This is a genomic window from Prolixibacter sp. NT017 (assembly GCF_009617875.1).
In the GTDB taxonomy this organism is placed as follows: Bacteria; Bacteroidota; Bacteroidia; order Bacteroidales; family Prolixibacteraceae; genus Prolixibacter.
This window is the reverse complement of record NZ_BLAV01000001.1, coordinates 2,422,206-3,344,951: the sequence shown is the minus strand read 5'-3', so window position 1 is coordinate 3,344,951 and position 922,746 is coordinate 2,422,206. Positions and strand designations below refer to the sequence as shown.

The 922,746-nt window shown below is 45.1% G+C and carries 767 protein-coding genes, 16 tRNA genes, 3 rRNA genes, 2 other RNA genes, 2 pseudogenes and 3 riboswitches (2 of these 793 running past the window's edge); of the genes and pseudogenes, 482 read left to right on the top strand and 308 right to left on the bottom strand.

From position 1 onward, the window contains the following. A protein-coding gene (locus tag GJU87_RS13885) for a ThuA domain-containing protein (RefSeq protein WP_153640064.1) crosses the window boundary here: on the top strand, positions 1–439 show its 3' portion. It extends 392 nt beyond the left edge of the window; the window shows 439 of its 831 coding nt (coding positions 393–831); the start codon falls outside the window, past its left edge; it ends in the stop codon at positions 437–439. Positions 440–506: 67 nt separating this feature from the next. On the opposite strand, the gene GJU87_RS13880 is transcribed toward GJU87_RS13885, so the two are convergent. Both GJU87_RS13880 and GJU87_RS13875 read right to left on the bottom strand, forming a co-directional pair. Next, entirely contained in the window at positions 507–638 is a 132-nt protein-coding gene (locus GJU87_RS13880; protein WP_153640063.1) for a hypothetical protein, read from the bottom strand. Positions 639–726: 88 nt separating this feature from the next. Next, a complete protein-coding gene (locus GJU87_RS13875) occupies positions 727–2,199 on the bottom strand; it encodes an arabinan endo-1,5-alpha-L-arabinosidase (RefSeq protein WP_153640062.1) in 1,473 nt (490 codons plus the stop codon). 909 nt (positions 2,200–3,108) lie between these two features. Here GJU87_RS13875 and GJU87_RS13870 point away from each other — a divergent pair. Genes GJU87_RS13870 through GJU87_RS13860 form a run of 3 tightly spaced genes read left to right on the top strand, consistent with a single transcriptional unit; the run spans position 3,109 to position 6,762 of the window. Next, the gene (locus GJU87_RS13870; protein ID WP_228491997.1) at positions 3,109–3,960 is read left to right on the top strand and encodes an electron transfer flavoprotein subunit beta/FixA family protein; all 852 of its coding nucleotides are present in this window, start codon (positions 3,109–3,111) and stop codon (positions 3,958–3,960) included. Between the two features lie 32 nt (positions 3,961–3,992). Next, positions 3,993–5,012 (top strand): electron transfer flavoprotein subunit alpha/FixB family protein, encoded by a 1,020-nt coding sequence (locus tag GJU87_RS13865; RefSeq protein ID WP_153640060.1) that lies wholly within the window; start codon positions 3,993–3,995, stop codon positions 5,010–5,012. 40 nt (positions 5,013–5,052) lie between these two features. Then, positions 5,053–6,762, top strand: coding sequence for an acyl-CoA dehydrogenase family protein (locus tag GJU87_RS13860; RefSeq protein ID WP_153640059.1), 1,710 nt, complete (start codon positions 5,053–5,055; stop codon positions 6,760–6,762). A 38-nt stretch (positions 6,763–6,800) separates the two neighbouring features. On the opposite strand, the gene GJU87_RS13855 is transcribed toward GJU87_RS13860, so the two are convergent. Next, positions 6,801–7,322, bottom strand: coding sequence for a GNAT family N-acetyltransferase (locus GJU87_RS13855; protein ID WP_153640058.1), 522 nt, complete (start codon positions 7,320–7,322; stop codon positions 6,801–6,803). Between the two features lie 284 nt (positions 7,323–7,606). Between GJU87_RS13855 and modA the strand changes: the two genes are divergently transcribed. The 12 genes from modA (at position 7,607) to GJU87_RS13795 (ending at position 20,860) form a co-directional block, all read left to right on the top strand. After that, a complete protein-coding gene (gene modA, locus GJU87_RS13850; protein ID WP_194831538.1) occupies positions 7,607–8,422 on the top strand; it encodes a molybdate ABC transporter substrate-binding protein in 816 nt (271 codons plus the stop codon). Beyond that, positions 8,419–9,120, top strand: a complete 702-nt coding sequence (gene modB / locus GJU87_RS13845; protein ID WP_153640056.1) for a molybdate ABC transporter permease subunit — start codon at positions 8,419–8,421, stop codon at positions 9,118–9,120. Before modA ends, modB begins: the two co-directional genes overlap by 4 nt. 24 nt (positions 9,121–9,144) lie before the next feature. Next, positions 9,145–10,248, top strand: coding sequence for a molybdenum ABC transporter ATP-binding protein (gene modC, locus GJU87_RS13840; RefSeq protein ID WP_153640055.1), 1,104 nt, complete (start codon positions 9,145–9,147; stop codon positions 10,246–10,248). A 668-nt stretch (positions 10,249–10,916) separates the two neighbouring features. Next, positions 10,917–12,436: ribosomal RNA gene (locus tag GJU87_RS13835) — 16S ribosomal RNA — on the top strand. Between the two features lie 229 nt (positions 12,437–12,665). Continuing rightward, positions 12,666–12,739: transfer RNA gene (locus GJU87_RS13830), tRNA-Ile, on the top strand. A 77-nt stretch (positions 12,740–12,816) separates the two neighbouring features. After that, positions 12,817–12,890: transfer RNA gene (locus GJU87_RS13825), tRNA-Ala, on the top strand. A gap of 209 nt (positions 12,891–13,099) precedes the next feature. Beyond that, positions 13,100–15,986 (top strand): 23S ribosomal RNA (locus GJU87_RS13820). 155 nt (positions 15,987–16,141) lie between these two features. Further along, positions 16,142–16,252 (top strand): 5S ribosomal RNA (gene rrf, locus GJU87_RS13815). The 16S, 23S and 5S rRNA genes sit together here with 2 tRNA genes alongside, the layout of an rRNA operon. A gap of 520 nt (positions 16,253–16,772) precedes the next feature. Then, positions 16,773–17,540, top strand: coding sequence for a Rossmann-like and DUF2520 domain-containing protein (locus GJU87_RS13810; protein WP_153640054.1), 768 nt, complete (start codon positions 16,773–16,775; stop codon positions 17,538–17,540). A 3-nt stretch (positions 17,541–17,543) separates the two neighbouring features. After that, positions 17,544–18,074, top strand: coding sequence for an HAD family hydrolase (locus tag GJU87_RS13805; RefSeq protein ID WP_153640053.1), 531 nt, complete (start codon positions 17,544–17,546; stop codon positions 18,072–18,074). A gap of 5 nt (positions 18,075–18,079) precedes the next feature. After that, positions 18,080–18,661, top strand: a complete 582-nt coding sequence (locus tag GJU87_RS13800) for a Maf-like protein (protein WP_153640052.1) — start codon at positions 18,080–18,082, stop codon at positions 18,659–18,661. 54 nt (positions 18,662–18,715) lie between these two features. Continuing rightward, positions 18,716–20,860 (top strand): S46 family peptidase, encoded by a 2,145-nt coding sequence (locus GJU87_RS13795; RefSeq protein ID WP_153640051.1) that lies wholly within the window; start codon positions 18,716–18,718, stop codon positions 20,858–20,860. Between the two features lie 120 nt (positions 20,861–20,980). Here the strand turns inward: GJU87_RS13795 and GJU87_RS13790 are convergent, their stop codons facing one another. The 4 genes from GJU87_RS13790 to GJU87_RS13775 form a co-directional block, all read right to left on the bottom strand. Then, the gene (locus GJU87_RS13790; protein ID WP_194831537.1) at positions 20,981–21,760 is read right to left on the bottom strand and encodes a WG repeat-containing protein; all 780 of its coding nucleotides are present in this window, start codon (positions 21,758–21,760) and stop codon (positions 20,981–20,983) included. Between the two features lie 152 nt (positions 21,761–21,912). After that, positions 21,913–22,200 (bottom strand): co-chaperone GroES, encoded by a 288-nt coding sequence (locus GJU87_RS13785; protein WP_106543929.1) that lies wholly within the window; start codon positions 22,198–22,200, stop codon positions 21,913–21,915. A 178-nt stretch (positions 22,201–22,378) separates the two neighbouring features. Further along, the gene (locus GJU87_RS13780; protein WP_153640049.1) at positions 22,379–22,963 is read right to left on the bottom strand and encodes a glutaredoxin domain-containing protein; all 585 of its coding nucleotides are present in this window, start codon (positions 22,961–22,963) and stop codon (positions 22,379–22,381) included. Beyond that, positions 22,960–23,535, bottom strand: a complete 576-nt coding sequence (locus tag GJU87_RS13775) for a 4Fe-4S binding protein (protein WP_153640048.1) — start codon at positions 23,533–23,535, stop codon at positions 22,960–22,962. The genes GJU87_RS13780 and GJU87_RS13775 overlap by 4 nt, the downstream gene beginning before the upstream one ends. 420 nt (positions 23,536–23,955) lie before the next feature. Between GJU87_RS13775 and GJU87_RS13770 the strand changes: the two genes are divergently transcribed. Continuing rightward, a complete protein-coding gene (locus GJU87_RS13770; protein ID WP_153640047.1) occupies positions 23,956–24,327 on the top strand; it encodes a group III truncated hemoglobin in 372 nt (123 codons plus the stop codon). 14 nt (positions 24,328–24,341) lie between these two features. Here the strand turns inward: GJU87_RS13770 and GJU87_RS13765 are convergent, their stop codons facing one another. Then, positions 24,342–25,148, bottom strand: a complete 807-nt coding sequence (locus GJU87_RS13765; RefSeq protein ID WP_153640046.1) for a hypothetical protein — start codon at positions 25,146–25,148, stop codon at positions 24,342–24,344. Between the two features lie 172 nt (positions 25,149–25,320). Here GJU87_RS13765 and GJU87_RS13760 point away from each other — a divergent pair, with 172 nt between their 5' ends. From GJU87_RS13760 to GJU87_RS13700, 12 genes are all read left to right on the top strand, one after another. After that, positions 25,321–27,381 carry an acetate--CoA ligase family protein gene (locus tag GJU87_RS13760; protein WP_153640045.1) on the top strand — a complete coding sequence of 687 codons (2,061 nt, stop codon included), beginning with the start codon at positions 25,321–25,323 and terminating at the stop codon, positions 27,379–27,381. A 173-nt stretch (positions 27,382–27,554) separates the two neighbouring features. Beyond that, positions 27,555–27,725 (top strand): hypothetical protein, encoded by a 171-nt coding sequence (locus tag GJU87_RS13750; RefSeq protein ID WP_153640043.1) that lies wholly within the window; start codon positions 27,555–27,557, stop codon positions 27,723–27,725. Between the two features lie 595 nt (positions 27,726–28,320). After that, entirely contained in the window at positions 28,321–29,619 is a 1,299-nt protein-coding gene (locus GJU87_RS13745; protein WP_153640042.1) for a phenylacetate--CoA ligase family protein, read from the top strand. Positions 29,620–29,689: 70 nt separating this feature from the next. Next, positions 29,690–30,115: an ACT domain-containing protein gene (locus tag GJU87_RS13740; RefSeq protein WP_153640041.1), complete on the top strand. Its 426-nt coding sequence runs from the start codon at positions 29,690–29,692 to the stop codon at positions 30,113–30,115. A 4-nt stretch (positions 30,116–30,119) separates the two neighbouring features. Then, the gene (locus tag GJU87_RS13735; protein ID WP_153640040.1) at positions 30,120–30,275 is read left to right on the top strand and encodes a hypothetical protein; all 156 of its coding nucleotides are present in this window, start codon (positions 30,120–30,122) and stop codon (positions 30,273–30,275) included. Positions 30,276–30,427: 152 nt separating this feature from the next. Next, the gene (locus GJU87_RS13730) at positions 30,428–31,264 is read left to right on the top strand and encodes a prephenate dehydratase (protein ID WP_228491996.1); all 837 of its coding nucleotides are present in this window, start codon (positions 30,428–30,430) and stop codon (positions 31,262–31,264) included. Positions 31,265–31,274: 10 nt separating this feature from the next. Then, on the top strand, positions 31,275–31,793 hold the full coding sequence (locus GJU87_RS13725; protein ID WP_153640038.1) for a flavodoxin: 519 nt from the start codon (positions 31,275–31,277) through the stop codon (positions 31,791–31,793). Positions 31,794–32,125: 332 nt separating this feature from the next. Then, positions 32,126–33,472 carry a pyridoxal phosphate-dependent aminotransferase gene (locus GJU87_RS13720; RefSeq protein ID WP_153640037.1) on the top strand — a complete coding sequence of 449 codons (1,347 nt, stop codon included), beginning with the start codon at positions 32,126–32,128 and terminating at the stop codon, positions 33,470–33,472. A gap of 40 nt (positions 33,473–33,512) precedes the next feature. After that, complete coding sequence (locus GJU87_RS13715) at positions 33,513–33,740, top strand: ferredoxin family protein (protein WP_106543939.1); 228 nt, start codon at positions 33,513–33,515, stop codon at positions 33,738–33,740. Between the two features lie 25 nt (positions 33,741–33,765). Beyond that, a complete protein-coding gene (locus GJU87_RS13710) occupies positions 33,766–34,851 on the top strand; it encodes a 3-methyl-2-oxobutanoate dehydrogenase subunit VorB (protein ID WP_194831536.1) in 1,086 nt (361 codons plus the stop codon). Between the two features lie 3 nt (positions 34,852–34,854). After that, positions 34,855–35,667 carry a thiamine pyrophosphate-dependent enzyme gene (locus GJU87_RS13705; protein ID WP_153640035.1) on the top strand — a complete coding sequence of 271 codons (813 nt, stop codon included), beginning with the start codon at positions 34,855–34,857 and terminating at the stop codon, positions 35,665–35,667. 27 nt (positions 35,668–35,694) lie between these two features. Further along, complete coding sequence (locus tag GJU87_RS13700) at positions 35,695–36,246, top strand: 2-oxoacid:acceptor oxidoreductase family protein (protein ID WP_153640034.1); 552 nt, start codon at positions 35,695–35,697, stop codon at positions 36,244–36,246. 60 nt (positions 36,247–36,306) lie between these two features. On the opposite strand, the gene GJU87_RS13695 is transcribed toward GJU87_RS13700, so the two are convergent. Then, positions 36,307–36,732: an FKBP-type peptidyl-prolyl cis-trans isomerase gene (locus GJU87_RS13695; protein WP_153640033.1), complete on the bottom strand. Its 426-nt coding sequence runs from the start codon at positions 36,730–36,732 to the stop codon at positions 36,307–36,309. A 374-nt stretch (positions 36,733–37,106) separates the two neighbouring features. Here GJU87_RS13695 and GJU87_RS13690 point away from each other — a divergent pair, with 374 nt between their 5' ends. After that, positions 37,107–37,952 (top strand): outer membrane beta-barrel protein, encoded by an 846-nt coding sequence (locus tag GJU87_RS13690; RefSeq protein ID WP_153640032.1) that lies wholly within the window; start codon positions 37,107–37,109, stop codon positions 37,950–37,952. 98 nt (positions 37,953–38,050) lie between these two features. Here GJU87_RS13690 and nadD read toward each other — a convergent pair whose 3' ends face one another. Genes nadD through GJU87_RS13675 form a run of 3 tightly spaced genes read right to left on the bottom strand, consistent with a single transcriptional unit; the run spans position 38,051 to position 40,100 of the window. Beyond that, entirely contained in the window at positions 38,051–38,620 is a 570-nt protein-coding gene (nadD, locus tag GJU87_RS13685) for a nicotinate (nicotinamide) nucleotide adenylyltransferase (protein ID WP_153640031.1), read from the bottom strand. A 9-nt stretch (positions 38,621–38,629) separates the two neighbouring features. Beyond that, positions 38,630–39,199, bottom strand: coding sequence for a guanylate kinase (gmk, locus tag GJU87_RS13680; protein ID WP_153640030.1), 570 nt, complete (start codon positions 39,197–39,199; stop codon positions 38,630–38,632). A gap of 25 nt (positions 39,200–39,224) precedes the next feature. After that, a complete protein-coding gene (locus GJU87_RS13675) occupies positions 39,225–40,100 on the bottom strand; it encodes a YicC/YloC family endoribonuclease (protein ID WP_194831535.1) in 876 nt (291 codons plus the stop codon). Positions 40,101–40,362: 262 nt separating this feature from the next. Here GJU87_RS13675 and GJU87_RS13670 point away from each other — a divergent pair, with 262 nt between their 5' ends. Then, on the top strand, positions 40,363–46,206 hold the full coding sequence (locus GJU87_RS13670; protein WP_153640029.1) for an alpha-2-macroglobulin: 5,844 nt from the start codon (positions 40,363–40,365) through the stop codon (positions 46,204–46,206). Positions 46,207–46,606: 400 nt separating this feature from the next. On the opposite strand, the gene GJU87_RS13665 is transcribed toward GJU87_RS13670, so the two are convergent. Next, positions 46,607–46,969, bottom strand: coding sequence for a hypothetical protein (locus GJU87_RS13665; RefSeq protein ID WP_153640028.1), 363 nt, complete (start codon positions 46,967–46,969; stop codon positions 46,607–46,609). Between the two features lie 208 nt (positions 46,970–47,177). On the opposite strand from GJU87_RS13665, the gene GJU87_RS13660 reads away from it, so the two are divergent. The 16 genes from GJU87_RS13660 (at position 47,178) to GJU87_RS13585 (ending at position 62,710) form a co-directional block, all read left to right on the top strand. Beyond that, positions 47,178–47,759, top strand: a complete 582-nt coding sequence (locus GJU87_RS13660) for an RNA polymerase sigma factor (protein WP_153640027.1) — start codon at positions 47,178–47,180, stop codon at positions 47,757–47,759. Between the two features lie 22 nt (positions 47,760–47,781). After that, complete coding sequence (locus GJU87_RS13655; RefSeq protein ID WP_153640026.1) at positions 47,782–48,132, top strand: hypothetical protein; 351 nt, start codon at positions 47,782–47,784, stop codon at positions 48,130–48,132. Between the two features lie 95 nt (positions 48,133–48,227). Further along, a complete protein-coding gene (gene ettA, locus GJU87_RS13650; protein WP_153640025.1) occupies positions 48,228–49,913 on the top strand; it encodes an energy-dependent translational throttle protein EttA in 1,686 nt (561 codons plus the stop codon). 393 nt (positions 49,914–50,306) lie between these two features. After that, entirely contained in the window at positions 50,307–50,891 is a 585-nt protein-coding gene (locus GJU87_RS13645; RefSeq protein WP_153640024.1) for a YceI family protein, read from the top strand. Positions 50,892–50,991: 100 nt separating this feature from the next. Next, positions 50,992–52,221 (top strand): hypothetical protein, encoded by a 1,230-nt coding sequence (locus GJU87_RS13640; protein ID WP_153640023.1) that lies wholly within the window; start codon positions 50,992–50,994, stop codon positions 52,219–52,221. A 166-nt stretch (positions 52,222–52,387) separates the two neighbouring features. After that, complete coding sequence (locus tag GJU87_RS13635; protein WP_153640022.1) at positions 52,388–53,011, top strand: YceI family protein; 624 nt, start codon at positions 52,388–52,390, stop codon at positions 53,009–53,011. Further along, complete coding sequence (locus GJU87_RS13630; protein WP_153640021.1) at positions 53,008–53,436, top strand: Rrf2 family transcriptional regulator; 429 nt, start codon at positions 53,008–53,010, stop codon at positions 53,434–53,436. The genes GJU87_RS13635 and GJU87_RS13630 overlap by 4 nt, the downstream gene beginning before the upstream one ends. Before the next feature lie 369 nt (positions 53,437–53,805). Beyond that, positions 53,806–54,795: a hypothetical protein gene (locus GJU87_RS13625; RefSeq protein WP_153640020.1), complete on the top strand. Its 990-nt coding sequence runs from the start codon at positions 53,806–53,808 to the stop codon at positions 54,793–54,795. Positions 54,796–54,854: 59 nt separating this feature from the next. Further along, the gene (gene pstS / locus GJU87_RS13620) at positions 54,855–55,928 is read left to right on the top strand and encodes a phosphate ABC transporter substrate-binding protein PstS (protein WP_153640019.1); all 1,074 of its coding nucleotides are present in this window, start codon (positions 54,855–54,857) and stop codon (positions 55,926–55,928) included. 20 nt (positions 55,929–55,948) lie between these two features. Beyond that, positions 55,949–56,803, top strand: coding sequence for a phosphate ABC transporter permease subunit PstC (pstC, locus tag GJU87_RS13615; RefSeq protein ID WP_153640018.1), 855 nt, complete (start codon positions 55,949–55,951; stop codon positions 56,801–56,803). 31 nt (positions 56,804–56,834) lie between these two features. After that, entirely contained in the window at positions 56,835–57,719 is an 885-nt protein-coding gene (pstA, locus tag GJU87_RS13610; protein WP_153640017.1) for a phosphate ABC transporter permease PstA, read from the top strand. Between the two features lie 92 nt (positions 57,720–57,811). Further along, complete coding sequence (gene pstB, locus GJU87_RS13605) at positions 57,812–58,597, top strand: phosphate ABC transporter ATP-binding protein PstB (RefSeq protein ID WP_174821595.1); 786 nt, start codon at positions 57,812–57,814, stop codon at positions 58,595–58,597. A gap of 92 nt (positions 58,598–58,689) precedes the next feature. Then, complete coding sequence (phoU, locus tag GJU87_RS13600; protein ID WP_153640016.1) at positions 58,690–59,391, top strand: phosphate signaling complex protein PhoU; 702 nt, start codon at positions 58,690–58,692, stop codon at positions 59,389–59,391. A 56-nt stretch (positions 59,392–59,447) separates the two neighbouring features. Beyond that, positions 59,448–60,134: a response regulator transcription factor gene (locus GJU87_RS13595; RefSeq protein ID WP_153640015.1), complete on the top strand. Its 687-nt coding sequence runs from the start codon at positions 59,448–59,450 to the stop codon at positions 60,132–60,134. Between the two features lie 24 nt (positions 60,135–60,158). After that, positions 60,159–61,940 (top strand): ATP-binding protein, encoded by a 1,782-nt coding sequence (locus GJU87_RS13590; RefSeq protein ID WP_153640014.1) that lies wholly within the window; start codon positions 60,159–60,161, stop codon positions 61,938–61,940. A gap of 317 nt (positions 61,941–62,257) precedes the next feature. After that, positions 62,258–62,710 (top strand): Hsp20/alpha crystallin family protein, encoded by a 453-nt coding sequence (locus tag GJU87_RS13585; RefSeq protein WP_153640013.1) that lies wholly within the window; start codon positions 62,258–62,260, stop codon positions 62,708–62,710. Positions 62,711–62,777: 67 nt separating this feature from the next. On the opposite strand, the gene GJU87_RS13580 is transcribed toward GJU87_RS13585, so the two are convergent. Beyond that, positions 62,778–64,115 carry an alpha-L-fucosidase gene (locus GJU87_RS13580; RefSeq protein WP_153640012.1) on the bottom strand — a complete coding sequence of 446 codons (1,338 nt, stop codon included), beginning with the start codon at positions 64,113–64,115 and terminating at the stop codon, positions 62,778–62,780. A 275-nt stretch (positions 64,116–64,390) separates the two neighbouring features. Here GJU87_RS13580 and GJU87_RS13575 point away from each other — a divergent pair, with 275 nt between their 5' ends. After that, positions 64,391–64,777 (top strand): hypothetical protein, encoded by a 387-nt coding sequence (locus GJU87_RS13575; protein ID WP_153640011.1) that lies wholly within the window; start codon positions 64,391–64,393, stop codon positions 64,775–64,777. Positions 64,778–64,802: 25 nt separating this feature from the next. Here GJU87_RS13575 and GJU87_RS13570 read toward each other — a convergent pair whose 3' ends face one another. Further along, entirely contained in the window at positions 64,803–65,393 is a 591-nt protein-coding gene (locus GJU87_RS13570; protein ID WP_228491995.1) for a DUF4268 domain-containing protein, read from the bottom strand. 22 nt (positions 65,394–65,415) lie between these two features. Here GJU87_RS13570 and GJU87_RS13565 point away from each other — a divergent pair, with 22 nt between their 5' ends. Continuing rightward, positions 65,416–66,774, top strand: coding sequence for an NAD-dependent succinate-semialdehyde dehydrogenase (locus tag GJU87_RS13565; protein WP_153640010.1), 1,359 nt, complete (start codon positions 65,416–65,418; stop codon positions 66,772–66,774). Between the two features lie 63 nt (positions 66,775–66,837). Here the strand turns inward: GJU87_RS13565 and GJU87_RS13560 are convergent, their stop codons facing one another. The 4 genes from GJU87_RS13560 to crcB all read right to left on the bottom strand — a co-directional run bounded on the left by GJU87_RS13560 (position 66,838) and on the right by crcB (position 70,016). Then, entirely contained in the window at positions 66,838–67,539 is a 702-nt protein-coding gene (locus GJU87_RS13560) for an OmpA family protein (protein ID WP_106541821.1), read from the bottom strand. Between the two features lie 135 nt (positions 67,540–67,674). Beyond that, complete coding sequence (gene eno, locus GJU87_RS13555) at positions 67,675–68,976, bottom strand: phosphopyruvate hydratase (RefSeq protein ID WP_153640009.1); 1,302 nt, start codon at positions 68,974–68,976, stop codon at positions 67,675–67,677. A 256-nt stretch (positions 68,977–69,232) separates the two neighbouring features. Further along, on the bottom strand, positions 69,233–69,598 hold the full coding sequence (locus GJU87_RS13550; protein ID WP_153640008.1) for a DUF190 domain-containing protein: 366 nt from the start codon (positions 69,596–69,598) through the stop codon (positions 69,233–69,235). Positions 69,599–69,635: 37 nt separating this feature from the next. Next, positions 69,636–70,016, bottom strand: coding sequence for a fluoride efflux transporter CrcB (gene crcB / locus GJU87_RS13545; protein WP_106541818.1), 381 nt, complete (start codon positions 70,014–70,016; stop codon positions 69,636–69,638). Positions 70,017–70,242: 226 nt separating this feature from the next. Between crcB and GJU87_RS13540 the strand changes: the two genes are divergently transcribed. From GJU87_RS13540 to GJU87_RS13485, 12 genes are all read left to right on the top strand, one after another. Continuing rightward, a complete protein-coding gene (locus GJU87_RS13540; protein WP_153640007.1) occupies positions 70,243–72,435 on the top strand; it encodes a patatin-like phospholipase family protein in 2,193 nt (730 codons plus the stop codon). Positions 72,436–72,521: 86 nt separating this feature from the next. Further along, positions 72,522–73,946, top strand: a complete 1,425-nt coding sequence (dacB, locus tag GJU87_RS13535) for a D-alanyl-D-alanine carboxypeptidase/D-alanyl-D-alanine-endopeptidase (protein WP_153640006.1) — start codon at positions 72,522–72,524, stop codon at positions 73,944–73,946. 487 nt (positions 73,947–74,433) lie between these two features. Then, on the top strand, positions 74,434–76,266 hold the full coding sequence (gene ilvD, locus GJU87_RS13530; protein WP_153640005.1) for a dihydroxy-acid dehydratase: 1,833 nt from the start codon (positions 74,434–74,436) through the stop codon (positions 76,264–76,266). Between the two features lie 18 nt (positions 76,267–76,284). After that, positions 76,285–78,024 carry a biosynthetic-type acetolactate synthase large subunit gene (gene ilvB / locus GJU87_RS13525; RefSeq protein ID WP_153640004.1) on the top strand — a complete coding sequence of 580 codons (1,740 nt, stop codon included), beginning with the start codon at positions 76,285–76,287 and terminating at the stop codon, positions 78,022–78,024. A 69-nt stretch (positions 78,025–78,093) separates the two neighbouring features. Further along, entirely contained in the window at positions 78,094–78,648 is a 555-nt protein-coding gene (gene ilvN, locus GJU87_RS13520; RefSeq protein WP_153640003.1) for an acetolactate synthase small subunit, read from the top strand. A 43-nt stretch (positions 78,649–78,691) separates the two neighbouring features. Further along, positions 78,692–79,741: a ketol-acid reductoisomerase gene (gene ilvC / locus GJU87_RS13515; RefSeq protein ID WP_153640002.1), complete on the top strand. Its 1,050-nt coding sequence runs from the start codon at positions 78,692–78,694 to the stop codon at positions 79,739–79,741. A gap of 109 nt (positions 79,742–79,850) precedes the next feature. Beyond that, positions 79,851–81,368 (top strand): 2-isopropylmalate synthase, encoded by a 1,518-nt coding sequence (locus GJU87_RS13510; RefSeq protein WP_153640001.1) that lies wholly within the window; start codon positions 79,851–79,853, stop codon positions 81,366–81,368. A 38-nt stretch (positions 81,369–81,406) separates the two neighbouring features. Further along, positions 81,407–82,813, top strand: coding sequence for a 3-isopropylmalate dehydratase large subunit (gene leuC / locus GJU87_RS13505; protein ID WP_153640000.1), 1,407 nt, complete (start codon positions 81,407–81,409; stop codon positions 82,811–82,813). A 23-nt stretch (positions 82,814–82,836) separates the two neighbouring features. Then, positions 82,837–83,430 (top strand): 3-isopropylmalate dehydratase small subunit, encoded by a 594-nt coding sequence (gene leuD, locus GJU87_RS13500; protein WP_106541811.1) that lies wholly within the window; start codon positions 82,837–82,839, stop codon positions 83,428–83,430. A gap of 47 nt (positions 83,431–83,477) precedes the next feature. Further along, on the top strand, positions 83,478–84,986 hold the full coding sequence (locus GJU87_RS13495) for an alpha-isopropylmalate synthase regulatory domain-containing protein (protein WP_255454216.1): 1,509 nt from the start codon (positions 83,478–83,480) through the stop codon (positions 84,984–84,986). 32 nt (positions 84,987–85,018) lie between these two features. Next, complete coding sequence (leuB, locus tag GJU87_RS13490; RefSeq protein WP_106541809.1) at positions 85,019–86,092, top strand: 3-isopropylmalate dehydrogenase; 1,074 nt, start codon at positions 85,019–85,021, stop codon at positions 86,090–86,092. Between the two features lie 171 nt (positions 86,093–86,263). Next, positions 86,264–87,454 (top strand): hypothetical protein, encoded by a 1,191-nt coding sequence (locus GJU87_RS13485; protein WP_153639999.1) that lies wholly within the window; start codon positions 86,264–86,266, stop codon positions 87,452–87,454. Between the two features lie 73 nt (positions 87,455–87,527). Here the strand turns inward: GJU87_RS13485 and GJU87_RS13480 are convergent, their stop codons facing one another. Next, positions 87,528–88,637, bottom strand: coding sequence for a TlpA disulfide reductase family protein (locus GJU87_RS13480; protein WP_153639998.1), 1,110 nt, complete (start codon positions 88,635–88,637; stop codon positions 87,528–87,530). A gap of 241 nt (positions 88,638–88,878) precedes the next feature. On the opposite strand from GJU87_RS13480, the gene GJU87_RS13475 reads away from it, so the two are divergent. Beyond that, positions 88,879–89,892 (top strand): aldo/keto reductase, encoded by a 1,014-nt coding sequence (locus GJU87_RS13475; protein ID WP_153639997.1) that lies wholly within the window; start codon positions 88,879–88,881, stop codon positions 89,890–89,892. A gap of 80 nt (positions 89,893–89,972) precedes the next feature. On the opposite strand, the gene GJU87_RS13470 is transcribed toward GJU87_RS13475, so the two are convergent. The 3 genes from GJU87_RS13470 to GJU87_RS13460 all read right to left on the bottom strand — a co-directional run bounded on the left by GJU87_RS13470 (position 89,973) and on the right by GJU87_RS13460 (position 92,074). Next, the gene (locus tag GJU87_RS13470; protein ID WP_106541805.1) at positions 89,973–90,269 is read right to left on the bottom strand and encodes an RNA-binding protein; all 297 of its coding nucleotides are present in this window, start codon (positions 90,267–90,269) and stop codon (positions 89,973–89,975) included. 244 nt (positions 90,270–90,513) lie between these two features. Then, on the bottom strand, positions 90,514–91,464 hold the full coding sequence (locus GJU87_RS13465; protein WP_228491994.1) for a 3-oxoacyl-ACP synthase III family protein: 951 nt from the start codon (positions 91,462–91,464) through the stop codon (positions 90,514–90,516). A 28-nt stretch (positions 91,465–91,492) separates the two neighbouring features. Beyond that, positions 91,493–92,074 carry a TetR/AcrR family transcriptional regulator gene (locus tag GJU87_RS13460; protein ID WP_153639996.1) on the bottom strand — a complete coding sequence of 194 codons (582 nt, stop codon included), beginning with the start codon at positions 92,072–92,074 and terminating at the stop codon, positions 91,493–91,495. 418 nt (positions 92,075–92,492) lie between these two features. Between GJU87_RS13460 and GJU87_RS13455 the strand changes: the two genes are divergently transcribed. Then, complete coding sequence (locus GJU87_RS13455; RefSeq protein WP_153639995.1) at positions 92,493–94,925, top strand: TonB-dependent receptor domain-containing protein; 2,433 nt, start codon at positions 92,493–92,495, stop codon at positions 94,923–94,925. Positions 94,926–94,937: 12 nt separating this feature from the next. Here GJU87_RS13455 and GJU87_RS13450 read toward each other — a convergent pair whose 3' ends face one another. From GJU87_RS13450 to GJU87_RS13420, 7 genes are all read right to left on the bottom strand, one after another. Beyond that, the gene (locus GJU87_RS13450; RefSeq protein WP_153639994.1) at positions 94,938–99,143 is read right to left on the bottom strand and encodes a hypothetical protein; all 4,206 of its coding nucleotides are present in this window, start codon (positions 99,141–99,143) and stop codon (positions 94,938–94,940) included. A gap of 19 nt (positions 99,144–99,162) precedes the next feature. Then, complete coding sequence (locus GJU87_RS13445; protein WP_153639993.1) at positions 99,163–103,851, bottom strand: hypothetical protein; 4,689 nt, start codon at positions 103,849–103,851, stop codon at positions 99,163–99,165. 197 nt (positions 103,852–104,048) lie between these two features. Further along, entirely contained in the window at positions 104,049–104,936 is an 888-nt protein-coding gene (locus tag GJU87_RS13440; protein ID WP_153639992.1) for an NADPH-dependent 7-cyano-7-deazaguanine reductase QueF, read from the bottom strand. Positions 104,937–104,965: 29 nt separating this feature from the next. Next, positions 104,966–105,835, bottom strand: coding sequence for a 7-carboxy-7-deazaguanine synthase QueE (locus GJU87_RS13435; RefSeq protein WP_153639991.1), 870 nt, complete (start codon positions 105,833–105,835; stop codon positions 104,966–104,968). Positions 105,836–105,841: 6 nt separating this feature from the next. Next, complete coding sequence (locus tag GJU87_RS13430) at positions 105,842–106,414, bottom strand: 6-pyruvoyl tetrahydropterin synthase family protein (protein ID WP_153639990.1); 573 nt, start codon at positions 106,412–106,414, stop codon at positions 105,842–105,844. 14 nt (positions 106,415–106,428) lie between these two features. Next, positions 106,429–107,100, bottom strand: a complete 672-nt coding sequence (gene queC, locus GJU87_RS13425; RefSeq protein WP_153639989.1) for a 7-cyano-7-deazaguanine synthase QueC — start codon at positions 107,098–107,100, stop codon at positions 106,429–106,431. A 311-nt stretch (positions 107,101–107,411) separates the two neighbouring features. Next, on the bottom strand, positions 107,412–107,930 hold the full coding sequence (locus GJU87_RS13420) for a DUF4251 domain-containing protein (RefSeq protein WP_153639988.1): 519 nt from the start codon (positions 107,928–107,930) through the stop codon (positions 107,412–107,414). Between the two features lie 301 nt (positions 107,931–108,231). On the opposite strand from GJU87_RS13420, the gene GJU87_RS13415 reads away from it, so the two are divergent. After that, on the top strand, positions 108,232–109,359 hold the full coding sequence (locus GJU87_RS13415; protein ID WP_228491993.1) for a carbohydrate-binding family 9-like protein: 1,128 nt from the start codon (positions 108,232–108,234) through the stop codon (positions 109,357–109,359). Between the two features lie 17 nt (positions 109,360–109,376). Next, entirely contained in the window at positions 109,377–110,471 is a 1,095-nt protein-coding gene (locus GJU87_RS13410) for a hypothetical protein (protein WP_194831533.1), read from the top strand. Positions 110,472–110,538: 67 nt separating this feature from the next. On the opposite strand, the gene GJU87_RS13405 is transcribed toward GJU87_RS13410, so the two are convergent. Next, a complete protein-coding gene (locus GJU87_RS13405; RefSeq protein ID WP_153639986.1) occupies positions 110,539–111,525 on the bottom strand; it encodes an isoaspartyl peptidase/L-asparaginase family protein in 987 nt (328 codons plus the stop codon). Positions 111,526–111,705: 180 nt separating this feature from the next. Here GJU87_RS13405 and GJU87_RS13400 point away from each other — a divergent pair, with 180 nt between their 5' ends. Together GJU87_RS13400 and GJU87_RS13395 are read left to right on the top strand one after the other, a co-directional pair. Then, positions 111,706–112,284: an HdeD family acid-resistance protein gene (locus tag GJU87_RS13400; protein WP_153639985.1), complete on the top strand. Its 579-nt coding sequence runs from the start codon at positions 111,706–111,708 to the stop codon at positions 112,282–112,284. A gap of 179 nt (positions 112,285–112,463) precedes the next feature. Continuing rightward, the gene (locus GJU87_RS13395) at positions 112,464–114,779 is read left to right on the top strand and encodes a GH92 family glycosyl hydrolase (RefSeq protein ID WP_228491992.1); all 2,316 of its coding nucleotides are present in this window, start codon (positions 112,464–112,466) and stop codon (positions 114,777–114,779) included. A gap of 38 nt (positions 114,780–114,817) precedes the next feature. On the opposite strand, the gene GJU87_RS13390 is transcribed toward GJU87_RS13395, so the two are convergent. The 4 genes from GJU87_RS13390 to GJU87_RS13375 are packed head-to-tail and all read right to left on the bottom strand — an operon-like array spanning position 114,818 to position 118,531. Then, positions 114,818–115,315, bottom strand: a complete 498-nt coding sequence (locus GJU87_RS13390; RefSeq protein WP_153639984.1) for a GNAT family N-acetyltransferase — start codon at positions 115,313–115,315, stop codon at positions 114,818–114,820. Next, entirely contained in the window at positions 115,296–116,255 is a 960-nt protein-coding gene (locus tag GJU87_RS13385) for an ATP-grasp domain-containing protein (RefSeq protein WP_153639983.1), read from the bottom strand. Before GJU87_RS13385 ends, GJU87_RS13390 begins: the two co-directional genes overlap by 20 nt. Beyond that, positions 116,215–117,246, bottom strand: a complete 1,032-nt coding sequence (locus tag GJU87_RS13380) for a hypothetical protein (protein ID WP_228491991.1) — start codon at positions 117,244–117,246, stop codon at positions 116,215–116,217. The genes GJU87_RS13385 and GJU87_RS13380 overlap by 41 nt, the downstream gene beginning before the upstream one ends. A gap of 19 nt (positions 117,247–117,265) precedes the next feature. Next, the gene (locus tag GJU87_RS13375; RefSeq protein ID WP_228491990.1) at positions 117,266–118,531 is read right to left on the bottom strand and encodes a KamA family radical SAM protein; all 1,266 of its coding nucleotides are present in this window, start codon (positions 118,529–118,531) and stop codon (positions 117,266–117,268) included. A gap of 429 nt (positions 118,532–118,960) precedes the next feature. Between GJU87_RS13375 and GJU87_RS13370 the strand changes: the two genes are divergently transcribed. After that, entirely contained in the window at positions 118,961–121,141 is a 2,181-nt protein-coding gene (locus GJU87_RS13370) for a hypothetical protein (protein WP_153639982.1), read from the top strand. Between the two features lie 82 nt (positions 121,142–121,223). On the opposite strand, the gene GJU87_RS13365 is transcribed toward GJU87_RS13370, so the two are convergent. Together GJU87_RS13365 and GJU87_RS13360 are read right to left on the bottom strand one after the other, a co-directional pair. Beyond that, positions 121,224–121,706 carry an aminoacyl-tRNA deacylase gene (locus tag GJU87_RS13365; protein ID WP_153639981.1) on the bottom strand — a complete coding sequence of 161 codons (483 nt, stop codon included), beginning with the start codon at positions 121,704–121,706 and terminating at the stop codon, positions 121,224–121,226. 492 nt (positions 121,707–122,198) lie between these two features. After that, positions 122,199–122,453 (bottom strand): hypothetical protein, encoded by a 255-nt coding sequence (locus tag GJU87_RS13360; protein ID WP_153639980.1) that lies wholly within the window; start codon positions 122,451–122,453, stop codon positions 122,199–122,201. Between the two features lie 400 nt (positions 122,454–122,853). Between GJU87_RS13360 and GJU87_RS13355 the strand changes: the two genes are divergently transcribed. The 4 genes from GJU87_RS13355 (at position 122,854) to cfa (ending at position 126,448) form a co-directional block, all read left to right on the top strand. After that, positions 122,854–123,591 (top strand): DUF6261 family protein, encoded by a 738-nt coding sequence (locus GJU87_RS13355; protein WP_153639979.1) that lies wholly within the window; start codon positions 122,854–122,856, stop codon positions 123,589–123,591. Positions 123,592–124,108: 517 nt separating this feature from the next. After that, entirely contained in the window at positions 124,109–124,777 is a 669-nt protein-coding gene (locus GJU87_RS13350; protein ID WP_194831532.1) for a PP2C family serine/threonine-protein phosphatase, read from the top strand. 88 nt (positions 124,778–124,865) lie between these two features. Then, complete coding sequence (locus tag GJU87_RS13345) at positions 124,866–125,228, top strand: Mth938-like domain-containing protein (protein WP_153639977.1); 363 nt, start codon at positions 124,866–124,868, stop codon at positions 125,226–125,228. A gap of 59 nt (positions 125,229–125,287) precedes the next feature. Beyond that, positions 125,288–126,448: a cyclopropane fatty acyl phospholipid synthase gene (cfa, locus tag GJU87_RS13340; protein ID WP_153639976.1), complete on the top strand. Its 1,161-nt coding sequence runs from the start codon at positions 125,288–125,290 to the stop codon at positions 126,446–126,448. Positions 126,449–126,502: 54 nt separating this feature from the next. Here the strand turns inward: cfa and ssrA are convergent. The 3 genes from ssrA to GJU87_RS13325 all read right to left on the bottom strand — a co-directional run bounded on the left by ssrA (position 126,503) and on the right by GJU87_RS13325 (position 128,659). Further along, positions 126,503–126,899, bottom strand: a transfer-messenger RNA (tmRNA) gene (gene ssrA, locus GJU87_RS13335). Between the two features lie 77 nt (positions 126,900–126,976). After that, complete coding sequence (gene rpe, locus GJU87_RS13330; protein WP_153639975.1) at positions 126,977–127,627, bottom strand: ribulose-phosphate 3-epimerase; 651 nt, start codon at positions 127,625–127,627, stop codon at positions 126,977–126,979. Between the two features lie 162 nt (positions 127,628–127,789). Beyond that, positions 127,790–128,659: an RNA polymerase sigma factor RpoD/SigA gene (locus GJU87_RS13325; protein WP_106541784.1), complete on the bottom strand. Its 870-nt coding sequence runs from the start codon at positions 128,657–128,659 to the stop codon at positions 127,790–127,792. A 455-nt stretch (positions 128,660–129,114) separates the two neighbouring features. On the opposite strand from GJU87_RS13325, the gene rho reads away from it, so the two are divergent. After that, on the top strand, positions 129,115–130,878 hold the full coding sequence (gene rho / locus GJU87_RS13320) for a transcription termination factor Rho (RefSeq protein ID WP_153639974.1): 1,764 nt from the start codon (positions 129,115–129,117) through the stop codon (positions 130,876–130,878). An 80-nt stretch (positions 130,879–130,958) separates the two neighbouring features. On the opposite strand, the gene GJU87_RS13315 is transcribed toward rho, so the two are convergent. Continuing rightward, complete coding sequence (locus tag GJU87_RS13315; protein WP_228491989.1) at positions 130,959–131,696, bottom strand: response regulator transcription factor; 738 nt, start codon at positions 131,694–131,696, stop codon at positions 130,959–130,961. 444 nt (positions 131,697–132,140) lie between these two features. Between GJU87_RS13315 and GJU87_RS13310 the strand changes: the two genes are divergently transcribed. Continuing rightward, complete coding sequence (locus tag GJU87_RS13310; protein WP_228491988.1) at positions 132,141–133,352, top strand: AAA family ATPase; 1,212 nt, start codon at positions 132,141–132,143, stop codon at positions 133,350–133,352. A 65-nt stretch (positions 133,353–133,417) separates the two neighbouring features. Further along, the gene (gene nifJ, locus GJU87_RS13305; RefSeq protein ID WP_153639973.1) at positions 133,418–136,966 is read left to right on the top strand and encodes a pyruvate:ferredoxin (flavodoxin) oxidoreductase; all 3,549 of its coding nucleotides are present in this window, start codon (positions 133,418–133,420) and stop codon (positions 136,964–136,966) included. 55 nt (positions 136,967–137,021) lie between these two features. Here the strand turns inward: nifJ and GJU87_RS13300 are convergent, their stop codons facing one another. Continuing rightward, complete coding sequence (locus GJU87_RS13300; protein WP_228491987.1) at positions 137,022–138,131, bottom strand: acyltransferase family protein; 1,110 nt, start codon at positions 138,129–138,131, stop codon at positions 137,022–137,024. A gap of 172 nt (positions 138,132–138,303) precedes the next feature. Between GJU87_RS13300 and GJU87_RS13295 the strand changes: the two genes are divergently transcribed. After that, positions 138,304–139,086: an NIPSNAP family protein gene (locus tag GJU87_RS13295; protein WP_153639972.1), complete on the top strand. Its 783-nt coding sequence runs from the start codon at positions 138,304–138,306 to the stop codon at positions 139,084–139,086. A 284-nt stretch (positions 139,087–139,370) separates the two neighbouring features. Beyond that, the gene (locus GJU87_RS13290) at positions 139,371–140,027 is read left to right on the top strand and encodes a hypothetical protein (protein ID WP_153639971.1); all 657 of its coding nucleotides are present in this window, start codon (positions 139,371–139,373) and stop codon (positions 140,025–140,027) included. Positions 140,028–140,094: 67 nt separating this feature from the next. Here the strand turns inward: GJU87_RS13290 and GJU87_RS13285 are convergent, their stop codons facing one another. Beyond that, on the bottom strand, positions 140,095–140,889 hold the full coding sequence (locus GJU87_RS13285; RefSeq protein WP_153639970.1) for an aminotransferase class IV: 795 nt from the start codon (positions 140,887–140,889) through the stop codon (positions 140,095–140,097). A 19-nt stretch (positions 140,890–140,908) separates the two neighbouring features. Between GJU87_RS13285 and GJU87_RS13280 the strand changes: the two genes are divergently transcribed. Next, positions 140,909–141,487 (top strand): hypothetical protein, encoded by a 579-nt coding sequence (locus tag GJU87_RS13280; protein ID WP_153639969.1) that lies wholly within the window; start codon positions 140,909–140,911, stop codon positions 141,485–141,487. A gap of 37 nt (positions 141,488–141,524) precedes the next feature. Here GJU87_RS13280 and GJU87_RS13275 read toward each other — a convergent pair. From GJU87_RS13275 to ffs, 7 genes are all read right to left on the bottom strand, one after another. Continuing rightward, positions 141,525–141,596 (bottom strand) — tRNA-Thr (locus GJU87_RS13275). A 5-nt stretch (positions 141,597–141,601) separates the two neighbouring features. After that, positions 141,602–141,674: transfer RNA gene (locus GJU87_RS13270), tRNA-Gly, on the bottom strand. A gap of 51 nt (positions 141,675–141,725) precedes the next feature. After that, positions 141,726–141,798, bottom strand: a tRNA-Gly gene (locus tag GJU87_RS13265). A gap of 86 nt (positions 141,799–141,884) precedes the next feature. Then, positions 141,885–141,970: transfer RNA gene (locus tag GJU87_RS13260), tRNA-Tyr, on the bottom strand. Positions 141,971–142,166: 196 nt separating this feature from the next. Beyond that, positions 142,167–142,249, bottom strand: a tRNA-Tyr gene (locus tag GJU87_RS13255). 30 nt (positions 142,250–142,279) lie between these two features. After that, positions 142,280–142,353, bottom strand: a tRNA-Thr gene (locus GJU87_RS13250). Positions 142,354–142,355: 2 nt separating this feature from the next. Beyond that, positions 142,356–142,454: signal recognition particle sRNA small type (gene ffs, locus GJU87_RS13245), an RNA gene on the bottom strand. A gap of 199 nt (positions 142,455–142,653) precedes the next feature. Between ffs and GJU87_RS13240 the strand changes: the two genes are divergently transcribed. Genes GJU87_RS13240 through GJU87_RS13230 form a run of 3 tightly spaced genes read left to right on the top strand, consistent with a single transcriptional unit; the run spans position 142,654 to position 144,495 of the window. Further along, positions 142,654–143,205, top strand: coding sequence for a DUF4199 domain-containing protein (locus tag GJU87_RS13240; protein WP_194831531.1), 552 nt, complete (start codon positions 142,654–142,656; stop codon positions 143,203–143,205). Positions 143,206–143,226: 21 nt separating this feature from the next. Further along, positions 143,227–144,195: a glycosyltransferase family 2 protein gene (locus GJU87_RS13235; RefSeq protein ID WP_153639967.1), complete on the top strand. Its 969-nt coding sequence runs from the start codon at positions 143,227–143,229 to the stop codon at positions 144,193–144,195. A gap of 3 nt (positions 144,196–144,198) precedes the next feature. Continuing rightward, positions 144,199–144,495 (top strand): hypothetical protein, encoded by a 297-nt coding sequence (locus GJU87_RS13230; RefSeq protein ID WP_153639966.1) that lies wholly within the window; start codon positions 144,199–144,201, stop codon positions 144,493–144,495. A 374-nt stretch (positions 144,496–144,869) separates the two neighbouring features. Here GJU87_RS13230 and GJU87_RS13225 read toward each other — a convergent pair whose 3' ends face one another. From GJU87_RS13225 to GJU87_RS13215, 3 genes are read right to left on the bottom strand one after another with little or no spacing between them, the layout of a single operon-like run. Further along, complete coding sequence (locus GJU87_RS13225; protein ID WP_153639965.1) at positions 144,870–146,153, bottom strand: pitrilysin family protein; 1,284 nt, start codon at positions 146,151–146,153, stop codon at positions 144,870–144,872. Continuing rightward, positions 146,150–147,397 carry a pitrilysin family protein gene (locus tag GJU87_RS13220; RefSeq protein ID WP_153639964.1) on the bottom strand — a complete coding sequence of 416 codons (1,248 nt, stop codon included), beginning with the start codon at positions 147,395–147,397 and terminating at the stop codon, positions 146,150–146,152. The genes GJU87_RS13225 and GJU87_RS13220 overlap by 4 nt, the downstream gene beginning before the upstream one ends. A 9-nt stretch (positions 147,398–147,406) precedes the next feature. Continuing rightward, on the bottom strand, positions 147,407–148,360 hold the full coding sequence (locus GJU87_RS13215) for a nitronate monooxygenase family protein (RefSeq protein ID WP_153639963.1): 954 nt from the start codon (positions 148,358–148,360) through the stop codon (positions 147,407–147,409). 416 nt (positions 148,361–148,776) lie between these two features. On the opposite strand from GJU87_RS13215, the gene GJU87_RS13210 reads away from it, so the two are divergent. The 4 genes from GJU87_RS13210 (at position 148,777) to GJU87_RS13195 (ending at position 154,565) form a co-directional block, all read left to right on the top strand. Further along, on the top strand, positions 148,777–150,477 hold the full coding sequence (locus tag GJU87_RS13210; RefSeq protein WP_228491986.1) for a chloride channel protein: 1,701 nt from the start codon (positions 148,777–148,779) through the stop codon (positions 150,475–150,477). A gap of 75 nt (positions 150,478–150,552) precedes the next feature. Then, positions 150,553–152,325 (top strand): chloride channel protein, encoded by a 1,773-nt coding sequence (locus GJU87_RS13205; RefSeq protein WP_153639962.1) that lies wholly within the window; start codon positions 150,553–150,555, stop codon positions 152,323–152,325. Between the two features lie 153 nt (positions 152,326–152,478). Next, the gene (gene glyA / locus GJU87_RS13200; protein ID WP_153639961.1) at positions 152,479–153,759 is read left to right on the top strand and encodes a serine hydroxymethyltransferase; all 1,281 of its coding nucleotides are present in this window, start codon (positions 152,479–152,481) and stop codon (positions 153,757–153,759) included. Between the two features lie 56 nt (positions 153,760–153,815). Then, positions 153,816–154,565 carry a sulfite exporter TauE/SafE family protein gene (locus GJU87_RS13195; RefSeq protein ID WP_153639960.1) on the top strand — a complete coding sequence of 250 codons (750 nt, stop codon included), beginning with the start codon at positions 153,816–153,818 and terminating at the stop codon, positions 154,563–154,565. A gap of 76 nt (positions 154,566–154,641) precedes the next feature. Here GJU87_RS13195 and tsaD read toward each other — a convergent pair whose 3' ends face one another. Then, the gene (gene tsaD, locus GJU87_RS13190; protein WP_153639959.1) at positions 154,642–155,682 is read right to left on the bottom strand and encodes a tRNA (adenosine(37)-N6)-threonylcarbamoyltransferase complex transferase subunit TsaD; all 1,041 of its coding nucleotides are present in this window, start codon (positions 155,680–155,682) and stop codon (positions 154,642–154,644) included. Between the two features lie 162 nt (positions 155,683–155,844). On the opposite strand from tsaD, the gene GJU87_RS13185 reads away from it, so the two are divergent. The 6 genes from GJU87_RS13185 (at position 155,845) to malQ (ending at position 165,183) form a co-directional block, all read left to right on the top strand. Next, on the top strand, positions 155,845–160,335 hold the full coding sequence (locus GJU87_RS13185) for a translocation/assembly module TamB (protein ID WP_153639958.1): 4,491 nt from the start codon (positions 155,845–155,847) through the stop codon (positions 160,333–160,335). An 81-nt stretch (positions 160,336–160,416) separates the two neighbouring features. Further along, complete coding sequence (locus GJU87_RS13180; RefSeq protein WP_106541765.1) at positions 160,417–161,121, top strand: MotA/TolQ/ExbB proton channel family protein; 705 nt, start codon at positions 160,417–160,419, stop codon at positions 161,119–161,121. Between the two features lie 12 nt (positions 161,122–161,133). After that, entirely contained in the window at positions 161,134–161,547 is a 414-nt protein-coding gene (locus tag GJU87_RS13175) for a biopolymer transporter ExbD (protein ID WP_153639957.1), read from the top strand. A gap of 8 nt (positions 161,548–161,555) precedes the next feature. Continuing rightward, positions 161,556–162,524 (top strand): hypothetical protein, encoded by a 969-nt coding sequence (locus tag GJU87_RS13170; RefSeq protein ID WP_153639956.1) that lies wholly within the window; start codon positions 161,556–161,558, stop codon positions 162,522–162,524. Positions 162,525–162,838: 314 nt separating this feature from the next. Beyond that, positions 162,839–163,507 carry a hypothetical protein gene (locus tag GJU87_RS13165; protein ID WP_153639955.1) on the top strand — a complete coding sequence of 223 codons (669 nt, stop codon included), beginning with the start codon at positions 162,839–162,841 and terminating at the stop codon, positions 163,505–163,507. Between the two features lie 197 nt (positions 163,508–163,704). Beyond that, positions 163,705–165,183: a 4-alpha-glucanotransferase gene (gene malQ, locus GJU87_RS13160; protein ID WP_153639954.1), complete on the top strand. Its 1,479-nt coding sequence runs from the start codon at positions 163,705–163,707 to the stop codon at positions 165,181–165,183. On the opposite strand, the gene GJU87_RS13155 is transcribed toward malQ, so the two are convergent. Together GJU87_RS13155 and GJU87_RS13150 are read right to left on the bottom strand one after the other, a co-directional pair. Further along, positions 165,160–165,978: an alpha/beta fold hydrolase gene (locus GJU87_RS13155; protein WP_153639953.1), complete on the bottom strand. Its 819-nt coding sequence runs from the start codon at positions 165,976–165,978 to the stop codon at positions 165,160–165,162. The two genes, malQ and GJU87_RS13155, sit on opposite strands and share 24 nt — an antisense overlap. An 11-nt stretch (positions 165,979–165,989) precedes the next feature. Next, positions 165,990–166,703, bottom strand: coding sequence for a pyridoxine 5'-phosphate synthase (locus GJU87_RS13150; protein WP_153639952.1), 714 nt, complete (start codon positions 166,701–166,703; stop codon positions 165,990–165,992). Positions 166,704–166,774: 71 nt separating this feature from the next. Here GJU87_RS13150 and GJU87_RS13145 point away from each other — a divergent pair, with 71 nt between their 5' ends. The 8 genes from GJU87_RS13145 (at position 166,775) to murI (ending at position 174,829) form a co-directional block, all read left to right on the top strand. Further along, a complete protein-coding gene (locus tag GJU87_RS13145) occupies positions 166,775–167,443 on the top strand; it encodes a CBS domain-containing protein (RefSeq protein ID WP_194831530.1) in 669 nt (222 codons plus the stop codon). Between the two features lie 15 nt (positions 167,444–167,458). Further along, positions 167,459–168,337, top strand: a complete 879-nt coding sequence (locus GJU87_RS13140) for an NAD kinase (protein ID WP_153639950.1) — start codon at positions 167,459–167,461, stop codon at positions 168,335–168,337. Positions 168,338–168,514: 177 nt separating this feature from the next. Further along, positions 168,515–169,408 (top strand): DUF6089 family protein, encoded by an 894-nt coding sequence (locus tag GJU87_RS13135; RefSeq protein ID WP_153639949.1) that lies wholly within the window; start codon positions 168,515–168,517, stop codon positions 169,406–169,408. 11 nt (positions 169,409–169,419) lie between these two features. Continuing rightward, on the top strand, positions 169,420–170,160 hold the full coding sequence (locus GJU87_RS13130) for an isoprenyl transferase (protein WP_153639948.1): 741 nt from the start codon (positions 169,420–169,422) through the stop codon (positions 170,158–170,160). A gap of 1 nt (position 170,161) precedes the next feature. Next, positions 170,162–172,738, top strand: a complete 2,577-nt coding sequence (gene bamA / locus GJU87_RS13125; protein WP_153639947.1) for an outer membrane protein assembly factor BamA — start codon at positions 170,162–170,164, stop codon at positions 172,736–172,738. Between the two features lie 60 nt (positions 172,739–172,798). Continuing rightward, positions 172,799–173,314 carry an OmpH family outer membrane protein gene (locus GJU87_RS13120; protein WP_153639946.1) on the top strand — a complete coding sequence of 172 codons (516 nt, stop codon included), beginning with the start codon at positions 172,799–172,801 and terminating at the stop codon, positions 173,312–173,314. 41 nt (positions 173,315–173,355) lie between these two features. Continuing rightward, positions 173,356–173,868 (top strand): OmpH family outer membrane protein, encoded by a 513-nt coding sequence (locus GJU87_RS13115; protein WP_153639945.1) that lies wholly within the window; start codon positions 173,356–173,358, stop codon positions 173,866–173,868. A 127-nt stretch (positions 173,869–173,995) separates the two neighbouring features. Then, positions 173,996–174,829: a glutamate racemase gene (gene murI / locus GJU87_RS13110; protein ID WP_153639944.1), complete on the top strand. Its 834-nt coding sequence runs from the start codon at positions 173,996–173,998 to the stop codon at positions 174,827–174,829. Between the two features lie 75 nt (positions 174,830–174,904). On the opposite strand, the gene GJU87_RS13105 is transcribed toward murI, so the two are convergent. Both GJU87_RS13105 and GJU87_RS13100 read right to left on the bottom strand, forming a co-directional pair. After that, positions 174,905–176,002, bottom strand: a complete 1,098-nt coding sequence (locus GJU87_RS13105) for a phosphotransferase enzyme family protein (RefSeq protein ID WP_153639943.1) — start codon at positions 176,000–176,002, stop codon at positions 174,905–174,907. Between the two features lie 15 nt (positions 176,003–176,017). Further along, positions 176,018–176,920: a sugar phosphate nucleotidyltransferase gene (locus tag GJU87_RS13100; protein WP_228491985.1), complete on the bottom strand. Its 903-nt coding sequence runs from the start codon at positions 176,918–176,920 to the stop codon at positions 176,018–176,020. Between the two features lie 297 nt (positions 176,921–177,217). On the opposite strand from GJU87_RS13100, the gene gluP reads away from it, so the two are divergent. Continuing rightward, the gene (gluP, locus tag GJU87_RS13095; RefSeq protein ID WP_153639942.1) at positions 177,218–178,435 is read left to right on the top strand and encodes a glucose/galactose MFS transporter; all 1,218 of its coding nucleotides are present in this window, start codon (positions 177,218–177,220) and stop codon (positions 178,433–178,435) included. A gap of 161 nt (positions 178,436–178,596) precedes the next feature. On the opposite strand, the gene GJU87_RS13090 is transcribed toward gluP, so the two are convergent. Continuing rightward, positions 178,597–179,121, bottom strand: coding sequence for a gamma carbonic anhydrase family protein (locus GJU87_RS13090; RefSeq protein WP_106541749.1), 525 nt, complete (start codon positions 179,119–179,121; stop codon positions 178,597–178,599). 215 nt (positions 179,122–179,336) lie between these two features. Here GJU87_RS13090 and GJU87_RS13085 point away from each other — a divergent pair, with 215 nt between their 5' ends. The 4 genes from GJU87_RS13085 to GJU87_RS13070 all read left to right on the top strand — a co-directional run bounded on the left by GJU87_RS13085 (position 179,337) and on the right by GJU87_RS13070 (position 186,801). After that, positions 179,337–181,178, top strand: coding sequence for a 2-oxoacid:acceptor oxidoreductase subunit alpha (locus tag GJU87_RS13085; protein ID WP_153639941.1), 1,842 nt, complete (start codon positions 179,337–179,339; stop codon positions 181,176–181,178). Between the two features lie 2 nt (positions 181,179–181,180). Beyond that, positions 181,181–182,197 carry a 2-oxoacid:ferredoxin oxidoreductase subunit beta gene (locus tag GJU87_RS13080; protein ID WP_153639940.1) on the top strand — a complete coding sequence of 339 codons (1,017 nt, stop codon included), beginning with the start codon at positions 181,181–181,183 and terminating at the stop codon, positions 182,195–182,197. Between the two features lie 191 nt (positions 182,198–182,388). Continuing rightward, positions 182,389–185,373, top strand: a complete 2,985-nt coding sequence (locus GJU87_RS13075) for a PEP/pyruvate-binding domain-containing protein (RefSeq protein WP_153639939.1) — start codon at positions 182,389–182,391, stop codon at positions 185,371–185,373. A gap of 417 nt (positions 185,374–185,790) precedes the next feature. Next, positions 185,791–186,801, top strand: coding sequence for a carboxylesterase (locus tag GJU87_RS13070; RefSeq protein ID WP_153639938.1), 1,011 nt, complete (start codon positions 185,791–185,793; stop codon positions 186,799–186,801). A gap of 7 nt (positions 186,802–186,808) precedes the next feature. Here GJU87_RS13070 and GJU87_RS13065 read toward each other — a convergent pair whose 3' ends face one another. Next, positions 186,809–187,153 (bottom strand): Hpt domain-containing protein, encoded by a 345-nt coding sequence (locus tag GJU87_RS13065; RefSeq protein ID WP_153639937.1) that lies wholly within the window; start codon positions 187,151–187,153, stop codon positions 186,809–186,811. 233 nt (positions 187,154–187,386) lie between these two features. Between GJU87_RS13065 and gcvT the strand changes: the two genes are divergently transcribed. From gcvT to GJU87_RS13045, 4 genes are all read left to right on the top strand, one after another. Continuing rightward, a complete protein-coding gene (gcvT, locus tag GJU87_RS13060) occupies positions 187,387–188,469 on the top strand; it encodes a glycine cleavage system aminomethyltransferase GcvT (RefSeq protein ID WP_153639936.1) in 1,083 nt (360 codons plus the stop codon). A gap of 233 nt (positions 188,470–188,702) precedes the next feature. Next, positions 188,703–189,773 carry a 3-phosphoserine/phosphohydroxythreonine transaminase gene (serC, locus tag GJU87_RS13055; RefSeq protein ID WP_153639935.1) on the top strand — a complete coding sequence of 357 codons (1,071 nt, stop codon included), beginning with the start codon at positions 188,703–188,705 and terminating at the stop codon, positions 189,771–189,773. A 125-nt stretch (positions 189,774–189,898) separates the two neighbouring features. Further along, positions 189,899–190,819 carry an NAD(P)-dependent oxidoreductase gene (locus tag GJU87_RS13050; protein ID WP_153639934.1) on the top strand — a complete coding sequence of 307 codons (921 nt, stop codon included), beginning with the start codon at positions 189,899–189,901 and terminating at the stop codon, positions 190,817–190,819. 55 nt (positions 190,820–190,874) lie between these two features. Further along, positions 190,875–192,122: a DUF1015 domain-containing protein gene (locus GJU87_RS13045; protein WP_153639933.1), complete on the top strand. Its 1,248-nt coding sequence runs from the start codon at positions 190,875–190,877 to the stop codon at positions 192,120–192,122. A 69-nt stretch (positions 192,123–192,191) separates the two neighbouring features. Here GJU87_RS13045 and GJU87_RS13040 read toward each other — a convergent pair whose 3' ends face one another. Beyond that, positions 192,192–192,863, bottom strand: a complete 672-nt coding sequence (locus GJU87_RS13040) for a porin family protein (RefSeq protein ID WP_153639932.1) — start codon at positions 192,861–192,863, stop codon at positions 192,192–192,194. 169 nt (positions 192,864–193,032) lie between these two features. Here GJU87_RS13040 and GJU87_RS13035 point away from each other — a divergent pair, with 169 nt between their 5' ends. After that, the gene (locus GJU87_RS13035; protein WP_153639931.1) at positions 193,033–193,710 is read left to right on the top strand and encodes a YggS family pyridoxal phosphate-dependent enzyme; all 678 of its coding nucleotides are present in this window, start codon (positions 193,033–193,035) and stop codon (positions 193,708–193,710) included. A 38-nt stretch (positions 193,711–193,748) separates the two neighbouring features. Next, positions 193,749–194,744, top strand: a complete 996-nt coding sequence (locus GJU87_RS13030) for a dihydroorotate dehydrogenase-like protein (protein ID WP_153639930.1) — start codon at positions 193,749–193,751, stop codon at positions 194,742–194,744. Positions 194,745–194,816: 72 nt separating this feature from the next. Here GJU87_RS13030 and GJU87_RS13025 read toward each other — a convergent pair whose 3' ends face one another. Beyond that, on the bottom strand, positions 194,817–195,434 hold the full coding sequence (locus GJU87_RS13025; RefSeq protein ID WP_153639929.1) for a HEAT repeat domain-containing protein: 618 nt from the start codon (positions 195,432–195,434) through the stop codon (positions 194,817–194,819). A gap of 89 nt (positions 195,435–195,523) precedes the next feature. On the opposite strand from GJU87_RS13025, the gene GJU87_RS13020 reads away from it, so the two are divergent. Then, entirely contained in the window at positions 195,524–196,921 is a 1,398-nt protein-coding gene (locus GJU87_RS13020; RefSeq protein WP_153639928.1) for an MATE family efflux transporter, read from the top strand. Positions 196,922–196,937: 16 nt separating this feature from the next. Here the strand turns inward: GJU87_RS13020 and uvrA are convergent, their stop codons facing one another. Continuing rightward, positions 196,938–199,742 carry an excinuclease ABC subunit UvrA gene (gene uvrA, locus GJU87_RS13015; protein WP_153639927.1) on the bottom strand — a complete coding sequence of 935 codons (2,805 nt, stop codon included), beginning with the start codon at positions 199,740–199,742 and terminating at the stop codon, positions 196,938–196,940. 161 nt (positions 199,743–199,903) lie between these two features. On the opposite strand from uvrA, the gene GJU87_RS13010 reads away from it, so the two are divergent. From GJU87_RS13010 to GJU87_RS12975, 8 genes are all read left to right on the top strand, one after another. Then, a complete protein-coding gene (locus tag GJU87_RS13010; protein WP_153639926.1) occupies positions 199,904–200,497 on the top strand; it encodes an RNA polymerase sigma factor in 594 nt (197 codons plus the stop codon). Positions 200,498–200,603: 106 nt separating this feature from the next. Next, entirely contained in the window at positions 200,604–200,840 is a 237-nt protein-coding gene (locus tag GJU87_RS13005; protein ID WP_153639925.1) for a hypothetical protein, read from the top strand. A 115-nt stretch (positions 200,841–200,955) separates the two neighbouring features. Next, entirely contained in the window at positions 200,956–201,801 is an 846-nt protein-coding gene (locus GJU87_RS13000; protein ID WP_153639924.1) for an SPFH domain-containing protein, read from the top strand. A 9-nt stretch (positions 201,802–201,810) separates the two neighbouring features. After that, entirely contained in the window at positions 201,811–202,014 is a 204-nt protein-coding gene (locus tag GJU87_RS12995; protein WP_106541730.1) for a hypothetical protein, read from the top strand. Beyond that, on the top strand, positions 202,001–202,210 hold the full coding sequence (locus GJU87_RS12990) for a zinc ribbon domain-containing protein (RefSeq protein ID WP_153639923.1): 210 nt from the start codon (positions 202,001–202,003) through the stop codon (positions 202,208–202,210). The genes GJU87_RS12995 and GJU87_RS12990 overlap by 14 nt, the downstream gene beginning before the upstream one ends. 187 nt (positions 202,211–202,397) lie before the next feature. Next, a complete protein-coding gene (locus tag GJU87_RS12985; protein WP_153639922.1) occupies positions 202,398–204,056 on the top strand; it encodes a diphosphate--fructose-6-phosphate 1-phosphotransferase in 1,659 nt (552 codons plus the stop codon). A 337-nt stretch (positions 204,057–204,393) separates the two neighbouring features. Next, entirely contained in the window at positions 204,394–204,849 is a 456-nt protein-coding gene (locus GJU87_RS12980) for a hypothetical protein (RefSeq protein WP_153639921.1), read from the top strand. 207 nt (positions 204,850–205,056) lie between these two features. Further along, entirely contained in the window at positions 205,057–205,659 is a 603-nt protein-coding gene (locus tag GJU87_RS12975) for an NAD(P)H-dependent oxidoreductase (RefSeq protein WP_153639920.1), read from the top strand. A 35-nt stretch (positions 205,660–205,694) separates the two neighbouring features. Here GJU87_RS12975 and GJU87_RS12970 read toward each other — a convergent pair whose 3' ends face one another. The 3 genes from GJU87_RS12970 to GJU87_RS12960 are packed head-to-tail and all read right to left on the bottom strand — an operon-like array spanning position 205,695 to position 207,614. Further along, entirely contained in the window at positions 205,695–206,375 is a 681-nt protein-coding gene (locus GJU87_RS12970) for a DUF4159 domain-containing protein (protein WP_228491984.1), read from the bottom strand. A 2-nt stretch (positions 206,376–206,377) separates the two neighbouring features. Next, on the bottom strand, positions 206,378–207,085 hold the full coding sequence (locus tag GJU87_RS12965; RefSeq protein WP_153639919.1) for a 16S rRNA (uracil(1498)-N(3))-methyltransferase: 708 nt from the start codon (positions 207,083–207,085) through the stop codon (positions 206,378–206,380). Between the two features lie 31 nt (positions 207,086–207,116). Next, the gene (locus tag GJU87_RS12960) at positions 207,117–207,614 is read right to left on the bottom strand and encodes a histidine phosphatase family protein (protein ID WP_106541724.1); all 498 of its coding nucleotides are present in this window, start codon (positions 207,612–207,614) and stop codon (positions 207,117–207,119) included. 731 nt (positions 207,615–208,345) lie between these two features. Between GJU87_RS12960 and GJU87_RS12955 the strand changes: the two genes are divergently transcribed. Continuing rightward, complete coding sequence (locus GJU87_RS12955; protein ID WP_153639918.1) at positions 208,346–208,762, top strand: hypothetical protein; 417 nt, start codon at positions 208,346–208,348, stop codon at positions 208,760–208,762. A gap of 33 nt (positions 208,763–208,795) precedes the next feature. Further along, entirely contained in the window at positions 208,796–209,305 is a 510-nt protein-coding gene (locus tag GJU87_RS12950; RefSeq protein ID WP_153639917.1) for a metallophosphoesterase, read from the top strand. On the opposite strand, the gene prmA is transcribed toward GJU87_RS12950, so the two are convergent. From prmA to GJU87_RS12925, 5 genes are all read right to left on the bottom strand, one after another. Further along, complete coding sequence (gene prmA, locus GJU87_RS12945) at positions 209,295–210,131, bottom strand: 50S ribosomal protein L11 methyltransferase (RefSeq protein WP_153639916.1); 837 nt, start codon at positions 210,129–210,131, stop codon at positions 209,295–209,297. The genes GJU87_RS12950 and prmA overlap by 11 nt on opposite strands. A 50-nt stretch (positions 210,132–210,181) precedes the next feature. Further along, positions 210,182–212,899 (bottom strand): DUF5686 and carboxypeptidase regulatory-like domain-containing protein, encoded by a 2,718-nt coding sequence (locus tag GJU87_RS12940; protein ID WP_153639915.1) that lies wholly within the window; start codon positions 212,897–212,899, stop codon positions 210,182–210,184. A 166-nt stretch (positions 212,900–213,065) separates the two neighbouring features. Further along, positions 213,066–213,824, bottom strand: coding sequence for a triose-phosphate isomerase (gene tpiA / locus GJU87_RS12935; protein ID WP_153639914.1), 759 nt, complete (start codon positions 213,822–213,824; stop codon positions 213,066–213,068). 99 nt (positions 213,825–213,923) lie between these two features. After that, a complete protein-coding gene (locus tag GJU87_RS12930; protein ID WP_153639913.1) occupies positions 213,924–215,084 on the bottom strand; it encodes a BT_3928 family protein in 1,161 nt (386 codons plus the stop codon). Further along, a complete protein-coding gene (locus GJU87_RS12925; RefSeq protein WP_153639912.1) occupies positions 215,081–215,623 on the bottom strand; it encodes a DUF1599 domain-containing protein in 543 nt (180 codons plus the stop codon). Before GJU87_RS12925 ends, GJU87_RS12930 begins: the two co-directional genes overlap by 4 nt. A 144-nt stretch (positions 215,624–215,767) precedes the next feature. Between GJU87_RS12925 and folP the strand changes: the two genes are divergently transcribed. From folP to GJU87_RS12905, 4 genes are all read left to right on the top strand, one after another. Then, a complete protein-coding gene (gene folP, locus GJU87_RS12920; RefSeq protein ID WP_153639911.1) occupies positions 215,768–216,646 on the top strand; it encodes a dihydropteroate synthase in 879 nt (292 codons plus the stop codon). Further along, complete coding sequence (gene cdaA, locus GJU87_RS12915) at positions 216,643–217,425, top strand: diadenylate cyclase CdaA (RefSeq protein ID WP_153639910.1); 783 nt, start codon at positions 216,643–216,645, stop codon at positions 217,423–217,425. Before folP ends, cdaA begins: the two co-directional genes overlap by 4 nt. Beyond that, a complete protein-coding gene (locus tag GJU87_RS12910; protein ID WP_153639909.1) occupies positions 217,415–218,539 on the top strand; it encodes a mechanosensitive ion channel family protein in 1,125 nt (374 codons plus the stop codon). The genes cdaA and GJU87_RS12910 overlap by 11 nt, the downstream gene beginning before the upstream one ends. A 98-nt stretch (positions 218,540–218,637) precedes the next feature. Beyond that, entirely contained in the window at positions 218,638–220,071 is a 1,434-nt protein-coding gene (locus tag GJU87_RS12905; RefSeq protein ID WP_153639908.1) for a glycoside hydrolase family 125 protein, read from the top strand. Between the two features lie 229 nt (positions 220,072–220,300). Here the strand turns inward: GJU87_RS12905 and GJU87_RS12900 are convergent, their stop codons facing one another. Continuing rightward, complete coding sequence (locus GJU87_RS12900) at positions 220,301–222,742, bottom strand: penicillin-binding protein 1A (protein ID WP_153639907.1); 2,442 nt, start codon at positions 222,740–222,742, stop codon at positions 220,301–220,303. 234 nt (positions 222,743–222,976) lie between these two features. Between GJU87_RS12900 and GJU87_RS12895 the strand changes: the two genes are divergently transcribed. Beyond that, positions 222,977–223,843, top strand: a complete 867-nt coding sequence (locus GJU87_RS12895) for a TIGR01777 family oxidoreductase (protein WP_153639906.1) — start codon at positions 222,977–222,979, stop codon at positions 223,841–223,843. Positions 223,844–223,894: 51 nt separating this feature from the next. Here GJU87_RS12895 and pckA read toward each other — a convergent pair whose 3' ends face one another. Next, a complete protein-coding gene (gene pckA, locus GJU87_RS12890) occupies positions 223,895–225,514 on the bottom strand; it encodes a phosphoenolpyruvate carboxykinase (ATP) (protein WP_153639905.1) in 1,620 nt (539 codons plus the stop codon). 274 nt (positions 225,515–225,788) lie between these two features. Continuing rightward, a complete protein-coding gene (gene xerD, locus GJU87_RS12885; protein WP_153639904.1) occupies positions 225,789–226,688 on the bottom strand; it encodes a site-specific tyrosine recombinase XerD in 900 nt (299 codons plus the stop codon). Between the two features lie 164 nt (positions 226,689–226,852). Between xerD and aroQ the strand changes: the two genes are divergently transcribed. Beyond that, positions 226,853–227,269, top strand: coding sequence for a type II 3-dehydroquinate dehydratase (gene aroQ / locus GJU87_RS12880; RefSeq protein WP_153639903.1), 417 nt, complete (start codon positions 226,853–226,855; stop codon positions 227,267–227,269). 205 nt (positions 227,270–227,474) lie between these two features. Further along, positions 227,475–228,920 carry a pyruvate kinase gene (pyk, locus tag GJU87_RS12875; RefSeq protein ID WP_153639902.1) on the top strand — a complete coding sequence of 482 codons (1,446 nt, stop codon included), beginning with the start codon at positions 227,475–227,477 and terminating at the stop codon, positions 228,918–228,920. A gap of 74 nt (positions 228,921–228,994) precedes the next feature. Here pyk and GJU87_RS12870 read toward each other — a convergent pair whose 3' ends face one another. Together GJU87_RS12870 and GJU87_RS12865 are read right to left on the bottom strand one after the other, a co-directional pair. Beyond that, positions 228,995–229,645: an outer membrane lipoprotein carrier protein LolA gene (locus GJU87_RS12870; RefSeq protein ID WP_194831529.1), complete on the bottom strand. Its 651-nt coding sequence runs from the start codon at positions 229,643–229,645 to the stop codon at positions 228,995–228,997. Between the two features lie 43 nt (positions 229,646–229,688). Continuing rightward, positions 229,689–232,133 (bottom strand): DNA translocase FtsK, encoded by a 2,445-nt coding sequence (locus GJU87_RS12865; RefSeq protein WP_153639900.1) that lies wholly within the window; start codon positions 232,131–232,133, stop codon positions 229,689–229,691. Between the two features lie 312 nt (positions 232,134–232,445). Here GJU87_RS12865 and GJU87_RS12860 point away from each other — a divergent pair, with 312 nt between their 5' ends. Both GJU87_RS12860 and GJU87_RS12855 read left to right on the top strand, forming a co-directional pair. Further along, positions 232,446–233,402, top strand: coding sequence for a carbamate kinase (locus tag GJU87_RS12860; RefSeq protein WP_153639899.1), 957 nt, complete (start codon positions 232,446–232,448; stop codon positions 233,400–233,402). 97 nt (positions 233,403–233,499) lie between these two features. Then, positions 233,500–234,501: an ornithine carbamoyltransferase gene (locus GJU87_RS12855; RefSeq protein WP_153639898.1), complete on the top strand. Its 1,002-nt coding sequence runs from the start codon at positions 233,500–233,502 to the stop codon at positions 234,499–234,501. Between the two features lie 50 nt (positions 234,502–234,551). On the opposite strand, the gene GJU87_RS12850 is transcribed toward GJU87_RS12855, so the two are convergent. After that, positions 234,552–235,286, bottom strand: a complete 735-nt coding sequence (locus GJU87_RS12850) for a head GIN domain-containing protein (protein WP_194831528.1) — start codon at positions 235,284–235,286, stop codon at positions 234,552–234,554. 76 nt (positions 235,287–235,362) lie between these two features. Further along, a complete protein-coding gene (locus GJU87_RS12845) occupies positions 235,363–235,974 on the bottom strand; it encodes a hypothetical protein (protein WP_153639896.1) in 612 nt (203 codons plus the stop codon). 220 nt (positions 235,975–236,194) lie between these two features. Here GJU87_RS12845 and GJU87_RS12840 point away from each other — a divergent pair, with 220 nt between their 5' ends. Beyond that, positions 236,195–237,358 (top strand): iron-containing alcohol dehydrogenase, encoded by a 1,164-nt coding sequence (locus GJU87_RS12840; RefSeq protein ID WP_153639895.1) that lies wholly within the window; start codon positions 236,195–236,197, stop codon positions 237,356–237,358. 55 nt (positions 237,359–237,413) lie between these two features. Here GJU87_RS12840 and GJU87_RS12835 read toward each other — a convergent pair whose 3' ends face one another. Continuing rightward, the gene (locus GJU87_RS12835; RefSeq protein ID WP_153639894.1) at positions 237,414–237,617 is read right to left on the bottom strand and encodes a hypothetical protein; all 204 of its coding nucleotides are present in this window, start codon (positions 237,615–237,617) and stop codon (positions 237,414–237,416) included. Between the two features lie 9 nt (positions 237,618–237,626). After that, positions 237,627–240,131, bottom strand: coding sequence for a ferrous iron transport protein B (feoB, locus tag GJU87_RS12830; RefSeq protein WP_153639893.1), 2,505 nt, complete (start codon positions 240,129–240,131; stop codon positions 237,627–237,629). An 87-nt stretch (positions 240,132–240,218) separates the two neighbouring features. On the opposite strand from feoB, the gene GJU87_RS12825 reads away from it, so the two are divergent. From GJU87_RS12825 to GJU87_RS12810, 4 genes are all read left to right on the top strand, one after another. Beyond that, positions 240,219–241,040, top strand: coding sequence for a hypothetical protein (locus tag GJU87_RS12825; RefSeq protein WP_153639892.1), 822 nt, complete (start codon positions 240,219–240,221; stop codon positions 241,038–241,040). Beyond that, positions 241,021–241,323 (top strand): MTH1187 family thiamine-binding protein, encoded by a 303-nt coding sequence (locus tag GJU87_RS12820; protein WP_228491983.1) that lies wholly within the window; start codon positions 241,021–241,023, stop codon positions 241,321–241,323. Before GJU87_RS12825 ends, GJU87_RS12820 begins: the two co-directional genes overlap by 20 nt. A 115-nt stretch (positions 241,324–241,438) precedes the next feature. Continuing rightward, positions 241,439–241,512 (top strand) — tRNA-Arg (locus GJU87_RS12815). A 63-nt stretch (positions 241,513–241,575) separates the two neighbouring features. Beyond that, positions 241,576–241,649: transfer RNA gene (locus tag GJU87_RS12810), tRNA-Arg, on the top strand. Positions 241,650–242,166: 517 nt separating this feature from the next. Here GJU87_RS12810 and GJU87_RS12805 read toward each other — a convergent pair. From GJU87_RS12805 to GJU87_RS12795, 3 genes are read right to left on the bottom strand one after another with little or no spacing between them, the layout of a single operon-like run. Continuing rightward, on the bottom strand, positions 242,167–245,106 hold the full coding sequence (locus GJU87_RS12805) for a DEAD/DEAH box helicase (protein ID WP_153639891.1): 2,940 nt from the start codon (positions 245,104–245,106) through the stop codon (positions 242,167–242,169). A 58-nt stretch (positions 245,107–245,164) separates the two neighbouring features. Continuing rightward, complete coding sequence (locus GJU87_RS12800) at positions 245,165–245,515, bottom strand: translation initiation factor (RefSeq protein ID WP_153639890.1); 351 nt, start codon at positions 245,513–245,515, stop codon at positions 245,165–245,167. A gap of 14 nt (positions 245,516–245,529) precedes the next feature. Next, complete coding sequence (locus tag GJU87_RS12795; protein ID WP_228491982.1) at positions 245,530–245,865, bottom strand: TraR/DksA C4-type zinc finger protein; 336 nt, start codon at positions 245,863–245,865, stop codon at positions 245,530–245,532. 283 nt (positions 245,866–246,148) lie between these two features. Here GJU87_RS12795 and GJU87_RS12790 point away from each other — a divergent pair, with 283 nt between their 5' ends. The 4 genes from GJU87_RS12790 to GJU87_RS12775 all read left to right on the top strand — a co-directional run bounded on the left by GJU87_RS12790 (position 246,149) and on the right by GJU87_RS12775 (position 252,145). Further along, positions 246,149–246,988 (top strand): sulfide/dihydroorotate dehydrogenase-like FAD/NAD-binding protein, encoded by an 840-nt coding sequence (locus GJU87_RS12790; RefSeq protein ID WP_153639889.1) that lies wholly within the window; start codon positions 246,149–246,151, stop codon positions 246,986–246,988. After that, positions 246,988–248,478: an NADPH-dependent glutamate synthase gene (gene gltA / locus GJU87_RS12785; RefSeq protein WP_153639888.1), complete on the top strand. Its 1,491-nt coding sequence runs from the start codon at positions 246,988–246,990 to the stop codon at positions 248,476–248,478. Before GJU87_RS12790 ends, gltA begins: the two co-directional genes overlap by 1 nt. Before the next feature lie 21 nt (positions 248,479–248,499). Next, positions 248,500–249,486, top strand: a complete 987-nt coding sequence (locus tag GJU87_RS12780) for a dihydroorotate dehydrogenase-like protein (RefSeq protein ID WP_153639887.1) — start codon at positions 248,500–248,502, stop codon at positions 249,484–249,486. 157 nt (positions 249,487–249,643) lie between these two features. Then, positions 249,644–252,145: a LysM peptidoglycan-binding domain-containing protein gene (locus GJU87_RS12775; RefSeq protein WP_153639886.1), complete on the top strand. Its 2,502-nt coding sequence runs from the start codon at positions 249,644–249,646 to the stop codon at positions 252,143–252,145. 78 nt (positions 252,146–252,223) lie between these two features. Here the strand turns inward: GJU87_RS12775 and rocD are convergent, their stop codons facing one another. From rocD to GJU87_RS12760, 3 genes are all read right to left on the bottom strand, one after another. Continuing rightward, positions 252,224–253,441: an ornithine--oxo-acid transaminase gene (rocD, locus tag GJU87_RS12770; protein ID WP_305071373.1), complete on the bottom strand. Its 1,218-nt coding sequence runs from the start codon at positions 253,439–253,441 to the stop codon at positions 252,224–252,226. Positions 253,442–253,588: 147 nt separating this feature from the next. After that, on the bottom strand, positions 253,589–255,637 hold the full coding sequence (locus tag GJU87_RS12765; RefSeq protein ID WP_153639885.1) for a BatA and WFA domain-containing protein: 2,049 nt from the start codon (positions 255,635–255,637) through the stop codon (positions 253,589–253,591). A gap of 77 nt (positions 255,638–255,714) precedes the next feature. Then, positions 255,715–258,174 carry a TonB-dependent receptor gene (locus GJU87_RS12760; RefSeq protein WP_228491981.1) on the bottom strand — a complete coding sequence of 820 codons (2,460 nt, stop codon included), beginning with the start codon at positions 258,172–258,174 and terminating at the stop codon, positions 255,715–255,717. A gap of 170 nt (positions 258,175–258,344) precedes the next feature. Between GJU87_RS12760 and GJU87_RS12755 the strand changes: the two genes are divergently transcribed. The 6 genes from GJU87_RS12755 (at position 258,345) to GJU87_RS12730 (ending at position 263,569) form a co-directional block, all read left to right on the top strand. Continuing rightward, complete coding sequence (locus GJU87_RS12755; protein ID WP_153639884.1) at positions 258,345–259,547, top strand: anaerobic sulfatase maturase; 1,203 nt, start codon at positions 258,345–258,347, stop codon at positions 259,545–259,547. Between the two features lie 5 nt (positions 259,548–259,552). Continuing rightward, the gene (locus GJU87_RS12750; protein ID WP_153639883.1) at positions 259,553–259,978 is read left to right on the top strand and encodes an arsenate reductase ArsC; all 426 of its coding nucleotides are present in this window, start codon (positions 259,553–259,555) and stop codon (positions 259,976–259,978) included. 10 nt (positions 259,979–259,988) lie between these two features. Further along, positions 259,989–260,729 carry a CAP domain-containing protein gene (locus GJU87_RS12745; RefSeq protein ID WP_194831527.1) on the top strand — a complete coding sequence of 247 codons (741 nt, stop codon included), beginning with the start codon at positions 259,989–259,991 and terminating at the stop codon, positions 260,727–260,729. A gap of 30 nt (positions 260,730–260,759) precedes the next feature. Further along, positions 260,760–261,173 carry a secondary thiamine-phosphate synthase enzyme YjbQ gene (locus tag GJU87_RS12740; protein ID WP_153639881.1) on the top strand — a complete coding sequence of 138 codons (414 nt, stop codon included), beginning with the start codon at positions 260,760–260,762 and terminating at the stop codon, positions 261,171–261,173. 178 nt (positions 261,174–261,351) lie between these two features. After that, positions 261,352–262,965 (top strand): thiamine pyrophosphate-dependent enzyme, encoded by a 1,614-nt coding sequence (locus tag GJU87_RS12735; RefSeq protein WP_153639880.1) that lies wholly within the window; start codon positions 261,352–261,354, stop codon positions 262,963–262,965. Between the two features lie 22 nt (positions 262,966–262,987). Further along, positions 262,988–263,569 carry an indolepyruvate oxidoreductase subunit beta gene (locus tag GJU87_RS12730; protein WP_153639879.1) on the top strand — a complete coding sequence of 194 codons (582 nt, stop codon included), beginning with the start codon at positions 262,988–262,990 and terminating at the stop codon, positions 263,567–263,569. Between the two features lie 417 nt (positions 263,570–263,986). On the opposite strand, the gene GJU87_RS12725 is transcribed toward GJU87_RS12730, so the two are convergent. Continuing rightward, a complete protein-coding gene (locus tag GJU87_RS12725) occupies positions 263,987–265,801 on the bottom strand; it encodes a lysophospholipid acyltransferase family protein (RefSeq protein ID WP_153639878.1) in 1,815 nt (604 codons plus the stop codon). Positions 265,802–265,973: 172 nt separating this feature from the next. Here GJU87_RS12725 and GJU87_RS12720 point away from each other — a divergent pair, with 172 nt between their 5' ends. After that, the gene (locus tag GJU87_RS12720) at positions 265,974–267,875 is read left to right on the top strand and encodes a YgiQ family radical SAM protein (RefSeq protein ID WP_153639877.1); all 1,902 of its coding nucleotides are present in this window, start codon (positions 265,974–265,976) and stop codon (positions 267,873–267,875) included. Here the strand turns inward: GJU87_RS12720 and GJU87_RS12715 are convergent. After that, complete coding sequence (locus GJU87_RS12715) at positions 267,872–268,837, bottom strand: TIGR01212 family radical SAM protein (protein ID WP_153639876.1); 966 nt, start codon at positions 268,835–268,837, stop codon at positions 267,872–267,874. The two genes, GJU87_RS12720 and GJU87_RS12715, sit on opposite strands and share 4 nt — an antisense overlap. A 156-nt stretch (positions 268,838–268,993) precedes the next feature. Between GJU87_RS12715 and GJU87_RS12710 the strand changes: the two genes are divergently transcribed. From GJU87_RS12710 to GJU87_RS12695, 4 genes are all read left to right on the top strand, one after another. Continuing rightward, positions 268,994–270,538 carry a DUF4301 family protein gene (locus GJU87_RS12710; RefSeq protein ID WP_153639875.1) on the top strand — a complete coding sequence of 515 codons (1,545 nt, stop codon included), beginning with the start codon at positions 268,994–268,996 and terminating at the stop codon, positions 270,536–270,538. Positions 270,539–270,594: 56 nt separating this feature from the next. Further along, positions 270,595–272,019: a tetratricopeptide repeat protein gene (locus GJU87_RS12705; RefSeq protein ID WP_153639874.1), complete on the top strand. Its 1,425-nt coding sequence runs from the start codon at positions 270,595–270,597 to the stop codon at positions 272,017–272,019. 105 nt (positions 272,020–272,124) lie between these two features. Further along, positions 272,125–273,057 (top strand): DUF368 domain-containing protein, encoded by a 933-nt coding sequence (locus GJU87_RS12700; RefSeq protein ID WP_153639873.1) that lies wholly within the window; start codon positions 272,125–272,127, stop codon positions 273,055–273,057. Beyond that, positions 273,054–273,803: a shikimate dehydrogenase gene (locus tag GJU87_RS12695; protein ID WP_153639872.1), complete on the top strand. Its 750-nt coding sequence runs from the start codon at positions 273,054–273,056 to the stop codon at positions 273,801–273,803. Before GJU87_RS12700 ends, GJU87_RS12695 begins: the two co-directional genes overlap by 4 nt. On the opposite strand, the gene truA is transcribed toward GJU87_RS12695, so the two are convergent. Then, a complete protein-coding gene (gene truA / locus GJU87_RS12690) occupies positions 273,800–274,570 on the bottom strand; it encodes a tRNA pseudouridine(38-40) synthase TruA (RefSeq protein ID WP_153639871.1) in 771 nt (256 codons plus the stop codon). The two genes, GJU87_RS12695 and truA, sit on opposite strands and share 4 nt — an antisense overlap. After that, a complete protein-coding gene (locus GJU87_RS12685; RefSeq protein ID WP_153639870.1) occupies positions 274,570–274,866 on the bottom strand; it encodes a type II toxin-antitoxin system RelE/ParE family toxin in 297 nt (98 codons plus the stop codon). The genes truA and GJU87_RS12685 overlap by 1 nt, the downstream gene beginning before the upstream one ends. 307 nt (positions 274,867–275,173) lie before the next feature. Between GJU87_RS12685 and GJU87_RS12680 the strand changes: the two genes are divergently transcribed. The 9 genes from GJU87_RS12680 to GJU87_RS12640 all read left to right on the top strand — a co-directional run bounded on the left by GJU87_RS12680 (position 275,174) and on the right by GJU87_RS12640 (position 286,417). Beyond that, a complete protein-coding gene (locus GJU87_RS12680; RefSeq protein ID WP_373921489.1) occupies positions 275,174–276,130 on the top strand; it encodes an AAA family ATPase in 957 nt (318 codons plus the stop codon). 72 nt (positions 276,131–276,202) lie between these two features. Continuing rightward, positions 276,203–277,078: a DUF58 domain-containing protein gene (locus tag GJU87_RS12675; protein WP_153639868.1), complete on the top strand. Its 876-nt coding sequence runs from the start codon at positions 276,203–276,205 to the stop codon at positions 277,076–277,078. A 21-nt stretch (positions 277,079–277,099) separates the two neighbouring features. Continuing rightward, entirely contained in the window at positions 277,100–278,122 is a 1,023-nt protein-coding gene (locus GJU87_RS12670; RefSeq protein ID WP_106541669.1) for a hypothetical protein, read from the top strand. Then, entirely contained in the window at positions 278,119–279,111 is a 993-nt protein-coding gene (locus tag GJU87_RS12665) for a VWA domain-containing protein (protein WP_211297779.1), read from the top strand. The genes GJU87_RS12670 and GJU87_RS12665 overlap by 4 nt, the downstream gene beginning before the upstream one ends. 73 nt (positions 279,112–279,184) lie before the next feature. Further along, entirely contained in the window at positions 279,185–280,219 is a 1,035-nt protein-coding gene (locus tag GJU87_RS12660; RefSeq protein WP_153639867.1) for a VWA domain-containing protein, read from the top strand. A 59-nt stretch (positions 280,220–280,278) separates the two neighbouring features. Beyond that, on the top strand, positions 280,279–281,091 hold the full coding sequence (locus GJU87_RS12655) for a tetratricopeptide repeat protein (RefSeq protein ID WP_153639866.1): 813 nt from the start codon (positions 280,279–280,281) through the stop codon (positions 281,089–281,091). 114 nt (positions 281,092–281,205) lie between these two features. Beyond that, positions 281,206–283,017, top strand: coding sequence for a BatD family protein (locus GJU87_RS12650; RefSeq protein WP_194831526.1), 1,812 nt, complete (start codon positions 281,206–281,208; stop codon positions 283,015–283,017). 32 nt (positions 283,018–283,049) lie between these two features. Beyond that, a complete protein-coding gene (locus GJU87_RS12645; protein WP_194831525.1) occupies positions 283,050–283,820 on the top strand; it encodes a tetratricopeptide repeat protein in 771 nt (256 codons plus the stop codon). A 104-nt stretch (positions 283,821–283,924) separates the two neighbouring features. Next, positions 283,925–286,417, top strand: a complete 2,493-nt coding sequence (locus GJU87_RS12640; RefSeq protein ID WP_153639863.1) for an endonuclease MutS2 — start codon at positions 283,925–283,927, stop codon at positions 286,415–286,417. 6 nt (positions 286,418–286,423) lie between these two features. Here GJU87_RS12640 and GJU87_RS12635 read toward each other — a convergent pair whose 3' ends face one another. The 7 genes from GJU87_RS12635 to GJU87_RS12605 form a co-directional block, all read right to left on the bottom strand. Beyond that, the gene (locus GJU87_RS12635) at positions 286,424–287,254 is read right to left on the bottom strand and encodes an alpha/beta hydrolase (RefSeq protein WP_153639862.1); all 831 of its coding nucleotides are present in this window, start codon (positions 287,252–287,254) and stop codon (positions 286,424–286,426) included. 330 nt (positions 287,255–287,584) lie between these two features. Then, the gene (locus GJU87_RS12630) at positions 287,585–288,169 is read right to left on the bottom strand and encodes a hypothetical protein (protein WP_153639861.1); all 585 of its coding nucleotides are present in this window, start codon (positions 288,167–288,169) and stop codon (positions 287,585–287,587) included. 77 nt (positions 288,170–288,246) lie between these two features. Then, positions 288,247–288,480, bottom strand: a complete 234-nt coding sequence (locus GJU87_RS12625; protein ID WP_153639860.1) for a hypothetical protein — start codon at positions 288,478–288,480, stop codon at positions 288,247–288,249. 41 nt (positions 288,481–288,521) lie between these two features. Continuing rightward, complete coding sequence (locus GJU87_RS12620; RefSeq protein WP_153639859.1) at positions 288,522–288,848, bottom strand: NINE protein; 327 nt, start codon at positions 288,846–288,848, stop codon at positions 288,522–288,524. Between the two features lie 5 nt (positions 288,849–288,853). Then, on the bottom strand, positions 288,854–289,621 hold the full coding sequence (locus tag GJU87_RS12615; protein WP_153639858.1) for a phospholipase D-like domain-containing protein: 768 nt from the start codon (positions 289,619–289,621) through the stop codon (positions 288,854–288,856). A gap of 144 nt (positions 289,622–289,765) precedes the next feature. Beyond that, positions 289,766–290,191, bottom strand: a complete 426-nt coding sequence (locus tag GJU87_RS12610; RefSeq protein ID WP_153639857.1) for a hypothetical protein — start codon at positions 290,189–290,191, stop codon at positions 289,766–289,768. Between the two features lie 246 nt (positions 290,192–290,437). Then, on the bottom strand, positions 290,438–291,427 hold the full coding sequence (locus GJU87_RS12605; protein ID WP_153639856.1) for a hypothetical protein: 990 nt from the start codon (positions 291,425–291,427) through the stop codon (positions 290,438–290,440). Positions 291,428–292,413: 986 nt separating this feature from the next. On the opposite strand from GJU87_RS12605, the gene GJU87_RS12600 reads away from it, so the two are divergent. Both GJU87_RS12600 and GJU87_RS12595 read left to right on the top strand, forming a co-directional pair. Next, positions 292,414–293,133: a DUF6261 family protein gene (locus GJU87_RS12600; RefSeq protein WP_153639855.1), complete on the top strand. Its 720-nt coding sequence runs from the start codon at positions 292,414–292,416 to the stop codon at positions 293,131–293,133. Positions 293,134–293,911: 778 nt separating this feature from the next. Beyond that, a complete protein-coding gene (locus GJU87_RS12595) occupies positions 293,912–295,240 on the top strand; it encodes a Gfo/Idh/MocA family protein (protein WP_153639854.1) in 1,329 nt (442 codons plus the stop codon). A 344-nt stretch (positions 295,241–295,584) separates the two neighbouring features. Here GJU87_RS12595 and GJU87_RS12590 read toward each other — a convergent pair whose 3' ends face one another. From GJU87_RS12590 to GJU87_RS21850, 5 genes are all read right to left on the bottom strand, one after another. Then, complete coding sequence (locus GJU87_RS12590) at positions 295,585–296,961, bottom strand: sodium:solute symporter (protein WP_153639853.1); 1,377 nt, start codon at positions 296,959–296,961, stop codon at positions 295,585–295,587. Positions 296,962–297,038: 77 nt separating this feature from the next. Then, complete coding sequence (locus GJU87_RS12585) at positions 297,039–297,935, bottom strand: lysylphosphatidylglycerol synthase transmembrane domain-containing protein (RefSeq protein WP_153639852.1); 897 nt, start codon at positions 297,933–297,935, stop codon at positions 297,039–297,041. After that, complete coding sequence (locus tag GJU87_RS12580) at positions 297,916–298,860, bottom strand: glycosyltransferase family 2 protein (RefSeq protein ID WP_153639851.1); 945 nt, start codon at positions 298,858–298,860, stop codon at positions 297,916–297,918. The genes GJU87_RS12585 and GJU87_RS12580 overlap by 20 nt, the downstream gene beginning before the upstream one ends. A gap of 518 nt (positions 298,861–299,378) precedes the next feature. After that, positions 299,379–299,957, bottom strand: a complete 579-nt coding sequence (gene rbr / locus GJU87_RS12575) for a rubrerythrin (RefSeq protein ID WP_153639850.1) — start codon at positions 299,955–299,957, stop codon at positions 299,379–299,381. Positions 299,958–299,990: 33 nt separating this feature from the next. Then, positions 299,991–300,710, bottom strand: a complete 720-nt coding sequence (locus tag GJU87_RS21850; protein WP_153639849.1) for a flavin reductase — start codon at positions 300,708–300,710, stop codon at positions 299,991–299,993. Between the two features lie 271 nt (positions 300,711–300,981). Between GJU87_RS21850 and GJU87_RS12565 the strand changes: the two genes are divergently transcribed. The 4 genes from GJU87_RS12565 (at position 300,982) to GJU87_RS12550 (ending at position 304,957) form a co-directional block, all read left to right on the top strand. Then, positions 300,982–302,322, top strand: a complete 1,341-nt coding sequence (locus GJU87_RS12565) for a Gfo/Idh/MocA family protein (RefSeq protein ID WP_153639848.1) — start codon at positions 300,982–300,984, stop codon at positions 302,320–302,322. Positions 302,323–302,385: 63 nt separating this feature from the next. Continuing rightward, positions 302,386–303,354, top strand: a complete 969-nt coding sequence (locus GJU87_RS12560; protein WP_153639847.1) for an FAD:protein FMN transferase — start codon at positions 302,386–302,388, stop codon at positions 303,352–303,354. A gap of 15 nt (positions 303,355–303,369) precedes the next feature. Continuing rightward, positions 303,370–304,617: a Gfo/Idh/MocA family protein gene (locus GJU87_RS12555; protein ID WP_153639846.1), complete on the top strand. Its 1,248-nt coding sequence runs from the start codon at positions 303,370–303,372 to the stop codon at positions 304,615–304,617. Positions 304,618–304,699: 82 nt separating this feature from the next. Beyond that, positions 304,700–304,957: a hypothetical protein gene (locus GJU87_RS12550; protein ID WP_153639845.1), complete on the top strand. Its 258-nt coding sequence runs from the start codon at positions 304,700–304,702 to the stop codon at positions 304,955–304,957. 122 nt (positions 304,958–305,079) lie between these two features. On the opposite strand, the gene GJU87_RS12545 is transcribed toward GJU87_RS12550, so the two are convergent. Next, positions 305,080–306,135: a Gfo/Idh/MocA family oxidoreductase gene (locus GJU87_RS12545; RefSeq protein ID WP_153639844.1), complete on the bottom strand. Its 1,056-nt coding sequence runs from the start codon at positions 306,133–306,135 to the stop codon at positions 305,080–305,082. Positions 306,136–306,350: 215 nt separating this feature from the next. On the opposite strand from GJU87_RS12545, the gene GJU87_RS12540 reads away from it, so the two are divergent. The 6 genes from GJU87_RS12540 to araD all read left to right on the top strand — a co-directional run bounded on the left by GJU87_RS12540 (position 306,351) and on the right by araD (position 314,387). Further along, the gene (locus tag GJU87_RS12540; protein ID WP_153639843.1) at positions 306,351–307,058 is read left to right on the top strand and encodes an AAA family ATPase; all 708 of its coding nucleotides are present in this window, start codon (positions 306,351–306,353) and stop codon (positions 307,056–307,058) included. 143 nt (positions 307,059–307,201) lie between these two features. Further along, complete coding sequence (locus GJU87_RS12535; protein ID WP_153639842.1) at positions 307,202–308,662, top strand: DUF1080 domain-containing protein; 1,461 nt, start codon at positions 307,202–307,204, stop codon at positions 308,660–308,662. 163 nt (positions 308,663–308,825) lie between these two features. Beyond that, positions 308,826–309,602 (top strand): uracil-DNA glycosylase, encoded by a 777-nt coding sequence (locus tag GJU87_RS12530; protein ID WP_153639841.1) that lies wholly within the window; start codon positions 308,826–308,828, stop codon positions 309,600–309,602. Between the two features lie 198 nt (positions 309,603–309,800). Beyond that, a complete protein-coding gene (locus tag GJU87_RS12525; protein ID WP_153639840.1) occupies positions 309,801–311,189 on the top strand; it encodes an aminopeptidase P family protein in 1,389 nt (462 codons plus the stop codon). A gap of 259 nt (positions 311,190–311,448) precedes the next feature. Then, positions 311,449–313,494: a M13 family metallopeptidase gene (locus tag GJU87_RS12520; RefSeq protein WP_153639839.1), complete on the top strand. Its 2,046-nt coding sequence runs from the start codon at positions 311,449–311,451 to the stop codon at positions 313,492–313,494. Positions 313,495–313,727: 233 nt separating this feature from the next. Further along, positions 313,728–314,387, top strand: coding sequence for an L-ribulose-5-phosphate 4-epimerase AraD (araD, locus tag GJU87_RS12515; protein ID WP_153639838.1), 660 nt, complete (start codon positions 313,728–313,730; stop codon positions 314,385–314,387). A 79-nt stretch (positions 314,388–314,466) separates the two neighbouring features. On the opposite strand, the gene fabD is transcribed toward araD, so the two are convergent. Together fabD and folE are read right to left on the bottom strand one after the other, a co-directional pair. After that, positions 314,467–315,357, bottom strand: coding sequence for an ACP S-malonyltransferase (fabD, locus tag GJU87_RS12510; protein WP_153639837.1), 891 nt, complete (start codon positions 315,355–315,357; stop codon positions 314,467–314,469). A 267-nt stretch (positions 315,358–315,624) separates the two neighbouring features. Continuing rightward, positions 315,625–316,251, bottom strand: coding sequence for a GTP cyclohydrolase I FolE (gene folE / locus GJU87_RS12505; RefSeq protein ID WP_153639836.1), 627 nt, complete (start codon positions 316,249–316,251; stop codon positions 315,625–315,627). A 342-nt stretch (positions 316,252–316,593) separates the two neighbouring features. Between folE and mqnB the strand changes: the two genes are divergently transcribed. Together mqnB and GJU87_RS12495 are read left to right on the top strand one after the other, a co-directional pair. Further along, positions 316,594–317,286: a futalosine hydrolase gene (gene mqnB, locus GJU87_RS12500; RefSeq protein ID WP_153639835.1), complete on the top strand. Its 693-nt coding sequence runs from the start codon at positions 316,594–316,596 to the stop codon at positions 317,284–317,286. Positions 317,287–317,289: 3 nt separating this feature from the next. Next, the gene (locus tag GJU87_RS12495) at positions 317,290–318,120 is read left to right on the top strand and encodes a 1,4-dihydroxy-6-naphthoate synthase (RefSeq protein WP_153639834.1); all 831 of its coding nucleotides are present in this window, start codon (positions 317,290–317,292) and stop codon (positions 318,118–318,120) included. A 384-nt stretch (positions 318,121–318,504) separates the two neighbouring features. Here the strand turns inward: GJU87_RS12495 and yaaA are convergent, their stop codons facing one another. From yaaA to GJU87_RS12475, 4 genes are all read right to left on the bottom strand, one after another. Continuing rightward, positions 318,505–319,275, bottom strand: a complete 771-nt coding sequence (gene yaaA / locus GJU87_RS12490) for a peroxide stress protein YaaA (protein WP_153639833.1) — start codon at positions 319,273–319,275, stop codon at positions 318,505–318,507. Positions 319,276–319,325: 50 nt separating this feature from the next. Next, positions 319,326–321,680, bottom strand: coding sequence for a type IA DNA topoisomerase (locus GJU87_RS12485; RefSeq protein WP_153639832.1), 2,355 nt, complete (start codon positions 321,678–321,680; stop codon positions 319,326–319,328). A gap of 96 nt (positions 321,681–321,776) precedes the next feature. Further along, a complete protein-coding gene (locus GJU87_RS12480) occupies positions 321,777–322,433 on the bottom strand; it encodes a hypothetical protein (RefSeq protein WP_153639831.1) in 657 nt (218 codons plus the stop codon). A gap of 329 nt (positions 322,434–322,762) precedes the next feature. Then, positions 322,763–325,546, bottom strand: a complete 2,784-nt coding sequence (locus GJU87_RS12475) for a glycoside hydrolase family 2 TIM barrel-domain containing protein (RefSeq protein ID WP_153639830.1) — start codon at positions 325,544–325,546, stop codon at positions 322,763–322,765. 158 nt (positions 325,547–325,704) lie between these two features. Here GJU87_RS12475 and GJU87_RS12470 point away from each other — a divergent pair, with 158 nt between their 5' ends. The 4 genes from GJU87_RS12470 (at position 325,705) to GJU87_RS12455 (ending at position 331,024) form a co-directional block, all read left to right on the top strand. Then, positions 325,705–328,350 (top strand): glycoside hydrolase family 3 C-terminal domain-containing protein, encoded by a 2,646-nt coding sequence (locus GJU87_RS12470; RefSeq protein ID WP_153639829.1) that lies wholly within the window; start codon positions 325,705–325,707, stop codon positions 328,348–328,350. A 67-nt stretch (positions 328,351–328,417) separates the two neighbouring features. Beyond that, entirely contained in the window at positions 328,418–329,830 is a 1,413-nt protein-coding gene (gene amrB, locus GJU87_RS12465; RefSeq protein ID WP_153639828.1) for an AmmeMemoRadiSam system protein B, read from the top strand. 136 nt (positions 329,831–329,966) lie between these two features. Then, positions 329,967–330,137: a hypothetical protein gene (locus GJU87_RS12460; RefSeq protein ID WP_153639827.1), complete on the top strand. Its 171-nt coding sequence runs from the start codon at positions 329,967–329,969 to the stop codon at positions 330,135–330,137. Between the two features lie 155 nt (positions 330,138–330,292). Next, positions 330,293–331,024, top strand: coding sequence for a hypothetical protein (locus GJU87_RS12455; RefSeq protein ID WP_153639826.1), 732 nt, complete (start codon positions 330,293–330,295; stop codon positions 331,022–331,024). A gap of 20 nt (positions 331,025–331,044) precedes the next feature. Here GJU87_RS12455 and GJU87_RS12450 read toward each other — a convergent pair whose 3' ends face one another. From GJU87_RS12450 to GJU87_RS12430, 5 genes are all read right to left on the bottom strand, one after another. Beyond that, positions 331,045–332,037 (bottom strand): dihydroorotate dehydrogenase-like protein, encoded by a 993-nt coding sequence (locus GJU87_RS12450; RefSeq protein ID WP_153639825.1) that lies wholly within the window; start codon positions 332,035–332,037, stop codon positions 331,045–331,047. A 78-nt stretch (positions 332,038–332,115) separates the two neighbouring features. Then, positions 332,116–332,904, bottom strand: a complete 789-nt coding sequence (locus tag GJU87_RS12445; RefSeq protein WP_153639824.1) for an alpha/beta fold hydrolase — start codon at positions 332,902–332,904, stop codon at positions 332,116–332,118. A gap of 104 nt (positions 332,905–333,008) precedes the next feature. After that, complete coding sequence (locus GJU87_RS12440; RefSeq protein WP_153639823.1) at positions 333,009–333,890, bottom strand: DUF3078 domain-containing protein; 882 nt, start codon at positions 333,888–333,890, stop codon at positions 333,009–333,011. Between the two features lie 26 nt (positions 333,891–333,916). Then, the gene (locus GJU87_RS12435) at positions 333,917–334,735 is read right to left on the bottom strand and encodes a mechanosensitive ion channel family protein (protein WP_153639822.1); all 819 of its coding nucleotides are present in this window, start codon (positions 334,733–334,735) and stop codon (positions 333,917–333,919) included. 484 nt (positions 334,736–335,219) lie between these two features. Continuing rightward, positions 335,220–335,942, bottom strand: coding sequence for an energy transducer TonB (locus tag GJU87_RS12430; RefSeq protein ID WP_153639821.1), 723 nt, complete (start codon positions 335,940–335,942; stop codon positions 335,220–335,222). A gap of 559 nt (positions 335,943–336,501) precedes the next feature. Between GJU87_RS12430 and clpB the strand changes: the two genes are divergently transcribed. Continuing rightward, positions 336,502–339,090: an ATP-dependent chaperone ClpB gene (gene clpB / locus GJU87_RS12425; protein WP_153639820.1), complete on the top strand. Its 2,589-nt coding sequence runs from the start codon at positions 336,502–336,504 to the stop codon at positions 339,088–339,090. 48 nt (positions 339,091–339,138) lie between these two features. Here clpB and GJU87_RS12420 read toward each other — a convergent pair whose 3' ends face one another. From GJU87_RS12420 to GJU87_RS12410, 3 genes are all read right to left on the bottom strand, one after another. Then, positions 339,139–342,504, bottom strand: a complete 3,366-nt coding sequence (locus tag GJU87_RS12420; protein WP_153639819.1) for a hypothetical protein — start codon at positions 342,502–342,504, stop codon at positions 339,139–339,141. Between the two features lie 274 nt (positions 342,505–342,778). Next, positions 342,779–342,869, bottom strand: a tRNA-Ser gene (locus GJU87_RS12415). Positions 342,870–342,977: 108 nt separating this feature from the next. After that, a complete protein-coding gene (locus GJU87_RS12410; protein ID WP_153639818.1) occupies positions 342,978–343,457 on the bottom strand; it encodes a hypothetical protein in 480 nt (159 codons plus the stop codon). Positions 343,458–343,621: 164 nt separating this feature from the next. Here GJU87_RS12410 and GJU87_RS12405 point away from each other — a divergent pair, with 164 nt between their 5' ends. The 5 genes from GJU87_RS12405 (at position 343,622) to GJU87_RS12385 (ending at position 353,098) form a co-directional block, all read left to right on the top strand. Then, complete coding sequence (locus GJU87_RS12405) at positions 343,622–345,265, top strand: Zn-dependent hydrolase (protein WP_153639817.1); 1,644 nt, start codon at positions 343,622–343,624, stop codon at positions 345,263–345,265. A 752-nt stretch (positions 345,266–346,017) separates the two neighbouring features. Next, positions 346,018–346,497, top strand: coding sequence for a hypothetical protein (locus tag GJU87_RS12400; RefSeq protein WP_153639816.1), 480 nt, complete (start codon positions 346,018–346,020; stop codon positions 346,495–346,497). Positions 346,498–347,053: 556 nt separating this feature from the next. Further along, entirely contained in the window at positions 347,054–349,990 is a 2,937-nt protein-coding gene (locus GJU87_RS12395; RefSeq protein ID WP_228491980.1) for a pitrilysin family protein, read from the top strand. 296 nt (positions 349,991–350,286) lie between these two features. After that, positions 350,287–350,982: an HAD family phosphatase gene (locus GJU87_RS12390; protein WP_153639815.1), complete on the top strand. Its 696-nt coding sequence runs from the start codon at positions 350,287–350,289 to the stop codon at positions 350,980–350,982. Between the two features lie 166 nt (positions 350,983–351,148). Next, on the top strand, positions 351,149–353,098 hold the full coding sequence (locus tag GJU87_RS12385; RefSeq protein ID WP_228491979.1) for a GNAT family N-acetyltransferase: 1,950 nt from the start codon (positions 351,149–351,151) through the stop codon (positions 353,096–353,098). Positions 353,099–353,630: 532 nt separating this feature from the next. Here the strand turns inward: GJU87_RS12385 and GJU87_RS12380 are convergent. Beyond that, positions 353,631–353,894: a hypothetical protein gene (locus GJU87_RS12380; RefSeq protein ID WP_153639813.1), complete on the bottom strand. Its 264-nt coding sequence runs from the start codon at positions 353,892–353,894 to the stop codon at positions 353,631–353,633. A gap of 165 nt (positions 353,895–354,059) precedes the next feature. Then, the gene (locus GJU87_RS12375; protein ID WP_153639812.1) at positions 354,060–354,428 is read right to left on the bottom strand and encodes a helix-turn-helix domain-containing protein; all 369 of its coding nucleotides are present in this window, start codon (positions 354,426–354,428) and stop codon (positions 354,060–354,062) included. A 119-nt stretch (positions 354,429–354,547) separates the two neighbouring features. Between GJU87_RS12375 and GJU87_RS12370 the strand changes: the two genes are divergently transcribed. Further along, positions 354,548–355,159, top strand: a complete 612-nt coding sequence (locus tag GJU87_RS12370; protein ID WP_153639811.1) for an FMN-dependent NADH-azoreductase — start codon at positions 354,548–354,550, stop codon at positions 355,157–355,159. A 376-nt stretch (positions 355,160–355,535) separates the two neighbouring features. Here GJU87_RS12370 and GJU87_RS12365 read toward each other — a convergent pair whose 3' ends face one another. From GJU87_RS12365 to GJU87_RS12350, 4 genes are all read right to left on the bottom strand, one after another. Continuing rightward, positions 355,536–356,036 carry a hypothetical protein gene (locus GJU87_RS12365; RefSeq protein ID WP_153639810.1) on the bottom strand — a complete coding sequence of 167 codons (501 nt, stop codon included), beginning with the start codon at positions 356,034–356,036 and terminating at the stop codon, positions 355,536–355,538. Between the two features lie 137 nt (positions 356,037–356,173). After that, positions 356,174–357,019, bottom strand: coding sequence for an SDR family oxidoreductase (locus GJU87_RS12360; RefSeq protein WP_153639809.1), 846 nt, complete (start codon positions 357,017–357,019; stop codon positions 356,174–356,176). A 40-nt stretch (positions 357,020–357,059) separates the two neighbouring features. Then, positions 357,060–357,884 (bottom strand): 4,5-DOPA dioxygenase extradiol, encoded by an 825-nt coding sequence (gene ygiD / locus GJU87_RS12355; RefSeq protein WP_153639808.1) that lies wholly within the window; start codon positions 357,882–357,884, stop codon positions 357,060–357,062. A 232-nt stretch (positions 357,885–358,116) separates the two neighbouring features. Further along, positions 358,117–358,698: a Crp/Fnr family transcriptional regulator gene (locus GJU87_RS12350; RefSeq protein ID WP_194831524.1), complete on the bottom strand. Its 582-nt coding sequence runs from the start codon at positions 358,696–358,698 to the stop codon at positions 358,117–358,119. Positions 358,699–359,087: 389 nt separating this feature from the next. Here GJU87_RS12350 and GJU87_RS12345 point away from each other — a divergent pair, with 389 nt between their 5' ends. Both GJU87_RS12345 and GJU87_RS12340 read left to right on the top strand, forming a co-directional pair. Further along, complete coding sequence (locus GJU87_RS12345; protein WP_153639806.1) at positions 359,088–359,789, top strand: aspartate/glutamate racemase family protein; 702 nt, start codon at positions 359,088–359,090, stop codon at positions 359,787–359,789. 3 nt (positions 359,790–359,792) lie between these two features. Beyond that, on the top strand, positions 359,793–360,146 hold the full coding sequence (locus GJU87_RS12340) for a DUF488 domain-containing protein (RefSeq protein ID WP_153639805.1): 354 nt from the start codon (positions 359,793–359,795) through the stop codon (positions 360,144–360,146). A gap of 52 nt (positions 360,147–360,198) precedes the next feature. Here the strand turns inward: GJU87_RS12340 and GJU87_RS12335 are convergent, their stop codons facing one another. The 8 genes from GJU87_RS12335 to GJU87_RS12300 all read right to left on the bottom strand — a co-directional run bounded on the left by GJU87_RS12335 (position 360,199) and on the right by GJU87_RS12300 (position 364,901). Continuing rightward, positions 360,199–361,065, bottom strand: a complete 867-nt coding sequence (locus GJU87_RS12335; RefSeq protein WP_153639804.1) for a class I SAM-dependent methyltransferase — start codon at positions 361,063–361,065, stop codon at positions 360,199–360,201. Between the two features lies 1 nt (position 361,066). Then, positions 361,067–361,648 carry a YdeI family protein gene (locus GJU87_RS12330; protein WP_153639803.1) on the bottom strand — a complete coding sequence of 194 codons (582 nt, stop codon included), beginning with the start codon at positions 361,646–361,648 and terminating at the stop codon, positions 361,067–361,069. Between the two features lie 50 nt (positions 361,649–361,698). Further along, positions 361,699–362,064: a DoxX family protein gene (locus GJU87_RS12325; protein WP_153639802.1), complete on the bottom strand. Its 366-nt coding sequence runs from the start codon at positions 362,062–362,064 to the stop codon at positions 361,699–361,701. 92 nt (positions 362,065–362,156) lie between these two features. After that, the gene (locus GJU87_RS12320) at positions 362,157–362,645 is read right to left on the bottom strand and encodes an SRPBCC domain-containing protein (RefSeq protein WP_228491978.1); all 489 of its coding nucleotides are present in this window, start codon (positions 362,643–362,645) and stop codon (positions 362,157–362,159) included. Positions 362,646–362,648: 3 nt separating this feature from the next. Next, positions 362,649–362,972 carry a helix-turn-helix transcriptional regulator gene (locus tag GJU87_RS12315; protein ID WP_106541600.1) on the bottom strand — a complete coding sequence of 108 codons (324 nt, stop codon included), beginning with the start codon at positions 362,970–362,972 and terminating at the stop codon, positions 362,649–362,651. A gap of 244 nt (positions 362,973–363,216) precedes the next feature. Further along, positions 363,217–363,687 (bottom strand): hypothetical protein, encoded by a 471-nt coding sequence (locus GJU87_RS12310; RefSeq protein WP_153639801.1) that lies wholly within the window; start codon positions 363,685–363,687, stop codon positions 363,217–363,219. A gap of 133 nt (positions 363,688–363,820) precedes the next feature. After that, entirely contained in the window at positions 363,821–364,312 is a 492-nt protein-coding gene (locus GJU87_RS12305; protein ID WP_153639800.1) for a GNAT family N-acetyltransferase, read from the bottom strand. A gap of 253 nt (positions 364,313–364,565) precedes the next feature. Then, positions 364,566–364,901: a hypothetical protein gene (locus GJU87_RS12300; RefSeq protein WP_153639799.1), complete on the bottom strand. Its 336-nt coding sequence runs from the start codon at positions 364,899–364,901 to the stop codon at positions 364,566–364,568. A 549-nt stretch (positions 364,902–365,450) separates the two neighbouring features. On the opposite strand from GJU87_RS12300, the gene GJU87_RS12295 reads away from it, so the two are divergent. From GJU87_RS12295 to GJU87_RS12235, 13 genes are all read left to right on the top strand, one after another. Next, positions 365,451–365,945 carry a GNAT family N-acetyltransferase gene (locus GJU87_RS12295; protein WP_153639798.1) on the top strand — a complete coding sequence of 165 codons (495 nt, stop codon included), beginning with the start codon at positions 365,451–365,453 and terminating at the stop codon, positions 365,943–365,945. 1 nt (position 365,946) lies between these two features. Continuing rightward, a complete protein-coding gene (locus GJU87_RS12290) occupies positions 365,947–367,245 on the top strand; it encodes an MFS transporter (protein ID WP_153639797.1) in 1,299 nt (432 codons plus the stop codon). Positions 367,246–369,969: 2,724 nt separating this feature from the next. After that, complete coding sequence (locus tag GJU87_RS12285; protein ID WP_153639796.1) at positions 369,970–370,611, top strand: hypothetical protein; 642 nt, start codon at positions 369,970–369,972, stop codon at positions 370,609–370,611. A 131-nt stretch (positions 370,612–370,742) separates the two neighbouring features. Continuing rightward, on the top strand, positions 370,743–371,027 hold the full coding sequence (locus tag GJU87_RS12280; RefSeq protein ID WP_153639795.1) for a hypothetical protein: 285 nt from the start codon (positions 370,743–370,745) through the stop codon (positions 371,025–371,027). 228 nt (positions 371,028–371,255) lie between these two features. After that, on the top strand, positions 371,256–372,092 hold the full coding sequence (locus tag GJU87_RS12275) for a hypothetical protein (RefSeq protein WP_153639794.1): 837 nt from the start codon (positions 371,256–371,258) through the stop codon (positions 372,090–372,092). Between the two features lie 6 nt (positions 372,093–372,098). Beyond that, positions 372,099–373,232, top strand: coding sequence for a nucleotidyltransferase (locus GJU87_RS12270; protein ID WP_153639793.1), 1,134 nt, complete (start codon positions 372,099–372,101; stop codon positions 373,230–373,232). After that, positions 373,229–373,654 (top strand): hypothetical protein, encoded by a 426-nt coding sequence (locus tag GJU87_RS12265; protein ID WP_153639792.1) that lies wholly within the window; start codon positions 373,229–373,231, stop codon positions 373,652–373,654. The genes GJU87_RS12270 and GJU87_RS12265 overlap by 4 nt, the downstream gene beginning before the upstream one ends. Before the next feature lie 181 nt (positions 373,655–373,835). Next, positions 373,836–374,366 carry an ORF6N domain-containing protein gene (locus tag GJU87_RS12260; protein ID WP_228491977.1) on the top strand — a complete coding sequence of 177 codons (531 nt, stop codon included), beginning with the start codon at positions 373,836–373,838 and terminating at the stop codon, positions 374,364–374,366. A 122-nt stretch (positions 374,367–374,488) separates the two neighbouring features. Beyond that, the gene (locus tag GJU87_RS12255) at positions 374,489–375,412 is read left to right on the top strand and encodes a DUF6263 family protein (protein ID WP_153639791.1); all 924 of its coding nucleotides are present in this window, start codon (positions 374,489–374,491) and stop codon (positions 375,410–375,412) included. Between the two features lie 220 nt (positions 375,413–375,632). After that, positions 375,633–376,109, top strand: a complete 477-nt coding sequence (locus GJU87_RS12250) for a hypothetical protein (protein WP_153639790.1) — start codon at positions 375,633–375,635, stop codon at positions 376,107–376,109. Positions 376,110–376,111: 2 nt separating this feature from the next. Next, positions 376,112–376,447: a hypothetical protein gene (locus tag GJU87_RS12245; RefSeq protein WP_153639789.1), complete on the top strand. Its 336-nt coding sequence runs from the start codon at positions 376,112–376,114 to the stop codon at positions 376,445–376,447. A gap of 135 nt (positions 376,448–376,582) precedes the next feature. Next, positions 376,583–377,179, top strand: a complete 597-nt coding sequence (locus tag GJU87_RS12240; protein WP_153639788.1) for a DUF3267 domain-containing protein — start codon at positions 376,583–376,585, stop codon at positions 377,177–377,179. A gap of 75 nt (positions 377,180–377,254) precedes the next feature. Next, positions 377,255–378,163: a CPBP family intramembrane glutamic endopeptidase gene (locus GJU87_RS12235; protein WP_153639787.1), complete on the top strand. Its 909-nt coding sequence runs from the start codon at positions 377,255–377,257 to the stop codon at positions 378,161–378,163. Between the two features lie 693 nt (positions 378,164–378,856). Here GJU87_RS12235 and GJU87_RS12230 read toward each other — a convergent pair. Further along, positions 378,857–379,093: a hypothetical protein gene (locus GJU87_RS12230; RefSeq protein ID WP_106541565.1), complete on the bottom strand. Its 237-nt coding sequence runs from the start codon at positions 379,091–379,093 to the stop codon at positions 378,857–378,859. 154 nt (positions 379,094–379,247) lie between these two features. Between GJU87_RS12230 and GJU87_RS12225 the strand changes: the two genes are divergently transcribed. The 4 genes from GJU87_RS12225 (at position 379,248) to GJU87_RS12210 (ending at position 384,413) form a co-directional block, all read left to right on the top strand. Next, a complete protein-coding gene (locus tag GJU87_RS12225; RefSeq protein ID WP_153639786.1) occupies positions 379,248–379,886 on the top strand; it encodes a DUF4937 domain-containing protein in 639 nt (212 codons plus the stop codon). Positions 379,887–379,922: 36 nt separating this feature from the next. After that, positions 379,923–380,396 (top strand): GyrI-like domain-containing protein, encoded by a 474-nt coding sequence (locus GJU87_RS12220; RefSeq protein ID WP_228491976.1) that lies wholly within the window; start codon positions 379,923–379,925, stop codon positions 380,394–380,396. A gap of 214 nt (positions 380,397–380,610) precedes the next feature. After that, positions 380,611–382,122 carry an acyl-CoA dehydrogenase family protein gene (locus tag GJU87_RS12215; protein ID WP_153639785.1) on the top strand — a complete coding sequence of 504 codons (1,512 nt, stop codon included), beginning with the start codon at positions 380,611–380,613 and terminating at the stop codon, positions 382,120–382,122. A gap of 491 nt (positions 382,123–382,613) precedes the next feature. Further along, positions 382,614–384,413, top strand: a complete 1,800-nt coding sequence (locus GJU87_RS12210; protein ID WP_153639784.1) for a hypothetical protein — start codon at positions 382,614–382,616, stop codon at positions 384,411–384,413. Between the two features lie 98 nt (positions 384,414–384,511). On the opposite strand, the gene GJU87_RS12205 is transcribed toward GJU87_RS12210, so the two are convergent. The 7 genes from GJU87_RS12205 to GJU87_RS12175 form a co-directional block, all read right to left on the bottom strand. Further along, positions 384,512–386,131, bottom strand: a complete 1,620-nt coding sequence (locus tag GJU87_RS12205) for a sulfatase (protein WP_153639783.1) — start codon at positions 386,129–386,131, stop codon at positions 384,512–384,514. An 18-nt stretch (positions 386,132–386,149) separates the two neighbouring features. After that, on the bottom strand, positions 386,150–388,495 hold the full coding sequence (gene bglX, locus GJU87_RS12200) for a beta-glucosidase BglX (RefSeq protein ID WP_228491975.1): 2,346 nt from the start codon (positions 388,493–388,495) through the stop codon (positions 386,150–386,152). Positions 388,496–388,548: 53 nt separating this feature from the next. Further along, positions 388,549–390,957, bottom strand: coding sequence for a glucoamylase family protein (locus tag GJU87_RS12195; protein ID WP_153639782.1), 2,409 nt, complete (start codon positions 390,955–390,957; stop codon positions 388,549–388,551). Positions 390,958–390,982: 25 nt separating this feature from the next. Beyond that, entirely contained in the window at positions 390,983–392,347 is a 1,365-nt protein-coding gene (locus tag GJU87_RS12190; protein ID WP_228491974.1) for a glucoamylase family protein, read from the bottom strand. A gap of 271 nt (positions 392,348–392,618) precedes the next feature. After that, complete coding sequence (locus GJU87_RS12185; protein ID WP_153639780.1) at positions 392,619–394,382, bottom strand: LamG domain-containing protein; 1,764 nt, start codon at positions 394,380–394,382, stop codon at positions 392,619–392,621. A gap of 31 nt (positions 394,383–394,413) precedes the next feature. Next, positions 394,414–395,946 (bottom strand): RagB/SusD family nutrient uptake outer membrane protein, encoded by a 1,533-nt coding sequence (locus tag GJU87_RS12180; protein ID WP_153639779.1) that lies wholly within the window; start codon positions 395,944–395,946, stop codon positions 394,414–394,416. A gap of 20 nt (positions 395,947–395,966) precedes the next feature. Continuing rightward, positions 395,967–399,026, bottom strand: coding sequence for a TonB-dependent receptor (locus GJU87_RS12175; protein WP_153639778.1), 3,060 nt, complete (start codon positions 399,024–399,026; stop codon positions 395,967–395,969). Positions 399,027–399,370: 344 nt separating this feature from the next. On the opposite strand from GJU87_RS12175, the gene GJU87_RS12170 reads away from it, so the two are divergent. The 6 genes from GJU87_RS12170 (at position 399,371) to GJU87_RS12145 (ending at position 407,673) form a co-directional block, all read left to right on the top strand. Further along, positions 399,371–402,226 (top strand): triple tyrosine motif-containing protein, encoded by a 2,856-nt coding sequence (locus tag GJU87_RS12170; protein ID WP_153639777.1) that lies wholly within the window; start codon positions 399,371–399,373, stop codon positions 402,224–402,226. A gap of 180 nt (positions 402,227–402,406) precedes the next feature. Continuing rightward, positions 402,407–403,396 (top strand): HAD family hydrolase, encoded by a 990-nt coding sequence (locus GJU87_RS12165; protein ID WP_153639776.1) that lies wholly within the window; start codon positions 402,407–402,409, stop codon positions 403,394–403,396. A 19-nt stretch (positions 403,397–403,415) separates the two neighbouring features. Further along, positions 403,416–404,339: a ketopantoate reductase family protein gene (locus GJU87_RS12160; RefSeq protein WP_153639775.1), complete on the top strand. Its 924-nt coding sequence runs from the start codon at positions 403,416–403,418 to the stop codon at positions 404,337–404,339. Between the two features lie 282 nt (positions 404,340–404,621). Continuing rightward, positions 404,622–405,620 (top strand): type I glyceraldehyde-3-phosphate dehydrogenase, encoded by a 999-nt coding sequence (gene gap, locus GJU87_RS12155; RefSeq protein WP_153639774.1) that lies wholly within the window; start codon positions 404,622–404,624, stop codon positions 405,618–405,620. Between the two features lie 154 nt (positions 405,621–405,774). Beyond that, on the top strand, positions 405,775–406,368 hold the full coding sequence (locus GJU87_RS12150; protein ID WP_153639773.1) for a cysteine hydrolase family protein: 594 nt from the start codon (positions 405,775–405,777) through the stop codon (positions 406,366–406,368). An 84-nt stretch (positions 406,369–406,452) separates the two neighbouring features. After that, positions 406,453–407,673 carry an MFS transporter gene (locus tag GJU87_RS12145; protein ID WP_153639772.1) on the top strand — a complete coding sequence of 407 codons (1,221 nt, stop codon included), beginning with the start codon at positions 406,453–406,455 and terminating at the stop codon, positions 407,671–407,673. A 2-nt stretch (positions 407,674–407,675) separates the two neighbouring features. Here the strand turns inward: GJU87_RS12145 and GJU87_RS12140 are convergent, their stop codons facing one another. From GJU87_RS12140 to GJU87_RS12130, 3 genes are all read right to left on the bottom strand, one after another. Further along, positions 407,676–408,734 (bottom strand): GlxA family transcriptional regulator, encoded by a 1,059-nt coding sequence (locus GJU87_RS12140; protein WP_153639771.1) that lies wholly within the window; start codon positions 408,732–408,734, stop codon positions 407,676–407,678. A 143-nt stretch (positions 408,735–408,877) separates the two neighbouring features. Continuing rightward, positions 408,878–409,738 (bottom strand): GyrI-like domain-containing protein, encoded by an 861-nt coding sequence (locus GJU87_RS12135; RefSeq protein ID WP_153639770.1) that lies wholly within the window; start codon positions 409,736–409,738, stop codon positions 408,878–408,880. 163 nt (positions 409,739–409,901) lie between these two features. Further along, positions 409,902–410,627: a DUF6261 family protein gene (locus GJU87_RS12130; RefSeq protein ID WP_153639769.1), complete on the bottom strand. Its 726-nt coding sequence runs from the start codon at positions 410,625–410,627 to the stop codon at positions 409,902–409,904. 1,119 nt (positions 410,628–411,746) lie between these two features. Here GJU87_RS12130 and tnpA point away from each other — a divergent pair. From tnpA to GJU87_RS12095, 7 genes are all read left to right on the top strand, one after another. Further along, entirely contained in the window at positions 411,747–412,202 is a 456-nt protein-coding gene (gene tnpA, locus GJU87_RS12125) for an IS200/IS605 family transposase (RefSeq protein ID WP_153639768.1), read from the top strand. A 545-nt stretch (positions 412,203–412,747) separates the two neighbouring features. Then, entirely contained in the window at positions 412,748–413,629 is an 882-nt protein-coding gene (locus GJU87_RS12120) for a VIT1/CCC1 transporter family protein (RefSeq protein ID WP_153639767.1), read from the top strand. Positions 413,630–413,836: 207 nt separating this feature from the next. Next, positions 413,837–415,402, top strand: a complete 1,566-nt coding sequence (locus GJU87_RS12115; protein ID WP_153639766.1) for a S10 family peptidase — start codon at positions 413,837–413,839, stop codon at positions 415,400–415,402. Positions 415,403–415,533: 131 nt separating this feature from the next. Next, entirely contained in the window at positions 415,534–416,307 is a 774-nt protein-coding gene (locus GJU87_RS12110) for a trypsin-like serine protease (RefSeq protein ID WP_153639765.1), read from the top strand. Between the two features lie 82 nt (positions 416,308–416,389). Next, positions 416,390–416,932 carry a GNAT family N-acetyltransferase gene (locus tag GJU87_RS12105; protein WP_153639764.1) on the top strand — a complete coding sequence of 181 codons (543 nt, stop codon included), beginning with the start codon at positions 416,390–416,392 and terminating at the stop codon, positions 416,930–416,932. Between the two features lie 29 nt (positions 416,933–416,961). Further along, the gene (locus tag GJU87_RS12100) at positions 416,962–417,615 is read left to right on the top strand and encodes a penicillin-binding transpeptidase domain-containing protein (protein ID WP_153639763.1); all 654 of its coding nucleotides are present in this window, start codon (positions 416,962–416,964) and stop codon (positions 417,613–417,615) included. Between the two features lie 137 nt (positions 417,616–417,752). Then, on the top strand, positions 417,753–418,778 hold the full coding sequence (locus tag GJU87_RS12095) for a hypothetical protein (RefSeq protein ID WP_153639762.1): 1,026 nt from the start codon (positions 417,753–417,755) through the stop codon (positions 418,776–418,778). 114 nt (positions 418,779–418,892) lie between these two features. Here GJU87_RS12095 and GJU87_RS12090 read toward each other — a convergent pair whose 3' ends face one another. The 3 genes from GJU87_RS12090 to GJU87_RS12080 form a co-directional block, all read right to left on the bottom strand. Next, the gene (locus GJU87_RS12090) at positions 418,893–420,017 is read right to left on the bottom strand and encodes a hypothetical protein (RefSeq protein WP_153639761.1); all 1,125 of its coding nucleotides are present in this window, start codon (positions 420,015–420,017) and stop codon (positions 418,893–418,895) included. 198 nt (positions 420,018–420,215) lie between these two features. Further along, positions 420,216–421,013, bottom strand: a complete 798-nt coding sequence (locus GJU87_RS12085; protein ID WP_228491973.1) for a type 1 glutamine amidotransferase domain-containing protein — start codon at positions 421,011–421,013, stop codon at positions 420,216–420,218. 73 nt (positions 421,014–421,086) lie between these two features. Continuing rightward, on the bottom strand, positions 421,087–422,034 hold the full coding sequence (locus GJU87_RS12080) for an aldo/keto reductase (RefSeq protein ID WP_153639760.1): 948 nt from the start codon (positions 422,032–422,034) through the stop codon (positions 421,087–421,089). Positions 422,035–422,239: 205 nt separating this feature from the next. On the opposite strand from GJU87_RS12080, the gene GJU87_RS12075 reads away from it, so the two are divergent. From GJU87_RS12075 to GJU87_RS11970, 22 genes are all read left to right on the top strand, one after another. After that, complete coding sequence (locus tag GJU87_RS12075; RefSeq protein WP_153639759.1) at positions 422,240–423,721, top strand: M20/M25/M40 family metallo-hydrolase; 1,482 nt, start codon at positions 422,240–422,242, stop codon at positions 423,719–423,721. A gap of 113 nt (positions 423,722–423,834) precedes the next feature. Further along, positions 423,835–424,005 carry a hypothetical protein gene (locus tag GJU87_RS12070; RefSeq protein WP_153639758.1) on the top strand — a complete coding sequence of 57 codons (171 nt, stop codon included), beginning with the start codon at positions 423,835–423,837 and terminating at the stop codon, positions 424,003–424,005. Between the two features lie 50 nt (positions 424,006–424,055). Next, the gene (locus GJU87_RS12065; protein ID WP_153639757.1) at positions 424,056–424,802 is read left to right on the top strand and encodes a hypothetical protein; all 747 of its coding nucleotides are present in this window, start codon (positions 424,056–424,058) and stop codon (positions 424,800–424,802) included. Between the two features lie 72 nt (positions 424,803–424,874). Next, positions 424,875–425,567 carry a 2'-5' RNA ligase family protein gene (locus tag GJU87_RS12060; protein ID WP_153639756.1) on the top strand — a complete coding sequence of 231 codons (693 nt, stop codon included), beginning with the start codon at positions 424,875–424,877 and terminating at the stop codon, positions 425,565–425,567. Between the two features lie 204 nt (positions 425,568–425,771). Further along, a complete protein-coding gene (locus GJU87_RS12055) occupies positions 425,772–426,125 on the top strand; it encodes a DUF3795 domain-containing protein (RefSeq protein WP_153639755.1) in 354 nt (117 codons plus the stop codon). A gap of 34 nt (positions 426,126–426,159) precedes the next feature. Then, positions 426,160–426,903 carry a subclass B1 metallo-beta-lactamase gene (bla, locus tag GJU87_RS12050; RefSeq protein ID WP_194831523.1) on the top strand — a complete coding sequence of 248 codons (744 nt, stop codon included), beginning with the start codon at positions 426,160–426,162 and terminating at the stop codon, positions 426,901–426,903. Between the two features lie 51 nt (positions 426,904–426,954). Continuing rightward, a complete protein-coding gene (locus GJU87_RS12045) occupies positions 426,955–427,539 on the top strand; it encodes a Crp/Fnr family transcriptional regulator (RefSeq protein WP_153639753.1) in 585 nt (194 codons plus the stop codon). A gap of 62 nt (positions 427,540–427,601) precedes the next feature. Then, positions 427,602–428,054 (top strand): carboxymuconolactone decarboxylase family protein, encoded by a 453-nt coding sequence (locus tag GJU87_RS12040; protein ID WP_153639752.1) that lies wholly within the window; start codon positions 427,602–427,604, stop codon positions 428,052–428,054. A 125-nt stretch (positions 428,055–428,179) separates the two neighbouring features. After that, positions 428,180–428,764, top strand: coding sequence for a YdeI family protein (locus GJU87_RS12035; protein WP_153639751.1), 585 nt, complete (start codon positions 428,180–428,182; stop codon positions 428,762–428,764). Between the two features lie 67 nt (positions 428,765–428,831). Continuing rightward, positions 428,832–429,371 carry an NADPH-dependent FMN reductase gene (locus GJU87_RS12030; RefSeq protein WP_153639750.1) on the top strand — a complete coding sequence of 180 codons (540 nt, stop codon included), beginning with the start codon at positions 428,832–428,834 and terminating at the stop codon, positions 429,369–429,371. A 90-nt stretch (positions 429,372–429,461) separates the two neighbouring features. Next, the gene (locus GJU87_RS12025; RefSeq protein ID WP_153639749.1) at positions 429,462–429,896 is read left to right on the top strand and encodes a VOC family protein; all 435 of its coding nucleotides are present in this window, start codon (positions 429,462–429,464) and stop codon (positions 429,894–429,896) included. Between the two features lie 145 nt (positions 429,897–430,041). Then, the gene (locus tag GJU87_RS12020) at positions 430,042–430,491 is read left to right on the top strand and encodes a GIN domain-containing protein (protein WP_153639748.1); all 450 of its coding nucleotides are present in this window, start codon (positions 430,042–430,044) and stop codon (positions 430,489–430,491) included. Between the two features lie 560 nt (positions 430,492–431,051). After that, positions 431,052–431,891 (top strand): DUF4339 domain-containing protein, encoded by an 840-nt coding sequence (locus GJU87_RS12015; RefSeq protein WP_153639747.1) that lies wholly within the window; start codon positions 431,052–431,054, stop codon positions 431,889–431,891. Positions 431,892–432,359: 468 nt separating this feature from the next. Further along, a complete protein-coding gene (locus GJU87_RS12010; RefSeq protein ID WP_153639746.1) occupies positions 432,360–432,998 on the top strand; it encodes a hypothetical protein in 639 nt (212 codons plus the stop codon). A 5-nt stretch (positions 432,999–433,003) separates the two neighbouring features. After that, on the top strand, positions 433,004–433,741 hold the full coding sequence (locus GJU87_RS12005) for an ion transporter (RefSeq protein ID WP_194831522.1): 738 nt from the start codon (positions 433,004–433,006) through the stop codon (positions 433,739–433,741). Positions 433,742–433,897: 156 nt separating this feature from the next. Continuing rightward, entirely contained in the window at positions 433,898–434,326 is a 429-nt protein-coding gene (locus GJU87_RS12000; protein WP_153639745.1) for a DUF2231 domain-containing protein, read from the top strand. 24 nt (positions 434,327–434,350) lie between these two features. Next, on the top strand, positions 434,351–434,974 hold the full coding sequence (locus GJU87_RS11995) for a rubrerythrin family protein (protein WP_153639744.1): 624 nt from the start codon (positions 434,351–434,353) through the stop codon (positions 434,972–434,974). 285 nt (positions 434,975–435,259) lie between these two features. Then, complete coding sequence (locus tag GJU87_RS11990) at positions 435,260–435,988, top strand: class I SAM-dependent methyltransferase (RefSeq protein WP_153639743.1); 729 nt, start codon at positions 435,260–435,262, stop codon at positions 435,986–435,988. Positions 435,989–436,225: 237 nt separating this feature from the next. After that, positions 436,226–436,597: a VOC family protein gene (locus GJU87_RS11985; protein ID WP_153639742.1), complete on the top strand. Its 372-nt coding sequence runs from the start codon at positions 436,226–436,228 to the stop codon at positions 436,595–436,597. A gap of 174 nt (positions 436,598–436,771) precedes the next feature. Next, positions 436,772–437,158 (top strand): hypothetical protein, encoded by a 387-nt coding sequence (locus tag GJU87_RS11980; RefSeq protein ID WP_153639741.1) that lies wholly within the window; start codon positions 436,772–436,774, stop codon positions 437,156–437,158. A gap of 409 nt (positions 437,159–437,567) precedes the next feature. Beyond that, on the top strand, positions 437,568–437,780 hold the full coding sequence (locus tag GJU87_RS11975; protein WP_153639740.1) for a hypothetical protein: 213 nt from the start codon (positions 437,568–437,570) through the stop codon (positions 437,778–437,780). Positions 437,781–437,997: 217 nt separating this feature from the next. After that, positions 437,998–438,882: a pentapeptide repeat-containing protein gene (locus tag GJU87_RS11970; protein WP_153639739.1), complete on the top strand. Its 885-nt coding sequence runs from the start codon at positions 437,998–438,000 to the stop codon at positions 438,880–438,882. Between the two features lie 591 nt (positions 438,883–439,473). On the opposite strand, the gene GJU87_RS11965 is transcribed toward GJU87_RS11970, so the two are convergent. Then, positions 439,474–439,854 (bottom strand): HU family DNA-binding protein, encoded by a 381-nt coding sequence (locus tag GJU87_RS11965; RefSeq protein ID WP_153639738.1) that lies wholly within the window; start codon positions 439,852–439,854, stop codon positions 439,474–439,476. Between the two features lie 34 nt (positions 439,855–439,888). Here GJU87_RS11965 and GJU87_RS11960 point away from each other — a divergent pair, with 34 nt between their 5' ends. Together GJU87_RS11960 and GJU87_RS11955 are read left to right on the top strand one after the other, a co-directional pair. Then, positions 439,889–440,035 carry a hypothetical protein gene (locus GJU87_RS11960; protein WP_153639737.1) on the top strand — a complete coding sequence of 49 codons (147 nt, stop codon included), beginning with the start codon at positions 439,889–439,891 and terminating at the stop codon, positions 440,033–440,035. A gap of 418 nt (positions 440,036–440,453) precedes the next feature. Beyond that, complete coding sequence (locus GJU87_RS11955; RefSeq protein WP_194831521.1) at positions 440,454–441,338, top strand: leucine-rich repeat domain-containing protein; 885 nt, start codon at positions 440,454–440,456, stop codon at positions 441,336–441,338. 19 nt (positions 441,339–441,357) lie between these two features. On the opposite strand, the gene GJU87_RS11950 is transcribed toward GJU87_RS11955, so the two are convergent. Continuing rightward, the gene (locus GJU87_RS11950; protein ID WP_153639735.1) at positions 441,358–443,409 is read right to left on the bottom strand and encodes a helix-turn-helix domain-containing protein; all 2,052 of its coding nucleotides are present in this window, start codon (positions 443,407–443,409) and stop codon (positions 441,358–441,360) included. A gap of 232 nt (positions 443,410–443,641) precedes the next feature. On the opposite strand from GJU87_RS11950, the gene GJU87_RS11945 reads away from it, so the two are divergent. Then, positions 443,642–444,223 (top strand): ankyrin repeat domain-containing protein, encoded by a 582-nt coding sequence (locus GJU87_RS11945; RefSeq protein WP_153639734.1) that lies wholly within the window; start codon positions 443,642–443,644, stop codon positions 444,221–444,223. A 162-nt stretch (positions 444,224–444,385) separates the two neighbouring features. After that, positions 444,386–445,366: a serine hydrolase gene (locus GJU87_RS11940; protein ID WP_153639733.1), complete on the top strand. Its 981-nt coding sequence runs from the start codon at positions 444,386–444,388 to the stop codon at positions 445,364–445,366. Positions 445,367–445,619: 253 nt separating this feature from the next. Here GJU87_RS11940 and GJU87_RS11935 read toward each other — a convergent pair whose 3' ends face one another. Further along, positions 445,620–445,997: a helix-turn-helix domain-containing protein gene (locus tag GJU87_RS11935; protein ID WP_153639732.1), complete on the bottom strand. Its 378-nt coding sequence runs from the start codon at positions 445,995–445,997 to the stop codon at positions 445,620–445,622. A 94-nt stretch (positions 445,998–446,091) separates the two neighbouring features. On the opposite strand from GJU87_RS11935, the gene GJU87_RS11930 reads away from it, so the two are divergent. The 12 genes from GJU87_RS11930 (at position 446,092) to GJU87_RS11880 (ending at position 456,847) form a co-directional block, all read left to right on the top strand. Continuing rightward, positions 446,092–446,637, top strand: coding sequence for an NAD(P)H-dependent oxidoreductase (locus GJU87_RS11930; protein WP_153639731.1), 546 nt, complete (start codon positions 446,092–446,094; stop codon positions 446,635–446,637). Positions 446,638–447,059: 422 nt separating this feature from the next. Then, a complete protein-coding gene (locus GJU87_RS21480) occupies positions 447,060–447,278 on the top strand; it encodes a hypothetical protein (RefSeq protein WP_228491972.1) in 219 nt (72 codons plus the stop codon). A 15-nt stretch (positions 447,279–447,293) separates the two neighbouring features. Then, positions 447,294–447,776 (top strand): dihydrofolate reductase family protein, encoded by a 483-nt coding sequence (locus tag GJU87_RS11925; protein WP_228491971.1) that lies wholly within the window; start codon positions 447,294–447,296, stop codon positions 447,774–447,776. A 291-nt stretch (positions 447,777–448,067) separates the two neighbouring features. Beyond that, positions 448,068–448,220 (top strand): alpha-ketoglutarate-dependent dioxygenase AlkB, encoded by a 153-nt coding sequence (locus tag GJU87_RS11920; RefSeq protein WP_228492097.1) that lies wholly within the window; start codon positions 448,068–448,070, stop codon positions 448,218–448,220. 73 nt (positions 448,221–448,293) lie between these two features. Beyond that, positions 448,294–449,025: an SDR family oxidoreductase gene (locus tag GJU87_RS11915; RefSeq protein WP_153639730.1), complete on the top strand. Its 732-nt coding sequence runs from the start codon at positions 448,294–448,296 to the stop codon at positions 449,023–449,025. 236 nt (positions 449,026–449,261) lie between these two features. Continuing rightward, on the top strand, positions 449,262–449,840 hold the full coding sequence (locus GJU87_RS11910; protein ID WP_153639729.1) for a hypothetical protein: 579 nt from the start codon (positions 449,262–449,264) through the stop codon (positions 449,838–449,840). 179 nt (positions 449,841–450,019) lie between these two features. After that, positions 450,020–450,751, top strand: a complete 732-nt coding sequence (locus GJU87_RS11905) for an NAD(P)-dependent oxidoreductase (protein WP_153639728.1) — start codon at positions 450,020–450,022, stop codon at positions 450,749–450,751. A 275-nt stretch (positions 450,752–451,026) separates the two neighbouring features. Further along, positions 451,027–453,465, top strand: coding sequence for an outer membrane beta-barrel protein (locus GJU87_RS11900; protein WP_153639727.1), 2,439 nt, complete (start codon positions 451,027–451,029; stop codon positions 453,463–453,465). A gap of 18 nt (positions 453,466–453,483) precedes the next feature. Then, positions 453,484–454,512 carry a sensor histidine kinase gene (locus GJU87_RS11895; protein WP_153639726.1) on the top strand — a complete coding sequence of 343 codons (1,029 nt, stop codon included), beginning with the start codon at positions 453,484–453,486 and terminating at the stop codon, positions 454,510–454,512. Continuing rightward, positions 454,506–455,201 carry a LytTR family DNA-binding domain-containing protein gene (locus GJU87_RS11890; protein ID WP_153639725.1) on the top strand — a complete coding sequence of 232 codons (696 nt, stop codon included), beginning with the start codon at positions 454,506–454,508 and terminating at the stop codon, positions 455,199–455,201. The genes GJU87_RS11895 and GJU87_RS11890 overlap by 7 nt, the downstream gene beginning before the upstream one ends. A 50-nt stretch (positions 455,202–455,251) precedes the next feature. Continuing rightward, complete coding sequence (locus tag GJU87_RS11885) at positions 455,252–455,746, top strand: isoprenylcysteine carboxylmethyltransferase family protein (RefSeq protein WP_153639724.1); 495 nt, start codon at positions 455,252–455,254, stop codon at positions 455,744–455,746. A gap of 381 nt (positions 455,747–456,127) precedes the next feature. After that, positions 456,128–456,847 (top strand): isoprenylcysteine carboxylmethyltransferase family protein, encoded by a 720-nt coding sequence (locus tag GJU87_RS11880; RefSeq protein WP_153639723.1) that lies wholly within the window; start codon positions 456,128–456,130, stop codon positions 456,845–456,847. A gap of 367 nt (positions 456,848–457,214) precedes the next feature. Here GJU87_RS11880 and GJU87_RS11875 read toward each other — a convergent pair whose 3' ends face one another. Continuing rightward, on the bottom strand, positions 457,215–457,382 hold the full coding sequence (locus GJU87_RS11875; RefSeq protein WP_153639722.1) for a hypothetical protein: 168 nt from the start codon (positions 457,380–457,382) through the stop codon (positions 457,215–457,217). 376 nt (positions 457,383–457,758) lie between these two features. Between GJU87_RS11875 and GJU87_RS11870 the strand changes: the two genes are divergently transcribed. The 5 genes from GJU87_RS11870 to GJU87_RS11850 all read left to right on the top strand — a co-directional run bounded on the left by GJU87_RS11870 (position 457,759) and on the right by GJU87_RS11850 (position 464,834). Beyond that, positions 457,759–458,208, top strand: coding sequence for a hypothetical protein (locus GJU87_RS11870; RefSeq protein WP_153639721.1), 450 nt, complete (start codon positions 457,759–457,761; stop codon positions 458,206–458,208). Positions 458,209–458,306: 98 nt separating this feature from the next. Beyond that, on the top strand, positions 458,307–458,930 hold the full coding sequence (locus tag GJU87_RS11865; protein WP_153639720.1) for a hypothetical protein: 624 nt from the start codon (positions 458,307–458,309) through the stop codon (positions 458,928–458,930). 190 nt (positions 458,931–459,120) lie between these two features. Continuing rightward, positions 459,121–459,861 (top strand): NAD(P)-binding oxidoreductase, encoded by a 741-nt coding sequence (locus tag GJU87_RS11860; RefSeq protein WP_153639719.1) that lies wholly within the window; start codon positions 459,121–459,123, stop codon positions 459,859–459,861. Positions 459,862–460,147: 286 nt separating this feature from the next. Beyond that, positions 460,148–461,287, top strand: coding sequence for a hypothetical protein (locus GJU87_RS11855; RefSeq protein ID WP_153639718.1), 1,140 nt, complete (start codon positions 460,148–460,150; stop codon positions 461,285–461,287). Between the two features lie 121 nt (positions 461,288–461,408). Beyond that, a complete protein-coding gene (locus GJU87_RS11850; RefSeq protein WP_153639717.1) occupies positions 461,409–464,834 on the top strand; it encodes an ATP-binding protein in 3,426 nt (1,141 codons plus the stop codon). Between the two features lie 132 nt (positions 464,835–464,966). On the opposite strand, the gene nudC is transcribed toward GJU87_RS11850, so the two are convergent. Continuing rightward, entirely contained in the window at positions 464,967–465,833 is an 867-nt protein-coding gene (nudC, locus tag GJU87_RS11845; RefSeq protein WP_153639716.1) for an NAD(+) diphosphatase, read from the bottom strand. 350 nt (positions 465,834–466,183) lie between these two features. Between nudC and GJU87_RS11840 the strand changes: the two genes are divergently transcribed. The 7 genes from GJU87_RS11840 (at position 466,184) to eno (GJU87_RS11810) (ending at position 472,443) form a co-directional block, all read left to right on the top strand. After that, positions 466,184–466,882, top strand: a complete 699-nt coding sequence (locus tag GJU87_RS11840; RefSeq protein ID WP_153639715.1) for a hypothetical protein — start codon at positions 466,184–466,186, stop codon at positions 466,880–466,882. An 853-nt stretch (positions 466,883–467,735) separates the two neighbouring features. Then, positions 467,736–468,521 (top strand): class I SAM-dependent methyltransferase, encoded by a 786-nt coding sequence (locus tag GJU87_RS11835; protein ID WP_153639714.1) that lies wholly within the window; start codon positions 467,736–467,738, stop codon positions 468,519–468,521. A 6-nt stretch (positions 468,522–468,527) separates the two neighbouring features. Further along, positions 468,528–469,136 carry a cysteine hydrolase family protein gene (locus tag GJU87_RS11830; RefSeq protein WP_153639713.1) on the top strand — a complete coding sequence of 203 codons (609 nt, stop codon included), beginning with the start codon at positions 468,528–468,530 and terminating at the stop codon, positions 469,134–469,136. Between the two features lie 56 nt (positions 469,137–469,192). Then, entirely contained in the window at positions 469,193–469,735 is a 543-nt protein-coding gene (locus GJU87_RS11825) for a carbonic anhydrase (protein WP_153639712.1), read from the top strand. 579 nt (positions 469,736–470,314) lie between these two features. After that, a riboswitch (Fluoride riboswitch) is annotated at positions 470,315–470,378 on the top strand. Between the two features lie 151 nt (positions 470,379–470,529). Beyond that, the gene (locus tag GJU87_RS11820) at positions 470,530–470,784 is read left to right on the top strand and encodes a CrcB family protein (RefSeq protein ID WP_308788954.1); all 255 of its coding nucleotides are present in this window, start codon (positions 470,530–470,532) and stop codon (positions 470,782–470,784) included. Position 470,785: 1 nt separating this feature from the next. Beyond that, the gene (locus GJU87_RS11815) at positions 470,786–471,151 is read left to right on the top strand and encodes a DUF190 domain-containing protein (RefSeq protein ID WP_153639711.1); all 366 of its coding nucleotides are present in this window, start codon (positions 470,786–470,788) and stop codon (positions 471,149–471,151) included. Between the two features lie 11 nt (positions 471,152–471,162). Next, positions 471,163–472,443 carry a phosphopyruvate hydratase gene (gene eno, locus GJU87_RS11810; RefSeq protein WP_153639710.1) on the top strand — a complete coding sequence of 427 codons (1,281 nt, stop codon included), beginning with the start codon at positions 471,163–471,165 and terminating at the stop codon, positions 472,441–472,443. A 135-nt stretch (positions 472,444–472,578) separates the two neighbouring features. On the opposite strand, the gene GJU87_RS11805 is transcribed toward eno (GJU87_RS11810), so the two are convergent. Together GJU87_RS11805 and GJU87_RS11800 are read right to left on the bottom strand one after the other, a co-directional pair. Then, positions 472,579–473,217 carry a MarC family protein gene (locus tag GJU87_RS11805; protein ID WP_153639709.1) on the bottom strand — a complete coding sequence of 213 codons (639 nt, stop codon included), beginning with the start codon at positions 473,215–473,217 and terminating at the stop codon, positions 472,579–472,581. Between the two features lie 214 nt (positions 473,218–473,431). Further along, positions 473,432–474,634 carry a formylglycine-generating enzyme family protein gene (locus GJU87_RS11800; protein ID WP_153639708.1) on the bottom strand — a complete coding sequence of 401 codons (1,203 nt, stop codon included), beginning with the start codon at positions 474,632–474,634 and terminating at the stop codon, positions 473,432–473,434. Positions 474,635–474,911: 277 nt separating this feature from the next. Here GJU87_RS11800 and GJU87_RS11795 point away from each other — a divergent pair, with 277 nt between their 5' ends. Then, positions 474,912–475,625: a trans-aconitate 2-methyltransferase gene (locus GJU87_RS11795; protein WP_228491970.1), complete on the top strand. Its 714-nt coding sequence runs from the start codon at positions 474,912–474,914 to the stop codon at positions 475,623–475,625. Positions 475,626–475,645: 20 nt separating this feature from the next. On the opposite strand, the gene GJU87_RS11790 is transcribed toward GJU87_RS11795, so the two are convergent. From GJU87_RS11790 to GJU87_RS11780, 3 genes are all read right to left on the bottom strand, one after another. Further along, positions 475,646–476,368 carry an MBL fold metallo-hydrolase gene (locus tag GJU87_RS11790; RefSeq protein WP_153639707.1) on the bottom strand — a complete coding sequence of 241 codons (723 nt, stop codon included), beginning with the start codon at positions 476,366–476,368 and terminating at the stop codon, positions 475,646–475,648. A gap of 93 nt (positions 476,369–476,461) precedes the next feature. Further along, positions 476,462–477,040, bottom strand: coding sequence for a pentapeptide repeat-containing protein (locus tag GJU87_RS11785; protein ID WP_153639706.1), 579 nt, complete (start codon positions 477,038–477,040; stop codon positions 476,462–476,464). A gap of 202 nt (positions 477,041–477,242) precedes the next feature. Further along, the gene (locus tag GJU87_RS11780; protein ID WP_228491969.1) at positions 477,243–478,118 is read right to left on the bottom strand and encodes a sugar phosphate isomerase/epimerase; all 876 of its coding nucleotides are present in this window, start codon (positions 478,116–478,118) and stop codon (positions 477,243–477,245) included. A 254-nt stretch (positions 478,119–478,372) separates the two neighbouring features. On the opposite strand from GJU87_RS11780, the gene GJU87_RS11775 reads away from it, so the two are divergent. The 14 genes from GJU87_RS11775 (at position 478,373) to GJU87_RS11710 (ending at position 501,505) form a co-directional block, all read left to right on the top strand. After that, entirely contained in the window at positions 478,373–479,005 is a 633-nt protein-coding gene (locus GJU87_RS11775; RefSeq protein ID WP_153639705.1) for a TetR/AcrR family transcriptional regulator, read from the top strand. Between the two features lie 33 nt (positions 479,006–479,038). After that, a complete protein-coding gene (locus GJU87_RS11770; protein WP_153639704.1) occupies positions 479,039–480,340 on the top strand; it encodes a TolC family protein in 1,302 nt (433 codons plus the stop codon). 22 nt (positions 480,341–480,362) lie between these two features. Then, a complete protein-coding gene (locus GJU87_RS11765) occupies positions 480,363–481,418 on the top strand; it encodes an efflux RND transporter periplasmic adaptor subunit (RefSeq protein ID WP_194831519.1) in 1,056 nt (351 codons plus the stop codon). A gap of 42 nt (positions 481,419–481,460) precedes the next feature. Beyond that, complete coding sequence (locus GJU87_RS11760) at positions 481,461–484,580, top strand: efflux RND transporter permease subunit (protein ID WP_153639702.1); 3,120 nt, start codon at positions 481,461–481,463, stop codon at positions 484,578–484,580. A gap of 148 nt (positions 484,581–484,728) precedes the next feature. After that, positions 484,729–485,022 carry a PG0541 family transporter-associated protein gene (locus tag GJU87_RS11755; RefSeq protein ID WP_153639701.1) on the top strand — a complete coding sequence of 98 codons (294 nt, stop codon included), beginning with the start codon at positions 484,729–484,731 and terminating at the stop codon, positions 485,020–485,022. Positions 485,023–485,299: 277 nt separating this feature from the next. Beyond that, positions 485,300–485,704, top strand: coding sequence for a thioredoxin (gene trxA, locus GJU87_RS21605; protein WP_308788943.1), 405 nt, complete (start codon positions 485,300–485,302; stop codon positions 485,702–485,704). A gap of 163 nt (positions 485,705–485,867) precedes the next feature. After that, positions 485,868–487,862 (top strand): monovalent cation:proton antiporter family protein, encoded by a 1,995-nt coding sequence (locus GJU87_RS11745; RefSeq protein ID WP_153639700.1) that lies wholly within the window; start codon positions 485,868–485,870, stop codon positions 487,860–487,862. A 223-nt stretch (positions 487,863–488,085) separates the two neighbouring features. Beyond that, complete coding sequence (locus tag GJU87_RS11740; protein ID WP_153639699.1) at positions 488,086–488,649, top strand: RNA polymerase sigma-70 factor; 564 nt, start codon at positions 488,086–488,088, stop codon at positions 488,647–488,649. A 151-nt stretch (positions 488,650–488,800) separates the two neighbouring features. Continuing rightward, the gene (locus GJU87_RS11735) at positions 488,801–489,802 is read left to right on the top strand and encodes a FecR family protein (RefSeq protein ID WP_153639698.1); all 1,002 of its coding nucleotides are present in this window, start codon (positions 488,801–488,803) and stop codon (positions 489,800–489,802) included. Between the two features lie 129 nt (positions 489,803–489,931). Continuing rightward, entirely contained in the window at positions 489,932–493,432 is a 3,501-nt protein-coding gene (locus GJU87_RS11730; RefSeq protein WP_228491968.1) for a TonB-dependent receptor, read from the top strand. 43 nt (positions 493,433–493,475) lie between these two features. Next, the gene (locus GJU87_RS11725; RefSeq protein ID WP_153639697.1) at positions 493,476–495,287 is read left to right on the top strand and encodes a RagB/SusD family nutrient uptake outer membrane protein; all 1,812 of its coding nucleotides are present in this window, start codon (positions 493,476–493,478) and stop codon (positions 495,285–495,287) included. Between the two features lie 357 nt (positions 495,288–495,644). Then, positions 495,645–498,818 carry a glycoside hydrolase family 2 TIM barrel-domain containing protein gene (locus tag GJU87_RS11720; RefSeq protein WP_153639696.1) on the top strand — a complete coding sequence of 1,058 codons (3,174 nt, stop codon included), beginning with the start codon at positions 495,645–495,647 and terminating at the stop codon, positions 498,816–498,818. Positions 498,819–499,042: 224 nt separating this feature from the next. After that, positions 499,043–499,912, top strand: coding sequence for a glycerophosphodiester phosphodiesterase family protein (locus GJU87_RS11715; protein WP_153639695.1), 870 nt, complete (start codon positions 499,043–499,045; stop codon positions 499,910–499,912). Between the two features lie 150 nt (positions 499,913–500,062). After that, positions 500,063–501,505: a sulfatase gene (locus tag GJU87_RS11710; RefSeq protein WP_153639694.1), complete on the top strand. Its 1,443-nt coding sequence runs from the start codon at positions 500,063–500,065 to the stop codon at positions 501,503–501,505. A gap of 82 nt (positions 501,506–501,587) precedes the next feature. Here the strand turns inward: GJU87_RS11710 and GJU87_RS11705 are convergent, their stop codons facing one another. Next, complete coding sequence (locus GJU87_RS11705; protein ID WP_153639693.1) at positions 501,588–502,736, bottom strand: acyltransferase; 1,149 nt, start codon at positions 502,734–502,736, stop codon at positions 501,588–501,590. Between the two features lie 2,619 nt (positions 502,737–505,355). Between GJU87_RS11705 and GJU87_RS11700 the strand changes: the two genes are divergently transcribed. The 24 genes from GJU87_RS11700 to GJU87_RS11590 all read left to right on the top strand — a co-directional run bounded on the left by GJU87_RS11700 (position 505,356) and on the right by GJU87_RS11590 (position 531,302). Further along, positions 505,356–506,066 (top strand): phospholipase D family protein, encoded by a 711-nt coding sequence (locus tag GJU87_RS11700; protein ID WP_153639692.1) that lies wholly within the window; start codon positions 505,356–505,358, stop codon positions 506,064–506,066. Positions 506,067–506,212: 146 nt separating this feature from the next. After that, positions 506,213–506,911, top strand: a complete 699-nt coding sequence (locus GJU87_RS11695) for a Bax inhibitor-1/YccA family protein (protein WP_153639691.1) — start codon at positions 506,213–506,215, stop codon at positions 506,909–506,911. 84 nt (positions 506,912–506,995) lie between these two features. Next, positions 506,996–507,862 (top strand): AraC family transcriptional regulator, encoded by an 867-nt coding sequence (locus GJU87_RS11690; RefSeq protein WP_153639690.1) that lies wholly within the window; start codon positions 506,996–506,998, stop codon positions 507,860–507,862. Between the two features lie 75 nt (positions 507,863–507,937). Further along, the gene (locus GJU87_RS11685) at positions 507,938–508,390 is read left to right on the top strand and encodes a DUF4440 domain-containing protein (protein WP_228491967.1); all 453 of its coding nucleotides are present in this window, start codon (positions 507,938–507,940) and stop codon (positions 508,388–508,390) included. Positions 508,391–508,580: 190 nt separating this feature from the next. Further along, a complete protein-coding gene (locus GJU87_RS11680) occupies positions 508,581–509,051 on the top strand; it encodes a DUF4348 domain-containing protein (protein ID WP_153639689.1) in 471 nt (156 codons plus the stop codon). Positions 509,052–510,122: 1,071 nt separating this feature from the next. After that, positions 510,123–511,103, top strand: coding sequence for an NAD(P)-dependent alcohol dehydrogenase (locus tag GJU87_RS11675; protein ID WP_153639688.1), 981 nt, complete (start codon positions 510,123–510,125; stop codon positions 511,101–511,103). 59 nt (positions 511,104–511,162) lie between these two features. Further along, positions 511,163–511,546: a nuclear transport factor 2 family protein gene (locus tag GJU87_RS11670; protein WP_153639687.1), complete on the top strand. Its 384-nt coding sequence runs from the start codon at positions 511,163–511,165 to the stop codon at positions 511,544–511,546. Between the two features lie 1,000 nt (positions 511,547–512,546). Further along, complete coding sequence (locus GJU87_RS11665) at positions 512,547–515,159, top strand: glycoside hydrolase family 2 TIM barrel-domain containing protein (protein WP_153639686.1); 2,613 nt, start codon at positions 512,547–512,549, stop codon at positions 515,157–515,159. 40 nt (positions 515,160–515,199) lie between these two features. Continuing rightward, on the top strand, positions 515,200–516,456 hold the full coding sequence (locus GJU87_RS11660; protein ID WP_153639685.1) for an MFS transporter: 1,257 nt from the start codon (positions 515,200–515,202) through the stop codon (positions 516,454–516,456). Positions 516,457–516,603: 147 nt separating this feature from the next. Further along, a complete protein-coding gene (locus GJU87_RS11655) occupies positions 516,604–519,405 on the top strand; it encodes a sugar-binding domain-containing protein (protein ID WP_153639684.1) in 2,802 nt (933 codons plus the stop codon). Positions 519,406–519,513: 108 nt separating this feature from the next. Continuing rightward, positions 519,514–520,863, top strand: a complete 1,350-nt coding sequence (locus GJU87_RS11650) for a sensor histidine kinase KdpD (RefSeq protein ID WP_153639683.1) — start codon at positions 519,514–519,516, stop codon at positions 520,861–520,863. A gap of 598 nt (positions 520,864–521,461) precedes the next feature. Further along, complete coding sequence (locus GJU87_RS11645) at positions 521,462–522,388, top strand: DUF898 family protein (protein ID WP_153639682.1); 927 nt, start codon at positions 521,462–521,464, stop codon at positions 522,386–522,388. A 56-nt stretch (positions 522,389–522,444) separates the two neighbouring features. Then, positions 522,445–523,293, top strand: coding sequence for a CPBP family intramembrane glutamic endopeptidase (locus tag GJU87_RS11640; protein WP_153639681.1), 849 nt, complete (start codon positions 522,445–522,447; stop codon positions 523,291–523,293). Between the two features lie 87 nt (positions 523,294–523,380). Further along, a complete protein-coding gene (locus GJU87_RS11635; protein WP_153639680.1) occupies positions 523,381–524,583 on the top strand; it encodes a TlpA disulfide reductase family protein in 1,203 nt (400 codons plus the stop codon). Positions 524,584–524,687: 104 nt separating this feature from the next. Next, a complete protein-coding gene (locus tag GJU87_RS11630; protein ID WP_153639679.1) occupies positions 524,688–525,260 on the top strand; it encodes a DUF3267 domain-containing protein in 573 nt (190 codons plus the stop codon). A 167-nt stretch (positions 525,261–525,427) separates the two neighbouring features. Next, positions 525,428–525,991 carry an RNA polymerase sigma factor gene (locus GJU87_RS11625; protein ID WP_228491966.1) on the top strand — a complete coding sequence of 188 codons (564 nt, stop codon included), beginning with the start codon at positions 525,428–525,430 and terminating at the stop codon, positions 525,989–525,991. Next, the gene (locus GJU87_RS11620; RefSeq protein WP_153639678.1) at positions 525,972–526,244 is read left to right on the top strand and encodes a hypothetical protein; all 273 of its coding nucleotides are present in this window, start codon (positions 525,972–525,974) and stop codon (positions 526,242–526,244) included. Before GJU87_RS11625 ends, GJU87_RS11620 begins: the two co-directional genes overlap by 20 nt. Position 526,245: 1 nt before the next feature. Next, entirely contained in the window at positions 526,246–526,896 is a 651-nt protein-coding gene (locus GJU87_RS11615) for a ClpP family protease (RefSeq protein ID WP_153639677.1), read from the top strand. Positions 526,897–527,055: 159 nt separating this feature from the next. Next, positions 527,056–527,520 carry a pyridoxamine 5'-phosphate oxidase family protein gene (locus GJU87_RS11610; protein WP_153639676.1) on the top strand — a complete coding sequence of 155 codons (465 nt, stop codon included), beginning with the start codon at positions 527,056–527,058 and terminating at the stop codon, positions 527,518–527,520. A gap of 660 nt (positions 527,521–528,180) precedes the next feature. Further along, positions 528,181–529,188 carry a tetratricopeptide repeat protein gene (locus GJU87_RS11605; RefSeq protein WP_194831518.1) on the top strand — a complete coding sequence of 336 codons (1,008 nt, stop codon included), beginning with the start codon at positions 528,181–528,183 and terminating at the stop codon, positions 529,186–529,188. Positions 529,189–529,230: 42 nt separating this feature from the next. Beyond that, entirely contained in the window at positions 529,231–529,524 is a 294-nt protein-coding gene (locus tag GJU87_RS21845; RefSeq protein WP_194831517.1) for a hypothetical protein, read from the top strand. Positions 529,525–529,527: 3 nt separating this feature from the next. Then, positions 529,528–529,920 (top strand): hypothetical protein, encoded by a 393-nt coding sequence (locus GJU87_RS11600; protein ID WP_153639674.1) that lies wholly within the window; start codon positions 529,528–529,530, stop codon positions 529,918–529,920. 150 nt (positions 529,921–530,070) lie between these two features. Then, positions 530,071–530,637: a hypothetical protein gene (locus GJU87_RS11595; protein WP_153639673.1), complete on the top strand. Its 567-nt coding sequence runs from the start codon at positions 530,071–530,073 to the stop codon at positions 530,635–530,637. A gap of 122 nt (positions 530,638–530,759) precedes the next feature. Then, positions 530,760–531,302, top strand: coding sequence for a GNAT family N-acetyltransferase (locus GJU87_RS11590; RefSeq protein ID WP_153639672.1), 543 nt, complete (start codon positions 530,760–530,762; stop codon positions 531,300–531,302). Positions 531,303–531,343: 41 nt separating this feature from the next. On the opposite strand, the gene GJU87_RS11585 is transcribed toward GJU87_RS11590, so the two are convergent. The 3 genes from GJU87_RS11585 to GJU87_RS11575 form a co-directional block, all read right to left on the bottom strand. Continuing rightward, positions 531,344–532,258: a helix-turn-helix domain-containing protein gene (locus tag GJU87_RS11585; RefSeq protein ID WP_153639671.1), complete on the bottom strand. Its 915-nt coding sequence runs from the start codon at positions 532,256–532,258 to the stop codon at positions 531,344–531,346. Between the two features lie 33 nt (positions 532,259–532,291). Continuing rightward, positions 532,292–533,398 carry an ion channel gene (locus tag GJU87_RS11580; RefSeq protein WP_153639670.1) on the bottom strand — a complete coding sequence of 369 codons (1,107 nt, stop codon included), beginning with the start codon at positions 533,396–533,398 and terminating at the stop codon, positions 532,292–532,294. Positions 533,399–533,479: 81 nt separating this feature from the next. After that, positions 533,480–533,698 carry a hypothetical protein gene (locus GJU87_RS11575; RefSeq protein WP_153639669.1) on the bottom strand — a complete coding sequence of 73 codons (219 nt, stop codon included), beginning with the start codon at positions 533,696–533,698 and terminating at the stop codon, positions 533,480–533,482. Between the two features lie 323 nt (positions 533,699–534,021). Here GJU87_RS11575 and GJU87_RS11570 point away from each other — a divergent pair, with 323 nt between their 5' ends. From GJU87_RS11570 to GJU87_RS11565, 3 genes are all read left to right on the top strand, one after another. After that, the gene (locus tag GJU87_RS11570; protein ID WP_153639668.1) at positions 534,022–534,603 is read left to right on the top strand and encodes a cytochrome b/b6 domain-containing protein; all 582 of its coding nucleotides are present in this window, start codon (positions 534,022–534,024) and stop codon (positions 534,601–534,603) included. 1,027 nt (positions 534,604–535,630) lie between these two features. Continuing rightward, a complete protein-coding gene (locus tag GJU87_RS21600) occupies positions 535,631–535,753 on the top strand; it encodes a hypothetical protein (protein WP_255454209.1) in 123 nt (40 codons plus the stop codon). A 134-nt stretch (positions 535,754–535,887) separates the two neighbouring features. Then, entirely contained in the window at positions 535,888–536,343 is a 456-nt protein-coding gene (locus GJU87_RS11565) for a hypothetical protein (RefSeq protein ID WP_153639667.1), read from the top strand. A 154-nt stretch (positions 536,344–536,497) separates the two neighbouring features. On the opposite strand, the gene GJU87_RS11560 is transcribed toward GJU87_RS11565, so the two are convergent. From GJU87_RS11560 to GJU87_RS11525, 8 genes are all read right to left on the bottom strand, one after another. Further along, a complete protein-coding gene (locus GJU87_RS11560) occupies positions 536,498–537,238 on the bottom strand; it encodes an acyl-[acyl-carrier-protein] thioesterase (protein WP_194831516.1) in 741 nt (246 codons plus the stop codon). 707 nt (positions 537,239–537,945) lie between these two features. Next, a complete protein-coding gene (locus GJU87_RS11555; RefSeq protein WP_153639665.1) occupies positions 537,946–539,955 on the bottom strand; it encodes a beta-galactosidase trimerization domain-containing protein in 2,010 nt (669 codons plus the stop codon). Between the two features lie 538 nt (positions 539,956–540,493). Next, on the bottom strand, positions 540,494–543,529 hold the full coding sequence (locus tag GJU87_RS11550) for an efflux RND transporter permease subunit (RefSeq protein ID WP_153639664.1): 3,036 nt from the start codon (positions 543,527–543,529) through the stop codon (positions 540,494–540,496). 20 nt (positions 543,530–543,549) lie between these two features. Continuing rightward, the gene (locus GJU87_RS11545; protein ID WP_153639663.1) at positions 543,550–544,515 is read right to left on the bottom strand and encodes an efflux RND transporter periplasmic adaptor subunit; all 966 of its coding nucleotides are present in this window, start codon (positions 544,513–544,515) and stop codon (positions 543,550–543,552) included. Positions 544,516–544,554: 39 nt separating this feature from the next. Then, positions 544,555–545,799 (bottom strand): TolC family protein, encoded by a 1,245-nt coding sequence (locus GJU87_RS11540; protein ID WP_194831515.1) that lies wholly within the window; start codon positions 545,797–545,799, stop codon positions 544,555–544,557. A 35-nt stretch (positions 545,800–545,834) separates the two neighbouring features. Beyond that, entirely contained in the window at positions 545,835–546,296 is a 462-nt protein-coding gene (locus GJU87_RS11535) for a PepSY-like domain-containing protein (RefSeq protein ID WP_153639661.1), read from the bottom strand. Positions 546,297–546,362: 66 nt separating this feature from the next. Continuing rightward, positions 546,363–547,610 (bottom strand): HAMP domain-containing sensor histidine kinase, encoded by a 1,248-nt coding sequence (locus GJU87_RS11530; RefSeq protein ID WP_194831514.1) that lies wholly within the window; start codon positions 547,608–547,610, stop codon positions 546,363–546,365. Positions 547,611–547,629: 19 nt separating this feature from the next. Then, entirely contained in the window at positions 547,630–548,307 is a 678-nt protein-coding gene (locus tag GJU87_RS11525) for a response regulator transcription factor (protein ID WP_153639659.1), read from the bottom strand. A 309-nt stretch (positions 548,308–548,616) separates the two neighbouring features. Between GJU87_RS11525 and GJU87_RS11520 the strand changes: the two genes are divergently transcribed. The 13 genes from GJU87_RS11520 (at position 548,617) to GJU87_RS11460 (ending at position 559,216) form a co-directional block, all read left to right on the top strand. Further along, entirely contained in the window at positions 548,617–548,997 is a 381-nt protein-coding gene (locus GJU87_RS11520) for a hypothetical protein (RefSeq protein ID WP_153639658.1), read from the top strand. Between the two features lie 142 nt (positions 548,998–549,139). Beyond that, positions 549,140–549,490 carry an NADH-quinone oxidoreductase subunit A gene (locus tag GJU87_RS11515; protein WP_106543890.1) on the top strand — a complete coding sequence of 117 codons (351 nt, stop codon included), beginning with the start codon at positions 549,140–549,142 and terminating at the stop codon, positions 549,488–549,490. Further along, complete coding sequence (locus GJU87_RS11510; RefSeq protein ID WP_153639657.1) at positions 549,481–550,032, top strand: NADH-quinone oxidoreductase subunit B; 552 nt, start codon at positions 549,481–549,483, stop codon at positions 550,030–550,032. Before GJU87_RS11515 ends, GJU87_RS11510 begins: the two co-directional genes overlap by 10 nt. Further along, positions 550,025–550,480, top strand: a complete 456-nt coding sequence (locus tag GJU87_RS11505) for an NADH-quinone oxidoreductase subunit C (protein WP_153639656.1) — start codon at positions 550,025–550,027, stop codon at positions 550,478–550,480. Before GJU87_RS11510 ends, GJU87_RS11505 begins: the two co-directional genes overlap by 8 nt. A 9-nt stretch (positions 550,481–550,489) precedes the next feature. After that, positions 550,490–551,599, top strand: a complete 1,110-nt coding sequence (locus GJU87_RS11500; protein ID WP_153639655.1) for an NADH-quinone oxidoreductase subunit D — start codon at positions 550,490–550,492, stop codon at positions 551,597–551,599. Positions 551,600–551,614: 15 nt separating this feature from the next. Further along, complete coding sequence (gene nuoH / locus GJU87_RS11495; protein WP_153639654.1) at positions 551,615–552,700, top strand: NADH-quinone oxidoreductase subunit NuoH; 1,086 nt, start codon at positions 551,615–551,617, stop codon at positions 552,698–552,700. 15 nt (positions 552,701–552,715) lie between these two features. Next, complete coding sequence (locus tag GJU87_RS11490; protein WP_153639653.1) at positions 552,716–553,195, top strand: 4Fe-4S binding protein; 480 nt, start codon at positions 552,716–552,718, stop codon at positions 553,193–553,195. Then, positions 553,192–553,704 (top strand): NADH-quinone oxidoreductase subunit J, encoded by a 513-nt coding sequence (locus GJU87_RS11485; RefSeq protein ID WP_153639652.1) that lies wholly within the window; start codon positions 553,192–553,194, stop codon positions 553,702–553,704. Before GJU87_RS11490 ends, GJU87_RS11485 begins: the two co-directional genes overlap by 4 nt. Positions 553,705–553,708: 4 nt before the next feature. Continuing rightward, complete coding sequence (nuoK, locus tag GJU87_RS11480; protein ID WP_106543883.1) at positions 553,709–554,023, top strand: NADH-quinone oxidoreductase subunit NuoK; 315 nt, start codon at positions 553,709–553,711, stop codon at positions 554,021–554,023. A 3-nt stretch (positions 554,024–554,026) separates the two neighbouring features. Further along, on the top strand, positions 554,027–555,961 hold the full coding sequence (gene nuoL / locus GJU87_RS11475; protein ID WP_153639651.1) for an NADH-quinone oxidoreductase subunit L: 1,935 nt from the start codon (positions 554,027–554,029) through the stop codon (positions 555,959–555,961). A 2-nt stretch (positions 555,962–555,963) separates the two neighbouring features. Beyond that, positions 555,964–557,460 (top strand): NuoM family protein, encoded by a 1,497-nt coding sequence (locus GJU87_RS11470; RefSeq protein ID WP_153639650.1) that lies wholly within the window; start codon positions 555,964–555,966, stop codon positions 557,458–557,460. A 60-nt stretch (positions 557,461–557,520) separates the two neighbouring features. After that, positions 557,521–558,933 (top strand): NADH-quinone oxidoreductase subunit N, encoded by a 1,413-nt coding sequence (locus GJU87_RS11465; protein ID WP_153639649.1) that lies wholly within the window; start codon positions 557,521–557,523, stop codon positions 558,931–558,933. 10 nt (positions 558,934–558,943) lie between these two features. Further along, a complete protein-coding gene (locus tag GJU87_RS11460) occupies positions 558,944–559,216 on the top strand; it encodes a hypothetical protein (protein ID WP_153639648.1) in 273 nt (90 codons plus the stop codon). Between the two features lie 496 nt (positions 559,217–559,712). Here GJU87_RS11460 and GJU87_RS11455 read toward each other — a convergent pair whose 3' ends face one another. Continuing rightward, on the bottom strand, positions 559,713–561,143 hold the full coding sequence (locus GJU87_RS11455) for a radical SAM/SPASM domain-containing protein (protein ID WP_153639647.1): 1,431 nt from the start codon (positions 561,141–561,143) through the stop codon (positions 559,713–559,715). A gap of 262 nt (positions 561,144–561,405) precedes the next feature. On the opposite strand from GJU87_RS11455, the gene GJU87_RS11450 reads away from it, so the two are divergent. Together GJU87_RS11450 and GJU87_RS11445 are read left to right on the top strand one after the other, a co-directional pair. After that, positions 561,406–563,157, top strand: a complete 1,752-nt coding sequence (locus tag GJU87_RS11450) for a family 43 glycosylhydrolase (protein ID WP_153639646.1) — start codon at positions 561,406–561,408, stop codon at positions 563,155–563,157. Positions 563,158–563,430: 273 nt separating this feature from the next. Further along, positions 563,431–565,026: a murein L,D-transpeptidase gene (locus GJU87_RS11445; RefSeq protein WP_153639645.1), complete on the top strand. Its 1,596-nt coding sequence runs from the start codon at positions 563,431–563,433 to the stop codon at positions 565,024–565,026. On the opposite strand, the gene GJU87_RS11440 is transcribed toward GJU87_RS11445, so the two are convergent. The 3 genes from GJU87_RS11440 to GJU87_RS11430 form a co-directional block, all read right to left on the bottom strand. Further along, a complete protein-coding gene (locus GJU87_RS11440; protein WP_153639644.1) occupies positions 564,987–565,739 on the bottom strand; it encodes a murein L,D-transpeptidase catalytic domain family protein in 753 nt (250 codons plus the stop codon). The two genes, GJU87_RS11445 and GJU87_RS11440, sit on opposite strands and share 40 nt — an antisense overlap. A 227-nt stretch (positions 565,740–565,966) precedes the next feature. Beyond that, entirely contained in the window at positions 565,967–566,710 is a 744-nt protein-coding gene (locus GJU87_RS11435) for a GNAT family N-acetyltransferase (RefSeq protein ID WP_153639643.1), read from the bottom strand. Positions 566,711–566,770: 60 nt separating this feature from the next. After that, positions 566,771–567,115: a YrdB family protein gene (locus tag GJU87_RS11430; protein ID WP_153639642.1), complete on the bottom strand. Its 345-nt coding sequence runs from the start codon at positions 567,113–567,115 to the stop codon at positions 566,771–566,773. A 235-nt stretch (positions 567,116–567,350) separates the two neighbouring features. On the opposite strand from GJU87_RS11430, the gene GJU87_RS11425 reads away from it, so the two are divergent. The 16 genes from GJU87_RS11425 to GJU87_RS11355 all read left to right on the top strand — a co-directional run bounded on the left by GJU87_RS11425 (position 567,351) and on the right by GJU87_RS11355 (position 580,676). Continuing rightward, on the top strand, positions 567,351–569,141 hold the full coding sequence (locus GJU87_RS11425; protein WP_153639641.1) for a TIM-barrel domain-containing protein: 1,791 nt from the start codon (positions 567,351–567,353) through the stop codon (positions 569,139–569,141). A gap of 9 nt (positions 569,142–569,150) precedes the next feature. Then, entirely contained in the window at positions 569,151–570,149 is a 999-nt protein-coding gene (locus GJU87_RS11420) for a S9 family peptidase (RefSeq protein WP_153639640.1), read from the top strand. 30 nt (positions 570,150–570,179) lie between these two features. Next, positions 570,180–570,896 carry a GDSL-type esterase/lipase family protein gene (locus tag GJU87_RS11415; protein ID WP_153639639.1) on the top strand — a complete coding sequence of 239 codons (717 nt, stop codon included), beginning with the start codon at positions 570,180–570,182 and terminating at the stop codon, positions 570,894–570,896. Positions 570,897–571,173: 277 nt separating this feature from the next. Beyond that, a complete protein-coding gene (locus GJU87_RS11410) occupies positions 571,174–572,061 on the top strand; it encodes a DNA/RNA non-specific endonuclease (protein WP_228491965.1) in 888 nt (295 codons plus the stop codon). A 208-nt stretch (positions 572,062–572,269) separates the two neighbouring features. Further along, on the top strand, positions 572,270–573,706 hold the full coding sequence (locus GJU87_RS11405; protein WP_194831513.1) for a cell wall metabolism sensor histidine kinase WalK: 1,437 nt from the start codon (positions 572,270–572,272) through the stop codon (positions 573,704–573,706). Then, complete coding sequence (locus GJU87_RS11400; protein WP_153639636.1) at positions 573,699–574,379, top strand: response regulator transcription factor; 681 nt, start codon at positions 573,699–573,701, stop codon at positions 574,377–574,379. The genes GJU87_RS11405 and GJU87_RS11400 overlap by 8 nt, the downstream gene beginning before the upstream one ends. Before the next feature lie 207 nt (positions 574,380–574,586). After that, positions 574,587–574,961, top strand: a complete 375-nt coding sequence (locus GJU87_RS11395) for a hypothetical protein (RefSeq protein ID WP_153639635.1) — start codon at positions 574,587–574,589, stop codon at positions 574,959–574,961. 69 nt (positions 574,962–575,030) lie between these two features. Beyond that, a complete protein-coding gene (locus GJU87_RS11390) occupies positions 575,031–576,101 on the top strand; it encodes a beta galactosidase jelly roll domain-containing protein (RefSeq protein WP_153639634.1) in 1,071 nt (356 codons plus the stop codon). A 1-nt stretch (position 576,102) separates the two neighbouring features. After that, positions 576,103–577,089 (top strand): beta galactosidase jelly roll domain-containing protein, encoded by a 987-nt coding sequence (locus tag GJU87_RS11385; protein WP_194831512.1) that lies wholly within the window; start codon positions 576,103–576,105, stop codon positions 577,087–577,089. Between the two features lie 195 nt (positions 577,090–577,284). After that, positions 577,285–577,686, top strand: a complete 402-nt coding sequence (locus GJU87_RS11380) for a DUF134 domain-containing protein (RefSeq protein WP_153639632.1) — start codon at positions 577,285–577,287, stop codon at positions 577,684–577,686. Between the two features lie 3 nt (positions 577,687–577,689). Continuing rightward, entirely contained in the window at positions 577,690–577,890 is a 201-nt protein-coding gene (locus GJU87_RS11375) for a ferredoxin (protein WP_153639631.1), read from the top strand. Between the two features lie 295 nt (positions 577,891–578,185). Further along, positions 578,186–579,040, top strand: a complete 855-nt coding sequence (locus GJU87_RS11370; RefSeq protein WP_153639630.1) for an ARMT1-like domain-containing protein — start codon at positions 578,186–578,188, stop codon at positions 579,038–579,040. Positions 579,041–579,119: 79 nt separating this feature from the next. Then, positions 579,120–579,317 (top strand): DUF5320 domain-containing protein, encoded by a 198-nt coding sequence (locus tag GJU87_RS11365; protein WP_153639629.1) that lies wholly within the window; start codon positions 579,120–579,122, stop codon positions 579,315–579,317. Between the two features lie 3 nt (positions 579,318–579,320). Continuing rightward, positions 579,321–579,434 (top strand): DUF5320 domain-containing protein, encoded by a 114-nt coding sequence (locus tag GJU87_RS21345; protein WP_194831511.1) that lies wholly within the window; start codon positions 579,321–579,323, stop codon positions 579,432–579,434. Next, positions 579,412–579,723 carry a P-loop NTPase gene (locus GJU87_RS11360; protein ID WP_153639628.1) on the top strand — a complete coding sequence of 104 codons (312 nt, stop codon included), beginning with the start codon at positions 579,412–579,414 and terminating at the stop codon, positions 579,721–579,723. Before GJU87_RS21345 ends, GJU87_RS11360 begins: the two co-directional genes overlap by 23 nt. A gap of 353 nt (positions 579,724–580,076) precedes the next feature. Next, the gene (locus GJU87_RS11355) at positions 580,077–580,676 is read left to right on the top strand and encodes a hypothetical protein (protein ID WP_153639627.1); all 600 of its coding nucleotides are present in this window, start codon (positions 580,077–580,079) and stop codon (positions 580,674–580,676) included. A 180-nt stretch (positions 580,677–580,856) separates the two neighbouring features. On the opposite strand, the gene GJU87_RS11350 is transcribed toward GJU87_RS11355, so the two are convergent. The 5 genes from GJU87_RS11350 to GJU87_RS11330 form a co-directional block, all read right to left on the bottom strand. Beyond that, entirely contained in the window at positions 580,857–581,090 is a 234-nt protein-coding gene (locus tag GJU87_RS11350; protein WP_153639626.1) for a hypothetical protein, read from the bottom strand. Between the two features lie 66 nt (positions 581,091–581,156). Beyond that, positions 581,157–581,849: a hypothetical protein gene (locus GJU87_RS11345; RefSeq protein WP_153639625.1), complete on the bottom strand. Its 693-nt coding sequence runs from the start codon at positions 581,847–581,849 to the stop codon at positions 581,157–581,159. A 225-nt stretch (positions 581,850–582,074) separates the two neighbouring features. Next, positions 582,075–582,935 (bottom strand): hypothetical protein, encoded by an 861-nt coding sequence (locus GJU87_RS11340; RefSeq protein WP_153639624.1) that lies wholly within the window; start codon positions 582,933–582,935, stop codon positions 582,075–582,077. A gap of 298 nt (positions 582,936–583,233) precedes the next feature. After that, on the bottom strand, positions 583,234–583,584 hold the full coding sequence (locus GJU87_RS11335; RefSeq protein ID WP_153639623.1) for a hypothetical protein: 351 nt from the start codon (positions 583,582–583,584) through the stop codon (positions 583,234–583,236). A 165-nt stretch (positions 583,585–583,749) separates the two neighbouring features. Beyond that, positions 583,750–583,920 carry a hypothetical protein gene (locus GJU87_RS11330; RefSeq protein ID WP_153639622.1) on the bottom strand — a complete coding sequence of 57 codons (171 nt, stop codon included), beginning with the start codon at positions 583,918–583,920 and terminating at the stop codon, positions 583,750–583,752. 479 nt (positions 583,921–584,399) lie between these two features. On the opposite strand from GJU87_RS11330, the gene GJU87_RS11325 reads away from it, so the two are divergent. Further along, positions 584,400–585,056 carry a hypothetical protein gene (locus GJU87_RS11325; RefSeq protein ID WP_106543826.1) on the top strand — a complete coding sequence of 219 codons (657 nt, stop codon included), beginning with the start codon at positions 584,400–584,402 and terminating at the stop codon, positions 585,054–585,056. A 53-nt stretch (positions 585,057–585,109) separates the two neighbouring features. On the opposite strand, the gene GJU87_RS21595 is transcribed toward GJU87_RS11325, so the two are convergent. The 9 genes from GJU87_RS21595 to GJU87_RS11285 all read right to left on the bottom strand — a co-directional run bounded on the left by GJU87_RS21595 (position 585,110) and on the right by GJU87_RS11285 (position 596,513). Continuing rightward, positions 585,110–585,244, bottom strand: coding sequence for a hypothetical protein (locus tag GJU87_RS21595; RefSeq protein ID WP_255454208.1), 135 nt, complete (start codon positions 585,242–585,244; stop codon positions 585,110–585,112). An 82-nt stretch (positions 585,245–585,326) separates the two neighbouring features. Continuing rightward, complete coding sequence (locus GJU87_RS11320; RefSeq protein ID WP_153639621.1) at positions 585,327–586,316, bottom strand: aldo/keto reductase; 990 nt, start codon at positions 586,314–586,316, stop codon at positions 585,327–585,329. Positions 586,317–586,466: 150 nt separating this feature from the next. Then, positions 586,467–588,875, bottom strand: a complete 2,409-nt coding sequence (locus GJU87_RS11315; protein ID WP_194831510.1) for a glycoside hydrolase family 127 protein — start codon at positions 588,873–588,875, stop codon at positions 586,467–586,469. Positions 588,876–588,979: 104 nt separating this feature from the next. Further along, positions 588,980–591,046 carry an alpha-glucuronidase gene (locus GJU87_RS11310; protein WP_153639620.1) on the bottom strand — a complete coding sequence of 689 codons (2,067 nt, stop codon included), beginning with the start codon at positions 591,044–591,046 and terminating at the stop codon, positions 588,980–588,982. 37 nt (positions 591,047–591,083) lie between these two features. Beyond that, complete coding sequence (locus GJU87_RS11305; RefSeq protein ID WP_153639619.1) at positions 591,084–592,400, bottom strand: glycosyl hydrolase family 8; 1,317 nt, start codon at positions 592,398–592,400, stop codon at positions 591,084–591,086. 75 nt (positions 592,401–592,475) lie between these two features. Beyond that, positions 592,476–593,690, bottom strand: a complete 1,215-nt coding sequence (locus GJU87_RS11300; protein WP_228491964.1) for an SGNH/GDSL hydrolase family protein — start codon at positions 593,688–593,690, stop codon at positions 592,476–592,478. Positions 593,691–593,781: 91 nt separating this feature from the next. Further along, the gene (gene uxuA / locus GJU87_RS11295) at positions 593,782–594,996 is read right to left on the bottom strand and encodes a mannonate dehydratase (protein WP_228491963.1); all 1,215 of its coding nucleotides are present in this window, start codon (positions 594,994–594,996) and stop codon (positions 593,782–593,784) included. Between the two features lie 24 nt (positions 594,997–595,020). Next, positions 595,021–595,827: an SDR family oxidoreductase gene (locus tag GJU87_RS11290; protein ID WP_153639617.1), complete on the bottom strand. Its 807-nt coding sequence runs from the start codon at positions 595,825–595,827 to the stop codon at positions 595,021–595,023. A 50-nt stretch (positions 595,828–595,877) separates the two neighbouring features. After that, complete coding sequence (locus tag GJU87_RS11285) at positions 595,878–596,513, bottom strand: NUDIX domain-containing protein (protein ID WP_153639616.1); 636 nt, start codon at positions 596,511–596,513, stop codon at positions 595,878–595,880. Between the two features lie 172 nt (positions 596,514–596,685). On the opposite strand from GJU87_RS11285, the gene GJU87_RS11280 reads away from it, so the two are divergent. From GJU87_RS11280 to GJU87_RS11250, 7 genes are all read left to right on the top strand, one after another. After that, positions 596,686–597,240, top strand: coding sequence for an RNA polymerase sigma-70 factor (locus GJU87_RS11280; protein ID WP_153639615.1), 555 nt, complete (start codon positions 596,686–596,688; stop codon positions 597,238–597,240). A 54-nt stretch (positions 597,241–597,294) separates the two neighbouring features. After that, entirely contained in the window at positions 597,295–598,461 is a 1,167-nt protein-coding gene (locus GJU87_RS11275; protein ID WP_153639614.1) for a FecR family protein, read from the top strand. An 84-nt stretch (positions 598,462–598,545) separates the two neighbouring features. After that, positions 598,546–601,935 (top strand): TonB-dependent receptor, encoded by a 3,390-nt coding sequence (locus GJU87_RS11270; RefSeq protein WP_194831509.1) that lies wholly within the window; start codon positions 598,546–598,548, stop codon positions 601,933–601,935. 12 nt (positions 601,936–601,947) lie between these two features. Continuing rightward, entirely contained in the window at positions 601,948–603,897 is a 1,950-nt protein-coding gene (locus tag GJU87_RS11265) for a RagB/SusD family nutrient uptake outer membrane protein (protein ID WP_153639613.1), read from the top strand. A gap of 146 nt (positions 603,898–604,043) precedes the next feature. Then, positions 604,044–606,002, top strand: coding sequence for a sialate O-acetylesterase (locus tag GJU87_RS11260; RefSeq protein WP_153639612.1), 1,959 nt, complete (start codon positions 604,044–604,046; stop codon positions 606,000–606,002). A gap of 87 nt (positions 606,003–606,089) precedes the next feature. Next, positions 606,090–609,014: a glycosyl hydrolase 115 family protein gene (locus GJU87_RS11255; RefSeq protein ID WP_153639611.1), complete on the top strand. Its 2,925-nt coding sequence runs from the start codon at positions 606,090–606,092 to the stop codon at positions 609,012–609,014. A 59-nt stretch (positions 609,015–609,073) separates the two neighbouring features. Then, positions 609,074–610,162 (top strand): glycoside hydrolase family 43 protein, encoded by a 1,089-nt coding sequence (locus tag GJU87_RS11250; RefSeq protein WP_228491962.1) that lies wholly within the window; start codon positions 609,074–609,076, stop codon positions 610,160–610,162. An 84-nt stretch (positions 610,163–610,246) separates the two neighbouring features. On the opposite strand, the gene GJU87_RS11245 is transcribed toward GJU87_RS11250, so the two are convergent. The 10 genes from GJU87_RS11245 to GJU87_RS11200 form a co-directional block, all read right to left on the bottom strand. Further along, positions 610,247–611,836 carry a glycoside hydrolase gene (locus tag GJU87_RS11245; RefSeq protein WP_153639610.1) on the bottom strand — a complete coding sequence of 530 codons (1,590 nt, stop codon included), beginning with the start codon at positions 611,834–611,836 and terminating at the stop codon, positions 610,247–610,249. Between the two features lie 62 nt (positions 611,837–611,898). Beyond that, complete coding sequence (locus GJU87_RS11240; protein ID WP_153639609.1) at positions 611,899–613,650, bottom strand: cellulase family glycosylhydrolase; 1,752 nt, start codon at positions 613,648–613,650, stop codon at positions 611,899–611,901. Positions 613,651–613,815: 165 nt separating this feature from the next. After that, positions 613,816–614,970 (bottom strand): helix-turn-helix transcriptional regulator, encoded by a 1,155-nt coding sequence (locus GJU87_RS11235; RefSeq protein ID WP_153639608.1) that lies wholly within the window; start codon positions 614,968–614,970, stop codon positions 613,816–613,818. 290 nt (positions 614,971–615,260) lie between these two features. Beyond that, positions 615,261–616,277 (bottom strand): pirin family protein, encoded by a 1,017-nt coding sequence (locus GJU87_RS11230; protein ID WP_153639607.1) that lies wholly within the window; start codon positions 616,275–616,277, stop codon positions 615,261–615,263. Positions 616,278–616,714: 437 nt separating this feature from the next. Then, on the bottom strand, positions 616,715–617,737 hold the full coding sequence (locus GJU87_RS11225) for a PD40 domain-containing protein (protein WP_153639606.1): 1,023 nt from the start codon (positions 617,735–617,737) through the stop codon (positions 616,715–616,717). Between the two features lie 153 nt (positions 617,738–617,890). Next, positions 617,891–619,924 (bottom strand): T9SS type A sorting domain-containing protein, encoded by a 2,034-nt coding sequence (locus GJU87_RS11220; RefSeq protein WP_153639605.1) that lies wholly within the window; start codon positions 619,922–619,924, stop codon positions 617,891–617,893. A gap of 169 nt (positions 619,925–620,093) precedes the next feature. Then, positions 620,094–620,834: a hypothetical protein gene (locus GJU87_RS11215; protein ID WP_153639604.1), complete on the bottom strand. Its 741-nt coding sequence runs from the start codon at positions 620,832–620,834 to the stop codon at positions 620,094–620,096. A 168-nt stretch (positions 620,835–621,002) separates the two neighbouring features. Next, complete coding sequence (locus tag GJU87_RS11210; RefSeq protein ID WP_153639603.1) at positions 621,003–621,614, bottom strand: hypothetical protein; 612 nt, start codon at positions 621,612–621,614, stop codon at positions 621,003–621,005. 154 nt (positions 621,615–621,768) lie between these two features. Further along, a complete protein-coding gene (locus GJU87_RS11205) occupies positions 621,769–622,104 on the bottom strand; it encodes a hypothetical protein (protein WP_153639602.1) in 336 nt (111 codons plus the stop codon). A 251-nt stretch (positions 622,105–622,355) separates the two neighbouring features. Beyond that, the gene (locus tag GJU87_RS11200; RefSeq protein WP_153639601.1) at positions 622,356–622,763 is read right to left on the bottom strand and encodes a hypothetical protein; all 408 of its coding nucleotides are present in this window, start codon (positions 622,761–622,763) and stop codon (positions 622,356–622,358) included. A 546-nt stretch (positions 622,764–623,309) separates the two neighbouring features. On the opposite strand from GJU87_RS11200, the gene GJU87_RS11195 reads away from it, so the two are divergent. Together GJU87_RS11195 and GJU87_RS11190 are read left to right on the top strand one after the other, a co-directional pair. After that, the gene (locus tag GJU87_RS11195) at positions 623,310–623,537 is read left to right on the top strand and encodes a hypothetical protein (protein WP_153639600.1); all 228 of its coding nucleotides are present in this window, start codon (positions 623,310–623,312) and stop codon (positions 623,535–623,537) included. 675 nt (positions 623,538–624,212) lie between these two features. Then, positions 624,213–624,950: a hypothetical protein gene (locus GJU87_RS11190; RefSeq protein WP_153639599.1), complete on the top strand. Its 738-nt coding sequence runs from the start codon at positions 624,213–624,215 to the stop codon at positions 624,948–624,950. Between the two features lie 1,606 nt (positions 624,951–626,556). Here the strand turns inward: GJU87_RS11190 and GJU87_RS11185 are convergent. The 3 genes from GJU87_RS11185 to GJU87_RS11175 form a co-directional block, all read right to left on the bottom strand. Continuing rightward, positions 626,557–627,258: a DUF4396 domain-containing protein gene (locus GJU87_RS11185; RefSeq protein ID WP_153639598.1), complete on the bottom strand. Its 702-nt coding sequence runs from the start codon at positions 627,256–627,258 to the stop codon at positions 626,557–626,559. A gap of 80 nt (positions 627,259–627,338) precedes the next feature. Beyond that, on the bottom strand, positions 627,339–627,902 hold the full coding sequence (locus tag GJU87_RS11180; protein ID WP_153639597.1) for a hypothetical protein: 564 nt from the start codon (positions 627,900–627,902) through the stop codon (positions 627,339–627,341). A 167-nt stretch (positions 627,903–628,069) separates the two neighbouring features. After that, positions 628,070–629,662, bottom strand: coding sequence for a multicopper oxidase family protein (locus GJU87_RS11175; RefSeq protein WP_153639596.1), 1,593 nt, complete (start codon positions 629,660–629,662; stop codon positions 628,070–628,072). A 327-nt stretch (positions 629,663–629,989) separates the two neighbouring features. On the opposite strand from GJU87_RS11175, the gene GJU87_RS11170 reads away from it, so the two are divergent. The 5 genes from GJU87_RS11170 to GJU87_RS11150 all read left to right on the top strand — a co-directional run bounded on the left by GJU87_RS11170 (position 629,990) and on the right by GJU87_RS11150 (position 638,364). Next, positions 629,990–630,670 carry a response regulator transcription factor gene (locus GJU87_RS11170; protein ID WP_153639595.1) on the top strand — a complete coding sequence of 227 codons (681 nt, stop codon included), beginning with the start codon at positions 629,990–629,992 and terminating at the stop codon, positions 630,668–630,670. A 7-nt stretch (positions 630,671–630,677) separates the two neighbouring features. Next, complete coding sequence (locus GJU87_RS11165) at positions 630,678–632,048, top strand: ATP-binding protein (protein WP_153639594.1); 1,371 nt, start codon at positions 630,678–630,680, stop codon at positions 632,046–632,048. A gap of 117 nt (positions 632,049–632,165) precedes the next feature. After that, entirely contained in the window at positions 632,166–632,852 is a 687-nt protein-coding gene (locus GJU87_RS11160) for a response regulator transcription factor (RefSeq protein WP_194831508.1), read from the top strand. A 725-nt stretch (positions 632,853–633,577) separates the two neighbouring features. After that, on the top strand, positions 633,578–636,859 hold the full coding sequence (locus GJU87_RS11155; protein WP_153639592.1) for a SusC/RagA family TonB-linked outer membrane protein: 3,282 nt from the start codon (positions 633,578–633,580) through the stop codon (positions 636,857–636,859). Between the two features lie 23 nt (positions 636,860–636,882). Then, positions 636,883–638,364, top strand: a complete 1,482-nt coding sequence (locus tag GJU87_RS11150) for a SusD/RagB family nutrient-binding outer membrane lipoprotein (protein WP_153639591.1) — start codon at positions 636,883–636,885, stop codon at positions 638,362–638,364. Positions 638,365–638,429: 65 nt separating this feature from the next. Here the strand turns inward: GJU87_RS11150 and GJU87_RS11145 are convergent, their stop codons facing one another. Beyond that, positions 638,430–639,074: a DUF998 domain-containing protein gene (locus GJU87_RS11145; protein ID WP_153639590.1), complete on the bottom strand. Its 645-nt coding sequence runs from the start codon at positions 639,072–639,074 to the stop codon at positions 638,430–638,432. 381 nt (positions 639,075–639,455) lie between these two features. Here GJU87_RS11145 and GJU87_RS11140 point away from each other — a divergent pair, with 381 nt between their 5' ends. The 9 genes from GJU87_RS11140 (at position 639,456) to GJU87_RS11100 (ending at position 646,679) form a co-directional block, all read left to right on the top strand. Beyond that, positions 639,456–640,724: a site-specific integrase gene (locus GJU87_RS11140; protein ID WP_153639589.1), complete on the top strand. Its 1,269-nt coding sequence runs from the start codon at positions 639,456–639,458 to the stop codon at positions 640,722–640,724. Positions 640,725–640,735: 11 nt separating this feature from the next. Further along, positions 640,736–641,791, top strand: coding sequence for a hypothetical protein (locus GJU87_RS11135; protein WP_153639588.1), 1,056 nt, complete (start codon positions 640,736–640,738; stop codon positions 641,789–641,791). A gap of 109 nt (positions 641,792–641,900) precedes the next feature. Next, positions 641,901–642,239, top strand: coding sequence for a helix-turn-helix domain-containing protein (locus GJU87_RS11130; RefSeq protein WP_194831507.1), 339 nt, complete (start codon positions 641,901–641,903; stop codon positions 642,237–642,239). Between the two features lie 241 nt (positions 642,240–642,480). Continuing rightward, positions 642,481–643,668 (top strand): VapE domain-containing protein, encoded by a 1,188-nt coding sequence (locus GJU87_RS11125; RefSeq protein WP_153639586.1) that lies wholly within the window; start codon positions 642,481–642,483, stop codon positions 643,666–643,668. 222 nt (positions 643,669–643,890) lie between these two features. After that, positions 643,891–644,778 (top strand): toprim domain-containing protein, encoded by an 888-nt coding sequence (locus GJU87_RS11120; RefSeq protein WP_153639585.1) that lies wholly within the window; start codon positions 643,891–643,893, stop codon positions 644,776–644,778. 105 nt (positions 644,779–644,883) lie between these two features. Beyond that, positions 644,884–645,177, top strand: coding sequence for a mobilization protein MbpA (gene mbpA / locus GJU87_RS11115; RefSeq protein WP_153639584.1), 294 nt, complete (start codon positions 644,884–644,886; stop codon positions 645,175–645,177). After that, positions 645,174–645,947 (top strand): relaxase/mobilization nuclease domain-containing protein, encoded by a 774-nt coding sequence (locus GJU87_RS11110; protein ID WP_153639583.1) that lies wholly within the window; start codon positions 645,174–645,176, stop codon positions 645,945–645,947. Before mbpA ends, GJU87_RS11110 begins: the two co-directional genes overlap by 4 nt. Next, complete coding sequence (locus GJU87_RS11105) at positions 645,944–646,309, top strand: hypothetical protein (protein ID WP_153639582.1); 366 nt, start codon at positions 645,944–645,946, stop codon at positions 646,307–646,309. Before GJU87_RS11110 ends, GJU87_RS11105 begins: the two co-directional genes overlap by 4 nt. A gap of 166 nt (positions 646,310–646,475) precedes the next feature. After that, positions 646,476–646,679 carry a hypothetical protein gene (locus GJU87_RS11100; RefSeq protein WP_153639581.1) on the top strand — a complete coding sequence of 68 codons (204 nt, stop codon included), beginning with the start codon at positions 646,476–646,478 and terminating at the stop codon, positions 646,677–646,679. 264 nt (positions 646,680–646,943) lie between these two features. Here the strand turns inward: GJU87_RS11100 and GJU87_RS11095 are convergent, their stop codons facing one another. Together GJU87_RS11095 and GJU87_RS11090 are read right to left on the bottom strand one after the other, a co-directional pair. Then, the gene (locus GJU87_RS11095; protein WP_153639580.1) at positions 646,944–648,044 is read right to left on the bottom strand and encodes an ADP-ribosylglycohydrolase family protein; all 1,101 of its coding nucleotides are present in this window, start codon (positions 648,042–648,044) and stop codon (positions 646,944–646,946) included. A gap of 176 nt (positions 648,045–648,220) precedes the next feature. Then, positions 648,221–649,561 carry a hypothetical protein gene (locus GJU87_RS11090; protein ID WP_153639579.1) on the bottom strand — a complete coding sequence of 447 codons (1,341 nt, stop codon included), beginning with the start codon at positions 649,559–649,561 and terminating at the stop codon, positions 648,221–648,223. A 399-nt stretch (positions 649,562–649,960) separates the two neighbouring features. Between GJU87_RS11090 and GJU87_RS11085 the strand changes: the two genes are divergently transcribed. Then, positions 649,961–650,683 carry a hypothetical protein gene (locus GJU87_RS11085; protein WP_153639578.1) on the top strand — a complete coding sequence of 241 codons (723 nt, stop codon included), beginning with the start codon at positions 649,961–649,963 and terminating at the stop codon, positions 650,681–650,683. A gap of 154 nt (positions 650,684–650,837) precedes the next feature. Here the strand turns inward: GJU87_RS11085 and GJU87_RS11080 are convergent, their stop codons facing one another. From GJU87_RS11080 to GJU87_RS11065, 4 genes are all read right to left on the bottom strand, one after another. Next, positions 650,838–652,157 (bottom strand): type II toxin-antitoxin system HipA family toxin, encoded by a 1,320-nt coding sequence (locus GJU87_RS11080; RefSeq protein ID WP_153639577.1) that lies wholly within the window; start codon positions 652,155–652,157, stop codon positions 650,838–650,840. Further along, positions 652,154–652,477: a helix-turn-helix domain-containing protein gene (locus tag GJU87_RS21840; protein ID WP_153639576.1), complete on the bottom strand. Its 324-nt coding sequence runs from the start codon at positions 652,475–652,477 to the stop codon at positions 652,154–652,156. The genes GJU87_RS11080 and GJU87_RS21840 overlap by 4 nt, the downstream gene beginning before the upstream one ends. A gap of 413 nt (positions 652,478–652,890) precedes the next feature. Next, positions 652,891–653,697: a Fic family protein gene (locus tag GJU87_RS11070; RefSeq protein ID WP_153639575.1), complete on the bottom strand. Its 807-nt coding sequence runs from the start codon at positions 653,695–653,697 to the stop codon at positions 652,891–652,893. 301 nt (positions 653,698–653,998) lie between these two features. Then, entirely contained in the window at positions 653,999–654,352 is a 354-nt protein-coding gene (locus tag GJU87_RS11065; RefSeq protein ID WP_153639574.1) for a type II toxin-antitoxin system HigA family antitoxin, read from the bottom strand. A 1,398-nt stretch (positions 654,353–655,750) separates the two neighbouring features. Here GJU87_RS11065 and GJU87_RS11060 point away from each other — a divergent pair. The 5 genes from GJU87_RS11060 (at position 655,751) to GJU87_RS11040 (ending at position 662,952) form a co-directional block, all read left to right on the top strand. Continuing rightward, positions 655,751–656,143 carry a hypothetical protein gene (locus tag GJU87_RS11060; RefSeq protein ID WP_153639573.1) on the top strand — a complete coding sequence of 131 codons (393 nt, stop codon included), beginning with the start codon at positions 655,751–655,753 and terminating at the stop codon, positions 656,141–656,143. 383 nt (positions 656,144–656,526) lie between these two features. After that, positions 656,527–657,795 carry a TolC family protein gene (locus GJU87_RS11055; RefSeq protein WP_153639572.1) on the top strand — a complete coding sequence of 423 codons (1,269 nt, stop codon included), beginning with the start codon at positions 656,527–656,529 and terminating at the stop codon, positions 657,793–657,795. Positions 657,796–657,816: 21 nt separating this feature from the next. Further along, positions 657,817–659,364 carry an efflux RND transporter periplasmic adaptor subunit gene (locus GJU87_RS11050; protein WP_153639571.1) on the top strand — a complete coding sequence of 516 codons (1,548 nt, stop codon included), beginning with the start codon at positions 657,817–657,819 and terminating at the stop codon, positions 659,362–659,364. Positions 659,365–659,432: 68 nt separating this feature from the next. Further along, on the top strand, positions 659,433–662,615 hold the full coding sequence (locus tag GJU87_RS11045; RefSeq protein WP_305071372.1) for an efflux RND transporter permease subunit: 3,183 nt from the start codon (positions 659,433–659,435) through the stop codon (positions 662,613–662,615). 1 nt (position 662,616) lies between these two features. Then, positions 662,617–662,952, top strand: a complete 336-nt coding sequence (locus GJU87_RS11040; RefSeq protein ID WP_153639570.1) for a P-II family nitrogen regulator — start codon at positions 662,617–662,619, stop codon at positions 662,950–662,952. Positions 662,953–663,108: 156 nt separating this feature from the next. Here the strand turns inward: GJU87_RS11040 and GJU87_RS11035 are convergent, their stop codons facing one another. The 6 genes from GJU87_RS11035 to GJU87_RS11010 form a co-directional block, all read right to left on the bottom strand. Next, on the bottom strand, positions 663,109–663,810 hold the full coding sequence (locus tag GJU87_RS11035; RefSeq protein WP_153639569.1) for a DUF4396 domain-containing protein: 702 nt from the start codon (positions 663,808–663,810) through the stop codon (positions 663,109–663,111). A gap of 82 nt (positions 663,811–663,892) precedes the next feature. Then, positions 663,893–664,456: a hypothetical protein gene (locus GJU87_RS11030; protein WP_153639568.1), complete on the bottom strand. Its 564-nt coding sequence runs from the start codon at positions 664,454–664,456 to the stop codon at positions 663,893–663,895. Positions 664,457–664,590: 134 nt separating this feature from the next. Beyond that, positions 664,591–665,202 carry a class I SAM-dependent methyltransferase gene (locus GJU87_RS11025; RefSeq protein ID WP_153639567.1) on the bottom strand — a complete coding sequence of 204 codons (612 nt, stop codon included), beginning with the start codon at positions 665,200–665,202 and terminating at the stop codon, positions 664,591–664,593. A gap of 14 nt (positions 665,203–665,216) precedes the next feature. After that, positions 665,217–666,809, bottom strand: a complete 1,593-nt coding sequence (locus GJU87_RS11020) for a multicopper oxidase family protein (protein ID WP_153639566.1) — start codon at positions 666,807–666,809, stop codon at positions 665,217–665,219. A gap of 321 nt (positions 666,810–667,130) precedes the next feature. Continuing rightward, entirely contained in the window at positions 667,131–668,051 is a 921-nt protein-coding gene (gene cysK / locus GJU87_RS11015) for a cysteine synthase A (RefSeq protein ID WP_153639565.1), read from the bottom strand. 14 nt (positions 668,052–668,065) lie between these two features. Continuing rightward, on the bottom strand, positions 668,066–668,518 hold the full coding sequence (locus GJU87_RS11010) for an OsmC family protein (RefSeq protein ID WP_153639564.1): 453 nt from the start codon (positions 668,516–668,518) through the stop codon (positions 668,066–668,068). Between the two features lie 551 nt (positions 668,519–669,069). On the opposite strand from GJU87_RS11010, the gene GJU87_RS11005 reads away from it, so the two are divergent. The 18 genes from GJU87_RS11005 (at position 669,070) to GJU87_RS10925 (ending at position 681,940) form a co-directional block, all read left to right on the top strand. Further along, complete coding sequence (locus GJU87_RS11005; protein ID WP_153639563.1) at positions 669,070–669,462, top strand: hypothetical protein; 393 nt, start codon at positions 669,070–669,072, stop codon at positions 669,460–669,462. A 211-nt stretch (positions 669,463–669,673) separates the two neighbouring features. After that, complete coding sequence (locus tag GJU87_RS11000) at positions 669,674–669,988, top strand: LDCC motif putative metal-binding protein (RefSeq protein WP_153639562.1); 315 nt, start codon at positions 669,674–669,676, stop codon at positions 669,986–669,988. A gap of 12 nt (positions 669,989–670,000) precedes the next feature. Next, on the top strand, positions 670,001–670,540 hold the full coding sequence (locus tag GJU87_RS10995; protein ID WP_153639561.1) for a hypothetical protein: 540 nt from the start codon (positions 670,001–670,003) through the stop codon (positions 670,538–670,540). Between the two features lie 10 nt (positions 670,541–670,550). Continuing rightward, complete coding sequence (locus GJU87_RS10990; RefSeq protein WP_153639560.1) at positions 670,551–670,778, top strand: hypothetical protein; 228 nt, start codon at positions 670,551–670,553, stop codon at positions 670,776–670,778. A gap of 11 nt (positions 670,779–670,789) precedes the next feature. Further along, a complete protein-coding gene (locus GJU87_RS10985; protein ID WP_153639559.1) occupies positions 670,790–671,131 on the top strand; it encodes a P-II family nitrogen regulator in 342 nt (113 codons plus the stop codon). A 112-nt stretch (positions 671,132–671,243) separates the two neighbouring features. After that, positions 671,244–671,387 (top strand): hypothetical protein, encoded by a 144-nt coding sequence (locus tag GJU87_RS10980; protein WP_153639558.1) that lies wholly within the window; start codon positions 671,244–671,246, stop codon positions 671,385–671,387. A 17-nt stretch (positions 671,388–671,404) separates the two neighbouring features. Further along, positions 671,405–671,524 carry a heavy metal-binding domain-containing protein gene (locus tag GJU87_RS21835; protein WP_373921473.1) on the top strand — a complete coding sequence of 40 codons (120 nt, stop codon included), beginning with the start codon at positions 671,405–671,407 and terminating at the stop codon, positions 671,522–671,524. A 110-nt stretch (positions 671,525–671,634) separates the two neighbouring features. Beyond that, entirely contained in the window at positions 671,635–671,826 is a 192-nt protein-coding gene (locus GJU87_RS10975) for an SHOCT domain-containing protein (RefSeq protein WP_153639557.1), read from the top strand. 46 nt (positions 671,827–671,872) lie between these two features. After that, positions 671,873–674,461, top strand: coding sequence for a copper-translocating P-type ATPase (locus tag GJU87_RS10970; RefSeq protein WP_153639556.1), 2,589 nt, complete (start codon positions 671,873–671,875; stop codon positions 674,459–674,461). 70 nt (positions 674,462–674,531) lie between these two features. After that, entirely contained in the window at positions 674,532–676,751 is a 2,220-nt protein-coding gene (locus tag GJU87_RS10965; protein ID WP_153639555.1) for a multicopper oxidase domain-containing protein, read from the top strand. A 44-nt stretch (positions 676,752–676,795) separates the two neighbouring features. Next, positions 676,796–677,182, top strand: coding sequence for a DUF302 domain-containing protein (locus GJU87_RS10960; protein WP_153639554.1), 387 nt, complete (start codon positions 676,796–676,798; stop codon positions 677,180–677,182). 100 nt (positions 677,183–677,282) lie between these two features. Further along, the gene (locus GJU87_RS10955; protein ID WP_194831506.1) at positions 677,283–677,804 is read left to right on the top strand and encodes a hypothetical protein; all 522 of its coding nucleotides are present in this window, start codon (positions 677,283–677,285) and stop codon (positions 677,802–677,804) included. Between the two features lie 42 nt (positions 677,805–677,846). Then, positions 677,847–678,302: a hypothetical protein gene (locus tag GJU87_RS10950; protein WP_153639552.1), complete on the top strand. Its 456-nt coding sequence runs from the start codon at positions 677,847–677,849 to the stop codon at positions 678,300–678,302. A gap of 69 nt (positions 678,303–678,371) precedes the next feature. Next, positions 678,372–678,935: a heavy metal-binding domain-containing protein gene (locus GJU87_RS10945; protein WP_153639551.1), complete on the top strand. Its 564-nt coding sequence runs from the start codon at positions 678,372–678,374 to the stop codon at positions 678,933–678,935. Between the two features lie 365 nt (positions 678,936–679,300). Next, on the top strand, positions 679,301–680,017 hold the full coding sequence (locus tag GJU87_RS10940; RefSeq protein ID WP_153639550.1) for a hypothetical protein: 717 nt from the start codon (positions 679,301–679,303) through the stop codon (positions 680,015–680,017). 115 nt (positions 680,018–680,132) lie between these two features. Further along, positions 680,133–680,522, top strand: a complete 390-nt coding sequence (locus GJU87_RS10935) for a hypothetical protein (protein WP_153639549.1) — start codon at positions 680,133–680,135, stop codon at positions 680,520–680,522. A gap of 186 nt (positions 680,523–680,708) precedes the next feature. Continuing rightward, positions 680,709–681,176 (top strand): DUF2231 domain-containing protein, encoded by a 468-nt coding sequence (locus GJU87_RS10930; RefSeq protein WP_153639548.1) that lies wholly within the window; start codon positions 680,709–680,711, stop codon positions 681,174–681,176. Positions 681,177–681,202: 26 nt separating this feature from the next. Then, positions 681,203–681,940 carry a hypothetical protein gene (locus GJU87_RS10925; protein ID WP_153639547.1) on the top strand — a complete coding sequence of 246 codons (738 nt, stop codon included), beginning with the start codon at positions 681,203–681,205 and terminating at the stop codon, positions 681,938–681,940. Positions 681,941–682,220: 280 nt separating this feature from the next. Here the strand turns inward: GJU87_RS10925 and GJU87_RS10920 are convergent. After that, positions 682,221–682,295 (bottom strand) — tRNA-Pro (locus GJU87_RS10920). Positions 682,296–682,561: 266 nt separating this feature from the next. On the opposite strand from GJU87_RS10920, the gene trxB reads away from it, so the two are divergent. Further along, entirely contained in the window at positions 682,562–683,560 is a 999-nt protein-coding gene (trxB, locus tag GJU87_RS10915; protein ID WP_228491961.1) for a thioredoxin-disulfide reductase, read from the top strand. A 79-nt stretch (positions 683,561–683,639) separates the two neighbouring features. On the opposite strand, the gene GJU87_RS10910 is transcribed toward trxB, so the two are convergent. Continuing rightward, a complete protein-coding gene (locus tag GJU87_RS10910) occupies positions 683,640–684,884 on the bottom strand; it encodes a pyridoxal phosphate-dependent aminotransferase family protein (protein ID WP_153639546.1) in 1,245 nt (414 codons plus the stop codon). A 299-nt stretch (positions 684,885–685,183) separates the two neighbouring features. On the opposite strand from GJU87_RS10910, the gene GJU87_RS10905 reads away from it, so the two are divergent. The 7 genes from GJU87_RS10905 (at position 685,184) to GJU87_RS10880 (ending at position 691,226) form a co-directional block, all read left to right on the top strand. Beyond that, the gene (locus GJU87_RS10905) at positions 685,184–686,011 is read left to right on the top strand and encodes an outer membrane protein assembly factor BamD (RefSeq protein ID WP_228491960.1); all 828 of its coding nucleotides are present in this window, start codon (positions 685,184–685,186) and stop codon (positions 686,009–686,011) included. Between the two features lies 1 nt (position 686,012). Then, positions 686,013–686,339 carry a DNA-directed RNA polymerase subunit omega gene (locus GJU87_RS10900; RefSeq protein WP_106542507.1) on the top strand — a complete coding sequence of 109 codons (327 nt, stop codon included), beginning with the start codon at positions 686,013–686,015 and terminating at the stop codon, positions 686,337–686,339. A gap of 52 nt (positions 686,340–686,391) precedes the next feature. Then, complete coding sequence (locus tag GJU87_RS21470) at positions 686,392–686,952, top strand: flavoprotein (protein WP_228491959.1); 561 nt, start codon at positions 686,392–686,394, stop codon at positions 686,950–686,952. Continuing rightward, on the top strand, positions 686,946–687,599 hold the full coding sequence (locus GJU87_RS21465) for a phosphopantothenoylcysteine decarboxylase (protein WP_308788953.1): 654 nt from the start codon (positions 686,946–686,948) through the stop codon (positions 687,597–687,599). The genes GJU87_RS21470 and GJU87_RS21465 overlap by 7 nt, the downstream gene beginning before the upstream one ends. A 48-nt stretch (positions 687,600–687,647) precedes the next feature. Next, a complete protein-coding gene (locus tag GJU87_RS10890; RefSeq protein ID WP_153639545.1) occupies positions 687,648–688,553 on the top strand; it encodes a DUF4835 family protein in 906 nt (301 codons plus the stop codon). 21 nt (positions 688,554–688,574) lie between these two features. After that, a complete protein-coding gene (gene recN / locus GJU87_RS10885) occupies positions 688,575–690,227 on the top strand; it encodes a DNA repair protein RecN (RefSeq protein ID WP_153639544.1) in 1,653 nt (550 codons plus the stop codon). 147 nt (positions 690,228–690,374) lie between these two features. Then, a complete protein-coding gene (locus GJU87_RS10880) occupies positions 690,375–691,226 on the top strand; it encodes an enoyl-ACP reductase (protein ID WP_106542510.1) in 852 nt (283 codons plus the stop codon). Positions 691,227–691,336: 110 nt separating this feature from the next. Here GJU87_RS10880 and GJU87_RS10875 read toward each other — a convergent pair whose 3' ends face one another. Beyond that, positions 691,337–692,038, bottom strand: a complete 702-nt coding sequence (locus GJU87_RS10875; RefSeq protein WP_153639543.1) for a phosphoadenylyl-sulfate reductase — start codon at positions 692,036–692,038, stop codon at positions 691,337–691,339. 201 nt (positions 692,039–692,239) lie between these two features. On the opposite strand from GJU87_RS10875, the gene cysD reads away from it, so the two are divergent. Together cysD and GJU87_RS10865 are read left to right on the top strand one after the other, a co-directional pair. Beyond that, positions 692,240–693,166, top strand: a complete 927-nt coding sequence (cysD, locus tag GJU87_RS10870) for a sulfate adenylyltransferase subunit CysD (RefSeq protein WP_228492094.1) — start codon at positions 692,240–692,242, stop codon at positions 693,164–693,166. A 75-nt stretch (positions 693,167–693,241) separates the two neighbouring features. After that, on the top strand, positions 693,242–694,513 hold the full coding sequence (locus tag GJU87_RS10865; RefSeq protein WP_153639541.1) for a sulfate adenylyltransferase subunit 1: 1,272 nt from the start codon (positions 693,242–693,244) through the stop codon (positions 694,511–694,513). A 193-nt stretch (positions 694,514–694,706) separates the two neighbouring features. On the opposite strand, the gene GJU87_RS10860 is transcribed toward GJU87_RS10865, so the two are convergent. The 3 genes from GJU87_RS10860 to GJU87_RS10850 all read right to left on the bottom strand — a co-directional run bounded on the left by GJU87_RS10860 (position 694,707) and on the right by GJU87_RS10850 (position 698,310). Continuing rightward, positions 694,707–695,018, bottom strand: coding sequence for a hypothetical protein (locus GJU87_RS10860; RefSeq protein WP_153639540.1), 312 nt, complete (start codon positions 695,016–695,018; stop codon positions 694,707–694,709). 154 nt (positions 695,019–695,172) lie between these two features. Further along, positions 695,173–696,702, bottom strand: coding sequence for an OmpP1/FadL family transporter (locus GJU87_RS10855; RefSeq protein WP_153639539.1), 1,530 nt, complete (start codon positions 696,700–696,702; stop codon positions 695,173–695,175). Positions 696,703–696,756: 54 nt separating this feature from the next. Further along, complete coding sequence (locus GJU87_RS10850) at positions 696,757–698,310, bottom strand: hypothetical protein (RefSeq protein WP_153639538.1); 1,554 nt, start codon at positions 698,308–698,310, stop codon at positions 696,757–696,759. A gap of 105 nt (positions 698,311–698,415) precedes the next feature. Here GJU87_RS10850 and proS point away from each other — a divergent pair, with 105 nt between their 5' ends. The 4 genes from proS to tilS all read left to right on the top strand — a co-directional run bounded on the left by proS (position 698,416) and on the right by tilS (position 703,830). Next, on the top strand, positions 698,416–699,891 hold the full coding sequence (gene proS, locus GJU87_RS10845; RefSeq protein ID WP_153639537.1) for a proline--tRNA ligase: 1,476 nt from the start codon (positions 698,416–698,418) through the stop codon (positions 699,889–699,891). A 181-nt stretch (positions 699,892–700,072) separates the two neighbouring features. Further along, the gene (gene pepT / locus GJU87_RS10840; RefSeq protein WP_228491958.1) at positions 700,073–701,317 is read left to right on the top strand and encodes a peptidase T; all 1,245 of its coding nucleotides are present in this window, start codon (positions 700,073–700,075) and stop codon (positions 701,315–701,317) included. Between the two features lie 95 nt (positions 701,318–701,412). After that, positions 701,413–702,408, top strand: coding sequence for a YhdH/YhfP family quinone oxidoreductase (locus tag GJU87_RS10835; RefSeq protein WP_153639536.1), 996 nt, complete (start codon positions 701,413–701,415; stop codon positions 702,406–702,408). A 99-nt stretch (positions 702,409–702,507) separates the two neighbouring features. After that, positions 702,508–703,830, top strand: coding sequence for a tRNA lysidine(34) synthetase TilS (gene tilS, locus GJU87_RS10830; RefSeq protein ID WP_153639535.1), 1,323 nt, complete (start codon positions 702,508–702,510; stop codon positions 703,828–703,830). Positions 703,831–703,888: 58 nt separating this feature from the next. Here the strand turns inward: tilS and GJU87_RS21830 are convergent, their stop codons facing one another. The 3 genes from GJU87_RS21830 to GJU87_RS21460 form a co-directional block, all read right to left on the bottom strand. Continuing rightward, a complete protein-coding gene (locus tag GJU87_RS21830) occupies positions 703,889–704,083 on the bottom strand; it encodes a 4Fe-4S dicluster domain-containing protein (RefSeq protein ID WP_153639534.1) in 195 nt (64 codons plus the stop codon). A 172-nt stretch (positions 704,084–704,255) separates the two neighbouring features. Continuing rightward, a complete protein-coding gene (gene trxA, locus GJU87_RS10820) occupies positions 704,256–704,699 on the bottom strand; it encodes a thioredoxin (RefSeq protein WP_228491957.1) in 444 nt (147 codons plus the stop codon). Next, positions 704,677–704,898 carry a DUF6132 family protein gene (locus GJU87_RS21460; RefSeq protein ID WP_106542520.1) on the bottom strand — a complete coding sequence of 74 codons (222 nt, stop codon included), beginning with the start codon at positions 704,896–704,898 and terminating at the stop codon, positions 704,677–704,679. Before GJU87_RS21460 ends, trxA (GJU87_RS10820) begins: the two co-directional genes overlap by 23 nt. Before the next feature lie 266 nt (positions 704,899–705,164). Between GJU87_RS21460 and GJU87_RS10815 the strand changes: the two genes are divergently transcribed. Continuing rightward, on the top strand, positions 705,165–706,316 hold the full coding sequence (locus tag GJU87_RS10815; RefSeq protein ID WP_153639533.1) for an MFS transporter: 1,152 nt from the start codon (positions 705,165–705,167) through the stop codon (positions 706,314–706,316). Between the two features lie 65 nt (positions 706,317–706,381). Here the strand turns inward: GJU87_RS10815 and GJU87_RS10810 are convergent, their stop codons facing one another. From GJU87_RS10810 to GJU87_RS10790, 5 genes are all read right to left on the bottom strand, one after another. Then, positions 706,382–708,364, bottom strand: coding sequence for a M1 family metallopeptidase (locus tag GJU87_RS10810; protein WP_228491956.1), 1,983 nt, complete (start codon positions 708,362–708,364; stop codon positions 706,382–706,384). Between the two features lie 853 nt (positions 708,365–709,217). After that, positions 709,218–709,667: a transposase gene (locus GJU87_RS10805; protein WP_153639532.1), complete on the bottom strand. Its 450-nt coding sequence runs from the start codon at positions 709,665–709,667 to the stop codon at positions 709,218–709,220. Positions 709,668–709,743: 76 nt separating this feature from the next. Beyond that, positions 709,744–710,202 (bottom strand): Rrf2 family transcriptional regulator, encoded by a 459-nt coding sequence (locus GJU87_RS10800; protein WP_153639531.1) that lies wholly within the window; start codon positions 710,200–710,202, stop codon positions 709,744–709,746. A gap of 856 nt (positions 710,203–711,058) precedes the next feature. Beyond that, entirely contained in the window at positions 711,059–711,265 is a 207-nt protein-coding gene (locus tag GJU87_RS10795) for a hypothetical protein (protein WP_153639530.1), read from the bottom strand. 684 nt (positions 711,266–711,949) lie between these two features. Continuing rightward, entirely contained in the window at positions 711,950–712,657 is a 708-nt protein-coding gene (locus GJU87_RS10790) for a hypothetical protein (protein ID WP_153639529.1), read from the bottom strand. A 538-nt stretch (positions 712,658–713,195) separates the two neighbouring features. Between GJU87_RS10790 and GJU87_RS10785 the strand changes: the two genes are divergently transcribed. Beyond that, positions 713,196–713,939: a hypothetical protein gene (locus GJU87_RS10785; protein ID WP_153639528.1), complete on the top strand. Its 744-nt coding sequence runs from the start codon at positions 713,196–713,198 to the stop codon at positions 713,937–713,939. 171 nt (positions 713,940–714,110) lie between these two features. Next, positions 714,111–715,217 (top strand): SGNH/GDSL hydrolase family protein, encoded by a 1,107-nt coding sequence (locus GJU87_RS10780; protein ID WP_153639527.1) that lies wholly within the window; start codon positions 714,111–714,113, stop codon positions 715,215–715,217. 414 nt (positions 715,218–715,631) lie between these two features. Here the strand turns inward: GJU87_RS10780 and GJU87_RS10775 are convergent, their stop codons facing one another. After that, on the bottom strand, positions 715,632–717,611 hold the full coding sequence (locus GJU87_RS10775) for a fructose-1,6-bisphosphatase (protein WP_153639526.1): 1,980 nt from the start codon (positions 717,609–717,611) through the stop codon (positions 715,632–715,634). 722 nt (positions 717,612–718,333) lie between these two features. On the opposite strand from GJU87_RS10775, the gene GJU87_RS10770 reads away from it, so the two are divergent. Beyond that, the gene (locus GJU87_RS10770) at positions 718,334–719,107 is read left to right on the top strand and encodes a hypothetical protein (RefSeq protein WP_153639525.1); all 774 of its coding nucleotides are present in this window, start codon (positions 718,334–718,336) and stop codon (positions 719,105–719,107) included. A 67-nt stretch (positions 719,108–719,174) separates the two neighbouring features. Here GJU87_RS10770 and GJU87_RS10765 read toward each other — a convergent pair whose 3' ends face one another. From GJU87_RS10765 to GJU87_RS10735, 8 genes are all read right to left on the bottom strand, one after another. Next, on the bottom strand, positions 719,175–719,678 hold the full coding sequence (locus tag GJU87_RS10765) for a DUF4199 domain-containing protein (protein ID WP_153639524.1): 504 nt from the start codon (positions 719,676–719,678) through the stop codon (positions 719,175–719,177). Between the two features lie 123 nt (positions 719,679–719,801). Continuing rightward, the gene (locus GJU87_RS10760) at positions 719,802–720,278 is read right to left on the bottom strand and encodes a flavodoxin domain-containing protein (RefSeq protein ID WP_153639523.1); all 477 of its coding nucleotides are present in this window, start codon (positions 720,276–720,278) and stop codon (positions 719,802–719,804) included. A gap of 197 nt (positions 720,279–720,475) precedes the next feature. Next, positions 720,476–722,791 carry an NADP-dependent malic enzyme gene (locus GJU87_RS10755; protein ID WP_153639522.1) on the bottom strand — a complete coding sequence of 772 codons (2,316 nt, stop codon included), beginning with the start codon at positions 722,789–722,791 and terminating at the stop codon, positions 720,476–720,478. A gap of 445 nt (positions 722,792–723,236) precedes the next feature. Next, positions 723,237–725,669, bottom strand: a complete 2,433-nt coding sequence (locus tag GJU87_RS10750) for a TonB-dependent receptor (RefSeq protein ID WP_153639521.1) — start codon at positions 725,667–725,669, stop codon at positions 723,237–723,239. Between the two features lie 199 nt (positions 725,670–725,868). Then, the gene (locus GJU87_RS10745) at positions 725,869–726,204 is read right to left on the bottom strand and encodes a hypothetical protein (RefSeq protein WP_153639520.1); all 336 of its coding nucleotides are present in this window, start codon (positions 726,202–726,204) and stop codon (positions 725,869–725,871) included. A 98-nt stretch (positions 726,205–726,302) separates the two neighbouring features. Continuing rightward, positions 726,303–726,653, bottom strand: coding sequence for a hypothetical protein (locus tag GJU87_RS10740; RefSeq protein ID WP_153639519.1), 351 nt, complete (start codon positions 726,651–726,653; stop codon positions 726,303–726,305). A 27-nt stretch (positions 726,654–726,680) separates the two neighbouring features. After that, positions 726,681–726,806: a hypothetical protein gene (locus tag GJU87_RS21590; protein WP_255454205.1), complete on the bottom strand. Its 126-nt coding sequence runs from the start codon at positions 726,804–726,806 to the stop codon at positions 726,681–726,683. Positions 726,807–726,869: 63 nt separating this feature from the next. After that, positions 726,870–727,724: a DUF89 domain-containing protein gene (locus GJU87_RS10735; RefSeq protein WP_153639518.1), complete on the bottom strand. Its 855-nt coding sequence runs from the start codon at positions 727,722–727,724 to the stop codon at positions 726,870–726,872. Positions 727,725–727,909: 185 nt separating this feature from the next. On the opposite strand from GJU87_RS10735, the gene GJU87_RS10730 reads away from it, so the two are divergent. Next, a complete protein-coding gene (locus tag GJU87_RS10730) occupies positions 727,910–731,368 on the top strand; it encodes a two-component regulator propeller domain-containing protein (RefSeq protein ID WP_153639517.1) in 3,459 nt (1,152 codons plus the stop codon). Between the two features lie 659 nt (positions 731,369–732,027). Here GJU87_RS10730 and GJU87_RS10725 read toward each other — a convergent pair. Continuing rightward, positions 732,028–732,888, bottom strand: coding sequence for a DUF1080 domain-containing protein (locus GJU87_RS10725; RefSeq protein WP_153639516.1), 861 nt, complete (start codon positions 732,886–732,888; stop codon positions 732,028–732,030). Between the two features lie 464 nt (positions 732,889–733,352). Between GJU87_RS10725 and GJU87_RS10720 the strand changes: the two genes are divergently transcribed. Together GJU87_RS10720 and GJU87_RS10715 are read left to right on the top strand one after the other, a co-directional pair. Beyond that, on the top strand, positions 733,353–734,120 hold the full coding sequence (locus GJU87_RS10720) for a threonine/serine exporter ThrE family protein (protein ID WP_106542540.1): 768 nt from the start codon (positions 733,353–733,355) through the stop codon (positions 734,118–734,120). Positions 734,121–734,123: 3 nt separating this feature from the next. Further along, positions 734,124–734,612 carry a threonine/serine exporter family protein gene (locus GJU87_RS10715; protein WP_153639515.1) on the top strand — a complete coding sequence of 163 codons (489 nt, stop codon included), beginning with the start codon at positions 734,124–734,126 and terminating at the stop codon, positions 734,610–734,612. A gap of 27 nt (positions 734,613–734,639) precedes the next feature. On the opposite strand, the gene pip is transcribed toward GJU87_RS10715, so the two are convergent. From pip to GJU87_RS10695, 4 genes are all read right to left on the bottom strand, one after another. Next, positions 734,640–735,575: a prolyl aminopeptidase gene (gene pip / locus GJU87_RS10710; protein ID WP_153639514.1), complete on the bottom strand. Its 936-nt coding sequence runs from the start codon at positions 735,573–735,575 to the stop codon at positions 734,640–734,642. Positions 735,576–735,703: 128 nt separating this feature from the next. Continuing rightward, positions 735,704–735,961 carry a hypothetical protein gene (locus tag GJU87_RS10705; protein ID WP_153639513.1) on the bottom strand — a complete coding sequence of 86 codons (258 nt, stop codon included), beginning with the start codon at positions 735,959–735,961 and terminating at the stop codon, positions 735,704–735,706. A 138-nt stretch (positions 735,962–736,099) separates the two neighbouring features. After that, positions 736,100–736,630 (bottom strand): hypothetical protein, encoded by a 531-nt coding sequence (locus GJU87_RS10700; protein ID WP_153639512.1) that lies wholly within the window; start codon positions 736,628–736,630, stop codon positions 736,100–736,102. Positions 736,631–737,713: 1,083 nt separating this feature from the next. Continuing rightward, complete coding sequence (locus tag GJU87_RS10695; protein WP_106542546.1) at positions 737,714–738,949, bottom strand: ammonium transporter; 1,236 nt, start codon at positions 738,947–738,949, stop codon at positions 737,714–737,716. A 483-nt stretch (positions 738,950–739,432) separates the two neighbouring features. Here GJU87_RS10695 and GJU87_RS10690 point away from each other — a divergent pair, with 483 nt between their 5' ends. Then, positions 739,433–740,758 carry an ammonium transporter gene (locus GJU87_RS10690; protein WP_153639511.1) on the top strand — a complete coding sequence of 442 codons (1,326 nt, stop codon included), beginning with the start codon at positions 739,433–739,435 and terminating at the stop codon, positions 740,756–740,758. A gap of 55 nt (positions 740,759–740,813) precedes the next feature. Here GJU87_RS10690 and GJU87_RS10685 read toward each other — a convergent pair whose 3' ends face one another. From GJU87_RS10685 to GJU87_RS10645, 9 genes are all read right to left on the bottom strand, one after another. Further along, the gene (locus tag GJU87_RS10685) at positions 740,814–741,296 is read right to left on the bottom strand and encodes an SRPBCC family protein (RefSeq protein WP_153639510.1); all 483 of its coding nucleotides are present in this window, start codon (positions 741,294–741,296) and stop codon (positions 740,814–740,816) included. A 108-nt stretch (positions 741,297–741,404) separates the two neighbouring features. Next, on the bottom strand, positions 741,405–742,217 hold the full coding sequence (locus tag GJU87_RS10680; RefSeq protein ID WP_153639509.1) for an MBL fold metallo-hydrolase: 813 nt from the start codon (positions 742,215–742,217) through the stop codon (positions 741,405–741,407). A gap of 147 nt (positions 742,218–742,364) precedes the next feature. Next, the gene (locus GJU87_RS10675) at positions 742,365–743,012 is read right to left on the bottom strand and encodes a Crp/Fnr family transcriptional regulator (RefSeq protein ID WP_228491955.1); all 648 of its coding nucleotides are present in this window, start codon (positions 743,010–743,012) and stop codon (positions 742,365–742,367) included. A gap of 25 nt (positions 743,013–743,037) precedes the next feature. Continuing rightward, a complete protein-coding gene (locus GJU87_RS10670) occupies positions 743,038–744,285 on the bottom strand; it encodes an MFS transporter (protein WP_153639508.1) in 1,248 nt (415 codons plus the stop codon). A 173-nt stretch (positions 744,286–744,458) separates the two neighbouring features. After that, positions 744,459–745,529, bottom strand: coding sequence for an alanine racemase (locus tag GJU87_RS10665; RefSeq protein ID WP_153639507.1), 1,071 nt, complete (start codon positions 745,527–745,529; stop codon positions 744,459–744,461). Positions 745,530–745,531: 2 nt separating this feature from the next. Next, positions 745,532–745,981, bottom strand: a complete 450-nt coding sequence (locus GJU87_RS10660) for an N-acetyltransferase (protein ID WP_153639506.1) — start codon at positions 745,979–745,981, stop codon at positions 745,532–745,534. Between the two features lie 488 nt (positions 745,982–746,469). Next, the gene (locus GJU87_RS10655) at positions 746,470–748,287 is read right to left on the bottom strand and encodes a TrkH family potassium uptake protein (RefSeq protein ID WP_153639505.1); all 1,818 of its coding nucleotides are present in this window, start codon (positions 748,285–748,287) and stop codon (positions 746,470–746,472) included. 41 nt (positions 748,288–748,328) lie between these two features. Next, positions 748,329–749,027: a TrkA family potassium uptake protein gene (locus GJU87_RS10650; RefSeq protein ID WP_153639504.1), complete on the bottom strand. Its 699-nt coding sequence runs from the start codon at positions 749,025–749,027 to the stop codon at positions 748,329–748,331. 87 nt (positions 749,028–749,114) lie between these two features. After that, positions 749,115–749,951, bottom strand: coding sequence for a S1 RNA-binding domain-containing protein (locus tag GJU87_RS10645; protein WP_153639503.1), 837 nt, complete (start codon positions 749,949–749,951; stop codon positions 749,115–749,117). Between the two features lie 372 nt (positions 749,952–750,323). On the opposite strand from GJU87_RS10645, the gene GJU87_RS10640 reads away from it, so the two are divergent. Next, positions 750,324–750,962: a hypothetical protein gene (locus tag GJU87_RS10640; RefSeq protein WP_153639502.1), complete on the top strand. Its 639-nt coding sequence runs from the start codon at positions 750,324–750,326 to the stop codon at positions 750,960–750,962. Positions 750,963–751,070: 108 nt separating this feature from the next. Here GJU87_RS10640 and GJU87_RS10635 read toward each other — a convergent pair whose 3' ends face one another. From GJU87_RS10635 to GJU87_RS10615, 5 genes are all read right to left on the bottom strand, one after another. Next, positions 751,071–751,538 (bottom strand): heme-binding domain-containing protein, encoded by a 468-nt coding sequence (locus tag GJU87_RS10635; protein ID WP_153639501.1) that lies wholly within the window; start codon positions 751,536–751,538, stop codon positions 751,071–751,073. A 92-nt stretch (positions 751,539–751,630) separates the two neighbouring features. Continuing rightward, positions 751,631–752,929, bottom strand: coding sequence for an SLC13 family permease (locus tag GJU87_RS10630; protein WP_153639500.1), 1,299 nt, complete (start codon positions 752,927–752,929; stop codon positions 751,631–751,633). Between the two features lie 11 nt (positions 752,930–752,940). After that, a complete protein-coding gene (locus GJU87_RS10625) occupies positions 752,941–753,393 on the bottom strand; it encodes an HPP family protein (protein ID WP_153639499.1) in 453 nt (150 codons plus the stop codon). After that, entirely contained in the window at positions 753,390–754,337 is a 948-nt protein-coding gene (locus GJU87_RS10620) for a 1-phosphofructokinase family hexose kinase (protein WP_153639498.1), read from the bottom strand. The genes GJU87_RS10625 and GJU87_RS10620 overlap by 4 nt, the downstream gene beginning before the upstream one ends. Before the next feature lie 139 nt (positions 754,338–754,476). Continuing rightward, complete coding sequence (locus tag GJU87_RS10615; protein WP_153639497.1) at positions 754,477–756,219, bottom strand: GNAT family N-acetyltransferase; 1,743 nt, start codon at positions 756,217–756,219, stop codon at positions 754,477–754,479. A 298-nt stretch (positions 756,220–756,517) separates the two neighbouring features. On the opposite strand from GJU87_RS10615, the gene GJU87_RS10610 reads away from it, so the two are divergent. The 4 genes from GJU87_RS10610 to GJU87_RS10595 all read left to right on the top strand — a co-directional run bounded on the left by GJU87_RS10610 (position 756,518) and on the right by GJU87_RS10595 (position 759,832). Then, positions 756,518–756,967, top strand: coding sequence for a DUF2231 domain-containing protein (locus GJU87_RS10610; RefSeq protein WP_153639496.1), 450 nt, complete (start codon positions 756,518–756,520; stop codon positions 756,965–756,967). Positions 756,968–756,997: 30 nt separating this feature from the next. Further along, positions 756,998–757,672 (top strand): response regulator transcription factor, encoded by a 675-nt coding sequence (locus GJU87_RS10605; RefSeq protein WP_106542562.1) that lies wholly within the window; start codon positions 756,998–757,000, stop codon positions 757,670–757,672. Between the two features lie 24 nt (positions 757,673–757,696). Further along, positions 757,697–759,103 carry a cell wall metabolism sensor histidine kinase WalK gene (locus GJU87_RS10600; protein WP_153639495.1) on the top strand — a complete coding sequence of 469 codons (1,407 nt, stop codon included), beginning with the start codon at positions 757,697–757,699 and terminating at the stop codon, positions 759,101–759,103. Between the two features lie 102 nt (positions 759,104–759,205). Next, complete coding sequence (locus tag GJU87_RS10595; protein WP_228491954.1) at positions 759,206–759,832, top strand: rubrerythrin family protein; 627 nt, start codon at positions 759,206–759,208, stop codon at positions 759,830–759,832. Positions 759,833–759,919: 87 nt separating this feature from the next. Here GJU87_RS10595 and GJU87_RS10590 read toward each other — a convergent pair whose 3' ends face one another. The 8 genes and pseudogenes from GJU87_RS10590 to trxA (GJU87_RS10555) form a co-directional block, all read right to left on the bottom strand. Next, the gene (locus GJU87_RS10590) at positions 759,920–760,930 is read right to left on the bottom strand and encodes a CAP domain-containing protein (RefSeq protein ID WP_153639494.1); all 1,011 of its coding nucleotides are present in this window, start codon (positions 760,928–760,930) and stop codon (positions 759,920–759,922) included. 418 nt (positions 760,931–761,348) lie between these two features. Next, positions 761,349–761,534 (bottom strand): hypothetical protein, encoded by a 186-nt coding sequence (locus GJU87_RS10585; RefSeq protein WP_106542565.1) that lies wholly within the window; start codon positions 761,532–761,534, stop codon positions 761,349–761,351. A 79-nt stretch (positions 761,535–761,613) separates the two neighbouring features. Then, positions 761,614–762,486, bottom strand: a pseudogene (locus GJU87_RS21825) (NAD(P)-dependent oxidoreductase); the annotation flags it as partial. A 202-nt stretch (positions 762,487–762,688) separates the two neighbouring features. Next, positions 762,689–764,359 (bottom strand): formate--tetrahydrofolate ligase, encoded by a 1,671-nt coding sequence (locus GJU87_RS10575; protein ID WP_153639492.1) that lies wholly within the window; start codon positions 764,357–764,359, stop codon positions 762,689–762,691. Between the two features lie 221 nt (positions 764,360–764,580). Continuing rightward, the gene (locus GJU87_RS10570; protein WP_153639491.1) at positions 764,581–765,942 is read right to left on the bottom strand and encodes a TrpB-like pyridoxal phosphate-dependent enzyme; all 1,362 of its coding nucleotides are present in this window, start codon (positions 765,940–765,942) and stop codon (positions 764,581–764,583) included. Between the two features lie 262 nt (positions 765,943–766,204). After that, a complete protein-coding gene (locus tag GJU87_RS10565; RefSeq protein WP_153639490.1) occupies positions 766,205–767,389 on the bottom strand; it encodes a MalY/PatB family protein in 1,185 nt (394 codons plus the stop codon). Positions 767,390–767,451: 62 nt separating this feature from the next. Next, positions 767,452–767,877 (bottom strand): OsmC family protein, encoded by a 426-nt coding sequence (locus GJU87_RS10560; protein ID WP_153639489.1) that lies wholly within the window; start codon positions 767,875–767,877, stop codon positions 767,452–767,454. A 17-nt stretch (positions 767,878–767,894) separates the two neighbouring features. Continuing rightward, positions 767,895–768,263, bottom strand: a complete 369-nt coding sequence (gene trxA, locus GJU87_RS10555; RefSeq protein ID WP_106542571.1) for a thioredoxin — start codon at positions 768,261–768,263, stop codon at positions 767,895–767,897. A gap of 199 nt (positions 768,264–768,462) precedes the next feature. Here trxA (GJU87_RS10555) and GJU87_RS10550 point away from each other — a divergent pair, with 199 nt between their 5' ends. Beyond that, on the top strand, positions 768,463–768,882 hold the full coding sequence (locus tag GJU87_RS10550) for a MarR family winged helix-turn-helix transcriptional regulator (RefSeq protein WP_153639488.1): 420 nt from the start codon (positions 768,463–768,465) through the stop codon (positions 768,880–768,882). Positions 768,883–768,978: 96 nt separating this feature from the next. On the opposite strand, the gene GJU87_RS10545 is transcribed toward GJU87_RS10550, so the two are convergent. From GJU87_RS10545 to GJU87_RS10525, 5 genes are all read right to left on the bottom strand, one after another. Then, complete coding sequence (locus tag GJU87_RS10545) at positions 768,979–770,184, bottom strand: TolC family protein (protein ID WP_153639487.1); 1,206 nt, start codon at positions 770,182–770,184, stop codon at positions 768,979–768,981. Next, complete coding sequence (locus tag GJU87_RS10540) at positions 770,181–773,282, bottom strand: efflux RND transporter permease subunit (RefSeq protein WP_153639486.1); 3,102 nt, start codon at positions 773,280–773,282, stop codon at positions 770,181–770,183. The genes GJU87_RS10545 and GJU87_RS10540 overlap by 4 nt, the downstream gene beginning before the upstream one ends. An 18-nt stretch (positions 773,283–773,300) precedes the next feature. Next, entirely contained in the window at positions 773,301–774,812 is a 1,512-nt protein-coding gene (locus GJU87_RS10535) for an efflux RND transporter periplasmic adaptor subunit (RefSeq protein ID WP_153639485.1), read from the bottom strand. A 117-nt stretch (positions 774,813–774,929) separates the two neighbouring features. Beyond that, on the bottom strand, positions 774,930–775,331 hold the full coding sequence (locus GJU87_RS10530; RefSeq protein ID WP_153639484.1) for a hypothetical protein: 402 nt from the start codon (positions 775,329–775,331) through the stop codon (positions 774,930–774,932). A 70-nt stretch (positions 775,332–775,401) separates the two neighbouring features. Beyond that, positions 775,402–776,076 carry a YkgJ family cysteine cluster protein gene (locus GJU87_RS10525; protein WP_153639483.1) on the bottom strand — a complete coding sequence of 225 codons (675 nt, stop codon included), beginning with the start codon at positions 776,074–776,076 and terminating at the stop codon, positions 775,402–775,404. A gap of 493 nt (positions 776,077–776,569) precedes the next feature. On the opposite strand from GJU87_RS10525, the gene GJU87_RS10520 reads away from it, so the two are divergent. Both GJU87_RS10520 and GJU87_RS10515 read left to right on the top strand, forming a co-directional pair. Further along, on the top strand, positions 776,570–777,514 hold the full coding sequence (locus GJU87_RS10520) for a hypothetical protein (RefSeq protein ID WP_153639482.1): 945 nt from the start codon (positions 776,570–776,572) through the stop codon (positions 777,512–777,514). A gap of 319 nt (positions 777,515–777,833) precedes the next feature. Next, positions 777,834–778,649, top strand: coding sequence for a DUF4382 domain-containing protein (locus GJU87_RS10515; protein ID WP_153639481.1), 816 nt, complete (start codon positions 777,834–777,836; stop codon positions 778,647–778,649). Positions 778,650–778,716: 67 nt separating this feature from the next. Here the strand turns inward: GJU87_RS10515 and GJU87_RS10510 are convergent, their stop codons facing one another. Continuing rightward, on the bottom strand, positions 778,717–780,246 hold the full coding sequence (locus tag GJU87_RS10510) for a carbon-nitrogen hydrolase family protein (protein WP_153639480.1): 1,530 nt from the start codon (positions 780,244–780,246) through the stop codon (positions 778,717–778,719). 186 nt (positions 780,247–780,432) lie between these two features. Continuing rightward, positions 780,433–780,864: a hypothetical protein gene (locus tag GJU87_RS10505; RefSeq protein WP_153639479.1), complete on the bottom strand. Its 432-nt coding sequence runs from the start codon at positions 780,862–780,864 to the stop codon at positions 780,433–780,435. Positions 780,865–781,148: 284 nt separating this feature from the next. On the opposite strand from GJU87_RS10505, the gene GJU87_RS10500 reads away from it, so the two are divergent. From GJU87_RS10500 to GJU87_RS10460, 9 genes are all read left to right on the top strand, one after another. After that, a complete protein-coding gene (locus GJU87_RS10500; protein WP_153639478.1) occupies positions 781,149–781,538 on the top strand; it encodes a hypothetical protein in 390 nt (129 codons plus the stop codon). Positions 781,539–781,660: 122 nt separating this feature from the next. Beyond that, positions 781,661–785,494, top strand: a complete 3,834-nt coding sequence (locus GJU87_RS10495; RefSeq protein WP_153639477.1) for an efflux RND transporter permease subunit — start codon at positions 781,661–781,663, stop codon at positions 785,492–785,494. Continuing rightward, positions 785,491–786,735, top strand: coding sequence for a TolC family protein (locus tag GJU87_RS10490; RefSeq protein WP_153639476.1), 1,245 nt, complete (start codon positions 785,491–785,493; stop codon positions 786,733–786,735). Before GJU87_RS10495 ends, GJU87_RS10490 begins: the two co-directional genes overlap by 4 nt. A 7-nt stretch (positions 786,736–786,742) precedes the next feature. Then, positions 786,743–788,581: an efflux RND transporter periplasmic adaptor subunit gene (locus GJU87_RS10485; RefSeq protein WP_228491953.1), complete on the top strand. Its 1,839-nt coding sequence runs from the start codon at positions 786,743–786,745 to the stop codon at positions 788,579–788,581. A gap of 38 nt (positions 788,582–788,619) precedes the next feature. Beyond that, positions 788,620–788,961: a P-II family nitrogen regulator gene (locus tag GJU87_RS10480; RefSeq protein ID WP_153639475.1), complete on the top strand. Its 342-nt coding sequence runs from the start codon at positions 788,620–788,622 to the stop codon at positions 788,959–788,961. A 146-nt stretch (positions 788,962–789,107) separates the two neighbouring features. Then, positions 789,108–789,494, top strand: a complete 387-nt coding sequence (locus tag GJU87_RS10475; protein ID WP_153639474.1) for a DUF302 domain-containing protein — start codon at positions 789,108–789,110, stop codon at positions 789,492–789,494. 64 nt (positions 789,495–789,558) lie between these two features. Then, positions 789,559–789,819, top strand: a complete 261-nt coding sequence (locus GJU87_RS10470) for an SHOCT domain-containing protein (RefSeq protein WP_153639473.1) — start codon at positions 789,559–789,561, stop codon at positions 789,817–789,819. A 30-nt stretch (positions 789,820–789,849) separates the two neighbouring features. Further along, positions 789,850–790,212, top strand: a complete 363-nt coding sequence (locus tag GJU87_RS10465; protein WP_153639472.1) for a heavy-metal-associated domain-containing protein — start codon at positions 789,850–789,852, stop codon at positions 790,210–790,212. A 1,190-nt stretch (positions 790,213–791,402) separates the two neighbouring features. Beyond that, entirely contained in the window at positions 791,403–791,642 is a 240-nt protein-coding gene (locus GJU87_RS10460; RefSeq protein ID WP_153639471.1) for an SHOCT domain-containing protein, read from the top strand. Between the two features lie 49 nt (positions 791,643–791,691). On the opposite strand, the gene GJU87_RS10455 is transcribed toward GJU87_RS10460, so the two are convergent. After that, on the bottom strand, positions 791,692–793,563 hold the full coding sequence (locus GJU87_RS10455) for an ABC-F family ATP-binding cassette domain-containing protein (protein ID WP_153639470.1): 1,872 nt from the start codon (positions 793,561–793,563) through the stop codon (positions 791,692–791,694). A 175-nt stretch (positions 793,564–793,738) separates the two neighbouring features. Between GJU87_RS10455 and nth the strand changes: the two genes are divergently transcribed. Continuing rightward, positions 793,739–794,392: an endonuclease III gene (gene nth / locus GJU87_RS10450; RefSeq protein WP_153639469.1), complete on the top strand. Its 654-nt coding sequence runs from the start codon at positions 793,739–793,741 to the stop codon at positions 794,390–794,392. A gap of 7 nt (positions 794,393–794,399) precedes the next feature. On the opposite strand, the gene zupT is transcribed toward nth, so the two are convergent. Then, entirely contained in the window at positions 794,400–795,227 is an 828-nt protein-coding gene (zupT, locus tag GJU87_RS10445; RefSeq protein WP_228491952.1) for a zinc transporter ZupT, read from the bottom strand. 215 nt (positions 795,228–795,442) lie between these two features. On the opposite strand from zupT, the gene GJU87_RS10440 reads away from it, so the two are divergent. Then, on the top strand, positions 795,443–795,613 hold the full coding sequence (locus GJU87_RS10440) for a DUF362 domain-containing protein (protein WP_153639468.1): 171 nt from the start codon (positions 795,443–795,445) through the stop codon (positions 795,611–795,613). 68 nt (positions 795,614–795,681) lie between these two features. Here the strand turns inward: GJU87_RS10440 and GJU87_RS10435 are convergent, their stop codons facing one another. Further along, positions 795,682–797,277 carry a YfcC family protein gene (locus tag GJU87_RS10435; protein WP_153639467.1) on the bottom strand — a complete coding sequence of 532 codons (1,596 nt, stop codon included), beginning with the start codon at positions 797,275–797,277 and terminating at the stop codon, positions 795,682–795,684. A 498-nt stretch (positions 797,278–797,775) separates the two neighbouring features. Here GJU87_RS10435 and hutI point away from each other — a divergent pair, with 498 nt between their 5' ends. From hutI to GJU87_RS10395, 9 genes are all read left to right on the top strand, one after another. Next, entirely contained in the window at positions 797,776–799,026 is a 1,251-nt protein-coding gene (hutI, locus tag GJU87_RS10430; RefSeq protein ID WP_153639466.1) for an imidazolonepropionase, read from the top strand. Between the two features lie 80 nt (positions 799,027–799,106). Then, on the top strand, positions 799,107–800,795 hold the full coding sequence (gene ftcD, locus GJU87_RS10425) for a glutamate formimidoyltransferase (protein ID WP_153639465.1): 1,689 nt from the start codon (positions 799,107–799,109) through the stop codon (positions 800,793–800,795). 490 nt (positions 800,796–801,285) lie between these two features. Beyond that, positions 801,286–802,602 carry a TonB-dependent receptor plug domain-containing protein gene (locus GJU87_RS21455; RefSeq protein WP_228491951.1) on the top strand — a complete coding sequence of 439 codons (1,317 nt, stop codon included), beginning with the start codon at positions 801,286–801,288 and terminating at the stop codon, positions 802,600–802,602. 9 nt (positions 802,603–802,611) lie between these two features. After that, the gene (locus GJU87_RS21450; RefSeq protein ID WP_228491950.1) at positions 802,612–804,456 is read left to right on the top strand and encodes a TonB-dependent receptor domain-containing protein; all 1,845 of its coding nucleotides are present in this window, start codon (positions 802,612–802,614) and stop codon (positions 804,454–804,456) included. 47 nt (positions 804,457–804,503) lie between these two features. Next, positions 804,504–805,922, top strand: coding sequence for a SusD/RagB family nutrient-binding outer membrane lipoprotein (locus tag GJU87_RS10415; RefSeq protein ID WP_228491949.1), 1,419 nt, complete (start codon positions 804,504–804,506; stop codon positions 805,920–805,922). Positions 805,923–805,959: 37 nt separating this feature from the next. After that, entirely contained in the window at positions 805,960–806,760 is an 801-nt protein-coding gene (locus GJU87_RS10410; protein WP_153631361.1) for a hypothetical protein, read from the top strand. 1,341 nt (positions 806,761–808,101) lie between these two features. Next, positions 808,102–811,311, top strand: coding sequence for a SusC/RagA family TonB-linked outer membrane protein (locus tag GJU87_RS10405; protein ID WP_153639464.1), 3,210 nt, complete (start codon positions 808,102–808,104; stop codon positions 811,309–811,311). Between the two features lie 24 nt (positions 811,312–811,335). Continuing rightward, entirely contained in the window at positions 811,336–812,844 is a 1,509-nt protein-coding gene (locus tag GJU87_RS10400; RefSeq protein ID WP_153639463.1) for a RagB/SusD family nutrient uptake outer membrane protein, read from the top strand. Between the two features lie 154 nt (positions 812,845–812,998). Continuing rightward, positions 812,999–813,721, top strand: coding sequence for a hypothetical protein (locus GJU87_RS10395; RefSeq protein ID WP_153639462.1), 723 nt, complete (start codon positions 812,999–813,001; stop codon positions 813,719–813,721). 125 nt (positions 813,722–813,846) lie between these two features. On the opposite strand, the gene GJU87_RS10390 is transcribed toward GJU87_RS10395, so the two are convergent. Both GJU87_RS10390 and GJU87_RS10385 read right to left on the bottom strand, forming a co-directional pair. Beyond that, the gene (locus GJU87_RS10390; protein ID WP_153639461.1) at positions 813,847–815,166 is read right to left on the bottom strand and encodes a S41 family peptidase; all 1,320 of its coding nucleotides are present in this window, start codon (positions 815,164–815,166) and stop codon (positions 813,847–813,849) included. A gap of 22 nt (positions 815,167–815,188) precedes the next feature. Beyond that, positions 815,189–817,333 (bottom strand): HD family phosphohydrolase, encoded by a 2,145-nt coding sequence (locus tag GJU87_RS10385; RefSeq protein ID WP_153639460.1) that lies wholly within the window; start codon positions 817,331–817,333, stop codon positions 815,189–815,191. 88 nt (positions 817,334–817,421) lie between these two features. Between GJU87_RS10385 and GJU87_RS10380 the strand changes: the two genes are divergently transcribed. Both GJU87_RS10380 and GJU87_RS10375 read left to right on the top strand, forming a co-directional pair. Then, the gene (locus GJU87_RS10380) at positions 817,422–818,213 is read left to right on the top strand and encodes a C40 family peptidase (RefSeq protein WP_153639459.1); all 792 of its coding nucleotides are present in this window, start codon (positions 817,422–817,424) and stop codon (positions 818,211–818,213) included. A 227-nt stretch (positions 818,214–818,440) separates the two neighbouring features. After that, positions 818,441–818,869: an NUDIX hydrolase gene (locus GJU87_RS10375; RefSeq protein ID WP_153639458.1), complete on the top strand. Its 429-nt coding sequence runs from the start codon at positions 818,441–818,443 to the stop codon at positions 818,867–818,869. Positions 818,870–818,883: 14 nt separating this feature from the next. Here the strand turns inward: GJU87_RS10375 and GJU87_RS10370 are convergent, their stop codons facing one another. The 10 genes from GJU87_RS10370 to thrS all read right to left on the bottom strand — a co-directional run bounded on the left by GJU87_RS10370 (position 818,884) and on the right by thrS (position 827,729). After that, positions 818,884–819,534, bottom strand: a complete 651-nt coding sequence (locus tag GJU87_RS10370) for a WbqC family protein (protein ID WP_153639457.1) — start codon at positions 819,532–819,534, stop codon at positions 818,884–818,886. 13 nt (positions 819,535–819,547) lie between these two features. After that, positions 819,548–819,907, bottom strand: a complete 360-nt coding sequence (locus GJU87_RS10365; RefSeq protein WP_153639456.1) for a lipopolysaccharide assembly LapA domain-containing protein — start codon at positions 819,905–819,907, stop codon at positions 819,548–819,550. A gap of 74 nt (positions 819,908–819,981) precedes the next feature. Continuing rightward, positions 819,982–820,479, bottom strand: a complete 498-nt coding sequence (locus tag GJU87_RS10360) for a hypothetical protein (protein WP_153639455.1) — start codon at positions 820,477–820,479, stop codon at positions 819,982–819,984. Positions 820,480–820,556: 77 nt separating this feature from the next. Further along, complete coding sequence (gene lepB / locus GJU87_RS10355; RefSeq protein ID WP_153639454.1) at positions 820,557–821,900, bottom strand: signal peptidase I; 1,344 nt, start codon at positions 821,898–821,900, stop codon at positions 820,557–820,559. Positions 821,901–822,176: 276 nt separating this feature from the next. Beyond that, positions 822,177–823,517, bottom strand: a complete 1,341-nt coding sequence (gene lepB / locus GJU87_RS10350; protein WP_153639453.1) for a signal peptidase I — start codon at positions 823,515–823,517, stop codon at positions 822,177–822,179. 47 nt (positions 823,518–823,564) lie between these two features. Beyond that, positions 823,565–824,287 carry a 4-hydroxy-tetrahydrodipicolinate reductase gene (gene dapB / locus GJU87_RS10345; RefSeq protein WP_153639452.1) on the bottom strand — a complete coding sequence of 241 codons (723 nt, stop codon included), beginning with the start codon at positions 824,285–824,287 and terminating at the stop codon, positions 823,565–823,567. A 222-nt stretch (positions 824,288–824,509) separates the two neighbouring features. Further along, complete coding sequence (gene rplT / locus GJU87_RS10340) at positions 824,510–824,854, bottom strand: 50S ribosomal protein L20 (RefSeq protein ID WP_153639451.1); 345 nt, start codon at positions 824,852–824,854, stop codon at positions 824,510–824,512. Positions 824,855–824,965: 111 nt separating this feature from the next. Continuing rightward, entirely contained in the window at positions 824,966–825,163 is a 198-nt protein-coding gene (rpmI, locus tag GJU87_RS10335) for a 50S ribosomal protein L35 (protein ID WP_106542613.1), read from the bottom strand. A gap of 24 nt (positions 825,164–825,187) precedes the next feature. Next, positions 825,188–825,697: a translation initiation factor IF-3 gene (infC, locus tag GJU87_RS10330; protein ID WP_153639450.1), complete on the bottom strand. Its 510-nt coding sequence runs from the start codon at positions 825,695–825,697 to the stop codon at positions 825,188–825,190. Between the two features lie 82 nt (positions 825,698–825,779). Then, positions 825,780–827,729, bottom strand: a complete 1,950-nt coding sequence (gene thrS / locus GJU87_RS10325) for a threonine--tRNA ligase (protein WP_153639449.1) — start codon at positions 827,727–827,729, stop codon at positions 825,780–825,782. A gap of 237 nt (positions 827,730–827,966) precedes the next feature. Between thrS and GJU87_RS10320 the strand changes: the two genes are divergently transcribed. Further along, the gene (locus GJU87_RS10320; RefSeq protein ID WP_153639448.1) at positions 827,967–830,171 is read left to right on the top strand and encodes a S9 family peptidase; all 2,205 of its coding nucleotides are present in this window, start codon (positions 827,967–827,969) and stop codon (positions 830,169–830,171) included. Between the two features lie 38 nt (positions 830,172–830,209). On the opposite strand, the gene GJU87_RS10315 is transcribed toward GJU87_RS10320, so the two are convergent. Further along, positions 830,210–830,644: a NifB/NifX family molybdenum-iron cluster-binding protein gene (locus GJU87_RS10315; protein WP_153639447.1), complete on the bottom strand. Its 435-nt coding sequence runs from the start codon at positions 830,642–830,644 to the stop codon at positions 830,210–830,212. Between the two features lie 304 nt (positions 830,645–830,948). Between GJU87_RS10315 and GJU87_RS10310 the strand changes: the two genes are divergently transcribed. The 26 genes and pseudogenes from GJU87_RS10310 to GJU87_RS10185 all read left to right on the top strand — a co-directional run bounded on the left by GJU87_RS10310 (position 830,949) and on the right by GJU87_RS10185 (position 865,787). Beyond that, positions 830,949–831,032: transfer RNA gene (locus GJU87_RS10310), tRNA-Leu, on the top strand. A gap of 26 nt (positions 831,033–831,058) precedes the next feature. Continuing rightward, positions 831,059–831,142, top strand: a tRNA-Leu gene (locus GJU87_RS10305). Between the two features lie 107 nt (positions 831,143–831,249). Then, complete coding sequence (locus GJU87_RS10300) at positions 831,250–831,585, top strand: hypothetical protein (protein ID WP_153639446.1); 336 nt, start codon at positions 831,250–831,252, stop codon at positions 831,583–831,585. Between the two features lie 84 nt (positions 831,586–831,669). Then, positions 831,670–831,754, top strand: a tRNA-Leu gene (locus tag GJU87_RS10295). Between the two features lie 70 nt (positions 831,755–831,824). After that, a tRNA-Leu gene (locus tag GJU87_RS10290) sits at positions 831,825–831,909 on the top strand. A 511-nt stretch (positions 831,910–832,420) separates the two neighbouring features. Continuing rightward, positions 832,421–832,834, top strand: coding sequence for an OsmC family protein (locus GJU87_RS10285; protein ID WP_153639445.1), 414 nt, complete (start codon positions 832,421–832,423; stop codon positions 832,832–832,834). Positions 832,835–833,169: 335 nt separating this feature from the next. After that, positions 833,170–836,034, top strand: a complete 2,865-nt coding sequence (locus tag GJU87_RS10280) for a TIM-barrel domain-containing protein (protein WP_153639444.1) — start codon at positions 833,170–833,172, stop codon at positions 836,032–836,034. Positions 836,035–836,315: 281 nt separating this feature from the next. Further along, positions 836,316–836,480 (top strand): annotated as a pseudogene (locus GJU87_RS10275) (fibronectin type III-like domain-contianing protein); the annotation flags it as partial. A 144-nt stretch (positions 836,481–836,624) separates the two neighbouring features. Further along, a complete protein-coding gene (locus tag GJU87_RS10270) occupies positions 836,625–840,653 on the top strand; it encodes a two-component regulator propeller domain-containing protein (RefSeq protein ID WP_153639442.1) in 4,029 nt (1,342 codons plus the stop codon). Between the two features lie 7 nt (positions 840,654–840,660). After that, positions 840,661–840,801 carry a hypothetical protein gene (locus tag GJU87_RS10265; RefSeq protein WP_153639441.1) on the top strand — a complete coding sequence of 47 codons (141 nt, stop codon included), beginning with the start codon at positions 840,661–840,663 and terminating at the stop codon, positions 840,799–840,801. A gap of 10 nt (positions 840,802–840,811) precedes the next feature. Further along, complete coding sequence (locus GJU87_RS10260) at positions 840,812–841,060, top strand: hypothetical protein (protein ID WP_153639440.1); 249 nt, start codon at positions 840,812–840,814, stop codon at positions 841,058–841,060. A gap of 201 nt (positions 841,061–841,261) precedes the next feature. Then, positions 841,262–844,471: a TonB-dependent receptor gene (locus GJU87_RS10255; protein WP_153639439.1), complete on the top strand. Its 3,210-nt coding sequence runs from the start codon at positions 841,262–841,264 to the stop codon at positions 844,469–844,471. A 13-nt stretch (positions 844,472–844,484) separates the two neighbouring features. Further along, the gene (locus GJU87_RS10250) at positions 844,485–846,080 is read left to right on the top strand and encodes a RagB/SusD family nutrient uptake outer membrane protein (RefSeq protein WP_153639438.1); all 1,596 of its coding nucleotides are present in this window, start codon (positions 844,485–844,487) and stop codon (positions 846,078–846,080) included. A 23-nt stretch (positions 846,081–846,103) separates the two neighbouring features. Then, entirely contained in the window at positions 846,104–847,663 is a 1,560-nt protein-coding gene (locus GJU87_RS10245) for a glycan-binding surface protein (RefSeq protein ID WP_153639437.1), read from the top strand. 202 nt (positions 847,664–847,865) lie between these two features. Then, positions 847,866–849,239 carry a cellulase family glycosylhydrolase gene (locus GJU87_RS10240; RefSeq protein ID WP_228491948.1) on the top strand — a complete coding sequence of 458 codons (1,374 nt, stop codon included), beginning with the start codon at positions 847,866–847,868 and terminating at the stop codon, positions 849,237–849,239. Between the two features lie 255 nt (positions 849,240–849,494). Then, positions 849,495–851,495: a glycoside hydrolase family 97 protein gene (locus GJU87_RS10235; RefSeq protein ID WP_153639436.1), complete on the top strand. Its 2,001-nt coding sequence runs from the start codon at positions 849,495–849,497 to the stop codon at positions 851,493–851,495. A gap of 317 nt (positions 851,496–851,812) precedes the next feature. Next, a complete protein-coding gene (locus tag GJU87_RS10230) occupies positions 851,813–853,156 on the top strand; it encodes an alpha-L-fucosidase (protein WP_153639435.1) in 1,344 nt (447 codons plus the stop codon). A gap of 85 nt (positions 853,157–853,241) precedes the next feature. After that, positions 853,242–855,662, top strand: coding sequence for a TIM-barrel domain-containing protein (locus GJU87_RS10225; RefSeq protein WP_153639434.1), 2,421 nt, complete (start codon positions 853,242–853,244; stop codon positions 855,660–855,662). A gap of 32 nt (positions 855,663–855,694) precedes the next feature. Further along, positions 855,695–855,841, top strand: a complete 147-nt coding sequence (locus GJU87_RS10220; RefSeq protein ID WP_153639433.1) for a hypothetical protein — start codon at positions 855,695–855,697, stop codon at positions 855,839–855,841. Positions 855,842–855,855: 14 nt separating this feature from the next. Then, positions 855,856–856,131, top strand: coding sequence for an MBL fold metallo-hydrolase (locus GJU87_RS10215; protein ID WP_194831504.1), 276 nt, complete (start codon positions 855,856–855,858; stop codon positions 856,129–856,131). A gap of 233 nt (positions 856,132–856,364) precedes the next feature. Continuing rightward, entirely contained in the window at positions 856,365–858,812 is a 2,448-nt protein-coding gene (locus GJU87_RS10210; protein ID WP_228491947.1) for a sugar-binding domain-containing protein, read from the top strand. 54 nt (positions 858,813–858,866) lie between these two features. After that, a complete protein-coding gene (locus tag GJU87_RS10205) occupies positions 858,867–860,414 on the top strand; it encodes an alpha-L-fucosidase (protein ID WP_153639431.1) in 1,548 nt (515 codons plus the stop codon). Between the two features lie 57 nt (positions 860,415–860,471). Further along, positions 860,472–862,268 carry a glycoside hydrolase family 2 protein gene (locus GJU87_RS10200; RefSeq protein WP_228491946.1) on the top strand — a complete coding sequence of 599 codons (1,797 nt, stop codon included), beginning with the start codon at positions 860,472–860,474 and terminating at the stop codon, positions 862,266–862,268. Positions 862,269–862,270: 2 nt separating this feature from the next. Continuing rightward, positions 862,271–863,209 (top strand): alpha/beta hydrolase, encoded by a 939-nt coding sequence (locus GJU87_RS10195; RefSeq protein WP_194831503.1) that lies wholly within the window; start codon positions 862,271–862,273, stop codon positions 863,207–863,209. A 618-nt stretch (positions 863,210–863,827) separates the two neighbouring features. Beyond that, positions 863,828–864,688 carry an SDR family NAD(P)-dependent oxidoreductase gene (locus tag GJU87_RS10190; protein WP_153639429.1) on the top strand — a complete coding sequence of 287 codons (861 nt, stop codon included), beginning with the start codon at positions 863,828–863,830 and terminating at the stop codon, positions 864,686–864,688. Between the two features lie 163 nt (positions 864,689–864,851). Beyond that, positions 864,852–865,787 carry an AraC family transcriptional regulator gene (locus GJU87_RS10185; protein WP_153639428.1) on the top strand — a complete coding sequence of 312 codons (936 nt, stop codon included), beginning with the start codon at positions 864,852–864,854 and terminating at the stop codon, positions 865,785–865,787. A 258-nt stretch (positions 865,788–866,045) separates the two neighbouring features. On the opposite strand, the gene GJU87_RS10180 is transcribed toward GJU87_RS10185, so the two are convergent. From GJU87_RS10180 to GJU87_RS10170, 3 genes are all read right to left on the bottom strand, one after another. Continuing rightward, positions 866,046–866,303: a hypothetical protein gene (locus tag GJU87_RS10180; RefSeq protein ID WP_153639427.1), complete on the bottom strand. Its 258-nt coding sequence runs from the start codon at positions 866,301–866,303 to the stop codon at positions 866,046–866,048. Between the two features lie 454 nt (positions 866,304–866,757). Continuing rightward, positions 866,758–867,603 (bottom strand): sialate O-acetylesterase, encoded by an 846-nt coding sequence (locus GJU87_RS10175; protein WP_153639426.1) that lies wholly within the window; start codon positions 867,601–867,603, stop codon positions 866,758–866,760. An 85-nt stretch (positions 867,604–867,688) separates the two neighbouring features. After that, positions 867,689–868,255 carry a Crp/Fnr family transcriptional regulator gene (locus GJU87_RS10170; RefSeq protein ID WP_153639425.1) on the bottom strand — a complete coding sequence of 189 codons (567 nt, stop codon included), beginning with the start codon at positions 868,253–868,255 and terminating at the stop codon, positions 867,689–867,691. 1,148 nt (positions 868,256–869,403) lie between these two features. On the opposite strand from GJU87_RS10170, the gene GJU87_RS10165 reads away from it, so the two are divergent. From GJU87_RS10165 to GJU87_RS10140, 6 genes are all read left to right on the top strand, one after another. Next, positions 869,404–870,360: a sensor histidine kinase gene (locus GJU87_RS10165; RefSeq protein ID WP_194831502.1), complete on the top strand. Its 957-nt coding sequence runs from the start codon at positions 869,404–869,406 to the stop codon at positions 870,358–870,360. Then, complete coding sequence (locus GJU87_RS10160; RefSeq protein ID WP_153639423.1) at positions 870,341–871,105, top strand: LytTR family DNA-binding domain-containing protein; 765 nt, start codon at positions 870,341–870,343, stop codon at positions 871,103–871,105. Before GJU87_RS10165 ends, GJU87_RS10160 begins: the two co-directional genes overlap by 20 nt. A 110-nt stretch (positions 871,106–871,215) precedes the next feature. Then, positions 871,216–872,295, top strand: a complete 1,080-nt coding sequence (locus GJU87_RS10155; RefSeq protein WP_153639422.1) for an HlyD family secretion protein — start codon at positions 871,216–871,218, stop codon at positions 872,293–872,295. A 6-nt stretch (positions 872,296–872,301) separates the two neighbouring features. Beyond that, complete coding sequence (locus GJU87_RS10150; protein ID WP_153639421.1) at positions 872,302–873,849, top strand: DHA2 family efflux MFS transporter permease subunit; 1,548 nt, start codon at positions 872,302–872,304, stop codon at positions 873,847–873,849. Continuing rightward, positions 873,846–875,162, top strand: coding sequence for a TolC family protein (locus GJU87_RS10145; protein WP_153639420.1), 1,317 nt, complete (start codon positions 873,846–873,848; stop codon positions 875,160–875,162). Before GJU87_RS10150 ends, GJU87_RS10145 begins: the two co-directional genes overlap by 4 nt. A gap of 754 nt (positions 875,163–875,916) precedes the next feature. After that, positions 875,917–876,681, top strand: coding sequence for a carboxypeptidase-like regulatory domain-containing protein (locus GJU87_RS10140; RefSeq protein WP_153639419.1), 765 nt, complete (start codon positions 875,917–875,919; stop codon positions 876,679–876,681). Positions 876,682–877,261: 580 nt separating this feature from the next. On the opposite strand, the gene GJU87_RS10135 is transcribed toward GJU87_RS10140, so the two are convergent. The 3 genes from GJU87_RS10135 to GJU87_RS10125 are packed head-to-tail and all read right to left on the bottom strand — an operon-like array spanning position 877,262 to position 878,954. Beyond that, positions 877,262–877,927, bottom strand: a complete 666-nt coding sequence (locus tag GJU87_RS10135; RefSeq protein WP_153639418.1) for a hypothetical protein — start codon at positions 877,925–877,927, stop codon at positions 877,262–877,264. After that, on the bottom strand, positions 877,924–878,400 hold the full coding sequence (locus tag GJU87_RS10130; RefSeq protein WP_153639417.1) for a DUF488 family protein: 477 nt from the start codon (positions 878,398–878,400) through the stop codon (positions 877,924–877,926). The genes GJU87_RS10135 and GJU87_RS10130 overlap by 4 nt, the downstream gene beginning before the upstream one ends. Continuing rightward, positions 878,400–878,954, bottom strand: coding sequence for a DUF488 family protein (locus GJU87_RS10125; protein ID WP_153639416.1), 555 nt, complete (start codon positions 878,952–878,954; stop codon positions 878,400–878,402). Before GJU87_RS10125 ends, GJU87_RS10130 begins: the two co-directional genes overlap by 1 nt. Before the next feature lie 599 nt (positions 878,955–879,553). On the opposite strand from GJU87_RS10125, the gene GJU87_RS10120 reads away from it, so the two are divergent. After that, positions 879,554–882,832 carry a helicase-related protein gene (locus GJU87_RS10120; RefSeq protein ID WP_153639415.1) on the top strand — a complete coding sequence of 1,093 codons (3,279 nt, stop codon included), beginning with the start codon at positions 879,554–879,556 and terminating at the stop codon, positions 882,830–882,832. A gap of 12 nt (positions 882,833–882,844) precedes the next feature. Continuing rightward, positions 882,845–885,598 carry an Eco57I restriction-modification methylase domain-containing protein gene (locus GJU87_RS10115; protein WP_153639414.1) on the top strand — a complete coding sequence of 918 codons (2,754 nt, stop codon included), beginning with the start codon at positions 882,845–882,847 and terminating at the stop codon, positions 885,596–885,598. 762 nt (positions 885,599–886,360) lie between these two features. On the opposite strand, the gene GJU87_RS21820 is transcribed toward GJU87_RS10115, so the two are convergent. Beyond that, positions 886,361–886,858 carry a TaqI-like C-terminal specificity domain-containing protein gene (locus GJU87_RS21820; RefSeq protein ID WP_153641419.1) on the bottom strand — a complete coding sequence of 166 codons (498 nt, stop codon included), beginning with the start codon at positions 886,856–886,858 and terminating at the stop codon, positions 886,361–886,363. 40 nt (positions 886,859–886,898) lie between these two features. Here GJU87_RS21820 and GJU87_RS10105 point away from each other — a divergent pair, with 40 nt between their 5' ends. After that, positions 886,899–887,504 carry a master DNA invertase Mpi family serine-type recombinase gene (locus tag GJU87_RS10105; protein ID WP_153639413.1) on the top strand — a complete coding sequence of 202 codons (606 nt, stop codon included), beginning with the start codon at positions 886,899–886,901 and terminating at the stop codon, positions 887,502–887,504. Positions 887,505–887,914: 410 nt separating this feature from the next. Here GJU87_RS10105 and GJU87_RS10100 read toward each other — a convergent pair whose 3' ends face one another. The 3 genes from GJU87_RS10100 to GJU87_RS10090 all read right to left on the bottom strand — a co-directional run bounded on the left by GJU87_RS10100 (position 887,915) and on the right by GJU87_RS10090 (position 890,293). After that, on the bottom strand, positions 887,915–888,679 hold the full coding sequence (locus tag GJU87_RS10100) for an MAE_28990/MAE_18760 family HEPN-like nuclease (RefSeq protein WP_153639412.1): 765 nt from the start codon (positions 888,677–888,679) through the stop codon (positions 887,915–887,917). After that, complete coding sequence (locus GJU87_RS10095) at positions 888,676–889,800, bottom strand: DUF262 domain-containing protein (RefSeq protein WP_153639411.1); 1,125 nt, start codon at positions 889,798–889,800, stop codon at positions 888,676–888,678. The genes GJU87_RS10100 and GJU87_RS10095 overlap by 4 nt, the downstream gene beginning before the upstream one ends. Before the next feature lie 94 nt (positions 889,801–889,894). After that, positions 889,895–890,293, bottom strand: a complete 399-nt coding sequence (locus GJU87_RS10090) for a helix-turn-helix transcriptional regulator (RefSeq protein WP_153639410.1) — start codon at positions 890,291–890,293, stop codon at positions 889,895–889,897. Between the two features lie 970 nt (positions 890,294–891,263). Here GJU87_RS10090 and GJU87_RS10085 point away from each other — a divergent pair. Beyond that, positions 891,264–894,434, top strand: a complete 3,171-nt coding sequence (locus GJU87_RS10085; RefSeq protein WP_153639409.1) for a TonB-dependent receptor — start codon at positions 891,264–891,266, stop codon at positions 894,432–894,434. A gap of 24 nt (positions 894,435–894,458) precedes the next feature. Next, the gene (locus tag GJU87_RS10080; RefSeq protein WP_153639408.1) at positions 894,459–896,282 is read left to right on the top strand and encodes a RagB/SusD family nutrient uptake outer membrane protein; all 1,824 of its coding nucleotides are present in this window, start codon (positions 894,459–894,461) and stop codon (positions 896,280–896,282) included. Between the two features lie 1,795 nt (positions 896,283–898,077). On the opposite strand, the gene cbiB is transcribed toward GJU87_RS10080, so the two are convergent. The 13 genes from cbiB to GJU87_RS10015 all read right to left on the bottom strand — a co-directional run bounded on the left by cbiB (position 898,078) and on the right by GJU87_RS10015 (position 910,731). Beyond that, positions 898,078–899,010 (bottom strand): adenosylcobinamide-phosphate synthase CbiB, encoded by a 933-nt coding sequence (cbiB, locus tag GJU87_RS10075; protein ID WP_153639407.1) that lies wholly within the window; start codon positions 899,008–899,010, stop codon positions 898,078–898,080. Then, positions 898,998–900,017, bottom strand: a complete 1,020-nt coding sequence (locus tag GJU87_RS10070; protein WP_153639406.1) for a histidinol-phosphate transaminase — start codon at positions 900,015–900,017, stop codon at positions 898,998–899,000. The genes cbiB and GJU87_RS10070 overlap by 13 nt, the downstream gene beginning before the upstream one ends. Next, a complete protein-coding gene (locus tag GJU87_RS10065) occupies positions 900,014–901,504 on the bottom strand; it encodes a cobyric acid synthase (protein WP_153639405.1) in 1,491 nt (496 codons plus the stop codon). The genes GJU87_RS10070 and GJU87_RS10065 overlap by 4 nt, the downstream gene beginning before the upstream one ends. 6 nt (positions 901,505–901,510) lie before the next feature. Beyond that, a complete protein-coding gene (locus GJU87_RS10060; protein WP_153639404.1) occupies positions 901,511–902,053 on the bottom strand; it encodes a histidine phosphatase family protein in 543 nt (180 codons plus the stop codon). Between the two features lie 3 nt (positions 902,054–902,056). Beyond that, complete coding sequence (locus tag GJU87_RS10055) at positions 902,057–902,815, bottom strand: adenosylcobinamide-GDP ribazoletransferase (protein WP_153639403.1); 759 nt, start codon at positions 902,813–902,815, stop codon at positions 902,057–902,059. Between the two features lie 3 nt (positions 902,816–902,818). Further along, positions 902,819–903,829, bottom strand: a complete 1,011-nt coding sequence (gene cobT / locus GJU87_RS10050; RefSeq protein WP_153639402.1) for a nicotinate-nucleotide--dimethylbenzimidazole phosphoribosyltransferase — start codon at positions 903,827–903,829, stop codon at positions 902,819–902,821. A gap of 20 nt (positions 903,830–903,849) precedes the next feature. Continuing rightward, the gene (gene cobU / locus GJU87_RS10045) at positions 903,850–904,359 is read right to left on the bottom strand and encodes a bifunctional adenosylcobinamide kinase/adenosylcobinamide-phosphate guanylyltransferase (protein WP_153639401.1); all 510 of its coding nucleotides are present in this window, start codon (positions 904,357–904,359) and stop codon (positions 903,850–903,852) included. 22 nt (positions 904,360–904,381) lie between these two features. Beyond that, complete coding sequence (locus GJU87_RS10040) at positions 904,382–906,505, bottom strand: TonB-dependent siderophore receptor (protein ID WP_153639400.1); 2,124 nt, start codon at positions 906,503–906,505, stop codon at positions 904,382–904,384. Positions 906,506–906,609: 104 nt separating this feature from the next. Then, positions 906,610–906,803: riboswitch (cobalamin riboswitch) on the bottom strand. 8 nt (positions 906,804–906,811) lie between these two features. Then, positions 906,812–907,696 carry an ABC transporter ATP-binding protein gene (locus GJU87_RS10035; RefSeq protein ID WP_153639399.1) on the bottom strand — a complete coding sequence of 295 codons (885 nt, stop codon included), beginning with the start codon at positions 907,694–907,696 and terminating at the stop codon, positions 906,812–906,814. Then, positions 907,684–908,742: an iron ABC transporter permease gene (locus tag GJU87_RS10030; RefSeq protein WP_228491945.1), complete on the bottom strand. Its 1,059-nt coding sequence runs from the start codon at positions 908,740–908,742 to the stop codon at positions 907,684–907,686. Before GJU87_RS10030 ends, GJU87_RS10035 begins: the two co-directional genes overlap by 13 nt. Next, complete coding sequence (locus tag GJU87_RS10025; protein WP_153639398.1) at positions 908,705–909,235, bottom strand: cob(I)yrinic acid a,c-diamide adenosyltransferase; 531 nt, start codon at positions 909,233–909,235, stop codon at positions 908,705–908,707. The genes GJU87_RS10030 and GJU87_RS10025 overlap by 38 nt, the downstream gene beginning before the upstream one ends. Beyond that, positions 909,228–910,070, bottom strand: a complete 843-nt coding sequence (locus GJU87_RS10020; RefSeq protein ID WP_153639397.1) for an ABC transporter substrate-binding protein — start codon at positions 910,068–910,070, stop codon at positions 909,228–909,230. Before GJU87_RS10020 ends, GJU87_RS10025 begins: the two co-directional genes overlap by 8 nt. A 13-nt stretch (positions 910,071–910,083) precedes the next feature. Further along, positions 910,084–910,731, bottom strand: coding sequence for a diphthine--ammonia ligase (locus GJU87_RS10015; RefSeq protein ID WP_194831501.1), 648 nt, complete (start codon positions 910,729–910,731; stop codon positions 910,084–910,086). Between the two features lie 110 nt (positions 910,732–910,841). Then, a riboswitch (cobalamin riboswitch) is annotated at positions 910,842–911,045 on the bottom strand. Positions 911,046–911,765: 720 nt separating this feature from the next. Between GJU87_RS10015 and GJU87_RS10010 the strand changes: the two genes are divergently transcribed. The 4 genes from GJU87_RS10010 (at position 911,766) to GJU87_RS09995 (ending at position 918,703) form a co-directional block, all read left to right on the top strand. After that, positions 911,766–912,293, top strand: coding sequence for an RNA polymerase sigma factor (locus tag GJU87_RS10010; protein WP_153639395.1), 528 nt, complete (start codon positions 911,766–911,768; stop codon positions 912,291–912,293). Positions 912,294–912,439: 146 nt separating this feature from the next. Then, entirely contained in the window at positions 912,440–913,384 is a 945-nt protein-coding gene (locus tag GJU87_RS10005) for a FecR family protein (RefSeq protein ID WP_153639394.1), read from the top strand. A gap of 128 nt (positions 913,385–913,512) precedes the next feature. Next, positions 913,513–916,791, top strand: a complete 3,279-nt coding sequence (locus GJU87_RS10000; RefSeq protein ID WP_153639393.1) for a TonB-dependent receptor — start codon at positions 913,513–913,515, stop codon at positions 916,789–916,791. 115 nt (positions 916,792–916,906) lie between these two features. Next, complete coding sequence (locus tag GJU87_RS09995) at positions 916,907–918,703, top strand: RagB/SusD family nutrient uptake outer membrane protein (RefSeq protein WP_153639392.1); 1,797 nt, start codon at positions 916,907–916,909, stop codon at positions 918,701–918,703. 95 nt (positions 918,704–918,798) lie between these two features. Here the strand turns inward: GJU87_RS09995 and GJU87_RS09990 are convergent, their stop codons facing one another. Continuing rightward, complete coding sequence (locus GJU87_RS09990) at positions 918,799–919,611, bottom strand: phosphatidylinositol-specific phospholipase C/glycerophosphodiester phosphodiesterase family protein (RefSeq protein WP_153639391.1); 813 nt, start codon at positions 919,609–919,611, stop codon at positions 918,799–918,801. An 875-nt stretch (positions 919,612–920,486) separates the two neighbouring features. On the opposite strand from GJU87_RS09990, the gene GJU87_RS09985 reads away from it, so the two are divergent. After that, positions 920,487–922,746, top strand: partial view of a TonB-dependent receptor gene (locus GJU87_RS09985; protein ID WP_153639390.1) — the 5' portion only. Its footprint extends 806 nt past the window's final position; 2,260 of the gene's 3,066 nt are visible here — the first part of the coding sequence; it begins with the start codon at positions 920,487–920,489; the stop codon falls past the right edge of the window.

The following is a 922,746-nucleotide window of genomic DNA, read 5'->3' as shown; positions in this document are numbered from 1 at the left end:
AAACTGGTATTGGTATCACAATCAGTTTTTAGGTTCGGGAGAATACGATGGGAATACCTGGCGGCCTACTTCGGCTGTTTTGAAGGTTGAAGATCGAAATCATCCGGCAACACGAAATCTGCCTGAGAAATTCAATTCATCGCCTAACGAGTGGTACAAATGGGAAAACGATTTAAGAAAGAATCCTGATATCCGGGTATTGCTCTCCATCGATTCGACCAGCTTCCCGTTAGGAACCGGTCCCAAACCAAATGAAATATGGCACAGTGGAGATTACCCGGTAGTCTGGACAAATACCAACTACCGGATGATTTACATCAATATGGGGCATAATGACATCGATTATGAGCACCATACGAATAAAGAGTTGTCTTTCACTTTTGATAATCCAATTCAAAACCAACTCATCATCGATGCGCTGTTATGGTTGGGGAGATAAAGCCATTGCTTCAAATGAAAAAGGTGTCGCCAAATTGGGACACCTTCTCATCGAATAAACTTGTAGTCTATTTTAATTGAACCAGCACTACGGATTTCGAAGGAAGCTCGACCGAAAGTTTACCGTTTTTCGGTTTCTTCACATCGAAAGCTTTTAGCGCTACCTTTTCATCTTGTCCAAAATTGTTATAGTCATTCATGTTGGGAGAGGTGATTACCTGTCCGCTTGCTGAAGCGACTTCCTGTATCTGAAAGTATCTTTCCCCGAGAGGGGAATTTCACTCTGGTTTATTTTTTGCCCCATATGGCTGTTCCCTGGTTGTTCAATCCGGTGAAAACCAAACATTTTTTGTGATTTTCCCAGTCGTAGCCACGGCTAACAACCACTTTGTCGGTCGTTCCGTCGCTCCAGTTCAGCGTCAGTTGGTTATCAGAGAATGTCCACGAATTAGCTGAGTCGTCATCTAATGAGCCATCAGCTCCTACTTTCATGTAAACAGATTCTTGCAAGTCAGGGGACGTTTGTTGATCTCCATAGCCGGGAACCACCTGGTAACCTAAAACAATCCGTTCCCATTGGCCGGTCAGCTCATCTTTTGTGATAGTCGATTGTTCGATGTTGGCATATCGTTCGGGCGAAACCACCGGCCAGCCATCGTCGGTCCAGAAGATGCGGCGAACCATCATGTCCATGAAATATTTGTTCACTACTGGTCTGCCTTGATTTGCCATGTAGTATACCCCATTGTTTTTGAACACGGAGCAGTGGGCTGTTCCCTGCCATCCGGCGTGTCCCATAAACTTGTAGGGCGCTTCAATCATCGGAATGTTGTCAGATTGTTCATTCATGTCTACCCCGTTGAAATCGACAAAGGGGCCAGTCGGAGAGTCGGAGCGTCCTACCCGCACATTGTACTTCGTTTCGAGCCAGTCATACGAGATGAACAGGTAATATTTTTGCTGTTCCTGGTTATAAATAATTTCCGGTCCCTCGATGTTCCCATTGACGGTATTTCCGGTCCAGCCACGGGCTGCGATACGAACACCTTTATCGTTCGCTTTCCTGGGCAAACCGGTTGCCGGGTCAAGCTGCAGGATGTAAATGCCATCCCAGGCTGAGCCGTAGTACATATATTGGTCCCCACTGGGGGTAACCAGAACCGTCGGGTCGATGGCATTGGTCATCTGAATCGACTCTTTTGAGGTAACCACGAGACCACTTTCGGTCCAGGGGCCATCAGGAGAAGTGCTGGTGAGCAGTCCAATAGCACTCAACTTCGGTGTGGGAGACGACAAGGAATAGTAGAGACGATATTGGTTGCCTACTTTCATGATGTATGGAGCCCAAACTCCATCGAACGGGGTACCTCCGCTGTCCTTAATGTACTGAACCGCCTGAGAAGGAAGACCGTTCACTGCCCAACCCTGGTATTCCCAGTCGACTAAATCTTTGGAACGACGAACCATGATACTGCTACGCTGAATATCCTGTCCGTAGGCCACATCGGTTGAATAGCAATAATAATAGTCTCCGGTATACATAATCGATGGATCATGCAAATTGTAGGGGCCCCAATCGCGCCAATGACTATAATCAGCCAAATCGGCATAGGTATCTTTTATATTAAGAATATTAAAAGTATCAGTTGAGGCTGTAGCCGTCGTGTCAACTTGAATTCCACCGCCACCCGGAGTCGAGTTTTTCTCGCAAGCCATCACCATGCTACCAAGTGCAGCTATCAATAGTAATTTCTTCTTCATTGGTATGGATTCTTCCTTGGATTAAAGTTAGCAAGATATTACGCTCGATGGAAAGTGATGTGGACAAATGTCTTTTTCAGGAGGACAGAATGGTAATGGTGACGTTTGATAGAAGAATACCAGGAGTCATTTGCCGATAGGTAAGTCATCCCTAAGGAACCGAAATTTCACCCCTATGTAGTAAAATTTTGATCGGAATGAAATTTTTTTTCCATCCCGATGGAGCGCGATGCTCATCTCATAGCATAAAATTCTTCATCTCACCGAAGCGAGAACCTTATCTCGTTTTCGGTTAATACGGTTGGGATATTTCGAAACGGGAATTGTATTAACATAAAACTCTTTCTTGTTCGCATGGAAGACCAGAACTGCACCAATAAATTAGTTTTCCGGAGATGAGTCGGTATTGTTCAACAGCGACCGTCCGACAGCCATTTCACTTGTTCAGGAACATGGTTACGAGAAGTTTGCCAATTACATGGCGGGGAATAAGCTGATAACGATAAAGCGAAAAGGTGAGAAACCGGTTTTAAACTAACATTCCGAAAAACGATAGCTAGTTAGCCCGAAAATATAGTGTGAGTAATTTCCGCTGCGCGACAGCTATTCGCGCTGTATCGGCCTGTTTAGAGTCTTTCCAAAAATAAAATTATTCTAAATTGAGAAGGACCTTCCCTGTATTATAAACTTTCGACCAGAAGATTAATTTGTTTTAATCTCTTGACCCATGGGATGTGGAGCCTACTGAACCCGATGTGCTTTTATCCTTTTTTTCAAAACGAAATCCTAATTCGGATATAAGTGTCTTAAATCCATCTTGATAACATATGGTTGAAATTCTATATTTGCTCACTTCCGTGAATATAAAACTCATACAAAATCACTATGAAGGGTTTAAAAATTATAGTTTTGGCAAAACAGGTTCCCGATACCCGAAATGTTGGGAAAGATGCCATGAAAGCCGACGGGACAGTGAACAGGGCAGCCTTGCCCGCCATCTTCAACCCCGAGGATTTGAACGCGCTGGAGCAGGCTTTGCAATTAAAAGACCGTTATCCGGGAACAACCGTTTCGTTATTAACCATGGGCCCTGGCCGTGCTGCTGAGATTATCCGCGAAGGATTGTATCGTGGGGCTGATGGCGGTGTTTTGTTGACAGACAGGGCTTTTGCCGGTTCGGATACGTTAGCTACCTCATATGCATTAGCTCAGGCTATCAGAGAGATGGGTGAAGTCGATCTGATTATCGCCGGCCGTCAGGCTATCGATGGCGATACAGCGCAGGTTGGTCCGCAGGTAGCCGAGAAATTGGGATTTCCGCAAGTAACATACGTCGAGAAAATAATGGACGCAGATGGTAAATATGTAACCGCTCTTCGTCGTCTCGAGAACGGTGTGGAAACCGTGAAGGCTCCGCTTCCATTGGTGCTGACTGTGAACAGTAGTGCTGCACCATGCCGTACCCGGAATGCTACCTTATTGATGAAATACAAACACGCGCGCACGGTAACCGAGCGTCAGGAAGCCAGCGAGGATTATCTCTACCTGTATGATTCGCGTCCTTACCTCAATATTCGTGAAATGACAGTGAACGATATCAAGGCCGAGCAAGAACAGCTTGGATTAAGCGGTTCACCTACCAAGGTAAAGAAAATTGAGAATGTGGTATTGCAAGCAAAAGATGCCAAGATTCTCGAGCCGATCGACAATGATATCGATTTGTTAATGAAAGAATTGATTTTGAGCCACACCATCGGTTAATGCTCAAACTGATGATTTAAAAACGGAAAATCATGAATAACGTATTTGTATATTGCGAAGTTGAGGAAGGTGTTGTGGCCGAAGTGAGTCAGGAATTACTGACTAAAGGACGCAGCCTGGCTAATCAACTCAAATGCAAACTGGAAGCGGTCGTCATCGGTAAAGGACTGGATGGCGTCGAAAATCAGATATTCCCATATGGTGCCGATGTGGTGCACATTGCCGACGATGCTCGTTTGGAACCTTTTACCACGTTGCCTCATTCAACCATTCTGATTAAGCTTTTTGATAAAGAAAAACCGCAGATTGCCCTCATGGGAGCAACCCCTATTGGTCGCGACCTGGGACCGCGTGTTTCATCTGCCCTTCATAGTGGATTAACGGCCGATTGTACCAGTCTGGAAATTGGTCCGCACGAGGACAAGAAAGCCGGTAAAACTTACGAAGAACTGTTGTACCAGATTCGTCCCGCCTTCGGAGGAAACATCATTGCTACCATCATCAATCCGGAGTGTCGCCCACAGATGGCAACCGTCCGCGAAGGCGTGATGAAAAAAGAGGTATTCAATCCGGAATACAAAGGCAAGGTAAAGAAGTTGGACGTGACGCAGTACGTATCCGATGAAGACTTTGTGGTATCGGTTATCGAGCGCCACATGGAGAAAAAGAAGGTGAACATCAAAGGCGCACCTATCATCGTGGCCGGTGGTTATGGCGTTGGTTCGAAAGAAAACTTCAAAATGTTATACGAGCTGGCCGAAGTGCTGGGTGGCGAAGTCGGTGCTTCACGCGCTGCCGTTGATTCTGGTTACGCAGAGCATGAGCGCCAGATTGGACAAACCGGTGTAACTGTTCGTCCGAAATTGTACATCGCTTGTGGTATTTCGGGACAGGTTCAGCACCGCGCGGGAATGGAAGAATCGGCTCAGATTATCTCCATCAATACCGACCCGGATGCACCAATCAACAGCATTGCCGATTATGTAATTCACGGTGATGTTGGTGAAGTGATTCCCAAAATGATCAGGTTTTATAAATCAAACACCAAGTAATTGAGGGTTGAACCGGGTCTGTCCCGAAAAAACAAGAGAAATGGCAAATTATTATAGCGATAATAAAGATTTGAAATTCCATCTTTCGCATCCGCTGATGCAAAAGATTGTGGCTCTTAAAGAGCGGAATTTCACCGATAAGGAAAAATTTGATTACGCACCAATAGACTTCGAGGACGCGATGGACAGCTACGATCGTGTATTGGAAGTGGTGGGTGAAATCTGTGGCGACATCATTGCTCCGAACGCTGAGGGCGTTGACCAGGAAGGTCCCGAGGTCGTTGACGGCCACGTGAATTACGCCAGCGGCACCGCCGAGAACATCAAAGCATTGGTTGATGCCGGTTTGATGGGAATCACGCTTCCGCGGAAATACAATGGTCTCAACTTCCCAATCGTTCCTTACATCATGGCAGCCGACATTGTTTCGCGCGCCGATGCTGGTTTTGTGAACATCTGGGGACTTCAGGATTGTGCTGAAACTCTGAATGAGTTTGCTTCTCCGGAGCAGAAAGAACATTACCTGCCGCGGGTTTGCAAAGGCGAAACCATGGCAATGGATTTGACCGAGCCGGATGCCGGTTCCGATCTGCAGTCTGTTCAGTTAAAAGCAACTTATGACGAGAAAAAAGACGTTTGGTTGTTGAACGGCGTGAAGCGTTTCATCACCAACGGCGATGGCGATATTTCGCTGGTACTGGCCCGTTCGGAAGAAGGCACCAAGGATGGCCGCGGTCTTTCTATGTTTGTATACGACAAGCAGCAGGGAGGCGTAACCGTTCGTCGTATTGAGCACAAAATGGGTATCATCGGTTCTCCAACCTGTGAATTGGTATTCAAAAATGCTCCGGCTGAATTGGTTGGTACCCGCCGCATGGGACTGATTAAATACGTAATGGCGTTGATGAATGGTGCTCGTCTGGGAATTGCCGCACAATCAGTTGGTGTATCTGAAGCAGCCTACCGGGAAGCACTGGATTATGCCCGTGAACGTCAGCAATTTGGCAAGGCGATTATTGAATTCCCGGCCGTATACGAAATGCTTTCGGTAATGAAGGCTAAGCTCGATGCTTCGCGTACTTTATTGTATGAAACTGCCCGTTTTGTAGATGTCTACAAGACATATCAGCATATTGCAGAAGAGCGCAAACTGGAGAAAGAAGAGCGCGACGAAATGAAAGAATATCAGCGTTGGGCAGATTTCTTCACACCACTTGCCAAAGGAATCAGTTCGGAATATTGTAACCAGAATGCTTACGATGCCGTTCAAATTCACGGTGGTTCCGGCTTTATGAAGGATTATCCTGTGGAGCGTATCTATCGCGATGCCCGTATTACTTCCATTTATGAAGGAACTACCCAGCTGCAGGTAGTTGCTGCTATTCGTGGTGTGACAACCGGTGGTTATCTGAAGAAAATACGTGAATATGAGAAAGCGGATCTGAAGCCGGAATTGGAGAAATTTCGTCGTACACTCATTTCGCTTACCGAAGATTACGAGGAAGCAGTAAAAAAAGTGCATGATGCAGAGGATAATGAATTCCTTGATTTCCATGCACGTCGTCTGGTGGAAATGGCGGGTTACATCATCATGAGTTACCTGCTGGTTCTTGATACCAACCGCGACAATTCGTTCCTGCGTTCGGCAGCCGTTTTCAATAAAATTGCCAAGGCTGAAGTACGTTCAAGGGCCGAATTTATTCGGGCGTCATCACTCGAAGATATCGGACATTACAAATACGAAGCATAAAAGGAAAGAGGCCTCAGTTTGGGGCCTCTTTTTTTATTTTAATCGTTGGATAAGTCTTCTTCTGTAGCAGCCGACTTAACCCGTTCGTCCGATTCATCGAGTATTCGTTCCCAGAAAACCATCCTCGGATTGGTCGGTCCGAAATCAAAATCCCGGTAAACCTCCATCGCCTGGTGATTATCTTCCCGCACTTCCAGATTGACCCGGCAGCAATTCTCATTTCGCGCCAGATCGAGAACATACCCCACCAGTTTATGCCCTAGTCCCTTGTTTCGGTAATTCTTTTTTACGATTACGTCGTGAATATTTATGAGCGGTCGTACCTGGAAAGTAGAGATGTTTTTGAATGTGGTAATCATTCCGGCAACTTCTCCTTCATACAAAACAAAAAACGCACGGAAATTGGGTTGATTATTCAATTGCTCGTATAGTTCTTCAGCTTTCGAGCGACTTAGAGTCTCGCCGCCACCCATATCATCCGATATGTAGTGGTTAAGTAAATCAATAAAAGCTAATTGATGCGAATGTGTAGTTAAATTGCATTGAATAATCTGGCTCATCTGGAAAAAAGTTTAATTGGGTTCTGTGTCAAGAAGAAATTCCGGTACTCAGTATTTGCTCAATAGCTCATTTTTCGAGTTTTAAATTGCAATAAAATAGTGTCAAAAACAGCGAAAAGATTATCCGTGTATCAGTAAAAATAATAAAAATTAATCATAAATAATGACTGAAGAGTAATCTGATTTTGCTTCGACATGTAAAATTTACAGTCATTTTGCCGTAAATGTTTACGAGCAGAAACCGTTCCCGGTTACCTTTCTATATTTGTAAAAATTGTAATTGTATGCGCTTAACTACCGGACTAATTAGCTTAATCCTGATATTCTTATTTGCGTGTCAATCGAAAACGGGCAAAGAAAATTCATTAGAAAAATCGAAGCAGAGAATCAGCGTTTTTGCGGCAGCGAGCCTGGCTGATGTAATGACAACACTGGCTAAAGAATTTCAGGCAAAATCGGGAATGAAGGTTACATTGAATTTTGCTTCATCCGGAACGTTAGCGAGACAAATGCAGGAAGGAGCTACGCCAGGCATCTATTTGTCGGCCAGTCCGCGATGGATGAAGTTTGCCACTGGAAATAGCTCCGCTGATTCAACCACCTGTTCTCCGGTGGTCCGGAATAGGTTGGTTGCTGTTGTTCCGAAAAACAGCCAAATTGATACATTGAACTTTTCCTCATCACCGGATTTTCCCAAAGCATTTGCCGGACGATTAGCTATTGGCGATCCGGCCCATGTTCCGGCGGGGCAATATGCAGCCGAAGCATTGAAATCATTAGGATGGTATGAGACACTGAAGCCTCGTTTTCTGAAGGCGAAAGATGTGCGTTCAGCTTTGATGGTGGTCGAGTTGGGCGAATGTGAAATGGGAATTGTGTATGCTACCGACGCTATGAAATCGAAAAAAGTCAGAACGGTCGGCGTTTTTCCGGAAGACTCTCATCAGCCGATTGAATATTGGGCAGCAAAAGGAAAATATGGTGGCTCGGCTGCCGATTCGTTGCTGAATTATTTACATTCCGCTGAAGCTGATTATATTTGGAAAAAGTTCGGCTTTAAAACCATAGCTGAACAAGGAAAATCCAATACTAACAAATGACCGACCTGTTTAACTTCACTGCCTCCGATTTTTCGGCCATATCGCTTTCTCTGAAAGTGGCTATCTGGTCTTCGGTTATTGCATTGCCGTTCGCCATTGCCATCGGTTGGTTTCTGGCGCGCAATCACTTTCGTGGAAAAGCGTTGCTGGAAGGAGTGATACATCTTCCGTTGGTATTGCCGCCGGTTGTAACGGGGTATTTGTTACTTATTATTCTGGGCACGAATGGGCTCATAGGGAAATGGCTTTATGAATTGACGGGAATTCGCATCGCATTCAGTTTCTACGCAGCGTTGTTGGCCAGTGTGGTTGTTTCTTTTCCGTTAATCACCCGTTCCATCAGGTTGGCTATCGAATTGGTCGATGTGAAGTACGAAGAGGCCGCCCGCACATTAGGTGCCTCGCGATTAAAGACGTTTCTTTCGGTGACACTACCGATGGCTTCGCCGGGCATTATCAGCGGGTTTGTTCTGGGATTTGCCCGAAGCCTGGGTGAATTTGGAGCTACCATCACCTTTGCCGGAAACATTGAGGGGGAGACGCAAACGCTGCCATTAGCAGTTTTTTCCTACATGCAGGTTCCTGGTCAGGATACAGCGACTTTCCGTTTGGTAATGGTCTCGGTTCTGTTATCGTTGTTGGCCATGATTGTGGCTGAATTTCTAAACCGAAGAGCAATCAAACGCTCAAAAAGATAGTCAATTAAAAGAAGAACCATTCCGATGAAGAATGTTATTGAATTCCAGGCAACTTTATCACGTGGACAGTTTCAGTTCGATATGAAATGTGTCTTCGGAGAAGGTATTACCGGAATTTATGGTCCGTCGGGGCATGGAAAAACAACGTTACTTCAGTTAATCAGTGGTTTGCTGAGTCCGGATAACGGTTTTATCCGCATCGGCGACGAGGTTGTTCTTGATAAAGAAAAGAAAATAGACATTCCTTCCCGTAACCGGAAGTTGGGGGTTGTTTTCCAGGAGGGGCGGCTTTTTCCACACCTTTCGGTAGAAGAGAATCTCCGGTATGGTGAAAAGCTTTTGTCCAAGTCGCAACGACACATTCAATTCGATGATGTGGTTTCTACTTTGGAAATTGGACATCTTCTGAAGAAGAAGCCAGAGCAATGTTCGGGTGGTGAGCAGCAGCGGATTGCAATGGGAAGGGCTTTGCTACGTTCACCACAGTTACTGCTGATGGACGAACCATTCTCTGCAGTCGATGTCGCCTTACGGGAACAAATCCTGATTTACCTGGTTCGTATCCACCGGAAATACAGAATCCCTATGTTGGTCGTGAGTCACGATTTGCCCGATATTCTTCGCCTGACCGATGAAATTCTCATGGTGCATGATGGTCGCGTTGAAGCATTCGGCAAATATCTCGATCTGGTTTTATCACGAAAGATGTTGCCCCGAAGTTCTGGAGAAGGATTACTGAATGTGATTTCTCTTTATGTCGATGAAGTCGACGAAGAGCGGGGAATAACAACACTTATCGGTGAGAAAGGGGAGAAAAAGGTAAAGGTGCATTGCGAAGCTTGCAATGAAGGAGTTGCCTTGGGGAGAGAAGTAAAAGTTTCGGTTCCGCCAGGCGATATTGCCATCTCGTTGCATCCTGTTCCGGAAATTTCTATTCAAAATCAGCTGGAGGGAAACATTAAGCGTTTGCTCCACGAGAATGGGCAGGTTGTTTGTCTGGTGGATGTAGGATTTCCGTTATTGGTCGAGTTGACCCGGAGTTCAACGGAAAGGTTGAGGCTTGAAGTTGGAATGAAGGTATTTTGTCTTTTCAAGTCGATGTCTGTTCGGGTTTTCGAACTCGATTAGCTCTGCTGTGAGGCGTTGTTTTGTAAAATTTCCTTCTCAGAGGTGAATTTTTTTCTGAAATCTGTAAACCTTTTGCCCTTCGATCTCGTTTAACAATTCGCCCTCTAACGAAAAAGGCATGTAATCCATTGACGTATTAGAAAATTTTTACTCTTGTAAATGAGCGACTTTTGATTCTTTTGTTAAAAAAGTAGCGTTCCAGTTTGGAGTAATACGAAAAAATACGCTTTCTTTGCATCCGCTTTCCGGGAGGGGAGCAGCGTTCAGTGGGAGGTTGAAAAGGGAAACAGAGAAGTCGGATTCGTTCGGTTTTTACCCGAAGAAATCACCCCGCAAATTTTTTTGAAGAAGTATTTGGAAAGTCGGGATAAAAGGTTTTATCTTTGCCGCCACGTTTTAAAAAACGGGCGTTGATTTCCGGGTGCTGAAGCCAAATAAAAAAGGCAAAAAAAGATTTGGAATTAACGCGAAAAGATTTCTATCTTTGCAACGCTTTTTTCGGCCCGTCCGACGGCAACTGAGGGTTGGGCAGAAGGGGCAGGAGTCAAGAAGAAGAATAAGTTCATTGAAAATATTGAAAAGGAAAGAAGATAAGCACCAGAAGTTCAATTTTCTTTTAGAGGAAAAACTGATCGTGCCAGGCAAATAGACATTTAAACTTTTTGATTACAACGAAGAGTTTGATCCTGGCTCAGGATGAACGCTAGCGGGAGGCTTAACACATGCAAGTCGAACGGTAAGGCCCCTTCGGGGGTACACGAGTGGCGCACGGGTGAGTAACGCGTATGCAACCTGCCCTGTACAGGGGGATAGCCCGGAGAAATCCGGATTAATACCCCATAGTTTCCGTGAATCGCATGGTTTACGGATTAAAGTTTCGGCGGTACAGGATGGGCATGCGTGGCATTAGCTGGTTGGTGAGGTAACGGCTCACCAAGGCGACGATGCCTAGGGGTTCTGAGAGGATGATCCCCCACACTGGGACTGAGACACGGCCCAGACTCCTACGGGAGGCAGCAGTGAGGAATATTGGTCAATGGGCGAGAGCCTGAACCAGCCATCCCGCGTGCAGGATGACGGCCCTACGGGTTGTAAACTGCTTTTCTGCAAGAAGAATGGTCATTACGAGTAGTGATTTGACGGTATTGCAGGAATAAGCATCGGCTAACTCCGTGCCAGCAGCCGCGGTAATACGGAGGATGCAAGCGTTATCCGGATTCATTGGGTTTAAAGGGTGCGTAGGCGGCTATATAAGTCAGTGGTGAAATGCTGCAGCTCAACTGTAGAACTGCCATTGAAACTGTATAGCTTGAGTGCGCCTGAGGTAGGCGGAATGAGTAGTGTAGCGGTGAAATGCTTAGATATTACTCAGAACACCGATTGCGAAGGCAGCTTACTAAAGCGTAACTGACGCTGATGCACGAAAGCGTGGGGAGCGAACAGGATTAGATACCCTGGTAGTCCACGCCGTAAACGATGATAACTCGCTGTTGGCGATACACAGTCAGCGGCTAAGCGAAAGCATTAAGTTATCCACCTGGGGAGTACGATCGCAAGGTTGAAACTCAAAGGAATTGACGGGGGCCCGCACAAGCGGAGGAACATGTGGTTTAATTCGATGATACGCGAGGAACCTTACCTGGGCTTAAATGTAGAATGACCGTTGCCGAAAGGTGACTTCCCTTCGGGGCGTTTTACAAGGTGCTGCATGGTTGTCGTCAGCTCGTGCCGTGAGGTGTCGGGTTAAGTCCCATAACGAGCGCAACCCTTATCGTCAGTTGCTAGCAGGTAATGCTGAGGACTCTGGCGAGACTGCCACCGTAAGGTGAGAGGAAGGTGGGGATGACGTCAAATCAGCACGGCCCTTATGTCCAGGGCTACACACGTGTTACAATGGTCGGTACAAAGGGCAGCTACCTGGCAACAGGATGCTAATCCCAAAAGCCGGTCTCAGTTCGGATTGGAGTCTGCAACCCGACTCCATGAAGCTGGATTCGCTAGTAATCGCGCATCAGCCATGGCGCGGTGAATACGTTCCCGGGCCTTGTACACACCGCCCGTCAAACCATGGAAGTTGGGGGTACCTGAAGTCTGCAACCGCAAGGAGCGGCCTAGGGTAAAACCAATGACTGGGGTTAAGTCGTAACAAGGTAGCCGTACCGGAAGGTGTGGCTGGAACACCTCCTTTCTGGAGCCGACACGATAGGTTTCTGAGAGGAAATTAGAGCAGAGGATGCTTACTTCTTCCTTTTTAAAAGATACTGTAAAACACAAGAGCAATTGAAAATTGAGAATTGAAGTTGAGAATTCAATGCAAAGCGGTTCTCACTATTCAATGCACGGGTCTGAGAGAAGCAGATGCAGAGCAGGAAACGGACATTATCAATTATCCATTTTCAATTCTCAATTCTGCAGACAGTCCCGTAGCTCAGCTGGTTAGAGCGCTACACTGATAATGTAGAGGTCCCCAGTTCAAGTCTGGGCGGGACTACACAGGCAATGAAAAATGAGCAGTGAACAATTAAAAATATTGTTCATTACACATTGTTCATTACTAATTGCACAGACGGGGGATTAGCTCAGTTGGCTAGAGCGCTTGATTTGCATTCAAGAGGTCATCGGTTCGACTCCGATATTCTCCACAAAGGGTGTAAACACCAGGAAAAGTTCATAAAGAAACGTATTGGAACACAAAGAACAAAAAGCCGGACGGCGGCGAAAGGAAGACAAGGGTTCGATTCCCTGATTGTTCACAGACCCTTAAGTTAGGGTGAAGTTCATTGACATGCTGGAAGAAAAACAACAGAGTTACAAGAGAAACGCCGAAGGATAAAACCTTCGAACAAGGCGAGAGAAAGTACGAAAGGGCGTACGGGGGATGCCTTGGCTCTCAGAGGCGACGAAGGACGTGATAAGCTGCGAAAAGTCGCGGGGAGGTGCAAATAACCGTTAATCCGCGAATATCCGAATGGGGCAACCCACCATGTATAAGCATGGTATCCTGTTATGCAGGAAGCTAACCCGGAGAACTGAAACATCTAAGTACCCGGAGGAAAAGAAAACAAAAGTGATTCCCCCAGTAGTGGCGATCGAACGGGGAATAGCCCAAACCGGAAGTGTTTCGGCACTTTCGGGGTTGTAGGACTGCGCTATACGAAGTAAGACGAAACGGAAGTGTTCTGGAAAGTCACACCAAAGGAGGTGAAAGTCCTGTACGTGTAAGGCTTGCGGAGTTAGCAGTATCCTGAGTAGGGCGGGACACGCGAAATCCTGTCTGAATCTGCCAGGACCATCTGGTAAGGCTAAATACTACTGAGAGACCGATAGTGAACCAGTACCGTGAGGGAAAGGTGAAAAGCACCCCGAACAGGGGAGTGAAAAAGTACCTGAAACCGTACGCCTACAAGCGGTCGGAGCCCTTTAGGGGGTGACGGCGTGCCTTTTGCATAATGAGCCTACGAGTTACTCCTCACTGGCAAGGTTAAGTGGTTCAGCCACGGAGCCGAAGCGAAAGCGAGTCTGAACAGGGCGACATAGTCAGTGGGGGTAGACGCGAAACCATGTGATCTACCCATGACCAGGTTGAAGTCCCGGTAACACGGGATGGAGGACCGAACCAGGGGACGTTGAAAAGTCCTTGGATGAGTTGTGGGTAGGGGTGAAAGGCCAATCAAACTTGGAAATAGCTCGTACTCCCCGAAATGCATTTAGGTGCAGCCTTGGTTATGAGTCTTGCAGAGGTAGAGCTACTGATTGGATGCGAGGGCTTCACCGCCTATCAACTCCAGACAAACTCCGAATGCTGCAAGATGCTCACCAGGAGTGAGGGCGCGGGTGCTAAGGTCCGTGTCCGAGAGGGAAAGAACCCGGACCATCAGCTAAGGTCCCCAAGTGTATGTTAAGTTGAACAAACGAGGTCTGATTGCTTAGACAGCTAGGATGTTGGCTTGGAAGCAGCCATTCATTTAAAGAGTGCGTAACAGCTCACTAGTCGAGCGGTCGGGCGTGGATAATAATCGGGCATTAAACATACCACCGAAGCTATGGATTGTAAATTTATTTACAGTGGTAGGGGAGCATTCCGGTCGGCGCTGAAGGTGTACTGCGAGGTATGCTGGAGCGTCCGGAAAAGCAAATGTAGGCATAAGTAACGATAAGGCAGGTGAGAAACCTGCCCGCCGATAGACTAAGGATTCCTGATCAACGCTAATCGGATCAGGGTTAGTCGGGACCTAAGGCGAAGCCGAACGGCGAAGTCGATGGCGAATCGGTTAATATTCCGATACTTCTCTAGACTGCGATGGGGTGACGAAGTGATGAAAGACCCGCGTACTGACGGAATAGTACGTTGAAGGGCGTAGCCGTTGAACTGCGTAGGCAAATCCGCGCGGTGAGGTGAACCCCGACAGTACCGAGAGCCTTCGGGCAATCGGATAGTGGTCCTAAGGGCTTCCGAGAAAAACCTCTAAGCTACAGGTGTAGAGAACCCGTACCGTAAACCGACACAGGTAGTCAAGGAGAGAATCCTGAGGCGCTCGAGTGATTCGTGGCTAAGGAACTAGGCAAAATGGCCCCGTAACTTCGGGAGAAGGGGCGCTGGCGCGAGCCAGCCGCAGTGAAAAGACCCAGGCGACTGTTTATCAAAAACACAGGGCTATGCTAAATCGCAAGATGATGTATATGGCCTGACACCTGCCCGGTGCCGGAAGGTTAAGAGGGGATGTTATACTTTCGGGTAGAAGCATTGAATCGAAGCCCCGGTAAACGGCGGCCGTAACTATAACGGTCCTAAGGTAGCGAAATTCCTTGTCGGGTAAGTTCCGACCTGCACGAATGGTGCAACGATCTGGGTACTGTCTCGGCCACGAGCTCGGTGAAATTGTAGTAGCGGTGAAGATGCCGCTTACCCGCAACGGGACGGAAAGACCCCGTGAACCTTTACTGCAACTTCACATTGGTTCTGGGTAAGTGATGTGTAGGATAGGACGGAGACATTGAAGCGGGTTCGCCAGGATTCGTGGAGTCATCCTTGAAATACGTCCCTTTGCTTGCCTGGGGCCTAATCCCAGAAATGGGAGACAGTGTGTGGTGGGTAGTTTGACTGGGGTGGTCGCCTCCAAAAGAGTAACGGAGGCTTCTAAAGGTGCGCTCATGGCGATTGGTAACCGCCAGCAGAGCATAATGGTATAAGCGCGCTTGACTGTGAGACCTACAAGTCGATCAGGTAGGAAACTAGAGCATAGTGATCCGGTGGTTCCGTATGGAAGGGCCATCGCTCAAAGGATAAAAGGTACTCCGGGGATAACAGGCTGATCGCTCCCAAGAGCTCATATCGACGGAGCGGTTTGGCACCTCGATGTCGGCTCGTCACATCCTGGGGCTGGAGAAGGTCCCAAGGGTTGGGCTGTTCGCCCATTAAAGTGGCACGCGAGCTGGGTTCAGAACGTCGTGAGACAGTTCGGTCCCTATCTGTTGTGGGCGTAGGAGACTTGAGAGAGCCTGACGTTAGTACGAGAGGACCGCGTTGGACATACCTCTGGTTTACCAGTTGTTCCGCCAGGAGCACCGCTGGGTAGCCATGTGTGGAAGAGATAAGCGCTGAAAGCATCTAAGCGCGAAGCTCGCCTCAAGATGAGGTCTCCTTAGAGGGTCGTTGGAGACTACGACGTAGATAGGTCGCAGGTGTAAAGACGGTGACGTCAAAGCCGAGCGATACTAATTGCCCGAAACTTTCCTTGCCGGTTTTATAAATTGGTGTTTTTGTTGTAATGAAATTGTTTTCTTCCAGGGTTCATGTCAGTCAAAAGAAGCAAGATGTCAGAAAAGAGACATCAGACAGAGACTTCTGTATGACTATAAGATATTGTATAGCTGAAAAGCAAAGCTGAAAACTTTAGGTGGCTACAGCGACGGGGTTCCACCTCTTCCCATTCCGAACAGAGAAGTTAAGCCCGTCAGCGCCGATGGTACTGCAGAGATGTGGGAGAGTAGGTCGCCGCTTATTTTACTTAAAGCCCGGTTCCTTTATTGGAGTCGGGCTTTTTTGTCCGGCAAAGACAGCAGGTATCAGACAACAGAGGAGAGAGAAGAGACATCAGACTGTGTATTTTCTATGTATAAGATATTGTACTCTGAAGGGATTGATTAGTGAGTTCCGGTCCGACCGGGAATAGGTTGGAGCGATTGTGTGTGTGAAGGTAGCCGGATGGCTGCCTTTTTTTGTGAAACGACAGCAGGCATCGAAGAAAAACTTCCAGTCATTTATCCTATATCCATCCTATATCGGTCCTGTATCGGTTGTATATCCCTTGTAGTGACGAGCGCGGGCGGTATTTTCTTTCGCGAAAGCGAAAAGGGAAAAACAACAGGTTTTGGGAGATTTATCCTATACTCATCTTATACTGTTCCTGTACTCAACTTAGGAAAGCCTTCTACCATGCCATACTTTTATTTTTTACAATAGGATCATTTGTTTCAACTGGTGGTTGTGTTGATTTTCCGTAGTTTTGGAAAAAATTTGAACGATGGATATTGTTCTGATTGGAGCTGGTAACCTGGCAACTCGTTTGGGATTGCGCCTACAAGAGTGCGAGCACCGGATTGTACAGGTTTATTCACGGACAGAAAAATCGGCAAGGGAGTTGGCGGAAAAGCTGAGTACAGACTGGACCACTCACTCAGCAGACATTTCCCCGGAAGGACAATTATATTTGGTTTCCGTTAGTGACAAGGCTGTTGAACCATTGTTATCGGGAATTCAGTTTGGTGGTGGTTTGGTAGCACACACAGCCGGTAGTTTGTCCATGGATGTGCTGAAACCGTTCGCAACTAACCATGGTGTCTTTTATCCGCTTCAAACATTTTCGAAATCAAGAGAGGTTGATTTCACCCAAATTCCCATTTGCGTGGAAGCCAGCAATTCCAAGAGTCTTGATATTCTGCGTAAGCTTGGAAATTCTATATCTGACGATGTGAGAGAGGTTGATTCCACCCAACGCCGGCAGCTACATCTTTCAGCGGTGTTTGTATGCAACTTTGTGAATCACTTGTATGCCATCGGAGAGGAGTTACTAAACGAGGCGGAAATCGGTTTTGATATTCTGAAGCCCTTGATTGCAGAGACCGCTGCCAAGGCATTGGAGTTTTCTCCGAAGGAAGTACAAACCGGTCCGGCTATTCGTTTCGACCGGAATGTGATTGACCGACATATGGAAATGTTGAAGGAGCATCCGCAATGGAACAATATCTACAAACTACTTAGCGAAAGTATTCATCAATTACATACCAAATAAATTATGGCATTTTTCAAGGAAGAACTGATGAACGTCAAAGGCTTTGCGTTCGATGTCGACGGCGTTTTGTCCCGCATTATACAACCTCTGACTGGAGAAGGGGATCCTGTCAGAACCGCCAATATTCGTGATGGATTTGCGATGGTTCATGCTATACGCACCGGTTACCCGTTGGCCATTATTACCGGCGGAAATACGACCGAAGTGCGGAAACGTTACCAAAAACTGGGCGTCACACATCTGTACATGGGATCGTTGGATAAGATCACCTTTTTCGAAGATTTCCTGAAAAAGACAGGGTTGAAAGAATCGGAAGTAATGTACATGGGCGATGACCTGCCTGATTACCTGGTGATGAAACGCGTTGGTGTTCCGGTTTGCCCGAATGATGCTGTAACGGAAATCAAATCGGTTTCGAAATACATTTCCGACCGGAATGGTGGTGAAGGTTGTGTACGCGATGTGATTGAACAAGTATTGCGTGCCCAGGGAAAATGGATTGATCCCGAAAAATTGCACTGGAGCAGCTTTTAAGGAGTATGGTACTGGAAAATCTGAAAGATTATCGCATTATACTGGCGTCGAAATCTCCACGGCGACGACAGCTGCTGGCTGATTTGGATATTGATTTTGTGACGGAAATTCATGAAGTAGACGAAGTTTTTCCGGAAGGTTTGCCAATGGAAGAAATTCCGCAGTATCTGGCCCGGTTGAAAGCTGAGCCGTTCGTCGAAACACTGAAGGAGAACGAACTGGTTATAACTTCTGATACCATTGTTTACGTGGAAGGCGAAGTGTTGGGAAAACCGGCTGACTATGATGAAGCGGTGGAGATGATGAACAAACTTTCCGGGCGCCGACACGAAGTCGTTACCGGAGTTTGCCTGACTTCCAAAGACAAACAAGTCAGTTTTGCTTCCGTCACAGACGTTTTCTTCAAATCGCTTTCGCGGGATGAGATTGATTACTATATCACGCACTACAAGCCTTACGACAAAGCCGGTGCATACGGTATTCAGGAGTGGATTGGATACATTGGTATTGAACGAATCGAAGGTTCCTATTTCAACGTGATGGGACTGCCGGTGCAGCATTTGTACGAGGAATTGCGCAAATGGTAATTCAGTCTTCTTTTCCTATTTTTGGCCTCCAGAACAAACAAACCTACTTATAAAATGAATTTTAAGAACTTACTGCTTTCCCTTTTGCTGGTGTGGGGACTTATTTTCTCCGCTTCCGCGAAAGAGGGAATGTGGATTCCAACGCTGTTGCAGAAATACAACATCGAAGAGATGCAGCAGATGGGATTCAAACTATCTGCCGACGATATTTACAGTGTGAACCATGCCAGCATGAAAGATGCCGTGGTGATTTTTGGTGGAGGTTGTACCGGCGAAGTGATTTCGCCTGATGGCTTGCTGATAACTAACCATCATTGCGGATACAGCTCCATCCAGAAGCATTCTTCGGTTGAGCATGACTACCTGACCGATGGTTTTTGGGCGATGAACCGTGATGAAGAACTTCCCAATCCCGGTCTGACCGTGAAATTCCTGGTAAGAATGGATGATGTGACGGCTCAGGCACTGGAAGGAGTTACCGATTCGCTGACGGAAAGTGAGAAGCAAACGCGTATTAATGAAAATACGGCGAAGATTGAAAAGGAAGCCACTGAAGGAACCGACTATACAGCTGTGGTGAAGCCGCTTTTTTATGGCAATCAATACTTTGTGTATGTCTACGAAGTGTACAAGGATATTCGTTTGGTAGGATCACCACCTTCAGCCATTGGAAAATTTGGTGGTGATACCGATAACTGGATGTGGCCACGGCATACCGGCGACTTTTCTGTTTTCCGCATTTATGCAGGGAGAGACAACAAGCCGGCCGAATATTCACCGGACAACGTTCCGTACAAACCGAAGAAGTTTTTCCCCATTAACATGAAGGGAGTAAAAAAAGGTGACTTCACGATGGTTTTCGGTTACCCGGGAACTACAAAGGAATATCTGCCTTCGCAGGCGGTGAAGCTGATTATGGCACAAAGCGATCCGGAAAAGGTTGCTATTAGAACAAAGAAACTGAATATTTTGGCTGCCGACATGGAAGCAGATCGGGCGGTTCGCATTCAGTACGCTTCCAAATATGCCCGCACATCGAACTCGTGGAAGCGTTGGCAAGGCGAAGTGAAAGGATTGAAGCGGCTGAACGCTGTGGCGAAAAAACAGGAGGGAGAAAAAGCCTTTACCGAATGGTTGAATGCGTCTTCCTCCCGAGAGGGAAAATACGGCGAAGTTTTGCCTCGGTTTGAAGAATTGTATGCGAAGTTTGCTCCTTATCAAAGTGCCGATGACTATTACTCGGAGGTAGTAAAAAGGGGAACCGATATCTTTAGTTTGGCGCAGAAGTTCGATCGTATTCGCCGTTTGGCGGAATACAATGCGGAGAGTCGGCTGGAAGGAGCCATCCCGGAACTGAAAGATGACGTGGTAAGCTATTTCAAAGATTACCATCAGGCGACGGATGAGAAAGTGTTTACTGCCTTGTTGACCATGTACGCCCACGACCTACCGGGAAAATGGCTGCCTGAAGAGCTGACCAAACTCACTCCGGAAAAATTGGCAAAACTCTACCGGAAGTCTGTGTTGACAAATGAAACAGCACTTAACCAGATGTTAGATAATTTTGACAAACAGGCGGTGAAAAAGCTGGAGAAAGACCCTGTAATGCAATTGTACAGAGCGCTTCGGAATACCTATGAAGTAAAAGTGGAATCGCGTTACCGCGAATTGAACGATTCGATAAAAGCCAATCAGAAGTTGTACATGGCCGGTTTGCTTGAGATGAACAAGGGCAAACGGATGATGGCTGATGCGAATTTCACATTGCGAGTGGCCTACGGAAAAGTGGAAGGCTACGATCCGCGCGACGGTGTGCATTACAAGTACTACACCACTTTGAAAGGCATTATGGAGAAAGATAATCCGGAGATTTACGATTATGATGTCCCGGATCGGTTGAAGGAATTGTACCAGAAAAGAGATTTTGGCCAATACAAGAATGGTAAGGGGCAGGTTCCGGTGGCTTTTTGTGCCTCAAATCATACGACGGGAGGAAATTCAGGAAGTCCGGTAGTGGATGCCGAAGGAAATCTGATTGGTGTGAATTTCGACCGTACCTGGGAAGGCACGATGAGCGACATCATGTTCGATCCGGACCAATGCCGCAACATCATGCTGGACATTCGCTATGCACTGTTCGTTATCGATAAATTTGCCGGAGCCGGCTATTTGTTAGATGAAATGGAATTGGTGAATTAGTTCTTGTGGTGAATTAGTTCTTGGTCCAAGATAAAATCAAGCCCCGCTGGAATGTACCGGCGGGGCTTTTTATTTCTTTTCCGATATTTCGGAAAGAAAAATTACTGGAAATTTTACTAACTAATTTTTTTGCGAAACCGGAGGATTGACTTTCGGAGTAATCATGTCCGAATCGCTTTCGTTGTTGTGATAGTTGCAACGTATTCTTCCGTTGACCGACGAAACATTCCAGGGAGAAAGGTATTTCATTGTTCCATCAGAATGATGGCGTGTTCTTTCCGGAAGAACCGAATAACGGCCGAGGTTTTGGTCCCGAAGAATCAAAGCGAACATGTCGTTATTGTTATCGTTCAGGGTAGAAGGAGATTGAATCCTAAGCCGGGTAATTTCCTTTATGGCCCGGTCGATATATGAGGAGTTGTCTCCTTTGTTAATATTTTGCTGAAATGAGATTCTATGTCCTTCGGAAAGTTTACCGGTGGTAGCAATTGAAAAATCTTCATTCCCTTCCTGATCAATAAATCCCAAACGGCCGTCTTTCCGGACCAGTGCCCATGGTGGACCATACGTTCCAAAATGGTCAATCATTTCGTACTGTGGTTTTACCACTTCCTTTCCCGATTTGTCGATGAATCCCAACTTGCCGTTCTTTTCGACCAATGCCCACGAAACGCCGTGTGCGCCATATTTTTCGATGGAATCGTATTGAGGAGCGACGACTATGTTTCCTTTCTGATCGATGAATCCAAATTTGCCGTCTTTTTTGATTAAAGCCCACGGAACGCCGTAGTCACCATATTTGCTTATCACCTGGTAGCTGGCTGTTGTTTCGGTGGCTTGTGCTATGGAAAAGGATATGCAGAAAAAGACTGCTGCGAGAGTAAAAAAGATGTGTTTCATGACGCCCCCCATACTTGGTACCTTTAATACTAACGTAGCGGCGGGGTGATTTATTGGGTGATAGACAGAAAAATAAGTCATGGTTTTGTAAAAAAAAAAGAAATCCCGTACCAGCATGCCTGGTTACGGGATTTTCTGATGGTAAAAGAGAATCAGATTTCGTCGGTTTCCACTACTTTCGACAAGATGTCGGCGTAGGGAAGCAACAGATATTTTTTCCCTTCAAATTCAACTTCATTTCCGCTGAATTCTTTGTACAGCACCATGTCACCCACGGCAATCTCCGGGTTTTCAACGTTGCTGATGGCAGCTACTTTGCCAATGTTCTTTTTCGCTTTCGCCGAATCAGGAATAATAATTCCGCCAGCCGTTTTTTCTTCGTGGCTATCTTCGGTTAACTCAATCAGTACATTCTGATTTACTGGTTGAAGCTCTTTCATGGTACCTAACTAATTATGGTTTAACAAAATTTAAAATCACAGTCGATAATCAGTGTCAATGAAAAACTATGGCTATTAAAAATACAACCAAAATCAGGAACCCAAAAGGTACATCGGCAAAAGAATCGTCTTCAGCAACATTACTCCGGAAATTCCGGCTCGTGGTGCGACAGGAAAATTACCTGATTCCCAACAGTGCGTTGATGCGGGGTCTATCGAACCCAACAACGACCTGTCCGTTAATGAGCGTCTGCGGGACGCCCTGCTGTCCGCTGCGTTTGACCATTTCCTCAGCGGCCTTCTGGTCGCGCGAAACGTCAATGTCGCGGAAGCGAATATTGTTTTCCTTGAAATAGGATTTAATTGCATTACAGTAAGTACAGGTGGGCGTTGAATAAACCACGACATTCTTCTGTGGTTTTTCGTTATCGCCAGTTGCTGACGAGTGAAAAGCTTCGCCTTCGAAAAGGTTTTGATAGAAGCGTTCTTCGCTGCAACCCTTCAACACTTTTTTCAGTTCTCCGTTCTCGAATTCCAGCAAGCTGGGCACGGAGGCAATCCCGTATTGCTGGTGAATATCCCGAACAGTGGCAACGTCGGCTGTTAGTACGTTGACTTTTACTACATTGGCCGCCGCCGATTCTACCGCCTTAAGCGCGCAGTTATTTTGTTCCGAGCCACTCGATTTGTATAGCAGCAGGAACGATTTTCCTTCGGTTCCGACCGCTTTCTTTAGTTCTTCGAATGAATGAATTTGTTTCATACGATTAATCTGTCTCTAACTGTTTTTACTTCTTTTTCATGCTCACCTGTTTTTCCGTTTTCAACGGAGAAAAGGCAAATCTGTATGTTAAACTTCCGTTGGGGCACTCCGAAACGCATTGCAAACATTTCGAGCAGCTGAAGCTGGCTCCGGGACGCTCTTTCCCATTTTGGTAAATGCTGTATTTCGCCGATTTCAGCGTTGAAATATAGCATTGCGCAGATGCCGCATGATTTACAGGTGTCCTTGTTTAGCGAAATCCGGTAAAACGAGAACCGGTTCAGCCAGCCGGAAATCCATGCAATCGGACATCCCAACTTGTGGTATTGGTACGTTTGCCGGAACGATTCCCCGGGAGTCATGCTCATCAGAAATTCCATCATAACACCCATTGGGCACATCCAGCGGCAGAATACCTTACCCAGGATAACACCGGTTATGGCCCCGAAAAGGAGCACATACCACAGCGAAATATGATAATAACCAATCATGATGTAGAGCGCTACGCCAATGATTACCTGAATCACTTTGCGTTGTTTGATGGCCCACCGTAACAGTTTCTGCTTCTTCATCGCTTTGTTGCTTTTGTGAATCACTGATTCATCAATTCACATTTTCAGTGCATTACCTGTTGGGCAGAACATCAGACTGTATTTTCACAATCAACCTTTTTCTGCCAACAAGTGTGCCAAGTTGCGAAAAAATGACATACTGACATATCCAGATGAATGAATATATAATTTGTCTGAATAAGCTTTGTCTGGGATATTATTTACACGCGTCGTTCTTTTGGGAATCATGAGTAGCGTAGTGAGTGTAATTGACTGTTTGTATGCATTATAGCTCTTGGTGTTCGATGGTGGGAAGTTCCAGAAATGGACTGACAAAATGCGCATAATAATTCCTTGTGATGAGCATTGTTATTGTACGGGTCGGAAGAAAACGCAAAATTTGAAGAAACAGAATCAGCAATAAACCTAAATACAACCGCAATGAAGGACATTGGATCTATCGATGACGTCAAATTCCTGGTGGATAATTTCTACGCCAAAGTAAGGGAGGACGATTTGCTTGGCCCGATTTTCAACAGTCGGTTGGAAGGTCGTTGGGAGAAGCACCACAAACGTCTGTACCGTTTTTGGAACACGGTGTTGTTGCGCAAGCCCGATTATTATGGTAAGCCTGTGGAAATGCATTTTAACATGAATATTGGTGGTGAACATTTTTCCCGTTGGTTAGAGATATGGAACGAAACGGTGAAAAGTAACTTTGAAGGAATGATTGCGGAGCGTGCTCTACTTCGTGGAGAGACAATGGCACACGCTTTCCTGGAGAAGATTGAAAAGCACCGGAAAAACAATTGAGAGGCCAAAGAAATTTAGCCACACAGCGTGTATAAATCAAGATAGGAATTGATGCACATCACCGGGATATTTCCCGATTTCCGAAGTAATTTCGGTAGGGTCAGTCCCAGCCAGCTGTCGATAAAAGTAGTTTTGTCGTTTCCTGAAACAATTAGCAAGGCTTCCGAAATCGTGAGGGCGTGTTCCAAAGCAGATTTAGAGAGCTTCCAGGTTTGTGAACTGCTTTCGATGACCTGGTAAGGAAAGGCAAATTTGTCGAACAATATCTCGATAGCTGACAGATTCTTCTTAACGCGTTTCTGGTCATCCTTCCCCGGTTCACGGGCCGCCATCAGGTCAATGAGCGCCTGGTTATTCCGTCCGATGTAACTGGCCCAAAGTGCCAGATCTTTGCTTCGCCGCATGTAACCAACCGGGATGATCAGTCTTTTGTATAAATTCTCAACCTCTTCTTCTCCTTCGACAAACAGAAAAGGAAACCCCGATAGCTTTAGTTTTGGTAGCAATTGTTTGGTGGAGCTCTTTGCCGCCGTCATCAGAATGACATCGTAAACTTCCGAAAGGTCCAGTAACATTTCTTGCGAAAGTTCGTGTTCGCGAACTAAATATCGCACTCTGACTGACGGAATTATATCAGAGGTTTTTCCGGCCACACCGCGCATTTTGGCTTCGGCCATCAGTTTATCTTCCTGATGACTTTTTTCGATCAAGTGTAGCAGCAGCAACTCCTTTTTCAGGATACTTGCCAAATAAATGCCGTGAATCAAAGCGGCATTCATTCCTGCCGAGAAGTCGCACCAAACCACAATTTTTTGTTCCATATCAGCCATTGCTGAAAGATAGCAAATATTCGTTTTTTATTACCATAATGAAAAAAGCCATGATGGTTGAATATGTGCTGAACGTCATGTTTCCGCCTGTCATCGATCAGCTTTTCCATCTGCATATTTTAATACATTTGGCTCGGGTTGATTTAAATTAATATGCTGTTATATGCTAAACAAACAACTATTATCGCCAAAAAGTATTGCCGTTATCGGCGCTTCGAATGATGTCTCGAAACCGGGAGGTAAAATTCTGCTTAACCTTCAGGAACATAAATATAAGGGGAAACTCTATGCTGTGAATCCCCGTGACCCGGAAATTCAGGGAATCAAAACCTTTGCCAAGGTAGATGAACTGCCGATGATTGATTTGGCCATTCTGGCCATTCCCGCCAAGCTCTGTCCGCAGACGGTTGAAATTCTGGCTCATACAAAAAAAACGAAAGCATTTATCGTTATTTCCGCCGGATTTAGTGAGGAGAGCGAGCAGGGTGCAGAATGGGAAAGACAAATGGTGGAGACCGTTAAATCGGTTGGAGGTGTGTTAATCGGCCCCAACTGTATTGGTGCTTTAACGCCTGAGTACGCCGGCGTGTTTACGTCACCCATTCCCAAATTCGATCCGAAAGGATGTGATTTTGTCAGCGGTTCGGGTGCTACTGCCGTATTCATTATGGAATCGGGTATTCCGAAAGGATTGCATTTTGCCAATGTTTTCTCGGTAGGCAACTCGGCCCAGATTGGTGTGGAAGAGGTGTTGGAATACTGGGACAAAACCTATGATCCGGAAACGTCGGCACCCGTCAAGATGCTTTATGTGGAGTCGATTCATAATCCCGACAAATTTCTGTGGCATGCTTCTTCCCTTATCAGGAAAGGATGCAAGATTGCCGGTATCAAAGCCGGAAGTTCGGAAGCCGGAAGCCGTGCCGCTTCCTCGCACACCGGTGCGATGACCAGTTCCGATTCGGCTGTAGAAGCGTTGTTCCGTAAAGCCGGAATTGTTCGTTGTTACGGAAGGGAAGAGTTGACGACGGTTGCCAGCATTTTCATGTTCGAAGAGTTGAAGGGGAAGAACATGGCCATTATTACTCATGCGGGCGGCCCGGCTGTGATGCTTACCGATGCATTGGAGGACGGCGGTCTGCGAATTCCCCGTTTACCGGATACAAAAGTAAAAGCAGCATTGAAGGATAAACTGTTCCCCGGCTCATCGGTCGAAAATCCCATCGATTTTCTGGCAACCGGAAACGCCGAACAGTTGGGCGCGATTATCGATGCCTGCGAAAATGATTTCGATGACATCGACGGGATGGCTGTTATTTTCGGTAGCCCCGGATTACAGCCGGTTACCGATGTGTACAAGGTGCTGAGCGATAAGATGAAGACTTGCAAGAAGCCAATTTACCCGATTTTGCCGTCGGTTATTAATGTGCAGAAAGATGTCGCTTATTTTATTTCCAGCGGAAATGTGAACTTTCCTGATGAAGTGTTGCTGGGGCGCGCGTTGACGAAAGTTTACCGCACTCCAAAACCATCAGACGAGAATATTTACCTTGAAGGGGTAGACGTTGCCGAAATCAGGCGCGTTGTCGAGAGTTGTGAGAATGGTTACATGCCGCCGGAAAAAATTCATGCGTTGCTGAAAGCCGCTTCCATTCCGTTTGCACAGGAGCGTGTGGTACAAAGTGTCGACGAGGCTGCCAAAGCTGTCAAAGAACTTGGCTTCCCGCTCGTGATGAAAGTGGTTGGGCCGGTACACAAAACCGAAGTTGGTGGCGTATCTTTAAATATTCGTGACGAAGAGATGGTCCGGAAAGAGTTTGCCCGGTTGATGAAAATCAAAGGCACGACTGCTGTTTTAATAGCCGAACAAGCCGAAGGTATTGAGCTGTTTATTGGCGCTTCTTACCAGGAAAAATTTGGTCACGTAATGCTGTGCGGAATGGGCGGCATTTTTGTGGAAGTATTTAAAGATGTAACTTCAGGTTTGGCACCGCTCACATTCCCCGAAGCGCATTCGATGATTCGAAACCTGAAAGCGTACAAAATCATCAACGGCTACCGCGGAATGGAAGGTGTTGACAAAGATAAATTTGCGGAAATCATCGTTCGTCTTTCATCCATGTTGCGTTTCGCTGTGGAAATCAAAGAGATGGATTTGAACCCATTATTGGGAAAAGGCGATCGCATTCTGGCGGTGGATGCACGCATCCGTATTGAGAAATAAGCTAACTAATAACCTGTGCTTCCGATGAGGAAAGCCCTAACCATATCACGGAGGAATTTTATCCGTTCCACCTTTGTGGCAGCAGCCGGTTTAACGGTTGGTGCCACAGAGAAGGGTTTCTCCCAATCATCGGACGATTCAAAACACCCCAGGAAGCCACACATCATTTTATCATGACCGGCCAGCAGCGTTTTGATGCGTTGGGTTGCATGGGAAATCCGGCGGTAATTTCTCCGAATATTGACCGGCTGGCGAAAAATGGTGTCGTTTTCCGGGATGGCGTGAATGCATTGATTTGGAACATGCCACGACCTATCGCCCCGAAAATTATTAGAGTGCTTTAACCGATGGAAAGGTCAAGTACATTTGGTTTTTCCGTACCGGCGAGGAACAACTTTTCGATTTGGTCAATGACCCGGGAGAGAAGCACGAACTACATGCCGATCCTTCCTGGCAGAGCGAATTAAAAAAGTGGCGTAGCCGCATGGTTCAACATTTCACTGAAAGGGGTGATGGTTTTGTGAAAAACGGACAACTGGTCAAACGAACGGAAAACCTTCTGTATAGTCCCAATTATCCCAAGTCTTAAATTAAGTCCTTTACTTTTCTTTCCTGATTCAAAATTTCAGCTTCAGAATTATCTTTCCAAAAATATTCTTTCGAATTTCTGTTAATTTATAATTAGAACAAATATAAAAAATAGGAATTGAAAGTTTTATATCTCTCCGCGCTGTAATATTGTTAATTTTGTTTGCAAAGTGCTTGTTTACAATCTATCCACCACACGATCAATGTTTTTCAGGGACGTTAATATGAGCTTTAGGCAATATCGCGGACATATGATTTGATTTAGACCATCTGCTTAACCTCAATAAAGCTATATAACCAGGGCACATTAGTTTTTTTTGGTGCCCGGAAATAAAACCGAAGAGAATTGAAATGATCTGGAATGAAAAGATGGAATGTGCCACTCGTGATGAGATGAAGGCCATTCAAAGCGAACGATTGGTTGAAACTGTCAAACGGATTTATCACAACGTTGCCTACTATCGTGATAAGATGCAACAGGCGGGCTTAACGCCGTTTGATATAGAGGGAGTGGAGGATCTGCATAAGCTTCCGTTTACCACGAAATCTGACTTGCGTGATAACTACCCGTTTGGCTTGTTCACGGTTCCCATGAGTGAGATTGTCCGGTTGCATGCTTCTTCCGGTACAACCGGAAAACCGACTGTGGTGGGCTACACCCGGAAAGACATCAATATGTGGTCCGAAGTCGTTACCCGCTCATTGTGTATGGCGGGCGTTCACAAGAATGATATTGTTCAGATCGCATACGGCTACGGGCTGTTTACAGGAGGTTTGGGAATTCATTACGGAACAGAGAATCTGGGGGCATCGGTCATTCCCATTTCGGGAGGAAATACGCAAAAGCAGATTCAACTGATGCAGGATTTTAACTCGTCGGTTTTGTGCTGTACTCCTTCCTATGCGCTTTACATTTCTGATGTTTTGAATGAGGCGGGTATCGACCCGGAAACACTGAACCTGCGTGTGGGCATCTTCGGTGCAGAGCCTTGGTCGGAAGCCATGAGAAAAGAGATTGAGCGGAAACTGAAACTTCGGGCTATCGATATCTATGGTTTGAGTGAAATTGTTGGTCCGGGCGTTTCCTGCGAATGTGAATACCAGCAAGGCATGCATGTGCACGAAGATCATTTTATTCCGGAAATTATTGATCCTGTTACGCTCGAACCTGTTGCAGACGGAGAGGTGGGAGAGTTGGTATTTTCCACGATTACCAAAGAAGGAATTCCGTTGTTGCGTTACAGAACAAGAGACTTAACCCGGTTGATTTATGATAAATGCTCTTGTGGACGCACGCTTGTCCGAATGGAGAAGTGCAAAGGCCGCAGCGATGATATGCTCATTATTCGTGGAGTAAATGTTTTCCCATCGCAGATTGAAACAGTTCTACTGGAGATGAGCGAAACCGAGCCGCATTACCTGCTCATTGTGGATCGGGAAAATACACTTGATACATTGAGCTTAATGGTGGAAGTGCAGGAGCAATTTTTCTCTGACGAAGTGAGGAAGCTGCAGGATTTAAGAAAGCAAATCACCCACAAACTGGAAAGTACGCTGGGATTGACAGTAGATGTAAAACTGGTTGAACCCAAAACAATTGAGCGAACAGCAGGCAAAGCCAAAAGAGTGATTGACAAGCGGAATATTTAATCCGATTTCCCGGAAGAAATCACCATTATTTTGGTTAAATTAAGGGCAATAACCATAACACGTAAGCAAGATGCTGATTAAACAAATTTCTGTTTTTCTGGAAAATAAATCGGGGCGTCTGAATGAGGTCTCCCAGATTTTGGGAGACGCTGGAATTAACATAAGTGCATTTTCTGTCGCAGATACTTCCGAATTTGGAATTCTGCGATTAATTGTATCCGATCCAGATAAGGCCTCCAATGTGCTGCATGAAAGTGGATTCACCGTTAGAGAATCGAATGTCGTTGGTTTAAACTGTCCCAATCAGGCTGGTGCATTAGCCCGTGCCCTGAAAATTCTCAGTAGAAATGAGATTTCGATTGAATATCTTTATGCGTTTTCAATGGGCAATTCGGCTAGTGTGATTATCAAACCTAATGATACCGAACGCTGCATTGAAGTATTACAGAAGAACAAACTGGAATTGATAAAGGCCAGTGATTTGTACAAGATTTAAGGATATGAAGAAGTTTCGGGATTTGAATTTGCACGAAAAACTGCTGTTAATTGCCCTGGTTGTCATTCTGGTCTTGATTGCTTTTAACTGGAGTTCGTTTTCGGCAGGATTGAAGCACAGTTTTAGTGTATATACCGAGCAGTCGGCAACAAAGAATTAACATTAACGGAAGAACTGGAATGTGAGTAAATTCCGTTATGTAAAACCTTATGAATTGGAACACTGCTGTATGGAAACAGCCGAAGGCCGCAGGAAACGGGATTTTTTTAGTTAACTTGCTCTGGATTAATAAACGGATTTAAATTTGATTTAGTGAAAAAGATATCCATACAGGGAATAAAAGGCTCGTTTCATGAGGATGCCGCCCGGAAATATTTTGGTGAGGATGTAGAAATAGTGGAGTGCCGGACGTTTCGCAAGGTTTGCGAGTTGCTCGATCGCGATGAGGTTGATGGAGCCGTGATGGCTATCGAAAATTCCATTGCCGGTAGCTTGCTGGCAAATTATGCTCTGCTGCATGATTTTCATTTGCATATTGTCGGTGAGATTTACCTGCATATTCAGATGAATCTGATGGTGTATCCGGGAACAAAATTCGATGATATTCAGGAAATTCATTCGCACCCGATTGCACTCAGACAATGTTCCGAATATATCGACCAACACTTTGGTGAGATAAAGCTGCAGGAGAAATCGGATACCGCCGGAGCAGCACAGGAGCTGGCCCGCGAAAAGTATAACAACGTAGCGGCCATTGGAAATCAGCGTTCGGCTGATATTTATGGCCTTGAAATACTGGATAAGGGGATTGAAACGAATAAGAAGAATTACACACGCTTTTTCATCTTATCGAAACACAACAACCCGATAGCGGGAACCAATAAGGCGTCCATCTCTTTTCAATGTGGACATTATTATGGTGCCCTCGCGAAAGTGTTGACCATTTTTGGTGACAACCAGATAAATTTGACGAAAATTCAGTCCATTCCCATTCTTGGGAAACCCAATGAATATTCATTCCATGTTGACCTGGAATACGATTCAGAAGATAATTACGAGCGTGCCATTCATTTGGTGCTGAGAAATGTTTCGAGCCTTGCCATTATGGGTGAATACAGAAAGGGGGATATTGAGTTAAACAAACCATAAACCTCAAGCAATGAGTAAAATCGCATTATTCTTCGGACCATTAAACGGTTCGGTGCATCACGCGGCTAAAAAAGTAGCGCAGGAGTTCGGTGAAGAGAACATCGATTTGATACCGGTTAGTGAGGCATCCATTAATGATTTGAACAAGTATGAGAAAATCATTTTTGGAATTTCGACGGTAGGAAAAGATACCTGGGACCAGGAATTCACCAATACCGACTGGGCGGAATTCTTCCCGGTAGTTCGTGATTTCGATTTCAGCGGCAAAAAGGTTGCTCTGTTCGGCCTGGGCGATCATATTACTTACGCTTATCACTATGTCGATGCAATGGGGCTACTGGCCAAAATTATTCTGAAAAATAAAGGTACCCTTATCGGGAAGACATCTCCGGAAGGATACACTTTCCAGGATTCGGAAGCATTGAAAGACGGAATGTTTCTGGGCTTGCCTCTCGATGAAGACTATGAATCCGATCTGACGGCCGAAAGGGTAAAAGCCTGGGTTGCTCAGCTGAATAGTGAATTTTGATATAAAAAAGCCGTTGTATAGCAACTGTTGATACAGCGGCTTTTTTAAATCTTTTCAACGAAAGAACAGGTTCAGGTGGATGCAAAAGTTGATTTAAATCGAGATCTGAACAACACATTTGGAAGCTATTTCCAAAAATGGTCAAAAAAAGGCCCAAAAATCCTGAGGCGGAGATTGTAAAATTGAAGGCGAAAAAGGATAGTTTTTTATCAAACTGAAAGCGCCGGATCATTAGTTTCATCCGGATCGTAAAAACATGTTGCCTAGCATTCTGCAAGGCTTTGCGAAACCTGCTATTCTTCGTTTATTTCCTAACAAATTAGAAAATCAAGATGACCGATACACCAATTAACAGAGAAGTTGTTGAACAAAATATTCAGGCATTGGACGTCCCTGATTTGGGAAAAGCTTCCATCCGCGAAATCGTTCAACTGGTAAGTAATATCGAAGCAAAAACAGGCGATCGGTATGTTCGTATGGAAATGGGTATTCCGGGGTTGCCTCCGGCCCATATTGGTGTTGAAGCGGAAATCGAAGCGCTAAAAAACAACGTAGCTTCTATTTATCCCCGAATCGATGGAATTCAGCCACTAAAAGACGAGGTTTCGCGTTTTGTGAAACTCTTTATGGATATTGATGTGGACCCGTTGGGATGCATTCCGACCGTTGGTTCGATGCAGGGAGGATATGCAGCTTTTCTCGTAGCCGGGAATTGCCGGAAAGAGCGCGATACCGCATTGTTTATTGACCCGGGATTTCCGGTTCAGAAACAGCAGTTCCTGGTGATGGGACAGAAGTTCGAATCGTTCGATGTTTACGATTACCGCGGTGAGAAACTGCGCGAAAAACTGGAGTCATTCCTTTCGAAAGGAAATATCCACTCCATTATATACTCTAACCCGAATAACCCGTCATGGATTTGCCTCACGGAAGCTGAATTGCAAATCATCGGCGAGTTGGCCAATAAATATGATGTGACAGTGATGGAAGACCTGGCCTATTTTGCCATGGATTTCCGGACTGATTTGTCGAAACCGGGTGTACCACCTTATCAACCCACGGTAGCACATTATACTGATAACTACGTGTTATTGATTTCGAGCTCGAAGGTATTCTCATATGCCGGTCAGCGCATTGGTGTCATGGTTATTTCCGATGCACTTTATCATAGAAAGTATCCGAACCTGGAAGCACGATTGAATGTGCACACTTTTGGTGGAGCGATTGTTCACAGGGCGCTTTACTCGTTGTCGTCGGGTACGTCGCACTCAGCACAGTATGCTTTGGCTGCGATGTTGAAAGCGGCTAACGATGGCAAGTTCGATTTTGTGAAGGACGTGAAGGAATACGGTGAGCGGGCACACATCATGAAGGAGATGTTCCTTAAAAACGGATTCCGGATTGTATATGATAAAGATATGGACGAGGAGATAGGCGACGGTTTCTATTTTACGATAGATTATCCCGGCATGACCGGAGGAGAGTTGCTTCACAATCTCTTGTTCTATGGTGTTAGCGCCATTACATTAGGAAACACCGGAAGTACAAAAGAAGGTTTGCGCGCCTGTGTTTCGCATGTTGGACGTGACCAGTTTGCAGACCTGGAAAAAAGACTCGAACAATTTTATCACGATTTCCCGGTAGGGGAGAAACGGGAGAAGAGTCGTGAGATGATATAGAAAATCAAAGAATCAACGATAACCAAAAAAACAATTTAGAATGGCTAAAGTTAAAGGAGCGGTAGTAGTTGACGTGGACACGTGCAAAGGATGTAATTTGTGCGTAGTGGCATGTCCTACTCAGACACTGGCTTTGCACCGCAACGTCAACGGAAAGGGATATCATTATTCGTACATGGAGAATCCGGAGGCTTGCACTGGTTGCTCAAACTGCGCTATGGTTTGTCCGGACAGTTGTATTACGGTGTATAGAGCCAAAATTGCTTAACTAACATTCAAGAAACGTTAACATAATGGGAGAACTAAGATTAATGAAAGGTAATGAGGTGATTGCCGAAGCTGCCATCCGTTGTGGATGTGACGGTTATTTCGGATATCCTATTACCCCGCAATCCGAAGTTATGGAAACCCTGATGAACCGTCGTCCCTGGGATGAAACTGGTATGGTGGTCCTTCAGGCCGAAAGTGAGGTGGCTTCGATTAACATGGTTTATGGGGCTGCCGGCTCAGGAAAGAAAGTAATGACTTCCTCGTCAAGTCCCGGTATCAGCCTGATGGCAGAAGGAATTTCCTATCTCGCCGGTGCTGAATTACCTTGTTTAATTGTGAATGTGCAGCGCGGTGGTCCCGGTTTGGGAACCATTCAGCCTTCGCAAGCCGATTATTTCCAGGCAACCAAAGGTGGTGGCCATGGAGACTACCGGTTGATTGTGTTGGCGCCTGCATCAGTTCAGGAGATGAACGATTTTGTTGACCTGAGTTTCGAACTGGCGTTTAAATACCGTAATCCGGTGATGATTCTGTCAGATGGAGCGATTGGTCAGATGATGGAAAAAGTAGAACTGGCAGATTACAAGCCTCGTTGGACAGACGAAGAAGTAAAAGAGATTTCGGGAAGTTGGGCGGCTATTGGAAAAAGCCCCGATCGCGAGCAGAATATCATTACTTCGCTTGAGCTGGAATCAGATAAGATGGAACGGAACAACATTCGTTTTCAGGCAAAATATCAGAAGATTCAGGAGAACGAGGTACGCTTCGAAGCCATCGATTGCGACGATGCTGACTACGTGATTGTTGCCTTTGGTTCGGCTGCACGTGTTTGTCAAAAGACTGTGCAACTGGCCCGCGCAAAAGGTCACAAAGTCGGTTTGCTTCGTCCGATTACCCTATTCCCGTTCCCAACGGAAGAAATCAAAAAAATGGCCGGACGCGTGAACGGATTCCTCTCGGTTGAGATGAATGCCGGACAGATGGTGGAAGATGTTCGCCTGGCTGTAAATGGTAAGGTTCCGGTTGAGTATTACGGACGAATGGGAGGCATCATTCCTTCACCTGACGAAGTAGAAAAGGCTCTTGAACAAAAATTGATAGGAGGATAAACCATGGCAGAAGTAGCAGAAAATATACAGAATATCATCAAGCCGGAGAATTTGGTTTACCAGAAATCTCCTGTATTGACGGATAAAGTGATGCACTATTGTCCGGGCTGCAGCCATGGTGTAGTGCACAAAATTATTGCCGAAGTGATTGATGAGATGGGCATTCAGGAAGACACCATCGGTGTTTCACCGGTAGGTTGCTCAGTTTTTGCCTACAATTACATCGATATCGACTGGCACGAAGCAGCTCACGGTCGTGCACCGGCAGTGGCTACTGGTGTGAAGCGGGTCTTCCCGAATAAGTTCGTCTTCAGTTATCAGGGCGACGGCGACCTGGCAGCGATTGGTACTGCTGAAACCATGCACGCGGTTAACCGTGGTGAGAATATCGTGATGGTGTTTATTAATAACGCTATTTACGGAATGACCGGTGGTCAGATGGCTCCTACAACGATGGTTGGTCAGGTTACGGCCACAACGCCTCATGGTCGTAATGTCGATCTGAACGGATACCCGCTGAAAATTACCGAGTTGATTGCCCAGTTGCCTGGTGCAGCGTATGTGACCCGTCAGAGTGTTCAGACGCCGGCAGCCGTTCGGAAAACCCAAAAAGCCATCCGGAAAGCATTTGAAGTGCAGGCCAACAAAAAGGGAACTGCTTTCGTGGAAGTAGTTGCCACCTGTAATTCAGGATGGAAAATTTCTCCGGTTGAGTCCAACGAATGGATGGAAGAACACATGTTTCCGTTCTATCCGCTGGGAGATTTGAAAGACGGAGAAAAAGAAGATCCGGAAGCGTTGAAAATGAATGTTTAATTGATTACCGAACCAAAAAATCAAAAAATGACTGAAGAAATCATTATAGCCGGATTCGGTGGACAAGGCGTTCTTTCCATGGGGAAAATCCTGGCGTATTCCGGTGTTATGCAGGACCAGGAAGTAACCTGGTTTCCTTCATATGGACCTGAAATGCGGGGTGGAACAGCCAACGTGTCTGTTATCATCAGTGACGAACGCATCAGTTCTCCCATTCTGCACGAATTCGATACCGCCATTATTCTGAACCAGCAATCGCTGGATAAATTTGAAAAGCAGGTAAAGCCAGGCGGCGTATTGTTGTACGATCCGAACGGAATCGTTCATCCACCCACACGTAAGGATATCAATGTTTACAAGGTGGAAGGAGCGCGTTTGGCAGCTGAAATGGGTAATCCCAAAACATTCAATATGATTGTGATGGGCGCTTACTTAAAAGTGAAGCCTATCTTTCCGATGGAGAAGGTTGAAAAGGGATTGGAGAAATCACTTCCCGAAAGGCACCACAAACTGATTCCACTCAACCTCGAAGCCATTGGGGTGGGGCAGAAGAATATGGAAACAGTGCACACCGTTTAAACTTGATACAATAGAATCAGCCCGGGCATTTTGTTCGGGTTTTTTCTTTTTATAAAACCCCTACCAACACTCAAGAAGCGATACATCAAAAATCACGACGGCATTTGGGCCAATTCTTCCGCCTGAGCCCCGCTTTCCCCAGGCCAGTTCCGGAGGGATATACAACTTGTACCGACTTCCGGTTCTCATCATCATCAATCCTTCCTGGTAACCGTCGATGGTATCCTTTAGCCTGAACTCCATCGGCTCGTTGTTCTTGTAAGTATCGTCAAGTATCTTGCCGCCAACCAGTATAGCCCGTTGATGGACTTTCACATAGCCATCGGGATCGGGTACTGTTCCCTCGCCCTCCTTAATAATTTCATATTGTAGTCCGGATTCTGTCACGTTAATTTCCGGTTTCTTCACATTCTTTTCGAGAAAATCTTCGCTGGTTTTCCGGTTCTGACCGGATGAACCTCCCTGCTTTTTGTTCTTCTTTTTCATCTTTTACAAAGAAAGGGAATCATGAGTAAATAGCGTTAAAAATACACTTGATGCGTTTCTTATGTTTTATAATAGCAATTTTTTTCACATCTAAATATTGTAATGTTTCGATTTGTATGGAATCTTAAGTAATTGTGCTCCAAACAAAAAACAGATGCTGGTTTTTAACTTAATTTTAGAATTTTTAAACCTAATATTCTAAAAATCTGAATGGCAGTGAGTTATGTTTTGCTAATTAATATTTTGTTTCTACTTTCACGCCACTTTTAACATTACTTAATCGTTTAAATAGTTCGCATTATCAGATAGTTGCATGGATTCATTCTGAATAGGCGAAAAGTTTAACAGACCATTTACGTTCAAAAAATAAGCAAATGAAATTACTGAAAACTATCGCAATTGCTTTGATGGTGATGGGCATCGGCCAGTCACTTTCAGCACAGAATTTTTACCTCAAAGCTCGAGGCGGATACGGATGGGGAGTATCCAAAGATGGTTATTATGTCGATTTAGGCCAGGGAAAAGTTACAGCTGATGGCTACCAGGAGCAGATCTACACTTCGATTGGTGCCGGTATTCCTGTCGGAATTTCTGCTGGTTATTACCTGAATGATAACATTGGTGCAGAAGTTGATTTCACTTATCTTATTGGTAAGACAGTAACTGTTGCCGATTACAATGTACCCAACGTGATTATGCAGAATATTGATGTATACACTCGTCAATATCGTGTTGCACCGACCATTATTATGAGTACGGGGCACTCGAAAAAATTCTCGGTTTATACCAAAGTAGGCTTTGTATTGCCTGTGGGTGGATACTCAATGGTGAATGCTGATGTGACTCAGTACATGCCGAATCCTGCCGATCAGACTCAAATGATTCCGGTTGAAGTAAATGCAGAGCAAAAGATGTACGGAAAATTCTCTTTGGGTTTCAAAGGTGTTTTGGGTGTGGAATATAAGCTGAACGACAAGCTTTCGGTATTTACCGAAATTGAAGGTGTTTACCTGAACATCAAGCGGAAGAAGTCTGAAATGACCAAGTATGTCGTTAATGGAAACGATGCATTGAGTTCTTATGAACCGAAAGTGGTTAATTACAAAGACAAAATTCAGGTAGACCAGAGCGGTAATCCGGTAAATGCCAACGAAGCATTGTCGACTACTTCACCTTACAGCAAGCAGGGTATCAACCTTGGTTTCACTTACTATTTCTAAGAAGAAGTAAAATGATTTGAGTCGAATGCAGTCTTTCGATTAACAAGTTCATTCAGATACAAAAGGAAGCCACGCCAATTATGGTGTGGCTTTTTTCTTTAGCTGAAATTGCCGGAAAGGATGTAGTCCGCAACACTTTTAGGAACCAGCGGAACCAGTGATAGTCCCTGGCTTAAGCGCTCCCTGATTTCGGTAGAAGAAATATCCAGGAGTGGAGCATTGAGTAGTGTTACGTTCGGGTGATTTGCCAGTTCTTCGTTTTCGTAACCCGGTCGGGGATAAACGATCAGCCCAAATTCATCGAGGATTTTCCGGTGGTCACGCCAATGGTCAAATGCTTCGAGGTTGTCTCCGCCAATCAGTACGTTGAACGAGTGTTGAGGAAAATCTTGTTTCAACCGCAAAAGAGTTTGATAAGTGTACGATGGACGGGGCAGGTGAAACTCATAGTCCGATGCTTTAATTCCATCTTTTCCTTCAATGGCCAGTTGAACCATGGCCAACCGATCCGCTTCCGGCCAGAGCGCCTCCTCTTCTTTCAACGGATTCTGAGGAGAAACAACCAGCCAAAGTTCATCGGACATTTTTTCATCGAGCACCTTCTGGGCAACCGCAAGATGTCCTTTGTGAATGGGGTTGAAGGAACCAAAGTAGAGTGTAATTTTCATCGGTCCGGATTATTTTTCCAGAAAAGCCCTCACCGTCTCTTCTGCTTCTTTGAATGCAGTTTGCAGCTCGTCGTTCACCAGAATGTAATCGAAGTATTTGGCGTAAGTCAATTCATGCTTGGCTTTGGCCACCCGCTCGGCAATCACTTCCGGACTATCGGTTGAGCGGGCGACGAGTCGTTTCTCCAACTCCTCAACACTGGGTGGTTTGACAAACACGGCCAGTGCTTCGTCGCCATAAAATTTCTTAATGTTTGTTCCGCCAACTACATCTACGTCAAACAGAACGTGGTGTCCTTTTTCGCGGATGCGTTCCACTTCGCTTTTCAGGGTACCGTAATAACTGCCGGCATAAACTTCCTCCCATTCGAGAAATTCATCAGCTTCCAGTTTCGACTTGAATTCATCAACCGAAAGGAAATAATAATCCTTTCCGTCGGTCTCTCCGTTTCTGGGTTGACGGGTGGTTGCTGAAATCGAAAAATCAAAATCGAACGGACAGGTGAGCAGGTGTTTTACAATAGTCGTTTTGCCCGAACCGGACGGTGCTGAGAATATAATCAGTTTGCCTTTCTTCATTTTCCAATAATCGCTCTTCCGGAATTTATAATACGTTCAGCGTCTGTTCTTTCACCCGTTCCAGCGAGTCTTTCATCTGAATAACAATCTTCTGTATTTCAGCATGATTTGCCTTGGAGCCCATGGTGTTGATCTCGCGACCAATTTCCTGCGCGATGAATCCCAGCTTTTTTCCAACCGGTTCATTCAGTTTCATGGTTTCCAGGAAATAAATACAATGGTTGGCCAGCCGGACTTTCTCTTCGTTAATATCCAGCTTTTCCAGGTAGTAAATCATTTCCTGTTCCAACCGGTTGTTATCCACTGAATCCGAAGCTTCCAGCTCTTTCAGATTATCCAGAATGCGCTCTTTCACTTTGTTGAGGCGCTCTTTCTCAAAAGGCTCAACATCAGGAAGCAGATTCTGAATATTCTGAATGTTTGCCTCGATGTCTTTGTATAGCGCATCACCTTCCTGTATTCTGAATTCATCGAGGTTAAGAAGCGCTTTTTTCACTTTAGCGATAATCTGTTTCCATTCCTCTTCATCCAGTTCTTCGCGTTCCACTTTTACCGTATCCGGAAGACGCATCACAATGTCGAGCAACGATTGACTTTCATCGATCCCGAGCTCTTTCCTGACGGAATTAAGTTGCTGGTAGTAGTCGCGTACTACAGCGCCATTAATGGTCGCATTGCTCTCTTCGCCAAGCGATTCAAGATACATGCTGAATTCCACTTTCCCGCGGCCGAGTATATCGGATATTAATTTCCGGATGGAAATATCTTTCTCTTTGTATAGTCCTGGTATCCGGGTGTTGATATCAAGTTGCTTGCTGTTCAGCGATTTTACCTCAATGGTAATCTTCTTGTTAGGTAGTTCGCATTCGGCTTTTCCGTAGCCGGTCATCGATTTCATCATGGACGAAAAATTTTGTTCACAAAATTAGGCTTTTCAAACGGCATTCTAAAAAAGTGAGTGTCGATTGCGTATGTTTAATTGAAATTACTGGTAAATTACGTTTTATATTGCTGCCAATAACAGATGCTTCGTCTTATTTATCATCAAAAATCAGTTTTAACGCCTTTTCATTCCGGCAAATTCAAATATTATTGAGCTTTCTGGTACCAAATTTGTTTGGTGTAGCAAAAAGGAATCCATTCAACCAAAATAAATGTAACCAATGAAAATGACCTGCCGATTACTCCTTGCTTTATTACTCATCTCACTATTTTCAACAACTCAGGCTGCCACAAAACAGTTTTCCTACCGGGAAAAATGGGCGGAAGCTGATTCGCTGGCGAATATCCGAAAGCCAGAATCCATAAAAAAAATAATAGAGGAGATTGCCACTCAGGCAGTCAAAGAGAACAATGTTCAGGAACGGGTGAAGGCTTTTGCGGCGCTTCAATTTTTTACGATGAAGGATTCTCTGCCGGAAAATCCGTTGCCAATCTGGCAAAAAGAATATGAGAAATTAAGTGTGCCCGGAAGAGCTGTACTGAAGGCATTTGAAGGTAGGTATCTACATAAGGTATATCGGGATAATCGCTGGAAAATTCTTGACAGGGTCAGTGGGGGAGTAGATTCTACCGATATCAACACGTGGGATGCTCGTTTTTTTGCGGATCAAATCCATCAGTGTTTTAATGAGGCATTGCAGTATCCCGACAGTCTGGCGAAAATTCCTGCCAGGGACTGGCAATCACTTATTTTCGGAGAAAAAGTGGCCTGGGATCGAACGCCTACATTGCTGGATTTGGTGGTCCGGAAAGCATTGAACTTTTATCAGGACGGTAGTATGTATACTCAACCCGTCCCCCGGCCATTACCGCTTTATCAGAAGTCCACTTTGTGGTTAAGAAAACCGGGGGAAGTGATTATTGACCGAAAATCGCCATTGAGCTATTACGATCACTCGATCATCCTGTACCGGCTACTCGAAAGATACCACCAACAAGACGGAGATTCAGTGGCGTTGTTCTATGCCCGGCTCGACCGGATTAAATTCACCTACCAGGAATCTTCGCTTGAGAATACTGATCGTTTGTTTTTGAATGAGATACATGGACTGGAAAAAACCGTTGTTCACTCCGACCTGTTGGCAGATGTTTGGGGAGCGGAAGCAGATTTTTACCAGATGCGGGGAGGAAAGTTTCGGGAAAATGTTCCGCAAACAGTTGAGCATCGAATGGATTGGCTGAAAGCGGCCAGGTTGTATGAAAAAACCTGGAAAAAATTCCCTGAAACAGAAGCGGGCAAGAGAAGCTTCAATAGTCTTCAGCAACTCCGACGGCCGCAGCTATCCACACAATCCGAACCAGTCGTGAGGCCCGGTTTCCCATTTGCCATAAAATTGGATTACCAGAATTTGAAAAGTGTGAAGGTTTCCATCCACAAAATCAATCAGAAACTTTTCCAAACCTATTTTCTACAATACGGGCAGTTGAAAAGCCGTAAAGATTCCTCGAAGCTACTTGGTAGTCCGGTTATTCAGCAAGAAAAATATACGCTCGTACCTGATAGTGATTTGCGTTCGCATAGCACCGAGTTGCTCCTGAAACCATTAGAGGCTGGAGTTTATGTGCTGCAGATTGATGGCGACGGCTGTGAAAGCCTTTCCCCGCTAACGGTTTCCCGGATGTATGTGGAACAGCAGCTAGTCGATGCCGGAACCGTTTTCTCGGTCCGCCGGCAATCGAACGGAGAAGCTGTTGCCGGAGCCGAATTGAGTATACGAAATTTAAACGGAGAACAACTCAATAAATCTTCAATCAAAACGGACAATAAGGGCAGAGCGCTTTGGACGGGTGAAGGCAATTTGGTACAGGTTCGTTCGTTAGCTGATACGTTGAGTCTGCGTTGGCGTAAGCCATATTACCATAAACAAACCGAGACAACAAAAGAGAAGACCTGGTTTTTCACCGATCGGTCTATCTATCGTCCGGGACAGACAGTTTTATTCAAAGCCATTACTTTCCGGACGCATGGCGATACGGCCCGCGCGGTTGCCGGAAAACCAATGGTGGTATTTCTGCGTGATGCACATAACCAGGTGATCGATTCACTGAAAATCCTGACAGATCGGTTCGGTAGTGCGACCGGTCAGTTTCGTTTACCGACCAGTAGTTTAGCGGGCAATTTTACGCTGAGAACATCCGATGGATATCAGTCGTTTCGGGTAGAGACTTACCGGCGTCCTGGATTCCACATTGCGTTCGAAAAATTTGATGGTCAGTACGAGGCGGGTCATCCGGTAGAAGTAAGCGGAACAGTCAAGTCATTCAACGGTATTCCGTTGGCAGGCGTATCCGGAACCTACACAATCACCCGGCAAACGCTGTGGTTTGAGCGGTCGGAAAACAATTCCGGCAACGTACTTTCCGGCCAGTTTAAAACGGATGCTAACGGTCTCTTCCATTTCCAATTCATGCCGAAATCCACAGAAAATGACTTGGGCTTAAACTATGATATTGAAGTCGATGTGACCGACATCAGCGGAGAGACACAGTCGGCGAACCAATCATTGCACATCGCGAAAAAGGCACTGTTCGCCCAACTGAGTGTTCCGCATCAGGTTGATGCTTCCGATAAAAGTATCCGCAAGGGGAAAGGAATTAAGGTGGGATTGAATTTTACCAATTCGGCCAATCATTCCGTTTCGGTGAAAGGAACGGTCACCTTTGCCCGGCTTCAATCTCCTAACCAGTCGTTAAGGGAGCGGGAGTGGGAAGCACCCGACCATCCAATTTACACGAAGGAAGAGTGGGAAAAACGATATCCCGGAAATGTCTACAGCGATCAAATTAAACCGGAGGATTTTCCGGTTGAAAAAGTGCTGACTACTTTAAAATTCAACACGAAAGAACGCTCGTGGTGTTTCCTTCCGGGAAAAAAACTGAAGCCCGGTTATTATAAAGTCACAGCCAAAACAGAAGATGCATTTGGTAGGGAAGTGATTGGAGAGCGGGTCATCCGGGTATTTCGTTCCCAATGCCGGAAATATCCGTTTGTCGATCCATTTTATGTCAACATGGAAAAAACGTCTGCGAAAGTTGGCGACGATTTGAAACTGGATTTGGGGACGACCGGTGAAAGTTTTTGGCAGATTTCGCTGGAAGAACCGGATACGTTGATTCAACTTCCGGTAGTGAAAACGAAAAAGAGCCATCGAGAAGTGAATATCCCGGTGACTGCCGATATGGCAAACGGAGTCGCGGTGCGTGTATCAACGGTTCAATACGGGCGTGCTTTCCGGAAGTTTTTCCGAATCAATGTGATGCAGCCCAATAAAAATTTGCGGGTTACTACGGTTGATTTTCCGGAAAAGGCAGAACCCGGCAAGGAGATCAGCTGGAAAATCAGGGTGACCGATGAAAGTGGTAAAACCGTGCAGGCCGAAGTGGGGGGCGTGGTGTACGATGCTTCCCTCGACGACATTTTAGCGCATAACTGGAGTTTAAATCTTATTCAACACTGGTTTTATGTCCGGCAAATGCCGCTCATGATTCGTCCGGTACAAAATGATTACGCCAGGAGCCCGGATTTAACCTTGCAAAAAGTGCAAACGGAAGTGGTTCCGGAACTGGGACTTCCGCAATGGATAGACTTTAGGACCGATCAAGCCGTCTTTTTTGTGGTGGAAGATAGGGCTAAAATGAATTCGTTAAGTAAAGATGAAGAGGTGAACGAGAGTATTAGAATCCGTGGAGCTAGTTCTTCACCGAAGGTAGAACAGCCGAAAATTCGCAGTGACTTCCGCGAAACAGCCTGGTTTGGTCCGCAGTTGAAGACGGATGCCAATGGAATGGCTACCATTCATTTCCGCATGCCTGATGCGTTGACGAAGTGGAAGTTCATGGCGCTGGCACACACCATTGATGGGAAAACCGGCACAATTGATACGTCGTTTGTCAGCCAAAAGTCCTTCATGGTAGAACCCTATCCGGCGCGTTTTCTGGTGGCCGGCGACGAGGTTGAATTGCCGGTGAAAGTAACCAACCTTTCGGGGAAAGAACTGGAAGCAGATATCCATTTGAAGCTGGTTAGCGCCGATGGCAGTAATTTCTCACTACCCGGATTTGAACCACGCCACATCGCGTTGGAGGATGGTGAATCAGGAGTTGTAAAGTGGTTGGTCAACGCACCTGAGAAACCGGGTTTGTACCGGATTCAGGTAGCCGGTTCGGCTGGTTCCCTGAGTGATGGCTACGAAAAAACCATTAATGTACTTCCTACAGAACAATGGATGGTACAGTCGGAAACATTTCGGTTAAAACCGGGGGCATCGAAAATCTGGAATCCGTTATTCCTGAAAGGAAAACAACAAGATAATGACCGCTGGACACTGGAATGGATGGGAAATCCGGTTTGGCAGGCTATCGAAGCATTGCCATCGGTGATGAGCAGCCGGCCACGCAGTGCTACCGGACTGGCCAACCGGCTATATGCTTCAGCAACCGTTCAAAGCTTGCTGAAGGAACATCCGGAGATTCAAACAGAATTGGCAAAACAAAGGGCCCGGCTGCTAAGCCAACCCGATTCGTTGAAAACGCAAATGGAGCGTAACGATGATTTGGCTGCCATCCGGTTGAACGAGACGCCATGGATGGATGATGCCATTCGGGAGAAGAAACAATTACAGCTGTTCAATACAGACACGATTGCCATGAATATTAGCGATGACTTATCGCGCCTAAAAGCCATGCAGCAGGAAGACGGTGGCTTTTCCTGGTATCCCGAAATGAAGACGAGTTCATGGATTACTGCACAGGTGGTGAATAATCTGTCGTCACTTATTCACAAGAATGCCTTGTCGGGAAAAGAACAAGCGATGGCGGATACGATACTGTCAAAAGCGATTCATTACCTCGAAAAGGAAATGGTGGCAAGCTACAAACGGCTGAGCGGGAAAGAACAGAAACAGTATGTTCCGTCATCCAACATCATCGATTATTTGTACGCTGCCACAACTCTTGAACAGCAACCGGTCGGGAATGAAGGAAAAGCTGCAGAACAATTCTTCTTACGGAAACTTTCTCAAACCTGGATGAAGTTGAGCTTGTATCAGCAGGCGCAAAGTGCCTCGGTTTTATGGTCGACTGACTACCGGAAAACCGCTCAAACGATTGTTGAGTCGTTAAAGGAACGCGCGGTGAAGAGTAAAGAGTTGGGCATGTATTGGAGAACGGAAAATTCGCCCTGGTTCTACCGCGAATCGTCACTTTCGCTGCAGGCTATTATAATGCAGTTGTTTGAGAAAACCGGTGCTCCGGAAGCCGATTTGGCTGCCATGAAGTTGTGGCTGTTGCAGCAGAAAAGAACACACGCATGGGCTAATTCAGACGAAACAGTGAAAGCAGTTGAGGCGTTGCTATCAACGGGAGTTGACACGCCCCTGGAAACATCAGCGCCTACCGTTCTTATAAATGGTCAACCGGTGTCGACAACCCATTCCGGTTCACCGAAAGGATATTTCAAATACACGCTGCCTTCCGAATTGCCCGAAAACGCAAAGTTGGAGCTTCGGAATAACGGAAAGACGACCGGTTTTGGGGCCTTATATCACCAGTTCTTTGCTCCGGTCGATAGCTCATTGTCAACCGGGAACGGAATGACGGTGACCAAGTCGTTGTATCGTGTTGTCCGCCGAAATGGTGGAGAGTCACTTACGTCCGATTTGAAAGGGATCGAGCCAGGCGACTTAATGATGGTCCGGCTACGGATTCATGCGAATCGTGATTTGGGATTTGTCTCCATCTCCGACGATCGTCCCGCCGGCACCGAACCGGTAAAGCAGCTTTCCGGCTATGAATCGAGCGGTCGCGTGTGGTATTACCGTGTCAACACCGACGAACAAACCCGCTTCTTTATTCAGGAATTGAAACAAGGCGATTATCTGTTGGAATATCCCTTAAGGGTAAGCCACAATGGCGATTTTAGCTCTGGTCGGGTAACCATTCAGTGCCAGTTTGCACCGGCATTCAATGCATCCGATACGGCAGGAGAAGTTATCATTGCACAATAGGTGGAGAACTACCGCGGGCTGTGATGCGGGAGACTCGGTAAACGGGCAAAAAAGGTCCGGACCGGGAAAGTAATACGCGATTGTGGGACGAAAGTGGTGCAGAGATGGGTAGAAAAGGGCCGGACCTGGATAGAAAGGGTTGGGAGCTGCACAGAAAGGGGCTGTTTCAGCAAAGAGAGGGTCTGGACCTGAGGAAATGAGGTCGGTACCGCGACAGAAATGCTCGGGAGCAGGGTAGAAAGAGTCGGGAGCCTCACAGAACAGGTCCGGACTGGGGAAAAAAGGGTACAGACTTGGGTAAATGAGGTCGGGAGCAAGATGGAAAAGCTACTTGGGTAGGAAAAGAAAAACGGAACGTGATGCAGCTAACAATAGTAGCTCGTCACGTTCCGTAATTGTTTTATACTTTCCGTTTGTTGGCAATGGTGAAGTAAATAATGAAGCCAAGCGAAACAAAAACCAATACAATTCCAAAAGGAATCAGTGCATTATAAGAATGCGCCCATGGGATTCCCGGTAGGTTCTGAATCACGTCGGCTACGATGAGACCGACACCACCCATGAAGGTGACCAAAGCCCATTTCAGGGTTTTGTACCGGCTGGGTTCCGGATCTTCAGCTGTGCGCGGAACAACTTCCAAAATGCCTGCTTTCTCAAAATGTCCTTCTTTAATAATACGGCGTTTCAGGAGATAGTCGGTCAAAGTCCTGAGAAGGTAATATATACCGTAAAAAACGACTGCGGTTACAAATACGTCTTGCATGATTTTCAGTTTTAAATGTTGTTTGCCCTATATGTCGACACGCTGGTAAGAAAGGTTGCAGTGAATCTCAATTTTTTCTTTTAGCTTTATTTGAAATCCTCTTGAGTGATTGAAAAACAGGGAGGAATAATGATTGAATTGTTTGTCGCAAAAATTTATTGAGCGGGAGTGCAACATTTCTTCAGGTAGTGAAGACATATACATACGTATGAACGATCACGATATCGTAAAACAGGTAGTTAACGGGAATGAAAATGCTTTCCGGTTTTTGGTGCAAAAGCATCAGAGGTTGGTGTGGCATGTGGTTTGGCGTATGGTCGGAAAGCCGGATGATATTGAAGATATTTGCCAGGATGTGTTTATGAAAGTGTATAAAAGTATTCCCCGTTTCCGGAACCAATCGAAGCTGTCGACCTGGATTGCTTCCATTGCCTGGAACACGTGTTCTGACTACCTGAAAAAACACCAGCGTGATCGGTTGGAGTTATTGGAAACCATTCCGGCGAAAGCTGAATTGAGCATGACGGAAGATGCCACCTGGCGGGTGGTTCACGAAACCGACATGAAGGCAGTAGTGCGAAAAGGAATCGAACAGCTGCCCTTGCCGTATCAGACCGTTTTGACGCTCTACCACCTGGAAGAGTTTTCGTACCACGAAATTGAAGAGATTACCGGTATGCCGGAAGGAACAGTAAAAAGTTACCTGAACAGGGCGCGAAAGCAGTTGCGGGAAATCTTGGAACATGCCCTTCCGGGAGAAGCTGCGGCTTTTCATCGAATGGAAGCATGATTTTTGATTAAATTACGACGTTATGAAGGAAGAAGCATACAACGAAATGGACCAACTGATTCATGAAGTTTTGAAAGAGGAGCCCAGATTTTCACTTTCAACCGACTTTGCCGATCGCGTTAGCCGGAAAGTGGGGGACCGTATGTTGAGGAGGCGTTTGATAACGGAGTATGCGCTCAAGATTGGCGTGACTATCGTTCCGCTTCTCGTCCTGGCCGGGATATGGTTTTTTGTTTCTCCGGAAACCATTCAAAGCTGGCTTAGGAATCCGGTAGGCGAATATCTTCCTTACATATTATTAATAATATTGATTGCTTTTGTTGTTTTCGCCGACCAGGTCGTCCTTCGTTTTTTCTTATTGCGAAGAAAATGACCCATTTCCGAAGCCACTCATCTTAAACTCCCTGATGCCGTTGTCTTTTCGCCGGAAATATGCGAATTTTGTTCTCGGAATTAAAACTTTACTTCATGAGCGAAGACAGACAGATTATTTTTTCGATGTACAAGGTGAGTAAAGCCTTCACCCCGCAAAAACAGGTTATCAAAGATATTTCTCTTTCGTTTTTTCTTGGAGCGAAAATCGGGATCATCGGTTTAAACGGTTCCGGAAAATCGACGTTGCTGAAGATTATTGCCGGTTTGGAGCAGGACTATCAGGGCGAAGTTGTTTTCTCTCCCGGATATACGGTCGGTTATCTGCCGCAGGAACCGCAGCTCGACGAATCGAAAACGGTAAAGGAGATTGTACAGGAAGGCACCCAGGAAGTAGTCGACATCCTGAATGAATATGAAGAGATCAATCAGAAGTTCGGTTTGCCGGAATATTACGAAGATGCCGACAAGATGCAGAAGCTGATGGATCGGCAGGCGGCATTGCAGGAACAGATTGACGCTACCGATGCATGGAACCTCGACAACAAACTGGAACGTGCCATGGATGCTCTGCGCTGCCCGGACGGTGAAACGCCGGTGAATATATTGTCGGGTGGCGAGCGCCGTCGGGTAGCGTTGTGTCGTCTTCTTCTGCAGGAACCCGACGTTTTACTGCTCGACGAGCCGACGAACCACCTGGATGCCGAATCGGTGCAGTGGCTCGAAATGCACTTGCAGCAATATAAAGGTACGGTCATCTCCATCACGCACGATAGGTACTTCCTCGATAATGTAGCGGGCTGGATTCTGGAACTCGACCGTGGCGAAGGCATTCCCTGGAAAGGAAACTACACCGGTTGGCTGGAGCAGAAACAGAAGCGGATGGCTCAGGAAGCAAAAGGAAATGTGAAGCGCCGGAAAACATTGGAGCACGAGCTGGAGTGGGTGAAAATGACGCCTAAAGCCCGTCATGCCAAATCAAAGGCCCGTCTGGGAGCTTACGAGAAGCTGTTGAACGAAGATGTGAAGCAGAAAGAGGAGAAGCTCGAGATATTTATCCCGAACGGTCCGCGTTTGGGAGACAAAGTGATTGAAGCGCACGGCGTATCCAAAGGTTTTGACGATCGGTTGCTGTTCGAAAATCTCGATTTTACCCTTCCACCTAACGGAATTGTGGGAGTGATTGGCCCGAACGGTGCCGGAAAAACAACGCTGTTCAAGATGATGATGGACATGGAACAACCCGATGCGGGGACATTTTCGGTTGGTGAGACTGTAAAGTTGGGGTACGCCGACCAGACACACGCTGACATTGATCCGGAGAAAACGGTCTACCAGGTCATTTCCGGCGGCAACGACGAAGTGCAGGTGGGCGGACGCTCCATCAACGCCAGAGCTTATGCAGCCCGGTTCAACTTCAGTGGTGCCGACCAGGAGAAGAAGTGTGGTATCCTTTCGGGAGGTGAGCGCAATAGGTTGCATTTGGCGCTTACGCTGAAATCAGGGGCCAACGTGCTGTTACTCGATGAGCCGACGAACGATATTGATGTCAATACGCTGCGGGCACTGGAAGAAGGTCTCGACAATTTTGCCGGTTGTGCTGTGGTAATTTCTCACGATCGGTGGTTTTTAGACCGGATTGCGACCCATATTTTGGCCTTCGAGGGCAATTCTTACGTTCACTTTTTTGAAGGAAGTTACTCCGAATACGAAGAAAATAAGAAGAAACGGCTTGGAGATGCCGGTCCACACCGGATAAAATACAAGAAATTGGTCAAATGAAGATAATTACATATGTTTATTCTAAGGCCGGATTTTTCCGGCTTTTTTGTTGGTATTGAAAGATGTAATTTCCAGATATTCAGAATTAAATACTGTTTATTTTAACTTCTTTTTTTCTTTTATACAGATCTTAAGAGTCGAAGGGTAATACATAGAATGGTTCTAATTTTTTGTTAGTATTATTTAAAACTGGTTTAAATTAAATTAGCTTTATGGTTGCAATGTACACATATACAGTTTTATAGGTGTTGATTTTTGCCTGTTTTTATATGTTGTTAAGTCGATTTTGATAAAAAGATAAGATGCAACCTATCTTTTGGCATTTGGTCGGTTTAAAAATTTACTTACGTTTATCCCACCAAAACGATAGGAAAAGTAGGAAATTAAAAACGAATGAAAATGAGAGTAATATCGTTGATTGCCGCTGTTCTTTTTATGTGGAACTGGCAGGTGAAGGCGCAGGAATCATTCCATTTAGTAGCTGATAAAAGCTCAGTCGAGGTTGATGGAACTTCAACGCTACACGATTGGAATATGAAGACGGCCGATTTAAAATGTACTGCCGTGATGGGAATTGATGGGACGGCTGTGAACAGCATTGAAAGTGTGACGTTCTCTTGTCCGGCAGAGAGCCTGAAAAGCCATGAAAGTTCTATTATGGATAAAAAAGCTTACAAGGCTATAAAAACCGATAAATACCCGGAAATTCGTTTTACTTCGGATAGCGTAGAAAATCTGAAGAGTACCGGAAACGAATTTAGCGGCGACCTGGTTGGAAAGTTTCAGCTGGTTGGAGTAACGAAAACCATTAAAATTCCTTTTAATGGGAAAGTTTCGGACGCCGGACATGCGGTAGTGAGCGGAAGTTTTAAAATCAAGATGTCGGAGTACGGAATCGAGCAGGTAACCGCCATGTTCGGAGCTATCAAAACCGGCGACGGCCTTACCGTGAAATATAATTTTGAATTCGCCAAGTAATTAAAAAAAACGCAATGTTCGACCGTGAGTTGGATTAGTGTGAATTGCGGAGACATTGCACCAATAAATAAATAGTAACCACAGATTTTAACCAATTGTTATGAAAAGAGTATTCTTTCTTTTTGCAGGGTTATTGATTGCATCATTCACTTTTGGACAGCAATTCGAACAACCCAAGCTCGATGGAAGCAATTTTACAAAAGTGAAAGCACATATTGGCGCTGATTTTGCGTTACAATATCAGGCCCTGGATCAATCTGCCGACGGTACCAACTTGATTCCGTTGGGATCGGGATTGAACCTGCCGACAGCTAACATGAAAATTTACGCTGATTTGGCTCCCGGGGTACAGGTTCACCTGACTACTTATTTGTCTTCTCGTCACCACGAGGATACCTGGGTAAAAGGAGGGTATTTACTGATGGATCAGCTTCCCTTCCTGAACTCTGAGGCTGTTGACAAACTGATGCAGAAACTGACCATCAAAGTAGGTATGATGGAACTCAACTACGGTGATGAGCACTTCCGTCGTTCAGATAATGGTCACGTAATCAATAATGCATTTGTTGGTAACTACATCATGGATGCTTTCACCACTGCTGGTGCTGCTGAAGTAATGTACCGCAACAATGGCTGGTTGGCAATGGGTGCAGTTTCCAATGGTACCTTGAAACCGGCTATCGCTGCATACAATGCGAGAAATGATTCTTATACAACTTACAATACTGCAGACGAACTGGCTTTCTATGGTAAAGTAGGTTTCGACAAGCAGTTGGACGAGAATTTCCGTCTGCGTGCAACCCTTTCAGGTTATTCATGTGCAAAAAACCACTTCGGTTCGCTTTATAATGGTGACCGTACCGGTTCTCGTTACTACTTGGTAATGAAGGAGCAAACCGGAAGCGCTGACGACGTGGATATTTCTTCTGGTCATACTACTGGTCGTTGGGGCCCGGGTTTCACCAACAAAGACAACTCTATGATGGCCAACCTTTTCGCTAAGTACTACGGATTCGAATTGTTCGGAACTTACGAAAAAGCAAAAGGTACTGGTGCATTCGGTGGTGATTTTGACTTCAACCAATTTGCAATCGAAGGTATTTATCACTTTGGTGGACAAGAGCAGTTCTATCTGGGTACCCGTTACAACAAAGTGAAGAACAGCACTGACATGTCAGTTGACCGTGTACAGATTGCAGGTGGATGGCACATGACCAAGAACATCGTTGCTAAGCTGGAGTATGTAGATCAGAACTACAAAAACTTCGCTAACTACGGAACCAATGCCGGATTCAACGGTATTATGTTCGAAGCTGGAATTTCTTTCTAAGTTCATCCAGGTTACATCCATAATATATTGTTTAGTAAAGACCTTCCCCCCTCGTGGGGGAAGGTTCTGTTTTTTCATTTGGACGTGTAATCTTGTACTGAAGTAGCAAAAGATTGGAACAAAAGCTTTTTTATTCGGGTATACTTTAATGTAACCGAAAAGAAATATGAAAAGAAGGGTTGACATAGGGAAGATATTTGTTCGGGTTATTCTTTTTGTATTCCCGCTGCTTTTCGGCGGATGGGTGAAAAGTGCTGATTTCAAAGGCATTTGTCAATTGGCCAAAGTACGTATTGATGGTTCGACGAATGTCAATCAGTTCCATTTTTATTATGATCAGCCTCAGGAAGAGGATTTTGCATTGTCCTCAGCGTCGACTGGTTCTGAAGCTGATGCTTCTTCTCTTGTTTTTTATGTGCCAGTCGATCAAATTGACGCGAGCAACCCCGCCATGCTCAGTGACTTCAAAGATCTACTGAAAGCGTCAAAATATCCCAAAATCAAAATTACTCTTCGCAAGGACGAGTTGGCCAGTTTATTTGCAGCACAGCGTGTGGCCAATATTCCGCTAGCCATAACCATTGCAGGGATTACCAACGATTATGATACGCCGATTGAAGTCGTTAACAATGAGGAAAATCGGGTGGTTGTAAAGGGTAGGACCCGTATCCGTCTGACTGACTACAACATTTCCCCGCCGCGTCGTTTCCTGGGAATGATCCGGGTGAAAGACGAAGTATTTATTAATTTTGAGATCAAACTAATCACCCAAAAAGCCAATTCGCCGTGAAGTTTAATACGAAAACCAGATATGGGATCCGTGTAATGATTGAGGTAGCATTAAACAGCGGTCCCGACGGTATTTATCAAAAGGATATCGCCGAAAATCAGGATTTATCAGTAAAATACCTCGACCAGATTATTGCTTCACTAAAAGCAGCAGGTTTAATAGCCAACGTGCGCGGGCGAAAGAGTGGCTACATTCTTGGACGCGCGCCCTCCCAAATTACCATCTACGATATACACCGGGCCTTCGAACCTGGAATTTGCATTGTCGATTGCCTTTCGAAAAACTACGATTGTGAGAAGGCTGACCATTGCACAGCCCGCGATTTTTGGGATGTTTTAAACCAAAAAGTCGTTGAACATTTTAAAAGTATGACGGTCGAGGCGTTGGTGGCCGATGTGCGAAAACGCAACGAAGAAAAAGTGTAAGCACCGCATGCCTGTTTGTTACAATCTCTCAAGCTCATCTATTCTTCTCTTTGTACTGCCGGAACGAGTTTTCAGAGACCAATTTTTTACGTGATATGGCTGGCGACAATCGTTGTGTTACAAAATTGTTTTTGCCCAGGCTTCATCCTGTTTCATCTACCGTCAGGTAAATTGCCGTTCAATACGGATTGATTGTTTCTCAAAAATGTTACTTCAATGTTACCTGCATGTTTGCAGGTAGTTAAAACCCCTATTCTTGCTGAGTAGAGCGCCATTCATCTTGTAACATTATTGTAATTTTTCCTTAACTGCGGTGTAACAACCTCGTAGCACATTTGCTTCCGGAAAGTTACTTTAAGTTATCTAACAATGAGAAAGATTCAATTCAGCCTGCTGTTGCTGATCATGATCAGTGGCAGCCTGTTTGCACAGTCAGCAAAAACGGAAACGAGTAATGCTGATTTCAAACCACACGGAAAAGCTTTTGTTAAGGTTTTCAGTGATTTCAAGTATGAACAAAGTCAGCCGGCATTCGAAGTGACCCGGGCTTATTTCGGTTACGAATATGCCTTTAGTCAGCAGTTTTCCGGTAAGATTAATTTCGATATTGGGAATCCTGGTGTTGGAGGTCTGCAGATGACAGCCTACTTGAAAAATGCTTATTTACAGTACGCCAACGACAACCTGAAATTGAATTTCGGTTTGATTGGGACCAAAGCATTTAATCTTCAGGAAAGCATGTGGGGACATCGTTACCTGTACAAATCGTTCATGGATCAGCATGGTTACGATCCGAGTGCCGATTTGGGTGCTTCGGCAGTGTTGAAACTGGCCTCGGCGGCAAGTTTGGATGTTTCTGTCCTGAACGGTGAAGGGTACAAGCATCTTCAAAAAGACAGTGTTTTGATGTACACAGCTGGTATAACCTTGAAACCTGTTAAAAACCTTTATGCCCGCCTGTATGTTGATTACATGAAAAAAACTGTTGCTCAGAGTACATATACCGCATTTTTGGGATACAAGGGCGATAAGTTTACAGCTGGTGCTGAATACAACTATCAGCAGGGGCATGGCAATGTAACCGACCACGATTTATCTGGTATATCATTGTATACGACTGTGAATGTGGCAAAGAAATCGGATGTTTTTGTTCGTTACGACAACCTGACATCAAAGAAAATTAACGGAGCAGCAGATGGATGGAATATAGCCAAAGACGGTAGTCTGTTCTTAGCTGGTCTGGAACTCAGTCCTGTTAAAGGAGTAAAAGTAGCACCTAACCTCCGTGTTTGGAGTCCGGCTCAGAGCGGAGGCAGTGCTGAAACAGGTTTCTATCTCAATCTGGAAATGAAATTTTAACTCTTCTTCCATAATCTTGAAACAGCTCTTTAATAGTTGAATTATAAAACCTTTTTAAAATGAAAAAGATCCTAATTTTATTGGCTGTCGTAACAGCGTTTACGTCATGCAAAAGCGGCAGTAAGAAAAAAGGTACTGATGAGAAGTCGGCCAAGACTGAAATTTCATTGAGTGCCGCGGGTTCCACCTTCGCAGGACCTTTCTACAAAACTGCTTTCAAAAAGTATTTCGATTTAACCGGTGTTCAAACATCGTATGGTCTGACCGGATCGGGTGCTGGTATCCGCAGCCTGAAGGATCGTGTAGTTGACTTCTGTGGAAGCGATGCTTTCTTAAGCGATGCTGAAGCAGCCAATATGCCCGCGCCGGTTGTTCACGTGGCTACCTGTAGCGGTGCTGTTGACATTGCTTTCAACGTACCCGGAATCGATTCAATCAAACTGGATCAAGAAGTATTGGCTGATATTTTCCTTGGAAAAATCACTAACTGGAATGATGCCAAACTGAAAGCAATCAACCCTGGTGTTAAATTCCCGGACCTGGCTATCTCTGTAGTTCACCGTTCAGACGGTAGTGGTACTACCTTCATCTTCAGTGACTATATGTCAAAGATCAGCAAGGAATGGAAAGATCAAATTGGCGTTGGAAAATCACTGAACTGGCCTACCGGTATGGGTGCCAAAGGAAATCCTGGAGTTGCCGGAACCATCAGCTCTACCGTTGGTTCAATCGGATACATAGGTTCTGACTATGCATTTGCACAGAAAATCTCTTTCGCTCTGGTGAAAAATGCTGCCGGAAACTATATTGCTCCGACCATTGCTGCTGTTAGTGCTGCCGGTAAAGGCGATATGCCTGCTGATACCCGTATCATGGAAACCAACTCAACGGCTCCTGATGCTTATCCGATCAGTGGATTTACCTGGATCATTCTTTACAAAGAACAAGCATATAACGGCCGCTCACTGGATCAGGCTCAGGCTACCGTGAAACTGATCGACTGGATGCTGGATCCTGCTGCACAGGGAATCGCTAAAGAGTTGAAATATGCACCACTGCCGGATAAAGTAGTGCAAATAGACAAAGCTATTTTACGGACGGTGACTTACAACGGAAAACCGATACTCAAATAGAATGCTTCTAATTCACTTCAATGAATAATAGCGATAAGATTACAAAATACTTTTTATTTGCAGGATCATTTTTGATTCTGATTGTTGCAGGCGGTATGGTCTTCTCCCTTGTTGGGGGGGCCATACCGGCTTTTCATAAATTTGGTTGGCATTTTATCACTTCAACGAACTGGAATCCCACTGAAGGACGGGAAAGTTACGGAGCAATGCCTTTTATTGCCGGTACGATGATTACTTCTGTGCTGGCTTTGCTGATTTCGATACCAATGGCATTTTCGACCTCGTTGTTTGTGTCGGAGTATTTTCGTAAAACCCCGGTTGCATCTGTTTTAAGTACACTGGTGGATTTGCTTGCGGGGATTCCTTCCATTGTATATGGCCTTTGGGGCTTTTACACCTTACGTCCGTTTATTATGCATCTCGGACTCAGCCCGCAGGGCTTTGGAGTTTTTACTTCGGGAATCATTCTGGCTATCATGATTATACCTTATGCGACCTCCCTTAGTAACGAGATCATCGTAATGGTGCCGAATGAGCTGAAAGAAGCAGCGTATTCGCTGGGAGCCACCCGGATGGAGGTCATTTTCAATGTGATTGTGCCCAATGCCCGTTCCGGAATTGTGGCCAGTTATATTTTGGCTTTTGGACGTGCTTTAGGTGAAACCATGGCAGTTACGATGTTGATTGGTAATGCGAATAAGGTACCTCATAGTTTATTCGACACCGGTAATACGATGGCCAGCGTCATTGCCAATCAATTTGGTGAAGCAGATGGTCTGAAATTAAGTTCGCTGATCGCCATTGGCCTTTTACTTTTTATTATTACCGCACTGGTGAATACCGCCGGCAAATTTATCATCAAAAAATTGTCCTGACGGAGATTAACTATTTTCAAACCGCAACGAAATGAAAGTGATTGCTATCCGTGATAATTCAAACAGTCGCAATACAAAGAACAAGATTTTTCTGGGGATTGTCATCTTTTTCTCTTTGTTAACCATTTTGCCCATTATTCTGATTGTAGGAGAATTAGTTGTTAAGGGAATTGGACAGATTAATCTCTCGTTTTTTACCGAAGTTGCTCCTGACACGTTACAGGCTATGGTTGCCAAAGCCAACGGAGAAACCATTCCCGGCGGTATTGCCAACGGTATTACAGGTTCCATACTGATTGTGGTTTTGGCCGCGGTGATGGCCATCCCGTTTGGGATTATTACAGGAATTTATCTTTACGAGACCCCTGGCAAACGTTATTCCAACATCATTCGTGATATCGCTGATGTACTCCAGGGCGTTCCGTCTATTGTGCTGGGCCTCATTGTTTATCTGTGGGTTGTGAAGCATATTACTCATAGCTATTCGGCTCTGGCCGGAAGTGTGTCGTTGGCCATTATGATGTTGCCCTTAATCATTCGCTCAACGGAAGAAACGCTCAAAATGATTCCCGGAACGCTCAAAGAAGCTGCAGTTGCTCTTGGTGTACCTTATCATAAGATTATACTTCGCGTTCTAATCCCTTCAAGTTTCAGCGGATTGCTCACCGGTATTTTGATTTCTATTTCGCGAATACTTGGTGAAACTGCACCGCTTATGTTGACAACGCTTGGAAACCCCCGGATTAACTGGGATATTACACATCCAACCAGTGCTGTGCCGCTGTTGATCTGGCAATTCTACAACGACCCGAATATGGTGGAATTGATTTGGAGTTCCTCACTCTTCCTGATGGGATTTGTACTCACGTTGAACATCATCTCGAAGCGAATTTCGGCAAAGCACAGTATTCATTAACTTAGCAGAAAAGATTCTGTCGGTTGGCAGACGTGACGAAAAAACGAAATTTTGAACAGTAAAGCATTTCCGGCTTAAATCGAACAATATCGATGAACGAAAATATTATTGAAGTTAAAAACCCCGTATTGTCTATTCAGAACTTGTCGATTGCATACGACAAGGGAGGTAAGTATGCCGTAAAAGATGTTTCGGTTGACGTAAAACGTGATTCTATTACAGCAATAATGGGACCCTCGGGGTGTGGTAAAAGTACCTTGCTGAGAGCCATTAACAGGATGCACGAGTTGTACCCGAACATTGTTACCGAAGGGAAAATCCTGCTGAACGATGAAGATGTGTACGGAATGTCGACCATTAAACTCAGGCGGAAGATTGGAATGGTTTTTCAACGACCCAATCCGTTCCCGACCATGAGTATTTTCGATAATGTGATTGCCGGATACAAACTCAACGGAATTCGATTGAAAAAAAGCGAGAGGGAAGAAATTGTTGAAACCTCGCTCCGGGATGTGGCTTTGTGGGATGAGGTAAGAGAGTCGCTCTTTAAAAAAGGAACGTTTCTTTCCGGGGGACAACAGCAACGGTTGTGCATTGCCCGTGCGTTGGCGTTCAAACCAGATGTAATTCTTCTGGACGAGCCTACATCCGCACTCGATCCGGTAGCAACAGCACGAGTTGAGGATCTGTTGGTTGAATTGAAGAAAAATTACACCATCGTCCTGGTGACACATAACATGTCTCAGGCGGCTCGTATTTCAGATAACGCCATGTTTATGTATCTTGGAGAATTGGTGGAATACGATAAAACGAAAACGATGTTTACGAACCCGAAAGATTCGCGTACCGAAGGTTATCTTACCGGAGAATTTGGGTAAGTCGTATGCAATCGGATCACGGAATAGTAAATAATTGCAAGCAACCAACTTAACCAAACGAAAGTTTTACTTTCCTTAAATCGAACGAACAAATGAGCATAAACAAGGAAAACGCGATACAGGATATTCTCTCACGCTTCGAGGATATGGCCAACACCATTCTTCGTCAACTCGACCTGATTGAGGAAGTAATGAGCCAGGGAGAAACAGAAGTTCCGGCAAACATTGCAAAGGAAATTGCCAGCAACGAGAAAAAAATTAACAAACTGGATGTGAAAATTGGCGAAAAGATTGTCAACACCATCGTACTGCAGAAGCCGGTAGCTTCCGATTTGCGTCAGATGATGGCGATTTACCAGATGGTTGGCGATTTGGAACGCATTGGGGATTTAGTGACCAATATTGCCGGTTCGATTCCCAAGATTAAGGATGAGGCGGTATTCGAGCGCTTGTCGGATGTAATCTCCAATATGTTGATCTCGAGTGTAAATATGGTTCGGAAATCAATTCTTTCGTTTATCAATAACGATAAGGAGTATGCAATTTGGACCATCAAAAATGACGCGGTAATTGACGAACTGAATCATAAACTCATAAAGAAAACCGTTAAAAAGAGTAAACTACCTAAGGAAACTCAGGATATGTTGCTCAGTTTTATCAATATCAACAGTATTATTTCGAATATTGAACGCATTGCTGACCATGCAACTAACGTAGCAGAAGCATCGATTTATTCGCTCGAGGGGACAGATATCCGCCATAAGCAGATTGATCTGGATGGTGACGATTTATAGCACAATGTCAGCTTAATGGTGGTGAAGGAGCTTGGTCGACGAAAAACTTATGAAAAATGGCAAAAGATAAACCTCGCATTTTAATTGTTGACGACGAAGAGGACATTTGCGAAATTCTTCAGTTTAACCTCGAAAGTGAAGGTTTTGAAACAGATGTTGCGCTTTCGGCTGAAGATGCAATGACCAAAAAGCTTAAGAAGTACAACCTGATTTTGCTGGATGTGATGATGGGCAAAATGTCTGGTTTTCGTTTGGCCGAAAAGATTCGGAAAGACATGGGCCTGACCGTTCCAATCATTTTTCTTACAGCAAAAGATACTGAGAACGATGTGGTGACCGGCTTTAATATTGGAGCCGACGATTATATTCCGAAGCCATTTTCGATAAAAGAAGTGGTCGTTCGGGTAAAGGCAGTAATGCGTCGCAGCAGTGGTGAAATACAACACGTAGAGCCTGTAATTACTTCCGGTAAATTTAAACTCGACACCGAAATAAAACGCTTACTGATTGGTGAAAAGAAAATTGAGCTGACACGTAAGGAGTTTGAAGTGATGCGGTTATTGATGGAAAACGAAGGAAGAATTTTTCCGCGAGAAGACATTTTGAGCCGCGTTTGGAGTGATGACGTGGTGGTGACCGACCGAACCGTTGATGTAAACATTACGCGGTTACGCAAGAAATTGGGAGAGTACGGAAAGTGCATCCGGAACAAGTCGGGTTTTGGCTATTATTTTGAGGTTTAATACTGACAAAATTTAAATACAACAATGTTTACAAAAGACAGCTTTCAGCGAAAATTATTCTTCTATTATTTTTCTCTTTTCGCGGTATTTACTGCGTCGGTTCTGATTTATCAGTATCAACGTGAAAAAGAATACAGAATAGGGCAGCTCGATGCTTCGCTTGAGAGCTACGCTAATTTGACCGATCAATACATCCGGCACGAAAAAATCTATTCCACCGGCAATTTTTCCAAGCTCGATTCTCTGAAATCACTGATTCCGAGCGACGAAGTGCGTATAACGGTCATTAATCACGATGGCAAGGTTCTGTATGATAGTTCGGTGAAAGATTACGCGCACATGGAGAATCATTTGCAGCGCCCCGAAATACAGAAATCGATTTATTCCGACTTTGGTGCGAACCTGCGGAAATCACATACAACCGGAAAGGATTACTACTATTTTGCCCGTTTCTACCAGGATTATTTTGTTCGGGCGGCAGCCGTTTACAATATGCAGATTCAGCATTTTCTGCAAGCCGAAAAGACATTCATCATATTCATTCTTTTCCTGTTTTTCGTCATCTGGCTCGTTCTGCGCATCGTATCGCGCCGCATGGGCGACAGTATCAATAAGCTGAAGGATTTTGCGGTAACCATTCGTCGAGGAGGTACATACGATCGCAACATCCAGTTCCCCGATGATGAGCTCGGAGTTATTAGTCACGAAATCATCAAGCTTTATAAGCAGTTGCGCAGAACCAAGGATGAGCTGACCCAGGAGAAGGAGAAGTTATTCAGTCACCTTTTTGTGCTAAACGAAGGAGTGGCGTTCTTTTCATCCGAAAAGAAAACCATGCTTTCGAATAACCACTTTATTCAGTTCATTAATATCATCTCCGAGGAATCGACCATTTCCGCCGAGCAGGTGTTTCAAGTAAAAGCGCTTGACGCTATCAACCTTTTTCTGGACGAAATACTGCAATCGGAAACGGAGTTTTTCCTGCATGACTTGCCGAGAACAGAAATGAATGTTCAGGTTGGTGGACGATATTTCCATGTGCAGTGCATTGTTTTCCAGGATAAAACTTTCGAGATTATCATTACGGACAATACCAAGCTGGTAAAGCAGCGTTTGATGAAACAGCAAATGACTTCAAACATTGCGCACGAGCTAAAAACGCCCATTGCTTCGGCAAGAGGTTACCTCGAAACGATACTCGAATCGCCCGGTCTCGATCCCGAAAAGCAACGTCATTTTATCGAAAAGGCAAACAGTCAGGTAAACCGGTTAACCAAATTGGTTGGCGACATTGCCTTGTTGAATAAGATAGAAGAGGCAGGAGAGTATTACGCCATCGAGAAAGTGACGGTTGGGAAACTGATTTCAGAAGTTGTCGATAGTTTCCAGACCATGATTAACCGCAAGAGTGTGGTGGTTGAGGTCGACGCTGATTATGATTTGGCGGTGAAAGGAAATTATTCCCTGGTATTCTCCATCTTCCAGAACTTAATGGAAAATGCGTTAAACTATGCGGGTGAGAATATTACCATTACCATTAAGCATTACCTCGAAGACGACAAGTTCCATTATTTTGCTTTCTCCGACAATGGAGTCGGCATAGCAGAAGAGCACCTGTCACGCATTTTTGAACGTTTTTACCGGATTGATTCAGGACGTTCACGCAAATTGGGTGGAACAGGTCTGGGGCTGGCCATTGTGAAACATGCTGTGGTATACCAGAAAGGCGAGATTACCGTAAGAAACCGGAAAGAAGGAGGACTCGAATTCCTGTTCTCTTTACCCCGGTTTATCGAAAAGAAATAATACATATCATCATTCAGGTGAAGGCTGTCCCGGTAACGGGATGGCCTTTCTTTTCAACGACAAAATTACAGTTTGATAGTGACATAATGACTTAGTTTGAAGTTGGTTATGCGTATTTGTGTCAGTTGGTTTTTCTTTCTGAAAAAGTGATGAAAAAAGAATTTATTGTAAATCAATCGACTTGCTAAATATGGCCGCAAGTGAAGGGGAAATTGATTGGGCATGGCACATAACTTGTTTTTTAACTTAGTGAATTTGCTAATTGAAATCAGATGTAAGAACTTGAATGTTGAACTTAAAAGTTAGGAGGGTTTATTATGGCAATTGTAAAAGCTAACAACCGAATGTTCCCGTCTGTCCCTTCTTTCTTCGATAACTTTTTCTCAAGGGATTGGATGGATTGGACAAATTCCAATTTCGCAGACATAGACAGTACGTTGCCTGCTGTAAATGTTAAGGAATCGGATGATGACTATGTAATTGAAGTCGCTGCTCCGGGATTGTCCAAAGATGATTTTAAAATCGATTTGGATAATAACCGTTTGACTATTTCTTCCGAAAAGCAGGAAGAAAACAAGACAGACGAAGAGGGCAAATATACGCAGCGCGAATTCAGGTATCAGGCTTTCCAGCGTACGTTCCATCTGCCTGGAAATGTAGTAGACAGTGATAAGATCGCGGCTAAGTACAAAGATGGAATTTTGTGCGTTACGCTTCCCAAACGGGAAGAAATAAAGCCGAAACCTGCCAAGCAAATCAAGATTTCATAAAACATGCAAAAGGCCGTCAGTCATCGACGGCCTTTTTTCATACGGGTAATGCATGTTTGGTTTACAACTAATTACTTTCGATTACCTGTCCTTTCTCCCGGTACAAATCAATCTTCCCGTCAAGCAGAACAGCAATCACCGTAACCTGCGGGTCAAGCACTCTTTCAGGAACATCGATATAAACGATGCCCGGCACGCTACTCCAGTATTGTTTCCCAATTACTTTCCAGTTGAGTTTGGTACCGTTGCCAACGACCCAGATTCGGTTTATTTTGTTTTTCAATCCTTTTATCATTAATGGTCCTACCGGTTTATAAGGCAGGTACAGGTAAAGGATGTCTCCCTTTTGGTTGAGCGCTGTTGGGCCGTAAAAATGTTCGGGTGGAATGCCTGCCCGGGTTCCGTAAATCGCTTCCTTATGTTTCGATGTCCAGCGCCCCAGTTCTTTTAAAATATCAACTTGTTGTTGCGGAATGGTCCCGTCTGCTTTCGGACCAATGTCCAGTAGCAAATTGCCACCCATGCTGATGCATTCCACCAGCATCCGGATGATTTGATTTGCCGATTTGTAGTTGGTGTCGTTGGGCTGGTATCCCCACGAATTATTCATGGTCATGCACAGTTCCCAGTATTTACTGTCGGGTTTCTTAACCGGAAGACCTTGCTCGGGGGTTTCGTAATCGCCATACCCTTGAATGCGGGAATTCAGGATGACGTTCTTGTTGTATTTTCTTAAGGCAGCGGCCAGTTCCTTAGCATGCCACTTTTCAGCGGATTGTTCCCAGTCACCATCAAACCAAAACAGAGCGGGATGAAATTTTTTAGAAAGTTCTTCCAGTTGGCAAAAATTGAATTTAACAAAGCGGTTCCAGCGGACTGAATCGTTGGTGTATCGTTTCTTTTCACGGGTCCAATTCGGATAATTCGGGTTGCTCCAGTCGAGCAGGGAGTAATAAAGGCCAACTTTCAATCCTTCTTTTCGGGCAGCTTTAACAAATGGAGCGACCAAATCGCGACCGGCTGGTGTTTTCTTTACCACGTTCAAATCGCTACACTCTGTATCCCACAAGGCAACACCATCGTGATGCTTCGTGGTTAACACCGTATATTTCGCTCCACTCTCTTTGATCAATTTAGCCCATTCTTCGGGATGGTAATTGGCGGCCGTAAAGCCTTTGAGCTGCTTCATGTAATCGGGATAGGAAATATATCCGTTGTAAAATGACCAGCTTTCGTCTATTCCGTTTACCGCATAAATGCCCCAGTGGATGAAGATGCCCAGCTTCGCATCTTTGAACCAGGCCATTCGTTTTGCTTTTTCCTGCGAAGTCTCAGTGTTTTGAGCTTTTACCTTGAAACCAACGAGTAGAAACAGAAGTAAAAATACCGGAAGAATGCGATTCATTGCACAAATGGTTTAGTCGTCCAATTATTGAAAGCAATTTACGGTATTGGCAAATCTTTTTAAAAACTTTTACAAAGTTTGTTGAGAATATGAATTTTATTCCTGATGGCAGGGCATGAAGAATCCTGAGATTTTTGCTAACTTTAAAGTTGATATTCAGCTTTCTGAGGAGATCTGAAGTTGGATGCTAACAAATATATACTTCTTACTTCTCGGGGACTTCCCCTCTCGTGTGTGATGTTTTCCAATTGATATTTGTTTTAAAATATCGAGTCATGTACAGGCTAAAATTCATTTTCCTTGCTTTGTGGTTGATCTGGCTGGGAACTTCCTGCCGGACGGAGAGACGCATGTCGGGCATCGTAGGAACACCAATCCCGGGCGAAATTGAGAATTTCCCGGACTGGGCACATAAACTGATGGCCGATACGTTGAAAGTGGATATGCCCGCTCATTCATCCGTTTCGCGCAATCCGATGATTTGGGAACCTGGCGACATCAGGGCCCCGATGCCGATTTTGGTTCCTGAAGAAATGAAGGAATTTTACCACCTAAAGATTTATCAGCCTAAAAACAACGACGGCTGGTATTCGCCTGACTACCGCGGTGATTTTTACCGGCAGCACGAGGAGCCGAGGGACACGGTTCGGCAGGTATTGTAGTTGGATATTTTGAGTATTCGAATTGTTATTGTTCTCTACGGTTTAACGCCAGAATTTCCTCCTTCAGGACATCTCTGAAATCGAGGAAATTGTTTTGCAGCCGCAACATGTTCTCAGCGAAGAAGGCGAATATTTCGTTCCATTGTTTTTGCCGGTGCATATCAACTCCCGTTTTTCGCTCGTAAATGCGGCAAACTTCCTGTCCGTTGTCGCGCTCAAAAGCAAAATCCCAAATTAATCCTTCCGGGAAACCGTCTTCCAGCAGCAACCGGTATTTCTCAAGCAGTTCGTAAACTTCCAGTCTGCGGGCTTCATTCTTATGGCTGATTTCCAGAATGACATCGGCAAATTCCCGTCCGACTTCGAATTTCAAGACTACATTGCTGATTTTAGTCCGGTGAAGCACCCATTTCTTCTTCATTGCGGCCAGTTCCGGAAGCTGGCTGCAGTAGCCATCAAATTCGGTCCAAAAACGTTTAACTAACTCTTTCTTCTCCTCTTTCGTATACATGTGGGTGTGGAAAGTTTCCGCAAAGATAATGTTCCGCAAGTATTTGACGAAACCGGCCGGATTAGGCGGCTTCTTCTTATGCGTTGCACTGATGATTTTGTACATTTAATGGAAAAAATAGTGAGTTATGAAATCTATAAATCCGGCAACAGGAGAGTTGATAAAGGAATATTCCGAAATGAGTGAAGGACAGGTGAAGGAAGTTGTTGACCTGAACTTTGAAGCATGGAAGGGCTATCGCGAAACAAGTTTTGCCCAGCGTTCGCAATGGATGCAGAAGGCTGCAGAATTGTTGCGAAGCCGAAGGGAGGAATATGCGCGGTTGATTACCGCGGAGATGGGGAAGCGCATTGCAGAGTCGCATTCGGAAGTAGAGAAGTGTGCCTGGGTTTGTGAATATTATGCCGAAAACGCTGGGCAAATGCTGGCGGATGAGCTGATGGAATCGGATGCATCGAAAAGCATGGCCGTTTTCAATCCGTTGGGACCGGTTCTGGCGGTTATGCCATGGAACTTCCCGTTCTGGCAGGTTTTCCGCTTTGCGGCGCCGGCGCTTATGGCGGGCAATGCCGGCCTGTTGAAACATGCCTCGAATGTTCAGGGCTGTGCATTGGCTATAGAAGAGGTGTTCAGAGATGCCGGTTTCCCGGAAAATATCTTCCGGACGTTGGTAATTTCCTCTTCAAAAGTGGAGGCGGTCATTGCTCATCCGGCTGTGAAAGCTGTTACCCTTACGGGAAGTGAATATGCCGGCAGTCAGGTGGCTTCGCTGGCAGGCAAATACCTGAAAAAATCAGTACTCGAGCTGGGCGGTTCCGATCCGTTTATCGTTTTGGCGGATGCCGATTTGGAGGAAGCTGCAAAAGTAGCGGTTGGCTCCCGTATGATAACCTCGGGGCAGACCTGTATCGCAGCAAAGCGGTTCATCGTGGAGCAGCATGTTGCCGCACCGTTTCTGGAAAAAGTGAAAGCCTTGATGGAAGCATATGAACCCGGCGATCCGGGGAAAGAGGAAACGTCGCTGGCTCCGTTGGCCCGCCCCGATTTGGTCGACGATATCGACAACCAGGTGAAGAAATCGGTAGAGCAGGGAGCCCAGATTATTTCGGGCGGAAGCCGGGTGGAAGGAATTGGCAACTATTATACTCCCACCATTTTAACGAATGTAAGCAAAGGAATGCCTGTTTATATGGAAGAAACCTTCGGACCGGTGGCAGTTGTACTTCCGGTAGAAGATGAAAAAGAGGCAATTGAAGTGGCGAACGATAGTTTGTATGGACTGGGGGCTTCGCTCTGGACATCGGATTTGAAGAAAGGAGAGGAGTTAGCCCGAAAAATCGAAGCTGGTGCTGTTTTCATTAATGGCCTGGTGAAATCGGATCCGCGGCTGCCTTTTGGCGGAATCAAAAATTCCGGTTACGGAAGAGAGCTTTCCGGTTACGGAATAAAAGAGTTTGTGAATATCAAAACAGTTTGGATTAAATAGCTGAAAGCGTACTGAAAAGAAAAGCGGTCTGGAGAAGACCGCTTTTCTTATGTCATTCGATTGTTAGTTGTTAATCGGAATGGTTCCTTTCTCGGCTGCCCTCTTCAGTTTTTTGTTAGCGAAAATAGCAATTTCCACCCGGCGGTTGAGTGCCCGATGTGCCGGCGTATCGTTAGCCACAATGGGTTGCTCCTCGCCGTATCCCTTGGTCGTGATACGGGAATAAGCCACATTATGTCCTTCGAGGTAGGTTGCTACACTTTCAGCCCGCCGTTCCGACAATTTCAGGTTATACTCCGCAGTTCCGGTGTTGTCGGTGTGACCTTCTACCAGAATATTGGTATCACCATACTTATTCAGAATCTGAGAGAGTTTGGCAAGCTGATCTTTGGACTGCTGATTCAGCGCGCTGGAGTTGAGGGCGAAGAGGATACCGGAATCGAACGTAATTTTGATTCCTTCACCAACGCGTTCCACTTTGGCGCCTTCCAAATCTTTCTGCATCTCGGCAGCCTGCTTGTCCATGTAATTACCGATAACAGCGCCGGTTGCTCCACCAACTCCTGCACCAATAATGGCTCCGATAGCTGTGTTCCCGGCCAGCTTTCCAATTCCGGCGCCTACGGCAGCACCTGTTCCGGTTCCAATCATGGCACCTTTTTCGGCATTATTCAGCGTTTTACATCCGGTAAAAAGAAAGGTGAGGAGAAGAATGAAGATCGCATACTTCTTACCTTTCGGGATAAATAATTTTTGATTGTTCATGGTCTTGTTCTTTTAATATGGGTGAATCATATTTCTAGAATCTATAACAGTAAAGTGAGAAGAATTCCTATTCCAGAACATAAAAAAACCCCGCCTGACAAGGCGAGGTTTGCGTATGATAAAATCCTGTTGCAATTAGGCTTTTTTCACTTTTTTGTAACCATAAATGGCATTTTTTCCCAGTTCTTCTTCGATGCGAAGCAGTTGGTTGTATTTAGCCATACGGTCAGAACGGCTCAGAGAACCGGTTTTAATCTGGCCACTGTTGGTTGCTACCGCGATGTCAGCGATGGTTGAATCTTCGGTTTCACCTGAACGGTGAGAAGTTACGCTGGTATAACCTGCACGGTGCGCCATTTCGATAGCATCGAGTGTTTCGGTAAGCGTACCAATCTGGTTCACTTTAATCAGGATAGAGTTGGCAGCATCCAGTTCGATACCTTTCTGCAGGTATTCAACGTTGGTTACGAAGAGGTCGTCACCAACCAGCTGGCACTTGTCACCCAGTTTTTTGTTGAGCATTACCCAACCATCCCAGTCACCTTCGTCACAACCGTCCTCGATAGAATCAATCGGGAATTTTTCAACCAGCTCAGCCAGGTAGTTCACCTGCTCTTCGCGGCTGCGTTTTGCACCGTTAGCACCTTCGAATTTTGAGTAGTCGTAAACACCGTCGCTGTAGAATTCAGAGGAAGCACAGTCGAGAGCGATAGAAACATCGCCACCTTCTTCGAGACGACCAGGTTTGTAACCTGCGTTTTTAATAGCTTCGATAATGCTGTTCAAAGCATCTTCGGTACCATCGAGTGCCGGAGCGAAACCACCTTCGTCACCAACAGCGGTACTGAGGTTACGTTTGCTAAGCACTTTCTTCAGGTGATGGAACACTTCAGCACCCATGCGCAGTCCTTCGCGGAAAGAAGGAGCACCAACGGGACGAATCATGAATTCCTGAAAAGCAATCGGAGCATCGGAGTGAGAACCACCGTTGATGATGTTCATCATCGGAACGGGCAGCGTTTTTGCATTGGTTCCACCGATGTAGCGATACAGCGGCATATCGAGGTAAGTAGCAGCAGCTCTGGCTACAGCCAGCGAAACACCCAACATGGCGTTAGCACCCAGTTTAGATTTGGTTTTGGTTCCGTCGATTTCGAGCAATTTCTTGTCGAGGGCAACCTGATCGAGAGCGCTCATGCCGATAACTTCTTCGGCAATCACGTTATTTACGTTTTCAACAGCTTTCAGTACGCCTTTACCGAGGTAACGGCCTTTGTCACCATCACGAAGTTCGAGTGCTTCGTTTTCGCCGGTCGATGCACCTGACGGTACAGCAGCGCGACCTACAACACCGCTTTCGAGGGTAACTTCTACTTCAACGGTTGGGTTCCCGCGGGAATCCAAAATTTCTCTTCCGACTACTTTGTAAATCAACATTGTTTTTTGCTGTTTTTATGTTCAACATTTTTAGCTGTCAGGACGACAGCCAAGCAATAATTTTTATGCGTAATAAATCCTGACAAAGATAAACATTCCCTGTGAATTACGTCTACCTTTTATCGGGGAGAAATAAAATTTGTAGTTAAGTTAATAAAGAACCGAATGGCTCGATTTTACTGGCGTTCTCCGAAAGTCAATTTTCCGAATCGGGGTATTTCAATATATAGAAAAATAGATATCACGGGCTAGAAAATCACGATTCATTCCGGTGCTTTTTCCCCGGAAGGTAACGATGGACTTCCACCTCGTGTGTGGTAATCATTCCTCCCTTGCCCGATTGCTCCATCATCTCTTCTACGATAGGGATAAATTTCTTTACTCGTTCTTCGTTATCGGTAATATCAATTAATATAGGAAGATCGCCTCCCAACGCGAATATTTTTATTGTGTGGATGGAGTGGCTGGCACCGAACGACATAACACCGCGAAAGGCCGTAGCGCCTGCCATGCCTTCTTTGCGGGCGGCATATATAATGGCTTCGTACAATGGCTGACTTTCGTATTTATCGGTTTCTCCGCATTGAATACGGAGATTGAGAGCTTTTCCGTACAGTTCCATATGATTGAATTTTTCGGTTTAACTACAGACTTGTCGATCAGAAAATTACTCTGACCAGGACAATTCCCAAATAAACGGCCAATATTCCTGTAAAGAGGCTTCCACCGACGTTCAGGAACAGGTATTGCCAAAGCTTTTCGTTGATCAGTGTCAGGTTGTTATAGGCAAATGATGAGAAAGTGGTAAAGCCACCACAAAATCCTACAGCAAGGAAAAGACGGGCTTCGGGGCTTAACAAGTTGCCTCTGCTGGCCATTTCGTAAACGATACCAATGATAAGACTACCAACAATGTTGACTACGAATGTTCCCATAGGAAAGGAACTATCCATGAATCGTTCAACTCCTTTTTGCGAAAGAAAACGGGAAATACTTCCCAAACCTCCTCCCAAACCTACAATTAATGCTTCTTTCCACATAACTTATTCAATCGGTCACCAGATAAAATGATTGTAATCAGCCGACTCTGTCAAATTGAATTATTCGGCCTTTACTATTTCACATTTACATAACAATAATCATTGGTAAAAGTAATAAAACAAGTCATGAAAAGAATTATCTTGAACCATTCAAAAGCTTCTGTGAGCCTTATTTAAAAATTATTTTATTCCGGAGTTGATAATTCTCCGACAGACTAAACCGAGCATGAGAATAAGAGAAATATTACTACTTATCTTTTTGATTTTTACAGGGTATTCACTTCATGCCCAGGAAACAAAGCATCGCCCTAAAATCGGATTGGTTTTAAGTGGTGGCGGGGCTAAAGGTTTTGCTCATGTTGGGGTATTGAAAGTGCTGGAAGAGGCCGGAATACCGATTGACTATATTGCTGGTACCAGTATTGGAAGCATCGTCGGAGGATTTTATGCGATGGGCTATGATGCCAATACGCTGGAAAAAATAGTGAAGAGCCAGGATTGGGCTACGCTGCTGAGTGATCAGGTAGATAGGCGTTATATCCCGGTTTTTGACAAGCATGAGCTGGATCGCTACAACCTGAGTTTTCCTATACGTTCTAAACGTGTTAGTTTACCGTCGGGAGCTTTGAGCGGTCAGAACGTTCAGGATCTATTCTCTTATTTGGCACTCGACTACCAAAATGTAACCGACTTTTCAAAGCTTCCGCGTTCTTTCCTTTGTGTGGCGGCCGATATCGAAACGGGGAAAGAAGTGGTTCTGAAGCACGGGTATCTCCCGCTGGCGATTCGGGCCAGCATGTCAGTTCCTACGGCATTCTCTCCTGTCGATGTGGATGGGCGCCTGCTGGTGGATGGCGGCATTATTAATAACTTCCCGGTGAACCGTTGTAAAGAGGTGGGCGCTGATATTATTATCGGTGTAGATATCCAATATGGGCTGCGGGATAAGAAAGAACTGCAATCCATACCGGATGTGGTGAACCAGTTGGTTAACCTGATGTCCTACCGGAAGTCGGAAGAAAATAAGAAGCTGGTTGACTATTACATTAAGCCCGACATCAAAGGATACTCGGCTTCGAGTTTTGATGCAGCATCGGCCGATGAGTTGATAAAAAGGGGAGAGGAAGCTGCCCGGAAGATTCTCCCACAACTGATTCATCTGCGCGACTCACTGCATCTGAAACCGAATCCCATTAAGCCCGAGAAGATTCCAAGTCTGGACCGCAATTTGACTATCGAACGGGTGACAGTTGACGGTGCCAAAAATCAGGGATTGAATTATTTCCTCGGGTTATTAGACCTTGATCCGCCGCAAGTGATGACGGTTCGTCAACTGCGTGAAGGCATTAAGCGGATTTATGGCTCCGGAAACTTCGATTACGTTCGCTATCGTTTACTGGGGGATCAAAACAAAACGCTGCATCTGACAGTGAAAGAACGGGTTCACGATCGCCTGAACCTGGGAATTCACTATGACACTGACAGGAAAGCAGCTTTGTTAATCAATACGACTTTTAAAAACAGCCGGAAGACCGGAGCTAAGTTGTCAATGGATGCAATTCTGGCAACCAATCCGGCATTTGCTGTGCGCTATACAGTTGATAATGGTTGGAAACCGGGGCTTTTTGCCGGGGCCAGCATTCACGACGAAACCATTTCGCAGTATGTAAACGGAGACAAATCGTCGCTGGTCAACCTCCAGTTATACAAGGCACAGTTGGCTACCCACTCGGTTTATTTCGATGCATTTAGGGTTTCGTTAGGCGCGGAACTGGAGCATTTCAATGTGGAATCGGTGATTGGTGCCATCCCAGCTGATGTTAATCTTAGTAATCAAACGCTCTTAAATTATTATGCGCAGATTGACCTGGATCAAATGAACCGGGCTTACTTCCCAACGGTCGGATGGAAATTATTAGGCGAAGCCAAAATAGTGACTGATAACGGTTGGTTATTGAATGAAGGCAATCCATTTATGCCGGTAAAACTGAACATCCAGTTTGCTAAATCCTTTGGTTCCCGTTTTACAATACTGCCGTCAGCGAAAGGAAGAATCATTATTGGTTCCGGAGAACCGGTATATTATAAATCCTTTGTGGGAGGAGTTGAGCAAACCGACTATTTGAATGCACAGGTTCCGTTTATCGGCCTCCGGCGGATGGAGTTGATGACCCGCAATGTGGCTGTCGGTGAAATGGACTTCCGCTTTCGATTTTGGGAAAGTATTTATTTGACATTGAATACAAACCTTGGGTTTTACGGTAATGATAATGACTTTCTTACCAAAGGTGATGTTCTGGCTGGCGGAGGGGTAACGTTGTCGTATGATAGTATGGTCGGACCTGTCGAGTTAATGGTAAGCAGTTCGAATATATCGAACGAGCCTTCGGTCTTTTTGTCTCTTGGATATTGGTTCTAGGTGACTTGTTTTCGTCAATCAATCTTTGTTTCATTTATATATGGTTGCCTTAAAAGTTCGGGTAATCAGTAAAATTATGTTTTCTCATGAACAGATTAATTATTGCATTATTTCTACTTTTCGTTTCTACACAAGTTAAATCACAACCTGATACACTTTCTGCGTTACCAAATTTGCCGGAATTGCAGAGAGCCGAATACAGTTTTTATGTGTATGATGCTACAACGGGACAAGTTGTAGCCCAGTCGCCGCAAAAGAGCCTGACGCCGGCTTCGGTATTAAAAGTGGTGACAACGGCAACTGCGATGCGTTTGCTCGGGCCGGACTTTCGGTTTAAGACCCGGTTTGGCTATATCGGAAAAATCGATCACAGGACCGGTACATTGAAAGGCGATTTAATTATTAAAGGAGGAGCTGATCCGGCTTTCTATTCCGAATACTTTAAAACCCATTATTTAGGAGTTTTTGAACAGTGGGCATACCAATTAAAGCAACTCGGAATAAAACAAGTGGATGGCGACGTTATTGGCGATGCCTCGGCATTGGACGATACAGCCATTCCCGGCGGATGGATTTGGGAAGACATGGGAAACTATTACGGCGCGGGAGTGTATGGGCTCACATTTGCTGACAACATGTACCGGATACATTTTCAATCGCCGGCTGAGGCGGGCCAACCAACCACAGTGAAGTATGTACAACCGGAAACTCCGGGTTTCTCACTAGATAACCGGGTGGTTTCTTCCAATAAAAACAGCGATCAATCGTATGTGTACGGTGCTCCGTATGCGCAACATCAGATGATTACGGGCGAAATACCAAAAGGAAGAAATGATTTTGTGGTGAAAGGCGCCATGCCGAATCCTCCGCTTGAAGCTGCCGATTCGTTACGAAAAGTGATAAATAAGTTAGGAATTGAAATCACCGGTCAGGCAAAAGCCGTTTTTACAGGCGAAGATGGTGAGTTCCGTCAGATGGCCGTAGAAAAATCGCCCAAACTGAAAGATATCATTGACACGACCAATCACGAAAGTGTCAATCTGTTCGCAGAGCACCTTCTTCGGGAAATTGGACGGAAGGTATCTGGCAAGCCGACTTTGGACGAAGGATTGAAAGATTTGAAAGCGTACTGGCAGGACCGGGGCGTTTATTTGCAGGGTTTTTATCAGACCGACGGCAGCGGTCTGTCCCGGTCGAATGCTATCTGTACGAGAACGTTAGTTGAGGTGATGTTGAATATGTACAGAACGCCTGGTGATGACCAGATATTCCTTAATTCTCTTCCGTTGGCTGGTAAAGGAGGCACTTTGAAGTACTTTTTTCAGGGAACTCCGCTTGAAGGAACGTTGCGGGCAAAAACCGGATCGATGGAAAGGGTGAGAAGTTTTGCCGGAGAATTTACAAATCGTAACGGGCACCAACTGTTTTTTGCAGTGATTGTAAATAATTTTTCGGGTTCTTCTTATGAAATGGGGAAGCAATTAGAGCCCTGGTTGCTTACTTTTTATTAGACTAATTCTAAGTAGTCTGTTTGTAAGTTTGAGATTCATAGGAGTTTATAGGAGATGGATTTTTCGAACAAAAATGTAGTTTGTTAGAATTATATTCTTCTGTTTTATACTACAAAGTCAATTCTACTTTTAATTATATATTAAATCAGTGTAAATACTTACATTTTCGTTTTGTCTTTTTGTATTTATTTCTACATTTGCCTTTGTAGTTCATAAGCGATAATTGATTAAGGAAATTTTATTGCGGACATTGAGCGGTATTTTTGTAATCAACCCCACGATAACCATTCTCTCGGAGAATGGTTTTCTTTCAGATTATAAAAGAAAAAATTAGATATGATGCGTACAATAGTCGATAACCTTCTTCTCGTGGACATTATTATTCTCGTCGGTACCAGTTGAGAAAGGTTGACTATTGCATAAATCGAAACGAACAAGCCTTTCTCAAGAAAACGAGAAAGGCTTTTTTTTAAACGTAAATCCAGGCATGGAAAAAAAACTGAGAAGCGAAACAACAACTCGCGGGCGTCGTATGGCAGGTGCCCGAAGCCTGTGGAGGGCGAATGGGATGAAAGAGGAACATTTTGGCAAGCCGCTGATTGCTGTTGTCAACTCGTTCACCCAGTTCGTGCCCGGTCATGCGCATTTGCATGACGTTGGGCAGATGGTGAAAAAGGAGATTGAAAAACTGGGCTGCTTCGCTGCAGAATTTAACACCATTGCAGTTGACGATGGTATTGCCATGGGACATGACGGAATGTTGTATTCATTGCCGTCTCGGGAGATTATAGCCGATAGTGTTGAGTACATGGTTAATGCGCATAAAGCGGACGCTATGATTTGCATCTCCAATTGTGATAAGATTACACCGGGGATGTTAATGGCCGCAATGCGTTTGAACATTCCGGCTATTTTTGTATCCGGTGGTCCCATGGAGGCCGGCGAGGCACAAGGACGTCAGTTCGACCTGGTTGATGCCATGGTAATGGCTGCCGACGATTCGGTAAGCGACAGTGTGCTGCTGGATGTCGAACAAAACGCGTGTCCTACCTGTGGCTCCTGTTCAGGAATGTTTACGGCCAATTCGATGAACTGTCTGACCGAGGCGCTGGGACTTTCCCTTCCGGGAAACGGAACCGTAGTGGCAACACATGCTCGCCGGAAAGAATTGTTCGTGAAAGGAGCAAAGGCCATCGTCGATCTGACCTACGATTATTATAAGAATGGCAATGAAAAAGTATTGCCCCGCAGTATCGGCTCTCGTGAAGCATTTATGAATGCCATGACCCTGGACATTGCGATGGGCGGTTCGACTAATACAGTATTGCACTTGCTGGCCATTGCTCGTGAAGCTGGTGTCGATTTTACCATGAAGGACATGGACAAGCTTTCGAGGAGAGTTCCCTGTATTTGTAAAGTAGCTCCCAATTCGCATTATCACATTCAGGATGTGAACCGGGCAGGAGGTATTCTCGGAATTCTAGGCGAGTTGGATCGGGGCGGATTGCTCAATCGATCAGTTAGCCGGGTTTCGGATAATACGCTGGGTGAAGCCATCGATAACTGGGATGTGCTGCGGGATTCGGCTGGTACGGAAGCTCGGGAACTTTATTCAGCTGCTCCCGGAAACATCGGTCGCAACCTGGTGATGGGTTCGCAGCAGATGCATTACGGAAAACTCGATTTGGATCGGGAAGAGGGCTGTATTCGCGATATTGACCACGCTTATACCAAGGAAGGTGGATTGGCTGTACTGTTCGGAAATATTGCACGAAAAGGATGTATCATAAAAACAGCAGGAGTTGATTCTTCTGTTTTTCAATTCAAGGGAACGGCCCGGGTCTTTGAATCGCAGGATGACGCTATTCGCGGAATCCTTGGCGATGCGGTCCAGGCCGGCGATGTGGTCATCATCCGTTACGAAGGTCCCAAAGGTGGACCGGGAATGCAGGAAATGCTTTACCCAACTTCTTACCTGAAGTCAGTTCGACTCGATAAACAATGTGCATTGGTGACCGATGGTCGCTTTTCAGGAGGAACATCGGGGCTGTCAATCGGACACGTTTCACCCGAAGCTGCTGCCGGAGGTGAAATAGCGCTGGTCAGGGATGGGGATCCCATTGAAATCGACATCCCGGCCCGCCGGATTGAATTAATGGTATCAGAGGAAGAGCTTGAAAAGCGCCGTGTTGATGAAGAAACGCGAGGAGCACAAGCCTACACTCCGCAAAGCCGTGACCGGCAGGTAAGCCGGGCGCTGAAAGCATATGCAAGTCTTGTTTCGTCAGCCGACGAAGGAGCAGTAAGATTAATTGATTAACACTAAATCCAGATAGCCATGACGGCACCATCAAAAGAGTTTATGGAAATGAAACAGAAGGCCATGCAGATTACGGGAGCTGAAGCAGTTATCCGTTCGTTGCTGGAAGAAGGAGTTGAAACCATATTTGGCTACCCTGGCGGGGCGATTATGCCGGTTTACGATGCTTTATACGATTTCGATAAGCAAGTAAGGCATATTTTGACAAGACATGAGCAGGGAGCTGTTCATGCGGCACAGGGATATGCCCGCGTGACCGGAGATGTCGGTGTTTGTTTCGCCACGTCCGGACCGGGTGCCACCAACCTAATTACCGGTATTGCCGATGCGATGATCGATTCTACACCACTGGTGTGCATTACCGGTCAGGTAGCATCGCCCCTTTTGGGAACCGATGCGTTTCAGGAATCCGATGTCGTGGGTATTTCCATGCCGGTAACTAAGTGGAACTACCAGATCACGACGCCGGAGGAAATTCCAACCGCAATTGCACAGGCGTTCTACATTGCTCGTAGCGGCCGTCCGGGACCAGTAGTGCTTGATTTGACCAAAGACGCTCAGTTTGGAAAAGTAGATTTTACATACAAGCGTTGTGAGAAAATCAGGAGTTACGTTCCTGAGTATCCGCTTGATAAAGAGAGCTTGAAAAGCGCATCGGACCTGATTAACAGTGCGAAGAAACCTTTCCTGCTTTTCGGACAGGGGGTGGTACTTTCCGGTGCAGAGCGGGAACTGCAGGAGTTTATCGAAAAAGCTGGTATTCCGGCAGCCGGAACTTTGCTTGGTTTATCCGCTTTGGATTCCGAGCATGAATTAAATACTGGAATGCTGGGAATGCATGGAAACTACGGTCCCAACATCAAAACCAATGAGTGTGATGTATTGATTGCCGTAGGAATGCGTTTTGATGACAGGGTAACTGGCGATGTAAAACGTTATGCCCGTCAGGCCAAAGTAATTCACCTGGAAATTGATCCTTCAGAAATCAATAAAATCATTAAAGCGGACATCGCCGTCCTCGGTGATGCCAAGAAATCACTTCGAATGCTGACTCGTCTCGTGAAAAGGCAGGAGCATACCGATTGGGTGAATGAATTTCACCAAGCTGCCGACATTGAAGATGAAAAGGTGATTCAGAAAGACCTTTTCCCGGTTAAACCGGGATTAACGATGGGCGAAGTAGTTCGGATGTCATCCGAGCTGACCAATAACCAGTCTGTCGTGGTAGCCGATGTAGGCCAAAACCAGATGGCAGCTGCCCGTTACTCCAAGTTTTCGAAAACGCGCAGTCACATTAGTTCCGGAGGACTGGGAACCATGGGATTTGGTCTTCCGGCTGCGATCGGTGCCAAAATAGGTGCCCCCGACCGCGAAGTGGTTGCGTTTGTCGGTGACGGCGGACTGCAGATGACCATTCAGGAATTGGGAACTATTGCTCAGGAAAATCTTCCCGTTAAGTTGGTTGTTCTGAATAATCATTTCCTTGGAATGGTACGCCAGTGGCAGCAACTTTTCTTCGAGCGCCGTTACTCGTTCACCGAAATGGTGAACCCTGATTTCGTGAAGATTGCCGAGGGTTTTGGAATTCCTGGTAAGCAGGTAACCACCCGTGAAGAATTGAAAGTGGCGATGAAAGAGATGATTGACAATCCCGGACCGTTCCTGTTGGATGTTTTGGTGGAAAAAGAAGACAACATTTTCCCGATGGTACCAACCGGCGCATCCGTTTCAGATATTTTGTTGTCGGCTGAAGAATAATCACTATTGATCTTTACCGGTTTCGCGAAAGCGGAAAAGAAAGAAACAATGGAATAAAACTCGAATGAGATGAAAGAAGAATTTATCATATCGGCATACAGCGAAAACCACATCGGTTTGCTGAACCGCATCACCATTATATTCACGCGCCGGAAAGTCAACATCGAAAGTCTGACCGTTTCGGAATCGGCGCTGCGCGGAATTTCCAAATTCACCATCGTGGTTCGTGAAGAGCGTTCGCGTGTGGAGAATATTGTGAAACAAATTGAAAAGCAGGTGGACGTGCTGAAGGCATATTTTCACACCAATGAGGAGATGATCTTCCAGGAGATTGCTTTGTACAAAGTCCCTACCCAGGCCCTGATGGAATCGGACCAGATTGAACGGATGGTGCGGAAACACAATGCCCGTATCCTTGAGATTACCAAGGATTACACGGTCATCGAAAAGACGGGGCACAAGGAAGAGACGCAGGAGCTCTTTGAAGGACTCAATAAGTTTGGAGTTCTGCAATTTATTCGTTCCGGTCGTGTGGCCATTACCCGCTCTGCAAACGAGCGTCTTTCGGAATTCCTTGCCGAGCGGGATGCACTCCTGGCAAGCATTGAAATGAAATCGAATTAAATAAAAAGTCTTATAACAACACCTTTTAAAAAATCAGATCAAAATGGCTAAAATGAATTTTGGCGGCGTCGAAGAAAATGTGGTGACCCGCGAAGAATTTCCTCTTGCGAAAGCGCAGGAAACACTCAAAGATGAAACTATCGCCGTACTCGGTTACGGTGTACAGGGACCCGGTCAGTCGCTAAATCTTCGTGATAACGGATTTAATGTCATCGTCGGTCAGCGGAAAAATTCCAAATCATGGGATAAGGCTGTTGCCGACGGTTGGGTACCCGGCGAAACTCTTTTCGAACTGGAAGAAGCTTGCGAAAAAGCAACAATTATTCAATATCTGCTATCCGATGCCGGCCAGATTTCTCTATGGCCTACCGTGAAAAAGCATTTAACTCCCGGAAAAGCCCTTTACTTTTCTCATGGATTTGCGGTAACGTATAAAGAACGTACCGGTATTATTCCTCCGGAAGACGTAGATGTAATTCTGGTGGCCCCGAAAGGTTCGGGTACCAGTTTGCGTCGTATGTTCCTCGAAGGTCGTGGACTGAACTCCAGCTTCGCTATCTTCCAGGATGCTACCGGAAAAGCCAAAGACCGTGTTGTTGCACTGGGAATTGGCGTTGGTTCAGGTTACCTGTTCGAAACCACTTTCAAACGTGAAGTATACTCCGATTTGACAGGTGAGCGCGGTACCCTGATGGGTGCCATCCAGGGAATTTTTGCAGCTCAGTACGAAGTGCTGCGTAAAAACGGACATACACCTTCCGAGGCTTTCAACGAAACTGTTGAGGAGTTGACCCAGAGTTTGATGCCTTTGGTGGCTGAAAACGGAATGGACTGGATGTATGCCAATTGTTCGACTACCGCTCAGCGCGGTGCGTTGGATTGGTGGAAGAAATTTCGCGATGCAACCCAGCCGGTCTTTGAAGAACTGTACAGCGAAGTGGCTGCCGGAAATGAAGCGCAACGTTCGATCGATTCCAACAGCAAGTCTGACTATCGAGTCAAGTTGGAGGCGGAATTGAAGGAATTGCACGATTCTGAAATGTGGAAAGCAGGTGCCACCGTGCGCCAATTGCGTCCCGAAAATAACGGCTAATGCCGAATGATATGTGAATGGAGAGAACCTGGTTCTTTCCATTCTTCATAATAGCACAAAGCCGGGAATAGTTTGAAAAAGTAAATTAAGAAATTCAATACAGAAAATCATGGATGATAACAGGGTATATGTATTTGATACCACACTGCGAGATGGAGAGCAGGTACCGGGTTGCCAGCTGAATACGATTGAGAAAATCGAAGTAGCCAAGGCCCTGGAACTGCTAGGGGTCGACGTGATTGAAGCCGGCTTTCCTATTTCCAGCCCGGGCGATTTTAATTCGGTGGTCGAACTGTCGAAAGCGGTTACCTGGCCAACCATTTGTGCCCTGACCCGTGCGGTGGAGAAAGATATCGATGTAGCTGCCGATGCACTGAAATATGCCAAGCGTGGACGAATCCATACTGGTATTGGTACATCACCATATCACATTAAATATAAACTGAATTCCAACCAGGACGAAATTCTTGAACGTGCTGTGGCTGCTGTAAAATATGCCAAGAAGTATGTTGAAGACGTCGAGTTTTATGCTGAAGATGCTGGTCGTACGGACAATGTTTATCTGGCCAGAGTAATTGAGGCTGTGATTAAAGCGGGTGCGACAGTTGTAAACATTCCGGATACAACGGGGTACTGTCTTCCGAATGAGTTCGGCGAGAAAATCCGTTTCCTGAAAGAGAATGTAAAAGGAATCGATAAAGCCATTATCTCGACTCACTGTCATAACGATTTGGGTATGGCTACCGCGAATACCGTATCCGGAATTATGAATGGTGCCCGCCAGGTAGAGGTAACTATCAATGGTATCGGTGAGCGTGCCGGAAACACTTCATTGGAAGAAGTGGTGATGACGCTTCGTTCTCACAAGGAGTTGGATTTGCATACCAATATCAACTCAAAAAATATTTACAAAACCAGCCGCCTGGTTTCCAGTTTGATGAACATGCCGGTGCAACCGAACAAAGCGATTGTTGGTCGGAATGCATTCGCTCACTCGAGTGGTATTCACCAGGACGGTGTACTGAAAAACCGAGAAAACTACGAGATCATCGATCCGGCGGAGGTGGGAATCAACGAATCTTCTATCCTGCTGACAGCCCGTAGTGGTCGTGCCGCATTGAAGCACCGTCTCGAAGTTCTGGGATACAAACTGGACAAAGAAAAGGTGGACGAAATTTACGAAGACTTCCTGAAACTGGCCGATAAGAAGAAGCAGATCAAGGACGACGATCTGTTGGTACTGCTCGGCGAATTGGGTAAAGGAGAACGTCGGATTAAGCTTGACTTCCTGCAGGTGGTGACCGGAAAAAATATGGTTCCAATGGCTACCGTGAAGCTGGATATTGCCGGCGAGAAATTCACAGCCACCGAATCAGGTAATGGTCCTGTCGATGCGGCGATTTCAGCTGTTAAAGATATCATTCACCGCAAGGTGGTTCTGGAAGAGTTTCTTATTCAGGCGATTACTCGTGGAAGTGATGATATTGGTAAAGTGCACATGCAGGTGGAAGCCGACGGCGTTATTTACAACGGCTTTGGCGCCCACACCGATATTGTGACTGCTTCGGTTGAGGCCTTCATCGATGCGATTAACAAAATAGGAAACGGTTCAGGTAATAAAATCTGATTCTGTTTTTAGCAGTATTAATTTTGAATGATATTCAAATGAGTTCAGCACCAAAAACACTTTTTGACAAAATATGGGATGCTCATGTGGTTGAGCATGTGGACGGTGGCCCCGATGTTTTTTACATCGACCGCCACTTTATCCACGAAGTAACCAGCCCGGTTGCATTTGGTGGTTTGGAACGTCGCGGTTTGAAAGTTTTCCGTCCGGAAAAAACCGTGGCAACCCCCGACCATAACGTTCCGACGGAAGGACAGGAACTTCCTATTCAGGAATTGCTCTCTCGTAAGCAGGTCGATACGCTGACTGCGAATTGCGAAAAGCACAACATTGGCCTTTACGGCCTGAACCACCCTTTCCATGGCATTGTCCATGTGATTGGTCCCGAGTTGGGAATCACCAAACCTGGGATGACCATCGTTTGTGGTGACAGTCATACCTCGACTCACGGCGCATTCGGTAGCATAGCTTTCGGAATTGGAACCAGCGAGGTGGAGATGGTATTGGCCAGTCAATGCATTCTTCAGCCCAAACCGAAGAAAATGCGAATTAATGTAGAAGGAGAATTGCATCCAGGCGTTACCGCGAAAGATATTGCCCTTTACATTATTTCGAAGATTTCTACTTCGGGTGGTACCGGACACTTCATCGAATATGCTGGCTCGGCCATTCAAAGCTTGTCGATGGAAGGCCGCATGACACTTTGCAACATGAGTATCGAAAGTGGTGCGCGTGGCGGAATGATTGCTCCAGACGAGGTGACTTTCGAATACATCAAAGGACGAGAATTTGCGCCGAAAGGTGAAGAATGGGAAAAGCAGCTTGCCTACTGGAAGACGCTGAAATCAGATGACGATGCGGTTTTCGATTTGGAATATACGTACGATGCTGCTGATATCTCACCGATGATCACTTACGGAACCAATCCCGGAATGGGCATTGGCGTTGACGGTGCCATTCCTACCGGCGAAGATATGGGAAAAAGCGACCGCTTTACTTTCAACAAATCGTTGGAGTATATGGGATTCCATCCTGGCGACAAGATGCTGGGCAAGCAGGTCGACTATGTTTTTATCGGAAGTTGTACCAACGGCCGTATTGAGGATTTCCGGACATTCACAGAGTTTGTGAAGGGAAAGAAGAAAGCCGATAATATCACAGCGTGGCTGGTACCCGGCTCTCATCAGGTCGAAGCGCAGATTCGGGAGGAAGGCCTCGTAGAAATTCTGGAAGAAGCCGGTTTCGAATTACGTCAACCCGGTTGTTCAGCCTGTTTGGCCATGAACGAAGACAAGATTCCGGCGGGAAAATACGCCGTCTCTACTTCGAACCGAAACTTCGAAGGACGTCAGGGGCCCGGAGCCCGTACCATGCTGGCCAGCCCGATAATGGCTGCAGCAGCTGCAGTAACCGGTCGTGTAACCGATCCGCGTGATTTTTTATAATGTGAACTTTGAATTGATTGATTATGCCTATCGATAAATTTGTAAAATTCCGGAGTCCGGCAGTACCACTGCCCATCGAAAACGTGGATACCGACCAGATTATTCCGGCCCGCTTCCTGAAAGCGGTAGAGCGAAAGGGTTTTGGTGACAATCTTTTCCGCGACTGGCGCTACAAAAGTGGCGATACGCCCAACCCTGATTTCGTTCTGAACGAATCCCGCTACAGTGGAAAAATCCTGGTGGCAGGGAAGAATTTTGGAAGCGGCTCGAGCCGCGAACACGCTGCCTGGGCGATTTACGATTACGGATTTCGCGTAGTTGTGTCGAGTTTTTTCGCCGATATTTTTAAGAACAATGCCTTGAATAACGGGTTATTACCGGTACAGGTTTCGCCTGAATACCTCGAGAAATTGTTCGAAACCATTGAAGCGAATCCGAATGCCGAGTTCGAAGTGGATCTGGAATCACAGACTTTCACCAATCTCGAAACCGGCGAAACAACGGATTACGAAATCAATGCCTACAAGAAAAAGTGCCTGTTGAATGGCTACGACGATATCGATTTTCTGGTTACGCTAAAAGACAAAGTAGCCAGGTTCGAAGAATCGCTACGATAAAACAAGTGTGACTGATGAGCAGAGCTATGGCAAAAAAAGTTTATATCATGGATACAACCCTGAGGGATGGCGAGCAGACCTCGGGGGTTTCTTTCTCGGAAACTGAGAAGCTGAGCATCGCAAAAATTTTACTCGAAGAGGTCAAAATTGACTATCTCGAAATTGCGTCGGCTCGTGTTTCTGAGGGGGAGTTCCGGGCTGCTCAAAAAGTTATCGAATGGGCTTCAAAAGCCGGTTATCGTGATAGAATCGAAATTCTTGGCTTTGTCGATGGAGGGACATCGCTCAACTGGATTAAGGACGCCGGGGGCGAAGTGATGAATCTTTTGACCAAAGGTTCGCACCGCCATTTAACTCAGCAATTGAAAAAATCGACGGAGCAGCACATTCAGGATATTCGGGAAACCGTTAGTCGTGCTGGTGAGATGGGGATTCGGGTAAACATATACCTGGAAGACTGGTCGAACGGAATGCGCCATTCCCCCGATTACGTGGAGAAGTTGCTCGACGGACTGAAAGATGAACCAATTCAGCGCATCATGCTACCTGATACGCTTGGAATTTTGTCGCCGCTGGAGACGTTCGAGTTTTGCCGTATGATGATTGAGAAATTCCCGAAAATGAATTTCGATTTTCATGCCCACAACGATTACGATCTTTCGGTAGCCAATGTCGAGGCTGCGATACGCGCAGGCATTAACTGCGTTCACACTACCGTGAATGGTTTGGGTGAGCGGGCCGGAAATGCCCCGTTAGCCAGTGTGATTGCATTGCTTAATGACCATCTGAAGCGCCCGAACTCGGTTAACGAGCGGAAGCTGGCGATGGTCAGCCGTTTGGTGGAGAGTTTCTCCGGGGTTCGGATTCCAACAAACAAACCGGTTATTGGTGAGAACGTTTTTACGCAAACCAGCGGTATTCATGCCGATGGCGATAAAAAAGACCAGCTGTATTTCAATGAGTTACTTCCCGAACGGTTTGGCCGTACCCGGAAGTACGCTTTAGGGAAAACATCCGGCAAAGCCAACATCGCGAAAAATCTGGAAGAGATGGGGGTTCATCTCGATCCGGATGATTTGAAGAAAGTAACTGAAAAGATCATCGAACTGGGTGACAGGAAAGAGAGCGTTACTGCAGAAGATTTGCCGTATATTCTTTCGGATGTCTTGAAGAGTGAATCCATTATTCAGCATATCGAGCTGAAGAATTACGCCATTTCTCATGCATTGGGTCTTCGCCCGATGGCAACAGTACGCATCTCCATTGATGGAAATGAATACGAAGAAGCTACTTCGGGTGATGGACAGTACGACGCATTTATGAATGCATTGCGCCAGATTTACCATAAACTGAACAAGCCTTTCCCGGCATTGTCCGATTATACGGTCACGATTCCTCCCGGTGGAAATACCGATGCACTGGTCGAAACGTTGATTACGTGGCGCATGGGAAGAGAGTTCAAAACACGTGGTTTGGATCCTGACCAAACGGCTGCCGCCATCAAGGCAACAATGAAAATGTTAAACATCGTGGAAAACGACAATCAGGTTTTCTGATTCGGATCCCGAAAAATTTGAATTGATATAATATGAAATTGAACGTTGCAGTGTTACCCGGCGATGGAATTGGCCCGGAAATAGTTGAGCAGGCGCTCAAAGTAACCAATGCCATTTGCGCTCGTTTCGGACACGAACTAATCACCAAAACAGGTTTGGTGGGAGCGGTTGCTATCGATGAAACCGGTAATCCGTATCCGGAAGAAACACACCAGCTTTGCATGGATTCGGACGCTGTGTTGTTTGGCGCAATCGGCCATCCGCGTTTTGACAACGATCCGTCGGCAAAAGTGCGCCCCGAACAAGGACTTCTCGCTATGCGGAAGAAATTGGGACTGTACGCCAACATTCGCCCGACCATCACGTTCCCGTCGCTGCTGGATATGTCTCCGCTGCGTCGCGACCGTATCGAAGGTGCCGATTTTGTTGCTATTCGTGAATTGACCGGAGGTATCTATTTCGGGCAACCACAGGGACGTTCCGAAGACGGAAATACAGCCTATGACACCAGCATTTACACTCGTGAAGAAATTGAGCGGATTTTGAAGCTGGCTTTTGAATTTGCTATGCAGCGCCGCAAAAAACTTACGATTGTCGACAAGGCAAACGTATTGGCTACTTCACGTTTGTGGCGGACCATCTCACAAGAGATGGCTCCGAAGTACCCTGAAGTGGAAGTCGAGTACATGTTCGTTGACAATGCCGCCATGCAGATTATTCAGTGGCCGAAGCGTTTCGATGTGATGGTAACGGAAAACATGTTCGGTGATATCCTGACCGATGAGGCCAGTGTAATATCCGGTTCACTTGGATTGTTGCCATCGGCTTCCATGGGAGTTCACACATCGGTGTTCGAGCCTATTCACGGTTCTTATCCACAGGCAGCAGGCAAAAATATTGCTAATCCGTGTGCCACTATTCTTTCGGCGGCTATGATGTTCGAATATGCGTTCAAACTGCAGGACGAGGCTGCTCTTATAACGGAGGCAGTAAACGCTTCGATTGAAGCGAAAGCCGTTTCTGAAGATTTAGCTGGAGAAGGCGGGAAAGCATTAGGTACAGACGAAGTCGGAGATTGGATTGTCGAGTATATCCGAAAGAAATAACATTTCCGTTTAACGATAATAATAGCGGGGTAATCATAACTATTGATTATCCCGCTTTTTTCGTATATTAGTTAACAGTAATCAAAAGTATTAAAGTTTTACAGACTTTTGGTGATAATACTTATCAGGAAAATGTGCAATCGGCATATAAATCATCCAAAATCATAAAACATGTACAAATCTCTGACCTTCTCCGTTCTCTCCCTGGTATTTGTGCTGCTTTTCTCAATCGGCGCGGTGGCACAGGAAGCTTCAACTGTTATAGACACGACAGGGGCAAAGAAAAAGTATAAGGCCTGGATTGGCGCAAGCTACGAAGCTGGAACCGTATTTAGGCTGAATAACTCATATCCTGCCGGAAATGGATTTTTTAATTATAATGCAGCAGATATTCGGCTGGGATGGCAGACCAATGGTTCTAAAGTATGGCATGGATTGTCTAACTATCCGTACTATGGAGTTGGCTTGACTTCTGCTGCGTTGTTTGACGATGTATACCAGGTGGGAAAACCTGCGGCCCTTTACTTTTTCTATGGAGGGAATATCAAAAGATGGAAACGCAGCGGAGTTAATTATGAGTGGAGAATGGGATTGTCATCCAACTTCGATTCCAATACGGCCAGTACGTGGGAACAGATTATTGGAGCCCGGAAGAATATATACATGCATTTGGGTTTTGAATATGCTTACCAACTGAGCCAGCGGTTTGATGTGGCAGCAGGCATTGGTTATACCCATTACACCAACGCTACGTTGGCGGTCGATTCGCGCGGACTGAACATGTTTGCTCCCAAAGTTGAGTTCCGTTACCATTTGTCCGATTCACGGCCGGTAATGGTTCCTGTGCAGAAGAAGAAATTTAAAGGTGAAGACGAACTGGTTTTGGCATTTTCGGCCGGAGCCAAAGAGATGGAGTATGATCGTGCGGTGGCTCCTGAATACTGGGGGAAGAACTTCTTTGTCGGAACTTTCTCAGCTGCTTGGTTGAGTGGCATGAGTCATTCGTTGAAAGCAGGACTTGGATTTGATATGGGCTATGATGCTTCAATAAAAGCAGAAATGATGGTAGACAACGACGTGGAAAAACCGGTAACCGTTGAAGGTTCCGATTATTTCATGTTGGGAACATTTGGAACCATCGAGTATTCAATGGATCGTCTCAGCCTGGTAGGCGATTTAGGCGTTTTTCTGTTGAATAAGGACGTCCCCAAAGCTGAGCCGAGGTTATACCAGCGGATAGGAGTGAGGTATCATCTGAATAACGATATGTTTGCCGGAGTCCGGTTACGGGCATCGGAGTTTTCGCAGGCTGAATTTGTCGAGTGGTCTGTTGGTTACCGCTTCCGATGGACTCATAATTAGTCCGTTGAAATAGGAAATAAAAAAGGGTGACTACATTTTTCAGTCACCCTTTTTTATGCAATAGCGTATTGATTTACTTTTTATTATTCAGCAAGGCAGAGATTTCATTCTGCAAATCGTCTCCGCGCAGGTTGTGTGCAATGATTTTTCCCGTCTGGTCCAATAGGATATTGGACGGAATGGAATTGACACCATACAAGTCGGCTGCTGAGTTTTTCCAGCCTTCCAAATCCGATACCTGGGTCCAGGTCAGGTTGTCGTCTTTTACTGCCTTCATCCATGCATCTTTTTTAGCATCGAGTGATACACCCATGACGCCAAATCCGTCGTTGTGATATTTTTGCCAAACGGCAACCACATTTGGATTTTCCTGCCGACAGGGAGCACACCATGACGCCCAGAAATCAACCAGCAAGTATTTGTGCTGCTTGTACACGTCTGATAGCTTAACCGGCTTCCCATCGGCATCATTCATTGTAAAATCGGGTGCCTGTTGTCCAACGGCTACCTTCTCCAGTTTTTTGATTCTCATGCTCAGCGTTTGAGCACTGGGTGTTTTCATTACGTCTTCCGAGAAATTCTGTACGTAACTGTTCAGCTCGCTGGCATCCATGCCATATTGGATTTGTAGCAAGATATAAGGAGCGACAAACGAGTTGGGATTGTCCAGGACAAAAGCTTTCTGAATATCGTTCTCTATTTTGTACAGGTCATTCAGTTCCTTCTCGATGTGGGCTGATGTTGTTGTATCGTTTTCCGAGCGGGCTTTCGCGTATTTTTCGTAATACGAACTCATTTGGTTGTTGATACTGTCAACGCGATCGTAGAAATTTCTGAATTCATCTTGTGCCGCAGAGCCATGTACTTCCACGTCTTTTGGGTCATCACTATTACCTGTAATTTCAATATTGCTGTTTTCCAGGAAGAAAGGAATTGCATCTTTCCGGCCGGAAGGAGGAATAACGTAGTACATTCCGGGTACATCAACCGTGCCCGAGAAACTGAATTTTCCCTTTTTCATTTGGGTTGAATCAACGGTGATCCAGCTTCCGTCAATTTTTTTCTTTAAAGTTACCGGGCCATCTTTCCATCCTTTTATATTTCCATCAACCATAAAGGCCGGATTTGTAGAACAGGATGCGACGATTGCCGCCAGGGCGAATAAATAAATTAGCTTCTTCATAACGAAACGATTTAATTTCTTGAAAAACCCGGCACAGCCACTGTGTTGTTCGGGTAATTTTATATTAAAAATTTGTCTAAACTTAACTATAAACTATCATGTAAACAACTGCGAATTTTGATGGTTTGATCGATTGTGTGTTGATTATCATTGTTTAACAATCTTTAGTAAACGGAAGGATTGTGAACTATTTATAAAAACGAGTGTTTCGATTGTGAATACTGACGAACCAGAATAGACTATGAAAAAAAGAAGAGAATTTATCCAAACCATGCTGGGGTTAACTGCCGGCATGATGCTTCCCTATCCGAGCCTGGGGAACAATTTTTCGGCGAACGATAAGTGGGGCGAAATCTTACCGACAAGGAAACTCGGTACTACCGGGGAAAATGTTACGATGTTGGGCGTTGGTGGTTATCACGTGGGATGGACAACCGAGCGGGATGCCCAGGAAGTTATTGAAGCCGCCATCGAAGGGGGCGTTCGGTTTTTCGACACGGCAGAATCTTATGCTGGTGGCGAAAGCGAACGCCGATATGGAAAATATCTGGTTCCCAAATACCGTGATGATATTTTCCTGATGACGAAAACCTTTACGCAGGATGCTAAAACAGCGCGTGAGCACCTCGAAGGTTCATTGCGGAGGTTGAATACTGACCATCTCGACTTGTGGCAAATTCACTCGTTGCAATCACCTGAAGATGTCGATACGCGCATTGCCAACGGTTTGCTGGATGTTGTCCGGGAAGCTAAAGAATCGGGGAAAGCAAGGCATATCGGATTTACCGGGCATCAGAATCCGTACGCACATCTTCGTATGTTGGAGAAAACTGGGGGAATGGAATTGTTCAGCACCAGTCAGTTCCCGGTTAACCTGGTCGATTTTGCATCGGAACATTCCTTTGTCAGGAAAGTAATACCCAAGGCCATCGATAATAAGCTGGCAGTGTTAGCCATGAAGACTTTGGCAGACGGGCGTTTCTTCGGCAAGAAAGTGATGAATGGAAATGAGGTTTGGCAATCAGATGATCCGGTTGTCCCGGGAAGAATATCGATGCGTGATGCCCTTTTCTTCTCCTGGTCGATGCCCATTAGTGTTTTGATTACGGGAGCTGAGAATGTTGGTTTTATTAAAGAAAAAATTGCGTTAGCTAAAGCCTTCCAGGAAATGGATGAAACAACCAGAAAGAATTTAGCCGACAAAGTAGCTGATTTGGCTGAAGAAGGTAAAGTGGAATACTATAAAAAGGTTTGAATCTGAAATTCGCGGGTAACAAAAATGCCAGTCGGAATACCTTGATTACCGATTGGCATTTCTGTTTTCAATTGTATTTTCTATTGGTAAGAATGGCGTGATGGTGCTTTCATTCTTTTTTCAGAACGGGTTCCACTGGCCTGGTGTCCAAACCGAACCACCATTTTCCGGTCGGCGATGATTAAACCATTTGCATTGTCGACAGCCCTGTTGGCTTCATAATCGTGCTCCATCTCCACAAAACCAAATCCTTTACTTCGGTGCGAGCCTCTGTCGCGTACAATTCTAACAGAAGTAACATGTCCGTATTCTGAAAAAAGCTCGTACAAGTCTTCTTCAGATATTCGGTAATCAAGATTTCCTACATAAAGCATCATAACAAGGTATTTAAGATTGGTATAGGCTATGTTATAAGATTAATCTAAACTGTCGGGAGCTACTTGTTTAAATAGAGCGCGTAACTTTAAAATTAATGAATTTTGTTCTGATTTAAAATGTTTTACAGTTACTTTCTGAAGGGAATATTTATATGACAACCCGACCTCATACAGGTGTGATACCGCTGAGATAAAAAAATAAACGCCGGATTATCCGGCGTTTTCTACTATTCTAAATAAATCGTTAAAATCGAAGAATGGCTGCGCCGGCGGAATATCCACCACCAAAAACGGTGATTCCTAAAAGGGCATCCTTTTGAATGGTGTCCATATTTTGTGAAAGACAGATACCGGTACTGGCTGAACCAGTATTACCGAGTTCACGGATATTGGTAAATATTTTGTCTTCATTCACCGAAAGCTGACCTGCCAGATTTTTGATAATGCGGTGATTGGCCTGATGGGGAACAATCCAGTCGAGATTGTCGAACGACAAGCCGCATTGTTCCGAAGCTTCTTCCAGTGCAATGCGCATGTACTGGCACGCCTGGATGAAAACATCCCTGCCATCGGGCATTTGCAGTCCGTCCCGTCCCGGTGTCAGGTAAACAGCTTCAGGACCTTTACTGATGTGTCCTAACCCACGGCTATAGATGCTGAGGAATTCGGCAGGTTTATCGCCCAACGGCTCATCGCTAATAAAAAGGGCAGTAGCCCCATCGCCCCATAAATGGCCACTTTTTTCACATGTTTCATCGCTGAAAGCCGTGTTGTGTTCTGAAGCGATAACCAAAGCCTGTTTTGATTTTCCCATGGCGAAGTACCCTTCAACAACTTCCAGGGCATTGACTAAAGAAGAACAAGCCGATGAAATATATACCACCTGTGCATCTTTGATATGAAATTCCCGTTGAACAACGTGTCCCATGGTGGCCACCGTGTCGTAGGGTGAATACGAGGCGCCGACAATCAGATCAACATCGCGGATATCGAAAGGGAGAGACGGTAGTGCATTTTTTACGGCCTCAACCGCCATGGTATTGGTATTTTCATTTTTCGCGGCTTTTGAACGGGTTTTGATTCCGGTCCGTTCAAAAATCCAGGAATCAGATAAACCATTTACCTCTTTGAAGTATCCATTGGGAACCCTTTCCTTGGGTAAATAGTGCGATACAGTGTTTAGAAACATTTTCATTTTTATGATGATGGTATATAATAAATATCTATCTGGTCTGTGGTTTGATTCCCTGAAACAGAATTTTAGTGCAAAGGTTTAGTGTGGTTTGATATTTTGAACCGAAATCATCTTCGATAAATTTTGGTTCAAAACCTTTGATGGTAGTATGTGCAATATCTGCTGTGAGGTCGGGATTTTCGATACTGAAAGAGCCCGAGTTGTTTCCTTCCCGAATAATTTCAGTCAGGTAAGCTTTTTCCCGGACATCCAGCTCTTTTCTGATTTCCTCAATTCGGGGTTGGTTATTCAGAAAATCGGAACGAAGTGAGCGGTTTCTTTTGACCAGGTCCTCCAACGCTTGCATACGTACAGCTACAAAATGTAGAAACTTTTTTTCGGGCGATAAGTTGGATTTGACGACTTTCTGTAATCGGTTGAGAATTGCTTCAATTTCACTTTTAACAACGGCCCGGTACAGATCGTCACGGGTTTTGTAGTACATGTAGAGCGTTCTTCTCCCCAATCCGGAAGCACGAGCCACATCTAACATCGTGGTTTTGCCGATGCCTTTGTTGGCAAAAAGTTTCCTGGCTACATTCAATATATTGTACCGTGTTTTTTCTTTCATAATAAAAAATGCACATATTGGTCTCTTGTGTGCAAAAGTAGTGATTTCTCGTTTGATTATCGACTCTGGATTCTCAAATGACAGTTGATAATCAAGGGATAAATATTGTCTATTTCATTTTGCTGGGGTAATTAGTTGTTTGTGAAGATTGTATGATGTCTTATCTCTGCCTTCATATTTGTGAGTGTAATGAATTGATTTTATCCTTAAAATTTTAGAATAAAAGTTATAAATGCTATTTTATATAAGGAAACGTCTTTGCAATGTTTTCAAAGAGTGGAAGTGTCGAAATGACTGTATTTATTGATGTTTGTGAGAATTAGGTTATAAGACACATAAATAAATAATAATTTATTATTGATAAATCGTTACATAATGTTAAATTCGCATACGTTTAAAAACAAAGACCAAAATATTTATGGGGCGTTTAAGCAAGAAACAAGTGTTTTTGTTAACACTTTTTGTCTTCGCACTAACCCCGTTTCAGTACTTATTCGGACAGAGTGATAAAGATAGTGAGCCGGGAGAACTTCGGGGAAGAATCCTCGATATGAAATCAAAACAACCGATTGAGTATGCTAATATCGCCTTATTCCGTTCAGTTGATTCAGTGTTAATTAACGGAACAGCGTCAGCAAGAAACGGCTCGTTTGTGCTAAAGAATATTCCTTACGGGAAATATTTCATGAAAATTCGTTTTATGGGGTATTCGCCACGGGTGATGACGAATGTAGAACTAGCTCAAAAACGAAATCCGTTTATCCTCGGAGATTTGTTTCTGGAACCTGATGTGAAGCAACTTGGTGAGGTCGACGTTGTTGAACGTACCGGGGGGGTGAGTACCAAGCTGGATAAAACCGTGGTGAACGTCGGCAACCGGATGGAAGGAGCAGGAGGAACCGTGGTTGACCTGCTGCAGCGTGTTCCATCGGTCAATGTAACGCCCAGCGGTAACCTGACACTGAAAGGAAGTGAAAATTTCCTCGTATTAATTGACGGAAAACCTTCTCCACTGAAAAGTAATGAAGCTCTAAAAAGCATTCCCAGCGACAACGTGCAAAAGGTTGAGGTAATTACCAATCCATCCGCCAAATATGACTCGGATGGAACTGCCGGCATCTTGAATATTATCACGAAGAAAGGCCGGGGCGAAGGATGGGATGGTAACATCACGCTTGCTCATGACCAGATAGGCGGTTATGCTTCCGATTTCATCATTAATCATAAAGCCGGAAAACTCAGCTTTTTTGTGGGAGCCGACCATAATAAACGTAATATGGAAGGGGACGCGACGTCAGTTGTAAAGAATTACCAAAATGGATATTTGCTTCAGAGTAACCAGGACGGCAGACGTTATTCTTACCGAAAAAATACCGGCGTTAGAGGAGGTATTGAGTTTGCTCCATCGAAAAAAGATGACCTGTTACTGTCGGCAACTGCAGGAACTTATTATGTATTGAATCATGCCGATTTCGATATGACCTATTCTTCCAACGGTCCGGATTCCTATGATATAAAACGTATGAGTGTTGGCGAAAACCGGAGACCCGGAGATTACCGGGGAGCCTCGTTATCCTATTCCCATGCGTTTAACAATAAAGGGCATAAACTGGAAATCACCGGGCAGTGGAACAATACTTCGTTTGACAACCGGATGCATAATGAGCTGAAAGACGAAACCGGAAATCTGACCAACTGGATGAAGACGAAGGATTCGCGCAACGATGATGATAGTCGGATTAATCTGGATTATTCTTTGCCGTTGGGCGACAAAAGTAAGTTCGAAGCCGGGTATCAGTTCCGCAAAGAGAAAGAATCTTCCAACTACACGGCAGATTTATCTCGGGCAGGTACAGAGCTGTCTGCTTTTTCGGTTGGGGACTCCAAAAGCAGCTTGAGTCGTGAGATTCATGCGTTTTACAGCCAGTACCGGAAGAATTGGGAGAAAATGGAACTGCAGTTGGGACTGCGAGCTGAACATACATCGAGATTGCTGAACAGTGTTACCGATAACTGGCAGAAAAAAGTCGACAAGTGGGATTTATTTCCATCATTCTTTCTGAATTATCATTTGCCTCATAAGCAAACGATGAATCTTGCTTTTTCGCGAAGAATTGATCGGTTGACGACTATTCAAATGGAGGCCAATCCCAGGTGGTTTGATTTTGACTACGTTCAATCAGGAAATCCATTCCTCGATAACGAATACAACAACTCGTTGTCGTTAACCTATTCCAATTCCTTCAAAAGTAATAGCATCACGTTGAAAGGGTATTACGATTATTATAAGAACCATATTTTCAAAGTGCAAAGCATTTACGCAGGAACAGTCGTCAATTACAAATTCGAAAATGTGGGAGATGAAGATGCGCTGGGATTGGACGCCACGTTCAATTTTAAGATGAATAGCTTTTGGACAATGATGCCCATCTTCAATTTTTATAAGTTCAGGGTGAAGACGGTGGGCGAACTCGCTCCAATTTATGGCACTCGTGGTGATGCAGGAGTGAATATCCGATGGTCGAATTCATTCAGAATCAGTGATAATACCTTTTTTCAAATCATGCCAACCTACGGAACCGGCGTGAAAAGGCCACAGGGTAGCAATGAGCATATCTTTTACACCTATATATCTTTTCGCCAGCAGTTCCTGAAAAAAAGACTGTCGTTGACCTTGATGGCTTACGATATTTTCCGCACTACGGATATTGTGACGAAAGTTGACGAGCCGGATTTTTACCAAACCACGTCGATGAAACCCAATTATCCCATCCGCTTAACGCTGTCATATCGCATCAACAATTACAAGCGTGATAAGCGGAAACAGGCGACCACAGTGAATATGGATTAATACCAAAACGGTCTATTTTTTTACATTGATTTTGAATACGTCGGCATAAACAAGACGCGGTTCGTTGTTGGGCGGGAGTCCATCGCCTCGTTGCCGAAGAGTTGTTTTTAACTGCTCGCCGGAACGCTCATACTCCCGGATGATAATCTCGAAGGGAGTGGAGCGGTATTTTCCGGGCAAGTTAAAGTCTTTTACCAACCGAAAATATCCGTTGTTTACGTTTTTTTCTGAAACCGCTATCGTGTAGTTGTATCGCGAAAGTGTTTTGTCCGTGCGGTCATCATCTAAAATTGCATCAATGGGTTGCGCCAGTTCCGGGTCGATAAAAGTAATTTCGAAATAACTGCCCGGATGGTTGGGATAAACATGGGAAACCAAACCGGAAATGGTTATTCTAAACCGAGAGTTATTAGTGTCGTTGTTGAACTCAATATGGGTGCGCCTGTCGGGAAGAAGCTGCATGAAATCAGCGGTAACAGGTTCGCTAAGGCAAACGTCATGATTTCCTTCTCTTAGTGAGTTTTCCTGATAACGAGCCAGGATCAACCGGATAAACGGGAAATACATCCGCTGCGTGCTAATGCTGATATCGGCGTACCATTTTTTCCGCTGCTTGTCAAACCGAACCGGATAAATAGCCGCATCTGTACGGATATTTTTAACTCCGGGGTGCTCCAGATTTCGAACGGTTTCTGCATTGAAACCAAAATCATCCGGTAATGGCCCGGTTTTATCGGGTTGTGTCGATGGATGAATCGGGTCGATTCCCCACATGGTGAAGTTGGGATTGTAACGCTGAGTCGCCCGCATCATGGCGGTTTTATCTTTGTTGCCTTGCGGCATTAAAAGGATGGCCAGTTTTTCTCCTTCACCGGATGAGAACCACGGACGGTCCATGTAAACACGCAATCCACCACCATTTCGTTTGTGAATCATCACTTTGTTACCGTCCGATTTTTCCCAATGCATCAGAGGCAGAACATATTCTACTTTCGGAATGGCCGGGCGGGCTGTGGAAAGAATATTCACCTTCTCAAACCAGGGGCCTTCGCGTTTTACCGGTTTAGGTGTTTCGTCGCTTTCGCAGACAAACATTTCCGCATAGCGCGAAGTTCCTACCGGGCGATAATCGACCCAACGGTGTTTGGTATCGTTGAACCGGTGCACCAACGGGGGAATTGCCAAAACAAACCCACGATAGGTAATGGTTTTGAACGTAACATCAGGTTTCATATGGAACAACTGGACAGGCTTCTGATCGGGCTCTATTTTTTTGATCATGGGGCCAGCCATTCTCAGTTTCATCTGTGGCTTTTCTTTGGCGGTACTGATATACCCAAACTGTTTCTCGGATTCGTGATAACCAACTACAAACTGGTCGAGTTGTGAATTGGCATCTACCTCTTTGGGTTCCGTCAATAAGGGATTGTCGTCCATGTCTTTCCAGTGTGCCTCGACATACATCTCTTCCGTACTGCGGGCATGAATTTTCAGCTTCGTATTCAAATCGGCATCCGTCGAGCCAAAATCTCTGGCTGGTTGTATTACATCGATTTTCGGCTCTTCTACCGGTTGTTGAACGGCATGAACCAGTTCTAGTTCACGGCCGGGACTGAGCATCCAGTGCCTGCCGGTGAAAGCTAGTTGTTTCAGTTTTTGGTCTCCAGGTGATTCTTCTTTCAACATCTTCCAAACGCCCGACAGCGACTGTAAATCGGTGGAGCGCCAGAATGAAGTGAATTTCAGTTTCAGTCGATAGCCTTTCGGCAAACGAACAGTCAACATCCGGTCGCCGGAGCTCCAGGTTGCCCCGAAGTCACCTTCAGCCAGTTGAATGCGCAGCGAGCGATATTTCAGCCAATCGCCTTCGCCTTCCGCGTTGTTTGTTGGATTGAGTTCACTGGAAGAGAAAAAACTGAAATAGCGTGGGTCGAATGTTTTTTCGTGCGTTTTTTCATAACCATCAGCCAGGAAAACGGCTACACCGGCTGCAGCCGGATCGGGAATATATTGGATCGAAGCTTCCGATTCGGAGTAGATTTTGTCTTTCCCGTCAGCCATCACTTCCGGCGATTTCTCCCGGCCCACGATGAGCTGATACATCTCACGTGCGGCGTCTGGATTACCGTCAAATGCTTTGTCGAAGCGTCCATGAGTTTCGGCCATCAGCTGGCTGTTTTCCGGGGGAAGCAAATGACGGGCAGTTGTCCCGTTTCCAGTACCCTCGGCTTGTTCGTATGCCTCGGCGGTTTGGTCGTAATTACTCCGGATTACCAGCGATTCAGGTGTTTCCCCCTGCCGCAAAGCGTTGGCCAGCAGAAGCAGCGGATTAGAAACCGGTTCGTAACGCTGGTAAACAAATCCGGAAATGATACATTTATTTGGACTATCAGTCTCGCTTTTCAGCGCTACGCTATTCCCTGTAAGGTCAACTGTGCGGACACGAATGTTGTATGATTTTCCAAAACGCAGTCGCGGAAGCGTACCCGGAATGATTTCCGACTGAACATTCAATTTGAAATTCAATGTTGGGTCGAACGCAAACTTTTTTTGTTCGTCAGCCATGGTCCGGTGAACGTAATCATGGCTTTTGTCGGGCGACGAGTCGTCTGCTTCGTTAATGGCCAACCCGGGACGTGGAACAGAAAGACTCCAGCCTTCCCAGCGAAAGAGGGTTTCACTGACAAAAAAGTCATCCGGGTTTTCCGGATCCTGACTGGCTGCCATCTGCAGAAAACCTTCGTCAGGCTCTATATCACTTATCTCGGTGGGATTGTTGTTTTCGTCGTAATAGTTTACCCTGTCCTGTTTCCGGTGAAGCGAATACCATTTATCCGGTTGCTCGCTGTAAGCGATGTCCATCCGGTATCCCAGCGTTACGTCTTCAGCGTAAAGTATCTCTTCCGGCGCAATAATATTGTGCTCTCTTTTTCGGTAATGCGTAGCCGAAAAATCGGCCTGGAGCTTTTGTGTGATTTGAAACCGGTGGTCGACAAACACATCGATGTCGTTTTTGATGATACCAATTCCGGCACTGCGCATGGGCGGCATCCCTTCTTCATCTTCTTCCTCGTCTTTTTCGTGTGCCAGATTCAGTGCCAAATTGGTGATGGTCATGCGCTCGATTTGCTGATTTTGTTCCGTTACCTGAATCTGCCTGATGGAATTCTTCTCAATTTGGTTGTCGACCATTTCAGAGAGCTGGACAGCTGTTCCGTCGGTGTCGATCTGGTTAGCTGAGAATTCCGGAGTGTTGATTTTGACAAAGCCGTTGTGCAGGAACGTATCGTTTTTTTCGCGGGCGTAGAATCCGTCACTGGTTAGCCGATAAGCCGTTCGGGGAGTCGAAATTTCGGTTTCTACTTCCCAGTCGGTCACCGACGGATAAATCTTGAGTGTACTTTCCGGGGCAACATTTTCAGGAACCGGGACGAGAAAATCGAGTACCAGACCAAATTTCCGTTGCAATTGCGGATAGCTTCCCAAAGCGGCCAAGATATCGTGAAACTCAAATTCTGGCTTTTCAATCTTTAGCAAGGGCGCTTGCAGCATTTTCATTTTGTACTTGTGAAAATCACGCAACTGAACAAAATTGTATGCCGGTACCTTCGCCTGTAATTTCAATTCTTTATAATTCCTGGCGGAAAGGAGTTTACTGTGGTCTTCTTCCAGCGTGTTATTTTTGACCAGTTCGCGGGTAACCATTGGTCGGATGTTGGTGATGGGTTGTCGCTGGAACTGCCTGATTTGGGTTTCCTGCAAAGGCCTGAAACGTCCAATGTTCTTCACCTCGGTATTCTCGAGTAGAACTTTTCCGCGAACAACTTTCTCCGGCGATTTTGTTCCGAATTGCGTGTACGTTTTCAGCAGAAAGGTTTTCATCGACGCCACCTGGTAGCTGTGTATCCGCGAAAGCGTGTAGTCTTCTTTTTTATAGCTTTCCACCTTGATATCTCCGTGGAAAAGATCGCCCCAAAGAGATGGATCGAGTTTATCCTGAACCGGTTGAATAACACTTTCCTTACCGTCCATATTCAATGTAAACTGCATTGCATTCAGCTCGTCGTGCCATTTCAGTACATCAGGAAAATCCTTGAGTTTTAATTTGCCCGAACCCGCCAGTTGAATGGCAATAGCCAAAGACAAGCGCAGGTAATCCTGACCATTTTGGCTGGTGCGTCCGTTAGGAAGTGCTGTGAAAAGAATGGATTGTTTCATGATTTGCTCGGATTAGGGGTTAGGCAAATGCTTTGCAGTAGTCGAGCCATGCCGGCTCAGGAATCGTATCAGAGAATAATGGGTCGGCATCGGCGGCCCTAAGTTCGCGTCTTACTTTTACGGTAACGCTTTTGCTGAAGAAGAGTACCTCTATTTTTACCTTGACGCTGGCCTCACCGATCATCTTTTCGACTTTCTTCACCGTCTCGCCATTAATCATTTTGTTGACGATAATCGCATTCAGCGACAGGTAAAATTCCATGCTCAGTGTGATAATGCCGAGTATCGACAAGTTACCGTTGATGCGCAGGTAACCGGAGAGTTTCGAGATTGACTGGTCGTTTTCGTACTCGATGCTGTAATAGAAGCCGCCGGCCACCTGTACGCCGCCACTGGCGACACCCACATTGAGCGATAAGCCAGCGGAAAACTCGAAGGCCGCTTCCAGTTTGGTCAATCCGGCAATCGAGGTCTGCAAAGCGAAGAAGCCTCCGCCGCCAAAGAGACTCACTCTTAACAGGAAGGGATTTTGCCGGGAGCAGAAATTAAATCCAAGTGTCAACGGATCGCCTGTAAAGGGAAGATAAAGCGAAGCTCCGAGCGACACGTTGGCCAATGAGAAAATTCCGACTTCGATGGGCGGAATCTTCAAATCGTATCCCGCACGAATGCCAGCACCTTCCAGTTTGATGGTGACACCCTCGCCAAAGCCTCCAGCCGGAATAATCTGCTGCAAGCCGTTAACAAACGAAAGTGATCCGAGGAAACGCAACGGAACTGTACCCAACTGAACTTTGACATCTTTCTTGGTTTGTGTTCCTGCTTTGAATGTCAGTTTCCGGAAATCAACGGCTATCATACCACCAATCGAGACATTGAAATTTTGCATGCTGGCCATAACTTCGACTTGTGGTGGTGTTTGTGCATCGATCGACTTAACCATCCGGTTGTTGATGGTTAACGTATTATTCGGATCATCAGCATTGAGCGCGATAAAACCGTCGAAAACCTTGGTCGTTTTATTAAATTCGGGCTGCCACCGGTATTCGGCCACAAATGAATTCCCTACCCGGTAGGTTTTTAAATTTGGAATACGTGGCGTCTGACCGTTCATGAAGTCTCGTACCTGGTTGGCCAGACTCTGTAAATTAGTGGTTTTTGTGGCTATTTCATTTTTAAGCTTTGCAATATCCTCGGTTTTATTTTCGGCAATGGCTTTCTCCAGTTCGGCCTGTTTCAGTAGGATTTGTTTTCTGACTTCATCAATCTGTTCCCGGTAGAGGGAAAGTTTATTTTTTAGCTGATTAAACGCGCTTGCTCCCAGGTTGACCTGATTGAGGAGTTTTCCCAGTGGCAGAGCCCCAAAGATTTTCGGAAGGTTGAATCCGGGAATATCCGGTGTATCCGGAAAAAATTTATCTGGCTCAAAGCTCAGTCCGGCGATGTAATTGACGTCTCCGGAAACAGGACCGAAAATCTTGGATAATCCACTCACCGAAATATTGGGGGAGAGGAAACCTCCGGTTTTATCGGCACCACCGTTGAAATCGATAGGAAGTTTTTGGTCTTTCCACATTTTCGACCAGACGGTTCCTTCGTTGCGGTCGTCATACAACTCGATTTTGACCGGTTGTTTTTGGCCGGTAAACTCTTCGGCGGCTTTAACCAAAACTTCCGCATAATCGATTTCCGGATAGAAATTCAGGTGCGTGCCCGGATAGGAGTAAGGTTTGGCTTTAAATCGCAGAGTAACGGTCTCAAGGCTTGTATCATCCGGTAAAATACTGTCAGCATAAGCAATTTGCTGCCCGTTTAAGTCAGCTGTTCTTGCGTTGTTGTATTTATTTTGCTGATTGTAAATGTTTATGACATCGTTGATATGTTGCCCCAGAAAGTCAGCATAATCCTCAATGAACACCATCGGGCAGCGGAAATGAATGGTGGTGCCTTCTTTATCAACGGCTTCCATTTTAAACCGGAAAGGATTGCTGCCTACATTGATCAGGAAGTTCTGTGCCGGTGAACTGACCATAGATGTGGGCAAATCGATGGCAGGTGTAACCAAACTTACCAGACGAATGGACTGGAATGGAAAGGCGTTGAATTGATTGTTCGCAGTGTACGGGTCATAGAAGAACTCCGGTTCTCTCACCACGACGAACATCCGCTGAATATCGGCCGCCGAACGGGTGGGGTCATCGAATTCACGCTGCGTAATCTTAATGAGTGCTGCTTCATGCCCGAACGGGAAAAGATAACCGCGTCGAACGATCCTGACAAACTGGTCGCGACCCAATGTGGCCAAGTGTTTCCAGTCGATGAGGGAGAAGCCGGCATCTTGAATATCCTTGTAATCAAAATTACCGTGAGCATCGAGCCAGCCTCCCAAAGCAGAAAGCATCAGTCGGTTTACAGCTACCGCTCTTGGCGTGAAATCTGCTCCATAGTGCGAAGTTTGATGCACCAAATCATTTCGGTCTTTGGCATTGAGTGAGGCTCTGAATGGAATTTCTACATTGTTCCCGGGATATTGAAGATTTTTGCCGTTATAAACATCTCTGGACCAGATCGCCCGTATCGTGCTCAGGTTTTTGAAAACTTCTTCGGAGACTTCACCGCTTTTCAGTTGAACTCCCATTCGGGTATGCCACAACTCGAAAATCTGATTCTGGTAAGGAACTTCCTGTGTCGCTTCAGTGTTAGCCGATGAACCGATTCGCCGCATGGCCATCATCGGTTTTAATTCTATCGAAGTCTTTGGTCGGTAGCTGTCGTCATACGAGTTGATTATTTGGAGAATATGACGGAAGCCTGCCAGTTGATTAGGTGAAATGAACAACCTTCCGGGGATTTCGAGCGATGTTTCCATGCCGGTAGGGGGAGTGAAGAAGTTGACAGGTCGCATGTTGGCAAAGTTCATTTGCCTGAGCTGTGTCAAAGTGGGAACCGGTGCCGGAAGAAACTTGCCGGCATTCTGCTCCTCATAGCGTTGCTCAGAGACCTCTTGCTTTCGCGAATGCGCCGCAATGCGAATTTCCGATTCCGTGGCTTTCTCTGTATTTCTAATAATGGAAATATTGAGAGGCTTCATATTTTTAGGAATGGAAATCTGCGCTGGTTGCCTGAAACGACGGATATTGGCCGGAATGATCATCCGGGTAGTATTCAGTCCGGTAAAAAGCCAGGCCCTGGGATTGATGCGTAGCTTAAAGCGTTCCCAACTGAGCAGTTGGTTGACTATTAGCGGCATGCCTTCGAATTCTTTGGAAAGCTCAAAAACAAGCCGGCTTTTCCCTGCTGTTTCAAACTTAGCCGGAAGAGCTACCGGTTGATTACTGCCTGTTGCGTTGGCACCCGGTTCGTTGGTCTTTAATTCGCTGGTGCGGAAAAAGGCTTCCTCGAGAATGTGTTGCGGCGGAAAATAAACCACCATGTATCCGGGCTTATTTGCATCACGCAATTCGATAAATGATTGTTGTTGCTTGTTGGTATACCGGCAGTTATAAAACTCAAATGAAAGTTCGACCAAATCTTCAGCCCGCAACATCGAGAGACGAATGGGGACATCAAGTTGGAGTCGTGTGTATCTGACCTGCGGATTGATTTGAATATTCGGACTCGAATTCGCCTCGCCGGAAAGAATAATTTGCTGCGGAAGCGATTGTACCGGCAGGCTCACGGCGCCCTCAATGCCGATGCGGGTTCCTGCCAAAGGAACGGCACAGGCAATCAATTCATTTCCATTATCGCCGATTGTCAGCTGGAAATTATCGTCGACTTCCGGTTCGTCGTGCAGGCACAAGGCTGCACCCGGAATGTTAATCCAAGAAGGTGAATGGCCTACCTTTCCCTGAAGTTCGATCGATTTTCTCTCTCCGTAGTGCACCGAGAGAATGGATTCATTCAACGGGAGGGAGGCTTCATCTCCGAAAGGGTGGTAGTAATAAGCCGGGCTATTTTCTTCACCACAGTAGGCCAGCAACGTATTTTGATAATACGATTTTTCCCTGTCAAACAGGAGCGCGTTTATTTGCTGACTTGTTTTTTCTGAAGAATTCGATATCCTGTCAGAATTCATAGGAACAGGTTTGTGGATTCCTTTTCCCGGAAGGGTGAAATTCAAAAATGAAACCGGGCTTTTTAGTTTCGTATACTGAAGATTGGGGGAGAGTTCAAATCCCGAAAACCGGAGTGATTCTCCGGAGAAAGTTAGTTTCATTTTGGAACGCAGGCGAACATGAAGTTGCCAGTCGTAGCTGATTTCGACATTTGCCAGCGAGCGAATGGAAATCGAGTCGGAGTGATCCAGTTTGATAACTTCATCTATAGGAATGCTACCGCGAACGGTTTTCCCATTCAACCACTCGTCGAGCGAAAGTTGTTGGTCAATTCCCAGCTTATCGAATCGGATATGAAGCTGCCAGCCCCAGGTGCCAGGTTTAAGGGTAGCAGTAAAATCGGGCGATAGTTGGAGTCCCGGGAAGCGGCTTCCCTTTAAACGAATCCTGATTTCCTTTTCGTTCTGTTGAACACGATAACGCGGACGGCCCCCCAACAACGATTTGTCAATGGTCCAGTTGTGATGGTTGTAAGCGATGGTGAGCTTGTGGAGAGAATGATGGAGGACCGGTCTCTGGTGGAGAGTGTCGTTAATCAGGTCGACGGCCGGGTTCCAGGAAACCAGCGTAATGCCTAATTTTTTCAGCATGTTGCGCCGGCTGTTGCTTCGTAGCCTGCTTTCTTTCGAGGTTAGAATCAGGGACCGAAGCGCGGAAAAAGCAATCTTGTCTGTCCCCATATCTGAAATTATTTCAATTAAAGATATGAGATTATGTACAAGATGTCAATACATTGATTTAGAATAGATAGTCTTCCATTACGCTGAAATAGCCCAAAATATTGAGATTATTGCCTTAGTAATTTAGACGAAAGTTTCTCAGGGGAAGTCAAATTTGCAGGTAAAAGTTCCGGATGACTGGCTCTCGACGGGCAGATATCGATTCCTCCGCGACGAGTGTAGATACAGGTAACCATCAGTTTTTCAGGCTGAAATTTATCCCACAACCGTTTGTACAGCATCTCACAAATCTCTTCATGAAAATGGTTTTCGTTCCGGAAGGAGACTATGTATTCTAGTAATCCAGTTGGTTCCGGAAGTGTTTCTCCTTCGATGTGAACAAAGGCGCTTCCCCAGTCGGGCTGATGGGTTACTTTGCAATTGCTGCGCAAAAGATGAGTCGCCAGTTTTAGTTCCTTTTCATCCGATTTTGATGGTTTTAGTAATTCCGGGTTTTCCGAGAAATCGTTAAACTGAATTCTTTCCAAATCTAACGTCTCTTCCATTATCATGAAATCCTGAAAATCATGAGCTGCAACTTCCGGCTCATTGTCGAAAAATGCCAGCTTGACTTTGCATTTCAGCAATGCCTCCAGGTCATTTTTAATAATTCCGATCACCTGTTCAATGCCTGATTTTCGATCGTTTCCGTAAGATGACATGTTGAACGAATTCAGGTACAATTTCAGCGACTTGCTTTCCACCAGAAACGGACTATCAAACGGATAAACCAACTTGAGAAGACCGGTAACAGGCAAGCCGTTTTCCGTCAGAAATCCCACCTCATACGCATGCCAGGTATCCAAACCGATAAACTCCGTCGGTGGTTCACTAATGCCGTATTGTTCGCGGTTAACCTTGCGGGGAACCGCAACCAGTACTTCGGGCGCATACTGTTTCGGGTAATCGACTTTTTTGCCCAGTAGTTTATCTTCGGTTGAGATGGTATTTTTCATGGTAATAGTTTGGTCATGAAATTTTGGAATTAAACACCCGGTTTGTCGCCAAACAAATCGATGTGAATGCGCGGACAATAACGCCATCCGTGCTGAATAGCTGTTTCAAGTACCCGGAAACTGGTTTTTCCAAGTGTCAGATGATTACCGCCCAGCGGCATAGCCAGAATATCGGAAGATTTCCAGCCGGAGATATGATTCAGGACTTCTTCATGAATCGATTCGGTGTTTTCGGATCCGCTCATCACAAACTTCAGTTGGAAATCCTTTTCTCCATTGGAATTCAGGCACACATCGATGTACTGCTGAATGACGTCCGGGCATGGTGTTTTCTGAGAAGGAGCTGCAGCTACTTTTTCAGTCAGTTGTTGAGGTAGCTGCTTCAGCTTCTCTTCGGTCACCAGCGAATCGCTGAGCTTTGGCGAAATACTGAACAGGTCGATATGACGGGCCAGCTCTTCATCGAACAGGGTGCCGTTGGTTTCGATGGTAATGTGAACGTCAAATTCTTCTTTCAGTCGACGGCAAAGTTCTTTGAGCGAACGATGCTGAATGGTCGGTTCTCCACCGGTAATCACGACATGGCGCATATTGCCAAGGTTGTGCCTTACCGTTTCGATGATTTCGTCGACTTTCCACAACTGGTTTTTACTCACGTCAAACGATGAATCGGGCGTATCACAAGCGCTCACGCCACCTCCCGGAATATTCCACATGCAGCGGAGGTTACATCCTGATAACCGGATAAAAAGTGAGGCTGTACCCACCAATTTCCCTTCTCCCTGTATGGTCCCCGGATATTGCAGACCAGTAGCCGGCACATCTGCCAGCAACTTGCCTTCGGCATCCCGGGTAATGGGGAAAATGCCATTATTGACCAAAAGAAGTGACGCAGCCATGCGAAATTAATTTTCGAGATGAGTGTTTTTGAAAATTTTCTGCTGTTTCAATTCCTCCCACCAATCCATGTCGTCCCATTCGGTTCGGATTCCTTCGCTCAGCTTGATGTCGTCCAGTGTAAAATCAACCAACGCGAAATCTTCGGTGAATGCTTCGGCATAGCCGGTTTGTGTTTCGTGAACACGTACCGATTGAAGCTGAATGTCACCTTCGCCGTTTTTCTTTTCGGTGTTCCGGATGATTTTGTCAATCACGTACAGGAACATCAGGGCGTAGCCTTCCGCCGAAGGCGAAACAGGAATCTCAGCAACTCTCTGGTTGATTTGATACACGGCATCCTTGATTTCCGGCTTTTCTCCCTGCCAGAGTGAATAGGCGTGGTCGAAGCTGTTGATGAATTCGCCCACCTTGCTCAGAAGGATGAAATCGAGCACCATGAATCCTTTGTCCAGCTTGTTTGATTTAATGAACACTTCCACTTCATACGAATGGCCGTGAATGTTTTCGCGGCACAGCTTCGATGAACAATTACGCACAATATGGGCTCCTTCGAACCGGAATTTTTTTCTGATAATCATCTCTCTCTGCTTTTTTATTTTTCCAACAACGGATCAGTATACCCGGCTTCTTCAAACGCTTTCGCGCGAAGCAAACAACTGTCACACGTTCCACACGGTTTTTCGCCACCCCGGTAGCACGACCAGGTGAGGCCAAAATCAACGCCCAATTCCATTCCTAGTCGGATTTCGTCAGCTTTTGTTTTATCGATAAACGGGGCATGAACATGAATGGGATCATCCATCTCAGCACCGCAAACCGTTCCCTTATTGATGGCTGCTTCCATGGCATCGATAAATTCCTGGCGGCAGTCGACGTAACCGGAATAATCCACCTGGCTAACCCCGATAAAAATGTCGCGGGCACCAATGGCTTCGGCGTACGATGCCGCAACCGATAGGAAAACCATATTTCGGGCCGGGACATAAGTAACCGGAATGTCGGTGCGGGTAACGTCGCCGTTTTCAACTTCGATAGATTGATCGGTCAGCGCAGAGCCTCCCCACAAATCTAGTCGCATATTGACAATGTGATGTTCTTTTACTCCGGCACTTTTGGCCGTTTTGCGGGCACTTTGCAATTCACGTTCGTGGCGCTGGCCATAGTCGAACGAAAGCGCATAAACATCAAATCCCTTTGATTTGGCCAAATGCAAAGCTACAGATGAGTCGAGGCCGCCGGATAAAAGGACAATTGCTTTTTTCATATTCTGATACCAATAAGTTTTTTCCAAAATCATCAGAAGTGGGAAACCGTATTCCTGAAAAAGCAATAAACATACGAGGTAACATCCGAACATAAAGTTCGAAGAGGAAGGGGAAAATCTTCTCTCTCGATGGGCCCTAGTTTTGTTTATAGACAGGATGGTTTCGAACTGTCTGCTGATGTAATCAACGTTGCAAAGTTAGGAAAGATTTGGCTTACGACAAGCCCCTTTTTTCAAACTAGCAGCATGGAAAATGGGCCGTAAAGAAGCGGTATTTCTTCGCGGCCCATTGGGTTACCTGTTTCAAGGGGCTACTCGCTCTCCTTATTTTCCAGCGCACTGACATGTCCGTAATAACTGATTGAATTGCGGTTATTGGAGTTGATGGTAAGCGTTCCGTAACCACTGTTGCTTACCGAAAGTGTCATCGAATAGCTGTCGTTTGTATCGTTAACGATTGCCTCTACCAGGTAGCCTTTGTCCTTTTTCTGTGGTGTGATGGTAAATTTTTTGGGTTTGCCGTCAAATTTTATTCCACCCGAACCACCGTAAGGCACGTTGTAAGCCCGGCCAAAGAAGGGCATATCAGCCTGAATACTGTCTGTATAAAACCTGACAAAATTTGGATTGGTCGTCAGGTCTATGGTTTTGCCGCCAAGGGGCATGGCTTGCCGCGCTGTGAACTGAAACTGTTTTGAGTTCATCAGCTTTTCCGTTTGCTGTTTCTGTTTTTGCTTTTTATCCTGTTTCGAAGGATTCTCTGCTGCATAAACGGATGCTCCAAGCAACGCTAAAGTCATCAATAATGCTACGATTCTTCCTTTCATCATTATATAAGTTTTTAATTCATCAAGTTCTCTTGTTTATATGCCAAATAATATGCCATGCTTTTGATTTATAACACTAATTATAAATTAATTGAAAGAATTAAGGAACGCAACCTATAAGTTACGAAAAACGTCTTTTTTATCCTTCATCTCACAGGTGGAAATAAACAATACTTCTTATTAAAATTAAAAAAGTAAATATTCTTGTGATTAAACTTTTTAAAAGTTTCCATTTCAATAAAATCCTGATGTAAATTTGAGTGAATGTGAACCATTTTGCTGAGAACAGGTGAGAATATTTGGTATGAACAGTAACATCAAGGTGATTCGATATGTGGTTGGAGTGGGCATCATTTTGCTCATCGTCAGTAATGTTTTGGCGGGAAACAAACCCAGTCAAGAGCGAAAAAGCAGGATCATGAGTCCGGTTCGTTCGTTTCATCCTAAAGAATATGTTTGCTATCGTGCATCAGAGCCAATTGTAGTCGATGGAAAACTGAATGAGGAAGCCTGGCAGCATGCCGAGTGGACAGACGATTTTCAGGATATCGAAGGTGGTTCACGGCCGGTTCCACGGTTTCGTACCCGTGCCAAAATGCTTTGGGATGACAAGTTCTTTTACGTGGCAGCCGAGATAGAAGAACCCGATGTTTGGGCCAATATAACGCAGCGTGATGCCGTGATTTTTCATGATAACGATTTCGAGGTATTCATCGACCCGGATGGCGACACGCACAACTACACCGAGTATGAAATGAATGCGCTGAATACTTTATGGGATTTGCTGTTGGAACAGCCGTACCGGGATCGGAATTTTGTGCTAAACAACTACGATCTGAAAGGACTCGTATCGGCCGTTTCAGTTGATGGAACCATAAATGATACATCTGATAAGGATAAAAAATGGACGGTAGAAATTGCTTTCCCGTTAAGTGCTTACGCTGAATTGAAAAGCAAGCCGGCTGACGGTGTACAATGGCGGGTCAATTTCTCGCGCGTGGAATGGCAGATTGAAAAGGTTGATGGAAAATATCAAAAGAAAATAAATCCGGCAACAGGTTTTTCGTACCCGGAAGATAACTGGGTGTGGTCGCCACAGGGAGTTGTTAATATGCACCTGCCGGAGATGTGGGGCTTTGTTCAATTTTCAGATATTCCTTCAGGAGAAGGGAAAACGTCATTCAAATGGAACCGTGACGAAGAGGTAAAATGGGCATTACGACAGCTTTATTATGCACAACGAAGATATGCTTCTGCCAATCATTGTTATGCATCAAATGTCAATCAGCTTGCAGATCTTCGGGAGGTGCCCGATTCCCTTAATGTAAAATTATACACGACTCCCGAAATGTATGAAGCAATTATTCAATCACCCTTTTCGGGAAAGAATTGGCACATTAACCAGGAAGGACGAACGTGGAGCGATAATTAACCAACCAAATGATAACTATGGACAAACGAACTTTTCTGAAAACCATCGGGGCGGTAGCAGCTGGCGTCACCTTTTCGGGCAACCAATTGCTGGCGGGGAATGCTGAATCTAAGCGTCGGAAAACAGAAGGAAATCAGCTTTGGCTTTGGATTGGAGGCAAGAGTGACTGGACTGACGAGCAGATAAAGGACGCTTTCGCCAAAATTAAAGAATATGGATTCGATGGCGTCTGTTCCAATGGTGATTTGGAGTATTTCAAACGACTGGCTCCTATTACAAAATCGCTGGGACTTGAGCTTCATGCCTGGTATGTAACGATGAATCATCCCGGAGATAAGGAAGCGCAGAAACATCCCGAATGGTATCAGGTAAGCCGCGAAGGATATTCATGCCTCGAGAAGCGGCCGTATGTTGATTACTACCAATGGCTGTGTCCTTCACAGGAAGCGGTTTATCAGTATATCGAAAGTCAGGTGATGGCGCGTGCAGCAATTGATGGCGTCGATGCAGTTCATCTCGATTATATCCGTTACCCGGATGTAATTCTGCCGATCGGTTTGCAGCCCAAATACAATTTGGTTCAAGATCACGAATTCCCGGAGTATGATTTCTGCTATTGCGATACCTGTAAGCAAAAGTTCAAGGAAGAGTACAATCAGGATTTGGACGAAATGGAAGATCCAACCAAGAGCAAAGATTGGCGACAATTCCGTTACTATAGAATAACCCGTCTGGTGAACCGGTTGACAGAAAAAGTACACGAGCAGGGGAAAAAGATTTCGGCAGCCGTTTTTCCGTACCCGGATTTGGCTCGTACCATTTGTCGGCAGTCGTGGGACGATTGGAACCTGGATATATTCTTCCCGATGATTTATAATAACTTTTACAATGAAGATGCACGTTGGGTGGGGAAAGCCACGCGAAAAGGTGTACGGGATTTGAAAGGTAAAGCAGAGTTGGTTTCCGGTCTTTTTCTACCGGCTTTTAAAACAGATGCGGAAATGGAAAGTGCCATCCATTTTGCGAAAAAAAATGGAGCTGCCGGCATCGCCATATTCGATTACAATGGAATGAAAGACAATCACTGGAATTTACTAAAGACCCTGAGTTAACCCGTTTATATACGTTTATTACAGTAATAACAGCGGCACTGGATGAGCATACAGTGCCGCTGTTTTTTTATTTCTTAAAAAGACTCTTTGCATCGGTCAAGGTATTTTGACCATCTTTCCACAGCGCATAGTTAAAGCCGGGATGAATGCAGTAAGCACCGGTTTCACCTGCTTTGTTAATAGCGATGTACCCGATTTGGAACTTCTGGTATCCCGGAATCTTTTTCGCGATTCTGTGGACGGCTTCTTCGCAGGCCTGTTGCGGACTCATGCCGTTTCGCATTAGCTCTACCACCAGGAAGCTGCCGACGGTTTTCATCACCAGTTCACCCATACCGGTCGAGGCAGCTCCACCCACTTCGTTGTCACAGAACAGACCGGCTCCGATGATGGGGGAATCGCCTACGCGGCCATGCATCTTGAATGCGGCTCCGCTGGTAGTGCAGGCTCCGGAAAGATCGCCGTTGGCATCGATGGCCAGCATAGAAATGGTGTCGTGGTTTTCGATGTTGATGACCGGCTCGTACTTCGATTTCTTTTTCCACTCTTCCCAGGCTTCCCTGGCTTTGTCAGTAAGAAGGTTCTGTTTCTTAAATCCTTTCTCCAGAGCAAACTGAAGAGCGCCTTCACCCGAAAGCATCACGTGAGGTGTATCTTCCATCACTTTCCGGGCCACCGAAACGGGATGTACAATGTCTTGCAGAAACGTAACGGAACCGGCATTGCCTTTTTCGTCCATGATGCAGGCATCCAGCGTAACGTAGCCATCACGGTCGGGATAACCACCTAAACCAACCGTCATGATGTTTGGATCTGCTTCGGGAACGCGTGCACCTGCTTCTACTGCATCCAGTGAACGACCACCTTTTACCAGGATTTTAGCTGCCACCTCATTGGCCGGCAATCCGTGTCTCCATGTTGAAATGATGATGGGTTTTCCTTTCAACGGTGTTGTGGGAGCCACTTTTTCCGCTGCAGCGGAAACCTTCTGGTTGAGAAGTAATCCGGACGTTGCTACTACCGAACCCGCTAAAAATTTCCTTCGTGATATCATAAGTTGCCCTTCAATTTTAGATTCGAATGGCAACTTATATAGAATTTTTCTATAGTAGATGAATTTTAAAAAGGAATTACATGTGCTTTTTCCTCAATTTCGTATTCTTTAGTGGTCTTCCGGAAAGAAATTACTATTTTTTAGAAGCAGAATATGGTATGTAATCAAATCAATTGAACTATGCAGAATCGTATGTTTAGCAGTTACCGGGGCGCGCTTATTCGCGGAATCATTGCGTTGATTGCCGGTGGATTGGCGGTATTTGTCCCCAATATCACATTGCGAAGTATTGTTATTTATATCGGGTTGCTTATTCTTTTAGGGGGCTTGGTGTCATTGTTGTTTGCTCTGAGAAGTAAAAACCCTTCCGGACGGAATATGCTGATGACACAGGCCGTTTTCAATCTCATTATCGGAATTCTGTTTGTAGCGCTTCCGGCAACCATGGTGAAAATATTTGTCATTGTACTCGGTATTGGATTTCTGTTTATCGGTATTTTCCAGTTGATGGGAGCCCTGAACGCCCGTCATGAGTACGGCTGGTCGTGGATATACTTTATCATCTCGGTTTTGATGATTATTGCGGGCGGTGTGATGCTGGCAAATCCATTCGACAGTGCCAAAAACATTCTGACTTTTATTGGTGTACTCATGATGATTTATGGTGGAGCTGAGTTATACATGGCGTGGAAATTAAGTAGTAAGCCGAAAACATATCAAGGCCGGGAGGTCGAGGATGCACATTTTAAGGAGCTGTAACTTTCAGAAAACCAATCGAATTTTATTTTTCAAATTGCCACCCGGGAAAGCTTAAGGAAATCTTAAGAGAGAAGAGGGTCGGAAACCATCAGGAAATTAAGCTGTTTCAGGCGAAATTCGCTATATTCAAACGCTGAAAGTGCTTAACATCGATTCTCTAATCCTATTTCTGAAACGCCATGATTCTTGCCCGTGTACTGGTATATTTACCAATGTTTCTGCTTACTGCTTGCCATTCACCTTCGTATGATGCTGTTGAGGAGGAACATGGCAACCTGACAGCCTTTGTCAACCCGTTAATAGGAACAGGTGAAGCCACAACACCCTCGTCAAAAAAATTTGGTGGCGGCAGTTCAAGTCATGCACAAGTGATTCCCGGTGTTGGATTCCCTTTCGGGATGACGCAATGGACTCCACAGACGCGTGTTTCAGAGGCGCATTGTCTGGCTCCGTATTATTATGCTGATGCCAAGATACAGGGATTTCGGGGTACTCACTGGATGAGTGGCTCCTGTACGCAGGATTATGGCAGCATGACCATTATGCCCCTGTCGGGAAAGGTGATTCCGGACGTGAAAGAAAGAGCTTCTTCTTTTTCGCACGAACGTGAAACAGCCAAAGCCAATTACTACCAGGTATTTCTGGACGATTATAAAGTGAATGCAGAAGTGACGGCAGAGAATCACTCGTCTGTCTTGCGTTTTACCTGGATGACCGACTCTGCCAAGTACATTCTGTTTAATCCCAACTCCGACGAAGGTCAGGGCTTTGTTCAGGTGGATACAGTCAAAAATGAAATCAGGTGCTACAACCCGGTTCATCGCATTTACCAGGGGCTGGGAGAACCTGCCGGTTTTAATGGCTGGTTTGTGGTGAAGATTCCTGAAAAGATTACTGATTTTGGCGTTTGGAAAGGAGACTCGGTTCTTTCGGGGGTTACTACCGTGAAAGATGAAAAGAACATCGGTGTGTGGATTAAATTGTCGCAACCGGCCGGTGAGCCAGTCAGTCTGAAAGTAGGAGCGTCTTTTACTTCTTTCGCTGCCGCTGAAGATAACCTGGAGATGGAAATTGGTGAGCACGGTTTTGATTATGTCCGGAAAGAAGGGCGACAAATCTGGAATCATGTGCTGCAGCGAGTTGATGTGACCGGTGGCACGGACGGAGATAAAGAGAAGTTCTATACTGCCCTGTATCATGCCATGTTGTTGCCGCGACAGTTTTCTGATGACGGTGGTACATTCCCGAAGTTCGACAAGCAATATCAGACAGAGACCGATAAAACTTTTGTTTACTACGGAGACTTTTCGATGTGGGACACGTTCCGTGCGGAGCATCCGTTGCTCGATTTACTGCAGCCTGGTCGAAGTTACGATATGATGAAATCGTTGCTGGAAAAAGGTTACAGCGGTGGTTGGTTGCCGATTTTTCCGGCCTGGAACAATTATACTTCCGAGATGATTGGCGACCATGCAGTGGCAACTTTGGCCGATGCAGCCATGAAAGGCATTATCGATTTAAAGGATGATGATTATGAACTTCTTCGCAAGAACGCGATGGAAACGCCAGCTGATTCGGCCGACTACATCAACGGGAAAGGTCGCCGGGCGCTGACCAGCTATTTGAAATATGGCTACATTCCGCTGGAGGACGAGGTGAAAGATGCGTACCATCACCGCGAGCAGGTTTCACGAACATTGGAATATGCTTACGACGATTTTGCACTGAGCCAGGTTGCGGGGTTGTTGGGAGAAGAGAAAGACCAGGTGCTTTTCCGGAAACGGTCGATGAACTATAAAAATGTATTTGATTCGACTGTGAAAAGTGTTCGTGGCCGACATGCCGATGGTTCATGGAGCAAGGATTTTGACCGCGAAAAAAGCGCTTCGTTTATCTCGGAAGGAACGCCTTGGCAATATACTTGGTTTGTTCCGCAGGATATTGGCGGTTTGATCAAACTGATGGGGGGCGAAAAGGAATTCAATCAGCAACTGGATGAATTTTTTGCCAAAGGGCAATACTGGCATGGGAACGAGCCGGGACACCAGATTCCGTTCCTGTACAATTATTCCGGGCAACCGTGGAAAACACAGGAGCATGTGGCAGAAATCCGGCACGACGAATACAGCAGCGGACCGGGCGGGTTAAGCGGCAATGACGATGCCGGTCAGATATCGGCCTGGTATGTTTTCAGTTGCATGGGGTTGTACCAGATTTGTCCGTCGGTTCCGGAGTATGTGATTTTTACCCCGGCTTTTGATAAAATCACATTAAATCTCGAAAACGGGAATAAGTTTACCATTAAGGCACCGGGTGCTTCTTCCGGTAAGCTATATATTCAGTCGGTGAAGCTAAACGGGAAAAAATATCAGAAGAACTACATTCTTCACTCCGATATTGTGAAAGGTGGCGTGCTGGAAATGAAGCTGGGAGATAAGCCTAACAAGAAATGGGGAACGGCCCCGGAGGACCGTCCCTTTTCGTTGGAAAGATAATAAGCGATATCTAAATTGGAAGTTCTCGGCATCATGCTTTATAATGGTTTGTTGAAAATCAGTTTGCTGTCATTTCGATCATAATAATCTTTGAGTTCAGCTACCAATTCATAACCCATGCGGAGATAAAATTCTACCGTGGGCTGGTACAGTGCACGTCCCGATGTTTCGATGTAGACAAAACGCCCTTTGGATGTCCGGATGGCGTCTTCTGTTTTATGAAGCAATTGTCTGCCCAGTCCGCTTCGGCGATGGCGCGAATCGATGGCAATCCAGTATAAATCATAGTTTTTTATGGTACATGGGATTTCGCCGTAGCAAGTATACCCCACGGTTTCGTCATCCACATCCACGAAGAAAAAATGATAACCACTTTCGTCACCACGAGTAAGATATTCCTGAACGAGTTCCAGTGCTATTTCTACCTCGTCGGGACGGAAAAAGCCCGTTGACGCAAGGATGCGTTTCACTGCATCGTAATCCGAAGGGCGAACCTCCTGCCGGAAGGTAATGGTCTTATTTTCGGTCAATATCATCTATAATTCGTTTAATCACTTCAGTATTTCCAAGTCCGGCCTGCTCACAGGCAGCGATAAAACCACTGTCTGGCGAGATACATGGGTTGGCATTGATTTCGATGACATAAGGAATTCCTTCATTCGAAATCCGAAAATCAACCCGCGCATAACCTTTTAGTCCGAAAGCGGACCAGCAATGCGCACTGATGCGTTTCAGTTCGGCGAGCAACGAAGTATCTTTCGCCTCGAATGCGAAAGAGCGGACCGTGTTTTTATATTCGAACGAATCGGTATCCCATTTGGCTTTGTAGCCTAAAATCCGTGGCCGTTCCTCGGTATAATTCCTGAAGCGCATTTCAGCCGGCGGAAGAACTTCAGGACCTCTTGCTCCGGCTAGAACTGACACATTAAACTCTCTTCCCTGGATAAATTCTTCAGCAAACCAATCCTCGGGGATGTGCTCAATCCGGTTTCCCATGTAAATGAGCTCATCGGTAATACCGACGGAACCATCTTCCGAAATCGGTTTCAGAATATATTCCTTTTCCGGTTGGATGGCTTCGCTGGTTGTTGCCCAATCGGGAGTGGCGATATGCTCTGAACGTAAAATCTTCTTGGCCGTCACTTTATCTGTGGTCAGAAACATGGCCGTTGAACCGGAACCGGAGAACCGAATATTTCTGGATTCCAGAATTGCGGGTGCCATGAAGCTCAACTTTCCCCTTCCGTCAACCGTCTCCACAAGATTGAAGATGAACTCCGGGTCGATTTCGCGAACGCCGTTGATAAACCATGGGATATTCAAATTAAACTCCATCCGTTGTGAATGGTACCCGAGTTCTTTCAGCGCTTCTTTTACCAAATGAGCCTGGTCCAACACGTCCCGCTCATCTTCGGTAGGATTGGGCGAAAGCGGATTATGCAGAATAATGACTTGTCTGGTATCCTGATTCATCATTTGCTTCCTCCTTTATGCCAGCTCGTTCAAGAGCCGATTGCATGATTTCTCCAATTAATTCCCGGTAAGGATAATTGCTTAGCCGGGCCAGAATTGGTAAATCCGAATAGGTCGGATTGAGTCCGGCCAACGGGTTTACTTCCACAAAGTTCGGGACGCCATTCCGGTCGGTTCGAAAATCAACCCGTCCGGCATCTTTGCCGTCAATTTCGTTCCAGGCGGCAAGGGCCAGTTTCGCACATTGTTTTGCCAGTTTGTCGTTGGCAAGCCGGTATGTCACATACTTTTCGTATTCTTTTTTTACCGAATAGGAATAGATTTTATCCGGGCAGGCATCATTGAAAACAATCTCCATTACACCTAATGCGCGTGCTTTCTTACCCGAACCAACAATACCTACCGTGAATTCTCTTCCCGGTAGGAAAGTTTCCAGCAACACCGGCTGATGGAAAGCATTTAGCAAAAACGCGCAGCTCGAATGTAATTTTTCCCGCGTGTCAATTAGCGAGTAACCATCGATGCCTTTACTGGTGCCTTCAGCCACCGGTTTGACAAACAACGGGAAAGGCAGATTCACATCGTTGAGCTCCTTTATATGGCGAATCACGGTGAAAGGAGCCGTTGGGATGCCAGCCTCCCGAATCACCATTTTGGTCAAAGCTTTATCAAGTGTCAGGTTCATCGCCGAGGCACTGCTGAACACATGTGGAATCTGGTAGGCATCCAGAAGCGCTGGTATCTGGGCTTCGCGGGCGATGCCGTGCATTCCTTCGGCAATATTGAACACAATGTCACATCGTTTGTCTGAGGCCAGAAAATGCACCGCCGAGAAGAGGTTACCGATGCGAACCGTATGATAACCCAGCGCACGCAGATTTTCGTCGATTGCTTCGATCGTTTCAATTGTGTCGAATTCGGCGATGGCTTCTTCCGAATATCCCAGGCGCCGGTAATCATCCTTCAAATCGAAGGTTAAACCAACAGTAATCATTTTTGATTATTAGCGGATGTTAAACAATGTCCGGATAGGTGTATGTATTCCCTTCGTAGTTTTTCAGTACGACTTCTCCGTTTTCGATAGCCTGCACATAATTGGGAAGCAACGGAATTTTACCGCCTCCCCCGGGTGCATCGATTACAAAGTGAGGTACTGCATAACCTGACGTATATCCACGCAGTCCCTGAATGATTTCCAGTCCTTTGCTCACCGGGGTGCGAAAATGCAGAGAACCGGGAATCGGGTCACACTGATAAATATAGTAGGGGCGAACACGGACTTTCAATAATCCCTGGTTCAGCTTTTTGAAGGTTTCCACTTCATCGTTAATCCCTTTCAGCAAGACCGTCTGGCTACCCAGCGGAATGCCGGCATCTGCCAAACGATTGCATGCTTCCTGTGTTTCCACTGAAAGCTCGTCAGGATGTGCAAAGTGAACGCTCATCATCAGCGGATGGTATTTTTTCAGCATTCGCGTAAGCGAGTTGGTGATACGCATGGGAAGCACCACCGGAACTTTGGTTCCGATTCGGATAATTTCCACATGCGGAATAGCCCGAAGTTTTGACAGCAGATATTCCAGGCGGAAGTCCGGTAAGGTGAGGGGGTCACCTCCCGAAATCAGCACGTCACGTATTTGCTTATTCTGAGCGATGTATTCAATGCCCAGATCCCACTCACGGGTTGAGGCATGGCCTTTATGTCGTTTGGCAACCATGTGACTACGGGTGCAATAACGACAATATGCCGAGCAAAACCCTGTAACCAGGAATAATACCCGGTCGGGATAGCGGTGAACGATCAGTCGGGTAGCTGAATCTCCTGTCTCGTTGAGTGGGTCGGTAATTTCACCCGGACTTACAATTAACTCTTCCTTCGTGGGAATGACGGTCCGGTAAAGCGGGTGCCGGCCAGGCAATCTGCTTAGCAAACTGGCGAAATAAGGTGTAATCTGAAAAGGCAGATGATTTTCGGGGAGGGAGGAGATGAGTTCTCCTTCTGTTTTTCCCAAAATATCCGTTAACTGTTTCGAGGTGCGGATGCTGTTTTTCAGTTGCCAGCTCCAATTGTTCCAGTCACGGATGGTGGCTGTGGGATAAAATTGGTTGATAAATTGAGTTACAGATTTGTCGTAGGGAAAGTCCGGGACAATGCTCATTCTTTCCAGGTGGTCGGGGTGTTGTCCTGCTACGACGAGCGGGACAGGTGCGTCCGGTGAGTCGACCTGAGCATTCTCACCAGAAGCAGTACTCCTTGCAGTGGTCATTTCTGATTTCATGGATAAAAATAATTTTCTTTAGCGTTGATTTTTGTATTTCTCCTTTAATCATAACTCACAATTTCAATTTGTTACTGACCCAATAGTGGCCATATTTATCAAAACAAAGCTATGGTAAAATTCAATTGGATGTACAATTTAGCGGTAATATTTTGAGGTGAAACATCACTTTTTTATGATGTATTATTAGTTTGGCTATTAGTGTCTTGTGAGGTGGGCCGCTGGTTGTGGGTAATAAGTTATCTTTTTTATAGAATCCAACGTCTGTTGGTTGGAATTTTTAAGAAGATGAGCCTCTGGAAATGCTTCTCTCGTAACGGAAAATATGACTTGTTATTGTTTAAAATCAGTATAAGTTATCGGAAAGTCGTATCTTCGTATAAGTGAATTTGCTTTTTCCTTTTTGGATACGGCTAAAAAACCTGATTTATGACACCCCGTTTACTAATCTTGTTGGCCGTCCTATGCCTGTTTGGTCCCCCTAAAGCCACAGCGCAGAAAAAGAACTTGTTTGTTCTGGATGGACGAGCCTCCACGGATCAGAATGTTTCGGAAGGTATCCGTATTACTATTTTTAATGAAACGGATAATAAAGCCCTGCCCGGAACTGACCTTGATGACCGTGGTTATTTTCACATCCCCCTTTCTTATCAGAAGAAGTACTTAGTTGGCTTTCAGTATGAAGGCTATTTCACCAAAATTTTTGAAGTCTCGACCATTGTGCCTGAAGAGGTTTGGTCTGTTGACCCCTACTTCAAACCGTTCCGTTTTCAGGTGACTCTCCATCCGGCCGTCGAAGGATTACATCCGGAATTCAGTCGGAAGCCTATTGCTAAAATTCATTACTCGAAAGATGAGGATGGATTTATAGCGGAAGCAATTTACAGCGATAAAAAGATCAATAAGCAGATTGAAACAGCAGTTGCCGAAAATGTGGAGCGCAAAGTCAATGAGCAGCTATCGCGGGCAGAGGAATATCAGAACCAGGGACAATGGGCACTGGCGATGGCGGCTATCGATCGTGCTAAAAATCTCGATCCGCGGGATTCCGATTTGAAAAAGAAGATTCGTGAGGCTGAAAAAGAGGTGAAATCAAACGAGAAGAAACCGGACGTAGCCAGGCTGCAGTATGCTGGATTTATCAGCGAAGGCGATACCCGCTTCAACGAAAAATCGTATGATGACGCGAAAAACGCTTATCAAAATGCATTGAAACTGGTTCCCGGTGATTCCCTGGCAGAAGCTAAAATTAAACTGGTAGATGAACGTTTGCAGGCGATGGCTGATGAAAAAGCCCGTTTGTTTGCCCAAGCGGCTGCAAAAGACAAAGAGTTCGGTCAGGCGATGAGCAAAGCCGATAGTCTTTTCAGTCTGAAGAAATATCCCGATGCTAAACTGGCTTACCAGCAGGCGCTGACAATATTACCGAACAGTGAAAAACCGCAGCAGCAGATTGCAGAAATCAATCGTTTAATAGCCCGGAGTGCCTCGCTGGCTGCAGCTTTTACGGATGCGGTTAGTCGCGGGAGTCAGCAGCTGGAGGCGAAGAACTATCGCTCGGCAGTCGGTATTTTTAACGAAGCATTGAGCATGAAGCCCGATGATGCAACCGTGACCGCGCTTCGCGATTCGGCTTCGGTGCTGTTGAAAAATCAGCAGGAGCAGCAGCGGGCATTGGCCGAGGCAAGAGCAAAAGAAGAGCATTTTCGTAGTTTGATGGAGCAGGGCGACCAGGCTTTTGCAGCAGCCAGCTACGAACAGGCTGTTAATTTCTTTGGTCAGGCCTATAGCCTGAAAAAAGATTCGGTTGCCCGGGAAAAAGGTTTGAAAGCACAGCACATGCTGAATCAGCAACAACTGGCTGCAACCTCCCAGGCTTCTGCAAAGTCGGTCGTTCACACTGTCGCCTCAAAGCCAACGCACGTTTCTGCCGATTATCAGAAACAGATTGCTCAGGCAGACCAGGCCTTTAAACGTGGTGAGTGGTCGGGAGCCCGTTTTTATTATTTCGAAGCGCTGAAGGAAAAGCCCGGCGACACGTATGCCGGAGAGCGCGTGAACGAATGCGATAAATTAATAGCTGCTCACATTACGGCCGATATGCAACAGAAATACCTGGCTTTTATTTCCAATGGCGACGAAAGTTTTCAGCAGGAAAATTATGCCAACGCAAGGTTGAATTACAGAAAGGCGTTGGATATTAAATCATGGGAGAAATACCCGCGTCGAAAGCTCGAAGCAATTGACCGGGCCATGCAGGACTGGCAATCGGATGAACAGCGCCGGCAGTTTACCGCCGCCATTGAAAAAGCTGATGATGCCTTCGATAAGGGCGAATATGCAGTGGCGCGTTTCTATTACCGGCGGGCGGCTGGCATTAAAGCCGATACGGTGGCTGACGAGCGTTTAAAGGAAATTGCCTCCATTATTGCCGGAGCGCGTCAGAGCAGCATCGACAATCTATACAACGAAGAAATTCGCAAGGCGGATACGGCCTTTCATCAACAAAATCCTACCGTAGCAAGGTTTTATTATCAGAAAGCCTTGCAACTGAAACCGAATGAAACCTATCCGCAGAAGCAACTGAAGAAACTTCAGGCAAGCGATTAGTTCGCTGTCTGTTGGTGGTTAATTTAGTAACGAAAGCCCTGTCGGAAACGGCAGGGCTTTTTCGGGTGTTTGGAAAGCGAAGTCAGGCATGATGGGTCATCGGGCGTTTCGAGAATTTCAAAACGGTGGGATGTACCAGCCGGTCGAAATCGCGGTAAGCCATCCGAATCAGTTCGATGTGCGTTCCGGCATTGAACGCAATCATTTTATCTTCCGAAAGGCTGTGTGCTACATAAACGCGCATGTCGTAAAGATTGCCGAACGGAGGCATAGCGCCCGGTTCGCAGTCGGGAAAACGGCTTTTGAATTCCATTTCCGAAGCCAGTTCAACCAGGTGGGCTCCTGTGGCAATTTTCAGCTGGTCGAGGTCGATCTTAAACGATGCGGGCAGCACGGCCATTGACATTTCGCCATCGATTTTTACCACTACGGTTTTGGCCATCTCCTTTCCGGGAATGTGGGTGGTTGCGGCCACCCGCTGGGCGTTGAATGCCATGGAATGGCTGATGGTCTCGTAATGGATGTTGTGGCTGTCGAGGTACTCTTTTAACTTTTTTGCAGGCATGATGAATCCTCCTTTATTGATTGGTAATTTTGATGTCTTTCTTGTCGGGTTCGGCTCCTTTTCAGGCGAACCTGCCTGCTACATCCGGCTGCGAACGAAAAAGGAAAGTACATGTTGCGCGCGCCGGGATTGAAGGATGGTTTTGAGTATTTGGGCTGGTTAGTTGGTTTGCGTTGAGTGCTAGGTTAAGTTACGAAAAAAACTGGTTTCGAGGCAACTGGGAATCCATCGAAAGGACGGTTGGGAATTGGGGGGATTTTGAGAATTTTGTTCCGAATCCTCGGGATTGAGGGGAGTTCTGGGAATATCGCATATCGAATGGCTTGCTTCTATATTGCTGTGTACAGACTGAAAGGCTGGCTTAATTTAACCTATGGCCACTTTTTTTATGACAAATGAGAACGGGCTGAAAGTCCGGCTTATTTCAGCCCGGTGGCAACGCCCCGGGTTGAAAGGATAACGGCGACACCTCCGGCGCCCTGGAAGGGCAGCTTAAAAGAAGCCCCTGCAAGGTGCATTTAGGTTCTTCCGTCGCCCAAGATGTTTCCGCCATTTTGCAGTAACCGCCGGGTGACAGGGAAGGAGCCCCGGCAAAGTTGCTTCGCCTTCTCCGGCATCCGGAAATTTCTCCTGCAGTTTGTATTTGCCTTCTTCTGCCTCCGCAGGAAGCTCCCGCAAAGTGTTTTTGCCTTCTTCAGTCTCCGCAGGAAGCTCTGGCAAGGTGGGTTCGCCTTCTTTTTCTTCCAAAGAGGTGGTTGCAGTTTGGCAGGCACCCCTTATCGTCTCTGGCGGGCCTCCTGCAGTTTGTGTGTTTAATCTTCTGCCGCCAGGCAAAACCACTCAACTCTGCAGGCGTATCCTTCGGCGCTCAAAGTGTCCGTTGCGAAACCGAATAGCCAACCTCAGATGAAAAAGGATAGCGATAAAATTCGTTGGATGGAACAAGAGGAAGCCCGGTTATCAAATTAATAAGTAGGGTGCGAATTATATATACTGTTTTCCCGCTTTTATCCTGTTTCAGGATTATATCGTTGTAAATCAATATCTATTGTTTATAAAACATGGCAAATAAGTTTGTGTTTTTTAATAAATGATCATAATTTATATAACCAATCACCCTTTAGGAAACCACAAAAATTATTGACTTATGATTTCATTTTCATTATTGCTGACCACCGACGTTTACGATGTAAGCCATCGGATGATTGGTATATTAGAACCCCTGGAGGCTGAAAATCCCGAAATTGCCTCCGCCTTGTCCCGCATTCAACCCGTATTTCAACGTTTTGACAAAGCGTTGTTCAAAGAACGCAAAAGCGCGTACACTAAACTGCTGGAGAATGCTGATCGCAAGCGCGATGATAGTTTTCTGGCATTGCGGCACTACCTGGTATCGTGTAGCCACCGGACCGATGTGCCGGAATACCGCGAACCAGCTGCCCGTTTACTCGAATTGATTCGCCGTCACGACTGGTCGGCACACCGGTCGGGCTACACAAAGGAGAGCACCATTTTAGGCAGTATGCTAACCGAACTGGCTGAAGAGAACAATGTTCAGGCGCAAACTGCTATCGGCGCTGCCGTTATGGTGGATGCCCTGAAGACTGCCCAGCGGGAATTTGCACAAGTGATGAGTGAAAAGACCGAAACAGAAGCGCAGGACGATACCGGCGCTGCCTATTTGATCCGTAAGGAGATGGAGGCTGTGCTGGATAAGACATTTGCGTTTATCGATTCGCTGGCTGATTTCACGGGCGAAAGCAAGTGGATAACCCTGAAAACAACCTTAGACGAAATGGCTGCCCAGGTAATGGCCGTAGCCCGTGCCCGTTCTTCCCGCGAGGATTCAGACGGTTCGGACACGCCGGAGCCGCCGGAAGAATAACTAGGCAGTAGGCCGAGAGGCTGACTGCGACCTAAAAAATCAATTAAATAACAGGTTGACTTTAGAGTGATTGTTCTATGTACACCGCCCCGGCATCGAAAAGGACCCGGGGCGGTTTTTTGTTGGTTCAACCGGTGGAGAACCGGCTGATAAAAGCGGTTAAAAATCCTTCTTCTCGCGTTTGGCCTTTTTCGCCCTGCGTTTTTCCTTTAGGTTCATTTCCGGTTCTTTCCTGGAAAGGCGGTTTTTGTCCGGAGCTTTTTCTTTTACCATGGTTATCCAAAATTAAAATGCTTGAATAATAGTTGATGGTATCATCTGCCGGTGTTCCGTGATAATCTGTCTGGCCGGCTTCATCAAATTTAGGTGGAAAAATTGAATCGTGTATCGGTACTAATTAAATTTTTTATGCTGTTAAATGACATTAAATCATTGAAGTTTCAGGCTGGCAGAGTTGCGTCGTATCCCCAAGCCTCCGTAACTTGTACTAATGGGAAAGTCAGTAAAACATAAAAGTTTGGACAGAGAAAGAAAGCTTTTATACATCTCCGGCTCGGTAAAGGGGAAACAGCGCGAACGGAATCAGGATCGTGTATATGTGCTGGACGAACCGGGATACCAAATGTTTGTGATTTTCGATGGTGTTAGTTCCTACCCGGAGAGTTATCGCTATATCGAAACATTTATGGAGTTTCTGGACGGGCACCACCATGAATGGCTCGATAATGAAAAGGAAGGCTTGGGACAGTTACTTTACCTGGCTTACCTGCATTGTCGCAAAACATTTATTGCCGGCAGCACGACGATCTCGGTTCTTTTTATTCCCAATGGAACGCATCTGCCCGGGATGGTTAGCATCGGAGATTCGCGCGTTTATGCTTTCCGCAAGAAAAATATGGTAAGCCTGACTGAAGACGATAATGTCCCGGAAATGCCCAATATACTTACCCGCTGGGTAGGGCATGATTATTTGTCGGCAGAAGACTTCAGACCTGAAGAGGTTGCATATGACAAACAGTTCCTGCTCTGTTCCGATGGCTTTTACGGAGTGATGGAGCAAAACCGTGAAGCTTTTTACCATGCACTGAAGTTACCGGAGTTGGAAAAAACAAAGGAAGAATTGCATCGCTTAGTGGAAGGAAAGAACAGCGATGACGCCTCATATATTCTAATAAGAATAGGATAGAAGCTGAAGCCGGAATCAAAAAAAAACGGCATGCCCCTGATGCAACAGACCGCATTGACAGTGATTCAAACGAAAATTACAACCTGAAATGAAGCCTGTTATTGACTACACCGAATTTGGCTGCATCGCTATTAACGGACAACGTTACGAACATGATGTGGTCATCCGCCTCGACGGAACTATCGAGAAGCGGAAAAAGAAGCTATCGAAAGAGAAATACGGAACTTCGCACCGGATATCGCTCGAAGAAGCCCGCGAAATTTATGAGGAAGGAGCCGAACGGATGGTGGTCGGTTCAGGGCAATACGATCAGGTGACCTTTTCGGAGGATGCCATTCGTTTTCTGAGTGATAAAGGTTGTTTGCTTATCGTGTTACCTACACCGGAAGCCATAAAGTATTGGAATAAATACGACAAACCGGCCTGTGGTATGTTTCATACCACCTGTTAAACCATTTCTTTTTTTTTTGATAGACTGAAACAGTTTTGAACGAAAGATGGAGAACGCCTATGGCAAGGAGAGGATTTCAGGAAAAGTTAAATGAATTATTGCAAACGGCTGATGTGAAGTTAAACGGCAGTCGCAGGTGGGATATGCAGGTACATGATGAGCGTTTGTACCGCCGGATTTTGGCTGGTGGTTCGCTCGCAGCCGGTGAGGCTTATATGGACGGTTGGTGGGACTGTGAAGCATTGGGCGAACTGTTTGAACGGTTGTTACGTGCCCGCCTCGATGAGAAAATCAAAGCACGGGACTGGTGGTGGGATGCCCTGGTGGCACGGATATTCAATTTGCAAAAGCCTTCGCGGGCCTTTCAGATTGGCAAGCGTCACTACGATACGGGGAACGATCTGTTCCGAATCATGTTGGATGAGCGCATGATATACAGTTGTGGCTATTGGGCCGATGCTTCGTCGGTGGATGAGGCCCAGGAAGCCAAACTCGATTTGGTTTGCCGGAAGCTGCAATTGAAACCGGGCATGAAGGTGCTGGACATCGGTTGCGGTTGGGGAGGTGCCGCCCGTTTTGCTGCCGAACGGTATAGTGTTGAGGTGGTCGGAATCACGGTTTCAGAACAGCAGGCCAATTTTGCCCGGGAATATTGTCGCGGCTTGCCGGTGGACATCCGGCTACAGGATTACCGCGATATGAATGAAAAATTCGATCGGATTTTTTCTATCGGGATGTTCGAACATGTGGGCTACAAGAATTACCGGACTTACATGAAAAAGGTGCGGGAACTGCTCAAGCCGGAGGGATTGTTCCTGTTGCACACCATTGGCGGAAACAGCTCGGTAACCCGGAACGATCCCTGGATTGCCAAATATATTTTCCCGAATTCCATGTTGCCATCACCCAGGCAAATAACTGCGTCAGCAGAAGATCTGTTTGTGATGGAGGACTGGCACAATTTCGGAGTCGATTACGATAAAACCTTGCTGGCGTGGTATCACAATTTTGAAAAAGGCTGGCCGCTGTTAAAAGAACATTACGATGAACGTTTTTACCGGATGTGGCGCTACTACCTGTTAATGTGTGCCGGAGCTTTTCGGGCTCGCAGTAACCAGCTGTGGCAGGTAGTCCTTTCGCCGGAAGGCATCAAAGGCGGATATGTGGCTCCCCGTTACCGGGGAAAATCGGAAATGGAGCTGGAACAGAAAATAAGATAATCGAAAAACAGGGCAAAAAAAGAGGTACCCCAATCGGGATACCCGGTTAATTGTTCGTGGAGCTGCGGGGAATCGAACCCCGGTCCAAACGAGGAAGCAATACGCTTTCTACATGCTTAGCTTTGACTTGATTTTCGAGTGTCGGCAGGATCAAAGCCACCAACCGGCACCTTAGCTCCTTTAATTTCGCAGGTAGCGCGGAGCGAGCCACCCACTATTCCCGATTTTTCTGCACCTCCGGTTCGGGCCGCCTCAGGACTTTAGCACCCGGGAGATGTCTCGTTCCGGCATCTTATGCCGGAAAATGCCTATCTACTATGCTTCGATTAGGCTGCGAGAGCGTAATTGTTTTCGCCAATTAAGAGTGTGGAAATTGATATTTACGAGCCAACCTCCAATGCTCGGCATGCTTACGCACCTCTTCATCCCGCTGTCAAAACCAGTCAGCCCCGAGATGCGGGACACAAAATTACAAAATATTACACAGATGTCAACCTTGTTCGCGTGAAAAGAAAAAGGAAATCCGGCCTATAATTTTTTCAGGTTGTGAATGGTTTCCGCCGGATTGTCGGAACCAAAAACAAAGCTTCCGGCCACCAATACGTTGGCACCTGCTTCGAATAGCTTCTTACCGGTTTCGTAGTTCACTCCACCGTCTACTTCAATCAACGTATCGGCGTTCCTTTTTTCGATCAGTTGCCGCAGTTCCGCCACTTTATGGTAGGTGTGTTCAATGAATTTTTGTCCACCGAACCCCGGATTTACCGACATCAACAGAACCATGTCGAGTTCGTGGACAATGTCTTCCAACAAATGAACCGGCGTGTGCGGATTCAGGCAAACACTGGCCCGCATTCCTTCGTTCTTAATGGCCTGAACGGTCCGGTGCAGGTGTGTGCACGCTTCGTAATGAACCGTAAGGATATCGGCGCCTGCTTTTTTAAATGCGCTGATGTACCGGTCAGGGTCGACAATCATCAAGTGAACATCCAGAGGCTTTTGGGCAATTTGGTTAACCTGCCCGATAACGGGAATTCCGAAAGAGATATTGGGCACAAAAACACCATCCATTACATCGCAATGAATGTAGTCGGCGTCGCTTTGGTTCAACATTTCAATTTCTTTTCCCAGACGGGTGAAATCGGAAGCCAAAATGGAAGGTGCTATCAGTTTTTCCATGTAGTTTTCAATGATAATTTCTATGGTAGCTAACGGTTTTTTTGCACGATTGTTCGCTGACGTTGAAGAGCCAACGAGCAATTCGGAAGCATCACAAATATAGTTGAAATCTGCAGGGAAATAAAAAAGCCGGTAAGTACCGGCTTTCAACATATTTTCGGGTTACCCCAGATAGGATTTCAGTAACCGGTTTCGGTACTGATTCTTCAATTTCTTAATGGCTTTTTCCTTGATTTGCCTTACCCGCTCACGTGTTAAATCGAACTCCTGTCCAATCTCTTCCAGCGTGTGCGGACGGTATCCGTTCAAGCCAAAATAGTAACGGAGCACCTCTGCTTCGCGTTCACCCAATGTCGCCAGCGAACGCTCAATCTCTTCGCGCAGCGATTCGCTGACAAGCTTGTTGTCCGGACTTGGTGAGTCCTGGCTGAACATGATGTCGTAAAGATTATTGCCGGTATCTTCATCCTCTTTCAGCGGAGCGTCCATCGATACATGATGGCTGCTGGCATTCATGGAATCTTCCACAACTTTGGGATGTAAATCGAGAATTTTAGCTACTTCTTCGGGCGATGGTTCACGTTGAAACTCTTGCTCGAGCTGAGCAAATGTTTTGTTAATCTTGTTAATCGAACCGATCTTGTTCAGCGGCAGGCGCACAATTCGCGACTGTTCGGCTAATGCCTGAAGGATAGATTGGCGTATCCACCAAACGGCATAGGAGATGAATTTAAATCCCCTGGTTTCATCAAAACGTTGTGCAGCTTTGATGAGTCCGAGGTTTCCTTCGTTAATTAAATCGGGGAGGCTTAGTCCCTGATTTTGGTATTGTTTAGATACTGAAACGACGAATCGGAGGTTGGCATTCACGAGTCTTTCCAGTGCTTTTCGGTCACCTTTTTTGATACGTTTAGCCAGGGTTACTTCTTCTTCGGCTGTTAGTAATTCTACCTTGCCTATCTCGTGGAGGTACTTATCGAGCGATAACGCTTCGCGGTTGGTTACTTGTTTTGTTATTTTTAGCTGCCTCATAGGTGAATGTAAGACTTTGACGAAACAATTTCAGTTTTGGTTTTTTTAGAATATACGGCAATTAAGCCTAAGGGTTATAATGGTTGATGTTTAAAGTTATTGAACGTGAATTTATACAAAAAAATGATTTTCATCAAAGATTGTCATTCATATTGTAATTTATTTCTTAACTTATAACGTAATCGTTGGCTTCCTGTTTTGCTGTTTAAGAGCATGTGCGAAGAAGTAAACTTTTTTAAATGGATGAATAATAGCGCATAATTGAAAAAAACTGCGTGAACCTTTGTGAATTTAAAGCATTTACTTATAATTGCAGAAAATTCGATATTCGTTTTACTAAACAAGTCCCTTTTTCTTCTTCCAATAAATCAATAAGGAAATTTTAATGTGCCACTTTCCCAAAATCTATACTCAGTGGGAAATCAGGGCTTTATGTTAAGTTAAATCATAATAACATGTACGACATTCTTGAGCTTAGCAAGAAACTGGTTCCCGAGTTGCGGGATATTGCTAAGGAGTTGAAAATTAAAAGAGTTGAGTCATTTAAGAAGCAAGACCTTATCTACAAAATACTGGATACACAGGCCATCATTGCTTCAGAAGGCAAGAAGGCTGAAAAGAAACCCGCCCCAAAAAAGAGTCCCAAGACAGATAAGGTCGAAGCAGAGAAAAAAGTTACACCTGTAGAAAAACCGGTTGAAACTACTCCTCCGGTTAAGAAAGCTGCGCCTGCGGCTACAGAAGGATCACGTTCAAAATCAAATGACGATAAAAATGACCGTCGTCGTTCGCGTCGCCCAAGGGTAAGCAAAGATCAGGAAAATGGAGCTCCGACGGATAAAAGACAGACTGAAAGTCCGAGACCGCAGGACAATCGTTTTTCGGGACCATCAGATTCTCCCAGAGGACGCAGAGATGACTCTCGCAGAGACGATTCACGAAGAGATGATTCCCGCAGGGATCGTGGTGACCGTGATCAAGGCAGACAGCCAAAATATCAGCATCAGGGACAGCAACAACAACACCAGGCGCCTGCACAACATCGTAACAACCAAAACCAGCAAGGACGCCAGCGTGACAACGAGAAAACATTTGAGTTCGACGGAATTATTCAAGCTTCAGGCGTACTCGAAATTATGCAGGATGGATACGGCTTCCTTCGTTCTTCAGACTATAACTACCTGAATTCACCAGACGATATTTACGTTTCCCAGTCGCAGATCAAACTATTCGGTTTGAAAACCGGAGACAATGTGACGGGAGCGATTCGTCCTCCGAAAGAGGGAGAAAAATATTTTCCGCTGATTAAAGTGGTTGAGATCAATGGCCGTAGCCCCGAGTATATTCGTGACCGGGTTCCGTTTGATCACCTGACGCCGCTTTTCCCGGATGAAAAATTCAACATTACCGGAAAAGGTTATTCAAGTCTGTCGAGCCGGGTAGTAGATATGTTCTCACCCATTGGTAAGGGACAGCGCGGTTTGATTGTAGCTCAGCCGAAAACCGGTAAAACCGTATTACTGAAAGAGATTGCCAACGCGATTGCCGGTAATCACCCGGAAGTTTACATGATTGTTTTGCTGATTGATGAGCGTCCGGAAGAGGTAACCGATATGGCCCGTAGTGTAAATGCCGAGGTGATTTCATCGACATTCGATGAGCCGGCTGAACGCCATGTGCGTGTAGCCAATATGGTACTCGAAAAAGCAAAGAGAATGGTGGAATGTGGCCACGACGTGGTGATTCTGCTTGACTCGATAACCCGTCTGGCGCGTGCTTACAACACGGTAGCACCGGCATCCGGTAAAGTATTGTCGGGTGGTGTTGATGCCAATGCACTGCACAAGCCGAAGCGTTTCTTTGGTGCAGCCCGTAATATTGAAGAAGGTGGTTCGCTGACGATTCTGGCAACTGCGCTTACCGAAACGGGATCGAAGATGGACGATGTGATTTTCGAGGAGTTCAAGGGAACTGGTAACATGGAGCTTCAGCTCGACCGGAAACTATCGAACCGTCGCATTTTCCCTGCAGTGGATATTACTGCGTCCAGCACACGTCGCGAAGATTTGCTGCTTGACAAATATGCACTGGATAAAATTTGGATTCTGCGGAATTACCTTACCGATATGAACTCCGTTGAGGCAATGCAATTCCTCAAAGATCGTCTTCAGAAGACATCGACTAATGAAGAATTCCTGGTGTCGATGAACGATAACTAATCGAAGATTTTTCAGATATAAAAAAGGCGGATTCAGATGTTGAATTCGCCTTTTTCTTTTCGCTGTATGTGCTTCCGTTTTTAACGGTCAGGTTCAAAACAATAACCGTATCCCTGACGGGTTACAATCTTTTTGCTATCGCTTCCAATTTTTTTCCGCAGGCGGGTAATATTAACATCGACAGTTCGATCCAGTATATAAGATTCCTGCTCCCAAATTTGGGTTAGTATTTCTTCCCGGGTGAAAACTTTTCCGGGATGTTTGCAAAGCAGCAGTAAAATTTCAAACTCTTTTTTGGTCAGGTTGATGGTGTGGCCATTGATGACCAATTTTTTTTCTTCCGGAAATATGTTCAGATTACTGATGCTGATAACGGAAGTTTTTTTTTCACGTTGGTCCTTTACATGCCTGAGTGCTACTTTTACACGTGCGATGACTTCCTTTACAGAAAACGGTTTGGAAATGTAATCTTCAGCTCCAAGATTAAATCCGGTCAGAGTATCGTTTTCAGTGGTTTTGGCAGTAACAAAAATAACGGGAATATACTTTAGTCTTTCATCCTTTCTCAGTATGTTGGCCAGCTTAAAACCTGAAATTTCGCCCATCATCACGTCCAGTAAAATCAGGTCATATTTTTCGATTGGGAGTTCCAGTGCCTCTTCTGCTGAGAAAGCCGTATCCACGTTAAAACCTTCGCTTTCCAGGTTGAACTGGAGAATTTCACACAGATCGGGTTCATCATCGACGACTAATATGTGGCTGGCTCTTATCAGGTCAGGTCTCATTGATATGGGGTGCTCAATTGTTGTTGTTTTCATACATCGAATGTCATTGGTACCCGAAACCGGGCTGTTCGAAACTGGGATTGTTTTAGCTATACCGCATTGACCTGTAAAATCACACGACACTCAATAAGTTAAAGAGCGTCTTTTCGGAAGGTTTGTTTCCCTGAGGCAATTTCCGTTTTAGAATCTTCCACCGGTGCGGTTAGTTTCCGTTAGCAAGAATAGTATGATGTTGTTTCATTGAGGATAAAAAGATGTATCATTTGTATTACAAATCAGAGTGGTAGGTGTAACGTGTTCGATTTTAGACAATAGCGAATGTGTGGAGAGAATAGTGAGATAGATGAAATACAAAATTATACCTTGTTGAATATCAAAATTTTCAGATATGAAGAAATGTTGTATTTATTTTTACCAGATATAAATTGCATCTGAAAGGTTAAATTGTAATCTGCAGATAGCAAAATGGCGATGTGAATGTTTATTTTTGTTGAAAATACTTTACTCAAGGTGGAATACTTTCTTAACACACATCGCTATTTAGTCCGTGAGTCAAATGATTTGATTCACCGGGAGCTGGTCAAGGATATTGATTGGGAACATCGCCTGATTGGTATTAAAGGATTCAGAGGAGTGGGGAAGACCACCTTTCTGCTGCAGTATGTAAGAGATTATTTTGGCGAAGACAAGAGTTGTCTGTATGTCAACATGAATCATTTCTATTTCACCCGTCGCCGTATCTTTTCATTTGCCGACGAATTTTACAAGCGGGGTGGGAAAGTGTTGATTCTCGATCAGGTGCATAAGTACCCGGAATGGGCAACAGAGTTGAGGCAGTGTTACGATGAATTGCCCGGGTTGAAAGTCATTTTCAGCGGTTCACCGGTTCTTAGGGTAATAGAAGGTAACGAAGCTTTAAAAGATATTGCCCATGTTTATCACCTCGAAGGCCTTTCGTTTCGTGAGTATTTGAATTACCGTACAGGGAAAAATTTCACGAAAGTTACCCTGGATGATATTATCAACCGCCACGAGGAAATTGCCCGCAATATCATCAGTTCAGTGAGGCCTTTAGCTTATTTTCCGGATTACCTGAAGTTCGGTTATTATCCGTACTTTATCAATAACCAGGTTTTTTATACGGAAAATCTGTTGAAACACGTGAACCTGGCTCTGGAGATCGACGTTACATATCTCAACCAAATCGAGCTGAAATATCTGCCAAAGCTGCGAAAGCTGTTGCAGATCATCAGTGCTCAGATGCCTTTGGCGCCAAATGTGAGTAAATTGAGCTCCGAAGTGGAAACATCACGGGCAACCGTTCTGAATTACCTCCGTTACCTGAAAAATGCACGGCTTATCAACCTGCTTTTTCCCAATGGTAACAACGGTCAGCTGAAGAAACCCGATTTGGTATACCTACACAATACCAACCTGCTGCATGCCATTGCTCCCGAGAACATCAACAATCGTAACCTTAGGCAGACATTTTTCTACAATCAGGTTGGATACCAGCATAAACTAACCTCGACCGCTGAAGCCGATTTCCGTGTCAACGGAAAGTACGATTTCTGGGTTGGAGGAAAATATACGCAGCCGGAAAAACATGGGCAATACGGTGCCGCCGACATGATTGAAATAGGAGACGGCAATATTATTCCACTATGGTTATTCGGTTTTTTATATTGAAAAAGGATTTACGATTCAACTAATTATACGACAAACGATTATTATACTATTAAAGTCAAAATCAAATGGCAAACAAAAAGAAGTTCATAACCTGTGATGGTAACTACGCTGCTTCACACGTCAGCTATATGTTTAGCGAAGTGGCTTGTATTTATCCCATTACGCCGTCATCTCCCATGGCGGAAAGTGTAGATGAATGGGCGGCTAAAGGCCGTGAAAACATTTTCGGACAACCGGTACGTCTGGCAGAGATGCAGAGTGAAGGTGGAGCTGCCGGTGCTGTTCACGGATCATTGCAGTCGGGTGCATTAACGTCAACTTATACTGCATCGCAGGGTCTGTTGCTGATGATCCCCAATATGTACAAAATTGCGGGTGAGCTTTTACCCACCGTGTTTCACGTAAGTGCCCGTGCTTTGGCAACTCACGCTTTGTCAATCTTTGGCGATCACAGTGACGTATATGCAGCCCGTCAAACTGGTTTCGCTATGCTGGCTTCGGGGTCTGTTCAGGAATCGATGGATTTGGCTGGTATCGCACACCTTTCGACCATTAAAAGCCGCGTACCTTTCATTCACTTCTTTGATGGTTTCCGTACTTCTCACGAGATACAGAAAATAGAAGTACTGGCAAATGAAGATATGGCACCGCTGGTTGACATGGAAGCATTGCAGGAATTTCGCGATCGCGCTTTGAATCCGGAACATCCTGTAACCCGTGGTACTGCACAGAATCCTGATATCTTCTTCCAGGCTAAAGAAGCTTCTAACGTTTTCTACGATGACGTTCCGGATATCGTTGAGAACTACATGAAAGAGATCAGCAAAATTACCGGTCGTGAATATCATCCATTCACTTACTACGGTGCAGCTGATGCTGAAAATATTATCATCGCCATGGGTTCGGTTACCGAAACCATTCGCGAAACTATCGATTATTTAGCTGCTCAAGGCAAGAAAGTAGGTTTGGTGACCGTACACCTGTATCGTCCGTTCTCAGCTAAATATCTGCTCAATGTAATGCCGAAGTCAGTTAAGCGTATTGCTGTACTCGACCGTACCAAAGAACCGGGAGCCAACGGTGAACCATTGTATCTCGACGTTCGTGAAATTTTCTACGGACAGAAGGATGCTCCGATGGTTGTTGGTGGTCGTTACGGTTTGGGTTCAAAAGATACTACTCCTGCACAGGTTATTTCGGTTTACAACAACCTGGAATTGCCAGAACCAAAAAATCAATTTACCGTAGGTATCGAAGACGACGTGACTTTCAAGTCGTTGCCGTTACTGCCTGAAGTAAAAGTATCACCCGAAGGATTGTACGAAGCTAAATTCTATGGTCTGGGATCGGATGGTACGGTTGGTGCCAACAAAAACTCCATCAAGATTATTGGTGGTGCAACCGACAAATATTGTCAGGCATATTTTGCTTACGATTCGAAAAAATCAGGTGGTTTTACTGCATCACACCTTCGTTTCGGTGACGAACCGATTCGCTCGACTTACCTGATTACAACTCCTGACTTCGTAGCTTGTCACGTACCGGCTTACCTTACTCAGTACGATGTACTGAAAGGTTTGAAAAAAGGCGGTTCCTTCCTGCTGAACACCATCTGGGATGAAGAAGAGACTAAAAAGCGTTTGCCGGATAATATGAAGCGTTACCTGGCCGAAAACGATATCAACTTCTACATCATCAATGGTACCAAGCTGGCTACTGAGATTGGTCTGGGTAACCGCACCAACACCATCATGCAGTCGGCGTTCTTCAAAATCACCGAAGTCATTCCTTACGAAATGGCTGTTGATGAGATGAAGAAAGCGATTGTAAAATCGTATGGTATGAAAGGTGAAACCATTGTCAACATGAACTTTGCAGCCGTTGATGCCGGTGGTAAAAACGTGCAGAAAATCGAAGTTCCTGCTGATTGGGCCAAACTGGGTACAAACGGTGAAGCTACCAACGGTAACCGTCCCGACTTCATCAAAAATGTGGTGGACGTTATCAACGCACAGAAAGGTGACGACTTGCCGGTTTCTACCTTCAAAGGCATCGAAGATGGTACGTTCCCGGCCGGAACAACCGCTTTCGAGAAACGTGGAATCGCTGTTGACGTACCGGAATGGCAAGCTGAAAACTGTATTCAGTGTAACCAGTGTGCCTATGTTTGTCCTCACGCTGCCATTCGTCCATTCCTGGTAAATGAGGAAGAAATGGTTGGCGTACCGGAAGGAACGGAAACCATCAAAGCCAACGGTAAGCAATTTGCCGGTCTGCAGTTCCGCATCCAGGTTGCACCGCTCGATTGTACCGGTTGTGGTAACTGTGCCGATGTTTGTCCTTCCAAGGAGAAAGCACTGGTGATGAAACCGCTGGGAACTCAGGAGCCGGAAGTAGAGCGTTGGGATTACTTTGCCGGCAACGTATCGTACAAGGACAAGCTGGTTGATAAAAACAAAACCGTTAAGAATTCACAGTTCGCTCAACCGCTCTTCGAATTCTCTGGTGCTTGTGCCGGTTGTGGTGAAACTCCTTACGTAAAACTCACCACTCAGCTCTTTGGCGAGCGCATGATGATTGCCAATGCTACCGGATGTTCTTCTATCTACGGTGGTTCAGCTCCGGCAACTCCTTACTGCTCCAACAACGAGAGTGGACACGGACCTGCATGGGCAAACTCACTGTTCGAAGACAATGCCGAGTATGGTTTCGGTATGGCTGAAGGTGTAAACGCACAGCGTGAGCGTCTGGCCAATGTCATGAGCAAAGCACTTAATAATGGTATTGACGATGCTGAACGTGAAGCCTTCACCGAATGGTTGGAAGGTATGGCTAACGCTGAGAAATCAGAAGCAGCTACCGCGAAAGTATTGGATGCCATCAAAGGAAAAGATGCCGCTTACGCGAAAGAAATCGAATCGCTGAAGCAGTATCTCGTTAAGAAATCGATGTGGATCTTCGGTGGCGACGGATGGGCATATGATATCGGTTACGGAGGTTTGGACCATGTATTGGCTTCCGGCGAAGATGTAAACGTATTGGTACTCGATACCGAGGTTTACTCGAACACCGGTGGACAGGCTTCCAAATCGACTCCGGTTGGCGCTGTAGCTAAATTTGCCGCTTCCGGTAAGAAAATCCGGAAAAAAGACCTCGGAGCAATGGCCATGAGTTACGGTTATGTTTACGTTGCTCAGGTTGCTATGGGAGCCAGCCAGTCGCAATACCTGAAAGCGCTGCGTGAAGCAGAAGCTTATCCGGGCCCGTCACTGATTATTGCTTACGCGCCTTGTATTGCACACGGACTCCGCAATTCAATGGGACAGTCGCAGAATGAAGAAAAACGTGCCGTTGAAAGCGGATACTGGTCGCTATACCGTTTCAACCCGCTGTTGGAAGAAGAAGGCAAAAATCCGTTCCAGCTCGATTCGAAAGAACCGGATTGGAGTCAGTTCCAGGAATTCCTGAATGGTGAGGTTCGTTATACTGCCTTGAAGAAATCGTTCCCGGCTGAAGCTGATGAGCTCTTCAAAGCTGCAGAGGAGAATGCCAAATGGCGCTACCGTTCATATCAGCGCATGGCTGCTATGGATTGGGCTCTGGAAGAAAAATAATCAGAAGCTCTGAATAAATTGAAAAGCCACCTTCGGGTGGCTTTTTTTTATGCTTTTAAATTCGAATGAAAATCTTCTTGCTGTATAAGAAATAGCAGATATACCAAAGCAGGAACCAAACGATGGAAGCAGTGATGATTTCTGTTGGGATTTTTCCTGTCCAGCTAAAAATCCCGGAGCTGAAAGGTTTGACAATTCCCCAGAGCCATTGGGAACCGCCGGTATTAGTCAGCAAATAGATAAACAGTGGGTTCATTCCCACAATGGCAAAGAAGGCTGGCACTTTTTTATAACCGAGTACATCGATCATCCAGAAAGAAAGTGCCAACGCGATGAAACTCCAACCTCCGCTCACGAGCACAAAGGAACTGGTACAAATTCGCTTAATAATGGGCGTGACCGGGTTAAGTGCGTAGCCAATGACAGCTCCAAGCAGACCGGCCATCAGTAGTATTTCGATCTTGCTACGGTTACTTCGGTCACTTTTCAGAACCAGACCGGCCAAAACTCCCCACATCGTGTGTGCAGTGGTCGGAACAGCATTGAACGCCACCCAATGACCGCCAGAAAGTTTCCCCATCAGCTGTAAATCCACCCATGAACCGAAATTATGGTCAGGTGTAAAAGGTTGATTGAATCCGGGTATCCAAAACAATCGGTACAGCAATTCCGATCCGATTAAAAGGAGAAACGTGACGATGATTTGCGTTGGAATCGATTTTCGCATCAACAGGAATGCTACGAGATAAGTGAACGATAGCTGTGCCAACACATTCCAGAGCTCAAAAGTCAGTTTCCCGGGCCCAATGCAGTACAAGGCCCAACCGAAAAAGAGCAGAAGGAATGAACGTTTCAGTGCGTGCCGGAAAGTGAGGTTCCAGCTGTCGCCGCTTTGCCATCGTTTTCCGAAAGAGAATGGCATGGAAACACCGACGATAAACATGAAGAAGGGCTGAATTAAATCCCAAAAACGTAAACCATTCCACGGATGATGGTGCAATTGTGTACCAATAGCCGAAATAATCGTTCCGTCCAGGGATGGGGCAATCAGATAATGATACAGATGAGTGGATTCGCCGATAAGCAGGAACATGGTGATTCCGCGAAAAAAGTCGATAGCAAAAATGCGATCGGTCTTCAGCGTAGTAGCTGTTTGTCGATTCATGGCAATATGGTTAGTTAGTCAGTTTTCGGTTTTCCGGTAGGCAAAGCCTTCCTGAAGATAGATAAAACTCTCATTTTCAAAAAGTGAAAAGTCTGAAAAAAGAGGCAAAGTTGCGAACCTTCGACAAACTGCGTAAATTGATCTTATTAATAACCAACCTAACGAAACCAACATGAAGCGTCGTAACTTTTTTCGATCTGCCTTGTTGGGAGCCGCAGGCACAGCTCTTTCGACAAGCGTTTTTGCGGGAGAAAGGACTTCTCCGTCGCATAGACAGTTTTACGAATTACGGGAGTACGAACTGGTTCGTCTCAATAGGCAGGAGTTTCTCGATCAATATTTCAGGTATGCACTGATTCCAGCGCTAAACCGGGCCGGTTCCAAGCCGGTAGGTGTTTTCAGGGAGATGAAAGCGAGGTATCCCGGGCGGATGCTGTTGCTAATTCCTTACGAATCCGGAAGAGACTTTTTCAAGGTAAAAGAAGAGTTGGCTGAAAATAAGATCTACCGGAATGCATCGAAGAAGTACAATGCTCTTTCTGTCGATGATTCTGTTTACACCCGTTATACAACCTACTTACTGGAAGCTATTTCCGGTTTTCCGGAAATGAAAATTCCTTCCGGAGAACCGAAAGTTTTTGAATTGCGCAATTATCAAAGTTACAGCGAAGATGCCTCGAAAAGGAAGATAGAGATGTTTAACCGTGAAGAACTGGCATTGTTCGATGAGGTGGGACTTTCGCCGTTGTTTTTCGGGAAAGTGCTGGCCGGCGACACCATGCCGTCGTTAACCTATATGCTCAGTTTTAACGATATGAATGAGCGCGACAGGTTGTGGAAAGAGTTTGATGAAAGTGAAAAATGGAAAGCAATGAAAGACAAACCTGAATATGCCAACAGTGTTTCGTACGTTGCTAATCGATATTATGAAAGGCTGAATTATTCCCAGATATAGAAATACGGTTTTTTCAAATGTTAAAATACAGAGAGGAAGTACAAAAACTTCCTCTTTTTTGTATCCTTTTTTTTCGGTTTCAGTAACAATAAAGACCAACAAAAATTGAGTTAAGATTCGGCTGAAAAGGGTATGCTGACAAACCGGGTGGTAGTAATGCCCATCGGATGTAAAAAAATTGAAACAATTGTTAAGTGCTTAACAGAATGATGTATTACGTATGATATATTGCGTAACTTGAAAGCAACAGAAGTTTAAATATCCACCCCATAAAACTTCCCATTATGATTACAAACCGAGACAAAAGAATGGCTACAACACTGGCCAGAATTGAGAATTCTATTTACCGTATTCTGAGTGAACCTGAAATTATGGCCCGTTTAGCAAATTACGGTTATGATTTTGGTGCGATGCATTCAGCACGTAATCTTCTGGAAGAGGTTATTCGGTTAAATCGAGTGCCGGATAATTATGACGGGAAAGAACGATTGTTACTTGAATCATTTAAAACAGTTAAAAGCGATTTTGAGAATTTTTACAACCGGCATCGTCGGTTAGTGCAGGAAATGGATAATGCAGCAGCAAAGGCAATTTGGCGGCGCACGTATCCGGAACATCCTGATTACCAGAAATGGCTTTCGCAGGCTGATATTTTCTACGTTGCCTTACTCGAGAATGACTCAATCAAGGAGGCTTTGCTGAAAGAAAATGTGCCCGAAAGTGAATTGAATCAGGCGCGCAACTTGATTGACATCATGCGCGAAGTATTTAAGGAGTACCGAAAGCAAAAGGGATCCGAGCTAAAAGAGGTGATTGATTTGGAGCAGAAAATCAGTGAGTTGGAGGACTGGTACAACCGGTTCGTCGAAATCAACCGGATTGCTTTCGAAGGAGAGCCGCAAACTCTCGAAATACTGGGTATTCCTGTTGCAATGAATTAACACTTGAATTTTTAACCATCATAAGGTTCGTTCCAATCGGGGGCGGACCTTTTTTTATGCAGTAAAATCAGGGCATAATTTTGTTCCGGATATAAGAGGTAATTTGCTCGTCATACAGGCGGGCAATTCTTCTCACGAGCATATTCACATGGTCAAACTGGTGATCATCAATGCGGGAAACGGGCAAAACTTTAACAGATGTTCCGGAAATAAAAACAGCGTCGAATGTATCCAGTTCCGAGATTTTAACTGGTTCCTCACTTATCAGGATGTCATTTTCGATACATAACCGAAGAATGACTTTCCGGGTAATACCGGGCAATACTTGTTGCATAGGAGGTGTGTACAATCGGTTTCCTTTAACGAAAAATACATTGGAACGACTTCCTTCGGTGATGTAACCTTCATGATTTACCAACAGCACCTCATAATATTTTCCTTCGGCAATAATCTCATCGGTTCGCTGACGCAAAACCGGCCGGTAGATTTTCGCATTGGGCAATTCTCGCTGAGCCATCAAGGTTCTCAGCCAGACTCCTTCCTCATATTCTTTTTCTTTCGGATAACGGTGTGGAATAAAGGTTAATGTAGGCTCCGGCGAATCCTCTTCCGATTGAACAGTCAACGACAGGCGGATGTTCCCTTCCGTTACTTTGCTGTTTCGCAAAAACGACACAACTTTTTCCTCCAGCGCCACCGGACCGGGCAGGTGATGTACATCCGCCAGCCGGGCCGATTGGTAAAGCCGGTTCAAATGCTCTTCCAGGAAAAGCGGGACTTTTCGGATAACCCGGATTACTTCATAAAGCTCCACGGGATAGTTGACTGGCGTGGGATGCTCCTCCGAGCGCATTTCCGTCATATTGCTTACATTTATTGAAATGGGAATTTTAAAAATACATAATTATTTTGATGTTGCACCTCCGTTTGTTTTCAATCCCCTGAAGCATCACCTCGGCTACATACGCCGTTTCATCACAGAGGCAATTAGCCTTAAACCGGATGATGGCGAGTTGCAGGAAATTCTTTCGGGAATAGGCGCTCCCATGACCGACATCTATTTTGGCGAATTATCAGTCTATGAGATATTGGATACCACTTCAACCATGCTGAAAGAGCAGGAGGTAATTTCCTTGTCCTCCTACCGGGAATGGTTGAACAATGAAAAGCTGTACCGATTTTTAGAACTTCCCGATGCATCGAAATGGATATTCCTGGAAGGAAGAAATGAGGAAAGGTATATTCACTTTCATCCGGCAAAATACAGTGAGTTTACGTTCCGTGTACGTGGCTCTACGCTACGCACCGTAATTGCGGTAAAAATAAAAGGTGCTGATCAACCGGAAAACTGGTTCAATGTCTCATTCGTAAATGAGATTCGTTCGTCCCTGCTTAGTTTATCACCGGTGAAGCGCGTGGTCAAAGATCGGGGAATCGGGCGGTTAATGCAGACGATATAAACGAAGAAAGCCCGGTCGGATAGACCAGGCTTCGATGAGCCGATGACGAGAATTGAACTCGTGACCTCTTCCTTACCAAGGAAGCGCTCTACCCCTGAGCTACATCGGCAATTGAGCGGGAGACGGGATTCAAACCCGCGACCCTCAGCTTGGAAGGCTGATGCTCTATCAGCTGAGCTACTCCCGCAAAAGTTGTTTTCCGGATGATTTACCCTTTCTGCTCTGTTGGCAGATTTTGAGCGGGAGACGGGATTCAAACCCGCGACCCTCAGCTTGGAAGGCTGATGCTCTATCAGCTGAGCTACTCCCGCAGATACATATTTTACCAGGCTCGGAGCCTGTGACGGGTGTAAATCAGTCGAGAAAAATTCCTTTTATCAACTTCCGGAAAAACAACTGGTGGGGAGAGCAGGATTCGAACCTACGAAGGCATAAGCCAGCAGATTTACAGTCTGCCCCAGTTGGCCACTTTGGTATCTCCCCGTTGCTGTTTTAGTTATTCGCTTCTCCGCAATTTTAGCGGAATGCAAAGCAAATAAATAAAATATTACTGACAAAAAATTTAAGAACATAATGCCGCAAATCGGGCGTAAAAAAAAGCCTTACTTTCACTTCGAAAATAGGCTTACACTATGCACATGCATGATGCAACGTCGTCGACTTCGAAACATCACCTGTGTGGGGAGAGCAGGATTCGAACCTACGAAGGCATAAGCCAGCAGATTTACAGTCTGCCCCAGTTGGCCACTTTGGTATCTCCCCAACAAACGTTTAAAGAACTTTTTCTTTCTGAGCCGGATGTCAGATTCGAACTGACGACCCCGAGATTACAAATCACGTGCTCTGGCCAACTGAGCTAATCCGGCAGGTGGGTAAGCGATCTACGTCGCACCGCTACAACCGCCTACCCTTGCTGCCTTCCGACCCTGGGGGAATTCAGCAGGAGCTGGTCGCGTAGGACTTACCCGGCGGCAAAAGTAGAAAAAAAAGTATTCGCACCAAACAAAAACGCGGAGTTGGGAAGCTTTTTTTTTCGGTTGAGAGAATAAGAAATTTATTTTCAGCCGGGTATCTGTCATAAAATTTTAATGCATCTTTTTTCTGAATGCTGTCCTGTTCGTTGAAAAAGGGTATCTTTGTTTTATGTTTATTGAAAAATCATGATCATGGAAAATCAACGTAAATCGGTATTCGGTCCCGCCATGTCCTACGGATTGTACCTGGGGCTTGCGCTTATCCTGACACAAGTGATATTTTACGTCAGTGGAAATCCTTTTTCCAAAGTGTCTTCCTATATCTCTTATGCTTTGCTTTTAGGTGGCATTTCATGGGGAATGTACCTGTTCCGCGAGAAAGCCGGAGCCGAAGGAATGCCTTACGGAAGGGCGCTTGGACTGGGAACCGCGCAGACATTTTTTGCCTCCATCCTGTTGGGTTTTTTCATCTTCATCCTGTATAAATTTATCGATACGGGGTTGATTGATAAGCTGTATATCTATACTGAGCAAACCTATTTGGAGCATGGAATGTCCGAGGATCAGGTTGAAACCATCATGCAGATGTCGAAGAAGATGATGACACCAGCCGTTTTAGGTGTTTCACAAGTCTTTTCTTTGACCTTAATCGGATTTATCTTTTCTTTGATTCTTGCAATTTTCTTTAAGCGAAATCCCGAAGAACCTTTCGGTGAAGTAGTGGAAGAGGAAGAACAGAATTAGAAAGAAAGAGCGTTTTACCAGATGGATATATCGGTTGTAGTACCCTTATTTAATGAGGAAGAGTCGCTGCCGGAACTGCACGCGTGGATCACGAGAGTGATGAATGAGCATGGGTTCTCGTTTGAAGTAGTGTACGTGGACGATGGCAGCAACGATGGTTCGTGGAAATGGATTGAGCAACAAGCCCGGGACGACGAGCATGCCCGTGGCGTTCGTTTTCGTCGCAACTATGGAAAGTCGGCTGCATTGCATACAGCCTTCGAAGAGGCGAGAGGTGACGTGGTGATTACGATGGATGCCGATTTGCAGGACAGTCCCGACGAAATTCCCGAACTGTACCGGATGATTGTTGAGGATGGCTATGATTTAGTTTCGGGGTGGAAGAAGAAGCGCTACGATCCGATTTCCAAAACACTACCGAGCAAGTTATATAATTTTACCGCCAGCAAAGTTACCGGCATAAAACTGCACGACTTCAACTGTGGTTTGAAAGCTTACCGTAACCAGGTGATAAAAAGTATTGAGGTATACGGCGAAATGCACCGGTACATTCCCTACATCGCGAAGCAAGCCGGTTTTACACAGATAGGAGAGAAGGTCGTTCAGCATCGGGCCCGGAAATACGGTAAGACTAAATTCGGTTTGAGCCGGTTTATTTACGGCTACCTCGATTTGATGTCGATCTACTTTATTTCCCGCTTTGGAAAACGGCCGATGCACCTGTTTGGAACGCTCGGAACGTTCATGTTTGTCATTGGTTTTCTCACCTCGTTGTGGTTGGGAGCCTACAAGTTGTATTGCGTGGCCAATGGCATTCATGCGGAAAAAGTGACGGACAGTCCCTATTTCTACCTGGCACTTTCCTTCATGCTAATGGGAACACAACTCTTTTTGGCGGGCTTTTTAGGTGAATTAATTTCCCGAAGTGCTGCTGAAAGAAATGTGTATCTGATCGAAGCAAAAACGGATAAGGGAGAAAAAGAAATATAATCTTTGAATCATATTATCCTTCCGGGAACAGGATTTTCAGTTGCGGTTATTCCGGCTGAAAATCCTGTTTCTCTTTTTGGTGTCCTTGCTGTCGCAGGGCATGTCCTGTCAGGCAAATGGATCTTCCTGTCTCCGGATAGGTTGTCCCCGTCCGACCAGAGCGGATATTTCACCTGCCGGGAAGGTAAAAGAAGCCCAATGGACAGCCAAATGACCAGCAGGAGTACCAAAAAGGCAGCAGGATGGCCCATATACCCCAATGGATTGACAAATAGTATGGCAGGACTGCAAAAGTACTAACAGGAGCCGGAATTTCTTAGCAGGACGAACAAAATGCACAAAAGGAAGTATTTTTCATATCAAAGTGATATGTTTTCCCGAAAAGGGCACCCAAAATCTCTGGAAAGACTGTCTCAATCTCTGGAATGGTACTCATTTTCGCTGGAAGAATAGGTTCCGGAGCTGGAAAGACTCCTTCTAACCTTGGAAGAAGAGCCCATTTGGCTGGAAAGACACCAGGTTGTCCTGGAAAGACTTACAAAATGTCAGGAAAGAGGCTGTTTGACGGACAAATGAATGGCTTGGGGTATTTTGTAACAAAGGGTAAGAATCGATTCATTCGTTCTTACCCTTTGTATTCTTATTATTTACCAGGTGAAATCCCGGAAGATGTACTATACGTTTCCGGCAATTACCTGCGTCATGTCTTTGGGCGACAGGTATTGCTGTGCCAGGTGTTGAATTTCAGCCGGGGTGATATTCCGGATGGTCTCGATAAGGCGTTCGTAATAGCCATAGGTTAACCCGAATTCAAAGATGGTTTCGAAGCTTTGCGCCATGGCAAACGGGCCGTCGAATTCGCGAAGCACGCGTCCCATCATGTAGCTGCGTACCATTTCCAGCTCATCTTCCGGAACCAGCTCATTTTGCAACCGCTCCATTTCATGATAAATCTGCCTAACAGCATCCTCGGAAACTTCGGTTCCCACCTCGGAGAAAGTCAGGAATATGCCCTGTTGGAGGAATGGAATGGCTGACGAATGCACCGAATAGGTATATCCTTTGTCTTCCCGAAGATTTTTCATCAAACGTGAACCATAAAAACCGCCCAGCAGCGTGACCAACACTTTTAGCGCCGGATAATCCGGATGATTCAGTGTGGGCATCAACCGGCCAATGGCAATGGCGTTTTGCGAAGCACCCTTTTTATGAATTTCTATCTTTTCGGGATCGGGAAGCTGCAATTTGCTTGAGTCGGGTGCGTAATCTGTTTTTCCACCCCAGGGCGTTCCAAACGATAGTTCCAGCAGTTCCATCGTTTTGTTATCGACATGTCCTGACGCGATAATGCTCATGCGTTCGGAAGTGTAGTGATTCCGGTAAAACTCATGCGCATGTTCGCGGGTAACCGTGTCGTAATAGTCGTACGATTTGATAGGCGCATACGGATGGTTCGTGCCCATCACCTGGCGTAAAAAGTTACGTTGCGCCGAAATGCCGACGGTCTTGGAATCGACCAGCGCCTTTTGCTTTCGCTTTTGCCGCAGAATTTCAAATTCGTTTTCCGGAAATACCGAATCCCTAAGAATATCGGCCACCACCGGAAGTAACGTTGGCAGATGCTTTTTTAGGCTGAGGAACGAAACGTAGCTGTTGTCATAATACGGACTGGCATTGAATTGTGCGCCGTAAAAATCGAATGTCTCGGCCAGTTGCGATGCCGTTCGCGAAGAAGTTCCTTCGTGCAGCATCGAGGCGGCCATAACGCTGTCGAGCTTGCGCTTGTCGTACCAACTGCCAGCGCGAAACAAAAAGTCGAACTTCACAATCTCCTGCCCGCCGCCATGCATCAAGTAAACCGGAGAACCATTGCTCAGCCGGTGCTCTTCGGGTTGAAGAAAATTTATTTTGTCTACCGGAAAGATGTCCGGTTGCTGATTTCTATCGGGCTTTATCATTTTCCTTCTTTCTTCGATAAGTAATTCAGGGTATTCATATTTCCTTCCCGGAAGATTCTTTCGGCAACCCGCTGAATATCGTCCGGCGTGACTTTGCGGTAATGTTCCACCTGCTCGTTGATTTGATCCGCATCGCCCAACAATTCGTAGTTGGCCAGTTGCATGGCGTTGTCGAGATACCCAATTTCGTGGTAAAGCATATGAGCCTCCACTTTGTTTTTTACTTTCTCCAGCTCATAATCGAGCGGTTTTTCCTGTACGGTTTTCTGAATTTCTTCCAACACCGCTTTTTTCGCGTCGTCAAAACCGATTCCCGGATTCACTCTTCCCACTATCGTGAAAAGACCGGGGTCGTTTTCTCCCGAAAGGAAAGCGTCCAGTTCGTTGAAGAGCTTTTTCTCTTTCACCAGCTTCTGCTGAAAACGTGACGATTTTCCGTTGGAGAGAATATCTGAAAGCAAATCGGCCGCAAAGAAGTCTTCCGCCTGGCGCGAGCCCATGTGGTAACCAATGTAGAATGCATCCATCGGCACGTCCCGCTCCACGGTCAGCTCCCTGTTTTCGGTTTGTGCCGGCTCTTCTTCCCGCGGAGGATTTTTTAATTCCCGCGAAGGAATTTCGCTGAACCACTTTTCGGCCAACCCGAAAGCGTTGTCGGGTTCAATGTTGCCGGACAATACCAACACCGCATTATTGGGCGCATAGTGGTTGAAGAAGAACTGCTTCACTTCCTCCAGTGTAGCCTGGGCCACATGGTCGGGTGTGCTGCCAATGGTGGGCCAACGGTAAGGATGGACCTTGTAAGCCAGGTCGCGCATCAAATGCCACACATCGCCGTAAGGCTGGTTGAGATAACGCTGGTTGAACTCTTCAATCACTACCTTCTTCTCCCGGTTTAAAATGGTCTCGTTGAAAGCCGGGCCCAACATCCGGTCAGCCTCAATCCACATCGCTGTTTCGATGTTTTGTGCCGGGAGAGTAATGTAATAATTCGTGAGGTCGACGGTGGTAAAAGCGTTGTTCGAGCCTCCGGCCTGCTGAACCGGCGTGTCGAAATCGGGGACGTGCCGGCTTCCGCCGAAAGTGAGGTGTTCGAACAGGTGCGCAAAACCGGTGCGGTTGGGATATTCGTGTTTCGAGCCCACATTGTAGGCCACGTTCACAGCAACAAACGGCGTCACCTTATCCTGGTGAACAATGACCTTCAGGCCGTTGGAGAGAGTATGTTTTTCGAATGAAATCATATTCGGATTTTAAAATGGTGAATGTTGCTGAAGCATGGAAAGTGTTTCCCGGTAATCCGTTATCAGTTCTTCCATGATGGCCGAAACCGGCTCAATCTTGTCGATGATGGAAGACACCTGGCCAATTTCCAACTCGCCCTCTTCCATATCACCTTCGAAAATTCCCTTCTTGGAACGTCCTTTTCCCAGAAGCGCCCGTAACGCGTCTGCATCGTCGCAGCGTTCTTCGGCCTCGGAAACCAACTCGAAGAAGTGATTTTTCATCATCCGAACCGGTGCCAGCTTTTTCAGCATCAGCTTTGTGTCTCCTTCAACAGCATCGACCACGCGTTGTTTAAACATTTGATGGGCCGAAGATTCTTCCGCTACAGCGAAACGAGAACCGATTTGAACGCCCTCGGCACCCAGCGCCATAGCAGCCACCATGGCGGGGCCGGTCCCAATTCCACCGGCCGCAATCAACGGAAGTTGAGTTGCCCGCCGCACGGCCGGAATGAGCGTCAGCGTGGTGGTCTCATCGCGACCGTTGTGACCGCCGGCTTCGAAACCTTCGGCAACTACTGCATCCACCCCGGCTTCTTCCGCTTTGCGCGCAAATTTGGACGACGACACGACATGAACGACCGTCATGCCATGTTCTTTCAGGAAGGGAGTCCATTTTTTGGGGTTTCCCGCCGAGGTAAATACAATTTTCACGTTTTCACGAACGAGAATGTCCATGACTTTATCCATTTCCGGATAAAGCAGAGGAACATTCACGGCGAAAGGTTTTGTCGTCGCTTTTTGGGCTTTCCGGATATGTTCTTCCAATGTCTCGGGATGCATGGAGCCGGCTCCGATAATGCCGAGGCCGCCATGATTGCTGACGGCTGTGGCCAATCGCCAGCCGGAACACCAGACCATTCCGGCCTGTATGATGGGATAATCAATTTGAAAGAGTTCTGATATTCTGTTTTTTGCCATAATTCAGTTGCCTTTAAATGGCAAAGATAGTCTAATCCTGCCACCTTTAAATGTTATGCTCCACACGTTTTAAAAAGAATGTGAGCGGTAAATCCATACGAACGTTTTTTGGGTATGAAAGTTTTTGTTTTCGTAACTTGATCTGTCCAAATTGGATCTGAATAAGGCTGTTTGAAAACGGAAAAAGGAAGTCGAAAGGTTCAGGTTTCCAGATAGTTTTCATCCGCCGGTGTGATTGTCAGTCGGTTGTGTGGATTCTATTGAAATGTTGAACGTATACGTTTTTTCTTAATTTTATGGCGCTTTCAGAAAAGGAAAATATAGAGGAAGATAAAAGCATGTCGTACTTGAATACCCCATTGGCCCGATTTCATAAATGGAGGCTAACTCATATAAAACCGGGAACCTTTATTATCATGCTCAGTATTGTTGTGGGCATTGGTGGTGGTTTTTCAGCAGTAATCATTAAAAATTCGGTTTGGTTCATCGACGGGCTGCTCGATACGTATATTCCTGAAAAGATACATTCCTATTTCAATTTCATATTTCCCATTTTCGGTCTGTCGCTGACGGTTTTTGTTATCAAATATATAGTGAAGCGGCCGGTCCGACACGGAATTCCCAATGTACTTTATTCTCTCTCGCAACGTAACGGGAAAATCAGGCGGCACAACATGTTTTCGTCGATTATCACCAGTTCGCTGACGGTAGGATTTGGTGGTTCAGTCGGATTGGAGGGACCAACCGTAGCGACCGGTGCAGCCATCGGTTCCAATCTGGCCATTCTTTTTCACCTCGAGTACAAGCAGATTATGTTGATGTTGGGATGTGCTTCGGCAGCTGCCATGGCGGCTATCTTTAAGGCACCTATCACGGCCATTGTTTTTGCGGTTGAGGTGATCATGATTGATTTGACCTCTTTTTCGCTGATTCCGTTGCTGGTTTCATCCATCACAGCGGTGGTCACTTCCTATTTCTTCATGGGACAGGATGTACTGTATCCTTTTCAGTTTCATGCGACCTTTACGCATGGAGATCTTCCCTGGTATATTGTATTGGGGGTTGTAACCGGCTTGGTTTCCGCTTATTTTTCCAAAGTGTACCGGTTCATCAGCGAATGGTTCGAAGGAATGTCGAACGAATGGAGACGGGTGCTGATTGGTGGTGTGCTACTGGGGCTGATTGTTTTCTTATTCCCCCCGCTTTTCGGTGAAGGATATAATCCCATCAACAGTTGTTTGCAGGGACATTTGGGCTATTTATATGACAATTCACCGTTTGATTTTGTGCGGGGTAACATCTACTCGGTCTTTATTTTCATCCTGTTCCTGATATTGATTAAGATTTTTGCGACCAGTATTACCTTCGGAGCCGGCGGCGTGGGAGGTATCTTTGCACCGACCTTGTTCATGGGAGTTCACACCGGGATGCTGTTTGCGCTCTTCCTCAATACCACGGGAATCCATGTGGTGAATGAGAATACCTTTGCGCTTATTGCGATGGCGGGATTGATTGCCGGGGTGTTGCATGCTCCTTTAACAGGGATATTTCTGATTGCAGAGATAACTGGTGGATACAAGATGTTTGTTCCACTGATGATTGTCGCCTCGGTGTCGTATCTGACGGTTCGCCTTTTCGTGAAAAACTCGGTTTATACCTATCAGCTCGCTCAACGGAAAGAGCTGTTTACGCACGATAAGAACAAAGCGGTTCTGTCGATGATGCGGGTGAACAAGCTCATCGAAACAGATTTCAAGCCGGTGCACGCTGACGCCAGCCTGGGCGATTTGGTGAAGATCATTGAAGTTTCGCACCGAAATATATTTCCTATTGTGGATGACGAGAACAACATGCGCGGTATGTTGAAAATGGATGACGTGCGACACCTGATTTTCCGACCCGATAAATATGACAAGATCAAGGTGAAGGATTTGATGTACATGCCTGAGTTTTACGTGTCGAGCAACGATTCGATGCAGGAGGTGGCCGACAAGTTCCATTCCTGCGGGCGTTACAACCTGGCAGTGATTGACGAAGGTAAGTATGTTGGCTTTATTTCCCGCGCTCGGGTTTTCTCAGCTTACCAGAAAATGTTGCGTCATTTTTCACACGACTAAGTCCCTTTTTTATTAATACAAATATTACCGTAAATTCATGTTGCGTAACATGAATTAAACCTACTTTTGCGCATCATGAAAAGATTAGCTGATATACCGGTTAGTATTCGGGAATGGCGGCTAAAACACTTAAACGAGCAACAATTAACCATTCTGCTTAGTCTGACCGTTGGTTTATTGAGCGGCCTGGCAGCCATTCTTTTAAAAAATGCTATTCATCTCGCCAATCATTATTTGACGAACGATTTTTCTTCTTACGGACAGAGTTACCAATATCTGGCCTATCCGTTTATTGGTATCCTGTTTACCATGCTGTTTGTAAAATACGTGGTGAAGGATGATATCGGGCATGGTGTATCCAAGATTCTGTTTGCTATCTCCAACAAAAAAAGCATTATCCGGGTCCATAACACGTTCACGTCGATGATCGCCAGTATTATCACGATTGGCTTTGGGGGTTCGGTGGGAGCTGAGGCGCCGGTTGTCCTGACCGGTTCTTCCATCGGTTCGAACATCGCCAGGATGTTCCGTCTCAACTACCGGATGATGACGTTGATGGTTGGTTGTGGAGCTGCCGGTGCTATTGCCGGGATTTTCAAGGCGCCGCTGGCCGGCTTGCTATTCGCTATCGAAGTGCTGATGCTCGACCTGACAATGTCGTCATTGATTCCGTTATTGATATCAGCCGTTACTTCAGCAACCCTGACTTTTTTCTTCATGGGCCAGGGATATCACTTCACCTTTAAGCTGGTCGAATCATTCGACATTGCAAACGTACCGTGGTATATTTTGCTGGGCGTTTTTACCGGTTTCATTTCGTTGCTCTTTACCCGGGGAACGATGTTTATCGAGGGGAAATTCCACAAGATTCAAAATCCGCTGATGAAAGTGTTGATTGGCGGCGGTATCCTGGGAATTCTGGTTTTCCTGTTTCCTTCCCTTTGGGGGGAAGGTTATTTTTCCATCGATGCCATTCTGAATGAGCATAGTGCTGAGCTTCTGAAAAACTCCATTTTTGTTGGATTGCAGAATGATCACGTTTTATTTCTGGTGATCATTGCTGTGATATTGGTGATGAAAGTCGTTGCTTCGGCTGCTACAACAGGAGCCGGCGGAATTGGCGGAATTTTCGCACCGACGTTGTTTATGGGAGGAATGGCTGGTTTTCTGTTGGCGCAGTTGTTACTCTTCGGAAATATCTCAGTTCCGGCGCGTAATTTTGCGTTGGTTGGTATGGCCGGTGCCATGGCGGGAGTCATGCACGCTCCAATGACGGCTATTTTTCTTATTGCTGAAATTACCGGGGGCTTCAGTTTGTTCGTCCCGCTAATGATTACGAGCGCTGTCTCGTATTTGACTATTATGCCATTCGAGCAGCACTCCATTTATCATATCCGTCTGGCACAGCGAGGGGAACTGATTACACACGACAAGGACAAAGCGATTTTGACATTGCTGAAACTTCGAAACGTTATCGAAACAGATTTGCAAACCGTATCGGTAGATGCCAACTTAGGTGAGCTGGTGAAGGTCATTTCCAAATCGAATCGTAATATTTTCCCGGTAGTAGATAAAAATAACCGGTTCGAAGGTATTGTCCTGCTGGATGACATACGGGAGATCATGTTCAATAACGAAATGTATGATAAGACATTTGTGACGGATGTGATGACGACACCACCGGCAACCGTTTCGAAAGATGAGAAGATGGAAAGCGTAATGAAAAAGTTCCATGAAACAGGTGCATGGAACCTGCCGGTTTTGGAAGATGGAAAATACGTTGGTTTTATTTCGAAAGCGACCATTTTTAATGCGTACCGTAATGTGCTTGTTCACTTTTCGGAATAATCAAAAGCAAAAGATATTATAGAACATAAGGTTGCCCGAGAAATCATGAGATTATCCATAGTTTAAATTTGCATTTCGTGACATCTTGGCGCGACTGAATAAGGGACGAAAAATTGTACCTTTGGGCAACACAAAACAGATTAAATTTTTACCATGAAAAAAGATACCCAGGTTTTTGAAATCATCGAAAAAGAGAACCAGCGACAGCGGAACGGAATTGAATTGATTGCTTCGGAGAACTTTGTTTCGGAGGAGGTAATGGAAGCTATGGGCTCGTGCCTGACCAACAAATATGCGGAGGGTTACCCCGGACACCGTTATTACGGCGGTTGCCAGCATGTTGACGAAGTGGAGCAATTGGCCATCGACCGGATTAAGGAGCTGTTTGATGCTGAATATGCCAATGTTCAACCGCATTCAGGCGCTCAGGCCAACATGGCGGTTTTGATGACGGTTCTGAAACCTGGCGATACATTCATGGGACTTGACCTGGCACACGGCGGTCACCTTTCTCACGGATCGCCCGTGAACTCTTCCGGTCTGCTTTACAATCCGATTGCCTACAAAGTGAAAGAAGACACCGGTATGGTGGATTACGACCAGATGGAAGAACTGGCGTTGAAAGAAAAACCGAAATTGATCATCGGTGGTGCTTCGGCTTACTCACGTGAGTGGGATTACAAACGGATGCGCGAGATTGCCGACAAGATTGGCGCGATTTACATGGTGGACATGGCACACCCGGCTGGTTTGATTGCTGCCGGACTGCTGGATAATCCGGTAAAATATGCACACATTGTTACTTCAACGACGCATAAAACCCTGCGTGGTCCGCGTGGTGGTATCATCCTGATGGGAAAAGATTTTGAAAATCCATGGGGTATTACCACGAAGAAAGGTGAAGTGCGAATGATGTCAGCATTGCTGAACTCAGCTGTATTTCCGGGTATTCAGGGAGGACCGCTGGAGCACGTGATTGCAGCAAAAGCCGTTTCGTTTGGCGAAGCACTGAAACCGGAATACAAGGAATACCAGGGGCAGGTGCAGAAAAACGCTAAAGTGATGGCTCAGGCATTCATCGACAAAGGCTACAAAGTGATTTCCGGTGGAACCGATAACCACTCCATGTTGATTGACCTGCGGACCAAATTCCCGGAGATTACCGGTAAGAAAGTTGAAAATACATTGGTACTTGCCGACATTACCATCAATAAAAACATGGTGCCGTTCGACAGCCGTTCTCCTTTCCAGACTTCCGGTTTGCGTGTGGGGACTCCGGCTGTTACTACCCGTGGTTTGAAAGAGGAACACATGCCGTTAATCGTTGACCTGATTGATGAAGTGATTAGCAACATCGACGACGAAGCAACCATTACACGCGTTCGCGGGAAAGTGAATGAGATGATGAAAGACTTCCCGATTTTTGCCTGGTAAACGGGACTTAAAATATTTTTTCGAAATTAGGGGCTGATTTAAACAGCCCCTTTTTTATGGAATGGTATCTAATCGCAGGTTTAATTGGTGTTGGTTTTCTGGCCGGATTCGTGAATACGCTGGCGGGCGGCGGCTCCATGTTGACTCTTCCGATGCTGATGTTCCTGGGACTTCCGGCCGGTGTGGCTAACGGAACCAATCGTGTGGCTATTTTGCTGCAGAATATTGCCGGTGTAAAAACCTTTCGCGATAACCAGGCCTTTAAGATGAAGGTCGATTCGAGACTGGCCATTCCGGCGGTCATGGGGGCCATTCCCGGTGCTTTTATAGCAGCTGACTTAAACGAAGAGATCATGCGGCGAGTGATTGCCGTCGTGTTGGGGCTCATGTTTTTCCTGGTACTGCTCAAGCCGAAAACATGGGAAAGAAGCATGACCGCAGACCCGGAACGGCCCGTTTGGTGGCAATACCTGATTTTCTTTTTGATCGGAATGTACGGCGGTTTTATCCAGGTCGGAACTGGATTTTTATTGCTCGCCGGTTTGGTGATGGGAAGCGGTTACGATTTGGTTCGTGGTAATGCCGTGAAAAAGTGGATTATCCTGTTGTATACTCCTTTTGCACTGGCCGTTTTCTTTTTCAATCACCAGGTCGATCTGAAAGCCGGTTTGATTCTGGCCATCGGGAATATGCTGGGAGCGGTAGTCGGCGCTAAGTTTGCGGTGAGCTGGGGCCCCAAAGTGGTCAAGTATTTCCTTTTGTTGGCCCTTGTCGTAGTGACTTTGAAGCTATTCAATGTCTTCTGATTTTTCTTCCCGGAAGGGAAAAAGAAAACCCGGTCGAAAATACCGGGCTTACTAAGTGTATATTTTTCAGCTTTGCTTAATCGTTATTGATGACCATCCGGGCGAAGGGTGCGACGTCCTGACCTACAAACTCTCCTTTCTGATATTTGTAATAACCGGTAATGGCAATCATGGCCGCATTGTCGGTCGTGTAGTCAAACTTCGGAATATGCAGTTTCCAATCGCGTTTCTCCGCTTCCTTTTGCAAGGCTTCGCGTAAGCCGCTATTGGCTGAAACTCCTCCGGCAACGGCAATCTCTTTGATGCCGGTTTCTTTGGCTGCTCTCTTCAGTTTCGCCATCAACACTTTGATGATGGTATGCTGAATGGAAGCGCAAATGTCCGATTTGTTTTCCTCGATGAAATCCGGATTGTCTTGAATATTATCGCGAATGAAATAGAGGAACGAGGTTTTCAGTCCACTGAAACTGTAGTCCAGTCCGGGAATTTTCGGTTCGGAAAATTTGAACGCTTCCGGATTCCCCTCCCTGGCAAGCTTGTCAATCAATGGTCCTCCCGGGTATGGAAGACCTATTACTTTGGCACACTTGTCGAAAGCTTCGCCGGCTGCGTCGTCGATTGTTTGCCCGATGACTTCCATGTCGAGGTAATCGCGCACAATGATGATTTGTGAGTTCCCGCCGGAAACCAGCAGGCACAGAAATGGGAACTGGGGTTGAGACTCATCATTTTCATTTTCTTTGATGAAATGTGCCAGCACGTGCCCCTGCAAGTGATTAATTTCGATGAGCGGGATACCAGAAGCCAGGGCAAAGCCTTTGGCAAACGATGTTCCTACCAGCAGAGAACCCAACAATCCGGGGCCACGTGTAAATGCAATGGCAGAAATTTCATCGCGACTGATTTTCGCCTTCTTAATAGCTTGGTCTACAACGGGAATAATGTTCTGCTGATGAGCACGTGAAGCCAGTTCGGGGACAACTCCGCCGTACGCTTTGTGAACAGCTTGCCCGGCTACTTCGTTACTCTTAATGGCACCGTTCTGAATGACGGCGGCAGAAGTATCATCGCAGGAGGATTCTATACCTAAAATGACAATATTTTCCTGATTATTCATCGTGCTTATTTTCCTTGAAAAATTTGGTGCAGACAGCTATTGAATACTTGGATTGTCTGTTGAAAAAAAACTATTTTTATGTGCCCCAATATTAACATGATTTCCGGAGAGAATGTTTCTTCGTAAAAGCGCAAAAGTATTAAAAAAAGCCATAAAATATTATTGATTGCCTTGCTGGTAGTTGTGTCGTTGCCGGTGCTGGCGTATCTCACTTTTCGCTCAAACAAGGTGCAGTTGAGAGTTGTGAAGTGGGTGACGCAGCAGCTCTCGGCCACGCTGAATACGCAAGTGAGTGTGCAGGGCGTTGATATTGCTTTCTTTCACCAGATTGTTCTCGAAGGAGTATTGATTAAAGATCAGGAGAATGATACCCTGATTTATGCAAAAAACGTTAAGGCCGACATCGACAGCATTCGTCCGCGAAAGCGGATTGTTCATTTCAGCAATCTCTACCTGTGGGATGCACAGGTTAATCTGCGGAAGGACTCGTCAAAGCTGAATCTTCAGTTTTTAATCGATTCGCTTAACGCGATGCCGGCTGACACGGTTCATCCGTGGAAAGTCAGTTTTGACAATATTCATTTACGGAATTCGCAATTCAGATTCCGGCAGCTTAGTGGTGTCAATCCGCATGAGCATGGCCTGAATTTTCATAACATCGACGTTAATCATCTGAACTTGTCTCTTCTCGATTACCAGGATGCTGATTCGGCCATGTCCTTTCGTGTCGACCATCTTTCCTTTAACGAGAAATCGGGATTTGCGGTGAAGAACATCGCCTTTAATGCCCGGATTGATTCGTCAACATTGAGTGCTACCAATTTCTTCCTGGAAACAGATAGTACAAGGCTGGACGCGGCAGAGCTGCAGTTTAGCCCCCGGAGCATTCCGGTCGATTCTACCGAATTGACTCAGAATGATGGACTGTATCCTTTCTTATCGAAGCTGAATAAATACCAGATTAATTCACAGTTTAACGATTCGCGGATTTCGTTGCACGACCTGGCTTATTTTGTGCCCTCTTTGTGGGGAATGGACGCTCCGTTTCACTTTTCGGGACTAGTACGAGGAACCGTCGATAATTTCAAAATCAGGGATTTTAAATTCAGAATCGGAAAGTATACCCGGTTTCAGGCTGACCTCGATATGCAGGGATTGCCCGACTGGCAGAAGACTTACATCTTCTTTAAGTTTTATGACAACACCTTCGATTTCCGTGATTTAGCGGCACTGAAACTGCCGGAAGGAATGAAGCCGATTCAGATTCCGAAGCAACTGCTCGACAGTGTTCAGCTAACCTACCGCGGTAACTTTACAGGATTCCCTTCGGACTTTGTGGCTTATGGTACGCTCAACGGCGACCTGGGACAGATTTCCAGCGACGTTGCATTTAAGCCAACCGAGAACGGGAAGGTCGATTTCGAAGGACGGGTGATTACCAAATCCTTTGACTTGGGAAAGGTTCTGAACAATCAATCATTGGGAGCGATATCGATGCGGACGAAATTGAACGGAACCCGCTTTGGAAACGGAAAATTCAATGCGCGTATCCAGGGAATGATTGATAGTTTATACTACAATAACTACCGTATCCGGTCGATTTACCTGAACGGAAATGCGCGGGAAAGAGGTTTCGACGGGGAGATTTATGCTGACGACCCAAACCTGCAGTTCTTCTTTTCCGGTAAGGCCGATCTGGAACCGAAAATTCCGGTGTTCAACTTTACCACTACAGTCGATAAAGCCAATTTATATGTGCTCGGCCTGGATAAAAAGGTGAAAAACGCGAGTGTTTCATTCGGGCTCGAAGCCAATTTCCGCGGAAGCAATATCGACAACATGAACGGAGAGATTAACTTCGACCAGATAAGCTATACCCGTGATATTGGAACGCTCGATTTATCGGGTGTAAACCTGAAAACGGAAAACTCACCTGAGCACAACTCCATTTCCCTTCGTTCCGATTTTGTTGATTTGGATATGGACGGGAAATACCGTTTCAACGATATTCTTCTTTCGTTCCGCGACTATGTGCAGCATTATTTGCCTTCGGCGAAGTTGCCATTTGCCGGAAAACAGGCAGTTGGGGAGAACAAGTTCCATTTCAATTTGCAGCTCAAAGAATCTGATCAGTTGAGCAAATTCTTCCTTCCCGAATTGGAAGCCAAGCCTCCGGTTCGTATTTCCGGCGATTTCGATTCGGAAAAGCATCTTTTCAATCTGGATGGCTTTGCGCCGGATATTGCATACAAGAACAATGATGTAGAAGGATTATCTGTGCGGGCACGCTCAGATGCTGACAGAACCAGTATCCGTGCGGGCATCAACAAAGTGACGTTGAAAGGGAAGCACGAAATTTACAACCTGACACTGAACAACACTGCATTCAATGATAGTTTGGCTACGTGGCTGACCTGGAACAATACGGATACAGTGACCTACAGTGGCGAGATCAATACGCTGACAACGTTTAGTCGTGATTCGGTAACCGGAAGAAATCACACCGAAGTAGACATTCATCCGACAAAAATATGGGTCGCAGATAGTTTATGGCAGATAGAACCTTCGCGTTTGACCGTTGATTCAACGCGCTGGATGGTCGATAATTTTCATGTGCACCACGGGCAGGAAATGTTTAAGGTCGATGGAGTGGTTTCCAAAAATCCGAAGGATAAAATCAATCTTTCTTTTGGTAACCTGAAACTGGGCGATTTCTCAACACTACTCGATACCAGTTTGATAATGAGCGGAACGCTCGACGGAAAAGCTAGTTTCAGCAACCTGTATAGAAAGCTGGTTGTTTCGGGAGATTTGGGCATTATGAACCTGATATTTCAGGATACTCCGCTGGGCGACGTTTCCATAAAGAGCAACTGGGACCCGGTGAAACAGAAGGTTGTTTCGTCATTGAATCTCACATCGAATGGAAAGGATCGGCTTGATATTTCCGGAGCGTATACGCCTGACAGTAACCGGGTGGATTACCTGGCCAAAATAAAAGGTGTTCCACTCCAGATGTTGTATCCGTTTATGGCTAGTTTTGCCGATCAGTTCAGCGGAGAAGGATACGGAAAACTGAGAATGTCGGGAAATCTGGATAAACCCCGTTTCGATGGTGATGTTTTTGTGCAGAGTGGTAAAATCGGGATCGATTACCTGAAAACAAATTACACCTATTCGGATACGGTATTTTTTAAGAATGATTCGATCATCTTTAACCGGATTTTGCTGAAGGACGAGGATAATCATATTGCCCGGTTGGATGGAACGATACGTCACAATCTTTTCAGCGACATGAAATATGACATGTCGGTTACGACAGCGAATGTTGAAGTATTGAATACGACTGCGCGCGATAACAACCTGTTTTACGGAAAAGCGCATGCATCAGGCGGCGTTAAGATTACCGGTGAAAGACAGCACGTGCGGCTCGATATTTCGTTACGAACCGAACCGGGCACGCAAATATTTATTCCGATGGAGCGACCGGAATCGGCGAGCGAATATGATTTTATCTCGTTCGTGAATTCGGCGAAAACTGATACCGCTCAGCATCTGACCATCAAAAAGCCGGCGAGCGATTCAGATTTTGAGATGTACATGGATGTCGAAGCGACACCCAGTGCCAAAGTGCAAATCATATTTGACTCGACGATTGGCGATGTTATAAAAGGGCAGGGGAACGGAAACCTGCGTCTTGTATACGACCGCGAAGGCAATTTCAGGGTGTATGGCGATTACGTAGTCGAAAAAGGAGATTACCTTTTCACGCTGCAAAATGTTATCAACAAAAAATTCCGTATTGAGCAGGGAGGAACGATTTCCTGGAACGGCGATCCGTACGATGCTGTGGTCAACCTCGATGCGGTGTATAAATTGCGTGCGTCGCTATACGATTTGTTGCTGAATACAAGTAATGAGGGCGATTATTCACGTCGGATTCCGGTAGAGGTAAAAATAAATCTTTCAAAAAAACTTTTTAATCCGGCAGTTAAATTCGATATTGAGTTCCCCACCGCTGATAAACGAACCCGTGATGAAGTTCAGCAGTACATCAGTACGCAGGACGAAATCAACCGACAAATTCTCTCTTTGCTGGTCATGGGGCAGTTTTATACGCCTGAATACCTTCGTGGTAACCAAAGTTTCGAAACAACCGGTGCCAGCATGGTCAATGCCACTACTTCGGAAGTATTGTCTAATCAGTTATCCAATTGGCTTTCGCAGATTAGCAACGATTTCGATATTGGATTCAATTATCGTCCAGGCGATCAGGTGAGTAACCGGGAAATTGAGGTAGCGCTAAGCACCCAGATTCTCGATGACCGGGTGACCATCAATGGTAACATTGGTAACAACGGTAGTTTGCAGTCGAGCAATACCAACCAGATTGTTGGTGAAGTGGAGGTATATGTAAATCTCGATAAATCAGGTAAACTGCAATTGAAAGCGTACAACCGCTCCAATGATGATTTGCTGTACGACACCAGCCCGTATACGCAGGGGATTGGTATTTCCTTCCGGGAAGAATTTGATTCTTTCAACGATCTTTTCCGGCGTTATTTCAAGAAAAGTAAGGAGAAAAAGCGCGAACAGGAATTGAAAAAGAAGAAGAGTGAGGCAGCCAAATCGTCAACTGACCAGAAAGATTAATAAAGATTCATTATTTTTGCTTTCATCATATTTTCGCGATATTCAAGACATCAAAATCACAACGAAATTACGGTAACACATATGATTAATCTCTTATTCCTCCAAAGTACGGACGCTGCCGCAGATACCGCCAATATGGCCGCTCAGGCAGCACAGGGAGCCATCGAGCTGAAATTTTGGGATCTCGTTCTCAAAGGTGGTTGGATCATGATTCCTATTTTTCTTCTTTCGATTATTGCTGTTTACATATTTGTAGAGCGTTATTACGCCATTAAAAGAGCCGCAAAAATCGATGACCGTTTTATCGACCAGATAAAAGACAACATTCACAATAGTCGTTTCGACGCAGCGCTGGCACTCTGTCGCACCAATGAAACACCGGTTGCCCGGATGATTGAAAAAGGAGTGTCGCGCATTGGACGCCCGTTGAACGACGTGAACACGGCTATTGAGAATGTCGGTAACCTCGAAATTTCCAAACTGGAAAAAGGACTTCCAACGCTGGCCAGTGTCTCCGGAGGTGCTCCCATGTTGGGATTCCTGGGAACCGTTATGGGAATGATTCGGGCATTTTACGATATGTCGAATGCCGGAAGTAATGTGGATGTTTCGTTGCTTTCCAGTGGTATCTACCAGGCCATGGTGACGACCGTTGCCGGATTGATTGTGGGAATTATCGCCTATTTCGCATACAATATCCTGGTGGCACGTGTCGAGAAAGTGGTTTTCAAAATGGAGGCAACCACTTCTGAATTTATGGATTTACTGCACGAACCAGCAAAATAAACAAGCATTTTTATGGCATTACGTCGAAGAAATAAAGTGAACGCAGGTTTCAGCATGTCCTCAATGACGGACATCGTATTCCTGCTGCTCATTTTTTTCATGGTCACATCGACCCTGATAAGCCCCAATGCGTTGAAAATGTTGCTTCCGAAAAGCAATAATCAAACCAATGCCAAGCCGCTTACAAGTATTTCGATTACAAAAGACCTGAAATATTACGTGAATAATAACGGCCGCCTGGTGAAGGTGAATTTCAGTGAAATTGAGCCCTATTTGCAGGAAACATTGCATGGAAAGAAAGATATCTACATCTCGCTGCATGCTGAAAAATCGGTTCCGATTGAGCAGGTAGTGAGAGTGATGAATATTGCCAAACGAAATCATTATAAGATGATTCTGGCGACAAGCCCTGACGAGAACCGATAAATAGTTTTATGTCCAAAATCGGTAAACATAGAAGAGGAATAGTAGGAACCATCCTGTTTCATGGGGTGATTCTGCTGCTGTTGTTATTCTTCGGCTTTATAACCCCGCTCCCGTTACCGGAAGAGAAGGGGATTTTGGTCGATTTTGGAAATTCGTCTACAGGGTCAGGCGCTCGTGAACCTGCCAGAAGAGCGGCGCAGGCTCCGGTCAAAAAAGAGGAAAAGAAGAACGAACCGGCAACTCCTCCGGTTAGTAAGCCGAAAACGCAACCCAAGCCGAAAGCACAGCCCAAATCAACGCCTGATCAGGGAAAAGAAAAGGTGATGACGCAGGATTTTGAAGAATCAGCTGCAGTGAACTCCGGTACGAAGAAGAGCAAAGTTGACGAGGAGAAAAAGAGACAGGAAGAAATAGCGCGTCAAAAGAAAATAGCCGAAGAGAAAGCCCGTCAGGAGGAAATAGAAAGGCAACGACAGGCTGAGTTGGAACGCAAACGCAAAGCAGAGGCTGAACGCAAGAAGAGGGAAGAAGAGCAGCAAAAAATAGCAGAGATCAATTCCCGGGCGCAATCCGCATTTGGTGGCGGCAAAACCGATAATGGGTCTGACAGCAAAAGTCAGGGAGTAACATATGGCGGAGGCAACCAGGGAAGCCCCGATGGTACGCCCGGTGTCAACCGCTATGGAAACGGGGGCGGAAGTGGCAATACGTTCAATCTTTCCGGCCGGAGTTTAGTAGGTGGACTACCCAAACCCGACTTTCCGGGAAACGAGGAAGGAACAGTTGTCGTTGAAATTACCGTTGATAAATATGGTAAAGTAACCCAGGCAAATCCTGGCGTAAAAGGCTCCAATACCATTAATCCGTCACTGTTGGCTGCCGCCAAAAAAGCTGCATTATCGGCCCGTTTCAATACCGATAACAACGCGCCTGCTTTCCAAAAAGGAACCATTACCTACCACTTTGTACTCGATTAACTTTCTCTTTTTTAACTTTCTTTATTTTTTATAAGCATTGATTTTGAGGCTTTTTTTCTGTAATTTGTGGTTAGTCTTTATTAGGTAAAGAACCGACGAAAGAGGTTAAAGGAGAATAGGGGAAATTCAAAAGACAGATTCTTATCTCACACACTTAACCTTCCTAATCCCGCCTTTATGGCAAGTCCTGGCATTTTTGCCACTGTGTTTTCATACGTGAAACGACCCGTAGTTGAGTTTACTCATTTACCAGGTCGGCGTCACTTTCGCCGGGAGCGAAAGAGCGATTTTTTTACACAAAAAACTTTTTGATTATGGATGTAGGAAGAAATTACCAGTTCAGTGATGCGCAGCTGATTCGGATTGGATCAGAGATCAAAAATCTTCTGCCGTTGTATATGCGGCAGTTGTCGGACCACACACCGGCTATCAACGAAGATTTTTTACTTCATTTTCAACGTACCCTAAAGGAGGCCAAATCAGTGCCGGCAACCGACTCCCTGGACGAAGAAATTAGCCTGATGGAGGAAGAGATTGCAGCGAAGATGGAACATGCATGTATTGTTTTTCGTTCTCTGAGACTATACATTCAGGCTGCTTTTCCGCATGACAGAAGGGTATGGGAACAACTGGGCTTTTGCGATTATCAGCGGGCCAGCACCAACCGCAATCAGATGCTGATGAAGTTGCAGGAATTGCAACACTTGGTTGAGAAACATCGTGCAGCCCTTCAGGTTGTTCATTGCCCACCTGATTATTATTGGCAGATCAGGGTTCTGAGAGGAGAACTTCAGTCGATGGGACAAAAACTCAATCAACAACAGGTTGAGCAAAAGCGGTTGCAATCACTCCGGTTGGCCCGGATGAACGCATTGTATTCGAAGGTGCTGCTCATCTCTGATGTGGCAAAGAAAGTTTTTACCGATCAGCCACAAGTGATTGATATGTTCAAGTTGCCGAAACAGTTGGCAGCAGCAGTATGAAGAAGAAAAAGGGAAATGGAAGAAGAAAAGAGCAGTAAAATGTGCTGCCGATTCTGAGAAATGGTTGTCTTTATTCAGGCAGCCATTTTTTTGTGCCCTTTACATTCAAATCGGAGTGCTGCTCTCTCAATCCTGTAAGGCATCTTTCTTATCTTTGTGGCATTCTGAATGCAATGAGCGGAACATAAATCGTCCCGATGAAACGAGAAAGTGGAATATTACTTCACCCTACCTCCCTGCCGGGAAAATATGGAATGGGTTCCCTGGGAAATTCTTCCCGTTGGTTTGTCGATTGGCTGTCGGAACACGGACAAAGAGTGTGGCAAATCTTGCCGTTGAATCCAACCGGCTTCAATCATTCGCCCTACCAATGTTATTCGGCTTTCGCCGGAAATCCGAATCTCATCGATTTGAATGAACTGGTATCGACTGGTTACCTCGAAAGTGACGATGTAATAACGGCCCCTCATTTTTCCACTCATCGTGTCGATTTTACCGAAGCAATTGGGTTTCGCGAACCACTTCTGCGGAAAGCATTCATCCGTTTCCGGGAAACCGGAGGATTCGGACTTCCGGAGTACATGCAGTTTTGGGATGAGCATGCCTGGTGGCTCGATTCTTACTCTCTTTTTTATGCGTGTCATAAAAATCTGAAAGGGAAAAACTGGGGTTATTGGGAAGATGCTTTGGCAGACCGAAAAGAAGGAGCGCTTCATTTTTATTACCGCCGTTTCCGGGAAGATGTCGAGTATCAGCGATTCCTGCAATTTGTCTTTTTTCAGCAGTGGTTTGCACTAAAACACTATGCCAACAAAAAAGGAATCGAGATTCTGGGCGATATTCCGCTGTATGTTTCGTATGACAGCGCAGACGTTTGGGCCAATCAGGACCTGTTTATGCTCGACGAAAAGCGAAAACCGGTAAAGGTTGGTGGCGTTCCACCTGACTATTTCAGCGAAACGGGCCAGCGATGGGGAAATCCGCTTTTCAAATGGGACCGATTAAAGGAGCGCGGTTTTGACTGGTGGTTGGCGCGTATCCATTTCAACCTGAAAATGTTCGACCGGGTACGCATCGATCATTTCAGAGGATTGGAATCGTTTTGGGCGATTCCTTACGGCGAAAAGACTGCTGTGAAAGGCGAATGGCTACCAGCTATGGGCGATGAGTTGTTTCGTATTTTGCGCGATCAGCTGGGAAATCTCCCCATTGTTGCCGAAGACTTGGGAACGATTACGGAAGAGGTTCACGCTTTGCGAAAAAAATATGGTTTCCCCGGAATGAAGGTCCTTCAGTTCGCTTTCGATAATGGCAGCGATAATGAATATATGCCACACAATTACGAAACCGATTTCGTGGTATATACCGGCACACACGATAACAATACTACCCGTGGCTGGTGGAAATCATTAACTGCAGACGAAAGACGAAAAGTCATCCCTTATATGCCAAATCCGAAAGAAGAGAAGCATTGGCAACTCATTCGGTTGGCCTTGTCGTCAGTAGCGGAAACCGCCATTATTCCTTTCCAGGATGTATTGGGCCTGAGTGAACAGGCACGCATGAATACACCGGGAACGGTTGACGGAAACTGGAACTGGCGTTTTTCAAGGCGCGAATTACATCGCAGTCACGGTGAAAAGCTGCTGAAATTAACCCGCCTTTACGCACGATAGAACAGCCTCCAAAAACAGTTTTGGCTGTTCTGCATGCAGCCAGTGGCCCGCATCGGGAATGTCGATAATCCGAGCTTCCGGGTAAATATTCTGAATGCCGGGAATATCTTCGTCGTTGATGTACTTCGATTTCAAGCCGCGGATAAACGTTACCGGGTAGCGAAGAATCGGTTTCCGGTCTTCAAACCATTCCGCATTGACTTCACTGATGATTCTTGGCAGATACTCTTTCAGTACCGGAACATTCAACCTCCATTTGAACTGCCCATCTTTTGTGCGTTTGATGTTCTTCAGTAAAAACTGTCGTAATCCAACCGCATCCAATTTGGTTGCCAGATATTTGTCAATCTCTTTGCGGCTTTCCACCTGGCTCAAATCCAATTCGTCGAGTAATTCGAGAATGGTTTGATGCATATGGAAATTCGATTTGGTCCGGTCGAGTTCTGTATAATCTTTCGGCGCAATATCAGCAATAATCAAACAGCTCACTTTTTCGGGATAGTCAGCCGCGAAATGCATAGCGACTTTACCTCCCATGCTATGGCCCAAAACGGTGGCTTTATCTAGGTTTTGTTCTTCAAAAAAGCCAGCCACATCTTCACTCATGCTTTCGAATGTGTGCACATCTGCATTGGGCGAATCACCATGATTGCGCAGATTCAGCAGATAAACCGTATAGGACTCTGAGAGATGTTTTCCAATGGTAAGCCAGTTATCAGACGAGCCGTAAAGCCCATGTAGAATAACCATATTCGGGCCGGAGCCCATTTTTTTATACTTCAGTGAAACACGCATAAATTAATAAATTACCTCAGGCACTCTTTGTATTTTAAAATTGTTAGTTCCAAACCAAGATAAATGGCTTCAGAAATCAGGGCGTGGCCGATGGAGACTTCGAGCAGGCCGGGAATGTTTTGATAGAAGAAACGGAGATTCTCCAGACTTAAATCGTGACCGGCGTTAAGTCCCAGTTCTGATTCGATTGCCACTTCAGCCGCATGAATGAAAGGCGCGATGGCTTTTTCGGGAGCAACCGGAAAATCGGTAGCATAAGGTTCGGTATATAACTCAACCCGATCGGCGCCAACCTTTGCGGCACCTTCAATGAAGCGGGCTTCGGTTCCGACAAACAGCGAAGTCCGAATGCCGGCCTTTTTAAATTCACTGACCACTTCCGTTAAAAATTCCTTGTTGTCGAGAGTATTCCATCCGGCATTTGAAGTTACCGCATCCGGCGCGTCGGGCACCAGTGTTACCTGGTGAGGTTTTACTTCCAACACCAAATCCATGAATTTTTTGGAAGGATATCCTTCGATGTTGAATTCGGTGGTAATCAGCGGACGAAGCTCCCTCACATCGCTGTAGCGGATATGACGTTCATCCGGCCGAGGATGGACGGTAATTCCTTCGGCGCCAAATTTTTCACAGTTCATGGCAGCCTCCAAAACGTTAGGAATATTGCCTCCCCGCGAATTTCGTAGTGTTGCTATTTTATTTATATTTACACTTAAGCGTGTCATCTTTTACAAATATTGATTGAATGCGCAATTTACAATTTAGATTGCAAATGAATAAATAAATATATCATATTGTGACGGCCAGCGAACTCATATCCGATAGCATTCCAACGGTAAGTCTTGAAGAAACAGGACTTAAAGCTCTGAATTTAATGGAGGTGTTTCATGTGAACCATCTTCCGGTAGTGAATGGTGTGGAATATTTTGGTATTATTTCCGATCAGGACATTTATAATGCCGACAATTTTGAGGAGCAGATTGAGCAATATGGTATCAATTTTCCACAGCCGCATGTGCACCGCAATCAGCATGTTTTCGAGGTGGTGGGTATTGCGTCGCAATGTGGCGTAACCGTTGTTCCGGTCCTGGACATGGATCACTCCTACATGGGAGCGATTTCGCAAAGAGAAGCTAACCGGAAGCTGGCGGATCTGGTAGCTGTCAACGAGCCCGGCGGAATCATAGTGTTGGAGTTGTGCAAAACCGATTATTCACTTTCGCAAATCGCTCAGATTGTGGAAAGCAATGATGCCAAGATACTTAGTTTCTATATAAGCCGTCCGTCCGAATCGAGCAAGGAGTTGGATGTGACCATCAAATTGAACAAAATGGATTTGTCGGGTGTCATACAGACATTCACTCGGTACGATTACAACATCAAGGCCACATACATGGACGATTCACGCATAAATAATTTGTATGATGATCGGTTCGATCAGTTTATGCGATATCTGAATACTTGAAAATGCCTGCAATTCATGAGAATAGCCATATTCGGTAGAACAATTAATCCGGTTTTTTACGATAGTCTGAAACGTTTGTTCGACATTCTGCATCTACATCATGTAGATGTGGTGATGTATCAGCCCTTCGCTGCCTATCTCTGTAAAGAGGTGAAATGCGATCCGGCTGTTGCGGGAAGTTTCTCAACGCCGGAAGAGCTGAAAGATGTGGATTTCTTTTTCAGCATTGGCGGAGACGGAACTTTTCTGGAGGGTGTTTCGTTTGTTCGTGACTCGGGAATTCCGATGGTCGGGATCAACAGTGGAAGGCTGGGATTTTTAGCCGACATTGCCCAGGAGGAACTGGAGTATGCCCTCGAGGATCTGTTCGCAGGACGCTATCGTCTGCAAACGCGTTCATTGATACAGCTGGAAGACGATAATGGCACATTAGCCGATTTTCCGTATGCACTGAATGAATTTACGGTGCATAAGAGGGATACTTCGCAAATGATAACTGTTCATACCCAAGTGGGGGATGAGTTCCTGAATTCGTATTGGGCTGACGGATTGATTGTATCAACGCCAACCGGTTCCACGGCTTACTCACTAAGTGTGGGAGGTCCGGTGATACCCCCGGTTGCGTCGAATTTTATTATCAGTCCCATTGCGCCACATAACCTGAATATACGGCCGGTGGTTATTCCCGATTATCAGCAAATTATTTTGACAGTTGAGGGAAGAGGTGGTCGCTTTATGACGACGCTCGATTCCCGTTCAGCAGTTTGTGAATCGGGAACAGAAATCCGTTTACGCAAAGCGGATTTTGGCATCAAAGTCCTCAAACTTTTCAACCACAGTTTTTACGGAACGTTGCGCACCAAATTGATGTGGGGTGTCGATCGACGTAACTGAATTCTTTATCCGGTTAAATACGCAATTTTTCACGCTTTTATCGGTTTATTATGGTAAGAGCGGAAGGAAAATTCTGCGAATCTATTACATTTGTAAACCTTGAGTCGGACAGATGAATTTTGGACTGATATATTCTATCAAACGGTTTCAAAATTTTGGCTCAATAATTTGAACTGGATGAAGAAACTGCTAATCATTATGGCAATTTTCCTGGCCGGTATGAAGGTTCAGGCTCAGAAAACTGCGGATCTTGGTTTGACGACCGGGTTAGCTTTTTACTGGGGAGATGTTCAGCAGGTTGATTACATGAAGTCGCTTTCACCGGCTTTTGGCGTGTTTGCGCGCTGGAATATGAACAAGCGAATGGCGGTAAAGGCACAGTTGATGATTGCCTCGTTGAATGTGAAAGGCATATACAACGATGTGTATCTTTCGCAACCTGGAATGGGATTCACGTTTCCCAATTCATTGGTATATCATTACCCGCGCGATTTGTCGCAGTATTATTCATTTCATCGCTCCATCCAGATGCTCGAAGGGATTTTTGAGTTCAATTTTAAGGATTATGAGTTGGGCAATAAAAATGCTTCCTTTACGCCGTATATTTCTGCAGGAATTGGCGCAATGTACACGCGCGCAAATGGTAGCGGGACTTTAATCCTGAATCAGCAGCCAAGAATTCCTCAGAATGGCAATTTATATTACAATGCATATGTCGACGAAAATGGTCACACTACCAATGGGTTAGATGCTTTTTCTCCGGTTATTCCGGTTGGGATGGGTATAAAGTGGAATATTTCCGATATTTTTGCCATCAATGTAGAAGCGATGGTTCGGAAAACCTTTACGGACAATATCGATAATCTGGATGATCCGATTCGGTTCCATTACTTCGACACATCACAGGTACCGGATCCGACAGATCCTACGGGAAACCGGCAGATGTACGCCGGTTACGCCGACAAGTTTTCGTCCAGTACCGTGCATAATAACGACTGGTTGTCAACGTTTACCGTGTCCTTCATCATCTTGTTGTGGGACGGTAAAAAGAATTGTCCGGTATACGACTAGTGAATAAGAAAATGGGAATTAATAAATTGAACAAGGAGCACATGCCAAATCACGTTGCCATAATTATGGATGGTAACGGAAGATGGGCGCGACAACACGGGAACGAGCGGATCTTTGGGCATGAGCAAGGAGTTGAAGCAGTACGTTCGACGGTTGAAGGTGCCGGAGAGGCCGGGTTGAAGTACCTGACACTTTACGCATTTTCTACCGAAAACTGGAGTCGTCCGAAAGAGGAGGTAGAGGCTTTGATGTCGCTCCTGGTTCATGCAATTACCAGTGAAGCGGAGAATCTAAACAAGAATAATGTAAAACTGATGACAATTGGAGATACGGATAGCCTGCCTGAAAACGCCCGTATCAAGTTGCAGGAAGCAATGGTTCTGACATCAGAGAACACCGGATTGAAGCTCGTATTGGCCCTCAGTTATTCAGGCCGATGGGAAATTTTGAATGCCGTGCGTTGTTTGGTAGAAGATTCCTGCAGCGGAAAAATAAAAACCTCTCAGATTGATGAAAACCTTTTCGATAATTATCTCTCGACAAAGGGGATACCAGATCCGGAATTGTTGATTCGAACCAGCGGAGAATACCGGGTAAGTAATTTCCTGCTTTGGCAGATAGCTTACACGGAATTTTATTTCACCACAAAATTATGGCCCGATTTTAGAAAAGATGACTTATTTGAAGCCATTGCCGATTTCCAGCAGCGAGAGAGAAGGTTTGGTAAAACAAGTGAACAAATCAGAATCTGACATGTACAAAAAACTGATACTCTTTTTTCTTTTAATTTTTAGCAGCAGTGCAGGTGTTTTTGCCCAGGTGGTAGCCGACAGTACCAATTTTTCCATTTATTACGATAGCCAGAAAATGTACACCATTGGTGGGATCGAAATTAGTGGAATTCGGTTCCTGGATAAAGAAGTACTTAAGAAACTTTCGGGACTGCAGGTTGGAGACGAAGTTTCCATCCCCGGTGATCAAATTACTGCAGCCATCAAAAAATACTGGCGTCAGGGATTATTCTCCGACGTGAAAATTACCGCGACCAAGATCGTCGGTAATAAAATCTGGCTCGACATTTATCTTCAGGAACGACCCCGGCTCTCCAAAGTAAATTACAACGGAGTCTCCAAGGGCGAGAAAGACGAGATTGAGAAGAAGGTATTGTTAATTATTGGCGGTCAGGTAACCGATAATCTGATTAACAACGCACAGCGACAGATTCTGAATTATTATCACGGCAAAGGTTTTTTCAATACCGATGTGAACGTTGTTCAGCGGGATGATCCTTCCAAGGAAAATCATGTCATTCTGGACGTTAATGTTGACAAGAAGGAAAAAGTGAAGATTCAGAAAATTTCCTTTTACGGAAACAAGGCATTATCTGAAGGACAGTTGGAGCATGCGATGAAAAAGACCAAGGACAAAGGCCTGAAACACTTTTTCCGTTCCAAAAAATTCCTGGAAGACAAGTATGAAGAGGATAAGCAGAATATCATTAAGAAATATAACGAAGAGGGATATCGTGATGCGATGATCACGGCCGATTCGGTATATAATAATGGTGACAATACCGTTAGCATCAAAATCTGGATTTCAGAAGGTGACCGGTATTACTTCCGTAATATAAAATGGGTAGGTAATACAGTTTACACATCGGAGTATCTGAGTCACGTTCTTGGAATCAAGAAAGGCGATGTGTTCGACCAGAAGTTACTTGACAAGCGTCTGCGTGAAGATGACGATGCTGTTAGTAACGTGTACCTAAACCACGGTTACCTGTTCTTCAATATTAATCCGGTGGAAACTAAAGTAGAAAATGATTCTATTGATTATGAGATGCGTATTTACGAAGGACAGCAGGCGACGATCAACCGGATCATTATTTCCGGAAACACCAAAACACACGAACATGTTGCCCGTCGTGAGTTGCGTACGCGTCCGGGACAGCTGTTCAGCAAAGAAAATATTATTCGTTCGGTAAGGGAATTGGCTCAGTTGGGGCACTTCAACCCGGAAACAATTAATCCGCAGGTGATTCCGCATCCGGAAGATGGAACAGTAGATATTAACTATCATCTGGAAGAACGCGCCAACGACCAGATTGAACTTTCCGGTGGTTGGGGAGCCGGCATGTTTGTGGGAACGGTTGGTTTGAAATTTACCAACTTCTCCGTTCGGAATATTTTCAACGGAAAAGCATGGCGTCCGCTGCCTACCGGTGACGGTCAGACATTGAGTCTTCGTGCACAGACCAACGGTTCCTATTATCAATCATACAGTTTCTCATTTGTTGAACCTTGGTTGGGAGGAAAGAAACCGAACTCATTTACGTTGTCAGTATACTACTCGAAGCAAACCAGCGGTAACTCAGATTACTACTACGGAGGTTACAATCCATATAGTTACGGAAGCTACGGATCCAGTTACTATGGTGGAGGTTACGGAAGCTATGGTGGATACTCAAACATGTATGATTACCAGATTACTGAACAGATGTCGGTATTCGGAGCATCGGTTGGTTTGGGACGTCGCCTGAGTTGGCCCGACGATTACTTCACTCTTTACAACGAAGTCTCGTACCAGTTGTACGATCTACAAAACTGGAGTTACTATCTGTTCCGCAACGGAGTCTCGCATAACCTTAGTTTCAAGACAGTTCTGGGACGTAACTCGACTGATAACCCGCTGTATACACGACACGGATCCAACTTCTCGCTGTCACTTCAGTTAACTCCGCCATATTCGGCTTTTGACGGGGTGAATTACGCTGACCCGAATTTACCCGATTCTCAGCGATACAAATGGATCGAATATCACAAGTGGAAATTCAAAGGAGATGTGTATACTCCGGTGTCCCGTGATGAGAAGCTGATCTTACGAACGAAGTTCGAAGCCGGTTTCCTCGGGTACTATGACAAGAATCGACGATCGCCGTTTGAGCAATTCCGGGTTGGTGGTGATGGAATGTCCGGATACAGTATGTACGGTAGTGACATTGTCGGGCTGAGAGGTTATGAAAATAACTCGTTGACACCGAGCAACGGAGGTAACCTGTACGAGAAATTTACTGTGGAACTTCACTACCCGATCACGTTAAGTCAGTCGGCAACAATATATGGTTTAGCTTTCGCCGAAGGTGGTAACGCCTGGCATGATTTCTCAGACTATAACCCATTTGATATTCGCCGTTCGGCTGGTCTTGGAGTCCGTATCTTCCTGCCTATGTTTGGTTTGATGGGATTTGACTGGGGGTATGGGTTTGATCAGGCATACAAGGCGAACGCGAACGGAAGTCAGTTCCACTTTATTATTGGCCAGCAATTCTAAGCTGTGAAAGTTGGTCTGGTTTTTGCTTTTGATTGAGAAACTTCATTCAAAACACGAATTATGAAAAAGATTGTTCTCCTTTTTACGCTGATACTAAGCATGGTGGGCTATTCGTATGCTCAAAAATATGCTTATGTCGATACTGAATATATTCTTGATAATATTCCGGCTTATCATGCAGCTCAGGATCAGCTGGATAAAATTTCGAAGCAATATCAGAAAGAGCTGGAAACACTTCACGCTGAGTTGGATCAGATGTACAAGGATTTCCAGGCTGAGTCGGTGTTGTTGTCCGACGATATGAGGCGCCGGCGCGAGGATGTTATTGTTTCGAAAGAGAAAGAATATAAAAAACTGCAACGGCAGTATTTTGGTCCTCAGGGAGATTTGTATAAAAAACGCGAATCGCTGATTAAACCTATTCAAGACGACATTTACAATGCAATTCAGGAGATTGCGGAACAAGACAGTTACGCTGTGATCTTCGATCGCTCGGCGGGTATGAGTATGCTCTATACCAACCCCAAATACGATTTAAGTGATCAGGTGCTGCAGAAACTTGGATATAAGAATTAATATCTATATCTATGCGAAATAATTTGTTAAATCAGTCAAGTATGAGAAACATTTTAAAGGTAACGTTACTTTTTGTTGCCCTTTTTGCCGGAAGCATTTCAGCACAAGCACAGACATACAAGTTCGGGCACATCGATTTTCAGCAGTTGCTGCAGGTGATGCCGGAGCGTGATGCCGCTCAGAAAGCGATGCAGAAGCATGCTAATGAATTGGAAAGTCAGCTGACGAATATGCAGAAGGAGTACCAGACAAAAGTACAGGCCTACATTGCTCAGCGCGACAGTCTATCAGAAGCTGTTCGTAGTGCAAAAGAAAACGATTTGCAAGATCTGCAGCAGCGCATCCAGAACTTTCAGGCTGTAGCTCAGCAGGATCTTCAGAAAAAGCGTGAAGAACAACTTCAGCCGATCATCAAAAAAGCTCGTGCAGCCGTTGATGCAGTGGCTAAGGAAGAAGGGTTGATTTATGTATTTGATGTCAACAGCATTCTTTACCATTCCGCTCAATCAGAGGATATTCTTCCTTTGGTGAAGAAAAAACTGGGAATTCAGTAAATAAAAATATTCGAACTTGAAGAAAGGACGCTGTTAGACAGTGTCCTTTTTTTGTTTTTAGGAACGATGGATTGCGTTCGGTTGTGCAGAATTTTGTAGTTTCAGGTAGGAAATAAAACATGAAATAATGGCTGAAGATTACAGGCCGATTGGTGTATTCGATTCCGGTTATGGAGGATTAACCGTTCTCCGCTCGGTAATCGATGAGCTGCCGGAATACGATTACCTTTATTTGGGCGATAATGCCCGGACGCCGTACGGAACACGCTCGTTTGAAGTTGTCTACGAATATACGCTTCAGGCTGTAAAAAAACTGTTCGATATGGGGTGTCATCTGGTGATTCTGGCTTGTAATACAGCTTCTGCGAAAGCATTACGTTCCATACAACAGCGCGATTTACCGAACATCGATCCTTCCCGGCGCGTGTTGGGAGTAATTCGTCCGAGTGTGGAACGCATTCCGGAAGTAACGCGCACAGGACGGGTAGGGGTTTTAGGAACAACCGGTACTGTTAAATCGGAATCCTATCCGTTGGAGATAAGAAAAATTTCAGCTGACAAACCCGTGATTACTTACCAGGAAGCTTGCCCGATGTGGGTTCCGATTGTGGAAAACAATGAAATAGGAACGCCCGGAGCCGACTATTTCGTTGAGAAGAATGTTAAACAATTGCTGGAAAAGGATGCCGGGATTGACACGGTGATTCTGGGGTGCACACACTACCCGTTGTTGTCGGAAACTATCCGAAAATTCCTTCCGAAACATATTCAGCTATTGGAACAAGGTCCGATTGTAGCCGAACGTCTGGCCGACTATTTAATGCGGCATCCCGAGATGGAGCAGAAGTGTTCCAAGGGAGGTTCGCAGCGATTTCTGACAACTGAATCAACGGAGAATTTCGAGACGCGTGCCGGTATGTTTTTCGGAGCATCGTTGGAAGCGGAACATCTGCATTTATAGTTTTTTCTACTAAAACAAAACGGGCGGAAAATCATCGTTCTCCGTCCGTCTGTTTATTGTTTGAGTCGCGAAGTATTACCCGACTTTCCTGATGAACTTCTCCATCGCTTCACGATTCTCTTCCAGTATTTCGAGGTACCTGAACTGGGCTTTCGTCCGCACTAAATTGTGTTCCGGGTACGCAATCTTGTAATAGGTATCGCCGTTCAGGTAATCGGTCATGAAGCGGATGGCCTGTTCCCATGCCATGTAAAGGCATGAGAAAGGTAGATTTTCTCTCTCTTTTTGCGTTAAAAACTTTCCGGCTTCAGCCAGGTATCCTTCAGCGAAAGCTTTAAAAATATCGCTTGAAAAACCGATTTTTGACAAATCCGGCTCGTCTTCCGGTGCCGTATTCCCGATGGTGCGGATAGCATCTCCAAAATCGTACAACGCACTTCCCGGCATCACCGTATCGAGGTCGATAATACACAGCGGCTGGTCGTTCTTCTCGAAGAGTATATTGTTGATTTTGGTGTCGTTGTGCGTGATGCGGAGCGGAAGTTCACCCGAATCGAGCCATTTCTGCAAAAGCGTCATCTCATCTGCCCGGTTCAAGAGCTGTTCCAGTAATTCACGGTTTTCGCCCACTCGTGCGGCCTGGTCCAGTTCAATGGCTTTCCGGAAATCGTTGAGCCGGGAGATGCCGTTGTGAAAATTCGGAATGGTTTCCACTAGTTTACCTCCGGGCAAATCGGACAACTGCAGCTGAAAATGTCCGAAAGCCCTGGCGGCCATCATTGCCTGTTCCGGATTTTCGATATTTTCGACACTATGACTACCAGGAATGTAAAGAAAGAGGGTCCAGTAATTACCTTGCTTATCATTCACATACCACTTGCCGTCCTTAGCAGGAAAATACTTCATCACCTTCCGGTCGATATCTGCTTCGTTCTTTTCTTCGAGTCCTTTACGAATGTGTTCCGTCACGGCTGTAATGTTGTCCATCATGCCGGGTACGTTCGTAAAAATTTTGTGGTTTTTGCGTTGAAGAATAAAGTCGGAAGCCTCATTTTTCTGGTTCTTGCCCAGGAAAGTGTCGTTAATATGCCCGTTGCCAAAAGGTTCCCAGTGTTTTACATGTCCTTCAGTGCCGAAAGATTCAAAAATCAGGTTTAGTTGATGGTTAGTCATATGGTTAGTTTTCTTTTATTTCCATAGATTTTCGGGATAAACCTTGTCTTCAATCAACTTCTTCAGTTTATCCTGTACATACGGTTTATCTTCCTTGTAGGTAACACCAAACCATGGCGAATCGCAGGTCAGTACCTTTACGCTAACGGTTCCGTCAACAATTTTGTCATTGATAAGAAACGGCACGAAGAACTCTGATTTCAGTTTGTTGCCTTTTTCCTGCAGGAACTCACGGAATCCTTCGTTCAGGTATTGGAAGACGGAAGTTTTTACTCCCCAGAAATTCATCGATACGGGCTCTTTTCCGGTTAACGGGAAACGCTTTTCATCTTCGTAATAAACGATCTCGTCATCTTCCTTTTGAATTTTAGTCCGCTCGTTGATTTCAGTCAAACGGCCGGAACTATCGGTTTGGCAAACCCCGCGTGATACCGAGCCAAATTCCGACAATGTGTTATCCAGCTGGTATCCTACCATTCCGTATTCGTTTTCATCAATCGACGAAGTAAGGAACGAAGCAATTTCCTGGTAAGCCTGCGGTCCGTAAAAATCGTCGGCGTTAATGACTGCCATGGGAGCATCTACTTCCGGTTCTGCCATCAGCAGAGCATGTCCGGTTCCCCACGGCTTTACCCTTTCGGGATGAATGTTGTATCCGGAGGGAATTTTGTCCAGCGCTTGGTAAACGTAAGCCACTTCGATTTTCCCCTCGAGCTGGGGACCAAAGCGCGCTTTGAATTCATCGGCAAAATCCTCACGGATGACAAATCCCACTTTCCCAAATCCGGCCCTAATGGCGTCGTAAAGCGAATAGTCAATAATGGCTTCTCCGTTTGGGCCCACTTCGTCGAGTTGTTTGAGGCCTCCGTACCGGCTTCCCATGCCGGCAGCCAGAATAACTAAAGTCGGTTTCATCATTTTGTTGTTTGTTTCGTCTTTTGAAACTACAAAAAGTTGGAATCATTCTGTCTCAATAAGAAGATGCCCGCTTATGAAGTAGTTTCTTATTAAAAAAACTAGTCTTCTATGTAATGGGTTGAAAATAAATTCGATTTCAAAGATGTACTTATTAAAAGTTTATCACCCTTGTTTTTCCCCTTCAAAAGTAGGCATAACCCGCACGCAGACAAAGAGAAAATCCCAATTAATCTATTAAAATAAAGTATTATATTCGTGAACAACGTATTGTTCTAAATAAACTAAACTAGTTCGAAAATGGCAGCAGAAACAGCTACTTACTCAAGACGGAATAATTATGTGATTCCAATTATCATCATTGGAGTCATGTTTTTTGTGATAGGATTTGCTCTTGGAATTAACGGTTACCTGATTCCCTTCCTGAAAAAGGCACTTGATTTATCTTCAGCCGAGTCGTACCTCGTGTTGGCAGCCACCTTTTCAGCCTTTGTTGTTTTTGGATATCCTTCAGGGGTAATCATCAGCAAGATTGGTTACCGGCGCGGAATGATGGTTTCGTTTTTCTTTTTCGCGGTAGGGCTTGCACTGTTTGTTCCATCGGCGCGTTACGAGAGTCTGGGACTGTTTCTGTTGGCATCGTTCATCAGCGGTATGGGAAATACCTTGCTACAGGCATCGGTAAATCCGTATATCACCATTTTGGGACCGCAGGAGAGTGCAGCGATGCGGATCAGTATTATGGGAATTATCAACAAGGCGGCCTGGGCCGTAGCACCGATATTCCTGAGTTTGTTCCTGAATCTGGATGCACCTTCGCTGCAAAAGATGTATTTCCCGTTTTTCCTGATTGTGGGCATATTCGTTTTGCTGGGCATTGCTGTTTATTTCGCCCCGCTGCCGGAAGTGAAAGCCGAAGGTGAGGACGAAAGCGAAGAAGAGACTCCGGTTTCGTCGTATGCACGGACAAAGACCAGCATTCTTCAGTTCCCGCACCTCATTCTGGGTGTTATTGCTCTCTTCTTTTACGTAGGTGTTGAAACGATAGCACTGGCAACCATTGTCGATTATGCTGACAGTCTGGGGCTGGGCAATCCGGCAACTTATACAACGTACACGGTTATTTTCATGGTAATTGGTTACCTGTTCGGGGTGTTCTTCATTCCGAAGGTAATTACGCAAAATACGGCGTTAAAAATCAATTCGTGGTTGGGAGTAGCGGCTTCGTTGGCGATTGTTCTGGTATCCGGAAATTACTCCATTTGGTTTGTGGCTTTGCTGGGACTTGCGAACTCACTGATGTGGCCAGCCATTTGGCCCCTTGCCATTGCCGACCTGGGACGCTTTACCAAAACAGGAGCATCGTTACTGGTGATGGGGATTGTTGGTGGTGCCATTTTGCCGCTCGCTTTTGGCGGAGTAAAAGATATTGTTGGTATTCAGGCCGCTTACTGGGTTTGTTTCCCTGCCTATCTTTTCATTCTTTTCTATGCACTAAAAGGACATAAAATAAGATAACAACTTATTTATAATGAAAACAGATAAGGGTTACCAATTGGTAACCCTTTCTTTTTGTATTTCAGTAACATTTTAGCTCTGTAATCCTCCAAATTTGATTGTTTCGAAACTATCACTCGGGATGGATATTCTAAAACATATTATGCGATGCTGATTATCAATTAATCTTCACCTTCTTTGTACCAGCCAGCGTACATGTGGTAGTTGTTGGCAATCCGGTGAATTTCGCCTTCCAGAAGCTCAGGACTGATTTCCTTGATTTTCTTGGCGGGAGAACCAGCATAAACCGAACCGGAACGCACAACAGTACCCTTGGTAACAATGGCTCCGGCCGCGATGATGGAGTTACTTTCAATAACAGCATCGTCAAGTACCACCGCGTTCATCCCGATAAGGACATTATCATGAATGGTACATCCGTGCACGATGGCACCATGTGCAATGCTGACGTTATTACCGATGTTGGTAGGAGATTTCTGGTAGGTAGCATGAATAACTGCATTATCCTGGACATTAACATTATCACCCAGTTTGATGTAATGCACGTCGCCGCGTAAAACGGCGCCGAACCAAAAACTACAGTTATCACCTGTTTCCACATCGCCAATAATGGCAGCATTTTCTGCAATAAAACAGTTACTGCCGAAGGTTGGCGTTTTGTCGCGAAGAGATTGTATAATGGCCATTATCTGTATTGATTTTAATTTACTAACAAAGTTAATATTATGGGCGAAATAAGTCGAATGTCATAGTCGCTGATAGCCTTTAATCATTAAATTTGTCGCATATGTTTATAATCCTTTCTCTTGCGGGTAATTTTTTTGAGGAATTGATATAAAATATGCCTTAAAAATTGTTTTTCGTAAGTGGATAAACCTGTCGAACATAAGTTTTCGTAATTATGTCTAAGGAAACAAAAGTTATTGAACTTGAAGAGGTAGCCATCCGGTTTTCAGGAGACTCAGGAGATGGGATGCAGTTAACCGGAACGTTGTTTTCGGACGCCTCTGCTCTGATTGGGAATGATATTTCGACATTCCCCGATTATCCTTCAGAAATACGCGCTCCGCAGGGAACCGTTGGCGGCGTGTCGGGCTTCCAGGTACAATTTGGAACCCGCCGGGTGACCACACCGGGTGACTACGCCCACGTGCTGGTAGCCATGAACCCTGCAGCCGTAAAAGCAAATGCGCCGTTTATGCGCCCCGGAGGGACGATTATTTACGACCAGGACAGTTTTACGGAGAAGAATTTTCAGAAGGCAAAATTTAGCACGGACAATCCGTTTGAGGAGTTGCAACTGGATGATTATTTCAAAATTCCGGTTCCTATAACTACCCTTACGAGGGAAGCGTTGAAAGATTTCGGTCTTGACAACAAAAGTATTCTGCGAAGCAAGAACATGTTTGCACTGGGCTTGGTAAGCTGGATGTTTGACCGTCCTATGGACTACATGGAGAGCTTCATTCAGAATAAATTCAAGAAGAAGCCTGCGGTGGTGGAAGCTAACCTTAAAGTGTTGAGGAGTGGTTGGAACTACGGTATGAACATGCAACACATGACGCCGAGGTACATCGTACATCCGGCGGCCATTGAACATGGTACTTACCGGAATATCAACGGTAACCTTGCTACTGCCTGGGGACTGCTCGCTGCAGCCGAGAAGGCCAATCTGGAACTTTTCCTCGGTTCGTATCCTATTACTCCCGCTACTGAGGTGCTGCAGGCGCTTTCGGCCCGTAAGGATTTAGGTGTGAAAACGTTTCAGGCAGAAGACGAAATTGCCGGAATCTCCACGACTATTGGAGCTGCATTTGCCGGCGATTTAGCGGTAACTTCTACTTCCGGTCCCGGTTTAGCGTTGAAATCGGAAGCTTTGGGTTTGAGCGTAATGGCCGAGTTGCCCTTGGTGCTGGTGAACGTTCAACGTGGAGGTCCTTCAACCGGTTTGCCGACCAAAACGGAACAATCTGACTTGTTGCAGGCACTTTATGGCCGTAACGGTGAAAGCCCGGTAGTTGTATTGGCCGCTTCCACACCATCCGATTGTTTCCACTATGCTTTCCATGCAGCTAAAATTGCTTTGGAAAGAATGGTGCCGGTTATTCTGATGACCGATGGATTCCTCGGAAACGGTTCGGAACCGTGGAGAATTCCGAAGATGGCTGATTTGCCAGCGATTACGCCTCGCATCGCTAAAAATGCGGAAACATACAAGCCATATTCTCGCGACGAGAAAACATTGTCTCGCGAGTGGGCTTATCCAGGAATGGATGGCTTCCAGCACCGCATTGGTGGTTTGGAGAAAGACCTGATGGGTAACGTCAGTCACGATCCGGAAAATCACCAGAAGATGGTGGAAATTCGTGCAGAGAAGGTTAAGCGTGTTGTCGATATGGTTCCTGAACTGGAAGTATGTGGAGAACAGGAAGGCGATCTGCTGGTTGTAAGCTGGGGAGGTACCTTTGGACACATGGAAAGTGCGGTTCGTGAAATGCGCTCATTGGATCATAAAATTGGTCTGGCACACTTCAATTACATCAATCCGCTGCCGGCCAACGTTCATGAGGTATTTAGCCGGTTTAAGAAGATTGTAGTCTGCGAGTTGAACATGGGACAGTTTGCAGCATATCTCCGTGATAAAGAACCCGATTTCAAATACGAACAATTCAATAAGGTCAAAGGACTTCCGTTTACGGTTCATGAATTGTGCGAGAAGTTTGAACAATTATTGGAGGAATAACAATGGCCGAAGAATTAGCATTAACAATAAAAGACTTCAAAAGCGATAATGAAGTTCGCTGGTGTCCGGGATGTGGCGATCATGCCATCTTGAATGCCATTCAAAAAGCAATGGCTTCACTAAACATTGCGCATAAAGACTATGCAGTCATTTCGGGAATCGGATGTTCTTCCAGGTTTCCGTACTATATGAGTACCTATGGTTTTCATACCATCCACGGACGTGCTGCTGCAGTGGCATCCGGTGTAAAATGTGCCAATCCGGATCTTTGTGTTTGGGAAATTACCGGCGACGGTGATGCGTTGGCCATCGGTGGAAACCATTTCATTCACCTGATTCGCCGTAACATCGACATCAATGTCATCTTGTTTAACAACAAGATTTACGGTTTGACGAAAGGACAGTATTCACCAACTTCCGACAGAGGTTTTGTAACCAAAACTTCGCCTTACGGAACAGTGGAAGACCCGTTTGTTCCGGGACAGTTGGTGTTGGGTGCCCGTGGAACTTTCTTTGCCCGCTCGGTGGATAATAACATCAAACTGAGCCAGGAAATTTTTGAAGAAGCGGCCAAACACAAAGGTGCATCGGTCGTAGAAGTTCTCCAGAACTGTATGATTTACAACAATGGAATTCATGCAGCCATCACCGATCCGAAGATGAAAAAGGAACACCAGTTGATGCTGAAGCATGGTGAGCCGATGATTTTCGGTGAGAACGAAGACAAAGGTCTGGTCCTGGAGTGTGGTCGTCTGAAAGTGGTAAAAATCGGTGAAGACGGTGTTACCCGCGACGATATTCTGGTTCACGATGTAACAGAACCCAACGGATTCGTTCATCAACTGCTGATTAACATGGCACTTCCCGATTTCCCGGTAGCTATGGGAGTCATCCGTGCCGTGCCAGGTCCTTCTTATGATGAGGCCATGGTAGCCCAGATTGAAGAGGTGAAGTCGACAGCAAAGATTAAATGCGTTGACGACCTATTGACCAGTGGAAACACATGGGTGGTTGAATAAAGTATCAACAACATACCATTGAAAAGGAGGCTTCGGCCTCCTTTTTTGTTTTATAAGGGTAAAAATTTCGCTATTTTCAACCAAATCAATTCCGGAACCATGAAGCGAAGCAACACTTTCGTGGAAGGGACGGAGTTGTTCATTGTTGAATCGAGTTACCAATAATTGTTGGTAAATCTAACCTATGGCGAATGAGTAAGTTCGATAATATTTCACTCTCTTCCATTTACAAAAGAAGGAAAACCGACCGGGACATTTTTCAGGAATTAATGCCAACCAAAGTGAAGGAGATTCTTCTGGTGGCTACGCATTACGATGCATATTCGATTGTTCGTGAAGGACAATTTTCTGATAAAATCTTTGGTGAATACCTTCAGTTGAATTTGTACGCAGCACCCCGTTTTACTAGTGTTAGCAATTCAGAGGAGGCATTGAAGGTGCTGAACACGCGCCACTTCGATATGGTGATTATCATGGCGGGAGTAGACAAGGAAGCTCCGTTGCGCACAGCCGAGGATATCCACTTCGTGAAGGCCCGCATTCCGATTCTTCTTTTGGTTAACAACAACAGCGATTTGGCCTATTTCTATTCGGCTGCTGAGGGTGTCCCCGCTATCGACCGGGTTTTCGTGTGGAACGGGAACACCAACGTCTTTATGGCCATGATTAAATATATCGAGGACAAGAAGAATGTGGCGCGCGACACGCAACTGGGTAATGTCCGTATCATCTTGCTGGTGGAAGATTCGGTGAAGTATTATTCGCGGTACCTGCCATTGCTCTATACCAGTGTGATGACGCAAACGCAAAGCCTGGTATCGGATGAATCGACAGATGAATTGCACATGATTCTGAAAATGCGTGCTCGCCCGAAGTTATTGCTGGTGAGCACCTACGAAGATGCTTTGGAAATCATTAATAACTACCGTGAATACCTGCTTTGCGTTATTTCGGATGTGAAATTTGCGAAGAATGGGGTAGATGATGAAGATGCGGGAGTGGAGCTGTTGAAGTATGTGAAACGGACGCTCCGGTTCCCCATTCCCATTTTGTTACAGTCGCACGATATAACCAATGCAGAACGGGCGAAAGATATCGGAGCCGACTTCATCAATAAAAACTCTGACAGTCTGGCATTGGATATCAGTGAATTCATCAACTATAAATTGGGATTCGGTGATTTTGTCTTCCGTAACGGGAAAGGTGAAAAAATTGCTGTCGCACGAAATCTTCACGAATTTGAAGAGCTGATTATCAAGGTTCCGGTTGAGTCGTTGGTTTATCATGCAAAGCAGAATGCATTTTCAACCTGGCTGATGGCACGCGGTGAGATTAATATGGCTGAAGAGTTGTTGCCCTATCGCGTGGAAGATTTTGATGATCCGAGCCGCATTCGCGATTTGTGCCTGAATGTATTTGCTAAAGTCAGGGAAAAGAAAAACAGGGGACGAATTGTCAATTTCGATCCGCAACTGGTAAAAGGCAACCGTTATATCGTTCGGCTCGGAAGAGGTTCTCTTGGAGGCAAGGGACGTGGTTTGGCTTTCATCAGCAACCTGATCGAAAACCTCGATTTGAAAAAGCTGATTCCGGGAATCAATATCCGTCTTCCCGCTACCGCGATAATTGGCGCAATCGAGTTTGACAAGTTTCTGGAATTGAACAATCTATATCATGTAGCGTACCATCATCACGATTACAATGTCATTCGGGAAAAGTTCCTGGAAGCCGAATTGAGCATGACATTGAAAGAGCGGCTGTTCCAGTACATCAAACGAATGGACCGGCCGTTAGCCATCCGTTCCAGCGGCTTATTCGAGGACTCATTGTTGCGGCCGTTTTCGGGAGTTTATTCCACTTACCTGATTCCGAATAATCATCCGGATGTGGATGTTCGTTTTGAGCAACTGATGACAGCTGTGAAGCTGGTCTATTCATCCATCTTCACACCCGATGCGATTTCATACTTCGAAGCCATCAATTACAAAATCGAAGAGGAGAAAATGGCGGTTATCATCCAGGAAGTGGTGGGGCACGAGCGCAATGAAAAGTTTTACCCGACCATCAGTGGAGTGGCTCAATCGTTTAATTACTATCCTTACTCTTACATGGAGCCGGAGGATGGTTTCGCGGTAGCTGGTATTGGTTTGGGAATGCTGGTCGTCGGAGGGGAGAAAGCCTTCCGGTTTTGTCCAAAATATCCAAACCTGAATAACAGTTCGGTTCATGACATGGTCCGGGATTCGCAGCGCGAGTTCTACGCCATCGATATGACCCGCGACTCATTTGATCTGACCCGGGACGGCGAAGACGCGGCGATTACGCAGTATAGAATGGTGGAAGCTGAAAAAGATGGCGTTTTGACGCACTGTGCTTCGACGTATGACATGGAAAATGATTACCTGATTCCGGGGATTGATCAAAAAGGACCGCGGGTGATCGATTTCGCCAATATTTTGAAGTACGATCACCTCCCGCTTTCCGATACACTTCAGCTGCTGCTTAATCTTTTTAAACAGGCCATGGGGTCACCGGTCGAGCTGGAATATTCCATGGAACTGGAGAATGGTGAATATGGTCTGCCAACTTTCTATTTGCTGCAAATAAAACCGCTCATTCGTCAGGAGGAAGAAATCACGATCGATTTGGGAGCCATGGATGAAGAGAATACGTTGATGGTTTCCCACAGGGGGATGGGACACGGCCGGATTGAAGAGATACATGACGTGGTTTACGTCGATACCGATACTTTCGACCGGACGGAAACGAGAGCGATAGCCAAAGAAATTCAGGAAGTGAATAACCGTTTGGGAAAAGAAGGGAAGAAGTTTGTCCTGATTGGTCCAGGCCGCTGGGGAACACGCGACCCTTACACGGGTATTCCGGTCATTTGGGCCAACATCAACAATGCGCGGGTAATAATCGAAATGGGATTGCCCGATTTCCCGCTGGATGCTTCATTGGGCTCGCATTTTTTCCACAATGTTACCTCAATGAATGTGGGCTATTTCTCGGTTCCCCATAAAACAAAGGAGAACTTTTTGAATCTTGATATTCTGAAAAAGCAGGAAGTGATTTGGGAAAGTAATTTCGTCAAACACGTTCGTTTTAAAAATGAGTTGGAAATCCTGATGAACGGCCGGGAACGAACGGCCATCATCCGGTTCAAGGAATAGAACTCCGGTGGAGTAAACGTCAGTCCGGAATAGTAACGTGACTGGTTATACTTTCGTTTTACACGTGGTATCGGGATTGTTTATAGGGCCGGTACAGTAAATTACTCCTTTGGCGGGATTTATAACCACGTCGGTGGGGATAAATACTCCGGAGAAGCAGTGACCGGACCTCGTTGGCGCGGTAAATTACCTCGTAGGCGGGGTATCATAACCCCATTCACGAAGTAAAAGACCCCGTCAACGAAGTAGAACGACCCTTTTGTCGGGGTAATTCATCGCGTGCACGCAGTAATTCACTCCGTCGACGGGGTTGTCCTACGGGGTAAATGGGGTTATGTAACCCCTATTTTTACGTTCATTAGGCAATGTAACAGGTATTTGATTATTATTGCTGTTGAATTAAGAATCACGCAAAGGATGAAGAAAAGATACATTCCGTTTTTGGTTATCGCCGCTCTGGTGATTGTGTATTTGTTGGGGCCGGTGATGCCGAAACCGGTATTGGATAATACCTTGCCGAAGATTCCGGTTTCGCTGGATTCTGTCGCATGGTATGTGAATAAAAAGGAATCGTCGGTAAAGACGAAGCCCGACAACGAAGCCCGCATCATTTGGGCCAGCGATTCGGTACATCAAAAAACGGACTATGTACTGCTTTATCTTCCGGGATTTTCGGCCAGTTATTACGAAGGTTATCCGGTGAACGCCGATTTCGCGAAGCGATATGGTTGCAATGCCTATTTTGCCCGATTGGCGGGACATGGGCTGGTAACAAAAGAGCCGCTTCTGGATATGACGCCAGACAACCTGTACGAAACAGCGAAAGAAGCTTTGGTTATTGCCAGTCGGCTGGGAAAGAAGGTTATTATCATGAGCACATCTACCGGCGGAACCTTGAGTTTAATGCTGGATGCTAACTTTCCCAAAATGATCGATGCGCTGATTCTCTATTCGCCGAATATTAAAATACGCCAGAAATCAGCCGGCCTCATCTTATCGAAACCATGGGGACTGCAGATTGCACGTCTGGTTTATGGTGGAAAATACCGCGTTACCGGAGATGATCCGCATAGTAAAATTGGTCAATACTGGTACACGAGTTACCGGGCAGAGGCAACCGTTTATCTTCAGCAGCTGCTCGATGCCGGGATGAAAAAATCGACATTTGCTAAGGTAAAATGTCCGGTTTTTCTGGGCTATTATTACAAAGATGAGGAACACCAGGACCCAACGGTTGATGTAGGAGCTGAGCTGAAAATGTTTTCCGAAATCGGAACATCATCCGGTGAGAAAGTGAAGAAAGCATTTCCGGAAGCCGGCGTGCACACCATTGCATGCAAACTCACCTCGGGAGCTGTTCCGCAGGTTGAGCAAGCAACATGGCATTTTGCCGACGATGTATTACACATGACGCCGGTTCATCCGTAGCTTTTGGTTATAGTTTTTCCAGTTCCAGTTTTAATTCCTCGACGGCAGCGTTGCATTGCTTGTCGAACTCTTTAACGTAGTCAGCATAGGTTTCTTCGCCTTTGCCGTCAAGTGTCAGAAGCTGAAGTGTCTTCAGGTCTTTTCCGAGCTGCTCCATTCCGACCACCAGAACGGAAGACTTGGCTTTGTGAGCTTCTTTCCCCAATTCAAGATATTTTTTCTCAGCCAGATAGTTATTCAGGTTTTCGGAAAACTCCGGAATCTGGCTGATAAATAATTCTATCATTTCTCGGATAATTTCGGGTTCTCCACCCGTCACATTACGCAGGTAATTCAGGTCTGTATATGCCATGTTTTCTCTTTTACGGGAATATTCTACCATGTGTAAATTAGTTAATCAAATATACAATGAAAAGAACCTTATGTCAAGTTGACAATTTTCAGCTTTCCCGGCAGGAAAAATGCTTAGCTTTGTCTACATCACAGCAAGACGATATTGTAAAAACAAAAATAGAAGTGCGATGCAAGGTTCACATAATAAGTTCTTTCCATCGTTTCTTCGGGCAAATGTAAAATAGCAGCGAAATGAAAAGAACCGCTTTTTTCGACATTCATAACAGCAACGGGGCTAAAATAGTTGAGTTTGCTGGTTTCGAAATGCCAATTGAATATTCCGGAATTAAGGACGAACACATGACCGTGCGCAATGGCGTGGGCGTTTTCGACGTGTCGCACATGGGCGAATTTTGGGTAACCGGTCCACAGGCGTTGGCTTTTATCCAGAAGGTAACCTCCAACGATGCATCGAAATTAGCACCCGGACAGGCACAGTATTCTTGTTTACCTAACGGGAAAGGCGGCATTGTGGACGATTTACTGGTTTATTGTTTCGAGCCGGAGAAATACCTGCTGGTAGTTAACGCAGCCAACATCGACAAGGACTGGCAGTGGTTGGTTAGCCAAAACACAGAAGAGGCAGAGATGCTGAATGCGTCCGACGAAATTAGTCAGTTGGCTATCCAGGGACCGAAAGCAACCGGTATTCTCCAGAAACTGACAAACGTTGATTTATCATCCATCAAATTTTACACCTTCACGGTAGGCGAATTTGCCGGAGTTCCTGATGTGATTATTTCCGCAACCGGTTATACCGGGGCCGGAGGTTTCGAGCTTTATTTCAATAACAAGGATGCTGAAGCTATCTGGAACGCTATTTTCGAGGCCGGTAAAGAAGAAGGTATCAAACCCATCGGTCTGGGCGCACGCGATACGCTTCGTCTGGAAATGGGATACTGCTTATACGGAAACGACATCGACGATACCACATCGCCTATCGAAGCAGGATTAGGCTGGATTACGAAATTCACCGACGAGAAGAATTTCATCGATAAAGATGTGTTGATCCGCCAGAAAGAAGAAGGTGTGACCCGTCGTTTGCGCGGATTTGAAATGATCGATCGCGGTATTCCCCGGCATGGTTACGAAATCGTGAATGAAGACGACGAAGTAATTGGTGAAGTCACTTCCGGAAGTATGTCGCCGGTTCGTGGCATCGGTATCGGTATGGGATACGTAAAAACCGGTTATACCAAATTCGGAACGGAGATTTTTATCCGGGTGCGGAATAAGAAATTGAAAGCAAAAGTGGTCAAATTGCCATTTATTTAAATTGATTGATTTAAAATACTGTAAATTTTAAGATCATTTATCCTGATAATTGTCAGGAAATTCATATTTGTTATAATTTTACAGTCTTTAAGTAAAGCGACCTGGAATGTGTTCTTTACTATTTTATAATTGCTTGAATATTTGATTTTTAATGAAATGGAGAACGGGTCGCATCGCCTTGAATGACAATACTCAATTTTTAGTTTCAAAATACAATTCAATATTCCTCTACTATGAAAACGCATAATTTTTACGCAGGACCTTCCATCCTGCCCGAATTCACAAAAGAACGGACAGCCGAAGCCGTAATGAATTTTGCCGGAACCGGATTATCGGTAATGGAAGTCTCGCACCGTAGCAAAGAGTTCGTTGCGGTAATGGATGAAGCAAGGGACCTCGTGAAAGAACTTCTGGAGGTGCCGGCAGATTACGAAGTTTTGTTCCTTCAGGGAGGAGCCAGCACGCAGTTTTACATGGTTCCGTTTAACCTGATGAAAACCAAAGCTGCTTATCTGAATACCGGAACCTGGGCTTCCAAAGCCATCAAAGAGGCGAAACTTTACGGAGAGGTTATTGAAGTAGCATCGTCAAAAGACAAGAATTTCAACTACATCCCTCGCGGTTACGAAGTGCCTTCGGATGTTGATTATCTCCATATTACCACCAATAACACCATTTTCGGTACCGAAATTTTGGAAGACCTCGATGTTCCGGCTCGTATTGTTGCCGACATGTCTTCAGATATTTTCAGCCGTCCGATTGACATCAAGAAATACGATGTGATTTACGCCGGTGCGCAGAAAAACCTGGCTCCGTCCGGAGTTACCCTGGTGATTATCAAGAAAGATATTCTGGGTAAAGTTGATCGTCCGATTCCTACGATGATCGATTATCGTACGCACATCGACAAGGAATCGATGTTCAATACGCCTCCGACAGTTCCGGTATTTGCAGCATTGATGACGCTTCGCTGGCTGAAAGAAAATGGTGGCATTAAGGAAATGGAGAAGAAAAACATCGCGAAAGCCAAGTTGCTGTACGATGAATTGGATCGCAACAAGATGTTTGTTCCGAATATTCCAAATCCGGAAGACCGTTCTCGTATGAACGTGACCTTCGTGATGGCACCCGGATATGAGGAATTTGAGAAGGAATTTCTTGAAATTGCAGCAGCTCACAATATTGTTGGTATCAAAGGCCACCGTAGTGTTGGTGGATTCAGAGCTTCGATATACAATGCCATGCCGATTGAAAGCGTGGGAGTATTGGTTGAGGCGATGAAAGAATTTGAAGCCAAACACTGATAAAAAACTGAAAAAGGCGTGAATCTTTCACGCCTTTTTCGTGATCTGAATCATTGATTTCGATCATTGATTCCCTCCGCCGGTAGCCGTACCTTTTCGTGTGATTATAAAAAACTGACTCAAACATGAAAAAAGTATTGGTAGCAACTGTTAAACCCTTTGCCAGTGAGGCGATTGATCAGATGAAGGCGATTGTTGAAGCAGCAGGGTTTGAATGGCAGTTGCTGGAAAAATATTCGGATAAAGCAGAACTTTTAGCGGCAGTGGCTGATGCGAACGCTTTAATCGTCAGGAGTGACAAGTGCGACGCAGAGGTGCTGAATGCTGCTTCCGGGTTGGAGATTGTGGTTCGTGCCGGAGCCGGTTATGATAACATCGATATTGAAGCGGCAAGCCAAAAGGGAGTTGTTGTGATGAATACTCCCGGACAGAATTCAAATGCAGTAGCCGAGCTTACATTTGGTCTGTTGCTGAATCTGGTCAGGAACGGTTTTAACGGAACAGCCGGCACCGAGCTTTTTGGAAAGACATTTGGTATCATGGGATACGGTAATATAGGGCTGCATTTGCACCGCATCGCCAAAGGTTTTGGTATGGATGTGACAGGCTGCAGCCCGACCTTGAGCCCGGAACAAGCTAAAGAACAAGGCATCCATTACGCTGATGGGCCGATAGATTTGTTTTCTTCGTCCCAAATCATTTCGCTGAATATTCCCAGCAATCACGAAACACGTGGAATTATTAATCATCATTTGATGATGATGATGCCTAAAGGAGCTCTTCTGGTCAACACGGCGCGGAAAGAGATCATCAAAGAAGATGATTTGGAGAAAGTTTTGGAAGAGCGCGAAGACTTCTGTTATGCTGCCGATGTAGCCCCGGATAATCGGAACATATTGGAACAACGTTTCCCCGGAAGGGTGTTGTTCACAGCCAAAAAAATGGGTGCGCAAACGGCCGAAGCTAACATCAATGCCGGGACAGCTGCTGCATCGCAGATTGTAGGCTTTTTTCAAAAAGGAGATACAACTTTCAAGGTGAACTGACAGTTGTGTCGAAAGATATGAAGTGGAATAATTATTAGTTCGAATTATAAACGATATGGCTGTTTTAAAACCTTTTAAAGGACTGCGTCCGCCCCGGGAACTGGCTCAAAAAGTAGCTTCCCGTCCGTACGATGTGTTGAATTCGGAAGAAGCCCGAAAAGAAGCCGAGGGAAATCCTCAGTCGCTGTTGCACATCATTAAACCTGAGATTGATTTTCCGGCAGGAACCGATGAACATACGGAGCCGGTTTACGATAAAGCTGTCGAAAACTTCCATCTTTTTAAAGAAAAAGGATGGCTGGTACAAGACGAAAAAGATAAGCTGTACATCTATGCGCAGACCATGAATGGCCGTACGCAATACGGAATTGTTGGTGCGGCGTCGGTTGATGATTACATGAATGGTGTTATCAAGAAACACGAGCTTACGCGGAAAGACAAAGAAGAAGACCGGATGAAGCACGTTCGCAACACTAACGCCAACGTGGAACCGGTATTCTTTACCTTCACGGCCGTTCAGGAACTGGATGATATCGTAGCCAAAATTGTTAAGGAAAACGAGCCTGAGTACGATTTCGTGGCAGAAGACGGATTCGGACACCATTTCTGGGTGATTGATGATGAAGCAACCATCAACCGGATTGTAGAGCTATTTGCTGAAATTCCGGCAACTTATGTAGCCGACGGTCACCACCGGACGGCAGCTGCAGCGCTGGTAGGAAACGAAAAACGGCAGAATAATCCGAACCATACCGGTAATGAAGAGTATAACTTTTTCCTGGCCGTTCATTTCCCCGACAATCAACTTCAGATTATCGACTACAACCGTGTCGTGAAAGATCTGAATGGCTTGACGGAAGCGGAATTGCTGGCGAAACTGAAAGAAGATTTCGAGGTGGCAGAAATGGGAACTGATATTTTCAAACCGGAAGAACTGCATACTTTCAGTATGTATTTGGATGGAAAATGGTATAAACTGGTAGCTCGTTCCGGACGCTATGACGACAATGATCCGATTGGTGTGCTGGACGTTACCATTTTGTCGGATTTGGTTCTCGACAAGATTTTGGGAATTAAAGATCTGCGTACCGATAAGCGCATCGATTTTGTCGGCGGAATTCGTGGATTAGGTGAGCTGAAACGTCGCGTTGATTCGGGCGAAATGAAAGCGGCTTTTGCCCTGTATCCGGTTTCCATGCAGCAGTTGATTGATATTGCTGATACCGGAAATATCATGCCTCCGAAGACAACCTGGTTCGAACCGAAGCTGCGTTCAGGCCTGGTAATTCACGAGCTGGATTAAAAATCTCAAACGAGCATATAAAAAGAAAGGTGACCATTTAGGCCACCTTTTTTTGTGCTATTTAATTTCTTATTCCTTCTTTTTCTTGTGCTTGTTTAACCGGAAAAGGTAAGCCATGGTTACTTCAATGGTCTGCAATTGCGATGCATCGTAAGCCGATTTTTTCGGATCGAACAAACTCGGTAAACTGTAATACAAACGGCTGTCCAGCATCAGGCCGTTGCCGTTTTTAAACCGCCATTCGAATCCAAGTCCACCGACAAACTGAAAGTCGAAGCCGGTATCGACGGGCTTTCCGTAGTAATCGTTCGGAGTGTAAGTGGCATCAGCAGGCGGATTGAATGTCTCTTTGTCAGTGTACAAATAGGAAACCGATGGACCGAGGTTGATAAAAAAACGGAAGCCTTTGTTGCCAATATTCACGTGAGTCATCATGGGCAACACAAAATAATCAAGCTGTCGCTCGTAATCGACACCGGCATCGGTATGTTCTTTCCAACCACGCTGCGAATAGTTCAGCTCCACCTGAAGCCCGACATGAGGCTCCGAAATATCACGAAAAACAATACCACCGGAATAACCTTCCAGCATCACCTGTTTCACGGTAGGGTAAAACCGTACGCGCGAAAAGGTAGTACCACCTTTCACACCGAGGTAAACTTCATTCGGGTAATTATTGGGTTGAGCCTGAAGTTGAATCACAAAAAACGCACTCAAAATCAGGAGAATCAGCTTTTTCATAAATTGCCTGCGGCTTTTAATTATGCCCGATTTGGGTGTGGTAAAGTTAAAAAAAATTGCACACGTCAATTATCGTTAAGCCGGATGGGCAAAGTAGCCGGCTGTTTTAGAAAAGATATCCCCGAAGGGACGATTATTTTTTCTTACTTTGAAGGAAAAATTTGTTTGCATGAGTATTGCTGAGCAGCTGACTGAAATTCGAAAATCGTTGCCGGAAAATGTCAAACTGGTGGCTGTTTCCAAAACCAAACCGAACGAAGACATAATGGAGGCCTACCAGACGGGACAACGGATGTTTGGAGAGAATAAAGTACAGGAACTTGTAGCGAAATACGAATCACTTCCCAAAGATATTGAATGGCACATGATAGGGCATCTGCAGCGCAACAAAGTAAAATACATTGCGCCTTTCGTGTCGCTCATCCATGGTGTCGACAGCTTTCGGTTATTGAAAGCTATCGATAAGGAAGGCCGGAAAGCGGATCGAGTGCTTCGTGTCCTTCTTCAGTTTCACATTGCCGAAGAAGAAACCAAGTTCGGTTTAGACCTGAAAGAAACCGAAGAGATGTTGAACTCACAGGAGTTTAAAAATCTACAATTTGTGAGGATAGACGGTGTGATGGGAATGGCTACTTTTACCGAGGATATAGATCAGGTTCGCCGCGAATTTAAGAGCCTTTCGACTATCTTTGGACATCTGAAAAAAACGTATTTCAATGATGCGCCAAATTTCAGTGAAATTTCGATGGGAATGTCGGGCGATTACAAGTTAGCCGTTGAGGAGGGCAGTACCATGGTGCGTATTGGAAGCAATATTTTCGGCGAACGAAATTATCAGAATAACTGAATCTTAAACCAAAAAATCGATTTATAAAAATTTTCCGAATGGCAAATCTTACAACAACCTATTTAGGGCTAAACCTGAAGAATCCTCTGGTAGCCGGAAGTTCGGGACTCACCAACTCCGTTGAGAAAATTGTGGAAATGGAGAAAAATGGTGTGGGAGCTGTGGTCCTGAAATCTTTGTTCGAAGAGCAAATCAACAATGAAGTAAATGTCTTGCTGAGCAAGGATTTACAGAATACGGCCTATCCCGAGGCGGAGGATTACATCCGTACTTATCTGCACGACAATACACTGCATCACTATATCGAGCTGGTGAAAGCCGCGAAAGAGGCAACTTCCGTTCCGATTATCGCCAGTATCAACTGCGTATCGGGGAATGAGTGGATGGGATTTGCCCGCGAGATTGAAAAGGCCGGTGCCGATGCATTGGAAGTGAATGCGTTTATCGTTCCGACCGACCGCAAGGTGAAATCGGAGGAGATTGAAGAGCGCTATCTCGAAATCCTGACCGAAGTGAAAAAAGTGGTTGACATTCCGGTAGCGATGAAAATAGGTCCGCAATTCTCCAACCTGGTGAGCATGGTCGATCGGTTGTACGCGCACGGTGCAGCCGGTGTGGTGATGTTTAACCGTTTTTACGAACCGGACATTAACCTCGACAAACTCGCCATTTCTGCAGCGGAGGTATTCAGTTCTCCTGCTGATATTCGACAGTCGCTCCGTTGGGTTGGAATTATTTCCGGTACCCTGAAACGAATCGACATTGCTGCATCTACGGGTATTCACGACGGCGAAGGCTTGGTAAAACAATTGCTGGCTGGTGCTACCGTTGGACAAGTTTGCTCGGCAATGTATGTAAATGGTATTCCGGTAGTGAAAGAGATGGTGGATTACCTCGAGAAATTTATGAAAAAGTGGAATTTCAAGAATCTGGACGAATTCCGTGGCCGGTTGAGTTATTCCAATTTGCCGAATCCGGTACTTTACGAACGGGCTCAGTTCATGAAGTATTTCTCCAATAATGTGAATGAATAATTGTCATCCGACATAAAACAAAAGAAGCTGTCCAATCCGGGCAGCTTCTTTTTATTTGGGGATATTGCTTTCTTAGAATTGTTGTTCGGTCTGTTCTCGTATCTCCGGAATAATTTTTTCCAAATCCTCCAGTAACGACATTTTCTCGGCGGACGCTGTTTCCATCGCTGCTCGTATTTTCTCCACCTGTTCGGCTTTGTAGGCGTCATCAATTTTACCGCTCATGTTCTCAATAACGGTAAACGCTTCGAATGCCACCATAAATTCCGACTCGATGACTAAGTCAACGAACAGCGAGAGATACTGGCTAAAATCAAGGCCGTTCTCCCAGCACACCGATACCAGTTCTTTAAGTTCGGATGCATACTTTTTGTCCTGGATGGCGTCAACAATGCGTGGAATGGCATCGCTGTATTTCAGTTCGCCCAGTAACCGGATGATTTTTTGCCTGATTTCCGGATTATCGGTTGAATGAAGCAACTCAATCAGCACCGGAATGTAACTGCTGTTTCCGGTTTCCCTCAGCTCCTTAATGGTTTTAATAACGAGCAGCGAGTCTTCTGATTGAAGATTGTTCAGTACCTTCTTTTGTTGCGGATCTTTTCCCATGGTTAACATCTCTTCTTCGTCGACAAAGATATAACTTTTACAAAAGTGGAAACAGGTGTTCGGGTGAAAGAGAATTTTCATTAACCGAATTTACAGGATATAATCCCTAAATTTGCGCTTTCAAAATAGAAGCATATTAAGGTAATCAAACTAAACCGGTACAAGACCCAATGCCCGAAAAAGCAACAAGAGACCTTGAGCAACAAAAGATTGGCCGTTTGATGTGGCAATATTTCGTGCCGGCTTTCATCGGGGTAATGATGAACGCCTTGTACAATATTGTCGATCGGGTTTTTATCGGTCGGGGAGTAGGAGCTCTGGCACTATCGGGGCTTTCCGTTATTTTCCCGATTATGATTTTGATAGCAGCATTTGGTATGCTGATTGGCGTAGGCGCAGGCGTCCGAATTTCCATTAATCTTGGTAAAAAAGATTATCGACAAGCGGAAAAAGTGCTGGGCAATGGCCTTTCGCTGATGGTAATTGTCTCGGTGCTGGTTTCAGTTCTTGGTTTTATCGTAAAGAATCCGTTGTTGCATCTGTTCGGGGCAACCGGTGAAACCATCGGCTACGCAAACGATTACCTGAATATTATCCTGTTAGGAACCATCTTCCAGGTCGTAGGCTTTTCGCTGAATAATATTATCCGCTCTGAAGGCAACGCGAAAATAGCCATGTATTCCATGCTTTTGAGTGCCGGCACGAATCTGGTATTGGATCCCATTTTTATTTTTGGTTTGAAAATGGGAGTTCAGGGTGCTGCGATTGCCACGGTGATTTCGCAGATTCTGTTGACAATATGGGTCCTTCGACATTTCACAGGTTCGAAATCAATTGTCAAATTCCACCTTCCGAATCTCAAACTGGAACCGGTTATTATTTTCCGGATTTTGTCCATCGGGATGGCGCCATTTGCCATGCAGTTGGCAGCCAGTCTGGTGCAGGCAACTTTCAATACACAGTTGATTCGTTTCGGTTCGGATGTTGCTGTCGGGGCGATGGGAATCATCAACTCCGTGGTTATCATGATTATCATGTCGATGATTGCCATCAATATGGCTTTGCAACCCATTGTTGGATTTAACTACGGAGCCAAACAGTTCCACCGCGTGAAAGAAGCCTGGTTTCTGGCGATGAAATCGGCCACTTGGGTAGCGGTGATATCCTTTGTTTTTGTTCAGGTTTTCCCGGGCGAAATCATTCGTTTATTTAACAATGAGAACAAGGAGCTCTTCCAAATCGGGGTAAAAGGACTTCGTATCTTTACTCTGATGCTTCCAGTAGTCGGTTACCAGGTGATTGTGTCCAGTTATTTCCAGAGCATCGGGAAAGCCGGAATAGCGATGTTTCTGACCCTGTTGAGGCAGGTCATTGTGCTTACGCCGTTGCTTTTCATCTTGCCAAAGTTTTTCGATTTGACTGGCGTTTGGATGGCTGGTCCGGTATCCGATTTTGTGTCGGCTTGTATTGTGCTTGTCGTAACCTTACGGGAAGTAAAGCTATTGAACAAACATCAGAAAGAGGAAGCGGAGGAAAAGAAAAAACCGGTCAGTGAATTTGCTCAATGACCGGTTGGATTTATCGTTACTTCAAATGAAGTTTCGGTTTCAGGTACTCGCCGGTGTACGATTCTTTGCAGTCGACCAGTTTTTCCGGAGTTCCCTCGAAAACGATGTTTCCACCTTTGTCGCCGCCTTCGGGTCCCAAATCGATGATCCAGTCAGCCGACTTGATGACATCCAAATTGTGTTCGATAACAATAATACTGTGTCCTCTTGATATCAGTGCATTAAATGCGTCAAGTAACTTGCGGATATCATGAAAATGAAGTCCGGTTGTCGGCTCATCGAATACAAAAAGGGTGGGTGTGTCTTTTTCTTTTGCCAGGAAAGAGGCCAACTTGATACGCTGACTTTCACCTCCCGACAGCGTGCTGGACGATTGTCCCAGTTTCAGGTAGCCGAGTCCAACATCCTGAAGCGGGCGCAGCTTTTTCACGATACGTTTCTCTGCCGTTTTTGCTTTTTCACTGAAAAAGTCGATCGCCTGATTAACGGTCATTTCCAGAATATCGTAAATACTCTTGTCACGGTAGTGAACTTCCAGAATATCCTGTTTAAAACGTTTTCCACCACAACTTTCGCAGGTCAGTGAGATGTCGGCCATGAACTGCATTTCCACCTTGATGACACCTTCACCCTGGCATTCCTCGCAGCGTCCGCCATCGATGTTAAAAGAGAAGTGCGATGCTTTGAATCCGTTGATTTTTGACGCCTGTTGGTCGGCGAAAAGTTTCCGGATTTCATCGTAGGCTTTCAAATACGTAACCGGATTTGAACGTGACGACTTCCCGATAGGATTTTGGTCGACAAACTCAATTCCCGTTAGCAAGTGCATGTCGCCGTCAACCTTTTGGTGTGCCCCGGTTCGTTCGCCGTAACCTCCGTAATATTTTACGAGGGCCGGGAAAAGAATATTTTTCACGAGTGAAGATTTTCCTGACCCACTAACGCCGGTTACCACTGTCATGGTATTCAATGGAAATTTCACATCAATACCTTTCAGGTTATTTTCGCGGGCACCGGTTATTTCGATGAAATTATTCCAGGAGCGTCGTTTGGCCGGAATCGTAATTTCTTCTTCCCCTGTGAGATATTTTGCTGTGAGGCTGGTTCCTTCTTGGGCCAGTTTTTTGTGGTTTCCCTGGAAAACAATTTCACCTCCGTGCATTCCGGCCAACGGACCGATATCGACGATCTCGTCGGCGGCACGAATGATTTCTTCATCGTGTTCGACCACAATCACCGTATTTCCCAGTTCCTCCAATTTTTTGAGGACATTGATAAGACGTGTCGTGTCACGCGAGTGCAGACCGATAGACGGCTCATCCAAAATGTACATAGAGCCAACCAGGCTGCTACCCAATGATGTCGCGAGGTTAATCCGTTGCGATTCTCCACCCGAAAGGGTAGAGGATAAGCGGTTTAACGTAAGGTAGCCCAAGCCAACATCGCAAAGAAATGCCAGGCGGTTATTAATCTCGGTAAGCAACCGGCCCGCGATATTTTGTTCGTGTTTTTTCAGCTTGATGCCGGAAAAATATTTTTGCAGTTCAGTAGCCGGCATAACCACTAATTCCTGGATGGATTTTCCGGCGACTTTTACGTAAGACGCTTCCTTTTTCAAGCGGGTCCCGCGGCAATCGGGGCAGATTGTTTTTCCGCGGTAGCGCGACAACATGACCCGGTACTGTATTTTGTATGATTTTTCTTCGAGGTATTTAAAGAACTGGTTTAAGCCATGAAAATGGCGATTGCCGGTCCAGAGCAGATGTCGCTGTTCTTCGGTTAATTCGTAGTAAGGTTTGTGAACGGGGAAATCAAATTTCTCAGCATTGAAGAGCAGCTGTTCTTTCCATTCACTCATTTTCTCGCCTTTCCAGCAGGCAATGGCATCGTTGTAGATGGACAGCGACTTGTTCGGAATCACCAAATCCTCATCGATACCAATAATTTTGCCGTATCCCTCGCAGGTCGGGCATGCACCGATGGGATTGTTGAAGCTGAACATGTGCATCGACGGCTCTTCAAATTCAATCTCATCAGCCTCGAACCGGTTCGAGAAGCGTTCGGTAGCGGTTTCTGCATCGGCCATAACTTTGATTACACATTCTCCTTTCCCTTCGTAAAAAGCTGTTTGGACCGAGTCGGCGGCTCGACTTTGTGTGTCTTCGCCTCGCGAAACGGCAATCCTGTCAATCACAATATGAATATCGCTTTTTGTTTTTAGCTTTTTCGGATCATTCAGGAGGTCATCAATCCGGATAATTTCGCCGTCAATTTCCAGGCGGGTGAATCCTTGTTGCCGAAGTAGGTCTGCCTCAGTCTCCAGTGATCTATCCTTTTTAACGTGAAGCGGCGACAATATCAGTACGCGGGTTTTTTCTGGGTACGATAAAATAAAATCGACTACATCGGTGACCTGATGCCTCGAAACTTCTTTTCCGGAAACGGGTGAAATGGTTTTTCCTACACGGGCAAAGAGTAGTTTCAGGTAATCGTATATCTCGGTAGAGGTACCGACTGTGGAACGTGGATTTCGCGTATTAACTTTCTGCTCGATGGCAATGGCCGGTGGTATTCCTTTGATGTAATCAACCTCAGGTTTATCGATACGTCCCAGGAATTGCCGTGCGTAACTGGAGAGGCTCTCAACATACCTTCGCTGTCCTTCTGCGTACAGCGTGTCGAATGCCAGCGACGATTTCCCGGAACCGGAAAGTCCGGTGATGACAATGAACCGACCGCGAGGAATTTTTAAATCTATGTTCTTTAAATTATGGACGCGAGCGCCTTTTATTTCGATGTATTCAGTAGGTTCTGAGATCATTGGAATGAAAAAAAGTGAAATTTTTTTGCCTAATGTTAATATTTGTAAAAAAATAATTTATATTTGACGTCTGCAAAGTTAATAATTAGTCATTAACCAATTTAAAAAAGGAGACACGCCTATAGAAATATTTCTACCCTGAGAACCAACCCTATATTGTTATGGTAGAAATAAAGCAATTGGACGACCATGCGCTCGTTCAAAAATTTGTAGAAGGCGAACACGAATGTCTCGAAATCCTGATTACACGTCACAAGAACCGGATTTACACGTACATTTTTATGATCGTGAAGAATCATGCGGTTGCTGAAGACATCTTCCAGGACACTTTCATCAAAGTTATTCAATCGCTAAAAAAAGGACGGTATACCGAAAACGGTAAATTCGTATCCTGGGCTATCCGTATTGCTCACAATTTGATTATCGATTACTTCAGGAAAGAGAAGCACCTGAGTACTGTATCGAATGACGAGTCAGAAGTGGATATCTTTAATAGTCCGAAATTCTCCGACATGAACATTGAGGATGACCTGGTAAGCGAACAAATTTTTCGCGAAGTTCGTCACTTGATCGATGAATTGCCTGACGATCAGCGGCAGGTTGTCATCATGCGTCACTATCTTGGATTCAGTTTCCGGGAAATTGCGGAGCACAGTGGAGTGTCAATAAATACGGCACTTGGAAGAATGCGCTACGCTTTGATTAACCTGAGAAAACTGATTGAAGAACGGCAGTTGAATTTGACGCTTTCGTAATGATTAAAAAAAGAAGAAAAAAATTCAAAAGGGATGACAATAAAATGTCATCCCTTTTCGTTTTAAAGACAAAGCAATCATAATATTAAACACTTTTAACTTGCCTATGAACGAAATTTTTACTCTTTATTTTGATTTCCTTTTTGAAACAGATTTAAGTGAATCAAAGGAAAAAACGGAGGTTGAAGGGCATAAGGAAATGAAACAAGAAAATCTAAAAAGCGAAGAAGAATCTTGTAAGTACAGCCCTTCCCAGGAAACCGTCGACAATATTTTAAGCTTTGCTAAGCAATACACAGTTTTGAGTTCAGGTGATAAGCAGGTAGAACTCAACCTTAATTAAATCTCGCTTTAAACGATTTAAGAGTCCGCTTCGGCGGACTTTTTTTTGCCCTTTCCATATTTAAAATGAAATAAAAGTGATATTTTTATGATATCATAAATCAAATCTTAAAATCATGGAAAAATCATTTAAGCCCATGTCGGGGTACCTTTATCTCTTACTCGCCCTGGTTATACTAGCGTTGTCGGTTTTCTCTTTTACGAGACTGATGCTGGTTCCCGGAATTATTGGTATTGTGTTGTTTATTCTGATAATGCCCGGCTTCCTGATTGTTGCTCCCAACGAGAGCGCTGTTCTTGTACTTTTTGGTGCTTATAAAGGAACGGTCAAAGCGAATGGCTTTTGGTGGACAAATCCGTTTTTTACGAAAGAGAAGATTTCGCTGAGGGCGAGAAATATTGATTCGGATCCGATAAAAGTGAATGATAAAATTGGGAATCCGGTGATGATTGGTGTGGTCGTGGTTTGGAAGGTTGAAAATACCTACAAAGCTGCTTTTGAAGTCGATAATTATGAGCAGTTTGTCGACATTCAGAGTGAGGCCGCCATACGAAAACTGGCCGGATATTATCCGTACGACAACTTCGAAGATGAGGATGCTGAAATCACCCTGAGAGGAGGAGGCGAAGAAGTGAATGATTTGTTGGAGCAAGAATTGATGGAACGTCTTTCCATTGCCGGAATTAAAATCCATGAAGCACGGATTAATTACCTGGCTTATGCTTCCGAAATTGCTGGTGCCATGTTGCGTCGCCAACAGGCAACAGCAATTGTCGCTGCACGGACCAAGGTAGTTGAGGGCGCCGTAGGGATGGTGAAGCTGGCATTGGATGAGCTAAAGGAAAAGGACATTATTGAATTGGATGACGAACGAAAGGCGAGTATGGTGAGTAACCTGATGGTTGTGCTCTGTTCAGATGAGGCAGCGCAGCCGGTACTGAATGCTGGCTCGTTGTATTAAAAAATTTGTATGGCTAAGAAAAAATCATTCGTGCTCAGGATTGATCCGGAGACTTACGATGCGTTGGAAAAATGGGCATCGGATGAATTTCGTAGCACCAACGCACAGATCGAATACCTCTTACATCACGAGTTGAGAAAGGCGGGCAGAAGCCCAGCCAAAAAGAATAATCAAACATTAACCGATAATCAAAAAAATAATGAGCAGGAATAAATATGTATGCCCAAAATGTGGAAACCGTTACTACGATGTTGGCGAAATTCGTGTGGCTGGCGGTTTCTGGTCAAAAATATTTGATGTACAAGGCCGGAAGTTTACTTCGGTTACCTGTACCAAATGTTCTTACACCGAATTTTATGGTGTTTCCAGCAGTAAATTAGGGAACGTTTTCGATTTCTTTACCAACTAATTTTTCAGATAAAAAATAGTGATTCTAAACAAGAGGTCTGGTGCAGGCCTCTTGCTTTGTTTGGTATGAAAACTAAACTTTAAATTTCCTACAATTCAGGCTTAGACTTTGGTGTACTAGCGATAATCCGTTAATTTTACGCTGCTTTTTTGGATAGTTTTAACCTGTTACTAAATAATCAAGTAGGATGGCTATAAGTGCTTTACAATTTGAGCGATCAAAATACGCTCCCAAGTTACCCAAAGCTTTACAAGGACCTGTAAAAGTGGTCGAAGGAAAGAAAACCGAATCGGTTGCCGATCAGGAAGAAATTCAGAAGCTCTTCCCGAATACATACGGTATGCCGCTTATTACCTTCGAAGAAGGTGGTGACGCCGGTTCTCTTCCGGTGATGAACGTCGGAGTGATTCTTTCCGGTGGTCAGGCTCCAGGTGGACATAATGTAATCTCTGGTCTTTATGACGGTTTGAAGAAACTGAATCCTGAAAACAAATTATATGGTTTTCTGGGTGGTCCAGGCGGATTGGTCGACCACAAATACATGGAACTGACCGACGAAATTATCGACGAGTATCGTAACACCGGAGGTTTCGACATCATTGGCTCAGGTCGTACCAAGCTTGAAGAAGAGTCTCAGTTCGATAAAGGTGTTGAGGTTTGCAAGCAATTGAACATTAACGCGCTGGTTGTAATTGGTGGCGATGACTCCAACACCAACGCATGTGTATTGGCTGAATATTACTTGCAGAAAGAAACCGGAATCCAGGTGATTGGTTGTCCGAAAACCATTGATGGTGACCTGAAAAACGAGATGATTGAGACCTCGTTTGGTTTCGATACGGCCGTTAAAGTGTATTCCGAGCTCATCGGTAACATCATGCGCGATGCCAATTCGGCAAAAAAATACTGGCACTTTATTAAATTGATGGGACGTTCTGCTTCACACATCGCATTAGAGTGTGCTCTGCAGACACAGCCTAATATTGCACTGGTTTCGGAAGAGGTGGCAGAAAAAGAGCAGACCCTGGCCGAAATCGTTGATTACATTGCCAAAGTGATTGCCCGTCGGGCTGAAGACGATCACAATTTCGGTGTTGTACTGGTTCCGGAAGGATTGATTGAATTCATTCCGGAAATGAAAACCCTGATTACCGAACTGAATGATTTGCTCGCCGAAGGACAGCAGTCGGCCAACGATTTCAAAGCGCTGGCTATCGACGCAGAAAAACGCGAGTACGTTATTGGTAAACTGAGTGAAGTTTCATCGAAAGTGTTTGCCTCACTTCCGGAAGGAATTGCCAAGCAGCTGACACTCGATCGTGACCCGCACGGAAACGTACAGGTTTCGAAAATTGAGACGGAAAAGCTGTTGATTGAGATGGTAGATGTTCGTCTGGCGGAAATGAAGAAAGAAGGTTCCTATAGAGGCAGTTTCTCTGCTCAAAACCACTTCTTCGGTTACGAAGGCCGTTGCGCAGCACCGTCAAATTTCGACGCTGATTATTGCTACTCACTCGGTTCAACCGCATCCGTTCTGATTGGAAACGGTAAGACCGGTTACATGTCTTCCGTACGGAATACAACCAAGCCGGCCGATGAGTGGATTGCTGGCGGAGTCCCGATTACCATGATGATGAACATGGAGCGTCGTCACGGACACATGAAGCCGGTAATTCAGAAAGCGCTGGTTGAACTGGATGCTGCCCCGTTCCTGAAACTGGCGGAAAACCGCGAAAAATGGGCTGTTGAAACCAGCTACGTTTATCCGGGTCCTATCCAGTATTTCGGTCCGACTGAAGTTTGCGATTCTACCACCAAAACGCTGGAGCTCGAGCAAAGTAAATAATCGAAAACAGAATATTCTGCAGAGGCTGTCCCAAATCCGGACAGCCTCTTTTTTTGCTTGAATAAAATTAAGAGTCTGATAAACTTGGAATTATAACATGTTTTTGGGGGGCGTTATTTCAGAAGTTTTGTCTTCTAAGGTTATTTCCTTTAATAGTGTACGAAATCGAACACGCCTTGTTCTTTACCGTTCAATTTTTTAACCCTCCGTTATTCCAATACTTGATGATTTTGTATTGTAAGTATCTTGTTTTTAGATTTATGTAGTTTTTGGCATGTTTCCTGTTTAAAGCTGGTCAAACGGACAAAAAAAAGATTAAAAAATAGGAGATAGCGTCATGAAAACACAAGTTACAAACACAGCAAAAAAGGTTATCGTAACCTTCATGATAGTTCTGACAGTAAGTGTAATGAACATTGCCAATGCTCAGGGAATTTCTGGTTTCACCGCCATGCTTTCGCCAGTCAATGCCATGACAGGTGCAGGTGTTGAAAAAATGACTGCCCTGGTCAACAATGAGATGAACGATAGCGAACTGAAAGTAGAAGACTGGATGAGCAGCAATAACTACTGGAGAGTAAATGAACAGGACGAACAGCTGCCAGTAGAAGATTGGATGAGCAGTGAAAATTATTGGGGAGTTAAGGAACAAGCCGATTTTTCGGACAGCCCGCTGACAGTAGAGAAGTGGATGTCATCCGATATCTTCTGGATCGGTGGGCACCGAGAAAAAGACGATACCCTGTCGGTTGAAAGCTGGATGGCATCGAACGAATACTGGGGAGTTAAATAACGAGAATTTCCAACGCAAATAGTTCATAATTAGGTTTAGTTGCATTATGCATAGTTTTTCCGAGTGAAGGCTGCACCGTGAGGTTGCAGCCTTTCTTGTTTGTTAACTCAAATTTACCTTTCGCGGTCCAGCTTGGATGCGTGCAGGGCATTCGTTACTTTTGACAGTTAATTAGAATAAATAAAAATAGAATCGATAGTTCACGTAATGAATCATTTAATTATATATGCCCACCCCAATCCAAATTCGCTGAGCCATGCTTACCTGGAAGTAATGAAGGAACAGACCAGGGCGAACCACCACGATGTCATTGTCAGAGATTTATACCAAATGCACTTCAAACCGGTTGATTATGCTGCCGATTTTGAAAAATCGCGCAAAGGTGAGTACCCGGAAGAGATTTTAACCGAGCAGGAATACTTGCGAAAAGCTGACTTGATTAGCTTGATTTATCCGGTTTGGTGGGGGAGCATGCCGGCCATTATGAAGGGGTATTTCGATCGCGTATTTACCCGTGGTTTTGCATTCGATTATCATCCTGAAAAAGGGTTGTTAAAATTGCTGGAAGGCAAAAAAGCGCTGGTTATAAATAATATGGGAGACTCGCGTAAACATGCCGATGCCAGTGGCATGACCGACTCCATTATGAATTTCATTCGTTCCGGCGTGTTTGGATTTTGCGGGATTGAAACAGTGGAGCATTTGCTTTTTGGAAATGCGACAACCCGTGACAAGACGGTGCGAATAGGTTACATCGAAGAAGTCCGGAAAACCATATCGAAGCATCTGCCGGTCGAGGCAACGTTTTAAAAATCATCGCCAGGCTCCCCGTCTGGCTTTTTTATTTACGGATGGTCGAATACGTAGGAAATGATATTGGCGCCCATTTGCAACGCTTTTTCACGAAGCGACCAAGGATCGTGATGAACAGCCGGATTTTCCCAACCATCTCCTAAATCACATTCGTACGTATAGAAGAAAACAAGCCTTCCTTTGTAGAAAATACCAAATCCCTGCGGCGGTTTTCCGTCGTGCTCATGAATTTTTGGTAATCCATTTGGGAAATCGTATTTCTGATGGTAAATAGGATGTGAAAACGGCAGCTCGACCAGTTCGCTTTCCGGAAGAACTTTCTTTATTTCTCTGCGGATATATTTATCCATTCCGTAATTGTCGTCTGCATGAAGGAAACCTCCTGCCTCCAAATATTTTCTCAGGTTTTTGACTTCGGCATCTGTAAAAAAAACGTTCCCGTGTCCCGTCATATCCAAAAACGGGTAATTGAAAATCTCCGGACTTCCCACGTCAACAGTTGCAGGCTCCGGATCGATATTAGTGCCAATGTTTTTATTGCAATATTGAATGAGATCCCCCAGCGAGGTTGGATTGGCATACCAGTCGCCGCCACCGCCATACTTCAGCAAGGCAATCTTCACCGATGTTTTCGATTGCGCATTGGCAGAAACGACCAACGTGATAAACACCATGAGCCCCCCAATGCTTCTGTATATTCTTTGCCACTTCATGGTTATTTCAACTCGTTGATGAGGTTAACGGTATGGCAGGCCACTACTCCTGCCGTTTCGGTCCGCAATCTCGATTCTCCCAGCGAAACAGGCTGAAAACCGTTATCCAGCGCTAGCTTTATTTCTTCTGGAGAAAAATCACCTTCCGGACCAATCAGGATCAATGCATCTTTCCCTTTCGGGAGAATATGGCTGAACAGTTTTCGTTCGGTCGGCTCACAGTGGGCAATGTACTTCTCTCCATCAAATTTCTGTGAAATAAAATCCTTGAAGCTGGTCATTTCATTCAAAACCGGACGGTAAGCTTTCAGCGATTGCTTCATGGCCGAAGTGATAATGTTCTCCAGTCTCGCCGGCTTAATGCTTTTCCGTTCGGAATAGCGGCACAAAAGCGGTGTGATTTCATCAATTCCAATCTCTGTCGATTTTTCCAGGAACCACTCAAAACGGTCGATACTTTTGGTTGGGCCGATGGCGATGTGTAACCGAAATTCGCGTTTGCCCACTTCGTGCTGTGGCTCGGTCACTTCAACCTGGCAAGCTTTGGGATGCGCATGACTGATAACTGCTTCATAGAAACTTCCCTTGCCATCCACCAGCTGGATTTTATCGCCCTCTTTCAGACGAAGAACCCGAATACAATGCTTCGACTCCGTTTCATCCAATGTATATTGATTCCCCTTGATATCGGGGGTATAGAAAAGATGCATAATCACGCGGAATTGTTATTCTGCGACAAACTTAACGAAACATTTTTGGATATTTATAGAAAGCCTGTTCTCCGCTGCGGGGTTCGATATCTGCCCACGATTGTACCTCAAAGCGAATGGCAACAGCACCGGCGGTAGGAAGAATGCGGCCAAAATATTCGAGCATCCGGTCGGCCAGAATCGTTTGCGTCGGGTTGTGACCGAAAACCAAAACACAATCGGATGTTTCCGGTACTTTCGCCAGCATCTCCAAAAATTCGGTCGTGGTTAATCCATCATACAAATCTTCTTCCTCCCGGATAGCTTCCTCGGGATATCCCAAAACGGAAGCAAAGAAAGTGGCCGTTTGTTTCGCTCTGTTCGCCGGGCTCGATATAAAATGAAGTGGCTGCGGGAGCATCGGTTTGATTTCTTCAGCGATTCTGGTGGCATCCACTTCGCCCCGGGTAGTTAAATCGCGTCGATAATCGGGCTTTGGCTCATCGGTATGTTCGGCTTTTCCGTGACGGACAAGAACAACTAATTTCATGAGATATCATTTTTAATGAGAAGCATAATATTCCGTTCAGCGGGATATTTCTCTGATGTTTTCACCAATAATAAGGGAAAACCGGGAGGAATTCAAGTGTTAGAGAAGATTGTTGGCCCCGCTTACAGAGCAACCGCCGGCTGCGACGACGTCTTTTACCCTTGCGGGAAGCTTCTGCGAACGGCAGATGGCTCCAGACCGGGCGCGGGAGAAAACTACAATCTGTATTTGGTTCATTTTACGTTGGAGGGAGCAGCTACAATCTGTAGTTCGTTCACTTTGCGTTGAAGGGAGCAACTACAATCTGTATTTCGTCCGCTTTATTTTCCGGGGAACAACTACAATCTGTACTTCGTTCACTTTACGTTGCAGGGAGCAAGTACAATCTGTATTTCGTTCATTTTACGTTCAGGGAAGCAACTACAAATTGTATTTCGTTCTCTTTACGTTACGGGAAACAACTACAAAATGTGGTTTATTCCCGTTAGGGCGTAGCGAAACAGTGCAGCAGCCGTTTCTTTCTGGACCGGTGTTTTTTAATTTAATCAGGAAAAGAAATTTCTCCTGCGGAATAAACGGTTGCCGGATTATCCTCGTTTAGTGCACAATAAGTCGTGAATAGGACCTGCTGCATATCTGCGGAAAGTTAACCGGCTGATAATTTGACTAATGGAATTTTGCGGAAATTTCAATAATAAGTTAAATTAGTGAAAACCAAAGCTTGCAGCTAATTGATACGTTTACTAATCCTTTTTATCGGTATCTGTGTTGCTTTCGCCGCCCCTTCAGATGCAACCACGCAGGCATCGCCGGGCGAAACAGCAAAGGGTGTGACTCTGAAAGCTTCGGGAAACTTAGACAACGGGATCATGTACCGGATTCAGATTTGTGCCCTGCGAAAACCGGTAAAGGATGCACGTATCTTAACACGGAGAACCAAAGTGCCGGGCCCTTTCTATATCAGTCGTAGCGATGGATTTAACCGCTATGCTGTTGGCCGGTTTTTTAGCTTCGAAGATGCCATGCAGTATCGCGCTTATCTTATCAATAAGGGGGTAGATAAATTCATCTTCGTGGTCGCGTACTATCAGGGACAACAACTTACTGCCGGCCCCAATATAACGCCTTCTTCATTTTCAAAGCCATAAATCCCGCACTATCTTTACGGGCAAATTTTTCTCATGAAACGAATCGGTCTGCTATCGGATACGCATGGATATATGGATGATGCCATTCTGAATCACTTTTCGGAATGTGATGAAATTTGGCACGCCGGCGACATCGGTAACCTGGAAGTGGTTGATAGGCTAGCTGGTTTAAAGCCATTGCGGGCGGTCTACGGAAATATCGATGGGAACCAAATCAGGCAGGAATACCCGTTGCACCAGCGGTTTATGTGCGAAGAAGTGGATGTCTGGATGACGCACATCGGCGGTTATCCCGGAAGGTACGAGCGATACGTGACACCAGAAATCTACCACCATCCTCCCAAATTATTCATCTCCGGTCATTCCCATATATTGAAAGTGATAAATGATCCCAAGCTCGGTTTGTTGCACATCAATCCCGGGGCAGCAGGAGTGCAGGGATTTCACCAGGTGCGAACCCTGGTGCGCTTTTCCATCGAAGGTTCCCGTATTTTCGATTTGGAAGTAGTGGAAATGGGACGTCGCGGAAATTTTAGCGAATAAATCGGGCAGCCACCCAGTTGTTCCGTTCCTCGTATCCGGCAGGTTTTAGCCCTACTTCTTCCGCTTTCGCGGAAATGGCCGGCAAGTCTTCCCGATAAAATCCGCTCATGATGATTTCAGCATCTTTGCACATTACAGAGGCATATACCGGTAAATCCTGAAGCAGAATATTCCGCTGAATGTTCGCGTAAATCACATCGAATTTGAGTTTTCCCAACAGGCTCGCATCGCCCTGCGCCACATCGATATTCGTGATGTTGTTGATCTCGGCATTCTCGAGCGTGTTTTTGTAAGACCACTCATCGATATCGATGGCTTTCACCATGTCAGCGCCTCGCATGGAGGCCAAAATGCCCAGAATGCCGGTTCCACATCCCATATCAAGCACTTGTTTGCCTTGTAAATCCTGTTGCAGAATAGCCGAAATCATGAGGTAAGTGGTCTCATGATTACCGGTACCAAATGCCATGCGCGGGTCAATCACAATTTCATATTCAGCCCTCGGTGTATCTTTATGGAATGGAGCTCTGATCAGACAACGGTTTTCTACCAGCAAGGGTTGGAAATAGTTTTTCTCCCACACCTCATTCCAGTTTTGGTCGGGGATAATTTCGGTTTGAAACCGCACTTTAAACAATGGATTGTTGATCAGACTCTCATCTTGCAGCAACTCTTCACGGTAGGCCGAGGAAGGGATGAATGCTTCAACGGCCTCTTCTGTTTCGCTGAAACTTTCGAAGCCCAGCTCGCCCAATAGAGCCGTTAATATTTCACGGTTGGTTTCGGAATCCGGTTCCGGAAAACAACTGACTTTGGTGTATTCCATTGCAATAAAATTTAGCTGTCAAAGATGCGAATTTCGTTGGAATAACGGTATTAATAAATGCGAATCACCAGGTTCATGCCGATGCGGCTGTAATGCCAGTCGTCGAATCCGGCAAACACGCCTATATTTCCGTTGAATAATACTTCAATTAACGAGTAACCAACTTCGGTATACTGAGGGTGATTAGGCATCTTGTAATAGCCTGCCCATACCAGTTCGCGCCAAAGTGTATTACTGATTCCCGGTAGGTACTTCAGTAAAATATAGGGTGCTTTGTACGAAACGTGTGCTTCGACAAATCGATCATCGGTCCTCAGTTCGTAATAGCCCGGAGTAAAGAATCCGTGCCTGAATTCCTCGAATAATACCGGCGAGGGCTGGCTGTTGGTTTGCGAGAAATCGGCGAAATGGATGTGCTCGTTATTCGGGAACCAACCACCCCGTATTTCATACGTGAAGCTGGTCGCCGAATTTAGGTGGATGCCTTGCGTAAGTCCTGCCTCCAGGTAATCGAAATCGGCCGTGCTGTTGAACAACCCTTTGATACCCTTATTGTACTGGAACCAGAATGTTGGGAAATCGGAATGGGCCATCTCTTTCACGCCATCTTTTACCCGGTAATAATAGCGTGGCGTGTACTCGACTTTTAGTTTCAGTACTGTGTTGATTTGGCTATTCAGATTTGCATCGGTTACCACGTGATTGTGCGGAAGATTATTCATGTAATCAACATCCGTTCTGAAAAAGGAATAATTGGTCGAGTTCTCCAACCGGCGCCGGTCATTCCAACTAAATCCGGTGTAAAAGACCAAGCCATTGGCTAGATCTATCCGGTTACGAAAATTGACAAAACGGTTTTCGTAATAGCGGGCATAGTTTTCTTTGGCAAAAAGTGAAGCTACCGCGTTGATAAACGGATCGACTGCATAAAGACTGTTGAAATCTTTGGTTTTCCGGCCAAAATCGAGATTGGCAATGGCGCGGCGCATAGGGGCATAGGTCAGGGCCGTTTTTCCACCCCATAAAACAGCTTTTCGGTTGATGGCCCACGTTCCCCATGGAGTAAACCAAAATGCATGACCGGGACGTCCGGTTTTATTAAATGTAATTTCCTGATGAATTTTCCATCCGTCGACTGCGTTGAAACCAACCGATTTTAGGTTGAGGATTCCCGGATAGGAGACATGAAAGCTGGTATCGCGGTTCGTCCATCGTTTGCCGGTGAAAAGCGGGCCGAGATATCCCGAAAGCAACTTATTCCCTTTTTTTGATGACCCAAATAATTTTTTCCGGGGAGAATTTTCCAGTGAGTCACGTTTCTCAAAACTCTCTTTTTCGTTTTCGGTCAACGGAATCGGCCTGATTTCGTTCCAGTACGACGAATCTTTATCGGCGGCTCCTGAAACGATTACCTTCTGGTTTTTATCTTTTAGCTCGAGCGATTGTTCTTCATCGTCATTGGCAATTTTCGCCTCTCGTGACATCAGGCGTGAAAGCTTGTTCATGTCGCGGTTGGTGATATTCTCCTTGTTGAGGATTTCTGCCATTTTTGCCACACGCTTTCCGTCTTTCACCTCGTGTCCCAACGGTTCATTCGTCGCTTCCTCGACCGAATCTTCTTTGTCCGTTTCGGGTTTGGCTTCCGTTTTGTTTTCGGCTTCAGCTTTAGCTTTTCCAGCGAACTGCGGCATCGTATTTATCGGGTTGACAGCAATGAGCCGCGGATTCAAAACAACGTCGCGGTATTTTACCGAACCGCCGAAATGAACACTGCCTTTTACACCCAAAACGCCGCCTTCGAAAGCATAATTGTGACCTACCGGCATCCATACACCCGGTTTTACCTCGTCGAAAACCTGACGGACATTCACTTCACCGAAAGGCGTATCGAAATTCAAATCGGCGCTGTGAAGGCACCACAAGCCATCGATGATGTAGATGTACCCTGAAAAAAGTTGCTTACTACGCCGGCGCGGAATGACTTTAATTTTGTCGATGGTATAATCGCCTTCGTAACTAAATCCTTCGTAAACGTATTTGTAGTGGTTAAAGGCGTTGCGTCCCAATGGCGAAATCAGGATATCGATATTGTCATCGTACAGGCTGGCAGCAAAAAATTTCATGACCGGAAAATCGACAATGTCCGGAAAGGTCGAGTTGACCGACTTAATCACCTGTTTGTAATGGTCGGGTGCATCGAAGGTAATGGTGCTGTATGTTTCGTCGACGAACGTGTCGCCCGACTTCACTTCCACTTTTTGTTTGCGCAGTTGATTACGGATAATTCGCGATACCTTTTGAAAATGGACAGTACCTCTCAGGTAAACATCGGCTTTGTACGATTCGACCTGGTTTTTGTGGAAGTTGGACAGCCCGATAACATGTCGCATAATCGAATAAGCCGGGTCTTCGCCATTACCATAAACCCTGATTTCTCGGAGTTGATGAACCTGGTCGACCATGGTGATATCTTTTGTAACCGGCTTCGTGTTGACCTTCACTTTGATATTTTGTGGCGCATATCCCAGGCTTCGGTATATAACGGTATAGGTTCCTTCCGGCACATCGATGCCGTATTTCCCATTGACATTGCTGGTCGTTCCCTGCGAAAGCTCCTTGATAAAAACGGTAGCATAGGGAATAGGCGCTCCTTTCTCGTCGGTGATTTTTCCTTTCAGTTGTTGTGAATTAGCTATATCTGGCAGAAAAAGAATAACCGAGAACAGAAGCAGACGAATAAATGTTGGTATGAAAACAGGTTTGCTCATAAGCTCATATATCTACTTAGATGCAATTTAATAGCTATTCGTTGAATAATAACAATTCATTAGCCAAAATGCTCATAAAATAAAAAAGGCGACCGAAACATATGTTTCAATCACCGTTATATCCTGAAGAAAAATCAGTTACGACAATTATCGCAGCTGTTATTTCTTAATATGCATTGATAATTCCGAGGAATTCTTCAGCTTTCAGCGAAGCACCGCCAATCAAACCACCGTCGATGTCAGGCTGAGAGAAGAGTTCAGGAGCGTTGCTTGCTTTGCATGAACCACCGTAAAGGATAGAAATTTCTTCAGCAACATCTTTACCGAATTTGTCAGCAATAAGGCTGCGAATATAAGCCAGCATATCCTGTGCCTGCTCGGTTGAAGCCGTTTTTCCGGTACCGATAGCCCAGATAGGTTCGTAAGCGATAACCAGTTTTTTGAATTCGTCAACCGGAAGTTGGAAGACGGTTTCATCCAGCTGTTTTTTCACGAAATCGTTCTCCTTTTCAGCTTCGCGGATTTCCAGCGGCTCACCGCAGCAATAAATCGGAGTCAAACCATTTTCCAGTGTCAGCGCTACTTTTTTGTTGAGAATTTCACTGGTTTCGTTGTAATATTCACGACGCTCGGAGTGTCCGAGAATCACGTAAGTTGCACCGGTTGATTTTACCATTTCTGCAGAAACCTCTCCCGTGAAGGCACCTTTGGCTTCGGCTGCGCAGTTTTGTGCAGAAACGCCAACGCGGCTGGCATCAACACTTTCAACAACTTTGGTAAGATGGGTAAAGGGAGTTCCCAATACAACTACTACATCTTTATCGCCTTTGCTAACGACCAGTTCGTTAACGGCTTTGGCCAGTTCAACACCTTCTTGCAGGTTGGTATTACATTTCCAGTTTCCGGCTACAATCTTCTTTCTCATTGTGGTTTTATTTAAAATGATGAATGGTTGCTATTCAGTTTATTAAACTGACGACAAAGATAAAAACATCCCGTCGAAGTTGAAAATACCTGAAACGGCTTAGTTCTTATTTAACTTTTTATTCATTTCCGGTAGAATATCTTTCCTGAAGGCAACAGAATCGGGGATGTCGTTGTAATGCCACTTGCCCAGAATGGTTCCTTTGTACGTCAGGATGAGTCCCGGGTTGGAACGAATCATGGTTTTGAGGGTAATTTCATCGGTTGAGAGGAACGGATAGGGAGCCTGGGTTTTTCCGATAAAAGCCTGTTGTTCGCTTTCCAGCGAAGCGGTAAGGCAAATAAAGTTGTATCCTTTTGCTTCTGCCCATTTCGCCAATACATTGATGCGTTCCTGATTTTTGGTCGACGATTTTTGCAGGTCGTATGCTACCAGCATAAAAGTGTAGTTGTCGTCTTTCAGAAAGTAATCGGTTACGTCGTCGCCCTGTGGTGTTTGAATCGAAAAGTCGTGAATGGGCGGAACGTATCCTCTTTTCACCAGAACCGGTTGGTCCATTGATTGAAATTCCCACGTAAGTGAATCGCGCCACGGAATATTTTTCTCCGAGAACTTTTTGACTTCACCGGTCTTCTTATTCTTGTAGTAGAAGTTGTTTTCGTAAACATCGTGCGGCGCATCCGGCGGAATTTCCATGGCTTTTGAAATATTTACACCCACCTTGTACGGTCTGAAATCGATAATCGGCAAGTGATTGTACGACCAGGTGACCAAAACGATATAAGTAAGGATAAGCCCGGAGAAAATTACCCGGCCCGGTTTTCTTTTTACCGGGTGGTCAGCTTTCCGCCTTCCGTCGAAGAGAATAATCGCCAGGGTGATAAGGATAATATTTTTATAAAACGTTTGCCAGTTGGTTATCACGAGTGCGTCGCCGAAGCAGCCGCAATCGGTTACCGGGTTGGTTAACGCCAGATAAAGGGTCAGCGGCGTGAAAAAGCTCATAAAGATAAGCGCCAGCCAGGAGAAAAAGCGGAGAAATCTTCCGCTCAGAAGTCCAACCCCGATGGCAAATTCAGCAAATGAAAGAATAAAAGAAAGTGGCAGTGCAAGTGGAACCAGGAAATCGAGATGGAAAGCGTAGAAGTAATCGGTGATTTTATACGTTCCGCCCCACGGATCGATTCCTTTAACGAAGCCTGAAAAAATAAAAACCAGGCCGACCAGGATTCTACTGATATTGCGGAGCCACTTCATCATTCTTCGCCAAATTCGAGTTTCACCATCGCAAAAATGGCGTAGTTAATAATGTCGAGGTAGTTGGCTTCAATGCCTTCCGATACCAGAGTTTTCCCCTGGTTGTCTTCAATCTGTTTGGTTCGTTTCAGTTTCATCAGGATGAGATCGGTAAACGAACTGATGCGCATCTGTCGCCAGGCTTCACCATAATCGTGATTTTTGTCAAGCATCAGCGTTTTGGCTTTTTCCAGGTTTTCCAAAAACATCCGTTCAGTAATATCGGCCGGCAGTTCTTCTTCCGAGGGGCCCAGCTCGAGCTGGATAAGCGCCATGGAGCAGTAGTTGATGATGCCAATGAACTCGGCCCGTTCGTCTTCATTTATTTTGGAAACTCCTTTCTCCTCAATGCTACGGATGCGTTGCGCCTTAATGTAAATCTGGTCCGTCATAGAACGGGGACGCAGGATACGCCACGCGGTTCCGTAATCGCGCATCTTGTTGACAAACAAATCGTGGCAAATGCTGATAATATGATCGAATTGCTGAGCCGTCTTCTCCATAGTTTCCTGTTGAAATGAACCATAAAAGTATAAAAATATGAAAATCGGCGTGCCAATTTATTTTTACTTTTGTAGAAAGGTGCTCCGGACCTGCGTCTGCTTTTGTGGAACGCGTTTTGGAAACGCCGTTTGAAAAGAAATTCTATGCTGTTTACGCGTAAAAAAGAACCTTTCTATTCCCGGAAGAAAACCATCACACTCGATGGACGGTTGATTGAAATCGATCATCCGATGGTCATGGGCATCCTGAACGTAACGCCCGATTCTTTTTTCGATGGCGGGAAATATGTAAGTCACAAGGCTATCCTGAAAAGGGCGGAAAAGATACTGGAAGAAGAAGGCGAAATTATCGACATTGGCGCTTATTCGACGCGTCCCGGAGCGATGGATATACCAGCGCCCGAAGAAGCCAGCAAGCTGAAATCAGCCGTCGGCCTGGTTCGTAAAGAATTTCCGGACGCCATCATTTCCATCGATACCTTTAGGGCTTCGGTGGCCCGCGAAGTTATCGCTGAAGAAGGGCCATGCATTATCAACGATATTTCCGGCGGAACCATGGATGACAAGATGTTTGAAACGGTAGCCGAGCTGGGCGTTCCGTACATCATGATGCACATTCAGGGTACTCCGCAAACCATGCAGAAGAATCCGCAATACGACGATGTGGTACAGGAAATCCTGATGTTTTTTGCCGAAAGGGTTCAGCAACTAAAACTACTGGGAGTAAAAGACGTTATATTAGATCCCGGATTTGGCTTCGGAAAATCGATCGATCATAATTTTGATCTGATGAACCGGCTCGATTCTTTTGGATTGTTTCAGTTTCCGCTTTTGGTAGGAGTTTCGCGTAAGTCGATGATTTGGAAATATCTCGGAACATCCGCGGAAGAAAGCCTGAATGCGACGACGGTGTTAAATACCCTGGCGCTGATGGGTGGAGCTGATATCCTGCGGGTACACGATGTGAAGGAAGCAGTGGAAACCATAAAAATTTACAGCAAGCTGAAAAGCATGGTCAAATGACGGAGTTATTCATTACCATACGATTTCTTGATTTTCTGGATGTGTTGCTGGTAGCCTATTTGCTTTATCAACTGTACATGTTGATAAGGGGGACGGTAGCTTTCAACATTTTCATGGGAATATTCATTGTTTACCTCGTTTGGCTCGTGGTGAAGGCGCTGAATATGGAGCTGGTCAGTACCATCCTGGGACAGTTGTTCGGCGTTGGAGTGCTGGCTTTGATTGTGGTGTTTCAGCAGGAAATTCGTAAATTCTTGCTGTTGTTGGGAAGTCGTTACCGGGCGAATAATAAATTCTCGTTCGAAAATCTTTTCCCGCAACATTTCAAATCGACCACCGAGTCGAGCCTTCGTGCCATCGTGGATGCCTGCCAGGATATGTCGCGGACAAAGACAGGAGCTTTGATTGTCATAGCGCGCAGTACGGAGTTGCGAGAATTTGCCGAGACGGGAGAGATTATCGATGCCGGCATCACAGCTGAACTGCTGAAGAGTATCTTTTATAAGAACGCGCCTTTGCATGACGGAGCCGTTATTATTGTTGGAAACCGGATTCGGGCAGCCCGGTGTATATTACCGGTTTCGGCGAAGAAGAACCTGCGTCCGTCGCTGGGGTTGAGGCACCGGGCCGCGATGGGAATGTCGGAACAAACCGATGCTTATGTGGTAACGGTGAGCGAAGAAACCGGCCGTATTTCGGTGGCACACAACGGACAGCTGGAAGAAAACCTGACCGTCGATAATCTCTTCAAAAAATTGGAGGAAAATCATGCAGCCTGACCACAAACTGAACTTATGGGAGTTGCTCAATTACTCCATCTTCACTTATGGTAGTTTGAAGATTTCCATCCTGCGCATCGCCATTGTCGTGTTGATTCTGGCCGGTGCTTATTTCATTTTCCGGTTTTTCCGCAAATGGATGATGCATTTGTCGATTGCTGAAAAGCTGGGGATGAAACGGTGGCGTTCTTTTCTTCGCATCATTCGTTTGATCTTTTTCCTTGGAGCCATCTTGGGGTCGCTGAGTATGCTGGGCTTCAGGATTAAACAGGTACTGGCCTTTCAGCTTTTCGAGACCGACAAGATTAAATTTACCGTTACTCATCTGCTGATTGTTCTTGCAATTCTGTTTATCACCCGGTTTATACTGAACCTGATAGAGTACCATTTCGACAACAAGATAAAACAGAAGCGGTTCGACCGGGGGCGTGGGCGATCGATTTACACCATCGTTCAGTACCTTGTCTGGTTCATGGCCATCCTGCTTTCACTTCAGGCACTCGGATTGAAATTGACGTTTGTTGTCGCCTCTTCGGCGGCGTTTCTGGCAGGTATTGGATTTGGTCTGCAAAATATCTTCAGCGATTTCGTATCCGGGCTCATCATTTTGTTCGATCGCTCACTGGAAGTTTATGATATCGTTGAGTTGACAGACGGAACAGTGGGGCAGGTGCTCGAAATCAATCTTCGTGCGTCGAAAATTTTAACCCGTAATAACCAGGTGCTGATTGTGCCCAACTCAAAGTTTACCCACGATATCATTGTCAACTGGAGCCACAATGAAGCCAACACCCGTTTCCAGGTGAGTGTGGGGGTGGCTTACGGTTCCGACGTTAGGTTGGTGGAAAGACTCCTGCTCGAAGCGGCCAACGGACACGACGATATCAGTGCTAATCCCAAACCTTTTGTCCGTTTCAACGATTTTGGCAACTCATCGCTCGATTTTCAGCTCTATTTCTGGACGGCTAACAGTTTTTACGTTGAAAACCTGAAGAGTGAACTGCGCTTTGCCATCGACGATTTATTTCGTCAGAATAAAGTTGAAATTCCTTTCCCGCAACGTGACGTACATTTCAAGAATCCTATCATTATCCGTAACGAAGGTTCGGAATAGATCACTTTCCTGACATTTTTCAGCATTCCTTTCACAAAATTTTGGAGATATGGGCAGTTCTTGAATATTTTAGGAACCGTAAACCAAATATCAGAAGAATGAAAAATCGTCGCGAATTTGTGAAAACATGCGGAGCCATCGGGGTAGGACTCACCGCACCGTCCATCTCCTTTGGGAATACAGCTGTCGCTGAATATCCTTCGAAGCGTCCGACGCCGGCTGAGCGGAATTTTACCAGCGAAGCTGTTGAGCGGGTCATCCAAGAGATGAACAGGAAAATCAAAGATCCGAAACTGGCCTGGATGTTTTCCAACTGTTTCCCGAATACCATCGATACCACGGTTACCTACCGGGAAAAAAACGGCAAGCCGGATACCTTCGTGATTACCGGAGATATTCACGCCATGTGGCTGCGCGATTCGTCAGCACAGGTGTGGCCTTATCTTCCGTTGATTAACGAAGACAAGAAGCTGAAAAACATGGTGGCAGGGCTGATTAACCGTCAGGCCGGGTGTATCCTGATTGACCCGTACGCCAATGCATTTAACGACGGGAAAGGTCACAGCGAGTGGATGACTGACAAAACAGACATGAAACCGGAGTTGCACGAGCGCAAATGGGAAATTGATTCGCTCTGCTACCCCATCCGGCTCAGTTACCATTACTGGAAACACTCCGATGATTCATCGCCCTTTGGCAACGAATGGAAGAAGGCGATGGAGCTGGTGGTGAAGACTTTCCGGGTTCAGCAGCGAAAAGAGGGACGTGGTCCATACTATTTCATGCGCGAAACATTTATCTCGACCGATACCATGCCCGGACGCGGCTGGGGAAATCCCATTCGTCCCAACGGATTGATTTGTTCCGGCTTTCGTCCGTCCGATGATGCGACGACCTACCTTTTCCTGGTACCATCCAACTATTTCGCGATGGTTTCGCTTCGTCAGCTGGCCGAAATGAGCAAAGCGATTTATCACGATAACGCTTTTGCTGAAAAGTGCAACGCTTTCGCGGATGAAGTGGAGCAGGCATTGAAAGAGCATGCTGTATTCGAGCACGAAAAACACGGCAAAATTTTGTCGTTCGAAGTAGATGGTTTCGGTAATACCAACTTTATGGATGACGCCAATGTGCCGAGTTTGCTGGCGCTTCCTTACCTGGAAGCTTTCAAACCGGATGATCCATTGTATCACCGTACCCGGAATTTTGTGCTGAGCGAGGACAATCCGTGGTTCTGGAAGGGGAAAGCGGCCGAAGGCATTGGCGGACCGCACGTGGGCTTGCACTACGTTTGGCCAATGGCGATTATCATGCGGGCTATGACCAGCAACGATAAAGAAGAGATTGCGCATTGTATTAAAATGCTGCGCAACACCGATGCCGGCACCGGCTTTATGCATGAAAGCTTCAACAAAGACAATCCGGAAGATTTCACACGTAAGTGGTTTGCCTGGGCTAACACACTATTTGGTGAGCTACTGATGAAAGTCGATAAAGAACATCCGGAGTTGCTCAAACGAAATTATGCCTGATTGGAGGCTTGATGGAAGAGTTTTAAAAGGATGTCATCCGGTGACCGGGCGGCATCCTTTTTTCGTTTTTGTTTTTATTCGGAAAGTTTAGCATGGCACCAAAATGTTGCGTGACTTTTCCTTCTCCTGGGAGCCGGACATTAAAATGTTGCGTGATTTTTCCTTCCCCTGAAGCGCCGGCATGAGAAATACCCGAATATTTTTCTTTCCGCAGTGCTGTGTTACAGCTTTAATTTTTCTTGCGGAAAGCATTCCGGATCTTTTCCCAGATGCTGGAATGTTTTTTCTCCTGATTGCCGGGCGACTGCGTACTGTCTTCTTGTTGTTGCAGTTGTTCCTTATCTTTTTCAGCCTTGTCTTTATGGCGACCGAATAACCAACCAAAGTCGATGAATTTCTTACGCGGAAGCTCATCACGGTAGTGAGGAATATCTAACGAGGCTAGTAAACGCTGGTCGTCCCCCATATCGAAACTGTGATAACGGAGTGAAGCAAAAGAGCGGTCGGCATAGAGTTTATGGAAGAAATCTCCGACAACGGGCAAGGCCATCCGTGCTCCCTGTCCGTAATAGAGCGTGCGGAAATGAACCGCCGGATCTTCGGCGCCAACCCAGCAGCCAGTCACCAAATCGGGCGTGTAACCAATGAACCAGCCATCGGCGTGGTTTTGCGTTGTTCCGGTCTTTCCGGCAAAGTCGCTACGGATGCCAAACCGGGTACGAATGGCGCGGCCGGTTCCGCTGTCAACCACCGCTTCCAGGTAATGGGTCATGATATGAGCCGTCTGCGCGGAAATAACTTGTTCCTCATCGGAATCTTCATCCTGGTGGAATGTTTTCAGCACATGCCCTTTTGAATCCTCCACGCGGAGGAGATAGTACGGTTTCACGCTTTTCCCGCCATTGGCAAATGGTGCGTAAGCAGTAACCATCTCTTCAAGGGGAATGTCGGCCACACCCAAAGCGAGCGAAGGAACTTCGGGCAGATCGACATCGATGCCCATCCGGTGTGCCAGTCGCACTGCATTTGCCATGCCGGCATCGAGCAATACCTGTACCGATACGGTATTGATGGATTCGCTCAACGCTCCTTCGAGCGAATAATAACCGCCGTATTCATCCTCGGCATTGTGCGGTGTCCAGTCATCATATTCCGGATAGGTAACCTCTTCGTTGGCGTAGTATTTATCCGGCTCAACTCCGTTTTCCAACGCCGCAGCATACACAATCGGCTTGAAGGTAGAGCCTACCTGCCGGCTGGCGGTCACCTGGTCGTACTGGTAAAAGCGGAAGTCGTTGCCGCCTATCCATACCTTAACGGCTCCGTCTTTCGGCGAAAGGGCCAGAAAAGCACTCCGCAGGGTACGCAGTGAATGTTTCACCGAGTCGATAGGCGTCATTTCAACCGTTTTAATATCGCCCCAGCTAAACACTTTCATCGGTATTAATTCATGAAAGGCTGCACTGATTTCTTTTTCCGTTTTTCCGGCATCTTTCATCCGGATATATCGGTCGGAGCGTTGCACCGCTCTTTTTAACACATCCTCGTCATGTTCCCAGGGCTGCCGGTTATGCCAATGCTTGTCGAATATGTCCTGCAGACTCTTCATCTGTTCCTGCATCGCCTTTTCCGCATATTCCTGCATCTTGTAATTGACGGTTGTATAAATCTTCAGACCATCGGTATATAAATCATACGGGTCGCCGTTGGGTTTGGTCACATGGCTGCACCAATCTTCCATCTCTAACCGAATGCGTTCGCGGAGATACGCTGCCGGCCCGGTGTTGTATACCAGATAATTGTAGTGAAGGGTCAGCGGTGTTTCCTGATATTCTTTGCCTTCAGCTTCCGACAGGTAATTGTTTTTCACCATCAGGCTGATGACGAGATTGCGGCGCTCTTTCGACCTTTCAGGATGGAGACGTGGATTATAAGCGTTGCTGGCTTTCAGTGTTCCTACCAACGTGGCTGCTTCCGGAACTGTTAGGTCTGCCGGCTTTTTATCGAAGAAACGTTCCGATGCAGTTTCGATTCCGTACGTATTTTCACTGAACGGAACGGTATTGAGGTATAGCGTCAGAATTTCGTTTTTGGTGTAAATCTTCTCCAAACGGTAAGCAATGATGGCTTCCCGCAATTTGTTGACCGGCATGGAAAGCGGTCCGTAGTTATCGCGACCGAAAATATTTTTGGCGATTTGCTGCGAAAGGGTGGAGCCGCCGCCAGCACTTCTGTCCTGCAACAAAATGGACTTGATAAAGACACGCAGCAGAGCCCATTCGTCGATTCCGCGATGTTCATAAAATCGGGCATCTTCGGTGGCAACCAGTGCGTGAATAACGTTCGGTGAAATCTGGTCAAAGGTTACATTGCTCCGGTTCTGGATGTAATAGCGTCCAAGGAGATGTCCATCAGAAGAATATACTTCCGAAGCTACCGGATTTTTGACGTCTTTTAACTCCTGTGTCGTCGGTAGTGGCCCGAAAGCACCGATGTAAACCAAAACAAAAAGGGCTCCCAGCAGAAAGATTCCAAACAGCGAGATATTGAGCGCCCATCGCCAAACTCTTTGCTTTGTAATTTGTTTGGGAATATGAAATTTACTGTTCTTTTTAACAGGTGTACGTTTTCTTTTTCCGCGTGTGGAGGATGTATTCTTTTTCTTGACCATAAATCTGTCTTTGTCCGATACAAAATAAAGTTGTTTTAGCGAAAACAGGTAATTTTATTGTAAAGAGTTTTCTCTATACCCGGACAGATTTAAAATGACGCGATTCTTTCCGGTTTTCGGAATTATTTTCTTTCGAACCTTTTTAGCGAAAAGTGATATCGGCGCTACCCATGAAGCAGGCTGTCACCGAAACAAAATAAATATTAGAAACCTAAACAGAAAAAATACATCAGAATGAAGATTGCCATATCAGGAAGTACAGGATTCATTGGCGGAGCATTGCGCGAGGCATTTGTTAGCTCCGGCATTGAAGTGGTTCCGTTGCTAAGAGCTGATTTTAAGCGCGGCGAGAACTACCTTGTTCAGCTTTTAACCGGCGTCGACGGAATTATCAACCTGGCTGGTGCTCCCATCGTGAAGCGCTGGACACAGTCCTACAAGCAGGAAATTATGGAGAGCCGGATTAAGGTGACCCGTCAGCTGGTTGGCGCATTAAAAGCGATGTCTACTGATGATCGGCCGGAGATGTTCTTATCGGCTTCGGCTATCGGTATCTACGCTAACTCGGGCACGCACGATGAAGAGGTGTTTGAATACGGACACGATTTTCTGGGAGAAGTAGCTACGCGATGGGAAGGTGCGGCATCGGAAGTGGAAGCGTTGGGTGTTCGGTTGGTGATTATGCGGATGGGGCTCGTTCTTGGAAAAGATGGCGGCATGTTTGGAAGATTATTGCCCATTTTCAGAATGGGACTTGGCGGCACTGTGGCCAGTGGAAAACAAGGCTTTTCCTTTATCCATCTGGATGATGTGGTGGGCGCCGTTCAGTTTCTTTTGGCCAAAAAAGAATTAAAAGGTGTGTTCAATTTTACAGCTCCTTATCCGGTGAATAACGAAACTTTCACGAGGAAGCTGGCAAAAAAACTGGGAAGACCTTCGTTTATGGCGGTTCCCGCATTTGCGCTAAAATTAGTGTTCTCAGAAGGAGCAACAGCGCTCAGTCATGGACCTACTGTTTTACCCCGGAAATTATCGGAAGCCGGCTACAAGTTCCAATTTCCGGATATCGATTCGGCACTTGATGATTTAATTAAGCCATAAAAAATCCCGGGAAACTCAATTTCCCGGGATTTGTATGTAAAGAAGTGGATATTAAATTTTCGAATGTTCGAGTTGTGGACCGGCAGCAACCAATGCTTTTCCTTCTTCGTTGTCGGTATATTTCTCGAAGTTCTTGATGAAACGTTCAGCCAGGTCTTTGGCTTTGTTTTCCCATTCTGCTGCATCAGCGTAGGTGTTACGCGGATCGAGGATGTTGGTGTCAACATTTTCGAGTGCAGTCGGAACTTCCAGATTGAAGATCGGAACCATTTTAGTTTCTGCTTTTTCAATCGAGCCGTCCAAAATGCGGTCGATGATAGCGCGTGTATCTTTGATCGAGATACGTTTTCCGGTTCCGTTCCATCCGGTATTTACCAGGTAAGCTTCAGCACCGGCAGCTTCCATCCGTTTTACCAACTCCTGACCGTATTTGGTCGGGTGAAGAGACAGGAAAGCCTCACCAAAACAAGCAGAGAATGTAGGCTGCGGTGAAGTGACACCACGCTCGGTTCCGGCCAGTTTTGCCGTAAATCCCGAAAGGAAGTGATATTTGGTTTGCTCTTTTGTCAATTTAGAGACAGGAGGCAATACACCAAATGCATCAGCCGTCAGGAAGATAACTTTCTTCGCGTGACCTGCTTTCGATACGGGTTTTACGATATTTTCGATGTGGTAGATCGGGTAAGAAACACGGGTGTTTTCAGTTACCGAACCATCGTTGAAATCAACTTTGCCATTTTCGTCAACCGTAACGTTTTCGAGAAGCGCATCGCGTCTGATGGCATTGAAAATATCAGGCTCGCTATCTTTATCCAAGCGGATAGTTTTTGCATAGCAACCGCCTTCGAAGTTGAATACGCCCTGATCGTCCCATCCGTGCTCATCGTCGCCAATCAGCTGGCGTTTCGGATCTGTCGACAATGTGGTTTTACCGGTTCCGGAAAGACCAAAGAAAATAGCTGTATCGCCATCTTTACCAACGTTTGCCGAGCAGTGCATTGCTGCAATACCACGGAGAGGCAGGTAGTAATTCATCATGGCGAACATACCTTTCTTCATTTCACCACCGTACCAGGTACCACCAATCACCTGCATTTTTTCAGTCAGGTTGAATACGGTGAATACATCAGAGTTCAATCCCTGCTCTTTCCAGTTGGGGTTGGTCGCTTTTGAGCCGTTTAATACGACAAAGTCAGGTTCACCGTAGTTGGCCAGTTCTTCCTCTGTGGGGCGGATGAACATATTTTTAACAAAATGTGCCTGCCACGCAACTTCCGTAATGAAACGAATTTTCATGCGGGTATCTTCGTTGGCTCCGCTGTAGGTATCCATTACGAAGAGACGCTTACCTGAAAGCTGGTCAGTAACAACTTCTTTCAGTTGCTTCCATACATTGGGTGAAATCGGTTTATTGTCGTTAGGAGAGTGTGCAGTTGTCCACCACATCGTATTTTCGGTGGTTTCATCCTTGACGATGTACTTGTCCTTAGGCGAACGTCCGGTGAAAACACCTGTCATTACATTCACTGCACCTAATTCAGTTACAACACCTTTCTCATAACCATCCAGACCAGGTTTAGTTTCTTCTTCGAACAGCTGCTCATAAGAAGGGTTGTAGACGATCTCTGTTACGTTGTCAATTCCGTAAACAGACAAATCTAAATTTTTCATAATGAGATAATTTGATAAAGGTTTTAATGCTCGTAGTTTCGCAGTGGTCAAAGATAAACGAATAATTGAAAATTCTATGCTCTAAAACATATTATTGCTGTAAAGCATATTGATTCTAAAAAGAAGCTTCCGATATGGTCTTGTGGCGTGTGTAATGGTCTGTAATAGAGAGGTGTGATAAAATGATAAAAAATAAGAGAAGGTATTAATAAATCATAGAATTTGCCTACCTTCTCTAGTGATATTGTTATTTAATTTAAATAAAAATTTCCTATCAGGATCTGGGATGATGGCGATTAACCGTATCCTTCAGATAGTCTTTATCGAGGTGGGTATAAATCTCAGTCGTAAGAATGGATTCATGTCCCAGCATTTCCTGCACAGCCCTTAAATCGGCGCCGCCATCAATCAACTGCGAGGCAAATGAATGGCGGAATGTATGAGGACTAATGTTCTTCTTCAGATTGATTTTTTGTGCGAGGTTTTTAATGATGGTAAAAATCATCACACGGCTGAGCTGCTTACCCCGACGGTTCAGGAAGAGGATATTTTCACTGTCCTTATCCACTTTCAGACGTTTGCGGTAACCAATCAAATATTTGTTGATATCTTCAATTGCTTGCTTGCTGATTGGGACCAGACGTTCTTTGTCACCTTTTCCTTCAATTTTTATGAATTCCTGATCGAAATGCAGATTGCTCAATTTCAGGTTAACCAGTTCGGAGACACGGAGACCGCAACTGTAAAGGGTTTCAATCATGGCTTTATTCCGCTGTCCTTCCGGTTTACTTAAATCGATCGCATTAATCAGTTCGTTAATTTCCTGGTCACTGAGTATGTCCGGCAACTTCCTACCGATTTTGGGCGATTCGAGCAAAGTTGTCGGGTCGTTTTCAATTACACCTTCCATGAGTAAGTACTTGTAGAACGACTTAATACCCGAAATGGTCCGGGCTTGCGTACGCGGACTTACACCTTTCTGGTTCATCCATTCAACAAATTCACGAAGATGCTGGAGTTTTACCTTGTCTGGCGGAAGTTCTTTAAATTTACCCTCCAAAAACGAAATCAATTTATTGATATCATTAATGTAGGCGCTAATTGAGTTTTGAGAAAGCGATTTCTCAAGTCTCAAAAACGATTCGTATCCCTTTTTGCTCTCAACCCAATTCATAATGAAGCAATTTTAGTTTTAACTTGTAACAATTTTAAATAAATTTGGTTTAAGAAAACATTTATTATTGTTAAAAATGCCAGGGGGGATGGAAGAAAAGGTTTTGAAATAATATGATGTTTTCTTTTTGACATCTAGTTAAATATAAGAATTATCTGAGTTAAATGAAAATTATTTTAATAAATGGCCCAAACCTTAATCTTTTGGGCATTAGAGAGAAGACCATCTATGGAAATCAGTCCTTTGATGAATATTACGTAAAATTGAGAGAACGGTTTCCTCAAATCGAGTTTGATTATTTTCAATCGAATGTAGAAGGAGAGATTGTCAACAAGTTGCATGAAGTTGGTTTTTCGGCTGAGGGAATAATTATCAATGCCGGAGCGTACACGCATACGTCCGTTGCCATTCGCGATGCGATTTCCGGAATTAATTCAACGGTGATCGAAGTTCACATTTCCAATATTCTGACGCGCGAGAGTTTCCGGCATGAATCGCTGATTGGCCCGGTTTGCAAAGGAAGTATCATGGGGTTTGGTCTCGATTCATACCGGTTGGCGGTGGAAAGTTTTCTTGCCTGACGGAATGTAATTTTAATGTTATGGCGCCCCGATAGATTAAGTTTTTATTTATCTGAAATAAAATCAGTGGGTTATATGTGTTCTGCACTCCCGGCATATTAAACAAATCTTATTTCCTGCTGTTAGAGAGGTGAAAAGAGCTGGCATTTGCTGAAATCACTTAATTTCGCGGCCAATTACTATATTAAAATATCTTTCTATCAAGATGAATCGAAACAAGCACACCAAAATTGTCGCGACGCTTTCCGACAAAACCAGTAATCCGGAATTTATTTCAAAATTGTACAATGCTGGGATGAATGTTGTCCGAATCAATACGGCGCACCAAACTCCCGAAACTGCTTTGCAACTGGTAAAGGATGTCCGGGCTGTATCCGATTCTCTGGCTATTTTACTCGATACCAAAGGACCTGAAGTCAGGACTAAAAATATTGCTGAGCCCATCGTTGTGAAGAAGGGCGATCGCCTTTTGATTAAAGGAGGTGAAGGAGAATCCAGTAAAGAAGTTCTTTACGTTGATTATCCTGGTTTTGCCAAAGACGTGTCAGTTGACCGTTCGGTCTTGATTGACGACGGAGAACTGGAGCTGAAGGTGGAAGCCTTAAAAGACGACGCGCTAGAGGCGGTAGTTGTCAACGACGGCGAAATCAAAAACCGGAAGAGTATCAATGTTCCGGGAGTTTCATTCTCGCTGCCGGCTATTTCACCGAAAGATGAAATGTTCATCGAATGGGCTGTAGATAATGGTTTGGATTTCATTGCTCACTCATTTGTGCGTAATAAAGAGGATGTACTGGCTGTTCAGGAAATTCTCGACCGCAAGGGTAGTAAAATCAAAATCATAGCAAAAATTGAGAATCTGGACGGTGTCAATAATGTCGACGAGATTTTGGATTACGCTTATGGTATTATGGTTGCCCGCGGTGATTTGGGAATTGAAATTCCTGCCGAGAAAATTCCGGGAGTTCAGCGACACATTATCCGCCGATGCGTACAACGGAAAAAGCCGGTAATTATCGCTACGCAGATGTTGCATACTATGATTCAGAATCCAAGGCCAACCCGTGCCGAGGTAAGTGATGTGGCCAATGCCATTTATGCCCGCACGGATGCGATTATGCTTTCGGGTGAAACAGCTTACGGAAGTTATCCGATTGAAGCGGTTGAAACCATGACCCGCATTGCCATGGAAGTCGAAAAAAGCAAGGATAAGCGAAACGACCTGCCGGTACCACGTCTCGATGGTGAAGTACCTGCATTCTTGTCGGAAGCTGCTGTGATGGCCGCTGAAGAACTGGATGTAAAAGCCATTGTTACTGATACCCTAACGGGAAGAACAGCACGTTACCTGGCCGCATTCCGTAGTGGTCGTCCGGTATATGCTAAGTGTCACACCGGACAAGTGAAGAGGGAGCTTGCACTTTCGTATGGTATTCACGCCAGTGAAATTGTGGTGAAAAAGAACAAAGATAAGCTGGTTAAACACGCACTTCGCGGTTTGGTGGAAGAAGGTTGCCTGGCCGAGGAAGACAAAGTAGTTTATGTCGGCGGAAGCTTTGGTGTTGGCGGCGGAACGTCGTTTATGGAGATTGCCGAAGTAGGACAGTTGACCCGGAAGAATAAATCAGATTCCGGCGCCAAGAATAAATGAGAAATACAGGAAATCTCGATATAAAAAGCTGACCCGTTTTCGAGTCAGCTTTCTTATGTCTTTAATTTTTTTGATTACCGCATATCAATAACATCGACGTCCGGATGTTTCGAAGTATCGAATTTGAAATAACTGTCGGGTAAATCCTTGTTGGTTTTCATATTCTTCAATGCAACCGTGTAAATGTTGCCATCCTTACTGTAGGTAATTGCCTTAATGATATGGTATTTGGCTGCGTCAACATAGAGCTTAACCCTAGTGAAATCTTTTTTCAGATCTTTCGGATAAAGGTCAATCACATATGCATTTTTGCCATCCACTTTTTCTTCTCCAATGTACCGGTATTTGAAACCTTTTTCATACATAGTGAAAAGGTTGGCCGGATTAAGTGAGTTGTCCTGTCCGGGCGTATTGTCCGTTACATTTACTTCACCGGCATCCGGAAGATAACTCCAGTTGGTCTTTCCATCTGAGTAAACATCCATACCTAAAGCCGGCATATGCAACCGGTATTTGTCACCTTTCAAAGCTACCCAGCCACTGTTTGTTTCTTTGATGTCTTCCTGCTGGTTTTCCAGGGTAAAGGAAAAATCGATCTGAATGGTCTTATAGCTTTTTGTTGTTGCCGAAAGCTTATCGAGGATTTCTTTCGCTTTGTTATCCTGCTGAGCAAACAGCAGACTGGTTGTCATGACGAGCAAGACGGTTAATGTAAAATTCTTCATTCTACTCATGTTTGTACTCCCGCTTAACAAGGGCTTTGTTTTTTTAAAGGTTATTCAATAATTGTTCCAAAGAATATTCATCCTGTAATAATACCTGTCGTGCTTTGCTTCCTTCGTTGGGACCTACTACGCCGGCAGCCTCCAGTTGGTCCATAATTCGGCCTGCCCGGTTGTAACCGATAGAAAATTTCCGTTGGATGGCTGAAGTGGAACCTGTCTGGTTTAAAACGACCAACCTTGCCGCTTCATCAAATAAATCATCGCGATTTTTCAAATCAACAGCACCAGGCTCATCCGAATTTTCATCCATGTATTCTGGCAGCAAGAAAGCAGTAGGATAACCTGGTTGCTCGCCAATGAAGTGTACAATCGATTCTACTTCCGGGGTATCGACGAAAGCACACTGCACACGTGTGAGGCTGCTTCCGGTGGAAACCAGCATATCACCTTTTCCGATCAACTGGTTGGCTCCGGGCGAATCAAGAATAGTTCTGGAGTCAACCATCGAGGCCACGCGGAAAGCAATCCTTGCCGGGAAGTTGGCTTTGATGACACCGGTAATAATATTGGTCGAAGGACGCTGCGTTGCGATGATCATATGAATACCAACGGCCCGGGCCAATTGGGCAATCCGGGCGATGGGCAATTCAATTTCTTTGCCGGCCGTCATAATCAGGTCGGCAAACTCATCGATAACGACCACAATATAGGGCAGGTACCGGAAACCTTTTTCCGGATTTAATCTTCTTGAAATAAATTTCTGGTTGTACTCCTTGATGTTCCGGGCATGGGCTTTTTTCAGCAAATCGTACCGGTTATCCATTTCCAGGTTCAGGGAGTTCAGCGTGTTTTTTACTTTCTGCACATCCGTGATAATCGGGTCGTCTTCCCCGGGCATTTTGGCCAGGAAATGTTTTTCCATCACCGAGTACAGATTCAATTCCACCTTTTTCGGGTCAACAAAAACAAACTTCAACTGCGACGGATGTTTTTTGTATACCAACGAAGTAATGATGGCATTCAAACCAACCGATTTACCCTGACCGGTAGCACCGGCAACCAGAATATGCGGCATTTTGGTCAAATCGACGGCGTACGTTTCGTTCGAGATGGTTTTTCCCAAAGCAATCGGCAGTTCGTATTCCGATTCCTGGAAAGTGCGTGAAGCAATAATGGAGCGCATGGAAACAATTTCCGGTTTCCGGTTCGGAACTTCAATACCAACGGTTCCCTTTCCGGGAATTGGTGCAATAATCCGGATTCCCAAAGCTGCCAGACTCAGAGCAATGTCATCCTCCAGGTTTTTGATTTTGGAAATACGGATTCCCGGCGCCGGAACAATCTCGTACAACGTAATAGTGGGACCGGAAGTCGCCTTAATTTTGACGATCTCGATGTTGTAATTTTTCAGCGTCTCGACGATCCGGTTTTTGTTTGCAATCAACTCTTCGTTGGTTACCTGCGGGTTTCCGGTCGACCACTCTTTCAGTAAATCGAGTGAAGGGAACTCATACCTGGAAAGATCAAGTGTTGGGTCGTAATCTTCTGACAGATCCTGCTGAATGGAATCCACAATATCGTCTTCTTTTCGTTTCTCCACTTCCAGTTCCGGATCTTTTGGACCTTCTTCTTTCTTGTCATCCGTTTTCTTCTGAGTAGAATCTTCTTCCGGTTCAGGTTCGAGCTCTATTTCAATATCTTCTTTTTTGTTTTTGTCGTCGGCATACACCACTTCCACCTCGTCGTCTTCTTCAACAACTTTAGCAAAAGCATCGTCTTTTTCGTTGATAACGGGAGCCTTGGGCTCTGAATAAACTTCCTCATCGGAGAGCGGGGCGTCGGTTGCCGGCTGCTTCTTCGCACGGGTCATCCACTTGCGCATCACCGGCCAGGCATTCTCGAAGGCAATGATAATGCAGATTAACATGGTAGCCATCAACAGGAAGAAGGTTCCCACATTCCCGATAACGGAATTAAACCATTGACTGATGAAAAAACCGTAAGCACCACCCGGGTACAGGTATGATTGTTCATAAAGCGGCGCCATAAAATAACCCAGAGCTACCGATGTCCATATGATGAGAAATATTCCGTAGCCAAAGTTTCTCGACAGCGAAACTTTATGGATTCGTCCCAATTTGATGGCGAGTATCAACAACAGATATACAACGCCAAAGGAGGCGAGACCAATACCCCGGTTAATGAACCAGTCGGCCATGTTGGCTCCCCATTTTCCACCTACGTTCTCAATTTTCAAATTGGGATTGGTCAAAATCTCGCGTGCCGTAAGGCTCAGCTGACTTTGGTCAGCTCCTCCCGAAAGGAGAAAGGAAATGAGTGAAATGAACAAATAGAGAGCAAAGAAAAACAGTCCGATGGAAAGAACTCCACCGACTCGTTCCCAGTTACTGAGTTTGCTCAGACGGTTCCTGAGGTTGGATTTTTGATTTTTTTTTCTGGAAGTATTTGAGGTCTTTTTCCTGGCCATTTACCTGATAAAGGTTTAAATCTGAATGAAAAATATGCTAATGCTCTGCAAATTTAACCAAATTTTTAACGCGTGATGTGCCTTGAGCGGAACATCAAATAAGGAGTGTGACGAAAATCATCTTTCCCCACGGTTCGAATTTCTTTCTTTTTGCAAGCAATTACAGTGCCGAATGTTGTGATTTGTAGCTTACCTGATTCTTAATTGTTCAAACTATCAAATGTTGCTGCAAAGCATGAACTTAGTAGAGAGAACAGGAGCTTCAACTCGCTAATTTAGGGCAAAATTCAGAAAAATTAATAACATAAAACTATGAATAAATTGGCAGTGGTGGCCCTGGGTGGCAATGCCTTACTTCGCGGAGATGAAAAAGGTACCATCGAGCAGCAGGAATCCAATACGATGGATACGCTGGAGAATCTTGTTTTCCTGTTAAAGGAAGGGTACGACCTGGTAATTTCCCATGGTAACGGACCGCAGGTGGGAAATATCCTGTTGCGGAACGACGCCGGAGAGCAAATGTATGGTGTTGCTCCCATGCCATTGGACGTATGCGTGGCAGATTCGCAGGGCGGAATAGGTTACATGATTGAAAGGATGTTCAGAAACTTGCTGAATAAACATGGAATACAGCGAAATATTATTTCCATGATTAGCATGGTGGAAGTGGACAAGGATGATCCGGCGTTCCAGGATCCAACCAAGCGGGTTGGCATGATTTATACTGAAGAGCAGGCGAAAAAACTGCAGGAAGAAAAAGGTTGGGCATTCAAACCGAGCCCGAAAAAAGAAGGCGGTTGGCGCCGTGTGGTATCATCGCCGTTTCCCAAGCAGGTAATGAATAAGGAGGTGATCGAATCACTGGCACGACAGGGAAATATTGTGATTGCAGCCGGTGGTGGCGGTATCCCGGTTTATTTCGATGAGAACAAGGATTGCCGTACGGTTGATGCCGTCGTAGATAAAGATTTGGCTTCAGCTACACTGGCTTCCAGTATTGGTGCCGATGAGTTGTACATTTTGACCGATGTTTCTTTCATATACAAAGATTTCGGGTTGCCTACGCAGGAAAAACTGGAATTTCTGGATCACGCCGATACCATGAAATATCTCGAAGCCGGTACCTTTGGCGAAGGAAATATGGCTCCGAAAATCAGAGCTGCATTGAATTTTGTGGAGAATGGCGGAAAGAAATCGGTGATTACGGAAGCAAAGAAATTGGCCGATAAATCATACGGTTCAAAAATTACCATGCACTACGATGATTAACCTTTTTCCGGTTAACCGGGAAATAAAAGTTAGGTGGACCGGCGGAGAATTATCAATTTTGTAAATCATTTAATAGCATCATAAAAACATCAAAAAAATGGCATTCAATTTACGTAACCGGAATTTTCTGAAATTACTCGATTTCACTCCGGAAGAAATAAAGCATCTGTTGAAATTGTCGGCTGACTTGAAAGCTGCCAAGTATGCAGGTACCGAACAGCCTCGCATGAAAGGGAAAAACATTGCGCTCATTTTTGAAAAATCGTCAACCCGCACGCGGTGTGCTTTCGAGGTGGCTGCACACGATCAGGGAGCCAATGTTACCTATTTAGGCCCGAGTGGCTCACAGATTGGTCACAAAGAATCGATGAAAGATACTGCCCGTGTGTTGGGACGCATGTATGACGGAATTGAATACCGTGGTTTCGGACAGGATATCGTTGAGGAGTTGGGAAAATACGCCGGCGTACCGGTTTGGAACGGTTTGACCAATGAATTTCACCCGACGCAGATTTTGGCTGATTTCCTGACCATGATGGAGCATACCGATAAGCCCCTTTCGAAAGTGAAGTTTGCCTACCTGGGCGATGCCCGCAACAATATGGGGAACTCACTGATGGTAGGAGCTGCCAAAATGGGAATGGATTTCCGCGCAGCAGCACCTGCAGCAAGTCAACCGTCGGAGGAATTGCAGAATGTTTGCCGCGAAATAGCGAAGGAAACAGGAGCGAAAATTACCGTAACCGACAATGTTGCCGAAGCGGTAAAAGATTGCGACTTCCTGTACACCGATGTTTGGGTATCGATGGGTGAGCCCGAAGAAGTTTGGGCAGAGCGGATTGAATTGTTGAAACCTTATCAGGTAAACAGCGAGGTGCTGAAAATGACCGGTAACCCGAATGTGAAATTCCTGCACTGTCTGCCTGCATTCCATAACCGCGACACCAAAGTAGGTGAAGATATTTATCAGAAATTCGGATTAGAAGCAATGGAAGTAACCGAGGACGTTTTCGAAAGTTCTGCTTCCATTGTATTTGATGAGGCTGAAAACCGGATGCATACCATTAAAGCCATAATGGTTGCAACGCTGGGTCAGTAATATGTTTGTGGAAAGCTAAAAGTGAAAGCCGGGATATTTCCCGGCTTTTTTTATTCTTTAGAGACAAATCCTACACCGTCTACATTTTTTTCGACCATTGGGTCTCCTTTGTACCGAACCCATCCAACGCCATCCATGTCTACTTTCAAGTGGTCACTTACATTCACCGAAGCATAACCGGCTCCGTTAATCGAAATGTCTGCCCGGTTCACTTTCATATCATAGGCCGAAATCTTGCCGGCTCCTTCAATGTGACTTGTCAGGTACCGCACCTGTCCTCCCAGTTCCATGCTTACGCCACCTTCAATATTAATTCCCAGTTTTTCGGTTACCAGGTCCATTCTTAACCGGCCACCGCCTTCAATATCAATGTTCAGATTGTCTGTCATCAGTGGCTCTTTTGTTTTGAGACTGACGTAGCCGCTGATTCTTAAATCTTTCAGACTTTTTATGGTGATGTTAAGATGAATTCTTCTGGCCATGTTTTCCCAGTCGTCGTGGTGTTCACCGCGCTCAAAACGGGTGTCGACAATTTTCAGTTCTCCATCATCGACTGACACTCTTAATTCGTTCATCAGGGCGTTGGGCGCTTCAACTGAAATGCCAGACTTATCACCCTGAGAAAGGCTTACGGTAAAACCTCCTCTAAGTGAAATGGAGTTGAACTCCTGTACGTTGAGTGTTTTCCCGTCCTCCGGGTTTTTATCATGCTTACCTGCGCTGCAAGAGGTGGTAAACGCGAGTGAAAAGATCAGGAAGAGAAAAAACAATAGTTCTTTTTTCATTGGTCTGGTTTTTTGTGGTTTCATATATAGCCTGTCAAATAGACTTTTTCGGGTGACCGAAAAATCAAATTTCTATTTATATAGAACGAAGTCGTTTGGTTAGCTGCCAGACATTGATGGACGTAAATAGCACGAGTCCGAGAATCACGACAATGACCAGTATTTCCATGTAGCCAAAAGCACTCAGCTGCGACCAGAAGTGGTAAACGCTGAAAAGTGCTGTTAGTGTCGACGCAATGATCAACTTCACCGCATCGGCCGGTTGTTCTGTCTTCGAGGTCCGGTATGCGAAATGCAACGTAAAAGCGCCCAGAATGGCACTCTTGGCAGCCATCAGGTAGTCGCCTGAAGCAATATCGATTCCGCCGTACAAAAAAGGAATCAGTGAAAAAACGTATAAAATTAAAATCAGGCTTGATAAGATTCCTCTTGCCTGCTTCTGGCTTTCAGCACGCACGAATAATCCCAAACGCTTAAAAGGAATGGGTTTGAACTCTTCGCTTTCCAAATCATCTTCACTTTCTATAATCCCGCGTTGTATGGCTTCAGCGATGGCTGCTTTTGCTGCTTTGGGATGATAATCACTCCTCTTACGCAAAGCAATAATCAGGTCGTGGTCGGACAATCCGGCCATTTTTTCAGTGAAATCAACTTTTTCGGGATCAAATACTTTATCAGTTTTCAGCATAAACTTTCTTTATGATGTGATGTTTTTTGTTACTGTTCTACTAGCATTCTGTTTTGCAATTTACATCAAAAACAGTGCAATGATAAAGAAAGCTTCGTTCTTCTTTTATCAAACTTCTATGGGAAAGCAATAATTGCTTATATGGATTTCCCACAATTATTAATTTTGTTGCGCTTACGCGAATCAATGTATAAGTATATCGAATACTAAATAAATTACTATGAACAATTTTGAATTCTATAATCCGGTGAGGATTGTCTTTGGAAAAGGTGAGATAAGTGCTCTCAAAGGACTGGTCCCCAAAGACAAAAAGGTGATGCTCACATATGGCGGAGGCAGCATTAAAAAGAATGGCGTATACGATCAGGTAAAGGAAGCTCTTCAGGGAGTGGACGTGATTGAATTTGGCGGAATTGAGCCCAATCCGCACTACGAGACTTTGATGAAAGCCATCGAAATTGTGCAGAAGGAGAAAGTTGATTTTCTGCTGGCTGTTGGCGGTGGTTCTGTTCTCGATGGAACCAAGTTCATTGCTGCCGGTGCACTTTGGCCGGGAGAAGATCCATGGGAAATCTTAACAGGAAAAACGGACTTCCCGCTGTTAAAGGCTTTGCCATTGGGTTCTGTTCTGACGCTTCCGGCAACCGGTTCCGAAATGAACGGAAACTCGGTTGTGACAAGAGTTGAGACGCAGGAAAAACTGGCATTTGGTTCGCCGTTGGTGATGCCCCAATTCTCCATCCTCGATCCGACCGTTGTTTTCTCATTGCCTGACAGGCAGGTGGCTAACGGTGTTGTCGATGCGTTTGTGCATGTGATGGAGCAATACCTGACTTATCCGGTCGATGCTCCGATTCAGGATCGTTTTGCAGAATCTATTTTGACGACATTAATTGAAGAAGGTCCGAAAGTGTTGGCGAACCGTAACGACTACAACACAGCAGCCAATTTCATGTGGGCGGCAACCATGGCGCTGAACGGACTGATTGGCGCCGGCGTTCCCCAGGATTGGGCGACACATGCTATTGGACACGAAATTACCGCGTTCCACGGAGTCGATCATGCCCGCACCTTGGCGGTTGTCCTACCGGGATTGATGCACATCAAGCGAAGTAACAAGAAGGATAAAATTCTTCAGTACGGTGCCCGTGTTTGGAACATTACGGAAGGAACCGAAGACGAACGGATCGACCAAATCATTTCGGCAACGGTTAAGTTTTTCGAATCGGTAGGTATCAAAACTCGCTTGAGCGATTACGATATTGACGCCAGTTTCATCACGAAAGTGAAAACCCGTTTTTTGCATCGAGGAATGGTGGGAATCGGTGAGCACGGTGATATTTCACCTGACCAGGTTGCTGAGATTCTGGAACACCAGTTGTAGAAAGACGATTATTTCTTCAAAATATTTAGGGCCGGGAGCAGTTGTGTTTCCGGCTTTACTTTTTCTTCGCTGTTTTTGATGACGACTTCTTAGTGTGGCCTGAATGTGGAAATTCGGTAATAGGACAGGTTTTACAGGAGCCACTGCATCCCCTGCAAGGAGCCGGCTTTCGGAAATAGCGGATGGTCTCAATTGCTTTTTTAATGATGAAATAAGCCGCAATTGCAATAATGACGATGGTTATCAGTGTTTGAGCCATACGTGTTGTTTATCCTGTGATTAATGTTCCCAACTGGTAAACGATAAATGCCATAAACCATGCCACACCTGTTGTGTAGACAACGGTAAGAATAGCCCACTTCCAGCTTCCCGATTCTCTCCGAATGGTTGCAATAACGGCAATGCAGGGGAAATAAATCAGCACAAAAACCAGGAACGAAAGTGCGACAAGAGGTGTAAATAAAGGCTTTCCTGTCATTGGACCAGAAGTATACCTTTCCGTCTGCAGTTTTTCCTGTAAAAGGTGCGTATTCTCCGGATCATCGTTTACCTGGAACAGGATGGCCATGGTACTCACCACAATTTCTTTAGCAGGAAGTCCGGCCAGTAAGCTCACGCCCATTCGCCAGTCAAAACCCAGCGGCCGGATAGCCGGCTCGATGGCTTTTCCCATTCTACCGATGTAAGAGTTTTCGATGCGCGATGATTCTTCGGCCAAACTAAGGTGATGCAAAACCGAGTCTCGTTCATTCAGCAGCAAATCTCTCTGTTCGGGATGAGCTTCAACCCTTGATTGGTATAGCTGATTGGCCTCTTGTTTTTGCTGGTTGAAGTGTTCCGCCTGCGGACTTGTTCGGGGAAAGTATTCCAGTGCCCAGATGGCGATCACTGCGACCAGAATGGTGCCCCCGATTTTTCGCAGGTACTGACTTCCCTTTTCCCACATGTGCAACAACGTATTTTTTAGCGTGGGCATCCGGTAGGGAGGAAGTTCCATCACAAAAGGCGTTTCCTTTCGTTTGAAAATGGTCCGGTTGAAAAGTTTCGCTGTTCCAACTGCCAACAGAATTCCCAGGAAATAAAGTCCCATCAGGACCAGTCCCGGATATTTTCCAAAGAAGGCAGAGATCAGTACAATATAAACCGGCAACCTGGCCGAGCATGACATGAACGGAATGATCAGCATCGTGAGCAAGCGGTCGTTCCGGTTACGAAGCGTTCGGGTAGCCATAATGGCCGGAACATTACAGCCGAATCCCATGACCATGGGAATGAAAGAACGTCCATGCAGGCCTATTTTGTGCATCAGCTTGTCCATGATGAAAGCTGCCCGGGCCATGTAGCCCGTGTCTTCCATGAAGGAAAGAAAAAAGAACAGAATAAGGATGTTCGGCAGAAAGACAACCACGCTGCCCACACCATTGATAATTCCGTTGATGAGCAAATCTTTCAGCATTCCATTGGCCATCCCGTTTCTAATCAGGTCGCCAAGCCACGAAACGCCTGCGTCAATCCAGTCCATTGGATAAGCACCGAGAGTAAAGGTAGCTGTAAAAGTGGCGAGCATGAACAGCATGAAAAGCGGAAAGCCGTAGAATTTGTGTGTAACCAGTTTGTCTATCTGTTCCGTAATGGCATGACGCCTACGTACCCCTTCACTGTAACTCTCTTTCAAAGCGCCGGCAATGAAACCGTATTTGGCATCGGTAATCAAATGCGAGCTGTCATCGTCCAGGCGTTCTTCCAGTCGATCAATTTCTTTCTTCGCGGTAGTATTGATTTGTTCAGCATTCGGAAAATCGTCGATGATTTTGGCGGTTTCCGGATCTTTGTCGAGAAGCCGCAACGACAAATAGCGTGACGATACCCGCGCCGGTGCCGGTTTCCCTTCACGAATGACCTTTTGCAACGCTTTGATGGATTTCTCCATTTCAGCACCATAATTAATATGGATATGCCGCACAATTGGATCGCGTTCTTCGTAAACGTCAATCACCTTGTTGAGCAACTTGTCAATCCCGATACCTTTGTTGGCCATGGTCGGAATAATGGGGATTCCCAGAAGTTTGCCCAGTTTTTCTATTTTCAGTTTGGCGCCCCCGGCTTCCAACTCGTCGTACATGTTCAATGCCAGCACGACTTTGATATCCATATCGATGAGCTGGGTGGTGAGATAGAGATTGCGTTCCAGGTTGGAAGCGTCCACCACGTTAACGACGATGTCCGGCGTTTCGTCGATGATGTATTTTCGGGAATATAGTTCTTCCGGTGTGTAAGCGGTCAGCGAATAGGTTCCCGGAAGGTCAATCAGTGTAAGTGAATAACCTTTCCAGTGGAGGTTGGCCTTGGCTGCATCGATGGTTACTCCGCTGTAGTTTCCAACGTGTTCTTTGGCTCCTGAAGCCCGGTTGAAAAGCGATGTTTTTCCGCAATTGGGATTTCCTGCTAAGGCAATGTTGATTTCCTTCCCTTTGACGCCAGCCGATGTTTTCAGGGTTTCCAAATCAATGGTACCATCATAGGTCGGTTCAATATAATGGAGTGCTTCTTCGCGAGACACCACTTCGATCAACCGCGCTTCTTCACGCCGAAGCGAAACATGGTACCCCATAACTTCGTATTCAACCGGATCGCGAAGAGGAGCATTTTTTAAAACTTTTACCTCTTTTCCACGCACGAAACCCATCTCCGTTATCCTGCGGCGGAAAGCGCCGTGGCCCATCACCTTGGAAATAACGACAGTATGGTTTTCACTGACTTCTGAGAGACGCATGTAAGATGCTAATTTTTACGCGGTTACTTTGTAATTAGTACAAATAAAAATAATGGCAAAGATATTTCTTATTTGTTAAAAAGCTGAATGAGAACGGTAATATTCGAGGTGGATATGCGAATATTTTGCAACTTCGCGCCGAACCTGAATCGTCGACTAATGGAATTTGAGAGTTTTTATGAAAAAATTCAGGACGCACTTCACCAGGTGCCGGATAATATCCGAATTCTGGAAAAGAAAATCGATATAGAACTTCAGAAGGAATATTTCCGCCAATCGCGGGAAGCGAAGGAAGGACTCGATGCGACTGAAGTATTGGACCAGGCTGAAAATTTATTTGCTGATACGACACCGGTTGACCAAAAGCAAAAGTTGTTGGTACAGCTGGCTTCTCTTGAGCGAATTGACGCATTGCGATTGATCGAGCGCTTTAAGGAGGAGAATAAAACCGTTTTGACCGATTGGACCGAACTGGCTTTCCAGGAAAGTCGCATCCGGCTCGAAAGCTCGTTGCTGGGCGAACGCCCGGTCTTTATTTCCTCTGGTTTGGGAGGAAGGGGACACAAGTTCCGTTATTTTGGTGCATTGTTCGCTTTGGAAGATCAACCTTTTACCGACTGGCAGAAAGAGCTGCTGAAAAAGGAAATTTTGTTTGCGCTCAATCATTATGACTCGGAACTCGAATCAATCGAATTTCATACAGGATTTGTTGCCCTTACGGCGATGATTCCGATTCGGGAACCGCTGCGAAATATCTTTCGCGATATCATCATGGAGTGCAACCAAATTGGCGGTTTCCTCCGGACCGATATGCTTATCACCAATGTCAAGCAATTTAGCCCCGATGAGTTGAGGGATATTCTGGAAAATAAAATTCTTAAAGAAGAAGATGATGAACAAGCAGATTAACTTAGCTCTGCAGGTATTGCCGCGGGCAGAGGACAAAGATACTTACGCGCTGGTGGACGAAGCGATAAAGATTATTGAAGAATCGGGTGTAAAATACCGTGTTTGTCCCTTCGAAACGGTTATGGAGGGTGATTTCGACCAATTGATGGATGTCGTTAAAAAAGTGCATGAGGCTTGCTATGCCGCTGGCGCGGAAAATATGCTCGCGTACGTGAAAATCCAAAGCAACGCCGAAACACCGGTCACGATAGAAGACAAAATGGCCAAATACGACGGTGCATAAAGTTTTGAGCCTCGGAAGGCTACCGGAATTCGTGCTTTTTTTTCGAAAAAAGCCTTCCGAAAGTAACGGTGTTTATTGAAAACTCTTTATATTTGCACCGCTTTCAAAAACAAAAGGACCCGTAGCTTAACTGGATAGAGCACCTGACTACGGATCAGGAGGTTGGGGGTTCGAATCCCTCCGGGTTCACAGAGAAGCTTCTTGCAGTGAGGAGCTTCTATTTTTTTGAAAGTTTTTATCACTGCATTATATGGACCCGTAGCTTAACTGGATAGAGCACTTGACTACGGATCAGGAGGTTGGGGGTTCGAATCCCTCCGGGTTCACAAAGGAGTTTCTTGAAAAAGGAGCTCCTTTTTTGTGCGTTCAATTTTCAAGTGGCGGGAGTTCACATTTTTAACATTATTCAATTTTGCGACCGGAAATGGCCTGTCCCCAGTCAATGAAAGCCTTTACAGACTTTACGTTTGTTAAGGTTTTTTAGATAAATCTTTACAATTTTTAACAGAAATAATTCGTCGAACCCATGGGTGCGCGGTTATCTTTGTGGTACATTTTTTTTCATAAGTTTAGGTTTAGTTAGGTTAGTTAGTTTGGTTAGTTTTAGTAAAAGGATGGACCGCCCGGTCCGTCCTTTTCTTTTTTAACTTTTAAAAAGGTCTGATGAGGCTCTGTTGAAAAGAGCATTGAAATGAAGAAAACGTTTATTTAATCTTTAGTTAATATTATTTGAAGTGTTGCGAATTATTTTTGCAATGATTTCATAAGTTTAGGTTTAGTTAGGTTAGTTAGTTTGGTTAGTTTAGTAAAAGGATAGGCCGCCCGGTCTGTCCTTTTCTTTTTTTAGTCTTCGAAGAGGTGCATGAGTTCGTCTTTGGAGACAGAACGGAACGGGTTGTTGGAATTGATGAATTTCTCGGCCAGCGACGATTTCTTTTCTTTCAGCTTTTGAATCTTCTCTTCAATGGTTCCTTCGGTGATAAAGCGGTACACAAATACTTTCTTGTCCTGTCCGATGCGGTGAGCGCGATTCACAGCCTGCATTTCAGCTGCCGGGTTCCACCACGGGTCGACAATGAAAACATAATCCGCTGAGGTCAGATTCAGGCCAACGCCGCCTGCTTTTAGTGAAATAAGAAAGATATTGTTGTCTGGGTTATTTTGGAAATCGTCGATCACCTTTTTGCGGTCGCGGGTTTGCCCTGTCAGCAGGCTGTAGTTCCAGCCATTCGTTTCAAATTCTTTGGACAGCAATTTCAATTGTCTGACGAAGGAGGAGAAGATGAGAATTTTGTGTTTCTCCGCAACCAAGATGCTGAGCATACGCAAAATTTCGTTGAATTTTTCCGATTCGATGTGCTGGTTGTCCTCAATCATCGCCGGATGATTGGCCAGTTGTCGCAATCGGATGAGGCCCTGTAGCACCACAAAAGCCGACTTTTCGAGGCTGATTTCCTCGATATTCGAAAGGATGTTGTTCCGGATGGAAGACTTTTCAGCCTCATACGCTTTTTTCTGCTCCGGCGTCATATCTACATACCGGATTAATTCGCTTAAAGGCGGAAGATCACGGGCTACTTGCTCTTTCGTTCGCCGCAGGATGAAAGGTTGAATGAGTTGCTGTAGTTTTTTTTGTGCTTCTTCATCGTTTTTCCGCTCAATAGGAGAGATGAATTCGCGTTTAAACCAGGCCAGGCTTCCGAGTAGTCCTCTATTCAGAAAATTGATTTGCGACCATAAATCGGAAAGCGAATTCTCGATGGGCGTCCCGGTCAGCACTAACCGGTGCGAAGCATTCATGTCATTAATGGCCCGGTAGGTTTTCGAGCCCGAATTTTTAATGTATTGCCCTTCGTCGAGAATGAGGTAATAAAACTGGTATTGCTTCAGGAATTCCCGATCGTTGCGCACTGTTCCGTAGGTGGTCAGAATCACGTCATGCTGGTGAATAAGATCCTGCATGTTGATTTTATGCCGGCGGCGCGCACCTATATATTTATAGTACCTGAGCGTTGGTGCAAACTTCAAAATCTCATCTTCCCAGTTATGAACAAGGGAAGTCGGCAGCACAATCAAACTGGCTGGTTGATGATGCTTCGAAAACTGCCGGTTTTTTCCGTTGTTGTCATCTTCAACCTGGTCGAATAGCGTAGGATATCCGTTGACTTTGCGTTGTGTTTTTACGAGCAATGCCAGCGTCTGCACCGTTTTTCCCAATCCCATATCATCCGCCAGGCAACCGCCAAAATGGTGCTGATGAAGATGGTACATCCAACCGAAACCTTCTTCCTGGTATGAGCGAAGCAGGGCATTGAGCTTTTGTGGCACCTCCGGAGCTTCCGGTTGTTCCTGAGTCAGTGTTTCAAACTTCTTCAGGTATTTTTTATGGACGCCGTTCAGGTTGTTTTCCAGTACCGGGAAATGGTGTTTTCTCAGCTTCAGATGTTCTGTGTCCGCTTCCGAAAGAGTGAAAATATCGCGGTAGCGGGCGAACCACTCTTCCGGAAGAACAGCAATTTCGCCGTTAGGCAATTGAAATTCCCGGACCCCGTTGAGGATATTCTTTTTCAGTCGGACAAAAGGGAAACGAAACTCACCAAAATTGACATAAGCGTAAATGTCGAACCAGTCGCTTTCGTCACTTATCTCGATGTTGAGAGTATGACTTCCGGTGTAGTATTTACGGTCGAGGTTGTGCTGTTCCAGTTCAATACCCGCTTCTTCCAGCTCCTGCTGATGATTATTCAGCCAGTTGATCAATGAGTAGAAGTACTCGCTACTCGTAACATCCGAAATTCCTTCTGGATGAAGTCCGGAAGACGTCTTGACCAATCCCATTTTCCGGAGCGACTTCAGTAAATCTTTCTCCCAACTCTTGTCTCTCTCGAATTTGTAAAAAGTGTAATTCCCGTTCTGCTTACGCAGATAAACAGCCTGCATCTCCTTGTCTATATAAGGAAAATCGCGCTGATTATACCTGAATTTAAGCATCAGGCGCGGATTCTTTCGCTGGTCTTCCTCTAACGAAAGTATGGCTTTCTTTTCCGGATTTCCTTCCACAATGTCAAAACCCTTGGCGTGAACCTGGTGATGACGAATGGTGCTGAGGACAAACGTTCGGTAGTACTTGTCTTCCACACTGCGCGGAATGCTGACGTAGTTTTTCTCGAAGAAAGGAAGCAGCTTATTTCCGGCCAGGTTGTCGAAAAAATACAGCTTCCCCTGGTAAAGCAACCGGCAAGGATGGTTAGTCAGCAGAATCACGTTGCGGTGTTGCAGCGAAATTTCCTGATCGTGGTACCGGATGGTCAAATAATAGCGGGTTTCGTGCTCAAGCCGTTCGAAATTGAAAACAGCACTGGTGTCGCGGTAGCAAAGCTCTATACGATCCTCTTCATATAGATTGCTGTATTTGGACTCCTTCCGATACAAGGGGATGGAATCCTCTTTCAGCAAATCGAGGCACTTGAGAATTTGCTTTTCGATGTACGGAACCACCTGTTTGGTGAACGTATCCAGGTCGATGTGTTTGAAGAAATCATTCAGTCCGCCTCGGTTACCGAATCGTTCCAGCAAGTTTTCGTTGCTGTATTTCTCCATTAGGCTGACCAGTTTCTTCTCGGTAGGAGAGTAGGCATAATCTCCGTCATCGAGGTTGTGGCAGTGGATTTTCTTTACGACAGAATAGAATGTGTTCTGCCCTTTCTTCTCAACCAAATAAGGGGCAAGAACATAACCCAGGTTCCGGTGTTCTGTGATGGCAATAATGAACTGTAGACTCACAAATAATCCCTCTTTGTTAGCTTTTGCCTGAATGGCATGAATTAAACGGAGTAGCGGTTCAACCGCCGGCTTTCTTCACTTTGTAACCTTCGTTGGTCAGAAGTTGCATGGCTTTATCGCGGAAATCACCCTGGAGCAGAATTTCACCGTTTTTCACCGATCCTCCAACTCCACACTTGCTTTTCAACTGTTTTCCCAGCGCTTTCAGGTCGTCTTCGGCACCGACAAATCCGGTGATGAGCGTTACCTCTTTTCCTTTTCGCTGTTTTCTGTCGAGCATGATTTTCAGATTCTGCTGCGAGGGCGGCAATGTTTCTTCCTCTTCCTGCTCGTTGTATTCGTAGTCAAACTGGTCATCGGTCGAATAGACGATTCCGTACCGGTCATTCTTTTTCTTGTTTTTTCCCATTCTCTCAATCAATTTTAACGCGATGCACACCGGATACACAATGTCGATTCGGGCATGATAGCGATACGTCCCCAAGGAATTTCCTGGGCACAGCGGGTACACTTCCCGAAGTCGGGAGAATCGATTTTCTCCAAAGCCTCTTCGAGTTTCGACAGCTTTAATTGCTTTTTCCGCATGGCAGCTTCGTTCACGCTACGGTTATTAATTGCGTCCATCCGGCTGACTCGTCCAATGGCACAATCCGGAGCCTCCGGGCGTGTCAGCTCTTTTAAATCAAGCAGCTCTTCCTTTAGTCCGGCCACTTTTGTCGTCATGGTTTCCCGCAATTTTTCCCGATCTTCTTTCGTCATTTTGTATCCGGTAATGAAACTGTCAAGTTCTCAATCCTTAATATTTGGTATTCGCAAAAATTACTTTGCGATAAAGAAAACTTTAAAAATAAATATTTCCTTCGAATAACATCAGGATAGAACCGAAAATCTCAGGCGCATTTTTGAACTGGCTGATTCATTAATACTTTGAGGCATAGGTTGTGTAGCACATGAAGATTAACTTCCATATTGGCTCTTAATTTCACGAAATTCCTATTTTTGAAAAAATTATGTGAATTAATAAGAAACTATTTCCTGTTAGATGAATAAAGTTGTAAAAAAGGAGTTTTTCTCGGAAAAGGTTGTCAGATTGGTTGTTGAAGCCCCTCTGATTGCCCGTTCCAGGAAAGCAGGAAATTTCGTTATTCTCCGTGTGGGAGAAAAAGGTGAGCGGATTCCGTTAACGATTGCATCGGCGGATGCTGAAAAAGGAACCATCGACCTAGTTGCACAGGTGGTTGGGGTAAGTACCTCAAAGCTGGCTGATTTAGAGCCGGGCGATTACATTACCGACTTGGTTGGCCCGCTTGGAAAGCCAACACACATCGAAAACGTAGGAACAATATTGGCTGCAGGTGGCGGCGTGGGTGTTGCTCCGTTGCTTCCCATTGTAGAGGCATTTAAGAAAGCCGGGAACCGTGTAATTACGGTTTTGGCTGCCCGAAGCAAGGATTTAATTATTCTGGAAGACCAAATGCGCCAGTGGTCCGATGAACTCATCGTGATGACGGATGATGGTTCTCACGGAAGAAAAGGTTTGGTAACTGCTGGAATGGAAGAGATTCTTCAACGTGAAGAGGTGAACGAGTGCATTGTCATCGGGCCCGCTATCATGATGAAGTTTGCAGCTTTACTAACAGAAAAATATAACGTGCCAACGCAGGCCAGTCTCAATTCTATCATGGTTGACGGTACCGGAATGTGTGGTGCCTGTCGTGTATCGGTTGGAGGGAAGACACGTTTCACTTGCGTGGATGGTCCTGAATTTGACGCTCATCACATCGATTTTGACGAGATGCTGATGCGCCTTGGCGGCTATCGCGAAGAAGAGAAAGAAGCATTGGAACTTTATCATTTACAGCACAAATTGGTCGAAAAGTAATGGGACTCGATTCATTATACCTAAAACAGGAACGCGAAGCCGAATGGCGCGCGGAACTGAGAAGACAAACAAAGAATAAGGACCGTATGCTGATTGAACGGGTCTCCATGCCTGAGCTGGAGCCTGAGGTCCGGGTAAATTACCAGGACCGGGAAGTCAATAGTGGCCTGACCCGCGAAATGGCCATGCAGGAAGCCGTTCGTTGCATGGATTGTGCGAATCCAACCTGCATTGAAGGTTGCCCGGTGAGCATCAACATTCCGAAATTCATTAAAAATATTGAGCGTGGCGAAATTCAGCAGGCAGCGTCTGTGTTGAAAGAAACCAGCGCATTGCCGGCTGTTTGTGGTCGCGTTTGTCCGCAGGAGAAACAGTGCGAAGCACAGTGTTTCTACGTTCAGAAACTGAACAAACCAGCAGTGGCCATTGGTCACCTGGAACGTTTTGCTGCCGATTTTGAGCGTGAGAGCGGAGAGATGAGCGTTCCGGAAACAGCGAAATCAAATGGAATTAAAGTCGCTACCGTTGGCTCTGGTCCGGCGGCACTTTCGTTTGCCGGCGACATGGTTAAAAAGGGGTACGATGTCACTGTTTTTGAGGCGTTGCACGAAATTGGCGGCGTGTTGAAATATGGTATTCCTGAATTCCGGTTGCCGAATAAAATCGTCGATAAGGAATTGGAGAACCTGCAAAAGATGGGCGTTCATTTCGAGACCAACTTTATTGTGGGAAGAACGGCCTCTTTCGATGATTTGAAAGAGCAGGGATTCCAGGCGTTTTTCATCGGAAGCGGAGCGGGTTTGCCGCGTTTTATGAGCATTCCCGGAGAAAATTATAACGGCATTCTTTCATCGAATGAGTATCTGACCCGCGTAAATTTGATGGGAGCTCAGTACGAAGAAACCGATACGCCGGTTCTGCACGGAAAGCGTGTAGCCGTAATTGGTGGCGGAAATACTGCCATGGACTCAGTTCGTACCGCTTTACGACTGGGTGCTGAAAAGGCGATGATTGTGTATCGTCGTTCGGAAGAGGAAATGCCGGCCCGTATCGAAGAAATAAAACATGCGAAGGAAGAGGGCGTGGAGTTCCACAATCTTTGTAACCCGCTGGAATATTATGGCGACGAAAAAGGACGTGTCAGTGGGATGAAGCTAATCCGGATGCAACTGGGAGAACCTGATGCTTCAGGGCGCCGTCGTCCGGTGCCAATGGAAGGTTCGGAATTTGAGATGGAAGTGGATTTAGTGATTGTGGCAGTCGGCGTTTCGCCAAATCCTTTAGTACCTTCGAGTTTGAAAGAGTTGAAAGTAACCAAATGGGGAACCATCGTGGTCGATGAAACGAAGATGCAGTCATCCATCCCGGAAATGTTTGCGGGTGGTGATATCGTTCGTGGTGGTGCAACCGTGATTCTAGCCATGGGAGATGGCCGTCGGGCTGCTGAAAAGATGGACCATTTTCTCAAGGAAAAATATGCTGTGAATTAATATCTAAAAGTAAATCGAATCATGCCTGATCTTTCTGTTTCATATCTTGGATTGGAATTAAAAAGCCCCATAATCGCTGGGAGTAGCGGATTAACCAATTCCATCGAAAGTCTTCGGGAAATTGAAAAAGCCGGGGCAGGAGCTGTCGTGCTCAAGTCGGTTTTCGAGGAAGAAATTTACCTCGAGTATGCCGAAGAGATGAAAAAGCTGGGGCCGATGGATAACAACCTCGAGTTTTTGGATTATTACGACTACGAAATCCGTGAGGGAAATCTGAAGCGTTACATCCAGCTGGTTTCCGATGCAAAGAAAGCACTGTCCATACCGGTAATTGCCAGTATCAACTGCGTCTCAAACCAGGAGTGGTCATTCTTTGCCAAAAAACTGGAAGAGGCCGGTGCCGATGCTATCGAACTGAATATGTTCATCCGGCCTTCCGACCTTTCGCAAAACAGCCGCGAGAATGAAAGCATCTATTTTGATGTGGCCACCCGTGTTGCTTCGAATATTAAAATCCCGCTTTCGCTGAAAATCAGTCCGTACTTCTCGAACCTCGGAGGGATGATTCGCGACTTGTCGTTTGCCGAAATCAGTGGACTGGTGCTATTCAACAAGTTCTACAGTCCGGACATCGATGTGGAAGACGAGAAAATGATCAGTGCCGATGTATTCTCAACCGATTCGGATTATACACTGCCACTCAGGTGGATTGGCATCATGGCCAAACGCGTTAATTGCGATTTGGCTGCTTCAACCGGAGTGCACGACTGGAAAACGGTCGTCCGGATGTTGCTGGCAGGTGCTTCAGTGGTACAGGTAGTCTCAGCATTGTATATTGACAAAGTGAGCGTTATCAAAGATTTTAACCAGGGACTTTCCGACTGGATGGAGCGTCACAACTATGCTTCGGTCGAGGATTTCAAAGGTAAGTTGAGCCTGGGGAATGATGTCGATCCGGCTGCTTATATGCGCGTTCAGTTCATGCGTAACTTTGGCGAGCACGATTAAACAAAATTTAATACTTCTGACTAACCGGCTTTTAATGACAAATGAAAGCCGGCTTTTTTTTGTTTCTCCGTCACTTGGGAGGAAGAGAGCGTTCAGGAATGTTTGCAAAATTTCTTACCTTTCGGCCAACTATTTGACATTTCTGTAGATATTGAAAATGAAGACCAGAATAAGCCGTTTTACCATAGTTTTCACTTTTTTGTTTGCGCTGACGGTAATCCCGACAGTAGCTCAGGTCAAAATTTCATCCGAGACTGTTGTCATAGGCGGGAAAAAATACCTGTTGCATACCGTTGAAAAAGGGCAGACCTTGTATTCGATTTCTCAATCGTACGGAGTATCGCAAACCGAAATTGCGGATGAAAATCCGTCAGTAAAGGATGGACTTTCGATTGGTGAAATCCTGCGAATTCCAGTGGGGAAGATGCAAAAAAGTGAATCGAGGAAAGAAAAAAGACGACGCCGACATAAAACACGCGAGAAGCAGCACGCTTTGCCACCTTCGGCTGATTTCTTTTTCCATCCGGTGAAACCGCAGGAAACCGTTTACTCCATCTCCCGTCAGTATGGTGTGGACGTTCAAACCATCTACAAATACAATCCGGAAGCAAAGAAAGAATTGCTGGTAGGCGAAGTTTTGCGCATTCCGCGGCAAACGCAACCGACAACGGAAACGCAGCAAGCGCCCCAGGAAAATGACAACTATATTTACCACAAAGTGGAGAAAGGGGAAACACTCTATTCCATTTCGAAAGAGTATAACCGGAAGATTAGTGAAATCGTGAAAGCGAATCCGGGGGCAGCTCAGTCACTCGAAACCGGAAGTATGCTGAGAATTCCCAAACAGGCTTCCACTCAACCTACCCAATTGGTTCCAATGGCATCAGGGAAATATTTTACCTACCGCGTGGAAACGGGCGAAACCTACTTCAGTTTGAAACAGCGTTTTGGTGTATCGCAGGATGAGTTGGTAAAATTGAATCCGCAATTATTTGATGGGTTGAATGCCGGTCTCGTAATTCGAATTCCGGAGAAGCAGGTGGCTTCAACGAAAGTTGTTCCTATTGATAAGAATTTATTTCAATATCATACGGTTACCAAAGGCGAAACGCTTTACGGACTTTCGCATCAGTATAATGTAAAAATCAGTCAGCTAAAAGAGCTGAATCCCGTGTTGAAATTGCGTGGACCGGTAGTTGGCGAGCAGTTGCTGATTCCCAAACCCGGTGTCCCGGAAGAATTGAAGGAAAATCTTACGGATGAAATTAAATCGAACGTTCCGGTTCAAACGCCAGCATACGAAGTCGAGCCTAATCCGGCTGCGCCCAAAGCTGAATGTATGGGAATGAGCTGGTCGGGTAACGAGCCGATTAAAATTGGATTGTTCCTACCGTTGTATCTCGAAGCAAATGACACGATCAATTATATCCGGATGACACCGGACGAAATCCAGAAGCAGATTGACGAACAAAAGGCTGCCGGAATTGATGACCCGGTTGTTGATTCGGTGAAGGTGAGAGACCACAAGATTGTGTACGAGCCATCGGTTAATTTCCTCGATTTTTACGAAGGAGTTTTACTGGCACTGGATACGTTGAAACAACAAGGAATCAAAACGGAATTGTATGTATACGATACAAACCAGGATACGAGTGTAATCCGGCAATTGGTTCAACGTCCCGAGTTCTTGTCGCTGAATTTGATTATTGGTCCGGTGTATCCAAAATGCCAGAAACTGGTCTCGGAACTTTCGGCTAAAAACCGGATTCCGATGGTTTCTCCGCTGGCGTCCAACGGAGGGCTTGCTGACAAGAATCCATATTATTTTCAAATTAACCCGGACAAGATGTACCGTTTGAAAGCAACGGCTGATTATCTGGGCGACGATTACTTTAACAAGAATTTCATCGTGATGCAGATGGGCAATAATGCGCATCTCGATGAGTCGCAACTGGTGGATTGGGTGCGGAACAAATTCTTCGCAACCGGCTATTACGACCAGACACCATCGGTACTGTTCCACGAATTCGATTTCCGCGAAGGCGGCTACTACGGACTGATTCATCTGCTTGAGCCGAACAAGGATAACGTGGTGATTGTGCCGATGACTCGTGAAGCCGACGTGAGTGTGGCAGTAACAAACTTGAATACAGCGGCCAAGAAATATAACATTACGCTGGTCGGCCTTTCGGAATTTTCACGTTACCGGAGTATTGAAACCGATTATCTGCATAACCTGAAGTTGCATTACCTGACGCCTTATTATATCGACTATCGTGATAAGGGGGTTGTAAGGTTTATTGAGCGTTATCGGAATAATTTTTACGATGAGCCTAATCAGTTCAGTTTCCAGGGATACGATATCACGAATTATTTTGTGAATGCTATTCAGAAATTCGGAACCAACTTTGCTCAATGCCTCCCATATCTGAATGTGCACTTGCTGCAAGGCGATTACAACTTCCAGAAGGTGTCAGATTTTGGCGGATACATGAACCATACGCTGTATATCATGAAATATACGCGCGACTACCATGTGAAGGCCGTTGGAAAAGTAGGTGATTTGCCGTTGTTGATTTCAGGACAACCGGAAGAGATGCAACCCGACAGTACGAATCAACAGAACAATGTTATTACGTTTCCGGGCAACCGGAATTAGTCAATAAACCAGGGAATTAAAAATAAAAAGGCCTTTCCATATCGCGGAAAGGCCTTTTTTGTGTCTGACGTTTTGTATTTATTCGAACTCAGCGAATGCTTTCTTGATCAGAGCGATGGCTTCAGCCATTTGCTCCTCGGTGATGGTCAGCGGCGGAGTGAAACGGATGGTGTGCTCATGCGTGGGTTTCGCAATGAGGCCGTGCTCTTTCATGGCGAGACAAACATCCCAGGCCGTTTTACCATTGGTTGGTTTAATCTGAATAGCGTTCAGCAAACCTTTTCCACGTACTTCCTGAATCAGCGGTGAGTCGATGGCTTTCATCTCCTTGCGGAAATAAGCGCCAATCTTTTCGGAGTTATCCACCAGGTTCTCTTCCTGCAGTACTTCCAGGGCGGCAATCGCAACTTTTGCGGCAATTGGGTTTCCACCGTACGTAGAACCATGTTCTCCCGGTTTGATGGTCAGCATTACTTCATCATCTGCCAACACGCAGGAAACGGGCATTAAACCGCCTGAAATGGCTTTTCCGAGTACCAGAATGTCCGGACGAACATCTTCGTGGTCACAGGCCAGCATTTTGCCTGTACGGCCCAGTCCGGTTTGCACTTCGTCGGCAACGAAAAGAACGTTGTGTTTTTCACACAATGCTTTGGCTTTTTTCAGGTAACCATCTTCCGGAACGTAAACACCGGCTTCCGCCTGAATCGGCTCTACGAGGAAACCTGCCGTATTCGGATTCTTCAGCTCTGCTTCGAGTGCTTCCAAATCGTTATACGGAACTTTTACAAAACCAGGCGTATAAGGTCCGTAGTCGCCATATGCATCCGGGTCAGTCGACATCGAAATGATGGAGATGGTACGTCCGTGGAAGTTGCCGTCGCAGCAAATAATGCGGGCTTCATTCTGCGGAACGCCTTTTACTTTATAAGCCCATTTGCGAATCAGCTTCAGCGCTGTTTCGTCGGCTTCGGCGCCCGAGTTCATCGGCAGCATTTTATCGTAGCCAAACAGCTTGGTGATGTACTCTTCCCACTCACCGAGTACGTTGTTATAAAACGCTCGTGAGGTCAGCGCCAGTTTATTGGCCTGATCGGTCAGTGCTTTTACAATTTTAGGGTGCGAGTGTCCTTGGTTTACCGCCGAGTATGCAGCCAGGAAGTCATAATATTTCTTGCCTTCCACATCCCATACAAAAATTCCTTCGCCACGTTCCAGTACAACGGGAAGCGGGTGATAGTTATGTGCTCCGTATTTATCTTCACGGGCAATGTAGTCCTTTGTTGTCATATTCATACGTACTATGGTTTTATACAATATCAGCGGGAGTTGAAGCTAAAGGATTTAATTGGCATTATCAAAATGTTCTGCAATAGCCCCGTTTTTATTTTGACGTTAAACCGGAAGCGAAAGATGAAAAGTGGTTGCTAATTTGTTACCGGATTATTTCCAAAAACGGATAATTAAAACTTCAGCCAGAAGGGCCATGATGGCGAGTACCATGAATAACCTCCAAAGTTGTCTCCCATTATGTACGACATCGAAATGAGCAGAAAGTTCAGTCTTTGATGCGGTCATAAAATGGACCTTTTGGAAGCCAGTTTGTTGGAGTTGCTCTGAGAGTTGGTCGGCGTTGTAACAATCCGGGGCTGATTCTTTCCGATCGTAATTAAAAGCCAGCGGCAAGGCTCCGTTTCCGGACGTCAATTCGTAGTTTCCGCCTTGGGTAACGGCATCGGTTTTCATTTGAAATCGGTTTCCCGGAAGAGGCTGTACGGTGGGCAGCCAATCAAACGAGTTGCCAACTCCTTTCAGTTTCATTCCGCTCTGTACATTTCCGTTTCCCGGGAAGGGAAGGTCAATCACTTTATCTTGTCCGATGGTGTAATACAGCGGCGAACCTTGCACACTGTTCAGCACCATTTTGTATATCAGCGGAACAAACAACGCGTTGGTGAAGAATGCACGGTTTTCCTGCGATGACGGCAGTGTGAACAGGAAGAATTTTCCTTTCCCGGGCTGACTTTCGCTCAAAAGCAGATTTCCATTGGCCAGCGAAAGAATAGGCAATGCGCTGGATTGAGCTGTTTGACTTGGCAAATGAATTTTCACTTCCGGCAAATCGCCATCCGGATTGGGACCACTGAAAACATTCTGGAAAAGTGGATTCGTGACATCAAGCTTCGCGATGCGCATGGAGGTTGTGTCGGCATTTGCCGAAAAAGGATTTCCCTGCATTTCGTTGATGAAGTGGTTGTACGACTCTAAATCACCATTTCTCGCCGGGAAGAAAACGACGGTTCCGCCTTGGCGAATAAATTGCGTCAGACTTGCTGTCAACCCGGAAGAAAGTTCCGGAAGTTGGGTGAGAAAAATAATCTGTTGCTTACTGAAGTCGCCGGTTCGGACCTGCTGCCAGCCAACTTCCTGGTAGTGCACCAGACTATCGGTTTTTAGCAATGCCGAAAGATATTTTGCGCTTTCATCGTTTCCGTGAATCACCAGTGCGTTAATTCGCCCAGTTACCCGGAAGCCGATATAAAGTGTGTTGTCATAGGTAACCGGATAATCGGTCAATTCCACCCGGGCATTTTTAATTCCCGCACTTCGGGCAGTAAATTTCAGAGAAACGGTTTTTTCCTGGTCGGGTTTCAGGTCAAAACTGGTGACAGCACGCAACGAGTCGTTTTCGATGTAACGCATGGGAACGTCTGTCAACTCCTGGTCTCCGTTATTTCTGACCCGGGCATAAAGTGTTTCGGCTGTTCCTTTAATTCTTCCGGGTACGGCAAACCAGACTGAATCAACGAGAAGATTGTTGGATTGCTGCGCCTTTAACAAATCAATATTCAGGCTCATCGAAGTGTCCGCCTTTATCCGCCCGATATCCGAAATGTTTTTCTGAAAATCGCTCAACAGGTAAACGGAATTCGGGCTGGCATTCTTCTCATCTTTCAGCCGTTGGGAAAGCACCCGCATGATTTGCGACAGTGGCGGACGGGCCGGTGTGGCCTGAACGGCACTGATGCGGTCCAACAACATGCTGCGGTCGAGCAAACGTTGATTTTGGAGTGACAAATCGTTCGTGACCAATGCAAACTTGGTATCAGCCGGATAAGCATTAGCCAGGTTCAACGCTCCCTGTTTGGCCTGTTCCAGGAGGTTGTTTCCCTCGGAGCCGGCCAGCATACTGAAGGAATTGTCGATGTAAATGCCTGCTTTATTCAAATTGGTATCCGTTGAGGCATTCTTTGGAGGAATAAAAGGGTGAGCGAAAGCGGTAACCAGAAATGCGATTGCCAATATCCGACTGGCGAGTATCAACAATTCCTTCAGATGCTTTTGCTGTTTCTTCTCCTTTTTCAGCTGGCTCAGCGCTCTGACGTTGCTGAAATACACCGTGGTGTATCGCCGAAACTTGAAAATGTGAATAATGATGGGAATGAGAATCAGGAACAGTGCCCAGAAATATGTCGGATATAAAAAGGTCATTTGCTTTAGCGTTGAATTAAGGTGTTAATCATTCCCGGCTCCGAAATTAGCTGAAAATCGGAAATCCGCCAAGGCCGTTAAAATCGGGCCGAAAGTTTCAGATTGATTCTTCTTCCCGTTAGGTAATTGGGGACAGCGTGCATTTGATTGTAGACGTCGGTTACCCAGAAATAAGAAATGGTGTTGTTGATATCCATCAGGTTGAAAACCTCCAGCGAAATGGAAGCAGCTTTCATTCCCAATCGGTTTTTTATATTGCGGTTCTCACCGGAAAACAATGTTTTGGTGAAGCCGATATCCACGCGGCGGTAAGGCGGCATCCGGAAGGTGTCCATCCAACGTTCATTGTTTGGTGGACCGAAAGGCAATTTTGAACCGTAATGCAGCGTCAGGTACATCTTAATGGACGGATATCCTGGGAAATAATCCTGAAAAAAGAGGCTGAAATTCACGCGCTGGTCCGTTGGGCGCGGAATATAACCCGGATAAACAATTTGCGTATTTCCGTTCGCATCGGTAATCGTGTACTGGTCGCCGCTAATGTCTTCTTCTGTTTTCATGAGCGAAAGGCTGGCCCACGACTGAATACCGCTCACAAACTCGCCGTTCAGTTTCATGTCGAGGCCGTAAGCGTAACCTTTGGCGACTTCTCCCGAAAGGTAGCGGATACGGATGTTGTCAATCTGGTAGGGAATCAGATTTTGGAGCGATTTGTAATAGACTTCGGATGAGAGTTTGAATGGACGTTCCCATAGACGAAACTGGTGATCGACGCCGGCCACATAATGGGTCGCATCCTGTGCTTTTACATTCCGGTTAATTTGTCCATCGATGGTTTGTAGTTCTTTGAAAAACGGCATCTGCTGGTATTTCCCCCAGGCCAACCGGAAGACGTAATTCTTTTGCCAGTTCGGGTACCACGTAGCCGAAACACGAGGGCTTACAATGGTCTGTTCGTTGAAATCCCAGTACTGGGCTCGGATTCCGCCGTTCAGGTTGAGATTGCCGTCGGCCAACGGAATATTCCAGGTATCCTGAATGAATCCGGAAAAGCGATTGCTGCTGATGTTGTTTTTCGCATTCACGGACTGGTAGAGTTCCACCGCCTGGTCGTTTCGCGGTAGCGAATAACCGGCCGAATCGCGCATTTGCCATTCGTTGATTTTTTCGTCAAACGTTTCGTGACGGAATTGCAATCCCCAACCAATTTTGTGACTGCCTTCCTGCAGTTCTCCACGATGTTCGACATTCATCACGCGGGCATCGAGATTGTTGCGGGCATGGTTGAGATAGGAGCCAATGCCAATGTTCATCGTGCTGTCGGCGTAAGTAGCCGAGCCGGGAGAAATATCCACTTCGTTCAATAGGTATTGCCCCTGGATGTCATATCGCTCTGCTTCCACCGAATGAAAAGCGGAAGCAGTCAACTTTAAATGAAGCTTGTCTATAGGATGAAAATCGAGATTCAACGCACCGAGTTTGGTTTCGTATCGGTCCTTTTCCTGTCCGTCGAAGTAAATCTTCAGTTGGTACACCTGGCTCCAGGTTCCGTATTGTGTTTTCCTGGTTGTTGGGATAAATTGATAGACATTCGACGCAACATTTCCCAGGAAACCCAGCGTGAGTTTAGGTGAAAACTGATAGGTGAGGTAAGTTTGGAAATCAAGGAAGTTGGGAGAATAATCTCCCTTCTGGTCCAATGTTCCCAACAGGTAACGATTGGTTTTGTATCGGATTCCCGTGATGTGGGTGAACCGGTTTTTCAATGCTGTTCCTTCCACATGAGCCGAAGCTCCCAGTAAACTCACTTCCGCAGAAGCGGCAGTTTGTTGAGGTTTCCGGTAATGAATATCGAGTACCGAAGACATCTTGTCGCCATACGAAGCGTCGAAACCGCCGGAAGAAAACTCGATGGACGAAACCATGTCGGGATTGATGATGCTCAAACCTTCCTGTTGTCCGGAGCGAACGAGGAAAGGTCGGTACACTTCAATTCCGTTAATGTACACCAGGTTTTCATCGAAGTTTCCGCCGCGAACCGAGTAACGGGAACTAAGTTCGTTGTTGGAATAAACACCGGGCATGGTTTTCAGTAACGCTTCCACGCCACCTCCCGCGACTTCTGGTATATGAGTCGTCAACTTCGGATTCAACGTTGTCATTCCGTTTTTTTCACGGCGGGCTTCCGAAACCGTTACTTCATTAATCTTTCCGGGAAGTAGCTTCAATAACGGCGTAATCGTTTTTTCTTCGCCGGGAGTGAGGAAAATTTTCATCTCGACTGATTGATAACCCACCCGGGAGATAAAAAGCGTTTCCTCTTTTCGTGCCGGAACCTGCAAGATAAACCGGCCGTTTTCGTCGGTGCTGGTTCCAACTGCTAAGCCTTTGAGGGAAATGTTCACTAATTCGAGCGGCGCTCCTTTTTCGTCGGTCACCTGTCCTTTGACATGAGCCGTCAATGTCTGACTTTTTCCTGTTAAAGGAATAGCCAGCAAGCAGATGAGCATCGAAAAAACGACGAAACATTTTCTCATAAGAATCGGGCGCTTCAACGTGAATTTGGTTACCATAAAGATGGTTAAATCGTCTGAATTGAGCGAATTTAAACTAAAGGAATGATTTTCTCCCGCTCATATTTTTGACTATGTTTGCAAATATCACATAATTGTGAGACTGAGAAAGAATTGTAGAGCATAGATTTTCCGTGAGTGTACGTTACAAACCATTGAACTCGGTACTGGTAAAACCTGCCGGCCCCGACTGTAATCTCGATTGCAGTTATTGCTTTTACCTGGAAAAGGGCGAGCTGTTTCCGGATACGAAAGTACACCGGATGTCGCCGGAAATCCAGGAAGAAATGATTCGGCAGGTGATGCAGCAATCGGGACAGAACGTTTCCATCGCCTGGCAGGGCGGGGAACCGGCTTTGATGGGACTGGATTTCTACAAGCGGGCGATTGAGCTGGAGCAGAAATTTGGGTACGGAAAAGTTATCGGCAACGGCTTCCAAACTAACGGAACGTTGCTGAATCGCGATTGGGCCAAATTCTTCAAGGAATACGACTGGCTCATCGGTTTGTCACTGGATGGTTCGCAACATATTCACGACCGTTTTCGTAAGGATAAAGGTGAGCAGCCTACCTGGGAAAAGGTGGAGAATGTGGCGAAGATGTTGTTGGAAGAAGGTGTGGCTGTAAATGCCATGTGTTGTGTGACCGATTATTCGGCCGATTATGCAGCGGAGCTTTACAATTATTTTAAGCGTCTTGGCTTAAATTACATGCAGTTCATTCCCATTGTGGAACCGGACAAGGATGATCCCACCCAAGCCGCATCCTTTTCGGTAACAGCGGAGAAATATGGAAAGTTCCTGGTTGAGCTTTTCGATTTATGGCTGGCCGATTTCGAAAACGGACAACCCACCACGTCCATTCGTCACTTCGAAACGGTTTTCCACACCTACGTGGGAATGGAAGTCCCCGAGTGTGCATTTATGCGCGAATGTGGCGTTTATACGGTGATTGAGCACAACGGCAACGTTTATTCCTGTGACTTTTTTGTCGATCCGAAATACCGTTTGGGAAATATTCGACATGACAAAATTGTTAATATGTTGAATTCCAAAAAACAACAGGCTTTTGGTCGGGCGAAGAGTGCAGTTCCTGTTAAATGTCGTCAATGCCGTTGGTATACGAAGTGTTACGGTGGTTGCACGAAGGACCGGATTAAGGACCCGCGCGATCATCGGAAGCCTCGTTTCTGTGAAGCATACATGATGTTTTTCGAACATGCCGATGGAGTGCTGTCCCGGATGGCTGCCGAATGGAAAAAACAGCAGGCAGATTACCAGGAGTATCAGCAAACCGGCGGGACGTATAATGCATTTAAGGATTTTATGAAGAAATAATTTTTATGGCGAAAGTTTTGATATTGACCACTGAAAACGCTGCCCGTTCGCAAATGCTGGAGGGATGGCTGCGCTATTATACGCGAAATAATGTGGTGATTCGAAGCGCCGGTTTGAGGCCCTGCAACATGGATGCGTTTGCCGTGAAGGCGATGATTGAAGCGGTGGTGGACATCCGGGAAGCCAAAAGTAATACACTGGGAGAGTTGGACGAGACACATTTCGACCAAATCATAACGCTTACCCCCTTGGCGACCAGTGAAGCGATGAGTAAATACCCGTCGGCAACAGTGGAGGAAGCCATTTTTGACGATCCGAAACAGGCGACGGATGAGGAGAAAGAGCGATTGAAAATATATCGCCGGAGTGTAGATGAGATAGATGATTATGCCTTTAACTATGCTGTTCGCAAGTTGGGGTTGGAATTTTAAAAGGGGGAAAATGAAACGGAAAAAACAGAAGAATTATTGGGTCGCCGGCCGGATAATGGCCGTATTATTTTGGGTAGCGCTGGGATGGAGTTGTTCGCCGGACGAAACGTTGGTTCCGTTACCGGATCAATCAGGTAGCGGGAGCGTTCAGGATTCAACGTCTACTACAACTTCAGACACCACGTCAACGTCAACGTCGACACCACCGGACACGACATCGACCACGCCTTCCGGGAATGTAACATTCAAAGATGCGATGCTGGCCGAAATCAATTTTGCCCGGACGAAGCCGGCAGATTATGCCAATCAGCGGTTGAAAAGTGAGTATAATTCAGGTACAGACAATGGAGCGTACAATGATTTAACCAGCCGCTCTGCTGTAAATGCCTTAACTTTGAATAACCTGTTGACTACTTCAGCAACGAAATATGCGAAATACATGGCCGACAACAATGTTTTCGGCCACACCGAAAACGGGACACCGCAATCGAGGGCAGAGGCCGAAGGTTATACTGGTTCAGTGGGAGAAAATATTGCGGCTGGTTCATATCCGTCGTATAATGCAGAATCCGATCCGAATGGAGCGGCCATTGCATTTGTCAAGCTGCTGATTATCGACACAGGCATATCAGGTGTCGGTCACCGAAAAAATATTCTAGATAGTTCGTATAAAGTGGTTGGCATCGGTTTCTACCGAAATACAGCGAGCAAATATGACAACTATCTGGTTCAGGATTTCGGCACCAAATAACCGTTCCTGAATCACAAAAGATGAATCGTTATGATGAAGCAATTCGAAATTACTCTTTCGCCATACCGGCGAGGTTACCACTTAATCACCAGTGAAATTCAGCGGCAGCTTTCCGAGTTGCCTAAAGTTGGACTGGTTCATTTGCTTATTAAACATACATCGGCGGCGCTTTCGCTGAATGAAAATGCCGATCTATCGGTACGCGATGATTTCGAATCGTTCATGAACAAACTGGTTCCGGAAAATGATCCGGTTTTTACGCACGTACTCGAAGGTTCTGATGACATGCCGGCTCACCTGAAGTCATCTCTTCTCGGTGCAAATCTCACGATTCCGGTGACAAATGGTCGACTGAACTTGGGAACCTGGCAGGGAATTTACCTCTGCGAATTCCGGAATCGTGGCGGTTCACGGAAGATTGTGGTGACGATCATGGGGGAATAACCGGATATTGCACGTCATTTCATTCATCAGGTTTAGAAACATTTTATATTAGGTCATATCGATTGCAGGGTGCTGAATCCTGCAATCGATCATTTTTATTGGTCCGTTTTTTCTGTTGCTTTAAGAATCTATTGATAATGATTCAACTACACAAACCGATAAAACGTACATATACGCTATGACTAAAAAATTACTGCTCGGGGTGGAGGCCATCGGACAGGGCGCGATCGACGGAGGAATGTCGGGCGTCTATGCCTATCCCGGGACTCCCTCTACCGAAATCACCGAATATGTTCAGGAGAATGCGGTAGCAAAGGAGCGAAACATTCACCGTGAATGGTCAGCTAACGAGAAGACGGCAATGGAAGCAGGACTGGGCATGTCGTATGCCGGTAAGCGAGCCATGGTCTGCATGAAACACGTGGGATTAAACGTAGCTGCTGACGCATTTGTCAATTCGGCCATTACCGGAGTGAATGGTGGATTGATTGTCACGGTAGCCGACGACCCTTCGATGCACTCGTCTCAGAACGAACAAGATTCCCGTTTTTACGGAAAATTCTCGATGCTTCCCATCCTGGAGCCATCCAATCAGCAGGAAGCTTACGAAATGGCCTGTACCGGATTTGAATTATCCGAGAAGCTAGGCGTTCCGGTTTTGCTACGTATTACCACCCGTTTGGCGCATTCGCGTGCCGGCGTGGAAACAGTAGAACCGATGCCTGAAAATACCGGCTCATTACCGAAAGATCCGAGACAATTTGTGTTGCTTCCGGCCATTGCCCGTAAGCGTTACGCTGGTCTGCTGGAGAAACAGGATTCTTTCCGCGAAAGCGCAGAAAAGGCGTCATTTAATCAGTATTTTGATGGCGAGGACAAAAGTCTGGGAATCATTTGCTGCGGCATCACCTATAATTACCTCAAGGAAAACTACCCCGAGGAATGTCCTTATCCGCATGTGAAACTAAGTCAGTATCCGTTGCCGGAAGATATGCTGAAAAAGCTGGAAGAGCAGGTGGATGAAATTCTGGTGCTGGAAGAAGGTTATCCGTTGGTGGAAGAGATGCTGAGCGGGTTCTTCTGTCGCGGACGCCGCATACTGGGACGGCTGGATGGAACCTTGCCACGTGCAGGTGAACTGAATCCGGACCATGTTGCCAAGGCATTGGGAATTCCTGCTAAGAAAGGTGAAAAGGTACCGGATGTACTGGCTAATCGTCCCCCGGCGCTGTGCAAAGGTTGCAGCCACCATGATACCTACAAAGCGTTGAATTTGGTGATGGAGCCATTTGGTGACGGCCATGTATTCTCCGATATTGGTTGTTACACGTTGGGCGCGCTACCTCCTTATTCATCTATCAATTCCTGCGTCGATATGGGCGCATCGATCACGATGGCGAAAGGAGCAGCCGATGCCGGGTTGTTTCCGTCGGTGGCCGTGATTGGCGACTCGACTTTTACCCATTCGGGGATGACCGGTTTGCTGGATGCAGTGAATGAAAAAACTCCGATTACCGTGCTGATTTGTGACAATGAATCGGTTTCGATGACCGGCGGACAAGATTCGGCAGCTTTGGGCAAAATCGAATCCATTTGTCTTGGTCTGGGCGTTGATCCGGATCACTTGCATACGATTGAAGCGCATCCCAAAAATCACGATAAGTTGGTAGAATTGCTTGAACGGGAAGTGAATTACGAAGGTGTATCGGTGATAGTTCCGCGAAGGGAATGTATTCAGAAAGCAGCTCGTCGCATCCGTGCCGAAAAGATGAAGAGTGAACAGAACGCTTAGTCAAATCGAAAAAACAAGAATTATGAAATGTGATATTGTATTGGCAGGCGTTGGCGGACAGGGCATTTTATCGATTGCTGCTGTGCTTGGAATGGCTGCCGTTGAAAACGATTTATACCTGAAACAGGCCGAAACACACGGAATGAGTCAGCGTGGTGGTGCTGTTCAATCGTACCTTCGATTGTCGGATAATCCCATTTACTCGGATTTAATTCCGGCTGGAGAAGCTGATATTATTCTTTCGGTCGAGCCGATGGAATCACTTCGTTATTTGCCTTTCCTGTCGAAGAAAGGGTATGTGGTGACCAATACCACGCCTTTCGTGAATATTCCGGATTATCCGGAGCTTGACAAAGTATTGGGCGAAGTAAAAAAACAACCGCATCACATTGCCATCGATGCGGACAAAGTAGCGAAAGAAGTGGGCAACTCACGCGCATCGAATATGGTGATGCTGGGAGCCGCTTCACCGTTTATCGATATTCCGTTCGGGCTGATTGAAGACGGAATTCGCAAAATTTTTATACGGAAGGGGGAGGCGATTGTTAATCTGAACCTCGAAGCTTTGCGGGCCGGAAGAAAATTCGCGGAAGCCAACCGATAGATATTATTTCCATATAAAAGTGAGAGTCTGTCCATTTGCTTTTTGGACAGGCTCTTTCTTCGTATTCATTTGGGTAAAAACATCAGGACATAAATAAAAATTGTCAAGACTTTTCGAACAAAATACTTAAACATTTTTGCTAAAAGGTCTTGATGTTTTTGAAAAAGATCAAGACGTGATTTTAGAAAGTCCGTATTTTTTAAAATAAAGTCCGGACTTTTTTAAAAAAGATAAGGACCTTCTTGCAATCAGATCGGGACTTTCTTTCAACAAGGTCCGGATCTGGTTGAAAAAAGATCGGGACCTCATCGCAAAAACATACGGACCTGTTTTAAACGAGGTCTGTATATTATAAAAGATGAAGCGGTGACTCCGGGAAAAATGAGGCGGCCTCTTTTTTGTATCGCTAAGTTGCTTTTATTCTTTTGCTTTATCTGTTTCTGTGTTGGAATAAAACCGTTCCAGGATACTCATGTCGTTCGCTTCTTTCGACAGGGAAACAATGGTTTCCTGGGGTACGTCGAACAGATCGAGAATAATCAGCCCGTCCAGGCAGTTATTGAATTTCGGATCGACGTTGAAGCCGATAATTTTGGCGTTCAGTCCCAGGTATTTTTTCAGCAGAACCGGCAATCCTTTGTTGTATTCATCAATATCGCCGATGAATTTGTCCAGCGAACGAATGTCGTCAGTCAGATTCTCGAGCGCTACATTCAGGTTTTCATCCAGCGTGGTCACTTTGTGCCGGTTGCGCGGACGGATATGTTTGGCGCTTTTGTAGTCGTAAAAGTTGGCCATAATATAGCGGATGATCAGCTCCTTCGATTTCTCGGAATAGGTGTTACTGATGCTCACCGGTCCCAAAAGATATCTGTATTCCGGATTTCGCAAAAGGAAATAGAGAATGCCTTTCCACAGCAGGAACAAAGGCAGAGGTTTCCGCTGATATTCCTTCACAATGAACGAACGTCCGAGTTCCAACGATTGATTCAACGTGTCTTTAAAACCTTTTTTCATCCGGAAAAGGCTTTGGGTGTAAAATCCCTGAACACCAAACTGCCGGATGATATCGGCTCCCTTTCCAATGCGGTAGGCACCCACAATTTTCTCCTCGTCCCGGTCCCAGATAAACATCTGGTTGTAGTAGAGGTCGAATTCATCGAGATCGGTGGCCCGGTTGGTTCCTTCACCCACTTCCCGGAAGGTAATTTCGCGCAGTCTTCCAATTTCATGCAGAATATTGGGCATCACCTCCGACGGTGCACAGTAAATCGAATAATTTTTGATATCGAAAAGCAGGAAATCGGGATGAAGGTTGCGAACCTCTTCCAGAATAGCCTCTTTGGATGCCGGAGCAATAATCTCTTCCGGTTTGGTTTTTCTTTTCAGTGAATAGTTGAAAAAGCGTTTCACTTCCAGACCAGTATCGAGACAGTACGTTTTTGAGCGAAGGTAACGTCCGTATTGATGTATATCGGTAAACGAATGTTGCTCTTTTACCGGAATGGGATTTCCGATGCGTACCTTGATGGTTTTTCCTTTTTTATTCAGTAATTCCGATGCCAGTCTGGCCGTCCGAAGTGTCGGGTGAATACGTCCCAGCCAGTGAAACATGCGGCTGTTGGTTCCGTGAAAAAAGATGGGAACTACCGGCACATCTGCTTTCCGGATGAATTTGATGGCCGGATACAACCATTCCCGGTCGGCAATGAAATTGGCAGAGTTGTATTTGGTCGAAACTTCCCCGGCAGGGAAAATGCTGAGCACGCCTCCTTCATTAATGTGGTCGAAAGCAGCTTTCATCCCACTGACGCTCGAACCCGCTTCCGGCATATTCTCAAACGGATTGACTGCGAAAAAATATTCTCCGATCGGTTTGACCTTTTTCAGCAAGAAATTGGCCAACACTTTCTGATCATCGCGTGCCATCGACATCAGTTTGATGAGCAGAATGCCATCGATACCGCCAAACGGATGGTTCGAAACCGTTATGAATCCGCCCGTTGCCGGAATTCGTTCCAGGTCCTGCGGATTAAATTCGAGACGGATATCCAGATAATCAATTAAAGCATCAATGAATTCAATACCCGATTTATTTCCAATCTCTTCGTAGAGCGTATTCAGCTCGTTGAAGCGAAGGAGGTGCATCAGGAATTTGGCAAAATATTCACCCCCAAAATATTGGATGAATGGGCTGGCTTTTACCAGGTCTTTAGAGCTAACGATTCCCATGGTTAATTTAACATGTGCTAGGTTGGGCTAAAGATAAAAAAAATGGAATCTGTATGATATGTTTTGGAGAGATGTAACCATTCTGTACATAAAATGTAAAAATAAAGGCTTTTGAAAATGTGGATGCTGAAAAGTGTAACTTTGCCGCAAACAAAGCAAATTGACTCAGAATTTGAATAGAACAGAAACATCCGGATGGTTGCCGACTTCGGCGAAAGAGATGAAAGCGTTGGGATGGGATGCAGCAGATGTGATCCTGTTTACCGGCGATGCGTATGTTGACCATCTGTCGTTTGGAGCGGCGGTTATCGGGCGCATCCTGGAAACCGCTGGACTGCGGGTGGCGATTGTGCCACAACCCAACTGGACGGATGATTTGCGCGATTTCAAAAAGCTGGGCGAACCTCGTTTGTTTTTTGGCGTTACCGCCGGAAACATGGATTCGATGGTGAACCACTACACAGCCAATCGGCGCCGGCGTTCCAACGATGCCTACACGCCGGGAGGCAGAGCAGGAGCTCGTCCCGATTACGCTTCGGTGGTTTACACCAATATTCTGAAGAAACTTTATCCGGAGGTTCCCGTGGTGTTGGGAGGAATTGAAGCCTCACTTCGTCGCCTGACGCATTATGATTATTGGTCGGACAAACTCAAGCCGGGAATTCTGGAAGAAAGTGGTGCTGACTTGCTCTTTTATGGCATGGCCGAAAAATCCATCACTGAATTTGCCCGGCTGGTACAACGCGGCGTTCCCGTGCAATCGCTGACCAACATTCCGCAGACAGCCTTTATGAATCCGGAAGGCAATAATTATGCAACGAAGACCGATTGGGAAGCATTGGAATTGAATACTCATGAAGAGTGTTTGAAGGATAAGAAGAAGTTTGCTGCCAATTTCCGGTATATCGAAGAAGAATCCAACCGTTGGCAGGCAAAAAAACTCGTCCAGCAGGTGGGGAACCGGCAAATAGTGGTTAATCCAATGTGGCCGCCGCTTTCCACTAAAGAAATCGACCAGGTTTATGAGTTGCCGTTTACGCGGATGCCTCACCCACGTTACAATGGAAAAGGAGCGATTCCTGCCTACGAAATGATTCGGCATTCCATCAATATTCATCGTGGATGTTTTGGCGGCTGTGCGTTTTGCACTATCTCTGCGCATCAGGGGAAGTTTGTGGTTTCCCGTTCCGAAAAATCGGTGATGAAAGAAGTTGAAGCCGTTGTAGATATGCCCGATTTCAAAGGCTACATTTCCGATGTGGGCGGTCCTTCGGCCAATATGTACCGCATGGCTGGTAAGGATTTGGAGCTTTGCCGACAGTGCAAACGCCCTTCCTGCATCTATCCGTCGGTTTGCAGGAACCTGGAAACCGATCATCGTCCGTTAACCGGTTTGTATCAAAAAGTAGCCGGTTTCCCTGGAGTGAAAAAAGCATTTATTGGTAGCGGCATTCGCTACGATTTGGCTTTTCACGAAACCGGTGATGCGAAAAAAGATGAAGGCAACCTGGAATATCTGCGTGAAGTGATCCGGCATCATGTTTCCGGGCGGCTGAAAGTGGCGCCGGAACACACGTCCGATGATGTACTAAATGTGATGCGCAAGCCTTCTTTTGAGTTATTTCGCCGATTAACGACTTTCTTCCATTCGGTCAACCGGGAGGAAGGTTTGAAGCAGCAATTGATTCCTTACTTTATTTCCAGCCATCCCGGAAGTAAATTGGAGAATATGGCGGAATTGGCGGCCGAAACCAAAGAATTGGATTTTAAACTAGAGCAGGTGCAGGATTTTACGCCCACGCCGATGACGGTGGCTACTGTGATTTATTATTCCGGATATCATCCATACATGCTTGAAAAAGTGTTCGTTCCAAGAACCGAAAAAGAGAAGCTGGCGCAACGCAAATTCTTCTTTTGGTACAAAAAAGAATACCGGAATTCATTGAAGCAAGAGTTACAGCGACTCAACCGACCCGACTTGGAGAAACGGTTGTTTGATGCAGAGCAACAACCGGCCGGAAATAAGAGAAATCAGTCAAAAAGAAAGAAGCCGAAACATCATAAGCGGCGTTAGAGTTTCTGAAAAAGGCGTCCTTGCCAGGTATTTCGTTCTTCCAGACGTTTTTCCACTTTGGCCACAAACTCGAAGTTTTTTAATCCCCAACGGGGGGCAATCAGCATGTCCGGCGGCGCTGAGCTGACAAATCGTTCGACAACGATTTCAGGATTCAGCCGCTCAAGGTAGTCAACCACCAGTTCCTGGTATTCATTGACAGAAAAAAGATGGAACATCTCGGGCGTGTCAGCATACTGTTTGGCCATGACCGTTCCTTTGTGAATTTGCAGTTGGTGCAATTTCAGATTTTCTACCGGTAACCGGGAAATAATTTCAGCCTGTTGCAGCAAATCGTCCCGGCTTTCGCCTGGAAGTCCCAAAATCATGTGAGCACAATTGTGAATCCCTCTTTTCGATGTTTCTTCCAACGCTCTGACGGACTCTTCCCAGGCATGGCCCCGATTGATGGCTTTCAGCGTGTCGTCCTGAACCGATTCGATACCCAGCTCTACCATCACGTAATGCTTTTCTGAAAGCGCTTGAAGGTAGTCGAGCACTTCATTGTCCAGACAATCAGGCCGGGTGGCAATCACCAAACCCATGACGCCCGGGTAGGCCAATGCTTCCTCGTACAGTTTTCGGAGATCCTCAATCGGAGCGTAGGTGTTGGAGTAGGCCTGAAAATAAGCCAGGAATTTTATGCTGTCGTATTTCTTGCGAAAGAACGCCACGCCTTTTTCCAGCTGACTGGAAACACCGTTCTCGAGGTTGCAGTAGGTAGGCTTAAAGGTTTTGTTGTTGCAGTAGGTACAACCTCCGGTTCCCCGGTTACCGTCGCGGTTGGGGCAGGTAAATCCCGCGTCGATTGAGATTTTCTGAACCCTTTCATTAAATTTGCGCCTGAAAAAGGTAGGAAAATCGTTGTATCTCCGTTGGTGTCCCCAGGGAAAAATCCCGTTTGTTTGTGCATCAGCCGTCATGGCCGCAAAGATAGAGGTTATTTGTTTCCCCGCACAGGGATAAAATTATGTCGAACGGTTCATTTCTTCTTGATAACTTAAGGTTTCGGAGAGGTTTATTCGTTTTTATTTTTTAAACCTTTTTCTATCTTTAGCGACTAAAGTAACTGGTTGATTATGTTTACAGAAAAGGATATTCAGCAAATTAGCAATCGCGGTAGCCGGCTACCGGAAGTAGAACATCAAATCGAGAATTTTAAAAAAGGATTTCCCTTCATGAATGTTCTCCGTCCAGCCACTGTAAACGACGGAATTATAAAGCTCGACGAAGGCCGGATTGAAAGGTACATCGGCATTTTCGAGCACGAGGTCAACCGGGGAATCGCCATCGAAAAGTTTGTGCCGGCTTCGGGTGCAGCCAGTCGCATGTTTCAAAAGCTTTTTGCTTTCCAGGATGCGGCCCAATCGCAGGAGCAGGCCGTTTCGCTGTTAAAAGAGGAAGCACATGCCGATGTCAAAGCTTTCTTTGACAATCTCCCGAAATTCGCTTTTTACCATCAATTGCCCGATGAACTGAAAAAAGCGGATAGTGACGGACACTTACCCTACCGGGAAATTCTGGAACTTGTGTTAACAGAGAAAGGCTTGAATTACGGCTTTCTTCCGAAAGGATTGCTGCAATTTCATCAATATGGCGAGAAATCCAGAACGCCCGTTGAAGAACATATGGTGGAAGGTGCTTTGTATGGGAAGGATTCGGGAAGGCAGGTGAGTCTGCATTTCACTGTATCGCCGGAACATCTTTCTTACTTTGAAGACAAAACCGATGAAGCAGCAACGAAATACGAGCATCAGTACGGCGCTCATTACCAGATTGGTTTTTCGGAACAGAAACCATCAACAGATACCATCGCGGTAACGCCCGAAAACGAGCCCTTCCGCCAGAAAGACGGTTCATTGCTGTTCAGGCCGGGAGGACACGGAGCATTGCTCGAAAACCTGAATGATATTGACAGCGACATCATCTTTATTAAAAACATTGATAATGTCGTGCCTGACAGACTAAAAGAGCCGACCGTGCGTTATAAAAAAGCGTTGGCTGGTGTGTTACTGTATTACCGGCAAAGGGTTTTTAATTACCTTCGCGAGTTGGAAAAAAATTCAGCGGCAGTGCCGGACAAACTCATCGCAGAGATTTCGGATTTTCTGACGAATGAACTTTGTGTTGAGGCTGTAGAAAGCCAGTATTATACGGAGAAGGAAGATTTGATTCCTTATCTGCGAAATAAACTGAACCGCCCCATCAGGGTTTGCGGTATGGTGAAAAACGAAGGTGAGCCGGGTGGCGGTCCTTTTTGGGCACGCAATGCAGACAAAACCATTTCGTTGCAGATTGTGGAAGGAAGTCAGATTGACAAAGAAAATGAGGAACAAACAAAAATAGTCGGGCAATCGACACATTTTAATCCGGTTGATTTGGTGTGTGGGGTTCGCGACAGCAAAGGCGAAAAATTTGACTTGTTGAAGTACCGCGATCCGAATACCGGGTTTATTTCTCATAAATCAAAAGAAGGAAAGCCGCTGAAGGCACAGGAGCTGCCGGGACTTTGGAACGGAGCCATGGCCGACTGGATTACACTTTTTGTGGAAGTTCCGGTCATCACCTTCAATCCGGTGAAAACCGTCAACGATTTATTGAGAAAAGAACACCAGGACTCCTAAGGATGGGATGATTTTGCGTTGGGTATTTTTAACAGATACGCAGACAGGTAAATTTTATGGAACAAGGAGCTAAGGACGACTACGAAAGCAACGAAATTGCTTTACTAATTGAACGTTATCAGAAGATGCAGCACGAGGAGCGTGTTGAGTTTTTTGATGTAGCAGAGTTTGAATACATCATCGACTATTATTCCGACAGGGGACATCATTCTCATGCGGTTAAGGCGGTGAGGAGCGGATTGCGGCAGCACCCCCAGGCGATTTCGCTGAAAGTGCGGCAGGCTCGTATTCTGCTTACGCAGGGAAAAGTGGAAGAGGCGAGAGAAATGCTCGAAATGGTAGCTGGAATCGAATCTTCGAATCCGGAGATTTTGCTGATGCTCGGTTCTTGTTACAACTTTTTGGGTGAGAGCCGAAAAGCCACTTATTACTTCGAAGAGGCGGAGCGGTTTGCTTACGAAGAAAAAGATGAAGTCCTTTACAGCATTGGGGTAGCATTTATCCAGAACAGCGAATATAATCGCGCTATTCCGTTTTTTGAAAGAGCTTACCAGGAAAATCCGGAAAACGAGAACGTGATTTACGATTTGGCTTTTAGCTACGACAAGGTGGGTGAGAGCTATAAGTGTATTCAGTATTACAACAAATACCTCGATTTGGATCCCTTCTCGGAATTTGTCTGGTACAACCTGGGAATTGCTTACAACCGGGTGAATGATTTCAACAATGCAGTGGAAGCATACGATTTCGCTTTGGCACTCGATGATAATTATGCCTCAGCTTTGTTTAACCGGGCGAACTCGCTTGCTAATGCCGAAAGGTTCGACGAAGCGATTGCCGGTTACGAAGAGTACCTGAAAATCGATGGCGAGTCGGACGAGACCTATTGTTACATTGCTGAATGCTATTTTCATCAGAGGAAGTTCAAAGAGGCATTCGATTATTATAAGAAAGCGTTGCAGCTAAATGCTTACAATGCCGACGCCTGGTATGGCGCTTCGGTGGTATTGTTGGTTGAGGATAAAGTGCCGGAGAGTCTGGTATTCCTGAAAAAGGCCATCAAGTTGGAAGAGGATAATGCCGATTTTTGGCTAACCTTCGGCAAGGTCAACTCCACGTTGAATGATTACGAAGAGGCTGAGCAGGCTTTCCAGAAAGCGCTTCAGTTAGACGCGAACAATCCTGAGAGCTGGCTTTCGTTTGCCGACTTCTATTACGAGTACGATCAACTGGCTATGGCCATCGATACCCTGATGAAAGCCAAAAAGCAACATGTGGTGAGTGCTACATTGAACTACCGTTTGACAGCCTATTTGCTCGAGAATGGTGACGAACATCTGGCCATGCACTATCTGGAACAAGCACTGAGCGAAGACTTTAGTCAGTACCACGATTTATTCGACTTTTGTCCGAAAGCACTCGAAAGTGAGCCGGTCAACCGGTTGATTGATAAGTATAAGACGATTAATCATTATCATTAACAATGATTAACTTTTAAAATACTGACAGAATCCGGCCGGAAGCGATTTCGGCCGTTTTTTTGTCTATTTTAGCCAACCGGAAGTCTGAAAACATTAACATAAACGATGAAGAAATATTTAAACCTGTTCACGAAAGGTTTGGCCATGGGGGCCGCGAATGTCATTCCTGGTGTTTCGGGAGGAACAGTGGCCCTGATAACGGGCATTTTTGAAAAGTTGATTGATAGCATTAAATCCTTCAATTTAACAGCGCTTAAACTCTTGCTGAGCGGTAAATTCCGTCAGTTGGCAAAGCATATCAATCTCGACTTTCTGCTGGCCGTTTTTGCCGGAGTTGCCATCAGTATTTTGACGCTGGCCCGGTTGTTCGATTTTCTGTTCAAGAGTTACCCGATTTACATCTGGTCGTTCTTCTTCGGCTTGATTCTGGCTTCGGTCTATTTTATTGGGAAGACAGTTGAAAAGTGGCGTCTGTCGGTCGTCATCAGCCTGATTGTGGGAACAGCATTTGCCTTCTCCGTTTCGGTTTTGAGCCCGGCTTCCGAAAATTCCTCGCTGCTCTACCTTTTCATCTGCGGTATCGTGGCGGCTTGTAGCATGATTCTTCCCGGATTGTCCGGCTCGTTCGTGCTCATTCTGTTGGGTAACTACCAACTGGTGATGATCGACTCCATTAACGAACTCAACCTGATGGTATTGTTGCCGGTTGTAGTCGGAGCAGTAGTTGGCCTGGTCGCGTTTTCGCACGTCTTATCGTGGGTTTTCAAAAAATTCAAAGATCAAACCATCGCGTTGCTTACCGGTTTCATTTTAGGATCCATGGGAATTTTGTGGCCCTGGAAACATCCGGTGTATAAACTCGATGCATTGGGAAATATCTTGTTAAAGAAAAGTGGCGAGAAAGTGGTTTCCGGTTACGACTGGTACATTCCCGAATCATGGTCAACGGCAGTGATTGTAGCCGTACTGCTAATGGTTGCCGGAATCTTTACCATATACTTATTGGAGAAATCTGCTCAAACTGTCGAGGAGTCATGAAACAAACATTCGGCCTCATTGGATATCCGCTGACGCATTCTTTCTCGAAGAAATTCTTTACTGAAAAGTTCTCCCTGGAAGGGATTGATTCGGTTTACGAAAACTTCGAAATCGACAACATCGATAAGTTGCCGGCTGTCATTCGTGAAAATCCGATACTGAAAGGGCTGAATGTTACCATCCCGTATAAGCAGGATGTTTTTGCCTATCTGGATGAAGTAGATGAGGCGGCGCAGGAAATCGGTGCCGTCAATACCATCCGGGTTGAAAGGGAAGGAGCGGTTTATCGCTTGCGCGGATTTAATACCGACGTCATCGGTTTCGGCGATTCCATTCAACCCTTGTTGAAGGCGCATCATAAAAAGGCGCTGGTTTTGGGAACCGGCGGCGCTTCCAAAGCGGTTGTCTGGGCATTGCAGAAACTGGGATTGTCTACGGTCTTGGTTTCCCGTTCCCCAAAGGGTGAAGGACAAATTAGCTACCGCGATTTAGATGAGAGTCTGATGGAAGAATATACGGTCGTTGTGAATACTACGCCGCTGGGAACTTACCCGAAAACAGAAGGTTTCCCGGATATTCCGTATCAGTTTATTACCGAAAAACATTTGTTATACGATTTGGTTTACAATCCTGAAAAGACCCGTTTTCTGGAAAAGGGAGAAGAGCAGGGAGCAACCATTAAAAATGGTTTGGATATGCTCCACGGACAGGCGCTGGCAGCCTGGGAAATTTGGAATCGCGATTAACCAGGGTTTCTAATCAGTCCCTGCGAAATCTCTTCCGGGTAACCGATATCTACCAGAAATAAACCACGGGCGGCAGCACTCGAGCCAGCAACCCGGCGGTCCTTCGCTTCAATAATGCGGCCAATTTCTTTCGGCTCCATTTTTCCCATACCAATATCGAGCATAGTACCTACCACGGCACGAACCATGTTCCGCAAAAAGCGATCAGCCTTGATGGTTAGAATATATCGATCAGGCTCTTCCGTCCAATAAGCTTCCATCATTTTACAAATGCCGGTTTTCGCGTCCGCTCCGGTGCGACTGAAACTGGTAAAATCGGAATAGTTGAAAAGAAGTTGAGCTGCTTCATTCATTTTTTCCGCGTCCAGCAGCCGGTAATGGTGATAGGCAAAAGCCCGGCTAAACGGGTCCTTTTGCTTGGTGATGAAATACTGATATGTACGGTAGGTCGCATCAAAACGGGCATGCGCTTTATCGTACACTTTGTAAATATTCTGCACTGAAATATCGGGAGGAAGAAACCGGTTCAACCGGAAAGTGAAATGCTGATCGTCCAGGTTTTCTGATTCGGCATCGAAGTGAGCCACGAAAAAGCTGGCATGTACGCCGGTATCGGTGCGGCCGGCGCCTGTTACGTGAATTTCTTCGCGGGATATGGTCGAGATTGATTTTTCCAGAACTTCCTGCACACTGATAGAGCCGGGCTGGATTTGCCAGCCGTGATAGTTTGCTCCATCGTATGCGAGTTGAATAAAATATCGTTGCATCAGGAATTGTTTACCTTCGGATTTAAGCGGGTATCCACAATGGATTGGATGCAGATTTCCCGGTCGTCAAAGGTAAAAAAAACTGACGTTGTTCGTCCCGGACGGGCAACGTGATAATCACCGGAAGTCGTCGTTGGAAAGCTTTCCGGATTTTGGACCAGCTTTTCCAGGAGCCAGTCGATTTTTCGCTCGAGGTTGGTGCCGACCCGAGGCGACCATTCTCCGGACAAAAATTTCCGGAGTTGACTGAACTCATTTTCAGCTTTGGGGGTTAATATGACTTTACGTTGGGTCATAGTAAAAAAATATTTTTCCAGCATCTTAAATTAAAGTATTTTAGGAAGCTTTCAAAGCTTTTAGGGTTAACGATTTTTAACAAAATGTTATTGGCTAATCATCGGTAAACCATTAATTTCGTAAGCATTCAAAAAAAGAAGTTTTCAATTAAAAAAATAACCTTTCGGAAGTATGTAACAAACATGGTGTAATTATTGTTAGCATTGACGGGAATAATTGTAACAACATGTTAGTTCTATTCGACAATTAAAAACAAATCATATTCGGATGAATCAGTCAGTAGATATTAAAGAACTCAATGAGAGGATTCAACAGGAGAGCTCATTCGTCGACATGATCACCATGGAGATGAACAAAGTGATTGTAGGACAAAAGCATTTGGTAGACAGCTTGCTGATCGGATTGTTGTCTGACGGGCATATTCTGCTGGAAGGTGTTCCCGGTTTGGCAAAAACGCTGGCGATTAACACCCTTTCGCACATTGTAGCTGCCAAATTTGCCCGCATCCAGTTTACGCCCGACCTGTTGCCGGCCGACTTACTGGGTACCATGATATACAGCCAGAAGAACGAAGAGTTCATGGTGAAAAAAGGCCCGATTTTTACCAATTTTGTATTGGCCGATGAGATCAACCGGGCACCCGCCAAAGTGCAGTCGGCATTGCTCGAAGCCATGCAGGAACGACAAATCACCATCGGTGATCATACCTACAAATTGGAGCAGCCCTTTCTGGTAATGGCGACACAGAACCCGATTGAGCAGGAAGGAACCTATCCGCTTCCCGAAGCACAGGTCGACCGTTTCATGCTGAAAGTGGTTCTGGATTATCCGAAGAAAGACGAAGAGCGGATGATTATTCAGCAAAACCTGCTGAAGAAATTCCCCGAAGCATCGCCGATTCTGAAGCCGGAAGACATTATCCGCGCACGCGATATTGTAAAAGATGTGTACATCGACGAGAAAATCCAGAAGTACATTGTCGATATTGTCTATTCGACTCGTCAGCCTGCAGAACACGGACTGCCGAAATATGCCGAGATGATTACCTACGGAGCATCACCGCGTGCATCGATTAGCCTGGCGCAGGCAGCCAAATCGTACGCATTCATCAAGCGTCGTGGTTATGTCATCCCGGAAGATATCCGTGCTGTCAGTCACGATGTACTGCGTCACCGTATCGGCCTCAGCTACGAAGCGGAAGCCAATAACCTGACCAGTGAAGAAATCATCTCCGAAATTCTCAATACCGTCGAGGTACCGTAGTAATAACGGTTTCCCGGAAAGGGAAATAGAGAATTGAATGGAATGAAATAGGAACAAACAAGTTATTGTGCTGTGGAAACATCGGACCTGTTAAAGAAAGTTCGGAAAATTGAGATAAAGACACGGGGATTGTCCCGCAATATTTTTGCCGGGGAGTATCACAGTGCTTTCAAAGGTCGCGGTATGGCCTTTAGTGAAGTGCGTGAATACCAGTTTGGCGACGATGTGCGGAGCATCGACTGGAACGTAACGGCCCGGTACAACAAGCCTTTCATTAAGGTATTTGAAGAGGAGCGGGAGCTGACCGTGATGTTGATGATCGACGTGAGTGGTTCGCGTGAATTCGGTACAGCTGAAAAGCTGAAGAAGAATGTGATTACCGAAATCGGTGCGATTCTCTCGTTTTCGGCTATTTCCAATAACGATAAGATTGGCGTGATTTTCTTTTCCGATAAAATCGAGAAGTTCATTCCACCGAAAAAAGGCCGGACACATACGTTGCGCATTATCCGGGAGCTCATCGAATTTCAGCCCGAATCGAAGCAAACCGACATCGCTCAGGCAATGCAATATCTCACTAACGTGATGAAACGCCGGGTGACGGCATTTGTGATTTCCGATTTCATGGATAACAATCCGGAGTTGGAAAAAGCGATTCGTATTGCCAACAGCAAACACGATGTGGTGGGACTGCAGATTTACGATGAACGGGAAACTGAGTTACCTTCTATAGGCATGGTGAAATTCAAAGATGCCGAATCGGGCGAATACCTGTGGGTGGATTCATCGAGCCGGAAAGTGCGGGAAACTTATCATAAATGGTGGAACGACTACCGCACGAAGCTCGACATTATGATGAAGCGTTCAGGCGTCGACTATGTCGGAATCAACACCCGTGATGACTATGTGAAATCGCTTGTTTCACTGTTTAAGAAAAGAGAACAATAATCAATGAACGTTACACGAACGATGAAACATATAACCTTCGTCTTGGCCCTGTTGCTGATAGTAGCATCGGGTGTACAGGCGCAGGAAATAAAGGCACGTGCCACGCTCGACCGTGATACGATTCTGCTGGGCGACCAGATTCACCTGAACCTGGAGCTGGAACAGAATATCGGTCCGAAGATTCAGTTTCCACAAATACCCGACAGCATCGGCAAATCTATCGAAGTGCTGCAACGCACCCCGATTGATACCATCAAGATGGAAGGCCGTCGGATTATGTTGCGGCAGGACTTTTTGATCACTGCATTCGACAGCGGACCGCATCCAATTCCACCGGTTTGGTTTAAACTGAAGTACGATCAGCTGACTGATTCAGTTCATACTAATAGTCTGAGTCTGTTTGTACAGGTTCCTAAAGTGGATTTGAAAAAAGGGCCGGCGGATATCAAAAAGCCGTTCGATGCACCGGTAACGCTGAAAGAAATTGCACCGTGGTTGTTTGGTGGCATATTGATTTTGGCCATCATCTTCCTGCTGATTTATGCGATTCGCCGCAGGAAGAAGAAGCTGCCGCTGTTCCAAAAGCCGCCGAAGCCGAAAGAGCCGCCTTATCGTGTTGCTTTGCGCAAGCTGGACGAAATCAAAGAGCAGAAACTCTGGCAGCATGACCATGTAAAAGAATACTACAGCCGCATTACCGATACCTTGCGGGAATACCTGGAAGGACGTTTCGACGTGACGGCCATGGAAAAAACTACCGATGAAATCATGGTTGCGCTGAAGTACGATACCGTGAAGCTGGATGAAAAATCGTACAAGCAGCTGAAGGAAATTCTGGAACTGGCGGATTTGGTGAAGTTTGCCAAATTCATTCCGGTGGAAGATGATAACCAGATGACACTGGCCAATGCCTATTTCTTCGTCAACCAAACGAAAATAGAAGAGAAATCGCCCGAGGAAGAGGAAGAAGAAAACGATGAAGACAACGGCGATGAGGAGATTACCATTGATTTGTCGGATAAAAAGGGAAGAAGAAAATCATGAGTCAGATAACATACGCACATCCCGCATTTTTCTATCTTTTTCTGCTGTTCATACCGATGATTGTCTGGTATGTGTGGCAGCAGAAGAAATCGCGGGCAAGCATTCAATTATCGACACTGAAAGGTTTTGAGGGGGCACCCCGCACGTGGAAGCATTATCTGCGTCATCTGCTTTTTGTATTGAAGTTGGGCGTGTTATCGTTATTGATTATGGCACTGGCCCGCCCGCAGTCGACTTCCAGCTGGGAGAATGCCACCACCGAAGGAATCGATATTGTTATGGCACTCGATATTTCCAGTTCGATGCTGGCACGTGACTTTCAGCCTGACCGGTTGGATGCTGCCAAAAATATCGCCATTCAGTTTATTTCCGGCCGACCTTACGACCGGATTGGCCTGGTGGTTTTTGCCGGCGAGAGTTTTACGCAGTGTCCGTTGACAACCGATCATGCGGTATTGATTAACCTGTTCAAGGATATCCATACCGGGATGATCGAGGACGGAACAGCTATCGGGGAGGGGTTGGCAACAGCCGTAGCTCGTTTGAAGGACAGTAAAGCCAAAAGCAAAGTGGTAATTCTGTTGACCGATGGTGAGAATAACCGCGGCGAAATTGCGCCGGTTACCGCAGCCGAAATTGCCAAAACATTTGGAGTTCGTGTTTACACTATCGGAATCGGCTCGATTGGCACGGCGCCTTATCCGGTACAGACTCCCTTCGGTACCCAGATGAGGCAAATGCAGGTGAAGATTGATGAACCAATGTTGAAACAAATCGCGTCGATTACCGGAGGGGAATACTTCCGGGCCACCGATAATGCCAAGTTGAAAGAAATTTACAAAGAGATTGACAAACTGGAAAAATCGAAAATAGATGTGAAGCAGTTCAGCAGGAAGACGGAGGAATTCGAACGTTTTGCTCTTCCGGCCCTGTTACTGACGCTGTTGCTGGTGTTCCTGAAGAACACGATTTTCAGGAATATTCCGTAAGAAAGAAGCCTGAGAGAAAGAGGGCCTGGCCCGGTGGTGTTGAAGAATTTTAGTCAAGAAATTAAAAGGAAAAATGGAATCATTTAGGTTCGCAAATCCCGAATATTTATACCTCTTGCTGGTGATACCGGCATTTGCCATCGTCTTTTGGCTGGCCAGAAGAGGACGACGTAGAGCCATTCGCAAATTTGGAAATCCGGAGTTGCTGGCTGGTTTGATGCCCAACGTGTCGAACGGTCGTCCGGTAGTGAAATTCTGGATATGGATGCTGGCTTTGGCATTTATAATTGTCGGAGTCGCTCGTCCGCAGTTTGGCTCGAAACTAAAAACAGTAAAACGCAAGGGAATCGAGATCATGATTGCCCTCGATGTATCGAACAGTATGCTGGCTCAGGACATTAAACCCGATAGGCTGGACCGGGCGAAAAGAGCCATTGCCAAATTGACCGACCGGCTCAACCAGGATAAAATCGGGTTGATCGTGTTTGCTGGGCAGGCTTATATTCAGTTACCGATTACGACCGATTATGCGTCGGCAAAACTGTTTTTGAGTTCGGTAAATACCAATATGGTTCCGGTGCAGGGAACAGCCATTGGAGCAGCCATCAACCTGGCAGCCCGTTCGTTCTCGCCGAATTTCGAGGGAAATAAAACCATCATTGTGATTACCGACGGTGAAAACCATGAAGATAATCCGGTTGCGGCAGCCAAAGCGGCGTACGAAAAAGGAATCACTGTCAACACCATTGGAATGGGACTTCCCGAAGGAGCACCGATTCCGGTTACGTTGCCCAACGGAGAACAAGGTTACCGGAAGGACAGCCAAGGGAACACGATTATTACGAAGTTGGATCAGAAGATGCTGACCGAAATTGCGGATGCGGGAGGAGGAACGTATATCCGGGCCAACAATGCACAGATCGGATTGAATACTTTGTTCGACGAGTTGAACAAGCTGCAAAAAGCGGAAATTGAATCGCGGGTGTATTCCGATTATGAAGACCAATATGGGTATTTCCTAATCATGGCTCTGGCATTGATTTTGATCGATTTCCTCGTGCTCGACAGGAAAAACAGGTGGTTGAAAAATTACAGTTTATTTAAATAACAGAGAAGGATTTAGATATAATGAACGTGAAAACATTCATGTCGGAAAATAAAGTGCGGATGAGGCAAATCGTTCTCATGGCGATGATTCTATTCCTCGCGGTTCCGGTATTTGCGCAGAAAGAGCGGAAATACATCCGGGAAGGAAATAGTTTTTTCGAAAAAGGATTACAGGACACAGCCAGTCTCGACACAGTCAACTTCAGCAAGGCCGAAGTGGCTTATCGCAGAGCGCTGCAGGAGAAGCCCAACGATTTCAAGTGGAAATTCAATCTGGCGGATGCCACCTACAAGCAGGCCAAGCCCGGAAAAGCGGCCGAACAGTTTGAGCAGCTGGCCAAAGAGACCGACAATACCAAGGATAAGGCAATGGTCTACCATAACCTGGGAAATTCGTTGCTGGCGCAGAAAAAGATTGACGAGAGTATCGATGCCTATAAAAAGTCGTTGCGGTTGAATCCGAACGATATGGAAACCAAGTACAATCTCGCTTACGCGGAAAAATTGAAGCAGCAGCAGAAAAACAAGAACAAGAATAAACAGAACCAACAGAATAAGAACAACAAAGACAAGAATAACAAGAACAACCAGGATAAGAACAAACAAAACAAAGACCAGAACAAGAACAATAAGGACAAACAGAATCAGGATAAGAATAAACAAGATCAAAACAAGCAAAACCAGAATAAACAGAACCAAAACCAAAACCAAAATCAGCAGCAACAGCAGCAACCTCAGCAGAACAAGATCTCGAAACAAAATGCCGAGCAGATGTTGCAGGCCCTGCAAAACGATGAGCGAAAAACACAGGAAAAAGTGCGTAAGCTGAAAGCGACAAAGGCGCAGCAGCGTAAGGTTGAAAAGGATTGGTAGCGGTTGATATTGATGTGTAACCGGATACCCTCCGGAAAAATTCCGGGGTTTTGCTAATTTTGAGGCATGTTGACAATGCAATACAGATTAATCACGAAATATACAGGCATACAGATGATGAAGAAAAAGACCCTGTTTCTTCTCTTGTTTACGCTCTTTGCCGGCTTAACTGCCCGCGCCGACGACGTTCGGTTTTCGATGTCGGCGCCCAATGTGGTAGAGCTCGGAAGCCAGTTCCGGCTCTCTTTTGTGCTAAACACACAGGGAGATAACCTGAAACTTCCGGAGTTGAATGACTTCGATGTACTAATGGGACCCTCGACTTCCAACAGTACATCCATTCAGATGATCAACGGTAAAACGACTCGTTCGGTCACTTTCTCTTACACCTACATTCTGCAGGCAAAAAAAGAGGGAAAGTTCACCATTCAACCGGCCACCATTGACGTGGACGGAAAGACATACACGTCAAATCCGGTGACCATTCAGGTGGTAAAAGGTTCGTCGAAACCAGCGGGAGGAGGTGTCGATAAGCCGGCAGCTACACCAGGACATATCGATTCGAAGGATCTGTTTGTCAAGGTGGACGTGAACCGGAAATCGGTTTACAAAGGAGAGCATCTGGTTGCGACCATTAAGATTTACTCACGGGTGAACCTGAGTGGATTCGACGATATTGAACTACCGAACTTCGAAGGATTCTGGTCGCAGGATATCGATATCCCGCAACAGATTTCGTTACACCGGGAAGCCTATAACGGAGAAATATACAATGTGGGAACACTGAAGAAAACGATTCTTTTTCCGCAGCAAACCGGAAATATCACCATTAAACCGGTGAAAATTGTGGCGTTGGTGCGTCAGCGCGTACAGCAGCCGCAAAGTATTTTCGACGATTTCTTCGATCAGTTTTCAACGGTGAAAGCCACCGTGTTCAGTCAGCCTGTAACCATTCATGTGAAGTCGCTGCCTAAAGCGCCGGCCAATTATTCCGGAGGAGTCGGGAACTTCCGTCTCGAATCTTCTATTACGGCAACGGATGTAAAAGCCAACGATGCAGTAACGCTGAAGCTGAAGATTTCCGGAAACGGTAACCTCAAACTGATTGATGCGCCCAAGGTTGATTTCCCGCCGGATTTCGACACATACGATCCGAAGAATACCAGCGATTTCAAAGCGACGGAGAGTGGTCTGGAAGGAAGCACCTCGTTCGAATACCTGGTCATTCCGCGTCATGCCGGCGATTTTACCATTCCGGCTGTCAACTTTGTCTATTTCAATCCGGCAACGGGAAGATACGTGACCAAGACCACCAAGTCGTATGATTTGCATGTGGAAAAAGGAGCCGGTAACCAGTCGAACACGGTTGTCAGCAGCGGACTTTCCAAAGAAGATGTGAAATTCCTCGGAAAGGATATTCGTTACATCAAGACGGATAACAACCAATTGTTCCAGCGAAACGATACGTTCTTCGGTTCGGTGAACTTCTACCTGATTTATCTCGGAGGAGCATTCCTCGTACTCATATTCTATCTCTTTAACATGAAGCGCATCCGCGAGAATGCGAACCTGGCCCGGGTGAAAAACCGGAAAGCCAGCAAGGTGGCCATGAAACACCTGAAAGTGGCCCGCGGCGTTCTGAAGCAAAACGATGCGGAGAAATTCTACGAAGCAGTAACCCGCGCATTCTGGGGCTACCTCAGCGATAAGCTGACCATTCCGGTAGCCGATTTGAACAAGGAGCGCGCCGCAGAAGCGTTGCTGCAACGCAGTGTTTCGCAGGAGCTGGTCGATCGCTTTATCGAAACGCTCGATACATGTGAGTTTGCCCGATTCGCGCCGGGCGGAGGCACATCGACAGCCATGAATGAAATGTACGATAAGGCTGTTGAGGTGATGAGCCGCATGGAAAAAGAGATTAAGTAACGATGAAACAGAATCAACAGAACAGGGATTCGATGAGACAAAAAGTATTATACATCATAGGAATGTTGGCGCTGGTGTTGATTTCCGGTACCACTTTCGCTCAAAAAGCAGAACTGGACTCGATTACCCGGGCCGATACCTTGTATGCAAAAGGGCATTACCAGCAGGCCGCCAGCGTTTATTCTGGCATTCTGAAGCGGGGATATGAATCAGCAGATCTCTATTTCAACCTGGGAAATGCTTATTACAAATCGGGAAAGATAACCAAGGCCATCATCAATTATGAGCGGGCCCGTTTGCTGGCTCCCAATGACGACGACATCAAATATAACCTCGATTTGGCGCAGGCTCATGTGGTCGATAACATTCAGCCGTTGCCCGAATTTTTCCTGACCAAATGGTGGCACAGTATTATTAATACGCATTCAGCGGATGAGTGGGGAACACAAAGCATGATAGCCTTCTTTATCTTCCTCGTCATCTTTGCCTTGTTTCTTTTTGCGCAAACGGTGCGCCGGAAGAAACTGGCATTCTGGGTTTCCATTTTGGCGCTTATCTGGTCGGGATTTACCTTCTCGTTTGCCTCGAGTCAGAAGAGCAAGCTAACGCACCGCAATACGGCCATTATCACGGCACCGACCGTTACCGTGAAAGGTTCGCCCAGTGAAACAGGGACGGAACTCTTCATTATTCACGAAGGCCTGAAGGTGAAACTTACCGACAGCCTCGGTACCTGGAAGGAAATTCAGCTGGCCGACGGCAACAAAGGTTGGGTGCAGGACTCAACCATGGTACGAATCTAAGTATTCGAACATACGATATTTCAGAGCGGGGGTAAGTAAGTTTACCTCCGCTTTTCGTATATCCCTTTTCGATTGTTATTTTTGCAATTCGAAAATGAATAACGATGGTGGAAATTTATCCTGCGGGATTTGAATCAAAAATTGGTTTCGACAAAATACGCGACTTGCTGAGTCAGCGGTGCCTGAGCACACTCGGGAAGGAGATTGCTGCGCAGTTCAGTTTCTCGTCTAACTACGAGACCATTGTCCGGCGGCTAGACGAGACCGTGGAATTCATGCAGATCATCGCCGAGGAGACCAATTTCCCGACAGGCTATTACCTCGATGTTCGTCCGGCACTGCAGAAAATCAAGGTGCCCGGAACATTCCTCGAAGTCCACGAGCTGTTCGACCTGAAACGTTCGCTGGAAACCATTCGTGCCATCGTTAATTTTTTCCGTTCCCGGGAAGAAGCGGAATTTCCCAGGCTGCGCGATGTGGTTCGCGATGTACAGCTTTTCCCATTTGTATATGACCGCATCGACCAAATCATCAGCAAGCACGGAACAATTAAGGACAATGCGTCACCCGAACTGGCGAACATTCGCCGCGAAATTTTTTCCCGGCAGGCCAGTGTGTCCAAAATTATGCAGAGCATTCTGCGGAAAGCACAGAAGGAAGGCCTCGTAGAGAAAGACGTTTCCACTTCCATTCGTGATGGCCGCACGGTGATTCCCATTGCTGCCGGAAACAAGCGGAAGCTGAAAGGGATTGTGCACGACGAATCCGCTACCGGACGAACAGCCTACGTGGAGCCCGAAGAAGTCGTGGAAGTGAACAACCGTATCCGGGAACTGGAGTCGGCTGAGAAACGCGAAATCGTGAAGATTTTGATTCACTTCACCGATGAAATCCGTCCGTATGCTGAAGATTTGGCGTTTTCGTACGGCATTTTAGCCGAACTCGATTTCATCCGGGCCAAGGCTCTCTGGGCCATCGAAAGTGAATCGGTGAAGCCGAAAGTGACAGAGAAACTGGAACTGGAATGGTTCAAGGCTCGTCACCCGTTGCTGGAACGCAACCTGAAGGTGGAGAACCGGAAAATTGTTCCGCTCGATATTACGCTTACAGAACAGAATCGTATCCTGCTCATTTCCGGTCCCAATGCCGGGGGTAAATCGGTTTGCCTGAAAACGGTAGGCCTGGTGCAATACATGTTACAATGTGGTTTGCCCGTCCCGGTGAGCCCGGATAGTCGCTCGGGCATCTTCGAGCGTATGTTCATCGACATTGGCGACGACCAGTCACTGGAGAACGACCTGAGTACGTACAGCTCGCACCTGACCAATATGAAGTTCTTCACGAAGAACTGCACGCCCAAAACACTGGTGCTCATCGACGAGTTTGGAACCGGAACCGAGCCAATGCTGGGGGGCTCCATTGCCGAGGCCGTGCTCAACCGCGTCAACCAGTTAGGAACTTACGGTGTCATCACGACGCACTATACCAACCTGAAGCACTTTGCCAGTTCGGCCGAGGGAATAGAAAACGGCGCCATGCTGTACGATTCGCACCAGATGGAACCCCTTTTCCGGTTGCAAATTGGCAAGCCGGGAAGTTCGTTCGCTTTCGAGATTGCCCGTAAAATCGGTCTTCCGGAAGACATTCTGAAGGAAGCGAGCGATAAAATCGGGCAGGAGCACATCGATTTCGACAAGCACCTGCGCGATATTGTCCGCGACAAGCGGTACTGGGAAGGCAAGCGGCAGCGTATCCGGAAGGTGGAACGTCACCTGGACGACATGGCCGGCAAGTACGAGTCCGATTTGGAAGAGACGGAACGGATGCGGAAAGAGATTCTGGCGAAAGCCAAACGCGAAGCCGATGAGCTATTGTCCAACACCAACCGGATGATTGAGCGAACCATTCGCGAGATTAAAGAGGCCAATGCCGAGAAAGAACAAACCCGCAAGGTGCGCCGCGAGCTGGACGATTTCCGCGATGAGGTAGAAAAGAAAGCTACCGAGGATGAGGAAAAGATAGCCCGGAAGATGGAGAAACTGCGGCAAAAGGAGCAAAAGCGCCGTGAGAAGTCACCCCGCAAAGAACCGGAGAAGAAGAAGGTCAAACCGGCTCAACCCAAAACGCCCACACTGGAGGTGGGAGCGAAGGTCCGCTTGCAGGGACAGCAGGCAGCCGGCGAGGTGCTCGAAATCAACGGTAAAAACATTGTGGTAGCCTTTGGAGCGTTACGTTCTACTGTGAAACGTGATAAGCTGGAAGTGGTATCGAACAGCCAGTTGAAGAAAGAGGGCGTGCAGAAGAATAAGACCATCGCCCGGATCAACGATGCCATTGCCGACCGGAAAATGACCTTCAAACCGGAAGTTGATGTGCGGGGAATGCGCGCAGAGGAAGCCCTGCATAAAATTCAGGAGTTCATCGACGAGGCCATTATGGTGGAAGCAGCCGAGCTCCGTATCCTGCACGGAAAAGGTACCGGCGTCCTGCGCGAACTCATTCGAAACTACCTGCGTACCGAGCCAATGGTACGGCACTACCATGATGAACACGTCCAGCATGGCGGTGCCGGTATAACCGTTGTGGAGCTGGCGTAACGAAGGCTAGTCGTTCGCCCGCTTCTCCTTCACAATCTCTCGTACATCTTTCAGCAGCAGCGGAAAGGCTGGAGCGGTCATGTTGTGGCCGTAGCCCTGCATTTCGTATAGCCGGGTATTTTTGTGGCCCACCACTTTCATCATGCGCATCAGGTAAGCATTTTCTTCATAGCGTCCCAACATTTCCATATGACGGTCGCCGGTGATGAGCAGCAACGGCGGTGCATCTTTCCGCACCCAGTACAGCGGCGCCAGGCTGTCGACGACCGGTTGTGTTCCCGGAATGCCCCGCTCGGCCCGAATGGTGAAGTGAGTGATGGTGTGCCCGCTAAAAGGAATCAGTCCTGCAATGCGATTGGCATCGATGTCCCATCTTTTCAGGTAGTTTTTGTCCAATCCCACCATCAGTGTGAGGTAGCCACCAGCAGAGTGACCAGAGACGAAAATCAGCGTCGAATCGCCGCCGAATTGCTCGATGTGGTTGAATGCCCAGGCGACAGCGGCGGCTGCATCGTCGATGCAATGCTCCGCTTTAATGTGAGGCGATAGCCGGTATCCTACGCCAATCACGGCCATGCCCTGTTCTTTCAACGCTTCCGGAATCTCTTTGTGTCCGCCCGTTAAGCCGCCACCATGAAACCAGACAATGGTAGGGAAATGCTTCACATTCTTTGGGTAATACAGATCCAGTACACATTGCTGCCGGAGGTACTCATCGGCCTGGTTGAGGGAATCATTGTAATACGGAATGTTGAATTTCGTAATGTATTCGGTCTTTTGCGCGAATGCCGATGCTACCCAAAGCACCAGGGCGAGCAGCAGATAAGTTTTCTTCATGGGATGTTTTGTTTGATTACGATTCGGTGTTTTGCTTTGTGAGGTGTAAATATACAAATCATCTGCTTGTTGGGATAAACGAAATTTAGCGAGGAGTATGTGACTGCTGTGTATAACCTCTACGAGGTAGCATTGAGGCGGGAGCGTTTTCGACCTACAATACTAAATCTCCTACGGAGAAAGTATCGCGACATTTCCGGAGTTCCAAAGTTTGGAAAAGCTCCTACCTATGCTGCATTTCCTTCAGCGAAATTCCGCGTAGCGGATAAAGTATTGTAGCAATTGCCATTCCCAAACCCGCATTTTCCGCGTAGCGGATACACAAAACTTCTATTTAATTCGATACCCAACTTTAAAGCCCGGAATTATGTTTGAGAAGGCTGTTTCCTCAACATTTCTCATGAGCAGAGAATAACGTAAATTGAGGTCTATCGTAATTTTCTTCCCGATGGTTCTTCTAAACCCCCATCCCGCATATATTCCGGAAATAACGTCATGTAGTCCATCGTTGTTAACCGTTTGCAATTTTATTCCGGGGGTCACAACGTCTGCTTCGGCAAAAAAGTAGCCAGCACTGTTATTGATTGTTTTTCTTCCTTTTTCCTGTCGTTTTAACAACCGGTAGTACCAGCGGTAGTTAACTTCTGCTGTTGGCAGAAATTCAAAATATTCTACATGAGAAGTTGAGCCAAAGAAAGAGTTATCGTAGGAATAAAAATCTCCATACGCGAGAGAAATATTAAATCCGGCACGATAACTCCAGGTGGTTACAGGAGAAAGCCGAAACTCTTGTTCAAATGAAGGATATAGCGCATTTATTTTGGTTATCTTTTTTTCAACACCTTCCGTTGCGTTTTGTGCTGCAGCGGTTATGACAAATAGGCAAGCAATAAGGGTTAGTGAGAGTGCTTTCATAAAAATTGAATGATTTATTTTTTCGTCAGGGTTATTCTAAATATGTCGTAGGTCAAGAAATTTTATGTAGGAAGATTTTAAAAAATGTCTTTGTCATCAATGGGCGGAATCTTTGCTTCCAGTTCTCTTATCCTTTTCTTCAGCTGCATATTCTGAATGCTGCTGATGATAGAACCGAATATGAAGCCAAACCAGAGAAGAGATGTCCCGTAAGGCCAGTGTTGCAGCTTAAACAAGGCTCCGGCTAAAACCAGAAACCAGGATGTATTGTAAAGTATATTTAGTAGTGTTTCTGTTCGTTTATTCCTCATCTGTTTTGTTTTAACTATTTTATTGGTCTTGCCGATTAGCCTTACAGTAATTTTGCTTTTCTGCGTTGGAATTCCTCAGCGGTAATCGCACCTCTTTCTTTTAGTTCGTATAACTTAGCCACTTCATCGGCTACATTGTTGCCGGCAGTTGCGTAAGCCACTTTACCTCCGTTATATTTTGCATTAAATCTGTCTTCGTCCATTACCAGGAATACAATGAAGTCAATAAACGCAATAATTGATGGAATAAAAGTCCACACAAAAACAAGGTATAGGACTCCAAGAAGTCCTTGTCCGAGATAAAAACGGTGGATTCCAAGTCCGCCCAAAAAAAAGGCAAGAAGCGCTGCTGTTACTTTATTTTTCATTCGTTTTAATTTATTGGTTCTCTGTATAATTGTTTGCCCCACATTTGTATATCTCTTTCAGGCAAATGTGAATGATTCATTAATTGATCTATTTCTTCTTTTATCTTTTTAATCGCACTAGTATCAGTAGTTCTGATTCTGGTTTCATAATTGTGTGTTGTCCCATTTGATGTAAAGTTTAGCGAACCTAAATAGGCAATATGGTCGTCGATTAAATAGATTTTACTATGAATGAACGTATCGCTCTGGAAGCTGGTGTCAGGTGACATATACACCTTAAACGGGAATAACTGTGAGTACCAGTAATGATAGATTCGTTGATTTTTGATTTTACTTTGATATAATTTGATGATCAGAAAAAGAACAACGATTGGAATTAGCCCGAATGCCATTTTAATATCTCTCACAAAGTATACGACGCCAGCCAATGTCAACAATAGCCCAATGGTTATGTATGACAATATTTTGGATATGTCTTTCCACTTCTCGCGCTTCTCTACCGCTTCCTGATCTGTTTCCCTGTTTTGATTAATCAGTTGATGAATGATTTTTTTACGATTTCCATTAAAATCTTCTATCGTATCGGTTGTGATCAATTCAACTTCCAGGTCTCTTCTTCTGAAGCTAATGAGCTCAGTTATTAAAAACGGTGATAAAAATGGCGAAACAACTCTGATGGACTTTTTGGCATTCCGAATGTCATTCATCAATTTTTTGCCCGCACCTTTCCCGATATAGATATCACATTGTGCTCCGTTATAGAACATTCCCATGGGTTAGTTTTTCTTAAATGGAATATTAAAGGTTAATTGTAAATGGTCCCAAGGCATGAGAGTATGCCTATTAGGGGAGGTTCATGCTCGGGAACATTTACAGTCTTTTCGGCGATTTCTGAATATTGTCTGAAGCAAACCTACTTACTTTAGCGTCTGTTTTGCAATCGCTTTTTCTAAATCGTTTACGAATCGAATGATATTTTCATGACCTACTCCTTTGATTTGAAAATTGATTTTGTTGCTGGAAGAACCAATGGATAATGTGTGTTTTTTGGTTTTAATGAAAATGTAGTAAAAGACCACAGCAATTATTCCTCCAATAATAAAGCCTGAAGGGTCCTCTTCTGAAAGTGAGTAAAATATCCCTCCCAAAGCGCTGACAATTGCAACAATTAAATACCAAATATTCGTTATATAGTGTATCTCAACAGAAGAGACTTGAGATAACATGATTGAAACAATGCGGCTGCCTGTATTCATTCGAACTCTGTGTGTTGTCAGAGTAATTAGCTTGTTGTCTGCTTCTGAAATTAATTTTTCATCTTCGAAATAGAGTGATTTATCCATAAGTAATGAGTTTTAATATAACGGTAAATTGTATGAGTAGAGGAAAACTGCGTGGCAGTTTCCTATTGTAGGCTTTTCTTTTTCAGGACAACCTAAGATTAGATTTATTCAGTTTTGTAAGACTTCTTTCTGGCAACCCTCTCTTTCAATAACATCTTGGTTGTCCTGGTTTGATTAAAAATATCTAAAATAGACATCTTTTAAATTCTTATTAATATATATTTTAATACGGAGTTGAGATAGATTCTAATAGTAATATTCGAGTAACTCATTCTCTTTCAATTTTTCAATTACTGGGGCAATACTGCTTGAATTAAATTGAGAAAATCCATTCAACAAGGGAGAAGCTTCAAAACTCACATGAGCCACATTTTCTTCTGTGACGAATATTAAATCATTAGGCAAATAAATTTTTGTTGCATAACCACCGGTTGAGTAAATCTCTTCAGGTTCTTTATAATTTACATTCGAATATATTCTTGATTCACTACTCGTCAACTTCTTTTTGTAAAAATCTATTCTGACCATAATCCCATCCGATAAATTTAGACAAACAGTATTATCATTAGTTATTATTGCCTGACCAAATAGCAATCCATTCTTTAACGCCAGGAGAGCTGGTTCAAAAACCTGTTTTGTGCTGATTGGAAAGATTTGAGGAAGCTTTCCAGTGAATAGCTCCAATAATTCCTTGCGCCAGTTTTTTATGTCCTCATTTTTAATGTTGTTGAACTTTAAACCCTTGAGGCTATATATGTCTAAGTCAAGCTTGAAAAACTCGTAGCTTCTATTTTTTTCTTCTGCGCTTTTAAAAAATGATTCATGTGGCAATCGTAACTCTTCTCTATATAATATTTTAAGAATGAACTTTGTTTGTCTCTCTTTTTTTTCATTTTCGACTATTTCCTCTTCTGTAGGAAGCCCTTCAATTTCCAATGTTAATGAATCAATTTTTTCTTGTAATTCTTTTTCTGAAGCTATAGAATAAGCTCTACTCAGTCTTTCCCCTAATTCTTGCAGTTCTTTTTCTTTCCATTTTCTGTTATGAGGGTAAAATCCATAAAAATTTGGTCCATTTTCTACAATAAAATTTCTCAATTCTTCAGAGGAGTTAAAGCGATATTTTTGAGTGAGTTTTGATATAATTTTCTCGTTGTAATTTGAAGTTAGAAACTCGTAAATTGAAATTGAGGTGAGTTCATTCTTAATGAATTTAATAATTTCTGTATTATCCATATTGCGTATAGTATATATTATTCTATCGATGGTAGCAAATTGCAAAATTTGATGCTTAGTTCCTTTTTTTATGTATCCGTATCGCGTTGTATTTTGTAATGTATTATTCGGAATCTTCGTCTGATGAACTTCCGGAATACTTCAATTCATTCGCATTGTGTTGGTTTATTTCAGCCCCCAAAGTAAAAAATTTCTCTCCTAACCAAACATAACACATCTTCAGACCACCCCATTTCACCCTTCCCAATTTTCCGTTCACATACCAGATCCGTACGTTCATCAAAAAGTTTGATACGTTCATCAAAAAAAACGGGATAAAAAGTTTTTTCAATTTATATTCAATATACGGTTTCCGAGAGACAGATTTTAGCCGGATATATGTGAAGAATGATGTTGGGAGTGAATGAACCGTAATGGCGTTCATTGACCAAATGTGCTTGAGGTATGTCTACCCGCGACAGCAACCTCCTCTGGCGATGGAATGTATTCATGCACGTGAAATGAAGTACCTGTGCGGAGATAGTCAACTCATGCAAGCTGCATGGAGTGTCTCAGTTTCGGGAAGGTGTTCATTACACTGCAATGAGGTGCCTCCGTTTCGGGAGGGTGTTCGTCACACTGCAACGAGGTGCCTCAGTTTCGGGAAGTTGTTCGTCACGCTGCAACGAGGTGCCTCAGTTTCGGGAAGTTGTTCGTCACGCTGCAATGAGGTGCCTCAGTTTCGGGAGGGTGTTCGTCACACTGCAACGAGATGCCTCAGTTTCGGGAAGTTGTTCGTCACGCTGCAACGAGGTGCCTCCGTTTCGGGAAGCAGTTCGTCACGTTGCAATGAGATGCTTCCGTCCTGGGGAGATGATTATTTCGGCGTCGCGGCGTAACAATTTCTGTCCGGAGGATTTTCCCCGGTGCGGGCAGATAACCAGCGGAGCAGGCAATCGGTCATGCCCAATAAAATGCTAACCCTAATTTCACTAAATAAATATATTATGGAAAAATTTGCGTATCGTTATCTGGATCAGGATACTGTGTACAATGTGACCAGTCGTTTCCTGGAACTCTTGAAAGCTGCCAATTCCGAAACCCTTATTTTGACAGCCGTTATTACTCCCCTTGAAGCCGTATTTCTCGATTTTGAATCGGCATACAAGAAAGAGCGGAAAAGTGAATATACCGCTAAGTTAGCGGCGGCCGACGAGGTGCGCGACCGGGCATACCTGGCGTTGCGTCATTACCTGGTGGCTTGCTCGTATGCCGGTTTGGACGGGTATCCTGCTGCTGCGGATACGCTGCTGAGCATTTTCAAACGGCTGGGCTGGTCGATGCAGAATGAAGGGTACCAGACCGAGTCATCGCGGCTGGGCAACCTGATAGCCGAACTGCAGCTGGAGGGAAATGCGGCATTGCTGACCACCGTCGAGGGAACGGCCTGGCTGGAACGCCTGATGACCGCTGCGGATGCTTTCGAGGCTATTTACCAGCAAAAGCTGACCGCCGAAGCAGCTGATACGACCACGTCGGCCTACCGGTTGCGGAAAGTTTTGCAAGAGCAGATCGAAATGAGTCTGTCGTGGCTGGAAGTGCAGCAGCAGTTCAATAAATCGGATGAATTGTCTACCCTCATCGGACAGGTGGACGAGCTAATCGCGAATACCATGGCCACCGCCCGGGCCAATGCCACCCGGAAGTCGTCGGTTGAAGAAGAATAATTGAGTTTTTTGATTAGATTTTTTCACTCATAAGTTTAGATTTTAGTTAAGTGTGAGTCGCCGGGCAGTTGTCCGGCGGCTCTTTTTGTGGGGGAACCCTGTCGGTGGTCGGAGACCCTGACAGTGGTTTGGATGGACGAATAGAGCCTGAAAGGTTCTGATTTCGGAGCTTGGGGTAACGCCCCAAGTATTGGATACGTTGGTTGAACAGTCAGCCTGTAAGGCTGGGACTTTCTTTTCCACAATTAATAGGAGCGTTGAAGCCCTTCAGGCTTCCGTTTACGTGTTGGTCTTCTACCCGGGGCGTTGCCCCGGGCTACGGGATGTCAGACCTTCGGCCTGATGCTGTTTCACCTGACAGCGTCGACAGACCTGTCAGCGTGATAGCCGTCGTTTCCGGATGATTATCTACTCACCCCATTCAGACGGTGTCTGAATTTCCCCTCTCTACGAGTGTAAAGAGGGGCGGGGCCGGTGGTTTCATCAGTGTTCGTTTTTTATTGCAATACTGGTTGGATTTTCTTTTTTAAATCAGGTCGGTGAGATTTTGCAGCGACGCGAGCCCTTCTCTATGATTAGAGAAGGTTGGGATGAGTAGACCTGGGATGAAAGATAATTTGGAATGTCTATCCTGACAGGTTTTCAAAACTGTCAGGATTGCTTTCTGCCGAATAAAATTTCCACCCATACTGTACAATTAACATATATTCATTAATTTGTAGCCAGTTTTTCGGACACCAAACGCCGAACTTGTAACTTAACCTATTAAATGTAAACTATGGAAAAAGATGCGAAGAAGGGCGTCAGCCGTAGACGCTTTTTGGGGACTACCGCTGCCGGAATGGCTGGTCTGGCCGTACTTCCGGGACTTTCCTCCTGTAAACAAAAACCTGCTGCAACAGACAAAACCATCCGCATGGGCTTCATTGGTATGGGCCGTCAGTCCATGTTCCTGCTCAACGGATTTCTGCAGATTCCGGGTACGCAAGTAGTAGCCGGTTGCGATGTGTATGGAAGAAAACGCAAACGTTTTGAGCAACGCGTGACCGATTTTTATGCCGAAGCCGGTCAGAAAGCGGATGTGAAAACGTACGAAAAATATGAAGACCTGCTGGCTCGCGAGGATATCGACGCGGTAGTGATTGCCGTACCCGATCATGCACATGCCATGATTGCTGTGGCTGCCTGTAAAGCCGGCAAGGATGTGTACCTCGAAAAACCGATGACCTTCACCATCAAGGAAGGACAGGTACTGCGTCAGGCCGTTCGCGACAACGACCGCGTACTGGCCATTGGTAGCCAGCAACGTTCCGATCCCAATTTCCAGCACGCTGTGGAGCTGGTGCAATCGGGCAAGCTGGGTAAAATAACGAAAATCAATGCCTACGTAGGTGCACCGCCTACTCCGTATACGCTTCCTGAGGAGCCGATTCCCGAAGATTTGAACTGGGACCGTTGGTTAGGCCCGTTGGCTGGTGATATTCATTTCAACAACGAACTGAATCCGCCTATTTCCCTTGACCCGCCGCAGGACGAGCAGTTCTGGGGAGGCTGGCGCTGGTACAAGGAAACCGGCGGTGGTTTCACGACCGACTGGGGCGCTCACATGTTCGACATTGCCCAGTGGGGCTTGGGCATGGACGGTAGTGGTCCTATCGAGATTTCGCCCATTGGCGACGGGACCGAGTTCATGCAGTTCAAATATGCCGACGGAACGGTAATGACTTCCGAGCCTTTCGATGAGAAGCTGACCAAGGGAGTGAAGTTCTGGGGCGAAACAGGATGGATTGAAGTAGCCCGTGGTTATTTCAACGCATCGGACGAGAAATTCATGCCAGCCGAATCGGTAGCAGATGACGGTCCGTACGAAACGAAAATACCGCACCAGGTGAACTTTATCGAAGCTGTTCGCGAAAGGAAAGACCCGGTGGTTCCGGTAGAAATCGGGCACAGCAGTGCCACGGTTTGTAACCTCGGTAACATTGCCTGCGACCTGAAACGCACTATCAAATGGGATCCGGATACGGAAACTTTTGTGGATGACGAAGACGGTGCAGCTACCGCGAAATTGCATTACGAATATCGCTCACCCTGGACGTTGACTTAATTGCCATAAGTTAAGATTTATAGTTAAGCAAAGCAGGTTCTTCAAGCAATTGGGGAGCCTGTTTTAATTAAGACGAAAGAGGAGAGAGTTTAGACGTTAGATAGGAGATATTCTGTGTCAGGTTTGTGCTGCAATTGTTCCTGTGGTTGGCAGAGTGTTCAGTTTTAAGAAAAGAAGAGAAATCCATTAACGGAGCACATGAATTGCCGGTGGTTTTAACCACCGGTTGCTGGTTAGCTGATGCGGACTGCGGTCGCGCGATGATGATGATTGAAAAGCAAAGGTTCTTTCGACCGCAATGGATTCTGTCTCTTTTCTGATGTCTAAAATCTAATGTCTGGTATCTATTGTCTGGCGTCTGGTGTCTTTGGTCTTGACTCGAATGTCTTCTTCCCACTAAACAAGATGATCGCGTTCACGGCAAATGCTGAGATGATGATCCAGTTGCCAATCATCCGGTCGCCATACAAACTGTAAACTTTGCCGGCTAACGCCAGAATACTTCCGGCTGCCATGGCTGCAGTGCTTCTTACCTCGCTGGTGCGGAAACCGAGCAATCCGGCCGCCGTTGGGACAATAAACGCACCGGAGAATACCGCCAGTGCAATCAGCAGCACCTGGATGATGGACGTAACTTCCAGCGCCAGTAAAATGCTGAGTCCGCCCAGACCGAGAATAATCAGGCGGGTATTGAGCAACGAATTTTTTGTATCGAGTCCTTTGGAAATCGGGTCGCTGATGATAATGGAGGCCGTGAGCAAAGTGGTATCGGCGGATGACATCACCGCTGAAAGCAATGCCGCCATCATCAATCCGATTCCCCATTCCGGCATCACATGGATGATAACTGGGATCAATGCCGAACCGGTGTGGTAATCCAGATCGGGATATTGGTAGCTGGCAAAAACACCGAGGAACGTAATCAGGAATGCAAACGGAATCAGAATGATTGCTGAAAGTCTGACACTTTTACGCGCGGTTTCTTCACTGTCGGCACAAAACAGCCGTGAATAGATATCTGGTCCCACTACAAAGGTGGTCGAGTAGGAGAGCAGCAGCACCAGCAAGTCCAACACATCGAAATGCTGGTTAAACGGAAATCCCATCGGTGTCATTTTTACCGGCGAAACCGGAAAATGAAAGAAAATGTAGATGGCAGAAATCAATACGCCGGTGAGAATAAATAGCGCCTGAAACTGGTCCGTCTTCAGGATGGAAACCTGCCCGCCGATGAGCGTATAAAACACGAAAACCAGTCCGGCTCCCATCACGCCGTAGCCATAGCCCAAGCCAAAAAAACTGTTCATAATTTTGGCAGCGCCGATGATTTGTGCTGCCACGATGCCAATCCACGCCAGTGGAATAATAATAGAGGCGAGTGTCTTGGCTTTTGGGCCATAAAAGTCGCCCACCAACTGCGGGAGTGTATACTTGCCGAACCGGCTGACATATTTGGCCAGTGGTATCAAAACAATGAATCCGGCAGCCGCCGAAAGCATCAGCCACGAAGCCGCCCAGCCCTGCACGTACGCTAAGTTGACCGTTCCCAGGATAGCTGAACTTCCCAAAATGGTAGCCAGCATGGAACCGGTTACCTGCCACAAACTGCCCCGTTTTCCGGCAACGAAGAAATCACCCGATGATTTGATCTTCCGGGAGGAACGAATGCCCACCCAAATCATGATGACCAGATAAAGTGCCAGGAAAACGTATTTAATCATGCAGCCGGACGTTTTGGTGTGGTGCAAAAATCGGACAAAATATTGGACTGCCCAAATAGCTTGTCTTATCTGGTGATTCAGGCCTGTTTTTCAGCTTCAGGATTGTTATCGCCTTCTTTCCGGAAGGGAGGACGAAATACCCAGACAATTCCCCAAAGCGAAGCAAATGCAGTGATGAGGTAGAACATGAAACTGAGCGCAATGGAAAGATCGCTTGCCAGTCCCAATTGTTGCGAGCCATACAGGAAAACCAGTTCACGGGCGCCGGCTCCTCCAATCGTAATTGGCAATGCCGCTGCAATTGATGACAGAAAGAAGAGGAACAGGTAATCGACGAGGTTCGCCTGCTGATGAAAAGCCAGCAAAATGAATAACGCCGAAAGCAACTGCGCGAGCTGCAAAGCCAGTGACCAGCCGGCAAGCGGCAGGTGAATCCTCAGAAACAGGGGAAAGAAAAGTCTCAGCAACAGCAGAAATCCGCCGTATACCAGAAAATATCCTACCCAGGCCCATTGTCCATATGGAATTTGGATGGCCGAAAAGAAATAGAGCGTGATGGTAATCAATCCGATGGCAACGAGTCCGGAAACACGATCAATGACCACAGCGCCAAAATTCTTTTTCAGGCCGTTTTGCCGGAACTTGTTCACGAGGTAAATCTTGTAGCCGTCGCCTCCAATTCCACCGGGAAGGAACAAATTGTAAAACATGCCCATCCAGTAGAGCTTCAGGTTGAGCCACCACGACAAATGTGCCCCGCTTTCGCGGAAAAGGAGGTTGAGGCGGAAAGCTGCCAGCACTTTTGATAGCACAAAAAACAACAGTGCCAACAACAGGTATCCCGGTGCCGATTGCCCGAAAATATGCAGCACTTCCCGGAAGGAAATTTTGGAAAGTACCCAGGCTATGGCTCCTGCCGAAATTACCAGTTTCAGCAGGTTAATTCCAACCTTTTTAATTTGCTTCTTCTCCACCGGTTACCCGCCTTACTTTATAGGGTGCTTTATGTTGCGATTCGTAGTAGGTGCGCATCTGGTAATCGAGCAGCAATCCCAGTGTGATAATCTGAAAGCCGATGAACAGCAAGATGATTCCCAGCAGCAGCAACGGACGTCCCCAAATGTCTTCACCCATCAGTTTCAGGATGAAGAAGTAGAACAGGATGGCGCCACCAGCCAGGCCGGTGAGGATGCCAAATGTTCCGAAGAAGTGCATCGGTTTCTGCATGTACTTGCGGAAGAAGAGCATTAGGATGAGGTCGCTGAGTACCCGGAAAGTGCGCGATAGACCATATTTCGATTGGCCATGAATACGTGCGTGGTGCTTCACATTTACCTGATCAATTCTGGCTCCTTCGTAGTGAGCCAGCACTGAAATGAAGCGGTGCAATTCGCCGTACAATGGAATGCTTTTGGCCATGTCGGCACGGAACACTTTCAACGCGCAGCCATTGTCTTTGATATCTACTTTCGTTACCCGGCGAATCAGCCAGTTGGCCAGTTTCGACGGAAGTTTCCGAAGGATGAAGCCGTCTTTCCGCTTTTCGCGAATACCGGCAACCAAATCGAATTCGCCTTCCTTGGCTCGCTCGACCATCATAGGGATGTCGGACGGATCGTTTTGCAAATCGCCGTCCATTGTCACAATGAAATCACCGGTCGCATAGTCGATACCTGCTTTTAGCGCCGGGCACTGTCCGAAATTCTTCTTTAGCTCGACCAGCTTCAGGTGCGAATTGTTCATCGATTTGATGACCTGAACGGTGTTGTCAGTCGAACCATCATCGACGTAAACAATTTCGAACGGGTAATCGGTTAAGGCTGCAGTTATTTGTTCAACCAGTGGCCGGATATTTTCTTCCTCGTTAAAAACGGTGACCACCACTGAAATTTTTTCCATGGACTGTATTTCTGATTTGAGGCAAAATTAGGATTTTTGACGATGTGGTCTAAATTTATGGCTGAGTAAAAAATGAAATGGGAGTCATTCGGTTACCCTTTTTATGTTTTATGGATTTTTATGTTGCAAACAAGGAGAAAAAGTTTATTTAGAATAAATTTTAATTGTTGAAGAACTGTTTCTTGAATTAGTTGTATGGTAGCTATAGGTGTCTGAAATTTAGTGTTGTGTGATGTGTTATTGTTTAAGTGAGGGATCAGTCTTTTAGTGATAAATCTGAAATTAACATTCATTAACAAGTAAGGGTAATTGACAGTTAAAAAAAATATATATATTTGTAAAACCCTGTAGAAAGAGAAGTGGTCGTCTGTTTCTTACAGGGGGGATTTGAGGTTAAATAATTTTTGTTGGTGGAAAATTAAGGGCGGTATCTTTACCGCCCTTTTTCTTTGTCTTTACTTTCGTTTTTTACATAAAAAGGCCCTGTGCAGGGCCTTCATTCGTTCGGATATTCCAGATTAATAATTGTCGTTTTCTTCTTCAAAATAAGCTTTTGGATGCAAACAGGCAGGACAACGTTCCAGCGCTTTCTCACCTTCGTGCACATAACCGCAGTTGCGGCACTTCCAGCGAACTTTTTTCTCTTTCTTAAAAACTGAATCGTTTTCCAGGTTTTCCAGCAGTTTCCGGTACCGTTTCTCATGTTCTGCTTCTACTTCAGCAATCTTCCGGAAAGCCAGGGCCACAGCCTTGAAACCTTCTTCTTCGGCAACTTTGGCGAATTCCGGATACAAATCGGTCCATTCTTCGTTTTCGCCCTCGGCAGCAGCGAGCAGATTCTCGGCTGTTGTTACTTCTACACCAGCAGGGTAGGAGGCCGTGATTTCAACCATTCCTCCTTCCAGAAATCGGAAGAAACGTTTAGCATGTGCAACTTCGTTCATCGCTGTCTCCGAAAAAATGGACGCGATTTGCTCGTAACCTTCCTTTTTAGCGATTTTTGCATACATCTCATAGCGGTTTCGTGCCTGAGACTCTCCTGCAAAAGCTTTTAACAGGTTCTGCTCAGTCTGCGAACCTTTGATACTTTTCTCCATGTGTTAATTGATTTTTGGTTTATTTTGGTCTGACTAATCTTTCTCGAACATGTCCTTGGTAGCTCCGCAAAGCGGACAAACCCAATCGTCCGGAAGATCTTCAAATGCTGTTCCCGGCGGAATTCCGGTAATCGGATCACCCGTTTCCGGATCATAATTATAATTACACATCTGGCAGGTCCAGGTTTCATTTTTCCCAGAGGCTTCTTTTTTTGGTTCTTCCTCTTTGGCTTCTTTGAGTTTCTCCTCTTCGATGTACGTCGGGGCGTTCTTCGGTGATAATCCTTTCCTTACTTCATGGTAATAGGCATAGGTCATCGGATTAGCCTCCTCGTCAATTACATCATAGTCGAGCACTTCACCAATGAAAAGAATATGTGTGCCGATTTCGTGTGTTTCAATCACTTTGCAGTCGAACCAGGCTACCGAAGAATCGGTGACGATGGGAGCCCCGCTCTGAGCAGTGATATAGTTCACCTTTTCAAACTTGTCAATCTCACGACTGCTTTTGTAACCAAAATTGCCGATGATTTCGGGCGAGGCATCTTCCCGTAACACGGAAAAAGCGAAAATGCCGCTTTCGCGAATCATTTCTGATGTCAGGTTATCGCGGTTACAACTGATGGCGAAGCGTGGTGGCTTAGCTGTTACCTGGAAAGCCGTATTGGCAACATAACCACCCAGTTTATCTCCAGCTTTTGTCGAAATGAGGTATAGCCCATAGCTTACCTTGAGAAATGCATTGATGTCCATGGATTGTCGTTTTGGGTGAATAAACCTCTAATTTAGGGATATTGAAGGGAAATAAACAGGATTTGAGAAACGGATTTATCGTTAATTACAGTTCATTTATAGAGATATTTTAAAAGTTAGATAGATCATTTTATCAAGTAGTCGAATGTGAAAACAGGAGGCTAATATTTGTACGGTTATGTTTCTCAACACCTAAGACGCTTATTTTTTTCCTTATATTCGTGTCGGTACCGCACACGGTGCTGGAACTAAACCAAACGAACTAACCAACATGGCGCAAAACAGACGAAGTTTCCTGAAGAAATCGTCAGTGGGTGCAGTAGGCATCACCATTGGCGGAATTGGCATGTCAGCCAAAAGTTACAGCCGAATTATTGGGGCGAACGAACAGATGAACGTAGCCGGAATTGGAATCCGGAGTCGTGGTGATTACCTGGCCGGTGAATTCAGTAAAGCAGCTGGTGCAGTGGTGACTCATATTTGCGATGTAGATGCCCGATTCGTTGACAGAACCATTGCCAATATCAAACAAGCAACTGGAAATGCACCCAAAGGTGAACGGGATATTCGCCGGTTGCTTGAAGATAAATCGATTGATGCGGTATTTATTGCGACACCCGACCATTGGCACGCACCTGCTTCCTGGATGGCGATGGAAGCTGGAAAGCACGTGTATGTAGAAAAACCCTGTTCGCACAATCCGAAAGAAGGCGAGTTGCTGAAGAAATTTCAATCCCGTTACGGCAAAGTTATTCAGATGGGAAATCAGCAACGATCGGCTCCCGAAACCATCGAAGTCATTCGGGAAATCCACGACGGAGTGATTGGAGAGGTGTATCTCGGAAAAGCTTTTTACAACAACAAGCGGGGAACCATTGGTGTAGGCAAACCCGTTCCGGTACCCGGTTATCTCGATTGGGAGCTTTGGCAGGGACCGGCCCCGCGGGTTGCGTATCACGATAATTACCATCCGTATAACTGGCACTGGTTCTGGAATTGGGGAACCGGTGAAACCTGTAACAACGGAACGCATGAACTGGACGTTTGCCGCTGGGCGCTGCAGGTCGATTTCCCGAAGCAGGTAAAAGCCACCGGCGGTCGCTATTTCGATAAAGACGATGACTGGCAGTTTTACGATACGTTGCTCAATCACTATGAATTTAAGGGTAACAAAACCATTGCCTGGGAAGGTCAAAGTTGTAATGCGGCGAAATTGTATGGCCGCGATCGCGGTTCGGTGATTTTCGGGACAAAGGGCTCTGTTATCATCGACCGGGCAGGGTATGAGGTTTATGATTTGAGTGGTCATAAAATCCGGGAACAGAAAACCGGAAAAACCTCCAGTACGTCCGATACTGTCGGTACAGGCGACGTGATGACATTGAATCATATCAACAACTTCCTTGATACCGTTCGGGGTAAGCATGTAGAGCAGCATTCTCCTATCGACGAGGCGCACAAATCGGTTCTGTTGTGCCATCTGGCCAATATTGCCTGGAAGATGAAACGCCCGCTTACCTGTGACGAAGAAAATGGTCACATTCTGGACGATGAGGAGGCGATGGCGATGTGGGGCAGAACCTACGCGAAAGGGTGGGAGCCCAAAATCTGATAAGTGAAAGCGATTTTTTTTCAATATAGCATAGAGTGATGGTAAAAGTAGCTGTCCGCGAGGATGGCTACTTTCCTGTTCTATCCATTGTACAAAATGAATCCCGACAGAGAAATATACGTTCGTTCCTTCCCGGCCATGGGAACCCGGTTCGATATGCTCATTCTGGGGCAATCGAATGAACGCGGTGAATTGTTATTCCACGAAATCCGCCGGGAGGTTGACCGAATCGAAATTTTGTTCAGCCGTTTCCGGGAAGGCGGACCGGTGCGGAAAATCAATCAGCAGCGCCACGCCCAATGGATTGAGGTCGATTCAGAAGAACTTTGGCAGGCATTTCTGACTTGTCGTGAATATCATCGAAAAACGCTGGGTGTTTTTGACATCAACATGGGCGAAGTAGCGACTTTGTGGAAGGATCGAGAGGAAGATCCAGCAGAGAATAAAGTAGCGGAACAATTTCGCTTTTCAGGTATGAAAGAGATGGAATTTGAGGAGAGTGAGCATTGCGTCCGCTTTCTTTCGGGGAAACCCGGAATTGATTTCGGCGCGTATGGCAAAGGGTACGCACTGGAGCAGGTACGGAAAATTTTGCTTACTCATAAGGTCAAACAAGCCGTCATCAATTTTGGTGATAGTTCCATTTTAACGCTCGGGAAACATCCTTCCGGTGAATACTGGCCCATGTCGGTTCGGAATCCCATCAAGCCGGGAGAAACCCTCCACGATTTCAGGATGAATAACCATTCGCTGACCACTTCTTCTAACCGATTATTGGCAGATGATGGCTGGAGCCGAAAGTCCGATCACATTATTCATCCGGTAACTGGAAAACCGGTCAATGAAGGCCGATCGGTTTCGGTTTTGTGCAAATCTCCGGTAGAAGGCGAAATCCTGTCGACTGCTTTTATGTTGGTCTCACCGGAACAGTACGATGCTGTTTTGAATGAATTTGAATATGATGAAATTGTGGTAGTTACATTAGGTGCAGAGGCGTCAATTCAGAAAAAACAATTTCTTTGTAATAACTAAACCAAACCATTTGATATGAAAGACGAACGGACACGACGGCAATTTATCCGCGACGTTTCGTTACTCAGTGGCTCAGCTGTTCTTGGAGCGTCGATGCCCTGGTTAAAAGCCATGGCCGATGAATCGCAGGTTGGAAACAGCGTTTCTGACCGGGTCCGTCTTGGATTTGTGGGTGTCGGAGACCGCGGGCGGGCCTTGCTGCTCAATTGCCAGCAATTGGAGAATGTCGAAATTGTGGCAGTTTGCGACAATTATGAACCACACTACCAACGAGCCATTGAGCTAACCAACGGCAAAGCCAAAGCATTTTACGATTATCGGAAAATGATTGATGACGCTGATAACCTCGATGCCGTTGTCATTGCTACTCCGCTTCACGAGCATGCTCATATTACCATCGGTTTTCTGGAGAGCGGGATTCATGTGTTTTGTGAGAAATCGATGGCCCGCACGCTGGAGGATACAAAAGTCATGGCCTTGACGGCGAACCGAACTGGAAAGATTCTGCAGATTGGCCATCAACGCATGTTCAATCCGGCTTATCTGAAGGCATACGAACGGGCTGCTTCCGGCGAGATAGGACAGATAACCCAAATCAGGGCTTACTGGCACAGAAACAACGATTGGCGGCGGCCGGTCCCGGAAGGACATCCGGAATTGGAAAGGAAAATCAACTGGCGCATGTACGACGAGTATTCTGCCGGATTGATGACAGAGCTGGCTTCCCATCAGATTCAGGTGGCGAACTGGTTTTTGGGAGAAACACCAACGCGGGTGATGGGCTCCGGTTCCATTTGTTTCTGGAAGGATGGCCGCGAAGTGTATGACAATGTTGCCTGTGTTTACGATTATCCGGAAGGAGTGAAGGTGATATACGATTCAGTCATCAGTAACCGAAAATACGGGCTGGAAGAACAGATCATGGGACATCTGGGAACGATTGAACCCGAGGTTCGTAAGATTTATTCGGAAAATCCGCCTCCCGCACCCGGTTTCCTTCAGTTGATAAATAACCTGGAAAAGGATATTTTCGAGACGATTCCCATTGGCGGTGCCAGTTGGGTGCCCGAAACGGCTGTGCAATACAAGGGAGAATACCTGGTGGAAGATTATCAGTACGATGATACATTGCTGGAAATAGAGGGATTTGTTTTGGCTGTGAGGAATGGACGACCTTATCCCGGCTTGTTGCGGGAAGGCTACAATGCAACTGTGGCAGTTTTTGCTGGGATTGCAGGCAATGCAGGAAAATCGTATCATTGAATGGCCCGAAGAATATGTTTGGAAGAAGAACGGAGCACTTGTGTGAAAATAGAGAAGTCGAGAATCAATAAAATAAGAACCTGTGAGTGATTGGATTATAACCCGACAAAGAAGAAGAAAGGAACTGATGTTCTGGGGAATCAGTTTTATCGTCGCATTTCTGATGAACGTCTACAGCATTGTTAGATACAATACTTCGTGGAGCGAATTGTATTCGCAGCTGCACATTGTTTTGCTCATCAGTTTTGTGTTATATGCTCTTATTGGGGTCATCCGGCTGATTATTTTCGGAATCCTCAAAATCATCCGAAAGACAGACAGCCTGACGGAAGAGAGATAGCATTCTTCAACACGTCATTTATTGAAAGAATACGAAGATGCAGAAAAAATTTTTCTGGCATCGTGATAAAAAGAAGAAGGTAGGTGGATTCCCATGATTCGGGGCACTTACCTTTTTTATTTTCAGGACGGATTAAAATCGATGGTTTTTCGCTGCCGGTTACTTTCGATGCAAGCCTCCAACACGTCGATTACCCTTTTTGATTCTTCCGGTTGTACCAGCAATTCTTTTCCATGGCGGATGACTTCGTACAGGTTTTCGTAAAATACCTTGAAATTGCCCGGAATGGTTCTCACCTTGCCTTTATATTCGACACCGTTGATGTTCGTATGCAGCGTTCCCCACCATTCTTCGGGTTCTTCGTTCCAATCCGGCTCGTCCGGTAAACGGCCTTCGGTCAACATGGCTTCCTGCTGATCGATTCCCCATTTCAGGAAGGAACCTTCCGTTCCGTGCAGAATTATCCGAGGTCCGGGCTCTCTCACCAGGTACGAGCTTTTCAGGATGGCATTGAATCCGTCGTAGTGCAATCGGATATCGTAATAATCCGGAACTTCACCTCCGGTTCGGCGGGCAGCCAAATGACAGGTAACCGCTTCGGGGTCTCCAAAAAGAACCAATGCCTGGTCGACCATGTGCGCTCCCAAATTAAAGAGTACACCAGTTCGCTCGTCACCGGTCTCTTTCCAATTGCCTTCACGGACAAAATTCCGGTAACGGTCAAAATGCGATTCAAATTCCACCAAACGTCCCAGCATGCCTGCACCAAGCAAACTTTTCACCGTAAGGAAATCGCTGTCGAGTCGTCGGTTTTGGTAAACCGTCAATATCTTGTTATTCTCCCGGGCCAATTGAATCAGTCGGGCCGCTTCTTCGCTTGTTTTGGTAAAAGGTTTTTCAACCACCACATGTTTCCCGGCTTCCAGCGCCTTCATCGTCATTTCATAGTGATAGGGATCGGGTGTGTTGACGATGACCAGCTCAATTTCCGGATCATTGATAATCTTTTCGTACGAACGGACAATCGTCGCTTCCGGATAATCCTTCTCTGAGAGACTCTTTGTTCTTTCCAGAATCTTACTAATGCTGAAATGGGGATTCACCTTGATAGTGGGGCCGTGAAAAACCTGCCCCGACATTCCGAATGATGCCAATGCTGTTTTGATGACTTTTTCCATAACGAATATATATAACGGTGACTCAAATATAAGATTTCTGTTTTAGAATGCTGGTTTTGAAAAAGTTTCAGTTAAACATATTGTAAAACATCTGTGTCCTTGAGCATAAAGCCTTGATAGCTGAGCACTCAAGCCATAACTTTAGGCAAAGCAATCATTCATTATAAACCCCGGATTTCAGATTCTGTCTTATTCAGGGTGTAAAAACTTCGATTATGGAACGAAATATTCTAAGTAATTATTCAGAGGTTTTCAGACAGCAGAAACTGGAAGGACATATTTCCCCGGGGCCTGTCATCACTATTTCGCGCGAATGCGGATGTTCGGCTAAGCGCATTGCTACTAAGTTGTCAAAAATACTGACGGGGTACAGTTACCTGTCCGAAACGAAAACGGATGTAGAGTGGCGCTGGATTAGCAAAGAAATCCTCGAGGAAGCTTCTCATGAATTGGAAATGGATCCCAACCATGTGAAGAATGTATTTCTGAGTGAGAAGAAGGTGCCGCTGGAAGAGGTAACCAGTGCATTCTCTACCGAGAAGGTTTACGATGCCGACGACCAAAAGGTAATTGAAACCGTGGGGACTGTCATTCGTTCATTTGCCGTTGCCGGTCATCACATCATAGTTGGTCGCGGAGGTGAAATTCTGAGTCATGGAATCACCGATCGATTAGCTATTCGGCTTGAAGCGCCGCTCGACTGGCGGGTGAACCGCATTATGCAGATCAGTAGTTTATCGCACTCCGATGCCCGCGATTATGTGATTGAAATCGATCGGCAGCGCGATTTGTTTGTTGAGCACATCGCCGGCCGCAAGGTGAATAACTCCGATTTCGATCTGATTTTCAATTACTCTACCATGTTGGACGACCACATTGTGGATGCCATTGTGAGTGTTCTGAAAAACAGGCACATTATTTAGGATAAGACAAAAGATGAATAAACTTAGGCGCTAATAATCAGCGCCTTTTTTATGGCATGCCTTGTGGCGAAAAAGAACATTTTTGCTAAATTGCTGCTCATTCCGTTGATACTAACAAAACCGAATTAAACCTGCTTGTTTTCATGAAAAGATATTCATTTCCCTTGGGATTGGGACTTTCCCTAATTGCTTTAATCACATTCTCCTGTCAGCAAAAGCCAAGAACAGGGGAGTGGCTGGTCACAAAATCCGGTAACTTCGAAAGATTTTGGACACTGAAAGATGTTCAGCATAATGACTCGAATTATGTGCTGGCTGATAATAATTCAGGAATACACAGTAAGTTTTCTCTGAAGGATTTCAAAGTTGAGGCGAACGTAAGAACAACCGCCGGGGCTGAAGGAATCTTTTGCGTTCATTTTCCGCAAGATGCCAATATTCCCGAGCATTCCGGGTACCATATTTTCATAAATAACAGCGACTATGGAGTCGGTAACCAGGAGAAGACCGGAAGCCTGAGTCATATCCGGAACAACTTTGTCCGCACAGCGAATGACGACCAATGGTTCAAACTAGCTGTTGAGGTCGAAGGTCACCACATCGTCGTCAGCGTGAACGGGAAAAAAGTAACTGAGTACAACGAGCCGGCATTGCCCATGCGCAGTAAGCAGTGTTCTAATATGGTTCTTTCGGAAGGTACACTGGCACTTTATAAAACTTCCGTTGATGGAGATATTACTGTCAGTGAAGTTCGGGTGATGCCATTGAATAAGAGCGAGGAAACAGCAGTGGAGTCTGAACATGAGGATGCTGTTACCCGTCAGCTTACATTGCTGAACCAGCAAGGATTTCCGGTCATCGATTATCATTCGCACTTGAAAGGCGGACTCACGATGGATGAGCTTCGCAGTCATGGTCGCGATCTGGGGATCAATTACGGAGTTGCCGCCAATTGCGGATTGAAATTCCCGGTAACGGATGATAAGACGTTAAACGAATACCTGGAAAGCATCAAAGATGAGCCGGTAATCAAAGCGATGCAATGCGAAGGACGTGAATGGGTAACGCTCTTCTCGCCGGAAGCTGTGGCAGAGTTCGACTATATTTTCACCGATGCGATGACGTGGACCGATGACAAAGGGCGGCGGATGCGGTTGTGGATTCCGGAAGAGACTTTTGTCGAAAACGATCAGCAGTTTATGGAAATGCTCGTCAGTCGCATCGAGTCAATCATGAGCCAGGAGCCTGTGGATATTTATGTGAATCCGACATTCCTGCCGGATGAATTGGCTACCCGATACGATGAATTATGGACACCGGAACGGATGGATCGGGTCATCAAGGTATTGAAAGATAATGAAGTGGCACTGGAAATCAATGCGCGTTATCGCATTCCAAGCATGGCATTTATCAAACGGGCAAAAGAAGCTGGATTGAAGTTCACTTTCGGGACAAACAATGCAGCCAACGAGTTAGGGCGGGTGGAGTATTGTTTAGAAGTAGTAGATTCTTTAGATTTAACACCCAAAGATATGTTTGTACCCCGGCCAGCCGGAAAGAAAAAGGTACAATTAAACGGATTACCTGAAAAAATTACGGGGTAACTGTATTGCAGTCAACTACGAGAATTTTTTCATTAATTTATCACATGTGCAAAGATTGGTTACATTTCTGAAAAAGAGGGGCTTTTGTCCCTCTTTTCTTTGTGGAGCGTAAATCTATTTTGTAAAATGGCACACTTTTCAATCTCTTCGTATTTTTGAATCCATGGAAAACCTTGAATTACTCAATCGACTTCCCGGTGATATTCATCCATCGTGGAGTCCTTTTCTAACTGACGAAATAACCGGCATTTTGAAAGAAATAGAGGCGAAAATAGCTTCCTCAAATTACATGCCTTTACCGAAAAATGTATTGCGCTTTTTAACGATTCCGCTGGATGAAGTCAAGGTGATTATCCTGGGGCAAGATCCGTATCCGCAGGAAGGAGTGGCTACCGGAAGGGCATTCGAAGTGGGTACGTTGAAAAGGTGGTCAGAACCTTTTCGGAACGTTTCCCTGAAGAACATTCTTCGGTTACTGTATAAAACCTACAATGGCCATGTCGTCAAATTCAATGAACTGAAAGAACAGTTAGGTCAAGACTTTCAAGTGCTTTCTCCCGGAAAGCTTTTCCAGCACTGGGAAGAGCAGGGCGTTTTGTTGCTGAATACCGCTTTTACCTGCGAGATGGGAAAGCCGGGAAGTCATAGCGCTTACTGGCAACCATTCACAGAGCGTTTGCTGAAGTTCCTGGCGACTTCACAGCCGTCAGTCAGCTGGTTCATTTGGGGAAATCACGCCGAAAAGGCAGTTGCCGGACTCGACTTGAAACACGCCTATTACACCCAACATCCCATGATGTGCTACGACAAACCCGGCCGGGATAGTGACTTCTTATTCGGCAAAGTCAATCCTTTTGCTGCGTTAAAGAATGACATTGATTGGACGGGATATGCCAACTCGCCGAATATGCCGGAACAGCCTAAATTGTTTTCAGAATAAAGACACGATATGCCAAACAACATCCCGGTAAGGTCAATCGGGGTGTGATGAGATATCTGTCTGAACTCTTGTAATATGTAAAATGTTCCAATTGATATTTGGCTGCCGGTGCGCAGGAAACTGCCTGAAAATCCTGTCATGGCGGTTAATAATTCGTAACTTGCATGGAGAAGAATTATCCATAAAAATCATATAAATATGTTCAAAAAGGACGTTTACATAGAGCGGAGAAATCGCCTTCGCGAAAAAATGAGCGGGGGATTGGTTTTGCTCCCCGGAAACGTGGATGCACCCATGAATTTTCCTGACAATACTTACCATTTCCGGCAGGACAGTACTTTCCTTTATTTCTTTGGCATCAATAAGCCCGGCATTTTCGGGGTCATCGACGTGGATGAAGGAACCGATATGCTCTTTGGCAACGATGTTGACATCGACGATATCATCTGGATGGGCCCGCAGCCGACACTTAGGGAACAAGCTGCTCAAGTGGGGGTTAAATGCACCGATTCGTTCAATGAAGTGTATGCGTATGTGAACAAGGCTTTGTGGCAGGGCCGCAGGGTGCACTTTGTGCCTCCGTACCGGGCGAACAACCGGTTGTTGCTGAAAGAATTGTTAGGTATTCATACCGCCAAACTGCCGGATTATGTATCGCTCGAGCTGATTAAGCACGTTGTCGATATGCGTTCGGTAAAAGATCAGTATGAAATTGCTGAAATTGAAAAAGCTTGTGCTACCGGTTACGAAATGCACGTGACGGCTATGAAGATGGCAAAAGAAGGCGAAAGTGAACAGAAGATAGCCGGTATCATCGAAGGTATTGCCTTGGGAGGCGGAGGCGGCGTTTCGTTTCCCGTTATTTTATCTCAGCACGGGGAAACACTGCACAACCATGACCATTCGCTTAAGTTGAAAAAAGGCATGCTGATGCTCACCGATGCGGGAGCTGAAACCGGAATGGGATATGCATCCGACTTTACCCGTACGGTCCCGGTAGGAGGAAAATTCACGCAAAAGCAGAAGGATATTTACGAAATCGTTTTGGCAGCCAACAACGAATCAACTGCTATGGTAAAACCGGGTGTTCGATACCTCGATGTGCACCTGAATGCAGCTCGTGTGATTACCTCCGGCCTGAAGGATTTGGGCCTGATAAAAGGCGATGTGGACGAAGCCGTCCGTCATGGAGCCCACGCCTTATTTATGCCGCACGGTCTGGGACACATGATGGGACTCGATGTTCATGATATGGAAGATTACGGTCAGGTTTATGTTGGTTACGATGATGAAACCCGCCCGATGGAACAGCTGGGAGCGGCCGGTTTACGTTTGGGCCGTCGCCTGCAGGAAGGCTTTGTATTAACCAACGAGCCGGGTATCTATTTCATCCCTGCTCTGATTGAAAAGTGGAAGAAAGATTACATCAATACCCAGTACATCAACTTCGACAAAGTGATGGAATATGCTGATTTTGGTGGCATCCGCCTGGAAGACGACCTGCTGGTAACAGCTGAAGGTGCCCGGATTCTGGGGAAACGTCTTCCCATTACACCCGATGAGGTGGAAGAAACAATGCGTGGTTGAAATAATTAACGCAGAAATCATCGTAAGAAAGCCGGTCTTGTTGAGCCGGCTTTTTTCGTGACCGGAAGCGAGTTGTTGTCTGTCAACAATTTAATGAGAATGGTGTTTGTATTGTCAGTGCATAAATTTCATATTGCGAAAAATATTAAATGTAGTCTGTAATGATAAAGGTCCTGTTTATACCTATTACCATTGATTACGTTTATGAACCAGACGGAAAACATACAATTCAAGTGTTAACTTTAACAATATCAAAAAGATGAAAAACAAACTGGTTGTGCTTTCATGCGCACTTTGTGCCGGCTTGCTTTTTTCTATGACTTCATGCAACGAAAAAAGTAAGACGGAAACAGCTGAACCGGCAATTAATCTGGCTGATCTTGACACGACAGTCAGTCCGACTCAGAATTTTAATGAGTACGCCAACGGTGGTTGGAAAAAATCACACCCGATTCCGGCCGAAAAGAGCCGCTACGGTTCGTTCGATCAGTTGGGTGACAAAACAGAAGAGCAGGTAAAAACAGTTGTACAAGAGGCTGCCAACAAAACCAATGAGCCCGGAACCGTGGCTTACAAGATTGGTACCATGTATAATCTGGGTATGGATACAGCAAAAATCGAAGAGCAGGGGTTGAAACCGCTGAAACCTTATTTCGATGACATTGCTGCCATCAAAACTCCGGCAGATGTTCAGAAAACACTGGCAACATTCGAAACTTACGGTTTTACTACTCCGTTTGGTTTCTATGCTGCACCCGACGCTAAAAACAGCGATTTGGTGATTTCTCAAATCTATCAGTCAGGCTTGGGATTGCCCGATCGTTCATACTATACCGATGACAACGACCATGCGAAAAAGCTTCGTGGAGAATACGTTGATCATGTGGCTAAAATGTTTGCCCTGATGGGAGACGATGAGGCAACTGCAAAGAAAAATGCTGCAACGGTAATGCGCATGGAAACCCGAATGGCTGACGCTGCTATGACTCGCTTAGAGCAGCGTGATCCGGATAAAACCTACAACAAAACCAATTTGAAAGGTCTGGTTGAAATGGCCCCTGATATTGACTGGGCTGATTATTTCCAGCGTATTGGCGTAAAACCGGAAGACATTAACGTGGAGCAGCCTGCCTTTATGAAAGAGGTTGACGCCATGATCAAAGACGTTCCGGTCAACGACTGGAAGACTTATTTCCGTTGGTCGTTGATTGATGGAACTGCTCCTTATCTTACCGATGCTTTTGTAAAACAGAATTTCGATTTCTTCGGAAAGACCATGAGTGGTGTAGAAGTTATGCGTCCACGTTGGAAGCGCGTTCAGCGTTCGGTTAGTGGTGCGATGAGCATGGCTATCGGTCAGCTGTACGTGAAGAAATATTTCCCACCGGAAGCTAAACAACGGATGGAGAACCTGGTAGAAAATCTGCGCAAATCATTAGCTAATCGCATCAAGAATCTGAAGTGGATGGGCGACGAAACCAAAGAGAAAGCTGAAGAGAAACTGGCAGCTATTGGCGTAAAAGTAGGTTATCCTGACAAATGGCGCGACTATTCAGGTTTGCAAATCAAAGACGACTCGTATGTGCAGAACGTTCTGCGGGCACGGAAATTTGGTTTCGAATATAACCGTGACAAAGTAAACAAGCCGGTTGACAAATCAGAATGGCACATGCCGCCTCAGATGGTAAATGCTTATTACAGTCCAAGCATGAATGAGATCGTATTCCCGGCAGCAATTCTGCAGCCTCCGTTCTTCTTCATGAATGGTGATGATGCTGTGAATTATGGTGCTATCGGTGTGGTTATAGGTCATGAAATGACCCACGGTTTCGATGATCAGGGACGTAAATTCGACAAGAATGGTAACCTGAACGACTGGTGGACTGACGCAGATGCCAAGCGTTTCAATAAGCGGGCAGATGTACTGGTTCATCAATTCAACCAATTCCTGGTTGTGGATAGCGATACCGTTCATGCAAATGGTCGTCTGTGTCTGGGTGAAAATATTGCCGACCTGGGTGGTTTGAATATTTCACACGATGCTTTCAAAATGGGAAGTAAAGAAACCGGCAAGATCGATGGCTTCACTCCTGACCAGCGTTTTTATCTGGCCTATGCACATGTTTGGGCACAGAATATTCGCGACAAAGAAGCACTGCGCCGTACCAAAGAAGACGTACACTCTCTCGGTCGTTACCGGGTGATTGGCCCGTTGCGGAATTTACCGGCGTTCTATGCGGCTTTCAATGTAAAACCGGGTGATTACATGTATTTACCTGAAGATAAAAGAGCTGTTATCTGGTAAGCAAAAGATATAGCAAATAACGAAAATCCTACTTCTTGATTGAGGTAGGATTTTTTTGTTGTAGACAGTTTCATGTGTCTGGTAGAATAATTTCTGCTTTGCGGATATAGTCAAAGCAAAAACCTCTAAATAATTTATAATGATTAAAAACACATAGTGAATATGACAGAATTGAAATTTTATTCGTTAATTGAATTATAAATTGTAAATATTTAACTTATTGGTTTTCAAGTATGCTTGAAAGTTTAAAACACCAGGTTTACAAAGCGAGTCTGCGATTGGTTGAGCAGGGACTGGTTATTTTTACCTGGGGAAATGTTAGCGCCATTGACAGGGAAAGTGGGCTAGTAGTGATTAAACCTTCGGGGATTTCTTACGACGAGATGATTCCTGCGGATATGGTTGTAGTGGATATTGACGGAAAGGTCATTGAAGGTGAATTGAAACCTTCTTCGGATACGGAAACACATTTGACGTTATACCGGAGTTTCCCCGAAATCGGAGCGATTGTTCACTCACATTCCGAATATGCGACAGCCTGGGCCCAGGCAGGATTGGGTATTCCTCCTTTGGGCATTACACATGCCAATTATTTCAACGGAGAAATTCCCTGCACGCCGCCGGTAGAGCAAAGGCCTGAAGATGCCAACCCGGAGCTGGCAACCGGTAGTGTGATTGTGGAAACATTTGACAGGATGAATTTGGATCCTTCGCGTATTCCGGGTGTTTTGGTGTACGGACATGGTCCTTTCTGTTGGGGAACAGATGTCATCAGGGCTTTCGATCACACGGTTGTTTTGGAAACGGTAGCCCGAATGGCTCACCACACTTTAGCGTTGAAAAATGTATCGCCGGTCGAAAAGAATTTTCTTGACCGCCACTTTTTTGAATAGGAATCAAAACAATTTTCAATCATAAAAAAGAGACAACTGAAATACGGTTGTCTCTTCTATTTTAAGGTGTTCTTGTTTCTTATCCCTGGTAAGCGTTGATGCCGCTGGTTTCCATTCCCCGGTCAACTTTCTTCACCAGTCCCTGAAGCACTTTCCCCGGTCCAATTTCGGTGAATGAAGTCGCTCCGTCGGCAATCATCGTTTTCACCGTTTGTGTCCAGCGTACTGGAGCTGTCAACTGTGCAACCAGATTCTTGCGGATTTCGTCCGGATCGGTAACAGCCGATGCAGTTACATTCTGGTAAACAGGACAATTTGGTTGATTGAAGGTCGTGGCTTCAATCGCTTCAGCCAGTTCGGTGCGGGCCGGCTCCATCAGCGGAGAGTGGAACGCGCCGCCAACCATCAGTTTGAGAGCACGCTTGGCACCCAATTCGGTTAACTTGGCACAAGCCTTATCGATGCCTTCGTTCGAGCCGGAAATAACCAGCTGACCCGGGCAGTTGTAATTGGCCGGAACAACGACATCATCGATTTCAGCACAAACTTTTTCCACCACGTCGTCTTCCAAACCCACGATAGCCGCCATGGTCGATGGCTCCACTTCGCAGGCTTTCTGCATGGCCATGGCGCGTTTTGAAACGAGCACCAGTCCATCTTCGAAAGACAACGTTCCGTTCGCAACCAATGCCGAAAATTCACCCAATGAATGACCGGCGACCATATCGGGTTTGAAATCGTCGCCCAATGTTTTGGCCAGCAATACCGAATGCAGGAAGATGGCCGGTTGAGTAACTTTGGTTTGCTTGAGATCTTCGTCAGTACCTTCAAACATCAGGTCGGTAATGCGGAAACCGAGAATATCATTGGCCTTTTCGAAAAGTTCGCGGGCCAAATCCGAATTGTCGTACAGGTCTTTTCCCATTCCAACAAACTGGGCTCCCTGTCCGGGAAAAACGAATGCTTTCATGTGTTTCATTTTTGTTTTTCAATTGCCACATGAAACTCACCCCGAAGCTTCGAGACTTGTTTCATCTGCTCAATCTTGGTTCTTCAATTTTCTGACAGAACACAACCCTTTTAAATATGCCTTTTTGGCATCAATTAGCAGGGTGGTTACAATACAGTTTGGTAAAAATTAAATGCGTGGCAAAGATAAACATTGTGTCTCCGAAAGAGAAAAACCAGACGAAAGTTCATCTGGTTTCTGGTCATGAAGCGTTAAAAAAGCTCCAATTTATGAAAGATCAGAACTAATAAGTCGAATAAACTCCTCGCGGGTGGCTACCTTTTCGAATGCTCCGGTAAAGTCGGAGGTAGTCGTTACAGAATTCTGTTTTTCAATGCCGCGCATCACCATGCACATGTGGGTTGCTTCGATGACTACTGCTACTCCCAGCGGATTCAATGTGTTCTGAATACACTCTTTAATCTGAAGTGTCAGGCGTTCCTGTACCTGCAACCGGCGTGAAAATGCTTCTACCACACGGGCGATTTTGCTCAGTCCGGTAATGTATCCATTGGGAATGTATGCCACGTGAGCTTTCCCGAAAAACGGGAGCATGTGATGCTCGCAGAGCGAATACAGCTCAATATCTTTCACAATTACCATCTGGCGGTAATCTTCCTTGAATTTGGCCGAACGCAGAATATCTTCCGGATCCATGTTGTACCCCTGGGTCAGGAATTGCATGGCTTTGGCCACTCGCACGGGGGTTTTCTCCAAACCTTCACGACTTGGATCTTCGCCCAGCAAGCCCAAAATATCCTGGTAGTTTGTAGCCAGTTTTTCTACATTCTCGGTATTGTAGTGTTCTACTTTGCTGTATCCTCCGTTGTCTAATTTATTAAGCGAAAACTTCATATAGTGTTCCTTTCGGTATTTCTGTTACTGATTTCTGACTTCGTTTATTTATTGTGTGGCGGAGATATATAACCGTTCACGTCTTCGATTGTTTGTAAACTTTCCGTCTTTGCACAATTTATGTTTATTATATTTCGTGCAAAAGAAAGAAAAACAGGCTTCAAAAACAGTGATCCATCTCCTGATTTACAGCATCTTTAATTAAACTGAGTACAAATTAAAGACAAATTTTAACCTTTTCGGCAAAAGTGAGTAAGAATGTGTAAAAGGTAATTTCCAAAATGGATGGGATCATTACCTTTGTCGATTGATTAATTTGGCATAATCCAACGAAATAATCGGATGAAGATTCTTTTTGTAGCAGCGACTTGTTTTGAACTCAAGCTTTTCCTGGAAAATCTGGAGGAAATAGAAGGTAAAAATTCCCCTGTGTCGCATTACCGCTGGCATGATTTGGAGATAGACCTAATCGTTTCCGGCGTTGGGCTTTCCTTCACCACTTATCATTTAACCCGTCTCCTTCAGAAAGAGAAATACGATTTGGTGATTAATGCCGGTATTGCCGGAAGTTTTTACGACGAACTCTCCATTGGGACGGTTGTCAATATTACTTCTGAGCAGTTTGGCGATTTGGGTATCGAAGAACCGGGCGGTTTCAAAACGTTGTTCCAGGCAGGTTTCCTGAAGGAAGATCAATTTCCGTTTCAGGGAGGAAAGCTGTTAAACCCGCATTTCAACGAAAGTATCGAACTTCCGAATGTCAACGGTTTGAGTGTGAACGTGAGTCATGGTTGCGATAAGACCATCGACAAGCTCAAGATTAATTTTGATGCCGATGTGGAGTCAATGGAAGGTGCTGCTGTTTTCTATGTCTGCCTGATGGAGGACATTCCATTCCTCGAGATACGAGCCATTTCCAATTTTGTCGAATCCCGCGATACCACCAAATGGGACATTCCAACCGCTTTGGAGAATCTGACGGACGAATTGTTGAAAATTCTTCGCAACTTTGCTACCGTATTACAGATTTCATAAATCATGAACTTAACACTTGGATTTTCGACGTGTCCGAACGACACGTTTATTTTTGATGCGATGGTCCATAACCGGGTCGATACCGAAGGGTTGACGTTTGAAACGGTTATGGCGGATGTTGAGGAGTTGAACCGACTGGCGTTTGCCGGCGAAATTGATATCACCAAGTTAAGTTACGCGGCTTATGCGCAGTTGACTTCCCAATATGTTTTGCTGGATGCCGGAAGCGCGCTGGGGCGGAATAACGGCCCGTTGCTGATTAGCAAAACAAAGATTTATCCCGATGAGATTCCCAATTTGCGAATCGCTATTCCCGGCGAACATACTACGGCTAATTTATTGCTCAGTGTGGCATATCCTAACGTGAAAGAGAAAAAGGAATATCTCTTCTCGGATATTGAAGAAGTGGTCCTTTCGGGAGAAATGGATGCCGGCTTGATCATACACGAAAATCGCTTTACATACCAGAAGAGAGGCTTGAAGAAGGTTCTCGATCTGGGTGAATATTGGGAAGAAACTACCGGCTCACCCATTCCGCTGGGCGGGATCGTGGTGAACCGCAATCTTCCACGCGAAGTGCAGGAGAAAGTCAACCGGGTGATGAAACGAAGCGTGGAATATGCTTATGAGCAACCCGACGCTTCCTATCCATTCGTAAAACTGTATGCGCAGGAAATGGAGGAATCGGTAATGCGCAGCCACATCGACTTGTATGTGAACGAATTTACCCGGAATCTGGGCGATGAAGGGAAACAAGCTGTTCAAACGCTTTATAGCAAAGCTGAAGAATTGGGCATCATTCCTAAAATGGAACGCTCGATATTTTTGGATTAAGATAAAAGGAAGAGGCGGAATCGGGCGGTTTCGCTTCTTTTTTTCCTTGTATCCTGCCGCTCTCCCGGCTCCGGAAGCGTGAAAACTTTAGTCGGCAAGTCAACCTACCCTCGGAAATGTTGTCGATTTTAGTCGGCAAGTTAACCTACCCTCGGAAATGCTGCCGATTTTAGTCGGCAAGTCAACCTACTCTCGGAAATGTCGCCGATTTTAGTCGGCAAGTCAACCTACCCTCGGAAATGTTGTCGATTTTAGTCGGCAAGTTAACCTACCCTCGGAAATGTTGCCGATTTTAGTCGGCAGGATTCCCGTTCCGCGAAAGCGCGAAAAAACCTTGCAGATGAGATTTCTTCCGGCTGTAGTTCGCCTTTTTCTTACCTGATTTTAGTGGTCGCGGGTGAATACCGGCTTATTGGGCTTCGATAAATCGGGATTGAAATAGTATCCATCCATATCGAATGCCTGTAAATCTTCGGCTTTGGTTATTTTATGCTGAAGAATAAAGCGGGTCATCATACCACGGGCCTTCTTCGCCCAGAAGGAAATCATTTTATACTGACCGTTTTTCCAGTCTTTAAATTCAGGGGTAACAATATCCGCCTTCAGTTTTTTCGTATCGATGGACTTGAAGTACTCGTTCGATGCCAGATTGACCAAAACATTGGAACCACTTTCGTCCAAATCCTTCCGGATGGTTTTGGTAATGGTATCTTTCCAGTAGTCATAGAGGTTTTCGTAATCATCGAATGAATACTTGGTCCCCATTTCCAGGCGGTAGGGGCGCATCATGTCGAGCGGACGCAAAACGCCGTACAGGCCCGATAAAATCCGGAGATGTTTTTGTGCCTTTTCAAAATCTTTCTTGTTTAACGTGTCGGCATCCAGCCCGGTATACACATCACCACGGAAAGCCAGAATTGCCTGACGAGCTTCCGGGAATTCAAATTTAGCTTGCCATAGTTGGAACCGCTCGTAATTCATTTGTCCCAGTTTGGGACTGATGTGCATGAGTTCCGAAATCTGGTCGGAGCTGAGCTTGCGCAGATGCTGCACGAGTTCTTCCGATTTACGCGGAAAGCGCGGTTGGGTGCTTTTCTTTGTTGCCAGCGGCGCCTCAAAATCAAGAGTTTTTGCGGGGGATATAACAATCAGCATAAATGATTTTTTTATTGATAAACAGCCTTTTGGCCGAAAGGTTTTCTTACTTACACCAGTTTCAATTTGAAATTTTCGTCGAATTGAAGGTTCCCATCGGCTTTGGAACCGTCAGGTGTTTCGAAACCTTTAATTTTCGGCGTTTTTCCTTTTAATATCAACTGTTTTACCTGGTTGTCGGTCAGGTCTTTATTCATAAAGGAAAATGGAATGCGAAGCGAGCAATTCTGAAAGTTGGTGCATCCCCAGGCGGTTTTTCCTTTTACGATCGTTCCTTGTTGACACTTTGGGCAGCTCAGTTTCTCTTCTTCCTTCTCCTCCAACTCAATATTGAAATCGTCAGTCAGTACTAATTTGCCGTCGACCTTTTCACCGTTTTTAGTGAATCCTTTAATGATGCTGGTTTTTTTCTTCTGCACCAGCTGTTTGATTTGGTTGTCAGTCAGTTTCTTTTCCAGCAATTCAAAGGGGAGGCGGAAATCACAGCCATCGCGGAAAGCGCTGCAACCCCATGCCGATTTTCCTTTCAGTATCGTTCCTTTTCCGCATTTGGGACAAGTCAGGTCTGGGTCATCCGACTTTTCCTTTTTTTCGGTTTTCCCTGAAGGTTTTTTCTCTTTTTCGTCTTCAATGATGGCGATCTCTTTCTTTGGCGAGCGTTTTACCTGGTCCACAATCTCCGACACCATGGTTTTCATCTCCTCCATGAATTGGGCTACTTCGTATTCGCCGTTCTCAATTTGCCGGAGTTTTTTCTCCCACTGGCCGGTCAGTTCCGCCGATTTCAGCAGCTCATTTTCGATGCTGCCAATCAGGTCGATTCCCGTCTGTGTAGCAAGGATGCGTTTCTTTTCCCGCCGGATATAGCGGCGCCGGAACAACGTTTCAATGATATTCGCCCGGGTCGATGGCCGGCCGATACCGTTCTCTTTCATCAAATCGCGAAGTTCGTCATCGTCGACCTGTTTGCCGGCCGTTTCCATGGCACGAAGCAGCGTCGCTTCGGAATAATAGCGCGGCGGTTGTGTCATTTTTTCCGCCAAATCCGGCTCGTGCGGGCCGTTTTCACCTTTCTCAAACGGTGGTAAAATATTTTCGTCGGCCTGAGCTTTGCCTCCGTCGCTTTGGTACACAACCCGCCACCCCGGATGAAGGATTTGTTTGCCGGTCGCTTTGAAATCCACCTGGTTGACGGTAGCCAGCACCGTAGTGTTGGACACCTTACAATCGGGGTAGAAAACACTGATGAAGCGCCGTGCCACCAAATCGAACACCCGCTTTTCATCCGGCGTCAGATTGTAGGTGAAAACGCCTGTGGGAATGATGGCGTGGTGATCGGTGATTTTTTTATCGTCGAAAACCTTTTTCGATTTCCGGATCTTATCCTTCAGCAACGGTTCGGTAAGTTGTTCGTACGGCTTCAGCTTTTTCAGGATACCCGGAACTTTGGGATAGATATCGTTGGGCAGAAACGTGGTGTCAACGCGCGGATAGGTAGTTACTTTTTTCTCATACAGACTCTGAATAACACGCAGGGTTTCGTCTGCCGAAAGGCTGAATTTTCGGTTGGCTTCCACCTGCAACGAAGTCAGGTCAAACAGCTTTGGTGGTTGCTCGGTGCCTTTTTTCGTTTCCACGGAAGTGATGAAAAGGTCGTGCCCTTTGATTTCTTCCAGCTTCTTCTCTGCTTCCTCCTTCACGGCAAACCTTCCGCTGGTAGCACTAAAAACTGTTTCCCGGTAGGTCGTTTTCAGTTCCCAGTAAGGTTCCGGCCTGAAGTTGTCGATTTCCAGCTGCCGCTGAACGACGAGAGCCAATGTTGGTGTTTGCACGCGCCCGATGGAAAGCACCTGTTTGTTTTGCCCGTATTTCAGGGTGTACAGTCGTGTGGCGTTGAGGCCCAGCAGCCAGTCACCGATGGCCCGTGCGCTTCCGGCTGCGTAGAGCAGGTCGAAATCGGAGCCGTTGTAAAGCTTCTCGAACCCCTCTTTCAGCGCTTCCTCAGTTAGTGAAGAAATCCACAACCGCTTGATAGGTTTTTGGCATTTCGCTTTTGTGAGTACCCAGCGTTGAATCACTTCTCCCTCCTGGCCGGCATCACCGCAGTTGATGACTTCCTCAGCTTCAGTTACCAGTTTCTCGATGGTATCGAATTGCTTCTTCACTCCGTCGTCATCGATGAGTTTGATGCCGAATTTCCGCGGAAGCATGGGAAGCGTGCGCAGATCCCACCATTTCCAACGGGAAGTATAATCGTGGGGTTCTTTCAGTGTGCACAAATGGCCGAACGTCCAGGTGACCTGGTATCCGTTTCCTTCAAAATAGCCATCACGGCGGCTTTTGGCCCCCAGGATTTCCGCTATTTCGCGGGCAACACTTGGTTTTTCGGCAATGCAGACTTTCACGCTTTTACTGATTTGTCACCAAAAATAGTCAGCTCAACCTAATTCGACGACAAATCGACGAGGAAGTTTTCAACGATCGGCAGGAGCAGTCAGGGTTCAGTCCTGGTATTCCTTTGGATTGATGTAATGGGCAGAGACCAGTTTGCTGTATACACGCCGGGCAAGGTGATTATTTAGGGTGTCGTAGCCGGCATATACTCCCAAGACCGTGGACTTGCTCATCCATACTGGTTTCATACTTTTCAGATCGACCAGGTAGGACAGAAAACTGGCATTAGGCTCGGTGTTGTTAGTGACGGATGTTCCCGAGTCGTTGCTGCTATAGGTTGTGTTTACAGTATGCCAGTAGTTTTTCAGATTAATAATTAGTATGGCCTGGGCACCGGTTTTCTGAATAGCTTCAAGGAACTGCTGATACGATACTTTTTCATTTACCCCGAAGATATTGGTACTCTTGATGACGGTTGTTCCTCTCGATTGCAGTTTCCGTTGAAAAGCTTTATTGATTTGCCGAGTGAAGTCGATATCCTTCAGGGCGTTGTATTTTCCTGCTAAAAAGTTTTGATAGGTTGTTGAATCTAGTTGGTGGAATTCTTCATGGTCGCCGGTATAGAGAACAACTATCCGCGAATATGGACGTTGAATTTTGTCTTTTTCGACAGTAGTTATGCTTGAAACAGCACAGCTATTTAGCAACAAGCTCAGGAAGATAATTGGAATGTAGGACTGGAATAGAGTTTTTTTTGTGGTCATATTGAATGTTTTTGGGTTGAAAACAGTAATTGTCGATATTAAAGAACTACGTCGGTGATTATTTAATAAATATATCTCTTTTAAGACGATATCCAACGAAATATGGTTGCTTATTTAACTTATTGCATAATATTATGCGATTCTAGAAGAGTCGAGTTTGCTATCTAGATCTGATGCTGAGGTAAGGTGCTTTTTTTTTCAGCAATCCCCTTGTTTGAGTAGGTTATAGGCTTGAATAATGTTTATGGTATTACCTTTTTTATAATAGACTAATTTATTTTACGTCTAAACGGGGATGAGTTCCCACTTAAAGACGTAAGAAAAAAACTTTACCTGAAATCGAAGTAAAGAACCATGCTTTTGGCATATTCATGACGCTGGTTGTCAAATTTTGAGGGCTGTCCCATTGGGCCTAGCTGTTCGGGCTTTTTAAATTTGGTTCCGATAGGACTGATGGCATGCATGAAGGATATATTTCCTTCCGGGAAAGCCGGGGTTGTGTTGTCATTAAAAGCACCATGCGGTGGCTCGGGTGTAAACATTCTGAGGAAAATGTCCGGCGAAGCACACAAAATGCTGAAATCCTTGTTCGTCGTTTCGATGGATGCCCAGTAGAAGTCTTTGCGATACCCCTTGAATTCAGGATACTGATAGGTTTCACCTGTTATCGTGTTGTTGTAGGAAGAATGCCATACTGCGAGCGTATTACCTTTCATCCTGTTTTTCCAAACACGGTAAGGACCGTAGCCCATCCAGGTCATTCCGGTTACGCGGTCTTCCGGAAAACGGAAACTGATTCCCATGAAATTACTTTCGTAAGGCGGATAATAACTGCATTCCAGTTTGAGCAAGCCATTTTTCAGAACGGTCCATTTTAGTTCCCGGAAACGGTTGGCATATTTCGCTTCAATCACCATTCCATTTTCGGTTGGATGATAGCTCACCGACTTGAAGGTCGGTTTCGGACCGGATAATAGGGGGCCATCACTAAACGGAATCTCGGTTCCATCGGAAATCACTTTTTCGAGGTAGCCGGAGGTTTTGGAGAATTCGAATTCCATTTTTCCGGATGTGACTTTCAGTATTGTATCTTTTTCATCGACGTTAATGGGGTGTTTCCCGTCTGGCGGCAACATTGCGGCAGTAATTTCGGCAGGCGTTTTCACCGGCCAGCTCCATGTATTCATCTTCGTCCCGTGTGGATCGATAACGGTCAGGTACAAAACGTCTGCTTTATGGAAGTTGTCCGGAACACCGATTGATAAAACTCCATTGTTCCCTGGAGAGACCGCAGGCATTTCCTTTTCGCCAGAGGCAATTGTCTCCTGCATCCCGCCGGTAACCGGTGGCAGTTTCACCCATTTCCAATCGACCTTGCATTGCGAAAGATTGGTATAGAGGTAGCGGTTTTCGATATGAAACTGTCCATTGAATTGCGGCGTAATGATCCGCTTCTCAAAGAAAACTGGAGACCAGATATCACGGATGGTATAGAAACTGGCTTCTTTTTCCCGATAAGGGCCGAGAATTCCGTCGGCAGCATGACTACCATCGGTATCTAGCTCGTTGTCTTTATCGGTTCGAACCACTGCTTCATCGGAGAAATCCCATATGAATCCTCCCGCTGAGAGCGGATTATGCCACATTAAGTTCCAGTAATCTTCGAGACCTGCTCCGGCACCACCATCATACAATCCATGCAGAAATTCGGTCGGAAAGAAGACTTCATTGCCATGGAAGAAAGTTCCGGCCCCGTAATCGTAGTCGATGTAATGCCGGTTATCGGTGTGTTGAAACAGTTGTCCCGGATGAATCACCGGGCGATGTTGCGGGTCGAATATCAGGAACAAATTGTCAAGCGCCGTATTCCAGCCTCCTTCGTTGCCGTTGTCCCAAATCACGATGGACGGATGGTTCACATCACGGTTCACCATTTCTTCAACGAGTTTTGTTCCAACTTGTGTGTCATAAGCCGATTGCCAACCAGCCAGTTCGTCCAGAACAAACAGCCCCAACGAGTCGCACACATCCAGAAAATGAGAATCCGGCGGATAATGAGACATCCGAACTGCATTCATATTCATCTGCTTCATCAGTTTCACATCGCGGATGCTCAGCTTTTTGCTGGTTGTCCGGCCTGAATTTGGCCAGAAACTATGCCGGTTTACACCCTTGAACTTCACTTTGACACCGTTCACATAAATCCCGTCATGCGGCCGAAGTTCCACCGTTCGAAATCCAAATTTTTGTTCTACCCGATGAATGACTTCCCGGTTTTTCTTTAGTTCGAAAATCACTTTGTACAGATTGGGAAATTCGGGGTTCCAGGTTTTCGGTTTTTCAATGTGAGTTGCCAGCCGGACATTAGATTGCCCGTTGGTTACCGGAACAGAGAATGCTTCACCGACCGGCTGATTTGCAGAATTGAGAATCTGCGCTGTCACTTCCTCTCCATTCTTCTCATCACTCAAATACACATCGGCCGTAAAATGGCCATTTGGTTTGGCGTCGATGGTAGTGCGAACGATGTGTTGTCGTGGTAACGCTTCGAGATAAACCGGACGAAAAATTCCGCCGAAAATCCAATAGTCGGCATGGCGCTCGGCTTCATTCACCGATTTGTTGGTTGAATGTTTGGAGACAGTCACTTCCAGCTGGTTCTCCGAACCGAATTTCAGCAACCGGGTAATGTTGTATTTGAACTGATAAAAAGCTCCCTGATGCAGGGGGCCGGCATTTTGACCGTTAATTTTGACTTCGGTATCCGTCATGGAACCTTCGAAGACAATGTTGATTTGCTTCTTTCTCCAATCTTTTGGAACATTAAAGTTATACCGGTAGATTCCTTTTTCCTTTCCCCGAACAGAATCCGGGTCCAAACCATAATTATATGTCCCGAATCCCTGCAACTCCCAGTTGGATGGAACAGGAATGGTTGTCCATTTGTCACTGTTTCGTCCATCGGTGCAATAAAAATCCCAGTTGACGGTGTGGTCCTTGTCTGTTCCAGACAGGTATTTGATAATGGTTTCCTGTGCGTTGACCGTAATTACTGAAAAAGTTGTTAGCAGTAATACTATTGTGTGTTTCCACCGGGTAGAAAAGCAATTCATGGTTTGGAACATTGGTTTTTTAAAAAGTCAGGATTGTAAAAGTAACACTTATAAGAGAAATTACAGAAAACCAGTTGGATTGAATTCGGGAAGGCACAGCCGTTTTAGATGTTTTGTTTAATTTAGGGGGAATGATTTAACCAATTTAATTGTAATCAATGAGAAAACTGAGAATCGCGCTCATCTTGTTATTGTTGCCGGTTTCTATTCTGGCACAAAAGAACCAAACACATTTTCTGTTTCGTGATCCGGATTTGCCTTTGGAGGACAGGGTTAATGATCTGGTCTCGCACATGACTCTCGAGGAAAAGATTAGTCAGCTGGTATATCAGGCTCCGGCTATCGACCGCCTGGGAATACCGGCATACAACTGGTGGAACGAAGCATTGCATGGCGTTGCACGCGCCGGTTATGCCACTGTTTTTCCACAGTCCATTACCATCGCCGGTTCGTGGGATAAAGATCTGATGTACCGTGAAGCAACAGCTATTTCCACGGAGGCTCGCGCCAAGTACAACGAGTGGATTCGTCGCGGAAAACACGGCATTTATGAGGGACTAACTTTCTGGTCTCCCAACATCAACATCTTCCGTGATCCGCGTTGGGGGAGAGGTCACGAAACGTACGGCGAAGATCCTTACCTCACCGGAATGATGGGGACGGAGTTTGTTGAGGGAATGCAGGGGAATGACCCGCATTATCTGAAAACGGTGGCAACAGCCAAACACTTTGCTGTTCACTCCGGACCCGAACCATTGCGCCATAAGTTCGATGCGGATGTTTCCGATCGCAATCTCTACGAAACGTATCTTCCTGCTTTCCGCAAGCTGGTCGTCGATGGAAAAGCATATTCGGTGATGGGAGCTTACAACCTCTTCCGTGGATTGCCTTGCTGTGGAAATCCGTTTCTGTTGCAGAATATATTGAGAGATGATTGGGGATTCGACGGTTACGTGGTTTCCGATTGCTGGGCTATCAGCGACTTTTTCCAGTTCCAGAAAACGGCGAAAAATGCTGCTGAAGCGGCTGCGATTGCTATCAAAGCGGGCACCGACTTGAACTGTGGTGTTGCTTTTTCCCGGTTGGATACAGCTATAAAACGCGGCTTGGTTACTGAAGCCGATATTGACAAAGCAGTGAAACGATTGTTTCGTGCCCGGTTCAAACTGGGAATGTTCGATCCGCCTAATCGGGTTCCCTATTCAAAAATACCATACAGTGCTAATTGCTCTGATGTGAATGACCAACTGGCCCGTGAAGCGGCACGCAAAAGTATCATTCTGTTGAAGAACGAGAACCAAACACTTCCGCTGAGCAAAAAGCTGAAAACAGTAGCTGTTATCGGGCCTAATGCCAACAACTGGGAAGCGTTGATCGGAAATTACAATGGCATCCCGAAACATCCGGTAACGGTATTGAAGGGAATTGAGAACAAGCTGGAACCACAGGTGAAGATTACCTACGCCCAGGGAAGCGATTTGGCTGATGGCATTCATGACCTGACCCCGGTTCCATCCATTTATTTGCAAACCGAAGATGGTCACCAGGGCGTAACCGGCGAGTATTTTGCGAATGCGGAATTGAAAGGTAAGCCGGAGTTCACTCGAGTGGACGATCAAATCAATTTCTACTGGGGAGCTGACTCGCCATCGCCTCAATTGCCCGATGATAATTTCTCTGTAAGATGGACAGGATACATTGTACCGCCGGTAACCGGAACTTATCACCTGGGATGCTGGGGAATGCCTACGCTTGATGTAATCTTCGAAGGAAAGAAGATATTGAGTCACAATAGTGAGCACTCAGCTTTTTATCATGAGAAGGATGTGCAGATGGAAGCCGGTAAGCGCTATAAAGTGGTGTATGAGTACAAAAACTGGTACGGCGATGGCGATGCCAAGCTGGTATGGGCCATGCCGAATCCGAATATGCTGAAAGATGCAGTCGCGACCGCTGAAAATGCTGATGCTGTTGTGCTAGTACTGGGGTTGTCTCAACGCCTGGAAGGAGAGGAGATGCCCATCAAAGTCGATGGATTTAAAGGTGGTGATCGCACCAACCTGTTGCTTCCCAAACCTCAGCGCGATTTGATGAAAGCGATCCAGGCGACCGGCAAACCGGTTGTATTGGTGTTGCTTAACGGAAGTGCACTGGCCATCAACTGGGCTGCTGATAACCTGGACGCCATTGTTTCGGCGGGTTATGCAGGCCAGGAAGGAGGTAATGCTGTTGCTGATGTTTTATTCGGCGACTACAACCCGGCCGGAAGATTACCGGTTACTTATTACAAGTCGGTTGATCAGTTGCCACCTTTTGGGGATTACGATATGAAAGGTCGGACGTACCGTTATTTCAACGGCGAACCGCTATTCCCTTTTGGTTACGGATTAAGCTACACCACGTTTAGCTATTCTGATTTACAGGTTCCCAATATGGTTGCTTCCGGCGATTCGATTCCGGTTTCCGTTAAGGTGACCAATACCGGTAAACGCGATGGTGATGAAGTGGTTGAATTGTACATTACGGATGAAAAGGCATCGACGCCGCGTCCTATCAGGCAATTGGAAGGATTCAACCGTATCAACCTAAAAGCAGGTGAGAGCAAAGTCGTGAGTTTCAAACTCGGCCCACGTGAACTTTCGATGATTATCAAAAAGGACAATCTGGTGGTAGAACCCGGCTGGTTTACGATCTCGGTAGGAGGAAAACAACCGGGCTTTACCGGGCGGGCTGATGCTGCAACCACATCGGTGGTAACCGGACGATTTAAAGTGACTGGGAAGCTGTTTGAACTGAAAAAATAAGCGAAAGATTATCAGATGAAAGCGGGGCCTTGCGCCCCGTTTTTTATACCTTTAAAAGAAAAAGAACATGGCTGAAACGGTTAACCGTGTTCCGGTAGCGGCCGGACGCTTCTATTCCGGTTCACCGAACACGCTGCAAAAAGAAATTCACGAGTTCCTTCAGGCCGGAACTCCCTTACCCGAATCCGAACGACTACTCGGACTGATAGTCCCACATGCCGGATATGTTTTTTCAGGTGGAACTGCCGGGAAATGTTACGCACGTATTCCGGAGAAAAACACCATTGAAAGAGTTGTTTTGCTTGGTTCCTCGCATTATGCATCGTTTCGGGGAGCTTCGGTGTACAACATCGGCAACTATGAAACGCCATTGGGAGTTGTTCCTGTTGATTTAGAAATATGCGAAAGCCTCATTGCCAATAATGATTTGTTTCGTTTTTATCCGGCGGCACATACCGAGGAGCATAGTCTCGAAGTTCAATTGCCCTTTTTACAGGAAAAACTGAAATCGGACTTCCGGATTATTCCCATTCTGTTAGGTCAGGTCCGTCCATCTGAATCTAAACGGATTGCCGATGAGCTCTTGTCGCTGGTAAATGAACAGACGCTGTTTGTCGTTAGTACCGACTTGTCACACTATCCCGAATATGAAGATGCACGCAAAGCTGATGAGGAAACGATAGAAGGTATTATTTCCGGTGATCCGGAAAGATTTCTTAACGGTCTGGACCAGAACAATGACAAGCATATTTCGAACCTGCGTACTTCATGTTGTGGCTGGACTTCGGTGCTTACATTTCTGTATTTGACGGAACAGATGGGGAATGTGACTATTCGGAAAGTCGATTATTCCAATTCTGGTGATTCCGTTTACGGCGGTCATGACCGAGTTGTTGGCTATGGCGGGTTGGAGGCCGTGGTGAAAAATGACAAAAAGACATACCTGAGCGAAGAAGAGCAAGCGCAATTGAAAAAACTGGCGGAAGAAGCCATTCGGCAATATTTTGAACGGGGAGGCCGCGATGATATTGACCCGGCATATCTTCCTCCGGCTTTACGGGCCAAAATGGGCGCATTTGTTACCGTGTATGTCAAGAATAAACTAAGAGGATGTTTGGGGCGTTTCGATGAGCGAGAGCCGTTGTATGAACGGGTTCGTGATTTGGCAATTTCTTCGGCAATAAACGATACCCGTTTTGAACCTTTGGATGGAAGTGAGTTGCCTGACACGCGGGTGCAAATTTCCGTACTGACACCACTCCGGCGGATACACGATCCGTCGGAAATTATTCTGGGGACGCATGGAATTTACATCCGTAACGGTTTAAACACTGGTACATTTCTACCGCAAGTAGCCACCGAACACAATTGGACAGTTGATGAGTTTTTAGGATACTGCTCTAAAAATAAGGCCCATTTGGGATGGGATGGTTGGAGGACGGCTGAGCTTTTCGTCTTCGAAGCGATTGTGATTGAATAAATCTTTCCAGATAATCACAATCCGGTACAATAATTGAATAGTTAACGTCGTTTTAATGTATGCTTAATATAATTATGGAATATAATTAGCATTTTTGACGTTGTGTAAAAGTGCAAATCACAAAAACGAGAGATTTATGGGAAGAAAAGAGTATTTTGAAAGTTTGGAAGATTTGCGTTTGCTCAGAGAATCACTTTTAACAAAAGAAAATGATGATCCTCTTTTCAGAAAACAATCGAAAGATGATATGATGCGCGAAATTGACAAGCGCCTTCATGAATTGAAAGAAATCGTGGAAAGAGATTAAGAGAAACGTAAGTTGAGACTGTCCCTTCAAGGGACATTTTTTTTGTCCATACTTTTCTGAAGAAGCCCCTCCTGATTATTTTCCCCAAGGTGTTAACAAAGCTTTCCCACTATTCGCAGCGCCGATAAAATTCTTAATTTTGCTCACGTTCATAAATGAAGAAGTTAAAGGAATTATATCGTCGGCATATTTATGGAGTGATTGGCACACTTGCCTTTCACCTCATACTACTGACTATTTTCTTACTGGCAGAATTGAAAACGTCCAGAATGCCGAAAGACGAAGGCATTATTCTCGATTTTACCGAACAACCACAACCGAAGTTACCGGAGCCGGAAGTGAAGAAAGAGAAAAAAGCGAATGCTTCTCCGACTGAATCCGCTGATCGGGGTTCCAATCGAGCCGTTAATGATGCATCGAAGAAAAAGCAGACGAAAGATCAGTTTTTTGATAAATCCTACCGGGATGAGATTGCAAAAGCCAAGGCCCTGGTGAATGATGTGAATAAAACGCTTTCGCAGAAAATACCGGAAATTGGTGATGTGAAAATGCCTGAGGAAACCACTGAGGGCATGAAGCCGGAGGATATTAAGAACACCATTTACAAGGGGAAAAGCAATATTCATTACTCACTCAAGGACCGGTATCATGTCCGGTTGCCGATTCCCATTTACCTGGCGCAGGGCGGTGGAGAAATAACAGTGGATATTGTGGTGGACCGAAACGGCCAGGTGCTGAGTGCCACACCTCGTCCCAACCCGAATGTCACCGATACCATGTTGTACGCATATGCAAAGAAAGCGGCCGAGAATACAGAGTTCAATGTTGCCCCCAATGCTCCTGAAAAACAAAGGGGAACGATTACTTATAATTTCGTTCCCCAATAGCATATTTTCGTCAGCCGGTTTTACGATACAAACTGGCTGAAGTTTTTCATAAACTGAACCCGTTCCCAGGCTGCGGGATTTCCGGTCGATGAATGCTTCAGCATACCGACGAAATCTTCGACTGATTCAAATTCTTTTTCAGCCATCCATTCCTTCAGCTCTTCAAGCAAGATTTTAATGTGCTTCGGACCGTGTTTGTATACAACCGAAGCAATCTCAACCGCTTTGGCACCTGCCAGCAACTGTTTTACGATGGCGTCGGCCGAGTGAATACCAGTTGAGGCAGCTAAATCGCATTTTACTTTTCCTGACATCAACGATACCCAGCGAAGTGTTTGGTTGTAATCGCCCGGTGATGAAAGAATGGGGCCGGAGGTGACCGTCAGATTTTCGGTATCGATATCAGGCATCCACGAACGGTTGAAGAGCACAAGGCCCTGCACTCCAGCCTCTGAAATCCTGCTGATGTAGGAAGCGAGATTCGAACAGTAATACCCTATTTTCAGGGAAACCGGAAGAGAAACAATTTCTTTTACCTGGTGAATAATTGCATCGGTGATAACGAGGTTGTCCAGTTGTTCGCGATCGTCGTCCGACGGAAGGAAAAAGAGGTTGAGCTCAAGTGCGTCGGCACCGGCATCCTGAATCTCTTTCGCAAGGTACATCCACTTTTGACTGGAGATACAGTTGATGGAAGCGATGACCGGAATTTCAACGGCTTCTTTTGCTTCTTTGATGAGGCGAATATATTTCCGGACGGAGTCTTCGTACAACTCCTCCTCTGTAAAATCGATAGTTTCGGGAAATAGGAAAGGCCTGCCGGTCATGCGGTGTTCGGTTTCCTTCATTTCCAGAATAATCTCTTCTTCGAAGAGCGATTTCAAAACAACGGCAGCCGCTCCGTTGGCTTCCAGTGCTTTTATTTTTGCAACTGAATCGGTAAGTCCTGAGCTGGCAATGATAATGGGATTCTTCAAAGAAAGTCCCATAAACTTCGTCGATAGATCTGGCATAATGATAGCTTTGCTGGTTAATGTACTTCGCTTAAGATACAAAGTTTAACCACAAAAACCCATTATTCGATAGAAAACCTATTTGGAGAGTTTAAGCAGAAAATTCAGGCTACGTTGGTTGAATTCATCCGCCTGCTCGATGTTACAAACATGCCCGCATTTGGGCAAAATATCGAGGTTGGTAAAGGGGAATTTTTTCCAGTAGTCGATGGATTCATCGAGGAAGTTGAAATCCTGGCTGCCCATGATCATTAGCATCGGCGATTTGAATGGCTTATTGAAATAGTTATCCAGGTTCTTCTTCAGATCAGCCACCAATCCCAGCCACACCTTAAATGCTTCCGATTTAATCTGAGCCGCTTCCCTTACAAAAAGCCGGCGGGCCACTTTATGATTCCGGTAGGGCATCAAAATCCAGGCAACCAACTGGTAAAGTTTGTGATAGGGGATAAAGCTTGACAGGAAAACGCCGGTTTTAAACAGCAGGTGCGTCCTGCGATTTAACTTCATTACGCCACCACCAATAATGACTGATGAGACTACTTCTGGTGCAATATCTTCAATAATCCGAATGACAATTGAGCCCATTGATATCCCGATGAAGTGTGCCCGTTCGATTCCTTTTTCATGCATTAGCGTAAGCACATCGTGGGCTACCATTCGGAAAGAAAGTTCATCATCTTCCGGTTTGGTCAGTTCTTTCGAGTTACCATGATCCCGCAAATCGGGGAGGAGCAGATTGAAATGGCTGCGGAATGCAGCAATCTGGCGACCAAATGTTTTGGAACTTCCTCCGGCACCGTGAATGAAAACAATCCATTCTTTGTGCTGCGGCTGAGTGTACTCCTGAAAGCTTAATATTTCCATCGATGAATTCTCTAACAGGGTGCAAAGTATAAAAATCCCGTTCGAATGACAAAGCCGATTCGAACGGGTTGTGTGTTTATTCCTTTTTTTAACAATTAAAGCATTTAAAAATTGTAAGTGAGTCCGACACCGAGGAGTTGTTTTAACTGCACCCTGGGCCCGTGTTCTACACCGCTGGAATCGACATATTTGATGTTGTCGTCGTATTTTAATGTGGTACCGAAGTTGGCCGTCAGATATTTATTAATCTGCATGTTGAATCGGACATCCCAGTTAACATCGATGTTTTGTGGTTTGTCTAAATAGTTGGAAAAGAGATCGAGTTTTGTTTCCAGATCTACATTTTTCAACAAATCTTCCTGGGTGTATGCAAGCTTGACATAAGCACCGAATTCAGCGCGGAACTTATCGCCCGGACTTACGCCGAATGCTCCAACAGTGGATAGTGAGTCATCGGCAAGAAAGGTAAACTTGGTACTGACCGGTGACAAAAACGCCGAAAAATTATCGCTGGGCTTGTAGTCGAAACCGAGCGCGAAATTCATGTAGCCCGGAGCCATAAAGTTGGAAATGTATGTAGCCTTGTTCGGGTAATTATACCCCTTGGCCAGCTGGGTTCTGAAATCGTAGAGGGCCGACAAGTACCATTTACCGTTGATTTTATAGCCATACTTCGACGAGAAGCTCAGTTTATCGACACTCTTGCGCAAGCTCTCACTGGCGTTCTTGACTAAACCATATTGCACATCAAAGGAGTTATCCCAGATGTGTTTATTTTTCTTCTTATTGGCATTGATGTTAAAAAGAAAAGTCCCGGAAACAGATCCGTCACCCCCTTCGGCCCAGTTGGTAAGCGAAACCTGGGAAAAGTTGAGTGAACTATTTCCGTTAATGGTCCAGTATTTAGTGGTATCAGCCGGCGTTTGAGCCTGAAGAGCCAATGTTCCTGTTAAAACAATGATGAGGATAGATAATTTTTTCAGCATGTTGTCAAATTTCGTTTGGTTATCCATTATTTTTCATTAAAAAGGTGGACATCCCTTTGTGGAAATGGGATGGAGATACCTTCTGCATCGAATGATTTTTTTACTTTTTCGGTATAATCAAAAAATAGGCCCCAGTAATTGGCTGCTTCGACCCATGGTCTGACGACAAAGTTCACCGAGCTGTCTCCCAATTCCTGTACGGCAACAAAAGGAGCCGGATCCTTGAGTACCCGCTCGTCTTCTTCCAACAACCTTTTTAGGATATCACGGGCTTTGTCGATATCGTCGGAATAGCCAATACCAAACTTCATATCGACACGACGTGTGGGCATAGCCGAGTAGTTGGTCATGCTCCCGGTTGCCAGCCCTCCGTTGGGAATGATAACCTGTTTATTATCGGGTGTATTCAGAATTGTGTTGAATATCTGAATTTCTTTTACGGTTCCCATGTGTCCCTGGGCCTCAATGAAATCGCCTACTTTAAATGGTTTAAATATGAGGATGATAACGCTTCCGGCGAAGTTTTGCAGGGTTCCCGACAAGGCCATGCCGACAGCCAAACCAGCGGCACCCAAAATAGCAATAAACGAGGTCATCTGGATTCCCAGCATACTGGCAATGGTAATCACCAACAGGATTTTCAGGGTGATATCGAGAAGGCTAATCAGGAACGAAGAAAGGGAAGGCTCTATTTCTCTTTTCCCCAGTGTTTTTCTTACCAGTTTATCAATCCGTTTAATAATCCACAGACCGATAATCAAAATAACAACAGCATAAACGAGTTTCAGGCCCCAGGTTTGAATCAGGCCCCATGCTGCATAGGAGTAATCATTCAGGTTTTCCATTTTTTTGTCTTTTAGTCATGTTAATCGAGTTTGAACCGGACGATATCATATCGCTATATTCTAATAGAGTAAGTCTAAATTAAAGTGTTAAAGCAATTTATACAACAATTTTTTGCTTTAAGGCTTATTTGCCGGAGTATCAGAATTTCTTAAAAGCGAATTCCTGAAGTAAACCGGATTATATAAGTAGTTTATTATCAGTTTAAAAGTGTTTTTTAGCAACGATGATTGTCTGCTCTCAGGTTGTCACTCTTTATTTTCTTTAAGAAAAGGTTGATTATCATTGAGGCATAACGAAGTGCCCGATAGAAAGTTCAATTCTTCGTAAAGGAGAAAACGATTACAGCAGCAATCGGGATGGGAAAAGTTGATTGATATATAGGAGGTAGTATAAATAAAAAAGAGGGGGAAACCTGATGCAATAAAAAAGGAACCGGGAAGAGAACCGGTTCCTTTTTGAGCTAACGTGATGTTAGCTTCCTTTTCATTCTTTCACTGTTCTCAGCATATCGGCGTAACCCGACATTTCACAATAGTTGTCAAGCAGCTCGTCGGATTCGAAGCCTCCTAAAGCTTTAATACGGTTCCAGTCACGGCAGGCACCTTCTTTGTCACCGACTTCATAGCGGCTCATGCCTCGTGCCAGCAAGAGACATTTTTCGTTAGGTAATAATACAATTCCGCGGTCGAAATGGCGGATGGCACGCTTCGGATTTTGCTTCAACAAGAGCTGTTTGTTCCCCTTGATAAAGTAGTTCGTAGCCTGGGACTTCAAATCAGATGACTCTGACAGTTTAAAGGTAACAGCAAATTCTTTGTCCATGGCGACAGCTTCCTTGTTGTTACATCCCGGTTTCCACAAACCACTGGTTGTTCTCAGAACACGAATAACTTCTTGGTCCATAGCGGAAGAAACGCTGTTGATAACAACAAAGTTGCTCAATGTTCCATCGGGCTGAACAGTAAACTGAATGACTTCTTTTCCTTCCCGAAAATCCTGGGCATCGGCTGTAGGATATTCCAATCGTTTAATTACGTAGTCATTGAGCGATTGCAGTTCAACGTTGGCTTCGTTTACCAAAAGAGCGGCGCCTTTAAATCCGGCAAATTCCGGTGGAGAAACTCTTACCTCCTCAATGTTTTCCTGGCTGAATGCAACTACTGAGAGAAGTAATCCTGCGAATAGTAAGAAGAGTTTTGTTTTCATGGCTTCTTGTTTTTAAATTAGACATAATACTGTTTGATGCGTAAATATTTCGTTCACTGTATAAACCAGTGATATGGACTAAACTTCTGTTAACAGTATTAATGCTTAACAATCCTCTTCGATTCCGCATAACAAATTACAACGACAGTGCCACGTTTCATAAGTGACACAATGATAGGTTCTTGGTAGTTTTTGCAGGGACGAATGACCAGGGGTTAGTGTCCGCATATGAAAGCTTCTGTGAACGATTGCGAACAAACGTCTACACTATGGTAAATAGTTTGGGGTAATTATTGATTGAAAATAATTGGATATTGGATTAGTAGTGAATTGACTGACATATTTTCATCATTTTCAAAGATTTGCATGTCAAAAAATCCTGATAAACAGACGGTTGAAGACATTTTGTCTGTTGTTGTCTTTTGGCAATAAGTTTGATATTCGTGAGGAGAAAAATGGGAGAGACCTGAAGTGGTCCCGGTCGGTTTCTTTCTATTGGATAAATGCTACAACGGGGCAAGTTGGATTTGGGCAACAATAAAAAATTAAAAATACAGACATGAACTTTAACAATTTTACCATTAAAGCGCAGGAGGTTGTGCAGCATGCCATTCAGGTGGCGCAGGGAAACAACCAACAGGTAATCGACACCGGGCACCTGTTCAAAGGTTTGTTTAGCAAAGCTGAAAATGTCACCGGTTTTCTGTTGAAGAAACTGGGAGTCAATAGTTCAACTTTGCAGCAAGCACTCGATCAGATTGTCGCTGGTTACCCAAAAGTGTCGGGCGGCGAGCCCTATTTGTCGCCGGCAGCGAATACGGTTATTCAAAAAGCGACCGGTTATTCGCAAAATATGGGCGATCAGTTTGTTTCGGTAGAACACTTGCTGCTTGGTTTGCTCGATGCCGGTGATTCTGTGAGTAAGATGATGAAAGACAGCGGTATCAACAAGAAGGAACTGGAAGCTGCTATCGCGGACTTGCGCAAAGGGTCGAAGGTGGACAGTCAGACAGCCGAGGATACATTCAATTCGCTGAACCGTTTTGCGATCAACCTGAATGAGCGTGCCCGTTCCGGTAAGCTTGATCCGGTGATTGGCCGTGATGAAGAGATTCGCCGGATTTTGCAGATTCTTTCGCGTCGTACCAAAAACAACCCGATTTTGATTGGTGAACCGGGTACGGGAAAAACCGCAATTGCTGAAGGGTTGGCTCATCGTATAGTCCGTGGTGATGTACCCGAAAACCTGAAAACAAAACAAATTTTCTCGCTCGATATGGGCGCGTTGGTTGCTGGTGCCAAATACAAGGGTGAGTTTGAGGAACGATTAAAAGCCGTGGTGAACGAGGTAGTGAAAGCCAACGGTGAAATCATTCTTTTCATCGATGAGATTCACACGCTCGTTGGTGCCGGAAAAGGCGACGGCGCAATGGACGCAGCCAATATCTTAAAACCGGCGTTGGCGCGAGGCGATTTACGTGCAGTTGGTGCAACAACTTTAAATGAGTACCAGAAATACTTCGAGAAAGATAAAGCACTGGAGCGTCGTTTCCAGATTGTCATGGTGAACGAGCCCGATACCTTGAGTGCGATTTCCATCCTTCGTGGTTTGAAGGAACGGTACGAAAGTCACCACAAGGTGCGGATTAAGGATGATGCGATCATTTCGGCTGTTGAACTTTCGCAACGGTACATCACCGAACGGTTTTTGCCTGATAAGGCAATCGACCTGATGGATGAGGCCGCAGCGAAATTACGGATGGAGATGGATTCTCTTCCGGAAGAGCTGGACGAAATAGAAAGGAAGCTGAAGCAATTGGAAATTGAGCGCGCGGCTATTCGTCGGGAAAACGATACCCGAAAGCTGGCGAACCTCGATGAAGAGATTGCCAACCTGAAGGCAGAACAGACGAAGTATCGTGCTTCATGGCAGGCCGAAAAGGATGTGATTGATGCAATTCAGCGCAACAAGTCTGAGATTGAGGAGATGAAGCTGGAAGCTGAGCAGGCGGAACGGCAAGGTGATTACGGTCGTGTTGCCGAAATCCGTTACGGAAAAGTCAAAGGTGCCGAAGAGGAAATCCAGCGTTTGCAAACGGAATTAGCTAAGCTGCAGGGCGAATCTTCCATGATCAAAGAGGAGGTAGGAGCAGAAGACATTGCTGAGGTCGTTGCCCGCTGGACCGGAATTCCGGTTTCCCGGATGATGCAAAGTGAACGCGAAAAACTGCTACAGCTGGAAGATGAGTTGCACAAGCGGGTTGTCGGACAGGATGAGGCAATTGCAGCTGTATCGGATGCAGTTCGTCGTTCGCGTGCCGGATTGCAGGATGAAAAGCGGCCGATTGGTTCGTTCATTTTCCTGGGAACCACGGGTGTCGGAAAAACAGAATTGGCGAAGGCGCTGGCTGAATATCTTTTCGATGATGAGAACATGATGACCCGAATCGATATGTCGGAGTACCAGGAGAAATTCTCGGTAACCCGATTGATTGGTTCGCCTCCGGGCTACGTTGGTTACGACGAAGGTGGGCAATTGACCGAAGCGGTTCGGCGGAAGCCTTATTCAGTGGTGTTGTTCGACGAGATCGAAAAAGCACACCCCGATGTTTTCAACGTTTTGTTACAGGTGCTTGATGACGGCCGGTTGACGGACAACAAAGGACGTCTGGTCAATTTCAAGAACACCATCATCATTATGACCTCGAATATAGGGTCACACATTATTCAGGAGCGGTTTGAGAATCTGAAAGATGAAAACCGTGAAGAGGTGTTGGAGCAGACCCGTTACGAGATGCTGAATCTCTTGCGGAAGAGCATTCGTCCGGAATTCCTGAACCGTATTGATGAAACGATTGTATTTACGCCGTTGAATCATGAAGAGATCAAGGAGATTGTGCACCTGCAGTTCAACCTGATCATGGAGAGATTGAAGAAAAGCAATCACGAAATCTCCATCAGCGATGCGGCTGTAGAATGGGTTGCTGCTTCTGGCTTTGATCCACAGTTTGGTGCCCGCCCGATCAAACGGACGTTACAGCGTTTCGTTCTGAATGACCTGTCGAAACAGTTACTGGCAGGAACCATCTCAGAAGACAAACCTATCCTGGTGGATGTGGAAAACGATACCCTGGTTTTCAGGAACTAAATAAATTAAATCCCCCGGCGTCTCTCAACCGGGGGATTTTTTTGGTTTTTACCGCAAACTGACTTTTTGAACGACAGCTTGTTCGTCGTCAGTCCAACGAACAAGATAGATTCCGGTCCCGGGTTGTAGCCGGGCGTGATTGGTGTGGTTGATTGAGTATTCAGTTATTTTTTGCCCGATAAAATTGAACACTTCGAGCTTTCCTTTCAGAATCTGTGATGCCGTGACATGAAGGATTTCGCCAGAGCTGTAGATACGAACCTTCTCATTGGTGAACTCATCGAAGCCGGTGCCGTTTTTAAGGTGCAGGATTAAGCTGTTGTTTTCTCCTGCGGAAGCATCGTATCGTAACGTATCACTGCTTCTTAAGTCGAGTATTTCTCCGGTGATTGTGTTTTCCAGCGATATGGTGATTCCATTACTGAATGAATTGGAAACCTCGCCGCTAATGCTCAGTTCATCAGCATCCGAAATGTATAATCCTAACGGAAAGCTTGCCGGGTACGTGCGTGCCTGGTTGATGGCCAGTTTCTCACCTTCCTGACTGAACCACAATTGTGGTACTCCGATATCGTAATAAACCAGCTTTCGCGAATCTTCATTAGAATCCAGTTCATCGTTGTTTGTTTGAGCGAATCGAACTAAAGTGAAATCATGTCCATTAGGACCGGTCACTTTCAGCCGAACAATATAATCTTCGGGTACTCCTTGTTTCAGAAAATATTGATCGGTTGGAACACAATCGTCTAGGTTCACTGAATAGTTACCTGCCTTGGTGGCTTCCACAAAAAATCCCTGCATAGGAGGAATCATATCCGTAAACTCGGGATTGGTGACTGTTCCGTCGGAAGCGATTGTCAGGTAGGTTTTGGCATTCGGATCGAACATATAAGCTGTTCCTGTTGTGTTGGTCCGGTTCGAAGTCGACCAATCGATAGCTCCCAGTCCGGGATTGCCAACAAAGTTGAAGTTGTTGCCGGCATCTTCGAAACTTAGCGGAACGGACTGCGTTCCGGAAATCGGACTGCCATTGAAAACGAGCTCGAGTTCTTCGCGGGTACTGTAAAAGCCATATCCGGTCATGGGAGAGAGCGGTAGTGTCTGGTCCGACACATAGCTCCAGGCACTTTCATCTGCCGGTTGAGAGTTATCGTAAGTAATCAGATAAACCATGCCGTAGACCGGTTCGAACATCGCAGCTGTGTTATCCTCTACCGGCGGAGTCAGGAAGAGCCACTTTTCTGCAGTCAATGCTCGTTTGGCATACAAGATGCAGCTTTCAGGAAGATATTGCTGACCACCCAGTGAAGCATCCGATTCGAGTACGAGTGTTTTGGGAGTCACTCCTGCGGTAAGCACAGGGTAATGGTCAACGCCGGCGGGAATAATGCCTTTCATGGTTTCATCCGGAACTCCATTATTCCAGTTGGCTGCATTGTTCCAATCATTATCAACTGTTCCGGACCAAGTTGTTTCCAGGTTGGGAGATGCCGTTAATGTTTGTCCGGCATTTACGGCACCAAATGAAGATTCTGCCGACTCTTGCCAGGTAAAGTCTTCGTAGTAAGAACCGGAGCCAGTCAATTGAATGGAAAAGTTTGGTGGCGTATCATTATCCTCTTTGGGCTCAATTGAAATCGACGTTAAACCAGTTGCATCACCTTCTGTTGCCGTCACAGGACCTTCATAACTTATGAATTGAATAAGTTTGTGCTGATAAATTAGTGCCAGACCATCCGGTCCTTTTTGCAGTGTGCCAAAATCAAGATCGTAAAAAGCAAATGTCCCTTCAGTAGAAGTAGATGCAAAATTACCCAAAGTCATTTCGTCTATTATGGCTCCATTATATCCGTTGTAATGGATAACGTTGAAATCTTCCAATACATAATTATCTGCATTCTCGAGAACAATCTCTACTCGTCCGTCCTCAGTTTCGTTGTCATCATAATGAAACTCGTTAATCCAGGCATTGGGTAAATCATCCAGTGGCGTGATGAGCACTGTTTCGGGAATGGTTCCGTCTGTTTTTACATTGGTGGTTTCATCACTTCCCCGATAGGGAATGATCTGTGTATACCAGCGAGTTTCACTTCCCGGAATATAGACTTCAGCTGCAGTCGTATCCTTATAGATGACAATCAAAGCCTCACCGTCGCTGAAATCGGTGTCTTCTACCGGAGTCTCACCATCTATGGGCGTTTGAGCTGTTGTTTGTGTGAAGAGCAGAAGATAGCCTTCGGCTGCTTCCTCTCCGCTGTTTTCATCCCACGATAGATGAACGGTATTGCCGTTTTGTCCGGCGAGTCTGAAATCGCTTACGTGGTTCGTAGGTTCTGTTTCCAGTGCGGTTCCAGTAATTGCTACCAAAACGGTCTCCGGTAGTTCGGTTGTTTCGTGGGTGATGTCTCCGCTGGTAACCCCGGGAGTGTCCGGAGCAAAGCGGACATAGATGGTTGTGGACAGTTCGCCGTCTGTTCCCGTGAGCGAAAGAGGAGATGCATTTCCCTGCCAGTTGGTTTCGTCGGTGGAAATTTCGAATCCGGTAGGAGGCCTAACAACGAGGTTGTCCCTCAGATACTGGGCATTGACTGTATAAGATGACGTCGCAGAATTCTCACCTGAAACCACGTCACCAAAGTCCGGAATGCTTTCGACTGAAACCGTTACTTCGGGAGCAGGTTGGTCCAACGTAGTGACATCTCCGCTGGAAATCTCGCTTTCCATCACCACCTCATCGTCCATCAAACGTTTAGCCTTCAGTTGAAAATAATAAGTTGTTGAGAATTGAACGGACGTTGCTTCATATGAAGTAACATTCCCAATGTCTTCATCGACAATGGGATTTGAATAATCTTCTTCTGCGCTAATGATGAGGTAATAAGATGTTGCCTGGTAACTGGCCTGCCATTCAAGGGTAAAACGGTTGTAATCGATGGCACTGGCCTGCAAATCTTCCGGGGCAACAGGTGTCCCTGCCGTAATTTCAAATGAGGCTTCAATACTCACCACTTCTTGTTGCGAATTATCGGTCGCTTTAATTTGATAGTAGTAGATGCCGTCTTCCAGAACAGGCAAATCAGCTTTCCATGTGGTACCCGACGAATAACTCAATGCAAATGATTTCGTCAAATTACCGGATGTTGTTCCATAAAGTACGAGGGCAGAAATAACTTCGCCATCATCGGAGATGGAAGCAGAAATGGTATTATTTCCGGTAACTTCGGTATCCGTCATCGGAGAAGGAGAGAACGTCACGCTTCCAAATTCGGGGATTGGGTCGTTATCAAAAAGTGCATTCTCCGTATCATTACTATCCGGATCAGGCGGCGTTGGCGGACCGGTTTGTGCGAATGATTTATTTGAAAAGATAGTGAGTGATAAAATCAGGAAAAGAGAAATAAAATTTGTTTTCATGTTAATAAAGATTTTGGTTTTTAGGTTAATAATGTTTTGTTGTCTTGGTCAGAACGTTTGTCAGCTTTCTCTTTTCCTATATATAAGTTACGTCAAAATTAGTTTTTAGCAAGCTTTTTCTGAAATGTTTTATAACAATAAGATAGGATAATTGGTATGATTTGTGAGTTATTATAGGAAATAGGAATTGTAGTAACAATGCATGTTTTGGCGAGATTTATTATCCGTTTAGGAGCATAAAAAAAGCGTAATCATTTTTGTGATTACGCTCGGGTGGCGGAGAGAGAGGGATTCGAACCCTCGGAACCCTTTAGGGGTTCACACGCTTTCCAGGCGTGCCAGTTCAGCCACTCCTGCACCTCTCCGTATGGTTTGAAGCACGCCGCATAGCGACGCTTCGGGGCACAAAAGTAGGAGATTTTTTTTATTCCCAAAACATTTTTCCTGAAAGAAAGAGAGCCGGGCCTGAGAGTTTATTGATCGGCATTGGATGACTGTCCTTTCCGGATGACCACTTTATCTTCTTTGATATATTTTCGGTTGCCTGCATCGTCAGCAAGTCTTACGGCTACGTCGACGGGCGTTCCGACTTTCCAATCCGGGCCGTTCAGCGCGGTGAGCTCCATAAAACCACCCGATATATCGGTTAACTGTTTATCGAATTTGGCTTCATAGCCGTCAAAGCTCATATCGCTGGGGCGGATGGCGTAAATTTCGGCGTGCAGGCCTTTGGGCAGAGGTTTTCCACCGAAAGCAATAATCTGCGCAATGATTTTGATTCCTTTACTTGTGGAGTCGGAGTCTGTTTCCAGAATGACTTCCGAATGAATATGAAGTTCCGTATCATCCAGAAGAATGACACTGGATGCTTCGCAAGGGCAGGGTAGCCGGGTGGAAGCGCAGGAGCTCATCAGGAACAAAACAGAGATATAAAAAAGTATGTTGAACTTCATATCCGTCGATTTGGAGCAAAGTAATAAAATCCCACCGATTAACATGGTGGAATGTCAAGGGTTTTTTATTTTACTTTTCATAGCTTTGGTACGCCTAAATGAAATGAGAAGAGTGTCTGAATGATTGAATAACAGAAATTTATATGACCAAAAAACTAATAAATATGAAACTAATCTCTTTGTTTTCACTAATGATCGTATTCTTAATGGCGGGAGGATGCAAGAATTCTTCCAAAAGCGAGTCTGAGCAGGAGGATATTGTCGCGCAAAAAGTAGACGAGTTTGCGAAAGTTAAACTAACTACCGACATGAGCCAGCTCGATGAGAACCAAAAAAAAATGTTGTCGTTGATGTTTGATGCAGCGGATATCATGGATGGCATTTTCTGGCAGGAAGCCTACGGCGATAAAGAAGCTTTGTTGACCAGTCTGAAAACGCAGGCTGAAAGAGATTTTGCCATGATTAACTATGGCCCATGGGAGCGGTTGAATAATAATAAGCCGTTTGTGGAAGGAGTAGGTCCCAAGCCAAAAGGAGCCAACTTTTATCCTAAGGACATGACGGAACAGGAATTTAATGACTGGAAGGATTCGACAAAAACCAGTCAGTGCACCATAATTCGTCGGGATAAAGATGGTAAGTTGATGTCGATTCCTTACCATGAATATTTTAAGACCCAAATCGAGAAAGCTGCTTCGCTAATTCGCCAGGCTGCAGAATTCGCTGAAGACCCGGGACTGAAAAAATACCTGGAACTGCGCGCCGATGCGTTGCTGACGGATAACTATTACGACAGCGATATGGCGTGGCTCGATATGAAGAACAACACCATCGATTTTGTAGTGGGACCTATCGAGAATTATGAAGATCAGCTTTTCGGATACAAAACGTCGCACGAAGCGTTTATCCTGGTAAAAGACAAAGTATGGAGTCAGCGGTTGGCTAAATTTGCCGCCCTTTTGCCAGATTTGCAGCGGGCATTGCCTTGTCCTCCCGAGTATAAGGCGGAGATGCCGGGCTCTGATTCCGACTTGAATGCTTACGACGTGTTATATTACGCAGGCGATTGCAATGCCGGGTCCAAAACCATTGCTATCAACCTGCCGAATGACGAGCGCGTCCGTGCCGCCAAAGGCAGCCGGAAACTGCAGTTGAAAAATGCCATGCGTGCCAAGTTTGATAAGATTTTGGTACCGATTTCCGATCTGTTGATTGCTCCCGACCAGCGTTCGCACATCAAGTTCGATGCTTTCTTCGAGAACACCATGTTCCACGAGGTAGCTCACGGATTGGGGCTTGGAAAAACCATTGATGGTAAACAAACGGTCCGGGAAGCATTGAAAGATACCTATACTTCTATCGAAGAAGGGAAAGCTGACATCCTGGGACTGTGGGTAATCACCAAACTGCACGACATGGGCGAGTTGTCCGGTGAAGACCTGATGGATAACTATGTGACGTTTATGGCTGGAATCTTCCGTTCTGTTCGTTTTGGTGCAGCCAGTGCGCATGGTAAAGCCAACATGATTCGATTCTATTATTTTGAGCAGCAGGGGGCTTTTACCCGTGATACTGAAACCGGAACATACCGCGTTGATTTTGACAAAATGAAGAAGGCGATGACTGCATTGTCGGATGAGTTATTGAAGATTCAGGGTGACGGCGATTACAATGCTGCAGCTAAGCTGATAAAAGAGAACGGGTACATCCGTCCGGAATTGCAGAGCGATTTGGATCGGATTTCAGCGGCGGGCATTCCTAAAGATATTGTATTTGAGCAGGGGAAAAATGCTCTGGGACTCGATTAAATAGAAATCCAGAAGAAAATTAAGAGGCTGTCCCCAAAGTACATGCAGAATTTAAAACCAGCAAATTGTAACCAGGCCTTCCGTTTTCCCCTTCCTCCAAAATTTCGGCATACAGGGGAATTATACTGGTTATATTCAATTTGATAGCTTTGAAAATATTTGATGCCCTTTTGGGGATAACCTCTTTTTTCCGGATAGTGAGAACCCTTTCAGAAATGCTGGAACTCATTTTTGGTTTTGGAGAACCCTTCCTGAAATGCTGGAACTCATTTTTGGTTTTGGAGAATCCTTTCCGAAACGCTGGAACTCATTTTTGGTTTTTGAGAACCCTTCCCTGAAACGCTGGAAGTCATTTTTGGTTTTTGAGAACCCTTCCCTGAAACGCTGGAAGTCATTTTTGGTTTTAGAGAACCCTTCCCGAAACGCTGGGAAGTCATTTTGGGTTTTAGAGAACCCTTCCCGAAACGCTGGAATTCATTTTGGGTTTTGGAGAACCTTTCCCGAAACGCTGGAACTCATCTTCTTTTTTGGGGAACGGTTATTCGGAATTCCGGGATGAGATAAATTATTTAACATATTTTATTGTTTTGTTCGTATTCGGCCAATTTGCTTCCCGAAACCGGACAGAAACGCTTTTCTGAAACGATTTTTCTTTGGGGTAATATCTTTGGAAGTTAGTTGGTTATATCTTTTGGCATATCGATTGAATACCTGATGGCATAAATGTAACAGGAAATAAAAATTGTTAAGCCATGAAAAAATTATCTATCGCAACAACTATGCTTTTTATTGTGAGTATTCTGTTTGTAGGACCGCTTTCTGCGAAGACCATCCAAGGGCAGTCGAATAGTACTTTGGGAACTTACCAAATAAAACAAATTGCTCCCGTTAAAGCAGGAGGAGAGGAACTGCAAGCCTATCAGTTATCTTATGAGAATTCGGAGAATCCGATTATCATTTTGGTCGATAAAACCTCAAAATGCAGTAACTACATTGTACGCTCCAAGAATCTTGAAGTCAGGTATGTCTGCAATAAACGTGGTTTTGGCGCTAAGTTGGTGAATGCTAAATTCCAACGTTTTGACCCGACGGTTAACGGATACTATCTGAATGAAAAGGCACTGGAAGGTCAGGGAAAACTTTCGACAAACCAGTTGAGCGAAGAAGAAGCGCTTGGTTTGATTGCAGCCTATTTCCCGGCATTAGCTAAAGATGTAAAATTTCTGATGTAAGATATTTAACGCACAAGTTGCCCAAACTTGTTTTTTGTCCACGCTGTAGTTTCTTCATAACTACGCACGTTAACTCCTAACTGCCGGGCCGCCACCCGGCAGTTTTTTTATGTCCTGGCGGCGTTTCTGGTATCAATGCTGATTTGGGAAGGTCCCAAAAATGACCTCAATTGTCCTCCATATTGAAGATTCTCTTCATCAACTTCCATTTTCATTTGGCTCTTTTCTTTCGGTTTGTAACCGATGGCCTATAAAATGTTACCCTCTTTTTCATCAACCTGGAGTTAAAATCTTAAAAAAATACAGCAACATAATTCTGCTATTCAACATATTTAACAAAAAATCGAAACAGAAAATTTAGAATCGAAGTAGTCCGGACAGATATGCAAATACTGTGAAAATAGGTATTGCAAAGGGGAAGTTATCACGCAACTTATCAATACACCAAATTCATCTTAAAGATAGCCCAATTGAAATCTATTGTTTTTTTAGTAACTTGATATCCAAATTAAACCAGACAGCTAAATGTTTCATCAATATTTAAATTAACCTACTTATGAAAAAGCTTTTCCAAGTGCTGATGGTGATGACCGTCATTAGCCTGTTCTTTTCTTGTAGTGAGAAGAAATCGAAGTATGTAACCCTTCAGAAAACCGATTCCAACGGTTATAAGTACGAAGAAGTAACCAACGATCCGTTGAAAACCCGCATTTACACGCTGAACAATGGATTGAAGGTTTATTTGTCGCAGAACACCGACGAACCCCGTATTTTCACTTTCATCGGCGTGCGTGCCGGTTCATTGAACGACCCGAGAGAAACAACCGGACTGGCTCACTATTTCGAGCACATGATGTTCAAGGGAACCGACGAGTTCGGCACCAATGACTGGGGAAAAGAAAAAGTATTGCTCGACTCCATATCCGGTTTATTCGAAGCGCACAAAGCTGCGACTGAACCGGAAGTGAAGAAAGCCATCTACAAACAAATCGACGAGGTATCGCAGGAAGCTTCGAAATATGCGATTCCGAACGAATACGACAAAATGGTTTCCACGATTGGTGCGAAATATACCAATGCCGGTACGTCATACGAGTTTACGGTTTATATGAACGATATTCCGTCCAACGAACTGAACAAGTGGATCAATATGGAATATGAGCGTTTCAGCGATCCGGTTCTTCGCTTGTTCCATACCGAGTTGGAAACAGTGTACGAAGAATTCAACATGTCGCAGGACAATGATGGCCGCCGGCTGAACCGGGCTGTTATCAGTAGTCTTTATCCGGGACATCCACTGGGAACTGATGTAATTGGCCGGCCGGAAGATTTGAAAAATCCGTCGATGGTTAACATCATGAATTTCTATCATACCTGGTATGTTCCAAACAACATGGCCGTTATCCTGAGTGGAGATCTCGATTACGATAAAACCATCCAGATGGTGGATGCTACCTTTGGTAAATATAAGTCGAAACCTCTTCCTGAAATAAAAAATGCAAAACTGGAGCCGATCGAGAAGCCGATTGTGAAGGATGTTTACGGTCCCGATGCGGAAAGAGTGATGCTGGCCTACCGTTTTGATGGCTATCATTCACCCGATCGAAAATTTGTGACGATGATTGATTATATCCTGACGAACTCTACGGCCGGTTTGATCGACCTCGATTTGAATCAAAGCCAGAAAGTACTGAAAGCGGGTAGCTACAGTGACTTCCATAACGAATATGGCGAACATCGTCTGTATGGAACACCACGCCAGGGACAATCGCTTGACGAGGTTCGTGACCTGTTGCTGGGAGAAGTTGAAAAAGTGAAGAACGGAGAGTTTGACGATTGGCTGATTCAGGCTACCGTCAATCAATTGCGTTTAAATGCCATCCGTCAGAACGAAGGTAAATGGAGAGTCTTCAATTATCTGAATTCCTTTATCAAGAAAACCAACTGGGCCGACGAACTGGCTTTCTACGATGAGATGGAGAAAATCACCAAAGATGAATTGGTGGCTTTTGCCCGCGAGCATTATAAAGATAACTATGTGTTGGCCTATAAACGAACAGGAGAAGCGAAAGGGCTGGTGAAGGTAGAGAAGCCGGAAATCACGCCTATCTCCATCAACCGTCAGGATCAGTCGAAGTTCTTCACTGATTTTACGGCTCAGAAAGTCGAGCCCCTGGAGCCCCGGTTTGTCAACTTTGAGGAGGCTATCGATGAGAAGCCGTTGGCAGAAGGAGTGAAGATGGACTATATTCCCAATGAAACCAATGAGCTCTTCCAGTTGGATTATGTAGTCGACATGGGACGGAATCACGATCCGTTACTAGAACTGGCCGTTAAGTATTTGCCTTACCTGGGAACCGATAAATATCCGGCTGCTGACTTGAAAAAGGAATTCTATAAGCTGGGAGTCGATTTGAATGTGAACACCGGTAACGACCGTTCGTATGTATTCATTTCCGGTTTGGATAAGAATGCGAAGAAGGGAATGGAATTGCTGGAGCATGTGCTGGCCAATGCCCAACCCGACCAGGAAGCCTACGATAAAATGGTGGAGGGAATTTTGAAAGAACGGGCCGATGCCAAGCTTAACCAGTACCAGATTCGTCGTGCTTTGCAGTATTACGGACAGTATGGCAAGGAGAATCCGTTCACGAATGTGATTCCGGAAGAAGAACTCCACAAAGTTGACCCGGCTGTTTTGGTGGCCAAACTGCATGAATTCAGTCATTATCCGCATCGTGTGTTCTATTATGGCCCAACGGCTTCCGATCGGGTTTTCCAGATGGTGAAGGAAGGGCATCAGATTCCGGCCGAGTTGAAATCGATCCCGGCAGAAAAGGAATTTGCGATGCAACCGACCAATGAGAATAAGGTTTTCTTCGTGAACTACGACAAATCGCAGGTCGATATCCGGATGATGTCACAAAGTCTGCCGTTCTCGCCCGAAACCTACGTTAACTCGCAGCTGTTCAATGAATATTATGGCAACTCGATGAGTTCGGTTGTATTCCAGGAAATCCGTGAATCGAGAGCATTGGCTTATTCTGCATGGGCTGGTTACAGTGCTCCTTCGAAGAAAGAAGAACCTTTCTACATCAACGGAGCTGTTTACACACAAGCCGATAAAATGATGGATGCGATTGGTGCCATGAACGGTTTGTTGGATAACATGATTTCTGATAATCGCCTGTTTGGAATTGCCCGCGAGAGCGTGATGAAGAATATCCAGACGGAACGCATCAACAAAACGAACATTTTCTGGACCTGGTTGCGGAACCAGCGGTTGGGTATCGACAAGGATATCCGTGAGGATGTTTATAACAAGGTCGGGAAATCGGACATTGCCGATGTGCAGAATTTCTTTAACGACCATATGAAGAACCAGCACTTTACATACCTGGTACTGGGTAACCGGAATGATGCCGATTTGAATGCACTGAAAACAGTCGGCCCGGTTGAAGAGCTGGCGCTCGAAGATATTTTTGGATATTAATTTGGCTTGTGCCGGAGCTGCCTCCGGAATACTAAGCCCGTTTTAATAGGTGAATTGCGGAAGAGACCCGGTAATGCTCCGGGTCTCTTTTTTTTGTATATCGACAGGCGATAGAAATAGATATTAGTTCGATAGAACTCAGTAGAATCAGAATTTTTGGGCTTTTTATCATTCTCAGCATGAGAAGTCTTCAGTAATCAGATAGCCGGGCGAAGATTTCATTTTTTCTTAATTTGAATAATTTCAGTCGGTCAGTTAAAACCGTAATTTTGCTCCTCTAAAAACTTGTCAATTTGATGATTATGGAAAGCCGGGAAAACGTTGAGCAGATGGGGATTATATTTGACATGGATGGTGTGATTATCGACAGTAATCCATTGCATATAAAGGCTTGGCGATCTGTTTTTGAGAAAGAGAATGTTTTTATTAGCGATGATGACTTCTCCAATATCGTTTCAGGCACAACAGGTGACACAGCAATTCGTACCTTACTAAAAAGGGAGCTGACACAGGATGAGGTAAATCATTTCAATGAGGCAGTTGATGCTGAATTTCGCCGTATGTTAACTGAGCTGAATGTAGGCCCAGTGAAAGGATTACGTAATTTCCTGGAGCGAATGCGTTCAGCCGGCCACAGAATCGTTGTGGCTACGTCGGCACCGACTAAGAATGTCGATATGGTGATGGACAAGCTTCAACTAAGAGAGTATTTTGAATTCATAATCGACCGGACCCGGGTAACTCATGGTAAACCACATCCGGAAATTTATCTGAAGACATTGGAGCAAATAGCTATTCCTGATTACCGTTGTGTCGTATTTGAAGATTCTCTTGCAGGAGTAAAATCGGCCGTAGGGGCGGGCTTAAGAGTTATTGGGGTAACCACCAGTCATTCGGCTGTGGAATTAAATGCAATAGGAGCATCGTTAACTATCAAAGATTTTGATGAGGTGAGCGCGGAGCATATCTCAACCCTGATGAGTACGAATTAATGGATAAGTTCGCGTCTTGTCTTAGGTTTAAATAGCAGTATATCAGTGCATGTCTGCTTCGCGTCGATTTTTATTGGCAAAATGTTGTATTTCGTTGATGGCAGCTGAATAACCTGTTTGAAAAATTAGTTTATTTGGCAAAATATCTTGATGAACCAACATGACGTTGCACATTAGAAAGTCTTCGCCGGAAGACTTGATTTTCCTGGAAAAACTGGAGAAAGAATCGTTTCCGGCTTTCCAGCGAAACAACCGTCGGAGTCTTGCACTAAGTCTATCCAGCCCGTTCCAGGAGGTTTGGATAGCCGAAAAAGGAAAATCCCGGCGTCGGCCGGTGGGAGCGATGGTCCTGCATTTGCACAAGAAATCACTGCGTATTTATTCTATTGCTACTTTGCCCGAGTTCCAGAGTAAAGGGGTGGGGCGTTTCCTGTTGACTCACGCGCTGAACCTGGCGACTTCGCGGAAGCAGGAAAAATTGATACTGGAAGCGGATGCATCGAATGAAAAACTACTGGAATGGTATCAGCAATGGGGCTTTCAAGCCGTTAAGACGGTGAAGGATTATTACGCGGAAGGATATGATTGTATGAAGCTGGAATATCTGTTACCCGCTTCTCTTTATCAAAACCGGATGAAGAACATCATCGTGGTGAACCAGCCGCGTACCTGGCACTTTACCGATGTGAATGCCAAAATCATTTCAGTGAAGGAGTACATCAACAATTCGGAGTACCATACCGACAACAGCTTGCGCGTTTTTAACCTGTGCAGCTCGTATCAGTACCAGAGCTACGGTTACTACGTGTCGCTGCTGGCATCGGCCCGCGGACAGCGGGTTATTCCTAACGTGACCACCATTCGTGATTTTAGCAGCACGGGCGTGATTCGTTCGATCACCACCGAGATAAATGAGTTGTTGCAAGTAGCGCTGAGAAACGTGAAGGAGAAAGAGTTCAGTATGAACGTATACTTCGGACACACCAACGTACGGGGCATGAAGAGGCTCGCACCGAAACTATACCAGCTGTTTGAAACGCCATTGTTCAAGGTACACTTCATCCGGAACGGGGAGTGGATGATCAAAAAGATACAGCCACTGAACCTGAACAGAATCAGCGATGATGAGCTGATGGTGGTCAATGAATTTGCACGGGAGTATTTCGATAAGAAACGCTTCAACAAATCGAGGCTAACAGCTTATAAGTACGATCTAGCCATCCTGGTGAATCCCCACGAAGCCACGCCACCCTCGTGTAACACGGCATTGAAACTATTTAAACAGGCGGCTAACCGGAAAGGAATTTATACGGAGTTTATCACGAAGAACGATTTCGATAAGATCAACGAATTTGATGCGCTCTTTGTCCGCGAAACCACCAGCGTGAACAACCATACGTATGAATTGTCGCGGCTGGCTTACGCCGAAGGTTTGGTGGTGATTGACGATCCGTGGTCGATTCTGCGTTGTTCTAACAAGATATACCAGAACGAGCTGTTTCGGAATAATAAAATTCTGACGCCTCAGACCACGGTGTTTACCAAGAACCTGTTCCATCCCAAAGACCTGGACGGAGAGAGCTATCCGGCCGTGATTAAGCAACCCGACAGTGCGTTTTCGTTGGGTATCACGAAAGTGAATAATGAGGTGGAAGCGCTAGAGGTGCTGAATACACTGTTCCGGAAGTCGGACATGGTGATTTGCCAGGAGTTTACCTACTCGGAGTTCGACTGGCGGATTGGGATTATTGACAACACGCCTTTGTTTGCCTGCAAGTATTACATGACCAGGGACCACTGGCAAATTTATAACTGGCAGGGGGAAGCCGAGGAGCAGTCGGGCGATTCGGAAACGTTGCCGGTAAGTGAAGTGCCTGCCCATGTCCTGGAAACAGCATTGAAGGCTGCTGCCCTGATTGGCGACGGCCTGTACGGTGTCGACCTGAAGGAGATTGACGGCAAAGTGTATGTAATGGAGGTGAACGATAACCCGAACATCGATTTTGGCATCGAGGACGAGATTCTAAAAGAGAAACTCTACGATATGGTCATCGATTCATTCCTGAACCGGATTGAAATCGCCAAAAACCTGAAGCGGTATGTGACGAGTAAATAAGAATCCAAAGGTCAGATTTAAGACGTTAGATGGTCGCAGTCAGACCCCGCAGGAGGTGGCAACGCTGGTCTGACTTGTCAGACCCCTAAAACTCCCGCCTGCCATATGACAATTGTGTGCCGTATTTAATTTTTTTCCAATCATACTTTCAATAATATTTTCATTAATCTCAAACGTAAATCGTCTTGATTATAATGTATTAATCAGTATCTGTTCATCTTTTATTTTTGGGAAGAAATGAACATTAATTGTTACACATGATTTCTTAAAATCCCATGATGATTTAATTTTTAGTTCTCTGCCGCAAAAGTCAGGATTAGAGGATTCAACATATTTTTTAAATTCTTCTTTGCTCTTTATTGAAAACACTGTTTGCCAATTAATTATTCTTTCAAAAGTTACATTGTCTTGCAGGTTTTCAAGAATTCCATCAATATCATTATTGTTACAAGATTTGATGAAATTTCTGATTAGCTTCTGTGGTAACTTTTGTTGTTTTCTTATTTCTTTCTTTTTGTTTTCTTCAAACAGTTTAAGGTTCTGATTTACTGGTTTTCATTTTGTAAAGTCCAAAATGGAAAGCTTCAATTGGTGTACTGTATAGATTGTTTTTGAAAAAATCAGTTTGATTATTTGTCTTATTTGTTTTGAACTCATTAAGAAGTAAAAAACCTTTTTTTCCTGAATTTTTATCTATTCCTTTTGCAATTTTGATGTAATAATCTCTTTTCTGCCCCTTTTCGAGGTCTGATTTATGATTTATCAATATTGTAATTTCTGTTTCTATTTCAAACATGTTGGATTTCATTTATATGGCATGCAACGGTCTCATCTATGAGTAGTTGGGAGTTTTTTGTCCTAACTTTTCAGTTTGGTACCGGCCTTTGTTTTTTATGTATTCTTTCGTTTTATCATTTTCGTCCCAATTGCTTATAGCTATTGATGACAGCACGGGCTTCTGTTATGTTCTATTTTTTTCTATTATTTTCTTTTTATGTTTTATGCCCCATTCAGCCAAAGCACTGATAACTCCTTTTAATGACCTGCTGTATTTCGTAGGGATATATTCTATAATAACAGGTATTTGCTCTGCAAGGACAGTTCTTTTAATTAAATGGTTTTCTTCTAATTTTTTCAATTCGGCTGACAGTACTCTTGCAGAAATATTTTTCAACGTTCGTTGTATGTCATTAAACCGCGTATGCCCGCCAAGAATAGCAATCATCACTCTTATTGTCCATCTACCGCCAAGAACATATAAAGCATCTTCTGTAGCTAATAGATTATTGGTGCATTGTGGTTGTGTATAAGTTCCTTCTTTTGCCGTCATTTTTCTTACTTTAATTAATTGACTAACCTAAATGTTACTACTAACCTTTGGGTAACTACTAATGAAAAGTTAGCTAATATACATATTTTTGTAGTGTTAAAATTTAATTTAATAAAAAGATGAAACAAATATTGCATATCATTTCAAGTCCAAAAAATGAGGCCTCTCTCAGTCGAATTTTAGGAAAAAAGGTCATCCAAAATATAAAGGAAAAATATCCTCAAGCAAATATTACGGAATATGATCTGTCAAAAATCCATATGCCTCATTTAACAGAATCACATATCAATGCATTTTTCACTCCGGATGAAAAAATAACTCAAATTGAAAAGTCTGAAAGATCTGTTTCTGACAAGGCCATTAATGAATTAGTAAAAGCGGATCTTTTAGTCGTTGAAGCACCAATGTATAATTGGAACATTCCTTCATCATTAAAAGCATACTTTGATCAGATAGCCAGGGCAGGAATCACATTCAAATATGAATACAAAGGGAACAGTTTACTGCCTACCGGCTTGCTAAAAGGCAAAAAAGCTTATATCGTAACTTCCTCTGGAGGTGTTTATTCTGAAGGAAAATTGAAAGACTATGACTTTGCGACAAATTATGTTAAGTTTTTTCTTGAAGTAATAGGGATTGAAGTTGTTGATATTTTTAGAGCAGAAGGACAATCTACCCTTGGTCGTGATGAAGCTCTAAGAAAAGCCTTGGATAATATTGTCATAGAGTAATATATGTCCAAGCCCTTACTAATGAATCAAAAAAATATTAAAAGAACTGTCGAGCAAAGTCTGATAAAAGTTCGTTGGTAAACAGTATCTTAAAACTTTTTCGAAAGATGATTGTGCGGTCGTTTAGCCTTGCTGCCAACTAGTGTGTATTAACTATGGTTGTTGTTTCCCTTTTAACCAATTTTAGGTGTTGTTATACCCTTGATTTTGGCAGTGTAACAACATCTATTATGTTGAGTCGACAAAAAGCGTGTCACTTGGATTCTTAATCTTTTCGATATACTTCGGTCAGTTTTCATTCTGTTGGTTTGTTAAGGCACTTCAAGGTAAAAAAAACTTCCTGAATTTGAATGAAGTGTTCTCCGGCATTCCTGTGTTAATCAACCAGGTCGATGACTTCAAAACCCAGGTGGTGGGTGATTTCGCGCAACAGGAGAATCGTGGCAAAATCTTCGCGGGTTACGGAACTACGTTGTATTGAGGATGGTCGCCCTATGACGACATAGGCGTATTGCGTAAAAAGATTCTCGACTTCCCGACGGGAGAAAGTACTTTGAGTGAAGCCATTTTTGCGGAATACTTCTGCCAGGTCTTCATCGGAAGAAACCAGTACCTCATTCCTGTTCAATAAATCTTTGCTGCTCATCAACGTATCCTCGATGTAGTTAATGGCATACTCGGTTTCGGCCTCGGTAGGAATGTCTTGCCGGAAAAACCTGCCGGCAATGGTTTGGTAGCCTGCTTCCAGTGTGATTTCTTTCTCCAACGAATGATTTGACAGGGATTGAAAACGAAGCACTTCCTTTTCGATACTCAACAGGCGAACCGTTCCGGAATATTTCTCTGTTATCTTCTGTATTCGTTCCTGGTTTTTCATGGTAATATCGGTTGGTGTAAGATTGAGAAGAGTGATGATTTTTCTTCCTCTCAGATAGCTTCATACAACAATTCTGTCTGCCGTCTCCGGGAAACCGGATCGGGCAAACAGAATTGATACAATGCTTTGATAAGTTGTTATTTCAGTGCAGCCTTCACGGTATCAGCCAGCGGAGTGGTCGGCCGTCCGATTAGTTGGGAAAGCTGACGGGAGTCGTCGAACAAATCACCTTTCGATGCTCCGGTATCCCAGCTGGCAATGGCCTCCGCAAACATGTCCGGTAAGCCTACATTCTTCAGAATGTTAGCATATTCGGCTTCCGGCAGATTGTTGTACGGAAGGTCTTTTCCGCTTTGTTTCGAAATCTCAGCTGCGAGGTCGGTTAATGTGTACGCTTTGTCACCGGCCAGTTCGTACACTTTTCCTTTGTGACGCTCGTCGGTAACGGCAACTGCTGCTGCCTCGGCATAGTCAGCGCGGGTGGCAGACGAGATTTTTCCATCGCCGGCGCTACCGACAAATGCTCCGGCCCCGAGCGCTCCTTCGATGGAAGCGGTGTAGTTTTCGGTATACCATCCGTTGCGAAGAACCGTATGTGCGATACCTGATTCCTTCAGCGCTTTCTCGGTGGCGATGTGTTCTCCCGCCAGGTTCAGCGACGAAGTATCGGCGTGAAGCAGGCTGGTATAAACAATCCATTGTACGCCGGCTTTCTTAGCCGCTTTAATCACATTCGCATGTTGCCGGGCCCGTTGCCCGATTTCGCTACCTGAAATTAACACCAGCCGATCGATGCCATTCAATGCATCACTCAGTCCTTCCGGTTGGTTGTAGTCGAATGCACGGGCTTCAATGCCCAGCTTGGCTGCCTTTTCAGGGCTGCGTACCAAGGCTACCAGGTTCTCACTCGCTACTCTTTTCTTCAATTGTTCAACAACCAGGCTTCCTAGCTGGCCTGTTGCTCCTGTTACTGCTATTTTCATTTTCTGATACGTTTTAATGTTACTATTATTTGTTTCCCTCTTACCCGATTTTTACCGAGGTCATCGATAACGAACCGCCAAGGGGTTCATCGTTAAAGAGGGTGATGTCGTCTTTCTTATCCTGAAGGGCCAGCGCATACAGCAAGGGCAGGAAATGCTCCGGCGTAGGAATCGACAGGTTGAAGGCAGTACCCTGTTTCGAAAAATCCATTAACGCAGCGTGATTCCCCTCCAGAATCCATTGTTTCATCTTCTCGTTTGCCTCGTGAGCCCAGTCGTAACCGTAGTTCTCGTTCAGCTTGTCCCAACGGACCATCCGGAGATTGTGCACGATGTTACCGCTTCCGACAACCAGGATACCCTTTTGTCGCAGTTGAGCCAACTCTTTGGCCAGTGCGTAATGTTCCTGCGGATTCTTGTAATAATCGAGGCTAATCTGTATCACCGGAATGTCGGCCCTGGGATACATGTGCCGGATGACCGACCACGCGCCATGATCGAGTCCCCATTTGTCGTCGAGATGGACCTCGGTGGTATGGGCCAGCCCTTTTACTTCCTCTGCCAGTTGCGGCATGCCCGGTGCCGGATACTGTACCTCGTAGAGCTCTTTCGGGAAGCCTCCGAAATCGTGAATCGTAGGCGGATGTTCCATGGCGGTTACCCGGGTTCCCTGTGTTTCCCAATGAGCCGAAACAACCACAATGGCCTTGGGCGTTTCGATCCCGGTCGACACTTTTCGAAATCCTTTTACAAATTCGTTTTCCTCAATCGCATTCATCGGGCTGCCGTGCCCCACGAAAAGAACGGGCATTTTGGGCGTGTTCTCCAACGAATCGGTGATGTTATGTAGAGCATTTAATTTCATTGCTGTAAATGTTATTGGCATTGCTGCCAAAAGTCGTTTCACAAATGCCTTCCTGTTCATATTCTCTTTACGGTTTGACCAACGATGACGTTATCTAAAAAATGTTATCGTTCGATGGTCAATCATCAGGTACAAAGGTAGGGTGGGTACAGGCCTCGTACACTTGATCTATGGTAAGAAATGAACTTGATGTGGGTTAGGAAAAAGAGTGGGTGCCTCGTTTTCCGTCGGCCTACTTCTTCTTTCGGATACGGCTCAGGCTCTCTGGGGTGATGCCCAGGTAGGAGGCAATGTAGGTTAGCGGTACGCGCTGGAAGATATCGGAATGTTCTTTCAGCATGTCGTTGTATCGCTCAACGGCCGATTCCCACATGGTGGCGTTCAGTCGTTCCAGTGCATTGATGTAGGCTTTCTGAAACAGGATGCGGAAGTAGCGTTCCAGCTTGGGCACTTCGTGGTAAAGCTGTTCCAGCCGCTCATGCGAAATGCGGAGCATCTGCGTATCTTCCATCGCCTCGATATAGTATTTGGACGGACGTTGCGAAAAGAAACTCTCGAGGTCGCTAATCCAGCTGTTGTCCAGCCTGATTTGATAGATGTGTTCCACACCCTTCGAATCGACGAAATAAGACCGCAAACCACCTTTCGTGACGAAATAGACGTACCGGCAAACTTCACCGGGAACCAACAAGTCCTTTTTCTTCTTCACTGAAGTTTGCTCAAAAGCCGAAAGGATAATCTCTTCCTCCTGTTCGGTAATATCCACCCATTTGTTGAAGTAGTAAAGCAGTTTGTGATTGGTTGAAGCCTTCATGGACATTTGTTTGTCTTACAGATATCAAGTTAACAGTCAATGGTGATGATATGTTGCTAGAGCAGGTTAAGAAAAGACTCCGGAAATGAAACAAGTCTTTAACCTTAATATTTTTATCCCTGGTTCCTGTTGTTCGGCTCTGTGGGCAAGTCTGTTATGGAAATCATGCTCAGAACACTTTGAGACTCCGTTTCTCTCTCCATTTTCCTTTAACCATCCACCGTTTGATTATTGTTTAGGATTTCGTTCTTTTTATAAAAGACTTTATTGTCCTTTATGCCTGAAATGATACCTTTACAGTAAAAATTGATTGATTTTGCAATCCAAGTCCTGCGGGCCGAAGATACCCGGGGATCGGTAGCCAATCAACAAATGACCATCATTGATTCATGAAGAAAATAGGAATTATCGGAGGACTGGGACCGGAAGCAACGGTTGATTATTACAAAGAACTCATCGATGCATTTAAGACAGGCGATGGGGATCTGAACTACCCGGAGATCATTATTTACAGCGTGAATATGTCGTTTTTCATCGGGCTGATGCGTGAGGAGCGGTACGAGGAGGCAACGGATTACCTGGCCGAGAAGATTGACAAGCTGGAGAGGGCGGGGGCCGATTTTGCCGCTCTGAGTGCCAATACGCCTCATCAGTTATTCGATGCATTGAGGGAACGGTCGGGCATTCCTTTGCTCAGCATTGTGGAGGCGACCCGCGATGAAGTGGAGCGAATAGGCTCGAAGCGTCCCGGGCTGTTTGGTACCGGCTTAACAATGAAAGCGACCTTTTACGCGGATGTTTTTCACCGCAGGAACCTGGATGTGGTGTTGCCCGATGAAAACGACCGGGAATTCATCGACAACAAACTGTTCAGTGAGATTGAACTGGGTATTTTCAAAGACGAAACGCGGCAACAACTGGAAGCGATCATCGAAAAAATGGTTCGGGAACGGGGGATCGATTCTATCATTCTTGGCTGTACCGAATTGCCATTAATTCTTGAAGAGGAGCGTTACGCCGGCGTTCCTGTGTTGAATACGACGAAGATTCACGTGGCAGCCATTGCTAAGCAGTGTCGAGACAACAGATAAATCATGATTATGCTTCGAAGGGTTTATGAGGGGGCTGTTTCCGGTCGGTCATACAGTGTATTGGTCGACAGATTGTGGCCCCGAGGTTTCCGGAAGGAGGCTGCCTTCTGGGATGAATGGAATAAGGAAGTAGCCCCGGACAGCGGACTGCGAAAATGGTTTCACCAGGATAAAGAAGGACGCTGGACAGAATTTCAACACTATTATGCCCGGGAGTTATCTGAAAAAGAAGGAGAGCTTAAGAGACTGAAAAATCTTGAGGTTCAGTATGGCTCCCTCATTCTGGTTTATGCCGCAAGAAACCCTGACCGCAATCACGCGCTTGTCCTTAAAGCGGTATTGGACCAGATGAGTTGAACAAGAGTAAGAGTGGCTATCGCAAAAAGTAACAAAATCCGATTAGCTTAGGCTAGCGTTTTCCGGTCTGTGTTGTGGCTATCAAAAACACTTCGCCGCTGGCGGGCATCAGGTCGTCGGTGCGGTTGGCAAAATAGGATTCTTCGATATCTTTTGTCGATAATGTTTTCGCCTCCTTAAAACCGGCTTCACGGGCCAGGCTCAATATTTTATCCGGACTAAAGAAACTCACCATGGGTGTTCCGGCTTCGCGGGCACCTTTCTCTGCCATTTGCTGCATCGGCTGGTCTTCTTCATCCAATAGCTCCAGCGGAAGATAAAATGACATGATCAAGCGGGAGCCTGCTACCAGTCCGGCCAGTTGTTCCAGCATCGCCACGATGGCCTCTTCGGTCAGGTACAAACTCACACCGGTACAGGCGACAACTGCCGGTTGGTTGATGTCAAATCCTGCCGTCAGGAGTTGCTCCCACCATGAAGAAGTCTCAAAATCGACGGGTACAAAATGCAAATCATCAGGAATGTCCAGACCTGTTTCGTTTAGGCGTTGTTCTTTCCATTCCAGCGTATCGGGCTGATCGATTTCAAATATTTGAAGCGGGTAGACAGACTTTGGTTTGCGTTGGGCAAAGGTGTCGAGGCCGGCACCAAGAATAACATACTGGCCAATTCCCTGTTGGTTCTGTTTCACAACGAAGTCTTCGATCAGACGGGCACGGGCCACCACCGAAGCCCGAAGGCGTCGCGTGTATTTCATATCAGGACGTTCCTGCCAGCCGTCGGGCGGAGCGACCAATTTCAACCCGATTCCATCTTCGAGGATATGAGGTTCAGCATCTACCTGCACATGCAAGGCTCTCCAAAGTGCTGTTCTGACGGCTGTATTATCCGGCTCTTTTGTTTGCTTTTTTTGTGTCATACTACCGATCATTCAATCCCTTCCCATCCAGAATCTGCGGAATGCATTTCTCCACTCTGGCCGTCCGGGTTTTCGATTGTTTGGGTTGACCGAAATGAAAAAGATAGGCCCGTTGCCGTCCGGGAGTTAAAGCCTCGAAAGCAGTTTTCAGGGCCGGACTTTCATCCAGCTTTGTTTGAAGTTCTTCCGGGACAGGATAATCCTTCGTCTTTTTCATCTCCACTTTCAAACCGGCTTTCTCCACTTCAATGGCTTCGAAGATATAGGCTTTGATGGTTGCTTCCAGTTCGACGATTTCCTGCAGGTTGGTGAACCGAATCTGACGGCCTGCCTGCACGTTCTCTGTTTGCTGAATGAGAATCCCATCGGTGTCTTTTAATAAAGCGCCTTTGAAGAACAGGAGTGCACAGTATTCCTTAAAGCCATGTATCAACACCACGTTACTGTTCTGATAGGTGTAGCAGGGATGCATCCATTTCACTTCTTCGTTCAGTCCGCAATCGAGCACGACGCTTCTTAGCTTCGTCATCTCGCCCTGCCACTTTTGGGCTTTGCTTAAAAACTCGTCAACTTTCGGATTCATGTCGGTCTGTTTACAATCTTCTGATTCAATGATTTTTTGTTCCTAAAATATTAAAGCGGCTTGAGCACTATCCTGCCGTACGCAATAAACGCACTGATAGCGGCAACTACCAACCAGTAGACTATTTCACTGTATACTGCATTGCCTGAGAAAAGATTCAATCCGATATACAGGAGCATTTCAGCAACGATAACGAGTGCGGCGATGGGAGTGAGGATACCAAGGCGTTTTATGAATGCCGGAAGGATGAGCCCAAGGGCACAAAGAAACTCAACGACGCTCAAAGCAAGCCAGACCACGTGAGGAATCGCCTGCAAAGAAGGTACGGTTTGTTCGGGATTGGAAAATTTCCATATTGCGCCCATGATTGTATGCAGGGCGAGCAGTATTTGAAGAACCCATAATAGAATATTCATAGCTTATCTTTTTTGAATGGTTGATTTGCAAATAATTTTTGTCTTTACCTCTGTTATCTATCAGTCTTTTCTAGACTTGAATACGAGTGTTTTTAACTCCTAAAATTATAACCGGTTATTTTGCTAACGATATCCTGTAACCGGTCGTGTGCCATGTTGATGCCTTGAGCAAAAGGCATCTGCAGCAACTGGTTTCTATCGGCGACTGAGCGAAACACCATGTGCATGGTGAGTTGGCTGGTTTCGTCGGTAAGGCTTTTGAATTCCAGGAACTCCAGCTGAACCGGGAAAGGTGCATTTTCCATTTCAAATGTGCGGACGATTCGCTGGTTCGGAGTAAACTCATGGATGGTCCCGTTGGCCCGAAATACGACATTCCCCTGGGCATCGGTTGTTTCGAACTGGTAGCTACCGTGCTTTTTACTTTCCAGTTTCAATACTTTCGTCCCCATCCACTGCGCTACAATGTCGGGCTCTGCATAGGCTTTGAAAAGTAATTCCACCGGCAAATCAAATTCCCGTGTAATCAGGATGTCGTGTTTGCCCTCTTCAGCATCGACTTTTGTCTTTCTCTCCATCATTGGTTATTTATCAGATTTATAGTTTTTCATGATCGATTCCAGCTTGTTAAACCGGTCGTCCCAAAGCTTCCGGAATGGCTCAATGAAGTCGGCAATCTCTTTCATCTTTTGCGGATTCAGATGATAATAGATGGCCCTGCCGTTTTGCTCTTGCGTCAGCAGTTCGCACTCGGTTAGGATTTGCAGATGTTTCGAAACGGTCGGTCGGGCCGTATCGAAGTTGGAGGCAATGGCACCTGCCGTGAGCGATTGCGATGCCACCAGCAGGAGTATCGCCCTGCGGGTAGGGTCGGCTATGGCTTGGAATACGTCTCGTCTTAAGTTCATCGGTACATCCTTTGGTGTTTATTGTGTAGCTATTTGGCTACAAATATATGTGTAGTCATTTAACTACGCAAATGTTTTAAGGAAAAAAGGAATGGAAGAGGGGGACGGGGAGTTGGAATGAAGCTTTTAAACAAGGTATTACGCACTTTGAGTGATAGGGGAAGCATCAACAGTAAAGATGGAATGATGAAAGACAACACCCTGAAGCTTTGGGGATATTTTGGAACCGGTTAACAGTTTGAGATTAATGTTTCTTGTTTTTAATTAATTCTTCCAGTAATAAGATTCGATTCTTTGGTTTGCCCCAAAAGAATTCGTAAAACGGAGATTCGGAAGTCCCCAATTCATTACTTGCAGTTTTTCTGTCAGCAATGGTGTATATTTTTCTTTTCTGCTTCCTGCTATCAAGGTAGATGATTCGAATGATATAAATCCAAAAACTGATATCCGTAATATTTTCCAGTGCAATCTGTTTCTTCAACTTATTTTTTATAGTGGAATGTACATACAGCTTATCGGTATCAAAATAGACATTGCTGAGTTGTAGAAATAAAACCCAAATAACCAGGATAATTACCCCGAAGGCTACTAATAAAGGCCAGGAAGCTTCAACCAGTTCATCAACGGTTCCCAGAACTGAGAACAGTAAGGTGTAAAATACCAATCCTATTGGTGTTAAGTAAAGAACCGGTGAGATGTCACCCGATAGTTTCATTTACACAGTTTTTAGGATAGTGCTTTTTTCTTCTAGCTTCATGAAAAGGTCCTCTTTCCATACCCATATGGGGTGGAAAACACACCTGCTGAGAACGCTTTGTATGTAAGTCTTTGTCCATCTTCATTGAGCGTTAGGGCTTTTCAAGTTTATAAATAAATTCTTCAATTTCCATTTGTCGGGCATTGGCAAATCCCTTGTCGGTGCCGACTTTATTAAAACCACATTTTTCCAATACTTTCTGTGAACCAAAATTGTCAAATGCAACTCGTCCGAAAATTGGTCTGGTAGTTTCAATGGTCAGAAATTCTTTTACTGCTTTTGTGGCAATGCCTTGTCCCCAAAATTTTCTGTCAATCCAATACGTAATTTCTGTTTGACCTTCCATGACAAACTTAGCAACGCTTCCTACGATAATATGGTCGATGGTGATGGTTTGATTATTGACGGTTGGGTCGTCTAGCAATTTTGTGTATTTGCTGATGTAAGCAGATTTGTCCGTTGGGTCTTTGGGCATAAATGCAGCTAAGTATCCACTTTCTTTGTCAGTTTGAAACTGAAACAAAATGTCTAAGTCCGAAATCTTCGTTGGCCTAAGTTTTATGGCAGGTGTATGGTTTGTCATACCAGGATTCCTTGTTCGTTTGAGTTTGTCTTAATGCCCTACGACGTATGTGTAAATATCCGTGTGCTTATTTTTCTTATATCGTTACGTAAAGGTCCTCTTTCCATACCCATCTGGGGTGGAAAACACACCTGCAGAGAATGCTTTGTATGTAAATCTTTGTCCATCTTCATTGAACGTTAGGGCTTTTCAAGATAGAAAATATTTCTCAGAACTTATTGTTCACCAAATAAAACTTGCGAAAAACGTGGTGTCAGGACCTGCAAGATGTTGGCGGGAACATTTCTTCTCCTTCACCGACCGACCTATGCCTGGTAATTTCCCGGTCAACGCCTGCAGGGAAAAGAACAACTTCCCAAATGCTTTCCGCAACCCATTCAAGGCTATGTTTTTCCCTGTTGGTAATAATTTTTATCGCCGTAAGGCTAAAACCAGTTGGCATGAGGCTAAATTCTCTTTGCTCCGGGCTAAGTTTTGTTGTCTTAAGGATAATTTCTTCTGCCATAAGGCTAAAACTTGTTTTTATAAAGCTAAAATATTCTCTCTTCAGGCTAAATTTTGTCGGCGTAAGGCTAAATTCTTCCGTCATCAGGCTAAAAGTTTCCGGCGTAAGAAACAGGTTAGTTGGCTCAAGTTTCTATTAAATTGACTCAAGTCTTAGCTTAACCGGCTTAAGAGCGACCATAACCGGTTCAAGGATAGGATGAGTTGCTTCAAGGAGTGCCGCAGTTGGCTCAAGAGACGGGCTAGATGATTCAGGGGACGGGTCTCTTGGTAGAAGTTTCAGGTTACAGGCGACGCTGCTCGGTTACTGTTGTTCCTTTTGTTTCTATCGTCACTGTTGTTCGGCTTCGGTGTTCGGTTAGTGCCGGCCTCGTAGGGCCACGATATATTGTGGCCGTGCAGTATCCAGGTTTCAGGTTGGGAAGAAGTTTCTGTTGTTTCTGTGGTTACTGTTATTTCTATTGTTGACGAGTTTGAGGTTTTGGGCTGAGTCGGTCAAAAGCCGTCTCGCTGTTCTGTCAATGTAATGAAATCGTTATTGCACAAAAATTGAATACGCCCATTCCGCTACATCCGGAAAACTATGCTATTTTTATGTTTTTAACGAGATGTACTAAACCCGAATACAAACAAGATGAAAATCGATCCTGCCCAACTGATTGTCCGGAAAGCAGACGTTGGCGATGTGCCGCTGTTGGTTGCTTACCGGATGAGGTACCTCACCGAGCTCCAGGGAGAAATGGACGAGCGGTACAAACTGAAACTGCTGGAAGACCTCACGCGCTATTTTGACCGGGCATTGACCGAAGGCCGGTTCATTGCTTTTTATGCCGAGCTGGAGGAACGGGTTGTGAGTTTTGGCGGGATGGTCATCAAGGAGATTCCGGGCGACATATACAAAACCATGTACCTCGAAGGCGATATCCTGAACATGTACACCGTTCCGGAAGCCCGCCGGCAGGGCGTATCGTCGGTTATCCTGGAGGCGTTGCTCGACGAAGCGAAAAAGCGGGGCATCAGCAAGGTGGCGCTGCACACGTCGAAGGACGGCGAGAAGCTGTACCGGAAATATCACTTCACCGAACCTGTTTATCCGTATCTCGAACGGTCCATCGATACCGAAAAATAGCATGCCGCAGAAAAAGCAAAATCCCTGGAGCTGGATTCCCACCGTGTATTTCGCGGAGGGGATGCCATACATCGTAGTGATGACCGTGTCGGTTATCATGTACAAGCGACTGAATATTTCCAATGCCGAAATTGCTTTTTATACCAGCTGGCTTTATCTCCCGTGGGTCATCAAGCCGTTCTGGAGCCCCATCGTGGAACTGCTGAAGAGCAAGCGCTGGTGGATTGTCACCATGCAGCTGTTCATCGGGGCGGGACTGGCTGGTGTGGCTTTTACGCTTCCCACCACTTTTTTCTTCAAAGGAACACTGGCATTTTTCTGGTTGCTGGCGTTTAGCTCCGCCACGCACGACATCTCGGTGGACGGCTTCTACATGATGGGACTGACCGAAAACGAGCAGGCCTTTTTTGTGGGTATCCGGAATACCTTTTACCGGATAGCCATGGTGACAGGGCAGGGGATTCTGGTCATCCTGGCCGGCTACCTCGAGGGCTCGTCGTACTTTGGGGAACCGGAGTCGCAGAAGAGCATTGCCTTTGCCTGGGCATTTACCTTTGCCGTGCTGGCTATCCTGTTTGTGCTGTTTGCCATTTATCACAAGTTCTTCCTGCCGCATCCCAATGAGGATGTTCAGAAGGCTTCGGTGAGCATCGAAACGATTTTATCGGGGTTCGGAGAAACCATCCGGGCTTATTTTGTGAAAAAGGAAATCTGGACCATCCTTGGATTTTTGTTGTTGTTCCGGCTGGGAGAATCACAGCTCGTGAAGATGGCGTCGCCGTTTTTGCTGGACGCGAAGAGTGTGGGCGGCCTGGGGCTGTCGACCGAGCAGGTGGGACTGGCTTACGGAACGGTGGGCATCATCGCCCTGACGGTTGGTGGAATACTCGGAGGCTGGCTGGCTTCCCGAATGGGATTCGGCCGGTTGCTTTGGATCTTCGTTTTCTCGATGAACCTGCCGAACCTGGTGTACGTGTACCTGTCGTATGTTCAGCCGTCGGCTACGTGGATTGTCATTACGTCGGTGGGTGTGGAACAGCTGGGCTACGGATTCGGGTTTACGGCTTACACGCTGTACATGTTGTACGTGTCGGCCGGGAAATACCAGACGGCGCATTTTGCTTTCAGCACCGGAATCATGGCGCTGGGAATGATGGTGCCCGGCATGGTGTCGGGCTGGATACAGGAAACGGTAGGTTATCAGCACTTCTTCCTCTGGGTGATGTTGTGTACCATCCCCGGTTTCATCATGGCTAAACTGATTAAGATTGATAAGAATTTTGGGATAAAGAAAGAGTAGGGATCGGCTTCGCGGTTTCAGGTTTCAGGTTTCATGTTTCAGGTTGTGCTTCGATGTTCCGTTAGCTGCCGGCCGGGTAGGGTCACGATACATCGTGGCCGTGTGCTACCCAGTTTTTGTCGTTAGAAAAGTTTCTGTTGTTCGGCTTCGATGATGGGACTCTTTGTGGTCTTCGTGAAAAATCCTGGTGTTCTTCGTGGTAAGAAATTAAACCACGATGGCCACAAAGCAAGCGCAAAGTCCACAAAGGCATTAATGAATGACTTGCTGCTCACAGTTCCGTTAGCTGCCGGCCGGGTAGGGTCACGATACATCGTGACCGTGTGCTACCCAGTTTTTATCGTTAGAAAAGTTTCTGTTGTTCTGCTTCGATGATGGGACTCTTAGTGTTCTTCGTGAAAAATCCTGGTGTCCTTCGTGGTAAGAAATTAAACCACGATGGCCACAAAGCAAGCGCAAAGTTCACAAAGGCATTAATGAATGACTTGCTGCTCACAGTTCCGTTAGCTGCCGGCCGGGTAGGGTCACGATACATCGTGACCGTGTGCTACCCAGTTTCTGTAGTTAGGAAAGTTTCTGTTGTTTTGCTCCGATGATGGGACTCTTAGTGTCCTTCGTGGTAAGAAATTAAACCACGATGGCCACAAAGCAAGCGCAAAGTTCACAAAGGCATTAATGAATGACTTGCTGCTCACAGTTCCGTTAACTGCCGGCCGGGTAGGGTCACGATACATCGTGACCGTGTGCTAACCAGTTTTTGTCGTTAGAAAAGTTACTGTTGTTCGGCTCCGATGATAGGACTCTTAGTGGTCTTCGTGAAAAATCCTGGTGTCCTTCGTGGTAAGAAATTAAACCACGATGGCCACAAGGCAAGCGCAAAGTTCACAAAGGCATTAATGAATGACTTGCTGCTCACAGTTCCGTTAACTGCCGGCCGGGTAGGGTCACGATACATCGTGACCGTGTGCTAACCAGTTTTTGTCGTTAGAAAAGTTACTGTTGTTCGGCTCCGATGATAGGACTCTTAGTGGTCTTCGTGAAAAATCCTGGTGTCCTTCGTGGTAAGAAATTAAACCACGATGGCCACAAGGCAAGCGCAAAGTTCACAAAGGCATTAATGAATGACTTGCTGCTCACAGTTCCGTTAACTGCCGGCCGGGTAGTGTCACGATACATCGTGGCCGTGTGCTACCCAGTTTCTGTAGTTAGAAAAGTCACTGTTGTTCGGCTTCGATGATGGGACTCTTTGTGGTCTTCGTGAAAAATCCTGGTGTCCTTCGTGGTAAGAAATTAAACCACGATGGCCACAAAGTTCACAGAGGCATTAATGAATGACTTGCTGCTCACAGTTCCGTTAGCTGCCGGCCGGGTAGGGTCACGATACATCGTGACCGTGTGCTAACCAGTTTTTGTCGTTAGAAAAGTCACTGTTGTTCAGCTCCGATGATGGGACTCTTAGTGTTCTTCGTGAAAAATCCGGGTGTCCTTCGTGGTAAGAAATTAAACCACGATGGCCACAAAGCAAGCGCAAAGTCCACAAAGGCATTAATGAATGACTTGCTGCTCACAGTTCCGTTAACTGCCGGCCGGGTAGGGTCACGATATATCGTGACCGTGTGCTAACCAGTTTCTGTGGTTAGAAATGTTTCTGTTGTTCTGCTTCGATGATAGGACTCTTAGTGGTCTTCGTGAAAAATCCTGGTGTCCTTCGTGGTAAGAAATTAAACCACGAAGGACACAAAGCAAGCGCAAAGTCCACAAAGGCATTAATGAATGACTTGCCGCTCACAGTTCCGTTAACTGCCGGCCGGGTAGGGTCACGATACATCGTGACCGTGTGCTAACCAGTTTTTGTCGTTAGAAAAGTCACTGTTGTTCAGCTCCGATGATGGGACTCTTAGTGTTCTTCGTGAAAAATCCGGGTGTCCTTCGTGGTAAGAAATTAAACCACGATGGCCACAAAGCAAGCGCAAAGTCCACAAAGGCATTAATGAATGACTTGCCGCTCACAGTTCCGTTAACTGCCGGCCGGGTAGGGTCACGATACATCGTGACCGTGTGCTACCCAGTTTTTGTCGTTAGAAATGTTTCTGTTGTTCTGCTTCGATGATGGGACTCTTTGTGGTCTTCGTGAAAAATCCTGGTGTCCTTCGTGGTAAGAAATTAAACCACCATGGCCACAAAGTCCACAAAGGCATTAATGAATGACTTGCTGCTCACAGTTCCGTTAGCTGCCGGCCGGGTAGGGTCACGATACATCGTGACCGTGTGCTACCCAGTTTCTGTAGTTAGAAAAGTTTCTGTTGTTCGGCTCCGATGATGGGACTCTTAGTGTCCTTCGTGAAAAATCCTGGTGTCCTTCGTGGTAAGAAATTAAACCACGATGGCCACAAGGCAAGCGCAAAGTTCACAAAGGCATTAAAGAGTGGAGTACCCTGTCCTGTCCCTTTTGTTTCTGGTCTGGAATGGTCAGTCTTAAAACTTAAATCTTAATACTTAACACTTTCTTCTATTGTAAAACAGTATATTTTTTTTATGATTCCTGATCATAATGTATTATCTTCGATACCATTGTGCATTCATTAGGTGGAAAAAAGAGAAATCAGCGTTCATTGACCGAAACGATTAAACCACCGGATTGCCGCCGGCAGTAGGGGAAAACAAACTGTCAAAATACCGGCAACCGGGATTAACCTAATATCAAACCATAAAAATGATTAGCCTATGGATGCAAAGCAAAACAACCATCTGCGCATGTTCATCAATACGCAGACGGCGATGGACAATCATTCCGTAAAGTGGAACGCGATTCCGGTGTTTTTGGCCCGGAAGAACGAGTTCGACGAAATCATTCAGCGGATTGTTGCCCAGAACGAAAAAACCAACCCCGCCAGTGTAGCGGTTACCGAAAACAAGGCCGATGTGCGCAGGGGAGTGGCCGGGAAAACGGTCATCATATCGGGTATTTTGCAGGCTTACGCCGCCATGAACGACGACCCGGTGCTGGCCGACAAAGTGAAAATAACTGCTTCGGAATTGCGCAATTGCCGCGAGACGGAAGTGGAAACCATGGTTACGCCGGTGATAGCCGAAGCCCGGAACAACCTGGCGAACCTGACCGATTACATGCTCACCGAGGACATGATAGTGGAGGTGGAAACGAGCCTCGATAATTTCAAGGCGCTCATTGGGAAGCCGCGCACCATTCGCAACCAGGCGTTTGCTGCTAAAACGGTGTTGGGCGACTTGTTCGACGAAGCGAATAACCTGCTGAATAACCAGCTCGACAAGCTGATGATTCGGTTCCAGTTTACAGACCAGGATTTTTATGAGGAGTACACCCGTGCGCGGGTCATTGTTGATTAGTGTCCGCCGCATGAGGTGAAACGAGTAAAGCCCCTTCCCGGCCCCGACAGGACGAACGAACAGGAGAGAAGGATTCTCCCGGTGCTGTGCCGGAGACAGTCACCGGGGGTTTTTAACTACCCGACGAACGGTTGGAAGAGGTAGCCGGGGCGTTGGAACATCTCAGACATTGGTTGGAACAACTCAGTCCGCGGTTGGACGAACCTGTCACCCCGTTGGAACTACTCCGTCGGCAGTTGGACGAACTCGTCACCCTGTTGGAACTACTTCGCAAGCGGTTGGAACTACTTCTATGGTCGTTGGAACTACTCCGTCAGGTGTTGGAACTACTCCGCCGGTCGTTGGAACATCAACTGCGACGGTTGGAAGCACTCCGGCAGGCGTTGGATGAACTTCGCGGACGGTTGGGCGAATGATGGACTGGTGAGGTAAAGCCTCCAGGTAAAATAGAACGAGAATGAGAAATAAAGAATTGACGGATGAATGTAAGGCGAGCGTTAGTATTATAAATGAGGTGCGTTTTCCATCCCATTTGGGTATTGAAAGAACACCTTTTTACCAAGCTAAAAGGAAAATAAGCACTCTACAATCTACAACTGCGTTACGGTCAAGAGAAATAAACATCTTGCATAAAGACAAGTGAAATGAGAAAGACCGAAAGAAACATAATAGTTGCTTTGTTATTAATCATCTATCTTATGATTGTAGGCGATGATTTCAAAGATAATACAATGGTTCAGAATACGATTGCAATTGCTTGTAGTATCATAGCTCCTATTATTGTATTTTTCATAGATTCTTTTCTTTCAAATATTAAGAGAATTCGACTTTGGTTTTTATCTAAACTTCTTTATCGGAAAAAGAGAATTAGAGTATCAATGTCTTACATTTATAGGATTCATGTCAATGATAAATATTTACTCGTAAGGAATTCTAAATGGAGTTACTACCAGCCCGTTGGTGGTGTTTATAAGGTATTATCTGAAGATGTTGGCTTTCTAAAAGATAACTTTAATTGGGGAAAGGACCCATATATGAAAACGAATGGGGAGAAAAGAAATGATTTAAGAGGTGCAATTCCGATGCCTAGGTTAATAAGTTTTTTAGATTGGTTTAATTCACAAAAAAATAGAGAAATTTCTCATTGGAGGGAATTTTTCGAGGAATTAATAAAAACAGGCATCTTAAGTATTGAAGATTTTCCACATTTTGAATATCGATATGCGGGAACACTCAGAACCCCAATAAAGAAATCAGAAAAATGGAAAGATTGTTTAGAAATACTTTCTTATGATGTTTTTGATTTAATTCCAACACCTGAACAAGAAGAAATTCTAAAAAACACACAAAATGAAAATACTAAGGAAATTTTATGGGTAGAAGAATCAGTAATTCTTAACAACGGTGTGATAAATAAAGATGAAGAAATTAAAATAGGACAACACACCAAATGGTCCATTGAAATGAAATACTCTAAATAAAGCGATATGTACTTTTTAAACAATAAAACTGCTCAAATTGATGATTTGTTAGCTAGGGCAGCAGAGAAATTGCAGCTAGACAGAACAAGAAGAGAAAAAATTGAAAGTTCTTATAAAGCGATACAAGAAGTTTTGGAAAACGACCCAGATTTTTTTGATACAAAAACCTTTGAGATTTACCCTCAAGGTTCAGTTCGAATTGGCACGACTGTAAAACCATTATCAAGAAATGAGTTTGATTTAGATATTGTCTTACATATTCAAGGTAGGGTTTACGAACAAACTGACCCAATGAGGATTTTTAATGAGCTAAAGAGAGTTTTGCAAGGAAATGGGACTTACAAAGATAAAGTCGAGTCAAAAACAAGATGTGTAAGATTAAACTATGCAGATAATTACCATATGGATATTCTTCCTGGCTGTCAGCATAGTGCAGACGATGAAAATAAGATAGTAATACCTGATAGAGAATTAAAAGAATGGTTAATAAGTAATCCCAGAGGATATGCAAAATGGTTTCTAAATAAAGCAGAAACGATTAAAATGACGTTGTTGGAAAAAGCATATGAAGCAGAAGAAATCCCTTCAGATGATTTTGCAGCTAAAAAACCACTGCAACGAGCCGTCCAGATTATCAAAAGATATCGTGATTTGTTTTTTGAGGAGACTCCAGATTATGCAACTTCAAGTATCGTATTAACAACACTTGCAGGTCAGTTGTATCAAAATCAAGATTCGATTTTTGAAACAATTGATGGCATCGTTTCGCAAATTTACGGCCAAGTAAATCTAAGCAGACTCAAACGAATAAAAGTGTTAAATCCAGTTGATAGTGACGAGGATTTTACCGACAAATGGGGAAAAGAACCAAAATATTATTCAGAATTTATTCGGTTTGTTGAATCTCTTTACAAAAATTGGCAGAAGCTTAAGGAAGATAATGGTATAGTTGAGGAAAGTAATATCTTAAAAGGTGTGGTCGGAGAGAATATTTACTCTGATAGTGTAAAGCAACAAACTCTAATTACCGAAGATTATAGACAAAAAGGTAAAGTCTTCTCATCATCTGCAACAGGAGCTCTTGGTTCAAAAGTTGTTTCTGACAAGCCTGTTAAGAAAAATACATTTTTTGGGAAATGAGAAAATATTGGAAAAATAAATTAGAGATTCCTATTCAGTATGCTAATGTCAAAAAAGAATATCCTCAGTTTAAAGCAAGTATATTAAGGGATTCTTTATTGATAAAAGGAAACCTACAACCTACTCCACGAAGTAGCACTTATCATTTTAAATTGAGATATTATGTTGGAAAACGACCTAAAATAAAAATCACAAAACCAGAATTAAAAAGGAATTTTAAGAATGAAAAGATACCGCATGTTTACTCAGGAAATGAGTTGTGTTTGTATTATCCACAATACAAAGAGTTTGATGCTAAATGTAAGGTGTCTGAATATATCATTCCTTGGATAAGTTTATGGCTTTACTATTACGAAATATGGCACATAACAGGAGAATGGCTTGGAGGTGGAATACATCTTGGAACCAAACAAAACGATTGAGTTTCTGCGAGAGTTTTTCTTTTTAAAACAAATAGATGACGTCAAAAAACAATTAAAAACACCATGAAGAAATTAATCTTATCAACGATTGTAGCCTTGTCGGTAGCGTTTACCTGCCAGGCATATTAGAAGAGAAGTTCATTAAATTTTCAGAGGATATCGCAAAATGCGATCACCTTATATGATGAAAAATAAAAGTATCATACCGGCAGAGAAAATTGACAGGGCAATTCTGGTCATCCGAGGACAAAAAGTGATGCTCGATAGCGACCTGGCTGAAATATACGGGGTGAGAACGAGTAGGTTAAATGAACAGGTAAAAAGGAATAGAGAGCGATTTCCGGAAGACTTCATGTTTCAGTTGACCAACGAAGAGAAACAAGAGGTGATCGCAAATTGCGATCACCTCGAGAAATTGAAGTTCTCGAGTACAAATCCATATGCTTTTACTGAACACGGAACAATTATGCTGGCGAATGTTTTGAATACACCTACTGCAATAGAGACCAGTGTGCTCATTGTCCGTGCTTTTGTTAAGTTGAGGGAATTTCTTTCAAATCATAAAGAAATTGAACGCAAAATTTTTGAACTTGAATCAAAATACGACAGTCAATTCAAATTGGTTTTTGAAGCAATAAGAGAACTAATGAAGCGGGAACTGCTTGATAAAAACAGGCCAAGAATTGGCTTTAAAATCAACAAAGAAAAATAAATGCAAAGGATAAAAGCGATACCGGCAAACATGGAAAGCAAGGATAACAACGCCTGATATTACCGCGGTCGGTCTTTTAATCCGGCAACGTCATTAACTTTGAATAACATAAATTAAACACCATGAAGAAATTAATTTTATCAACGATTGTAGCCCTGTCGGTGGCGTTTACCTGCCAGGCAAAGAAAACGGAATTGTCGCTTCACCTGCAACAGGGGAAGTCGTACACGCAGGTGATGAACTCGCACATCAACATCGACCAGCAGGTGCAAGGCCAGCAAATGAAAATCCAGATGGACATCAAAGGCAGCATCACCTACAAGGTAACCGCGGTAACCGCTGCGGGTTACGACATGGATGTGCAGTACGACAGCCTGAGCATGGCGATGCAGATGCCGCAGGGAACCATGAATTTCAGCTCGGAGAAGAACGACGCGTCGGATATTTTCTCGTCGGTGCTGAAGTCGATGAAGAACCGTCCGTTCCAGGTAAAGATGACCCAAAAGGGAGAAATCACCGAGGTAAAGAACCTCAGCAAGCTGTTCGAATCGATGTTCGCCGATTTCCCGCAGCTGCCCGAGCAACAGAAGGCGCAAATGAAAGCGCAGCTGGTGCGCTCGTATGGCGAGGATGCCTTTAAAGGCAACGTGGAGAAAAGCCTGGCGATTTATCCCGACAAGCCGGTGGCGAAGGGCGACACCTGGGTGATTGAGAATAAACAAACATCGGGGATGCCGTTGAAAATCACCACCACCTATACCTACAAAGCCGATGAGGCCAATGATTACCTGATTACGGGTGATTCGAAAATTAACACGGTGGATAACGACCAGTATGTCGAAAACAACGGGATGCAGATGAAATATAACATGGACGGGAGCATGACGTCGGAGATACGCGTGGACAAGAAAACGGGCTGGATTAAGGATGCCAAACTGAGCCAGGAAATGCAGGGCACAACCACCGTAAAAGCCAATGCGCAAATGCCGAACGACATGCAAATCCCAATAACTATGCACAACGAAATGACTTTTACCGATAAATAACGACTGTTTTATTTAACAATCCACTAATGAATGATGTGAACCGTTGTGTGGGAGTGAATCAGGTGAAGATTTTTCAGGCTTTTTACCCCGCCCTAAAGGGTGAAGCCTGAAAAATCGGAGTTTTCCTTTAGCCGAGAATTCCCGGGGAAGGGTATCGAACTTTGATTTTTCTCCACTTCGAATCGTCTCACACAACGGGTTGCTTTAAATCCAAACTACCATGATCAAGAAACCAAAAATCTTACTCGCCCTGTTGATACTGGGCCTCGTCTTTTCCAGCCTCGTACGGCTACAGTTTAACCTCTCCGACGGGTTTGTTTCCCACGGGGTAATGACCCAATTCATCCCGTTGCCGCTCTTCGATTTCGCCAAGCTATCGGGCGACTTATCGTTGACTTCGACCATTTTTGGCTACCTGTTTTTCCTGCTGACGGGTGTGTTATTTTTCCTGGAAACGATGGAAAATAAGCTGCAGAGAAGGCTGTGGTTGGGTTTTCTGTTCATCACCTTATATGCCACTTACTTCGAGTGGATGTCGCTGATGCAGGACATCAATTTAACCTATGCGGGCCAGCATCTGCGTATGGGGCCGGTGTTGTTCCTGCTGGGGTTGGTTTTGTATATCCGTAGTTACCGGACCCAACGGGTGAAACACGAAACGACGAAGGTACATTGGGTGTCACCAACGGAGTTGTGAACATGAAACGACTAATATTGGTTCTATTGGTGGTCTTCTCTGTGCATTTTGGTTTTGGGCAAGAGAAGAATAACATTGTTTTCATGATGGAAGGCGAGTGTCATGTGGTTTTAAATCATATCAGGAGACAGGTACAGAATGATTCGTTGTCGGTTCAGTATTTTCTGAAGAATTACAAGATCATCGACAACCGCATTGCCAATATTCGCAAAAAGGATTTTAAAGACGTTGTCAGGCTATTGAATTTGCCCGAAAACGAGGATCTTTTTTGTGTTTGGAAGTCGGATTATCACGAGAACACATTGCTCCGCGCAGAACCTGATTCGGCTAAACACTAGCTTGCCATGCACGGTTTTCTGTCAGGGTTTCTGTTTCCATAATGGAAAGAAACAGCTATGCCTTTTTTTTGAATCATCGTGTAACGCCTGACCACTCTCGGGCACCAATCAACTGATTAACCACAACTAAACATTATGGAAGACCTTGAAAATTACAGAAAAGAAAACTTAACCATCGATATTGTGTGGGCCAACCTGTTTGGCTTCTTGTTGATCGCACCGATCGTATTCGTTTACGGGATTCCTTTTTACTTTATCTGGCACCACCACTATCCGGTAGACCGGCTTGGGGAATACATGGATCGTATTGGAGTTGCAGGACTGGGCGGAGGATTTGGACTTTTTCTCCTGTTGCTGATGGGAGGTATCATTGCCCATGAACTGATTCATGGCATTGCCTGGTCATTTTTTACCAAGCGTGGTTTTAGGTCTATCCGGTTTGGTGTGATGTGGAAAATGATAACTCCTTATTGTCACTGCAAAGAGCCGCTCAAAGTAAAACATTATGTGCTGGGCGCCATCATGCCGGGATTGTTGCTGGGAGTTCTGCCGGGTGTTGTTGCTTTGGGCACCGGGAGTCTGACACTAATGCTGTTTGCTATCTTCTTCACCATGGCTGCAGCGGGCGATTTCCTGATGGTACACCTTCTCCGGAAGGAGAGTCGTGAGAGTTGGGTACAGGATCATCCATCGGAAATGGGGTGTTATATTTTCCGGAAGGAAGAAGACTGAGTTTCAGACTTGCCCATGTTTAAACAGCTTTTACAAAAAAGATAATACAAAGAACATAAGAAAATATAGGATATTATGACGGAAGAAATTGCCAAAAGTAGAATAGCTAATGCCTTTCTTGTGGTCGGGAAAGTTGTACTCTTTCTTATCGTTTATCTGATAGCAAGCGGCTTTTTGCAATTATTTGGGATGCTGGCTTTGCAGATTCCGCTTACAGATGTCGAATCGATCAGCTCGATGGGAGTAGAAAAGGATTTGCTGTTTATGGCGCTTACAGTGATTGGGATGTTTCTGGTTGTTATGCTTTTTCGCAAAGCTATCGACAAAAAAACGGTTAAGTCGTTGGGATTTGCGTTTCAGAATGGACCTCGTTCGCTCCTCTACGGGTTGTTGTTTGCCGTTGTTATCATTGGTGGAGGCACCTTGCTGCTTTACGTGAGCGGTTCTATTCGACTGGAACAGTTAACGACTAATATGCCGACTCTTGGATTGAGCTTTTTAATGTTCATTCTGGTAGCGCTCAATGAAGAGATTGTGGCGAGAGGATATATCCTGAACACCCTGATGGGAGCCATGAACAAATACGTGGCATTGGGCATCAGTGCGCTGCTGTTTGCCCTGGGGCACGTGTTGAACTCGAATGTTTCGTTGTTGGGGTTAACGAATATTTTCCTGGCGGGAATACTACTGGGAGCTTCTTACATCTACACCCGGAATCTTTGGTTTCCCATCAGTCTGCACCTGTTCTGGAACTTTATCCAGGGGCCTGTTCTGGGATACGAAGTAAGCGGAAGTGTGTCAAAAGGAATCTTTAAGGTTGTCGATACTGGTAATGAACTTATCAACGGCGGCAGTTTCGGTTTCGAAGGCTCGCTCATTTGCACGTTGTTGATTATCCCGGCCATCGTTCTCGTGGTTTGGCACCAGCAACGAAGAACCACTCCTGAAGCAGCTGTGGTGGTCAATGAGGAGGGAAACGGTTAGTTGTTCAAGGGTTTCAAGTTTCAGGTTGGAGCTACGATGTCCCGTTAGTTGTTGATCTGGTAGGGGCACGATATATTGTGACCGGGCATTAGTCCCTTCAGGTTGCACTATGCCGTTTTTGTGGTCCGGCGCCGATAACGGGCTTCTTCGTGTTCGTTGTGTAAACCTCAGTTTTCTTCGTGGTAAAAAATTAAACCACAATGTTCCAAAGGCATTAATAAATGACCTGCGGCTCTACAGTTCCGTTACTTGGTGCGTGGTTCCTGGAATTCCAACCGTTTCTGTGGTTTGGCTTCGATGAAGGCACCCTCTATGCGTTCTCCGTGGGGAACTTTGCGGCCTTTGCGCGGAGTTAAAGAAGTTTTAAGTTTCAGGTTTGGCTTCGCGGTCTCAGCTATTAAATCTTAAAGTTTTCGGATTTTGACGATTGTCGAAAAAAGTCAACAGAAAAATGGCATGTCTATAACTGTCGTATGTATAGAAGATTGAATTATTCTTATCGACAATTGCTTTTCGGATGTTGGGATACCTGGTGGAAGCTTTGAAAATGGAAGGATTTTTTGAATGGCTCGTAAGACAATAGATATTCTCCGGTTAAATTGAATGATTTCTTTTTGAGTCCAATTCTGTTCGAGGTAATCCAATACCCTGAAATAGGTGAGCTTTGCTTTGGATGTCCAGATAATTTGGATATCAGAATCCATAACGTTCTTTTGCTTCCCGAATCACTTGCTCGTGCGTAAAAACTTTGCCCTCCTCTATTTCATCCAGGCTTTCAGCGATAGCATCCTGAACTTCCGGGGGAAGCTGTTCCCACCAATCATCATTCTCATTTTTGCGAAATAGCTTTTCAATCTTCAGCAAAAGAGATGGTTCATCAGTCTGCAATATCTTTTCAACCAGTTCGAGTTTTAAAGCCTGAATATCCATAGTCTCTGTTTTTGTCTAAGTAAAGTTATGAAATTTTCTTCGGCTGGGTTCCCTCACTTTCCACCGGGAGATGCATTAAACAAGAACTGAATGGTAATAAATTCTGTTCTCATAATAACTTAGTATCAAGTGATGCTTCGATAAAAGCAAGCTTATGTACATCAAATGGATTGTTTGCCAGGTGAACGAGGGAATGAAGGATGCGTTTTCCCGTGCACAGGAGCAATGGATTTCGACAGCCCAGGCTGAAGGCTTTATTGCTCAGACCGGGGGCTGGAATATCGCAGATGAAAACGAAGCCTGCATCATTGCCTTTTGGGTGAGCCGGGGGCACGCCGAACGGTTCATGGCCAGTCTGCATGACCGGATCGTTGAGGAAAACCGGCAATCGGAAACTTATCACGCTATTAACGTTGCTTATTTCGATGGCCTGTTGGAAATGGAAGGACAAGCGGCTTCGTTGGATGAAGCCGTTGGAACCAGCGAGTTTTTGTGCGTCGCAGATTGTGAGGTATATTCCGGGCGAACCGAGCATTTTGAATCGGTACAACAGTCGGTTTGGTTGCAGGCGATGAAACAAGCGGAGGGCATGCTAGGTGGAATGTTCTCTAAAGCTGCGGATACATCCAATCGGTACCTGATTTCTACTTTCCGGGACACGGTGGTTCATCACGACCGGTATCGGGATGATCAAGTTCCGCTCCTCCGGGAAAAGGCTTCGGTAACCGATGATCTTCAGAAAATAATTGGGAAGCAGATTCGTTTGGTCGAATCGTGGAACGTCCTTGCCTGAAATTCGTACTATCTGGTATATTTAACCTTAAAGACCATGATGAAAGTGACAGAGTATACGGTGAAGACACCAATACGGTTGATTGGGCTGGCATTGCCCGGAAAAACCACCAACGACAATGGCCAGTCGATGGTAGATTGCGGAAGTCTCTGGCAGCGCTTTGAAAAAGAAGCGGTAGCCAGTCGTGTTCCCGGAAAGGTAAACGAGAATGTGATCGCAGTCTATCATCAATACGATGGCGATTACACGCAGGCATTTTCTTATTTTATTGGCTGCCCCGTGGAAGAGGGAGTTCCGGTTCCTGAAGAAATGGATGAGTTGGTGATTCCGGGAGGAGCTTTTGAGAAAGTGACTGCCCGGGGACAGATGCCGGCTTGCATTGCAGAAGCCTGGCAGTACATCTGGCGTTCGGACATGGACCGGGCGTACCATGCCGACTATGAAATCTACGATGAGCGCAGTTTGGATTGGAACAAGGCTGAAGTCGATATTTATATATCGGTTAAGTAGAAGGACCAGGGGCGAAGAGCGCGTTGCGGTGATTGAACACGACGATTGTATTAATCATAACGACAGTTATACTGTTTTTTATTTCCACCTGTGAACATTATTAGCCCTTTGCTTGCTGTTGTATGTTGATATTCCTTTATGGAATCTGCATGATTAAGCGTAAATTTAGAGGCGTTTTAAATAGCATGGCATTTACATCAAACAAAATACAATAATGATTATTTCTGAAAGTACAGGTCAAATTCCGTTTAGCACGTTTCTCAACTCGTTGAAAGAGACATTGAAGAGTGTTTTTTATGAGCGGGACGACATTGAGAAATTTATTCAGCAGAGGGGATTTCCTGCCGTCGTATTGCGCGACATCATGTCCCGGAATCCGTTATCGGTTGCCATTCCTGAGGCCTATGGAGGCCGGGGAGTGAAGGTAAAGGAGTGTCTGGGCGTATTGGAAACTGCGTCGTACGAGTCGTTGCCGTTGTCATTGGTTTTTGGCATCAACATCGCTCTTTTTCTGGAACCGGTGGTTAAATATGCCCAGGAATCGGTCAAGGGCGATATCTTCAAACGGTTCCTGAATAAGCAAAACATGGGGGGACTGATGATTACGGAGCCGGATTATGGCAGCGATGCATTGAACATGCAGACTTTTAATGTAAAAGAAGGCTCACACTATCATATTCAGGGAACCAAACACTGGCAAGGCCTCACGGGGATGGCCGATTACTGGCTGATGACCTCGCGGCCCAAAACGGCAGACGGCCGGTTGGGACGCGACATCGACTTTTTTGTGTGCGACGCGCACCAGCCCGAACAACGCATAGAAGTCCAGGAATACTATAACAACATCGGGTTGTACCCGATTCCTTACGGGAAGAATATCGTCGATATTAAAGTCCCTGAAGAGAATAAACTGAAGCCTGAAACCACCGGATTGAAGTTGATGATGGACCTGTTGCACCGCAGCCGGTTTCAGTTCCCGGGAATGGGCATGGGCTTTATTCACCGGATGATGGATGAGGCGATTGAGCAGGTGACTTCGCGTTTTGTCGGAGGGAAATCGCTGATGTCGCTCGACCAGGTAAAACACCAGATTACGCGGATTCAAAGTGCATTTACCATTAGTTCCGCCATGTGCTCGCGCAGCGCGGAACACAGTGGTATCGAAAATGATCTGTCGCCCGATGCTGTGGAAGCCGGCAGCATGAAAGCTTTCATTACCGACCTGATGCAGGAGTCGGCACAGACGCTCACACAGCTGCTGGGGGCGAACGGCTACAAGGCCGAGAACGTAGGCTCCCGGGGAATCATGGATTCCCGTCCGTTCCAGATTTTCGAAGGCTCGAATGACATGCTCTACACGCAGATTTCGGAGGGGGTATTGAAGATGATGCGGAAGAAGAAAGAGGTGAACCTGTTGGATTTCTTCCAGTCTTATAATCTGACCGATCGGGCAGCTGACTATTTCAAGTCGCTGGTGAATTTCAAAGTCGATTTTGATTTACCGCAACGGAAGATTGTTGATTTAGGTAAGATTATCAGCAAGGTGATTGCGGCCAATCACGTGGTCGACCTGGGAACAAAAGGTTTCCGTGGCGATTTGATAAGGGAAAGCATCGAAACCATCCGGCACGATATTGCCATGCTGGTCAGCTCGTACAAGTTCGAAATGAAAACCGTTCCGGTAGTTGACTACCGCGAAGACAGTTCGTGGCTGAAGTTCAGCTAGAACGTTTATTTAAAATATGCGAAAGGATGTCATCTCTCCGAGGGATGGCATCCTTTTTTGTTTAACACTAAAAACCTTCTTCAATCCATAGAACAATGAGGAATTAGTAATGAAAAATGAAAAATCAAAGTTCATTCAACCTGAAACCTTTTAACGATAGGAACAAGAGAAACGCCTTTAACCAGAAAGCTGAAACCGCGCAGCTCAATCTGAAACCTGTAAGCGTAATGCAGAAGAAATCTATATAAGCCCCCATATAGTTGAAGCCCTCAAATTTCCGTTATCTTGTGCCGATTGAATGACAATAGCATGAGAAAATAAGAATTAAACGTTGTCCCCCGATAGCTATCGTGGGTGAGGCAGCAATGATGTGAAGGATTTGAAGAGGAAGAACAGATAATCTCCCGCCGGCCGGGACTTTCCCAAGGTCGAAAAAATACCCGCAAGCCACTGCCGCCCATTCCAGCGTTTACCGAATAACAAATTTCATTATGGCCAACACTCACTCGTTTCATATTCCCGTTATGGGAATCGGATATACCATTGACACACCGTTGAAGGTTGCGCATTTGGGCATCGATTCTGTCATTTCGCTGGTAGATGACATGCTGCTCGAGAAACTGCGGAAGATGTATTGCGAAAAGTTCGAAATGCCTTACCAGGAAATCTCTGAAAAGATTGAGGATTTCCGCGCCAAGCGGATCACTTCCTATCTCAACCTGATGAACAGCGTGGCCGAACGGAAGCTTGAAGAGCTGAAAAGTGCAGCCCTGGAAAAGAAAGACGAAATCAGGGAGTACATCAATATGCTGCCCGATAGCTCCACTATCAAACAGGAGTTCAAAAGGCGGACAGCGAAATACATCAATTGGGATGAAGTTGGCAACTGGCTTCGGGAGAACCTCTCGATGGGCAGCATCGATGTCAACATCATGACCAAAATTGATAAAGACAACTATCAGCATAAAGAGAAATTACCGGTTGAGTTTAATGATGCGCACGCTGCGTTGCGCGGTTTTGCCAACAGCGATTTGCATTCGAGTATCGTGCTTTCGGCCGGAATGAATCCGCGCTTGTACAGTTACCTGGAACATTTCGACGACTTCTTTCCCGATGAAAATGGTTACGTCAAAAAGAAAATCGTTTTAAAAGTCAGTGATTTCCGTTCGGCATTTATCCAGGGAAAGTTTTTGGCAAAGAAAGGACTGTGGGTTTCGGAGTACCGGATTGAATCGGGCCTGAACTGCGGCGGTCACGCTTTTGCTACTGAGGGTAACCTGATGGGACCGATTCTGGCGGAATTCCGGGATAACCGGGAAAAACTAATTCAGGAAGTACACGACATCATGGTACAGGCGCTGGGCGCAAAGAACCGGGTTGTTCCTGAACATACGCTTCCGCTGAAAATTACCGCACAAGGAGGCGTAGGAACTGCGGAGGAACATCAGTTCCTTATCGAGCATTACCAGATCGATTCGGTCGGTTGGGGTTCCCCGTTTTTGTTGGTTCCGGAAGCCACTACCGTGGATGATGAAACCATGAATAAACTGGCGGAAGCCAAAGAGGACGATTTGTACCTGAGTAATATTTCTCCGTTGGGCGTGCCCTTCAACAATCTTCGTGGTAACACGAAAGATGTAGAGAAAATGGCCTGGGCCCAGGGTGGGAAGCCCGGAAGTCCGTGCCCGAAGAAATACGTAGCGTTGAACAACGAATTCACCGAAAAGGGAATTTGTCCGGCTTCGCGGCACTACCAGCTGTTGAAATTGAAAGAGCTGAAAAAAGAGGGAATGTCGGAAGAGACCTACCAGGAAAAAGTAAACGCGGTGATTGATAAATCCTGCATTTGCGTCGGCCTGGGAACATCGGCTCTGAAAGCGCATCATATGGATACCAAAGACGAAGGAGAGGGCGTATCCGTTTGTCCCGGACCAAATATGGCCTATTTCAATAAAGTAGTTAGCCTGAAGGAGATTACCGATCATATTTACGGTCGTGGCAATATGATGGCTCGCGCCGATCGTCCCAACATGTTTGTGAAAGAGCTGAAGATTTACATCGATTACCTGAAGGATAAGGTGGAAGAGACCAAAAAGTCGGTGACCGTTAAGCAGGAAAAATATTTGTCTTCGTTTGCCGGTAACCTCGAAAAGGGAATCAACTATTACCAGGGATTGTTCAGTTCGGCGAAAGAGAAATTTGAAGACACGAAAGCCGGCATTTTAACTGAGCTGGACAACAGCAAAAAAGCGCTGCAACGTCTCGTAGCTGAAATTGAAAGTTTGAAATAAAAGAATATCCCCGCCCGTTGCTTAGCCTCAGGCGGGGAACTCTACACTTCGATGAATAGTTCGCTTTTAGTTAGAATCAGTCCAATGTCTCATCGTCTTTAATAGACGTTCTTAAATCTATCCATCATTGGTTTATCATGCTCCAAAAATTTTTCTGCCAGTGAATCGGAATCCCCGTATTTCTTCTGCAGCAGTCGTAACTGTGTCGTCAACGAATCTCTGACTTGCCGGTAATCCGGGTTGTCGTACACATTTTGCATCTCTTCCGGATCGTTTTTCAGATCGTATAACTCCCATTCGTTCACATTGTAATAGAAATGAATGAGCTTATATCGCTGTGTCCGGATACCGTAATGTCGTTTTACGGCGTGCCAGCCAGGGTATTCATAGAAATGATAATAAACCGCCTTTCTCCAGTCTGCCGGCGTCTTTCCGCTGAACAACGGCACCAATGAAGTGCCTTGCATGTAATCAGGTTGCGGAACGCCAGCCAAATCAAGGAATGTCGGACCAAAATCGAGATTCATGGCCATCGCATCAACTATGGTGCCGGGCTTGATTTTCGGCGGATAGCGCATCAACAAAGGCGTCCGGAACGACTGTTTGTACATGAACCGTTTGTCAAACCAGCCGTGCTCTCCGAGATACATTCCCTGGTCCGACGTATAAACAATCAGGGTATTGTCGAGCAATCCCGCCTGTTTCAAATAATCCAATAACCGGCCTACATTCCGGTCAACCGAACGGATACAGCGGAGGTAATCTTTTACGTACCGCTGATATTTCCAGATAACGAATTCCCGGTGCGTCATTTTGGACGTATCTGCCTTTGCATCTTCGCTGGCGTAGAATTTAAGTACGGCAGTACGCTGAGCACTATCCATGCGGTCAAGCTCACGACGAAGGTCGGTAGGTGCGTCGTTGGGGATCGGCCCCGATGCATTATATTTCAGGTCATTATACAAATGCATGTTTTTGTCGATTTCCATCATCTGCTCGTGGGCAGCTTTCCCCCGTCCGGAATAGTCGTCGAACAATGTGGCCGGCAGAGGAAGGTCTTTGCTGAATTCGTGGAAATCGGTGGTGTCGGGCAGCCAGTCACGGTGCGGCGCCTTGTTGTGAATCATCAGACAGAATGGATTGCTTTTATCCCGCATACTCGAAAGCCAGTTAAGTGCCTTGTCCATGGTAACGTCAGTCGCATAGCCATGTGCCCGTGCCGTGTCGCCATTCGTGATAAAATCGGGGTTATAATAATTCCCTTGCCCAATCAGGATGGAAGAATAGTTGAAACCTTTGGGTTTGTTGAGGAGGTGCCATTTCCCAACGATGGCTGTTTGATAACCGGCTTTTTGCAACAGCATGGGGAAAGTCGTAATGTCCGGTTTGATTCTCATTGAAAAGGAGTTGTCCCGCGCGCCGGTCCGGTGGCTGTACTGCCCCGTGAGAATTACTGCGCGACTGGGACTACACAACGAATTGGTAACAAAGCAATGGTCGAAACGCGCCCCCTGGTTGGCAATCTGGTCAATATTGGGCGTTTGAATCAGCTTCTGATCGTACGCGCTAATAGCTTGGTAGGCATGATCATCGCTCATGATGAAAATGATGTTGGGCTTTTTAGGCACCGGTGCCTTTTGGTTGCAGGCAGAAAACAAACTTAAAGCTCCCAGTCCAGCAGCTGCAATGGTTTTCCCTTTTAAAAAATGAGATTCCATAATTTGACGTTTTATAAATTATTCCTGCCAGTTTATCCTGGCTGATTGCACATCTCTTGAATTTCCGCCCACCATGATTTTAAAATCACCCGGTTCCCAGTCGTATTTCAAGTCGTAGTTGTAAAACTTCAGGTCGTCGGGCGTGATATGGAAGGTCACTGTTTTGGTTTCACCGGCTTTCAGGTCGATCTTCTGAAATCCTTTGAGTTCCTTCACCGGACGGGTGACACTTCCCACCATATCGCGGATGTAGAGCTGAACTACTTCTTTTCCTTCCCGGTTTCCGGAATTGGTGACCGGAACCGAAACGGTGAGCGTCTCGTTTCCGGTAAGGGAAGCGCTGCTCAGTTTTATTTTGCCGTAGTCGAAAGTCGTATAACTAAGGCCAAATCCAAACGGATACAACGGAGCATTGGAAACGTCCAGATAATTGGAACGGAATTTCGTGAACCATTTTCCTTTCGGAAGCGGCCGGCCCGTGTTTTTGTGGTTGTAGAAAATTGGTACTTGTCCCATGTTTTGCGGGAACGTTGCAGTCAGTTTTCCGGAAGGATTGACATCACCAAACAGCACATCAGCAATGGCGTTGCCCGCTTCGGTTCCACCAAACCATACATCGAGGATGGCCGGAACATGTTCCTGTTCCCACTTGATGGCCATTGGACGTCCGTTAAAGAGTACCATAACGACCGGCTTTCCGGTTTTGAGTAGCGCTTTGAGCAGTTCACGCTGGTTTTCGGGTAGTTCAATGTGCGACATGCTGGAGCTTTCACCGCTCATTTCTGCGGCTTCGCCCAGGGCTGCCACTACCACATCGGCTTTGCGGGCAGCGTTTACGGCCTCCCGGATCATCACTTCCGGTGGACGACTATCCCGGTAGGTGGGTTTGCCGAATATGCTTACGCGAGCTTCCAGTGCAGAATCGGCAACTACATTGGCACCCTTCGCGTAAATCACTTTCACGTTGTCGCCGGCCACATTTCGGATACCATCCAACAACGAAACCGATTTTTTGAAATCGCCGGCGACGCTCCAGGTACCATCCATGTTTTCGCGGTTCGCTGCCAATGGTCCAATCAGGGCGATGGTGCCTTTTTTCTGCAACGGCAGAACCTGTTTTTCATTTTTGAGCAGAACAAAACTTTGTGCTGCTGTTTCGCGGGCAATTTTGCGGTGTTCAGGTGTAAATATGTCTGTTTTTGCTCTCTGAGTGTCACAGTAGCGATACGGATCGTCGAACAGTCCCAATTTGTATTTCGCTTCGAGAACTAGTCGGCAGGCCCGGTCGATCTCCTCTTGGGTAATTTTACCTTCTTCCAACGACTTCTTGAGCGTTTTGACGAAGCCTTCGCCTACCATGTCCATGTCGACTCCGGCTTTCAATGCCAGTGCTGAAACCGTTTGCAGGTCACCCATTCCGTGGGCGGTCATTTCATTAATCGCCGTAAAATCGGTTACCACGAATCCTTTGAAGCCCCATTGTTTGCGCAGAACATCGGTCATCAGCCATTTATTGCCGCTGGCCGGAATTCCGTCGACTTCGTTGAAGGACGTCATCACACTTCCCGCGCCGGCGTCCACCGCCGCCTTGTAGGGCGGAAAATATTCGTTGTACATCCGGATGTGGCTCATATCAGTGGTGTTATAATCACGCCCGGCTTCTACAGCGCCATACAAAGCAAAATGCTTCACACACGCCATGATGGTGTTGTTTTTAGTCAGCGAGTCGCCTTGGTAGCCTTTCACCATGGCTTTGGCAATTTCGGAACCCAGATACGGGTCTTCACCACTTCCTTCTGCCATTCGTCCCCAGCGCGGATCACGGGAAATATCCACCATGGGAGAGAAGGTCCAGCAGATACCGTCGGCGCTGGCCTCAATCGCTGCAATGCGAGCCGACTGTTCAATCAGCGGCATATCCCAGCTACAGGACAGTCCCAACGGAATCGGGAAAACCGTTTGGTATCCATGGATGACGTCCATCCCGAAAATCAACGGAATTTTCAACCGGCTTTGCTCGACAGCTATTTTTTGGACTTCCCGAATTTTTTCGGCGGTTTTGATGTTGAAAAGGCCACCCACTTCGCCGGCCTTTATTTTAGAGGCAATATCCGAATTGGTTGCTTCGCCGGTGGTGATATCACCGGCTCCGGGCAGGTTCAACTGTCCGATCTTCTCCTCCAGGGTCATCTGTTTCATCAGGCCATCAATCTTCCGATCCATAGGAGACTGATGATTTGTCGACGTGCAGGCTGCTACCAGAATTGGCAGCACTACCGGCAGATAAAATTTCCGTTTTAACTGTTTCGTCCATCGCGTTAGCCATATCAAAAGCGATATGGGCATGTTCACTCGTTGCTTCATTGTTTATTGGGTCTTTATCGGTTTTCCTTATTTATCAAACTATGTTTTTTGGCTTATTTCCGAATGACCAGTTTGGTTTGGCCATAGTTGTTGCCGTTGACGAGCTGCAGGATATACATTCCATCGGGCAAAGCAGAACAGTCGACAAAAATCTCAGCACCGGAGCTTGTTATGTTCTTCTTCAAAACCAACCGGCCGTCGAGCGAGAAAACATTCACTTCTACAGTGCGCTGTGTATTGATAGCCGGAAAATCGATGGTTACCTGTCCGTTTCCCGGATTGGGATATACGCTGAATTCCTGTTTGTTGCTGAGAATATCGTTTACGTCGGTTGAGGTTTGGTACTGAAAGCCGAGCTTATCCAACCCGGCCTGCACGTCGCTATCCTTCATCAGGGTGTTCCACAACAAACCGGTCCGGTAGTTTTCAATCATCACCACAATGGGACCTTGATCAATTCCGATGTAGGCTGGTTGGACCCAGTTTACGTTATCATTGAAGGCGTCATAAGGTCCGTACAGGCCAAACAGTTCCTGACCGCGTTCGCGATAGAAATACTTCAGTGCCTTCAGGGATTCGGTTGGCGTGTAGGGCATACTGGCCAGAGCCGCCGTCGGGCTGATCGTTCCGTTGTCGTTATCGTATGGTCTGTGCGCGGTGTAGCCATCCGGGTCGTCGCTGGCGGTGAGGCCCCAACACTTGTCGCTGTAACTCGGGAAATTCTTTGGATTGTCGACCGCGTAGACGTGGTGAATTTTCGCGGTGTTGACATTTTCCAGCCAGTAGTCGGCATACTGATCTTTCAACCCGTGCGGATTGACTCCCAGAAAGGAGTAGTGAATCCAGAACAACGGACCGCCCCAGTCGGGTGACAAACTGATCGGAAAATTGTAGAATGTGCGTTGGTTAACGATGCTGCCATTGCGGGCCCAGCCCTGCTCATACACTTCTTTGGGAATGCCGTGTGTGGGAGAGGCGGCTGCCATCAGGTAAGTTGTGAGGCACTCATTCCAGCCCTGCACTTTCATGTTTTTTGCAAAGCCGTAGTTGGGCGACCAGTGCCAATACAGCACATTTTGTCCATCCTGCCGATACCAGTCCCAATCCACACCTTTCCATAACAGATCGGCCTTTTGCCTGATTTGAACCGATTTGTCATCCGTTCCCGTGAAGTAGTTTTTTAGGGCAATCAGTCCCTGTACTACATATGACGTTTCGACCAAATCGCCACCATCATCATCGGTAGTGAACGGCTGCGTTTTGTATGTATCGGCATTATACCAGTGCGACCAGGCTCCATGATGTCGATCGCAGTTTTCAAGAAAATTCAGGATTTTCAGAATCCGGTCTTTGATTTCATCGCGTGGACGATATTCCCGTTCATAAGCCACGATCATGGCCATCAATCCCATTCCGGTAGCACCCGAAGCAGCCGTTGTTCCATTGCCATTGGAGCGTTCAAGCGGCATGCCTGTTGCCTGATGCGCGCCTTCCCAGAAATAGCGAAACGCATACCGTTCGGTCATATCCAGTAGCTCATCATCGGTAAAGTCCCTGAGGGTAGCCGTTTGCTGGACAGGTGTTGATTCTTTTCCTTGAGTGGTCGAGGTGACACGGTACGTGATGGTTGAGTTTTTTGCACTTGCCGGAACGAAGTCCAGGTAGTAATTCTGCGTAGTTTCGCCTCTGAGTTCGAAAGTCTGCCCACCATCGAACGAAGCATCAACCCGGTAGGACAAATCATTCATGGGAATCGTCCAATTCAACTCGGCGTGGCTGTCATAGCCTGTAGCAGTAAGTCCCGTGACTGCCGGTACGTCAGTGATGCTTTTGAAAGCGGTAATTTCATCAATCAGGATCAGCCTCGAGCTGTTATCGTTCTCCGATTGGTTGAAAATGATTCCCTTTGCTTTCGTGAAATCGAGTGTGCTGTTGTTCGCGTCGTTAAAGATTACGCTTAGCGGAAAGGTAACCCGGTTCCATTGTCCGGTTTGCAGGTCGTTGTTGTAATCGGCTAATGCGTATAACTGGGAAGAAACTTCAGAAGTACCGCCGGCCTGAATTGCCCTGATGCCAATTAGTGGCAGGGCTGAAGCCGGGAAAGTATTGTCCGTGTAAACGTAAAACGAAATGGAATCCATTCCCGATATATCAGCAGTGGACCAGTCGTTACGGAAGATCGTTGCTTTCCAGTTTCCGTTAGGAGAGGAGGTGTAGTTAAACTTCAGTGAAGTCGCTCCCTGGTATGCTGTGGTTGAGCAGGGAACTTTGTCGTCGTATTGCGGTGCTCCCGGCGGATAGGTATGCTCGAAGATGCTTTCGCCCAGGTTGGCCACATCCACCAGTCCCTGGTCGTAATAGGTTGCGTCCGTTCCTTCCGAGAAGAAAGTTACTTCCTGCGCCCATCCGGTGCGGAAAAGCCCGATTAAAATGATGAGAACGACTAGCCTGCTTTTATTCATTTTCGGTTCAGTTAATGGTTGTAATTCATTCTTCCGCTTTTGCGGATTCGGATGCCACGGTAAATCCCAGTCTTTTCAAACCTCTCTGAACATCTTCATTTTGCATGAATGATTTCCAGAGCAAACCGGTCCGGTAGTTTTCAATCATCACCGGAATCGGTCCCTGGTCGATAGCCAGGTAGCGAGGCGTATACCAATGATAGGTGTCGCTGTAGGCGTCGTACGGGCCAAACTCTCCAACCAATGAATCTGCTTTCAGGTAGAGATATTTCAGAAACTGCATTGACTCTTTAGGAGTGTATGGGAAGGATGAAAGTGCAGCGGTTGGAGAAATCACGCCTAAATCTGCTTCCCCGGGATGATGACCAGCATATCCTTTCATGGAATAGCTGGAGGTCAGTCCCCATTGCTCTTTTCCATAACCTTTATATTCCTTGGGATTGTCGAGCGCATAACGGTAATTAATCAGCGCATGATTCCGGTTGAGTTTCCAGTAGTCGGCGTACTGATCGGATAATCCATGTGGATTGAGTCCCAGGTATGAGTAATGTGCCCAGAACAGCGGCCCCACCGGATCATTGTTGTGTTCGTAATGATTGAGGACAGTATGAAGTCCGTAGTACACCGTATCTTTTTCAATGGTTCCGTGGCAGGTCCAGCCTTCGTGATAAACAGCGGGTTGAATAGGGTGAGTTGGTGACGAAGCTGCCAGCACATACATTATCAAACACTCGTTGTAACCACCTACCGGGAAATTCATATCCCAGCCGTAATCGGGCGACCAGTGCCAGTACAAAACGTTTTCGCCTCCTTTGGTGTACCAGTTCCAGTCTACTTCTTTCCACAATGTCTGGATATCGGAGGCCAGTTTTTGTTCATCGGCATTACCATCTTTAAAGTATTCAGCAACTGTCAGTAAGCCTTGTATCATAAAAGCCGTTTCGACCAGATCGCCTCCATCGTCTTTTTTGCTGAAAGGCTTTACCTTCCCGGTTTCGCCGTGCAGCCAGTGCGGCCACGCGCCATGGAACCGGTCGGCTGTCGCCAGAAAATCGACAATCTTCCGGTAACGGGTAAATGCTTCTTTTCGGGTAATGAAACCACGCTCGACGCCTACCAAAATGGCCATCACTCCAAAGCCGGAACCTCCCAACGTTACTACGTTCTGGTCGTTCTGCGGGTACTTATTGTCCATGTGGATCCGTTCGCGGGCCATCCCGGAATTGGGCTCGGCTCCGTCCCAGAAATACTGAAAGGTTTGGTATTGAACTGTATCCAGCAGTTGATTGTCGGTCAGGTCAGCATATCTCCCCTTTTTTGCTTCCTGTTTCCCATCTTTTTTACCGGAATGAACGCATCCAGCCATTAGGAGCAGGAGTAGGCTTGTCATCAATATTTTCATATGCTCGGTGCTCTTTCAGGGCAGAGAATCCCTGTTTGTTTGGTTTATTCGGATGTCAAAAAAAAGATTGTTCCCAAAAGGATAGAAGAGACAGATCATGCCTTGTCTGGCAGGTTGTTTAGATAGAAAAAGCTGCCCGGATGCTTCCGGGCAGCCATTCCCACTGTCAGAAGAACCTATCTAATCTATAATCTATGAAAAATGACGTTTGAGAACGCAGAGGATTCACAGTTGGTCGGTAAAAAATACCGTTGCTGGATCACTGCGCATCATTCATAATCGTTTGTATCTCTTCCTGTGTAATTGCTTTATTGAATATTCGCAATTCGTCCATCATGCTCAAGTCAGACAGATGGCCCCATTCTGTGAAACGTGGTGCACCAGACATGATGGTCAGCAAATCACATCCTGTCCAATCGATACCTGTAAATGCGGCGTTTTTAACCAGTGTGCCATCAACGTAGACATTGCATTCGGTACCTGATATTGTGAAAGCAAAGAAATGCCATGTATCTACCGTCGGGTCAACTTCAGCATCGGCTCCACCGTCTACCCAGGTATCAGCTGTTCCGTTTCCGGCATTTAGTTTAAATCGTTGCATACCGGGGTTACCAGCTTCCCTGAAGAAGCGGAATCCGCTGGTCCGATTATTCTGGACATCCGGATAATTGGCGTTTCCTGTATCTTCAGGACTCATTACCAAAATACCAGCCCTATCAGGAGTACCATTGACTTTCATCCAGAAAACAGCACTGAAGTTATCACTTTGCAAATTTGTTGCCGGGAAAGTCAAATACGAGTCGGTAGCACCTTCATAAGCCTGACCAACTTTTCCAGCTACATAAGTTGGAGAACCAACAGTTGTAGCATCGGTCATGGAAACCCTATCGGTCGCATTGCCATCGAAGGGCATATAGAAAATCTCCCCGTCGTATTTAGGCACGTAAGGAGAATCGTCATTGATAACAGCCTGGATTTCTTCTTGCGTCAATGCCCTGTCGAAGATTCGAATGTTATCGTAATTACTTAAATCAGATAAGTGATTCCAGTAAGTAAAGGTTGGCGCACCTGAGCCAATGCTCATCGTGGTACAACCAGTCCAGTCAATCGGTGCCGACAACGTGGCTGTTCTCACAAGAGCACCGTCCAGATAAATCATGCTTTCCGTTGAGGTAACGACCATGGTAACATATACCCAATCACCCAATGTTGGATCGATGACCCCTCCGTCGTTCCACGATTCACCAACACCTGTACCCACATTGAGTTTTATTTGCTGAGAGCTGGCACTTCCTTCGCGGAATAAGCGGAAGCCGTTCATTCTTCCCGCGTCGTCATCGGTAGAACCAACAGTTAAAATACCGGCACGGTCGGGAGCAGCATTCACATTGATCCATAACCCTATCGTAAATTCGGTGAACTTCAGGTTGTCCATTGGGAACGTCAGGTATGAATCAGTTGCGCCTGCATAGGCTTTGCTTTCCTGTAATCCGTTGTCTGAGAAGCCTGGTGTCCCAACTACGGTAGCATTCTGGAAAGAGATCATCTCCATATAGTCACCTTCGAAAGGCATATAGAATTTCTCACCGTTATATTTCGGCGTGTAAGGCGAAACTTTTGAGAAGTTGACGGTTGCCGTGGTCGATTTACCGTCGAGGTCAGTCGCAGTTATCGAAATCTCATGCTGACCAAGTTCCACATTGTCGTATGTCACCTGTTTCAGGAAGCGACGATAATCTTTGAAATCAGACGAGCTGAAACTGGCAATTTCTGTTCCGTCGTATGCTACTGAAACCGTTCCGAGCTCAATGTCATCGGTCGCTTCAAAATCAATCGTAATAGATGATACCTGCTCAGGAAGTTTGAGTTCATAGTTCTCGGTTGGAGAATTGATGGTTATTTGCGGGGCTGATTCGTCCGCTCCCGGCGCCACTTTTGAAATAGCATCGATGTACCCGTCTTTACATCCCGTTGCAAAAACGAGTGCGAGCATTCCGATTATAATAAACCTATATATTTTCATTTCTTTTCAGTTTTAGTAATCAATTACTGGATCAATTTCCCCCCAACACCGGTAGCTGATCTACCTGGGCTTGCGGATAAGGCAGATAAACTTTGTCCTCAGTAAATGTTCTGCCTTCGTAGCTCAGTGCACTGTAGTTGCCCAAACGGACCATATCGTAGTAACGGGTACCCCATTCCATGGCCAATTCGGCAAATTTCTCATCCATTACCTGTGCGTTGGTTACGCCACTGAGGTCGGGTAATCCAGCTCTTTCTCTTACCAGATTAACTGCATCGTCAGCACTACCAGCGGAACCTGAGGCACCCTGCGTCAATGCCTCTGCATACATCAACAGTACTTCGGCATAACGAATACACTGGAAGTTCTTGTTGTTACCATAATCGGTACGTCCGGGTGTCAACATATCAGACGGGAGATAGTGTTTTCCACTGGCAAATAGTGCCCTGGAATAATCGTTAATGGTATCACCATCCAGTGTTACGTTGGAAATCCAGCTGGGTAAGGTGCTGTAGTTCGGATCTTTCTCTATTTCGCTAATGCCCCGGTTGGTAAATAATACACTTGTTTGAAGACGGGTGGTTTCACCTCTGTCCAGCATGAATTTGATCCATTTCAGACTTGGCTCATAGAATCCCCAACCACTTCCGGCACCTTTTACATAAGGAGACCAGTTCTGTGGTCCGAAGAAAGCAAATAAATAGGCTTTTTGGTCACCAGCTCCCTGTCCGAAATCAGAATATTGATATTCGAGAAGGTTCTCGTTGTTCAGTTTTCCTTTCAGTTTGAATAACTGATAGAAATCGGGCTCGAGACTAAATTTGGCTGAACTGATAATGGCACCGGTTGCATCGGCTACAGCCTGATAATTCTGATTTTCAAGATTAGCCAGTGCTTTGATGGCCAATGCCGTATATTTTGTTACTCCTCCGGGAATATCAGTCCTTTCGTTTGGACGCATATCCGGCAAATTCGGAATGGCCTCATCCATCAAATCAGAGATATATTGCATCACCTGATCTTTGGGGGTTAACTCCGTTGTCAGAATATCAGAAGGATCGGAGCTTTGTGGAACTAATACGGCTCCCCATACACGTGACAACTGGAAGAGGTCCCATGCCTGAAGAACCTTGGCTTCAGCAATATATTGATCGGCTGTTGTTTGGCTTGCACCGGCGTCAGCATACAACTGGACTTGGTCCATAGCAGAAAGATCAGTGAACATGTCTTTGTAAATCTGCTGCCATAGCGAATTGAACATCCAGTAGTCTTTGTTATAATTGAATTTATCTTCTTCAGCAAAATCCTGTTGGTCGCCCAGACCACCGGCGTTAACATCGTCGCCACGCACAGCAAGAGGAGGATACTCTTCCCAGCCCCTGTTATAAAATTCAGCGTAAGCACCAATTAATGGTTGTATCATATTAGCAGATTGAGTGTAATCTGTTTGCTCGGTAAACGACCTGTTTTCGGCCGGCTCATCCAGCAGTTTCTGGCAGGCTGATACCATTAACAGCGCAACGATGATGACTGCGAGCTTTATCGTGTGTTTGAAAACTTTCATAATCTTCATCTTTTTACAAATTAAAATTTCACATTAAGCCCAACAGTATAAACTGCAGGAATTGGGTAGGTTTGACGGTCGATTCCATCCTGTACTTCCGGTGTAAATCCGTTGTAGTTGAATAAGGTCAAAGGCCGGTCAGCCGTCAATGAAATCCTGGTTTCAGGCATTTTCGTACCGAAAACCTCTTTACCCTTAATGATGTAGGCTAATTGAACATTCTGGATACGGAAGAATGAACCATCCTCGACGAAGTAAGTGCTCATCTTCTGGTTCCAGCCTTTGCGTAAGCCGACTGATGATGGGTATTTGTTGGATGTTCCTTCTCCGTGCCAACGGTTTTTAGCCAGGTCGGCATCCATGTTCAGGTCGGGTGTCCAGATAACTTCACCGCGTTTTCTGTTAAGGATTTTGTTTCCGCTCTGACCAACAATACTGGTCGAGAATTGAAGATTCTTGTAAGTAATTCCCAGATTGGCACCGTACATCAGATTGGGGAAATACGATCCCAAAACAACCCGGTCATCATCGTTGATAATATTATCACCATTCTGGTCTTTGTATTTGAAATCGCCCGGAACAATACTGGCACCGGTAGCATCTATCGTACCGACAGCCGCCGGATCGTTTTGAATTTCCGCGTCATTCTGGTAAACTCCCTGAACCTCATATCCAAAGAAGGCCATCAAAGGCTCACCAACGATAGATCGCTGGCGGAATTCGGCTGAACCTCCGTCAATATAAGGTTGTCCGTAAAGGTCACGAACTTCGTTTTTCAACGTCGAAATGTTGGCACTGATGCTATAGCTCAGGTCATTCGAGATCTTGTCATTCCAGTCCAACGCTAGTTCAAAACCGGAGTTCCTGATCACACCTACGTTACGGATGATGGTACCTCCCAGAGTAGGAATTTTCACGTCGATAGCCGCATTTTTGGTATCCCGGATATAATAGTCGGCATCCAGCGATAAGCGACTGTCTAAGAAACGGGCCGTGATTCCTACGTTCGTTTCTTCTGTCAACTCCCACTTGAGAGTAGAGTATGTACTGGTAGTTTGTGTTCCGGAAGCTTCCTGATCATTGATAGCGGTGGTCACAACGTTAGTGGTGATGGCCCCATCGCTCGGCGGAATATTGTCATTACCTAACTGTCCCCAGCTACCACGCAGTTTCAGGTAGTTAAGGAATGTAATTCCCTGCATAAAACTCTCTTCAGAGATAACCCAACCGGCACCAACAGTAGGGAAGTATCCCCATTTTTGCTGATACTTGGAACTACCATCTGCACGCATGGTTCCGTAGAGCAAATAACGATCGTTGAAGTTATAGGAAATACGGCCGAAATAGGACATTCCGTATTGCCGCAAACCATCATCATCTACTTGATCGGTAGGAAGTACAGCTTTGTCCGATTGGTGAATATACCAGGCTTGTTGCTGGTCGGTTGGGAAGTTGATTCCCTGAGCCTTCAACATTTGGTAGGACTCGTCACGATAGGAGGTCCCGGCCATTGCCACTACATGATGTTTGTCAAACCGTCCGGTATAGGTCAACACATTATCCCAAATCTGGTTAGAATAGGTTTCATTCCGTTTGGTAATGGTCGAATTATCTTGTTTGAAGTTGTTATTGATGAAGTAAGCCAACGAAACATCTCGCTGTTCGATGGTGGAATAGCTATGATTATAAGTCGTTTTAAACGTTAGTTTATCAGGAATGATGTTGATTTGCGCGTAAAAATTAGTCAGCGTTTTGCGAATCCGTTGTCTGTTGTTCGTGAACTTCATCGACGGGAACGGGTTTTGTCCACCTCGATAACCAATGGCTTGTGCCCCTGCATAATCAATCGGCCAGGCATCTGTATTGGCCGGGTCATATACCGGTAAAATGGGTACAGCCCAGTAAGCCAGACTCCAGGCATTGTCGTTAGGTAGATAACGGGTCGCGTTACTGAAAATCATATTGGCACCAACCGTGAGCCAATCGGCAGCCTTGTAATCAATTTTCGAACGCAGGTTGAACCGTTCGTATTCGTTTTTCATGTCCAGAATACCCTGCTGAGAGAAATAACTGGAACCAATCGCATAGGAAGCATCTTTACTTCCACCCGAAATGTTCAAACTATGATTTTGAATAGGTGCTTGTCGCATAACCTCCTTGTACCAATCTGTATTCACATCCGGAACATTGGGATTCACTCTACTACGGCCGTAGCGTTGCATTGCGTTCAAAATGTTTTGAATATCCGGAGCAGAGCCGGATTCCATGGCCATCGTGGTAAATTGTTCAGCGTTGGCCATTTGCAAAACGTTCTGTGCAATTTGGTAACCATAGTACCCATCATAGGTAATTTGGGCCTTTTGGTTGTATTGTCCCGATTTGGTTTCAATCAATACGACACCGTTTGCGGCCCGTACTCCGTAAATCGCCGCTGCCGACGCATCTTTCAGGACGGTTACAGAGGCAATGTCAGAAGTATTCAGGAAGTCAATATTATCGAAAAACATTCCATCAACAACATAGAGTGGAGCCTCATTATTGATAGGATTTCCATCCGCATCCTTTTTGGGGTACGATCCAACACCCCGTAAACGGATAGCGGGAGATTCACCCGGAGATCCGGTGCTTACCACCTGAAGACCGGCTACTTTCCCCTGCAAGGCTTGCATAGTTTGTCCGGTGGGTGTTTTCGCAAGGTCATCCGATTTTACAGTAGTGATAGATGAAGTCAGGTCTTTTACATTTAATTTACCATAACCTACTACTACAACCTCGTCGACCTGTTGGGTAGAGGGCTGCATCGAAACATCGATATTCGTTCGGTTATTAACGGCAATATCCTGGCTTTCCATTCCCACAAAACGGAAAGTCAATATAGCATCGCCGGTCGCATCGATAGTATATTGACCATCGACATTAGTAACAGTTCCTGTGGTCGTCCCCTTGACCAGAACAGTTACCCCCGGGATGGGGTTTCCGGTGGCAGCTTCGGTAACATTACCGGAAACAGTTATTCGCTGTTGGGCGAAAACTGTCGCAACCGAAATTAATAAAGAAAAGAGAATCGTTAATTTTTTCATAGGTTCACTTTTTTGTAACAGTTTGTGGAAATAAAATTAGGTGTGATTAGAAGAGTAGTTTAAAATCTTTCCACACTACTTATTCTCATCGTAAAGTGAAGTGTAAAAAACGCCTCATCATTGCCACTCATATCATAATGTTAGAATGTGTAATTATCTGGTATACAGGTTTTGTTAGTGTCATAAATTATTAAAACATGTAAAAAAATGTTAATATGATGTACAACATGTTTTGATAAAATCATGCAGAGTGATGATAAAAGGAGCTTGTTACATCGTTATATTTGGGCGGAAACGGGGAATTAACAGGCATTTGAAAACGATAAGAATTTAAACGACAGGCGATGGGAAGAACTTGCTTTTTTCTGTTTTGTTTGATGTGTTTACCTCACCTATCTGTATACTGTCAGGAACAGGATTCTGTATGGAGAGCCGCCAGTCAGCGACATATGGTGGTGGAAGATATCAATAACTTTAGCAAGATGGAATACGGTGCCGCTGCACAAAACTGGGGGGTAAGTGCGGGGCGCGACGGGATGATGTACTTTGCCAACAACAATGGTTTGCTGGAATTCGACGGTACGAGCTGGAGGCTGCATCGCCTGCCCAACGAAACGATAATGCGGGCTGTGCTCGCGGTGAGCGATAGCCTGATTTATACCAGCGGCTACCGCGAAATGGGAGTCTGGAAAAGGCAACCATCGGGTGAACTGGTATACTACTCTCTCAATCCGCAGGCAGAGCATTATTTTTCCAAGAATGAAGAATTCTGGAATATAACTAGTGATAAGCAACGGATTTATTTCCATTCGTTTAACCGGATTCTTCTATATCAAAATGATTCGGTTACATCCGTCAGTCTGCCTGGGTTCACGAATGTGATGAACCAGGTTCGGGACAAGATATTGATAGGAGTAAGAGATAAGGGAATTTACCAATTATCCGGAGCGGCGGTTTCTCCGGTAGCTTCCGATCCCTTTTTTAGAGGCAAAATTATCCGGTTTATTCTTCCCTACAAAGCTGATCAATTGATGATTGGAACCGCTTCTGGTGGGATTGTCATTTGGGATGGCGAGAAACTAACACAGTGGAAAACGGGCTTGACATCTTACTTCCGTGAAAACGAATTGAACCGTGGGTATATTATGCCGAACGGAAACCTCGTCATCGGAACAATCATTGATGGAATTCTAGTGTTCGATAAGTCAGAGAAACTAATTCAAAAGTACAATCATTCCAATGGCCTTCAAAACAACACTGTTTTGGGGATAGCCGGGGATCAGTTCAACAATATCTGGCTGGCACTTGACCATGGAATCGATTTTATCGGGAACCGGCACAGCAACGGCGTCAGGATTGAGAGCATCCCAAATATTGGGGCTGTTTATTCGGCTGCTATTTTTCAGAACCACATCTATTTAGGTACCAATCAGGGGCTTTTTTCCAAAGATTTATCAGAGCCGGATGCTACGTACAGGTTGGTTCCTAATACGCAGTCACAAAACTGGGATCTGCGTGTTATTGGTGACCAGTTGGTGGTTGGACATAACGAAGGAACCATTGTCGTCGAGAACAGAAAGGCCCGGTTCATTTCCCGCAATTCGGGTGGTTTTTCCATCCGGGAAGACATTAAAAGAAGAGATCATTATATACAGTCGACTTACAATAACCTGGTGTCTTACAAAGAAGTGAACGGTCATCTGGTGATGGAGAATATTATCCAGGGATTCACCGATTTGATCCGTTATATCGAAATCGATCATTTGGGAAATGTCTGGGCCAGTCATATGCACCGGGGGATATACAAACTGGAGTTGAATGATAAACGCGACAGGGTAGTGGGGCAAAAGTATTACGGCGAATCATCGGTGTTTGGGAAAGAGCATTCGCTGAATGTATTTAAAGTGGAAGACCGGATTGTATTTACGACCAAGGAAAAATTGTTTACCTACGATGATTTGAACGATACGATTATTCCGTACACCTATCTGAATCAGCGCATCGGAGATTATCGCGAAGCGCACAAAATTGTCAAAGCTCCGGATCATCACTATTGGTTGATTTCATCGAAAAAGATTGGCTTGTTCTATATTACCATGAACGAGGTGCACTTAATCAAGTCCTATCCAACGTCCTATTTCAAACAAAATCCATTGTTTGACGATTTCGAGAATATTTTGCCGGTAACGGCAGATAAAGGAATTCTTTGTTTGGAAAACGGTATCTCCTGGTTGAATGCATCCCAGAACGACACACTGCAAACCATTGCCAATTTTGCACCGAAAATACGCGAACTCCAACTCATCAACCGAAGGAACGACGCCATAAATGAAGTTCCGGTCAACCATGCATTGGAATTGAGTTATAGCCGAAACAGCATCGAAGTCCGCTACTCATTCCCGCATTACTCCGCCGAACCGGTTTTTTACCAGGCCTTTCTGAAAGGAATCGACCAGAAATGGTCGGATAAGTCCGAGTCGTCTGTCTTCCGCTTCGACCGTCTGCCGGCCGGAACCTACCAGCTTCAGGTAAAAGCAACCAATTTGTGGAATAACGAGAGTCGAATCAATTCGTTAACGCTGGAAGTGCAGGAACCATGGTACAGTACTACGCTGGCGAAAATCGGGTATTTTGTTCTGCTGGTGGTCTTCTCCATTCTATTCCAGGCTTGGGGAGCAAGGCGTACCAAGAAAAAGCAGCGTATCCATATCGAGAAGAGAGAACGCGAGCTGATTTTGCTCCGGAACAAGAATTTGCGCACCGAGATAGAGCATAAAAGTAAAGAGCTGGCAAACTCCACCATGTCGATGATTAAAAAGAACGAGTTTTTGCTCGACCTGAAGCAATTACTGACGCGCCAGAAAGAGCAGTTGGGCACCCGTTATCCGGACAAGTATTTTAACGACATCGTGAAGAAGATTGATAAGAATATTTCGAGTCATGATGATTGGCAGATTTTTGAGACCAACTTCGAGCAGGCTCATGAGCAGTTCTTACGGAAGATCAAAGACGATTTCCCGGATCTAACAGCCAAGGATTTGCGTATGTGTGCTTACCTGCGGATGAACCTTTCTTCCAAGGAGATTGCTCCGCTTTTGGGTATTACGGTTCGAGGCGTCGAAAACCATCGCTACCGGCTGAGGAAGAAAATGGGACTCAGCCACGACGATAATTTAATCGATTTGATATTGCAGTATTGATTTTGTTTTCATCGAAATAGCAATTGTTCCGGCAGAAGAAGTGCGCTTTTCCGCCGATAGAAAAATGCTTTATTCATAATTAATTTACATAAAAGCTACGTCCATTCCTGATGTCCTCTGTATTTTAGCAAGAGTTAAAAGACCAGCGACTTGGTTAAAACTTAATTGATATACAGACGGATGAAAAGGACGATTTTATTGCTGCTTGGTTTAGCTCTTACAGTTGTGAGCTGCACTTCGCCGAAAGCTGACCCACTGCCATCGTGGAACAACACACCCGAAAAGACCAAAATCATTGACTTCGTCACGAATAAAGTGCCGGAAATTCCGGTAAAGGATCGCATTGCCGTATTTGATATGGACGGAACACTGGCTTGTGAAGCACCGCTTTGGTTTGAGATGTACAGCGCTGTTCAGGGCTTGTGCCTACAGGCAGACAAAGACAGTTCGCTCCTGCAAAATCCGATATATCGTTATGCAGAAAAGCTGAGGGTGAATCCCAAAGACACTTCGGTCATCAATCATTGGGGACCATCAATCCAACCCATGATAATGAATGCTTTTAAAGGCTGGGATAACGAAAAATATGTGCAGTTCAGCAAAGCGTATCTCGATACGGCCATGAACCGCGATTATCACATCCCGCTGGCCCAAATGTTTTACCCTCCCATGCTCGAACTGATTTCATACCTGAAAGCGAACCAGTTTGATGTGTATGTCGTTTCCGGTTCGCTGCAGGGTTTGATGTGGAGCGTTTGTCCCGAAGAGCTGGGCTTTGACCGTCAACACCTGATCGGTACCAGCCAGGCGATGAAACCCGTCTTTCATCCCGGTAAGGGAACAGAGTTTGTACTGGAACCGACCATCTTCCAACCATCGAATAATAACAACGGCAAAGCGATAAACATCTATCGTCATATTGGGAAAGCCCCTGTTTTTGCTTTTGGAAATACCACCGGCGACTGGGGCATGTTCCGAATGGCGTCTGCCAATCCGTTGCCCAATATTTCGTTCATGTTGAATCACGACGATGCCAAACGGGAATATGAATATAGTCCCTGGCACGGAACACCTTGCCCAGCCTGGAAAGATTCAATGTCGACACACGGATGGAACATTGTTAGCATGAAAGAGGATTTCAAAGTGGTATTTAACCAATCAAATAAATAAAACAGAAAGGACAGCAGTAATGAAGATTGCAGTAATAGGAGCAGGAGGAGTTGGAGGCTATTTCGGTGGAAGGCTGGCCCAGGCCGGTAATGAGGTAACCTTTCTGGCGCGTGGTGCACACCTCGAAGCGATGCAGGCCAATGGTCTGACCGTGAAAAGTGTGCTGGGCGATTTTCACTTAGACAATGTGCAGGCTACCGATGACATCGGGACAATCGGGAAAGTCGATCTGATTATTGTTGGCTTGAAAGCCTGGCAGGTGAAAGATATGGCGGCTCATCTGGATCACCTTATCGGCGAAAACACAATCATTCTGCCCTTACAAAACGGTTTGCTGACGTATGACGAATTGCGCGAAGCCGTCGGACCAGAACCGGTAATTTGTGGTTTGTGCAAAATCATTAGTAAGGTGGAAGCTCCCGGAGTTATCAACCACTTTGCTCATACCCCGGAAATTGTGTTTGGCGAAGCCGATAACACAAAAACCGAACGGGTGCAACAATTACAGGTCGTTCTGGAAAAGGCAGGTATTCAGGCGACCCTGGCCGAAAATATTCAGAAGGAGCTGTGGAAGAAGTTCATCTTTATTTGCGTGAGCGGCCTAATGGCCATCACCAATACCAATTACGGAGAGCTTCGTTCGATACCCGAAACGCGAAAACTCATGGTCGATTTGCTGAACGAGATCGTGACCCTGGCCCGTGAAGCGGGAATTCCTTTCGGTGAAGATTTCGTGGAAAAGAATGTTGGTTTTATCGACACACTAGCTCCCGATTCCACCACATCACTGGCACGAGACATCTGGGCCGGCAATTCCTCCGAACTGGAATATCAGAATGGCACAGTAGTCAAACTCGCCAGACAGTTCAATGTCGATGTACCGGTCAATCAGTTTGTCTATTCCTGTTTGGTTCCCGCCGAGATCAAAGCACGAAAGGGATAAAAGGTTCCTATTGTTCCTGTTGTTTCTATCGTTCTGCAGGATGTTGTTGCGGAGCTTTCATTGAAAATTACCGGGAGCGTTATAACCGTTAAGAGGAACTCTGAAGGAGTTCAAGCTTCATAGCCCGGGGGTAATAAACCGAAGGTTTTGCTTCTTGGTGGCCGTATTTGTCGGAAAGTTGTCATTGCAGACAATTGCGGGACACCGTACCTTGCGGATGTAAAAAGAACACGGATGAACACAGCGAATCCGTTCAGTTGAACCATCAAAAATGAACAAGGTATGATTAGAGTTGCTATCAATGGATTTGGTCGGATCGGGAGATTGGCCTTCCGCAAGATGCAGAACCACCCGGAACTGGAAGTGGTGGCGGTAAACGATCTCAGCGCACCGTCGATGCTGGCTTACCTGTTAAAATACGATTCTACACAAGGCACTTTTGATGCCGATGTCAAATCAGGTGACGATATCCTGGTGGTCAATGGGAAAAGCATAACGGTGTTGGCCGAACGCAATCCGGAAGCATTGCCCTGGAAGGAAATGAACATCGACCTGGTTCTCGAGTGTACCGGATTTTTTGCTTCGCCGGAAAAGGCTTCAGCACATCTGAAAGCCGGCGCCAGGAAGGTCATTATTTCGGCACCGGCCGGACCCGATTTGAAAACCATTGTCTTTAATGTGAACCACGATATTCTGGAGCCGTCCGATAATCTCATCAGTTGTGCATCGTGCACGACGAACTGCCTGGCACCAATGGCCGATGTGCTGAACAAGAACTTCGGCATTGTAGCCGGACAGATGAGTACGATTCATGCATACACCAACTCACAACCGTTGATGGACACGCCCGACCCGAAAATCAATTACCGGAAGTCGCGTGCGGCGGCTAACAACATTGTGCCGTATACTACCGGTGCAGCCAAAGCCATCGGGTTGGTGATTCCGGAGCTGAAAGGCAAACTGGACGGTTCGTCACAGCGAGTTCCGGTAGCGGCCGGTTCGGTGGTTGAGCTCTATACGGTGCTGGAAAAACAGGTAACGGTAGATGAGATTAATCAGACCATGCAAAACGCAGCCAACGAATCGTATGGTTATACTGAAGACCCGGTAGTATCGGGCGATATTGTTGGTATTTCATACGGTTCATTGTTTGATGCTACGCAGACTAAAGTGGTGACCACCGGAAACCAACAGCTGGTGAAAACCGTTTCGTGGTACGACAACGAAATGTCGTTTGTATCGCAGATGGTGCGCACGGCAGCCTACTTTGCTGCATTGTAAAACAATTTGGCTGAAATGACGTTTAGTCAATTCGGTCTCAAAGCAAACGGAATACAGGTACCAGGGAAGCATCAACCGTTTCTCTGGTATTTTTTAATGACTTTCTGCACCTCGTTGCGGGAAATCAGGATGACAGGATAATGACAGAAAGAATATGAAAACAGCATTGTTAATTATTGACATTCAGAACGACTATTTTGACGAAGGCACCATGTCGCTTGTCGGTTCGGTTGAAGCCAGTAAAAATGCCAGGCTGGTTCTTGACAAATTCAGGGAAGATAGTTTACCAATCATACATATTCAACATATAGCAACGAGACCGACAGCAACATTTTTTCTGCCCGATACACCAGGGGCTGAGATACATGAAAATGTACGGCCATTAGAAAATGAGAAAGTAATTGTCAAACATTATCCCAATAGCTTTAGAGAAACAGAGTTGCTTGATTATTTATGGGCCAATGATATTACCGATTTGGTGATTTGCGGTATGATGACGCATATGTGTGTTGACTCGACTACAAGAGCAGCAAAAGATTTCGGATTTAACATCACATTAATAGGTGATGCTTGTGCAACGAGGGACCAGGGGATCAACGGACAAATAGTGAAAGCAGATGAAGTTCATAACAGTTTCCTGGCAGCTCTCAACTATTTTTATGCGACCGTGAAAACAACAAATCAATTTCTGGAGGAGAATCAGTCAAAGCACATACTGCGCGGTAAACTGTGGTGCAGCTTGTGCTGAATTGGATTTTAGTCAACAGTTTGTAGGACTAAAAAGCAGTGCCTCCGGAGACAAGACCATACCTCACCATCAAGCTAGAAAAACATGAAAATGATTCAGGAAAAATATAAAGGCTTTGCCACCATGTTGGCATATGCCATTGCACCGTTATCGGGAATCGCGGTTGATTTGTATTCCCCGTCATTGCCGGCCATGGCCCGCGATTTACATGTTAGTGTATTAAACATGCAGGCTTCAGTGAGCATCTACCTGGTGTTTTATGGCATCAGCCAGCTCTTTGTCGGTATTTTGCTCGACAGCTTTGGCCGGCACCGGCTCAATCTGATTTCATTGCTGGTATTTTCACTCTCCAGCTTTGCCATTGCACTTATCCCCGATATACACGTCATCTATATTCTCCGGGCGATTCAGGGGGTGAGCATTGGCATTGTGTTGGTCGCCAAACGAGCGTTCCTGGTGGATATGTTCAACGGCGAGAAGTTGAAACATGCCCTCAGTGTACTGACCATCGTGTGGTCCATCGGCCCGATTACAGCGCCATTTATTGGGGGTTACCTGCAAAGCAGCTTCGGATGGCGGTATAACTTTTATTTCCTGGGAGCAGCTTCCATGGCAGGTTTTATTCTCGACTGGATTTTCAGCGGAGAAACCCTGCACACGCCGGCCAAATTTCATTTCCGGCAAATCGCCGCGAACTATTCAAAGATGCTGGGAACATTCGATTTTATTCTGAGTATAAGCTTATCTGGTCTCGCTTACGGAGTCGCGATGATATTCACCCTCACTAGTCCGTTCCTGATTGAGCATACGTTTCACTACAATTCGGTCACGGTTGGTTATTCGCTGCTGGTTGTCGGACTGGGATGGCTCAGCGGAAATTTACTGGGAAAAGCACTCATTAAAACCGATTTAAACAAAAAGCTATTCATCGCCAACATCGTCCAGTTTACCACGCTGGCCCTGATGATACTGTTCTTCCGGATAGCGCCCAACCTGTATACGCTTATCGGGTTTACCTTTTTCATCGTGATGGCGTCGGCTTTCATCTTCAATAACTCATTCACCTACAGTTTGAGCCGATTCCCCAAAATGGCAGGGATAGCTGGTGGTTTGGTCGGCGGGTTTACCTATATTCTCCTGTCGGGAATCACTTACCTGTTGCTACTCTTTATTCCCGTGACGGAATTGATGAGCCTTGCCTGGTACGACCTCATCTTAGTCGGCGGTATCAGCGTCGTATTTATTTCATTTGCCCGATACAAGCGGAAACAGGTGGCCCTGAAAAGTGCTTCCTGCCCGGGATAACCTCATCGCACAGCAGTCTGGAAACTTCGCCGGTAGGCACTGGGCGAGGTTTTCAGATGTCGCAGAAACAGGCGTCGAAGCGTGTCGGCACTTCCCAGTCCGCATTCTCCGGAAATTTCATCCAGCGTCAGGTTCGATTCTTCGAGCCGGCGCCGGGCTGTTTCTACGCGCACCTTTTCGATGTAACGTGCTGGTGTAATGCCGGTTTTTCGGGCGAAGACCCGGGAGAAATTTCGCGGACTCATGGATGCCTGTTCGGCCAGTTTTTCTACCGAAAGGGAATCATTCAGGTGCTCCGGAATCCAGTCAATGATGGTTTGGATGGGATTGTAATCGACCTCCTGTTGCGCCAGCACCACGCTAAACTGCGACTGGTTGCCCGGGCGCTTGAGGTACAGCACCAGCATACGGGCCACGTAAAGCGCTACGTCACGGCCATAATCCTCCTCCACGAGCGAAAGGGCCAGGTCCAGTCCGGTGGAAATCCCGGCCGATGTATATACCGGACCGTCTTTCACAAAGATGGGATCAGGGTTCACCTTTACTTCGGGGTACATGGTCGCCATCAGCTGGCAGCGGTGCCAATGAGTGGTAGCCTCCCGGCCATCCAGGATACCGGCTTCGGCCAGCAGGAAAGCGCCGGTACACACCGAGCCAATGCGGCGGATATTTTTCCAGTGTGTCCGTAACCATTGTACGGTCTCTTTGCCGGGACTAACGTCGGAGATGTGCGGCGGCAGTTCATCTGCTTCGATGCGTTGGTCGAGTAGCTGCAAACCGGTAGTATAGCCAGCAATCAGCAACGTGTCGATGGGATAACGGATATCGAAGAGTGTGCTTTCGCACACAATGGGCAATCCCGTGGAGGTGGTCACCTGCAGCTCGGGAGTGTTGGTCACCACATGCAGCTGGTAAACAAACGGCGGCTGGTCGGTCAATTCGGGCAGGTACTGTTTCGCTTTCGCGAAGACTTCCATCGGACCGGTTACATCCAGCAGCGACGTGTTGGGCGACGCCAGGATAACGATGTGTTTGACGGGAGTGTTCTCTTGCTTCTTCATGGCCTTCTCTTTTCACGTGACAAGCTAAAGATACATCGTTCTTTCCTGTCGTCAATGACAATTATCCGACAAATCAGGACAAAAAAAGGATGTCATCCCTCCAAGAGATGACATCCTTAAACCGAGATTTTCGCTAAGCTATTCTATTGAATGGGGACGTAAATCTCTGTTTTCAGTTTCCCGGGTTCCGTTCGGGTCGGGGCGTTGCCATATTTTTCAAATACCGGAAGATCCCGCAATTCGCATCCGTCTGCCGGCAACCATTCCGAAAAAATGGTGTCATACACCGCTCCCAAATCACTATATGGCCCTTGATAGGAGAACACTGCATACTTACCGCCGGGTATCACTTTCACATCGATTTCGCCTTTCGGCTGAACGGGCTTTTTGATGACCAGGCAAACATCCGAGCGCAGTTTGCTGCTTTCGGTCACTTTAGGGTCGTCGTAATAAACACCAATATGCTCAATACCCGCAGAATACAACTTCTGCTCCTTCACAAAACTCCACAGTTTTGCAAAGGTTCCGGGGAAATCCAGGTCGTTATATGCCCCTGTAAGCCGGATGTAAATAGCGGTTTTGTCTTCAAGTTCAATAATTTTAGGCGCTTTCAGCTTCAATTCAGTGTTTACTATTTCTTTTTTCATAATGAATATATTTTTATTTGTTCGGTATTCGGTCGGAGTGATACCATAAAACTTTTTAAACGATTTCGATAAGGAGGAAGGCATCTCATACCCAACATTGCCGGCGATGGTCTCGATGGGTAAATCGGAATAACGCAGCAGGCGGGCTGCTGTCTCTACCCGAATCCGGGTGATGTATGCCGACAGAGTTTCGTGCTGAAACGCCTTAAAAATCCGGTGGAAATGAAATTCAGAAAAGTTGGAAACCCCTGCCAGCTTCTTCAGATCCATGTCTTCGGTCAGATGGTTATTGATATATTCGACAACCTTATTGATTCGCCGGATATATTCTTCTTTGGTCGATGGTTTTGTTTTCATATAACAAAGATAAAGACAAGCTCCCTGAACGAACTTTTCCTATCCTGCTATGTTTGAAAATAAATACCGGAATACCATTACAAAAAGGATGTCATCCCTCGAAGCGATGACATCCTTACTTTTTCCAATCTACTATTAACTTCTGCCGGTTAAAGAAATGATTTTAATTATTCTGGTCGATTGTTGTATCTGAATGGCGAACCTTGATCTTATCATTCAAGGTATTAACCAGCTCTGCTACCGTGGCAGCTAATGTGCTGTAAACTGCCGCATTCGCTTTACTCATCGCATTCAGGTAGTCGATGATATCGTTCAGTATAACCTGCGTTTCGCGTTTGATACTTGATGGGGCTATTACCTCAGGTTTTTCGGATTCCAGTTCGGCCGATTGTTGATAAACCTCCTGGAGATGTGCTTGCTCACTTTGTAAATCGGCAACCAATTCGGTTAAGTTTAGCGATGTAATAGCCTGTGTAGCTTCTTCCTTTTGGAAAGCGCCAAGAATTGATTCGAGCATAGCGCTTTCTTTTTCGATACTCAATCGGGGAATGTTCGCTCCGTGCGATTTAATAATTGCGTAGAGAACATCAGCTGACTCGCCCGTTGAGTTTTTGTTCCATCGTTGATATCCTCGAAGAAAATGCATCAAGGCCGAAAACAATGCGTCTCTGCGGGTATCGGCGGCATCGAGTTCATCTTTTAGTTCTTTTCCTCGTTCGGAGCCAATACCGCGGACCATGAGAGTCGCATTTCCTTTCAATTTTACATTTTCACCGTTCAGGTATTCGTCAGTCAGCGTAGCATTATCGATTGCAATGCCCACATGATTGGCTACGTCTGCCACTTCGGGGACCGTAGCCGAACTAGATAAATGATTAATTTGATTCATTAGATTAAATTTTTGTCAGGCAGAAGTTGAAATGATAGCTTCCTGCTATGAATTATTGGATTGAATATTTTTCTGATTGATATGATAAATTGTCTCGTTTGTAAATGTGTTGTTATTGGCTATGATCTGAGAACTAGAATAAAGCTATGGCACTTTTCCCAAAATGTCCAGTGTATTAGGCTAATTTATTTTTAATCAAAATAAAAGAGGAGATAATTTTCCCGGTGTTGATAAAAGGGGTATGGTTCAGTTGCGAGCTAGTAGCGCGGCATGTTCAGACCTGCTGTTTTATTAGGATTCGGATGCCAATGGTTTCCAAAACATATTTGCTCAGCAATATTCTATTTAGGATAAGTGCAAAACATATTTGCTCAGCGATATTCTATTTAGAATAAGTGCGAAACACATTTGCTCAGCGATATTCTATTTAGGATAAGCGTGAAACATATTTGCTCAGCGATATTCTATTTGGGATAAGCGTGAAACATATTTGCTCAGCGATATTCTATTTAGAATAAGTGCGAAACACATTTGCTCAGCAATATTCTATTTAGGAAAAGTGTGAAACATATTTGCTCAGCAATATTCTATTTAGAAGAAGAAGCAAGCGGATTTGCTCGAAAGCCCTTTATTTTAAATCCGGGCGTAGCAATTTTTCCTGGATGGCAATCTATTTAGAGGAGGGGAGAAACACGCTTGCTTTAGATTAATCTATTTCGATAGACTCATAAATTGATTAAATTGGTTTGGAATTTAAAAAAGATAGCGAATCTAGTCACTTTTTGTCGTTGAACCCTTTCAGGGTTCGGGCTAAGGGCAGTAGCAGCTCTTTATCCACAGGTTGTACCTGCGGTTACTGAACTTTAACCACTTCGTGGTTATGGGACTATTGATATGTAAAGAAGTAAAAACGGGTAATTCCGGTAGGGGTTAAAGCTCAACAACTATGTATGCAATGCATGGAAAAAAGCTGAATGAGGCACAGATGAGTATATGCACCGGATCTATTAAGCAATCCCGGCAGGGATTGAAGTTGAATAACCATGTATGCAATGCATGGGGTTGAAACCAGACTAAAAAACAGAACCCTGAAAAGGGTTCAACCAAACTAAATAAACCATGAGTACTTACACTCAAATCCTTTACCAGATCGTTTTATCTACCAAGTTTCGCGAGCCTACAATGGAGTTGGATGGTCAGAGGAGGCTGTATCAGTTTATAGCAGGTATACTACAGAATAAAAAATGCCATCTGTACCAGATAAACGGTACGGAGAATCATCTGCACATAGTAACGCATATTCACCCAGCTATTGCGCCCGCCCAACTGGTAAAAGATATCAAGTTGGCAACCGCTGCGTTTTTGAAAGAGACAAAGATATTCCCATCGTTTCATGGCTGGCAAAGTGGGTATGGCGCTTTTTCTTATTCTATCTCTGCGAAAGAGCGATTGGTGGCTTATGTGAAAAATCAGAAAGAGCATCATAGGGCGATCAGTTTTCAGGAGGAGTACATCCGGTTGTTAAAAGAGCACGGAATTGACTACGACGAGCGCTACGTGTTTGCTGAGAGTTGAACCCTTTCAGGGTTCGGTCTAAGGGTGTGAGCCACCCTTTTAACCACAGGTTGCACCTGTGGTTACTAAGCTTCAATCCCTGTCGGGATTGCTCATCTTCTGCGGACCTTCAGTGTCTTAGTTGATGGATAACCACTCCGTGGCTATGCGACTATTGAAGGCGAAGCGTTAAAACGCGAAATCTCGGAGGAATCCAAGCTGAATAGTCATGTGTAAATTGCATGGCTCATGACATAAGGTCCCTAGTGTCGGGCAAGTAGATGCCCGCTCCGAATAATTGATCCCGGAGGGATCGAAACTTAATAACCATGTATGGAATGCATGGAAAATACGACAGGACCAAACCAGAACCCTGAAAGGGTTCAACTGAACCCGAATTTGACAAAGCTCCAACAGTGAAAAAGGATGTCATCCCTCGAAGGGATGACATCCGTAAAACAGAAGAGTTTTTTAATGAGATTTTTAGCGAAACGGAGTGGGAAAAGGAAGTTGGTTTTCCAAACATTATGTAGTTTTGCCTCAAATCAAAAGAACCAAAAACATCGATGAAACGTAAACCATTGTCCCCCGAAACCAGAAGTCAATTGCTGGTCGCCCAGGGAAACGAAATCACCGAATATCATATTTACAAGCAGCTGGCTGCCAAACAGCGTGACCCGCATAATGCCGAGGTGTTGAGCCGCATTGCCGACGATGAGCACAAGCATTATGATATCTGGAAGGAGTACACGGAAACGGAAGTCGCTCCGAGTAAATGGAAGATTTGGAAATTTTACTGGATAGCCCGGATTTTCGGTATCACATTCGGCATTAAGCTGATGGAGAAAGGGGAGGAGAGTGCCCAGGTCAACTACAACGAGATAGCAGATGAAATCCCGGAGGCCAAGATCATCGCCAAGGAAGAGAATGACCATGAGGACCAGCTAATTGCCCTGCTCGAAGAGGACAAGTTAAAATACATCGGTTCCATCGTGCTGGGATTGAACGATGCTTTGGTGGAAATTCTGGGAACGCTGGCCGGTTTGACTTTTGCACTTCAGAATACCCGTTTGGTAGCGTTGGCCGGCATCATCACCGGACTGGCTGGTGCTCTGTCGATGTCTTCGTCGGAATATCTGTCTAATAAGTCGGAAGGTAACCATGAAGGAGCTGTCAAATCAGCCATCTTTACCGGTATCGCCTATGTTTTTGCTGTTGTTTTCCTTGTAGTGCCCTACCTGCTCTTTACTTCACCGTTTGTCGCGCTGATTGTGGCTGTTATCGATTCGGTGCTGGTCGTATTCCTTTATAGTTATTATATATCGGTCGCTAACGATCAACCTTTCCGGAAACGTTTCTGGGAAATGGTTATCCTGAGTACGGTGGTCGGATTGATATCGTTTGGACTGGGGTATCTCGTCCGGATCATGTTCGGCATCGACGTTTGATTTGAACAATATTTGTTGACTATATAGCGAAAGAGGATGCTTTTAGTGTCCTCTTTTTTCGTGTGAATAAGCTGCTCAATTAGCTTTCGCTGAAACAGAATGCCATACTCTTCGGCAAAAAAACTATTTTTAAAGAACTGAATCATCAGGAAACTAACCACCCGCCTTTTCTTGACAAGCGGTGATTGCTAACTTAAACAGATACAAATGAAGTTGAATTTGATTCTTTCTGTCCTGATAGTAGCGATGCTTTCAGCGATGGATTTGTCGGCTCAAAATCCAAATGAGTCCAAACATTCCCAAACTCCTGTAAAACCCGATACAACATTGACCCGCCCGCAGAAATCGGTAACGAGTGGAGTGGTGACCGTTGAGGGGAAGCGGATTGATTACAAAGCGGTAGCTGGTACACTTGTTTTGAAAAACAAAAAGGAGGAACCGACCTGTAGCATGTTCTACGTGGCTTATTTTAAGTCGGGCGAAAGCAATCCGGCCAACCGTCCGGTGACATTTATTTATAACGGTGGCCCGGGAAGTGCATCGGTGTGGTTGCATTTGGGTGCATGGGGACCCAAACGTGTCGATGCGGCTGATACAGCCCGGACCTCAGCGCCTTATTCATTGGTAAATAACGACTACAGCCTGCTCGATGCCAGCGACCTGGTTTTTATCGACGCTCCCGGAACCGGTTACAGTCAGCTTATTGGGAAAGACAAAGGAGGAGCCGGCGACCCGAAAGATTTTTACGGTATCGACCAGGATGGACATGCCTTTGCTTCATTCATCACACAGTTCCTTACCACATTCAACCGGTGGAATTCTCCGAAGTATTTGTTCGGCGAAAGTTACGGAACATTCCGTTCGGCAGTGGTTGCTTACTATCTGGGCGAGAACCATGGCATCGATCTGAATGGTGTGATCATGCTTTCGCAGATTCTGAACTACGATAATGTTTCGGGGATGGCTGCCCTGAATCCCGGTAACGAAATTGCTCACCAGCTGGTTTTGCCAAGTATGACGGCTACCGCCTGGTATCATCACAAACTTCCCAACCAGCCAGAGAAGCTGGAACCGCTTCTCCGGAAGGTGGAAGGCTTCGCACTCGGAGATTTTGCATCGGCACTCAGCAAAGGCGTGACGATTGATTCTGCAACCTTCAACAAAACGGCAGAAAAACTGCATGAATATACAGGCCTTCCGGTCGATTACATCAAGAAAGCCAACCTGCGCGTAACCGGACCGGGATTTGAAAAGAATCTGCTGGCAAAGGAGGATAAAGTAACCGGACGTTTGGATACCCGCTTCTCCGGTTATATGGTCGATCCGTTGAGCAAACGCCCCGCATTCGACCCGATGAACAAAGCCATTGGTAGTATTTACATCGCTACAGCGAACACGTATTTGCATTCGACGTTGAAATTCAGAGAAGATGTACCTTATCAGCCATTTGGAGACGGCATTGGTCGCAAATGGGATTCGCGTCATCAGGCGCCGGGAAGCGGCAGGAAAATTTTCCCCAACGTTATGCCTGACCTGGCCCGGGCGATGATTTACAATCCGAAGATGAAAGTGATGCTGAATATGGGCTATTTCGATTTGGCGACACCGTACTTCGAAGGAGTTTACGAAATGCGTCATTTACCCATGCCGGCAGCTTTGCAGAAGAATATCTCCTACCATTATTACATGTCGGGACATATGGTTTATCTGCATATTCCTTCCCTGAAAGAACTACACGATAACACGGCGAAATTTATTCAGGATACGCATTAAAGAACCACAAAAGATACACTTGGAATGGCTGTTATGCTTTCGTAATTTTAACTACGGAACATAACAGCCATTTTTTATGGCTAATCAGGAATGACGAACCCTTGTCAGGGATTTGAAAAAATATCAAACCAATGAAATCGAAAAACATTTATTTACTCATTCTATCCCTTTTTCTCTCGTTTGTTTTTAGCGGATGCAATGAAAAAAAAGAGGTAGCCCAAGAAAGCTGGATGGCTAAACCCGTTAAAGAGTGGCCGGCTTTTGCCCTCACCAACGACATCGCCTTTACTGACACCACCTTTCATGGAATTGCCAATGCATTTCTGGTCAATACCGGAAAGGATACGCTGGCGGTTAGTTGCAAACACCTGTTCATGGTTTTTGAGTCCAACCAGGGTTTATCTTCTATCGATTTGGGGCCGCAGTTTGTATTGTGGAAAATGTACCCGAAAAACCGGCCGGAGCAGCAGGTGGAAATAAAAAGGCTGATTAATCAATCGACTAATGAACCCATCGGACAGTTTAATACGCTGAAGGATCGGGATTGGATTTTGTTTTCACTTCAGGAAAAGAACAATGCGCTCTATCCGCTTAAAATTCGCTATACCCCGGTCCGTCCCAACGAGGTTGTTTTCGCGGTCGGTTGGGGAGCACTACAAAAGGATAATCGTTATCCGAAGCTGATAAAAATGCAGTGTTTTAAGAACATGGGAAACTACTTTTATGTGCAGACACTTACCCGGAATGTGAGAGGGGAAGGAAGAAGTGGTTCTCCGGTGATTGACCAAAACGGCTACCTGGTGGGGCTAATTTCAGGACAGGAAGGAAAATTGGGCGTTATTGGCAGCGTGGCCTATCTGCAGCAATTGTTCGATAAATACGGAATTTCTTACCAAGCGCAGTAAATGAATGATGAAGCTCCGTTGTATATCCATATTTTCCTGATTATCTTTAAGCAAATCAAACCTTTCAACTGAACAGTAAATCATGAAACTCGAATCGCAACGATTGCAATTGCTGGAAATCAACTGGAATGATCTGGATGATATTCACCGGTTGCATTCTTTCCCTGCAGTTGATGAGTTCAACACCATCGGAATACCGAAGAACAGGGACGAAACAGAAGAGCTGATACGTCCCGCTATTGAGGAACAGACGGATAACCCGCGCAAATCATATACCTGGAAAATAGTGTTGAAAGACTCCGGCGAATTCATTGGACTGGCTGGTTTTACCCTGTCGTTGGATAAATTCCGACTGGGAGAGATATACTACAAGCTCCTTCCTGCTCACTGGGGAAAAGGTTATGCTACGGAAGTGGCGAAAAGATTGATAAAAACCGGATTCGATGATTTTCATTTACATAAAGTGGAAGCCGGTGTGGCCACCGAAAATGTTAAATCCATCCACGTACTGGAAAAGTGTGGGATGGTGCGCGAAGGTTTACGCCGCAAGATTCTGCCCATCCGGGGAAAATGGATAGACAATTATCACTATGCCATTCTGGAAGATGATCCGCTGAAGGCATAACCATACGTTGAATTGACTGACGACTTACCATGAAAAATTTACTGAGCCTGCTTTTCCTTTTATCACTGGTTTCTTCAAACTATGCCCAAAAGACAACCGAGTGGAATTTCAAACCTTACTTTGACCGTTATGGAGTTGACGGATGTTTTGTGCTGTTCGATGAAGCGAACAATGAGTTCATTCGTTATAATCCGGCAGGATGCGATTCCGGATTCATTCCTGCGTCTACTTTTAAGATTCCCCATTCGGTGATAGCTTTGGAAGAAGATGTTGTTTCCGACACCGATCAGGTGATTCCATGGGATGGACATGAGTGGCAGGCTCAGAAATGGAATCAGGACCAAACCTTGGGTACTGCGATAAAATATTCCTGTGTATGGGTATATACCGGCTTTGCCGGGAAGATAGGCATTGACAAATACCGGAAATACGTGCAGGCGTTTGATTATGGAAACAAGAATCTGAATGGTCCGCCTACGCGCTTCTGGCTGGCCGGAGAATTCCGCATTAGTGCCAATCAGCAAATCGCCTTTCTACGGAAGTTTTATCACGATGACTTACCGGTTTCGAAGGAATCCATTGAGAAAGTAAAGAAGCTTATCGTGCTGGAAAAAGGAGATGACTGGACGCTTAGTGGAAAGACGGGTGGGGGAGTTCTGAACGACAATGATTATGTCATGTAGCTGGTCGGGTATTTTGAAAAGGATAATCGGCCCTATTTCTATGCCATGAATTTTGTATCCGATGATTTTAACGGAACCAGTCGGGCACGATACGAAATAACAAAAGACATTTTGAAAGAACTGAAACTGTTAGAGCCATGAAAAATAGGGTAGAACATCTCGTTCGGTGGAAACGTCGCCTGGGACTTCTTTTGGTTGTGTTGATATTCTCAACCAGCATTTCGTTGGGGCAACGGGGGAATAAGTCAAAAGCAGACCAGGATTGGTTTTTTTATCCGCTGACCTACCTGTCGAAACCGGATATAGCTTCCCCTTCGGTGCTGAAGTACGGGACAGAAGCAATTCTGGTGATGAAAAAGGACTCGACTTATGGAAATGTTTCGGTTACGGTGGAAAACGGCGACCCCCTTCTTTACAGCAATCAATTCAAATGGATGATGGGAAAAGGGCAACAGCTCGGAGTCGACGAAGGCGATTTCCCGGCGCTGGCAAAGACTGGTTTGCACGATGAAGCAGAGTTAGAAGGCAAGGAACGAATTACGGGATTCCCGGTGAAAATTATCAATGAAATTGGGCGTCCCAATGGCTTTTCCTATGCCGGTTTTATGGCACAAGATGAAGATATTCTTTCGGTACTGAAAGGCGATAATCAACTGGTGCGTGCCATGGGGCTGACGCATCCGCAGATGGCTAAGCCCCTTTTTCACGTTTGGAATCTTGTCCTGAAGGAAATTGAGTTAGGGCGTTGGAAACGATTTTACGACAACATACCCGTGATATTCTATAACGGCCATCAATTGCATTTCAAAGGGGAGAGAAGCAAAGGCTGGCAGGTTTCCATCTTCCACGATGAAATTCAGGGAAGTTTCGATTTTACCGTGAGTCGCGCTCTGACTCCGGAAGAAAAGACCTTTCTGGACGAACACTACAGTCAGCTATCTACTGCTAAGCGAAAGGACCTGGAAGCAAAACTCACCTCGCTGCATTTTAGCGAAATGGCTCCTTATTATATCATGCGCTACGGATTTTACGAGGGGCACACGGCTTATCGTACCGATCCGATTGCCATCGCTTTTATCTTCGGGTTACGAACACTTCCGGAACTTGACGCGGAATTCAACCACGACTTGTTTGGCGTGTTGACAAAGCATTTCACGAGATAGCAGTTGCTGCCTATCCCAAAAAATAACACCAAACACTTTGCAGGGAAATGTTTGGTGTTAAGGTGATTGAATTATTGAAGAAAAAACATGTAATCAGAGAATGTTACTATTAGATTACACGTCCTGCTCGTTTTCCACAGAGAATGTAAGGCGGTACGTATCTGTGTTATATTCTGTTTCGAAAATCAGTTCGGTTAAGCTGATTTGGATAACTGTAAACGTTAAAACTTCACCGCCGTCGATCGTAACTTCCAGCTGAATATTATCGGCCGTAGGCGTACCAATAAAGTCCCACAGTAAATATTCGGCGACATCATCCGCTGCGGTTGGCCGCTCCTCAATCTTTTGGGTGAGCGGGTTGATGAACCAGATAGTTCCAAGGTCAATGGGTAAGTCTTGAGTGGTTACCTGCCCGTTCTTTTCAACTTCAGTTAGTTTCCAGTCGGGGCCGGTGAGAAAGTCGGAGAGGTCACATTCGGTAAACCGGAATGACAAGGTGTAAGCGCTTTCGGTTTCAGTCGTACCCGTTACACTGGCCGATTTGGGAACGGAACTAACATATTCCATCGACAGCAGGTGCAAATCACCTTCTGCGTCCACTTCCATCTCGTATCCTTCGCTCATTCCTTCCACAAAAACAAATGTCTTGGAGACAATGGTGTAGGGGAGACTAACTGCTTTTTCAGAGGTGGCTGTCGCCATTCCATCTTCAATCAAAGCGCGGAACCGGTAGAGGGAAAGGTTGTTTTCCATGGTTTGAGTTTCCGAATTAAAAACAGCTTCGGCTACTTTATAATGCTTACCATAGATTGCATCTCCCTCGAAGGCGTCGGCCGGTTCTTCCGATTCGAAGTAGAGCGTCACATCGCCGTCTTCTTCGTCGGTGTAGCTAATCTTCAGGTTTGTTTCCGAGATTTCATCGATGTTCAGCAGTTGTTCATCTACATAGATTTGTTCTTTGTCGAAAGTCCAGGGAAGGTTGTCTTCGTAGTGATAAAAATTGGCCATGGCAAACGTTCCATCAGCATTGAAAATAGCAATATAAGGAATGGAGCCACTGGTAATAAAATCAGATGTCTGGCCGTTAATTTCCTGACTTTTAAATTTCCAGGGATGAGCTGTGAGGAGTTCCTCACTGTTCTTTTGTTCAATTTCATCGACGCCGTTGTTGTCATCGCTGCAGCTCGTTATCAAAGCGAAAACGATGAACATGACGCTCCAGAGATTCTTTACTTTCATTTTGGATAGATTTTTAGGTTAATCGATTTCTCAGGAATACGTTTGGAGGTGTCCTTTTAGTATTTCAATCTGTACGAAACATCATCAAAAGGTAAAAAATGAGGTAATATGCTAATATTGAATAATATGTGTGGGAATAAAAAAAAGCCCTTGCGGGGGAATGCAAGAGCTTTAATTAATATTTTATCGTATCCGGAGTTAATCCTTCTGCAATTCTTTTAGTACTTCTTTGCCTAGCTTTTTAGCCGACTGTGGGTTTTGTCCGGTAATCAATCGTCCGTCGTGCACGACATGCACGGTGAACTTCGATGTGCAGGAATAGATTCCACCGCGCTCTTTGAGTTTATTTTCCAATAAAAACGGAACAACATTGGTGAGTTTCACGGCTTTTTCTTCCTCGTTGCTAAAACCGGTTACCTTTTTCCCGGCAATGAGGTACGAGCCATCGTCCAGCTTGATATTGACCAAACCCGCCGGTCCGTGACATACCGCACTCACCACGCCATGGTGTTCATATATTTTCGCAGCAATATCTGCCAGTTGTTTGCTTTCAGGGAAGTCCCACATAGCACCGTGGCCACCGACAAAATGAATCGCCACATAATCGTCCGGGTTAATCTCCGAAGGCTTCAGTGTATGGTTGATTTTGTATTGAATCTCCGGATTGTCCCAAAACTCTTTGTTGACAGGATCGGTCAAATCGAATCCGTCAACCGGGGCTTTCCCGCCTTTCGGACTGACAAAGTCGATGACATACTTGTCTTTCAATACGTCCCACGGATGAGCGGCTTCCGATAAGAAGAATCCGGTTTTCTTGCCGGTGTCACCTTTCTGATCGTGGTTGGTCAACACGAACAGGATTTTGGGTTTCGCCGCTTTTTCCGCTTTGGTTTTCACAGTGGCAGTGTCGTCATTTGCCGAATGGCCCTTGTGCTTTTGGTTACAACTGCTTAACAGGAGCCCAAAGAGCAGTACGGGCATTAATTTTCTAATCATATACATTTTGTTTGATGGATTTCTTTAGCATACGAAACCGTATGATGACGGATTCAGTTTTTTCGGTTGAAGACTATTCATACGCTGAAGCTGATTGCAGCAACTGTAGATCTTCCGGTTCCGGTTTCATTTGCAACGCTTCGGTGAAAGCTTTCAGATGGCTGCTTTTCGTTGCACTGGCAATGGGCGCGGTCACATTGGGCTGGTGAATGAGCCAGGCAAGTGCCACAGCTGCCTGTGAAACTTCATGTTTGGCTGCCAGGTCGTCGAGTGCTTTCAGAATGCGAAAACCGCGTTCATTCAGGTAGCCTTCCACGCCACCTCCGCGCACACTCTTCCCAAGATCGTCCTTGCTCCGGTATTTCCCGCTAAGGAAACCTTTAGCCAGCGAAAAATAGGTAATAACGCCCAGCCCTTCTTCCCGGCAAACGGGATCGACGCCTTCTTCAAATCCCCTGCGGTCGTACAGGTTATATTCCGGCTGGAATACCGCATAACGCGGCAAACCATTTTGCACACTGGCTTTCAGTGATTCCTTCAGTCTTTCGGGCGGAAGATTGGAGGCGCCTATATAACGGACTTTCCCGGCTTTGATGAGTTTTTTGTAAGCTCCCAGGGTTTCTTCCACCGGTGTATTTTCATCATCCCAGTGCGAGAGATACAAATCGATGGTGTCGGTTTGCAGACGGCGCAAAGAATCGTCCACCGCTTCCAGGATGTGTTTCTCAGAAAGGTCACGATGGCCTTGTCCCATATCGGAGCCTACCTTGGTAATCACGGTGACTTTATCGCGATTGCGTCGCTCTTTCATCCACTTCCCGATGATCGTTTCCGATTCGCCTCCCTGGTTGCCGGGAACCCAGCGCGAATAAACATTGGCCGTATCGATGGTATTGAAACCAGCGTCGAGCAATTCGTCCAGTATCCTGAACGACTCTTTTTCATCGAGTGTCCATCCAAAAACATTGCCCCCGAATACAATGGGAGCAGTCTGTAAGTCTGTATTTCCTAGTTTAATCATATGATTTGCTATTCTAAATATTCAATAAGAAGATAAGTCCTTCTGTTGTGTTTAACAGCTTTGGGTGTAGCAATGTTTGGTTTGTCCTGGGATCTCAATTCGCAGATGTAAGATATCTTTTTAGATATGATAATAGTTTTGTAGCTTTAGAAAGCTGGTTTTACTCAAAGGACCGGCTTTACTTTTTCACTAACCTAAACGACTGATGAAACGAATTCTTGTTTATCTTTTTGTTTGTCTGACAACACAAACCTACGGACAATCTTCGTCCAACGCAGCACATTTTTCAATTGATAAAAAAGAGCTAAAGCAGACCATCAGAATATTGGCATCCGATTCGATGGAAGGAAGGCTGACTGGAACGCTCGGGCAGATGAAAGCGGCCCGGTACATTGCCGGAGAGTTTACCAAATATGGCCTGTTGGAAGCAGGAGACAACGGCTACTACGACGATTTTAAGCTGGTTCAGTATTATCGGGGCGAAACCTATCTGAAGACTGCCCGTAACCGAAAGCTCGATGATTTTCAGGAGATGGCCAGTATGAGCCGAGAACCCATAAATGAGGAAAAGGAACTGGAGCTAATTTTCGGCGGTAAGGGAACACCTGAAGATCTGGAGCAAATCAATGTAAAAAACCGAATGGTTTTGGTTTTCACAAAGAACCTGCGTTCAACGTACGATATTGAAGTTGCACTGGAAAAAAGAAAAGCCGCAGGGTTAATTTTAGCCAATCCATACAACGATAAGCAATTCGAATCCATCCGGAGAACTTTTAAGAACTTCATGACCCGGAAACGATATACGTTTGCTTATAGTGATCGGTCTGAAAATGATAGTATTGGTTTTGTGGAATTTATTATTCCCAATATGCAGATTCGCCATTTGATGAAGATGTCTGCCAGAGACCTCAATCAATTGATCGAAACTAAAGCGATTGCCGATTGTCCGATGAACACCGTTCGGGTGAAATGTGAGCGGATAGTGAACCGAACGACGGGACGAAATGTAATCGGGATGCTAAAAGGAACATCTGATACTTCCATTTACATCACGGCGCACTACGATCATTTGGGAACTGACGGACGTTTTTATTTCCGCGGTGCCGACGATAATGCTTCCGGCGTGGCTTCGATGCTTGAGTTAGCCAAACTGTTTTCCGGTATTCCGGAATTGAAATACAACCTTATTTTCCTGGCGACGACGGGTGAAGAAGTGGGAGAGTTGGGCGCTAAATACCAGGTGAAACGCGCGGATTTCGAACCCGGGAAAGTGTTGCTTAACCTGAATATTGATATGGTTGGACGTGTCGATTCTCAACACATCGGGAAAGAGGCTTATCTCTATTCCCTTGGAACCGATACACAACCGAAACTTGCTGCTCTTTTTGAAAAGGTTGACCAACGAGTCCCGGAATGTTCGTTCGATTATACTTTCAATAATTCGCACGATTTAACCGGGTATTACATGCGTTCCGACCAGTACAAGTTTTATGAGAAAGGCATCCCGGCCGTGATGTTCTTCTCCGGTTTGCATAAAGACTACCACAAACCGACCGACACCCCGGAAAAGATTAACTATCCTCTGTTGCAGGACCGTATTTTCCTGATAAGCCAAGTGATTCTTGCGCTGCAGCGGAGTGAATCTTTCAGTTTGGAACGGGAGCAAGTGCAGGCTACTCACCAATAGTTTTCACGGAAGTAGCTAAGAGGATTGCTCAAATTTTGGTAACTTGAGTATAGATTCCGTTTGGGGGAATCGTTGCATAACCAATAGCATACCGGACAACTAAACTCAGAGCAATGAAAAGAAAGACTATCTACGACATTCAGTTTTACGTCGGTATCATCCTGGCACTGACGGGAGCAGCGATGATGTTTTTCGAATTGTTGCCTGTGCCGGCCAGAATCACCATTGGTATCGTTGGACTGGCACTGATTGCTACATCCCGCCGGAAGATGGACTTGTTGTAGTATGTATTTCTCCGAAGCGGTAGCTTTCAAATAGCATAAAAAGCAATAGTATGATGTCGCGACAAGACACAACACTGGAATGGATAGCCGGACACGCAGGTGTAAAAAGACTCTGCCGAATAGCCGGAATTGCAGCCTTTATCCTGATTGTTTATTCGGTTGCAACCATGATATTGTTGGTCACCGTTGGCACCCAGCCGATAACGGTGGAAGAGTGCTTTAGCATGTTGCAGGAGAACAAACTGGTCGGGCTGCTCCGGCTCGACATTTTGACCGTCATATTCATCCCGCTCTATTACGTTCTGTTCGCCGGTCTTTACTTCAGTCTGAAGGAATCCAACCAGGGAATTACAACAATATCGGTTGTCATGGTATTCATTGGTGTAACGCTTTTCCTGGCCACACCTTCTGTATTTTCATGGTTATACCTGAGCAACCGGTATGCCGGCGCCATAACTCCGGAGGAACAACGCCGCCTGATTGCTGCCGGCGAAGTACTTTTCGCTTCCGACATGTGGCACGGAACCGGAGCCATTGTGGGAAGTATTCTCACACAGTTAGGTGGTATCTTCATCTCCTGGGTGATGTTGAGAAGTGCCGTATTCAGTAAACTCACCGCCTATACAGGGTTTGTAACCCATGGCTTTGATTTTCTGCACATCTTCTCGGGATTTATATTCCCGGTGGCCGGCACATTATTAATGGCAATTGCCGGACCATTGTACCTGTTATGGTTTTTCCTGATCGGAAGAAAGCTCTGGCAACTTGGGAAAGGCAAGGCCAGATTACTTCAATAATTTTTCTACTTTTAAAATCCGTTCGCAGATTCGGTGGGCCGGAAGCGCCTGCCGGCTAAAGTTCCACATTACATGAATGAAGCTGCACTAACAAAGCATTATCACCAATTATACACCGATTCGATAGCAAAGATTCGGAATGAGGGAGTTGTTACGGATGAATTGCTGGATGATCCGTTGGATGACCGGCGAGGAATTACCCTGTTGGTTCGCCCGGACGACGAGGTAAAGGAACGCATTCGTGGTTGGTTGAAAATGCTGCAAAAGGCAGAGCCTGAGCAGTATTATTATCTCACTTCCGATCTACATATCACCCTCTTGTCGGTTATTTCCTGCTACAGCGGATTTCACCCGGAACAGATTGATTTAACGTCCTACAATCAGCTGATTCGTGAAAGTCTGGCAGGCGAAGATTCTTTTTCAATTCGGATGAAAGGAATTACAGCATCACCTTCAGGAGTGATGATTCAGGGATTCAGTGAAAACGACCGGCTAAATGAGTTGCGCGAAAGTCTGCGAAAGCAATTCAGGAAATCAGAACTGCAGCAATCTATCGATAAACGGTATGTTCTGCAGACTGCCCATTCTACGGTTATTCGTTTCCGGAAACCGCTCCAACATAAAGATACTTTCCTGGATAAGCTGGAACAGTTTCGGGATTTTGACTTTGGCACGTTTCAGGTGAAGGAAATCGAATTGGTAACCAACGACTGGTACCTCCGGAAGGAAAAAGTAAGAACACTGAGCCGATTCCCGTTAGGATAAATGCAAAGTTTTTACGTAACTTTTTCAATGGAATGGCTGACAACGGATCAACGAAAAACTGCAGCTATTCCATCTCATAGTCGCAGGGCGACGAGGCGACGGAATGGTTCGACGGGCGGAACAGATAGGAATTCGGCTCCGTCTGAAATAAACAAATGCTTTCCCTTTTCGGGAAAAAGAAACAAGACCTAAACAAGAACGATCATGATGGTTTATTGTGGATTGCACTGCGACGGATGCCCTATTCATCTAGCGACAATCGAGACGGATTTGATTCGGAAACAGGCCATGCGTGAAGATATTGTCAGGCAATGTGCAACGGAGTATGGAATCGATATACAATTGCGCGATGTTACCGACTGTGATGGCTGCACGGCTGAAACAGGTCGCCTGTTTTCCGGTTGTCGGAATTGCAATATTCGGAATTGTGCCCGGGAAAGAGGTCTGGATAATTGCGCTCATTGCAGTGATTATCCGTGCGAAAAGCTTGATTCCATTTTCGGTCAGGAACCGGATGCCAAAGCCCGGCTCGATTCCATTCATCAGGCACTGGCATAAGAAATGAAACTCCTAATGGTAACCAATGATAAATATGAAAAAGTGGTTGGTGATTTCCCTGATGGTCTTTTTACAGGGACAAGTATGGGCGCAGCAAATTGCGCAGCGGCTAAAAGTGTCCGATGACATTGTGTTGGTCAAACTGTCCGAGCGGGCATATGTACATATTTCACAGGCAGAGATTCCACCGTTTGGACGAGTTTCTTCCAACGGATTGGTGTTTATCAACGGAAAGGAGGCATTTCTGTTTGACACACCTGTAACCGAAGAAGAGACCCGGACGTTGGTCGATTGGCTCAAAAGTTCGATGGAGGTCGAAGTCGTTGGTTTTGTTCCCAACCACTGGCATATTGACTGCATGGGGGGAATAGCTTATTTGCAACAGCAGCATATTCCGTCGTGGGCGAACCAGATAACCGTCGACAGCGCGAAAGTAAAAGGCTTGCCTGTTCCCGATCATGGATTCACAGATTCGTTGCAATTGAAACTAGGAGATAAAACCATCGAATGTTATTACTTGGGGCCGGCCCATGCGACCGATAACATTGTGGTTTGGATTCCGTCAGAGAAGATTCTGTTTCCCGGTTGTTTGGTAAAGAGTATGAATTCGCGTACGTTGGGCAATACGGCCGATGGCGATTTGAAAGCCTATCCGGCCACCATTATAAAGGTGATCGACAAATTCACGGACGCCCGCATTGTCATTCCCGGACACGGACCATTCGGCGGCCCCGAATTGTTGAGGCACACGTACCGGTTAGCCGAATCCAATCAATAACAATTTCTGTTACCTTCTCCCTCTCAATTCCGTAATGGGAAAATAAAATCCATGAGCAGGGAGCTGATCCAACACATTCGCCAGTTTACCGAATTGACGGATGACCAATCCGATTTTATCGCGGCAAGCGTTGCCGAACGAAAGGTGCGGAAAAAGGAGTTCTTACTGACGACCGGCGACATTTGCCGGGCCAATCATTTTGTCGTATCCGGATGCTTGCGACTCTTCTTTACCGATGAGCAGGGGAACGAGCGGACCATTCAGTTTGCCATCGAAAACTGGTGGATAACGGATTATACCAGCAAAGCTCGCAAAGGTCCCAGTCAATATTGTATCCAGGCCGTTGAGGATTCGGTGGTTATCTCGCTGGACGATGAAACCAGTGAAAAGTTATTCGCCACGGTACCTGCCTTCGAGACCTATTTTCGAAAAATACTGCAACGAGCCTATGCTGCGTCATTGTTTCGTATTGGTTTGTTGTACAGTCGTTCCAAAGAGGAGATGTTTTTCGGTTTCCAGCGAAAATATCCGGAATTTGTGCAACGGGTACCGCAATATATGCTGGCATCTTTGCTTGGTATGACGCCCGAATATCTGAGTGAACTCAGAAAAAAGACTGATTCATCCGTTTCTTAAACCCGTTTAAGTTTTTTCCGTGTTTTCATGGCCACCTTTGTGACGAACTAAAAGCAAATGTCATGGAAGCACATGTAAAGATTGCCGAAGTACAGCCGGAAGCATATCAGGCCATGCTCGGTTTGGAACACTACGTTAAAAACAGCGGACTAACCGATATTCATCGCGAGTTAATCAAGATACGGGCATCGCAAATTAATGGTTGTGCCTTTTGCATCGATATGCACACTACCGATGCCATGAAGTATGGCGAAACACCACAACGCATCTTCTTGTTAGATGCGTGGGAGGAAACCGACCTGTTCGATGAAAAGGAAAAAGCCATCCTGGCCCTGACAGATGCCGTTACCCGGATACATGGAGATATTCCTGCCGAACTGATCGTCAACGCACGCAAATATTTCGATGAAACGTACCTGTCCCAAATCATCATGGGCATTATCACCATCAACGCCTGGAACCGGATAGGAATTGTCTCGGGTGCAGCCAGCCGGATTGAAGCGGTTCAGCCGTAATGCTCCGCAATAGCAGAGACAGGGAATTACCCAGTCTCTGCTGATTTATTAAACGGAACCAGTCTGAATTTTGCTCGTATGAATACGTATTTTCGTCTATTTTTGAAGATACGGGAGAAGTCAGAATGAAAAAAGAAGAGCCAAACGAATTACCCATCCTGCCTTTCACATCGGGAAAAGCATTTGAAGACTGGATGGCCGCGAACCATACCAACCCGGACGGCATCTGGTTGCGATTGTTTAAAAAAGACTCGGGAAAGGAAACCGTGACTTATGACGAAGCGCTGGATGTGGCGCTATGTTACGGATGGATAGACGGACAGCTGAAGAAGTACGATGACGAATCGTGGCTACGAAAATTCACGCCACGTCGCAATGGCAGCAAATGGTCGAAGCGAAACACCAAACATGTTGAACGATTGACGAAGGAGGGAAGAATGAAACCATCCGGACTGGTAGAAGTGGAAAAAGCCAAATCCGACGGACGCTGGGAGCAAGCATACGAAGCACAAAGCAACATGACCATTCCCGACGATTTCATGAAAGCTTTATCGGCCAATCCAGAGGCGTTGGCGTTTTTCCGGAACCTGAACAAAGCCAATCTGTATGCCATTGCATACCGTCTGAGTACCGCGAAGAGACCGAAAACCCGCGAGAAACGTATGCAACAGATTCTGGAAATGATGGCCAAAGGGGAGAAGTTTCATTGAAGAAATCCCGGCCAACCTTTGCTCGTCAAAACTGTTTTGCTTCTTAGTTGATGTGAAGTAGTAAAGTATGATCAGCTCCAAAAAGAAAATTCTGGCTATATCGGGAAGCACCAAACAGCAATCGCTGAACCTTGCACTGCTGAAAGCAATAGCGGCAACATACAGCGATCGAATAACGGTTGATTTGTATGACGGCATTGATAAAATGCCGCATTTCAATCCCGACAAGGATAACGAAACACCTCCTGAAAGCGTGGTCGATTTTAGGAATCGCATTACCGAATCCGACGGTGTTATCATTTGTACCCCTGAGTATGTTTTCAGCCTGCCGGGAAGTTTGAAAAATGCTATTGAATGGACAGTTTCTACCACCATCTTCAGTAAAAAGCCGGTTGCGTTAATTGTGGCGGCCGCTTCCGGTGAGAAAGCGGTGGAATCACTTAAGTTGATTATGAGTACACTGGATGCAGTAATTCCGGCTAACGGGAGTTTGTTGATTAAAGGAGCGAAAGGGAAAATCGGACCCAATGGTGTCATCGCTGATGCGAAGACAGACGCAAAGTTGAATCGTCTGATGGATAGCTTTCTCCGTTCGCTGGATGAATAGTCAAACAGCAAACTTTTATCCAACAACCGTGTTATGTAACCGGATGTATTATTCAACGTAATACATCCGGTTTAACTAAACTCGGAAATCATGACAATTGTAAATCCCTATCTAACTTTCGGAGGAAACTGCGAGGAGGCTTTTAACCATTACAAAGCTGTTTTTGGCGGCGAGTTTGCCTATGTTGGACGTTTCAAAGACATGCCACCGCAGGATGGTGTGGAAATCCCGGAAGCCGATCAGAACAAAATCATGCATATCTCTTTGCCGCTCAGTCAGGACAATATCCTGATGGGCAGTGATACCGGCGGTTGGGCTCCCGAGCTGAAAGTCGGTAACAATTTCTCTTTGTCTGTTTCGGCCGAAAGCAAAGAGCAGGCCGACCGGCTCTTCCTGGCGCTTTCCAAAGGTGGCAACGTCACCATGCCAATGGCTCCCACGTTCTGGGGCGATTACTTCGGCATGTGCACCGATGCTTTCGGCATCAACTGGATGATTAGCTTCAACGAGAACCCGCAGGAATAGAACGACCAAACGAGGAGCTTCACTTCAGCCTCCCAATCTTTGGCGTTCCAAATGACGTTCAGGGAGATGCATTTCAATCCCGGATTGTGTAACTTTATTCAGGTATGGAAAGACCAATGAACCATTAACCTGAAACGTAGCCAAAATGAAACGACCTGCACTTATCATTACGGCCCTGATAATGCCCATACTGTTGCTGGTTTCCTGTGAGCGCGACAGTGTCCGGATTTCGGGCGAAGGACCAGTGGTCACCAAAACCATTACGGTTCCTGAATTCACCGGCATCGATTTGGCCGGGGCAGCCAACATCATTATCACGCAGGGAGCAACACAAACAGTGGAGGTATCGGCCCAGCAGAATATCATCGACCGGTTGGAGACGAACGTGTCAGGAGGTATCTGGACCGTAAAGCTCGAAGACGGGAATTACACCAACTACGATTTAACGATTCTCATTACCATACCCATCATCAGCAGTTTGCTGGTCAGTGGTTCGGGAAACATCGAAGTGAACGATTTCACCGGCCAGGATGATTTGGAGCTCACCATTACACAAACGATTACCGGTTCGGGAGCCGTGACGAATACGAATTGAATCTGTAACCTAAAAATCTGGCAATTGTCCGGCTACAATATATTGTGGCCCTACCGGGCTGGCACCACACAGAACAGCAAGTTGACAAACTATTCAATGGTGCCTTTGAACATTGTGCTTTCTTAATGATCATTGTGGTTAAAACATTTTACCACGAAGGACACGAGGATTTTTCACGAAGACCAAAAAGACTTCCTTCATCGAAGCCGAACAACAGTAACTCGTTAACCTGAAACCGCAACTTTTTTATATCCATTCTAAATAGGGCGATTTTGTTGATGAACATATCGATTTCTTCCATGAAAGTACCGATCTGTTCCGTGAACGGAGAAAAGCGCTTTCCCTGCCTGGGCGTAAATGCCTCCTAATGAACAATAAATTAAATTAGAAATACTACTTTCGTGTACTAATTGCTTATCCTGTTCGTTTTTGATAATATATCAGGAAAAAATAAGAGCAAACCTTTCCCGGTAAACCTGGCAAATGGAGACGTCTTTTGGGCATGGCACTCCGGTATTTATGGATGAAAGAACCTGACCGGGAACAAGGAATGAAGATTTATGAAAGAGTGGTATTACATAGCTGACGGCGATCGGTTCGGACCGTTTAGCCTGGATGAACTGAAAGGAAAGATTGGTGAAACGACGAAGGTCTGGAAACAGGGGCTGACCAAATGGGAAAAGGCAGTGCTCGTGCCGGAGCTGGCTTTTTTTTTCCGCGACACCCCACCGCCGGTTCCCGAAGATGATCGGCGGATTAGCCGGGAGACCAAAGCCTTCCGCTACATTCATGCGGGCATTTCATCGGGCTGGATATTCCTCTCAATGCTGGTGGTCGAAATCATTCTGCAGATGCTCGATTTGGACGATACCCGTTTCTACGGCCTCGTGCTGTTTCTGAGCCTGATGGCGCTCGTCCGGTTATTGACCGGCATGAAGAAATACCTCTCGCTGCTTCTCGAAATCAGGAAGCCGGCTGTCAATATCAACTGGATCATCGTGACCTCCATTCCCATATACATCCTGATGGCTTACGAGCGGGGACGCGTTATCGACGATACGCTGTATAGTTATGGTATCCTGGTAGTGGTACTGGCTTTCATCCTGAACGGCTATCATTATCTCCGGCTGGCCCAGAAGCTGAGTCTACAAAAAAGGGTAGGAGTGACCGCCTTCCGGAACTTTGCCTACCTGCAGTTCTTCTATAGCATCCTGGTGTTCATGGTCGTTATTGTGGCTCTGTTTCTCATGATTTTTACAGACAGCGCCGTACTCAGTTCGCCGTTAACCCTGCGTGAAGGCCTCACCGTACTGTTCATCGAAATGCTGCCGTACCTTTTCCTGCAGTACGGTTTAATGAAGGTGAAGCGGAACTACTTCGTGCACCAACCGGCATATTAGCGAATAAGAATACAAAGCATTTTCATCCTGATACGTACCCTGTCAGCACTTTCGCCGATGGGGTATTTTTTTGTGTTTCTACCCGAACCTTTTGAAGAACATAAAAAAGTTTTCAACACCCAAAATCAGTGGTGAACGGTCGTTTTTTAGTGGTGAATGCATCGATCTGTTCGTTAAACGGAAAATCAAGCCCTTGATCATCAGACCTGTTTCACTTGCTGAACAATAAGTTTAAGGAATATTTTATTACCTTGATAGGTAGTTGATTGAAGATGGCGGTAAGGTAGAAGCAGGGAGCAGCGGCCAGTTAGATTTCTCTAACAAGAATCAGTTTATAATCTCTGATTTTTAAAATGTATTTCAGTTTTTATAGAATAAAGATGGAAAGGCAATTGATAGCCAGAAAATTGAAGCATGCATTGACCTTATTAAGCGATTAGTATAGTTAAACCAAGTAAAACTTATGAGATGACAATAAATAAATTATTTGATTTCCTCGATGAATGGAGAAACCTACCTGCTTATCAGCTAGAGAGAAGGGCTGATATTTTTTTCGCAATTCATCTTGAGGAAATTATGCAAAAAGTATTCGGGACCAAAATTGATTTTATAATCCCCGAATTTCCGGTTCGCATAGGTGAAGTTTATGAGAAGGAGCCGGGAATAAACAGATCATTTAAAATTGACTATCTGGCTTATTCGAGAAAAGAGAAGAAAGTTTTTCTAATTGAACTAAAAACGGACCAACGGTCACGAAGGGAAAAGCAAGATTGGTACTTAAAAGGTGCGTCAAAAATAGGTGTAAAAGGACTTATCAGCGGACTATTAAATATTTATAACGCAACGGACCAGAAAGTGAAGTATGATAACCTTCTTGATAAAGTTGAGGGAATGGGTTGGATTAAACGAGATAACGGAGAAATAGCAAATCTGGAGGTGGAGATTGAACCATCAATCGTTTATATACAGCCATTAAATAAGAAAAATGAGGAATCAGTAATCTCTTTTGACGACATAATTGAGGCTCTTTCTGAATCAAAAGACTCAGTGACAAAAAGATTTGTTGAATCACTGGGAAAATGGAAATCTGATACGAATATTAAATAATTACAGTGCATTTATTTAGATACAAACTAAGAGAGATAATCGAAGACAATAGTAGAATTGAGGGGAAGATTTTCGACTATGTGATACAGTCACTTATTCTGTTATCACTTGTCTCTTTTTCTGTCGATACATTACCCGGTAATCCGGATACGTTGAATGTAGCGCTCCGGATTATCGAGGTGGTGTGTGTTGTCGTCTTCAGCATTGAATATGTGTTACGAATTTATGTAGCGCAAAAACCTTTTAAATACATATTCAGTTTCTATGGCTTGATTGACCTGATTGCCATACTTCCTTTCTATATCAGCCGAACCATTGATTTGCGTTCTTTAAGGATATTTAGGGTGTTCCGGATTTTCCGGGCTTTAAAGTTGATACGGTACAATCGGGCATTGAGGCGATTTCATATTGCTTTTCGCATTATCCGGGAGGAACTGATACTCTTTGCCATCCTGTCTGCGATTATGATTTTCCTGTCGGCATCTGGCATCTACTTCTTTGAGAACAAAGCCCAGCCCGAACTGTTCCGTTCCATCTTTCATAGTCTTTGGTGGGCCGTCGTAACTCTGACGACAGTGGGATATGGAGATGTTTATCCTGTCACTGTAGGCGGCAAGATATTCACTTTCTTCGTCTTGGTGGTCGGGATTGGTATTGTCACCGTACCTGCCGGTTTGGTGGCTTCGGGATTATCGAAAGCGAGACAAATAGAGCAGGAGGAAACGGGAAAGAAGAAAGCATAGCGACGCGTTGTCAACAAGTGTTATAGTGTTTCCGGTTTAGTGAAAAGAAGAATGATTTTAAATAGAAACCTGCGTCAGTATTCTTCATTTTTTAGACTCCCTGAAATGAATATCTGATTTTAAATTGCATTATATTTACTTAAAAACTAATTAACTATGATTTCACTAAGCCATATTCATCCGATGTTAGTTCATTTTCCAATCGCATTAGTTTTGATTGGATTCGTCGCCGATTCTGCCTCGTTAGTTTTTAAGAAAGAAGCATGTTTATCAAAGACCGGTTTTTACCTGCTAATCGCTGGTACACTTTCGGCCGTTTTTGCACTGCTGGCCGGTGTTTTATTTACCGCCGATATGTCAGGCTCAGCAGGAGAAGTTAAGGCAACCCACGAGTTGTTTGCCTGGATAACGTTGGGTTTATTATTTCTTACTTCCATTATTCGGATTTTTCTTGTTGTTAAGAAAAGAGAACATTCAGACTTAAAATGGCTTGCCTTTGCGCTTTACGGACTTGCTGCCATTTCAGTCGGTATAACAGGTTTCTTTGGCGGAACGCTGGTTTATAGCTATATGATGCCCCTTTGATAATTAATATAAATTCAAACTCAGATGAAAAAAATGCGTATCGTTTTAGTATTGGCTATTACAGGTTTGATAGCTTTTACGGGGTGTAATCAACCCAAACCGGTTAAAACAATAGAAAACCTCAAAGCAGGTATAATTGGTGAAACAACTGCCAGCAAAAAGTACGAAGCCTTTGCTCAGAAAGCAAAGGAAGAAGGCCACGATGCCATTGCGATGCTTTTTAGTGCCGCATCAAACGCGGAAGCAGTACATGCAGCCAATCATACCAGGGTTTTGGAATCATTAGGCGAAAAAATGGGTGATTTTACACCTGAATTTGAAGTGAAAACAACGGCAGAGAACTTGCAGGCAGCGATAGATGGTGAGTCGTATGAAGTCTCCACAATGTATCCTCAATTTCTGGCAGATGCAAAAGCCGAAAAAGTTCAGAAAGCGGAACAGTCGTTTACCTGGGCGTTGGACACGGAAAAGAAACACAATGATTTTTATTCCAATGCACTGAGCGCTTTAAACGCGGAATCGGAAAGCGGTTTGCCTACGGGGTACGCTGTTTGTCCTGTTTGTGGTAACACATACGATATGGCAAATGTGGATGATAAATGTGCCTTCTGTATGACAGACAAGTCAAAATTTATCAATTTCGACTAAAGTAGAAGACCATTTCATAGTATCTTATTTCAACTGTAATAGCCTGTGCAATTACAATATGATTGCATAGGCTATTACGCTTTTTATTCTCCTTTCCACGGAGAACAATCTGGACATCATTAGCCAAATCGTTTTCATGGTTGTGGTGAGCGGATGGATTGTTTTGTAAAGAAAGAAGGTGACAGGAGCTGCGCTTTCAGTGGAATGAGAAATAATTACGACAGCTTATCAGGCGATTGCTTCTAAGTTAACTGCATCGAAAATAGCAAGAATAGCAAAATAAAGATGCCCCAACTATATACCACATTGGCCCGGGTGTATCACGAGATGTACCGGCACATCTTCGATTACGATGAGGAGTTTCGCTTTTACGACGACCTCTTGCGGAAGAACCATTGTAAAAAGATTCTCGAGGTAGGATGTGGTTCAGGCATGTTGGCCCGCCGGTTCCTGAACAATGGATACGATTATATCGGATTGGATGTCGCCGGGGAAATGCTGGCCATCGCCCGGGAGGAAATACAACAGGACGTGTTAGTTCAAAGCGATATGCGCGATCTTCGTTTCAGTAACGAGTTTGATGCCGTGCTCATCACAGGTCGTTCGCTGGCCTATGTCACCGACAACAAGGGAATCATGGACACTCTTACCGGAATTCAAAACGCACTGAAAAAAAATGGGCTGTTTGTCTTCGGTATCTTCGAAGCCAATGGCATCTTTGACAACTTCGGCGATTTCGAGCAAACCATCGAGTTGCCAAACAAAACGATTCAGCGAATCAACAAGCTCGAAAAGAACCTCGCAACCGGCTGGACCTGGAACTGGCACGCCCGGTACCTCATCGAGAGCGAAGGAAAAGTCACCGAATACGACGATACAACCATCTTACGGGCTTTCACCAAAGACGAAATCCTGCTCTTCCTGAAACTCGCCGGTTTCGATGTGCTGGAGATACTGGAGGAGAACAAAGCGATGACACTTATCACGCAAAAGTCAGAGAATGTTCTTCATTAAATCCTGAATCTGGTCTGCAACCCAAAAATCGATGGCGTAAAAAGCGCACGTACTCTTCCAAACGAGAGAAACCACAGAAACCTGTAACCCCTATAGATTTGCTTATCCTTCCTCTGATGTCTCTGGTCTTAAAACTCTTCTAACAACAGAAACTACAGGAACAATAAAAACAGCGAAGCATAACCTGAAACCTCCAACTCTCTCATCTGTTATTCCCATAAAACAACTTGATAGCAGATGAAACTACGCGTAGCCCGGCACACGAACGATTTTACACCGCTCATCGAATTTTACTGCGGAGCCCTGGGATTGGAACAATTGGGGAAATTTAGTAATCACGACGGATATGACGGCATCTTCCTGGGAAAGGAGGGAGAAGACTGGCATCTGGAATTCACGAAATCAGATGTGGCGCCCAACCATCATCCCGACGATGATGATTTGCTGGTATTTTATATTGAAGCGGAGCAAGAATACAATGAACTCAATCAACGAATCCAAAGCAAAGGTTTTCAACCGATGAAACCGGCCAATCCTTATTGGAAAGCAAACGGAACCACCTACGTCGATCCCGATGGTTTTCACGTTGTGATATCCATCCGGAAGTAATTCACTCTGTCAAATCCTCTAATTGATTGACTAATGAGATGGTAATTCCGGTAATGTGATCAAATCGTAAGAAACGCTTCCAGCGATTCAATTTCCGTACAGCGTTTCGCTGAAATTCCGTAACTTATTCAACAAGGCAGAATTTCAAATGACCATAAACCAAAAAACAACCGTATGGAATTCAGTTCGCTCACGATTGTATCCGTCATCGTCATCATTCTGATGGTACGATTCTCATTGCGTCAGCGGTATCCCAATCCTACGAGGCAGTTGATAGTATTGTTGGTGTTAAGTTTGTTGGCCATTGTTTGCATGGCATGGGAGCGATACACAACGGGTTTTGGACTGCCCTGGTGGATATATTACCCGGTTCCGTTACTGCTGACCTTGTTGTTTCCCATTTTCTGGTTCCGTATGAAACGAAGTGAGGCCTTCACCTATTTCCTGCTCACCATTTTGGCGGCGCCGGTATCTCACATACTCTATTCGTTGCTGGGATGGAAGGAATTTATGCCCTTCATCGAAGTTCCTTCGCTGCTGGAGATGCTGCCCAAAGTGTAGATAATCCACGTTAAAATTCAGGGGAAAGTGAATCAGGAGAGTATCCGGAAACCGGCCGGTCGCCGGAGATATGCTGCGAATTCCACCTTCTTCGCGTCCTTCGGCAGCCCTTTCGTCTTAAACGAAAGACCTGGGGGGTTAGATCACCCGACGACCGGTACCGGTTAAAATCTTGCTATGGTTGCTTTCGCAACTTCCTAATAACGATGTTCCGGATATTTTGATGTAAAAACGTTGAAAGGCAGTGTTTTATTGTTTTATCGGAAAAGTTATTGAGAATAAAGCCCAGAGACACCCAAGGAGAGACAGAAGAAAGAAGAGGTGCTGCGTTGCACCATTGCAGCAGGGCCACTATAAAAGCCTGGGCAGGGAGATACTAAACTTCCGGATAACCTGAACCCTTTTGTTGGTGACGGCTTTTTTAACCTGTGCGGGTATAACGATCTACCGCTTTGCCCGGGCCGGAGATATGTCGCCCGCGCTGATGATCAATCCAACCATCAAATATGTCGTGTACGGCTTCCTGTATGCCTGCAACTTCATGCTGATCATCACCAACTCCATTCGAATCAAAGAAGAACAGGAAGCCCGGTACCAACCGAAAATACGATTCATCAGATGAGCACATAAATGCCCCTGTTCAATTCTGGAACGACCAATACCGGACCATCGGGTAATAACCGTTTGCACCGTCCAATTCAACACAAACAACCACGGGTTGCCGAATAACAACCAAAAGTAGTGTCATTACAACGAATAGTAGCTATATTTTGGATGATTCCGGAGATAACGCAAAATATCTTTGTGGTGTCGATTAACAACAATAAAAAATGACACAAATGGAAACAAAGATGATTGGCAACAAGATTGCCGAAGCAAGAAAGAAACTAAACATTTCGCAAGCGCAACTTGCCGAACAACTGTTTATCAGTGCACAGGCGGTTGGGAAATGGGAACGCGGAGAATCGATGCCCGACATTGTTACGCTGAACCGCCTGGCAGCAATTCTGGGTGTCGACCTGAATTACTTTTCAGAAAGCTTCCATGCGGGAGAAACGGGAACCGTAACGGGAGATTCATCGCACGAAACCTCATCTGATGAGCCGGAGAAAAAGCTTAGCTGGGATATGTCACGAGGGAATTGGGTGGACGCCGACTTCTCCGGCTTGAAGAATCTGCACGAGAAATTCAGTGGCTCCAACATGCAGCGCTGTATGTTTATCAGTTCCGATTTGTCGGGACTTCTCCTGAAAGGCAATCATGTGGTTGGTTGTGATTTCTCCGGTTCCGACTTTAGCAACAGCAACATTAAGAACTCCTATTTGAACAACGATAAATTAAAGGACTGTTCCCTGCAGGAAGCAGAGTTTTCAGGAAGCCATGTCAACGGCTGCGATTTCTCTGGTGCCGATTTTACCGGGGTGAAAATGAAATCCTGCGATTTCTCGAAAAATACATTGACCGATGCCGTGTGGAACCGCACCTCTTTCATGGGTACTCAGCTTACCGATATCACATTCGAGGGAGCCATAGAGGATTGCTATTTCGAAAACTGTGCGTTTAAAAAGGTGACCTTTCAGAATTCAACCATTACCAACACGTTCTTTAAGAACAGAAGTCTGAAGCGGATCCGGTTTGTCGACTGCCAGGTCGACCAGATTACCTACGCATTCCTGAAAAACGGGAAAGCAGATGTAAGCGGTATTACATTGTTAACAACATAAAGGAGGAAGTGAATCATGTCGAAAAAAAAATCGCCATTGCTTAGCCCAGACTACCGCCATCCCCAAAACGTTCAGGTTGGTGTTTGGCGATAAATTTGAATACGACGGAAATCGAGCTATTGTGTTTCAGATAAATCAGAAAATAATACCCGAATGGAAGCTGGTAAAATGTATAAAAACTGCCTTGTTTTACCACAGGGGCAAACTACCTGATCAATGTAGTAATTTGATGGAAGAGACAGTTAACACTGTGAGAAAGTAAGATAGATACCTGAAAGAGTCGGACCATTTATCACGAGAGGAGAAGTCGTTCCCGGCCGGGGGCAAAACCTTCAATTGTATGCCAATTCACCTGAGTCCCATACCTTCGGGTAAATATCTCCTTATTTCTCTGAAAACTTATACGTATTTATCAGAATATATCTCCGTATTTGTTTGCAAACATATACGCATTTCTTTTCTAACATGTCAGTATATATTCACTAACAAATACGCATATGTTGGAATAGCAACCCTTATCAGCAAAAAACAGAGTGAACAGCCAGGCCGGGAAAAGACTTCATACGGGAAATAACCGGAGTATGGAACGGACTACAAGGATCTGAAAGATGCTTTTGTTAAGGCCTCTTTCATTTCCTTTCCGGGACGAAACCGGATGTTGACCGATTTGATTTTATCAGTCGTACATTCCGTTTTGCTAGGGGACCCCTTGCAGCTGACGGTTAGCTGGAACGACCCCCAGTCGCCGATCTGGACGGTATAGCCATCCAGCAACGAGTCGATAACAACCGATTGCAATTCGTACAAAACCAGCATGGCTTCACCTTTGCTTAAGGTGGTGTTTTTGGTAAGGGCTTCGGCTATCTCTTTTTCGCTCTTTCTTCCTACCCGGTGCGGGGAAATATACCATTGGGATTCATCTTCAGGATGTTGTGGGTTGATGCGTTGTATTTTCGAATATAAGATAGACATGACAATTATTTTTAAAGGTTAATGAATACAAAAAGTGAAGAGGATCAAGAGAGCCGTTGGCAAAGATTACTCAGGCCCTGCAACTGCGGCCGGATACTCCACTCGCGACAAACCTGTATCGGCAGGAGATAATACCGGCAAGTCGAAAGCAGAGGGGGCGGATGAAAATCAAAGTTCATAATCTGTTGGTTAAAATCGGGATATAAATTATGAAATAATTATCGCAAATTACTCCCTAACTGTCTAATAACATATCAAAATACCTTCTTTTGACCAGAAATCAGTAATTTGAAACTCGAAAGGCAGATAGATTCCCCGGCGTATATGAGGAGACAAAAAACAGATGATGATGGTAACCTAATTATGACAGTTATGATTGATTTACCCAGCTTACGCGAAGAAACCCGGCATGAGATGCCTGCGGCTGACCAAAATCTTTTCAACAGACACAATGTGACAGGTTCGTATTATTTTCGCCAACTCATTTTGGGACAACTATTGCCCTGACCGTAGCACTGCAACCGGAATCGTTAATGATTTCGTGCGTTTCACAGGCTCAATCGTTACCCACCAACCCAACCTGCAACCTACAGCCAAATATGGACATAAAAGAACTCTATCACAATTTGGTAGAAGCATATTCCAACGAAAACCTGAACGTCATTACAGGGAAACTCATTGTGCTTTATAAAAACCGGAATTACCGTAAGATCCGGGAAATGGCCAACCGGATATCGGAATATGTTTCCATTGACGAAGAAAAGGATGCCCGGTGCTTCTCCAGACTGGTCATGTTGTACCATCCCGACAGAGGAGAGCAGTTTCGCCGGGAAATTAGAAACCTGTACGGGCAAAACGACTACGCGAAGCTACGCAAACATTCACACATCCTGTTGATGGACGATATTGATTCAATTGTCGTTACAAAAATCGACGAAGGTATTGATTACCATCCGGAATATGCCTGGGACGTGAATACAGACGAGGGATTTGGTTTCGAAGATGTTGATGAGGAGAATCGGGAAGCGTATGAAGCCGGGACCGCTGACTACGAAAGGTCGTTTTACAACCTGGTGAAGATGCGCGAGTATGGAAGGGTAAACATCGAATTTCCGTTTTATTACCTCGAAGATTTCGAAGAATTTGAAATGGCTTACAGTGGATTGGAGACGCTGGATGGTGTGGAGTACTGTATTCATGCGAAAATACTCGATGTTTCCAACAACTCGATTTCCGACATCGAAAACCTTTGGAATTTGAAAAGCCTGGAGGAATTGTATTTAGCCAACAACGAGATTGGATATATCGACACGCTCAGCAACCTGGTTAATCTGAAAGTAGTTGACCTGTCAGGAAATCAGATTGATGATGTGTCGCCGCTTTTGGAACTGGAAAATCTGGAATATGTGAACCTGATTGGAAATCCGGTTCCGAAGAATCAGATTGATTTGCTGGAGGCGAAAGGAATGATTGTCACTGTTTAACTTTTCGAAATCTGATAGACTATACCAGTCCTTTATTCTCTAGTATCTTTTTCAGATGATCGTGTTTTTTCCAAAAACGGTTTTTGATCTTTTGGATGGTCCTCCTAAACTCCGCGTTGTTTTTCAGCGGTTTCAGGAGCGGGTCCTTTCCCAGGAACAACAGAATCCAGTACTGGTAATTATCCTGTGTGGCGAATACTTTGAGTTGCTCAATGGCCTTATCGTTTTTTCCTTCATACGCATACTTCACCGCCATGCTGGCACTCTTGTAAATGGATTGGTCTTTTTCGCAATATCCGGCATACGCTTTGAAAAACTGAGCAGCCTGTTCATCCAGCCCCATTTTTTGGTAAACCCGGGCAATCTTTACATCTTCCTGCGGATAAATATCCAGACCGTACTTCTCCCTGGCTTTGACAAATTTTTGATAATAATGAAAGGCTTGATTATACTCTTCCCCATAATAATAGAATTTGGCCACTTCCTGCAAAATATCCAACCGGGTCGTATCCTTGTTCCATTCTTTCGTTAATCGTTTTTGGGTTTGCTTTATATTACCGTCTTTGGCGTACTGGATATATGCCTGTAACATGGGCGAATAATAATTCCCGGGATTGTAATCCAACGACTTGTTGATATAGGTGGTCGCTTCTTCCACAAAACCGTTTTGGATAAGCGCGTTGCTTAAGTTTAAATAAATATAGCTTTTGGTAATGGAATCATAAGCAGCAATATCCAGTTGTATTCCTTTTAATGCGTAGGTAAGATATTTTGTCGTATTGGGAATATCGCTGGCATATAAAGTAGAAAGCATTTGAACCACCGGTGATGAATTAGGATTGTACTCCAGGGCCTTCTCCAAATAGGGCACCGCTAATCGGTATTCCTTAACCTGCATGTAATACAGCGCCTTGGCCATGAGGCTTTCGGCTGATTTGGGATCGTAAAGCAGGGCCTTGTCAGCATTGTTGTTAATTTGCTCTGTATATTGTTTTTGCTTCTGGTATAAGTCGGTATAGTAGTACGAAAAAGCCATGTAGGCATAAGCCAACGCAAATTGTGAATCTTGCCCGATAGCTTTTTTTAATAGCGAAATGGCTTCGGCCAAACCTTCCTTTGTTCTTGTGTTATACGGAATAAGGGCTTTAAGGTAATAATCATATGCTAATAAGTCCCCGGTAGGTTTTTTCTCAATCTGGTCCATTTCGGAAGGCCTTATTTTTGCATTAATCGCATCGGCTATTTTTCGTGCCACTTCGTTCTGAAGTGCAAATACATCTTTCACTTCGCGGTTATATTGTTCCCCCCACACGGGCTGGTCGGTGGAAGCTTTTATCAACTGGACATTGAGCAAAACCTGATTTCCAACCCGCTGGCCACTGCCTTCTACCAGGTATTTCACATTGAGCTCATCGGCGATTTCCGGAATGCCCTTATCGGTATCTCTATACTTCTCTGCCGAAGTCCGGCTAATCACCCGCAGGTCTCCAATCTTCTGCAGGTTGTTCAACACCGATTCCCGGAGCCCGTTAACGAAATACAGGTTCAACGTATCACTGCTTTCGTTTTTGAACGGTAACACAGCAATCGATTTATCCATTTTGTTTTCAGCCGAAACGGTACGTTTTTTACCGAAAAGGAGAACTGAACCAAAGATTACGATTAGAGCCACCGCTGAAATCAAGTGCCATCTGTATCGATTCAAAAAGGTTGTCTGCTCAGATAAATTTTCATCAGCCACAGTTCCCTTTCTGACCTCGCCGGGTGAATACCCGTATTGTTCCCGAAAGCATTTGATAAAATAGGAAGTGTTCCCAAAGCCTACCTGGTACGAAATCTCAGCGACCGTCGATGTAGTCTGTCGGAGCATCTCCATCCCTTTGGTCAGGCGAACCTGACGAATAAATTGATTGGCAGAAAGCTTTGTATGCGCTTTGATTTTTCGGAGTAAACTGGAGCGGCTCATACTCATAGCATCTGCCAGTTCGGAAACTCCGAACTGTTCATTCGAGATATTCTCAAGAATAACCGCTTCTGCTTTTTCAATGAAGTCTGACCCCAAAATTGCCATTACTGGTTCCTATTGAAACGAAAGTAGAAAAATTAAAGCAAATGCATACTATGCGGCCTTTCTCAGAATGATGAACAGGACCACTTGCTTCAAAATTGTTATTTCTGCTTCAAATTTTTTATGCCTAACGCAAACTTGACACTTTTCGCTGCATACCTCTTAGGCCTTGCATGAACGAATGGTTCACCTTTGTAAAACAGTTTTCAAAGTCAAAATATTAAAACTTAACGTCATGAACACACTAAAAATGAATTCTTCAAAAATGTTGGTCAACTTTTCACTCGTACTCCTTCTATTACTAAATGCATGTGCATCATCGGGTGGAAACAATAACACGAAAGCGGCGTCAATAACCGAGAAGCCCAAAACCGACATTCAAACCGCCATCTTATCCGGCAACCTCGAGGTGGTGAAACAACACATTGAAGCAGGAACCGATATCAATATGAAGGATCCCATGAGTGGTTCAACGCCTTTAATTATGGCCGCGACTTTTGGAAAAACAGCTATTGCCAAAGCGTTAATTGATGCACATGCGAACCTCGACATTCAGAATAACGAAGGTTCGACCGCCTTGCATGCTGCCGCATTCTTTTGCCGCATTGAAATAGTGCAGATGCTTATGGATGCCGGTGCTGATAAAAACATCCAAAACAATCATGGAGCAACTCCCCGGCAATCGGTTATTGGTCCCTTTGCTCAAATGAAGCCCATCTATGAAACGATCGGGCAACAATTGAAGCCGCTCGGGCTACAGCTTGACTTGAAAGAGGTAGAAATGTCCCGTCCTGTCATAGCAATGATGCTGCAATAGTGTTTTTATTTTGTATTTTTTTCGAGAAAACAGCGTATTATAAAAAAGTTATTTAAACAGAACTCCGTTGGCATATATAACGGGTTTTGAAAAGTTGAAACGATGAAGAAACAAACCAAACGAATAGTCAGAATCCTATTATTTGTCGGAACCGCAATCTCTATGTTTTTTGTACCCTGGATTTTGGTCAGAGCCTGGATAAGACCGCTGCCCGACACCATTCAGGAACAGCTTAATGAGGGCATTCAATATGGATTTGACGGCATGATTGTGTATGTGGACGAGGCAGGCAAACCACCGGCATTTTATGCTGCCGGCTGGAAGAACAGGGAAAAAAAGATTCCAGCCGACCCTCATGCCCTGTTTAAGATTGCCAGCGTGGGGAAGTTATATGATGCGGTTGCTATCACCAAATTAGTGCATGCCGGCCGTTTGTCGTTGGATAGTACACTGGCCTGTTACATGCCCGAACTGGTGGGCCGAATTCAATATGCCAATGAAATTACCCTGAGAATGATGGTGGAGCACCGAAGCGGCATTCCCAATTTTACTGCCACTCCAAATTTTTGGACCAACCCACCCAAAACCAGTGAAGAAGCGCTGAAACGGGTACTCGATTTGCCGGCTGACTTTAAACCGGGAAAAGACTATGAATATTGCAACACCAATTATCTGTTGCTAGGTGAAATCATTCAAAAGGTGACGGGGAAGAGCAAATTTCAGTACATCAAGGAGAATATTCTGGACCCGCTTGGATTAAAACATACCTTCGGTTCGATTCACGATGTGAACATGAACGATTTGATGAGCGGCTATTATGTCGGCATCGAGCAGGATATAAAGGATGCCGATTATGGCTCCATGGTAGCTACTGCACAGGATGTGGGGATATTCTTACGGGCATTAAACGATGGCTCTGTATTTAAAGATAAAAAGGAGCAGGACATCTATTCCTCCATTTATCGTTACAACCATACTGGCCTGGTTCCCGGCTATCAAACGATTGCAAAATACTTCAAAGACATCGACACGGTGGTCATTCAATTCAATAATACCACTAACTTTGATGGATATGACTGGAATTTGGCGGAAATCATATACAACCGCGTAGTCAAAATTATCAGAAGACAAAGAAAATCGTAACAGGGAATATCTGTAAAAACAGAGGAACCGCGATGTTCCGGATATCCGGAAGCACTACTTTTGCATCCAACAATTTGTTGGCACCCCCAAAGCAATAAAATGAAAGGAAGTACTTTTTAATAGGTATTCTTCTGCTCGTGGGATGTGGCGTCTTTAGGGTTGATGGAATTATATATCAAAGAGTTACGTAGGGTCTTGACAATTGTCCGTTGCCATGTATATTGCGATTCCGATACTCTAATACTAGAACGATTTAAGGCGAATCGCATACAAATTCGCCTTTTTCGCTCACTATCTGGTTGCCCCATGCTGTGATCGCTTCCAAAACCGGAACAAAGCTTTTTCCGAAATCGGTTAAACTGTAAACGACTTTTATCGGTGGTTTTTTTCCATACACTTTTCTTGACACCAAGCCGTCTTTTTCTAATTGCTTTAATTGTAAACTCAAAGTCATTTCGGTAATGGAGGGCATTTCCTTACGAAGTTCATTATATCTTTTTGCACTGTCTTTCAAATGGTAAAGTATGACTGCCTTCCATTTTCCCCCGACCAAATCCATGGTGAGGCTTACGGTGCAAGGATAAACCTTCTCTTTTAACTTCACATAATCAGAGATACATTCTGTTTTCATTTTTCAACCTATCGATTTTAATAGTTATTGCAAATTTAAAAGACTAAAAATAGTTTTGCAACTAAAATAATTATAGTATTAAAATATTAGAATTATGGCATTGATTATTTTAGGACATCCAAACTTTAAAAGTTCTTTTGCGAACAAAACCATTATCGAAGAATTGCAGAAAAGCAGCATGGATATTGAAGTTAGAAACATAGCAGCTCTGTATCCTGACTACAACATTGACGCAAAATCAGAACAAAAAGCGCTTCTGGAACATAGGACAGTTGTATTCCAATACCCCTTTTATTGGTACAACATGCCTGCCATCCTAAAACACTGGTTTGATATCGTGTTTGAATACCAGTTTGCATACGGCTCTAAAGGTGATAAGCTGAAAGGGAAAAATTTTGTGCCAAGTTTCACAGTTGGAGCTCCCGAACAAGGTTATCAAACTTTAGCAGAACATCATTTCCGTGTGTATGAGTTTTGTAAAAATCTGGAGCAAACAGCTTACTATGCACAAATGAATTACATTGACCCAATTTATTTTCACGGGACTTCTTTAGCAGCGGGTTATAGTCCTGATGACGTAAAGAATAAGGCAGAAAACCACGCAAAAAGGCTGATAGCACGGTTGTCTGAATTGAACTAAAAAAGGTGCATACAATAGCGTATTCGGCAAGGCATTGGTAAGAGGTAAAATTGGATTTGTATAGCAACACCACCACCACCAACAACAATGAGAGGCTTAAAAGAAAACCAGATAAAGTTGACACTCGAATCGCGCTAAACGACAGATGTTTACACAAAGATTCAACAAAAAATTCAGTCCATATAAATCCGTTCGATACATACTTTTATATTGATTTCCGGACGAGGTGATTTTTCTGAACCGATATAGCGTGAAAAGAACACCTTTTCTTCATGGTACAAGAAAAAATAAATACACTACATTTTCAACTACGTTATGGGCAAACAAAAAATGGAAATATTAAAATCTCAGGGAGTTAAAATTAGTTTTTGCACAGACTCCTATTGGCAGTCATTGTAAAGCGACACTCAACAGCTATAACAATGGCAGAAAGGTACAGGAAATACATTGTCGCAAACAACCCCTTAATTTGTCGTTTTAACACATCAGGTTTTAAAAAGAGGCTCAATATTTTTATACTAACAAATAAAAATAGAAAAATGAGAAAATTAATTTTAGAAATGCAAATGTCTGTTGACGGATTTGTTGCCGAAGTAGACGGCAACACAGACTGGATGCTTTGGAATTGGGGACCCGATTGAAAATGGGATAACGAATTGCAGAAATATCACACAGACCTGACAAAATCTGTTGATTGTATATTGATTAGCAGACAAATGGCAGAAGAAGGTTTTATCGCCCATTGGGCAAGTGCGTCTCAAAATCCTAAAGACCCACAATTTGAATTTGCTAAACATATAACTGATACTCAAAAAATTGTATTTACCAAAACGCTTGATAAATCAGCCTCAATTCCTGGTGGATGGGATAAGACCAATATTGCTGAGGGAGACTTTGTAGATGCAATTAATATATTGAAGAAAAAGAAGGGCAAAGACATTATCGTTTATGGTGGGGCTACCTTTGTTTCTTCGTTAATTAGAGCAAAGCTTATTGACGAATTTCATTTACTTATAAACCCTGTTGCTATAGGTGGCGGACTTCCGATTTTCAAGAACCTTGCCAGCAAGCAAACTTTGACTTTGGTAAAATCTAGAGCTTTTGACTGCGGAACGGTCTTGCTTCATTATAAACTATAAGCAGAAAAAACAACGAACCGCGAACATTGAATCTGTTGGATGGAATCTCTCCGAAAAGCACATTAAGCAACTCAATAACGTTTTGAAACAAATACCAATTTATCCGCATGGGGTTGGGAAGCATCGGAAACTGACGTTCCAAATATAACTGTTTAGCAATGGAAAGCTTTGAGACAAAACTTACTACAATCGATTAGCAAAATATAACTGAATCAATGAATAAAAATGGTTACACCTATATTCCTAAAATATTGACGGACGACCAATGTGAGAAACTAATTCAAGCATACAATAACGAAACAAACCATTTCTGTCTTTTTAGAAAAAGGCAGTTTATTGGTCATGAAAGGAAAAACACAGACAAATTGGCTTCACCGTTTGCCACCAACTACAAAAGTAAAAATTCCGAGAATCAATTTAACTTTTAGAACGATCGACGTTTAATACAGCAAGTTTCGGGTTTTATAGGCTAAATCGTCAAAGTAGTTTTGCAATATAAATTTAAAACATTTGAAGAATGCAAACACTAAAAGAAAAAGTAATCTTGATTACAGGAGCTAACAGGGGAATTGGAAAATCGCTCGTAAAAGCATCATTAGAAAAAGGAGCAAGAAAAATTTACGCCACTGCCAGGGATGTTAGCAAGTTACCGAATTTTGGAGACGAAAGAGTTATTCCTTTAGAATTGGACATTACGGATAAAGCTCAAATCTTGAAAGTTGTTGAAAAAGCAAGAGACGTTGAAATCCTCATCAACAATGCAGGCTCTTTTAATCCAGGAACTATATTGGATGGAGAGATTAGTGGAATGGAGTTGGACATGAAAACTAATTATTACGGAACCATAAATATGATGCGGGCCTTCTCTTTAGTTTTAGAAAAGAACACACCTTCAAAAATTGTGAATATTGTATCCATTGCTGCTTATTCGCCGCTACCGTCAATAGCAGGTTATGCGGCCTCAAAATCAGCTCTATTTTCTGCTACGCTTTCCGTAAGAATTGAACTCGCCAAAAAGGGGATAACTGTACACGCAGTTAATCCAGGGGCAATCGACACTGATATGAACAAAGGAAGCAATTGGGATATGCCAGCACCCGATGGAGTTGCAAAAATAATATTGGATAAAGTCGAAGCAGGAGAATTGGATATTGTTCCCGATGAAATGGGGCTTGGGATGTTCAACGCCTGGAAAGAAGAACCGTCAAAATTGGCTGAAATATTTTCTAACATGTATCACGGAGAATAAGGACGGAAATCAAATCACCATATGAAAGTACGAACGCACAATAATAGATAAAAATAATAGCGGTTTTGGTTTTTAATCGAAATCGCTTTTTATATTTTCGTTATAGTTTTAACGGAAATATCAGTGTTTTCAATATTTATAGCTGTTCTCATCTTATGCATAAACGCTAATGAGAATTAGAACTGAAGATACAAAGAGAGAAATTTTGATAACCCGAGGATTTTAAAAATATAAGAATGGCAGGAAAAAAGACTGAACTGGATCTGCAAACAGACGGACTAATATTGATGATATTTTTCACAATGTGGTGGGTGTATTCATCAGAAATCTATTTCAACGATTCTGATTATCATGTTGTCGGAATTGTTTTTGGAATCGCAATTCTCTACCTTATTTATAGTTACATAAAACTAAAAATATACAAAAAAAGCATTTCTGTCCCGCCTATAAACGATGGAAGGAAAAAAGCGAAAGGCTATTTTACTGTTGTTGCTTTAGAAGGGGCAGCAATTTTTGTTGCTGTATTAATACTCGCAAATACCGGATATGGAGATTTTATTCCTTCCGGCATAGCGTTGATAGTTGGGATTCACTTTTTGCCATTTGCAAAAATATTTACCAGAAAAATTGACTATTACATTGGTCTTTGGACAATAATTGTAGCAGTTGTTGGATTGTTGCTGATTAATAGTAGCCAGTTTGATATCAAAATCGTAAATGCTTTTGTTTGTTTGGGATGTGCCATATCAACAACAACCTATGGCTTTAAAATGGTCAAAGATGGAAAGCTTATATTAAGAAAGTACCGTAATTAATGGAAACAAAAACATTCAAATTGTAACCAAAGCTAGCGAACCCGCACAGCAAACATCGAAAAAATACCATTTGGGTGTTCAGACAGATACACGAAAAAAATGGGAATATATCAATCTAAGGGAGTTAATATAAGTTTCTGCACAGTTTCCCATTGTAACAAATTAAAACCGAAGACACAATGAAAGAATTAATGATTACCGGAGGCTTTGGAAAAATTGCACAGCATTTTATCAAAAACGTTGAAAAGGAATATAATATTACTGTCGTTGATATTGCCACGGACGATAAGGTATTTTCGAAAAACATAAAAATCGTAAAAGCTGATTTAACCGATTTTTCAGCGTGTGCGAATTTGTGTAAAGGAATAGATACCATAATTCATCTGGCAGGAATCGCAAATCCAGATTCAGAATTCGAAGAAATTCTAAATGCCAATATTCTTGCAACAAAAAATATTTTTGAAGCAGCTGCCAAAGCCAAATGCAAGAGAGTAATATATGCCAGTAGTGCGCAAACAATTGAGGGCTATGATGAGGATATGCAAATCAATAAGAATATGCCGGTTCGACCAAAGAACTTCTATGGAGTTTCCAAATGTTTTGGAGAATCTTTGGGGGCGTACTATGCTTTCCAAAAAGATATTTCTGTAATATGTTTGAGAATCGGTGCATACGAATTTCCTCAAGATTTTACCGAAATGAACGCCAGGGATTTAAGCGCTTTTCTGCATCCCGATGATTTTAATCAGTTGTTGGTTAAGTGCATCGAAACAAAAGACTTACGATATGAAATATTAAATGCAATATCGAATAATCGATATAAAAGGCTTGACATTTCAGAATCGAGAGAAAAAGTAGGATATGAACCTGAAGCAAATGCATTTGAACTATTTAAATTGAAGAAAGAATAATATCTAACTACAGCAATCGTATGAGAAACAGTAGTTATTATCGCATAAAAGTTGAAGCAGTTTTACTTTGAAACTTTATCGTCAGTCTCAAGATAGGTGCACCCTATCGAAAATCAAACATCAAAATACGTGCAGGAAAATAATAACAGAATCTGCTAATGCACCGGTGCCAGCACACCCAAAATCTGCAGTTCACCCCAAAAATGATGCAGTTGGTCAAAAAAGTTTCGCATTCCCTTTAAAGCAAACATCCTTTGTAATAAAAAAAGAGAAGGATGAAGAGAGTTATTTTAATTGCTTTAGCGATTCAATGTATTGGCCTTTCGCATTTGTGGGGACAGGAGACCAATCAAAGTGCGGATCAGCAAAATGTACGACATGCTTCGGAGTCCGGTTCCGGACCGAAATCAGAAGCGACGAAAACGGTCCAGGGAAAAATTATCGACGAAACAGGAGTGCCCGTTGTGGGGGCCACTATTTCCATACCGGAAACATCGGTTGGAACCATCAGCAACCAAAGTGGCACGTTTCAGTTAGCTATTCCTGTGGCTACGCAGTCACTGAAGGTTTCGTTTATCGGTTATGCGACACAGCAAGTAGTTCCGGAAAGCAGGATGAACATCACCCTTCACCCCGATACCACACAAATCAACCAGGTGAATGTGGTTGCCCAACGGCCCAATGTTCAGGTAACGGCTGCAAAAACCACAGTCTATCCGTCGTTGTCGCCAACCACTTCTTCGGGAAGCGCTTATTCGGTATTGAAGAACTTACCCGGCGTGATCATCAACAGCAACGGTTCGTTATATCTTGATGGTAAATCGGGAGTGAAAGTCCTGGTCGACGGCAAAAACTCCTATCTGAGTGGAACCGATTTGGTCAATTACCTGATGTCGCTTCCGGCCAGTTCACTGAAGAAAATCGATCTGATTACGCATCCTTCGGCCAAATACGAAGCGGCAGGGAACGCCGGAATCATTGATATCTCCACCCAAAAGACCAATGCCGTTGGGTATAACGTGAATGTCAACACCAATTACGAAAGAGGTAAGTACGGACGAGCCAACAACAACCTGGCCTTTGGTTACCGGCAAAACAAGTGGAACGTAAACGGCATGTACGGTTACTACCAGGGGAGCAACTATGTTGATTTGACCATTACCCGTGAATTCCCGGAAACTGCGACGGACCCGCTCACATTTTTCGATCAGGATTCATACCGCAAACTGGAAAACAGATCGCATTACTTCAATTTGGGAGTTGATTTCTATGCCAATCCAAAAACAACTTTGGGGATGACGGTTAGGGGAAGCTCCGTGAACAACAAGGAGAACGGTACCCTCAGTTCGGTGTTTTACACGTTAACCACGTCCGGTGATTCGACCATCCATTCACTGACCAACAACGATGCCAACCGGAAGAACCTGACTTCTTCTGTATACATACGACACAAAATCGATTCGCTCGGAAAAGAAATTTCGGCATCGGCCAATGGGCTCCACTATTCGGCCAAGGAAAACCAGTTTCATCAGGATGTGATGACCCGGACGTCGGGCCCGTCGTCGGAGGATGTGTCGCAGGCGTTAAAAGACGGCTCCATCAAAATGTATTCGGGGCGGGTAGACCTGGCTTACCCCATCAATCACCAATGGAGTTTCGATGCCGGGGCTAAAAGCGATATCGTGAATATCGACGATGGCGCCAACTACCAAAACAGACAGAACGGACAATGGATAACTGATCCCGGTCTAAGCACGATGTTCAACTACCGGGAAAATATCAATGCGCTGTATGTCAGTAGTAAGGTGCAGAAGAAACCCTGGACAGCTGAACTCGGGTTGCGGGTGGAAAATACCAATGTCGAAGCCGGTTCCGTAAGCCAGTCATACACCAATTACTTTCCCAATTTGTTATTGAGCTGGCAATTACCTAACGACAACGCATTGAATTTGACGTATGACAAACGCATCGATCGTCCCAACTATCACGACCTGAACCCGTTTGTGTATGTCTTCGATAATTACACCTACGAACAGGGAAATACCGGGTTAAAGCCTCAGTTTACCAACCGGTTCATTTTCTCGTACACCATCCGGAAAGCCTACAAGCTCAGTCTGTTTTATACCAACACCACGCAGGCCATTATCAAGTCATATTTTGTACAGCCGGGTACCAAACGGGTACTGGTCATGCCCACGAATATGTCGTCGCACCATTCATATGGCATCCAGGGCGACGCCGCTCAGTTGTCGTTGACAAAATGGTGGAAAACAAGCTTGCATACCCAGCTGGCACAGGACAATTATCAATGGATGGAAAACGGTTCGACGCTGAAAAATGAAGGTTGGTCATTCCAGGCGGGACTGCAAAACCGGATCAGTCTGCCGTGGCGATGGTCGGGCGAAGTGAGCGGTTTTTACAATAGCCGGATGGCTTTTGGGCAAATCGATGTGTTACCAACGTGGCAGGTGTCCGGCGGCATTCAAAGGAGCTTGTTCCACCGGAAGGCAACCCTTAGCATCTTTTCCAACGATTGGTTTCATTCGAACCATACCCGCATAAAAGGGGTTATTACCGGAGGACACGTCATCACCAATGAATTTGACGATCATACGGTGTTAGGCGTTTCGTTTACCTGGCGTTTCAAAAAGGGAGCCGATGTGAAAAAGGCCAAAGAGAAAAAGAGTATTGATTCCAAACGAATATCTTTGTAATTAGTCAATCAACGATTTATGAAACAAAGCAGTAAATGGTTCTGGATTTCACCGGTTATTTTTGGGATTACGGTCCTGACGACGATCCGAATCATCAACGATGTGCCAAGAGACTACAAATTCTGGCAACGGCCTCTTTCGATCAATATCATTGAGTTTGTTTCCATCATCATTATTTCATTTGGTATCGAATACTTTTTGCAGCAGTTTGTCAAACGCAGCAAACAGGCAAAAGAGATGTCCATACGGCATTTGGTGTTCGAATATCTGCTGATAATGCTGATCAGTATGGTGATAACCATCCCAGTGCTCTATGGTATTCATTACATGACAGACGCTCCTGTAACAACCAACGATATCGTTGTTGCGGAAGCGGCTATGACCTTGCTCATCATCATTTATTATTCCATTTTCAGGGGAGGCGATTTGCTTCAGACGTATGTCGATCAGAAGACACTGACGCAGCAAATCAGGAACACCCAAATGGAAACCGAGTTGAAATTCCTGAAAGCGCAGTTTCATCCACATTTCCTGTTCAATGCACTCAATGCTATTTATTTTCAGATTGACGAAAACAACGAAGCGCCGCGAAAATCCATCGAGCTGCTATCCGAGCTGTTACGCTACCAGCTGTACGACATCAACCAGACCGTAAAGCTGGAACAGGAGTTTGATTTTATTCGTCATTACATCGAATTTCAGAAAGTGCGAATGAACGAATCGTTTCAATTGACGGTCAGTTTCGACCCCGCTTTACGTGAGCAGAAAATTCATCCGTTGCTGTTGTTTCCGTTGGTCGAGAATGCGTACAAATACGTAGGTGGAGAATATTGGATAAAGATTGAAGCCCGTTGGCAGGAGGGAAGTTTGTGTTTCACGGTAGAGAATGCCATTCCGCCAATGCCGCCACCGAAAAAGAAGAAGGCAAATGGCATTGGGCTCGAAAATCTACACCGGAGGCTCAACCTGCTGTATCCGGGAAAGCATTTCTTCGAGACGAAGAAAACCGATCAGTCATTCATAGCTAATTTGAAAATAGAATGCTAAAGTTGCGTTGCGTTATTACCGACGATGAGCCCATGGCCCGAAAAGGCTTGCAGGGATATATCGAAAAGCTCGGCTTTTTGGAACTGGTAGCCACCTGCCAGGATGCCGTTCAGTTGGGAAATGTGCTGAAGGAGCAACCAGTCGATTTGATTTTCCTGGACATTGAAATGCCTTATCTTTCCGGTGTGGACTTCCTGTCGGGCATCCATCATCCGCCCAAAGTTATTATTGTGAGTGCGTACGAGCAATATGCCCTGAAAGGTTACGAACTGGATGTGGCCGATTATTTGCTGAAACCGGTTTCGTTCGAGCGTTTTCTGAAAGCCGTGAACAAAGTCTATGACCAGTTCGAAAAGGAGAATACGGATCAGTTACAATCCGGTTCTATTTTCGTGAAAACGAGCCAAAAGTACGAGAAGGTGAATTTTGATGATATCCTGTTTGTGGAAGGAATGGAAAATTATATCTCGATACAAACAGCAGAAAATAGACTTGTTGCTCACTCGAAATTAAGTGCATTCATTGAAAAATTACCACCACGAAACTTTGTTCAGATTCATAAATCGTTTGTGGTGAATATCGACAAAGTCACCTCGCTGGAAGGGAATCAATTGGGAATCGGCAGCTATAAATTACCCGTTTCCCGGAATTACTCGGCGCAGATAAGGGAGATGCTGTTGAGGCAATAAGCTTGTATTATCCCGGAACCCCACCCAAAAACCAAAGAGATTTTGTTAACTTGGATGCACCAAAGAATCCAACCCAATGGAGACAGAAAACAGTCATTGGGATAAACTTAAAAGTGATGAGAAATAAGGTTTTCAATTATTTGACACTAATCGTAGTCCACCTTGCTTTTACCTTGTTGGTAATCAAATATTTTAAGGAGGGTAATTTTGTCAATGGCTACACGTATGCCGGATTGATTTTGATGATTGTTTCCTTGATTTTCTTCACAATAGCCAGAATTCAACTGGGAGATTCCTTTCAAATAGCGGCGGAAGCAAGAAGATTGGTGAAGAGCGGTATCTATAAAAAAATCCGGCATCCTGTATACCTGTTTGGATCTACATTTATAGCGGGATTTTTCATTTTTACTCAAGTGTTTTATGGATTGATATTTTTGATAATCATCGCTGTTTTACAGACCAAAAGAATCAAAAAGGAAGAGAGCGTTCTGCTGGAAACATTTGGGGATGAATATCTGGTATATAAAAAACAAACCTGGTTTTAGCTCTTATTGGTTCATCAGGCATTATCGATTATCAGTTGCTCCATCAACATGGAGACAGGAAATTCGACCACTCATCAACAAGCTGGTGACTAAGCAGAAGAGTTTCCCATTCTATTTACGGCTCAGACGTTCCTTTAATGGCTTCCGAAAAACTTATACGTTTCTCGTGCCATCTTAATACGTTTCTCCCTATCACCTTTATACGGTTCTCGTTGAAGCTTTATACGGTTCTCCTTTCAACTTCCTACCTATAACGGAAACCCGAAAGATTTTGATAACTTGGTTATGTCCTAACAACCAACGAAATGAGAACGAAAAAACTGACCGGTTATCGTTCTGTCTGGATTGCAAAGACACACCATTGAATAAGGAGGAATCGCTATGACACCGGAAACAGTTGATCAAAAGGCACCTCAATCAGTAAGCCCCCAATATCTGGCTGGATTAATCATCACGTATCTCCTGGTACCGCTGGTGCTCATGATAAGCGCATGGGATTTGGGTTGGTGGCAGGGATGGTTGTATTCAGCGCTGATAACGGTAGCGGCCATCGGTCCACGGTTGTGGGCAGAGAAAAGGCATCCGGGATTGCTGGCCGAGCGGGGCAAATTTGGAAAAGACCAGGATGTGAAATCGTGGGACAAAGTACTGGCCCCATTGATGATACTGAGCATATCATTCCCATTATTTATTGTGGCGGGACTCGATCACCGCTTTGGGTGGTCACCCCGGTTTCCGGTGTGGCTCAACATCGTTGGCTTCATTCTGATTGCGCTTGGATACACCTTCGGGGGGTGGGCGATGGTCGAAAACCGCTTCTTCTCAACCATGGTACGTATTCAAACCGACCGGGGACATCGGGTTTGTGACAGCGGTCCGTACCGGCTCGTCCGGCATCCGGGTTATGCCGGAAATATCCTGGCGCTACCTGGTATTGTACTGGCACTGGGCTCTGTCTGGACCATCATTCCGGTGCTCATTGCAGTAGTCATTGCGGTGATACGGACCATGCTGGAAGATCGGACGCTACAGGAAGAACTGCCAGGGTACCGCGATTATACGCGCCGCGTGCGTTACCGGTTGTTTCCCGGTATATACTAAGGAACACCGTTACGTGTTCACCCCGATGGTTGTCGGGGGTGGTTACTTTTTTTTTACCACTAAGGAAACAAAGAGGATACTTACATCGAAGCCGAATAATAGAAAACACTTTGTCCTTTTGGCTTGTCCCAAAAGTACCAAAAGGACAAGTCAAAGTGATCCTTCTGCCCGCGTCACGGTTTTTTCTTTCCGGCCCACGACCATGAATCCCCGCAAAAAACCGCTCCCGCCTTCTCCTGCCCGGGTGACTTTGACCGGCTCACGCACTTTTCGCCTACCGGCGAAATGGGGGACTTAGCATTGTCGAACACAAAACCTAAATAACCTGCGCCTCTTATATCTGAGTAGAATCCCGGACGAAATCTTATTAGCCCGGGGTGTGAGCCCCGGGTAGGGAAACGTGCGTGAGATTGCGATCGTGTGACGGACATGATTGAAATACATTTGCTGTTTCGAGCGCAATGGTGGTGTAGCCACATTGAAACCATTTCTTTTGTTGTTCTTTTCCGGCAACGCCGGATAAATCATTCTTCACCCCCAATCAATCTGGGGGTTGGGAACTCCCTCTTTTGACCATCTCCCCATCCCAAATCCCCACCCATCGAAAACCAAAGAGATTTTGTTAACTTGGATGCACCAAAGAATCCAAGAATATGAAGACAAAAAATTCGTCCAATTGCCACAAAAGATGCATATATCGCTCTCTTAAAAGCGGTTAGGGGGCGTTTGGTGCACATATAAGCCAGTTAGCAAAAATTTGATGAAAAAAAAATCACTCATAATAGGAATTATAATATTCATCAGCTTGTCATGTGCGAGAAAGAAAATCTTCCTGAATTATGACAAGAACACCACCATGATTGATAGTATGTGTAAAACATTTCAATGCTCTCAAGCCTGACAATTATGATATGTTTTTACAATTTGGGGAGGATGATAAAGTGGATATCATACTATGGGATAATGGTAAAATTGACAAAAACCTTGAAAACAAAACTGTTCTTGATGATTATGGACTAAGATTACAAAGTCAAAAACTTGACTCTATTTTGAATTTGATACATTTTAAGCAAGAATATCTAATAAGATTAAAACATGATTTGGCTGAAATAAATTGTAAATCTATTGGTTACAAACATAAAATATGGCATATTCATAATTCTGTTGGAGCAATTGAAATTGGTTATATAACTCATGATTTCTATGGATTGGATTATATAATTACTGATACTATTGACCAAGATTTTCTTAATGAGGCTAAAGAAATGTGCAATTATAAAATCATAAATAACAAAGTTTTAGTGAGATTTCAAGGGCCAAGCTGGGGAGATGATGGTGGAGTTAATTGGTGTGGTGAATAAAAATACTTTTGCCAACAGTGGCTCATGAAGCATAGCTCGCCGCAGGAGCAACTTAAGCCACGCTTCATAGCCGTGGCCGTTACCACACATTTTGAAAAATGACACGTAACTGGAACGACATACAGTGGATTTTTGAAGCTGACGGGAGTCTCAGAGACATTTACGTCCAGGATATTTCATTACAAGAATGGGAGAAACTCATTGACCACTTGAATGACAACTTCAACCTGACATATTCTGACAACGACAAGATCGACAAGAAATACGTTCTCAGGTATCTTCAGGATACAAGTGGGGAGATGGAAAGTAAATCCCTGACAATTAACTTGGGACAAATAAAGGTTAACTGTTATTTCTTTATTTCAGAGCAAATTGAATTTGACATTGATCCAAAAGACGTCAACTCTCTTAACGACTTTGAGAAGATTGAAAAATTTATGACTTCAATTAGCGAGGCTCTTCAGGAGCAGGTTACACTGACGGCAGCAAATAACCCTGAGTTTCCATTGTTCAAGATTGACACAAAAAATGAGATCAATAAAATATTGACAGAAAAAGAAGCGAGCGAGATATCAAGGACAACCAATTCCACCTCCTATCAAATATCGACTTTAAGGACCAGGCTTCAGAGGAAGTTTTTCCCTAGACAATTCGAGAAAAAGTTATTGGATAGGGCAAATCAAGAATACAGACCGACAAAAAAGAAAAATAACCTGTGGTAACAAGCGGTCATAAAACATAGCAGTTTCAGTGCAACCGCTCCCTTTCCCCCAATCTCCCTTTCTCCCAATCTCCCCATCGCAAACGCTCCCCATCCCAATCCCCACCCACCAAAAACCCGGCAAATTTCCTTAACTTGATGGTAATTGTTCGGATAGGACGCATATTTCAATGAATGAATAAACATACAATATGACAACATTGGTAGTTGGTGCAACGGGAGCAACCGGAAAACATGTAGTGGAGCAACTGCTCAATTCCCGGCAAAAGGTAAAGGTGATTGTTCGTTCGCCTGAGAAATTACCCGAAACATGGAAAACCAACGACCAACTGTCCATCATTCAAGCCAGCGTATCCGAAATCACGGTAGATGAAATGGCCGGATACATCCGCGATTGTGATGCCGTCGCTTCTTGTCTAGGCCATCATCCGAATTGGAAAGGGCTATACGGAAAACCCCGACGACTGGTGACCGACGCTGTCATCCTCCTTTGCAATGCCATTCAAAAGAACGCACCGGGTAAGCCCGTGAAATTTGTATTGATGAACACGACCGGCAACCGGAACCGCGACTTAAACGAACCCATTTCGATGGGGCAACGGTTGGTCATCGCCATCCTCCGGTTATTGTTACCTCCACATGTCGATAATGAAAAGGCGGCCGATTATTTACGGACGCAGATGGGGCAAAACAACCGTTTCATCGAGTGGGTAGCGGTTCGGCCCGATGGTTTGGTAAACGAAGACCAGGTCACCGGATACGAGGTGCATCCTTCACCCACAAGAAGTGCGATTTTAAATGCCGGAACGGTCAGCCGGATCAATGTCGGTCATTTTATGGCCGAACTCATCACCAACAATGACGTATGGAGTAGGTGGAAGGGACAAATGCCCGTTATCTATCAAACGGCTCCGAAGAATCGTCAATCGTAAACGCCAACCATCTCACCAGCCCGAAACCCATCACTCGGAAACCCGAAAGATTTTGTTAACTTGGATGCACCAAAGAATCCAACAACATGAAGACAGAAAATTCGACCAATTACCACCGGGCTTGTGAGTTAGCAGAACGGCTTCCTGTTTGTATAGGGGAGCAACAACAAATATTGTGTTTGACTATTCAACGAAGGTAAACATACCATTCTCAGATTGGAGACATAGAATAGTTTTGGTAGATATGCAAACTAGTTGGGGAGCATTTGAATAAACTTAAATTATCATGGAGATAGATAAAAAATTTAATCGTGTCAAAACGAAAACTGAGAATTTCTATATTTCAACATACGGAAAAAATGCAGATGTTAGTAATCTTTACCAAGGAAAAGTAAAATGTAAACTTCTTCATAGTAAAGATGATTCTATTGTTTTTCCAGACCAAATTTTTATTGCTGAAAAAGGAACAAGTTTTAAATGGATACAACCACTTACCTTTTTAGTGAATTTATTAGTAAAAGATGAGGAAATCATTCATTGTGGTTTTTTTGTTGATATTTCAGCGGGAAATACTTTAAATGTTGAATTTACAAACAATGATTTTGTAAAAAACTTACCTGATAATTCGGCAATATATAATTGTAAAATATTTGGTCCTAAGAATATTACAGATTATGCGACTGGAGAAGGAGAAGTTATAGATGGGATTCCACATTTGTACCTCTATCATCATACCCTACCACGCTATAAAGAACTCATTTTAAAATCATCCGAATTAAAACTGTCAAAATGGAATATACAAGGGACTAAAAAGCTTTCAAATATTGGCTATTTTTATTTAACTGCGTTGAATAGGATTCAGGTAAATAATGACTTGGAACAAATTGCTATGTCTTCAAGAGGTGCAATATATTTATTGTTAGATAATTATGAATACCCTAAAAAGATTACTTTTAACAAAGCTGAGAATATAAAAAATGGAGTTCTGGAATTAAAAGTATACAGAGAAAATACTTTGAATAGGAAAGCTTCGATTAAATTTCTCGTAGACTCTTCAGTAATTGCTCCTAAACATTTATGGAAACACGCTCCAAATAATCAACCCGTTTTTTATGAAATATGCATGCCATTTATATATCGAATTGGTGGTGAGTCTGAGTTAACCCTAGGCTTCAAAAAAGATGTTATATCCAATCAGAAAAACATAAAAATGCTAGATTATCAGGTCGTAGGATTAGGTAATTCTTTTAGTGGATTAGAAGCTCCTTACGATGAGGAGAATACTGAACATATCTTTAAAATTGAGAAATTAAATACAGATACAAATATTCTTGAATTTTGGTTTGAGAATTCAAATACAGACCAATTCTCAGAAAAGATTATCGATATACAGAAATTTGAAAAAACGCCACCCGACAATGTGTAAATTTTATAGCGGATTCGATGTTGTACGGGGTGCAGCAAACCATATTGTTTTTGACAACACAAACTATGTATTAAATTGAATTGTTGGCTACAGTGTAATCGAAGCGAAAATCTGTGAGTAAATGAAAATATTTGAGACTTTAAAAAAGAGAAGTGAAAATCCATCTGATGGAGTGAAGATTGAACTAAAATTGTACAATCTTGCTGACGACTTAACTAAAAAGGCTGTAGCTCATTTAAAGCGGATTACAAGAATATTACCGGAGTTTGATTTACACGATAAGGTTCACAGTGAGAAAGTTTTGTATAATCAAGAACAGTTATTAGGTGATCGAAAAATACAAGAATTATCAGTTTATGAACTGTTTTTGATACATTTATCTGCGTTTTTTCATGATTGCGCTATGGCTCCTTCCGATTGGGAAATTGAGGTTTTAAAATTAACGGAAGGAACTGACAAGTTTAAAGTGAAATCGGACTCATTACTAAATGACTTGAAGGCACCATTGAAGCTCTCAGAAGCAATTAAAGTCATTTCTTCAACTAAAGGAAAGATTTACGGGACATTTGAGAGTGATGTAAAGGAGTGGATTTTTTCTCCAAGCTCAGAAAAAGAACTAATTAACTATTTGGCAGATTTACTTGTAGATTATCAAAATTATAGGAATGGATTTGCGGACCAAATTAGAAGAATAGAATCTTTGAATGATTTTGAGAAATTAAATGACTTCATTCGTATTGATTATATACGAGCAACCCATCATACAAGGATTGAAACTTATGTAAAGAATCTCGAATCATTGTTTAGTAATGCATTTGAACAACCAACATGGGGAAAACAGCTTGCAAATGATTTAGCTAAAATATGTAGGTCTCATGGTGAGGATTCGACTTTTGTAAATAAGCTTAGTGCAAATGCGCAGTATTACGGTAATGAATCAGCAAATCTTCAATTTGTAGCCATAATGCTTCGATTAGGAGATATAATTCATTTTAGTTTTGATAGAGCTCCTATTGATTTAAGGTCCTCTAGGATATTTAAATCTGAATATAGTTTTCTTCAATGGGCTGTTAAAAACAACGGCGTGAACTATTCTATTGAAAATGGGCTGGTATCATTTCGAGCGTATTGTGAAGATCCTGAATCTTACTTCAAACTTCATCAGTATATTGATTGGATAGAGATTGAAATACAGAATTATTTTAAATTTGAAAGACTTTGGAACAAAATATATATTGACAATTTCCAAGATAAAGTAGATCGGACAAATGTAAATAATGATGAAGATGTATTTTTACCCAAACGAGGTCTAAGCTTTTCTTTAAATCAGACAAGAACGATTGAGTTATTGATGGGAGTTGGGTTATATAAAGACAAATTTGCCTGTTTACGGGAATTATACCAGAACTCTCTTGATGCCTGTCGGTGCATGATTTCTCAAAATAGAACTTTAGGGAAATCTACTAGAGGAATAATAGAGTTTGGGCTACAAAGTGAAGAAGGTAAGACGTTTTTGTATTGTCTAGACAACGGAATTGGTATGTCGAAGCATATAATAGAAACCTATCTTTTGAATATTGGTAATTCATATTATAAGTCTTCAGATTTCTTCAAATATCAAGCAAAGTGGGGCGGCGATTTCACTCCTATATCTCAATTTGGAATTGGCATTCTATCTTGTTTTATGATTGGCAACAAAATTGAAATTACTACTAAGACAATTGATGGTAACTACATATCTTGTTCTATCGATGGACCACATGAAAACTTTTATTATAAGAAAACAAATGACATTGAAAAGGAAAAGATATTAGAATCTGGCACTATTGTCAGAGTCCAATTAGTAGAAGAAATTAGCCAGCTGTTAAATGTTAAAAAGCTTAATAAGCTTGGGATTTTATTACTTGGCAAACCAAAACACGTTCCTGAAGAATATGTGAAGTATCTGGATCTGTATAATTACTGGAATAATCATCTTTACAATAAAGTTAATGGGTTTGTAGGGGTAATTCAAAAAGATATTGATGTATTGGTGAATATAGAAGATGATACTAAGTTAAAAATTGAAAGCAAACCGATTATAATTGAAGAAGACAAGTATGGCGTTTGCAGTCAGGATTTAGAATACATACATTTTTTGAATAATAGTCGGAGAATTTATCAACTTAAATACGCCTTCACGGAAATCAAAGATCTTCTGGAGCTTTATGAAATTGATATTATTCATAAGTCAGTCCAATATAAAACAACTTTTGCTTTGCCCAAATCAGGGTTAGCTGGTTATGATTCCAATATTTTCTATAGTATACCTAAGGTCGATGGTAGGGGAGTATGTATTGACGGGATAGTTATTTCTAATTCTAATCCTGTATCCATTTCTCATTACTATACGAATGCTTTAAGCCATGATGGTGTTTTAAACTTCAAAGGCGAAAATCGACCACAACTAAGTGTTGATAGAACTTCAATAATAAATTATGATAATGAACACGAAGAAGTTGTATCTGAACTTGTTTTGTTTTTGCTGAAAGAAATGATCTCAATAACCCAAAAGCATATTTCCGATTATAAAATAGAAGTGAATTCGAAAGAATTTAATCTTATATGGGATTTTATTTTTGAAAAAATTGGATATGCAGACACTTTGTTTGTTAATGAGTTATCTTATACAGAATATGGTAATATTTTATGGAAAGGTGTAGTTAATTCAACAAGAGAAAATATAACGATAAAACAGTTTGTAGAAAGAGAAGAGGTTAGTTTGCGAAACTACAATCTTTCCTCTCTTGATATTTTAACGCAAAAGCTGATTATATTTAAACTGCTGATAGCTGAGGAAATTATAGTTTCGGATAATTCTCTGGTATTGAGGAGTGGGAGTCCATACAAAATCCCAATTTTGCAACGCAGACAACATTTTAATGAAAAATCTTTGATTGTAAGGGCCAATAAATTTGGTGACACTTTTGATGACTACGATCTTATCTCTAATTTATATCCTATTGTTCCAGAGTATTTATTTGATAAAATAGATGGCATCGATAGTGAGAAAGTGCAAAATAGTGATGCGAAATTAATTTATTCATTTAGTAATGGAATTACGGCTTTTTTTAACCAAGATCCGTTTTTGATAAACGAAAAGCTTGGGCTATATATTACAGAAAAAAACTCATTTGGAAAGGACAAGAATTCTATATATGAATTTCAAAATAAAAGAGCAAAAATTCACTTATTTGAAATAAATAAACCAATTGATTCGGGCGAAGAAAAAAAACGCATGGTAATATCGGTGTTTATATCTCCTAAAGAGCTTAGTTTGGAAGAATCCAGTAGACTGGATGAAATAAGGGAATCCGACTATTCTTATTACAAGGGGGTTAAAGAGGGGTGGAGTATTTTAGTTACTGGTATGGATAAATATAATACGGTAATAATCCCAGGGAAGTGTACACGAAAGGAGATGATTGCCCATATACCAGAGAAGTTTTGGCAAGAATATAAAGATTACGTTTTTGTATTTCCCAATAATTCAACGATGGAGAGATAAAAGCTCAACAAATAAGAGATTACAAATGATGTTTAGAGGTGAGGCAAAATTAATATGTATAGTAACTGTCATATTGGTGATTGCCTTGACTATATTTATATAGCTGATGCTGACAACTGTTGGTGAAAACCTTCAAGCCCCCACCTTCTTCACCTCTCCGCACCCCTGCAATTCGCCTTTCTCGAATTTGGCGATCATCTCGCCGGCAATGCTAATGGTGGAGGAGTGGTTGGGCAGGTCGCCACGGGAGAACCAGGCGGCTTCCACAATCTCGTTACCGTCGACGTGGATAGGCTGGTGTTCGTCGGCCTCCGCCACAAAACCAATCATCATCGAACCCGACAGCGGCCATGGCTGGCTCTTGTAATACTGAATGTTGGTCACGTCGAGGCCCACCTCTTCCTTCACCTCGCGTGCCAACGCCTCCTCAAGCGTTTCGCCCACATCCACGTACCCTGCAATGAGCGAAAACCAGTTGCCGCGGAAATTCGCATTGCGGGCCAGCAGCAGTTTATCGCCGCTCACAATGGCCACAATAATGGCCGGCGAAATTTTGGGATAAACGGTGGTATGGCAATTCGGACACTCCAGCGCCCGTTCGTTGGATTTGTGTTCGGTCCGGCTCCCGCATTTCCCGCAAAAACGGTTCTGCGTGTACCAGTTCACCAGGTGTAACCCCGCGATGCTCACCCACGCGATTTCCGGCTGCTCAATCGTCCGGAAAAAGCTGATTTCCTGGTAAGCAAAATCCGGTTCCCTCGCGGCCAGCTCATCCCACACCAGGAAGCACGAAACATCGTTCAGCGAAAACAGGAACGTGCTTTCCGTCTGTTCCGTCATCTCCGGGAAATCCTTCTTTCGCGGTAGCCCGAATGTCTCCCCGTCGGTTTTCAGCAACAACGTGTTGTCCCGGTAACAAAGCACAATGTCCTCGTCTCCGATGTGTTGTTCAGCGCGGTATTGATTGTCGAAACGGTGGGGAAAGATATCCTGAATCATGAGGCAAACGGTTGAAATTTTATCGGGCAAAGATAACCAGAATAACGTTGGTATCCATGAACAACGCACTCGTAAAGACGAAATGCTTTCGTCTTTGCCACATCCCACCGGTACCCATGAACAACGCGCCGTAGAGACGCAATGCCTTGCGTCTCAAAAAACATTTCCCCAATGATTCCTCCCATCAAATACCGCCGCCGTCCTCCATCTGTGTAATCTGGTTAATCTGCGTAATCCAGGTTCAGACAATTACGCCCGCATCATCCCGGCCCAGACAATTTTCAAAAAATCCATGCACTTCTGCCGTGTTTGGATCGTCTTACGTATATTACATAAAAATGTGCGGTGTTATGCAACAAAAACACGTGTGGTTAATTCTCCTGGTCATTCAGAGCCTGACGGTATTACAGGCGAAGGGACAAGAGACCAAAAGAGATTCAGTTGATATAGGCGATTCCATAAAGTGGAAAAGCAGTACGGAGCATCTGTCGGTACAACCCTTCCTGCAACAGGAAAAACCGGTCCTGTGGTTTCCGGAGAGTGATTTATCCCAAACGCTTCACCAAAAGATTTTTGTCCCCGACATGGATCGTGTTCTGAAATACCTAAGCTACCGGACCAACGACTCCGTATCGTCCGTTTTACCAATGTATCCCGGACTGGCAGATTTCCGGAATTACGGCGGTCGGTTAGGCACGTTCAGCCTGACAGACGACCTGTCGCTGGATTATGGCGCTTTTATTAATGTGCAGTACGGATATCTCACCGGACGCCGGAACATTATTTTTGGGGGGAATTTGCTTTTCCGGTATTCGCTGACCAACAGGCTGCAATTACAAACCTGGGGACAATACGTTACGCTGGGAAAACGCAACGATCCGGCATTCCGGATGCGCGGGCTTTTCCCAACACGGGAGGTTGGTGCAGGCGTGCAGTATGATTCGGGCAGAGGCACAAAAATCAAAGTCGGCACCGAATACAAATACGACCAGAACAAAAAGGTCTGGAAACCCGAATCGGGCGGAAAGGTATTGTTTAATTTCAAATAGGGCACCCGTAAAGACGCCCGAATCGGGCGTCTCAAAAAAAAACGTCTGAACCCGGAAACCGCAGATTTACCAGATTACGCAGATGGGAGGCGGCGGTGGTGTTTGATAGACCGAATCATTGAAGGGGTGTTTTTTTTTTTTTTTTTTTTTTTTTTTTTTGAAACACAAGGCATTGCGTCTTTACGATCACGTTGTTCATGGGTGTGAATTGGTTGAAATTGCCTAAAACGTCGATGGGCGCATGATCCTTTTAATCCGGGAAATCCAAAAATCTGCGGTTTCCGGGTTCAGACAATTACGCCTTGCGTCTCAAACAACTGCTCTCTTTTGTCGTTCAACGACATTCTTTTGGCATTCTAGCTGATTCTTTTGGTATTCCAGCTGACTCTTTTGGCGATCTATGCCGTTCTTTTCGCGTTTAATGGGTTCCTTTTGCAGTTAAAGGTCTTTCTTTTGTCGTTAATGGGGCTTCTTTTGCAGGAAAAGGAGTCTCTTTTGTAGTTCTCCGGGACTCTTTTGTAATTCTCTGGGTTTCTTTTGCGGTTAATAGAGTTCCTTTTGTCGTTTGATGAGCCTCTTTTATGATTCCCTGGGAGAGTATTCGGGAGTATTCAGGGAGTATTCATTAAACTGCGTTAACGGGGGAAATTCATAGAATTATGACAAATAACATTCAGTTCCATTGGGTAAAAACATCAACACCAGGAAAATGTCGCGTGGCTGATGGGTAAAAACAGGCGGTAAATGACTGGCAAGTACAAAAACTCTCAACCCAACGCGTGATTATTTGTTTAGGGGTAGGGTATTGGTAGAGACGCACCATAGTGCGTCTCTGTAAAAGGGAAAAAATAACATGGCAAAAGACTGGAATCCGGAATTGTACAACGACAAGCACGCATTTGTGTACCAATATGGCCAGGGAATCCTCAGCTGGCTGGAACCCAAAGCAAATGAACGTATTCTCGACGTGGGATGCGGCTCGGGACAACTTACCAGTCAGATAAAAGAGAGTGCTGCATGGGTGGTAGGAATGGATAACTCGCCTGAAATGATCGCCGACGCGCGAAGCAAATATCCCAGCATCGATTTCGAGGTGGGAAATGCGTCCGATTTTGAGTTCAACCAACGGTTCGATGCCATCTTTTCGAATGCAGCGCTTCACTGGGTAACCGATTACGAGGGAGCCGTTAAATGCATGTACCGCAACCTGAAACCGGGTGGACGCCTGGTGGCCGAGTTCGGTGGGAAAGGCAATGTGCAAAACATCGTCGGGGCCTTGCGGAAGGTACTGACCCAACACGGTTACCACGAACAGGCCGAGAAGCAACTCTGGTATTTCCCGACGATTGGCGAGTATGCCACAGAGCTGGAAAAAGCCGGATTCCGGGTAGTCCGGGCCGAGCATTTCGACCGCCCCACGGAACTGGCCGACGCAGAGACCGGCATGGCCGACTGGCTCTCGATGTTTGGCAAGCAATTCTTTGACGGCGTGAGCGACGAGGATGCTCAAATCATCAAAGCCGAAGTGCAGGAACGAATTAAACCGGTCTGTTTTGTCGACGGTAAATGGTATGCCGATTACAAACGCATCCGCGTGATGGCCGTAAAGGAGAAAACGGAAAACATCGATACCAAATAACAAAACATGGAGAACGCACAGCCATTATCCAACGAACCGCTTCAGCCGTTCATCCCCGACGGACAGCCCGCGTTGTTGCTGGTCGATATCCAGCAGGGATTTGACCATCCGACTTACTGGGGCAGCAAACGCAACCATCCCGACGCGGAGAAAAACGCAGCCCGGCTGTTGGAGGTGTGGCGCCAACACGGCTTTCCCGTTATTCATGTAAAACACAACTCGGTCAACCCGCAATCGCCGCTGGCCGAAGGAAAGCCCGGCAATGCCATTCAAACGGTGGTGCAGCCGAAAGAAGGGGAGCCCGTTATCGGGAAAACGGTCAACAGTGCCTTCATCGGCACCGGGTTGGAGCAACGCCTGCACAACGAAGGCATTCGTCAGTTGGTGGTGGTTGGCCTCACCACCGATCAGTGTATTTCCACCACCGTACGCATGGCCGGCAACCTTGGCTTCGACACCTACGTGGTAAACGACGCCACTGCCACGTTCCCGAAAACCGGTTTCGACGGCAAGCACTATTCAGCCAAGACCATTCACGAAACGGCGCTGGCCAGCCTGAACGAAGAATTCGCCACCGTATTAAACATGGCAGACATCATAAAAACATTCATATAATAAACATGCCGGCCGTAACGGAAGAACAGAACGCCGGCGGAAATGAAGCGAGAACTATGAACAGACTTGTAGCAATTAAAACGAAAGATGACATTTTCCCGGAGTACCGGGATACGCCCATTGGTGACCTGCTGGAGTACCACGATCTCGACCGGGATTTCGACTCCTATGAGGCAGCTCAGTTGTTGGTCGGTATGTGCATGGACCACCGCAAACACCTGCACATCCCCGATAATTTTTCATACATCATCAGGGCGGGTGGTGCCAATCTCCGCCACAGCGAGTTCAAAGTATCGTTTGCTATCGCGATAGGAAATGTGAAGCACATTGCCATCATCGGGCACAGCAACTGCGGGATGGTGAACCTGGCCTCGAAAAAAGAGAAGTTTATTGGCGGTCTGGTCGATTCGGCCGGATGGGAACGGACTTTCGCCGAAGAGCATTTCAATCAGTTTGCCCCGCTTTTCGAGATTGGCAACGAAATCGATTTCGTATTATCTGAAGTCAAACGTCTGCGGAACCGCTACCCGAAAATCACCGTTGCGCCCATGTATTACAAGGTGGAAGACAACAAGCTCTACCTGATCAGGGAGGAGTAATAAACGGAAGAAAACAAAAGCAAGTAACACATAAGGATGTCATCCCTCCGAGGGATGACATCCTTTTTCGTTCCGGGATGCTGAAGGGAACTTTGGGTCGGTGCGTTTTTTCCTGTGCCACGAGTTACCGTTTTGATATTACCGCTATTCCTGTCAAATGGCTCATAAAAAGTACTGTTGCAATAGTTAGTCACAGTCCTGAAGCCCCTTCAGGGGGTTGGGGTGGTTACAGTCTGCGGCCTTTGCGTGAACTATTCGATCCTAATAATGAAACGCCCATTCAATAATAAACCGAATTGCCCGTAGGGAATCAAATATTGTAGTTGTAGCAGAAATGTCGCAAAGGGCTCTTTACTCCGTAAGTGTTACTTCTCCAACATTTCCAACAGCCATCAATTAAAGATATCAGGTGAAGTGCCCGGCTCTTGTTTTGAGAACCGGTGTGCTTCACCTTTTTTTCTTGTTTACCCGAATCGGGTGATAGCCGCCCGGTTGTTTCCTCCTTTCGGGACGTTTTCTAATCATAAAAGTTGTTAATGAAAGCTACCGGTAGGATAACCAGCCCGATTAATCCGTACATTTGATATGGGCAATGAAGTCTGCCATTAACCGCCTCCCAAAGGCTAATGACTTCTGCGATATGAAATTTGAACCCTAAATTTCAATTGTATGGTGAAGTCACTAATGATTGCAGGCATGGGAGGGTTTGTCGGAACAGCTTTCCGGTTCGCCATCTCCCGCTACATTCAAAATCACACCCCAACGGTCTTTCCCTGGGGGGACGTTTTTTGTGAATAATTCCTGGCAGCCTTCTGACAGGCTTTATTTTCGGTTTAACCGGGAAAGGAGATTGGCTGTCGGCGGAGTTTTGCATTTTTCTGACAGTGGGCATCTGCGGCGGATTTACCACTTTCCCGGCACTCACCGACGATGCCTTTCTACTACTCCAAAGCCGCGAGTGGCTTCGGTTTATCATATATGCGTCACTGAGCTTCACCCTGGGGTTGGTGGCGGTGTACATCGGACGAATGACGATAAAACTGGTATAAGATGGAAAAATCAAACAAGACACTACTGTTACGGATTTTCATCGGCTCTACCGATAAGCTGGGCAACGATAGTCTGTACGAATCGCTGGTATTCAAAGCAAAAAAAGCCGGGTTGGCAGGCTCCACCGTCGTGAAAGGCGTGATGGGCTTCGGGGCCAGTTCGGTAATTCACTCGTACAAATTCTGGGAGGTGGCTGAAAAGCTTCCCACCATCGTGGAAATTATCGATGAGGAAGAGAAGGTGATGGCATTTTACGAAACCATCAAAAGCGACCTGGAGACCATGCGCTACGGTTGCCTGGTAACAGTGGAAGAGGTGACGGTGTTGCTGAACAAAGCCGGGCAGAAACGGGAGTTTTATTTTTAAACCTTGATGATATGAAGATTGCTAAGCTAAGAGCAATGGAAATCCTCGATTCGCGGGGAAACCCGACTGTTGAAGTCGATTTGAAACTGGAAGACGGAACAACCGGACGGGCGATGGTGCCCAGCGGTGCTTCCACCGGCGAGCGTGAAGCTTTCGAAATGCGCGACGGCGACCCGAAACGCTACGGCGGGAAAGGGGTATTGAAAGCCGTTGAGAATGTGAACACCATTATCGCGAATAAAACGGTTGGCCGTTGTTTCGGCAGCCAGCGCGAACTCGACCTGCTGCTCCTCGAGCTGGACGGAACGGCGAACAAATCGAACCTGGGAGCGAACGGCATCCTCGGAGTGTCGATGGCCTTTGCCCGCGCCATGGCTACCGCGACCAACACGCCGCTCTACCGTTACCTGGGTGGCAGCAACGCCTACCTGATGCCCGTTCCGTGTATGAACGTCATCAACGGTGGCCGCCACGCCGACAACAATGTCGATTTCCAGGAATTCATGATTGCGCCGCACGGCGCTACTTCCTTCCGGGAATCCATCCGGATGGGCGCCGAAGTGTTTCATGCACTGAAAGAGGTGCTGAAGAAGAAAGGATACAGCACCGGCGTGGGCGATGAAGGTGGATTTGCTCCCGATTTGAAATCCAACGAAGAAGCGGTGGAAGTCATCCTCGAGGGAATCACGAAAGCCGGCTACCAGCCCGGCGACGACGTGAGCATCTGCCTCGACCCGGCGTCGAGCGAGTTGTGGGAAGATGGTAAATACCGCCTCTTCAAAAGCACCAACGAGCTTATCACGAGCGACGACATGGTGAAACAGTGGGACAGCTGGGCACACCAGTATCCGATTGTGTTACTGGAAGACGGCCTGGCTGAGAACGACTGGGAAGGCTGGAAGAATCTCACCCAAACACTGGGCAGCCGCATCGAGCTGGTGGGAGATGACCTCTTCTGTACAAACAAAGCTATCCTGGCGGAAGGCATTGAGAAGGAAGTGGCGAACTCCATCCTCATCAAGCTGAACCAGATTGGTACGGTAACCGAAACGCTCGAAACAATTGAGTTGGCGTACAAAAACGGCTACAATGCATTTGTATCGCACCGCAGCGGCGAAACCGTCGACACGTTTATTGCCGATCTGACCGTTGCCGTGAATGCCGGTCACCTGAAAACGGGCAGCGGCTGCCGTGGCGAACGCATCGAGAAGTTCAACCAGTTGATGCGCATTGAGGAAGAACTGGTCAGCTGTGCTGCCTTTGCGGGCAAGAGTGCGTTCAAAAATGCGTAGCCGGATTCAATAAGAAAGTGATTAGTAACCATCGATATACCTAATCCCAACGAACGCTGACGATCCCCTGAGGACTGGCCAACAGTCTCTTCAGGGGATTTTTCGTTTTCCGCAGGAGCGGGATAAGTCAGCATTTTATTTGATCATGTCCTGAACAATGGGTTTCAGTCCGCTGAAGAAGAATTCCACGGCAATCACCATCACGATAAGTCCCATCAGGCGCATCAGCACCTTGTTGCCGGTTTCGCCCAGCTTTTTCGATATTGTCGCTCCGCTAATCAAAATGAGGTAAGTGATTCCCAGTATCACAGCAATCGATGCGACAAGCAGGAGTTTTTTCATGAAGGTGTTGGCATCTTCCATCAATACGATGCTGTTGGTGATGGCTCCCGGTCCGCAAATCATCGGAATCGCCAGCGGAGTAATGGAAATATCATTTACATAGGCGTTTATTTCCGCCTCTTTTTCACTTAACTTAATCTTGCCGAGCCGTGCCTGTAACATGTCTTGTCCCATCAGGAAGAAGATAATCCCTCCGACAATCCGGAAACTATTCACGGAAATACCGAAGAACCGGAAGAGTAGCTGCCCCGAAAAAGCAAACAGGAGCGTGGTAGCAAATGCAACAATGACCGCTTTTCGGGCGGTTTTTCGTCTTTTAGCTTCATCAAGTTCCGATGTCATCGATATGAAGATGGGCATCGTTCCCAACGGGTTAAAGAGGGTGAAGAACGAAGTCAGGGCCAGCAGGCCGAAGGAATAGGCTTCCTGCATGAATTCTGGTTTTAGGTATTAAGTAATCGGGGAGGAAGATACATATTCGAACGACAATATTCAATAATACCGGTTTCCCGGATGGTATTGTCGATAAAAGGATGTTAGCCGGAAAGGTAGCAAGAAAAAACCGGAGACATGTCAAAGACATACTCTCCGGCTCGGCAGGCCTGATGCTCGTTACAGGCCTGTTTCCGGTGTTTCGTACCTTTCCCTAGGGGGATTGGGTACCAGGTGATTTGATGCACCGGAATCCGATGTGGTTGGTACTGGAACTAATCTCTCCTTTTCCGCGGGTACCCACCATATATCGTGTACAATATTGATTCGTGCAAAGAAATGAACCGCCCCGCTGCACCCGTTTCTGCAAACCGGGCTCGTTCGGGTCGTCCGAGGTGTCCGGCCCCTGCGGATTGTTCGTTATATCGTTGGTCATCGCCAGTTGGCGGTAATAATCGGCGCGGTACCAGTCGTGGCACCATTCCCACACATTGCCCGCCATGTCGTACAGCCCGTAACCGTTCGCCGGATACTGCGCTACCGGTGCAATACCGGCGTACCCGTCGGCTGCATCGTCGGATTCGGGGAAATGTCCTTCGAAAATGTTGGCCATCCATTTGCCGTTGGGCGTCAATTGGTCGCCCCATACATACGGTTTCCCGGACAATCCCCCGCGGGCGGCAAATTCCCATTCCGCTTCCGTGGGCAGTCGCTTACCGGCCCATTTCGCGTAAGCTTCCGCATCGGCATAGGTCACATGCACCACCGGATAGTTGTCTTCTCCCTTGATATCGCTTCCGGGACCGAAAGGATGTTTCCAGTTGGCACCGGGAACGAACCGCCACCACTGGCGATAATCACTTAACTGCACTTGCTGTTGCGGAGGGAAGAAGACAATTGATCCAGCTACGAGTTGATCGGCCGGAACACCGGGTAAATCTTCCGGCGTCGGTTTCTTTTCGGCTGTGGTAACGTAACCCGTCGCTTCAACGAATTTGCGGAATTCGGCATTGGTAACCTCCGTTTGGTCCATCCAGAAGCCATCCACGTAAACGCGGTGAACTGGACGCGCATCATTCATGGGCTCTTGTCCGCCATCCTGTAACGTGGTTGGATCGGTCGCACCCATCGAGAACGTTCCGCCGGGAACCCACACCATTCCATCGGGAGCTGTTCCGGGCGGAGTCGTCGGATTGCTGATGGTCGGTGCAAAACCTTTCGCAATCGATGCCTGGGCCGATTTGCCTACCGGAATTAAATTCTTCTGTTTGACTGTTTCCTGCGGATTCTTGTCGGTAACCCAATAACTGATCACACCGAGAATCAGGATAGGCAACAGGAGCAATACCACCTTCCCCGGGTTACTCTGATTGATTTTCAGCGGATTATTTTTATTTGCTATTTGGTCTCTGTCCATGTCTTTTTGTCAATGGTAAGGGTGCCTTCCGGTACCCCTGCCGATCAACAGCAAACCGGTGAGTTGGTTCAAGCATGACGAAAAGATGTCAGGCTGAGTTTGGTTATTCGGCCAGGTATGGTAAAGGTCGACTGCCGGATTATACGGGATAACCCGTTTCAGGATTCAAAAAAACGATGTAAATAAAACATAAGTTTATTCCTGTGGATATATAGAGTGGTTATGAATTGACCTTGTTGATTATTCACAGATAGATAAATTTTTAACTTTAAGGAATGTGATAGAAAAATGCTTGATTTCCGGAAAGATGACCGGAAGAAGTTTCAGGAATACCACCCTTACTACAAATCAATCAGGAGACATGGAAACACTCGAACGAAAAGCGCACTGGAACCACATCTATCAGGAGAAGACTACCGACGAGGTGAGCTGGTACCAATCGGTGCCGGTTACATCACTCGATTTCGTCCGGCAGTTTAATCTGCCGTTCAATGCAAAGATCATCGACATTGGGGGAGGCGACAGTTTCTTCGTTGATCATTTGCTGAGACTTGGTTACACTGACATTACCGTTCTCGACATTTCGGCGAAAGCCATCGAAAAAGCCAGACAACGACTGGGAGCTGATGCCGGTAAAGTCAAGTGGATTGAAGCGGATGCGGCTTGTTTTCAGCCCATGGAGAAATACGACTTCTGGCACGACCGGGCTGCCTTTCACTTCCTGACTGAGGAGAAGGAAATCAACAACTACCTGAGCTGCGTTCAATCAAATATTACACCGGGAGGTTACCTCGTTATCGGAACCTTCTCCGAACAAGGGCCCGACCATTGCAGCGGCATCGAAGTGGAACAGTATTCCGAAGAGAAGATGAGCGATCGGTTGAAAAACTTCTTCCGGAAAATCCGTTGCATCACCGTCGACCACATGACGCCGTCGCACAGCATTCAGAATTTTATCTTCTGCAGCTTTAGCCGGTTGGAAAATATTTGAACGGAACAGGTTGCGAATAGCTATTCCAATTTCCTCACCCGAACATCGATGGACGCGCCTTTTAGCAGCTTCACGAGCTTTTGCGGATCGGTTTGCCCGAAGTGATAGGGGTAAAGAATCTTTGGCATAAAGCTGCGGGCAGCCTCAGCCGCTTGTTCCGGCGTCATCGTATAGGGCAGGTTCATCGGAAGGAAAGCGATATCGATATTTTTCAGGTTCTTCATTTCGGGAATATTCTCCGTATCGCCGGCAATGTAAATACGTTTGCCTCCCATGGTCAGCACATAGCCGTTACCGTCCCCTTTCGGGTGAAAGGGTTGTCCGTTGGAGCGTTTGTGCACCAGGTTATAGGCCGGTACCGCTTCCACATGAATGCCATCGGCTGTTATACTTTGCCCATTAGAAAGAACGGTCTCGTCAGGTACTTTCCCTTCACAACTTTTGCTGACAACGACCTGTGTATTTTCTTTCCGGAGTTGCGCAATGGTGGCCGGATCGAGATGATCACCGTGCTCGTGCGTAACTAAAATCAGGTCGGCTTTCGGAAGCTTCGAATAATCGGCTTCGCGGCTAACCGGGTCAATGTGTATAACCTTCCCGTCCCACATCATCATCAGGGTTCCGTGCCCGATGAATGTAATGGCGAGGTTTCCTTTATCGGTTTGAAATGTATCGGTCTTGAATGTCTTGGCGGCCGGTTGTCCCTGGAACAAAAGGGCCAGCATAATGAGGATATGTGACATGGTTTAGTCTTTTATAGATGTAACAATCCACAAGTTACAAAAAAGAAGCTAACCAGTTAAATTTGATTTTCAGTCAGAAAAGATGCCGTCTTATCAATCGACCAGAATCTGCAGGGGCGACAGAAACGACAGTACTTCCGGTGTAGAGAAGCGGGCATTGGTCATGCGGTTCTCCCACGGATTAAAGCGATAGTTTTTGGCTCCGCGAAAATCGGCTTCCGTCAGGTCGCATTGCCGGAAGAAGGTTCCGGTCAGGTCGGTTTCCCTGAATTTAGCCTTTTTCAAAATAGTTTCCACAAACTCGCACTCATCGATACGGCACCTTTCGAAAGACGTTTCTTCGAGGGAAAGGCCGGTAAAGTTGCACATCTCCAGCTCGGAATCGTTGAAAGTCATATCAAGCCTCACGCGGCTTATCATGGTGAAATCGATACCGATTAAACGACAGCCGTCGAAAATAACGCCTTCGAGATTGGACTGCTGAAAACGGCTGCTGCTCAGGTCGCAGTTTTCGAACCGGCAATTCAGAAATACAGTGCGGGTAAAATCGCACGACGAAAAATTACAGTTCTCGAAGAGACAGTCTTCAAATTCCTCGAAACGAAAAGTTTGATTGGAGAAATCTTCGTCCCGGAAAATCACGCTCACGTGAGGGGCGGTAGCTGACTTCATTATGGTTTGATTTTTTGGTTTACTCTGTCCGATGAAGATAGGAAATTCGGGTCAGAAATCAGTCGAACATGTTGTACAGCTATTCCGCGCCAGCACTTCGGAACAGCTTTTATTTTTCCCGGTAGGTGATAATCAGAAACAAGCAAGAATGAAGGGAGACCCGGCATGCGAATCTCCCCTCAGGATGTAGTTCATAAACAACCTATTTCACATACGGTGCATTGTTGAGGAAGTTGAGACTCTTCTCCACGCTTTTCAGCGGATCGTAATTATATTCTTCCACTTCCACCACAATGTATTTCATTCCGGCCGTTTGGGCGTCAGCAAAAATGGGTTTGAAATCCATCACGCTGTCATCGCCGCCCAACTCGGTTTTGTCTTTCACGTGCCAGATCAGGAATCGTCCGGGATACTGGTTGAAGTAGTCCACCGGGTTTTTACCCCCTTCGGTAATCCAGTACAGGTCCATTTCGAAGAAGACCTTGGCCGGATCGGTGTGCTGGAGCATGTAGTCGTAAATGATTTGCCCGTCGATGTCCTTGAATTCGGCGTCGTGGTTGTGGTAACCGAAGCGGATGCCGGCCGCGTTACACTTTTCTCCAACTGCATTAAAGTAATCACAATAGCGCTGTACGCCTTCAATGCTTTCGTAACCGACGTTATCCATAAACGGCTGAACGATATATTTCACGCCGGCCGCTTTGTGTGCCGCAATACACTGGTCCCACCAGGCCATTACTTCGTCCCAGTTTGTTGAATCGGGTACTGCTTGTCCGGTGTGCGACGAAAGGAAATCCATGCCGTTGGCTTTTACAAGGTCGGCAAATGCAGTGGGCTCCATGCCGTAGAATTTTCCATCGGCATAGCCGGCAGCCTCGATAAACTTGTAACCGATTTTGCCAACTGCTTCGATGGTGCCCTTAACGTCATCTTTCATGTGGTCGCGAACAGACCAGAGCTGAAGGCCGATGTATTTTTCCTGTTTCTTTTGGGTTTGCTTGCAGGAAGAAAGGCCGGATAGCAGGAATACCAGTAGCAGCAGTCCCACTGATTTGATCAAGTGAGTGTTTAGTTTCATAACAGATTAGGTAAATGATTAGTTAATTGGTTGAGCATGCTACGCTTAACCCTTACAAAATTAGCAGCATATTTAAATTATGAAAATAACCGGGCACTTTTCTTTGTGAAAACAACAATAAGATTTGTGAAGCAACCACTATACATAAGTGAAAACTAGAAAAACCAATATAGTTTTCAATTTAATGATTAGATCACATTGAGAAAACTAAATAAACCGTAATAGTTTTCAATATTTGCAGAAAATCGGAAAAGATGAATGTACGTGAACGAATCATGATGGGAGCGATGGAGTTGTTTGCCAGGGATGGCATCCGGAGTGTGACGATGGATGCGATTGCTACCGAGTTAGGCATTTCCAAGCGAACCATTTATGAGAATTTCAAGGATAAAACAGAATTACTGAGAGAAGGCATCATTGCGGGAGGAGAGGTTCATGGAAAAACGTTGAACGAAATCGTGAATAACTCCCCAAATGTGATTGATGCACTGTATCGGATTGGAAAAGAGAATCACCAGGTGATGCAGAAAATCAATCCGCGATTCTTCAGTGATTTAAAGAAGCATTATCCTGAAATCCTGGCATTGGTCACACGTGACTACACAGCGAAGTCGAGAAAGTTCATGCTGAAGTTATTCAGGCAGGGCGCTGAAGAAGGTGTTTTTGAAAAGAACATCAACATGGACATTGTAGCTTCGGTCTGGATGCAGCTGGTCGATTTGGCCCAGAACACCCAGGAGAACGACGTGATTAGTGATTCCTGGTCGGTAAAAGAGTGGCACTTCCATTTGTTTATGCCCTATCTCAGGGGAATCAGTACCGACAAAGGCCGGAAACTAATCGACCAGTACCTGGAAAGTTTTGAAGGAGTCCTCAAGAATAAATAATCAGAAATATATAGAGTGTAAAATAGATAGTGTATGAGAAAAGTAGTGTTGATTGCGACTTTCCTGATTGCTGGTCTGACGACGGCATTTGCACTTCCGCCGGAAGAATTGCAGCTTACGCTGAAACAGGCACAGGATCACGCGTTGGATTACAACAAGCAGGTGAAGAATGCCAGTCTTGATGTAGACGCGGCACAGAAGAAAGTGTGGGAATCCATTGCATCGGGCTTGCCACAGATTGATGCCAAGGCTGACTATTCGAATTATTTGGGAGCCTCGATGACCATTCAGTTTGATCCGAACAGCCCGCCTACAAAAATCCCGTTTGCAACTACTTCTAACGTATCGGCAACGGTTTCGCAGTTGCTTTTTAGCGGAAGTTATCTCGTAGGTCTGCAAACGGCGAAAATTTACAAGTCGTTGTCGGAAACCAATTACCGGAAGTCGAAACAGGACATCAAAGAGCAGGTGGCCAATAGCTATTACCTGATTCTGGTTAGTGAGCAAACGCGCGATATCTTAAAGAAGAACCTTGAGAACATGCGCAGCACATTAGCCAAGACTAAGCAGATGGAAAAAGTAGGGATGGCGGAATCGACCGATGTTGATCAACTATCCGTTTCTGTTTCTACTCTGGAAAATGGCGTTCGTTCGGCAGACCGGCAGGTAGAAATGGCTTACAACATGCTTCGGTTTCAGTTGGGAGTTCCGGGTGATGAAAAAATTCAACTGACGCAAACGCTTGACGGAATCATTGACCGCATCAATTTCACGGCACTGATGGATAGCTCGATGTCGGTTCAGAGGAATCTGGATTACCAGTTGATGGAAACGCAGGTCGAATTGTCGAAGAAGCAACTGGCGCTACAGAAGTCGGCTTACCTGCCGACACTGAGCAGTTACTACAGTCATACCGAGAAGATTTTGAAACCGAACTTCGATGCATCGCCGAAAGATGTCATCGGTTTGAACCTGAGTATCCCGATTTTTTCCAGCGGACTCCGAAAATCGAAAGTGAGTCAGGCGAACATTAGCCTGGAACAGACCGAAAACCAGAAGGACTTACTGGAAGACCAGCTGAAGATTCAGGAAAAACAGTTGCGGTTTAACCTGCATAATGCGCTCGATAAGTATAACAGCCAGAAGCAGAATGTGAAAGTTGCTCTTCGTGTCAACCGGAATTTCGATTTGAAATATGAGCATGGCGTTGCATCGAGTCTGGAGCGTTTGCAGGCCAATGATAATTATTTACAGGCTGAGAACAATTTTGTGGGAGCCACCATGGAGTTGCTTCAGGCATATGTAGCCTGGGAAAAGTTGTTGAATGATCTATAAAATAAATCCTAAACAGATAATCATGAATTTCAGAATAAAACTAATCATGTTGTTGGCCGCTACTACACTTTTTGCCGCCGGATGCGGAAATAAAGGCAGTGAGAAGGCCGGCGACGTGAAGCAGGATAGCGTGAAAGTGCGGCCGGTAAAGGTCATGTCTCTCGAGCCGCAGCAAGTTAGCCGTACCATTAACCAGACAGCTTCGTTTGTGGCCTACCACGAAAACTACCTGACCTCTGCCAGTCCGGGCCGGATTGAGAAGATATATGTGGAAGTGGGTGATCATGTGAAAGCTGGTCAACTGCTGGTGCAAATGGATCGCACACAGTTGAAGCAGGCCGAATTGCAACTCGAGAACCTGAAGACCGATTTTGGTCGTCTCGACACATTGCAGAAGACGGGTACGGTAACTCAGCAAAGTTACGACCAGCTGGCGACACAGTACCGCGTAGCCAAAGAGAACGTGCAGTTCCTGAAACAAAATACGGAACTCAGGGCACCGCTCAGCGGAGTGATTACCAACAAGTACTTTGAAGACGGCGAGATGTATTCCGGTTCACCGAACACGTCGGTTGGCAAGGCAGCCATTGTGACGCTGATGCAGCTCAATCCACTAAAAGCTATTATCAATGTTACGGAAAAGGATTTTCCCCGCATTCGCAAAGGAATGAAAGTGGATGTGACGGTGGATGTTTATCCCGGTAAGGTTTTCGAAGGAAGAGTTTTCCGCATTCATCCGGCTATTGACCCGGCATCGAGAACGTTTACGGTAGAAATTACGGTTCCGAATCCTGGAGAGAAAATTCGTCCCGGAATGTATGGCAAAGTGTCTATTCATGTGGGAACTGATGTGGCCAAACTGGTACCGGCCATTGCTGTATTGAAGCAGGAAGGAACCAACCAACGCTACCTCTTCAAATATGTGAACGGCAAAGCAAAGCGTGTTGATGTTCAGATTGGTGAGCGTTTCGATGCCGACATGGAAGTGCTCTCGAACGAGTTGAAGACCGGAGACCAGATTATTACGGTAGGACAGGCGAACCTGGTGGATGGCAACGAAGTCAAAGTTGTAAAGTGATCCCGTTTGCCTGAATCAGAAATCAATTAAAAAGCAACAACAATGAGTATATATAAAAGTGCGGTGAAGCGCCCCATCACGACGTTGATGATTTTCATGGCCATTATTGTCATGGGAATCTACTCGGTGGTGCACTTACCCGTGGATTTATATCCGGAAATTGAGTTTCCTGCCATCACGGTGATGACCACTTATCCGGGAGCCAGTGCTTCAGATATCGAGACGAACGTTTCGAAGGTGATTGAAGATGGGATGAACTCGGTGGACCGGCTGAAAGATATTTCGTCGGTATCATACGAGAACCTTTCGGTAGTAACGCTTGAGTTTCAGTATGAAACGAACCTGGACGAAGCATCTAATAACATACGCGACGCTCTCGACCTGATCGAGAAGCAGTTGCCCGATGGTTGTGAAAAGCCGGTTATTTTCAAGTTTAATTCCAGTATGATGCCGGTGCTTTTTTACGCAGTGAACGCGAAAGAGAGTTATCCGGGATTGGAGAAAATACTGGATGAGAAAATCATTAACCCGCTCAACCGGGTCGATGGAATCGGTTCGGTTGGTTTGGCCGGCCAGCCCAACCGGGTCATTTATGTCAACGTGGATCCGAGTAGGTTAGATGCCTATCACATGACCATCGGTCAGATTGGTAATGTTATCCGGGCGGAAAACCAGAATACGCCTTCCGGTAACGTGAAAATGGGGAAAATGGACTACCAGCTTCGCGTGGAAGGTGAGTTTACCGATAGTCGTCAGTTGAACAACATCATTGTGGGCACCAGCGACGGTCATCCGGTTTACCTGCGCGATGTGGCTACCGTGAAAGATACCCTGAAGGATACAGGGCTTCACGAACGCATCAACGGACAACGGGGACTCCGGATGTTCGTCATGAAGCAGTCGGGAGCCAACACGGTGAAAGTCGCGAGGGAAGTCAAGAAACACTTGGCGGAACTGGAGAAAACACTTCCTCCGGACGTGAAGATTGAAACCATTTTCGACTCGTCCGACTTTATCAAGGATTCGGTTTCGAACCTTTCGCAAACGCTGATGTTCGCGCTCCTCTTTGTGGTGTTGGTGGTGCTGGCCTTTTTGGGACGTTGGCGGGCAACATTTATTGTCGCGCTCACCATTCCCATATCGCTGATTGTCGCGTTTATCTATCTCTACATTTCGGGGAACTCCATCAACGTCATCTCACTTTCGTCGCTTTCCATTGCGATTGGTATGGTGGTGGATGATGCCATCGTGGTCCTGGAAAATATATCTACGCACATCGAGCGAAAGAGCAGCCCGCGGGAGGCATCTATCTACGCAACCAACGAGGTGTGGCTGTCGGTTATCGTTACCACACTGGTGATTGTGGCCGTATTCTTCCCGCTGACATTAGTTTCGGGAATGACTGGCGTGATGTTCCGCCAGCTGGGATGGATTGTCACCATCACGGTAGTTACATCAACAGTGGCCGCCATTACACTGACGCCGATGTTGAGTTCGAAATTGCTGAAGCTGCAGCCGAAGAAAGAGAAGCCGTCCCGTTTCAGTTACGACAATACATTCCTCCGTGCGCTCAACGCTTTGGATCGGGGTTATGAAAAAGCCATCAAGTGGAGTTTGCACCATAAGAAAGTGATACTTCTGGGAGCTTTGACCATCTTTCTGGCTTCGATGTACCTGGCGAAAAACCTGGGAACCGACTTCATGCCACAGACCGATGAGAGCCGGATTCAGTTGAAAATCGAACTGCAGTCGGGAACACGGGTAGAGGTGACCGATAAGATAGCTCGTGAAGTGGAAGGGATTGTTCACAAGAAGGCTCCGGAAGTGAAGTTGATCAGTACCTCTACCGGTTCTGATGATTCCGGTGGTTTCATCTCCATGTTCAATCAAACCGGGTCGAACATCATTAACATGATGATGGCGCTCGATAAACCCAGCCAGCGGAATCGCAGCGTCTGGGAAGTTGCAGCGGCGCTCCGTAAACAGCTGGATGAAATTCCGGAAGTGGAAAACTATTCATTCACATTTACCAGTGGGATGGAGGCTTCCAATACGGTGGACGTCTACATCTACGGTTACGACTTCAATACAACTTCGCACCTGGCGAATGAAATTGCCAGCGGGATAAAAGAAATCAAAGGTGCATCCGATGTGCAAATCAGTCGTGACAAAGAGAAGCCTGAACTGAAAGTGGTTCTCGACCGCGATAAGCTGGCTTTGCATGGCTTGAGCACCGCTTCGGTTTCAGCGATGATTCGGAACCGGGTAGAAGGATTGACGGCTACCGAGTATCGTGAACAGGGCGATGAGTACGACGTGATTGTACGTTATTCGCCGAAGTATCGCAGCTCGATTACTGATCTGGAAAATATTTCCATCATGACGCCGGCTGGTAAATACATTAAGCTGAAGGAGATTGGTAAAGTAGAAGAGTACTGGTCGCCGCCGAACATCGAGCACCGTCAGCGCGAGCGCGTGGTGAAAGTTTCGGTTACGCCGTACAAAACATCGCTGGGCCAGTTGGCCGGACAAATACAGCAGAAGATCGATAAGCTGGATGTTCCTACCGGAATTATGATTGATGTAGGTGGGGCGTACGAAGATCAGCAGGAATCATTTACCGATTTGGGACTGCTTCTGCTGCTCAGTTTGGTTCTGGTATTCCTGGTGATGGCATCTCAGTTCGAGTCATTCAAAATGCCGTTCATTATCATGTTCTCCATTCCGTTCTCCTTTGCGGGAGTAGTGCTGGCATTGCTAATTACCGGAACTGATTTGAATCTGGTAGCGGCGCTCGGAGCGGTTCTGCTGGTTGGTATTGTGGTGAAAAACGCCATCGTGCTGGTCGACTACACCAACCTGATGCGTGACCGCGATATGGAATTGTATGATGCCATCCGGGTAGCTGGTAAATCGCGTCTGCGTCCGGTATTGATGACTGCCCTGACGACCATTTTGGGGATGTTGCCAATGGCTATCAGCGGCGGTGAAGGTGCGGAAATATGGCGCCCCATGGGTATCTCGGTTATCGGAGGTTTGGTCTTCTCGACCTTCATTACCATGATTATTGTGCCGGTACTTTATGCCGTGGTTTCCAAAAAAGGAGAACGGGATAAGAAAACCGCGTTAAGAAAGAAATTCATTTTCATGGATAAAAAATAATTCGCTGTAAGTAACAGTGAGTTTGTCCAACGATTCATATGGTTAACCTTTATCCGGGAAGATGAAAGCTGAGTAGTTGCAGTATTTGTCTTCCCGGTTTAACCGGAAAAATGAGTGTTTTGAAGGAACAAATTAAAAAACATACGAAGTGAAAGCAGTATTTATCGTTTATAATCAGGCCAATACCGAACGGGTGGAGTACATGCTCGACCGCCTGGAAATCAGGGGATACACGCAGTGGGCTGACGTTCGGGGACGAGGCTCGGTGTCGGGACCTCCTCATTTGGGAACGCACACCTGGCCCGAAATGAATTCGGCGGTCATGACGGTTGTTCCCGACGAAAAGGTGGAACAGCTGTTGGAAAAAGTAAAAAGCATGGATGCCATCAATGAAGAGGTGGGCGTTCGGGCTTTTGTCTGGAATATTACAGAGTCAGTTTAGGTATAGATTTAGATAACAGAAATCGACCGGGTACAGTGGAGAGTATAAATGGGCATTTATTTTGACTTCACTTGCCCGGTTTTGTTGTTTGTACAGGCTAAAAACTTCAGTTTCCCACGACTTAATAAATCTTTCATATATAAAAATATAGATGTTTTTATATATGTATTATATTTGTGGGAATTTAGTGATAATCCCAGCGGCGGCGAAGCTGTTATTATCAGTAGTTTACTGAAGGAATGCAACAGCGTCGCTGTCGATAGAAAGATGTGGTAAAATGATGTTACTTTACATTGGTGGAGGTATTGCTGTATTGTTTATTGCCTATTTGATTTATGGCTTTAAAAAGATGAAAAATCTGGAGAATGTACCTCCCAGCAGCAAGATTAAAATTCTGAACAATAAAAATTTCAAGACAGTGGTCCGGAAAGGCACTGTGTTGGTTGACTTTTGGGCTCCCTGGTGTGGTCCCTGTAAAATGATTGCGCCTACGCTGAACGAAATCGCTGAGGAAAATAACAGTTTCACCATTGCCAAGGTGAATGTGGATCAGCAGCAGCAACTGGCTCAGAAATACAATATCCGCAACATCCCAACGATGATTGTTTTCAAGGATGGAAAAGAGTACAAGCGCATCACCGGGGTGAAATCCAAAAAAGCCATCTTGTCAGAAATTGCCTGATCGAGCATTTCCCGGTCAATGGCTAAACAAAGGGACTGTTTCCGTTTTTCGGACAGTCCCTTTGTTCTCTTCTGCTCAGCGCAGAAATCTTGTCTCCCATAACGTTCATCTCGCGGGAATGCAGTAAATTGAATATACAAGCCGGTTTTAACGATAGCGGGTTATGGATATTTCAATTCTGAAAGACATACTCATCATTTTTACACTTTCCACGGTGGTGAATTTCATCTTCACGAAAATTCGTGTGCCAACCATAATCGGCTATTTGCTCACCGGCGTGCTGGCTGGACCTCATCTCTTTTCGCTCATCTCGTCTGTTCATGAAATCGAACTGATGGCAGAAATCGGCATTGTTTTGCTGATGTTCACCATTGGCATGGAATTCTCGCTGAAGCATTTGCTGCGCATTCGCCGGATTGTGTTTGTCGGAGGATTTCTACAGTTACTGGTCACTTCCGGCGTTACCATGTTGGTGGCGATGGCTTTCCAACTGTCGTGGGGGGCCTCCCTTTTTGTTGGTTTCCTGGTTGCCCTGAGTAGTACAGCTGTCGTTCTGAAAGTTTTGCAGGAACGTTCGGAGTTATCGTCAAACTACGGCCGGACGGTACTTGGTATTTTGATTTTTCAGGACATCATTCTTGTCCCGTTGCTGCTTTTTACACCTCTGCTATCCGGAATGAGAACGGATGTTGGCTCCGATGTTTTGTTGTTGCTGGTTAAGGCGGTTCTCATTATCGCATTGGTTTATCTGGGCAACAAATGGCTGATGCCGAAATTGCTACATGCCGTAGCAATGACACGCAACCAGGAGCTGTTCCTGATGAGTATCCTGCTTATCTGTCTGTCGGTTGCACTCTTCTCATCCTGGCTGGGATTGTCTTTGGCATTTGGCGCCTTTTTGGGGGGATTGATGGTGTCGGAATCCGAATACAGCCACCAGGCATTTGGCAACCTGATTCCATTTAAAGACATGTTCACCAGCTTCTTTTTCGTCTCCATTGGCATGCTCCTCGACCTGCACTTTGTAGTGAATCATTATGTGGTTGTTATACTGACGGTTTTGCTGGTGCTGATTTTGAAATTCACAGTGGCCGGTTTTACAGCATTTCTGCTGGGGCACACGTTCCGGGGAGTTATCATGGTAGGAGTAGCACTGAGTCAGGTGGGAGAGTTCTCGTTTATTCTGGCAAAGGAAGGAGTCGATTATGGAATTCTTTCTCCTTATTATTATCAACTGTTTTTGGCAGTTGCCGTAGTCACGATGTCGCTGTCACCGTTTACGCTTCAAATGGCTCATCCGGTAGGCGAGTGGTTGCTGAAGTGGCCAATTCCCCGTTTTCTGGTGGATGGACTTTTCCCGCTTCCGCAGATGGAAATTCCCCATTTGAAGAATCATATGATCGTTATCGGGAAAGATTCACGAGCGCTGAGTTTGTCGAGGATGGCTAGTCATATGAAACTACCATACGTGGCCATCGTTTTCGATCCGGCTGTCGCCCGCCAGCGACAATTGATTGGTGAAACGGTGATTTACGGAGATGCCGTGAATGAGCCCATTTTGCGAAAAGCACATATCGATACGGCCGATTTAATTGTTATTTCCATTGGCGATGTGATTACGGCCATGGCGGTTATCGATAAAGTCCGGCAACTGAACGCGCACGCTAAGATTTTGGTGCGTACCCGCTATGTCGATGATTTGGAGGAATTGTATCACCTGGGCGCAGATCAGGTCATTCCGGAGGAGTTTGAAACGGCTATAGAACTTTTCCAGCGGGTTCTGAAGCACTACCTCATTCCGGACAACGAGATAAGAAGTACCGTCGCCCAGATTCGCGATGACCATTATGGCATCTTTCGTGAAAAAGCTGAAGTGTTTGTACCCAAGCAGCACGATATTTTGAATGAGATTCCCAACCTCGAGATCATTGCATTGAAGGTAGAACCGATCTCTCCGCTTATCGGTCAATCCCTGGCAGAAGTGCAGTTTCGCCGCACATTTGGTGTGACTTTGCTGGCGCTAAAGAGAGGCGAAGAATTGCACGAACATCCGCCGGCCAATATTACCTTCCTGGAAGGAGACATCGCTTATGTTCTCGGAAAACCAGAACAGATTGCCCGGGCCATTGAGTTGTTTGCTCACGCAGGGGCAGAATAGCGGATTTTATGCTCTTAAAACACATACTGGTAGGTACTGGTCGGTAAAAATTTGACGATTAAATGATTCATAAGTGATATAAAAGTGTAAATTTGAGATTTTGGCACACTGAGGGGACGAAAGCCGGAATCATGAAAAGTGTGCTTTCTGGTTATATATTAATGGTTTATGTTGACAGCGGTGACGTTCACCAACTGTGTGCAAATTAAACTAAATATCATCTATGCACTTTGACCTGACTGATGTTCAATTGATGAATAAGATACGTGTCGGAGACTTCGATGCGTTCAGGTTATTGTTCGAACGTTACTACTCACCCTTGTGCAATTTTGCCAATTCCCGTCTGCAGGATGATTTTATTGCAGAAGACGTTGTTCAGGAGCTTTTTACGAAAGTTTGGGAAGAAAGAACCCGAATCAAATTTACCGGTTCAATAAAGAGTTACCTGTATACAGCCGTTAAAAACCGGAGCTTAAATCGTTTGAATGCTGAAATGCTCCGAAGGAAACACACAGGTGCTTTTCGGAGTAATCAAAATGAGCTGATCAGTGATATCGATTTGGAGTTGGAAGAGTTTCGAAATTACCTGTTCGAATGCATCGAAAAACTACCTCCCCGCTGTAAGACTGTTTTTGAAAAAAGTCGGTTCGAAGATTTGAAACAACAAGAAATAGCCAGTGTAATGGAAATTTCTGTTAAAACCGTTAAGGCACAGATTGGAAAGGCTTTAAAGCTGATTAAAACTTGTGTTGAACTGGTATATCCTGAATTTTCACAAAAAAACTAAAAAAAGATGTAGGACTTTTGTTTTTGGCAACTGTCCTACATAATAACAGGGCGTTTTTCGAATGTATGCGATTTGCTCAATATATTGAATCTCGCCGGTTAGGATTAAATAATACTGACTAAGTAAGTTCGGGCGGAGAGCGAACTTAAATATGAAAGAAGCATTTGAAATAATTTATACTGTCCTGACAGGAAGCGCTTCTGCTGAAGAGAAGGAACGTTTTGATAGTTTGATGGAAGAGGAGGGAAATCGTCAGCTTTTCAACCAGATTCAAAAGATTTGGGTGGAAAGTAAAGCAGTTCGCTCTTACAAAAAATATGATGCCCGACGATCCTTTCAGCAGCTGACCCGAAAAATTCAGGAAAAGAAGCGAAGAAGAAGACAGCAGATTTGGATTGGTTTTTCGGGTGTAGCCGCAGGTTTGGCATTGATGCTTGGAATATCAAACTTTATAGGTATTCCTGAGAGAAACCAGAATTCTGGCAATGTGATGTTTGCCACCCAGTTGGGCAATCGATCGGTTGTATATCTCCCCGACAGCACCAAAGTTTGGTTAAACTCCAGTTCCAGTCTTCAGTACTCTGGCGACTTCAACAAAAAGAACCGGACAGTCAGGCTGAAAGGCGAAGGATATTTTGAAGTCGCTCACAGCAGGAAACCTTTTGTTGTGAATGTCGGTCCCTTTAATATCAAAGTGTACGGAACCCACTTTAATGTGTCTGCCTACCAAAACGACCTATTTATCAAGACCTGTTTAGCGAAAGGAAAGATAAGCATCCAAAGAACAGGGTATGACGAATACATGGTCGAACCGGGGGAGTTGATTACCTATGATAAAGCTGATGCCAGCTTCTCCAAAAAAGATGTGGACCCGGATGAATATTCAGGCTGGCGGAAGAATCTGATGTATATGCACAATGAGTCATTGGAAAATCTTTCCCGAAAGCTGGAGCGAAGATATAATGTGAAGATATCCTTTGAACCCGAGAAGTTGGGTGAAGAAGTACATTATACCGGAACATTCAGCAATGAAAATATTGAAGAAGTATTGGATGCCATTTCCATTGCCAGCGGCCTGCAATTTTCGAAGAAAGACAGCCTGTATACAATAACTCGCAACAACCAGAAACTACATAAATCCTTAAATGACTAATGTGAAAACAATTAATCAGTAAAACAACAGAACAATGGAAACAAAAAACCACCGAATGCTGGCACATCCGGTGGTTGAAAAAGCCTCGTTAAAAAGGCTTTAAGTAGTATAATTCAAACATTCAAATCTATGAAAAAAAACCTGAAAGTTGAGGGATTAGGAGTCCCTTGCCTTAAAAAACTGTTGCGTATTATGCGACTTATTACCTTTCTGATCTTCGTTACCACACTGCAAGTATCTGCCAGTGTGTACTCACAGGAGACAAAACTAACACTGAATCTGAATGATGTGAGCATCGAGCAGGTTCTGAAGCAGATTGAAGCCCAGAGCGAATTCAAGTTCCTGGTTCAGGACGAACGGCTCGATATCAATCGAAAAGTGAATATCAATGTTCGGAAAGAATCCGTGCAAAGTATCCTGAAACAATTGTTCGGGGAAAGAGGCGTGGATTATGTGATTACCGATAAAAATCTAGTCATACTGAATCCGGCTGTCAAGGGGAAAGAACAATCGGCCCCGGCTCAGCCACAACAAAAGAAATCAATAAAAGGTAAGGTGACAGATACTTCGGGAGGTCCTCTTCCCGGAGTTACCGTTGTTATCAAAGGAACAACTACCGGAACTATTACGGATTCAGACGGAAACTATGTCTTATCGAATGTTCCCGAGGGGAGTGTTCTGGAGTTTTCGTTTGTAGGTATGGCTCCTCAGAGTGTGACAGTCGGAGACAAAAAGGAAATCAACGTTTCCATGAAGGAATCTTCTGTTGGGCTTCAGGAAGTGGTAGCTGTTGGTTACGGTACGCAAAAAAAGGAAACACTGACAGGATCCATTGCTACCGTGAAGAGCAATGACGTAGTGAAAGTACCTGTTACCAACGTTAGTAACAGCTTAGCTGGCCGGGCACCCGGATTAGTAGCAGTAACAGGTAGTGGTGAGCCTGGATATGATGGTACGACATTACGCATCAGGGGGAGTAACACTTTTAACGATAATAGCGTGCTGGTTGTTGTTGACGGTGTCCCTGATAGAAGTCTGGACCGGATCGATCCAAACAGCATTGCAAGTATAACGGTTTTAAAAGATGCTTCTGCTGCTATCTATGGTTCAAGAGCAGCTAATGGGGTTATCCTGGTTACGACCAAAAGAGGAAAGCTGGGAAAACCCAAACTGACATTCAATGCTGATTACGGGTTTAACCAGCCCACAAAACTTCCTAAGATGGCAGATGCAGCTACTTATGCCACCTTGTTAAATGAAGTTGCGTATTATAATGATAATTCGTTGGGAATGAATTCTGTTTACACCTCTGATCAAATACAAAAGTTCAGAGATGGTTCCGATCCGTTGCATTATCCCAACACCGATTGGTTTAAAAAAGTAATCAAACCGATGTCCGCCCAAAGCAGCAATAACGTTTCTCTTTCAGGCGGCTCCGATGCCATGCGGTATTTTGTTTCTATCGGCACGAAACATCAGGATGGGAACTATTACAATAGCGCTACATACTACAATCAATATGACTTCAGAAGCAATATTGACGGTCAGGTTACAAAGGACATTAAAATAGGATTTGACGTCGCCGGACGTTTGGAAGACAAAAACTTTCCGATTTACGGTGCCTATGATATTTTTCGGGGACTGATACAATCATACCCAACTTCTGTTGCTGTATGGCCTAACGGAGAACCTGGCCCTGCCATCGAAGGCGGCAGGAACTCTGTCGTTACCAGTACCGATGCGGCAGGGTACAGCAGGGATAAATATTATAAATTGAACACCAATCTGAAATTGGATATCAATATTCCCTGGGTCAAAGGACTGTCATTTAGCGGAAACCTTTCGTATGACCAGGGTTTCGACTTTACCAAAACCTTTAGCAAGCCGTTTAATTTGTATACATGGGACGGAACCTCTTTAGACACGAATGGAGATCCGGTTCTTAATTACAAAACCTACGGAGGTGGATATGATAATACGCCAAGCCTGAAGGAATATTTTAGAAGTGATTACAATAAACTGGCGTATGGAACACTGAATTATCAGACAACAATTGCCGAAAAACACCATTTAAAATTGATGGTGGGTTCACAGATTTCAAAAGGAAATACAGAGAATTTCAGTGCATACAGAGACCTATTTCTTTCGACTGCCATTCAGGAGCTTTTTGCCGGAGGAACAACCTACCAAACAACCGATGGAACAGGTAGTACAAATTCCCGGTTAAGTTATTTTGGCCGGTTTAACTACAGTTTTGCCAATAAATATTTGATTGAGCTGATTGGCCGGTACGATGGTTCCTACATTTTCCCCAAAAACAATCGCTTTGGTTTCTTCCCCAGCGTTTCTTTGGGCTGGGTAGTTTCGCAGGAGAACTTCTGGAAAGACCATCTTAGTTTCATTAATTACTTCAAACTAAGAGGTTCTGTCGGGCAAACCGGTAACGACCGGGTTAACGCATATCAGTACTTAACGTCATATCTGATGGGGTACCAATACGGAAAGACATATGATTCAGGTACGACCTATAACATCCCGTTTGTAACCTATTCCGGTTCAGCGTTAACGGAAATGAAAACATTGTATGAGAGTGTTTTGGCAAATAAAAATATCACATGGGAAGTAGCTAATCAGGCCAATATTGGCTTTGATGCCCGGTTTTTAAATGACAGGTTGAGCATGGAAGCCGATTACTTCTATTACAAGCGAAGCAATATCTTGTGGCCACAAAGTGCTAATGTGCCGACTTCTGCAGGACTTAGCCTGCCGAGTGTAAACTATGGTAAAGTGTCCAACCAGGGAGTCGATGGTTCAATTTCCTACAGAAGTAAAACGAGAAATCAATTCAGTTACTCGGTAACCTTTAATGCAGGATATGCCAAAAACAAAGTAATACAATGGGGTGAAACTGCCGGTGTTCCCAAATGGCAACAAACAACCGGACATCCAATGGGATCGGGGCTGTATTACCTTACCGATGGAATCTACCACAATCAGGCTGAAATTAATGCCGACAATCTAAAATACGAGATTGGTTCAACGCCACAGCCCGGCGATGTTAAGTTTGTTGATTACAACCATGATGGCGTAATCAATGCTGACGATCAGGTGAGAATATACAAGAACAATATTCCTCCATTTACATTTGGTACAAGTGTCAATCTGAATTACAAAGGATTTGACATGTCTGCCTTGCTTCAGGGAGCTACCGGTGGGGTGGCCTACATATTCTCTGAAGCCGGACAATTTGGTAATTATCTCCAAAGTTTTGCTGATGCGCGCTGGACACCAGACAATCCAACAGCCAACGGTCCGAGAACATTTAACAGAGGAAACTGGTATTGGGCTACTTTGCCAAATACCTATTGGTTGCATAAGACGAATTATGTGCGCTTGAAATCACTTCAAATCGGTTATACGCTTCCTACGAGAATGGTTAAGCGGGCAGGTCTTCAGAAGTTAAGAGTGTACTTAAGCGGATACAATTTGCTGACCTATGCTCCCGATATGACAAACTTTGATCCTGAGATGGGGGCCAACACTTCTGCCAATGGTGCGGCCAGTAGTATAACTGGATACAATTATCCTTTGGAGCGAGTGGTATCTATGGGATTGACGGTAGGATTTTAATATCCTCTGTTGTCATTTAATTAATCAAGTAAAATAATTGAACATGAAAAAGTTAATATCTCACTTAATATACTTCTCGGCCATTTTATTACTGGGGACATCCTGTAATAAAGATGTGTTGGATTTGTCTCCTACGGATTCGGTTACAGACGCGGCCGTTTTTAATTCAAGCGATGCCGGATTAATGACAGCATTCGTTAATAACATATATGAAGGCATACCCGATGGTTATAACTGGAGTATGTTGGCTTCGGTTACCGATGAAGCTCACATGAATGCAGGTAGTTGGGCCGGTATGACATCCATTATGCTTAGCCAGTTGTCACCGAGCAACTTGTCGGCTTTTGGTGCCGGAGGGTATTATGGCCAATATAACTGGGCAAGTGCCTACCAAAAGGTTAGGGCTGCCAACCTGTTTTTGTCAAAAGTAAGTGATTCGCCTGTAGATGCTGATACGAAAAATGAACTAAAGGGAGAGGTGTATTTCCTGAGGGCTTATTTGTATCACAATCTGGTATCCATGTATGGTGGAGTACCCCTGATTACCACAGCATATACCCTGACTGATTCTTTTTCGGTTGCCCGAAATACGTATGCTGAATGTATTCAGTTCATTTCTGATCAGTGTGACAGTGCTGCGAAGTATCTTCCGTTAACACAAAGTGAGATGGGGAGAGCCACAAAAGGCGCCGCCCTGGCATTAAAATCGAGGGCATTGCTTTATGCTGCCAGCGATCTTTACAATACACCTTCGGTATGGGGCAGTTATGGACATCCAGAGCTGGTTGGATATACCAATGTTTCGGCAAGCGACCGGCAAGCACGTTGGCAAAAGGCAAAAGATGCAGCCAAAGCAGTAATGGACCTGGGAGTATACTCACTTTATAAACCCGATCCGGCGAATGCTCAGGAAGCTGCTGACAATTACTATAATCTGTTTTTGTCGATGCGTACTTCAGAAGATATCTTTTCAAGATATTATACTCAAAACTTCAAAGGCTCATGGACGACATATAATCCAGGTGTTTTCCATAACCCTTGTGGTTATCATGGCTGGGGTACTGACGCGCCTACTCAGCAATTTGTTGACTCATACGAAATGAGTGACGGTAGTGCTTTCAGCTGGAATAATACTACTGAAGCCGCAGCGCCTTATCAAAACAGAGACCCGCGTTTTTATGCAACCGTTTTGTACGATGGTGCACATTGGAGGGCTAGACCTTCAGATGTATCCGGCGATCCGAATGGCGATATTCAAACAGGACACTATTACTATGATGCTAATACCATCAAAGATGGATTGGACACAAGGGGAACGAACGGTGGTGTAGATACGTGGAATGGTTCATGGACAGGATATTATCTCAAGAAAGGAGTCGATTCTTCCATTGATCCCGTTGCGGCTAAACAAACAAGTCCCTGGAGATTCATGCGCTATTCCGAGGTTCTGTTAAACTATGCTGAAGCTTGTATCGGTTTGGGGCAGGAATCGGAAGCACGAACTTATATTAATATGATTCGAAAAAGAGCAGGTATGCCGGCAATTACGACTTCCGGACCGGATTTGGTTAAGAGTTTGCGTTACGAGCGTAAAATAGAGCTGGCTTTCGAAGAACTCCGCTATTATGATATCCGGCGTTGGATGATTGGTCCAAGCGCATATGCCGATGTGGAGGGAATAAATATCCTGTACGGAAGTCCTACATCTTATTCGTCAACGTATGGCGTTGGTACTCCTGCGTACAAAGTTGAAGTTGTTGATCAGCGTGCCTGGGATCCGAAGGATTATTTCCTGCCTATCAGTAGGGACGAAATGAATAAGAACGCTAAGCTTGTTCAGAATCCGGGTTATTAATGCAGCATGAGATTGACTTATAATATATAGCCAAATAGCAGGACAGACATTCACCCGGAATAGGTGGAAATGTCTGTCCTTTTATATGTTCTTTCAGTTTCATGTTCGCAAGTGATAGCGCTAAGGTGCTCAGAAAAGTTTTTACACCTGCGAATGCTGCTGCAAGGCGGTTTATTCAGAACTGAAGGATTAACACAGTTTGAGTCTGGTTGTATTGCTTATTGCAGAAAATTAGCAAAAACTATTCTTTGTTTTATGACACAGACTGCTCTTCTTTATTTGAAGTGAGATAAAAGAAGAGCTACTGTATTAGACTTATTTCAATTTGAATAAATAATATATAAATCAATTGAATCGATGAAGAGTTGGATTTTAAAATTGCAAAAACACTCGATTTTCTCACTCGTTTTGTTCGGAATACTAGTTGCTGCAAGCAGTTCTGTATGGGCTCAAACGAGTTACGGGAATCTTCCCGACTGGGAAAATTCCCAGGTCATCGGGATTAACAAAGAACCGCCTTATCTGAGTTTTATGCATTATCCCGACAGGGTAAGTGCGTTGGCCGATAGTACACTGGAAATTCATACACCGTATTACAAGTCGTTGGACGGAATGTGGAAGTTTCATTTTTCCAAAAATCCCGCAGAACGGCCTAAAGACTTTTACAAAACCAATTTTAGCGATGGAAAGTGGGCATCCGTTAAAGTGCCGGGAGTATGGCAACTGGAAGGCTACGGAAAGCCCATTTATCTGAATAACCGTTATCCGTTTCATCCGGATTATCCGGCCCATCCTCCGTTGGTGAACGCCAATGCTGATCCGGTCGGGTCGTACCGGACCACTTTCGATGTTCCGAAAAACTGGGACGGTCGCGAAGTTTTTATCCATTTCGGTGGTGTAAAAAGTGCGTTTTACATCTGGCTGAACGGGAAAAAGATTGGTTATAGCCAGGGAAGTATGACGCCAGCCGAGTTTAATCTTACTCCTTTCCTGAAAAAGGGAAAAAACGTTCTGGCAGTTGAGGTGTATCGCTGGTCCGATGGTTCCTACCTGGAAGATCAGGATATGTGGCGTTTCAGCGGAATCTTCCGGAGCGTTTATTTATACAGTACGCCTTTGGAGCATCTCGAAGATTTCTTCGTGCGTTCGGGCCTTGATGATCGCTATGAAACGGGGATCATGCATATTACTGCCAAAGTCCGCAACTCTTCCGATGAAAATCACGAGCCGGCAACGGTTGTCGCCTACTTGTATAATGAACAGGGGCAATTGATTGGAGACGGTCCCATTGCACAGTCAAATACCATCACGGACATTCCGGCCGGTACCGATGGAATTGCTGAGCTTTATGCCAAAGTCCCAAACGTATTGAAGTGGACAGCTGAAACGCCTAATCTATATACTGTTATATTGGAACTGAAAAATTCCAAAGGCAAGGTGCTCGAAGCAGCCCGTTCGACGACTGGTTTCCGGAATATCGAAATTAAAGACGGCGTGTTGTTGGTGAATGGTGTGCCGGTTAAGTTGAAAGGAGTTAACACACATGAGCATGATCCGTTTAACGGCCGGGCCATGGATTACAAGTGGATTGAAAAGGACCTGAAATTGCTGAAACAGGCGAATGTCAATACAGTGCGTATGTCACATTACCCGCACGATCCACGTTATTACTACCTGTTTGATAAATACGGCATGTATGTGCTCGATGAGACCAACCTGGAGGCACACGGAATGCTGGAACGGGAACTCCTTCCGGGAAGTGATCCCCGCTGGACACATGCCTGTGTGAACCGGATTGCCCGTATGATTGCGCGCGATAAAAATCATCCGTCAGTCATTATTTGGTCGTTGGGTAACGAAGCGGGACATGGCGAAAACTTTGCCCAGATGGCATCGTATGCCCGCACGGTTGATCCTTCAAGGCCGATTCACTATGAGCAAATGAATAGCGTGGCTGATATGATTAGTCACATGTATCCAACGCCTCAGTGGCTGCAGCAGTTGGCTTCGGACCCGAATATTCATAAACCGATTTTCATGTGTGAATACGCTCACTCGATGGGTAATTCAACGGGAGGATTAACGACCTACTGGAATTTAATTAATCACTACAAAAACCTGATTGGCGGTTGTATCTGGGACTGGGTCGATCAGGGGCTGTATAAAAAGGATGCCAAAGGTAAAATGTTTTGGGCCTATGGTGGCGACTACGGCGACGATCCCAATGATGCGAATTTCAATATCAACGGTTTCGTCTCACCCGACAGGAAGCCCAATCCGGCTTATTATGAGGTGAAACACGTGTATCAGTATGTGACGTTCAAAGCCGGCGATTTGAATCGTGGGGAGGTTCTGGTTCACAACGGATATTACCATCAAAATCTCAGCGGGTTTGATGTAAAATGGACACTGACACAGAATGGTAAAACGATCCAATCGGGCGTGATCGATACACTGACAACGCCTGCTAACGGCTGGGCGAGGCTTCATTTACCTATTGAGCAACCCAAACTGGAAGCAGGCAGCGAATACTGGCTGAACCTGAATCTGACCCTGAAGAAGAACAAGTTCTGGGCGGATAAAGGATTCACATTGGCCTGGGATCAGTTCAAAATGCCCTGGGCTGTCGCTCCAGCTACGACGCCTGGTAAAGCCAACGGAAAAGCTGTTCAGGTGAAGCAAACAGATGATGCCATCACTCTGACGGGAGCTTCTTTTGCCATGACCATATCCAAAGAGAATGGTTCGCTGGAAAGTTATACCTCGAAAGGAAAATCGTTGATCAGCGGTCCATTGAATCCTAATTTCTGGCGGGCAGAAACCGATAACGACAGAGCAGGTTGGCGCGGAGAACTTAATGCATGGAAAGGAGCGGGTTCCGAACGCAAAGTCACAGATGTGAAACTGAGTCAGCCGGATAATCAACCCGTTGTTGTGACAGTTGGCGGAACATTGCCGGTTGGTCAGTCAACATGGCAACTGAAATACACGGTTTATGAAAATGGTGTTGTTCAGGTGAATCAAACGCTGACTCCTGTTGGAGACGTTCCTGCTTATATTCCTGTTGTCGGTATGAGCCTAAGAATTCCTAAAGAATTTGGAACCATGACCTGGTACGGCCGCGGCCCTTGGGAAAATTATTCCGACCGGCAAACCGGGGCAAATGTTGGTTTGTATTCTGGCTTGGTTGATTCCTTATGGACAAATTATGTCCGTCCTCAGGCTAACGGCAACCGTGATGGTGTGCGCTGGGTACGATTTACCAACAAGAATGGTCAGGGACTCATGGTCGTTGGCCAGTCTCCACTCAGTGTCAGTGCATGGCCGTATTCGTTGCAGGATTTGGAACAGGCCAAACATATCGACGATTTGCCGGTACGCGATTTCATTACGGTCAATCTGGATGACAAACAGATGGGCGTTGGTGGTATCGATTCATGGAGCCGTAATGCACGGGCTATGCCGCCTTATCGTTTACCTTCCGACCAACAATATCAGTACGGATTCTATCTCTATCCTTACCAAAAGTAAAGTTTCAACTGATAAGTTAACCTCAAAAATCCACTGCGGAGTCGTCGAAAGGCGGCTCCGCTTTTTTATCAGCAGGATGAAGCGGACAAAATAACGAGGATGCTTACGTGAGTTTCCATCGAAAACTGTATAAAAAGTGTGGGGCGGTTGAGGTGCAGTGACCGGACACCCCTATTTATCTTGCTTAATCCGTTAAATTAATCATCATAACAAGCATAGGAACAATGAAACGATTACTCTTGTCACTCCTCGTTGTGTTTATACTGCAGGGAATATCCGACGTATGGGCTCATGGGGCTGAAAATTTCAACAGGACGCTTAAAAGACATCAGGAACGGGAGCAAAAAAAAGCAGATGACGGTTTTGCCACGAATGGTGTAATTGCACACCGGGGAGCCTGGAAAGCGAAAAAACTACCTAAGAATTCCATCGCATCATTAAAGCAGGCCATGAAGCTGGGTGTTGCCGGCTCAGAGTTTGATATTCACGGAACGGCCGATGGTGTGCTGGTTGTTCACCACGACAACACCTTTAACGGATTGATGATCGAGAAGACGAACTATGCCGATTTACTCAAGTTCAAGCTCTCCAATGGTGAGCCGATTCCCACGTTGGAACACTACATCCAAACCGGTATGTCGCAGCACCGCACCCGGTTGATTGCGGAATTAAAGCCTTCTGTTATCAGCAAAGAGCGTTCCATCGAATTAGCCAATAAGGTTGTGGCAATGGTGCAAAGGCTGCACGCGCAGGAATGGATGGTTTATATCAGCTTTAGTTATGATATTCTGAAGCGGATTCACGAACTCGATCCCGATGCCCGTCTCATGCCACTGCAAAAAAGTGTCGGTATTTTGCAGATGAAAGCCGATGACATGTGGGGCATCGATTTCTATTCCGGCGCTTTCAAAAAGAATCCCGAATTGATGGAGGTAGCGCACAGTAACGGATTGAAAGTAAATGCCTGGACGGTGGATAAGCCGGAAGTGATGGACGCACTACTGCGCCAGGGGGTCGACTTCATTACGACCGACGAGCCGGAGATGTTACTGAAGAAAGTGGCTCAACGCAAAAAAGCGGCAAAGAAGAAGTAGTTTCTCTTTGTTGTCAGAAGATAACGGATACCAAACCGTGGATTTTCAATGAATCATTCCTGGAAATAACTAATTTAAGGTCTTTATTCCGCAGGATTCCATGTACCTGCTCAACCTGTAAAACCAAATCATAAAACTGAATCCGAAACGATGAAAACAAAGAATCTTTTGCTGGGCCTGGCTTTATTGACGCCTGTGGTGGCCAGTGCGGTGAAACCGGCTCCTGTAGAAAAGAAACCCAATGTGGTCATCTTCTTTATCGATGACATGGGCTATTCCGATATTAGCTGTTATGGTCAGAGGAAATGGAAAACACCCAATATCGATCAGCTGGCGGAAAACGGAATCCGGTTTACCGATGCCTACTCGGCTTCTCCTATTTGCAGTCCGTCACGGGCAGGTTTGCTTACCGGCCGCTATCCGGCACGCATGGGCATTCAGCAGGTGTTTTTCCCCGGTAACTATACTGGTATTCCGCAAAAAGAGTTATTGATTTCCGAATTGCTGAAAACAGCCGGCTATAAGACGGGAATCATTGGAAAGTGGCATCTGGGAAGCCGCGAAAAATTCCTTCCGCTGCAAAACGGATTTGATGAGTATTTCGGGATACCGTATAGCAACGACATGGCCGAACAGGTCTATTTGAGAGGGAATGATGTGGTGCAGTACCATATCGACCAGGCGCACATGACAAAGAAATACACCGAGGAAGCCATCTCGTTCATCGACCGGCACAAGGATCAACCATTCTTCCTCGAGCTGGCGCATAACATGATGCACGTGCCCATCTTCTGCTCACCCGAGTTCCGGGGAAAATCGGGCGCGGGCCTTTACGGAGATGCCGTGCTCGAAGTCGACTGGAGCATCGGGCAGGTGATGGCCGAGCTGAAGAAACAGGGACTTTTGGATAATACGCTGGTCATCTTTTCCAGTGACAACGGTCCGTGGTTACAGGAAGGGCCGCTGGGAGGAGAGGCGAAACCCCTGCGGGAAGGGAAGACCACCAGTTACGAAGGTGGCGTTCGGGTTCCGCTCATCGCTTACTGGAAAGGGAAAATCAAGCCGCGTACCAATCATGACGTGGTCCGGAACCTCGACTGGTTTCCGACCCTGGCTGATATCTGTGGAGTTGCCGTTCCCGACAGCATCCGTCTCGATGGTTACGATATCTCGGGCGTATTGTTGCGTGGAGAGAAGAGCCCAGGCAATGTGTACGCTTACTTCCGCAATAATAAAGACGTAACCAGTCTTCGGGTAGGCGACTGGAAGATTACTTTGCCACAGGATAAAATCGTAGGGAACTTCTGGCGGGCCAGCACGGCGGCGCACGATACGCTGCTCTTCAACCTGAAGGACGATCCGTCGGAAACGACCGACCTGTTTCACAAATATCCCGAAAAGGCGAAGGAGATGACCAAAGCCATTGAAACCTACAAAGCCAATTTCGGGCCAATTCCGCCCGCATTGGTGGTATGGGGCAACGATCAGCGGAGAGAGCTGCAACAACAGCGCCATAAAGCCATTGAAGAGGCGAAGAAACGCGGCATCAAGAGCAAGAAAGACGAGGTCGACGGTTTCATCGAAGTCAAATAACCGGCCCGTGTCCGATTCATAAACAATTACATAATCCACACCAATGGTAGAGACGCGCTACAGCGCGTCTCTAATAATATGTTTATTTCACCGTCTTGTGCATAAACCGTTTGGCCAGCCAGTTGCGTACCGGCACGTCGTACAGTTTCAACGCACCATAGGCGATGGCAATAGCCGAAACAATCATCAGCACGCCCACTGGCCAGGCTTTTGACATGGGTACCTGGTTGTCGACTACCCAGGCGGTAAAGATATAAATCAGCGGATAGTGCGTAATGTATAGCGGGTACGAAAGGTCGCCCAGGAAACGCGTGATTTTCGTCGCAAATTTCCCGGTCACTTTACCGCTGGCGCCGATGTACACAATCAGCGGGAAAACGAAGATGATGGTCAGCGAATCGTACAGGCCGTTCATCCACAGGTGCTCGCTTCCGCCCACACGCGGAAACGAGAGGGCGACGATAACCAGCAGACTGGCCCACAGAAACGCGTATTTGATGCGTCCCGGTTGGGCGATGCGCGACAACAACAGTCCGGCAAAGAACGGGTACATCAAACGGGTCAAACCTACGCGCAATTGTTCCGGATTAACCGACCAGCCGCCAATCACGTCGCCGTTGGGACTGGTAACTGCCAGGTGTATCAGCGCAGCGCCGGCCAGAAATACCAGCACAGCCAGCGCTTTCTTCGAGAATTTCCGGATGAACAGTGCGTACAGAATGTTTGCGACGTATTCGAAAAAGAGCGACCAGGCCGGGCCATCCAGCGGATGCATCTCGCCCCAACCCCTGATTTCGAGTGACGGCGGTACGGGCAGCAGGGTAAACCCGATGAACATTACCAGCAGTAACTTCCATACGGGAACACTTGCAATCCCCGGGAAAAGGATGGGCGATGCGCTGAAATAAAACCCGATGGCGCCGATAATCATTCCCATAACAATCATCGGGTGAAGTCGGATCAGGCGTCGCTTGAAAAAGTCTTTTAACGTCATTTTGCCCCAACGGTCGTCGTAGGCATAGCCAATCACAAATCCCGAGAGGACAAAGAAAAAGTCCACCGCCAGGTAGCCGTGGTTCATGATTTGCTTCAGGTGGTTACCTCCGCTAAAGGTTTCGAAGAAGTGGAAGATGACCACCATCACCGCGGCCACGCCGCGCAGCCCGTCGAGAATCTCATAGTGGCTTTTGGAATCCGAAAAAGTGGATAGGTGTTTGTTAGTTGAATTCATGTTGAAAGCTTGTGGTGTTTTAATTAGGATGACTAAGATGCGCTGTCGCCAGCGGCGGTCAAACGCGCCATGAAGATAAATCATTTCACCCAAAAAACAGGGACATATTGTACTTTTGACAGACAAAAATGAGTCCCGCAACGGAAACGGTGTTTCAGGTTTCACGTTTCAGGTTGTGCTGCAAGGTTGCTGTTGTTCGTCAGGCTGAAGGCCTGAAAGCCCATAGCCCGGGGCAAGGAGGTACGACGCCGCCCCGGGATCGAATGCCCCGCATAGGCAGGAGGCGCACGTTCGAAACAGGATTGGAATGGAAACGCTCCTGCGCCGCACATGCCGGCGTTGAACAGAACGTCCCTTAACCCGTAGATTGACCGCCATTCATTCATCGATATCTTTGTGGACCTTGTGCTTGCTTTGCGTTCATTGTGGTTTAATTTTTCACCACGAAGGACACTAAGTTTTACACAACGGACACGAAGAAGCCCTTCATCGAAGCCGAACCTGATAAGGGGTACGCACGGCCACGATATATCGTGACCAGGCATCAAGAGTAAACTATATGGTTTCAGGTTGTGCTTTTGTGGTTACTGTGGTTATGAAGGTTACTGTTGTTCGGCTTCGAGGTTAAGATATTTCCACCTTTGACTTTTGACCTCTTAACTGTTCGTCAGGCTGAAGGCCTGAAAGCCCATAGCCCGGGGCAAGGAGGTATGACGCCGCCCCGGGATCGAATGCCCGCATAGGAAGAAGGCGCACATTCGAAACAGGATTGGAAAGGAAACGTTCCTGCGCCGCACATGCCGGCGTTGAACAGAACGTTCCTTAAACCGTCGATTGACCGCCATTCATTCATCGATATCTTTGTGGACCTTGTGCTTGCTTTGCGTTCATTGTGGTTTAATTTTTCACCACGAAGGACACTAAGTTTTACACAACGGACACGAAGAAGCCCTTCATCGAAGCCGAACCTGATAAGGGGTACGCACGGCCACGATATATCGTGACCAGGCATCAAGAGTAAACTATATGGTTTCAGGTTGTGCTTTTGTGGTTACTGTGGTTATGAAGGTTACTATGGTTACTGTTGTTCGAAGAAGACATTAGACTCCAGACATGAGACGATATAGTTAAGATATTTCAGGTTTCAAGTTTCAGGTTGTGCTGCAAGGTTGCTGTTGTTCGTCAGGCTGAAGGCCTGAAAGCCCATAGCCCGGGGCAAGGAGGTACGATGCCGCCCCGGGATCGAATGCTCCGCATAGGAAGGAGGCGCACGTTCGGAACAGGATTGGAAAGGAAACGTTCCTGCGCCGAACAGAACGTTCCTTAAACCGTCGATTGACCGCCATTCATTCATCGATATCTTTGTGGACCTTGTGCTTGCTTTGTGTTCATTGTGGTTTAATTTTTCACCACGAAGGACACTAAGGTTTACACAACGGGCACGAAGAACCCCTTCATCGAAGCCCAACCTGATAATGGGTACGCACGGCCACGATATATCGTGGCCCTACGGCAACGGCGCAGCCCAGCAATAGAAATAACATCAACAACAAAAACCACAGAAACATTTGCAACCTGAAACTTTGGTCTTAAAACTTAAAACTTAACACAAATATGTAAGTGACGTCTTGGGAATTCTCCCAAAGCTTGCTAACTCCAGAGGAAGCCTTTCGAATTGTCGAACGACGTCCCTGGCAAAAAGTGAGGCCTTTCGAATTGTCGAATTGCTTCCCCGGACAAAAAGTGAGCGTTTTCGATTATTCGAATTGCTTCCCCGACCAAAAAGTGGACGTTTTCGAGTACTCGAATTGCTTCCCCCGGCCAAAAGAGAGCTTTTCGAGTTGTCGAATGGCGTCCCTGACGAAAAGTGAGCGTTTTCGAATTGTCGAACGGCTTCCCTGACGAAAAGTGGGTGTTAATCATTTGCTAATTGCTCCGCTGGCAAAAAGTGGAGGCTTAAGCATTTGTTAACGGCATCGCCGGCAAAAACTTCATCAGTGGCTTTAAGGATGACATCCCTGGAAACGCAGCAACGGACGTTCTTGGCTGATTGTCGGCCTGTGCACCTCTGGTTATCAAGGTCAAACTAACCCGGGCCTGTCCCGACTACCGTCGCGGGCGGCCTTCGATAAACATCCCGGGTAAAAATCATATCAGCCTTTCAGTCTTTATGGCGACGGTTATTGGGAACGATATCGACGGTCAGGACAGGTCCTGACCCTACTCAATCGCAACTCTGTCTTTGCCTCTTTTCTTAACACTTAACACCTAAAACTTAAAACTCTTCCAACAACAGAAACCGCTCCCAACCTGAAAAGTCTCATGTCTGGAGTCTCTCATCTAACATCTTTTGTCAATTTATATCCATTCTCAATAGTTCGATTTCTTCCGTGAACGTACCGATTTCTTCCGTGAACGGTCGGATCTGGTATGTGAACGGAAAATTGGCTATTTAGAGTTTTTTTGAAACATTGTAGTAAACAATAAGATTTTGGCTAGGATCGTTATTTTGGAGTCATGAATGGGATTTATGAAAAAATGGCTATACAAGTAAACATGAATTACAACGGCTAACTAACAACACATATAATAATAGAATTATTAAATCAATAACAGTAGATGGCTGATTTTTTAACAACAAATGGGATATCATATCGGATAGAGACTATCATTATGGAGGCAAAGAACGAGCTGACGTTAGTATCCCCCTATTTACAATTATCGAAAACATTTTATGAAAGATTGAAAGATGCTTCGAATAAGAATGTGAATATTAAAATCATTTATGGTAAGGATGATTTGAAACCAAACGAACGTAATTCCCTTGCAGAACTCGATAATATAGAGCTATATTACTTTCAGAATTTGCATGCTAAATGTTATTTCAACGAAACTGACATGGTAATCACTTCCATGAATATGTATGAATTTTCTGAAAAGAATAATAGAGAAATGGGAGTACATATTACAAAACAAAATGACTTGAACCTCTATGAAAAAGCATGGAATGAAACATTGTCAATTATTCAATCTTCCGAGCCAATTCAACTTGCTAAAACCAAAAGGCAACTAAAAAAAGATACTAGCAAGCAAAAAACAGAATCTAGCTCAAAGGATGATAAAAGACCTAAGCGTGGGTATTGTATTCGATGTGAAGCAAGAATTCCCTATGACATAGAAAAGCCATATTGTTGGGACTGCTATGCAGTTTGGGCACAGTTTGAGAATCCTGACTATGAAGAAAACGTTTGTCATAGTTGTGGAGAGTTTGGAGAATCAACAATGGCGAAGCCCGTATGCTATGATTGCTATAAAAAATATGAAAAGTAACGCTTAGTTTAACATGTCATGACACGCGAAGAACACCTCAAACTTTGTACGGTTTGCCAAAACCGGGGAGCTTGAGGTATGTTTTCCCTGGGCATTTTATATTTTAGGCGTCTGAATTGTAATTTATTTAACCAAATAGAATACGAATGGACAATTACATTGGAATTTCGAGGGAGGAGGCGTTGGCCGAAACGCAGCGGTTCTTCGTGAAAGTATACAGCTGGATGTCGTTTGCGCTGCTGGTTACCGGGGGCGTCGCCATGTGGACAGCCATGCATGTGGATATCGTGCGGATGATTGTTCAGAACCGGATGTTGTTCTTCGGATTGATTATCGGCGAGTTCCTGATGGTCGGTTACCTGGTGGGATGGATTCAGAAGATGTCGGCGCAAACTGCCACGCTGGTGTTTGTGCTCTATTCCGTGTTAAACGGACTGACCTTTTCGGTGATTTTCCTGTTGTACACGGCTGGTTCCATCGCATCGACATTTTTCATCACGGCTGGCACCTTCGCGGCGATGAGTGCCTACGGGTACTTCACCAAAAGCGATTTGACCCGCTGGGGCAGCCTGTTGTTCATGGGGCTCATCGGGGTCATCATTGCCTCGGTGGTCAACATGTTTTTTCATAGTCCGGCCCTGTACTGGTTTACGACCTACGCCGGCGTGCTGATTTTCGTGGGGCTGACGGCTTATGATACGCAGAAGATAAAAAAGATGAACGTTATCGGGAACGAAGGAACCGAAGAGGACAAGAAGGAAGCCATTGTCGGGGCCCTCATCCTGTACCTCGATTTCATCAACCTGTTCCTGCTCCTGCTGCGGTTGTTTGGAAGAAGAAGATAAAGGATATTCAGATATTCGGTAAAAGGGTTAGGACATTTCCTGACCCTTTTTTAATTTTCGGATGCTGAATGTGAGGCAAATGAAATGATGAAACAATACCATTTCCATAAGACCAAGTATGGCGAAGAGTTACTCATCGACCTGATCCGGCTGGAAAGTCTGGAGCCGTATCTTTTGGAGGATCCGACCCATCGCCTCGACTACTATGATGTGACACTTATCCTGGACGGCGAGGGAACATTCAGCATCGACGACAATACACAACCGGTTGAACGCGGCCGCATTTTCTTTTCGGCCCCGGGACAAGTGCGCAGCTGGCAATATGACCACATCCCGAAAGGCTACGCTTTGATTTTTGAAGAAGAGTTTCTTTGCGCGTTCTTCAACGATTCGCAGTTTGTGAAAAAGCTCTCGTGTTTCAATAGCAATGGAGCTTCTGTGGCGTTGGAGCCGGCCTCCGCCGAATTCGGGCAACTCATACAACTCATGGAGAGCATCCGAAAGGAGATGGATAATTACCAGACGGGTGGTCAGCATATCCTCCGGGCGTTGCTGTACCAGGCGCTCATGTTACTGAACCGGATTTGCCTGGCGCAACACCCGTTGTTGGCCCCCAAACAGGGTAACCGGTACGTCGATGAGTTTATCCAACTGGTGAATATCCATTACCCCGATAGCCGCTCGGTCGATTACTATGCCGGGCAATTGCACATCACGCCGGGGCATCTCAACGATTTGGTGAAGAAGCATACGGGCGTCAGCGCCAAGCAGCACATATTGCACCGGACCATGCTGGAAGCAAAGCGACTGCTAATGTATACTTCCATGACCATCGATGAAATTGCCGCTCACCTAAACTACGCGAGTACGAACTATTTCGTCCGGGCATTTAGCAAAAGCACCGATACGACACCCCTCCGTTTCCGGAGGAAAGAAATCCGCGAAAAGTGACATTTTGCCCTTTGTTTGTTCTTGGGAAACAGTTCAGACTCCCATTACCTTTGAACTATTCAAAAACGATTTCTCATGAAAAAACAAACACTAATCTTTCTTTTGATCATGTTAGTTACCAGTTCCTATGCACATGCAGCCGATAGCGTGCCGGCTAAAATTATCGCTTTGGAAAAAGCCGCGCTGGAAAAGTGGAACAACGGCGATCCGAGTGGTTACTTATCTCTGTCGGCAAGCGATGTGGTGTATTTCGATCCGTCACTCCCGCAACGGCTGAACGGAATTGAAGCCCTCACGAAGTATTACGAACCGGTAAAGGGACAAATACACGTCGACCGGTACGAGATGCTTCATCCGCTGGTGCAATCGACGGAAAAAATGGCCGTGCTAACCTTTAACCTGGTGTCGTATCAGGGCGAAAAGGCCTCGCGATGGAATTGTACCGAAGTATACCGGCTCGAAGATGACGGGAACTGGAAAATTATCCAGACGCATTGGTCGCCTGTGCAGCCGTTTGCGAATAAATAACTCCGCGGTGTACCGGGATGGAAGGACAGGGCGCAAGGTCTGTCCTTTTTTTGTGGCAGATGACAGCCGCTGTTTTTTATTGTTCATTGAATATTGAATTAGAGATGATTGCTTTCAGTCTGCCCAAATTTTTGTAACTATGTAAAACAAATACCGTAACGTTTAACAGACCAACAAAAAACCTTACTGCATGAAGAGACAGATTGCTAACCATCTCCCCGTGACCTTGTTGATATTGGTGGGCTTGCTGTGGCTCAGCCTGCCGGGATGTCACACGAAGAAAGAGGCCGTGAACGCCTCGAAAGCCAACCCGGAGGAGACCGCCACGAAGAGCAAAAGTAAAGCCGTGGAGGATTTCGACCAGTTTTACAACCGCTTCCACAACGACAGCACGTTTCAGATGTCACGCCTGAAGTTTCCCATTGGCGGAGCGTCGGTGGATGTGGACGGCACCGAACAGTGGACGAAGAAGAACTGGCACATCATGAAAACGAAGATTTACGACATCGACACCACCCAATACAAGGTGACCTATCACAAAACACCCCTGGAGTTTACCCAGCACGTCTGGATTCCCGACACCGGCTTCAGCTCCAAATGCCGCTTCGAACTAATCGGGAAGAAGTGGTACCTGGTGTACTGCCTGGATGAGAACCTGTAGGTAATGGATAATGTGCAATGAGAAATGAACAATAGGTTTCAGGTTTCAGGTTGCGCTCCGCGGTTCCTGTGGTTATGGAGGTCACTATTGTTTCTGTAGTTAGGCTTCGAGGTTAAGATATCACCAGGATTGAAATTTCCACCTTTGACATTTGAACTCTTAATTGTTTGTCAGGCTGAAGGCCTGAAAGTCCATAGCCCGGGGTAATCCGAGATGAATATCGAGGAGCCACCCCGGGTTGGAATAGTGTAATCAACAAGAGGCGCACCTGCCGGCAATGATTGAAACGGAACCGTTTCTGCGCCGCACATGAAGGGGTGCCAGTTGGTTGCGCTCCGCGGTTCCTGTTGTTCGGCTTCGATGAGGACTCTTTGTGGTCCTCGTGCAAAACCATTGTGGCCTTTGTGGTAAAAAAACATGAACCACAATGTACACGAGGAAAGCACAACGTGCTCAAAGACATCAATGAATGATGTACCGCGAAGTAGCCTTGTAATATTCAACCCATAGGGTGGTGAACGGGAGTAAGGCCCAGCCCTAAAATTGATTGGAGGTGATGAATATGTATCCCTGCGGGAAATGTTGCGTCAACAATAGCAACGACAGAAACAGCTACCGCGAAGCGCAACCTGTAACCTAAAACTTTCCAAAATTCCACGCAGATGCCGCAAAGATTTTCGCTGAGAACGCAAGGAGGATACCTCTCCTCGAACCGTAACAATCGGAACCACAGTAACGACAGGAACAATGTCAGTTACAGGAACCTTTGAGCGTAACCTGAAACCCATTTTTTGCACAGCCACGATGTATCGTGGCCCTACCTGTCTGCAGCCGGATGAACCAAAGGAAAACAACAGTAACCACAGAAACGATAGGAATCACGGTAACCGCGAAGCGCAACCTGAAACCTGAAATGTTTTTCGTCTCATGTCTTTCTTCTGGAATCTTCTTTTCTTAACATCTAACACTTAAAACTCTTCTAACAACAGAAACAACTATAACCGGGGAAGCCATCCATTTGCCAAAATTTCAGTATCTTATCACTTGCATTTTTAACCAAAACCTGACTTCATGAAAGCAGCGATTCGAACCCAATATGGCTCCCCCGATGTATTAAAAGTAGAAGAAACTCATCAGCCCGTTCCCCTCGAAAACGAACTATTGGTGAAAGTGTATGCGGCCACCGTTAACCGCACCGACTGTGGCATTCTGACCGGAAAACCTGCCATCATCCGGTTGTTCACAGGTTTGCTGGAACCCTCTGATGCAACGACCGGCACCGATTTTGCCGGGTTAGTGGTCGCCGTGGGAAGCCAGGTGACGGCCTACAAAGCCGGCGACAGGATTTGGGGATTCAACGACAGGGGCCTCCGCTCACATGCTGAATACATGACCGTTTCGGAAAACGAAGCGATAGCGGTTATCCCGGAAGGGATTACTTATGAGCAGGCTGCTGCCAGCATCGAGGGCGCACATTATGCCTACAACTTCATCAAGCGGGTGCCGCTGGGCGGTAACCGGAAGGTTTTGCTGAACGGTGCTACCGGCGCCATTGGCTCAGCTGCGTTGCAAATGCTGAAATACTACGGAGCCGAAGTGACGGCTGTTGGCAATACACCCAACCTCAATCTGCTCAAATCGATGGGTGCCGACCGGGTGATTGATTACACGGCGGAAGATTTTACGCAGGACCGGGAGCAGTACGATTTTGTTTTCGATGCGGTGGGGAAAAGTACGTTCGGGAAGTGCAAGTCCCTGTTGAAACCTGGCGGTGTATACATCTCGTCGGAGTTGGGGCCTAATGCAGAGAATCCGTTCCTCGCCCTGTGGACACCCGTCACACGCGGCAAACAGGTTCGCTTTCCGTTACCGACCGATCGCAAGAGCAGCATAGGTTTCATCAAAAAGCTGTTGGAAGAAGGTAGGTTCCGGCCGATCATCGACCGTCGCTACCCGTTGGCAGATATCGCCGAAGCTTTCCGGTATGTGCTCACCGGGCAGAAGACTGGAAATGTAATCCTTACCTGTAACCAGGATGGAGAAAGAGTATGAGATAGAGAAACAAATTGAGGAGTTGATACAGAAATACAATATCAAATAACATCAGAATTATGACGCAGGACGATTACCGGAAAATCATTGAAAACTATGTCGATGCCTATAATCACTTCGATGTGGATCGGATGCTGGCCGACATCGACGAAGAGGCTCGTTTCGAAAACATATCTGAAGGTGAAGTGACTTTGACGACAGAGGGGAAGGATGCCTTGCGGGAACAGGCCCGGGAAGCAGCTGAAGTTTTCAGCGAAAGAGAGCAAGTCATTTCCAGCTTTCAGTTCCATGAACAGGAGGTTGAAGTGGATGTGGATTTCAGCGCTACGCTGGCCATCGACTTTTCCGAAGAATTGAAAACCGGCGACCGGATTGCGATGACAGGGAAATCGGTTTTCACCTTCCGGGAAGATAAAATCATCGCGCTGAAAGATATTAGCTAGTGAGGAAGCTTGATTGCATAAACCACCGATAAGAAAATCGTCGTGAGTAAGGGTATTTTCATCGTCAACTGTCTTTACACCGATATGCATTTCTAACTAAAGCGATCATTAACTTGTCCAGACCATGATGAAATTACTCTTTTGGTTAGGTTTTCTGCTGGCGATCCTGTTGACGCTGGTTCCCGTATTTGGGTAAATTATTGCTGGTTGACGGAGTCTCTTTGTGGGGAATACGAATTGTACGAAACGAAGTCCGATGATAGTTATGAATTACGCTAATTCAAGCTAATTACGCGAGTTGGGCTTCGAGGCTTTAAAAAATTTTGAACGCTGAATGTCGAATGATGAATTATGCTCCCAGGTTGCTAGAGTAGTAGGCCTGAAGGGCCTTAATTCCATAGTTTTGGGGAAGGAAACGCGGTGATAACCGCGATGACGCCGCCCCAAGTTCGAATTTGCGCGGACAGGGAAGCGGTCGCGAATGAACTTAGATTGAAATACAAATGTTGTTTCGACCGCAATGGTCGTACCGTTGATTAGAGCACAACAATAGTAACCACAGTAACGAACGTAACAACAGAAACCAAAGTAACCTCGCAGCGCAAACCTAAAACTGCGAAGCCTAACCACAGGAACAACAGGAACCCTTCTAACCGCGTAGCGCAACCTGAAACCGGGGTACTGCACGGCCACGATGTATCGTGGCCCTACCACGCTGGCAGAAAAAAGAATCGGATAGAAATCGTTCCTCGGAGCCAAACAACAGTAAGATATGTAACGATAGAAACAACAGGAACCTCAAACCTGAAACCGTCTCGTATCTAACGTCTAATGTCTGGTGTCTTGTTGAATACTTTTGAACACTTTTAGATTCTCCCGCAAAAATGAATACATTTAAGCGATTCGTTGAATGGGTACGCTCGCTTTTCCGGTAAGTTTGTGCTCTATGCGCTGAAAATGAAATCGTTCATTGTAATCATAAACTAACATTCCAGACAACATGCAATTCCAAGGTAATCTGAAAACCATCATGAGTCTGTTGGTTCTCATTTTGATGTCAGGCTGTGGCTACGTACAAGACCAATCAGCCACGCTGAAACTTGACAAGGATTGGACTCTCCAGCCTTACGGCGAATGGAGTGATGACGGCCAACTCATTAAGCCCGATGTGTATTCATCGAAAAACGAACTCACCTGCGATGTTCCCACCACCGTTTTTGCCGCCATGGTGAAGGACGGGAAGTTTAAAGACCCTTTCTTTTCCGAGAATCTCGAAAAGGTGCCACGCGAGTGGTTCAACAACAAATGGCGGTACACCAAAGCATTCGATATTCCGGAGAATCTGCTCGGCACATACTCCCGGCTCTGTTTCGGTGGCATCAATTACAGCGCCGACGTTTTCCTGAACGGGAAGCAAATCGCTTCGGCCGATACGTTGAAAGGTGCGTTCCAGCGATTCGAAATCGACGTAACCGGAAAACTGAAAAAGAAGGGGAACCGCTTGCAGGTCGATGTTTATCCGCCGCAGCCCGGCGATTTCACTGTCGGCTTTGTGGATTGGACGCCTAAGGTGCCGGACAAAAACATGGGACTCTGGCGGGGTGTAAAGCTCCGGTTCAACGGACCCGTTTCGATAGAGCATCCATTTGTCGAATCGAAGGTGAATACGGCCAATGACTCGGAAGCGGCATTGACCATCGAAACGCAGGTGGTGAACCACTCGGGAATGAAATTAGAAGCTACGGTTGAGGCGCAGATTGGTGATGTTACGGTGAAGAAAAAGGTGGCGTTAAAGCCATTTGAAAAGAGGATGGTGGTTTGGACGCCGAAGGAATATCCGGCGTTGAATTTCAAAAATGCCAAACTCTGGTGGCCGGTGACCATGGGCGATCCCAATCTTTACACACTGAACGTAAGCAGTAAGGTCGACAATCAAATATCGGATAAGCTTTCTCAGGAATTTGGTATTCGCGAGGTAACCAGCTACATCAACGAAGCGGGCTCAAGAGCCTATAAAATCAACGGACGTGACCTGCAGATTCGCGGTGGCGGCTGGGCCGATGATTTGCTGTTGCGCGAAAAAAAGGACAACCTGAAAGCACAGGTAGAATATACCAAACTGATGAACCTGAATACCATCCGGCTGGAAGGCTTTTGGGGCGAAAGTGATGAGCTGTACAAGCTTTGTGACGAAAATGGTATTCTCATCATGGTCGGCTGGAGCTGTGAGTGGGAGTGGGAAAATTATGTAGGCAAGAAATGTGATGAGTTTGGTGGTGTGCAGACGCCGGAAGAGATAAAGCTCGTCAGCAATTCGTTGGATGACCAGGTGCTTTGGTTGCGAAACCATCCCAGCATCTTCGTCTGGGTACTGGGAAGCGACATGCTGCCGCGCCCGGCGTTGGAGAAAACATATCTGAAGAACCTTGAAGTCTCCGATCCGACCCGCCCAACATTATCGGCCTGCTCGGTTCGCACGAGTGAGGTAACCGGCCCGACAGCTGTGAAGATGAATGGCCCGTACGATTACGTGTCGCCGAATTACTGGTACATCGATAGCGTAAATGGGGGCGCTTTCGGTTTCAATACCGAGACAGGCCCCGGTCCGCAGATTCCACCGATTGAGACATTGAAGAGAATGTTCCCGGCTGACAAGCTCTGGCCGGTGAACGAAATCTGGAATTACCACTGTGGCCGCGGTGAGTTTCACAACATCGATACCTACCTCAAAGCATTGAATCATCGGTACGGAGAAGCAAAAAACATTGACGACTTCGAGATGAAAGCCCAGATGGCGAATTACGAAGCCATTCGTCCGATGTTCGAGGCCTTTGCCGTGAACAAAGCCAATGCAGGTGGCGTCATTCAGTGGATGCTGAATGCACCCTGGCCAAAGCTTTACTGGCAGTTGTACGATTATTACCTCACACCCAACGGAGCTTTCTTCGGTACGCAGAACGCCCTGAAGCCGCTGAACATCATTTACAATTACGGCAACCACGGCATCTACATATCGAACGATTACCGGCATGGTTTCAAAGATTTAACAGCCGAAGTAAAGGTGCTGGATTTGCAATCAAAAGTGGTCCTCGATAAGAAAGTTCCGTTCTCGGTAGATGAATACACATCGAAAGAACTGTTGTCGTTGCCGGAAATGCGTGGTACTACGCCGGTTTACTTTGCCGATCTACGCATCGTTTCCCCGGAAGGGAAGGAGATAGCCCATAGTTTTTACTGGCTGTCGCAGAAGAAAGATGTGCCCGATTTCAAAAACACAAAATGGTACGTTACCCCGATAAAGGAATATGCCGATTTCACAGCTCTTACCGAGTTGCCGAAAGTGAAAGTGGAGAAAACAGAGACCGTTGAACAGCATGGCGACCAAACCTGGGTGAAAGTAACGCTGAAGAATCCTTCGGACAAGCTGGCGTTCTTCATTGGCCTGAAAGCCAAAACCAGTGAATCGCATGAAATGATATTGCCGGTTTTCTGGAATGATAACTACATTTCTCTCCTTCCGGGAGAAGAGCGGGAACTGACGGTGAAGATGAACACCAAAGACCTGAACAGCGAACAGCCGGTAATTGAAATGAAAGGTTACAACACACTTTAATCGAAGATAAAACAGAGTTTCTCACAGACAAAAGATACCTATGAAACGGAACTATTACATGGTGGCCCTGGTGTTCATCGTTTTCTTTGTGATTTCCTTTATTACCAACATCCTGGGTTCCATCAATCCCAATGTGTCCGATAGTTTTCACCTGAGTGGCGCGATGACCGGTTTGTTGCCTTTCTCTTTCTTCATCGCCTACGGTTTGATGTCTATCCCGTCAGGAATGTTGGTGGAGAAGTACAAAGAGAAAATCAGCATGAGTGGCGGATGGATTGTGGCCACCATCGGAGCGTTTGTTTTTGCCCTGTTTCCCAGCTATCCGGTCTTTCTCGGTTCGCTGTTTTTCATCGGCGCGGCCATGGCCCTGATGCAAGTGGTGATCAATCCGCTGCTACGGGTATCGGGCGGGGAGGAGCACTTTGCCTTCTACTCCGTGTTTGCACAACTGGTGTTTGGCGGGGCATCGTTCCTGAGTCCGTACGTCTACTCTTACCTGGTGCTGAATCTCGACAAGAGCGGACCACAGTCCAACTGGTTCCTGCAAATTCTGGCCAACATTACTCCGGAACATTTGCCGTGGGTATCGCTCTACTGGGTGTTTGGTGTCATTACGCTGCTGATGATCGTTATCATTGTGGTATCACGCTTCCCCAAAGTGGAACGGAAAGAAGATGAAACAACGGGAGCGTGGGCCATTCATAAAGAGATGTTGAAAGATAAAACCGTTATCCTCTTCTTCTTCGGCATCTTCGCTTATGTGGGAACGGAACAGGGCATTGCCAACTGGATTTCGGAATTCCTGCGCACCTATCACGGTCTGCGCCCCGAAGTGGAAGGAGCCGCAGCGGTTGGTTGGTTCTGGGGAATGCTAACCATTGGGTGTTTGTTAGGAATGCTGTTGCTGAAATTCATTGATAGCAAGCTGGTGCTGCGCATCTTTGTCATTGCAGCCATGGTCATCCTGACGGTGACCTTGTTTGGTGGCGAGCAGATGGCCATTTATGGTTTCCCGGCACTGGGATTCACCCTCTCGGTGATGTGGTCGATAACCGTTTCGCTGGCGCTGAACAGTGTGGCGAAGTATCATGGTACCTTCTCCGGCATACTGATGAGTGGTATTGCCGGCGGGGCGTTGGTGTCGTTGCTGATTGGCGGACTGAAAGACCTCATTGGCCTGCGACAGGGAATGTTCGTTCTTTACCTGACGCTTGGTTATCTGTTGTTCATCAGTATCTGGGCCAAACCATTAATCGCTAACAAAACTATTCAGTTGAAGAAGCAAGCAGCTGAATGATATGATGAGTTTGTAGAGACAAGGCATCGTCTTGTCTCTACTTGGTTTGGTATCTTTTCCCTATATTTGGATGCATTTTGTAAAACTGACAGGAAGGTCTGGTGGTATCCCGATATCTGACTTCCAAACCAAAAAATCATCAATCCCATGAAAGGTCTCATTAACGCATTCATCTTTGCTCTTTTTGTTAGCATTCTTTCTTCCTGCTCCGCGCCGGTCAAAAACTACCGTTCCGACATCGATTTGTCAGGAACCTGGCAGTTCCGGCTGGATTCGGCTAATCGGGGAGTGGAAGGGAAGTGGTATGACACCGCGTTGAATGACCCTGTTCAACTTCCGGGTACGACCGATACCAACCACAAGGGATTTCTCAATACCGATTCCACCACGATGCATCTGAGCCGCGTGTATCGTTACGAAGGTCCGGCCTGGTACCGGAAGACGGTCCATATTCCGGAGAACTGGAAGGAGAAGCACATCCGTTTTGTGATGGAGCGGACCAAACCTTCGAAGGTGTGGATTGATGACCATTACGTTGGTAGTTCATTGCTGTTGGAATCGCCGCAGAAGTATGATGTGTCGGCGTTTCTGACTCCCGGAAAGCACACGATTACAGTGCGAATCGATAATGATCGGAAGTTGACGCCTTACGGGAATGTGCATGCCTATGCAGATGACACCCAGACCAACTGGAACGGCATCATCGGTAAGATTTACCTCGAAGCTTCCCCGAAAACGTATATCTCCGACCTGCAGGTTTATCCAGATATCAAGGATAAGAAGATCAAGGTGAAGATGGGCATCGACAACGGCATGAAACTGGATAGCGTAGATGTGGCTCTGCAGGTAACCAAAACGCTCGATGGAAAGGAGACCCAACTGAAAGCGGCACACTTTCATGTGAATTGTGATTCGGTTATCAACCTGGAATACACGCTGGGGGACAAGATGGATTTATGGGATGAATATCATCAGCCGATTTACCATCTCAATGCCATTATCAGCCATAACGATATCAAAGACAACAAGGAAGTTCCTTTCGGGATGCGGAAGTTTACAGCCGAGGGAACTAAGTTCGCCATCAACGGTCGGATTACATTCCTAAGGGGAAAACACGACGCCTGCGTTTTTCCGTTAACCGGATATCCGCCTACGGATGTGAAAGGCTGGATGCACGTGATGAAGATTGCCAAGTCATGGGGTATTAATCACTATCGCTTTCATACCTGGTCGCCGCCGGAAGCCGCTTTCGAGGCAGCCGATCGGTTGGGAATTTACATGGAGCCGGAACTACCTTTCTGGGGTGGTTTGGAATCGGATACGCTCGCCGATCGGCTCAAAGCGGAAGGATTGGTGTTGCTGAAGAACTTTGCCAACCATCCTTCGTTTGTGATGCTGTCGCCCGGAAACGAGCTATGGGGCAACCTCGATAAAGTAGGCAAGTTGATAGCTGACCTGAAGAAGGCTGACGGTCGTCCGCTGTACACGCAAGGCTCGAATGATAACATTGGTTACTCGGGACCGCTGCCCGTTGAGGATTTTCACGTAGCAGCCCGGACACCTTACGCGCACGACACTACTCTCACGCATGTGCGACTCACACAGGCTTTTGTCGATTCCCGCGACGGCGGAATCCTGAATACCAAAAAGCCGTCGACGATGGTGAACTTCGATTATCCGGTGTCGCAGATAAAGATTCCGTTGATTAGCCATGAAGTGGGGCAATACCAGATTTATCCCAACTACAGTGAGGGCAGGAAATACACGGGCATCCTGAAACCGCGTAACCTGGAAGTTTTCCGAAGCCGGTTGAAGAAAGCCGGTATGTTGGAGCAGGACAGTCTGTTTGCCATGGCTTCCGGTGCCTGGTCGGCTTTATGCTACCGCGATGAAATCGAAGCAGCACTGCGCACCAAAGGACTGGCCGGTTTCCAGTTGCTTGATTTGCAGGATTATCCCGGGCAGGGAACGGCTTTGGTGGGCATTCTGGATGCCTTCATGGACAGCAAGCACGCAATTGACCGCAACGAGTGGCGGAACTTTTGTAATGATGTGGTTCCCTTGCTGGAGTTTAAAAAGTATTGCTGGACGGTTAACGAAACGTTCACGGCTGGCGTGGAAGTGGCCAACTATTCCAACCAAAATCTGAAACAGCCACTCGATTGGAAAGTAATGAACCAGCAAGGAAAGGTCATGGCATCAGGGAGCTTCGACCAATCGTCTATCCCGATGGGAGGAGTCGACAGCATCGGTTTGATTCACTTTCCACTTGTGAAAATACAGGCTCCTCAGAAGCTAACTTTTACATTAAACGTAAAGGGAACGAACTACCGGAACAACTATCCGGTGTGGGTGTATCCGGAACCGGAAAAGGTACAGCCGGGAGCTGATATTTATGTGACCACGAAGCTAAACAACGAACTGTTCGATAAACTCAGCAAGGGAGAAAAAGTATTGCTCTTCCCTGTAAAGGAGGCAGTGAAGAAAAACAGCGTGGCTGGTTTGTTTCCGCCCGATTTCTGGAACTACGAAATGTTTAAGCAAATCAGCGAGGGAAATAAGAAACCGGTTTCTCCGGGTACCCTGGGGATATTGACCAATCCGGACCATCCGCTGTTCAACCATTTCCCGACGGAGTTTCATACCGATTGGCAATGGTTTTCCATCATTAAGCACAGTAATCCCTTAAACCTGAATCAAACCGACAAAGACTACCGGCCCATTGTTCAGGTCATCGACAACCTGCAGCGCAACGACAAGTTTGGATTGATATTCGAGTACAAAGTCGGGATAGGGAAGCTGCTGGTTTGCATGTCAAGATTAGATAAGCTCCCGGATGACCCGGCAGCAGCGCAGCTCTACCGTTCCATTGTCGATTATATGCAATCCGGTGCTTTTGCCCCGGCTAACACGATTAAGGAGAATCAGCTTCGGAAATTAATTCAATGAAGGAACTGACCGGAAATTGGCTTATCGTTGCATTTCTTAAAATTTCAAGAACGCTGTGGAATAAATGATTTTCATAATTAAATTGCGAGGCTGTAAGCAACATCGAAAATGGAACCGTTCAGTCTCAAAATAATTGTTGTCATTGCGGCAGGAATAAGCCTTATCATGGGCTTTTACATGTTGCTGATTCACTGGAATACAGACCGGGTGAAAGGCCCCATGTTCTGGGCCGCGGGAAACCTGCTGATTGGTATCGGGTTTCTTTTTCGGTTAGTTCCGCCTGCCAATGGTTTTTGGGCAGCTGTTGTGCCCATGCTGTTGATTACCGCCGGGTTGTATATTTATTTGGCCGGCATTCGGATATTTAAAGACAAGCCCGTTATCCGATGGATCGTTATAGGCTTCCCGGCACTGGATATTGTGCAGTCGTTGGTATTCTTTTATGTGTTTCGCCTGCAACTCCCCCGGGTTGGCGTGCACCTTTTCATTCTGGCTTTGTGCAATGTCTTTTCCATTTACGAAATGCTCAAAGTAGACGAGCAAAGCCGTCACCTTAAGCGGATTTTCCAGCTAAACGCTATATTCTTCGGTACATTCCTGGTGGTTCTGGTTGCCGGCATCTTCCTGGTGGTACATCGCAGTTCGTTCAACGATATCCAGGTGGGCAATCTCTGGATAATTGCCTTTGGAATTTCGGGGGGAATTATGACCGCGCTGACCTTTGGCTTCCTGTCGGCCGTTAACATGCAATTGTACACGGAATTGGAAGGACAGCTGAAATCGAAGACCAAATTCTTTTCGATTATTGCTCATGACCTAAGAGGGCCGGTGGGAACCATCATGAACTTCCTGAATTTGATGAATACCGAGAAGGATTTAGAGGAGGAGGAGAAGCTCATTTTTATGGAGAAGATGGAGGCGTTGAGCCAGTCAACCTATCATCTGTTGCAGAATCTGCTGGAATGGGCCCATACATCCCAAAATCTGACCTCCTTTGAGAAAGAGTTGATTGAATTGAATCAGTTGGTTACTTCCAATATCGAATTCTTCCAAAGCCTGACCCGGATGAAATCCATCGGACTCGAGTTTCATAACGGAGAAGCGGCGTATATCGGCGGGAATGCCAAGATGGTCGAAACGGTTATCCGCAACCTGGTTTCCAATGCTATCAAGTATACACCCCGCGGAGGCACGATCTCCATCACGACCCAAAACAACCTGCACGGCGTCCGTCTGGTCGTTGAGGACACAGGTGTTGGTATCAAGCCCGATCGGTTGAAGCAAATTTTTGAACTGGAAAATAGTCGTTCAGAAAAAGGAACCGACGGTGAAAGCGGTTCCGGACTTGGACTGGCGTTGTGCAAGGAGTTCGTCCGGAAGAACAACGGAACCATCCAGGTCGAAAGCACCGTCGGTGTCGGAACCCGCGTGGTCGTTGATTTCCCGTCACCGGTGTGAAGGAAGGTGAGAGGGGGAGAAATGGAGAGTGGGAGAATCATCTACAGATGGACCGAGATGAAATTGACAGATAACCACAGATATAGAACAGTCAAAGGGGAATTGGAGAACCATTGTCAACCTCTGTGCCTCCTTTGTATTCATTGTGGTTTACATTTTTACCACAAAGCACGTTAAGGTTTACACAACGGTCTTCTTTCAACCACATTAACCACAGTAACCTCGAAGCCAAACCTGGAACCTGAAACATGTAACCTGAAACCTTTCTAACGATAGTAACAACAGAAACCCTCTTCATCTTTCCTCTAACATCTAATGTCTGGTGTCTCCTTTCTAATTTATATTTATTCTTAATAGAACGATTTTAGTGGTGAACGTTCAATTTTCAGTGATGAACGTATCGAATTTTCTGATGAACGGAAATACCGCTAATTGGTATGACCGATTTAACATGGCTGATAAACAATAAGGTTAGCACCTTTTTGCTAATTTGGGGAAACCGATAGTCAATTCAACAGAAGAAAAGACGCATTGCTTAGCTATTCGATTAGACAGACAGATTAACCAACAATCAATATATATTACAAAACTTAATTGAATGAAAAACTATTTCGATTTTACCTTAACGGGAAAGAAGTTTCTGCCTGTGTGGCTATTGTACTATTTCATTTACATCATCCCAATGGGCTTTTATTACTACGAAAAGTATGCACCTGGAACCGAGCTTCATTATTTAAAACATATTTTTTTGCCACTGCTACTTGTCGGCTTATTAATATACTATCTCATCGCCAAGCTCACCATCGAGCATGTTCAGTATGGAGAAACCAACTTTCACTTTGGTGGAGGATTCTGGTTGTTCACCGGAAAGGTGTTACTGGGAGCGTTTTTGACTGTTATCACTTTTGGGGTTTATGGTGCCTGGTTTGCCCGGGATATCAGCCGCTTTTTTATCGACAACAGTTCGCACAACGGACACGAATTCAAGTTCAAGGGGAGCGGCAGTACCCTGTTTGTCATTGTTCTCCTGGTATGGATTCTCCCGGTTATCGCATTTACTCTGATTGCCGTGCTGCTTTATTCGCAAAATGTTGAATCAACGGCTTTCCAGGTCTCGCTCTTTTTGTTGTTCTTTATTATGGCCATTCCCTACTACTTTTTATACTATAAATGGCTGATTAACATTAAATACAAGGAATACCACATTCAGTGGAATACCGAATGGATGCCTTCGATAGGTAAAATCGCCTTGGAAGTATTCCTGTCCGTGATCACCCTGGGAATCTATTTCCCGATGGCTTTCCTTCGGTTGTACACCTATTTTTCTGCACGAACCATCGCTCAAAAAGAAGACGGAGCTTACATCTTTGGATATGATATCGAGCCAACCGCCGATTTCTTATTCATCTGGGGACAATGGTTGTTGACCCTCATTACGCTGGGCATTTATTATCCCTGGTACTACACAAAGATTCGGAAACGTATCCTCGGTAAAACCTATGTGACGGCCGTGAACGAACATTAAAACCCTGTAGAGACGCATGCAACGTCTCTACCACCTAACAAAAATGATTGATTGTCATGTTTAAAGAAAGCCCCCAAACAGAAGCACCCAAATCTTTTTATCCCAACATCGGACAGTCTTTTCTGCTGCTGATCCGGTTGACATTAATCTCGATTCCCCTGTCTATTCCATATATAGTCGTAATGATTTTGAACAGGGACTATGGATTGCCTTATGGACAACTCCTTGCATCTTTATCCTTGCTATTAGCGTATGGCTTGTCATTCTTCATTGTAGCCCGGCTGGGAATGAAACGCATCAGGAAGTTTGACAAACCGGAATACCGCTTGAAGTTCAACATGGAGCCTTATCAAGTGTTGTTAGTCGTTGGTCTGATGGCCATTGCTGCCTCTACACTTATTTCAGCAGTCACCGATCTGCTCCCTGAATCCGACTGGTTTAATGACTACATGTCTCAGTTGGCTCAGCCCAATGTATTTGCTTTTCTGACGATGGTAGTTGCAGCTCCGGTATTGGAGGAGATTCTCTTCCGGGGAGTGATTTTGGAAGGTTTACTGAAAAACTATTCGCCAGCCAAAGCCATTATCTGGTCAGCTGTTATCTTCGGTGTGGCACACATGAATATGTGGCAGACCACCAGTGCTATCTTAGCCGGATTATTGCTCGGTTGGATATACTGGAAATCAAAATCCATCATACCAGGAATGGTTATTCATTTTGTCAACAACCTGGTAGGTTATATTGCCATGATAAATGCGGCTAACGCGAATGAATCGCTTAGCGACGGTATCGGTGATAAACTAATTTACGGTACTGTTCTCCTGATAGCGTTGGGCCTCTTCATCCTCACCTGGCGCTGGCTGAACAAACGCTGGACACGCCCAACGCCGGAACCGGCCCTGTAGAGACGTTGCATGCAACGTCTCTATGACAAACCCACAGATAAACGTATCTTAGCGGACATCAAAGCATTGTTGTAAACAACAGGATACATGAAGTGGAACAGACGGACGGTTACGACGGGATTGGTTTTACTGACGGGGAGTTGGTTGCTGGCCGGTTGCCAGGAAAAACCGGCTGATATTCTTCGGCAAACGGAAGACCGGATGAACCGGATGCAATCGGTAGGGTACGAAACCACCATTCATACGTTTCAGCGGGAGATGGGAACCAACAAGCTCGATTCGGCGCTCTGTTATTTCGATTTCACCAGCACCGATTCCATTCTGGGCGCACGGTACCGGTTCATGACCGGCAATGGCGAACAGGTGTTCAACGGACACCAGTTCTTTCAGAGCAATCCGTTCGACAAAACCGTCATCTATTCCAATCACCAGGTCGCTTTCGATGTAAACAGCTCCACCTACCTCATTAACTCGGTGTATGTGCTGCGGAAGTTGCTGCCCGAAATGATCGACAATCCCGATATCACGATTACCCGGCAAAAGGACCGGACCATTCGGAAGCAGGGCTGCTGGGTTGTGTCTATCGACATGAAGAACCTGTGGATCGATCCGAATGCCAACCATCAATTGAAACGGGTACCGGGAAAGATTTATCATTATGTGCTGGCTGTCTCGAAAAAGGCAGGTCTTCCGGTTCAGTTCCGGTGGAACTACCCCGACAACAAAGGATATTGGGAATCGACCTTCCGTTACCTGGGGATCGATCAGGGGATGGAGAAATCGGCCTGGAGTTACGACCGTTTCCCGAAGTCGTATCTGCGCATGTCGAAGCAGGAGTACTTCGCTTCGTTGAAAAACAGGGCGCAGGTCAAAACGGGGCAGGTGGCACCACTATGGGAGCTTCCGGCTTTGAAGGGCGATTTTGTTAGCCTGAAAGAACTGAAAGGCAAACCGGTACTGCTCGAGTTCTGGTTTCCCTATTGCCAGGGTGATGACGAGGTCACCGCTTTTCTGAACAAACTACATGAGCTGGACGGACAAAACGAGCTGGCTATCTACGGTATCGAAATGACCGGCAAGGAGGCATCCAATCTCAAAGCTTACGTCGGAAAGCAGAAACGGCTTTATCCTACCCTTTACCAGGGAAGAAGCGTGGCTACCGAATATGGCGTTGATGTGGCGCCAGCCTTTTTCCTGATTGACGGAACCGGAAAAATTGTTTACGTCAGCACCGGCCTGAACAAAGCCGCATTGACCCAGGCCCTTAAAATGACATTGCAAAAACAATAACCCGTAGAGACGCGATTCATCGCGTCTCCCATGATTCGATCTACCTTTTTTTGAACGAATTATTCGTTATCTTTATTTAACAAAACTAATAACCTACGAGACAGATGAGATTTATTTTCAACCGATTTCCTGATGACCCTAATTTTCATCCGGATGAAAAATGGACCGGATTAAAAGAGCCAACGGATTTATGGACGACCCAGTTAAAGGCTATCCCTTTTATGATTTTCAATGGTGCATTAATTATTGTGTTGATGAGAATGCTGGGGATTCATTTTGAGTTGAATATAACCACGATGCTTATCTCCTTCTTAATATTTGCTCCGATACACGAATTAATACATGCGCTTTTTTTTCCTGAAAAGTTAACGTCTTCCAATGTTTGGCTGGGATTTACGGTCAATGGCTTTGCTCCATTTGCTGCCTATTTGGGAGAGATGAAAAGGAATACATTTATCCGGGTTTTGCTGGCGCCTTTTGTAATCATATCTGCAGTAGGCTTACTATTCCTATTCATTTTCGGAAGCAACAGTCTGGTCGAACATATCCTGGTGTTTAATGCAGCAGGAGCGTGTGCCGACATGCTAGGGGTCTATTATGTTCTAACACAAGTGCCCCGATACGCCTATGTACGTAATAAAAAAATCAGGACCTTTTGGCGAATAACGAATCCATGATTCGCACCGCATACCCGTAGAGACGCAATTTATCGCGTCGGCAACCAATGAACATGACATTTGTAAAGAGACGTTGCAGGCAACCTCTCTTTTTTTTTGTGGAAATTTTTTCGTTTTCCGGGTGATGTTTGGAACTTTAACTGCACATACTGGTAAAGAGATGACATATGGAAGCAGTAGCCATTCAAACACATACCATCGAGCGAAAACAGACGTACCTTCCACCATCCGTGGATGAGTTGTATGAAAGAACTTTCCCGCCGGTGGCAACATTTGTCCGGAAAATGGGCGGCTCATTCGACGATGCAAAGGACATTTTTCACGATGCCCTGGTGGTGTACATGGAAATACCGGAAGAAGATAAGAGAACGGTACGAGCCACGCAGGAAGCCTATCTGTTGGGAATCGCCGAACATTTGTGGATTCGTAAGTTTCACAGAGACAAAAGAAAAGTAACACTGAATGAAGCCGAAAGCCGGATAGCCATTCCGGAAGATTTCTATCCGCCCGTGCAAACAAGTCGGTTACTAAAATTCCTGGAAGTTGCAGGGAAGAAGTGCATGGACCTGCTCCGCGCCTTCTATTACCAGAACTTGTCGATGAAGAAATTAGCCGGGAAGCTTGGGTATGCCAGCGAACACTCGGCCAGCGTGCAGAAGTACAAATGCATGGAGAAGATTCGTAATACGGTTAAAGAAAAATCACTGAGCTATGACGACTTCACCGAATAACATACAACTCATCGAGCAATACTTACAGGACAGATTGTCTCCATCAGAGCAATTGCTGTTCGAAGCCCGAATGATCGCTCACCCGGAGTTGCGAACGGAAGTCAGGCTTCAGGAAAAGGTATACCGGCTTATCCGGATGTATCACCGGAAGAAACTGAAGGAAGAGCTGGAAGCGGTGCATCAGCGACTCTTTAATGAGCCCCGTAAAAGGAGTTTCCGACAACGAGTAGAACGTATATTTAAACCTGAGTGAGATGATACATTCGAGTTTAATACCCATGGTAACCGATAATTCGGCCGGAAGCGAACGGGCGTACGACATTTACAGTTTGCTGTTAAAAGAACGCATTATCTTCCTGGGCGAGTCCATCAACGAAACGACTGCGGCTTTGGTAGTGGCACAACTCATTTACCTGAACAGTGTAGATGGCAACCAAACCATCAATCTTTATATTCAAAGTCCGGGTGGTGTGGTTTATTCCGGCATGGCCATTTACGATACAATGAAAATGATGAAGGCCCCGGTGGCGACTTATGCGGTGGGCTTTACAGGAAGTATGGCCACATTTCTGCTTAGCGCCGGCGATAAAGGGATGCGTTATGCACTTCCTCATGCCACCATTCACATGCATCCTACGGGAGGCGGCTCCAAAGGATACACAGAAGATGTGCGTATTGCCACACGTGAACAGGAGCGCTTGCAGACGCAGATTTTCTACCTCATGGGAAAACATACCGGTCATTCCTGGAAAGAGATTGAGGAATTCTTCCTGCGGGATAAATACCTGAACGCACAGGAGGCGAAGGAATATGGAATCGTAGACGAGGTGATGGGCGATGCTGACGATCTCATTGTTTTAAACAATACAGAGCTGGATGTACATGTGATGCCCGGAAATAATTAACGGCATTGTGCAGAGACGCGATGCTTCGCGTCTCCTTTCATCCGGTTATGCATTTGAATCAATCTGTGTAATCTGGTTAATCTGCGTAATCCCGGTTCAGACCAATTATTCCTTATATTTACCGGCAAACCTTATCATCAAAACGGTAAAAACAAGCACATGAATCGTCCCATGCGAAAACAGGAGCGCCGTCTGAGCGATGAAGACACTTTGGAATTGCTGCGCCAGGGAGAGTACGGCGTTCTGTCGATGAGCACACCCGAAAACGAAGGCTATGGTGTTCCGATAAGTTACGCTTACGCCGGCGATGCCATCTACTTCCATTGTGCTACCGAAGGGGCCAAGCTCGATTTCTTACGGGCTCATCCTCATGCATCGTTTTGTGTCGTCGGGAAAACGGAAGTCCTGCCGGCGAAGTTCAGTACCCGTTTCGAGAGTGCCATTGCCGCCGGAACCATCACCGAGGCGGCAGGCGATGATAAACGCAAAGGCCTTCTGCTGCTGGTAGAGAAGTATTCTCCCGACTATCTGAAAGAAGGCAAAGCCTACATCGACCGGGCGTTCGATACCGTCATTGTTCTGAAGATGAATATTGAATCTCTGACCGGAAAAGCGAGGAAATAGAGAAATACGAATTACGCCAATTAAAGCTAATTACGCTAATTCAGCTTCGAGGTTGCTCCAGAGGAAGGTCTGGAGGACCGTAAGTCCATAGCTTGGGGGAAGGAAGAGCGGCAATAGTCGCGATGACGCCGCCCCAAGGTTGAATTCAGTACATTAAAAGGAGGCGCACGTTTCGAAAAAAAATGAAACACAAATGTTCTTGCGCCGCATATGTTAACGTTGAATAGAAACACCGGTATTTCAGGATTGACACGCGGCCACAATGTATCGTGGCCCTACCAGGCCGGCAGTAAATGGAACGACAGGACAGCCAGGCATTCATCGATGTCTTTGTGCACGTTGTGTTTTCCTTTGTGCCCCTTGTGGTTAATGTTTTCTACCACTAAGGACGCTAAGTTTTACACAGAGGGCACAAGGAAATCCTTCATCGAAGTCGAACAACAGAAACAACAGGAACAACAGAAATCGCTACTCACAACCTGAAACCATCTTGCGTCTATCGTCTGCTGCCTCGTTTCTACTATTCAACAACATCCGTCTGAACAATAAAAATTCAATCGATTTCGCTATTTTGGGGCAAGAAAAACAGGAGTAGCTAAAAAGCAGGCCAGACACAAGCTAATCTTTAGCCATATCATGACCTTAACAAACCAACAAACCATGACAAAAACCAAACTTCTTATCCTCATCTCTTTTCTCTTCGTGACTCATTGGGCGCATGGACAAAACCAGAAAGTCGAAGATATGATTCGTGAAGGCGTTGCGCTGCATGACAAAGGAGAATATCAGAAGGCGATTGAGACCTACCAAAAGGTGCTGGAAATAGCTCCCAATTCGAGTGTAGCCAATTACGAAATAGCCTTTTCTTACCTGGCTGCTAAAGACTATAAAAATGCAGAGACGTTCAGTAAGAAAGTCATCGACCTGAACAACGGAAATGTTTTAGGCGCCTATATCACCTACGGGAATGCGTTGGATATGCAGGGGAAGACTAAGAAGGCCATGAAGGTGTACGAAAGCGCTGCGAAGGATTTCCACCACTATTTGGTGTATTACAATTATGCCATCTGTTGTTTTAACGCCGGCGAAACCGATAAGGCGTACGATTTAGCCATCAAGGCCATTACGGATTATCCGTCGCATGCCAGCAGTCATCTAATTCTGAGTAAGATAATGGAGAGGAAAGGCTCGCGAATAAAGGCCATGCTTCCTCTCTACTTTTTCCTGTTGCTCGAGCCCAACTCCGGCCGGTCAGCCGTTGAATACCAAACGTTGAGAAACTACATCGACCACGGGGTGACCCGGGAGGGAGAGAAGAACATCAACATGATGGTTCCGGAAGATGAAGACCCCGATTTTGGCGCTGCCGAAATGATGGTCAGTCTGTCGAAGGCTTCCAACTCCCTCGAAGAGAACAAGGGAAAAACGGACCTGGAACTGTTTGCCGAGAACAACGACAACATCTTTAAAGTGATGGGCGAACTGAAGAAAGATCACAAGGGCTTCTGGTGGGACTTCTATGTGTCGTTCTTCTACCGGATGGCGAATGAGAATCTCACGAAACCGTTTAGTTATTACATCTCAGAATCGGACGGTGACGAAGCGGCAAAATGGCTGACTGATCATCCGGAGGAGTTCGACCGGTTGAAGATATGGATGAATAACTAGGGAACTGTTAACAATGTCAATGGGATGGGATAAAAAAATCTTATGATACAAACCGATAGCATCAAATCAATTGAGATTGACCGCGAAGGGAAACTACATGTCATAACCGACATGACAACTTACCCGATGATATACCGAACAGCAACGGAGGTTCACTGGGATGTGGATAAGCATTCCTTGTATTCACCGAAACTCCGGGAGTGGTCATATTTAAAATGGCACAACCATATCCTTGACGTTTGTGAAACAGAATGCTCTTGTAAACTTTTGTTGACCGCAGAAACAACCTGGGTAAATGTACCTGATGAATTAAGGGATGAAATGAGAAAGAGATGAGACATGATGATAAAGCTGATTGAACCAGAAGCAAGATTTAACAAGACAATCTCTGAGCTGAAGAAAGACCGGTTTTATCCGGACTCGAAACCTATTTATCCAATTGATTATGAACTGCCTTTTGAATATACCTGTTCCCATTGTGGTTGTAAAGTATCTATTAGGAATCAGGACCTTGAGAGGCACGCAAAATCAAATCATTCTAACCTGACGGACAGTGAGCGTGTATTGATTGAGAAATTTGTTGCAGAACACGGACTAGATGAAGCTTCGTTTCTCGATTTCGAATGTCCTGAGTGTCGCCAGGCAGTGAGGGTTTTATACAATAGCGGACCCGGCGGATTCTCCGGGATGACTTATGAGCTGAAGCATGTGATTGAATTAAGCGACGAGTAAATAAAAACTCCGGCTTCAATTGCCGATAAATAGTTATTGAACAATAAGAATTCAGGTGATTACGTTATTTCTGAGAACTGGAGCGATTCCGGTGGGCAGGATGAAAGATTAAGACACTTAAGTATCTCATGAATATATAAACGACTACAGATGAAAACACTACTAACTTTTCTGCTAACATTTCTGTTCATCAACACTTTTGGACAGTCAGTTAATACTGAAAAGCTAAAAACTGCTTTTACCAACCTAAAGAATGATAGAAGCCTGGTTAACCAGCGCAAATACTTTGAACTATTTCCTAATTCATTCCGGGAATTTCAGGAAACTTTTGGTTATGAAAATGGAAAAGCCGCTCCACTATATGACGGGCACGAGTACATTCCTGAATTTTTCGATCTGGACAGTATTCCAATAGAGAAGCAGCTGGAAAAGTGTATCAATATTTCAATTGGAGGTCATTGGGAAGCTGATGCCGTGAACTACTTTCACTATCATCTCCGGTCCGAAGTTTTAAAAAATGTTGGTCTGACGTATAGACTTTTGAAAGGAAAACCGAACGACAAAATAGAGTCTTTCTTCTACTTCTTTTTTAACGAGATTCACCCTTCAAGCAAGGCAATCCCGGGAGAGTTTAATGAGATTCAGTCGAAGGACAAAGCATTTTACGAATTGTTAGTCAAAGGACATGAAAGAGCCATGAAACATAGTGGCCATTAATATTGCTGAAGAACAAAATAAGAGTCAATAAACAAGGTCCATAAAATTCTGCTTAAACAAGAACTTCGTTCCCGGCTGTTTGCCAACATCCCGTTTTATCTAAAAACCTTCGTAGCTTTGATGTGAACCAATACAATCATGCCGGCATGAACTATTTCGAGCAGGAGAGCGAGCGGTTGCAGTACCGGAAGTTAACCGAAGCGGACATCCCCCGGTGGATGAACTTTTTCGTGGATAACGATAACCTGGCGTATTTGGGGTTGGACTTGTCGAAAAGCAACGAGGTGCTGGCGGTGGAATGGATCTCCAAACAGTTCGAACGGTACCGGACGCAAAACCTCGGACACCTGGCGGTGGAACTGAAAGAGACCGGTGCGTTTATCGGGATGGGAGGAATTCTGCCGCAGGTAATCGATGGCAAGCCGGAATACGAGATTGGCTATTCACTGCTTCCCAACTATTGGGGGAAAGGCTATGGAACCGAAATCGCGCAACAGCTGAAGCGGTTCGGATGGGAACACATCGAAACCCAACGGTTCGTTTCCATCATCGACATCCGGAACCAGCGTTCAATTAACGTGGCCCTTAAGAACGGCATGACGCCACTGTTCCGGACCCAATATGCCTCGTTAACCGTCGATGTGTACGGGGTTGAAAAAGGATAGGAGCATTTGGTGAAATGAAAGTTGACTAACCTTAATCTGACTCAGAGTTTCTTGAGGTCTCTTATTTTGAAATCAGTTTTTTTTGCTGAACTAGAATCAAACAATTTCAATTTCAATGATGCATTATTTAGAAAATGATCATTTGAAACTTTATCGATGATCACTGAAAACTGTAAAATAGGGAATATTTCTCCAGGGAATATGGGAGAATCATTGTAACCAATTAGCAACCGAATATTTGAATCGAATGAACGGCGATGTTTAATATTTTGAGAACTAAATGAAACTTCTATTCCTAATCCTTCAACATTTTCAAAAGTTCCTTCAATCTTACAATGTTTTTCAATACTATTGCTTGAATTAATAACGTAAACTTCAATGTCATAAATTAATTTTTCTCCACTCGGTCCATCATATTCCTCTTTAAAATTCATAAAAAGAGAATGGATGTCAACTTCAGCCCTCGAAGTCCGATTGTAAAGCAACCGAACTTCGTACTCTTCCATTGGAACAGATTTAAAGTTATATCGACGGTAATACTTCTTATCAGCACTTATATGAGGTGCTGAACTGCTTGAAGGTATCTTTACAACATAAACAGTTTCTTTTATGTCTGAATTTATTCTTATTGGATATATTTTAATTCCATGGATCTTTTGCTGAATATTGGAGTCTATTACATTCTCCAACCATTCTTTTGTGTATTCATTTCCATTCACAAAATCCAATCTGGTGGGTTTGTGGTTTTCTTCTTGAATGCCATAGATTATTATTCCACCATCCGAATTTGCAAACGCACTAACATCTTTCGCTAATTCACGCTTTTTTAAATCGGTATTATCCAACGATTTTGCCGATTTATAATCAAGATTTATGGATTCTTCAATCTGATTTTCGATAAGATTGACCAAGTCTTCGTATGAATACATCTCTTTGTCAAAGAAGCTTAATCCCATGATATGTAGATTTTTATGGTTTGTATGGCAATATTAGTATTTAGATTTATTAGCATATCCAGCCACAAACAGACCAAATATAAAAATTCCCAATAACGCTTCTGATGTGAGTAAGAACTTGAAGCTTCCAGATTGAAAAGGACTAAAGTCTCCAAATCCTAATGTTGTGAACATCGTTGTTGACAGATAAAAAGAATTGATCAATTCTCCTCCAATTGAATCAATGGAAGAAAAATAATATAGAAAAGTATATAGTACCAATATGATACTGGATGCAAATAATGTTCTTATAGGCTTTTCTCCAAATCCCCAAAGCATATATGATGTACCGTCCAATAATAGGCTTTTTAGATTTATCATTTGATTTTTGAGAGAATTTTGAAAGACTTTGAAGCCATACTTTTTTCCATTCTTGAATGGCGAAATCAGATTGATACTGTTAATATTGGCTTTTAGTTTGAATTTTTTTTCTTTATAATAAGCCTCGCTGGCAGCTTTTTGATTACCATTTTGCTGGAATAAAGTCTTTAAAGTTCTGAAGTCTTTAGAGATATTAGAAAGTAAATATGATTGACCTTTAGGCCATTTCGTTTTTTTAGGGGTGTAAAACAGGTTGTTTGTAACAACTCCATAAAATGATACATTATCTAGTCCAGTTTTACTAAAAATAGCGTCCTCTAATCTACAATCATTAAAACTAGTTGTCCAAAGTTGACAATTATAGAAACACAATGAATAAAAATTTGAATCACTCATCCTAAAGTCTTCAAATTCACATTTATGGAAATGTAGATTGTAAATTGTAGATTTTGAAATCTTCGAATGAAAACAGATTGAATAGTAAATGCTTTTAGGTTCAAAATCAGAGAAGTCTTTACCGGTTATTTCTATATAGCTCAAGTTTGTGAAATCCAAATTTCGCCCTGACAATTTATCGTTTGTGATTTTTACATTTCCCAGATATAGAACTTCATGACCAGGAGCAATCTTTGCGTTAAATGTTTCAGGATTATTTAGACCAATTTCTGAAAATAATAAATCATCTATTTTAAGGTCTTTCCTTAGTTCAATAATATTTTTGTTAGCTACTTTTGTTTTAATCCATTGAATATAAGGAGTGAAAATACTAATTGTTTGCATGTTTGAATATGCTCTTATTTTCGACTTCGTTAAGAAATCCTGAGTTATTTTGTTTTGAACAAAACACTGAATGTCAGAGTGCTATGGTTTCAGGATTATGTATTCGCCTTTTTCTCCAATAAATAAACCAGGCTTGTCGGTATCAAGAATAATGTCAACCGTTAGGTTATATTCTAAAAGCCATTCTGAAAAAAGAGGAAATTTTTCTTGAAATAGATTGAAAAGTGATTTTAGATCATTTTCACGTCTCCACTTATTAAATTCTTTAGGTTCTAAATTCCAAAGTTCGTCTGGTGTCATTGGTCTCAAGTATTGAGTATCATTAAAGATACAATTAACACAAAACATAAAATTAATAGAATCAGGCAAAAAGAGAAATCATAAGCATGATTTAAAAGATGATACGCATGAGATTTCAAAATGATAGGTAAGGAATGCTTAACAAGAAAATATTGAAAGCTAACAACAGAAACCGCGAAGCGTAACCCGAAACCTTCAGTCACTAGTGGGTATTCGGAGATTTTTCCTATTTTGTCAAACAGAGCATAAATCATGAGAGATATCCGCAACAAAAAGTGCCAGGCGGTCAACCCGGACGGGCTTTCTGTTGCCAAAGAAACACTATGGAAAAAACAACGTACTCAAAAATCTACCGGGTCATTCACTGGGCCATCGGTATTTCCTTTCTGCTGCTGCTAATCACCATCTTCTTACGTTCCACCTGGCTGAGCAATCGCCACATGGCCGGTATCATCGAGAACTATTTAAAAGGAGCGGGTGTAACGCTCACGCGACGGCAAATCTTTGGGTTGGCCCACCAAATACAGGAACCCATGTGGCAGTGGCACATCTACCTCGGCTACATCCTGACGGGGCTGTTCGCCATCCGTTTCACCCTTCCGCTGTTTGGTGAGATGAAGTTTCAGAATCCGCTGGGGAAAGGACTCCCGGCCAAAGAGAAACTGAAGAAGTGGACCTACATCGTATTTTATGTGTTGGTGGTGGCATCGTTAACCACCGGACTGCTCATGGAGTGGGGTCCCGGAAACTGGAGAAGGCCGCTGGAAGAAATTCATCAACTGTCCATCTACTACCTGCTGACATTTATTGTCATCCATTGGGCCGGTGTGTTCATCGCCGAGTTCACCGACGAAAAGGGAATTGTGTCCCGGATTGTTAGCGGCGTGAAGGGGGAGAAGGAGTAGAAAAGAGAAAGGGAGATGGGGAGAAGAGGAGAAAAGGCGAAAGCAAAAGGAAGCAAGGTTAAAGTGAAAAGTTGAGCGAAGCGAAATCCCGACCTTGCATCGGGGTAAAAAGGCAAAAGTAAAAAGAAGCTTGAAGTGAAAAGGTACTACGCGGCACATCATTCATCGGTGCCTTTGTGCACCTTGTGTTTTCCTTTGTGTCCCTCGTGGTTAATGTTTTCTACCACTAAGGACACTAAGTTTTACACAGAGGGCACAAGGAAATCCTTCATCGAAGCCGAACAACAGAAACAACAGGAACAATAGCAACCTCGCAGCCTAACCTGAAACTTTCCTAATTCCACGCAAAGGCCGCAAAGATTTTCGCAAAGAACGCAAAGAAGGTATTTTCATCGAAACCGAACAACAGAAACCTCGAAGCGCAACCTGAAACCTTCCACTCCAACAGATAGGTTTTTATTTCATGCTTATCGTTCCGAAAAATCATAAGCATGAAATTGGAAAAACATAAGCATGATTTTAAAAATGATGCGCATGAAATTCTAAAATCATAGGCATGAAATTATCGGGCGGTAAGAGTTTGATATTGAGCAGTTCCAAATCGAGTTTGATTTCCTGACAAACCACGTGTGGTTTTGATCAAAAGCAGGCGTGGTTTTCGAAAATGTAATTGTACAAGATGCAATAAGGATTTTGTTTGAGCACAACCCTGAAGGGGGTTGAACAGCAAGGTCGCAACTCCAGGCTAATTCAACTCCTCTCGGAGTTGGGGTTGTATCTGGTTGCTCTTCCCCCGGTTTCGCCGGGCGGTGAAGAACATTCTATCCCATTCGGGATATCTCCTGAAAGAACAGAACGATAGTAACGACAGAAACCCTTTCAACCCATCGCCCTTTTCCGATAGTTTAATCCTTCTTAACGCCATTTAACGAACAGACCGCTGAATCCCAGTGTTTATGGAGTGAAGTTTGCTACTATTAAGCATGACACTGATAATTCAGTGAACCTAAAAAAGGAGGACACAGCGATGATGAACAGAAGCTTATTCAAACCGCTACAACCTGCCTCTGACCACTTTCTAACGCATCCGGTTTTTCGTGTTTTCGAGCGTCTCTACTGGCACATCGATACGCCGCCGCCACGCGGCTAATCCTGTAACATGTCAACCTCATCCCGACAGGCTAATATGTTCCGTTTCCCCGGGCGGAAATCCGGGCATCGAAGAGAAACAGAAGACGTCGTTCGACAAATACCAGGAATGTCAAACTTAAAAACCGTGTAGTTATGATGCGATTCATGTTAGTCGCTGTCTTGCTGACAATCGGACTTGCCAGCTGCAACGGACAGGAGCGAAAGAAAACAGTAATGAAAGATCAGAATAAACCTCAGACCGATATCAAAGTGACAAAAAAGTACGATAAGAACGGTAATCTGGTCAAATACGATTCCCTTTATTCATCTTACTATTCCAACTTTCAGAACGATTCGATTATGCGCGACAGCGCAGTGACTCAGTTCAAGCGCTATTTCAACGGCAAGTATAAATTCTCGGAAGAGCCCTTCTTCAACGATCTGTTCTTCCAGGATTCACTGCTGAAGTACGATTTTTACCGGAAAGACTTTTTCTCCAAGCGGTTTGCCAACAACATGGACAAGATGGACAAACTGTTTGAGCAGATGGACTCACTGAAGAACCAATATTTCCTGGAACAGGCAAAACCACAAATCCCGAAGAAATAATTTCGCTTGAGGGATGACAGGCAGCCAATAGCAGATGGGGTGTGTGGCAGGACGGTAATCCATACTACTAAAGCCGGGCATCGACTCAGCGGTGCAACACACCCTGCTATTGGTTTGTTTTTTTATTGCTAATTGCCTTCCGGCGGAAGAGCAGTTAGTCTCTTTTCCGCCATTCCACTTCGGCTTTGAATAACGCTTTCGCGGAAGCGGTCTCGACGGCCTGTACCCAGGCATCGGTGCCGTTATGCTCGATTTGCATCTCCATCTCATCGCCCCAACGTACTTCCGATAGGAATTCAAGCGAGAAAGCGCTGAGAGCATTCTGCTCGTAATGCTCGCGATCGAAACAATCGGTCACCCAATCGAGGTAACGGGTGTTGTTCACGTGCATGTTCATGTCGATTTCGTCGTAACGAATCACTTTCCGGAACGCGGGCTCGGGATTTTCGAGTGAAATCCGGTCGGGCAGGGAACCTTCGAGCGCGAATTTTCCGGCATTATCGGGTATTTCCACACCCAGAGCGGCCATCCGTTGCGGGCGCATGGTCTTTGCATTCACCAGCAACCAACCCGATGCACCACGGACGATTTCATTGTCCTGCTCGTCGTACATACGGAAGTCGCGACGAAAGAAGAGTCGTTCAAGTCCCACGGGCCAGGTCTCGATGCGAATGGTTTCGCCCCACTTGGGCATGCGTTCAATCTCTATCCGTATGCGCGACAGGGCCCAGAACAATTCACGTTCCATGAGGGTGTCGTAACCGGCTCCCAGGCTCTCGGCATGGTTGCCGGCCGCTTCCTGGAAGTATTGCTGTAAAACGGAAGGTTTTAACTCCTGTTGAAAATCAAGATGATAGGAGGCTATCTTGAAGGATTCTTCCCAGACTTTTTTCATCGATAAACGTTTTGTTGGCGCCGCTGCCGGGTAATGGCACACGACGGAATGAAGAGGCAAAGATAAGAAAAGCGACGGAGGTTTCAGGTTCCAAGTTACAGGTTTCGGGGTTGCTGTTGTTGGAAAAAAGACATTAGACCTTAGACGATATGGAATGGTCTTTCGATTGTTCATTAATTTATATTTCTCATTGATTTCAAGGTTTTAGGTTGCACTTCGCGGTTTCTGTGGTTACTGTTGTTACTATTATTCGGCTTCGATGAAGGATTTCCTTGTGTTCTTTGTGTAAAACTTAGCGTCCTTAGTGGTAGAAAACCTTAACCGCGAGGGACACAAAGGAAAACACAACGTGCACAAAGGCACCGATGAATGATGTGCCGCTCAGTACCTTTTCACTTCAAGCTTCTTTTGGCCTCCGACTTTTTACTTTTGCCTTTTTTCTCCCTCTCGCTCACTCTCCTTTTCTCACCTTCTCAAATTCTAGGTCTCAGGTTGTGCTTCGGGGTTTCTGTAGCTAGAAGAGTTTTTAGTTTTTGAATTGAGATACCAGAGGAAAGACTTTAGACGGAAGACGGTCAAAGTTGTTCCGGGGCTGTAGGGCCACGATAAATTGTGGCCGCGCTGTGACCTTTTTCAGGTTCGGTTGCGCCGTTTTAGGTTACGCTTCGCTGCGTCCAATACTCAATGTATTAAAAGATAAATCCTTTTTAGCGAGCCCAATGTAGGACCATTGTTTCCTCCGGTTCGAGGAGAACATGAGAACGGTCGACCGGTTTGCCCGATTTGTCGTTGAAAAGAACATTCGGTTGGAACCCATCGGGAGCCTGAAGTGCCACCGTGGTTTCTTTACCCGATTTATTCACCAAAACCGTGATGTAATCATTGCCCGACCGCAGCGTTTTCATCAAAATGTTTTGCTGCTGTTCGGCAAAGCGGAAAGGCACGCTTACTGTTTTTATTTCATCGGTAACAAACGACGCCAATGCATGATCATCGTTCAGCCACGAGCCCATCCCGATAAGGGAAGGAACCCAAACCACTTCACCTTTACCGGTTGGTTTCCGGACGGCAATCACCTGGTCGCCGTACAGGCCAATGGTCTCGCCCGATGTTTGATGAATAGTCGATAACCAAAGATGAGCCGGCAGCGTAAGAGCAGGATTGGTTAGTTCTACATCAAAACGTTCGGCCGTGGTTTTTACCTCCTTCAGGCATCCGCCGAAAAGATTCTCCAACGGGAAGCCGGTCTTCATGATGTTGTGCATGTTCTCGTCGAAGAAACCAGTCAGGCCGCTCACGATGAGTTTCCCGCCACGTTCGACAAAGTTTGTCAGTCCGTCCCAATAACGCGAGGGCAGCGATATCTGATGAGCGAGGATGATCACTTTGCCCGAGTAATCGGGTTCGTTCCAGTTGTATTCGCCCATTTCAGAGAAGTCGCAGGTCAGGCCCGATTCGCTCAGAACCTGGTAATAGGCCAGTGCCGATTTCATTACTGCACCGGTTACCCGGCCTTCCACGCCTTCGGTAGGCGCACCCGGCAGCTGACTCTCTTTCTCCATCCACAATGATTCGTGGTTATACATCACCGTAATCCCTGAAGGAACCGGATGGGCAGCAGCAAAGAGATTGGCATGTTCAGTTACAGCCTTCTGCACGTTACCTGCGGCGATTAACCGGTCGGTGGGTTGGTTCTGAAAATCGATCATGGCCCATTCTCCTGCCTCTGCACCCGTTGCCCGGGGATTCAAACACCAGAAGATGATGCCCTGCGCACCGCTTCCGATGCTGGTCCACAACCATTGGTCAATCTCTTCGCCGGTAGGACAAAAGGGATGAAATCCGCTGTAAGTGTTGTTGCCTCCCTGCAGCTCGGTGACCCAGAAAGGAATGTTCCCGGCACCCGAACGGATGATATCACAATTGGCCGACATCGCCAACGCATATTGCTGACGGGTAAAATAACCGAAATGCCAGCTGGGATGTGCGGACGCGCCCAAAGTCGTGAGGAATTTCCGCCAGGCTGGGAAATCATATTCCGCCACATTGACGAATATCTGGTGATTATTGACATGCAACGGCCGTTTTGGGTCAATAGCTTGAATCTCTTTGGCAATCCAATCGAGAAACCAGGTGTTATAGTAGAGCAGAAAACGCTGGTCGTCGAACGTAACACGGGCATATCCTTTGCTTTTGTAGGCAGGTTCTGTTTGCTGAGCTTTCCATTCCGCAAACTTTTTCCGGGTGAACGCATTGTCGGCTGCTTGTCCGCCCACGCCCGGCTCATTGATGAGCACCCAGCCGTAAAGAGACGGAAATGATTTGAAATGCGTTACCATTTGCCGGATGTATTCCTGAATCTCCGCAAGATGTGTTTCACTTTCGGGAAACTTGACACCACCAACGGTATTGGTAGCGGGGAATAGTGTGGCATAAATCTTTACATGGTGTTTTTCGGCGGCCCGGAAAGCATCATCGTACAACGAGAAGTCCCAGGTTCCGTCCGGATGGTGCATGTGTGTCTCAAACATCCGGATGCGGCAGAAGTGCATGTCCTGATCTTCCAGAATACGGAACCAGGTATCTACTTCTTCAGGAGTCTGTCCCGGTTCGATGATCACCTGTGCCCCGATGGCCGGGAAAACATCGTTGGCAGCCTGTGAATTTCCAGTCATCATAAACGCCATTATCAGTGTGGGTAATAAGAATTGTTTCATGGTTTAGCGGTGTTTCGTTAGCAGGTGAAAGTTAGGGAAAAAAACAGGAGCGATGAAGGTCAAACACAACGCATCGATATGAGGTTTAGGTTTCATGTTCGATGAAGTTTCTGTTGTTCGACTTCGATAGACCGTTTTCGCAGCGGCGTAGAGGATTCCCGTCAGGGATAAATTATTCTTCACCGCCGGTGAAACCGGTGGAAAAGCAATTCAGGTTCAACCGCAACTCCGTTCAGGAGTTGAATTAGCTGCTTTCGTTCAACCCGCTTCGGGGTTGGTCGCAAAGGAGGTGTTCACAACCCCCAAATTAATTGGGGGTGAAGAATATTCATCCGGCACTGCCGGATAAAGCGCGATCTGAAACTAATTATAATACTCATCCCAACCTCTCTCTGACACAAAGAGTGGCTTTGATCGATGAGTGAATCGGATGGCCTTGAGCTAACAACAGAAACTATAGGAACAACAGAAACAACAGTAACAGGAAAGCCTAATCTGAAACTCTTCTAACCTGAAACCGCGAAGCACAACCTGAAACCTATTTCTCCTTATTCTTATGCGTTATACTCAGCAATCCCGGCAAAACAATCAGCAACAAAGGAAGGGCTACGATAAAGCCGCCAACAACGGCAATGGCCAGCGGTTGGTGCAGCTGTGCACCGGTACCGATTCCCAATGCCAAAGGAGCCAGGGCCGTGATGGCACAAAGAGCTGTCATGAGGTTGGGGCGCAGCCGGACACTGATGGCATGAGTAATGGATTCATGCACCTTACCGGTATCCTTAAAGGCGCGCTTGAACAGCATATAGGTGAAAATGGCATTCTCACCAATGATACCCACAATCATGATAAGGCCCGTATAACTTCCGACATTAAGCGGCGTATGCGTCAGGTAGAGTGCCAGGAAACCTCCGGATAACCCAAGCACCGAAATGAGCAGAATGATGAGTGGGGCCTTCAGTTCCCGGAACATGAACAGGATAACGCCGAATACCAGCATGCTGGCAATAATCAGAATCGTCAGCAACTCTTTGAATGATTGTTGCTGCTGAATGTAAGCGCCTCCATATTCAATGTTGTAACCATGGGGAATGACCAAATTGGATTGAATGGTTGCTTTGATGTCGCTCATGACACTACCCAGGTCGCGGCCGGCCAGACGGGCTGTCACACCGTACATGTTTTGCAGGTTTTCGCGCTCAATCTCCGATTCACCCGTGTGAAATTTAATATTAGCGACGCGTGAGAGCGGAATAAGCTGACCACCCGGCATAAATACCTTGAGATTCCTCAGCCGGGTCAGGTCAACATTGGTACTATCGTGGTCGATGATGCGGATGTTCGAGATATAGTTTCCGTTAAAGATATCACCGACTACGTTTCCCTCCACCGCAGCCTGCATTTGGTACTGGAGGTCATCGGCTGTGATGCCGTAGCGGGCCATGGCTATGTAATTGGGCACAATCGAAATGGATGGGCCGGCAATGACGATACCATCGAACACATCAGCCGTACCCTTCACCTTCGATACCAGCGTATCGACTCGTTGCGCGAGTGTCCGTAACTTTTGATCATCGCTTCCGAATATCTTAATGACAATAGGTTGAACAGAAGTAGTCAGGTCCCCCAGCATGTCCCCGATGACCTGTCCGTAATCGGTGGTCAGTCCGGGTACTTTGGCATCCACTTTTTGGCGGATATCATTGATCACTTCTTCCGTGGTTCTTTTCCGGTGGTCTTTCAGCTCGATCAGGTAATCGCCCCGGTTGGGCTCGGTAATGAAGAAGCCCATTTGTGCTCCGGTACGCCGGGAATAGGCTTTTACTTCCGGTACTGCCGTAATAATCTTGTCTACCTCCTGCAGCATTTTATTGGTCGCATCCAGTGAGGCGCCGGGCGGTGAATTATAGTCGAGCACGATACTTCCTTCATCCATTTGCGGAAGGAAACCGGTTTCCAGTCGCGGGTAAATCCAGACAATAGCGCCCAGCAGTAACACCACAATCAGCACGTTGATGTAAGCCCGGTGAGTGAAAAACTTTACCCAGGTTTGCTGTTTCAATACATGGGCTTCTTGTTGGGCCGCTTTCTTTTTGGGTTTACCCGAAAGCAGCAGATAAACCACGGGCAAGCCCAGCCACGTCACCAGGAACGAACAGATGAGTGTAATCATCATGGTGTTGGTCATGATGTGGAAGTAGGCACCCGCTACACCCGACATCAGGCCGAAAGGCATGAAAATAACGATGGTGCTGAGCGACGAGCCTACCATGGCCGGAAATAGGTACCGGATAGCTTTGCCGACCAGTTCGCGGGAATGAACGTCGGGATGTTCCTCGTGTGTTCGATGAATTTGTTCGATGACGACCACAGCATCATCGATGATGAGTCCCATGGCTGCCACCAGCGCTCCCAGCGTCATGATATTAAAGGTGTATCCCAGCGTATAGAGAACTGTTAGCGTAGCCCCCAGCGTAATGGGAATGACTATGAGGATGGTACTTCCGGCTTTCGCCGAACGCAGGAAAATGAGCGCTACAACAATCGCCAGTACCAGTCCAATCCAGAATGCATCCATCACACTCCGGATGGAGCTGTTGACGAAATCAGCCTGGACGTAATACGGTTTGATGGTCACATCTTTTGGAAGTGAATTCCGCAGTTGTGCCAATTTCTTCTGCACGGCATCGGTGGTCGAAATCAGGTTGGCGCCCGGTTGCTTCACAATATTCACCAGCACGCCTTCTCTTCCGTTGGCATTGACTTTAATATACTCGGTGGCCTTCTCAATCTTGATCTGGCCCAAATCTTTCAGGAGAATAACGCGGTTGCCGTCATTCTTCACCACCATGTTTTCCACGTCCGATTTATCGTGCATCGATGCGTCCGTCACACTGAGATACAGTCGCCGGTAGTCGGGGAGAAAGCCGTTGGAGCGGATGAAACCCGTAGCCTCGAAGCGACTCTTTAATGTTGCTAATGTGATACCGAGGCTGCTCATCTTCTGCCTATCGGGAATGAAGCGGTACTCCTTCTGTTTCCCGCCAAGGATTGCTACCGAAGCCACACCATCAGCCTGAGAGAGAAAAGGCTTCACCTGGTAGGTGGCCATGTATTTCAAATCGATGAGCGAACGGCTTTTGCTTTCCAGCGAGTAACCAATGACCGGCAGGATGGAAGGCGTCATTTTTTCCACCGTGATGCTGATATTACTCGGAAGCTGATCCCGAATCTGGTTGATGCGCGATTGTATTTGCAACTGACTTAAACTGACGTTCGAGTTCCAGTCCAGAAACGCTGATATCTCGCAACTGCCCCGGCTGGTGGTGCTGCGAATCATCTTCAGACCGGGGACCTGTTTAATGGCATTTTCCATTGGACGCGTCACCGTCACCATCATCCGGTTGGCGGGTTGCAGTCCGGCATCAGCAATCACCTTTACTTTTGGGAATGTAACTTCCGGGAAAAGGGAAACCTGAAGTTTGGAATAAAAATAGACACCTCCCAGCAGAACAACAGCCAGGAAAAAGGTGACCGGTTTTTTAAATGCAGTATAAAAGTCTTTGATGTTCATCGATAGAAAAAGTTTCGTGATTAGCGAATCACTTTTACATTCAGCGTGTCAGGGACACCGTAATTGCCGGTCGTCAGGATTTCATCAGATGGCTGGAACTGCGGGGCAAGGATCTCCACGCTATCAGCTGTCTGGATGCCGGTAGTTACCGGAACTTTCACGGCCGTTTCCTTTCCGTGCATCTTCATCACCCAGAAATGGTTTTCTGTTTCATTGGCCAAAACGGCGGCTTTCGGAAGAATTTGGGCACCCGCTTTCTCCTGTTGTACTAATGATACTTTGGCAATAAGACCTTCCGGAACGACGCCGGCATTTTCCACGCGGACAATTACCTGGCGGGTCTGCGCTGCCTGGTCGACTGACGGCAATGTTTCGGTGACCACTCCGGTAAGTTTTCGCCCGTCAGGTAGTTGCACGGGAAGCGATTCTCCGTGGCGAATAATAGACGGCCATTCCACCGGTACATTCAGAATGAAGACCATACTGTTCCGGTCGTTGATGGTTGCCAGCGGTTCCCCTTCCGGGACAAAGTCTCCGGTTTGGTGACTGATGGCTGCCACGTAACCCGATACGCTGGCGCGGATGGTCATCCTTCCCGACAAGCCGAGTTTCCGGTTCAGACTATCCAGGCTGTTGCCCAATGCTCTTGATTCTTTCGTTTCGATGACGAAAACCGGGTCACCTTTCCGGACCATTTGCCCCGGTTCGGCAAACGACTTCACGACGTATCCGGTGACCGGTGATTTCAGTACATGCTGTCGACGGAAGACGGCTGTAGCATTGAGTTGTACGGTTTGTTGGACGGTCCCTTGCCTGACATGGGTTACCTGAACCTCGGGCAGCGGAGCCGACGAGTCGGCCGTCGGAGCTGATTTCTTTTGACCGCATCCGCTGAAAGTCAAAGCGGCGAGCACAATGGCTCCGGCCATCAAATAGCGTTGAGTTAACAATGAAAAACGGATACTATTTCTTTTCATGAATGGCATACCTGACAAATTCGTTTGTATATCGTTTTTCCGGAACGGTTATTCCGTCCAGTAATTGATTTCGTTGATGATGAGCCACCGCTTTACCCGGATGAGGCTCTGTTCGTTCTTCAGATCGATGAAATTCTGAATGACCATGAAATACTGCGGAATGGAGACCGTGCCCTGTGACACCAGTTTGCGGTTGGCCCGGATAAGTTGGTTCACCATCTTGAGCTGATCATTCACATCGGTTTGCTGGCTTTCCATTTGGCCGAGCTGCCGGAACAGTTCATTGATTTGCTGATTGTATTGGTGTTGGAAATAACTGCGCTGCGCCGCCAAATCTTCCTGTTGCAGTATCAGTTGTTGCTGTTTCAACTCTTTTTGATGGCCATCATAGATGGGAATGGAGAGGCTCAGTCCGGCGCCGCCACCAAAGTTGGTTCCGGGTGTCTTCTCAAACGAGGACATGTAGCCGGCGTCGGCATGCAATTTCAGTTTGGGCTGATATTGCTGTTTGTTAATTTCCTGCTGATTTAACAACCGGAGACTGTCGAGTTGATACTGTTTCAGGAACGCGGTGGGAGACGTCATTTGCGAGCCTCCAGGAATCATTTGCGGCGCTGGAAGTGCTACAACACCTGAATCGGTGATGCCACACAAATTCCGCAATTGCGATAAGTCGTTCAGCAGTTGAGTACGGGCCTGTGTCACCAGTAAGGCCTGCTTTCGCACGTTGGTGAGGAAGGCGAGGTAATCGGTTTGCTGATATACATTGGCGCGGGTCAGTTCCAGTAGTACACTCGATTCGTTCTGTAATGTGTCCAGTACTTCGCGATTGTAGCGGTATTGCAACTGGTCTCCATAAGTGACCAGATACTGCCGGGTGACGTTTCGTTTGATCTGTTTTTGCGTTAGCTGCAGCGAATTGACAGCCTTCTGCCGGGTGAGGGAGGCTGCGTTCAACTGTGGTTTCATCTGGTTCTGAAACGGGATGGCCTGGTCGAAGTTGACCACCGAACCCAGCATTCCCTTGTTGGAAATGGCCACATCGTAGCCCCACTTTCCATTGGTGGGATAATAGCTGGCATCACCCTGAAAGCCAATTTGGAGACCAAACTGCGAGCGCACCAACGCACTGTCGATGCTTGCAGACTTCACCGCATTCTTCCCACTTTTTAGTGAAGGATTATTCGCGTAAGCAAAATTCAGGTAATCGTTCAGCGAAGGCTGTGCCTGCAGCATTCCGGTTCCGATACAAAACCATAAAATAAGTAAACTCCAAATTTTCAATTTCGTCATGTTTATTATCTGTTCATCCGGCACTGGCCGGTACATCAGTCAACATCTTCATCCTCATTTTTCAACAACTCTTTCTTCAGGAGTTGGCCATTGGGGGCGAAAAGCAGTTCCACCCGGGCCGCTTTGTTTTTTACCACCATTTCATAAGCGACAGCGTATTCCGGTGAGCATAGCTTTTCCGGCGATTGAATCACAAAATCGGCAAAACCTTCGGCTAATGCCTCCTGAACGGCTAACGGCAACTGCCCGGCTGTTATACTTTGTTCTGTTTCTTTCCAGTTTCCCTTTTCATCGAAGGTGGCTGAAGTTTTATGGCCCTGCCATTGAAATTCCGCTTCAAATTCAGTTTTATTTTCGTGCGACCAGCTGATTTGAGTTGCTTCGGGGAACATTTTTTCCAGGTTCGATTTGGCTGCCTTCGGTACCTGCACGCTGCAAGCCGATATTCCCGTAAGGAGAAGAAGAACAATGATGTAGAGTAATACGCTATTCTTCATTTGATTTTTTGTTTTGACTTCAATACGAAGGCAATGTTACCATCCAAATCTGAACAGAATCTGAAGTTAAAACAGAACAGTGAGGATATGGTTGTTGTCCGTGTAATTGTAAGTCACCGTCATGCCGGTTACTGCACCAATTTCTTTCACGATGGCTAAGCCTAAACCTGTGTTCCCCGTTTCGCTTCCGGTCTGAAACCGGTCAAACATTTTCTCAGCGGGTAGCGACGGTTCTTTGCCGCTGTTACTGATTTGTAATTCATGTTCTTCTAACCGAATCTGAATACTGCCGCCGTCGATGTTGTGCCGAACAGCGTTGCCCATGAGGTTGGACAAGAGGATATGTGCTAAATCGGGATCTATGTTCCAGACCGGATTAGCGTTGTATGTTTTCTCAACCGTCAGTTGCTTTGAAGCAACGAAATCTTCCAGTTGTTCGAGGAGTTCGTCGAGGGTTGCACTCAGGTTTAAAGTCTGCATTTGGTCGAACTGCCGGTTTTCAATCCGCGTTAGTGTTACCATGCTCCGGTTGGTTTGCGACAAACGGCGTGCATTCCGGTAGGCCGATTGTACCAGCTTTGACTGTTCGGGAGACAGGTCTTTCGATTGCAACAACATTTCGAGCTTGGATAAGATGATGGCCAGCGGTGTTTGAATTTCGTGCGAGGCGTTCTCGGTAAATGTCTTCAACGCCTGGTAATCCGAGCGCACTTTGTTGGTTAGCTCGGTGATGGCATTTTCCAGTTCCCGGAATTCCAGTATATCGGTGCCGGAAGATTGCGGCTGTTTACTTCCCGAAAGGCGGAACTGCTTCAAATGTCCCAGTGTGTGGTAAAAGGGGGCCCACAACCGCTTCGACATGAAATAGTTCATGAGCAACAGCGCCGTTAAGAGCAGCAGTAAAACGAGGCCAATGGAGCTACTAATGGCGATGACCATGTCGCGGTTTTCGACCAGGAGACTGCGTACGGTAATTTCGTAAGAAATATTGTTGATGGTTGTGCGGGATGTTAGTTGCCGGTACGATTCTTTGTCTCCTTCGATGGGATCGGGGAGCCGAACGGTTTGAATCCTCACCGACTCCTTCATTATAGGGGACTCTAAGCGATGAATAATCAAAAGAGGAGGAGCGTCGCTAACGGCGACTCCTTGTTTCAGTTTTAGCTCAATACTCATTTGCATCGCCGTCAGGTTTTCGTCTACCTCTTCGTTTTCAATCCCGTTAATCATACGGAAAAGGGCAAATCCGGCCAGCACGAAAAAGAGGGTCGTCAGCAGCAGTTGATATCCGATGGTTTTGCGCAACAGTTTCATTGAAAAGATTTTTGTCGTTCTATTCGTCACTCCATTTGTAGCCCATGCCGTACACCGTCCGGATGTAATCGTTGGCTCCGGCATCGGTCAGTTTGCGACGAAGATTTTTGATGTGTGTATAGATGAAGTCGAAATTGCCGGCCATTTCCATGTAATCGCCCCACAAATGTTCAGCAATGGCCTCTTTGGTCATCACGCGGTTCTGGTTGGTGACGAAGTACTGTAACAAAGCGAATTCTTTCCGGGTCAATTCCGGCTGTTGGTTGTTAATGCGGACTGTTCCCGATTCAGGGTCGATATTGATTTCGTTGTAACGGATTTCGGTTTTTCCACCAAATAACCGACGTCGACCTAATGCTTTTACCCGGGCATTCACTTCAGCCAGATGAAACGGTTTGGTCAGGTAATCATCGGCACCCAAATCAAGGCCCTTGAGTTTGTCGTCCAGCGAATCGCGTGCTGAAATGATCAGTACGCCGGGCGGTGGTTCGTGCTCCCTCATTTGGTGCAACAATTGCAAACCGTTTCCGTCAGGCAAGTTTATATCGAGTAAAACGATGTCGTAATGGAAGGCTGCCAGCTTATCTTCTGCGGTAAAGTAGTCATAAGCCGATTCACAGATGTTTCCTTCGGCTGCCAGGTAGGCAACCAAATCGTCAGCCAATGATTGCTCATCTTCCACTATTAGTATTTTCATTATCGAAACCTTATTATGTGCCTTCGAGGTAAAAGTAGGCAGAATAAGCTTCAAAAGGTGAAAACTATTCGGTTAAAAATTTTCTTGAGAGTTGAAAGGGAATATGATATTTAATAGGTCGAATGATATAATTATTAAGGTATGTGGATGTGTTTGTGGAGTGTAATGGTAATATAATCAGTGAGATGGAATTGGGTTGTAAGACGGGGAATGCTGTGGATCAATACTTAGAATGGTTAAAAATAACTAAATCAGGGTGTAGTGGCTTTCAATTTGTGTTAAACTTGCAGCTGAGTTATTGATTGAGAAGTGAGGAAAGCGATTAAAAATATCATTGCCATTTTATTACTACTGGTACCAATTGCAGTAGGATATGCTCATTTTACCAACGAGGTACACGAGCTGTCGGCAAGAAAGCGCGTGGCCGAATTCAGGAGTCCTGAAATGTCCAGTAGTTCCACTTCTCATGGTTTCTTTACAGAAGAGCCGGATCCTGCTGCTCTGACTTGTGTTGACGAGAACAAGCAGGAATTGGAAGTTCAACTCCTTAAAAATTTTGTGGTGCTGAAACGTGATTTGAATACGGAACTGGAATCGGTTACCTGCTCGTTCTCTGATCATGCGATGCACACTATCCCACTCAATGAAACGGATGACTTTATCTATTTCATTGAATCCCTTCTTTTATAAGTCACTTATGCTCTGATCCGGCTGTTCGGATCAGCATTCTTCACCGGATATCTTTTTCCCGGGGGAGAACAATCTGATGGAATTTCCAACCCGGTATTCCGATTTCAGTGATTAATCAATTATCAATAAAAATTTATATAACATGGGCAGTGTATCTATTCTACTGTTAATGTTCTGTGGTTTCGCTTTTGCCGCGCTGGCAATTGGATTGGGCAACAAGCTTTCGCTCAAACGATATAATCCCGAAAAGGGTGAGGCGTACGAATGCGGCATGGAAACGCAGGGCACAACATGGGTTCAGTTTCATGTGGGCTACTATTTATTTGCCCTCGTGTTTCTTTTGTTCGATGTGGAGATAGCTTTTCTCTATCCCTGGGCTGTTGTGTTCAAGGAAATTGGCATGGTAGCTTTTATCGAGATTGTATTTTTTGTGTTGGTGTTATTCCTGGGCCTGTTATATGCCCATAAAAAGAAAGCCCTGTCATGGATGTAAATAAAAATCCCGAACCGTTTCCCGGCGAGATTTACGAAGATGAGTCGGGGAATACCAACTTTCTGGTTTCGAATATCGATAAGCTGAGTAACTGGGCACGAAGCAACTCGCTTTGGCCGCTCACCTTCGGAACCAGCTGTTGTGCCATCGAAATGATGTCGGCGGCATCGGCTAAGTACGACTGGTCGCGGTTTGGCTTCGAGGTAGCGCGTGCTACTCCCCGCCAGGCCGACCTGATTATCGTAGCCGGGACCATTACCAAAAAGATGGCGCCGGTACTGAAACGTCTGTACAACCAGATGCCGGAACCGAAATATGTAATTGCCATGGGCGCCTGCACCATTACCGGCGGGCCTTTCTTCTACAACTCTTACACGGTTGTGAAAGGTGTGGATAATATCATCCCTGTGGATGTATACATTCCGGGTTGTCCTCCGCGTCCTGAAGCGCTGCTGGAAGGCATGATGAAGTTGCAGGAGAAAATCCGGCACTCGAGAGCGTATGTGATTGATAAACCGAAAAAGAAGGAAAACGATGACTAAAGATGAACTGAAAAGTTACCTGGAGAAAACCTTCCCGGGAATGACGCAGGAAGAGAACATCGATTTTCCTGTGCTTTGGGTGGAAAAGGATGAGATTTTCGAAGTGGCTAAAAAGCTGAAAGAAGATGAAGCCACGAAATTCGATTTCCTTTTCGATGAAACAGCCATCGACTGGCAAACACATTTTGAAATGGTCTACCACATGACTTCCACCACTTACCGCCACGATTTGGAAATCAAGGTGAAGCTGGAAGATCGTGACCATGCTGAGTTGCCGTCGGTGGAGCCGCTGTGGAAAGCAGCCGAAATGTACGAGAACGAAATATGGGACTTGTTCGGCATTCGTTTCACGGGGCATCCGCATTTGCGACGCATTTTCATGAGTAACGAATGGAAAGGTTATCCGCTTCGGAAGGATTACCAGGACGACGATGTTATATCCCTGTAATTGACTGTTATGGAAACAAAAGATATCAAACGCGACGAATTTGTCATCAACGTTGGTCCGCAGCACCCTTCCACGCACGGAGTATTACGCCTGGAACTGTGGCTCGACGGTGAGGACATCATCGATTCGAAGCCTCACCTCGGGTATATCCACCGCGGCATCGAGAAAATGTCGGAGGCATTGGGCTACAAACAGTTTATCTACCTCACCAGCCGGATGGATTACCTTTCGGCGCATATGAATAACCAGGCCTGTTCGCTGGCTATCGAGAAAGGCTTGCAGGTTGAAGCACCACCACGAGCGCAGGTTATCCGCGTATTGATGGCTGAGTTGAGCCGTTTGGCATCGCACCAGTTGTGGTGGGGAGCACTGGGACTTGACCTGGGTGCTGTTTCACCTTTCTTCTATGCTTTCCGCGAACGCGAAATGATTCTGGAAATCTTTGAAGAAACCTGTGGTTCACGCCTGACGATGAATTACATCACGCCAGGGGGTGTGATAAATGACCTGCACCCCGATTTCGTGAAAAAGGTGAAAAAGCTGATTGAACAGTTGAAAGGTAACCTGCACGAATACTACCAGTTACTTACCGGTAACGTGATTTTACAGGCTCGTACCCGTGGCGTTGGAAAACTGACTGCTGAAGATGCTATTTCTTTGGGGTGTACCGGACCCGTCGCCCGCGCTTCCGGCGTGAAGTGTGATGTTCGCAAGTTGCATCCTTATGATGGCTATGATAAGGTTGAATTCGAGGAAGTTCTGAACGATAAGGGCGACAACTTTGCCCGTTACTGGCTCCGTATAGAGGAGATGAAGCAGTCGATTCACATCATCGAGCAACTCATCGACAACATCCCGGAAGGAAGTTACCGCGAGAAGCTGAAAGGGATAGTGAAATTACCTGCCGGCGAATATTACCAACGGGTGGAAACAGCTCGTGGCGAGCTGGGCGTTTACATCGTGAGCGACGGCAAGAAAGAGCCGTATCGTGTCAGGTTCCGGACACCCAACTTCTCTAACCTGAATGCCTTGCGGCCGATGTTAAAGGGCGCCAAAATCGGTGACATGGTTTCGATGATGGCAACGCTTGATTTAATTATTCCAGATATCGACAGATAAGATAATACGATACAAATGCAATTATCCATATCATTATTAGAAATAACCCGGGCCATTGACAGTTGGCTGAACAGCATTTTCCACCCGCACGTGGCGTTTGGAATCGAGCTGGTGCTGGCCGGAGTCGCCGTGATTCTGCTGGTAGTAGCGATGGCCGTTCTGATGGTTTACGCCGAGCGTAAACTGGCCGGGTTCATGCAGATGAGGCTTGGCCCGATGCGCGTCGGAAAGTACGGATCGCTGCAGGCCATTGCCGATGTGATGAAGCTTTTATTGAAAGAGTGTTTAGTTCCGACGAATTCCGATAAGATGATGTTCAAACTGGCACCGTTCGTCGTGACCATTGTGAGCTTCATGACCATAGTGCCTATCGCTTTTGCCAGGGGCATTCAGCTTTGGGACATCAACATCGGGGTATTTTATATTACCGCGGTCAGTTCCCTTTCGGTGATTGGGATTTTGATGGCCGGCTGGTCGAGCAACAATAAATATTCGTTGCTGGGCGCCATGCGAAGCGGAGCGCAGATTGTGAGCTACGAACTATCGGGCGGTCTTGCACTAATTGTTGTCGTGATGATGAGCGGAACGCTGAGTATTTCCGGAATCGTGCAGGCACAAGCCGACGGTTGGTGGATCATTAAAGGCCATATTCCGGTGATTATCGCCTTCGTCACCTTTGTGATAACCAGTACAGCTGAGTTGAACCGTGCACCTTTCGACCTCGCAGAAGCAGAATCGGAGTTGACAGCCGGTTACCACACCGAATATTCGGGTATGCAGTTCGCCATGTTTTTCCTTTCGGAATATACCAACATGTTCGTGTTGTCGATGGTAGCAGCTACTGTTTTCCTCGGAGGCTGGATGCCGTTCCACCTTGCCGGACTCGAAGGATTCAACCATTTCATGGATTATATTCCCGGAATTGTCTGGTTCTTCGGCAAGACATTCTTCATCCTGTTCCTGATCGTTTGGTTCCGCTGGACTTTCCCGCGACTGCGTATCGACCAGCTTTTGAAACTGGAGTGGAAATACCTGCTTCCCGTAAGTATAATCAATGTTCTGTTTGCGGCATTCATTGCCCTGATGGGATGGTATCTGTAAATGAAGGAGGGTAAGATGAATAGCATATATCAATATTTCAGAGCAATCTGGTACGGGTTTTCTTCTCTCTGGAAAGGGATGATGCTCACCGGGCACTACCTGGTGCATCCGAAGAAGATCCTGACGGAACAATATCCGGAAAACCGCGACACCTTGTACATTCCTGAACGATTCCAGGGCGAAGTGGTTCTTCCGCACGACGAGAATAATGAGCACTTGTGTACCGGCTGTACCATTTGTGAGATGAACTGTCCCAACGGTTCCATCAAAATCATTACACAGCAGGTGGAAACGCCGGAGGGCAAAAAGAAAAAGGAATTGGACAAGTGGGTCTATCACCTGGGACTTTGCACGTTTTGTGGTCAATGCATCGATGCATGCCCGCAGGATGCGATTAAAATGTCCAACGCCTTCGAACATTCGGTTTACGACCGGAAAGTACTTACCAAGGTGCTCAATCAACCTGGTTCAAAACTAAAAAGCGCAAAGAAATGAGTGCATCAACCATCATATTTTATATCGTTTCGGCTCTTGTGCTTGTTTTTGGTGCGATGAGCGTTTTTACCCGGAAGATATTCCGCGCGGCGATATACCTGCTCTTTTCCCTGATTGGGATTGCCGGAATTTATATTCTGATGAACATGGATTTCATCGCGGCACTGCAGGTGTTAATCTACGTAGGCGGGATTATCGTCCTGATTATCTTTTCGATTTTCCTGACACATCAGGCTGGAGACAAATTACCCAAGCCCCTTTTCAAACGAATTGTGGCGGGAGCCAGCATGGCTGCTTTCGGTCTGATTGTCGTGTTGGGAGTCTTTTACAAGACTGCATTCAAGGTAACTACGGAGGCCGGAATCGATCATTCAGCCCGAAGCATCGGACGGCAAATGCTCGATTACCATCACCATGGATATGTTTACCCGTTTGAGATTGTCAGCTTCTTGCTGCTGGCGGCACTGGTGGGATGTATTGTGATTGCAGTGAACATTCAAAAGAAATAAAGTTATGGAACAAGTACCATTAGCCCATTTGCTGATTCTCAGTTCGGCCCTGTTTTTCCTGGGGATTTACGGATTTTTCACCCGGCGTAACATGATTACCATGCTCATGTCGGTGGAATTGATTCTGAACAGCGTGAACATCAATTTTATCGCGTTTAACAAGTACCTGTTTCCGAATCAGCTGGAAGGAATATTTTTCACCCTCTTTATCATCGCGGTAGCTGCGGCCGAGGTTTCGCTGGCGATTGCCATTATCATCAACCTGTTCCGCAAGTTTAATACCGTCGATGTAGAGGAAGTTGACACCATGAAATTCTAAGCTATGACTTTAGATAATATTGTACTACTCATACCGTTATTGCCGCTGCTAAGCTTCCTGTTGCTGGGGCTGGCCGGAAAGCATATTTCGGTCCGCTTCTCGGGAGTGATTGGCTCGGTGATTTTAGGAGCTTCGCTGGTTCTCGCGCTGGTTACTGCTTACGATTACTTTTTCGCTATCGGAAAGCAGGGAGGAGAATTCATCCCGTACCTGACGGCACAACTGAACTGGTTACCGTTTAACTCGGATTTATCCATTAATCTGGGACTGGTTCTCGATCCCATTTCTGTGATGATGTTGCTGGTCGTTACGTTTGTTTCGACGATGGTACACATTTACAGTTTGGGATACATGAAAGGTGAGGAGCGGTATACTACTTACTATGCTTACCTCGGACTGTTCACCTTCTCCATGCTGGGACTGGTGCTTTCGACCAACATTTTCCAGATGTACATCTTCTGGGAGCTGGTAGGCGTATCATCGTATCTGCTCATTGGTTTCTACTTCAGTCGCCCGTCGGCTGTGGCTGCTGCTAAGAAGGCGTTTATCGTTACCCGCTTCGCCGATTTGGGATTCCTGATTGGTATCCTGATGCTGGGCTATGGCGCACACAGCTACGATTTCTTTACACTGATTGACCGGCTTTCACATCCGGGTTCATCCTACTTGGTTGCCATGACCGGAGCGTCATTCCTGGGCATGAGCACGCTGACCTGGGCCCTGATTCTGGTCTTCATCGGCGGTGCCGGTAAATCGGCGATGTTTCCGTTCCACATCTGGTTACCCGATGCCATGGAAGGTCCGACACCGATTTCGGCTTTGATCCACGCCGCAACGATGGTAGTGGCCGGTGTCTACCTGGTAGCCCGTTTGTTCCCGATATTTGCGGTGGGGGCACCCGATGCTTTGACCGTTGTCGGTTATGTGGGCGCATTTACTGCACTGTTTGCAGCTACGATTGCCTGTACACAAACCGATATCAAGAAGGTGCTGGCTTATTCGACCATTTCCCAGATTGGCTTTATGCTGTTTGCGTTGGGAGTAGCCGGATGGGGACCCGGTAAAACAGAAGGCTTTACTGCCGGTATGTTTCACCTCTTCACCCATGCTTCCTTTAAAGCACTGCTATTCCTGGGAGCTGGTTCCATTATTCATGCCGTTCACAGTAACGAGATGAAAGACATGGGCGGCCTGCGGAAGTCGATGCCTATCACGCATATTACCTTCTTGCTGGCAGCTCTGGCCATTTCCGGAATTCCTCCTTTTGCAGGATTCTTTAGTAAGGAAGCCATTTTTAGCGCAGCAGAACAAAGTAATCCAATCATTTATTGGGTTGGATTGATTGCCGGTACGTTAACTGCTTTCTACATCTTCCGCTTGTACTTCATGATTTTCTGGCACAAAACACCCGATGCTCATGCGCATAATCATGAGAAAGGTGAGTGGGCTATGATGATCCCGATGATGTTACTGGCTGTTGGAGCTGTATTTGGCGGATTTATTCCTTTCGGTGATTTTGTTAGCGCCACTGGAAAACCTTTGGCACTACCTATTGAACTGAGTCATATCATTCTCCCGGTAGGATTAGGTGTCCTGAGTATTGTGGCTGCAGCTATTCTCTACCGGAAAGAATCGGACGTGCCGCAACGGATTGTCAACGCGCTGGGAGGTTTTTACCGCGCTGCTTACCGGAAATTTTATATCGACGAAATATACTTGTTCATCACCAAAAAGATTGTCTTCAAACTGATGGGAAGGCCGTCAGCCTGGTTCGACCGCAATGTGGTTGACGGCACGGTTCAAAAAACCGGTAGCCTGACGATCGCTTTGTCTAACACTATCAAGCGTGTTCAATCGGGAAAACTGCAGGCTTACACTATGTATTTCTTTGGTGGCGTACTGCTTCTGGTGGTGTTGTTACTCTATAAATTCGCATAACGATGAATATTCTGTCTCTACTGATACTCATACCGCTTTTGACCGTCGTAGGTATTCTGCTCGTCAAAAGCGATCAACTCGTCCGGAAAATTACGCTGGCAGGAAGTGCGCTTCAGGTGATTTTTGCCAGTTGGCTGACGGCACAATATGTTTCGTTACGCCATGCCGGAGCAACAGCACAAATGCTGTTCGAATCATCACGTGCCTGGTTTCGGCCGTTAGGCATCAACTATCACATTGGTGTGGATGGCATATCGCTGGTGATGATTTTACTGACTGCGGTCGTTGTTTTGGCCGGTGTGTTGGTTTCCTGGAAAATAGAGAAGCAGGTGAAAGAGTTTTTCTTCATGCTGTTGCTATTGAGTGTTGGAGCATATGGCTTCTTTATTTCGCTCAACCTGTTTTCCATGTTCTTCTTCCTCGAACTGGCGGTGATTCCTAAATATCTCCTTATCGGGATTTGGGGAACCGGAAAGAAAGAGAACAACGCCATGAAACTGGCTTTGATGCTGATGACCGGTTCGGCTTTGGTCTTCCTGGGAATTGTTGGACTTTACTTTGCCTCTGGCTGGTTTGGCGGCGAGCATACCTGGGATATCATGAAGCTGTCGCACATGCATCTGCCCATGAATGTTCAGGTAATTCTCTATTTCCTCACCTTCATCGGGTTTGGGGTGTTCACCGGTATGTTCCCGTTTCACACGTGGGCACCCGATGGTCACTCTTCCGCGCCGACAGCAGCCTCGATGTTCCTGGCCGGTATTTCCATGAAATTGGGTGGGTATGGTCTGCTTCGCGTAGCTACTTACCTGATGCCTGATGCGGCCCGTGAATATTCCTGGATTTTCATCATCCTGGCCACCATCGCTATCTTCTATGGCGCTTTGGCCACATTGATGCAAAAGGATTTGAAATATATGAACGCATACTCATCGGTAAGCCACGTTGGTTTCGTGGTACTGGGGGTTGCGATGATTACGAAGGTGGCTTTCGCCGGAGCAGTGTTGCAGATGGTATCCCACGGGATCATGACAGCCCTCTTCTTTGCTGCTATCGGAATGATATACGACCGGGCACACACCCGAATGAGCAATGAGCTCGGCGGTGTACTGAAGCAGATGCCTTTCATCGGGACTGTTTTCATCATTGCCGGTTTAACATCGCTTGGTTTGCCTGGATTCAGTGGTTTCGTTTCCGAGATGACAGTATTTGTCGGTTCGTGGGTACACACCGGTATTTTCTACCGGGTTGCTACCATTCTGGCAGCTGCTTCCATTGTGATTACGGCCGTGTATATCCTCCGGGCAACCGGGTTCGCCATCTGGGGAACCATTACCAGAAAGGAATACGCTTTATTGAAAGATGCCAGCTGGAACGAACGCTGGGCCGCAGTACTTCTCATCGTGGGAATTGTGTTGATTGGTTTGGCCCCGTTCCTTTTCATGCATCTCATTAATGCCGATGTTCAGGAAATTTTTAACCATCTGCATGCAGGATAAGAGTGGACTTCGGAAAAAGGATAGAAAATTTCAATGTTAACAACGGAATACAATTGAAAGATGATTAACGAATCAATTATAATCATGCGTTTCGAGTGGCTAATCTCCCTGATGATTGTGGTGCTGTTCATCCTCAATCTCATGGGAGTGGACAAAAAGCCCGAACGCTTCATGAACATCGTCAATGTGATGCTCATCATCAACTTTGTGGCCGGATTTATTCCCATCAAAGATGGTTACCTGTTTCAGGGATTTTACCACACCACAGCGTTGATTGTGCTGGAAAAGAATATCCTGAACCTGGGACTGTTGCTGATTGCCTTTTCGGCTAAACAGTGGATTATCGAATCGAAACGGCCGGCAGAGTTTTTTATGCTCATGTTCTCCAGTGTGCTGGGAATGTATGTGATGCTTTCCAGCGGGCACATCCTGGTCTTGTACCTGGGACTGGAACTTTCATCACTGCCGCTGGCTGCATTGGCAGCATTTAACACCGACAGCCGTAAATCTTCGGAAGCAGGTGTCAAATACATTCTGTCATCAGCCTTCTCTACCGGAATTACCCTTTTCGGGATTTCACTGCTGTATGGCGCGGTTGGCAACCTCGGTTTCGATGCCATCATTCAGCACATCCATGAAGATGCATTAACCCTGACAGCTTTCGTATTCATCCTGGCAGGATTCTCCTTCAAGATGTCCATCGTTCCGTTCCACATGTGGACAGCCGATGTATTCGAAGGTGCCCCGACGCCGGTCACCAATTATCTGGCCGTTGTGTCGAAAGGTTCGGTTATCTTCATTTTCATCACGGTACTTTACACCGTTTTTGGAAAACTGGAAAATGCGTGGCTGTTGGCTATCAGTGTGCTTTCGGTGATGAGTATGACGGTCGGAAATATCTTCGCTTTGCGGCAGCAGAACCTCAAACGGTTCCTGGCTTTTTCGTCTATTGCACAGGTGGGGTTTGTACTGGTTGGTATTGCCGGTGCGTCCAATATGGGAACCGACTCGGTGGTTTACTTCCTGGTCATTTACCTGCTGAGCAATATCGCGCTCTTTAGCATTGTTGAAGCCATCTCAGACGAAACAGGTAAAATAACGATCAGTGATTATAAGGGATTGTACAAATCGAACCCATTTTATGCTATCATTTTTACGGTGGCATTATTTTCTCTGGCCGGTGTTCCACCGACAGCCGGATTCTTCGGTAAGCTGTTCCTGCTGACTTCCGGAATGGGGTCGGGCATGTACGTCCTGCTGGGCTTTGCCACCGTTAACCTGGTATTGTCACTGTACACTTATTTGCGTGTGGTAAAAGCGATGTTCATCGATAAGGAAGAAGAACGTATGCCTGTCGTCAAGAAGAGTCTGCTAACCAATTTTGTGCTGGCAGTTTGTCTGATTGGTATTATCATACTTGGTTTCGCCGGTGTATTCTATCAATACATCGACAGCATCAGTTCACAACTTTAAATGTCAGGTTATGGCGATTAATAAATATCATCAGGTTGGTGAAATCGATAACGTTCGATGTTCCATTGTAGAGCAGTCGATCGATTCGAAACGTGCTGAATTTTTGAAATCGGTGTTAACGCTCAACGGCTATGAAGTAGTGGTTGCTCAGAAGAGCGATGATGCTTTCGATGTGGGGGTTACCGATCTTTTATTCAATATTCAGATGGCGATTTATGGTCGTTATCTGAAAACAAAGGAAGGGAAAGTTATCACTCCTGAAGAATGGAAGCGGATGGCTTAAAAGCTTTCTGAGTTGCATTTACTCAGGGTAGAAGCACAGGAGGTTGTCCAAAAAGTAGCATCGCCAAATTTAAAACTTACAAATTGAACCGTACTTTCCGTTTCTGATGGTCGCTTTCAATTTGATGGTTTTGAAAATGTTTGATGTTTTTTTGGGCAGCCTCTTTTAGTTTTTACCGGGAAGTAAACGGCCCATGGACTTTTGATCATGGCTTCGCCGGGAAGTAAATGGCTCGTGGACTTCTGCCCATGGCTTCGCCGGGAAGTAAATGGCTCATGGACTTTTGCCCATGGCTTCGCCGGGAAGTAAACGGCCCATGGACTTTTGCCCATGGCTTCGCCGGGAAGTAAATGGCTCATGGACTTTTGCCCATGGCTCTGCCGGGAAGTAAATGGCTCATGGACTTTTGCCCATGACTTTGCCGGGAAGTAAACGGCCCATGGACTTTTGATCACGGGCTCCCTGAAAGTTGGACCGTTTCGTCGTCTTTCAGGCTTTAAGTCAAATAAGTTTTTCTCCAGATTTCTTCTGTCAGATGGGATAGTTCCCGGTCGTATTCGGTCAGGAAGCGGTAATATTCTTCATCGGTACGAATGATTTCCGCTTCCGGATTTTCCGGAATGGCTTCGTCCGGAAGAATGTTTTTGCGGAAATTATCGAAGTTATCCTTGATGGAGCATGGCATCAGAATATTTTCACGGTGATGCCCGTTTTCGAAGCCATATTGATGCTGCCATTTACGTCCGTTCTTCATCAGTTTCGAATGCAGTCCATCGGCCAGCGTTTTCCCTTCGGCATACAAATCGTTCACGTTATCCTGGTAAAAAGGAACGAACACACAAGGCATGATTTTTCCATCCCAGTTGATGTAGAAGTAACCACCCCAACGACCGTAGGCCAGGCAGCCCTCTGTTAAAGCCCCGCTGTTCCAAAAGTCGGCGACACAATAGCGCTTCTGTTCGATAAGTTTTTCCCACATGTGGTAAAGTTCGACCCGTTGTCGGGGCGTAATCATCAAATCGAGCAATTCCTTTCCTCGACCTACCGGCATCATCTGGAATTGCCACATATAGGTTGCTCCGAGTTGTCCGAAAAAGTAGTCGTAAAAATAGTCGTCGAGCAAAATATTGACATTCTTTTTCGTTGCGGTTACGGAAATGCCAAACGGAACACCGGCCTCCCGCAAATTAGCCATTGCATCTACCACTTGAGAATGAACACCGGTGCCTCTGCGTTCATCGGTTTGATGTCGATATCCTTCTACCGAAATGGCAGGCGTTACGTTGCCCAGTTGTGCCAGCCGTTGGGCTACTTCTTTGGTAATTAGTGTGCCGTTGGTGTAAATAAGGAAGAACATATCGTTGAACTCTTCGAACAGGTCGAGCAATGTTTTTCCTGAATCCTTATAAATGAAAGGCTCACCGCCGCTAATGGTCATGAAACGGCTGCCAAAGATATCGTGCACATCCCTGACGACCTGCCGAACGGTTTCATACGAAAGGCGATGATTAGCTGTTTCGTCACTCACCGCATAACATCCGTGACAGTTTAGGTTACAGGCTTGCGTAGGTGAGAGCACGCAAAACGCCGGCGGATATTCTCCGTATTTCTGAAAGTAGATTTCTCTGGCATCATTCTTTTTCTCAATCCGGTCGGTCTTCAGGTTTTCGCCAATAAAAACGCTGAGCATTTTTTTCATCGTGGCCGGAGATATGTGGCCTTTATCCAGGTTGTTTTTGATGCCATGGAGCATAGCCGAAACAAACTGATAGCGTTTTTCCAGCATGGAAGGAAGTGCATTACTTTTAGCAGTTAGAAATGTTTTGTGTAGATACCTGTCCAGTTTTTGTGAAGCAATGTTTCGGAATATTCGGTTAGTAATTGCTGTATTTACGGCCAGGCTAAAAACTTTGTTTTTAAGTGCCATTATCCGTTATTTTGGTGAAATAAAAAGTTACTAATTATTATCTGGTCAGACAATTAGAAGAAATCTAAATAAGTGTTTTACAATAAAATGTAACACGATTGTGATAGAGGAGGTAAACACTATAAGTTGTCCCGGGTATGCTATCGGGGTATGAAAAGTGAGGCTGGTGAATGATAAATGACCGCTGTCTGTTATTTTTGAAGAACAATAGCATATTGGATGAACTCACATCATCTGTCCTATGAGAATTAAGAAACACGACATGAAAACCAGAAAGTTATTTGTTTTTGCTGCTCTTGTGTTAGGGATGTCAACAATGGCATTTAAAGCAGAAGCCCAACCAAACCAGGACTCGGCTGAACAGCCGGTCACTTACTGTAATCCCATCAACATCGATTACACCTACATGATTGTTAATTCGCACAGGAATATTTCGTACCGCTCGGGCGCCGATCCGGCAGTGGTTTCCTTCCGGGGAAAATATTACATGTTCGTCACCCGTTCGCTCGGCTATTGGTACTCCGACGATTTAACCCACTGGCTATTCATTAAGCCGCAGGACTGGTATTTCCAGGGCTCCAATGCACCAGCTGCCTACAACTACAAGGATTCCATTCTGTATGTTACCGGCGATCCTTCCGGGAATATGAGTTTGCTCTATACCGACAATCCCCGAAAGGGTGATTGGAAGGCGGTACCGGCCATTTTGTGGAACCTGCAGGACCCGGACTTTTTCATGGATGATGGGAAGGCTTACATGTTTTGGGGCTCGTCGAATACTTTTCCCATCCGGGGAATGGAGTTGGACCCGAAACAACGCTTCATCAAGAAATCAGAAACCGTCAAATTATTCAAACTGCATGAAGATAAGCACGGTTGGGAGCGCTTCGGCCCGAATCATAACGATCCGAAACTCAGCGGGTACATGGAAGGTGCCTGGCTAACGAAACACAATGGCAAATATTACATGCAATATGCTGCACCGGGTACAGAGTGGAATACCTACGCTGATGGAGTCTACATAGCCGATTCGCCGCTGGGGCCGTACGCGTACATGCCGAATAATCCGATCAGCTATAAACCGGGAGGTTTTATTAACGGCGCCGGTCATGGGAGCACGGTTGAGGGGCCCGGTCAACAACTTTGGCATTTCGCTACCATGCACATCTCGGTGAATTACAAATTCGAACGCCGGATTGGTATGTTTCCTACCTTCTTCGATAAAGACGGTTTGATGCATTGTAACATGAACTATGGCGATTATCCGCATTATGCACCGGCAGAGCCCGGCGAACAGGGAAAATTTACCGGTTGGATGTTGCTTTCGTACAACAAACCGATTGAAGCGTCGTCGCATTTGAAGGATTTTGTCCCGGAGCATGTGAACGACGAGCATGTGAAAACCTTTTGGGTGGTGGGCAACACCGACAAGCCTCAATGGCTGAAGATGGATTTGGGCTCGGTTTCGACCATTCGGGCCATTCAGGTCAATTACCATGATTATCATTCGAATATTTATGGCCGGCAAAAGAATCTTTATGAGCAATACGTAATCGAAGGCTCCGGCGATGGAAAGACCTGGTCCGTTATTGTCGATAAGCGGAACAACGACAAGGACGTTCCCAACGATTATGTGCAACTTGCTGAGCCGGTTAAGGCCCGTTACATCCGGTTTACCAGTTATCACGTGCCGACGCCTTATCTGGCGATTTCCGGATTACGAATCTTCGGTAACGGAAATGGGAAGAAACCGGGAAAAGTAAAGCAGTTTGAGGTGGTGCGCAACAGCGATCGACGCGATGCTCACCTGACCTGGAAAGCGCAATCCAAAGCACAGGGATACAATGTACGCTGGGGAATTGCTCCTGACAAGCTTTACAATTCGTGGCTGGTTTATGACAAAGATTCGCTCGATATTCGCAGTCTGAATATCGATCAGCCTTACTACTTTTCCGTAGAAGCCTTTAATGAGAACGGGATTTCACCGGCAACGGAAACGACAAAAGCGAAATAGGATACAAAAGCAAAGCGATATCAAACCCGGGGGTCAGACATGATTTTCGGGTATTTTTTTGAAATCAACACTCTATCTACAGACGAATTAGAAGGAAATATTGAATACACTAGGATTTTGGGCTGCTTGTTCCGTAACTTTATACTAAGCAACAGTAGGTAAGGAGAACTCCGATAAGTGCAGTTTGCTTTCTGATTGATTGCCTTTCTTCCACCGTAAAATGTTCTTCCCCCGAATTGAGTATACGACGAGTATCGTCAAAGAAACCGTGCCATGAAAATACTCCGTCACATACTGATTTTACCCTTTATTTTCTTCGCTATCCTCTCTACCGATGGTGAATCGGTTACCTCGTGGATTCGGAAGAAAGTAGAGCATCTCGCTGCCCGGCAGACATTGAATGACACCGTTCATTTGTTTTGTTCTCCTACGCTTCAGAAACAGTATCACGAGCATTTCTATGCGCCGTTCTGGTCCAGCGATGTGCGAATTGACGAACTGATGTCTCTCATCCGTCACTGTGATGTGGATGGTCTGCAACCCATGGATTATCATTTGAGAATTCTCGATTCGCTTGCGCGGAAAACGGGCAATGAGAATGCGGCAACCCGGGATATATTGTTGACCGATGCTTTTATACTGCTTTCTTCGCATTTACTCAATGGAAAAATTGATCCGCAAACCATTACTCCCTGTTGGAATATTTCTCCGGTTGATGACCGAATCACCCGGTTTCTGATTGAACTTCCGTATGTTCGGGTGGGTGACTTCTACAGGAGTATCATCCCTCAAAGCCATTTGTACGAAGGTTTGAGGCTCCAGTTAAAAAGGTACCGGGAGATTGAGAAACAGGGAGGCTGGAAAACAATACCTTCCGGGAAGATTCTCAGGCCCGGCAACGATGATTCACGAGTTGCATTGATCCGTAAAAGATTGCTCAGTACCGGCGAATATGACGGACCGGAACCGGAACAACCGAATTTTTATGATGACCAGTTGTCTGAAGCGGTCATTCTGTTCCAACGGAATCATGGTCTGGAAGCTTTGGGAACCATCGGTCCGCAAACCTTGGCAGAAATGAATACTCCGGCGTCGGAGAGAATCAGGCAAATCGAGGTCAATATGGAACGAATCCGGTGGTTGCCTGAATCTTTCCCGGATTACTATATTCTTATCAATATTCCGGACTACATGCTGTTTGTGTATGATCATCATATACCTGTTGGTGAACACAAAGTGATTGTGGGACGCACTTATCGCAAAACCCCCATCTTTCATTCGACGTTGCAATACCTGGTTTTTAATCCGACCTGGACCATTCCGCCCAATATTCTGAAATATGATATTTTGCCGGAAGCTCAAAAGGATTCAGGTTATCTTGCTCAAAGAAATATTCAGGTATTTGAAAGCGACGGAACAAAACTGAAACCGGAGGAAGTAAATTTTGCGAGTGCAGATGCTCCCGGCTACACGTATCGTCAGCTTCCGGGAGATCAGAATGCCCTCGGAGTCGTTAAGTTTGTATTTCCCAATCCATACAACGTATTTCTGCACGATACACCCAGCAAGCGTTTATTCAACCGGGTACGACGAACATTCAGTTCCGGCTGTATTCGCGTCGAAAGACCGATCGAATTAGCTCAGTATCTGTTAATGGAGCAGCCCGAATGGACGTCGCGGAAAATCGATAAAACGATCGAGTCTCGCAAAACGCAGGTCGTCCGTTTCAATCGTAAGCCAGAGGTGTTTTTAGTTTATTTGACGGCGTGGGAAAACGATGATGGACAGTTGCAATTCCGGGATGATATCTACTCGAGAGACGAACCCATTTACAAGGAACTTAAATCATCGCCGGATGAGTCGAACTGAAATCCCAGGTATTTCGATTTCTTCAAATAAGACGGAACCGGCGAGTAAATGAAAAGGCACGATTTGTCTTTGATGGCTTCGATGATGGCTTTGCTTTTGGATGGGGGAACGGCAGGACAGCCCCAGCTTCTTCCGAGCCGGCCATGCTCTTTCACAAACTTTTGTGTTGCGTAAGGTGCACTGTGCATCACGATGGTACGCTCGCGGGCTTTGTCGTTGATGCCGGGTTCAATTCCATCAAGGTAAAGCGACAGGCCATATTTCCCGTGGTAAGTCGCACCAGTAAGATAAAATCCCAGGCTACTCATCTTCGACGATGGTCTATTGGAAAACTTCACTGCATGATTAACACCGGTATTTCTGCCGTGTGCCACCAATGTATTCTCAACAATTTTCATCGAATCCAGGTCGATTACCCATAACCGTTTGGCTGTCGAAGCCAGCGACATATCTATCAGTGTGAGGTAGCGGTTGTTTTCCAGTTTGTTTTCTTTCTCGATGGAATAGTAGCCGACGAGTCCATCCCGAAAGGCTGCGTATGAGGGTTTGATGTCCGTTGGTTGCAGGCAGCTATACAGCGAATCAATTCGATTCAGTTCATGTTGATACGGATGAGAAGGCGGCGTAACGGCATGCAAATCTGCGGTCCCCACAAGGAACATCGCCACAGAGAATGTGAAAATAAAGCGGTATAAAAAATGGTTTTTGGGCATAAAAGAAAGATGTATTCCTGCTTAATCTGTCATGGGATAATGTAAAATACAAACTGTGAGTTGCTTACATTATTGTTTGTCAGTGGCAAATATATTCAAATAATTGAAACAACCAATTTTGTTATGAATTTTTAACGAATTGTTTTTCAGCTGTTTATTATAAGATTATTTGATGTTGAATACATCTTTCTTTTATGAGTAGAATATTGCTCCTCTATAGAGGATATTCACTTTTGAGCCTTGACGTAATTACGGATGGTGAATTGCTCGTCAAAGCCCAGCTTCAGGTAAAGGCCTTTGCCCATTACTGATGCCTGCAAAGTGGCGTATTCCGCTCCATTATTGATGGCTTTGTTGAGGACAAACTTCATGATTCCCTCGGCCAATCCTTTTCTCCGCATCTCGGGAATCACGCCAACGCCGTGAACACCTGCAATCGAACCGGTTTGAAAAAGAATGGCCGTTCCCACCGGTTGATTTTGTTTCAACGCCAGAATATATTCGATCGAGCCCATCGTGTTGAGTAACGTCTCTTCGGTGATGCGGTAACCAAAAGCGGACGGATAAATATCGGCCCACCTTTTTGCGTCGGTTGGATTGGATATTACTCTGAAATCAAGTTTGTTTTCCAGTTGGAAGGGTGATGTCAATGGCAACGACATGGCCACTTGTTCAAATGTTTTAGTAAACCCATTTTTTTCCAGAATCTGGTTAGATTGGCTGTGGTATATATCCCGGTAGGGAATGGTAAAACGGGTATTTGAAGATTCGATTCTCTCCAAAGCTTTTGCCACGCTTTCCTGCGTAATATCTTCGTGAAACCACAACCGGTTGGGCCAGTCGGAGTTTCCGATTTCTGCATAGTCGAATACATCTCCGGCGAAATTTCCCCGGAAGGGAGTTGCTGCTGTTTTCCATAAGGAAGTAAGATTCTCCCAGTTGGCTATTATAAGGTCTTCTCTGCTTTTCATTTCAGGTTGATTAATAGAATTCCAATTATGAGGGATAAAATTCCTCAAAGCGAAAAATAATCAATAATCCTGTTTCCAGAGGTAGGCGAGGCTCACATTTAAAATCGAGATAATCGCAAAGGACAAAGCCCAACCCAAATGCCTGCTGCTATAGGCAAAGTATACAGCTAAAGCCATCATAGCCAGTTTGAAGATGGTTCGCACCGGGTTCTTCAATCGTCGTTTGGATTTCGGTGCAGCCCAGACGCCCCAAAGCAAAATGATAACCGCCGGAACTGCGATGGCGAGAACATATTTTGTCAGGCTGCTTTCTCCTTGTTGAAAGCCCCAGAGGCCAGCCAGAATGATGAGCCCCATTTCGAGCAGGAATGAAACCAGCAGGTTGATTTGTTTGATGAAGTTCATGAAAAACCGAATTCAATTAAGTGTAACGAATCGAACAATTGTATTATTGATAAGTTCGTTTGTCAATTTCCGAAATAGGAATTGATATCCCGGTATGGTTCTGAAAGAGAAACATACTGTATGGGTGAATATGGCTTTTGCGTTGGAAAAACGACCTAACCGCGACTGGCAAGAAGTTCATCGCAATAGCCTTGAAAAAAGGATCAACTGCTAAATCATGAATAAAAAAACATCGATGAAAAAAATCTTGACTCTTCTGATTGCCGGATTGGCCATTTTTCAATCGTGCTCGCCAAAGCAGCATCCCGATAATGCAGAGGCTGTAATGCCGGAAATGAAAATTGATTCCAACCTGGTCATTCCTCCCGCCTGGGCGTTTGGCGTATTGTACGGAGGCTATACCAATCAAAAGCAAACCATCCAGCGCATCGAAGACATAAAAGCGCACAACTATCCCATTGACGCGTATTGGATTGACTCGTGGTTCTGGAGCTTCGATAATCATGGCAAAGGTCCCAAAAAATATATAGACTTCGCGGCCGATACCACAGCTTTCCCTGATCGGAAAGCGATGTGGGATTTTATGCAGAAAAACGATATCAAAGGCGGATTCTGGATGTGGGATTGTATACAAAAGACAGGCAACGAGGCGGCCTTTAACGATTTCGAAAAGCGGGGGTATTTCTCCAGGGTATTCACGAATACGGATACATGGCACAACGCCGGAACGACGACGGCCATGTTCAATACCACCAAGAGTAAAGTGGCAACACCTACCGGGAATATCGATTTCGATAATCCGAAAGCGGTGGCTTACTTTCAAAAGCGTATGAAGCACTTTTTTGACGAAGGTGCTGATTTTATCAAGCTCGACCGGACATCGAAAATCAGCGTTTGCAAAGCAATGTTTGAGATGACACAGAAATTCGGCGAAGAAACCGAAGGACGGGGTTTCATTCTATCGCATACCGGAGGTACAGACAGCCCAACATACGAACGTTATCCAACCAAGTGGACCGATGATACCCGGTCGGACTGGACCGTGGAAAAGCCCACAAAGGAATTCAATTCATGGGTTCCCCGCGTGGCATTTAAGGAAAACATTGCCATGTACACCGATACCTCGAAAGCAACCAGCAAAATCCCGTTTCTGACCAACGATACCGGCGGTTTCGACATGGGAAAAACCGACCAATTGGACAAGGAACTTTACATCCGGTGGATGGAATTTTCGATGTTTTGCCCCATCACTGAGGTTTTCTCTCAGCCGGAAAATCCTACTTCCAATCTCGCTTACCTCTATTCCGAGCAGGCCGATACGCTCTTCAGAAATTATGCACACCAGCGGATGCAACTTTTCCCGTACATCTACACCTACGCGTTGCGGAGTCGACTGCTGAGTCAACACATGATTGGCAAGATCCCGGGCCATTTGTACGAATATCTGTTTGGCAACGACATGTTGGTTGCGCCGGTTTATGTGCAGGGAGCCGTTTCCCGCAAGGTATTTTTCCCGGAAGGAACATGGATTGACAAAGTAACCGGTGAAAAATACAAAGGGAATCAGGTGTTCGAAGTTGAGGCGCCTTTGGAAAAGATACCCGTATTTGTAAAAGAAGGGGCGATTATTCCTACCCGGAATTATGCGCCAACCATCGAAAGCGGGAACAACGATACCCTGACGGTCGATATTTATCCTTCGACAGAAGAATCGGGCTTTACGATGTACGAAGATGATGGCAAAAGTAACGGCTACCTGAATGGTGAAGTAGCCTCTACAATCTTCTCCGCCGGCAGGAGTGATGACAGGATTAATTTTACTATTTCACCTGTTGCAGGTAATTACAAAGGCATGAAACCGAGTCGCTACTGGCGTTTGGTTTTCCATGATGTATCGCAGCCGAGAGCTATTTTGGTGAATGGAAAGGAAGCGACTGGCTGGATGTACGATTACGAAAATAGAACGATTACCGTTCGCCTGAAAACTGCTAAGAAGAATGGTAATCAAGTAAAAATTAAACTTTAATAGCCCGGAATGATGAACATACGCCGAATTATTTTTTACGGATTGCTGCTAACTCTTATACTGACTTATGGAATAGCTTTCGGGCAAACGAAGAAAGAACCCAAATGGGATAATACGCTGAATAAATCGTGGCCATCCGGATTTCAGGTTGTGCAGATTCGGTCTTCGGCCGACCGAACGATGCAACCCGCCGTTTTTCATTCGGCTACGGGGACTGAAAAAATGCCATTGATTGTGTCGCTGCACACCTGGAGTGGCGATTACACACAAAACGATCCCCTGGCTACGCATGTTCTCAACCGGAACTGGAATTACATTCATCCCAACTTTCGCGGTCCGAACAATCATCCGAATGCTTGCGGTAGTCCGTTGGTGATTTCTGATTTGGAAGACGCGATTGATTATGCCGTTCAACATGGTCAGGTCGATACCAGCGAAATCCACATCATCGGTGTTTCCGGCGGCGGATACGCGACGCTACTGGCCTTCATGGAAATTCACCGGAAGGTGAAAAGCTTTTCGGCCTGGGTGCCCATTTCGAATCTTGTGAGTTGGTATCGGGAATCGGTGCCCCGGAAGAACAAATATGCCGGTGATATCCTGGCATCAACGTCAAAAGGGAAGAGCCTCGATGTGGCGGAAGCCAAAAAACGTTCCCCGATTTTTATGAAATATCCTGCAAAAGAAAGGGATGGTTCTCAGTTGTTCATTTATACCGGAGCCAATGACGGTTACCTCGGCTCAGTTCCGATTACCCAATCTATCTTGTTTTACAACAAGTTGGTGAAAGAGCGTTCCCGGCATCCCGAAAAGTATCTCGTTCCGTGCAAGGATATCGTTACGTTGCTGGCCGAGCGAAGTTTCCCGAAACCGGCTGTTCCACCAATGATTGGCGAGCGCAAAGTATATTACCATAAGTCATACAAAAACATCCATCTAACTGTATTCGAGGGGCGACATGAAATGTTGGACAAGGTCGCGTTGGATTATGTCCCGGTAGGAAAATAAGATGAATGCATTTGAAAGATTGCTCGAGTTATGAAAAAGACAAGCCCTGTATATAGCATTGTTATTCTGCTGGTTGTTTTGATGCTGCCTGCTTCGTTGTTTGCACAGAAGCCCGGCTGGTTAACCATTGGCGATTCGAATGGTCACGGTCCGGATGCCTGGCCGGCTCAGCTTCAACGGCTGTTACCATCGGCGGAAATTGTTAGTTACTCCGTTCCCGGGAATACGGTCGGTTTCGATAATCTTGGGCAGAAGCGGTTGAATACCTTACGCAATATTCACCAATATCTTCAGGAAACCGGGCAAACATTGAAAGGAAAGGCTCCGCAGTATATTCTTATCTGGCTGGGAACCAATGATGCCAAAAAGGTGTTTGCCCAAAGACAGGATGAAGTGAAAACGAATATGGTGTCGTTAATTGACAGCATCCGGACGTATTACCGCAAGCGGAATCAGAAAGCTGACATAACGTTAATCACGCCTCCGCCGATGAGTCCTGATTCCTGTATTCTTGAAAAATATCATGGCGGAGACAAGCGATTGGCGAATATTGTAAAAGTTTATGCAGGCATTGCTAAGGAGAAGCAGTGCCATTTCATCAATATTTATCAACCTTTTCACCCGGTTTTCCAGGCCATGAATAAAGACGGCGTTCACCTCATTCCGGAAGGCGAATACATCGTGGCGCGGTATATTCTGTTTCATATGAACATCCCGGAGTCGATGAAACCGGGGACTCATAGATAACAATACTTCATACCTTCCATTAATAGACCGCAGGAGCGAAATCAACATCGTTCTTGCGGTTTTTTTCTTCTGCTTGCTCAGGAACATCAAAAGATTTTTTCTTGTCAGTGATTGCCTGCTAACATGTTATAGGTCTGCAGCGCTTGAAAACCTCTCCTCTTCCCTAAAATCCGCAATATTCAGAGTGGTCATGCGTTTTATTGTATTGAACATATAATGGGAAATTTGGCAAAAGACGAAGTCGAACCATTGACTAGATGAATATCAAATGATAGCGATGAAACGAATCCTGGTAAGTATTTTATTGATGCTGCCTTTTACAGTATGGGCACAGACTTTTCTCCCTTTAAGCACGGGCGAAACGGTAAAACACACCTACTATACCTTGTCGTATAATGAATCGAAAGAACAGGCCAACTGGGTCTATTATCATCTCACGTCAGCTGATGTGAAGGGTAAAGAAGCGCGTACAGATGACTTCCGGCCCGATCCGGAAGTGAAAACGGGCTCTGCTTCGCTGGCTGATTACAGCCGTTCCGGCTATGACCGGGGACATCTTTGTCCGGCAGCGGCCATGCGGCTCAATCACAAATCGATGTCGGAAACCTTTTACTTGTCGAACATGTCTCCGCAGAAGCCAAGTTTCAACCGGGGAATTTGGAAAAAACTGGAAGCGCAGGTGCGAAATTGGGCGCTGATGGATGGTGACATTTATGTGGTTTCCGGCCCGATTTTCAAGAATAACCTCGGCTTTATCGGTCCCGATAGGATAACCGTTCCCGGTTTTTACTACAAAGTAGTGTACGACCCTCATGGTAAACAGAGAATGATTGCGTTTATTCTTCCGAATGGAACAGGCACGAAAACGCTACCGGAATATGTGGTTTCGGTGGACATGGTGGAAGCGATGACCGGCATTAATTTCTTTTCGGAATTGCCCGACAGCATCGAAAATAAATTGGAAGCAGCTGTCAACCCGGGCGCCTGGTCGTTCAGCTTCACGGGAATATCGACCTATTCGGCCAGCGCACACCATCCTTCGAAAAACGGTACAACCAAGGCGACAACTTCAAGGCAGTGTCAGGCCATTACCAAATCGGGTAAACGATGTTCCCGAAAAGCTGAACCCGGTTCGAAATATTGCTGGCAACATCAGAAAAAGTAGCTTCGGGATAGATCGTATGGCGTAGAATTGATCGAATTCCGTTAAATTTCAGGTTGATTTCATACCTTTATCAGGTTTTCTGAAGAATGTGAACAAGCCGATGATCCGAACTGTAGCCAAAATAAGCCTGGTTTTATTAGTGATAGTTGCTTTACCTCTGAGCTTCTATTTGGTGCGGGAGTTTTCAACCCTGACTAAAAATGAAAAGATGGTCCAACGTGTATTTAGTAAGCAGTTGGAATCTATTTTATATTCGGTTAATCAATATTCAGAAAACGTTGTTAATCAGTGGCGTCAAAGTCTCGACCAACCCGTAGCACCCGGCGGAGATGTGGAAAAAGGATTGGTCGACAATCTTTTCCAAAACAACCGTTCTGTTTTAGCGATTCGTTTTTTGGATTTAGCATCACACCAGGTTGAGGCTGAGTATTTCAATAGTGGTAAGGCTATCCGTATTGAGGAGTGGCCATCCCCGGCAGAAATTCAAAAACTACAAGACTTTCTGAAATCGAATTATCAGCGTGTTGACTCGAAGATGATGACCGACAGTACGCTAATGCTTTATTTTCTGCAGAAAAATCGGGAAGGAGAGCATGCTTGTCAATTGGTGATCAACCCCCAGACATTTGTCTTGCAAACCATGAGTCCTCAGATACAGCAGATAGCGCAGGACCTTTTCTTCATCAGTGTTTCCGATTCTACATCCGGTAGCGTGGTTTACAGTACTGAAGCGAATGATGAATTGGCCGGAAAAATTGAGAAAGCAGCTATGTGGTACATTCCTAGATATCAACTGGGAATCCGGTTAAAAGCGAAAACACTGGAGGAATTAGCATCCGAACGTACACAACGTGACAACTACATGCTGATTGGCCTAACGATTGTAGTGCTGCTGGGACTCTATTTTGTCATCTGGAACATCCGCAAAGAGATGAAACTGGCCGAGCTGAAATCAGAATTCGTTTCCAATGTATCACACGAGATACGAACGCCATTGGCTCTTATCAGCATGTACGCTGAAACTTTACTGCTAAAGCGGGTGAAGACCGAAGCGAAACAGGAGGAATATCTGCACACCATTCACCAGGAGAGCGGCCGGTTAACGGATATTGTCAACCGGATTCTTAATTTCTCACGACTGGAGAAAAACCGGTTGAAATATCAGTTCTCTATGGTCGACCTGGGAGAATTGGTTCCCGAAATATTGGCATCGATGAAATCACATTTAGAGGCTGGACAGGTCGATTGCCGTTTTTTGTCGGAAGTAAATGAAGCCTGGGTTTATGCTGATGGAGACGTGGTAAAAACGATGTTGGTCAATTTGGTCGACAATGCTATCAAATATAGCGCTGAAGATGATAAGAAAATTGAAATCCGCCTCGTGAAGAAGATTAAATCCGTTTGGGTTGAAGTGGAGGATAATGGCATTGGTATTTCCGCCAAGAATCAAAAGCATGTCTTCGACCAGTTTTTCAGGGTAACTGAAGGCGACTTGGCCCACAAAGCCAAAGGTTCGGGTTTAGGGCTGAACCTGGTGAAACGAATGATGAAGGCACACGGCGGCAGCGTAGCGCTGCGAAGTAAGCTGGGCGAGGGAAGTATATTCATTTTAAAATTTCCGGTAAAAAAACAGAACCATGCCTAAAATCTTAATCGTTGAAGATGAAGAAGCCATGCTGATTGGCTTGCGTGATAACCTGGAATTTGAAGGTTACGAAGTGGACACAGCCAACAGGGGTGATGACGGCTTCAAAAAGCTCCAATCCGGTTCATACGATTTGGTTTTGCTGGACGTGATGCTTCCCGGTATGTCAGGATTTGATGTATGTAAGAAAACCCGGGCAGAAGGCGACGATACGCCCATCATCTTGCTAACGGCCCGCGGGGAAGAGCTGGATAAAGTGCTTGGCCTGGAGCTGGGAGCGGACGATTATGTCACCAAACCTTTCAGCCTGCGGGAGCTTCTGGCCCGTATCAAGGTCATTCTTCGCCGGACGGCAAACGTTAAACAGGATGATTCGCCGCAAAGGGTGACCATCGGCCAACTCCAGGTTTCATTCGACGATTTTGAAGCGTTGCATAATGATGAACCCGTGAAAATGTCGTACAAGGAGTTTGAAATATTGCATTATCTCTACCGGCATGCTGGCCGGATTGTTTCGCGGGATGATATTCTCGATCAGGTTTGGGGCATGGATTACCAACCAACTGCTCGTACCGTCGATAACTTCATTGTCCGGTTACGGAATAAAATTGATACGGAAGATAGCCAGCACATCGTCACAGTTCATGGTATCGGCTACAAACTGGTGCTTTAATCCTGGTGAAAACGGTATTTTTTTCGGTAAGATGAATAAATTTTCTGTTGGCGTATCTTGTTTTTATTTAGCGAGATATGCGTGGGTTGTTCTTCCCGTGACATTTCTGTGACAACTTGTGGCATCTTATGACTTGCGTTTGACAGCGGGGTTACACCGGGGCTTTTACTTTGTGATAGTTAATCATGAAAACAAAAGCCTTAATCGATGAAAACAAAAAAAGTAATTTTAGCAATCGTCGCAGTATTAATGATGACGGGCCTGACTTTCGCCGGGGAGACGGGATTGAGTATGGCCGAAAAAAATCTGACCAGTGACATCCAGAAAAACTTCCAACGGGAAATCGGTCAGTTGCAAAACTATTTCTACGAGCACAATATCAATTCGCTGAAAGAGAATGTAACCATTAGCTTTTATGTGAATAGTGACCGGACGCTGAGACTTCTGCAGGTAATTACCGATAACAAGGAAGCCAAAGACTTTGTTAAATATATGTTTAGCAAACAGGAAGTAAAAGCCGACAGGGCATTGGCAGGCGAGGCATATACATTCAATCTGTATCTTCGCTACACCACGCCGTGATAGAACGGCTAACCTTAAATTCGGACGAAAGGAGTTTTTAAATATCTTGTACAGCAAATAATCACCATCATGACTCGTAAATTCATAATTGTCTATCTATTCATTTTTGCAGTGGCGGGAGTCTTTAAGGCTGAGGCGTCGGATTGGAGGTCATTGGCCGATTTGCGGGGCAATTGGTTATTCACGGTGGGCGATAATCCGGTTTGGGCAACTCCTTCGGCCGATGTGCATGATTGGGACAAGATTTACGCTCCTCGTGCCTGGGAAAATTACTACGAAGGGTATAACGGATATGGTTGGTACCGCAAGAATTTCAACATCCAAAGCTTACCGGCCTCCGGTTATGTGATGCTCTTTCTGGGCTACATTGATGACGTGGACGAGGTATTTATTAACGGAAAAAAGATAGGACAGACTGGTAAATTTCCACCGAATTTCCGAACAGCTTATAACGTGGAAAGACAATATGCTGTGCCGGTTTCGCTGCTTAAAAGAGAGAACAATGTTATTGCAGTTCGGGTATTCGATGAAGGAGGCGATGGCGGAATCCTCAGAGCCAACCGGTTTGGCCTGTATTACGATCGCGATCAGGCGATGATGACATTGGATTTAAGCGGAACCTGGAAATTCAGTATCGACAATTTTGGCAATATGAATAGTCCGGCGACAGACGATAGGAACTGGGCTGATATATATGTCCCGATGAAATGGGATAACCAGGGATATGGCGATTTTGACGGAATAGCCTGGTATCATAAGCGTTTCTCACTGCCCGAATCTTTGAAAGGACGGGAACTCTATCTCGTGCTGGGTAAGATCGACGATTTTGACAAGGTATATTTGAATGGAGAGAAAATAGGAGAGGTTGAAGATTTGCCAGGCTATTCCCGATTTCGCCAGGACAGGGCATGGCAGTTGTATCGCATCTACAAAATACCGTCGGATTTATTAAGGAATAAGAACTTGATTTCCGTTGAGGTGAAGGATATTGGCTTGGATGGTGGAATTTACGAAGGTCCGGTGGGAATTACGACAGAAGATGAAGTGAAAGCCCTGAGGGAAAATCTGCAGCGGAATAACAACAATGATGATGACAGTTGGCATTCAATTATACGCAACCTGCTCCATTTGTTCGACTAGCATGAAAAAATTTATCACCATACAATGGATAGTGCTCCTGGTACTGATAAGTAGCTTAAAGGTGTCTGCCGCAGCATTTAGCCCCATGGAACAAAGCCTGAACGGAATGTGGAAATTCCGGATTGGGGACAACATGGAGTGGGCATCGCCGAATTACGATGATTCCAAATGGAATTTGATTAAAGTGCCAGACCGGTGGGAGAATCAAGGATATAATGGTTATGACGGCTACGCCTGGTACAGGCTCTCACCTTTCATACCCGCTTCCATGAAAGATCAGTCGGTTATCCTGGAGATGGGCTATATCGATGATGCTGATGAAGTCTATTTCAACGGGACACTAATTGGCAAAACGGGTTCGTTTCCACCGCATTTCTCTACAGCTTACACAGCGCTGCGAAAATACCAGGTTCCTAACAACCTGATAAACTATGACGCAAAGAATGTGATTGCCGTTCGGGTGTACGATGCTCAGCTGGACGGAGGAATCATCGCCGGTGATTTGAAAATATACTCTGCTGGCTTTTTGCCGCAATTCGATATTAACCTGGCCGGAGAATGGCAGTTCAATAAAGGAAGGGATTACAGTGAGAGCCGTGCGCGCCCGATTCATGTGCCGGGCGCATGGGAAAACCAGGGATACTTCGGTTACGACGGGTACGCTGTTTACACAAAGAAAATTAACGTGAGTGCTGAACTGGCATCACAGCGCTTGGTCATGCTGGCCGGCCGCATCGACGATGCCGACATGCTGTTCATCAACGGAAAATACATTGGACAAACCGGGCAGTTTGGTGAAAATAATGGTAACATATACCGGGAGTTTCGGAACTATTTTCTTCCTCCCAACACATTGAAACCGGGAGAAAATTGGATTGAAATAAAAGTATACGACTCGGGCGGAGACGGAGGGATTTACGAGGGACCGATCGGAATTATGACTCAAAAGAAATTCAGAGAATACTGGAAAGCAAAGCGAAGAGACTAGTTTTTGCGAATAGAGCGAGGATTAGATTATCATGGTTCGAATAGCAGGTTGGAAACGACCTGCTATTTTTTGTGTTCGGGTAAAGAAGAACAAAAGAGACTTTTGGATGCCTTCAATGCCGTGGAGGTCTTTAAGGAGTTGAAAAGGAACAAATGTTCATCAAATTTCGTATTATTGTAGTGAAAATCCAATTTTATGCCGAACAGAAAAAGAAGTCGACGAGTAACCATGCCGCCGGTAATGGAAGGTTTCAGGCCCTTTGGTGTGCCGATGAAGAATCTGGAGCCAACTGTTTTGCTGGTCGAAGAATACGAGTCTATCCGGCTTGTCGATTATGAAAATCTGATACAGGAGGAGGCGGCTGAACGAATGGGAGTTTCCCGCCCGACCTTTACCCGTATATACGACCGGGCACGGAAAACCATTGCTGCTGCTTTCGTGGAGGGAAAGGCCATCCTGATTCAGGGCGGGAATTACGCTACCGATGATTACTGGTTTCGGTGTAACGATTGCAAAGAAGTGATGATTACGCTCAAACCTATTGGAAGTTGTCGTAAATGTCATTCAGATAACATTATATCATTAAATCCCGAGTAACCGATGAGTAACGAACCCATGGAATATAACGGCTATTGTATCTGTGTGAAATGTGATCTTCGCCTGGAACACAAAAAGGGGATGCCCTGCCGGGAAGTGAAATGCCCGAAATGTGGACGTACCATGCTAAAAGAAGGTTCTTACCATCATCAACTCTATCAACAAAAGTTCATCGATAACCGGGATCAGGACGAGCAACCCTAATGCGTTGCCTTTGTTTTTTTCTTTAACGCCGCACCATCCGCAGGTCATCGGCTTGCATTTGGTTCCCTTCTTCAGTACACATCCATTTTCATTCTTCCTGAATAATTGAATTGAAGCATATCAAGGATGTTTTGGTTCTGATATGTTTTCAAAAAAGATATTGCATTCGAATTTTTCTTTTAAAATGAGCAAATGTTCATTTGGTTTCCTACCTTTGTTTCATGAACAGAAGGTTAGCAATCAGGCATTATAATATGGATGAATTGATGTTGCACCTTCCTAAATTGAACGAACTATGTTTCCGGAATGCGTCACATGTATTGTAAAACAAACTGAGCAATTCATTCAGAGACATTGCCCGGACGACAAGCGTGCCAACGAAGTCGCGCTGGATGCCATCCGGTTTATGGCCAGTGCAGAAAATGAGAGGAAAACAGCGCCGGCTTTACCGGTTGTCCTGGATGACTTGCTGGAAAGACGATGTCAGATAAAGCAGGCGATTGGTGATGGGCGAATACATTGCAATGAGCAATTCCTGCTGCTGGAAGAAACGATCCGGAATGATATTTCGAAATCGATTAACCCGTTGCAAAGAGCGCTGCAGTATACGCTGGCCGGTAGTTATATAATGAATCACCAGGGGGAGGTGGATAGCCTGAAGTTGTCGTTGGTATCCGCTGCTCGTTTACGACCGGTTATCGATGATTCGGGGAAGTTGTTCGACCGGGTTCGGAAAGCGAATACGGTATTGTTCATAGGCGATAAAGCGGGGGAAATAGTCACCGATAAGCTTCTGCTGGAGCAATTGCACCATCCGAATACTCACTACGCGGTCAGAGAAAAGGGGATTCTCGATGAAGCTACGGTTGACGATGCCCGGCATGCAGGAATCGAGCGTGTGGCAGAGATAAAAGGCATTCCGCAAGAACTTACATCATTCAGCGATTTGTCCACCAATAGCACATTCGGAAAAATCTATGACGAAGCAGATGTCATTATCTCCAAGGGGCCTTCCAACTTCTGGAAATTACACAACGAAACCGAAAAGGAGACTTTCTTCCTGTTCTCAACGAGATGTCAGGTGATTGCCAACCTGTTGAAAGTGAATATTGACGATCCGGTTGTGATGTATGGAAAGCGCTATCAGTAAAAGATTTTGGGAGCTGAGCACTACGAAACCCTGTGTCATGAATTGTAGAGGACGATGTGAATGATAAAAGCAAGATGTTATGCCACGATTAAACGGAACAGGCCCGGAAGAGAAAGGCTCGATGACCGGACGAAAATTGGGCCGTTGCAAGGAACCGGAAGATCTGACCGGTAAGAATAAACTCGGTACCGGTCTTGGCAAACGCCGGAAAAGCGGTGGTGGCGAAGGCCGCGGTAAGAGACTAAAAAGTGGATTTGTACCAAAAATAGGGAGGTGAAAAATGCCTGGATTAAATGGAACCGGACCGCTGGGAAAAAGTCCCCGCACCGGAAGAGCAACGGGTAAATGCGAACCCGGAAAAGATGAAGTAAGTGAGGCACCGTTTGGTCGTTGACTCGGACGAGGCGTTGGTCGTCGAAGAAGAGGTCGCGACTAGCGTCTCATGGTGGTTTGTCGCTGAAAAACATCCCGACGAAAAATATTTCCTCTTTGGAAAAGGAGGAGGAGAACAATTGACGAAGGAATACGGTGTGCCATTGCTTTCACAGATACCGTTGGTGGCCGATGTGTGCGAGCTGAGCGACCAGGGGAAAAATATTTTCAACTCCGGAAAAGCCATTCTGATAAAAGCATTCGAAGAGTTGGCGCAAAAAATCGATCAGGTAAAAGAGGTACCAGCGTAGGAAAGCCAGCTGAGAGCAAATAGAACGAAGCAGAAAGAATTTAGATACAATCGGTTATAGTAAGGGATTGACATGCGTAAAAGCAAGTGAATCCCTTTTCTTTTTTGGGGCGAAGTATTCTGTTTTTTTTCTTTAATCTCACCGTAAAAATTTCCTTTTTCGAATTAGCTGTCTGATAATCCGGTCGATAAAATCCTAAACTTTGAACCATTCTAAATAATAATTATTAACTTAAGCCGCTGAAAGACGTAAAAAAACAGACAGAACACGGCCAGTAATTGTTAGTAGAAGTTTCGTGGTAGGGTGACCGTTGAGAAGCACGTTTTGTACAGGACGAACTAATACAGGGGCATATGGCGATATACATAATCATTGCGGTAATATTGGTGGTTGTCACGGGCTTTTTCTTTGCCTTCCCGTCTCCAAAGAAAACGCTGCAGAAACCAATCTTTACAACGACCAACCAGGGAGGCGAACCTGAGGAAATTGAAAATCGCTACTACGATTTACGAAAAATGGCTTTGAAAATCACCCCCGACCTGGTTGGGGCGCAGAGCACAGGAAGAGCAACAAAGGTATTTGGTATTGTGATGGATTGGGACACAGGAGAGGGAACCGTAACGGTTGTAGCCTTCCGGAATGGCGATGCCAGCATGTATGTCAGTTCGGGCGGCGGCATCATTGGCGGCGCACAATACCGGAAAGTTCGGAAAGCCGTTCGTTCATTTGTCGAACTGGGACAGGATTATATCGGGAAAGCCAAAAAAACAACTACAACGCTGCTGCCCGACAGGCATAACGTCGGGTTTTACCTGCTGACCAACAAAGGAACCTTTCACGCCCAGGAAGAATGGAAAGCCATTGAGTACGGAAATTCCGACTGGCGCCCGCTTTTTCAGGAAGCCAGCAAAGTACTGGAAAGATTACGGCAGATATCGGAGAAGAAGAGCTGATGTGCTAACGGTCACTTTTTAGTTGTCGTTGCCGTTCCGATGCCTCGGCCCCGAATTTTCGGGGGAAGAGCGTTCCTGTCCGAAGGACACGGAACTGCGAAACGAGAATCCAGCGAACGACACCGCACGAACCCCGCAATGCAATTTACAGTTTGTTAGCGGTTGTTTTTTATTTTCTGTTTATCCAAGGTAAGCAGGTAGATTTTGAATCCAACCGTTTATTTTGAATGTAATTTCTTCTAGTACGTCTTTTTCGTCACTAAATGGATTGTATTTAAACCACCTGTCAGTTTCCGCACTATAATATGCTTTATAACTAAATGTATAATCGCCATTTTCCACAGGTCTTGAAATGCTTACAACATATGGACCCGATTTTTCCGGTTTATTTGCTGGGTAGCTTATCCAATTCATTTGTTCGATATTTTGGTTAGTATTTATTTGTCTTAAGTGTTTCTGATAACACGTTTATCTTATTTTCTATTCAATATTTTTCAATTTAAGTTTATTGAAAGCATTCTCCGATATTTTTAACTTTTCTTCCAATTCGTATTCTTCAGCATCATTTAAAAGAATGTAGTATAAATAATCAGTCAAGAGGGAAAGATGGGATAGAGTGTTTATATAGTACTCATCAACCTCTAAAATTTCCGGGTCATCTTTTGTGTACTTTTTTTCTACATCCAGTTCTTGTATTAATGCACTAAACTTATAGTACTGTTCTATTAGATTAGATTGAATAAAAAGGTATGAGTCATATTCTAACGAACTAAGAATATTTATTAGTTTGAGATTTTCAGTGCTAAATCTTTGAATCAATACCTCAAATTTAGATTTCTCCTGGCTGTAATATTGACCTAAATGTAAAAACTCTTTAATGTTCTGAATCTCTTTAAGATATTTATCAAATTCATCTACATACTTTTTTACAAGGTCAAATTTTAATTGTCTGTGCAATCGTTCATTGTCAAACTTTTGCTGATTGATGTATTTGTTTTTATCCTCTGTAGACAGTTTGTATGAAATGTGTAAGAAAACAAGAATATTTAATCCTTGCATCATTAACATTAAAGAATCATTGTTTTTTAATGCAGGGAAGAACAATGGAATTATAATAATTGATAATATGCAGATTGCAGCAATTATGTATAAGAAAAATCCCTTTTTGTCCATAAGTTTATTGTTATTTAGTTATTGCTAATTGGCTTAATATGTGAAGCATATAGTTAATCATTGTCAGGTTTTTTAAAATAACCGCTAACGGTAAATTGTATGAGTAGTGGCAGATTGCGGGCTTCTTCCCTGTCAAACCGCTATGCAGTTTAAGCGGGCTACAAACCTTGATATTTACTACATTAACTGCCATTACTTATACAAAATGTTGTAGCCAGTATTTTACTACACTGTATCATTCTTTAAATTAATCATAAAGGTGTTGAAATCTACAAAACAATGGTTCCCAATCGAATAAAGATTCCATTTAAATTTATAAGTCTCTACTGTCTTATTTAGTAAGATTGTTCCAATATCCTCGGTTTGTGTAAGAACTCTCTTTGTAATAACACGTATATATTCGTACAAATCATACTGAACGTCTTCAGAGTTTAATATATTAGGCAGCATGTTATCCGTACTATATAGACCAGTTTTTGGAATTCTGACATATAATCGGTTGTCTTCCTCTTTCGAAATAAGTATCTCTTTCCCTTTGTGAATTATTAAATCTCTAATTGTTTTTACATCATTTAGTACCTCTTCAACATTAGTTAGAAAACCGTGAATAGAAATAGGAATCTTATCTTTATTATTTGGGTTTTTTGAGAACCTAATTAATTTATTTAGTGAGTCTGCTTGAGGAAATAAATTGGATTCTTCATCTGTTAGAGACAACCTTATGATGTAAGGAATAAAATCAAGTAAACTTCTCAAATTTGTAAAATAATTTTCTAAAACTAAATTTGAATATAGGTGTCTTTTCGCTGCAGATATCTTAGTATCCGACAAGATATCCAACAATAAGCAGAGGTTGACTGAAATATTATGCAAATCACTAGTATAGGCTAAAATTGTGGCTTTAATTTTTCCAAATTCTCTTGCTTTAGTTTCACCTATATCTTCTTTTAATAAGTCTTTCTCGTCAAAATAGTTTTCAATCCAAGAGTAAGCAACAGTTAATAACATTGAAGGGTATAAATGCTCTCCGACATTCCAATCTTCCCTTGTTGTCAATGCTACTCCTTTTATTATAGCGTTTTCCATTAAAATATATTCATTTTAGTTGACTCTTATACTTTTCATTTTCTGGAAATCTCAAGTGACATTAATTCTATCAACTGTCTGTAATTTAATATTGGCTACAACGGTCACTTGTATGTGGTCGGGCGGCCCCGAAACTTCGGGGTCCAACAGAAATCGTGTCAGACCCGCAGGAAAGTGGGCGTAAGGTCTGACTTGTCAGACCGCTAAAACCCCCGCCTGCCATATACAATTTGTTGTGGGTAGTATTTTTCATTTTTCCTTATTATACTTTTCTATTGTCTCAAATTATTTATAAAAATCAATCTGAGATTACCATTTCTAATTCATAACCGTTTTCTCCGTGTCGACCTCCAGCCCAACTCTGATAATAAAGTCTGACTGATGAATTACAATTTGGACAGTTGTAATCGAGGAATGAATTTGGTACTTTTTCCATATTTAGTTTTACAAACTCATTTATCTTGTTCTGTTTATCTTCAGTCAGATTAGAAAAGTTTGAAAATCGGTGCTTTTCTAAATCTTTAAAAGCAATTGAAGTTTTCACTTCACATGATGGACATTTCAAGTCAGAAGTTGGATATGTTTTGTAATCCTCATAATTACTGAAATGAGTTTTGTTGGTCAGTATTTCTGCTTTTATTTTTTTCATTTTAATATTACCCACAACTAGTGTGTCTCAATATTGTAGTTATTTCTCTTATGTCAGTTGACGAGTTGTTGTTATACACCCATATTGGGATGTATTGTGTACCTATTATATTAAGTCATCAAATCACTATTCAAATGGGTTTTTAATCTTATCGATATGTTCCGGTCAGTTTTCATTTAGTTGGTCGTTATGGCTCATCAAGGTAATAAAAATCTTCCTGAAATTGGTTTTCAGTTCCTTCATGAACCCCGTTTTTCTATTATCATAATTTTCGTTCGCATACCAGATCCATACGTTCACCACAGAAAAACGACCGTTCATCAAAATTTTTGGCATAAAACATATTTTTTGCTTAAGTTAAAAACTCATTCGTTGTCAGGACAGAAAAAAAGGAGACTTTAGCGGGCGTACAGAACAGTGGGGCAGGAAGGGCGGAGGCTTTCTCTTTTTGTTCCCAAAACGGATTCAGAGCGTTCTTTAAACAGGCTCCTGGTATCCAAAATAGAAAACGGACCCCGGTAGCAAATCAAGATCTGCGGATAGCAAACCAGGGGTGCCTGGTAGCAGAACATCGTCGCCCGGTAGCAAACCAGGGGTGCCTGGTAGCGGAGCGCCGTCGCCCGGTAGCAAACCAGGGGCGTTCTGTAGCAAAATAGGGTAGTTCTGTAGCAACGCATCCCAAAAGTGTAGCAAGCCCCGAACCGTTCGATGGTAGTGCACTACGCTTTGCGTCTCTAATACGTCATACGTATCGAAAAGTACTAGATAACGGCCGGACACCCGGCCAACATGTTTAACTTCAAACAACTTAGTCTATGTCCAGACCTAAATTATCAGAAGCGGAACTGCTGGAACGCAACCGCGTAGCGTTGGAAAACGCCGAACAACAACCCGAAATTGCATCAGCCATGTCCGAACTGGGCTACGATGCCACCAAAATCGCCGAAGGTAAAACGCTGTTGGCAGAAAACCAACAAGCCTACAATTTCAACAAAACCGAGGACGATGAAACATCCGAAGCCTACAACAGCTTTACAGCCAACTACGATGCCATCGACGAGATTTATCGGAAGCACCGCAAGAAAGCAAAAGTGATTTATCGTAAAGACCCGTTGATGCTCGCTAAACTGAACATCGATGGCTCAATACCCCGAAGCTACGCCAAATGGCTCGAAACAGTGCAAAAATTCTACACGGAAGCTATTGCCGATACGGCTATCCAGGAAAAATTGGCAAGCTTGAAAATTAGTCTGGAGGAGCTGAATTCCACCCAGGCACAAATTGGAGAATTAAAAACCGCGCGGGCCAACTACCGCCGCGAAGTCGGAGAGTCGCAGGAAGCTACCAAAAAGAAAGATGCCGCATTTGCTAAAATAGACGATTGGATGTCGGAGTTCTATGCCGTCGCTCGCATCGCCCTTGAAGACCAGCCTCAGCTGCTCGAAGCTCTTGGTAAAGTAGTCAAAAGCTAGTAGCACAAAAAAAGGATGGTATCCATTTCGGATGCCATCCTTTCTATTCATCGTTATCTTGTTCTATTTACTGTTTTGTCTTCGCTTTCGCCTGAGCCTTTGCCTTCTCCTTCGCTTCCCTGTTTTCCCCATCTCATCTTCTCCCACTCTCCCTTTCTCCCTTCGCTTCCCTGTTTTCCCCATCTCATCTTCTCCCACTCTCCCTTTCTCCCTTTCTCCTTTTCTTTTGCCTAAGCCTAAACCTAAGCCTGAGCCTTTGCCTTCACCAACTCACCATTTCTCGTTGGCAATATCGGGCCAGATGTGTTGCTCGTATATCTGTCGGATGCCGTCCATCTGCTCTGCGGATAGTTCCGGCAATTCCGATGCCTGTACGTTGGAAAGCACCTGCTCCGGCCTCGATGCGCCGGGGATGACACAGCTCACCTCTTTGAACATTAGTATCCATCGGAGGGCCATGGCTGCCAGGTTGGTCCGCTCCGGGAAGAGTTTTTTGATTTCTTCCACAGCTTCCAGTCCCTTCATATAATCCACACCCGAAAAGGTTTCGCCCTTGTCAAACGCTTCGCCGTTCCGGTTAAAGGTACGGTGGTCGTCTTTCCCAAAGGTGGTGTCAGGCGTGAATTTCCCGGTCAGGAGTCCGCTGGCCAGCGGGACACGGGCCAGTATCCCGATGTTCTTTTTTGCCGCTTCCGCGAAGAAATCTTCCGCAGGACGCTGCCGCAGCATGTTGAAGATAATCTGCACCGTGGTCACGTTCTCGTATTCCAGGGCTTTCAACGCTTCATCAATCCGTTCTACGCTCACGCCCAGGTTCCTGATTTTCCCCTCTTTTTTCAGGGTATCGAATAGCTCAAAAATCTCGGGCCGGTAGTACGTCTCGGTGGGCGGGCAGTGCAACTGGATCAGGTCCAGTGTTTCCAGCTCCATGCGTTTCAGGCTGTCTTCCACAAACCGGCGAAGTCCTTCGGTCGTATACGATGCGTCAACATGGGGCGAAAACTGACGGCCGCATTTGGTAGCCACATAAATCTGCTCGCTGCGGGAGCGCACCAGGCGTCCCACCGCTTTTTCACTGTCACCGTCGTTATACACATCCGCAGTATCGATGAAGTTCACGCCGTTATCGACCGCCGAATTCAGTATGGCATCGGCATTCGGGTGACTGAACAGGCTGCCCCATTTCCCGCCTACCTGCCAGGTTCCCAATCCTACTTCCGAAATTTCAAATCCTGTTTTTCCCAGTATTCGTTTCTTCATTACTCTTGGTATTTAGTTGATTTCGTTCCGCTTTTATCGGACAAACTGTACCCAATCCATTTCAACAGGCGTACCCGATAGTTGTTCGACGGCCAGGTTATGAACGACGCCTGCTGAAAGGGAAAAAGGGGAACAGCGATGAAAAACACCTTACTGCTTTTCCGGTCCGGCTTCCTTCTTCGCCAGGCGGATGTAGTAAACACCTCCGGCGGTACTGTGCGGAAGCGATTGAAACTTCACCCGGACGTGTGTTTTTCCTTCAATCATCGAATTGGGAATCGGGTATGTTACTTCCTGGAATTTTTTTTGATTCCACTTCCCGGTGTTATCCTCCGATACCAATTTCTGGTTGTCGATGTAGATATCGAACTTCCGGTTTCCCTGTTCGTCGCCCCAGTAACGGACGATTAAACTAAGGTTGGTAGCCGAATCGGTTGCCATTTGGTAGCTGAAATAGCCACCGTTGCGGGCGTCCCGCCAAAAATCGTCCCGGTTGTTTCCTGAAAAGGAGTTGGAATCCTGCATGGCGTGATCCACTTCGGGTTGTTGCTCTCCGGGAGCCACAAAATCGATTGTCCGCTTATCCAGTGCCATCCGCTTTTTCTCCAGCGTCGACAGTGAGTCGAGATACGAATGATACTGTTTAGGTGTCAGCGTCATCCAGTACATCATGTACCGGGCGTCGTGTATCAGGAAGAACGGTTCCAGCTCCACCTTTATCGGGTTGATCAATTTCCACTTCGGTGCCGTAAAGAACAGCGGCTTGTTTTTCTCGGGTACCAGCTCCTCCGGAATTTTCGACTTGTCCTTCGAAATGATGATGGGCGCGGTGTTTAACGGGAATTTTTTCCCGCTGGGAATATGCCCCCACCGGCTGTCGTCGGCAATCAGTCCTTTCAAGTCCTGCGTACCCGTTTTGGCTCCCAGTACAATGGGCCCGTGCAACAAAGCGATGTAATTCGGCACATTGGGCAGCTGCTCATAGGTATTGTGCATGGGCAACTGAATCGTAACGGTATCGCCGGCCTTCCACAAACGGTCAACCGCGATATACGATGCCGGATGAGCCTTGTAGGGAACATTCTTCCCGTTGACGGTTATTTTCAAGGCTCCGTCTTTTACCCATGACGGGTAACGGACCATTAAGCTGAAATGAGAAGAGCCCTTCTCGACAATTAATTTGGTTTGCGGCTCGTAAGGGAATTTTGTCTCCTGCTTGATCTTCACGCCTCTTTGTTCCCAATTCAGTTCCGAGGCAATGAAGAGATTCAGATACAGTGAATCGCCCTTGTGGGTATAGATAAACTCGTTGTATTTACTGTGGTTTTCCATACCGCTGCCCACACAGCACCACATGGCTTCGTTTGGCGCCGAGTAGACCCGGTAACTGCGCGGCCGTACGGGAGTGAAATACACATAGCCTCCTGTCTCCGGATTTTGAGTCGACAGAATATGGTTGAATACCGTCCGTTCGTAGTAGTCGACATATTTCTCCTTCGGGTGTAACCGGAACAAGTCTTCCGTTAACTTCAGCATGTTGTAGGAATTGCAGGTTTCCGGGCCTTCCACATCATTCACATAGTCGGTGCACGACGAAGCGCTTGGAAAGAATTCCCTCCGGCTGTTTCCTCCGAATGCCAGCGTCCGGTTTTGTGTTACGGTTTGCCAGAAGAACCGGCCGGCTTCCACGTATTTCTTATCATGCGAAAGTTCTCCGATTCGTTGAAAACCGATGGCTTTGGGAATTTGTGTGTTGGCATGTTTGTTATCGAGGTTGTCACTGTCTTTCGACATCGGGTCCAGCAGCATATGGTGTGAAAACCGTTTGGCAGCTACCAGGTATTTCTTGTTGCCGGTCATTTGGTAAGCGTCGGCGAACATTTCATTCATCCCTCCGTGTTCGGTGTCTAGCATCGATTGCATCTGGGCATCTGTCAGGCCGGAAGTGATATTAATTCCCCAATCGCAAAATTTGAGGAACATGTTTTTGGCTTCTTCGTTACCGGCATACGACCAGGCATCTCTCAGACCTGCGTACATTTTATGCACATTGTACCACGGAACCCATGCTTTATGATAGGCCTTAAAATCTCCGTTCTTCAGGGTACTCCAAACTTCTTTGCTGTTGGGAACGCCACCTACATATCCTTTACCCCAGCCCGGATGGTTGACGGTGTTGGCATCCTGGCATTTCTTCAATTCGGAAATCATGTACTCCAACCGTTGCTTGCAGGCTGCATTACCGGTCGCTGCGGTGTTAATCGCCATGGCTGATAAGTAATGGCCGCCAATGTGTCCATCGAGGCCGGCCCAGTTGGTATAGCTGGGGGCTTTGGGTTTCAATCCGGCTTCTTTACGGTAGGGCGCCAGCAAGCGATCGACATTATACTTCAGCAACGTCTGTATATTCAAATCGCGGGCATGTTTAAACGGCCCGTCCAATAGTTTTACGTCTTTCAGAGGAAATTCGTTGTGATACAGCTTATCCTGGGCCTGCGTGTGACCAGCCATAAAAAAGAGACCGATAAGCAAACACCAAAACGGATATTTTATTCTCATGATACTTTACTTGGTTTTAATTCTTTCGATAATAATTCCTAACCTGCCCAATATATTATATCCTCGGATAGGATTCAATTCCGGGCCGGTTTCTTACGTGAAGTTTATCTTTTTCTTTTCATATCGTTTTCTATCAAATCCTTCAGGTTGTGTACCGGCCGTTCGATATTGTAAGGAATAGGCATGCGGCTGAACTGCTGGAAGTACAGCAGGCAGGCATCTTTCCACACCTGGGCATTGATGCACTGTTTCCGGAGTTTCTTTTGTACCACGCTGAACCGTTCTTTGTCGACGTATGGTTTTGCTTGGTCCCATGTTTTTTGAAAACTGCGAACCTGGTTCAAACCTTCCTGGTAATGATAGCACAGGTCGTCCCACAGGGTCAATCCGCTCCTGGTTTGATAATTCCACGGAAGGTGATGGAACCACAACAGGTAGATTTCGGGACAGGTATTCACATCATTGAATAGCGAACGAAGCGGTTCGTGGTACTGACTAACGGCATTGCTACCGTTTTCGGTCCGGTCGAACCCGATACCCAGTGTATCGGCCTGGTGATAGTAAGGAGGGGTCCAGTCTTTGCGAACACCTTTCGGCGCCCACCAGGGACCGGGGCCGTAGTGATTTTCCGGCGCGAATATATGATGCAGTCCCAGCGGCATCATGTAGTTAACGGCCGCTTCACGACTCTCCAGCATCATCCGTTTTACCGGTTTCAGGAAATTGATGTTCCAGACAATGGGAAGAACGGTCGATTGGGTCCGGTCTTGGGCAGGAGTTGGTTTAAAGGTGAGTTTGACCCACTCATCGGCAATCTGGTTGCTGGACAATTGGTTGTTCCAGGCCAGGCGACCGAAGGCGTACCAGTTGGCCTGGGCAAACGGGTGCCCGCACCAGTTGGTGTCCAGCCCGACGTTGGCTACCCCCGCAATGGCTGTGTGTGTTTGTTGGAAAATGCTGCCGTCCGTGCAGCGGGCAACCGTGCTTCCTTTGCCCTCCTGATAGGTATCGCTCTTCAGGAACTCTTCCCACATCGGGGCTAAAAACACCAGGTGAACAGCCTGTCCCAGGTACTCCTGTGTTACTTGCAGTTCCGGCATCACCGGAGTCTTTTTCATGGCTCCGAATAGCGGGCTGAAAGGCTCGCGCGGCTGGAAGTCGACGGGACCGTTTTTCACCTGGACAATCACATTGTCATGAAATTTTCCATCGAGCGGCATGAATTCATCGTAGGCCTGTTTGGCCCGGTCTTCGTCGTTGGCGCTGTACACAAAAGCCCTCCACATAACAATACCTCCATAAGGTTTCACGGCATCGGCAATGGTATTGGCCCCGTCGGCATGCGTGCGGCCGAAATTCTGCGGACCAGGTTGTCCTTCACTGTTGGCCTTTACCAGGAAGCCGCCAAAATCGGGAATCAGCTTGTAAATCTCTTTGGCTTTGTTTTTCCACCATTCTTTCACCTGCGGGTCGAGCGGGTCCGACGTTTTTAGTCCGCCTATCACCGAAGGGGAAGCGAAATTCACCGAAAGGTAAGTTTTAATACCATAAGGGCGCAGGACTTTGGCAATCGCCTGCACTCTTTTCAGGTATTCGGTTGTTAAAACCAGCGGCGAAGCATTGACATTATCGAGAACAGCGCCGTTAATACCAATCGAAGCATCGGCACGGGCGTATTCCTGCCACAGCTTTTTATCTTTCTCTGTTACGGCCAGCGAGTCTTTGCCGTGCCAGAAGATGGAACGGCCGGCATAACCACGTTCGATGGTGCCATTCAGGTTGTCCCAGTGGTCAAGAATGCGCCGTTCGTACGACGGATTCACTACCTGTTCGGTGATGGCTTCTCCCGTTTGCTGACGGCGCAGCAGGTCATAGACGCCGTATAAGATACCTAAGTCGGTGTTTGCCTCGATGCCGCCGGGACTAAGGCGGTAACCATCGCCTTTGATTAGTTTATCGTGCTTCTTTTTCAGCACAAATGTTGCATTGGCTTTGCCCTGCCAGCCTTGATGCAATTCCTGTTTGGCGATTTCGAGAGTAGGGGATTTTCCGGAGCAAACAACGTTGACCGGAGCTGTATGTTTGGCGCGCAGCCAAAGGTCGTGCCCATTCTCGGCATTGAGCGTAAGAGCGGCAAAAAGGAAAATGAGAAGCGTGAATGTGACTTTCATATCTTGGATTCTGATTTTCGTTAATGTATAAGAGTGTCTATTGATTCGCTGTTTGGGGCGTTATGATTCGGTATTCGCCGCTCAAATGCATCAGGCTGAATAGATACATCAGTCCGTCGTAATACGGATCGAAGTAGCCATCGCTGTACGGTTCGAGTTTGGCATTCCAGAGGGCACGCACAAAGTCGAGGCTGTTCTTGTCTTCGTTTACCGTGATCAGGGAGGCTGTAGCCGCGGTAGCTACCAATCCCAATGAGTGCCTCAGCTTTTGGAAACCCCCTGCCGGAAGAATGTATTCCGGTTTCGAACCATCCGGATTGAACTGGTCCTTGAATGAGTTGATTCCGCGTGAGCGCAGGAAGTTCTGAAAACGTTCGGCGTAAGCTTCCTGCCATTTTTTGTCCTTTCCAAACCAAACGTAATCCATTGCAATGTTCATCGGAACCCGCCACGAATCGTAGCGGAACGCTGCGGGCATCCAGGGTGTGGAATGCGGTGTGCCGTCAAAATTGGTGTAATCGGCATTTAAACCTGTCTTCGGATTGCATGCACGGTGAAGAAATACGCGGGCCGAGTCGGCACAATCGCGGTAGAACTGTTCGTGTCCGTCGTGGGCATAGTGAGCCCAAACCTCGAAAAAGGCCGGCACATTGTATGACGGGTCGGTCCAGCGATAGCCGCCACCTTCGGGCACAAACGAAATCAGCTTGTGTTTCACATTGATGAGATGGTAAATATTTCCGGTGCCGTCTTTCTGCCACATGGCATCCAGTATCTTTCTGGCTTCAGCATAATAGTTAATGCCGGTATCGTTTCCCCACCGATTCGATGCAAACAACAACGTGGTGACATAGTACAGTTCACCGTCCGATGCCGAGCCTTCGGAATTCCGTTTCATGGTTTTGGGATTGAAACTCCAGGCGAAATACCCTTTCCGCGGTCCGGATTGATGCTGAAGATAGTGCTTCGAGAAACGCCAAATCCGGTCGAAAACGTCTTTCTTATTCAACTGAACGGCAATCATCATTCCGTACGACATGCCTTCGGTGCGAACATCATGATTCTTCAGGTCGGAAATATAAGCCATGGAATCGCCCACCTCGAAATAGATACGGTTGGGGCCGTGGAAGAGTTGGTCATAGGTTTGAGCTATCTTTTTATCGATAGCCGACTGTTGATAACCGGCTTCTTTCAGCAAATTCCGCGATTTTACAGGTAAAACTGCAGCATCGGGATGACCATCACCGGTATTTCCGGCAAATGAATGGTTGATGCCTAAAAATAGAATGGCCACGAGCAATGAGGCTATTCGATACGGAATATTCGGTTTGATTGCGTCGTTTGTTCCTTTCATCGGTTTATCTTTTATGTTTAGCTATTGGGTCTGTAAATTTCTTACGGTGTCTTGCAACGATAAAAAAGTATTGTTCTATTTGAACAGCGAAAGGTCAATGGTACCGGCCATCATGCGATAGCCCAGCTCATTGGGATGAAGATAGTCGCCTGACTGTGCTTCCGGCCGCAGGCTTAACGTGTCTTTTGGGTTTCGCATGGCTTTGTCAAAATCAATCACCGCATCGAAATGGCCGCTGGTACGAATCCATTTGTTCACGGTTTGCCGGGCTGTTTCGCGGTAATCTTTGTAATAGAACGACTTTTTGATGGGAGTAATGGTTCCTCCGTACACTTTGATGCCCTGCGCGTGTGCCTCATCAATCATTTTATCATAAGCGGCGATGAGGCCTTGCGCTACTTTGTCAGCAGCTTCTTTGTCGGGCGTTCCTCCTATATCGTTAACCCCTTCGAGGATGATTAGCCAACGCACCCCATGCTGATTCAGGATGTCACGCTTAAAACGGCTGAGTCCGGTAGGGCCGAGGCCACCGTGAAGCACGCAGTTGCCTCCAATTCCCATGTTCAGCACACCAATGTTTTGTGTCTGCATATTCTTCAAAAGGCGCAGGGCCAGTTCGTCGGGCCACCGGTCCTGTTTATTCGTGCCGGAACCTCGTCCGTCGGTGATGGAGTTCCCGAGAATCGCAACGGCAGCTGCCCGTTTTGGGGCCATCACATCGATGCCGTTAATCACATACCAGTGGTCGGTTTGGGCGGCTTTCGAGAAATCGGCCTCAGGCGAAGAATGGTCGCCTGCGAGCAAATACGAAGTCGTGCGTGACCCCGGATGTCCGGTTACGTCGGGCGATGTTTTTCCGAAAGCAATGGTTACGGCCACTTGCATTCGCGGTTTGAGATTGAATGAAACCGGGTCGGAAACCACCGTTTTTCCACGCTCCATCGTGACATCCGGTTGTCCATTGAAGGTTAATTCCTTAGATGTAGAGGCCTCGATTTTACTTCCGCCTTTTGAAACCGCGATGTGGACGGTTTTCATGGTCACCGGACTTTTGCTGAATTTATTGGAAAACCGGAACTGCAGTTGCTTTCCACCAATGGAAACACAAATCACCTGACGCAACGTGTTGTTGGCTAGTCCCGGTGCTGGCGGCATATTCCGGGGCTCGACAAGTTGTGGGGCAGTAGCCCATGTACCCACCCACGATTTTGATGCAGTAGTTTTATTTTGTGATATAGCCGTCGTACCTGTTGTTAGCAGGACAGCCATAATAAGAATAAGTCGTTTCATTGGTTGCAATTTATTATTCATTCGGTTGATAGAGAGAAGCTCATCAATGTCAGTGCAGAGCTTCTTTGTTGCTCGTAAAGGAGTGTGTTCTTTATCCTTGTTGGGATAAAGCATAGTCAATGGCCGTCATGATGCCGTCGAGTTCTGCCAGCCCTTTCAATCTGCCGATGAGTGGATATCCCGGATTGTACTGATGATTGAAATCATCGAGGAGTTTAAGGCCATGGTCCGGTCGCACGGGCATTTTGAAATCAGTGCGACCAGCTTCGATTCTTCGTTTTTGTTCCTGCAATAATGCCTTTACCAACGGAACCATATTCTGTGAACCGGTTAGATGACCGGATTCGTAGAAACTTCCGTCTTCCAGCATTTGCGTGTTCCGCAGGTGTACAAAGTGGATCCGCTCCCGGGTCTTTTCGATGATTTCAAGAAGGTCGTTTTCTTTTCGGGCGGAAAGGGAACCGGCACAAAAAGTGATGCCGTTATTCGGAGATTGATTTGCTTCAAATAACCACTCGTAGTCATCCAATTGCCCGATAATCCGCGGAAGTCCCAGGACAGGGAAAGGAGGGTCATCCGGGTGAATAGCCAGGCGAACGCCCGCTTCCTCGGCAACCGGAATTACATCGTCGAGAAAGGCCTTCAGGTTTTCCCGCAGTTTCGCTTTGTCGATGTCTTTGTAGCGGTCGATAAATTCCAGAAACAACGCTTTCGGATCTGGAACCGAACCATCAATCACTCCGTCGATAAATCCCTGCGTTACCACAATAATATTATAAGCCAGCTCCTCCGCTTCTTCTTCCGTCATCTTATTGAATACCGTTCGGGCCTTGTCAACCAGTTCCCTGGGATAGTCAGCTTCTGCGCCCGGACGTTTCAATATGAAGACATCGAATGCCACGAAGGTGGGGAAGTCGAAATACATCGACTCAGCACCATTGGGAAGCTGGTAATGAAGGTCGGTGCGGGCCCAATCGAGCACCGGCATAAAATTGTAGCAGATGGTATCGATACCGCATTCCCCCAGATTGCGGACCGATTGCTGATAGTTTGCCATCAACCTCGGGCGATCGTCCGATTGGATTTTAATGCCTTCACTTACCGGAAGACTTTCCACCACACTCCATCGCATGCCGTGCGCTTCGATGGCATTCTTCACCTTTAGAATTTCATCTTTGGGCCAAACTTCGCCGTTGGGAATATGGTGAAGAGCTGTTATGACGCCTTCCACTCCAATTTGGGCCAGCTGCTCCAACCTGATGGGATCTTTCTCACCAAACCATCGCCATGTTTTTTCCAGAGCCATATTCTGCCTTTTCTTTTTTATAAGTTAAACTCCGCTGAATGAGCTGAATCCGCCATCGACCGGCAGGATAACTCCGGTAATGAAAGAAGCGGCATCAGAGCATAAAAACTGCACGGCGCCATTCAGTTCCTTGATATCGCCAAAGCGCCCCATCGGGGTTCGTCCGATTACTTTTTTACTGCGCTCGGTATACGAGCTGTCGGGATTGATGAGCACGTTACGGTTCTGGTCGCCGATGAAGAATCCGGGAGCGATGGCATTCACACGGATTTTTTCGCTGAATTTCGTCGCCATTTCCATGGCCATCCACTGTGTGAAAATGTTGATACCCGTTTTAGCTACCGAATATCCGGGTACACGTGTAATGGCAGAGTAGGTGGCCATTGACGAAACAGTGACAATGCTGCCTGATCCTTGCTGCGCCATTGCTTCACCAAAAACCAGGCACGGGTATATGGTTCCATTTAAATTGAGGTCGGTCACTTTCTGAAAGTCCTCAATTTTCATATCAAAAACCGTTTGGTCTTCCGTTAAAGTAGCACCGGGCATATTGCCACCGGCAGCATTGATCAGGATATCTACTTTGCCCCATTTCTTTATAAGAGTTTCACGCGCTTGTCGCAGTTCCTCCATATCGAGTACACTACCCACAATTCCAAAAGCTTTTCCACCCAGTTGCTCCAGTTCCTTCACCCGGTTGTTAATTTGTTCTTCCCGGATATCGAGGATGGCCACTTTCACTCCTGCTTCTATTAAACTGCGGGCTATGCTGCCCCCCAAAACACCGCCACCTCCGGTAACGACTGCAACTTTTCCATTAATATCAAACATGGTACTATTATATTTTGTAATGATTTATGTAATGTTGATGTAATTGATTTTTACTTCTTTTTCATCCGGTATAGGTATGCCGGCCGTTGTTTTCCCCCTTTGGTTTTTTCATTGAGCCGCTCCACCAGTTCCTGTGAAATCACTTTCTTCCTGAAGTTTCGGTTGTCGATCGTTTCATGAAGAAATGTCTGAAACAGATCGTGCATTTGGTTGAGCGGAAACTTCTCCGGCAGGAGATTGATTAGAACTGGCTTTCGCCATATTTCATCTCTTAGCCAGTTCAGTGCTGTTTCGATCATTACATTATGGTCAAAGGGTAATTTTTTAATTCCTTTTACCCGAAACCATTTGACTTTTTTAGCGTGCGCACCTGCTAGTAACTCAAACTGTTCCGGTTTCACCAGGGCACAATACAAAACAGAAATAACCCGGCGATCGGGATATCGGTCTGTATCGCCAAATACGTCTACACGAGATAAAAACAGGTTGGAGATACCAGTTAATTCCTGCAGCAACCTTCTGGAAGCATCATCCATGTTTTCATTGCAGTAAACATAACCGCCAGGAAGCGACCATCGGTCAAATTCAGGTTGCTTATCTCTTTTGATTAGCAGTATTTTAAGCTCTCCATTAGCAAAGCCAAAAATGGCATTGTCGATAGAAATGTTAGGCAAGATTTCGTTCATCAGAAAAAAATATCTACTTTGCGTACAAAGTACGTAAATAAAAATTAATTTTAAGCACCTGTGAGGTTAATTTTATATGGCGGGTTATGTTAAGGATTAATGTTGCAGGGGGCAATGCATGGTGAATTTTATTAAGCAGAAGCCTTTACTAAGTTGACTACATTCCAAATCAATGAAAATTGAAGATAAAATACTGCTTGATGAAATAAGGAAACGTAACAGTAAAGTATTCGAGGTGCTGTTTCGGGATTATTACGTCTCGCTAATCAGGTATGCCGACGGATTTGTTTTTGACAAGACTGTCAGCGATGACATTGTGCAGAATTTCTTCATTTATTTGTGGGAGAACGGAGAGCATCTGGATGTGAAAAGTTCTCTCCGGGCTTACTTCTATCAATCGGTGCGCAACAGGTGTCTGAACTATCTGCGTGATTTGAAAGTGAAAGACAAGCACAATTTGTTGTTTCTGGAGGCCAGTTTAAACAGCGCCGATCCGTCACTCCTGCAGGACCCTGATATTGCAGATCAAATACATCAGGCGCTGGAGTCGCTTCCGAAAGAAATGCGGGACATCTTCACCATGAAATATTTGAAGGGGGCTAAAACAAAAGAAATTGCCAGCCTAAAGAAAATCTCTTCCAACACGGTAAAAACACAGCTTCAGCGAGCGAGAGAAAAACTGAAAAAGAGATTAATGGAAACGACCTCCATCAATTTTTTTCTGTAGTGCTGTCACCCATTTTTTTATTCGTCGTGTCTCAGAAGTAAAGATTTCTTGTCAATGGACAAAAGCGACAACTTGATCGATATCAAAATTATCTGGAAAGCTATTCACAATCAGGCTACCTGGCGGGAAAGAGCAAAGCTTGAAACGTGGTTGCAGGAGGACGAGAAGCATCAGCGTTATTACAATAATCTAAAGGAGTATTACGAACGCGGCTCGACTATCAATCCTTCAAGCGACGAGATTGACGGAGCCTGGAATAATGTGAAGCATCGGATTTCCGGAAAAAAATCGAATACACGGCGCCGGTTGGTTGTCATCACATCGGTGGCTGCTTCACTGCTTGTTGCTCTTACTTTTTTCTATTATACGAAGCCGGGGCAGGAGCAAGTTCACGTGGCAGAAAACGTAAATACGATTCAACCTGGCTGCAAAAAGGCGGTTCTCATTCTCGATAACGGAAAAAGCGTTAACCTGGCAGCAAATGACACTTTCCAGATTAAAGAAGACGGTGCATCGCTTAAAAATTCTGGAAACAAGCTGCAGTACACCGCTGCGTCGAAATCCTCTGAAAAACTGAGCTACAATACACTGAAAGTTCCCAGGGGAGGAGAATATTACCTGGTGTTAGCCGATGGTACCAAAGTCTGGCTGAATTCAGAAAGTACATTACGCTATCCGGTTAAATTTTTGGGAGACGAAAGACGGATTGAATTAACCGGAGAGGCCTATTTTGAAGTGACAAAAAATAGGCACAAACCGTTCCGGGTTGTTTCGGGCAAACAAATCGTCACGGTTCTGGGAACGCATTTTAACATCTCAGCGTACCCGGAAGATTCGGTTACCTGCACCACATTGGTCGAAGGGCACGTGAATGTGCAATTAAAAGATGATCCAAACGTGCAACAATCGCTTGTTCCCAACGAGCAAAGTAGAGTAAGTCGGACGGGCAACCAAATCAAAAAACGGATGGTCGATCCGGCCCGCTATATCGCATGGAAAAACGGGCGATTTATTTTTAAAGATGAACAACTCGATGACATGATGAACACATTATCAAGATGGTATGATGTTCATGTCGTTTTTTCAAATCAACGGGCAAAACAAATTCAATTCACTGGTAATCTGGAACGTTACTCGGATTTTTCAGAGATATTGGATCTGATTGAAAAAACGGACGAAGTCAAATTTTCGATAAAAGACAACCTGGTAACAGTAAAATAAAAAAGCGGGAAATGGTGCGTACACTTCCCGCCAATCACTTTTTGGTGAGCGTTTAAATAGTAATTATCTAAACAATTCAAATCTATGAAAAAAAACCGAAGTATACCTGCTATTCACGGTAGGTTAAGAAGAATCTTGCTCGGTATGGGAATTGCATTTGCATTCCTGCTCCTTGATTTCGGAAATGTAACGGCAAGTGTCTATTCACAAGAGACAAGTGTCCGGGTAAAAGTGGCGAATGCTACAGTTGAGGATGTTCTTAAGAACATTGAAGAACAGACGGAGTTCCGTTTTCTGTATCGCTCTGACTTATTGAGAAATATTCCCGCCCAGAATGTCAATGTAAAAGATGCCAGGGTGGAAGATATTCTTGATAAGGTACTCGTTCCGTACGGTTTCACTTACGAAATCGACGATCGGACAGTAATTATCAAAAAGGCCGATAAACCGGCTGATGTAAAGAAGCCTGCCACACAGCAAAAGCAGGACATTAAAGGAAAGGTGACCGATAAGGAGGGAAAGCCGATTCCGGGCGTTTCCATCGTGGTAAAAGGGACAACCATGGGAACCATTACCGATCCTGACGGAAACTACACATTGTCGATTCCCGAAAAAGCACAAACACTCGTATTTTCATTTGTGGGAATGGAACCACAGGAGGTTGCCATCGACGGCCGTTCGCAGATCGATATTACCATGAAGGATTCAAATGTCGGGCTGAATGAGGTGGTAGTCGTTGGATATGGTACACAGCGGAAAGAAGCGGTAACCGGTTCGGTTGCATCGATAGATGGAAGTAAGATGCGCGAAGTAGCATCTTCCAATATTACACAGGCACTGCAGGGACGTATGCCGGGTGTTCAGATGTCGCAGACATCATCGAAGCCGGGTGCCGATATGCAGATTCGCATCCGCGGTACGCGTTCGCTGACTGCTGATAACAACCCGCTGATCGTACTTGACGGTATTCCGTTTGCTGGTTCGATTAGCGATATCAGTCCCAGTGATATCAAGAGCATCGATATTTTGAAAGATGCGTCGGCAACCGCTATTTATGGTTCACGCGGAGCCAACGGTGTAATATTGATAACCACGAACAAGGGGAGACGAGGGCAAAAAGCACAGATTACCTACAACGGTTACTACGGCTTGAAAAGTGTTTTTGCCAAATATCCGATGATGAATGGTCCAGAGTTGCTTGCTCTTCGTCAGGCTGCCGGTCAGTATTCAAATGGAGAAGATGAATCGAATGATGTAAATACTGATTGGCAAAGCTTGTTATACCGAACAGCTGTGGTAACAAACCACGATGTTGGCCTTTCAGGTGGTACCGACAAGGGGAGCTACAGCTTTGGTGCAGGTTATTACCATGATGAAGCGGTTATACCTACACAACAATACGAGCGTTTCACATTGCGGGGAGCTGTAGATCAATCGGTAGGAAAAAGTTTCCGCTTCGGATTCACGACGAATAATAACTATAACGTAACAGATGGTTCGCAGGTGGGACTTTACGGTGTTTTGAGCATGTCTCCTCTGGCCAGCCCGTATAACCAGGATGGCTCATGGAAAAGAACCGTTAAGATGCCGCTGGACGAAAACTGGGTCTATTCAAAAGCCGTACTCGATAGTCTGAAGAATCAGTGGTTGAGTCAAACGAAAGCTTTTGGATCATACAACTCTTTGTACGGAGAGGTAAAAATCCCGAAAGTCGAGGGCCTGAAGTATCGTGTCAATCTCGGTTTGAACTTCCGTATGAGTAATGGAGGTAGTTACACAGGAGAGGGAATTAACAGCAGCAATGCGACGACTCCTTCAACAGCTTCTGTTAGTAACTCGCTTACTACCAACTGGACAATTGAGAACCTCTTGACTTACGATCGCACTTTTAACGAAAAGCATCATATCAATGTAGTGGGGTTGTACTCTGCAGAGCAAACGAAGTATAATCGGTCGTACATGTTCGCCAAGGACATTCCGTCGGATGCCTTCCAATATTACAATCTGGGGCGGGCACAAGGTGAAATCACTGTTGACCCTAACGAGCAGAAATATGAGAAGAGTGGTCTGATGTCGTGGATGGGGCGTGTAATGTACTCATACGATAATCGTTATATGGTGACGGCAACTGTTCGTTCTGACGCGTCTTCAAGGCTGGCGAAGGGACATCAGTGGCATACTTATCCTGCGGTATCAGTCGGATGGAATATTAAGAACGAATCGTTCATGCAGAATATCAATCAGCTTGATATGTTGAAACTTCGTGTGGGCTATGGACAAACTTCCAATCAGGCTGTTCAACCTTACGCTACGCTTGGGCAATTGAGCACCCGGCCATACAACTTTGGCCCAACCGACTATGCCACCGGCTACTATGTATCGCAACTTCCCAACCCCAATTTAGGCTGGGAGTACTCCGAAACAATGAACTATGGTTTGGATTTTAGCCTCTGGAATGGTCGCTTGTCTGGTACGGTCGAGTACTATGTGACCAATACAAAGGATATATTGCTGAACGTTAATCTGCCCAGCACGTCCGGAGTAAGCAGTTATGTGGGAAATATTGGTCAGACCCAAAATAAAGGTTTGGAGCTTTCACTCAGCGGTAAAATACTGGATAATGTCAATGGCTGGACATGGGAAGCAGGTATCAATTTATCTGCCAATCGAAACAAGTTGGTCGCACTTGCATCCGGACAGGAAAAGGACGAAGCCAACTGGTGGTTCGTCGGGCATCCTATCAACGTGATTTACGATTACCAGAAAATAGGCCTCTGGCAACAGGGAGATCCGTATTTAGATATACTGGAACCGGGAGGAAATGTTGGTATGATTAAAGTGAAATATACCGGTGATTACAATGCTGATGGTACGCCGACAAGGGCAATTGGCCCTGAAGACCGGCAAGTTATGAGTGTTGATCCTGATTTTACCGGAGGTTTCAATACGCGCGTAGCCTACAAAGGGTTCGATCTGACCGGCGTTGGTACGTTTCAGCATGGTGGTATCCTCATTAGTACGCTTTATTCAGCATCAGGCTACCTGAACATGTTGAGCGGAAGAAGGAATAACGTACAAGTGGATTACTGGACGCCGGATAACACGAATGCAGCCTATCCGAAACCGGGTGGTGTAACAAGTGGTGACAACCCCAAATATGGAAGCACGTTGGGATACTTCAACGCGTCGTACCTGAAAATTCGTAGTCTTACACTGGGGTATAATTTTAATCACAATAGTAATTGGTTGAAATACGCCGGTATTAGTAAATTACGGTTCTATGTAACGGTACAGAACCCATTTGTAATGTTCTCGCCATTTCATAAGCTTTCGGGATTGGATCCTGAGACCAACTCATACGGTAACGAAAACGCAGCCGTACCTTATTCTGATAACCTAAAACGTTTATTAACGTTGGGTACAAACACTCCGGCAACACGCAATTATTTGTTCGGCATCAATTTGACATTCTAAAAAAGGACTACAATGAAACGTATACATATAAAAACTTTTATTGGAGCATTCGTGATGTCGTTGTTCCTCGCGTCTTGCTCTAATAATATTCTGGATGAGCAACCGCGCAGTATTTATACACCAGATTTTTTCAAAACCGAGAAAGGTGTTTACGGTGGATTAACTTCTCTGTATGCACACCTGCGCTATATCTACGGAGAAGCATACTACTATAATACCCTGGAAACCGGTACCGACGAAGCAACCTATGCGCAGAGTGCGGACCAGAACTTTAAAGTCATGGACATGACCAGTCAGGGTGATATCACCTCGGCCAGTAGCCGAAGCGACAGGTTATGGGGAGCGGCTTTTTCTGATATCAACACAGCTAGTGGTATCATCGAAAATGCCAGCGCAGTAGGTATCTCAGACGCTTCGATTGCAGAAGCCAGATTTTTCCGTGCGTTTGACTACTTTTTGCTAGTGCAGACTTTTGGCGGAGTCCCTCTGGACCTGGGAGCAGGGGAGCTGAAGTTTAACACATCTCCTGTGAGGGTTTCAACCCGTAACACAGTGCCGGAGGTATATACCAAAGCAATATTCCCCGACTTAATAAAAGCCGTAAACGACCTTCCGGCAGATCCAAGGGTAACAGGTGGTGCCACCCAAACGCTTGCCCGTCTTTATCTGGCTAAAGCTTATCTGACATACGGATGGTGGCTCCAAAACCCTAATAATATTCCTACTTATCCGGCGAGTGACCGTACCGATCCGGATGGACATGATGCACAGTGGTATTTTCAGCAGGCGTATAATGTGGCAACAGCTGCTATAGACGATCCAGGCCCCTTCGGACTGCAGCCCACTTACTATGACGTTAACTGGGCTCCGAATGATCGTAATAATGAAATATTGCTATATGCCGATCACACAGAGACAAGCGAATATTACAACGGAAGTAGTCTTACCTATAGTGGTGCCGGGGACCACGATAACTGTGCCGTTTGGATGATGACGTGGAACTATACGGCGATTCGCAGTAGTTCGTCCAATACAGAATGGTCGGCCATGAGTTCTGTTCAGCGTGAGGCGGAGCAGCACCTGGGACGTCCGTGGACCCGCATGTGTCCTACGATTGGTGTAATCAAAAATACTTTTGCTGATAAAACAAACGATTCACGGTACGACGGTACCTTTACAACGGTTTACCGGGGTAATTGGGATAAAGCTGGTGTTACTGGTCCGGTATATAACGCCAACTATATGCAGGTGCAGCCAGGTGATGCCATATTAACTTTCCTGAATAATGACCCGTCGACGCCTCTTACGTATCCTAGCGGGCAAGGTGATAGCAATATAGGTGCAGCTGAAGTGCCCGGAAGATCCGACTTTGTGATTGCACCGAGTGGAATTAGCCGGATTGTATATCCGGGATTGTGGAAATTGGGTACTTACCGTACTGATAACAATGGAGGTTTAGGACAGCCAAACGCTGCCAGTACTCGTCCCTTTAACATTGCGAAATTTTCGGAGCTTTACTTTATAGCTGCCGAAGCTGCCGTGAAAGGAGCAGCAACAACAGCTGGCAAAAGCGCGCGTGAACTGATTAATGTGATTCGCGCACGTGCCGGAAAATGGCGCTATGACAACAATGGAGATTCCATTAAAGTAGAAGACCATAGTGCTGAGATGGTTGCTGCTACACCGGCGAATATTACAATTGATTACATCCTTGCTGAGCGTTCACGCGAATATTATGGCGAGGGTTATCGGTGGTTCGACTTGGTACGCACACAGAAGTGGGGTGAACTCGCTTCCACTTATCAAATTGGCGGAGCCAATTATGGAGACCATACGCCGCAAACTGTAACACGGAATATTCAACCTTATCTGTATCTGCGTCCTATTCCGCAGAGTCAGATCGATGGACTTGAAATGAGCGAAGCAGATAAAGCAGCCTACCAAAATCCAGGTTATAATTAAATAACAACGGGTTTGTTGTAAGCCAATAAAATAAAGGGAGTTGGATTCATTTCAACTCCCTTTTAAAAAAGTAAAATATTCAAATACGACCGGCTTGATGAGTTGATTGTTGGTATTTTTAGAATGATAAACCAAAAACTGCATCTATGAAACGAAGTAAATTCATCCTTTTATTCATTTTCCTTTTTATTGCCCTTTCGGGAAAAGCAGAAGTAAAATTACCAAAGCTCATTAGCGACGGGATGGTTTTGCAGCGACAGTCCGATGTGAAAATCTGGGGTTGGGCCGGCACCAACGAAAAGATAGCGGTGCAGTTTATCGGGAAAACGTATCAAACAGAAGCAGATGCTTCCGGAAAATGGAATATCGTTTTGCCTCCACTTAAAGCCGGTGGTCCATACGATATGACAATTACAGGTAAAAATACCATTGTCATCAAAAATATTCTGGTTGGCGATGTTTGGCTTTGTTCCGGACAATCAAACATGGAACTTACCATGAAGCGGGTAAGTCCAAGGTATCCGGAAGAAATTAAAAACGCAGGGAACAAGTTCATTCGTTATTTTGCTGTTCCCAAAACTTATAACTTTCAAGGTCCGCAAAGCAAATTAAAATCGGGTACGTGGATATCGCCAGATCCATCTAATATCCTCGGTTTTTCAGCGGTGTCCTACTTCTTTGCAAAAGCACTTTACGATTCGCTTCAGGTGCCTGTGGGGGTTATTAATTCTGCCCTCGGAGGTTCGCCGGTGGAAGCCTGGATTGATATAAAAACGTTAAAGAAGTTTCCTAAGTATTATCATGAAGCACTTCGTTTTCAAAGCCAAAATCTTAGAGATAGTATTGAAAAAGCAGATCAGGAGCGTTCTCATAAGTGGTATAGTGAGTTACAGTCGAAAGATTTAGGATACCGGAATCCCTCACAAACGTGGCGTAATCCCGGTTTGAATACTTCCGGTTGGAAGACGATGAACTTGCCCGGTTATTGGGCGAATACTTCGCTGGGGGAGGTAAACGGAGTCGTTTGGTTCCGCAAAAAGATAGATGTTCCGGCATCAATGGCAAATCAACCGGCTAAACTTCTGATGGGGCGTATTGTGGACGCCGATTCAGTGTTTGTAAACGGGACGTTTGTTGGAACTACCAGCTATCAGTATCCACCGCGCAGATATGAAATACCGGCTCATGTTTTAAAGGCCGGCGAAAACACCATTGTGGCGCGTATTATCAGTAATGCCGGTCGGGGAGGCTTCGTGCCCGATAAACCGTACCAGATATCGAATGGTAAAACGACAATAGACTTAAAAGGGCCCTGGCAGTATCGTCTGGGAGCTAAGATGGCTCCATTGGCTGGTCCGACGTTTATTCGATGGAAACCTACGGGGTTATATAATGCCATGATTGCTCCGCTGGAAAATTATCGCATTAAGGGGGCTGTCTGGTATCAGGGGGAATCCAATGCTGATCGTCCGGTAGAATATCGGTATCTGCTAAAAGATATGATTGCGAGTTGGCGTCATCACTGGAACGAAGGTGATTTCCCGTTTTTAGTTGTACAGCTACCTAATTACATGAAGGCTGTTAGCGAACCTTCGGAGAGCAACTGGGCACTGTTGCGGGAATCGCAGATGAAAGCGCTTAGTTTACCTAATACAGGACTGGCTGTTACCATCGACCTGGGAGAATGGAATGATATTCATCCGCTGGATAAGAAAGATGTGGGTAATCGACTGGTATGGCTCGCTCAGAAAGTCGCCTATGGAAAAACGCATTCAAAGTATTTGAGTCCTTTGTATCAATCGATGAAGGTCGAGGGAAATTGTATCGTCATTACTTTCGCTCAGGTTGGAGATGGCCTGACCGTGAATGGAGGCGGAGAGTTGAGACAGTTCGCTGTTGCTGGAATGGACAAACATTTTGTCTGGGCGAAAGCCAAAATTATCGGTAAGAACAAAGTGGCTGTTTACAGTAACAAAATTGAACATCCGGTTGCGGTACGTTACGACTGGGCTGATAACCCGGAAGGAGTGAACCTGTATACCAAAGAAGGCCTGCCTGCAGCTCCGTTCCGGACAGATTCATGGATGAGTAAGGAAACTAAATAGTATAAATATTGAGGTCGGATATAAACGATTTGATTATCAATGGGATGATATTAGAGGACTAGTGATTCGACTACTGAATATATTATTATGGAGGAAATCAGAAGAACAAAAAAAATATGGAGCGGTAGCCTTTGGGTGTTTTTGTTTACTCTTGGGTTTTTGTTGCAATCGTGTCAGTCGCAGGTTGCCCCGAAAGGGGAAAATCAACCCATTCACAATTACATGAGCACGACTGAAGTTGATAACGGCTTTACGCTTGCGCAGAATGGCAAAACAGCACCTATCGTTATTGGCAGCGGTGATTATAAAGGCGTGAAACTCATTGCGGGCTTTGTTCAGAACGACTTGCAAAAAGTTACGCAGACAAAACCCATGCTGGTAGTCGGAGATATTCCGAAGGCAAAGGAGATTATTCTGGCGGGTACGGTCGGAAAGAGTTCGTTGATTCAGCAACTTATCGATCAGCACAAAATCGATGTTTCCGATATCAAAGGCAAGTGGGAAGCAACTGTCACCCAGGTTGTGGACAATCCTTTCCCGGGGGTTCAGAAGGCGCTGGTCATCGCCGGAAGCGACAAGCGGGGAACCCTTTACGGTTTGTTCGATTTGTCGCGTAACATGGGTGTATCGCCGTGGAATTGGTGGGCTGATGTACCGGTTCCGGTGCGTACAGCACTTTACGTAAAGCAGGGGCGTTATTTGGTGGATTCGCCGAAAGTAAAATACCGGGGAATCTTTCTAAATGACGAAGAGCCGGCATTGGGACGTTGGGCGGTAGCCAATTATGGTGGCTTCAATCACAAGTTCTATGAAAAGGTATTTGAACTACTGCTGCGCCTGCGAGGCAACTACATGTGGCCGGCGATGTGGTGGGCCAGCTTCAATAGTGATGACCCGGAAAACCCGAAACTCGCTGACGAAATGGGAATCGTGATGGGAACCTCGCACCACGAGCCTATGATGCGGGCGCATGCCGAGTGGGCTCCCTACCGCAAAAAGGGCATTCCCTGGGATTATACCAAGAGTAAGGCAGTGCTGGATACCTTCTGGACCAAAGGCATCGAACGGATGGACCATCACGAAAGTATTGTCACGGTTGGAATGCGTGGCGACGGCGATGAAGCAATGGGAGACAAAACCAATATTGCCCTGCTGGAGCGAATTGTAGCTGACCAGCGGAAAATCATAGAGAAAGTGACTGGCAAACCAGCCAAAGATACACCACAGCTGTGGGCACTCTATAAGGAAGTGCAGGATTACTACGATAAGGGCATGCGTGTTCCCGATGATGTGACTTTGTTGTTGTGTGATGATAACTGGGGAAATATTCGCAAGCTTCCCAGATTGGATGCGAAGCCTCGTTCCGGCGGCTATGGTATTTATTACCACTTCGATTATGTGGGCGGACCGCGTAACTACAAATGGCTAAACACCAATCCGCTGCCTCGGGTATGGGAACAGATGCACCTGGCTTATAAACACGGTGTCGATTGCATTTGGTTGGTGAACGTGGGCGATCTCAAACCGATGGAACTGCCCATTTCGTTCTTCCTGGATTATGCATGGGACCCTGATGCCATGCCGAAAGAGAAGTTGCCGGAATATACGACCCAATGGGCTGCTCAGCAATTCGGCACCGAACATGCCAAAGAGATTGGCCGAATGCTTCAGTTGTACGCCAAATACAACGGACGCCGGAAACCGGAATTACTATCTCCCGAAACCTACAGTCTGAACCATTACCAGGAGTATGAACGGGTGGTGAATGAATATAATCAGTTGGCCCGGGAGGCAGAAGAGCTGGGGCGTAAAATGCCTGCAAAATACAAAGATGCTTATTACGAGTTGGTACTGCACCCAATTACAGCATGCGCCAATTTGAATGCCTTGTATTACGCTGCCGCGAAAAACCACCAGGCTTTTGAACGGGAGAGCGCTGTGACCAATGACTGGGGCGATTCCGTCAAGGCGCGTTTTGAGAAGGATTCGCTGATAACGGTTTACTATCATACCAAGCTGGCCGACGGCAAGTGGAATCATATGATGGCTCAGACACACATCGGCTACACGAGTTGGCAGGAACCAAGGTACAACCGTATGCCGAAAGTGGATGAACTCAATCTTCCCGCAGAGGCGAAAATGGGCGTAGCGATACAGGGAACTGACACCTTCAGTACAGAAGGCACCTTCGCAGAGGAGCTTCCGGAGATGGATAGTTTCAACCGGAAGCCGGTTTACGTTGATGTGTTTAACCGTGGGGAAAAGCCATTCAAATACGAGATTACAAATACTCAGCCCTGGTTGAAAGCCGAGCCGGAAAGCGGAACCATCCAAAAAGAGCAACGGATTTGGTTGTCAGTCGACTGGAACAATGTCCCGGAAGGTAAACACGTGGTAGCTGTGGAAATAAAACAAGAAGAAGGGGAAACGGTTACTGTAAACGCGGTTGTTGATCATCCTACTCAGCCTGATGCAAAGACGTTTAACGGGTTTGTAGAAAGTAACGGTTATGTTTCTATGGAGGCCGCACATTATACCCGGAATATTCCGGCTAATGGAATTCAATGGGAAGAAATCCCGGGTTTGGGCCGGACGCTTTCAGCGATGTCTCCTTTCCCGGTAACGGCAAAACCACAGTCTCCCGGACAGGATTGTCCCCACATGGATTACGACATGTACCTGTATCATTCAGGAACCGTAAAAGTCAGCCTGTATCTTTCGCCTACGCTGAATTTCTATAATGATAATGGATTGCAGCTGGCGGTTTCATTTGATGACCAGAAGCCAGTTGTTGTTAACATGAATAAGCATGAAAATCCCCAAACCTGGGGCAGCTGGGTCAGCAATGAAATCAACATGCAGGAAGTCAATTTACCAATAGAAAATCCCGGCAAGCATACGCTGAAGGTCTGGATGGTTGATTCGGCTGTAGTGCTGCAGAAGATTGTTGTAGGCGCCGGAGGCGAGAAAACATCTTATCTGGGACCACCGGAAAGTGCCAGATTAAAATAGGAAAAACAGATATAGCTAAAAGCCAATATGACAATACACCAGAAAAAATAACTAGCAAGATGAAAAAATACTTATTTCAGGGAATCACGTTTGCCATTGTTGCAACATCACTTGTTTTGATGGCGTTCAGCAATGGGCATAAGTCAGAGCAATCTGATAAGAAAGTAAGTGAGGGCGGAACCCGGTATTTGGTGAAAGATATTTATATCGCTGACCCGTCGGCTCATGTTTTTAACGGAAAACTCTATGTCTATCCTTCGCACGATATCGATGCCGGCATTCCGCAAGATGACAACGGCGATCATTTCGCTATGCGCGATTACCATGTGTTCTCAATGGATAACATAGACGGAAAGGTAACCGATCACGGAGTCGTTCTCGATGAAGATGATGTTCCGTGGGTTGGTCGTCAAATGTGGGCTCCTGATGCTGCTGAAAAAGACGGAAAATACTATCTCTACTTTCCTGCCAAAGATAAGACCGACATTTTCCGCATAGGAGTTGCAGTAAGTGACAAACCGGAAGGTCCGTTCAAAGCGGAGGCGAATCCCATCAGAGGTAGTTTCAGCATCGACCCGGCAGTTTTTAAAGATGATGACGGAAAATACTACATGTACTTTGGCGGAATATGGGGTGGACAGCTGCAGCGTTATCGCAACGGAAAGGCCATTGAATGTGGTAAGGAGCCGGCCGATAATGAGCCGGAATTAGGTCCCCAGGTGGCTCGGATGAGCGACAATATGTTGCAGTTTGCCGAAGCGCCGCGAACAATCCAAATTCTGGATAAGAACGGAAAACCACTGTTGGCAGGCGATCATAACCGCCGTTTCTTTGAAGCTTCCTGGATGCACAAATACCACGGAAAATATTACTTCTCTTACTCAACGGGCGATACACACAAATTGTGTTACGCCATTGGCGATAGCCCTTACGGTCCGTTCACTTACCAGGGCGTGATTCTCACACCGGTAGTGGGATGGACAACCCACCATTCGATTGTGAAGTTCCAGGGAAAATGGTATCTGTTCTATCATGACGCCAAACCTTCCGGTGGAAAAACCTGGTTGCGAAGTGTCAAGGTGACCGAGTTGAAATACAATAAAGATGGTTCCATTCAAACCATTGACGGTGGAGGAGCATCGGAATAGTCGTTTTTCATAGGTTAAATAAAAAAGAGATACTCAGAAGGACCGAGTACCTCTTTTTCTTTTTTAGAAAGTATTTCGTTTCAATCAGAGTTTGACCAGTTTCACCAAATACACGTCATTTTCCCTTAACGGGAATTCCTTGCTGAATTTGCCTGTAGCATCTACCTGAATCAGGTCCTCAGCAACCGGGGCACCGCTATTCTTTTTCTTGATGAAGGCAACCTCTTGCCGGGTGAGTTGATTCGGCCTTCCCAGTTGATAATAGGTCGTATACGGATCGTTAATTTCATAGCCAATCCGGTACACTTCCATCTGATATTTTCCGGCGGGCACTCCGCTGAGTTCCACGTTCACCTTTCCTTTCGGTTTGGATGGCAAATCCTTGATATAATAAGCCTGGTTATTGATGGAATCGGGGAGGGTATAGGTGAAATCCCAAAACAGTAGCTGGATATCTCCGTCGGCATCTTTGCAGGCCCACGAAGCGCTGTCGGTATTTTGGAGTTCGGTCTTACCCAACTTATTTAAGTAGGAATAGGCGAAGAAGGCCGGCTTCTTGATTCCCTGGTAATTCATCAATCCAAAGCCTCCATGAAAAGGAGTAAAACGTGGTCCGGCTTCCTCGAAAATATCGGTAAATGTCCAATATGACATGGAATTGGCCGCATTGCCCACCTGTTTTAATTTTTCAAGAATGTAAGCCGCTTCGTGGTAACTGTCGTGAATCGGGTCATGTGGCGTATAGGAGGCACTCCATTCGGTATAGTGCAACTCCAGGTTGGGCATCGATGATTCGGATATCTGCTTGCGCGAATGGATGACATCGCCACTTACGGCCCATTTGTCTTTGTTCAGCACGGTACCGGTAGTTCCGTATTCATCCAGAAAACCCTGTTTTACGCCGTAGGTATGGGTGCTGATGAAATCGATGGGAACATGGTTTTCTTCGCAAAAATTAATCATCTCAGGAACCCAGGCAGCACCTGCTGTAGCAGGTCCTCCTATACGGTAATCTTTGTCGATACCTTTAATCGCTTCGGCAGTATATTTGTAAAGTTTGAAATACTCCTGCTGAGTCCCGGCCCAGAAGCCCGAAAGGTTTGGTTCGTTCCAAACTTCGAAGTACCATGTTTTCACCTCATCGGCGCCGTAGCGTTGAGTGAAGTGCTGTACGAGGTGACGGATCAAATCAGCCCATTGGTCATAATCCCTTGGAGGGGTCACGTTACCTCTCCACCAGAAAATTGTTTTATCACCACTGGCGAGGGCATTAGGCATGAATCCCAATTCGACAAAAGGCTTCATCCCAATGCTCAGGATATAGTCATATAGTGCATCGATATATTGAAAATTGTATTCAGGCTTTCCGTTCCGATCCAGTTTACATACGCCCATGTCATCGGTTAACAAGCCATGCATGCGGATGTATTGAAAGCCGCAATCCTTGTGAGCAACAGCCAGCTGCTGCTGCCAGTCGGCCCGTAAGCCTTCGTTGGCGCGACCGGCACCTACACATTCCCGGAACATCTGATTGAAATCACCCTTTACACGGTTGTAATCAACGCTAATGGTCCTGACCTTCTCAGCCGCTTTCCGTGATTGATTGCGGGCCGTCGCCGGACTAACAAACATCACGCTTCCCAGCAGGGCAAACAGAAACAAAGTTTTCTTCATGATATGAATAATGATAGGTTTGAATATCTGTGTTCATTTTGTAATGGACAATCATACCATCGTTATTGAGCAGCATTGGCACCTTCAACTATGGCGTCCAATGTCTGCTGATCGAACACGGTATCGTCGTTTCGGTTAAAAATAGCACAATTGTTATTGTCCATCGAACCATTATCCCAATAAAACGGCAAGATTCCGTCTTCTTTGGCTTTTTGCGTCACATACTTCAGGAAATAAGCTCTCGAGGCCAGATGCAATGTCAAGGCATCGCCGGTCAAATCCGAACGACGTACTGCACTGAATTCGCCCATTACTACCGGAATTCCCTTGTCGACAAATTGTTGTTTCATTAGCTGGAAATTGCTATCAACTGCATCTTCTTCGCCCCATGTAGCATTGCGATCGGTATCGGTGGTGGAGTGATAGCCGTTGTCCCAGTAATAGAACATTTTCCCCCAGTCGGCGTCTTCGGTCATACCACAGAAATTCCACGGAGTATAGTAATGAATTTCAACCATCAACCGGTCGGCTACTTCGTCGGTTGGCAAACTTGTCATCAGTTGGTTGGTCTTTTCGATATCAGTCGACGGTCCCTGGATAACAAGTACCCGGTAACTGTTCTTGCCTCCGGTTGAACGCACTGCATTGATGAAGGTCTGGTGATACGATTCCAGTACCGCCATCTGTGTGGCATTGTCGACATTGGGTTCGTTGGCACTGGCAAAGAGCAGATGTTCGTCGAAATCGCGCATCGTAGTGGCTATCTGTTCCCAGAACGCCTTCTGCTTGGCATTCACCTCTTCCTCTTTATCCTGCGTGCAGTTGTTTTCCAGCCAGCCACCGTCCCAGTGGATGTTCAGAATCACATACATGTCATCGTCGATGCAGTACTGAACGACCTCTTTGACCCGTTGCAGCCAGTCAGCCTGTATTTTGGCCGTAGCAGCATTGGCATATTGATTCCAGGAACAAGGAATCCGAATGGCATTGAATCCGCTTTGCTTTACTAAGTCAATTAAAGCTTTGGTGGTTTTAGGATTCCCCCAGGCCGTTTCTCCGCCAATCGCTTCCAATGAATTTCCAAGGTTCCAGCCCAGGTTAATTTTAGCCGCCAGTTCAGCGGCCGTACTGGTCATTCCGGTTTCATCGGGTGCCTGTGGCGAGGTATTGTAGCTGGGGTAAATCTCACCTTTTTGTGTAACGGTAATCTCAACCGTCGGAGCATGTTCGGCCGTTAGGGTAAGGGTAGCGGTCCGCGCATCAGTTCCGGTATTTTCGGGTACTGTCAAATCAACACTGGTCGAGCCTTGACCGCCGGCTGTCTTACTCAGTTGTAACCAAGCAGCATCAGTACTCATCGTCCATTCCTGGGCATCAGTCGTAACAGTCAGCGTGGCTGAGTCGCCCGAACGTTTTAAACTGAGGGTGTTTTCGCTGGACGAAAGATGGTAGAGATAGTCTGATGACGCCTGCGAAACCATCACCTGAACCGGAGTGGCATCACCGGCCATAATGGTGAGCGTGTCGGTGCGGGCGGTTAACGTTTTGGTTTCTACTTTCAACGAGATTTGGGCATTCTTCTCGGTTCCGCTGGTGTTCGATACAACGAGCCAGTCGGACGCCGGATTGCTGATGTTCCATGAATCAGCATCGGTCTGGAGCGCCAGCAAAGTGCTGCCGCCATCTTTTGGGAAAGTAACCTGTGAAGGATTAATCGAGAGAGTGTTCGGATTGTCTTTTTTCTGACAAGCAAGGAGTGTGAGCAAACTCAGCAAAAGAATGCCGGTCAACCTGGTTTTCGTTATCAAATTCATTGGTGTTGGATTAATGTTTTATTGGCTTATTGAAAAGATTTAGCCATGGCGGTCACAATATCTTGCAATCATGCCGCAACCGATTCCCTTCTACACAATATTAGTAGGATGCTTTTTCTTTCTTTTGACAAAAAATGGAAATCTTTTTGCAAAAAGTGCAACGTGCTAGCGCACACTTTCGCGGTATTGCGAAGGGCTTAATTCTGTTAGGTTTTTGAAAACGCGGTTGAAATGACTTTGGTTGCCGAATCCTACCTTGAAAGCAATTTCGCCAATGGGTAAATCGGTTTCGCGGAGTAGCCGTTTAGACTCGTTAATCCGGATACGGTTGATGTAAGTTTTGAAGTTGCAATCGTAGGTTTCCTGTATGAAATGGGCGATTCGGCGCGGCGTGACGCCCGTATGATCAGACACTTGTTCGAGGGAAAGCTCGTGCTCCTGAAAGCTCCGGTTGATATAGTCGATGAAGTTTTCGCCCGGTTGTCTCTCTTCCTCCACTTCCACGAAACGGTAGGAGATAGTAATGGAAACCTGCTTCCGTTTCAACCAGGCGCGGAGGTGATAAATGATAACTAAAAGGATGAAGAATGTTAACCATGCAATGATTAACATGACGGCTAGCCAGCTATTATCCCGAACAATGGATATGGAGTAAATGTGTAACGAGCAGGTGGTATTCAACACAGGGGCATAGGCATTTCCCATGTTGAAATTGTATACATGTCGCAAATCCGGAGTGATTTTTTCCTGTGGGGCGATATGATTCAGTGTACGCCACCAATCGGGCACATTCATATGGTTGACATCGATGGTATATTGTTTCTTCTCCGGCGAAATCTCCACCAGGGTATAGAAATTCAAATCGTTGCTGTTGCCCTTTTGGCGGAAATAGGGGTTACGGGTAAACAACGAGAAATTGATGTTTTTGATGCCCTGTGCGGCCACCGTCAACCGGATTTGGTTGTAGTGAGCCAGATTGATAATACTGTCCCTGGTGGGACCGATACTTATCCCGACGTACGGGCTCAGGAATCCTTTCTTTAACTGGAAATCGAGAGCGATAGCCGAATCGGAAACGCTGTGTTGCACAATTTCTGAATGGCCCCCGTTGGCACTATCGTCGTAAAAGCCGACGGCAAAATTGTGCTGCGAAGGAAATACCCGGATGTCGCGAAAGCTGAGGAAATAACTATAGATGCCGACAAGCACAAGCGTAGCGGCAATAAGGCTCCAGCGGTTGAATTGGTTACGGAAAAAACCACTTAGAGACATGAATGCAAACGTACGGTCGTTTCGGGTATGTAGGTTCTTTTCGTTCATTCCAAAGCTGAAATGTTTTGCGTAGGTAAAGATGCATTAAGTTCATCAACTGTGGAAACAATGATAGTAGATTTGTATCGGAAAGATAGAGATTGCAACGGATGAACCGCGGTAAAACAGGCGGAATGATCTGAGCCGGCTGCTCCTGTGTTGTTCTTATGAGCATTGATTTCACGGTCTGTCCTTGTAGCTTTCAGTACTCTCCGGTGGAAAAAGAACGCTATTTTACGAAGTTGCCAGCAGCACAGTATTCTCCGGGCAGTAACCGTTGCTAAGGTGTTCGAAGTGTATTACCGTTCCTCTTTCGTGCCGTCCGAATAGATGGCAAACCGTTTCGCATCGGTGCCATGGGTGACTTCATCCTGCGGCCAGGGCCAACCACCAAATTGTGTTTGCCGGTACTCCGAAAAAGCCTCATCAATCTCTTGTTTGGAATTCATCACAAACGGTCCGTACTGAACCACGGGTTCACGCATGGGCCGTCCCTGCAAAATCAAGGCAGAGCAGGCTTCCTCACCTGCAGTCATGTTGATCTGCTGGTCTGCTTGTAAATCGGCCGAATGGTATGCCGGTAAGCTCGTATCGTTCAATTGAAGCTGGTCACCTTTATAAAAATACAGCCGTCTGTTAACCACCGGTGAAGCGGCCGGCAACTCAAATACTGCGTTGGGTTCCATGTGTATCACCCAAATGGCGACCTCGTTTTCGGCTTTTGCCGCCCACGAATCCGGTGGAGGAACCGGAGCTGCCAGGGTGTCTATTCGACCGGCAATCAATTCAATTTTTGTTTTCCTGTTTTGCCCGTCAGTCTTTTCGTAGCGAGGAATATCCTCGTTCCAGAACATTTTATAGTGCGGTTCGACCATTTTGCTGGTACGCGGTAAATTCAACCAAATCTGGAAAAGTTCCATCGGATTATCTGTATCCTGGTTCACCAACGGAAACATTTCAGAGTGCTGTAACCCTTTGCCTGCCGTCATCCATTGCACATCGCCGTTACCGTAGCGGCCGGCTGCACCCATCGAATCGCTGTGGTCGACCCAGCCTTTGCGAACCACCGTTACCGTTTCAAAACCCCGGTGCGGATGCGGGGGGAAACCCGGAACGGTCTGCCCGTGATACATACGCCAACCATCTTTCACCTGGAAATCCTGACCGATATTTCTTCCCACCAATTCCTTTTTGTCGGGACCCAGGTTGGCATTTCCTTTCGGGAAAAAATCTTCGTGATGCACACAAAACAAGAATGGGTCGAGGGCTTCCCACTGAAAGCCCAATGGTTTGATATGATTTACTGTTTCGCTCATGGTTCCTCCGGTATTGAATATGCTTACGTTGGAACAATGAACACGAGGGAAGGTTTATCGATGAAGGCCCGAATCTCAGCGTTGCGTCCAATGGGTAACTCAATCCTTCCTGAGAAACGGTAGGATATGTCCGCAGTTTGAACAGACAAAATTGATCACTGTCTTGTCCCAGGACTGTAGTCGGAAAATAGTAAACCAGGTTCGATTTAATATCGTTTCGCGAGTTTCGAACGTTTCATTTTCGCAGATTGGACATTTCAGTTTATTTCCAACAACTTCGTATTGCTTTGCTTTCTCCATGAGGTTTGGTTTTAGAATGATGTTTTACGTTGGTAGGAGGTGGTTACTTTGTTTTGACTTGTTGAACCGGGAAGAGACCCTTGCCTGCCATATACAAATTGTTGTGTTTAGTTTTCAATTTTTTAGGATTAGAATACTTAATCATAATCAGGTTTCGGCAATGTCTTTGTTCTTACGGCATACAAGTCAAAACCGCCTTTCCCGCCTGGCCTGTTCGATGAAAAAATCAACATTGTTTCATCAAATTCGCTGAATGGAACAATAATCGGACGATATTCGTCATATTCAGAATTAATTTTATCCCCCAAATTTTGTGGCTGAGACCATTTCCCATTCAAATACTGTGAGAAATATAAATCAAATCCACCATAACCTCCCTCTCTGTCTGAGGTGAAGACCATTATATTCCCTGCTACAAATGGACATTTATCATTTTTGTCACTTGACAAAATAGCATTTCTTACAATTTCATGGTCGGTGGTAACATGATAATCAGGATTAATCTCGTCTTCAACAAATGCTGTTTCGTAAATATTAAATACTTCCATTTCTCTGTTGCTACAGAACACAAGACTTTTATTCTCATTAAATATGCAAGGGTAGTAATCGTCATACTCTGAGTTGATGGATTCAAAAGATTCCGGAGCATTTATTATCTCTTGAGCATTGTACGTACCAAAATCAGATTTCTTTGATGACGCATACTTTATATCAAAGTTTCCCGATTCGTTATTTGCGTAGAAAAAGTATTCATAATCTTCATCTCCAGAATGATAAAATGGACCAAATTCATCAAAGTCTGTATTTATGGTTTCAAGAATCTTGTTCGTATATTTATTATAACTACCAGCATCGCTAACATATGAGATATTTAATATGTCATCTTTGGGATGATAAGAAATATCCATGCTTTTAAAGATAATATCAAAATTGTTTCCTGAACTATTTCTATTTGTTGAAAAATAAATTCCATGTCTGAATGCTGGATAGGGAAGGTCCGAGTTGTAATCATCAAAAGAAGAGTTAATATTTTCCAAATTTACAGGCGATTCAGTTACAATTGTCTCGTAAGTAAAATCATTATCATCATTGTTGAATATGTTATTACAACTTGTCAATGTGATTATGAAAGCGAAAAGTAAAATTTTTAATGTCTTCATGATTATTTGGTTTCTGGCATAGGATTTCTTTGCTGATAGTTTTTTATGGTTAAGGTTGCTTTAATTTTAATTAAACACAACGGTTGCGGGCATGTGGCCGGGCGGTCCCGAAGTATCAGTGCTCCGCCCGACCATATATCAGTTGTTATTCATTTACTGTTTAATAAATTTTCCGGTTCTCATTCCGGTCTTATCGACAATTTTAATGGCATAAAGTCCGCGAGGTAAACTGCTAATATCAACCTGGTTGCTGGTTAATATTTTATTGAAGAGCAATTTCCCTTTAATGTTGTATATCGAAATTTCAGCGTTTGGCTCGATTCCCCTAAGGAATAGAGTTTCTTTAGCCGGATTGGGAAAAACTGAAATTTCTGACTTTTTAATTTCTCGTACACCTGTTATTCCAACGTCGTTCGTCCATACACTTGCGGCAGAAGTACCTGCATAAACATAATTTGAACCTAGCATTAAAGAGCTCACTCTTTTGCATAACAGGCCTGAATTTACTGCGATCCAACTACTACCATTGTTAGTCGAGACAAATACGCCGCCGTTGTATGTCCCGGCAAAAATTCCTTTTTCATTAACGGCTAATGACATGATTTGCAGATCGGACAGGCCGTTATTGACAGCAGTCCAGCTACTACCATTGTTCGATGACAGGTAAACTCCGTCACCAAAAGTTCCTGCAAAAACATTATCCCCACTTACAACAATGGCATACACCGTTGTATTACTAGGTAAACCACCGGATGCATCCACCCAGCTGTTGCAATTATCGGTTGATAGTAAGATACCATTGGTGGTCCCAATAAAAGTACAGGTGTCACGGGTAGCAATTGACATCACCTGTACTTTTGACAATTCGTTGTTTTTTTCTACCCAATTACTTCCGTTATCCGTCGATAAGAAAACTCCACCGTTCGTTCCCGCTAAAATACTGTCTCCTTTCACGTTCAGCGCACGAATATCTGTACTTGTCAAGCCGTTGTTTACTTCTGTCCAGCTTGTACCGTTATCCTCCGACAGGAAAATACCCTTGTTTTGTGTCCCCGCAAAAATATTACTTCCACTAACCGCTAGTGGAATAACAGACGTACTTAACAACCCATTGTTCACAATTGTCCAGCTATTCCCCTGGTCTGTCGATGTGTAGACGCCACCATAACCGCCGGCAAAGATTCTGTCACCGGAATGGACGATGGAGCTAATAGCCATGCCGGTGATACCTTCATTCGCATCGGTCCAGTTGGTACCATTGTTGGTTGACAAGAAAATACCCCCATCCCAGGTTCCGGCGAAAATATTGTTGCCAGATATAACAAAAGCCCCAATATACTTAGCTGGTATTCCGTCATTGACTGCTGTCCAGGTGTCACCATTATCAGGCGAGAAATAAATACCGCTGCCAATCGTTCCGGCAAAAATATTGCTCCCATTTACAGCTACAGACCATGTCGATAAATTCGACTTTTCAGTCCAGGTGCCACCATTATCGGTCGATGTATAAATACCACCATTTGTGGCTGCAAAAATCATGTTTCCGTTTGTTGCCATCGAGAAAACATTTAAACTGTTCCCCGACAAGCCATTGTTAACTTCAACCCAGTTTCGACCGTTATCAGCCGACCTGTAAATGCCTCCATTGATGCCTCCTCCGGCAACGGAGGCATATAAGATTCCCCCACTTATCAGCAACGAGTGAACATGCAAGACATTGTCCGGAATTCCGCTGTTGACCGAAGTCCAGGTACTACCATTGTTCGAAGAAAAATAAACACCGTCATTCGTTCCGGCAAATATATAATCCCGGTATACAACGATACTACTAACAAATTTGCCATAAGTGGTCAAACCATTATTAATTGCGGTCCAGCTATTGCCATCATCAGTTGAGATAAATACGCCATTATCGTAGGTGCCGGCAAAAATCTTACCGTCGCTTGCGGCGAGAGTAGAAACGGTATTGAATTCGATACCGTTGTTTACCATGGTCCAACTGGCTCCATTGTCGGTTGATTTGTAAACCCCTCCATGATTAAGGCCTGCAAACAGATGGTTCGTGGCTGTATCAACTGCGAGTGCCCGTATGTCACCGCCGTAGGGACCATTGGATTGTTGCCACTGTGCTATCAAATTACCTGAGAAGGCAAATGTACAAAGGATGATCGCAAGTACTTTTTTCATGAGATTTAAAGGTTAGGTTGTTATATCTGTGATTAAATAATTTGATCTGTGTCAATTTGTTGGTTTACGGTGGCAATATGCGGAGGCCGGGATTTCTAAGCTCCAACCTATCAAGCCGTAATGTTTTTGAGTAAATGTACAAAAGTTCAAATTACCCACATCCCCCGGCTTACGTATATTGCGTGTTACCAACCGTATTTAATTTGTTCTTTATCTCTATCGCTTTTTTATTCATATCAATCCACTCCTGAGTCTTAATAAATTCCTCAATCTGCGGTGGATTCTCAGGAGTTTTGTCCACTGTTTCATTTAAAGCTTTGTCAAATTCAGCAAGTATTTCTAATTCATTCTTATTAAACGCTTGCTTAAAGTCACTCGAATCAGGATTATAGAAATCCTCCCACTGACAAAATAATTCGGCTGAGACCTGAGCAATCGGCACTTCTTTTTGATAATCAAGTTGACTTTTTTCTGATGCCCATAAGTCAATAACTCCAAAAACATTATTCCTTGTCAAATCTTCAAATTCGTCATCGGTAATGCTCATATCTTCAGTTTCGATGTCCTGTTTTGGTTTATTAATCTTGTTTCTTAACGGTCTTTTCTTAATCCTTACACGATAAAAGTAAATCGGAGCATATAATGCATTAAAAAAGAAAAGTGGGAAAATAGATTTTGAATATCTGTCATATTTAAACAAAAACCAGATGCAATAAATCCAATGAAAAAATACAATCATTGATACAATAGTCATTACAATATTGTATGGATTCTGTCCTTTGTTCGCAGTTATTTTGTCAAAAGCATCAGGAATAGTAATCACAATAATCGGTAGTCCGATGAAATAAAAAAGTATCGCTGCAATGTTAATCCCAAATGTTACGTATGTTATTCTATCAATCAGTTTCATTTTTGTACTATCGTTTCTTTATATGGTTGGTAATTAACGGTTGGTACATGTTGTCGGGGCGGATTTCGGAGAGCGTTCCTGTCCGAAGGACATGGAACTGCGAAACGAGAATCCGCAGTTGGCGTACCACCAAACTCCGCCCTGCAATATGTACTGTGTTAGCAGTAGTTATTTTTTATTCCACATCTTATCTATCAGTTTCAATAACTTATCTCGGTTTTTCTTGTCTTTTATAAATTTTGGCAGTTTTGCAGAAAGTGTCATTCCGTAGCTTTCTCTTAAATCAGCCTCAATGTAACTTTTTAAAAATTTCAAGTGGTCATAATTATATGCCCACAATATTTCGTTTTTGATACTCTCTTGCAACCAAAGACTTAATCCAAAAATCTTGTCTTTTTCTCCATCTTGATTTTGAAATTGTCTTAGTATATAAGAATATGATGGTTTAAAATTTTGTGTTTCTCCACAGTTATCGCACTTAATCCTTATTGTCTCTTTTTTAGTTTTTAGGTTTGGGATTATTCTTTTTATTTTCTCGCCGCAATTCCCACAATTTCTGTCAACTTCAAGCCGATAGTGATAAAGATTCTCATTAAAATTATACGAACAATTGGAACAAGTAATATTTATTCCCTCCTCAAAAAATGGAGAGAAAATTCCTCTTTTGTGGTTTATTTCTGCTCTTTTCCCACAATTAGGACACTTTACCAAAATAACTTTTTGCCATTGAGATATGTCCCAATCTGTGTCTTGAAAACGTTTTTTTTCTTTTATACTCATCGTTTCAATGGTTCTTCATAATTACTGCTAACGGTCACTTGTATGTGGTCGGGCGGCCCCGATGCTTCGGGGTCCAACAGAAATCCTGTCAGACCGCAGGAGGGTGGCAACACTGGTTCGACTTGTCAAACCGAGATGAAACCCGCCTGCCATATTACAAATTGTTATGCCCTGTTTTTAATTTATTTTCAAAATATTTTATAAAATCTATTCCTTTCTTATCTGTGTCAATTGCCTCCGATAATGATAAAAACTGCCCAACCTTTCTAGCAATTACAAGTCCATGAGAGATATTCTCTACATTACCGCCATTCAAATAGTATTCTGACAGTTTTTTTCTATCGTATCTTACTCCACCTTTATTAAGTTCTACAATTGCTCGCAAAAAAGGGTCAAGTTCTTTCCCATTTTTCTGTATGTGTCGTAACTCACTTATTTTAATTGGAGTCCCGCTTACTTTGCATATAATTAGTGCACTTAAATAATTCATTTGTTTTAGATTAAGCAATCCCGTTAACCGTTAGGCGTTTTTTCATGATATTAATATTTCCATTTAATCAAGCTTGCTATATATGGCGAAATTCTGTCTGTTAAATTGGGCATAACGGTCACTTGTATGTGGTCGGGCGGGATTTCTGGAAGAAATCGTGTCAGACCCGCAGGAAAGTGGGCACGAGGTTTGACTTGTCAGACCGCTAAAACCCCCGCCTGCCATATTACAAATTGTTAGCGGCTGGGCTTTCATTTTAATTCAAGTTCGTTAATAATGGATTCAATCTTTTCCATTTCCTTTTTTTGTCTTTTACGGTTGAGGGATTTCTTATCTACCGAATAAGTAAGAAATATCTTTTTATTTCCTTTCCCAATTATCCATTTTGCTATAAAATATTCATTGTCAGATATCGTGTCAGTAAAAAAAATGGCGTCGAAATTTGGGTACGTTTTGATTATTGAATTTTCAAATTCCTTTTGTTCTTCATTAATGTTAAACTTTAATTCAGTGTCTCGACTTACATATGAAGAAAATTGAAAAGCTCCAACACCATGTTCGTCAAAAATTGTATGAATGTAATTGTCAACAATTTCATATTCCCAGTCTAAAGGATATCTGATTTTGAAAAATTCGGTCTCTAAAATCTTTTCTTTCATAAATTCGATTTTGCTTGCTTATTTTCAGCCTTGCCGCTAACTAGTTTGTATGTGTACTAAAAGTAACATATATTTCCCATACGGGAGTGTTATGTGTACCTTTGGTATCTTATATCTTAAGCTTGCCCAGTGGATTTTCAATTTGTTCTGGTCAGTTTTCATTTGCTGGTCGTTAAGGCATTTCAAGGTAATAAAAAACTTTCTGAAATTGGTTTTCAGTTCCTTCATGAACCCCATTTTTCTATTATCATAATTTTCCTTCGCATACCAGATCCATACGTTCACCACAGAAAAACGACCGTTCATCAAAATTTTTAGCATAAAACATATTTTTTGCTTAAGTTAAAAACTCATTCGTTATCAGGACATAAAAACGGAAACTTTAGCGGGCGTACAGAACAGTGGAGCAGGAAAGGCGGAGGCTTTCTCTTTTATGATCCATACGAATGCGAAGCGTTCTTTGACCTATTCGCTATTGCAATGTACTATGTCATTAAGCGGCTGGCGGGTTTTTAGCCTGGTTATCCCGTAAAGGACTGCTGAAAAATGGTCAAGCCAGTATGGATCGCCTTCAAGGCTAATCCCGAAGCGGCCAAGCCGGTTGCGGTTTGCATCAACATGACAACGAAAGCAGTCAAGCCGGTTGCGGTTTGTATCAACATGACAACGAAAGCAGTCAAGCCGGTTGTGATTTACCTCGACACAACAGAGAAAGTGGTCAAGCCGGGCCGGTATCCCTTCAACACGTTAACGATAATGGTCAAGCCGGAATAATATGTCGTCAACACGGATGTAAACTCCATCAAGCCCGGATAAGCAATCGAATTCAGCAGCGTTGAGCACTTTGCCATCAGGCTTGAGAGCTTTTCATGTAGCGTTGACGGGATTTGAAGTAGCCTTGACAGTTTTTATACCTGTGTTGAGCATTCTCACGGTAGTGTTGAGCACTTTGCCAACAGGCTTGAGAGCTTTTCATGTAGCGTTGACGGGATTTGAAGTAGCCTTGACAGTTTTTATACCTGTGTTGAGCATTTTCACGGTAGTGTTGAGCACTTTGCCAACAGGCTTGAGAGCTTTTCATGTAGCGTTGACGGGATTTGAAGTAACCTTGACAGTTTTTATACCTGTGTTGAGCATTTTCACGGTAGTGTTGAGCACTTTGCCAACAGGCTTGAGAGCTTTTCATGTAGCGTTGATAACTTTCGGGGCAGCTTTTAGGGCCCGGTACATTGCCAGTGATTCAGAAAATAAACCAAACGGATAAGGGAGTATCCACTCCGGCACTATCCATCTCACTCTTTCCCTGAAAAGGCAAACGAAACCGTTTCCGGCTTTCGGGAGAAGTACTAAACGGAAGGACTGTTGTTCCTTTCCGACCGCTCCGCCGTCGAAATAACTATCGGGAGCGGATTGAACCAGTTTAACTTTCCTTACTAAAAACAAGTTATTATGAGTGAAAAAGCAACCGATTTTTCTTTTGGCTATGCCGAACTGAACCAGCGTGGCGACCACATGGTGTACCTGTACACCCGTGACAAGGAGGTTTTTCTCTCCCTGGGGTTTTCGGCCACCTTCGATACGGAAATAAAAGATAAGGTGGACGAGAGTAAGTCGGTAGAGTCGGATGACTACTGGCTGGGAATTAAAAAAATGAAAAGGGCTGCCGAGAAAAATGCCCGTAAGGTGCTGCTGCGTTCCATCGACATGTTTCAATTGCGAACGGGGCTGTTGTTTGGAACCGATTCGGCCGAATTTCAAAGCTTTCGGTTTGCCGGCGCATCGGGATTGAAGAACGACGAGCTGGTGCGGTATGCGAAAGGATTGCTGAAAACGGCCGAACGCTTTGGCGAAACACTAACAGCGGCCGACGGGATGCAGGCCTTTATTGACGGCTTGAAAGCTGATGGCGAGGTTTTGGACAATGCCATCGACGCGGTGAAGCAGGCTATTGACCAGCGCGACGAAGCCAGCCAGACGCGGGCCCGTGTGGGCAACGAACTTTATGGGATGATTACCCAGGTGTGCGACGCGGGCAAGCGTTACTGGAAAGGCAAAAACGAGGCGTATTACAACGATTATGTGATTTACGGCTCGTCGGCGGCATTGCCGGAAGACGAGGAAGAGGAAGAGACGCCGGCTGACGGCGATACCACCGACACCACGTCAGGCGACGAACCCCAGGCATAAGATAAAAGCTTAGCCCTGGTTTCAGGACAACGAAAGGATGTCATCCCTGCTGAGGGATGACATCCTTTTTGTGTGGTCGCAGCCCTGACTGACCATTCGGGATTGGTGCATCGTGGCAAGTTGCCCTGTCGGTGGTCGGAGACCCCGACAGTGGTTTGGGATGGTCAGGATATTATTATTGAATTGCCCGTAGGGTATTCGGTATTGTAGCCGAAATGTTGAATGGAAGACCGTTACTCCGTAGGAGTTATACATTAGAATTCATTTATCCGGGATTGAATAATTGTGCATCCCCTACGGGGAAAATATCAGCACTTATCGCCACCATTCTACCATACCCAAACCGCTACGCGGTATAATGCTTCGCTTATAAGTCGGTTGTTAATTTCTACTCACCCCATCCGGACTGCGTCTGAATTTCCCCTCTCTCTGTTAGAGCGGGTTGGGTGAGTAGAAAAAGATTTTGTCGGATGAGACGGTTGATGTTTGCTCACCCCATCCGGGACGGCTTCGGATCATCCGTCTTTATCAGTAACCAAGGAACGATTGCCCGTAGGGCATTCGGTATTGTAGCCGAAATGTTGAATGGAAGTCCGTTACTCCGTAGGAGTTATACATTAGAATACCTTTAACCGGGATTGACGATTGGTACATCCCCTACGGGGAAATGCCCGCACTTATCGTCTCCATTCTACCATACCCAAACCGCTACACGGTATAATGCTTCGATTATGGATTGGCTGATAATTTTTACTCACCTCATCCGGACTGCGTCTGAATTTCTACTCTCTATGTTAGAGCGGGTTGAGTGAGTAAAAAGAGGTTGAGTCGGTTGTTGCCGGATTATATATTTGCTCACCCCATCCGGGACGGCTTCGGATCATCCGTCTTTACCAGTAACCAAGGAACGATTGCCCGTAGGGCATTCGGTATTGTAGCCGAAATGTTGAATGGAAGACCGTTACTCCGTAGGAGTTATACATTAGAATTCATTTATCCGGGATTGAATAATTGTGCATCCCCTACGGGGAAAATATCAGCACTTATCGCCACCATTCTACCATACCCAAACCGCTACGCGGTATAATGCTTCGCTTATAAGTCGGTTGTTAATTTCTACTCACCCCATCCGGACTGCGTCTGAATTTCCCCTCTCTCTGTTAGAGCGGGTTGGGTGAGTAGAAAAAGATTTTGTCGGATGAGACGGTTGATGTTTGCTCACCCCATCCGGGACGGCTTCGGATCATCCGTCTTTATCAGTAACCAAGGAACGATTGCCCGTAGGGCATTCGGTATTGTAGCCGAAATGTTGAATGGAAGTCCGTTACTCCGTAGGAGTTATACATTAGAATACCTTTAACCGAGATTGACGATTGGTACATCCCCTACGGGGAAATGTCAGCGTTTATCGCCACCATTCTACCATAACCAAACCGCTACGCGGTATAATGCTTCGATTATGGATTGGCTGATAATTTTTACTCACCCCATCCGGACTGGATTCGAATTTCCCCTCGCGATGTTAGAGAGGGTTGGGGGAGTAAAAAGAGGTTGTGCAACATGAGATATCCCGTTATTTCGAACTTCTTCATGCCGATTTTAAGCCTTAGCTCATCCCGTGTTTCCACCCGATTGATACCAACCACCAATTCATGGGAAAGGTAAATATTGCGCCGACGAACAACCCCAGTGCGCCAAATCCCCAGAAGGTAAACGTATCCGGATTGGGGCTTAGGCCGGCTATTTCCGGAGTAACGAAGCGCATGACCAAACCCATTCCGACCATGACGGTTATCATCGAGAAGAACTCTGCCCTTCCGGCCAGCCAGAGCGCTTTGGAAGTTGAGTCTGCCATTTTGCGCATGGCGATAAACTGAAAGATGAACCATCCGAATAAGAATCCAACAGCATATTCGAACCAGAACTCCGGCCAGAAATTTAAATCGATCATCCGGCTGATGACCATGGCTGTCATGATTCCCAGGCCATCGCCGGCTACGCAATGCATTACCGAACCGGTCACCTTTTTCCATTTGGCCGAAACATATCGATGGTGGTAATCGATTTCATCCTTTCCTTTCTTTTTTCCAATCCCGGGTGGCCTGCAAGTAATGAGATACAACGCGAGCCCGATGACTGAAAAGAAAATCATAATGATGGGCCAGGCATATTTTAATGCCGTATTCACACGGGTGTTCACTTTGAAAACGTCCCATACCACCCATATGGCGGCAATGGCACCAACCAGGTACCAAGGTATGACAAACGAGGGGTTTTCAAGAAAATTCAGAAATGTTACGTTCAGCATGTTTATCACCAGATTTTAAGGTTTCCAGCAGAATCGAAAACAATCGATTCTGCTGGAATAAAGCACCTTCCGTACGCAGGTTACTTATTTTTCATGTGAGATTGTTTCTCCATTTTATTCTTCTTCATATGCTGCGACTTCATCATGCTTTTCTCCTGCATCATTTTCATCATTTCGGGATGTTGTGACATGATGTGCATAAACTGATTTCTCATGGCGGTATCCTTGTCCGTTTTGTTCATCATGTTCTCCATCATTTGTTGTCTCGTGCCGGGGTTATCCATCATCTGGTTCATCATTTCCATTCGGTCCGACATATTCTCACTGCCCATCATGGTTCCTTTTTGTCCCATTTTATCCTTGCCCATCATGGTCTTGTTGCCGTGCATTTCTTCCTGTTTGTCGCCCATTTCCATTTGCCGGTCTTTGCCCATGGTTTCGCTGTTCATCATCATCATGGCCTTTTTGTTCTGTTTGGCCACTTTCGTAAAGTCGCTCATCATGTCGGGGTTGCCCGCGATGGCTTTAAAAATAGCCTGTCGTGTTTCCTGGTTTTCGAGGAGCTTGTTCGCGTCTGCTTGCTGACTAAATCCTTTCGCTGAAAGGAATGTAATCATGGTAAAGATTAAAACTAGTGCTTTCATGGTAATTGATTTTTTGGATTCAACTTTTAAAATAGAGACGATGATCTGGTTTTTCAGATCGAAATTGTGCTTGACATGTCTGTTATGACCTGGTTGAGTTCATTCGGTTATGTTGCGCACCCGGTTGAACCGTTTTTTAATTTTAGTGTCCATTGGTTTTGAGCCTGCTATGCAATGACCTCATAATTCCGCATCATGCCCATGTCTTCATGTTCCAGGTTATGGCAGTGGTAGACAAAGATTCCGGTAAAGTCTTCGAACTTCATTACCGCCTGCACTTTCATTCCCGGCATAAGCAGGAACGTATCCTGCCAGCCCTGGTCAACGAAACCATCTTTTACCGATTCCCAGACCGAGGCGCTCATGTCGGAGACATCGCGGTCGATTATTCTGAATTGCAAACCATGCAAGTGAACGGGGTGGGGCATTTGCATCATGTTGCCCATCCGGCCCATGCCCCGGCTGCCACCACCATTAATGAATTCCCATATTTCGGTGGTGTTGAGTTTTACTTTTTCCCAGTCGGCTACCCCCATCATTTCAAAGGTTTCGCCATTGATGACCCATTGCATCCGTTCGAACGAGAAATGAAATGTTCTGGGGTTGTTGGCATTCACAGCATCCGAGGGAGACAATATCCTGTGTTTTGCGAAGGCAGCCGGGAGCTCTTTCTGTACGCCGGCTTGTGGCGTTACCTGGAACGATGCCAAATCGAAGGCTGTTCCGTTGGGTGTTTGTTGTTGTCCGCCTCCCATCATGCCCCCCATCATTCCGCCGCCTCCCATGGGAGAACCGGTTTTGAAGGAAAGACTTTTTAACCGCACTTCTTCGCCGTCGTTATGGGAGGAGAAGTCTTTCCATATTTCGATGCGCTCGCCCGGAGAAAGCATCAGGTAGGGCCTCGTTACCGGTTTTTCCAGCAGGCCGCCATCTGTTCCGATGGCCACGATATCACTGCCATCGCTCCAGGCCAGTTTGTAGATACGGGAGTTGGAGCCATTTAAGATGCGGAGCCGGTAGGTGCCTTTTTTCACATCGAGGTTCCAGTCGGGTTGGCCGTTGACCAGTATTCTGTCACCCAGAAAGCCCTGCATACGGGCCATTCGTCCACCATCGAGGTATACCAGCTGATTGTCAGCATCTATTTTTCGGTCCTGAATAACTAACGGCACGTCATATTCTCCGTCGGGTAACCCCGTTTCATCGCCTTCGACAATGAACAGTCCGGCCAGGCCATAATATACCTGTGGGCCGGTGTACTTGTCGGGGTGCGGATGGAACCAATACGTGCCGGGGCGATTGTTGACGGTGAACTCATAGACAAATTCCCCGCCCTTGTCGATGGCATACATGGGATGGCCATCCATCTTCTGCGGGATATGCAATCCATGCCAGTGAATCACACTTTCACGCGGCAGTTGATTTTTAAAACGAACACGAACGTTTTGTCCTTGTTTTACCCGGATAACCGGACCAAGATAGCTGCCCGGCAATTTATCTACTGAAGCATTCTCTGCTTTCAGGATGCGGGTTTGGTAGGTATAAACATTCGTTTTACTACCGTTGAGAAGCTGCACTTGATCCGGACTGGCGGTGAACTCCAAATCGATGTCTGCCGGGAAATTTTTGTTCAGGGGATGGGGTGAAACCCTTTGTCCCCCGGTAATTGAATTGTACAATTTTGGGAGTACCGGAACGCTCAGAACACCAACCGATGCTGCAGAGGCAATCCAGATGAATTTTCTGCGTGAGGTATTCATTGATTTTCTGGTTTTGAAAACGTTGTTCTTTTAGAATAACACACATGTAGTTAAATTGTTACTGCTTTTTTACTTGTTTTGACATTCAGGGCTTTGGGCCTGTCTGGAGGGAAGACTGATGGTTATTGATGATACTAAAGGGACGCGTAGGAGAATGATACCGCCATGGCTTGAGCCACTTGCAAATGGCAGGGCTGGAAACTTCCCGATCTTCCCATCTTCTTCTTCGCCTATGCCTGTGCCTTCTCTTTCCTCAAAAATTACCTCAGCTTAACTTGAAGAAATCTAAATAAAATTACCTTTAAGCGATTCTTTGTTTTTACAACGATGAACATACTGCTGATAGAGGACGAACAGAATGTGGTCGCATTCATCAAAAAAGGATTGAAAGAGCAGGGCTACTCGGTCTTTGCTGCATACGATGGTCCCACAGGATTGGAATTGCTGACCCAGAATGAAGTCGACCTGGTGATTCTGGACATTGTCCTTCCCGGGATGAACGGTCTGGAAGTTTGTACGAAAATACGGAAGCTGGGCTTTATCGACGTCCCCATCTTAATGTTGACCGCCCTCGGAACCACCGATAACATTGCCAAAGGATTGGATTCGGGCGCCGACGATTACCTCGTGAAACCGTTTAAATTTAAGGAACTGACGGCCCGAATCAGGGCGCTTTCGCGAAGAAAGAACCTTTCCCTCGAGACCGGAAACCAGCTGGAGATATCCGATCTGATGCTCAACCGGAACACGAAAATTGCGGTCAGGGCAGGCCGGGAAATTAAGCTGACTTCTACAGAATATCGCCTGCTCGAGTATTTGATGAAGAATCAGCGAAAGGTGCTGTCCCGGGTCGACCTGCTGGAAAATGTGTGGGGCATCAATTTCAACATGGGTACCAATGTGATTGATGTGTACATGAATTACCTGAGGAAGAAGGTCGATAAAGGCTTCGATTCGCGGCTGATTCACACGGTGGTGGGGATGGGATACATCATGAAAGAGGAATAGTCCGGTTATGAAAATCCGCAACAAAATCACGCTCATCTTCACACTTCTCGCCGGTTCGGTTCTGCTGGTCATCATGGTTTTCATCTACATTTTCTCCGACCGTTATACCGATTACGAATTTTACCAGCGACTGAGTGAACGCGCCAACGTCATTGCCGGAATCCATTTTGAGAAGGATGAAGTGAGTTCGGAGATGTACGCGGAAATTCAGGAAAAATACCTTCATAAGCTATCGGAAGAAAAAGAGACGATCATCCCGACGGACAGCATGAAACGGTTGATCAATAACCAACATATTCCCCGGAATTTCAGTCCCTCTTTCCTGGTCGAGATTCTTAGCCAAAAGCATGCCCGGTTTCGAACCGGGAAAATCTATCATGTGGGTATTCTCTATTTCGACAACCAGGGCAATTTTGTGGTGATTGTTTCGGCAAAGAACCGGTACGGACAGGCTCAGCTCAACAACCTGTTGCATGTGCTGCTGATAGCCTTTTTCATCGGGATGATTGTCATTTATTTTATTGGACGTTTGTATGCCGGAAAGGTGCTGCAACCCATGGCAGCCATTACGGAGAAGGCGAAGGATATCAGTGCGCACAACCTGCATCTCCGTCTGGATGCAATCGATAACAAAGATGAAATCTCGGAGTTGGCTGTTACTTTCAATCACATGCTCGACCGGCTGGAAACCGCTTTTCAGCTGCAAAGCAATTTTGTCAACAACGCTTCTCACGAGTTGCGGAATCCATTGACAGCCATTTTGGGTGAGGCGGAAGTCTCCCTTCAGCAGGAGCGGAGTGCGGATGATTATAAAAAGGCGCTTCAGATTATTGAGAAGGAATCCGAACGGCTTGACAGTTTAATTACGAGTCTGCTGAAACTGGCACAGGCAGGAAACACCCGTGAAGAGGTGACGAACACGCCGGTCCGGATAGATGAATTACTGGTAGAGCTGGTTCACGAATGGGAAAATAACAACCCCGACAATCAAATCCGGCTTGACATGTCCCGGTTGCCGGAAGAGTCCGGATGGTTATCGGTCAGGGGCGACGAGAGTTTGTTACGGGCGTCTTTCATTAACATCATTGGCAATGCCTGTAAATTTTCCAACAATAAAGAAGTGGTTGTTGGGATAACGGGAAAAGCCGGTTCCGTCACGGTCTCTGTCAAAGACCAGGGCGTGGGGATTGCTGAAGCAGAACTTCAGAATATCGCTGAACCTTTCTACCGGGGAACCAATGCCCGGAGCTTCGAAGGATTCGGTATCGGTTTGTCGCTGGCTCACCGGATTATTAAACTGCACGGGGGAACTTTATCCATCTCCTCCGAACTGCAAAAGGGAACCGAGGTAACGGTTTCATTTCCCAATAACGCGTAAAATAGCTTCAAATTCTAATCTCATTTTAATCTGGTTCTTAATCCATTTTAAAGCCTTGGGTTTATTATTGTTCTGAAGTAATTGACGGAACTGATTATGAACCCAAAAGCACCCGGAATGTCGACAAAAAGACTATTAATCATTGAAGAAAATCTAAAAACCGCCTCATCCCTGAAACAGAGCCTGAACGAGTTTGGATATGAAGCCGACATTGCCTACGTCGATGAAACCGGCGAAGCGCTGGCGTTGTCCGGACACTATGATTTAATCCTGATAGCTGTGAAAACAATTGAATCAGATGGTTATCAGTTTTGCAGAAACGTCAGGGAGAACAATTACCAGGTTCCGATACTGATTTTATCGGCATCGGAAAAGATCGAGGATAAACTTTGCGGCTTTGAATGTGGCTGCGATGATTATTTGTCCATCCCTTTTAATCTCAGTGAACTGAAGGCCCGGATTAAAGTCTTGTTGAAAAGGGTGGTGGAAGCTCCGGTTGCTGTCGATACCATCCAGATTGCCGACCTAGAAATTAACCGGTATGCCAAGACTGCTTTCCGGAATCGCAGGCCCATTAAACTCAGTTCGAAAGAATACAACCTGCTGGAATACCTGGCGGTGAACAAAGGCAAAGTGGTCAGCCGTTCAGAACTGAGCGAGAAAGCCTGGAATAAGAAATTCGATCAGCGGTCCAATATCGTGGATGTTTACATCAATTCGTTGCGAAATAAAATGGATAACGGCTATCATCAGAGTTTGATTAAGACCCGGATTGGTTTTGGCTACGTTATGCAGGAGCAGTAACAGCGGTCGCAATTTGTAATACGGAATAATTGACAATCTAATGTAAAAACCCCACATGTATCCCGAAAACCGATAATCCATCATATATTCTTCTCCTTCCCGAAAGACTGAACCCGGAAGCTTCTTCTAAAGAATGAACGCTCCAGAGTTTGGTCTTTTTTCATTCCCAAAATTTCACTTATTGGATGACTTTTTATCGAAAAACGGCTTGTCGACAGCTTGTTGCAAAGATGTTACACCACGTTGGATGACCGTCAAAAGTTTGTGTCGTAACTAAAAATGATAAGGTTTTGTGATATAGTGGTCTAACGTTTTCTTCTCCCAGCGACGGCCAGGAAAGGATAGTTGTTCGAGATACGAAAGAAACGCTTGTATCTATATCATTTAGGCTTGTTTCGGATATTTTTATTGGGACGTATATGCTTTGCTAATCGGTTATTACAAAAGTATTACGATTGATAGATAACCGTTAAAAATATATTACATACGTAAATAATTATTGTAATATAATTCCCTGCTAATTTCATTCTAATCCGGTTTTAATTTGGAGTTGATTTTATTTTAAATGATGATTTAAGTCCGCATAATGACGCTTTCCCATCTTCGGAGTTGAGAAACAGATTGATATCACGTGACTGTTTGATGTAGCCCGGAATGATTATTTCGCCCGGCTTCTCAACCGTTGAAAAACAACTCTTTTAAGTATTGAATCCAAAATTTAACTCATGAAAAATCATTTTGCGGTACAGCCATCCATTCGCAATGGCCGACGTTTTATGTTATGGCTGCTTGGATTGTTGTTCATATCTTCTCAAGCGTTTGCCCAGGGCAAAACGATTAAGGGGAAAGTAGTCGACACAACAGGTCAGCCGTTAATCGGAGCAAGCATTGTGGTAAAAGGAACGGCCCACGGGGCCGTGACCGATGTTTCAGGAAACTATACACTGAACGTCACCGAAGACAATCCTGTTCTGATTTTCGCTTATCTAGGCTATACCACCCAGGCGGTGCCGGTTACCGACCAAACCAATATCGACGTGACCATGAAAGAGGATAAAGCCGGGCTTCAGGAAGTGGTGGTGACGGCCCTTGGTATTAAAAAGGAGAAAATTAATCTGGGATATGCTGTTCAGACGTTAAGTCCGAAAGCGTTGACACAGGTAACGGCTCCCAACCTAATCAACGACCTGAGCGGAAAGCTGGCAGGCGTTTATGTCACCAACGGAGGGGCAGGAGTAGGATCTACTTCCCGCATTGTCATTCGCGGTGAGAATTCCTTTTCAGGAAGTAACCAGCCGTTATTTGTCGTCGATGGTGTTCCGATCAACAATGAAACGTATTTCAACGATGCGGTCGAGAATTCCTCCAGCGAAGGAACATGGGCCGAAGTTGACTGGGGCAACGGTGCCGCCGAAATTAATCCCTATGACATTGGCGATGTGACCGTACTGAAAGGTTCTACTGCCGCTGCCTTGTATGGCTCACGCGCAGCCAACGGTGCTGTGGTGATAACAACGAAAACAGGTGCCTCGAAAAAAGGATTGGTTGGCGTTAGCTTTCATTCATCCACCACACTGGAGACACCTTTGAAATTACCCCGTCTTCAGAACCAATATGGTGCCGGTATCGATGCTTATCCGCTTTCCGGTACACCGACCACTTATTCGTTTGTCAACGGAGGAACTTCCAACGAAAATAATATCCCGAACTGGGGACTTAAATTTGACCCGTCGTTAGATGTGCTGCAGTTTGACAGCCCGGTGCCGGGAACGAATTTGCAGGCCGGCGACCTCGTTGCATTGGGACAAAGTGGCAAAACAGCAACACCGACTCCGTGGATCGGACATGCGGACCATTTTAAGAAATTCCTGCAGACAGGCGTTACGACCGAAAACAGTCTGGCGTTCTCCGGAGCAACGGACAACGGAAGTTACCGCTTCTCATTTGGTCAGTTGTATAACAAAGGCATTCTGCCCGGAACCGACCTGAAACGCTACACCGTTGCGCTTCGTGGCCAGCATAAATTTGGAAACAAGTTAACGTCCAATGTATACATCAATTTCATCAACAGCGGCAGTTCCAACCGTCCGAACATTGGTTACGGTTCGGAGAGTGTGATGTATACTTTCTTCGGAGTTTACGGCATGCCGATGAACATCGACATCAACTCACTGAAAAAACAGTGGCAGGTAGGCAGGGACCAGCAAAATCAGTTCCGTTACTGGAAAAACCACGATAATCCGTATGTAACGCTTTACGATAACGTGAATAGTTTCAATAAAAACAGGGTGCTGGGTAATGCGTCGCTGAAATACGATTTCGACCCGCACTGGAACCTGATGGTACGAACCGGATCGGATTTTTATGTGGATAGCCGCGAAGGTCACCGCGCATTCACTACTGTGCGTTTTCCTACCGGCGGTTTCCGTACAGACGATGTGAACTATTTCGAGAATAACACGGACTTCCTGTTAAGTTATAAGAAAAAGCAGAGTTCGATATTCAATGCCAGCGGCTCATTTGGAGGTAACCGCTTCCTGCAAAACATTACGTATACCCGGAATATTGCTAACGCGCTGATTACTCCGGGACTTTACAACTTCTCGAATGCCAGGAACCAGTTGCCTACGCTTCTGGAAAAATCGAAAAAGCTCATCTACAGTATGTATGCGATAGGCGATTTCGACTACAAAGGACAGCTCTTTTTGAATGTGACTGCTCGTAATGACCACTCCAGCACGCTGCCCAAAGGAAACAATTCCTATTTCTATCCTTCGGCTTCGTTGAGCGCGGTCATCTCCAGCATGGTGCAAATGCCGAAAGCCATTTCGTTGCTGAAAGTCAGGGCTTCTGCTGCCAAGGTTGGACGGGATGCCGATCCGTATTCCATCAACAATACGTACGTCACGCAGACTCCGTTTAACAATTATCCGTTGACGACCGGTAACAGTGTGCTGGCTAACGCGAACCTGAAACCTTCGTCTACCACAACGACGGAATTTGGTTTGGATATGAAGTTCCTGAATAACCGCATCGGAATTGACGCTGCTGTTTATAACTCGGATACCAAAAACGAAGTGGTGAAACTTCCGGTACCGGTTTCATCGGGTTACTCCAATGCTTACGTCAATGGAGCTTCCATCAATAACAAGGGAATCGAGCTGGTATTAACAGCTTCTCCGTTCCGTTCCAATACCGTTGACAAGTTGAACTGGGACATGACGTTCAACTTCAGTCACAACGTGGCCAAAGTAACAGCATTGCCGGGCGGAATCACCAGTTATACCTATGCCCAGGTAACGCAGTACGACCGCTACTATCGCGCCATTCAATACATTGCCAAAGTAGGAGAGCGGTTGGGTAACATGTACGGAAATTCATTTGTCAGGGACGATAAAGGGAACATCGTGTACAAAAACGGCGTGCCTCAGTTCACTACAAGTCAAAACACGTTGTTGGGTAACTATAATCCCGATTTTGTTCTCACCTGGTCGAATGACCTCTCCTGGAAAAACTTCAACCTGAACTTCCTGTGGGACTGGCATCAGGGCGGCAAATTCTATTCGTATACCGAATTGGGTGTCATGGCTGGTGGTATGTCGGTTGAAACCTTGCCGGGCCGCGAAACCGGAATTGTCGGAAAAGGAGTGATGGATGACGGCAACGGCAACTATGTTCCGAATACAGTGAAAGTGGATGCAGCGACCTATTACAACGCGTATTATAACGCTACCAACAACGAAGCCTTCATGTACAACGCTTCTTTCCTCAAGTTGAGGCAATTCCGTTTGGGCTACACTTTTAGAAATATCTTCCACACGAAGTCTACTGCGGCTTCCAATCTGAACCTCTCGTTTGTAGCCAGAAATGTTTTGGAATTCACCCAGAATAAGGATGTCGATCCGGAAACGCTTGCCCTGCGCGGTCAGCAAATTCTGCCCGGAACAGAGTTCCTGAGTATTCCGTCGACGAAAAGTCTTGGATTCTCACTGGGTCTTAAATTCTAATGTAACCGATTAATACGAAGAAAATGAAAAAGAATAGATTTGTTCTTATCGTTCCCATCATAGCCAGTTTGCTTTTCAGTTCCTGTTCCAAAGAACTGACTGACGCAAATATCAATCCCAACAGCCTGGAAAAACCGGATGCCACGACCATGTTGTCCAATACCATTGTTTCGGAATCTTACCATAACTCCAGCATGGCATGGACGCTGGGCAACGGTTATAGCCAGTATATGACCTTCAGTCAGTCATACTACAACCAGGGAACACGTTATTCGCCGGTCACCAACGAGCCGTACTGGACGGCCATGTATGAAGCAGCCCGCGACGCCAACACGTTGTACGACCTGGGGAAAACACAGAGTAACCCGATGTTGCAGGCTGTAGCGCTGACCTTGCGCTCATACGCTTTTGCTCAGCTGACAGAGCTGTGGGGCGATATTCCTTTTTCAGATGCTCTTCAGGGAGCTTCCGGAACTTATACGCCGAAATACGATTCACAGGAAAAGGTTTATACTGATCCGGATGAAGGAATTCTTCCCAGCCTGAAGAAAGCAGACGATTTGCTGAAGTCAAACGCGAACGGCAATGTTAGTGGTGATTTGCTGTTTAATTCCAATGTGGCCTCCTGGCGGAAGTTCATCAATGCCCTCAGGTTGCGTTACCTGTTGCGGATTTCTTCTCAAAAAGATGTATCTGCAGAGATGACAGCCATCGTTAACGACGGCATGCTGATGGATGATGCGACGCAGAGTGCGGCACTCGAACTGCCGACGTCCATTCCTTACAATTTTGTCAGTCTGACCGAGCGCTCGGGAGATTTCAACGTGAAGTATATGAATAGTCTTCTCTACGATACGTTTAAAGCAACCGGTGACACGGCGCGGGTGAGCGACTATTTTGCGGTAACCGCGAATGCATCTTCTACCGGGACATTCAGTTTCGACAACTACGGAGGAATGCCCATTGTCGTCGATGCGACCAGCACGCAAGCTGCTGCGGCTTCCAACTTCAATGGCAGCTTTAAAAGCGGTTCCAACGGCTACCTCACCGAAGCTCGGGTCATGACGTATGCGGAACAGGAGTTCATCCTGGCCGAAGCAGCCCTGAAAGGCTATATCCCGGGCAACGCTGCTACCTTTTACAACAAAGGTGTGATGGGCGCTTACGCGGAAATAGGTCTGGATGCGACCGCTGCTTCCAACTACCTGATGCACGACGGGGTGAAGTTCGACAGCTCTACCAGCGATGCTTCCATGAAGCAAATCATTACCCAGAAATGGTTGGCCAATATCAACAATGGCTTCGAAGGATGGATTGAATATCAGCGCACCGGTTATCCGGCTTTGCAGACCGGCGGCAATGCCAACATGAACGGTGGAAATATTGCCACGCGCTTTCTGTATCCGACCACTGAAAGCACCATTAATACCACCAATTATAACGACGAAGTGCAGAAAATGGGTGGAAAGGAGACAACTACCTACAAAGCCTGGTGGCAGAAATAAAATGATTGATTAGTATTTTCCGGATATCGGTAAAGGGGGAATGAGTACATCTTGTTTCCCCTTTTTTATAGTTTTTTGTCACGAAGCATTTTGAAGCTCATCACAAGCAGCATCACGTAGTAGTTCAAGGTGTAAATCCGTTGCCATACTCCTTTATCATGCAGAATAAAATTGTCGGGTTGATAGTATTTGGCAACTAAAAAGAAGGATGTCATCACCAGGCCGATTCCGACAACCGTCCACAGGTAAGCATGTAATTTTCGATTTTCCTTCCGCGGAAACATCAGCATCAGCCAAAAGGGGAGAAGAACCATTCCCGTGTCTCCGATTCCGCTAAAAATGTTATGCCATCTTCCATCCACGGTAATGGAGGTATCAGGAGGATTAATGGGGAACAAACCCGAACCGATTCCTTCTCCGAATCCGTAAAGCAACAACGAAAAAGCGGCTAGTTTTAACCACGTGTTTGAAGGGTATACCCGGTAAAAAGCGATGACGAATAGTGAAATCAGCACGGAGACGAATATGCCCCACAAAGATACCCAATGCTGAATCGGGCTTCCGCTTTGCCCGAGGTACGACATCGATTCTGATTTCCAGTCGTAACCCGGAAATTTTGAACCGAACCAAATATCGAGTGTAATTTCAAGAATAAAGAATAACCAAAAGGACACCAATCCTACCCAAATTATCGTATCTCTTCCTTTCATGTTGGTGAATTAAACCCTAATGATAGGCATTTCATTGATTCATTCCTATCAAAAAGGAGTCCTTGTTTTATAGAAGGAGATAGGCATAAAAAAAGCCTGAAACGCTTATTTTTATTGACGTTTCAGGCTTTCCAGATCTGTCAGGGTGACAAGATTTGAACTTGCGACCCCTCGCCCCCCAGGTGTGTTCTTTTCATTTGTATCTGTCTGTAATCTCTTAATTTTGTTTATATTTGGATTTCTCTGTATATCCCGAAATAAATGCTTTTTTATATGCTTTTTTAATAAAAACGGCAGGAAAACGGCAGGCGTAAAAATGTCCTGAAAAGCGGCAGGATTGCTTAAAATTGGCGGCAGGGATTAAGATATGACAAAATTCAAATGAAAAAAAGCTATTCCATAAAATTGATTGGTGGGGAGAAAAGCAAGCTGAAAGATGGCTCTTCGCCAATCGGTCTTGTGATTCGTAAACAAGGAAAACGCAAGATCATGTTTTTGGGAATTTCGGCTCTTCCTGAGCAATGGAATAGTGATTTTCAACTTTATATTGTCGACTCCAGGAAGAAGAACCTGCATCCAGATCGCGAACAAAACAATAAGTGGCTTGCCGAAGTGAAGAAGCGGTCTGATAAGATCCTGGAAGAGTTTGAAGAGAATCGAATTGACTGGACCTTGAATCAATTCGAACAGCGCTTCTTGAATAAGTCTAAACACACTGGTGTTGAAGGTTATTTCCAGGATTACATTGATAAGTTGGACCGTTCCGGGAAGATTGGGAACAAGAAAGCTTACGAGAACACACTTGGCATACTGAAGCTTTTCGATTCTAAATTCAGTCGATTATCGTTCAATGATATTGATCTAAAATACATCAACAAATTTGATGAATTTTTAAGAGTGGAACGGGGGCTCACTAACGCTACAATCAAATATTACATTAAGACTTTCAGAGCATTGCTCAACAAGGCTATAAAGGAGGGGGAAGCATCATCTGTGAGTTATCCTTTTGGAAAGACAGGTTATAGTATTTCAGCCTTAGAGCAAGAATCTGAGAAGCGTTACCTTCCAAATGACTACTTAGAAAAACTTAAAACAGCTGAATTGAAAAGTCATACGCTGCGATGGGTCCGAAATTTATTCCTGTTCTCTTATTATTGCCAGGGAATGAGTTTTGCTGATGTTGCAGCATTGACAACTGATAATATCCTTGTTTTCGAAGGTGGCCATTACATTGCGTACAGGCGGCAAAAAACTGAGGGAAAAGATTCCAAGATCATCCGAATCAAGATTTCAGACAATATTCAGCAGCTCCTTGACTGGTTTAAGAACAATACTCAGCTTGTTGAGAATTACCTGACACCCTGTGTGTCGATTGCAGGATACGAAGGTGAGAAGCTTTATGATCACATTCGGGGGCGGTACCGTAGATATAACAAACACTTGAAGACATTGGGTGAGGAATTGAATTTTGAAGGAATAAGGCTCTCCTCATACATGAGCCGGCATAGCTATGCTATGAGATTGAAAAACAGTGGTGTCCCGGAGGACGTCATTTCTGAAGCATTAGGACATAAGGATCTGGCTACAACTAAGGTTTATCTGGATTCATTTCAGAAAGATGAGATTGCTAAAGCAAATGAATTATTGTGAACGTTAGATACATGGAAGACATAGAAGCAGGCTTTAAATTCTACTTTTTCCTGACTATAGAGTCAATTTTTCAGAAACACATTGAAGGACTCAAAGCGGTCGAAGTTAGTAATGCAGAAATAGAAGAAGTGGGTGGGTACGATTGTTTTATCGATTCGAGTGGAATAACTAACCGTTGGAGTAAGTTTATTGATGAGGTTATTAATATTCAATTGGATCAAATATCTATTGAGTTTGGAGAATTTTGGTTTCTCTATAATCAATTCAATAGAATTAAGAATGGTCTAGATCAAAAGATACAGTCTAACAAGGGTGATTTTGTTAAAGCTAGATTAGGATGGATTCCAAGTACAAATGAATTGACTTATCAGATTGTCACTTCATTTGATAATGAGAGGGATTATTCAAAGAGCTTTCACATGGTCTATGATTGTATTAATAAAGAGATTGATGATAAAAAGTATTTCGAGCTATGCAAAAAAGCAGATGCTTGGATGACGAGCATCTGGAATGGCAATAGCGATGAGCATTTTATTCCAAATGATTTGATGCTGGAGTTTGTGAATATCTATCCGACAATAAAGGAATATGATGATAAGCTGAAAGAAGAGAGGGATTTATATAGCTCTTTGTATCTGGAAACAGCAAGTAGGATTACCGATGAAGTGGAAGGCGTGGTTTGTAGTAAGGAAGATGAAAATGAAGCTTCAAAAGACAATGGTAAAGTAGCGAAAAATTCAATCAGGCCTGTGTTTAATGAAGAAATAAGGGAGGACGTAATATCCCGTTTTGGTGAATACTTCACGCCCAGAAATGAATTTGCGAATTTTGTTAACGGTGATCCAATAAATTGTAAAATTGACTTTAGTGGTGTCCAAGCAAAGTTGGCCGGCATTTTCGTTCAATTAAGGCGTGATAGGGATATTGATACTGGTTTTCATGAAGAAACTTATGAGTTTATTAAAAACACTTTTACATTGAAAGGGGAGAATATAGTTACTAAGGAGATTTTTAAATGTTTAAAAGACCCTAGTAGGATCAATGAGAAAAATATGCTCAGAATTTAGGCGCTTTAAAAATGGGGTGTAACATGGGGATAACAATAGGGATCCCCATTTTTTATTTGTTTTGATGACGATAGTTTTGGTCCCGAATTCAAAACAAAACAAATTGATTATGGATAACGAAAATGTAAGAATTACCGATGACACCCCATTGTCATTTTTGACTGTTGGCCAGTTTAAGCGGCTGATGAGTAACCCCGCCAAGAAAGAGATTCCTAAACAAGAAATCCCTGAAGTATTTGGAACAAAGCTGGCCGCAAAGATATCAGGATATTCTGTAGCTACTATTTACTCAAAGACGTCAAAGAAGGAGATCCCATTTTTTAAAAGGGATAATCATGTCCTATTTCGAAAGGATTTGTTTTTTGAATGGCTAACCGAAAACAGAGTAGAAACCTCGTCCGAATACTCAAAGAGGATGGATCAACACCTGGTAGATAAAAAGCGCTAATTACTTGCAACTGGTGTCTGTTATAAATTACTGCAGGGAGTGTCAAATTGATATAGTGGGAGTTTTTTCAGTAGAAAATTCAAACGCGTGTTGATAGACAACTATGCTGCGGAACCCAGAGTTCTCAAAGTCTACAAAAAAAAAGCGTAAAGCCCCACTTTACGCCCAATTGCCAATTTATTTTATCACTTAGAAAATTATACTGCAAAGATATGATTTTCTGTTTAAATCATTTGCACCAATGAATACAAATGAAAGGGATTTGTACGTCGTTAAGAATCCGAAAAAGCAAACAGTTTATGACGATGTAGCAGAGTATTTATTCGAAAAATACGACATCCAATACAACGAAATATCGCATGATTTCCAAATCTCGTTGAAAAATGAAAGAAACTGGCGCAACCTGAATACAAGCTCTCTGCTCATAGAGTTAGCAAAGGTTGGAATAGACATTAGTCCAAGAAAACTAGAGATTTTTATCCAGTCAGGGTTCATTAAGAAGTACAATCCAATTCAGGAATATTTCAGCTCCCTTCCCGAATGGGACGGAACTGACTATATAGCTAAATACTGCTCTTACGTACCAACATTCGAGGATGAAGCATTTCTGTATCATTTCAGGAAATGGCTTGTTCGAGCTGTCAAATGTGCCTTGGAGCCAGAATATTTTAACAAGCAGGCATTTATTATTAGCCATAAGGGCCAAAGTTCCGGAAAATCGACCTGGTGCCGGTTTCTTTGCCCTCCCAAGCTTTCTTCATACATAGCTGAGGATATTGGTAATGATAAGGATGCCCGGATTCAGCTTTCTCGCAATTTTCTGATGAATCTCGATGAGCTATCTGTTCTGTCCAAAAAAGACGTGAATGCCTTGAAAGCGTATTTCTCAAAGACATTTATCAACGAAAGGCTACCGTACGACCGAAAAAATACCAATCTCCCCAGGACCTGTTCATTTATTGGCTCCACGAACATGAGTTCCTTTTTAAACGATGAAACCGGTTCAGTTAGATGGCTGTGTTTTGAACTTCGGGATAGAATAAACTTTGCCTATTCCAAAGAGACAAATATTGATAATCTCTGGGGGCAAGCATATTACTATGCCTATAAATCCGATGATTTTAATCCGGAACTGACAATGAAGGATATCAAAGAGAATGAAGACCGGAACTCCAAGTATACCAGCTTGACAACAGAACAGGAGTTAGTTGCCCAATATTACGAGAAATCACAGAGTATGGATGATTTTATTACTGCTACTGAAGTAATAGCAGCCTTGAATTTTCTTAATCTCCGATTGAACCACATCAACATTGGCAGAGCTCTTTCCGGCTTCAATTTTCAACGCGTTAAACATCCGAAAAAGCAAGTTTGGGGCTACCTGGCAAAGTCCAATATTATCAATCAAGAGAGAAATCATACAAAATAGTGAATTTAACCTACCTACTTACCTAAGAGCAAAATTGAAATTGATAATCAGTGCTTTGCTTAGGTAAGATCAGTCGTATTTAAGTTGCCTGGAACCTACCTAAGTTACCTATTAGGTAAGATAGGTAAGATGAAAAATCGACTTACCTGTGGTTTATGTTTTTGATATTCAGCGTTTAGGTAAGTAGGTAGGAGAAAAACAGAAAAATGAAAAAAATAGCCGATGAAAAGAGAAATAAAACTACAGTGCGACACAGCTCGAAATTTATCAATATTTGACTTTTTACGTTCTGTTGGAATAACTCCCCGGAGAGAAAATTCGAGGGAAGCCTGGTATGCCAGTCCGTTTAGATCGGAAGCAATACCTTCTTTTAAAGTGTCGAAGGTGTTGAATCGTTGGTTTGACCATGGTGCCGGTATTGGTGGCAATATCATTGACCTGGTTGTTGCTTTAAACAACGATTGTTCCGTTCAGGATGCTTTGGCAATTTTGGAGAAAGGCACTTCTCTTTCTTTTCATGAGCAAATTGATTCGGACTCAATGCCGGAAAGAAACCGAATTGAAATACTTAGTGTTACTCCGATTCAGCACCCAGGACTGAAAAGATATTATTCCTCCAGGGCAATTCCCGATCTGGTGATATCCAGATATGCGTACGAGGTACATTATTCGTTAGGCGGAAATAGATATTTCGCTATCGGAATGAAGAATGTGTCCGGAGGTTGGGAATTGAGAAATCAGTATTACAAAAATTCGAGCTCGCCGAAAGATTATACTTTAATCCGAAATTGTAATTCGATGCTTTCAATTACAGAGGGCATGTTCGATTTTTTCACGCTCGTCTCGGAAGATCCGGAACTCGCAAAAACGTCTGATTTTGTAATTCTAAACTCCCTTTCTTTTTTGGATCGGGTGACTGAAATACTTCCCTTCTATAAACACGTCGATCTTTACCTGGATAACGATTCATCCGGGAAGCAGGCAGCAAAAAAGCTGTGTTCCTTATACAACGTTTGTAGTGATTTATCGAGCCGGTATTCGGCATATAAGGATCTTAATGAGTGTGCAAATAGCGCAAATTTTGGATGTACGCGAAAAATGTCGCGATAGCTTATTTCAAGATGTGTCATCGTCATGACAATCTTGCTTTGTTCCCCGTGGTCACAAAGGGAGTTCACCATCGTTCCAATGGTTCACCAAAAACTAAAAAACAGTATGAAAAGAAAGAAAATAGAATTTCGTTGTAGTTCACTTGAAAAAGCGATCATTAAAAAGAAGGCAGAGAATGCCGGTTTAAAAATCAGTGAATTTTGCCGTGCAACGGCTCTGGGGCAGCGTGTCACTTTTCGAATGACGGATGAAGAGCTCTCCGTATATAAGATGCTTGTAACCTACAGCAATAATTTCACACGGATCGGCAATCTATTCCGAGATAAGGATACCAGATTTGCCCAGGAGATTCGGCAAACTTCGGACGAAATAAAAAAGCATTTAAGGAGACTACAATGATTGGCAAGGCAAAGAGTATAGCACATACAGCCAATGCTGTTGACTATGCCGTAAAAAAAAACGGCGCTGAAATAATTGACAAAAGGATGGTCGTTGGGGAAAGCGGTGTTGAGATTGCTGCTGAATTTAGGGTCTTTCAGGATTTAAATCATTCGACCAAAAATAAATCAATTAGTATGGTCTTGTCTCCGGAGCCTGAAGATGGTCGAAAGTTGGGAAATACGGAATTTCGGAATATTGCAAATGAGTTTTTGTCCGGGATGGGACTTGAGGAGCACCAGGCTATTGTCGTAAAGCACACAGACCGGAATCACGCGCATTTGCATATCATATGTAATAGAATTGATTCTTCTGGAGGAACATACAAAGACAAATTTATTGGTAAGAAGGCACAAAGAATCGCTGATGTAGTTGCCGGCAGTCTCGGTTTGATTAGAGCGAGAGTAGTTCGGGACTTAAAAAAGAAAAGTTCTTTGCAATTGAGAAACGAGATTTATCGGTTGCATAAAGAAGCCATGAACAGCATGCCGATGGACTTCACTCAGTATGTTGACGTGATGATTTCGAAAGGCGTAGATATTGAACCCGCTGTAAATAAGAAAGGGAAACTTCAGGGATTTCGTGTGAGATATCAAGGGCAGAGCTTCAAAGCATCAGAAGTTGATCGGAATATGAGTTTTTCGAAACTGACTTTCACCCACAATACCAAAATTGGATCTACCCCAACCATTCGTAAAATGCAAGGAAGAAAGAACGGATTATCGTTATGACTAGTAAAAGACACAATATTGAAACCATTGCAGAAGTGTTGATTGATCGGCTTAATGCAATGGAAAAAACAGCGATGCGCATTGAAATTGCAGCAGCAAAAGAATTGAAGGTCGATACAACCGATTTGGATCGCAAAACCAAACATCTGTCAGTTTTAACGGATGATTACATCCGGAAGATTGAGGAGAATAAGATAAGGAGGCTGTCGCTGCCTAAATGGTTGGTTATTGGCTTTGTTTGTTTGTGCATTCTTTTCTCTGGAAGTGTTGCTTTAAATATTTATCAAAAGTTCGAGTATGACAAGGTGCATGAAGCGGCGGTTGTATGGTATAAAAAGGCACATAATGAGAACGATAATTAGAGTGAAAGAGTAAGCTCTATTTGCCGGGATTTGTAGATTTTGAGGCATAATGGTAAATTTTACCATTATGCCACTATTGCTAATATCTTATTGGTTTTAGGAATTGTCAATATCGAGTGAACAGATAGAAATGTTGTGCTCGATTATTGTATTTTTAAAATAAAAAATGATGATGAATGCAAATATTGAAAAGAATAAAAATGTATTGACAGTCAGTCTCCCTGATGATGTCGATTTGTCTGAATTGTCAATGATCGAAGTCGTCTCAAAGGATACTTCAGCTGTTTTTAAATTGAATGCTTCCAACTACGCTTTAAAAGACCTTCTCGATAAGATTACTCCTGACAATCTTCATCACGAGATATTCTGATCTAGAGCGTAGCAAGTGCATGTCTGCTTTCAGAAATTATTAAAGCGAATTTTCATAAGTGCAAAATTTGCACTTATGCTTCTTTGTGTTGATAATTAGTGTGTTTGAGCAATGATATCGCTGCGTTTAAGTACTTAATCTAAATTTGTGCTCGTGAAATGAAGTATGGTGCGTTTAAGGTGGTTTAAGGCTGGCGTCTTCAGTGCTTCATTTACAGCTGAGACATGGTGCAACTTTTATCGATAGAGGCTCGTGCTCTTCTACTTAGAATCCGGGATATTTTTCCAACCATTCAGTATCAGACACAACCGAATTGCCTTTAATTCTTGTATGTAAATCTTCCGCTATTTGAGAAACAATACTACTATATCTTAATTTCTCAATCCAGTTTAAAGGTATTGCAAATTCGCCGTTGATTAATCCCAGAATATTTCCTGTTATTGAACCAGTACTATCACAATCACCGCTATGGTTTACAGAATACAATACACCACTTTTAAAATCATTTTCGTAAAGTAACGAACAGTATAAAGAAATTGACAATGCTTCCTCTGCTATCCATCCTTCTCCAAGTTTCTCAACGGTTTCAAAATCGTGGTTTTTATTATTCTTAGTCGCATTGAAAAGTTCTTTGCTTTTTATCACAGCACCTAATGTCTCTTCGTGAAATTCCCACCCTGTTAAAATCTTAATAGAATTCTCAATTGAATCATTAAGGTGTAATCCTTTTGCAAGATTAGAGATGACGGAGGCAAAAAATCCAGCACTTAGATATCCAGTTGGATGTCCATGTGTTATTGCAGATAGTTCACATGCAATTTTAAATGCTTCCTTACTATCGTTATTGTAAAGAAGTCCAATTGGAGCAACTCTCATAATTGCTCCACAACCTTTACTGTCATTGATTGGGTTCTCAACTGTCCCTGCAACCCCACTTGACAAAGCATTCAAACAAGTATTTCCTGGTGCACGTCTTTTATACAACTCTTTTTGTTTAATCAGCCAACCTTGTTCAATGTCATAAACGCCTTCCTTTATATTATCTTTTTCAACTGGTACTCCTTGTGTGTGTAACCAACGCAAATACGAGTGGTGTGAAATAGCATTAAATTCTCCAACAGTTCCATTTAATGGGGACCTATAATATGCCCTTAATAATCCTTCGGCTGTAAATAAAGTCATCTGAGTATCATCTGTAAATTCACCGAATCCATCAGAAAACTCAACATAATCTTGAACTCCGATTTTTCCAAATGTAGATTTAATTGTCTCTAAATCCATGAACTCAATTGGAGCTCCTAAAGCATCACCAATCGCCCCCCCAATCAAACAACCGGTATATTTATCTAAAGAAATTTCTGTCATTAATCAAAAATATTTCAAGTTTGAACTAGTGTGAACGCTAACAGTAAATTTTAAGAGTAGTGGCAGGTTGTGTGGTAGTTTCCTGTCAAACCGCTACACAGTTTGAGCGGGTTACAAACCTTGATATTTGGCTCTTTCCCTGCCATTACATAAAAAAATGTTAGCCATTGTTGTTATTAATCAACGTAATCCTGCAACCATTCCGTTTCATTATACTCAAGAGATTTTTCTAGATAATCTCGAAAGTTTGACAATGCGGAATCAACAATCATAGTTGCTTTGATACGACCTTCTTTATCTCTATTAAACGTGGAGTTTGTATCTACTAATTTGAATTTAGTCGTAAAACAGATTGAGTCACTTTTGTCATTGTATTCAATTACTACGCTTTGATTATCTTCTGAAATTGCATAATTTATAATAACATTTTCTTCCTTACAGTTATCTAATATTTTCTCAATCTCAGGCAATAACTTGGGAATTGATTTTGATAATTCCTTTGCCCATTCAAGTTTTCCTTTATAGACTAAGTATTTTTTAAAATACTTCAAATCATTTAGCCCTTCTTCCAAATAACTTAAATTATCAAGGAACTTGGATGCATCTCCATAGGATTGATGAAAAGGATATTCATTAGTTAGGTAGCTATAAGATTCATTTACGAATTCTTCAGGATTCGTTAGTTTTGATATTCTGTCGGCATGTTCAATTGTCTCTTCAATGTAATAAAAACTTTGCCCTAAGTATTTTTTCGCTTCTGCAAAAATCTCTTTTGTAATACCATAGCTTTTAGAGAAAATATAATCATCATATTCTTTGTCAATTTTTGATAACTCAATTGAATATGGGGAAACATATGAAATATGAAGTCCCTCTATATTTTTCCGAATCGATGGGGTGAAATCTGAATAAAGAATTGTAGCTTTCACTGATTCAATAGTTGTTTTGTCAACATTATTTGAAATCAGAATGCTATCTATGAAGTTTAATAACCTATCACGCTGAATTATTACACTTTCTTTTGTTTCAGTTGATGAATTCCAATATGTTCCAAAATATGTGTCAATCAATTGGATTAGCCTGTCATCGCGTATAAATCGAATTTGTTTATCAAGGTTATTCTTGCGCAAAGTCCTTATAACTGATTCTTCAGCGCCACTAACAATTCGACCTGTTGTCATTATCCATACTTCATTAATTAATACTTGTTTCATATTAAACAAGTCTTCATATGGATTATCAAAAGCTTGTTGAACTTGATTTACAACATTCATAAGTCCTTTGTCCGTTGAAGCATCACCAGTCATATCTCCTATTTTTGCAACAACGGATAAAAACCTCTGTTCTTTCAATTTGTCATACTCAAAACAAATAATATCTTTTCCTCTTTCATTTGTCCCATGGTATTCGATTGGAGCAATATATCCCATTTTACTTAAAAGAGGAATAATTAAATCTTGCCGAAATTCCTTTTCACTGAGTTTTTTTAATATCTCTCTTTTTTCATTATGGTTCATACTGTTCGATTTCTTGGTTTTCAACTATGGCTAGTGTGTTTCAATATTGTTGTTATTTCTCCAATCTCAGTTGATGAATTGGTGTTATACACACATGCAAGGTTGTATTGTGTACTTATTATGTTTCTTCAAAAGTAATCATTGTTGATTTGGTCCCGTTGAAAGTAACGTTTTTTATTGTCAAACAAAAACTGGGGCATGGAAGTACATCTGCAACTATGACGGTGGAAAGTGAAGCTAATCAGACCTGTTCGCCCGAGTGTTCGCCTTCCTCTTCAGTCACAAAGGGAAACGGATTTGAGACAGCAACATATGAGAGAGGGGAATAAGTCAATAACTTGTATATTGATTTTCCATTATTATACGTTTTTTTACTGAAAATCAACATTTAAAATTCAAATGAGACATCTATCAAAGGTTGAGAAAGACATAATCAAAGAGATTAACTCCCGTAAAGGAAGTTCATTGACACAATTGCTAGGCCATTATTCCAAAGAGTTTGTATTGGAAATTGATAAAAAAGCGATGGCAGCAAAAGCAATCATCCCAATTCGTGAAGGAGGGAAAATAGAAAGTGAGGAAGCCTTTATTGATTATTTTCTCAACCGTCTTTTTTTTCTGAATACATTGCTAAAATTGCTAACATATCTGGAAAAGGAGGGATATATAGTCTCATATATTTTATCCAACATACATGACAATAAACGAACTATTGGAGATGAAGAATTAAAAGAGGAATTAGAGACTCTTGGGAAAAGGGCGCGTCCATTTGATTTTGATGATCCCTTTGTAATTGAATCTCTTGTTAAGTATAGAGATTCATATGTTATTAGTACTGAAGAACTACTTCTTTTTCAGAGAAACAGTTTCCAAACCCAGGAACAGATTAGATTTAAAAAAATGTATTGGCTTTCATGGGCCGGTGTAATAGTTGCAATCATAATAGGTATATTCAGCTTTCGGAGTTCAATCAAACCCATAACGATTAATCAAAATCAAATCCATTCGATCACAACTCGCCTGGACTCAATTATTGGAAAAGAAAATCCAACCAAAAGTACTGGTCAAAAACAAGAGCCTAAGACAATTTCTGATTCCCTTTTTCCAGTTCAGGAAAAATGACCTGTCTGAAATCCTGCTCTGCCTGAATGCGATGTGGGGTATATATGGATGTGATACCGACTGAGACCCCAGTCTAAAAGAGTTTTTACTTGGAACCACTGCTTACGGATGAGCTATGATCCCCTTCCGTTCACCATAGGAAACGGATTTATGACTACGCCATATTGCCTAAATTTTTGTTTCCAGTGTTGTGCCCTTTTACAAAAAGTCTGTGTGTACTTTTAATTTGGTCAATCTGTTGGGGTAGGACATTAGCCTGTTTCGCAAATACTTCCCATTTACTTACAGCGTCAATTACCTGTTGAATTATTGCCTTTCTCGAACTAATGTTATTCTCCTCCCCAATTTTAAGCAGGTCATTGATTTCGAAATTATCCCTTTTCCCATTTATCGACAGCTGGTGACGGCTGGTCCATATCCCCGCAGGGTTAAAACTATAGGACACATCATAAGCCGGGGAAAGTGACCAATGACCGGTTTTGTGCATCAAAAAAGAGATATTTTTTGCGTGGTCGTCCTGGTTCCGGGCCACTACATTGAACACCATTCTCCGGAATTGCTCAACAAAATCGTTATGTGGTAACCGCATTTTCCTAAGGATCGTGAAAACCTGTTCATAAGAATAAATGTCTGGGCGTCTGTAATCAAAACCAGCCAAGCCACTTAAGGTTTGCATATGCACTTTTTCACCATCGGTGCGGTCAAAACGTCTGGTGATAAAATGAGCACGGTTGCCTTCGGTTAGCAGCTTCGACTCAGACATGTTTATACCGGCATCTTTGGCCATTTTGTAGTAAGCGTATTCGATACGTCCACATCCTTCCGGGTCCCCGTGTATATCATTTGTTAACCCATCAAGTTTGATAAGCCAATCGGAATGGTCCGGCCCGTGTAGGATGTCCCCTGGTTTGTACACCTGGTTAATTTCATCGAGGGCCAGTATGGCTTTTGCCCTGGCTCCACCAGCAGAGGTTCCGGTCCTCCAAATTTTAGTCAATAAACTTTCCTCACGGTCCGAATAACTTTGCTGATCGTCTGACGTGAGCAGTTTGCGGGTAATTTCTACAAGTTCAGAAGGATTAATGTTAGTTGGTTTAAATTCCTCCCCAGCCAGAACGGGTTCAAATTCGAGCGCCCCCATACCTCTTTTACCGACGTAGCCGAGTCTTTCGAGAGGTGTGAGGTTATCGATAGTCTTTCCTTGGTTTTCCAACCAGGCTCTCATGATGTAATTTCCGAAGTCATCTGGGAGGGAGTCAGCAACCGTAGGAGGAAGCCCCTTAAATGTCTTATAATTGAAATCATAAGGGTTAAATTCATAAGAATAGTCTTCCCTTAAAGGCATTAAAAGAGGAGCAATCTCCAGACCGTCTTTAACAAAATCGGGGCTGTACCTAAAAACAGAAACTTTGCGACTTTCATCCCAGGTTAACGCACCAACAAACTGGTCCCATATACGAACATCAATATTCATCGTTTATTCTTTTTGGAAGCACGTTTACGTTTTTTTCTCTCGATTTCCCGTAGTTGAAGTGGGTTTATTTGGGGAGGTTGGAGGATATGATCCAGGTATTCAAGCTTGTTTAAGGCCCTCAATATTCTTAATAAGGTAATCATCGTGAAGGCTTTCCCGTTTTCTATCCTGGAGATTTCATCAGGTCCTTTACCGATCATATCTCCAAGTTCCTGTTGTGTAATATTCTGGTTTAGGCGGAAACCTTTCAGCCTTTTTCCTATCTCAGCAATAATCTGCTTTTCGGACAATTCATACCAGGGGTGGAAATTGACACGCATATCGAATGATTTTGATTGTGTAAATATACAATTTAAAGGCGATATTGGTCATTATTTTGTATATATACACAACTATAGAGAACCAACATTCAGTCGCAGCTGAGACATGGTGGAACTTTTGTCGACAAACAGCGTACTTCCGAAAAAGGTTGGACAGATGGTCACAAGGTGAAATATTAACAAGGATGTAAACCTAAGCCTACTTAAATATTGTGGTCCCGGCAATTACTAACAGGATGGTAACTATAATACTGAGTATCCAGATAATGACATTGAATTTTGATTCAATCTCTGATTTGAAACTGTCAAGCTTTGAAATTACTTCTTTCATATTGCTATCAGTTTTGATATCAATTAATGACAATATAACCATTTTTGCAGATTCAGGCAATTTGTCAATGTTGACGAAATTTTCAAAATAAGAACGACAGCCCCTTTCCCCTAATCACTTTTTGTTCTGGTTGTTTTTTCATCATGGCAATCTCGGACTCGAAATACTTTTGTGATTGCTGAATCATGAATTTTCGGAAAATATCAGTGTTTTGTTTGTCCCTTGTTTCCTGAAGCGCATCAAAGTACAATGCCTTGTCTTCCGAAAATACAGGAGTTAAAGGATGCCCGTGATAATGCTGGATGTAATTCATGATTAACCGGGATAAACGGCCGTTACCATCAGCAAAAGGATGGATGGAGACCATTTGATAATGTGCATCAAAGGCAAGGACACTGTTACTAAGGAAATCCGAACAAGAGTCCAATTGAGAGTTAATGTAGTTTACCAGTTCTTTAACCAGTCCGGGAACTTTGTTGAAATTAACGAAAGTATGATTCCCAACATGTACACCTCCTTTTCTGAATTCACCTTTTGTAGCATCAAAACTCTCTCCCTTGATTTTATATTCTACACCGGTGTTTTTCAATAACAGGGAGGATATGGTTTGAATAGTTTTAACGGTCAATTTTTGCTTTTTCTTATCCAGGTCAAGGATAAATTTCAAGGCGTCCAGATGGTCTTTAACCATCAGGACGTGACTAAAAGGTTTACCTCCCAGGGGGGTCAGGCCATCTTCGAACAGATGAACAACCTCACTGTGGGTAAGCGTTGCCCCTTCGATGCACGTTGAATGATATGTAAGCAAGTAATTGTTGAACTTGTCATAATCAATAAAACCTCTTGAGAGCTCAACATACTTATTCTTTAGCTGAAGTAACTTATCCATAATTAAAAGTAAAAAAATTAATCAATTAGTGGATTTCCCCGCGTGGTATGTAAAATGGAAAATCGACAAAAAACAACCTCCCGGAAATATCTCGAAATCCCATCGTTGCAAAAAATATCTATAAAAAGGGGGATCGGCGCTCAGTTGGAAACAGGATCTGGACCTACTTTTGTCGATATTTAAATATCATATTAAGCAAACAGAAAGTTTTTTGTTCTCACTTTCCCAGGCAAAAAAATACCCGACCAAACGGCCGGGTATAGAAAACAAGTAAGAGTAATTAAAATGATAGTCACCAAATTTACTGAAGAATGATATCAGCATCGATATCAAGTTTTTTGTGAATCTTTTTTGCAACATCTAAAGTAATATCGCGACGTCCTTTCAGATATTCTGATATTAGTGTGGCTGATACTTCAAGTAAATTTGCCAGGTCCTTCTGTTTTAGATTCATTTCGAACATGCGGAGTTTAATAACATCAACTAAAGAAGGTAACTCGATGGGGTAGTATTCTTTTTCGTATGCTTCAACAATGTCAGTATGAAATTCCAGCTGTACCTTTTCATCATCTGACAGAGAGTCAAGACTTCTCCCGACCAGCAATTGATCGACTACACGCAGTGATTTTTCGTACTTTTCTTTTGAGACAATCATAATCGAGTTTTAACAAATTTAATATAAAGCAATTTAATTTTAAAAATGTCGACAAAACAAATGCCTGAAGATCTTCTACAGCTGACACCTGGTTCAACTTTTGTCGACAAAACAGTTTTCTGCAGCTGACGGAATCGGATCGGCCAGCAACCGGCCCCAAAATTTATGTCGACTTTCTTCAACCATCAGTCATAAAAAGCACATCAGCTGAAATTTGCAACCGTCCAAAGTAGTAGAGCGGCGTTACTCTGCAATCACTGCGCCCGGAACTGGCTCCTGTTGGAAGCCAAGATAAAATGATAAAACGTTGATTGAAAAACAGCATGGTCAGGTGATAGAGCATAAAATAGGACGCAATGAAAGTGAAAATAGTACACTTTAAATGCCAAATAATATAAAGTAGTATACTTTGACTGCCAAATAATATAAAATAGGACCCGATGAAGGCTAAAATAGGACACTTCGGATACGAACCATTAAAACAGGCATCACAGAAGTGTTTCAGTCTAAATCGCTGGAATTAATGAGCAAATTTGCCTTAAAATAGGACACGTTGAAGGCGAATTTTCATAAAATAGGACACAATGGAGGCGAAAATAGGACACAATGAATGACAATTAAAATAAAATAGGACACTTCGGATGCGAACCATTATAACGGTGATCAAAGCAGTGTTTCAGCCCAAATTGCTGGAATTCATATGCAAAATAGCCCTAAAATAGGACACTATGGGGGCGAAAATGGGACACTTTGAAGGCATGAATTTTGAAACTTTGATTGAAAACTCCAATAGAATCGAGCGTTACAGAAGGTTTTCATGTGGAAATCAATTAAAATAGGACACTTTGAAGGCGATGAAAATATTAAAGGTAAGTGATTCAGTATGTTATGGTATTTATAAGAAGTAATCAGGTGAATAAATAAGTAGTATATTTATATACACTAATGATGTGAAAAACAATCATATACGCTCTATGTTTCTGATGCTTTTCAAATTATCTATCAATTACATGAACCAAGCGTAGACCTTCAAAGTGTCCTATTTAATTTCAGTTCCGGTCCACGGTTGGGATGTGGGGTTGTTCCTATGAATTGCATGTTATGTAAATTCAGTTGGTGTGGGCAGGGTGTTATTTGGGGTGCTATGGGGGCAGCGGTCTTTTTGTTGGGTGGAGTTGCTATCTTTGAATGGGTGGCAATACCATTGTTTTAGCCGAAAATGGAGTGAATACCTTAGGATGTGAAAAGAAAATTTAATCTTTTTTCACAAATAGCTGTAGATATTTTTAATAGATAGTGAACCAGTTGATTAAGAGGAATTTCATTCGTGATTAGTATTTGTCTGGAATAAAGCTCTTTTGGCATTTGTATTGGAATTTCTACTTTTGGAACAGAGTTATGCTTAACAAAGCAGGACATATCCTCACAGCCCTGATACTACTAACTTCTACTTTCGGGGTAACGATCAACAAGCACTATTCCCATGGTCGGTTGTTTGATGTGGAGGTTTATGCCAATGCGCAATCGTGCTGTACTCCCGAACATCATGATATGAATGGCTGTGCGGATACACATGAGCATTACCAGGTGGCCAGCGATTTTCTGGCGTCGAGTTTCGACAATGATTTTCAGGCTCCGGTACTTGATCTTTTTGCTCCTGTATTAATCGTTCCTGCAGTCGAACTTCCTATTACTTCGGAAGTTCCTTCTTCTTTTTATACTCATCAGACAAGTCTTCCCCTTTATGATGCAGGGGATAGGTGCGCCCTTATGCAGGTATTCCTCTGTTGATTTATTCGCTCTAACCGTAACGTCGTTATCGCTTTTACACAGCTGGTTTCGTTCAGTGATGAGCAGACAGACCGTGTTGTCCGATAACTTTGGGAACAGATGTGGTGCTTAATACAATCAACTTTCCAATAAGCATGATCTCGTTTGCCAATGTCTGGCGTTACAGGCAGTCAACTTTCTTATCGTATTTCTAACGGTTGACTTAAATTCTCCCAATGAGATGGCAAATAGTGGTAATTGTATAACTCTTTGTGAAAATTATATAACCCTTTTGCGGTAGCATGTTTCTAATTTTGTCATGATGATAGTAACATCGTGTCTGGAAAATAATAGCTTTTTTCTTGGTCAGAATAGTTGTAAGAGACACCTTAAATCATATTTCAATGAACAGATACAAGTTAATAGGATTGTTACTGATTCTCGCGATAAGTCTGCCGGCGTTCGCGCAGAGTCAGGATGATTCTTTAAATGGCTTGATTCAACAAGCCGAAAAAGTAAATCCGAGCCTGGCGATGTTGCAGGCTCAATTAAAGGCTGCGAGGGAGAATATCCAGGTGGGGACGCACCTTCCGGACCCGGTAGCCAATCTGGGATTGATGAATGTTCCGACGAATAGTTTTTCGCTGAACCAGGAAGCGATGACCGGCAAAGTTCTTGGTGTGGCACAGGCGATTCCTTTTCCGGGAAGTCTGAAAGCCAAAGCGGCCGTTAAATCGATGGACACGCTCATTATTCGTCAGCAAATTGCCGATTTGGTCAACCAGATACAGGAACAAGTTTCGGAGCTCTATTACAACCTCCAGGAGAAAAGAGCGGATGTCGGTTTGACAAAGGAAAGCCTGGATTTACTGAAACAGATTTCGGTGGTTGCCAAACGAAAGTTTGAAGTGAAGACCGCCAGTCTGCAGAATGTGATCGAGGTGGAAGTTCAAAAAACCCGGCTGCAGGATAAGATTGAAACTTTAAAAGGTGAGGAGTCGACGTTACAGGCCAAACTAAACGGCTTTTTGTTGCGCAACGACTCTGTTTATATTCCAACTGAAAGGATTGTTCCTATCACCCACGAGTATGTAAAAACCGATTCACTTCTGGCCTTAGCCAAGGAAAACAGGCCGGTTTTGAAAGAGATTAAACTTCATGAAACGAAGGCTGAATTGATGCAAAAGGAAGCCAAGTACACTTTCTATCCCAATTTTAAAGTAGGTGTACAGTACACACAGCGAGGCTTCAATAGAGTTAGTGGAGCGGATTACAAGGATTTACTGGGCGTAGCGGTCGGCGTGACGATTCCGATCAACTATGGAGGAAACAAGACTGCAAAAGTCAACCGCGCCCGTTTCCAGCAGGATGCCTTCAGTCAACAATATCAGCATTCGCTGCAGGTTTTACAGCAACATTTCGGAGCCATCAATTCGCAAATGAGTGCCCTGAAAAAACGGGAAAAACTGCTTACGACCACGTTACTGCCTCAGGCCCTTCAGTCGTACCAGGCTGCATTGGCAGATTATCAGGTTAATAAAATAGACTTTGTTAACGTGATGCGGGCAGAAGACCAGATTCTGAAAGTCAAAACCGAACTGGCCAATATCCGGACTTCCTACAGTAAAAACCTGTCGAAACTGGAGTTTTTATCGGGAACGCAATTGAATTAATGAATTATAAAAAAAGGACAAATGAATAAGAAAATATTCGTCTATATCCTGTTAGTTATTTTGGGCGCAGCGTTGGGCGTTACAGGATATTATCTGTTATCCGGGAAACAGGGTACTGTGATGACTGAAGGTGAGCAAAGCCAAGGCAAAGCGAAAAATGACAAGAAAGGGAAAATCCTTTACTGGCGTGCACCGATGAACCCGAATGAGATTTACAATCATCCCGGCAAATCGGCCATGGGTATGGATTTGGTTCCGGTTTATGCCGATCAGGCCGGCCAAAATGGTGTGGTTTCCATCGATCCGGTGGTAGAGCAGGATATGAATGTGAAGACAACGGTTGTGAAATCCGCAAATATGCATGCTGATGTGATGACCAATGGCATTATTCAGCCTGACGAGCAGAAAGAATACACGGTGACCACCAAAGCGGGAGGCTGGATTGATAAGCTCTACGTGAATTACACGGGGCAGCAAGTGAGGAAAGGCCAGAAACTGTTGCGGATTTACTCGCCGGAACTGGTTGCAGCAGAGCAGGAATATCTGACTGCTTTGGCTTATGATAACGCTATGATTGGAAGTCAGGAGCCATCAGATTTGCTGAAGAATGCTACCCGAAAACTGGAATTGCTGGATGTTTCAAACGCGGATATCCAGGAGCTGAAGAAGACAAAGCATGTGAGGAAATATATCACCCTCACAGCATCTTTTGACGGAACGGTATTGTCAAAAAACGTTGATGAAGGGGCTAAAATCATGCGCGGAATGCCGTTAATGAAAATAGCCAATTTGAGCTCTGTGTGGCTGGTAGCTGACGTATATGAACATGAACTGAATAAAATTGCTTTGGGTCAGCCGGCGACCATCACCATGGATTTCCTGCCGGGAGTGACATACAAAGGAAAGATTTCGTTCATCTACCCGGTACTGGACACCCAAACCCGTACGATTAAAGTCAGGATTGATCTGAATAACAGCAACCATGTACTGAAGCCCGGTATGTTTGCCAATGTAGACATCAAAGGAAAAGATTTAGGCAATTACCCCATGGTTCCTGCACAGGCCATCCTTCAAAGCGGCCGTGAGAACACTGTGATTGTATCACTAGGCCATGGAAAGTTCAAACCTGTACATGTGAAGCTGGGTAACTACTCAGATGGCTACTACCAGATTTTAAGCGGATTGTCTGCTAACACGAAGGTTGTTACCTCTGCCGAGTTTATGATTGACTCCGAATCGAACCTGAATGCTTCAATGAACTTGTTCACAGCTGCTAAAAAAGACAGCACTTCCGGCAAGCAAATGAAGAATATGAAAGGCATGAAGATGGATAAGGACTCCACCAAAGCTACTTCAGAAGTGAAGGACACTACGATCATCCGGAAAGGCGTGATTAACGTCGAAGCCATCGATAAAAATCATGACGGTAAACTCTACGAAGATGTCATGGACTGGAACGTGATCTCCGATAAACCGGGAACTTGCCCGATTTGCGGAATGAAACTGCGTGAAATGACCATTCAACAGGTAAAAGACAACCTGAAAGCACATGGTTTTAAGTATCAATGATGCCTTGCGGCAGAATTACAGGAAACGCTTGATAACAAGCATTTTTGTAAACGAAGGAAAGAAAGATTATGACTCCAAATGAAACAAATAAAGACGGCCTGATTGCCCGGATTATCGAATGGTCCATCAACAATAAAACGCTGGTCATTATTTTCACTGTCATGCTGATGGCAGCCGGAATCTGGGCCATCAAGAACACAGCGGTGGATGCTATTCCTGATTTGAGCGATGTTCAGGTTATTGTCATGACCAAATATCCGGGACAGGGTCCGAAAATTGTGGAAGACCAGGTCACCTATCCGCTGACGACGAAATTACTTTCGGTTCCGGGTGCTACCGATGTACGAGGTTATTCCTTCTTTGGCTTTTCAATGGTCTATGTGATTTTTAAGGACGGGACTGATTTGTACTGGGCCAGGAGCCGTGTGCTGGAATATTTAAGTTCGATGCAGAGTTCGATGCCCAAAGGCGTTACGCCGGAGCTGGGCCCGGATGCTACCGGGCTGGGTTGGGTTTATGAATACGTGTTGAAATCGAAGACACAGGACCTGCAGCAACTACGGTCCATCCAGGACTGGTTTATGAAATATGAGCTGATGACGGTCCCGGGTGTATCTGAAGTAGCCAGCATCGGCGGATTTGTCAAGCAATACCAGGTAGAGGTTGATCCGATTAAGCTGGCATCTTACGATCTCTCGCTCGATAAGGTAAAGATGGCCATTAAGAATAGCAACAACGATGTAGGCGGCCGGCTACTCGAAATGGGCGAGACTGAATTTATGGTCCGCGGACTCGGCTATGTTAAGAGCAAGAAGGACCTAAAGATGGTGACCGTCGGTTTTAATAAAGCGACCGGCACGCCCATTTATTTGAAAGATGTAGCCAATGTGGTCGTTGGCCCGGAACTGCGCCGTGGTTTGGCGGACTGGAACGGAAAGGGAGAAGTCGTGGGCGGAATTGTCGTTCAGCGATACGGTGCCAACGGATTGAAAGTGATTGATCAGGTGAAGAAGAAAATTGCAAAACTGAAAAAATCACTGCCGGCCGGCGTTCAGATTGTCCCCGCTTATGACCGTTCAGGACTTATTCATAAAGCGATTGACAACCTTCAGGATAAACTACTGGAAGAAATTATCGTGGTTTCGCTGGTGATTTTCTTTTTCCTGTTGCACTTCAGGAGTTCATTCGTTGCTGTATTTACTTTACCAACGGCCGTACTGGGAGCCTTATTAATCATGCATCTGCAAGGAATTAATGCGAATATCATGTCGCTTGGTGGTATTGCCATTGCTATTGGTGCCATGGTGGACGCGGCGATTATCATGGTGGAGAATGCCCAGTCGCATGTGCTACGTAATCAGCAGTTGCCGCCTGAAAAGCAAAAGCCGCACTGGGCCGTTATTTTGGAGGCCTCAAAAGAAGTAGGTCCGTCCATCTTTTTCTCCCTGCTGGTGATTGTGGTTTCGTTTCTTCCTGTCTTTGCGCTTGGCGCCCAGGAAGGCCGGATGTTTAAACCGCTGGCATTCACCAAATCCTATTCGATGGCTGTTGGCGCCATTCTCGCCATCACCATTGTGCCGGTGTTGATGGGCTATTTTATCCGTGGAAAGATGAAAAAGGAAGAAGACAATCCTATCACGAGGTTCCTAATGCGCGCTTATGAACCGGTTGTCGGTTTCGTCATCAAGCGGAGATGGTGGGTACTGATTATTTCGGCCCTGATTGTGATTGGCAGCTGGTTCCCATACAGCAAACTTGGGTCTGAATTTATGCCCCCACTGTACGAAGGTGATTTGGTTTACATGCCCACTACCTTGCCGGGGATTTCGATAACCAAAGCACGGCAGTTGTTGCAGCAGACGGATAAAATCATCAAATCATTCCCGGAAGTGAAATCAGTAATGGGAAAAGTAGGTCGTGCATCGACCGCTACTGACCCGGCACCGCTTTCGATGATTGAGACCACCATTCAATTAAAACCGCAAAGCGAATGGCCTGAGGGAATGACCCCGAAAAAGCTGGTAAATAAGATGGATGCGGCCATTAAAATCCCGGGGCTCACCAACGCCTGGACGATGCCGATTAAAACCCGGATTGACATGCTCTCAACGGGTATTAAGACACCGGTCGGAATTAAAATTACCGGACCTGATTTGAGCGTGCTTCAAAACCTGGGAGAGAAAATCGAAGGCGTGTTGCGAAAAGTTCCGGGAACCCGTTCGGTATTTGCGGAGCGCTCTGAGGGCGGTAATTATATTGATTTTGATATTGACCGCGACGCCATCGCCCGTTACGGACTGACCGTGGGTAATGTGGAAGACATTTTCCAATCGGCCATTGGCGGAATGAACATCACCAAAACCATCGAGGGACTGCAGCGCTATCCGGTCAATCTCCGCTATCAACGTGATTACAGAAACAACCTGGAAGCATTGAAGCGGGTGCTGGTACCGTTGCCACATGGCGGACAAGTTCCGTTGGGGCAGCTGGGAGCCATCATTGTGAAGAAAGGCCCGCCAGTCATCAAATCAGAGAATGCCCGTCCCGAATCACTGGTGTATGTTGACCTGAACACGACGGATATCGGCTCATACGTGGATGCCGCTAAGAAGGTGGTAAATAAGGAAATTAATCTTCCCCAGGGCTATTCCCTGACATGGAGCGGACAGTACGAATACATGGAACGTGCCGCCAAAACCTTGTCGCTCGTAATTCCATTGACGCTGTTGCTGGTCGTGTTGTTGCTGTATTTCAACACCAAATCGTTTACCAAAACAGGTATTATCCTGCTGGCATTACCGTTCTCCATGGTCGGCGCCGTTTGGTACCTCTATTTTGCCGGATTCCACATGAGTGTCGCTGTTTGGGTTGGTGTAATTGCCCTGCTCGGAGTGAGTGCAGAGATGGGAGTTGTCATGTTACTTTACCTGGAAGTAGCTTATGAAAACATGAGGGACAAAGGTTTAATGACCTCGCTGGATAAATTGAAAGAAGCCATCTTCCAGGGGGCCGTCAGGAGAATCCGGCCGGTGGTGATGACCGTTACGGTTCTTTTGATTGGTTTGTTACCGATCCTGATTGGACATGGCGTTGGCTCAGACGTGATGAAACGTATTGTGGCTCCAATGTTTGGAGGGATTATCACTGCATTGCTTATCCAACTGGCTTTTTATCCGGCTATTTTCTACGTCGTGAAAAAGCGGGAAATGAAGAAAAATAACATGATAACCGAGGTTCATAAGGAGGATTAACATGAAGGAAATAAAGGCGTACATCCGAAAAGAAAAGGCAGAAATTGTCATCCAAAATCTGGAGGAGGCAGGTGTCACAGGTATGACTGTCCTGGACGCCGCAGCCCTGGCTCAGTGGGCTGACGATCAGTTTTTCAGCTATTCCATTGAGTATGTTCAGAAATATTCATCCGTGGTGAAAATTGAGCTTGTCTGCGAGGAGGAAAAAGCGGACGAGATGGTATCTATCATCCAACAGTACGGTCATACCGGAAGAAGTGGTGATGGTTGGATTTTCGTCTCGGATATTGAACGAGCGGTACGCATCAAAAACGGAGAAGAAGGCAAAGTCAATTGAATTTATTCCCGTTGGCGGGCATCTGCTATTCGTGTCTGCCATTGCGAGTCGCATGAAAATTAGCAAAGGCTGTCCAGATTTTTTGGACAGCCTTTGTTTTTGTTGTTCTACCCGGGTTTGTTCACCCATAGCAGATGAGGATATTGATCTAGATCCTTAGCTCATTCCGTGTTTCCACCCGATTGATACCAACCACCAATTCATCGGGAAGGTAAATATCGCGCCGACGAACAGCCCCAGTGCGCCAAATCCCCAGAAGGTAAACGTATCCGGATTGGGGCTTTGACCAGCTATTTCCGGGGTGATAAAACGCATGACCAAACCCATTCCGACCATGACGGTTATCATCGAGAAGAACTCTGCTCTGCCGGCCAGCCAGAGGGCTTTGGAGGTTGAGTCTGCCATTTTACGCATGGCGATAAACTGAAAGATGAACCATCCGAATAAGAATCCAACAGCATATTCGAACCAGAACTCCGGCCAGAAATTTAAATCAATCATCCGGCTGATGACCATGGCTGTCATGATTCCCAGACCATCGCCGGCTACGCAATGCATCACCGAACCGGTCACCTTTTTCCATTTGGCCGATACATACCGATGGTGGTAATCGATTTCATCCTTTCCTTTCTTTTTTCCAATCCCGGGTGGTCTGCACGTAATGAGATACAGCGCCAGCCCGATGACTGAAAAGAAAATCATGATGATGGGCCAGGCATATTTTAACGCCGTATTCACACGGGTGTTCACTTTGAAAACGTCCCAGGTAACCCATATGGCGGCCAGGATACCAAACAGATACCACGGTATGACAAAGGAGGGGCTTTCAAGAAAATTCAGAAATGTTACGTTCAGCATGTTTATTACCAGATTTAAAAGGTTTCCAGCAGAAGTGAAAAATCTATTTCGACGTTGGGGGACTCACCTTCCGTTCGTGCGGTTACTTATTTTTCATGTGAGATTGTTTCTCCATTTTATTCTTCTTCATATGCTGCGACTTCATCATGCTTTTCTCCTGCATCATTTTCATCATTTCGGGATGTTGTGACATGATGTGCATAAACTGGTTTCTCATGGCGGTATCCTTGTCCGTTTTGTTCATCATCTTCTCCAACATTTGTTGCCTCATGCCGGGGTTATCCATTATCTCGTTCATCATTTCCATTCGGTCCGACATATTCTCACCGCTCATCATGGTTCCTTTCTCCATCATTTTTCCTTTGCCCATCATATCCTTATTGCCGTGCATTCCTTCCTGTTTATCGCCCATTCCCATTTGCCGGTCTTTGCCCATGGTTTCGTTATTCATCATCATCATGGCCTTTTTGTTCTGTTTGGCCACTTTCATAAAATCGCTCATCATATCCGGGTTGCCGGCGATGGCTTTAAAAATAGCCTGACGTGTTTCCTGGTTTTCGAGGAGCTTGTTCGCGTCCGTTTGCTGACTGAATCCTTTCGCTGAAAGGAATGTAATCATGGTAAAAATTAAAACTAGTGTTTTCATGATAATTGATTTTTTTTGGATTCAACTTTTAAAAGAGAGACTAAGACCTGGTCTTTCAGATCTAAATTGTGCCTGATGTGTCTGTTATGACCTGGTTGAGTTCATTCGGTTATGTTGCACACCCGATTGAGCCCTTATTTTCTGATATTCACTTTAATGAGTAATACGATATCGTACCATAAATGTTTTATGGTAATGTCGTCCGGTTCGAACCCGGCTTTCAGCAAGTTTTCGTATGTTTCCCGGTTGATGTTGGCGCCGTAAAGATGCAGGGGAATGGGATTCATCCAGTCCATCAGTTTGCCAACCATTTTGTGGTTGCTCCTGACATGTTCGAGCATGAGCAGCCTGCCGCCGGGTTTACACACCCTTTTCATCTCTTTCATTCCCTTCACGGGGTCGGGAACGGAACAATAGACACACGATGTGACAACGGTATCGAACGTGTTGGCTTCGAAATCCATTTTCTCGGCATCCATCACCATTAACCGGATATTGGGTTTGTTGCGGGATTTACGCCGGGCCCGTTCAATCATGTTTTCACTGAAATCAATTCCGGTCAGGTCGATATCGCCGGGATAATATTTCAGGTTTTTACCCGTGCCAACGCCCACTTCGAGGGTTTTCCCTTTTACCTCACTGAGCAATTTTTCTCTCCACCGGGAAAAACCCGATTCCATTGGACTTTCGAGGATATCGTAAACTTTGGCTATCCGGTTGTACCGTTTTTTAATTTTAGTGTCCATTGGGTTTGAGCCTGCTATGCAATGACCTCATAATTCCGCATCATGCCCATGTCTTCATGTTCCAGGTTATGGCAGTGGTAGACAAAGATTCCGGTATAGTCTTCGAACTTCATCACCGCCTGCACTTTCATTCCCGGCATGAGCAGGAACGTATCCTGCCAGCCCTGATCGACGAAACCATCTTTTACCGATTCCCAGACTGAGGCGCTCATGCCGGAGACATCGCGGTCGATTATTCTGAATTGCAAACCATGCAGGTGGACAGGATGGGGCATTTGCATCATGTTGCCCATCCGGCCCATGCCCCGGCTGCCGCCACCATTAATGAATTCCCATACCTCGGTGGTGTCCAGTTTTACTTTTTCCCAGTCGGCTACCCCCATCATTTCAAAGGTTTCGCCATTGATGACCCATTGCATCCGTTCGAACGAGAAATGAAATGTTCTGGGGTTGTTGGCATTCACAGCATCCGAGGGAGACAATGTCCTGTGTTTTGCGAAGGCGGCCGGGAGCTCTTTCTGTACGCCGGCTTGTGGCGTTACCTGGAACGATGCCAAATCGAAGGCTGTTCCGTTGGGTGTCTGCTGTTGTCCGCCTCCCATCATGCCCCCCATCATTCCGCCGCCTCCCATGGGAGAACCGGTTTCGAAAGGAAGACTTTTTAATTGTACCTCTTCACCGTCGTTTTGGGAGGAGAAGTCTTTCCATATTTCGATGCGTTCGCCCGGAGAAAGCATCAGGTAAGGCCGCGTTACCGGTTTTTCCAGCAGGCCGCCATCTGTCCCGATGGCCACGATATTGCTGTCATCGCTCCAGGCCAGTTTGTAGATACGGGAATTGGAGCCATTTAAGATGCGGAGCCGGTAGGTGCCTTTTTTCACATCGAGGTTCCAGTCGGGTTGGCCGTTGACCAGTATTCTGTCACCCAGAAAGCCTTGCATACGCGCCATTCGTCCACCATCGAGGTATACCAGCTGATTGTCAGCATCTATTTTCCGGTCCTGAATAACCAAAGGCACGTCATATTCTCCGTCGGGTAACCCCGTTTCATCGCCTTCGACAATGAACAGTCCGGCCAGTCCGTAATATACCTGTGGACCGGTAAACTTGTCGGGGTGCGGATGGAACCAATACGTGCCGGGGCGATTGTTGACCGTGAACTCATAGACAAATTCCCCGCCCTTGTCGATGGCATACATGGGATGGCCATCCATTTCCTGCGGGATGTGTAATCCATGCCAGTGAATCACACTTTCACGCGGCAATTGATTTTTAAAGCGGACACGAACGTTTTGTCCTTGTTTTACGCGGATAACCGGACCGAGATAGCTGCCCGGTAATTTATCTATTGTAGCATTTTCAGCTTTCAGGATACGGGTTTGGTAGGTATAAATGTTCGTTTTACTACCGTTGAGAAGCTGCACTTGATCCGGAATGGCTGTGAACTCCAAATCGACGTCTGCCGGGAAGTTTTTGTTCAGGGGATGGGGTGAAACCCTTTGTCCCCCGGTAATGGAATTGTACAATTTCGGAAGTACCGGAACGCTCAGAACACCAACCGATGCTGCAGAGGCAATCCAGATGAATTTTCTGCGTGAGGTATTCATTGATTTTCTGGTTTTGAAAACGTTGTTCTGTTAGAATAACACACATGTAGTTAAATTGTTATGATATTTTTATGTCTTGATTTTGATGGGGTTAAATCGCCGGGGGTGATTATCTGTGTGGAAGCTCACAGCGTGTGTGGTTACAATTCAATTGAAGAAAAGAGTAGACAAAGAGAAAAAAGTGAGGGTCTAGAAAAGAGAGCGCGATTAATCTTATAAAAAGTGACAACCCAGCTTTCGTAAGAATATTGAACCATACTATTTCAATCTCCGGAAAGTGAGTTGTCACCAAATTATTTTGTGGTTATGATTTTTTATTGCCTATTCAAATAGTATTGTACTGAGATAACGCTCGCCGGTGTCTGGTAAGAGCACGACAATAACTTTACCATCATTTTCATGCTTTTCGGCCAATTTCAGAGCAGCAGCCAATGCAGCACCAGAAGATATACCCACGAAAATTCCTTCTTGCTTTGCGAGTTCGCGGGCAGTTTTCACGGCTTCTTCTTCATTTATCTGCATGACGGCATCGTAAACACCCGTGTTTAATACTTCCGGTACAAAACCGGCCCCAATACCTTGTATCTTATGCGGTCCGGGTTTTCCTCCGGATAGTACAGGTGAACCGATAGGTTCAACCGCAACAGCTTTCAATTCCGGGTTTTTACTTTTCAGCACTTCGCTGACACCTGTTACCGTTCCTCCGGTACCCACTCCAGCAATAAAAATATCGACTGAACCTTTGGTATCTTCCCAAATTTCGAGAGCGGTTGTTTTTCGGTGCGCCTGTGGATTGGCGAGATTTTGAAATTGCTGAGGAATAAAATGATTCGGGTATTTTTTAGCCAGTTCTTCAGCTTTCGCAATAGCACCTTTCATACCTTCGCTGGCAGGAGTTAGGACCAATTCGGCACCATAAGCCAGAAGAATTTTTCTCCGTTCTACACTCATGCTTTCCGGCATCGTCAGGATTAACCGATAACCTCTTGCCGCGCTTACCAGCGCCAGACCAATACCGGTGTTGCCACTGGTAGGTTCGATAATTACCGTGTCGGGATTAACTATCTTTTCTTCTTCGGCAGCCTGAATCATTGATAACGCGATACGGTCTTTTACGGAGCCTCCGGGATTAAATGACTCAATTTTGACCAGAACGGTGGCTTTGCTCTTGTTGATTCGGTTCAAGCGAACGAGCGGGGTATTACCGATGGTTTCAGTAATGTTGTTGTAAATTCTTGACATAGCTTAAAACCTAGTTATACCGTTAATGATTCATGGATAAGATTAAATGAGAGGGGTGTAACATTTGAAAGGTTGTCGTTGATGGGACAGCGTTTTTTTATGAGGGTCATCCAATGTTCCAGTTGTTCCTGACTGGCATCAATTTCCGGATTGAATTCGACATCAATTTGTTTGAAACCTGCGCGTTCCTCGTCTGATTGCCCCAGCAGCCTGGCGGGATTCAGGTTTCCATTCACTTTAATGCTTAGCTTTTTAACCTGGAGTCCCAGCTCTCTGGCGGTTAAGTGAGCCACCACATTGATACAGCCAGCATAACTTGCCAACAGGTATTCTACCGGGTTGGCACCCAGGTCGTCACCACCAAGTGCAGGCGGTTCATCGATAGTCAGGCTAAATTGCCTTGCTTTTGCCACAAAACGAGCTCCAGTCTGAGCTTCCCCTTCAATTTTGAAATTTAAATCTGACATACTTTGAATTTATAGTTAAAAAAAAAGCCCTTCACAAATTGTGAAGGGCTGGTACCTATGTTTTCAATATTTTGTCACTAACAATCGTGTACAGCATCACCCCCCACATGTTTTAAAAACATACGGCAACACATACACATCATGCTGTTTGCTATGGAGAGCGTTTTATTCATTCTTATTTATCCTACTAATTTGGTAGGATGCAAAACTAAAAATAATTTTATTTACTGACACAATATGGAGGAATAAATTTATTTCCAGAAATGAAGACCACTTTCGAATTAACCTGAAGAATTTTTTCAGCCTGTTACGAAATTTAGTTATGAAGAAACAGTCAATTGTTGTCATCCTTATTCCAGGAGGAACTAATGCTTGATTAATGCGTGCTCGTGTATTTAATAAAAATTAACAATGGAGCGTAAAGTTCAGAAATACTGCAGGATGTGTCCTGGATGTCACCTGATGAATCACGATATTTTGTTGTTTTTATGATGTAATACCGATGTTTTGTTTGGAGGTTCGTGGCACAATGTCTATTTTTATTTCTGATTATGCTTAACAAAGCAGGACATATCCTCACAGCCCTGATACTACTAACTTCTACTTTCGGGGTAACGATCAACAAGCACTATTCCCATGGCCGGTTGTTTGATGTAGCGATTTATGCCCATGCGCAATCCTGTTGTACACCCGGACACCATGATATGGACGGCTGTGCGGATACACATGAGCATTACCAGGTGGCCAGTGATTTTCTGGCGTCGAATTTCGACAATGATTTTCAGGCTCCGGTGCTTCATATTTTTGCTCCGGTATTGATCATTCCTGCCGTTGAACTTCCTGTTGCTTCGGAAGTTCATTCCTCATTTTATACTCATCAGACAAGCCTTCCCCTTTATGATGCAGGGGATAGGTGTGCCCTTACACAAGTATTTCTCTGTTGATTTATTCTTTCTCACTGTAGCGTCGTTATCGGATTTTCACGACTGGTTCCGTATTGGAATGAGTATGCAGATTGTGTTAAACGATGACCTCCGGCACATGAGTCATGCGTAAAGAAGTGATTTTGCTGAAAGCATGATCTCCTCCACTGATGTCTGACGTTACAAGCGATTATCTCTCTTATCAGGGTTTAACCATTTAAGATAATTAGCTATGGAAGAATATTTAAATATGGTTTCCTATCAATCTGAAATCGTTGTAGAAGCCGATGTAGCAAAGAAACTGAAGTCATTACTGGTAGCTCTCGCAGGTATTGTCTGGGTGAACTTCAGCAAAAAACTGGTTGAAATAGAATACAATCCCTATGAAATCAGTGAAGAAACTATCAAAGAGAACCTAAGCGAACAGGGTTTTTCATTCTCCCATCAAAAGAAAGGGATTTTCTCAGGTTGGATTAACCGATTAGCTAAAAGTAACAAAGCTAACCTGGGGAATAAACGATTGGATTGCTGTGACATGAACCACTAAAAAATCAGAGAAATGAGAAGAAACAGAATTCTATATATGTTGGTTGTACTGAGTATTTTCATAGCAACCGGCTGTGAGAAAACAGATAATGCTTCGAAAAATGAAATCGCCGGTACCTATTCGGGTACGATAACCAAATCAGGCCTGAAAAGTGCAACCGGCACCATTTCGGATGTTGCCCAAGCCACGGCTGTTATCACAAAAATCAGTGATTCGCAAATTGATGTTCATTGTTTTAATGACGAAATGGATACAACGTTCATGCTTAACTATTACGACCATAACGATAGTGTGATGGCCGGACTTACCAGCGATGAATTTGAAAACATGTTCGGGTATATGCCTGACATGGGAGATATGTCGGGAGGCATGATGATGGGCGGCTCCATGGATGGAATGACCGACTGGGAACAACACATGGCCAGCGACAGTACAGCAGACCAGGAACTGGTCGGCGGATTCGATATGATGTCGCATACGTTCGGTTATCATTTTCAACTGATGGATGGTCAAACGACCTATGAGATGGATTTTCAGGGAGTCAGACGCTAAAGCGTGAACTATGTTTGTCAAGACTTTGGTTATCACCATCTTTTTGGTTGCCATTGTTTTACTGGCACTGGGAGTGAAGCTGATGTTCAGCCGGGACGCGGAATTCACGGTTCACTCCTGTGCCTTCCAGGATGATGAAGGGGCTACTGAAGATGGTTCCTGTTCCCAGTGTCAGCTTAGGGATTTAACCGATTGCCCGGAAAAGGAATTATCCGGAAAATCAAGTAAGCAACTGTAAATAAAAGTACCATGAAACTGATAAAAGCTTATGTCCGCTACCGGAAGATGGAAGAGGTTTACGATGCCCTTAAGCACGAGGGATTTTACAGTATGACCTTCGTGGAATGTGAAGGGACCGGCCGCTACTCCGATCATGAGAAAGAACATATCAGTTATAAATACCCGTTCGCCGAGGCCTACCGGGTGATCAAACTTGAGATTTTGGCTGCCGATGAACATGTAATTCCGGTCATTCAGCTCATTCGTAAAAACGCGCGAACGGGCTACAACGGAGATGGAGTGATCGTTGTGTCGCCAGTGGACAGTGCTTATAAGGTGCGTACTGATGAAGAAGGGATACTAGCGATATAATCAGTGTTGAAAAAAATGGTTGGAGTCAATTCGTGATTGTATCCAAAAATGATGTAAAACAAATGATGAATTGTGTAACAGCCAGCCCTTTAAGGGCATGTATCTTTGTTCTATGAACTTAAACAGCTATTCGTTATGGTACGATTCAATAAACTGTTACCCCGATTCAGCGCTGGAAACCGGATGGGGCAAAGGCCTTCCGGAAGTGGACGGCACCATCACCAAAGTGATGAAGGATTTCCAACGTTTGAGGTAACATCCTATCAGTGCCCTATGAAGTGTGAAGGAGATAAGGTGTACAATTCCCCGGGAAACTGTCCGGTATGTAACATGCGCCTGGTCCCGAAGAACAAAAGCAGGCATCACTCACACCATCATCACGGATGTTGTTGAAATGCAGGTTGAGCACTTTTGATTATGAATATATTTCTAAATCATCACTGAAGAACATTCAAAATACACTGGTAACTAAGTAACTAAGAATAAGGAAAAGGAGGTCTGTTATGATGGGAATTGGATGGATTATCGGAATCCTTTTTGTGGTCGGCATTTTTTGGCTGACGAAAGGAAATGTTATCGACAGCAAGTCGGATAGCAGAAAGGTGCCAGGGGCACTGGATATACTAAATGAGCGTTTTGCGCGCGGAGAAATAAGCCTGGAAGAATACCAGGAAAAGCGAAAAATGATCGCGTAGTTCGTCACTTTTCCTCTTGATTGTCTCACGCTAAAATTTCAGAACGATGGATAAAAAAACATTCGACAGATATTATTGTCCCATGCACTGTGAGGGGGATAAGACTTATGATGCGCCGGGAGACTGCCCGGTATGTGGAATGCATCTGGTATCAGTGGAGGCAAAAGAGGGAGGAGGAAAAGAAACGCATCAGCCGACACATCAGCACCATCATCCGGATACAGAACACCGCGGCCAATATTATTGCCCGATGCACTGTGAAGGAGATAAGGCTTATGATGAACCGGGCGATTGCCCGGTATGCGGGATGCATCTTGTCAGAGTAGATGCAGAGAAAGAGGGGAAATCAAACGGGCATCACCCGGCACACCAACATCATCATTCAGAAGAAGGACATCGTGGAAATCTCAAGGGCAAATACTATTGCCCCATGCGTTGTGAGGGAGATAAGACGTATGATGAACCGGGTGATTGCCCGATTTGTGGAATGCACCTCCGGAAAGCGGAGAGCATCACGCCTTCGGGCGTTACCTACACCTGTCCGATGCACCCGGAAGTAAAACAGAATGGGCCCGGGAGTTGTCCGAAGTGCGGTATGGATTTGGTACCGGAAAAGGGAGAAGAGACAAGTGAGGAAGAGAAAGCCTATCAAAAAATGGCCAGGAAGTTTTGGGTTGCCCTGGCCTTAAGTATTCCGGTTTTTATAATTGCGATGTCCGATTTTTTCAGTTTTCTGCATTTACAGGATGTCGCGTCGAAGAAAACCTGGGAATGGATTGAATTTGTGTTGGCCTCGCCGGTGGTATTTTATTCCGGATGGAGCTTTTTTAAGAGAGGCTGGAGTTCCGTCAGGAGACGTTCGCCCAATATGTGGACCCTGATTTCGATAGGCGTCGGCGTGGCTTACCTTTTCAGCATTTTTGGTTTGCTTGTTCCCGAAGTTTTTCCACCACAGTTCAAAGATGCAGCGGGTAATGTACATGTATACTTTGAGGCTGCAGCGGTGATACTGACACTGGTTTTACTGGGGCAAGTTCTGGAATTGCGGGCGCACAGTAAAACGAATTCGGCCATCAAATCCTTATTGAACCTGGTTCCACCGGTTGCCCGCAGAGTAGAGGGAGATGAAGAGCAGGAGATTCCATTGGAAGAAGTTCAGGTAGGTGACATACTGAGAGTCAGGCCGGGCGAAAAGATTCCGGTAGACGGTGTAATTGTTAAGGGAAATGCTGTTATCGATGAAAGTATGATTACCGGCGAACCTATTCCTGCAGAGAAAGCTCCGGATGATCAGGTGACCGGTGGTACCATCAATGGGAAAACGGCTTTCGACATGAAGGCCGAGAAGATCGGGTCGGATACGCTGCTCGCCCAGATTATCGAAATGGTCAATGAGGCCAGTCGTTCGCGGGCACCGATACAAAAACTTGCTGACGTAGTGGCGAAGTATTTTGTCCAAATCGTTGTTGGCGTTTCCATCATCACTTTTGCTGTATGGGCTATCTGGGGGCCGGCACCTGCTTATGTTTACGCATTTGTGAACGCCGTATCGGTACTAATTATCGCCTGTCCGTGTGCATTGGGCCTTGCCACTCCCATGTCTATCATGGTTGGAACCGGCAGAGGAGCACAGGCAGGAGTTTTGGTAAAAGATGCCCGGGCCATTGAAGAGATGAACAAGGTAGATACCCTTATCATTGATAAGACCGGTACGATAACCGAGGGGAAGCCAAGCCTTCGGAACTTCAAATCGTTTGGAGAGATGACCGATGTGGAGGTACTGCAGCTGGCCGCTTCAATCGATGCTAACAGTGAGCACCCGGTAGCTGATGCTATCGTCAAAGGAACAAAGGGAAAAGATATTTCCCTGCTGGAGGTATCGGATTTTGAATCGGTGACCGGTAAGGGTGTTCAAGCGTTTTATCAGCAACACAAAATTGGACTGGGTAATCACCGGTTGATGGAAGACTTTGGTGCGGGACTGAACGGTGAGAACAAAGAATTGGTAAAAGAATGGCAGTCTACCGGCCAGACCGTGATGTACCTGGTACGAGGTCAGCAGGTGGAAGGCATTGTTAGCGTTGCAGATAACATTAAAGCGTCTTCAGCCAAAGCTATCCGGGCCCTTCAGGACATGGGGGTGAAAGTTCATATGCTGACCGGGGACAATGAGTTTACTGCCCAGTCCGTTGCCAAAGAGTTGCAACTCGATGGTTTTATGGCAGACTGTCTTCCTGACGACAAATACAAGAAAGTTAAATCACTGCAAGCGGAAGGTCATATTGTTGCCATGGCCGGAGACGGTATTAATGATGCTCCCGCCCTGGCACAAGCCAACATCGGAATTGCGATGGGAACGGGTACCGATATCGCTATGCAGAGTGCTGAAATCACGCTTGTCAAAGGCGATCTGAATGGTATCGCCCGGGCCCGGGATTTGAGCAACAAGGTCATGCGTAACATTAAACAAAACCTGTTTTTTGCCTTCGTATATAATGCACTGGGCGTACCTATTGCGGCCGGTATCCTGTTTCCATTTTTCGGATTGTTGCTTAGCCCTATGCTGGCGGCGACAGCCATGAGTTTTAGCTCTGTTTCCGTGATTTCCAATGCACTTAGATTAAGAAGGATGTAGTAATTATTAATGGATGAAATAAAAAAGAAAAGAGAGTAACTACAGGTAAAGAACACAGAAACAATTTATTATGGATTTTATTAAAAAGAAAACAAATATTTATACCCTATTACTGTTTGGTTTATTATTCCTGGTGAAGATACCTGCATATGCTCAAACTGACACCACCACCTATCATCTGACGATACGGAAGGAACAAGTTGATAAAGCAGGAAAAAAGGTCATGGGGATGACCGTCAACGGCACGATTCCCGGACCGACATTGAAATTTAAGGAAGGCGACTATGCTGTCATCTATGTCAAGAACGAAATGGATGTAGAGACATCGGTTCACTGGCATGGGCTTTTATTACCTAATTTCTATGATGGCGTACCGTACCTGACGACTCCACCGATTAAACCCGGCGAAACGCGTAAGTACGAGTTCCCGTTGAAACAATCCGGAACCTACTGGTATCACTCACACACCATGTTACAAGAACAAAGCGGTGTATATGGTTCCATTGTGATTGAACCCCGGAAGAAGAAGTTAAAGTATGACAAGGAGTTAGTCCTGGTACTTTCGGACTGGACCAACGAAAAGCCCATCAACGTTCTTCGTACGCTTAAGCGAGGGAGCGAATGGTACCAGATAAAGAAAGGTACCGCTACGCCGCTGAACAAGGTAATTGCCCGCCACGCTTTGGGAGCACAGCTTAAATTCTGGAAGCAGCGAATGGATGGCGCTGATATAGCCGATGTATATTATCCTGCTTTTTTGGTGAACGGCTCGCAAAAACAGGAGTATCCCAATTTCAAGCCGGGAGACCGGGTTCGATTGCGAATCATTAATGGTTCCTCTTCGACTTCTTACTGGATGACCTTTGGAGGAAAAACACCTACGCTTGTATCGGCTGATGGTAAAAACGTAGTGCCTGTGAAGCGTAATAAGACATTTATCGCGATAGCGGAAACTTATGACTTCATTGTTACCATTCCGAAGAACGGGCAAATTGAATTCAGGGCCACGACTGACGATGGTTCCGGTTCGACGTCAGCCTTCCTGGGGAAAGGACCTGTGCTTGCCGCCCCGGATGTTCCCAAACCCGACAAAATCGGGATGATGAAAAAGATGGCCAAAATGGATATGCGCATGGGAGCTCCCGCTATCAAATACCGGCCCAAGAAAGATGAACCCCACAAGATGGAAAAGAACTGGGGCACGCAGATGGATAAGTCGGCCGATAAAATGAAGGGGAACATGAGCCATGACATGAAAGGTAGTATGAAAGGGATGGATATGTTTGCCAAATACAATTACGACTATCTGAAATCGCCTGTAAAAACTACCTTCCCGAAGGATGTTCCGGTCAGGAATATCCTGCTCAACCTTACCGGTAACATGCACCGCTATATCTGGAGCATGAACGGTATCCCGTTGTCGGAAACGGACAAGATTAAGATCAAAAAAGGTGAAGTCACGCGTATCACGCTGAATAACCTGACGATGATGAGCCACCCGATGCACCTGCACGGACACTTTTTCAGGGTACTAAATAAGAATGGCGACTATTCGCCTTTAAAACACACGGTTAATGTGCCTCCGATGAAAAAGATTACGATTGAATTTTACAATCAGGAGAGCGGAGACTGGTTCTTCCATTGTCACATTCTCTATCACCTGACGAGTGGAATGGCACGGATATTCAGTTACGGTACTCCAAGGGACCCTCGCCTGAAAGGTTATCCGGTGAAGAAACTCATACACGAAACCAACCGGTACTATACGTGGGGAACTGCCGAGATGGCGTCGAATGTGACCAGTTTAAGCCTTGTTTCATCGAACATCCGTAATCAGTTCAATTTCGATGCTGAGTATGGCTGGAATAAGAACATGGAGGCAGAGTTCACCTATGAACGGTATTTGTATGATTATTTCCGGGTTTTCGCCGGAGTGAATATGGAGAATACCGATCGGAACAGCCTGGATAATATCAAAACGACTGCTGTCGCCGGAATCCGGTGGTTTACACCCTACATGTTCGATTTGGACCTTCGTGTGGATAATGAATTACGTCCGCGTATTTCCATCGGACGGGATGTGATGTTGTTCCCCCGGCTATCGGTATTTGGCTACTACGAGTATCAACTCGACTTTGGCGCGGTGAATACACTGCCGCCCAATAAAAATGTGGAAGGCGAAACGGTATGGAATGCCGGTGCAGAATATATGCTATCGAAGAATTTTTCACTGGTAGCCAGTTATGACAACCGGTACGGTGCCGGAGGCGGGTTAACGCTTCGATTCTAATGAAAATTAAATATTCAGACAGTTGAAACCTAAAATACAAACAGATGAAATATTACATCGATAAGAAAACAAAAGGAGACTTCGACGAAGTGGTTACCAGGGTGACTGAGGCGTTGAAGCAGGAAGGTTTTGGTGTATTAACTGAAATTGATATTCAGCAAAAGCTAAAGGAAAAGCTGGATGTTGATTTCCGGAAGTATAAAATTTTGGGAGCCTGCAATCCTCCCTTTGCATACCAAGCATTGGAAATAGAGGATAAAATCGGAACCATGCTACCGTGCAATGTGGTCGTTCAGGAGACTGAAGATGGAGGAATCGAAGTGGCGGCCGTCAATCCGGTGGCATCGATGCAGGCGGTAGATGATGAGGACCTTATCTGTGTTTCAGAAAATATTCTAAAGAAACTGGAACGGGTTATCGAATCATTGTAGAGATACCATTGAATTTTCGTTACTACTGACTGATTATGGCTTTAATGCTTTACACCCTATGTTGGCTTTTGCTCTATATCTGACTGTTACCTTTTTGATAATGGCATCGTTGCTCGGTGTTTTCGGGCTATTGAGAGCCGAAAACCGGGACACTTTCAGGTTGTATATGAGCTGGAGCTTTGGGGTGGGAGCTTTAGGAGCTGTACTTTCAATTATCGTGGGGCTTTTTCAAGCCCCTCCGATAATTGATTTCGAAACTGTTCGTCCCAATGTTCAAACCGATGAGATGTTGGGACTCATTCTCCTGGTCATTTTTTTATTTTCCTGGATTTGGCTGGAACTGAGAGGAGCGGTGATGAAGAGATTTGAGTTTGCCCTATTTGTCATACTGTTGATAATCTATAGCATAATGATTGGAAGTTCCATCAAAGAAGCCGATTCAGATCATTACCGGGAGGCCACCTACTCCCTGCATCAAGGAAGTTTGAAAGCCGTTGAAATGAATTCCATTATACACCAGGCAAAGGCACCTGAAGCGACCTTAAGGCCGGAGAATTCGGATACGATTCACTATTTGTTTCATGGGTTCGACTTCAACACCTGCATGAAGAAATCAATATGATTAGATCACCAGTGGCGCGATCTTATATAAAATTTTGAAAAGATGAAAAAGATAAAAATGCTCAAAGAGGTATTCAAATCCAATTTGAATTGGACCCGGAAAGAGAAGCATGTGCTTCTGGGAATCGGGGGTTTTATCTTCGCTTTCGTCATTGGCTTTTTTGGCTACCTCTTTTACCTGCAGAACAGCGTAAATAAGGCTTTTGATTCACAGGAAGGGAAGGAAATACAGCATAGCCGGGTTTGTATGGTCAACGGAGATATTAAGCTCCATTCCGTTCGTTCAGTAACGGTAAACGGAAAAACCTACTGGGGCTGCTGTCAGCACTGCATTAGCTTGTTGCGGTATAATACGGCTCAGGTTCGTTTTACGACCGACCCCGTCACCGGTAAAAGGATTAACAAGGCGGATGCCGTGATTTTTCCCGATCCACACAATTCCAGGAGAGCCATGTTCTTTCAGTCGGATTCAACTTATGAGCAGTATGTACATCGCTAACACATCAATTATATCAATCAATGCAAAAGGCTTGACGCCATTATCTATGTTTCAATAAATTAAAAAAGAATGAAAAAGAGTTTTCTGTACTCCCTGGTATTCCTTTCGGGAATGCTATTGATCGCTTTTAGTGCTTCTGCACAAGATGCCACACCGGCTCAGCCCGCCACTAAACAATCAGCTGTTCAGTACACCTGTCCGATGCATCCTGACGTGGTGATGGATCACCCGGGAAAATGTCCCAAGTGCGGGATGACCTTGAAGAAAAAGGGTGCTGCCCACCAGGAGATGAATACGCATTCGATGTCCGATAGTACACACATGCAGCATAGCATGATGATGGGAGATTCGATGGACATGAAAAACTGCCCGATGAAACACGCCATGCAGAAAGATTCATCGTCTGTCGCCCATTACAGGTGCCCGATGCATCATGATGTTGTAACGGACAAGCCGGGGAAATGCCCCAAGTGCGGGATGACGTTGAAAAAGATGGATGGCCATCAACAAGCGATGCACATGCACAACATGAAAGATAGTACCCGAATGAACCATCCAATGATGATGGATTCGACGGGAGATATGAAGAACTGTCATATGAATAGTGGATCATCAGCTACGATGAACAATTAAGGATTGGTTTTTTTTCATAGTAACCCTGTCGGTGTATTTATACATCGCAGGGTTGTTTTTAATTCATATGAAGGTTCGCTGTACCGGAGATATTAATTAATGCTAAAAACTGAACTTTTATACTTATGAATGGTTGGTGACTATTAGTAGGCTGTCAACTATTTGTTGTTCAATATTTTGACGTTGTCTATTAAGGCAGAAGAATCATGAAAAAGACCACCAGAGCTCTTCCTATCTACTGGTCAACCTTTCTTATCATACTTCTATTGGTTGGCCCAGGCTCCCCCTAAAGAGAGAACATTTGCAACGGGATTGCCCGTGCTGAAGGTCTTTTTCGATTTTGTTAAATTAAATATATGGGTATCATGAAATTGTTTAGGTATTTTCTAATTTTCGTATTACCCGTTGCCGGAATTACTTCTCCGGCCAGAGCGCAGGAAAACGGCGACGGGGGCATGGCAGATATGTTTGTCCATCCATTTATGGCACACATGGCCCTACCTGATCAACCTGGCGAAGTCAGTTTGAGAGTAACTCCATTCCAGCAGAGAAACAGCGCTGATGTAGAACAGGATTTAGCCCTGCATATTGAGGCTGGCATAGCCCCTAATCTGGGCATACATATCCGGAGTGACGGTATCAAAACCTCGCCGTACTCGGAAGTGATGCTGATGTATAGTTTCCTGCACGACAACTCGTATCATAACGGAGCCAGTGTTTTCGGTCAGGTAAGTATCCCGACCGGTCCAGTGGCATCCAATTCTTTAAAGTATCTTTTTGGTGTTTCGGGTAGAGTTACGGTACCTCAGTTTATGGTGGTTGATGCGAATACGCACATTAATCTGGCCGATAAAATGGCCGAATACGAAAGCTCGTTTGTTTTCAGAGTATCGAAACTGTTATATCCTGAGTTGGAACTGCGAGGCGAAATTACACAGGATGCCACCAGTCTGTATTCCTTATTCGGACTTAAATTCCGGATTGCTGACGAAACAGCGTTTGGGGTAGGCATTCAGACCCCCTTGAGTAATGAGCGTGAATATGATACGCAAGCTTTGCTAACGCTGGGGATGGCCTTTTAGTACTGGTAACGCAGACGTGTTACTTTATTTGTTTCATCAAAAACCGATGTATTGTTGTTGTAAATAGAGAATGATAAGATTGCGGAACATAAGGACTTTTGTTGCTGTGGCATGTATGATTTCTTTCCTGGGAGTTTACATGGTACGGACTGTCTGCATCGCAGAAGACCTGATTCCATCTGATTCTCATTCCGTTTTGAACAGTGGACGTACCACGAGTGGCCAGGAGGACCTGCACCAGCATCAACATCATTCGCCGGGTGATGAGGATGATTGTTGTACGGATGTTACGGCCAAATACTTTGCGTCGTTCCAGTCTACGCTTCCCTACATCACTGCACCGGTGTTGATTCCTTCATTTACTGCTTACGTTACTGAGCAAACATTTTTTCAACTTCGCGATAATCACTTATACCGCTCTACTGCGGATATCCGGGAGGGGCCTCCTCTGCCTTTTACTACAGGAGCGGGTATCAGGATTATGATACAATCTTTTCTGCATTAACGCACCGGTCGTCTGGTCGTACTTTCTCTCCGTATCACCGGAAGGGTTGAAAAGCCATATTACCATCGATTTGCTACTACCGGAGTCAGGAAGAAAATCGCGGCTATCCTTCAATTTCGATAGTCGATATTTGCCTTTGTGAATGTCGACCAGTCATCTATTTGTTAACCAGTTAAATGAAATGATATGGAAAGTTTACTCCCTACCTGGGCACCGAACATACATCCACTACTGATTCATTTTCCGATCGCGATATTAATTACTGCCACACTTGCAGACGCAGCCAGCCTGATATGGAGAAAAGCGTGGCTTGAAAATACGGTCCTTGCTCTTTTCGGTTTCGGGGTGGTCATGTTGTTGATCACTTACCTGAGCGGAAGGCAAGCTATTGATATCGTCGATGTGCCATTGAAGGCGGAATTAACGGCATCACACCATGCAGACTGGGCCTTGCGGACCCTGTTGTTTTACAGCGGTTACCTGGTTGTTAGGTTGATTGTTTTTTTCACCCGTCTGCGAAACAAAAAGTGGATTGCTGTGGTGTTGCTGATTGGTGGGTTGCTTGGTATCGGTTCGATAGCCAAGACTGCCGACTATGGCGGAAAATTAGTGTATAAATACCAGGTTGGTACACAGCAAAAGCAGGAGAAATAATTACACAACTTTAAAAAATGAATCCAATGAAGATTAAAGTACAGCATACAAAAACGATAATTCTTGTAAGCGCACTCTTTTTAGCGGGGAGTCTTTACTCATGCAATTCAAAGAAGAACAAGAACAATACACAGGAAAAATCCGGACATCAGGAAATGGTGGAAGGGCATTCACACAACGGAATGATGGACGAAGATGAACACCATGATGAAGAAATGCATGAAGCAGCCACAGGACAAATGAGCTGGCAACCGGCTCAACAGCCATTTGAGGGGCAGCTAAAGTTAGTTAAGGGCGACGAAGCAAAACTCAATGCCAAAGTGGTTAAAATGGATGGTTCCAATGTCCTGAGTATCGAGCCAGACGGTCAGGAAGTGGTTCTCATGCTTAATGATGTGTTTGGCAATTTTGGAGCTGAATTCCAATACCAGTTAATCGATTATACTGGTCAAATAGCCCTGCTTTTTCATTATCAGGACGAGTCGAACTATGATGCGATGGTGTTCGACAATAAAACCATGAAACTGGAGCGTATGAATGACGGCCAGATAAAAATGCTGGACAGTCATGATGCGCAATTTGCCAAGGGATGGTCGACCTTGAAAATTTCGGCTGCCGGAGAACACCTGAAGTGTTACCTGAATGGCAAGCAGTACGACCATGGCCACGCTGAAGTGCGTCCGGTTGGTCAATTCGGTATCATGTTGCAAGGTAAAGGAACTGTGCTGCTTAAGAAGTTAAGTCTGGTTCCGTTGCAAGAATAAGATTACAACGTCAACCGACGCACCGGGGCTGTCCTTTGATAAAGAAGGGCAGCCTTTTTTGTTGTAATAAGGGTTTCAGGTTTCAGGTTTGACCTCGCGGTTGTTTTTGTAACAATCGAGATTGATACCACCACCTTGGTTGGGGTGGTGATGGTAGGAAATTGTAGTAGGCCATATGCAATTTTTTTGCAGGTATTTTTGACGAAAGCGGCAGGGAAACGGCAGGAAGCATAAAAAAAGAGTTATGAACTAAATTCATAACTCTTTGATTTTCAATCTGTCGGGGTGACAAGATTTGAACTTGCGACCCCTCGCCCCCCAGACGAGTACTCTAACCAAGCTGAGCTACACCCCGATTTGTTTATGCGGATGCAAATGTAGGTCCCTTTTTCAATTATACAAAATTTTCAACTCAAAAAATCCTGTCTATTGTAGTGTTTATGCCTATAGTACTGGTTCTCACCCTTACGGAATTTGATGGGTGGAGAGAGGGTAATGCCCTCATAGGTTTTGTTTATGTTCAGATAACAAGAATCAATTGATATTTTTCGGAAGAAAACGCTTTGATGCGTAACTTTGTGACCAAATAAGAAAAGAATTAAAAACGAAAAAATTATAGAGATGTTTAAATCCATGAATCTGGGGGACAACCAGTCGCAAAAGACTGAACCTGCAGGAGAAGTTGAAAAAGTAAAATGTCTGATCATTGGATCAGGACCCGCAGGATACACGGCAGCGATATATGCAGCACGTGCCAATCTGAGTCCGGTAATGTACGAAGGATTGCAGCCAGGCGGACAGCTGACGACAACAACCGAAGTGGAGAACTTTCCCGGTTACCCGGAAGGTATCACCGGCCCGGTAATGATGGAAGACCTGAAAGCACAAGCCAAGCGTTTTGGAACGGATGTTCGCTGGGGACTGGCAACAAAAGCTGAATTAGATGGTCCTCCTCACCGCATTACCATCGATAACAAGAAGGTAATCGAAGCCGATACGGTAATTATTGCCACAGGTGCAGAAGCCAAGTATCTTGGTTTGGAGGACGAGAAGAAATACGCTGGTTCGGGCGTTTCAGCCTGTGCCACCTGTGACGGATTCTTCTATCGTGGTAAAGACGTGGCTGTTGTTGGTGGTGGTGATACTGCTGCCGAGGAAGCATTGTACCTGGCCGGACTGTGTAAGACGGTTTATATGATTGTTCGCCGAGACGAGTTGCGTGCTTCCAAAGTAATGCAGGAGCGAGTATTCAATACTAAGAATATAGTGGTTCTATGGAAACATCAGACCAAGGCTCTGTTCGGCGATGGGGTCGTTGAAGGAGCTACGTTATGGAAAAATAAGGACGAAGCCCATGAAGAAGAGGTCAAGATTAAAATCGATGGATTCTTCCTGGCAATTGGTCATAAACCGAACTCCGATATTTTCAAAGATTACTTGAAAACCGACGATGTCGGATACATTCATACCATTGGCAACAGTTCCAGAACTGATGCTGAAGGTGTATTTGCCTGTGGCGACGTAATGGACAGTACCTATCGGCAGGCAGTTACCGCTGCTGGTTCGGGATGTAAAGCCGCAATCGATGCTGAGCGCTACCTCTCGGAAAAGAATAGCTGATTTTACTGACCACTGATTTTGACAAATAAAAAAGCCTTCCAAAACGGAAGGCTTTTCTTTTTGAATGCTTTTTATATCGTTACGATATCTGAGCCATTTTTGTGGTTGAGTATTTTCCGGCTTCCAGTTTTTTCCGTACTTCCGAAAATGCTTTAATGGTGTACTCAACATCTTCGAGTGTATGGCTGGCGGTCGGAATCAAACGCAACAGCAGTTGACCTTTCGGGATAACCGGATACACAACGATGGAGCAGAAAATGTTGTAATTCTCACGCAGGTCCATTACCACGTTGGTACCTTCGGCAACACTTCCCGACAGGTAAACCGGGGTCACCGGTGAGTTGGTCACGCCTAGATCGAAATTTTCAGCCTTCAATCCATTCTGCAGTGCGTTAACAATGGTCCACAACTTTTCGCGAAGCTCCGGCTGTGTGCGCAGTAGTTCGAGACGCTTCAGTGCACCAATCACCATGGGCATCGGTAGCGACTTGGCAAAAGTCTGCGACCGCATATTGTAGCGCAGGTAATCACAAACCTCTTCCGGGCAAGCAACAAATGCACCAATTCCGGCCATCGATTTGGCAAAAGTTCCGAAATACAAGTCGATATCATCCTGAACTCCCAGTTCTTCACCTGTTCCGGCACCGGTTTTACCCATGGTTCCAAAACCGTGAGCATCGTCAACCAGCAGACGGAAGTTGAATTCTTTCTTCAGCGCAACGATATCGTCGATACGGCCCATGTCACCCGACATTCCGAAAACACCTTCGGTGATAACCAGAATACCTCCTCCGGTTTTCTGAGCTAAGCTGGTAGCGTGTTCGAGCTGCTTACGCAGACTGTCCATATCGTTGTGCAGGTAAACGAAGCGTTTACCCATGTGGAGACGAACTCCGTCAAGAATACAGGCATGCGACTCGGCATCGTAAACAACAACGTCATTTCTTCCGACAATGGCATCGATAATGGAAACCATTCCCTGGTAACCATAGTTCAAAAGAAACGCATCGGGTTTACCAACGAAATCTGCCAGCTCTTTCTCGAGCTCTTCGTGCTTACTGGTTTGTCCGGACATCATACGGGCACCCATTGGGTACGCCATACCATACTGAGCTGCTGCTTCGGCATCAGCTTTACGTACTTCCGGATGGTTAGCCAAGCCAATGTAGTTGTTAAGGCTCCAAGTAAGTACCTCTTTTCCGCGAAATTTCATTCTCGGACTTATCTCTCCTTCGAGTTTCGGAAAAGAAAAATAGCCATGAGCTTCTTTCTTGTACTGGCCAATATTTCCTTTGTTTGTCTTTATTTTCTCAAAAATATCCACGATTCATGCGGTTTTGATTAAAACAATGCAAAAGTAAACTTTTTTGATTTTATACCAAACACCCCCTACCTGCTGAACATGAAGTAAAAAGAGCGTTAGAGCGACATTTTTCATGTTTGAATTTCCGGCTGCAAGCATCAACTTTTCAGGACTTTTTGCAACCTTTGTTCCCCGTTTTTAATCTATTTAAAATTAGGTTGTAAAGCAGGTGAAAGTTTTAGGGGGAAAGATGGTAGCTACCACCTTTTAATTCTGAGAATTTGATGTTTTGATTTGTTGAAAAAAATTATCTTTGCAAAATGATTCGCAAACTGAAGTTTATTTTCCTGTTCGCCTTATTGGCAACTGTTGCTGCTTCGTGTAGTGACTATCAGAAAGTTCTTAAAAGTACCGATTACGAATTTAAATACAAAAAGGCCAAGGAGTATTACGATAATAATGACTTCAACCGGGCTACAACCCTTTACCAGGAGCTGGTAAATATTTACAGGGGAACAAGCCGGGCGGATCAGGTTTATTACTATTTGGCCAAGAGTTACCTCGGACAGAAAGATTATTTGCTTGCAGGGCATTATTTCAGGCAAATGCTGAAAGAATTTCCCCGAAGCGATTACTCTGAGGAAGCACAGTATTTAATTGGTTATTGTTATTACAAGAATTCACCGAACCCGAGGCTCGATCAGGAGATCACCAAGAAGGGAATCGATGCGTTGCAGCTTTACATTAACCTGTATCCGAACGGTGACAATGTAAAAGAAGCGACTAAATTGATTGATGAACTTCGCGAGAAGCTGGTTTACAAATCATATTTGAGTGGTCGTTTGTATTACGATTTGGGTGACTACCGGGCAGCAGTTGTTTCGTTGTCGAATAGTTTGAAGGACTTCCCGGATTCGGAGTATCGCGAAGAGTTGATGTTCCTGTTGCTGAAATCGAAATACCTGCTGGCAGAAAACAGTATTCCGGAGAAAAAAGAGAACCGCTTGAATGCGGCACTTGACGAATATTATACCTTTATAGATGATTACCCAAACAGTGATCATCGGAAGGAAGCCGACAAATTCTTCAACAATACGAAGAAAATGTTGAATATTACGGATGAAGATTTAAAAATCGATAGTAAATAATATGGATTACAAAAAGACCAAAGCCCCTACCACAACTGTTCCGCGCGATTTGCAGGAACTGGAAAGAGGTACAGGAAACATCTATGAGTCAATCATGGTCCTGGCCAAGCGTGCCAATCAGATTAACGCTGAGTTGAAAGAGGAGCTGAATCAAAAACTGCAGGAATTTGCTTCGTATACCGATAACCTGGAAGAGGTTTTCGAGAACCGTGAGCAGATTGAGATCTCTCGTTTTTATGAGCGTCTGCCTAAGCCGACTCTTATTGCTTACGAAGAGATGAAAGACGATCAGATTTATTTCCGCAATCCGGCCAGAGACCGGAAATAATATTGCCGGCACTCAATGAGTGTTTGGTTTTGCGGTAACAACTAACGCATACATGAAACTCCAGGGAAAGAAAATTATACTTGGCGTAACCGGAAGCATAGCAGCCTACAAGGCTGCTTATCTTTTAAGGGGGCTGGTGAAAGAAGGAGCCGAAGTGCAGGTCGTAATGACCCCTTCTGCGAAGGAGTTCATTACTCCGTTGACGCTTTCAGCCCTCAGCAATAAGCCGGTGGTCAGTGAATTTTTTTCCAGTGAAGACGGAACCTGGCACAGTCATGTCGATATGGGAATCTGGGCCGATTTGATGTTGGTGGCTCCGGCAACTGCGTCAACAATGGGAAAGATGGCCCATGGAATAGCCGACACATTGCTGGTAACTACCTATATGTCGGCCAAGTGCCCGGTGATGGTTGCTCCGGCTATGGATCTGGACATGTTTCAGCATCCGTCGAATCAGCAGAGTATCGAGATTCTCAAATCGTTCGGTAATGTAATTATCGAGCCGGGCTCCGGCGAACTGGCCAGTGGGCTGGTTGGTAAAGGCCGGATGGAAGAGCCGGAAGTCATAGTTGAAAAGGTCATCTCCTTCTTCAACGAAAAAAAAAACTGCTGAATAAAACCTTTCTCGTTACAGCAGGTCCCACACACGAAAAAATCGATCCCGTCCGTTTTATCGGTAATTATTCTTCCGGTAAAATGGGATATGCCATTGCCACTTCGTTAGCCGATAGCGGGGCAGAAGTGATTTTAGTTTCCGGCCCAACGGCGTTGAGTATTTCCCATCCCAATATTCGGAAAATTGACGTGACATCGGCTGAAGAGATGTACCAGGCAGCTAAGGAAGTATTTCCTTTGTGCGACGGTGCGGTGATGACAGCTGCGGTGGCTGATTATGCTCCCGTGAAAACGGAAGAGCAGAAAGTGAAAAGGGGAGAAGGCAATTACACCATTGAGCTAAAGCCTAATCCCGATATCGCAGCCAGTTTAGGTGAAATGAAAAAGGAAGTACAGTTGCTGGTTGGGTTTGCATTGGAAACGCACGATGAAGAGACAAATGCTCAACGGAAACTGGAGAAGAAGAATTTGGATTTCATTGTACTGAATTCGCTTCAGGATAAGGGCGCCGGTTTTCAGCACGACACGAACCAGATTACCATCATCGAACGCAACGGAAAACAGCATCGCTTTGGATTGAAGCCTAAAACGGAAGTGGCTGCTGATATCGTCAATGTGGTGGTCGATATGATGGAAAGGAAGTAGACCTTCTGTTCCTTTTTGCTACATTTAGGCAGACAAACAGAGAACGGTATGCAGAGAACAATCCTCGTTATTTTATTGGTTTTCTTTTCGGTAACCGCATTTGGGCAGGAGCTGCGGTGTAATGTAAGTGTGTCCAGTTCGCGGATTGAAGGAACCAATCGGCAGATATTTCAGTCGATGCAGAAGGATATATACGAGTTCATGAACAACCGTAAATGGACGGATAACGTCTTCTCGCAGGACGAACGGATTGAATGCAACGTCTTTATCCAGATAACCCAACAGGTGGCTGCTGACGAGTTCAAGGGAACGATCCAGATACAATCCAGGCGGCCGGTTTTCAATTCATCGTACGAATCGACGGTGCTCAATATCAAGGATAACGATTTTCACGTTCGGTATGTCGAATTTCAGCCACTTCAATTTGATGAAACTTCCAATACCGATGCGTTGACAAATATTCTGGCCTATTATGCCTATATTATTATTGGCTTCGATTATGACACCTTTTCGCCGCAAGGCGGAACACCGTATTTTCAGAAAGCACAAGATATAGTGAATCGTTGTCAGAATGCGCGGGAGAAAGGTTGGAAAGCTTACGAGAGTGATTATAACCGTTACTGGTTGACCGAGAATTTACTGAACCGTTCGTATTCCGCTTTTCACGATTTAATGTACCGGTATTACCGGAAAGGACTAGACGTGATGGCCGATAAGCCAGATGTGGGACGGGCCGAGATTGCCGATGCCTTGACCGATATGCAACGTATCTACCGAACGAAACCGGATACTTACATCAATCGTATTTTCTTCGACGCCAAGTCGGATGAGTTGGTGAATATTTTTGAGAAGGGAACGCCCGATGAAAAGCGACGGGTGATGACAGTTCTCTCGGAGTGTGATCCGTCGAATTCGGGGAAATACGAAAAAATTCAAAAATCAGACGGGCTTTAAACGCCACTAACAAACGATACTATGTTAAAACGGCTTAAGATTCGTAATTATGCATTGATTCGGGAACTCGACGTGGAATTCCATCCTGGTTTTACCATTATTACGGGGGAAACCGGAGCCGGAAAGTCGATTCTTTTGGGTGCTTTATCGCTGATTTTGGGACAAAGGGCCGATACCACAGCGTTGAAAGACAGCGAGAAGAAATGTGTTGTGGAAGGAGTCTTCAACGTAAAGGCTTATGGATTGAAGGAGTTGTTTGAGCAGTACGATCTCGATTATGAAGACCAGGCTATCTTCCGGCGAGAGATAAGTCCTTCAGGGAAATCGAGAGCGTTTGTAAATGATACACCGGTGAACCTGAAAGCCATGCGCGATTTGGGATTGCGACTGGTAGATATTCATTCGCAGCACCAGAATCTCGAACTCAATAACCAGCATTTTCAACTCACGGTAGTCGATTTGTATGCCGGTCACAATGATCTGCTGGTATCCTACCGGGAGAAATTCCGCGTTTACCGGAAAACGGTGCAGGAGCTAAATGCACTGGTGGAAAAAGCCGAACAGTCGAAAGCCGATTTGGATTACTTCCGTTTTCAGTTCGAACAGCTCGAAAGCGCTGCTCTGGTTGATGGTGAGCAGGAAGAGATGGAAAAGGAACTGGAAACACTCAACCATGCGGAAGAGATAAAAGGCAACCTGACACAGCTTTTCGAATTGCTGAATGGCGAAGGACCGTCGGTGGTTCGCGGTAGCAAAGACGGTTTGAACTTGCTGGACAAGGTGGCGAAATTCTTCCCGGAAGGAGAGGAGCTGCACCAGCGTTTGGAGAGTGCCTACCTCGAATTGAAAGATATAGCCGATGAGGCCGAACGGGCTGCTGAAAGTATAGAGTATGAGCCGGGGCGCATCGGGTTCCTGAATGAGCGCCTTGATTCAATCTATACATTGCAACAAAAGCATCGGGTGGAAACGGTGGCTGAGTTGATTGAAATCAGAGAGTCGTTGGATGCAAAGCTTTCAGATATTGATTCGTATGACCTGGAAATTGAGAAGCTCGAAAAGCAACGAGACGCGGCCGAAACAGAAGTGAAAAAGCTGGCTGAGCAGTTATCAGAACAGCGGAAGGAAGTTTTGCCCGCCATCGAAGAGCGGGTGAATAATCTTTTATTGCAGCTGGGGATGCCCAATTCACGCTTCAGGGTTGACCTTGCTTCAAACGGTACGCCTTCGGCAACCGGAATCGACGAGGTTAGTTTCATGTTTTCGGCTAATAAGAATGCAGAACTCTGCGAGATTTCGAAAGTGGCCTCGGGTGGTGAGATGTCCCGTTTAATGCTTTCGCTGAAGTCGCTGATTTCAAAATCGAAAGCATTGCCAACCATTATATTTGATGAAATTGATTCCGGAATTTCGGGCGAAATTGCCGGTAAAATGGGCGGTATCTTAAAAGAGATGTCGGCAGGCATGCAGGTCATCAACATCACTCACCTTCCGCAGGTAGCAGCCAAAGGCGATTACCACTTCTGGGTATACAAACAGGATACGGAACACGAGACGGTTACTCACCTAAAGCTTCTGTCGAAAAAGGAGCGGGTAGAAGAGTTAGCGAAGATGTTGAGCGGAGAGAACATCTCCGATGCAGCCTTGCAAAATGCACAGGAACTGCTCCGGTAACGGAGCTTTTTTTTGCTTTATCGTGAACTTTTTTGACCATTATGGGTTGGAAAGATGTTATTTAATAATCTGGTGAAAAAGGTTTATCATAACTTTTTTATTTTTGCCGCCTTTGGAAAAGAGATCAAGTTTTAAATATCTAAGATTATGGCTTATAATTTATTGAAAGGTAAGCGGGGTATTATTTTCGGTGCTTTGGACAGCAATTCAATTGCCTGGAAAGTGGCCGAAAGAGCATACGAAGAAGGAGCTACCTTTACATTGACCAACGTACCGGTTGCACTCCGGATGGGAGAAACGCAGAAGTTGGCTGAAAAATGCAACACGGAAGTGATTCCTGCTGATGCAACGAATGTTGAGGATCTGGAAAAGCTGATTGTCCGGTCGATGGAAGTTTTGGGTGGAAAGCTTGACTTTATCTTGCATTCCATCGGAATGTCACCCAACATCCGTAAAGGAAAACATTACAGTGACCTGGATTATGGTTTCCTGAACAAGACGTTGGATGTTTCGGCACTCTCTTTTCACAAAGTGATGCAGACAGCAAAGAAACTCGACGCCATCAACGAATGGGGTTCGGTAATTGCGTTGTCGTACGTCGCAGCTCAGCGGACGTTCTATGGTTACAACGACATGGCTGATGCCAAATCGCTGCTCGAATCGATTGCCCGTAGCTTCGGTTACATCTACGGACGTGAGAAAAATGTGAGGGTAAACACCATTTCACAATCGCCTACGCCGACAACAGCGGGAAGCGGAGTGAAAGGTTTCGACCGCTTGCTCGACTTCTCCGAGCGGATGTCGCCACTGGGTAACGCAACAGCTGATGAGTGTGCTGATTACTGCCTCGTAATGTTCTCCGATTTGACCAAGAAGGTCACGATGCAAAACCTGTTCAACGACGGAGGTTTCTCATCGATGGGTATGAGCTTGCAGGCAATGGAGCAATACAACAAAGGCTTCCAGTTGAGTGACGATCCCAAGCACAAATACGATTGATAAATAGGTTTATTGAGATTACAAGCATAAAAAAAAGCGTCCGGATTCCCGACGCTTTTTTCTTTTTCCATTAACAAGGGACCCAATCCCTTTCCCAATTCAAATATTTTTTAGCGTTTATGAAGACCGCACTCTTTCGTGTCGGGATTTTCCCACCACCAGCGTCCGGCACGCACATCTTCTCCTTCCATAATAGCCCGGGTACAAGGCTGACAGCCTATACTCGGATAGCCTTTATCATGTAACGGATTATACGGAACTTTGTTTTCATTGATATAATCCCATACATCTTGTTCGGTCCAGTCGATAAGCGGATTGAGTTTAATCAGGCCGTTAGCCTCGTCCCATTCCACCAGTTTCATATCGTGGCGGGTAACCGACTGATCGCGACGTAAACCGCAAATCCATACGTCCAGACCTTTGAAAGCCCGCTTTAAAGGTTCAATTTTCCGGATATGGCAACACAGTTTCCGGTTCTCAATACTTTCGTAGAAAAGATTAATTCCTTTTTCGCCAACCATCTCTTCCACGCGGGCAGCTTCCGGAAAATAAACCTTAATCTTAATACCGTATTTACTGTTGGTGCGGTGAATTAAGTCGTAGGTTTCAGGAAAAAGCCTGCCGGTATCCAGTGTAAAAACAGTCGCTTCTTTATCAATTCCCGTAACCATTTGGGTTAATACCTGATCTTCCGCCCCCAGGCTGCTGGATAAAGCTATCTTTCCCTTGAATTCTTTTAGAAACCAGGAAAGTACTTCGCCAACATTTGCCCCCTGAAATTTTTCATTCAGGTTATCTATTCTTTCTTTCATACCCGATGTGTTTGGGATTTGTCAATACGTGCTTGCAAAAATAACGGTATTTTTCAATTCCGAAAGAGTGAATACGGATTGAGTTGATTAATTGTTTGCTTAACAGGACCGTTTTTTAGGCAGATTATATATTTTTGTGGCCTGACCGGGTACTTGTTTTTAAACAGAAAATAATTTTATCATACCCGCGTAAAGGATCAGATTCAGGAAAATCAAACGTCTATGGAAGAATACACTATAAATCATTTACGGGAACTGGAAGCAGAGTCAATCTTCGTTCTTCGTGAGGTGGCTGCACAATTCGAAAATCCCGTTATGCTCTTCTCTGGTGGAAAAGATTCCATCGTTATGTTTCACTTGGCACGAAAAGCCTTTTTCCCGGCAAGGGTACCATTCCCTTTAATGCATATCGATACCGGCCACAACTTCGACGAAACCATTAAATTTCGCGATGAGCTGGCTGAATCGACCGGCACCCGGCTGATCGTGAAGTACGTTCAGGATTCAATCGATTCAGGTCGTGCGGTGGAAGAGAAAGGCCCGAATGCCAGCCGCAATATGCTGCAGACGGTAACACTGCTCGATGCCATTGAGGAAGAGAAATTCGATTGTGCGATGGGAGGCGGACGTCGTGACGAAGAAAAGGCACGTGCAAAGGAACGCTTCTTCTCTCACCGTGATGATTTTGGACAGTGGGATCCGAAGAACCAACGTCCGGAGCTTTGGAACCTTTTCAATGGGAAAAAGAACGTGGGCGAGCACTTCCGTGTATTCCCCATCAGTAACTGGACCGAAATGGATGTATGGCAATACATTCTTCTCGAAAATATTGAAATGCCAAGCCTGTATTATACCCACGAACGCGAAGTTTTCCAGCGCGACGGTGTTTGGTTGGCAAAAGCGCCTTTCATGGAATTGAAACCGGGTGAAAAAGTGGAAAAACGAAAAGTGCGTTGTCGCACCATTGGCGACATCACCTGTACCGGATTGACTCTTTCTGCCGCCGATTCGCTGGAAGATATTATCCAGGAAGTGGCCATCAGCCGGGTAACCGAAAGAGGAGGCCGGGCCGACGATAAACGCTCGGAAGCGGCGATGGAAGATCGTAAGAAGGAAGGATACTTTTAACAGAACCTGCTTAACTCAAAATAGATAACCCGGCAGAAGCGGATGCCGTTTCTGCATTTTAATTAAAACTGAAATATGTCTGGAAAAGAAAGCGGATATCTCGATATGGAGCTTTTACGTTTCACCACTGCCGGAAGCGTGGATGACGGAAAAAGTACTCTTATCGGACGACTACTATATGACAGTAAAGCCATTTTTGAGGATCAAATGGAGGCCATTGAACGGGCCAGTGTTGGTAAGGGAGGCGAAGAGGTCAACCTTGCACTGCTGACCGATGGTTTACGGGCCGAGCGTGAGCAGGGAATTACCATCGATGTGGCTTACCGTTATTTTGCCACTCCGAAGCGGAAATTCATCATTGCCGATACTCCCGGACACGTACAATATACCCGAAACATGGTAACCGGTGCGTCGACAGCCAATGCGGCAGTTATCCTGGTGGATGCCCGGAACGGCGTTATCGAGCAGACCCGTCGCCATGCATACATTGCGGCTTTGTTGCAGATTCCGCACGTCATTGTTTGCGTGAATAAAATGGACCTGGTTGATTTCGACCAGGAGCGTTTCGAAGAGATTAAAGCTGATTTTAGCAAGGTAGCTGATCGGCTCGGAAATAAAGATGTTCATTATCTTCCCATCAGCGCCAAATTGGGCGATAATGTGGTAGAGAAATCGAAGAATACAGACTGGTACGATGGACCTACATTCATCGGTCTGCTGGAAAATATCCCGATTGAGCACGACAAGGATTTGCTCGATCCGCGTTTCCCGGTACAGTACGTTATTCGTCCACACGCCGAGAAGTACCACGATTATCGCGGCTACGCCGGACGGGTAGCGGGTGGCGTCTTCAATGTAGGCCAGGAAGTAGCGGTTTTCCCTTCCGGGATGAAAACGAAAATTGCCGCCATCGATTTTGGTGGTGAGGCGCAGCAGGAAGCTTTTCCGCCGCAAAGTGTGACCATCCGGTTGGAAGACGATATCGATATTAGCCGCGGTTCGATGATCTCCGATGCTGAAAATCAACCGCAGCAAGGTCAGGAAATCGAACTGATGGTCAGCTGGCTGAGTGAAACACCGATGGCTCTTCGGAAAAAATACATGCTTCAGCACACTTCCAACGAGGCACGCTGCATGGTAACCGAAGTAATTCACAAAGTGAACATCAATACCCTGGAAGAAATAACCGATGATAAAAGCGTTGGTTTGAACGATATTGCGAAAATTCGTATCAAAACCACCAAGCCGCTTTTCTTCGATTCGTACAAGCGCAACCGCACCACCGGAAGCCTCATCCTGATTGATGAAGCGACCAACAACACCGTGGGCGCGGGAATGATAATCTGAGTTTGGTCGTAATTGATACTCATACAATCAAACGAATCCCTGTCTCTCCTGGTGAGGCGGGGATTTTTTTGTAGCGAATCTTCCGGTACCCCGAATGATAACAGCAGGTCTGGGTATTTGCCCGAAGTTCCTGTTGGTACCTTCAGCTTGTTTAGGTAGTCATACGGCGTACTTTTTAATGTCCCTGCGGGATTTAGGCAGTCAGAGCAATCACTTTTTGACGTCCCTGCGGATTTAGGCAGTCATCCGAAACGTTTTTTGAGTTCGCCAGCCCGTTTAGGTAATCAATCGACACACTTTTTAATGTCGCCACTGAGTTTAGGCTATCAGAGCAATCACTTTTTGGTTCCCCTGCGAGATTTAGGTAACCATCCGAATCACTTTTTGATTCGCCATCGGGAATTAGGTAGTCATCCAAATCACTTTTTGTGTTGCCTGCGCGGTTCAGGTAACCATCCGAAACGCTTTTTGAGTTCGCCGGCCCGTTTAGGCAATCAATCGACACACTTTTTAATAGCGCGAGGCTGCTCAGTTAATCAACCGACGTACTTTTTTATATCGCCGGGTCATCCGGACAATCCACTTGTATTTCGGAAGACAGTGTCGGGGCACAAAAAAAGGAGGCCGGAGCCTCCTTCGTTCTTTGTTGGTAATTTATTCTAGAACCGGAATGCCATGGTAAACATTACATCGTGTACCATCGAGTGATATTTAATCGGTTCTACCTGAACACCCGTTAACTGGTACGGATAATTGTAACGGGTCAAATCAGTCAATCCGTAGGCAATATCGAGACTGGTGTTGCCAAAACGGAAACCAAGTCCGCCGTTATACGTTACGTGCTGGTAATTGGAATTCGGTTGAGAAACACCACTCACTGTCGATTTATACGGACTTCCGTAGTATTCGTAACCGCCGCGCAAACTAATGGCGGGTGTCACCCGGTATTCACCACCTACCCGGATATTACCGATAGACTGGTAGTAATTACTGATATCCTGATTTTCTGAATAGAAATCGTATCCATCGCTGCCGTGGCGCAGTTTAATGTTGTTATAATTCACATACTCATAGTCGACCGAAAGCAAGCCTTTCTTCCCAAACTGGTAGGCAACGCTACCGATTGCACGGAAAGGGGTCTCCAAATCGTATTTGTAATCACCATGAGGCGTTTCTTCGCGGTGACTGCCAGCTCCGGCACCCACACTGGCATCAAGATTAGAGGACATCCAGGAGTGATAATTTTCTTTCAGATTGAAGAAAGTTGGCGTGTGTACCGCAGCTCCCAATCGCAGCTGGGGAATCGGCCGGAAAATCATACCTACTTTAACGTTGAATCCGAGACCGGTTGTTCTCAGGTAATTGTAGTAATCGAAATTACCGAAACCGTTGGAGCCTCCGTCTTCACCGTAGGTCGATGTTTCGAGGTAATACAAATCGTCGATTCCGACCGTGGCTCCGATGTAGAATTTATCACTGAAGTTGGCTCCCAGTGCCAGTACATACTCGTTAATGTAACCTTCGCGCTGAATAGCGTAATGCTGATTAACGGTTTCGCCCTGGTACAGAATGGAATTGTACTGATTATCTCCATTACCCGGATTGGCCACATCGATCAGGTAGTTTTCCCAGGCCATTTTACTTTCCCACGGAATACCGTTGTAGTAAGGATCGTAACTGTCGGTCGTTACCAGGTCGTTGTAGTTGATACCGTTGGTATTCTGGGCGAAAGCATCCATCCGCGAGTAAGGCGAATTCATGGCCTCTGACAGCGAATTCTGATGGAAGTTACGCAGACGGTTAAATCCGAGTCCGAAGTTAACCGATACCAGCCCGCTTTCGGTGTCGCCGGGACGATAAGTTCCCACGTACCCTGCGTTCGCAATGCTGAAATTGTATTTCGAATCATCAGCCGTATAACCTTGGTTGGTTGCTTCCGTTTTATCGAACCGGAAGACATCGGGAGTGAATGTCATTTCCGAGCTGCGGTAAACGGCTATCCCGGCCGGGTTAATGCTGAGAGATGAAAAATCACCTCCCAGCGCGCCAAATGCGCTACCCATTGCTTTCGCCCGGGCTGTGACTCCATAGCTCTGTTGAGACAGCGTAAGCGCCTGGTCAACATATTGAGCTGAAGCATATAGTGTCAGTGCCAATAGCGCACTGATGGTCATGATTATCTTTTTCATTGTCAAAAGGAATTTAAGTTCTTCATCATTCTTTCTGTTGGGACTCGCCACAACTTACCTTCTTCTACCGGAATAGCTTCCACCGCTACTTCCACCGGAACTACGGCTTCCTCCGCTTGACGAAGGTGAGCTGTATGATCTTCCGCTGCTCGAACTGCCCGAAGAACGGTAACTGCTACCGGATGAGCGGTAAGTTCGGCTTGAACTACCGGAACGATAGTTGGATGAACTGCTCGAACCACGGCGATATGAGCTGCTGGAACGAACGGCTGAACTACGTGTTCCGGAGGTGCTGCTCGGCTTGCTGTAACGACTGTAGCTCGATTTTGTAGACGAACTGCTCGGCCGTGTATACTGACGAGTGGTAGACCTGTTATACGTAGCCCGCGTATTCATTCTCGGTTTCGAATAACTTGGCGTATATCTCCTGGTAGTCGTTGTTGTTTGAACGGCAGAACGACTCCGGGTTGTTGTTTGAGTCTGAACTCTTGGCCGGCTCATGACCGTACCTGAGCTTGAGCGAACTGATGATGAAGTTCCCCGACGAAGACTGGTTTGCACCTGGCTATTCCTTCCCGGTGCACCGGAATAAGTTCCGGATTGACGAGTTGAAGTAGCGGTACGGGTAGTTGTCGTGGTATTACGATTAATTGTACCCGACTTATCAGGTGATGTGCCCGGACGGGTTCCCTGCAAACGGGTTCCGGTAGCACCGGCACCACCAATTGTTCTTCTTCCGGATGAGGTAGATGAAGAAGCATCTTTTACTGCACCCGAAGAAGATGATCTGGAAGAACCAACCGGAATGGAGCGGCCTAAGGCCTGTCCACTATTGATACTACTTCCTCCGTAATTAATGGCATTGGAACCTCCACGGCGACCGGTATAATTGCGTCTTCCGTGATAACGGTCTACATGATAGTCGCCGCCGGAATATCCGCCCCAACCGTAGTATGGGTAACCGCCCCAGCCACCATAGTAAGAGTTATATGGGTATCCCCATCCTCCATAATACCAGGGACTGTAATAGCCACCCCAGCTGTAGTAGGAGTATGGATACCCCCAACCACCATAATACCATGGATTGTACCACGGGTTACTCCATCCGAAGCCCCAACTGATGCTCCACGAAGGTCCGTAGTAATACGGGTCCCACATGTATGAATCCCAGTATGGGTCGTAAAAATAGGGATCATGGAAGCGACGGATCCGTGAGCTGTAGCTCATGTTGTCACTGGGTTCGTAATAATTATTGATGACGTATTTTAACGAATCCTCATCGTAATAATAAGTAGTGTCGGAATAATCGGGCTGGTCGTTGTAGTAGTACGCATCAGTATTTCCATACGAACGTGAACTACCATCCTTCAGCACGTAATTGTCAACGGTTTTGCCGCTGGCCGATTCCTTGATGTTGGAAACCACTTGTTGCCGCTGAGGCGTGGTTTCTTTTTGTTGCGAAACACTGGTTTGTGCTACAACGGGGGGCGGGTTATCGCCAGGCGAGTAATAAATGTCGTCGACATACCCGCTCGATACCATCGAACCGGTGGAGCATCCACCCAGGAAAAGCGCAATGGCAGTAAGCAGTTTTAGCCTTGATTTCATGATTATGTCCTCCCAAAAGTATTTAATATTCTTAGAGAATTTCTTTACTTTGTAAGCTTGAAAATTCACTGCAAATAAAGCAAATTCCATACCAAAAGATAGAAGATGGCTAAGGAACTAACATCAAAAGAAGAAAATTATTCACAATGGTACAATGATCTGGTTGTGAAGGCTGATTTGGCTGAGAACTCAGCGGTGCGTGGATGTATGGTAATCAAGCCATACGGTTACGCTATTTGGGAAAAAATGCAGGCCCAGTTGGATCGTATGTTCAAGGAAACCGGGCACGAAAATGCTTATTTCCCGCTGTTCATCCCCAAATCTTTCTTCTCAAAAGAGGCCGATCACGTAGAAGGATTTGCCAAAGAGTGTGCCGTAGTTACTCATTATCGCCTAAAAAATGATCCGGATGGGAATGGTGTGGTAGTCGACCCCGATGCAAAACTGGAAGAAGAGTTAATTGTACGACCGACTTCGGAAACCATCATCTGGAATACCTATAAAAACTGGATTCAATCATACCGCGATCTTCCATTGTTAATAAACCAGTGGGCCAATGTAGTTCGCTGGGAGATGCGTACGCGTATGTTTCTCCGTACCGCTGAATTCCTTTGGCAGGAAGGGCATACTGCTCATGCTACCAAGCAGGAGGCAATGGAGGAAACGGAACGCATGATCAATGTTTATGCTGATTTTGCTGAGAATTACATGGCTGTACCGGTCATCAAAGGTGCGAAGTCGGCAAATGAACGTTTTGCCGGAGCGCTGGAAACCTACACCATCGAGGCGTTGATGCAGGATGGTAAAGCACTTCAGTCCGGAACGTCACACTTTCTGGGACAGAATTTTGCGAAAGCGTTTGATGTTCAGTTCACCAGTAAAGAAGGAAAGCTCGATTATGTGTGGGCGACGTCATGGGGGGTTTCTACCCGTTTGATGGGCGCACTGATCATGGCTCACTCCGACAACAACGGTTTGGTATTGCCTCCGAAGCTGGCTCCATTCCAGGTGGTGATTGTTCCTATTTACAGGAAAACAGAACAGTTGGCTGAAGTATCGGAGAAGGTAGATGAAATTATTACCAAACTTCAGGCACGCGGCATTAGCGTTAAGTATGATAATCGCGATACACAGCGCCCGGGATGGAAATTTGCCGAGTATGAATTGAAAGGTGTTCCGGTTCGCCTGGCTATTGGTCCCCGTGATTTGGAGAACGGAACCGTCGAGGTAGCTCGTCGCGATACGCTGGAGAAATCGGTTCAGTCGCTCGAGGATATTGACCAGTATGTGGACGACCTGTTGGTTGAAATCCAGAATAACATCTACCGGAAAGCCTGGAAATTCCGTGAAGAAAGTACTGTGAAGGTAGACACCTACGAGGAGTTCAAAGAAGTACTGAACACCAAAGGCGGTTTTATTCTGGCGCACTGGGACGGTACTTCGGAGACGGAGACCCGGATTAAAGAGGAGACCAAAGCAACGATTCGGTGCATCCCGTTCGAGGGTGAGGAGGAAGAAGGCGTTTGCATGGTAACCGGTAAACCTTCGAAGAGAAGAGTCTTGTTTGCACTGGCTTATTAAGTTAGTCGCACAATCATATTAAAAAGAGGGAGTTGCTTCGGCAATTCCCTCTTTTTATGTACGTTTTTTCCCTCCGGTTGAGAAATAATGAGATTCATCACCTTCACCACTTTACAGTGATTTTCTGCACTTCTCTCTCGGCAAAAATCGCTATATTCGGACTCTTAAATCTGCAAATTTGATGATAAAAATGGAAAACCAGGTTGTCGACCGTTTTATCGGTTATGTAAAGATAAATACTCAGTCCGATTCCAAGACCGGATTGACGCCCAGTACACCCGGGCAAATTACGTTTGCACAGAAGTTGGCCGAAGAATTGAAAAGCATTGGGCTGGAAGATGTGGAGCTGGATGACAATGGCTACGTAATGGCAACGCTTCCGTCGAATATCGATAAGGAAGTGCCAACAGTAGGTTTCATTGCGCACATGGATACCAGTCCCGATTTCTCAGGAAAAAATGTGAATCCGCAATTTGTTGAGAATTACGACGGAGGAGACATTGTCCTGAACAAGGACGAAAAGATTATTATGTCGCCTGATAAATTCCCCGGCCTGAAGAAGTATCTGGGTCAACGGTTGATTGTAACCGATGGCAAAACATTGCTGGGAGCCGATGATAAAGCCGGTTTGGCCGAGATTGTTACCACGATGGAATATCTGGTAAATCATCCCGAAATCAAGCACGGAAAAGTGCGGGTTGGTTTTACGCCGGATGAGGAAATTGGTCAGGGAGCTGATTATTTCAATGTGGAAAAATTCGGTGCCGATTTTGCCTATACCATGGACGGAGGAGAGCTGGGGGAGTTGCAATATGAGAATTTCAACGCGGCTTTTGCCAAAGTGATTGTTCACGGAATCAGTGTGCATCCCGGTTCGGCCAAGCACAAGATGAAGAACTCAATGCGTATTGCGAGCCAGTTTATCAGTATGCTGCCGCGCCATGAAACGCCGGAACATACCGAAGGTTACGAAGGCTTCTATCACCTGTTGTCGATTAACGGAAGCGTAGAGCGAACAGAGCTCGAGTATATCATCCGTGATTTCAAGAAAGATCGTTTCGAAGATCGCAAAACCGAGATGGAACACATCGTTCGCAAGGTGAATGCAGAATTCGGTGAAGGAACCGTTGAGCTGGAATTGAAAGACCAGTATTACAACATGCGTGAAAGAGTCGAGCCGGTTCTGCATATTGTCGATATGGCTGAAGAGGCGATGAAAGAAGTAGGAGTGGAACCGAAGATTGAGCCGATTCGCGGTGGAACAGACGGTGCTCGCCTTTCATTTATGGGACTACCTTGTCCTAATATCTTTGGCGGCGGACATAACTTCCACGGTAAGTTTGAATTTATTCCGACCCAGTCGATGGAAAAGGCCTGTCACGTGATTCTGAAAATCGTTGAGAAAATTTCAGCGATGGAAAAGTAACTTTACGTTAAGCATAAAAAATACAAGCAGTCTCTGAACGGGGCTGCTTTCTTTTTTGTTAGCATGGTATAGAGAATAAAGAAAGGAACAACAAAATGACAGATAGAACATTCAGGGCTTACCGGGTATCGGAGGAGAATGGTGAGTTTGTCCGAAATCTGGTAAATCGCTCCATCAGTGAGTTACCGGAAGGAGAAGTACTCGTCCGCGTAAAGTATGCCGGACTTAACTACAAGGACGCGCTTTCGGCATCGGGCAATCGCGGAGTAACCAAGAATTATCCGCATACGCCGGGAATCGATGCAGCCGGAGTAGTGGAAGAGAGTTCGTCGCCGTTGTTCAAACCAGGCGATGAAGTGACGGTCACTTCTTACGATTTGGGAATGAACACCGATGGCGCTTTCGCGGAATACATTCGCGTGCCGGCCAACTGGATTGTGCCATTACCCGAAGGATTGTCACTTGCCGAAAGCATGATGCTGGGTACTTCGGGGTTGACGGCTGCCCTTTCGGTGAAAAGGTTATTGGACGCCGGCCAGAAACCATCGCAGGGGCCGGTTGTAGTGACCGGTGCTGCCGGCGGAGTGGGAAGTCTGGCAGTAAAAATCCTGTTAAAAGAAGGTTTTGAAGTCATCGCTGCCACCTCGAATCTGGACGACAGCCGGGAAGTGATTGAAAAGCTTGGAGCGCATCAGCACATTGATAAATCGGAAACAGATGACCAGTCCGGGCGGCCGCTCCTTCGTCCGAAATGGGCCGGTGCGGTTGATGTGGTCGGTGGAAATACGCTGGCTACGTTGCTGAAAGCCTGTAAATACAGCGGGAACGTAACGACCTGTGGAAATATCGGTTCCGGTGAGTTGAACACAACGGTTTATCCCTTCATCCTGAACAACATCTCGTTGTTGGGGGTGGATACACAGCAAACACCGCTGGAAGAACGGAAAGCCGTTTGGGAGAAGCTGGCCAATGATTGGAAACCGGACGGCCTTGATGACCTTGTTACCTTTATTTCACTCGAAGAACTGGATACCTATATTCAACGCCTTTTGAGCAAGAAGAACCGCGGGCAGGTGGTTCTCAAGTTGTAAACGTATTTTTAGAGATGACAGAAACCGGGGAATGACTTAAATCGTCTCCGGTTTTCTTTTGGTTAACGGGATTATCGTATTTTTGAATAAAACGAAGTGATGATAAACGAACTGGTCAACTATATTCAACGTCACAACCTGTTTACGTCGGGCGATACCATCCTGGTGGCCGTAAGTGGTGGAATGGACTCAGTGGTACTGCTCGATCTGTTGGAACGGGCCGGATATGCCTTAGGTATTGCCCACTGCAATTTTCATTTGCGCGGCGAGGAATCGGATGGCGATGAGGCGTTGGTGGCCCGGTTGGCCGAGAAATATGGCCGGCGTTATTATCATCAATCGTTCGATACGGAGGAATACGCTGAAGAGCATGGTTACTCCATTGAGATGGCTGCCCGTGAGTTGCGGTACGACTGGTTTGAGAAAATCAGGGCGGAAAATCATTACGATGCGATTGCTGTGGCACATCACCGTGACGACTTGCTCGAAACCTTTTTTCTGAATCTTTCCCGGGGAACCGGATTGAAAGGAATGACCGGTATTAAACCGAAGAACGGGAGAGTGGTCCGGCCGTTGCTGTTTGCTTCCAGAAAGGAAATTGCCAACTGGTGCCTGAAACATGAGTTGGAATACCGCGATGATTCATCCAATGCCAGCCTCGACTTTCAGCGGAATAAAATCCGGCATCAGTTGCTGCCGTTGATGGAGGAACTGAATCCTGCATTCCGTGAAAGCCTGCAGAAAACCATTCACTACCTGAAAGATGTTTCGACGATTTACTTCCAGGAAATTCAGCAATGCTGGGAACGGGTGGCTGTGCGCAAAGGAAGGGAATATCATCTCTCCATTAGAGAATTGAAATTGCTGCAGCCATTGAATACCTACCTGTTTGAATTTTTGAAGCCCTTTCATTTCAATAGCGAAGTGGTTGCCCAAATAGAGGAGACGCTGGATGGAGAATCCGGAAGACAGTTTTTCTCGCCAACACACCGTTTGGTCCGCGACCGGGAATACCTCATCATTACCCGACTTCCTGATAAGGAAAAGGCTGTTTATTACATTGATGAAGAACTTAAAGATTTAGCTAAGCCGCTGCCCATTCAAATACGAAAGGTGGAACGGGACCAGCATTTCAGGATTCCCCGTTCGGCGAAAGTGGCCTGCATTGACCTCGACAAAATTCAGTTTCCTTTGAAAATACGAAAATGGGAACCGGGCGATTATTTTCGGCCGTTGGGAATGAGCGGTTTTAAGAAGCTGAGTGATTTTTTTATTGACGAGAAAATGAGCCTTCCCGATAAGGAAAATACCTGGCTGGTGACCAATGGGGAACAGGTGGTCTGGGTTATCGGAAAACGAATTGACGACCGGTACAAGATTACTGATGAAACGACCCAGGTACTGGAGCTGGTAATGGGGTAAAAAAATCCCCCCACCTTAACGGCAGAGGGATACAATGAACTTATGAGCTGGGATAAAATCAATTGCCAGGCTGAAACGCCCCAAATGCGCAGAAATATATACACTTTCCACAACTTACACACTTATCATCGTCGATTTCGGGTGCATGAAATGGTGACTTCTGCGAAATCGCTCCTGTCGGGCATACTCTGACGACCGGACACGGATGATTTTTGGGACAATAATGTTCGTTTACTAAAATGCTGCTTTTCATCTGATTATTATAATAGTTCCTCGATTTACACGCTATGGGTAAATTGTCTTGTCTGAATTCGATAATGTTTTACTGGAATTACCAACGAACTGTCTGAAAAAGCGGGAAGGAGGGCCGGCAGCCGGGTGGCCACCGAACCTTTTCCCTAACCAAACCTAAATCATAACCAATATCAGCTATTCTGTTGAATAATAGATTTCAGCTGGTCGGCTTGCATTACGCCGACGCCCTGCCATTTGATTTGTCCGTTGCGAAACAGGAGCATGGTAGGTATATTTCGTACGCCATATTGCATGGCTGCTTCTCTGTTATTGTCCACATTCACTTTTACTACTCTTACCGAACCTTGCATCTCTTTGGAGAGCTGTTCGAGAATCGGTGACATCATTTTGCATGGTGCACACCAATCGGCGTAAAAATCAACCAGTACGGGAGTATCCCCGTTTATTATTTCAGTGAACTTGCTCATATCCTTTACAACCACCAAATTCTTCTCATTACCTTTGTCTGCCATTTTTGACTGGTTGCCATTTCCTGCCTGGTTGCACGAAACCAACAGGGAAAGGAAGATGGCCATCAGTACGGATATCTGGCTAGTTCGTTGCATTTTCTTCATTCTGTCCCTTTTTCACTCTGAAGGAATCACCGAGTAACCAGCCAAGCAAAACACCGTAACCGCTGCTCGTATACCAGTTTGAAGTAATCGGGCAAGTGCCGGAGGCACATCCGATTTGGGACCAGTAAAGGTACCCGGCAATTCCTCCAAGAATGATAAAGAGAATTCTTAATCGATAGCTTTTAAAAAAACCTATCATGTATGTAACCTTGAATGACGCTACAAAGAAAGGCCTGGAGAAGGCATCCTTCAGTAACTTTAGTCACACAAGCAAAAAAAATTAAAAGACCTGTAAATGTTGAAGGTGTAGCGGGTTGTTTCACAGTGTATAATCGCGTTTGTGTGAAGGCTAAAAAGAGGGCTTTTAAGTGAATATTAAGACAGCTTCCGGTCGGGTTCGTGTAAAATTAAACCCGCTACTGGTTCATTTTATTACTTTTGTCGTCTTAATCTAATTGAGAGACGATGAATTCTTACCGGACTTTTCGCGACAATCCGATGTATCGCTACCTGCTGTTACTGGTGATTTCCTCCGCTATTGGATTTCAGGGGTGGAGAACCTTGTTCAATAATTATGCGGTGGATGTAGTGGGGGTCAACGGATTTCAAATCGGGGTAATCCAATCCGTTCGTGAAATACCGGGCTTTCTGACCTTCTTCGTCGTTTACCTGTTGCTGGTCATTAAAGAGCACCGGTTTGCCGCGCTTTCTATCATCATGCTTGGCGGAGGCGTTTTGCTGGCCGGTTTCTTCCCGTCGTTTGGCGGATTGATTTTTACTACGGTGGTGATGTCGGTGGGCTTTCATTTCTTCGAGACTACCAACCAATCACTCAGCCTTCAGTATTTCGATCATACACGCGTTCCGCGGGTGCTGGCCAGCTTTAAAAGCTACGGCGCACTGACCAACATTACGGTAGGAGGTATCATTTGGTTGCTGAGTAGTTTTCTGCCGTTGCAAAATATGTTCTGGTTATTTGGGGGTATTCTCATCCTGACCGGTTTGTATGCATTGACACGTGATCCGGTCGATAAGACCAAACCTCCGCAGCAGCGAAAACTGATTCTGAAAAAGAAGTATTGGCTTTTTTACACGCTGAACTTTCTGGCTGGCGCACGCCGGCAGATTTTTGTGGTGTTTGCGATTTTCCTGTTGGTGGAGAAGTACGGATTCTCTGTTCGGCACATCACCGTCCTGTTTGTTCTGAACAACATCATGACATTCTTCCTCAGTCCACAGGTGGCCAAAGCCATCCACCGGTTTGGAGAACGGACGATGCTGACCATTGAATATGCCAGTCTGTTCTTGGTTTTTCTCGGGTATGGACTGATTGAAGACAAAAACGTGGCCACGGCGATGTACCTTGTCGACAATCTCTTTTTCAGCTTCTCGATTGCCATTAATACTTATTTCCAGAAGAAAGCTGACCACGAAGACATAGCTCCCTCCATGGCTGTGGGATTTACCATCAATCACATTATGGCGGTAGTTATCCCCGTATTTGGCGGTTTGCTCTGGATGTACAACTGGCGGATTCCGTTTATCGGCGGCGCCGGTATTGCATTAACTTCATTGGTATTTGCACAGTTTGTCAAAATACCCAAGCTGCCACGTTAGGTGCAACTTGGGTATTTCTTGGAAAAATGGAATTCCAGTAAAATCGCTGCCGGAGACTTGTGATTCTATTTCTTTGTCAATTTGTTATCGTTGGTCCAAACATTATTGGATGGATTAACATCCGGAAGTTGCTTATCCGGGTCAACAATCACCGAGTCGATGGGAGAGGTGGAAGCGTATTTGAATAGGTACGTACTGCCCCGTTGCCAGATTTCCACCGGGAGTTTCACCTGGCTGGTCTTGCCGTTGCTTTCCACCACTTTTACCGTTGTTGGCATCACCATTTGGTCATTGTTGGTCAGGGTTATGAGGGAACCTTTTGCTGGCTGACCGTTGGCATAATGCACGCCGGTTACAGCCTGATCCAGTGTCCAGGTCTGATAAAACCACTCGTTCCAAAACCAACCCAAATCTTCACCGGCGGCATCGTCCATCGTCCGGAAGAAGTCTTCCGGTCGGGGATGCTTATAGGCCCAGCGGTCGATATAGGTCCGGAAGGCGTAGTCGAAGCGATTGTGTCCGAGGATATACTCGCGCAAAAGTACGAGGCCCAACGACGTTTTGTAGTAATTCACCATGTGGCTGTTCTTCCATTGCAGCACATCCGAGAAGTTCATGATGGCTTCGGTACCGTCTTTCGTCATGAACGGAACAATATCGCGTGCCGGATTTTTTCCTTCCGGGTCATACTCGCCGTCCCGTTTCGGGCCGAATTCGCCATGATTAAACTTGTCCTGTGCGTAAATATCGATGAAGGTGTTCAGGCCTTCGTCCATGAAACCGAAACGGCGCTCGTCCGAGCCCACCAGCATAGGGAACCAGTTGTGGCCAATTTCGTGCGCGGTGACAAAGTACATCACGTTCGGCTTGTTGATACTCCACTTGCAGAAAATGATGTCAGGGTATTCCATGCCGCCAACCGGACCGCCCACATTTGTAGCGGTGGGATACGGGTAAGGGTACCAGTCGGCCGAGAATGATTCGATGCTGTGTTTCAGGTATTCGGTGGAACGACTCCATGCATTTTCTCCCATGCTTTCTTTCGGGTAAACCGACATGGTCAATGCAGTTTTACCTTCCGGAAGATTGGCTTTCGCGGCGTCCCACACAAAAGCTTTCGAGGCGGCCCACGATACGTCGCGGCTGTTTTCCATTTTGAAATGCCAGGTCAGCATGCCGTCCTGTTTCGGGCGTGTTTCCGCTTTTCCTACTTCGTCCGGTTTGATGATATACGTTGTTTCGTCGTTCTGACGGGCTTTGTCGAGTCGTTCGATTTCGGTCTTTGTCAGCACTTCTTCCGGATTTTGCAGTACGCCTGCACCTGCCACAATCATATTGGCCGGAACCGTCACTTTATAATCGAAATCACCATACTCACAGTAAAACTCACCGGCCCCCTGGTAGGGAAGGGTATTCCAGCCCCGCACGTCATCATAAACACACATGCGCGGATACCATTGGGCCACATCATAAATGGCACCGTTTTTCGAATCCATCATCGCGAGTCGGAACTGGTTCGTCGTCATGCGAAAGGCATATTTCACGGTAATGGTTACTTTGCCGCCATCGGGTTTTACCGGCTGATGCAAACGAACCTGCATCCGGGTGTCGGTAATCACATGCTCGGCTTTATAGGTCTTCCCATCCTGGGTGATCTCCACCTGTTGAATATCGATGCCACCGGCCGTTGTCGGGACATTTCCCGAATAACTTCCCCGTGAGCCGTCCTTGAAAAGATTTAGCTCGACCTGTAACCAAAGATAAGGCAGGGCATCGGGACTGTTGTTGGTATAATGAATTTCCGAGGTTCCGGAAATCTGGTGTTGTGTGGTATCGAGCGTAGCGGCCAGGTTGTAGTCGGCCCGGTTTTGCCAGTACATAGGACCGGGAGCACCACTGCCACTGCGAAAAGCCGTTCCGGGTTCACTCATAAACTCGGGGTTGAACGCCTTGTGCTGATCATAGTTCGATGCCGGCTGTGCCTGCGTCTGAATGGTCAGGCCGAAAATGAAAATCATCCCTCCGATGACAGATTGTAGTCGATTCATCGCTGTTCGTTAGAGAAAGGTTATTGTTACTGACTAATTCGTGAAAAACGTTTCCCAAGATGCGATATTTTTTTCGGATTGCCTAAAACAACCCCTTTTTCGGAGGAGGAGGTAATGGAGAATTAAGACAAACTGAGGCAATGTAGGTGTCAGCCCTCCAGGCTGGGTGTATTGGATGGTCTTCTCTCTTGGGGCGATGCACAGGAGTGTTCGAAACCTTGTAGGAAGTTATCGGGAAAGCAGATTTGAAATATCAAGCCTTCAGCCTGTTTTTCCCTCACCTGGCAGCGGCACTCGTTGGTTGGATTTTTATCTACTCACCCCATCCGGACTGCGTCCGAATGGCCCCTCTCAACAAGTAAAGATGGGCGGGGGCCGGTGATAGCATCGAAGTTTGTATTTGCATTCTCCCCGACGGGATACCAGGTTGTTTTTGGAAATGATGCCTTTCGAATATGCAGCGGCGTGAGTCCTTCTCTATGATTAGAGAAGGGGTGGGATGAGTAGAAAACGTTGTTTCGAACACTCGTAGGCGATGCCCCAGGTTCTGAAATGTGAGCCATTCAGGCTCTGGTATTGATTAATTCCCGGTGAAAACATCATTCATCACCGCCGGTAAATCCGGTAAGTTCGAAAAGCGAAAAAACAACTCCTGAACGAGTATGACACAACTTGCTTAGGTTTGTGCGAAGCTTCTGACTTGCTTACCCTCTAGTTTCATTGGGTGTGATGAATCGTTATCCGGCTTTGCCGGAGGAAGAAGCAGGCTGAAAGCCTGAAATTCCAAAGCCAGGGGTAACACCCCCGGTTAAGAGGTCGCGGAAGAAAGCAGAAGCCTGAAGGGCTTCCACTCCTAGTTCCAGAAATACTCTCCGTCGTATTCCAAAATCTGGTATTGTTTGATGAATTCTTCCACCTCTTCCCGGAAACTGATTTTCTGATGGTGTTCCTGTTGGTTGAGGATGTATTTTTTCAGGTAATCGACATTCGAACTGCTAACTGTGAAAGCCGCATATCCCGTTTGCCAGGCAAAGGCATCGATTCCTTGTTCTTTCATCCATTGCGTCGACTGTTCTTTAATCGCTTTCACCACTGTTGCCAATGCCTGGTCTTTCGAAAGCGAAAATAGGATGTGCATATGATCGGGATCGACATGTGTGTGGATGGAAGGGCTTTCCAGTTTCTCCAAAATTCCGTCGATGAATACTTCCAGTTTCGGTTTGAGAGCCGGAATAATGGAAGGTGCCCGGTTCTTGGTTCCAAAAGTAAGATGGATGTACAGTTTGGCGAGTGATTGTCCCATTGTAGTTTTAGTTTGGTTATTGGTTCGGTTTGATCCCGGCCAGAAGACCGGGAATTTTATGATTTTCCGGGCGTCTTTAATTTTCGTTGACCGACCCGGTAGCTTTTAGTTCGGACTGATGGTTCAGATGAGCCTGCAGTTGGCACACTTCGCCAATGGTTTGGTTACGGAGTAATAAAGTTAATTCTTTATTTAGATTTTCAAGCGTAAAATGTGTCGCACATGTCGGTGAACCAGCACACGGAGTAACTTTGTCTACACAATGATACACATCCAGCTTGCCCTCGAAGGCGATGTAAACGTCGTACAAACTAATTGAATTGGGGGCCCTGGTCAGTCGGTATCCCGTCCGGTACCCCTTATTCCTGAAGATTAGCTGGTTCTTTCTTAGCGAGGCAACAATCTGGTCCAGGAATCGTACAGACAAGCAGTTTCTTTGGGCAATATCTTTCAGTAATACGCCATCACCTTCATCATACAGGGCAATATCAACCAGGGCTTTTATGCCGCCATGAAACTTCGAAGTAAATTTCATCGATTAAATTAGTATTTGACTATAAAGATAGCGTTTTGAAAGTAGTTTCTGGCCTGTGAAACGAGGATGTTTTGCTTTCTTTTTGTCGAGGATACAATTCTTTTTTTGTCCATTTATATCATTAATGCTTTTGGTAAGGCTGGGAGACGGGTTTCAGCCCTTCAGGCTGGGGTTTATGGCCGTCTGGTTTTCTTGGGGCGATGCCCCAGGTTCTGGAATGCGAGCCTTTCAGGCTCTTTGGTGCGCAGCATTCTACAAGGTCTTTGCATGGATTGATTTTTTCGCCTTTCAGACTTCCATTTATATTCGATATTATTCATCTGTATATCATCGTGCCAGCCCTTCAGGCTGAGTGTTTCACCGGTAGGCTCGTTCTCTTGGGGCGATACCCCAAGTTCCGGAATGCGAGCCTTTCAGGCTCTTGGAATATTATATCTGTGCGCTGTTCATTCTATCGTGGTTAACCTCGATCAACGAGTGTGCCTAAAACAGGCCGAAAGCCTGAAACTCCAAAGCTGGGGGCGATGCCCCCAGGTAGAAGGCACCCCACGAAGACAGAAGCCTGAAGGGCTTCCACTGACTGATGCATATGACACTGACGAATCCGGGTTCCAGCCCTACAGGCTGGCGGTGTCATTAGGCTCGTTCTCTTGGGGCGATGCCCCAAGTTCTGAAATGCGAGCCCTTCAGGCTCTTGGAATATTATATCTGTGCACTTTTCATTATATCGTGGTTAGCCTCATCAGTGGGTGTGCCTGAAACAGGCTGAAAGCCTGAGAAACCAAAGCTAGGGGCAACGCCTCTAGACAAAGAGTGGTGAGAGGAAACGAAGCCTGAAGGGCTTCCACTCATTTTATCAACTCGTGTGACAAGCGTTGGAGCAATAATAGCACCCGTTGGATTGAGGATACGTTTTCTTTGTCTCTTTTACAGCGTCGTGGCAGTTGGAAAATTTGCCCAGGTATTGTCTGTTAGCCGCTTCGGGCAAATAGCTGCATCCATATTTGTGAACTTCATGGTCACCATTGGCTTGCGCATTCTTGTTTACATAGTACGAATCCATAGTCAAAGTTTTTAGTGATGAATAATAGTTAACTGGCTGCCCCAAGTTCTGGAATGTGAGCCCTTCAGGCTCTGGTGTCCCTGAATCGGGTATAATCTTCCAATTAATCGTGGTTTCTTCCAGGTTGAATGTATCCAAAACAGGCCGAAAGCCTGAAACTCCAAAGCTGGGGGCAACGCCCTCAGGTAGAAGGCACCCCATGAAGACAGAAGCCTGAAGGGCTTCTACCTATTGATGCAGAAATGCCGCATTTGGTACCGGCCAGCAGGGCCACGAACCATTATGGCCGCACATGATATCGGTTTAAATGATTAAAGCTGACATTTTGATACATTTTTAATGTCCAGCTGTTTAATTTGTTTGTCCTGCTTGATTTTTGTGCTTCCTGCTCACAAATATCCTTTCCTGCTGACCAATTTGTCAATCTTTGCAGGTCGTTTACCACCCTTTGCAGCTGGTTTTGTTGTCTTTGCAGGGAAATGAGCTCTCTTTGCACGACTTTTGGCGGTCTTTGCAGCCCTTTTTGGTATCCGGTTCGCAAATTGCCCTTCCTTGGCGGGCAGGGAAGGGCAATCAGTCGGCAGGAGCGGTTAAACACCAGCAAATGCATGCAAATTTGCTACCGAGCTACCATTTGTGGAGCCGGAAACATTCCGGTCCTCCGGAGCGTTGCTCTCTTTGTTTTTACCGATGTTTCTTGTAATACTGACTTTCGTATCCCACCAACCGTTCCGGCTGTTTCCAGAAAATGTACTTGCCGCAGGCGCGGATATCATCGACCAGTTGTTTCAGGTTGGTGTAGGCGCGGTCGCGGATGATTTTGGCCGGGTTGCCTTCCTGCTTGTCGCCGTTGGACTGTGCCAGCAGTTCGGCCATCGAATCGGCGGTTTGGGCAGCCGTATCAAGTTGCGTGACATCGAAGTTGATGGCGGCCAGGGGAGCCGGATTTTCGCGTCCCAGCACGGCCAGGTCGTTCAAATCCTGAATCATATCGGCATGGCCGGTACCATCGGTAATCTCGGACACACGTCCCAGTAACTGGGTATTGTCCCGGAATGCATAGCGGAAGTCGTGCAACAGCTCGTCGCGCAGGTCGTAGGCCGCCGGTGACTGTTCGTCCCATAATTTTTTGGCCTCAGTGCTGGTGCGTTGGTCTTTGAACCACAACGACTGTGCTTCGCGGCAGGCACCGGTGCGTACCGGCAACTCCTCAATCATTTCGGCCGTAATACCGCCTTTGGCCAGTTCGGCGGCATCATCTTTACACCAGTGATACAAATCCTCGGCTTCCTGCACATAAACGTTAACCGGGATAGCCGGAATACGAACCTGGTCTTCGGGAATTGCCTTAATCACGTCGATAAGGGCATTGAAATCTTCTGAATTGCTCATAGTGAATCGATTTAGTTTAACAATTGTTTGTCGGCGCTATCAACCCAACCGTGTCGAACCATCGGGATGGAGCGGAGAGGGGCTGGCATGACAAGTAGTATAGTTAAAGTTTGTTTTAATTGAATATGCGTTGTAATTAAATATCTGTTTTAATGGTTAAATGTCCTGTAACTATATCGTTGGATATCTAATTTAAAATAGAATACAAAAAAATGCAAGCCTTGGTATCGTAGCATCTCCATTTATGGCTACTATTTTGAGGAGTGAAAAATGGCCGATTTTGCCGTTCACCACACAGATTGATACGTTCACCATCAAAAAACGACCGTTCACCACAAATAAGGAGTTGTGAGTATCTTTTATAATGAATTGAAAATTAGAATTAATTTAGAATGGGTTCAGATAGATTTATACTTCCGGAAATGAGTTGAAAGATTGATTTTAAAGCATATTATAATTATTCGGGATGGAAGAAATATGTAGTAAGTTTATGCCTGTATCCAATACGAAACTAACAGCTCACCACAAAATTAAACAAATGAGAGCCATATTATTTGTTGTATTGATTAGTCTATTCTTCGTTGGCAATTTGCATGCCCAGGAGAGGTTGACGGGTATCCGGCAGGAGAGAGTGAACCAAGGCAGTTCAACTTTTCCTGATAGTAGCCAATCCAGTGACACTCTTCAGCCACAGCAGCAAGATAATTATGGTGGGATTGGGATGATTATAGAGTCGTTTTATCGTTTATACTACTCGTATCCCGAAAACATAAATGATTTACTTGCATTCATTGATTATTATGATTTTCCGGAGGTATTTAATGGATTAATCTCAAATCTTCATAAAAACAGGAATGAGATTAGGGTTAATAAAACAGGGAATCATTTGATTATAACAGCAGGCAAAGAGGTCATTTACGATGAAGAGATGCGGAGTCCGTGTGATGAATTGTCCTATGATCTTCCGTTTTATCTTCAGAACATCTTGATTTTTGACAAAAATGGAGTCAGCATTGATTCGGAAGAGCTAGTCAACGAATTTAAGAAGGAGATAAAGCAGGTAAAATTACATTTTGACAAAGTTGAAAGAAAAGATGGGGCGGCTGTATATGTACTATTGAGCTATACCTTGTCAGACGGTTTAAGTCCCATGTGTGGTAGTGATTATAAAATTTCAGATTATAAGTATTTTGACCAGGTTGGCGACTTCCTGAGTGTTTTTGTCCGCAAGAACAAGATTTCAAAAATTATATTTATGACCCCGATTTTTATAAATAAATAACTGGAACATAGAGTTTCATACCAGGGAGCTTTGCGCTGTTATTATGTATGTCCGAGTATCCAATTTAGTTTGGAAATTGCTTTTCCCTTGAATCGCTCCCCGACCTGAACCAATATTTTCTCTATTTTAGACCACCTTTTTGTACGAATGACAACATAAAAACGATTTTCGATGAGACAAACGGCAATAATCCTGTTGATGATGGCTTTAGCAGTTTTTTCTAATGGCTGCCAACAGCATACCCTGAAGATTTTTACCCCCGACAATAAAAGCTTTCAGTATGCGGGAAGGACTGACCGGTTGAGTAATGGCGATGTGGTACTGATCGGTTCGGCGTCGTCGGTTACGCTTCGTTTTACCGGCGATTCCTGCAACGTATCATTGAAAATCGGGAAAAATGGCTCGGATTACAACTACGTGTCCATTGTCGTCGACAGTGTTTACCTGACCAAAATGAAGATTGCTTCGGATACAGCTACCTGGTACAACGTCCCGGTAACGGGGAAGGCAAAAGAGCACACTGTAACAGTATACAAATCGACCGAATCGATGATTGGAGATATCATCTTCGGTGGTGCTGAGGTCGATAATTTGCTGCTACCACCGGCGCTTCCCGAAAAGAAAATCGAATTCATCGGCAACTCCATTACCTGCGGCGTGGGCATCGACTGGAAACTGATTCCCTGCGGCAGCGGCGAGTACCAGGATCAACACAATTCGTACTGGGCTTATGGTCCGCGAGTGGCGCGTGCGTTGCATGCCCAGTTTATGCTGAGCTCGGTTTCCGGTATCGGGATTTACCGCACCTGGAACATGACCGGCCCGTCGATGCCGCAAGTGTATGGCAATCGCTACCTGAATACCGACAGCACCAAACGATGGGATTTCTCACGCTTCCGGCCCGATGTGGTGAGCATTTGTCTGGGCACGAACGATATGTCGGAGGGGGATACCATCCACGCGAGGAAGCCTTTTAATCCGGAAATGTTTGTCAGCCATTATATCTCCTTCGTCGACACGATTTACAAATACTATCCCGGCGTACAGGTAGCTCTGCTGAATAGTCCGATTCTGGATTCGACCGAGAATGCTGTATTAATGGATTGCCTGCACAAGGTAGCCGACCATTTTAACGAGAAGCCGGTAGCCCAACCCATCCGGATTTTTGAGTTCCACGATATTCAGGGACATGGTTGTGGCGGTCATCCCGACAAGGACGACCAGGCGAAGATGGCTGATGAACTGGTGCCGTTCTTTAGGCAGCTGTTGAATGAATAAGTGGGGCTTGTGCCAGCCCTTCAGGCTGGGGGATTTTCGTTGGTTCATTCTCTTGGGGCGATGCCCCAAGCTATGGCGCAGGAGCCCTTCAGGCTCCGGTATTTCCAAATTTAGATGTGTTTTTCGTTTTTTAATAATTGAATTGGCCTAAACTCAGGCGTTGTGAAATTGATGTGTTTTTTATTTGATAAAATGTCGTCCGAAATATGATTGTGTATATCCTAAAACAGGCTGAAAGCCTGATACGCCGAAGCTGGGGGCATCGCCCCCAGGTAGAAGGCGACATAAAATAAAGAGAAGCCTGAAGGGCTTCTACAAAATCAGGCAAGGCAAAAAAAAAGGGGGCAAAGCCCCCTGAGATATATAAACGTATTCACACGTTAACGGGAGGCTGGCGGGCCTCCTTTATTTTTGTCAGAAACGTTCCTTAATTAAACCGCGTTTGTAGGCGGCGAGAAGTTTGTGCAGATCCTCTATTTGTGCCAGCAAGCTTTTACCAATATCGGTCTCTTTTACGCGCATACGCTGGGCACTGGCCTCGATGTAAATCCGCTTCGAGATAATGTCTTTCTCTTCGAGGATGGCGGTTTGCCGCGAATCGAAGTGTTCGTGTTCCACCAGCACCAAACCATAGGAATTGTAGATAAGGGTGTAGCCTGAAACACCGGTCACTTTCTGGTACGGTTTCGACATGCCACCGTCGATAACGAAAAGTTTGCCTCCGGCTTTGATGGGCGTTTCGCCTTTCTTCACCTGCACCGGCACATGGCCGTTGATGATGTGCGAATTGGGGCCGCCGATGCCGAACTCGTTCAGGATTTTATCGCAGTATGTTTCATCATCGTAAACCAGCGAGTAGTAGGAATTCTTTCCTTCAGCATGAGTTTCTTTCTCGGCCAGAAAATAGCGCTCGAACGTCGCCATCTTCGTTTTCCCGAAAAGGGGAGAAGAAGCGCCGCACCACAGGTACCACATGTAATCGCTGATGGGTTCGTACTTCCGTTGAAAGCGGAATTGGTAAGCCTTGCGGGCCATCCGGTCAAAGTGATCACAAAGAGCCTTGCCGGAATAGGCCGTTCCTTCAATTTCCAGTGACTGAAATTCACCTTTTTTCGTCATGGGAATACATCCATGATACATCAGGTTGTCGTTAAAGGTGAGGTACATGCTACCGTGTGAGAACAGGAAGGCAATATGTTTCTGCAAACGGTTGGCATTTTTAATGCTGTTAGCCAGTTTGTCAATTACCGCTGTTTCTTCCTCATTCAATTGGTAGGGATTTTTCGGATCGATGGTCGGGAAGTTCTTGTCGAGCAACTCGTAGGATTTGTTTCCAATCTTGATGGTCCCTTTCTCGTAATCGACTTTATCGAGCAATAACCGGTCGCGCATGTTGAATTGCGGATTGCGCTCGATGATTTGCCCTTCCAGTTTAAACTGAATGATGGAAATCGCTTTGTGCATCTTCTTCACCAGGTCCTTGTCTTTCCCCTTGTCGAGGACCAGGGGAATGAATTGCTCACACGGGTCATTGTCGTAGGAGTGAAGCGCCAGCGTGGCCAGTGGCATCATATTGATTCCGTAAGCATCTTCCAGCGTATCGATGTTGTTGTAACGGAGTGAAATCCTGATCATGTTGGCGATCAGCGCCCGGTTGCCCGATGCGGCTCCCATCCACAGCATGTCATGGTTGCCCCACTGAATATCGACCGAATGGTAATTCAGGATGCGGTCCATCACTTTTTCGGGCGATGGTCCTCGATCGAAGATATCGCCAATAACGTGAAGACGGTCGATGAGGAGTCGCTGAATGAATCGGCAAATGGCGATGATAAACGCATCGGCCCGGTCGATGCGAATGATGGTGCTGATAATGCCTTCGAAGTATTTTTCCTTGTCCTCGCCGCTCTCGTTCAACAGCTCGTCGATGATGTAGGCAAAATCGGGCGGCATGGCTTTCCGCACTTTCGAACGGGTGTATTTCGAAGCAGCAGCCCGGGCAACCACTACCAGACGGCGCAGCGTAACGGTAAACCACTCTTCCGGATTTTCTTCCTCTTTCAGCACCAAATCCAGTTTCTCTTCCGGGTAATAAATTAACGTGGCCAGTATCTTTTTGTCTTTCTCGCGGATATTCTTGCCGAATACATCATCGATTTTTTTGCGGACCACACCCGATGCATTGGCCAGCGCATGACTGAAGGTTTCGTATTCGCCGTGGATATCGCTCAAAAAATGCTCGGTTCCTTTCGGAAGATTAAGGATGGCCTCAAGGTTGATGACCTCGGTGCTGGCGGATTGGATGTTTTGGAAGCGGTCGGATAGCAGGCGCAGGTACTTGATTTCGTCCTGCAGTTCTTCTCTTGAAAAGGAGAGATTGTCGTTATTACTCATTACTTGCGATTTGAAGTCTGTTAACAAAATAACAACCATCCGGCAAGCTGAAAGATGACAAATGCCATTAAAATGCGCCGGCAAGGTTGTTTGATAACATGCAAACGCATGAAACCCTTCGAAAGTTGAGGTGTTGCCCAACACCTGACAGCCTTCGACGAATGTTGGTGAAAATATTTTGTTAATTTAGGAGGGATTAAGAAGATTTGAAGAACATAAAAACGACCTAAGGTATTCTGTAATGCTAAATTATATTTTTGGGAACTTCTACCATTACAATCAAAAGTCAGGACGAGATAATGCGGTATTAATGGCCTACCATAGTCTGTCTTTTTTTATTTCCTTTAATATTCTATCGGCTTCTTTTTATTTCTGTTATTTTCTAAAGGTTCCTATTTATTCGAAGGTTGTCGTTGGCTTAATTTTCTTAATGGTCTACAGTGTGACATACTTTTTCTTTATCTACAAGAAAAGACACATAATGGTGTATAACCGTTATATTCAAAATAAGACAAAATATAGAGACCGGTTAGTTGTTGCGTATGTTATTTTGTCAATAATTCTTATGATAATTATTGTTGCACTTAGAAGGGCCGAGATGATGAAGACGTTATAGCGGTATTTATAAATACTTGTGATCTTAGGCGTAAACTAGTTTTAATCTTATTAACTGACGTTTTTGTCACCACTGTATCAAATAGAATATGCTAAAACTGAAAACTATGAAGCTAATTAAAAGTCTGATGTTTATGTTGCTGCTGTCATCAGCTGCTTGTGCTCAGCCAGTATCTGAAAGTGATAAGTTTTTACAGGATGCATTAAGTCAGCCAAATCTAAGTCGGGATGAATTACTCCCCAAATTTACGGCTTTTGACTTTAGCGATATTTGGATGAAAAATAACAGCGCAGTCCTGGGATTTATTGGTGATAACTATCAAAGATTGAATGTCAAATACCTGACGATCATCAAGAATAGTGAAAAGCCTGCCGTGTATTATGTTAACGGCAAAAGCAGAGTGAAAAACAACGTTTGTCAATTTATGGGAAAAATTGAAATCATTCATATCCGAAAGATCGAGGACCCGGATAAAGAGCAATATTACGAAGCGGCAAAAAAGAATAATGATGAAGAAGCAATGGCGCGATTTTCCAAGCGGGAGTATGTTCTTTTAGCGAGATATACGTTCTTTGAAGATCCAAATCAGCATGGAAGCGGAGTTTTTGAAGGAGTTTTGAAGAGTAACTTTTATATGGATAACGGCAAAATTTATTATGACGATTTGAACCGTGAAAGTGATGGCTTTTCAAACAATCAATGTGTTGGTTCATGGACAAGTTATGCAAGTAATGTCGTGAAAAAATGTAATTGGGGCGAATACAGAATCCCGGATTCAGGAGATCTGGATGTTGGAGCTGGAGAGTTTTCACCTAATGAGAAATACCTGGAAAACGGGTGGACGAATTACAAAGACGCATTGAAAAAAGAAAATTGGTGATAATAACAATGAAAGAGGCTGTCAAATCAAGGACAGCCTCTTTTTTTCATATATCTTACTAAATATTTCAAGCTACTTCAGCCGCCTCCGGCTTGTTATTCTTCCGGGTAAAGAGCGCCACTATAGCGGTGGTGATAATCCCCATAATGGGAGCGCCAATCAATCCCTGGATGATATAGCTTTTCAGGCTGAAGTAAATTTCAGCAGCTTCCTGAGTTAGCTTGCCACTGCTCACTGCATAGTCGATGGCATTGGGAAAATATCCGGGTGAAATGACGGTTACAACCAGGTATTGCGTCAGCGGACTCAGGATGGTCACAATCACGGTGATGATAACTCCGCTGATGAATCCCTGCCCGTAGGTCATAAATCCGCCGTAATGATTTTTGCGTTTGTCGAGTAGCGCAACGACATACACAGCGATGGCCGGAATGGCAAAAAAGTTGGTGAACATGGCATGTTTATCGATGTTTTCACCGTGGAGACCGGCAACGCGCTCCAGCAACATCCACAACAGTTGGATAATGACGAAAATAAGTGCCCATTTGATTTCAATGCCAATGTTTTTCATAAGTTCTGTTAGTTTAGGTGTTTAGGCAAATACGATTCAATTCACCTAAAGTTATTCTTTTTTCGGCAAAGAAAACAGAAGGCCAATTCTGGCAATGGAGTGTGACTAAATTGTGATTTTTAATCAGCCCTGCAAACGACTCACGAAAGCATCGATGGCTTCCTCATCGATTTCCGAAACGGAATGGTCGGGTTTCGAGATTTTCTTTACAATGAATCGTTCCAGAAAATTCATCCGTTCGAATACAAATTCGCCGCCCATAATTCCTGTGGCTTTAGCGTGGGTTTTTAATTCTTCCGGAAAAGCATCTTCGAATTCTTTTTCCTGTAACTCGCGGTCCATGCAGCAGATGAATAATCCCACCTCTTTTTGCTGAAGGTCATCGAGGCGTTCTTTGCAGAAGTTTTTAACCTGCTTTTGAATCGCTCCGGCGTGAATGGATCCGCCCACAATAATGCGTCCAAAATCCCGCAGATCCGGTTTCGGGTATTTCTTCAGGTTGATGAGGGTGACTTCGTCGGCGCTCAGCTTTTGAGCCATGGTGCGGGAAACGGTATCTGTGGTACCGTGTTTGGTTCGATAGATAATGGCAGTTTTCATACGTTAGCTTGTATCAGAATGAATCAACAAAGGGTCTGCTCATATGCAGATTATCAATGTGTAAAGTTACAAATTGCTGAAATTCGATGCAGGCATATGACGGGATGAAATTCCGGTTTCCGGAAATTTGTAATGGGTAAAAACAAAATAAAAAGCCGGAACGAATTCGCTACTCGTTCCGGCTTTTGTTACCTCCTTTATTGGCTGACTAGCCGATGGGGCTCATTCGTATCTTCGTCGTCACATTTTTCCATGCAAATGGAATCGAGAGCGGCGATGGTTGACATGTTCACAATTTCACGAACCGAACTTTCGATGGGGATAATGTGAACCGGCTTGTCGATTCCCAGCAATATCGGGCCAATAATCTCATAACCGCCAAGTTCCTGGAGCAGTTTATATGCGATGTTTCCTGAACTGAGACTCGGGAAAATCAGCGTATTGATATGTTTGTCGCCCCATTTGGCAAACGGAAATTTCTCCATCCGTATCTTTTTGTTCAGGGCAAAGTTGGCTTGTATCTCACCGTCAACAATCACATCGGGATGCTGCTCATGCAACATTTCTACCGCTTTGCGCGGTGTTTCCGGGTTTCCTTTCCGGACCGAACCAAAGTTGGAATAGGAGAGCATGGCAATCACCGGTTCGATGTTGAAACGGCGAATAGCTCTGTCGGCCAGTAGGGTGGTTGCCATCAGTGTCTCGGCATTCGGCTCGGAGTTAACTGTGGTATCCGCGAGGAAAATCGGCCCTCTTTTGGTCATGACCATGTACATACCGGCAATGTGTCTTCCGGGATTATTGGTGCCGATGATGCGCAGTGCTGGACGGATGATATCGGAATATTTAGTCGAATAACCTGAAATAAAGGCATCAGCATCGCCCATCTCGACCATCATGATGCCAAAATGGTCGCGGTTATACATTCGGTCATTGGCTTCCTGCAGGGTAAGGCCTTTGCGTTGTCTTTTTTCAAAAAGAACTTTCGCATAATCTTCGCGACGGCAGGCTTCTTCTTTGCCAAAGAATTCAACGATGGTTGCTCCTTCAATGTCAATGTTGTTTTCACTGGCCAGCCGGAGAATTTTTTCCTTGTTACCCAAAAGAATCGGAGTGGCAATCTCTTCGTGAAGCACATTCTGGGCAGCCTGGAGAATCTTAAGCTTACCGCCTTCAGCAAATACAATCCGTTTTCCTGATTTCTTCGTCCGGTCGCGAATGGTCCGGATCAGTGCATTATCGTGTCCCAGCCTGCGATCCAGTTCATCGCGGTAGGCATTCCAGTCAGCTATTTCATGTCGGGCAACTCCCGATTCGATAGCTGCCTGAGCAACAGCCACCGAAATGGTCGATATCAAACGGGGATCGAGCGGTTTGGGAATCAGATATTCCCGACCAAAGCTCATGGTATTCTGATTGTAAGCAGAGGAAACAATTTCGGGAACCGGCTTTTTGGCCAGCTCGGCAAGTGCTTTTACTGCAGCAATTTTCATCTCCTCGTTGATGGCTTTTGCCCGAACGTCCAACGCACCTCTAAAAATGTACGGGAATCCAAGCACGTTGTTCACCTGGTTGGGATAATCACTTCGGCCGGTAGCAAAGATGACATCCGGACGTGAAGCTTTTGCCTTTTCATACGAGATTTCGGGATTGGGGTTCGCGAGAGCGAAGACAATCGGGTTGTCGCTCATTGAACGAACCATGTCTTCCGTCAACAAATCGGCGACCGATAATCCGAGGAACATGTCAGCGCCACGGAGTGCTTCTTCCAGCGTATGCACGTCGCGGTCGGTAGCAAATTCTGCTTTAGTTGGCGTCAGGTTCGTGCGTGAACGATGGATGACTCCTTTTGAGTCGCACATGACCAGGTTTTCGCGTTTCACGCCAAGTGAAATGTAAAGCTTGGAACAGGCTACTGCGGAAGCGCCGGCTCCGTTCACAACCACTTTGATTTCTTCAATTTTTTTCCCGGTTATTTCCAGTGCATTCAGGAATGCAGCTGACGAAATAATGGCAGTACCGTGCTGATCATCGTGCATCACCGGGATGTTGAGCGTTTCTTTTAATCGCTGCTCAATTTCGAAGCACTCCGGTGCTTTAATATCTTCGAGATTGATACCGCCGAACGTGGGAGCAATCAGGGAGACGGTCTGGATGAATTTCTCGACGTCCTGCGTGTCCAACTCAATATCGAATACGTCGATGTCGGCAAAGGTTTTGAAAAGCAATCCTTTTCCTTCCATGACGGGTTTGCCTGCAAGCGCTCCGATATTTCCCAGGCCTAATACGGCTGTTCCGTTGGAGATAACTGCTACGAGGTTGCCTTTGGCGGTGTAATTGTATGCATCTTCCGGATTTTTCTCTATTTCCAGACAAGGAACAGCAACTCCCGGACTGTAGGCTAATGAAAGGTCTTTCTGGGTACTATACGGTTTGGTTGGAATTACCTCAATTTTTCCTGGCCGGCCCTGTGAGTGGTACAGTAGGGCATCATCCTGAAATTTTTTTGCCATGGTATCGATCGTTAAAGTTTTCTACAGCAAAATTAATACTTTCCATGTCCATATATCTATTTCTTTCGATATGTTGATTTTATTTTTGGAAGAGTTGACTCCTGTCGTTATTCGAGTAGTATCTATTGAGTTGATAGGTAGTAAAAAGAGAACTGTGGATGCTTCTGATTAAGACTCGAAATAAATAGGAAGAAAGGAATTGGACAAAAAGAACCGGAGGGACCAAAAGCAAAGCAGCCATCCCGGGAAGGATAACTGCCTGCTAACTACTAACTACTAACTAAGCCGCATTGCATTTTACATCACAACATGATATATCTATTACACAACGTTCGGCGATTTAATAAAGCTTTGATGAAGAATAACGAAAAAGGTTTAAACGTTTTTTAGCATTTGTATAAGAAAAGTCCACTTCTTTCAGTAGGCTTTCCATTGAAAATGATTATCAAAGCTTTGAATCGATGGGAATTTGCAGTTTAAAACTGAAGTTTCGCCCCATGTTGTAAACGCCTTCACGTCCGGTAGCATAATTCATCCCGGTATATTTTAATCTGCTCAGGTGGCTTTGGTATGCCACGTCGGCCAGGTTATTGGCCTGAATCCAAAGTGAGAATCGTTTTTTGTTGTTCCAGTAGATATCCGTTCCGATGCCGGCGTGCAACAACGTATAATCCGGCGTCATGGTTTCTGTTCCAAACGCCGAATAGAACTTGTTTTGGGCAAAATCGTGTTCGAGCCCAAACTCGATGTAACCGTTACGCAGTGTTTTCCCTTTCGGGAAGATATCGGCCCGGAGCGTCGATTGAAAACGAGGCGCCGGAATCAACGGCAGATTCTTCATCGAATCGGGTTGGTTGAGCTGCACGCCGCGTACATACGAAAAGCTGTTCTCGAAATGTAGCCAGTCGAGCGGGTGAGGATGAATATCGACCTGTACTTCAACACCGTACAGGTGAGCGTCACCCGAAACATACTTGAACGCCGGAACACCATCCATGATGGAATCCTGCGAGGCAAAGCCGTTTAACTTCCGTGAAAAGATGAAGTTGTGAATCCGGTTGCTGAAAAGGTCGAGCTCTGCAGAAACGTGTTCGGTATTCAGTCCGGTTGCGAGATCAAACTGCCAGCTGTTTTCGGGTTTCAAATCCGGGTTGCCGATTTCGTATTTCTGCGTTCCTTCATGAACACCGTTCGAACCCAGTTCAGCAATATTCGGTGCGCGGAATCCTCGGGAGATATTCAACTTTCCGTAAAAGCTTTCCGAAAACTGATAGGTGGCTCCCAGACTTCCGGAAACACCACTGAAATCAGAATGAAACGACGGAAAGCGTTCGGTCGCTCCCGGTGCAGTAGACGAAACCGCTTCTTCAGCACTGTTGAGGTAGAGTGACTCCCCATGCTCCGAACGACGGTCGAAACGCAGGCCGCCGCTCAGATCCAGTTGGTCGATACTCTTTCGGGCCATCACAAAAACACCGGCGTCGAACAGGTGATAATCCGGAACCAGGTATTCCGTTCCCTTATTCATCGAATGCTGAAACATACCGTTGACACCGAAAGAAATATTCATCGAATTCGACTCGGGAAGCAGGTATCGCACATCGTAATTCAGGGTATTCAGTTTGAGGTACAAACCGTACTGTTCAGGATTGGCAATATCACCGTACTCCTGGCGGTTGTTTTGCTGAAATCCGAAAATGGTTTTCAGGTTTCCTTTTCCGGTAACGAAATTGTTTTTCCAAACCGCCTTGTAATGGTGAATTTGCTGGTACGGCATTCCTCGTTTGTACGACATGAAATCGGAGTGTGTTGCCAGTGTTTCCTCTGGCTGACCGTTCACCATCACCGGTTTCAGGAATTTCCCGGTCAGGCTGTCGCGTTCGCCTTCTACAATGCCGGGAACCATGTGATAGTAACTCAGAATCAGGTGTGAGTATCCCCACGCTTTGTTCAGTCCGATAACTCCATTCAGGGCATCTTCTTTGAACCGGGAATCGTACACATAACCGTCGTACTTGTTTTTGTAATCATGAGCGCGTTTATTGCTGTAACGCAGATTCCAAAGCAGTCCGTTTTTGTTGGCACCGAGATTCAGCGAATAACCAAGCAAACCGTTGTTGGTTTGGTAGTTGGTCAGCACGCCGCCCTGCAGATGATCTTCAGGTATCTGAGGCTCTGATATAAGGTTGATAACGCCGGCCATAGCATCGGAACCATAGGCCAAACTCGCGGGACCTTTCAGGATTTCGGCCCGTTTGACATCATACTGGTCAATCTCGATTCCGTGCTCGCCGCCCCATTGCTGGCCTTCCTGACGGATACCGTCATTTACTACAACTACGCGGTTAAAGCCTAGTCCGCGAATGACCGGCTTGGAAATTCCGGCACCGGTAGTCACCTGCGAAATACCCGGTTCTTTTGCCAGGGCATCGATAATGTTCGACGAAGCATTTTGCAGCAATTTGGTTTTGGGAACAATCTCGATAGGGGTTGGCGTCCGGTTTTGGGCGGCTGCTTTGGAAAGCCCGGTTACCACCACCTCATTGATTTCGGTTACCGATGGATTCATGGCAAAATTCTTCTCATGCACCACCGATAAATCGATGTTTTCGGCAATGAGTTTGTAGCCGATGAACCGCACCTGTACCATCATTGTGGACGCAGGAAGATTGTCGACTTTGAAGTTACCGTTCATGTCGGTTACGGTTCCGGTCATCAAATCGGGGAAGTAGATGCTGACACCCGGCAATGATTCGCCTGTTTTGGCATCAGTCACTTTTCCTGTAAGTGAAGTTTTGGCCGCGTCGGCTGGGGCTGCTGTTACCACAAATGGCAACAATAAAGCAATAATGGATATGAGGAATATTTTTTTGATCATTTTCTTCAATTGATTAGATGTGTTCATTTTACCTGATGTTCTTTTCGGATATACGTTCCCATCGGAACATATTCCTTTCTGATCGAAGTCACTATGAATAACATACACAGTTATCCTATGCGAAATAACACGCAGGATTCAGGTGGCTTCGGAATAGCCGTTTAGGGTTTCCTTCCGGGAAATGAGCTAAAGGCTATAATTATACAGTATGAGGGAGTGAAAGTGTGGGCGGAGCGCGCAGGAAGAAAAAATGTGTAAATTCGGCAAAACGCTGTTCGGGTAACAGGGTGTTGACGATAGGCTTACCGTCCAAAACAACATGCGTTTGCTCACTATCCGTTCCAATGTAATGAACAAAATGGAACTGGTTAATCGGACATGTGTCTTCATGACTAAGAACCGATGAATCACCGGAAGTGTGAATGGCTTTATGATGGTGAACGTACCAGTGAATAGACGGTACCAGCAACGGTTGTGTAAACGCTGCCAGATGAAAAGCGACTAGTAAAAGCAGATTAAATCGGTTCCGTCTCATCGGAGTTGTAAAACTTGTCCTGTTCTTTTAAAAACTGTCGCAAAAATAACACGACGGCGGATAGAAATGTTTTAACGAACGTTAAAATAACAACGGGTTCAGGCAGTTTTAGCCTTCTTCTTCCACGGTTTTAACACTGAAATGCCAGCTGCAAAGAGAATTGTACAGAGCTGAATGGTTCCAAAAATCATCAGCATTTTTTGGTTGTGTAAAAACGTGTGGTTGTGAAAAGCTCCCAATCCCTGTGTTCGGGAGATTTCAGCCATTCCCGAAAGCCACGGGCCGAGCGGATAGGTTCCAAAGGAAATACCTGCCAGTAAAATGATCCATTCCACGGTAATCCAGCGATGTTTGAACCAGCCCCATTTGGTGAAAATGGAATAGAGAAGCGCTGTCAGCAAGGTGCCATTCGCACCGACCACAATCACATACCAGTCGATGAAATCCATGGTGGAAAGAATACCGTATAACTCGTCTCAGGTTTCCGGGTGAATGAAAAACTGTTTTATATTAATGCTGAAAGCGCCGCCAATCCAAAGGGCGACGAAAAAGAGGTGGAATATCTTCAGCCATTTTTGTCCGTTGGTGGTTAGTTTTTTCATGAATAGTTCAGTTTGGTTTCGATGTCTTTCAAATTTGGATTATTACGATTTCTGGAACGGACATCAATTTTTCATCAGGTGGTTGTGCGCGACGACAAAATCTCCTTTTTGTACACCGAGCTTATCGCCAATCAGCGGGCACTTCACCATGAGTAGGTAGAAGATTGATTTTTCCCGGTTTCCCAGAAGTCCTTCGAGGTTGCCTTGTCCTTTGGAAATAATGACATCCGCTTGCCGGTAAACATCCAGAAACTCGTCGGAAACGAGGTGTAGCAGAGTAGAAGGTGCATCTGCTCCGTTGCTAATCACTCGTGCATATTGGTCGATGCCGACGCTCTGGGCATCTTCCATGGTCACGTCGTTGATAACAGGTCTTCCGCGCACAGCGTAAACTACTCCCGGATGATTCAAGGTCTCGAGAAAGAGCTTATCCATGACGATTTCACCGGCATTATCTCCAAGGTAAAGAACCGTATCCGCTTGTTCCAGTTTTTCGCGAAGCAATTGAGAATGATTGATGGCAAAGTCGCTGTTCAGGACTTTTTCGAAAGTCTCATTCACATCAAATTCCGGATTCGCTGCATAATCGATAATGTTGCCGCCAATGGCCAGACGAAGTGCCGTTTCGAAAGAATTTTCACTCTGCTGTACTTTTTCTTTCCAGTGATGGTATTGAGCCATCAAACCGTTGTTCGACTGAATCTTGATTTCCCGGTAGGGATCGTCGTCTTGCAACATTCCACGGATTTTCTGATGATTCCGGCGACTGACATCAGCCGGCAGCATTTTCCCGTTCTCAGTACCCAGAAAGCGAAGAAAATCTTTCATGTGCGCTTCTTTGGTTTCTTCCGGAAAGGGATGCGATTCGAGTAATTTATCAAACGATTTAACCAGACAAGTGTAACAACGGTGATCCATGATGCTTCTTTTAGTTAGGGAATTGTAAAAGTAAAAACGAATTGGTTTAAACCAAAGGAAATGATGGCGGGAGAGGTGGTGAAAACATTTTTGCGTCGTTGATTTCAAAGGGTTTTATCCTTAACTTACTATATCGGGTGCGCAAGGGGGCAGATGGAGCATGTTGACCAACTAAACTAAAGGGGATGAAATTGAAAGCTGTCCGCTATTTCTTTTTTTTCTGTTTTTTCCTGTCTGTTACTGCTCCGACCTACGGAAACAGCAACCATGTGCGGTTTAGGCGAATAACAATCAACGATGGGTTGTCGCTCAGTTCGGTTTATTGTATTCGGCAGGACAGCATGGGATTTATGTGGTTTGCCACAGAAGATGGCCTGAACAAGTATGACGGCAAAAATTTCACGATTTACCGGCCGGAACAACGAAATCCAAATAGTCTGACGTATAAATGGATTGAGCAGATTTTTGTTGCTCCCGACGGCATTTTGTGGTTTGGCTCCCGAGGTGGACTTACCCGGTTCGATCCGCGCACCGAAACTTTTACCCGGTTCAAACATCAGCCCGGGAATGAGTTTTCCCTCAGCAGTGATACCATTACCACGCTTTTTCACGATGGAGGAAAGTATCTGTATGTCGGCACGCTGGGTGGTCTGAATCGCATCCGGCAGGATAGTCTTTCGGTGGAACGAATCAGAATGCCGGTTGCCAACCGTCGGGTGCGCATCAATACCTTGTTGCCTGAGAACAATAACACGCTGTGGATAGGCACAGATGGAGGACTTTTTAAATGCGATCCGGCAAAGGGAGTTGTTACTCAGCCTCCGGGCCTGTTTCCCCAGGGAATTCCTGTTTCGGTGACCGCATTGGCTATAAAAGACAGTGACTTATGGATTGGAACCACCGATGGGCTGGTGCACTATTCATCGGTAACCAAACGAACCCGCCACTACCGAATCCCCAACTCCGACGAGGAACACAGTGACGGACAGACTGTGGAAAATTTGCTGGTAGATGGTGACCGGGCGCTGTGGCTTGTCAGTAGCTTCGGGCTTTCGAAACTGGATTTTGCCACGGATAGACTTCAATCGAAAATTCGTTCTTTCGCTTCGACCAATAGTTTGTCGATCAATACAAATAAAGCGATTCTGCGGGATCGGACGGGGCATATCTGGTACGGTTCGCACGGGGATGGTCTTTATCGAATCGATCCTTTAACCGACGAGCAAAGTCATTATGTGAATAGTCCGGCCGATATTGAAAGCTTATCGGAGAATTTTATCAACTGCATATACGAAGATGAGGCGGGCGTTATCTGGGTCGGAACTTTCGGTGCCGGAATCAGTATCTACGATCCCAATGCGCACCAGGTGGAATTGTGGCGGCACGATCCGCTGGAAGAAAACAGCTTGCCCAGTAACTTCGTCTGGTCGATACTTGAGGCTCGCGACGGTACGTTGTGGATAGGAACGAACGACCGGGGACTGGCACGGTACTGGCCGAAAAACGGAACCTTCACTTTCTATGAACATCAGCCGGGCATTGCTTCTTCACTGTCTGAATCGGCTGTCAGAGCCGTTTTTCAGGACAGGAAAGGAAATATATGGGTGGGGACGGATGGTGGCGGATTGAACAAATTCCGGCCGGCAACCGGTACATTTCAGCATTTCCGTTCGATACCGGATGACAGCACCACGTTGACCGGAAATACGGCCAGGGTGATTTATGAGGACAAAGATGATTACCTGTGGATTGGTACGCGGGATGGGCTCAACCGGATGGACCCGACAACCGGGAAATGCATTCGGTACCGACATGAATCCGGCAATCCGCGTAGCCTTTCGCATGACATCATCTTTGCGTCCATTCTGCAGGACGAAAAGGGGTATCTGTGGATTGGTACCTATGGCGGCGGACTGAATCGTCTCGATATTCAAAAAGGAGAGTTCACTCATTACCGTTCCAATCCAAACGACCCGGAAAGCCTGTCGGATGACAATGTTTTCTCCATTTTTGAGGAGAAAGAAGGCGTGATGTGGATTGCCACCAACGATGGCTTCAATCGTTTCAATACCCATACCGGGAAATTTCAGCGGTTCACCACTCAAGACGGACTTCCCAGCAACGTGGTCTACGGTATCTTGCCGGATGAAGAGGGGAATCTCTGGCTGAGCACGAATGGTGGAATTTGTCGGTTCAACCTGAAAGATTATTCAACGAAGAACTACGACGTAAACGACGGTTTGCAAAGTAATGAGTTCAATGCGGGTGCTTATCATCGCGGGCATAGCGGAAAGCTATACTTCGGTGGTGTTTATGGCCTGAACGTGATTGAACCGGATAAACTGAAACCGGTTTCCAACGATGCGGAGGTTGTTATTACCAGTATGGATGTGCTTGGCAGTGAAGTGCAAGTAAAACCGGACCGGGACATAAAAGAGGAAGAAAAAGGCATTTACCAGGTGACTGAAGAGGAAGGGAAATTTACCCTGCCGGTGAGTATTTCCTATGCAAAAGCAATCAAGCTGAACTATCGGCATCGGTTTTTAGCACTGGAATTTGCCGCACTGAAATGTCCCGTCGGCGCAACGAACCGGTTTGCTTACCGGATGGAAAACCTCGATATGGATTGGACTCATGCGGGCACACGAAACTACATATCGTTCGCCAATATGGATGCCGGAACCTATGTGCTGAATGTAAAGGCTCAGAATTCCGATGGGCAGTGGAGTCCGCATCAGGCGCGATTGAGCATCATCATTACGCCGCCGTTTTACCGTACTTGGTGGTTTATGTTGTTCGAATTTCTATTCGCCCTGGGAATTAGTTTGCTGATTTATCACTATCTGGTAAAAGCGAAAACAAACCGGTTACTGAAACGGCAGAACCGGCAAATCGCTGAGGCCAATCGCCGGTTGACTGAATCGGAGCATAACTTGTTGGAATTGAATGCTACCAAGGACAAATTCTTTTCCATCATTGCGCACGATTTGAAGAACCCCTTTACCAGCCTGCTTTCTATTACCGACTTGTTGCTGGAGGATTTTGAGCACGCCGACGAGGAAGACAAGCATTTGGGCATGAAGAGGGTGAACGATGCCATCAAGGAAATCTATTCCCTGTTGGAAAATCTGCTGACCTGGTCGAGAGCGCAGACCGGCCGAATTAATTTTGAGCCACGCCCGTTTAATCTATCGAATGTGGTGTACGAGAACATCAATTTACACCGGGTTCCCGCTGAACGGAAAGGCATTCATTTGCAAACCGAACTGGAGGAAAATGTGATGGCGTTTGGCGACCGTGACATGATCAATACAGTTGTTCGGAACCTCTTAAGTAACGCGGTTAAATTCACCGGAGAAGGGAAAAAGATTGCCGTTCAAGTAAGGAAAAACAGTCATGACGTGGAAGTCCGGGTGAAAGATGAGGGACTGGGAATCGCTAAGGAGAATCTGAATATGCTTTTCCGGATCGATATGAAGTTCAAATCGAAAGGAACGCATGGTGAACGAGGAACAGGATTAGGCTTGATTCTTTGCAAGGAATTTATCGAGCGGCATGGCGGAAAAATCGGAGTGAAGAGCAAAGTCGATAAAGGAAGTACCTTCTATTTCACCATTCCGGTGACACCGGAAATTGTGTCGTAAGACACCAGATATCAGACAATAGACTTTAGACTGGTAAGGTTTCAGGTTGTGCTTCGCTGTTCCTGTGGTTGGAAAAAAGACTCCAGACATTAGACCTTAGCCGATGTAGAATGGTCTTTCGATTCTTCATTACTCATTTCTCATTGATTTCAAGGTTTCAGGTTGCGCCAATGCTGTAGGGCCACGATATATCGTGGCCGCGCTGTATCCAATATTCAGGTTTGCACTTTACAGCTATTACGTCCGTCAGCCTGAAGGGATGAAATTGCGTAGCCCGGGGTAAGGAAACGAAGTTTTCGCCACCCCGGGTTCAGTTTGTGTGAGCGGTAAGAGGCGCACGTTCCTGTCATCATTGAAAAAGAAACGTTGTTGCGCCGCACGGGGAGATCTATTTCAGGTTTCCGGTTGTGCTGTTTCCAGGTTGCAATGGTTTATATGTAGGCTAAGAATGTCATCCCTATGGTGTTAACCATCTTGCCAAAGCTATATCATCCCCGCGGTCAGGACATGTCCTGACCCTACATTCTTAGACTGTATCGGAGGGATGACATCCTTTTCCTACTCCCGAACCTTCTGATAAGTAAAAAAATCCGTTGCCAGCCATTTCAGACAAACAACGGATTTTGTTGTATCCGGTAAACCGGAAGAATGATATCAGTTTACTTCTGGTTCAGTAATGCTTTGGGAAGATGTGTAATCGGCGTGATTCTCATATCGCGAACAAAAACTTCGGCACCTTCCGATTGAATTTGAATTTTGCCTTTGGTCGCGGGGACTTCTTTCCCGTCGACTATCTGCCGGTTATGGAAAAGCACCATGTTTTTGTGTCCGTTTACCACGTGAATGCTGGTATCGCCAACCGTATACAAGTCGATGGAAGTCCATTTTCCCGGTAGGCTCTCCCAGTTTTTATCACGCTGACAGCGCCAGAGGTCTCCACCAAATGTTACCAGCGGAGCTCCCACTTTGTAAGTGTAGAAACGGTTCTCGTTATTCGGCAAAGCCGGAATATCCGTATAAGCTGCGCCAACCGGATAAAAGTCGCCGCAATCCCGTTCCTGGATTTGACACTCCAGCGAGCGCATCCAGGTGCTGGAGCCCACGCCAAACGGACCGCCGGAATGATAGAGCAAACCACAGTCGCGCGGCGCTTCTGTTCTGGGCGCCCATTTTTTCTCACCCCATTTAAACTGGAGGTGGAAATGGTAATTTTCGTATTCTTTTTGCGAAGCAATGCATCCGAATATCTGTCCCGAAATTCGGATGGCCGGGGCACCATCTTTTTCCACTACCGTGAAAACGCCCAACGGGTCGTTATTCACTCCAAAAACAATCGAATCGGGAAATGGGTCGCCGTAATTCAGCCCGAGCTTTTGCAACGTATCGTAAGGTGCCGTCAGATAGGTATCCCATCCCGAAAGGTCTTTCCCGTTAAACATGCTGGTAAATTGCGGTTGTTTCTCCTGTTGGCAGGAAACAAGCAGAATCAGGAATCCGAAAAGGAAGCTTAGCTTTTTCATGTGTTTCGAGTTTAGTCAGATAAACAAAAGTATAAAAATAACCGATGCGTTATTGCGAGGCCGATAAAGGAAGCCGTGGCAATCTGGTCCTGGTGTATGGGAGGACATTCAATGAGGAGCTTCTTCGTGTCCATTGTGTAAAACTTAGTGTCCTCTGTGGTAGAAATTCTAACCACAATGTGCACAAAGGAAGCACAATATTCACAAAGATTTTCCACTGATAGGCACGGTTAAAAGATAATGGATGAATCCCGACTTTCGTAGGGACAGGCGACGATAAGCTTCGATTTAATTTCTGCATCTCTTCCATTTCCCTCACTCTCACTTTCTCATATTGCGGGTTTCATGTTCGCGCCTTTTCCGGAGCAGGAGGAAAAATCAACATATCGTTAAAAATGGCGATTAGCTCCCGAGTTCCGGCAGGAATGGCCTAATTTTGTAGTCGGATATCGATTCCTGATAATATGGAGAAAGTAAGTACGCGAACCAAAGAACTAGCTTCTACACTGTTGGAAATAGGTGCTTTATTGATGAGCTCCGGTGCCAGTACGGGGCGTATTCGGGTGACCATTTCCCGGATTGCCGAAGCATTGGGCTACAACTCCGAATTGCTGGTAACGCACCGCGCCCTGATGCTTACGTTGGTGGAGGAGGAGTCGCAATACTTCTTCAGTAGCTTGAAGCGAACTTCGCCACACGGCGTCAATTTTAAAGTGGTTTCCGGTATTAGTCGAATGAGCTGGCGGGTCGTGGAAGAAGGATGGGATATTCCGAAAATCAACGAAGAGATAGAACGGCTGCGAAGTTTACCGCATTATCCCCGGTTAGTCATTTTATTGCTGGTTAGTCTGGCCGGCGCTTCTTTCTGCCGTTTATTCGGCGGCGAAGCGACCGAAATGGGCGTTGCTTTTGTGGCCACCTTTGCCGGGTTATTTGTCAGGCAGGAGAGTGCGAAGCGTTCCTTCAACGGTTACATGTGCGTTTTCTTCGCCTCCCTCACTGCATCCTTGATTTCCGGTGCCTCCGTGAAGTGGGGACTGGGCGGTAATCCCGAGTTGGCTTTTGCTACCTCGGTGCTGTTTCTGATTCCGGGTGTACCGTTAATCAATTCATTCACCGATTTAATCGACGGAAACATTATGAACGGCTTGGTGCGTGGGGCCAACGGAATGATTATCTCTTTTGCCATTGCATTGGGCATGTTGGGAGCCATGATAATTTATAATATTTAGGCGATGACGGAACTGTATCACTTTCTGGAGATGGGCGTGTGGCTGGGATTTGCAGCCATCGGGTTTGCCGTGCTGTTCAACGTGCCGCAGCGTGCTTTGCCGGTTATCTGGCTGGTTGGAGCGCTGGGCGGAATCACCAAGCTGGTCATACTGCACTTCGGCGGCAACATCATTCTGGCTTCTCTGGCCGGAGCCACGCTGGTCGGTTTTCTGAGTATTCCCGCGGCCCACAGCAAACATGCACCGCCGTTGGTTTTTTCCATTCCTGCGGTCATTCCCATGGTTCCCGGTGCTTTTGCCTATCGAATGATGCTGGGCCTGATCCGGCTGGCCGGCGACACGCACGCCGACAGCTACAGCGACATTCTGAATTCAGCCGTCAGTAACGGACTGAAGACCTTGTTCATTTTGCTGTCGCTGGCGGCCGGTGTTGCCATTCCCATGTTGGTTACCCGGAAAGAGTCAGCCAAGAAGATGAAGATCATTAAATAGTCTTCATCTTAAGCCAGATGTACCCGGTTATTTGTTCCCGGTTGTTATTCTTTCCAGTTCACTAATCAAAGCATTTTTATTCTCCTCATCGGTCGAAGAGTGGCCTGCAATCGTCATATGCAACTCTGAATTCTTCAATTTGGAATGCAACCTGAATGCCTGAGCCGGAGGACAAATAAAATCATACCTTCCCTGTACGATGGATGTTTTGATATGGGCGATTTTATCGATGTTGTTCATGATGAAATCTTCCGGCAAAAAGCAATCGTTCTTAATGTAATGGGCTTCCAATATCGCCATCGATTTGAATGAGAAAGATTTTAATGATTCGGCCGGATCAGCAATTTTGTTGATTGTATAAAACGACATTTCATAGTAGGCCCATTCATATGCATATTTTTCGCTGAGTTCCTCGTCATCCGACAGCATTTGAGTCAAATAGTAACTGACTGGATTTTCTCCATCGGGCACCAGTTTGGCAAATCGTTCCCACACATCCGGAAAGAAGTGCTTGATTCCGCCGTTCATATAGTGGTCAAGTCCGTATCGATTGGCCAGCCAGATGCCCCGAAGGATTAAGCCCTTCACGCGTGCAGGCGAATGGATGGCATACACTAGTGCGAGTGTGCTTCCCCACGAACCTCCAAAAACATAGACACTTTCAAAACCTAAATGGTCCAGTATTTTATTGATGTCGTCAATGAGGTCCTGCGTCGTGTTGTTCTCGATAGAGCCAAATGGTTTGCTTTTGGATGAGCCCCGTTGGTCGAAGAAAATCACATTGTACCTTTCTTCGTCGAAGAACTGTTTGTCTTTGTCCGAAAAGCCTGCTCCGGGCCCGCCGTGCAGGAACAACACCGGAATTCCCTTTGGATTTCCGTACAATTCGAAATAGAGTGAGTGATGTTCAGAAACGTCGATGTACCCTTTCTTGTAAGGTTGATTATTACTTTCTGCTGTCATAATGTATGATTATATCTTTCGAATTTGCTTAAATGATTTTTAGCGAAAAGTTTATGAATGTCTGTAGCAGCCCCGCTACCGCTTTAATAGATTTAAAGACGCTTGTTGATATAAATTAGGATTGATTGCTATTCAAATATAGAGTCGTAAATGCTTTTTACTTGTTTTTGTATGTGCAATGGAATGTCATATTTTTTGTCGAAGAAATATAAATTATTAACACTATTTATTATTTCATCTAATGGTTTTGGGTCTTTTCCCCAAGCATTTTTAATTTGCTTTAAATCTTTATTTTTGTTTACTAGTTCTTCCTTTACTCTTTTTATGAATAAATCGTATTTTTTATTGCCTTCTTCCTGTTCTGGTGTTAAGAATTTCTCAAGCATAATTTATAAAGTTTAAGGTGTAATACTTCTTAGTCGTAACGAGTTGAATAAGTATAAATCTATCGATGATATTCCAGTGACTTCTATTTTTTATCTCGGTAGGCATAAAGTTTAATTGATTTGGGATATTATCGAACACTAATTCCTACTTTGGAGGTATGCCAAAAGCGAGAGCAGCCTAGTCTTGATTTTTTCTATAGTAGGGACGAAAACTTCTTGACTAAAAATAAGTTTTTCGTGATTATCTGTGTTTCCTCTAATCTTTATAAACACCTCTTTAATTCCTTTGTGTGTTCTTGAATAGAATCTAATTTGTTCTTCTTTAAACAAAATCCTGGCTTCATCGCTCGTGTCAATTCTTGAATGAGCCATTAAGTTTCTAATTTTTATTAAATAAATTAAGTCTTTATTTATAGACGTATCTTTTAAACATGGTTCAAATGCCTTGTTTTTATTTAATGCGTTGAAAAAATCTATTTTTAACTCAAATGTTGTTTTGTCTGCGAATAAATATCTTTGAATTGGGTCACGCGTTTTGTCATTTGAAATTAACTCTGTCAGTATTTCAGAAATTAATAATTCTATTGTCACGGCAGAGTCAATTATTTGATATCTAAACCTATTTCCCAAATCGTACAATATTGTTAAGTCGCGGTCTATATCTTCCATATCAATTTAGTTTAGTACACAGTTGTCTAACTTATGTCCTACTCCAACTGTGGTATAACGTAGTTGTATGTGCAGTATGTGTATTTTCCTTTTGGCGAAGATATCTGTTGCTTTTATCCATCTCATTTTTCCCAATGAAATTAGGTTTTTATTATCATAAATCAAAAGTAGTGGCGTGGAGGTACGTCCACGTCCTCGGCGGCCATGTTTTGAGCTTTGGAGGTTCATCCACAGCTTCGGCGGTAATGTTTTGGTGTTTGGAGGTACGTCCATTGCTTCGGCGGCAATGTTTTGAGTTTTAGAGGTACGTCCACGGCTCTGGCGGAGGTGTTTTGCGGTTTTGAAATACGTCCATTGCTCCGGCGGCAAGTAAACGGTTCGTGAACTTTTGATCATGCCCTCTCTGCCGAGTTGGACGGCCCGTGGGCAAATGATCACGGCTTCGCTGAGAGTTGGACTGCTCATGGGCAAACGATCACGGCTTCGCTGAGAGTTGGACGGCTCGTGGACAAATGATCATGGCTTCGCTGAGAGTTGGATGGCTCATGGGCAAACGATCACGGCTTCGCTGAGAGTTGGACGGCTCGTGGGCAAACGATCACGTCTTCGCTGAGAGTTGGACGGCTCGTGGGCAAACGATCACGGCTTCGCTGAGAGTTGGACGGCTCGTGGGCAAATGATCACGGCTTCGCTGGGAGTTGGACGGCTCATGGGCAAACGATCATTGCTTCCCTGAGAGTTGGACGAGTCACGCACAGTTGTGAAAGTCTTCTCTGAGGCTTGGACGAGGCATGCACAATTGTGAAAGTCTTCCCTAATGGTTTGGACGAGTCACGCACAATTGTGAAAGGCTTCCCTGAGGTTTGGACGAGTCACGCACAATTGTGAAAGGCTTCCCTGAGGCTTGGACGAGGCATGCACAATTGTGAAAGTCTTCCCTAATGGATTGGACGAGTCACACACAATTGTGAAAGGCTTCCCTAATGACTTGGGCGAGGCACGCACATTTGTGCAAAGAAAACCCCCGACCAGAGTTTGCAGACTCCAGTCAAGGGTTTTCGAACTGTTTTTTGTTCAATAATATTATTGCCGGCGGGCCACTTCGCCGTGGAAAACCAGGTCGAGGCCTTGCAGCTCATCAGCTAGTTTCACTTTCACCGGTACCAGTACATTAATGGTTTTCAGCATAGCCAGGGTGAAGACAAATCCCCAGGCAGACGCCAGGATGATAGCCGTTAGTTGTTTCAGGAAGAATACCGGGCTTCCACCGTTCAGGATGCCCTGGGCTCCATGCGGATTGACCGCCAGGCTGCCGAAGAATCCGAGCAGCAGCGTTCCCAACACACCGCCAACGCCGTGAACGCCCCACACATCGAGTGCATCGTCCCAGCCTTTGTATTCTACAAATTTCACCGCCAGGTAACACACAACACCGGCCAGCAATCCGAAAAACAGCGCGGAATCGAGCGAAACATAACCGGCCGCCGGCGTAATGGTGGCCAGTCCCGCTACCGCCCCGGTCATCAGGCCAATAAAAGTCGGCTTCTTCTTTCCGGTAGTCCACTCAATAATCAGCCAGGTAACGGCCGAAGCGGAAGCAGCGATATCGGTATTCAGGAATGCCTGCGCGGTAATGGCATCCACGTTCAGTTCGCTTCCGGCGTTAAAGCCGTACCAGCCAAACCATAGTAACGCTGTCCCGATGGCCACCAGTGGAATGTTATTCGGCCCGTCGCCCTGTTCCGCTCGTTTGCCCACAAATAGCACCGAGGCCAGTGCGGCAAATCCGGCGGTAGCGTGTACCGTAATTCCCCCGGCAAAGTCGAGCACGCCCCATTGAGCGAGGATGCCTCCGCCCCAAATCATGTGCACGAAGGGGTAGTAGACAAAAATCTGCCAGAAGATGAGAAAGATAATGTATGATTTAAAGGTCACCCGGTTGATGAATGCGCCGGTAATCAAGGCCGGCGTGATAATAGCAAACATCATTTGGTAGGCAATGAAAATGAATTCCGGGAAATTGCGGTCGGCCGAGTGCGGCGTATAAGCCGTTATGCCGTGCAAAAATGCTTTGTCGAAATTACCGATGATTCCGGAGAAGTCGGTTCCGTGTGCCAGGTCTCCGCTAAAGCACATGGTATAACCAATGGAAATCCACAAAAGCGAAGTGATGCCCAGCGAGACAAAGCTCTGCATCATGATATTCAAAATGTTCTTTTTACAACTCAGGCCTCCATAAAAAAAGGCAAGGCCCGGAGTCATGAGCATCACCAGACTGGTGGCAATGATCATAAATGCCGTTAAACCCTTATCAAACATGGTTCAAAATCTATAAAGTGTTACCTAAATTAGTGTGTCGACTGTAAAAATATAAGTAAAATGGATTTAATCCATGAAAAACAGGGGGTGTTAATGAAAAAATAACTTTCAAATTGAAAGTATACCCTATTGTGAGGGAGGGGTATTTCCGAAATATGTGATATGATTTAGTAGGTATAAGTCTGCATATATCAATGATTAAAGAGAAGATTCTGTTTTGTTGTAAAATGGAATATGGGTATAATAAATGAGGGGTTTAATTTAAAAATAGTAAAAATAATTTGTGCATACATTCTTTGAGGATGGGGTGTTGTGAAGATATTTAAAAATGAAATTTGGTATCAATGTTATCAGAATGTAAAAAAAAATCCTTTTAGAGTTTCAAATTGATATAAAATTGGGTTATTAATATAATGAAGTGTATTTTTGTGGCTGAAAATCGATTAATTGTAAGATTTAAGATCTAAAAAAGAAAAATTTGTCATGAGACACAAGAACAAATGGCTTCGTACCTTTATCGTTTTAATCATTATCTCCATCCTGGGTATATTCTTCCCAACCACCAGTTTCGGCGATGGGGGAGATGCCATTGTCACCGGTGATGTAGCCTGGATGTTGACATCAACAGCACTGGTTCTGCTCATGACTCCGGGCCTTGCCTTCTTTTACGGAGGGATGGTCGATCCACGCAACATTATTTCCACTATCCTTCAGAGTTTTATGGCTATGGGGCTCATCAGCATTATTTGGATTGTGGTTGGTTTTAGCCTCGCGTTTGGTGACAGCATTGGCGGACAGGGAACCGGCTTGATAGGTAACCCGATGACATACTTCATGTTTAACAATGTGGGAGCAGCTCCGAATCCGGATTTGGGACCAACCATTCCATTCGCGCTGTTCGCCATCTTTCAATTGAAATTTGCCATCATCACTCCGGCCCTGATTACCGGTTCGTTCGCCGGACGGGTTCGCTTCCGGGCTTACATGCTTTTCATTAGCTTGTTTACGATATTTATATACGCGCCGTTGGCTCACTGGACATGGGACCCGAACGGTATACTTCATAATTGGGGCGTTCTGGATTTTGCCGGCGGGACAGTCGTTCATATGTCCGCAGGATTTGCCGCACTGGCAGGTGCCATGTTCCTCGGAAAGCGAAATGATATTGAAGGCCCGGAAAGACGTGCCAATATTCCGTTTGTAATGCTCGGAGCAGGAATGCTCTGGTTTGGCTGGTTTGGTTTTAACGCTGGTTCAGCATTGGCAGCATCTTCAACGGCAGTACTTGCGTTAGTGAATACCAATACGGCGTCGGCAGCAGCCATGCTGGCGTGGATTATGCTTGACGGAGCCCGCGGTCATAAACCTTCGGGTTTGGGAGCGGCTATTGGCCTCGTGGTTGGTTTAGTGGCTATTACGCCTGCTGCCGGCTATGTCGGCATTGGTGCCTCCATTTTTATTGGTGTCGCCGCGGCGGTGGTCAGCAACTATGCTATTACCCTGCGCAGCCGCACAGCCCTCGATGATACGCTGGACGTATTTCCGGCTCACGGAATGGGCGGTATCGTGGGAATGATTTTAACCGGGGTATTTGCCCGGGGTGTCGGATTGATTAACGGTGAAACCAAAACATTTCTGTATCACTTGCTGGCCTTGGTCGTGGTGAGTGTCTTTACTTTCGGAGGTTCTTACCTTCTGTACTGGATTACCGATAAGATTGTCCCGCTTCGCGTATCGAAGGAAGCGGAGAAAGTTGGACTGGATATTAGTCAACACAACGAATCATACGGTTTTTTATATATGGATTAAACTGTTACCCCAACCCTTTACACGTATGGGTCATCCCGAAAGGGATGGCCTTTTTTTATGACTTGAAGATTTCTTCGATTTTCATTTTCCGGTATACAAATATCTCCCGCAGCTTTTGTTTGACAAAGATGTTGTGCACCAATTTTCCCAGCACGCCAAGAGGCAGCCGGTAAGTTACGCGGTCGGTCATTTCAACCCGTCCGTTCAGGTCCTTAAAATGATGTTCGTGGTGCCACATGCGGTAGGGGCCTTTTCGTTGCTCATCGACAAAGAACTTCTTTTCCGAAACATGCGTAATCTCAGTGACCCAATTGGTCTTGATTTTACCAACCGGATGAAGTTTGTATGAGATAATTTGTCCATGGTAGGCTGTAGCCGATGGAGCCGGCGATGTGATGACAAATCCCATTTCCGGCGGCGTAATTAGCCGAAGGTTGGCAGGTGACGAGAAGAATTCCCAGGCTTCATCAATGCCGGTTTCGATAATCTGGCGTGCTACCAGCGTGTATATTCCGGAGTGCGAGTGGAATGTTATCATGTTTTGCAGTTCTAAGTGCTATATTCGTTTTTCTTACAGTTTCTCAAACGGATAGGAATGAAAAGTGTTTAATAAACATTGAAAATAGATAAACAAAAAGTCTACACTTTAATTTGGGCGGACTATTTTCAGGTATCTTTCCAGGGATGCATCGAATAGGGCGCGACCGTCTTTCATAATGTTCCGCTTATACCAGGCGCCGAAAATCCGTTCGAAAGGAATGCCTTCCATCCTGTTCTTGATAATCTGGATGTCCTTTGCTGAAAGGGGAATGTGGTTGGGATAGCTATACATAAAAGACAATGTTTTCATATCCGGCTCCACATTGATAATGTCACCGGTAAAGAGCGAGTAAACGTCCTTTTCCCGATCGTACTGATGCAAAACCGTAGCTCCCGGAAAGTGGCCTCCGGGATTGATGAGTTGAATGTTTTCCCACAACTCCAGTGAATCACCTTCCCAAAAAACGATGTTCTCCGATTTTTGGAACACGAAGTCTGCATCCTTCTTGTGCAGGTAAATGGGGGCGTTGTTGAATGCGCGGCTCCAATCCGCCATGGTTGAGTAGTAGTGCGGATGGCTGATGGCAATCGAGTCGACGCCGCCCAGATGATTGAGCAATTCGACCGTGGTTTCGTCGATGAGCGAAATGCAGTCCCAGAGAATGTTGCCTTGCTCAGTTTGAATGAAAATAGCTCGCTGCCCAATCGCAAAGCCAGGTGTTGTTTGCAGGGTGTAGATTCCTTTTTCAACTTTCTGTAGTTGGTTGGCGTGGTATTTTTGCACGTTTTCGAGTGTGGTCCACTTCTGTCCGTCCCACGGAACAAACTGACGGTCGTCAGAACAGATAGGACAAATTTCGGGAGGTTGTTTTGTAGCTTCAAATTGAACGCCACAGGCCTGGCACATATAATTTGTCATTCGATCAGGTTTTTATTTAAACTAAATCAAAATTACAGAACTTGACGGGAATGACAGTAAGATTGAACGGATATAATATCTCCAAACGGGAAAAGGTTGAGAAAGTGGGAAAGATTAACTTCGGGAAAACCGCATGAAAACCGGGTTTTATTTCACCATTCCGGCGTAGTCGATTTTATTCCGCGAAAGCGTGATGACGCCGTCTTTCTCCAGCTTTTTTAGGAGACGGGAAACGACTTCACGGGAGGTGTTCAGCGAAAAGGCGATATCCTGGTGCGTGCCGGTATATAAGGTGCTTCCGGTCGACCGGAAACGATCGGCAAAGAATTTCTCCAGGCGTTCGTCCATTTTCATGAAAGCAATGCTGTCGATGGTTTCCAGCAGTTCGTCAAAGCGTTTGCGATAAGCGTACATCACGTACTCTTTCCAGCTTTGGTAGGTGTTCATCCACTGGTCGAGCAGAGGAGTGGGAATGCGGAGTAAAATGGTGGGAGCTTCGGCCACGGCGCGGACATTACTCTGTGTATGTCCCATGCAGCAGGTAAGCGACATGGCACATGCCTCACCCGGATGCAGGTAATAAAGCAACAGTTCGCGCCCCTGATCATCGAGGCGGGAAATGCGGACCAGTCCTTCCAGAACCAGCGGAACCGACTTAATATACTGACCTTCGCGAATAATCTCTTCACCATCTTCCAGCTCTTGCAAAATGCCTTTTTCGGCAATAGCATAGCGTAAGGAAAGCTCAAAAAACGGAAACCGCTTTTCCAGTAAATTCAAATCGATATTCATCATTCAAGGTGTCAGTTACGCCACAAATTTAAGCTTTCGTGCGGGATTTCCGAATGAAAAATATCGGGGTCAGTACCATCAGTAGCAGCGAGACTGCCATCAATCCATTAGCCAATCCAAACTTGTCGGCCAGAAACCCCAAAAGTGCGGTGAAAACAGCTCCGAACAAGGTTTCCAACTGAGAGGCGGCAGATAGAGCTGTCGCTAAAATATCTTTCTCCAGCAGGTCGGCGGTACAGCCCATCCCGATTGGCTTACGCAGATTTTCCACCAGGTAAACAGCAATGAAAAACAGAATCGCAATTGCCGGAATGTGGAAACGGTAAAACAGTCCGGAGAGCAAACCCGCACCGGCGCCAATGAAGATGGAAAGAGTCAGGGCCATTTGCAGCGAACGGAACCGAAGCGAAAATTTGCCGGAATGACGGGCTGCCAGGCTTGATAATCGATAGATAATGTAGTAAATGACGCCCACCAAAACCGCGCTTCTGGTCTCGTTCGGCTGGAATGTGAGAATGGGAAGAGCCAACGCCAGGCTTTTGATGACCGGCTGCAGGAAATCCTTCAAAGCCTTGTAGTAGCCTGAATAGATGGAACTGTTGGCAATCGTCTTCAGCATCAACGGATTTTTGAAGGAATACCAGAAATCGGAAAGTACCTCTTTGAAATTCGTTCCTATATTGGAAAAGCGAATATTCATGGTTTTTCCGTCGAGTGCCTTTGGGTAACTGGAAATGAGGATGAGGTCGAGCAGGTAGGGGATGATGGAAAAGAGGAAAATCATCCGGTAGTTTTGGGTCAGAATAACCAGGCCTGCTGCCAGAAGTGCGGAGAGTGCGGAACCACGTTGCGACCAGCTCCGGGTGTAACCGTAATAAGTCACTTTTTCCGATTCCCAGCCTTTCATTTTCAGGTACTCGAAAATCATCGCCTTGTGTGTTCCGGTCCGGAAGGCTTCTCCCAAAGCGAAAATGGCCATGGCGACAACAAAGCCCGGCATCTTCCCGGAAAGGTAAAATACGACAAAGGACAGCATGTAAAAAACGAAAGAGGTGCTCATTGTCCGGCGACGGCCCAATGCATCGGAAACGATGCCGGCCGGTATTTCGAGCACGTTCTGGAGAATCATCCGAAGACTGTAGAGTAAACCAACCTGCAGGTAGGAGAGGTCGGCACCCAGCAGGAAGAGCACCATGAAAGGTTCGAAGAAGCGAAGATTCTTCAGAAATCCGTAGGCGCAAAACTTTTTAAACTGCCTATCTTTCTCGAAGGCCATGTGGGTCGTGTGTTTTGCGAAATTTCGGAAAAATCGGGCGAAAAACTACTACCTGTTTGGTAAGCAATTATTAACTGTATTGGAAAACTTCCCGGTAGGAAATGAAAACGGAGGCGAAGTTTCCAGTAGTTGAAAAACAAAGCCTCCGTTCACGCGGCAGGGCAAGCAGATACCTACCGTTTCACTTTATCAATATACCTCGAGTTCAGTACCCTGAGGGCACCCATGTAATCGAGTTTGAATTCCAACAAGTCACCTGTTTTGTAGTTGTCTTCGTTGTTGCCGAGGTCGATAACAATCATATCGGAGCTGGCGCCCACGAAGTTCAGCTTCGGATTGACCGGTTCGATATGTGTTTCTTCCACGTCCAGCAAGCCCAAATCGATGATGGCCCGGTACGAGGTTTCGCCCAGTTTCTCTTCATCAATTTCGTAGGCTTTGCCTTCCACGTTAACGCCGAATTCACCCATGGGAACCACCGGTTTTTCAATCAGCTCGATAATTTCAGCGTAAAGCTGGAAAACATCGGTGTGCATGTCTTTGTATTGCTGATTGGTATAGGGTTCTGTTCCCAAAAACAGGGTTTCGCCTACGCGGAAATGGTTGATGGCCTCGGGCAGCAATCCCTGGTCGATGAGCGGTATGGTCACCGATGAACCTCCCGAAACATACGGAATCATTTTGTTGAATTTTGCCTCGATGAGTTGCTCATACAGGCTGAGCTGAATGAGTTTGTCATGGTTGGGCAATACTCCGTACAGGCAGGTTAGGTTGGTGCCGATCCCCACTACTTCGATGTTGGGCAGCTCGAAGATTTTAGCGTAAAAATCGATAAACTCTTCACGAAGAACGCCTTCACGCAATTCGCCCAGCTCGATCATGATAATGACTTTGTGGGTTTTCTTTTGCTTTTGCGCCTCCTTCGAGAGCAGTTTAATGGTTTCGAACTCCGTATTCATGCTGATGTCGGCGTATTCGACGATGCTTTTGATTGCCCTTTTTGCCGGCGGTTTGATGTATACGGTTTCCATTTCTGGAGCAATGGATTTGATGGTCTTGAGGTTCGATACCCGGGAGTCGCAAACTTGCTTTACGCCGAGATTGATGACCTCTTCCAGGTATGATTTATGGCCACAGAGGACCTTGGAAACCACAGCCCACTCAATGTTATGCTCCTTGAAGAGTGTGTCGAGATATTGGTAGTTTTCTTTTAATTTATCAGTGTTCAGAGCCAGGAAAGCCATTGTTATTTACCGTTTCGTTTATAACGCATTTCAAGGTATTTGTTGGTAAAACCAAATTTCTCATACAGGAATTTGGCCGGGTTGTCTGGCTCAACGTGTAATGCGATATCCCCTTCGGCTTCATCGATAGCTTTTTGCATGAGGGCCTTACCAATTCCCTGACCTCTCATTTCGTTGTGAGTAGCGATGTAAACGAGGATATTTTCGGGGATGTAATCTTTCATGCCGGTCCGGTTAACAAGTACGACTCCGGAGATTTGATCCTTATTGCTGGATACGATGGTAAAACCACCAAATGATTCTCCCTCGTTCATTGAGTAATCCAATGCTTTCTGGATATCTGGCTTCGGGTCACCGTACTTTTCGAGATGGGTGAAGAGGAAGTCAATGATTGCTTCTTTCTGTTTCGGACTAGGTTTGTGATCTGAATTGAAAATTTCAGTGTCAATCATACAATTTGTTTTTGTTAAACATAGTTCGTTGAAACACAACGGATCATTGTCGGGATGTTGACAGTAAGTTGTTTATGTTTTCAACTGTGTCCGGGCTGATATGCTGCAGACGACGAATAACGCGGGAAATATGAACAGAATGATTGAAAGCGGGGATTGAGTTTGTCGGTATTCAAAACGCATAAAAGGAGTACTCCCGAACGCACTCTGTTTGGTATGAGGTGATTGAACAGAGCTATGAAAAGCATTCGTAGGCTTCTTTTATGATATGTAGTGTTGCGGTCTCGAATAAAAACGGTATTTCTGTCATCATTCCGGCCGTTCCCGGTAAATAAATCTACCACAGAATATCCGGTTGGACATTTATTTCACAAAGATAATCAAATGCTGGGTAAATGCCGAATTTATGACATTTGACAGTTTTAAAGAATTCGGACTACAAAGGTAATGAGGTTGCTAAAACGCTTTGTCCTAGTGGAACAACTGTCTTAACCAATCATCACGTTTGTACGGCCATACCGGTAGCGGGTGTAAATAGCTTTTTTGCTGAGAGCGAGTGCCAGTGTCAACGGTCCGACACGGCCAACCAGCATGGAAATGATGATGATAATTTTCCCGCCAACTGACAGTCCGGCGGTAATTCCCGTAGAAAGTCCCACGGTGGCAAAGGCCGATATCTCTTCAAACAGTAGCCGGACAAAATCGGTTTTTGGTTCGAAGATGCTAAGTAAAAAAGTTGAGAGGAAAATCAGCGCGATGGAAAAAAGCACCAGCGAGTATGCTTTGTTAATGTTGTCGAACGAGATGGTCCGTTTGAAAAATTCCACATTCTTTTTCCCCCGCAGCGTGTCGATGGCCGACTTGATAAGCACAGCAAAAGTGGTGGTTTTAATACCGCCTCCGGTCGAGCCGGGGGAGGCGCCCACATACATCAGGAACATGAAAATGGTTAGCATGGGCAAACCAATTTGTCCGAAGTCTACCGTGTTAAAGCCGGCGGTACGTGCCGTTACCGATTGAAAGAAGGACGTGATGAGCGCGTGCCCTAACGACTGTCCTTTCAGCAAGGTGTCTTTTTCAAAAAAGTAAAAGATAACGGTTCCGGCCAGCAACAGAATTCCGCTCACCCATAAAACCAGGCGGGTATTGACCTGCAAAGCCGGATGCGGCGCATTTTTTTTCTTCCGGAAGGAAAATTTCTTTTGAATATCCTGCAAAGCAATAAATCCCAAACCTCCGGTAATTACCAGTATGGCGACCACGATTTGCAGTCCGTAGGCATTTCGCACACCCTGCTCATAGAGGTTGTCGGTGAAGAGCGAGAAACCGGCATTATTAAAGGAGGAGATGGCGTGAAAAACCGACGAAAAAACACGGTCGCGACCGGAACCAAATTGATAATGATTCCCCCAAAGGAAATAGATGAGCACACTTCCGGTAATTTCCATGAAAGCACTCAGGAAGACAACCTGCCGGAGAATAGACCGCGTATCCGAAAACTTGTCGGTACTAAGAAAGTCCTTGATGAGTGACTGGTAGCGCACACCGGTAGAACGCAGGTAGAAGGTCGTGAAAAATGTGGCGAACGAGATGATGTTGATTCCGCCCAGCTGGATGAGTAACATAATGATCATCTGTCCCTTGAAGGTGAAATAGGTGGCTGTATCGACGACAATCAATCCGGTAACACAACTGGCACTGGCCGAGGTAAAAAGCGCATCGACAAAATGGATGTGGTGATGTACGGTCATTTCCGGCATCATCAGTAAGCCGGTGCCTATGAGAATCAGAATGAAAAAGGAGAGAATCAGCAGTGCTGCCGGTCCCAAATCCAGCTTCGCAATTATCGGGCTGGCCTGGCCGATCTCAATGGAGACGATAATGAGAAAGTACAGTTGGACGAACAGCAATAAATAGGGCAGGATATAAGATAAGTAGTATGTTTCGCTGAAATTCTTCAGGATTTGGTGCCCAAAGATTAGATAAAGTAAGCCGAAAAAAATGAGGCCGAAGATGATGATACTTTCCATTCGGTTTTCCCGGATATACTCTTTGGTGTGTTGTGCCAGCAGCAAATACAGCAGGTATTTGAAAATGTAAAAGTAGAAGCTGAACCGAATGATGCTGAGTGCCACCAAAGCCGTGTCGCTACTTTGCGGAAAGCCGTAGTAGTAGACGATGCTGCCTACCGCTGCCAGCGAAACCAATATCCGGGCCACCGGCATAATATGGTTAATCACACCCCGGATGTTGTACCGGAACGTGTTGATGTTTTCAAGTTGTTGTTTCGAAAAAAAGGGCTTCATGCACGATTGGTTCTGATGACGGCTTGCACCGGATAGCCTTATTATTCATTGATTTCCAAAAAGCGTTCAATATCGACCTGCTTGCCGAAGATGAGCATAAAATCGTCTTCTCCTATCTCGGTAGAAGAGTTGGGAATATCGATGTGTTCTTCGAGAATCACCCGGCCGTTTTTAATCACCTCCAGCTCTTTGGTAATGGTTATTAAACTCAGGTTATACCGGTCGCGAAGGGCCAGGTCGCCAACGGTCCGGCCAATGGCTACTTCCGGCGGCTTTAGTTCGGCGATACGGTAATCGTCGGGTAATTCGAGGTAGGAGACAATGCTCGGGTTCAGCAGCTTCTCAGTGACAATGGTGGCCACCTCGCTTTCGGGAATGAGCACTTCGCGGATACCGATTTTTTCGAGGATGGTTTTTTGTACCGTACCGGTAGCCCGTGCAATAATACGCTTGGTTTCCAGCTCCAGCAGGGTAACCGCACACAGTGTTAACTGCTCGAAGTTGTTACCAATCGCTATCACAACCGCATCATAATCACTGATGTTCTGAGAAGCGAGTGCTTTGGGGTCGGTGGCGTCGAGGGCAACGGCATAAGCTACTTCCTCAGCTATATCGTCGATGATTTGTTCATCGGTATCGATCGCTAGCACTTCGGCTCCACGCTGAGTCAGTTTTCGCACGATCGCCCGTCCGAACTGTCCCATTCCAATAACTGCAAATTTACTGGTAGAATTTGCCATGGCTGTTCTTTTTTAGATAATGAATATTAACGATAATCGCCGGAACAGCCAAAGGGACGCCGTTAAAATATCCTTTTCTCTGTTATTTTACTGTCGATTCAGGCGGATTCCGTCAGACTCAATGGTGATAATTCGCTTTTTATACAGCATTCCAACAGCCTTCTTATAGTTTTTCTTGCTTTCGCCGAAGAAAGAATAGATTTTTTCCGGTGAGCTTTTATCGGTGACAGCGAGAAAGCCGCCTTGCTCTTTAAGCATCTCCAATATTTTATCCGAAAGGTCCATGGCGCTTTCGATGCCTGGTTTTTGCAGACTGACGTCAATTTTTTCGTCGTCGCGCACCTGCTTGATGTAACCGGTAAGCCGTTCGCCCTGTTTCAGGGTACGGAACACTTCATTTTGGTAGAGCATTCCCCAGTGCATGTTGTTCACAATGGCCTTGTAGCCCATGTCAGTTTTGCTGTGAATGATGAGGGCTACTTCCTGTCCTGGTTGATATTCAGGCGGAACATTATCGAGGTATTTGTCCAGTTTCGCGGTAGCAACCATCCGTCGGCTTTCGTCGTCTGCATACACATAAACGAGGTACCATTGTCCTTCCTGCATCTTATTTTTCTGTTCGCTGAACGGAACCAGCAAATCTTTCGGCAATCCCCAGTCGAGGAATGCGCCGACCTGGTTCACCGAAACAACTTTCAGCAAGGCAAAGTCACCGGCTTCAGCCAACGGTTCATCCGTCGTGGCGATGATGCGGTCTTCCGAGTCGAGATAGATAAATACTTCGAGGAAGTCACCTATTTTGCAACCTTCCGGCATGTACCGTTTGGGAAGTAAAATGTCGCCCAGTTCCTGTCCGTCGAGGTAAGCGCCAAAATCAACGAGGCGAAGTACCTCCAGCGCCTGAAATGTTCCGAGTTTGTTCATAGTAATCGTTTATGCTGCGGCAAAGGTAGGGTTTAATTTGCTTGGAGAGCACATGAACACGCCGAATCGACCGTTTCGGTCAACGGATCGTTATTCGACAGGAGATAATACACAGCAAATGAGGTGTGTCGGTTAGGTTAAAATTATAAAAGTAGTGTGTTTAGAAGTTATCGTGTTATTATTGTTCAATGCGCAACAGGTCAGGTGATTAAGTTATTCTCTTTTTCTGAAATTTACATCTTTTATAGAAGGAAAGTTGTTTTTTGTTAATCATCAGAGAGTTACAGAACTTTACCTGAGGGAGTTAGGTTTCATGGTAATCAATACGGAATTCACAGAAGGTTTTTATAGAACTCAGTAAAAATGATTACCATGAAAAAGTTATTAGTCATCTCATTTTTGTTGATCCCGGCTTTGGGATTTGGACAAACACAACAGCTTCCTGCATCAGTCGTCAGTTCATTTATCAAGATTTTTCCGGGTGGAACAATTACATCCTGGACCGGAAATGATAAGTATAATTATTTGTCCGACTGGACAAGTGATGCGTATTTCGGAGACTTCAATTTCGATGGTTTCCCCGATGAGTACTATGGCGACGGCGAGTTATACGACGGCATAGGCGATGCTCCGTACTACTATAATGATGATCTGGATTACAACTATTACGTGCCCGATGATTACCAGGTGATTGTTCACACGCCTCCTACTCAATATCAGCTAAACTTTCGGTTTAAAGGGCTAAAAATGACCGGCATCTTTAAACCTGATGGTTCCTTTGTTATTGCCAAAGGGCGCGTTTCTGTTCTACCGGAAGTCGTTGTTAATACCATTAAAAACACATTCAAAGGTAAGGTCATCCGTCTGGCGCATGTGAAAGAGCTATTGATGACACCAAAATATCTTCCGTCGGACGCTGTTTACCGGGTGAAAGTTTATGTTCGGCATAATGGTTATGCGATTGTGAAAATTGATTCGGAAGGGAAAGTGATTTCCAATAATCACTATTAACAGTGATTGAAACGAAGAAACTATTTTGGGATATCAGCTAAGTTGTGAAAATGTGAAAGGCTGTCTGTTTTAACGGACAGCCTTTTTACTTGCAGTATAACAAATGTTTCAATTTCCCGGTTGGAGTGACCGGAAATAGTCGGCCAGCTGCGTTCTCTGAGCGTCTGTAAGCCTCGCCTTCGAGTGCATCCAGGTATACGAGGTGAGCGGCATGCCACCGGATTTAACTTCTGCAGCCATGCCCTCCAGTTTCAGGTTTGTTAATTTTTCCGGATAGTCGCCCCATTCCGAAAAATTGATGTGGGCACGAGCCTCATCGATGTGCGATTCCAGCAGCCAGGAAACCGGCGCGACATTTGCGTACCACGGAAACTGAGTTGCATTGGAATGACAGTCGTAACAGGCGTTTCGCATCATATCCGTGATTTCGGACGGAGGCTGATAGGTGTGAAGAAAGTCTTTCGAAGGAGATGTGGAAGGATTGCTCATATGAACCGGAATAAACTGGATTAGCACAAAAGCAATCAAGACGAGAAGGACAATTTTCCCTGTCAGGTTAAATTTGATTTTTTTCATAAATAAACGTTTGGTTGATTAGCGTTACTCAATTTATAAAATTACAACAATTCTGCTGTTTGTGCCAATTCAAGATATTCTCCGTCAGTTTATCAGAAATATCTTAGGTATAAATACAGCGAAGTAATAACGATAGAGACCAGCATCAATGGAAAACCAATTTTGAAGTACTCTTTGAATTTTATCGGGTAGGGAGTCTTTTGGGTAAAACCGGCTACAATGATGTTGGCCGCTGCACCGATTAAGGTTCCGTTTCCGCCCAAACATGCTCCCAATGACAACGCCCACCAAAGGGGTTCTATGCTCTGGCCCGAGTTGATGCTCATCTCTTTGATAACCGATATCATAGTGGCTGTGTACGGGATACTGTTGATAAATGTAGTCGACAGTGCCGACATCCACAGTACCAGCTGTGCGGCCGGTTCCACTTCACCATGAGTGACTTCCACCATCTTGTCGGCCAGGAAACTGATGATACCGGTTTTCTCCAGGCCGCCTATAATCACAAACAAGCCGATAAAGAAGAAGAGAGTTGGCCACTCTACTTCCTTCAAAATCTCCTCCGGGTCCTGTTTGGTCACCATCATCATGGTAAAGCCTCCGCCAATCGCGAGTGACGCCAGATCGATTTTGTGCAGATGATGTGTGACGAAAAGGGTGATGATGATGAGAAAGATAACCAGTGTGGTATAGAAAAACCGTTTATTCTGAATGGCCCTTTTTTCGTCGAAAGCCTGAATTTTTTCTTTATCAGCTACCAATCCGGCCAGCTTTTTATGGTAGATCAAACGAAGCAGAAAGAAAGTAATGACAGACACAACGACAACAACCGGCGCATTATTCTCGATAAAATCCATGAAATCGAGGTTGGTAGCTCCGCCGATCATAATGTTGGGTGGATCACCGATTAAGGTCGCCGCCCCGCCAATATTGGAAAAAAGAATTTCAGAAATCAGCATCGGCATGGGATTAATTTTCATGGTATCGGCTACCGCGAAGGTGAGCGGAACGACAATTAGCACGGTGGTGACATTATCGAGAAAAGCAGACAGTACAGCGGTAACAATCGACAGCACCACCAGTATTCGCCAGGGACTTCCACCTGTCAACTTGATGCTCTTGATGGCAATGTACTCGAAGAGTCCCGATTTTCGCATCACAGCCACTGTCATCATCATTCCGCTAAGTAATCCGACCGTTTCGAAATCAATTGCCTCGATGGCTTCTTCCTGGTTTACAATGTGAAATGCGACCAGCAGAAAGGCACCAACCATAGCCGCAATGGCGTTGGGAAGCGTTTCGGTTGTAATGAATACAAACGTGAAAATAAAGATAACCAGGGTGGTGATAATGTGGATGGTGTCAAGATGCCAACTCAGGAATTCCGTCATAGGTAACCTCCTTAGCTTAGTTTGTTTCCGTTGAGGGATACGGTTAGTATTTCTATTCGTGTAATCAGACCAATCAGCATTTTTCCTTCGAGAACCGGCAAAGCTGTTTTCTTCGAACGGAACAGCAGATCGGCTGCATACGACATGGAATCATTGGGTGTTACCGTCGGATAGCTCGAGTCGGTAAATTCGAAGGCTTTTTTATCCAGAATATCATGCAGATGTCCGATAATGTGGTCCAGGTCAGCCATGAAAGAAGTATTGTACATCGACTTCATGTATTGCGGAACCGATGCATTGAGGATATCCTGTTCGCTGATGCAACCAATGTATTCGCCGAGTTGGTTGACAACAGGAATGGCACAAACCCGGTGCCTTTTCATGGTAATGATGACCCGTCGCAGATCCGAGTTTTCGTTGACCGAGAGAATGTCTTTGTATGTGAAATCCTTTACCCTTTTCATGACACTTCCTCCACATCGATTCGTTCAAGATTGGCCTCAATTTGGTCGGTGTCGCGTATCTCCTTGTAAATTACCTCGATGTTCGTTAGTCCGGCTGCAGAGGCGTATCTGAGTACATCGGCTGTCGGAAGGTGCTGCCGGTAGGCATGAATAAATCCGGCCAGATAAGCATCGGCATAACCCAACATATTGACGATCTTTAAATCTCTTGGGCGCATGATATAGGATTGTTTCCGGGTAACCGCCACTACATTTTCAATCCGGTGTGTGAAGATGACAAACTCGGTATCTTTCTGGTAAGAGATAATTTCTCTACCTGCCTGCAGAAATGCGTCGATACCATCGAGTGGACGCCCCATGAACCGGTGATAGCTGCGCATGTCGGGATTAATGAGAAACGGACCGGAATTAATCAACGGATCGATGTATTTGGGGGCGGTGTGCAAAACGACTTTGATTCCGTGTCCCTGCGCCATGATAATCATCTGGCGGTACACATCTTCAATTACACCTTTGGGGAGCGAGCCGGCTAAAACTACCATATCCACGCGGTTAAGCAGTCGCTCGTAGCTCTCCAACAGAAACACAAGATCTTCTTCCGGAATTTCCTGTCCAAAGTCGTTAATTTCCGTCAGTGTTTCGTGTTGTAAATCCAGAATGGAAGTATTGGTCCGTGTGGAACCTTCGGTGAAAATGAAACTGGTGGTAACGCCGCTTTGTCGCAGCGAGTCGCAAAGCAAATGGCCCTCATGACCACCGGCGAAGCCCGTTGCAATGGTATCGTCTCCAAGTGCGCTCAGATTCAAAGCGATATTGACCCCTTTTCCGCCGGGAACTGTCATGCTCATTTCGCGGCTGTCGAGCCGGTGCAGCTTGTGGATTTCAAATCCGTTTAGGATCAGGATTTTGTCAATGGCCGGATTTAACGTGACAGTGAGTATCATGGTGCACCTCCCGGTTTTGGTTGGATGAGTGAGCAATCGTGCTTTATATAAATTTAAGGAAAATAATCGTCGGTTTTCGGTAACGTGGAGGATTTTAAGGAGTTATATAACATAGAAAAGAAAACGATGAAACAGTATGTTACTGCCCGAAAAAGCCTTTTTGCACTCCTTTGAAGAATTGACGGGCATTGGTACCCAGCCTTCGATTGTTATAACCTCCTTCCTGCATGAATAGTGTGGGGATTCTTAATTGGCCAATCAGTATACCGTTTTGTTCAAAATCAGATGCTGTTAGTTTCCAGGTGCCGGTTGGGTCATCTTTGGCCGTATCGAATCCGAGGGCGACAATGAGATATACCGGAGAAAATTTCCGGATAATTTCCAGCGTTTTCATCAGCGTCTGGCGGTATTTTTCCGTTGAAATCTCTTCGTCGAGCGGAAAATTGTAGTTGAAACCTTCTCCATGATGCTTCCCTTTTTCATTGACAAAACCACTAAAATACGGATAGGCAAATGACGGATGCCCATGGATAGAAATCGTTAATACGTCGCTGCTTTCGTAAAAGATTTGTTGTTGTCCGTTACCGTGATGGTAGTCGATATCGAGGATGGCTACTCTTCCCAGTTCACTGAGATAATGAGCTGCTATAGCACTGTTGTTGAAATAACAGAATCCGCCGAAAACATTGTGTTCAGCATGATGACCTGGTGGACGGGTGAGCACGTAAGCCAGTGAGCGGCCACTCAGTAACTCGTCGGCAGCAGTCAATGTACAGTTCACACCATGTCGGGCAGCAAGATATGCATTCTGATTCAACGGTGTAAAGGTATCGATGCAGTAATAACCGGCTCTGACAGTCAGATCTTTCGGAGGATGCGCTCCGTTTCGGATGGGAAAAACATAGGGGTAGACTGACTTTCCTGCGGGCAGATTCTTACATACTTTTCTGATGTAATTCATGTAACCGGCATCATGAACGTCGCGAATGATTTTCTCCGGATATGATGACGGTGTTCCTTTACTGAACCAACCGGTTGGTTCCAGAGACTTTCGGATAGTTTCAACTCTTACCGGGGATTCAACATAGCCTCGTTCGCGAATATGATGAATGCTGTGCCGGTCGTTGATGACCCAGAATATCTTCTTTCGTTCGCTCAGCGAGGTTCTGAAAACTCCGTTTTGCAACTTTTTTTGATACTGAAACGGGCGCAGCTGAGCCGGGTCGTCAATGATGCTTCCGACAACCATCCGGATATAATCTTCCGGACAATAATCGCCATACTTCCGTTCGAGTATGGCTCGTACAATTAATTTAAGTTTTTGGGCACCAATTTCATCGTGTGAACCGAGACCATCGAAAACAAGGAACGGAGCACAGGTATCTTCGGGTTTCACCGGCGTTTCATACCTGGTTCCGGTAATGGGACGGGCACCGTAGCGTTCATAAAAAGCAAGACGTTTGGCATTTTGTTTTCGGATTTCCTCATCGGGGCAATTGTCCGAATCATCAGGCAGACATTCCATGAACAATCCGTTTATATCCAGCGAGTCAGCCTCTTCACGGATGCGTTCATATAGCGCTCCGCCTACACCCGATGATGTTCTACCCGGGGAAACGGCCAGAAAATCGAGATAACAGAACGAAAGGTCAGGCATATAAAGCATCAAGGCACAGCCTTTTACCCGTCCATCGTGGTCATCAGCTATGAATAGCATGGTTTTGTACTGATATTTCAGGGGATTGATCAGTTGGTCAGGAATAGTTGCAACTTTTTCTTTTGCAATGTCCGGAAACTGACTCTGGATGATTGCTTGCACCTGCTTAATTTCATGCTCATTAACTGGCAGGTAAGGGTTCAGGATTTTCCTGATTCGGAACACGGCAAATGCATTTGATTAAATGTACGTAATAATCAGGTTCATTTGTATTCCTGCACGTTGTTTTTTCAACCGTCCAGTCTGGTTGCTAGAGATACTTTTATTTCAGCCGAAACAGAATTAAGGATATTTTAAGTTTTTTCAGAGAACTGCTTAAGTTCAGGCATTGTTAATTTGTCAAGAGTCTAGCGAGTTACAATACTCCCGACCTGTTGGAAAAGAAAAACAGAAGATCGTAACGGCGGGGCGATGATTGTTTCTGCAACTCATAAAAGTATAAATTCATTTAAAATTTGACGACATGATTGATATTTCGCACATCCACCCTATGCTCGTTCACTTTCCTATTGCCTTGTTAATTGCCGGTTTCTTTTCTGATATACTTGGTTTATTCGTGAAGAAGGAATTCTTTACCCGTGCCGGATTTTATTTATTAATTTTGGGAACGCTTGGAACCATTGCTGCGGTGATTACCGGACATATGGCGGGCGATGGCATCGAATCGGGTTCGCTGAAACAGGCTGTCGAGGTGCACGAAGATGCCGGAACGTTGACTTTATGGCTTGCCTTAATTACTTCGGCTTTCCGGATTGTTCTGGTTTGGTTGGAAAAATACCGGGGAATATTGAAGGCGGCTGCGCTGGTCTTGTTTTTAGCTACGGTTCTATCAGTTGCCCGTACCGGATATTATGGCGGAGAACTGGTTTACAAACATGCAGCCGGTGTTGAATTTAGTTTAGGAAACAATTAATTACTTATCTAACTACTAGTTCGAATCACTATGCGTATTTTAGTCATTGAAGATGAACCGGGGATTGCCAGGTTTTTGAAAGAGGGGCTCGAAGAGGAATCTTTCGCCGTTGATGTAGCAGAGGATGGAATCAAGGGGCAGGAGATGGCTATGGACAATGGTGAAGAGTATGATTTGTTGCTGGTCGACTGGATGTTGCCTGGGATGAGCGGAGTAGAGATTGTCCGGCAGATTCGCGAAGAAGGCCTGGAGATGCCGGTCATTTTCCTAACAGCGCGCGATACAGTACAGGATGCTGTATTCGCCCTGGAGATGGGAGCCAACGATTACATTCGAAAGCCGTTTTCGTTTGAGGAATTGTTGGCCCGGATTCGGGTTCAGCTACGTGAGCCTTCCGGCGAAACATCTCACCTTGGCGTGGGAAAACTGCAAATGGATTTGAACACTCATCAGGTTTTTCGGGGAGAAGAAGAGATTCAGTTAACGCAAAAAGAGTTTGCGCTGTTGGAATTTTTGCTTCGGAATAAAGGAAAAGCCTGTTCCCGTACCCGGATAATCGAGCATGTGTGGGATATTCATTTCGACTATGATACATCGGTAATTGACGTGTACATTAATTCCCTCCGGAAGAAAATCGACAAGAAAGATGAACCGGGATTTATCCGCACCATTCGCGGTGTGGGGTACATCATACAAGAGGATTAAAAACGACAAACACAAAACCTGCAAATGAGACTTAGCTTCAGCAACCGAATTGCTCTGTATTACATGGGCACCACTGCTATTTTGACGCTGGTGGTGTTTTTTTTCATTTACATGGTGGTGCATCAGAGTGTTTACCGGCATTTGGATAGCGAGTTGTCGGCTGAATCGGAGCAGTTAAACGAAGGTTTTGTTATTCTGGATGGTGAGATTGTCATGACAAATCCTTATGAATGGAATGAAAATGAGCATGAGCAGGTTGAGGTGAATCCGATCTTCATGCAAATAAGTGACATTCATGGCCAGATTATCAAACGTACTCCTAATTTATACGGTGATTCACTGAATGTTTACCTGAATCGTACCGCGAGCTTTTTCATCAATACTACCCTTTCCAGACAGCCGGTCAGGCAGTTACAGACACCGATTTTCAATTCATTGCATGAATTAAAAGGGTATATGGACATGGCCGTTCCGCTGGAAAGTACGATAGTTGTCTTACGGAATCTACGCAGGGTATTGATTCTGGCTTTTCCGGTTGTCCTTATTTTGCTGTTTTTCATTACCAGTTTGATTGCCCGTCGGAGTATTCATCCGGTATTCCGGCTAACCGAGACGGCCGAAAAAATCAGCAGGGAAAATCTGGGCGAACGAATTCCATTGCCTTTGCACGAAGACGAACTGTATACGCTTACGCAGACCATCAATCAGTTGCTGGAGCGCCTGGAAGATGCCGTGATTCGTGAAAAACAGTTTACATCAGATGCGTCCCATGAATTGCGAACTCCACTTTCGATTCTCAAGGGAACCCTGGAGGTAATGTTGCGGAAAAGCCGTGATCCTGAATATTATATCGAAAAAATCAGCAGTAGTTTATCCGAAGTGAACCGCATGTCGGATTTGGTCGATAAACTCCTGATGCTTGCTCGCTACGAAGGCGATGAAGCACCGGTTCATCTGTCGAGTGTCGATGTTCAAGACTTACTGGAAGGCGTTCTGGCCCGGTTCGAAACCCGGTTTGCTGAAAAGAACTTAAAGCTGGCGCTGGATTTTACTCCGGAAATTGTTTTACGGACCGATCGGTTTATGCTCGAACAGATTGTGGAGAATCTGATTACAAACGCAATTAAATATAGCCCGGCCAATTCTAAAATATCAATCTTCCTGAAGAAACAGGGAGATGCTGCTATTCTGGCGTTAGCCGATGAGGGGCCAGGTATTCCAAAACACGCGTTGGAAGGGATTTTCGACCGCTTTTATAGGGTCGATGAATCCCGGAATTCCTTTATCGAAGGCAATGGCCTTGGCCTGGCACTGGTAAGGCGTTTTTGTGGGTTGTTACATATTAAGCCTGAAGTAAAAAGTGAACCCGGAAAAGGAACCGAGTTTATTTTGTTTTTTCCGGAAGAAAATATGACAGAAACGGATGTTTGAGTCTGATTTAAGTTGTTCTTAAGTTTCTCTTTAGACGCCTTTTAAGGTTGGTGTATTAGATTTGTTCTCATAATTAATAAAGAACAAAAACAAACATTAACCATGATGAAAAAAACATTTTCTTCCTTGTTGCTGGCATTTGTTTTAATGCTGGGAATTTCACCTGTTTTTGCTGCAGGAAGTACACAAACCGTCAAAGATTTACAAGACGCTTTCACCGGAGAGAGCACGGCGCATGCCAAATACGCAGCCTTTGCCAAAAAAGCAAAAGAAGAAGGCTATCCTAAAATTGCTTTGTTATTCGAAGCTGCTTCGAGAGCAGAAAAAGTTCATGCCGGAAATCATCAGGCAGCACTAAAGCAGTTGGGTGCCGAAGTTCCGAATGTAAATCCTGAGTTTGATGTGAAAGGTACGCGTGAAAATCTGAAGAATGCCATCGAAGGAGAATCGTACGAAGTGGCGACGATGTATCCCAACTTCTTGAAAGATGCTTCGAACGAAAAGGTGAATATTGCGCTGATGTCTTTCAATTATGCCTTCCAAACGGAAAAGAAGCACAAAGAGATGTATGAAAATGCGCTTGCCTCACTGGATAACAACCAGGTGAAGAGTATGCCGTCGCTATACCAGGTTTGTCTGGTGTGCGGTAATACCTATGCCGGTGAAGGCCCTGCTCGTTGCGGCATTTGTATGACACCAAACGAACGTTTTGTTACGCTGAAACTCTAAATATAGAACGACCTTTTTATCCAGTGTTACTGAAACAATAGGTTGATTAATTGAGAGAAAGGCTTTCCTGGTAAGGAAGGTCTTTTTTTATTGAACCCTGATGACAATTCCAGAGCCCTGAATCTTACCACGGTTACTGGCTCTTCTTCCGTTTTCGTAAGGTTCTTTGCTCAGGTAAATTTGAATGTAGTACAGCCCTTTTTTGTTGAAGCGTTTCCGCAAAGTGATATAGCCGTCGCGGTTGGCGGATGGAATCTGCCAGGGCCACAGCTGAAAGGCAATATCCCTGGAGAAATCGTTGTAGCTATTCAGCCGGTTAATTTGGTCGCGTGTCATTGGCTTTAGCGGCGGCTCGTAGTAACCGATGATGGCATACGGGTAGAGCTTTTTATCCAGCAACCGGAATTTTATCGTTGCCGTTTCTCCTTTTTTAATAGTTTGCCGGAAAGGATGAAACTGCAAATAACGGTCGATAAATTCTTCATAGTACCGGAAGCCATGCTCACACCAGGCTGTTCCAATTCCAACGTAGTTATGGAATGGCCCAATGACCGTTTGTTTGTGGCCATCGTTGGGAGCTTTTTCTTTCATAAAACCCGAATGAGCATTTTCCATTAGCTTGACGATGTCGTCGAATTCGGGTGAAATCCTTCCAGTTGTAATAAGAGCGGAAGCATTTTCCGATACATGGTCGGTTCCGCTAGCAAAAGCGTATCGGTGGTAGGGTTTTTCGCCTTCAAGGTTCCAGTGCCCGAAAAAGCCTTTGTCACACGATTCACGACTCATCTGATTGGCAACCCGGCTGGCCAGAATATCGAGCTTTAACGGCTGAACATGATATTTTTCCCGGCTTTCATTGATTCGGTGCAGCAGGATAATTTTGGACAAAAGCATCAAATCATCATCCCGGTAGGCGCTTAACCTGTGTTCTTTGTTATTCAGGATTTGGTAGTAGGCAAATTCCTCGCGGGAAATGTGATATGCTGCCAACCTCTGGTTAATACCGGCTTGGTAGCTTATCACGTTTTGCGATGACGCTTTCTTTTGAAAAAGAGTGAGCGAAATAAAAAGTAAAACAACGAGTGGAATGATTTTCATGCCTGTTAACTATATAGCTGGTAACGATACAACAAATATCAGACTTTTTGAATTAAGAGATATTTATCTTCAGCGAACAAAAAAAAGGGGACGGATGCTGTAGACATCGCCCCTTTTTCGCTCTCGGGTTCCTCGGGGAGGAAGGGATTGGTTGGGTCGAAAAAAAATGGTTTTGAAAAGTCAACCAAGCCTTGCTCAACTAACTAAATCTATCATTCTAAACCTGACTGCTCTGATTTGATCAATATTTTTATTGATAAATATCAGATAATCTATTAGTTGCGCGTCTTAAGGTTTGTTTTATAAAAAACGACGATGTTGTGAAATTGGTATGTGAGAGGGTAAAAAAAATGAAAGTTTTTTATGTAGAAAATCAATATGTTAACCTTGGTAGAGGTGGGTGAGGATTACCTCGTATTTATTCTTTTGTTTTTGGACTTAATAGAACGATAAAAATACCGATAACCGGCGTAAGCAAAATACACCAGAAAACGGAACGCCCATAACCAATGGTCCGGTTCTTTCCGATGTATTCTGCAATAAAATGGGTGAGAATAATGTAGACTACACCAAATACGATCGATATGACAATTCCGGCATTCATATTAAGCTATATGAAGTAATACAATTTACCGGCTCCTCTTATAGTCTCGTCTCTTCGATCTAATTTATGGCAAATTCACCTATTTTGCTCTTTTTTCAAGTGATTTTATCAGGGCTGAAAAGTCATCCCGGGCAAATCCTTCGGCTTTCGCCGATGCATAAATTTCTGCCGCAACCGAAGCCATAAACTGCGGAATGCCGTTGTCATAAGCCGTTACTCCCAGCAAGTGCAGGTCTTTTTGCATCCATTCCAACGGGAATTCTACCGAATAGTCGTTTGCTTTAATTTTGTCCGCTTTTGCCTTGATAAAAGGTGCAGTCACTGGAAGTGCAGGTAAGAATTCGAGGAGAAAGTCACGGGAGAATCCCATCTTCTCGCCCAAAACAACCGATTCAGCAAAAACAGCCATGGCCTGTGCTAACTGTGAATTAACGAGCATTTTCAGTGAGATTCCCATGCCTGTATCGCCAGCGTGAACAGTTTTCTTTCCCATGATATCGAACAACGACTGTACCTCCTGCATGTCGTGGGCAGCTCCACCAATCAGGAATACCAGTTCACCTTTTTCAGCCGGTATTTTACTTCCGGCTACCGGCGCATCCATAAAACGTACATTTTGACTTCTGGCTTTCGACGCTGCATCGCGGGAGAAGCCCGGGTCAACAGTGGTACAATCCACCCAAAGTGCATTTTGTTTCATGTGTTTTACGAAGCCAGAATCACCCAACGCGACGTCGTTAACTACACCGGGAGTTGAGAGCATTGAAATAACTACATCGGCATCTTTCACAGCGTCGGCTGCTGATTGCGCTACCGTGGCACCTAATTTACCCAGTTCGTCGGCAGCAGAGTGCGTCCGGTTGTAAACGGTTACGTCCAGATTTTCTTTTACCAGATTTTTAGCCATCCGGCTTCCCATGATTCCCAATCCGATAAATGCGATTTTCATAACAGAATATTTTTGAGTGTAACTAAATCAATTTGTCTTTCATTATTTAATAACTGAACAGGAAGGCAAAGGTTTGTTGGTCGGGTTTAAAAATTTATAATTTAAATTATTGAAAAACATCGACTTAAATTATAATTCGACGTTAATAAAACAAAATTCCCCCATAACAAACTGTTACAGGGGAACTTGATTTGATTCCGACTATTTAGAATAAGCCGGTAATATTTCCCTCGTTATCGATATCGATATTTTCAGCGGCAGGTTTTGCCGGTAAACCGGGCATCCGCATAATGTTACCCGTAATGGGAATAACAAAACCAGCGCCTGAAGCAATCTCGATATTGCGTACGGTTACCACGAAATCCTTCGGACGGCCCAGCAAAGCCGGGTTATCAGAGAGCGATTTTTGTGTTTTGGCGATACAAACCGGCAATTTATCCAGTCCGAGCTTTTCAATTTTTTTCAAATCCTTTTTTGCTTGAGTAGAAAAATCGATGGCTTCGGCTCCGTAAATGCGCTTGGCGACGGTTTCGATCTTTTTCGGGACGTCCCATTCCCAATCGTACAACGGTGTTATCTGGTTGTCGCATCGTTCGCATGTTCCGGCAACAATATCGGCCAGCTCCAGTGCACCTTCTCCGCCTTTTGCCCAAACGTCGATGGGGGAGACTTCCACGCCCATTGACTTGCATTTCTCCACAATCAGATTGATCTCAGCATCGGTATCCGAAGTGAAGCGGTTAATGGCAACAATAGGACAAGCCCTGAATTGCAACATATTTTCGATGTGTTTTTCAAGGTTGGCAACCCCCTTTTGCAACGCTTCCAGATTTTCCTCTTTCAGTGAATCCAGTGGAGCACCGCCGTGATATTTTAGTGCACGTACGGTGGCAACCAAAACAACAGCCGATGGTTGCAAATTGCCATAACGGCATTTGATATCGATGAATTTTTCGGCACCTAAATCGAATCCGAAACCAGCTTCAGTCACGACATAGTCCGATAATGATAGTCCCATGCGGGTGGCAATGATGGAGTTGGTTCCCTGCGCAATATTGGCAAACGGTCCGCCGTGGATAATGGCCGGCGTGCCTTCGATGGTTTGTACCAGGTTGGGTTTTATGGCATCCTTTAGCAGTGCCGTCATGGCTCCCTGCGCTTTTAGGTCGCGGGCGTAGATAGGTTCACCGCTATAGGTAAATCCGACGAAGATATTACCCAAACGTTTTTTCAAATCTTCAAAATCATCCGCCAGACACAAAATGGCCATAATTTCGGAGGCTGCGGTGATATCGAAGCCGGTTTCCCTGGGAACTCCGGAAGTGGTGCCACCCAAACCCAGAACCAATTGTCGCAATGCCCGATCGTTCATGTCCATCACACGCTTCCATTCGACAGTACGTGGATCGATACCCAGCGAATATTGCTTGTTTTGCAGATTGTTGTCGATTAACGCAGCCAGCAGATTGTGCGCTTTTTCAATCGCCGAAAAATCGCCGGTGAAGTGCAGGTTAATGTCTTCCATCGGCAACACCTGTGACCAGCCTCCTCCCGTGGCTCCACCTTTGATACCGAAAACCGGTCCAAGAGACGGTTCACGCAAGACCACCGTTGTTTGGTAATTGCGGCGGTTCATTGCCTGCGAAAGACCGATGGAAACAGTGGTCTTTCCTTCTCCGGCAGGCGTTGGAGAGATGGCTGAAACCAAAATCAATTTGTGCTGCTTTACCTTTTCTTTGTCAATAAACTGAAGTGGAATTTTAGCTTTGTACTTCCCGTACAATTCCAAATCGTCAAATCCGATGCCCAGTTTTTCAGCAATCTTTGTGATGGGCTTCATGCTCACGGAATGTGCAATTTCAATGTCGGTCTTCATCTGAATTTCGTTCGTTTATGGTTTTGCCGGAAACGCCGGTTCCTTAAGTTTACTTCAATGGTTATGGTAAGGTTTGGGCATAGTACGAACTTAGCGAAAGAATCAGACCGAGACAATGTCATCTGTCAGCAATTTTCCTGATAAGAGAAGTCGAAAGGAATTTTAGATAGAATGGAGAACAAAAAAAGAGAGGTAAAATAACTACCTCTCTTTTTTCATATTTATGGTTTGGGATAATCTTTCAGGAGATCAACCGTTTTCGCAATTTCTTCATCGGGTAATTCATAATCGGTGAGCTGTCCCTGCAGAAACTTGTCGTAGCCAACCAAATCCATCAATCCGTGTCCGGAGAAGTTGAAGACGATGGTTTTCTCTTTGCCTTCTTCTTTCGCTTTCAACGCTTCACGAATGGTAGCTGCTATGGCGTGATTTGTTTCCGGAGCGGGAATGATTCCTTCCGTTTTAGCGAAGAGGACACCGGCGTTGTAACACTCGTTCTGATGCAATGAGACCGGACTTACCAGGCCAGCTTCTACTGCTGCGCTAACCAGCGGAGCCATTCCGTGGTAACGAAGTCCACCAGCATGGATAGGAGCGGGAATGAAAGTATGCCCGAGACTGTGCATCGGAAGGAGTGGCGTCATCCTGGCAATATCTCCGTGATCATACAGGAACGGAGCCTTCGTCAGTGTCGGGCACGAAGAAGGTTCAGCTCCAATAATTTCAATGTCCTCGCCATTAATTTTATCGTTTACAAACGGGAAGGAAAGGCCGGCGAAGTTACTTCCACCACCACAGCAACCGATTACCACATCCGGCTTTTTGATGCCGACTTTGGCCAGCTGCTTTTTGGTTTCCAAACCGATGATTGTCTGATGCAGCATCACGTGGTTCAGCACCGAACCCAGCGAATAACGGGTTTCACCGGTTGGATCGGTCACTGCTGCTTCGATGGCCTCGGAAATGGCAATACCCAAACTTCCGGGCGTATCCGGATCTGCCTCGAGGACGGCGCGACCGGCCGCTGTTTCCATGCTTGGACTGGGAATACATTTTCCGCCCCAGGTATTCATCATCATCTGCCGGAAAGGTTTTTGCTCGAAACTTACCCGGACCATGAACACTTTGCACTCGAGACCGAGTTGCGCACAGGCAAACGATAAGGCGCTTCCCCATTGCCCGGCGCCGGTTTCGGTGGTAATGCGTTTGATACCAAACTCTTTATTGTAATAGGCCTGAGCAATGGCAGTGTTGGGTTTGTGGCTTCCAGCCGGAGACACACTCTCGTTTTTGTAGTAGATTTTGGCCGGAGTTCCCAACGCTTTTTCCAAAGCATAAGCCCTGACTAAGGGACTGGGACGCCAAATGGAAAGTAACTCCAGAACCTTTTCAGGAATGTCAATCCAGCGCTGGGTACTCACCTCCTGCTCAATAATGTTCATCGGGAATACAGGCGCCAGCATTTCGGGTGAGACCGGTTTCCCATCAGGGCCGAGGGGAGGACGCATCTTCAAATCTGCGGCCAGGTTATACCATTGTCGTGGCATTTCCGATTCGTCGAGAAAGATTTTTTTTTGCAGCATATTAAATGGTTTAGAGGTAATTGTGTTGAGAGAAGCAAGAGGACTTTTCATCAACAACTTTAAAGGTACAACTTGACAAGAATTTTCGCATCATAAAACTACTGTAATATGTCGAAAATGTATTTTATCAAAAGTAAGAAAAATTGTGAAAAGTAAAAATCAGGGAATGAGGGGAGAAGAGCTATGCTGCAAAAATTTCTGATCGGGGCAGGAGGCAGGTAAAAAAAGTCGCATCAACGATGAACTGTGATGCGACTTGAGTTTATTTTACTTCGAGGGAGTTGAATGCGTGTTGTATTTTATCCAATGCGTGTAGAAACAATTGTCTGGGGATGCCGATATTCATTCGTTGGTAATATTCTCCGCCCGGTCCGAAAGCTTTGCCGGGAGAAAGTCCAAGACCAGCCTCGCAGATGAGGCGCTCGCGAACATCTTCCGGCGGAAGCCTGGTTTGCGAGAAATCGAGCCAAACCAGGAAAGAAGCTTCGGCTTCCATGGGAATGATTTCCGGAAGTTTTTCTTTAAAGAAAGCATGAACGATGCGATGGTTTTCTTCGAGGTAGGAGAGCAACTCTTTTCGCCATGCTTCGCCGTGTTGGTAAGCTGCCCGCGCAGCCTCGTAAGCCATAATATTGCCCCGGAAAAGATGCAACGCATGCATCCGGTGATTCAACTTTTCACGAATTTCCTGGTTGGGAACGATAGCAGTAGCAGCCGATAATCCAGCGATATTGAAGGTTTTTGTGGGTGAAATGAGTGTAATGCTGTTCATCGCTGCTTCTTCTGAAACTGTACCAAATGGGACATGTTGATACTCATTCAGTACCAGATCGGCGTGAATTTCGTCTGAAATGACTAACACATTGTTTTCTGCAGCGATGGAAGCCAGCTCCTTCAATTCGTCTTTCGACCATACACGACCACCCGGATTGTGTGGATTCGACAGAATGAATACTTTGATGTTCTCCTCTTTCATTTTTACCCGCATGTCATCCAAATCCATCCGGAACTTTCCATTCTGTAGTTTCAGGTTACTGAAAACAACCTGTCTGTCGAGTTTTTTGGGAACATCGAAAAAAGGCGCGTAAACCGGCGCATGAATCAAAATATTATCGTCCGGCTGAGTGAATATTTCCAATGCCAATCCAATGGTAGGAACAACGCCGGGAACAAAGCTCATCCACTCACGATCGATTTCCCAGTTGTGATGCGAGTCCTGCCATTCCCGGATGGTTTCAAAATAATCATCTCCCGGTAGGGTATAGCCGAAAACGCCATGATTGGAACGTTGATGCAATGCTTCGATAACCGGTTTGGGACTGCGAAACTCCATATCGGCAACCCAAAGCGGCATCACATCTTCGCGCCCGAAAAGCGCTTTGCGCCGGATGTACTTGATGGCGCCGGTTCCGGAGCGATCTACAATTTGGTCGAAGTTAGTTGTCATGGTAAGGGTTTAAATAAAAAACCCCGGACCATACGGACCGGGGCGTGATTTTTCTGCAACAGTTATTTACTTTTCGGATTCACCTCGATAGATGATGTAATAGGAAGCGCTTTCCGGTAAATAGCGGAAACACCGCAATACCGATCCTGTGAAAGATTTACCGCTTTTTCAAGCTTTTCCATGGGTAAATCTTCGCCCCAGAACTGATAAGTGATGTGCATACTGGTATAAACCTTCGGATGCTCTTCGCCCAGTTCGCCTGATACTTTTACATCGAAATTATCGGGGGTAACCCGCATTTTCTTCAAAATGGAAATAACATCCATGGCGGTACAGCCAGCCAGGGCAGTCAGCATGAACGGTTTCGGACGAGGGCCACGGTCTTTGCCGCCCACTTTTTCGTCCGCGTCCAGCATGATTTTGTGCCCGTTGACTTCGGCTTCGAAAGCCATGTCTTCTTTCCAGGAAATTCCTACTTCATGCTTCATAAAATAGTGCTGCTTTTTTAGTTTGCCTGAACTTTAAGTACATCGCTGATAGCCTGGACGAAGGTGTCTTTAGGAAGTGCACCCATGGCCATCTGAGGTTGACCTTCAACCGGGATGAACAGCAATGAAGGAATGCTCTGAATACCGAACATCGCAGCCAGTTCGCGCTGGTCTTCCGTGTCTATTTTATAAATTTTCAGTTTTTCTTCGCCGTACTCTTCCTGGAGTTCTTCCAGAATTGGAGCTACCATTTTACAAGGATTACACCAGTCAGCGTAGAAGTCGATAATTGCAGGTACGTTACCTTCGAATTTCCAATCCTTGTTATTTTCGAAATCGAATACTTTTGATTTAAAAGTGTCTTTCGTCAAAAACTCTAATGCCATGTTGTTTCTTTTTTGTGGTTCTTAAATATCGTTTATTAAATATTGCCAATAGCAAAAGTTTCGATGCAAAAATAATTAGTGATTTTGAAAAAACAAACTTTTCCAAGAAAAAAATTGCTAATGGCAAAAAATGTGCTTGTAAATATTTGCTTTATTTGTATTTTTGTATCCGGAAAAGAATCGAAAAAATTGATATACAATGGAGAATGGGAACGGAATCATGTTTATGATCTATGAATTGAGGCGCAAATGTGCTTCGGTCGATCAGCGTTTAATGGACGATTTAGAACTTTCGCAATCGGAGTTATTGTTCTTTTCAGCGTTGGATAACTGCGAGAAAATCAGTAGTCCGGAGTTGGCGAAGAACATGGATCTTTCACCATCGCGCGTCAGTAGGGTCGTGGACAAACTGGTGAACAATGGTTTTCTGATCCGGGAAATCGACCCGAATGATCGAAGAGCCATCACGTTAAACCTGACCGAAAAAGGAAAGAGCGTGAAGGAACAGATTGATACGGGACGGCAGGAGTGCGAAGCGCAGTTGATGGAAATTATGCCGGACACCGATATGAAGAAATTCAGCGAACTGGTCACGAAGATCGTAACTACTTTAAAATAGAAAATTCCCCGCAGGCATGATGACCTGGGGGAATTCAACTATTTATCATTGATGTCGCATCGATTCTCTATTTCTCTCCACGCGATTCTTTTTCGGTCATAGCTGGTACCGCATTAAAACCGCCAGCGCACGATAATAATCATGCTCGGCGCTCAGAAAATTCTCGTAAGCACCGATATAATAGTTCATCTCGGTGACGTAATTGATGATTGAGATTTGCCCCAACTGAAGCGATTTGTTCAGGAGTTGCATGCTCGACATTTCTTCGAGTCCTTTCCGGTAATTCTCCACTGAACTTTGTAGTGATTCCACCTGACTGTAAGCACGTTCCAACTCAAATGCTGCTTGTTTTACTTTTCCGGCGTATTGAACGGCAGCCCATTCCTGTTGTGCTTTGGCTCGTTTCACATTGTTCTTGTTCGACCATAGAGGAATGGAAATCCCCACTTTCGGGCCACCGTATTTTTCCCCCGGAACTGTTTCCGATTCATATCCGACCATGAGTTTGGGCAATCCTTTTGCGCCGGCTAGTTTACGAGCTTCTTCGGCGATGTTTTTTCCGGCTTTCGCCGAAAGAAGATCGGGTTGTGAACGGATGATGTCACTGAACAATGAGTCTTTTCCCGGCAGGATTTCTTCCCGGTAGGAAAACTGACTTAATGCCGGCAACGAATCGCCACACAACCAGGTGAGTTTTTCAACCAATTGTCGCTCGTTTGCCTTGATGAGCGTTAGCTGATTTTCCAGTTCAATGCGCTGAATACGGGCTTTGTTTACTTCCAGAATTGTCGCTTCGCCTCGTTCCATTTTTCGGTTGAGCGATTCATGGAGTTTCACCGTGTTTTGCACGCGATCGGTTAAATAACGGTCGCGCTTTCGCTGATATACCAGTTCGTAGTAGGTGAGCTGGGTTTCGAGCAGCAATTGTTGCCGGAAATCGCGGTAATCCCACTCCGCCTTTTCCGATTGATTGTCTGCCAGCTTATTCCGGTAATGGTACACTGAAGGAAAATCGAGACTTTGGGTTGCTGAAAAGACTTTTTTGTTACCCAATGCATCCGTATTGCCGGGCATGAAACCAAATTCCACTTCCGGATCGGAAGGAGTCAGACCTGTGCGGTACTCCCATTGTTTTGCATCTTTCAGCTTCCGGCCGGCGTTCAGGTTTGGATTAGCCTTTTCAGCTGCCTGGAGAAGCTGCTGAAGCTCGTTTTGTGCCATTGCCGGACATGAAACCAGAATCATCGTAAAAAGGAGCAGGATTCTCATTGCTCTTAGCTTATTCGTTCTTTCTGTTCTCATTGTTTTTCCTCCTCTTTTAATTCTTTCCGGTTTAACCGGAAGTAGACCACCGGTATCACAAATACGTTCAGCAAGGTGGAAGTAAGCAGACCACCCAAAATGACAATGGCCATGGGGCTTTGGATTTCGTTGCCCGGAAGCTCGCCGTTCACTGCTAAAGGAATTAGTGCCAAAGCGGCTGTCAGAGCGGTCATCAGAATCGGATTCAAACGGTCAGCCGATCCTCGAATGATACGTTGATAGAGTCCTACATCTTCGTTTTTCAGTGCCTGATAACGGGAAACCAGCAGAATACCGTTTCGGGTAGCGATACCAAACAACGTAATGAATCCGATGATAGCCGGAATGCTCATTACGCCTGACGTGAACGCAACAGCCATAACGCCGCCGATGAGCGCCAGCGGCAGATTGAGCAGAATAACGCTGGTCACTTTCATATCTTTGAATTCCTGGTAAAGCAGCAGGTAGATAACCAGCAGCGCAAACAGCGACGCCAGCAGCAGCTTACGTTGCGCGTCGGCTGCACTTTCAAACTGACCGCCATATTCTACGCGGTAGCCTTCCGGAAGAACAACTTCCTGTTCCACTTTATCGCGAATGTCTTTCACGACAGAATTCAGGTCGCGCCCGGCCACGTTGCATGAAACGACCAGTTTACGCTGTACATTCATCCGGTTAATGGTATTCGGGCCTGACTCGGAACGGATATCGGCCACGTAATACAATGGTACTTTGCGTCCATCGCCGGTGTCGATAAGTGCATTCTTAATGGCTTCGATGTTCCCCCGGTGTTCATCGTCGAAACGGATGACCAAATCAAATGAACGTTCTTTTTCAAACACGTCGCCCATTTTTTCTCCGGCGAAAGCCACGTCTACAAACTGGTTGAACTGTTTCATCGGGATGCCGTAACGAGCGAGTATTTCCCTTTTGGGACGAATCCGGATTTGCGGAATCTCAATCTGCTGTTCCACGAAGGGATCAGCTACACCGTCAATTCCCGTCATCAGCGACTTGATGCGTTCTCCCAAATCGTGCATTTCCGGAAGGCTGGTTCCGTAAACGCTGATAGCGATATCGGCCCGGGAACCGGAAAGCATGTGGTTAATGCGGTGGCTAATGGGCTGTCCGACCTCGATGGAGACGCCGGGAAGGGTGTTCAATTTTTGCCGGACTTCCGTCAGAAAAGCATTGCGCGAGCGTTTTTCCAGATGAAAAGGTGCATCGATTTCTGAGACATTGGCACCAAAGGCGTGTTCAGCTAATTCGGCCCGTCCGGTTCGTCGTTCCGTAACCTGAATCTCAGGAACGGAAAGCAGCAACTTTTCTGCTTCTCGTCCGATTTTATCTGATTCGGCCAATGATATTCCCGGCATCGAAGCCACGTTGATGGTTAGTGTTCCTTCGTTGAAAGGAGGCAGGAAACTTCCACCAAATTGCGATAGGAAAATCAACGCGACAATGAAAAGTGTGACCGAAAGACCGATGGTGAGATTTTGGGCCCGCATTACCTGGACCAGAGCCTTTCGGTACCATTCAACCGTTTTGGTCTCGAGCCAGCTTCCTTTGCTGTGTTTTTTCAGTCGTCTCCGGTTTACCAGTAACAAACTGGAAAGAACCGGCGTAACCGTAATGGCCACGACCAGCGACGAAAACAGCGAAATAATATACGCGACACCCAATGGTCGCAGCATGCGACCTTCCATCCCGCTAAGGAAAAAAAGCGGAATAAACGCGACCATAATGATGAGGGTGGCATTCATAATAGAAGCCCGGATTTCGACCGATGCTTCGTAGATTACCTTCAGCGATCTGCACCGTTTCTTTTTCGGCAGCCGGATATTCTCCCGCAAACGTTTATACACGTTCTCCACATCAATGATGGCATCGTCGACCAGCGAACCGATAGCGATGGTCATTCCTCCCAGTACCATGGTGTTGATGGTGTAGCCCATCAGTTTCATTACGATGACCGACATCAACAGCGAAAGCGGAATGGCTGCTAGTGAGATGAGCGTTGTTCGATAGTTCATCAGGAAGAGAGCCAGGATGATGGCCACAAAGATGGCACCTTCCATTAGCGCACGCTCCACGTTGCTAACCGATGTGTCGATAAAGGTTCGTTGCGAGAAGACATCGGTGTGGATTTTGACATCGGGTGGCAATGTTTTCGTAATAGCCGCCAGTTCGGCGTCGATGTTGTCGCTTAACTCGCGGGTGTTGACATTTGGTTGCTTTGAAACCGTCAAGACAACTGCTTTTTTTCCCTGGTAAGAACCGTCGCCAATTTTGGGCGCTGCACCGATGCGCAATTCCGCCACATCCGAAAGCTTGACCGGGAAGCCGATTGCTACCCGAATAACCGTATTGCCCAATTGGTTTACCTCGTTGGTACGGCCGATTCCCCGAACAATGTAGTTGTTTCCGTATTCTTCGATGAAGCCACCGGGCACGTTATCGTTGTAACCGTTCAGCAGTTCAATTAACTCGTCGAAACGGATGCCATAATAGCGTAGCTTTTTCGGGTTAACCAGAATTTGGTATTCTTTGTATTCACCGCCAATCGTGGTTACCTGGGCGACTCCACCAACGGAAAGAATTCGCGGGCGCACCTGCCAGTCGGCAAGTGTGCGCAACTCCATAGGAGATGTTGAATCGGCCGTCATAGTAAAAACCATGATTTCGCCCATGAGCGAAGATTGCGGGGCGAGTGTTGGGCTTCCCACGCCTTTGGGGAGTCGATCGCGGATGGTCATCAGTTTTTCGGCAACTACCTGTCGGGCATTGTAAACGTCCATGCCCCAGTCGAACTCGGCCCAGACAATGGAAAAGCCCATGGCCGACGACGAACGTACCCGTCGCAATCCGGTCGCTCCGTTAATAGCTGTTTCGATGGGGAAGGAGACCAGCTGTTCCACTTCTTCGGGCGCCATCCCGTGTGCTTCGGTCATTACGACAACGGTCGGCGCATTCAGGTCGGGAAAGACATCTACCTCCATCTGTCTAACGGAATAATATCCGACGAGCATCAGCAGTAGCGCTCCGACAATGATAAGCAGCCGGTTGTGCAATGAGAATTGTATGATCTTATTTAGCATGTAAATGAATTCAGGAGGTTAGTGATTGTGATTATGTGCCGGGGCAGTTCCGCTCATGGAAGCTAGTTTAACACGGTAAGCACCTTTGGCTACCACTCGTTCACCGGCTTCCAGTCCGGATAAAACTTCGAGGCGTTCGCCGTCGTTTCGTCCGGGAGTGATGTACCGTTTCAGGTATTCTTCGCCATTCTTTTGCACAAAAACATAGAAGTTTCCTTGTTCTTCCATCAATGAAGAGAGAGGAATGGCCAGTGCATTTTGGAAGGAACCGGCTTTCAGGTAAACTTCCACGTACGAACCAGGAATCAGGTTTTCGGTGTTGATGACCTCGAAATAGACCGGGGTGAAGAAGGTTTTGTCGAGCGTCGATTTCCCGAAGGTAATCTTCCTACCATCCAGATTATCGACAGAATGTATCCGCTGATCATATGGCGTGATGAAATTGGCGGAAAAGACACTTGGCAGACGGGCATAATCCTTTTGGGGTACATCAGCCCTAAGCGTTAGTTTCCGGTTTTGTGTGATAACCATCAATGCTTGTCCTGCTTGCACAAACTGACCTTCGGACACCAAACACTCTTTGATGAAACCGTTTTGCGGTGCAACAATCCGCTCTCCCTGTGTGGTATGAAAGCGGCTGATATTTTCGTAAACGGCTTTTGCACTTCTGAATTCTGCTTCCGCTGAGCGAAATTCGGTTTGGGTAATCAACCGGTCTTCTATCAGCTGTTTGGAGCGTTGGTAATTTTGGCTGGCTTTGTCGTAGGCCGCTTTGGCTTTCAGGTAATCCTGATTCAGGTTGCCGTCCAGTAATGATGCAGATAATGTCATCAATTCCTCATTCTTCTTTACCGGTTCACCGGAAAGAAGTTGTGTGCCACCCAGAAGAACGGTTCCGCGGTGCTTGGCTGTTACAACAATTTCGTCGCCTTGCGCTGGCATTATCTCACCGGAAGTTTTGATGATTTCGAAGAACGGTTCTTCCTTCACCGGTGCAACGGAAAAATCAATTTTCCAGGCTTCCTCCTTCAGGAATGCAATGGCTTTGGCATTCTCATGGTGTTCCTGCTGACTTTCGTGAAATGCATCGTGGTTCTCGTAGACATTGATGTCATTCAGCGGGAATAAAACAGGAACTCCTTTGTCGGTCAGTTCCATTTTGAGGTCGATTGAGCCGGTGTTTTTCGGTGAAAAGGCCAAATGGAAAATGCCCGGAACTTCTGGCTGATTCGCTGAGGCAACCAATTTGTTATTGTGCAGAAGTTTCAGACTTCCCTGTTGCAGCGGTTTGTATTCCGGCAAGCGGGTAACATGCACCAGCAGCTCGGCTTTCTCGTTTTCGATAAAAGGAGTCGACTCGAAGAAGAGTTCGTAACGGTTGTTACGGTCGTAAATCGTGTACGTCTGTTTTTCAATAGTTGCGTGCTCGTCGTGGTTTTCTTCTGCTTCTTGATTATGGGCGCTATGACAAGCCGTCGTCATTCCCCCGGCAATCGATAGAGCCAGAAGGAGCAATCGGAATTTCTTCATGATAAAAATGTAAGTGAAATGAATATCGCATTAATGAATATTTCCCGGAGAACTGGCAGAAAAAGGCATAGCTATACCGTTAACCGGAAAACTCAGGTTCGGTCGGGAAATGGGTATTTAAGCGCAATATTCGGGAGGTCCCCTTACGGTTGATACCTTAACCGGAGGATCGTGGTAAACCGGAAGAATAGCAATTGGATAGTCTGTTTCTCTCGGCTCGTCAGAGATGATTTTATATTCCGGGAAGAGCGTAATGAACTGTGGATTGAAATGAAGGAAAACGGCTGTAAAGAGCCAGTTATGGTGATTGTGTTGTGTGCACTCACCATGTTCGTTATTTGCTTCGTGATGATGAGGAGCGGGAATACGGAAAATCTGAGGTGTATCCTTATGCTCCATATAGCAGATATGTTCCGGTTCGCCGGAGCCAACGGGTTCCGCGTGCCAGATGCCGTCGTGGTAAATAAAGACGGCGGCTAAAATAATGAGCCATAATCTGCTATGTAATGAAACTTTCATTGCGAAAGCAAAAATAGCAGATTATGTCAATTCCGCAAATAGCAGAGAATGTGCTGCGAAGCAGTTATAGCTAAACCGCTGGTCGAAAGCCGTCGGGGCTTAGCACCGGAGGTGCAAAATCATCAGTTGGATTTAATTGAATCAATTTCGTCTCGTCTTCCTGGTCCAGGTAAGCAAAATAAGAGTATAATTTCTCTACCGCCATGCGAATTGCTTGATTGATAGGCATGGGTTTTCCTGCCAATTCCGGATCGATCGCCCAAAGTTGCATGCTGTAATCACGGAAAATCGGGAGATTATCCATCTCATTGGATGATAGTTGAGCTGCGCGCTGTACATTATCAGGAAAATTGGTTTTCATGGTTTTGCAGGTGACTAATTCGGGAATTCCTGTCCGGTTTAACCGGAATCCAAATCCAAACATCCGGCAGATGAGACCTCTGTAAGGGTAGGCTGTGCATCCCCAGTTTCCGTTTTGCTGTGCTTCCGTATCCAGCAAGACACAAAGTTCATCACCTTTCAAACTGTCCAGTTTTTCCAGGAATGCATCTATTTGCCTGGTGCGATGAAGGTAAGCTGCTAATGGATAGAATTCGAGTGGGGTAGCTTCGATGCTTCTGTTGCGGCAGCAAAGGCTGCAATGCTCCATGCACTTCAGACCCGTTTGGTCTGATATTTTAGAGAGATGTTCATCAAGTCCTTTGAAGACCATCTCAACGGCTTCAATTTTGTCTTCGGGTTTCATTGGGCAACCAGTGTTACCTCAAATAATAATCACTTTGTTCATTTTGACTTTCCTGCGCGAGCCGGTTGGCTCCAGGTGGCAGCAATTTTACAAAATAGAACGATTGGTTGTATCAATTGTCTTAAAAAAAATATTCTGGTCCTAAGTTCTTTAATGCCAAGATGATTTTGTCGTAATCCAGAAGATCTAACATAAAATTCCATTAACATATAAAATAATATAGAGGTATGTACGTTTCTATATTATGATCAGGATACCCAAATACAGATGAAGGAGATTGAAAGGTAAATTAAGCAATTTGGTTTTCATTTCGATAGCCTTGAAAATAACCATTCACAAAGAAGAAAAGGAGCAACCAACGGTATGATCCGTTGTATCGGTGGTTGAGAAAGAAACAATAGCGTGGAATTGAATTATTTGTCGAAGCGGAGTATTTCAGGAGCTAATGACGCTGGCTTAATATGGGCTGGTGGGAAAACTTAAAAACTACATTATGAGGAAATTGCTTAATTTATTTTTGGGAGTGACTGTTCTTTTGGGGATGGCAAGCTGTAACAAAACTGACAGCAATGCCACGGATGCACTTCCGCAAGGAGATAACACAGTACTCTCTATTCAGGGAGTAACCTCCACAGCACAGGTGAAAAGTGCCTCAGTTGCGGCACCAACTATTTCAATCTCTATTACAGGGAAAGACAGCAGTTTGATTGGTACGGCCACATTGACCCAGGCCAAAATAGCTGTTAAGGAAATTCAGTTTAACATGCCTGACAGTGAGATCGACAATGAAGCAGAGATGGAGCAGGAGAAAGAAATTGAATTTAATGGGCCTTACGTTGTCGATTTAATCACAGATTCCATTACCCCGCAATTGAAACCGGTTGCCCTTCTTCCGGGAACATATACCGGTATCAAGCTAAAGCTTGACAAGGTTGAAGGTGATGAGACCAATGAAGATGATGGTTCGGCTTTGGCGACCGAAAAAGATTCCATTTTCCAACATTCCATTTACCTGGAGGGTACCTATACCGGAACAATTCAGCAGGTTCAGTATCAGGATATTCCTTTCACTGTAAAGTATGATATGGACAAGGAGATCAATTTCAATACCGCTGGAACCAAAGGTTTCAAAGTGGCTTTGGATTCGGTGAATAACATTATTGTGGCCTTTAACCTGGATGATTGGTTTAATTTCGCTAACCGGGAAACCAATCCGGATCAGGTTGATTTTAGTGATTTAACCGTACAGACAGACGCAAACGGAAATCCGTACATTTTGATTGAAAAAACCGAGCAGCAGAGCGACGTTAATGCTGCTGTACAGGAAGTGATTGAACACAACCTGGAAATGTCGACCCGCTACGGAAAAGACGAAGATCATGATGGTCGTCTTGGAAACAAAGAAGATGACGATACGGCAAATGATAACGGGGAATAATTAATATTTCATAGATTTTAGTCCCTGAAATACGCTCAAATCCAATTAGGGCTAACCGGCTAAAGGTTGGCCCTTTTTAACATTAATTAGAGATTAAGCACTTTAAACTTTTATATTTTTATGCTGTTTTAAAGAATAAAGGGACCTAAAGACAATAGCATTCTTTAATGAAGATCTTCTTAAGTGAATTTTTGTTGAGATTTTAAGCTGGTGAGATGCAGTTCACCCCACCGTTCTGCATTGTTTTAGATTTAGTAACCCCATCGGAAATATCAAATGATGGTTTCCGGTGCAAATAAAGATCAAAAACTAAGGAAAGATGAGAAAAATTAAATTTTTAGTGGCCATCGCTCTGATGGTCGGAGTAGCTGCATGTAATAACGATAGCAACAATTCGACACCCGGAGAGGCGACGGTGAAAGTTCATATGACCGATGCGCCTGCCGATTTCTCTGAGGTGAATGTGGATGTTCAGGCCATCACTCTGATGCCTGCCGATTCAACGGAAGGAACATCCGAAATTGATTTGGGTGCACACGCCGGTGTGTACAATTTGCTGGAGTTGACAAATGGTCTGGATACGTTGCTTGCCAATAAAAATATTCCGGCCGGAAAATACAGTCAGATTCGTGTAAAACTTGGAACGGACAACACGCTGGTGATGAACGGGAACACCTATTCAATGAAAGTTCCCAGTGGTTCGTCGAGTGGTTTGAAGTTGCAACTGAACGCTGACTTTGTTGGTGGTGTCACCTACGATATCTTGATGGATTTTGATGCTGCGCGGTCGATTGTAGCGCTTGGAAACGGTGGTTTCAACCTGAAACCGGTTATCCGGGTAAGTACTGAAGCTACTTCAGGCAGCATTAAAGGAATGGTGAACCCTGCCAATACCGAAGGTGTGGTTTATGCCATTTCTCCGAGCATGGATACGCTGTCTACATACGTTGATACTGTATCCGGTAGCTTCATGTTGCGCGGTGTTCCGGCAGATGTGTACACCGTTGAGGTTGATCCGGCTACCGATTCTGGTTTCAGTAAGCAATCAGTAGACAATGTAAAAGTTGTTGAGGGAACACAGACTGACGTTGGTACAATTGATTTGACCACACAGTCATCTGGCACTGCACAATAAAGCACGAAAATTTGTACCTGATATAAAGAGAGGGAGCAGTCAAACAGGCTGCTCCTTTTTTATGGCCTTAATCGTCGGTAAGATTTAATCCGTACAAGTCGGTGCGACGGTCTTTTAGGTTGCGAACGGCTCCAAAATAGTGCAACTCTTTTAGCAGGTCTAGATCCACATCGGCAACCAGAATCATTTCCGTATTGGGTGTTGCTTCCGCTTTTATTCCCGTGGTCGGGAAGGGGAAGTCACAGGGCGTGAATACCACCGACTGGGCAAACTGAATGTCCATATTCGAAACCTTCGGCAGATTACCCACACTTCCGGCAATAGCCACATAACACTCATTTTCGATGGCGCGCGCCCTGGCACAGTAACGAACCCGTGAATAGCCATTTTGTGTGTCCGTCAGGAACGGAACAAACAGGATGTCCATTCCCTGTTGTGCCAGCAGGCGGGGAAGTTCCGGAAATTCGACGTCATAGCAAATTAAAATGCCAATACGGCCGGCATCGGTATCGAAAACTTTAACCTGGTTACCCCCGGCCAGCCCCCAGAATTTTATTTCATCAGGCGTGACGTGAATCTTTTCATACCTTTCATAAGTACCGTCCCTGCGGCAGAGGTGCCCGATATTGAGCAATCGGTCATCTTCGTTGATGTAAGGCATGCTTCCGGTAACAATATTGACGTTGTAAGCCATGGCTAACTGAAGGAAGCGGTCGCGTATTTCATCGGTGTACTGGGCTAGTTCCCTGATGGCTTTCGACTCGACCAAATCGTTGTATTTCGCCATTAAGGGCGCATTGAAGAATTCCGGGAAGAGGGCGAAGTCGCTTTTGTAACCCGAAACCGCATCGACGAAGAATTCCACCTGTTCGAATAGTTCATCCAGTGTCCGGTACGAGCGCATTTGCCACTGCACCAAACCCAGTCTGACCACCGATTTGGTAGCAGAAAGCTTGGGGGATTTTTTTTCGTAGTAAATATTATCCCATTGCAGCAAAACTGCATATTCTTTCGATTCCCGGTCGCCCGGAAGATACCCCTTCAGTACTTTCTTTACGTGAAAATCATTCGCTAACTGGAACGTAAGTGTTGGATCATATAGTTCCTTGAACTTTACTTTCTGGATGAATTCTTTGGGCGTCATTTCCGTTGCGTGCTTATGATAGTTGGGAATACGTCCGCCAAAAACAATGGCCTCCAGGTTCAGGTTTTCGCACAATTCCTTCCGGGCATCGTAAAGTCTGCGGCCCAGGCGCATTCCTCTGAACTCAGGACGGATGAACACGTCGATACCGTACAGAACATTTCCTTTCCGCGTATGCGTATTAAAGCTGTACTTTCCTGTGATTTCCTCGTACGTATGGTTATCGCCAAAGTGCGAATATTGCACAATGATGGAAAGAGCACATCCGACTACTACATCGTCGACGACAATAGCCAGTTGTCCTTCCGGAAAGATTTGCAGCAGTTTTTGAAAATGATTCTCTTTCCAGTAGGCACCGGGCCAGTTGGGATAAGCATCAATCATCGATTTTTTCAGTTCTTCGTAATCATCGCTATTCAGCGTCCTCAATTCAATTGTATTGATTGTGCTCATAAGTTGTAATTGTTGAGTTTTCAAGTTATATACGAAAGTGGGATGACTCACGGCAAGGTTGGGAAAGGTGTTGTCGGCCGTCTGTTTTCATCCGGAAGAGAAATGAATTCTCAATATTATGTAACAATAATATGGAGGTGAAGTTCATTGTCAGCCTCTTGCTGTGTAGTAAATTAGCTTCGGAAATTAGTTCTGTTCGGAATGGTTGTAGTTGGGAAAGCGGTTTTGATGACGCCTTCTGTGGTAGATGTACCATTTGATGAAACTGAAGACAAGCAGAAAAAGGGAAAGAACTCCGAGAACAATAATTCCCTTAAAGGGAATGGGAAGATGCCCGAAAATCAGCCATAAACTCAGTATAACACCAGCACTGAAATTAATGGCAAGCGAACCTCGAAAACCGAGTCCCGGAGAAGCTTCTTTTTGCTTCCTTCTTGCTTCGATTATTAACGATATGCAGATACCGAGGAGAACAGCGCCCAGTAAATTCGGATAAAATCGGGAGTACGCCCCAGGAATTCCTGTAAACTCCCAGACTTCGGGACTAAATAGCAACAGAGCAATTCCAAGCAATCCGTCGATTACAGCATCAACGATTAAGAAAGCACGCATACGCATGGTGACAGCACTTTAGGTTTTGATTGAGTATTCAACTGGCAACTCCGGAGAAATAAGTTACGAATTTTCTTGCGATATGTTATGGTCGATTGTTTTGCTTGGTCTATTCTGAGAAAGCCGGATAGGCCGTTAACACTTTTAATATTTTTTATCGTTGTGTTTAAATGGCAGACAGATAGCGATTTAGGTGAAATTATATAAGGTGGAAACGGTACTTTAAACATTTTATAACATTTATCTGTTTTTGTTTTCTGAGTGGAATCCATAGATTTGTTCCATCTAATATGATTCGAAAAACCGGACATATCCTTACAGCCCTGATACTTTTAGCTTCTACCATTGGGGTCACGATCAACAAACACTATTCGAATGGTCAGTTGTTTGATGTGTCCATTTATGCTGCTGCGCAATCATGCTGTTCTCCGGGACACCATATGGACGGTTGCCACGATACGCACGATCATTACCAGGTCGTTAATGATTTTCTGGCATCGAATTTCGATAATAATTTTCAGGCTCCGGTAATGGATTTTATCGCTCCGGTAATGGTTGTTCCCGATTTCGAGCTTCCAGTTATTGCCGAAGTTAATACTCCCTTTTATACTCACCGATACAGGCTCCCTGCGTACGATGCAGGGGATAGGTGTGCCCTTATGCAAGTATTTCTCTGTTGATTTATTGTGTTGAAAAACAATAAAGTATGTTTATTTTTGGTTTTGTCAGTAGCCTGACGAAACAGAACTAACGTACTTTTTCAATATTATAAATCGATTATTGACTGCTTAATCAAAAGAGCATGCTAAATAAGATCATTCGTTTTTTCTTAGAGAACAAACTGGTCACATTTCTGGCACTTCTGGTATTTGTTGCCTGGGGAATTGTTTCGGCACCTTTCCAGTGGGACACCGGCTTTCTGCCCCGCGATCCGGTGCCGGTCGATGCCATTCCCGATTTGGGCGAGAACCAGCAGATTGTTTACACGGAGTGGCCGGGGCGGTCGCCTCAGGATGTGGAGGACCAGATAACCTATCCGCTAACGACGTCATTGCTGGGAATTCCCGGCGTAAAAACGATCCGGAGTAACTCGATCTTCGGCCTTTCGAGCATCTATATCATTTTCGATGATGATGTCGATTTTTACTGGAGCCGTACCCGGATACTGGAAAAGTTGAACTCGCTTCCGGCGGGAACCCTGCCGGATAATGTGACACCCTCTTTAGGGCCTGACGCCACAGCGTTGGGACAGGTGTACTGGTACACACTGGAAGGCCGTGATAAACATGGTAACCCGGCCGGAGGCTGGGACCCGCAGGAGTTGAGGACCATCCAGGACTATTTCGTTCGGTATGGGTTAATGTCGGCGAAAGGAGTTTCAGAGGTGTCCTCCATCGGTGGCTTTGTGAAAGAGTATCAGGTGGACATCGATCCGGATGCGATGAAGGCGAACCATGTGAACGTAGCGCAGATTATGTCCGCCGTCAAAAAGAGCAATCTGGATATAGGCGCCCGAACCCTGGAGTACAACAAGGCAGAATATATGATTCGTGCGCTTGGGTACATCAAGAATATTCACGATTTGGAGCAGAGCGTTGTGGCTGTTCACAACAACGTTCCTATCCGGATAAAAGATGTGGCGCACGTTACTTTTGGACCAGCTACCCGTCGTGGTGGTTTGGACAAAGACGGCGCCGAAGCCGTTGGAGGTGTAGTGGTTGCCCGTTATGGCTCCAATCCGCTGCAAACCATCAATAATGTAAAGGAAAAGATAAAAGAAATATCCCCCGGACTTCCGTCGAAAACGCTGAAAGACGGAACGGTATCGAAAGTGACTATCGTGCCGTTTTACGACCGGACCGGACTGATCAAGGAGACGTTGGGAACGCTGGAGTCGGCATTGTCGCACGAGATTCTCATTAGTATTATCGTGGTGATTGTGCTGGTATTGAACCTCCGGGCCTCCTTCCTTATTTCAAGTTTGTTGCCGATTGGGGTACTCATTACCTTCATTGTGATGCGGCAGTTTGGTGTCGACGCCAATATTGTTGCCCTCTCAGGTATTGCCATTGCCATCGGTGTGATGGTTGATGTGGGGATTGTGTTCACGGAGAATATCGTCAGGCACCTCGAAATGCCCGAGAACCGTGGCGCCCGTGGACACGACCTCCTGAATGTCATCTACAATGCGACCATCGAAGTGGCTTCGGCAATTATTACCGCACTGGCAACCACTGTGGTGAGTTTCTTACCGGTCTTCGCTATGCAGGCTGCTGAAGGCAAACTCTTCAAACCGCTGGCATTTACCAAAACATTTGCCTTGCTGGCTTCATTGGGAATTGGAATTATTCTCATTCCGGCGATGGCGCATATCTTGTTCGGTCTTCGCTTTGATAAAAAGCGGACCAGCCGGGTATGGTATTCAGCGTTGATAGCTGCTGGTATTTTATTCCCGATTATCTATCATTCGTGGGTAGCATTGGCATTGCTGGCTTTCGGAGTAAATGGTTTGCTGGAATACCGTTGGCCGGAAAACAAGCGCAAGTACGTTACGTGGATTAATATTGCGATAGCGGTCGTGATTGTGGTTTACTACCTGTCGACTGAATGGATGCCGCTGGGAGCACAGAACAGCTTGCTGGTGAACTTCCTTTTCGTGTCCTTCATCGTTGGTGCTGTGTTGGGAACGCTAATGACCATTGTTCACTATTATTCCTACATCCTGAAATGGTGCCTGGCGAATAAGTGGAAATTCCTGAGCATACCGATTGCCCTGGTGCTGTTGGGAATTGTTATCTGGCAGGGATTCGATAAAACGTTCTCATTTATTCCGGCTACGATGAATAAAGTCGGATGGAATATCCGAACTACGAGTCTCTGGACTTCGCTGGATAAGTCATTCCCCGGAATCGGGAAAGAGTTCATGCCGTCACTGGACGAAGGTTCCTTCCTGCTGATGCCGACCACGATGCCGCACTCCGGTGTTCAGGAGAACATCGATGTGATTCGGCAGGTGGATAAAAGTGTGAATGCTATTCCGGAAGTGGAAAATGTGGTAGGCAAATGGGGACGTGTGAATTCAGCGCTTGATCCAGCCCCGATTTCCATGTTTGAGAATGTGATCAATTACCGTCCGGAGTATATCCTTGATGAAAATGGTCACCGCATGCGCTTCAAAGTGAATGATGATGACGCGTTTGTGCTCAAAGACGGTTCGACATACAATCCGAAGAAAGACGGCTATCGTCAGATTGATAAGAGTCAGCTGATAGAAGACGACAACGGCGAATATTTCCGTCAGTGGCGCAACAGCATCAAGTCGCCCGACGACATCTGGAAAGCCATTGTAAAAGCTTCTTCCGTACCCGGACTGACTTCAGCTCCGAAGCTGCAGCCCATTCAGACACGACTGGTGATGTTGCAGACCGGTATGCGGGCACCGATGGGAATCAAGGTATTTGGCCCCGATTTGAAGACCATCGAAAAGGTTGGTTTCGAGCTCGAGAAATTCCTGAAAGAGGTTCCCGGTATTAAACCGCAGTCCGTTTTTGCTGACCGGGTGGTAGGTAAACCGTATCTGGAAATCAAGATTGACCGCGATGCCATCGCCCGTTACGGGTTGACCATCCAGGATATGCAAACCTATATTTCCGGTGCGATTGGCGGAATGAAGCTGACAACAACGGTCGAAGGCCGCGAGCGTTTTCCTGTTCGGGTACGCTATGCCCGTGAGTACCGCGACAACCCGAATGATTTGAAAAATGTACTCATCCCGACACCGACCGGTGTTCAGGTTCCGCTGAGCGAACTGGCGAAAATTGAATATACGCGCGGTCCGCAGATGATTAAGAGCGAAAACACCTTCCTGGTCGGTTACGTGATTTTCGATAAAAAGCCGGGACATGCCGAAGTGGATGTAGTAGAGAATGCGCAGAAGTTCCTGCAAAAGAAAATTGCCGATGGCGAATTCAAAGTACCGGCGGGTGTGAGTTACAAGTTCACCGGTAATTACGAAAACCAGGTGAGGGCAACCAAGCGCCTGATGCTGGTGGTACCCATTTCGCTGTTGCTGATTTTCCTGATTCTCTTTTTCCAGTTCCGTTCGGTGACGACCTCGTCGATGGTCTTCAGTGGTATTTTCGTTGCCTTTGCCGGAGGTTTCCTGATGTTATGGCTCTATGGCCAGCCGTGGTTCATGAACTTCAGCGTGGCGGGAATCAACATGCGCGGCCTCTTTCAGATGCACACCATCAATCTGAGTGTGGCGGTCTGGGTCGGATTTATTGCCCTGTTCGGTATTGCCACCGACGACGGGGTGATTATGGGAACATATCTGACGCAGGTTTTTGCCAAAGAGAAACCGGAAACCATTGCACAGGTGCGTGAGTCAGTTCTTCACGCCGGGCGGAAAAGGGTTCGTCCCGCAATGATGACCGCAGCTACCGCGATTATCGCCCTGATTCCTGTTCTTACCTCTACCGGAAAAGGTTCCGATATCATGGTTCCGATGGCCATTCCCACATTTGGTGGAATGCTCATCCAGCTGATGACCATGTTCGTGGTTCCGGTTCTGTACAGCATGTGGCAGGAGAAAAAGGTGAAGAAAGCCCTCAAACAAAAATCGATTGAATCATGAAGCGATTAATATATATCATCCCGCTGTTGTTCGTTGTGGTTCTGCTTTCGCAGGAAAAAGCTTCGGCGCAGGACGCGCTGAACGGTTACCTGGTGCAGGCAGCGGAAAATAACCCGGGATTGAAAGCCAAATTCAATGACTACCGCGCATCACTGCAGAAAGTGCCGCAGGTAGGAACATTGCCCGATCCACAGGTCATGTTCGGTTACTTTATTCAACCGGTCGAAACCCGGCTGGGACCGCAAAAAGCGAAGATTTCAGCCACGCAGATGTTTCCCTGGTTTGGAACACTGAAGGCCCGCGAGAATGTGGCCACCAACATGGCGCAAACCAAATACGAAGCTTTTGAAGATGCCAAGTCGAAGTTGTTCTACGACTTGCGCTCCAACTACTTCAATCTCTATTTCACCGGAAGGTCGATTGCGATTACAAAGGAGAATTTGAAGTTGTTGCAATCCTTCCGGAAACTGGCGCTGGTGAAAATTGAGGCCGGCATGGCTTCCACGGTAGATGAATATCGTCTGCAAATGGAAATTGGTGAGCTGGAAAATCAGCTGGCTTATTTACAGGACAATTACCAGACGCAGCAGGTGGCGTTTAATAACCGGTTGAATCGTGACCGTCACGCAACGGTGGAGATTCCGGATACCCTATGGGTGAAAGATTTGCCGCTGAATATGCAGCAAATTGCCGATAGTGTGAGCCTGCAAAACCATCAGGTTAAACGACTGGACAACCTGATGGCGGCTTACCAGGCCGAACAGGAGGCAGTCCGCAAAGCCGGCAGCCCCAAATTTTCCATCGGGTTCAACTACATTTTCGTAGGAAAAGGCTCGATGAGCAGTGCTGATGCCGGGAAAGACGCTTTCTTCCCTTCGGTGGGAATTACCATTCCGCTGTACCGGAGAAAGTATCAGGCAATGATTCAGGAAGCGCAGTTCAAGGAAGAAGCCGCGACCAACCAGAAACTGGACAAGGTGAATACCTTGAACAGTGTTTTGGAACGGGCCAACCGCGATTACCAGGATGCTGTTCGCCGGGTGGCACTTTTCCGTAGCCAGCTGAGCCTGGCGCATCGCTCGCTGAACATTCTCGAATCGTCGTATTCAACCGACGGCAAAAACTTCGAGGAGGTGTTGCGGATGGAACGCAAGGTGTTGAAATATGCGCTGGAACTGGACAAGGCGCGGGCCGACCGGAATGCTTCAGTCGCTTTTATCGATTACTTAATGGGTAAATAATCAGACAATGAAATTCGAAATGAAAAAATATATCAACCTGTCGAAAAAAGAGTGGTACCGCATCGGCATTGCGGTAGTAGCCGGATTGCTGGTGGGGTGGTTGTTCTTCCACGGAGGTGGAAACAACGCGACCGAACAGGCTAACCATCATCATGAGCAGGCAGAGGCCGGAGCAAAAAAAGCCACCATCTGGACCTGCTCCATGCACCCACAGATCCGTCAGGATCATCCCGGAAAATGTCCCATTTGCGGCATGGATTTGATTCCGCTAACCGATCTGAAAACAACAGAATCGACTTCAGCGGACGAAATTCCGATGACGGAAGCTGCTATGAAACTGGCCGAAGTTCAGACTATGACGGTACAGGAAGGTTATCCGGCCAAAGAAGTTCGCTTGCTGGGACGTGTAAAACCCGACGAAAGAAACATTGCCGAGTTGACAGCCCGTTATGGTGGCCGAATCGATAAGCTGTTTGTGAACTTCACCGGGCAGCATGTGCGAAAAGGAGAGAAGCTGGCGCTGATCTATTCGCCCGAGTTGATAACGGCCCAGAAAGAGTTGCTGGAAGCGATTCAGTACAAGAACACCAATCCGGATTTGTACCGGGCGGCCCGAAATAAACTGAAATTGTGGAATCTGACCGATGCACAAATTAATGGCATTGAACAGAAAGGGACCATTCAGGAAGATTTTGAGGTGATGTCACCTATTTCGGGTACGGTGACCAAACGGCAGGTGTCGCTTGGCGATTATGTGAAAACCGGAGCGAGCCTGTTCGAAGTCATTAATCTCACCGATGTATGGGTGATGTTCGATGCATATGAAACCGATTTGCCGTGGTTGCGCAACAACGACAAAGTGCAGTTTACGGTGTCTTCCCTTCCGGGAGAAACCTTCCGTGGAAAGGTGACTTACATCGATCCGTTTATCGATGCCAAAACACGCGTGGCACACGTTCGGGTGGAGGTGCACAATCCTCACCTGGAACTGAAGCCTGAAATGTTTGCCAACGGCATTATCACGTCACAGCGGGCTGAAGACGGAAAAGTGTTGCTGATTCCGCAAACAGCAGTATTATGGACAGGCAAACGCTCCATTGTGTATGTGAAAGTGCCCAACCGCGAAGAGCCGACTTTCAAAATGCGTGAAATCACGTTAGGTCCCGAAACGGGTGACAATTATGTGGTGGCTGACGGCTTGAAAGAAGGCGAAGAGATTGCCGTGAACGGCGTCTTTAAAATCGATGCATCGGCGCAGTTGGCCGGTAAACCCAGCATGATGAATCCCAAAGGCGGCGATTCCGGTGCGGAAAGTATGCCCGGAATGGATATGGGCGGAAGTAAGTCATCTTCTTCCGCGAAAGCGAAAACGGCTGAAAAAACATCCGACGCGAAGGTTTCCGAAGCATTTCAGCAACAGCTTACCATTGTGTACAAGGCTTATTTGAAGATGAAAAATGCTTTCGTCGCCAAGCAGTTCGACAAAGTACAGACCGATGCCAAAGCTGTTCAGGCAGCATTGGGAAAAGTCGATATGGAAGAGCTGAAGGGAGACAATCACCTGGCATGGATGAAGCAGCTGAATGTGATGAAGCCCAACATTGCCACGATTACGTCTACGGCAAAACCGGATGAGCAGAAAGCGGCTTTTGCAAACTTTAACAAAGCTTTCTACGAAAGTGTGAAACGCTTCGGCCTGACAGGCGTAACTACTTATTACCAGTTCTGCCCAATGGCACTCAATAACAAGGGAGCTTTTTGGTTGAGCGAGTCGTCAGATATCCGCAACCCGTATTTTGGTTCGGACATGTTGACCTGCGGCGAAACCCGCGACACTATTAAATAATGTTTTGGTATTCATTGTCAAAGTAAAAGCATGAAATTATGAGACTTATCAAAGCATATATTCGTTACCGGAAAATGGAAGAAGTGTATGATGCCCTGGAGAGGAACGGTTTCCACAGCATGACGATGATGGAGTGCGAAGGGACTGGGCAATACGCCGACCAGGAGCATGAACATATCAGTACGAAGTATCCTTTTGCCGAAGCTTATCGCGTGGTAAAACTCGAAATTCTGGTCGAAAAAGAACGGGTACCGGAACTGGTGGAGTTGATTCGCAAGAATGCCCGGACCGGCTACCGGGGAGACGGAATGGTGATTGTTTCGCCGGTGGAAGAGGTGTACAAGGTAAGAACCGATGAGAATGGAATCTCTGCGATATAGATAACCAGGTCGCAAGGCCTGAAATCCAAATACTAAAGTGTGTTAATTCCTAAAATGATATAAAACATTCGATGAATTATGTAACACACTAACAACAAGAGGTTAATATCTTTATGATGTAAAGTTGAAATAGAAACAGGCACCCAATGAAGTACTACATCGACAAAAAACTAAACGGCAGCTTCGACGAGGTAATCGGTCAGGTTACCGAAGCTTTGCAAAAAGAAGGTTTTGGTGTGTTGACAGAGATTGATATTCAGCAAAAGCTGAAAGAAAAAGTGGATATCGATTTCAGGAAGTACAAAATTCTGGGCGCCTGTAATCCGCCCTATGCGTACCAGGCATTGGAATCCGAAGACAAAATCGGGACGATGCTTCCCTGCAACGTGGTTGTTCAGGAACTGGAAAGCGGCGAAATTGAAGTGGCAGCCGTTAATCCGGTGGCTTCGATGCAGGCGGTTGAGAACGACGATTTGTTCTGTATTTCAACGGAGATTTTAAGAAAACTGGAACGGGTGATCGCTTCGCTTTAGGAAAGTTTTCTTCAAGATAATGACATCATAGAAGTTATTAACGAATAAGAAATGGAGGTTTATCATGATGCACGGATTTGGAAATATGTACGGAATGGGCTTTGGAATGGGCTGGGGCTGGATCATCGGCCTGTTGTTCATCATTGGCCTTGTTTGGCTGTTCATCCGGGCAACCGGGACACATCAGCCTTATCATTATCCTCATCATCATTCTCCCGCTGCTTCTCAGGATGTAAAATCACCGGTTGATATTCTGAAGGAGCGTTATGCACGCGGCGAGATTGACAAAGAAGAGTTTGAACAAAAGAAGAAAGACTTACAATAATTAACTGGTTATTTATTTAAAAGCAGACACATGAAAAAAGCAGTAGTAACGTTGATTTTTGGAATTTTAATGATGGGTGCGCAGTCGTTATTGGCTGACAACGCACAGAAAACTGAAACATTTAAGGTATACGGGAAATGTGGTTCCTGTAAAGCCCGCATCGAAGGCGCTGCAAAGAGCGTCGACGGGGTAGCGAAAGCCGACTGGAACATGAAAACGGAGATGCTGGCAGTGACGTACAATCCTTCGAAAACCAATGAGAAGAGCATCAGTAAAGCCATTGCCAAAGTGGGACACGATACCCAGTTCGACAAAGCGTCCGATTCGGCTTACGCCGGACTTCCTGGTTGCTGCAAGTACGACAGGGCCACGTATTCTGATAAGAAAAATTAACTTTTTTCATTTTTAATATTGGTCATACCCGGGGTTGCTCCCGGGTATTTTTTTGTCCGAATATTCCCGCCAGTATTTAATGCTGTGAAATGAAACGCGCTTACCTCGTAATTAGCCAGCCATATGACGCCATATATTTCAAATGATTGGGTTTGCTCGTTTCTTAATTATATGATGATTGAGGTAGACTATCATTTTGGTTCAACCGGGCGACCGTCCGTTTAGTAAAAGACAGAAAACAAGAGCAACAGCTTTGAGGGGAAAAAGAAAACAACCGGAATTTTTAAATGATTCCCGATTGAAATGAATAATGATAATCTCAAGCCGAGACTGATGAAACGACCGACGAACAACCTTTTGACCAGACAGGGAAACCTCACTCCCGAGGTAACCTTTTTCCGTATGTATCTTATCAAAGAGAAAAATCTCCTGCTCGCTCCGGGCAGGTGAGACTAAACCCACGAACAGTCCTCCCTTACCCCGTCAGTGGTCGTAGACCCTGACGGTGGTTAAAGAATAGAACACAGACCAGTCAGCGTGCGAAGCTCCTGACAGCGTCGGAAAAGAAGATGTTTGACGCTGACAGGTCTGACGACGCTGTCAGGTCGAAGAGAATAAACAAACCAATTCAACCAACAACAACGAACCACACCACTTCCATAACGCCAACCGGTACCATGGCGTTGGTGGCCGGCCCACACCCGGGTGTAACCACTGGTGCTGATTGTCCGCTAAGAGGTGCTGAGACTCCGCTATGTGGTGCTGACTGTCCGCCGAGTGGTGGTCGGTGACCGCCATGATGCGGGCGAAATTAACCAATAAAACGGGGGAAGTGGATGAAATGGTGCTACTCTGACAGGTCAAATGACGTTGTCAGGTTTTTTGTTGCAGCATCGAAGACCACCAACAGGGTGACGGCCCATTCCCCGTCAGTGTTTGTAAACCCTGACGGTGGTATAAGAACAGCGTCGAAAAAATACGTTGTTTAACGCTGACAGGTCTCAGACGCTGTCAGGGTTTTGGGGCAGCACTACCACCTCCGGGGTGGTTGTTAGGGACTACAGAAAGGCTTTCTACCCTGACAGGGTGGGAGTTCCTGATAAGAAAAATTAACGATTTTAAGTGCTGATACCCGGGGTTGCTCCCGGGTATTTTTGTAAGTTTACTAGAGAAACTTAAACGATATGGTTATGAACGATTGTTTTCAGTTTGGATGGGGCTGGGGTTGGCCCTTTGGATGGCTCATTTGGTTTGCCTTTATTATTCTGGTCGTTTTGTTTATCGTGCGTTTAACACGCGGTCCGGTTTCGCAACCGCCAAGAGATGTTGGTCATGACGCTGCTATGACGATCCTGAAAGAGCGCTATGCCCGTGGCGAGATTTCGCGCGAAGAATACCTGGAGCGCAAGAAAACGCTGGAAGGAAACTAACCGGTGAATTTCTTTCCCGCTAAGCGGAAGAACAGATGAAGATAAACGTTTAAGCCAGCTCGCTGAGTTCGAGCCAGCGCATCTCTTTTTCGTCCAGCAAGTTTTGCAGTTCACCGTGCCGGTTGGATTGTTCGACCAGTTCTTCCGGCGATAAGTTACCTGCATTCATCGCCTCTTCGATGGATGCTTTTTCTTTTTCCAGCTCAGCAATCTCCGTTTCCAGCTGTTCGAATTCTATCTTTTCCTTGTAGGTGAGTTTGCGTGGTTTCGGCTTGTCGGGCTTTGCCGGCTCCGCTTTTTCAGCTTTCTCCTGTTTTTCCTGTTTGCGTTCCAGCTTATCCTGTTCTTCCTTCCAGTCGCGGTAGTCGCTGTAATTCCCCGGAAAATCTTTGATTTGGCCTTCGCCCCGGAACACGAACAGGTGGTCGACAATCTTATCCATAAAGAAACGGTCGTGCGAAACGATAATCACGCATCCGCTGAAGCTTTTCAGGTAATCCTCCAATACGTTCAGCGTCATGATGTCGAGGTCGTTGGTCGGCTCATCGAGAATCAGGAAATTCGGATTTTGAATCAGGACCGTGCAGAGATACAGTCGCCGCTTTTCACCTCCCGACAGTTTTTCCACATACGAGTATTGCACTTCCGGCGGAAAGAGGAACATGTTCAGAAACTGTGCGGCCGTCATCACCTGGTCATTGCCCAGGTCAATCACTTCTGCAATGTCTTTCACAATATCCAGCACCCGGTCTTCCGGTTTAAAGTTGATGCCATCCTGCCGGTAGTATCCGAATTTGATGGTTTCGCCTACGTCAATGGTTCCGCTGTCGGCGGGAATCGCACCTGTCATCAGGTTCAGGAATGTACTTTTGCCGGTTCCGTTTTCCCCGACAATGCCGACTTTTTCAAAACGACTGAATTTGTACGAGAAATCTTCCAGAATGCGTATGTCACCAAAGCTTTTGGAAAGATGTTCCACCTCCAGTATTTTCTTTCCCAGCCGGGCGCCTTGCACATTCAGTTCCACAGTTTCGTCCGAACGTCCCTGCGAGGCTTTTTCCTGCAGCTTGTATGCGTTTTCTATCCGGTATTTGGCTTTATGCCCCCGTGCCTGTGGCATTCGCCGAAGCCATTCGAGTTCGGTGCGATACAGGTTTTTGGCTTTCTCAACTTCAGCTGTTTGTTGCTGAATTCGTTCTTCGCGTTTGGTGAGGTAGTAGGAGTAATTCCCCTTGTAACGGTAAATAGTTTGGTCGTCCAGTTCCAGAATTTCATCGCAAACGCGGTCGAGGAAATAACGGTCGTGCGTTACCATGAAAAGCGTTGATTTAGCTTTTCCAAGATATTTCTCCAACCATTCAATCATATCCAGATCGAGGTGGTTGGTAGGCTCGTCGAGAATGAGAAAGTCGGGTTCGGTAATCAAAACGTTTGCCAGTGCCACCCGTTTCTGCTGTCCACCGGAAAGCTGACTGATGCGCTGATTGAAATTGGTAATTTTCAGACGCGTCAGGATTTGCTTGATACGCACTTCAAAATCCCAGGCGTTCAGCCGGTTCATTTTCTCCATCGCTTCGGCCAGTAAATCATGGTTCTGACTTTCTACTGCGATTTCATACTGACGGATGGTTTCCACCAGTTCGTCCGACGACTTAAATGCGGCCTGCATCACGGTATCGTTCGGGTCCAAATCGGGCGTTTGCCGGAGGTAACCTACGCGAATGTCGTTGGCAATGCTAATGCTGCCTTCGCTGGGGGAATTGATGTTGTATATCAAATCCATCAACGTCGATTTACCCGTACCGTTTTTGGCGATCAGGGCCACTTTTTGTCCTTCAGAAATGGTGAAGTTGATATGTTCGAAGAGGGCGAGTTCGCCCCAGTATTTTGTCAGATTTTCAACCTGAAGATATGGCTTCATGCAATCCCTGTTTTAGCCCTCAAAAATAGCAGGAATTACCTGAAAAACCACAAATGTTTGGTGTTATCACCTTGGCGTGAAAATCAAGTGCCGCTGAACAAAATCCGGTTGTTTTCAGTTGGAATGATGATTTACATAAGCGAAACCATTAATTTTACCGCAAACGAATTAACTCATGCAGAAAAAAGAACGCTTTGCCCACGTTATCGAGTGGTTCCAAAAAGAGATGCCCATTGCTGAAACAGAGCTGGAATACACCAACCCGTATGAATTGCTGGTAGCCGTTATTCTTTCGGCTCAATGCACTGACAAACGGGTCAACCAACTCACACCGGAACTGCTTCGGCGATTTCCTACGCCGGAAAAACTGGCCGAAGTAGAGCCGGGTGAAGTGTTCGAATACATCCGTTCGTGTTCTTACCCGAATAACAAAGCCAAGCATTTGGTGGGCATGGCGAAAATGCTGGTGGAGAAGTTCAACAGCGAAATTCCGGATACGGTGGAAGAGTTGGTTAAACTGCCGGGCGTAGGGAGGAAGACGGCTAATGTGATTGCTTCAGTGGTGTACAATAAACCAGCGATGGCCGTTGACACCCACGTTTTTCGTGTAGCCGCCCGTTTGGGATTAAGTACAAACGCTAAAACGCCGCTGGAAACGGAAAAGCAGCTGATAAAATATATTCCCGAAGATTTGATCGCCACCGCACATCACTGGCTGATTTTGCATGGACGGTACATTTGTCTGGCGCGCAAACCCAAGTGCGAGAAGTGCGGATTGACGCCTTACTGCAAATATTACCAGCAACAGATGAAAAAGAAAGAGGCATAGTTTCTTTTCACGAAAGTATCATCAGGCTGAGTGCCATTACCGCCATCCCGCCAATGAGGCCGTAAACCGAAAGATGATGTTCGCCGTATTCTTCGGCTGAGGGAAGCAATTCGTCGAAAGAGATGAAAATCATAATCCCGGCGACACCAGCCAGAATATAGGCGAAAATCAGATCCATATTTACCGGTGTAACGAACGGCATAATCAAGAGATATCCCAACAACGCACCTACCGGTTCCGATATTCCCGACAGGAAAGAGAGCCAGAACGCTTTTCTCCGGTTCCCGGTAGCGTAGTAAATAGGAACAGAAACGGCAATTCCTTCCGGGATGTTATGAATGGCAATAGCAATGGCAATCGCGATTCCGATGGATGGATCTTGCAGTGCCGAGGCAAATGTGGCCAGGCCTTCCGGGAAATTGTGGATACCAACGGCGAGCGCGGTCATAATACCCATCCGGTAAAGTTTCCGGAAAGCAATGGCCTTACTCTTATCGTCCATATCCTCCACGGCTTTCAATTCGTGAGGGTTTTCGAAGCTGGGAATAAATTTATCGATGAGGGTAATCAGCAGCATGCCGCCAAAGAAGGCGAGTAGTGAGTACCAGTGGCCCCGCCACTTACCGAGCTTACCAATCAGGATTTCCTGGGCGTGTGGAAAAATCTCCATGAATGAGATGTAAATCATCACACCTGCCGAGAAACCGAGAGCCACGCTTAATAGTTTGGTGTTGGTTCGCTTGGTAAAAAAGGCGATTGCACTACCAATTCCGGTTGACAAACCGGCAAAAAGCGTAAGCAGAAAGGCGGTTAGAATATTCCCGGATATTTCCATTTGTTGGGTTTCGCTTAAGTTGGCTACAGGTTGTTTTTTCGTAATCTAAAACGAAAATAGTAAAACCAGCTGAAAGTAATGGTTTTCTGCCGTTTTTGGAATGATTATAAAATTCCCCAAAAAATGTTATTAACACATGTAGAGAATTTGTTTTTTAGTCAAACTTTGTACATTTGCTCTTATTAAAATGTTATCAATAAAAATCCATTTAAGTTATGGCTTACGTTATTTCTGACGAATGTATTGCTTGCGGAACTTGTGTTGACGAATGTCCGGTAGAAGCGATTAGTGAAGGTGAAATCTATAATATTGATCCGGAACTTTGCACAGATTGTGGTTCTTGCGCAGAGGTTTGTCCTGTTGAAGCTATTTCTCCGGCAGAGTAATCTCAAAAAAGCATAAAAAAAGCCTGTTCTCATTTAGGACAGGCTTTTTCTTTTGGTAAATATTTCTATCAGAATCCGTTTAGTTTCATGGTTACTGTAGGAATGAGTAACAGAAATCCGATTAGGACCAGGATGGCCATCAAAGGCGCAATCCATCTCACCCATTTCTCGTAAGGGATTTTCGCCACTCCCAACACGGCAATCAGAATACCGGAAGTAGGAGTAATCATGTTGGTAAATCCGTCCCCAAACTGAAAAGCCATAACCGTTGCTTGCCGGGAAACACCAATCAAATCGGAAAACTGCGACATCATCGGCATGGTTAAAGCTGCTTTGCCTGATCCCGATGGAATGATGATATTCAGCATGGTTTGAAAGATGTACATCATGCCAACCGAAGCAACCTTGCCCAGATTGCTCATTGATTCGGCAATGTAATGGAGCAACGTATCGATGATATGGCCGTCGTTCAAAATAACGATAATACCTCCGGCAAGTCCAACAACCATGGCTGCCGATAAAATATCTTTCGCACCTTCGATGAAGAGTTTGGTAATTTCGTTGCCGTTTTTCCCGGTTGCTAATCCCGACGCAACTCCCAATCCCATGAAAATGGTCGCAATTTCCATCACATACCAGTTGTAGCCCATGACACCAATGATCAGGAATACAATGGTGAACAGCAAGAGTGTGAGAATGAAATAATGCACTGTCTTCCTCAGGCTAAGAATGCCTGTTACCAGGAAGGCAAAAGTCGCAATTGGAATGGCGGGCATGGGATATTTGCTGTTTCCGATATTCAGGTCGGTCATGGGATAACGGAAAGCGGTGTATATCATGATGACAGAAAGCAAGCCAAAAACCCACCAGGCAATTTTGGGTGTGTGAAATTTCAGGTTTTCAATGTGCGCGTTTCCTCTTTCCCGCCAGTAAGCATCATCCTCGTATACGGGTGATTTCGTCGGATTTTTTTTAATTTTTCTGGCGTACCGGATGATGAAAATGAAGCCGACCAGGTTAATTACGACCCAGCTGAATAACCGAAATTCGATACCGGAAAACAGCGGAAGATTAGACAGTCCCTGTGCAATTCCAATGGTAAACGGGTTGAGAATGGCACCGGCAAATCCAAGCCCTGCAGCCACGAAGCAAAGCGATACCCCGACAATGGAATCATATCCCATAGAAATGGAAAGGGGCACGAAAATGATGATAAATGCAATGGTTTCTTCGCTCATGCCGAAAACAGCACCAAATACCGAAAACATCAGCATGATTAAAACGAAGATGAGATTATCAATACCGATTTTTCGCAACCAACGATGGTGTTCCAGGTTGCGGGCAAAAAGGAGAAAGGAGTAGATCCCCATGTCAATCGCTTTACTTTCGTTGACAATCCAGAATGCACCGCCAATAATTAATATGAAGACGATGATGTTGGAGGTATTCTCAAATCCTTTGAAAAAAGCGGAAAACACTTGCCAGGTTTGCGGCGTTTTATCGACATAGTGGAAGGAACTACTATCGATAACTTCCCTTTCTACGTGGTTAACCGTAACGGTTTCTCTGGCAAATTCACCTCCGGGAAGAATCCACGTAAGTGCGGCCGAAAAGAGAATGATGAGGAAAATAATGACATAGGTATGCGGTACTTTTCTTATCATAAGCAATTGGTTTAGCGGTTGTCAAAAATAAGCAATTGAGTGCTAATTCAGTATCATATATTTTATCTGAGCTGTAACTGTGTTGATAATTAGTGTTTTTGTTGTAATTAGTTTCACGTTAGGTTGAATTTTTAAAGGGATAAAAAAATTAAAGTTTTATGCCTGATAAGTCTCATTTTTTATACGCATTTCCTTAAATTTATTTATTACTATTAAACTTTCGTACTGACGAAACAGTACGGAGTTTATGAAATTGGCTGGCCTGAATAAACTTATTCTGTTACTACCTGGGATGGTATTCCCGTTTGTTTCAGAAATTAAGTCATGGAGTCGGTACTGAAAAAAGTATAGATGCAATGCACGGATTGAGTCTGGATTCTGTTGGAAGAGTATCATGATCCATTGATTTTCCGGGTACGAAAAGTTGGTAAAAAGGAAAACTCCCAATTAGATATCGATTTTGTTGATGGATCTTCAGGGAGCTAAAAAAATTAGCAGATGAAAATATTGTTGGTAAATATCAAAGAGCTGGTGCAGGTAGAAGAAGAACCCAAACTCTGGGTTGCCGGAAAAGATATGGCAAAGATCCATACCATTAAGGATGCTTTTCTTTTGATGCGAGATGAGATGATTGTTGATTTTGGTCCGATGGATGAGTTGAGCACTCACGATCTGGATAATTATGATGTGTTGATGGAGATTGATTGTACCGGGAGGACGGTCTTTCCGTCTTTCTGTGATTCGCACACGCATTTGGTTTATCCGGCCAGCCGTGAGCAGGAATTTGTCGATAAGATAAAAGGTCTTTCATATGAAGAGATCGCGCGGAGAGGCGGTGGCATTCTGAACTCAGCCCGCCGTTTGCACGAAATGAGTGAAGAAGAACTTTGCGCTTCAGCTCTTGGGAGAATATCAGAGATTATATATAAAGGTACCGGAGCCGTTGAAATTAAGAGTGGGTACGGTTTGAACCCGGAGGACGAAATCAAAATGCTGCGTGTTATCAGGCGTCTAAAAGAATCTACACCCTTGGCCATCAAATCAACCTTTCTGGGGGCACATTCCATTCCAATGGAATACCGGGATAATGCATCCGTTTATGTCGACCAGATCATCAATGAAATGTTGCCACGCATAGCGGAAGAAGAGCTGGCTGACTACATCGACGTATTCTGCGACACCGGTTTTTTCTCGGTAGCCGATACTGAAAGAATACTGGAAGCCGGAGCGGAATATGGTCTTTTACCCAAAATACATGCTAACGAATTAGGCCTTACCGGTGGGGTACAGGTTGGAGTGAAAAACAAGGCACTTTCGGTCGATCACCTCGAATATTTGGGGGACGATGAAATAAATGTTCTTAAACATTCGCATACCATGCCTACCATTTTGCCCGGGGCTGCCTTTTTCCTCGACTTGCCGCTTTCGCCGGCCCGAAAGCTCATAGACTCAGGACTTCCGGTAGCATTGGCTACCGATTTTAATCCAGGTTCTTCCCCTTCCGGCGACATGAAATTCATGCAGTCACTGGGATGCATCCGTTACAAGATGCTTCCGGAAGAGGTAATTAACGCTACCACAATCAATTCCGCCTATGCTATGGGCATTAGCGACGGCTATGGAAGTATCGCCCGTGGTAAAGCGGCCAATGTTTTCATTACAAGGGAAATTCCTTCATATCAATACTTTCCGTACGCTTATAATTCCGAACTCATCGAGACGGTAATCCTAAGAGGAGAGATACAATGATGCACGAGAAAGATGTGAATTATCATAGTATTCACAATTAAACACCTCTATTTTGTAGTGCCTAAAAAAATGAGAGTTCTATGACAAAGCGGATTATCGAATGCGTTCCCAATTTTTCAGAGGGACGTAATTTGTCTGTTATCAAAAAAATTACGGATACAATTGAGTTGGTAAAAGGAGTGAAGTTGCTGGATGTTGATCCGGGACATGCCACCAACCGTACCGTTGTCACATTTGTAGGAGAGCCTGAACTGGTCATTGAAGCGGCCTTTCAAGCCATTAAAAAAGCTGCCGAACTAATCGATATGTCGAAACATTCCGGTGAGCACCCGCGCTTTGGTGCTACCGATGTTTGTCCGTTGGTACCCGTAGCGGGAATATCGATGGAAGAGACAATTGAATATGCCCATCAACTGGGTAAACGAGTAGGAGATGAGCTGGGAATCCCGGTTTATGCCTATGAATTTGCTGCGTTCACTGAAGAACGAAAAAGTTTGGCATTCTGCCGTTCGGGAGAATACGAGGCTTTGCGTGACAAGTTGAAACGCCCTGAATGGAAACCTGACTTCGGTCCTGCAACGTTTGTTCCAAAGACTGGTGCTATTGCCATCGGCGCCCGCAATTTCCTTGTTGCCTATAATATTAACCTGAATACGACATCCACGCGACGTGCCAATGCCATTGCTTTCGATGTTCGCGAAGCCGGACGAGTAAAGCGGGAAGGTAATCCCGTAACCGGAAAAATGGTAAAAGATGAAAATGGCGAGCCGGTGCGTATTCCGGGAACATTGAAAAAAGTTCGGGCAATCGGATGGTATATTGAAGAATATGGAATTGCCCAGATTTCAATGAACCTAACAGATTTAACCGTTACACCGGTTCATGTGGCATTTGATGAAGTGTGCCGAAGTGCAGAGTCACGTGGCATCAGGGTGACCGGATCGGAGCTGGTGGGAATTATGCCGCTGAAATATATTCTCGATGCCGGTAAATATTTCCTGCAAAAGCAAAATCGATCGATCGGTATCCCGGAAAGGGAAATCATCAAGATTGCAGTTAAATCGCTGGGACTTGACGAACTTCAACCGTTTGATCCGGATAAGAAGATCATTGAGTACATGCTTGATGATAAGGAAGAAAAGAAGCTGGTTGATTTAACGGCTCGTGGCTTCGCTGAAGAGACAGCTTCAGAAAGTATTGCTCCGGGGGGCGGTTCGGTATCGGCGTATGTCGGTGCTTTGGGAGCGTCATTGGCTACCATGGTGGCTAACCTCTCGGCACATAAACGTGGCTGGGATGAGCGCTGGGAAGAATTCTCCGAATGGGCAGAGAAAGGCATGGAGATTCAGGAGCGACTGCTCAAACTGGTTGATGAAGATACGCAGGCTTTCAATAATATTATGGCTGCTTTCGGTATGCCGAAAGGTTCGGATGAAGAAAAAGCAGCACGTTCGGAAGCCATTCAGGCTGCAACGCTTAACGCGATGGAAGTTCCGCTTTCGGTCATGGAAACCTCGCTGGCTTCGTTTGATGTTATTCGTGCCATGGTAGAAAAAGGCAATCCTAACTCGGTTACCGACGCTGGTGTTGGTGCACTGTGTGCCCGTTCGGCTGTGCTTGGCGCCTGGATGAATGTGCGAATCAATGCTTCCGGGTTAACCGACGAAAGCAAAAAGAAAGAGTTGCTGGCGAGGGGGGATGAGATAGCCAACCAGGCTGTTGCCATGGAGAAGGAGATCGTCAGCATGGTCGAAACAAGAATGAGTTAAACCTACTGAGGTTTTAAGGGAAATTACAGTTTGAGCTGTCATCTATGCCTTACCGCATAAGTGTTAATTTATGTTACCAAACTGTAAACTTTCGACGGTCGATATTGAAGCACATTGGGTTGGGCTGTTTGTAGTGAAAGAAGATAGAGCTGAAAAACTCTTTTTGTAAACGATTTGAAATAAAAGCGTTAAAAATACTTAAACCAAGGTTTTATCATATGAACATACTTGCGATTATCAAAAAAATCAAATTTATGATTACAGGTGTGGATAGGAAAGACCGTGGTTTGTTTTAAATTCTTTTTATTTTTGTTCCTCTGGTGAAAAAATGCCAAAGGATTATAATACTTATTGTATTAAGTTTATTGTGTGTGATTGTTGCCCTACTTCCAAATTTATTAGGGTTGGTATGTAATTTAAAGTGAATCTTATAGTGGCTTGGTGTGAGGCTGCTATGGGTATTTGTTTTATTAATCTAAAAATTTAATCTATGAAAAACTTAGGTTTGCTTCTTGTAATTTTAGCGATTGGTTTGCAGTCAGTTTTTGCGCAGACCAGGGAAATTACAGGAACAGTAACTTCCGCAGATGATGGAAGTTCAATTCCTGGCGTTTCTGTATCGGTAAAGGGTACTACGATGGGTACTATTACCGATATTGATGGCCATTTTACTCTTCGTGTTCCTCAGGATGCGAAAGCTTTAATCTTTTCTTTCGTAGGAATGAAAACACAGGAGATTGCAATTTCAGGTTCGAAAATTGACGTGAAATTGGAGCCCAATGTTGTTGGCGTTAAAGAGGTTGTTGTGACGGCCCTGGGTATTAAAAAAGACAAAAAGGCTTTAGGGTATTCCGTGCAGGCTGTTTCTAAAGATGATATTGATCGTACCGGGAACTCAGATTTTGCTACCGCCTTACAAGGGAAAGTGGCAGGGATCGATATTAAACCTTCCAGTGGTATGCCTGGAGCATCTTCGCAAATTACAATTAGGGGGGCTCGTTCATTTACTGGTAATAACGCTCCTCTTTATGTCGTAGACGGTATGCCTATCGAATCAACCGCGGACTATTCAACTGGTAATGGTGTTACGGGTGCTGACATTTCGAACCGGGCAGTTGACATTAACCCTGCTGATATTGCGAGTATTAACGTTTTGAAAGGTCAGGCGGCGGCTGCACTTTACGGTATTCGCGCATCGAACGGTGTCATAATTATTACGACCAAGAGTGGCGCCGATAATAAAATTGGCAAGCCGGTGGTGAATATTTCTCATAATAGTAATATTTCGGTTGTATCCCGTAATCCAGATTATCAAACGACCTATGCTCAGGGTAGTTATGGTCAGTATGTGCCAAATCAGTCAATGTCATGGGGGCCGAAGATTTCAGCCTTACCGGATGATCCAACTTACGGTGGAAATAGTAATGGACATCCCGGCTTATTTTACGTTCCTCAGTTGAATACAGCTAATATGGATCCATGGGTAGCCCCTAAGGTCTATAATAACTGGAAAGATTATTACCAAAAGGCTTACTCTACAACTAACAACGTTAGTGTAAGTCAGGCCACTAAAAGCGGTCATTTTGCGATAGGGCTCAGTCAAACGGATCAAACGGGTATTGCGTTGAATACTGGTATGACCCGGTGGAATGGCAAACTTAGTGCTGACAGAACATTGAATAAAAATTTTAAGGTCGGCTTCAATGGTAACTATTCAAAAGACAATATTGATAAACTGTCTGGCGCAAATGATGCTTCATTGGCGGGTGTACTTTCAGCTCCGGCAAGTTACAATTTGAAGGGATAGCCATACCATGTGCCCGGAGACCCTTATACTCAGATTTACTATCGTTCGATGACTTTTGACAATCCTTACTGGATCGCAAAGAATAATACGTTCAATGAAAAAACTGAGCGTTTCTTTGGAAATGGATATGTCGATTTTAACGCTGACTTAGCCTCCAATATGAGGCTGGATGTTAAATATCAACTTGGAACAGACTCTTATACCACCCATTATCAGGATATTTTCGGCTATGGCAGTAAAGGCAAGGATGGTAACATGGACAATTACGGTGTAACTTCTGCGACCGTTAATTCACTGTTAACAGCAAATTATAATTGGACGATCAACGATGATTTGGATTTCACCATGTTGCTTGGAAATGAAATCAACCAGACCAATAAGAAGTACTATGACGAAACTGGAACTAACTTTAATTTTGGTGGTTGGAATCATATTGATAATGCCAATATTGTAACGGCTACAGAATCACAAAATAAAGACCGGACAGTAGGATTTTTTGGTAGCATGTCATTATCCTGGAAATCGATGTTGTTTTTAAATGCTACGGGACGACGGGATATTGTATCTTCAATGCCGAGAGATAACCGCTCATTCTTTTATCCGTCAGTCTCTTTAGGATTTGTTGCTTCTGAGCTTTCGGGACTAAAAAATTTGTCGTGGTTGAGTTTTGCCAAGCTGCGGGCTTCGTATGCAGAAGTTGGACAAGCCGGTTCTTATATGCAGAATTATTACGCTAAGCCGGGCTACTATTATGGTGGAGGTTTTTGGACAAATGCTCCGGTTCAATATCCTATTGGTGGTATTAACTCTTATATTCCCAATAATGAGCAATTTGATCCGAATTTGAAACCTCAGAATACTAAGTCCTACGAATTTGGTGCCAACTTGAAGTTCCTGCATAACCGGTTGGGAATTGATTATACATATTCCAGACAGAATGTTACCGATCAAATTTTTCCTGTACCGTTGGCGGGTTCAACCGGTATGGTTCAGCTGACAATGAACGGTGGAAAGATTCATACCATTTCACATGAGGTTATTTTATATATGACTCCTATTAAGTCCCGCAATTTTACGTGGGATATGAATGTGAACTTTTCCAAAATACATAATGTGGTCGATGAATTGGCTCCAGGTGTTGAAAGTATTTTCTTGGGAGGTTTTACCACACCACAGGTTCGTGCGGGCATTGGAGCTACTTATCCGGTAATTTATGGCTCAACATTTGTTCGCGACGATAAAGGGAATATTGTAGTTAACGATACTCCAGGGGCATCGAATTACGGTATGCCTGAGCAGGGAGCTCCGGGTGTAATTGGTCATGTGTCGCCGGACTTTATATTGAGTGGATCCAATACCTTCACGTATAAAGACTTCTCGCTGACTGCCTCTGTAGAATGGAAGAGTGGCGGCCAGATGTATTCTGGTTCAAATGGGTTATTGGATCTTTATGGTATGTCAAAAAGAACAGAAGATCGGACGTCAACGTTTGTATTTAAAGGGGTGAAACCTGATGGAACTCCGAATGATATCGTTCGCGGAGGTCCCAATGATCCGAAGGCGCTGCAGGATTTGTACACGAATGTGTTGTCCAATATCGATGAATATTACATTCACGACAATTCATTTGTAAAACTTCGCGAGGTTTCTTTGAAATATAGTTGTCCAAAGCCCGTATACAAAACGCTGAAATTTAATGTTTCTCTGTATGCAAGGAATCTTCTCCTTTGGACTGCCTTGCCTAATTTTGACCCTGAATCATCTCAAGGAAACACCAACATGGGTGGATCATTTGAAAGGTTCTCTTTGCCGCAAACAACCAGCTATGGATTGGGTGTCAATATAACGTTCTAATAATGGTGTAAATCGAGATAATTATGAGAAAGATATTTAATATAAGCATGGCGATGATCATAGGAATTGTGGTCTGGTCCTGTTCCGAAGATACGATGGATGCTATCAACAAGAACATCAATGCTCCCACTGATGTTTCGTCCAATCTGATTATAACAGATGCAATGACCAGTTCTGCATTTACCGTAACGGGGAGTGATTTGGCCTTTTATGCATCTTGTTATATCGAGCAGAATGTTGGTATTTATAACCAAATGTACAATGCAGAGATACGAAGTGGTGATCCGACCAATTCTACAACTTACAATAATTCATGGTCAGCTACTTATAACAACTTGTATAATCTGAAAACAGTAATTGACAAGTGCTCGGCAGGAGGCTCTGAAGAAGGTAACTATCATACTTTGGGAGTTGCACAGGTTTTGTCTGCATACAATTTGGCTGTCCTTACTGACATGTTTGGAGACGTTCCCTGGAGTGAAGCTTTACAACCAGGTGTCATCTTTACGCCGAAATTAGATAGTCAGAAAGACCTCTATGATACGATTTTTCATTTTCTGGATGAAGGAATTGCGAATCTTAGTAAAGAGAGCAGTTATCCTTCATTAGGTAGTCAGGATTTAATTTATGGTGGTGATGCTTCGCTTTGGAAAAAATTTGCTTACGGTCTGAAGGCTCGTTATACCATGCGTTTGTCACTCAGGAATCCGGACTATGCTGATGTGATTAAGTTTGCAGATGAATCTTTTACGTCTAGCAGCGAGCAATGTCAGTTTAATTACGATGGCAGTACAACGATCAGTCCATTCTTTCAGTTTTTTAAAGACAGGGATTATTTTGGTGCGAGTCAAAGTTTACATGATAAGCTTGTGGCCCGAAATGATCCGCGGGATACAATATTCTTTAAAGCTTATCCTGGAACCAGCGACTTAGTTTTTGCTCCAAATGGAACACCCGACCAGGTACAAGGAGTTTATGGTATTTCTGCAATTAGTAGTGCGACGGCACCGACCTATCTAATGAGTTATCACGAACTTGAGTTTCTGAAAGCTGAGGCTTATGTTCGGTTGAATGACTTGACGAATGCTGAGGATGCATTGAAAAAAGCCATTACCGCTTCATTCACTAAGGTAAACATCGGTCTGACAGCTGCCGATGCGGATGATTATTACACAAATCAGGTGAAACCCAAATTTGATGCGAATCCGTTGTCAGAGGTGATGAATCAGAAATATATAGCAAGCTATGAAGAGGAAGCAATGGAAGCATATAATGATTATCGCCGGTTAAAGGCAATGGGAGATAATGTAATCCAACTAGATAATCCCAAAGATGCGACACAGTTTCCTCTGCGCTATACTTATGGTGCAGACGATGTAACGACGAATGCCAATGTGAGGGAGGCTTATGGCGATGGAACATATGTTTATTCTGAAAATGTATGGTGGGCAGGAGGAACCCGATAATCAAGAGGCCATTCTTAACATTTAAAAAATTATGCAAATGAAAAATTTAAATATATTAGGATTAATAGCTGCTATGGTTATGGTCTTCGCTTCCTGTAGTACAAACGATGAGGATCCAGCCGGTTTAAGAGGAGTGGCAGTTGTACCTGAAATAACAGATTTGAATCCGGCCGTATTTGATTCCAACGATATGGGAAATACTTACGTTCAATTTACTGTCAAGATTCCTGATGGTGAGAGCGTAAGTAGCGGTTCGATTCAGGTATCATATAATGGACAAAAGGAGAGAGTAGATTATACCACTTTGAACTCCTTTCCTGCGACGGTGAAAATCTCATTGGCTGATTTAGCCGAAAAATTGGGAATGAGTTTGAGCGACGTGAAGTTGGGTGATGTATTTACCATTGAAGTACTAACTACCAGCAATGGTAAGACATACCGTTCAAATGCAAGTATTGATGCTGCTGTTGTTTGCGCTTATAACCCGGATCTGGTTACTGGTAGCTATCATGCAAAAAGTGCTGACTGGGGCTCAGAAGGTGATGTGACCATTACAGTCGACCCAACTGATCAGTATACTGTATATGTTTCAGGTTTAGAGGCAATTGAAGGTCTTAATGAAGATCAGGGCCCATTAAAGATGCTTGTGAATCCATTAGATTATTCTGTAACAGCAGTTAAAACTGTGTTAGCTTCAGATGCATGGGGGTATCACAATCTTGCTTATGAAGGTAGTGGTAAATTAAGTACTTGTGACGGCACCTATGCAATGAGCTTTGCCATTTCTGTTGATGAGGGAGATTTTGGAACATATAATTTCGTCTTAACAAAGAATTAAACAGCATTTCAATAATTTATGACCATAAGGAGCCAGTCTGCAATAGACTGGCTCTTTTATTACATGCCATTCTCAGAAAAAGAGATTTGTCTTCATACTATACAATTATTAAGGTTGATTAAAGTGGTGGGTAACGAAAAGTCACCTCTTCAATTTGTAGGTTTATAACACAATGAAAACACATAGGTGGTGCTGTAAATGACTTGCACCGATCAGATTTTTAGAATGTTATCTAAACGCCAGTTTTTATTGATACAACATCTTCTTTGTGGACTGGATATTAGTGTTAGGTTGGCAATCGGATGCTCACTGAAATATTTTGTTGTCTCTTCCTAGACTCCCTTGAAACTAAAACAAGCACACTTTTCCTCGCAGCACAGGCCAAAACATGTTAAGCATACATACTTTTCCCTACTGCACGCCCGGAAATATGTTATGGATACATACTTTTTTCCGCGGCAAACCGCAAAACATGTTTTGGATACATATATTTTGAAACGGGGCACCTTGAAAAGTTCCCAGCCGACCTCCTCTAAAATAGCTTGACAGATTTATACTTAATTGGTGAGTCTGACAAACGATAAATTCGTATCTACTGAAGTCCAAATATACTTCTTTTTATATTCCTACGTGGCCCGTCGCTTTTAACAGCAAAACCTGAAAACAGACTTAGGGTTGTTTCTAAAACCTGAAATACGCGGAAACTCTCATTGTTATTCCTGTTTCGGTATTCAGGCTTTTTCTTTTCAAAGAGGAATAATTTGCGGTATACGCAGATTTCAGCGCAGGTTTTACCCGAAACCTCGTGTGGTTTGGCGTCAAATCATGTGTGGTTTGGGGGCATTTCACTGCAGGTTTCAGTCAAGGTCACCTTAGGTTTTAGGTAAAACCACACTTGTTTTTCCTGGAGGTATCGGTAGTTAGTAGTTGCTTTAGAGAGGAATTTCAAGCATATTGTTTTGAAAACATCAGCCTGAAGGGGAAAGACCAGGTACGGATAATTTCTATATCACTCATGATTGAGGCATTTGGTAACATATTTTAACACATAATTATTGAAGATATGTTAATAAGCATATCTTTAAGATTAAAGTTCAAGGGCTCGCTGGATTCAGGAAGCCTTTTTTTGTATCTGTCAATATGTCAGCGCATTGAGTATTGGTAAGCTAATTTTGAAAAGGGCATTGATTTGTAATCTGAGGGAAGGATCAATGGACAATTTTAATATTAACTAAAGAAAAAAAATGTTAATTTTCATTAAAAAATATTTTTTTCATATTTTTAACCGTCTATGTAAAATAACTGGCTTCACGACTACTTAATCTTTTAATACAATTATTTATGAAAAAACTTGTGCTATTACTTGCATTTTTCACCTTCGGTTTGCATACCATTATGGCGCAAACCAAGGTAATTACAGGTACGGTTACCAGTACCGATGACGGTACTACCTTACCGGGTGTTTCCGTTACGGTGAAGGGTACAACTGTGGGTACCATTACTAATATTGACGGTGTATACACCTTAAACGTTCCTGAAAATGCTCAGACTTTGGTTTTCTCTTTTGTTGGGATGAAAACTGCCGAGCAGGAAATCGGTGGTCAGAGTGTTATTAACGTTGCACTGAGTCCTGACGTATTGGGTATCGACGAAGTGGTTGTTGTAGGATATGGTACAGCAACTAAACAATCTTTTGTCGGATCAGTATCCGAAGTGAAGGCTCAAAACATTCAAGATAAGGCTGTTTCCAATATCTCGACATCTTTAGCTGGTGAGGCTGCGGGTGTGCAGGTTATTAATACATCAGGACAACCTGGTTCTACCGCTACCATTCGTATCCGGGGATATGGTTCTGTAAATGGTAACCGGGATCCTTTGTATGTACTGGATGGCGTACCTTATTCAGGAGAACTTAATGCCATTAACCCAAATGACATAGCGTCCACAACCATTCTGAAAGATGCTACTGCGACTGCGATTTATGGTTCTCGTGGTGCAAATGGTGTTATTCTTTTAACAACAAAAACCGGACAAGCGGGCAAATCAGTCATCGAAGTTGATGTGAAAAGAGGGGTGAACGTTAGCGGTATTCCCCGATATAGTACGATTAAATCGCCGGAGAAGTATATCGAATTGTCTTGGGAAGCTTTATATAACAAAGGCGTTGCCAGAGGCGAAGCAGATCCGACCGCTTATGCCAATGACAATTTATTCTCAGGTTCAGGAATCACTCCAAAGTACAATATGTGGAATGTTGATGGTGCCGATCTGATCAATCCGGAGACACGTATGATTAATAGTGGAGTTACCAGAAAATACAATCCGGAAAATTGGGAAGATTACGGTTTTCAAAACTCTTCTCGTACAGAAGGTAATATAACGTTCCGTGGTGGAAATGAAACGACTAAGTTCTTTACTTCCTTTGGATTTCTGAACGATGTGGGTTATATTATTAACTCTGATTTTACCCGTTACAATGCAACTATTAATTTGCAATCTAACATTAGATCTTGGTTAACTACCACGGCCAGAATGACCTATTCCGGTACGGAGACCAACAATAACGGGCAGACTGAAGATTCTGGTAGTATTTTTTGGTTTGTGGATAACCTGCCTCCCATTTATCCTTTGTTCCTGAGAGACGATAATGGTGACAAGATCGCAGATCCAATCTATGGTGGATATCAATATGATTATGGTGTAGGACGAGGTTTCGGTGCTTTGACCAACTCGATTGCTGATGCTCATTATGATAGGAGCCGTGCCCATAATAATCAGGTGACTGGTAATTTCAGTGCCAGTATCCATTTCATGCGTGGTTTGACCCTTGAGAATACTTTCGGTGGTCAGTATTACATGAATAGATATTATGACTTGCGAAATCCTTTTTATGGATCAGCGGCTGGTGAAAGTCAAAAAGGTTATGTTTGGCATTATGATACGCAATTGAAGTCGTATAACTTGCTGAATTTGCTCCGTTTCAAAAGAACTTTTGGTATTCATAATGTGGAAGCGTTAGTTGCGCACGAAAGTAACTCCTGGGAACGGCAAAGAAACACAGCCAGTAAGTCGAAGATGGTTCTACCAGGAATTGCAGACCTGAATAACTTTGTTAGGGTTGCCTCACCTCCGACTTCTTATACTGACAGAGTTCGGTTGGAGAGTTACTTTGGACAGATCAACTACAATTACAATAATAAATATTATTTGTCTACTTCTGTTCGACGTGATGGTACTTCACGGTTTATCGGAGATAATAAGTGGGATACCTTTGGTTCCGCCGGACTATCGTGGGTAGTATCCAGCGAGCCTTTTATGGATAATTTACCTATTGTCAGCTTTTTGAAATACAAAATCAGTTATGGTATTGTAGGTGAGCAGCAGGGAGTTGGTTTTTACCCCGCTTACATTACATTTGATGTAAATAACCTAAATGATGAAATCTCCATTTCTGAGCGTGACATTGGTAATCCAGATCTAACATGGGAAAAATCAAAAATGTTCCAAACTGGTCTTGAGTTTGGTTTGGGGGATTTTCTTGATGGTTCAATTGATTATTTTCAAAAGAATACTGATAACCTGGTATTCGATCGTCGTGTAGGTCCATCAGTTGGATATGCCCTCATTACTGTGAATGATGGTGAGTTGAGAAATAGTGGTCTTGAATTTGATCTGACAGCACATCTGATAAAAACTCATGATTACGAATTGAATCTTACCTTAAATGGCTCGCTATTATCTAACGAACTAATAAGAATGCCTATCGACCCGGCTACTTCAGAACCAAAGGTTCTCGATATTGATGGACGATTTGGTAGGTCAAAGGGTCATTCATTGTATGATTTTTATGTTAGAGAATGGGCCGGAGTAGATCCTGCTGACGGTACAGCCATGTGGTTTGAATATTATGAAGACGCCAATAATAATGGCATATTGGATACAGGTGAAGAAATATCTTCTCTGTTTGAGTATACCCAAGCTAATCCAGATGCAGTTATCAGTAAAACAACTACTAAACGATATGCTAATGCTACTCAGAAATATGTAGGAAAATCAGCTATTCCGAAGGTGCGTGGTGCTTTCCGTTTGGAAGGTAAAGTTAAGAACTTTGATGTTTCTGCGCAGTTCCTTTATAGTCTCGGAGGATATGCTTACGATTTTGTATATGCAGCATTAATGGATAATGACGCAATTGGTGCAAATAACTGGTCTACTGATATTCTGGAAAGATGGCAAAAGCCTGGTGACCTGACTGACGTTCCAAGGTTATCGAGTGGGTATGATACGAATGTCGGTAGTACTTCTACTCGGTTTATTACAAAGTCCGATTTCCTCTCGTTGAATAACGTAAGGATTGGTTACACAGTGCCGACCAGTTTCACAAATCGATTTGGCATTTCTTCTTTGAATATTTTTGCTACTGGCGACAATTTATTCTTATTAACCGCGAGAGATGGATTTAACCCTTCAACAGATGAAGCGGGTACTTCTGATTGGTATACATATGCACCATTGACTACCTATACAGTAGGGTTAAGGGTTAAATTCTAAGAATAACATCTTAAAAGTATTATTATGAAAAGAATATATATTATATCTTTCATTGCTCTGGTACTATTCAGCGTTTCGGGGTGTAAAAAAGATTTTCTCGAAGTTCAGCCCACGCAATTCCTGACAAAGGAGCAGGTGGCTGAAGCTGCCAAAAATAATCCAGATGTGGCAGCAGGTAGTATTAAAGGTATTTATACCTTGATGTTTCAGGTTGCAACAGGAGGTTCAGATCCGTTGGACCCTGACCACGATGATTTTGGCCAGAAAGGATATGACATCTACAGTGATTTTTTATCGAGTGATTTGGCATTATCCGTTAATACATATAACTGGTATAGGCCTCTAACCGAATATACCGTTACAACCGATTATACTCGGATTGGGAATTATCGTCCTTGGAGGTATTACTACCGAATCATCCGTTCTGCTAATAATGTTATAGCAGCATTAGGAGGCAATGATGTTGTTCCTGAGTTGGACGAAAATAAATACATCATGGGACAAGCCAAAGCGATGCGAGCGTATGGGTATTTCTATCTTACCCAGTTTTATCAAAAAAGTTACGATCCGGCTGAGGAAATTTTACCTATTTATACAGACCCGACTCAGCCTAATCAACCGAAAAGTACTGCTCAGGATGTGTATGCTTTGATTATTAGTGATTTGAATGATGCCATCTCCTTGTTGGAGAACTTTGATAGAACGGCCAAGAACGAGGTAAATAAATATGTAGCCGAAGGTTTGTTGGCTTATACGTATGGAGCTATGGGCGGAAACGATAATTATGCCCAAGTGAAGACTTTGACAGCTGACGTCATCAACAACGGTGGTTTTACGCTAATGGATTCAACAGAAGTTGTGTTCATGGGGGATCCTTCTGTAGGAGGATTTAGAGATGTAAATACACCAGGATGGATGTGGGGAGTTGATCTGACTATCGACAATGGTTTAGATTTGATTTCCTGGTGGGGACAGATGGATGTTTGGACCTATAGTTACCAGTGGGCAGGCGATAGAAAAGCTATCGATGAAGGACTTTATGATCAGATTCCGAATAATGATGTTAGAAAAGGTCAGTTTTATCCAGATAACACCTCTGGTTATTATTTAATACCGCTATATAAGTTTTATACTGAAGCGATGAGTATTGGTGGGCAGAGGGATGTTACAACTGACTATGTCTATATGCGTGTTGCGGAGATGTATCTCCTAAATGCAGAAGCAGCTGCAAAGACCGGAGACGAAGCTACTGCAAGAACCAGTCTGAAAGCGTTGGTCAGCCATCGTATGGCTGATGCAGATTATATCGACGCATTAACTGGTCAGGCATTGGTCGACGAAATTTATCTGCAAACAAGGATTGAATTATTTGCAGAAGGTAAGAGTTATCTGGCAATGAAGAGGAATCATGCGACTATTGTTCGCGGGCCCAATCACTTGTCATTCGTTGGTGAACCCATCAGCTACGACGATCCAAGGTTGACATTTGAGATACCTCAAAGTGAAATACAAAACAACCCGTATATCAACTAGTTTGAAACATCAGGAGACCATTCAAAGGAATGGTTTCCTGATATCAATTGCAGCTCGCTTTCTGATGGAGTTTAATTGGAAAGAAGATGTCAGATGAAATAGTAGAATTAAGATTTTGCTGTTTTGATTAGTTAAAATAAAGACAATAGGAACTATGAAAAAAATACTTTCCTTCATACTGCTTTTTGCAGCCCTGTTCTCATTCAACCGTTGTGAGAATAATATAAAAGGGACGAATGACCTCAATTATGTGACTTTTGAAGCCACGGCAATTGATATGGGGGTCGACTTAAATGGAACTACTACCGGTGATGTAAAGGTTTACACTACACAAAAAACAGGTTCTGATCGAACTTTCAACATTAATGTTATAACGGACGAGACAAGTGCAGATCCTGAAGCATACGACGTTCCCGCCTCGGTGACTGTGCCGGCAAATTCAAATGTTGGAACATTGACTATCGGTATATCAGATGTTAATATCGGCGAAAATGGGGAAACCTTGGTTTTAGATTTTCAGCCGCAGGAAGGATTATTTAGAGGTAAATCGACAACTATCACAATTACTCAAATCTGTCCGTATAACGAAGTGATATTGAATATGAACTTCGATAGTTATCCGGAAGAATCGTATTGGGACTTAACGGATGCAGACGGAAATGTTGTTGCCTCAGTTCCGGCAGGAACATATGACGGTATGGAGGCTGCCAGGAAGAAATTCTGTCTGACCGATGGAACCTATACCTTTACAATGCGCGATGCATACGGTGATGGTATTACAGCTCCCGGAGGATATTCTTTAAGTTATAACGGAACAGTGATTGCTTCCGGCGATGAATTTGGTACAGAAGACGCAACCACCTTTACTGTACCGTAGTATAATAGCACTAATTTTCATTTTAAAGGCTGTCTGGTATCCAAACCAGACAGCCTTTCTTTTTTGTCAACAGGTTTTTAAGTCTCGATGTACCAGCCCGACATATGAACTGATACCTTTACCTGCTATTTCATTTTCTTCATATCATACAAATTCGTCACTGTTACATCGGTACCCTTGCTAAGCAGCTTTGTCGGCATCGTACCCGATTTTAGCATCGCGGTAGCGGTTCCGGGGCTTCCGGTTGAAAGGTAATTAAGCGCTGCTTTCAAGCATAACTCGTTTGGATCGCCGAATGGATACTTGACGTCTTCGTAGACGGTATAATCAACAGGAATGCCATCGAAATAATCGCTGTAGCCGGCACTGTTGACGTTGCGGAAGCTGATGGGGGCAATAGCAAGGCTGTCCTGTGTGTCAGAAAAGATGCTCATGCCAACCGGTTTCCCAAGAGTTTGTGTCCCGATAAGGGTAACCGGATACAAAGGCATCAGACCCGAAATGGTCAACTCACTGGCTGAAGCAGTCGAAGATGATGTGATGACAACAATCTTGTTTAAATTAAGACTATTGGCTGTCTGGTGGACCACGTTGTTCGTGTTTGCATCAGTGTGCTTGTCGTTGAATTTCTGTACATTGTACGTTTGATTATGGTATTTATTTCCGGCAATTAAGCTCATCAACGAATCGGCAGTTGAGAGCAAGCCTCCCGTATTGTAGCGCAAATCGAGAATGAGATTCGAAACGCCATCAGCTTTGAAGGTCGCGAAGGTTGTATCGAGATCGGCAACAGAGGGCTCCAGAAAATCGGAGAAAACGAGGTAGCCGGTTTTCTCACCGTTTGTGTCATAAACGTGGCTGTATTGGACCGTATTCATCACTACATTGCCTTTTGCAATGCTTAGTTCTTTGTAGGTGCTATCGGGGAGAACAAACCCAAAAGTGACCTGGTTTTTGGCGAGTTCCTGGTTGATTGCATCGACACTCATATTTTTAACGAGTTGCCCGTCGAGTGAGCGAATCATCCAGCCACGGGCCACACTGTCCCGTCCCATCGGACTGTCAGTGTAAACATCGGCAATACGCAGGCTATCGGACAGATCGAACTTGAAACCAGCACCCCAGCCACCTGACTGACCACTCTGAATTAAGTCGAGAATTTCCTGGAGAGGCGCCACAAAGCTCCAGTGATCTTTATTGTACCGTATAGCATCAACATATTTTGACGGATCGGTATATGATGAAAGATCCACATCCGGCATGTCTTTATACCAGAGGTACCAGCTGTTAAAAAGCTCGGCAGTATTTTTTACTCCGGCAACGACCGTTCCGGTAGAATCACTGGAACCAGAAGGTGTTGGCGTCGGTGTGTCGTTCTTTTGACATCCCGACAAAGCCCAAATCGCCAACAGGACGATTGGCAATAGAAATTGTATCTTTTTCATTTATGGGGTGGATTTGGAAATCTTAATCTTTCTTACGTCGTTCCAAACGAATTGTTTTGCGTTTAACTTTTTTTACCTTTTTCTCGTCCGGGTACTCCATTCGAACATGGTAGATGGTTAACAGCTTCTCGAGGAATATTTGCTTGAGAAGTGTGATATCCTGGAAGGTAAGAGGAGCGTAATCGAGCTGTCCGTCTTTAATTTTTGAATTGAATATTTTATCAATCAAATCGGAAAGTGACTCTCCATTAATGTCCTTTAGACTTCTGGAAGCTGCTTCGATACTGTCAGCCAGCATCACCACGGCTGTTTCTCTGGTCGAAGGAACCGGGCCGGGATAGGTAAACTTCGAGGCATCAATCTGCTGTTCCGGGTTTTCATTCTTCGACATCAGGTAAAAATAGCCTGTCTTGGTTGTTCCATGATGAGTCCGGATGAAATTGATAATCATCTCCGGAATCTTGTATTTTTTTGCAAGCGCTACACCGTCGGGTACATGGTTCATGATGACCTGAGCGCTCTCTTCGAGCGACATTTCTTCGTGGGGATTAATCCCCTTGGCCTGGTTTTCGGCAAAGAAATGTGGCGCTTTGGTTTTCCCAATATCATGATACATCGCACCTGTTCTGACAAGTAACGGATTGCCACCCAGTTTGGTAATGGCATCTTCAGCGAGGTTGGCAACCTGCAACGAGTGTTGGAATGTTCCTGGTGCTTCTTCAGCCAGTTTACGCAACAGGTTTTGGTTCGAGTAAGAGAGTTCAATCAGCGTCACGTCCGATACAAAGCCAAACGATTTCTCGAATATATAAACCAGCAGGTAAGTAATCAGCGTTAATACGGCGTTACCTACAAACCATCGCATCTGCATCCAGTTGATGGCATCCCAGTTTCCTTCCTGAATGAGGGAGATACCAATGAATGCAAAAACGTACGTTAAAAGAATAAACACAGATGTGATTACCAACTGGCCTCTTCTCAATAATTTATCCTGGCTAATCACGGCAACTGTTCCGGCCAGAATCTGTAACAGGACAAATTCGTAACCGTTAGGTACCATAAATCCAACAATCAATGCGGCGATGGTATTCACAAAAATAGCCAATCGGGCATCCAGAAAAGTCCGGATTGTGAGAGCCAGAACCGTAAACGGGACGAGGTAAACGAGCTGCGGATTCGTAGAAACGACCAGTCGACAGAAGTAGATCATCACGACGGTCATCAAAAGGGTAAAAGCAATATCTCGTTTTGAATTCAATAATTCGCGACGTATGTTGAAAACAAACAGGAAAAGCACCAGCACAAGGAGAAGGATAAACATGGCTTTTCCGGCCAGTACGCCATAATATTCTGTCGAGTTACTACCAAGACGGTTTTCGTAAGCTTTTTGCAACGATTCCAGAATCCGGTAGACATCGGGAGTCACCAAATCACCTTGCGAAACGATGCGTTCGCCTTCCTGAACCATTCCCCGCGAAGTTGAGATATTGTCCAGTAGTTTTTGTTTTTCAAAATCGGTCGTTTTTTCATCGTATACCAGGTTGGCGTGTATGTAAACCTCCGGATGCAACTTGACCAGTAGCGGCTGCCACGAGGGATATTTATCAGCCAACTGCTGCTGTCCCGATGAGAGGTAGTTATATGCTGTTTTCAGGGAAAAAACAGAGCCCAGCGGCACTTTGCGTCCGACATGATCTTCCACAAGCATCAAATCACTTTTCCCTTTTAATGCAGCGTAGTCGGAAATGCTTTGCTCTAGAATACCCCGTTTGAAAACTTCCTGGTAAAGGCTAACCAGTTGATCTTTTACTTCTGTATTTGCGGTTGTTTTCGAATCGGCGGATTGCTCCAGGTTGTCAATCCGGCTTTTCAGTTTTGCAATTTGCTCTTTACCAATTGAATCCTGGTAAGTAAAATACGGAAGCTGGGCATTTAGAACGGAGTCGCGTTCTGCTTTGAGTTCGTCATCACTTTTCAGAACCGCAAAATCGAAAGGGGCGATAAGCGTTTCGTGCATCCAGGGACGTCCCTTTTGAAACTCATATTTAAAGCGAGCTTCGCCCGGAAGTGCCAGATAGATCAGAATCGTGGTGATGACAAATAATGCTACCACGAAAGTTGTGTGCCAGAATGATTCTCTGGACTTTAGTTTATTTTCTATGTTCATGCTTACAAGCCTCTTTTCCGTTCCTCAAAATCACGATTCGATAAAATTTCTATCTTTGGGTTTAATACCAAAAATAATAATTATTTTGATGAGATACGGAATCTCCAATCTCAGTATAATACCGGTTCGGACAGAGCCGACCGAGAAGAGTGAAATGTGCACACAAGTTCTGTTTGGTGAACATTACGCCATTTTGGAAGAAACTGAGAAGTGGACCCGCATCCGGATTGAGCTTGATGGATACGAGGGATGGATTGACCGGAAAATGGTCAACGAAGTGGATAATACACTCATAACACAACTGCAGCAACTTCCTGCAGTAGTAACAACAGATGTATTCAATATTGTTCAAAGCTCGGATAGCTACAATAATTTTTTGATTGTCGCGGGCAGTTCCTTACCTTTTTATAATCAGTCGGATAAAACCTTTCGGATCGACGATTCGTTATATACAATAAAGGGAAATGTAACGATTGAATCGCCGCCCGATGTAAGAGCTACCATTATCGAAAACGCGTTGAAATATTTCAATGCGCCGTATTTGTGGGGTGGTCGTTCTCCTTTGGGCGTTGATTGTTCGGGATTGACACAGGTTCTGTATAAAATGGTGGGAATACCTATTCCGCGTGATGCATCGCAGCAGGTTCAGATTGGTCAGCATCTCAGTTTTGTTGACGAAGCACAACCAGGCGATTTGGCGTTTTTTGATAACGACGAAGGTTTAATTACGCATGTGGGGATCATCTGGGAGCGGAACAAGATTATTCACTCTTCCGGAAAAGTGAGAATCGACAACGTCGACCAGTTTGGAATTTACAATGCAGAGACCCGAAAATATACGCACAAGATGCGCCTAATGAAGAGAATCATTGATGGTTAATTAAATTCGAATTTTATGAGCCATTTGCATTTCATCGGATACATCTTAGCCATTGTTATTGTGGCTTATTTAATCTGGCTTTATTCCCAAAAGAAAAAAGAGGAGTGAGCAATGATGAGATGGCGGAATTTTTTTGAATCTTTGTTGCGTTTGGATTATTTGTAGCAGAGAGTAGTTCGCATAAGTAAATATGATGAATTGCTCTCAAAGTAATGTTTTGTAATTATATGTCCTACACTTATCAATATCCCCGGCCGGCAATAACAGTTGATGCCATAGTAACAGCAGAACGTAACGGCGAGCAGTGGGTGCTGCTTATTCGTCGAAAAGCATATCCTTTTGAGGGAAAATGGGCGTTGCCCGGAGGGTTTGTGAATATGGACGAAACGCTGGCCGAATCTTGTCAAAGGGAGCTTGAAGAGGAAACCGCTTTAACCGGTGTGGCGCTGAAGCAGTTTTATACCTTCGATGCTGTCGATCGGGACCCGCGGGCCCGTACGATTTCGGTGGTATTTACGGGGCAGATTCCCGAACCTGTTCCGGTGAAAGGTGGCGACGATGCCCTGGAAGCCGAATGGTTTCCCATTATTTCGTTACCGGAAATGGCCTTCGATCACCGCGAAATTATTCAGAAATTTGTGATGGAGGTAATCTAGGCCTTCACTTACATCTATTCCTTAAAACACTCCTCCAGAATACTCAATGATTCGGGGCCCTCGTTGAATAGTAAATCGATAACAGACAGGTTGGGCTGAAATTCGAATTTTTCTTCAAATACCTGCGTGTAGGGCTCAGGAGAAAAGTGTGGGTCTGGTTTGCTTCTTCGTTTTTTAGGATGGATTACCTCGCGCAAATCGAGCATATCTTCCGTTTCCTCTTTTATGAACTCAGTCGACAGTTTAATCTGAACATCTATTTCCAGCAATTCCATCACTTTTTCCTGTATCTCCAAATTGAAATCTAACAGGTATTTCCATTTCTTTTCGTGAAAAAACGGGGCCAGTTCATCCTGGTAAAAAGGGAAAAAAGGAGAGTTGTTATAAGCCGAAACGATGGTCCGCCAGTGAAGTCGTTGCCAATCTTCTGCGGTAGCAATGCGGACATCTTTGGTTTTTACTTTTAGCTCCGGGCCTTTGTCAACCGGGATGCTTAGTGTCAGTGGTCCGTTTCCACCTAAAATCCGGCAGCGATTGCGGTACGTTTGTTTTGGGTAGTTCTCGTGTTGTTCAATAATTATTTCGGGGTAACGAAGCAGTTTTGAATAATACTGTACAGGTCCCAGGTAAGCTGTGGAAAGTAAAGCAGTATGTGTTTCGGTCATTGGAAAATATTCGTTAATCGTCGAAGAATGTACTGTTGGAATCGCCGCGAATCAGGTCGCCCTCATCTCTCTTTTTCTGTTCTTCCTGTTCCAGGTCTTCCAAATCCTGGCGGTACTCCAGCAACTGTTCTTCCAGTTCGTCAATGCGTTCTTTTAGTTGGCGGTTATCCTTTCTCAAACGTTGTTTGGCCGGATAACTGGACAAGGCACTTAACACCACGCCAATTAAAATTGCCGACAAAAGAAGCAAAACCAGAGGAATTTCCGGTATTTGCCAAATCAAAAATTTTACGGAAACGCTGATGGCATTTTGCAGAGCAAAAACAACCAGTATAATTCCGAGTATGAGTCCGGTGACTAAACCACGCTGCATAATTCAAGAGTTTTTCGTTACTCTAAGATACAGTTTTCCGCTTAGCTGATAAAAGAAGAATGGTTCTCTGTCAATTATTTTTCTCCGGTGAGCGTCATTCCCGGTGTCAGGCCTACTCGTTTAAAATCTGCAGTATTGATGGTTATCATTTCGTCCTTTTCCTCATCCGAGTCATGAAAATAGATGTTGTAATCGGCTCCCAGCGGCACCATTAAACGTGTGTGTTGTTTCGGCGGAATCCGGATGTCGAGGATGTCGTTGTACTCGTCATCCGACCAGAAAACATTGGTTACCAGGTTCACCTTCATGGTATCGTTGGAGTGATTATAGAGTTTGATTCGTTTAAAGGAGCGGGGAGTCGTTTCCGGTTCCATATCCAAATTCAATGAAGCCAGTGTAACAATGTTGAGCATCTGCAAAGCCACATCGCCTACGTTGATGCCGGTTCTTTTCCGGTGCATTTCTTTTTGTCGTTCGATACTTGCGGTATCATGAATGTATTGCCCGGTGGAGCAACTGTACAATATCAGGAGGCAGCAAAGAAAAATTAGGATTGGTTGTGCTTTTTTCATTTGTCAGATAAATTAGGATATAAAAAAGCCAGCAAATAATATACCGGCTTTTCCAAGAATGAATATGAATAGGGGCGTTATCTCACCTTTTTAAAGAAGCGGTTCCAGCGGATGTTGGCCGGGAACGGCTTGTCTTTGTCGAGCGACAACCAGACAAAAGACGCTTCACCGACAATATGATTCTCCGGCACAAATCCCCAGTAACGAGAATCAGCTGAATCGTCCCGGTTATCACCCATCATCCAGTAGTAATTCATATGGAACGTGTAAGAGTCTGCTGGTTGATCGTTGATGTAAATGGTGCTGTCCTTTACGGCCAATTTATTTTTCTCGTAAACACGAATAATACGGCGGTAGAGCGTAAGGTTTTTCAATGAGAGATTGATGGTCGCTCCTTTTTTGGGAATCCATATCGGGCCGAAATTGTCGACCTTCCAGGGATAATCTTTCGGGTCGAAGGGAAAAATATTCGGGTCTGGATTCCCCTCAGGTGTATTCATTCGTTTAACGGAAATCACATTCGTGAACTTCTTTAGCTTCTTAACGTCTTCGTCCGTTAGCGGAAACATGTACTGAGCACCATTTCGGTGCCGGTCTGCTTTTGAAATGTGCAAACGATCGAGTGCTTCCGGGTTAATGGCCGTTCCGTTGGTTGTTACAACATAGTTGTATTGTAGCCCGGAAATCGCTTTTTGCGGTTTCCCGTTAACAAAAACCTGACCATCCACAATCTTCAGTGAATCTCCCGATATAGCTACACAACGCTTGATGTAATTCTCGCGCTTGTCTACCGGGCGGTAAATAATGTCGCCGAAAGCACGTTTGTCAGTCCGTACCCGTTGGCGCCCATAGCTTCTGACCAACTGGTAATAACTTGTTTCCAGTTGCATTTTCACGGCAACGGTGTCACCTTCCGGGAAATTGAATACAACAACGTCATTTCGTTTTACGTGGCCAAAACCCTTTAAGCGGCGATATTTCCATTGAATGGCATCAGAAAAAGATTTCACAGATTGAGTTAATGGCATCGTATGCTGAACAAAAGGAAAAGAAACCGGCGTAATCGGCATCCTGGGGCCATAAGCTACTTTGCTGACGAAAAGGTAGTCGCCAACCAACATGCTTTTTTCCATGGAAGAAGAGGGAATGGTATAGGCCTGGATAAAGAATGTGCGAATAAAAGTGGCCGCAATAACTGCAAAAATGATGGCATCGACCCATTCGATTACCTTGGTCTGTTTTCCTCCCGGTGGATTTTTCTTTTTCCAAAAAGCCCAGTGCACTTTTTGCGTGACGTAGATATCGAAAATGACAATGAGGCCGAGGAACCACCAGTATATGCCAAGCCAGATTACCCACAAGATATAAACGGCAGCTACAAAACTAAATTTGAACCATTTGTTTGTCAGAATATTTCTCATTCGAAAATCTGTTTATCTCTTGAGTCAAGAGTGGTTGATGTTATTTGTGCATTATTTCGTCTCAGGGAATCGCTCCATGTGTGAAATGCCAAATGACTGTTTTATCAAATTGGTATTTACTCAGCCTCCGGAATTACAAAAGAGCGCATTTTTTAGTGTAAGTTCTCTAATCGGTGGATTTGATAATCACTTATTTATAACGAAAAAATACGAGAGGTTTAGGCAAAAAAAAGCCGGTACTTAAGGTACCGGCTTGGTCTGAATATTGATAAACAATTATTTTACTTTCTTGAAGAATCGGTTCCAGCGAATGTTGGCCGGGAACGACTTGTCTTTATCGAGCGACAGCCAGATGAACGATGCTTTACCTACAATGTGGTCCTCCGGCACAAATCCCCAGTAACGTGAGTCTGCCGAATTGTGGCGGTTATCACCCATCATCCAGTAGTAATCCATGTGGAACGTGTAAGAATCAGCCGGTTTATCGTTGATGTAAATCGTGCTGTCCTTTACGGCCAGTTTATTCTTCTCGTAAACACGGATAATCCGACGATAGAACGGAAGATCCTTCAGTGTCAGATGAACGGTTGCTCCTTTCTTGGGAATCCAAATCGGGCCGAAATTATCGACATTCCAGGGATAGTCCTTCGGATCGAATGGGAAAATATTCGGATCGGGGCGCCCTGCCGGCATATTCATTCGTTCAACGGAAATCACATTACTGAATTTCTTCAGCTTTGCGACATTCTCTTCAGTCAGCGGGAACATATACTGAGCACCGTTTCGATGCCGGTCGGCCTTCGAAATGTGCAAGCGATCGAGTGCCTCCGGATTGATGGCAGTTCCATCGGTGGTAACAATATAATCGTACTGAAGGCCGGGAATGACAATTTGCGGTTTGCCGTTAATGTAAACCTGGCCATTGACAATTTTCAGCGAGTCGCCTGAAATGGCCACACAACGCTTGATGTAATTCTCACGTTTGTCGATTGGGCGATAAATAATATCGCCGAAAGTACGTTTGTCGTGCCAAACCCGGTCGCGACCGTACATTCTGACTAACTGGTAGTAGCTTTGGGCCTGCATGTTGACAGCGACTGTATCGCCTTCCGGGAAGTTGAAAACCACCACGTCGTTGCGTTTCACATGGCCAAATCCCTTTAAGCGGTGATATTTCCACTGGATGGCATCAGAATACGATTTCACTGTTTTCGTCAGCGGCATGGTGTGATGCACGAACGGGAACGAAATGGGGGTATTGGGAAGTTTCGGTCCGTAAGCCGTTTTACTAACAAAGAGGTAATCGCCTACCAGCATGGTTTTCTCCATGGAAGAGGTGGGAATCGTGTAGGCCTCGATGAAAAACATCCGGATAAAGGATGCTGCAATGACTGCGAAAATAATGGCGTCAATCCATTCAACAGTCTTGGTCTGCTTGCCTCCGGGTGGATCTTTCTTTTTCCAGAAAGCCCAGTGTACTTTTTTGGTGATGTAGATATCGAAAATAACGATGAGGCCGAAGAACCACCAGTAAATACCGAGCCAAATAACCCACAGGGTGTACAATACGGCTACGACGGCGAATTTAAACCATTTGTTTGTCAGAATACTTCTCATTCGAAAGTGTGTTTATCTTACAGAATATGATGTGTTTCAATAGCATTTTAAGCCATTTCGTCGAGCAGGTTTTTCATTGACAAAATGCCTTTCCGGCCCTGGCAAAACTCAGCGGCCAGCACAGCACCCAGGGCAAATCCCTTGCGACTTTTGGCGCTGTGGGTAATTTCGATGTAATCGACTTCGGAATCGTATTTAACTGTGTGTATGCCGGGTACTTCGCCTTCGCGAATGGCTTCGATGGGTAATTCGGTAATTGATTTCGGCTCATCGATGGTCCAGGAATCGACCCGTTTGACCTCACGGATGATGTCTTCAGCCAGGGAAATAGCTGTACCACTCGGTGCGTCGAGCTTGTGCGTATGATGAACTTCAGTCATGCTCACATTGTACTGGTCGAATGCATTCATCATTCGCGCCAGTTTGCGATTCAAATCGAAAAACAGATTGACGCCTATGCTGAAATTAGATGCATAGAAGAAACAGCCTTCTTTTTCCTGACAAGCATTTTCTACTTCATTCCTGCGGGAAAGCCAACCCGTAGTACCACTTACTACCGGAACTCCGGCAGCAAAGCACAATTGGTAGTTATCAACAGCTGAATCGGGGGTAGTGAACTCGATGGCAACATCCGCTTTCTTCAGGTTCTCCTCAGTTAAATCGGCGCCGTTGCTGACATCAATTTTCAGGACAATCTCGTGGCCGCGGCTAATGGCAATCTCCTCAATTGTTCTTCCCATTTTGCCGTAACCGATTAGCGCAATCTTCATATAAAATTTTATCGAATTGGTGTATATTCCTTTTCAAGAATTACAAATATAAGATTATTGAGGAAAAGCCGGTGCGAATTATTGTTAAGGTAGGAATGGTTTTGCACCGTGAAGAAGAGGGATAGATTCCGAAGACTCTTTTCGGCGAATGCCATAAAAAAAGGAAACTCTGAATGAGCTTCCTTTATATCTGAATGTTTATTTCACCTAATCTGAAAAAATTTATTTTACCTTCTCAACAATGGCAGTGAATGCAGCCGGGTGGTTCATAGCCAAATCGGCCAGAGCCTTACGATTGATTTCAACGTTAGCTGCTTTCAGTTTACCCATAAACTGTGAGTAGGAGAGTCCTTCTACGCGTGCAGCAGCGTTGATACGCTGAATCCACAATGCGCGGAAGTGGCTTTTCTTTTTCTTTCTGTCACGGTACGCATACTGAAGACCTTTCTCGTATGTGTTTTTAGCAACCGTCCAGACATTTTTCCTGGAACCAAAGTAACCTCTGGTTTCGCTCAGGAGTTTCTTGCGACGTGCTCTCGACGCCGCATGATTTACTGATCTTGGCATAATTTCTACAATTTGAATAATGGCGGGTCTATTGTTTCAAAACCACTTAGTTGCTCATCATCCGGTTAGTAACTAATATTTTCTATCTCTGTTCAAAAGGAATGAAATACATTATTTCATTGCGAGAAGCTTCTTCACGGCAGCCTTGTCAACGTCGGCTACAGTACCCCAGTAAGTGAGGTTACGCTTCTGCTTAGTCGTTTTCTTTGTCAGAATGTGACTTTTGTACGCGTGCTTCCTTTTGATTTTTCCACTCCCGGTGAGTTTGAAACGCTTCTTAGCACCGGGATTTGTTTTCATCTTAGGCATTACAGTCTAATCTTTAAATTCGAATTACTTCTTCTTCTTAGGCGAAATAAACATGGTCATTCGTTTTCCTTCGAGTTTTGGCATCTGCTCTACAGCACCCAACTCTTCCAGATCTTGTGCAAACCGCAATAACAGAATTTCTCCCTTTTCTTTAAAAAGAATTGAGCGACCTTTGAAAAACACAAACGCTTTGACCTTTGCACCTTCCTGAAGGAATTTTTCTGCATGCTTCAGCTTGAAATTGTAATCATGGTCATCGGTGTTCGGACCGAAACGAATCTCTTTGACAACAATTTTCGTTGCTTTGGCTTTCAACTCCTTCTGTTTCTTTTTCTGCTGATAAAGAAACTTTTGATAATCGGTGATTCGACAAACCGGTGGCGCAGCTTTCGGGGAAATTTCCACCAGGTCAAGTTCCATGGCATCAGCCATGCGTAATGCCTCTCTGGTGGGATAAACTCCCGGATTTTCTACATTTTCTCCTACCACGCGAACTTCCGGAACACGAATTTGCTCATTCGTCCGAAAACTCAGTTTGTCTTCTCTTTTTGGCCTTGGGCCTCTGCCTCTTTTTACTGCTATGGCTAAATCCTCCTTTGATTAATTAGTATTACGGTTAACTATAAAAGGCTGACAATTGTTCGCGAACTTCTTTATTGACAAAATTTGCGAACTCGTCAAGTTGCATAGTTCCCTTGTCGCCTTCACCTTGTCGGCGAACGGAAACCGTATTTTCTTCCATCTCTTTTTCACCAACGATAAGAAGATAGGGAATACGTTTCAACTCGTTGTCACGGATTTTCCTGCCAATCTTCTCGTTACGTTCGTCAATTATGGCGCGAATATCGGAATTATTTAAGGATTCTGAAACTTTTTGCGCATAATCATTATACTTTTCGCTGATGGGCAAAATCACCACTTGCTCAGGTGTTAACCACAATGGGAATTTACCTGCGGTGTGCTCAATAAGAACGGCAACAAAGCGTTCCATCGAACCGAACGGTGCCCGGTGAATCATGACCGGACGGTGACGTTTGTCGTCGGCACCGATGTACTCCAGTTCGAAGCGTTCCGGCAGGTTGTAGTCAACCTGGATGGTTCCCAACTGCCAGCTTCGTCCCAGCGCATCCTTGATCATAAAGTCGAGCTTCGGGCCGTAGAATGCGGCTTCTCCCAATTCGGTAACCGTATTCAAGCCCTTCTCGTTGCAAGCTTCGATGATTGCACTTTCCGCTTTTTCCCAGTTTTCATCCGAGCCGATGTACTTTTCTGTGTTTTTCGGATCACGGAGTGAAATCTGAGCGGTGTAATCTTTAAAGTCAAGAGCTTTAAATATAATAAAAATAATATCGATAACCTTAAGGAATTCTTCCTTCAGCTGATCGGGACGGCAGAAGATATGGGCGTCATCCTGGGTAAAACCGCGCACACGGGTCAATCCGTGCAGCTCACCGCTCTGCTCATAACGGTAAACGGTTCCAAACTCAGCCATCCTAACGGGAAGGTCCTTGTATGAATGCGGTTTGCTGCTGTAAATCTCACAGTGGTGAGGGCAGTTCATTGGTTTCAGCAAATACTCTTCTCCATCAGCTGGGGTATGAATTGGCTGAAACGAATCGGCACCGTACTTCTGGAAGTGACCGGAAGTTTTGTACAGATTTACATCGCCAATATGGGGAGTAATTACCTGTTCATAGCCGAACTTCTTCTGTACCTTTTTCAGGAATTGCTCCAGCTGATCACGCAGCATGGCACCTTTCGGTAACCACAGCGGCAGCCCCAGTCCGACACGTTGCGAGAAGGTAAACAGTTCCATCTCTTTACCAATCTTACGGTGGTCACGTTTCTTGGCTTCCTCCAGCATTACCAGGTATTCCTCCAGCATTTTTTGCTTCGGGAAAGTGATACCATAAATACGTGTCAGCATTTGGTTGTGCTCATCACCACGCCAGTACGCACCGGCAATGCTGGTCAGTTTTACCGCTTTAATATAGCCTGTATTCGGCAGGTGCGGACCACGACAGAGGTCGGTAAAATTACCCTGGTTGTAAAGAGTGATGGTTCCATCCTCCAGCTCCGAAATCAGCTCCTGTTTGTACGGGTCGCCTTTTTCGGTATATTTTTTCAGTGCATCAGCCTTGGAAATTTCCTGACGAACAATGTCATTCTTTTCGCGGGCCAATTCAATCATTTTCTTCTCAATCTGCGGCAGATCCTTATCCGAAAGAACTTTTCCGTCGGGGAGGTCAACATCGTAGTAAAAACCATTGTCGACAGTCGGACCAATTCCGAACTTGGTTCCCGGATAGAAGAATTCAATTGCCTCAGCCATCAGGTGAGCCGATGAGTGCCAGAATGTTTCTTTTCCTTCGCGGTCGTCCCAGGTATGCAGCTTAATACTGGCGTCCTCGTTAATCGGACGCGTCAAATCCCAAACCTGCCCGTTTACCGAAATGGACAGGACATCCTTTGCCAGCCGGTTACTAATGGAGCGGGCAATATCGAAGCCGGTTACCCCAGGTTCGAATTCCTTAACAGAATTATCCGGAAGTGTAATTTTTATCATTTGTTTCTCTGTTTTCTTCTCAGCCTGCAAAGATAATCATAATCTCGACACTCCTAAAATTGTACTCCTGCTTAATTTTATGGTTTCATGAATTTTATTCCCTTGCCTACAACATACCCGAATGAGCGCTGAATTTTTATCTTTGGTGGTTAATTTATTTCGGGCACATTTTTTAGGTCTGGAAATTTGAGAGTTTGAAATAAGTAAACAGATATAATTTCATTAATCCAAAACATTATGCAGAAGCGGAAGAGTTTATTTTTTCTGGTATTATTGATGGTTTTCTTTGTCCCGCATGTTCAGGCGCAAAAGATTACGCTGGCCGATGTGGTAGCAAAAGGAACTTTCCGTCCCAAAACTGTAGAAGGATTGCGTTCAATGAAGGATGGTCTTCATTACACAACGCTTGAGAAAGGTGGAACGGAAATCGTGAAGTATAGTTATAAGACGGGCAAAAAAGTCGCGACGGTTTTGTCGGTATCCGATCTGAAAATTGATTCCCTGAAACAAATTACCGATTACGAGTTCAGTTCAGACGAGTCGCGCGTTTTGCTGATGACTGATAAGCACAAAATTTACCGGCGCTCATTCACTGCCCAATACTACGTATATAATTTTACCACCAAAGAAGTGACTCCGCTGTCGAAAAAAGGGAGGCAACAGTTGGCCACTTTTTCGCCCAACGGCGAGCGGGTTGCCTTTGTGCGCGATAATAACCTGTTTGTAAAGAGTCTCCGTTTTGGAACTGAACGGAAGATTACTTTCGACGGAAAGCGAAATCATATTATCAACGGTGCACCGGATTGGGTGTATGAAGAGGAGTTCGAGTTTAACAAAGCATTTGCCTGGTCGCCTGACAGCAAGAAGCTGGCGTTCATGAAATTCAACGAAGAGGCTGTTCCGACGTACAGTTTTCCGATGTACAAGGGAGAAGATCCGACATTAATGAAGAACCGTTTGTATCCGTCGAACTATACCTACAAATATCCGGTGGCCGGAGAACCCAATTCTACGGTTACGGTGCATGTGTATGATATCAAATCGCGGACAACGCTCGATGTCGATTTGGGAGAAGAAACCGACCAATACATTCCGCGCATTCGCTGGATACCTAATGGCAATGAATTGGCCGTCTTCCTGGAAAACCGGTTGCAAAACAAACTGGATATTCTGTTTGCGAACCCGTTTACCGGCGATACCCGTAAGGTTTATACCGAAGAAAACAAGCGCTACATCGAAACCGATTTTCTGGACAACCTGAAGTTCCTCCCGGACAACAAACACTTTGTGATTACCAGCGAGCAAGACGGTTACAATCACCTTTACCTGTATGATTTTAGCGGTATCAAAGTAAAGCGTCTGACTGACGGTGATTACGATGTGACGAAGTTCTATGGGTATGATCCGCACCGGGAGTTGTTTTATTATCAGGCTGCAGCCGAGTCTCCGCTTCGCCGCGAAGTATATGCAGTTAGTCTCGACAAGAAGAAAAAGTACAAACTTTCGAAAAAGGAAGGGACCAATGACGCGGCTTTCAGTAACGGCTTCAAATACTACATCAACTATTTCACGAATGTGAATACTCCGATGTACGTTATGCTTCACGATTATCGTGGAAAACTCATCAGGGTACTGGAAGACAATGCAGCATTGAAGCAGAAGTTGTCTAGCTATCAAATCCCGCAAAAGGAGTTCTTCACCTTTAAGAATTCGGAAGGAGTGGTGCTGAACGGCTGGATGATTAAACCGCTGAACTTCGACCCGAATAAGAAATACCCGGTAGTGATGACACAATACAGTGGTCCAAATTCGCAGGAGGTGCTCGATAAATTCAGTGTCGACTGGTATTCATTCCTTGCACAGGATGGCTATGTAGTGGCGTGTGTCGATCCGCGTGGAACGGGTGCAAGGGGAGAAGATTTCCGGAAATGCACTTATATGCAATTGGGTAAACTGGAATCGGATGACCAGGTGGATGCGGCCAAATATTTGGGCTCGTTACCTTATACCGATAAAAACAATATTGCCATCTGGGGATGGAGTTACGGCGGTTTCATGTCGGCGCTTTCGCTGGAAAAAGGAGCCGGCATTTTCAAAGCAGCTATTGCCGTAGCACCGGTTACCAACTGGCGCTATTACGACTCGATTTATACAGAGCGCTACATGCGGACACCAAAGCAGAATCCGAGTGGATACGATGACAACTCACCGTTGAACCATGCAGCTGAAATCAAAGGTAAGCTATTGCTGGTCCATGGTTCAGCTGATGACAATGTTCATTTACAAAATTCGATGGAATTTGCCGAAGCGATGGTTCAGGCTGGGGTGCAGTTCCAGATGATGATATACAATAACCGGAATCACAGTATTTACGGTGGGAACACACGAATGCATCTTTATACGATATTTACTGATTTCCTGAATAACAACCTGAAGAAATAAAAATGAAAAACCCCGGATAACTTCCGGGGTTCTTTTTTTTAATGCTGGCAAAAGCGGTCGATGTGCGGCAAATCGTTCTTAATGAATTTTTGTACAGCCGCATCAATATTGTTTTCGTCAGTAATGACAACCTCCACATTACGGGCCGTGAAGTCTTGATAGAGACGCTGTCCCATTCCTCCTGAAAGAACCGCTTCCACACCTTCCAGTGCTCTGAAAATTCCTTCATGTGAATGACCGTGATGATGGTCATGCTCATGCGAATGATGATGCTCTTCATCGTGGTGACGTTCATGCTGAATTTGCGAAGTATCCAGGCTGAAATGTTCTTTTGCGTGTCCTGTGAAATTGTTATCACGGATTTCTTCTTTTACGACCTGATAGTTCTCTATCTCGACGATTTTAAATTTTCTGGTTTTACCAAAATGGCGCGAAATGGTAACACCATCCATGGTTGGTATGGCAATTTTCATGATATTCAGTTATTTTAATTTCTGGTGAAACATTGTTGTCAATTGAAAAAAATGAAGTGAACAAATGTTCATAAAAGATTCCGATATTTCCAAATAAACGTTTCATTTTTTCAACAGAAAAGAGGGGCAAAACCAACTGGAGGAGTAAGTTTTTGGCGCTCTGAAAGAAAGGCGGGAGAAGCAGAAAAATGGCGGTATGTAAGGCGAAAATTTTGGATGAAAGGTTAGCAATAACTAAAAAATCATTTATATTTGCACCCGCAATTGCAAATAACGCAATGCAACACGTTCTGAGAATAAGAATGCCCAGGTGGTGAAATCGGTAGACACGCTAGTTTCAGGGACTAGTGACCGCAAGGTCGTGAAGGTTCGAGTCCTTTCCTGGGCACTTGTAATTCAACTATTTAGGGATATGCCCAGGTGGTGAAATCGGTAGACACGCTAGTTTCAGGGACTAGTGGCCGCAAGGCCGTGAAGGTTCGAGTCCTTTCCTGGGCACTTAAAAGCCGGCAATTATGCCGGCTTTTTTGTTTGGCACCTTCCTTGTGAAATCCGCAGTACTTCGTAAATTTACCGTTCAACGCATAGTGAGAAAAACATTCTTGATGAAGCAGATTTTAATACTGGTTGCGCTTAGTTTGGCCTTGCTGACAGGTTGCACCATGCAGGGAAAACTAACGAGGGCTTATGAAGGGAAGAAGTGGGAACAGGTACAGTTGTCAGAAGGAAAGCCTACTCGCGTAGAGAATCGTGCCAATGGTGAAAAGGTAATGGTTTATGTCCGTGAAAAGAACCTTGGGAAGGCCCGCATCAATACCGGAAGTTTTCAATATGATGAGTTTGCGAGTCCGCCGGCAACCAAAACGGAGACAACGCGGTTTTATGTTTCAAAGGATGGGACGGTAAAACGGGTCGAATTCGAACGGGATTACGAGCGCTAGCAGGCGAAAAAGTTGCAAAAAAGGGGAGGCAAACATGTTCATGTTTTCCAAAAATTTTTACATTTGCAACCGCTATTGAAAAATGCCCGGATGGTGAAATTGGTAGACACGCCAGCTTGAGGGGCTGGTGCCGGTTTTCGGCGTGCAAGTTCGAGTCTTGTTCCGGGCACACCGCATTTTTTGAAGCAAAAGTTCTTCATCACTTTCGAATATTTCAACAAAACGAAAGTGTACATTCTGCCCAGATGGTGAAATTGGTAGACACGCCAGCTTGAGGGGCTGGTGCCGGTTTTCGGCGTGCAAGTTCGAGTCTTGTTCTGGGCACACAACACCTGATAGAGAAAAGCACTCAGACCCCCGGGTTTGAGTGCTTTTGTTGTTTATACAAAATTATTTCGTGGGTCATATTTTGTCATTCGTGATGAAATGGTAAAGGCAATTGATTGAAGGCCCCGAAAATAGCGACTTTCTGTTTTCGGGGAAGAAAATCACTGTTTCGCACATCATTTGCTATGGTTCTTTGTTGAGTAGAGTAAAGAGGCAGAAGCCAAAATTTAAAACTGTGAACTAAGCATCGTTGCATTGAGCGATGAAAAAAGACGGGACTTATTACGATGGATGCTCATCTGTCCCAATCAGACGAACAAAGCCGGCGTGGAGTCCGGCTAGACTTAGCACATGATTACTTGTTGAAATCGGTTTAAGATTTTACTGAGAAGATAGTTGTTTTGGCTTGCTATCTTTCTCTCACAATCATCACCTTTTTACACTTTATGTGCTGAGATACATCCCGGTTTGTCCCATCAAAAAATTAAAAACAAAAAACATACACATTATGAAACGTAAAGCATCTGCCGTTTGGAACGGTACTATTAAAGAAGGAAAAGGAACGCTGACTACCAAAAGCGCAACACTCGAAAAGACCCCTTATTCATTTAACAGCCGGTTTGCTGACGGCAAGGGTACGAATCCCGAAGAACTGTTGGCAGCTGCACATGCTGGTTGTTTCACGATGAAGCTGAGTGGTGATTTAGCTGAAGCCGGCTATACTCCGGACCAGTTGGATACCGAATCGACGGTAACGATCGAGGATGGTGTCATCACTCTGTCGGCGCTGGTGTTACGGGCCAAAGTGCCGGGCATTGGTGAAGACGAATTCCAAAAGATTGCCAAAGGTGCAGAGGAAAATTGTCCGGTGAGTAAGGCGCTCAGTTTTGAAATTACACTGGACGCACACTTGGTCGGGTAAGCAGAATTAAAGCCTTACGAAAAAGCGGTGCCGTTTGAAGGTCACCGCTTTTTTTAGACGTGAATGTTGCTATCTACTCTTTTCTGGGGAGAGCGCTCCGGTTTAAAGCGAATGTCAGGAAAGCCATCGCTGGCATTTTCGATGAGATAATATGTGTGTAAGAGGTATTGTGTTGGATGATAAATTAATAGGATGTAGGTCGTATGTTTTGCGAATGGCGAAAAATTTCCTGTTTAGATATTTTCTCCACCTATTGAAAACATTTGTACTCCCTGTATTTGTCTTTTTCTTGAGAATTTAGCTGGCCGAATATTCTTCTAAAAACCTAATTGACGATGAAAGGGAAAATCATATATCTAAACCTGCTACTTGCACTTCTATTCGCTTCGTGTTCTTCTACACAGTATCAAGAGTTGAACGATGGCATTGTTGTGAATCTTAAACAGGACGGAAAAACGGCCACCCACAAGGTTCGTTTGCAGGTTCTGGGAGATGAGTTGATTCACGTTTCCGCTACTCCGGATAAAAACTTTCCAAAGGATTCGAGCCTGATTATTGTTCCCGGCTTGCATACTGTTCCTTTTACGGTGGACGATGAAGGGGATTCCATCCGGTTAAGCACGAAGAAATTAAATGTCATGGTCTCCAAAGCAGATGGGGGAATCAAATTCAAAGATAAAGAAGGCAAGCTTATTCTGGCCGAAAAGAAGGGGGGAGGCCGAACCTTTACCCCGATTGACGTCGATGGAACAAAAGGCTACACCATCCGGCAACTGTTTGATTCGCCGGCTGACGAAGCTTTTTATGGTCTGGGACAACATCAGTCCGACGAGTTTAATTACAAAGGGAAAAGCGAACAACTGTTTCAGTACAATACGAAGGTTTCGGTGCCTTTTATCGTTTCCAACAAGAATTATGGATTGTTGTGGGACAGCTATTCACTGAGCCGGTTTGGTGACAGTCGCGCTTACCAGCAGCTGAACCGGGCTTTTAAGTTATACGATGAAAATGGAAAGCCGGGAGGATTGACCGGAACCTATGTTTCGCTGACTAAAGCCAGACCCAACCTGGTACGCACAGAAGATTCCCTTTATTTCGAGGACATAAAAACCGTCAGGAATTTGCCGGAGAATTTCCCTTTAAAAAATGCCCATGTAACCTATGCCGGGGAAATTGAAGCACCACATAGCGGACCATATCGCCTCATATTATATTATGCAGGGTATGTAAAAGTGTACGTGGATAATAAATTGGAGGTGCCGGAGCGTTGGCGCACCGCATGGAACCCCAATAGTTACAAATTCACAGTCAACCTGGAAGCCGGAAAACGTGTTCCGATTCGTGTTGACTGGAGACCTGACGGAGGTAAATCGTATTGCGGGTTACAGGTGGAAACCCCACTTCCGAAAGATGAGCAAAACAGCCAGGTTTGGTGGAGCGAAATGAACAAGAAAATGGATTACTATTTTGTATATGGCAAATCCATGGACGAAGTCATCAAAGGCTACCGCACACTAACCGGAAAGTCACAAATTATGCCAAAGTGGGCGATGGGATTCTGGCAAAGTCGCGAACGATATAAAACCCAAAATCAAATACTCAGTACCCTGAAAGAATTCAGGAAGCTCAAATTTCCTATTGACAACATTGTACTCGACTGGTTTTACTGGCCGGAAACAAAATGGGGAAGTCACCAATTTGATAAGAGCCGTTTCCCGGATCCGAAGGCGATGGTCGACTCCATTCATGCCATGAACGCCTATATGATGATTTCCGTATGGCCCAAGTTTTATGCGACGACCAAGCATTTCAAGGAATTCGAGAAGCATGGTTGGATGTACATGCAGGCCGTAAAAGATAGTATTCGAGACTGGGTTGGCTCCGGTTATATGGGGTCATTTTATGATGCTTATTCGGCCGGAGCCCGGAAATTGTTCTGGAAACAGATGTACGACAATTTATACCCGTTGGGGATTGATGCCTGGTGGATGGATGCCAGCGAGCCGAATATTCTAGACTGTACTGATATGAAGTACCGGAAAGAGTTGTGCGGCCCGACGGCTTTGGGGCCTTCCACCGAGTATTTCAATGCATATGCGTTGATGAACGCCGAAGCGATTTATAACGGACAACGCGGGGTGGCTCCCGACAAACGTGTTTTCCTGTTAACACGTTCGGGCTTTGCCGGACTGCAGCATTACTCAACGGCTACCTGGAGCGGTGATATCGCTACCCGCTGGGAGGATATGAAAGCACAAATTGCAGCCGGAATGAATTTCTCCATCAGCGGTATACCGTATTGGACCATGGACATCGGCGGTTTCTGTGTCGAAGACCGGTACGTCAAAGGGCAGATGGTGTATAACCGAACAGGCAAAGTGGATGCTGATTACAAAGAGTGGCGGGAACTGAATACCCGTTGGTACCAGTTCGGTGCTTTTGCTCCTTTATACCGGGCACACGGGCAGTACCCTTATCGGGAACCCTGGAACATTGCTCCCAAAGGTACCCCTACCTACAATTCCATTTTATATTACACCCAATTGCGCTACCGGTTGATGCCATACATCTATACCCTGGCCGGAATGACCTGGTTCGATGATTACACCATCATGCGACCGTTGGTTATGGATTTTCCCGGCGACAAAAACGTTGAAAACATTGGCGACCAGTATATGTTTGGGCCGGCATTTATGGTCTGTCCTGTTTATACTTACCAGGCACGCAGCCGCAAGGTTTATTTCCCGAAAGGCACCAACTGGTACAATTTCTATACGGGAAAAATGATTCAGGGCGGGCAGTCTTTAACAGTGGATGCTCCGTACAACCGTATGCCATTGTTTGTGCATGAAGGGGCTATTATCCCGGTTGGACCAGCACTTCAATACAGCAATGAGAAGCTGCCGAAAAAGATTGTCCTGTATGTTTATCGCGGACAGGATGGTCATTTTACGCTTTACGAAGACCAAGGTGTAAATTACGATTACGAAAAAGGTGCTTATTCGAACATTCCGTTCAGCTACAACGATGCAGACGGAATCCTGACCATTGGAGAACGAGAAGGTCAATTCAAGGGAATGCTGAAGGAGCGAACATTCGTTATTGTCCCGGTAGGTAAAGAAAACCCAAAAGCTTTTGACCCCGATGCGCAGGGACAGCAGGTACATTATGACGGACACAAACTGACAATCCATGTGTAGAAATGGAAGTTGCATCCTACTTTTAAAGATACGGCATCAAGTAAATAATTGTGTTCCTGTTGTTCCTTGTAACGCGTAGGTAGTCATGCTTATGCTGAAAACTACTGGCTTGAATTCATCTACACAATTGTATGATTATTCCCGATTAAAGGTTAATCCCGATTTTCGGGAAGACAACTGAAATTGGTAACGGATGAAAAAAATCTTTATAAATTTCACGACCTGGCATGCCATGTAGTTTTTTGTACAAGCCAAAAGGTGCCTGAACCAAAGAACTTAAAGCTTTTGAAAAAGTATTCCTGCAGGCGGACGAATCAAAAACAATCGGGGTGAATGTAAAGGTCTCTGAACTGGCTTTTTATGATGAAACGATGAAAGGCTGGAATATTGAGGCTGGCGAATATATTTTGCAACTGGGGAATTCATCAGGAGATACTTCGCAATAGCTTTGAATAACTGTAAAGTAATTAGTAAGATAGGATGATTTAGTGAACGCCAAACTTAAATGAAAATAAACTTTCAATCATGGCCATTCTATATGGCCATTAAAACTTATTGTTCATATCTTGAAATGTTTTTCCTGCAATATAATGACGATGGGAATAAGACGTATTGAAAAACTATGGTGTCTGCTGATCTTAACTTTTACTGTTTCGTTTCAGGGAATAGGACAACCTTCGTATATATTTCATCATCTAACAACCGAAAACGGACTTTCCAACAGCAATGTTCAAGCCATTTTACAGGATAGTTTGGGCTTCCTTTGGATAGGAACAGAATCCGGGTTAAACCGTTACGACGGATACGGATTTAAAGTATATACCATGGCCCCGGAGTCGCCTAACTCGTTGCTGACAGACAATATTTTGGGTTTACAGGAAGATGGTCTTGGAAATATATGGATAAATAGCGGATACAGCTATGCGGTTTACAAAAGGGATAAGGATTATTTTGTCACTGATATTCCGAACCTGCTTCAAAAATTAGGCATCCAGGTCGATCGCAATTACAAAATCTATATAGACAAAAAGAAAGACCTGTGGGTGCTAAGTGAGCAAAAGGCGTTTTTTTATAATACCCGTAAAAAGAAACTGAAAGTTTTCGCGATAAAAGCCTGGATTGACGAGATCGTTACAACGGAGTTTAGCGACGACGGACATTATTTGTATGGCATCCTGAAATCGGGGAGGCTTTTGCAATTGGACAAACATACAGGGGCGCAGGTATTACTGGATTTAAAGGACTTTATTAAACCGGAAGTTCTTGCCATGTACAACAAAATATATGTCGATAGTCATAGTGGGGTCTGGCTCTATTCCGACAAGACCAACCATGTTTATTATCGGAAAAATCTTCATTCGGATTGGAAAGAATTAGTTCTGAATTCTTCTTTGAAAGTTCAAAATAATATTGTGCTGGATATACTGGATGATGATAACGGAAATATTTGGATAGGTACGGACCATGCTGGATTGTTTATTTATAACACAGTCAACGGTAAATTAACCAATTTACTGCATGAAGAGGTAAATTCCTCTATCGCATCGAACAATGTAACGTGTTTGTTCCGGGATGACAATGGGGTGATTTGGATGGGACACAACAAAAAGGGGATTTCGTATTATCATGATAGCTTTCACAAGTTCACGAACGTTGCCAATGCGGATTGTAAGGATGTCAGCGTGATCATGCAAGACCGGAAGGGCCGTGTCTGGCTGGGAACTGATGGAAATGGGTTGTATATGAAACAAGATGCCCTCAAAAGCCAAATGGAAAAAATTCCCATGCAGAACAATGCCATTGTCTCGTTAGTGGAGGATCGGAAGAGACGTGTTTGGATTGGAACCTACCTAAACGGTCTGTTTTGCTACGAAAATGGAAAGATTAAACATTTTACCAAGAAAAACAGTCTGCTGACCTCCAATGATATTTGGGGTTTAAAGGAAGATCGCTTTGGGAATTTGTGGATCGGGACCCTTGGGGGAGGATTACTGTGTTTTCGTGAAGACGGTGCGAATCTGGATTCGCTCATCATGGCTCCCAAAAACATAAGCTATGCTATGGATATGTACTACGATGGCGGGGACAAATTGTACGTTGGGACGACTTATGGGCTCGATGTTGTTGATATTACTTCCGGTAAACTCATTACTTATATGGGAAATTACCGGTGGACTCAGACATACAAGCAAATGTTGATAACAACGGTGTTTAAAGACAATAGAGACGTCATTTGGCTAGGGCACCAGAAAGGATTGACATTGTGGGATTTGAAGAAAGACACACTTTATAACTTTGATCAAAAAAACGGCTTGTGTAATAACATTGTTCGAGGTATTGTTGAGGATGGACATGGAAAAATGTGGGTTACAACAAGCAACGGATTATCAGTTCTTTCTGTAGAGCGTGATGCGCAAGGCGTGTTGAAAATTTCAAGCAGGAATTTTTCCACTAAGGATGGGCTTAAAAGAAACTATTTTAACAATCATTCTATTTGTAAACTCAGCAATGGAGATATTCTTTTAGGCGGGACCGAAGGGTATACCATTGTTAATCCAAATAAACTGACTGAAAAGAACCAACTTCCTGCCAAAGTAATCTTCACCGGATTGAGTGTGGAAAACCATATTATCGAGGTAGATTCACTGTACAATGGCAAAAAGTTGTTGAATCGCTCTATGGAGAAAACCTCTTCATTGACTTTTAGTTACAAAGATAAGATCATCGCATTTCAGTTTACTACCGGAGATTTACTTAACGCTGAAAGGGTAAAATATGCGTATAAATTGGAAGGTTTTAATGATCAGTGGATTACGACTCGGGAAAATAAAGTTGCATTTTCTTCATTATTCCCTGGTGACTATAAGCTTTTTATCAAAGCCTGTAATAGTGATGGTGTATGGAATAATGAAGCCACTATTTTGGATATTACGGTTACGCCCCCATTCTATTTCTCCGGTTGGGCAATATCAATATACATAGTATTGGTAATTGGCCTGATTGTTTTTACTTTTTATCGAATCCGAAAGCGGCATCGGACAAAGCTGGAACGACAAAAGGTGTTGCTGGCGCGGGAACAGAAGGAATACTTGAACGAAATGAAATTGAGATTCTTCACCAATATCAGTCATGATTTGCGAACTCCACTTACGCTTATTCTTACACCTTTGCAAACGATATTGAGTGGTAAGGTTGAGGATGGTTTGCGAAGAAAGCTAAATACAATAAATAAAAATGCGGAGCAACTTCTGCAATTGATCAATACATTACTGGATTTTCGCAAATTAGATGTTGGAGCTGAAACTTTGCACCTGCAAGTGGGCGATTTCGTTAATTTTGTTAAAGAAATCTGTGTTCCTTTTAATGCTTACGCGATTGACCGTAAAATGGACTTTTCTTTTTCCAGTGAAATTGAAAAACAACCCATGCAATTCGATCGGGACAAAGTTAAAAAGATATTATTCAACTTACTTTCCAATGCATTCAAATACACACCCGATGGAGGACGTGTTAGTACTCATGTTTTCCGGGAGGAAGATCAAATATGCGTTAGTATCTCTGATTCCGGACAAGGTATCAACGATTCGGAGAAGAAATATGTCTTTGAACGATTTTTTCAGGCCTCACAAAAACAACAGGATAAAACCGGCAGTGGAATAGGCTTACATATTGTAAAAGAGTACGTTCAAATGCACAAAGGAACGATTGAGGTTATGGATAATAACTCTCAAGGTACTGTGTTTACTTTTAAGCTTCCAATTTTAGAAGCCGACGGGATAATTGAAGAATTGGATGCCGAAAAAGAGCCGGCAGAAGAATTAATAGAAGAGTATGACGACCAAAATCATCCAACCAATCCGGTATTGCTTTTTGTTGATGATAACAAAGACTTATGCGAGTTTATGGCAGATAACCTATCGGATGATTACACTGTGTTGGTTGCCTTTAATGGACAAGAAGCACTGGGGATGTTGGAAAAGAATGACGTTTCCATTGTTATAAGCGATGTGATGATGCCAGTTATGAGCGGAACGGAGCTTTGCAACCGAATAAAAACAGACGTACAATGGTCGCATATTCCGGTTATTTTGCTGACTGCCCGTACGGCCGAAGAATATCAAATCGAAGGTCTGAAGTTGGGCGCGGATGATTACCTGACCAAACCATTTAATTTCAATGTACTAAAACTGCGCATCCGAAAATTTATGGAATGGACTAAAAAAAGTCACCTCTCCTTTAGCCAGAAAATGGATGTCTCTCCTAGTGAAATCACGATAACTCCACTAGATGAACAGTTAATTGATAAGGCAATTAAGGTTGTGGAAGAACACATTGAGGATGTAGAATTTTCTGTTGAGGCTCTTAGTGCTGCCGTTGGTCTTACCAGGGGGCATTTGTATAAGAAGTTAATGAGCATTACAGGTAAAGGGCCCGCTGAGTTTATCCGCACAATTCGTTTAAAACGCGGGCGCCAGCTTTTGGAGAAAAGTCAGCTACATATAGCCGAAATTGCCTACGCAGTCGGCTTCAACTCCCCTAAAAGATTCTCTGTAAACTTCAAAAATGAATTTGGTCTTTCTCCTTCTGATTATTTGCGCCAATTAAATAATCCCGAATAAGACATAGATGTCCTATATGTGGCATACCAATAAACCGGATCAACGCAAGTATCCTGGTTATGTCAATAAAAAGTACACGTCGCTGGCCAATTCGGATGGTACAGATGTAGCCGAGGCTAACGGACCGGTTAATTTCATGATCGGTTAGTTTCATGATTATGTTTTCCAGAGAACAGGCAACCGGTGCGTTTATGTTGTTCCCGGATGATGAACAATTACAGGTGCCTGGCGCACATGTTTTGAATGACGGGGTAACAGGCGTCCAGGGGGCCCGTGGTGACGACTGGATGAAAATGATGATACGAAGCCTGACTGAAAATACGCTACAGCTTATTCTTGTCGTTGATGGTGGCACTCTTCGGGAAACCCGGAACAATGTTGCTATAGACTATAATGATTCTCTATAAACGAGTATAATTTGTTATTTGGCTGGGAGACAGGTTGTTTTTAAAACGATCTTTCTCTTTTTTTTGGTGTGATTTTTCAAATAACACATCACCATCCCTCATAAAATACATGGCAGCCCCTCTGTGGATGTTGTTGGATCTAATTTGCGGCTGATTTCGAGCTGACTAAAAGCTAATTTTAATAATCCAAATTTATGTTGTATGAAAAAAACGTATAGTTTTTTAATATGGCGTGGGGCTGTAATTAGGAGTCTCTATGTCATTTTATTAGTGGTAATATGGGGCGTTCCTACCTTCGGACAAAACATTGCAATTTCCGGGGTCGTAAAATCTCAGAGCAATGGAGAGTTTTTGCCTGGTGTTAGCATTATAATAAAAGGCACAGATCGTGGAACAATCACCGATGCTAATGGAAAATATTCATTGGGAGATGTTCCCGGAGATGGTGTTCTCGTTTTTTCCTTCGTGGGGATGAAAAGGACCGAAATAAAGGTCGATGGGAGAAGGAAAATAGATGTTACAATGGAAGAAGAGGCTATCGGACTGGAAGAAGTCGTTGCCGTTGGCTATGGTTCGGTAAAACGAAAGGATGTTACCGGCGCGATATCATCTGTTAGCGCCGATGAAATCACCCGGACGCAGCCGGTAACCATTGAGCAATCCCTCCAGGGAAGGATTCCGGGGATGGTGGTAACGCAGGCGTCCGGACAGCCTGGGGGTGGGGTATCAGTGCAAATTCGCGGGATAACCGGCTTTAGTAGTTCTGGCCCCTTGTACGTGTTGGATGGGGTGGAACTGCAGGGAATTGCTTCCCCGGGAGACTCTTACAGAACCGGTACAAACCCTCTGGCCGGGATAAATCCTTCGGATATTGAATCGGTTGACGTGTTGAAAGACGCGTCCGCCACAGCCATTTATGGATCAAAAGGTACTGATGGTGTTATTATTATCACAACCAAAAGAGGCCGGATAGCCCCTCCTAAAATTACCTATGAATTTTCTGCCGGTACGCAACAATTGACCAGAAAACTTCCGGTGATGAACCTGCAGGAATTTGCCACCTTTGTCAATGCACGGAATGCCGGTATTGGCTGGGGGTTTGACGAACGGCCTGAGCTGGCTAATCCTAAATATCTGGGCAAAGGAACCGACTGGCAGGACGTCATGTTCCGGAACGCTCCTACATCATCACACACGCTTACTATGAGCGGAGGTAATAAGCGGACCCAGTATTTGCTGTCGGGATCTTACCAGAGCGAGGAAGGGATTGCGTTAGGCTCGAAGTTTGATAGGATTTCGTTCCGTTTAAACCTGGACAATAAAACGACGGACTGGTTAAAAATAGGCTCCAGTCTTCAAATGGTAAATATCGATGAGAATATCAATAGCACCGTCAGTAGCGTAGTTCGGGCAGCGCTGGAGCAAACACCTGATATTCCGGTACAGAACAACGATGGCAGTTGGGGAGGCTCTACCAGCACTGTTGGTTGGGTGGCTCAAAAAGTAAACCCTTACGCAATCGCGTTAATTAATAAAGATGAGGTCAACCGGAAACAGGTTTTTAGCAACCTCTACGCCGAAATTACCTTTGCCAAAGGCCTGGTGCTGCGCAATGAAGCTGCCGGGAATTTCACTATAGCCACACAGGATATCTTTCAGCCATCCTACAAGATGGGGAACCTGGAAAGACTTATAAGCGAGGGCTCTTCTGACTTTAGTGAGGGCGTGTATACCTCGTTAAAGAATTACCTTACCTATTCCCACCTGTTTGCCGAAAAATACAGTGTAAAGGCCATGGCCGGACATGAGGCATCTTTGGATAAATCGCAAACGTTAAAAGCCTCCCGTAAAAATTACCCATCCAACAATGTGCAGGTCATTGATGGGGGCGATCCTACAACCGCAACGAACGGGGGGGCAAAAATCCATAGTTCTAAAGAATCGGTTTTTGGCCGGTTGAATTTGGGGATTAACGATAAATACCTACTTACCGGAAACATTCGCGAAGATGGGGCATCGATGTATGCCGAAGATAACCGCTGGATTTTGTCATACTCCGGCGCGTTGGCATGGAAAATCAATAATGAGAACTTTTTGAAAGATTCGAAAGCTGTTAACGAACTGAAGCTGCGCCTGGGCTACGGGTTGACCAACAGGCAGGCCGGGCGTAATTACGTCTACACGTCAACACTGGCCACCGTGCCGACCGGTGTAAGTACGGTATCGCAGCTTACCCAAAACATTGCAAACCCCGATCTGGAGTGGGAACAAACCGAAAGTTCCAACATTGGACTTGACGGAACGTTCTTTAACTGGCGATTGAATTTTTCGGTCGATTTTTATCTGAAAAAAACGGACGGGCTGGCCATGCAAACATCGCTGCCCATGTACTCCGGAACCGCAATTAGCTGGAGTCCAGGAGCATTGGACGCACCATGGGTAAACGTGGGTTCGATGGAAAACAAAGGATTTGATTTCAGGATCAGTTCCACCAATATCAAGGGAAAGAACTTCACCTGGAAGACAGACCTGACTGTATCGCGTAACATCAATACGGTATTAAAACTGAATGCTGAAGGGGCGCCGATCATGGGCCAATACAGTAAGACGGTGGTTGGACGGTCCATTGGCGATTTTTACGGGTACGTTGTTGATGGCGGTGTATTTGCATCTGCCGTTGATGTTTACGGCGATGAAGAAAAGGGCATTAAGCCCCACGCCAGGCCATCGAAAAATGGCGAAATACTACCATTTGCAAATGCCTCAGGTAGTATTTGGTACGGCGACCTCAAGTTTAAAGATTTGAATGGTGACGGAATAATTGATGAGAAGGACCAAACATATCTAGGTTCGCCAATTCCGAAAGTGCAACTGGGATTCAACAATACGTTTACCTATAAAAACTTCGACTTAAACATGTTTTTCAGTGCCAGTATCGGTAATAAGGTATTTAATCAGTTGCGCGTTACTGCTGAAGATCCACGATCAAGTTATGGCTATTTCCGGACATTAAACAATTATGCCAAACTTGAATTAATTGATCCTGAGGGCTCAGATACTGATCCTTACAATGTCATTGTTACTAATCCCCACACGGAAATCCCGGGAGTTCGAAATGACAATACAAACGATAACATGAGGTTCTCCGACAAATTTATAGAAGACGGGTCTTTTGTAAGGTGTAAAAGCATTTCATTGGGGTATAATTTCTCCAGGGACCTGCTGAAACGGATCCACATCAATTCTTTGCGGGTTTATGCGAATGTAACCAATGCCTTTATTATCACAAACTATTCTGGTATGGACCCTGAAGTTGGTTCCTGGGACCCGATTAATGCGGGTATTGATAACGGGTACTATCCTCAGGCCCGGAGGTTTACATTTGGCTTAAACATCACCTTGTCGAAATAAAAAAACGAATGCTATGAATTTAAAATCAAAAATATTTTATCCGGCGCTTTTGGTTGCCGGGCTATTGGCCTCCTGTAATAAGGACTTTCTCGATCGTCCTCCACTATCGCAGATCAGTACAGAAAACTTCTATCAAACTACTTCTGATTTAAAGCTGGCAACCGCTGCTTTATATGCGGGTGCGCCCTGGTCCGAATATACGTATACCAGCTATTTGACTATTGGCGATGTAATGAGTGGAAACATGGTACTGGGATATAATGATGATGCTGTTCAACTCAATACCTTTTCGGTTACTGGTTTAAACGGAGCCGTAGTTGCCAATTGGAGAGGCATGTACAAGGTAATCGCCCATTGCAATACCACGATTAACGCAATCAATGCTAAAACACCAAAATCTGTTCCCGAAGCAGATAAAAATGCGGCTCTTGCCGAAGCCAGGTTTATTCGTGCATATGCTTACTACAACCTGGGGTTGTTATGGGGTGACGTTCCTATCATCGAAGACAATACCAAACTAATTAGTTCACCTTTGGTTCCCCGCAACCTGGTGAATGATGTATACCGGTTTATTGTAAACGACCTGACGTTTGCCACTAGGAACCTTCCTGAAGCAGTGGGTTCAGACTGGGAGCGCGGAAGGGTGACCACATGGTCTGCACAGGGGTTGCTGGCTAAGGTCTATTTATCATGGTCCGGTTTAGCCCCGAAAAGCATCGGGAAACGCGATCAGGCGCTTTTAGATAGCGCCAAACTATACGCCGGCAATGTTTGTAAAAACAGTGGCCTGGAATTGATGGATAACTATGCCGATCTGTTTAAAACCGAGAATAATTATAACGACGAAGCGCTGTTTGCATTGCGTTGGGACCCCACTACCAGCGGTTGGTTTGAGGGCAACATGTTGCAAATTTATTCTCCGGGCGGTACAGAAATTTCTGCCGACGGACAGGCCGGTTGGTTCGGAATCCGACCTACTTACGATATGTACTTGCAATACTCCGCGGATGATACGATCAGGCGCAAAGCAACCTTTATGCTGAAGGGCGATTATTATCCGGAGTTAAACGCGGCCGGCGGCGGATATACTTTTACCGGCGAATCCGGATTGAAGAAACACATCATTGGCACAAAGAAAGACAACAATGTCCCAATCATGACGTTGACTTCATCTGCCGAACACAATGCCTTGCTGCGACTCGCGGATGTGTACCTGGTTTATGCCGAAGCAATTCTGGGTAACAACAGTTCAACTTCAGATGCTGATGCGCTGATGTATTTTAACAAAGTCCGTACAAGGGCCGGGGTGCAACCGGTAAATTCAATTGATGCCGATATCCTGCTAAAAGAAAGAAGGATCGAGTTGGCAGCAGAAAGTCAGTATTGGGGTGATTTGGTGAGCCTTTCATACTACAACCCACAGAAAGCCATCAGCCTTCTGAATGGAGGAGAGCGTGTTCCCTTCACCTATAATGACGGAGTTGCGGAACCGGAGAATCCCTTTGGCGTTATTACACCGGCTACCGCTAATTCATTCAGGCTCCCGATCCCATCATCTGAAATAACGGCTAATCCAAAGTTGTTAGACGCACCCGTACCTTATTATTAGTATAAAAGAAAAAATTAGCAACAATGAAAAATAGAATAGATAAATACACCTATTACTGGCAGGCAATTTTTCTGGCAGCGGTGATCCTATTTGTGGGCGCTTGTCAGAAGGATAAAGTAGAACCACCGGTTATTACGGGTGTCGTAAATTATGCCGCTTCTCCCAATGATACGGCTGTTACCACGATACAGACCGGCCAGTGGGTCGTTTTGTTGGGACATCACCTGAGTGGAGTTAGCCAGGTGTATTTTGGCTCTGTACCTGCTAAAATTAACACTGCACTTTTTGCCGATGAAAGTCTTGTTGTGCAATTACCTGATATCCAGTTTGAATCAGTTCCGGCAGATGAACTAAATACCGTTACCGCAATCAGTGAAGGGGGGACGGCTACATTTAATATCAATATTATTGGTGTACCATTGATCTCTCGTGTGAGAAATAATGAAGCTTCTCCAAATGATACGGTTGTTCATGTGTTGTACCCCGGTGATGAAATCAATATTGTCGGATATAGCCTCCAGAATGCCACAGAAATATTATTTCAGGGTATTGCTGCCGATTTGAGCAAAGTGGTTTATACCGACACAAGCGCAATCGTCCAGGTTCCTGCTGATTTATCGGGTTCCCAGGCTTCGCTGGCAAATACCATTACTTATTCCACCGCGGTTGGGTCAACTAATTTCTCCATTAAAATTGTTGGTCCTCCGGTTATATCATATATCTCATTAGAGGTACCCCATGAAGGTGATTTGGTTCATTTATACGGATATAACTTTACCTCAATTCAAAGTTTTACTTTCGCTGGTACAGAAATAACCGACTACGAAGTATCGGCAGATGAGTCTGTTCTTAGCTTTGTTTCACCGGCTTTGTCTCAAAGCGGTCCGGTTGAGATTATAACTCAGTCGGGTTCATTTACAACTGCTTATAATGTGAATGACATTGCGTTTATAAACTCCGGTGGCGTAGGTATTTTGGCCAACATGGAGTGGGGCGACTACTTCGGCTGGGGCTGGGGTAATGGCGATGTGAGTCTTTGGAGCTCAGACCCCAATACTACAGGTTGGCCTTCCTATAATACTGAATATGGTGTTGGTTACAGTATGTACCTTGTCTATAAAAGCGGTCCTCTGGAAGCCGGAGAAGATGGTTATCTTGAAGGTTGGGGAGGAAATCAAATTCTTATCAACGATGCCGGTGGTCAGTGGGTACCAACTGAGAACCTGGATGATTCCGGCGACAATTGGGCCATGAAATTTGAAATGAAGGTTATTAAACCATGGAGCGGAGGTACGCTTTGTATCAGAACAGCAAATGCTAGTAATTATATAGCACGATACGAACCGTGGAAGGTATCAGCCAGTAAGACTATTCCCGTTACAACTGACGGGTGGCAAACAGTAACTATCCCGTTATCCTCGTTCCGTCTTGATGACGGTGAAGGTGATCCTATTTCAAAAATCACGGATATAGTCGGTAGCTCAGGAAAGACATACTTTAGAATTTATCTTCATAACTATCGCAATTCAACTACAGACAATTTTGAAGCTGCCTTTGACAATTTTAGGGTGGTAAGACGATAGCTTTTTTTGTTGTGGACAGGCAGGAGACTCCTGTTTGTCCCCAACTTTTTTAATAAATCGGTTGGTGCTTTTGCCCGACAGATTTCTATTCTTGAATTATTCATTAACTTTTTATAGTAAAATGATGTTTAGATTGTTACAGAAAACTTTAATTTTTCTAAGTGTCCTTCTGTTTTTTGTTTCCTGCGAAGGCACAGACCGGGTGGATCCCATCCTGACGGTTTCTGTCAGTGAGCTTACTTTTGAAGCAGAGGGAGGGGAGTCAACGATAACGATAGAATGCAACGATTCCTGGAGTACAAGCAATTCTGTGTCGTGGTTACAGTTAAGTCAACTTTCAGGGAGTGGTGGAAGCAGTAAGATTGAATTGTCAACGACGGTTAACAGTACAGGAGCAACCCGCTCGACGACCATTGTCGTTAGCTCTTCAAACGGCCAATCTCGCCGGATTACAGTTTCGCAGCCCAGCCAATTATTCCCTTCTTACAATACATCGCCACAGGCGCCCGACAATACTGGAATGGCCAGTACAGCAATGGAGTTGGCAGCAAAAATGAAACTGGGCTGGAACATCGGCAACACGATGGAAGCTCCCGGAGGAGAATCAGGCTGGGGAAACCCTGCTATCACAGAAGACTATGTGAAATTTGTCAAGCAGCAAGGTTTCAATGCGATTCGCATTCCTTGCGCCTGGGACTGGCACCATGTGGTGGACAAAAAAACTGCACGCATCGATCCTGCGTGGCTCAACAGGGTAAAAGAAGTGGTAGGCTATTGTGTGAACAATGACATGTATGTGCTTCTAAATATCCATTGGGATGGAGGCTGGCTCGAGAACAACTGTACACCGGAAAAAAAGGATTCGGTAAACGCCAAACAAAAAGCTTACTGGGAGCAAATCGCAACGGCCATGCGCGATTTTGACGAACACCTGATGTTTGCCAGTGCCAACGAGCCGAATGTAGATAACGCAGAACAAATGGAAGTACTACTTTCCTATCATCAAACTTTTGTAAACGCAGTTCGCTCTACAGGAGGAAGAAACAGCTATCGGGTGCTTGTAGTTCAGGGGCCTGGCACGAATATTGAAAAAAGTAATGATCTGATGGACATGCCCACGGATGAGATTGAGGGGCGTTTGATGGCTGAGGTACATTTTTACAGTCCTTCTCAATTCTGCATATTGAATGAAGACGTCGACTGGGGTAAAATGGCTTACTACTGGGGTAAAGATTATCATTCAGATATTGAGCCTGAACGCAATGCTACCTACGGAGAAGAGGATGCAGTAGATCAGTCGTTTAGTTTGGCAAAAAGCAAATTTGTAGACAAGGGTATCCCGGTAATCTTGGGTGAGTATGGTGCTTACAGGAGGGGCAATACCCAAAATGTACCTAAAGAATTGGATAAACACAATAATTCAGTGGATCATTGGATCACTTATGTAACAAGAAAAGCATTAGAAAATGGCTTAATTCCATTCTGGTGGGACACTGGCGGCGTATTGGATAGATCAAATTATACCGTAAAAGATCAGCGGACGATTGATGCTATCATGGCAGGAGCAAACCAATAAAAATCAAATTAAATAAGACTATAACTCATCATCGTATTGAATGAGTTTAAAAAATACAATTTTTTTAGTTTGGCTACTCGTGGGGATGAATACTTCGGGGATTGGAACATCTGACCCGCTGCAGGCATAGCTTCAATCGTTGAAGAAGTAAAATTTTCAATATAAAGTTCCTAAGCTGATGAATTTAAATCTTCAATTTCAAAGCAAAAGATTCAAATAAGTTGCGCTTTTGAAATAAAATAACATGTATACACAATGAAAAAAGCAACCTATTCCCTTTCCCTTTTTTTGCTTGCAGTCCTTTTTATTGTCAACTGCAATGCTGCAACCAAACCGAAAGTCTACCAACTGGAATCACCTGACAGACAAATTGTTTTGTGCATACAGGCTGGTGCCGATTTGTCCTGGACATTGATAAATGCCGGCGATACGATATTGGCGCCGTCATTGATTTCGCTTCAATTGGCAGACGGAACGGCTTTGGGCCGAAATGTACAGGTAAAATCAGCCAAAAGGCTTTCAGTCAACGAAGAACTAAAAGCAATCAATTACCGGAAGGATAGCGTCACCGACAACTACAATCAGTTGACCATAACGTGTAAAGGCGATTTTGGTATCATTTTCAGGGCTTACAACGATGGGGTGGCCTATCGTTTTTATTCTTCAAAGAAAGGAGGCATCGTCATTGCCAACGAAGATGCGAACTTCAACTTTAAGGCAGATTATAAAGCCTGGGTGCCTTATGTTCGCGATTTGCGTGAAGGAGACCCATTTGAATCGGCATTCGAAGCGGTGTATGACCATATTCCTTTGTCAGATTTCAGGGCAGACTCGTTGGCGATTCTGCCTCTCTTGGTCGATTTAGGGAACCAGAATAAAGCCATGCTCATGGAAACCGATCTGGAGGATTATCCGGGGATGTATTACAAAATAAATGACCCTACAAAATTTGGCGTTCATGGTATTTTTCCAAAATATCCTTTGAAAGAACGGGTAGGTGGATTTGACAGCCTTGATTTTGTGGTCACTAAAAGAGCTGACTTTATCGCTAAAACGACAGCCCCTCGTGCCTTCCCGTGGAGAATCGTTTTCCTTAGCCATAACGATAAAGAGTTGGCGGACAATGATATGGTTCAACGGTTGGCTGCGCCGTCCCGCATTGCCGATGTTTCGTGGATTAAGCCCGGCAAAGTGGCGTGGGACTGGTGGAACGACTGGAACATTTCACATGTCGATTTCCGCGCAGGCATAAATACCCCGACCTACAAATATTACATTGACTTTGCTTCGGATTACGGAGTGGAATATGTGGTGCTTGACGAAGGCTGGTACAAAGGGCACGATGTGATGACCCCCTCGGATAAGATCGACCTGAAAGAAATTCTGGCCTATGCCAAAAACAAGCATGTGGATATTATCCTGTGGGCATCGTGGCACGACTTCGATAGGGTGAAAGAGCAAGCGTTTGCCAAATATTTGGTCATGGGCGTCAAAGGATTCAAGGTCGACTTTTTTGACCGCGACGATCAACTGGCGATGCACTCGTGCTACGAATTGGCCGAAATGGCGGCACATTACAAAATGATCCTTGATTATCATGGCATGAAACCTTCGGGCCTCCAATGCACATGGCCAAACGTGCTGAATTTCGAGGGCGTGAAGGGCATGGAAAACGTCAAATGGGCAACCGACAATGTTCCGCCTTATGATGTGACACTTCCGTTTATGCGCATGATGACCGGCCCGATGGATTACACACCCGGCGCCATGCGCAACGCAACAAAGGCAAATTTTCACCCATCGAACTCAATGCCAATGAGCCAGGGAACCCGCGTCCACCAACTAGCTATGTACGTGGTGTTCGAAGCGCCATTGCAAATGATGGCCGATAATCCGACAGCCTACCGGAAAGAATCGGAGTGTGCGCGGTTTATTGCCAAAACGCCGACTGTATTCGACCAAACGAAAATATTGGATGCCAAAGTATCAAAGTACATTGTAACAGCCCGTCGTAAAGGTGATGACTGGTATGTTGGAGCAATGACCAATTGGGACAGCCGTACGCTTAGCGTCGCCCTCTCTTTTTTACCTGAAGGCAAATACAAAGCCGAGATATTCTGCGACGGGGTGAATGCAGACCGCGATGCTACCGACTACAAACGTGAAATCAAAATCGTTTCCAACAAGGATAAAATTGAAATGAACCTGGCACCGGGTGGCGGATGGACGGCCAGGATTGAGAAAATTAAACCTTGAGAAACAGGTATGAACTGTTACTGATAAGTGTTTGAAAACCATCAGCAAATAATGGAATGACAATACGTTTATGAAAAGTAAAATTAATATTCGCAAAGTGGCAATTCTATTGGGCGAAGGCCAAAATTGAAGGCAATGAAGTTGTCGTCTATTCCGATGAAGTTGCCGAACCGGTAGAGGTGCGCTATGCCTGGGCGGATAATCCTGAATGCAACCTGGTGAATTCTGCAGGCTTGCCTGCGGTGCCTTTCAGAACGGATGACCGGAAAGGAATTATTCAAAAATAAAATGAAATTAAAATTTTTAAAATTAGGTTTATGAAAAAGCGTTTCATCATACTCACGTGGATGGTATTGATGGGCGTTGTTCCATCGTTCCGGGCAAATGCCCAGTATCAAATTCCTCAGAAGTTAAAGTGGTGGTACAATGACCGTTTTGGTATGTTCATCCACTTTGGTAGCTATTCGTATTTGGCGCATGGCGAATGGGCATTTAGTGTTGAACACTGGAAAAAGGCCGATTATCAGCAGCAAGTCTCGTCTCATTTTAATCCATCGAAGTTCGATGCCAATGAAATTGTTCAACTGGCAAAGGATGCGGGCATGAAGTACATTGTCATCACCGCTAAACACCATGAAGGTTTCAGCATGTGGGACACCAGAGTGAAAAGCTTTAAGGATGTAACGGGCAAAAAAATGTACAGCCTTCAGCGTTTTACACCTTTCGGGAAACGCGATGTGCTGATGGAGCTAAAAAAAGCCTGCGACGCCGCCGGCATCAAATGCTGTCTCTATTATTCCATCCTTGACTGGAGCCATTCTTCGCAGGAGATTAGCCATATCAATGGCTCGACTTACTCAACCATGAAGTCGGATTCGGCCCGGACGGCCTACATCCGGGATATGAAAGCGCAATTGAAGGAATTAATTGACCGCTATCATCCCGCCTCGCTTTGGTTTGATGGTGATTGGACGTACAATGCAGGCAAGCCAACCCTTGAAAAATGGTGGACGAAAGCGGACGGGATCGATCTGTATAATTACTTGGTGAAACTTGATCCGAACCTGGTGGTCAACGAACGGGTGTGCCGCAGTTTTGGCCTGGGGGATTATGAATGTCCGGAACAAAATGTACCCGACGCACCGTTGGATCGCCAGTGGGAAACTTGCCAAACGATGAACCACTCGTGGGGCTACAATAAAAACGACCATGACTACAAATCAACCAAAGCGTTGATCCAGGAATTGGTAAAAGTAGTTTCACGTGATGGAAATTACCTGCTCAATATCGGCCCCAAAGGAGATGGAACCGTTCCGGAACAAACCGCCGACAAGCTAAAAGCCATAGGAAAATGGATGGACATTTACGGTCAAAGCATATACGGCGCTACACGCAGCCCGTTTAAGACTGAACCCGAATGGGGTTTTTATACCAAAAAGAAAGGCAAATTATTCGCCCATGTATTTTCGTGGCCTCAGGATGGAATTCTTTTAGTTCCGGCACTTAAAAATTCCGTTACAAAAGTGTATTTGATGAATGATCCCGACAAAGCGCTTGATTATACAGTCGAAAACGGGAATATTCGGATTTCGTTGCCGGCAAAGGTTCCGAACAGCGACGATTCTGTGGTTGTTCTTGATGTTCCTACTGACAAGCAGTAAGAAAGCGATTTGCTGAGGTATTGGATCACTGTGAAATGGAGATTTAGGTGTTGTAAAATATTAAGAAATAAGTTCTAAGAACCACATGAAAAAACTGGCGACTAAAATTGCGTTGCTGTTCGCCCTTTTTGTGAGTACTGCAAATGCACAGTCATACAAAATGACGGATATCGGAGTGAAGGCTGAAATTGATGCCGTAAATATTGAAATTCAGTTTTATACTCCATCTATTGTAAGGGTTCTGAAATATCCACAAGGGAATGTTTGCACAAAGCAGAGCCTGTCGGTTATAAAAAAACTGGAGAAAGTTGCATTTCGTACAAAAAAAGTTGGAGATAATCTTGTTTTGACAAGCAAGTCGTTGAGCGTTTCGATTAATATGAATAGTGGTCAGGTTAGTTTTAATTCAGGAAACCAGCTGCCATTATTCAAAGAAAAAGCAGGTACGACATCATTTACCGTCATGAATGATGCGGGAGAAAAATCATACACCGTGTCTCAGTCCTTCGAACTGGAAAAGGATGAAGAAATCTACGGATTGGGCCAGCAGCAACAGGGGAAAATGTCGAAACGCAACGTAAGCCTTAAAATGGTACAGGGTAATCTCGATGATTATATCCCGTTTTTTCAGTCAGTGAAGGGCTATGGTTTGTTTTGGGACAACTATTCGCCCACTCAATTTGATGATAACAAGGAGGGGACGACTTTTAAGTCTGAAGTAGGAGATTGCATCGATTACTATTTTATGAACGGGGGTAACGCCGATGGTGTGATTGCTTGCATGCGCGACCTTACCGGTCAGGCACCCATGTTTCCGTTGTGGACATACGGATTCTGGCAAAGCCGCGAGCGTTATAAAACCCAGGATGAGTTAGTTGATGTCGTGAAAAAATACAGGGAACTCAATGTGCCTTTGGATGGAATTATCCAGGACTGGCGATACTGGGGGAACAATTATTTATGGAATGCCATGGAGTTTCTTAATCCGGGATTTCAGGATCCTCAAAAAATGGTAGATGATGTTCACGCGCTTAACGCTCACATGATTATTTCAATTTGGAGTTCATTTGGGCCAATGACAAAGCAATTCCGTGAGTTAGAGAAAATGAATGCCTTGTTCAATTTTAAAACATGGCCTGAATCCGGATCCGAAAAATTCCCTGTTAATAAGGATTATCCTTCCGGCGTTAAGGTTTATGATGCTTACAATCCTAAAGCACGCGATTTATACTGGAAATACTTGAATAATGGTATCTTCAAATTGGGCATGGATGGTTGGTGGATGGATTCGACAGAACCCGATCATTTGGATGAGAAATCAACTGATTTTGATAATAAAACCTATTTGGGTAGCTTTCGGAAAGTGCGGAATGCTTATCCGTTAATGACCGTTGGAGGAGTTTATCAACATCAGCGCGAGGTAACTTCCGATAAACGTGTTTTTATACTTACCCGTTCTGCTTTTGCAGGTCAGCAACGCTATGGTGCAAATACCTGGTCGGGCGACGTTACTGCATCGTGGGAAACGTTGAAAAATCAGATCTCTGCGGGCCTTAATTTTTCACTTTCAGCCATACCCAACTGGAACTCGGATATTGGTGGCTTCTTTCTGCAAAAATTCAAAAATCCACTCGAAAACCCCGATTACAGGGAGTTACAAGTCCGTTGGATGGAGTTCGGGGCTTTTTGCCCGATGATGCGTTCGCACGGCGAGGGATACCCGCGAGAGATCTACCAGTTTGGTAAAAAAGGCAACCCTACTTACGACGCGATTGAAAAATATATCAACTTAAGATATAGCTTATTACCATACATTTATTCGACATCGTGGCAGGTTACAGCCAATCAGTCCAGTATGATGCGCGCGCTGGTAATGGATTTTGCCGCCGACAAACAGGCAATAAATCTCAATGATGAATTTATGTTTGGTAAATCGTTGTTGGTAAGCCCTGTAACTAAACCTATGTATTGGAAAAATGTAGCAAAGGGAAACGATTCGGTTAAAGTGGAGGATTTTAGTTCGGTAAAAACAAAAGAAGTTTACTTGCCGAAAGGAACAGACTGGTACGACTTCTGGACAGGCGAAAAAGTAAACGGCGGTCAAACCATCCAAAAAGAAACCCCGCTGGATATTATTCCGCTCTATGTAAAAGCTGGTTCAATATTACTGGTAGGGCCAAAAGTGCAATACGCTACCGAAAAGAAATGGAACAGTCTTGAAATCCGCATTTATGAGGGAGCAAACGGTGAATTCACACTCTACGAAGATGAAAATGACAATTATAACTATGAAAAAGGGATTTATTCAACCATTCTCTTTTCATGGAACGATAAACAAAAATCGCTTACAATACATAAACGAAATGGTAAATTCCCGGGTATGCTTGAAAGTAGGTCGTTCAATATTGTCATCGTTAGTCCTGCTCAGGGGCATGGTGGAGAATTATCGACGACCCCGGATAAGCTGGTTACATATGACGGAAATAAAGTTGTTGTGAATTTTTGAGATAAAAAATGGAATGAAACTTAGAAACTTGATTGGAATTAAGAGTTTACCTAATGGATGATCCGGACAAAGCACTTGATTATTCCGTTGAAGACGGGGAAATACAGATTTCGTTACCTGCGAATGCCCCTGACGGTGACGATTCCGTGGTTGTGCTTGATGTTGTCGGAGTGCTCTAAGCTGCTGTTTTTTAGTGAGAAAACAGATGTGCGAACTCACACCCGAAATAAATAAAAGTACCACACAAACCATTGATGGGGTGACCGCGAATGCTCTCGGGTTAAAACAGATGTCGTATATAGGGGATGGTGTTGATATTGAGAAGCATATGAAAAATATAGGGTTTTACATCAATATGGATGGTGCCCGGATTTTTCATTCGGGCGATATAAAAATGGATAATTTCGAAGATTACATGGCCCAAAGCGGGAAGTGGAAAGATCCGGTAGATGTGGCATTTCTTTACTAAGAGCCGTTAAATGAAGGGAAAGCAGATTTGGATTATCTGAAAAAGACCTTAAATCTGAAGTATATTGTTGTCATGCATGTCCTGCGCTCCCTGTACCAGGAATGGTCGGAAAAAGTCAATCCGTTGAAGTCATTTGATTCAAATATTCTGCCATTCCGGAACTCGTTTGATTCGAAGCTGCTGGTCATAAATCAAAAACATCCCTCTTACACTTATTCAAACCAATAAATACAATGAACCTGACAGACACACAAAAAAATTACCGTTATTATAAGAAAGGAATCCCGGCAGCATTGCTGCTCATGATCGTTTGTATGTTGAGCTGTACACAACAGTCGGTCAACATTGAGCGAAAGCAATTATTTGATTCCAACTGGAAGTTCTTTTTAGGCGATACCGCCGCTGCCAGTTCCCTGGATTTTAACGATGGAAGCTGGCGCACGCTGGATCTCCCGCACGATTGGAGCATCGAAGGGAAAATAAACCATTCGAATCCGACCGGGATGGCCGGTGGATATTTTCCGGCGGGCATTGGCTGGTACCGGAAATCCTTCAACGTTCCCAATGCATGGAAAAGCCGGAAAATTTCCATTGAATTCGGCGGTGTTTACATGAATGCCGAAGTCTTCATTAACGGTAAATCGCTGGGCGTTCATCCCTACGGTTACACATCATTCAGCTACGACCTTTCGTCGTATCTGGATTTTGGTAAAAAGAATATCGTCGCGGTGCGGGTGGATAACTCACAACAGGTCAACAGCCGGTGGTATAGTGGTTCGGGCATCTACCGCCATGTGTGGTTGAGGATTACCAATCCGGTGCATGTGGCTCAATGGGGAGTTGCTGTTACCACTCCCGAAGTGTCGGCGGATAATGCAACCGTTCAACTAGAAACAGTTGTCCGAAACGAAACCGGTTCGCCGCAGCATGTCAGTATAAAAACCGACTTGTTGGCTGAAAATTCGAAAGGTGTTGCCGATGATGAAGCCGAGGTGGAATTACCTGCCAACAGCGAGAAAAAAATCACCCGGTCGATTCAGGTTTCAAATCCGATGCTCTGGACGCCGGAAACGCCCAATCTGTATACAGCTAAAATTCAGGTTTTAAAAGAAGGTCAAACCATTGACGAGACCAAAACCACCTTTGGCATTCGCTCCATCAAATTCACGCCTGAAAACGGGTTTCAACTGAATGGCAAAACCGTCAAACTTGACGGTGGCTGTATCCATCACGATAACGGCTGTTTGGGGGCTGCCGCTTTCGACCGCACCGAGGAACGCAAAGTAGAGTTGCTGAAAGAAGCAGGCTATAATGCCGTTCGAACTTCCCATAATCCTCCCTCCGAGGCTTTTTTGGATGCCTGCGACCGGCTGGGGCTACTGGTGATGGACGAATCGTTTGATTGCTGGACCGTTGGTAAAAACAAATACGATTATGCCCGATATTTCGACAAATGGTGGCAGCGCGATTTGGATGCCATGGTTTTGCGCGACCGGAACCACCCATCGGTGATCATGTGGAGCATCGGTAATGAGATTCCAGAACGAAAAGAACCGCAGGCTGTTGAAACGGCAAAGATGCTGGCTGGCGAAATAAGAAAATTGGACTCGACCCGCCCCATCACCTCGGCTATTGTAGGCTGGGGAAACGATTGGGATGCTTTCGACCCATTGATGGCGGCACACGATGTTGCGGGGTACAATTATCATTTAAGCAGCGCGCCTGATGATCACCAGCGGGTGCCCTCCCGCATCATTGTTCAAACGGAATCATATCCCAGGGATGCTTTTGCAAATTGGCAGTTGGTGAAAAACAACGACTACGTTATTGGCGATTTTGTCTGGACAGCGATGGATTATTTGGGTGAATCGAGTATCGGACGTTGGTATTACCCGAACGATCCTCCGGGCGAACATTGGGAGGGCGACTTTTTTCCCTGGCATGGCGCCTATTGTGGCGACATCGACCTGACCGGATGGCGGAAACCCATTTCACACTACCGCAACATCTTGTGGAACGATACTGAAAAGCTCTACATGGCCGTTCGCGAACCCAATCCGGATAATGGCGAGATCAAACTGACCTGGTGGTCGGTATGGCCAACCTGGGAAAGCTGGACCTGGCCGGGCCACGAAGGAAAGGACATTCAGGTAGAAGTGTATTCCAAATACCCCAAAGTCCGGTTATTCCTCAACGGGAAACTCGTTGGCGAGCAGCCGACAACAGAAAAGGAGGAGTACAAAGCGACGTTCACTTTACCTTATTCACCCGGTACATTAAAGGCTGTTGGGGTTGAAAATGATCAGGAAGTTGAATCGACTACGCTGCAAACAGCCGGTGAAGCTGCAAAAATGAAACTAACGGCTGACCGGAAAGAAATTCGTGCAGATGGACAGGACTTGTCATACATTACGATTGAAGTTACCGATAAGGATGGGATTATTCAGCCAAACGCCGACAACCGCTTGCAGTTTAGCATTGAAGGCCCGGGTGTCATTGCGGGTGTATGCAATGGCGACATGAAAGACACGGATTCGTATGTTGGCGATTCCCGGAAATGCTGGAAGGGGAGGGCGCTGGTTGTCGTGAAGAGTACTCGTGCAGCCGGAGATATCAAACTTACGGTGTCATCGCCCGGGCTAACAGCTACCAGCGTCAAGCTGACCAGCACAATTTATTAATACAGAGCCGATTTTTCACGAACGTCTATCGATTGTAAGAAGGATAACGAAAAAATGAATACACTTAAAAAGACTTTGAAAATAGCAAGTTTACTGCTTGCTGCTTGCACGTTGAGCCAGTGCAGTCCGAAACAAACGGAACACATCAAGAATGTTTATGAACCAACCTGGGAATCGCTGGCTAAACACAATTCCGAGCCGGAATGGTTCAAGGATGCCAAACTTGGAATCTATTTCCACTGGGGCGTTTACTCCGTGCCTGCGTACAGTTCAGAATGGTACCCCGCATGGATGTATTATACCAACCTTAAAGAAGGACAATGGGGTGCTGATGTTCACGATTACCACGTTAAAACTTATGGGGCCGACTTCAATTATCATGATTTTATACCGATGTTCAAGGCTGAACATTTTGATGCTGCACGGTGGGCTGACCTGTTTCAAAAAGCAGGGGCCAAATTTGCCGGACTTGTTGCGGAACATCATGATGGTTTTGCGATGTGGGACAGTGAAATCAATCCGTGGAATGCCGCTGCTATGGGGCCTAAAAGGGATATCACCGGGGAGCTTTTGTCGGAGCTGAAAAAGCGCGGTATGAAAACCATCACGACCTTCCACCATGCCCGGAATTTGCAACGGTATGCCAACGATAGTAACCATTGGGCCAATAGTGGCAATGTTGGTTGGAACAGTCATTACGCCTACGATCCGAATGGGATTACCAGCACCAAAGATGAAAAACTGAAATACCTGTACGGGAACATACCGGCCGATGAGTTTTACGACCGTTGGCTGGGGCAAGTGGACGAGGTTGTCGATAAATATGCGCCGGACATGATTTGGTTTGATTCGTGGCTGGATATGATCCCGGAAAAATACCGGAAGGAAATGGTGGCCCACGATTTTAATACAGCGGTGAGCCGGGGACAGGAGCCTATCGTTTTTCATAAGCAGGAAGACTTGCCGAACAGTGTTTCCCTGGTTGACATTGAACAAGGCGGGAAAACCAATATTCCCAAAAAGTACTGGCTGACGGATATCACCATTAGCGACGGTAGCTGGTGCTACACCAAAGGCTTGAAGTACAAGAAGGCCGATTTGATCATCCGCAATATGATTGACGTATGGAGCAAAAAGGGAGTGGTGCTGTTAAATGTGTCCCCGATGGCAAACGGCATCATTCCGCAAGAACAGCAAGACGTTTTAATGACCATTGGAAAATGGATTAACAAACACGAAGAAGCCGTCTATAATACACGAGTCCACTCGATTTTTGGCTATGGAATTGCTGAATTTGAGAAAGGACATTTCGGGGGGCAATCAGCTACGATGAAATACACCAAGGATGATGTCCGGTTCACCAAATCGAAAGACGGAAATACCTTGTACGTTTATTTATTGGGCTTGCCCGACCCGAATACCGAAATCGGATTGGAACATGTATTTGAAACGAACCCAAACCAGGAGATCAAACGTGTTAGCGTGGTTGGAAGTGGCGTTGAGCTGAAATGGTCGGTTACCGGAAATCAGTTAATGGTTACAACGCCTGGTGCAGACGATATGGATGAAATTGCAACCGTTATTAAAGTTGAATTTATTTAATATCACCCGATTACTTGTCTGAACTATCGGGCAAGTCGTCCGGCAAACATCTTTTATATGAAAAAATACTTAAAAACAGGAATCAGGGAACGGATATTAATTCTTTTGGTTTTAACCCTTCTAGTGGGCAGCATAAATGCCCAGACTGCCATGATTAATGTTCAGGCAAGAAACACAGCAAGTTTAGACGGAAAGTGGACGGTGATACTTGACCCTGCCGGGGCTGGTGACTACAGGCAAGTTTGGCAGGAAAAGAAGCCACAAAAGAAGACGGACTTCGTGGAGTATTCGTTTGAAGGCGGCCCCGAACTGAACGTGCCGGGTGACTTTAATTCCCAACGATGCGACTTGACATATACAGAAGGGACGGTTTGGTACAAAAAGGAGTTCCGTTATTCAGTTCCGGAAGAGAAAAGACTTTTCCTTTATTTTGGGGCGGTTAATTACCGGGCAGACGTATATTTGAACGGTAAAAAAATCGGCAGCCACGAAGGTGGATTTACCCCATTTCAATTCGAAATCACAAAAAAAGTAAGAAACGGTGCTAATACAGTAATCGTCAAGGCCAATAATAATCGGGTAGGGAACGGTTTGCCGGGCTATGGCTACGACTGGTTCAACTATGGCGGAATCACACGCGATGTCGATTTGATTGAAACCAACAACACCTACATCGATGACTATTCCATTCAGTTGAAAAAAGGCAGCCTCAAAGAAGTGCTTGGCTGGGTTCATCTGGATGGAACGCAGGCCGGGCAAGCTGTTGAAGTAAAAATTCCGGAACTTAAGGTCGATTATAAAACCAGGTCGGACGAAAACGGGCTGGCAAAAGTTGAGTTTACGGCCGATTTTCAACTCTGGTCGCCTGAAAATCCGAAACTTTATCAGGTAATTATCAAAAGTGAAACAGATTCCGTTGCGGATCAAATTGGTTTTAGGAGTATTGAAGTTCAGGGGGGCAAAGTGTTGTTGAACAAGAAGCCGATTTTTCTGAAAGCGGTCAATATTCATGAAGAAAATCCCTACAAAGCAGCAAGGGCCTATTCGGAGGGCGATGCTGAAATACTGCTCAACGCAGCCAAAGAACTGGGATGCAACCTGGTTCGGCTGGCCCACTACCCGCATGCTGAAAACGAGGTGAAGAAAGCTGAAAAAATGGGTTTGATGGTGTGGGATGAAATCCCGGTGTATCAGCATATCGAATTTGCCGATAGCGTGGTTCCTCAAAAAATGGAAACCATGATGAAAGAAATGGTTCGCAGGGATAAAAACCGTTGTGGCGTTGTCATCTGGAGCCTTTCCAACGAAACCTATCCCGGAACGCCCAACCGCAATGAAGCCCTGATTGAACTCACCCAAAAATGCAGGGCGATAGATTCCACCCGGTTAATTGTCCACGTGATAAATACCCAAGGCTACAGCAACAACACCTTTAACGTATGGGATCCGCTTTATAACTACTCCGACCTAATTGCTCTCAATGAATATATTGGCTGGTACATACCCTGGCAAGGAAAGCCATCGGATACCAAATGGAAGATAGCATGGCCCGATAAGCCGGTGTTTATCTCGGAGTTTGGCGGTGGCGCTTTGTATGGAAGCGATGGCCCGGCAGACGAAGCGGGGCAATGGAGCGAAGACTACCAAAAGCAAATTTACATCGACCAGACAACGATGTTCAAAACGGTTCCTAACCTTTGTGGCGTGTGTCCCTGGATTCTGTTTGATTATAGGTCGCTGGGCCGTATGAACCAGCTTTATCAGAATGGATACAACCGGAAAGGACTGATCTCAGAACACGGAGAAAAGAAGAAGGCCTGGTACATTATGAATGAATATTATAAAAGAAAATGAACATGTTACATTTGAAAAAATTAGTGGTGGCATTGATTTGCGTAATTGCCACAACCGGCAGTTTGTCGGCGCAAATTCAGGTAATTGACATTTGGAACGGGAAAGTTCCCGGAGCCATTCAAAGTGACGAATTCAAGCAGAACGTTGATACAACCGAAGGTTGGATCGATAAGCATGACATTACCACTCCCGACCTCTACTGTTATCCTGCCCCTAAGGAAAAGGCAACGGGTACGGCAGTCATCATTTGCCCGGGCGGTGGCTATGCAGGGCTTGCGATCCGGCACGAAGGTTTGTTGGTAGCCCAATGGTTCAACAGTTTTGGGGTAGCCGCTTTTGTATTGACGTACCGTCAGCCTGATGATGCCATCATGGAAAACAAATCAATCGGCCCCATGCAGGACGGGCAACGAGCTATGCGCATTGTCAGGCGCCATGCCAAAGAATGGGGCATCAATCCGGACAAAATCGGAATCATGGGTTTTTCTGCAGGCGGACATGTCGCATCCACCGTTTCAACCCATTATAATGAAAAGGTGTATGATGCCGAAGATTCAACCAGCGCCCGGCCCGATTTCTCCCTACTGATCTATCCGGTCATCTCCATGGATTCAAGTATTACCCATATGGGTAGCCGCGTGAATTTGCTCGGCCACAATCCTACACCGGAACAGGTGAAGCATTTTTCAAACGAGCTGCAGGTCAATGCGCAAACGCCGCCGGCATTTTTGGTGCAGTCGATGGATGACAATGTCGTTCCTGTGCGGAACAGCATCGTTTATGCGCTGGCCTTGAATAAGTACAAGATCCCCTGTGAACTCCACCTGTACGAATCGGGCGGACATGGATATGGTATGGCTCCCGGGGGAAGCACTCAATCTACGTGGCCCGAAGCCTGCCGGAAATGGATGGAGGCGAGAGGCTTTTTAAACAGGAAATAGTCAGGTTTCATCCTTCTTTTCTTTATTGAGTGAGAGTTAAAATCAGTTTGACCCGACGCCGAAGACAGGTTACTCAATATATCATACTCATTCTTAGTTATTCATTGGTGTTTTGCACGAGAATTCCGGAAAGCGGGTTGGATAAGAAAAGATCATGACACCGGTCAAAGGGTCACTTTGACGAGTCCCGATTCCCATCGGGATTCGTTTTTTTTGTCAAGTTCCCGGAAGATTATCATCTTCCAACAAAAGCAAGGAAACAATTATACGGTAGGCTCAGGCTTTATTACTTGTTAACATAGTAATTGTTTCTTAAGAGCCAAAAGGGCAAGAAAGAGTAATAGTCATTTTCCGATGTTCGTGTCAAACCATTGCGGTCGAAACGAGGGACATTTTCCAGTCATCCACATCATTTCCAGTCTACCACATCGCCCTCAGGCGATAAGTGCGTGGGCCGGAAAAGACAAAACGATGACGCGGGGGAGGATCATTTTGACTTGTCCTGTCAAGTGCCGGTGTACTATTCTCATTTCGGTTACAAACCCCCTCGATTAGACTACATGGGTGGCATTTCCTCTTTTGATCTTTGTATCGTTGTTAAATTAAAAGGATTACACAATGACGGATCAAAAAGAAAATACAGCAAATGCTGTTAGCAATACAGAGAAAGTATGGTTTATTAGCGGTTCATCCCGCGGGTTTGGACGCATATGGACGGAGGCAGCTTTACAACGTGGCGACAAGGTTGCCGCCACGGCCCGAAAGCTGGAAAGCATTGCCGACCTGAAGGGAAAATACGGCGAAAATGTTTTAACACTCCGGATGGATGTTACCCAACCCGACCAGGTACAGTCTGCCGTGAAAGCGGCTCACGATCATTTCGGACGGTTGGATGTGGTTTTCAATAATGCCGGATATTCCCTTGTGGGGATGATTGAAGAAGCAAGTGCCGACGACATCCGGGCACTCTACGAAACAAATGTACTGGGACCGGTTTCGGTTATACAGGCCGCGTTGCCTATCCTGAGAAAACAGGGAAAAGGACACATTGTGGGAACATCGAGTGGTGTTGGCCATTTGGCCTACCCGGTGATTGGCTATTACTGCTCTTCCAAATGGGCTTTTGAGGCCATTCATGAGAGCCTTGCGGCAGAAGTAAAACAGTTTGGTATCGATGTCACTATCATAGAACCGGGGGCCTATGCAACGGAATTTGGCAGTCAGGATTCTATAAAATTTGCCCAAAGCATTGACTGGTATAATGACTTTAAAGGCCAATTTGTCGAGGGCTTAAGAAAGATGGAACAGGGTGATCCGAAAGCAACACCGGAAGCGATATTTGAAGTGGTGGATGCCGAACAGCCACCGCTGCGTTTGTTTTTAGGCAGTCATAATTTGCCGGAAATCAGGGAGGCTTACGCACAGCGTTTAAAGACATGGGAAGAGTGGGAAGCTGTTTCCAATGCAGCACAAGGATAAATCTACAGTTCCCCGACAACCGGTATATATGGCTATATCGGTTGTCATTTTTAATACGCCAATAATCGAAGTTGTAAATGATTATCTTTACGGAATAGGATATTAACACCGTGCTTTTTAAGAAGGTAGATCGACACTTTGGGCAAATTAAAAGTTAGAGAAGATGAAGAAAGATGAGAATGCCCCGCGTAGATTGGAATCGCTGTCAGATGCATTCAATGCTTTGGGCCTGGCTCCTCAGCATCCGTTGATTGCACTGATTAACGGTATCGATAAACCATTAAATATACAAGCCCCCGACCATCGTCATGTCCTGAACTTCTATAAAATATCTTACAGGCCTTACCTGGGCGGGACATTGAAATACGGGCAGACGTATTTTGACTTTAACGATGGAGGAATGTTATTTGCTGCACCCAACCAAGTCATCGGCAGTGACGAGGAGGAAGACAGTACAATTGAAAATGAATGTATCAATCAGCAAATCACGCTATTCATACATCCCGATTTCTTGTTGAATTATCCGCTGGCCAAAAAAATCAGACAATACAACTATTTTTCCTATGCTGCGGATGAAGCCTTGCATCTGTCCGATAAGGAGAAGGAGGTCATTACATCTATTTTCAGGATTATTGAAGATGAGCTGGAAAGCCGCATTGATGAATTCAGCCAGGATGTAATTGTCTCTCAAATTGAGTTGTTGTTGAACTACGCTAACCGTTTTTATAAAAGGCAATTCATTACGCGAAAGTCTGTAAACAGTACATTACTGCAAAAGCTGGAAGAGATTTTAGACGAATATTTCGATTCGCAGGAATCCTTGAATCAGGGCATTCCGACGGTCCAGTACCTGGCAGCACATCTGAACATTTCTCCCGGTTACCTAAGTGATATGCTGCGTTCGTTAACCGGACAAAGTGCACAGCAACATATTCACAACAAGTTGATTGAAAAAGCGAAGGAGAAGTTATCTACAACCACCCTGACGGTGAGTCAAATTGCTTATGAGTTAGGTTTCGAACATTCGCAGTCGTTCAGTAAACTGTTTAAAGCAAAGACCAATCTTTCGCCGTCTGAGTTCAGACAGTCATTTAACTGAATATTGGGAAAGTTACAGATTCTGAAGCATATAGCTGTAACGTCCCAATGATTCTGAAACCGGATTATTTCTCTCCTTCCTTCTATGTATCTCTGGAGGCGATAAGTGTGAAGGCTCGTTAAGTCGCCGGGGTAGGCCTTGTTAAATCAATCGCATATTCCCCGGTAACGCCCTGCTATCGGGGAATGTTCGAAACAAGGTTTTCCACTCATCCCAACCCTTTTTTATGATTAGCGAAGGGCTCACGACACTGCGAATTTACAAGGCATCATTTCCAAAAACAATCTGGATGGGGTGAGTAGCTAAAAATCCGGCCAATGAGCGCCATTCGGGCTGATAGGTTTGCCGAGACTGACAGGTGTGGGAAAACGACAGAGAACCGGTCGTTTTGTCCTGGTGGAGCCAGTCATTGCAAACCCTTCCAAACGAGAAGCATTTCTCACCTCCGAAAGATGAAGAACTTTCCTGACGAAGATGAAGAACTTTCTGTGTGAAGATGAAGAAGTTTCCCGACAAAGTTGAAGATCTTTCCCTGGCGGGATGAAGAAGAAATTCCAGTGTTCGTGAGTTAAGCTTCCCGCAGCCGCGAGATACGCATCTCCGTCCCTGAAAAAATTACCTTACTACTACCAGTCACATGAGGTTATCAGGTTTCTTCAAAAATGGTACTAAGGATCCTCTGCAGATGGTTATAAGGTTTTACTCCATGTAGTACTAAGGATCTTCCATTGGTGGTTACGAGGTATTGTTCTTCGAAATTTGTATTCATGGTGTCTGAGGCAATCAAAATTTCTCATTCCCCACATTGCTTCAAGGCGAAAAGAGCGGTGGCCGGTTCCTGATGTACATCCGGAATAGCCCGGGCCTGCCCCCGTGAAATAGATTTTGATTACATGGGGTAAATGTGACAAGTTCTCCTACAGATATTTAGCCTGTCGACTGCCTGCTCGATTAGCAGCATTTGTTTATATTATCTCTCTAATTTACCCAACTCTGCTTTAAAATCTTCTAAAGATAACTCGCCTTTTGAAAATTCCAGATTCAACAAATAGTACTTTTCACTGGCACTTAACGGTTTTTGGTATATTCTCTCCAATATTTGATCTTCATCAGCAGGAGGTTCTAATATGTTTTTTTGCTTATAAAATGCCTCAAAATATCGAATACCGAATTTTCTTTGAGAAGCCGCATCAATATGTATAAAGTCTGGATTTGAGGTAAGCCCTTCCTCTGTAACGAAATAGCTGTTCGGGTTTGTTTTTGCAAAATCCAGCAATGCTCTATTTACAATTGGAAATGCTGAAAAATGCTCACCATATATTCCTTTAGTCAAAAAATTACCAAGCCCACCTACGATAATTGGAAGCTCCGGATCGTTAAGTTCATTACGAAATGTCTGCACAATTACTGAAAACTTTTCTTTATAGTGAATTGCTTTAGCCGGGTTCGAATCATTTTCCCCTTGATGCCAAAGAATTCCTGCCAGCTTGCTCGTTTTTTGAGCGAGTTTTACTTGTGAAATCGCATGTTTAAATAGTAGGCCATCAATTGCCCAATCATCCAAACTAGTACCTCCGTCAGCACAAGGTATTAAGCCAATCTCTTCTAATTGATTTTTCATTCGCCACGCAGCAGCAAAAGAGGCTGAAAGTCCGATACCTGCATTCGGGCGGTCATAATTAATTGGTTCTACCATTGTCTGCCACTTGCCGTTACGAAGCATTTTTATTTGTTCATCAAAAATGAGGGGTACGTCTTTCAGAAAACCACGTCCCGCCATATTTGATTGCCCCACCATTAAAAAAGAGTGTAACATTTTAAAAGAATTATGTAACTAAAATCATTTTTGACAAAGTAATAGCGTTATGTTTTACTCAACATTGACCTATGTCAAAATCGAATCATTTGTTTTTAATTCTACTTAATGTTTCTTCCCTTATATCGAGATATGATGCTAAGACTTTGTTTGAAACTCGTTGGACTAAAGCCGGATTTTCTTTTAGAACCAAATCGTAGCGTTGTTTTGCGGTTAATGTTACCAGTTGTTCAATCTTTTTATTTTGAAATGTATATGCCATTTCCAACAATTTCTGGTAGAAATCTCTCCAATGATTTATTTCGTCTATTAATCGGTAAAAATCGTTATAATTAATCGCTAACAACTCTGTATCTTCAATCGTTTCAATCATCTCGAAAGAAGACGTCCGGTTTACGAAGCTGGAAAAAGCAGTTCCTATGGAGCCCTCAAGGTTTATAAGTCTTGTTTTCTCACTACCTTGTTTTGTAATAAAAAATGTTCGAATACAACCTTTAGTTACGTAATAAACTTCCTTACATATCTCACCTTGATTCAGTAGTAGGGCATTCTTATTAACTTTTTTGTATTTAAAAGCACGACAAATCACGTCAAGCTCTCGCTCATCAAAATCTGCAAAAGTTTTTAAAAGACACTGTAGTTGTTTGTTCATTTTGTATTCTGATTAACGGTGACTTTACATACTCAAATATCAAACAATTTTAATGTTTTATAAAATTCAAAGTTTGCTCTGGAGGTACATGGTGTGGTAAAGTGTCGCTGCTAACGGTTTATGTAATATTTGAAGTACAATCCTCATTGCTTGGTTAAAAATGCGTAAAACGCCATATTATGCTTTTAATTTTACACTCTGTGTGCGGGCAACATGAACATGTGTACACTTAACAATAAATTTAGCATGAGATTATTCCGGTGGGGACACTCCGTTAAATAGGGTTTTTGGCCTTGCAACAAAAAAGTGGACAAAAGGATAAGGGTTATGCTACCAACTGTTTTCCAAACTCCATCTTTAAAATGATGAAGAACTTTAGGCCTAAAGATGAAGATCTTTGTGTGGAAAGATGAAGAACTTTCCTGACGAAGATGAAGAACTTTCTGTGTGAAGTTGAAGAAGTTTCCCAACAAAGATGAAGAACTTTCCCTCACGAGATGAAGTTGAATTTCCAGCGCTTACGAGTTGCGCTTCTCGCGGCCATGAGATGCGCTTCTCCGGGCCAGAAAAAATTACCTTACTACTACCAGCCTCATGAGGCTATCAGGTTTCTTCAAAAATGGTACTAAGGACCTTCCACTGGTAGTTACCTTATCCTTTCAGTGGTGGTTGTAAGGTTAGGGTTTGCGTATAAGCTTTTGTCAGTCTCTGCGGATACTCTCCATTTTCCCGTGCACCGGTTCAATTTACCTGTCAGGGTATCGCTAAATCTTTCAGTAAGTAGGGCCTGTCCAAGAATAGTGTGCCCTGCTCCATGCTGACTAACTTTTGCGGTGAACAAGCCTTGTGATAATATTCGTATCGGTTCTGGGGTGAGCATTGAAGGGGGATACAATTTTTTAAAGCGTATTTTGACTGGTTTAATCCCACTTCTGTCCGGCTTAGAATAAATAACCATTGACAATCATCTAATTTTTTAAATTTGGATAATGGAAAAAGCACTATTGAAAAAATTATATATATTCTCGGTTTTTGGGTCGATTACCGCAGGAGTCCTGGCGCTTGGGATTGTAGTGGTATCACAATTTTATTTTATCAAAATTGTCATTCCTTCTTTTTGGGTGTACGACTTTCTGTTTGCATTGATTGTGGCAGGAGTTGTTTTCACCATTTCTCTGTGTTATATCTGGATTACAAATTACCTCGGAAAAAGACATAAGAATTTCTCCGGGCTTCATCAGATCAAAGTGCTGGGGATAAACAGTCTGTTTTCATTAATTCCCTTACTGACAGGTGGATTACTTATAAACTTGCTGGGAAATCAAATAGCCGCAAAAATTGGAAACGATGCTTCCGGAGAGTTGTATTTTTTGTCGCAACAACAGCATCCTAAAACTCTTTTTGTTGTTATTTTATTCATTGCGATGCTCATTTTTGTGAATTTAACAACCCATTTATTGCTGTATTTCATGCTTGTAACAGATTCAGTGGCAGCCCTTGAACTCGAGAATACCCGTCTTAAGATGAAAAATATGGAAGCGACCTATTTGCAACTAAAGCAACAAGTCCATCCGCATTTTCTGTTCAATGCCCTAAATACCCTGAAATCTCTGATTCGAAAGCAACCACATCAGGCCGAGATCTACCTGAAACGATTATCTGATTTTTTGCGCACATCGGTTACCTCAAATGATGATAAATTAACCGAACTCAGTAGCGAATTAAAATTTTGTACCGATTATCTGGAGCTTCAAAAAGTCAGGTTCGGAGAAGCACTACAATTCTCTATAAATATACCTGACGAGGCACAATCGGGTTTTGTTCCGGGGTTTTCAATACAACAATTGCTCGAAAACGCCATAAAGCATAATGCACTCACGACAGAACATCCGCTTTTCATTGAATTGAAATATGTCGGCGGTTACCTGGTTGTCAGCAACAATAAGCAAAAGAAAACCGTGAATGGGGATACTTCCGGAACTGGCTTAATGAATCTGTCCGAGCGCTATAAAATCATCTCCGGAGATGAAATTATGATAAAAGAAGATGATGAACATTTTTCGGTACGCATTAAAGTTTTGAGCCATGAAAATCGTCATAGTTGAAGATGAGTCCTTTACTGCCGAAGATTTGAAAGATAATCTTTTAACTGTAAATCCGGAAATCCGGATTGTGACAACTCTTAATTCTGTCGCAAATGCAATTGCCTGGTTTAAGAATCATGAACACCCGGATCTTATTTTCAGCGATATTCAATTGGGTGACGGTTTGTCTTTCGAAATTTTTCAGGCTGCATCGGTTTCAACACCGGTTATTTTTTGCACTGCATTTGATGAATATGCCGTTAAAGCATTTAAGGCAAACGGAATAGATTATATTTTGAAACCTTTTGACAAAGCAGATATCGCAGCTTCACTGAAACGGTACAGGGAACTTGAAAATAAATTTGCCGGTAGCTCATCGCAACTCGAAACAATGCTTCAACTCTTTAAGAACAAAGAGACACAACATAAGAAAGTTTCTGTTTTAGTGTATTATAAAGACAAAATACTGCCGGTAAGGGTCGATTCAATTGCTGTTCTTTACCTCGAAAATAAAATTACCCACCTGATCACTTTTGATCAAAAGAGTTACGCGATCAACAAACCGCTTGAAGAACTCGAAAAAATTGTAGGAATCGATTTTTTTCGTGCTAACCGGCAATTCCTTATTCACCGTAACGCAGTAAAAGAAGCCGCACAATACTTCGCCCGTTCACTTTCCGTAACACTCTCGATTCCGTTCAACGAAAAAATTAAAATTAACAAAGCAAAAGTTCCTGAATTCCTCGACTGGCTTGCCGGTGAATAATACACTGCCGGTGAATTTTCAGTCCCCGATTTGTCCGGTTCAGTTACAACCTTATTTCTTAACCGGCTAGTCTCGCCCAATTTTGTTCCATCGAATTAATCATAAACCAGATGGAACAAAAAGGGAAAAAGAAAAAAACAGGAATAATTGCGGGCCTTGCTGCTGTTATCTTAATTGCTGTTTCGGGAACTGCATGGCTCCTTGAGAGCAACCGCTATGAGTCTACCGATAATGCTCAAATTGACGGAAACATCGTAGCTGTCCGCTCTTCTGTTACAGCTTATGTGGATAGAATTAACTTCACCGACAATCAACTTGTAAAAGAAGGCCGGTTGCTGGTTGTTTTTGACACAACCAAATTGCAGGAGAAAGTGACACGGGCCGAAGCAGCTCTCGAAAATGCTAAAGTCACCAAATTAATTGCCCAAAGCAAAATTGCCGAAGCCAGGTATACCGCCGAATCATCGTCACGGAAAACCGATGCAGTAAAGCAAAATGTACTGGCGTCAAAAGCGCGTTTGGATAAAGCTGCGAGTAATTTTAAGCGCATCAATGCTTTAGCGAAAATAAAAGGAGCGACAGCCGAACAGTTCGACGAAGCAAAGGCTTCGCTCCAGGTTGCAAAGTCGGATTACGAAAAGAACCGGAGTGACTGGCAATCAGCATTGGCAGAATTAAAGAATACCCAACTTCAGGCAGAAGCTCAGAAGAATGCATTAAAACAAGCGCAGGCAGACATTAAACAGAAACAGGCCGATTTGGATATGGCCCGGTACGATTTACAGCACGCTTTTATTAAAGCTCCGTGTAGCGGAATAGTAACTAAACGAGCCATTAATGAAGGAGAACTGATTTCTGCCGGGCAATCGCTTTTTGTAGTGATCGACAACCGTAAGATATGGGTCAGTGCCAATTTTAAGGAAACCAAACTTTCTGAAATTAAAGAAGGCCAACCGGTAAGAATTAAAGTTGACGGCTATCCGGATTTGAAACTGACAGGAAAAGTGGAATCTGTTTCGGGGGCTACGGGAGCCAAATTCGCTTTGCTGCCTCCTGATAATGCCACCGGAAACTTCATAAAAGTCACTCAACACGTACCCGTTCGCATCTCTCTGGATTCGATTGCCCCGAAAATTCGCAAGGAGCTTTTCCCTGGTCTCAGTGCTTTTGTGAAAATCAAGATCAATTAAGCAGACATGGAAGCAATAGCTCAAAAAGAACAACCGGTAACCGGTGCCCGCAAATGGATACTCATTGCTACCGCACTGGGTTGTGCACTGATGGAATTGATTGATTCTACCGTTGTAGGCGTAGCTCGCCCGGCTATGATGGGAAACCTGGGAGCAACATCAATGGAAATAGCCTGGGTGGTTTCGGCCTACGCCATCGGAAACCTGATTACCGTACCGCTTTCAGCCATGTTTTCTAATCTTTTCGGACGGAAAATTTACTTTACCGCTTCGGTTGTTCTGTTCACATTTTCGTCGCTGATTTGTGGAATGTCTTCCAGTCTGTGGATGCTAATCTTATGGCGGTTTTTACAGGGACTTGGAGGCGGGGCCCTGCTGGCAACAGCTCAAAGTATCATCGCCGACAGTTTTCCACCCAAAGATTTGCCTTTTGCTACTGCTATTTTTGGTGTTGGTTTAATGATTGGCCCGGCCATCGGCCCGGTTATTGGAGGATACATTGTTGAGTCATTTACATGGAACTGGATATTTTTTATAAATGTGCCTATCGGTATTCTTGGCACCATTTTCTCCTGGATGTTTATTCCCAATCTGGCAACTGTAAAAAAAATCACAGAAATCGATTGGTGGGGAATCGGATTTCTTATCATCTGGGTTTGCGCATTGGAATACTTTTTCGAAGAAGGCAGTGCCAATTACTGGTTTGATAGCATAAAGATTACTGTTTCCTTTGTGATTGCAATTGCGGGGCTCATCGCCTTTATCTGGAGAGAATTAACCTGCATCCAGCCTGCAGTCAATATTAAATTATATAAGAACTTAAACCTGGCGCTGGGACACCTCATGAACCTGATTTTGGGAATGATGGTTGTTTGCATGTCCTTTATCTTCCCTCTTTTTGCCCAGGACACCCTGGGATGGACAGCTATTAAACAGGGAACGTTCTTTATTCCGGTTGCGCTGTTTTCAGCTGTATTTATGATGATCGTAAGCAAAGTCGTTTTGAAAGTCATCAGTATGAAAACATCCGCTATTATTGGAATATGCATGTTTTCATTGTTCCTCTTCCTGCTTTCATTTTCAACTCCGGACTCAGGTGAACGAAACTTCTTTGGTCCGTATATTCTGAATGCCGCCGGAAAAGCATTTGTGATGGTTCCGTTAATGTCATTGGCACTGGTTGGCCTGAGAGGTGAGGAACTTGCACAGGCAACCGGTTTGTCGAATATTATGCGGCAACTCGGTTCGGCCATTGGTGTAACCCTGATTACGCTTTATCTAAACGCTCAAAATACATTCGTAAGCTCGAATCTTGTCGGGTATATCAATAACTACAACGCTGTATTCACAAGCCGAATTAGTGCATACACTCAAAAGCTGATGAGTGCTGGTTACGATGTTATGGATGCAACCCACGGAGCCTATGCTCTGGTGCAGTCTGCTGTAAATAAACAGGTACAAATTTTAAGTTACGACAATGCCTACCTTGGAATGGCAGTCGTTCTGTTGATCAGCATTCTGGTCATTCTTTTTATTAAAAATCCGAAACAATGAAACATTTAATCATCACATTGATATTTGTCATCCTAACAATAGTGGCACAAGCTCAACCGGACACTTTGAGATTATCGGTAGAGCAGGCAGTGGAAAATGGCTTAAAAAACCGGTTCGACCTGAAAGCCAGCCAATACAATATTTCGGTGGCGCAAAATCAGGTGACAGAAGACAGGAAACAATGGTTGCCTGAAATTTCAGGAAGCGGAAACCTGACCTACAATACACAAATGGAGAAAACAGTTGTTCCGGCAGGAGTGCTCGGGAATGATGCACCAATGGCTGTCTCTCTCAGCACGAAGTACAATTCGGTTTACTCCCTTTCGCTGAACCAATTTGTTTTCAATCCCTCACTATCTGTCCAAACAGGTTTGAGTAAAAATGAACTGGAACTGGAAAAGGAAAAGACGCGGGCTTCAAAAATTGAAATCAAAAATCAGATTAAAGAAGCTTATCTGAATGTGTTACTCAAAAATCTGCAAGTGAAAATGGCAGAGAACGATCAAAACCGTTACCGGGAATATAAGAAGCTGGCCGAAGGCGGGTACAGCTATGGAAAAATGCTGGAGAATGATTATTTACGGGCAAAACTGGATTACGAAAATGCCAAGGTAACCACGCAAAAACTCGTGCAAAATTATAAGCTGGCTGTAAACTACCTGAAATACACAATGAATATAAAACCGGAAACCCTGATTATCCTAACCGACAGTTTAAGCTCATTAGCTGGCCCGGAGGTTCGTTTGCAGAACCAAATCAATATCGATAATCGAACCGAGATGAAACAATTGCAATTGGAGCAGCAAAACGACAAACTGCAAATAAAGAATGCGCGAAGGAGTAAACTTCCAACCGTTTCAATCTTTGCCAATTATTCACAGGAATTTCAAAACAATCATCTTCATTACGGCGGAAAACAATACTGGAATCCGTATAGTTATATCGGGGTTAAATTATCGGTTCCGGTTTCGGCTCATTTCCGGAAAAACAACCGCATCAGGAAATACCATATTTTGTCGGAGCAAACAGCAATGCAGCTTCAACAAACAAAAACAGATATCTCTTTTGAAATAGAAAAAGCAGGGATAAAGCTGAATAATGCTTTGAGAAACATGAAAATCACGCATAAAAATTATAAGCTGTCCGGTCAAATCTATGAAAACCAAAAACAGCAGTATCAGTTAGGCGGGGTCAACTACGACCATTTACTTGATACCGAAAAAAGCCTGAATACTACTGAGCAAAATTATATACAAGCGGTTTATGATTACCTGATAGCAAAGTTGAATTATGAAAAGGCATTGGGAGAATAGCAGATATTGGTTTGAACAGTCATCGTCATCTTACTTTTTATAACTGCGGTTTCGGTAGTGAATATTTATATTTTTCGAAATGAAGCTTTAATACCGTTGCGGTCGGAAAAGGTTGATATTTCAAACAATGACATCACACGGCCATGGTTCTCCCGGCCCGTGCTATCCCCGGTTTCGATATGCATCGGAACCGGGACTACAACCCCGTCATCCTTTCAGGATTTTTCTCCGGACCGTTGGGGATGGTACTTTTGTTGCAAATAAAAGTACTTTAATGGTGTAGTGGGGGGCGTGTAAAAAACCCTGCGTTTTCCGCCCTCTCCAATCCCCTGCGGTAAAGAAATATTTCCCTGTTTACTCCTTTCCAATCCACTGCGCGCCCGTTGCCAATCCGCTGCGGCAAGGATTTTTTTCTTCCCGCAGAAAACTACTGCCAGTGGAGGTGTTTCTATATTCTATTTCTTTATATCGCCTTCAGGAGATATGACCGGCCTGTGATTTGGGAACTTTGCGTCAAGGCAAAGTTCCGGTACAACCACCTACAGCAGCTCTTCTCATTGTGTACATCCCATTAAAATATTTTGTTAACTTCGTTATACTTAATGCTCAATAACGTGATGAAACAAAATACCTGGTCAAAACAAACTCCAAAAGGTCTTATCTTATGCTAATAAGGGCCGGAAGGAATGCCTTTTCGTCATGAGGAAGTAACAGGCAAGCCACGTTTACAACAACGTAACCTAACAATTAAAAAATGAGAAAAATTATTCTGTTCGGACTTGTTTTAATGTCCTCGTTGTCTTGTATGGCGCAGGATAAGATGTATGAGATTCATGGTAAAGTGACCAACTTCAATGGCGTCCCGATCGACAGTGTGACAATACGGCTGATGAATAATAAATTCGAAGCTGTATATGAAACATTATCGAATGAGGACGGTGATTATTTAATGAACGTAAAGGAAGGGGATTACTATTGCCTGTATGCAATCAGGTTGAGGGATTATAGGGTGCGTAAACTTGAGTATTGGAACTGGAATGTTCCGGTTCATCAAAATATGACGATTAACCCGCAGTATGATCGAATGGAAATATACGGCATCAATGCATTTGAACCACAGGTAACGCCGCAGGAAACATATATGATATATTTCAGGCCGATGAGTTTATCCAAATCTCTTCAGCTCGTATCGGACCAGAAAATTGAAAAAAAATCATTCGAGGATGCTGAGCGAACGGAAGAATTGTTAGATAAATCCGACAAGCTGATTAATATTTCGCCCGACAGTATTACCCAGGATGAGTTGACGATTGAAATAAACGGGATGCCATCAAAAATAGTAGGGATTAACAAAATAAGAGAATACGCGAGGGGATTCTTTATGTATGGATATTGTGTGCAGGTTTTAAAACCTAAACAGAATAATGAGGCATTGTCGGGATATGATTTGATTTCTGTTACGCTAAACTCTGCTGAAACCGGGGAGATTGGAAAAGGTGAGGCTTTCGTAAGGAGATAGTCATTTCCCTCAATCGCCGTTAGGCGATAAGACTCGGCCTGTGATTTGTATTGCGGTAACGGGTCTAACCGGATTTTACGGGGAAGGCTAATGGAGCGATGCCTGTTTGAAGCCGACGCCAGGAGGCAAGTTTGCGTCGCGGGACAAAATCCGGTTTGGGCACCCGTCGCGACACAAATCCTAAGCCTTGTTCTTTTCGTTCTTTTGGAACAAGCCAAAAGGACATGTAAAAGAAAAATCACGGGGATACTATTGCGTCAAGGCAAAAGTACAATCATAAGTATGAATCCTTCAACTACGTTTTTCTGAGTTTTTCCAAAACTCAAATCCCATCTCCAAAAGAGATGAAGAACTTTAGGCCTAAAGATGAAGAACTTTGCGCCGAAAGATGAAGAACTTTCCTGACGAAGATGAAGAACTTTCTGTGTGAAGTTGAAGAAGTTTCCCGACAAAGATGAAGAACTTTCCCTGGCGAGATGAAGAAGAAAATCCAGAGAGACGCTTATCGCAAACTCACGAGATGAGCATCGCGCGGGAATGAGAAGCGCTTCTTAAAGCATCAAAAGGAAGAGAAGATATTTTAAAAAGGTAAATCGTCTTCTTCGTCTGAATGTTCGCCTAGGTCATACCAACCAGAAAGCTGTAACCAACATTTGAGGCTTTCACCTGCTCCAAATGAAACCCACCGTGCCAGCGAAACCCTTAATAATGTACCTGCCGGAATTATTTTTACAGCTCCTTCAAATCCTTTGAATTTAATTTTTCTTCTGCCATTTGAGGAAGGATAAAAATACCTGATACTGTCAAACTCCCTGTGCCTCCATAAATCTTTATCACTAATCCAGAAGCCAACGCTGTGGTCTGGAATACCTCCTCTTTTGTCGATATAACCACTGCCATTTTCAGTCCATTGAATGAGCCGGTCAAACAGATTATCAGGATGACCTCTCCAAATAGGAATATTTCTTTTCTCGATGAAGTCTTTTATCGTTATGCTGTTTTTTAGTCTTCCTTTGCTGATGCGATTTTGTACTATTACATCTTCAACATGGGGTGGAGTATTATTTGTTCGTGGGGAATATTCAATTTCCCAGGCTTGTCGGGGTTCGAAATCGATATCTTCAGGTTGGTTGTGGCCGTTTTTATCAAGTAGTCTGACATAGCGCCCTTCCATTGTTAAGCCGCCTACACAAACTTGATGGTGATTCATTCTGGTTTTTGATAGAATAAGAACAATTTCTTTCATAAGTGAGTTGTTTTGTATCCGAGTTTCTCCAATTTGTCTGTCACAATTGACCTATGACAAGCCATTGGATTTTCCTCTACACAAAACAAAACAACCTTCTTTGCTCCATCATCTTCTAACTTGTCAATGAATGAGTCAAAATCAAATTTACTTAAAATGCGATCTTTATAAACGACCGTAAATATTTGGCTCAATTTGTTCCTGGTCCTTTTTTGCGCCCCGTCTTCTTTATCAACTTTCTTCTGAAACTCCCTTATTTCGGAAGTGGGAGCCAGGGATTGAAAATATTTATATTCTATAGCCAGGTCCTTCAGCTTGGACTGAAGACGATTGCTATTAACAAAAGCATATTTTGCCCCTCTCAAGCCTCTTCGTTGTCGAATATCGCAAAAGGTATCAATATTGTTTTCGATAAGCTTCCTAAAATATTCTTCCTCTGTGGAGTTATATACTCCAATGGTGAAAAATTCCATTACATATATGATTTCCTTGAAGTAAAGTCTGGTCCATTACCAAAAAGGTCAATTACGCCGTGTCCTTTGGTTAGTTCTTCCATAACTGTTTCCTGAGATTTGAAGTATCTCTCAGAAATAATGTGTTTTAGCGAAATATCTTTTTTGAGCAGTTCCTGTCCGATTAATTTACTTCTGTGGCATTCTTTCGGGTTGGTTTCACTGCACATAATAGCCAAAGGGATTTTTTTATCGTTTGCCGTAATTAGTCTCTCTAATCCCTTCTTGAAAAAATCTTTTTCTTTTATTCGCTCATAAACAACCTTGCCGTTAAAATCGTAACAACTTGGGTCGTTAGGAAGGCCTCCGAGCGAATCACCGAGATAAGCATAGGTTATTCCCTGATTTTCCAGTTCTGATTTAAGAATAGGCTGATTAAACTGGGGATTCCATTTCGAGAAAGGTTTCGACCTGATATCAAGCAGGAAATGGATGCCGAACGCTTTTAATTCCTTAATAAAAACTTCGATCTCCTTGCTTCCATGACCTATTGAATATATTGTCGCATCTTTCATACAGCCAATTTACAAAATCTGTATTATTTTCTTTTCAACTGCATGTTAAATATAGAGAATGAATTCCTGATTATTTTAAATAGAGTGTTTACAACTACCAGCCTCGTGAGGTTATAAGGTTACTTCAAAAATGGCACTTAGGATCTTCAACAGTTAGGTGTAAGGTCCCACTAGGTTATCACATAATCTCATTTTCCCGCCTTCCAAACCCCATCTCCAAAATGATGAAGAACTTTCTGTGTGAAGTTGAAGAAGTTTCCCTACAAAGATGAAGATCTTTCCCCCGCGAGATGAAGTTGAAATTCCAGCGCTTACGGGATGAGCTTCCCGCGGCCGCGAGATACGGTTCTCTCCAAAGAAACGCCTACAACAATTGTTCATGTCGAGTACTTCCTTAAAATATTTTGTTAACTTAGTAAGGACTAGCTATATTAAGTGAACGTGGAATAAAATGTAGGACAAAAGGAAATCACTTGCTATCTGCAGATCAATCAGATATGAGTGTTTGTAAAAGAATATAATAGGACTAACGCTTATCAAAATATCGTTACTATTTTTGACTAAATTTGATAAATTAAGCAAGCAGAAATAAAACGTCAATGAACACAAAATTTTTTACCAACGAAAAAGAAAACACTTTACTTCGGAGATTTGCCGGAGTTTTTGAACATATCCCCGACATTGCTTTCTTTGATGCGCTAGTTGGTTATTTTAGAGCATCTGGTTACTTTGCAATTCGTCCTTACCTGGACAAGGTTCCAAATATTAGAATATTGGTTGGGATTAATGTTGATAAGATTATTGCAAAATATCACTCTCAAGGATTACTTTTTAAGGGGGACCATCAATTTGCACTAGAAGATTTGAACAATTCAATAAAAGATGACATTCAGAATTCTGAATACAAGAAGAATATAGAAGATGGCATTAAGCAATTCTTAAGCGATGTTGTAACCCAGAAAGTCCAAATTAAAGCACATCCACATCGTAAGTTACATGCAAAGATCTATATTTTTCGGCCCGAAAATTTCAATGAATATACCACCGGTGAAGTTATAACCGGTAGTTCAAACCTTACCGATGCCGGGCTGGGAGGGAAGGAAACCTCCAACTACGAGTTTAATGTAGCTTTAAGAGATTATGATGATGTAAAGTTTGCATCCGACGAGTTTGAAAAGCTTTGGGCAGAAGGAATAGATGTATTACCTGTCGATTTTGAAAGAATTAAAAAAGAAACTTATATAAATGATGAGTTTACACCCTTTGAAGTGTACATCAAATTTCTGATTGAGTATTTTGGCAAGAGCGTAGATTTTGACCCAAATAGTGTGAGTGATTTGCCTGACAATTTCAAGCGTCTTTCATACCAGATTGATGCTGTTGAACAAGGTTTTGAGTTACTAAAAAAGCATAATGGTTTCTTTTTGGCTGATGTTGTAGGTTTAGGCAAAACAGTAGTTGGGACTTTGATTGCAAAGAAGTTTTTTTACTTTAATGATTTTCCATCGCATATCTCAACTATTTTAGTCGTTACACCTCCTGCGTTAAAACATAACTGGCAAGAAACTTTTGAAAGTTTTGGATTAAAGAACTTTGAGATAATTACTAATGGAAGTCTGCATAAGGTTAAACGACCTGAGAAATATGATCTGATTTTGGTTGATGAGGCACACAAGTTCCGTAACGACACATCAGAAGCATACAACGAGCTTCAAAAGCTTTGTAAAGCTCTATCTTCCCGACGGTTGAAGGATGGAACCAAAGCTCCTAAAAAAGTTATACTCATCTCTGCCACACCACTTAACAATCGTCCAGCTGACATACGTAACCTAGTATTATTATTCCAAGATGGTAAACGTTCAACATTGGAAATATCGAATCTTACCTCATTTTTTAGTCGGGCAATTGAAGATTATAAAAGAGCACAACAATTACCACTGGAAGAAGCAAGAAAAGAGGTCGCACGGATTTATGAAGTTGTCAGGGAAAAGGTTATAAAACCACTAACAATCAGGCGAACTCGTACGGATCTGAATGAACATGACGAATACAAGAAGGACCTGGAAAAACAGGGCATTAGATTCCCTAAAATTGAGCCTCCAATTAAAGTATTGTATCAGTTAGAACCTGACTTAGAAAAATTATATGACGATACAATGGCTGTACTTAGTGAGGAAATAGGCGGACTGACCTATAACAGGTATCAAGCACTTAAATATTTGATACCGGATAAGAAAGAGAAATATCAGAATGCGGAATTAGCTTCCCGGCAGCTGGCATTTATCATGAAAATACTGTTAGTAAAACGCATTGACAGCAGTTTTACCGCATTCAAAGGTTCATTAAGGAGGTTTCATGAAGCAACCGGTGCAATGATGGCTATGTTTGAAAATGGCAGAATTTATATTGCTCCAAACCTAAATGTAACGGAATACATTGTAGATGAAAGAGAAGAAGAATTGATAAACAAAATTTCGTCTTTAATGGATACAGACCCAACGATTACTATCTGCGAGCCTGGCGATTTTCTCCCTGGGTTTTATGAAGGTTTAGAAAAAGATTATCAAATACTCAGCAGTTTGGTTACGCGTTGGAACGAAGTTGAAGTGGATCCTAAGTTCGATAAATTTTATCATGAATTGCAAAATGGGTTACTCAATGCAGAACACAATCCGCAACAAAAATTAGTTATATTTTCAGAATCAAAAGAAACAACGGATTATCTACTTACCAAATTGGAGGAAAAGGGACATTCTGATGTGATAGAAATCAATGCAGGAAATCGAAAACACAAAATGCCGGTTGTCCGTGCCAATTTTGATGCAAATCTACCTTTAAAGGAACAAAGAGACGATATTAAAATCGTTATTACCACAGAAGTATTGGCAGAGGGTGTAAACCTTCATCGTTCAAACACCATAGTAAATTATGATACGCCTTGGAACTCAACAAGATTGATGCAGAGAATTGGTAGAGTAAACCGTATAGGTTCGGTAGCAGGTAAAGTTTTTATCTATAATTTTTACCCAACTGCCAAAGTTGATAATGATATTGCACTTCGCAAGAAAGCTATTACAAAATTACAGGCATTCCATTCTGCTTTAGGTGAGGATTCTCAAATTTATTCGACGGAGGAAGAAGTTGAAACTTTCGGTATTTTCGATAAAACCATCGAAGAATCGAAGGACGAACGTTTGGCTTATTTAATGGAGCTTAGAAAGTTCAAGAAAGAGAATCCGAAAGACTTTTTGAGAATAAAAAATATGCCATTAAGGGCTCGTACAGGCAGGAAAAACAGTCTGTTAAATAGTGGCACATTAACATACATAAAAAGCGATAAACGAGATGCTTTCTCATATGTAGATAAAAACAATGAACTGGCTGAATTAACCTTCGTTGAAACTGCAAAAGAATTTAAAGCCTATATTGACGAAAAATCTATTGAACTACATGAAAACCATCATAATCACGTAAATATTGCAATCGAAGATTTTAACCGGCAATTAGAAGCCGATAGAAAAACAGAAAGTGTCGTTGATATTACACTTAGTCCTCAGGATAAAAATGCGCTTTCATTTTTGGCAGCGTTTATTAATATGCAGGAGGTTTCAAAGGAACAGAAGATATTGGTGAAGTTTGCCCAGGAAGCTATTCGTGTTCATAAATTTAACCAGTTGCCAAAGAGAGTGAATAAACTGGCGAAAGCTGTAAAGAAGACTCCGATGCGTATTGATATAATGATTGAAAAATTATTTAATATCCTGGGAGAATTCCCATTATGGAAAGAAGAAAGTATAGAGACAAAGACACAGGCTTTGTTGCCAATAATTAAGGGGGAATTACCCGAAATAATTATATCTGAATCATTTACGAAATAAGAATATTAACCCATGGATAAGCAACAGTTACAGAAACTTCTTCAAAAAAAGTATAGCAGAGACGAATGGAACTCTTTGTTATCCGACATTTTTCCATCGGTTAATCTTTTGAAAGAACCAGAAAAAATTGAGGTAAGCAACAAAAATGTTAAATCCTTTCATCAAACTGGTTTAGTTAGGTTGAAAGACGGGAAGAATTTGGCTGTTTTTGAAGTGATACTGGATGATGGCATCAATCTTTTGCGTAATAGAGTTGCTTTACGAAATCTTACCACACGTTATATCGATGAAGCTAACAATCATGGGGTTCTCGTAGTATATGATCAGGGGAAGGAGAATTATCGTTTTACATTCGTTTCGCAGGAATCAGGATTTAACGAAAAAGGAGAATGGGCGACTTTTGAGACAGCATCAAAGCGTTTCACCTACCTCCTGGGTGAGGGAGAAAGTTGTCGTACGGCATCCGAGCGACTGGCACTGTTGGCAAGTAAAAAAACTTCCGCCGGATTAAGTGATGTAATTGATGCATTCTCTGTTGAGCAATTAAGTAAAGAGTTTTTCTCAAAATACAAGGCACACTACCAAATATTTGTTGATTATTTGAGTGGTTCCAACTTTAAAAAGTCAATGTTCAGTGGCAACGACAAAGTAATCCGCGACTTTGTCAAGAAAATGCTCGGTCGTATTGTTTTTCTTTACTTCCTGCAGAAGAAGGGGTGGTTAGGGGCTTCTGATGAAAACTATTCTGATGGAGACAAAAGTTTTATGCAAACCTTTTGGGAAACCTCCGAAAAATCGGAAATATTTTATAGTCAACACCTCACACGTTTGTTTTTTAAGGGTTTAAATGCAACCAGTCGTGAAAAGGATACATTTGTAATGCCCGATGGTAAAAAGGTAAAAATACCCTATCTCAACGGAGGTTTGTTCGAAAAAGACAAAAACGAACCGGAACTGCTGACATTTCCGCCAAATCTTTTCAATAGTTTGTTTTCGTTCTTCGCTGAATACAATTTTACCATTGATGAAAATGATCCCGAAGAACATGAAGTAGGTATCGACCCCGAAATGTTGGGGCATATTTTTGAGAATTTGCTGGAAGGAAATAGGGACAAAGGAGCCTTCTATACTCCAAAGGAAATTGTTAAGTACATGACTCAGGAAAGCTTAGTCGAATACCTGAAAACCGGTTTGGAAAAGAAAAATCAGGGATTATCCTACGACGAAAGTAATGCTTTAAAATATTTTGTTCGGTACAAGTTAAAAGGTGATGAAATTCCAAGAGAGGATTTGAAGGAAGATATTGCCCGTTTCTATCAAAACCAACTCCGTTTTGTACAGACTTATGGTTCGCAAGTCAATAAATTATTGGATAATGTAAAAATATGCGATCCTGCTATTGGCTCCGGAGCATTTCCTATGGGGCTTTTGAATGAGATATACCATTGTAAATTAATCCTCAATAGCACCTATTCATTAGAAGAACGAGCCAGAGTAAAAAGACATATTATCGAAAATTCTATTTATGGGGTGGACATTGAAAAGGGCGCGGTAGATATTGCCCGGTTGCGGTTTTGGCTCTCTCTTATCGTGGATGAAGAAAAACCTTCCCCTCTCCCAAATCTTGATTACAAGATAGTTCCGGGAGATTCGTTAATCAGCAAATACAAAGATCAAGTTATTAAGGTAAACTGGCTGGTTGAGGAAGGCCAACAACAAAGCATTTGGGGAAACGAAAATGAAATAGAACTGAAGAAATTGCTTACAGATTTGAGCACTCTTGAGAAAAAATATTTTTCCGAATGTATTGAAAGCAAAAGCAATATTAAGTCTGAGATAAAAAATAGAAAAATTGATATTCTCGTCAGTCAGCTTGAATTAATGATTGAAAAAGAAGGCATTAAAGAAGAACCATTAAAAACCAATTTTAAAAATAAGACAAGATATAACAGCGCTATTGAAAAGTGGTTAACAACAAAAGGGTGGGGGAAAACTATCCAGGAGCTTAAGGGATTGAAAAATAATCCTGAAAAGCCGTTAAACTACTTTGATTGGACATTAGATTTTCCTGAAGTTCTCAATCCTGTCCTAGCAGGAGATAATAAAGGGTTCGATATTGTGATTGGCAATCCTCCGTACATACAACTTCAAAAGGGTGGTGGATGTTTAGGCGAACTTTATAAACCAATGAACTTCGAAACTTATGAACGAACCGGTGATATTTATGCTCTGTTTTATGAAAGCGGTATAAAATTACTTAAAAACAAGGGAATTCTATGTTTCATAACTTCAAACAAATGGATGCGTGCTGGTTATGGAAAAAGCTTACGGAATTTTTTCACAAAGAAAAATCCTATTCGTTTACTCGATTTAGGTGCTGGTATTTTTAATACAGCTACTGTTGACACTAATATTTTGTTAATTGAAAATAGTAATCCTAAAAGAGATACAAAGGCAATTACAGTTACAAAAGGAACTAAATTATTACAACTAACCGAAAGTGACTTTATCAATTTTAAAAATTTGACAGAAGAAAGTTGGGTAATACTTTCACCTATCGAGCAAAGTATAAAAGAAAAGATTGAACGTATTGGTACACCATTGAAAGATTGGGATATTAATATTAATCGTGGAATTTTAACTGGTTACAATGAAGCCTTTATAATTGATGGAGCAACGAAAGAAAGACTAATAAAAGAAGATCCAAAATCTGCCGAAATTATTAGACCGATTTTACGTGGCAGGGACATAAAAGATATCGTGTAGACTTTGCCAATTTATGGCTAATTAATACACATAATGGAATTAAAGAAGAAAAGTTAAAGCCAATAAACATAGATGATTATGCAGCAATAAAAAAATACCTAAGTTCTTTTGAACCTAAACTTTCTCAAAGGGCTGATCAGGGAGACACTCCTTTTAACTTAAGAAACTGTGCTTATATGGAGGATTTTTTTAGACCAAAAATAGTATGGGGAAATCTGTGTTTAAGCTCTCAATTTACTCTTGCAGATGAGGATATTTATCAATGCCCATCACCAATGATTACGCCTGGTAATAAATACATTTTGGCCGTTTTAAACTCCCAGTTGCTGATTGGTATATTAGAAGTTTAGGTGTTACCGTAATGGAGGTTATTTTGAATACAAACCTATGTTTATTGAAAAAGTACCAATCCTCAATTAGATAAAACTCAGCAAGAGCCGTTTAATCATTTGATTGATAAAATCGGAACTGCCAAAAATGAGGCAACAAGAATCCAATTGAGATAAATAACTTGGTATATAAGCTTTATGAGTTGGAAAGTTGTGAAATAATTATATTGAGAGTAAGATACCAACCTACTGACTTTCGATAAAACAGATTTCTTTTTTGTCGAACTCATAAATCTCATATATGATATGATCAATTTCTCGTTCTAAACCATTTGAATAAGAATTAAGAATTTCGTCAACTTTCTTATTCAAAGAAGACCATATTGTTCTGAAGGTTTTGCAATTGGGATTTTTTCCAAGTATAATTTTTGCATCAAGTACCCCCAGAGTCAAGTATTGACACGTATTTAGAACATAGATATTTACCAAGCTTAGAGTTCAGAATTGAAAGAATTATCTTTAAATCATCTCCAGTAGCAAAAAAACATGTTTTATCAGTAATGTAATCACAACTATTGTCGAAGCAAAATCTAGGAAATCTTGACTGTGTTTTTCTGTGAATCCTCATGGTTTCTGCCCATACTATTTTTGGTCTAAAAAAATCCTCCCAATAATTTGCTCCCCAACGTTGCAGTGCGTACCATTCATAGCGGATTCCTGTTTCTGCTTTATTACGCTTGGATAAACCTTCCTTAAATTGTAACAAATACCTGTAAATTGCTGAATATTCGACCCTAAAGGCATCTTCTGCTTTATTCGAAGCTCCTTTTATTGATGTATCTTCATGAAGAGGAAAGTGCCATGGCACAAATAGTAAATAGAGGTCAGAAAAATTAATAGAATATCGCTTTATATCACGCCCACGTAAAATCGGTCTTTTTTTTTATACTGCATTTTAAAACTTTATTATTATGATTTACGGATATATCAGAGTTAGTACAGACAAACAAACAGTAGAGAACCAGCGATACGAAGTCGTAGAATTTTGTAAGCAAAAAGAAATTTTTGTAGATAAATGGATTGAAGAAACTATTTCAGGTACGATTGATTTAAACAATAGGCGTTTAGGAAAACTCATAAAAAGAATGAAGAGTGGTGATATTTTGATTTGCACTGAGTTATCTCGCCTTGGCAGAAACTTATTAATGATAATGAGTATTTTAAATGATTGCATGCGTCGTGATATTCGTATTTGGACTATTAAGGACAATTTTCGGTTAGGCGACGATATAAGTTCCAAGGTATTGGCTTTTGCTTTTGGTTTGGCAGCTGAAATTGAACGCAATCTCATATCACAACGGACCAAGGAAGCCCTTGCCAGAAAAAAAGCAGAAGGAGTAATTTTAGGTAGACCCAAAGGAAGTAAGTCATCGAAAAAGAAACTTACGGGAAAAGAAAAACAAATAATGGAAATGCTTGAAGCTGGAATATCATATAGTGCAATAGCACGGTACATGAAGGTGCATCGGCTAACTGTTTCCTCCTTTGTAAAAGAACAGAATTTATATGTAAAATAACAATCCTTGCTATTTTTCGGTACTTATAAGATGCAAATGGGTTTACTAAAGCCCTGGTAATATACCCTAATATACCAGTGGTCTAATTCATGGACAGATCTTTGTTTTCAGCTGGAATTAAAAAAGATTCACTATGATGAATAGATTGTCTGGATTACGTATAGTGAAAACCAACGTTTGTTTTTTGAGAAAAGGTGCGATACCAGAAATCAGTCTGATGAAAATGGTCTCATCACTATAATCTCTAGATCGGCTCAGAGACGTTTTTCGGAGGCGAACAGCAACGTATATGCCAAGCAAGCGCCGCTGGCTTCGTTTTTGTTTTCCGAGACAAACCTCAGAGGTTCTACAATCTTTGAAATTGCTGAATCACGCTATTTTATATATACTTTGTCCGGTGGTGTAGACTTCTATCTATATTCTGGTTTTAAGTATAATTTATCCTTCAAATGCTTTGTTATTAAAGGCCCTATCAAGTTCGTTATCCTTTCGTAAGAATTAAAAAACTTGTTATATTCATTTTCGGAAACTCCCACTTTAAATTCACTCTTGTTATCTCCGTGGGCTATTCCATTTCTCTTCTTAACAAATTCACTCACAAGCCCCATTATTCTTAAAAAATCAGTTCTATTAAGACCTAACCTCTGATGAATTCCTAAACTATATAGAATCTTATCAATAATTTCAGGTTTTAAATTAGATTCGGTATGGACAATTGACGTTTTGTTAAGATAATCAGAAGATAAAGGTAATTCAAGATATTTAGCTTTGCTAGCTTCAATATTTTCAAGTAGCAGTACTCTGTTTGAAATTTTCCGATGAGTTTTAGAAAATTCATCAGCTGGAATTATCCACTTGTTTGAATCTTCATAGGACAAAAACTCCCTGTTTAAACCTGATGCGCACAATACATCTATTACTTTACCGACTTCTATCTTTGATTCATTAATTGCATATGCATAAGTTTCAAATGAATATCTGAAAAACCCCTCAAAATGAGCGTATAGTGAAAGAATTAGACTTTTCCGATATACATTCCTCTTTTTTTCAGTATCAGACGGATTAGAACCGTTTATGTTGTTTAAAATATTTGAAAGAAATGTAATTTCTTCATTACGCCAAGCAAGGTCTTTTTCTATTGTTTCTCTTAACTCATCAATGTCAGAATCTGTCATAATACTTCCTTAATCACTGATTCTACCGCATCAATTCTTTCATTTAAATATTTTAGATATTTACTGCCACTTGTTCTTTTCTCTTTCTCATTCTTTGTAATTTCCTGAAACTTTTTACTATTCTTCAGCTTGGCAAATTTTGTCATCAATTTCCGTATAATTTCGGTGTTGTCAATGGACAACTCATCTATGTATTTAGACACAGCTATTGAAAAAGCCTCGTAATGGAATGCCAAAAATTGTTTTTGAAATCCTCGTTCAGAATAATGAACAAATATTGCTCCTTTGGGAAGAATTTTATTTAAAAGTGCAAAGGTTTTCTCAAAATTAACTTTTTCTGTCTTGTAATCGAATTCAACATCTTTATCAGCAATTTGTTCCGAGAATTGAGTCATATAATCAGCTAGAGTTCCCTTAAATTTTTGAAGGTTAGCATTCTTTAACGTAAAATATCGTAAAACCAATTCGTCATCAAATTGCTCGTTAATCTGTTCGTCCATAACATAAGAAATTGCCTCTTTAAAATCTTTATTGTTTTTTAATCTTTGAATAAAATCAATGAAAGATTCATCAAGCAGTCTAATAGTACTATTTCTTATTTCTTGAGCACTTAGTAAAGAACCACCTGTATTTAGGCGCTTAAACATATCATATTTAAGGCGTTTCGGACTCTCCTTTCTTATAATTTGCATCCTCACGTAACTCCTTTTTACTTTTATTCTTAATGCCGGTGATAAATTGTCAAAAGTTAATCCATTTAATTCTTTAACAATATCACAATTTTGTAATTTGAGCTTGTGATTCTCTGGATACCTACCTCTACCAAGTATCCCCATAAAGTGAAGGAAAGATGAAATTCGTTGTAGACCATCAATCAAATCATATTTTCGAGATTCGGTTTCTATCACAAAGATTGGAGGTATTGGTAGTTCCAATATCAATGACTCAATAAATTGTGATTGTTGAGTTTCCGACCATCTAAAAAGTCTTTGATAAACTGGCTTAATTTCTAATTCATCCGGATACATTGAAGCTATTTCTCCAAATGAGATATCAATAGCTCCTGTAGTAGCAGTCAGAGTCTTTGTATCAATTATATCAAGTAATCTGTCATTCTCCATATTGTAAATCTAATTTTCTATTCACATTGTGTTGAGCGATAACTTCGTTGAATTGCATCCAATTTTATTGTTATCGGGGGCATCTGATAAATCCTTATTTTTTCCCCTCTAACAATTTCTCCATCATGGCAACTTTGTCCTTTTCAGCAGCCAATAAACGCTCGTAGAGTTCCACTAATTTATCGATTGGATTGAAAGTGCAACGGTAATTGACAGATGAAGCATTGTCATGGTAACTATTGGCGATGATATTGAAGGTCGCCTCATCGTTTAGGTTCTTAATTGCTTCTACAGGAACCTTCAATACTTTGGCCACTTTTTCCAACATTTCGTCTTCAATCACTTCCTTCTGTTCGAGTTTGGAGATGGATTGTTGGGTCAGGTTGAGTTCACTGGCCATGTATTCCTGCTTTACGCCCAGCATTTCGCGCAGTCGTTTGATGTTTCGTCCGTGGTGAACTTTTGGAGAAGGGGCGGTATCTGTAGTATTCATGATTAATATTTTGTAAAGTTTCTTGGTACTATCAAAGATACAAATTAATCCCGCTGGTGATACTTCTTCGGAGTATTTTACAACGCTAAAGGTGTATGATACAACCACTAATTGTTAATAACCTCCATTCAAACCGGTTACTTAGCTGAAGTTTTTAAGACAACTGAACTAAGTGTAACCAATTGATTCCATGAACCCTTTTCATCCTAATCATACTTTTTCTAAGAGGCCGCCACCTGCAAGGCGGTGTGTTCAACTCAAAGCCCGCCTGCCGGGGCGCTGGCTCCGGCAGGTTTTTGGGGTGACTTTTTTGCCCCACCTAACCTCCCCAAGTCGGGGAGGGACAGCTTCGTTCAGAGTCTCAGCGAAAAAAGAGAGCATTTACTCCTTGAGGCAGCAGAATGGCAAGGCAAAATATTTAAGCATCTGCGATGAATAATATCACCGGCCCAAAGTCTCCCCAGGTGGGGAGATTTAGAGGGGCAACTAAATACACCAAAACATGTATCCTGTAAACCAAGCATATATCCAACCCAATCGTCCGCCCCCGCCAGGGTGGTGACTTCAGAATTCAGATGGCCTGCCGGGGTGTTGCGTCTCCGGCAGGCATTTGCCCCACCTAACTCCCGACACTTCGGGACCCACATCGGGGAGGGACAGCTTCGTTCGGGGCTGAATCAGATTAGGTTGGAGCAGGGTTCTCTTGAGGGAAGTCTGAAAACATAAAATAGGGGTACCGGACCTTGAGAAATATCACCGGCCCCAGGTCTCCCCGTCCCGAGATTTCGGGAGGGAGCTCCGAGGCTTCGGAGAGAGGGGCGGGTGTAATGGGAAACCCCTGTCGGGAAAAACCACTGTCAGGGTAAACCACAGTCGGCGAAACCGCTGACAGGGTAAACTACGCCCTTTTCCTAACGAAATTTTTTCGATTCGAACGCTTAATAATCAATCCTTTAAAACAACCATTTCTATGAAAAACAAACCAAAAGTCAATTTCCGGGCACGGAGCGTATGCCTGCTCCTGCTTTTTATGTGGGCTGCGGGAGTTACTCCGCCGGCGGCAGCTACGCCGGCCACGGCCCAGGAAACAGTAAAAACGGTAACCGGTAAGGTGACCGACAGCAAGGGGCAGCCGCTTCCCGGTGTCACCATTATAATAAAAGGTACTACGCAGGGCACCATTACCGATGCAAACGGCAACTATCGTTTGCCGGAAGTGCCCGGTAACGCGGTGCTGGTCTTCTCATTTGTGGGAATGAAAACACAGGAGCTGGCTGTTACAAACCGCAGCTACATAACGGTTACCATGCAGGAAGAGCGTTTGCAGCTGAATGAAACCATTGTGGTGGGGTACGGTAGCCAGAAAAAAGCCGATTTAACGTCGGCCATTTCCACCCTGGGCCCGAAAGAAGTATTGAAAGCTCCGGGCGGTGTGACCGATGCTTTGCAGGGGAGTATCGCCGGAGTGAACGTATCGGGCGGGAAAATCCGCATCCGTGGGACCAGCTCTATCACCGGCGGTACCGATCCGTTGTGGGTGGTCGATGGAGTAATCGACGGGGCCATTCCCAACGAAGACGAAATCGCCTCCATACAGGTGTTGAAGGACGCAGCTTCCTGTGCCATTTACGGGGTGCGGGGGGCCAACGGTGTCATCCTGGTAACCACAAAGCAGGGACAGCCCGGCGCGCCGAGAATCCATTTCAACGCCTACACAGGCACCGAAACACCGGCCAAAAAGCTGAAGATGATGAATGCCTATGACTATGGCGTTTATGTAAACGAGCTTTATTACAATGCCTCCGATGCGGCCTCCATTGCCGGCGGGACCTGGAACCAGACGGTGCCGACCCACAATGCGAACCCCGGTAAGCCACTGGCCGATACCCGCTGGTGGGACCAGTATTTCAGCCGGACAACCACGCAAAAATACGACCTGTCGGTCAGCGGCGCCACGCCATCGTCCAAATACCTGTTTGGCGTAACCTACAGCCACGACGGGAACGAGATGGATTCGTACGAGAATGAATTTCAGAACATTTATTCGAACATACAGGGCACCAAAGGACGGTTTACCTATGGCGGGCAACTGCAGATAGGATATAACCAGACCGACCAGAATACAGGGGCCTCGCTGATGAACATGCTGATGCTTCCGCCTAACCTGCCGGTATATAATGAAGACGGGAGTTTTTACAAAACCGGCATTAACGAAACGGACGGGAACGACCTGTCGAACCAGGCGTGGTACCTTCATAATGAGAAAGAGAGAAACCGTTCGGTGAGCGCCCGGGGAAATGTATTCGGCGAATTCAGAATATTCGACTGGTTAAAATACCGGGTATCTTATTCATACTCTTTTGCCCGGAACAACGATGCCACCTTTACCCCGGAATACGATTTGGGAGCTTCGCGGCAGGATTACAATTCGCAGTCGACCACCAAGGGCGGAAGCCGGCACAAAATTATCGAAAACCTGCTTTCGTATGATAAAACACTGGGTAAACACTCCGTTTCCGGGGTGCTGGGGGTGACCTCTGAGAAATCGGTATCATGGTCGCTGACCACGGCCGGTCACAGCGATGAGCAGACGGATTTCGGTCTGGAATCGAAGTTCACCGATTCGCAAACCATCAGCAGTTCGGAAACCGACCTGGCTTATTTCTCGTACCTGGCGCGGTTGATGTACAGCTACAACAGCAAATACATGTTTACGGTTAATTTCCGTGCCGATGAGTCGTCGAAATTTGCGGCCGGAAACCGCTGGGGGTATTTCCCGTCTTTCTCGGCGGGCTGGCGGATCAGTGAAGAGCCGTGGATGAAAGAGGCAACAGCCGGCTGGCTGGACAACCTGAAAATAAGGGCCACCCTGGGCTGGATTGGAAGTGCGAATGCCGTTGGGGCGTACGATTACCAGTCGGTGGTGGAAACCAATAACCGGTATTACACGCTGGGGGCCAACCAGGGCGATAATGCCGCCGATTCGAATGTACCGGCGCCGCTCCCCGAATCCATTGCCAACAAATCGCTGACCTGGGAAACCACCCGGGATGCAGGCGTGGGGTTCGATATGACCTTACTGAACAGCCGACTGGATATCACCTTTGACTACTACAACCGGAAAGTGAGCGATATGCTGCTGGATGTGCAGCTGCCCGAATCGAGCGGGACAACCAATTCGGTCCCGATGAACGTCGGCAGTATGACCAACCGGGGGATTGAATTCTCGGCCACCTACCGGCAGCCCATCGGTGATGTGCGTTTAACGGTTTCGCCGAACTTTTCGCTGTACCGCAACAAGGTGAACAGCCTGGGTGACAACGAATCGCTGGCCGGCGGGAGTATTGCCTCCGGGGCAAATGTCACGCGGACCGTTGCCGGGAAGCCGGTTGCACAGTTCTGGGGCTACAAAACCGACGGACTGTTTAAAACGGACCAGGAAGCAGCAGACTATGTGAACAGTAAAGGGGAACGGTTGCAGCCTTCGGCCGCGGCCGGCGATTTGAAGTACGTCGATGTGAACGGGGACGGCGCTATCACCGACGGTGACAAAACCTTTATCGGTTCCTCCCTGCCCGACTGGTCGATGGGGCTGAACATTATGGCCGAATACAAAGGTTTCGACCTGTCAGCGCTGTTCCAGGGCGATTTTGGTTACGATATTTACAATAACTGGAAGTCGGAACTGATGGGCGGTTATTGCGCGAAGAACCAGATGGCGGAGATGAATGACCGTTTCCGGGCTACCGATGTAACCTTCACAACGGCCGGGGGAGAAACGATTACTCTTCCTGCCAACACCCATACCTCAGTACCGCGGGCGGTATTAAACGATCCGAATAACAACCATACCAATGCTTCCGATTATTTTGTGGAAGACGGGTCGTACCTGCGCTGTAACCGGATAACGCTGGGATATACCTTATCGTCCCGCCTGGCAGACAAAGTGAAGATGGAAAAGCTCCGTATTTATGCGGGGGTGAAGAACCCGTTTACCATTACCGGCTATTCCATGTTCGACCCGCAGGTACCCGGCAACGGTTCCACCCTGAACCGGGGAGTCGACGGTTCGTACTACTGGTCGTCAGATACCTACTGGAGCCGGCGGCAGTTTTTTGCCGGTGTGCAACTAACCTTTTAATTCACCTTTAAAATTTTGAATCAGATGAAACGAATCAAATTATACTGCAGTGTCCTGGCGGGAATACTCCTGCTGTTATTTACAGGATGCGAGCCGGGGATGGAGTATGCGAATCCCACGGCAGAGAGTGATGCGACTTATTACAATACACAGGAGCATTTAATTTATGCCGTGAACGGGGCTTACAATATTCTTCAGCGGGGCGGGTGCTGGGCCCGTTGCATGCCATTTATGCTGAATGCCCGGAGTGACGAATATGCTTTTACCAGTGGGGCAGCAGCGGGTGAACCTTCATCGGCCAGCCTGTCGGAGTACACGGTTCAGGCCGATAATGATTTTATGTCGCTGACATGGCAGGATTTATATGTGCTTCAGTATGCAGCAGATTTTGCACTGGAAAAGCTGGATGCCAACCAGGATAATGCTTTTGATTTGAGCAATACGGATGACAAGGCATTGTATGACCGGCTGAGAGGGGAGGCGATTTTCCTACGCGGATTGAGCCGTTTTTACCTGGTGTTTTTCTGGGGCGACCAAATTCCCGACAGAGATTATACAACAACCGGGGGTGAAGATTACACCCTCGGGGCGTCGGAGCCGGGAGTCATTTACCAGAAGATGATCAAGGATTTTCAGGATGCCGCCGGTTTGCTCCCGGTCCGTTCAGTTGTTTACGCCGATGAGGCTAATATCGGGCGTGCCACCAAAGGGGCGGCTCTGGCTTACCTGGCGAAGGCCTATATGGGGCGACCTATCCTGGATGGTACGGCCGGTGCCGGCGATGCTGAGTGGGGTAAGGCCAAAGAAGCCTTGAAAAAGATTATTGATTCGGGCGAATATGAGCTGGTAAACAATTACCGTGACAACGGCTCAGACGCCAATGAAAACAACAAGGAGTCGATATTTGAAGTGCAGTTCTGCAAAAGTCTGGATACTGACGGTTACAACCCCGTGGCTGACGGAGATATCGGCAGCTGGACAATATCGGGGCAAAATACCTGGCGGCAGATAGAACTGACATCCCCTAACTCAACCGAATCGGGAAGATGGTGGAACGGTCAGCCATCATTGGCTTTGTATGCCGAATTTGAGCGTGACGCCAACGGTAACATCATCGACCCGCGCGCCTACCAGGGGTTGTGGATTCCCGACGGTGCCAGGTTCCTGGGAAAATCGGGTGAGTGGATTGGCTACGACGACCTGTTCAGCGGGGGTACATTTGCCAACTGGAAAGGTAAATGGTTCGGGGTACGGAAATACGGCGAAGATGGATTTGTGAGCGATGCGGGGAAAAGCGGCATTAATGACCGGTTAATCCGCTATGCCGATGTTTTATTAATGTATGCCGAATGTTGTATAGAGACGGGGGACGAGACCACCGCTCTTACTTATATCGATCAGGTCAGGGCGCGGGCAAATAACGAAATGGTGAACCCTTCGGAGGCGGACCAGGAAATGTTTTATACAGAAGGCGAAGGAACGCTCCCTTCCGGGGAAGAGTTAATAGCTGCAGCCCCTACATTAGGCCGGGTTGTTGCCGACGATGGAACAGTCATTCTTCCGGGCACAACGGTCAATACGGCCCGTCGGTTACTTAAGCACGAATATTCGGTTGAATTATACTGGGAAGGGTGGCGTTTCTTTAACCTGATGCGCTGGTATAACAATCCCAATGATCCGGATGCAGCTTCTATGCTGGACAACCTGGTAAATAAAAATGCAGTACAGGTGGCCCAGACTGGTTTAACCGGGACGGCAACCTTTAACTATGCCAAAGATTTGCGGGTGCCGGTTCCTTCCTCCGAATTATCGACCAACCCGAATATGGTGGGTAATGCAGCCAATTAAGCGGGGAATCAGCTTATGAGTTGGGGCATTTGAATGAAAAGAGAAAACAGAAAGTGAGGCAGGTGAAAAAAGGTTGATTCTGCCATTGGGGTCCGGGGGTGGAGGTTGATTGGTAGGGGACCGTCTCCAGCGGAGGGGAGTGGTCCCCATTCCTCCATTCAGGTTAAACGGCCCCGGCATTGAAAGTGGTAATGGAAACACCTGCTGAAAAACAACAAAGGGTTTTTGCCCGGCTACAAGGATATGTGTACAGAAAAACATGCTGGTCGGTTTAGTTAGGTTTGAAGTCAGCATGTTGAATTCCACCCGGAAATTCTGTTTTCAGCATATCTTTTGGAAGGCCGGGTGAAGCCCTTTTAAATTCGGGTCGCGAGGCGATGTGAATTCAAACGGTGGTGGTGTTTCGACCGCAATAGCGATGACGTTGATAAGAGCGCAACAAGAAACCCTAAAATCAATTAACAATGAATAATGTGTAATGAATAATTAAGAGGTGAAAGGTTCAGGTCTGCAGTCTAACGTCTTTCCTTCAACCATTCATGTGCGGCGCAACAATGTATTCGTTCCAATTCGGGCCGGAATGTGCGCCTCTGCTCGCTTCGGAACATCTAACCCGGGGTGGCCCCTCGATATACATCTCGTGTTACCCCGTGCTTTGTGCTTTCAGGCCTTCAGCCTGATGACGACAGAAACGTGGATGCCATTACAAGGCCAACGGTCTTACAGCAATAACCCCTGGCAACGCCATGGGGCAAGGACGTCACCTGCCACCACACAGCGGTCGCGCGATAACGTGGATTGAAAAAGAGAATGTTGTTTCGCCCGCAATGGCTCTGTCGTTGATAAGAGCTCAACAACAGAAACAATCGTAACGATAGTAACGACAGTAACCATAGCAACCACAGAAACCAACAACCGTCCTCATAACAACATCAACGGAATTGCCCGTAGGGCATCAGGTATTGTAGCCAGGGTATTGCATTCCACGCCATTACACCGTAGGTGTTATTCCTGACAACTCATTGAACCGGATGGAAAAAAGTATATCCCCTACGGGGAAAACGCCCTCGCTCAATGACCCGATGCTACAATACAATAACCGCTACGCGGTATTTGACCTTTACGTGATGGAGACCATTGGGCTAAATCCACGGGGCAATTGAGCTCCGGTTTATTGGGTGGTGTAACATCTGGCAGAACTCTGAAGGAGTTCAAGCTCCGTAGCCCGGGGTAAGAAACCGTGAGGTTTAGCCACCCCGGGTTGGCAAGTACGCGCGGTCACAGCGGTCGCGTGATAACGTGAATTGAAAAAGAGAAGGTTGTTTCGACCGCAATGGCTCTGTCGCTGACAAGGGCTCAACAACAGAAACAACAGAAACAACAGAAACCATAGTAATCATAGAACCCAACAACCGTCAAAGGTCGCAACCAGCGCAACCTGAAACCCTAAAATCAATTAACAATGAATAATTAAGAGGTGAAAGGTTCAGGTCCGCAGTCTAACGTCTTTCTTAAAACTTAATACTTAACACTTAACACTTTTTTCAACAACAGTAACCATCAAAATACAAGGGCTTTCACCTGGCCGCGAAGAACCGGAACAAAAAAGGCATGCCTGTTGGTTCAGTTAGTTTTTAGGGTTAAAGACGGGCATGTACTTCAACGGTTTTAGTGAGACTTTTCCGGGAATGATGCTTCCGACACGCATCCATTCATCTCTTCCGGTTGGGTGAGGCCCTTTAAAATAGTAGTCTCGATAATTAGGTTCAAAATGTTGAATGAATTGACTTATCGCCTAAATAATGCCCGCCAATATAACACCCAATACTACGGCAGCAGTAACCCGGTGATTGATGGTTTTGGCTCTGGAGAAGTCATTGTTGGTAATCTCCTGGCTGTTTTCTCCGATATAAGGTTTATCTACCCATTGGCCATGGTACCGGTTGGGGCCTCCGAAACGGCAATCGAGAATACCGGCCAGTGTCGCTTCGGGCCACCCAGCATTGGGACTGCTATGGCGGCGACCGTACCGAACGGCATACTGTAATCCGCGAAACGAAAAGGAGACCATGGCCATGATGAATGCCGTTAACCTTGCCGGCAGATAGTTGGCAATATCGTCTAGGCGGGCAGCAAAGCGGCCAAACAAGCGGTAGCGCTCACTTTTGTAGCCAATCATTGAATCAAGCGTGTTAACCATCTTGTACGCGAACATCAACGGGATGCCTCCGATAGTGTACCAGAATAGGGGAGCTACTACACCATCGCTGAGGTTTTCCGACATGGTTTCGAGTACGGCCGTCCGGATTTGCGACGGCGACAATTCATTTGTTTCCCGGCCTACGATATAGCTTAGTTGCTTTCTTCCGGCTTCGATACCTTGTTTCTCTAGTGCGTCTATTACGGCTCTACTCTCCGAAATGAGGCTTTGGTTGGCCAGCCCGAGCCAGAAAAAAACTACTGACCAAATACCGGCGATTACCGGCGATAGCTGGTACAACACAGAGCCGGCGATAGAAAACAGTAACCATGTTCCGGGTACGAGAACCAGAGTTAGGAAAGCGCCTGTAACAATGCGGTGTTTTCCCCTGTTCAACCAACGCTCCCCGCGGGCAATCAGGTAACCGAATCCCCTTACGGGATGAGGAAACCAGCGGGGATCGCCTGATAACAGGTCGAGCAGGTAACCCAAAATGGGAATGGCTGTGGTGTAGGCTATGCTTTCCATTGTTTCAGAGCTTCGATGAGCAGTTGATTTTCTTTTTGGGTTCGAAGCGAGACCCGGAAGTGAGAGGAATCCAGCCCCCGGAAATTTCCGGCATCACGTATGAGTAGCGAGTATTTATCCTGTAACCAATGCTTTAACTCGGAAGCCTTACCTTGGAGTGTCTGGCCCAGTAAAAAAGGACAGCTTGTCGGATAAAACGCAAATTCCGGTAGTTGCTGTAATTGTTCTCTGAAAAGGTTGGTTTCCTTTTCCAGTTTTTTCCTGTCGGGAAGAAGTGATTGATGATTTACCGCGATGAATTTCCCGGTTTCCTGCGTCATCGTTCCCAGTTCCCACGGCTGTGCAAAGTGTTTTAGCTGAGCGATGATTCCCGGATAGGCCACTACATAACCCAACCGGATACCAGGCATGGCAAAAGCTTTGGTCAGCGAACGGATGACTACCAGGTTGGGATACTTTGGCAGCAGCGGAAGCACGGAACACGGTTGGAAAGCCAGTGGTTCGTATGCCTCGTCTACTATTACCATGGTTTGTCGATGTGTCTTCAGCAGTGTTTCAATATCGACAGACGGGAGGAGGGAACCATCGGGATTGTTGGGATTACAAAGCCAGATAACATCCGCATTGGGCGAAGATTGAGTTGACAGGCTGTTTCTGTGGAAGTATGTTAGTTGATGGTTATTCAGGCGGCAGGCATCTTCATATTCCGAAAAGGTCGGAATATGAATAGCAGAGCGCTTTCCTGTGTAAAGTCTGGCCAGCCGATAAATCAATGCCGTTGCGCCATTCCCGGGAAAAACCTGTTCCGGCGATATGTTATGCAAATCGGCCAGTAACCTCGTAAGTTCTGCGGCATCCGGTTCGGGATAATGAGCTAAGCGGGGGATTTGGTCCTGCAAATGTTCGGTTAAACCAGGCGGCAGTCCGCCGTAATACGTATTGGAGCTGAAGTCAGCCCTGAGTGAAGTCCCCCTGAAATTCTGATCATCACCGTGCCCGTGAATCATTGTCCCTGGTTTTCATGGGTTACCAATCGGTAAAACTGATCCATATCGACATGCTTCCGGATGTGCGTGGCAAGTTTGTCGTACTGCTTTTCTTTAAAAGCCAGGTAGTCGGGAATGGGTTCCGAAAATCCGGGACTGACCGTCTTTAGTATTTGTTCTACCACCTCGCGGTTATCGAATATGCCGTGGAGGTAACTTCCCCAGCAATGCTCGTTGAGCAGACAGCCATCGCGAGTTCCGTCTTCGAAGCAGGCTACCGGTTTTCCACCGACGAGAACAGTCTCTCCCATATGAATTTCGTAGCCGCTGTTGGTTAAGGCTTTCCCTTTCCGGTAGGCAAACTGTCGCTGTCGGGTAATCTTTTCACCGGTCAGGGTAGTAGTTACCGGGAGTATTCCGAGTCCTTTCACCGACCGGACTTTGCCTTCCACACCTTCCGGGTCATGAATTTCTGTCCCCATCATTTGATAGCCGCCGCAAATGCCATATAACGGTTTTCCGTTTTGTGCGGCCTTTACCAGTTCGTCGGCCATGCCGGTGCTTTTCAGGTAGAGCAGATCGTCGATGGTATTTTTGGAGCCGGGCAGAATAACCATATCGGCTTCACGTATGGCTGAAATATCGTGTGTAAAGTAAAGATTGACGCTGCTGATTTGCTCGAGAAGACTGAAATCGGTGAAGTTAGCCATGCGGGGAAGCAACACCACTGCCACATTGATTTTTCCCTGAACGGGATGATGTCTTTTCAACGCCAGCGGAACAGCGTCCTCATCTTCAATACGGATGTTACGAAAGTAAGGAATGACTCCCACCACCGGTTTCCCGGTAATCTCTTCCATTATTTTTCGGCCTTCGTCGAAAAGAGACATGTCACCCCGGAACTTGTTGATAATGATGCCGGCAATCAAATCGCGTTCTTCGGGAGGCAGCAACATCACCGAGCCGTATACGCTGGCAAAAACGCCTCCCCGGTCGATGTCGGCAACCAGGAACGTGGCCGCGCCGGTTTGCCGGGCAATCCGCATATTGGTGATATCCTTGTCGCGCAGATTGAGTTCTGAAATACTGCCCGCACCTTCCATCACCACCGGATGATATTTCCCGTTGAGGTAATGCCAGGCTTTCATTGCCTGGTTAAACAGGTAGTCGCGATCTGTTTCCAGGAAATAGGCTTTTGCCGACTGGTTCCCGATAGGCTTGCCGTTCAGTACCACCTGTGAATGTTGATCGCCGGTGGGTTTCAGCAGGACCGGATTCATTTCACTCCGGCAGGCAATACCGGCCGCCTCAGCTTGCACGGCTTGTGCCCGGCCAATCTCCAGTCCCTCGGGAGTGGCATAGCTGTTCAGTGACATATTCTGCGCTTTGAACGGTGCCGGACGGTAGCCATCCTGTTTCAGTATCCGGCAAAATCCGGCGGTGATGATGCTTTTCCCTACATCAGAACCGGTTCCTACGAACATAACGGGCTTCAATATTTTTTCCATCTCCATCTATTCCAGTTCAAATAATTCCAATCCGCCGTAAGGCGGGGCCGGCAAATCCCATACACCTTCCGCACTCATTCCTTTTAATAACCCGGCCAATACCCGGAAAGGACCGCCGTGTGTTATAATGACTGCACCGCCGGCGAATTCTTTGCGGTAGCAGATAAGAAAGTCACGTACGCGGCTATACAGGTCCGGATAACCTTCGCCTCCCGGGCAACGGACTGTTTGATAACGGTCGAACCAGTAACGCCCTTCTTCCAGCTGTTCTATCTCCTCCCAGCGACGGCTTTCCCAGTTACCAAAGTCAAGTTCAGTGATTCGTTGATCGAAGTGGATTTCCCTTCCGGGGAAGAGTGCTTCGGCCAGCATCCGGCAGCGGGTCAACGGGCTTGAAAATACCGAAAAGCCGGTAAACGGACGAACTTCGCTCTTTAGTTTCTCTGCTTCGGCAGCAAACGTGCGATCGGGAAGAACATCCGTTTGTCCGTAAATCGTCCCTGCCGGTACGTCAACGCTTGTATGTCTGATTAATACCACAGTTCCCATGGGCTATCCATTATGAGCGGCCAGCATGACCAGGTAAAAAGTTATTTCTGCCAGCTGCTGCGAAGCTCCCAGCGTATCGCCGGTATAGCCTCCGATGTGTTTTTTCAGGTAACGAAAGAAGAACACTATCCCGGCTGCTGTTACTGGAATTACCCAAAAGATGCTCCATTCCGGCAGAAAAAGCAGCGGAATGATGGCAAACAAGCCGGAAAAGAAGAGACGGGGCCATCCGATGCTTTCTGCAACGGGTTTGGCTTTTGCGTCGGTTCGTTGTACGTATTTCCCCACTTTGATGAGCCAGACCGGGGCCCAGCGGCTAAAAGCATGTCCGGCCAGCATCGCGAGCGGAATGAGCCGGGCGTCGATATTCGACAATACCGAGAACTTCATTAGTAACATCAGGATAAGTCCGGCGCCGCCATAGGTTCCTAACCGCGAATCTTTCATGATGTTCAGTATTTGCTCTTTTCCGTATCCGCCACCAAAACCGTCGCACATATCGGCAAAGCCGTCTTCATGAAAAGCGCCGGTAAGTAGAATCGTTGCGACCATACTAAAGAGAATAGCTACTGTTGCCGGGAACAACATTTGTGCAGCCAGGAAAATCAGAGCTGATACGCCACCAACAATCCAGCCAATAAAAGTAAGCCAGGTTGTTCCCCGGCTTAAATATTCCGGATGGTGCTCGAAGAGGAACGGGACAGGCAACCGGGTATAGAACATCACGGCAGTTAGAAACGCTTTGATTTCGTTTTTGATCATACCTTATTTGGATGAAACACCGACTTCGTCGAAACTGGCCATTTCGTTAATAAATTTTGTTGCCGAAACCAGGAGGGGATAAGCCAGGGCGGCTCCGGTTCCTTCACCTAGACGCAGGCCGAGGTTCAGCACCGGTTCCGCTTTCAGGTAACTTAACATCAGCCGGTGACCCTTTTCATCGGATGTATGGCAAAATATCAGGTTATCAAGTACTTCCGGTTCGAACTGGCAGGCTGTTAATGCAGCTGCTGTGGCAATAAAGCCATCCACCAGGACAACTATGCCCAGGCGTGCTGCTTCCAACATCCCGCCACACATCATGGCAATTTCCAGTCCGCCGAATGTCGCCAGCGTTTCCAGTGGCGTTTCCGTTGTGTATTTTTCTGCCACCTCTTTCAACAGCCTGGTCTTCCGATCCAGTGCCGCATCCTGCAACCCGGCACCGCGGCCGGTACACGCTTCGATGGAATATCCGGTGAATTTATGCATCAGCAACGAAGAAGCAGATGTATTTCCAATGCCCATTTCGCCAAATCCGATGACGTTGGAACCTTTTTCGAAAGTTTCGCGAACCAGTTGTGCACCCTGTCCGAGAGCCCTTTGGCATTCGTCCATTGTCATGGCCGGTTCATGGCGCATATTCCGGGTTCCTCTGGCTATTTTGGCCCGGATAACAGGGCCGTCTTCCGGAAAGTCGAAATCGACACCGGCATCGACGATTTTGATCTGAATATCATGCTGGCGGCAAAATACGTTGATCGCAGCTCCGCCCTTCATGAAATTCATGGCCATTTGCCAGGTCACTTCTTTGGGGTAAGGGCTAATCCCCTCATCGGCCAGCCCGTGATCGGCAGCAAAAACAAACATGGCCGGATTTTCCAGTTTGGGCGAAAGGGTTTGCTGAATTAATCCGAGTTGCATGGCAATTCGCTCCAGTTGGCCGAGCGAACCGGTAGGTTTTGTTTTGTTGTCAATTTTGTGTTGCAGTGCTTGTATTAATTCTTCTTTGGTCATGATAATTTATCTTTTGATAGTTACTTTATTTTTACCGGAATACCGGAAACCATGAGGTAAACCTCGTTGGCAGTGCGGGCAATAAACTGGTTCATCCAGCCTTGCAAATCGGCAAAATGGCGGGGCATTTCCTTGTCGGGAATAATCCCCATGCCAATTTCATTGGAAACGACCAGCAGGGTAAAGTCTTGTTCGATCAATTGTTTCCATTCGGCCTTTGCCTGTTCCAGTGATTGCTCCGTATTGAAATCATTATCGACAAAAAAATTGGTGAGCCAGAGGGTAACGCAATCGAGCACAACAACTCTTCCTGTTAAGTCTGGTTGACTCAGGTATTTCTCTTCTTCGATGGTGGTCCAGTGTGACCCCCTGTCGTGTTGGTGACGCTGAATTCGCTGACGAAATTCCTCGTCCCAGACGCGGGCAGTTGCAACATAAACAGGGCCCGGAGCAAGCTCCTCAGCCTTTTGCTGGGCAAAGGAGCTTTTTCCGGAACGTTGACCGCCGGTTATGAAAATGACGTTAGCCATGTTGTCCCGTTTTCTTCATTTGTTAAAATCTCCAGGTAAAGGTTCCTCCAACCGAACGGCCCGGCATCGGGTAACCGTCTTTCTCGGTATATATCTCATCGAGCAGGTTGGATACAGTAACACCAATCGTATAGTTCTCCGCGAAGGCGTACGAACCGGTCCAATCGAATACCAGGAATTGCGGATGTTTCAATACAGAATCATTGATGAGTGACGGGCGGACGGCTGTTCCATCGGCCGTGGTATATGGAATGACTTCGTAGGTGGTGTAGTCGTACGTGTACAGCCAGTTATCCTCATACCTGTGCCCGATATAGCGACCTGACAAACGGGTTTGCCAGTGTTTAAAATCGCGGTATTCGATTCCGAAGTTGGCATTGGCTTTACGAACATACTTCAGATTGGACTTCACGTCGTTGTCTTCTGATTTGGCATGTAGCAAATAGGTGGCATTGGCGAAAACACGCAACGACCAGGCATAGTCAGAACTTGCTCCGAAGTCGTAAGCAAAACCAGCTTCCAGTCCGTTCATATGTTCCTTACTGGTATTTTTGAAGGTAGTGTAATCGGGGTTCGACCGGTCGTAGTCAATCATATCCAGATGATGTGTGTCGAAGTAGGTCAGACTTCCACTCAAACCATTATCACGGTTGGCATAGGCAAAGCCCCCGTCGAAGGAGCGTGATTTTTCAGGTTTTAGGTTTGGGTTCCCTTTGTAATTATACTTTCCGTACGAAGAGGAATAGCTGTAACTTCCTGCTTTCTGAAAGGCATCAGGCGAGTGGAAACCGGTTCCGTACCCGGTGAAAACACGCCAGTTAGAGGTGATCTTGTACTGTGCGGCCAGGTGCGGATTGACCACCTGGTGATTTTCGGAAAGAGCATCGGTTTCCATTTCCGGCGTAGCGAAAAGATGGAAATTGATGTTGTCGTAACGCAGACCGGCTGAAACCTGCAGTTTGTCCTGTAGAAAATTCAGGTTTCCTTCGGCGAACACACCCAATGCACCGTTGCGGTAATTAGGCTGATAAGGAGCTGTTCGCTCACCGACGTCTGCCCATCGTTTCGATTCGTACTGCTTGTTGTTCCAATCGATACCGTAAACCAGGTTGTGTTTTCCCAACAACCATTTATCGGTGGCCATCACTCCAAACTCCTTATAAACGTTTTCTGTTTCCACGAAATCGTTGGTTCCGGCAATGTTGTAATAGTTGTTTACCTCGCGGCTGAAATAGGGCGAAACCGAGAGTTTGTGACGATTTCCGTTTACTGCCACATTGAGTCCGTGTGACCAGCGGGTGATATCCTTTTTGCTGTTGCCATACACACCGTAAATTGTTCCGTTGGTCATCACATCGCGACCGGCAAAAAGCCGTTGATAGTAGTTGGCTTCCACCTTATCGGAGAATTGGTAGCCCAGTCGCAATCCTTCGTTGTATTTTTTATACGAAGTATTCGAATATTTTTTGTCGAAAGTGGAAGGATCGAGGATCTCTTTTTCGATGGCTGAGCGGTGTAACAAATTGTTCTTTCCGGTTTTGTAATCGCTGTTTTGACCCAGTCCGCTCAGGTTCAGATCAAAAGACAGTTTTTTTGTGAGGCTACCGCCGATATGGCCTGAAAGCTGGGAGGTATTGAAAGAGCCAAAACCGCCACGGACACTTCCCACTAGTTTACCTGTACTCTTGGGGGTTACCAGGTTAATGACCCCACCCATGGCATTGGTTCCGTACAGGGAAGAGTAGGGGCCCTTCATGATTTCTACCTGTTGAAGGTAACCAGTGCTGAGAGTTCCGAAGTTTTCTGTTCCAGCCGGAATTCCGTTAATGAGCAGCACGTTGTATTTGTTATCCGTCGAGGGAGCAAAACCACGCATCCCAATACTGGCTTTGATGCCGGGGTATTCGATAATATCGACTGCCACCGTATTTTTTAATAAATCGCCTACATTATCGGCTGGTGAAGCTTGTAAATCGTTCTTTGTCAAAACATCGATTTTGCGGGGAATATCTCCCAGCTTGGATTGTGAGCGCGAAGCATTCACAATTACCTGTTCCAGTTGGTAGTTCTTTACCGAATCCTGTTTCTGAGCTTCTGCTGCCGTTACCCATAGTGTTACGGCTGCAGCTAATAAAATGCCTTTCATTTTCCAAAATTTAAGTTAAACAGTTGTTTAGCATAAACCCTGGGAGTTGCTTGCAGCAAAGGTTGATCAGGCCTTTATCACAACGCTTTTATCCCGAAAGCTTATAATGAGCGAATCTGGCAGGCAGGTCTTCTGGCTTGTCCGTTCCTTTCCGGCCTTCCCGTCCTGTGTACATCAGGGCAGTGACCAACTGGGGAAAGAAATGTATTCCGGACTTACAGCTGCGGGTACAGCCCCGGATTCTCACCGGGTTCCCTTTATCCCCTTCCGGGGGAACACCCACATTCGCATTAATTTGCTGATGATTTAATGTGTTGTTATTTCTTCATAGATGATTTTGTTTTCTGTTTGATGGGATATTTTCTTTTTGGTATTCCGGTTGTTCGTCGCATTCCGGGAAACCGGGAACACAAAGGGCCTTCCGGATAATGGATTTTCGGTAACAGTCACATCGGTTTTATACGCCTCTTTTACCTGGTGCCTCGTTAGCACTTCACCTGGTGTTCCTTCGGCACAGACCTCACCGTTTTGCATCAGAAGCAAGTGCGTACAGTATTCTGCCGCCAGGTTGAGGTCGTGGACTACCATGAGTACCGCCAGATTCAGTTCTTCATTCAACTGCTGAATAAAATCGAGTATCTGTACCTGGTGCGCGATATCCAGATGGGCTGTTGGTTCATCAAGGAGCAGTAGGTCGGGTTCCTGAACGAGGGCCCGGGTGATGGCGACCAGTTGTTGTTCTCCACCGCTAAGCTCGTTTACTGCCTGATGACGATATGCCCATACACCACTTTTTTTCATGTATTTTTCAGCAAGCTGCTTATTCTCCACACAACTTAATCCAGACAAGAGTGACCGGTAGGGGAGTCGTCCCATCATTACGTAATCTTCCACTGTAATGAACCCGATATCGTTTTTTTGAGTCACAACGGCCATGTGGCGGGCGCGTTCTTTCAGGTGCATCCGGTTGAATGGTTTAGCTGCCAACTGAAATGCTTCGGCACAGGCTGGCAGATCACCTGCGATACATTTCAATAATGTTGTTTTACCTGCACCGTTGGGGCCTATAATACCCGTGAAATCGCCCTGACGAATGTTTAGGGTAATATCTTTCAGCCGAAAGCCATTGCCGTAACCTGCCGTCAGTTTTTTCAGTTGTAATACCGGTACAGCATTGTTTATATCTTCCATCCTTTATTCTCTTTTTGTTGTAACCAAAGAAATAAGCTGCCCCCTAATAAACCGGTGATGACTCCAACCGGTAGCTCGTTGGGTTGAATAATCGTTCGGGCAATGGTATCGCTTGCAGTAAGATAAATGGCTCCCGCAATGAAAGAGGCCGGAAGCAGTAACCGATAGTCGCTTCCGGTTAGCCGGCGCATGATATGTGGAACCAGTAATCCGACGAATCCGATGACTCCGGCCACGGCAACCGATACACCTGTTAGCAGGGAAGCCACGATAAACAGCACCCGTATAGTCCGGTTGGTGTTTATACCTAGATGGCGTGCCGGCTCTTTGCCCAGCCGGAGTGCATTGAGGGAATGGACAAACAGTGATGTAATCAGCAACCCACTCACAGACGTGACTGCTGCAATGGTAATTAACCAGGGCGAAGGTTCATCCAGCGAGCCCATGGTCCAGAAGACAATCCCATGCAAATCCTCAATCCGCGAAAGCGCCATGATAAGCATGAGCAATGATGAAGTGATGAAACTAATCATTACCCCGGTCAGCAACATAGATGTTATCTGCACATTTCCTTTTCGGAGACTAAAGAGGTAGATGACAAGGATGATTATCAACGCACCAGCAAAACCGGCCAAAGGATTGGCAATACTCCCGATCGTTGTCTGCAACCGGAACATCAGCGCCAGGCACACGCCCAGTGCAGCTCCACCTGATATGCCCAGCGTATAGGGTTCGACCAGCGGATTACGGTAAACTCCTTGCAGAATCAGGCCCGACAGACTCAATGCTCCACCCACGGATATCGCCAGTATGATTCGCGGTAGTTTGAGCAGGCTTAGAATCTGGTAATCCATAACCGGTTTTCGATGCAGAAAAATTTCCGGTATCTGCCAAACAGAGATATTCTCGGTCCCCAGCGAAAGCGAAAACAGGATGGTCAGCGCCAGACCTGCCAAAAGGAGCAGGAGGATTGTCATCCAGCGAATATGTCCGGTCATGTTTGTCATATTAAAACTCAATACCCTTGCGGGATGTAATACCTTCATCGTACGGATGTTTTATCTTTCGGATGTAGCTGACATAATCTGCAGCTTCCATGACTGCCTCCGTTGCCCCGCGTCCGGTAAGGACCAACTCCACGGAATCCGGTTTGTTTTTCATTAGCTTGAGTACTCTTTCTTCGTCGATAAAATGGTCTCTTACCGCAATATTCAGTTCATCCACAATCACCAAATCGAAGGTTTCTGAAGCAACCATTTTTTCTACGTGTTCCATTCCCCGAATAGCATCATCTATCAAAGCTTCCCGTGGAATACGACGGCAGCAGCCCGGATGGCCTTTGGCAAAAGAGTATACTTCGGCTCCCAGTTTCTGCAGGCTTTTAATCTCTGTGTACCCATAGACTTCCGGATCTTTATGAAAGCTGATATAGCAAACGTTGAGTTCGTGCCCCAGAGCACGTGTGGCCAGACCTACAGCGGCAGTCGTTTTTCCTTTCCCTTCTCCGGTATAAATGTGAATCAATCGTCGTTTAGTCATGTTGTTTGTTCTTTTGATGTTGATGAATTAGGTTGTCTACTTTTTCCAGTCCGTCGATGAATGAGACCGGGGTTGGACTGCATAGCTGGTAAGAGTCGACAATGAATACTTGGTGGTTCTGTACTGCCTTCAACTTGGGGAATTGTTCCCAGCGCTTCTTTTCTTCCCGGCCGGCGATTCCCATGGTGACAATGATGATGACATCGGGGTTTTGGCGCAGCACTTCCTCCCGGGAATAGAGACCGCTGGTTGCATCGTGTGCAATGTTGCTGCCGCCGAGTTGTGTGATAAAATCATCCAGAAAGGTTCCGCCAATGGCAGTAAAGAGCGGTTTGGTCCCGATCTCCATGAATACAGCCGGATGAAAAGTTGGAGTGTGTTTGCTACGCAGTGCATCCAGGCGTTCTTTTGATGCAGCCACAATCGAATCGGCACACTTCGTCTTTCCCAGTCGACTGGCCAGACGCATAAACTGCTCACATATTTGAGCGTAATTGAGGGGCTGCGGAAATACCTCCACTTTCAGTCCCATCTTTTTCAGTGTGGTTATCGTTTCCGGTGATGTTAAAGAGGTAGCGACGACTAAATCAGGTCGGAGCCGTACTACTTTTTCTACATTTACTTCCATGGCTGTGGCCACTTTCTCCACGTGTTTTGCTGCTTCCGGTACAACACAGTAACGGGTGTCGCCCACCAACCGGTGGCCGCTCCCCAGGAGGAATATCTCCTGGGTCAGCGACGGAGCCAGTGATATAATGCGTGTTGGTGGCTGGTTTCCCAGGCATACCGATACCCATAGAAGCAACGGAAGGATGCTGACAAGTTTTTTTTGCATGGTTTCTTAACGTTTAAACAAGTGGAAGAAACCAGTGATTATCGCCGGTATAGGGCTTTCCGCGGGTGAACGCAACCGGCTGTTCAAAGATGGGGCCATCAAACACGAAAGAATGGTATTCTCCATTCTCGCCACACGGATCGATTCCTTCCAGTTCTTCCAGCATTGAGAAAAACGAGTTATCGAGTAGTTGCCCCAGCCATTCTTCTTTTCCGACCCCTTGTCGCACCGAAATCGTCAGGGCTTTGAATCCCTGGGAGACAAATTCCATTGCCAGTGAACGGGTGTTTTCATTCCAAAGAGGAAAAACCGGTATAATGCCCGATTCGCGGCATACCCTTTCAATCCATACCCGGTGGGCTTCCAGGTAAATGTCACCAAAGATGCCACCTTCAATACCGTCTTCCTTCAGCCGGGCAATGACCTCTTTGAGTTTCGTTTCATAGTTTGCGCGTCCGGTAGGTTGGAAAAACACCGGAATGTTCATTGCCTGTGACTGCCGTTCAAGCAGTCCGCGGTTCAGTCCGTGCGAAAGAGAACGCAGTCCGTCCTCCGCACACATGTTCAGCAGACAGGCAACTTGATGCTCTTTGCCGGATAAAACCCGGTGTAAGGCAAGCATACAGTCTTTCCCGCCGCTGAACGATGAAAATAATTTCATGGTACAGCTCATTTGGGCCGGCATTAGCCAACCGATTCAACAAATGAGGAGAAATACAAATACAGTATCGCTTATGACGCTGTATCCGATACTTTCTTCCCGAAGTCTCGAATAATTATTGTGTAAATGGCAGGTCTTCTGGCTCTCCCCGTTTCAGGCGCCTTCCCATCCCCGTGTTAGCGGGACAGTGGCAGGGTATGCCTGGAACATCGTTGGGGATTACAGCTGCGGGTACAGCTCCGGAATTTCACCGGATTCCCGTTTTAAGACTATTCCCGAATGGGGAAATCGTCACCATAACTTCGAGCAAAGGTAAAGAGATTTTTTTGTTAAATGGAAATAAAATGGGAAAACAACTGCTTGTATTTTTTTAATGTCAGGAAAAGAATGATGACAGAAAGGAGCAGCCCTGAATTTTCCCGAAAATAGAATAAAACAGTTGTTTTTTTCGTGATGCTCCGGTTGTACAATGAGAGAATATGCCCACGACGCTACATTCGGTTACCCGGTATTCGGCGCCGGTAATTGTAACTACCCGTGTCAGGTACTTATAACTACCATTGGCTGGTAGTTAGTACTACCGGGAGCAGGAACTGGTAACTACCCACGGCTGGTAGTTAGTACTACACGCAGCAGATCCCTATAACCATTTTCGGAAAAGGATTACTACCATCTGCTGGCGATCCTTATATTGTGCTGGAGCATAACCAACACGAGGAAAAAGAGAATGAGCTTGCTGATATAACGATAAGCGGATACCACCAGTTTGATGTTTCATCAGTTCTTTAATAACCCATCGTATCAAATAATCAGGGGCATCCGATTGATTGGAGATCCTTACAGCCAAATTTTTTGTCCGTTTATCGGGGCGATAAAGAAAACAAAGACTGCCGGGTTTCGGCTTTACTCTTGAAATTTGGAGGAGCTTGTAAAGGAAATGTAATCATAACTTCTGTAATTGATAATACACCCCGGCTTTTCTTCCCATTGGATGTTGCTATTTTTAGTTGGTTCAAATTTGCATTAGCGCATTCATGGAATTTCCAGCTAACAACGAATTAATAAGCCAAATCAAAAAAGGCGAGTACAAGGCATTCGAGGTGTTATTTGGCCGGTTTTGGGAAAGGTTGTATGCCTTCAGTTTCAAAATGACTTCTGACCGGGAACTGTCTCAGAATATTGTTCAGGACATCTTTATCGATGTGTGGGAAAGACGACATGTTCTGGAGATAAGGAACATTGAAAGTTATCTTTTTAAGGCTGTTAAATTCCAGGTTTTTAATTATTACAGGGATAGGAAGATGAATCGTGAGGTTCTTCAGGATCGATTTGAAGATTACACTTTGGAGCATCAGGAAAAGTTAAATCATGACCTCCTGAGCAGATTGGAGGAGTCGCTCAGAAAACTACCGGAGAAAAGAGGTGTCATTTTTCGGATGAGTAAAATACAGAACTTACCCGTTGACGAAATTGCTTGTCAGCTGAATCTTTCCAGACAAACTGTGAAAAATCAATTATCCCAGGCATTTAAACAGTTAAAGGCCGACCTTCACGAGTCCTGAACGTTCACTCCCGTCTCCTTTTTCACTTCGGCTATCGTCACCCTTTTTCCCGGTTCATCTTAATGTAGATAAATTGTAACAAAATGGAATGGTACAGATAGCTTGTTCACGGTACCTAACAGTAAAAAGTTTACTGAACAGTATTCATGAAGAATAGGAAACACCGCCTGGACGAGTTGATTGAAAACTATCTAAACGATAAGCTCACTCCAAAAGACAAGAATTTGTTGGACCAGTTTACTAAAAATGTTTTGAAAAAAGCAGACTGGGACAAAGAAACGATGGGAAACAAAGCCGATATTGCTTCAGGTATTTGGGGGAGTTTAACGTGGCAACTTCATCGCAGACAACTTAAAACGATCCGTCGTCAGCAAGCTCGTTGGAGTATTTCTATCGCAGCCTCCATCATCCTGATTGTCGGGCTGGGGGTTTGGTTATACCATCCTGGTCCTAAACCGGAAGTATTTACAGTGGAAACGAATAGTAAAATGGATTCCCTAAAACTTCCGGACGGTTCGGTAATTTTTTTAAGTCCTCACACAACGATCGCCTACAATAATCGATTCAATGTCAAAAAACGTAAGGTTAAAATGTTGAAAGGGAATGCATTTTTCAGAGTTGTTCATAATGTAAAAAAACCTTTCGAGATTATCTCCGGTAACCTTAAAACTACTGATTTAGGAACCTCCTTTAATATTCACATGGGAAGAAACAGTTGCCAGGTGACGGTTCACACCGGAAAGGTGAATGTTTCGACCGGTAAGAGCAGTGTGAACTTAATTGCCATGCAAGAGGCCTGCTATTCTGCTGACGGAGAAAAATTAATCGTCAAAAACGTTGGTGCAGCTGATATAAGTCCGTGGTATAGCGGAAACACTACGCTAGCCGATCAAAGTCTGGAAACGATTCTGAGTTTTTTGGAGAAGAAATTTGGATTGGTGGCTATCCGGGTAAATCCCCATTCGCTTAAAATGAGAGCTACTGTGTACATTCCCGGCGAAGCAAAGCTGGAACCCATTCTTCAACAAATAAATTATATCACAAACTTAAAACTTGAAATTCATGGAAAGATAATCAGCAGTGAAGAATAGACCGGACGGCCTTATACTTATAAAGGAGTCGGAGACACAAAATGTAAAGACAAAAGAAAAAAAGAACCGTGATTGCGCCCACAATCACGGTTAAGATTCAAGTACTTATAAAATAAATACTTAATGACATGTTTTCAAAATTAAACCATTTTACCATTAAATCAGCATGGTTTGTGCTTTTTTCGCTAATTGCCATTCCGAATGGTTGGTCGAATACGACGAAAGCTTCAGCCCGGAGTATTGATTTGAAAATCGAGAATGCCCGGTTGACGAATATTTTTTCGCGCCTGGAGAGTATGACCGACTACCGTTTTAGCTATGGTCAGGAAATCATTACCGATCAGAATACCTACACGCTGGATAAACGTAACCAGACTTTTAAGGTGCTGATGGATGGACTGGCCCGGCAGGCGGACCTGGCCTACACAATTAATGGCCGCCTGGTTATGGTTAAGAAGGAAATGGCTAAAGATGCCGCAAGTCAACAGGTCAAAGCTGTAAAAGGGAAAGTAGTTGACGAAGACGGCCAACCGCTTCCCGGAGTCAATATTGTGGAAAAAGGAACAACCCATGGTACTATAACCGACCCGGATGGGAACTTTAACTTTACCCTGAGCGGGGTGAGCCAGACGTTGGTTTTTTCATTCATTGGATATGAGGAAGTTGAAAAACCGGCATCCGCCTATCTGGAGGTTCGAATGAAACCGGAAAGCAAAGACCTTAATGAGGTGGTGGTAGTTGGCTACGGTAATCAGGCAAAGAAGGATGTTACCGGCTCCATCTCGACAATAAAAGCGAAGGATTTCAAACAGGGAATTAATACTTCGGCCGATAATCTGCTCCAGGGGAAGATGGCCGGCGTCCGGATTATCAACTCATCCGGTGAACCTGGAGGTGGTGTAGATGTGCAAATCCGCGGACTTGGTTCGATTCGCAGCGGAAGCACGCCGCTTTTTGTTGTCGACGGAGTGCCTCTTTCGAATAGTGATGTTACTCCTACCGGAGGAAATGTGGGCTTTGGTTCTTCGGAAGCCAAAAATCCACTGAATTTCTTAAATACCAGCGATATTGAATCGATTAATGTGTTGAAAGACGCTTCGGCAGCCGCCATTTATGGTGCCCGGGGTTCCAACGGCGTGGTCATTATAACCACCAGGAAAGGCCGGAAAGGAGAGCCGTCGCTTACCCTCAATTCATATACGGCGCTGTCGGAATTGCCTAAAAAGATTGATATGCTTTCGGCCAATGGATATCGCAAAGCAGTTGGCGATGGCAGTCCCTATAATCATGGGGCGAGCACTGACTGGCAGGATGAGGTTTTCAGAAAGGCAGTTACCACGAATAATGAACTGTCTTTTTCGAAACAGACCCAATCGGGACGTTACTATGCATCGCTGGGACATATCGACCAGGAAGGTATTATCCGCAACAGCAACTTCAAGAGACTTTCAGCTCGCCTAAATGCGGAGGAATCATTTCTGGACAATCAACGCCTGAAGATTAAGATGAACCTGGCCGTAAGTAAAATGGATGAAAATGGAGTTCCGTCAAGTGATAATGCCGGTTCAGACGGCCAGCTCATTACCCACACACTGATGGCCAATCCAACCCAACCGGTGTTCGATAAAAATGGTGATTATACCAATTTCAATCTAACCCAGAACTTTAACCCAATGTACCTGCTTTATATCTATGAAGATGAAACCAGTACATTCCGGGCGGTCGGTAATATCGAAGCTTCTTTCCGTATCGTTAACGGGTTAACCTATAAAATCAATTATGCCATCGACCGCGCTTCTTCTCAGCGGAACACAACTATTTACAAAAACGAGACTGTTATCAATGCTGCCGGTATTTATAGTCAGCAAAATCTCAGCAATCAGAGTGAACTTATTGAACATTACCTGACGTATGGATTCCTGAAGGGAAGACATAAGCTGGACTTGCTTGGTGGGTTTTCGTATCAGAAGTTCAAAACAGAAGGCAGTGGTTTTTCCATTCATGGATTGAATAAAAAAGGCGTTGGTGTGAAACCAAAATATAATCCGGATTACAGTGGTTATACCTCTTCTGACATATATGGAAATGCACAGGAGAACGAATTGCAGTCATTCTTTACGCGGGCCAATTATGCATTTGATTCAAAATACATGCTGACCGCTTCGCTAAGGGCGGATGGTTCGACCCGTTTTGGTAAGGATAAGAAATATGGCTATTTTCCCTCTTTTGCTTTAGGATGGAATATCTCCAAGGAAAACTTCATGACCAATGCTTCAATGGTTGATAACCTGAAAATCCGGGCAAGTTGGGGACAAACGGGAAATCAGGAGGTTCCCAACAAAATCACCAAAGCAAGCTATTCACTGTCAAGTGGAAATGGGTATCATTTAACAGAAGGTTCAGTGACTAACGGCGTAACGGTTAAGCGGACTGCGAATCCCAATTTACACTGGGAGGTCGTTACGCAATACGATTTTGGAGCAGATTTCAGCCTGTTCGATAATAAGCTCTATGGTTCGTTTGACTATTATAATAAAACCACGACCGATGCCATTCTGAACATTCCGTCACCGGTGTTGAGTCCCACCAACAACATTTGGAAGAATGTGAGTGCTAAAATCATTAACAAAGGTTTTGAGTTTACCCTGGGCTATAGGTTAATTAACAGCAAAAATCTAAACTGGAGCGTAGATGTTAACGGAACAACACTGAACAACGTAATCCGGGATTTGCCGGTTAGCGAAATGTACTCGGGTTCCATTTCCGGGCCGGGGCAATCGGGCGTGATGGCCAATATTTATAAGAGCGGTTATGAAATTGGTTCGTTCTATTTACTGAAGCACATTGGATTCAATAACGACGGCTCAGAGATTTATCAGGATACGAATAACGATGGGAAAATTGACGGAAAAGACCGTGTAATCGTTCAGGGGGCATTGCCCAATTTCATGTTCGGTTTGAACAGCCAGTTAAATTTCAAAAACTTTGATTTTTCCTTTTCCATTATTGGCCAGACCGGTGCTTATTTGTTCAACAACACGAATTTCACGGCAGCTAATATCAACAATCTCCAATCCGACAGGAATGTCCTGAAGAAATATTATGACTCAGGAGCCAATCCATCCAATTCTCCCCAGATATCAACCTATTATCTGGAAAAGTCGGATTTTGTCCGGTTAAACTCTGCGCGGTTGGGGTATAACTTCAATACCAGCAGCATCAAGTGGCTGTCGGGGTTGAATATCTACTTAACCGGTCAAAATCTGTTGACGCTGACCAATTATACCGGATATGATCCACTGGCCAACGCCAACAAGTCTTCCGGAGGTAACCAGTCGGTTGGCATCGACTATACCAGTTACCCTAACTCAAGAACCTATATGGTGGGCCTTGCTTTACAATTCTAATAATGGGTTAGGCATGAGAGATAGATCTTCATGCAGAAGAATGAAGACAATCGATGCATATTTCGCAAAACAGGATATGAATAAATATTATAAACAAATGAAATTCCTTACTAAAATGAAAATAAAGAGATTTCTGGCATTCCTGCCTGTCATATTCGTACTTGTTCTGGCCAGTTGCACCAATCTTGATGAAGTGTTACTGGACGAAGAACTCAATACCGGTAATGCAACACCGGATGCCAGCCTGGCTGCCGCCTATAACCGAATGATTTCGGATGTGTTTGTCGACCACGCTCACTTGTGGGGAATGCAGGAATACAGTACCGATGAAGCTATGCTTCCAACCCGCGGCAGCGATTGGGGTGACGGTGGTCGCTACCGGGGTATTCAGGAGTTCACCTGGGGAGCTGATAATCCGCTGGTAAATGACAACTGGAATTCGTTAACAAACGGAATAACCCGTTCCATAACAGCTATTCAGACGATTTCTCAAAGCACAGATGCGTCCAACAAGGCTATGTATCTGGCAGAAGCAAAAGCACTCTGGTATTTATATACTTATTATACACTGGATTTATATGGACAGGCACCATATAAAGATCCCATGGCAAATGATGACAACGTGAGGGCTGTTCAGGGAGCCTTCATCGATACATTGATTACCGGTGTAGAAAAAATTGTTCCGGACTTGGCTTCTTTGGGGGAAAATTCTTCGTATGACGGACGCTTTACCAAAGAGGCTGCCTATGCTTTTCTCGCAGAAATGTATATGAACCGGGCCGTGTTTCTGGATCGTTACAATACCTCGTCAAATTTCAATTTCACAGAAGCATCGGTGAAGAATAGTGGCAAGACGGATATGGACATGGTGATTGAGTATACCTCAAAATTGATTAGCTCCGGGAAATTCTCCCTGGAAAAGCACTATTTCGACAATTTTGCCATTGACAATACAAACGGCTCTGAGCTCATTTTTGTGGCGCCGCAAAATGTAGACGATGGTTCGGTTACCGGGCAGAACGATTTTGTATACATGCCCATGGCCCGCGCACAACACGCTTCGGAAGACGGTATGAGGGGAACCAACGGTAGTTGCACCACTCCTGACTATTACGCCACCTGGAACAATAACCATGATGATCCCCGCTTTAAGCAGAAATATCAATACACCGACGGAACATGGTTTTACAACGATAAAGCGCAGGATATCAAAGAAAGCACACTGGACGCTGTGCCGGGAACGGACGGTTTACCGTGGTTTCATTTTAACCAGGGGTTCATGGTTGGGCAACAATATGGCCCGACATATGATGCAAACAATAAATTTGTTCGCGAAACCATTGGTGGGGAGAATTACATCAACGTGACGGCGCTGGAAACCGATAAGAATGATAGTATGCTGGTATTCTCTCCCAATCTCGACTTTGCTTCGGGAACCATTCTTCCGCAGAACAAAGTTCAGCAAGGTGTACGGGTTTTCAAATTTGAGTTTGACCCGATTGATAATAACAAAGGCTCGGCTCGATTTGACATTCCTATCTTCCGGCTGGGGTACATGTATACACTTCGGGCCGAAGCATATTTCCGAAGTGGCCAACCGACAAAAGCACTGGCTGATATCAATATACTTCGAACCGGCAGAGTGAGAACCCAGCCGGCTGACGAAGGAGGTGATATCGCCGGAAAGGCTATCTCATTGAGCGATTTGACGGAACAAGGACTTTACAACGAGATTTCCTATGAGAACTATTGGGAAATGAAAAGGCGTCCGGAAATGATTCGGTTCGGGACCTTTGATAAAGCATACACCGGAAAAGAAGCAACACAACCGTATCGTCGGGCGTACCCTATTCCCCAGGATGTTATTGACGTAAGTGGCGATATATTCTCTCAGAATAAGGGATATAACTAAGCACGCTAATTTCGCATAGAGAAAGCGGCTGTCCTCTTTACAGGAACAGCCGCTTTTGTTTGCTATTCTGTATAATTTTGAGTGCCCCTGAGGTTTTAATTACTTTTCAAACGACTTTTCTCCAGGTATTCTTTATAGCAGGAGGGACAGTCGCAACCAATCAAATCGACACCCACCTTACGGAATAGATTCCAGTAGGGAACAGATTGAGCGGGATCGGCAGGCATCCCCCAGAATCGAATCATTTTTCCCTGTTGATGACAGGAGTCTACGAGTTCGCGCAGCTTATTATATTCGTTGGCGCTGATGGCCCCTTTGCCTCTCCAGGAGAAATAGCGGTTCCAGTTATCGCTGATAAGAGGGAAAAGAGAGGATGGCTCACGATGCGAAATATCCGGAATACGCCCGTCGATAAAAACATACCGATCGGACTCCTTTTTTAGTTGCTCAACGGGCCGGTTCCCTGACAAAATAATAGTGATAGCTTTTTTTTGAATCTTTCCATTCCGAAAATGAGTGAGCATTGAGTGATAAGGTTCCAACACTTTCTTTAGTTGTGCATAGGTCGGTTCAGCGCTCGTTTTGATATCAACCAGTAAAATGATGGGTGAAAATTTTCCGGGTGCTTTTTGCACTCTTTCCCACAACCGATGCAGGTAGAGATTCACGAGCGTTCGGGTATTTGTTAATTCTGATGTTGAATGTCCTACCAGTATTTTTCCTTTTCCCAGAAAAATATCGGCTTCAACACTGACCATTCTGCCTTTTAGCGCATCCGCCAGAGGATGAGGTTGGTGGTAGTCATTGTGCGAATGTCCGCCTTTGAACATGAGTTTTTGGGCGTCGGCTTTTTGCACGAAAACTGTTAAAGCAAGGAAAAGAAGCGTGATGATACTATTCTTTTTCATCTCGTTTTTGTTTTCTATTTACAAAACATAAACCGGCTTCCTGATAAGAATAACTTTATCTTTTTATTACAGATTTATTTCTGGTAGTTCATGCGAATGGAACGCCGCAGGAAAAGTACGTGACTGCAAACAACACTTAAAAGAGACGAAATGCTCCAAGAGAAATCGGGATACTCTAAAAGAAAATATACCTAGCGGTAAAACCGGACAGCAAGGAAGGAGTATCAAGATAAACTTCCTGTTGCAGCTCGTAATTTGTATAGGTGCTAATAAACTTTTTAATCTGAATGAAGAAGTGGGAAAGATGGCGAGTGTCGTTCCTCTGTTCGGTTAGGATTGCCCGAGGAGTGGTTAGAGCTTTTATATCGGCTTACAATAGAAGCTCCTTTGGGTGTGTAAATTACCTGTTAGATAGCAACTTGAAGCTAAGTTGTGGTCCTAACAAAAACAGTTGCGATGAAAAAAAGCACTTGAAGGCGGGGATTGATTGCGATAGCCATCCTGCTCAGCTCTTGTTATACCCAAATTTCACTAACAAGTGGTTCTGACGGGAACAATAAAACATACAATGCGGAGTATCTTTTTGAGCATGACGGTTTCTTTAAAATCAATTGTATTGCCGGCTTCATTGGGAGTTGGGAACCTCTGTTAATTCATGGACTTTTTCAATCATTTTTCAAAAAAAAGCGATGACGAATCAAAATACATACAAGAAGGGAATTGTGTATTTGATTGATTGTCAATTCTCTTTCGGGCTTCAGGGATTGAATGAAAACGCAAATCCCGATTTGTCTATGTTTTTGAACAATTTGTCCATATGTAGATATTTAAAGGAACCTACCTTCAGCCTGGATTGAACTTAAAATTCATTTTCTATGAAAAAAACTAAACTAAAATTATTGGTGTTAGCCATCTTCTTTGGCATTTCACTTAACACCTTTGCGCAAGCGCAACAAATTTCCGGTGTTGTGTATGACGAGCACAACAATACCATTCCGGGAGTTACGGTTGTAGAAAAAGGGACAACTAACGGAACCGTGACCAACAGTGATGGAAAATTTAACCTGACGCTCACGGGAAAATCAAAATTACTGGATTTTTCATTTGTAGGTTATAAAACTCAGCAGGTACCAATTACCAATCAGACAACTTATGCCGTTCATTTGGTACCATCAATTGTTAATCTTGACGAAGTCGTTGCCATTGGGTATGGCTCTGTTAAAAAGGGCAACTTAACGGGAGCAGTGAACTCAGTGGATCACCAACGATTGGAAAAGGCAAATAAAGTAGATGCTATTTCTGCATTGGAAGGCCAATCTGCCGGAGTTGTCATTCAACGTACTGACAACAAACCGGGTTCAGGTGGGTTTAACATTCGTATTCGTGGTGCCAGCACCATCAACACGAACGAAACAGCGAGCCAGGGAGGTTATAACCCTGGACAAAACCCGTTATTTATTGTTGACGGAATCGCTGTAGATGACATTTCATTCTTAAACCCGTCGGATATTGAGAGAATGGATATTCTGAAAGATGCTTCGGCCACAGCAATCTATGGTTCGAGAGGTAGTAGCGGGGTAGTTTTAATTCAAACAAAACAAGGTAGAAAAGGTAAATTAAGAGTTAGCTACAATAATTATTTCGGTTTCAAACAGGCATACCACCTGCCCAAAATGTTAAATACTGATGAATATGTGCAATATCTAAAGGATGATGTTGTGGGTAATCACTATGCTTCCGGAGATTACAACTTCACTACCGCTGATGTGGTATTATCGGATTACCTGGATCCGGAAGAGTTACAAAATATTGCCGATGGCGTTAATACCGATTGGGTAAAACTCATTCGTGTTAACGGATATCAAACCAACCACACGCTCAACTTAAGTGGCGGAAATGACAAAACCGTTTATTCAGCCAGTATGGGTTATACAAAAGATAACGGAACGGTTAGGGGCGAGAACTTTACCCGTTACAATGTTAAGGCCGACCTCTCTTCTGATATACTTAGCTGGTTAAACCTGAGTATTGGAAGTTATATGACTTATGCTATTCAGAATACTGGTAGCTGGGAGGCTTTCAGAAGTGCATACCGTTTGAAACCAATTGGTCGTCCCTACAACGCTGATGGCTCTTTGCGTTTTTACCCACTTTCGAAAGAAACACAAGTGACAAATCCACTTTTTGAACCATCTAATATTACCAAACAAACCAAATACTTACAATGGTTAGGTAATATTGCCATAAAATTGACCCCGGTAAAGAACCTGACTCTTACGTCTAAGTTTTCGCCGAATATTAAATTCACCCGTTATGGTGAATATCGCGGACTCCACTCAAAAAGCGTAAGTGGAAATCCTTCCAACAGAAGAGCCCAGGTAAACAATTTCAATTACCTCTCCTACACCTGGGATAACATCATTAATTACAAATTCAAAAAAGGCATCCATGATTTCAATATTACAGCTGTAATGTCAAGGTACATGGAAAATAATGAAAGTTATTATACTCAAGTAAGGAATTTCACAACTGACAATTACCTGTTTCATAATCTGGGAGCCGGCCTTAGCATTCGTGATGTTTCAAGTGGTTACAGCGAACAAACGCTGGAATCATATACCGGCAGGATAAATTATGCTTTAAACGACAAGTATTTGTTCACCTTCACCGGTCGTTACGATGGGTCTTCTATTCTTGCGGATAATAACAAGTGGGCATTTTTCCCTTCTGCTTCTTTTGCCTGGAAGTTGCTTGATGAAGGTTTCATGAAAAATCAAAAAGTGTTATCCAGTGCCAAATTCAGGTTAAGTATTGGACAAACAGGTAACAACGGAGAAGGGGGCGGATTGGCTCCTCTGGGTTCTCAATCGTTACTTGGCAGCAGTGCAACCAACCTGGGAGGCACATCAGTTTCTACTGCCTATGTTACTGGATTGGCCAATAAAGACCTGACATGGGAAAAAACAACGGAAGAAAACGTTGGTTTTGACTACGGTTTTCTCAATAACCGCGTCTTCGGTTCAATTGATGTTTACCACCGAAAAACTACCGGAATTATCTTTTTCACGCCGCTGCCTTCGGTTACGGGATTCAGTGGAACGTATAATAATGTTGGAGAATCAAGTAACAATGGTG

Bases quoted from the DNA above. Each gene is read 5' to 3' on its own strand.
- GJU87_RS13880 (WP_153640063.1), bottom strand. From the start codon at position 638: ATGAATGACTATAACAATTTTGGACAAGATGAAAAGGTAGCGCTAAAA.
- GJU87_RS13875 (WP_153640062.1), bottom strand. From the start codon at position 2,199: ATGAAGAAGAAATTACTATTGATAGCTGCACTTGGTAGCATGGTGATG.
- GJU87_RS13865 (WP_153640060.1), top strand. From the start codon at position 3,993: ATGAATAACGTATTTGTATATTGCGAAGTTGAGGAAGGTGTTGTGGCC.
- GJU87_RS13860 (WP_153640059.1), top strand. From the start codon at position 5,053: ATGGCAAATTATTATAGCGATAATAAAGATTTGAAATTCCATCTTTCG.
- GJU87_RS13855 (WP_153640058.1), bottom strand. From the start codon at position 7,322: ATGAGCCAGATTATTCAATGCAATTTAACTACACATTCGCATCAATTA.
- modA (WP_194831538.1), top strand. From the start codon at position 7,607: ATGCGCTTAACTACCGGACTAATTAGCTTAATCCTGATATTCTTATTT.
- modB (WP_153640056.1), top strand. From the start codon at position 8,419: ATGACCGACCTGTTTAACTTCACTGCCTCCGATTTTTCGGCCATATCG.
- modC (WP_153640055.1), top strand. From the start codon at position 9,145: ATGAAGAATGTTATTGAATTCCAGGCAACTTTATCACGTGGACAGTTT.
- GJU87_RS13810 (WP_153640054.1), top strand. From the start codon at position 16,773: ATGGATATTGTTCTGATTGGAGCTGGTAACCTGGCAACTCGTTTGGGA.
- GJU87_RS13805 (WP_153640053.1), top strand. From the start codon at position 17,544: ATGGCATTTTTCAAGGAAGAACTGATGAACGTCAAAGGCTTTGCGTTC.
- GJU87_RS13800 (WP_153640052.1), top strand. From the start codon at position 18,080: ATGGTACTGGAAAATCTGAAAGATTATCGCATTATACTGGCGTCGAAA.
- GJU87_RS13795 (WP_153640051.1), top strand. From the start codon at position 18,716: ATGAATTTTAAGAACTTACTGCTTTCCCTTTTGCTGGTGTGGGGACTT.
- GJU87_RS13790 (WP_194831537.1), bottom strand. From the start codon at position 21,760: ATGAAACACATCTTTTTTACTCTCGCAGCAGTCTTTTTCTGCATATCC.
- GJU87_RS13785 (WP_106543929.1), bottom strand. From the start codon at position 22,200: ATGAAAGAGCTTCAACCAGTAAATCAGAATGTACTGATTGAGTTAACC.
- GJU87_RS13780 (WP_153640049.1), bottom strand. From the start codon at position 22,963: ATGAAACAAATTCATTCATTCGAAGAACTAAAGAAAGCGGTCGGAACC.
- GJU87_RS13775 (WP_153640048.1), bottom strand. From the start codon at position 23,535: ATGAAGAAGCAGAAACTGTTACGGTGGGCCATCAAACAACGCAAAGTG.
- GJU87_RS13770 (WP_153640047.1), top strand. From the start codon at position 23,956: ATGAAGGACATTGGATCTATCGATGACGTCAAATTCCTGGTGGATAAT.
- GJU87_RS13765 (WP_153640046.1), bottom strand. From the start codon at position 25,148: ATGGAACAAAAAATTGTGGTTTGGTGCGACTTCTCGGCAGGAATGAAT.
- GJU87_RS13760 (WP_153640045.1), top strand. From the start codon at position 25,321: ATGCTAAACAAACAACTATTATCGCCAAAAAGTATTGCCGTTATCGGC.
- GJU87_RS13750 (WP_153640043.1), top strand. From the start codon at position 27,555: ATGACCGGCCAGCAGCGTTTTGATGCGTTGGGTTGCATGGGAAATCCG.
- GJU87_RS13745 (WP_153640042.1), top strand. From the start codon at position 28,321: ATGATCTGGAATGAAAAGATGGAATGTGCCACTCGTGATGAGATGAAG.
- GJU87_RS13740 (WP_153640041.1), top strand. From the start codon at position 29,690: ATGCTGATTAAACAAATTTCTGTTTTTCTGGAAAATAAATCGGGGCGT.
- GJU87_RS13735 (WP_153640040.1), top strand. From the start codon at position 30,120: ATGAAGAAGTTTCGGGATTTGAATTTGCACGAAAAACTGCTGTTAATT.
- GJU87_RS13725 (WP_153640038.1), top strand. From the start codon at position 31,275: ATGAGTAAAATCGCATTATTCTTCGGACCATTAAACGGTTCGGTGCAT.
- GJU87_RS13720 (WP_153640037.1), top strand. From the start codon at position 32,126: ATGACCGATACACCAATTAACAGAGAAGTTGTTGAACAAAATATTCAG.
- GJU87_RS13715 (WP_106543939.1), top strand. From the start codon at position 33,513: ATGGCTAAAGTTAAAGGAGCGGTAGTAGTTGACGTGGACACGTGCAAA.
- GJU87_RS13710 (WP_194831536.1), top strand. From the start codon at position 33,766: ATGGGAGAACTAAGATTAATGAAAGGTAATGAGGTGATTGCCGAAGCT.
- GJU87_RS13705 (WP_153640035.1), top strand. From the start codon at position 34,855: ATGGCAGAAGTAGCAGAAAATATACAGAATATCATCAAGCCGGAGAAT.
- GJU87_RS13700 (WP_153640034.1), top strand. From the start codon at position 35,695: ATGACTGAAGAAATCATTATAGCCGGATTCGGTGGACAAGGCGTTCTT.
- GJU87_RS13695 (WP_153640033.1), bottom strand. From the start codon at position 36,732: ATGAAAAAGAAGAACAAAAAGCAGGGAGGTTCATCCGGTCAGAACCGG.
- GJU87_RS13690 (WP_153640032.1), top strand. From the start codon at position 37,107: ATGAAATTACTGAAAACTATCGCAATTGCTTTGATGGTGATGGGCATC.
- nadD (WP_153640031.1), bottom strand. From the start codon at position 38,620: ATGAAAATTACACTCTACTTTGGTTCCTTCAACCCCATTCACAAAGGA.
- gmk (WP_153640030.1), bottom strand. From the start codon at position 39,199: ATGAAGAAAGGCAAACTGATTATATTCTCAGCACCGTCCGGTTCGGGC.
- GJU87_RS13675 (WP_194831535.1), bottom strand. From the start codon at position 40,100: ATGATGAAATCGATGACCGGCTACGGAAAAGCCGAATGCGAACTACCT.
- GJU87_RS13670 (WP_153640029.1), top strand. From the start codon at position 40,363: ATGAAAATGACCTGCCGATTACTCCTTGCTTTATTACTCATCTCACTA.
- GJU87_RS13665 (WP_153640028.1), bottom strand. From the start codon at position 46,969: ATGCAAGACGTATTTGTAACCGCAGTCGTTTTTTACGGTATATATTAC.
- GJU87_RS13660 (WP_153640027.1), top strand. From the start codon at position 47,178: ATGAACGATCACGATATCGTAAAACAGGTAGTTAACGGGAATGAAAAT.
- GJU87_RS13655 (WP_153640026.1), top strand. From the start codon at position 47,782: ATGAAGGAAGAAGCATACAACGAAATGGACCAACTGATTCATGAAGTT.
- ettA (WP_153640025.1), top strand. From the start codon at position 48,228: ATGAGCGAAGACAGACAGATTATTTTTTCGATGTACAAGGTGAGTAAA.
- GJU87_RS13645 (WP_153640024.1), top strand. From the start codon at position 50,307: ATGAAAATGAGAGTAATATCGTTGATTGCCGCTGTTCTTTTTATGTGG.
- GJU87_RS13640 (WP_153640023.1), top strand. From the start codon at position 50,992: ATGAAAAGAGTATTCTTTCTTTTTGCAGGGTTATTGATTGCATCATTC.
- GJU87_RS13635 (WP_153640022.1), top strand. From the start codon at position 52,388: ATGAAAAGAAGGGTTGACATAGGGAAGATATTTGTTCGGGTTATTCTT.
- GJU87_RS13625 (WP_153640020.1), top strand. From the start codon at position 53,806: ATGAGAAAGATTCAATTCAGCCTGCTGTTGCTGATCATGATCAGTGGC.
- pstS (WP_153640019.1), top strand. From the start codon at position 54,855: ATGAAAAAGATCCTAATTTTATTGGCTGTCGTAACAGCGTTTACGTCA.
- pstC (WP_153640018.1), top strand. From the start codon at position 55,949: ATGAATAATAGCGATAAGATTACAAAATACTTTTTATTTGCAGGATCA.
- pstA (WP_153640017.1), top strand. From the start codon at position 56,835: ATGAAAGTGATTGCTATCCGTGATAATTCAAACAGTCGCAATACAAAG.
- pstB (WP_174821595.1), top strand. From the start codon at position 57,812: ATGAACGAAAATATTATTGAAGTTAAAAACCCCGTATTGTCTATTCAG.
- phoU (WP_153640016.1), top strand. From the start codon at position 58,690: ATGAGCATAAACAAGGAAAACGCGATACAGGATATTCTCTCACGCTTC.
- GJU87_RS13595 (WP_153640015.1), top strand. From the start codon at position 59,448: ATGGCAAAAGATAAACCTCGCATTTTAATTGTTGACGACGAAGAGGAC.
- GJU87_RS13590 (WP_153640014.1), top strand. From the start codon at position 60,159: ATGTTTACAAAAGACAGCTTTCAGCGAAAATTATTCTTCTATTATTTT.
- GJU87_RS13585 (WP_153640013.1), top strand. From the start codon at position 62,258: ATGGCAATTGTAAAAGCTAACAACCGAATGTTCCCGTCTGTCCCTTCT.
- GJU87_RS13580 (WP_153640012.1), bottom strand. From the start codon at position 64,115: ATGAATCGCATTCTTCCGGTATTTTTACTTCTGTTTCTACTCGTTGGT.
- GJU87_RS13575 (WP_153640011.1), top strand. From the start codon at position 64,391: ATGTACAGGCTAAAATTCATTTTCCTTGCTTTGTGGTTGATCTGGCTG.
- GJU87_RS13570 (WP_228491995.1), bottom strand. From the start codon at position 65,393: ATGTACAAAATCATCAGTGCAACGCATAAGAAGAAGCCGCCTAATCCG.
- GJU87_RS13565 (WP_153640010.1), top strand. From the start codon at position 65,416: ATGAAATCTATAAATCCGGCAACAGGAGAGTTGATAAAGGAATATTCC.
- GJU87_RS13560 (WP_106541821.1), bottom strand. From the start codon at position 67,539: ATGAACAATCAAAAATTATTTATCCCGAAAGGTAAGAAGTATGCGATC.
- eno (WP_153640009.1), bottom strand. From the start codon at position 68,976: ATGTTGATTTACAAAGTAGTCGGAAGAGAAATTTTGGATTCCCGCGGG.
- GJU87_RS13550 (WP_153640008.1), bottom strand. From the start codon at position 69,598: ATGGAACTGTACGGAAAAGCTCTCAATCTCCGTATTCAATGCGGAGAA.
- crcB (WP_106541818.1), bottom strand. From the start codon at position 70,016: ATGTGGAAAGAAGCATTAATTGTAGGTTTGGGAGGAGGTTTGGGAAGT.
- GJU87_RS13540 (WP_153640007.1), top strand. From the start codon at position 70,243: ATGAGAATAAGAGAAATATTACTACTTATCTTTTTGATTTTTACAGGG.
- dacB (WP_153640006.1), top strand. From the start codon at position 72,522: ATGAACAGATTAATTATTGCATTATTTCTACTTTTCGTTTCTACACAA.
- ilvD (WP_153640005.1), top strand. From the start codon at position 74,434: ATGGAAAAAAAACTGAGAAGCGAAACAACAACTCGCGGGCGTCGTATG.
- ilvB (WP_153640004.1), top strand. From the start codon at position 76,285: ATGACGGCACCATCAAAAGAGTTTATGGAAATGAAACAGAAGGCCATG.
- ilvN (WP_153640003.1), top strand. From the start codon at position 78,094: ATGAAAGAAGAATTTATCATATCGGCATACAGCGAAAACCACATCGGT.
- ilvC (WP_153640002.1), top strand. From the start codon at position 78,692: ATGGCTAAAATGAATTTTGGCGGCGTCGAAGAAAATGTGGTGACCCGC.
- GJU87_RS13510 (WP_153640001.1), top strand. From the start codon at position 79,851: ATGGATGATAACAGGGTATATGTATTTGATACCACACTGCGAGATGGA.
- leuC (WP_153640000.1), top strand. From the start codon at position 81,407: ATGAGTTCAGCACCAAAAACACTTTTTGACAAAATATGGGATGCTCAT.
- leuD (WP_106541811.1), top strand. From the start codon at position 82,837: ATGCCTATCGATAAATTTGTAAAATTCCGGAGTCCGGCAGTACCACTG.
- GJU87_RS13495 (WP_255454216.1), top strand. From the start codon at position 83,478: ATGGATACAACCCTGAGGGATGGCGAGCAGACCTCGGGGGTTTCTTTC.
- leuB (WP_106541809.1), top strand. From the start codon at position 85,019: ATGAAATTGAACGTTGCAGTGTTACCCGGCGATGGAATTGGCCCGGAA.
- GJU87_RS13485 (WP_153639999.1), top strand. From the start codon at position 86,264: ATGTACAAATCTCTGACCTTCTCCGTTCTCTCCCTGGTATTTGTGCTG.
- GJU87_RS13480 (WP_153639998.1), bottom strand. From the start codon at position 88,637: ATGAAGAAGCTAATTTATTTATTCGCCCTGGCGGCAATCGTCGCATCC.
- GJU87_RS13475 (WP_153639997.1), top strand. From the start codon at position 88,879: ATGAAAAAAAGAAGAGAATTTATCCAAACCATGCTGGGGTTAACTGCC.
- GJU87_RS13470 (WP_106541805.1), bottom strand. From the start codon at position 90,269: ATGATGCTTTATGTAGGAAATCTTGATTACCGAATATCTGAAGAAGAC.
- GJU87_RS13465 (WP_228491994.1), bottom strand. From the start codon at position 91,464: ATGAAAATGTTTCTAAACACTGTATCGCACTATTTACCCAAGGAAAGG.
- GJU87_RS13460 (WP_153639996.1), bottom strand. From the start codon at position 92,074: ATGAAAGAAAAAACACGGTACAATATATTGAATGTAGCCAGGAAACTT.
- GJU87_RS13455 (WP_153639995.1), top strand. From the start codon at position 92,493: ATGGGGCGTTTAAGCAAGAAACAAGTGTTTTTGTTAACACTTTTTGTC.
- GJU87_RS13450 (WP_153639994.1), bottom strand. From the start codon at position 99,143: ATGAAACAATCCATTCTTTTCACAGCACTTCCTAACGGACGCACCAGC.
- GJU87_RS13445 (WP_153639993.1), bottom strand. From the start codon at position 103,851: ATGCTGAAAAAATTAGGCATTACGCTGGTTTCCTGGAACCCGGCCGTC.
- GJU87_RS13440 (WP_153639992.1), bottom strand. From the start codon at position 104,936: ATGAAAAATACCATCTCAACCGAAGATAAACTACTGGGCAAAAAAGTC.
- GJU87_RS13435 (WP_153639991.1), bottom strand. From the start codon at position 105,835: ATGGCTGCGTCACTTCTTTTGGTCAATAATGGCATTTTCCCCATTACC.
- GJU87_RS13430 (WP_153639990.1), bottom strand. From the start codon at position 106,414: ATGATTATCAGAAAAAAATTCCGGTTCGAAGGAGCCCATATTGTGCGT.
- queC (WP_153639989.1), bottom strand. From the start codon at position 107,100: ATGAAAAAAGCAATTGTCCTTTTATCCGGCGGCCTCGACTCATCTGTA.
- GJU87_RS13420 (WP_153639988.1), bottom strand. From the start codon at position 107,930: ATGATGAAAGGAAGAATCGTAGCATTATTGATGACTTTAGCGTTGCTT.
- GJU87_RS13415 (WP_228491993.1), top strand. From the start codon at position 108,232: ATGAACAGTAACATCAAGGTGATTCGATATGTGGTTGGAGTGGGCATC.
- GJU87_RS13410 (WP_194831533.1), top strand. From the start codon at position 109,377: ATGGACAAACGAACTTTTCTGAAAACCATCGGGGCGGTAGCAGCTGGC.
- GJU87_RS13405 (WP_153639986.1), bottom strand. From the start codon at position 111,525: ATGATATCACGAAGGAAATTTTTAGCGGGTTCGGTAGTAGCAACGTCC.
- GJU87_RS13400 (WP_153639985.1), top strand. From the start codon at position 111,706: ATGCAGAATCGTATGTTTAGCAGTTACCGGGGCGCGCTTATTCGCGGA.
- GJU87_RS13395 (WP_228491992.1), top strand. From the start codon at position 112,464: ATGATTCTTGCCCGTGTACTGGTATATTTACCAATGTTTCTGCTTACT.
- GJU87_RS13390 (WP_153639984.1), bottom strand. From the start codon at position 115,315: ATGATATTGACCGAAAATAAGACCATTACCTTCCGGCAGGAGGTTCGC.
- GJU87_RS13385 (WP_153639983.1), bottom strand. From the start codon at position 116,255: ATGATGAATCAGGATACCAGACAAGTCATTATTCTGCATAATCCGCTT.
- GJU87_RS13380 (WP_228491991.1), bottom strand. From the start codon at position 117,246: ATGATTACTGTTGGTTTAACCTTCGATTTGAAGGATGATTACCGGCGC.
- GJU87_RS13375 (WP_228491990.1), bottom strand. From the start codon at position 118,531: ATGAAATCAGAAATGACCACTGCAAGGAGTACTGCTTCTGGTGAGAAT.
- GJU87_RS13370 (WP_153639982.1), top strand. From the start codon at position 118,961: ATGACACCCCGTTTACTAATCTTGTTGGCCGTCCTATGCCTGTTTGGT.
- GJU87_RS13365 (WP_153639981.1), bottom strand. From the start codon at position 121,706: ATGCCTGCAAAAAAGTTAAAAGAGTACCTCGACAGCCACAACATCCAT.
- GJU87_RS13355 (WP_153639979.1), top strand. From the start codon at position 122,854: ATGATTTCATTTTCATTATTGCTGACCACCGACGTTTACGATGTAAGC.
- GJU87_RS13345 (WP_153639977.1), top strand. From the start codon at position 124,866: ATGAAGCCTGTTATTGACTACACCGAATTTGGCTGCATCGCTATTAAC.
- cfa (WP_153639976.1), top strand. From the start codon at position 125,288: ATGGCAAGGAGAGGATTTCAGGAAAAGTTAAATGAATTATTGCAAACG.
- rpe (WP_153639975.1), bottom strand. From the start codon at position 127,627: ATGGAAAAACTGATAGCACCTTCCATTTTGGCTTCCGATTTCACCCGT.
- GJU87_RS13325 (WP_106541784.1), bottom strand. From the start codon at position 128,659: ATGAGGCAGCTAAAAATAACAAAACAAGTAACCAACCGCGAAGCGTTA.
- rho (WP_153639974.1), top strand. From the start codon at position 129,115: ATGTACGACATTCTTGAGCTTAGCAAGAAACTGGTTCCCGAGTTGCGG.
- GJU87_RS13315 (WP_228491989.1), bottom strand. From the start codon at position 131,696: ATGAAAACAACAACAATTGAGCACCCCATATCAATGAGACCTGACCTG.
- GJU87_RS13310 (WP_228491988.1), top strand. From the start codon at position 132,141: ATGTTTATTTTTGTTGAAAATACTTTACTCAAGGTGGAATACTTTCTT.
- nifJ (WP_153639973.1), top strand. From the start codon at position 133,418: ATGGCAAACAAAAAGAAGTTCATAACCTGTGATGGTAACTACGCTGCT.
- GJU87_RS13300 (WP_228491987.1), bottom strand. From the start codon at position 138,131: ATGAATCGACAAACAGCTACTACGCTGAAGACCGATCGCATTTTTGCT.
- GJU87_RS13295 (WP_153639972.1), top strand. From the start codon at position 138,304: ATGAAGCGTCGTAACTTTTTTCGATCTGCCTTGTTGGGAGCCGCAGGC.
- GJU87_RS13290 (WP_153639971.1), top strand. From the start codon at position 139,371: ATGATTACAAACCGAGACAAAAGAATGGCTACAACACTGGCCAGAATT.
- GJU87_RS13285 (WP_153639970.1), bottom strand. From the start codon at position 140,889: ATGACGGAAATGCGCTCGGAGGAGCATCCCACGCCAGTCAACTATCCC.
- GJU87_RS13280 (WP_153639969.1), top strand. From the start codon at position 140,909: ATGGGAATTTTAAAAATACATAATTATTTTGATGTTGCACCTCCGTTT.
- GJU87_RS13240 (WP_194831531.1), top strand. From the start codon at position 142,654: ATGGAAAATCAACGTAAATCGGTATTCGGTCCCGCCATGTCCTACGGA.
- GJU87_RS13235 (WP_153639967.1), top strand. From the start codon at position 143,227: ATGGATATATCGGTTGTAGTACCCTTATTTAATGAGGAAGAGTCGCTG.
- GJU87_RS13225 (WP_153639965.1), bottom strand. From the start codon at position 146,153: ATGATAAAGCCCGATAGAAATCAGCAACCGGACATCTTTCCGGTAGAC.
- GJU87_RS13220 (WP_153639964.1), bottom strand. From the start codon at position 147,397: ATGATTTCATTCGAAAAACATACTCTCTCCAACGGCCTGAAGGTCATT.
- GJU87_RS13215 (WP_153639963.1), bottom strand. From the start codon at position 148,360: ATGGCAAAAAACAGAATATCAGAACTCTTTCAAATTGATTATCCCATC.
- GJU87_RS13210 (WP_228491986.1), top strand. From the start codon at position 148,777: ATGCTCAGTATTGTTGTGGGCATTGGTGGTGGTTTTTCAGCAGTAATC.
- GJU87_RS13205 (WP_153639962.1), top strand. From the start codon at position 150,553: ATGAAAAGATTAGCTGATATACCGGTTAGTATTCGGGAATGGCGGCTA.
- glyA (WP_153639961.1), top strand. From the start codon at position 152,479: ATGAAAAAAGATACCCAGGTTTTTGAAATCATCGAAAAAGAGAACCAG.
- GJU87_RS13195 (WP_153639960.1), top strand. From the start codon at position 153,816: ATGGAATGGTATCTAATCGCAGGTTTAATTGGTGTTGGTTTTCTGGCC.
- tsaD (WP_153639959.1), bottom strand. From the start codon at position 155,682: ATGAATAATCAGGAAAATATTGTCATTTTAGGTATAGAATCCTCCTGC.
- GJU87_RS13180 (WP_106541765.1), top strand. From the start codon at position 160,417: ATGATTAATCTCTTATTCCTCCAAAGTACGGACGCTGCCGCAGATACC.
- GJU87_RS13175 (WP_153639957.1), top strand. From the start codon at position 161,134: ATGGCATTACGTCGAAGAAATAAAGTGAACGCAGGTTTCAGCATGTCC.
- GJU87_RS13170 (WP_153639956.1), top strand. From the start codon at position 161,556: ATGTCCAAAATCGGTAAACATAGAAGAGGAATAGTAGGAACCATCCTG.
- GJU87_RS13165 (WP_153639955.1), top strand. From the start codon at position 162,839: ATGGATGTAGGAAGAAATTACCAGTTCAGTGATGCGCAGCTGATTCGG.
- malQ (WP_153639954.1), top strand. From the start codon at position 163,705: ATGAAACGAGAAAGTGGAATATTACTTCACCCTACCTCCCTGCCGGGA.
- GJU87_RS13155 (WP_153639953.1), bottom strand. From the start codon at position 165,978: ATGCGTGTTTCACTGAAGTATAAAAAAATGGGCTCCGGCCCGAATATG.
- GJU87_RS13150 (WP_153639952.1), bottom strand. From the start codon at position 166,703: ATGACACGCTTAAGTGTAAATATAAATAAAATAGCAACACTACGAAAT.
- GJU87_RS13140 (WP_153639950.1), top strand. From the start codon at position 167,459: ATGAGAATAGCCATATTCGGTAGAACAATTAATCCGGTTTTTTACGAT.
- GJU87_RS13135 (WP_153639949.1), top strand. From the start codon at position 168,515: ATGAAGAAACTGCTAATCATTATGGCAATTTTCCTGGCCGGTATGAAG.
- GJU87_RS13130 (WP_153639948.1), top strand. From the start codon at position 169,420: ATGGGAATTAATAAATTGAACAAGGAGCACATGCCAAATCACGTTGCC.
- bamA (WP_153639947.1), top strand. From the start codon at position 170,162: ATGTACAAAAAACTGATACTCTTTTTTCTTTTAATTTTTAGCAGCAGT.
- GJU87_RS13120 (WP_153639946.1), top strand. From the start codon at position 172,799: ATGAAAAAGATTGTTCTCCTTTTTACGCTGATACTAAGCATGGTGGGC.
- GJU87_RS13115 (WP_153639945.1), top strand. From the start codon at position 173,356: ATGAGAAACATTTTAAAGGTAACGTTACTTTTTGTTGCCCTTTTTGCC.
- murI (WP_153639944.1), top strand. From the start codon at position 173,996: ATGGCTGAAGATTACAGGCCGATTGGTGTATTCGATTCCGGTTATGGA.
- GJU87_RS13105 (WP_153639943.1), bottom strand. From the start codon at position 176,002: ATGACTAACCATCAACTAAACCTGATTTTTGAATCTTTCGGCACTGAA.
- GJU87_RS13100 (WP_228491985.1), bottom strand. From the start codon at position 176,920: ATGATGAAACCGACTTTAGTTATTCTGGCTGCCGGCATGGGAAGCCGG.
- gluP (WP_153639942.1), top strand. From the start codon at position 177,218: ATGGCAGCAGAAACAGCTACTTACTCAAGACGGAATAATTATGTGATT.
- GJU87_RS13090 (WP_106541749.1), bottom strand. From the start codon at position 179,121: ATGGCCATTATACAATCTCTTCGCGACAAAACGCCAACCTTCGGCAGT.
- GJU87_RS13085 (WP_153639941.1), top strand. From the start codon at position 179,337: ATGTCTAAGGAAACAAAAGTTATTGAACTTGAAGAGGTAGCCATCCGG.
- GJU87_RS13080 (WP_153639940.1), top strand. From the start codon at position 181,181: ATGGCCGAAGAATTAGCATTAACAATAAAAGACTTCAAAAGCGATAAT.
- GJU87_RS13075 (WP_153639939.1), top strand. From the start codon at position 182,389: ATGAGTAAGTTCGATAATATTTCACTCTCTTCCATTTACAAAAGAAGG.
- GJU87_RS13070 (WP_153639938.1), top strand. From the start codon at position 185,791: ATGAAGAAAAGATACATTCCGTTTTTGGTTATCGCCGCTCTGGTGATT.
- GJU87_RS13065 (WP_153639937.1), bottom strand. From the start codon at position 187,153: ATGGCATATACAGACCTGAATTACCTGCGTAATGTGACGGGTGGAGAA.
- gcvT (WP_153639936.1), top strand. From the start codon at position 187,387: ATGAAAAGAACCGCTTTTTTCGACATTCATAACAGCAACGGGGCTAAA.
- serC (WP_153639935.1), top strand. From the start codon at position 188,703: ATGAAAACGCATAATTTTTACGCAGGACCTTCCATCCTGCCCGAATTC.
- GJU87_RS13050 (WP_153639934.1), top strand. From the start codon at position 189,899: ATGAAAAAAGTATTGGTAGCAACTGTTAAACCCTTTGCCAGTGAGGCG.
- GJU87_RS13045 (WP_153639933.1), top strand. From the start codon at position 190,875: ATGGCTGTTTTAAAACCTTTTAAAGGACTGCGTCCGCCCCGGGAACTG.
- GJU87_RS13040 (WP_153639932.1), bottom strand. From the start codon at position 192,863: ATGAAAAAGCTGATTCTCCTGATTTTGAGTGCGTTTTTTGTGATTCAA.
- GJU87_RS13035 (WP_153639931.1), top strand. From the start codon at position 193,033: ATGAGTATTGCTGAGCAGCTGACTGAAATTCGAAAATCGTTGCCGGAA.
- GJU87_RS13030 (WP_153639930.1), top strand. From the start codon at position 193,749: ATGGCAAATCTTACAACAACCTATTTAGGGCTAAACCTGAAGAATCCT.
- GJU87_RS13025 (WP_153639929.1), bottom strand. From the start codon at position 195,434: ATGAAAATTCTCTTTCACCCGAACACCTGTTTCCACTTTTGTAAAAGT.
- GJU87_RS13020 (WP_153639928.1), top strand. From the start codon at position 195,524: ATGCCCGAAAAAGCAACAAGAGACCTTGAGCAACAAAAGATTGGCCGT.
- uvrA (WP_153639927.1), bottom strand. From the start codon at position 199,742: ATGATCTCAGAACCTACTGAATACATCGAAATAAAAGGCGCTCGCGTC.
- GJU87_RS13010 (WP_153639926.1), top strand. From the start codon at position 199,904: ATGGTAGAAATAAAGCAATTGGACGACCATGCGCTCGTTCAAAAATTT.
- GJU87_RS13005 (WP_153639925.1), top strand. From the start codon at position 200,604: ATGAACGAAATTTTTACTCTTTATTTTGATTTCCTTTTTGAAACAGAT.
- GJU87_RS13000 (WP_153639924.1), top strand. From the start codon at position 200,956: ATGGAAAAATCATTTAAGCCCATGTCGGGGTACCTTTATCTCTTACTC.
- GJU87_RS12995 (WP_106541730.1), top strand. From the start codon at position 201,811: ATGGCTAAGAAAAAATCATTCGTGCTCAGGATTGATCCGGAGACTTAC.
- GJU87_RS12990 (WP_153639923.1), top strand. From the start codon at position 202,001: ATGAGCAGGAATAAATATGTATGCCCAAAATGTGGAAACCGTTACTAC.
- GJU87_RS12985 (WP_153639922.1), top strand. From the start codon at position 202,398: ATGGCTATAAGTGCTTTACAATTTGAGCGATCAAAATACGCTCCCAAG.
- GJU87_RS12980 (WP_153639921.1), top strand. From the start codon at position 204,394: ATGAAAACACAAGTTACAAACACAGCAAAAAAGGTTATCGTAACCTTC.
- GJU87_RS12975 (WP_153639920.1), top strand. From the start codon at position 205,057: ATGAATCATTTAATTATATATGCCCACCCCAATCCAAATTCGCTGAGC.
- GJU87_RS12970 (WP_228491984.1), bottom strand. From the start codon at position 206,375: ATGAAGTGGCAAAGAATATACAGAAGCATTGGGGGGCTCATGGTGTTT.
- GJU87_RS12965 (WP_153639919.1), bottom strand. From the start codon at position 207,085: ATGCATCTTTTCTATACCCCCGATATCAAGGGGAATCAATATACATTG.
- GJU87_RS12960 (WP_106541724.1), bottom strand. From the start codon at position 207,614: ATGAAATTAGTTGTTCTTGTCCGTCACGGAAAAGCCGAACATACCGAT.
- GJU87_RS12950 (WP_153639917.1), top strand. From the start codon at position 208,796: ATGAAACGAATCGGTCTGCTATCGGATACGCATGGATATATGGATGAT.
- prmA (WP_153639916.1), bottom strand. From the start codon at position 210,131: ATGGAATACACCAAAGTCAGTTGTTTTCCGGAACCGGATTCCGAAACC.
- GJU87_RS12940 (WP_153639915.1), bottom strand. From the start codon at position 212,899: ATGAGCAAACCTGTTTTCATACCAACATTTATTCGTCTGCTTCTGTTC.
- tpiA (WP_153639914.1), bottom strand. From the start codon at position 213,824: ATGAGAAAGAAGATTGTAGCCGGAAACTGGAAATGTAATACCAACCTG.
- GJU87_RS12930 (WP_153639913.1), bottom strand. From the start codon at position 215,084: ATGATGAAGTGGCTCCGCAATATCAGTAGAATCCTGGTCGGCCTGGTT.
- GJU87_RS12925 (WP_153639912.1), bottom strand. From the start codon at position 215,623: ATGGAGAAGACGGCTCAGCAATTCGATCATATTATCAGCATTTGCCAC.
- folP (WP_153639911.1), top strand. From the start codon at position 215,768: ATGCTGTTTACGCGTAAAAAAGAACCTTTCTATTCCCGGAAGAAAACC.
- cdaA (WP_153639910.1), top strand. From the start codon at position 216,643: ATGACGGAGTTATTCATTACCATACGATTTCTTGATTTTCTGGATGTG.
- GJU87_RS12910 (WP_153639909.1), top strand. From the start codon at position 217,415: ATGCAGCCTGACCACAAACTGAACTTATGGGAGTTGCTCAATTACTCC.
- GJU87_RS12905 (WP_153639908.1), top strand. From the start codon at position 218,638: ATGAAAAATCGTCGCGAATTTGTGAAAACATGCGGAGCCATCGGGGTA.
- GJU87_RS12900 (WP_153639907.1), bottom strand. From the start codon at position 222,742: ATGGTCAAGAAAAAGAATACATCCTCCACACGCGGAAAAAGAAAACGT.
- GJU87_RS12895 (WP_153639906.1), top strand. From the start codon at position 222,977: ATGAAGATTGCCATATCAGGAAGTACAGGATTCATTGGCGGAGCATTG.
- pckA (WP_153639905.1), bottom strand. From the start codon at position 225,514: ATGAAAAATTTAGATTTGTCTGTTTACGGAATTGACAACGTAACAGAG.
- xerD (WP_153639904.1), bottom strand. From the start codon at position 226,688: ATGAATTGGGTTGAGAGCAAAAAGGGATACGAATCGTTTTTGAGACTT.
- aroQ (WP_153639903.1), top strand. From the start codon at position 226,853: ATGAAAATTATTTTAATAAATGGCCCAAACCTTAATCTTTTGGGCATT.
- pyk (WP_153639902.1), top strand. From the start codon at position 227,475: ATGAATCGAAACAAGCACACCAAAATTGTCGCGACGCTTTCCGACAAA.
- GJU87_RS12870 (WP_194831529.1), bottom strand. From the start codon at position 229,645: ATGAAGAATTTTACATTAACCGTCTTGCTCGTCATGACAACCAGTCTG.
- GJU87_RS12865 (WP_153639900.1), bottom strand. From the start codon at position 232,133: ATGGCCAGGAAAAAGACCTCAAATACTTCCAGAAAAAAAAATCAAAAA.
- GJU87_RS12860 (WP_153639899.1), top strand. From the start codon at position 232,446: ATGAATAAATTGGCAGTGGTGGCCCTGGGTGGCAATGCCTTACTTCGC.
- GJU87_RS12855 (WP_153639898.1), top strand. From the start codon at position 233,500: ATGGCATTCAATTTACGTAACCGGAATTTTCTGAAATTACTCGATTTC.
- GJU87_RS12850 (WP_194831528.1), bottom strand. From the start codon at position 235,286: ATGAAAAAAGAACTATTGTTTTTTCTCTTCCTGATCTTTTCACTCGCG.
- GJU87_RS12845 (WP_153639896.1), bottom strand. From the start codon at position 235,974: ATGCTGAAAACTGATAAAGTATTTGATCCCGAAAAAGTTGATTTCACT.
- GJU87_RS12840 (WP_153639895.1), top strand. From the start codon at position 236,195: ATGAACAATTTTGAATTCTATAATCCGGTGAGGATTGTCTTTGGAAAA.
- GJU87_RS12835 (WP_153639894.1), bottom strand. From the start codon at position 237,617: ATGGCTCAAACACTGATAACCATCGTCATTATTGCAATTGCGGCTTAT.
- feoB (WP_153639893.1), bottom strand. From the start codon at position 240,131: ATGCGTCTCTCAGAAGTCAGTGAAAACCATACTGTCGTTATTTCCAAG.
- GJU87_RS12825 (WP_153639892.1), top strand. From the start codon at position 240,219: ATGAGAACGGTAATATTCGAGGTGGATATGCGAATATTTTGCAACTTC.
- GJU87_RS12820 (WP_228491983.1), top strand. From the start codon at position 241,021: ATGATGAACAAGCAGATTAACTTAGCTCTGCAGGTATTGCCGCGGGCA.
- GJU87_RS12800 (WP_153639890.1), bottom strand. From the start codon at position 245,515: ATGGGAAAAAACAAGAAAAAGAATGACCGGTACGGAATCGTCTATTCG.
- GJU87_RS12795 (WP_228491982.1), bottom strand. From the start codon at position 245,865: ATGACGAAAGAAGATCGGGAAAAATTGCGGGAAACCATGACGACAAAA.
- GJU87_RS12790 (WP_153639889.1), top strand. From the start codon at position 246,149: ATGAATAAAGTTGTAAAAAAGGAGTTTTTCTCGGAAAAGGTTGTCAGA.
- gltA (WP_153639888.1), top strand. From the start codon at position 246,988: ATGGGACTCGATTCATTATACCTAAAACAGGAACGCGAAGCCGAATGG.
- GJU87_RS12780 (WP_153639887.1), top strand. From the start codon at position 248,500: ATGCCTGATCTTTCTGTTTCATATCTTGGATTGGAATTAAAAAGCCCC.
- GJU87_RS12775 (WP_153639886.1), top strand. From the start codon at position 249,644: ATGAAGACCAGAATAAGCCGTTTTACCATAGTTTTCACTTTTTTGTTT.
- rocD (WP_305071373.1), bottom strand. From the start codon at position 253,441: ATGAATATGACAACAAAGGACTACATTGCCCGTGAAGATAAATACGGA.
- GJU87_RS12765 (WP_153639885.1), bottom strand. From the start codon at position 255,637: ATGACCTTTTTATATCCGACATATTTCTGGGCACTGTTCCTGATTCTC.
- GJU87_RS12760 (WP_228491981.1), bottom strand. From the start codon at position 258,174: ATGAGAAAATGTTTCGTCGTTTTTTCGATGCTCATCTGCTTGCTGGCT.
- GJU87_RS12750 (WP_153639883.1), top strand. From the start codon at position 259,553: ATGGCGAAAGTTTTGATATTGACCACTGAAAACGCTGCCCGTTCGCAA.
- GJU87_RS12745 (WP_194831527.1), top strand. From the start codon at position 259,989: ATGAAACGGAAAAAACAGAAGAATTATTGGGTCGCCGGCCGGATAATG.
- GJU87_RS12740 (WP_153639881.1), top strand. From the start codon at position 260,760: ATGATGAAGCAATTCGAAATTACTCTTTCGCCATACCGGCGAGGTTAC.
- GJU87_RS12735 (WP_153639880.1), top strand. From the start codon at position 261,352: ATGACTAAAAAATTACTGCTCGGGGTGGAGGCCATCGGACAGGGCGCG.
- GJU87_RS12730 (WP_153639879.1), top strand. From the start codon at position 262,988: ATGAAATGTGATATTGTATTGGCAGGCGTTGGCGGACAGGGCATTTTA.
- GJU87_RS12725 (WP_153639878.1), bottom strand. From the start codon at position 265,801: ATGGGAATCGTTAGCTCTAAAGACCTGGTAAAAGCCAGCCCATTCATC.
- GJU87_RS12715 (WP_153639876.1), bottom strand. From the start codon at position 268,837: ATGACGGCTGATGCACAAACAAACGGGATTTTTCCCTGGGGACACCAA.
- GJU87_RS12710 (WP_153639875.1), top strand. From the start codon at position 268,994: ATGTTTACAGAAAAGGATATTCAGCAAATTAGCAATCGCGGTAGCCGG.
- GJU87_RS12705 (WP_153639874.1), top strand. From the start codon at position 270,595: ATGGAACAAGGAGCTAAGGACGACTACGAAAGCAACGAAATTGCTTTA.
- GJU87_RS12700 (WP_153639873.1), top strand. From the start codon at position 272,125: ATGAAGAAATATTTAAACCTGTTCACGAAAGGTTTGGCCATGGGGGCC.
- GJU87_RS12695 (WP_153639872.1), top strand. From the start codon at position 273,054: ATGAAACAAACATTCGGCCTCATTGGATATCCGCTGACGCATTCTTTC.
- truA (WP_153639871.1), bottom strand. From the start codon at position 274,570: ATGCAACGATATTTTATTCAACTCGCATACGATGGAGCAAACTATCAC.
- GJU87_RS12685 (WP_153639870.1), bottom strand. From the start codon at position 274,866: ATGACCCAACGTAAAGTCATATTAACCCCCAAAGCTGAAAATGAGTTC.
- GJU87_RS12670 (WP_106541669.1), top strand. From the start codon at position 277,100: ATGAAACATATAACCTTCGTCTTGGCCCTGTTGCTGATAGTAGCATCG.
- GJU87_RS12665 (WP_211297779.1), top strand. From the start codon at position 278,119: ATGAGTCAGATAACATACGCACATCCCGCATTTTTCTATCTTTTTCTG.
- GJU87_RS12660 (WP_153639867.1), top strand. From the start codon at position 279,185: ATGGAATCATTTAGGTTCGCAAATCCCGAATATTTATACCTCTTGCTG.
- GJU87_RS12655 (WP_153639866.1), top strand. From the start codon at position 280,279: ATGAGGCAAATCGTTCTCATGGCGATGATTCTATTCCTCGCGGTTCCG.
- GJU87_RS12650 (WP_194831526.1), top strand. From the start codon at position 281,206: ATGATGAAGAAAAAGACCCTGTTTCTTCTCTTGTTTACGCTCTTTGCC.
- GJU87_RS12645 (WP_194831525.1), top strand. From the start codon at position 283,050: ATGAGACAAAAAGTATTATACATCATAGGAATGTTGGCGCTGGTGTTG.
- GJU87_RS12640 (WP_153639863.1), top strand. From the start codon at position 283,925: ATGGTGGAAATTTATCCTGCGGGATTTGAATCAAAAATTGGTTTCGAC.
- GJU87_RS12635 (WP_153639862.1), bottom strand. From the start codon at position 287,254: ATGAAGAAAACTTATCTGCTGCTCGCCCTGGTGCTTTGGGTAGCATCG.
- GJU87_RS12630 (WP_153639861.1), bottom strand. From the start codon at position 288,169: ATGAAAGCACTCTCACTAACCCTTATTGCTTGCCTATTTGTCATAACC.
- GJU87_RS12625 (WP_153639860.1), bottom strand. From the start codon at position 288,480: ATGAGGAATAAACGAACAGAAACACTACTAAATATACTTTACAATACA.
- GJU87_RS12620 (WP_153639859.1), bottom strand. From the start codon at position 288,848: ATGAAAAATAAAGTAACAGCAGCGCTTCTTGCCTTTTTTTTGGGCGGA.
- GJU87_RS12615 (WP_153639858.1), bottom strand. From the start codon at position 289,621: ATGGGAATGTTCTATAACGGAGCACAATGTGATATCTATATCGGGAAA.
- GJU87_RS12610 (WP_153639857.1), bottom strand. From the start codon at position 290,191: ATGGATAAATCACTCTATTTCGAAGATGAAAAATTAATTTCAGAAGCA.
- GJU87_RS12605 (WP_153639856.1), bottom strand. From the start codon at position 291,427: ATGGATAATACAGAAATTATTAAATTCATTAAGAATGAACTCACCTCA.
- GJU87_RS12600 (WP_153639855.1), top strand. From the start codon at position 292,414: ATGGAAAAATTTGCGTATCGTTATCTGGATCAGGATACTGTGTACAAT.
- GJU87_RS12595 (WP_153639854.1), top strand. From the start codon at position 293,912: ATGGAAAAAGATGCGAAGAAGGGCGTCAGCCGTAGACGCTTTTTGGGG.
- GJU87_RS12590 (WP_153639853.1), bottom strand. From the start codon at position 296,961: ATGATTAAATACGTTTTCCTGGCACTTTATCTGGTCATCATGATTTGG.
- GJU87_RS12580 (WP_153639851.1), bottom strand. From the start codon at position 298,860: ATGGAAAAAATTTCAGTGGTGGTCACCGTTTTTAACGAGGAAGAAAAT.
- rbr (WP_153639850.1), bottom strand. From the start codon at position 299,957: ATGGAGAAAAGTATCAAAGGTTCGCAGACTGAGCAGAACCTGTTAAAA.
- GJU87_RS21850 (WP_153639849.1), bottom strand. From the start codon at position 300,710: ATGGACATCAATGCATTTCTCAAGGTAAGCTATGGGCTATACCTCATT.
- GJU87_RS12565 (WP_153639848.1), top strand. From the start codon at position 300,982: ATGGCGCAAAACAGACGAAGTTTCCTGAAGAAATCGTCAGTGGGTGCA.
- GJU87_RS12560 (WP_153639847.1), top strand. From the start codon at position 302,386: ATGGCTACTTTCCTGTTCTATCCATTGTACAAAATGAATCCCGACAGA.
- GJU87_RS12555 (WP_153639846.1), top strand. From the start codon at position 303,370: ATGAAAGACGAACGGACACGACGGCAATTTATCCGCGACGTTTCGTTA.
- GJU87_RS12545 (WP_153639844.1), bottom strand. From the start codon at position 306,135: ATGGAAAAAGTCATCAAAACAGCATTGGCATCATTCGGAATGTCGGGG.
- GJU87_RS12540 (WP_153639843.1), top strand. From the start codon at position 306,351: ATGGAACGAAATATTCTAAGTAATTATTCAGAGGTTTTCAGACAGCAG.
- GJU87_RS12535 (WP_153639842.1), top strand. From the start codon at position 307,202: ATGAAAAGATATTCATTTCCCTTGGGATTGGGACTTTCCCTAATTGCT.
- GJU87_RS12530 (WP_153639841.1), top strand. From the start codon at position 308,826: ATGGAAAACCTTGAATTACTCAATCGACTTCCCGGTGATATTCATCCA.
- GJU87_RS12525 (WP_153639840.1), top strand. From the start codon at position 309,801: ATGTTCAAAAAGGACGTTTACATAGAGCGGAGAAATCGCCTTCGCGAA.
- GJU87_RS12520 (WP_153639839.1), top strand. From the start codon at position 311,449: ATGAAAAACAAACTGGTTGTGCTTTCATGCGCACTTTGTGCCGGCTTG.
- araD (WP_153639838.1), top strand. From the start codon at position 313,728: ATGCTTGAAAGTTTAAAACACCAGGTTTACAAAGCGAGTCTGCGATTG.
- fabD (WP_153639837.1), bottom strand. From the start codon at position 315,357: ATGAAAGCATTCGTTTTTCCCGGACAGGGAGCCCAGTTTGTTGGAATG.
- folE (WP_153639836.1), bottom strand. From the start codon at position 316,251: ATGAAGTTTTCGCTTAATAAATTAGACAACGGAGGATACAGCAAAGTA.
- mqnB (WP_153639835.1), top strand. From the start codon at position 316,594: ATGAAGATTCTTTTTGTAGCAGCGACTTGTTTTGAACTCAAGCTTTTC.
- GJU87_RS12495 (WP_153639834.1), top strand. From the start codon at position 317,290: ATGAACTTAACACTTGGATTTTCGACGTGTCCGAACGACACGTTTATT.
- yaaA (WP_153639833.1), bottom strand. From the start codon at position 319,275: ATGCTGATTGTTATATCCCCCGCAAAAACTCTTGATTTTGAGGCGCCG.
- GJU87_RS12480 (WP_153639831.1), bottom strand. From the start codon at position 322,433: ATGACCACAAAAAAAACTCTATTCCAGTCCTACATTCCAATTATCTTC.
- GJU87_RS12475 (WP_153639830.1), bottom strand. From the start codon at position 325,546: ATGAATTGCTTTTCTACCCGGTGGAAACACACAATAGTATTACTGCTA.
- GJU87_RS12470 (WP_153639829.1), top strand. From the start codon at position 325,705: ATGAGAAAACTGAGAATCGCGCTCATCTTGTTATTGTTGCCGGTTTCT.
- amrB (WP_153639828.1), top strand. From the start codon at position 328,418: ATGGCTGAAACGGTTAACCGTGTTCCGGTAGCGGCCGGACGCTTCTAT.
- GJU87_RS12460 (WP_153639827.1), top strand. From the start codon at position 329,967: ATGGGAAGAAAAGAGTATTTTGAAAGTTTGGAAGATTTGCGTTTGCTC.
- GJU87_RS12455 (WP_153639826.1), top strand. From the start codon at position 330,293: ATGAAGAAGTTAAAGGAATTATATCGTCGGCATATTTATGGAGTGATT.
- GJU87_RS12450 (WP_153639825.1), bottom strand. From the start codon at position 332,037: ATGCCAGATCTATCGACGAAGTTTATGGGACTTTCTTTGAAGAATCCC.
- GJU87_RS12445 (WP_153639824.1), bottom strand. From the start codon at position 332,904: ATGGAAATATTAAGCTTTCAGGAGTACACTCAGCCGCAGCACAAAGAA.
- GJU87_RS12440 (WP_153639823.1), bottom strand. From the start codon at position 333,890: ATGCTGAAAAAATTATCTATCCTCATCATTGTTTTAACAGGAACATTG.
- GJU87_RS12435 (WP_153639822.1), bottom strand. From the start codon at position 334,735: ATGGAAAACCTGAATGATTACTCCTATGCAGCATGGGGCCTGATTCAA.
- GJU87_RS12430 (WP_153639821.1), bottom strand. From the start codon at position 335,942: ATGAAAACAAAACTCTTCTTACTATTCGCAGGATTACTTCTCTCAGTA.
- clpB (WP_153639820.1), top strand. From the start codon at position 336,502: ATGAACTTTAACAATTTTACCATTAAAGCGCAGGAGGTTGTGCAGCAT.
- GJU87_RS12420 (WP_153639819.1), bottom strand. From the start codon at position 342,504: ATGAAAACAAATTTTATTTCTCTTTTCCTGATTTTATCACTCACTATC.
- GJU87_RS12410 (WP_153639818.1), bottom strand. From the start codon at position 343,457: ATGAAGTTCAACATACTTTTTTATATCTCTGTTTTGTTCCTGATGAGC.
- GJU87_RS12405 (WP_153639817.1), top strand. From the start codon at position 343,622: ATGAAACTAATCTCTTTGTTTTCACTAATGATCGTATTCTTAATGGCG.
- GJU87_RS12400 (WP_153639816.1), top strand. From the start codon at position 346,018: ATGAAAAAATTATCTATCGCAACAACTATGCTTTTTATTGTGAGTATT.
- GJU87_RS12395 (WP_228491980.1), top strand. From the start codon at position 347,054: ATGAAAAAGCTTTTCCAAGTGCTGATGGTGATGACCGTCATTAGCCTG.
- GJU87_RS12390 (WP_153639815.1), top strand. From the start codon at position 350,287: ATGATTATGGAAAGCCGGGAAAACGTTGAGCAGATGGGGATTATATTT.
- GJU87_RS12380 (WP_153639813.1), bottom strand. From the start codon at position 353,894: ATGTTTGAAATAGAAACAGAAATTACAATATTGATAAATCATAAATCA.
- GJU87_RS12375 (WP_153639812.1), bottom strand. From the start codon at position 354,428: ATGACGGCAAAAGAAGGAACTTATACACAACCACAATGCACCAATAAT.
- GJU87_RS12370 (WP_153639811.1), top strand. From the start codon at position 354,548: ATGAAACAAATATTGCATATCATTTCAAGTCCAAAAAATGAGGCCTCT.
- GJU87_RS12365 (WP_153639810.1), bottom strand. From the start codon at position 356,036: ATGAAAAACCAGGAACGAATACAGAAGATAACAGAGAAATATTCCGGA.
- GJU87_RS12360 (WP_153639809.1), bottom strand. From the start codon at position 357,019: ATGAAAATAGCAGTAACAGGAGCAACAGGCCAGCTAGGAAGCCTGGTT.
- ygiD (WP_153639808.1), bottom strand. From the start codon at position 357,884: ATGAAATTAAATGCTCTACATAACATCACCGATTCGTTGGAGAACACG.
- GJU87_RS12350 (WP_194831524.1), bottom strand. From the start codon at position 358,698: ATGAAGGCTTCAACCAATCACAAACTGCTTTACTACTTCAACAAATGG.
- GJU87_RS12345 (WP_153639806.1), top strand. From the start codon at position 359,088: ATGAAGAAAATAGGAATTATCGGAGGACTGGGACCGGAAGCAACGGTT.
- GJU87_RS12340 (WP_153639805.1), top strand. From the start codon at position 359,793: ATGATTATGCTTCGAAGGGTTTATGAGGGGGCTGTTTCCGGTCGGTCA.
- GJU87_RS12335 (WP_153639804.1), bottom strand. From the start codon at position 361,065: ATGACACAAAAAAAGCAAACAAAAGAGCCGGATAATACAGCCGTCAGA.
- GJU87_RS12330 (WP_153639803.1), bottom strand. From the start codon at position 361,648: ATGAATCCGAAAGTTGACGAGTTTTTAAGCAAAGCCCAAAAGTGGCAG.
- GJU87_RS12325 (WP_153639802.1), bottom strand. From the start codon at position 362,064: ATGAATATTCTATTATGGGTTCTTCAAATACTGCTCGCCCTGCATACA.
- GJU87_RS12320 (WP_228491978.1), bottom strand. From the start codon at position 362,645: ATGATGGAGAGAAAGACAAAAGTCGATGCTGAAGAGGGCAAACACGAC.
- GJU87_RS12315 (WP_106541600.1), bottom strand. From the start codon at position 362,972: ATGAACTTAAGACGAGACGTATTCCAAGCCATAGCCGACCCTACCCGC.
- GJU87_RS12310 (WP_153639801.1), bottom strand. From the start codon at position 363,687: ATGAAACTATCGGGTGACATCTCACCGGTTCTTTACTTAACACCAATA.
- GJU87_RS12305 (WP_153639800.1), bottom strand. From the start codon at position 364,312: ATGACAAACCATACACCTGCCATAAAACTTAGGCCAACGAAGATTTCG.
- GJU87_RS12300 (WP_153639799.1), bottom strand. From the start codon at position 364,901: ATGACGGAAGAATTTAGCCTTACGCCGACAAAATTTAGCCTGAAGAGA.
- GJU87_RS12295 (WP_153639798.1), top strand. From the start codon at position 365,451: ATGAAAATCGATCCTGCCCAACTGATTGTCCGGAAAGCAGACGTTGGC.
- GJU87_RS12290 (WP_153639797.1), top strand. From the start codon at position 365,947: ATGCCGCAGAAAAAGCAAAATCCCTGGAGCTGGATTCCCACCGTGTAT.
- GJU87_RS12285 (WP_153639796.1), top strand. From the start codon at position 369,970: ATGGATGCAAAGCAAAACAACCATCTGCGCATGTTCATCAATACGCAG.
- GJU87_RS12275 (WP_153639794.1), top strand. From the start codon at position 371,256: ATGAGAAAGACCGAAAGAAACATAATAGTTGCTTTGTTATTAATCATC.
- GJU87_RS12270 (WP_153639793.1), top strand. From the start codon at position 372,099: ATGTACTTTTTAAACAATAAAACTGCTCAAATTGATGATTTGTTAGCT.
- GJU87_RS12265 (WP_153639792.1), top strand. From the start codon at position 373,229: ATGAGAAAATATTGGAAAAATAAATTAGAGATTCCTATTCAGTATGCT.
- GJU87_RS12260 (WP_228491977.1), top strand. From the start codon at position 373,836: ATGATGAAAAATAAAAGTATCATACCGGCAGAGAAAATTGACAGGGCA.
- GJU87_RS12255 (WP_153639791.1), top strand. From the start codon at position 374,489: ATGAAGAAATTAATTTTATCAACGATTGTAGCCCTGTCGGTGGCGTTT.
- GJU87_RS12250 (WP_153639790.1), top strand. From the start codon at position 375,633: ATGATCAAGAAACCAAAAATCTTACTCGCCCTGTTGATACTGGGCCTC.
- GJU87_RS12245 (WP_153639789.1), top strand. From the start codon at position 376,112: ATGAAACGACTAATATTGGTTCTATTGGTGGTCTTCTCTGTGCATTTT.
- GJU87_RS12240 (WP_153639788.1), top strand. From the start codon at position 376,583: ATGGAAGACCTTGAAAATTACAGAAAAGAAAACTTAACCATCGATATT.
- GJU87_RS12235 (WP_153639787.1), top strand. From the start codon at position 377,255: ATGACGGAAGAAATTGCCAAAAGTAGAATAGCTAATGCCTTTCTTGTG.
- GJU87_RS12230 (WP_106541565.1), bottom strand. From the start codon at position 379,093: ATGGATATTCAGGCTTTAAAACTCGAACTGGTTGAAAAGATATTGCAG.
- GJU87_RS12225 (WP_153639786.1), top strand. From the start codon at position 379,248: ATGTACATCAAATGGATTGTTTGCCAGGTGAACGAGGGAATGAAGGAT.
- GJU87_RS12220 (WP_228491976.1), top strand. From the start codon at position 379,923: ATGATGAAAGTGACAGAGTATACGGTGAAGACACCAATACGGTTGATT.
- GJU87_RS12215 (WP_153639785.1), top strand. From the start codon at position 380,611: ATGATTATTTCTGAAAGTACAGGTCAAATTCCGTTTAGCACGTTTCTC.
- GJU87_RS12210 (WP_153639784.1), top strand. From the start codon at position 382,614: ATGGCCAACACTCACTCGTTTCATATTCCCGTTATGGGAATCGGATAT.
- GJU87_RS12205 (WP_153639783.1), bottom strand. From the start codon at position 386,131: ATGGAATCTCATTTTTTAAAAGGGAAAACCATTGCAGCTGCTGGACTG.
- bglX (WP_228491975.1), bottom strand. From the start codon at position 388,495: ATGAAGCAACGAGTGAACATGCCCATATCGCTTTTGATATGGCTAACG.
- GJU87_RS12195 (WP_153639782.1), bottom strand. From the start codon at position 390,957: ATGAATAAAAGCAGGCTAGTCGTTCTCATCATTTTAATCGGGCTTTTC.
- GJU87_RS12190 (WP_228491974.1), bottom strand. From the start codon at position 392,347: ATGACAAGCCTACTCCTGCTCCTAATGGCTGGATGCGTTCATTCCGGT.
- GJU87_RS12185 (WP_153639780.1), bottom strand. From the start codon at position 394,382: ATGAAAATATATAGGTTTATTATAATCGGAATGCTCGCACTCGTTTTT.
- GJU87_RS12180 (WP_153639779.1), bottom strand. From the start codon at position 395,946: ATGAAAGTTTTCAAACACACGATAAAGCTCGCAGTCATCATCGTTGCG.
- GJU87_RS12175 (WP_153639778.1), bottom strand. From the start codon at position 399,026: ATGAAAAAATTAACGATTCTCTTTTCTTTATTAATTTCGGTTGCGACA.
- GJU87_RS12170 (WP_153639777.1), top strand. From the start codon at position 399,371: ATGGGAAGAACTTGCTTTTTTCTGTTTTGTTTGATGTGTTTACCTCAC.
- GJU87_RS12165 (WP_153639776.1), top strand. From the start codon at position 402,407: ATGAAAAGGACGATTTTATTGCTGCTTGGTTTAGCTCTTACAGTTGTG.
- GJU87_RS12160 (WP_153639775.1), top strand. From the start codon at position 403,416: ATGAAGATTGCAGTAATAGGAGCAGGAGGAGTTGGAGGCTATTTCGGT.
- gap (WP_153639774.1), top strand. From the start codon at position 404,622: ATGATTAGAGTTGCTATCAATGGATTTGGTCGGATCGGGAGATTGGCC.
- GJU87_RS12150 (WP_153639773.1), top strand. From the start codon at position 405,775: ATGAAAACAGCATTGTTAATTATTGACATTCAGAACGACTATTTTGAC.
- GJU87_RS12145 (WP_153639772.1), top strand. From the start codon at position 406,453: ATGAAAATGATTCAGGAAAAATATAAAGGCTTTGCCACCATGTTGGCA.
- GJU87_RS12140 (WP_153639771.1), bottom strand. From the start codon at position 408,734: ATGAAGAAGCAAGAGAACACTCCCGTCAAACACATCGTTATCCTGGCG.
- GJU87_RS12135 (WP_153639770.1), bottom strand. From the start codon at position 409,738: ATGAAAACAAAACCATCGACCAAAGAAGAATATATCCGGCGAATCAAT.
- GJU87_RS12130 (WP_153639769.1), bottom strand. From the start codon at position 410,627: ATGAATCAAATTAATCATTTATCTAGTTCGGCTACGGTCCCCGAAGTG.
- tnpA (WP_153639768.1), top strand. From the start codon at position 411,747: ATGAGTACTTACACTCAAATCCTTTACCAGATCGTTTTATCTACCAAG.
- GJU87_RS12120 (WP_153639767.1), top strand. From the start codon at position 412,748: ATGAAACGTAAACCATTGTCCCCCGAAACCAGAAGTCAATTGCTGGTC.
- GJU87_RS12115 (WP_153639766.1), top strand. From the start codon at position 413,837: ATGAAGTTGAATTTGATTCTTTCTGTCCTGATAGTAGCGATGCTTTCA.
- GJU87_RS12110 (WP_153639765.1), top strand. From the start codon at position 415,534: ATGAAATCGAAAAACATTTATTTACTCATTCTATCCCTTTTTCTCTCG.
- GJU87_RS12105 (WP_153639764.1), top strand. From the start codon at position 416,390: ATGAAACTCGAATCGCAACGATTGCAATTGCTGGAAATCAACTGGAAT.
- GJU87_RS12100 (WP_153639763.1), top strand. From the start codon at position 416,962: ATGAAAAATTTACTGAGCCTGCTTTTCCTTTTATCACTGGTTTCTTCA.
- GJU87_RS12095 (WP_153639762.1), top strand. From the start codon at position 417,753: ATGAAAAATAGGGTAGAACATCTCGTTCGGTGGAAACGTCGCCTGGGA.
- GJU87_RS12090 (WP_153639761.1), bottom strand. From the start codon at position 420,017: ATGAAAGTAAAGAATCTCTGGAGCGTCATGTTCATCGTTTTCGCTTTG.
- GJU87_RS12085 (WP_228491973.1), bottom strand. From the start codon at position 421,013: ATGATTAGAAAATTAATGCCCGTACTGCTCTTTGGGCTCCTGTTAAGC.
- GJU87_RS12080 (WP_153639760.1), bottom strand. From the start codon at position 422,034: ATGATTAAACTAGGAAATACAGACTTACAGACTGCTCCCATTGTATTC.
- GJU87_RS12075 (WP_153639759.1), top strand. From the start codon at position 422,240: ATGAAACGAATTCTTGTTTATCTTTTTGTTTGTCTGACAACACAAACC.
- GJU87_RS12070 (WP_153639758.1), top strand. From the start codon at position 423,835: ATGAAAAGAAAGACTATCTACGACATTCAGTTTTACGTCGGTATCATC.
- GJU87_RS12065 (WP_153639757.1), top strand. From the start codon at position 424,056: ATGATGTCGCGACAAGACACAACACTGGAATGGATAGCCGGACACGCA.
- GJU87_RS12060 (WP_153639756.1), top strand. From the start codon at position 424,875: ATGAATGAAGCTGCACTAACAAAGCATTATCACCAATTATACACCGAT.
- GJU87_RS12055 (WP_153639755.1), top strand. From the start codon at position 425,772: ATGATGGTTTATTGTGGATTGCACTGCGACGGATGCCCTATTCATCTA.
- bla (WP_194831523.1), top strand. From the start codon at position 426,160: ATGAAAAAGTGGTTGGTGATTTCCCTGATGGTCTTTTTACAGGGACAA.
- GJU87_RS12045 (WP_153639753.1), top strand. From the start codon at position 426,955: ATGAGCAGGGAGCTGATCCAACACATTCGCCAGTTTACCGAATTGACG.
- GJU87_RS12040 (WP_153639752.1), top strand. From the start codon at position 427,602: ATGGAAGCACATGTAAAGATTGCCGAAGTACAGCCGGAAGCATATCAG.
- GJU87_RS12035 (WP_153639751.1), top strand. From the start codon at position 428,180: ATGAAAAAAGAAGAGCCAAACGAATTACCCATCCTGCCTTTCACATCG.
- GJU87_RS12030 (WP_153639750.1), top strand. From the start codon at position 428,832: ATGATCAGCTCCAAAAAGAAAATTCTGGCTATATCGGGAAGCACCAAA.
- GJU87_RS12025 (WP_153639749.1), top strand. From the start codon at position 429,462: ATGACAATTGTAAATCCCTATCTAACTTTCGGAGGAAACTGCGAGGAG.
- GJU87_RS12020 (WP_153639748.1), top strand. From the start codon at position 430,042: ATGAAACGACCTGCACTTATCATTACGGCCCTGATAATGCCCATACTG.
- GJU87_RS12015 (WP_153639747.1), top strand. From the start codon at position 431,052: ATGAAAGAGTGGTATTACATAGCTGACGGCGATCGGTTCGGACCGTTT.
- GJU87_RS12010 (WP_153639746.1), top strand. From the start codon at position 432,360: ATGACAATAAATAAATTATTTGATTTCCTCGATGAATGGAGAAACCTA.
- GJU87_RS12000 (WP_153639745.1), top strand. From the start codon at position 433,898: ATGATTTCACTAAGCCATATTCATCCGATGTTAGTTCATTTTCCAATC.
- GJU87_RS11995 (WP_153639744.1), top strand. From the start codon at position 434,351: ATGAAAAAAATGCGTATCGTTTTAGTATTGGCTATTACAGGTTTGATA.
- GJU87_RS11990 (WP_153639743.1), top strand. From the start codon at position 435,260: ATGCCCCAACTATATACCACATTGGCCCGGGTGTATCACGAGATGTAC.
- GJU87_RS11985 (WP_153639742.1), top strand. From the start codon at position 436,226: ATGAAACTACGCGTAGCCCGGCACACGAACGATTTTACACCGCTCATC.
- GJU87_RS11980 (WP_153639741.1), top strand. From the start codon at position 436,772: ATGGAATTCAGTTCGCTCACGATTGTATCCGTCATCGTCATCATTCTG.
- GJU87_RS11970 (WP_153639739.1), top strand. From the start codon at position 437,998: ATGGAAACAAAGATGATTGGCAACAAGATTGCCGAAGCAAGAAAGAAA.
- GJU87_RS11965 (WP_153639738.1), bottom strand. From the start codon at position 439,854: ATGTCTATCTTATATTCGAAAATACAACGCATCAACCCACAACATCCT.
- GJU87_RS11955 (WP_194831521.1), top strand. From the start codon at position 440,454: ATGGACATAAAAGAACTCTATCACAATTTGGTAGAAGCATATTCCAAC.
- GJU87_RS11950 (WP_153639735.1), bottom strand. From the start codon at position 443,409: ATGGCAATTTTGGGGTCAGACTTCATTGAAAAAGCAGAAGCGGTTATT.
- GJU87_RS11945 (WP_153639734.1), top strand. From the start codon at position 443,642: ATGAACACACTAAAAATGAATTCTTCAAAAATGTTGGTCAACTTTTCA.
- GJU87_RS11940 (WP_153639733.1), top strand. From the start codon at position 444,386: ATGTTTTTTGTACCCTGGATTTTGGTCAGAGCCTGGATAAGACCGCTG.
- GJU87_RS11935 (WP_153639732.1), bottom strand. From the start codon at position 445,997: ATGAAAACAGAATGTATCTCTGATTATGTGAAGTTAAAAGAGAAGGTT.
- GJU87_RS11930 (WP_153639731.1), top strand. From the start codon at position 446,092: ATGGCATTGATTATTTTAGGACATCCAAACTTTAAAAGTTCTTTTGCG.
- GJU87_RS21480 (WP_228491972.1), top strand. From the start codon at position 447,060: ATGGCAGAAAGGTACAGGAAATACATTGTCGCAAACAACCCCTTAATT.
- GJU87_RS11915 (WP_153639730.1), top strand. From the start codon at position 448,294: ATGCAAACACTAAAAGAAAAAGTAATCTTGATTACAGGAGCTAACAGG.
- GJU87_RS11910 (WP_153639729.1), top strand. From the start codon at position 449,262: ATGGCAGGAAAAAAGACTGAACTGGATCTGCAAACAGACGGACTAATA.
- GJU87_RS11905 (WP_153639728.1), top strand. From the start codon at position 450,020: ATGAAAGAATTAATGATTACCGGAGGCTTTGGAAAAATTGCACAGCAT.
- GJU87_RS11900 (WP_153639727.1), top strand. From the start codon at position 451,027: ATGAAGAGAGTTATTTTAATTGCTTTAGCGATTCAATGTATTGGCCTT.
- GJU87_RS11895 (WP_153639726.1), top strand. From the start codon at position 453,484: ATGAAACAAAGCAGTAAATGGTTCTGGATTTCACCGGTTATTTTTGGG.
- GJU87_RS11890 (WP_153639725.1), top strand. From the start codon at position 454,506: ATGCTAAAGTTGCGTTGCGTTATTACCGACGATGAGCCCATGGCCCGA.
- GJU87_RS11880 (WP_153639723.1), top strand. From the start codon at position 456,128: ATGACACCGGAAACAGTTGATCAAAAGGCACCTCAATCAGTAAGCCCC.
- GJU87_RS11870 (WP_153639721.1), top strand. From the start codon at position 457,759: ATGTTTTTACAATTTGGGGAGGATGATAAAGTGGATATCATACTATGG.
- GJU87_RS11865 (WP_153639720.1), top strand. From the start codon at position 458,307: ATGACACGTAACTGGAACGACATACAGTGGATTTTTGAAGCTGACGGG.
- GJU87_RS11860 (WP_153639719.1), top strand. From the start codon at position 459,121: ATGACAACATTGGTAGTTGGTGCAACGGGAGCAACCGGAAAACATGTA.
- GJU87_RS11855 (WP_153639718.1), top strand. From the start codon at position 460,148: ATGGAGATAGATAAAAAATTTAATCGTGTCAAAACGAAAACTGAGAAT.
- GJU87_RS11850 (WP_153639717.1), top strand. From the start codon at position 461,409: ATGAAAATATTTGAGACTTTAAAAAAGAGAAGTGAAAATCCATCTGAT.
- nudC (WP_153639716.1), bottom strand. From the start codon at position 465,833: ATGATTCAGGATATCTTTCCCCACCGTTTCGACAATCAATACCGCGCT.
- GJU87_RS11840 (WP_153639715.1), top strand. From the start codon at position 466,184: ATGCAACAAAAACACGTGTGGTTAATTCTCCTGGTCATTCAGAGCCTG.
- GJU87_RS11835 (WP_153639714.1), top strand. From the start codon at position 467,736: ATGGCAAAAGACTGGAATCCGGAATTGTACAACGACAAGCACGCATTT.
- GJU87_RS11830 (WP_153639713.1), top strand. From the start codon at position 468,528: ATGGAGAACGCACAGCCATTATCCAACGAACCGCTTCAGCCGTTCATC.
- GJU87_RS11825 (WP_153639712.1), top strand. From the start codon at position 469,193: ATGAACAGACTTGTAGCAATTAAAACGAAAGATGACATTTTCCCGGAG.
- GJU87_RS11815 (WP_153639711.1), top strand. From the start codon at position 470,786: ATGGAAAAATCAAACAAGACACTACTGTTACGGATTTTCATCGGCTCT.
- eno (WP_153639710.1), top strand. From the start codon at position 471,163: ATGAAGATTGCTAAGCTAAGAGCAATGGAAATCCTCGATTCGCGGGGA.
- GJU87_RS11805 (WP_153639709.1), bottom strand. From the start codon at position 473,217: ATGCAGGAAGCCTATTCCTTCGGCCTGCTGGCCCTGACTTCGTTCTTC.
- GJU87_RS11800 (WP_153639708.1), bottom strand. From the start codon at position 474,634: ATGGACAGAGACCAAATAGCAAATAAAAATAATCCGCTGAAAATCAAT.
- GJU87_RS11790 (WP_153639707.1), bottom strand. From the start codon at position 476,368: ATGTCACATATCCTCATTATGCTGGCCCTTTTGTTCCAGGGACAACCG.
- GJU87_RS11785 (WP_153639706.1), bottom strand. From the start codon at position 477,040: ATGAAGTCAGCTACCGCCCCTCACGTGAGCGTGATTTTCCGGGACGAA.
- GJU87_RS11780 (WP_228491969.1), bottom strand. From the start codon at position 478,118: ATGAAACTAAACACTCACTTGATCAAATCAGTGGGACTGCTGCTACTG.
- GJU87_RS11775 (WP_153639705.1), top strand. From the start codon at position 478,373: ATGAATGTACGTGAACGAATCATGATGGGAGCGATGGAGTTGTTTGCC.
- GJU87_RS11770 (WP_153639704.1), top strand. From the start codon at position 479,039: ATGAGAAAAGTAGTGTTGATTGCGACTTTCCTGATTGCTGGTCTGACG.
- GJU87_RS11765 (WP_194831519.1), top strand. From the start codon at position 480,363: ATGAATTTCAGAATAAAACTAATCATGTTGTTGGCCGCTACTACACTT.
- GJU87_RS11760 (WP_153639702.1), top strand. From the start codon at position 481,461: ATGAGTATATATAAAAGTGCGGTGAAGCGCCCCATCACGACGTTGATG.
- trxA (WP_308788943.1), top strand. From the start codon at position 485,300: ATGATGTTACTTTACATTGGTGGAGGTATTGCTGTATTGTTTATTGCC.
- GJU87_RS11745 (WP_153639700.1), top strand. From the start codon at position 485,868: ATGGATATTTCAATTCTGAAAGACATACTCATCATTTTTACACTTTCC.
- GJU87_RS11740 (WP_153639699.1), top strand. From the start codon at position 488,086: ATGCACTTTGACCTGACTGATGTTCAATTGATGAATAAGATACGTGTC.
- GJU87_RS11735 (WP_153639698.1), top strand. From the start codon at position 488,801: ATGAAAGAAGCATTTGAAATAATTTATACTGTCCTGACAGGAAGCGCT.
- GJU87_RS11730 (WP_228491968.1), top strand. From the start codon at position 489,932: ATGAAAAAAAACCTGAAAGTTGAGGGATTAGGAGTCCCTTGCCTTAAA.
- GJU87_RS11725 (WP_153639697.1), top strand. From the start codon at position 493,476: ATGAAAAAGTTAATATCTCACTTAATATACTTCTCGGCCATTTTATTA.
- GJU87_RS11720 (WP_153639696.1), top strand. From the start codon at position 495,645: ATGAAGAGTTGGATTTTAAAATTGCAAAAACACTCGATTTTCTCACTC.
- GJU87_RS11715 (WP_153639695.1), top strand. From the start codon at position 499,043: ATGAAACGATTACTCTTGTCACTCCTCGTTGTGTTTATACTGCAGGGA.
- GJU87_RS11710 (WP_153639694.1), top strand. From the start codon at position 500,063: ATGAAAACAAAGAATCTTTTGCTGGGCCTGGCTTTATTGACGCCTGTG.
- GJU87_RS11705 (WP_153639693.1), bottom strand. From the start codon at position 502,736: ATGAATTCAACTAACAAACACCTATCCACTTTTTCGGATTCCAAAAGC.
- GJU87_RS11700 (WP_153639692.1), top strand. From the start codon at position 505,356: ATGGCTGATTTTTTAACAACAAATGGGATATCATATCGGATAGAGACT.
- GJU87_RS11695 (WP_153639691.1), top strand. From the start codon at position 506,213: ATGGACAATTACATTGGAATTTCGAGGGAGGAGGCGTTGGCCGAAACG.
- GJU87_RS11690 (WP_153639690.1), top strand. From the start codon at position 506,996: ATGATGAAACAATACCATTTCCATAAGACCAAGTATGGCGAAGAGTTA.
- GJU87_RS11685 (WP_228491967.1), top strand. From the start codon at position 507,938: ATGAAAAAACAAACACTAATCTTTCTTTTGATCATGTTAGTTACCAGT.
- GJU87_RS11680 (WP_153639689.1), top strand. From the start codon at position 508,581: ATGAAGAGACAGATTGCTAACCATCTCCCCGTGACCTTGTTGATATTG.
- GJU87_RS11675 (WP_153639688.1), top strand. From the start codon at position 510,123: ATGAAAGCAGCGATTCGAACCCAATATGGCTCCCCCGATGTATTAAAA.
- GJU87_RS11670 (WP_153639687.1), top strand. From the start codon at position 511,163: ATGACGCAGGACGATTACCGGAAAATCATTGAAAACTATGTCGATGCC.
- GJU87_RS11665 (WP_153639686.1), top strand. From the start codon at position 512,547: ATGCAATTCCAAGGTAATCTGAAAACCATCATGAGTCTGTTGGTTCTC.
- GJU87_RS11660 (WP_153639685.1), top strand. From the start codon at position 515,200: ATGAAACGGAACTATTACATGGTGGCCCTGGTGTTCATCGTTTTCTTT.
- GJU87_RS11655 (WP_153639684.1), top strand. From the start codon at position 516,604: ATGAAAGGTCTCATTAACGCATTCATCTTTGCTCTTTTTGTTAGCATT.
- GJU87_RS11650 (WP_153639683.1), top strand. From the start codon at position 519,514: ATGGAACCGTTCAGTCTCAAAATAATTGTTGTCATTGCGGCAGGAATA.
- GJU87_RS11645 (WP_153639682.1), top strand. From the start codon at position 521,462: ATGAAAAACTATTTCGATTTTACCTTAACGGGAAAGAAGTTTCTGCCT.
- GJU87_RS11640 (WP_153639681.1), top strand. From the start codon at position 522,445: ATGTTTAAAGAAAGCCCCCAAACAGAAGCACCCAAATCTTTTTATCCC.
- GJU87_RS11635 (WP_153639680.1), top strand. From the start codon at position 523,381: ATGAAGTGGAACAGACGGACGGTTACGACGGGATTGGTTTTACTGACG.
- GJU87_RS11630 (WP_153639679.1), top strand. From the start codon at position 524,688: ATGAGATTTATTTTCAACCGATTTCCTGATGACCCTAATTTTCATCCG.
- GJU87_RS11625 (WP_228491966.1), top strand. From the start codon at position 525,428: ATGGAAGCAGTAGCCATTCAAACACATACCATCGAGCGAAAACAGACG.
- GJU87_RS11620 (WP_153639678.1), top strand. From the start codon at position 525,972: ATGACGACTTCACCGAATAACATACAACTCATCGAGCAATACTTACAG.
- GJU87_RS11615 (WP_153639677.1), top strand. From the start codon at position 526,246: ATGATACATTCGAGTTTAATACCCATGGTAACCGATAATTCGGCCGGA.
- GJU87_RS11610 (WP_153639676.1), top strand. From the start codon at position 527,056: ATGAATCGTCCCATGCGAAAACAGGAGCGCCGTCTGAGCGATGAAGAC.
- GJU87_RS11605 (WP_194831518.1), top strand. From the start codon at position 528,181: ATGACAAAAACCAAACTTCTTATCCTCATCTCTTTTCTCTTCGTGACT.
- GJU87_RS21845 (WP_194831517.1), top strand. From the start codon at position 529,231: ATGATACAAACCGATAGCATCAAATCAATTGAGATTGACCGCGAAGGG.
- GJU87_RS11600 (WP_153639674.1), top strand. From the start codon at position 529,528: ATGATGATAAAGCTGATTGAACCAGAAGCAAGATTTAACAAGACAATC.
- GJU87_RS11595 (WP_153639673.1), top strand. From the start codon at position 530,071: ATGAAAACACTACTAACTTTTCTGCTAACATTTCTGTTCATCAACACT.
- GJU87_RS11585 (WP_153639671.1), bottom strand. From the start codon at position 532,258: ATGGGATTAAGCTTCTTTGACAAAGAGATGTATTCATACGAAGACTTG.
- GJU87_RS11580 (WP_153639670.1), bottom strand. From the start codon at position 533,398: ATGCAAACAATTAGTATTTTCACTCCTTATATTCAATGGATTAAAACA.
- GJU87_RS11575 (WP_153639669.1), bottom strand. From the start codon at position 533,698: ATGACACCAGACGAACTTTGGAATTTAGAACCTAAAGAATTTAATAAG.
- GJU87_RS11570 (WP_153639668.1), top strand. From the start codon at position 534,022: ATGGAAAAAACAACGTACTCAAAAATCTACCGGGTCATTCACTGGGCC.
- GJU87_RS21600 (WP_255454209.1), top strand. From the start codon at position 535,631: ATGATGAACAGAAGCTTATTCAAACCGCTACAACCTGCCTCTGACCAC.
- GJU87_RS11565 (WP_153639667.1), top strand. From the start codon at position 535,888: ATGATGCGATTCATGTTAGTCGCTGTCTTGCTGACAATCGGACTTGCC.
- GJU87_RS11560 (WP_194831516.1), bottom strand. From the start codon at position 537,238: ATGAAAAAAGTCTGGGAAGAATCCTTCAAGATAGCCTCCTATCATCTT.
- GJU87_RS11555 (WP_153639665.1), bottom strand. From the start codon at position 539,955: ATGAAACAATTCTTATTACCCACACTGATAATGGCGTTTATGATGACT.
- GJU87_RS11550 (WP_153639664.1), bottom strand. From the start codon at position 543,529: ATGAACATCAAAGACTTTTATACTGCATTTAAAAAACCGGTCACCTTT.
- GJU87_RS11545 (WP_153639663.1), bottom strand. From the start codon at position 544,515: ATGCCATTCATGAAAAGAAATAGTATCCGTTTTTCATTGTTAACTCAA.
- GJU87_RS11540 (WP_194831515.1), bottom strand. From the start codon at position 545,799: ATGACGAAATTGAAAATTTGGAGTTTACTTATTTTATGGTTTTGTATC.
- GJU87_RS11535 (WP_153639661.1), bottom strand. From the start codon at position 546,296: ATGAAGAATAGCGTATTACTCTACATCATTGTTCTTCTTCTCCTTACG.
- GJU87_RS11530 (WP_194831514.1), bottom strand. From the start codon at position 547,610: ATGAAACTGTTGCGCAAAACCATCGGATATCAACTGCTGCTGACGACC.
- GJU87_RS11525 (WP_153639659.1), bottom strand. From the start codon at position 548,307: ATGAAAATACTAATAGTGGAAGATGAGCAATCATTGGCTGACGATTTG.
- GJU87_RS11515 (WP_106543890.1), top strand. From the start codon at position 549,140: ATGGGCAGTGTATCTATTCTACTGTTAATGTTCTGTGGTTTCGCTTTT.
- GJU87_RS11510 (WP_153639657.1), top strand. From the start codon at position 549,481: ATGGATGTAAATAAAAATCCCGAACCGTTTCCCGGCGAGATTTACGAA.
- GJU87_RS11505 (WP_153639656.1), top strand. From the start codon at position 550,025: ATGACTAAAGATGAACTGAAAAGTTACCTGGAGAAAACCTTCCCGGGA.
- GJU87_RS11500 (WP_153639655.1), top strand. From the start codon at position 550,490: ATGGAAACAAAAGATATCAAACGCGACGAATTTGTCATCAACGTTGGT.
- nuoH (WP_153639654.1), top strand. From the start codon at position 551,615: ATGCAATTATCCATATCATTATTAGAAATAACCCGGGCCATTGACAGT.
- GJU87_RS11490 (WP_153639653.1), top strand. From the start codon at position 552,716: ATGAATAGCATATATCAATATTTCAGAGCAATCTGGTACGGGTTTTCT.
- GJU87_RS11485 (WP_153639652.1), top strand. From the start codon at position 553,192: ATGAGTGCATCAACCATCATATTTTATATCGTTTCGGCTCTTGTGCTT.
- nuoK (WP_106543883.1), top strand. From the start codon at position 553,709: ATGGAACAAGTACCATTAGCCCATTTGCTGATTCTCAGTTCGGCCCTG.
- nuoL (WP_153639651.1), top strand. From the start codon at position 554,027: ATGACTTTAGATAATATTGTACTACTCATACCGTTATTGCCGCTGCTA.
- GJU87_RS11470 (WP_153639650.1), top strand. From the start codon at position 555,964: ATGAATATTCTGTCTCTACTGATACTCATACCGCTTTTGACCGTCGTA.
- GJU87_RS11465 (WP_153639649.1), top strand. From the start codon at position 557,521: ATGATTAACGAATCAATTATAATCATGCGTTTCGAGTGGCTAATCTCC.
- GJU87_RS11460 (WP_153639648.1), top strand. From the start codon at position 558,944: ATGGCGATTAATAAATATCATCAGGTTGGTGAAATCGATAACGTTCGA.
- GJU87_RS11455 (WP_153639647.1), bottom strand. From the start codon at position 561,143: ATGGCACTTAAAAACAAAGTTTTTAGCCTGGCCGTAAATACAGCAATT.
- GJU87_RS11450 (WP_153639646.1), top strand. From the start codon at position 561,406: ATGAAAACCAGAAAGTTATTTGTTTTTGCTGCTCTTGTGTTAGGGATG.
- GJU87_RS11445 (WP_153639645.1), top strand. From the start codon at position 563,431: ATGAAAATACTCCGTCACATACTGATTTTACCCTTTATTTTCTTCGCT.
- GJU87_RS11440 (WP_153639644.1), bottom strand. From the start codon at position 565,739: ATGCCCAAAAACCATTTTTTATACCGCTTTATTTTCACATTCTCTGTG.
- GJU87_RS11435 (WP_153639643.1), bottom strand. From the start codon at position 566,710: ATGAAAAGCAGAGAAGACCTTATAATAGCCAACTGGGAGAATCTTACT.
- GJU87_RS11430 (WP_153639642.1), bottom strand. From the start codon at position 567,115: ATGAACTTCATCAAACAAATCAACCTGCTGGTTTCATTCCTGCTCGAA.
- GJU87_RS11425 (WP_153639641.1), top strand. From the start codon at position 567,351: ATGAAAAAAATCTTGACTCTTCTGATTGCCGGATTGGCCATTTTTCAA.
- GJU87_RS11420 (WP_153639640.1), top strand. From the start codon at position 569,151: ATGATGAACATACGCCGAATTATTTTTTACGGATTGCTGCTAACTCTT.
- GJU87_RS11415 (WP_153639639.1), top strand. From the start codon at position 570,180: ATGAAAAAGACAAGCCCTGTATATAGCATTGTTATTCTGCTGGTTGTT.
- GJU87_RS11410 (WP_228491965.1), top strand. From the start codon at position 571,174: ATGAAACGAATCCTGGTAAGTATTTTATTGATGCTGCCTTTTACAGTA.
- GJU87_RS11405 (WP_194831513.1), top strand. From the start codon at position 572,270: ATGGTCCAACGTGTATTTAGTAAGCAGTTGGAATCTATTTTATATTCG.
- GJU87_RS11400 (WP_153639636.1), top strand. From the start codon at position 573,699: ATGCCTAAAATCTTAATCGTTGAAGATGAAGAAGCCATGCTGATTGGC.
- GJU87_RS11395 (WP_153639635.1), top strand. From the start codon at position 574,587: ATGAAAACAAAAAAAGTAATTTTAGCAATCGTCGCAGTATTAATGATG.
- GJU87_RS11390 (WP_153639634.1), top strand. From the start codon at position 575,031: ATGACTCGTAAATTCATAATTGTCTATCTATTCATTTTTGCAGTGGCG.
- GJU87_RS11385 (WP_194831512.1), top strand. From the start codon at position 576,103: ATGAAAAAATTTATCACCATACAATGGATAGTGCTCCTGGTACTGATA.
- GJU87_RS11380 (WP_153639632.1), top strand. From the start codon at position 577,285: ATGCCGAACAGAAAAAGAAGTCGACGAGTAACCATGCCGCCGGTAATG.
- GJU87_RS11375 (WP_153639631.1), top strand. From the start codon at position 577,690: ATGAGTAACGAACCCATGGAATATAACGGCTATTGTATCTGTGTGAAA.
- GJU87_RS11370 (WP_153639630.1), top strand. From the start codon at position 578,186: ATGTTTCCGGAATGCGTCACATGTATTGTAAAACAAACTGAGCAATTC.
- GJU87_RS11365 (WP_153639629.1), top strand. From the start codon at position 579,120: ATGCCACGATTAAACGGAACAGGCCCGGAAGAGAAAGGCTCGATGACC.
- GJU87_RS21345 (WP_194831511.1), top strand. From the start codon at position 579,321: ATGCCTGGATTAAATGGAACCGGACCGCTGGGAAAAAGTCCCCGCACC.
- GJU87_RS11355 (WP_153639627.1), top strand. From the start codon at position 580,077: ATGGCGATATACATAATCATTGCGGTAATATTGGTGGTTGTCACGGGC.
- GJU87_RS11350 (WP_153639626.1), bottom strand. From the start codon at position 581,090: ATGAATTGGATAAGCTACCCAGCAAATAAACCGGAAAAATCGGGTCCA.
- GJU87_RS11345 (WP_153639625.1), bottom strand. From the start codon at position 581,849: ATGGACAAAAAGGGATTTTTCTTATACATAATTGCTGCAATCTGCATA.
- GJU87_RS11340 (WP_153639624.1), bottom strand. From the start codon at position 582,935: ATGGAAAACGCTATAATAAAAGGAGTAGCATTGACAACAAGGGAAGAT.
- GJU87_RS11335 (WP_153639623.1), bottom strand. From the start codon at position 583,584: ATGAAAAAAATAAAAGCAGAAATACTGACCAACAAAACTCATTTCAGT.
- GJU87_RS11330 (WP_153639622.1), bottom strand. From the start codon at position 583,920: ATGCCAAAAATTTTGATGAACGGTCGTTTTTCTGTGGTGAACGTATGG.
- GJU87_RS11325 (WP_106543826.1), top strand. From the start codon at position 584,400: ATGTCCAGACCTAAATTATCAGAAGCGGAACTGCTGGAACGCAACCGC.
- GJU87_RS21595 (WP_255454208.1), bottom strand. From the start codon at position 585,244: ATGAGATGGGGAAAACAGGGAAGCGAAGGGAGAAAGGGAGAGTGGGAG.
- GJU87_RS11320 (WP_153639621.1), bottom strand. From the start codon at position 586,316: ATGAAGAAACGAATACTGGGAAAAACAGGATTTGAAATTTCGGAAGTA.
- GJU87_RS11315 (WP_194831510.1), bottom strand. From the start codon at position 588,875: ATGAGAATAAAATATCCGTTTTGGTGTTTGCTTATCGGTCTCTTTTTT.
- GJU87_RS11310 (WP_153639620.1), bottom strand. From the start codon at position 591,046: ATGAAAGTCACATTCACGCTTCTCATTTTCCTTTTTGCCGCTCTTACG.
- GJU87_RS11305 (WP_153639619.1), bottom strand. From the start codon at position 592,400: ATGAAAGGAACAAACGACGCAATCAAACCGAATATTCCGTATCGAATA.
- GJU87_RS11300 (WP_228491964.1), bottom strand. From the start codon at position 593,690: ATGAAACGACTTATTCTTATTATGGCTGTCCTGCTAACAACAGGTACG.
- uxuA (WP_228491963.1), bottom strand. From the start codon at position 594,996: ATGGCTCTGGAAAAAACATGGCGATGGTTTGGTGAGAAAGATCCCATC.
- GJU87_RS11290 (WP_153639617.1), bottom strand. From the start codon at position 595,827: ATGTTTGATATTAATGGAAAAGTTGCAGTCGTTACCGGAGGTGGCGGT.
- GJU87_RS11285 (WP_153639616.1), bottom strand. From the start codon at position 596,513: ATGAACGAAATCTTGCCTAACATTTCTATCGACAATGCCATTTTTGGC.
- GJU87_RS11280 (WP_153639615.1), top strand. From the start codon at position 596,686: ATGAAAATTGAAGATAAAATACTGCTTGATGAAATAAGGAAACGTAAC.
- GJU87_RS11275 (WP_153639614.1), top strand. From the start codon at position 597,295: ATGGACAAAAGCGACAACTTGATCGATATCAAAATTATCTGGAAAGCT.
- GJU87_RS11270 (WP_194831509.1), top strand. From the start codon at position 598,546: ATGAAAAAAAACCGAAGTATACCTGCTATTCACGGTAGGTTAAGAAGA.
- GJU87_RS11265 (WP_153639613.1), top strand. From the start codon at position 601,948: ATGAAACGTATACATATAAAAACTTTTATTGGAGCATTCGTGATGTCG.
- GJU87_RS11260 (WP_153639612.1), top strand. From the start codon at position 604,044: ATGAAACGAAGTAAATTCATCCTTTTATTCATTTTCCTTTTTATTGCC.
- GJU87_RS11255 (WP_153639611.1), top strand. From the start codon at position 606,090: ATGGAGGAAATCAGAAGAACAAAAAAAATATGGAGCGGTAGCCTTTGG.
- GJU87_RS11250 (WP_228491962.1), top strand. From the start codon at position 609,074: ATGAAAAAATACTTATTTCAGGGAATCACGTTTGCCATTGTTGCAACA.
- GJU87_RS11245 (WP_153639610.1), bottom strand. From the start codon at position 611,836: ATGAAGAAAACTTTGTTTCTGTTTGCCCTGCTGGGAAGCGTGATGTTT.
- GJU87_RS11240 (WP_153639609.1), bottom strand. From the start codon at position 613,650: ATGAATTTGATAACGAAAACCAGGTTGACCGGCATTCTTTTGCTGAGT.
- GJU87_RS11235 (WP_153639608.1), bottom strand. From the start codon at position 614,970: ATGAACGAAAAGAACCTACATACCCGAAACGACCGTACGTTTGCATTC.
- GJU87_RS11230 (WP_153639607.1), bottom strand. From the start codon at position 616,277: ATGAGCGAAACAGTAAATCATATCAAACCATTGGGCTTTCAGTGGGAA.
- GJU87_RS11225 (WP_153639606.1), bottom strand. From the start codon at position 617,737: ATGAAGACATTAAAAATTTTACTTTTCGCTTTCATAATCACATTGACA.
- GJU87_RS11220 (WP_153639605.1), bottom strand. From the start codon at position 619,924: ATGAAAAAAGTACTTGCGATCATCCTTTGTACATTTGCCTTCTCAGGT.
- GJU87_RS11215 (WP_153639604.1), bottom strand. From the start codon at position 620,834: ATGAAACTGATTGATAGAATAACATACGTAACATTTGGGATTAACATT.
- GJU87_RS11210 (WP_153639603.1), bottom strand. From the start codon at position 621,614: ATGAGTATAAAAGAAAAAAAACGTTTTCAAGACACAGATTGGGACATA.
- GJU87_RS11205 (WP_153639602.1), bottom strand. From the start codon at position 622,104: ATGAATTATTTAAGTGCACTAATTATATGCAAAGTAAGCGGGACTCCA.
- GJU87_RS11200 (WP_153639601.1), bottom strand. From the start codon at position 622,763: ATGAAAGAAAAGATTTTAGAGACCGAATTTTTCAAAATCAGATATCCT.
- GJU87_RS11195 (WP_153639600.1), top strand. From the start codon at position 623,310: ATGGTCAAGCCAGTATGGATCGCCTTCAAGGCTAATCCCGAAGCGGCC.
- GJU87_RS11190 (WP_153639599.1), top strand. From the start codon at position 624,213: ATGAGTGAAAAAGCAACCGATTTTTCTTTTGGCTATGCCGAACTGAAC.
- GJU87_RS11185 (WP_153639598.1), bottom strand. From the start codon at position 627,258: ATGCTGAACGTAACATTTCTGAATTTTCTTGAAAACCCCTCGTTTGTC.
- GJU87_RS11180 (WP_153639597.1), bottom strand. From the start codon at position 627,902: ATGAAAGCACTAGTTTTAATCTTTACCATGATTACATTCCTTTCAGCG.
- GJU87_RS11175 (WP_153639596.1), bottom strand. From the start codon at position 629,662: ATGAATACCTCACGCAGAAAATTCATCTGGATTGCCTCTGCAGCATCG.
- GJU87_RS11170 (WP_153639595.1), top strand. From the start codon at position 629,990: ATGAACATACTGCTGATAGAGGACGAACAGAATGTGGTCGCATTCATC.
- GJU87_RS11165 (WP_153639594.1), top strand. From the start codon at position 630,678: ATGAAAATCCGCAACAAAATCACGCTCATCTTCACACTTCTCGCCGGT.
- GJU87_RS11160 (WP_194831508.1), top strand. From the start codon at position 632,166: ATGTCGACAAAAAGACTATTAATCATTGAAGAAAATCTAAAAACCGCC.
- GJU87_RS11155 (WP_153639592.1), top strand. From the start codon at position 633,578: ATGAAAAATCATTTTGCGGTACAGCCATCCATTCGCAATGGCCGACGT.
- GJU87_RS11150 (WP_153639591.1), top strand. From the start codon at position 636,883: ATGAAAAAGAATAGATTTGTTCTTATCGTTCCCATCATAGCCAGTTTG.
- GJU87_RS11145 (WP_153639590.1), bottom strand. From the start codon at position 639,074: ATGAAAGGAAGAGATACGATAATTTGGGTAGGATTGGTGTCCTTTTGG.
- GJU87_RS11140 (WP_153639589.1), top strand. From the start codon at position 639,456: ATGAAAAAAAGCTATTCCATAAAATTGATTGGTGGGGAGAAAAGCAAG.
- GJU87_RS11135 (WP_153639588.1), top strand. From the start codon at position 640,736: ATGGAAGACATAGAAGCAGGCTTTAAATTCTACTTTTTCCTGACTATA.
- GJU87_RS11130 (WP_194831507.1), top strand. From the start codon at position 641,901: ATGGATAACGAAAATGTAAGAATTACCGATGACACCCCATTGTCATTT.
- GJU87_RS11125 (WP_153639586.1), top strand. From the start codon at position 642,481: ATGAATACAAATGAAAGGGATTTGTACGTCGTTAAGAATCCGAAAAAG.
- GJU87_RS11120 (WP_153639585.1), top strand. From the start codon at position 643,891: ATGAAAAGAGAAATAAAACTACAGTGCGACACAGCTCGAAATTTATCA.
- mbpA (WP_153639584.1), top strand. From the start codon at position 644,884: ATGAAAAGAAAGAAAATAGAATTTCGTTGTAGTTCACTTGAAAAAGCG.
- GJU87_RS11110 (WP_153639583.1), top strand. From the start codon at position 645,174: ATGATTGGCAAGGCAAAGAGTATAGCACATACAGCCAATGCTGTTGAC.
- GJU87_RS11105 (WP_153639582.1), top strand. From the start codon at position 645,944: ATGACTAGTAAAAGACACAATATTGAAACCATTGCAGAAGTGTTGATT.
- GJU87_RS11100 (WP_153639581.1), top strand. From the start codon at position 646,476: ATGATGATGAATGCAAATATTGAAAAGAATAAAAATGTATTGACAGTC.
- GJU87_RS11095 (WP_153639580.1), bottom strand. From the start codon at position 648,044: ATGACAGAAATTTCTTTAGATAAATATACCGGTTGTTTGATTGGGGGG.
- GJU87_RS11090 (WP_153639579.1), bottom strand. From the start codon at position 649,561: ATGAACCATAATGAAAAAAGAGAGATATTAAAAAAACTCAGTGAAAAG.
- GJU87_RS11085 (WP_153639578.1), top strand. From the start codon at position 649,961: ATGAGACATCTATCAAAGGTTGAGAAAGACATAATCAAAGAGATTAAC.
- GJU87_RS11080 (WP_153639577.1), bottom strand. From the start codon at position 652,157: ATGAATATTGATGTTCGTATATGGGACCAGTTTGTTGGTGCGTTAACC.
- GJU87_RS21840 (WP_153639576.1), bottom strand. From the start codon at position 652,477: ATGCGTGTCAATTTCCACCCCTGGTATGAATTGTCCGAAAAGCAGATT.
- GJU87_RS11070 (WP_153639575.1), bottom strand. From the start codon at position 653,697: ATGGATAAGTTACTTCAGCTAAAGAATAAGTATGTTGAGCTCTCAAGA.
- GJU87_RS11065 (WP_153639574.1), bottom strand. From the start codon at position 654,352: ATGATTGTCTCAAAAGAAAAGTACGAAAAATCACTGCGTGTAGTCGAT.
- GJU87_RS11060 (WP_153639573.1), top strand. From the start codon at position 655,751: ATGCTTAACAAAGCAGGACATATCCTCACAGCCCTGATACTACTAACT.
- GJU87_RS11055 (WP_153639572.1), top strand. From the start codon at position 656,527: ATGAACAGATACAAGTTAATAGGATTGTTACTGATTCTCGCGATAAGT.
- GJU87_RS11050 (WP_153639571.1), top strand. From the start codon at position 657,817: ATGAATAAGAAAATATTCGTCTATATCCTGTTAGTTATTTTGGGCGCA.
- GJU87_RS11045 (WP_305071372.1), top strand. From the start codon at position 659,433: ATGACTCCAAATGAAACAAATAAAGACGGCCTGATTGCCCGGATTATC.
- GJU87_RS11040 (WP_153639570.1), top strand. From the start codon at position 662,617: ATGAAGGAAATAAAGGCGTACATCCGAAAAGAAAAGGCAGAAATTGTC.
- GJU87_RS11035 (WP_153639569.1), bottom strand. From the start codon at position 663,810: ATGCTGAACGTAACATTTCTGAATTTTCTTGAAAGCCCCTCCTTTGTC.
- GJU87_RS11030 (WP_153639568.1), bottom strand. From the start codon at position 664,456: ATGAAAACACTAGTTTTAATTTTTACCATGATTACATTCCTTTCAGCG.
- GJU87_RS11025 (WP_153639567.1), bottom strand. From the start codon at position 665,202: ATGGACACTAAAATTAAAAAACGGTACAACCGGATAGCCAAAGTTTAC.
- GJU87_RS11020 (WP_153639566.1), bottom strand. From the start codon at position 666,809: ATGAATACCTCACGCAGAAAATTCATCTGGATTGCCTCTGCAGCATCG.
- cysK (WP_153639565.1), bottom strand. From the start codon at position 668,051: ATGTCAAGAATTTACAACAACATTACTGAAACCATCGGTAATACCCCG.
- GJU87_RS11010 (WP_153639564.1), bottom strand. From the start codon at position 668,518: ATGTCAGATTTAAATTTCAAAATTGAAGGGGAAGCTCAGACTGGAGCT.
- GJU87_RS11005 (WP_153639563.1), top strand. From the start codon at position 669,070: ATGCTTAACAAAGCAGGACATATCCTCACAGCCCTGATACTACTAACT.
- GJU87_RS11000 (WP_153639562.1), top strand. From the start codon at position 669,674: ATGGAAGAATATTTAAATATGGTTTCCTATCAATCTGAAATCGTTGTA.
- GJU87_RS10995 (WP_153639561.1), top strand. From the start codon at position 670,001: ATGAGAAGAAACAGAATTCTATATATGTTGGTTGTACTGAGTATTTTC.
- GJU87_RS10990 (WP_153639560.1), top strand. From the start codon at position 670,551: ATGTTTGTCAAGACTTTGGTTATCACCATCTTTTTGGTTGCCATTGTT.
- GJU87_RS10985 (WP_153639559.1), top strand. From the start codon at position 670,790: ATGAAACTGATAAAAGCTTATGTCCGCTACCGGAAGATGGAAGAGGTT.
- GJU87_RS10980 (WP_153639558.1), top strand. From the start codon at position 671,244: ATGAACTTAAACAGCTATTCGTTATGGTACGATTCAATAAACTGTTAC.
- GJU87_RS21835 (WP_373921473.1), top strand. From the start codon at position 671,405: ATGAAGTGTGAAGGAGATAAGGTGTACAATTCCCCGGGAAACTGTCCG.
- GJU87_RS10975 (WP_153639557.1), top strand. From the start codon at position 671,635: ATGATGGGAATTGGATGGATTATCGGAATCCTTTTTGTGGTCGGCATT.
- GJU87_RS10970 (WP_153639556.1), top strand. From the start codon at position 671,873: ATGGATAAAAAAACATTCGACAGATATTATTGTCCCATGCACTGTGAG.
- GJU87_RS10965 (WP_153639555.1), top strand. From the start codon at position 674,532: ATGGATTTTATTAAAAAGAAAACAAATATTTATACCCTATTACTGTTT.
- GJU87_RS10960 (WP_153639554.1), top strand. From the start codon at position 676,796: ATGAAATATTACATCGATAAGAAAACAAAAGGAGACTTCGACGAAGTG.
- GJU87_RS10955 (WP_194831506.1), top strand. From the start codon at position 677,283: ATGGCATCGTTGCTCGGTGTTTTCGGGCTATTGAGAGCCGAAAACCGG.
- GJU87_RS10950 (WP_153639552.1), top strand. From the start codon at position 677,847: ATGAAAAAGATAAAAATGCTCAAAGAGGTATTCAAATCCAATTTGAAT.
- GJU87_RS10945 (WP_153639551.1), top strand. From the start codon at position 678,372: ATGAAAAAGAGTTTTCTGTACTCCCTGGTATTCCTTTCGGGAATGCTA.
- GJU87_RS10940 (WP_153639550.1), top strand. From the start codon at position 679,301: ATGAAATTGTTTAGGTATTTTCTAATTTTCGTATTACCCGTTGCCGGA.
- GJU87_RS10935 (WP_153639549.1), top strand. From the start codon at position 680,133: ATGATTTCTTTCCTGGGAGTTTACATGGTACGGACTGTCTGCATCGCA.
- GJU87_RS10930 (WP_153639548.1), top strand. From the start codon at position 680,709: ATGGAAAGTTTACTCCCTACCTGGGCACCGAACATACATCCACTACTG.
- GJU87_RS10925 (WP_153639547.1), top strand. From the start codon at position 681,203: ATGAAGATTAAAGTACAGCATACAAAAACGATAATTCTTGTAAGCGCA.
- trxB (WP_228491961.1), top strand. From the start codon at position 682,562: ATGTTTAAATCCATGAATCTGGGGGACAACCAGTCGCAAAAGACTGAA.
- GJU87_RS10905 (WP_228491960.1), top strand. From the start codon at position 685,184: ATGATTCGCAAACTGAAGTTTATTTTCCTGTTCGCCTTATTGGCAACT.
- GJU87_RS10900 (WP_106542507.1), top strand. From the start codon at position 686,013: ATGGATTACAAAAAGACCAAAGCCCCTACCACAACTGTTCCGCGCGAT.
- GJU87_RS21470 (WP_228491959.1), top strand. From the start codon at position 686,392: ATGAAACTCCAGGGAAAGAAAATTATACTTGGCGTAACCGGAAGCATA.
- GJU87_RS10890 (WP_153639545.1), top strand. From the start codon at position 687,648: ATGCAGAGAACAATCCTCGTTATTTTATTGGTTTTCTTTTCGGTAACC.
- recN (WP_153639544.1), top strand. From the start codon at position 688,575: ATGTTAAAACGGCTTAAGATTCGTAATTATGCATTGATTCGGGAACTC.
- GJU87_RS10880 (WP_106542510.1), top strand. From the start codon at position 690,375: ATGGCTTATAATTTATTGAAAGGTAAGCGGGGTATTATTTTCGGTGCT.
- GJU87_RS10875 (WP_153639543.1), bottom strand. From the start codon at position 692,038: ATGAAAGAAAGAATAGATAACCTGAATGAAAAATTTCAGGGGGCAAAT.
- GJU87_RS10865 (WP_153639541.1), top strand. From the start codon at position 693,242: ATGTCTGGAAAAGAAAGCGGATATCTCGATATGGAGCTTTTACGTTTC.
- GJU87_RS10855 (WP_153639539.1), bottom strand. From the start codon at position 696,702: ATGAAAAAGATAATCATGACCATCAGTGCGCTATTGGCACTGACACTA.
- GJU87_RS10850 (WP_153639538.1), bottom strand. From the start codon at position 698,310: ATGAAATCAAGGCTAAAACTGCTTACTGCCATTGCGCTTTTCCTGGGT.
- proS (WP_153639537.1), top strand. From the start codon at position 698,416: ATGGCTAAGGAACTAACATCAAAAGAAGAAAATTATTCACAATGGTAC.
- pepT (WP_228491958.1), top strand. From the start codon at position 700,073: ATGATAAAAATGGAAAACCAGGTTGTCGACCGTTTTATCGGTTATGTA.
- GJU87_RS10835 (WP_153639536.1), top strand. From the start codon at position 701,413: ATGACAGATAGAACATTCAGGGCTTACCGGGTATCGGAGGAGAATGGT.
- tilS (WP_153639535.1), top strand. From the start codon at position 702,508: ATGATAAACGAACTGGTCAACTATATTCAACGTCACAACCTGTTTACG.
- GJU87_RS21830 (WP_153639534.1), bottom strand. From the start codon at position 704,083: ATGAAAAGCAGCATTTTAGTAAACGAACATTATTGTCCCAAAAATCAT.
- trxA (WP_228491957.1), bottom strand. From the start codon at position 704,699: ATGAAGAAAATGCAACGAACTAGCCAGATATCCGTACTGATGGCCATC.
- GJU87_RS21460 (WP_106542520.1), bottom strand. From the start codon at position 704,898: ATGATAGGTTTTTTTAAAAGCTATCGATTAAGAATTCTCTTTATCATT.
- GJU87_RS10815 (WP_153639533.1), top strand. From the start codon at position 705,165: ATGAATTCTTACCGGACTTTTCGCGACAATCCGATGTATCGCTACCTG.
- GJU87_RS10810 (WP_228491956.1), bottom strand. From the start codon at position 708,364: ATGAATCGACTACAATCTGTCATCGGAGGGATGATTTTCATTTTCGGC.
- GJU87_RS10805 (WP_153639532.1), bottom strand. From the start codon at position 709,667: ATGGGACAATCACTCGCCAAACTGTACATCCATCTTACTTTTGGAACC.
- GJU87_RS10800 (WP_153639531.1), bottom strand. From the start codon at position 710,202: ATGAAATTTACTTCGAAGTTTCATGGCGGCATAAAAGCCCTGGTTGAT.
- GJU87_RS10795 (WP_153639530.1), bottom strand. From the start codon at position 711,265: ATGGATTCGTACTATGTAAACAAGAATGCGCAAGCCAATGGTGACCAT.
- GJU87_RS10790 (WP_153639529.1), bottom strand. From the start codon at position 712,657: ATGAGCAATTCAGAAGATTTCAATGCCCTTATCGACGTGATTAAGGCA.
- GJU87_RS10785 (WP_153639528.1), top strand. From the start codon at position 713,196: ATGAGAGCCATATTATTTGTTGTATTGATTAGTCTATTCTTCGTTGGC.
- GJU87_RS10780 (WP_153639527.1), top strand. From the start codon at position 714,111: ATGAGACAAACGGCAATAATCCTGTTGATGATGGCTTTAGCAGTTTTT.
- GJU87_RS10775 (WP_153639526.1), bottom strand. From the start codon at position 717,611: ATGAGTAATAACGACAATCTCTCCTTTTCAAGAGAAGAACTGCAGGAC.
- GJU87_RS10770 (WP_153639525.1), top strand. From the start codon at position 718,334: ATGAAGCTAATTAAAAGTCTGATGTTTATGTTGCTGCTGTCATCAGCT.
- GJU87_RS10765 (WP_153639524.1), bottom strand. From the start codon at position 719,678: ATGAAAAACATTGGCATTGAAATCAAATGGGCACTTATTTTCGTCATT.
- GJU87_RS10760 (WP_153639523.1), bottom strand. From the start codon at position 720,278: ATGAAAACTGCCATTATCTATCGAACCAAACACGGTACCACAGATACC.
- GJU87_RS10755 (WP_153639522.1), bottom strand. From the start codon at position 722,791: ATGGCAAAAAAATTTCAGGATGATGCCCTACTGTACCACTCACAGGGC.
- GJU87_RS10750 (WP_153639521.1), bottom strand. From the start codon at position 725,669: ATGATCAAAAAAATATTCCTCATATCCATTATTGCTTTATTGTTGCCA.
- GJU87_RS10745 (WP_153639520.1), bottom strand. From the start codon at position 726,204: ATGAGACGGAACCGATTTAATCTGCTTTTACTAGTCGCTTTTCATCTG.
- GJU87_RS10740 (WP_153639519.1), bottom strand. From the start codon at position 726,653: ATGGATTTCATCGACTGGTATGTGATTGTGGTCGGTGCGAATGGCACC.
- GJU87_RS21590 (WP_255454205.1), bottom strand. From the start codon at position 726,806: ATGAAAAAACTAACCACCAACGGACAAAAATGGCTGAAGATATTCCAC.
- GJU87_RS10735 (WP_153639518.1), bottom strand. From the start codon at position 727,724: ATGGATCACCGTTGTTACACTTGTCTGGTTAAATCGTTTGATAAATTA.
- GJU87_RS10730 (WP_153639517.1), top strand. From the start codon at position 727,910: ATGAAATTGAAAGCTGTCCGCTATTTCTTTTTTTTCTGTTTTTTCCTG.
- GJU87_RS10725 (WP_153639516.1), bottom strand. From the start codon at position 732,888: ATGAAAAAGCTAAGCTTCCTTTTCGGATTCCTGATTCTGCTTGTTTCC.
- GJU87_RS10720 (WP_106542540.1), top strand. From the start codon at position 733,353: ATGGAGAAAGTAAGTACGCGAACCAAAGAACTAGCTTCTACACTGTTG.
- GJU87_RS10715 (WP_153639515.1), top strand. From the start codon at position 734,124: ATGACGGAACTGTATCACTTTCTGGAGATGGGCGTGTGGCTGGGATTT.
- pip (WP_153639514.1), bottom strand. From the start codon at position 735,575: ATGACAGCAGAAAGTAATAATCAACCTTACAAGAAAGGGTACATCGAC.
- GJU87_RS10705 (WP_153639513.1), bottom strand. From the start codon at position 735,961: ATGCTTGAGAAATTCTTAACACCAGAACAGGAAGAAGGCAATAAAAAA.
- GJU87_RS10700 (WP_153639512.1), bottom strand. From the start codon at position 736,630: ATGGAAGATATAGACCGCGACTTAACAATATTGTACGATTTGGGAAAT.
- GJU87_RS10695 (WP_106542546.1), bottom strand. From the start codon at position 738,949: ATGTTTGATAAGGGTTTAACGGCATTTATGATCATTGCCACCAGTCTG.
- GJU87_RS10690 (WP_153639511.1), top strand. From the start codon at position 739,433: ATGAGACACAAGAACAAATGGCTTCGTACCTTTATCGTTTTAATCATT.
- GJU87_RS10685 (WP_153639510.1), bottom strand. From the start codon at position 741,296: ATGATAACATTCCACTCGCACTCCGGAATATACACGCTGGTAGCACGC.
- GJU87_RS10680 (WP_153639509.1), bottom strand. From the start codon at position 742,217: ATGACAAATTATATGTGCCAGGCCTGTGGCGTTCAATTTGAAGCTACA.
- GJU87_RS10675 (WP_228491955.1), bottom strand. From the start codon at position 743,012: ATGATGAATATCGATTTGAATTTACTGGAAAAGCGGTTTCCGTTTTTT.
- GJU87_RS10670 (WP_153639508.1), bottom strand. From the start codon at position 744,285: ATGGCCTTCGAGAAAGATAGGCAGTTTAAAAAGTTTTGCGCCTACGGA.
- GJU87_RS10665 (WP_153639507.1), bottom strand. From the start codon at position 745,529: ATGGCTTTCCTGGCTCTGAACACTGATAAATTAAAAGAAAACTACCAA.
- GJU87_RS10660 (WP_153639506.1), bottom strand. From the start codon at position 745,981: ATGATTGACACTGAAATTTTCAATTCAGATCACAAACCTAGTCCGAAA.
- GJU87_RS10655 (WP_153639505.1), bottom strand. From the start codon at position 748,287: ATGAAGCCCTTTTTTTCGAAACAACAACTTGAAAACATCAACACGTTC.
- GJU87_RS10650 (WP_153639504.1), bottom strand. From the start codon at position 749,027: ATGGCAAATTCTACCAGTAAATTTGCAGTTATTGGAATGGGACAGTTC.
- GJU87_RS10645 (WP_153639503.1), bottom strand. From the start codon at position 749,951: ATGAACAAACTCGGAACATTTCAGGCGCTGGAGGTACTTCGCCTCGTT.
- GJU87_RS10640 (WP_153639502.1), top strand. From the start codon at position 750,324: ATGAAAAAGTTATTAGTCATCTCATTTTTGTTGATCCCGGCTTTGGGA.
- GJU87_RS10635 (WP_153639501.1), bottom strand. From the start codon at position 751,538: ATGAAAAAAATCAAATTTAACCTGACAGGGAAAATTGTCCTTCTCGTC.
- GJU87_RS10630 (WP_153639500.1), bottom strand. From the start codon at position 752,929: ATGACGGAATTCCTGAGTTGGCATCTTGACACCATCCACATTATCACC.
- GJU87_RS10625 (WP_153639499.1), bottom strand. From the start codon at position 753,393: ATGAAAAGGGTAAAGGATTTCACATACAAAGACATTCTCTCGGTCAAC.
- GJU87_RS10620 (WP_153639498.1), bottom strand. From the start codon at position 754,337: ATGATACTCACTGTCACGTTAAATCCGGCCATTGACAAAATCCTGATC.
- GJU87_RS10610 (WP_153639496.1), top strand. From the start codon at position 756,518: ATGATTGATATTTCGCACATCCACCCTATGCTCGTTCACTTTCCTATT.
- GJU87_RS10605 (WP_106542562.1), top strand. From the start codon at position 756,998: ATGCGTATTTTAGTCATTGAAGATGAACCGGGGATTGCCAGGTTTTTG.
- GJU87_RS10600 (WP_153639495.1), top strand. From the start codon at position 757,697: ATGAGACTTAGCTTCAGCAACCGAATTGCTCTGTATTACATGGGCACC.
- GJU87_RS10595 (WP_228491954.1), top strand. From the start codon at position 759,206: ATGATGAAAAAAACATTTTCTTCCTTGTTGCTGGCATTTGTTTTAATG.
- GJU87_RS10590 (WP_153639494.1), bottom strand. From the start codon at position 760,930: ATGAAAATCATTCCACTCGTTGTTTTACTTTTTATTTCGCTCACTCTT.
- GJU87_RS10585 (WP_106542565.1), bottom strand. From the start codon at position 761,534: ATGAATGCCGGAATTGTCATATCGATCGTATTTGGTGTAGTCTACATT.
- GJU87_RS10575 (WP_153639492.1), bottom strand. From the start codon at position 764,359: ATGAAGACCGACATTGAAATTGCACATTCCGTGAGCATGAAGCCCATC.
- GJU87_RS10570 (WP_153639491.1), bottom strand. From the start codon at position 765,942: ATGCTGCAAAAAAAAATCTTTCTCGACGAATCGGAAATGCCACGACAA.
- GJU87_RS10565 (WP_153639490.1), bottom strand. From the start codon at position 767,389: ATGACAACTAACTTCGACCAAATTGTAGATCGCTCCGGAACCGGCGCC.
- GJU87_RS10560 (WP_153639489.1), bottom strand. From the start codon at position 767,877: ATGAAGCATGAAGTAGGAATTTCCTGGAAAGAAGACATGGCTTTCGAA.
- trxA (WP_106542571.1), bottom strand. From the start codon at position 768,263: ATGGCATTAGAGTTTTTGACGAAAGACACTTTTAAATCAAAAGTATTC.
- GJU87_RS10550 (WP_153639488.1), top strand. From the start codon at position 768,463: ATGGAGAATGGGAACGGAATCATGTTTATGATCTATGAATTGAGGCGC.
- GJU87_RS10545 (WP_153639487.1), bottom strand. From the start codon at position 770,184: ATGAGAACAGAAAGAACGAATAAGCTAAGAGCAATGAGAATCCTGCTC.
- GJU87_RS10540 (WP_153639486.1), bottom strand. From the start codon at position 773,282: ATGCTAAATAAGATCATACAATTCTCATTGCACAACCGGCTGCTTATC.
- GJU87_RS10535 (WP_153639485.1), bottom strand. From the start codon at position 774,812: ATGAAGAAATTCCGATTGCTCCTTCTGGCTCTATCGATTGCCGGGGGA.
- GJU87_RS10530 (WP_153639484.1), bottom strand. From the start codon at position 775,331: ATGAAAGTTTCATTACATAGCAGATTATGGCTCATTATTTTAGCCGCC.
- GJU87_RS10525 (WP_153639483.1), bottom strand. From the start codon at position 776,076: ATGAAACCCGAAGACAAAATTGAAGCCGTTGAGATGGTCTTCAAAGGA.
- GJU87_RS10520 (WP_153639482.1), top strand. From the start codon at position 776,570: ATGAGGAAATTGCTTAATTTATTTTTGGGAGTGACTGTTCTTTTGGGG.
- GJU87_RS10515 (WP_153639481.1), top strand. From the start codon at position 777,834: ATGAGAAAAATTAAATTTTTAGTGGCCATCGCTCTGATGGTCGGAGTA.
- GJU87_RS10510 (WP_153639480.1), bottom strand. From the start codon at position 780,246: ATGAGCACAATCAATACAATTGAATTGAGGACGCTGAATAGCGATGAT.
- GJU87_RS10505 (WP_153639479.1), bottom strand. From the start codon at position 780,864: ATGCGTATGCGTGCTTTCTTAATCGTTGATGCTGTAATCGACGGATTG.
- GJU87_RS10500 (WP_153639478.1), top strand. From the start codon at position 781,149: ATGATTCGAAAAACCGGACATATCCTTACAGCCCTGATACTTTTAGCT.
- GJU87_RS10495 (WP_153639477.1), top strand. From the start codon at position 781,661: ATGCTAAATAAGATCATTCGTTTTTTCTTAGAGAACAAACTGGTCACA.
- GJU87_RS10490 (WP_153639476.1), top strand. From the start codon at position 785,491: ATGAAGCGATTAATATATATCATCCCGCTGTTGTTCGTTGTGGTTCTG.
- GJU87_RS10485 (WP_228491953.1), top strand. From the start codon at position 786,743: ATGAAATTCGAAATGAAAAAATATATCAACCTGTCGAAAAAAGAGTGG.
- GJU87_RS10480 (WP_153639475.1), top strand. From the start codon at position 788,620: ATGAGACTTATCAAAGCATATATTCGTTACCGGAAAATGGAAGAAGTG.
- GJU87_RS10475 (WP_153639474.1), top strand. From the start codon at position 789,108: ATGAAGTACTACATCGACAAAAAACTAAACGGCAGCTTCGACGAGGTA.
- GJU87_RS10470 (WP_153639473.1), top strand. From the start codon at position 789,559: ATGATGCACGGATTTGGAAATATGTACGGAATGGGCTTTGGAATGGGC.
- GJU87_RS10465 (WP_153639472.1), top strand. From the start codon at position 789,850: ATGAAAAAAGCAGTAGTAACGTTGATTTTTGGAATTTTAATGATGGGT.
- GJU87_RS10460 (WP_153639471.1), top strand. From the start codon at position 791,403: ATGAACGATTGTTTTCAGTTTGGATGGGGCTGGGGTTGGCCCTTTGGA.
- GJU87_RS10455 (WP_153639470.1), bottom strand. From the start codon at position 793,563: ATGAAGCCATATCTTCAGGTTGAAAATCTGACAAAATACTGGGGCGAA.
- nth (WP_153639469.1), top strand. From the start codon at position 793,739: ATGCAGAAAAAAGAACGCTTTGCCCACGTTATCGAGTGGTTCCAAAAA.
- zupT (WP_228491952.1), bottom strand. From the start codon at position 795,227: ATGGAAATATCCGGGAATATTCTAACCGCCTTTCTGCTTACGCTTTTT.
- GJU87_RS10440 (WP_153639468.1), top strand. From the start codon at position 795,443: ATGGCTTACGTTATTTCTGACGAATGTATTGCTTGCGGAACTTGTGTT.
- GJU87_RS10435 (WP_153639467.1), bottom strand. From the start codon at position 797,277: ATGATAAGAAAAGTACCGCATACCTATGTCATTATTTTCCTCATCATT.
- hutI (WP_153639466.1), top strand. From the start codon at position 797,776: ATGAAAATATTGTTGGTAAATATCAAAGAGCTGGTGCAGGTAGAAGAA.
- ftcD (WP_153639465.1), top strand. From the start codon at position 799,107: ATGACAAAGCGGATTATCGAATGCGTTCCCAATTTTTCAGAGGGACGT.
- GJU87_RS21455 (WP_228491951.1), top strand. From the start codon at position 801,286: ATGAAAAACTTAGGTTTGCTTCTTGTAATTTTAGCGATTGGTTTGCAG.
- GJU87_RS10415 (WP_228491949.1), top strand. From the start codon at position 804,504: ATGGCGATGATCATAGGAATTGTGGTCTGGTCCTGTTCCGAAGATACG.
- GJU87_RS10410 (WP_153631361.1), top strand. From the start codon at position 805,960: ATGAAAAATTTAAATATATTAGGATTAATAGCTGCTATGGTTATGGTC.
- GJU87_RS10405 (WP_153639464.1), top strand. From the start codon at position 808,102: ATGAAAAAACTTGTGCTATTACTTGCATTTTTCACCTTCGGTTTGCAT.
- GJU87_RS10400 (WP_153639463.1), top strand. From the start codon at position 811,336: ATGAAAAGAATATATATTATATCTTTCATTGCTCTGGTACTATTCAGC.
- GJU87_RS10395 (WP_153639462.1), top strand. From the start codon at position 812,999: ATGAAAAAAATACTTTCCTTCATACTGCTTTTTGCAGCCCTGTTCTCA.
- GJU87_RS10390 (WP_153639461.1), bottom strand. From the start codon at position 815,166: ATGAAAAAGATACAATTTCTATTGCCAATCGTCCTGTTGGCGATTTGG.
- GJU87_RS10385 (WP_153639460.1), bottom strand. From the start codon at position 817,333: ATGAACATAGAAAATAAACTAAAGTCCAGAGAATCATTCTGGCACACA.
- GJU87_RS10380 (WP_153639459.1), top strand. From the start codon at position 817,422: ATGAGATACGGAATCTCCAATCTCAGTATAATACCGGTTCGGACAGAG.
- GJU87_RS10375 (WP_153639458.1), top strand. From the start codon at position 818,441: ATGTCCTACACTTATCAATATCCCCGGCCGGCAATAACAGTTGATGCC.
- GJU87_RS10370 (WP_153639457.1), bottom strand. From the start codon at position 819,534: ATGACCGAAACACATACTGCTTTACTTTCCACAGCTTACCTGGGACCT.
- GJU87_RS10365 (WP_153639456.1), bottom strand. From the start codon at position 819,907: ATGCAGCGTGGTTTAGTCACCGGACTCATACTCGGAATTATACTGGTT.
- GJU87_RS10360 (WP_153639455.1), bottom strand. From the start codon at position 820,479: ATGAAAAAAGCACAACCAATCCTAATTTTTCTTTGCTGCCTCCTGATA.
- lepB (WP_153639454.1), bottom strand. From the start codon at position 821,900: ATGAGAAATATTCTGACAAACAAATGGTTCAAATTTAGTTTTGTAGCT.
- lepB (WP_153639453.1), bottom strand. From the start codon at position 823,517: ATGAGAAGTATTCTGACAAACAAATGGTTTAAATTCGCCGTCGTAGCC.
- dapB (WP_153639452.1), bottom strand. From the start codon at position 824,287: ATGAAGATTGCGCTAATCGGTTACGGCAAAATGGGAAGAACAATTGAG.
- rplT (WP_153639451.1), bottom strand. From the start codon at position 824,854: ATGCCAAGATCAGTAAATCATGCGGCGTCGAGAGCACGTCGCAAGAAA.
- rpmI (WP_106542613.1), bottom strand. From the start codon at position 825,163: ATGCCTAAGATGAAAACAAATCCCGGTGCTAAGAAGCGTTTCAAACTC.
- thrS (WP_153639449.1), bottom strand. From the start codon at position 827,729: ATGATAAAAATTACACTTCCGGATAATTCTGTTAAGGAATTCGAACCT.
- GJU87_RS10320 (WP_153639448.1), top strand. From the start codon at position 827,967: ATGCAGAAGCGGAAGAGTTTATTTTTTCTGGTATTATTGATGGTTTTC.
- GJU87_RS10315 (WP_153639447.1), bottom strand. From the start codon at position 830,644: ATGAAAATTGCCATACCAACCATGGATGGTGTTACCATTTCGCGCCAT.
- GJU87_RS10300 (WP_153639446.1), top strand. From the start codon at position 831,250: ATGAAGCAGATTTTAATACTGGTTGCGCTTAGTTTGGCCTTGCTGACA.
- GJU87_RS10285 (WP_153639445.1), top strand. From the start codon at position 832,421: ATGAAACGTAAAGCATCTGCCGTTTGGAACGGTACTATTAAAGAAGGA.
- GJU87_RS10280 (WP_153639444.1), top strand. From the start codon at position 833,170: ATGAAAGGGAAAATCATATATCTAAACCTGCTACTTGCACTTCTATTC.
- GJU87_RS10270 (WP_153639442.1), top strand. From the start codon at position 836,625: ATGACGATGGGAATAAGACGTATTGAAAAACTATGGTGTCTGCTGATC.
- GJU87_RS10265 (WP_153639441.1), top strand. From the start codon at position 840,661: ATGTCCTATATGTGGCATACCAATAAACCGGATCAACGCAAGTATCCT.
- GJU87_RS10260 (WP_153639440.1), top strand. From the start codon at position 840,812: ATGTTTTCCAGAGAACAGGCAACCGGTGCGTTTATGTTGTTCCCGGAT.
- GJU87_RS10255 (WP_153639439.1), top strand. From the start codon at position 841,262: ATGAAAAAAACGTATAGTTTTTTAATATGGCGTGGGGCTGTAATTAGG.
- GJU87_RS10250 (WP_153639438.1), top strand. From the start codon at position 844,485: ATGAATTTAAAATCAAAAATATTTTATCCGGCGCTTTTGGTTGCCGGG.
- GJU87_RS10245 (WP_153639437.1), top strand. From the start codon at position 846,104: ATGAAAAATAGAATAGATAAATACACCTATTACTGGCAGGCAATTTTT.
- GJU87_RS10235 (WP_153639436.1), top strand. From the start codon at position 849,495: ATGAAAAAAGCAACCTATTCCCTTTCCCTTTTTTTGCTTGCAGTCCTT.
- GJU87_RS10230 (WP_153639435.1), top strand. From the start codon at position 851,813: ATGAAAAAGCGTTTCATCATACTCACGTGGATGGTATTGATGGGCGTT.
- GJU87_RS10225 (WP_153639434.1), top strand. From the start codon at position 853,242: ATGAAAAAACTGGCGACTAAAATTGCGTTGCTGTTCGCCCTTTTTGTG.
- GJU87_RS10210 (WP_228491947.1), top strand. From the start codon at position 856,365: ATGAACCTGACAGACACACAAAAAAATTACCGTTATTATAAGAAAGGA.
- GJU87_RS10205 (WP_153639431.1), top strand. From the start codon at position 858,867: ATGAATACACTTAAAAAGACTTTGAAAATAGCAAGTTTACTGCTTGCT.
- GJU87_RS10200 (WP_228491946.1), top strand. From the start codon at position 860,472: ATGAAAAAATACTTAAAAACAGGAATCAGGGAACGGATATTAATTCTT.
- GJU87_RS10195 (WP_194831503.1), top strand. From the start codon at position 862,271: ATGTTACATTTGAAAAAATTAGTGGTGGCATTGATTTGCGTAATTGCC.
- GJU87_RS10190 (WP_153639429.1), top strand. From the start codon at position 863,828: ATGACGGATCAAAAAGAAAATACAGCAAATGCTGTTAGCAATACAGAG.
- GJU87_RS10185 (WP_153639428.1), top strand. From the start codon at position 864,852: ATGAAGAAAGATGAGAATGCCCCGCGTAGATTGGAATCGCTGTCAGAT.
- GJU87_RS10175 (WP_153639426.1), bottom strand. From the start codon at position 867,603: ATGTTACACTCTTTTTTAATGGTGGGGCAATCAAATATGGCGGGACGT.
- GJU87_RS10170 (WP_153639425.1), bottom strand. From the start codon at position 868,255: ATGAACAAACAACTACAGTGTCTTTTAAAAACTTTTGCAGATTTTGAT.
- GJU87_RS10160 (WP_153639423.1), top strand. From the start codon at position 870,341: ATGAAAATCGTCATAGTTGAAGATGAGTCCTTTACTGCCGAAGATTTG.
- GJU87_RS10155 (WP_153639422.1), top strand. From the start codon at position 871,216: ATGGAACAAAAAGGGAAAAAGAAAAAAACAGGAATAATTGCGGGCCTT.
- GJU87_RS10150 (WP_153639421.1), top strand. From the start codon at position 872,302: ATGGAAGCAATAGCTCAAAAAGAACAACCGGTAACCGGTGCCCGCAAA.
- GJU87_RS10145 (WP_153639420.1), top strand. From the start codon at position 873,846: ATGAAACATTTAATCATCACATTGATATTTGTCATCCTAACAATAGTG.
- GJU87_RS10140 (WP_153639419.1), top strand. From the start codon at position 875,917: ATGAGAAAAATTATTCTGTTCGGACTTGTTTTAATGTCCTCGTTGTCT.
- GJU87_RS10135 (WP_153639418.1), bottom strand. From the start codon at position 877,927: ATGAAAGAAATTGTTCTTATTCTATCAAAAACCAGAATGAATCACCAT.
- GJU87_RS10130 (WP_153639417.1), bottom strand. From the start codon at position 878,400: ATGGAATTTTTCACCATTGGAGTATATAACTCCACAGAGGAAGAATAT.
- GJU87_RS10125 (WP_153639416.1), bottom strand. From the start codon at position 878,954: ATGAAAGATGCGACAATATATTCAATAGGTCATGGAAGCAAGGAGATC.
- GJU87_RS10120 (WP_153639415.1), top strand. From the start codon at position 879,554: ATGAACACAAAATTTTTTACCAACGAAAAAGAAAACACTTTACTTCGG.
- GJU87_RS10115 (WP_153639414.1), top strand. From the start codon at position 882,845: ATGGATAAGCAACAGTTACAGAAACTTCTTCAAAAAAAGTATAGCAGA.
- GJU87_RS10105 (WP_153639413.1), top strand. From the start codon at position 886,899: ATGATTTACGGATATATCAGAGTTAGTACAGACAAACAAACAGTAGAG.
- GJU87_RS10100 (WP_153639412.1), bottom strand. From the start codon at position 888,679: ATGACAGATTCTGACATTGATGAGTTAAGAGAAACAATAGAAAAAGAC.
- GJU87_RS10095 (WP_153639411.1), bottom strand. From the start codon at position 889,800: ATGGAGAATGACAGATTACTTGATATAATTGATACAAAGACTCTGACT.
- GJU87_RS10090 (WP_153639410.1), bottom strand. From the start codon at position 890,293: ATGAATACTACAGATACCGCCCCTTCTCCAAAAGTTCACCACGGACGA.
- GJU87_RS10085 (WP_153639409.1), top strand. From the start codon at position 891,264: ATGAAAAACAAACCAAAAGTCAATTTCCGGGCACGGAGCGTATGCCTG.
- GJU87_RS10080 (WP_153639408.1), top strand. From the start codon at position 894,459: ATGAAACGAATCAAATTATACTGCAGTGTCCTGGCGGGAATACTCCTG.
- cbiB (WP_153639407.1), bottom strand. From the start codon at position 899,010: ATGGAAAGCATAGCCTACACCACAGCCATTCCCATTTTGGGTTACCTG.
- GJU87_RS10070 (WP_153639406.1), bottom strand. From the start codon at position 900,017: ATGATTCACGGGCACGGTGATGATCAGAATTTCAGGGGGACTTCACTC.
- GJU87_RS10065 (WP_153639405.1), bottom strand. From the start codon at position 901,504: ATGGAAAAAATATTGAAGCCCGTTATGTTCGTAGGAACCGGTTCTGAT.
- GJU87_RS10060 (WP_153639404.1), bottom strand. From the start codon at position 902,053: ATGGGAACTGTGGTATTAATCAGACATACAAGCGTTGACGTACCGGCA.
- GJU87_RS10055 (WP_153639403.1), bottom strand. From the start codon at position 902,815: ATGATCAAAAACGAAATCAAAGCGTTTCTAACTGCCGTGATGTTCTAT.
- cobT (WP_153639402.1), bottom strand. From the start codon at position 903,829: ATGACCAAAGAAGAATTAATACAAGCACTGCAACACAAAATTGACAAC.
- cobU (WP_153639401.1), bottom strand. From the start codon at position 904,359: ATGGCTAACGTCATTTTCATAACCGGCGGTCAACGTTCCGGAAAAAGC.
- GJU87_RS10040 (WP_153639400.1), bottom strand. From the start codon at position 906,505: ATGAAAGGCATTTTATTAGCTGCAGCCGTAACACTATGGGTAACGGCA.
- GJU87_RS10035 (WP_153639399.1), bottom strand. From the start codon at position 907,696: ATGGAAGATATAAACAATGCTGTACCGGTATTACAACTGAAAAAACTG.
- GJU87_RS10030 (WP_228491945.1), bottom strand. From the start codon at position 908,742: ATGAAGGTATTACATCCCGCAAGGGTATTGAGTTTTAATATGACAAAC.
- GJU87_RS10025 (WP_153639398.1), bottom strand. From the start codon at position 909,235: ATGACTAAACGACGATTGATTCACATTTATACCGGAGAAGGGAAAGGA.
- GJU87_RS10020 (WP_153639397.1), bottom strand. From the start codon at position 910,070: ATGCAAAAAAAACTTGTCAGCATCCTTCCGTTGCTTCTATGGGTATCG.
- GJU87_RS10015 (WP_194831501.1), bottom strand. From the start codon at position 910,731: ATGAAATTATTTTCATCGTTCAGCGGCGGGAAAGACTGTATGCTTGCC.
- GJU87_RS10010 (WP_153639395.1), top strand. From the start codon at position 911,766: ATGGAATTTCCAGCTAACAACGAATTAATAAGCCAAATCAAAAAAGGC.
- GJU87_RS10005 (WP_153639394.1), top strand. From the start codon at position 912,440: ATGAAGAATAGGAAACACCGCCTGGACGAGTTGATTGAAAACTATCTA.
- GJU87_RS10000 (WP_153639393.1), top strand. From the start codon at position 913,513: ATGTTTTCAAAATTAAACCATTTTACCATTAAATCAGCATGGTTTGTG.
- GJU87_RS09995 (WP_153639392.1), top strand. From the start codon at position 916,907: ATGAAAATAAAGAGATTTCTGGCATTCCTGCCTGTCATATTCGTACTT.
- GJU87_RS09990 (WP_153639391.1), bottom strand. From the start codon at position 919,611: ATGAAAAAGAATAGTATCATCACGCTTCTTTTCCTTGCTTTAACAGTT.